General features: G+C 70.3%; 749 protein-coding genes, 3 tRNA genes, 35 pseudogenes and 3 riboswitches (2 of these 790 cut by a window edge). Of the genes and pseudogenes, 349 read left to right on the forward strand and 438 right to left on the reverse strand.

Annotation, left to right across the window (positions count from 1 at the left end):
* Positions 1-18131: pseudogene (locus KQY30_RS03385) on the reverse strand (amino acid adenylation domain-containing protein) (it extends 960 nt beyond the left edge of the window).
* Positions 18132-18327: 196 nt separating this feature from the next.
* On the opposite strand from KQY30_RS03385, the gene KQY30_RS03390 reads away from it, so the two are divergent.
* Genes KQY30_RS03390 through KQY30_RS03400 form a run of 3 tightly spaced genes read left to right on the forward strand, consistent with a single transcriptional unit; the run spans position 18328 to position 21354 of the window.
* A complete protein-coding gene (locus KQY30_RS03390; protein ID WP_254407529.1) occupies positions 18328-19326 on the forward strand; it encodes an iron ABC transporter permease in 999 nt (332 codons plus the stop codon).
* Positions 19327-19328: 2 nt separating this feature from the next.
* Positions 19329-20435: an iron chelate uptake ABC transporter family permease subunit gene (locus KQY30_RS03395; protein ID WP_217305487.1), complete on the forward strand. Its 1107-nt coding sequence runs from the start codon at positions 19329-19331 to the stop codon at positions 20433-20435.
* Between the two features lie 4 nt (positions 20436-20439).
* The gene (locus KQY30_RS03400) at positions 20440-21354 is read left to right on the forward strand and encodes an ABC transporter ATP-binding protein (protein ID WP_254406920.1); all 915 of its coding nucleotides are present in this window, start codon (positions 20440-20442) and stop codon (positions 21352-21354) included.
* 56 nt (positions 21355-21410) lie between these two features.
* On the opposite strand, the gene KQY30_RS03405 is transcribed toward KQY30_RS03400, so the two are convergent.
* The gene (locus KQY30_RS03405) at positions 21411-22358 is read right to left on the reverse strand and encodes a methionyl-tRNA formyltransferase (RefSeq protein ID WP_217305489.1); all 948 of its coding nucleotides are present in this window, start codon (positions 22356-22358) and stop codon (positions 21411-21413) included.
* A gap of 77 nt (positions 22359-22435) precedes the next feature.
* On the opposite strand from KQY30_RS03405, the gene KQY30_RS03410 reads away from it, so the two are divergent.
* Entirely contained in the window at positions 22436-23779 is a 1344-nt protein-coding gene (locus tag KQY30_RS03410) for a lysine N(6)-hydroxylase/L-ornithine N(5)-oxygenase family protein (protein WP_217310709.1), read from the forward strand.
* 123 nt (positions 23780-23902) lie between these two features.
* Here KQY30_RS03410 and KQY30_RS03415 read toward each other — a convergent pair whose 3' ends face one another.
* Genes KQY30_RS03415 through KQY30_RS03435 form a run of 5 tightly spaced genes read right to left on the reverse strand, consistent with a single transcriptional unit; the run spans position 23903 to position 30312 of the window.
* A complete protein-coding gene (locus tag KQY30_RS03415; RefSeq protein ID WP_254406921.1) occupies positions 23903-25354 on the reverse strand; it encodes a mucin-5B in 1452 nt (483 codons plus the stop codon).
* A complete protein-coding gene (locus tag KQY30_RS03420) occupies positions 25354-26331 on the reverse strand; it encodes a substrate-binding domain-containing protein (RefSeq protein ID WP_217305490.1) in 978 nt (325 codons plus the stop codon). Before KQY30_RS03420 ends, KQY30_RS03415 begins: the two co-directional genes overlap by 1 nt.
* Entirely contained in the window at positions 26328-27392 is a 1065-nt protein-coding gene (locus tag KQY30_RS03425; protein ID WP_217305491.1) for an ABC transporter permease, read from the reverse strand. Before KQY30_RS03425 ends, KQY30_RS03420 begins: the two co-directional genes overlap by 4 nt.
* A complete protein-coding gene (locus KQY30_RS03430) occupies positions 27389-28912 on the reverse strand; it encodes a sugar ABC transporter ATP-binding protein (RefSeq protein ID WP_217305492.1) in 1524 nt (507 codons plus the stop codon). The genes KQY30_RS03425 and KQY30_RS03430 overlap by 4 nt, the downstream gene beginning before the upstream one ends.
* Positions 28909-30312 (reverse strand): aldehyde dehydrogenase family protein, encoded by a 1404-nt coding sequence (locus KQY30_RS03435; protein WP_217305493.1) that lies wholly within the window; start codon positions 30310-30312, stop codon positions 28909-28911. The genes KQY30_RS03430 and KQY30_RS03435 overlap by 4 nt, the downstream gene beginning before the upstream one ends.
* A gap of 359 nt (positions 30313-30671) precedes the next feature.
* Here KQY30_RS03435 and KQY30_RS03440 point away from each other — a divergent pair, with 359 nt between their 5' ends.
* Together KQY30_RS03440 and KQY30_RS03445 are read left to right on the forward strand one after the other, a co-directional pair.
* Positions 30672-31286, forward strand: coding sequence for an RNA polymerase sigma factor (locus KQY30_RS03440; protein ID WP_217305494.1), 615 nt, complete (start codon positions 30672-30674; stop codon positions 31284-31286).
* A complete protein-coding gene (locus KQY30_RS03445) occupies positions 31279-32523 on the forward strand; it encodes a hypothetical protein (protein WP_217305495.1) in 1245 nt (414 codons plus the stop codon). Before KQY30_RS03440 ends, KQY30_RS03445 begins: the two co-directional genes overlap by 8 nt.
* Here KQY30_RS03445 and KQY30_RS03450 read toward each other — a convergent pair.
* The 9 genes from KQY30_RS03450 to KQY30_RS03490 all read right to left on the reverse strand — a co-directional run bounded on the left by KQY30_RS03450 (position 32472) and on the right by KQY30_RS03490 (position 41505).
* On the reverse strand, positions 32472-33584 hold the full coding sequence (locus KQY30_RS03450) for an MSMEG_0565 family glycosyltransferase (protein ID WP_217305496.1): 1113 nt from the start codon (positions 33582-33584) through the stop codon (positions 32472-32474). The genes KQY30_RS03445 and KQY30_RS03450 overlap by 52 nt on opposite strands.
* Positions 33581-34528, reverse strand: a complete 948-nt coding sequence (locus KQY30_RS03455; protein WP_254406922.1) for a carbon-nitrogen hydrolase family protein — start codon at positions 34526-34528, stop codon at positions 33581-33583. Before KQY30_RS03455 ends, KQY30_RS03450 begins: the two co-directional genes overlap by 4 nt.
* Before the next feature lie 54 nt (positions 34529-34582).
* Complete coding sequence (locus KQY30_RS03460) at positions 34583-35434, reverse strand: carbon-nitrogen hydrolase family protein (RefSeq protein ID WP_217305497.1); 852 nt, start codon at positions 35432-35434, stop codon at positions 34583-34585.
* Entirely contained in the window at positions 35431-37095 is a 1665-nt protein-coding gene (locus KQY30_RS03465; protein WP_254406923.1) for an MSMEG_0567/sll0787 family protein, read from the reverse strand. Before KQY30_RS03465 ends, KQY30_RS03460 begins: the two co-directional genes overlap by 4 nt.
* 6 nt (positions 37096-37101) lie before the next feature.
* Positions 37102-38274, reverse strand: a complete 1173-nt coding sequence (locus KQY30_RS03470; RefSeq protein ID WP_254406924.1) for an MSMEG_0568 family radical SAM protein — start codon at positions 38272-38274, stop codon at positions 37102-37104.
* A gap of 10 nt (positions 38275-38284) precedes the next feature.
* Complete coding sequence (locus KQY30_RS03475; RefSeq protein ID WP_217305498.1) at positions 38285-38812, reverse strand: MSMEG_0572/Sll0783 family nitrogen starvation response protein; 528 nt, start codon at positions 38810-38812, stop codon at positions 38285-38287.
* An 84-nt stretch (positions 38813-38896) separates the two neighbouring features.
* Complete coding sequence (locus KQY30_RS03480; protein WP_217305499.1) at positions 38897-39739, reverse strand: amidohydrolase family protein; 843 nt, start codon at positions 39737-39739, stop codon at positions 38897-38899.
* A 69-nt stretch (positions 39740-39808) separates the two neighbouring features.
* Positions 39809-41155: an MSMEG_0569 family flavin-dependent oxidoreductase gene (locus KQY30_RS03485; RefSeq protein WP_217305500.1), complete on the reverse strand. Its 1347-nt coding sequence runs from the start codon at positions 41153-41155 to the stop codon at positions 39809-39811.
* Positions 41152-41505 (reverse strand): MSMEG_0570 family nitrogen starvation response protein, encoded by a 354-nt coding sequence (locus KQY30_RS03490; protein ID WP_217305501.1) that lies wholly within the window; start codon positions 41503-41505, stop codon positions 41152-41154. Before KQY30_RS03490 ends, KQY30_RS03485 begins: the two co-directional genes overlap by 4 nt.
* Before the next feature lie 232 nt (positions 41506-41737).
* Here KQY30_RS03490 and KQY30_RS03495 point away from each other — a divergent pair, with 232 nt between their 5' ends.
* Positions 41738-42433, forward strand: coding sequence for a Crp/Fnr family transcriptional regulator (locus tag KQY30_RS03495; protein WP_217305502.1), 696 nt, complete (start codon positions 41738-41740; stop codon positions 42431-42433).
* A 16-nt stretch (positions 42434-42449) separates the two neighbouring features.
* On the opposite strand, the gene KQY30_RS03500 is transcribed toward KQY30_RS03495, so the two are convergent.
* The 5 genes from KQY30_RS03500 to KQY30_RS03515 all read right to left on the reverse strand — a co-directional run bounded on the left by KQY30_RS03500 (position 42450) and on the right by KQY30_RS03515 (position 45979).
* A complete protein-coding gene (locus KQY30_RS03500) occupies positions 42450-43163 on the reverse strand; it encodes a hypothetical protein (protein WP_217305503.1) in 714 nt (237 codons plus the stop codon).
* Complete coding sequence (locus tag KQY30_RS36170) at positions 43160-44263, reverse strand: ATP-binding protein (protein WP_254406925.1); 1104 nt, start codon at positions 44261-44263, stop codon at positions 43160-43162. Before KQY30_RS36170 ends, KQY30_RS03500 begins: the two co-directional genes overlap by 4 nt.
* A 26-nt stretch (positions 44264-44289) precedes the next feature.
* Positions 44290-44715 carry a hypothetical protein gene (locus tag KQY30_RS36175; protein WP_254406926.1) on the reverse strand — a complete coding sequence of 142 codons (426 nt, stop codon included), beginning with the start codon at positions 44713-44715 and terminating at the stop codon, positions 44290-44292.
* A 176-nt stretch (positions 44716-44891) separates the two neighbouring features.
* Positions 44892-45395, reverse strand: a complete 504-nt coding sequence (locus KQY30_RS03510; protein WP_217305505.1) for a hypothetical protein — start codon at positions 45393-45395, stop codon at positions 44892-44894.
* Positions 45395-45979: a hypothetical protein gene (locus tag KQY30_RS03515; RefSeq protein WP_217305506.1), complete on the reverse strand. Its 585-nt coding sequence runs from the start codon at positions 45977-45979 to the stop codon at positions 45395-45397. The genes KQY30_RS03510 and KQY30_RS03515 overlap by 1 nt, the downstream gene beginning before the upstream one ends.
* A 371-nt stretch (positions 45980-46350) precedes the next feature.
* Here KQY30_RS03515 and KQY30_RS03520 point away from each other — a divergent pair, with 371 nt between their 5' ends.
* A complete protein-coding gene (locus KQY30_RS03520) occupies positions 46351-49623 on the forward strand; it encodes a hypothetical protein (RefSeq protein ID WP_217305507.1) in 3273 nt (1090 codons plus the stop codon).
* Between the two features lie 20 nt (positions 49624-49643).
* Positions 49644-50969, forward strand: coding sequence for a hypothetical protein (locus tag KQY30_RS03525; RefSeq protein WP_217305508.1), 1326 nt, complete (start codon positions 49644-49646; stop codon positions 50967-50969).
* A gap of 57 nt (positions 50970-51026) precedes the next feature.
* Here the strand turns inward: KQY30_RS03525 and KQY30_RS03530 are convergent, their stop codons facing one another.
* The 3 genes from KQY30_RS03530 to KQY30_RS03540 are packed head-to-tail and all read right to left on the reverse strand — an operon-like array spanning position 51027 to position 54598.
* Positions 51027-51800: a copper homeostasis protein CutC gene (locus KQY30_RS03530; protein ID WP_217305509.1), complete on the reverse strand. Its 774-nt coding sequence runs from the start codon at positions 51798-51800 to the stop codon at positions 51027-51029.
* Complete coding sequence (locus KQY30_RS03535; RefSeq protein ID WP_217305510.1) at positions 51797-53320, reverse strand: M81 family metallopeptidase; 1524 nt, start codon at positions 53318-53320, stop codon at positions 51797-51799. The genes KQY30_RS03530 and KQY30_RS03535 overlap by 4 nt, the downstream gene beginning before the upstream one ends.
* Positions 53321-53365: 45 nt before the next feature.
* On the reverse strand, positions 53366-54598 hold the full coding sequence (locus KQY30_RS03540; RefSeq protein WP_217305511.1) for an ROK family protein: 1233 nt from the start codon (positions 54596-54598) through the stop codon (positions 53366-53368).
* A gap of 307 nt (positions 54599-54905) precedes the next feature.
* On the opposite strand from KQY30_RS03540, the gene KQY30_RS03545 reads away from it, so the two are divergent.
* The 7 genes from KQY30_RS03545 (at position 54906) to KQY30_RS03575 (ending at position 65576) form a co-directional block, all read left to right on the forward strand.
* The gene (locus KQY30_RS03545) at positions 54906-56723 is read left to right on the forward strand and encodes a peptide ABC transporter substrate-binding protein (RefSeq protein WP_217305512.1); all 1818 of its coding nucleotides are present in this window, start codon (positions 54906-54908) and stop codon (positions 56721-56723) included.
* 50 nt (positions 56724-56773) lie between these two features.
* A complete protein-coding gene (locus KQY30_RS03550; protein ID WP_217305513.1) occupies positions 56774-57733 on the forward strand; it encodes an ABC transporter permease in 960 nt (319 codons plus the stop codon).
* Positions 57730-58629: an ABC transporter permease gene (locus KQY30_RS03555; RefSeq protein ID WP_217305514.1), complete on the forward strand. Its 900-nt coding sequence runs from the start codon at positions 57730-57732 to the stop codon at positions 58627-58629. The genes KQY30_RS03550 and KQY30_RS03555 overlap by 4 nt, the downstream gene beginning before the upstream one ends.
* Positions 58626-60335: an ABC transporter ATP-binding protein gene (locus KQY30_RS03560; RefSeq protein WP_217305515.1), complete on the forward strand. Its 1710-nt coding sequence runs from the start codon at positions 58626-58628 to the stop codon at positions 60333-60335. Before KQY30_RS03555 ends, KQY30_RS03560 begins: the two co-directional genes overlap by 4 nt.
* Positions 60332-61267 carry an ROK family protein gene (locus KQY30_RS03565; RefSeq protein ID WP_217305516.1) on the forward strand — a complete coding sequence of 312 codons (936 nt, stop codon included), beginning with the start codon at positions 60332-60334 and terminating at the stop codon, positions 61265-61267. The genes KQY30_RS03560 and KQY30_RS03565 overlap by 4 nt, the downstream gene beginning before the upstream one ends.
* Before the next feature lie 334 nt (positions 61268-61601).
* The gene (locus tag KQY30_RS03570) at positions 61602-63389 is read left to right on the forward strand and encodes a serine/threonine-protein kinase (protein ID WP_217305517.1); all 1788 of its coding nucleotides are present in this window, start codon (positions 61602-61604) and stop codon (positions 63387-63389) included.
* A 258-nt stretch (positions 63390-63647) separates the two neighbouring features.
* Positions 63648-65576 (forward strand): FHA domain-containing protein, encoded by a 1929-nt coding sequence (locus KQY30_RS03575; protein WP_217305518.1) that lies wholly within the window; start codon positions 63648-63650, stop codon positions 65574-65576.
* 162 nt (positions 65577-65738) lie between these two features.
* Here KQY30_RS03575 and KQY30_RS03580 read toward each other — a convergent pair.
* Positions 65739-65815 (reverse strand) — tRNA-Pro (locus KQY30_RS03580).
* Between the two features lie 116 nt (positions 65816-65931).
* Here KQY30_RS03580 and KQY30_RS03585 point away from each other — a divergent pair.
* Positions 65932-66396 carry a DUF309 domain-containing protein gene (locus KQY30_RS03585; RefSeq protein WP_217305519.1) on the forward strand — a complete coding sequence of 155 codons (465 nt, stop codon included), beginning with the start codon at positions 65932-65934 and terminating at the stop codon, positions 66394-66396.
* 38 nt (positions 66397-66434) lie between these two features.
* Here KQY30_RS03585 and KQY30_RS03590 read toward each other — a convergent pair whose 3' ends face one another.
* Genes KQY30_RS03590 through KQY30_RS03600 form a run of 3 tightly spaced genes read right to left on the reverse strand, consistent with a single transcriptional unit; the run spans position 66435 to position 69384 of the window.
* Positions 66435-67178, reverse strand: coding sequence for an LUD domain-containing protein (locus KQY30_RS03590; RefSeq protein ID WP_217305520.1), 744 nt, complete (start codon positions 67176-67178; stop codon positions 66435-66437).
* Complete coding sequence (locus KQY30_RS03595; RefSeq protein WP_217305521.1) at positions 67175-68668, reverse strand: LutB/LldF family L-lactate oxidation iron-sulfur protein; 1494 nt, start codon at positions 68666-68668, stop codon at positions 67175-67177. Before KQY30_RS03595 ends, KQY30_RS03590 begins: the two co-directional genes overlap by 4 nt.
* Positions 68665-69384, reverse strand: coding sequence for a (Fe-S)-binding protein (locus KQY30_RS03600; RefSeq protein ID WP_217305522.1), 720 nt, complete (start codon positions 69382-69384; stop codon positions 68665-68667). The genes KQY30_RS03595 and KQY30_RS03600 overlap by 4 nt, the downstream gene beginning before the upstream one ends.
* Positions 69385-69495: 111 nt before the next feature.
* Between KQY30_RS03600 and cobF the strand changes: the two genes are divergently transcribed.
* Positions 69496-70290 (forward strand): precorrin-6A synthase (deacetylating), encoded by a 795-nt coding sequence (gene cobF, locus KQY30_RS03605; RefSeq protein WP_217305523.1) that lies wholly within the window; start codon positions 69496-69498, stop codon positions 70288-70290.
* 34 nt (positions 70291-70324) lie between these two features.
* Here the strand turns inward: cobF and KQY30_RS03610 are convergent, their stop codons facing one another.
* Positions 70325-73648: a family 78 glycoside hydrolase catalytic domain gene (locus tag KQY30_RS03610; protein WP_217305524.1), complete on the reverse strand. Its 3324-nt coding sequence runs from the start codon at positions 73646-73648 to the stop codon at positions 70325-70327.
* Between the two features lie 284 nt (positions 73649-73932).
* On the opposite strand from KQY30_RS03610, the gene KQY30_RS03615 reads away from it, so the two are divergent.
* Positions 73933-76308, forward strand: a complete 2376-nt coding sequence (locus KQY30_RS03615) for a discoidin domain-containing protein (protein WP_217305525.1) — start codon at positions 73933-73935, stop codon at positions 76306-76308.
* A 188-nt stretch (positions 76309-76496) separates the two neighbouring features.
* On the forward strand, positions 76497-77408 hold the full coding sequence (locus KQY30_RS03620) for an MIP/aquaporin family protein (protein WP_217305526.1): 912 nt from the start codon (positions 76497-76499) through the stop codon (positions 77406-77408).
* A 73-nt stretch (positions 77409-77481) separates the two neighbouring features.
* Here the strand turns inward: KQY30_RS03620 and KQY30_RS03625 are convergent.
* Positions 77482-78266, reverse strand: a pseudogene (locus KQY30_RS03625) (cupin domain-containing protein).
* Positions 78267-78382: 116 nt separating this feature from the next.
* A complete protein-coding gene (locus KQY30_RS03630; protein ID WP_217305527.1) occupies positions 78383-78829 on the reverse strand; it encodes an ATP-binding protein in 447 nt (148 codons plus the stop codon).
* Between the two features lie 216 nt (positions 78830-79045).
* Between KQY30_RS03630 and KQY30_RS03635 the strand changes: the two genes are divergently transcribed.
* Complete coding sequence (locus tag KQY30_RS03635; protein WP_217305528.1) at positions 79046-79879, forward strand: alpha/beta fold hydrolase; 834 nt, start codon at positions 79046-79048, stop codon at positions 79877-79879.
* A gap of 15 nt (positions 79880-79894) precedes the next feature.
* Here the strand turns inward: KQY30_RS03635 and nhaA are convergent, their stop codons facing one another.
* Positions 79895-81727, reverse strand: coding sequence for a Na+/H+ antiporter NhaA (gene nhaA, locus KQY30_RS03640; protein ID WP_217310712.1), 1833 nt, complete (start codon positions 81725-81727; stop codon positions 79895-79897).
* 388 nt (positions 81728-82115) lie between these two features.
* Here nhaA and KQY30_RS03645 point away from each other — a divergent pair, with 388 nt between their 5' ends.
* The 4 genes from KQY30_RS03645 to crcB all read left to right on the forward strand — a co-directional run bounded on the left by KQY30_RS03645 (position 82116) and on the right by crcB (position 83949).
* Positions 82116-82511, forward strand: coding sequence for a DUF2267 domain-containing protein (locus KQY30_RS03645; protein WP_217305529.1), 396 nt, complete (start codon positions 82116-82118; stop codon positions 82509-82511).
* Between the two features lie 243 nt (positions 82512-82754).
* Entirely contained in the window at positions 82755-83219 is a 465-nt protein-coding gene (locus KQY30_RS03650; RefSeq protein WP_217310713.1) for a CrcB family protein, read from the forward strand.
* Complete coding sequence (locus tag KQY30_RS03655) at positions 83216-83578, forward strand: DUF190 domain-containing protein (RefSeq protein WP_217305530.1); 363 nt, start codon at positions 83216-83218, stop codon at positions 83576-83578. The genes KQY30_RS03650 and KQY30_RS03655 overlap by 4 nt, the downstream gene beginning before the upstream one ends.
* A complete protein-coding gene (crcB, locus tag KQY30_RS03660; protein ID WP_217305531.1) occupies positions 83575-83949 on the forward strand; it encodes a fluoride efflux transporter CrcB in 375 nt (124 codons plus the stop codon). Before KQY30_RS03655 ends, crcB begins: the two co-directional genes overlap by 4 nt.
* A 65-nt stretch (positions 83950-84014) precedes the next feature.
* Here the strand turns inward: crcB and KQY30_RS03665 are convergent, their stop codons facing one another.
* Together KQY30_RS03665 and clpX are read right to left on the reverse strand one after the other, a co-directional pair.
* On the reverse strand, positions 84015-84584 hold the full coding sequence (locus tag KQY30_RS03665) for a histidine phosphatase family protein (RefSeq protein WP_217305532.1): 570 nt from the start codon (positions 84582-84584) through the stop codon (positions 84015-84017).
* Positions 84585-84889: 305 nt separating this feature from the next.
* A complete protein-coding gene (gene clpX / locus KQY30_RS03670) occupies positions 84890-86182 on the reverse strand; it encodes an ATP-dependent Clp protease ATP-binding subunit ClpX (protein WP_217305533.1) in 1293 nt (430 codons plus the stop codon).
* A 129-nt stretch (positions 86183-86311) separates the two neighbouring features.
* Here clpX and KQY30_RS36180 point away from each other — a divergent pair, with 129 nt between their 5' ends.
* Positions 86312-87610 (forward strand): TetR/AcrR family transcriptional regulator, encoded by a 1299-nt coding sequence (locus KQY30_RS36180; protein WP_254407530.1) that lies wholly within the window; start codon positions 86312-86314, stop codon positions 87608-87610.
* Between the two features lie 157 nt (positions 87611-87767).
* The gene (locus KQY30_RS03680; RefSeq protein WP_217305534.1) at positions 87768-88883 is read left to right on the forward strand and encodes a DNA alkylation repair protein; all 1116 of its coding nucleotides are present in this window, start codon (positions 87768-87770) and stop codon (positions 88881-88883) included.
* A gap of 29 nt (positions 88884-88912) precedes the next feature.
* On the opposite strand, the gene KQY30_RS03685 is transcribed toward KQY30_RS03680, so the two are convergent.
* On the reverse strand, positions 88913-89410 hold the full coding sequence (locus KQY30_RS03685; RefSeq protein WP_217305535.1) for a hypothetical protein: 498 nt from the start codon (positions 89408-89410) through the stop codon (positions 88913-88915).
* Between the two features lie 17 nt (positions 89411-89427).
* Positions 89428-90120, reverse strand: a complete 693-nt coding sequence (locus KQY30_RS03690; RefSeq protein ID WP_217305536.1) for a hypothetical protein — start codon at positions 90118-90120, stop codon at positions 89428-89430.
* Between the two features lie 465 nt (positions 90121-90585).
* Here KQY30_RS03690 and KQY30_RS03695 point away from each other — a divergent pair, with 465 nt between their 5' ends.
* Positions 90586-92103: an MFS transporter gene (locus tag KQY30_RS03695; protein ID WP_217305537.1), complete on the forward strand. Its 1518-nt coding sequence runs from the start codon at positions 90586-90588 to the stop codon at positions 92101-92103.
* The gene (locus KQY30_RS03700; protein ID WP_217305538.1) at positions 92100-93134 is read left to right on the forward strand and encodes a methyltransferase; all 1035 of its coding nucleotides are present in this window, start codon (positions 92100-92102) and stop codon (positions 93132-93134) included. Before KQY30_RS03695 ends, KQY30_RS03700 begins: the two co-directional genes overlap by 4 nt.
* A gap of 60 nt (positions 93135-93194) precedes the next feature.
* Here the strand turns inward: KQY30_RS03700 and KQY30_RS03705 are convergent, their stop codons facing one another.
* From KQY30_RS03705 to KQY30_RS03720, 4 genes are read right to left on the reverse strand one after another with little or no spacing between them, the layout of a single operon-like run.
* A complete protein-coding gene (locus KQY30_RS03705; RefSeq protein WP_217305539.1) occupies positions 93195-94121 on the reverse strand; it encodes an NAD(P)-binding domain-containing protein in 927 nt (308 codons plus the stop codon).
* A gap of 20 nt (positions 94122-94141) precedes the next feature.
* Positions 94142-95425, reverse strand: a complete 1284-nt coding sequence (locus tag KQY30_RS03710) for a cytochrome P450 (protein ID WP_254406927.1) — start codon at positions 95423-95425, stop codon at positions 94142-94144.
* A gap of 4 nt (positions 95426-95429) precedes the next feature.
* Complete coding sequence (locus KQY30_RS03715) at positions 95430-98711, reverse strand: ferritin-like domain-containing protein (RefSeq protein WP_217305540.1); 3282 nt, start codon at positions 98709-98711, stop codon at positions 95430-95432.
* A 28-nt stretch (positions 98712-98739) separates the two neighbouring features.
* The gene (locus KQY30_RS03720) at positions 98740-100233 is read right to left on the reverse strand and encodes an NAD(P)/FAD-dependent oxidoreductase (RefSeq protein ID WP_254406928.1); all 1494 of its coding nucleotides are present in this window, start codon (positions 100231-100233) and stop codon (positions 98740-98742) included.
* A 315-nt stretch (positions 100234-100548) separates the two neighbouring features.
* On the opposite strand from KQY30_RS03720, the gene KQY30_RS03725 reads away from it, so the two are divergent.
* Positions 100549-101502, forward strand: coding sequence for an SMP-30/gluconolactonase/LRE family protein (locus KQY30_RS03725; protein WP_217305541.1), 954 nt, complete (start codon positions 100549-100551; stop codon positions 101500-101502).
* Positions 101503-101613: 111 nt separating this feature from the next.
* Here KQY30_RS03725 and KQY30_RS03730 read toward each other — a convergent pair whose 3' ends face one another.
* The 10 genes from KQY30_RS03730 to KQY30_RS03775 all read right to left on the reverse strand — a co-directional run bounded on the left by KQY30_RS03730 (position 101614) and on the right by KQY30_RS03775 (position 113318).
* Positions 101614-102513 carry an alpha/beta fold hydrolase gene (locus KQY30_RS03730; protein WP_217305542.1) on the reverse strand — a complete coding sequence of 300 codons (900 nt, stop codon included), beginning with the start codon at positions 102511-102513 and terminating at the stop codon, positions 101614-101616.
* A gap of 187 nt (positions 102514-102700) precedes the next feature.
* On the reverse strand, positions 102701-103591 hold the full coding sequence (locus KQY30_RS03735; protein WP_254406929.1) for an endo alpha-1,4 polygalactosaminidase: 891 nt from the start codon (positions 103589-103591) through the stop codon (positions 102701-102703).
* Positions 103588-104250, reverse strand: a complete 663-nt coding sequence (locus KQY30_RS03740; RefSeq protein WP_217305543.1) for a spherulation-specific family 4 protein — start codon at positions 104248-104250, stop codon at positions 103588-103590. The genes KQY30_RS03735 and KQY30_RS03740 overlap by 4 nt, the downstream gene beginning before the upstream one ends.
* Positions 104247-105173, reverse strand: coding sequence for an NAD(P)-dependent oxidoreductase (locus KQY30_RS03745; RefSeq protein WP_217305544.1), 927 nt, complete (start codon positions 105171-105173; stop codon positions 104247-104249). Before KQY30_RS03745 ends, KQY30_RS03740 begins: the two co-directional genes overlap by 4 nt.
* Positions 105174-105180: 7 nt before the next feature.
* Positions 105181-105894, reverse strand: coding sequence for a nucleotidyltransferase family protein (locus KQY30_RS03750; RefSeq protein WP_046507547.1), 714 nt, complete (start codon positions 105892-105894; stop codon positions 105181-105183).
* An 81-nt stretch (positions 105895-105975) separates the two neighbouring features.
* Positions 105976-106977, reverse strand: coding sequence for an SDR family NAD(P)-dependent oxidoreductase (locus tag KQY30_RS03755; protein ID WP_217305545.1), 1002 nt, complete (start codon positions 106975-106977; stop codon positions 105976-105978).
* A gap of 102 nt (positions 106978-107079) precedes the next feature.
* On the reverse strand, positions 107080-108495 hold the full coding sequence (locus KQY30_RS03760) for a hypothetical protein (RefSeq protein WP_217305546.1): 1416 nt from the start codon (positions 108493-108495) through the stop codon (positions 107080-107082).
* The gene (gene pelF / locus KQY30_RS03765) at positions 108492-110081 is read right to left on the reverse strand and encodes a GT4 family glycosyltransferase PelF (RefSeq protein ID WP_217305547.1); all 1590 of its coding nucleotides are present in this window, start codon (positions 110079-110081) and stop codon (positions 108492-108494) included. The genes KQY30_RS03760 and pelF overlap by 4 nt, the downstream gene beginning before the upstream one ends.
* Before the next feature lie 95 nt (positions 110082-110176).
* Entirely contained in the window at positions 110177-112372 is a 2196-nt protein-coding gene (locus tag KQY30_RS03770) for a hypothetical protein (protein WP_217305548.1), read from the reverse strand.
* A 409-nt stretch (positions 112373-112781) separates the two neighbouring features.
* Complete coding sequence (locus KQY30_RS03775; protein ID WP_217305549.1) at positions 112782-113318, reverse strand: hypothetical protein; 537 nt, start codon at positions 113316-113318, stop codon at positions 112782-112784.
* Between the two features lie 491 nt (positions 113319-113809).
* Between KQY30_RS03775 and KQY30_RS03780 the strand changes: the two genes are divergently transcribed.
* The 3 genes from KQY30_RS03780 to KQY30_RS03790 all read left to right on the forward strand — a co-directional run bounded on the left by KQY30_RS03780 (position 113810) and on the right by KQY30_RS03790 (position 115987).
* On the forward strand, positions 113810-114460 hold the full coding sequence (locus KQY30_RS03780) for a hypothetical protein (RefSeq protein WP_217305550.1): 651 nt from the start codon (positions 113810-113812) through the stop codon (positions 114458-114460).
* 142 nt (positions 114461-114602) lie between these two features.
* Positions 114603-115184, forward strand: coding sequence for a SigE family RNA polymerase sigma factor (locus KQY30_RS03785; RefSeq protein ID WP_217305551.1), 582 nt, complete (start codon positions 114603-114605; stop codon positions 115182-115184).
* Positions 115181-115987 carry a hypothetical protein gene (locus tag KQY30_RS03790; protein WP_217305552.1) on the forward strand — a complete coding sequence of 269 codons (807 nt, stop codon included), beginning with the start codon at positions 115181-115183 and terminating at the stop codon, positions 115985-115987. The genes KQY30_RS03785 and KQY30_RS03790 overlap by 4 nt, the downstream gene beginning before the upstream one ends.
* Positions 115988-116023: 36 nt before the next feature.
* On the opposite strand, the gene KQY30_RS03795 is transcribed toward KQY30_RS03790, so the two are convergent.
* On the reverse strand, positions 116024-116668 hold the full coding sequence (locus tag KQY30_RS03795; protein WP_217305553.1) for a dihydrofolate reductase family protein: 645 nt from the start codon (positions 116666-116668) through the stop codon (positions 116024-116026).
* A 549-nt stretch (positions 116669-117217) separates the two neighbouring features.
* On the opposite strand from KQY30_RS03795, the gene KQY30_RS03800 reads away from it, so the two are divergent.
* The gene (locus tag KQY30_RS03800) at positions 117218-118216 is read left to right on the forward strand and encodes a methyltransferase domain-containing protein (protein ID WP_217305554.1); all 999 of its coding nucleotides are present in this window, start codon (positions 117218-117220) and stop codon (positions 118214-118216) included.
* A 135-nt stretch (positions 118217-118351) separates the two neighbouring features.
* On the opposite strand, the pseudogene KQY30_RS03805 reads toward KQY30_RS03800, so the two are convergent.
* From KQY30_RS03805 to KQY30_RS03815, 3 genes and pseudogenes are all read right to left on the reverse strand, one after another.
* Positions 118352-118452: pseudogene (locus KQY30_RS03805) on the reverse strand (IS5/IS1182 family transposase); the annotation flags it as partial.
* Positions 118419-119678 (reverse strand): MFS transporter, encoded by a 1260-nt coding sequence (locus tag KQY30_RS03810; RefSeq protein ID WP_367997388.1) that lies wholly within the window; start codon positions 119676-119678, stop codon positions 118419-118421. The gene KQY30_RS03810 and the pseudogene KQY30_RS03805, both read right to left, overlap by 34 nt.
* Positions 119679-119849: 171 nt before the next feature.
* Positions 119850-120698, reverse strand: a complete 849-nt coding sequence (locus KQY30_RS03815; protein WP_217305556.1) for an alpha/beta fold hydrolase — start codon at positions 120696-120698, stop codon at positions 119850-119852.
* A gap of 485 nt (positions 120699-121183) precedes the next feature.
* Here KQY30_RS03815 and KQY30_RS37080 point away from each other — a divergent pair, with 485 nt between their 5' ends.
* From KQY30_RS37080 to KQY30_RS03825, 3 genes and pseudogenes are all read left to right on the forward strand, one after another.
* Positions 121184-121318, forward strand: a complete 135-nt coding sequence (locus KQY30_RS37080; protein ID WP_302185299.1) for a hypothetical protein — start codon at positions 121184-121186, stop codon at positions 121316-121318.
* Positions 121319-121751: 433 nt separating this feature from the next.
* Complete coding sequence (locus KQY30_RS03820) at positions 121752-122735, forward strand: helix-turn-helix transcriptional regulator (protein ID WP_217305557.1); 984 nt, start codon at positions 121752-121754, stop codon at positions 122733-122735.
* Positions 122736-123468: 733 nt separating this feature from the next.
* Positions 123469-124236, forward strand: a pseudogene (locus tag KQY30_RS03825) (transposase).
* A 1156-nt stretch (positions 124237-125392) separates the two neighbouring features.
* On the opposite strand, the gene KQY30_RS03830 reads toward KQY30_RS03825, so the two are convergent.
* Positions 125393-125551: a hypothetical protein gene (locus KQY30_RS03830; RefSeq protein ID WP_217305558.1), complete on the reverse strand. Its 159-nt coding sequence runs from the start codon at positions 125549-125551 to the stop codon at positions 125393-125395.
* A gap of 903 nt (positions 125552-126454) precedes the next feature.
* On the opposite strand from KQY30_RS03830, the gene KQY30_RS03835 reads away from it, so the two are divergent.
* Positions 126455-127159, forward strand: a complete 705-nt coding sequence (locus KQY30_RS03835) for an alpha/beta fold hydrolase (protein WP_217305559.1) — start codon at positions 126455-126457, stop codon at positions 127157-127159.
* Between the two features lie 75 nt (positions 127160-127234).
* Complete coding sequence (locus tag KQY30_RS03840) at positions 127235-127726, forward strand: DUF4188 domain-containing protein (protein ID WP_217305560.1); 492 nt, start codon at positions 127235-127237, stop codon at positions 127724-127726.
* 355 nt (positions 127727-128081) lie between these two features.
* Here the strand turns inward: KQY30_RS03840 and KQY30_RS03845 are convergent, their stop codons facing one another.
* On the reverse strand, positions 128082-131249 hold the full coding sequence (locus KQY30_RS03845) for a BTAD domain-containing putative transcriptional regulator (RefSeq protein WP_217305561.1): 3168 nt from the start codon (positions 131247-131249) through the stop codon (positions 128082-128084).
* Between the two features lie 906 nt (positions 131250-132155).
* On the opposite strand from KQY30_RS03845, the gene KQY30_RS03850 reads away from it, so the two are divergent.
* From KQY30_RS03850 to KQY30_RS03860, 3 genes are all read left to right on the forward strand, one after another.
* Complete coding sequence (locus KQY30_RS03850) at positions 132156-132878, forward strand: alpha/beta fold hydrolase (protein WP_217305562.1); 723 nt, start codon at positions 132156-132158, stop codon at positions 132876-132878.
* A 50-nt stretch (positions 132879-132928) separates the two neighbouring features.
* The gene (locus KQY30_RS03855) at positions 132929-133138 is read left to right on the forward strand and encodes a 2TM domain-containing protein (protein ID WP_217305563.1); all 210 of its coding nucleotides are present in this window, start codon (positions 132929-132931) and stop codon (positions 133136-133138) included.
* Between the two features lie 72 nt (positions 133139-133210).
* Complete coding sequence (locus KQY30_RS03860) at positions 133211-133348, forward strand: hypothetical protein (RefSeq protein ID WP_217305564.1); 138 nt, start codon at positions 133211-133213, stop codon at positions 133346-133348.
* Positions 133349-133445: 97 nt separating this feature from the next.
* On the opposite strand, the gene KQY30_RS03865 is transcribed toward KQY30_RS03860, so the two are convergent.
* Positions 133446-133522: transfer RNA gene (locus tag KQY30_RS03865), tRNA-Pro, on the reverse strand.
* 160 nt (positions 133523-133682) lie between these two features.
* Here KQY30_RS03865 and KQY30_RS03870 point away from each other — a divergent pair.
* The 3 genes from KQY30_RS03870 to KQY30_RS03880 all read left to right on the forward strand — a co-directional run bounded on the left by KQY30_RS03870 (position 133683) and on the right by KQY30_RS03880 (position 136131).
* Positions 133683-134384, forward strand: a complete 702-nt coding sequence (locus KQY30_RS03870) for a transketolase (protein ID WP_217305565.1) — start codon at positions 133683-133685, stop codon at positions 134382-134384.
* A gap of 52 nt (positions 134385-134436) precedes the next feature.
* A complete protein-coding gene (locus KQY30_RS03875; protein WP_217305566.1) occupies positions 134437-135336 on the forward strand; it encodes a transketolase family protein in 900 nt (299 codons plus the stop codon).
* Between the two features lie 282 nt (positions 135337-135618).
* Positions 135619-136131 carry a DUF664 domain-containing protein gene (locus tag KQY30_RS03880; protein WP_217305567.1) on the forward strand — a complete coding sequence of 171 codons (513 nt, stop codon included), beginning with the start codon at positions 135619-135621 and terminating at the stop codon, positions 136129-136131.
* Here KQY30_RS03880 and KQY30_RS03885 read toward each other — a convergent pair.
* A complete protein-coding gene (locus KQY30_RS03885; protein ID WP_217305568.1) occupies positions 136106-137095 on the reverse strand; it encodes a LysR family transcriptional regulator in 990 nt (329 codons plus the stop codon). The genes KQY30_RS03880 and KQY30_RS03885 overlap by 26 nt on opposite strands.
* A gap of 138 nt (positions 137096-137233) precedes the next feature.
* Between KQY30_RS03885 and KQY30_RS03890 the strand changes: the two genes are divergently transcribed.
* From KQY30_RS03890 to KQY30_RS03900, 3 genes are all read left to right on the forward strand, one after another.
* Positions 137234-138091: an aldo/keto reductase gene (locus KQY30_RS03890; RefSeq protein ID WP_217305569.1), complete on the forward strand. Its 858-nt coding sequence runs from the start codon at positions 137234-137236 to the stop codon at positions 138089-138091.
* 569 nt (positions 138092-138660) lie between these two features.
* Positions 138661-142143 carry a ThuA domain-containing protein gene (locus KQY30_RS03895; RefSeq protein WP_217305570.1) on the forward strand — a complete coding sequence of 1161 codons (3483 nt, stop codon included), beginning with the start codon at positions 138661-138663 and terminating at the stop codon, positions 142141-142143.
* Between the two features lie 23 nt (positions 142144-142166).
* Complete coding sequence (locus tag KQY30_RS03900) at positions 142167-143066, forward strand: sugar phosphate isomerase/epimerase (RefSeq protein ID WP_254406930.1); 900 nt, start codon at positions 142167-142169, stop codon at positions 143064-143066.
* A 37-nt stretch (positions 143067-143103) separates the two neighbouring features.
* Here the strand turns inward: KQY30_RS03900 and KQY30_RS36185 are convergent, their stop codons facing one another.
* The 5 genes from KQY30_RS36185 to KQY30_RS03925 form a co-directional block, all read right to left on the reverse strand.
* Positions 143104-143610, reverse strand: coding sequence for a GNAT family N-acetyltransferase (locus tag KQY30_RS36185; RefSeq protein WP_254407531.1), 507 nt, complete (start codon positions 143608-143610; stop codon positions 143104-143106).
* Between the two features lie 308 nt (positions 143611-143918).
* The gene (locus KQY30_RS03910; RefSeq protein WP_217305572.1) at positions 143919-144533 is read right to left on the reverse strand and encodes a helix-turn-helix domain-containing protein; all 615 of its coding nucleotides are present in this window, start codon (positions 144531-144533) and stop codon (positions 143919-143921) included.
* A gap of 56 nt (positions 144534-144589) precedes the next feature.
* On the reverse strand, positions 144590-145465 hold the full coding sequence (locus KQY30_RS03915) for an ABC transporter ATP-binding protein (RefSeq protein WP_217305573.1): 876 nt from the start codon (positions 145463-145465) through the stop codon (positions 144590-144592).
* Positions 145462-146481 (reverse strand): ABC transporter substrate-binding protein, encoded by a 1020-nt coding sequence (locus tag KQY30_RS03920; RefSeq protein ID WP_217305574.1) that lies wholly within the window; start codon positions 146479-146481, stop codon positions 145462-145464. The genes KQY30_RS03915 and KQY30_RS03920 overlap by 4 nt, the downstream gene beginning before the upstream one ends.
* Positions 146482-146548: 67 nt before the next feature.
* Entirely contained in the window at positions 146549-147397 is an 849-nt protein-coding gene (locus KQY30_RS03925; RefSeq protein WP_217310718.1) for an ABC transporter permease, read from the reverse strand.
* Between the two features lie 213 nt (positions 147398-147610).
* Between KQY30_RS03925 and KQY30_RS03930 the strand changes: the two genes are divergently transcribed.
* Positions 147611-148696: a LacI family DNA-binding transcriptional regulator gene (locus tag KQY30_RS03930; protein WP_217305575.1), complete on the forward strand. Its 1086-nt coding sequence runs from the start codon at positions 147611-147613 to the stop codon at positions 148694-148696.
* Between the two features lie 7 nt (positions 148697-148703).
* Here KQY30_RS03930 and KQY30_RS03935 read toward each other — a convergent pair whose 3' ends face one another.
* From KQY30_RS03935 to KQY30_RS03960, 6 genes are all read right to left on the reverse strand, one after another.
* A complete protein-coding gene (locus tag KQY30_RS03935) occupies positions 148704-149438 on the reverse strand; it encodes an ATP/GTP-binding protein (RefSeq protein WP_217305576.1) in 735 nt (244 codons plus the stop codon).
* Positions 149416-149787 carry a DUF742 domain-containing protein gene (locus KQY30_RS03940; protein WP_217305577.1) on the reverse strand — a complete coding sequence of 124 codons (372 nt, stop codon included), beginning with the start codon at positions 149785-149787 and terminating at the stop codon, positions 149416-149418. Before KQY30_RS03940 ends, KQY30_RS03935 begins: the two co-directional genes overlap by 23 nt.
* A 2-nt stretch (positions 149788-149789) precedes the next feature.
* On the reverse strand, positions 149790-150227 hold the full coding sequence (locus KQY30_RS03945; protein ID WP_046500667.1) for a roadblock/LC7 domain-containing protein: 438 nt from the start codon (positions 150225-150227) through the stop codon (positions 149790-149792).
* Positions 150228-150234: 7 nt separating this feature from the next.
* On the reverse strand, positions 150235-152211 hold the full coding sequence (locus KQY30_RS03950) for an ATP-binding protein (RefSeq protein ID WP_254406931.1): 1977 nt from the start codon (positions 152209-152211) through the stop codon (positions 150235-150237).
* Between the two features lie 359 nt (positions 152212-152570).
* Positions 152571-153458: an SIS domain-containing protein gene (locus KQY30_RS03955; RefSeq protein WP_217305578.1), complete on the reverse strand. Its 888-nt coding sequence runs from the start codon at positions 153456-153458 to the stop codon at positions 152571-152573.
* A gap of 214 nt (positions 153459-153672) precedes the next feature.
* Entirely contained in the window at positions 153673-154917 is a 1245-nt protein-coding gene (locus KQY30_RS03960; RefSeq protein ID WP_217305579.1) for an MBL fold metallo-hydrolase, read from the reverse strand.
* Positions 154918-155160: 243 nt separating this feature from the next.
* On the opposite strand from KQY30_RS03960, the gene KQY30_RS03965 reads away from it, so the two are divergent.
* From KQY30_RS03965 to KQY30_RS03975, 3 genes are all read left to right on the forward strand, one after another.
* Positions 155161-156342 carry a Glu/Leu/Phe/Val dehydrogenase dimerization domain-containing protein gene (locus KQY30_RS03965; RefSeq protein WP_217305580.1) on the forward strand — a complete coding sequence of 394 codons (1182 nt, stop codon included), beginning with the start codon at positions 155161-155163 and terminating at the stop codon, positions 156340-156342.
* Between the two features lie 30 nt (positions 156343-156372).
* A complete protein-coding gene (locus KQY30_RS03970; RefSeq protein ID WP_198533793.1) occupies positions 156373-156993 on the forward strand; it encodes a TetR/AcrR family transcriptional regulator in 621 nt (206 codons plus the stop codon).
* A gap of 105 nt (positions 156994-157098) precedes the next feature.
* Complete coding sequence (locus KQY30_RS03975; protein WP_217310719.1) at positions 157099-157992, forward strand: carbohydrate kinase family protein; 894 nt, start codon at positions 157099-157101, stop codon at positions 157990-157992.
* 226 nt (positions 157993-158218) lie between these two features.
* Here the strand turns inward: KQY30_RS03975 and KQY30_RS03980 are convergent, their stop codons facing one another.
* Both KQY30_RS03980 and KQY30_RS03985 read right to left on the reverse strand, forming a co-directional pair.
* On the reverse strand, positions 158219-159229 hold the full coding sequence (locus tag KQY30_RS03980) for a DUF6745 domain-containing protein (RefSeq protein WP_217305581.1): 1011 nt from the start codon (positions 159227-159229) through the stop codon (positions 158219-158221).
* 89 nt (positions 159230-159318) lie between these two features.
* Positions 159319-159657, reverse strand: a complete 339-nt coding sequence (locus tag KQY30_RS03985; protein ID WP_217305582.1) for a hypothetical protein — start codon at positions 159655-159657, stop codon at positions 159319-159321.
* 160 nt (positions 159658-159817) lie between these two features.
* On the opposite strand from KQY30_RS03985, the gene KQY30_RS03990 reads away from it, so the two are divergent.
* The 5 genes from KQY30_RS03990 to KQY30_RS04010 all read left to right on the forward strand — a co-directional run bounded on the left by KQY30_RS03990 (position 159818) and on the right by KQY30_RS04010 (position 165224).
* Complete coding sequence (locus KQY30_RS03990) at positions 159818-160768, forward strand: STM4015 family protein (protein WP_217305583.1); 951 nt, start codon at positions 159818-159820, stop codon at positions 160766-160768.
* A 4-nt stretch (positions 160769-160772) separates the two neighbouring features.
* Positions 160773-161978, forward strand: a complete 1206-nt coding sequence (locus KQY30_RS03995; RefSeq protein WP_217305584.1) for an STM4014 family protein — start codon at positions 160773-160775, stop codon at positions 161976-161978.
* 17 nt (positions 161979-161995) lie between these two features.
* Positions 161996-162808: an STM4013/SEN3800 family hydrolase gene (locus KQY30_RS04000; RefSeq protein WP_217310720.1), complete on the forward strand. Its 813-nt coding sequence runs from the start codon at positions 161996-161998 to the stop codon at positions 162806-162808.
* The gene (locus KQY30_RS04005; protein WP_217305585.1) at positions 162805-164271 is read left to right on the forward strand and encodes an STM4012 family radical SAM protein; all 1467 of its coding nucleotides are present in this window, start codon (positions 162805-162807) and stop codon (positions 164269-164271) included. Before KQY30_RS04000 ends, KQY30_RS04005 begins: the two co-directional genes overlap by 4 nt.
* A 71-nt stretch (positions 164272-164342) precedes the next feature.
* The gene (locus KQY30_RS04010) at positions 164343-165224 is read left to right on the forward strand and encodes an STM4011 family radical SAM protein (protein WP_217310721.1); all 882 of its coding nucleotides are present in this window, start codon (positions 164343-164345) and stop codon (positions 165222-165224) included.
* Here the strand turns inward: KQY30_RS04010 and KQY30_RS04015 are convergent.
* From KQY30_RS04015 to KQY30_RS04025, 3 genes are all read right to left on the reverse strand, one after another.
* The gene (locus KQY30_RS04015) at positions 165194-165589 is read right to left on the reverse strand and encodes a hypothetical protein (RefSeq protein WP_217305586.1); all 396 of its coding nucleotides are present in this window, start codon (positions 165587-165589) and stop codon (positions 165194-165196) included. The genes KQY30_RS04010 and KQY30_RS04015 overlap by 31 nt on opposite strands.
* A gap of 196 nt (positions 165590-165785) precedes the next feature.
* Entirely contained in the window at positions 165786-166631 is an 846-nt protein-coding gene (locus KQY30_RS04020) for an SGNH/GDSL hydrolase family protein (protein WP_217305587.1), read from the reverse strand.
* Between the two features lie 223 nt (positions 166632-166854).
* Positions 166855-167802 carry a LysM peptidoglycan-binding domain-containing M23 family metallopeptidase gene (locus KQY30_RS04025; RefSeq protein ID WP_217305588.1) on the reverse strand — a complete coding sequence of 316 codons (948 nt, stop codon included), beginning with the start codon at positions 167800-167802 and terminating at the stop codon, positions 166855-166857.
* Between the two features lie 4 nt (positions 167803-167806).
* A riboswitch (cyclic di-AMP (ydaO/yuaA leader) is annotated at positions 167807-168000 on the reverse strand.
* Positions 168001-168428: 428 nt separating this feature from the next.
* Between KQY30_RS04025 and KQY30_RS04030 the strand changes: the two genes are divergently transcribed.
* The 3 genes from KQY30_RS04030 to KQY30_RS04040 all read left to right on the forward strand — a co-directional run bounded on the left by KQY30_RS04030 (position 168429) and on the right by KQY30_RS04040 (position 174423).
* Entirely contained in the window at positions 168429-169226 is a 798-nt protein-coding gene (locus KQY30_RS04030) for a tyrosine-protein phosphatase (RefSeq protein WP_217305589.1), read from the forward strand.
* A 131-nt stretch (positions 169227-169357) separates the two neighbouring features.
* On the forward strand, positions 169358-173236 hold the full coding sequence (locus KQY30_RS04035) for a S8 family peptidase (RefSeq protein WP_217305590.1): 3879 nt from the start codon (positions 169358-169360) through the stop codon (positions 173234-173236).
* A gap of 185 nt (positions 173237-173421) precedes the next feature.
* A complete protein-coding gene (locus tag KQY30_RS04040; RefSeq protein ID WP_217305591.1) occupies positions 173422-174423 on the forward strand; it encodes a LuxR family transcriptional regulator in 1002 nt (333 codons plus the stop codon).
* Between the two features lie 200 nt (positions 174424-174623).
* Here KQY30_RS04040 and KQY30_RS04045 read toward each other — a convergent pair whose 3' ends face one another.
* The 19 genes and pseudogenes from KQY30_RS04045 to KQY30_RS04135 form a co-directional block, all read right to left on the reverse strand.
* On the reverse strand, positions 174624-174809 hold the full coding sequence (locus KQY30_RS04045; RefSeq protein WP_217305592.1) for a DUF6126 family protein: 186 nt from the start codon (positions 174807-174809) through the stop codon (positions 174624-174626).
* 41 nt (positions 174810-174850) lie between these two features.
* Positions 174851-175405, reverse strand: a complete 555-nt coding sequence (locus tag KQY30_RS04050; protein ID WP_254407532.1) for a helix-turn-helix domain-containing protein — start codon at positions 175403-175405, stop codon at positions 174851-174853.
* Between the two features lie 183 nt (positions 175406-175588).
* Complete coding sequence (locus KQY30_RS04055; protein ID WP_217305594.1) at positions 175589-176980, reverse strand: aspartate aminotransferase family protein; 1392 nt, start codon at positions 176978-176980, stop codon at positions 175589-175591.
* Entirely contained in the window at positions 176977-178896 is a 1920-nt protein-coding gene (dxs, locus tag KQY30_RS04060) for a 1-deoxy-D-xylulose-5-phosphate synthase (RefSeq protein WP_217305595.1), read from the reverse strand. The genes KQY30_RS04055 and dxs overlap by 4 nt, the downstream gene beginning before the upstream one ends.
* A gap of 24 nt (positions 178897-178920) precedes the next feature.
* Positions 178921-180087 carry a flavodoxin-dependent (E)-4-hydroxy-3-methylbut-2-enyl-diphosphate synthase gene (gene ispG, locus KQY30_RS04065; protein WP_217305596.1) on the reverse strand — a complete coding sequence of 389 codons (1167 nt, stop codon included), beginning with the start codon at positions 180085-180087 and terminating at the stop codon, positions 178921-178923.
* Between the two features lie 7 nt (positions 180088-180094).
* Positions 180095-181114 carry an adenosyl-hopene transferase HpnH gene (gene hpnH, locus KQY30_RS04070; protein ID WP_217305597.1) on the reverse strand — a complete coding sequence of 340 codons (1020 nt, stop codon included), beginning with the start codon at positions 181112-181114 and terminating at the stop codon, positions 180095-180097.
* A gap of 5 nt (positions 181115-181119) precedes the next feature.
* Complete coding sequence (locus tag KQY30_RS04075) at positions 181120-181773, reverse strand: 1-hydroxy-2-methyl-2-butenyl 4-diphosphate reductase (RefSeq protein ID WP_217305598.1); 654 nt, start codon at positions 181771-181773, stop codon at positions 181120-181122.
* A pseudogene (shc, locus tag KQY30_RS04080) lies at positions 181773-183772 on the reverse strand (squalene--hopene cyclase). Before shc ends, KQY30_RS04075 begins: the two are co-directional and overlap by 1 nt.
* 103 nt (positions 183773-183875) lie before the next feature.
* Entirely contained in the window at positions 183876-185021 is a 1146-nt protein-coding gene (locus tag KQY30_RS04085; RefSeq protein WP_254406932.1) for a polyprenyl synthetase family protein, read from the reverse strand.
* Positions 185018-186589, reverse strand: a complete 1572-nt coding sequence (gene hpnE / locus KQY30_RS04090) for a hydroxysqualene dehydroxylase HpnE (RefSeq protein ID WP_367997390.1) — start codon at positions 186587-186589, stop codon at positions 185018-185020. The genes KQY30_RS04085 and hpnE overlap by 4 nt, the downstream gene beginning before the upstream one ends.
* Entirely contained in the window at positions 186516-187466 is a 951-nt protein-coding gene (gene hpnD / locus KQY30_RS04095) for a presqualene diphosphate synthase HpnD (RefSeq protein WP_217305600.1), read from the reverse strand. The genes hpnE and hpnD overlap by 74 nt, the downstream gene beginning before the upstream one ends.
* A complete protein-coding gene (gene hpnC, locus KQY30_RS04100; RefSeq protein ID WP_217305601.1) occupies positions 187463-188380 on the reverse strand; it encodes a squalene synthase HpnC in 918 nt (305 codons plus the stop codon). The genes hpnD and hpnC overlap by 4 nt, the downstream gene beginning before the upstream one ends.
* Positions 188381-188788: 408 nt before the next feature.
* On the reverse strand, positions 188789-189571 hold the full coding sequence (locus KQY30_RS04105) for an ABC transporter ATP-binding protein (RefSeq protein ID WP_217310723.1): 783 nt from the start codon (positions 189569-189571) through the stop codon (positions 188789-188791).
* 22 nt (positions 189572-189593) lie between these two features.
* Positions 189594-190523: an ABC transporter permease gene (locus KQY30_RS04110; protein ID WP_217305602.1), complete on the reverse strand. Its 930-nt coding sequence runs from the start codon at positions 190521-190523 to the stop codon at positions 189594-189596.
* A 105-nt stretch (positions 190524-190628) separates the two neighbouring features.
* A complete protein-coding gene (locus tag KQY30_RS04115; RefSeq protein WP_217310724.1) occupies positions 190629-191501 on the reverse strand; it encodes a glycosyltransferase family 2 protein in 873 nt (290 codons plus the stop codon).
* A 5-nt stretch (positions 191502-191506) separates the two neighbouring features.
* Positions 191507-192292 carry a CDP-alcohol phosphatidyltransferase family protein gene (locus KQY30_RS04120; protein ID WP_217305603.1) on the reverse strand — a complete coding sequence of 262 codons (786 nt, stop codon included), beginning with the start codon at positions 192290-192292 and terminating at the stop codon, positions 191507-191509.
* Positions 192270-193331, reverse strand: coding sequence for an iron-containing alcohol dehydrogenase family protein (locus KQY30_RS04125; RefSeq protein ID WP_217305604.1), 1062 nt, complete (start codon positions 193329-193331; stop codon positions 192270-192272). Before KQY30_RS04125 ends, KQY30_RS04120 begins: the two co-directional genes overlap by 23 nt.
* Positions 193319-194068, reverse strand: a complete 750-nt coding sequence (locus KQY30_RS04130) for a sugar phosphate nucleotidyltransferase (RefSeq protein ID WP_217305605.1) — start codon at positions 194066-194068, stop codon at positions 193319-193321. Before KQY30_RS04130 ends, KQY30_RS04125 begins: the two co-directional genes overlap by 13 nt.
* Positions 194065-195990, reverse strand: coding sequence for a DUF5941 domain-containing protein (locus KQY30_RS04135; protein WP_217310725.1), 1926 nt, complete (start codon positions 195988-195990; stop codon positions 194065-194067). The genes KQY30_RS04130 and KQY30_RS04135 overlap by 4 nt, the downstream gene beginning before the upstream one ends.
* Before the next feature lie 241 nt (positions 195991-196231).
* Here KQY30_RS04135 and KQY30_RS04140 point away from each other — a divergent pair, with 241 nt between their 5' ends.
* The 3 genes from KQY30_RS04140 to idi all read left to right on the forward strand — a co-directional run bounded on the left by KQY30_RS04140 (position 196232) and on the right by idi (position 199064).
* On the forward strand, positions 196232-197269 hold the full coding sequence (locus KQY30_RS04140; RefSeq protein WP_217305606.1) for a UDP-glucose 4-epimerase: 1038 nt from the start codon (positions 196232-196234) through the stop codon (positions 197267-197269).
* Between the two features lie 142 nt (positions 197270-197411).
* Positions 197412-198350, forward strand: a complete 939-nt coding sequence (locus KQY30_RS04145; RefSeq protein ID WP_217305607.1) for a cation diffusion facilitator family transporter — start codon at positions 197412-197414, stop codon at positions 198348-198350.
* Positions 198351-198470: 120 nt separating this feature from the next.
* Positions 198471-199064, forward strand: a complete 594-nt coding sequence (gene idi, locus KQY30_RS04150; protein ID WP_217305608.1) for an isopentenyl-diphosphate Delta-isomerase — start codon at positions 198471-198473, stop codon at positions 199062-199064.
* Here the strand turns inward: idi and KQY30_RS04155 are convergent.
* Positions 199039-199542: an ATP-binding protein gene (locus KQY30_RS04155; RefSeq protein WP_217305609.1), complete on the reverse strand. Its 504-nt coding sequence runs from the start codon at positions 199540-199542 to the stop codon at positions 199039-199041. The two genes, idi and KQY30_RS04155, sit on opposite strands and share 26 nt — an antisense overlap.
* 237 nt (positions 199543-199779) lie before the next feature.
* Between KQY30_RS04155 and KQY30_RS04160 the strand changes: the two genes are divergently transcribed.
* Both KQY30_RS04160 and KQY30_RS04165 read left to right on the forward strand, forming a co-directional pair.
* Positions 199780-200541 carry an enoyl-CoA hydratase/isomerase family protein gene (locus tag KQY30_RS04160; protein ID WP_217305610.1) on the forward strand — a complete coding sequence of 254 codons (762 nt, stop codon included), beginning with the start codon at positions 199780-199782 and terminating at the stop codon, positions 200539-200541.
* 171 nt (positions 200542-200712) lie between these two features.
* A pseudogene (locus tag KQY30_RS04165) lies at positions 200713-203117 on the forward strand (Tex family protein).
* A gap of 269 nt (positions 203118-203386) precedes the next feature.
* On the opposite strand, the gene KQY30_RS04170 reads toward KQY30_RS04165, so the two are convergent.
* A complete protein-coding gene (locus KQY30_RS04170) occupies positions 203387-205024 on the reverse strand; it encodes an ABC-F family ATP-binding cassette domain-containing protein (protein ID WP_217305611.1) in 1638 nt (545 codons plus the stop codon).
* A 156-nt stretch (positions 205025-205180) separates the two neighbouring features.
* Between KQY30_RS04170 and KQY30_RS04175 the strand changes: the two genes are divergently transcribed.
* Positions 205181-206182 (forward strand): FAD-dependent oxidoreductase, encoded by a 1002-nt coding sequence (locus KQY30_RS04175; RefSeq protein WP_217305612.1) that lies wholly within the window; start codon positions 205181-205183, stop codon positions 206180-206182.
* A 16-nt stretch (positions 206183-206198) separates the two neighbouring features.
* On the opposite strand, the gene KQY30_RS04180 is transcribed toward KQY30_RS04175, so the two are convergent.
* Positions 206199-207503: a M14 family metallocarboxypeptidase gene (locus tag KQY30_RS04180; protein ID WP_217305613.1), complete on the reverse strand. Its 1305-nt coding sequence runs from the start codon at positions 207501-207503 to the stop codon at positions 206199-206201.
* On the reverse strand, positions 207500-209512 hold the full coding sequence (locus KQY30_RS04185) for a Xaa-Pro dipeptidyl-peptidase (protein WP_217305614.1): 2013 nt from the start codon (positions 209510-209512) through the stop codon (positions 207500-207502). Before KQY30_RS04185 ends, KQY30_RS04180 begins: the two co-directional genes overlap by 4 nt.
* 271 nt (positions 209513-209783) lie before the next feature.
* Between KQY30_RS04185 and KQY30_RS04190 the strand changes: the two genes are divergently transcribed.
* A complete protein-coding gene (locus KQY30_RS04190; protein WP_217305615.1) occupies positions 209784-210824 on the forward strand; it encodes a LacI family DNA-binding transcriptional regulator in 1041 nt (346 codons plus the stop codon).
* Positions 210825-210954: 130 nt separating this feature from the next.
* Here the strand turns inward: KQY30_RS04190 and KQY30_RS04195 are convergent, their stop codons facing one another.
* The 3 genes from KQY30_RS04195 to KQY30_RS04205 all read right to left on the reverse strand — a co-directional run bounded on the left by KQY30_RS04195 (position 210955) and on the right by KQY30_RS04205 (position 215564).
* Positions 210955-213210: a glycosyl hydrolase gene (locus tag KQY30_RS04195; protein WP_217310726.1), complete on the reverse strand. Its 2256-nt coding sequence runs from the start codon at positions 213208-213210 to the stop codon at positions 210955-210957.
* A 239-nt stretch (positions 213211-213449) separates the two neighbouring features.
* The gene (locus KQY30_RS04200) at positions 213450-214667 is read right to left on the reverse strand and encodes a glycosyltransferase (RefSeq protein ID WP_217305616.1); all 1218 of its coding nucleotides are present in this window, start codon (positions 214665-214667) and stop codon (positions 213450-213452) included.
* 69 nt (positions 214668-214736) lie between these two features.
* Entirely contained in the window at positions 214737-215564 is an 828-nt protein-coding gene (locus tag KQY30_RS04205; RefSeq protein ID WP_217305617.1) for a helix-turn-helix domain-containing protein, read from the reverse strand.
* Between the two features lie 364 nt (positions 215565-215928).
* On the opposite strand from KQY30_RS04205, the gene KQY30_RS04210 reads away from it, so the two are divergent.
* From KQY30_RS04210 to KQY30_RS04220, 3 genes are all read left to right on the forward strand, one after another.
* The gene (locus tag KQY30_RS04210) at positions 215929-216726 is read left to right on the forward strand and encodes an SDR family oxidoreductase (RefSeq protein WP_217305618.1); all 798 of its coding nucleotides are present in this window, start codon (positions 215929-215931) and stop codon (positions 216724-216726) included.
* A 226-nt stretch (positions 216727-216952) separates the two neighbouring features.
* On the forward strand, positions 216953-218131 hold the full coding sequence (locus tag KQY30_RS04215; RefSeq protein WP_254406933.1) for a DUF3103 family protein: 1179 nt from the start codon (positions 216953-216955) through the stop codon (positions 218129-218131).
* A gap of 240 nt (positions 218132-218371) precedes the next feature.
* Positions 218372-219247 carry a MerR family transcriptional regulator gene (locus tag KQY30_RS04220; protein ID WP_217305619.1) on the forward strand — a complete coding sequence of 292 codons (876 nt, stop codon included), beginning with the start codon at positions 218372-218374 and terminating at the stop codon, positions 219245-219247.
* 100 nt (positions 219248-219347) lie between these two features.
* Here the strand turns inward: KQY30_RS04220 and KQY30_RS04225 are convergent, their stop codons facing one another.
* The 5 genes from KQY30_RS04225 to KQY30_RS04245 form a co-directional block, all read right to left on the reverse strand.
* Positions 219348-221555 (reverse strand): 3-hydroxyacyl-CoA dehydrogenase NAD-binding domain-containing protein, encoded by a 2208-nt coding sequence (locus tag KQY30_RS04225; RefSeq protein ID WP_217305620.1) that lies wholly within the window; start codon positions 221553-221555, stop codon positions 219348-219350.
* Positions 221556-221655: 100 nt separating this feature from the next.
* Entirely contained in the window at positions 221656-222870 is a 1215-nt protein-coding gene (locus tag KQY30_RS04230) for an acetyl-CoA C-acetyltransferase (RefSeq protein WP_217305621.1), read from the reverse strand.
* Positions 222867-224129, reverse strand: a complete 1263-nt coding sequence (locus KQY30_RS04235) for a CaiB/BaiF CoA-transferase family protein (protein WP_217305622.1) — start codon at positions 224127-224129, stop codon at positions 222867-222869. Before KQY30_RS04235 ends, KQY30_RS04230 begins: the two co-directional genes overlap by 4 nt.
* Before the next feature lie 196 nt (positions 224130-224325).
* A complete protein-coding gene (locus tag KQY30_RS04240; RefSeq protein ID WP_217305623.1) occupies positions 224326-225006 on the reverse strand; it encodes an endonuclease V in 681 nt (226 codons plus the stop codon).
* Positions 225007-225147: 141 nt separating this feature from the next.
* Positions 225148-226179: a DUF4331 family protein gene (locus tag KQY30_RS04245; protein WP_217305624.1), complete on the reverse strand. Its 1032-nt coding sequence runs from the start codon at positions 226177-226179 to the stop codon at positions 225148-225150.
* Positions 226180-226372: 193 nt separating this feature from the next.
* Between KQY30_RS04245 and KQY30_RS04250 the strand changes: the two genes are divergently transcribed.
* The 5 genes from KQY30_RS04250 to KQY30_RS04270 all read left to right on the forward strand — a co-directional run bounded on the left by KQY30_RS04250 (position 226373) and on the right by KQY30_RS04270 (position 233547).
* The gene (locus KQY30_RS04250) at positions 226373-226789 is read left to right on the forward strand and encodes an SsgA family sporulation/cell division regulator (protein WP_217305625.1); all 417 of its coding nucleotides are present in this window, start codon (positions 226373-226375) and stop codon (positions 226787-226789) included.
* 286 nt (positions 226790-227075) lie between these two features.
* Positions 227076-228881 (forward strand): ABC-F family ATP-binding cassette domain-containing protein, encoded by a 1806-nt coding sequence (locus KQY30_RS04255; protein ID WP_217305626.1) that lies wholly within the window; start codon positions 227076-227078, stop codon positions 228879-228881.
* Positions 228882-229067: 186 nt separating this feature from the next.
* Positions 229068-231326, forward strand: a complete 2259-nt coding sequence (locus KQY30_RS04260; RefSeq protein WP_217305627.1) for an excinuclease ABC subunit UvrA — start codon at positions 229068-229070, stop codon at positions 231324-231326.
* A 201-nt stretch (positions 231327-231527) separates the two neighbouring features.
* Entirely contained in the window at positions 231528-232502 is a 975-nt protein-coding gene (locus KQY30_RS04265; RefSeq protein ID WP_217305628.1) for an acyl-ACP desaturase, read from the forward strand.
* Positions 232503-232626: 124 nt separating this feature from the next.
* Positions 232627-233547 (forward strand): chitosanase, encoded by a 921-nt coding sequence (locus KQY30_RS04270; protein ID WP_217305629.1) that lies wholly within the window; start codon positions 232627-232629, stop codon positions 233545-233547.
* A gap of 96 nt (positions 233548-233643) precedes the next feature.
* Here the strand turns inward: KQY30_RS04270 and KQY30_RS04275 are convergent, their stop codons facing one another.
* Positions 233644-233925 carry a WhiB family transcriptional regulator gene (locus KQY30_RS04275; protein ID WP_046503818.1) on the reverse strand — a complete coding sequence of 94 codons (282 nt, stop codon included), beginning with the start codon at positions 233923-233925 and terminating at the stop codon, positions 233644-233646.
* A gap of 160 nt (positions 233926-234085) precedes the next feature.
* Complete coding sequence (locus KQY30_RS04280) at positions 234086-234880, reverse strand: VOC family protein (RefSeq protein WP_217305630.1); 795 nt, start codon at positions 234878-234880, stop codon at positions 234086-234088.
* Positions 234881-235110: 230 nt separating this feature from the next.
* On the opposite strand from KQY30_RS04280, the pseudogene KQY30_RS04285 reads away from it, so the two are divergent.
* A pseudogene (locus KQY30_RS04285) lies at positions 235111-235859 on the forward strand (TetR/AcrR family transcriptional regulator).
* On the opposite strand, the gene KQY30_RS04290 reads toward KQY30_RS04285, so the two are convergent.
* Together KQY30_RS04290 and KQY30_RS04295 are read right to left on the reverse strand one after the other, a co-directional pair.
* On the reverse strand, positions 235845-236873 hold the full coding sequence (locus KQY30_RS04290) for an alpha/beta fold hydrolase (protein WP_217305631.1): 1029 nt from the start codon (positions 236871-236873) through the stop codon (positions 235845-235847). The pseudogene KQY30_RS04285 and the gene KQY30_RS04290 sit on opposite strands and share 15 nt — an antisense overlap.
* A 205-nt stretch (positions 236874-237078) precedes the next feature.
* Entirely contained in the window at positions 237079-238104 is a 1026-nt protein-coding gene (locus KQY30_RS04295) for a multicopper oxidase domain-containing protein (RefSeq protein WP_217310728.1), read from the reverse strand.
* Between the two features lie 202 nt (positions 238105-238306).
* On the opposite strand from KQY30_RS04295, the gene KQY30_RS04300 reads away from it, so the two are divergent.
* Complete coding sequence (locus KQY30_RS04300; RefSeq protein WP_217305632.1) at positions 238307-240787, forward strand: ThuA domain-containing protein; 2481 nt, start codon at positions 238307-238309, stop codon at positions 240785-240787.
* Between the two features lie 74 nt (positions 240788-240861).
* Complete coding sequence (locus tag KQY30_RS04305; protein WP_254407533.1) at positions 240862-243024, forward strand: family 16 glycoside hydrolase; 2163 nt, start codon at positions 240862-240864, stop codon at positions 243022-243024.
* Positions 243025-243181: 157 nt separating this feature from the next.
* On the opposite strand, the gene ligD (KQY30_RS04310) is transcribed toward KQY30_RS04305, so the two are convergent.
* The gene (ligD, locus tag KQY30_RS04310) at positions 243182-244198 is read right to left on the reverse strand and encodes a non-homologous end-joining DNA ligase (RefSeq protein ID WP_217305634.1); all 1017 of its coding nucleotides are present in this window, start codon (positions 244196-244198) and stop codon (positions 243182-243184) included.
* Between the two features lie 170 nt (positions 244199-244368).
* Between ligD (KQY30_RS04310) and KQY30_RS04315 the strand changes: the two genes are divergently transcribed.
* The 5 genes and pseudogenes from KQY30_RS04315 to KQY30_RS04335 all read left to right on the forward strand — a co-directional run bounded on the left by KQY30_RS04315 (position 244369) and on the right by KQY30_RS04335 (position 249584).
* Entirely contained in the window at positions 244369-245439 is a 1071-nt protein-coding gene (locus tag KQY30_RS04315) for an ATP-dependent DNA ligase (RefSeq protein WP_217305635.1), read from the forward strand.
* A 217-nt stretch (positions 245440-245656) separates the two neighbouring features.
* Positions 245657-246796 carry an NAD(P)-dependent oxidoreductase gene (locus KQY30_RS04320; protein ID WP_217305636.1) on the forward strand — a complete coding sequence of 380 codons (1140 nt, stop codon included), beginning with the start codon at positions 245657-245659 and terminating at the stop codon, positions 246794-246796.
* Between the two features lie 108 nt (positions 246797-246904).
* A pseudogene (locus tag KQY30_RS04325) lies at positions 246905-247582 on the forward strand (glycosyltransferase family 2 protein); the annotation flags it as partial.
* Between the two features lie 602 nt (positions 247583-248184).
* Complete coding sequence (locus KQY30_RS04330; protein ID WP_217310729.1) at positions 248185-248808, forward strand: DUF2064 domain-containing protein; 624 nt, start codon at positions 248185-248187, stop codon at positions 248806-248808.
* Complete coding sequence (locus tag KQY30_RS04335) at positions 248805-249584, forward strand: bifunctional 2-polyprenyl-6-hydroxyphenol methylase/3-demethylubiquinol 3-O-methyltransferase UbiG (RefSeq protein WP_217305637.1); 780 nt, start codon at positions 248805-248807, stop codon at positions 249582-249584. The genes KQY30_RS04330 and KQY30_RS04335 overlap by 4 nt, the downstream gene beginning before the upstream one ends.
* Positions 249585-249646: 62 nt before the next feature.
* Here KQY30_RS04335 and KQY30_RS04340 read toward each other — a convergent pair whose 3' ends face one another.
* From KQY30_RS04340 to KQY30_RS04350, 3 genes are all read right to left on the reverse strand, one after another.
* Positions 249647-250174 (reverse strand): YchJ family protein, encoded by a 528-nt coding sequence (locus tag KQY30_RS04340; protein WP_217305638.1) that lies wholly within the window; start codon positions 250172-250174, stop codon positions 249647-249649.
* 72 nt (positions 250175-250246) lie between these two features.
* Entirely contained in the window at positions 250247-251158 is a 912-nt protein-coding gene (locus KQY30_RS04345) for an SMP-30/gluconolactonase/LRE family protein (RefSeq protein ID WP_217305639.1), read from the reverse strand.
* A 53-nt stretch (positions 251159-251211) separates the two neighbouring features.
* Positions 251212-251982 carry an IclR family transcriptional regulator gene (locus KQY30_RS04350; protein WP_217305640.1) on the reverse strand — a complete coding sequence of 257 codons (771 nt, stop codon included), beginning with the start codon at positions 251980-251982 and terminating at the stop codon, positions 251212-251214.
* 167 nt (positions 251983-252149) lie between these two features.
* Between KQY30_RS04350 and KQY30_RS04355 the strand changes: the two genes are divergently transcribed.
* The 6 genes from KQY30_RS04355 to mmsB all read left to right on the forward strand — a co-directional run bounded on the left by KQY30_RS04355 (position 252150) and on the right by mmsB (position 259508).
* Entirely contained in the window at positions 252150-253313 is a 1164-nt protein-coding gene (locus tag KQY30_RS04355; protein ID WP_217305641.1) for a mandelate racemase/muconate lactonizing enzyme family protein, read from the forward strand.
* Positions 253310-254374 (forward strand): zinc-binding dehydrogenase, encoded by a 1065-nt coding sequence (locus tag KQY30_RS04360; RefSeq protein ID WP_217305642.1) that lies wholly within the window; start codon positions 253310-253312, stop codon positions 254372-254374. Before KQY30_RS04355 ends, KQY30_RS04360 begins: the two co-directional genes overlap by 4 nt.
* A 223-nt stretch (positions 254375-254597) precedes the next feature.
* Positions 254598-255575: a hypothetical protein gene (locus KQY30_RS04365; protein ID WP_217305643.1), complete on the forward strand. Its 978-nt coding sequence runs from the start codon at positions 254598-254600 to the stop codon at positions 255573-255575.
* A gap of 7 nt (positions 255576-255582) precedes the next feature.
* Entirely contained in the window at positions 255583-256698 is a 1116-nt protein-coding gene (gene chvE, locus KQY30_RS04370; RefSeq protein ID WP_217305644.1) for a multiple monosaccharide ABC transporter substrate-binding protein, read from the forward strand.
* Positions 256695-258236 (forward strand): multiple monosaccharide ABC transporter ATP-binding protein, encoded by a 1542-nt coding sequence (gene mmsA / locus KQY30_RS04375; protein WP_217305645.1) that lies wholly within the window; start codon positions 256695-256697, stop codon positions 258234-258236. The genes chvE and mmsA overlap by 4 nt, the downstream gene beginning before the upstream one ends.
* A 6-nt stretch (positions 258237-258242) precedes the next feature.
* Positions 258243-259508, forward strand: a complete 1266-nt coding sequence (mmsB, locus tag KQY30_RS04380; protein ID WP_217305646.1) for a multiple monosaccharide ABC transporter permease — start codon at positions 258243-258245, stop codon at positions 259506-259508.
* A gap of 168 nt (positions 259509-259676) precedes the next feature.
* On the opposite strand, the gene KQY30_RS04385 is transcribed toward mmsB, so the two are convergent.
* The 3 genes from KQY30_RS04385 to KQY30_RS04395 form a co-directional block, all read right to left on the reverse strand.
* Positions 259677-260477 carry an SAM-dependent methyltransferase gene (locus KQY30_RS04385; RefSeq protein WP_217305647.1) on the reverse strand — a complete coding sequence of 267 codons (801 nt, stop codon included), beginning with the start codon at positions 260475-260477 and terminating at the stop codon, positions 259677-259679.
* A 121-nt stretch (positions 260478-260598) separates the two neighbouring features.
* The gene (locus KQY30_RS04390; RefSeq protein ID WP_046499853.1) at positions 260599-260835 is read right to left on the reverse strand and encodes a DUF397 domain-containing protein; all 237 of its coding nucleotides are present in this window, start codon (positions 260833-260835) and stop codon (positions 260599-260601) included.
* Positions 260836-261699, reverse strand: a complete 864-nt coding sequence (locus KQY30_RS04395; protein ID WP_217305648.1) for a helix-turn-helix transcriptional regulator — start codon at positions 261697-261699, stop codon at positions 260836-260838.
* Between the two features lie 206 nt (positions 261700-261905).
* Here KQY30_RS04395 and KQY30_RS04400 point away from each other — a divergent pair, with 206 nt between their 5' ends.
* The 3 genes from KQY30_RS04400 to KQY30_RS04410 all read left to right on the forward strand — a co-directional run bounded on the left by KQY30_RS04400 (position 261906) and on the right by KQY30_RS04410 (position 264151).
* Positions 261906-262388 (forward strand): ATP-binding protein, encoded by a 483-nt coding sequence (locus KQY30_RS04400; RefSeq protein WP_217305649.1) that lies wholly within the window; start codon positions 261906-261908, stop codon positions 262386-262388.
* A 47-nt stretch (positions 262389-262435) separates the two neighbouring features.
* Positions 262436-262816 carry a hypothetical protein gene (locus KQY30_RS04405; protein WP_254407534.1) on the forward strand — a complete coding sequence of 127 codons (381 nt, stop codon included), beginning with the start codon at positions 262436-262438 and terminating at the stop codon, positions 262814-262816.
* A gap of 96 nt (positions 262817-262912) precedes the next feature.
* Complete coding sequence (locus tag KQY30_RS04410; RefSeq protein ID WP_217305651.1) at positions 262913-264151, forward strand: ROK family protein; 1239 nt, start codon at positions 262913-262915, stop codon at positions 264149-264151.
* 192 nt (positions 264152-264343) lie between these two features.
* Here the strand turns inward: KQY30_RS04410 and xylA are convergent, their stop codons facing one another.
* Positions 264344-265513 carry a xylose isomerase gene (gene xylA / locus KQY30_RS04415; RefSeq protein WP_046499862.1) on the reverse strand — a complete coding sequence of 390 codons (1170 nt, stop codon included), beginning with the start codon at positions 265511-265513 and terminating at the stop codon, positions 264344-264346.
* 307 nt (positions 265514-265820) lie between these two features.
* On the opposite strand from xylA, the gene xylB reads away from it, so the two are divergent.
* Entirely contained in the window at positions 265821-267308 is a 1488-nt protein-coding gene (gene xylB / locus KQY30_RS04420; RefSeq protein ID WP_217305652.1) for a xylulokinase, read from the forward strand.
* Positions 267309-267564: 256 nt separating this feature from the next.
* Here the strand turns inward: xylB and KQY30_RS04425 are convergent, their stop codons facing one another.
* The 5 genes and pseudogenes from KQY30_RS04425 to KQY30_RS04445 all read right to left on the reverse strand — a co-directional run bounded on the left by KQY30_RS04425 (position 267565) and on the right by KQY30_RS04445 (position 273648).
* Positions 267565-268479: a LysR family transcriptional regulator gene (locus KQY30_RS04425; protein WP_217310730.1), complete on the reverse strand. Its 915-nt coding sequence runs from the start codon at positions 268477-268479 to the stop codon at positions 267565-267567.
* A gap of 110 nt (positions 268480-268589) precedes the next feature.
* Positions 268590-269790: pseudogene (locus KQY30_RS04430) on the reverse strand (glycine C-acetyltransferase).
* Between the two features lie 216 nt (positions 269791-270006).
* Positions 270007-271041: an L-threonine 3-dehydrogenase gene (gene tdh / locus KQY30_RS04435; protein WP_217310731.1), complete on the reverse strand. Its 1035-nt coding sequence runs from the start codon at positions 271039-271041 to the stop codon at positions 270007-270009.
* An 808-nt stretch (positions 271042-271849) separates the two neighbouring features.
* Positions 271850-272698, reverse strand: a pseudogene (locus KQY30_RS04440) (DMT family transporter); the annotation flags it as partial.
* Positions 272695-273648, reverse strand: coding sequence for a phosphatase PAP2 family protein (locus tag KQY30_RS04445; protein ID WP_217305653.1), 954 nt, complete (start codon positions 273646-273648; stop codon positions 272695-272697). The gene KQY30_RS04445 and the pseudogene KQY30_RS04440, both read right to left, overlap by 4 nt.
* Before the next feature lie 195 nt (positions 273649-273843).
* On the opposite strand from KQY30_RS04445, the pseudogene KQY30_RS04450 reads away from it, so the two are divergent.
* Together KQY30_RS04450 and KQY30_RS04455 are read left to right on the forward strand one after the other, a co-directional pair.
* Positions 273844-274440: pseudogene (locus KQY30_RS04450) on the forward strand (TetR/AcrR family transcriptional regulator); the annotation flags it as partial.
* 587 nt (positions 274441-275027) lie between these two features.
* Positions 275028-276104, forward strand: coding sequence for a hypothetical protein (locus tag KQY30_RS04455; RefSeq protein WP_217305655.1), 1077 nt, complete (start codon positions 275028-275030; stop codon positions 276102-276104).
* A gap of 21 nt (positions 276105-276125) precedes the next feature.
* Here KQY30_RS04455 and KQY30_RS04460 read toward each other — a convergent pair whose 3' ends face one another.
* The 5 genes from KQY30_RS04460 to KQY30_RS04480 form a co-directional block, all read right to left on the reverse strand.
* Positions 276126-277787: a cytochrome P450 gene (locus tag KQY30_RS04460; protein ID WP_217305656.1), complete on the reverse strand. Its 1662-nt coding sequence runs from the start codon at positions 277785-277787 to the stop codon at positions 276126-276128.
* 75 nt (positions 277788-277862) lie between these two features.
* Entirely contained in the window at positions 277863-278588 is a 726-nt protein-coding gene (locus KQY30_RS04465; protein WP_217305657.1) for an ATP/GTP-binding protein, read from the reverse strand.
* Positions 278569-278943 carry a DUF742 domain-containing protein gene (locus KQY30_RS04470; RefSeq protein WP_217305658.1) on the reverse strand — a complete coding sequence of 125 codons (375 nt, stop codon included), beginning with the start codon at positions 278941-278943 and terminating at the stop codon, positions 278569-278571. Before KQY30_RS04470 ends, KQY30_RS04465 begins: the two co-directional genes overlap by 20 nt.
* The gene (locus tag KQY30_RS04475) at positions 278940-279347 is read right to left on the reverse strand and encodes a roadblock/LC7 domain-containing protein (protein WP_217305659.1); all 408 of its coding nucleotides are present in this window, start codon (positions 279345-279347) and stop codon (positions 278940-278942) included. The genes KQY30_RS04470 and KQY30_RS04475 overlap by 4 nt, the downstream gene beginning before the upstream one ends.
* A complete protein-coding gene (locus KQY30_RS04480; RefSeq protein WP_254406934.1) occupies positions 279344-281113 on the reverse strand; it encodes an ATP-binding protein in 1770 nt (589 codons plus the stop codon). Before KQY30_RS04480 ends, KQY30_RS04475 begins: the two co-directional genes overlap by 4 nt.
* 428 nt (positions 281114-281541) lie before the next feature.
* Here KQY30_RS04480 and KQY30_RS04485 point away from each other — a divergent pair, with 428 nt between their 5' ends.
* Both KQY30_RS04485 and KQY30_RS04490 read left to right on the forward strand, forming a co-directional pair.
* The gene (locus KQY30_RS04485; RefSeq protein ID WP_254406935.1) at positions 281542-282513 is read left to right on the forward strand and encodes a helix-turn-helix transcriptional regulator; all 972 of its coding nucleotides are present in this window, start codon (positions 281542-281544) and stop codon (positions 282511-282513) included.
* 165 nt (positions 282514-282678) lie between these two features.
* Positions 282679-284217 carry a D-alanyl-D-alanine carboxypeptidase gene (locus KQY30_RS04490; protein WP_367997391.1) on the forward strand — a complete coding sequence of 513 codons (1539 nt, stop codon included), beginning with the start codon at positions 282679-282681 and terminating at the stop codon, positions 284215-284217.
* Positions 284218-284303: 86 nt separating this feature from the next.
* On the opposite strand, the gene KQY30_RS04495 is transcribed toward KQY30_RS04490, so the two are convergent.
* The 8 genes from KQY30_RS04495 to KQY30_RS04530 all read right to left on the reverse strand — a co-directional run bounded on the left by KQY30_RS04495 (position 284304) and on the right by KQY30_RS04530 (position 294272).
* Complete coding sequence (locus KQY30_RS04495) at positions 284304-285200, reverse strand: pentapeptide repeat-containing protein (protein WP_217305660.1); 897 nt, start codon at positions 285198-285200, stop codon at positions 284304-284306.
* Positions 285201-285275: 75 nt separating this feature from the next.
* Complete coding sequence (locus tag KQY30_RS04500) at positions 285276-287966, reverse strand: AAA family ATPase (protein ID WP_254406936.1); 2691 nt, start codon at positions 287964-287966, stop codon at positions 285276-285278.
* 221 nt (positions 287967-288187) lie between these two features.
* On the reverse strand, positions 288188-289288 hold the full coding sequence (locus KQY30_RS04505) for a ThiF family adenylyltransferase (protein ID WP_254406937.1): 1101 nt from the start codon (positions 289286-289288) through the stop codon (positions 288188-288190).
* Positions 289289-289335: 47 nt separating this feature from the next.
* The gene (locus tag KQY30_RS04510) at positions 289336-290757 is read right to left on the reverse strand and encodes a M14 family zinc carboxypeptidase (protein ID WP_254406938.1); all 1422 of its coding nucleotides are present in this window, start codon (positions 290755-290757) and stop codon (positions 289336-289338) included.
* Positions 290758-291149: 392 nt separating this feature from the next.
* Positions 291150-292358 (reverse strand): esterase-like activity of phytase family protein, encoded by a 1209-nt coding sequence (locus KQY30_RS04515; RefSeq protein ID WP_254406939.1) that lies wholly within the window; start codon positions 292356-292358, stop codon positions 291150-291152.
* A 136-nt stretch (positions 292359-292494) separates the two neighbouring features.
* Positions 292495-292926 (reverse strand): hypothetical protein, encoded by a 432-nt coding sequence (locus KQY30_RS04520; RefSeq protein WP_217305662.1) that lies wholly within the window; start codon positions 292924-292926, stop codon positions 292495-292497.
* Positions 292926-293447 carry a hypothetical protein gene (locus KQY30_RS04525; RefSeq protein WP_217305663.1) on the reverse strand — a complete coding sequence of 174 codons (522 nt, stop codon included), beginning with the start codon at positions 293445-293447 and terminating at the stop codon, positions 292926-292928. Before KQY30_RS04525 ends, KQY30_RS04520 begins: the two co-directional genes overlap by 1 nt.
* Before the next feature lie 159 nt (positions 293448-293606).
* Entirely contained in the window at positions 293607-294272 is a 666-nt protein-coding gene (locus KQY30_RS04530) for a GntR family transcriptional regulator (protein WP_217305664.1), read from the reverse strand.
* 644 nt (positions 294273-294916) lie between these two features.
* On the opposite strand from KQY30_RS04530, the gene KQY30_RS04535 reads away from it, so the two are divergent.
* From KQY30_RS04535 to KQY30_RS04595, 13 genes are all read left to right on the forward strand, one after another.
* Positions 294917-296194, forward strand: a complete 1278-nt coding sequence (locus KQY30_RS04535; RefSeq protein ID WP_254406940.1) for an ABC transporter substrate-binding protein — start codon at positions 294917-294919, stop codon at positions 296192-296194.
* 160 nt (positions 296195-296354) lie between these two features.
* Entirely contained in the window at positions 296355-297245 is an 891-nt protein-coding gene (locus KQY30_RS04540; RefSeq protein WP_254406941.1) for a carbohydrate ABC transporter permease, read from the forward strand.
* The gene (locus KQY30_RS04545) at positions 297242-298186 is read left to right on the forward strand and encodes a carbohydrate ABC transporter permease (protein ID WP_254406942.1); all 945 of its coding nucleotides are present in this window, start codon (positions 297242-297244) and stop codon (positions 298184-298186) included. Before KQY30_RS04540 ends, KQY30_RS04545 begins: the two co-directional genes overlap by 4 nt.
* Before the next feature lie 978 nt (positions 298187-299164).
* Positions 299165-300865, forward strand: a complete 1701-nt coding sequence (locus KQY30_RS04550; protein ID WP_217305665.1) for a hypothetical protein — start codon at positions 299165-299167, stop codon at positions 300863-300865.
* A gap of 131 nt (positions 300866-300996) precedes the next feature.
* Positions 300997-303864, forward strand: coding sequence for a discoidin domain-containing protein (locus KQY30_RS04555; RefSeq protein ID WP_217305666.1), 2868 nt, complete (start codon positions 300997-300999; stop codon positions 303862-303864).
* 389 nt (positions 303865-304253) lie between these two features.
* Positions 304254-305252, forward strand: a complete 999-nt coding sequence (locus KQY30_RS04560) for an amidohydrolase family protein (protein ID WP_302185361.1) — start codon at positions 304254-304256, stop codon at positions 305250-305252.
* 6 nt (positions 305253-305258) lie between these two features.
* Positions 305259-306311 (forward strand): hypothetical protein, encoded by a 1053-nt coding sequence (locus KQY30_RS04565; RefSeq protein WP_217305667.1) that lies wholly within the window; start codon positions 305259-305261, stop codon positions 306309-306311.
* Positions 306308-307012: an RraA family protein gene (locus KQY30_RS04570; RefSeq protein WP_217305668.1), complete on the forward strand. Its 705-nt coding sequence runs from the start codon at positions 306308-306310 to the stop codon at positions 307010-307012. The genes KQY30_RS04565 and KQY30_RS04570 overlap by 4 nt, the downstream gene beginning before the upstream one ends.
* Positions 307009-307689 carry an RraA family protein gene (locus KQY30_RS04575; RefSeq protein WP_254406943.1) on the forward strand — a complete coding sequence of 227 codons (681 nt, stop codon included), beginning with the start codon at positions 307009-307011 and terminating at the stop codon, positions 307687-307689. Before KQY30_RS04570 ends, KQY30_RS04575 begins: the two co-directional genes overlap by 4 nt.
* Positions 307686-308360: a 4-carboxy-4-hydroxy-2-oxoadipate aldolase/oxaloacetate decarboxylase gene (locus KQY30_RS04580; protein WP_217305669.1), complete on the forward strand. Its 675-nt coding sequence runs from the start codon at positions 307686-307688 to the stop codon at positions 308358-308360. The genes KQY30_RS04575 and KQY30_RS04580 overlap by 4 nt, the downstream gene beginning before the upstream one ends.
* Before the next feature lie 6 nt (positions 308361-308366).
* Positions 308367-309338 (forward strand): PDR/VanB family oxidoreductase, encoded by a 972-nt coding sequence (locus KQY30_RS04585; RefSeq protein ID WP_217305670.1) that lies wholly within the window; start codon positions 308367-308369, stop codon positions 309336-309338.
* A 152-nt stretch (positions 309339-309490) separates the two neighbouring features.
* Positions 309491-310666, forward strand: a complete 1176-nt coding sequence (locus KQY30_RS04590; RefSeq protein ID WP_217305671.1) for an ABC transporter ATP-binding protein — start codon at positions 309491-309493, stop codon at positions 310664-310666.
* On the forward strand, positions 310663-312546 hold the full coding sequence (locus KQY30_RS04595; RefSeq protein WP_217305672.1) for an iron ABC transporter permease: 1884 nt from the start codon (positions 310663-310665) through the stop codon (positions 312544-312546). Before KQY30_RS04590 ends, KQY30_RS04595 begins: the two co-directional genes overlap by 4 nt.
* On the opposite strand, the gene KQY30_RS04600 is transcribed toward KQY30_RS04595, so the two are convergent.
* On the reverse strand, positions 312527-312703 hold the full coding sequence (locus tag KQY30_RS04600) for a hypothetical protein (protein WP_157877339.1): 177 nt from the start codon (positions 312701-312703) through the stop codon (positions 312527-312529). The genes KQY30_RS04595 and KQY30_RS04600 overlap by 20 nt on opposite strands.
* Between KQY30_RS04600 and KQY30_RS04605 the strand changes: the two genes are divergently transcribed.
* The 6 genes from KQY30_RS04605 (at position 312702) to KQY30_RS04630 (ending at position 318658) form a co-directional block, all read left to right on the forward strand.
* Positions 312702-313661, forward strand: a complete 960-nt coding sequence (locus KQY30_RS04605; protein WP_217305673.1) for an ABC transporter substrate-binding protein — start codon at positions 312702-312704, stop codon at positions 313659-313661. The two genes, KQY30_RS04600 and KQY30_RS04605, sit on opposite strands and share 2 nt — an antisense overlap.
* 86 nt (positions 313662-313747) lie before the next feature.
* Positions 313748-314836: a cupin domain-containing protein gene (locus tag KQY30_RS04610; protein ID WP_217305674.1), complete on the forward strand. Its 1089-nt coding sequence runs from the start codon at positions 313748-313750 to the stop codon at positions 314834-314836.
* Positions 314837-314838: 2 nt separating this feature from the next.
* Positions 314839-315177, forward strand: coding sequence for a hypothetical protein (locus KQY30_RS04615; RefSeq protein ID WP_217305675.1), 339 nt, complete (start codon positions 314839-314841; stop codon positions 315175-315177).
* Positions 315167-316324 (forward strand): Rieske 2Fe-2S domain-containing protein, encoded by a 1158-nt coding sequence (locus KQY30_RS04620; protein WP_217305676.1) that lies wholly within the window; start codon positions 315167-315169, stop codon positions 316322-316324. Before KQY30_RS04615 ends, KQY30_RS04620 begins: the two co-directional genes overlap by 11 nt.
* Complete coding sequence (locus KQY30_RS04625) at positions 316324-317064, forward strand: class II aldolase/adducin family protein (RefSeq protein ID WP_217305677.1); 741 nt, start codon at positions 316324-316326, stop codon at positions 317062-317064. The genes KQY30_RS04620 and KQY30_RS04625 overlap by 1 nt, the downstream gene beginning before the upstream one ends.
* Before the next feature lie 4 nt (positions 317065-317068).
* Positions 317069-318658 carry an ethanolamine ammonia-lyase reactivating factor EutA gene (locus KQY30_RS04630; RefSeq protein ID WP_217305678.1) on the forward strand — a complete coding sequence of 530 codons (1590 nt, stop codon included), beginning with the start codon at positions 317069-317071 and terminating at the stop codon, positions 318656-318658.
* Positions 318659-318669: 11 nt separating this feature from the next.
* On the opposite strand, the gene KQY30_RS04635 is transcribed toward KQY30_RS04630, so the two are convergent.
* Positions 318670-319479 (reverse strand): IclR family transcriptional regulator, encoded by an 810-nt coding sequence (locus KQY30_RS04635; protein WP_217305679.1) that lies wholly within the window; start codon positions 319477-319479, stop codon positions 318670-318672.
* A gap of 57 nt (positions 319480-319536) precedes the next feature.
* Here KQY30_RS04635 and KQY30_RS04640 point away from each other — a divergent pair, with 57 nt between their 5' ends.
* The 6 genes from KQY30_RS04640 to KQY30_RS04665 all read left to right on the forward strand — a co-directional run bounded on the left by KQY30_RS04640 (position 319537) and on the right by KQY30_RS04665 (position 326490).
* Positions 319537-320805 carry an NAD(P)/FAD-dependent oxidoreductase gene (locus KQY30_RS04640; RefSeq protein WP_217305680.1) on the forward strand — a complete coding sequence of 423 codons (1269 nt, stop codon included), beginning with the start codon at positions 319537-319539 and terminating at the stop codon, positions 320803-320805.
* A gap of 60 nt (positions 320806-320865) precedes the next feature.
* Positions 320866-321984 (forward strand): cupin domain-containing protein, encoded by a 1119-nt coding sequence (locus KQY30_RS04645; protein ID WP_217305681.1) that lies wholly within the window; start codon positions 320866-320868, stop codon positions 321982-321984.
* The gene (locus KQY30_RS04650; RefSeq protein WP_217305682.1) at positions 321981-322868 is read left to right on the forward strand and encodes a fumarylacetoacetate hydrolase family protein; all 888 of its coding nucleotides are present in this window, start codon (positions 321981-321983) and stop codon (positions 322866-322868) included. Before KQY30_RS04645 ends, KQY30_RS04650 begins: the two co-directional genes overlap by 4 nt.
* Positions 322869-323039: 171 nt before the next feature.
* Positions 323040-324197, forward strand: coding sequence for an ABC transporter substrate-binding protein (locus tag KQY30_RS04655; protein WP_217305683.1), 1158 nt, complete (start codon positions 323040-323042; stop codon positions 324195-324197).
* 52 nt (positions 324198-324249) lie between these two features.
* A complete protein-coding gene (locus KQY30_RS04660) occupies positions 324250-325311 on the forward strand; it encodes a cupin domain-containing protein (protein WP_217305684.1) in 1062 nt (353 codons plus the stop codon).
* A 45-nt stretch (positions 325312-325356) separates the two neighbouring features.
* A complete protein-coding gene (locus KQY30_RS04665; protein WP_217305685.1) occupies positions 325357-326490 on the forward strand; it encodes a hypothetical protein in 1134 nt (377 codons plus the stop codon).
* A 55-nt stretch (positions 326491-326545) separates the two neighbouring features.
* Here the strand turns inward: KQY30_RS04665 and KQY30_RS04670 are convergent, their stop codons facing one another.
* The 5 genes from KQY30_RS04670 to KQY30_RS04690 all read right to left on the reverse strand — a co-directional run bounded on the left by KQY30_RS04670 (position 326546) and on the right by KQY30_RS04690 (position 329565).
* The gene (locus tag KQY30_RS04670; protein ID WP_217305686.1) at positions 326546-327397 is read right to left on the reverse strand and encodes an ABC transporter permease; all 852 of its coding nucleotides are present in this window, start codon (positions 327395-327397) and stop codon (positions 326546-326548) included.
* An 11-nt stretch (positions 327398-327408) separates the two neighbouring features.
* Positions 327409-328320, reverse strand: coding sequence for an ABC transporter ATP-binding protein (locus tag KQY30_RS04675; RefSeq protein WP_217305687.1), 912 nt, complete (start codon positions 328318-328320; stop codon positions 327409-327411).
* The gene (locus KQY30_RS04680; protein ID WP_217305688.1) at positions 328320-328694 is read right to left on the reverse strand and encodes a transcriptional regulator; all 375 of its coding nucleotides are present in this window, start codon (positions 328692-328694) and stop codon (positions 328320-328322) included. Before KQY30_RS04680 ends, KQY30_RS04675 begins: the two co-directional genes overlap by 1 nt.
* Positions 328691-329197 (reverse strand): hypothetical protein, encoded by a 507-nt coding sequence (locus tag KQY30_RS04685; protein WP_217305689.1) that lies wholly within the window; start codon positions 329195-329197, stop codon positions 328691-328693. Before KQY30_RS04685 ends, KQY30_RS04680 begins: the two co-directional genes overlap by 4 nt.
* Before the next feature lie 179 nt (positions 329198-329376).
* Positions 329377-329565 carry a hypothetical protein gene (locus KQY30_RS04690; RefSeq protein ID WP_217311530.1) on the reverse strand — a complete coding sequence of 63 codons (189 nt, stop codon included), beginning with the start codon at positions 329563-329565 and terminating at the stop codon, positions 329377-329379.
* A 144-nt stretch (positions 329566-329709) separates the two neighbouring features.
* On the opposite strand from KQY30_RS04690, the gene KQY30_RS04695 reads away from it, so the two are divergent.
* From KQY30_RS04695 to KQY30_RS04705, 3 genes are all read left to right on the forward strand, one after another.
* Positions 329710-329955 (forward strand): ferredoxin, encoded by a 246-nt coding sequence (locus KQY30_RS04695; RefSeq protein WP_217305690.1) that lies wholly within the window; start codon positions 329710-329712, stop codon positions 329953-329955.
* Positions 329945-331309 (forward strand): NAD(P)/FAD-dependent oxidoreductase, encoded by a 1365-nt coding sequence (locus KQY30_RS04700; protein ID WP_217305691.1) that lies wholly within the window; start codon positions 329945-329947, stop codon positions 331307-331309. The genes KQY30_RS04695 and KQY30_RS04700 overlap by 11 nt, the downstream gene beginning before the upstream one ends.
* Positions 331310-331386: 77 nt before the next feature.
* On the forward strand, positions 331387-332601 hold the full coding sequence (locus tag KQY30_RS04705) for a cytochrome P450 (RefSeq protein ID WP_217305692.1): 1215 nt from the start codon (positions 331387-331389) through the stop codon (positions 332599-332601).
* 4 nt (positions 332602-332605) lie between these two features.
* Here KQY30_RS04705 and KQY30_RS04710 read toward each other — a convergent pair.
* From KQY30_RS04710 to KQY30_RS04720, 3 genes and pseudogenes are all read right to left on the reverse strand, one after another.
* Positions 332606-333392, reverse strand: a pseudogene (locus tag KQY30_RS04710) (FAD:protein FMN transferase).
* Between the two features lie 61 nt (positions 333393-333453).
* Positions 333454-333906, reverse strand: coding sequence for an FMN-binding protein (locus KQY30_RS04715; RefSeq protein WP_217305693.1), 453 nt, complete (start codon positions 333904-333906; stop codon positions 333454-333456).
* A 75-nt stretch (positions 333907-333981) separates the two neighbouring features.
* A complete protein-coding gene (locus KQY30_RS04720) occupies positions 333982-335358 on the reverse strand; it encodes a ferric reductase-like transmembrane domain-containing protein (protein ID WP_217305694.1) in 1377 nt (458 codons plus the stop codon).
* Positions 335359-335585: 227 nt separating this feature from the next.
* On the opposite strand from KQY30_RS04720, the gene KQY30_RS04725 reads away from it, so the two are divergent.
* Together KQY30_RS04725 and KQY30_RS04730 are read left to right on the forward strand one after the other, a co-directional pair.
* Positions 335586-336320 carry a response regulator transcription factor gene (locus KQY30_RS04725; RefSeq protein ID WP_217305695.1) on the forward strand — a complete coding sequence of 245 codons (735 nt, stop codon included), beginning with the start codon at positions 335586-335588 and terminating at the stop codon, positions 336318-336320.
* Positions 336320-337801 carry an ATP-binding protein gene (locus tag KQY30_RS04730; protein ID WP_217305696.1) on the forward strand — a complete coding sequence of 494 codons (1482 nt, stop codon included), beginning with the start codon at positions 336320-336322 and terminating at the stop codon, positions 337799-337801. The genes KQY30_RS04725 and KQY30_RS04730 overlap by 1 nt, the downstream gene beginning before the upstream one ends.
* Here KQY30_RS04730 and KQY30_RS04735 read toward each other — a convergent pair.
* Positions 337798-339294: an MFS transporter gene (locus KQY30_RS04735; RefSeq protein WP_217305697.1), complete on the reverse strand. Its 1497-nt coding sequence runs from the start codon at positions 339292-339294 to the stop codon at positions 337798-337800. The two genes, KQY30_RS04730 and KQY30_RS04735, sit on opposite strands and share 4 nt — an antisense overlap.
* A 113-nt stretch (positions 339295-339407) precedes the next feature.
* Between KQY30_RS04735 and KQY30_RS04740 the strand changes: the two genes are divergently transcribed.
* The 5 genes and pseudogenes from KQY30_RS04740 to KQY30_RS04760 all read left to right on the forward strand — a co-directional run bounded on the left by KQY30_RS04740 (position 339408) and on the right by KQY30_RS04760 (position 345191).
* Positions 339408-340160, forward strand: a complete 753-nt coding sequence (locus KQY30_RS04740) for an SDR family NAD(P)-dependent oxidoreductase (RefSeq protein WP_217305698.1) — start codon at positions 339408-339410, stop codon at positions 340158-340160.
* A gap of 146 nt (positions 340161-340306) precedes the next feature.
* Positions 340307-341778: pseudogene (locus KQY30_RS04745) on the forward strand (Y4yA family PLP-dependent enzyme).
* Positions 341775-343127 carry a pyridoxal-phosphate dependent enzyme gene (locus KQY30_RS04750; protein WP_217305699.1) on the forward strand — a complete coding sequence of 451 codons (1353 nt, stop codon included), beginning with the start codon at positions 341775-341777 and terminating at the stop codon, positions 343125-343127. Before KQY30_RS04745 ends, KQY30_RS04750 begins: the two are co-directional and overlap by 4 nt.
* A gap of 5 nt (positions 343128-343132) precedes the next feature.
* Positions 343133-344356: an aminotransferase class V-fold PLP-dependent enzyme gene (locus tag KQY30_RS04755; RefSeq protein ID WP_217305700.1), complete on the forward strand. Its 1224-nt coding sequence runs from the start codon at positions 343133-343135 to the stop codon at positions 344354-344356.
* Positions 344357-344435: 79 nt separating this feature from the next.
* Positions 344436-345191, forward strand: coding sequence for a trans-aconitate 2-methyltransferase (locus KQY30_RS04760; protein WP_217305701.1), 756 nt, complete (start codon positions 344436-344438; stop codon positions 345189-345191).
* 91 nt (positions 345192-345282) lie between these two features.
* Here KQY30_RS04760 and KQY30_RS04765 read toward each other — a convergent pair whose 3' ends face one another.
* Both KQY30_RS04765 and KQY30_RS04770 read right to left on the reverse strand, forming a co-directional pair.
* Complete coding sequence (locus KQY30_RS04765; RefSeq protein ID WP_217305702.1) at positions 345283-346038, reverse strand: thiamine pyrophosphate-dependent enzyme; 756 nt, start codon at positions 346036-346038, stop codon at positions 345283-345285.
* Positions 346008-347009 carry a thiamine pyrophosphate-binding protein gene (locus KQY30_RS04770; RefSeq protein ID WP_217305703.1) on the reverse strand — a complete coding sequence of 334 codons (1002 nt, stop codon included), beginning with the start codon at positions 347007-347009 and terminating at the stop codon, positions 346008-346010. Before KQY30_RS04770 ends, KQY30_RS04765 begins: the two co-directional genes overlap by 31 nt.
* A 287-nt stretch (positions 347010-347296) precedes the next feature.
* On the opposite strand from KQY30_RS04770, the gene KQY30_RS04775 reads away from it, so the two are divergent.
* On the forward strand, positions 347297-348496 hold the full coding sequence (locus tag KQY30_RS04775) for a CdaR family transcriptional regulator (protein WP_217305704.1): 1200 nt from the start codon (positions 347297-347299) through the stop codon (positions 348494-348496).
* Here KQY30_RS04775 and KQY30_RS04780 read toward each other — a convergent pair.
* The 6 genes from KQY30_RS04780 to KQY30_RS04805 all read right to left on the reverse strand — a co-directional run bounded on the left by KQY30_RS04780 (position 348478) and on the right by KQY30_RS04805 (position 352727).
* The gene (locus tag KQY30_RS04780; RefSeq protein WP_217305705.1) at positions 348478-348963 is read right to left on the reverse strand and encodes an SRPBCC family protein; all 486 of its coding nucleotides are present in this window, start codon (positions 348961-348963) and stop codon (positions 348478-348480) included. The two genes, KQY30_RS04775 and KQY30_RS04780, sit on opposite strands and share 19 nt — an antisense overlap.
* A gap of 200 nt (positions 348964-349163) precedes the next feature.
* Positions 349164-350189 carry a non-homologous end-joining DNA ligase gene (gene ligD / locus KQY30_RS04785; protein ID WP_217310742.1) on the reverse strand — a complete coding sequence of 342 codons (1026 nt, stop codon included), beginning with the start codon at positions 350187-350189 and terminating at the stop codon, positions 349164-349166.
* Positions 350186-350437: a hypothetical protein gene (locus KQY30_RS04790; RefSeq protein WP_217305706.1), complete on the reverse strand. Its 252-nt coding sequence runs from the start codon at positions 350435-350437 to the stop codon at positions 350186-350188. The genes ligD (KQY30_RS04785) and KQY30_RS04790 overlap by 4 nt, the downstream gene beginning before the upstream one ends.
* 33 nt (positions 350438-350470) lie before the next feature.
* Positions 350471-351484 (reverse strand): aldo/keto reductase, encoded by a 1014-nt coding sequence (locus KQY30_RS04795; protein ID WP_217305707.1) that lies wholly within the window; start codon positions 351482-351484, stop codon positions 350471-350473.
* A complete protein-coding gene (locus KQY30_RS04800; RefSeq protein ID WP_217305708.1) occupies positions 351481-352314 on the reverse strand; it encodes an amidohydrolase in 834 nt (277 codons plus the stop codon). Before KQY30_RS04800 ends, KQY30_RS04795 begins: the two co-directional genes overlap by 4 nt.
* Positions 352315-352403: 89 nt before the next feature.
* Entirely contained in the window at positions 352404-352727 is a 324-nt protein-coding gene (locus tag KQY30_RS04805) for an L-rhamnose mutarotase (RefSeq protein ID WP_217305709.1), read from the reverse strand.
* Positions 352728-352975: 248 nt separating this feature from the next.
* On the opposite strand from KQY30_RS04805, the gene KQY30_RS04810 reads away from it, so the two are divergent.
* From KQY30_RS04810 to KQY30_RS04840, 7 genes are all read left to right on the forward strand, one after another.
* Positions 352976-353830, forward strand: a complete 855-nt coding sequence (locus KQY30_RS04810) for a FadR/GntR family transcriptional regulator (RefSeq protein ID WP_217305710.1) — start codon at positions 352976-352978, stop codon at positions 353828-353830.
* Positions 353831-353979: 149 nt separating this feature from the next.
* Complete coding sequence (locus tag KQY30_RS04815) at positions 353980-357270, forward strand: discoidin domain-containing protein (RefSeq protein WP_254406944.1); 3291 nt, start codon at positions 353980-353982, stop codon at positions 357268-357270.
* 65 nt (positions 357271-357335) lie between these two features.
* Positions 357336-358433: an enolase C-terminal domain-like protein gene (locus KQY30_RS04820; RefSeq protein WP_217305711.1), complete on the forward strand. Its 1098-nt coding sequence runs from the start codon at positions 357336-357338 to the stop codon at positions 358431-358433.
* 154 nt (positions 358434-358587) lie between these two features.
* On the forward strand, positions 358588-359973 hold the full coding sequence (locus KQY30_RS04825; RefSeq protein ID WP_217305712.1) for an ABC transporter substrate-binding protein: 1386 nt from the start codon (positions 358588-358590) through the stop codon (positions 359971-359973).
* Positions 359970-360902: a carbohydrate ABC transporter permease gene (locus tag KQY30_RS04830; RefSeq protein ID WP_217305713.1), complete on the forward strand. Its 933-nt coding sequence runs from the start codon at positions 359970-359972 to the stop codon at positions 360900-360902. Before KQY30_RS04825 ends, KQY30_RS04830 begins: the two co-directional genes overlap by 4 nt.
* A complete protein-coding gene (locus tag KQY30_RS04835; RefSeq protein WP_217305714.1) occupies positions 360899-361825 on the forward strand; it encodes a carbohydrate ABC transporter permease in 927 nt (308 codons plus the stop codon). The genes KQY30_RS04830 and KQY30_RS04835 overlap by 4 nt, the downstream gene beginning before the upstream one ends.
* Positions 361826-361881: 56 nt before the next feature.
* Positions 361882-362799 carry an alpha/beta hydrolase gene (locus KQY30_RS04840; RefSeq protein WP_217305715.1) on the forward strand — a complete coding sequence of 306 codons (918 nt, stop codon included), beginning with the start codon at positions 361882-361884 and terminating at the stop codon, positions 362797-362799.
* A 66-nt stretch (positions 362800-362865) separates the two neighbouring features.
* On the opposite strand, the gene KQY30_RS04845 is transcribed toward KQY30_RS04840, so the two are convergent.
* The 3 genes from KQY30_RS04845 to KQY30_RS04855 all read right to left on the reverse strand — a co-directional run bounded on the left by KQY30_RS04845 (position 362866) and on the right by KQY30_RS04855 (position 365773).
* The gene (locus KQY30_RS04845) at positions 362866-363708 is read right to left on the reverse strand and encodes a patatin-like phospholipase family protein (RefSeq protein WP_217305716.1); all 843 of its coding nucleotides are present in this window, start codon (positions 363706-363708) and stop codon (positions 362866-362868) included.
* Between the two features lie 117 nt (positions 363709-363825).
* On the reverse strand, positions 363826-364779 hold the full coding sequence (locus KQY30_RS04850; protein WP_217305717.1) for a helix-turn-helix domain-containing protein: 954 nt from the start codon (positions 364777-364779) through the stop codon (positions 363826-363828).
* A 124-nt stretch (positions 364780-364903) separates the two neighbouring features.
* Positions 364904-365773 (reverse strand): oxidoreductase, encoded by an 870-nt coding sequence (locus KQY30_RS04855; protein ID WP_217305718.1) that lies wholly within the window; start codon positions 365771-365773, stop codon positions 364904-364906.
* Between the two features lie 301 nt (positions 365774-366074).
* Between KQY30_RS04855 and KQY30_RS04860 the strand changes: the two genes are divergently transcribed.
* A complete protein-coding gene (locus tag KQY30_RS04860; RefSeq protein WP_217305719.1) occupies positions 366075-366518 on the forward strand; it encodes a hypothetical protein in 444 nt (147 codons plus the stop codon).
* Positions 366519-366529: 11 nt separating this feature from the next.
* Here KQY30_RS04860 and KQY30_RS04865 read toward each other — a convergent pair whose 3' ends face one another.
* The 4 genes from KQY30_RS04865 to KQY30_RS04880 form a co-directional block, all read right to left on the reverse strand.
* Positions 366530-368272, reverse strand: coding sequence for a SpoIIE family protein phosphatase (locus KQY30_RS04865; protein ID WP_217305720.1), 1743 nt, complete (start codon positions 368270-368272; stop codon positions 366530-366532).
* Between the two features lie 197 nt (positions 368273-368469).
* Positions 368470-369207 (reverse strand): hypothetical protein, encoded by a 738-nt coding sequence (locus KQY30_RS04870; protein ID WP_217305721.1) that lies wholly within the window; start codon positions 369205-369207, stop codon positions 368470-368472.
* 170 nt (positions 369208-369377) lie between these two features.
* Positions 369378-370595, reverse strand: coding sequence for a site-2 protease family protein (locus KQY30_RS04875; RefSeq protein WP_217305722.1), 1218 nt, complete (start codon positions 370593-370595; stop codon positions 369378-369380).
* Between the two features lie 201 nt (positions 370596-370796).
* Positions 370797-371894 (reverse strand): PP2C family protein-serine/threonine phosphatase, encoded by a 1098-nt coding sequence (locus KQY30_RS04880; RefSeq protein WP_254406945.1) that lies wholly within the window; start codon positions 371892-371894, stop codon positions 370797-370799.
* Between the two features lie 247 nt (positions 371895-372141).
* Here KQY30_RS04880 and KQY30_RS04885 point away from each other — a divergent pair, with 247 nt between their 5' ends.
* On the forward strand, positions 372142-372999 hold the full coding sequence (locus KQY30_RS04885; RefSeq protein WP_217305724.1) for a hypothetical protein: 858 nt from the start codon (positions 372142-372144) through the stop codon (positions 372997-372999).
* A gap of 111 nt (positions 373000-373110) precedes the next feature.
* On the opposite strand, the gene KQY30_RS04890 is transcribed toward KQY30_RS04885, so the two are convergent.
* Positions 373111-376047, reverse strand: coding sequence for a BTAD domain-containing putative transcriptional regulator (locus KQY30_RS04890; RefSeq protein WP_217305725.1), 2937 nt, complete (start codon positions 376045-376047; stop codon positions 373111-373113).
* A 108-nt stretch (positions 376048-376155) separates the two neighbouring features.
* Between KQY30_RS04890 and KQY30_RS04895 the strand changes: the two genes are divergently transcribed.
* From KQY30_RS04895 to KQY30_RS04910, 4 genes are all read left to right on the forward strand, one after another.
* Complete coding sequence (locus KQY30_RS04895; protein WP_217305726.1) at positions 376156-377346, forward strand: sensor histidine kinase; 1191 nt, start codon at positions 376156-376158, stop codon at positions 377344-377346.
* A gap of 31 nt (positions 377347-377377) precedes the next feature.
* The gene (locus tag KQY30_RS04900) at positions 377378-378061 is read left to right on the forward strand and encodes a response regulator transcription factor (protein ID WP_217305727.1); all 684 of its coding nucleotides are present in this window, start codon (positions 377378-377380) and stop codon (positions 378059-378061) included.
* Positions 378062-378348: 287 nt separating this feature from the next.
* Positions 378349-379281, forward strand: coding sequence for a CPBP family intramembrane glutamic endopeptidase (locus tag KQY30_RS04905; RefSeq protein ID WP_254406946.1), 933 nt, complete (start codon positions 378349-378351; stop codon positions 379279-379281).
* Positions 379282-379541: 260 nt separating this feature from the next.
* A complete protein-coding gene (locus KQY30_RS04910; RefSeq protein ID WP_217305728.1) occupies positions 379542-380027 on the forward strand; it encodes a pyridoxamine 5'-phosphate oxidase family protein in 486 nt (161 codons plus the stop codon).
* Between the two features lie 111 nt (positions 380028-380138).
* Here KQY30_RS04910 and KQY30_RS04915 read toward each other — a convergent pair whose 3' ends face one another.
* The 3 genes from KQY30_RS04915 to KQY30_RS04925 all read right to left on the reverse strand — a co-directional run bounded on the left by KQY30_RS04915 (position 380139) and on the right by KQY30_RS04925 (position 383568).
* A complete protein-coding gene (locus KQY30_RS04915) occupies positions 380139-381284 on the reverse strand; it encodes a beta-propeller fold lactonase family protein (RefSeq protein ID WP_217305729.1) in 1146 nt (381 codons plus the stop codon).
* 285 nt (positions 381285-381569) lie between these two features.
* Entirely contained in the window at positions 381570-383003 is a 1434-nt protein-coding gene (locus tag KQY30_RS04920) for an MFS transporter (protein ID WP_217305730.1), read from the reverse strand.
* Positions 383004-383121: 118 nt separating this feature from the next.
* Positions 383122-383568 carry a MarR family winged helix-turn-helix transcriptional regulator gene (locus KQY30_RS04925; protein ID WP_217305731.1) on the reverse strand — a complete coding sequence of 149 codons (447 nt, stop codon included), beginning with the start codon at positions 383566-383568 and terminating at the stop codon, positions 383122-383124.
* 88 nt (positions 383569-383656) lie between these two features.
* Between KQY30_RS04925 and KQY30_RS04930 the strand changes: the two genes are divergently transcribed.
* Positions 383657-384217 carry a cysteine hydrolase family protein gene (locus KQY30_RS04930; protein WP_217305732.1) on the forward strand — a complete coding sequence of 187 codons (561 nt, stop codon included), beginning with the start codon at positions 383657-383659 and terminating at the stop codon, positions 384215-384217.
* Between the two features lie 7 nt (positions 384218-384224).
* On the opposite strand, the gene KQY30_RS04935 is transcribed toward KQY30_RS04930, so the two are convergent.
* Entirely contained in the window at positions 384225-385298 is a 1074-nt protein-coding gene (locus KQY30_RS04935) for an alkene reductase (protein ID WP_217305733.1), read from the reverse strand.
* A 127-nt stretch (positions 385299-385425) separates the two neighbouring features.
* Here KQY30_RS04935 and KQY30_RS04940 point away from each other — a divergent pair, with 127 nt between their 5' ends.
* Complete coding sequence (locus tag KQY30_RS04940) at positions 385426-385803, forward strand: MerR family transcriptional regulator (RefSeq protein WP_217305734.1); 378 nt, start codon at positions 385426-385428, stop codon at positions 385801-385803.
* Between the two features lie 201 nt (positions 385804-386004).
* Here KQY30_RS04940 and KQY30_RS04945 read toward each other — a convergent pair whose 3' ends face one another.
* The gene (locus KQY30_RS04945; RefSeq protein ID WP_217305735.1) at positions 386005-386727 is read right to left on the reverse strand and encodes a hypothetical protein; all 723 of its coding nucleotides are present in this window, start codon (positions 386725-386727) and stop codon (positions 386005-386007) included.
* Between the two features lie 332 nt (positions 386728-387059).
* On the opposite strand from KQY30_RS04945, the gene KQY30_RS04950 reads away from it, so the two are divergent.
* The gene (locus KQY30_RS04950; RefSeq protein ID WP_217305736.1) at positions 387060-389975 is read left to right on the forward strand and encodes a LuxR family transcriptional regulator; all 2916 of its coding nucleotides are present in this window, start codon (positions 387060-387062) and stop codon (positions 389973-389975) included.
* Between the two features lie 59 nt (positions 389976-390034).
* On the opposite strand, the gene KQY30_RS04955 is transcribed toward KQY30_RS04950, so the two are convergent.
* The 4 genes from KQY30_RS04955 to KQY30_RS04970 all read right to left on the reverse strand — a co-directional run bounded on the left by KQY30_RS04955 (position 390035) and on the right by KQY30_RS04970 (position 396443).
* Positions 390035-393007 (reverse strand): NHLP bacteriocin export ABC transporter permease/ATPase subunit, encoded by a 2973-nt coding sequence (locus KQY30_RS04955; protein WP_254406948.1) that lies wholly within the window; start codon positions 393005-393007, stop codon positions 390035-390037.
* A 1-nt stretch (position 393008) separates the two neighbouring features.
* Entirely contained in the window at positions 393009-395273 is a 2265-nt protein-coding gene (locus KQY30_RS04960) for an NHLP family bacteriocin export ABC transporter peptidase/permease/ATPase subunit (protein ID WP_217305738.1), read from the reverse strand.
* Complete coding sequence (locus tag KQY30_RS04965) at positions 395270-396076, reverse strand: HlyD family efflux transporter periplasmic adaptor subunit (protein WP_217305739.1); 807 nt, start codon at positions 396074-396076, stop codon at positions 395270-395272. The genes KQY30_RS04960 and KQY30_RS04965 overlap by 4 nt, the downstream gene beginning before the upstream one ends.
* 145 nt (positions 396077-396221) lie before the next feature.
* On the reverse strand, positions 396222-396443 hold the full coding sequence (locus KQY30_RS04970) for a type A2 lantipeptide (protein WP_217305740.1): 222 nt from the start codon (positions 396441-396443) through the stop codon (positions 396222-396224).
* Between the two features lie 780 nt (positions 396444-397223).
* On the opposite strand from KQY30_RS04970, the gene KQY30_RS04975 reads away from it, so the two are divergent.
* The gene (locus KQY30_RS04975; protein ID WP_217305741.1) at positions 397224-398120 is read left to right on the forward strand and encodes a polysaccharide deacetylase family protein; all 897 of its coding nucleotides are present in this window, start codon (positions 397224-397226) and stop codon (positions 398118-398120) included.
* Between the two features lie 25 nt (positions 398121-398145).
* On the opposite strand, the gene KQY30_RS04980 is transcribed toward KQY30_RS04975, so the two are convergent.
* Positions 398146-399315, reverse strand: a complete 1170-nt coding sequence (locus KQY30_RS04980; protein WP_367997393.1) for an acyltransferase family protein — start codon at positions 399313-399315, stop codon at positions 398146-398148.
* Between the two features lie 488 nt (positions 399316-399803).
* Here KQY30_RS04980 and KQY30_RS04985 point away from each other — a divergent pair, with 488 nt between their 5' ends.
* The 3 genes from KQY30_RS04985 to KQY30_RS04995 all read left to right on the forward strand — a co-directional run bounded on the left by KQY30_RS04985 (position 399804) and on the right by KQY30_RS04995 (position 403691).
* Entirely contained in the window at positions 399804-401168 is a 1365-nt protein-coding gene (locus tag KQY30_RS04985; RefSeq protein WP_217305743.1) for an MFS transporter, read from the forward strand.
* A 208-nt stretch (positions 401169-401376) separates the two neighbouring features.
* Entirely contained in the window at positions 401377-402438 is a 1062-nt protein-coding gene (locus KQY30_RS04990; RefSeq protein ID WP_217305744.1) for a RimK family alpha-L-glutamate ligase, read from the forward strand.
* Positions 402439-402440: 2 nt separating this feature from the next.
* Entirely contained in the window at positions 402441-403691 is a 1251-nt protein-coding gene (locus tag KQY30_RS04995; protein WP_217305745.1) for a hypothetical protein, read from the forward strand.
* A 104-nt stretch (positions 403692-403795) separates the two neighbouring features.
* Here KQY30_RS04995 and KQY30_RS05000 read toward each other — a convergent pair whose 3' ends face one another.
* Entirely contained in the window at positions 403796-404509 is a 714-nt protein-coding gene (locus KQY30_RS05000) for a helix-turn-helix transcriptional regulator (RefSeq protein WP_217305746.1), read from the reverse strand.
* A 582-nt stretch (positions 404510-405091) separates the two neighbouring features.
* On the opposite strand from KQY30_RS05000, the pseudogene KQY30_RS05005 reads away from it, so the two are divergent.
* From KQY30_RS05005 to KQY30_RS05040, 8 genes and pseudogenes are all read left to right on the forward strand, one after another.
* Positions 405092-405886: pseudogene (locus KQY30_RS05005) on the forward strand (enoyl-CoA hydratase/isomerase family protein); the annotation flags it as partial.
* A gap of 184 nt (positions 405887-406070) precedes the next feature.
* Entirely contained in the window at positions 406071-407471 is a 1401-nt protein-coding gene (locus KQY30_RS05010; protein ID WP_217305748.1) for a phenylacetate--CoA ligase family protein, read from the forward strand.
* 182 nt (positions 407472-407653) lie between these two features.
* Positions 407654-408898: an aminotransferase class I/II-fold pyridoxal phosphate-dependent enzyme gene (locus tag KQY30_RS05015; protein ID WP_217305749.1), complete on the forward strand. Its 1245-nt coding sequence runs from the start codon at positions 407654-407656 to the stop codon at positions 408896-408898.
* Positions 408895-410070, forward strand: a complete 1176-nt coding sequence (gene dpgA, locus KQY30_RS05020) for a 3,5-dihydroxyphenylacetyl-CoA synthase DpgA (RefSeq protein WP_217305750.1) — start codon at positions 408895-408897, stop codon at positions 410068-410070. Before KQY30_RS05015 ends, dpgA begins: the two co-directional genes overlap by 4 nt.
* 47 nt (positions 410071-410117) lie before the next feature.
* Complete coding sequence (gene dpgB, locus KQY30_RS05025) at positions 410118-410996, forward strand: enoyl-CoA-hydratase DpgB (RefSeq protein WP_217305751.1); 879 nt, start codon at positions 410118-410120, stop codon at positions 410994-410996.
* Positions 410997-411173: 177 nt separating this feature from the next.
* A complete protein-coding gene (gene dpgC / locus KQY30_RS05030; RefSeq protein WP_254406949.1) occupies positions 411174-412652 on the forward strand; it encodes a (3,5-dihydroxyphenyl)acetyl-CoA 1,2-dioxygenase DpgC in 1479 nt (492 codons plus the stop codon).
* A complete protein-coding gene (locus KQY30_RS05035; RefSeq protein ID WP_254406950.1) occupies positions 412649-414016 on the forward strand; it encodes a PLP-dependent aminotransferase family protein in 1368 nt (455 codons plus the stop codon). Before dpgC ends, KQY30_RS05035 begins: the two co-directional genes overlap by 4 nt.
* Positions 414017-414085: 69 nt before the next feature.
* Positions 414086-417298, forward strand: a complete 3213-nt coding sequence (locus KQY30_RS05040; RefSeq protein WP_217305752.1) for an amidohydrolase family protein — start codon at positions 414086-414088, stop codon at positions 417296-417298.
* A 144-nt stretch (positions 417299-417442) separates the two neighbouring features.
* Here KQY30_RS05040 and KQY30_RS05045 read toward each other — a convergent pair whose 3' ends face one another.
* Positions 417443-418393: an NADP-dependent oxidoreductase gene (locus KQY30_RS05045; protein WP_217305753.1), complete on the reverse strand. Its 951-nt coding sequence runs from the start codon at positions 418391-418393 to the stop codon at positions 417443-417445.
* Positions 418394-418442: 49 nt separating this feature from the next.
* On the opposite strand from KQY30_RS05045, the gene KQY30_RS05050 reads away from it, so the two are divergent.
* Positions 418443-419066, forward strand: coding sequence for a TetR/AcrR family transcriptional regulator (locus KQY30_RS05050; protein ID WP_217305754.1), 624 nt, complete (start codon positions 418443-418445; stop codon positions 419064-419066).
* A 161-nt stretch (positions 419067-419227) separates the two neighbouring features.
* Here KQY30_RS05050 and KQY30_RS05055 read toward each other — a convergent pair whose 3' ends face one another.
* Positions 419228-420730, reverse strand: coding sequence for a phosphoesterase (locus KQY30_RS05055; RefSeq protein WP_217305755.1), 1503 nt, complete (start codon positions 420728-420730; stop codon positions 419228-419230).
* 229 nt (positions 420731-420959) lie between these two features.
* Between KQY30_RS05055 and KQY30_RS05060 the strand changes: the two genes are divergently transcribed.
* Complete coding sequence (locus KQY30_RS05060) at positions 420960-422000, forward strand: NlpC/P60 family protein (protein ID WP_217305756.1); 1041 nt, start codon at positions 420960-420962, stop codon at positions 421998-422000.
* Positions 422001-422032: 32 nt separating this feature from the next.
* On the opposite strand, the gene KQY30_RS05065 is transcribed toward KQY30_RS05060, so the two are convergent.
* Positions 422033-422944, reverse strand: a complete 912-nt coding sequence (locus tag KQY30_RS05065) for a M56 family metallopeptidase (RefSeq protein ID WP_217305757.1) — start codon at positions 422942-422944, stop codon at positions 422033-422035.
* Positions 422941-423309 (reverse strand): BlaI/MecI/CopY family transcriptional regulator, encoded by a 369-nt coding sequence (locus KQY30_RS05070; protein WP_217305758.1) that lies wholly within the window; start codon positions 423307-423309, stop codon positions 422941-422943. The genes KQY30_RS05065 and KQY30_RS05070 overlap by 4 nt, the downstream gene beginning before the upstream one ends.
* A 676-nt stretch (positions 423310-423985) precedes the next feature.
* On the opposite strand from KQY30_RS05070, the gene KQY30_RS05075 reads away from it, so the two are divergent.
* Positions 423986-425089 (forward strand): PLP-dependent cysteine synthase family protein, encoded by a 1104-nt coding sequence (locus tag KQY30_RS05075; protein WP_217305759.1) that lies wholly within the window; start codon positions 423986-423988, stop codon positions 425087-425089.
* A complete protein-coding gene (locus tag KQY30_RS05080) occupies positions 425086-426360 on the forward strand; it encodes an MFS transporter (protein WP_254406951.1) in 1275 nt (424 codons plus the stop codon). Before KQY30_RS05075 ends, KQY30_RS05080 begins: the two co-directional genes overlap by 4 nt.
* A 73-nt stretch (positions 426361-426433) precedes the next feature.
* On the opposite strand, the gene KQY30_RS05085 is transcribed toward KQY30_RS05080, so the two are convergent.
* The 6 genes from KQY30_RS05085 to KQY30_RS05105 form a co-directional block, all read right to left on the reverse strand.
* Positions 426434-427174 (reverse strand): DUF1775 domain-containing protein, encoded by a 741-nt coding sequence (locus KQY30_RS05085; RefSeq protein WP_254406952.1) that lies wholly within the window; start codon positions 427172-427174, stop codon positions 426434-426436.
* Positions 427175-427230: 56 nt separating this feature from the next.
* A complete protein-coding gene (locus KQY30_RS36190) occupies positions 427231-427875 on the reverse strand; it encodes a hypothetical protein (RefSeq protein WP_254406953.1) in 645 nt (214 codons plus the stop codon).
* 74 nt (positions 427876-427949) lie between these two features.
* Positions 427950-428765, reverse strand: coding sequence for an ABC transporter ATP-binding protein (locus tag KQY30_RS05090; protein WP_217305762.1), 816 nt, complete (start codon positions 428763-428765; stop codon positions 427950-427952).
* A 109-nt stretch (positions 428766-428874) separates the two neighbouring features.
* Entirely contained in the window at positions 428875-429708 is an 834-nt protein-coding gene (locus KQY30_RS05095; protein WP_217305763.1) for an ABC transporter permease, read from the reverse strand.
* On the reverse strand, positions 429672-430526 hold the full coding sequence (locus KQY30_RS05100; protein WP_217305764.1) for an ABC transporter permease: 855 nt from the start codon (positions 430524-430526) through the stop codon (positions 429672-429674). The genes KQY30_RS05095 and KQY30_RS05100 overlap by 37 nt, the downstream gene beginning before the upstream one ends.
* Positions 430523-431521 carry an ABC transporter substrate-binding protein gene (locus tag KQY30_RS05105; protein ID WP_217305765.1) on the reverse strand — a complete coding sequence of 333 codons (999 nt, stop codon included), beginning with the start codon at positions 431519-431521 and terminating at the stop codon, positions 430523-430525. Before KQY30_RS05105 ends, KQY30_RS05100 begins: the two co-directional genes overlap by 4 nt.
* Positions 431522-431694: 173 nt before the next feature.
* On the opposite strand from KQY30_RS05105, the gene KQY30_RS05110 reads away from it, so the two are divergent.
* Entirely contained in the window at positions 431695-432423 is a 729-nt protein-coding gene (locus KQY30_RS05110; RefSeq protein WP_217305766.1) for a GntR family transcriptional regulator, read from the forward strand.
* A 44-nt stretch (positions 432424-432467) separates the two neighbouring features.
* Here the strand turns inward: KQY30_RS05110 and KQY30_RS05115 are convergent, their stop codons facing one another.
* Positions 432468-432977 (reverse strand): Lrp/AsnC family transcriptional regulator, encoded by a 510-nt coding sequence (locus KQY30_RS05115; protein ID WP_254406954.1) that lies wholly within the window; start codon positions 432975-432977, stop codon positions 432468-432470.
* A gap of 118 nt (positions 432978-433095) precedes the next feature.
* Here KQY30_RS05115 and pdhA point away from each other — a divergent pair, with 118 nt between their 5' ends.
* From pdhA to KQY30_RS05135, 4 genes and pseudogenes are all read left to right on the forward strand, one after another.
* Positions 433096-434202, forward strand: coding sequence for a pyruvate dehydrogenase (acetyl-transferring) E1 component subunit alpha (gene pdhA / locus KQY30_RS05120; protein ID WP_217305768.1), 1107 nt, complete (start codon positions 433096-433098; stop codon positions 434200-434202).
* A gap of 3 nt (positions 434203-434205) precedes the next feature.
* A pseudogene (locus tag KQY30_RS05125) lies at positions 434206-435222 on the forward strand (alpha-ketoacid dehydrogenase subunit beta); the annotation flags it as partial.
* A complete protein-coding gene (locus KQY30_RS05130) occupies positions 435219-436577 on the forward strand; it encodes a dihydrolipoamide acetyltransferase family protein (RefSeq protein ID WP_217305770.1) in 1359 nt (452 codons plus the stop codon). The pseudogene KQY30_RS05125 and the gene KQY30_RS05130, both read left to right, overlap by 4 nt.
* Positions 436578-436620: 43 nt before the next feature.
* Entirely contained in the window at positions 436621-437370 is a 750-nt protein-coding gene (locus tag KQY30_RS05135) for an enoyl-CoA hydratase/isomerase family protein (protein ID WP_217305771.1), read from the forward strand.
* An 83-nt stretch (positions 437371-437453) separates the two neighbouring features.
* Here the strand turns inward: KQY30_RS05135 and KQY30_RS05140 are convergent, their stop codons facing one another.
* The 6 genes from KQY30_RS05140 to KQY30_RS05165 form a co-directional block, all read right to left on the reverse strand.
* Positions 437454-438434: a TIM barrel protein gene (locus KQY30_RS05140; protein ID WP_217305772.1), complete on the reverse strand. Its 981-nt coding sequence runs from the start codon at positions 438432-438434 to the stop codon at positions 437454-437456.
* Positions 438431-440038 carry an FAD-dependent monooxygenase gene (locus tag KQY30_RS05145; RefSeq protein WP_217305773.1) on the reverse strand — a complete coding sequence of 536 codons (1608 nt, stop codon included), beginning with the start codon at positions 440036-440038 and terminating at the stop codon, positions 438431-438433. The genes KQY30_RS05140 and KQY30_RS05145 overlap by 4 nt, the downstream gene beginning before the upstream one ends.
* Positions 440035-440952 carry a fumarylacetoacetate hydrolase family protein gene (locus KQY30_RS05150; protein WP_217305774.1) on the reverse strand — a complete coding sequence of 306 codons (918 nt, stop codon included), beginning with the start codon at positions 440950-440952 and terminating at the stop codon, positions 440035-440037. Before KQY30_RS05150 ends, KQY30_RS05145 begins: the two co-directional genes overlap by 4 nt.
* A 16-nt stretch (positions 440953-440968) precedes the next feature.
* A complete protein-coding gene (locus KQY30_RS05155) occupies positions 440969-442699 on the reverse strand; it encodes a dihydroxy-acid dehydratase (RefSeq protein ID WP_217305775.1) in 1731 nt (576 codons plus the stop codon).
* Positions 442699-443634 (reverse strand): NAD(P)-dependent oxidoreductase, encoded by a 936-nt coding sequence (locus KQY30_RS05160; RefSeq protein WP_217305776.1) that lies wholly within the window; start codon positions 443632-443634, stop codon positions 442699-442701. The genes KQY30_RS05155 and KQY30_RS05160 overlap by 1 nt, the downstream gene beginning before the upstream one ends.
* A gap of 92 nt (positions 443635-443726) precedes the next feature.
* Positions 443727-444269 carry a YbhB/YbcL family Raf kinase inhibitor-like protein gene (locus KQY30_RS05165; RefSeq protein WP_217305777.1) on the reverse strand — a complete coding sequence of 181 codons (543 nt, stop codon included), beginning with the start codon at positions 444267-444269 and terminating at the stop codon, positions 443727-443729.
* A 75-nt stretch (positions 444270-444344) separates the two neighbouring features.
* On the opposite strand from KQY30_RS05165, the gene KQY30_RS05170 reads away from it, so the two are divergent.
* The 3 genes from KQY30_RS05170 to KQY30_RS05180 all read left to right on the forward strand — a co-directional run bounded on the left by KQY30_RS05170 (position 444345) and on the right by KQY30_RS05180 (position 446535).
* The gene (locus KQY30_RS05170) at positions 444345-445007 is read left to right on the forward strand and encodes a GntR family transcriptional regulator (RefSeq protein ID WP_254406955.1); all 663 of its coding nucleotides are present in this window, start codon (positions 444345-444347) and stop codon (positions 445005-445007) included.
* Between the two features lie 54 nt (positions 445008-445061).
* Positions 445062-445916, forward strand: coding sequence for a hypothetical protein (locus KQY30_RS05175; protein ID WP_217305779.1), 855 nt, complete (start codon positions 445062-445064; stop codon positions 445914-445916).
* 187 nt (positions 445917-446103) lie between these two features.
* A complete protein-coding gene (locus KQY30_RS05180; protein ID WP_217305780.1) occupies positions 446104-446535 on the forward strand; it encodes a PPOX class F420-dependent oxidoreductase in 432 nt (143 codons plus the stop codon).
* A gap of 108 nt (positions 446536-446643) precedes the next feature.
* Here KQY30_RS05180 and KQY30_RS05185 read toward each other — a convergent pair whose 3' ends face one another.
* From KQY30_RS05185 to KQY30_RS05210, 6 genes are all read right to left on the reverse strand, one after another.
* Positions 446644-447528: an anchored repeat-type ABC transporter permease subunit gene (locus KQY30_RS05185; RefSeq protein ID WP_217310747.1), complete on the reverse strand. Its 885-nt coding sequence runs from the start codon at positions 447526-447528 to the stop codon at positions 446644-446646.
* Positions 447528-448433: an anchored repeat-type ABC transporter ATP-binding subunit gene (locus KQY30_RS05190; RefSeq protein ID WP_254406956.1), complete on the reverse strand. Its 906-nt coding sequence runs from the start codon at positions 448431-448433 to the stop codon at positions 447528-447530. Before KQY30_RS05190 ends, KQY30_RS05185 begins: the two co-directional genes overlap by 1 nt.
* The gene (locus tag KQY30_RS05195; RefSeq protein ID WP_217305781.1) at positions 448430-450226 is read right to left on the reverse strand and encodes a TIGR03773 family transporter-associated surface protein; all 1797 of its coding nucleotides are present in this window, start codon (positions 450224-450226) and stop codon (positions 448430-448432) included. The genes KQY30_RS05190 and KQY30_RS05195 overlap by 4 nt, the downstream gene beginning before the upstream one ends.
* Positions 450226-451815, reverse strand: coding sequence for an anchored repeat ABC transporter, substrate-binding protein (locus KQY30_RS05200; protein ID WP_254406957.1), 1590 nt, complete (start codon positions 451813-451815; stop codon positions 450226-450228). The genes KQY30_RS05195 and KQY30_RS05200 overlap by 1 nt, the downstream gene beginning before the upstream one ends.
* A gap of 112 nt (positions 451816-451927) precedes the next feature.
* Entirely contained in the window at positions 451928-453760 is a 1833-nt protein-coding gene (locus KQY30_RS05205) for a choice-of-anchor M domain-containing protein (RefSeq protein ID WP_217305782.1), read from the reverse strand.
* Positions 453757-454434, reverse strand: a complete 678-nt coding sequence (locus tag KQY30_RS05210) for a choice-of-anchor M domain-containing protein (protein WP_217305783.1) — start codon at positions 454432-454434, stop codon at positions 453757-453759. Before KQY30_RS05210 ends, KQY30_RS05205 begins: the two co-directional genes overlap by 4 nt.
* Before the next feature lie 600 nt (positions 454435-455034).
* On the opposite strand from KQY30_RS05210, the gene KQY30_RS05215 reads away from it, so the two are divergent.
* Together KQY30_RS05215 and KQY30_RS05220 are read left to right on the forward strand one after the other, a co-directional pair.
* Positions 455035-457395 (forward strand): cache and HAMP domain-containing protein, encoded by a 2361-nt coding sequence (locus tag KQY30_RS05215; RefSeq protein ID WP_254406958.1) that lies wholly within the window; start codon positions 455035-455037, stop codon positions 457393-457395.
* A gap of 54 nt (positions 457396-457449) precedes the next feature.
* Complete coding sequence (locus KQY30_RS05220; RefSeq protein WP_217305784.1) at positions 457450-458535, forward strand: C40 family peptidase; 1086 nt, start codon at positions 457450-457452, stop codon at positions 458533-458535.
* A gap of 114 nt (positions 458536-458649) precedes the next feature.
* On the opposite strand, the gene KQY30_RS05225 is transcribed toward KQY30_RS05220, so the two are convergent.
* The 11 genes from KQY30_RS05225 to KQY30_RS05270 form a co-directional block, all read right to left on the reverse strand.
* Entirely contained in the window at positions 458650-459525 is an 876-nt protein-coding gene (locus tag KQY30_RS05225) for a DUF1684 domain-containing protein (protein ID WP_217305785.1), read from the reverse strand.
* Between the two features lie 49 nt (positions 459526-459574).
* The gene (locus KQY30_RS05230; protein ID WP_217305786.1) at positions 459575-461008 is read right to left on the reverse strand and encodes an NtaA/DmoA family FMN-dependent monooxygenase; all 1434 of its coding nucleotides are present in this window, start codon (positions 461006-461008) and stop codon (positions 459575-459577) included.
* A 21-nt stretch (positions 461009-461029) separates the two neighbouring features.
* Positions 461030-462262 (reverse strand): LLM class flavin-dependent oxidoreductase, encoded by a 1233-nt coding sequence (locus tag KQY30_RS05235; protein ID WP_217305787.1) that lies wholly within the window; start codon positions 462260-462262, stop codon positions 461030-461032.
* A 147-nt stretch (positions 462263-462409) separates the two neighbouring features.
* Positions 462410-462541, reverse strand: coding sequence for a putative leader peptide (locus tag KQY30_RS37085; RefSeq protein ID WP_302185300.1), 132 nt, complete (start codon positions 462539-462541; stop codon positions 462410-462412).
* 58 nt (positions 462542-462599) lie between these two features.
* The gene (locus tag KQY30_RS05240) at positions 462600-463493 is read right to left on the reverse strand and encodes a glutathione S-transferase C-terminal domain-containing protein (RefSeq protein WP_217305788.1); all 894 of its coding nucleotides are present in this window, start codon (positions 463491-463493) and stop codon (positions 462600-462602) included.
* 311 nt (positions 463494-463804) lie between these two features.
* Positions 463805-463951, reverse strand: a riboswitch (SAM riboswitch).
* A gap of 126 nt (positions 463952-464077) precedes the next feature.
* Positions 464078-465166 (reverse strand): hypothetical protein, encoded by a 1089-nt coding sequence (locus KQY30_RS05245; protein WP_217305789.1) that lies wholly within the window; start codon positions 465164-465166, stop codon positions 464078-464080.
* A 27-nt stretch (positions 465167-465193) separates the two neighbouring features.
* Positions 465194-466474: a TRAP transporter large permease subunit gene (locus tag KQY30_RS05250; protein ID WP_217305790.1), complete on the reverse strand. Its 1281-nt coding sequence runs from the start codon at positions 466472-466474 to the stop codon at positions 465194-465196.
* A 4-nt stretch (positions 466475-466478) separates the two neighbouring features.
* On the reverse strand, positions 466479-467132 hold the full coding sequence (locus KQY30_RS05255; protein ID WP_217305791.1) for a hypothetical protein: 654 nt from the start codon (positions 467130-467132) through the stop codon (positions 466479-466481).
* Positions 467129-469258, reverse strand: a complete 2130-nt coding sequence (locus KQY30_RS05260; protein WP_217305792.1) for a hydantoinase/oxoprolinase family protein — start codon at positions 469256-469258, stop codon at positions 467129-467131. Before KQY30_RS05260 ends, KQY30_RS05255 begins: the two co-directional genes overlap by 4 nt.
* A 170-nt stretch (positions 469259-469428) precedes the next feature.
* Complete coding sequence (locus KQY30_RS05265; RefSeq protein ID WP_217305793.1) at positions 469429-471042, reverse strand: FAD-dependent oxidoreductase; 1614 nt, start codon at positions 471040-471042, stop codon at positions 469429-469431.
* A gap of 243 nt (positions 471043-471285) precedes the next feature.
* Complete coding sequence (locus KQY30_RS05270) at positions 471286-472386, reverse strand: LacI family DNA-binding transcriptional regulator (protein ID WP_217305794.1); 1101 nt, start codon at positions 472384-472386, stop codon at positions 471286-471288.
* Positions 472387-472623: 237 nt separating this feature from the next.
* Between KQY30_RS05270 and KQY30_RS05275 the strand changes: the two genes are divergently transcribed.
* Positions 472624-473097 carry a carboxymuconolactone decarboxylase family protein gene (locus KQY30_RS05275; protein ID WP_217305795.1) on the forward strand — a complete coding sequence of 158 codons (474 nt, stop codon included), beginning with the start codon at positions 472624-472626 and terminating at the stop codon, positions 473095-473097.
* Between the two features lie 203 nt (positions 473098-473300).
* Here KQY30_RS05275 and KQY30_RS05280 read toward each other — a convergent pair whose 3' ends face one another.
* Positions 473301-473744, reverse strand: a complete 444-nt coding sequence (locus KQY30_RS05280) for a cupin domain-containing protein (protein ID WP_217305796.1) — start codon at positions 473742-473744, stop codon at positions 473301-473303.
* A 202-nt stretch (positions 473745-473946) separates the two neighbouring features.
* Between KQY30_RS05280 and KQY30_RS05285 the strand changes: the two genes are divergently transcribed.
* Complete coding sequence (locus tag KQY30_RS05285; protein WP_217305797.1) at positions 473947-474843, forward strand: RNA polymerase sigma-70 factor; 897 nt, start codon at positions 473947-473949, stop codon at positions 474841-474843.
* Between the two features lie 74 nt (positions 474844-474917).
* On the opposite strand, the pseudogene KQY30_RS05290 reads toward KQY30_RS05285, so the two are convergent.
* Positions 474918-475013 (reverse strand): annotated as a pseudogene (locus KQY30_RS05290) (IS5/IS1182 family transposase); the annotation flags it as partial.
* 347 nt (positions 475014-475360) lie between these two features.
* Entirely contained in the window at positions 475361-475915 is a 555-nt protein-coding gene (locus KQY30_RS05295) for a helix-turn-helix domain-containing protein (RefSeq protein ID WP_217305798.1), read from the reverse strand.
* 148 nt (positions 475916-476063) lie between these two features.
* Here KQY30_RS05295 and KQY30_RS05300 point away from each other — a divergent pair, with 148 nt between their 5' ends.
* Positions 476064-476972 (forward strand): NmrA family NAD(P)-binding protein, encoded by a 909-nt coding sequence (locus tag KQY30_RS05300; RefSeq protein WP_217305799.1) that lies wholly within the window; start codon positions 476064-476066, stop codon positions 476970-476972.
* Between the two features lie 134 nt (positions 476973-477106).
* Here KQY30_RS05300 and KQY30_RS05305 read toward each other — a convergent pair whose 3' ends face one another.
* Positions 477107-477778, reverse strand: coding sequence for a winged helix-turn-helix transcriptional regulator (locus KQY30_RS05305; RefSeq protein ID WP_217305800.1), 672 nt, complete (start codon positions 477776-477778; stop codon positions 477107-477109).
* Between the two features lie 456 nt (positions 477779-478234).
* Between KQY30_RS05305 and KQY30_RS05310 the strand changes: the two genes are divergently transcribed.
* Positions 478235-480985, forward strand: coding sequence for a BTAD domain-containing putative transcriptional regulator (locus tag KQY30_RS05310; protein ID WP_217305801.1), 2751 nt, complete (start codon positions 478235-478237; stop codon positions 480983-480985).
* A 184-nt stretch (positions 480986-481169) separates the two neighbouring features.
* Here the strand turns inward: KQY30_RS05310 and KQY30_RS36195 are convergent, their stop codons facing one another.
* The 13 genes from KQY30_RS36195 to KQY30_RS05375 form a co-directional block, all read right to left on the reverse strand.
* Positions 481170-482561 carry a hypothetical protein gene (locus KQY30_RS36195; RefSeq protein ID WP_254406959.1) on the reverse strand — a complete coding sequence of 464 codons (1392 nt, stop codon included), beginning with the start codon at positions 482559-482561 and terminating at the stop codon, positions 481170-481172.
* Entirely contained in the window at positions 482558-483139 is a 582-nt protein-coding gene (locus tag KQY30_RS05320) for a phage tail protein (protein ID WP_217305802.1), read from the reverse strand. Before KQY30_RS05320 ends, KQY30_RS36195 begins: the two co-directional genes overlap by 4 nt.
* On the reverse strand, positions 483140-485086 hold the full coding sequence (locus KQY30_RS05325) for a putative baseplate assembly protein (protein ID WP_217305803.1): 1947 nt from the start codon (positions 485084-485086) through the stop codon (positions 483140-483142).
* Positions 485083-485496, reverse strand: a complete 414-nt coding sequence (locus KQY30_RS05330) for a GPW/gp25 family protein (protein WP_217305804.1) — start codon at positions 485494-485496, stop codon at positions 485083-485085. The genes KQY30_RS05325 and KQY30_RS05330 overlap by 4 nt, the downstream gene beginning before the upstream one ends.
* Before the next feature lie 7 nt (positions 485497-485503).
* On the reverse strand, positions 485504-485785 hold the full coding sequence (locus KQY30_RS05335) for a PAAR domain-containing protein (RefSeq protein ID WP_046500474.1): 282 nt from the start codon (positions 485783-485785) through the stop codon (positions 485504-485506).
* 79 nt (positions 485786-485864) lie between these two features.
* Positions 485865-487727 (reverse strand): VgrG-related protein, encoded by a 1863-nt coding sequence (locus KQY30_RS05340; RefSeq protein WP_217305805.1) that lies wholly within the window; start codon positions 487725-487727, stop codon positions 485865-485867.
* Positions 487727-488530 (reverse strand): LysM peptidoglycan-binding domain-containing protein, encoded by an 804-nt coding sequence (locus KQY30_RS05345; RefSeq protein ID WP_217305806.1) that lies wholly within the window; start codon positions 488528-488530, stop codon positions 487727-487729. Before KQY30_RS05345 ends, KQY30_RS05340 begins: the two co-directional genes overlap by 1 nt.
* Positions 488527-488964, reverse strand: coding sequence for a phage tail protein (locus KQY30_RS05350; protein ID WP_217305807.1), 438 nt, complete (start codon positions 488962-488964; stop codon positions 488527-488529). Before KQY30_RS05350 ends, KQY30_RS05345 begins: the two co-directional genes overlap by 4 nt.
* Before the next feature lie 123 nt (positions 488965-489087).
* Positions 489088-490188: a hypothetical protein gene (locus KQY30_RS05355; protein WP_217305808.1), complete on the reverse strand. Its 1101-nt coding sequence runs from the start codon at positions 490186-490188 to the stop codon at positions 489088-489090.
* A gap of 1795 nt (positions 490189-491983) precedes the next feature.
* The gene (locus tag KQY30_RS05360) at positions 491984-492127 is read right to left on the reverse strand and encodes a DUF6760 family protein (protein WP_217305809.1); all 144 of its coding nucleotides are present in this window, start codon (positions 492125-492127) and stop codon (positions 491984-491986) included.
* Complete coding sequence (locus KQY30_RS05365; RefSeq protein WP_217305810.1) at positions 492124-492603, reverse strand: hypothetical protein; 480 nt, start codon at positions 492601-492603, stop codon at positions 492124-492126. The genes KQY30_RS05360 and KQY30_RS05365 overlap by 4 nt, the downstream gene beginning before the upstream one ends.
* On the reverse strand, positions 492603-493046 hold the full coding sequence (locus KQY30_RS05370) for a phage tail protein (protein ID WP_046500468.1): 444 nt from the start codon (positions 493044-493046) through the stop codon (positions 492603-492605). Before KQY30_RS05370 ends, KQY30_RS05365 begins: the two co-directional genes overlap by 1 nt.
* A 142-nt stretch (positions 493047-493188) precedes the next feature.
* Positions 493189-494727, reverse strand: a complete 1539-nt coding sequence (locus KQY30_RS05375; protein ID WP_217305811.1) for a phage tail sheath subtilisin-like domain-containing protein — start codon at positions 494725-494727, stop codon at positions 493189-493191.
* A 180-nt stretch (positions 494728-494907) separates the two neighbouring features.
* Here KQY30_RS05375 and KQY30_RS36200 point away from each other — a divergent pair, with 180 nt between their 5' ends.
* Positions 494908-498969 (forward strand): HPC2 multi-domain protein, encoded by a 4062-nt coding sequence (locus KQY30_RS36200; protein ID WP_254406960.1) that lies wholly within the window; start codon positions 494908-494910, stop codon positions 498967-498969.
* 3 nt (positions 498970-498972) lie between these two features.
* Positions 498973-499641, forward strand: coding sequence for a hypothetical protein (locus tag KQY30_RS05385; protein WP_217305812.1), 669 nt, complete (start codon positions 498973-498975; stop codon positions 499639-499641).
* Between the two features lie 204 nt (positions 499642-499845).
* Here KQY30_RS05385 and KQY30_RS05390 read toward each other — a convergent pair whose 3' ends face one another.
* From KQY30_RS05390 to KQY30_RS05410, 5 genes are all read right to left on the reverse strand, one after another.
* The gene (locus KQY30_RS05390; RefSeq protein WP_217305813.1) at positions 499846-500622 is read right to left on the reverse strand and encodes a hypothetical protein; all 777 of its coding nucleotides are present in this window, start codon (positions 500620-500622) and stop codon (positions 499846-499848) included.
* A 16-nt stretch (positions 500623-500638) separates the two neighbouring features.
* The gene (locus tag KQY30_RS05395; protein WP_217305814.1) at positions 500639-502738 is read right to left on the reverse strand and encodes an ATP-binding protein; all 2100 of its coding nucleotides are present in this window, start codon (positions 502736-502738) and stop codon (positions 500639-500641) included.
* Positions 502739-502977: 239 nt separating this feature from the next.
* Positions 502978-503736: a DUF4255 domain-containing protein gene (locus KQY30_RS05400; RefSeq protein ID WP_217305815.1), complete on the reverse strand. Its 759-nt coding sequence runs from the start codon at positions 503734-503736 to the stop codon at positions 502978-502980.
* Positions 503737-503827: 91 nt separating this feature from the next.
* A complete protein-coding gene (locus KQY30_RS05405) occupies positions 503828-506689 on the reverse strand; it encodes an HYR domain-containing protein (protein ID WP_217305816.1) in 2862 nt (953 codons plus the stop codon).
* 130 nt (positions 506690-506819) lie between these two features.
* Positions 506820-507386, reverse strand: coding sequence for a response regulator transcription factor (locus tag KQY30_RS05410; RefSeq protein ID WP_254407538.1), 567 nt, complete (start codon positions 507384-507386; stop codon positions 506820-506822).
* A gap of 209 nt (positions 507387-507595) precedes the next feature.
* On the opposite strand from KQY30_RS05410, the gene KQY30_RS05415 reads away from it, so the two are divergent.
* Positions 507596-508993: a hypothetical protein gene (locus tag KQY30_RS05415; protein WP_217305817.1), complete on the forward strand. Its 1398-nt coding sequence runs from the start codon at positions 507596-507598 to the stop codon at positions 508991-508993.
* Between the two features lie 102 nt (positions 508994-509095).
* Here KQY30_RS05415 and KQY30_RS05420 read toward each other — a convergent pair whose 3' ends face one another.
* Positions 509096-509860, reverse strand: a complete 765-nt coding sequence (locus tag KQY30_RS05420; protein ID WP_217305818.1) for a DUF4157 domain-containing protein — start codon at positions 509858-509860, stop codon at positions 509096-509098.
* 159 nt (positions 509861-510019) lie between these two features.
* Positions 510020-510667 carry a class I SAM-dependent methyltransferase gene (locus KQY30_RS05425; RefSeq protein ID WP_217305819.1) on the reverse strand — a complete coding sequence of 216 codons (648 nt, stop codon included), beginning with the start codon at positions 510665-510667 and terminating at the stop codon, positions 510020-510022.
* Positions 510668-510786: 119 nt separating this feature from the next.
* On the opposite strand from KQY30_RS05425, the gene KQY30_RS05430 reads away from it, so the two are divergent.
* Both KQY30_RS05430 and KQY30_RS05435 read left to right on the forward strand, forming a co-directional pair.
* Positions 510787-511584 carry a hypothetical protein gene (locus KQY30_RS05430; RefSeq protein ID WP_217305820.1) on the forward strand — a complete coding sequence of 266 codons (798 nt, stop codon included), beginning with the start codon at positions 510787-510789 and terminating at the stop codon, positions 511582-511584.
* A gap of 144 nt (positions 511585-511728) precedes the next feature.
* Positions 511729-512913 carry an MFS transporter gene (locus KQY30_RS05435; protein WP_217310751.1) on the forward strand — a complete coding sequence of 395 codons (1185 nt, stop codon included), beginning with the start codon at positions 511729-511731 and terminating at the stop codon, positions 512911-512913.
* A gap of 62 nt (positions 512914-512975) precedes the next feature.
* Here KQY30_RS05435 and KQY30_RS05440 read toward each other — a convergent pair whose 3' ends face one another.
* On the reverse strand, positions 512976-513596 hold the full coding sequence (locus tag KQY30_RS05440; protein ID WP_217305821.1) for a hypothetical protein: 621 nt from the start codon (positions 513594-513596) through the stop codon (positions 512976-512978).
* Between the two features lie 271 nt (positions 513597-513867).
* Between KQY30_RS05440 and KQY30_RS05445 the strand changes: the two genes are divergently transcribed.
* Positions 513868-517338 carry a phosphodiester glycosidase family protein gene (locus KQY30_RS05445; protein WP_217305822.1) on the forward strand — a complete coding sequence of 1157 codons (3471 nt, stop codon included), beginning with the start codon at positions 513868-513870 and terminating at the stop codon, positions 517336-517338.
* A gap of 264 nt (positions 517339-517602) precedes the next feature.
* Positions 517603-518520: an NPP1 family protein gene (locus tag KQY30_RS05450; RefSeq protein ID WP_254406961.1), complete on the forward strand. Its 918-nt coding sequence runs from the start codon at positions 517603-517605 to the stop codon at positions 518518-518520.
* A gap of 283 nt (positions 518521-518803) precedes the next feature.
* On the opposite strand, the gene KQY30_RS05455 is transcribed toward KQY30_RS05450, so the two are convergent.
* A complete protein-coding gene (locus KQY30_RS05455; protein WP_254406962.1) occupies positions 518804-519250 on the reverse strand; it encodes an ATP-binding protein in 447 nt (148 codons plus the stop codon).
* A 304-nt stretch (positions 519251-519554) separates the two neighbouring features.
* On the opposite strand from KQY30_RS05455, the gene KQY30_RS05460 reads away from it, so the two are divergent.
* From KQY30_RS05460 to KQY30_RS05470, 3 genes and pseudogenes are all read left to right on the forward strand, one after another.
* On the forward strand, positions 519555-520427 hold the full coding sequence (locus tag KQY30_RS05460) for a helix-turn-helix transcriptional regulator (protein ID WP_217305824.1): 873 nt from the start codon (positions 519555-519557) through the stop codon (positions 520425-520427).
* Positions 520424-520672 (forward strand): annotated as a pseudogene (locus KQY30_RS05465) (DUF397 domain-containing protein); the annotation flags it as partial. The gene KQY30_RS05460 and the pseudogene KQY30_RS05465, both read left to right, overlap by 4 nt.
* A gap of 115 nt (positions 520673-520787) precedes the next feature.
* Positions 520788-521603: an SAM-dependent methyltransferase gene (locus KQY30_RS05470; protein ID WP_217305826.1), complete on the forward strand. Its 816-nt coding sequence runs from the start codon at positions 520788-520790 to the stop codon at positions 521601-521603.
* 126 nt (positions 521604-521729) lie between these two features.
* Here the strand turns inward: KQY30_RS05470 and KQY30_RS05475 are convergent, their stop codons facing one another.
* The 4 genes and pseudogenes from KQY30_RS05475 to KQY30_RS05490 all read right to left on the reverse strand — a co-directional run bounded on the left by KQY30_RS05475 (position 521730) and on the right by KQY30_RS05490 (position 526719).
* Positions 521730-522635, reverse strand: a complete 906-nt coding sequence (locus tag KQY30_RS05475) for a geranyl diphosphate 2-C-methyltransferase (RefSeq protein ID WP_217305827.1) — start codon at positions 522633-522635, stop codon at positions 521730-521732.
* 30 nt (positions 522636-522665) lie between these two features.
* Positions 522666-523936 (reverse strand): annotated as a pseudogene (locus tag KQY30_RS05480) (family 2 encapsulin nanocompartment cargo protein terpene cyclase).
* 143 nt (positions 523937-524079) lie between these two features.
* On the reverse strand, positions 524080-525492 hold the full coding sequence (locus tag KQY30_RS05485) for a family 2B encapsulin nanocompartment shell protein (protein WP_217305828.1): 1413 nt from the start codon (positions 525490-525492) through the stop codon (positions 524080-524082).
* A gap of 351 nt (positions 525493-525843) precedes the next feature.
* Positions 525844-526719, reverse strand: a complete 876-nt coding sequence (locus KQY30_RS05490; RefSeq protein ID WP_217305829.1) for an alpha/beta fold hydrolase — start codon at positions 526717-526719, stop codon at positions 525844-525846.
* A 334-nt stretch (positions 526720-527053) separates the two neighbouring features.
* Between KQY30_RS05490 and KQY30_RS05495 the strand changes: the two genes are divergently transcribed.
* The 3 genes from KQY30_RS05495 to KQY30_RS37330 all read left to right on the forward strand — a co-directional run bounded on the left by KQY30_RS05495 (position 527054) and on the right by KQY30_RS37330 (position 528461).
* The gene (locus KQY30_RS05495; RefSeq protein ID WP_217305830.1) at positions 527054-527716 is read left to right on the forward strand and encodes a hypothetical protein; all 663 of its coding nucleotides are present in this window, start codon (positions 527054-527056) and stop codon (positions 527714-527716) included.
* A gap of 161 nt (positions 527717-527877) precedes the next feature.
* Complete coding sequence (locus tag KQY30_RS37325; RefSeq protein ID WP_367997394.1) at positions 527878-528138, forward strand: YrhB domain-containing protein; 261 nt, start codon at positions 527878-527880, stop codon at positions 528136-528138.
* Between the two features lie 119 nt (positions 528139-528257).
* Positions 528258-528461, forward strand: a complete 204-nt coding sequence (locus tag KQY30_RS37330; RefSeq protein WP_367997395.1) for a hypothetical protein — start codon at positions 528258-528260, stop codon at positions 528459-528461.
* Here KQY30_RS37330 and KQY30_RS05505 read toward each other — a convergent pair.
* The 4 genes and pseudogenes from KQY30_RS05505 to KQY30_RS37335 all read right to left on the reverse strand — a co-directional run bounded on the left by KQY30_RS05505 (position 528443) and on the right by KQY30_RS37335 (position 531459).
* A complete protein-coding gene (locus tag KQY30_RS05505) occupies positions 528443-528913 on the reverse strand; it encodes a hypothetical protein (RefSeq protein WP_254406963.1) in 471 nt (156 codons plus the stop codon). The genes KQY30_RS37330 and KQY30_RS05505 overlap by 19 nt on opposite strands.
* Before the next feature lie 177 nt (positions 528914-529090).
* A complete protein-coding gene (locus KQY30_RS05510; protein ID WP_217305831.1) occupies positions 529091-529420 on the reverse strand; it encodes a hypothetical protein in 330 nt (109 codons plus the stop codon).
* 1245 nt (positions 529421-530665) lie between these two features.
* Positions 530666-530989: pseudogene (locus KQY30_RS05515) on the reverse strand (helix-turn-helix domain-containing protein).
* Positions 530986-531459 (reverse strand): tyrosine-type recombinase/integrase, encoded by a 474-nt coding sequence (locus KQY30_RS37335; protein WP_367997396.1) that lies wholly within the window; start codon positions 531457-531459, stop codon positions 530986-530988. Before KQY30_RS37335 ends, KQY30_RS05515 begins: the two are co-directional and overlap by 4 nt.
* A 1-nt stretch (position 531460) precedes the next feature.
* Between KQY30_RS37335 and KQY30_RS37340 the strand changes: the two genes are divergently transcribed.
* On the forward strand, positions 531461-531730 hold the full coding sequence (locus KQY30_RS37340; RefSeq protein ID WP_367997397.1) for a hypothetical protein: 270 nt from the start codon (positions 531461-531463) through the stop codon (positions 531728-531730).
* 463 nt (positions 531731-532193) lie between these two features.
* Here the strand turns inward: KQY30_RS37340 and KQY30_RS05525 are convergent, their stop codons facing one another.
* Positions 532194-533174 (reverse strand): translation initiation factor 2, encoded by a 981-nt coding sequence (locus KQY30_RS05525; protein ID WP_217305832.1) that lies wholly within the window; start codon positions 533172-533174, stop codon positions 532194-532196.
* A gap of 98 nt (positions 533175-533272) precedes the next feature.
* Between KQY30_RS05525 and KQY30_RS05530 the strand changes: the two genes are divergently transcribed.
* From KQY30_RS05530 to KQY30_RS05550, 5 genes are all read left to right on the forward strand, one after another.
* Positions 533273-537808 (forward strand): ATP-binding protein, encoded by a 4536-nt coding sequence (locus tag KQY30_RS05530; protein WP_217305833.1) that lies wholly within the window; start codon positions 533273-533275, stop codon positions 537806-537808.
* Between the two features lie 102 nt (positions 537809-537910).
* Positions 537911-539323, forward strand: a complete 1413-nt coding sequence (locus tag KQY30_RS05535) for a hypothetical protein (protein ID WP_217305834.1) — start codon at positions 537911-537913, stop codon at positions 539321-539323.
* A gap of 166 nt (positions 539324-539489) precedes the next feature.
* Positions 539490-539993 carry a methylated-DNA--[protein]-cysteine S-methyltransferase gene (locus KQY30_RS05540; protein ID WP_217305835.1) on the forward strand — a complete coding sequence of 168 codons (504 nt, stop codon included), beginning with the start codon at positions 539490-539492 and terminating at the stop codon, positions 539991-539993.
* 171 nt (positions 539994-540164) lie between these two features.
* Positions 540165-540899 (forward strand): 2OG-Fe(II) oxygenase, encoded by a 735-nt coding sequence (locus tag KQY30_RS05545; protein ID WP_217305836.1) that lies wholly within the window; start codon positions 540165-540167, stop codon positions 540897-540899.
* Positions 540896-541246, forward strand: a complete 351-nt coding sequence (locus tag KQY30_RS05550) for an Ada metal-binding domain-containing protein (RefSeq protein WP_217305837.1) — start codon at positions 540896-540898, stop codon at positions 541244-541246. The genes KQY30_RS05545 and KQY30_RS05550 overlap by 4 nt, the downstream gene beginning before the upstream one ends.
* Before the next feature lie 10 nt (positions 541247-541256).
* On the opposite strand, the gene KQY30_RS05555 is transcribed toward KQY30_RS05550, so the two are convergent.
* Positions 541257-541571 (reverse strand): multidrug efflux SMR transporter, encoded by a 315-nt coding sequence (locus KQY30_RS05555; RefSeq protein ID WP_217305838.1) that lies wholly within the window; start codon positions 541569-541571, stop codon positions 541257-541259.
* Between the two features lie 11 nt (positions 541572-541582).
* Positions 541583-541645, reverse strand: a riboswitch (guanidine-III (ykkC-III) riboswitch).
* Between the two features lie 166 nt (positions 541646-541811).
* Between KQY30_RS05555 and KQY30_RS05560 the strand changes: the two genes are divergently transcribed.
* The 3 genes from KQY30_RS05560 to KQY30_RS05570 are packed head-to-tail and all read left to right on the forward strand — an operon-like array spanning position 541812 to position 544897.
* Positions 541812-542846 carry a cupin domain-containing protein gene (locus KQY30_RS05560; protein WP_217305839.1) on the forward strand — a complete coding sequence of 345 codons (1035 nt, stop codon included), beginning with the start codon at positions 541812-541814 and terminating at the stop codon, positions 542844-542846.
* A 45-nt stretch (positions 542847-542891) separates the two neighbouring features.
* Complete coding sequence (locus KQY30_RS05565; RefSeq protein ID WP_217305840.1) at positions 542892-543845, forward strand: hypothetical protein; 954 nt, start codon at positions 542892-542894, stop codon at positions 543843-543845.
* 53 nt (positions 543846-543898) lie between these two features.
* The gene (locus tag KQY30_RS05570) at positions 543899-544897 is read left to right on the forward strand and encodes an alpha/beta fold hydrolase (RefSeq protein WP_217305841.1); all 999 of its coding nucleotides are present in this window, start codon (positions 543899-543901) and stop codon (positions 544895-544897) included.
* Positions 544898-544906: 9 nt separating this feature from the next.
* On the opposite strand, the gene KQY30_RS05575 is transcribed toward KQY30_RS05570, so the two are convergent.
* Entirely contained in the window at positions 544907-545479 is a 573-nt protein-coding gene (locus KQY30_RS05575) for a DoxX family protein (protein ID WP_217305842.1), read from the reverse strand.
* 99 nt (positions 545480-545578) lie between these two features.
* Positions 545579-545959 carry a YciI family protein gene (locus KQY30_RS05580; protein ID WP_217305843.1) on the reverse strand — a complete coding sequence of 127 codons (381 nt, stop codon included), beginning with the start codon at positions 545957-545959 and terminating at the stop codon, positions 545579-545581.
* Positions 545960-546274: 315 nt separating this feature from the next.
* Between KQY30_RS05580 and oxc the strand changes: the two genes are divergently transcribed.
* The 3 genes from oxc to KQY30_RS05595 all read left to right on the forward strand — a co-directional run bounded on the left by oxc (position 546275) and on the right by KQY30_RS05595 (position 550819).
* Positions 546275-547993 carry an oxalyl-CoA decarboxylase gene (oxc, locus tag KQY30_RS05585; protein ID WP_217305844.1) on the forward strand — a complete coding sequence of 573 codons (1719 nt, stop codon included), beginning with the start codon at positions 546275-546277 and terminating at the stop codon, positions 547991-547993.
* Between the two features lie 13 nt (positions 547994-548006).
* Positions 548007-549221: a CaiB/BaiF CoA-transferase family protein gene (locus KQY30_RS05590; protein ID WP_217305845.1), complete on the forward strand. Its 1215-nt coding sequence runs from the start codon at positions 548007-548009 to the stop codon at positions 549219-549221.
* Positions 549222-549295: 74 nt separating this feature from the next.
* Entirely contained in the window at positions 549296-550819 is a 1524-nt protein-coding gene (locus KQY30_RS05595) for an AMP-binding protein (protein WP_217305846.1), read from the forward strand.
* A 126-nt stretch (positions 550820-550945) separates the two neighbouring features.
* Here the strand turns inward: KQY30_RS05595 and KQY30_RS05600 are convergent, their stop codons facing one another.
* The gene (locus KQY30_RS05600) at positions 550946-551956 is read right to left on the reverse strand and encodes a cation diffusion facilitator family transporter (RefSeq protein WP_217305847.1); all 1011 of its coding nucleotides are present in this window, start codon (positions 551954-551956) and stop codon (positions 550946-550948) included.
* Between the two features lie 560 nt (positions 551957-552516).
* Between KQY30_RS05600 and KQY30_RS05605 the strand changes: the two genes are divergently transcribed.
* From KQY30_RS05605 to KQY30_RS05650, 10 genes are all read left to right on the forward strand, one after another.
* Positions 552517-555189 carry a M14 family zinc carboxypeptidase gene (locus KQY30_RS05605; RefSeq protein ID WP_217305848.1) on the forward strand — a complete coding sequence of 891 codons (2673 nt, stop codon included), beginning with the start codon at positions 552517-552519 and terminating at the stop codon, positions 555187-555189.
* A 72-nt stretch (positions 555190-555261) separates the two neighbouring features.
* On the forward strand, positions 555262-556551 hold the full coding sequence (locus tag KQY30_RS05610; RefSeq protein ID WP_217305849.1) for a threonine synthase: 1290 nt from the start codon (positions 555262-555264) through the stop codon (positions 556549-556551).
* A gap of 59 nt (positions 556552-556610) precedes the next feature.
* Entirely contained in the window at positions 556611-557336 is a 726-nt protein-coding gene (locus KQY30_RS05615; protein WP_217310754.1) for an amino acid ABC transporter ATP-binding protein, read from the forward strand.
* Positions 557337-557367: 31 nt separating this feature from the next.
* Positions 557368-558276 carry a transporter substrate-binding domain-containing protein gene (locus tag KQY30_RS05620; RefSeq protein ID WP_217305850.1) on the forward strand — a complete coding sequence of 303 codons (909 nt, stop codon included), beginning with the start codon at positions 557368-557370 and terminating at the stop codon, positions 558274-558276.
* 2 nt (positions 558277-558278) lie between these two features.
* Entirely contained in the window at positions 558279-558959 is a 681-nt protein-coding gene (locus tag KQY30_RS05625; protein ID WP_217305851.1) for an amino acid ABC transporter permease, read from the forward strand.
* Positions 558959-559615, forward strand: coding sequence for an amino acid ABC transporter permease (locus tag KQY30_RS05630; protein WP_217305852.1), 657 nt, complete (start codon positions 558959-558961; stop codon positions 559613-559615). The genes KQY30_RS05625 and KQY30_RS05630 overlap by 1 nt, the downstream gene beginning before the upstream one ends.
* Positions 559616-559699: 84 nt before the next feature.
* Complete coding sequence (locus KQY30_RS05635; RefSeq protein ID WP_217305853.1) at positions 559700-560371, forward strand: GntR family transcriptional regulator; 672 nt, start codon at positions 559700-559702, stop codon at positions 560369-560371.
* Between the two features lie 59 nt (positions 560372-560430).
* A complete protein-coding gene (locus tag KQY30_RS05640; RefSeq protein ID WP_217305854.1) occupies positions 560431-561213 on the forward strand; it encodes a hypothetical protein in 783 nt (260 codons plus the stop codon).
* A gap of 97 nt (positions 561214-561310) precedes the next feature.
* The gene (locus KQY30_RS05645; protein ID WP_217305855.1) at positions 561311-562285 is read left to right on the forward strand and encodes a zinc-binding alcohol dehydrogenase family protein; all 975 of its coding nucleotides are present in this window, start codon (positions 561311-561313) and stop codon (positions 562283-562285) included.
* A gap of 110 nt (positions 562286-562395) precedes the next feature.
* Entirely contained in the window at positions 562396-562614 is a 219-nt protein-coding gene (locus KQY30_RS05650; protein ID WP_217305856.1) for a hypothetical protein, read from the forward strand.
* 79 nt (positions 562615-562693) lie between these two features.
* Here the strand turns inward: KQY30_RS05650 and KQY30_RS05655 are convergent, their stop codons facing one another.
* Together KQY30_RS05655 and KQY30_RS05660 are read right to left on the reverse strand one after the other, a co-directional pair.
* A complete protein-coding gene (locus KQY30_RS05655) occupies positions 562694-563458 on the reverse strand; it encodes an SDR family oxidoreductase (protein ID WP_217305857.1) in 765 nt (254 codons plus the stop codon).
* A gap of 435 nt (positions 563459-563893) precedes the next feature.
* On the reverse strand, positions 563894-564625 hold the full coding sequence (locus tag KQY30_RS05660) for an SDR family oxidoreductase (protein ID WP_217305858.1): 732 nt from the start codon (positions 564623-564625) through the stop codon (positions 563894-563896).
* 259 nt (positions 564626-564884) lie between these two features.
* On the opposite strand from KQY30_RS05660, the gene KQY30_RS05665 reads away from it, so the two are divergent.
* Entirely contained in the window at positions 564885-565535 is a 651-nt protein-coding gene (locus KQY30_RS05665; protein WP_217305859.1) for a TetR/AcrR family transcriptional regulator, read from the forward strand.
* Positions 565536-565555: 20 nt separating this feature from the next.
* Here KQY30_RS05665 and KQY30_RS05670 read toward each other — a convergent pair whose 3' ends face one another.
* Positions 565556-566125 (reverse strand): TetR/AcrR family transcriptional regulator, encoded by a 570-nt coding sequence (locus tag KQY30_RS05670; protein WP_217305860.1) that lies wholly within the window; start codon positions 566123-566125, stop codon positions 565556-565558.
* Between the two features lie 133 nt (positions 566126-566258).
* Between KQY30_RS05670 and KQY30_RS05675 the strand changes: the two genes are divergently transcribed.
* The gene (locus tag KQY30_RS05675; RefSeq protein ID WP_217305861.1) at positions 566259-567350 is read left to right on the forward strand and encodes a Gfo/Idh/MocA family protein; all 1092 of its coding nucleotides are present in this window, start codon (positions 566259-566261) and stop codon (positions 567348-567350) included.
* A 322-nt stretch (positions 567351-567672) separates the two neighbouring features.
* Here KQY30_RS05675 and KQY30_RS05680 read toward each other — a convergent pair whose 3' ends face one another.
* The 4 genes from KQY30_RS05680 to KQY30_RS05695 all read right to left on the reverse strand — a co-directional run bounded on the left by KQY30_RS05680 (position 567673) and on the right by KQY30_RS05695 (position 572613).
* Complete coding sequence (locus KQY30_RS05680; RefSeq protein WP_217305862.1) at positions 567673-568725, reverse strand: LacI family DNA-binding transcriptional regulator; 1053 nt, start codon at positions 568723-568725, stop codon at positions 567673-567675.
* Positions 568726-568745: 20 nt separating this feature from the next.
* A complete protein-coding gene (locus KQY30_RS05685; RefSeq protein ID WP_217305863.1) occupies positions 568746-569699 on the reverse strand; it encodes an ROK family protein in 954 nt (317 codons plus the stop codon).
* Positions 569696-571390, reverse strand: coding sequence for a class I mannose-6-phosphate isomerase (locus tag KQY30_RS05690; protein ID WP_217305864.1), 1695 nt, complete (start codon positions 571388-571390; stop codon positions 569696-569698). Before KQY30_RS05690 ends, KQY30_RS05685 begins: the two co-directional genes overlap by 4 nt.
* 704 nt (positions 571391-572094) lie before the next feature.
* The gene (locus KQY30_RS05695) at positions 572095-572613 is read right to left on the reverse strand and encodes a DUF2231 domain-containing protein (RefSeq protein WP_217305865.1); all 519 of its coding nucleotides are present in this window, start codon (positions 572611-572613) and stop codon (positions 572095-572097) included.
* A 207-nt stretch (positions 572614-572820) separates the two neighbouring features.
* Here KQY30_RS05695 and KQY30_RS05700 point away from each other — a divergent pair.
* A pseudogene (locus KQY30_RS05700) lies at positions 572821-573654 on the forward strand (heavy metal translocating P-type ATPase); the annotation flags it as partial.
* Between the two features lie 543 nt (positions 573655-574197).
* Here the strand turns inward: KQY30_RS05700 and KQY30_RS37345 are convergent.
* The 10 genes and pseudogenes from KQY30_RS37345 to KQY30_RS05750 all read right to left on the reverse strand — a co-directional run.
* Positions 574198-574845: pseudogene (locus KQY30_RS37345) on the reverse strand (CU044_5270 family protein); the annotation flags it as partial.
* A gap of 164 nt (positions 574846-575009) precedes the next feature.
* Positions 575010-575678 carry an RNA polymerase sigma factor gene (locus KQY30_RS05710; RefSeq protein ID WP_217305867.1) on the reverse strand — a complete coding sequence of 223 codons (669 nt, stop codon included), beginning with the start codon at positions 575676-575678 and terminating at the stop codon, positions 575010-575012.
* 90 nt (positions 575679-575768) lie between these two features.
* Positions 575769-576365, reverse strand: a complete 597-nt coding sequence (locus KQY30_RS05715) for a hypothetical protein (protein ID WP_217305868.1) — start codon at positions 576363-576365, stop codon at positions 575769-575771.
* Between the two features lie 68 nt (positions 576366-576433).
* Entirely contained in the window at positions 576434-576913 is a 480-nt protein-coding gene (locus tag KQY30_RS05720) for a hypothetical protein (protein ID WP_217305869.1), read from the reverse strand.
* 34 nt (positions 576914-576947) lie between these two features.
* Positions 576948-577520 (reverse strand): hypothetical protein, encoded by a 573-nt coding sequence (locus tag KQY30_RS05725; RefSeq protein WP_217305870.1) that lies wholly within the window; start codon positions 577518-577520, stop codon positions 576948-576950.
* Between the two features lie 102 nt (positions 577521-577622).
* Positions 577623-578564, reverse strand: coding sequence for a CPBP family intramembrane glutamic endopeptidase (locus KQY30_RS05730; RefSeq protein WP_217305871.1), 942 nt, complete (start codon positions 578562-578564; stop codon positions 577623-577625).
* Positions 578565-578855: 291 nt separating this feature from the next.
* The gene (locus tag KQY30_RS05735; protein WP_217305872.1) at positions 578856-580298 is read right to left on the reverse strand and encodes a carboxylesterase/lipase family protein; all 1443 of its coding nucleotides are present in this window, start codon (positions 580296-580298) and stop codon (positions 578856-578858) included.
* 80 nt (positions 580299-580378) lie between these two features.
* Complete coding sequence (locus KQY30_RS05740) at positions 580379-581284, reverse strand: MBL fold metallo-hydrolase (RefSeq protein WP_217305873.1); 906 nt, start codon at positions 581282-581284, stop codon at positions 580379-580381.
* Positions 581285-581419: 135 nt separating this feature from the next.
* Positions 581420-582385 (reverse strand): hypothetical protein, encoded by a 966-nt coding sequence (locus KQY30_RS05745; RefSeq protein ID WP_217305874.1) that lies wholly within the window; start codon positions 582383-582385, stop codon positions 581420-581422.
* A 164-nt stretch (positions 582386-582549) separates the two neighbouring features.
* A complete protein-coding gene (locus KQY30_RS05750) occupies positions 582550-583485 on the reverse strand; it encodes a helix-turn-helix domain-containing protein (protein ID WP_217305875.1) in 936 nt (311 codons plus the stop codon).
* 938 nt (positions 583486-584423) lie between these two features.
* Between KQY30_RS05750 and KQY30_RS05755 the strand changes: the two genes are divergently transcribed.
* Positions 584424-585581, forward strand: coding sequence for a DMT family transporter (locus KQY30_RS05755; RefSeq protein ID WP_217305876.1), 1158 nt, complete (start codon positions 584424-584426; stop codon positions 585579-585581).
* A gap of 105 nt (positions 585582-585686) precedes the next feature.
* On the opposite strand, the gene KQY30_RS05760 is transcribed toward KQY30_RS05755, so the two are convergent.
* Positions 585687-588572, reverse strand: coding sequence for a LuxR family transcriptional regulator (locus tag KQY30_RS05760; RefSeq protein ID WP_217305877.1), 2886 nt, complete (start codon positions 588570-588572; stop codon positions 585687-585689).
* 218 nt (positions 588573-588790) lie between these two features.
* On the opposite strand from KQY30_RS05760, the gene KQY30_RS05765 reads away from it, so the two are divergent.
* Both KQY30_RS05765 and KQY30_RS05770 read left to right on the forward strand, forming a co-directional pair.
* Positions 588791-591712 (forward strand): AAA family ATPase, encoded by a 2922-nt coding sequence (locus tag KQY30_RS05765; RefSeq protein ID WP_217305878.1) that lies wholly within the window; start codon positions 588791-588793, stop codon positions 591710-591712.
* A 297-nt stretch (positions 591713-592009) separates the two neighbouring features.
* Positions 592010-592651: a response regulator transcription factor gene (locus KQY30_RS05770; protein ID WP_217305879.1), complete on the forward strand. Its 642-nt coding sequence runs from the start codon at positions 592010-592012 to the stop codon at positions 592649-592651.
* Between the two features lie 332 nt (positions 592652-592983).
* Here KQY30_RS05770 and KQY30_RS05775 read toward each other — a convergent pair whose 3' ends face one another.
* Complete coding sequence (locus KQY30_RS05775) at positions 592984-594114, reverse strand: amidohydrolase family protein (protein ID WP_217305880.1); 1131 nt, start codon at positions 594112-594114, stop codon at positions 592984-592986.
* 121 nt (positions 594115-594235) lie between these two features.
* On the opposite strand from KQY30_RS05775, the gene KQY30_RS05780 reads away from it, so the two are divergent.
* The 3 genes from KQY30_RS05780 to KQY30_RS05790 all read left to right on the forward strand — a co-directional run bounded on the left by KQY30_RS05780 (position 594236) and on the right by KQY30_RS05790 (position 596206).
* Complete coding sequence (locus KQY30_RS05780) at positions 594236-594970, forward strand: TetR/AcrR family transcriptional regulator (RefSeq protein WP_217310755.1); 735 nt, start codon at positions 594236-594238, stop codon at positions 594968-594970.
* A gap of 45 nt (positions 594971-595015) precedes the next feature.
* Positions 595016-595219 carry a hypothetical protein gene (locus tag KQY30_RS05785; RefSeq protein ID WP_217305881.1) on the forward strand — a complete coding sequence of 68 codons (204 nt, stop codon included), beginning with the start codon at positions 595016-595018 and terminating at the stop codon, positions 595217-595219.
* 102 nt (positions 595220-595321) lie between these two features.
* Positions 595322-596206, forward strand: coding sequence for an IS982 family transposase (locus KQY30_RS05790; protein WP_217310756.1), 885 nt, complete (start codon positions 595322-595324; stop codon positions 596204-596206).
* Positions 596207-596301: 95 nt separating this feature from the next.
* Here the strand turns inward: KQY30_RS05790 and KQY30_RS05795 are convergent, their stop codons facing one another.
* The 8 genes and pseudogenes from KQY30_RS05795 to KQY30_RS36205 all read right to left on the reverse strand — a co-directional run.
* On the reverse strand, positions 596302-597024 hold the full coding sequence (locus KQY30_RS05795; protein WP_254406964.1) for a DUF1963 domain-containing protein: 723 nt from the start codon (positions 597022-597024) through the stop codon (positions 596302-596304).
* Positions 597025-597240: 216 nt separating this feature from the next.
* Positions 597241-597762, reverse strand: a complete 522-nt coding sequence (locus KQY30_RS05800; protein ID WP_217305883.1) for a hypothetical protein — start codon at positions 597760-597762, stop codon at positions 597241-597243.
* Between the two features lie 8 nt (positions 597763-597770).
* Positions 597771-598124: a hypothetical protein gene (locus tag KQY30_RS05805; protein ID WP_217305884.1), complete on the reverse strand. Its 354-nt coding sequence runs from the start codon at positions 598122-598124 to the stop codon at positions 597771-597773.
* A 133-nt stretch (positions 598125-598257) separates the two neighbouring features.
* Positions 598258-599325 carry an ABC transporter permease subunit gene (locus KQY30_RS05810; RefSeq protein WP_217305885.1) on the reverse strand — a complete coding sequence of 356 codons (1068 nt, stop codon included), beginning with the start codon at positions 599323-599325 and terminating at the stop codon, positions 598258-598260.
* A complete protein-coding gene (locus KQY30_RS05815; RefSeq protein ID WP_217310757.1) occupies positions 599322-600254 on the reverse strand; it encodes an ABC transporter ATP-binding protein in 933 nt (310 codons plus the stop codon). The genes KQY30_RS05810 and KQY30_RS05815 overlap by 4 nt, the downstream gene beginning before the upstream one ends.
* A 4-nt stretch (positions 600255-600258) precedes the next feature.
* A complete protein-coding gene (locus KQY30_RS05820) occupies positions 600259-600726 on the reverse strand; it encodes a GntR family transcriptional regulator (protein WP_217310764.1) in 468 nt (155 codons plus the stop codon).
* A 315-nt stretch (positions 600727-601041) separates the two neighbouring features.
* Positions 601042-601337 (reverse strand): annotated as a pseudogene (locus tag KQY30_RS05825) (hypothetical protein); the annotation flags it as partial.
* Positions 601338-601475: 138 nt separating this feature from the next.
* A pseudogene (locus KQY30_RS36205) lies at positions 601476-601571 on the reverse strand (IS5/IS1182 family transposase); the annotation flags it as partial.
* A 102-nt stretch (positions 601572-601673) separates the two neighbouring features.
* Between KQY30_RS36205 and KQY30_RS05835 the strand changes: the two are divergent.
* From KQY30_RS05835 to KQY30_RS36215, 4 genes are all read left to right on the forward strand, one after another.
* The gene (locus tag KQY30_RS05835) at positions 601674-602252 is read left to right on the forward strand and encodes a GNAT family N-acetyltransferase (RefSeq protein ID WP_217305886.1); all 579 of its coding nucleotides are present in this window, start codon (positions 601674-601676) and stop codon (positions 602250-602252) included.
* 503 nt (positions 602253-602755) lie between these two features.
* Positions 602756-603130: a PPOX class F420-dependent oxidoreductase gene (locus KQY30_RS05840; protein ID WP_217305887.1), complete on the forward strand. Its 375-nt coding sequence runs from the start codon at positions 602756-602758 to the stop codon at positions 603128-603130.
* Positions 603131-603286: 156 nt separating this feature from the next.
* A complete protein-coding gene (locus KQY30_RS36210; RefSeq protein ID WP_254407539.1) occupies positions 603287-603604 on the forward strand; it encodes a helix-turn-helix domain-containing protein in 318 nt (105 codons plus the stop codon).
* 66 nt (positions 603605-603670) lie between these two features.
* Entirely contained in the window at positions 603671-604048 is a 378-nt protein-coding gene (locus tag KQY30_RS36215; protein ID WP_254406965.1) for a hypothetical protein, read from the forward strand.
* On the opposite strand, the gene KQY30_RS05850 is transcribed toward KQY30_RS36215, so the two are convergent.
* Entirely contained in the window at positions 604026-604604 is a 579-nt protein-coding gene (locus KQY30_RS05850) for a TetR/AcrR family transcriptional regulator (protein WP_217305888.1), read from the reverse strand. The two genes, KQY30_RS36215 and KQY30_RS05850, sit on opposite strands and share 23 nt — an antisense overlap.
* 141 nt (positions 604605-604745) lie before the next feature.
* Between KQY30_RS05850 and KQY30_RS05855 the strand changes: the two genes are divergently transcribed.
* Together KQY30_RS05855 and KQY30_RS05860 are read left to right on the forward strand one after the other, a co-directional pair.
* On the forward strand, positions 604746-605507 hold the full coding sequence (locus KQY30_RS05855; RefSeq protein WP_254406966.1) for an SDR family NAD(P)-dependent oxidoreductase: 762 nt from the start codon (positions 604746-604748) through the stop codon (positions 605505-605507).
* A 163-nt stretch (positions 605508-605670) separates the two neighbouring features.
* Positions 605671-606324 (forward strand): annotated as a pseudogene (locus tag KQY30_RS05860) (SDR family oxidoreductase).
* A gap of 383 nt (positions 606325-606707) precedes the next feature.
* Here the strand turns inward: KQY30_RS05860 and KQY30_RS05865 are convergent.
* Positions 606708-607364: a TetR/AcrR family transcriptional regulator gene (locus KQY30_RS05865; protein WP_217305889.1), complete on the reverse strand. Its 657-nt coding sequence runs from the start codon at positions 607362-607364 to the stop codon at positions 606708-606710.
* 119 nt (positions 607365-607483) lie between these two features.
* On the opposite strand from KQY30_RS05865, the gene KQY30_RS05870 reads away from it, so the two are divergent.
* Together KQY30_RS05870 and KQY30_RS36220 are read left to right on the forward strand one after the other, a co-directional pair.
* Positions 607484-608494 (forward strand): hypothetical protein, encoded by a 1011-nt coding sequence (locus tag KQY30_RS05870; RefSeq protein ID WP_217310767.1) that lies wholly within the window; start codon positions 607484-607486, stop codon positions 608492-608494.
* Between the two features lie 346 nt (positions 608495-608840).
* Positions 608841-609189, forward strand: a pseudogene (locus KQY30_RS36220) (IS256 family transposase); the annotation flags it as partial.
* Positions 609190-609250: 61 nt separating this feature from the next.
* Here KQY30_RS36220 and KQY30_RS05880 read toward each other — a convergent pair.
* From KQY30_RS05880 to KQY30_RS05895, 5 genes are all read right to left on the reverse strand, one after another.
* Entirely contained in the window at positions 609251-609991 is a 741-nt protein-coding gene (locus tag KQY30_RS05880) for a class I SAM-dependent methyltransferase (RefSeq protein ID WP_217305890.1), read from the reverse strand.
* 486 nt (positions 609992-610477) lie between these two features.
* Positions 610478-611074, reverse strand: a complete 597-nt coding sequence (locus KQY30_RS05885) for an FMN reductase (protein ID WP_217305891.1) — start codon at positions 611072-611074, stop codon at positions 610478-610480.
* Positions 611075-611436: 362 nt separating this feature from the next.
* Complete coding sequence (locus KQY30_RS05890; protein ID WP_217305892.1) at positions 611437-611850, reverse strand: hypothetical protein; 414 nt, start codon at positions 611848-611850, stop codon at positions 611437-611439.
* Positions 611851-612216: 366 nt separating this feature from the next.
* Complete coding sequence (locus tag KQY30_RS37350; RefSeq protein WP_367997398.1) at positions 612217-612600, reverse strand: M12 family metallo-peptidase; 384 nt, start codon at positions 612598-612600, stop codon at positions 612217-612219.
* A 956-nt stretch (positions 612601-613556) separates the two neighbouring features.
* Positions 613557-613910, reverse strand: a complete 354-nt coding sequence (locus KQY30_RS05895) for a hypothetical protein (protein WP_217305893.1) — start codon at positions 613908-613910, stop codon at positions 613557-613559.
* A gap of 856 nt (positions 613911-614766) precedes the next feature.
* Here KQY30_RS05895 and KQY30_RS05900 point away from each other — a divergent pair.
* From KQY30_RS05900 to KQY30_RS05910, 4 genes are all read left to right on the forward strand, one after another.
* Positions 614767-615129, forward strand: a complete 363-nt coding sequence (locus tag KQY30_RS05900; protein ID WP_217305894.1) for a hypothetical protein — start codon at positions 614767-614769, stop codon at positions 615127-615129.
* A complete protein-coding gene (locus KQY30_RS37355; RefSeq protein ID WP_367997399.1) occupies positions 615126-616043 on the forward strand; it encodes a DNA methyltransferase in 918 nt (305 codons plus the stop codon). Before KQY30_RS05900 ends, KQY30_RS37355 begins: the two co-directional genes overlap by 4 nt.
* A 38-nt stretch (positions 616044-616081) precedes the next feature.
* On the forward strand, positions 616082-616606 hold the full coding sequence (locus tag KQY30_RS37360) for an XF1762 family protein (protein WP_367997474.1): 525 nt from the start codon (positions 616082-616084) through the stop codon (positions 616604-616606).
* Between the two features lie 836 nt (positions 616607-617442).
* Positions 617443-617886 carry a recombinase family protein gene (locus tag KQY30_RS05910; RefSeq protein WP_217305896.1) on the forward strand — a complete coding sequence of 148 codons (444 nt, stop codon included), beginning with the start codon at positions 617443-617445 and terminating at the stop codon, positions 617884-617886.
* 279 nt (positions 617887-618165) lie between these two features.
* On the opposite strand, the gene KQY30_RS05915 is transcribed toward KQY30_RS05910, so the two are convergent.
* The 5 genes from KQY30_RS05915 to sucC form a co-directional block, all read right to left on the reverse strand.
* Positions 618166-618513: a hypothetical protein gene (locus KQY30_RS05915; protein ID WP_217305897.1), complete on the reverse strand. Its 348-nt coding sequence runs from the start codon at positions 618511-618513 to the stop codon at positions 618166-618168.
* Between the two features lie 58 nt (positions 618514-618571).
* Positions 618572-618656 (reverse strand) — tRNA-Leu (locus KQY30_RS05920).
* 194 nt (positions 618657-618850) lie between these two features.
* A complete protein-coding gene (locus KQY30_RS05925; protein ID WP_217305898.1) occupies positions 618851-620410 on the reverse strand; it encodes an aldehyde dehydrogenase family protein in 1560 nt (519 codons plus the stop codon).
* A 161-nt stretch (positions 620411-620571) separates the two neighbouring features.
* Positions 620572-621474 (reverse strand): succinate--CoA ligase subunit alpha, encoded by a 903-nt coding sequence (gene sucD / locus KQY30_RS05930; RefSeq protein ID WP_217305899.1) that lies wholly within the window; start codon positions 621472-621474, stop codon positions 620572-620574.
* A gap of 36 nt (positions 621475-621510) precedes the next feature.
* The gene (gene sucC, locus KQY30_RS05935; protein ID WP_217305900.1) at positions 621511-622644 is read right to left on the reverse strand and encodes an ADP-forming succinate--CoA ligase subunit beta; all 1134 of its coding nucleotides are present in this window, start codon (positions 622642-622644) and stop codon (positions 621511-621513) included.
* Positions 622645-622792: 148 nt separating this feature from the next.
* Here sucC and KQY30_RS05940 point away from each other — a divergent pair, with 148 nt between their 5' ends.
* From KQY30_RS05940 to KQY30_RS05960, 5 genes are all read left to right on the forward strand, one after another.
* Positions 622793-624475, forward strand: a complete 1683-nt coding sequence (locus KQY30_RS05940; RefSeq protein ID WP_217305901.1) for a thiamine pyrophosphate-binding protein — start codon at positions 622793-622795, stop codon at positions 624473-624475.
* A 12-nt stretch (positions 624476-624487) separates the two neighbouring features.
* Positions 624488-625744, forward strand: a complete 1257-nt coding sequence (gene frc / locus KQY30_RS05945) for a formyl-CoA transferase (protein WP_046503583.1) — start codon at positions 624488-624490, stop codon at positions 625742-625744.
* Between the two features lie 2 nt (positions 625745-625746).
* Positions 625747-627885: an acetate--CoA ligase family protein gene (locus tag KQY30_RS05950; protein ID WP_217305902.1), complete on the forward strand. Its 2139-nt coding sequence runs from the start codon at positions 625747-625749 to the stop codon at positions 627883-627885.
* A 243-nt stretch (positions 627886-628128) separates the two neighbouring features.
* A complete protein-coding gene (locus KQY30_RS05955; protein WP_217305903.1) occupies positions 628129-629514 on the forward strand; it encodes an OFA family MFS transporter in 1386 nt (461 codons plus the stop codon).
* A gap of 1 nt (position 629515) precedes the next feature.
* Entirely contained in the window at positions 629516-630940 is a 1425-nt protein-coding gene (locus tag KQY30_RS05960) for an OFA family MFS transporter (RefSeq protein WP_217305904.1), read from the forward strand.
* Between the two features lie 114 nt (positions 630941-631054).
* Here KQY30_RS05960 and KQY30_RS05965 read toward each other — a convergent pair whose 3' ends face one another.
* The 14 genes from KQY30_RS05965 to KQY30_RS06030 all read right to left on the reverse strand — a co-directional run bounded on the left by KQY30_RS05965 (position 631055) and on the right by KQY30_RS06030 (position 649247).
* Complete coding sequence (locus KQY30_RS05965) at positions 631055-632110, reverse strand: sugar phosphate isomerase/epimerase (RefSeq protein WP_217305905.1); 1056 nt, start codon at positions 632108-632110, stop codon at positions 631055-631057.
* 26 nt (positions 632111-632136) lie between these two features.
* Positions 632137-633540 (reverse strand): alkaline phosphatase family protein, encoded by a 1404-nt coding sequence (locus tag KQY30_RS05970; protein WP_217305906.1) that lies wholly within the window; start codon positions 633538-633540, stop codon positions 632137-632139.
* Complete coding sequence (gene eboE, locus KQY30_RS05975) at positions 633537-634706, reverse strand: metabolite traffic protein EboE (protein ID WP_217305907.1); 1170 nt, start codon at positions 634704-634706, stop codon at positions 633537-633539. Before eboE ends, KQY30_RS05970 begins: the two co-directional genes overlap by 4 nt.
* A 4-nt stretch (positions 634707-634710) precedes the next feature.
* Complete coding sequence (locus tag KQY30_RS05980) at positions 634711-635559, reverse strand: TatD family hydrolase (RefSeq protein ID WP_046503602.1); 849 nt, start codon at positions 635557-635559, stop codon at positions 634711-634713.
* Entirely contained in the window at positions 635559-636182 is a 624-nt protein-coding gene (locus tag KQY30_RS05985; protein WP_217305908.1) for an EboA domain-containing protein, read from the reverse strand. The genes KQY30_RS05980 and KQY30_RS05985 overlap by 1 nt, the downstream gene beginning before the upstream one ends.
* Complete coding sequence (locus tag KQY30_RS05990; RefSeq protein ID WP_217305909.1) at positions 636179-637021, reverse strand: sugar phosphate isomerase/epimerase; 843 nt, start codon at positions 637019-637021, stop codon at positions 636179-636181. Before KQY30_RS05990 ends, KQY30_RS05985 begins: the two co-directional genes overlap by 4 nt.
* The gene (locus tag KQY30_RS05995; protein WP_254406968.1) at positions 637018-637920 is read right to left on the reverse strand and encodes an SCO3242 family prenyltransferase; all 903 of its coding nucleotides are present in this window, start codon (positions 637918-637920) and stop codon (positions 637018-637020) included. The genes KQY30_RS05990 and KQY30_RS05995 overlap by 4 nt, the downstream gene beginning before the upstream one ends.
* Entirely contained in the window at positions 637917-639068 is a 1152-nt protein-coding gene (locus KQY30_RS06000) for an inositol-3-phosphate synthase (RefSeq protein ID WP_217305910.1), read from the reverse strand. The genes KQY30_RS05995 and KQY30_RS06000 overlap by 4 nt, the downstream gene beginning before the upstream one ends.
* 105 nt (positions 639069-639173) lie before the next feature.
* Complete coding sequence (locus KQY30_RS06005) at positions 639174-642863, reverse strand: ThuA domain-containing protein (RefSeq protein WP_217305911.1); 3690 nt, start codon at positions 642861-642863, stop codon at positions 639174-639176.
* Positions 642864-643204: 341 nt separating this feature from the next.
* On the reverse strand, positions 643205-644209 hold the full coding sequence (locus KQY30_RS06010) for a sugar phosphate isomerase/epimerase (RefSeq protein ID WP_217305912.1): 1005 nt from the start codon (positions 644207-644209) through the stop codon (positions 643205-643207).
* Positions 644210-644275: 66 nt separating this feature from the next.
* Positions 644276-645508 (reverse strand): Gfo/Idh/MocA family protein, encoded by a 1233-nt coding sequence (locus KQY30_RS06015; RefSeq protein WP_254406969.1) that lies wholly within the window; start codon positions 645506-645508, stop codon positions 644276-644278.
* Between the two features lie 50 nt (positions 645509-645558).
* A complete protein-coding gene (locus KQY30_RS06020; RefSeq protein ID WP_217305913.1) occupies positions 645559-646599 on the reverse strand; it encodes a substrate-binding domain-containing protein in 1041 nt (346 codons plus the stop codon).
* Between the two features lie 57 nt (positions 646600-646656).
* Positions 646657-647718 carry an ABC transporter permease gene (locus tag KQY30_RS06025; protein ID WP_198533877.1) on the reverse strand — a complete coding sequence of 354 codons (1062 nt, stop codon included), beginning with the start codon at positions 647716-647718 and terminating at the stop codon, positions 646657-646659.
* Positions 647715-649247 carry a sugar ABC transporter ATP-binding protein gene (locus KQY30_RS06030; RefSeq protein ID WP_217305914.1) on the reverse strand — a complete coding sequence of 511 codons (1533 nt, stop codon included), beginning with the start codon at positions 649245-649247 and terminating at the stop codon, positions 647715-647717. The genes KQY30_RS06025 and KQY30_RS06030 overlap by 4 nt, the downstream gene beginning before the upstream one ends.
* An 80-nt stretch (positions 649248-649327) precedes the next feature.
* Between KQY30_RS06030 and KQY30_RS06035 the strand changes: the two genes are divergently transcribed.
* On the forward strand, positions 649328-649651 hold the full coding sequence (locus tag KQY30_RS06035; protein ID WP_217305915.1) for a hypothetical protein: 324 nt from the start codon (positions 649328-649330) through the stop codon (positions 649649-649651).
* Here the strand turns inward: KQY30_RS06035 and KQY30_RS06040 are convergent.
* The 5 genes from KQY30_RS06040 to KQY30_RS06060 all read right to left on the reverse strand — a co-directional run bounded on the left by KQY30_RS06040 (position 649648) and on the right by KQY30_RS06060 (position 654511).
* On the reverse strand, positions 649648-650829 hold the full coding sequence (locus tag KQY30_RS06040) for an ROK family transcriptional regulator (RefSeq protein ID WP_046503625.1): 1182 nt from the start codon (positions 650827-650829) through the stop codon (positions 649648-649650). The two genes, KQY30_RS06035 and KQY30_RS06040, sit on opposite strands and share 4 nt — an antisense overlap.
* Before the next feature lie 275 nt (positions 650830-651104).
* Positions 651105-651797 carry a GntR family transcriptional regulator gene (locus KQY30_RS06045; RefSeq protein ID WP_217305916.1) on the reverse strand — a complete coding sequence of 231 codons (693 nt, stop codon included), beginning with the start codon at positions 651795-651797 and terminating at the stop codon, positions 651105-651107.
* 93 nt (positions 651798-651890) lie between these two features.
* The gene (locus KQY30_RS06050) at positions 651891-652838 is read right to left on the reverse strand and encodes a beta-ketoacyl-ACP synthase III (protein ID WP_217305917.1); all 948 of its coding nucleotides are present in this window, start codon (positions 652836-652838) and stop codon (positions 651891-651893) included.
* A gap of 181 nt (positions 652839-653019) precedes the next feature.
* Entirely contained in the window at positions 653020-653184 is a 165-nt protein-coding gene (locus KQY30_RS06055; protein ID WP_198533878.1) for a hypothetical protein, read from the reverse strand.
* Positions 653132-654511, reverse strand: a complete 1380-nt coding sequence (locus tag KQY30_RS06060) for an OFA family MFS transporter (RefSeq protein ID WP_217305918.1) — start codon at positions 654509-654511, stop codon at positions 653132-653134. Before KQY30_RS06060 ends, KQY30_RS06055 begins: the two co-directional genes overlap by 53 nt.
* A 199-nt stretch (positions 654512-654710) precedes the next feature.
* On the opposite strand from KQY30_RS06060, the gene KQY30_RS06065 reads away from it, so the two are divergent.
* The 5 genes and pseudogenes from KQY30_RS06065 (at position 654711) to fdhD (ending at position 661550) form a co-directional block, all read left to right on the forward strand.
* On the forward strand, positions 654711-655682 hold the full coding sequence (locus tag KQY30_RS06065) for a 2-dehydropantoate 2-reductase (RefSeq protein ID WP_217305919.1): 972 nt from the start codon (positions 654711-654713) through the stop codon (positions 655680-655682).
* 145 nt (positions 655683-655827) lie between these two features.
* The gene (locus KQY30_RS06070) at positions 655828-657768 is read left to right on the forward strand and encodes a molybdopterin oxidoreductase family protein (RefSeq protein ID WP_217305920.1); all 1941 of its coding nucleotides are present in this window, start codon (positions 655828-655830) and stop codon (positions 657766-657768) included.
* 14 nt (positions 657769-657782) lie between these two features.
* A pseudogene (locus tag KQY30_RS06075) lies at positions 657783-659830 on the forward strand (NAD(P)H-dependent oxidoreductase subunit E).
* Positions 659827-660684, forward strand: a complete 858-nt coding sequence (locus KQY30_RS06080) for a 2Fe-2S iron-sulfur cluster-binding protein (protein WP_046503646.1) — start codon at positions 659827-659829, stop codon at positions 660682-660684. The pseudogene KQY30_RS06075 and the gene KQY30_RS06080 overlap by 4 nt, the downstream one beginning before the upstream one ends.
* A gap of 26 nt (positions 660685-660710) precedes the next feature.
* Complete coding sequence (fdhD, locus tag KQY30_RS06085) at positions 660711-661550, forward strand: formate dehydrogenase accessory sulfurtransferase FdhD (RefSeq protein ID WP_217305921.1); 840 nt, start codon at positions 660711-660713, stop codon at positions 661548-661550.
* Positions 661551-661760: 210 nt separating this feature from the next.
* Here the strand turns inward: fdhD and KQY30_RS06090 are convergent, their stop codons facing one another.
* Positions 661761-662798 carry a bile acid:sodium symporter family protein gene (locus KQY30_RS06090; RefSeq protein WP_217305922.1) on the reverse strand — a complete coding sequence of 346 codons (1038 nt, stop codon included), beginning with the start codon at positions 662796-662798 and terminating at the stop codon, positions 661761-661763.
* A gap of 147 nt (positions 662799-662945) precedes the next feature.
* On the opposite strand from KQY30_RS06090, the gene KQY30_RS06095 reads away from it, so the two are divergent.
* The 3 genes from KQY30_RS06095 (at position 662946) to KQY30_RS06105 (ending at position 666948) form a co-directional block, all read left to right on the forward strand.
* Complete coding sequence (locus KQY30_RS06095; RefSeq protein ID WP_254406970.1) at positions 662946-663827, forward strand: LysR family transcriptional regulator; 882 nt, start codon at positions 662946-662948, stop codon at positions 663825-663827.
* A 328-nt stretch (positions 663828-664155) separates the two neighbouring features.
* Positions 664156-665979 carry a long-chain fatty acid--CoA ligase gene (locus KQY30_RS06100; RefSeq protein ID WP_217305924.1) on the forward strand — a complete coding sequence of 608 codons (1824 nt, stop codon included), beginning with the start codon at positions 664156-664158 and terminating at the stop codon, positions 665977-665979.
* A 138-nt stretch (positions 665980-666117) separates the two neighbouring features.
* Positions 666118-666948 (forward strand): aldo/keto reductase, encoded by an 831-nt coding sequence (locus tag KQY30_RS06105; RefSeq protein WP_302185301.1) that lies wholly within the window; start codon positions 666118-666120, stop codon positions 666946-666948.
* Between the two features lie 89 nt (positions 666949-667037).
* On the opposite strand, the gene KQY30_RS06110 is transcribed toward KQY30_RS06105, so the two are convergent.
* The 5 genes from KQY30_RS06110 to KQY30_RS06130 form a co-directional block, all read right to left on the reverse strand.
* Positions 667038-667985, reverse strand: a complete 948-nt coding sequence (locus KQY30_RS06110) for an AraC family transcriptional regulator (RefSeq protein ID WP_217305925.1) — start codon at positions 667983-667985, stop codon at positions 667038-667040.
* Between the two features lie 47 nt (positions 667986-668032).
* The gene (locus tag KQY30_RS06115) at positions 668033-668338 is read right to left on the reverse strand and encodes a 4a-hydroxytetrahydrobiopterin dehydratase (RefSeq protein WP_217305927.1); all 306 of its coding nucleotides are present in this window, start codon (positions 668336-668338) and stop codon (positions 668033-668035) included.
* An 89-nt stretch (positions 668339-668427) separates the two neighbouring features.
* Entirely contained in the window at positions 668428-668820 is a 393-nt protein-coding gene (locus KQY30_RS06120) for a hypothetical protein (RefSeq protein ID WP_254406971.1), read from the reverse strand.
* 236 nt (positions 668821-669056) lie between these two features.
* Positions 669057-670220, reverse strand: a complete 1164-nt coding sequence (locus tag KQY30_RS06125; RefSeq protein WP_217305928.1) for a molybdopterin-dependent oxidoreductase — start codon at positions 670218-670220, stop codon at positions 669057-669059.
* A 7-nt stretch (positions 670221-670227) separates the two neighbouring features.
* The gene (locus KQY30_RS06130) at positions 670228-671577 is read right to left on the reverse strand and encodes a hypothetical protein (protein WP_254407540.1); all 1350 of its coding nucleotides are present in this window, start codon (positions 671575-671577) and stop codon (positions 670228-670230) included.
* Positions 671578-671830: 253 nt separating this feature from the next.
* Here KQY30_RS06130 and KQY30_RS06135 point away from each other — a divergent pair, with 253 nt between their 5' ends.
* Both KQY30_RS06135 and KQY30_RS06140 read left to right on the forward strand, forming a co-directional pair.
* Positions 671831-673108: a molybdopterin-dependent oxidoreductase gene (locus KQY30_RS06135; RefSeq protein ID WP_217305930.1), complete on the forward strand. Its 1278-nt coding sequence runs from the start codon at positions 671831-671833 to the stop codon at positions 673106-673108.
* A gap of 29 nt (positions 673109-673137) precedes the next feature.
* Positions 673138-673662, forward strand: coding sequence for a hypothetical protein (locus KQY30_RS06140; protein ID WP_217310775.1), 525 nt, complete (start codon positions 673138-673140; stop codon positions 673660-673662).
* 55 nt (positions 673663-673717) lie between these two features.
* On the opposite strand, the gene KQY30_RS06145 is transcribed toward KQY30_RS06140, so the two are convergent.
* The 5 genes from KQY30_RS06145 to KQY30_RS06165 all read right to left on the reverse strand — a co-directional run bounded on the left by KQY30_RS06145 (position 673718) and on the right by KQY30_RS06165 (position 681527).
* Complete coding sequence (locus KQY30_RS06145) at positions 673718-676765, reverse strand: glycoside hydrolase family 38 C-terminal domain-containing protein (RefSeq protein ID WP_217305931.1); 3048 nt, start codon at positions 676763-676765, stop codon at positions 673718-673720.
* A gap of 132 nt (positions 676766-676897) precedes the next feature.
* A complete protein-coding gene (locus KQY30_RS06150) occupies positions 676898-678256 on the reverse strand; it encodes a glycosyl hydrolase (RefSeq protein ID WP_217305932.1) in 1359 nt (452 codons plus the stop codon).
* 37 nt (positions 678257-678293) lie between these two features.
* A complete protein-coding gene (locus KQY30_RS06155; RefSeq protein ID WP_217310776.1) occupies positions 678294-679115 on the reverse strand; it encodes a carbohydrate ABC transporter permease in 822 nt (273 codons plus the stop codon).
* A gap of 110 nt (positions 679116-679225) precedes the next feature.
* A complete protein-coding gene (locus tag KQY30_RS06160; RefSeq protein ID WP_254407541.1) occupies positions 679226-680095 on the reverse strand; it encodes a carbohydrate ABC transporter permease in 870 nt (289 codons plus the stop codon).
* Positions 680096-680228: 133 nt separating this feature from the next.
* Positions 680229-681527 carry an ABC transporter substrate-binding protein gene (locus KQY30_RS06165; protein WP_217305933.1) on the reverse strand — a complete coding sequence of 433 codons (1299 nt, stop codon included), beginning with the start codon at positions 681525-681527 and terminating at the stop codon, positions 680229-680231.
* A gap of 396 nt (positions 681528-681923) precedes the next feature.
* On the opposite strand from KQY30_RS06165, the gene KQY30_RS06170 reads away from it, so the two are divergent.
* From KQY30_RS06170 to KQY30_RS06190, 5 genes are all read left to right on the forward strand, one after another.
* Positions 681924-682964 (forward strand): LacI family DNA-binding transcriptional regulator, encoded by a 1041-nt coding sequence (locus KQY30_RS06170; protein WP_217305934.1) that lies wholly within the window; start codon positions 681924-681926, stop codon positions 682962-682964.
* A 32-nt stretch (positions 682965-682996) separates the two neighbouring features.
* Positions 682997-683722 (forward strand): FadR/GntR family transcriptional regulator, encoded by a 726-nt coding sequence (locus KQY30_RS06175; protein WP_217305936.1) that lies wholly within the window; start codon positions 682997-682999, stop codon positions 683720-683722.
* A complete protein-coding gene (locus KQY30_RS06180) occupies positions 683719-684492 on the forward strand; it encodes a creatininase family protein (RefSeq protein ID WP_046507809.1) in 774 nt (257 codons plus the stop codon). The genes KQY30_RS06175 and KQY30_RS06180 overlap by 4 nt, the downstream gene beginning before the upstream one ends.
* A gap of 267 nt (positions 684493-684759) precedes the next feature.
* Entirely contained in the window at positions 684760-685728 is a 969-nt protein-coding gene (locus tag KQY30_RS06185) for a PHB depolymerase family esterase (protein WP_217305937.1), read from the forward strand.
* Positions 685729-685811: 83 nt separating this feature from the next.
* A complete protein-coding gene (locus tag KQY30_RS06190) occupies positions 685812-687380 on the forward strand; it encodes an AbgT family transporter (protein ID WP_217305939.1) in 1569 nt (522 codons plus the stop codon).
* Between the two features lie 344 nt (positions 687381-687724).
* Here the strand turns inward: KQY30_RS06190 and KQY30_RS06195 are convergent, their stop codons facing one another.
* The 4 genes from KQY30_RS06195 to KQY30_RS06210 all read right to left on the reverse strand — a co-directional run bounded on the left by KQY30_RS06195 (position 687725) and on the right by KQY30_RS06210 (position 691635).
* Complete coding sequence (locus KQY30_RS06195; protein ID WP_217305940.1) at positions 687725-688000, reverse strand: hypothetical protein; 276 nt, start codon at positions 687998-688000, stop codon at positions 687725-687727.
* Positions 688001-688092: 92 nt separating this feature from the next.
* The gene (locus KQY30_RS06200; protein WP_217305941.1) at positions 688093-688551 is read right to left on the reverse strand and encodes a hypothetical protein; all 459 of its coding nucleotides are present in this window, start codon (positions 688549-688551) and stop codon (positions 688093-688095) included.
* A 187-nt stretch (positions 688552-688738) separates the two neighbouring features.
* Complete coding sequence (locus KQY30_RS06205; protein WP_217305942.1) at positions 688739-691024, reverse strand: phage holin family protein; 2286 nt, start codon at positions 691022-691024, stop codon at positions 688739-688741.
* A gap of 176 nt (positions 691025-691200) precedes the next feature.
* Positions 691201-691635 (reverse strand): hypothetical protein, encoded by a 435-nt coding sequence (locus KQY30_RS06210; protein ID WP_217305943.1) that lies wholly within the window; start codon positions 691633-691635, stop codon positions 691201-691203.
* 262 nt (positions 691636-691897) lie between these two features.
* On the opposite strand from KQY30_RS06210, the gene KQY30_RS06215 reads away from it, so the two are divergent.
* Together KQY30_RS06215 and KQY30_RS06220 are read left to right on the forward strand one after the other, a co-directional pair.
* Positions 691898-692689 (forward strand): MBL fold metallo-hydrolase, encoded by a 792-nt coding sequence (locus KQY30_RS06215; protein ID WP_254407542.1) that lies wholly within the window; start codon positions 691898-691900, stop codon positions 692687-692689.
* On the forward strand, positions 692689-693363 hold the full coding sequence (locus KQY30_RS06220) for a DedA family protein (protein ID WP_254407543.1): 675 nt from the start codon (positions 692689-692691) through the stop codon (positions 693361-693363). The genes KQY30_RS06215 and KQY30_RS06220 overlap by 1 nt, the downstream gene beginning before the upstream one ends.
* A 216-nt stretch (positions 693364-693579) precedes the next feature.
* On the opposite strand, the gene KQY30_RS06225 is transcribed toward KQY30_RS06220, so the two are convergent.
* Entirely contained in the window at positions 693580-694797 is a 1218-nt protein-coding gene (locus tag KQY30_RS06225; protein ID WP_217305946.1) for an aminotransferase class I/II-fold pyridoxal phosphate-dependent enzyme, read from the reverse strand.
* Between the two features lie 269 nt (positions 694798-695066).
* On the opposite strand from KQY30_RS06225, the gene KQY30_RS06230 reads away from it, so the two are divergent.
* The 4 genes from KQY30_RS06230 to KQY30_RS06245 all read left to right on the forward strand — a co-directional run bounded on the left by KQY30_RS06230 (position 695067) and on the right by KQY30_RS06245 (position 698040).
* Positions 695067-696560 carry a bifunctional phosphatase PAP2/diacylglycerol kinase family protein gene (locus KQY30_RS06230; protein WP_217305947.1) on the forward strand — a complete coding sequence of 498 codons (1494 nt, stop codon included), beginning with the start codon at positions 695067-695069 and terminating at the stop codon, positions 696558-696560.
* Positions 696561-696585: 25 nt separating this feature from the next.
* A complete protein-coding gene (locus KQY30_RS06235) occupies positions 696586-696759 on the forward strand; it encodes a hypothetical protein (protein ID WP_217311532.1) in 174 nt (57 codons plus the stop codon).
* A gap of 70 nt (positions 696760-696829) precedes the next feature.
* Positions 696830-697639: a class I SAM-dependent methyltransferase gene (locus KQY30_RS06240; RefSeq protein WP_217305948.1), complete on the forward strand. Its 810-nt coding sequence runs from the start codon at positions 696830-696832 to the stop codon at positions 697637-697639.
* 41 nt (positions 697640-697680) lie between these two features.
* Positions 697681-698040 (forward strand): VOC family protein, encoded by a 360-nt coding sequence (locus tag KQY30_RS06245; protein WP_217305949.1) that lies wholly within the window; start codon positions 697681-697683, stop codon positions 698038-698040.
* A gap of 154 nt (positions 698041-698194) precedes the next feature.
* Here KQY30_RS06245 and KQY30_RS06250 read toward each other — a convergent pair whose 3' ends face one another.
* Entirely contained in the window at positions 698195-700210 is a 2016-nt protein-coding gene (locus tag KQY30_RS06250) for a DUF5107 domain-containing protein (protein WP_217305950.1), read from the reverse strand.
* Positions 700211-700462: 252 nt separating this feature from the next.
* Between KQY30_RS06250 and KQY30_RS06255 the strand changes: the two genes are divergently transcribed.
* Positions 700463-700798, forward strand: a complete 336-nt coding sequence (locus KQY30_RS06255) for a DUF6204 family protein (RefSeq protein WP_217310785.1) — start codon at positions 700463-700465, stop codon at positions 700796-700798.
* 67 nt (positions 700799-700865) lie between these two features.
* On the opposite strand, the gene KQY30_RS06260 is transcribed toward KQY30_RS06255, so the two are convergent.
* The 6 genes and pseudogenes from KQY30_RS06260 to KQY30_RS06285 all read right to left on the reverse strand — a co-directional run bounded on the left by KQY30_RS06260 (position 700866) and on the right by KQY30_RS06285 (position 707688).
* A complete protein-coding gene (locus KQY30_RS06260) occupies positions 700866-701429 on the reverse strand; it encodes a GNAT family N-acetyltransferase (RefSeq protein ID WP_217305951.1) in 564 nt (187 codons plus the stop codon).
* Positions 701430-701552: 123 nt separating this feature from the next.
* A complete protein-coding gene (locus KQY30_RS06265) occupies positions 701553-702530 on the reverse strand; it encodes an LD-carboxypeptidase (protein WP_217305952.1) in 978 nt (325 codons plus the stop codon).
* Positions 702527-704548: a prolyl oligopeptidase family serine peptidase gene (locus KQY30_RS06270; RefSeq protein ID WP_254406972.1), complete on the reverse strand. Its 2022-nt coding sequence runs from the start codon at positions 704546-704548 to the stop codon at positions 702527-702529. Before KQY30_RS06270 ends, KQY30_RS06265 begins: the two co-directional genes overlap by 4 nt.
* A gap of 11 nt (positions 704549-704559) precedes the next feature.
* The gene (locus KQY30_RS06275) at positions 704560-705909 is read right to left on the reverse strand and encodes a M20/M25/M40 family metallo-hydrolase (RefSeq protein ID WP_217305953.1); all 1350 of its coding nucleotides are present in this window, start codon (positions 705907-705909) and stop codon (positions 704560-704562) included.
* Positions 705902-706735 carry a M55 family metallopeptidase gene (locus KQY30_RS06280; protein WP_217305954.1) on the reverse strand — a complete coding sequence of 278 codons (834 nt, stop codon included), beginning with the start codon at positions 706733-706735 and terminating at the stop codon, positions 705902-705904. The genes KQY30_RS06275 and KQY30_RS06280 overlap by 8 nt, the downstream gene beginning before the upstream one ends.
* Positions 706736-706843: 108 nt before the next feature.
* Positions 706844-707688 (reverse strand): annotated as a pseudogene (locus KQY30_RS06285) (NAD(P)H-binding protein).
* Between the two features lie 124 nt (positions 707689-707812).
* Between KQY30_RS06285 and KQY30_RS06290 the strand changes: the two are divergent.
* The gene (locus KQY30_RS06290; protein WP_217305955.1) at positions 707813-708379 is read left to right on the forward strand and encodes an adenylosuccinate lyase; all 567 of its coding nucleotides are present in this window, start codon (positions 707813-707815) and stop codon (positions 708377-708379) included.
* Here KQY30_RS06290 and KQY30_RS06295 read toward each other — a convergent pair.
* From KQY30_RS06295 to KQY30_RS06305, 3 genes are all read right to left on the reverse strand, one after another.
* Positions 708328-708993, reverse strand: coding sequence for a GNAT family N-acetyltransferase (locus tag KQY30_RS06295; protein ID WP_217305956.1), 666 nt, complete (start codon positions 708991-708993; stop codon positions 708328-708330). The genes KQY30_RS06290 and KQY30_RS06295 overlap by 52 nt on opposite strands.
* Complete coding sequence (locus KQY30_RS06300) at positions 708977-709393, reverse strand: RidA family protein (RefSeq protein WP_217305957.1); 417 nt, start codon at positions 709391-709393, stop codon at positions 708977-708979. Before KQY30_RS06300 ends, KQY30_RS06295 begins: the two co-directional genes overlap by 17 nt.
* Positions 709394-709459: 66 nt before the next feature.
* The gene (locus KQY30_RS06305; RefSeq protein ID WP_217305958.1) at positions 709460-710524 is read right to left on the reverse strand and encodes an Rv2578c family radical SAM protein; all 1065 of its coding nucleotides are present in this window, start codon (positions 710522-710524) and stop codon (positions 709460-709462) included.
* A 137-nt stretch (positions 710525-710661) separates the two neighbouring features.
* Here KQY30_RS06305 and KQY30_RS06310 point away from each other — a divergent pair, with 137 nt between their 5' ends.
* From KQY30_RS06310 to KQY30_RS36230, 4 genes and pseudogenes are all read left to right on the forward strand, one after another.
* Entirely contained in the window at positions 710662-711129 is a 468-nt protein-coding gene (locus KQY30_RS06310; protein WP_217305959.1) for an SRPBCC family protein, read from the forward strand.
* Positions 711130-711543: 414 nt separating this feature from the next.
* Positions 711544-713895, forward strand: a complete 2352-nt coding sequence (locus KQY30_RS06315) for an MFS transporter (RefSeq protein WP_217310788.1) — start codon at positions 711544-711546, stop codon at positions 713893-713895.
* A gap of 135 nt (positions 713896-714030) precedes the next feature.
* Entirely contained in the window at positions 714031-716550 is a 2520-nt protein-coding gene (locus KQY30_RS06320; protein WP_217305961.1) for a SpoIIE family protein phosphatase, read from the forward strand.
* 9 nt (positions 716551-716559) lie between these two features.
* Positions 716560-716733 (forward strand): annotated as a pseudogene (locus KQY30_RS36230) (methyltransferase domain-containing protein); the annotation flags it as partial.
* 97 nt (positions 716734-716830) lie between these two features.
* On the opposite strand, the gene KQY30_RS06325 reads toward KQY30_RS36230, so the two are convergent.
* Positions 716831-717781 (reverse strand): NAD(P)-dependent alcohol dehydrogenase, encoded by a 951-nt coding sequence (locus KQY30_RS06325; protein ID WP_217305962.1) that lies wholly within the window; start codon positions 717779-717781, stop codon positions 716831-716833.
* Between the two features lie 128 nt (positions 717782-717909).
* On the opposite strand from KQY30_RS06325, the gene KQY30_RS06330 reads away from it, so the two are divergent.
* From KQY30_RS06330 to pssA, 10 genes are all read left to right on the forward strand, one after another.
* The gene (locus KQY30_RS06330) at positions 717910-718803 is read left to right on the forward strand and encodes a helix-turn-helix transcriptional regulator (protein WP_217305963.1); all 894 of its coding nucleotides are present in this window, start codon (positions 717910-717912) and stop codon (positions 718801-718803) included.
* Positions 718804-719253: 450 nt separating this feature from the next.
* Positions 719254-721041 (forward strand): 3-hydroxyacyl-CoA dehydrogenase family protein, encoded by a 1788-nt coding sequence (locus tag KQY30_RS06335; protein ID WP_217305964.1) that lies wholly within the window; start codon positions 719254-719256, stop codon positions 721039-721041.
* A 103-nt stretch (positions 721042-721144) separates the two neighbouring features.
* Positions 721145-721957: a TetR family transcriptional regulator gene (locus KQY30_RS06340; protein WP_217305965.1), complete on the forward strand. Its 813-nt coding sequence runs from the start codon at positions 721145-721147 to the stop codon at positions 721955-721957.
* 411 nt (positions 721958-722368) lie between these two features.
* Positions 722369-723757 carry a crotonyl-CoA carboxylase/reductase gene (gene ccrA, locus KQY30_RS06345; protein ID WP_217305966.1) on the forward strand — a complete coding sequence of 463 codons (1389 nt, stop codon included), beginning with the start codon at positions 722369-722371 and terminating at the stop codon, positions 723755-723757.
* Between the two features lies 1 nt (position 723758).
* Complete coding sequence (locus KQY30_RS06350) at positions 723759-725771, forward strand: protein meaA (RefSeq protein WP_217305967.1); 2013 nt, start codon at positions 723759-723761, stop codon at positions 725769-725771.
* Positions 725768-726769: a CoA ester lyase gene (locus KQY30_RS06355; RefSeq protein ID WP_217305968.1), complete on the forward strand. Its 1002-nt coding sequence runs from the start codon at positions 725768-725770 to the stop codon at positions 726767-726769. Before KQY30_RS06350 ends, KQY30_RS06355 begins: the two co-directional genes overlap by 4 nt.
* A 2-nt stretch (positions 726770-726771) precedes the next feature.
* Positions 726772-727278, forward strand: coding sequence for a MaoC family dehydratase (locus tag KQY30_RS06360; protein WP_217310789.1), 507 nt, complete (start codon positions 726772-726774; stop codon positions 727276-727278).
* A gap of 7 nt (positions 727279-727285) precedes the next feature.
* Positions 727286-728491 (forward strand): acyl-CoA dehydrogenase family protein, encoded by a 1206-nt coding sequence (locus KQY30_RS06365; protein ID WP_217305969.1) that lies wholly within the window; start codon positions 727286-727288, stop codon positions 728489-728491.
* A gap of 180 nt (positions 728492-728671) precedes the next feature.
* Positions 728672-729319 (forward strand): phosphatidylserine decarboxylase, encoded by a 648-nt coding sequence (locus KQY30_RS06370; protein ID WP_217305970.1) that lies wholly within the window; start codon positions 728672-728674, stop codon positions 729317-729319.
* Positions 729312-730166: a CDP-diacylglycerol--serine O-phosphatidyltransferase gene (gene pssA / locus KQY30_RS06375; protein ID WP_217310791.1), complete on the forward strand. Its 855-nt coding sequence runs from the start codon at positions 729312-729314 to the stop codon at positions 730164-730166. Before KQY30_RS06370 ends, pssA begins: the two co-directional genes overlap by 8 nt.
* A 101-nt stretch (positions 730167-730267) precedes the next feature.
* Here the strand turns inward: pssA and KQY30_RS36235 are convergent.
* The 3 genes and pseudogenes from KQY30_RS36235 to KQY30_RS06385 all read right to left on the reverse strand — a co-directional run.
* Positions 730268-730378 (reverse strand): annotated as a pseudogene (locus tag KQY30_RS36235) (GNAT family N-acetyltransferase); the annotation flags it as partial.
* A 137-nt stretch (positions 730379-730515) separates the two neighbouring features.
* Positions 730516-731637, reverse strand: a complete 1122-nt coding sequence (locus KQY30_RS06380; RefSeq protein WP_217305971.1) for a peptidoglycan bridge formation glycyltransferase FemA/FemB family protein — start codon at positions 731635-731637, stop codon at positions 730516-730518.
* A gap of 340 nt (positions 731638-731977) precedes the next feature.
* Positions 731978-733132: a glycerate kinase gene (locus KQY30_RS06385; RefSeq protein ID WP_217305972.1), complete on the reverse strand. Its 1155-nt coding sequence runs from the start codon at positions 733130-733132 to the stop codon at positions 731978-731980.
* Between the two features lie 76 nt (positions 733133-733208).
* Between KQY30_RS06385 and KQY30_RS06390 the strand changes: the two genes are divergently transcribed.
* From KQY30_RS06390 to KQY30_RS06400, 3 genes are all read left to right on the forward strand, one after another.
* A complete protein-coding gene (locus KQY30_RS06390; RefSeq protein WP_254406973.1) occupies positions 733209-733712 on the forward strand; it encodes an NUDIX hydrolase in 504 nt (167 codons plus the stop codon).
* A 153-nt stretch (positions 733713-733865) separates the two neighbouring features.
* The gene (locus KQY30_RS06395) at positions 733866-735065 is read left to right on the forward strand and encodes a hypothetical protein (RefSeq protein WP_217305974.1); all 1200 of its coding nucleotides are present in this window, start codon (positions 733866-733868) and stop codon (positions 735063-735065) included.
* Positions 735066-735141: 76 nt separating this feature from the next.
* Complete coding sequence (locus KQY30_RS06400; RefSeq protein WP_217305975.1) at positions 735142-735879, forward strand: Sir2 family NAD-dependent protein deacetylase; 738 nt, start codon at positions 735142-735144, stop codon at positions 735877-735879.
* Positions 735880-735884: 5 nt separating this feature from the next.
* On the opposite strand, the gene KQY30_RS06405 is transcribed toward KQY30_RS06400, so the two are convergent.
* Complete coding sequence (locus KQY30_RS06405) at positions 735885-736400, reverse strand: methylated-DNA--[protein]-cysteine S-methyltransferase (RefSeq protein WP_217305976.1); 516 nt, start codon at positions 736398-736400, stop codon at positions 735885-735887.
* A gap of 70 nt (positions 736401-736470) precedes the next feature.
* Positions 736471-737979, reverse strand: coding sequence for an AlkA N-terminal domain-containing protein (locus KQY30_RS06410; RefSeq protein WP_217305977.1), 1509 nt, complete (start codon positions 737977-737979; stop codon positions 736471-736473).
* Positions 737980-738127: 148 nt separating this feature from the next.
* Here KQY30_RS06410 and KQY30_RS06415 point away from each other — a divergent pair, with 148 nt between their 5' ends.
* The 4 genes from KQY30_RS06415 to KQY30_RS06430 all read left to right on the forward strand — a co-directional run bounded on the left by KQY30_RS06415 (position 738128) and on the right by KQY30_RS06430 (position 743891).
* A complete protein-coding gene (locus KQY30_RS06415; protein ID WP_302185302.1) occupies positions 738128-739831 on the forward strand; it encodes an NAD-dependent malic enzyme in 1704 nt (567 codons plus the stop codon).
* 50 nt (positions 739832-739881) lie between these two features.
* Complete coding sequence (fumC, locus tag KQY30_RS06420) at positions 739882-741324, forward strand: class II fumarate hydratase (protein WP_254406974.1); 1443 nt, start codon at positions 739882-739884, stop codon at positions 741322-741324.
* Positions 741325-741447: 123 nt separating this feature from the next.
* Positions 741448-742896, forward strand: coding sequence for a cytochrome ubiquinol oxidase subunit I (locus tag KQY30_RS06425; protein ID WP_217305980.1), 1449 nt, complete (start codon positions 741448-741450; stop codon positions 742894-742896).
* Positions 742893-743891 carry a cytochrome d ubiquinol oxidase subunit II gene (locus KQY30_RS06430; protein WP_217305981.1) on the forward strand — a complete coding sequence of 333 codons (999 nt, stop codon included), beginning with the start codon at positions 742893-742895 and terminating at the stop codon, positions 743889-743891. Before KQY30_RS06425 ends, KQY30_RS06430 begins: the two co-directional genes overlap by 4 nt.
* A gap of 79 nt (positions 743892-743970) precedes the next feature.
* Here KQY30_RS06430 and KQY30_RS37090 read toward each other — a convergent pair whose 3' ends face one another.
* From KQY30_RS37090 to KQY30_RS06450, 4 genes are all read right to left on the reverse strand, one after another.
* Positions 743971-745047 carry a beta-propeller fold lactonase family protein gene (locus KQY30_RS37090; protein WP_217305983.1) on the reverse strand — a complete coding sequence of 359 codons (1077 nt, stop codon included), beginning with the start codon at positions 745045-745047 and terminating at the stop codon, positions 743971-743973.
* 57 nt (positions 745048-745104) lie between these two features.
* A complete protein-coding gene (locus KQY30_RS06440; RefSeq protein WP_254406975.1) occupies positions 745105-746457 on the reverse strand; it encodes a Dyp-type peroxidase in 1353 nt (450 codons plus the stop codon).
* A 203-nt stretch (positions 746458-746660) separates the two neighbouring features.
* Positions 746661-747563 carry an alpha/beta fold hydrolase gene (locus KQY30_RS06445; RefSeq protein WP_217305984.1) on the reverse strand — a complete coding sequence of 301 codons (903 nt, stop codon included), beginning with the start codon at positions 747561-747563 and terminating at the stop codon, positions 746661-746663.
* A gap of 92 nt (positions 747564-747655) precedes the next feature.
* Entirely contained in the window at positions 747656-748822 is a 1167-nt protein-coding gene (locus KQY30_RS06450; protein WP_217305985.1) for an NAD-dependent formate dehydrogenase, read from the reverse strand.
* Between the two features lie 232 nt (positions 748823-749054).
* Here KQY30_RS06450 and KQY30_RS06455 point away from each other — a divergent pair, with 232 nt between their 5' ends.
* Positions 749055-749648 (forward strand): DUF421 domain-containing protein, encoded by a 594-nt coding sequence (locus tag KQY30_RS06455; protein WP_254406976.1) that lies wholly within the window; start codon positions 749055-749057, stop codon positions 749646-749648.
* A 35-nt stretch (positions 749649-749683) separates the two neighbouring features.
* Here the strand turns inward: KQY30_RS06455 and KQY30_RS06460 are convergent, their stop codons facing one another.
* The 3 genes from KQY30_RS06460 to KQY30_RS06470 form a co-directional block, all read right to left on the reverse strand.
* Complete coding sequence (locus tag KQY30_RS06460) at positions 749684-750772, reverse strand: SMP-30/gluconolactonase/LRE family protein (RefSeq protein WP_217305986.1); 1089 nt, start codon at positions 750770-750772, stop codon at positions 749684-749686.
* A 234-nt stretch (positions 750773-751006) separates the two neighbouring features.
* Positions 751007-751711 carry a helix-turn-helix domain-containing protein gene (locus KQY30_RS06465; RefSeq protein ID WP_217305987.1) on the reverse strand — a complete coding sequence of 235 codons (705 nt, stop codon included), beginning with the start codon at positions 751709-751711 and terminating at the stop codon, positions 751007-751009.
* Between the two features lie 109 nt (positions 751712-751820).
* A complete protein-coding gene (locus KQY30_RS06470) occupies positions 751821-752756 on the reverse strand; it encodes an oxidoreductase (RefSeq protein ID WP_217305988.1) in 936 nt (311 codons plus the stop codon).
* Positions 752757-752834: 78 nt separating this feature from the next.
* Here KQY30_RS06470 and KQY30_RS06475 point away from each other — a divergent pair, with 78 nt between their 5' ends.
* The 3 genes from KQY30_RS06475 (at position 752835) to KQY30_RS06485 (ending at position 756182) form a co-directional block, all read left to right on the forward strand.
* Entirely contained in the window at positions 752835-753416 is a 582-nt protein-coding gene (locus KQY30_RS06475; RefSeq protein WP_217305989.1) for a TetR/AcrR family transcriptional regulator, read from the forward strand.
* A 113-nt stretch (positions 753417-753529) separates the two neighbouring features.
* Entirely contained in the window at positions 753530-755125 is a 1596-nt protein-coding gene (locus KQY30_RS06480; RefSeq protein WP_217305990.1) for an NAD(P)/FAD-dependent oxidoreductase, read from the forward strand.
* A gap of 79 nt (positions 755126-755204) precedes the next feature.
* Positions 755205-756182 (forward strand): cyclase family protein, encoded by a 978-nt coding sequence (locus tag KQY30_RS06485; protein WP_217305991.1) that lies wholly within the window; start codon positions 755205-755207, stop codon positions 756180-756182.
* 100 nt (positions 756183-756282) lie between these two features.
* Here KQY30_RS06485 and KQY30_RS06490 read toward each other — a convergent pair whose 3' ends face one another.
* Both KQY30_RS06490 and KQY30_RS06495 read right to left on the reverse strand, forming a co-directional pair.
* On the reverse strand, positions 756283-757125 hold the full coding sequence (locus tag KQY30_RS06490) for an IclR family transcriptional regulator (protein WP_217305993.1): 843 nt from the start codon (positions 757123-757125) through the stop codon (positions 756283-756285).
* Between the two features lie 351 nt (positions 757126-757476).
* Positions 757477-757968: a MarR family winged helix-turn-helix transcriptional regulator gene (locus tag KQY30_RS06495; RefSeq protein ID WP_217305994.1), complete on the reverse strand. Its 492-nt coding sequence runs from the start codon at positions 757966-757968 to the stop codon at positions 757477-757479.
* Between the two features lie 80 nt (positions 757969-758048).
* Here KQY30_RS06495 and KQY30_RS06500 point away from each other — a divergent pair, with 80 nt between their 5' ends.
* A complete protein-coding gene (locus KQY30_RS06500; RefSeq protein WP_217305996.1) occupies positions 758049-758981 on the forward strand; it encodes an SDR family NAD(P)-dependent oxidoreductase in 933 nt (310 codons plus the stop codon).
* A 58-nt stretch (positions 758982-759039) separates the two neighbouring features.
* Here KQY30_RS06500 and KQY30_RS06505 read toward each other — a convergent pair whose 3' ends face one another.
* From KQY30_RS06505 to KQY30_RS06515, 3 genes are all read right to left on the reverse strand, one after another.
* Complete coding sequence (locus tag KQY30_RS06505) at positions 759040-760032, reverse strand: zinc-binding alcohol dehydrogenase family protein (protein ID WP_367997475.1); 993 nt, start codon at positions 760030-760032, stop codon at positions 759040-759042.
* 196 nt (positions 760033-760228) lie between these two features.
* Entirely contained in the window at positions 760229-761197 is a 969-nt protein-coding gene (locus KQY30_RS06510) for an alpha/beta hydrolase (RefSeq protein ID WP_217305999.1), read from the reverse strand.
* Between the two features lie 237 nt (positions 761198-761434).
* On the reverse strand, positions 761435-762055 hold the full coding sequence (locus KQY30_RS06515; RefSeq protein WP_217306000.1) for a TetR/AcrR family transcriptional regulator: 621 nt from the start codon (positions 762053-762055) through the stop codon (positions 761435-761437).
* Between the two features lie 124 nt (positions 762056-762179).
* Here KQY30_RS06515 and KQY30_RS06520 point away from each other — a divergent pair.
* Together KQY30_RS06520 and KQY30_RS06525 are read left to right on the forward strand one after the other, a co-directional pair.
* A pseudogene (locus KQY30_RS06520) lies at positions 762180-762407 on the forward strand (MFS transporter); the annotation flags it as partial.
* 103 nt (positions 762408-762510) lie between these two features.
* Positions 762511-763698, forward strand: coding sequence for a pentapeptide repeat-containing protein (locus tag KQY30_RS06525; protein ID WP_217306001.1), 1188 nt, complete (start codon positions 762511-762513; stop codon positions 763696-763698).
* A 119-nt stretch (positions 763699-763817) separates the two neighbouring features.
* Here KQY30_RS06525 and KQY30_RS06530 read toward each other — a convergent pair whose 3' ends face one another.
* Entirely contained in the window at positions 763818-764798 is a 981-nt protein-coding gene (locus KQY30_RS06530; RefSeq protein ID WP_217306002.1) for a helix-turn-helix transcriptional regulator, read from the reverse strand.
* A 538-nt stretch (positions 764799-765336) separates the two neighbouring features.
* Between KQY30_RS06530 and KQY30_RS06535 the strand changes: the two genes are divergently transcribed.
* The gene (locus KQY30_RS06535; RefSeq protein WP_254406977.1) at positions 765337-765708 is read left to right on the forward strand and encodes an ATP-binding protein; all 372 of its coding nucleotides are present in this window, start codon (positions 765337-765339) and stop codon (positions 765706-765708) included.
* Between the two features lie 794 nt (positions 765709-766502).
* On the opposite strand, the gene KQY30_RS06540 is transcribed toward KQY30_RS06535, so the two are convergent.
* Positions 766503-766826: an SH3 domain-containing protein gene (locus tag KQY30_RS06540; RefSeq protein WP_217306005.1), complete on the reverse strand. Its 324-nt coding sequence runs from the start codon at positions 766824-766826 to the stop codon at positions 766503-766505.
* Positions 766827-767024: 198 nt separating this feature from the next.
* Between KQY30_RS06540 and KQY30_RS06545 the strand changes: the two genes are divergently transcribed.
* A complete protein-coding gene (locus KQY30_RS06545) occupies positions 767025-767411 on the forward strand; it encodes an SH3 domain-containing protein (RefSeq protein ID WP_217306006.1) in 387 nt (128 codons plus the stop codon).
* Between the two features lie 274 nt (positions 767412-767685).
* On the forward strand, positions 767686-767967 hold the full coding sequence (locus KQY30_RS06550) for a hypothetical protein (protein ID WP_217306007.1): 282 nt from the start codon (positions 767686-767688) through the stop codon (positions 767965-767967).
* Between the two features lie 659 nt (positions 767968-768626).
* Here the strand turns inward: KQY30_RS06550 and KQY30_RS06555 are convergent.
* Complete coding sequence (locus KQY30_RS06555) at positions 768627-769394, reverse strand: GntR family transcriptional regulator (protein WP_217306008.1); 768 nt, start codon at positions 769392-769394, stop codon at positions 768627-768629.
* 226 nt (positions 769395-769620) lie between these two features.
* On the opposite strand from KQY30_RS06555, the gene KQY30_RS06560 reads away from it, so the two are divergent.
* From KQY30_RS06560 to KQY30_RS06575, 4 genes are all read left to right on the forward strand, one after another.
* Positions 769621-769974, forward strand: coding sequence for a hypothetical protein (locus KQY30_RS06560; RefSeq protein ID WP_254406978.1), 354 nt, complete (start codon positions 769621-769623; stop codon positions 769972-769974).
* 26 nt (positions 769975-770000) lie between these two features.
* Positions 770001-771290 (forward strand): FtsK/SpoIIIE domain-containing protein, encoded by a 1290-nt coding sequence (locus KQY30_RS06565; protein WP_217306011.1) that lies wholly within the window; start codon positions 770001-770003, stop codon positions 771288-771290.
* Positions 771283-771474: a hypothetical protein gene (locus tag KQY30_RS06570; protein WP_217311533.1), complete on the forward strand. Its 192-nt coding sequence runs from the start codon at positions 771283-771285 to the stop codon at positions 771472-771474. The genes KQY30_RS06565 and KQY30_RS06570 overlap by 8 nt, the downstream gene beginning before the upstream one ends.
* Positions 771475-771712: 238 nt before the next feature.
* Complete coding sequence (locus KQY30_RS06575; protein ID WP_217306012.1) at positions 771713-773140, forward strand: replication initiator; 1428 nt, start codon at positions 771713-771715, stop codon at positions 773138-773140.
* 178 nt (positions 773141-773318) lie between these two features.
* Here KQY30_RS06575 and KQY30_RS06580 read toward each other — a convergent pair whose 3' ends face one another.
* Positions 773319-774953, reverse strand: coding sequence for a recombinase family protein (locus KQY30_RS06580; RefSeq protein ID WP_254406979.1), 1635 nt, complete (start codon positions 774951-774953; stop codon positions 773319-773321).
* A gap of 12 nt (positions 774954-774965) precedes the next feature.
* Between KQY30_RS06580 and KQY30_RS06585 the strand changes: the two are divergent.
* A pseudogene (locus tag KQY30_RS06585) lies at positions 774966-776255 on the forward strand (MFS transporter); the annotation flags it as partial.
* Positions 776256-776385: 130 nt separating this feature from the next.
* Here the strand turns inward: KQY30_RS06585 and KQY30_RS06590 are convergent.
* The 3 genes from KQY30_RS06590 to KQY30_RS06600 all read right to left on the reverse strand — a co-directional run bounded on the left by KQY30_RS06590 (position 776386) and on the right by KQY30_RS06600 (position 778336).
* On the reverse strand, positions 776386-776793 hold the full coding sequence (locus KQY30_RS06590; RefSeq protein WP_217306014.1) for a PPOX class F420-dependent oxidoreductase: 408 nt from the start codon (positions 776791-776793) through the stop codon (positions 776386-776388).
* A gap of 205 nt (positions 776794-776998) precedes the next feature.
* Positions 776999-777451 (reverse strand): DUF5707 domain-containing protein, encoded by a 453-nt coding sequence (locus KQY30_RS06595; RefSeq protein WP_217306015.1) that lies wholly within the window; start codon positions 777449-777451, stop codon positions 776999-777001.
* Positions 777452-777670: 219 nt separating this feature from the next.
* Positions 777671-778336 carry a TetR/AcrR family transcriptional regulator gene (locus tag KQY30_RS06600; RefSeq protein ID WP_217306016.1) on the reverse strand — a complete coding sequence of 222 codons (666 nt, stop codon included), beginning with the start codon at positions 778334-778336 and terminating at the stop codon, positions 777671-777673.
* Positions 778337-778467: 131 nt separating this feature from the next.
* On the opposite strand from KQY30_RS06600, the gene KQY30_RS06605 reads away from it, so the two are divergent.
* A complete protein-coding gene (locus KQY30_RS06605; RefSeq protein WP_254406980.1) occupies positions 778468-779490 on the forward strand; it encodes an NAD(P)-dependent alcohol dehydrogenase in 1023 nt (340 codons plus the stop codon).
* A 105-nt stretch (positions 779491-779595) separates the two neighbouring features.
* On the opposite strand, the gene KQY30_RS06610 is transcribed toward KQY30_RS06605, so the two are convergent.
* The 7 genes from KQY30_RS06610 to KQY30_RS06640 form a co-directional block, all read right to left on the reverse strand.
* Positions 779596-780105 (reverse strand): O-acetyl-ADP-ribose deacetylase, encoded by a 510-nt coding sequence (locus tag KQY30_RS06610; protein ID WP_217306017.1) that lies wholly within the window; start codon positions 780103-780105, stop codon positions 779596-779598.
* Between the two features lie 13 nt (positions 780106-780118).
* Positions 780119-781534 carry an NAD(P)/FAD-dependent oxidoreductase gene (locus tag KQY30_RS06615; RefSeq protein WP_217306018.1) on the reverse strand — a complete coding sequence of 472 codons (1416 nt, stop codon included), beginning with the start codon at positions 781532-781534 and terminating at the stop codon, positions 780119-780121.
* Positions 781535-781958: 424 nt separating this feature from the next.
* On the reverse strand, positions 781959-782840 hold the full coding sequence (locus KQY30_RS06620; RefSeq protein ID WP_217306019.1) for an inositol monophosphatase family protein: 882 nt from the start codon (positions 782838-782840) through the stop codon (positions 781959-781961).
* Positions 782841-782906: 66 nt separating this feature from the next.
* Complete coding sequence (locus tag KQY30_RS06625) at positions 782907-784721, reverse strand: gamma-glutamyltransferase family protein (RefSeq protein ID WP_217306020.1); 1815 nt, start codon at positions 784719-784721, stop codon at positions 782907-782909.
* A 155-nt stretch (positions 784722-784876) separates the two neighbouring features.
* A complete protein-coding gene (locus KQY30_RS06630; protein ID WP_217306021.1) occupies positions 784877-785326 on the reverse strand; it encodes an Ig-like domain-containing protein in 450 nt (149 codons plus the stop codon).
* A gap of 272 nt (positions 785327-785598) precedes the next feature.
* Positions 785599-786651, reverse strand: a complete 1053-nt coding sequence (locus KQY30_RS06635; protein ID WP_254406981.1) for an IPT/TIG domain-containing protein — start codon at positions 786649-786651, stop codon at positions 785599-785601.
* 236 nt (positions 786652-786887) lie between these two features.
* The gene (locus KQY30_RS06640; RefSeq protein WP_217306023.1) at positions 786888-787631 is read right to left on the reverse strand and encodes an IPT/TIG domain-containing protein; all 744 of its coding nucleotides are present in this window, start codon (positions 787629-787631) and stop codon (positions 786888-786890) included.
* Positions 787632-788099: 468 nt separating this feature from the next.
* Here KQY30_RS06640 and KQY30_RS06645 point away from each other — a divergent pair, with 468 nt between their 5' ends.
* Positions 788100-789155 carry a biotin/lipoate A/B protein ligase family protein gene (locus KQY30_RS06645; protein ID WP_217306024.1) on the forward strand — a complete coding sequence of 352 codons (1056 nt, stop codon included), beginning with the start codon at positions 788100-788102 and terminating at the stop codon, positions 789153-789155.
* 68 nt (positions 789156-789223) lie between these two features.
* On the opposite strand, the gene KQY30_RS06650 is transcribed toward KQY30_RS06645, so the two are convergent.
* The 8 genes from KQY30_RS06650 to KQY30_RS06685 all read right to left on the reverse strand — a co-directional run bounded on the left by KQY30_RS06650 (position 789224) and on the right by KQY30_RS06685 (position 798269).
* Positions 789224-790753: an NCS1 family nucleobase:cation symporter-1 gene (locus KQY30_RS06650; RefSeq protein WP_217306025.1), complete on the reverse strand. Its 1530-nt coding sequence runs from the start codon at positions 790751-790753 to the stop codon at positions 789224-789226.
* 126 nt (positions 790754-790879) lie between these two features.
* On the reverse strand, positions 790880-791881 hold the full coding sequence (locus KQY30_RS06655) for a TIGR03842 family LLM class F420-dependent oxidoreductase (RefSeq protein ID WP_217306026.1): 1002 nt from the start codon (positions 791879-791881) through the stop codon (positions 790880-790882).
* Between the two features lie 67 nt (positions 791882-791948).
* The gene (gene hydA / locus KQY30_RS06660; RefSeq protein ID WP_217306028.1) at positions 791949-793355 is read right to left on the reverse strand and encodes a dihydropyrimidinase; all 1407 of its coding nucleotides are present in this window, start codon (positions 793353-793355) and stop codon (positions 791949-791951) included.
* Between the two features lie 128 nt (positions 793356-793483).
* The gene (locus KQY30_RS06665) at positions 793484-794779 is read right to left on the reverse strand and encodes an aspartate aminotransferase family protein (RefSeq protein WP_254406982.1); all 1296 of its coding nucleotides are present in this window, start codon (positions 794777-794779) and stop codon (positions 793484-793486) included.
* Complete coding sequence (locus KQY30_RS06670) at positions 794776-795618, reverse strand: nitrilase-related carbon-nitrogen hydrolase (protein WP_217306029.1); 843 nt, start codon at positions 795616-795618, stop codon at positions 794776-794778. The genes KQY30_RS06665 and KQY30_RS06670 overlap by 4 nt, the downstream gene beginning before the upstream one ends.
* A gap of 266 nt (positions 795619-795884) precedes the next feature.
* On the reverse strand, positions 795885-797369 hold the full coding sequence (locus KQY30_RS06675) for a hypothetical protein (RefSeq protein WP_217306031.1): 1485 nt from the start codon (positions 797367-797369) through the stop codon (positions 795885-795887).
* A gap of 133 nt (positions 797370-797502) precedes the next feature.
* Entirely contained in the window at positions 797503-797886 is a 384-nt protein-coding gene (locus tag KQY30_RS06680) for a PPOX class F420-dependent oxidoreductase (protein ID WP_217306032.1), read from the reverse strand.
* 131 nt (positions 797887-798017) lie between these two features.
* Positions 798018-798269 carry a helix-turn-helix domain-containing protein gene (locus KQY30_RS06685; RefSeq protein WP_046509271.1) on the reverse strand — a complete coding sequence of 84 codons (252 nt, stop codon included), beginning with the start codon at positions 798267-798269 and terminating at the stop codon, positions 798018-798020.
* Positions 798270-798333: 64 nt separating this feature from the next.
* Between KQY30_RS06685 and map the strand changes: the two genes are divergently transcribed.
* On the forward strand, positions 798334-799101 hold the full coding sequence (gene map, locus KQY30_RS06690; RefSeq protein WP_217306033.1) for a type I methionyl aminopeptidase: 768 nt from the start codon (positions 798334-798336) through the stop codon (positions 799099-799101).
* Between the two features lie 317 nt (positions 799102-799418).
* On the opposite strand, the gene ggt is transcribed toward map, so the two are convergent.
* The gene (gene ggt / locus KQY30_RS06695) at positions 799419-801254 is read right to left on the reverse strand and encodes a gamma-glutamyltransferase (protein ID WP_217306034.1); all 1836 of its coding nucleotides are present in this window, start codon (positions 801252-801254) and stop codon (positions 799419-799421) included.
* A gap of 105 nt (positions 801255-801359) precedes the next feature.
* Here ggt and KQY30_RS06700 point away from each other — a divergent pair, with 105 nt between their 5' ends.
* Positions 801360-802073 carry a hypothetical protein gene (locus KQY30_RS06700; RefSeq protein ID WP_217306035.1) on the forward strand — a complete coding sequence of 238 codons (714 nt, stop codon included), beginning with the start codon at positions 801360-801362 and terminating at the stop codon, positions 802071-802073.
* Here the strand turns inward: KQY30_RS06700 and KQY30_RS06705 are convergent.
* The 9 genes from KQY30_RS06705 to KQY30_RS06745 all read right to left on the reverse strand — a co-directional run bounded on the left by KQY30_RS06705 (position 801994) and on the right by KQY30_RS06745 (position 809364).
* On the reverse strand, positions 801994-802845 hold the full coding sequence (locus KQY30_RS06705) for an amino acid ABC transporter permease (RefSeq protein WP_254406983.1): 852 nt from the start codon (positions 802843-802845) through the stop codon (positions 801994-801996). The genes KQY30_RS06700 and KQY30_RS06705 overlap by 80 nt on opposite strands.
* 23 nt (positions 802846-802868) lie before the next feature.
* A complete protein-coding gene (locus KQY30_RS06710; RefSeq protein ID WP_217306037.1) occupies positions 802869-803513 on the reverse strand; it encodes an amino acid ABC transporter permease in 645 nt (214 codons plus the stop codon).
* 11 nt (positions 803514-803524) lie between these two features.
* A complete protein-coding gene (locus tag KQY30_RS06715) occupies positions 803525-804472 on the reverse strand; it encodes a glutamate ABC transporter substrate-binding protein (protein ID WP_217306038.1) in 948 nt (315 codons plus the stop codon).
* 8 nt (positions 804473-804480) lie between these two features.
* Positions 804481-804921 (reverse strand): DUF6278 family protein, encoded by a 441-nt coding sequence (locus KQY30_RS06720; protein WP_046502235.1) that lies wholly within the window; start codon positions 804919-804921, stop codon positions 804481-804483.
* A gap of 86 nt (positions 804922-805007) precedes the next feature.
* Complete coding sequence (locus KQY30_RS06725) at positions 805008-805787, reverse strand: exodeoxyribonuclease III (RefSeq protein ID WP_217306039.1); 780 nt, start codon at positions 805785-805787, stop codon at positions 805008-805010.
* Between the two features lie 100 nt (positions 805788-805887).
* A complete protein-coding gene (locus KQY30_RS06730; protein WP_217306040.1) occupies positions 805888-806520 on the reverse strand; it encodes an MBL fold metallo-hydrolase in 633 nt (210 codons plus the stop codon).
* A gap of 60 nt (positions 806521-806580) precedes the next feature.
* Entirely contained in the window at positions 806581-807873 is a 1293-nt protein-coding gene (gene pcaC / locus KQY30_RS06735; protein WP_217306042.1) for a 4-carboxymuconolactone decarboxylase, read from the reverse strand.
* A gap of 155 nt (positions 807874-808028) precedes the next feature.
* Positions 808029-808961 carry a M56 family metallopeptidase gene (locus tag KQY30_RS06740; protein WP_217306043.1) on the reverse strand — a complete coding sequence of 311 codons (933 nt, stop codon included), beginning with the start codon at positions 808959-808961 and terminating at the stop codon, positions 808029-808031.
* Positions 808962-808977: 16 nt separating this feature from the next.
* Entirely contained in the window at positions 808978-809364 is a 387-nt protein-coding gene (locus tag KQY30_RS06745) for a BlaI/MecI/CopY family transcriptional regulator (protein ID WP_217306044.1), read from the reverse strand.
* Between the two features lie 236 nt (positions 809365-809600).
* On the opposite strand from KQY30_RS06745, the gene KQY30_RS06750 reads away from it, so the two are divergent.
* Positions 809601-810437 (forward strand): undecaprenyl-diphosphate phosphatase, encoded by an 837-nt coding sequence (locus KQY30_RS06750; protein ID WP_217306046.1) that lies wholly within the window; start codon positions 809601-809603, stop codon positions 810435-810437.
* 29 nt (positions 810438-810466) lie between these two features.
* Here KQY30_RS06750 and KQY30_RS06755 read toward each other — a convergent pair whose 3' ends face one another.
* Together KQY30_RS06755 and KQY30_RS06760 are read right to left on the reverse strand one after the other, a co-directional pair.
* Complete coding sequence (locus tag KQY30_RS06755) at positions 810467-811222, reverse strand: hypothetical protein (protein WP_217306047.1); 756 nt, start codon at positions 811220-811222, stop codon at positions 810467-810469.
* Between the two features lie 45 nt (positions 811223-811267).
* Positions 811268-812845 (reverse strand): DHA2 family efflux MFS transporter permease subunit, encoded by a 1578-nt coding sequence (locus tag KQY30_RS06760; protein ID WP_254406984.1) that lies wholly within the window; start codon positions 812843-812845, stop codon positions 811268-811270.
* A gap of 70 nt (positions 812846-812915) precedes the next feature.
* On the opposite strand from KQY30_RS06760, the gene KQY30_RS06765 reads away from it, so the two are divergent.
* Positions 812916-813584, forward strand: a complete 669-nt coding sequence (locus tag KQY30_RS06765) for a winged helix-turn-helix transcriptional regulator (protein ID WP_217306048.1) — start codon at positions 812916-812918, stop codon at positions 813582-813584.
* Between the two features lie 58 nt (positions 813585-813642).
* Here KQY30_RS06765 and KQY30_RS06770 read toward each other — a convergent pair whose 3' ends face one another.
* The 7 genes from KQY30_RS06770 to KQY30_RS06800 form a co-directional block, all read right to left on the reverse strand.
* Complete coding sequence (locus KQY30_RS06770; protein ID WP_217306049.1) at positions 813643-815124, reverse strand: multicopper oxidase family protein; 1482 nt, start codon at positions 815122-815124, stop codon at positions 813643-813645.
* A 162-nt stretch (positions 815125-815286) separates the two neighbouring features.
* Complete coding sequence (locus tag KQY30_RS06775; RefSeq protein ID WP_217306051.1) at positions 815287-815865, reverse strand: hypothetical protein; 579 nt, start codon at positions 815863-815865, stop codon at positions 815287-815289.
* A complete protein-coding gene (locus KQY30_RS06780; RefSeq protein WP_217306053.1) occupies positions 815862-817022 on the reverse strand; it encodes an ROK family glucokinase in 1161 nt (386 codons plus the stop codon). The genes KQY30_RS06775 and KQY30_RS06780 overlap by 4 nt, the downstream gene beginning before the upstream one ends.
* Positions 817023-817345: 323 nt before the next feature.
* Entirely contained in the window at positions 817346-818158 is an 813-nt protein-coding gene (locus KQY30_RS06785; protein ID WP_254406985.1) for an ATP-binding cassette domain-containing protein, read from the reverse strand.
* On the reverse strand, positions 818155-819228 hold the full coding sequence (locus tag KQY30_RS06790) for an ABC transporter permease (protein WP_217306055.1): 1074 nt from the start codon (positions 819226-819228) through the stop codon (positions 818155-818157). Before KQY30_RS06790 ends, KQY30_RS06785 begins: the two co-directional genes overlap by 4 nt.
* Complete coding sequence (locus KQY30_RS06795) at positions 819225-820253, reverse strand: sugar ABC transporter substrate-binding protein (RefSeq protein ID WP_254406986.1); 1029 nt, start codon at positions 820251-820253, stop codon at positions 819225-819227. Before KQY30_RS06795 ends, KQY30_RS06790 begins: the two co-directional genes overlap by 4 nt.
* Before the next feature lie 217 nt (positions 820254-820470).
* Positions 820471-821301, reverse strand: a complete 831-nt coding sequence (locus KQY30_RS06800) for a GntR family transcriptional regulator (RefSeq protein WP_302185303.1) — start codon at positions 821299-821301, stop codon at positions 820471-820473.
* 102 nt (positions 821302-821403) lie between these two features.
* On the opposite strand from KQY30_RS06800, the gene KQY30_RS06805 reads away from it, so the two are divergent.
* Positions 821404-822408 carry a Gfo/Idh/MocA family oxidoreductase gene (locus tag KQY30_RS06805; RefSeq protein WP_217306056.1) on the forward strand — a complete coding sequence of 335 codons (1005 nt, stop codon included), beginning with the start codon at positions 821404-821406 and terminating at the stop codon, positions 822406-822408.
* Between the two features lie 52 nt (positions 822409-822460).
* Here KQY30_RS06805 and KQY30_RS06810 read toward each other — a convergent pair whose 3' ends face one another.
* From KQY30_RS06810 to allB, 3 genes are all read right to left on the reverse strand, one after another.
* Positions 822461-823654 carry a cytochrome P450 gene (locus KQY30_RS06810; RefSeq protein ID WP_217306057.1) on the reverse strand — a complete coding sequence of 398 codons (1194 nt, stop codon included), beginning with the start codon at positions 823652-823654 and terminating at the stop codon, positions 822461-822463.
* Between the two features lie 270 nt (positions 823655-823924).
* Positions 823925-825070 carry an allantoicase gene (gene alc, locus KQY30_RS06815; protein ID WP_217306058.1) on the reverse strand — a complete coding sequence of 382 codons (1146 nt, stop codon included), beginning with the start codon at positions 825068-825070 and terminating at the stop codon, positions 823925-823927.
* A gap of 130 nt (positions 825071-825200) precedes the next feature.
* Entirely contained in the window at positions 825201-826538 is a 1338-nt protein-coding gene (allB, locus tag KQY30_RS06820) for an allantoinase AllB (RefSeq protein WP_217310809.1), read from the reverse strand.
* Between the two features lie 313 nt (positions 826539-826851).
* Here allB and KQY30_RS06825 point away from each other — a divergent pair, with 313 nt between their 5' ends.
* Positions 826852-827655, forward strand: a complete 804-nt coding sequence (locus KQY30_RS06825) for an IclR family transcriptional regulator (RefSeq protein ID WP_217306059.1) — start codon at positions 826852-826854, stop codon at positions 827653-827655.
* Positions 827656-827765: 110 nt separating this feature from the next.
* On the opposite strand, the gene KQY30_RS06830 is transcribed toward KQY30_RS06825, so the two are convergent.
* A complete protein-coding gene (locus KQY30_RS06830) occupies positions 827766-828083 on the reverse strand; it encodes a DUF5955 family protein (protein ID WP_217306060.1) in 318 nt (105 codons plus the stop codon).
* 256 nt (positions 828084-828339) lie between these two features.
* Between KQY30_RS06830 and KQY30_RS06835 the strand changes: the two genes are divergently transcribed.
* The 6 genes from KQY30_RS06835 to KQY30_RS06860 all read left to right on the forward strand — a co-directional run bounded on the left by KQY30_RS06835 (position 828340) and on the right by KQY30_RS06860 (position 834385).
* Complete coding sequence (locus KQY30_RS06835; protein ID WP_254406987.1) at positions 828340-828993, forward strand: NTP transferase domain-containing protein; 654 nt, start codon at positions 828340-828342, stop codon at positions 828991-828993.
* Positions 828994-829241: 248 nt separating this feature from the next.
* On the forward strand, positions 829242-830873 hold the full coding sequence (gene aceB, locus KQY30_RS06840) for a malate synthase A (protein ID WP_217306061.1): 1632 nt from the start codon (positions 829242-829244) through the stop codon (positions 830871-830873).
* Positions 830874-831019: 146 nt separating this feature from the next.
* Positions 831020-831427, forward strand: coding sequence for a hypothetical protein (locus KQY30_RS06845; RefSeq protein WP_217306062.1), 408 nt, complete (start codon positions 831020-831022; stop codon positions 831425-831427).
* 30 nt (positions 831428-831457) lie between these two features.
* Positions 831458-832399, forward strand: a complete 942-nt coding sequence (locus KQY30_RS06850) for an ABC-three component system protein (protein ID WP_217306063.1) — start codon at positions 831458-831460, stop codon at positions 832397-832399.
* Entirely contained in the window at positions 832396-832665 is a 270-nt protein-coding gene (locus tag KQY30_RS06855) for an ABC-three component system middle component 6 (RefSeq protein WP_217306064.1), read from the forward strand. Before KQY30_RS06850 ends, KQY30_RS06855 begins: the two co-directional genes overlap by 4 nt.
* Positions 832643-834385 (forward strand): ABC-three component system protein, encoded by a 1743-nt coding sequence (locus KQY30_RS06860; RefSeq protein WP_217306065.1) that lies wholly within the window; start codon positions 832643-832645, stop codon positions 834383-834385. Before KQY30_RS06855 ends, KQY30_RS06860 begins: the two co-directional genes overlap by 23 nt.
* A 16-nt stretch (positions 834386-834401) precedes the next feature.
* Here KQY30_RS06860 and KQY30_RS06865 read toward each other — a convergent pair whose 3' ends face one another.
* From KQY30_RS06865 to KQY30_RS06890, 6 genes are all read right to left on the reverse strand, one after another.
* Positions 834402-835340, reverse strand: a complete 939-nt coding sequence (locus tag KQY30_RS06865; RefSeq protein WP_217306066.1) for an ABC transporter ATP-binding protein — start codon at positions 835338-835340, stop codon at positions 834402-834404.
* Positions 835337-836146, reverse strand: a complete 810-nt coding sequence (locus KQY30_RS06870; protein ID WP_217306067.1) for an ABC transporter ATP-binding protein — start codon at positions 836144-836146, stop codon at positions 835337-835339. The genes KQY30_RS06865 and KQY30_RS06870 overlap by 4 nt, the downstream gene beginning before the upstream one ends.
* Before the next feature lie 157 nt (positions 836147-836303).
* Positions 836304-837239 carry an ABC transporter permease gene (locus tag KQY30_RS06875; RefSeq protein ID WP_254406988.1) on the reverse strand — a complete coding sequence of 312 codons (936 nt, stop codon included), beginning with the start codon at positions 837237-837239 and terminating at the stop codon, positions 836304-836306.
* Positions 837236-838201, reverse strand: a complete 966-nt coding sequence (locus KQY30_RS06880; RefSeq protein ID WP_217306068.1) for an ABC transporter permease — start codon at positions 838199-838201, stop codon at positions 837236-837238. The genes KQY30_RS06875 and KQY30_RS06880 overlap by 4 nt, the downstream gene beginning before the upstream one ends.
* Positions 838202-838316: 115 nt before the next feature.
* Complete coding sequence (locus KQY30_RS06885; RefSeq protein ID WP_217306069.1) at positions 838317-839882, reverse strand: ABC transporter substrate-binding protein; 1566 nt, start codon at positions 839880-839882, stop codon at positions 838317-838319.
* Between the two features lie 77 nt (positions 839883-839959).
* A complete protein-coding gene (locus KQY30_RS06890) occupies positions 839960-840712 on the reverse strand; it encodes a DUF1684 domain-containing protein (RefSeq protein WP_217306070.1) in 753 nt (250 codons plus the stop codon).
* A gap of 261 nt (positions 840713-840973) precedes the next feature.
* On the opposite strand from KQY30_RS06890, the gene KQY30_RS06895 reads away from it, so the two are divergent.
* A complete protein-coding gene (locus KQY30_RS06895) occupies positions 840974-841588 on the forward strand; it encodes a TIGR03086 family metal-binding protein (protein ID WP_217306071.1) in 615 nt (204 codons plus the stop codon).
* A 226-nt stretch (positions 841589-841814) separates the two neighbouring features.
* Here the strand turns inward: KQY30_RS06895 and KQY30_RS06900 are convergent, their stop codons facing one another.
* Both KQY30_RS06900 and KQY30_RS06905 read right to left on the reverse strand, forming a co-directional pair.
* On the reverse strand, positions 841815-843935 hold the full coding sequence (locus tag KQY30_RS06900; RefSeq protein ID WP_217306072.1) for a hypothetical protein: 2121 nt from the start codon (positions 843933-843935) through the stop codon (positions 841815-841817).
* A 58-nt stretch (positions 843936-843993) separates the two neighbouring features.
* The gene (locus KQY30_RS06905; protein WP_217306073.1) at positions 843994-844395 is read right to left on the reverse strand and encodes a helix-turn-helix domain-containing protein; all 402 of its coding nucleotides are present in this window, start codon (positions 844393-844395) and stop codon (positions 843994-843996) included.
* 81 nt (positions 844396-844476) lie between these two features.
* On the opposite strand from KQY30_RS06905, the gene KQY30_RS06910 reads away from it, so the two are divergent.
* The 3 genes from KQY30_RS06910 (at position 844477) to KQY30_RS06920 (ending at position 847896) form a co-directional block, all read left to right on the forward strand.
* The gene (locus KQY30_RS06910; RefSeq protein ID WP_254406989.1) at positions 844477-846018 is read left to right on the forward strand and encodes an MFS transporter; all 1542 of its coding nucleotides are present in this window, start codon (positions 844477-844479) and stop codon (positions 846016-846018) included.
* 131 nt (positions 846019-846149) lie between these two features.
* The gene (locus KQY30_RS06915; RefSeq protein WP_217310817.1) at positions 846150-846914 is read left to right on the forward strand and encodes a chitosanase; all 765 of its coding nucleotides are present in this window, start codon (positions 846150-846152) and stop codon (positions 846912-846914) included.
* 133 nt (positions 846915-847047) lie between these two features.
* Positions 847048-847896, forward strand: a complete 849-nt coding sequence (locus KQY30_RS06920) for a chitosanase (protein ID WP_217306074.1) — start codon at positions 847048-847050, stop codon at positions 847894-847896.
* A gap of 57 nt (positions 847897-847953) precedes the next feature.
* Here the strand turns inward: KQY30_RS06920 and KQY30_RS06925 are convergent, their stop codons facing one another.
* The 7 genes from KQY30_RS06925 to ddaH all read right to left on the reverse strand — a co-directional run bounded on the left by KQY30_RS06925 (position 847954) and on the right by ddaH (position 853130).
* The gene (locus KQY30_RS06925; protein ID WP_217306075.1) at positions 847954-849330 is read right to left on the reverse strand and encodes an 8-oxoguanine deaminase; all 1377 of its coding nucleotides are present in this window, start codon (positions 849328-849330) and stop codon (positions 847954-847956) included.
* A gap of 80 nt (positions 849331-849410) precedes the next feature.
* On the reverse strand, positions 849411-850355 hold the full coding sequence (pucL, locus tag KQY30_RS06930; protein WP_217306076.1) for a factor-independent urate hydroxylase: 945 nt from the start codon (positions 850353-850355) through the stop codon (positions 849411-849413).
* Positions 850356-850360: 5 nt separating this feature from the next.
* Positions 850361-850783 (reverse strand): hydroxyisourate hydrolase, encoded by a 423-nt coding sequence (gene uraH, locus KQY30_RS06935; protein WP_217306077.1) that lies wholly within the window; start codon positions 850781-850783, stop codon positions 850361-850363.
* Complete coding sequence (uraD, locus tag KQY30_RS06940; RefSeq protein WP_217306078.1) at positions 850780-851382, reverse strand: 2-oxo-4-hydroxy-4-carboxy-5-ureidoimidazoline decarboxylase; 603 nt, start codon at positions 851380-851382, stop codon at positions 850780-850782. The genes uraH and uraD overlap by 4 nt, the downstream gene beginning before the upstream one ends.
* A 109-nt stretch (positions 851383-851491) precedes the next feature.
* On the reverse strand, positions 851492-851899 hold the full coding sequence (locus tag KQY30_RS06945) for a helix-turn-helix domain-containing protein (protein ID WP_217306079.1): 408 nt from the start codon (positions 851897-851899) through the stop codon (positions 851492-851494).
* Positions 851896-852204: a hypothetical protein gene (locus tag KQY30_RS06950; RefSeq protein WP_254406990.1), complete on the reverse strand. Its 309-nt coding sequence runs from the start codon at positions 852202-852204 to the stop codon at positions 851896-851898. Before KQY30_RS06950 ends, KQY30_RS06945 begins: the two co-directional genes overlap by 4 nt.
* Positions 852205-852317: 113 nt before the next feature.
* A complete protein-coding gene (gene ddaH, locus KQY30_RS06955; protein ID WP_254406991.1) occupies positions 852318-853130 on the reverse strand; it encodes a dimethylargininase in 813 nt (270 codons plus the stop codon).
* A 344-nt stretch (positions 853131-853474) separates the two neighbouring features.
* Here ddaH and KQY30_RS06960 point away from each other — a divergent pair, with 344 nt between their 5' ends.
* Together KQY30_RS06960 and KQY30_RS06965 are read left to right on the forward strand one after the other, a co-directional pair.
* Positions 853475-854317 (forward strand): TIM barrel protein, encoded by an 843-nt coding sequence (locus tag KQY30_RS06960; protein WP_217306081.1) that lies wholly within the window; start codon positions 853475-853477, stop codon positions 854315-854317.
* A gap of 54 nt (positions 854318-854371) precedes the next feature.
* On the forward strand, positions 854372-855262 hold the full coding sequence (locus KQY30_RS06965) for a 2-hydroxy-3-oxopropionate reductase (RefSeq protein WP_217306082.1): 891 nt from the start codon (positions 854372-854374) through the stop codon (positions 855260-855262).
* Between the two features lie 390 nt (positions 855263-855652).
* Here KQY30_RS06965 and gcl read toward each other — a convergent pair whose 3' ends face one another.
* Together gcl and KQY30_RS36250 are read right to left on the reverse strand one after the other, a co-directional pair.
* Positions 855653-857422, reverse strand: a complete 1770-nt coding sequence (gene gcl / locus KQY30_RS06970; RefSeq protein WP_217306083.1) for a glyoxylate carboligase — start codon at positions 857420-857422, stop codon at positions 855653-855655.
* A 167-nt stretch (positions 857423-857589) separates the two neighbouring features.
* Positions 857590-857802, reverse strand: coding sequence for a hypothetical protein (locus KQY30_RS36250; RefSeq protein ID WP_254406992.1), 213 nt, complete (start codon positions 857800-857802; stop codon positions 857590-857592).
* Between KQY30_RS36250 and KQY30_RS06975 the strand changes: the two genes are divergently transcribed.
* A complete protein-coding gene (locus tag KQY30_RS06975) occupies positions 857801-858481 on the forward strand; it encodes a hypothetical protein (RefSeq protein ID WP_254406993.1) in 681 nt (226 codons plus the stop codon). The genes KQY30_RS36250 and KQY30_RS06975 overlap by 2 nt on opposite strands.
* Before the next feature lie 107 nt (positions 858482-858588).
* On the opposite strand, the gene KQY30_RS06980 is transcribed toward KQY30_RS06975, so the two are convergent.
* Together KQY30_RS06980 and KQY30_RS06985 are read right to left on the reverse strand one after the other, a co-directional pair.
* Positions 858589-860019: a phosphoribosyltransferase family protein gene (locus KQY30_RS06980; RefSeq protein WP_217306085.1), complete on the reverse strand. Its 1431-nt coding sequence runs from the start codon at positions 860017-860019 to the stop codon at positions 858589-858591.
* A 108-nt stretch (positions 860020-860127) separates the two neighbouring features.
* On the reverse strand, positions 860128-860637 hold the full coding sequence (locus KQY30_RS06985; protein ID WP_217306086.1) for a DUF6328 family protein: 510 nt from the start codon (positions 860635-860637) through the stop codon (positions 860128-860130).
* Between the two features lie 168 nt (positions 860638-860805).
* On the opposite strand from KQY30_RS06985, the gene KQY30_RS06990 reads away from it, so the two are divergent.
* Positions 860806-861273 (forward strand): Crp/Fnr family transcriptional regulator, encoded by a 468-nt coding sequence (locus KQY30_RS06990; RefSeq protein ID WP_217306087.1) that lies wholly within the window; start codon positions 860806-860808, stop codon positions 861271-861273.
* 254 nt (positions 861274-861527) lie between these two features.
* Positions 861528-863264 carry a ubiquinone-dependent pyruvate dehydrogenase gene (gene poxB, locus KQY30_RS06995; protein WP_217306088.1) on the forward strand — a complete coding sequence of 579 codons (1737 nt, stop codon included), beginning with the start codon at positions 861528-861530 and terminating at the stop codon, positions 863262-863264.
* A gap of 44 nt (positions 863265-863308) precedes the next feature.
* Here the strand turns inward: poxB and KQY30_RS07000 are convergent, their stop codons facing one another.
* Complete coding sequence (locus KQY30_RS07000) at positions 863309-864850, reverse strand: AMP-binding protein (protein ID WP_217306090.1); 1542 nt, start codon at positions 864848-864850, stop codon at positions 863309-863311.
* Between the two features lie 314 nt (positions 864851-865164).
* On the opposite strand from KQY30_RS07000, the gene KQY30_RS07005 reads away from it, so the two are divergent.
* The gene (locus KQY30_RS07005; protein ID WP_217306091.1) at positions 865165-865851 is read left to right on the forward strand and encodes a CBS domain-containing protein; all 687 of its coding nucleotides are present in this window, start codon (positions 865165-865167) and stop codon (positions 865849-865851) included.
* Between the two features lie 103 nt (positions 865852-865954).
* Here the strand turns inward: KQY30_RS07005 and KQY30_RS07010 are convergent, their stop codons facing one another.
* Together KQY30_RS07010 and KQY30_RS07015 are read right to left on the reverse strand one after the other, a co-directional pair.
* Positions 865955-866998 (reverse strand): zinc-dependent alcohol dehydrogenase family protein, encoded by a 1044-nt coding sequence (locus KQY30_RS07010; protein ID WP_217306093.1) that lies wholly within the window; start codon positions 866996-866998, stop codon positions 865955-865957.
* Between the two features lie 193 nt (positions 866999-867191).
* Entirely contained in the window at positions 867192-867842 is a 651-nt protein-coding gene (locus KQY30_RS07015) for a CBS domain-containing protein (protein WP_217306094.1), read from the reverse strand.
* Between the two features lie 404 nt (positions 867843-868246).
* On the opposite strand from KQY30_RS07015, the gene KQY30_RS07020 reads away from it, so the two are divergent.
* From KQY30_RS07020 to lysA, 6 genes are all read left to right on the forward strand, one after another.
* Positions 868247-869257 carry a nitroreductase gene (locus KQY30_RS07020; RefSeq protein ID WP_254406994.1) on the forward strand — a complete coding sequence of 337 codons (1011 nt, stop codon included), beginning with the start codon at positions 868247-868249 and terminating at the stop codon, positions 869255-869257.
* 104 nt (positions 869258-869361) lie between these two features.
* Positions 869362-869808, forward strand: coding sequence for a pyridoxamine 5'-phosphate oxidase family protein (locus KQY30_RS07025; protein ID WP_254406995.1), 447 nt, complete (start codon positions 869362-869364; stop codon positions 869806-869808).
* Between the two features lie 194 nt (positions 869809-870002).
* Positions 870003-870827 (forward strand): response regulator transcription factor, encoded by an 825-nt coding sequence (locus tag KQY30_RS07030; RefSeq protein ID WP_217306096.1) that lies wholly within the window; start codon positions 870003-870005, stop codon positions 870825-870827.
* Positions 870828-870939: 112 nt separating this feature from the next.
* Positions 870940-871584 carry a LysE family translocator gene (locus KQY30_RS07035; RefSeq protein WP_046509290.1) on the forward strand — a complete coding sequence of 215 codons (645 nt, stop codon included), beginning with the start codon at positions 870940-870942 and terminating at the stop codon, positions 871582-871584.
* A gap of 302 nt (positions 871585-871886) precedes the next feature.
* The gene (locus KQY30_RS36255) at positions 871887-872417 is read left to right on the forward strand and encodes an SAV_915 family protein (RefSeq protein ID WP_254406996.1); all 531 of its coding nucleotides are present in this window, start codon (positions 871887-871889) and stop codon (positions 872415-872417) included.
* The gene (gene lysA, locus KQY30_RS07045; protein WP_217306097.1) at positions 872414-873757 is read left to right on the forward strand and encodes a diaminopimelate decarboxylase; all 1344 of its coding nucleotides are present in this window, start codon (positions 872414-872416) and stop codon (positions 873755-873757) included. The genes KQY30_RS36255 and lysA overlap by 4 nt, the downstream gene beginning before the upstream one ends.
* 18 nt (positions 873758-873775) lie before the next feature.
* On the opposite strand, the gene KQY30_RS07050 is transcribed toward lysA, so the two are convergent.
* The 3 genes from KQY30_RS07050 to KQY30_RS07060 all read right to left on the reverse strand — a co-directional run bounded on the left by KQY30_RS07050 (position 873776) and on the right by KQY30_RS07060 (position 877233).
* Positions 873776-874918, reverse strand: a complete 1143-nt coding sequence (locus KQY30_RS07050) for a winged helix DNA-binding domain-containing protein (RefSeq protein WP_217306098.1) — start codon at positions 874916-874918, stop codon at positions 873776-873778.
* A gap of 225 nt (positions 874919-875143) precedes the next feature.
* Positions 875144-875959 (reverse strand): hypothetical protein, encoded by an 816-nt coding sequence (locus tag KQY30_RS07055; RefSeq protein WP_217306099.1) that lies wholly within the window; start codon positions 875957-875959, stop codon positions 875144-875146.
* Positions 875959-877233, reverse strand: coding sequence for a VWA domain-containing protein (locus KQY30_RS07060; RefSeq protein ID WP_217306100.1), 1275 nt, complete (start codon positions 877231-877233; stop codon positions 875959-875961). The genes KQY30_RS07055 and KQY30_RS07060 overlap by 1 nt, the downstream gene beginning before the upstream one ends.
* Before the next feature lie 85 nt (positions 877234-877318).
* Here KQY30_RS07060 and KQY30_RS07065 point away from each other — a divergent pair, with 85 nt between their 5' ends.
* Positions 877319-878509 (forward strand): lactonase family protein, encoded by a 1191-nt coding sequence (locus KQY30_RS07065; protein WP_217306101.1) that lies wholly within the window; start codon positions 877319-877321, stop codon positions 878507-878509.
* Between the two features lie 239 nt (positions 878510-878748).
* Entirely contained in the window at positions 878749-879774 is a 1026-nt protein-coding gene (locus tag KQY30_RS07070; RefSeq protein ID WP_217306102.1) for a LacI family DNA-binding transcriptional regulator, read from the forward strand.
* Between the two features lie 123 nt (positions 879775-879897).
* On the opposite strand, the gene KQY30_RS07075 is transcribed toward KQY30_RS07070, so the two are convergent.
* The 4 genes and pseudogenes from KQY30_RS07075 to KQY30_RS07090 form a co-directional block, all read right to left on the reverse strand.
* Complete coding sequence (locus tag KQY30_RS07075) at positions 879898-881181, reverse strand: XdhC family protein (protein WP_217306103.1); 1284 nt, start codon at positions 881179-881181, stop codon at positions 879898-879900.
* 185 nt (positions 881182-881366) lie between these two features.
* Positions 881367-883748, reverse strand: a pseudogene (locus KQY30_RS07080) (xanthine dehydrogenase family protein molybdopterin-binding subunit); the annotation flags it as partial.
* A 5-nt stretch (positions 883749-883753) separates the two neighbouring features.
* Positions 883754-884305, reverse strand: coding sequence for a (2Fe-2S)-binding protein (locus tag KQY30_RS07085; protein WP_217306104.1), 552 nt, complete (start codon positions 884303-884305; stop codon positions 883754-883756).
* A gap of 2 nt (positions 884306-884307) precedes the next feature.
* Positions 884308-885198, reverse strand: coding sequence for a xanthine dehydrogenase family protein subunit M (locus tag KQY30_RS07090; protein WP_217306105.1), 891 nt, complete (start codon positions 885196-885198; stop codon positions 884308-884310).
* A 235-nt stretch (positions 885199-885433) separates the two neighbouring features.
* On the opposite strand from KQY30_RS07090, the gene KQY30_RS07095 reads away from it, so the two are divergent.
* Together KQY30_RS07095 and KQY30_RS07100 are read left to right on the forward strand one after the other, a co-directional pair.
* Positions 885434-887248 (forward strand): PucR family transcriptional regulator ligand-binding domain-containing protein, encoded by a 1815-nt coding sequence (locus KQY30_RS07095; protein WP_217310820.1) that lies wholly within the window; start codon positions 885434-885436, stop codon positions 887246-887248.
* 626 nt (positions 887249-887874) lie between these two features.
* Positions 887875-888642 (forward strand): hypothetical protein, encoded by a 768-nt coding sequence (locus tag KQY30_RS07100; RefSeq protein ID WP_217306106.1) that lies wholly within the window; start codon positions 887875-887877, stop codon positions 888640-888642.
* A gap of 135 nt (positions 888643-888777) precedes the next feature.
* Here the strand turns inward: KQY30_RS07100 and KQY30_RS07105 are convergent, their stop codons facing one another.
* Both KQY30_RS07105 and KQY30_RS07110 read right to left on the reverse strand, forming a co-directional pair.
* A complete protein-coding gene (locus KQY30_RS07105) occupies positions 888778-890592 on the reverse strand; it encodes an ABC transporter ATP-binding protein (RefSeq protein ID WP_217306107.1) in 1815 nt (604 codons plus the stop codon).
* Positions 890589-892382, reverse strand: a complete 1794-nt coding sequence (locus tag KQY30_RS07110) for an ABC transporter ATP-binding protein (RefSeq protein ID WP_217306108.1) — start codon at positions 892380-892382, stop codon at positions 890589-890591. The genes KQY30_RS07105 and KQY30_RS07110 overlap by 4 nt, the downstream gene beginning before the upstream one ends.
* 361 nt (positions 892383-892743) lie before the next feature.
* Here KQY30_RS07110 and KQY30_RS07115 point away from each other — a divergent pair, with 361 nt between their 5' ends.
* The 7 genes from KQY30_RS07115 (at position 892744) to KQY30_RS07145 (ending at position 898833) form a co-directional block, all read left to right on the forward strand.
* On the forward strand, positions 892744-893883 hold the full coding sequence (locus KQY30_RS07115) for an ATP-binding protein (RefSeq protein WP_046504889.1): 1140 nt from the start codon (positions 892744-892746) through the stop codon (positions 893881-893883).
* Positions 893880-894290 carry a roadblock/LC7 domain-containing protein gene (locus tag KQY30_RS07120; protein WP_217306109.1) on the forward strand — a complete coding sequence of 137 codons (411 nt, stop codon included), beginning with the start codon at positions 893880-893882 and terminating at the stop codon, positions 894288-894290. Before KQY30_RS07115 ends, KQY30_RS07120 begins: the two co-directional genes overlap by 4 nt.
* The gene (locus KQY30_RS07125) at positions 894287-894667 is read left to right on the forward strand and encodes a DUF742 domain-containing protein (protein WP_046504894.1); all 381 of its coding nucleotides are present in this window, start codon (positions 894287-894289) and stop codon (positions 894665-894667) included. Before KQY30_RS07120 ends, KQY30_RS07125 begins: the two co-directional genes overlap by 4 nt.
* Positions 894642-895232, forward strand: coding sequence for an ATP/GTP-binding protein (locus KQY30_RS07130; RefSeq protein ID WP_046504897.1), 591 nt, complete (start codon positions 894642-894644; stop codon positions 895230-895232). The genes KQY30_RS07125 and KQY30_RS07130 overlap by 26 nt, the downstream gene beginning before the upstream one ends.
* 9 nt (positions 895233-895241) lie before the next feature.
* Positions 895242-896606, forward strand: coding sequence for a cytochrome P450 (locus KQY30_RS07135; protein ID WP_217306110.1), 1365 nt, complete (start codon positions 895242-895244; stop codon positions 896604-896606).
* 223 nt (positions 896607-896829) lie between these two features.
* The gene (locus KQY30_RS07140) at positions 896830-897966 is read left to right on the forward strand and encodes a cytochrome P450 (protein WP_254406997.1); all 1137 of its coding nucleotides are present in this window, start codon (positions 896830-896832) and stop codon (positions 897964-897966) included.
* A gap of 102 nt (positions 897967-898068) precedes the next feature.
* Complete coding sequence (locus KQY30_RS07145) at positions 898069-898833, forward strand: enoyl-CoA hydratase/isomerase family protein (protein WP_217306112.1); 765 nt, start codon at positions 898069-898071, stop codon at positions 898831-898833.
* A 136-nt stretch (positions 898834-898969) separates the two neighbouring features.
* On the opposite strand, the pseudogene KQY30_RS07150 reads toward KQY30_RS07145, so the two are convergent.
* A pseudogene (locus KQY30_RS07150) lies at positions 898970-899590 on the reverse strand (GntR family transcriptional regulator); the annotation flags it as partial.
* A 680-nt stretch (positions 899591-900270) separates the two neighbouring features.
* Here KQY30_RS07150 and KQY30_RS07155 point away from each other — a divergent pair.
* Positions 900271-901118, forward strand: a pseudogene (locus tag KQY30_RS07155) ((2Fe-2S)-binding protein).
* Positions 901119-901326: 208 nt separating this feature from the next.
* Positions 901327-902385 carry a DUF2637 domain-containing protein gene (locus KQY30_RS07160; RefSeq protein ID WP_217306113.1) on the forward strand — a complete coding sequence of 353 codons (1059 nt, stop codon included), beginning with the start codon at positions 901327-901329 and terminating at the stop codon, positions 902383-902385.
* Positions 902386-902687: 302 nt separating this feature from the next.
* On the opposite strand, the gene KQY30_RS07165 is transcribed toward KQY30_RS07160, so the two are convergent.
* Together KQY30_RS07165 and KQY30_RS07170 are read right to left on the reverse strand one after the other, a co-directional pair.
* Positions 902688-903089, reverse strand: coding sequence for an ATP-binding protein (locus KQY30_RS07165; protein WP_217306114.1), 402 nt, complete (start codon positions 903087-903089; stop codon positions 902688-902690).
* 270 nt (positions 903090-903359) lie between these two features.
* Positions 903360-904772, reverse strand: coding sequence for a protein phosphatase 2C domain-containing protein (locus KQY30_RS07170; protein WP_254406998.1), 1413 nt, complete (start codon positions 904770-904772; stop codon positions 903360-903362).
* A gap of 903 nt (positions 904773-905675) precedes the next feature.
* On the opposite strand from KQY30_RS07170, the gene KQY30_RS07175 reads away from it, so the two are divergent.
* Positions 905676-906677 carry a helix-turn-helix domain-containing protein gene (locus tag KQY30_RS07175; RefSeq protein ID WP_217306115.1) on the forward strand — a complete coding sequence of 334 codons (1002 nt, stop codon included), beginning with the start codon at positions 905676-905678 and terminating at the stop codon, positions 906675-906677.
* 313 nt (positions 906678-906990) lie between these two features.
* Here the strand turns inward: KQY30_RS07175 and KQY30_RS07180 are convergent, their stop codons facing one another.
* From KQY30_RS07180 to KQY30_RS07210, 7 genes are all read right to left on the reverse strand, one after another.
* A complete protein-coding gene (locus KQY30_RS07180; RefSeq protein WP_217310823.1) occupies positions 906991-908550 on the reverse strand; it encodes a DNA-3-methyladenine glycosylase 2 family protein in 1560 nt (519 codons plus the stop codon).
* Positions 908551-908906: 356 nt separating this feature from the next.
* Positions 908907-910022 carry a ribosome small subunit-dependent GTPase A gene (gene rsgA / locus KQY30_RS07185; RefSeq protein ID WP_217306116.1) on the reverse strand — a complete coding sequence of 372 codons (1116 nt, stop codon included), beginning with the start codon at positions 910020-910022 and terminating at the stop codon, positions 908907-908909.
* Positions 910023-910326: 304 nt separating this feature from the next.
* On the reverse strand, positions 910327-910674 hold the full coding sequence (locus tag KQY30_RS07190) for a Dyp-type peroxidase domain-containing protein (protein WP_217306117.1): 348 nt from the start codon (positions 910672-910674) through the stop codon (positions 910327-910329).
* A gap of 581 nt (positions 910675-911255) precedes the next feature.
* Positions 911256-911684 (reverse strand): hypothetical protein, encoded by a 429-nt coding sequence (locus KQY30_RS07195; RefSeq protein ID WP_217306118.1) that lies wholly within the window; start codon positions 911682-911684, stop codon positions 911256-911258.
* A complete protein-coding gene (locus KQY30_RS07200; protein WP_217311534.1) occupies positions 911681-911893 on the reverse strand; it encodes a hypothetical protein in 213 nt (70 codons plus the stop codon). The genes KQY30_RS07195 and KQY30_RS07200 overlap by 4 nt, the downstream gene beginning before the upstream one ends.
* Positions 911862-912122, reverse strand: coding sequence for a hypothetical protein (locus KQY30_RS37365; protein ID WP_217306119.1), 261 nt, complete (start codon positions 912120-912122; stop codon positions 911862-911864). Before KQY30_RS37365 ends, KQY30_RS07200 begins: the two co-directional genes overlap by 32 nt.
* Before the next feature lie 38 nt (positions 912123-912160).
* Complete coding sequence (locus KQY30_RS07210) at positions 912161-913849, reverse strand: glycoside hydrolase family 13 protein (RefSeq protein WP_217306120.1); 1689 nt, start codon at positions 913847-913849, stop codon at positions 912161-912163.
* Here KQY30_RS07210 and KQY30_RS07215 point away from each other — a divergent pair.
* Positions 913841-914107, forward strand: coding sequence for a hypothetical protein (locus KQY30_RS07215; protein ID WP_217306121.1), 267 nt, complete (start codon positions 913841-913843; stop codon positions 914105-914107). The two genes, KQY30_RS07210 and KQY30_RS07215, sit on opposite strands and share 9 nt — an antisense overlap.
* 339 nt (positions 914108-914446) lie before the next feature.
* Here KQY30_RS07215 and KQY30_RS07220 read toward each other — a convergent pair whose 3' ends face one another.
* Positions 914447-914725, reverse strand: coding sequence for a DUF1232 domain-containing protein (locus KQY30_RS07220; RefSeq protein WP_217306122.1), 279 nt, complete (start codon positions 914723-914725; stop codon positions 914447-914449).
* A 1073-nt stretch (positions 914726-915798) separates the two neighbouring features.
* Between KQY30_RS07220 and KQY30_RS07225 the strand changes: the two genes are divergently transcribed.
* Positions 915799-916686 carry a S1 family peptidase gene (locus KQY30_RS07225; RefSeq protein WP_217306123.1) on the forward strand — a complete coding sequence of 296 codons (888 nt, stop codon included), beginning with the start codon at positions 915799-915801 and terminating at the stop codon, positions 916684-916686.
* Between the two features lie 165 nt (positions 916687-916851).
* Here the strand turns inward: KQY30_RS07225 and KQY30_RS07230 are convergent, their stop codons facing one another.
* Both KQY30_RS07230 and KQY30_RS07235 read right to left on the reverse strand, forming a co-directional pair.
* Positions 916852-917964: a sensor histidine kinase KdpD gene (locus KQY30_RS07230; protein ID WP_217306124.1), complete on the reverse strand. Its 1113-nt coding sequence runs from the start codon at positions 917962-917964 to the stop codon at positions 916852-916854.
* The gene (locus KQY30_RS07235; protein ID WP_217306125.1) at positions 917957-918961 is read right to left on the reverse strand and encodes a response regulator transcription factor; all 1005 of its coding nucleotides are present in this window, start codon (positions 918959-918961) and stop codon (positions 917957-917959) included. Before KQY30_RS07235 ends, KQY30_RS07230 begins: the two co-directional genes overlap by 8 nt.
* Positions 918962-919270: 309 nt before the next feature.
* On the opposite strand from KQY30_RS07235, the gene KQY30_RS07240 reads away from it, so the two are divergent.
* Positions 919271-919621, forward strand: a complete 351-nt coding sequence (locus KQY30_RS07240; RefSeq protein ID WP_254407546.1) for a VOC family protein — start codon at positions 919271-919273, stop codon at positions 919619-919621.
* On the opposite strand, the gene KQY30_RS07245 is transcribed toward KQY30_RS07240, so the two are convergent.
* The gene (locus KQY30_RS07245; RefSeq protein WP_217306127.1) at positions 919561-920322 is read right to left on the reverse strand and encodes a helix-turn-helix domain-containing protein; all 762 of its coding nucleotides are present in this window, start codon (positions 920320-920322) and stop codon (positions 919561-919563) included. The two genes, KQY30_RS07240 and KQY30_RS07245, sit on opposite strands and share 61 nt — an antisense overlap.
* 121 nt (positions 920323-920443) lie before the next feature.
* Here KQY30_RS07245 and KQY30_RS37095 point away from each other — a divergent pair.
* Together KQY30_RS37095 and KQY30_RS07255 are read left to right on the forward strand one after the other, a co-directional pair.
* A pseudogene (locus KQY30_RS37095) lies at positions 920444-920755 on the forward strand (CU044_2847 family protein); the annotation flags it as partial.
* A 251-nt stretch (positions 920756-921006) separates the two neighbouring features.
* Positions 921007-922746: the 5' portion of a trypsin-like peptidase domain-containing protein gene (locus KQY30_RS07255; protein WP_217306128.1), read on the forward strand. Its footprint extends 192 nt past the window's final position; 1740 of the gene's 1932 nt are visible here — the first part of the coding sequence; it begins with the start codon at positions 921007-921009; the stop codon falls past the right edge of the window.

Below are 922746 nucleotides of genomic sequence, written 5' to 3' on the forward strand. Positions count from 1 at the left end.
CAGCAGCACCCGCCACGAGACACCGTCCACCAGCAGGTGATGTGCCATCAGCAGCAGTCGGCCGGGGCGGTCGCCCGCGTCGAACCACACCGCCCTGACCCCCTGGCCGGTCTCCGGATCGAGCGCCTCCCGGGCCGCATGGGCCCGCTCCGCGACGCACGCGCGCAGGGCGTCCCCGTCCAGACCGGTCGCGTCGACCCGTTCCACCCAGGTGCCCGGGTCGGCGGTGCCCGCGGGCGGGACCTCCAGGGACCAGTCGTCCCGGTCCGTCCGTACCAGCCGTGCCCGCAGCATGTCGTGCCGGTCCGCCAGTGCCCGCAGCACACTCACCAGCTTGGGGCGGTCCAGCGCCGCCGGGGTCTGTACGAGCGCCGCCTGGTGGTAGCCCTTGAAGGGGCCGCCCAGTTCACGCAGCCAGTGCATGACCGGGGTCGGCGGAACGCTGCCCGTACCGTCGTACGGTGAGCCCGCCGCGCCCGCCGTGACGGCGGTGTGTTCGACGGCGACTGCGGACAGGCCCGCCACGGTGCGGTGCTGGAAGACCAGCCGGGGCGTGATCCGCAGACCGGCCGCACGCGCCTGGCTGACGAGTCGCATCGCCATGATGCTGTCGCCCCCGAGCGCGAAGAAGTCGTCCTCGGCGCCCACCCGCTCCAGCCCCAGGACATCGGCGAAGACCGAGCAGAGGAGCTTCTCCCTGGGCGTCCGGGGCGCACGCCCCGACAGGACCGCGGTGAAATCGGGCGCGGGCAGCGCCTTGCGGTCGAGCTTGCCGTTGCTGAGCGTGGGCAGCCGGTCCAGCGGGACCACCGCCGCCGGAACCATGTAGTCGGGCAGGTGCCGGGCCACATGCGCGCGCAGTCCGGCCGGATCGGGCGACTGCCCGGCGGCCGCCACCACATACGCCACGAGCCGGGTGCGTGGACCGTCCTGACGGGCCGTCACCACCACTTCTCCGCACTCCGGGTGGGCGGCCAGTACGTCCTCGATCTCCGCGAGTTCGACACGGAAACCGCGGATCTTGACCTGGTCGTCCGCCCGGCCCAGATAGTCCAGTGCCCCGTCCGCCGTCCACCGGGCGAGGTCGCCCGTACGGTAGAGCCGGGAGCCGGGAGGACCGAACGGGTCGGCGACGAACCGCTCGGCGGTCAGAGCCGGCCGGTTCAGATAGCCACGGGCCAGACCGCCGCCCGCGAGATACAGCTCGCCGGGCACACCCGGCGGTACGGGCCGCAGGAACTCGTCGAGCACATGGGCCCGGGTGCCCGCCACCGGACGGCCGACCAGGGGCCGGTCGCTGTCGCGCACGCGCGCCACCAGGGCGTCCACGGTGGACTCGGTGGGCCCGTACAGATTGAACGCCTCCGTGCCGCGCAGTCCGCGCAGCTTCTCCCAGAGCGCCTGCGGCACGGCCTCACCGCCCACGCCGATCACCGCGAGGGGGCAGGCGCCGTCCGAGACGAGACCCGCGTCGGCCATCTGGGCGAAGAACGAGGGGGTCACTTCGAGGAAGTCGAAGCCGTGCTCGACGACGGCCGCCGCGAGGAGTTCGGGATCGCGCCGGGTCTCCTCCGACACCACATGGACACAGTGCCCGTCGAGCAGCCACAACTGCGGCTGCCAGGAGGCGTCGAACGAGAACGACCAGGCGTGTCCGGCCCGCAGATGCCGCCTGCCGGTGGCCGCGACGGCCGGTTCGTACAGGGTCTCCCGGTGGCTGTGGAACAGGTTGCCGACCGTCTCATGGGTGACGACGACGCCCTTCGGGCGGCCCGTCGATCCGGACGTGTAGATCACATAGGCGGGATGTCCGGGGGACAGCGGGCTCGTGCGGTCCTGGTCCGTCACGTCCCGGTGGTCATGAGCGGCGAGCGCGTCCTCGGTCTCCGGGTCGTCCAGCACCAACACCGGCACCGTGGAACCGGGCAGCAGCGGAGCGAGTGCGCGGGTGGTGAGGGTCAGTACGGGGAGGGCATCGGCCAGCATGCCGGCGGTGCGGGCCGCCGGAACGCCGGGGTCGAGCGGCAGGTACGCGGCTCCCGCCTTCTGTACGGCCAGGATCGCCAGCAGCGTACGGGCGGTACGGGGCAGCGCCAGCGCGACGATCCGCTCGGGCCCGGCTCCCCGCTCGATCAGCAGCCGGGCGAGCCGGTTCGCCTCGGCGTCCAGTTCGGCGTAGCTCAGTTCGACCCCGTCGGAGGCCACGGCCGGGGCGTCGGGGGTGCGCCGCGCCTGGCGCTCGAACAGCGCCGGCACGGTGGTCGGCGCGGCGGCGGACTCCCGGGCGTTCCACCCTTCCAGTATCAGGTCCCGCTCGTCGTCACCGAGGATGTCGATACGGCCGATGGACAGGTCCGGCTCGGCGGCGACCGCGCGCAGCACACGGCGCAGCCGCTCCGCGATCGCCTCCGCGGTGGCCCGGTCGTACAGATCGGCGCTGTATTCGAGCACTCCGTGGACGCCGCCGCCCTCCGGATGCTCGACGAAGTCGAAGGACAGGTCGAACTTCGCGGTGCCCTGGCCCACTTCCTCCTCGCGCGGGACGAGCCCCGGCAGGGCGGGACCGCCCGGCCCGGCGGCGAGGTACACGACCATCACCTGGAACAGCGGGTGACGGGCCAGTGAGCGGGGCGGGTTGAGCGCCTCCACCACGCGCTCGAAGGGGACGTCCTGGTGGTCGTAGGCGGCGAGGTCGGTGTCCCTGACCCGGGCCAGCAGTTCACGGAAGCCCGGATCGCCGGAGGTGTCCGTGCGCAGGACCAGGGTGTTGAGGAAGAACCCGACCAGGTCCTCCAGCGCCTCGTCCTGGCGTCCGGCGATCGGACTGCCGACGGGAATGGTCGTACCGGCACCGAGCCGGGTCAGCAGGGCCGCCACCGCGGCCTGCATCAGCATGAACATACTGACCCCGGCGCCGCGCGCCAGCTCACGCAGCGAGCCGGTCAGCTCCGGGCCGAGAGAGAGGTCGACGGCGCCGCCCCGGTAGCTGCTCTCCGCCGGACGCGGCCGGTCGGTGGGCAGCGCCAGTTCCTCGGGGAGACCGGCCAGGGCCTCCTTCCAGTACGCGAGCTGCCGGGACGCCAGGCTGTCCGGGTCCCTCTCGTCGCCGAGGACGGACCGCTGCCACAGGGTGTAGTCGGCGTACTGCACGGGCAGCGGCGCCCAGTCCGGCGCGCGGCCGGCCGCGCGTGCCGCGTAGGCGGTGGCCAGGTCCCGGGTCAGGGCCTGCTCGGACCATTCGTCGCCGGCGATGTGGTGCACCAGGAGCAGCAGGACGTGTTCGTCCTCGCCCAGCCTGAACACCGCCACCCGCAGCGGCGGTTCACGGTCGAGCGCGAAGCCGTACGCCGCCGCGTCGGCCAGCAGTCCGGCGAGGCTCCCCTCGTCGGCGGGGACGACCTCCACCGGGATCCGGTACTCGCCGTGGTCCAGGATCCGCTGGTACGCGGTGCCGGCCTCCTCGGGGAAGACCGTGCGCAGTGTCTCGTGGCGCTCGGCGAGATCCCCCACGGCGGCGCGCAGCGCGTCGGTGTCGAGCGCGCCGGACAGCCGCCAGGCGGACGGGATGTTGTACGTGGCACTCGGGCCTTCGACCTGGTACAGCACCCAGAGCCGCCGCTGTGCCGACGACAGGGGCAGCCGGTCGGGCCGCTCCCCCGCGATGAGCGCGGGCCGGTGCCCGGCGGTCCGCCCGGCCTGGGCCATGGCCAGTCGGGCCACGGTCGGGGCGTCGAAGACCGTGCGCAGGGAGATGTGCGCGCCGAGCGCCGCGCGGACCTTCACCACCAGACGCATCGCCAGCAGCGAGTGGCCGCCGAGTTCGAAGAAGTTGTCGTCGATGCCCACCCGTTCGACGCCGAGGACCTCCGCGAACTGCTCGCAGAGGATCTCCTCGGCCGGTGTGCGCGGCCGTCGGCCCGCCGGGGCCGCGGCAAGGTCCGGCGCGGGCAGGGCGGCCCGGTCGAGCTTGCCGCTGACGGTCCGCGGCAGGGCTTCCACGGTGACGAAGGCGGCGGGGACCATGTGCGCCGGCAGCGCGGCGGCGGTGTGGGCCCGCAGCCCGGCCGGGTCCAGGGTGTGGCCGGGCGCGGGCACGGCGTACCCGACCAGCCGGGGTACGCCGGGGGTGTCCTCCCGTACGATCACCGCCGTCGTGGCCACACCGGGGTGCGCGCCGAGGCGGGACTCGATCTCGCCCAGTTCGATACGGAGCCCGCGCAGCTTGATCTGGTCGTCCGCCCTGCCCAGGAACTCCAGGGTGCCGTCGGCGCGGCGCCTGACGAGGTCGCCGGTGCGGTACATCCGGCTGCCGGGCGGGCCGTAGGGGTCGGCGGTGAACCGTTCGGCGGTCAGCGCGGGCCGGTTCAGATAGCCACGGGCCAGCCCCTCCCCCGCGAGATACAGCTCACCGGCCACCGCGGCCGGGACCGGCCGGAGCGTCGCGTCCAGGACATGGGCGCGGATATTGGCGAGCGGCGCGGCCCAGGTACGGCCGTCGGCCTCCCCGTGCCAGCCGTAGGAGTCGACGGCGCACTCGGTGGGTCCGTACAGATCGTGGACCGCGGTGCCGGGCAGTGCGCGGAGCCGGTCCCAGACCGGCGGCGGGGTGGCTTCGCCGCCGACCGCGATCACCCCGGGCAGATACCCGCCGGGTTCGAGGAATCCGTGGTGGGTCAGTTCACGCAGATAGGTCGGGGTGAAGTCGACGAAGTCCATCCGGCCGTCCGTCAGACGCGCGAGCAGCGCGGCCGGATCCGTCATGGTCGCCTCGTCCACGACATGCAGTTCGTGGCCCGCGAGCAGCCACAGCATCGGCTCCCAGGAACCGTCGAAGCTGAACGAGGCGGCGTGCAGCGCGCGCAGGATCGGGCGGCCCGCGGCCCGCTCGGCGGGCAGGATCAGGTCCTCGTGGTGCGAGCCGAAGAGATTGCTGAGGCCGCGGTGGGTTCCGACCACACCCTTGGGGGTGCCTGTGGAGCCGGAGGTGAAGATGATGTACGCGGCCGACGCGGGGTGCGGTGAGACCTGGCCGGTTCCGTCGCGCTCCTCCCCGTCCGACTCGTCCGGCTCCTCCCCGGGGTCCCCGAGGGTCTCCAGCAGGACGAGTTCATGCCCGTCCGGCAGCTTCGGCGCGAGGGCGGCGGTCGTGAGCACGCAGCGCGGTGCAGCGTCGGAGAGCATGAACTCCAGCCGGTCCGCCGGGTATTCGGGGTCGAGCGGCAGATACGCTGCGCCCGAGGCGAGCACGCCGAGAATCGCGGGCACCATCTCGTCGCGCGGCAGCGCCAGGCCGACGACCGTCCCGGGGGCGGCTCCGTGGCGCTTCAGCGCACGGGTGATGCCGTCGGCCTTCGCGGCCAGGCGGGCGAAGGTCAGCCGGCCGCCGGAGGTGACCAGGGCGGTGGCGTCCGGCCTGGCGCGTACCGTCCCGGCGAAGATCTCCGGAACCGTACGGGACTCGACCGGGCGGCCGGTGTCGTTCCAGGTGGTCCGCGCGGCCAGGTCCTCCGCGTCGGTGAGGACCCGCAGCGCCCCCACGGGCTGTCCGGGAGCCCGCACGATCTGTTCCAGCAGGGACACCATCCGCGCCACGAGCAGATCGGCGGTCCCGGGATCGACCAGGTCGGCGGCGTACTCCAGGAGCAGGGTCAGCGGACGGTCGTCGCCATGATCGACAAAGGTGAAGTCCAGATCGAACTTGGCCATACCGGTGTCCATGTCGAACCACTCGGTGTCCAGGCCGAAGAGGTCCGGGTCGCCGTCGGGGCGGTAATGGTAGCCGATCATGACCTGGAACAGCGGGTTGCGGCCGGCCACCCGGGCCGGGTTGACCGCCTCGACGACCCGGTCGAACGGCAGGTCCTGGTGCTCGAAGGCCGCCAGCGCGGATTCCCGCACCCGGGCGAGCAGTTCGGTGAAGGCCGGATCGCCCGACAGATCCGTGCGCAGGACCAGTGTGTTGACGAAGAAGCCGACCAGATCGTTCAGAGCGGAATCCGTGCGGCCGGCTATGGGTGCCCCGAGCGGAATGTCGTCGCCCGCGCCGAGCCGGTGCAGCAGAGCCGCGGTGGCCGCCTGGAACAACATGAACATGCTGACGCCCTGGGTGGCGGACAGCTCGCGCAGGGCACCGGCGGTACCGGTGGGGAGTTCGACCCGTACCGTCCCGGCCCGGCCGGTGACCTGCTCCGGCTGCCCGCGGTCCAGCGGCAGTTCCACCCGCTCGGGCAGATCGCGCAGGGTCTCGGTCCAGTAGGCGAGCTGCCGCTCCCCCACCTCGTCCAGGAGGCGGTTCTGCCAGAGGGTGTAGTCGGCGTACTGCACGGGCAGGTCGCGCTCCCACAGCGGGGCCCGGCCCGCGGCCCGTGCCTCGTAGGCGAGCGACAGATCGGCGAGGAAGGGGCGGTCCGACCACTCGTCGGTGGTGATGTGGTGCAGCACCAGGGCCACCACCTGGTCGTCAGGACCGAGCCGCAGCACCTCGGCCCGCAGCGGCAGTTCGGCGCTCAGGTCGAACGGGCGGCGCTGGATCTCCTCGACGCGGGCGGCGAGGTCCTGTCCGGCGCAGTCGGTCACGGTGAACGCGGGCTCGGCCTCCCCGGCCGGGACGATCCGCTGGTACGGCTCGCCCTCGTACTCCTCGAACCGGGTACGGAGCGCTTCGTGGCGCCCCGCGACATCACGCAGCGCGGCCCGGAGAGCAGCCAGGTCGAGCGTGCCGCGCAGCCGGAACACCAGCGGGAAGTTGTACGCGACACCGCCGCCGTCCGTGAGGCGCCGCACCAGCCACAGCCGCCGCTGCGCGGCCGACAGGGGCAGCCGCTCGGGCCGCCGCGCCGCCGGTTCCAGGGCCGGCCGCGCGGGCCGTACCCCGTCCGTCCGGTCCGCGAGCAGCTCCGGGGTCGGGGCCTCGAAGAGATCACGGATGGCGAGTTCGGCGCCGAGTTCGGCGCGGGCTCGGCTGATGAGCCGGGTGGCGAGCAGGGAATGGCCGCCGAGATCGAAGAAGTTGTCCTCGGCGCCGGCCCCGGGCAGGCCGAGCACCTCGGCGAACAGCCGGCAGAGGATCTCCTCCCGCGGGGTACGCGGGCCGCGCCCCGAGCCCTGTGCGACGGCCGGCTCGGGTTCGGGCAGTGCCCGGACGTCGAGCTTTCCGTTGTCGTTCATCGGCAGCCGCGGCAGCACGGTGAAGGCGGCCGGCACCATGTAGTCGGGCAGCCGCCGCCTGAGGTCCTCCCGGAGCTGCCGTACGAGCGCGTTCGCACCGCGTGCGGCGGTGGGCGCGTTGGCGTACGGGGCGACGCCGCCCGCCGGCCGGTAGAGACCGGTGGTCACCCGGAACTCCGCGCCATCGCCCCGGACCAGCACGGCTTCGTATCTGCCGGGCCGGGCGGACCAGGTGGTGAGAACGCGGTAGCCGAGGCGGACGCCCAGCTCACGCAGCGAGTCGGGTTCGACGCCCACCTCCACGGGGCCGAGCGGGCGGCCCTCGTCCAGGGCACGCGCGGCGGCCAGTTCGCCGGCCGTACGGGCGTCGGGCACCCCGAGGACGCGCAGCCGCTCGGGCCGTCGCTCTTCGAGCAGCGCGGCCAGGGCGTCGTACCCCGTCCAGTCGGTCACCGGAGCGTCGCCGAGCGCCGGGGCGGCGCCGCGGTCCCGGTGGAGGACGACGTCGTAGCGGTGCCGTGTCAGTTCGTTCTGGTGGCGTCCCGCCTTGGTCCGCAGGTCGACGGCGAAGCCCAGGGTGGTGAAGTAGTCCGGGTCGACGAGGAGTTCCTTCTCCAGCGCCATGCCCCGGTCCACGGCCCGCCGTACGGTCGCCGGGTCGGTGCCCTCGCCGGCCCTGGCGAGCTGGACGGCGGACTGGAAGGCGCGGGCCAGCCGGAGGTTCCGCACATCGCCCACGAACAGTGCCCCGTCCGGGGTGAGCAGTTCCATCACACGGCTGATGACATCGGTGAGGTAGTCGATGCCCGGGAAGTACTGGATCACCGAGTTGATCACCACGGTGTCGAAGAATCCGGTGGGCAGTCCGTCGAGATCGTGGGCGGGCCGGGCACTCAGTTCGACCTTGGCCGCGAGCGCGGGGTCCCGGCGGAGGTCCTCGCGGATCTTGCGGATGACGGGTTCGGCGAAGTCGGTGGCCCAGTACGCCTCGGCCGCCGGGGCGAGCCGGGAGAGCAGCAGACCGGATCCGACGCCGATCTCCAGGATCCGGCGTGGCCGGAGTTCGGTTATGCGTTCCACCGTGGCGGCCCGCCACTCCCGCATGTGCTCCAGCGGAATGGGCGTGCCGTCGTACGAACTGTCCCAGCCCGCGAAGTCCTCGGTGAAAACAGCGGTGTTGATCTCGGTGTATTCGGCGGAGTAGATCTCATGCCACTCACCGATCTGCTCGCGCTCGGCCTCCTCGCGCTTCTCGTCGTCGAGTTCGGCGGGGACGACATGCGCGATGAGACGCTGGGTACCGGGCGCGGCGGGATCGTCCCGCGCGATGACGGCGGCCTGGGCGACCCGTGGGTGCTGGGTGAGCGCGGTCTCGATCTCACGGAGTTCGACCCGGTGTCCGCGCACCTTGACCTGGTCGTCGGTACGGCCGAGGAAGTCCAGATTGCCGTCGGCCCGCCGTCGTACGAGATCGCCCGTGCGGTACATGCGCTCGCCGGGTGTGCCGAAGGGGTCGGCCACGAAGCGCTCGGCGGTCAGCCCCGGCCTGCCGAGATAACCGCGGGCCAGACCGACGCCCGCGATGTACAGCTCGCCGGGTACGCCGTCCGGGACCGGCCGGAGCCAGGCGTCCAGGACATGTGCCCGGGTGGCACGGATCGGCCGGCCGACGGTCGGGGTGGGGCTGTCGTCCGTACCGCCGCCGAGGGTGTTGATGGTGTATTCGGTGGGCCCGTACAGGTTGTAGCCGTAGGTGCCTTCGGTGTCGCGCAGCCGGTTCCAGACGGTCTCGGTGACGGCCTCGCCGCCGAGCAGCACGAGCGGCGGCCGGTGCCCCTCCAGCAGCCCCTCCTCGATGAGGAGATGGGCATAGGTCGGGGTGACGTTGACGACGTCGATCCGGTGGGTCTCGCAGTACGCCACCAGTGCCTCGGCGTCACGGCGCAGCTCTTCGTCGCAGATGTGCACCTCGTGCCCCTCGACGAGCCAGAGCAGCTCCTCCCAGGACATGTCGAAGGCGAAGGAGACGGTGTGGGCGACCCGCAGGCGCCGGCCGCCCGCCGAGGCGATGGCCGGGCCGAAGATCTCCTTCTGGTGGTTGAGCTGCATGTTCGTCAGCCCGCGGTACGGCGTGACGACGCCCTTGGGCCGGCCGGTGGAGCCGGACGTGTAGATGACATAGGCGGGGTGCTCGAGGCTGAAGACGGCACGCACCGGTCCCGCGGGCAGTGCGGCGAGTTCCGCCTCGACGGCCGGGTCGTCCAGCAGGACGCGCGGGACGTCTCCTTCGATGGTGTCCGAGACCTGGGCGGTGGAGAGCAGCAGGAGCGGCTTCGCGTCGTCGAGCATCAGGGCGAGGCGGTCGACGGGATGGTCGAGTTCCAGCGGCAGATAGGCGGCGCCGGTGCGCAGGACGGCGAAGAGCGCGACGACCATGTCGATCGAGCGCGGCAGTCCGAGCGCCACCACGCGCTCGGGCTCGGCGCCGCGTGAGATCAGCAGCCGGGCCAGTCGGTCGCAGCGCGCGTCGAGTTCGGCGTAGGTGAGCGTGCGCGTGCCGAAGACGAGTGCGGTCGCGTCGGGGGTACGGGCCGCCTGGGCGGCGAGCAGATCGGCGACGGTCTCGTCCGGGACGGGCTCCCTGGTGGCGGTGTTCTCCCGGTCCAGGGCCCGTCGTTCGGCCGGCAGCAGCGGGTCGAGTGCGCCGACGGGAGCCCCGGGGTCGGCCGTGAGCCGGTCCAGCAGGAGTGTGAACCGGGCCAGCAGGTCGTGCGCGTAGCCGCTCTCGATCACATCGGGACGGTAGGAGAGGGTGACACGGATCCGCCGGCCAGGGGTGACGACCAGGTTCACGGGGTAGTGGGTGGCGTCCACATTGGCGACGGCGGTGGCGCCGTGCCGGTCGCGCAGTACGGCCAGCCGGTCCTCGGTGTCGGCGTTGCGCAGGACGAACAGTGTGTCGAAGAGACGGCGGTGGCCGGTCTCCGCCTGGAGGACCCCCAGGCCCAGATACTCGTACGGGAGCAGATCCAGCCGCTCGGCCTGCACCCGTCGCAGCAGAGCGACGACCGGCTCCGCCGGGTCGAACGCGATGCGCGCGGGCACGGTGTTCAGGAACATCCCGATGGCGTTCGCGACCTCGGGCACTTCGCTCGGCCGGCCCGCGACGGTCGTGCCGAAGACGACATCGGTACGGCCGGTGGCACTCGCGAGGGTCAGTCCCCAGGCCGCGTTGAGAACGGTGTTGAGGGTCAGACCGTGGTGGCGTGCGGTGTCGCGCAGCCGCTCGCTCGCCCCGGTGGTCAGTACGGTGTCGAGGCTCTCCGGGACCACGGGTTCGAGCCCGCGGTCGGCCACGGCCGGAGCAAGCAGGGTGGGCTCCTCCAGCCCGTCGAGAGCGGAGTGCCAGGCGCGGGTGGCCTCGTCGGTGTCCTGCCGCTCCAGCCAGTCCAGATAGTCGCGGTACGAACCAGGCCCCGGCAGTCCCGCCGGCTCCCTGCCGCTCTCGTACAGGGCGAACAGTTCGTCCAGGAAGAGCCAGGCCGACCAGCCGTCCCAGAGGATGAGATGGCGGCCGATGACCAGCCGGTCGCCGCGCTCCTCGCCGAGCCGGATCAGCAGGATCCGGAAGAGCAACGGCGTGGTGAGGTCGAAGCGGCGCAGCCGCTCCTCGTCCATCAACGCGCCCAGCCGCTCGTCCTGTTCGGCGGCCGAGAGACCGGTGAGGTCGATCTCTTCGAGCGGGATCGCGGGATCGCGGACGATGAACTGCACCGGCCGGCGCAGTCCTTCGCTGGTGAAGCCGGCGCGCAGCGCGGGGTTGCGGGCGAGCAGCGTCCGTACGGCGGCGCGCAGCCGGCCGGTGTCGATCCGGCCCGCGAAGTCGAAGGACTCGTGGACGGTGTACACGTCCAGGGCGTTCTCGTCGTAGGTGGAGTGGAAGAACAGCCCTTCCTGGAGGGGCGCGAGGGGCCAGATGTCCTCGATCTCGCCGGGCGCGAGCCGCTCCACCCGGGCGGTCTCCTCGGCGGTGAGGACGAAGGAGGAGGTGGCCGTCGGGTCGGGCCCGGGTGTGGCGGCGAGGGTCGCGGTGGCGGCGAGGGCGGCCGGAGTGCGGTGCTCGAAGATGTCGCGCGGCCCGATGTCCAGGCCCGCGCGGCGGGCCCGTCCCGAGACCCCGATGGAGCTGATGCTGTCGCCGCCGAGCAGGAAGAAGTCGTCGTCGACGGAGACGTCCGTCAGCTTCAGCACATCCGCGAAGATCTCGGTGAGGACGCGCTCCCGTGCGTCGCGGGGCGCGCGGGCACCGGCCCGTACGGCCGACGGGGCGGGCAGGGCGGCCCGGTCCAGCTTGCCGCTGGGGCTGAGGGGCAGGGCGCCGAGGACGGTGCAGGCGGTGGGCACGGCGGGGGCGGGCAGGAGGTCCGCGAGCGCGGCCCGGAGCGCGGCGCCGTCCGGCGTGTGGCCGGCCGTACCGACGACATACGCCACGAGGGCGTTCTCGCGGACGGTGACGGCAGCCTGGGCGACGGACGGCAGGCCGACGAGAGCGGCCTCGATCTCGCCCGGTTCGATCCTGTTGCCGCGGAGTTTGATCTGCCGGTCGGTGCGGCCGAGATACTCGACCGTGCCGTCGGCCCGGCGCCGCACCAGGTCGCCGGTGCGGTACATCCGGCTGCCGGGCGGGCCGTACGGGTCCGCCGTGAAGCGTTCGGCGGTCTGCGAGGGCCGGCCGTGGTAGCCCCGGGCGAGCTGGACACCGGTGAGGTACAGCTCGCCGGGGACATCGGCCGGGACCGGCCGCAGACAGGTGTCGAGCACCCGCAGACCGGTGTTCCAGACCGGCCGCCCGATGGGGACGGCGGTGCCGTACGGGGTTCCGTCGGGGCGGTACGTGTGATGGGTGACGTCGACGGCCGCCTCGGTCGGGCCGTACAGGTTGTGCAGCGGCACCCCCGTCAGCGTGTGCCAGCGGCTCGCGGCGGAGGCGGTCAGCGCCTCACCGCTGCTGAAGACGCGGCGCAGGCTCGTGGCCCAGCCGGGGTCGCCGGTGACGTCCTCCGAGGCGAGGAACGCTTCGAGCATCGACGGCACGAAGTGGAGGGTGGTGACGCCCTGTTCGCGGACGAGCGCGGTGAGATAGGACGGGTCGCGGTGTCCGTCGGGCCTGGCGAGGACGACCGCCGCGCCCTCGGTCAGCGGCCAGAAGAACTCCCACACGGACACGTCGAAGCTGGACGGGGTCTTCTGGAGGACCCGGTCGTCGGCCCGGAGGCCGTACTCCCCCTGCATCCAGGCCAGTCGGTTGCGGATCGCGCGGTGGGTGACGACGACGCCCTTGGGGCGGCCCGTGGAACCGGAGGTGTAGATGAGATAGGCGGGGTCGTCGGGACCGGCGCCGGGGGCCGCCCCGGGGGAATCGTCGTACGGCGCGTCCAGGACCAGCACCGTGACGCCGTCGGCCTGCGGCAGCCGGGCGGCCGAGTCCGCGACGGTAACGACCGTACGGGCACCGGAGTCGGCCAGCATGTGGGCCACCCGGTCGGCGGGGTAGTCCAGGTCGACCGGGAGATACGCGGCGCCGGACTTGAGAACACCGAGGAGCGCGACCATCAGTTCGGCGGAGCGCGGGACGGCGACGCCGACGATCCGGTCCGGCGCGGCGCCCCGGGCGCGCAGCCGCCGCGCCAGGGACTCGGCGCGGGCATCCAGTTCGGCGTAGGTCAGGCGCTCCTCGCCGTAGATCACGGCCGTCGCGTCGGGGGTGCGCGCGGCCTGCTCCTCGAAGGCGGCGGACAGGGTGACGGGCCGGACACCGGCCGTGGCCCCGGTGAGCAGGCTCTCCGCCTCGGCCAGTTCCCGCGGGGAGAGCAGACCGATCCGCGCGACCGGCCGCGCGGGATCGTCGGCGAGTGACTCCAGGATCAGGGCGAGCCGGTCGGCGACGGCGCGTACGGCCTCGGCGTCCAGCCGCTCGGCGTGGTGCTTGAGGCGCAGGTCGAGCCGCCGGCCCGGCTTGACGACCAGGGCCAGGGGGTAGTGGACGGCGTCGTGGAACTCGTGCCCGGTGATACGGATCGTGCCCGACGGGTCGCGCTGACCGGTGCCGGCCGGATAGTTCTCGAACACGAGCAGGGTGTCGAAGAGTTCGCCGCTGCCCGCGAGGCCCGCGGTCCGCTGGATCTCCGCCAGACCGAGGTGCTGGTGGTCCAGGAGCCGTGCCTGCTCGTCCTGGAGGCGGCGGAGCAGCGCCGAGAGCGTGTCGGCCGGCTGCCAGACGAACCGGGTCGGCAGGGTGTTGATGAACAGGCCCACCATGGACTCGATGCCGTCGACCTCGCCGTCCCGTCCGGAGACGGTCGTGCCGAACACGACGTCGTGCCGGCCGGTGAGCCGGCCGAGCAGCAGGCCCCAGGCGCCCTGGACGACGGTACCGAGGGTGACACCGAGTTCACGGGCCCGCGCCGCCAGCCGCCCGGTCGTCCGCTCGGAGAGTTCGAGACGGATCTGCCCGGGACGGACAGGACCGGTGCCGGCCGGGGCCGGGACCAGCCGGGTCGGCTCGTCGAGACCGCTCAGAGCGGCGCGCCAGGCCGCACGGGCGGCCTCGCGGTCGAGCGTGGCGAGATGGCGGAGATGGGAGCGGTACGGAGCCACCGCGGGCAGCGCCGACGCACCGCGGCCGTACGAGGCCATCAGCTCACGGTGCAGCACGGGCAACGACCAGCCGTCCGCGACGATGTGATGGAACGTCAGGACAAGTGCGGCGTCCTCGGGCCCGTACCGTACGAGAGCGCACCGCAGCAACGGTGGCCGCGCCAGGTCGAAGCGGTGGGCACGTTCGTCGGCGGCGACGGCCTCGGCGAGCGGCTCCCTGACGGACGGGTCCTGGGCGGACAGGTCGACCTCGCGCCACGGCAGCGTGACCCCGCCCGCGATGATCTGCACGGCGCGGCCGTCGGTGCCGTGCTGCCGGAAGGCGGCGCGCAGCGGGGCATGCCGGTCGAGCAGCCCCTGTGCCGCGGTGCGCAGGGCTTCGCCGTCCACCGGTCCGGCCAGCTCGATGATCTGCTGGACGGTGTACGCGTCGGCGTCGGAGCCCCCGGCGAACGAGTGGTAGAAGAAGCCCTCCTGGAGCGGAGCCAGGGGCAGCAGGTCCTCGATGGGAAGCGGGTCGGTGCCCTGGAGCCCTGCGATGTCGTCCGGGGTGAGGGCGAGGAGCGGACCGTCGGCGGTGGCGGGGCCCGGCCCCGCGCGGTCGGCGGTGACGGCCGCGAGGGCGGCGACCGTACGGTGCCGGAAGACGTCCTGGGTGGTGAGCCGGACACCCGCCGCGCGCGCCCGGATCAGCAGTTGGATGGCGTTGATGCTGTCCCCGCCGACCGCGAGGAAGTCGTCGTCGACGGTGACCGACCGCAGGCCGAGCACCTCCGCGTACAGCCGGCAGAGCAGTTCCTCACGGGCGTCGCGCGGAGCCCGGCCCGAGCTGAGAGCCCCGTGGTCCGGCGCGGGCAGGGCCCTCTCGTCGAGCTTTCCGCTGGGTGTGACGGGCAGCCGGTCGAGCGGTACGAAAGCCGACGGCACCATGTACTCGGGGAGCCGGTCCGCGGTGTGGGCGCGCAGGGTCCGCATCAGTGCGGTGATGTCGCGGAAGGGCGCGGGCCGGTTGGCGTACGGGAAGGTGCCGCCAGGCCGGTACACCGGGCCGACGAGTGAGCCGCCCGTGGCGAGAACGACATCGAGACGCCCGTCGTCGGCGTGCCCGTTCCAGGTCACCGCGCAACGGTAGCCGTGGCGGCCCGCGAGCCGGTGGAAGTCCTCGGGGTCGATCCCGTCCGGGGCGGGGGTACTGCTGTCCTCCAGCAGCCGCAGCGCCGAAAGGTCCTCCCCGAGACGCCCGTTGGGCACACCGGTGACGCGGAGCCGGGCGGGCCGGGTGCGGAGCAGTTCGTCCAGCCCGGCGAGGCCGTCGAGCGCGGACCAGCGCACATCGGGCGCGTCGGGAACGTCTCGCGCATCGGGCGCGTCTCGCACGTCGGTGGCCGGTGCCGTCCCCCTTACGCGCAGCACCACGTCGTAGCGGTAGCGGCTCAGTTCGTTGTGGTGCGTGCCGCGCTTGACGAGCACGTCCGCCTCGAATTCCGGCAGTTCCGGCAGACCGGTGAACAGGCCGGTGAAGTAGTCCGGGTCCAGGAGCAGTTCGCCCTCCCAGCTCACCGAGCGCTCCACCGCCGTCCGCAGTGCCGTCTTGTCCGGGTCGTCGGACACGGCCGGCCGCCGGCTCTCCACGGCGGCGCGCAGGGTGCGCAGCAGCCGCAGGTTGCGGATGTCGCCCAGGAAGATCCTGCCGCCGGGGGCCAGCAGCGTCGCGCACTCGCGCAGTACGCGGGACAGATAGCCCTCGCTCGGAAAGTACTGGACCACCGAGTTGATGACGATCGTGTCGAAGAAGCCCTTGGGCAGTCCGTCGGTCTCATGGGCCGGCCGGGCGCTCAGTTCCACCCGGGAGGCCAGGCCGGGCACCGCGTCCACCTGGGCACGCAGCGCCCGCAGCGCCTCGTGCGAGACGTCCGTACCCCAGTACGCCTCGCTGTCCGGGGCGAGCCGGGACAGGATCAGTCCGCTGCCGACGCCGATCTCCAGCACCCTGCCGGGGGAGCCCGGTTCGCGGATGCGGTCGACGGTCGCGTCGCGCCACTCCCGCATCTCCTCTACGGGGATGGGAGTGCCGTCGTACATGCTGTTCCAGCCCGCGAAGTTCTCCCGGACAGCCCCGTCCTCGCCCCGGCCCTCGGATCCGGCGGCGCTGTAGAACAGTTCGTGGAGGTCCTTCCACTCCTCGACCCGGCCGGTCTCGTCGCCGGGCCCGGCGTCCAGCGAGGGGACGATGTACGCGGCGAGCCTGCGCTCCCCGGGCGGTCCTCGCGGGCGACGACCGTGACCTGTTCGACGGCGGGGTGGCCGCGCAGCACTGATTCGATCTCGCCCGGTTCGACACGGAAGCCGCGGATCTTGATCTGTGTGTCGGTCCGGCCGAGGAACTCCAGCCGCCCGTCGGCCCTCCAGCGCACCAGGTCGCCCGTACGGTAGAGCCGCTCGCCCGGCGCGCCGAAGGGATCGGCGACGAACCGCTCGGCGGTGAGGCCGGGTCTGCCGAGGTAGCCGCGGGCGAGTCCCGCGCCGCCGAGGTACAGCTCGCCGGGCACACCGTCCGGTACGGGCCGCAGCCGCGCGTCCAGGACATAGGCGCGGGTGCCGGGGTCGGGGACACCGATGGGGACGACCGCGCCGGCCGGGGTGGCGGGGTCGCACAGGCCGAGGGTGGAGTTGGTGGTGGCCTCGGTCGGACCGTAGGCGTTGAACATCATCCGTGTTCGCGCGTACCGGCCCACCAGTTCGGGCGAGACGCGTTCCGTCCCGGCCAGCAGGGTCGCGGTGGCCGGCAGCGCGGCCTCCTCGGGCATCGCGGCCAGCAGGGCGGGGGGCAGGATCATGAAGGTGATCCCGTGCGCGTGGGCGTAGTCCGCGAGGGGCACACCGGGCACCCGCAGCTCGCTCGGTACGACGACGAGACGGCCGCCGGAGAGCAGCCCCAGGCACAGGTCCCAGAAGGCCACGTCGAAGCTGGGCGAGGCGAATTGCAGTACGCGGCTGTGCGGTCCGATGCCGAAACGTTCACTCTGTGTGGCGACGAGCTTGGCGACGCCGCTGTGGGAGAGAACGACGCCCTTGGGCCGGCCGGTGGATCCGGAGGTGTAGATGACGTACGCCGTGTTCAGGACGGAGAGCGCGCCGCCGCGGTCCACGTCGGTGGGATCGTGCGCGGGACGCTCCGCCAGCTCGGCGGCGGTCTCCGGCAGGTCCAGCACGAACCGCGGCACCGCGTCCCGCGCCGGGAGGCCGTCGGCGGAGCCGGCCGTGGTCACCAGGCAGACCGGTCCGGCGTCGGCGAGCATGTACGCGATCCGGTCGGCCGGGTAGTCCAGGTCGACGGGCAGATACGCGGCGCCGGACTTCAGTACGGCGACCTGCGCGACGATCATCTCGGCCGAGCGGGGCAGGGCGAGGGCCACGACGCGCTCGGGGCCCGCGCCCCGGGCGATCAGCGCGTGGGCGAGCCGGTTGGCCCGCTCGTCCAGTTCCGCGTAGGTGTACCGCGTGTCCTCGAAGACCAGCGCGATCGCGTCGGGCTGCCGCTCGGCCTGCTCGGCGAACATGGCGGGCCAGGTAGCGGCGGGTACGGAGTGCTCGGTGGCGTTCCGCTCCACGAGCAGCCGGTGCCGTTCGGGCGCGGTGGTCAGTTCCAGATCGGCGACCGCGGTGCCGGGGCGGGCGAGCCCGTCCGTCAGCAGGGTCTCGTAGTGGCCGAGCAGCCGGTCCATGGTCGCTTCGTCGAAGAGATCCTGACGGTAGGTCGCCCAGACCGCCCCGGGCGCGACAGTCAGCGCCAGATCCAGCGGGCCTGTCGGCTCCTCGGGCCGGCCGGCGCCGCCGGGGGTTCCGAGGCCGGTGCCGGCGAACGGAGCAGGCTCCGCGTCCGGTGCGACGGCGGCAGCGGTGTCGAAGGCGACATTGAAGAAGTGTCCGCCCGCGCGGGTGGGTTCGGGCCGCAGCTCGTCGACGAGCACGGACAGCGGGAGCCGGTGCGCCTGCGCCGCCCGCCGCGCCTCGGCCACCCGTTCCACCAGTTCCCGGAACGACGGCGTGCCGTCGAGGCGGACATGGACCGGCAGTGCCTCGTGTCCGACGGTGATGCCGGCCGCGCCGCTGTAGCGGTGCAGCAGCGCGAAGAACGCGGCGAGCGAGGTCTCGTCCGTCGCCCGCACCGCCAGGCTCCGGGTCCGTACGCCCCACTCCCCGGACGGCACGGGGGGACAGGGACGATCGGCAGGCAGAGCCGTTTCGGCTGAGGACACCGCCGGCAAGTCGCGCCAGTAGCCGATGACTTCTTCGATACCCGACACGTCGGCCGCGCCTCCCCAAACAGTTCGGTCCCCCGGGTCGAGCCCGAGTCGCCGCCATACTAAGGTAAGGGTTACCTAATCAGATAGGGGCACTCGTTCTCGGGTCACCGAGTCGCTGGTTGCGGTGAGTGCCCGGCCACAGTGAGGACATTTACGTGGAGAGAGCTCGGTGACCGGGGCGAGAACCCCGCGCGCGGTGCTGCTCGTGGCGCTGCCCGGCGGCGCCCTGGCCGCCCTGTGCCTGCTGTCGATCGCGTTCGGCGCCCTGAGCGTGCCGCTCGACCAGGTCGTGTCGACCCTCTTCGGGAATGCCCCGAACTCACGGATCGACAATGTCATCTGGTCGGTCCGGCTGCCGCGCACCGCGCTCGGGCTGGCGGCGGGAGCGGCCCTCGGGCTCTCCGGCTGTCTGATGCAGGCCCTGACGCGCAATCCGCTCGCCGACCCGGGGGTGCTCGGCGTCAGCGCGGGCGCCGCCTTCGCGATCGCCGTCTCGGTCGGAGTGTTCGGCCTGAGCACCGTCCACGGATACATCTGGTTCGCCTTCGCGGGCGCGCTGTTCGCGAGCGTTCTGGTGTATCTGCTGGGCGGGCTCGGACGGTCCGGTACGACTCCGGTGAAGCTGGCGCTGGCCGGTGTCGCCATCACCTCGCTGCTCTCCTCCTTCACCAGCGCCGTCGTCCTCACCGACCCGGACGCGCTGAACCGGTTCCGCTTCTGGGAGGCCGGCTCGCTCGCCGGACAGAACAGCGACAGCCTCGCTCAGGTGCTGCCGTTCCTCGCGGCCGGTGCCGTACTCGCCCTGTCACTGGCCCCCGCGCTCAACAGCCTCGCCCTCGGTGACGACGTGGCGGCCTCGTTGGGCACCCGGCTCGGTCTGATACGGGTGGCGGGAGTGCTCGCCGTCACCCTGCTCACGGGCGGGGCGGTGGCCGTCATCGGCCCCGTGGTCTTCGTCGGTCTCGTCGTCCCGCACATCGCGCGTATCCTCACCCAGGCGGCCGGGATCGGCCCGGACCACCGGTGGCTCCTTCCGCTGTCGGCCGTGCTGGCTCCGTGCCTGCTGCTCCTCGCCGACATCGCCGGACGCCTCGTCGCACGACCGGTCGAGATCCAGGCCGGCGTTCTTGTCGCCTTCATCGGCGGCCCGTTCTTCATCGCGATGGTCCGCCGCCGCCGACTCGCGGAGCTGTGAACATGACCGGTCTGCTGTCCCCCCGTACGGCCCGCGCCGCCCGCGCCGTACGCACCGGCCCGCGCCTGCCCGCTCGTATCGCGTTCCGGCTGACGCGCCCGCCCGTCTCCGGAGTACTGCGGCCCCGGCTGGTCGTCGTCGGCGCCGGTCTGGCGCTCGCCGGCTTCCTGGTGTTCTGCCTCGGCATATCCGTGGGCGAGGTGCCGATCGGCGTCACCGAGGTGATGCGGTCCCTCGTCGGCGCGGGCGATCCGGCCACCGCTCTCATCGTCCACGAGCTGCGGCTGCCGAGGGCGCTGACCGGCCTGCTCGTCGGTGTCGCCTTCGGGATGTCGGGAGCCCTCTTCCAGACCATGACGCTCAACCCGCTCGCCAGCCCGGACATGATCGGTATCACCCAGGGCGCCGGCGCCGCGGTGGTGGCCGGTGTGGTCCTCGGCTGGGACGCGGGTCTGAGCACCCAGTCGCTGGGACTGCTGGGCGCCCTGGCCACCGCGCTGCTGGTATACGCCCTGGCCTGGAAGCGCGGTACGACCGGCTACCGGATCGTGCTCGTCGGCATCGGTGTCTCCTGGGTCTGCACCAGCCTGACGGACTATCTGATGGCGTACGGCGGCCAGTTCGAGGCACAGGCGTCGCTCGGCTGGCTCGTCGGCAACCTCAACGGGCGTGACTGGGGCGCCGTCGGCCCGCTGGCGACCGCGCTGGCCGTGCTCGTACCGGTCGCGCTGCTGCTAGGCCGCCGGCTGCGGACGCTCCAGCTCGGCGACGATGTCGCGAAGGGGCTGGGCACACCCGTACAGCCGGTCCGGCTGGCCACCCTGCTCACGGGTGTCGGACTGATCGCCTTCGGCACCGCGGCGGCGGGCCCGGTCGCCTTCGTGGCGCTGGCCGCGCCGCAGGTCGCCCAGCGGCTGGCCCGTACCGCCTGGCCCCCGCCGCTCACGGCCGGTCTCACCGGCGCCGTGACGGTGCTGACCGCCGATCTGCTCGCACGCGAGGCGGTCCCGGGCACCGAACTCCCGGTCGGCCTCGTCACCGGGGTGCTCGGCGCCCCCGTACTGCTCTGGCTGCTCGTCCGTGCCAACCGCGTCGGCTCAGGAGGCTGAACCCGTGTCATCGACCCCCGTGCACCACGAGGGCCCGGACCTGAGGGCCGAGGGCCTGCGGCTGGCGTACGACGACCGTGTGGTCGTCGACGGCATCGACGTGGCGGTACCGCCGGGCCGGATCACCGCGATCGTCGGCGCCAACGCCTGCGGCAAGTCCACGCTGCTGCGGGCGCTCGCCCGGCTGCTGTCGCCGCGCGCCGGCGCCGTACACCTCGACGGCGTGGCCCTGCGCTCCATCCCGACCCGGGAACTGGCCCAGCGGCTCGGCATACTGCCGCAGAGCCCGGTCGCGCCGGAGGGGCTGACGGTCATCGACCTGGTCGGCCGCGGCCGTTCACCGCACCAGACATGGTGGCGGCAGTGGTCCAAGAGCGACGAACAGGCCGTCCACGACGCGCTGCGCGCCACCGGCATGACGGACCTCGCCGAGCGCCCCGTGGACGAACTCTCCGGCGGGCAGCGGCAGCGCGCGTGGATCGCGATGGCGGTCGCCCAGGGGACACCCGTACTGCTGCTGGACGAGCCGACGACCTATCTCGACCTGGCGCACCAGATCGATGTGCTCGACCTGGTCAAGGACCTCAACCGGCACGAGAAGCGCACGGTCGTCATGGTGCTGCACGACCTCAACCAGGCGTGCCGTTACGCCGATCACGTGATCGCGATGAAGGCGGGCGCGATCGCCGCTGAGGGCGCCCCTGCCGAGGTGATCACCGCCCGGACGGTCGAGGACGTCTTCGGGCTGCGCTGCCAGGTGGCCACCGATCCCGTCAGCGGAACGCCGATGGTCATCCCGGTGAGCCGGCATCACGAGACACCGGACGACCCGGCCGCCGGCACACCGGTTCGGTCGGAGGCCGCCGCACCGGCCGCCGGCACACCGGACCGGCCCGCCGCCCCCGCGCAGCTCGGCTGAGGCGGACCGGCAATCCGCTCACGGGCGGGAGGTTCGCAGGCAGGAGGTACGCGGGCTCACGGACGCGAGGTCAGATAGCCGCCCATCGTGCGGAAGTAGTCCGTGGCGGCGTGTTCGGCGCCGTCCTCGGTCCGCAGGCGCCGGATGACAAGGCCCTTGCTCCGGCCGGTACGAGCGTCGGGGCCGGCCACGATGACCACCCCGTCGCCCTCACGGATGAAGATCCGCCCCGGGGTGCCGCCGTAACAGGCCTCCGAGACCGCCGCCGAGACGATCCGTATGCGCCGGCCGCGGTGATGGGTGAAGGCGTTGGGGTACGGGTCGGACTGGGCGCGTACCAGCCGCTCCAGGTCCTCCGCGGGCCAGGACCAGTCGATCCGGCTGTCCTCGATGGAACGCTTGTGGAAGAAGCTGGCGCGGGAGCGGTCCTGCGGGACCCAGCGGGCGGTGCCGGAGGCGATGGCGTCGAGCGAGTCGGCCACGATCGGCCCGATCAGGTCGACCGTTCTGTGGAAGAGGTCCGTGGCGGTGTCGGTGGCTCCGACCGGCACGGACCGCTGGAACACGATGTCGCCGGCGTCGAGTTCGGCGTCCATGCGGTGAGCGGTCACGCCGACCTCCGGCTCCCCGTTGATCAGGGCCCAGATCAGCGGGGAGAAGCCGGCGTAGGCGGGCAGCAGCGAGTCATGGATGTTGAGCGTGCCGTGCGGGGGAAGGCCGAAGATCTCCGGGGGCAGCCAGGTACGCCAGTTGTTGGCCACGATGATGTCGGGCGCCGCCTCGCGCAGGGTCCGCAGCAGTTCCTCGTCGTCGGGCCTGTTGCGCAGAAGCACCGGTACGCCGTGCTTCTCGGCGAGTTCGGCCACCGAGTCGTCCCAGATCTTCTCGTAGACATGGTCGCTCTTCGGGTGGGTGACGACCAGGACCACTTCGTGCTCCGAGTCCAGCAGCGCCTGGAGCGTCCGGTGACCCCACGTCTGGTAGCCGAACATGACGACCCGCATGGTGAATCCTTCCTCAAACATTGCAAGGTTAGCCTTACCTTACCTAATATGAGGTCACTTAGGGAGGCGATGACGTGGTGAACCCACTGCAGAGCGAGCCGGACTCGGTCCATGACGTAATCGGCATCGGCTTCGGGCCGTCGAACCTGGCTCTCGCGATAGCAGTCCAGGAGCACAATGCGAAAGTTCCGGACGATGAACGAATAAGCGCCGGATTCCTGGAGAAGCAACCTCGTTTCGGCTGGCACCGGGGCATGCTCATCGACGACGCCACGATGCAGGTCTCCTTCCTCAAGGACCTGGTCACGATGCGGGACCCCACGAGCGACTTCAGCTTCCTGTCGTATCTGAGCGACCGGGGCAGACTGGTGGACTTCCTCAACCAGAAGACCCTGTTTCCGCTGCGCATCGAGTTCCACGACTACTTCGAATGGGCCGCCGCCCGGGTCGGTGGTCTCGTCGACTACGGCGCGGAGGTCGTCTCGGTGGATCCGGTGGCAGTCGAGGGCGAGGTGCGCTGGCTGGATGTCGCCTTCCGCGATACGGGCAGGCCCGGGCGGCTGACCGTACGCCGGGCCCGCAATGTCGTGGTCGCCACCGGAATGGAGCCCCATCTGCCACCGGGCACCGTCCTGTCGGACCGGATCTGGCACAACAGCGAACTGATGCCCAGGGTCGCCGAGTTGACGGACCGACGGGCTCCGGTGCGGCGGGCCGTGGTGCTCGGCGCCGGGCAGAGCGCGGCGGAGGCCGTCGACTACCTCCACCGCGGCTTCCCGGACGCGGAGATATGCTCGGTCTTCGCCAAGTACGGCTACACCCCGGCCGATGACAGTCCCATGGCCAACCGGATCTTCGATCCCGAGGCCGTCGACGTCTACTACAACGCGCCGCGCGGGGTGAAGCAGGCACTCTTCGACTACCACCGCTCCACCAACTACTCGGTGGTGGACATGGATCTGATCGAGTCGCTGTCCCGGACGATGTACCAGGAGAAGGTACGGGGGAACCAGCGGCTGCGGATGCTGAATGTGTCACGCATCCGCGAGGTCGAAGTGCACGAGGAGAGGCTCGACGTCACCGTGGAGTACCTGCCCACCGGTGAACGGGAGGTGCTCGCCGCCGACATCCTGGTCCACGCCACCGGCTACCGGCCGCAGGACCTCGGCGACCGCCTCGGCGGCATCGGCAAGCTCTGTCTGCGCGACGAGGAGGACGCGGTCCTGGTCAACCGGGACCACCGGGTCGTGACCGCCCCCAATGTGACGGCGGGCATCTATCTCCAGGGCGGCACCGAGCACACCCATGGGATCACCTCGACCCTGCTCTCCCACACGGCGGTACGGGCGGGCGAGATACGGGACGCCCTGCTGGCGGAACGCCGTACGAGGAGCTTCCCCACAACGGCCGACGCGCGCTGACACGCCGGGAACGCCCGGCGCGACCGGCGAGGCGCACGACCGCGGGCCTGTACGAGGTGGCCCCGCCTCCTCGCCCGCTGGTGGCCGGGCGAGGAGGCGGGGCCGTGGACTTCGCGAGTCAGTTCACTTCTTCGTGGCCTTCGGCACGAAGAGCTTGATGTCCGTGAGGCTCGCGCTGCCCTCGTACACGTTGGTGTAAAGATCGCCGATGACGAAGGAGTCCGGGTAGGCGGAGTCCTTCGGCCACTGGTCGGGCCATTCGGCCTTGCCGTGCAGATCCTTGCCCTGGACGAGGGTGTTGTTGTAGCGGCCGTCGTACTCGCCGGGCTTGACGTTGTAGTGCCAGATCGGCTTGTCGTTCACGATGAAGTCGCGGTGGAAGCGGAGTGTCTGCCGGCCGGCGCGGGCGAAGTTTCCGCTGGCCTCCAGCGTGTAGCCCGTGCTGTCACGCTCGATGGCGAAGGTGTAGTCCTCGTTCGGCATCAGCTCGGGCTGGAGCTCGGCCGCGGAGGAGAGCTGCTGCTCGGCGACACCGTTCGAGCAACTGGTCATGAACCACTGCGAGTTGCCGGCCAGGCCGCCCTGTCCCGGGGTCCAGTTCGGCAGCCCGCTGATCCACATGTTGACCGTGTTGAAGCTGCTGTCCCGGTAGTTGTAGTACTCGTTGGTCTTCGAGTTGCAGACACGGCCCCCGGTGCCCGTGCCGACGCGGTCGGGGTGCTGGGCGAAGCCGTCCATGAGCACCTTGCGCCGGTAGTGCCAGAAGTGGTTGTTGCGGGGCGCGGGGTCGGCGAAGTCCACGATGGACAGGTAGTGGAATCCGTTGTAACCGTAGTTGCCCTCGCGGACGTCCTGCCACTCGCAGTACGGGGCGGAGGCGTCGCCCTCCCAGCCGGGGCTCCTGGAACCCTCGCCCCACGGATGCTGTGTCTTGCACCCGTCCTTGCTGTAACCGTTGATGCGGTTGTCGTAGTCGATGGTTCCGTTGCGCTTGCCGCCGAAGTCGAGTGTCTTGAGCTTGTACTCGATGCGGTACTGATCGGGAAGCGACTCGGTGGGACGGAAGATGGCGCCGCCCGTGTGGTCGGGGACGTCGAGTCTGGCGACGGTGGACTTGCCCGCCCTGCCATTGGTGATGGACGGCGGCTTCTCGATGGTGCCGTCCTTGTCCCAGTCGCGGGCGGACAGCGACGCGGTCAGCCAGCCGCCCTCGCCGACCGGGAACTCCTTCCGGTAGGTGGCGAAGGAGTTGAGCTGCGCGTCCCAGGCGTCGCCGTAGTCGTTGTGATACCACTTGCCGTTGTCGTCCATGACGGTGTCGAACGGGTTGTCGTAGGACTCCCTGACCCAGGGCGCCTTCCCCGGGTCGAGCTTCTGGGCGAAGTTCTCCGAGTGCAGGAGCTTCCAGTTCTGGGTGGGTGCCTTCTGCGCGACGAGGGGTGCCGGAGCCGGTTCGTCCGGGCTCTGCGCCGCGGCGAGGAGCGGCGTAAGGGCGAGTGCGCCGCCGAGCAGGGCGGTCATCGCGTAGCGGTGCGTTCTTGGCAGAGGGAGACGGTACGCGTGCGTGCGGCTCATCAGAACTCCCCGTCCGGGTCGTAGTACTGGCTGGCGTTCTCCTTGGTGACACGTGGTGAGGGCACCACGGTGTCCTTCTCCGTCTTCTTGCCGTCGAGGATGTCGACGGTCCTGTCCAGGCCGAGGCTGCCGATCTGGTCGGCGTCGTTGAGACCTGTGACCAGGTAGTTCGTACCGTCCGAGATTGCCTTGAGGGCTTCGGACTGGCCGTCGACGCCGGCCAGCACGATGTCCTTGTCGCGGCCGGCGTCCTTGATGGCGCGCTGGGCGCCCAGGCACATGGCGTCGTTCTCGCAGAACACCGCGTCGAGGTCGGCGTGCGAGGCGAGCAGACTCTCCGTCACGGTCAGCCCGCCGTCGGAGCTCCAGTTGCCGAAGTCGGGGGCTTCGACGATCTTGAGTCCGGCGCTGGTGAGGGCGCCCTTGACGCCGTTGGTGCGGGCCAGGCCGATGCTGTTGTCGGCGGGGCCTCCCTTGACGATCGCGACCGTGGCCCCGTCGGGCAGTTCACCGGCCAGGAACTCGCCGTTCTGCTTGCCGATCGCCTCGTTGTCGGGGCCTATCCAGCTTGTGTAGTCGCCCGTTTTGAACTTGCGGTCGACAAGCACGGCCGGCTTGCCCGCGGCCTTGATGGCGTTGAGGACGGCCGGGGCCGATTCCAGCGGGCCTCCCGAGATGATGACCGCGTCGACGCCCTTGCTCAGCAGGTCCTCGACGTTCGAGGCGAGCTTGGCCGCGTCACCGCCCGCGTCCGTGCTGCGGACCTCCACGCCCTTCTTCTTCGCCTGAGCCTTGATCGCGCGGTCCATGCCGTTGAAGTAGGGCCCGCTCAGGGTGAAATTGGCGACGCCCACCGTGTAGTCGCCGTCCCCCTTGCCGCTCGCGTTCCCACCGTCGGAGGAGCAGCCCGACATGGTGGCGACGAGGACGGCCCCGGCGAGCAGTCCGGCGTATTTGATCTTGCTCTGGGCGATCATGACAGCGATCCCTTTCCCGGGGTCGTCGCTCCGGCAGCGGGGCGGAGTCGCCCCGCGCGCTGGACGAGGATGACGGCGATGATGATGAGTCCCTTGAGAACTTGCTGCCAGAAGCTCTGTACGTCATAGAGGTTGAGCAGATTGTTGATCAGAGCGAGCACCAGCACACCGGCGCAGGTCGCCCGCACCGTACCCTTGCCGCCGGCCAGGCTGGCACCGCCGATGACACAGGCGGCGATGGCGTCCAGTTCGAAGGCGGTGCCCACGCTGGGCTGGGCGATACCGACGCGGCTGGCGAGGATGACGCCCGCGAGTCCGGCGCAGGCGCCGCTGATGGTGTAGGCGAGGACCACATGGCGTCGTACGCCGATGCCCGCCAGGCGTACGGTCTCCGCACTGCCGCCGATCGCGGTCAGCGCGCGGCCTGCCGGGGTGCGGCCGAGAAAGATCCCGCCGAGCAGGAAGACAGCGATCATGATGATCGTGGAAACGGGCACAGGGCCGAGCGCGGCGGATCCCAGTTCGAAGAAGCCGGCCTTCTCCGGCGCCACCGGGGTCTCCGAGTAGACAAAGGCCAGACCGCGGATGGTGGTGAGCGCGGCGAGTGTCACCACGAAGGGGGCGAGCTGGAAGCGAGCCACGAGTGCCCCGTTGACCAGCCCGAACCCGACGCCCGACGCCGCTCCGATCAGCATCGCCAGCCACACGGGCAACCCGGCCGACAGACCGGCGGCGAGAATGCCGGAGAAGGCCACCACCGAGCCGACGGAAAGGTCGATGCCGCCCGTCAGGATCACTGTGAGCATGCCGAAGGCCAGCAGTCCGGTGGTGACCATCTGCTTGAGCAGGTTGGTGACGTTCGCCTCGGTGAGGAAGGCGTCGGTGGTCGCGCCGGCGATCGCGATGAAGGCGACGAGCAGCGCGGCGAGGGCCACTTCCAGGGTGATGTCGCGCCCCGCCACCCTGATCCTGGGCAGCCGCGGGCCTCCCCCCGCCTCGGTGGCGCCGTTCTTGGAGAGTCGCTCGGAATCCCTTGGAGAGGCCGAGAGGTGGTCCGTCATGCGGCGTGTCCGATCGCGTGGGCGAGGACGGTGTCCTCGGACGTACGGTCAGAGGGAAGCTCGGCGGCGATCCGTCCCTCGCGCATCACCAGCACGCGGTCGGTGGCGCCGAGGACCTCGGTGAGGTCGGACGAGATGAGCAGGACGGCCATTCCGCCGCGGGCGAGTTCGTCGAGCATTCGGTAGATCTCCACTCGGGTCGCCATGTCGACACCGCGGGTCGGTTCATCGAGGAGGAGCACGCGGGGCGATGTGAGCAGCCACTTCGCCAGCACGGCCTTCTGCTGGTTGCCGCCGCTGAGCAGACGTACCGGCAGCCGCAGGGAGTGAGCGGGCCTGATGTCGAGCCGGTCGGTCATCGCCAGGGCGTCGCGTCTGCGCCGGGCGGTGTCCACCAGCGGTCCTCTGGTCGCGGTCCTGAGGGTGGTGAGGCCGATGTTGTCCTCCGTACTGAGGCCGAGGACCAGGCCGGTGCGCTTGCGGTCCTCCGTGACCAGGGCGAGCCCGGCGCCGATGGCGTCCCTGGGGCTGCGGAAGCGGTCGGTACGTGAGCCCTCGGCCCTGATCGTCCCCTCGGCCGCGGGCCGGGCACCGAAGACGCAGTGGGCCAGTTCGCTGCGGCCCGACCCGACGAGACCGAACAGGCCGGTGATCTCACCCGCCCTCAGGGCGAAGGAGACATCGTCGAACTCACCCGGTCTGCCGAGCCCTTGGACGGAGAGCAGTTCCGGGCCGACGTCGGTGCGCCGGTCGGGGTAGAGCTGCTGAGGACGGCGTCCCGCCATCAGACGGATCATCTCGTTCTCGTCCGTGTGCCGCGGTGTGGTCTCGGCGACGACACGGCCGTCCTTGATGACGACGATGGTGGTGGCCAGTTCGGTGACCTCGGCCAGCCGGTGCGACACGTAGACGATGACGACGCCGCGCTCCTGAAGCCTTCGGATCAGGGTGAACAGGGCGTCCAGGTCCGCGCCGGCGAGCACCGCCGACGGCTCGTCGAGCACCAGCACCCTCGGCTCTCCGCTCTCGTCCACGAGGGCCTTGGCGATCTCGACCATCTGCTGGCGTGCGACGGTGAGGCCGCCGGCCTTGGTCCGGGGGTCGATCGCCCCGTATCCGATGCCCTCCAGGAGTACCCGTGCGCGGGCGTGCGCGGCCCGCCAGTTGATGAGGCCGCCGAGCATCCGCGGGTAGTGGCCCATCAACAGGTTCTCCGTGACGGACAGTTCAGGGACGAGGGTGAGCTCCTGGTGGACGGTCCTGATGCCGTGGGTGTGCGCGTCGTGCGGGGAGCGCAGCGCGACGGCCTTTCCGTCGAGGCGCAGTTCACCGCTGCTCATGCGCTCCGCGCCCGCGAGGATCTTGATGAGGGTGGACTTTCCGGCGCCGTTCGCGCCGACCACGGCGAGCACGTCACCCGCGTGGCCCGTGAGGTTCACTCCGTGCAACACCTTGGTGCCGCCGTACGACTTGTGCACTCCGCGTACGTCGAGAACCGGCGGAGCGGGCGCACCGCTCACTGGAACGCCTCCATCACGATGACCGTCTTCTGCCGGGTGAACTCCAGAGCCGTGTCGTGCAGGCCCTCCGCAGAACCGCCCGTGTCCTTGGGACCGCCGAACGGCAGGTTCTCGGCACGCAGCGCGGTGGATCCGTTGATCACGACGCCGCCCACGTCGAGCCGGCCGGCGAGGGTGTAGGCGCGCTGGATGTCCCGGGTGAAGACGGCGGCCTGTAGTCCGTACGGGGAGGCGTTGGCCATCCGAACGGCGTCCAGGGGGTCTTCGAAGCGGGCGACGGGGGCGACGGGGCCGAAGATCTCCTCGTTGAAGGCCGCGCTGTCGGTGGGTACGTCGACGAGGACGGCCGGGTCGTAGAAGGCGCCGCGACGGGCGCCGCCCGCCACCTTGCGGGCGCCGTCCGAGACCAGGGTGTCCACGGCCTGCTCCACGCGCTGCGCGGCGGCTTCGGTGATGAGCGGGCCCACATCGGTTCCGTCGGCGAGCTGATCGCCCACGCTGAGCTTGGCGGCGCCCGACAGGAGGGCGTCCACGAAGGCGTCGTGCACTCCGCTCTGGACGTACACACGCTTGACCGCGCAGCAGATCTGCCCGTTGCCGCGTGCGAGGCGTCCCAGGATCACGGCATTCGCCGCGGCTTCGACATCGGCGTCGTCGCAGACGATCAGGGCGTCGTTGCCGCCGAGTTCGAGGTGGACCTTCTTGAGGGTGTCCGCGGCACGGCGGGCTATCTCGCGGCCGGCGGCGGTGGATCCCGTCAGGCTGACCGCGGCGGCGCCCGCCCTGGTGGCCAGTTCCTGAGAGACGTGTACCCCGCCGGTGAGGAGTTGGTGGGCGCCGTCGGGGAATCCGGCGGCGGCGACGAGTTCCGCGATCCGGATGAGCGTGAGCGGGCAACGCACGGGCGGGTGGACGAGCACCGCGTTGCCTGCGGCGAGTGCGGCGGCCGCCTTGTGGGCGTACAGCTCCACGGGGTAGTTGAAGGGCACCAACGCCGCGACGGGGCCGAGGGGTTCGCGGATCGTGACGGCGAGGTGGCGCTCAAGGCCCGGCACGGCGTCGAGGGGGATCTGCCTCCCCAGCAGCCGGGTGGCCTCGCCCGCGAAGCCACGGAAGATCCTGATGGCGGCGCGGACCTCTTCGACGGTCTGGAAGACTGGCTTGCCGTTCTCCGCAGCGAGCTGCCGGGCCAGCCCGTCGGCCTCTGCCTCGATCAGCTCCGCTGCCTTCAGCAGAAGTTGTGCCCTCGTGTGAGCCGGCAGCGCGGCCATGGCCCGTTGGCCGTTCGCCGCTGCCTCAAGTGCGGTGCCGATGCGCTCGGCTGTGAAGTCCTCTATCTCACCGAGAACTTCACCGGTTCCTGGATTGTGTACGGACACAGCATTACCGCGGGACGTCATACGTCGGCTCTCCTGTACGGTCTTGACCGGGTAGACGACTCTCCAGAAGTCGCAGCGATGCTGGCACCCGCCAACTATTTAGTCAACAGCGGTGACAAAATGGCTGCCTTGCAAATAGTGCATTGGCCAGGCATTCCGTTCGGCGCTTTTTGGCAAATAAGTAAATTGCAGCCCGGCGGCGGGGCGGGACGTCATAAGGCGGCTCTGTCGCCATGGCCACCGGAATATCCAGGCCGAATGCCCGGCAGCGCGGCCCGAGGCCGTCGGCCGGCGCACCGTGAACTCGCCCGGGGACTTCGGGCAACAAGGGATGAGCGCCAGCGGGGCACTCGACAGCTCCCCCAGAAACGGAGTCCTCTTTGTTCGCCTCCATCGGGAACGCCGCCCCGAGTGCGGCAGCCACCGACGACGCGACGCTGATCGCGCGCTCGGTGGCCGAACCCGAGATATTCGCCCAGCTATACGACCGCTACGCCGCCGACCTGCACCGCTATGTCCTGAGGAGGCTCGGCGCCGAAACGGCGGACGACGTCGTCGGCGAGACCTTTCTGATCGCCTTCCGGCAGCGCCACCGGTACGACACCGGCCGCCCGCACGCACGGCCGTGGCTGTACGGCATTGCCGCCAATCTCATCGGCAAGCACCGAAGAACCGAACTGCGCGCCTACCGCGCACTGGCCAGGACAGGGGTCGACCCGGTGGCCGAGTCCTGGTCGGACCGGGTGGACGGCCAGGTCACCGCCGCCGCCTCCAGGGCCCCGCTGGCCGCGGCGCTGCGGGCGCTCAGCGACGGCGACCGGCATGTCCTGCTGCTCATCGCCTGGGCCGACCTCTCCTACGACGAGGTGGCGACGGCGCTCGCGATCCCGCTGGGCACCGTCCGTTCCCGGCTGAACCGGGCGCGCAAGAAGATGCGCGCCGCCCTTGGCGACAACAACCCCGCTCTCACATCCGAGGAGACCGACCATGGATGACCTGACCGCACTGCGGGAGCTGCGCGGCGACGCTCCCGCCGCCGAGGCGGGTCAACTGGCCCGTGGCCGGTGGAAGTTGATGGCAGCGGCCGTGGCCGAGGAGGAATCCGGCCCGGCACGTGCCCGGCAGAACCGGCTGCCGCGGGGCAGACTGCTGCGGGGCAGGCTGCGCAGCACCGTCTTCGCCGCCGTGACCGCGGCGGCGGTCACCGGCGGTGTCCTGGTGGCGCTGCCGGGGTCCTCCGGTGGCCCCGATGGCGCGGCCGAGCCGCAGACCGTGGCGACCGTGCTCGCGGCGGCGGCCGTCACCGCGGAGCAGTCGCCGCTGCCACGCCCGACCGCTGATCAGTGGGTCTTCCACGACGAAGTCGCCTGTGACGCGGGGTGCGGCATCAACCCGCAGTGGGTCAAGGGCGACGGCAGTCTGTGGGTCACTCCGGAGAAGAGGCCCGTGCCGGGGAAGAAGCCCGTGCTCGAACAGCGGCCGACCCCTCGCAACGCCGCCGTTGATGACATCAGGTTCGAGCCGATCAAGACGTACGACGCTTTCGCGCAGTTGCCGACCGATCCGAAGGCCCTGCTGAAGAAGGTGTCCACGGACCCCCGGTTCATCCTGGTCCACCCGATGCCCGATCAGCCGCGTCCCCCGGTCCTGCCCACCGCTTCGCCGTCCCCCGTCAAGATCAAGGTGCGGGATCCGAAGACCGGCAAGCTCGTGACCAGGACGGTCTGGTCGCGTTGGCCAGTCCCGCCTGCGCGTGTGCCCGCCAAGCCGATACGTCTCACGCCGGAAATGCAGTACCAGAACATCCTCGCGCTCATGCAGCAGGCACCCGTCATCCCGCCGAAGGTGAACGCCGCGCTCTTCAAGGCGCTGGCCCTGATCCCGGGCACCGAATTGGTCAAGACCCCCATGAAGGACGCTTTCGGCCGGCCGAGCATCACAATCTCGGCCACCCGGGATTCCACCGGCTGGCTCCTGGACCGGAACAACCCCGGGAAATTCAAGAAGGTGGTCACTCACTTCACCACCTACTTGTTCCTCGACCCGCGGACCTACGCGTTCCGGGGCTACCGCACCCTGATCGACGACGGGCACGGCATCGTCCCCGAGGAGCGCACCCGCAAGGCGACGGCGGTCGTGGACAAGCCCGGCACGGTCGAGGGCGGCGCGGACTGGGTGGGCTACAAACTGCCGAAGTGGGACGGGATCCCCGCGCCGAGACAGGAGCGGTAGAAGGCGAGGTGGCGCTGGGCCGCGGTGGGCCAGGTGTGGCGGGCGGCCAGGGACCGGCCCGCCGCGCGGCGGGCGGGATCGGGGGCCGTGAGGGCCGCGGACAGTTCGGTGGCCAGGGAGCCGGGGGTGGTGGCGAAGCGGGCCGCGGGGGCGAAGACCTCACGCAGTACCGGGAGGTCACGGACGACCAGGGGAACTCCGGCGGCCAGGGCTTCCATGGCCGCCAGACCGAAGCCCTCCTTGGTGGACGGGAACGCGAAGGCGGCCGCGGCGGCGACCAGTGGGGGCAGGTCGGGCTCGGGAACCTGGCCCAGTACGACCGGCTCCACGCCCAGTTCGACCGCGCGGGTCTCCCAGCGGGCGCGGTAGTCGCGATAGTCGAACAGGGTCTCGCCGCCCGCGATCACCAGCCGTACGCCGGGGTGGTCCGCGCGCAGGAGCGCGTACGCCTCCAGAAGGTCCAGCGCGCCCTTGCGCGGCTCGATGCCGCCGACGGCCAGTACATAGCGGCCGAGCCGGGAGCGCCAGGCGGCGCGGGCCGCCGGATCGGTGGCGGCGAAGCGCTCGTGGGCCACACCGTTGGGGATGACCTCCGCCTTCAGGCCCCAGCCCGCCGCCAGTTCGTCCGCGACCGACCGCGAGACGCAGATGTGGGCGTACGGCTCCACGATGGCCCGTTCGTGGCAGGCGGCGAGTTCCGGCGTGGTGAACTGGTCGAGGTGGTGGACGGTGCGGATACAGCGGCCGTCCACCGCGTTCGCGCTGATGCAGTCCTGTGCGTGGACGATGTCGTAGGGCGAGGGGTCGAAGGCGTCGCGCAGGGTCGCGATGGAGCGGAGGACGCGCTCCCCCACGGTCTCGGCCGCCGGTCCGTCCGGGAACGGCACGATCCGTACGCGTACGCCCGCGCCGACCGGGCGGAAGAAGTCCGAGTCGCCGCCCCGGCCCAGCGACCAGACGGTCACGTCCTCGCCGGCCTCCGCCAGCGCCTCGGCCAGCGCCAGCGTGTGCACGACACCGCCGCGCGGCTTGGTGGAGTAGCTGAGCAGGGCGATCTTCATGAGGGAGTCCAAGGGGGGCTGGGGGCCGGGTACGGTCCGCTCTCGGCTCCGTACGGTCCGCGCGCCGCCCGCCGGTCCTCCGGCACATGCGGCCTCGGGATGCCCGTCGTCGTTCCGGCCTCCCGGTACGCCGACGGCCGCCGCTCGTCCAGATGGTGAAGGACCCTGCGCGCGCGGTCGATCTCCGCCGCCACGTCGACCTCCGCCACCGCCAGACCCGCCTTCGCCCATGTCCGGGCGAGGATGTCGCCGCCCGGTCCCACCACCTTGGACTGGCCCAGGAAGCGCATGCCGCCCATGGCACCGGTCTGGTTGGAGGAGGCGAGGACGACCTGGTTCTCGGCGGCGCGCGCCTGGTCGTACAGGTCGAAGAGCTTGGCCTGCCGGTCCTGGGCCATGCGCGGGGCACGGTTGGTGATGCTGGTCGGCCAGGCCGAGAGACAGGCCAGGATCTCGGCGCCGTCCAGAGCCAGGGAACGGGCGGATTCGGGGAACGTCTTGTCGTAGTCGATCAGCATGCCGATCCGCCCCGCCGGGGTGTCGAACGCGGCGAAGCTGTCGCCCGGCGTGTACGCGGCCGTCTCGCCGGCCGGCAGGTGCACCTTGCGATGGCGGCCGAGGACACCGTCGCCGCTGACGCACACAGCGGCGTTGTAGCGCTCGTCTCCGCCGTCCTCGCAGTAGCCCACACACACGACCATCTCCGCGGCCAGCCGGGCCACCCGGTGGATCAGCGGGTCGTCCGGCTTCAGGGCCGGCGGGAGCGCCTCGGGATCGGGGTGGCGCAGATCGGCCAGATACCCCCCGAGCGCGGCGTCGGGCAGGACGAGCAGCCCGGCGCCGGAGCTGCGCGCGTCATCGATGAGTTTGGCGATACGCGCGAGGCCGAACTCCAGGTCACGGCCGAAGTGGGCGGCGGCGGCCGCGATCCGGACTGCGCTCATCGGTCGTTCACCGCTCCTGTGACTCCGCTCATCGGCCGTTCACCGCTTCTGTGCTCACGCGCTGACCGCTCCCGCGTACGTGTACGTCTCCGGACGCCGGTCGCGCAGATGGCCCATGGAGCGGCGAGCGGTCTCCAGGGCCCGGGCGACGTCGAGTTCGGCGATCGCCAGGCCGGCTCCGACACCGGTTTCGGCGAGGATCTCGCCCCCGGGATCGACGACCTTGGCGCTGCCGACGAAACGCAGCGACCCGAAGGTACCGGACTGGTTCGAGGAGACCCATACGATCTGGTTCTCCAGCGCGCGGGCCCGGTCGAAGAGGTCGAAACGGCGTTTCCAGCGGTCGTTCACGAGATCGGGGGCGGCGTTCGTGCGCGCGCCCGGCCAGGCGGAGACGACCACGCCGATCTCCGCGCCATCGAGGGCCAGCGCGCGGGCGGACTCGGGGAACGCCTTGTCGTAGCAGATCAGCATGCCGATCCGGCCGACCGGTGTGTCGAAGGCGTGGAAGCGGTCGCCGGACGCGTAGCTGGCGTCCTCGGAGAGCGGCTGGTGGACCTTGCGGTGATTGCCCAGCACCCCGTCGCCGTTGACGCAGACCACGCTGTTGTAGCGCCGGCCGTCCGTGCCCGCCTCGCAGTAGCCCGCCACGACGGTCAACTCGCCCGCCAGCGCCGCCAGTCGGCGGATCTCGGGGCCGTCGGCCGCGAGCGGCGGCGGGCCCGCGTCCAGCACGGTGTCGTCGTCGAGGCTGAGCAGATAGCCGCCCAGGCATGCCTCCGGCAGCGCGAGCAGCCGTACGCCCTCGGCGCGGGCCTCCTTGATCAGACGCTCTGCCACGGCGAAGTCCTCTTCGAGGTCGCGGCCGAACTCGGCGGCGACGGCCGCCATACGAAGCGTGCTCATGCGGTCCCCATTCCGGTCACCGGGCCGGCGACCACGTCCGTGATCTCTCCGTCGGGCCAGCGCAGCCCGACGCCCTGTCCTGTGGTCAGCTCCCCGCACACGGCACCCGTGGCGGGCCCGGCGGGCAGCGGTGCCGCGCCCGGTTCGTCCGCGGTCAGCATCGCGAAGCCGGGGAAACAGCTCAGCCAGTCGCCCATGGCCGCAGCCGACGGGCGGGGTACGGACGCCACGTCGAGGACGGCGCCGCAGCCGCTCGCCTCCGCCAGCATGCCCAGCGTCCCGGCGATCCCGGCCATCGACACGTCCTTCGCCGCGGCGGGCCGGGCGGCGGCCACCGCCCCGGTCATCGTGCGGAGTTCGTCGGTACGCCGACGGGTGGACGAGTCCCACTGGCGGCCCCGGTAGCCCTCGCGCCAGCCGCCGCCGAGGTCCGCGGTGAGCCGTACCGCGTGCCCGGGCCGTCCGCCGCCGCCCGGCACCGGACGCCCGGCGCGGCCCAGCGCGGTCACCGACAGGGCGGCCGGTACGCCGAGCTGGGTGTGGCCGCCGAGGACCGGCACCCCGTACGCCTGTGCCGCCCGCGCCAGCCCGGTGAGAATCCGGTCGGCGTGCGCCGTGTCCTTCGCGCCGACGGCGTCGAGCAGCCCGACCGGCGAAGCGCCCATCGCCGCGAGGTCGTTGACGTTGACGAGAACGGAACACCAGCCCGCCCATCCGGGATCACGCTCGACCATGGACGGCACGATCGCGTCGCACGCGGCGATCAGATCCGTACCGGGCACGGGTGCGCCGTCGTCACCGACGAACCCGGCGCCGCCGAGAGCGGCCCACCCGCCTGGGTACGGGGACGGGGCGCTGGCCCCCGATCCGGCCGCGGGCTCAGCCACAGGCCCACTCCCTGCCCCGTACAAAGCTCCGCCAAGAGGCACGTCCGCCGGACCGGGAACACCGGGCCCGGAAAGGCCCGGTGCGCGCAAGGCCGCCAGCAGCGGCCCCAGCGCGGACTTGGCCGCCGCCTGGGCCGCGATCCGTCCGATCGGCCACCGCATCAGCACATGCGGCACACCCGCGACCGTGACCTCGCGTACGGACCGCCAGCCGAGCCGCTCGAAGAGCGTCTCGTTACGGCCCTGGACGGTCGCGTCGAACCGCAGGACGCCCTCCGCCTCCGCACGTGCGCAGGCCGCGCGGACCAGCGCCGCGCCGATGCCGTACGAGCCACGGGCACGGCGGGCCGCCACCAGACGGCTCCCCTGCCACCAGCCGATGTCGGGACCGTCGCCGACCGGTCCGAGCCGTACGCCGCCGACGACGGCGCCGTCCCGGTCCTTGGCGACCAGGACGACGGTACGGTCGTCCGCGTCGCGGTCGTCCAGGTCATGGCCGGAGAAGAGCCCCTGCTCATGGACAAAGGCGTCCCGGCGCAGCCGCCGGTAGGCCGACAACTCGGCCGCGGAACACGCCTCTTCGATACGGAAGGCCGGCTGCCGCGCCAGGGTGCTGCGGTCGCCGAGCAGCGCCAGGATGTCGAACGCGGTGTCCGCCGTACGCTCGGCCGGGTGACCGCCCGGCCCATCGGCCCGTCCATCGGCCAGGCCATCGCCCGGCCGCCCGGCCCCCCGTGCAGGCGCCTGCGGCGCGGCTGATCCGTCCAGATACACCGCCGCTCACCCGCCCGCGGTCTTCAGCACACTGCACGCCCCGCAGGCCGCGCAGCCCGCCTTCTGGTCGGCACCGCTCATCCCGGCCGCGCGCAGCTTCGCCGCGACGCCCTCCGTGACGTACCTCAGCAGCTCCGCGTCCGGCGCTCCGATCCCGTCACGGGCGGCGAGCGTGCCGCGCATCGGGCGGAACGGTACGACGAAGGGATACACGCCCCGGTCGATCAGCCGTCCCGCGCCCGCGACCAGTTCGTCCGGGTCCTCGCCGAGGCCGACGAGCAGATAGGTGGAGACGCGGTTGGGCCCGAAGACCCGCACGGCCTCGTCCCACGCGGCCTCGTACTCGGCCATCGGCACGGTCGACTTGCCCGGCATCCAGCGCCGGCGCACCTCGTCGTCGAGGGACTCCACATGGATGCCGACCGCGGTCGCCCCGGCGTCGTGCAAGGCACGGATCCACCCCAGGTCGCCGGGCGGTTCGCACTGCACCTGGACAGGAAGGCCGGGCACCGCGTCCAGTACGGCCCGTACCGACCGTACGAGATTGCGCGCGCCGCGGTCGGGGCCCGCGGTGGTGCCGGTGGTCATGACCATCTGCCGGACACCGTCCAGCCGTACCGCCGCCTCGGCGACCTCGGCGAGCTGCGCCGGGGTCTTGGCGGCGACGGTCGCGCCGGAGCGCAGGGACTCCTCGATGGTGCAGAACCGGCAGCGGTCGGCCTCGCCGTAGCGGACACAGGTCTGTACGACGGTCGTGGCGAGCACGTCCGAGCCGTGCAGCCGGGCGATCTCCTCGTACCGCACGCCGTCGGCCGTCGTCAGGTCGTAGAACGCGGGGCGCCGTACGGGGGTCAGGGCGAGCCCGGTGTCGGTCAGCGCCCCGGACTCGTCGCCGAGCCAGATCCTGCCGTCACGGACCGTGTAGGGGCTGTCGGGGTTGCGGGGCAGCGCGGCATTGGCACCGTCGACAAGGACGTGGCCGTCGTCGCTGGGACCCGCGCCGTCCGGCCGCCGGACCTCGACGTCCTGGCGGATGCCCCGCAGGGCCAGCTCGGCGCGGGTCATGATGCGCACGTCCACCGCCGTGTCCGGCCCCGCCGTACCCGTCGCCGTCGTACCGGCCCCCGCCGCCGTACGTGCCCCCGTGCTCGTCCTCGTCGTATCGGTGCCAATACTCACGACGTACCTCTCAGAGCTGGTAGGTGGAGTTGATGATGGCGCCCTTGCGGGCGTAGTGGATGATCGCGTCCTGGACGTCGAGGGGGTGGGTGGGGATGACGCCCTCGATCAGGTCCTCCTCCCGGGCGCCGTGCAGGGAGAGGCCGAAGCGGCAGCAGTAGACCTTGCCGCCCTCGGCGATGAACGTCTTGAGCTGGTTGTTGATGTTGTGCTCGCCGGGGAAGGCGGAGTTGCCGGTGGTCGGGAAGCCGCGTGTGGCGAGGCAGTTGAGCGAACCGGGACCGTAGAAGTAGACGGCCGCCTCGAACCCCTTGCGCAGGGCACGGGTGGCCTGGAGCACGGCGACGAAGGACACCGAGGACTCGTGGGCGATGCCGTGGACGAGGGTGAAGTAGGTCTCGCCGTCCTCGGCCCGGTAGTCGGGGAAGACCTTGGTGGAGCCGTAGATGCTGGAGCCCTCGGGGAGCGAGGGGTGCGGGATCTCGTCGAGGGACTTCTGCTCGACGTCGGTGAGTTCCACGGCGGCGGTGTCGGACATGGTGTCTCCTTGGTGGGTCGGGCCTGATGAGAGGGCTTGGCGGGAGGGCTCGGGGGCAGGGGGTCTCGGTGTGGGCGGGGGCGGTCAGTCGTAGAGCGCCGCGAAGGTGTCCCGGAAGACGAGTCCGCCGAGTTCACCGCCGCCGGTCGCCTCGGCGAGCCGGGCGTACTCGCCCGTGAAGTCGCCCCACGGCTGGTCGCTGGCGAAGAGCACCCGGTCGTGGCCGATACCGCGGCGCTCGATCTCCCGGACCAGCCAGCGCGGTGTGAAACCGATGGCCCAGGAGAGGTCGGTGTAGACGCGTTTGCCGGACTCGATCCAGTCGAAGAACCGCGAGCCGGCGAGCTTGATGTGACCGCTCATCCCGCCGCCGAAGTGCACCAGATGCACGGGAACGCGGTCGGCGTACCAGTCCACGAGATGGCCGACCTCGTCGATGTCCGAGGCGGCGCCCGGGGAGGTGTGGACGTGTACGACCAGTCCGTGCTCCTCGGCCGTCCTGAAGATACGGTCCAGCCGCGGGCGGCAGGCCGGATCGGTGGGGCGCCCGCCGAGCAGGAAGCTCAGCTTGAGGGCCCGTACACCGTCCTCCCGCGCCAGGGTGAGGGCCTGTTCGGTGCGGTCGGTGTCCTCCGGGCGCGGGGAGACCCACAGCCCCGCGCGGACGCGGTCGTCGCTCTGGGCCGCCTCGATCGCCAGCTCGTTGAAGAGGAACGCCACGGCGGGGTCCGGTACGCCGTAATTGGGGATCACCAGGGCGCGTTCGGTGCCCTCGGCGTCGAGGTCGGCGAGGAACTGCTTGACGGTGGCGCGGGCGGTGGTGTCCGGACTGACGGGTGGACCGCCGTAGAAGGGGTACGCGGGCAGGACGCCGATGTGCCGGTGTGCGTCAAAGACCCGGCGGTGTGCTTGGTGCTGGAAGACCATTTCGAGTACTCCTTCGGCCTGGGGACTTGTCGGCCCGGGGCCCGTCGCGGCTGGCCGGGGCCGGGCCGGTCAGCCCACGGGAAGGGCGGCGGCGACGGAGTCCGGGGCCCCGGTGAGCGCGCCGCACACATCGGCGAGACGGCGGCTCGCGTCGATGTGGCCGGCGAGGAACTCGGCGTCGCGGCCGACGGCTTCGAAGCGTCCCGAGCCCCAGGAGTACTGCCAGGGCAGGCCCAGGAAGTACAGACCGGGGACGCTGGTGGCGCCGCGCCGGTGCATCGGATAGCCACGGCCGTCAAAGGCGGGTATCTCGATCCACCGGTGGTCGCGGGTGAAGCCGGTGGACCAGACGATGGAGGTGATGCCGGCCTCGGCGAGATCGAGTCCGGGCGTGTGCCCGGAGGGCTCCCACACCGGTACGTACCGTGCCTCCTCGGGTGCTTGGATGCCGCGGGCGGCGATATGGGCGTCGATGGCGTCCTTGATGGACTCGGCCACGGCGTCCGCCCGGTCCAGGTTGACCTTGAGATCGTCCGCGAACTCCACCGTCGTACCGCCCGGAGCCGTACCGCCCGGCGTGCCGTCGACGCCGGTCAGCCGCCCGTACAGGCGCATGCCGTCGCGGGCGAAGGCACGCAGGTCTATGTCGCGTCCCCCGTCACGCCCGGTGACGTAGTGGTTGACGCGCATCCGGACGGCGGAGGCGTCGTCGAAGGTGTCGATCCCCCGCGCGTAGTGCCCCATCTCGTCCAGCCAGGCCACACAGTCCCGGCCCCGGTAGAAGCGGGCGACCCGGGGCGCGCTGCCGACGGCCAGATGCACCTGCCGCCCCGCGAGATGCAGATCCTCGGCGATCTGGCAGCCGGACTGGCCGGAGCCGACGACGAGGACACCGCCCGCGGAGAGCTGAGCCGCGTTGCGGTAGCGGGAGGAGTGGATCTGCTCGATGTCCGCGGGCAGGCGCTCGGCCATCCGCGGGACGGCCGGGGTGTGATACGGACCGGTGGCCACCACTACCTGGTCGGCGGTGAACTCCCCTGCCGGGGTGGCCAGTTCGAAGCGACCGCTGCCGGGGGCCCGGCGCAGCCCGGTCACGGGTACGCCCTCGACCAGCGGCGGCCGGAAGAAGTCCACGTAGTCCTGGAGATACCGGACGATCTCGTCACGGACCATGAATCCGTCCGGGTCGTCGCCCTGGTACGGGAAGCCGGGCAGTCTGCACTGCCAGTTGGGGGTCACCAGACAGAAGGAGTCCCAGCGGCGCTCGCGCCACTCGTGACCGACCCGGTCGGCCTCGACCACGACATGGCCGATACCGCGCGTGCTCAGGTGGTAGCTGACCGAGAGGCCGGCCTGTCCGCCGCCGACCACGGCCACCGGGTAGTGGGTCCCGGCGAGCCGCGCCACCGGGCTCATCGTGTGCTCCGGTCCCGGGCGCTTCCACGGGCGTTGCCGCGTATGTTTCCGTCGGCGTCGAGGAGCGACTCGACGGTGACCCTGGCCGCCTCGGCCCCCTCGGCCGAGGCGTAGCCGGCGGCGGTCCGCTCGATCCGCGCGAGCTGCTCGGACGCTGCGGTGCAGTAGAAGCCGAACTTCTCCTTCACCCGCTCACCCGCGACACCGAGCGCGGTACGGCTGCGCTCCACGAAATCCGGGAGTTCGTATTCGCCGCCCGCCGTGAAATAGTCCTCCACTACTGTGGAGGGCGAATAGCAGCGCTGGGTCACGCCATCGGGCCAGCGCACATCGAAATAGATCTCAGGCATGAAATCCTCCATGCGAGGCGCGAGGTCATGGCACCTCGCCACTGCTTGTACCTACTACTTCAGTCAGCGGCGATTACCGAACCGAGTCATCCGGAATAAAGCGGAGTTACGTGCTCCTCACACCGGGTGAGCCCTTCGGATACTCGGGGTCGCCCCGGACATTTGGCCGCTGTCGCGCCCGGTCCGTGAGGAGCCGTCCCTTCCGGGCACACCTCGGGCTACGCTCCGGCACATGGGGGACACGAAGTGGCCGTCGGCGAGTCTCATGGCGGAGCTGAGTGAGGGGGACCGGGAGGCGCTCGTCCGGCTCGGGACCAGCAGGGTGTACGAGGCCGGGGAAGTGCTGATCGCCGAAGGGCAGCACGATTCCCATGCGGTGCTGCTGCTGGACGGCTGCGTGAAGGTCGTCGGGCTGCGGGACGACGGTGGCAGTGTGCTGCTGGCCGTCCGGACGCGCGGGGATCTCGTCGGCGAGTTCTCGGCGATCGACGGCCGGCCTCGCTCGGCGACCGTCATCGCCGCACGTACGACTCCGGTACGCACCATAGGCGCTGCGGACTTCCACGCGTTTCTACGGGAGCGTCCATGGGCCGCGGAGGCCGTGCAGCGCTCCATCACAAGGAAGCTCCGCTCCGCCACCCGCTACCGGATCGACACGAGCGGCGGCTCGGTGACCGCCCGGGTCGCCCGGACCCTCGACACGCTGGTCCGCACGTACGGGCGCGTCGAGAACGGCTCCGTACGCATCGATCTGCCGCTCAGCCAGGGCGACTTGGCGGCGCTCGCCGGGGTGTCGCAGGCGGGGGCGCAGCGGGCGCTGCGCCACCTGCGGGCGGCGGAGGTGGTGACGACGGAGTACCGGGGCACGGTGGTGCGGAACCTCGCCGCTTTGCGCCGGGCCGCCGAGGAGGGCGGCTCCGGCGGCTGACACACGGGACCGTGTGTCAGCCGCCGGAGCCGTTCCGGAAGAGGTGCGGTGCCAGCTCCTGCGGGGTGGGCAGCGGCGCCGACGCGGGGAGCGGCGGCATGGGTGGGGCGGTGCCCGCCGCGAGGCGTCCCGGGTCGAAGGACAGATACACCCAGGTGTCCGCGCTGAACTGCTTCTCCGGCATGTCCACCCGGTAGCGCTGGAATCGTTCTGGATCCAGGCCGCGGTATCCGTGCTCCAGGACGTCCTCGTACAGTTGGTCGGAGACGGCCAGAGCGAGTTCGCAGGCCGGGAGGCTGGACATCGCCTGTCGCAGCACCGGGGAGTCCAGCAGCCGGCAGGCCCGTACAACCGCCCGGCTGACGAAGCCGTTGGCCGACTCGTGCACGATGCCCTGGTGCAGCGCCGAACGGAGCCGGAGCCGGGCACCGTCGCCGAGATCACGGTTGACCTCGCGCAGAGCCACGCTGAGCTCCTGGACAAGACCGGGGACCGCCCGGCCCTCGTCGAGGCCGGGCGGGAGCAGCAGCAGTTCCCCGTCGCCCTGGGCCTGCCGCAGGCAGGCGTCACGGTCGATACCGGTCTCGGCGCACACACGTCGCATGAGTTCCAGCAGCCGCCGCTGGGTGTTCAGTTGGCGAAGGTGATCGTGGCGGGAGTACCCGACGAGGTCCACCGCCACGATCAGACGCCGTACGCCGGGGGGCACGGAGCGGTCCGGGGCTGTCACGCCTCCGCCTCCCCGGCCGGGCCGGGCGGGGCAGCCGCGTCCGCCGGCGCCACGTCCTCGGTCCCCACCGCGGCCGGTGCCCGCAGGCCCGGCGACACTTCCCGTGGGTCCGGTCGTCGTACGGTGCGGTCGACGGGTATCCCCGGGTCGGGGGCGCGGCCCACCTCGGCGCGCGCCCGGTGGGCGTTCTTGATCTCCGACGTCAGGTCCGCGGCTGTCACCACGCCGGACTCGCCGCCCCGCCGGGCCGCGGCGGCCGCGGCTCCCGTGATGACATTGACCAGATCGCCGCCGGCGAGCCCGGCGGATTCCTGGGCGAGCACGCTCAGGTCGAGGCCGGGCTCGACGGGCAGGGCCTCGGGCAGCAGCCGTTGCCACAGCCGGTGCAGTGTCTCGGGGTCCGGCAGCTCGAACCTCACATGGGCGAGGATCCGCCGCACGAACGCCGCGTCGTAGTTCCGCGGGAAGTTCGTGGTGAAGACGACCAGCCCGTCGAACCGGTCGAGCTGACGCAGCATCACCGCCCGGGAGACGTTGACCGCGTGGTCGGCGCTCTGCGACACCTGGCTGAGCCGGCTGCCCAGGATCGAGTCCGCCTCGTCGAACACGAGCACGGCGCCGTGCTCACTGGCCTCCTCGAAGCAGCGGACGATGTTCTTGGGCGTGTCACCCACGTACTTGGACTCGATCTGTGCGTAGTCGACGTTGATGACCGGCCGGCCGAGCCGGTGGGCCAGCGCCTCCGCGCACAGGGATTTTCCGGTACCGGAGGGCCCGTGGAGATTGAGCGCGGTGCCGCGGCGGTACGGGTCGATGGAGCGCAGGTTCCATGTGTCGTAGAGCAGGGCGTGGTGCGCCACGAGGTCCAGGGCCAGTTCGACGCGTTGCCGTACGGCGCCCGGCAGGATCACCTCGTCGAGGGAGCGCCGTGGCTTCTCGGGGACGAACTGCGGTGCCCTGTCCTCGTTCCCGCCCTCCTGCGCGACATCCCGGGAGCGAGACGCACCGGTGGCACCGCTTCCCTTCGTGAGCGGGTCATCGTGTCGCTCTCCGCTGTCCTTGCTGTCCGTCCTGGCGATGCGTTCCCAGCCACCGGGCACGGCGTCTCCTTTCCTTCTTCTCCACGTCAGGCAGGGGTCCAGGTCCTGACGGTCTCTCCCGTACCGGGCCGCAGGAGTTCGTTCCGTACGCCGGAGGGGATTCTGCGCCAGGGGACTCGCATGGTGATCCGTTCCGAGCCGCCGTCCCGGTAATCGCAGTCGAGCACCGCCTGCGCGAGGTGTCGCAGCTCGGCGTCCGACTCCTGGCGGAAGGTGCAGGAGACCTTGCCCACCTGGTCGCCGATGCGGTCCCGCAGCGTGCTGTCGTGTCCGTGCAGGGCCGGCCGTATGCGGTCCCGCGGTACTCCGAGCCGGCGGGACCAGGTCTCGGCCAGTCCGTCGGCGACCACGTCCCCCAGCGTCGGGCGCCGTCGATCCGTCAGGCGTCGCGCCACGAGCAGCGCGAGCACCGTGGCACCCGCGGCGAGGGCCACCCACATCCAGTTGGTCACTTCGGGCTTCCCTTCCGCCACGGCCGCCGCTTCGGCCGCCGAGCGAGGCGTGTGCTCCAGCGGGCCTGTTGTGTCGGTCTCGTGTGTCGCGCGCGGTGTGTGTGATGTGTCTGCCGCCACGGCTGTTCCGTCCGTCCCCCCACCGCGGTGTGCGGGCGGTCGCGGTTCCGGGGCCGTCATCCCTCCCCCACTTGCATCTCCATGACCTCCTCGTCACGGACCTTGGTGAGGTCGATGCTGATCGTGCTCTCGTTGTGCCGCATCCAACGCTCCAGCACGTCCGAGGGCACATCCTCAAGGGCGAGCGGCTGTACCACCTCGTGCGACGTCAACTGCGGGTTCTCGTCGGGGCTGAGCGAGGCGATGATCCAGGAGGTGGTCTTGACGAACCACTGGCCATTGGTACGGCGGGTGAACTCCACCAGTTGCCGCACGAGTCGGGTACGCAGCGCGGACCACGCCTCACGGATCGTCCTGCGCACCTCGATCACGGCCCCGTGAATGGACATGAACGCCCGCCGAGCGTGCTCGGCCAGCTCCGGGAGGTACTTGTCCACCCACGGCAGGAACATCGTCCTGGCCCAGCCGAGAATGCGGTCCCAGAAGGTGACCACGATGGCGGCTCCCACCCCTGCCGCGCCGATGGCCACCGCGATGAGGATAAGGATCGGAAGTGGCATCAGACCCTCCTCGGAAAGAGTTGGAACTGGACCTGTCCGGCGCCCTTCACGAGTTCCACGCGGATGTCGTCGGGGAGCCGCTCGTATCCGACGTCCTGACTGATCTCGGTTTCCCGCAGGTCGCCGGGGCTGTGCCCGTGCACCATGCGGACCGACCGCCGGGGCGTGTCGCGGTCGCCCTCATGGCCTCGGTACACGACCGTGATCCGAACCAGGAAGCGCGACAGTTTGTCGGCCACCCGCGGGTCCGGTGGAAGCAGTCCGTCGGTCAGCGCCGGATTGCCGCCCTCGTCGCACATGGCGATGACCGTGCGGTACACGTCCGCCTCGGGAAGGCCGAGTAATTCCGACGTCTTGCGGGCCACCAGGCCGTAGACCGCCTGGGTCTCGGCCAGTTCGGCGTCCCTCATGCCCTTCAGGGCGTGCTCGGTCAGGCTCGACAGTTTGCGCAGGAGCGTCAGCGCCAGTTCGCGCAGGACCGGATTGGGCCAACGGTCGACAGGTCCACGCTCCATCAGACGCACGACCTCGGCGAGGGTGTCGTGGACGTCGTCGAGAGATGGTGTGGAATCGGTCTTGTTCACGCCGTGCCTCCCATGACGCGGTACGACGGAACGCCTCCGATGAGCAAGAACAGGGGCCGTCGCACAGCGCAGAGTTTCGGACAATTGGCTTGATCAGGGCCGAAGTTACCCCCGCAGCCAGGCAGACGAAACGTCAGATGAGGTAAAGTAGTACATCTTATTTGTAGTTGTATGTGACTGCGTCAGACGGTGTACGTACGGGAACGACGTACACGAACCAGGCCGCCGACGCCCTCGCCTCCCACAACGGCCACAGTGAACACGCGAACGCCCGCCGATGAGCGACTTCACACACTCCTCCCGAATGTCCGGTGCCGGCGCTACCCTGGCGCCTCGGGGCGGCGACGGGGGACTACGGGTACGGGGGGATCGTGGGTCTTGCACGCACGGCTGTTCGGGCCGTCGAGGTGACGTACACGGGCCGGCAGGCACAGAAACTGATCGTGGCCAATCAGCCGGAGCGAGCCATCCGCCTGGTGGAGTCGAAGGCCGGCCTCGTCGTGGGGGACTACCGCTCGCGAGCGCGTCTGCGGGCGAAGCTGGACGGATATCTGTCCGGAGTCGCGGACTCGGTCTCCATGCAATACGTCCTCCTGTTGGTCGCCACACTGGGCGCCGACCGCCACCACGCCGAGGCGCTGCGCGTCCTGGAGGTGTATTTCGGGTTCGGCGAAGGCGCCGGCGATCTGGTGGCCCGCGTGAGGGAGCGGCTCGAACGGATGCCCGACGTCCACCGGGTTGCGACGCTGGTGGCCCTGGTGCCCTTCCTCGCCACCGTCCAGCGGCAGTCCGAGGGCACCGCACTGCTCGCCGCCGACCTGGGAGTCGGGCCCGCGCCGGAGGCGGCGGAGGTGCGGGACAAGGTGGCGCGCCGCCTGGCCGGTTTCCCGCGCCGCTTCGCCCTGGGCTATGTCCAGATGGTCGCCCTGAGCGTGGGCGAACTCGGAGCTCCGCCGGGGACGGAAGTCGCTTTGCTGGAGGACCGGTTCGGTCTCCAGGAGGACGACTACGCCTCCCCCGAGCACCTCGGCGTGAAACTGACACCCTGGCTCAGGGCCGTTCCCGGCGGGGCCGCCTGCCTGACCTTCGCCGTCCTCGCCCAGGCCAAGGCCGACACCGATCCCGGGAAGGCACTGGCCCTCCTTGAGTGGTGCGTCGGCATCACCCCCGACGCCTATCGCGACCACGGCCGACTCGCCGGTGCCTGGCGTGACTTCTGCGACCGGAACCACCCGGAGGTCGGCCCCACGTTCTGGCGCGCCTGGAGCGGCATCCTCGTCGCCGACGGGCGCCATGACGAGGCACTGGCACTCGCCGCCGCCGACAACGACGTCGAGCCTGAGGTCCTGGCCTCTCCCGAACGCTTCGGGCCGACGCTCGAACGGCGTCTCCAGCACACCCGGACGGACACCCGCGCTGCCTATGTCTTCTCCCTGGTGAGCGACCTCGCGGACATCGGGGAACGGGACACCGCTCACCACATCACCGACTGGTACCTGCGCGGTTACGCCAACCTGTGGCGGGTACCGGCCGACGGCGACCCGGGCGTCGTGCACATCATTCCGCTCCTCGGCCGCTGGCTGGCCGAACTCCCCCACCGCGAACCCGAGTTCGTCTGGCAGGCCTCCGAACAGGCCGTCCTCTACCTCCGCCGCAGCCTTCTCCTCGGCGATTCGCAGATGCCCGACCGCCGCGAGTTCATCACGTACGTGGACACCCTGCGCCGCCAGATCCTCCAGACGGCCGACCGCTGGGGTGACGGCCGTACGCCCGACCCGGAACGTGTGCTTCAGGCGCAGCTCTGGGACGCCGAACTCGGCCAGCGCATCCTCTTCGAGGAGTTCCTGCTGACCCGCGTGGAGTCGCTCGCTCCCGCGGAGGTGCCCGAGGACCGGTGGCCGCTCCGCCAGGAGGAGCCGGCGTACTGGGACAGCCACCTGCCCGACCCCGACACCTGCCACGACGAAGACGTGATCCGGCTGCTGGGCGGCCCGCCCGGAGTCCCCGAGGACGACGCGGCGGAGGCACGGAGAGGCGAGAACGGCCCGCCCGCCGAGGAACCCCCGGCGGAACGCGCGCAATGGCTGCGCGACGCCGAGCACCTCGTCCGCCAGGGCGTGACCCGGGAACTGCTCGTCGACATGCTCGGCGACACCGGCCTGCTGGTCCGGGTCGGCTTCCGCGCCGACAACGCCCTGGTGTGGGCCGCGCTGCGCCGTGGAGACGGACCGGAACTCACGGTGGCGGCGGCTGACTCGGGCCGCCCCGGTGACCTGTGGCGCCTCCGCTGGGCGGCGTTCCGTCACGACCTGGGACTGCTGCTCGCCACCGGCAGCCAGCGGCAGGCGGCCGGAACGCCCGGCACCCCGCTCGCCGCCGACCCGGCCGGCGCGGTCATGGATCCGGCGGAGTCGCTCGTCGACGTACTCCTGCCCGTACTCGCCTCGCTCACCGCCGCTCTCGACCGCGCGCGGGACACGGACCGTACGCCGGAGCAGTGGCTGGCGGAAACCGCACCCGACGTCACCGGACTGGACTCCTCGCACTCGGGGACGGCGAGCCGGGAGCGGCTCGGGAACCGGCTGGCCGGTCTGCTGCGGGCTTCGCTGGACCCGGAGTGGTGGCCCGGCCCGATGGGTGAGCAACTGGCCGCGACCACCGAGGTCGTGACGCGCCATCAGGCGGCCGTGCGCGACCGCGCCACCCGTCCGGACGGCCGCAACGCGCTCCACGAGATCGACGACGTCACTCGCGCCCACCTCGCCGAGGTCGCCCGGATCTGGCCGCTCGACCGGCTTCAGGAACACCTCGACACCCTGCCCGACCAGTCCCACGACCTGGTCTTCCAGATGGAGGACACCCTCCAGTCCGTCCCGGTCGCCCATCTCCCGCTGCCCGACCGGACCCCGCTCTACGCGAGGGTGCGGTCGGTACGCGTGTCGCTGTCGGTGCTCATGACGCTCATGCAGCAGCGGGTGGAACGGCGGTTCGCCACGGACACCCGGCGGATCCTCGTCGTCTCCCACTTCAACCCGGTCATGGACCCGGACAACGCCGAGTACGCCCGGTGGCTCCACCACGGCCAGCGCCGGCTGGCCCACGCCTCGGGCGAAGGCATGGTCTGCCTGAACGCCGCCGAGGAGCCGCCCGGTGTCGCGGGCGCCCTGCGCGCGGCCCTGGACGAGTACGGGTCCTTCCAGACCGTGACCGTGTGCGGGCACGGGAGCGCGGCCGAGGCGGGGGTGCGGCTGGGCGACGGCATGTGGGCCGGCGGCGGGTGCGACTGGGGACCGGTGAACCTGCTGCTGCTCCCGAGCTGCTCGGTCGGCCGCCTCGAACAGACGCTGGACTACGACGTCGAGGGGCTGTGCGTCCGGCTGGCCCTGCACCGGGCGCGCTCGGTCCTCGCCTGCCGCTGGCCGGTGATCACACCGCAGGCCATCGCGTTCGCCAACGAGGTGGTCGCCTGCTATCTGGACCTGCGCCGGCAGGCCGACGAGGGCGCGCCGGGCGCCGTCAACCTCCGGGCCCGCGCGGTCAACGCGGCACGCCACCGTTTCCTGCGGGGCGGCGACACCCGGCTGCCCGGCGAGATCGTCCAGCTCAACACGGTGGCGGCGTACGAGTTGTACGGGCTCGGCTGACAAGGAAAGGACAGGGGGACATGTCACCGACGAACGGACGCGGCGCCACCTCCGGATTCACTCTTCTCTCCTACGACCGTCACGGCGTCCTGCGCGACGACGACGGCCGGCTCGCGGCCGTGGAGCACCGCCTGCGTCACCAGGACCCGCCCGTGACCGACGTCTTCGTCTTCAGCCACGGCTGGCTGAACGACCAGCCGAGGGCCGTCGCCGCCTACCGGCAGTGGGTGGCCGCGATGACCGACCAGTACCTGGCCCGCAAGGCTGACTTCGACACGCGCCGCCCCGGATTCCGCCCGCTGCTGATCGGGCTGCACTGGCCGAGCGCGCCCTGGGAGGACCCGTACGGCGTGACCTCGGTCCGGCACCAGGCCGCGCACTACGCGCAGGTGATCGGTGACCCCGCCGCCGAGGACGACCTCGTCCAGTTGCTCGAGGACGCCGGCCGGGACCCGGATGCCACCGTGCTCTCCGACGCCGACGAGGAGCGGCTGCACCGCCTCGACGACCTGGCCGGCCTGCGCAAGGCGGACGTCGGGGCAGCGCCCGGCCACGACCGGGCGGACTTCGGAGCACGAGAGATCCTCACCGACTTTCGGCGGGTCCGCCCGTACCTCTACGGCGCGCTGGGCCACGACGGGCGCAACGGCGGTGTCCTGCGGAGCCTGCTGTCACCGCTGTGGGTGACCAGCTTCTGGGCGATGAAGGGCCGTGCCGTGACGGTGGGAAGCACCGGCGTCCACCAACTGATCAGGACCCTCCGGACGGCGGGCGCCGAACAGGGCGTCCGTATCCACTTGATCGGCCACAGCTTCGGCAGCATCGTGTTGTGCGCGGCGCTGAAAGGCCCGGAGGGCGGCTCCTCCGCGGGGCCGGTGCACTCGCTCACCCTCCTCCAGGGAGCCCTCTCCCTGTGGTCCTTCGCCCGCCCGATCCCCGACACCCACCGCGCGGGCTACTTCTGCGACCTCGTCGACAAGAAGCTGGTCACCGGTCCGCTGGTCACCACCCAGTCGGAGCACGACACCGCTCTGGCATGGTTCTTCAGGATGGCGGCGACCGCCGCCCGGCGTTCCGACCTGGGCCCCGAGCGGCTTCCCCGCTACGGAGCCGTCGGCAGCTACGGGCTCGGCGGCGTGGACGCCCAGGCCGCCACGGCCGACAGCGGACAGATCCGCTACGCCTTCGAGTCCGGCGTCCGCTACAACGTCGAGTGCAGCCGGGTGATCGTGAAGAGGGGGCTGTCCCTCCAGGGCGCCCACTCCGACCTGGTCCATGCCGAGCTGGCCGGCCTGGTGTGGGAGGCGGCGCTACCCGCCCCAGGAAGCCGCCGCTGGAACGACTGATCCCGACCGGTCCCCGACGGGTCCCCCGCAGGTGCCCAGAACGCGGTCCAGGACTGCCTACCCTGGAACAGGGCCCCGGCCCTCCCTCTCCACCGCCCGCCGTGCCTCGGCCACCACTTCGGGATCAGTGACGAAGTGGGTGTCCTGCTCGGCCGACGCGCCCCCGGTGCCGAGCGGCACCCAGCGGCCTCCCCGCGGGGTCGGCGCCCTGGTCTTGGCGGAGAGGTGGACGGCGGAGGCTCCGGCCGAGGTCAGGGCCGGGATGTCGGCGGGGCGAACCCCGCCGCCGGCCATCACCTGCACCCCGGGGGCGGCGGCGGCCATCGCGGCGATCGTCTCCCGCCCCTCGGCCGCGGTGGGGGCACCGCCCGAGGTGAGGACCCGGGTGAGGCCGAGCGAGGGCAGCAGTGCGGCGGTGGCCACCGGGTCGGCGGACTGGTCGATGGCACGGTGCAGTGTGATGTCCACCGGGCGGCCCGAGGCGCGGGCCGCTTCGACGAGCCGGGCCACCGCCACGGTGTCCAGGGCGCCGTCGGCGGTCAGCGCGCCGATCACCACGCCACGGGCGCCGGAGGCGACGACGGACCGCACCTCGGCGGCCATCAGCGCGATCTCCTCCGCGTCATGGACGAAGCCGCCGGGCCGGCACCTGACCAGCACGTGCACCGGCAGCCCCTCCCGGGCGACCGCCTCCACCAGGGCCGCCGACGGGGTCAGGCCGCCCAGCTCCAGGGCGGCACAGAGCTCGACCCGGTCGGCACCGTTCTCCCGGGCAACGCGAGCGCCGGCCGGTGAGGTGACGGCGATCTCCAGGGCGGGTCGTACGGTCACTCGTCGTCCCCGCTGAGCGGCTGGTCGGAGGCGGGGATGAGGCGTGCCGACAGGTCCGGGTCGGTCATCTCGCGGTCGAAGGGGAACATCGGGCGGCGGATGCGGTGGTGGCCCAGGCGCACCAGATCCTGGTCCACACCGCCGGGGGTGAGCGCCATTTTCCAGCCGACCGACATGTCGAAGAGCTCGGGCTCCAGGTAGCCGATCTTCACGATCACGATGTCGGCGCCGCGCGGGTCGAGGTCCAGGTCGGTGAAGTCGTGCTCGTGGTGGTAGGGCTTGCGGAGCCTGGTGAGGATCACGTACACGCTGCCGACACGGATGACGACCTCGGTCTCGGCGTCGCGGTCGCCGTGCCGGACGGCGTGCACCACACCGGTCAGGGTGACCGGGCCCGCGTGCCGGTCGTCCACCTCGGCACCGGCGGTGACCGTGACGGTGGCGCCGACGCCGGCGTCAACGGCGGTCTCGACGGCGGCCGGTCCTGGCACCGAGGCGTAGATGACGGTCGGGCCGTCGTCCTTCCGGAACTCCGGGCGGGCCAGCAGCCGGGTCAGGCCCCAGGTCACGTCACCGGCGCCGCCGGCGGTCGGATTGTCCCCGGTGTCGCTGATGAAGTACGGGCGCAGGTCACCGGCCAGGGCCTCGTCCAGAATGCCGTCGAAGGTGCCGGTGGGGGCGACGAAGCCGAAGTCGTCGCGGGCCTTCCAGAAGCCCTGGGCCAGGCGTTCGGCACCGGCCGACACGGCGGCCCGGTCGGTGCCGGTCACCACCACCGCGGCGCGGTTGCGCGGTTCGTCGGCCCAGGCGTAGCCGACCCATATCGCGGCGTCGGTCACACCGTCCACGGCCTCGGTCTCGGCGACGGCCGCGTACACGCTCCTGGCCGGCTCGATCCGGGTGGAGGTCTGCTCGCCGGCCAGCAGCACCGGCACCGGCACCCAGGCCTTGACCGGGCGGGGCGCGCCGGAGACCAGCAGGTCCACCAGGTTGCGGACGGCCCGCTCCTTGGTCTCCATGTGGTCCTCGTGCGGGGCCATCCGGTAGCAGGTGATCAGGTCGCTGCCGTGGACGAGTTCGCGGGAGACGTTGCCGTGCAGGTCCATCGAGGTGGAGATGATCACGTCGGGGCCCACGGTGGCGCGGATACGTTCCAGGAGCACCGCCTCGGCGTCGTCGACGCCCTCCACGGTCATGGCGCCGTGGATGTCGTACCAGAGGCCGTCCGGCCGGGGCAGCGCGGCGAGCCGCTCGATCAGCTCGTCGGTCAGCTCGGCCCAGGCGTCGGCGGTGACGGTGCCGCCCGGCAGCGACTTGCCGACCAGGGCGCCGTACCAGTCGGCCGCCTCGCGCAGTTCCTCGCCGGGGGCCAGGAAGGGGTAGCGGTCCAGCACGTCGGCGCCGCGCGAGGGATGGAAGGCGGGGGCCCGGGTGCGGGCGGGAGAGAAGGTGGACGACTCGATGCCGAGTCCGGCGATGGCGATGACCGGGCGGGCTGCGGCGGTGCGGGATTGCGGCATGGCTCCTCGTAGCTCGTAGGGAGTGGGGCTTCGGGCGTCGGGGCGTCAGGCGTGGCGGGGCGCGGGGGCGCGGAACCGGTCGGTGGCCGGTTCCGCGCCGCCGGCCCCGCGCAGGGCATGGGCCATGGCGCGTTGCAGGGCGAACTGTCCGGCGCCGACCAGTCCCGCGTCGGCGCCCAGGCTGGCCCGCTCGATGGCGAGGTGTTCGGTGACCAGCGGGTGGCAGCTCTCGTAGAGCTGGCTGCGCACAGCGGCGACGAACGGCTCCAGGGTGGAGAGGATGCCGCCGAGGTAGACGGCGTCCGGGTTGAAGAAGTTGACGTTGGCCGCGAGCACTTGGCCGAGGTAGTCGCCGGCCCTGCGAACCGCGCGCGTGGCCTCCGGGTCGGCGTCGACGGCCAGCCGCACCACGTCCTCCGGGCTGCTGACGTCGACCCCGCGCTCACGCAGGATGCGGACCAGGGCGGCGCCGGACGCCACGGTTTCCAGGCAGCCGGTGTTGCCGCAGGAGCAGGGGATGTCGCCGCCGCCGCCGATCCGGATATGGGTGATGTCGCCGGCCGCGCCGGTGGCGCCCCGGTAGAGATGTCCGTCGACCATGACGCCGGCGCCGATCGCGGAGCCGATCTTCACCATGATCGTCTTCCGGTGCTCGGCGGGCCGTACGGTGTGCTCGCCGACCGCCATGCAGTTGGCGTCGTTGTCCACGGCGGCCGGGACGCCGAAGCGTTCCTCCAGCCAGGCGGTGACGGGGAACCGGTTCCAGCCCGGCATCCGGGACGGCATGACAGCGGAGCCCGACACGATGTCCACCGGTCCGGGCAGCGAGAGCCCGACCCCGCGCAGTTGGTCCCGTCCGCGCTGCTCGGCCAGCGCCTCCAGGGTCTCGGCGAGCCGCGGCAGGGCCGCCTCGGGACCGTCGGCGATCAGGAAGGGGACGGTCGAGACATCGGTCAGGCCGCCGCCGGGCAGCACTACACCGATCCTGGCGTGCCGGCCGCCGAGGTCGGCGGCGACGGCGAACTCGTCGTTGCTTCCCAGTCTCAGCGCTTTACGGGGGCGCCCGCCGGTGGAGGACTGGGTGCCCTCCTCGGCGATCAGCCCGCGCTCCACCAGTTGGGCCACGCTGAGGGAGATGGTGGAGGCGGAGACGCCGAGCAGGCCGGCGAGTTCGGCGCGCGACGAGGCCTGGCCCGATGCGACGAGTTCCAGGACCCGCGCGGCGAGAGCCGAGGTGCCTTTCGCGGCCTTGCCGTCCCAAGCACTTATTCCAGTCATGTAAGAAGTAACTTCCGCAACGGTATGTATGGCGACGACAGTATGCCCGCACTTCATGCGGGGGAAGAGTCCGGTGAAGAAAGTGAACCGTCCACGAAATCCCTCAAATCAATCTAAATGCACCCACAAAAGAAGGCCGATCGAGGCGGGGAGACTTTCTTCGAACCCGCAGTAACTTACTTGTTACTAATTCTTGCTTTGTTTCTCAGGTGTGTCCGGCGTTAGCTGTCGTGAACGCAGTGCCGGTCCTGCGGCACCCGCCCCGGTCTCTGGAACGCATGCGGGCCCTTTCACCCTGAGGAGAATCATGTTCCCTGGTCACACGGCGAACAGCCGCCGCTGGGCCCTCGTCGCGGGCGCCGCTGCCACCGCGTGCGCTCTGCTGACCGGCTGTTCCGGCGGCGGTACCTCGTCGTCCGGCTCCGGCTCGTCGGACACCATCAACTACGCGCTGCCGGCGAACTTCACGCCGAATTGGATACTCCCGGTCGGCACTGCCGCGCACCTGAACACCAACAACTCCTCCATATCCCAGTCCCTTTGGGAGCCGCTGATCGCCTATGACGGCTCCACCGGCACGGTCGGCTGGAACAAGAAGAACTCGCTGGCCACCGCCGCCGAATTCGCCGAGGACAGCAGGAGCGTCACCATCACGCTCGGCAACCGGCACTGGAGCGACGGCAAGCAGATCACTTCCCGGGACATGGAGTTCTGGTTCAACCTCGTCAAGGCCAACAAGGACGAATGGGCCAGCTACAGCCCGGGCAAGGCGCCGGACAACTGGACCTCGCTGAAGGTCGTCGACCCGACGCACTTCACGATCACCTTCGACCAGGCGTACAACCAGCAGTGGATGCTCGCCAACCAGCTCAGCATGATCCGCGTGATGCCTCAGCACGTCTGGGACAAGACCAGCGACTCGGGCACCGTGTCGGACCTCGACCGCACCCCCGCGGGCGCCAAGAAGGTCTGGACGTACCTGAACGACTCCGCCAAGAAGATTTCCGGCTACGCGACCGACCCGCTCTGGAAGACGGTCAGCGGCCCGTACACCATCAAGTCGTTCTCCACGGCCGGCAAGGTCGTACTGACCGCCAACACCAAGTACGACGGCGGCGGCAAGGCCAACATCAAGAACGTGAACCTGCTGCCGTTCACCACCACGGACGCCGAGGAGAACGCGCTCCGGGCGGGCACGGTCGACTACGGCTACATCAACGCCACCAACCTCAGCCAGAAGTCGTCGTTCGCCGCCAAGGGCTACACGGTGAAGCCGTGGTCCGGCTGGGCCATCACGTACATGCCCTACAACTTCAACAACCCCACCATGGGCCCGGTCTTCAAGCAGCTCTACGCCCGCCAGGCGATCCAGATGTCGGTGGATCAGACCACGCTCTCCAAGGTCGTCTTCAACGGCACCGCGGTCCCGACCTACGGTCCGATCCCGCAGGGCCAGAGCTCGTCCTTCGTCTCGCCGGAGCAGCAGAACAACCCGTACCCCTTCTCCACCGCCAAGGCGAAGCAGCTTCTGAGCGACCACGGCTGGACCGAGCAGGACGGCACCATGGTGTGCACCGCGCCGGGCACCGGCGACAACCAGTGCGGCGCCGGCGTGGACAAGGGCACGAAGTTCCAGATGCAGGTGCTCTCGCAGTCCGGTTCGACCGTGACCGACAACATGATGAGTGCCCTGCAGTCGTCGTTCGCCAAGAGCGGCATCGGCTTCACCATCAAGACCGCCCCGGTCAACTCGGTCCTCGCGCAGTCCGGCCAGTGCGAGCCCGACGACGCGGGCTGCAAGTGGCAGTTGTCGTTCTTCGGCACCGCCGGTAGCTGGTACTTCCCCGCCTACCCGAGCGGTGACGCGCTCTTCGCCACCGGCGGCGGCTCCAACTTCGGCAACTACTCCAACCCCGCGGTGGACAAGCTGATCGACGAGACCACCACCTCCTCCTCCGACGAGGCGGTGCAGAAGTACAGCGCGGCCCTGGCCGAGGACCTCCCGGTCATCTGGCTGCCTGAGCCGGACTACCAGGTCTCCGTGGTCAAGAACGGCCTGGGCGGCTTCGCCCAGGACTCGCTCGCCAACTTCCACCCGGCCATGTGGAAGTGGACCACCAAGTGAGCGCGGCCCGCGACCGCGCGCAGCACTGAGCCGAAGCGACCGGAAAGCACATGACCACTTCCACGTACCTGTTCCGACGGGCCCTCCAGGCCGTCGCGGTGATCGTCATCGTGACGATCGTGGTCTTCTGTCTGCTGCACGCCCTGCCCGGGGGTCCCGCTCGCGGGATCCTCGGCCCGCAGGCCACAGCGCAGCAGATCGCGTCCTTCAACCACGAGCAGGGACTCGACAGGCCACTGCCCGTGCAGTACCTCTACTACCTCGACCGACTGCTGCACGGCGACCTGGGAACCTCGTACACCCTCAATGAGCCGGTCTCCCAGCTCATCACCGAGCGGTTGCCCAAGACCCTGGTGCTCACCGCCCTGTCGGCGGTCGTCGGCCTCCTGTTGGCTGTCCCGCTGGGCATGTGGCAGGCCGTCCGGCGCAACAGGCCGGTCGACTACGTCATCACCACGCTGAGCTTCATCGCCTACTCCACACCCGTGTACTTCCTCGGGCTGGTCCTGGTGCTGGTGTTCAGCCAGGTGCTGCCGTGGTTCCCGTCGCAGGCCCCGCAGGGGGACACGCTCGCCCAGGTGTTCGCCGATCCGCAGGCGCTGGTGCTGCCGGTCGTCGCCGGTGCCGCCTCGATGATCGCGGTGTTCAGCCGCTACATGCGGGCGGCAACCCTGGAGAACCTGTCCGAGGACTACGTCAGGACGGCGCGGGCCGGCGGCTCCCGCTCCCGCGCCATCCTGTGGCGGCATGTGTTCCGCAACTCGCTGACGCCGGTGATCGCCATGCTCGGCTACTACGTGCCGGTGCTGTTCGGCGGCGCACTGGTGGTCGAACAGCTCTTCAACTACCCCGGTATGGGCCTGCTCTTCTGGACCGCCGCGCAGTCCTCCGACTACCCGGTGCTGCTGGGCTGTGTGCTGGTCATCGCGATCGCCACCGTGGCCGGCACGCTGCTCGCCGACATCGTCCAGCGGCTCATCGACCCCCGAGTGAAGGCAGGCCGGGCATGAGCGCCCTCATCCAGCCGGACCGGATGCCCGGCAAGGCCACCGCCGCCACCGCGGCGTCCGGCTCCCGGCTCGCCGTCCGGCGCTTCCTGCGCAACCGGCTCGCCGTGGTCGGGCTCGGCGTCGTGGTCTTCTTCTTCCTGTTCTGCTTCGTCGGGCCGCTGGTGTACTCCACCGACCAGACCCACACGATGCTCGAACAGGTCAACCTCGCCCCCAGCGGCTCGCACTGGCTCGGCACCGACGCGGTCGGCCACGACGAGCTGGGCCGGCTGATGTACGGCGGCAAGGTGTCGCTGATCGTCGGCCTCGCCGCGGGCATCCTGGCCACCGTGATCGGCACCCTGTGGGGCGCCGCCGCCGGCTACGCGGGCGGCTGGATCGACGCGGTCATGATGCGGATCGTGGACGCGGGGATCGCCATCCCGGCGCTCTTCATCCTTCTGGTGGTCTCCGCCATCACCACCCCGGGCCCGACCGGACTGATCGTCATCCTGGGCGTCGTCTCCTGGCTGATGCCGTCCCGGCTGATCAGGGCCGAGACGCTCACCCTGAAGAACCGCGACTACGTCCTGACCCTGCGGGCCATCGGCGGAACGCACGCCCGGGCGATCACCCGGCACATCCTGCCGAACTCGGTCTCGACCATCATCGTCGCGGCCACCTTCCAGATCGCCGACGCCATCCTGCTCGTCGCGTACGTCTCCTACCTGGGCCTGGGCGTCCAGCCGCCGGCCACCGACTGGGGCGGCATGCTCTCGGCCGGTCTCACCGCCGCCTACTCCGGCTACTGGTGGCTCATCCTGCCGCCGGGCCTGGCCATCATCCTGGTGGTGTGGGCGTTCAACGCGATCGGGGACGGACTCCGCGACGCATTCGACGTGAGGGGACGCGGATGACCGCCGCCCAGGGCTCCGCCGCCCCGCAGGCCGGGCCCATTCTCGAACTCGACGACCTCGGGGTCGTCTTCACCACCGAGACCGGCGACGTGCCGGCCGTCCGGGGTGTCTCCCTGCACGTCCGCCCCGGCGAGACGCTCGCCCTGGTCGGCGAGTCGGGTTCCGGCAAGTCCACGATCGCGCTGGCCGCGATGGGCCTGCTGGACGGCAACGCCCGTGCCACCGGCAGTGCCACCATCGCCGGCCATCAGATGGTCGGTGCCCGTGAGGCCGACCTGGCCGCGCTGCGCGGCCGGACCGTCACCATGGTGTTCCAGGAGCCGGCCACCGCGCTGGACCCGCTGACCCGGATCGGCAAGCAGATCGCCGAGGTGATCCGCAATCACCGCGAGGTGTCCGCCAAGGACGCCGCCGCCGAGGCCGTCGGACTCCTCCGCAGGGTCGGCATCCCCGAGCCGGAGAAGCGGGCCGGCGCCTATCCCTTCCAGCTCTCCGGCGGACAGCGCCAGCGCGTGGTCATCGCCATGGCCATCGCGAACGACCCCACCCTGCTGATCGCCGACGAGCCGACCACCGCGCTGGACGTCACGGTGCAGGCCGAGATCCTCGACCTGCTGCGCCGCCTCGCCGTCGAGACCGGCACCGGCGTCCTGCTGGTCACCCACAACATGGGCGTGGTCGCGGACTTCGCCGACCGGGTCGCCGTGATGTACGACGGCGAGATCGTGGAGACCGGCCCGGTCGAGGACGTGCTGCTCCGCCCGTCCCACGACTACACCAGGCGGCTGCTGGCCGCGGTGCCCCGGCTGTCGGTCGCCGAGGCGGGCCCGCCGGTACCGTCGCCCGCCGCCACCCGCCCGGACACCGAGCCGGTCGTCGAACTCCGCGATGTCTCGGTGGTGTTCGGCCGCGGCAAGGGTGCCGTACGGGCTCTGGACCAGGTGTCGCTCACCGTCCACGCCGGGGAAACCCTGGGCCTGGTGGGCGAGTCGGGCTCCGGCAAGTCCACCGCCTCCCGGGTCGCGCTCGGTCTGATCCGGCCGGACTCCGGCACCGCCTCGCTGTTCGGCGCCGACCTGGCGCGCACCCGCTCCCGGGCCCGGCGGGCGCTGCGGGCCGGTATCGGCGTGGTGCTCCAGGACCCGGTGGCCTCGCTGGATGCCCGTATGACGGTCGGCGAGTGCATCGCCGAGCCGCTCAGGGTGCACGGCCGCGGGCTCTCCGCCAAGGACCGCCAGGCCAAGGTCGCCGCCGTCCTCGAACGGGTCCGGCTGTCGCGTGATCTCGCCCGGCGTGCCCCCCGCGAGCTGTCCGGCGGTCAGCGCCAACGGGTCAGCCTGGCCCGCGCCCTGGTCCTGGAGCCCCGGCTGCTGGTCGCCGACGAGCCCACCAGCGCGCTCGACGTGAGCGTGCAGGAGGCGGTGCTCGAAGTGATCTCCGAACTCCAGGACGAGCTGGGCTTCGCCTGTCTCTTCGTCTCCCACGACCTCGCCGTCGTACAGCACTTCGCCCAGCGCGTCGTGGTGATGCGGGCCGGCAGGATCGAGGAACAGGGCGCCACCGGCGCGACCCTGCTGCACCCGGAGACCGACTACACCCGCCGGTTGCTGGCCGCCGTGCCGGTACCCGACCCGGTGATCCAACGCGGCCGCAGAGCCGAACGCCTGGCCACCCTCGCGGCCGACCGGACGGAGGCCCAGGGGTGAGTTCCCACGACCGTACGCTCTTCGCCGGGGTGGACATCGGCGGCACCACCACCCAAGTGGTGCTCTGCGGCGAGGACTTGACCGTGCTGGACCGCGCCGAGGTGGCGACCCCGGCGGCCGACGGCGGCCAGGCCATGATCGACGCGGCCATGGACGCGCTGGCCCCGCTGCTGAAGCGCACCCCCGGCCGCCTCGCCGGCAGCGGGGTCGGCGCGGCCGGCGTGGTGGACTCCGTCACCGGCCGCATCCTGGTGGCCAGCGACTCCTTCACCGGCTGGGCCGGCTTCGCGGTGACGGACGCCGTCGAGAAGGCCCTGGGCGTCCCGGCCTTCCTGGACAACGACGTCAACGCCTTCCTGTACGGGGAGGTGTCCGGCGGCGCCGTACGCGGCGAGCCGGACGTCCTCGGGATGACACTGGGCACCGGGGTCGGCGGCGCGCTGTGGACCGGCGGCGCCCTGTTCACCGGGCCGCACGGCGCGGCCGGCGAGATCGGGCACATCCCCGGCTTCGGCGATCTGCCCTGCTCGTGCGGCGGCCGGGGCCATCTGGAGACCCTGGCCTCCGGCCGCTCCATCGGCGCTCGTTACGCGGACCGCACCGGCCGTCGGCTGACCGCCCGCGAGGTCGCCGAGGCCGCCGGCCACGGTGACCAGGACGCCCTCGCGGTGTACCGGGCCGCCGGAGCCGGGATCGCCCGGGCGATAGTCATGACGGCGGGCGTCGTGGACATCACCACGGTGGTCGTCGGCGGCGGGGTCAGTCGTGCCTGGCCCCTGCTGGAACCCCTCATCATGGCATCGCTGGCCGCCGACCCGCCGGTCAGCGGCCACCCGGTGCGACTGGTCAGGGCAGCCCTGGCCACCGATGCGGTACCGGTCGGCGCCGCGGCCCGGGCCCGGCGGGAGCTGGCGGCGAACGCCGGGATCTGAGGAAGCCGCCCCGCCTCTGCCCGCCCCTCCACCGCTTCGGGGCGATGCCCGCGGCGTTCCCGCGGACGTTCGCCGCGAGGACGACGACCGCGAAGACCGGGCCGAGGCGGACGGTGTCCGGTGCGGACGGTCCCTGGAAGGCCCTTCCCCGTTGTGTGCGCGATGACTTGGTGTGTGCCCGCGGCCGGCCGCTCCGTCCTGTCCCCGGCAACGGACGCCTGTTCGGCTTCTTGGATAATGAGGGCACGAAGGGGAACGACGCGGACGCCGCCGATGTGAACGGCCGACCCCGGCATGCCCCGGTCATTCGCACAAGACAGGAAATATGAGCCCGATGCCTCATAATGACGCGGCCTCGACCGACGAAACCGCCGAACGGCTGGTCGCCGGTCGCTACCGCCTACGGTCCGTGCTCGGCGAGGGCGGTATGGGCACCGTGTGGCGGGCCCGTGACGAGGTGCTGCACCGTGAGGTCGCCGTCAAGGAGGTACGCGCGCCCGCCGGACTGGCCACGGAGCAGGTCCAGCGGCTGTATGCCCGCCTGGAGCGGGAGGCCCTGTCGGCGGCACGCATCAGTGCTCGGAGCGTGGTGACCGTCCATGACGTGACCACCCACGACGGCCGGCCCTGGATCGTCATGGAGTTCGTCCGTGGCCGCTCGCTCGCCGAAGTGATCAGCTCCGAGGGCGCCCTCTCCCCGCAGAGGTCCGCCCGCATCGGTGCCGAGGTGCTCGCCGCTCTGCGCGCCGCGTACGACGCCGGGGTGCTGCACCGCGATGTGAAACCCGCCAATGTCCTGCTCGGTGACGACGGCAGGGTGGTACTGACCGACTTCGGCATCGCCACCCTTGAGGGGGATGCCGCACTGACGATGACCGGCGAGGTCATCGGCTCTCCCGAATATCTGGCGCCGGAACGGGCGTTGGGCCGGATTCCCACCCTCGCGTCGGATCTCTGGTCACTCGGTGCGCTGCTCTACACGGCCGTCCAGGGCCGGTCGCCCTTTCGCCGGACGACTCCCCTCGCCACCCTGCGCGCTGTCGTCGACGATCAGTTGCCGCCGCCGCACCGGGCCGGACCCCTCACGTCCGTCATCGAGCGCCTGATGCACAAGGATCCCGCCCAGCGAATGTCGCCCGACGAGGCGGAGCGGGAGCTCCGTGCGGCGGCTGCCGACACGGCCGAACCGTCCGCGCGGCCCCTCGCGCCCGCCGACGGGGAACTGCCCACCGCCGAGACCTCGTTCGGGGAGACCGCAGAGGGGGCCACGGTCGGGTCACCGACCACAACAGCGGCGTCGCCGGTCCCGGGGAACACCACGGATACCGGGGACATGACAACGGTTGCCGATATTCCGGCAGCAGGGGCTCCTGCTGCGCCCCGGCCCGCCATTCCGGAATCCGGCACCGTGACCGCAGTCGGCATCTCCAACTCCCTTGGGCAGCCGACGCTTTCCGGTTCAACGACGACCGCCTCCGCCACGGCGGCCGCCCCCGCGCCACGCTCCCCGGAGGCCGGCCCGGCTGCGGGCACGGCAAGGCCACCCGTCATACCGGCAGGACCGGCAGGACCGGCAGCAGGAACCGTGTCCACGACGCCCGCGTCGCCATCCGACTCCCAACCCGCACGGCGACGGCGCGTCGGATACCTGATCGCCGGGGCGGCCCTGGCGCTCGCCCTGATCGCCGGGGGGCTGGTCTACGTGCTCGTCAATGGCGACGACGGGGCCGGTACGAAGGCCGGGTCACCCCTGGAGCAGGGCGACACAGCCGGGCAGCCCGTCTCGGTCAGTGTGAAGGGCAGCTCGACCACGTACACCGGAAGCTGCCCCGCCAATGACTCGTCCCCCCGCTTCACCGCGACCTTCACGGTCACCCGGCTGCCCTTCCAGTTCTCGTACCGCTGGGTCTCGACGAACGGTTCGGTGATCGACGAGGAGTGGCGGACGCTCGCGTTCGAGGAAGGCGGTCCCCGCACCCACGAGGAGTCGGTGCAACTGTCGACGTACGCGGAGTCCGGAACGCTCGAAAGCGGGATGGCCGTCGAGATCCAGTCCCCCTTCGAGACGGTGTCCAACTCGGTACCGTTCTCTGTGACATGCGTCACGACGGTGGGCGGCTAGATCCTTTCTCGCCGTCAAGGCCCGGGCCCCGACCGGCAGGCCGGGGGAACTCGCGCCGTACACAGCCACGGCATGGCACATCCGGCGCACTTCAATCGATAAGAATTGAGCCGTTGTCGGTCGCACTCGGATGTCAACGGTCAAATACGGTCTTCCGGACCGGAGTTCCGAGGGCGGCCGGAACATTCCACCCTCGTAGCGGGCCAACCACAGACGTGGTTCCTCCACCCGCAACCGAGACTTTCGCAAGGAGTTTCTGTGTCGTCGGTCATCGTGGGACGTACGGGTCCCTTCGCCGGTCAGAGTGCGGTTCTGGGCGGTGCTCCGCTGCGGTTCGGACGCAAGAGCGACAACGACGTGATCATCGTCAGCGCCAACGCCTCCCGCCTGCACGCCGAAATCCTCACGGAGGACGGCGCGTACGTGCTCCATGACCGGAACAGCAGGAATGGAACCTTCGTCAACGACCGGCGGATCACCCGTCATGTTCTGGTGCCCGGCGACTCCATACGCATCGGCGACGAGACCTTCCTGTTCGAGACCCAGGAGGCCCTGGAGACGGTCCTGGTCTCCCAGCTCGAATCGCCCCGTACCGACGGCCCGGCCGACCCGGGCGAGCTGCGCGTCACGGTCACAGGAGGGGGCCCGGTCGGCCTCGCCTTTGCCCTGCTGCTGGAGAAAGCGCTGCCCGGGAAGGTCTCGGTCACTGTCTACGAAGGCCGGTGGATCAAGGACGGCGCCAGGGTGGTCTGGAAGGACGAGACCCACGGCAACGTACGGCGCAAGCAGGTCGTCACCGTCCAGAGCCGGCAGTACCTCGCGCTGACCGACGAGATGCAGTCGGTTCTCTTCGACGACGAGGCGTCCTGCTCCGAGATGTGGCCCGTGGGACCGGACTCCGTGGACGGCCGCGCGCCCCGCAACATCCGGATCGCCTACATCGAGGACAAACTGCTGGAGCTGGCCAACACCAAGCCCGCCATCCGCCTCGTACCGGAGCGTTTCGACCCCACGGAGCCCAAGCACCGGCTCTCCCAGGAGAACGTCCTGGTCATCTGCGAGGGCGGCCGGTCACGTACCCGCGAGCACTTCGGGGACCGTTTCGGTACGGCCGACGCCTCGATCTACTCGCTCGACGGGGAGCACCTCCAGGACGTGGTGCTGGGACTGCGGGTCAAGTCCCGGCTCACGGATCCGATGAGTGTCCTGCTGACCGTGTCCCAGAACCGGTTCCTGCTCAACTCCCTGCGCGGCGAGGGCTTCCTGAACATGAGGCTGACTCGCGACGAGGCGCGTGACGTGATCGGCATCGACCCGGTCCGGCACGTGTTCGAGGAATGCATCGCGGCCCGGCCCTGCGTGATGAGCCGCCACGAGGACAACGAATTCGTCTGCCCGACCCATGGGACCCTGTTCCTGCCCGCCCTGCTGCGCAGTTCGCCGCTGTGGAAGCGGATCAAGGAGGGCCTGAAGCTGTTCGGTGTCCCCGAGGACGATCTGACCGCCATCACCTCGTTCCGGCTGGACATGGTGCAACGCCCCCGGTTCACAGCGCAGCTCACACGCCCCACCCCCACGAGCCCCGGAACATATGGCTTCCTGCTCGGCGACGCGGCGAACGCCATCCACTTCTGGCCCGGACGCGGCCTCAACAGCGGCCTTGCCTCGGCCGTCTCGCTGGCTCGGTCCCTCAGCCGGGCATGGCGGGGCCGGCCGCTCCGCGACGCGGACTTCACCCGGCACGAGGCGGCGATGTCGATGCTCCAGTACCGGCACAAGAGCCGTGCCTGGAACGCCATGGTCACCACCGACGAACAGGGCTCCACTCGCGCGATCAAGGACATTATCGCGCTGAGCATGACGGAGGACGGGGCAGCCGAAGCCGCCGCCGAGCGGTCCGACGACCTGGACATCCTGCTCGACCGTATGCGTGCGATCCGTGAGCGCCTGGTCGCCCGCCTCCCCGGAATGCCCAGCGACGAGGAACTGCGGAGCCATCTGTCGGCACTCGCTCCGTCGACCCTGCGGACCCTGCAGGAGAGCGGTGCGTGGGACACACTGATCGTCGGTGGTGAAGAGGCCGACATCGACATCTTCTACGAGCCGAACGCCCCTGCCTTTGTGGCACCCCCCGTCGAGCCGGTGAGCCACGAGGTCGCCGAAGCACGGGTGCTGTATCTGGCGTGAGCCGACAACGGGTGGGTCCGTCCGGTGACCGGGGCCCGTCACCGGACGGACCGACCCTGCCGTGCGGTGGGCGAAGAACTCGCCCACCGGGCACCGGTTCCCAAGAAACACGGAAAGGCGGTACCGGATTTCTCCGATACCGCCTGTGACCTGCGTAAACGCTGGTCGGGACGACAGGATTTGAACCTGCGACCCCTTGACCCCCAGTCAAGTGCGCTACCAAGCTGCGCCACGTCCCGATGCCCGGACTCGTCAGGGGAAATCCCCCGCGGTGACCGTGCACAACAAGATTACCCCACTCCGTGCGGCGGAAGGACTCAGCCTGTCCAGGGCCTGTCGGAGGGACAATCGGTCCATGACTCAGAACGGCAGGGACCGGGACAGCGAAGGGCGGGCGCGGAGTGCGCGGCCGCGGGACGGGCTGGGGCGGCCGTTGCCGTACGGGGCGGTGGGGGTGGAGCGGCAGCCCGAGGGGGTGGTGCGTACGCCAGAGGAGACCGTACGGGAGGCACAGCGCCTGCTGGACGAGGGCAAGCCGTTCCACGCCCACGAGGTGTTCGAGGACGCGTGGAAGTCGGGTCCCAAGGACGAACGCGCGCTGTGGCGCGGGCTGGCGCAGTTGGCCGTCGGGCTGACGCATGCCGCCCGCGGCAATACGGCGGGCGGGGCACGGCTGCTGCTGCGTGGCGCGGGCGGGATCGCCTCGTACCACTCCCCGTACGGTGTCGATGTCGCCGGACTGACCTCCTGGGCGGGCGAGTTGGCCGCACGGGTGACGGCGGGCGGGCCGGTGGACGCGAGCGCCGAGGCCCCCGGCTGACCGGCCCGGGCCGCTGAGCGGGCCCGCGCCGGCCCCGGTCAGTCGGTGAGCAGGACCACTTCCAGGGTGCGGGGACCGTGCACGCCCTCCACACGGTCGAGTTCGATGTCGCTGGTGGCCGAGGGTCCCGAGATCCAGGTCAGCGGCCGGGTGGGGTCCAGCAGCGGCATGGCCTGCGGTACGGAACCGACGACCTGGTCGGCCGTCCGTACGACACAGATGTGGTGGTCGGGGACGAGCGTGATACGGCGCCGCCCCTGGTCCGGCGCCGCGTCGAGGACGAGCGTCCCGGTCTCGGCGATGGCCAGGGCACAGCCGGTGACCACGCTGTCGACCGCGTCCAGTTCCCTGGGCGTCGCCTCGACGTCGTCATCCACCCGGGTGATGCTCGCGGGTGTCGCGGACAGCCAGGACGACGGGAGCAGCGGGGGTACGAGGACCGTACGGGCGCCGCGCCCGGCCAGCAGACGGGCGATCAGCGCGGGAAGTTCCTCGGTGTCCGCGCGGTGGACGATCGCGCGGTAGTCGGCGAGGTTCTCGGCGAGCAGATCGACGATGCGGGCGTCGGGCGTGTGCGTGTCCAGATAGTCACGGGCGGCCTCCGGGACCTCGGGCGCGTCGGCCACCGCCGTACGGATACGCGCGAGGATCCGCTCGCGCGCCCCGGCACCGGAGCCGGAGTCGCCGCCCGCCGCTGAGCCGTCGCCCGTACCAGAACCCGTACCGAAACCGGTGCCCGTGCCGGTGCGGGTGCCGCTGTCTGCGCTGGAGCCTGTGCTCATGTCCCGCTGTCCTTACGCTCATTGGCGTCGCCGCCCGTCGTACGACGTGCCCCGCCCCCGGCCGCCTGCTGCCCCGCCCGGTTCTTCTTCCACCACTCGCGGAACGGCTCCGGCGGCAGCTCGGGCAGGTCGCGCGTGTTCGTCCACGCCCCCGCGCCCGGCAGTTTCGACGGATGCAGCCTGCGGGTCTTCGACGCGGCCTTCTCCCCCATCGCCATCACCTTCGGATGGTCGAACACCCAGCCCGCCGCCTTCATCACGGCCTTCTCCAGCCGGTGCCCCTTGCCCCCCTGGTCCGCCACCCGCTCCCGCAGATGGACCAGGACCTCAGGGATGTCGATGGCCACCGGGCACACCTCGTAACACGCCCCGCAGAGCGACGAGGCGTACGGCAGCGAGGCGTCGATCTCGCTCCGCGTGCCCCGGAGCTGGGGGCTCAGGATCGCCCCGATCGGTCCCGGGTAGACCGAGCCGTACGCGTGCCCGCCGGCCCGCTCGTACACCGGGCAGACGTTCAGACACGCCGAGCAGCGGATACAGCGGAGCGCCTGCCGCCCGACCTCGTCGGCCAGCGTTTCCGTACGCCCGTTGTCCAGCAGGACGAGATGGAAGGTGCTCGGGCCGTCCGTGTCATGGGTGCCCGTCCACATGCTGGTGTACGGGTTCATCCGTTCGGCGGTCGACGAACGCGGCAGGGTCTGTAGAAAAACCTCCAGATCCCGCCAGCTCGGCACCACCTTCTCGATCCCCACCACGGAGATCAGTGTCTCGGGCAGTGTCAGGCACATCCGCCCGTTGCCCTCGGACTCGAAGACGACGAGCGTGCCGGTCTCGGCGACCATGAAGTTCGCCCCGGAGATCCCCACCTTGGCGCGCAGGAACTTCTCGCGCAGATGCAGCCGGGCCGCCTCGGCGAGTTCGCCGGGGGTGTCGGAGAGCCCCTCGGGAGCGGCCCGGCCCCAGGAACCCATCCGGTCGCGGAAGATGTCGCGGATCTCGCCCCGGTTGCGGTGGATCGCCGGGACCAGGATGTGGGACGGCCGGTCGTCGCCGAGCTGCACGATCAGTTCGGCGAGGTCGGTCTCGTACGCCGAGATGCCCTCGGCCTCCAGCGCCTCGTTGAGCCCGATCTCCTGGGTGGCCATCGACTTGACCTTGACGACCTCCGACTCGCCGGTGGCCTTGACCAGTTCGGCCACGATCCGGTTCGCCTCGGCCGCGTCGGCGGCCCAGTGCACCACGCCGCCGGCCGCCGTCACCGACTCCTCGAGCTGGAGGAGGTAGCGGTCGAGATGGCGCAGGGTGTGGTCCTTGATCCGCTTGCCGGCCTCGCGCAGCCGCGCCCAGTCGTCCAGCTCCGCGACGGCCTTGGCACGCTTGTCGCGGATGGTGTGGGTGGCATGACGCAGATTGGCCCGCAGCGTCTCATTGCCCACGGCGTCCTTGGCCGCGACCGGGAACGCCGGCATCCCCAGATACGTACCGCTCATGACCAGGGCTCCTCTTCCGTCGACGCCAGGATCTCCGCGAGGTGCACGGCGCGCAGCGGAGCGTCCTCACGGCTGACGATTCCGCCGAGATGCATCAGGCAGGAGTTGTCGGCGCCGCAGAGCACCCGCGCCCCGGTGGACACGGCGTTGCGCACCTTGTCCTGGCCCATCGCGGCCGAAACATCGGAGTTCTTCACGGCGAAGGTACCACCGAAACCACAGCACTCGTCCGCGCCCGGCAGCTCCCGCAGCTCCAGTCCCCTGACCGCTTCCAGCAGTCTCCGGGGCCGTTCGCCGAGCCCGAGCAGCCGCAGCCCGTGGCAGGACGGGTGATAGGTGACGGCATGCGGGAAGTACGCCCCGACATCGGTCACCCCGATCACGTCGACCAGGAATTCGGTCAGCTCGTAGGTCCGTGCGGCGAGGGCGCCCGCGGCCTCGCCACCGATGGCCGGATAGTGCTGCCGCACCATCGCCGCGCAGGAACCCGAGGGGGTCACGACATAGTCGTACCCCTCGAAGGCCCGTACGGTCCGCCGTACCAGCGGCTCGGTCTCGCGCCGGTAGCCGGTGTTGAACTGGGGCTGGCCGCAGCAGCTCTGCTCCTCGGGAAAGTCGACTTCGACACCCAGTCGTTCGAGCAGCCGTACGGTCGCGATCCCGGTGGACGGATAGACGGCGTCATTGACACAGGTGACAAAGAGGGCGACTCGCATGGGCGGAGCATATGTCGTGCGCGGTGATGCGCGTAAGACCCCTGAAGATCGCGAAGAGGCATCAGACCTCCGATGAGTCGTGCAGGGCGGGCATACGGCAGACTCGACGCGGTGAGAAAGATCTATGTCATCGGTATCGGAGCGGGCGACCCCGACCACCTCACCGTGCAGGCGGTCAGAGCGCTCCACGAGGTGGATGTCTTCTTTCTGCTCGACAAGGGCGAGGAGAAGGCCGGCCTCATGGAGCTGCGGCACGAGATCCTGCGCCGGCACGCCGCGGGCCATGACCACCGGCTGGTCGAGGTCCGCGATCCGGAGCGGGAGGCCGCCCCGGACGGCGCCGCCTATCCGGGAACCGTCGGGGACTGGCGGAGCCGGCGCGCCGACCTCTACGAGCGCCTGATCGGCGAGGAGCTGGGCGAGGGTCCTGACGACGACCGGACCGGGGCGTTCCTGGTCTGGGGCGACCCCTCGCTGTACGACTCCACGCTCGGCATCCTCGAAGAGGTCCTGGAGCGCGGCACGGTCCGGTTCGGCCACGAGGTGATCCCCGGCATCAGCAGCGTCTCCGCGCTGGCCGCCCGGCACCGTACCGGACTGAACCGGGTGGGCGGTCCCGTACAGATCACCACCGGCCGCAGGCTCGCCGAGGGATGGCCGGAGGGCGTGGACGACGTCGTCGTGATGCTCGACGCGCACCAGGCCTTCCGGCACCATCTCGCGGCCGATCCGGTCATCCACTGGGGTGCCTATGTGGGGACGGAGGACGAGATCCTGGTCTCCGGGCGGCTGTCGGAGGTGGCCGCCCGGATCGAGGAGCTGCGGTCGGCGGCACGTGCCCGCAAGGGCTGGATCATGGACACGTATCTGCTGCGGCGCGACCGGGACCGAACGGACCAGGACTGAAACGTTCAAATCCCCTCCGGCCCCGGGACACCCGCTAGCTCCGCCCCACGAAGTCCCAGGCGCCATGGTCCGCTCGGTATACGACAAACCCCGGTTCCGTGCGCAGATATTCGGCCCCGCCCGGTGCCCTCACCTCCTCGCGGCGCCGCGCGGGTACGTGGATCTCGGCCGTCGCGCCGACCGGCACCCGCACCGTGAGCCGCAGATCCGGGCCGATCTCCGACCATGCCACCGAGGCCGTGCCACGGACCGTACGGATGGATGTACGGGCCCAGGTGACTCCGGTGCGTCCGTCGGGCCGTACGGTGAAGCTGCGGTAGCCCGCGTCGCCCGGCCGCAGCCCCGCCACGTTCTCGTACAGCCACTGCGCGACCGTCCCCTGGAAGTAGTGGTCACGCGAGCGCGAGTCGAGCGGCCACATCTCCCACATGGTGTCGGCGCCGTTGTCGAACCAGTAGCCCCAACTGGGGTACGTACGTTGGGTGGCGATCGCGTGCGCGACCTCCGGGCGGCCGTGCGCGCACAGGACGCGCAGCAGCACGCTCGTGCCCAGCGCCCCGGTGTTGAGATGGTTGCCACGCGCCGTGATGTCCGCGACCAGACTGTCGAGCACCGAGGCGCGGGCGCCCGCCGGGACCAGGCCGAACGCCAGCGGAAGGGCGTTGGAGGTCTGCCGGTAGCCGGGGTCCTTCGCGGTTCTGTAGTGCCCGGAAGCCGGATCGAGGAAGGCGGCGTTGAGAGCGCTCTTGAGCCCGTCCGCCGCGCCGCGGTAACGCCCGGCGGTCTCGTCGTGGCCCAGCAGTTCACCGAGTTCGGCGGTCTGGGTGAGCGCCCTGTGGAGGTACGCGGTGGCTGTCAGCCGGGTGTCCTCGGGTGGGTTTCCGCCGTAGCCCGGCGGCAGATAGTCGCCGAGCGCGGTGAACGCGAGGCCGTCGACCAGCCGGTCCAGCTCCCAGTCCAGATAACGGGTCAGGGTCGGCCAGTGCTCGCGGGCCGTCCGGTCGTCGCCGTAGATCCGGTACAACTCCCGCACGAGAAAGGGGTATACGGTCGTCCACTCCGGGGACGGGCCGAGGTCGCCGTAGCCCCAGCCGCCGCTCGGCACGATCACCGGTAGCTGCCCGTCCGGGTTCTGACTGTCCTTCAGATCCCCGAGCCACTTCGCCAGGAAGCGGTGCATCCTGAAGGCATAGGTCATGACGGGCGCGCCGAGCTGGGCGTCGCCGGTCCAGCCGTTCTTCTCGTACATCGGTGTGTCGGTGGGTATGCCGTGCAGATTGTTGAGCAGGGTGCGGCGCATCGCCCGGTCGAGCTGCTCGTAGAACGGCTCGGAGCAGCCGAAGCCGCTGACCTCGGCGACCTTCGTATGGACGACCCTGCCCCGCAGATCGGTGGGGCGCGGGCGGGCCGGCAGGCCGCTGACCTGGACATACCGGAAACCCTTGTACGAGAACGAGGGTTCCCACACCTCCTCGCCCGCGCCGCCCATGCCGCCTGCACCGCCCGCGCCGCCCGCGCCGCCCGCGCAGATGTACTCGTCCCGCTGGAACCGCCCGGGCACATGCCCGGTCTCCGCGTGCACGGTGCCGTCGTCCTTGAGCTTCTCGCCATGGACGAGCCGGACGGTGGTGCCGGCGGGGGCCCGTACGGTCAGCCGGGTCCAGCCCGCGGTCGTACGGCCCATGTCGGCGACATACACCCCGGGGCTGGGTTCGGTGATCGCGGTGGGGGTGAGGGTCTCGATGACCTCGATGGGCTCCTGGGGCTGGGCGCACAGTGTGCCCCCGGGCGCCGGCTGGGTCTTCGGGTGGCGCCAGGCGCTGTCGTCGAAACCGGGCCGGGTCCAGCCCTCGGGAGCCAGCCGCGCGTCGTACGTCTCGCCCGCGTAGAGGGAGTTGGTGCGGGTGGGTCCTTCGGTGAGGCGCCAGTCGGTGCCGGAGACCAGGGTGGTGCGGGAGCCGTCGGGGTGTTCGGCCTCAAGACGGCAGAGGAGCCGGGGTTCGCCGTGCCAGGGCGGCCGGTGCCAGTTCCAGACATTGGGGGTGGTCATGCCGTAGAAGCCGCGTCCGAGGGTGACTCCGATGGCGTTGGTCCCGCGCCGGAGGAGGCCGGTCACATCGTGCACCGCGTACAGGACGGTCTCGTCGTAGTCGGTGAACGCCGGGTCGAGCACCTGGCTGCCGACGCGCTCCCCGTTCAACTCGGCGACGTAGTAGGCGAGTCCGCTGATGTAGAGCCGGGCCCGGCTGACCGGGCGGGGCACGGTGAACTCGCGCCGCAGCAGGGGCGCGGGCGCCTCGGGCACGGCGAACGAGACTCCGGTGCCCCAGGGGCCCTGGCCGTACGGCGCGAGGACGGCGGCGTCGCTCCAGCCGGTGTCGTCGAAGTCCGGCTGTTCCCAGCCCTGTTGATCGGTCCCGGCGGTACGCCAGCCCGGGCCGGTGACAAGTTCGTGGCTCGCTCCGTCGGCCGTCTCGATCAGCAGCCGTACGAGCAGTCCGGCCGGATTGACGGAGGCGCCGCCGCGATTGGTGGCGCGGGCCGCGAGCACGATCCGTCCGCCGGGGGCGGACCGTACGGCCTCGGTGACATCGGTGACCTGTCCGGTGCGCCATCCGTCGACCTGCTCGGGGGCATGGAGGACCTGCCGGCCGTCGAGATGCAGGGTGAAGTCGTCATCGGCGGTGGCGAGCAGGGTGGCACGGGTGACGGCGTCGGAGGTGGCGGCCGAGGCCGGGAGGGCAAGGCCGCCCCGGAACCACCGTGTGCCGACCGGGGCGTTGCCCGTGGTCGCCTCAGCGGTCCAGATCCAGGACGCGCCGTCGGCGGTCGGCGGTTCGGCGGCCGGGCCGGCGCCTATCCACTGCGCCTGCCAGTCCTCACCGCCGAGCGCGGTCTCCCACCAGCCGGCCGTGCTCCATGGCGAGGCGTGCCCCTCGGCGTCCCAGACACGGACCTGCCAGTGGCAGCGGGTACGGGGCGGCAGCGTGGGGCCCGCGTACGGTACGGCGACACCGGCGTCGGACGCCACCCGGCCGGTGTCCCAGAGGAGTTCCCGCCCGGCCGCGAGATCGTGCGCGTCGGCCGCGGCCCGTATCCGGTACGCGCCCTGCCGCGCGCCCCGGCCGTCGCCGCCGTCGAGTTCCCAGGACAGCAGGGGCGCCGCCACATCCGTACCGAGGAGCCGCTCGGCGTACTCGACCGTGGTGCGAACGATACGGAGCCGGCCTCCACGTGCCGCCCCGCCCGCCGAGGGCTTCGCCGAAGCCGGGGAACCCGCGGCCAGTGCGGCGGCTCCGGCTCCCGCGCCCACCACCGAGGCGTTCAGGAGCGCTCTGCGTGTCCAGCCCATGTCCATCGCAAACCCCTTCGACGGCAACGATTGAAACGTTTCACCATGCGCGCCCAGCATCGTAGGGCCGACCGCGAGCGCCCTACAAGAGGTGTGCGCGGGGCCGATGCTGAGCGGGCACCCGAGCCGCACCACGGCACCCTGCGGCGGCCTTCTCGCGCCGCCCAGCACCCCTGCCGGGTCAAGGATTTTTGCTTCGGGCTTCAAAAATTGCGCAGATTCATAGACTTCATGCGGCTGCGCTTCTAACCTTTTCGCGTCCGCAGAGTCCCCACGAGCCGCAAGGACGTATGTCTGTGACACTCCCCCCATCCCCCAGAAGCCGTTTGCTCAGGCGCGGCCTGTCCGCGTCCCTCTCCCTCGCACTCGCCGTGGCCGGGACGGCCGCGGCGGTGGTGCTGTCCACCGCGCCCGACGCGCAGGCGGCGGCGGTCCCCGCCCCCTCGCCCCTCGATGTCCAGGGCCGCGGCGCGACCGTGCCGTTCAAGGAGCAGGAGGCCGAGTACGCCGCGACCAACGGCACCCTGATCGGCCCCAACCGCCTTTACGGCACGCTGCCTTCGGAAGCCTCCGGGCGGCAGGCCGTGACGCTCGACGCGGTCGGTGAGTATGTGGAGTTCACGCTCACCGCCCCGGCGAACGCGATGTCGTTCCGCTACTCGCTGCCCGACAACGCGGCGGGCACCGGCCGCGACGCCGCCATCGACCTGCGGGTCAACGGCACCTCCCTCAAGAGCGTGCCGGTGACCTCCAAGTACGGCTGGTACTACGGCGGTTACCCGTTCAACAACAACCCGGGCGACACCAACCCGCACCACTTCTACGACGAGACCCGCACCATGTTCGGGTCGACCCTGGCGGCCGGTACGAAGATCAGGCTCCAGGTCTCCTCGACCGCCGCGTCGCCGAGCTTCACCATCGACCTGGCCGATTTCGAGCAGGTGGCCTCGCCGATCGGCAAGCCCGCCAACGCGATCGACGTGGTGACCGACTTCGGCGCGGACCCGACCGGTGGCGCCGACTCCACCGCCAAAATCCAGGCGGCGGTCGACGCGGGCCGTACCCAGGGCAGGGAGGTCTACATCCCGCAGGGCACCTTCCAGGTGCGCGACCACATCATCGTGGACAAGGTGACCCTGCGCGGCGCGGGCCCCTGGTACAGCGTGCTGACCGGACGCGATCCGTCCAACCGCAGCAAGGCCGTCGGTGTGTACGGGAAGTACGCCGACGCGGGCGGCAGCAGCAATGTCACCCTCAGGGACTTCGCCATCATGGGCGACATCCGTGAGCGCGTGGACAACGACCAGGTCAACGCCATCGGCGGCGCGATGTCCGACTCGGTCGTCGACAACGTCTGGATGCAGCACACCAAGTGCGGCGCCTGGATGGACGGCCCGATGAACAACTTCACCATCAAGAACAGCCGCATCCTGGACCAGACCGCGGACGGCGTCAATTTCCACCGGGGCGTCACCAACTCGACGGTCACCAACACCTTTGTGCGCAACACGGGTGACGACGGTCTGGCCATGTGGGCGGAGGCCGTCCCGAACGTGAACAACAAGTTCACGTTCAACACGGTGATCCTGCCGATCCTGGCGAACAACATCGTCACCTACGGCGGCCGGGACATCACGATCTCCGACAACGTCATGTCGGACACCATCACCAACGGCGGCGGGCTGCATATCGCCAACCGCTACCCGGGGGTCAACTCCGGTCAGGGCACGGCGGTTTCGGGCGTCGCCACCGCCGCGCGCAACACCCTGATCCGGACCGGGAACAACGACTACAACTGGCGCTTCGGCGTCGGCGCGATCTGGTTCAGCGGTCTCAACGAGCCGATCAACGCCACCATCAACATCTCCGACAGCGAGGTCCTGGACAGCTCCTACGCCGCGATCCATCTCATCGAGGGCGCGACGAACGGGCTGCGTTTCAACAACATCAGGATCGACGGCGCGGGCACCTACGCGCTCCAGATCCAGGCACCGGGCACGGCCTCGTTCACCAATGTGACCGCCACCCACATCGCGCAGTCCAACCCGATCCACAACTGTGTGGGCAGCGGCTTCCAGATCACCCAGGGCTCGGGGAACTCGGGCTGGTACGCCAACCCGCCCGCCTGCACCGGCACCTGGCCCGACCCGGTGTGGACCAACGGCGGTGTGCCGGGCGGTCCCACCACCCCGCCGACCACACCTCCGACCACACCGCCCACAACGCCTCCCACCACCCCGCCGGCGGAGACGGGCAACCTCGCCCAGGGACGTACGGTCACGGAGTCGGGACACGCTGATGTGTACGGCGCCGGCAACGCGGTCGACGGCAACGCCAACACCTACTGGGAGAGCACCAACAACGCCTTCCCCCAGTCAATCACAGTGGATCTCGGCGCCCCGAAGGCGGTCAAGCGGGTCGTGCTGAAGCTGCCTCCGGCGTCCGCGTGGGCAACCCGTACGCAGACACTGAGTGTGCTGGGCGCCACCGGCACCACGTACAGCACACTGAAGGCTTCGGCCAACTACACGTTCAACCCGTCGAGCGGCAACACCGCGACGGTCAGTCTGGACGGAACGGAGGTCCGCCATCTGCGGCTGACGTTCACGGCCAACACCGGCTGGCCGGCTGCCCAGCTCTCCGAGCTGGAGGCCTACACCAGCTAGCCGCAGACCGTACAGCCGGAAAACCGTACGCCCGGCCGGGACATCCCCGGTCGGGCGTTCGTTTTTTCGGCCGGTTCACTCCATCGCCCGAATGGCCCACCACATATCCGCGACCGGACGCCGGCCGTGGAACAGTGCTATCGGGCGGGTTCCACCGGGCGGCCCCACATCGCGAAGCGGGAGGCGTAATGCCAGCCACCAGTACGAAGCGCCGCGGCTATCGAGAAGGGCTCGGCGGTGAACTGCTCGCGGAATTCCTGGGAACGTTCGTACTGGTCCTGCTCGGCTGCGGCTCGGTCGCGGTCGCTGTTGTGGGCCTCGCCGGATCGGGTCGGCAGTCCACCCCCTTCGACGCCGCGAACTGGCTGATCATCTCATTCGGCTGGGGTTTCGGTGTCGTCTTCGGCGTCTATATCGCGGGGGGTGTGAGCGGAGCGCATCTCAACCCCGCGGTGACCCTGGCCTTCGCCCTGCGCAGGGGCTTCTCCTGGAAAAAAGTCCTCCCCTACTGGGGCGCGCAATTCCTGGGGGCCTTCCTCTCCGCCGCCCTGGTGTTCGGTATGTATGCCTCAGCCATCAACGCGTCCAACAGCAGAGCCAAGCTCGCCAGGGATGAATCTCTCCCCACCTTCTCGATTTTCGCGACTTTCCCGGCCCAGTATTTCGGCAATTCATGGTGGGGGCCACTGCTCGACCAGATCGTCGGTACCGCGTTCCTGGTCGCGCTGATCTTCGCGCTCATCGATCTGCGGAACGTCGCACCGGGTGCCAATCTCGGCCCCTTCATCACCGGCATGGTGGTTGTGGCGGTCGGCCTCAGTATCGGCACGAACGCCGGATACGCGATCAATCCCGCCCGGGACTTCGGTCCACGGCTGTGGACTTACACCGTCGGCTGGGGCGATATCGCCATTCCCGGAACCTTCAAATGGTTCAGCCATTACATGTGGATCCCCATCGTCGGCCCGCTGATCGGCGCGATCGTCGGTTCCCATGTCTATGACTTCCTCATCGGAAAGGTGCTGGACGCCCGCCGCAGGGCCAGCGAAAGCCACGAGGGCGGCCGCGCCGGCGGCGCCGGACCTGCCGCCGACACCTGACCAAGTCCGCTCGCCCGTCCGGTGATTGGCCGCGCCCGCCGGTGACTGGCAGCGGCTCCCGGCGCGGGCCGGGTCACAACGGCGCCGGTCCCGGGATGTCGTACGTGTCGAGGCGCCCGCACATGCCGAATCCGCCGTGCGCCGCCGGGAGCCGGGTGTGCAGCCGGGCCTCGGCGAGATAGGAGGCGTCGCCCGCAGCGAGCAGGTCGAGCTGGGCGCCGGTCTGCCGGGCGGCTTCGGCCGCGCCCGCCTCCCAGCGTTCGCGCCATCGCGCCAGCCGCGGCCGTACGAGCGCGGCGGCGGCCCGCTGGAAGTCGAGCAGGGGCCCCGGATCGCCCGCCTCCCATGCCGTACGCAGCACCGTGAAGCCCTCGACCGCGAGATCGCGCCGCCGGCGCGCGGCGGTGGCCCGCTCGTCCTCCGAAGCCTCCGAGGCGTCGGGCAGGCCCGCGGCCCGCGCGTAGGTCTCCGGGTCGGTCAGATACTCCGGGGGAGGGTGAGTACCGCGTCGCCGGCCTCCGGCAGTCCGCTGTTCTGCATCAGGACGACAATGCGCAGCGCGTCCTCGTTGACCAGCCGGTGAATGGTGCCGGGGGTGAACCAGACCAGGGCACCGGGCGCCAGCGGTGTCACGGCGAAGCCCGCCGGTCCGAGCGTCTGGACGGCTCCCCGGCCGGCCGTCACCACGTACCCCTCGGAGCAGGTGAGGTGCAGATGCGGGGTGCCGCCGCGCACTCCGTCCGGGGCCTCCCAGTCGTACACCCGCAGATGCGATACGGCGACGGCCCCGGGCAGCCCGGCGAACCCCGCCGCGCTCCCCGTGCCCGCCGCCGCGGGCGCCTGCGCCTGTGTACCCATCAGTTCCTCACCTTCGCCTTCGCATACGAGCGCCGAGTGCGCATAGCAAGCGCTTTCTACAGCGAAGGTAGGGTCACCCCCGCAACGGCGTCAACGCATCCCGGGCATCCCGCAGCTCACAGCTCGAACATGGCCTGGACGCGCTTGCCGACCGGAACCCGTTCGGCGACGAGCCGGTCGCTCAGCACATGGACGATCTCCATACCGTGCCTGCCCAGCCTGCCGGGGTCCCGTTCATAGCGGCGCGGCAGGGCCGAGCTGCTGTCGTACACGGTCACGATCACCTGCCGGCCGGTGCCCTCCAGCTCCAGCAGATACGGGCCATGGCTGTGCCGCTCGGCGTTGGTGACCAGCTCATTGACGACAAGCAGCACATCGTCGCCCCGCCCGTCGCCGAGCGCGGCGCACCACTCGGCTTCGAGCTGTCGCAGAAAACGGTCGGCGAGCAGCCGCGCCTCGGCCGTACAGCCCGGCGAGCCCAGGAATTCGCGGGCCCGGCGCAACGGGCGTACCGAGTCCGCGAGGGACGCGAAAGCCGTACCGGCAACCGTCTGTCCGTTCATACGTCATACGCTCATTCGCTCCTGCCCGCGCACCGACGAGGGCGATGCGTCGGACATCGTTCTCCGTTTCCCTTGTTGCCTTGTGCCCTCGCACGCCGCCGTTATGCGCGTCCGAACCCATGACCGACGCGGCACCGAGCCATGTGGCGAGCCCCGGCCGACGGGGTTTTCATGGAGACAAAGCGCCATCAACGAGCACAGAAAGCAGGCATTCCCATGCCGTTCGTCACCGTCGGACAGGAAAACACCGGCTCCATAGACATCTACTACGAGGACCACGGCATGGGACAGCCCGTGATCCTGATCCACGGCTATCCGCTCGACGGGCATTCCTGGGAGAAGCAGGAGCGCGTGCTGCTCGCCACCGGGTACCGCGTCATCACGTACGACCGGCGCGGTACGGGCAACTCCAGCCGCCCCACGTTCGGTTACGACTACGACACCTTCGCCGCGGACCTCAAGGTCCTCATCGACCATCTGTCCATCTCCGACGCGGTGCTCGTCGGTTTCTCCATGGGCACGGGCGAGGTCACACGCTATCTGGGCAAGTACGGTTCCGGGCGGATCAGCAAGGCCGTACTGCTCGGCGCCATACCGCCGTTCCTCCTCAAGACCGACGACAATCCCGACGGGGTCGACCGGTCCGTCTTCGAGGACATCAAGGCCGCCATCGTCGCCGACCGCCCGGCCTATATGAAGGTGTTCATCAACAACCTGTACAACTACGATCAGTACAAGGGCACGCGGATCAGTGACGAGGCCTGGAACTTCAGCTTCAACACGGCCGTCGCCAACTCGGCCCACGGCGCCTACGCCTGTGTCGACACCTGGCTGACCGACTTCCGCAAGGACCTGCCGAACATCGATGTGCCCACGCTGCTGATGCACGGGACCGACGACCGGGTCCTTCCGTACGCGAACACGGCGAAGCGGCTGCCGGGCCTCATCAAGGATCTGACCTTCATCACGGTCGAGGGCGGCCCGCACAACATCGCCTGGACCCACTCCGAGGTGGTCAACCCGGCGCTGCTGGACTTCCTCAAGGCCTGATCGGGTTCAGGCCGGTCACGGCTCCTTGATCAGGGAGCGTGCGCGGGCCGCGCGTACGGCGGCGGAAAGGCCGACAATGTCGTATGCGCCGTGGTGGCGGCGCCCGTTGACGAAGAACGTCGGGGTGCCCGACACACCGCTCATGTCCGCTGTCTCGACATCCTCCGCGACCCGGGCCGCGCCGGTGTGGGCGCGCAGATCACGGTGGAAGCGTTCCCTGTCGAGGCCGATGTCCTCGGCGTAGCGCAGCAGATCGGCGGCGCGCAGATCGCCCTGGTGGACGAGCAGCAGGTCGTGCATCTCCCAGTAGGCGTCCTGCGCGGCGGCGGCCTCGGACGCCTCGGCCGCGAGCTGCGCGTTGGGGTGCACGTCGGTGAGCGGGAGATGGCGCCAGACGTACCGTACGTCGCCCGCGCCGGCCAGCAGTTCGCGGATGACGGGCTCCGCCAGGCCGCAGTACGGGCACTCGAAGTCGCCGTACTCGACGACGGTGACCGGTGCTTCGCGGGGGCCGCGTACATGGTCGTGATCCGGGTCGACGGGGGTCGACAGATCGATGATGGACTCGCCCGTACCGAGCAGGGCGGTGATCCGGGGGCGTCGGGGCAGGATCCCGATCACCCAGGTGACCGCCCAGGTGGCGGCGAAGGAGCAGAGCACTGCGGCGAGGATGCCGATCTTCGCCTGGTCGAGCCGGGTGCCGTGGAAGGCGAGGACGGCGATCAGCAGGGAGACGGTGAAGCCGACGCCCGCGATGGTGCCGCCGGCGGCGGTGGCGCCCCAGCCTACGGGCGGCCGCAGCCGGCCATGGCTCAGTCTGGTGGTCAGCAGGGAGGCACCGAGGATGCCGAGGGGCTTGCCGACGACATAGCCGAGCAGAATGCCGAGGGTGACGGGCGAGGTGAAGGCGTTCGCGAGGACGCTTCCGCTGATGGTGATCCCGGCGTTGGCGAGGGCGAACACCGGCACGATCACATAGCTCGTCCACGGGTGGTACATGCGCTGGAGGCGCGCGTTGGGGGAGATCGCCGAGGCGAGTCCGGCCCGTACGGACCGTTCCAGCTCCGGTGTGGGCTGCTCGCGGAAGAGGCGGAACAGCCCGGTCGCCCGCTCCAGATCGCTGCGCGCGGCGGGGTAGGCGTACGTCAGGAGCCCCATGGCGAGTCCGGTGACGACCGGGTCGACGCCCGATTCCAGGACGGCCACCCACAGGGCCACCGCGAGCACCGCGTACACCGCGCCCCGGCGCACTCCGGCGGCCCGTACCAGCAGGACGGCCGCGAAGATCACCAGGGCCGTGATCAGCGCCATGACATTGACATGGCCGCTGTAGGCGATGGCGATGACACCGAGCGCGACGAAGTCGTCCACGACGGCGACGGTCAGGATGAAGGCGCGCAGGCCCACGGGCAGCCGGGTACCGAACACCGCGAGCATGCCCAGCGCGAAGGCCGTGTCGGTGGACATTGCGGCGCCCCAGCCGCGCGCCGACGCCTCACCGGCGTTGAAGGCGAGGTAGATGACGACCGGCACGACCATGCCGCTGATACCGGCGAGCAGCGGGAGGGCGACGCGTCTCCGCTCGCGCAGTTCGCCCATGTCGAACTCACGGCGCGCCTCCAGGCCGACGACGAAGAAGAACAGCGTCATCAGCCCGCTGTTCACCCACTCGCGCAGTCCGAGGGAGACTCCGGCGGAGCCGATACGGACCGAGAGGTCCGTGGCCCAGAACGTGGCGTACGTGCCGGGCCCGGCGTTGGCCCACACCAGCGCGGCCAGCGCGGCGGCCAGCAGGACGGACGCGCTGCCGGTCTCGGTGCGCAGGAAGTCGCGGAGCGGTGTCCGCATCTCGTCGCCACTGGTGGTCTGGCCGGAAAGGGCCGGGGTGGCGGGGTCGACAGTCACCCCGCCATTCTGCTGCGGCCGGGACCGTAACGCGTCTGATGGCGGCCTCGGGCGCCGCCCTGCCGGAGAGACTCGGGACTTCCGGCGGCCCCGGGAACCGTACGAGCCCCCGCCTGGAGCCGTATGTGCGCCGGCCGGGAGCGGTACGGGCGCGCCGGTTGCAGAAGCCGCCGGGAGACGCAGGAGCCCCTGAGCCGGGCCAAGTTGAGCCTATCCTTGTCAAGTTTGCTGCGGGTGAGTTATACCGGTGGTGTCGGTGCCGGTCCCCCGCCGTCCCTTCGCGGCGCGGATCGCGCGGCGCCGACGCGGCTGACGCAGAAGGGAGGCCGTCATGGTGATGCGGTGGGACGCGTTCCTGGCGGCGGTCCAGGAACGCGGGGAGTACCCCTCGTCGAAGGAGGCGGAACGGGCGGTCCGCGTGGTGCTCGCGCTCCTCGGTGCCCATGTGGTGGGGAGCGAACGGGCCGAGCTGGCCGCGCGGTTGCCGGAGACCTGTGCGCTGGTGCTGCTCAATCCGCTGCCGGCCGCCGAACCGCTCACGGCGGACCGGTTCGTACAGGCGGCCGCCGCGTGGATCCAGGGAGCCACCGACGAGACCGCGCAGTGGGATGTCGGCGCGGTCCTGAGCGTGGTGGCCGACGCCACCGACGAGGACCTGATGCGCCGCGTCCTGCTCCAGCTCCCGCCGGGTTACGACCTACTCTTCGGCCGCCCGCAGCCGGTCTGACCCGGAGCCGAGGCCGCGCTGTCCGCCCGGTCACCGGTTCCGGTGTGCGCCGCCCGCACGCGGTTGGCGTCCGGCCGGTGCGGGGGGCTAGCCTGGGCGGCACAGTGTTACGCGGCGGTGGGGCCCGCCGTACCCGAACCGCGGCGACAGCCGCCAACGGTCCCTACTCGCGATCGAGCGCGCCCGCATGCCGGGCGCCGTACGAGTAGGAGACGCGTTGTGGTGAGAGTTCCCCGGAGCCGTGTGGTGGAAGAGCCCACCGATCCCGATGTCGATCTCTCCGTACCCGCGCAGCGGGCGGAGCGCGCGCGGGTGCTGTGGCCGGTGGTCACCGCCGTGGCGCTCGGTGCGATGTGCGGCTCGGCGGCGCGGTACGGGGCGTCGCTGATCTGGCCGACCCCCGTCGCCGGTTTTCCCTGGACGACGCTGGTCGTCAATGTCACCGGCTGTGCCCTGATCGGTGTGTTCATGGTGGTGATCACGGATGTGTGGACGGCACACCGGCTGATCCGGCCGTTCGTGGGCACCGGCATCCTCGGCGGGTTCACCACCTTCTCCACCTATGCGGTGGACATCGAGCGGCTGGTGGATACCGGCCGGGCCCGTACGGGCATGGCCTACCTGGGTGTGACACTGTTCGCGGCTCTCGCGGCGGTGTGGACCGCGGTGTGGGTGACACGCCGCGTGGTGGCGTGGAGGCAGTCATGACGAAGCTGGCGGGTACGGCCCTGCGGCTGACGATCTTCGTCGGGGAGTCGGATCTCTGGCACCACCGGCCTGTCTACACGGAGATCGTGCACCGGGCCCACGCGGCCGGGCTCGGCGGGGCCAGTGTGTTCCGCGGTGTCGAGGGGTACGGCGCGTCGTCGCTGATCCACACACAACGGCTGCTGTCGCTGAGCGAGGATCTGCCGGTGGCGATCGTGATCGTGGACGCCGGGGAGAAGATCCGGGCGTTCCTGCCGCAGCTCGACGAGCTGGTCCGCGAAGGGCTGGTCATGCTCGACGACTGCGAGGTCATCCGCTACACGGAGCGCGGGAAGGACCGAGAGGACCGGGAACGGTGAACTGGCTGCTGGTCCTGGCCGGAGCCGCCGTCGGCGGCCCGCTGCGCTATCTGACCGACCGGGCGGTGCAGACCCGGCATGACACCGTCTTCCCCTGGGGGACCTTCGTGGTCAATGTGGTGGGGTGTCTGGTCCTCGGACTGGTCACGGGCGCGGTCACCGCGGGCGCGGCGTCCTCCCAGGTGCAGTTGTTCATCGGGACAGGGCTGTGCGGCGCGCTCACGACGTACTCCACGTTCAGTTACGAGACGCTGCGGCTGGCCGAGGACGGCGCCAAGTTCTACGCGGCCGCCAATGTCATCGCCAGTGTGATCGCCGGTCTCGGCGCGGTGTTCATGGGGGTCGCTGTCGCCGAGGCGTTGTGGGCGTGACTGCGGCCGGGCCCGGTGAAGCGGTACGGAAGTCGGGGTCCGCGGCCGCGTTCCGGGTCTCGCGGTTACTTTTTCGGGCCGCGCGGTACGGCGAAGTCCGTGAGGGTGGCGGTCCCGGGGGCGAGCGCCTCCCAGGAGCCGGACAGCGCGAGCACCGCGATCGCCGAGGTGGGGAACTTCTCCCGGGCCCGGGCCAGACAGTCGCCCTCGTCCCGGCCCGCCAGGCTCAGCACCAGGTCCTGCACCCCCGGCTGGTGGCCGACCAGCAGAAGCGTCCGTACCGGCCCGGATGTGCGTACCCGCCGGGGTGACTCCCGTACCAGGCGCAGCAGTTCGGCGGCGCTCGCTTCGTACGCCCGGCGATCGTGGATCAACCGGGGTTCCGTACCGAGCCGGGCGGCGGCCAGGTCCCAGGTCTCGCGGGTACGGCGGGAGGTGGAGCAGACCACGAGATCGGGCCGGTACCCGGACTTGGCCAGCCATTTCCCGGCGGCCGGGGCATCCCTGCGCCCGCGGGGCGCGAGGGGCCGCTCATGGTCCGCCACCATCTCCGGCCACGCGGACTTGGCGTGCCGGAGGACGATCAGGCGGGTCGGTGCCGGGTCAGGATCCGGTGGTGGCGCTGGGGGTGTCATCTCGTACCTCTCTGGATGGCGGTGCCGGCGCGGCACGGTGTGTCCCAGCGAACACACTCTTCCCGCCGACCGCGCTCCGTATCACCCGCCGGCCTTCAGGTGTCGGGCCGTTCGCGGCCGGCGGCAGAGCCGAGCGCGGCGCCGGACAGCGGGCCGGACCGAGAGGACGGGCCGCGCGGGCTCGCTCGCCTGGTCGTCGCCCACCCGGGCGAGGTGTGCGTGACGGAGATCCGCGAGAACGGGCCCGAGCAGTGAACGGGGCAGCGCGATGCCGAGCGAAGGCCGGGCCGGCGCCCCGGTGAAGCTCAGGCGGACCGCTCCCGGCGCCCGTGCCCACGGTCCTCGCGCGGTACCAGCGTCGGATTGATGTTGTCGAGGACCGTGTCGCGGTCGACCACGACCCGGGCGACATCGTCGCGGCTCGGTACTTCGTACATCACATTCAGCAGGACCTCTTCGAGGATCGTGCGTGCCGCGCGGGCGCCGGTCCGGCGCAGCAGGGCCTGTTCCGCGATGGCCGCGACGGCGGCGTCGGTGAACTCCAGCTCCACTCCGTCGAGTTCGAGGAGTTTCTGGTACTGCTTGAGCAGCGCGTTGCGCGGCTCGGTCAGAATCCGGGTCAGCGCGGTCAGATCCAGTGGCTGTAAGGTCGCCAGCATCGGGAGCCGGCCCACGAATTCCGGGATCAGCCCGAATTTCAGCAGGTCCTCGGGCAGTGCCTCGGCGAAGCCGGGCTCGTCCTTCCGGTCCTCGTTGGCGCGGATCGCCGCTCCGAAGCCGATGCCCTTGCGTTCGACGCGCTGCTCGATGATGCGTTCAAGACCGGCGAAGGCACCGCCCACGATGAACAGCACATTGCCGGTGTCGATCTGGATGAACTCCTGCTGCGGGTGCTTGCGTCCGCCCTGCGGCGGCACGCTCGCGACCGTACCCTCAAGGATCTTCAGCAGCGCCTGCTGCACGCCCTCGCCGCTCACATCACGTGTGATCGAAGGGTTCTCGCTCTTGCGGGCGACCTTGTCGATCTCGTCGATGTAGATGATCCCGGTCTCGGCCCGCTTGACGTCGTAGTCGGCGGCCTGAATGAGCTTCAGCAGAATGTTCTCGACGTCCTCCCCCACATAGCCCGCCTCGGTGAGCGCCGTGGCGTCGGCGATCGCGAACGGGACGTCGAGCATCCGGGCCAGGGTCTGGACGAGATAGGTCTTGCCGCAGCCGGTCGGGCCGACCAGCAGGATGTTGGACTTGCCGAGCTCGACGGGATCCTCGTCGCCGCCATGCCGCCGGTTTCCGCCCGCCACCGCACCGATACGCTTGTAGTGGTTGTAGACCGCCACCGCGAGGGTTTTCTTGGCGCTCTCCTGCCCGATGACGTACTGCCCCAGGAAGTCGTGGATCTCCTTCGGCTTCGGCAGCTCCGCGAGTCCGTCGCCGGGCGGGCCTTCGAGGTCCTCCGCGATCAGTTCGTTGCAGAGGCCGACGCATTCGTCACAGATACAGACCGGGCTCGGACCCGCTATCAGTTTCTGGACCTGCTTCTGGCTCTTCCCGCAGAACGTGCACTTCAGCAGGGTGCCGCCGTCACCGTTGCCTGCCACGCGGAAGTGTCTCCTCAAGGGTGGTACGGGTTGGTCGATCCAGATGCTTCAACCATATGGCGTGAACATCTGAATAGCCGACGGTATCTTGAACCGCGACAGACGGCAACGCGGGGACAAGTGAGGACGATGGGCCGGCTCAGCAGGGCGCAGTCACAGGAGCGCAATCGCGCCAGTGTGCTGGCGGCGGCCAGGAGCGAGTTCGCCGAGCGCGGTTTCCGGGACGCGAAGGTGGACGGGATCGCGCAGCGCGCCGGACTGACCCGTGGCGCCGTCTACTCCAACTTTCCGGGCAAACGGGCGCTGTATTTCGCGGTGCTGGCCGATCTCGCCGAGCGCGCGCCGACACGGGCCGGGGCTCAGGAGCCGTCATGGGCCGGGGCTCAGGAGCCGTCGCGGACCGGATCCGCCCGGCCCGGACCCGAGGGCCGGCCCGGACCCGACCGTACGGGCCGTACCGGCGCCAAGTCCGGTCCTACGCGCGGGGAGCCGACTCCTACGGTTCCTGAGACCGGCCTTGTCGGCGTCGCGCCCGCCGCCCCTGACACTCTCTCCGCCGCCGAGGCGCTCGGCGGCTTCGCCCGGGCCTGGGTCGGGCGGCTGCCACTCGCCGATGTCGGCGAGCCGCACGGACCGGCGCGGCTCGGGGTGCACCTGCTGCCCGAGGTACTCGCCGAGGAGCGGATCCGGCGGCCGTTCGCGCAGCTCATGAAGCTGGACGCGATCCTGCTCGGGCTCGCCCTGGAGCGGCTGGGGCCTCCCGGCACGGCGCCCGGCGGCCTGGTGCGGGTCGCGGAGGCGGTGCTCACCACCCTGCACGGCGCGAACCAGATGGCCGCCGCCGCGCCCGGGTTCATCGAGCCCTTCAATGTCGTCAGCGCCTGCGAACGGCTGGCGGGCCTCGATCTGCACGGCTGGTGGCCGCCCGCCCATGTGATCACCCAGGCCCTGCCGGTCGACGCCCCATGGATCCCGCCCGCCGCGCCGCACGCACTGGACGCCGTACGGGGCGAACCCGCCCTGCTCGCGGACGACGGGGTGGTGGCCGTCCTCGGGCTGCACCGGCTGGAGGCGATCGAGGAGGCGGTACGGGCCGCCCCGCCGGGAGCACGGATCACCGCGGCCCTGGTCACCGGCGATCCCGCCGAGCTGGCACCGCTGGCGCGGCTGGCGGTCGCCGAACTCTGCGGCTGTCTGCGCCAGGCGTTCCCGCCCTCGGCGTGGCCGCGCCTCCAGGTGGTGTTCGACGAGTCGGGAGCCCTCGCGGCGGCGGCCGGTCTGCCCGCCGTGAGCGACGGGACCGAGGCGGCCGTGCGTATCGCGGCACAACGGATCGTCGCCCGCGCGGACGGCCGCGGCGCGTGCCACGCCGCCGCGTCGGCCGTCCTGAGCACGCCCGCGAGCACGGGCGGGGCGGGCCGCGACTGACGTACGCGTACGGCGTATGGCGCGCGGCAGCGGTACGGCAGCCCGTACGACCGCGAAGCCGTACGACCGCGGAGACGCGGACCGGGGCGCTGTCCTAGTCGCGCTGTAGCGTCGGGCATCGACGTATGGACGCCCCGCACACGAAAGAAGCACCGACATGCCCACCGCCGACGAGCTGATCAGCCCGGACAGCATCGAGAAGCTGGCCCGCGTGCTGGGCACGACCGCGGGACCGGCCTCGCGCTGGTCCGCCGTACGGGAGAGCGCCGCGGCCCTCGGCCCGCTCGCCCTGAGCGAGCGGGCCCGCGCGGTGCGGGACGCGCTGATCCAGGACCTCCCCGGAAGCGGTGCGTACACCGCCGCCGCGGAGGTCTTCCGTACCGCGCTGACCGATCCGGGGTTCTCCGGCTGGATGATCTGGCCGGTCACCGAGGCGGTGGCGGTGCTGGCCGTGGATTCGGCGCGCCCCGGCGACTTCGAGGACGGTCTCGCGCTGCTGACCGCGCTGACACCCCGGCTGACCGGCGAATTCGCGCTGCGTACGTTTCTGAACGCCGACACCGACCGGACACTGCGGACCGTCCGTACCTGGACGGGGTCCGCCGACCCTGCCGTACGGCGGCTGGCGAGCGAGGGCACCAGACCGCGGCTGCCCTGGGCGAAGCAGGTGCCGGAACTGCGCCGCCGGCCCTCCGTGACCGTACCGATCCTCGACGACCTCCACACCGACACCGACGAAGTGGTCCGCCGGTCCGTGGCCAACCATCTCAACGACATCTCACGGCTCGACCCGGTGCTCGCCGTCTCCACCGCACGCCGCTGGTCCGAGGATGCCACCGCCGCCACCACTCCGGCGGTCGTCAAACACGCGATGCGCACGCTCATCAAGCAGGCCGACGCGCAGGCCCTCGACCTGCTCGGCTTCGCCCCGCCATCCACCGATCTGGTGGTCACCGGCCCCGAACTGCGCAGCACGAAAGTCACCGAGGTCGATGAACTGGTCTTCGGCGTCGACCTGTTCAACGACGGACCGGCGCCGGTCCGGCTGGCGGTCGACTATGTCATCCACTACCGCAAGGCCAACGGCTCCACCGCGCCCCGCGTCTTCAAACTGACCACCCGCACCCTGGCGCCCGGCCAGCGCCTCGCCCTGGAACGCCGCCACTCCTTCAGACCGATCACCACCCGCCGCCACTACTCCGGCGAACACGCCCTGGAGATCCAGATCAACGGCCGCCGCTCGGGGAAGGCGGAGTTCATCGTGGACCTGTGACCGGACGGGCCGGGGTCCGGGCCGCGGTGTTATGCCGTGTGTCCGACGGCGCCGGAGAGTACGGGCCGCGTCCTCCCGTCCCGTCCGCCCTGTGGGCAGGTCCAGCAGGCCACGCCGTCCACCACCTCGGCCACGGCGGGGTGGCTGTGCCCCGGGCAGGGCGGGACCGGGGCGCCGCCCGTGTGTTCCAGCACGGCGTCCTGCAACTGTTCGGCCAGCAGAGCCACCGCTTCGGCTTCTGTCATGGAGTCCTCCAGCAGCACATGGGTGGAGGAACCGTCGTCGAACGCGAGCACAACGCGTACGGAGCCGATGTGCCGGGCGGCGGCGGACGGCTCGGTGGGGCCATCGCCGTCGTGGATCTCCAGCCGGGAGGTGAACGCGGTTTCGGCGTACGGTACTTCGGGCTCGGGAGCAGCGGGCGGCACCGTCACCTCCAGTGCCTGGCCGACGGGGTCACCGAGCTGCCGCAGAATGTCTTCCGCCCAGTTCAGGGTTGTCGTCGTGGTCAGTCTCATCGCGTTCATCGCGCCGCTTCGTCACTTCACTTCTTCGCCTTGACATCCGAAGCCCAGGTGATGGAGCCGGTGCCGGTCCTCCCGCCGACGTTGACCCGAAAGGTCATGTAGTCCTGGAACTGGACATGATCGGCGTGCTTGACGGGCTTGAGAGTGCCGTGGAAGTGATAGTGCTTCCCGACCACGTGACCCGCGTTGTTCGGCTTCCTCTTGCCGTTGTTCCACCACGAGACGCCCCTCTCCCTGACGTTCCCGGTGATGAAGGACTTCACCCGCGCGGAGATCTTGTAGCCCCAGTTGATGTTGCCGTACCGGCAGTTGAACCGGGCGTTCAGTGTGCCGTTCGCATCGCTCCAACTCGGATTCCTGCCGCAGCGCAGGGTCGCGGGACCCCTCTTCTTCCCGGTCGCTCCCGCGGACTGCCGTGTGCCGGACGGGGCAGCCCCGACACGTCCACCACGGCCGGGTGCCACACCGCCGACGATCGCGGCGATCCGGTCGCGCTCCGCATGGGTCAGCTTCAGCGGAGAGCCATGGGAATACGCGTCCAGAACCACACGCAGAGTCGTTTTCGACCCGCCCGTGGCCGTGGTCGAGACAAAAGTCCTGTCGTCGGCCGGATTCGCCGCCGGGACGGCGTGCGTCGCTCCGGCGCCGGACACCGTCACCACCAGCGCGAGCCAGCCGGAAGCCGCAGCGCTCTGCCACGAAAGACGCATTCCCCGGTCCCCTCTCTTCGCCGTCGCGACGGTCTGCCGCACGGGATCCGAGAATCCCGCACGCCTCTTCGAGCCGGGGCCGCTTTCCGGCCTCAATCACCTGATGGAGCGATAAAGCCGGACTCACGCTGACGACATCTGCCGTCTCTCCCGGACGGCACGTACCACCGCACTGCTCCCCCACTGCTCCCCTCCGCTGTCCGTAGCGGATGGAGGTCGGTCGCCCTCGCGAGTGGTTGCGCTGCTCCGAACGGGTGATGAGGGGCATGGGGCTCTGGCGGGGCGCTTGACGCTGCTGCTGTCGTGGCCGGAGGCAGGGCAGGGTCGTGGACGGGCCCCCGCCGACCCGGTTCCTCGGCGACGGGCCCGCGGCCGGCCTTCCCGTCACGGCGTTCACCTGCGAGAAAAGCCGGCACAGGCCGCTGATCCGGCCCCGACGCGACCTCATCAGAAACGGCCCCTGCCATGTATGACCGAACGGACACCGCTCCGCCCGTCTCGTTACCGCACAGGCCCGCCGACCGCCGGCGCTGGATCGCGCTCGCGGTGGTACTGACCGCGGCCCTGATGGACCTGGTGGATGTGACGATCGTCAATGTCGCCATCCCCGCCATTCAGCGGGACCTCGGCGCCACCTACTCGGCCGTCCAATGGATCGCCGAGGGCTATGTGCTCGCCTTCGCCCTCGGCCTGATCACCGGCGGACGGCTCGGCGACGTCCACGGCCGGAGACGCCTGTTCCTGTTCGGCGTGGCCGGGTTCACCGTCGCCTCCGCCCTCTGCGGCGCCTCCGCGAGCTCCGAGATGCTCATCGCCGCCCGTGTCCTGCAAGGCGCGATGGCCGCGCTGATGGTTCCCCAGGTCCTGGCCATCATCCATGTCACCTTCCCGCCCGCCGAACGCGGCAGGGTCTTCGGCATGTACGGCGGGATCCTCGGAGCCGGGGCCATCGCCGGCCCCATCCTGGGCGGCATCCTCACCCAGGCGGATCTCTTCGGCCTCGGCTGGCGGTCCATCTTCCTCATCAATGTCCCGCTCGGTGTCGCCGGACTGGCCCTGGGGCGCCGTTATCTCACCGAGTCCACCGCCACGGAGAGCCGGCGCCTCGACCCGACGGGCATGGCTCTGGCCACCACGGGACTGCTCCTGCTGCTGTTCCCGCTCACCCAGGGACATGAACAGGGCTGGCCGGCCTGGGGATTCGTCCTGATGACCGCCGCGCTCCCCGTCTTCGCCGGTTTCGCCGTGCACCAGCGCGCCCTGTCCCGCCGGGGTGGAACGCCGCTGGTGGAGCCCTCACTGTTCAAGGCGCGGAGCTTCACCGCGGGCGTGACCGTCGAGCTGCTCTTCAGCACCGCCACCGGGGTCTTCTTCCTGGCCTGGATCCTCTATCTCCAACTCGGCCTCGGCTACAGCGCTCTGCGCGCCGGACTGACCGGCATCCCCTTCTCCGTCGGTGTCTCCGTCGCCGCGGCCGTCTCCGTCCAGGTGCTGGTGCCCCGGTTCGGCCGCAAGGTCATCCAGGCAGGCGTGACACTCATGACCCTCGGCATCCTCGGTTATCTGTGGGAGGCGCAGCACTTCGGCGGCGGCCTCACGCCCTGGCAGATGATCCTGCCCCTGACCGTGATGGGCCTGGGCATGGGACTGGTCCTCGCCCCGCTGACCGACCTGGTCCTCTCCAACGTCCCGCACCAGCACGCCGGTTCCGCCTCCGGTGTCTTCAACACCGTCCAGCAACTCGCCCAGGCCACCGGTGTCGCCCTGGCCTCCGTCCTCTTCTTCGCCCTCCTCCCCGACGGCAGTGCCTCCCGTACCGGGCCGTCCACGGGATCCCGCGCGTTCATCGAGGCGTTCCCCGTCACCCTGGCGTGGCTCGCCGTCCTCAACACCGCCGCGCTCGCCCTGACCTTCGCCCTGCCCGCGCAGACCCGCCACCCCGGCCCGGACCACCCGACAGCACGTTCTGTGAGGTCCTCATGAGCGACACATCGTCCGATCTGACGCACGCCCCGGCGCTCGGCCGTCTCATGGAGATCGCCACCGGGTTCATGGCATCGAAGGTCCTGCTCGTCGCCGCCCGCCTCGGCCTTTTCACAGAACTGGCCGAACGCCCCCTGACCGGCGAGGAACTGCGCGCGCGGCTGAAGCTGCACTCCCGCTCCGCCCATGACTTCTTCGACACTCTCGTCGCTCTCGGGATCCTCGAACGCACCGACGGTGCCTATGCCAACACCCCGGCGTCCGCGCACTACCTCGTGCGCGGCAGGCCCGCTTATGTGGGCGGCCTCCTGGAGATGAACGACAGCAGGATGTACGACCTCTGGGGAAAGCTCGACGCGGGCCTGCGTACGGGAGACCCCCAGAACGAGATCAGGACCGGCGAGGAAGGCATGTACGCCGCCCTCTATCGCGACCCCGACCGCCTCGCCGCCTTCCAGCAGGCCATGACCGGCTTGTCCATGGGGTCCACGCATGCCCTCGCGGAGGCCGTCGACTGGTCCTCGTACCGCAGCGTCGCGGACATCGGCTGCGCCGAGGGAGCCCTGCTGACGCATCTTCTCCGGCGCCACCCGCATCTGCGGGGTACTGGCTTCGACCTGGCCGCCATGGGCCCGGGCTTCCGGAGCCGCCGCGAGAACTCCGGCCTCACCGGGCGGCTCTCCTTCATCGCCGGCGACTTCTTCAGCGAGCCGCTGCCCCGGACGGATGTGCTGGTCTTCGGTCATGTCCTGAGCGGCTGGGCCCTGCCGAAGGCGAAGACACTGCTGAGCAAGGCGTACGAGGCTCTGCCGGAGGGCGGCATCGTCATCGTCTACGAGACATTCATCGACGACGAGCGCCGCGAGAATGTCCAAGGGCTGCTCATGAGCCTCAATATGCTCCTTGAGACCCCGGGCGGCTTCGAGTACACGACCGCCGACTGCCGGGGCTGGCTGGCGGATGCCGGGTTCCGGGAGAGCCGGGCGCGGCACCTGGACGGGCCCGAGTCGATGGTGATCGGCACCAAGTGACGTGCCCCGGGGGTCCGTTGCGGCCGGACCCCCGGGGTCTTTCGTTTGGATCCGGCCGGGTCAGGACGGCGGCGCTCCCGCCTGTCCTTCCTCCCGTACTTCCTTCCGTACTTCCTTACGTACGAACTCGATCAGACGGGCGTAGCTGTCGTCGCCGTAACCGGCGGCGATGGCCCGTCCGACCAGATCCTTGAACAGCTCCGGCATACCGGAGTCCGCCCCGCGGAGCCAGCTCGCATGGGCGAGAATGTCCATCGTCCTGCTGTGCAAGTCCAAGGGGAAACCCTCGGCCGGGTACTCCCCCGCGTCGATCTGCGGCGCGTAGGCGGTCATGAAGAAGCGCACGGTGTTCATCCACCGGTCGGCCACTTCGGTGTACGCCGTCGCCGTCACATTGCCGCCGGGCCCGTCGGCCCCGATGAGTGCCGCGGTGTGCAGCCAGCCGGTCAGTGTGGACCACATGAGGCCCAGCAGCGCTGTGTCGTACACGGAGGACAGGGCCGGATCGGTGCCCAGGTGGACCGGGTCGCCCACCACGGCGAGCGTCTCGCGGCTGTCCTCGAAAGCGTCCCGGGGACCGCCGTAGAGCTGTAGAAAGTCCTGGCTGCCGATGCCGGACGCGGTTGTCATGATCACCCCGTCGAGATAGCGGGCTCCGGCGTTCGCCGCCCAGGCGGCCGTCTCCCGCGCGTCGACGGGCGAGCCGGAGGTGAGATTGACGAGCGTCCGGCCCGCGAGGTCGCCGGACAGCGGGCCGAGTACGGTGCGGACGACGTCGTATGCCGACAGGCACACCACGGTCAGCGGGCTCGCGGCGACGGCCTCGGCGGCCGAAGCGGCTTCCACGGCCCCCTCGGCGGACAGGGCGTCCGCCTTGCCGGGCGTACGGTTCCACACGGTCGTCCGACAGCCCGCTGCCGCGAACGCGCCGGCCAGCGCCGTACCCATCTCCCCCAGACCGAGAACGGTCACCTTGGTGGACACCATTGCCTCCTCATATCGCGAGATCACTTCGCTGACGTCCCGTCAGGCCGCTGTTTTCCGGTCCGTACGAGCAGTCGCGACGGGCCGTGGAAGACCAGGTCCTGCGAGTAGCGCACCGGCTCGTCGGCCGGTGCCAGGCCGGGCAGGCCGCGCAGCAGCGCGCCGAGGCCCAGCTCGGCCTCGGCGCGGGCCAGCGATGCGCCCACGCAGTAGTGGGTGCCCATGCCGAATCCGCTGTGCCGGCCCGTGTCACGGCGGAGGTCGAGCCGGTCGGGGTCCGGGAAGGACTCCGGGTCGCGATTGGCCGAGCCGAGGACCAGTACGAGCCGGCTGCCGCGGCGGATCACGCGCCCGCCCACCTGCACGTCCTCCTGTGCCTGCCGGGTGACCATCTGGACCGGCGGGTCGTAGCGGATCAGTTCCTCCACCGCGCTGGGCAGCGGCTCAGGACCGGCGCGCAGCAGCGCGAGCTGGTCCGGGTGGGCGAAGAGCGCCAGCAGCCCCTTGGACAGAAGGTTGGTGGTCGTCTCGTGGCCCGCGGTGAGGAGGTGGATGCAGGTGCCCACCAGTACCTCGTCGCCGAACCCCTGCCCGGCGGCCCTGCGCAGCAGGACCGAGATGAGGTCCGCGCGGTTCTGCTCCCTGCCCGCACGGCGCCGGGCGAGTTCGTTCCGGAAGTACGTGTCGAGCTCCCGGGCCGCGGCATCGGCCATGGCGAACGCGCCGGCCCGGCGGGCGACGCGTGAGCCCGTGGCCTGCTGGAGGTCGACCGCGCGGGAGCGGAACCAGTCCCGGTCCCCCGCGCGGACGCCCAGCAGTTCGCTGATGACCAGAAGCGGGAACGGGGCCGCGAAGCGGTCGACGAAGTCGGCCTCGGCCTCCTCTCGCAGCTCGGCCACGAGGGACTTCGCGAGCCGTCGGATGCGCGGGCGCAGCGCCTCCACAACACCCGGGGTGAAACTCCGCGCGACCAGGGCCCTGACCCGGGTGTGCCGGGGCGGGTCCATGAAGACCATCCAGTTGGCGACGGTCGTCCGCAGATGCGGACATGTCCGGGGGAGCTGTGCGGGCGGTCCTCCACGGAGGTAGCGGCGGTCGCCGAGCACCTGTGCCACATCGGCGTGACGGAACAGGTACCAGGCGCCGTCCGCCCCGAGATGAACCGGGTCGCGCTCCCGGTACGCGCGGTAGTGGGGGTACGGGTCGGGGAGCGGGACGTCCGCGGTCCTGAACGGCGCCGGCCGGCCGCCGTTCATCGCGCACCCCGTGCCGGGTCCGTCGTACGGGCCGCGCCGGTACGGGGACACGCGCTCATCGGGACCCCTGGCCGTGCCGGAAGAAGTCCGCGTAGAACGTCATCATGTCGGCGACCTGGCCGGGCACCGGAGCGAGCGCGCGTGCCGCCCTCGCCAGATGTGCGAAGCGCAGGGCCAGGGAACGGCGTGCCACATCGGGGCGGGAGACGCAGACGGGTGCGGTCTCCAGCTCGAAGGTCGGTCCCGCCGTCCTGCCCCGCCGGCCCGACTCCATGGTGACCAGCAGCTCCGCCAGGGGGCGCATCATGCCGGTCATCACATCGATGGAGGCGCCCATCAGCTTCGAGCGGCGCAGGCTCGCGTCGGGGCTCTCGCCGAAGTGCTGCACCATCAGTTGGAGCATCAGGTAGTACGAGCGGTTGAACAGCCGGGCCACCGCGCGGGTCTGAGGATCGGTGATCGGGTCCTTCGCCGCGTCGCCGGTCCCCAGCGTCGGGTTGCGGAGCGCGGGGTACGCGGGGTTCCAGGGCACGAGTCTGCCGTGCGGGCCCGGGAGGCGTTCGGTGGTGAGCAGTTCGCCGATGCGCAGGAACGTCTCGAAGTGCGAGACCTCCTGGGCGTCCGCGCTGTTCAGGGTGGCGCCTTCGCCCTGCTCGGTGATGAAGTCGACGGCGAACAGCGCGCTGGAGAGGTCGTCGACCTGGAGCTGGTAGTCGGGGTGGACCGAGTTGACGGACTCGCGGAGGAACAGGTGGTGTTCACCGCCGCCGCGGCCGCGTTCCACCATGAACAGGTCCGGGACGCGCTCCAGTCCCTGGCGCACTCCTGCGTAGAGTTCGCTGATCGAGCCCCACGAGAACGGGGGCGCGGGATCCGTACCGGCCGTGTCCGCACCGACTCGCACGGCGTGTTCCGGGCGGAGGTCCGGTGTGATCCGGGCGGGCTGTTCGATCGCGATGTACCGCTGGACGCTGCCGACGCTCAGCGGCTCCAGCGCGAAGTCCAGGGGAACGGGCAGCACGCTGTTGAGGGTGCCGAAGTCGATCAGCGGGACATAAAACGGCTCCCCCATCGCCATGATGATGTTGTTGACCACCAGGAAGTGGATCATTTCCTCGCGGGCGACGTTCAGCAGAGCGCCACGGATTCCGTCGGCGTCGGTCTCGCCGCCCTTGCCGCAGGCGTGGGCCAACTGCGCGGTCGTCCAGTGCCCCCGGCGTACGTACTCCAGCCCGGCCCCATGGGTCGGGACCGAGAAGGCCGCATACAAGTACTGGAGCATCACGGCCAGTTCCAGTGTGGCCGCCTGTTTCAGTACGGCCCACAGCTCGCCCCGGGTGGTGATCAGCGGTCCGCCGCCGAGTACGGCGGGTACGGGGACCGGCGGGCGCGCGCGGGCCTGGCGGTTGCGCAGATACGCCAGCAGCAGACGGGCCTGGGGATCGGACAGGTCCCGGGTCGGCGGCATGTAGTACGTCTTCGTCCTGTTGCGCGGATCGCACATCTGCCAGACCAGGTCGGCGTAGGTGTCCACCTTGAACTGGTCGGCGAGGCTGAAGACGTCCGAGCGCATGAAGGAGGAGATGTGCTCGTAGTAGGCGAAGACCTCGCGGTGCAGCAGGCCGAAGTCCACGTCCTGTCGTGGCACGTCGTCGAGGTGCCAGTCGTCGGGGAGCACCCGTACGGCCATCGATCCGGGCCCGGCCCAGTAACCGAGTGCGTCCTGGTCGTCGTACGCGGTCCACGCCGAGCCCCGGGCGCCGGGGTCGGCGGCCGGCCTGTCGGCGGGGTCGGCGGAGAGCAGCACCCGGCAGGTGCCCGCCCGTTCGCCCCGCAGGGTGAGCAGTCCGTGGCCGTGCTCGTCGGTCTCCACCACGCATTCCGCGGCGTAGCCCTCCTCGCCCCGCAGTCCGAGGATCACGGCGTCCCCGCACCGGGCGTCGGCGCCGCCGGCCAGGCCGTCGCCGGGCAGGGCGCGCGGGTTGAAGTACTGCTTCACGTACACCTTCGTGGGACCCGCCGGACGTCCTCGGACGTAGGAGCGCAGCGGCACCTCGACGGCGTGGTCGCGGAGCCGCGCGCGGTCGCGGTGGTGCAGGGTCAGCAGCGCCTCGTCGGTCTGGATGCTGGTCTCCCGCTCGGTCAGCAGGGTCTCCCGCCGCCCCGAGGGGCCGTGGCCCGTCAGATACAGACCGTGGTCGGCGGCTTCGCCCCAGCCGGGCTCGGCGGGCACGGTGAGGATTCCGGAGGTGGTGTCGCCGGGGTACGTGCCCGCCGGCAGCCGGGCCACGAGCCGGCCGGCGCCGGCCGTACGCAGCTCCAGGTCCCCGCAGTCGAGCGGCGGGCCGAGGCGGTGCAGCGGGCCCGGACCGGCGTGGGCGGCCCGGCCGGTGAGCAGTACGGCGGAGATGAGGTTGAAGTGGGCCCGCCCGGCGGCGACTTCGACGGTGGCATGGTGCAGGGGCCCGCCGGGGGCGGGCGGGACGAGCAGCCGCCCGGCGGGGTAGGTACGCAACTCGTGGGAGTGCCAGGGTGCGACGGTGCCCCGGACGCGCCAGTGGTTGGGCGCGTCGGGGGCCACCGGAGAGGCCATGTTGTCCAGCGCGAGCTGCACCACGAGACCGTCCGCCTCGTCCACCGCCGAGCGCAGGGCGGTCACGGCGGGAGAGTGACGGACGTCCGGCAGCCAGCCGAGGCCGGTCTTCGGTACGGCGAACTGGTGCACGGCGCAGTAGCGCAGATACGGGGCCAGGGCGTGGTCGCCGAGACCGCGTACATGGCCGAAGTCGACCCAGCGCGGCGGGTGGAGGCCGCTCACATCGCCGAGGACCATATAGCCGGTGTCGTGCGAGCGGCCCACCCGGCCGACCCCGAACTGGCCGGTCATCAGCGCCATGGTCCACCGGGAGGCCGGGTCCAGATCGAAGACACGGGCGCGGTTGGCGGTAGTGCGCAGGTATTCGTTGTAGTGGCCCCAGACGTCCACGCTCCGTCCGACCACCGGGTCCTCGGTGTCCGCCGGTCCACCGCTGTCCGGGTGCTCGACGGACACGATCTCCGCGTCCAGCCAGAAGTGGCTGTTGCCGTCGAAGTTCCACCCCTTGGCCGCGCTGAACTCACCGTGCGGGTCGGGGCGCCCCTCCTTGTCGAAGCGGGGGCCGCGCCGCTGGAGATGGGCGTGGTACTCGGTGGCGGGCCGGTCCACGGGGAACGGTGTGCCGTCGCCGGTCAGCGCCCGTTTGGCCGCGAGGTCGACCAGCCCGCTGCGCGGCCCGGTCGGCAGCTTTGTCGTGGCGATTCCGGCGAAGTGGAGCCTTGGCAGGTCGAAAACGCTCATCGCGGTCTCCCAGGGGCGTGAGACGGACTCAGGTGGCCGCGGTTTTGCGGCCCACGTCGTAACAGCGGACTTCTTCGACCGCGCGCAGAGCGGACTCGATCGCCCCTTCGACCCACGCCGGCGCCGTCGAGCAGTGCTCGCCCGCGAAGAAGAGGCGGTTCACCGGCCGGGCGGCACTAGCCCGCTCCCGCTCACACTGCTCCGTGCTCTTGCCCCAGCGCGTGGCGCACCCCGCGCTCCAGGGCGAGTCGCCCCAGACCGCGCTCACGGCTTCCAGCACCATGCCGGGCCTGAGCAGTTCGGGGTGGACGGCGCTCAGCTCTTCCAGGACGAGCCGGTGCCGGCGCCGGGGCGGCAGCCGGCCGAGCCAGGCGGCTTCCTCCCCGATCGTGTAACTGGCCAGCAGCGCGGCGCCCTGTTCCGGGTCGCCTTCCACGGGCGGGTAGTAGGTCTGGCGGATGCGCCCGGCGGTGAAGGAGGCCCCGCCGTGGATGCCGTCCTCCTGCCAGAAGGGCTCCCGGCAGTGGAAGGCCACCTTGGTGGCCGGGCAGTAGTCCACCTCGTGGATCACCGCGAGCTTGTCGTCGTCCAGTCCGGTCAGACGCATCCGCCGCAGGGCCGGGAACGGTGTGGTGCACAGGGCGAAATCGGCGCGTCGTACGATCCTTCGGGTGCCGGCCCGGATGTGGATGCGCAGGCCGTCGCGGCCCACGTCGATGCCCACGACCCGGTGGCCCCGGAAGACCGTGCGCCGGAGGTGGCCGGCGAGCCGGCGCGGCAACTGGTCCATGCCGCCCCGCAGCCTCAGAAGTGCGGGGCTGGTCTCGGCGAGGATGTCGTCGAGGAAGCCGTTGAGCCGGCCGCTGCACCCGGCGCGGATGCCGGGGTGGGCGGAGAAGAGCGCGTGGAGATCGACCCTGTCGCCGGCCGCGCTGTACAGATAGGGCGTCAGATCGGTACGGGCGACGAGGTCGAGGAGCTCGCGCCGCAGGTCCCCGCGGAGCGCCTCGCGCAGATCGGGCGGGGCGATCGCGTCGACGACGGCCGTCAGCCAGGCCCCGAAGGCGATGGTCGCGTCGCTGTACCCGTGACCGGGGCGGTGCAGGTCCAGGGCGTACCGGAAGTCCTCACGGAGCGGTCGGGAGGCATCGCGGACTCGGATGAATCCGCGGTCGGTGTGCAGGAGCGTGTTCTCGTCGGACAGCAGGGTCATGAAGGGGCACAGGGAACCGCCCAGCCGCATCCGCCGAATGTATTCCCGGGTGAGCCGGTGCCGGGTGGGAATGCGCATGGCTCCGAGTTCGACCGCGGGCGCGCCCGGGCCGAGCCCGAATCTGTGTGTGCGGATGCGCCCGCCGACACGGGCCTCGCCTTCCAGGACCTCGACGCAGTAGCCGAGCCGCTCCAGTTCGTACGCCGCCACGAGCCCGGCCATTCCGGCACCGATGACGGTGACATGACGACCCTCGGCCGCGAAGGGCTCACATGCGCAGGCGGACCGGTCCCGCGAGGCCTCGGACATGAAACGCTCCAATTAGTACGATAAATCGCCATCCTTTGGACTTCACTGCTGTTTCATGCACCTGCCAAGGGCATGCCACGATATTTATGGGCAAATTTGATGCCAATGTCATATTCACGTGGTATTCACGGCACACGCAGATGACGTAGACGGCATACGCATGGCGATGGATCCGGCCCGGCGCCTGGAACTCCGGCAGGTGACGGCCCGTTACGAATGAGTAGCACGAGCAGAACTCGAAACCGAGTTGAGCGAGTTAGCTGAGTCACCGAGTTCGCAGACTTCCACCCCCACTCTTCACGGAGGCCCGGAACCATGGCCCGGAACCAGCTCCAACCGTCCCGGCGGACCCTTCTCGGCGGTGCCGCCCTCGCCGCGCTCACGGCAGCGACCGGCGTCGGCACGGCGAACGCCGCCACCGCTGCGCACGCTGCCGCGTGGCCGGCCGAGTTCCCTCTCCCGGACGGCTTCCTCCCCGAGGGGATCACCATCGACGCTAGGCCGTACGCCTACATGGGCTCGCGCGCCAACGGCGCGGTCTACCGCACCGATCTGCGCACCGGGGAGGGCGGGTTCATCCACCAGGGCACCACCGGAACAGTGGCGATCGGGCTGAAGCTGGACCACGACGGCCTGCTCTACATAGCCGGAGGCGGTGGCGGATCCGCGCGGGTCGTCGACTCACGTACGGGCAGGCTCGTCGCCACGTATCAACTCACCGACAGCACGGGTCACTTCATCAACGATGCGATCCTGCTCGGCGACCGCGCCTGGTTCACCGACTCACGCGACAGCGTGCTGTACGGCGTACCGCGTGGTCGCGGAGGCGAGATCCGCAGCCTGCCGCTCAGCGGGGACTGGGTGCAGACGCCCGATGTGAACAACGCCAACGGCATCGTCGGCACCCCCGACGGCCGAGGGCTGATCGTCGTCAGCAGCACGCCCGGCAAGCTCTACCACGTGAGCCTGAAGACCGGTCGGGCCACTGACATCGCTCTGAACGGCGCGACGGACGTGGCCAACGGCGACGGTCTCCTCCGCATCGGCCGCACTCTGTACGTCGTACAGAACCGGCTGAACCTCATCAGTGTGTTCAGCCTCGACGCGCAGGTCCGCTCCGCCACCCTGCGCCGTACGATCACCGACCCCCGCTTCGACGTCCCCACCACGGTTGCCCGCCGGGGCGACCGCCTCTACCTCGTCAACGCCCGCTTCACCAGCCCCCAGACGCCCGAGACGACGTTCAACGCGGTCGCCGTTTCCCTCTAACACAGGGGGCGTCCCACCGACAGCGGGGGTGTCCCACGGCACCCCCGCTGTACTCCCACGCCCGGTCCGGCGTACTTCCGCGCCCGGTCCCGCTGTACTCCCGCGCCCGCTCTACCCGTCCGCGAAGGTCCGGTCGAGGAAGGACCGCATCAGACTCCCGATCTCCTCGCCCTTCTCCTCCAGAGCGAAGTGACCGGTGTCCAGGGCGTGGAACTCCGCGTGGGGGAGATCGTCCAGGAACTTCCGCATGTTGGCCTCGGGGAACAACCCGTCGTTCGCGCCGGTGGCGATCAAGGCCGGCGGCTGTTCCTTGCGGAGGAACTCCTTCGCCGCACCGAAGACGGCCTCCTGCTTCGAGATGTCGTACAACAGGTCCAGCATGATCTCGTCGATGCCCGGGCGGTCGAGCAACGCCTGATCGATCAGCCAGCAGTCGGGGTCGATCAGGGAGGCGTCGTGCGCTCCGTCGAGGTACTGGTCCCTGGTGCATTCCGGCGACACATAGGTCCGGGCGACCTCGCGGTGCTCGTCGGATCCGTCGCCCCAGTAGGGAATGAGGTCCTTCCAGAACCCGCCGTCGTCACCTTCCGGGTACAGAGGAGCGTTCTGGAGAACGACGGCGCTGATCCTCTCGGGATGCCTGACGGCAAGACGCCAGCCGATCGATCCGCCGAAATCCATCATGTAGGGCGTGAACTCCCGTACGCCCAGACGGTCCAGCAGCTTTTCGATGATGTCGGCGATGTGGTCGAAATCGTAGGTGAAGCTTTCCCGGTCGGGCACGTCGCTGTGGCCGAACCCCGGATAATCGGGAGCGATGACGTGATAACGGTCCGAAAGCCTCGGGATCAGATTCCGGTACATGCGCGACGAGGTGGGGAACCCGTGCAGCAGCAGCACGACACGCGCGCCCTCGGGGCCCGCTTCACGGTAGAAGACATTCACCCCGTCGATGTTCTCGGTGCGGAAGTGGGTGTCAGGCTGCTCACGAGTCGGGGTCGCGGTGGACATGAATTCCTCCAGTTGCGTCGCCCCCGAGGAAATGGTCCCGGACGACTCCGCACTGGCAATCCCGCCGACGGCCGGATCACGGCACGGCCTGCTCGCCGTACGCATACGGAATCGGCCCGCAGCGACGATTTTACGCTCCGTGCGAATACCCGACAATTCCGTCGCCGGGGCGGTACGCCGACGCGGGTCAGCAGGCCTGGCGCCAGGTGCCGAGATCGAGTTTCTTGCGCATGGACGAGAGGCCCAGACGGCGGCTCTGCGCGCAGAAGTCCTCGGTGGGCAGCGCGTACTCGACATGGAGGACGGCCTTCCCTGCCCGCACGAAGGGGGTGAGCAGGGCGCACTCGCCGTACTGGGCGCACTCCTCGTTCACCGCGAAGTCGAAGGTGTCCACGAGCGCGGGCACCTGCGGCAGATCGTTCTTGAGTCCGACCGACATACCGCGCTCGTGCGCGAGCCGGGCGATCAGCCTGTTGTACGCGAGCTGATCGCCGGCACGCAGCGGGAAACCGGTGTCGTTGAGATAGCCGTCGAGCAGATCGGGTTCGACCGCGTCGAATCCCTTCGACCGGCACATGTCGAAACGCTTCCCCATCAGGGGGCCGAGGACGTCCAGGCGCCGGATGTCGAGCCAGCGCTCGCCCTCCCAGCCGTTGGGACGGCCGAGGACGGAGGAGGGGAAGGCGTCGCTGTCCGAACGGAAGTCCTCCCAGGCACCCGCGTTGATGTAACAGATGACCTTCCGCCCGTCCCGGTGGAGACGGGCGACATCGGCGGCGGTGTTCTCGAAACCGTCGATGTCGTACACGGGCACATCGGTCCGGGGATCCACCCGGCCGTCGAGCTGCCACTGCCAGAGAGTGCCCGGCCGGGGTGCCCAGCGCTCCGCCGGGGCGGGCTTCCCGGTACCCGGACCCTTCCTCGGGCCCTTCCCCGTGTCGTCCGTCGTCGAACAGCCGGTCACCAGCAGAAGCAGCAGGAGCGGCAGCAGAACGACGAAGCGCGGCGCGACGGCGGACGGCGCACGGACCGCGAGCGGTTCGCTCCGGAGTCCCCGAGCGGGGAGTGAACGTGTCATGGTGCCTTCCGGAGCAGACCGAACGGGGGCGCGGTCCACGGGTTGGGCAGTTCTCCCGCGACCGGGCAGGAGACGGCGGCGCCACGCTCCTGGGCGGTGCGCACGGCGAGCCCGGTCAGGGCCGGCGGCACACCGTACACGAGATGGCAGAACCGCTCGGGCGGATGACGGACGGTCCAGCGCGGACGGACGAAGGGCGACAGATAGGTCGTCCAGTGCCCCTCGAAGGTGACGATCAGATCCGCGATCCGGGCATAGCCGCGGGCCGGATGGACTCCCGGGTTCAGTACGACCGTGGCCGCTCCCCGGCGCCGCGCGGCGCGGACCAGACGGCGGCAGCGGCGCAGTTCGCCCGCGTCGGCGGGCGCCCGGTCGAGGAAGCAGCCGTCGGTGCCGTACCAGTCGCGGTGCCGGTCGAGATCGTCCCTGATGTCGGTGCCCGGCCGCTCCCCGTAGGCGAGATCGACATAACCGAGGACGCGGGTGCCCGCCTCCCGCAGCGCACACGCGGCGGAGACGAACGCGGGGTCCGAGGAACGGCCGGGGCCGTCACCGGGGTTGAGCACCACACCGTAGAGCGGGCCGGGCGCCGAGGTCAGCAGCCGCCAGGCGGCCGGGTCCTCGGCGGGGTGGATGTAGAGCGGTACGAGCAGGCTCACCGCACCCGGTCCCCGGCCGGTTCCGGTGCCGGCTCATCGCGCGCGGAGGCCCACAGGGCGGCCACGGACTCCTCCAGGCCGTACCGGGGTACCCAGCCGAGCGCGTCCGCGGCGGCCGTGATGTCCGAGCACTGCCAGGACACGTCGGCGGAGCGCGCGGAGCCGTGCAGGGTCTCCTCGATCCTGCCCCGGAACTCCGCCGCCCGTGCCAGGCCGTGCACCAGCTCTCGGACCGGGACGGCCTGTCCGCCCGCGATGTTCAGTACGGGGGGCAGCGGCCCCGGCGCGGTGGTGGCCAGCACGACCGCGCGGGCGATGTCCCGTACGTCGACGAAGTCCCGGTACGCCGAGAGATCGCCGAGATGCACGACGGCGCCGGGATCCGCGCCGGCCGGCCGGAGCTGCCGGACCACACGGCCCGGCAGCCCGGCGGGCGGGGCGCCCGGCCCGACCGGGTTGCCCACGCGCAGTACCACGGAGTCCAGCCCGGCCGCGGTGACTGCGACGGTGCCCGCGAGCTTGGTGGCACCGTAGGGACCTGCGGGCCGGGTGGCGGCGTCCTCGGTGACCCGCTCGCCGTGTGCGGTCGGACCGTACTCGGCGGCGGATCCGAGATGGACCAGCCGCGCCCGGGGAGCCGCCTCCCGCAGGGCGGCGCAGAGCACCGCGGGGCCCCGGGCGTTGACCTCGGCGAGTGTCACCGCGTCACCGCTGACGGCGCCCGCGCAGTTGACGACGGCGTCCGGGGCGAACGAGGCGACCACCTCCGCCAGTTGACGGGCGTCCATGGTGGCGAGATCGACGGCCGGCCCCGCGGCCGGGGCCCGGCCGGCGCCGAGCAGCCGCACCCCGGGCAGGGTGCGAAGCTGCTCGGCGGCGTGCCCGCCCAGGTATCCGGTGATGCCCAGGACCAGGATGCGCATGGGGTGCTCAGGCTCCCTTGAGCAGAAGGGACTGGTAGGTGGTGAACTCGGCGTTGGCGCGGTCGTAGTCGTCGGGGCGGCCGATGTCGAGCCAGTATCCGTCGAACTCGTAGGCGTGCGGGGGATTGCTCGATCTCAGCAGATCCAGGACGAGTTCGTCGAATCCGAGCGGCAGCCCGGCGGTGTAGGCGTCGAGGGTCGCCCGGCTCAGCCCGTAGGCGCCCATCGAGACCCGGTAGTCCATGCTCGGCTTCTCGGTGAAGCCGACGACCCGTCCGGCGTCCGTGGTCAGAACACCGAAGTCGATGTGCACCTTGCGAGGGTACGTGGTGATCGTCAGGGGCGCGCCCGAAGCGCGGTGGCGCAGGAGCACATCGCGGTAGTCGAGATCGGTGAGGATGTCGCCGTTCATCACGAGGAAGGTCTCGGGCAGCCGGTCCCGCATCGTCAGCAGTGGGCCCAGGGTGCCGAGCGGGCTCTCCTCACTGGAGTAGTCGACCTGGAGCCCCCAGCGGGAGCCGTTGCCGACATAGGCGCGGATGATCTGTCCCAGATGGCCGATGGCGAGGGTGCAACTGGTGAATCCCGCGGCGGCGAGCTGCCGGAGCACGATCTCCAGAATGGCGTGCTGGTCGCCGATCGGTACGAGGGGTTTGGGCAGTGCCGTGGTGTAGGGGCGTAAGCGGACGCCCTTGCCGCCGGCGAGGATCACTGCGTGCATGGAATGTCTCCCTGTCTGCGGGGCGGCCCGGCAGGGCCGCCGGTGTCGGGATCGGGCGGAGTGGCCGGGGTGGCGCGCGGATCAGATGTGGTAGATGCCGGCCTTGTAGCGGGTGAGGTTCGCGGGATCACGGAAGAAGTCCGCGGTGCGGGCCAGTCCGCTCTCCAGGTTGTGTTCCGGCGCCCAGCCGGTGGCCGCGCGCAGCCGCCCGGCGTCCGCGACCAGCCGCATCACCTCGGAGTCGGCGGGCCGGATGCGCTGCTCGTCCTCCCGTACCGACAGTTCGGCGCCCATCACCTTGCCGATCAGCCGGACCAGATCGCCGATCGAGATCTCGTCCCCCGTCCCCGCGTTGAAGGTCCGGCCCACGACGGTGGCGGCCGGCACGGTTCCCACGGCCAGGAAGGCACGGACGGTGTCGGACACGAAGGTGAAGTCGCGGGTGGGCCGAAGATCCCCGAGCGTGACGGTCCGCGACCCGGCGGCGACCTGGCCGATCACCGTGGGAATCACGGCCCGCATGGACTGGCGGGGACCGTAGGTGTTGAACGGGCGCAGGACGACGACCGGGGTGCCGAAACTGGCGTGGTAGCTGTCGGCGAGCCGGTCCCCGCCCGCCTTGGAGGCCGCGTACGGGGACTGGGTCTGGATGGGATGGTCCTCGGTGATGGGTACGGTCCGCGCGGTGCCGTAGGTCTCGCTGGTCGAGGTGTGCACCAGCCGGGGAGTGCCCAGCGCGCGGACCGTCTCCAGCACATTGAGGGTGCCCGTCACATTGGTGTCCACGTAACTGTGCGGCGCCTGGTACGAGTAGGGGATCGCGATGAGGGCGGCCAGGTGGTAGAGCGTCTCCGCGCCCTCGGCCAGGGCCCGGACGGAGCCCGGGTCACGCACGTCCCCGAGCACGATCTCGACCTGGTCGAGCACCTCGGACGAAAGGTCCTCCAGCCAGCCGTAGGAGGAGAAGGAGTTGTACTGCACCATGGCCCGGACACGGTGTCCGGACGCCACGAGCGCCTCGGTCAGGTGTGAGCCGATGAAGCCCTCGGCTCCGGTGACGGCTACGAGCGGTACGGATGTCAACGGGTGTCTCCTCGCGTGATCTGCGGTTGGTCGTCTGCGGATGGTGGTGCGGAGGCCGGGCCGCCTCGCCTGGCGGTGGCGCGGTGGGCGCGGCCGGGCCGGTCAGGCGTGCGCCGTCGGCCTGCCCAGCAGCCACAGCGCGCAGCCGATGAGAAGGACCGCCGCGGCGCCGCAGGACAGTGCGAGCGTGAGGGGGGCCGGTGGTGCGTTCAGGAGATGCGCGGCGGTGAGCCCCGCCGCCACCGCGCAGCAGATCGCCGCCGGAAGCCGGCCGATGCCGAACGCCTGGAGCAGCAGAGCCGTCCACAGCGTCGCCCCCAGCGCGACCAGCGGCAGGGCATCGGCTCCGGTCAGCAGCGCGCCGGGAATCAGCGGCAGGACATAGGCCGTCAGACAGCCCGTCAGAACGGCGGCGGAGCGCAGCCGGAAGCCGCGTGGTGTCGTGGCCGCGCGCAGCGCCGCCACCGAGAGCCCCCGGTAGCGGTACAGCAGCCACTCCGCGGGACCCATGCTCACGGTCAGCACGACCACGGCGAGCGTATGGCCGCGCCCCACCCAGAGCACCAGCACCCCGGCCGCCAGGCCGAACAGACCGTACGGCACGGAGGCCCGTAGCGGAGGCCGCCGTACGTCCGGGACGGGAGGCGCCTTGAGTGTTCCCCGCACGGCGTGCCCCGCCGCCGCGACGGCCAGCGCGAGGGTGAGCAGCGGAAGTCCGGTGCGCACCGGCGGACCCGGCTCCCACCAGGGCAGCGCCGCGGCTCCCGCCGTCACCGGGACGAGCGTCGCCAGCAGCACGCGCTCCCGGCCGAGCACCAGCAGGACACCCGCCGCCGCGAGGTAGCAGGACTGCGCCGCGGCGAAGAGCGCCGCGGGACCGGTTCCGGCGACGGCCGCTCCCACGGCCGACGCCAGCAGCGCTCCCGTCGGCGCCCCGGCGAGCAGTGTCCGGCCGGCCTCGTGGGTGCCGACGGCGAGCCGCAGATGCGTACGGTGGCCGAGTGCCTGGCCCCACGCCCAGGAGAGCAGCGCGGCGGCGATCAGCCCCTGGGCCTCCCGTCCGCCGTGCTGGAGCGGGGGGACCAGGAGATACGCCAGGGCCGGCAGGGCGAACAGCGCCCCGCGCAGAACGCACCGCACATGGTCGGGGGCCCAGGGATCGGGTGGAGAAGGCGGCTCCGGAAAGCTGCGGGGCACCTTGCGGAACAGGTCCTCGGCGAGCGAGAACAGATCCGGATGCCCGTACTGACGCTGTATCCGCTCACCGGTCAGCCCCTCGGACTCCAGCAGCGCGGCCACCTCGTACGCGTGCACGGCGGGCCCTATCCGGTCGGCCAGTTCGGCCGCCAGCCGGTCCACGGGATCGTCGGTCCGTGAGCGCCGCCCGACAAGGCCGATACGGGGCAGCCGCAGCGCGAGAGTCGTCTCGCTCCCGGCGGAAGCGGTGCCGGCCGCCAGTCTCAGGGACAGGGTGTCGTCCTGTCCGCCGCCGGGCTCCAGGGGTATCGGGCCGCTCATCCCGCCATTCCCCCGAGATCGACAGCGGCCGGATGTCCGGCGGGGGCGAGACGCGCCGCCCTCGCCGCGGCCGGGAACCGGAGGGTGGGCGCGGCCGGGGACGGCGCCGGGTCCGCGAGCGCCGGAACGGCGGCGGAGCCGGAGCCGTGCTCGGACATTTCGAGATAGATGGCGCGGAACGTGTCCACCGTCTGCCTGAGGGTGAACTGTTCGATCACCCGCAGCCGTGCCGCCTCGCCCATCGCGGCACGCCGCGGCGGATCGGCCAGCAGCTCCAGCGCGGCGGCCGCCATGGCGGCGGGCTCGCGCGGAGGGACCACCAGGCCGGTCGGGCCCACCGCCTCGCGCACCCCGCCGACATCGGTCGAGACGGTCGCCCGCCCGCACGACATCGCCTCGATCAGCGTGAACGGGAATCCCTCGCTGATGCTGGAGAGCATCACCACGTTGCCCGCCGCGTAGGCGTCCTTGATCTCGTCCACCCGGCCCTCGAAGGTGACCGCGTCGCCCTGGCCGAGGGAGGAGGCCAGTTCCTCGCACCGCTCGCGGTAGGCCTCGCCGCCGCGCGGGGTGCCGCCGAACAGCCGGAGCCGCGCACCCGGCAGCTCCGAACGGACCCGCGCGAACGCCCGTATCAGCGTTTCCAGGTCCTTGATCGGGTCGACACGCCCCGCCCAGCTCAGGGTCGGCAGCTCCGGTTCGGGTCCGGCGGGCGGGAACGCGGCCGGATCGACCCCGTTGTACACCGTGCGGATCAGCCGTGGATCGGCTCCGCCCCGCTCCTCCCAGAGCCGGTTGTAACGGTTCCCGGGGGTGATCAGCGCGGCCCTGCGGTACGTCTCCTCCGCCAGCAGCCGGAAGAATCCCAGCAGGACCGCCTTCACGGGCCAGCGGTACGGGGCGGTCCGGTAGCCGAGATAGCGCTCCCGCAGATAGACCCCGTGCTCCGTCAGCAGCAGCGGCACACCGTGGAGTTCGGCCGCGGCCAGACCGGGCAGCGCGGCCACACCGCCGCTGACCGCGTGGCTCACCCCCCGCTCCGGCGGGCGGGCGGCGAACGGACGCAGCGCGTGTTCTAGGAGCCCGGTGGCGGTGACCGCGTCGTACAGGGTGGGGCGGGCCTCGCGTACGGGCAGTCCCCGCCGGTTCCAGACGGCGGTCAGTATCCGTACCGCGCGGTCGTCGCGCAGGGCGGGGCTGAGCGTCCCGTCCTGCGCGGCGCGCGCCATCTCGTACAGCGCCGGGGCGAAACCGCTCTCGGCGGCCGGGTCGAGCAGCGCGGTCAGAAACCGCTCGTACGCGGCCATCAGCCGGCGCAGCGCGCGACCGCGCGGCATGGCCCCGTCGGGAGCGGGCCCCCACATCGGGACCGAGTCCAGTCCGGTCACCTGAGGAGGCAGCTCCCATACGGTGCTCTCGCGGCCGGTTCCGGTGACCGCGACAACATGGAAGTCCACATCGGGCATACCGCTGACGAGCTGGTCGCACCAGACGCTCACACCGCCGTGGCTATGGGGGTAGGTGCCTTCGGTGAGCAGGGTGACACGTGCCGCGCCGGGACGTGGCGCGTGGTGACGCAAGGGCATGGAGGCGCTCCACGGCGAGAAGAGTGCGGGGCATGGCGGGGTCCCGCCGGCCGCGCGGCGGACGGGACCCTGTGCCGGGAGTGGGAGGGCCGGGATCAGTACCCGGTGCCGGGCCGCACGGCCCGCAGCACACCGGCGGGCACCGGCGTACGAGGCGCGGTCCCCGGTGACGGCTCGTCGGCGTGGCGCGCGGCCCGGCCGGCCGGACCCGCCGCCCGGTCCGCCACGGCGGCGTGGCCCGGGTCGGCTGCGGGCACCAGGGCCGGGGGCAGCACGAGCGTGACACGGTCCTGGCCGGCCGCGCGCGAGACCCAGCCGGAGACGGTCCCGGCGTACGGCTGCCCGAAGCCCGTACTTCCCGCCGGAAGGCTCTGGGTCGTTCCGGTCGGCATACCGGCCGGGACTGCGACGTTCTGCGGGGCCTGTACGGTCACGGTGCCGCCGATCCGGAAGGCGGTGACGGCGCCGCTCCTGACGGCGGCGTTCCAGGCGTTGCGCTTGCGCAACTCCTCGCCGACGTCGCTCATCCGGGGGTTGACCAGCGGGGTGTTGTCGGCGTGGAGAGCCGCGTACCGGTCGAGGACCGCGTCCAGCACCGGATATCCGATCCGGTCCTCGGCAAGATTCGACTGGTGCATGAAGTGCGGCCGCGGGTCGTTGCCGAGCACGTGTCCCAGGGCGATGCTCGTCTCCAGCGGCACGATGTGGTCGGCGTAGCCGGTCGCGGTGTCCAGGGGCGCGTCGAGGCAGGTGGTGTTGGCGAGCTCCTCGCACAGTCCGCTGCCGCCCTGCGCCCGGCTGGTGTACAGCCAGTTGTACTCGTCGACCTGCTCGGACGTCCGGCCCGCGTTGTAGAAGATGTTGATCGGATACCGGGCCACGGTGAGCGCGGAGCCGACGGCGCGCTGCCCCGGGTCACGGGAGTTGTCGGAGGCGAGCCAGGCGACGCCGTTGTCGGCGAGCGCCGGAGCGAGATTCGGGTTGTCGTCGGGCTGCTGCGGGAGCACCCTCAGCCCGGAGTGCTCACCGGTCACCAACTCGTCGTTGCGCTGCGGGAGTCCGGCCCGCTCGCCCCACTGCCGGTTGTCGGAGATCTCCCGTGAGATCTCCGTGCGGCCGACATAGCGTGTGCTGCCGTCGGCGTTGGTGGCGCACTTCCACGGGACGACGGAGACATCCTGCTCGCAGCCGAGGAACGCGTGGTCGTAGGTGTGGTTGAGCCAGCGGAAGTCGGCACGCCTGGCCAGGAACTCGTCGGCCGCCGGGTCGGCGCCGTCGTTGTCCACACGGTGCTGCTCGCTGCCGGCGCCGTTGTACGCGAGATCGAGTGTGAAGCCGCGTCGGCGTGACCAGTCGGCGGCGTTCCGTACGTCCGCGGCCGACATCCGGATGGGGTTCTGGGTGCCCTGGCCCGGCGGGCAGTCCACGTCGCCCGGTGTGCAGTTGAGCAGGGGATCCCAGCGGTCGTCGGCGCCGAAGACATCGTCCACGTGGACGGAGAAGTAGTTCCGGGAGGCACCGAGGTGCACCTCCTGGGTCATCCAGTCGACGATGCCCCGGGCGAGCAGCCTGAACTGCTGCTGATACTGGTTGTATACAAAGGTGACCACCAGTTCCCGGCGGCCGTCGTGCCGGTACTCGCCGACGAGGGAGCCCCTGGCCGTGGAGCCGGGGATCGGCGCGTCCACATAGGTGGTGAAGTCGGCGCCGGCCCGGGGACGGGACAGGAAGGCGTAACTCTCCCCGACGTCGGGCGCGTTGTCCTCGAAGGGCACCTCGCCGTCGAGATAGCCGAAGGGACCCGCGTTGCCCGCGGGGGTCACCTGGGCCCGTATGCCGTCGACCGAACCGCTGTAGCCGCCGGCGTTGGGAACTTCGAGGCCGGCCTGGGGGCGCGCATAGGTGTACGCGTCGACCTGGGGGATCCCGTACGCCTGCTCATAGGCGACGAGAGCCGCCATCTCCGGTGAACCTGCCTGGAACGGGTTGTCGTTGGGCAGTACGACGGCCTGGAACTTCGCCCGCGGCCGGCCGTCCACCGTGTCGGCCAGGAACGCCGGTCCGATCACGGGCCGGTCGGAGCGTCCGAGATCCACGAGGGTGTACGGCGTGCCCGCGGCGTCGAGTTCGGCGGCGATGGCGGCCGTGGCGGGGCCGCCGTCGGTGACGACAAGGACACGCAGATCGATACGGGGCGCCGGCTCGTCGGCGATCGCCGGCGCCGTGGGTAACGCGAGCGCGAGCAGCAGCGCTCCGGTGGTCAGTGCGGTCGTGCGAATGCTCCGCTTCATGCGGTCGAATCCCTCCCCAGTGGGCCCGGTCGGCTCTCCCGACCGCCCGGACCCCAACCCCCAGCACGGCGCCGGCCCTCGTACGGAAGGCCGGCGCCGCGCTCTGATGTCTCACATGGTGGTGGGCGCGTGGGGGTTTCGTGCGCCGATTGTGAAACATGACGGAAAAACGCGGGCGATCCCGGTGTCCCGGACCGGCCCTCACGGCGGGCCCGGCATGTCCGCGATCATCCCTTTGCCGCGTGCTGCCCTTGCGGCACAACCGAAGGCGGGATACCCGCGAATGGGGTATCCCGCCCGTGTGCCCTGGGTTGCCCATGCCGTCCCAGTCGTCTCATTCGGCGCGATTACGGCGCTCTTGGCGCTGCGTCACGAAAGTCCGCGACGAGCGGACCGGCGACCCGAGATGTCAGGCGCGGGCAGCGGCGGGAGCCGGGGGCGCCGCGCAGTTCAGCCGGGTCGTCGGCGTGGTGTAGGTGCCGTCCTTCACATTCTGGCCGTAGTTGTACTCGTAGTAGAGGTACGAGTAGAAGGCGATGTCGGCGTTGCAGCCGGAGTCGGCGGCGATGTCGTAGGACAGCGTGACGGTACGGGTCGCCCCGGGCGGGAGCGGAATCTCGTAGTTCACACCGAGAGTGGTGGTGCCGGTTCCGGTGCAGGCGACACCGTCGGCGGTGCACGAGGCGAAGGAGTACTTCAGATCCCTGCGCTGGGTGGTGGCCCAGGTGGGCTGGACGGACTGGTAGACGAACCAGATGTCCGTGGCCTGGTTGTTGGTGAGCGTCATCGTGATGTTGACCGTGGACCCCGGGACGGTGACCGGCTGGTCGACGGAGAAGGCCAGGTCGGGGGTGTCGGCGGCGGCCGGCTGGGCCAGACCGAACAGCGCGGCGGCGAGGGCGAGGACGATGGAGAGACCTAAACGTCTCAGGTGTGTGAGTCGCATGGCGGGAAGGCTAGGAGACCGCCCGGCCCCCCGTCTGCCCCATCGGTCCGCACCCGTCCCGCATCGGCTCGAAGGGCACGCCCGCCCCACACCCGCCTCCCCGCCCCACGACGGCACCCGGACCCCTTGAACGCGCAGGGTGGTCGAGTGGCGACAGTACGTACGGAACAGGGGGCTCCGCAACCTGGGCAAGCCCATGAGAATGGCGCATTCCGTACGCCCGCGCGGCTCGGGGAATCCCGCTCGTCTGTCCGCCGTCTGCGTGCCGCAGGGCCCCGGCGCGGACGCGCGAGGCGTCCGGGTTCGGAGTTCGGGTTCGGCGTCCGGGGTCGGAGTCCGGGTGAGGCAGTCGGCTGAGGCGTCCGGCTGAGGCGTCCGGAAAAAAGTTCGCGGGGCATGTCATCCCGTCGGGCGGCGACCGGGGTTTGAAGGGGTGGAGAGGCGCCCTCCGTACCGTTCGAACCCAAAGACGCACAAGGAGCTGTCCGTTCATGACACGGATCAAGAAGTATGTGGTCGCCGCGACGGTCACGGCGGCGGTACTGGCCGTGCCGGCCGGGGCGTACGCGCTGACGCCGGGCAACGCCTCCCCCGCGCCCTCGGCCGCCGCACCGTCCACGGGGGCCGCACCGTCCATCGGGGCCGCGAAGTCCCGTACGGCGTCGTCCGTCCGCGTCGTGGCACCGGGTGAGCGTGTGAAGGCCGCGCCGGACGTCCTGCTGTGGCTCACCGAGGACGGCAAGCACTGGTCCACCCCGGAGGGCGAACAGTTCCGCAGCGTGACCGACGGCAATCTCGACCTGAGCTCCCCGGGTGTCTCACGCCAGTCGGAACCGGTGGGCGACCGCTACCTCCACTCCGGCGTCTACTACGGAACGCGTGACGCGGCCCGCGTCGAGATCACCACCCGGACGGGCAGGACCGTACGGGCCTCGATGGTGGAGCTGGCGGGCAAACCCGGCTGGGGCGCCTGGTACACCACCACCGAACTGCCCTCCGCCCCGGCGGTGTTCGGCCCCGAGGGCGCGGGCATCGGCGACGCCGGTGAGTCCACGGACAGGCCCGTGGACTTCATCCGCAGCGTGACGCTGTACGACACGGCGGGCCGGGTCCTCGCCACCCTGTCCTCCCCGGTCGGCTGACAGCCCGGGTGGGGGCCCGGGCGGGGACGTCCTGACCGCCCGGGGGAGCCCGGGCCCCCACCCGTACCGCACTCGCTCCTCTGTGCTCCGCCACCGCCGCACCGACCCCGCGCTCTTCACCCGAACCGAGGGACCGCCGCTTGTGCCGTACACGAACGACGACTTCGCCGAGTACGCGGCCGCGGCCTGGCCCCGCCTCGTACGCGCCGCGCATCTGCTCACCGGCGACTTCCACGAGGCCGAGGACCTGGTGCAGACCACCCTCGCCAAGGTCTGTGCGCGCTGGCGGCGCATCCCCCGCGAGGAAGTCGACTTCTATGTGCGCCGGGCGCTCGTCAACAACAACCTCAGCCGGGTACGGAAACGGCGCGTCGTCCATCTGCTGACGCCCTTCCTGCCGGAGGCGGTGCACGGCCGGCACACGGGGCACGCCGAACACATCGAGGAGCGCGCCGCCCTCGCCCAGGCGCTGGCGGCGCTGTCGGCCCGGCAGCGTGCGGTCGTGGTGCTGCGCTACTGGGAGGATCTGAGCGAACAGGAGATAGCCGGCATGCTGAACTGCTCGGTCGGCACGGTCAAGACCCATGCCCGGCGCGCTCTGGAGACCCTGCGCGCCCATCCCGTCATCGCCCGCCGGCTTCCCGTACCGCGCACCGGGGCCGGAGCTGTCCCCGCGAACGGGGCCGCCCCGGGCACCGGAGCCGGAACCGGAGTCCGCCCATGAATCCTCCCTCCGGGACCACACCGCAGCCCGGGACCACACCGCAGCCGGACGACACGCATTGCGGCGTACAGCGGCGCGGGTACGACGATGTGCTGCGCGCCGCCCTCGCGGATGCCGCGAACGCCGTCAGGCCGTCCCCCGTCCCGCTGGCCGCGATCGAACGATCCGGCCGTGCCCGGCGCCGACGCGGCAACGCGGCCCTGGTGGTGGCCGGTTGCGGGCTGCTGCTGGGCCCGCTGGCCGTCGTACTCGCACGTACCGCCCCGCCGCCGGACCCCGTACCCCCGCCCGTGCCGGTCCTCACCGCGCCGCCGACGCCCTCGCCCGCCCCGGCGCCCGCCCGTGTGATGCGGCCGGGTGAGCGGGTGAAGGCGGCGCCGGGCGCGGAAGTATGGCTGACCGAGGAGGGCAAACACTGGTCCACCCCGGAAGGCGAACAGTTCCGCAGCGTGACCGACGGCAATCTCGATCTGACCACCCCCGGCGTCTCACGCCAGTCGGAACCGGTGGGCAACCGCTATCTGCACTCCGGCATCTACTACGGAACGCGTGACGCGGCCCGCGTCGAGATCACGACCGCGACCGGCCGGGTGGTGCGCGCCAAGCTGCTGGAGCTGGCGGGCAGGCCCGACTGGGGCGTCTGGTACGCCACCACCGAGACGCCGCCGGACGCGACGGTCATGGGGCGCGAAGGCGCCGGTGCCCAGGCCGGGACCGGCGAGAACGCGGACGCGCCGACGGACTTCATCCGCCGCGTCACCCTCTACGACGCGGCGGGCGAGGTCCTCGCGATATTGCCTTGAGCAGACGCCCTGGACGCACCTGGTGTGTGGGGCGTTTCAGTCGTCGCGGCCGGCACCGCGATCGGGTGCGCTCATGTCTCCCGTCCCTGGCGTGCCATCGGCGAGCCCGTAGCGCAGGTACACGGTGCCTTTCGGACTGGCCAGCGGCGGTTGGAGAAGGGTGATGTTCGTGGGCACCGCGCCACTCTCGAACACCTTCTTCCCGACGCCGAGTACGACCGGGTGGATCCAGAGGTCGAGCCGGTCGAAGAGTTTCTCGCGCAGGAGGGTCTGTACCAGGTTCAGGCTCCCGACGACCTTCACATGTTCGTGCCGCTCACGGATCTCGCGCACCGCGCCGGCCAGATCCGGGCCGAGCTGGGTGGACCCGGCCCACGAGAGGTCGGGCCTGCCCCGGGAGGCCACGTACTTGGGGACGCTGTTGAAGAGCGTGGCGATCTCATTGTCCTGGCCACCCTCCTGGTGGGGCCAGTAGGCGGCGAAGATGTCGTACGTCCGCCGGCCGAGGAGAAGGGCGTCCGTGCCCTCGTACGCGGCACCGACCTGCGCGCCGCCGACTTCGTCGAACAGGGGTGCCTGCCAGCCGCCGAACGGGAATCCCACCGGGTCCTCTTCGGGGCTGCCGGGCGCCTGCCCGACGAGGTCGAGGGTCGCGAACAGCTCGATGTGGATGAGGCCCATGCCTTGCTCCCGATGAGTTGGTTGTCTCCGTCGACAGGTAGACCTGTGGGCGTCGGCGGACTCATCGTCGGAACGGCATCGGGCTTCGTACTCCTGCTCCTGCTCCTGCTCCTGAGGCGCGCTCCGGCACGGCTTACGCCCGCCCGCACCGGGCCCACTGCGACGCCGATGCCGACGCCGACGTCGGGAGAAGAAGTCAGCCCGGATTTAAATGTGGCTCGTTGTCCAGTCCGAAGAAAATTCCTTCCCGTCGTACCATCGATTAATTTCCGCTTCGCTCACGAGTCCGAACTTTCGATCCATTGTCCTGCCCTCGCATGCCTACGAGGACCCGCCTTACGCTGGGCTCTCAGAGCCGTTGCGGTGTCGAGGTCGCGTCAGGACGACGTTCTGAGTGAGGTGGGCAGTATGAGATCCTCAACGAGTGCCGGGAGGCGATATGCGATTACGTCCGTTTCCTACGCTCGGTTAGGAGGCCAGGTGATGCTCAGGGAAATCAGCACCCACTCCCCCGTACGGGACCGCCTGCACCTCCAAAGCCTCCCCGGTGTGGTGGACCGGCTTCTTCAGCACTGCCATGACATCGGCGCCCCCACACTGACGAACATTCGCCGGACCAGCGACTCGGTGCTCTTTGACTTTGACGGAAATCTGGAGCAACTGCTGCCGCTACGAATGTTCTCGACACTTTCGGTCGTCCTCGATGAATCTGAGCATGCCTGGATCGATGGCTTCGCCGACGCTTTGGCGGAGCTCGAACAGTCGACGAAAAGCGGAGCCATCGGCGCGCTGTCCGGTCCACCCGCCTATCGAGTGGATCGCATCGAGGGCCGTGAACCGTTCATGGAGACGATCAGCACAAAACTCGGCTGGGAGAACGACCCGAAGGCATGGGACGTCAATATCGCCGAGCACGGCCCTTTCCTGCTGGCCGACGTCGGAGCCATGCATCGCTCGCGTCGCTACGCGAAACTGCGTCGCATCCCCGCGTCGGTCAACCCGCTGGTCGGCAGCCTGCTTGTCCAGCTCGCCAAGCCCGAGGCGGACGACACGGTGTACGACCCGTTCTGCGGTTCCGGGACGCTGCTGACCGAGGTCGCCGCCATCGGCAGAGGCGCCGGGCTCCTGGGCACCGACATCTCGCCCACGGCACTGGAAGTAGCTCGTCTGAACCTGAGCGCGGTGGACACCCCGCACCTGCTGGCCCAGGCCCGGGCGGAAACGCTGCCGCTGCCGGAGCACTCCGTCGACCGGATCATCTCGAACATGCCGTTCGGCAAACGAGTCGGCTCCCACCACGCGAACAGCCGCCTGTACCCCCGGTTTCTCGCCGAACTGACCCGCGTACTGAACCCCAAAGGCCGTGCCGTTCTCCTGACCGAGGACAAACGGCTGTTCCAGCAGGCCGTACAGGAGACGAGCGGAATCCGGGTGATCAAGGAGGTCCAGGTGACCAGTGGCGGACTGCATCCAACCGCATACACCATCGAACACACCCAGAAGTCCCGCCGCACCGACCACCACCGGAAGCGCCTGAGCGAGGGCTGATCGCGGGCCTGCCCCGGCCGGTCCACGGGGGATCCGCAGCGAGTGCCAGGACCACAGAGAACGGAAGGCGGTACCGGATTCCTCCGATACCGCCTGTGACCTGCGTAAACGCTGGTCGGGGCGACAGAATTCGAACCTGCGCCTCCTTGATCCGGCATGACGAGTCCGGTGCCCGGGTAGCCGCCGTCGGCGATCGTTGTCGTCAGTCCGACAGTGGCCTTCGCGCCGGATCGATCGGGACAGGTGACTGATGCCGAAGAGACCGCGGAATGGTCAGAGCAAGTACGAGCAGTCCGCCGGCTGCCAGCAGGAACCCGGCCCAGGCGGTGGACAGGGTGCCGAAACCTGCGCTCAACGTGATCGCACCACCGACTGCTCCGAGTGCGTTCGCGAGATTGAGCGCCGCAAGGTTCATCGCGCCCATGAGCGTGGGCGCCTCGGGAGCAAATCGTGTCAGCAGCACCTGGATGGTAGGAATCGCCATCATGGCGCTCGCTCCTACACCGAAGAGGCCCACGAAGAGCGCCGGGAGCCACATGCCGCCAAGCGCGACGACGAGCAGAAATACCAGCACCAGGCTGTAGCCGAGTACCAGCCCTCGAAGGACGAAGCGATCCGCGAACTTGCCGCCGACCTGGTTTCCCACCGCCATTCCCAGGCCGAACACGCCCAAGGCGATCGGGATGACCGACGCTGTCGCACCAGCGGCATCAGTGATGTACGGACCGATGAAGGTGTAGACGGCGAAGATACTCGAAATGCCAAGCGACGCCACGGCGATCATTGCCCAGACCGGGCGCCGGGTGAGGGCACGAAGTTCCTTGGAAACCGAGCCGCCGGACAGGTCGCTGGACTGGGGAACCCACAGGTAGAGGGCAACACCGGCCAGCAGACCCACGGCCGCGACCGCCAAGTACAGCCACTGCCAGCCGAAGCCCTGCCCGATTGCTGTGCCCAAGGGCGACCCGAAGATAGTCGCTACGGTGAGACCGGCCATCACCGTGGCGAACGCTTTTCCTCCCTTTCCAGGACCATACACGTGAGCGGCCACAACGGCCCCTGCTCCGAAGTACGCCCCCTGCACCGTGCCGGTGACAAAACGCGCGACAATCAATGCGCCAATACTTGTAGCCATTGCGGAGAATAGATTGCCGACAATGAACAGGCCGACGAGGCCGAGCAGAAGTGTCTTCCGATTGAGCCGTGCGGCCAGTACGGTGATGAGTGGGGATCCAATCACCACACCCAACGCGTAAGCCGTTACCGCGTAGGTGGCAAGGGCGATCGAGGAGTCGAAGTCGCTCGCGTAAAGCTGGATGATTCCGTTTGTTCCGAACTCGCCAGAGCCGATGGCGAAAGTTCCCAAGGCGAGGGCTGAAAGTGTGAGAACCCTGCGGCGGCGACTGCATGGCTGCGTGGAATCTTTTTCTTTTCCGAGCGTTTGTTCCATTGTCTGCCGCATTGTCGGTGAGCCTTTCTCCTGCTTTACCGATCGGTGAGATTTTCTTCGGGAGATCAGATTCGGGGTTACCCATGAGTGCGCGGAGAACTGGTAATTCCGCGAGAGCCCGCAGGAGGCGTTGGACGGACTGGAAGCCCCTCCAACGCCTTACCTGGATGTTCAGATCCGCATTCAGCGGCCCGCGGCAGCCTTCTCGATGAGGTTGGTGACCGCGCCGGGGTTGGTGACGGTGGCCGCGTGGGGCGCGTCGACCTTGACGGTGCGGGAGTGGGCACGGTCGGCCATGTACTTCTGAGCTGCCGGCGGGAGGGTGTTGTCGTTGCTGGCGATCAGGTACCAGGAGGGGATGGTCTTCCAGGCGGGGGTACCGGAAGGCTCGCCGAGAGCCTGCGGAGTGATGGGACGCTGTGCGGCAGCGAGGGCGGCGGCGTTCTTGGTGCCCAGGGAGTTGCTGAGGAAGACGTCGCGGTACTTGTCGGGCTTGATGTACAGGTCGACTCCAAAGCTGCCGTCAGCCTGGGTGAAGGGCACGGCGTTGAGCGAGGTGGGAACCTGAGCCGTGGGGTCGTCAGAGAGGTGGCTGCCGGGGAACTTCGCACCCAGTGCCGATGCGCTCTCGCCCTCGTCGGGTGCGAAGGCGGCGATGTAGACGAGACCCTTGACGTTGGAATTGCCAGCGGCGGCGTTGGTGATGACGGCGCCACCGTAGGAGTGTCCGGCCAGGACGACGGGGCCCTTGACGGTCTTGAGGTAGTCGGAAAGGTACTTGGCGTCGCTGCTCAGCCCGCGCAGCGGATTGGCCGGCGCGACGACGGTGTAGCCATCCGCCTGCAGTCGCTTGGTCACCCCGTCCCAACTGGAGGCGTCAGCCCAAGCCCCATGCACCAGCACCACAGTGGGCTTCGACTTGCCGGCAGAAGCGGTGTCGGGGCTTGCGGTGGCGGAGGCGGCGATGCCTGCAGCAAGGGCGACGCTCACTGCGCCAACCACGATCAGACGCGAACGACGATGAGAAAGCATGGCGAGTTTCCTTCAGGTTTGATGCGGATACTGACGGTAAGTGAGGATTTCGATGCGGCCGGGTTCGTGTGATCTGCCGGGTCCCGAGGGTCGGTTGGTGGGGCTGGCTGCCTCCCGACTGCTCGACCACCCACATTCACCGTACAGAGTGGATGATGCAGATTGGAACATCCAGGTTCAGACCGTCTACACCACGGCATCCTTGATCGAGGCGTTGACCGGCCTGAAGGTGAAGCCCTCTCCGATCGGGCCTCTACTGCTTTCGACTTGACGCCAGAAGCCTAAAAAGACCTGCTTGACGGAGACGGAACCGGCGACTAGGAGCTGCGGAGGCCCTACTCAGTGGCCGTTCAGTGTTCGTCAAGTAATCACGTTCAAGCTGGATTTCGATCGTTACCGAAGATTTCAGCCTCTGATGGGAGTGCCTCGATGGCAACGACCCATCGCACACCGCAAGTTGGTCAGCCACATGTGAAGAGACCGGCATGTCAATGCGGAGCGTGGCCGCCGACTCCACGTACCTGGCGGGCATCCGGGCGACCGTCAAGGGCCGACTCGTTCTCGTCGCCCACTTCGCCCGCCGCGCCGAGGAGATGCTGAGCGGGCTGGCCGAACAGTGACGCTACTCCAAGGAGTTGTCAGCCTGCGCGACACGGGTTTCCGGAGAGCGTGATTTAGGTCGCGCATCGAGTTCGGACGACGATCCCAGTGCTGTGCGGGATCGGATTGAGACACAGCCTGTGAGCCGACTTGACGAACGATGAGTGGCCACTGAGCAGGGGATCTGCGCCCGTCAGCCGCCAGTTCCGTCTCTGTCAAGCGAGGCTTTTTAGGCTTCGGGCATGAAATCGAAAGCAGCAGGGGCCTGATCGGAGAGGGCACCGCTCCTGACGGGGTTGAGACCCGGTAAGCGGTCGAGCCCCCGGCAGCCGCAAAGCAAATGCCGCCGACGGGCGACCTTGGCGATGCCGCGCCGCCGACAGGAGGCCCGACCGCAGCCGACGCCGTGATGCAGACGGTCTGAGCATCAATATTTCAGGAAGGGGCGGCAGGGTGGTGAAGTCGGTCGTGCACGCAGCAGTCGACTACGAGTTGCAGGCAGATCTTCCATCACGGCAGACGCACGATGCCGAAAGATTCTTCCGTGAATGGGAGAGAGGACCATTCTCTCATTTGAAAAATATCACCATTCCAGACTCCGCCACTTCAACAGACTTCCGCTTTCACGCAAGAGGCCAACTCATCGAGGATGTGCTTTCAGCTCAGGTGTACTGCGACTCAATATCCGGGATCTCGGGCAGTGATCGAGACCAGGATCCAATCGTAGCCGACCTGGTTCTTTCAGGTTGGATTGAATTCGCCAACGGAAGAAACAGAACAGTCGTCAAGCCAGGGCAGATCTGCGTGCGGGACACCAGACTTACCTGGGATTTCGTGTGCGCACCGGCGACCATTGCGCATGTGGTGATGGTACCGCGCCACCTGGTCATTCCCAGGATTGCGTCACAACGCGTCTTCGATGATGCCTTCATGGCCGGCGTTGAGGAACCGGAGGTGAAGTTCTTCCAAGCCGTCATAAATACGGTAAGCAGCAGCAGCGGCGAGTTAAGAGGTTCTTCAGTCGCACAGGGCATGGCCAGAGAAGCCTGCGCCGCTCTTATTTCAGGCATTGTATCGCGTCGGCATAATTCAGAATTGAGTGAGCATTCAAGCGTAACAGTGGCTGCGGCGAAGAAGTTCATTGTCGACAATCTGGGCGACTACGAGCTTTCTCCACAAATGATCGCCCACCATGTCGGGGTATCGCCGAGGACGCTGCACAGATCATTCGCAGCAAATGGTGAATCAGTTATGTCATTTACCCGGCGAATGCGCTTGCAGAGGGCGCACGAAGATCTGGCCAACGCGGGCACCGCAGGCAGCATCTCGGAAATTTCAGCGAGATGGCTCTTTTCTGATGCGAGTCACTTCATCAGGCACTTCAAAGCGATTTACGGTGAAACGCCGGCGGCTTATCTGAGAAACCGAAAGGCTTAATACTCCAGCCGTAGATCGTGACTGGCTGGAGTTGGCTCATGCTCTCCGGGGTTTGCGAGGCTTGGCCCAGTTTCCGCGTGGTCGGTTTCGTTCCTTGGCCAGCATGGCGGCGTCGAACTCGGCCTTGGTGGTGACCGTTCGTGGTTCGGGTTCGAGCACGGCCGCAGTTGATCCCACGGGACGGCCGAGGCCCAGCCGACGAGAGGCATGGTCTCGTTGTAGTGGGGGGCGAACTGCGTGGTGATGAGGGCTGGCGTCTGGTAATTCAGGTCGCGCGCGTGCTCGATAAACGCCTCGGGGAGCAGGACGTGGTGTGTTTCGACGTAGTGTGGGAAGTCCTGGCGCCACAGCCAGGTGCCGTCGGTGACCAGCGATGAGCAGCCCAGGGAGTGGCGGTGCGTGCTCCCGGTGATGACGTCATGGCCCCTTCCATGACGTCGATGAGGATGTGGCCGGCATCCAGGTAAGCCACCAGGTTCGCCTCGTCCGGCTGTCCGACGGGCTGGACGGCATCGCGGAGGGACCCGTTCGGCTGGCCGGGACGGTTGTCGATTTCGTCGTAGAAACCCAGCAATCCCAGCACCGCGTCTCCCTCCACGACGGGTCTTCCATCCCGCTGGCGCCCATGCGCGCGGCCACCGCTGATCACCGGTGTGTGCAGACTAACGATCTTGCGGAGGCCGCGCGTCACAGCGTAGACCCTGCCCGCTGGCAGGAGGCGTTCGAGGTTCTGATGGGCCGGATAGCGGGCCGGTTCGCGCGGGTGGAGCCCGGCGCCGGGTGCGGGACTTGGCGCTGGGGCGATGTCGGACCTGCCCCGCAAGAACTGCTGGTCGATCGCCGAGAAGGCCGGGGAGGCGAGTCCGGACGGCATGCAGCACCTGCTCGGCCGGGCCCGGTGGGATGCCGATCGCGTGCGTGATGACGTGCGCGAGTACGCGCTGGAGCATCTGCGCGACGAGGATGCGGTGCTGGTGGTCGACGAGACCGGGGACGTGAAGAAGGGCACACACACCGTCGGTGTCCAGCGCCAGTACACCGGCACCGCCGGGAGGGCGCAGGCGCCCTGGCTGCGAAGGTGCCCAGGCGGGCCTGGCAGAAGCTGTCGGCCGGGGCCGGCGCCAAGGGGCGCGCCGCTTCTACGACTGGGCTGTCGTCGATCTGGCCGAAGGGCGGCCCGGCAGTCATCGGCTGCTGATCCACCCGCAACCGCACCACCGATGAACTCGCCTACTACCGCTGCTTCTCGCCCGCCCCTGTGCCCCTGGCCACGCTGGCCATGCTCGCTCACGCCTTCCTCGCCGTCGAACACACCCACCATCCCGCTACAGACGGGCTGATCCAGCTCAGTTGCAACGAGATCCAGAAACTGTTCACCACACTCGTCGTCTGGGCCGTACACGATGCGGCCCACCGCCTCGCATGGTCCTCCTGGCGACGGCGCCACCAGGCCCGAGCCCAAGCCGGCCACTACTGGCGACAAGCCGCGAATCCGACCTGAAGATCACGATCTACGACTGGAGTACCAGGCCGTGCCTTTCGGGCCCGGTGCGGAGCGGAACCTGGCCTCAGGCGGGCGCCGCACCGGGCATCGACCGCAAGGTATGTTCGGATCGTCTCACCGAGGTCGGCCGTGTCGGGGCCGGGTTGCTCGCCGCGCCGGCGGAATCGACCAGGCTCTGCATCTCGGCAGCAACCGCGCTCACGAGAGCATCGGCCTGGGATTCGGGCAGGGCAGAACCCTACGAACTGTCTTGGCGTCTGGCGGGCTCCCTCAACGAACCAGGACAGTTCCGCACCCAGCATCCGGGAATCGCGCAAACCGCCGCCCCCTCTGGTGACGGCCTGCTCGAAGTCGGGGAAGTGGGGGCTGTGACGTCGACGAGCAGTTCGTGGGCCCCAGTAGTGAACAGGCGGGCATCGAAGGGCCGGCTGATCGTGCTGCCGCTGCTGGCGTGCTGCAGTGTGTCGTCGACAGGGCGCTGGTGTGCTTGGCCCCGTGCTTCTCCACGAGGTGGCTGCCGTACGTGAGATGAAAGCCCACCCGGTCAGGGTGGGCCCGCACAACGGGGTCCCATACGTTTCTATCCGAAGGTGACCCAGCTACCACAGTTATTGAGGATGTATCCGTCCACCGAGCTCTCTCTGCACGCCCGGAACCGTCGGATGTCACTTGAGGTGTTCTGAGAAGCAGCGGCGCCTGACTTCACCCATAGCTGGCCGCTGGTTCCGTCCCAGAGGTCGTACTGAATGCTCCCCCGGAGCGTGCCGGCCTCCGTGGATCCATATACGAACACCCAGCCGGCAGCCCCATTGCCCGGCTCATTGTCTATCGCGGCATGAGTGCCACGGAAGTAGGCATCTGTCTGCGCGGCCGAGGCAGACTGAGCGAAGAGCATACTCACGGAAGCAGCAACAGTTGCGACGATCGCAAACCTCTTGGCGCGACTTACATTCTTTGGCATCTTGCGGTCCTTCCTTTGGCGTTGCGACCGTAATGACACATAACGGGATCTCTCGATGGCTTCAGCGCCATTCCCAGCGATCGCGACCTGATGCTAACCACACAGCGCACGAGCTCTCCAACAGTAATTTTCCAATTCTCCAGGAGTTCAACTCGGAACTCCGTCGGGGCCCCACCAAAGAAGGCGCAGACGTCACAGCGGCAGAAGATCTCGCTCAGTGGTGGCCGCGAGCCGATACGGAAGCCGCTGAGGAGACAGTTCTGCATTGCCCGCAATGAGTGGTCCGCTCTTGAGAATGATGACGACCGCGACAACAAACGGCCGCGACTTGCCCAGAAGTTCTGAGGTCAATGGGAATCCTTGACTGGGGTTACAGAGTTGGTATGGCCTCAATCACTGAGTGATCCCGCGTCTTGCTCCAGCCAGCCCATCGGATGCGTGCCGCGTCGCCTTGCGTCAAGGACATCACGCCGGACGAGGGCGGGGATAGAACGAGAGCGCCATGGCTCATGCGTCCCTTGGGCCGGCGCAACCACGCCGGGGAAGCGTTCGTGTCAGCGGGGGTCTCGACGCAGATGAATGGGCAGCAAGCCCTGCGTACTCAGGCCGTCACTGGAGCGGCCCACCGCATGGTCGTCTCGTTGGCATCCGACCTCTGTGGTTCTGCCCCTCGACCCACAGCACCGGGAGCAGACTGCTCGGCGTCACCGCACAGACCGGGGCTGCCGGCAGCTTTCCCGCGGCCACCGATGTTGAGGCGTCTCGCCACTCCCGCGCCGCGGCCGTGTCAGACCAGCTCGCGGTTGGTTGAATTCCGGACTGGCCTCCTCGGGCGCCGCCGCCCACGGCCCCTGTTGCCCGTGCGTACCCCAGCACATGGAATTGGACGACCGGTCTTGACGTCGACTGAATGATCCGTGGATGTCACGCAGACCCCCGCTCCAGTCTTGTTCCGTGCCCGTCCAGTGCAGCGCCGTACTTTTGCATCAAGCGGAAAGGAGCGGAACCGTACCGCATTAGTCACATCCTCAAGAGGATCAAACGCAGTCGCCACGGTCGCTCCGAACAGACCTGCCCCGGCCAAGCTTGACCACGTCGACGGCGTACGCGAACCGACACGCCGTCGCCGCCGCACTCAGTGCGGGCAGGTTCGCCTATGTCAGCCAGCAGCGTCTCGGGTTGCACAGCTCGCACGTCGCCGTCGAAATACGCACCCCCTGCCCACCGCCGTCCCAAGTGAGAGGTTGCGCCACGATGAACAACAATCCGACGATCGTGCTCGTGCACGGAGCTTTCGCCGATAGCAGCGGCTTTAACGCGATCACCAAGCGGCTGGTCACCGACGGCTATCCAGTGGTCGCCGCAGCGAATCCGCTTCGGGGGCTCTCCTCCGACGCGGCGCATGTCAGGGCGCTGCTGGAGAGCATCGAGGGCCCCATCGTGCTGGTCGGACACTCCTACGGTGGTGCGGTCATTTCCGCGGCCGCCGCAGGCAACGCGAACATCAAAGCACTCGTCTACCTGGCAGCATTCGTGCCCGAGGCCGGCGAGAGCGCACAAACACTGGTCGAAAAGCTCCCGGGTAGCACGGTGGGAGAGTCCCTCAAGCCGGTGCCGCTGCCCGACGGGCAGGTCGATCTCTACATCAATCCGAAGGTCTTTCACCCCAATTTCGCGGCCGATGTCCCGGCCGAGGAGGCCACCCTCTACTCGATCACTCAACGTCCGGCCGCCGGCGCCGCCCTGGGCGAACCCGCCTCCGGCCCGCAAGCCTGGCACTCGATCCCGAGCTACAACCTGATCAGCGGTGCCGACAAGATCATCCCGCCCGCGACGCAGGAGTTCATGGCTCAGCGCGCCAACTCGAAGGTCCGGGTGGCGGAGGGTGCTTCGCACATGGTCTTCGTCTCGCGTCCTGGCGCGACAGTGGCTGTCATCAACGCGGCTGCACGTGAGTGAGCTCTCGCATCGACATCTCTGTGCACCTCAGAGCACCAAAAAAACATTGACGCAGCGTGTTACCGAAGGAGAGCCATGTCAGAAAAAGTGATACCTGGCCGCAATACCGCAGGCATTCAGAGCGACATCGTCGTCTTCCACATCGGACTACGCATCAACCGGATTCGATCATTTTCAAGTTGGGTTCCGGCCTTCATGTCGATGCCGCGAATGCTACGTGAGCTGTCGCAAGAAAAGGGCAGCGGACTTCTCGGCTATAAATTGCTCTTCGGGAGTTTCCGGGACTTCTACGTTGTCCAATACTGGACCAGCAAGGAACATCTGCTCGCTTATGCCCAGCAGAAGGACATGGAGCACCGTCCAGCCTGGACTGCGTTCAACCGGCGGGCGCGCAATGGAAAGGGCCACGTGGGTATTTGGCACGAGACGTTCCTCGTCCCAGCAGGTTCCTACGAGATGGTGTACGTAGACATGCCGGCATATGGTCTCGCCGGCGCCACGAGTGTGGTGCCGGTCGCGCGACGTGGCGACACGGCGGCCCAGCGTCTGAGGGCGACAGAGAAGTAGGGCCGACCCGCCTCGTGGTCCTGCGGCGGCGTCACGTTAACCGGACGTCAAACCGTGGCCTGGCGCACGACGTCGCAAGCGCCAGCGAGCACCAGGTTGTCCAGTCGCACAGTGCGGCGGATCCGCGCGCCGACGCACACTACAGGGGCGCGATCGCGGCGTTGGGGTCCTGCCACAGTTGCGCCGATGCCTGGCCGATCGTCTCGACCGGCAGAGCCTCAGGCGCGGGGATGCCGCCCAGCAGGCGAATCGCTCCGGGCGGCAGGGGCAGCCAGGCCGGCGTCGACGAAGCCCTTCGGTGCCGAGAGCCCACGGGCCAGGGCCGTCAGCCCGCACTGTTCCTCGGGGCCCGCGGTCACGCGTTGGCTCCGGGTCCTGAGAGGAATCGTTCGGCACGTCGCGCGAACAGGTGCGCTTCGCATGCGGTGGATTGTGTGTAGGCCCGTTCGGCGACGGCCCGGACAGCGGTGGGGGGCGCGCCACGGGCCTGCAGTAGGCGTGCCTTCACCAGCAGGAGCAGCCCTTCGGCGTAACGCTGGCCGTAGTCCCGCATTGTCTGGTCGGCCCGGTCGAGAGCGGTGTCGGCTCGATCGGGCAACCCGGCTGCCAGCCACATCTCAGCGATCAGTGCGTAGTGGTAGGTGATGCCCCACTGCGGCGGATGGAGCAGGTTGGCGACCAGGAGTTCCTCGGCCTCGGCTGCGGCGCCGGCCGGGTCCTCGCCGGTGAGGGCGCGTGCCCAGCACCAGCCCTGCCGGATGTAGTGGTCCCTCTGGGTACGGAGACGGGCGAGGCCGGCGGCGGCCCACCGCTCGCCGGCTCGCCGTGCCGTTTCGGCGTCCCCGGCCATGGAAGCGATCATGGTCGTGTAGTAGACCCGGACCGAGACCGCATAGGAGTCCCCCGGGGAGTCCCAGGTGTTGACGAAAGCCAGCGCCGCGTCGACATCACCGCGCAGCGCGGTCATGACCGCCCGCATGAAGGGCTCTTCCCTGATGGTGCTGCCGTCCCGCCGGAGCGGTGTCACTTCGCCCGGGGCAACGGTGCCGCCGGCAGCGACGACATCCTCCTCAGTGAAGGATCGGTATGCCTCGCCGATGTTGCCGGTGTCCCACTGATGCAGGCCCCAGGCGACCCGGCCGTAGCGTCGGACGACCGGATCTGAGGACGCCTCACCGAGCTCGTGCATGCGGCGGGCCAACTGCCCACGGCCGTTCTCGATGGAGGTGTGGGCACCGATCAGGCGGATGAAGAGGAAGTCGGCGGCCTCCGCCTCCCGGCCGAGGGTGCGGGCCAGGTATTCGGCCCGCTCCAGCAGGTCGAATGTCGACGCGTCGTACCCCGACTGCCGTCTGATAACAATGGCGAGCAGCGTGAGGGCGGAGAATTCCAGCTCCATGAGTCCTGAAGCCCGGCCGACCTGTACGGCGGAGCGCAGCTGTCGGCCGGCGGACTCGAAGGCGAGTTTGGCTCCCGCGCGGCGTCCGGCGCGGATCAGCGCCTCCGCGGCGCGGACGGGCTCGGCGAGGGGGCCGGCGGCCCACAGGTGGTATGCCAGGCGTTCGGCGACGTCCTCATCGTCGGCATGGATCTGTTCGAGAGCGTCCGCGATGCGCAGATGCAGCCTAGTGGCCTGCTGTTTCGTCGCGGTCCCGGAGACCGACTCGCGAACCAGGTCGTGTGCGAAGCGGAGCGAGGACGGATCCTGCGGCCCGGTCTCGAGCAGCCCGAGAGTCTGCAGCGGCTCCAGGCGATGGAGACAGTCCGCCACGTCCACACCGGTGGCGCGGGACAGCAGCGTGAGGTCGACGTCGCGGCCGATGAGCGCGGCCACATGCAGCAGGTCGCGGGCGCGGTCGTCGAGCCCGGCCATCCGGTCACGGACGACGTCATGGACCGTGGACGGGACCCCGGCCGACGCGGACGTATCACCGTCACCGATCGCACCGGCCCCGCTGAGGAGCCGGGACAGTTCGCGGACGAAGAACGGATTGCCGGAGGTACGGGCGTGGATGGCGCGGGCGACGGCGTCGCCGGGATCCTGGCCGGCCTCGTGGCGGATGAGTTCGGCCACGTCGGCCGGGCTGAGCGGGCCGAGCCGGAACCTGCGGTGACCGGGCCGCCTGCTGACAGCGGCCAGCACCCGCGAGAGATCCGGGCTCAGTGCGGGCGCGCGGTCGCGCAGCGCGCCGATGACCGCGGTGCCGTGGGGCAGCCGCCCCGCCAGGTGCTGCAACAACTGCAGAGAGGTGGCGTCGGCCCACTGGAGGTCATCGAGTACCAGGAGTACCGGCCGCCGCGCCGAGGCCTGTCCGACGAGGGCGACGACCTGTTCGAACAGCCGGAACTGGGCGTTGCCGTCGGGAAACTCCCGGGCAGCGTCGTCCCGCGCCGCAAGGAGGCTTCCCAGCCCGCCGGTGAGCCACTGTTCGCCCGCCGGAGCGGGCAGACTGTGCACCACCTGGCTCAGCGCCTGCTCCCAAGGCCACATCGCCGGTGTCCCGTCACCCTCCAGACACGAGCCCCAGACGGTCAGTGCACCAAGCCGCCCCGCCACAGCGGCGGCCTCCTCCAGCAGCCGGGTCTTGCCCGCACCCGGTTCACCCTCGACAATGCCGATCGCGGTGCCGCCGGCAAGTGCACGCTCCACAATCCGCCCCAGCGTGGCGAGTTCCTCCACCCGGCCGATCAACGTCGCCGCCGCAGTCCGCCCGGCCTCCCCGTCCGCCTCCCGCACAAACGGCAACGCCGGGAGCTGCGTGAGAATCCGCCGGTGCGCGTCCTCCAGCGCCGGACCCGGATCGATACCGAGCTCGTCGGCAAGCCGGTCACGGACCTGACGAAACACCGACAGCGCCTCCGCCTGGCGTCCAGTCGCGCCGAGAACGCCGATGAGACCGGCCAGCACGGGTTCGTTGAACGGCGCCATCGATGCAGCCAGCTGCAAAGCCCCAAGCACCCGCTCCGGCCGGCCCACCGACACAGCAAGCCCCGCCGCAGCCGTGCACGCATCGTAGAACTCGTTGTCGAGAGCGGCGAAAACCGTCACGGCCGTAGTCCCGTCGGCGATACCGTCACCCGCCGAGCCATGCCAGAGCCCGAGCGCCCCGACGTAATGATCGAGGGCCACCTCCTGATCATTCCGGGCCAGCGCGGCCCTGGCGGCCTCGACAAGTTCCCGGAAGGCAACGAGATCCAGCATGGCGGGGCCGGCGGCGAAAAGGTAGGAATTGCCACGACGGTGCAGATACGAACCGGCCTCGCGGACGGGCCGCAGAGGCTCGAGCAGCCGCCGCAACGCACCGACATACTTCTGGAGAATGTTCACAGCCGACACCGGAACGTCCTCAGCCCAGATCAAGTCGACCAACTCGCTCGTACTGATCGGCTTGCCCGCACGGGCAAGCAGCACCGCAAGCAGGTACGACTGCTGCCGAGGCCCGGCATCCAGCTCGACACCATCCCGCCAGACCCGCAACGGACCGAGAATCTGCAGACGCAGACCTCCGCCGGAGGAAACCATCCCCACCCCTACCCCTGCTCACGCACCGACCACGATCATCAGCGGCGTCGCCACCTTACGGCTGACCCGCAGCCCGGGTCCATCCGCCGACGCGACCACTGGGCGCTGCTGATCGTGGCGCGCACTCGGCCGCGCGCAGCGCCCGCGCCGGCCGCCGATCCACGCGGCGACCCTTACGGAGAACGCCGCCCGGACCGTGATCGCGTCAGGGGCGTGCCGTACAACCCCCACCGCGCGGCCAGAACGGCTCGAAGACGCGGATCGCGGAAGCTGCGGGAAACCTGGTTCCGCAACGACCGGAACGTCGACGGGAAGATCCGCTCGACACTGGGCGCACCCGCTTTTCGTACGCCGGCGGGGAACGATGCGAAGACATTGCGCGCGGTCAGCCCGGCCATGGCCCGGCAAGTGGTACGGAAGAAGCCGTCGATGGCGTCGGCCTCAGCGGGAAATCGTTCCTTCAGGCGCGCGCGGAACCGTTCCTCACCACCACATCGGCTTCCTCGTCCGACACCATCGGCAGCCTCCAGCCATCTGTCCTCCGAGGCGCTCAGATTGGCCGAACCGGCTTGACGTCGACTGAATTATCAGTGAAGGCCACCCGGAATCAGGTCCCGGTCTCATTCAATTCCCGTCCAGTGCGACGTCATAGCTTTGCGTCAAGCGTGAGGGGGGATGAAGCCGTACCGTTCTTCGCTGAATTCATCCGCAAACCCCTCACGGTCGCCGCGGTCACGCCTCCGGTTCGTCGATCGACCTGTCCGGACACTTCCGGCGGTCGACGTCGCGCCGACGGACGTTCCCCGCAAGCGCGATTCGAAGAAGTGGTCGTCAGCCGGACGGTGCGGGAGAGCCCGACACCCGCACCGGTCCTTTTCGGCCGTCATCCGAAGGAGAGGTTGGTCCATGGTGAGCGGGAGTCCGACGATCGTGCTCGTACACGGAGCCTTTGCTGACAGCAGCGGCTTCAACGCCGTTGCCAAGCGGCTTGTCGCCGACGGATACGCGGTGGTCGCCGCGCCGAATCCACTTCGAGGGCTCGCCTTTGACGCGCTCCACGTCAGAGCACTGCTGGACAGCATCGAGGGACCGATCGTGCTGGTCGGGCACTCGTACGGCGGTGCGGTCATCTCCACTGCCGCCGAGGGAAACGCGAACGTGAAGGCGCTGGTCTACCTGGCGGCGTTCGTGCCGGAGGCGGGCGAGAGCGCGCAAGCACTGGTTGAGAAGTTCCCGGGCAGCACCGTGGGCGAGTCCCTCAAGCCTGTGCCGCTGCCCGACGGTCAGGTCGACCTGTACATCGACCCGAAGGTCTTTCATCCTCATTTCGCGGCCGACGTGTCGGCAGAGGAAGCCGCCCTCTATTCGATCACGCAACGCCCGGCAACCGGTGCCGCTCTGGGCGAGCCCGCCGCCGGTCCGCAGGCATGGCACACCATCCCGAACTACAACCTGATCAGCGGTGCCGACAGGATCATCCCACCGGCGACACAGGAATTCATGGCCCAGCGCTCCGGCGCGAAGACCCAGGTGGTCGAAGGTGCTTCGCACATGGTGTTCGTCTCCCGGCCGGGTGCGGCGATGACCCTTATCCAGACAGCCGTGCAGGAGCAGACGCGCCCGCAATAGCACCGCTGGTCACCGCAAGTGAATCGATCCGATAATCCATGGGAGGAAAAATGCAAAAGAGCGAAAAGGCCATGAGGTGGGGCCTGCGGATCCACCTTTTCTGGTACATCGTCGCCAATGTGGCCCAGGTGGCACTGTGGGGGATTCTCACACCCGACCGTTTCTTCTGGCCCTTGTGGTCGATTCTGGGCTGGGGTATCGGGCTGGTGATCCATTTCTGGGTGATTCGTTCGAAGTCCCGATCACTCGCCCGGCCATGACCCGATCCATCGCAAGACCATCCCACCGCAGCCATCTGTCACCTGCCCCGGGCGGCCGAGCGCCAGGACTCCATGACCGCCGCCTCCACTCCGCCACCTGAAGCAACCGCCACCGCCGAGTCGGCCACGCTGCTGCCCGACCCCTGGTATTCGCCCGAGGAACTCGTCGACATCCTCCGCGTCGATCGTCTCCGGCATACGCGTCAGTGACATCGGCGCCCGCACGGCTGGTCCCCGACTGGTCCCCGAGAAACACGGAAAGGCGGTATCGGATTTCTCCGATACCGCCTGTGACCTGCGTAAACGCTGGTCGGGACGACAGGATTTGAACCTGCGACCCCTTGACCCCCAGTCAAGTGCGCTACCAAGCTGCGCCACGTCCCGATGCTGTCTGACCTGGGGTTTCCCCTGGCCGAACGCGCATGAGAACAATACCGCACTCGGCGCGGTGGTCACGAACCGCTTTCCGCACGCCCCGGGCGCCCCGGGCCGTGTGCCGGGCGCGCTTGACCTCAAGTGTGGTTGACGTTGCACGGTGGGCTGTATGACGAAGACAGGACCGGCCCCCGTACCGGGCCACCAGGATCTGACCAGGCTGCTCGGCCTCATGACCGGCGACGAGAAGCACGGGCCCGCCGCGACCTCGACGCTGGACGCGCTCTGGGTGCTGTACGACAGGGTGCTGCGGGTGTCCCCGGCGAGCGTCGAGGCGCCGGAGCGCGACCGCTTCCTGCTCTCCAAGGGGCACGGGCCGATGGCGTACTACGCCGTCCTCGCCGCCAAGGGGTTCCTCGCCGAGGAACTGCTCCCCGGGTTCGGTTCGTACGACTCGCCCCTCGGCCACCACCCCGACCGCACACTTCTGCCCGGTGTCGAGATCGGCAGCGGCTCCCTCGGGCACGGGCTGCCGCTCGCCGTCGGTACGGTGCTGGGACTGCGGGCCCAGGAGCTCACCGACCCGCGCGTCTGGGTGCTGATCGGCGACGCCGAACTGGACGAGGGCAGCAATCACGAGGCGCTCGCCTACGCGGGCCCCGCCGGGCTCGAACAGCTTCACACCCTGGTGATCGACAACGCGTCGGCCACCCACGGCTGGCCCGGCGGGATCGCCTCCCGCTTCGAGGCGGCCGGCTGGTCGGCCGAGACCGTCGACGGACGCGACCACGAGGCGATGTACGCCGCCTTCACCGCGCCGCACCCGGGCCGGGCCCGGGCCGTCGTGGCCCGTGTCGAACCCAAGGCCTGAGCCAACCGGACACAGCACCGCATACAGCACCGCCGACCACAGGGGATCTTCCATGGACACCATGCGGGACCGATTCATCTCCACCACCTCCGCGCTGCTGGACGAGGACCCACGCCTCGCACTCGTCCTCGCGGAGATCAGCCGGGACGGCTTCGACGCGGCCGAGCGCCGCCATCCGGACCGGGTCGTCAATGTCGGCATCCGGGAACAGCTCATGGTCGGCGTCGGCGGCGGACTCGCGCTCGCCGGGATGCGCCCGATCGTGCACACCTTCGCCAGCTTCCTGGTCGAGCGCCCCTTCGAGCAGGTGAAGCTGGACTTCGGCCATCAGGGCGTGGGCGGGGTGCTGGTGAGCGCGGGTGCCTCGTACGACTGGCCCGCGGGCGGGTTCACCCATATGTCGCCGGGCGATGTGGCGCTGATGGACACGCTCGACGGCTGGACGGTACAGGTGCCGGGCCACCCGGACGAGGCCGAGACTCTGCTGCGGGACGCCGCCGCCGGGGACGGCCGGGTGTACGTACGGCTCTCGCTCCAGAGCAACGAGCGGGCGCGGCCGGTGACCGGGCCGGGCTTCCGCACCGTACGGGAGGGGCGCGACGGAATCGTGATCGCCGTCGGGCCGATGCTCGACAACGTACTGGCTGCGACCGAGGGCCTGGACACGACGGTGCTGTACGCGACGACGGTGCGGCCGTTCGACGGGGAGGCGCTGCGGCGGGCCGTCGCGGGCGGGAGCGCGGCTGAGGTCGTACTCGTCGAGCCGTATCTCGCCGGGACCTCCACCGCCGCTGCGAACGACGCCCTGTACGCGACACCGCACCGGGTGCTCGGCCTCGGGGTGGCGCGGCGCGAGCTGCGGCGGTACGGCGAGCTGGGCGAGCATCTGGCGGCGCACGGTCTCGACCCGACGTCGCTGCGGGACCGGATCTCGGCGTTCCTGACGCGCTGATCGCGCCCATGGCCATCGCGTCGGCACACCGCCGCAGCGCCGACTCACCACCACCGCGCGGACTCGCCACCACCCCGCCGGCACACCGCCCCGCCCGGACTCACCACCACCCGCCGGCTGACCGCCGACGCGCTGACCCGGTCCGTACGGGGCACCCTGGACATGGACGTACTGCCCATCCGCCGGGCTGGGCCCCGTCTGTCACATGGCGTCGTCCGCCCGCGGCCGGACAGGATGTGCCAGACGGGGCCGGAGCTCCCGGCCCGGCCCCCGGAGAGTGCCATGACCGCCAGCGCTGACCTGCTCGTCGACGCCTTCGGCCGTATCAACGAGACCGTCCACGAAGTGGTCGACGGCCTCTCGCCCGACGAGCTGGCGGTACGGCTCGACGACGGGGCCAATTCGATCGCGTGGCTCGTCTGGCATCTCAGCCGGATCCAGGACGACCACATCGCCGACGCCGCCGGAATCGACGAGGTATGGATCGCGCAGGACTGGTCGGAGCGGTTCGAGCTGCCGTTCACACGCGGGGCGACCGGTTACGGGCACTCGCCCAAGGAGGTGGCCGCGCTGGGCGGGGGCTCGGCGGAGCTGCTCGCGGGGTACCACGACGCCGTCCACGATCAGACCGTCGAGTTCGTCCGGCCGCTCAAGGACGCCGATCTGCGGCGGGTCGTCGACGACGCGTGGGTGCCGGCCGTGACGCTCGGTGTGCGGCTGGTCAGTGTGATCGCCGACGATCTCCAGCACGCCGGGCAGGCCGCCTTCATCAGGGGGTGGCTGGAACGGCCGTGACGAACGGCCTGCCGTCCGAGGGCGCCCGGTCCCGCGCGCCGGACGTGCCCTCCGTGTACGGCCCGCCTGCCGCTGCCGACCTGGCTGCCTCCGGCAGATACGCGAGCAGTTCCCGGGCCGCCGGCCCGGTGCGCTGATCGTCGGGGAGCGCGGCCGAGACCTCCCACAGATGGTCTCCGGCGCCCGCGAGCGGCACCGTGCACAGCGCGGCCGCCTGCTCCTTGCGGGCGATCGGACGCGGCACCACCGCGATACCGAGACCGTGCCCGACCAGCTCGATCAGGCTGTGCACATCGTTGACCTCCAGGGCGACTCGCCGTTCCGTACGGACCGCGGCGAAGGCCCGGTCCGTGAGACCGCGGGCGCCCCAGTCCTCGTGGAAGTCGACGAACACCTCGTCGCCCAGCTCGGCCCAGTCGGCCTCGGCCGCGCCCGCCAGCGGATGGTCCGGATGGCAGAGCACCACCATCGGCTCGCTCGCCAGCGGAACGAGCCGTACGCCCTCGGGAACCGCCCCGGACAGGGCAACGAAGGCCAGATCGAGCCGCCCGGCCGCCACATCCTCGACCAGCGAGGCGGATCCGGCCTGCCGCAGCCGTACCTCCACCTCGGGGTGGTCCGCCCTGAAACGCGCGAGCAGGCCGGGCACATGGACCCCGGTGACACACTGCTCCGTGCCCACCGACAGTGTGCCGCGGAGCAGCCCCTGCACCGCCGCGACCGCTTCCTTGGCGGCCCGTACGCTCGCCAGCGCGCGGGACGCCTCCACCAGCAGGGCCCGTCCCGCCCCGGTGAGTTCGACCCTGCGGGTGGAGCGTACGAAGAGCCGGGCACCCAGCTCGCGCTCCAGGGCCCGTACGGACGCCGAGAGGCCCGACTGCGAGACCATCAGCCGCTGGGCGGCCCTGGTGAAGTGGCGTTCCTCGGCGACGGCGACGAAATATTCTAGGTGACGCAGTTCCATGGTGACCCAGCCTAATTGAGAAGCGGGGTCGCTCAATGCGTTCGGTTTCTTCTATTGGACGCCCCGCGCAGCAGCGGCAAAGCTGGAAAGTACCCGCCGGAACCGGCGGGGACCGCAGCAGGAAGGGTGCACTCCACCATGAAGACTCGCCGCATCGGAACCGTCGAGGTCAGCGCGATCGGTCTGGGCGGTATGCCGATGTCCATCGAGGGGCGGCCGGACGAGGCCCGTTCCCTCGCCACCATCCACGCGGCGCTGGACGCGGGGGTGACACTGATCGACACGGCGGACGCGTACCACCTCCACGCCGACGAGGTGGGACACAACGAATCTCTGATCGCCAAGGCGCTGGCGTCCCACCCGCGCGGCTCCGAGGTGCTGGTGGCCACCAAGGGCGGTCATCTCCGGCCCGGTGACGGCTCCTGGACGCTGAACGGCGCCCCCGAGCACCTGAGGGCGGCGTGCGAGGCGTCGCTCAAGCGGCTGGGTGTGGAGGCGATCGGGCTGTACCAGTTCCACCGCCCCGACCCGAAGGTGCCGTACGAGGAGTCCGTCGGCGGACTGCGCGATCTGCTCGACGAAGGCAAGATCCAGCAGGCCGGTATCTCCAACGCGGACCCGGAGCAGATCCGTTCGGCGCAGGAGATCCTCGGCGGCCGGCTGGTCTCCGTACAGAACCAGTTCTCGCCGGCGTTCCGTTCCAGCGAGCCGGAGCTCGAGCTGTGTACGGAGCTGGGCATCGCGTTCCTGCCGTGGAGCCCGTTCGGCGGGATCAGGCGGGCCGGTGAACTCGGTTCGTCGCACGGCGCGTTCGCGCGGATCGCGGAGGCGCACGGGGTGAGCCCGCAGCAGGTGTGTCTCGCCTGGATGCTGGCCAAGTCGCCCGTGGTGGTGCCGATTCCGGGGTCCAGCCGACCGGAGACGATCCGTGACTCGGTGGGCGCGGCCGAACTGGTGCTGGACGAGGCCGAGTTGGCGGAGCTGGACGCGGCCTGACCTGACGGGGCCGCCCGGACTGAGAGCGCTCCCACCCCAGGGCCAGACGAAGCCGCCCAGAGTTGAGAGCGCTCCCACCCAGGGCCTGACGAACGCACCCCGGGTCGAGAGCGCTCCCATCCCAGGCCTGTACAAGGCGACCCGGGGCCGAGAGCGCCCCACCCCAGCCCTGACAAAGCGACCCGAGGCTGAGAGCGCTCCCATCCCTGAGACTGAGAGCGCTCCCACCCGCCCCGCGCCCGATGGAGCCACCCCGGGCTGAGAGCGCTCCCGCCCCCGAGAGCGCTCTCAGCCCGCCCGTACCATCGCGCACCACCGACCCGTCCGGGCGACCCGCCCGGGCGGGTCTGCCGCGTTCCGGGCGCGGATCACCCGTACCCCTCGAACGCCCGGACGCCGGCCCTGCCTCCGGCCGGACTCCAACTGCCCTGCCCCGAAGGGCAGATCGCGGGCCGCAGCGGGCGCTTCCGACCCATTGACCCCCTGTAACACCGGAACCTACGCTGTGCGGCGTACCGCAGAAAGCGCTTTCTAACCCGCAGCCGGCCCTACCAGCACCGGGAGCGCCCATGAGAACGCCCTTCCGTACCTCCTCACCCTTCCTTGTGATCGTCGCGTTACTGGCGCTCGTCCTCGGACTGGGGATGGCCTCGCCGCCCCGCGCCGACGCGGCTCCGTTCCGCGTTCTGGTCTTCTCCAAGGTCACCAACTTCGAGCACGACTCGATCCCGGCCGGGATCGAGGCCGTCCAGCAGCTCGGCAGCGAGAACGGGTTCGAGGTCGAGGCCACCAGCAACGCCACGGCCTTCACCGACGAGAATCTCGCCCGCTTCCAGGCGATCGTCTTCAACAACACCAACTCCACCCCGGAGAGCGGCGATCTGCTCGACGCGGACCAGCGCGCCGCGCTCCAGGCGTTCGTCCGCGGGGGCGGCGGCTGGGTCGGTCTGCACGCCGCGTCCGCCAGCGAGCGCGACTGGGACTGGTACGAGGGGCTGGTCGGCGCGATCTTCGACAAGCACCCCGCCGTCCAGACGGGCCGGGTGAAGGTGCTCGACCAGGTGCACCCCTCCACCCAGGGGCTGCCGCAGCTCTGGGAGCGTACGGAGGAGTGGTACAACTGGCGCGTCAACCCGACCGGCAAGGTGCACACCCTCGCCCAGATCAAGGTGAACGACGGCGTCCAGGGACTGGACGAGGGCGTCGACCACCCGTGGTCCTGGTGCCAGAACTACGACGGCGGACGCTCCTGGTTCACCGCGGGCGGCCACGCCGCGTCCGCCTTCCAGGAGGACGCCTTCCGCAAGCACCTGCTCGGCGGCATCCAGTGGGCCGCGGGCAACAAGCCCGGTGACTGCACCGCCACCAAGACCGGTGCCTTCCAGCGCACTCCGCTGGCCACCAGCGATCTCGCCGACCCGTTCGAGCTGGCCGTCGCCCCGGACCGCCGGGTCTTCTTCATCCAGCGCACCGGCAAGCTCAAGGTGATCGACCAGCAGACCCTCCAGGTCTCGACCGCGCTGGACTTCGCGTACACACCGGAGATGACCAGCCAGTCCGACGGGCTGCTCGGGCTCACCCTCGATCCGGACTTCGCGGAGAACAACTGGCTCTATCTGCTGCACTCCGACAAGACCGAGAAACGGCTGAACCTGTCGCGCTTCACGGTCACCGGCAACACCGTCGACCCGGCCTCGGAGAAGCGGCTGCTGACCGTGCCCACACTGCGCGGTGAGGGCCGCGCCAACTCGCACATGGCGGGCTCGATCACCTTCGACAAGAACGGCGATCTGTACGTGGCGACCGGTGACAACACCGATCCGTTCGCCTCCGACGGATTCAGCCCGATCGACGAACGCGAGGGGCGCCGCGCCTGGGACGCCCAGACCACGGCGGGCAACACGAACGATCTGCGCGGCAAGGTCCTGCGCATCACCCCCGAGGACGACGGCACGTACTCCGTCCCCGAGGGGAACCTCTTCGCACCGGGTACCGAGAAGACCCGCCCGGAGATCTACGCGATGGGCATGCGCAACCCGTTCCGCATCACCACCGACCCGCTGAGCGGGGCACTGCTGGTGGGCGACTACGGGCCCGACGCGCGGGAGGCGGTCGCGAACCGCGGTCCCGAGGGCACCGTCGAGTACAACCGCATCACGGAGCCCGGCAATTACGGCTGGCCGTACTGCACGGGCGACAACACCCCGTTCAACGACTACGACTTCGCCACCGGCACATCGGGCGCGAAGTTCGACTGCGCCGCGCTGGTCAACGACTCGCCGAACAACAGCGGTCTGCGCGAGCTGCCCGCGGCGAAGCCCGCGACGGTCTGGTACGCGTACTCCGCCTCGCCCGAATTCCCCGAACTCGGCACGGGCGGCGGCGGACCGATGGGCGGACCGGTCTACGACTACGACCCGGCGAACCCGTATCCGTCCAAGTTCCCCGAGTACTTCGAGGGGAAGTGGCTCAACTACGAGCTGACCAGGACCTGGTTCAAGGCCTTCTCGTTCCAGGAGGAGGACCAGACCTTCGCGGACCCGCGCTTCGAGCCCGTCAAAGCGGGCGATCTCCACTCCATCAACGGTGTGTTCGGCGACATGAGCTGGAACCAGCCCTTCGACGCGGACTTCGGACCCGACGGGGCGCTGTACGTCATCGACTTCGGGCTCGGCAGCGGCACGGGCCGCGGTGGCAGCAACGAAGGCTCGGGCATCTACCGTATCGACTACGTCGGCGACGGCCGGCTGCCCGACGCCAAGACGGCGGCGACCCCGGACAGCGGGCCCGCTCCGCTGACGGTGGCGTTCTCCAGCGAGGGTTCGGGGCTGCCTGGCGGCAAACCGGTCGACTACGCCTGGGACTTCGACGGCGACGGGACCACCGACTCCACCGAGGCGAATCCCACCCATGTCTACCGCGACAAGGGCCGGTTCACCGCGCGGCTGACCGTCACGGGACCCGGCGGGCTGACCGCGCTCTCGGTCCGGGAGATCACCGTCGGCAACAGCCGACCGGTGGTCACCGTCCAACAGCCGCCGAACGGAGGGATGTTCAGCTTCGGCGACACCATTCCGTTCACGGTGAAGGTCAAGGACCGCGAGGACGGCTCGACCGGCGCGGGCGGGACGATCGACTGCTCGCGGGTGGTCGTCCAGTCGCAGCTCGGCCATGACAGCCATCTGCATCCGCTGGACAACTACACGGGCTGCGCGGGCGAGATCGTCACGGACGCCGGGGACAGCCATGGTCCCGGGCAGAATCTGTACTACGGCATCACCGCGCAGTACGAGGACAAGGGCGCCGCGGGCGTGCCCGCCCTGACCGGCTCGTCCTCGCTGACCCTGCGGACGACGTTCCGGGAGGCGGAGCACCGTACGGCCACGGGTGGCGCGCACGACGGAGCGGTGACCGGCGACCGCGCCGACGCGTCCGGCGGCAAGCGGCTGACGGAGATCGAGGACGGCGACTGGATCTCGTTCGATCCGGTGAACCTCAAGGGGATCTCGTCGGTGACGGTCGGCGCGGCCTCGGGCGGTCTCGGCGGGGACATCGAGTTCCGTGACGGCTCGCCGACCGGGCCGCTGCTGGGCAAGGTGACCATCCCGAACACCGGCGGCTTCGGCAATGTCGTCTCGCCCACCGTCGCACTCACCAACCCCGGTGGTTCGGTGAAGCTGTACGCCGTGTTCACCAACCCCAACTGGTCGGCGGAGAAGCCCGATCTCTTCGCGGTGGACTGGCTGCGCTTCAACGGTTCGGGGGTCGAGAAGAAGCCGGCCACGACGGTGTCGGTCAAGGCCTCGCCGGTCTCGGGCGGCGCGCCACTGGCCGTACAGCTCAGCAGCAGGGTGAAACCGGTGACGGGCCGCACGATCGCCTCGTACCACTGGAGCTTCGGCGACAACAGCACGGTCACGGGTACGGAGGGGCCGACCGCGACCCATACGTACAGCAGGCCGGGCGCGTACACGGCACATCTCACCGTCACCGACGACAAGGGCGATACGACGACCGGCGAGGTCCGGATCAACGTGGGCACGGCGTCATGAGCCGTCCTGAGGGGAGAGCGACCATGAGCGGCAGCACACGAAGCACTCGAAGGGCGTTCCTGGGCACGGCGGTTGGACTGGCGGCGCTGGGCGTGGCTACGGCTGCGGGCCCGGCGTCCGGGGCCACCGCCGCGGGCGCCGTGGGGACCGGCGCGGACCGATGCCGGCGGCGGCGCATACCGCCGTCCGGGATCGGTATGCACCTCTACACCATGCGCACACCGCTGGCGACGGACTTCAGGGGGACGCTGGAGCGGCTGGCGGAGATCGGTTACGCGACGGTCGGTGTCAGCGGCAGACACGGTCACAGCGCCGCCGACATCCGGCGGATGCTGGACGAGACCCGGCTCAGGGCCGTGCTCGAACATGTCCCCTACACCACGGTCGCCGGCAGCGGTCTGGCGCAGGCGATCGAGGACGTCCGCACCCTGGGCGGCAAGTGGGTGGTAGTGCCCAGCCTGCCTGACACGATGCACTCACCGGCCGGATACCGGGAAGCGGCACGGCAGTTCAACGCGGCGGGGCGCATCGCCCGGCAGTCCGGGCTCAGGGTGCTGTTCCACAACCACGACGCCGATCACGTGGTGGTCGACGGCGAGAATCTGTACGGCATCCTGCTCAAGGAGACCGATCCGGAGCTGGTGGGCTTCGAGCTGGATCTGTACTGGGCGGCGAAGGGCGGGGACGATCCGGGCCGGCTCTTCGTCGAACACCCCGGGCGGTTCCCGGCGCTGCACGTGAAGGACATGGCGGCCAACGGCGGCTTCGAGGATGTCGGGTCCGGGGTGCTGGACTTCCCCGCGATGTTCGACACGGCGCGGAGTGGCGGCGTGAAGCAGTGGCTGGTGGAGCACGACGCGCCGGCCGATCCGTTCGTGAGCGCGCTGAACAGCTACCGGTATCTGTCGCGGCTGCGGTACTGAGCGGGGGCTACGGGTTACGGGTCGGTCCCGGCCGCCTTCATACGGCGGCCGGGACCGGCCCGTGGTCCCTTCCGGCGTGTTTCCCGGGGGCCGTCCCGAGGTGCTTGTGGAAGAAGGTGGTCGGACGGAGCGTCCCGCCCGGGTCGGCGGCATGGCCGGGGACCACTCCGGTCTCCGACCAGCCCGAGGAGCGGTAGAGCGTCTCGGCGGGGCTGCCGGTCTCGGTGTCGAGCAGCAGCAGTGTCACCCCGGCTTCGGCTGCGGCCTCTTCGGCGGCGGTGAGCAGGGCCCGGCCGAGCCCCCGGCCGCGGGCGTCGCGATGCACCATCAGCTTGACGATCTCGGCGCGGTGCCGGGCGTTCGGCTTGTCCGCGAACGCCAGTCCTACGGTGCCGACGACCCGCTCGCCGTCCCGGACGACCCGTACGGCCAGCCGCCCTTCCCGCACGGCGGACACCTGCCCACGCCACCACCGCACGGCGGCCGCGCGTTCCAGCGGATACAGAAACCCGATCGAGGCCCCACCGGCGACGACATCGAGCATCAACTCCCCCAACGCGTCGGCGGCGCGGTGCAGTTCGTCGGCGGAGAGCGGTACGACGTGGGGGGCGAGCGAGGGCCGCGGAGTGCCGTGCGGCCGTGGCCCAGTGGCTGAGCCACTCACCCCCGCCTGCCCGGTGGCTGAGCCACTTGGCGCGTCCGGCTCAGTGGCTGAACCACTCGGACCCCCGCCAGAACCACCCGGCTCAGTGACCGAACCACTCAAGCTCCCGCCAGAACCACCCGGACCGGTGGCTGAGCCACTCGGGCCCTCGCCTGGACCCCCCGGACCGGTGTCCGAACCGCTCATGCTCATGGCTGGACCACCACCACCGCGTAGCGGACCGCCTCGGGGCCCGGGCAGTGGAAGTGAGTGGGCCCCCAGAGGCGCATACGGAGACAGTCGCCCGCGTTCAGGGTGTGGCGGTCATACCCCAACGTGAACTCGACCGATCCCTCCAGCACCCAGAGGTGCTGCTCCAACCCGGGTACCGGAGGCCGTTCGTACGAGACCTCCGCGCCCGGCCGCAGCGTGCCCTCGACGACCTCCGCGTGCAGTCCCGGTCCCGGCGGTGAGACCGAGCGGCGGACGAAGCCGGTGGCGGTGTCCTGCCATACGGTCTGGTCGGCGGCCCTGACCAGCCAGGCTGGTTCCGCCGCCACCTCCACCTCGCTGAGCAACTGCGACATCGTCCGCCCGTAGACCGCGCACAGCCGGCCGAGCAGTGACGCGGTCGGGCTGATCTCACCGCGTTCGGCGCGGGACAGGGTCGACCGGCTCACCCCGCTGCGCCGCGCCAGTTCCTCCAGCGACCAGCGGTGCTCGCCGCGCAGTTCGGCGAGGCGCACGGCGAGCAGCTCATCGACAGCGCCGGTACCGGTACCGAGGCCAGCACCGGCACCGGCACCCACATCGTCCTCTCTCATATGCGGAACGATATCCCATATCCGGGACACACTATCGAGCCGACTCGGCGCGAGGGTCAGTCCTGCGCCGAAGCCGCGCCCAGCAGTCCCCGGATATGCCCGGCCGCCTCGCGGAACTCGGGCCGCCCCAATGTCTCCGTGTAGTCCCGCTCCGGTGGCAGGCCGACCTCGATGATCTCGCTGACCGTGCCGGGCCGCGGGCTCATCACCACCACACGGTCGGCGAGATAGACCGCCTCCGAGATCGAGTGCGTCACCAGCAGCACGGTGGTGCCGGTCTCGCGCCAGATGCGGTTCAGCTCCATGTTCATCTGCTCGCGGGTCAGGGCGTCGAGCGCGCCGAACGGTTCGTCCATCAGCAGCACCGGCGGCTCGTGCAGCAGCGCCCGGCAGAGCGCGACACGCTGCTGCATCCCGCCGGACAGCTCGTGCGGATACGCGTCCTCGAAGCCGGAGAGCCCGGTCATCGCGATCAGTTCGCCGGCCCGCGCACGCGCCTTCTCGGCCGGCATCCGGCGGATCTCCGCCTGAAGCAGGATGTTGCGCCGGGCCGTACGCCACTCCAGCAGCGCGGCGCGCTGGAAGACGTAGCCGATGTCGGGCCGTGGCCCGCCGACCTGCTCGCCGTGCAGCCGTACCGCTCCGGTGGACGCCTTGAGCAGGCCCGCGACCAGCTTGAGCAGGGTCGACTTGCCGCAGCCCGAGGGCCCGACGATGGCGACGAACTCCCCCGCCGCCACATCGAGCGAGACGTCACGCAGGGCGGTCACATCGCGGTTCTTCGTACGGAACCGCACCGCCACATCCTCAAGCCCGACAGCCGCCGTCCTGCCCACGGCACCGTCACCGGCACCGCCTCCCGCGCCGGCCGCCGCGGCGCCGTCCTCCGGCACCGCGGACTTCCGGAGCGTCACATCCCTGGCCATCGTCATCCCTTCAGCGCGGTGCCGCTGTCCCAGTACTCCGCGACCGGCTTCGGGCTCCCGATCAGACCGGCCTCGGCGAAGACATCGATGGTCTGCTGCCAGTCGCTCTCGATGTTGACGCCGGGCGCCTTGCCCTGCGTCGCGTCGGTGTGCAGCAGCGTGAGCGTCGTCCTGAACTGCTCCGACAGAACGTTCTCGGGCGGCAGTTGCTCCGACGCGCCCTCCATGGCGGCGACGGCCGGCCCCGGCGCCTTCTCGGCCGCGGCCCATGACTCGCTGACTGCGCGCACCATGCGCCCGGCCAGTTCGCTCCGGCCCGACAGGACCTCCGAGCCCGCGATCAGACCGTTGGAGTAGAAGTTGAGTCCGTGCTCCGAGAAGCGCAGATACGAGACCGGCTTCTTCGCCTTGTCCTGCATGGTCGGGCCCTGGTCACTGGCGTATCCGAGCAGCGCGTCCGTCTTCCCCGAGATCACCGCGGCGATCTTGCCGGCCGGGTCGGTGTTCTGGATCCTGACGTCCGACTCCTTGAGATTGTTCTTCTTGAGGAAGATCGGAAACGTCTTGCTGAGCGCGTCACCGGCCGTGCCCGCGACGGTCTTGCCCTTGAGATCGGCGGGTGCGTCGACGTTCTGGCTCTCGAAGAACTGCACGGAGGAGGGCGTCGTCTGGAGGAAGACACCGAGGCTCTTCACCGGGACACCCTGGTCCACCCCGCTGAGCACGGCGGGCGTGTCGGCCCAGCCGAAGTCGGTCTGTCCCGCGCCGGTCGCCTGGACGGTCTTCTGCGAGCCCTGGCCGGCCCGGATCTCCAGATCGATACCGTGCTTCTCGAAGATCTTCTGCTGTGCGCCGTAGTAGAACGGCGCGTGCTCGCCGTACGGATACCAGTTGAGTGTCAGTGTCACCTTGTCGAGCTTCTTGCCCGATTCGCTGGTGGTGGTTCCCGAGCCGTCCTCACCGCAGGCGGTGGCGACCAGGAGCAGCGGTACGAGGCCGATCAGGAGTCTGCGCGCATGCATGGCTGGCCCTTCCCGGAACGGGGGTCGAGTCGAGAGGCATCGTGTTGTGTTGTGCGCGGTACGGGCGTCAGTACGCGGTGGTGACCTGGGTGTCGCGGCGGCTGGCGTGCCAGGGCAGCAGCAGCTTCTCGGCGATCTCCACCAGAACGAAGAGGACAACGCCGATCAGAGACATGACAAGCAGCCCCGCGAAGAGCATCGGGGTGTCGAGGTTGCCGTTCGCCTGGAGGATCACATAGCCCAACCCCTCGTTGGCGCCCACGAATTCACCGACCACCGCGCCCGTCACCGCCAGTGTCACGGCGACCTTGAGCCCGGAGAAGAGATGCGGCAGCGAGGCGGGAAAACGGATCTTGGCAAAGGTCTGCCAGGGCTTCGCGCCCATGGTCGCGGAGAGCTGGAGCATCTCGGGATCGACTGCCTTCAGCCCGGTGACCATGGAGATCACCACGGGGAAGAAGGCGATGAGCACGGCGATCAGGATCTTCGGTGTGATGCCGAAGCCGAGCCAGACCACGAACAGCGGCGCAATCGCGATCTTCGGCACGACCTGGGCGAACAGCAGGATCGGATAGAGGGTCTTCTCGACGGTCGACGAGTACACCATCACCACCGCCGCGAGCACACCAACCACCACGGCGATGGCGAAGCCGAGCAGCGTCTCATAGGTCGTCACCCAGGTGTGCTGCCAAAGATAGCCGGCCTTGCCCGTCAGCACATCGAGCGTCTCGCCGGGCGAGGGAACGAGATACGGCTCGACCAGTTCGGCCGCGGCGATGGCCCACCAGACGACGAAACACGCGGCCAGCAGCGCGACGGGCCGCCAGCCCGACTCCACCGCCTGGACCAGACGCGCGCCCGCGCCCGGCCTGCCACGTTCCGCGACACCGGCCACTTCTTTGGCGGGTGTCGGCATGACACTCTGGCTGCTCATGTGAACTCCTCGGGAAATCCGGGCAGTTGTAAGAGCGGTGCTCCCCGACAGCGCTTTCAGAAAGCGCTTTCTGGTAGGGTGATCGCCACGCTAATGACTGCCCGTCCGTACGGTCAATAGGTCGTCCCGAACTTTCGGGGTCCGCGGGTTCTCCCCGGGCGCCGCCGCCAACGCCACCGCGACCCGGGGGTCGAGTTGAGTGAACGGGAAGCACAGACCCATGTCACGCTGGACGCCGTCGCCCGCCGCGCGGGCGTCTCACTGGCGACCGCGTCCAGAGCGCTGAACGGCACGGCGAGGGTCCGCGAGGAGCTGCGGCAGCGGGTGCGCGCCGCGGCCGATGTGCTCGGCTACATCCCCAACGCCCATGCCCAGGCGCTCGCCAGCTCGTCCAGCAACACCGTCGGTGTGATATGCCACGATGTGGGCGACCCCTACTTCGCGGCGATCGCGGGCGGGGTGATGCGGGCCGCCGCCGAGCAGGACGTCCTGGTCATGCTGGCCAGTACGTTCCGTGAGCCGGCCAAGGAGATCGCGTATGTCTCGATGCTCCGGGCCCAGCGCGCCCGCGCCATCCTGCTGATCGGCTCGGGCTTCCAGGACCCCTCCTGGGAACGGAAACTGGGTGCCGAACTCGCCCCGTACATCCGCGCGGGCGGCCGGGTCGCCGTCGTCAGCCGGCACCGCAGCCTGCGCACCGATGCCGTACTGCCGGAGAACCGCTCCGGGGCGGCGGATCTCGCCCGTGCCCTGCTGCGCCTGGGGCACCGCGAGTTCGCCGTGCTCAGCGGACCACGTGAACTCACCACGGTCGCCGACCGGTTGGCCGGATTCAGGGAAGGGCTCCTGGAGGCGGGGATCACCCTGGACGCCGGATCGGTGGTGCACGGCGCCTTCACCCGCGAGGGCGGTTACGCGGCCGCGCGGGAACTTCTCGTACGGTCGGCCAGGGCGCCCCGGCCCACATGTGTGTTCGCGGTGACCGATGTGATGGCGGTGGGTGCGCTGGCCGCCTTCCGGGAGGCGGGTGTGCGGGTCCCGGAGGACATGTCCCTGGCCGGCTTCGACGACATACCGCTCGTACGGGAGTTGACGCCACCCCTCACCACCGTCGCCCTGCCGCTCACCGCCATGGGTGAGAGCGTGATCTCGCTGGCGCTGCGCGAGCCGCGCGGGACACGGTCACGGGTGCTGCGGGTCGGCGGCGAGGTGGTGCTGCGGGCCAGTACGGCGGCGCCGCCGTCGCCACCGACTGGCTCCCTGCTCTGGGATACCTGCTGACGGAGCGTCATTTTTCTGATGGGACCGGTGGCGGGGAAGAGGCCGTGGCCGGGGAAGAGGCCGAGGTCGCGGCCGAGTTGAGCAGATGCTGGACCAGGGTGACCAGCGTCTGGATACCCGAGCTGGCGATCCGCGCGTCGCAGAGCACGATCGGCACCTCCGGCCTGAGATCCATCGCGGCCCGTACCTCCTCCGCGTCATAGCGGTAGGATCCGTCGAACTCGTTGACGGCGACGACGAATCCGATGCCGCGCTGCTCGAAGAAGTCCACCGCGGAGAACGAGTGGTCCAGCCGGCGGGTGTCGGCCAGCACGACCGCGCCGAGCGCGCCCCGCGACAGCTCGTCCCACATGAACCAGAAGCGCTCCTGGCCGGGCGTGCCGAAGAGATAGAGCACATGCCGGTCGTCCAGGGTCATCCGGCCGAAGTCCATGGCGACGGTCGTCGCCGTCTTCGCCTCGACGCCCGTCAGATCGTCGGTCGCGGCGCCGACCTGGGTGAGGAGTTCCTCCGTGCTCAGCGGCGCGATCTCGCTGACCGCTCCCACGAAGGTCGTCTTACCGACCCCGAACCCACCCGCGACCAGGATCTTCAGCGCGGTGGGAAAGGAGCGGGGAGCGGGCGCGGGTGCTGGTGAAGGCGCGGGCACAAAAGCGGGAGCCGAAGCCGGGGCGGAAGCAGAAGCGGGCAGGGGTACGAGGTGCGGTTCGAGGAGGGTTTCAGAGCTGTCTTCGTAGGCCATCGAGCACTGCCTCCAGCAGCGAACGGTCGGTGGGGTGGTCGAAACTGTCGGGCGGTCGTGCGGCGACCGCCCCGCAGTCCACCAGATCGGAGAGCACGATTTTGGCGACCGTCACGGGAACCCCGAGATGAGCCGCGATCTCCGCGACCGATATGGGTCCCCGGCAGAGGCCCATGGCCTGGGCATGCTCGGGGCCGGACCGCGGCGGGGGCTCCGATCCCGTGGCCACCACCAGTGTCAGCAGATCGAGTGATGCCGTCGGCCGGGTGCGGCCCCCGCTCACGGTGTACAGGCGGACGAGCCGCCCGGCCGATCCGTCGAGCAGGGGCGCCTCCTTCACGACCGGCACGGTCAGCGCCCCATGGCGCCCGGGGCGGAACCGGCCACCTGTCTGAGCGGAGTGGCCAGATACGGCCGTACGCTCTTGACCATCATGGCCATCTCGTAACCGAGCACCGCGGCGTCCGCCTCGCGCCCCGCCAGCACGGCGAGACAGGTGCCCGAGCCCGCCGTGGAGACGAAGAGCAGAGTCGAGTCGAGTTCCACCACGACCTGGCGGACCTCGCCGCCGTCCCCGAAGCGCACGCCCGCGCTGCGGCCCAGGGAGTACAGGCCGGAGGCGAGGGCGGCCATGTGGTCGGCGCTGTCGGGGTCCATGCCGTGCATGGATCTCACCAGGCCGTCGGCCGAGAGCAGCACCGCGCTGCGGGTGTACGGGACACGCTGGACCAGTCCGCTCAACAGCCAGTCGAGGTCCGAGACATGGCCGGTCGGCACATCGCTCGCCATGGTGCATCTACTCCTTGGGGGTGGTGTCGTGGCGCTGCGGTTCCGGCTGTTCCCGCATGTCCGGCTGTTCCCGCATGTCCGGCTGTTCGCGCGTGTCCGGCTGCTCGGGCTGTTCGCTGTCGTCCGGCAGGGGCTGGGCCTCGGCGAGGCCGATGCCCCTGCGGAAGGCGGCCATGAGCCCGGGGTCATGCAGCTCGGGCTCCTGTGAGGGCGGTGGCGGAGGCCCGTCCCGCAACTGTGGAGCGAGGTGCTCCTGGCAGCGGCGCTTGGGCAGTTGGGGCCGGCTCAGGAGGCCGCCGTGGGCCGCACCGCCGTCGACGGGCTCGGGCGGGGTGGTGGGCCGGCGGCGTTTGCCGTGCCGGACGCCGGGGCGCGCGGCGGCGGGTGTGGGACGGCGTTCCTGCGTGTTGCGTACGGGCAGGGGCGCGGGCCCAACGGGTGCGGCGGGCCTGGCGGTTACGGGGGCGGGAGCCGGGGACGAAGCCGAGGTCGGCCCGGCAGGCCCGACTGGCCAGGCTGATGCAGGTGGTACGTCTGGTGGGGGCGGCACCACCGGTGCCTGTGCGGCGGGCGGAGGCGGCGCCTCGTACAAGGGCTCAGGTGCCACCGTGGTGTGCTGCCGCGGTACGGGTACGACGACCGTGGGCGAGGACACGGGAGCCCCGGTGGGTACGGGCGGCTGACCGTGCTGCCCGGCCCCCGGCTCCTCCGGCTGCCCGGTGCCCGGCGCCTCCGCCTGCTCCGCGCCCAGGAGCGCCCGCGGTACGACCAGTACGGCCTGCACCCCACCGTAGATGTTCGGCTGGAGCCGCACCGCGATCCCGTGTCTCCGGGCGAGCGCCGAGACCACGAAGAGCCCGATCCGCCCGTCCTGGAGCAGACGCGCGACACTCACCTGGTCGGGATCGGTGAGCAGCGCGTTCATCCTCTCCTGCTCGCCGACGGACATTCCGAGACCGCGGTCCTCCACCTCGACGGCCAGACCCGCCGTCACATGCTGGGTCCGCAGCAGCACATGGGTGTGCGGGGACGAGAACTGCGTGGCGTTCTCGATCAGTTCGGCCAGCAGATGGATCACATCGGCGACGGCGTGGCCGCACAGGGCGCCCTCGATCGGCGGCACCAGCTTGATCCGCGGATACTGGTCCACCTCGGCGATGGCCGAGCGCAGCACCTCGCTCATCATGATCGGCCTGGTCCACTGGCGCCGGGAGACGGCCCCGCCGAGGACGGCGAGATTCTCCGCGTGCCGGCGGATACGGGTCGCGAGATGGTCGACCTGGAAGATGCCCTTGAGCAGTTCGGGGTCCTCGACCTGGTTCTCCAGCTCGTCGATGATCTGGATCTCACGGTGGACCAGCGACTGGAGCCGGCGGGCCAGATTGACGAAGACCTCCACCTTCTGTTCGTTGCCGACACTGGTGGCGATCCGGGACGCCTGGAGGACGGCGGTGACGGCCGCTTCGTGCGACCGGCCCATCTCCCGTGCCAGGACGTCGAGTTCGTCCCCGGTGGGCGCGTCGGCCGGAGGCGGCGGCTGCGGGCGGCGCGCGGTCACGCGCTCGCCCCGCCCGATCTGCTCGACGACCGCACGGAGTTCGGCCTGACCGCGCGCGGTGGTGCGGCGCAGGGCCTCGCAGCGGTCGACGATGGACTTGGCCGTACGTTCCGCTCCCAGGGCCGCCGCGCCGATGGCCGCGAAGGCGAGCATCGCGGTGCCGACCAGCGCCGTCCAGATCTCGGCGGTCGGTTCGGCCGCGGTGGAACGGAGCGTGACCACCACGGCGGCGGCACCGCTCAGCGCGGCGACTATCGCCGGAAGGACGGCGGTGCGCAGGAGTTGAGGACGCATCCGGGCGTCCGGCGGCAACGGCCCGCTCCCCGTTGCCCTGGCCGCGGATGACAGCGAGCGGGTGCCCGGCCGGCCGTGCCGCCCGCCCTCACGGCGCTCCGGCCGTGTGACGGGTGCGCGAAGTTGAGACATCAGTGTCCTCGTACGTGGGGCCCCAGGAATCGGCAGCGTGGTGCTCTCGGCAGTGGCGCACCGGCAGGGCCGTCGTACGGCACATAAGCCCTCCGTTGATCACCGGACACACACAGTAGTCGCCACTCGTTCATCTGTGATGGGCAGTTGACCAACTTGCCCACAGAGCGTCCCGCTCCGGGATGAGTCCTCGCACACCAGCCCGAAATACCGCATTGGCGGTTCACGGGCCCAACTCGACGCGGCGCCGGGCCCGGTCTTCGTTCTACGGGGTGGGTTTCACGGGTCGGTTTTACCCGGGCGCCTCTACACGGGGAGCTTTACGCGGGGGCCGTACGCAGGGGCCATACGCAGGGGCTTTACGCGGGCGACGGGAGGATCACCGAGCGGGTGAGATGGCGCGGGCTGTCCGGGTCGAGGCCGCGGCGGTCCGCCAGCGCGAGGGCGAGCCGCTGGATCCGTACCAGCTCGGCAAGCGGGTCGAGCCGACCGGCCACCCAGAGCGCGCCGGTCGCCCGTACCTGCTCCGCCAGGCCCTCCGGAGCGGGACCGAGCGCCCAAGTCGCCGTCCCCCGGGTGGAGATGCTGATCGGGCCGTGGCGGTACTCCATCGCCGGATACGCCTCGGTCCAGGCGAGCGACGCCTCACGCATCTTCAGCGCGCCCTCCTCCGCGAGCCCGACCGACCAGCCCCGCCCGAGGAAGGTGAACTGCGTGCAGTCGGTCACGCCTTCGGGGAGCGGGTCCGTGAGAGCGCTCTCGGCGTCCCTGACCACGGCGTCGGTGTGCAGACCGAGATGGGCCCGCAGCAGGGTGAGGGCCGTGGTCGCGAACCGCGTCTGGACGACGGACCGTTCATCGGCGAAGTCCAGAACGACCAGGTCGTCGGCGGCCGAACGCACCGGGGTGGCGGGGTCAGCCGTGATCGCGGTCGTACGGGCCGTACCGCGCACATCCGCGAGCAGCCGCAGCACCTCGGTGGTCGTACCGGAGCGGGTCAGCGCCACGATCCGGTCGTAGCGCCGGCCCGCGGGGAACTCGGAGGCGGCGAAGGCATCGGTCTCGCCCAGGCCCGCGCCCTCGCGGAGCGAGGCATAGGCGCGGGCCATGAACAGCGAGGTGCCGCAGCCGACGACGGCCGTGCGCTCGCCGGCCCCGGGCAGTCGGTCGCGCACCTCGTCCGCCAGCGCCGCCGCCCGGCGCCAGCACGCGGGCTGGGTGGTCAGTTCCGCCTCGACATGCGTCATGCGCGTCTCCACTCCCCTGCATTCCCCGGAATCGGTTCCCCGGGCATGCTACGGAGTGGCCGGGCGGCACGGGGCCGGAGGTCCGGCCCGGGAAGAGGCCTGAAGCATCAGACCTCACACCTCGGGCATCAAGCCTGAAGCCTCCGGCATCAAGCCTCGGGCAGCAGGCCTCATCAGCACCAGGAGTTCCGGAGCCTCACAGCTCTCACTGTTCTCAGGCGGGTGAGGCCTTCCCGGCCGGTTCCTCGGACTTGCCCCCACCCGCCGCACCGGAGTCCTGAGCGGCGGCAACACCCGCAACGCCGGCGACCGCACCGGGGACCGCGGGCCAGCCGCCCGCCGGGACCACCGCCACCGGCCGCCACCAGGGGGCCGTCGGAATGTCCTCGCCGGTCGGCTCGAAGGGCTCGCCGGGGCGCGGCAGCGCGATCGCGGCTCCCGCCTCCGCGCCGGCCGCGACCGTACCCTCACCGGGCTCGGCCCAGGGATGCGGCGCGAGATTGAACGTACCCCAGTGGATCGGCAGCATCACACCGCTCGGCCGCCCGCCCTGGAGATCGAGGTGGGCGCGCATTCCCTCGGCCGGGGTCATATGGATGTCCGGCCAGTAGTCGCTGTAGGCGCCGATCTGGATCATGGTGGCGTCGAACGGGCCGTGCTCGGCGCCGATGTCCTGGAAGCCGGCGAAATAGCCGGTGTCCCCGCTGTGGTAGATCCGGTGCTCGGGTCCCGCGACGGCCCAGGACGCCCAGAGCGTGTGCTGCTGGTTGCGCAGGCCACGGCCGCAGAAGTGGCGTGCGGGAGTGGCGGTGAGCCGGATGCCGGCGACTTCGGCGGACTCGTTCCAGTCGAGTTCGCGCAGCCGGTCCGCGGGCACGCCCCAGCGCTCCAGATGGGCGCCGACGCCGAGCGGCACGGCGAAGACCGTGTCCGTGGAGGCGAGGGCCCGGATCGTGGGCAGATCGAGGTGGTCGTAGTGGTCGTGCGAGATCACCACGACATCGAGGGGGGCGAGCGAGGCGAGCGGTACGGGCACAGGGTGCAGCCGCTTGGGGCCGACAAAGGCGAACGGTGAACACCGCTCGCCCCAGACCGGATCGAAGAGCACGCGCCGGCCGTCGATTTCGGCGAGCACGCTCGAATGGCCCATCCAGGTGAGCCGAAGCCCGGAGGACGGGGGTTTCGCCAGGTCGGCGAGGGTGGTGGAGTGCACCGGGACGGTGCCGCTCGGGGCCCGCCGTGCCCGCGCCTCCTTCTGGAAGTAGACCTTCGCGAACTCCAGACCGGAGCCGGACGGTCTGGTCCTGGCACCCACCGGGTTCTGGAACACCCCGTCGGCGAAGTTCGGCGAGCGGTGGATCCGCTCCAGCCTCGCTCCTGCCGAGTCGGCCCCGAAGGCCGCGGGTCGCAGCGAGCGCAGCCGGGAGCGCAACGAAGGGGTGGAACCAGTGGCTGTCACAGCACCTCCTGGAGGTTCGGTGTTGTCCCATTATGTCCGGGCGGGTTTCTGTGTGCGGGGCGAATGGACAGGACTGCCCCCGTCCCGCGCACGGCCGTACAACGTCGTCACCGCCCCCAGGATTCCCAGGAACACCCCTGAACTCGGCCCGGTCCGGGGCGATGAGACGGAACGCACCCTTTGACATACTGACCAGCGATTCAGTTGACCGTTCGCTCACACGTACGACGGGGAGACCGCCCGATGCCGCTGCTGTCGCTCACCTGGACGGACCATGTCACCGGCCGCCGGGGTTTTCTGGTCGTGGACCGGCTGGTACGAGGGGTCGCCAGCGGCGGGCTGCGGATGCGCGGAGGGTGCTCGCTGGAGGAGGTGACCGGTCTGGCCCGTGGCATGACCATGAAGGAGGCCCTGCACTTCGACGCGGACGACCCGACCGTACGGTATGTACCCCTCGGCGGCGCCAAGGGCGGTATCGACTGCGATCCGCGCGACCCCGAGGCGTACGGCGTGCTCGTCCGCTATCTGCGCGCCATGCGCCCGTACATCGAGAGCTTCTGGACCACGGGTGAGGATCTGGGCCTGACCCAGGACACCGTGGACAGGGCCGCCGCCGAGGCCGGTCTCGTCTCCACGATCCAGGCGGTCCACCCGCTGCTCGACGACGAGCGGGCGGCCAGGCAGCGCCTCGCCGACGCCTTCGCGGTGCGGGTCGACGGCATCGGTCTGGACGCGCTCGTCGGCGGCTGCGGGGTCGCGGAATCCGTGCTCACCGCACTCGACCGGGCCGGGACCGCGTACGAAGGAACCCGGGTCGGTGTCCAGGGGCTCGGCACAATGGGAGGCGCGACGGCCCGCTTCCTGTCCCGGGCCGGGCTGACGATCGTCGCCGTGGCCGACATCAAGGGCACCATCGCGCACCCGGACGGCCTGGACATCGAGTCCCTGCTCGCCGCCCGGGACCCGTACGGCACGGTCGACCGCGCCGCGCTCCGCCCCGGCGACCTGGAACTGCCGGGCGACGCCTGGCTCTCCGCCGACGCGGAGGTACTGGTGCCCGCGGCCGTCTCGTATGCCATCGACACCGGCAACGAGGCCGGGATCAGGGCCCGTTGGATCGTCGAGGCGGCGAACATGCCCGTGCGGCCCGAAGCGGAGGAACTGCTGACCGCGCGCGGTATCACCGTCCTGCCCGATGTTGTCGTCAACTCGGCGACCAACGCATGGTGGTGGTGGACCCTCTTCGGTGACATCGGCCCGCAGGCGGAAGAGGCCTTCGCCCACACCCGCCGCGCGATGCGCACCCTGGTCGGCACCATGCTGACCCGCGCCGAAACCGACCGCACCACTCCCCGTGCCGCCGCCCACACCATGGCCGCGGCCCGCCTCCAGGTCATCGCAGAGCGATACGGCTGGTACCGGTGAGGGCACCGGAAGATCGATAGGGTGGGCCGCGTGGCGAGGGTGCGGCTGGGTGTGGCGGAGCGGCGCGAGGAGTTGCTGCGGGCCGCCGTCGGACAGATCGAGGCACGCGGGGTGGCGGCCCTGCGGATCGCTGATGTCGCCGCCGCGCTCGGTGTCAGCAGCGCCCTGGTGCTCTATCACTTCTCGACGAAGGAGAAGCTGGTCGCGGCCGCCTTCGCGTATGCCGCGCAGGACGATCTGGCCCGGCTGCGCGCGCTGCTCGGCCGGCGTGCGAGCGCGCTGGAGCGGCTGCACGGCGCGGTCCGCTGGTACGCGCCGACCGGCGAGGCCAAGGGCTGGCGGCTGTGGATCGAGGGATGGGCGGCGGCGCTGCGCGAGCCCGCACTGCGCGAGGTGGCGCTCGGTCTCGACCGGCAGTGGAAGACGGCCCTCGCCGAGGTGGTCGCCGAAGGCACGACGGCGGGCGAATTCGCTTGCGCGGACCCGGTGTCGGCGGCGGGCCGGCTGACGGCCATGCTGGACGGACTCGCGGTTCAGATGACGTCGTACGCGGGTTCGCTGCCGCGCACCACCATGCTGGAGTGGGCGGACGAGGCGCTCGCCCGCGAACTGGGCGTCGACCGCGCGGCGTTCGACAGGCCCGGGAAATAACCGGCGGCCACACCGGAGCCGCCGGACATCCGGAACCACACAGGGAGACGGAAGACTGTGGCACAGCAGCAGACCGATCCGACGGATCAGCTCGGCCATGATGTGCTGGTCGTCGGGGGCAGCGGGGTGGACACCGTCGTCCGGGTGGACTCGCTGCCGGTTCCGCTCGCGGACTCGGTCGGGGTCGGGCCGATCCGCGAATGGCCCGGCCACAGCGGCGGCAATGTGGCGCTCGGCTGCCGGGCGCTCGGCCTGGACGTCAAGTTCCTCGACTTCATAGGGGACGACTGGACGGGAGGCCAGGTCCGCGAACGGCTCACAAAGGGCGGGGTGGACTTCGAGGTGCTGATCTCCCCCGCGGGCACCCGGCGCGCGGTCAATCTGGTGGACAGGACGGGCCGCCGGATGTCGTTCTACGACGGCCGGGACCCGGCCGATCTGCGGATGCCGCGTGACTCCTATCTGCCTCACCTCCGGCGTGCCCGGCATGTCCATCTGTCGATCACCAACTTCGCTCGTTTCCTCTACGACGACATCGAATCGCTCGGGGTCCCCGCCTCGACCGATCTGCACGACTGGGACGGACTCAGCGACTACCACAGGGACTTCGCCCTCCGATCCGATCTGGTGTTCCTCAGCGCGGCCGGGGCCGGTGAGCGGATCGCCTCGGTGATGCGGGAGATCCTGCGCGAGGGCCGGGCCGAAGCGGTGATCGCGACGGCCGGCGCGGGCGGCTCGTATCTGATGACCCGTCAGGGAAGCCGTACGCCGCGTCCGATCCCCGCGACCATTCCGCCCGCGCCGGTGGTGGACTCCAACGGTGCGGGTGACGCGTACGTCTGCGGTTTCCTGTACGGACGGCTGGCCGGGCTGGACCTCGAAGCCTGTGCCCGGATGGGCGCGGTGGCGGGTGCCTACGCCTGTACGAGCGGGGGCAACGAGGCACTGATCGGCCCGGACGCGCTGGACACCAGCAAGCTCAAGACCCTCCGTAAGTGAGCGGTCCCGACCCTGACGGCCGGACCGGACGCGCCTGCCCTGTCCAGGCCGGATGCGGACAGGCCGGGGCTCGGCGGTCCGGGCATGGGCAGACCGGGCCTGGACGGGTCCGCCGCGCCGGGCGCCGGGCTGAGAAGTCCGGGGCCCGGCCGAGTCCTGGGCCCGCCCACGCTCCAGCCCGCCGCTGCCCCGGCCCGGTAGCGCGCCCGGCCGGCCGGGGCACCGCTCAGGTCTGGCGTATCGGCTCGTACTCCGCCGCTTCGAGTCCGAACGTCCAGGCGACCCCCTGCTTCGCCGTCCTGGTCGTGGGCGGCACCCGCAGCCAGTACGTACGGTACGTACCGTCCGGCTCCGGAGTGGAGTTGACCACCTCGACCATCGCTATGTCCTCGTCCCCGTCGAGCGCGATCCGCCACAGCACCCCCGTCTCGTCCCGGTGGACGGGCCGGGCCCCCGACTCGCTCAGATAGCGGTCGTAGCCGTAGTACTCCAGCATCACCCGGCGCAGCTCGGCATTGGCCTCGTCGCGGATCCGCTCCGGGGTGAGGGACGCCAGCTCACTCAGGAACCCGGCGGGGACCGGCATTCCACGCCAGGCGTACAGCGCGAACCCGTCCGGGTAGGCCAGCGCCGGGCCGTCGCCGCGGTCGAGTCTGCCCGCCTCGTCGCGGTGGAGTTCCGCGGGGCGCTCGCATATCACCACCGCGCGTTCGTACGGCCACCACCAGCCCGCGTGCCGCGCCACCTCGGCGAGTCCCTCAAGGCGCTCGCTGCGGCCGTCGAAAGCCGCGAGCCAGGCCGCGTCGTGCTGTCCGAGCACCGCGTCGAGCAGCACCGCGCGGATCCCGGCCGCCTCCGCGGGCTTGGCCGGCTCGCCGATGAGCGCCTCCACCACCCCGGTCCTTATCCGCTCCGCGAGCGCCCGGCCGGTGTCCCAGAGCTGTGCGCCGGTGGCGCTCCAGTGCTCGGCCCAGCCCGCCGGTCCCAGCGCGTCATGCAGCCTGCGCCGCTCCTCGGCCCAGGGACGGGTGCGCACCTCGTCGCGCACCGACCGTCCCGCGTCGTCGAGCGACCGCGCCAGCTCCGCCCCGGCCAGCGGCGATCCGGCCCAGATGATCCGCTCGGGCTCTTCGAGGCCCGCCCTGCGGTAGGCGAGCCGTACCCCGCGCTCGGCCGCCGGCCGGTCCGTCTCCCCCGTCGCCGCCGCGACGGCCCGCCACGTGTCCATTCCACTCATGTCCGACTCCCCGTCCCCTGTCATTCCTGTCTCCGCTCCGCACACCCGCGCCCGTATCCGCGGCGGCACCGGCACCGCCGCACGGTCGCTCAGTCCGCGACCACACGCACCGCGCCCGGCAGGTACTCGCGCTGGCGCACCACCCGGAACCACCCCTTGGGCAGCGGTATCGCCGCGTGCTCCTCGTGCACCACCCGCCCGCCGTCCGGGAGATGGAGATACATCGGCCCGGCCGTGCCGCCCGGCTCGCGGATCAGCCGGCCGGGGCCGGTCACCGCGTGGGCATGCCCGGTGACCTCGCCGAGCGCCAGGACCAGCCGCCCCCGCGCGTCCCTCGGCTCGCCGGACACCCGTCCCGCGTCCACCAGACGAGACGGCACGGACTCCTCCGCGACGGGCGTGATCAGTACGTCTCCCTGCCGGAACATGGCTCTCCCCTCCACCGGTGGCGCCGAGTGCGCCGAACCTGAGAACGACGCTAGACGGGGGGTCTGACAATCCCGCCCCGGCAACCGGCGTTGTCAGTGCCGCTTGGTAGAACTGCTCCACATCAGCCGATCTACGTCACCGGTGTCTGGAGCATCCGCCATGACCATTTCGAACCATTTGCAGGAGCTGTACGGCCTGCCCGCGTTCGACTTCCCCTCCGCCGGCACCAAGGCGGAGCTTCCGGCCCCGGCCTCCGTGGCCTGGCGGATCGCTGTCGAGGCGTACGAGGCGAAGGAGCAGTGGGAGGAGGCCTTCGCCCGCTTCACCGAGACCGTGGACACCACCGAGGTCAGGGCGCTGATCGCGGGCTCGTGGAGCGATTCGTACGAGTCGGGCCCGGAGGACGTGATATCCGCCCTGGTGGAAGCGCGCGACCGGCTGCCCGCGCTGCGTTCGCTGTTCCTCGGCGACATCATCGGGGAGGAATGCGAGATCTCCTGGATCAACCAGGGGCTGGTGAACCCGCTGCTCGACGCCTTCCCGAAGCTGCTGGAATTCGGTGTCCGGGGCGGCCAGGAACTGCGCTTCACCCCCTTCCGCCATGAGCGGCTGCGCTCGCTCACCATCGAGACGGGCGGTCTGGACGCCGAGGTCGTGCGGGCCGTCGGCGCGAGCGACCTGCCCGCGCTGGAGCATCTCGACATCTGGCTCGGTGTCGACAATTACGGCGCGAACACCGAAGTGGCCGACCTGGCGCCGATCCTGGCGGGTTCACGCCTCCCGAGCCTGCGGTATCTGGCCCTGCGCAACAGCGAGATCCAGGACGAGATAGCCATCGCGATGGCGAGCGCCCCGGTCGTCGCCGGTCTGGAGGTCCTCGACCTGTCGATGGGCACCCTTGGCGACGAAGGAGTCGAGGCACTGCTCGCGGGCCAGCCGCTCACCCATCTCAAAAAGCTCGACCTGCACCACAACTATCTGGGCGAGACGATGCGCGAGCGCGTCCTCGCCACTCTCGGCGCGTCCGGCGTCGAAGTCGTCGCCGAGCAGGGGGACATCGACTGGGTCGAGGAAGATCCGGACTTCCGGTACACCGCGGTCTCGGAGTGATCCGATGCCGCCCCTGACCCTGGCCGTCGTCGGGAATCCCGGCAACCGCCGCACGGCCCTGTTCCAGGACGCCGTACGGGCCGCCGGGCTGCCCGCCGCCCGCGAGGTGGCCTGGCTCGATGTGCTGCGCGGCCGGGCGGTGTTCAGGGCCGGGGAGACCGTACGGATCGACTCGCCCGGCGAGGACCCCGAGGTGGACCGGCTCCTGCGGGGTACGGACGACCCCACCAGGGTCGAGGGCACCGGCCGCTGGTACGAGCGGTTCATGGCCGCGGCCCGGGAGGTGGCCCGGACCGCCTCCGCCGCCGGGGCCGAACTGCTCACCGTCCCGGGAGAGCTGGCGGTTCTCTTCGACAAGCGGCTCTGCCATGGGGTGCTGGACGAGGCGGGGGTGCCGGTCCCCGTCTCGCCCACCTCGGGCCCGGCCGTCCCGGCCGTGTCCGGCTGGGACGACATACGGTCCCTGATGGCCGGTGCGGGACTGCACCGGGCGTTCGTCAAACTCGCCCATGGCTCCTCGGCGTCCGGGGTCCTGGCCGTCGAGACGGCGGGTCCCGGACGGGTGCGCGCCACCACCTCCGTCGAGCGCGACAGCGCGGGCCGGCTGTTCAACTCGCTGCGGGTGCGCCGTTATACGACCGAGCGCGAGGTGGCCGCGATCGTGGACACCCTCGCGCCCGACGGGCTGCATATCGAGCAGTGGGTACCCAAGGCGGCGCAGGAGGGCAGGTCGGCGGATCTGCGGGTGGTGGTCGTCGCGGGCCGCGCCACCCACGCGGTCCTGCGGACGAGCGCCTCCCCCATGACCAATCTGCATCTCGGCGGCCGGCGGGGGGATCTCGACGCGGCCCGCGCGGCGATCGAAGCGGCGGGCGGAAGCTGGGCCTCGGCCCTCGCCGTCTGCGAGGAGGCGGCGGCCTGTTTCCCGGACACCCACTGTGTGGGCGTCGATCTGCTGCCTGCCCGGGGGTGGCGGCGGTTCGCGGTCTGCGAGGTCAACGCTTTCGGCGATCTGCTGCCCGGTCTCACCGGCCTGGCGGGCCGTGGCGCCGAAGGCCTGGACACCTACGCGGCCCAGCTCGCCGCCCTGCCCGTCCGTACGAGAGCCCGGACCAGACCCCGTACAAGACCCCGGGCTGCGCACCGGACGGCCAAGGAGAGAAATGACCGAGAAGCGACCACACCGATATCCGAGACGCGGCTGAAATGACCGCCGCGATCCCCGATATGAACGAGGTGGTCGGGCGGGACGATCTGCTGCTCGTCACCCTCGACACCCTGCGCTTCGATGTCGCGCGGGAACTCGCGGCGGCGGGCCGGATCCCCCGTCTCGCCCGCCATCTCCCGGGCGGGCACTGGGAGAAGCGGCACGCGCCCGGCAGCTTCACCTATGCCTCGCACCAGGCGATCTTCGCCGGGTTTCTGCCCACCCCCGCCGTGCCGGGCAGCCATCCCCGCCTGTTCGCGGCGCGCTTCGGGGGCAGCGAGACCACGGCCGACCGTACGTTTGTCTTCGACACTCCCGATCTGGTCTCGGGCCTGGCGGCGGCCGGCTATCACACGGTGTGCGTCGGCGGAGTCGGCTTCTTCAACCGGCGCGGCGCACTCGGTTCCGTACTGCCCGGCCTGTTCCAGGAGAGCCACTGGGAGCCGGAGTTCGGAGTGACATCCCCGGAATCCTTCGAAGCGCAGATCACCCGCGCGGAGAAGATCGTCGCCGGTCTGGAGCCCGACCGGCGGCTGTTCCTCTTCGTCAATGTGTCGGCGCTGCATCAGCCCAACTGGTTCCATCTGCCGGGCGCGACAAGGGAGGCGGGCGACTCCCGGGCCTCGCACGCCGCCGCTCTCGAATATGTCGACCGGCACATCGGACGGCTCTTCGCCGCCGCCAGCAGCAGGCGCCGCTGCTTCACGATCGTCTGTTCCGACCATGGCACGACCTACGGCGACGACGGCTGGACGGGACACCGGCTGGGCCACGAGGCCGTCTGGACCGTGCCGTACGCCCATTTCTTCCTGGAGCACGGGGGCACCCGATGAGCAGCACCACAGGCGTCACCGCGCCACGCCCGTACGAGAGTTACGTCTACGCCTATCCGCACAAGACGGCCTACCGTCCCCTGCCCGACCGCCCGGCTCTGCGCGAGCTGTGGGCCGGTGAGCGCAAGGACGCGCTCTCCCTCTATCTGCACATACCGTTCTGCGAGGTGCGCTGCGGGTTCTGCAATCTCTTCACCCGGATCGGCGCCCCCGACGAGCTGACGACCCGTTACCTCGACGCGCTCGACCGGCAGGCGACCGCCGTACGTGACGCGCTCACCGGCCCCGGTCGGGGAGGCACCGATCCGGTACGGTTCGCCGCCGCGGCCTTCGGCGGGGGCACCCCCACCTTCCTCGACGCCGGGGAGCTGGACCGGCTGTGCGACATCGCCGAGAAGCGGATGGGCGCCGAGCTGCGGTCCGTCCCGCTCTCCGTGGAGACCTCCCCCGCGACGGCGACCACCGACCGGCTGGCCGTACTCGCCGACCGCGGCACCACCCGGCTGAGCATCGGCGTCCAGAGCTTTGTGGACGCGGAGGCGAGAGCCGCCGTACGCCCGCAGCGCCGCGCCGAGGTCGAGGCCGCGCTCGGCCGTATCCGCGATACCCGGATCCCGGTGCTCAACATCGATCTGATCTACGGCATCGACGGCCAGACCGAGCTGACCTGGCGCCAGTCCCTGGACGCGGCGCTTGCCTGGCGGCCCGAGGAGCTGTATCTCTACCCCCTGTACATACGGCCGCTCACCGGTCTCGACCGGCTCGGCGCGGGCGGCGACGCCGCCTGGGACGCGCAGCGGCTGCGGCTGTACCGGCAGGGCCGTGACCTGCTGCTCGCCGAGGGGTACGAGCAGGTGTCCATGCGGATGTTCCGCCGCCCGGACAGCCTCTCCGGCACCCGAACCGACGCCCGGGCCAACGACGTCGAAGCCGACGGGACGCAGGCCGACGGAGCCCGGGCCGACGGCACATGGGCCGGCAGCCCCCCGGTCGGCGGCTTCCCGCGGACCGATGACCACGCGTGCCAGACCGACGGCATGATCGGTCTGGGCTGCGGCGCCCGTTCGTACACCTCGGGGCTCCACTACTCCTTCGACTACGCGGTCGACATGCGCCAGATACGCACCATCATCGACACCTATACGGCGACGGAGGACTTCTCCCGGGCAGAGGTCGGCCGCCGGATCGACGGGAACGAGGCACGCCGCCGCCATCTGCTCCAGTCGGTCCTCCAGGCCCAGGGCATGGATGTGGCCGGCTATCGCGAGCGGTTCGGCTCGGCGCCCGCCGAGGACTTCCCCGCCGAGCTGGACCGGTTCGCGGATCTCGGCTGGCTGGACTCCGCCGCGGGCCCCGGGCTGCTGCGGCTCTCGCCGGAAGGCCTCGCGCACTCGGACGCCCTGGGCCCGGCGCTCTTCTCTTCTTCCGTTCGGGCCGCGATGGCCGAGTACGAAGTGAAGTGAGCCGCCCCATGAACCCCGAAAAGCCCCTGCTTGTCATACAGCCCGTGGCCCCCGGGCCGCCGGGGGCCGCCATGGATCTGACCATCCTCTACCGCGGTCCGCTCGCCTCCTGCGACTACGACTGTCCCTACTGCCCGTTCGCCAAGCGACGTGACAGCCGTGAGCAGCTCCGCGCCGACCGGGAGGCGCTGGAGCGGTTCACCGCCTGGGTGTCGGAGCGGCGGGACGACCGGCTGTCCGTACTGTTCACCCCCTGGGGCGAGGGGCTGGTCCGCTCCTGGTACCGACGTGCCCTCACCGAGCTGTCGCGTCTGCCGCAGGTCCGCCGGGTGGCCATCCAGACGAACCTCAGCTTCCGCACCGACTGGCTGGCCGGTGCGGACCCGGAGAAGCTTGCGCTGTGGTGCACCTACCACCCGGGCCAGACTCCGTACGACCGCTTCCTCGCCAAGTGCCATGAGCTGGCGGACCGTTCCGTGCGGTTCAGCGTGGGCGTCGTCGGCCTCCCCGAGCATCTGGAGCTCGCCCGCAGGCTGCGCGCCGAGCTGCCCGCGCACATCTATCTCTGGATCAACGCGGCCGAGGGACACGGCTATACGGACGAGGAGGCCGCCCGGTGGACGGATCTCGACCCCCTCTTCCCGTACAGCCGCCACCCCCATCCCTCGGCCGGACTGCCCTGCCGCACCGGCGAGTCGGTGATCTCGGTGGACGGCGAGGGGACCGTACGGCGCTGCCACTTCGTCCGTACGGAGCTGGGCAACCTGTACGACGGTTCGTACCGCCAGGCGCTCGCGCCCCGGCCGTGCCCCCTGGCGGTGTGCGACTGCCATATCGGCTATGTGCACCTGGAGACACTGCCGCTGTACGACGTCTTCGCGGGCGGAGTGCTGGAGCGGATCCCCCGTGCCCCGGGCCGGTCTCAGTTCGGCGGGCCCCCGAGGGAGATCTGAGTGGTGTTCCGGTCATCGTTCAGCTCGATGTTCTCGGCACTGACCGAGAGGTGCGTGTTGTCGGTGAACCGCAGCCTCAGCCGCATGTCGAACCGCCAGGTGTCGTCCCCGTTGGGATGGATGGTGACCGTCGCGGTCCCGTTGGAGAGTCCGTCCTTCGTGGTCTCCGTGAGCACATCGAGGGGGTAGGGCCCCGCCGTCGTCCCGTCCTTGAACTGACCGAACGGCACGGAGATGGAGGCCGCCTCCACGCCGTCCGGTGTCCTGACCGAGATATTGATCCCGGTGTCGTGGTCGCGGTCCTCATTGGCCGTGACGAACGTGACCGCCCCCGCCGCGAGCCTCGCACTGCCGTTGTCCGCCATCGCAACCCCCTGAACCCACAGCGCCGTTGTCGGGCTCTCCCCTGGCCGGCGCCACACCGGAGGACCCCTTCGGCTCGGTTATCGCCAAGGCGGGAGCGGCCCATGCGGCAACGCCGCACGGTCCATTCTGATGAGTGAAAATCACTCCGAACCGGAACTCGTAGCCAAAATCGACGTCATCCCCCCGGCTCCGTCCTCACTGCCTCAGCGGCAGCAGATCCGGACGCTTGGCCTCCACATGGTCGCCCGAGGACTCCCCGCGCAACCGGCGCCCGATCCAGGGCACCAGATACTCGCGCGCCCAGTTGATGTCGTCCCGCCGCACCTCGAATGCACCGCGCGGCGGCTGCGGCGGCCACGCCTGGTCCGGATCGGCGGGTACGTCGAGCCCGAGCACCTGCGCGGCACGCAGCGCGACCCGGGTGTGGCCCTCGGGGGACAGATGCAGCCGGTCGTCGTCCCATGCCCGCCTGTCCTGGACGGACTTGAGGGACCAGAGATCGAGCACCGGACAGTCATAGCGGTCGGCGATCGCCCGTACATGAGCGGTGTACGTGGCGATCTTGCCGCGCAGATGCCGGAGTACGGGAACGCCCCGGGTGTCGAAGCCGGTCGTCACCATGACCGTGCCGACAGCGCCGGTGAGATCAGCGACGGCCCGCTCGAAACGCTCGGCCACATCGTCCGGATCGGTGCCCGGCCGGATGATGTCATTGCCGCCGGCACAGAAGGTCACCAGGTCGGGGGCGAGTTCCTTCGCCCGGGGGAGCTGCTCGTCGACGATCTGGTCCAGGAGCCGGCCGCGTACGGCGAGATTCGCGTACCGGAAATCACCGTGCACGGTGTCCGGGGCGTCCCCGGAGAACGCCGCCCCGTCCGCCAGCCGGTCGGCCAGCAGCACCGCCAGCCGGTCCGCCCAGCCGACATACCGTCCGTCGGGTCCGGGATCGCCCACGCCCTCCGTGAAGCTGTCACCGACCGCCGTGTACGACGTGTACGACCCGAATACGCCTCTTCTTCTTGATCTCGAATCGTCTGCCACAGCAGGATATCTTTCCCCCGCAGATGTGGCCTACGCGACCGTAGGGAGGGCTTGACGGCTGGTGAGATATGCCATCGGTCAATTTTCGGCCAACCGGGAATAGGCGCAACGGCCTCTGCCCGGCGCAGAAGCGCCGGGCAGAGGTACGAGCTACGAGCTGCGCAGAGGTACAGGCTACGAGGTAAGAGGTACCGCTGTTCCGCCCCTTGGATGCTGTCGTCGCTCAGATGTCGACACCCTGATCGCGGAGGTACGCCAGCGGGTCGATGTCCGAACCGTAGTCCGGTCCGGTACGGATCTCGAAGTGCAGGTGCGGACCGGTGACATTGCCGGTGGCGCCGGAGAGACCGATCTGCTGGCCCTCGCTGACCGTGTCGCCCTCGGAGACGGAGATGGAGGACAGATGGGCGTACTGCGAGTAGTGGCCGTCGCTGTGCTGGATGACGACCTCGTTGCCGTACGAGCCGCCCCAGTCCGCCGTCACGACCGTGCCCGCGCCGACCGCCTTCACCTCGGTGCCCGAGGAGACGAGGAAGTCCACACCGGTGTGGTAGCCGCTGGCCCAGGAACTGCCGGAGGCGTGGTACGGAGTGCCGATCTCGACATCGTCGACGGGCGTGGTGAAGCCCGAACCGCTGCTCTGGTCCGGCGAGTCCGAGGGCGCGGGAGCCGCCCCGGAGTCGTCCGCCGGCGTGGTGGTGGACGGGTCCGGGGAATCGGAGGAGTCGGACGGCTTCGCCGGGGCTGCGGGCTTGGCGTGGTGCCCGCCCCTGGCCTTGATGGTCAGCTTCAGCCCGGGGTGGATCAGCGACGGGTCGGGTCCTACGGCCTCGCGGTTGTCCGCGTACAGCTTCTTCCAGCCGCCGTGGACATGCTGCTGACTGGCGATCCTGGACAGATAGTCGCCCGCGACCACGGTGTAGGTCCGCGTCCTCTGATGGGACTTCTTGGCGGCGGCCTTCTTCTCGGTGGAATGCGCGGACTGCTCCGCGGAGAGCTGGTGCTCGGGAACGGCCTGGGGGGCGGTGGCGGGCGCGGCCTTCTCGGCGGCGTGGGCGCCGGTGGCGCCTATGAGCGGAAGTGCGATGGCGGCTCCGCCGGTGCCGGCGGCTATGAATCCGCGCGATACCGGGTTGGCCTTGGGACGGCGGTGCTTACCCTTCGCGGGCATGGCGAATTCCTCTCCGGCGCCTGCGAGGTGAGCTGTCGGGTTCGGACTGGAGATGCCCGGTCGCGTATGGTGCGCGACTTCACCCCGAGCCGTTCCGGAGTTTCCGGATCGGCGTACTACCTGGTTCCCCCGCTCCTGCCACGCGTTGCTGGTCGGATGTGAATTCCGAGCGGCGGCAGGATTCGGCGTTCCGCCCGGAGTGAGGGTGAATTTAAGCGAGCGGGACGAGCGGAACAAGCATTTCTATTCCCCCGGCTGAACTTCTTCTGAACTTCCTCGCATTTATCCCGGCATTACCGGTCACCCTGTGTGGACCGCGGTCGCCAATTTCCGCTTCGGCTCGGGAGATCCGGTACGGAGAGCCGCCACGGAACGTCACGAATATGATCCTGCTCACGGGCGGGTTCCCATCTCATCCGTGAACAGGACAGGCCATACAGAATCACTCAATACGGACAGATCGACATTTGACCGATATTCACGGTCGTGCAATGTGGCATGCGATGTCCGAATAGTCCCGCAGGAATCCCGACACTCGAACTGATTGCCCTGGGAACAGATGTCGTAGGGTCAGAGGTCGACCTTGTCGGCGAGCCGCGCCGGCATCGGACATGGAGGAGCAGGCCGTGACGCAGCAGGTCCCGTCGACAGAGCCCGAGCTGGCCGGCGTGCGCAACTTCCGTGATGTCGGCGGACTGCCCACCACGGACGGCAGGCGGGTGAGGACCGGAAGACTCTTCCGCAGCGGCCATCTCGCCAACGCCACCGCGGCAGACGCGGCCTTTCTCGCCTCCCTCGGCCTCCATACGATCTTCGACTTCCGCAATGCCGCCGATCTGAAGCTCGACGGCGCGGATGTGGAGCTGCCCGGCGTACGGAATGTGAACATCCCGCTCACCGACCCGGCCGACGGCGCCGAGTTCTGGCGGATGGTCAGGGACGGCGACCTCGACCAGCTCCGCTCGCTCCTCGCGGACGGCAGGGCCGCGGCCCGGATGACCGGATCGTACCGGTCGATCATCACGGACCGTACCGCCGAGCACAGCCGGGTCCTGCACGCCCTGGCCGAGGACAGCATGCCCGCGCTGATGCACTGCGCGGCGGGCAAGGACCGGGCCGGTCTGTCCATCGCGGTGGCCCTGCTCGCGGTCGGGGTGGAGCCCGAGGCGATCGAGGCGGACTATCTGAAGTCGAACGACCCGCACCGCCGCTATCCGGTCCGGCGCAGCGACAACGCCCCCGAAGGGATGTCGGGCGAGGTGATGGAGCTGCTCAGGCCGCTCTTCGACGCGCGCGCCGAGTATCTCGCCACGGCCTTCGAGACGATCGACAAGACCTGGGGCGGCACCGAGGCGTATCTCACCGAGGGCCTGGGGCTCTCCCCCGAGACACGTGAACGGCTGCGCGCCCGCCTTCTCGACTAGATCGGCCCCGGCGGTGTCGTGGTTGGGACATGTCCCAACCACGACACCGTGAATCAGTGACAGCCCCTCCGCCGCTACCAGATTCTGTCCAACACCGCGTGACCACGGAGTTGAACGAAGGGGCTGGACAGATGAGACGTATCCGCCTGACGGCGGCGGTATCGATGGCCTTGCTGATGACCGCGGGTGCCATGGCGCCGGTTTCGGCCCAGGCCGCCGCCGCTTCGGCCCGGGCCACCGCCGCTTCCGCCCGGTCCGCCGCCCAGGACCCCGGTACTGCCGCGCCCGCCCCCGCGGGCACCGCCGCGACGGTACGGCTGATCACCGGTGACCGGGTGACGCTCGGCACGGGCCCGGACGGAAAGCGCGCGGCCTCGGTCGTGCCAGGACCCGGCCGCGACGGTGTCCTCTTCCAGACCGCCGAGCAGAACGGCCGGCTGACCGTACTTCCCTCCGACGCCATGGACCTGGTCTCCGCCGGAACACTCGACCGCGAACTCTTCGATGTGACCGCGCTCGTCGCGCAGGGGTACGACGAGGTCCACACTTCCACGTTGCCGCTGATCGTCTCGCAGCCGGCCGGGGCAGCGGCCGCCCGGACGCTCCGTACCCTGTCCGGCTTCCAGGACGGTTCCGTACCCGCCCACACGCTGGAGAGCATCGGCGCCCGCTCGCTGCGGATACCCGCCGACGACCTCGGCGCGTTCTGGAAGACGCTCGCCCCCGCCGCGGACTCGATGAGCGCCGCCGGCCTTCGCGCGACACCCAAGGTCTGGCTGGACGGCAAGGTCGGCGCCGCCCTGGACCGCAGCACCGGACAGATCAACGCGCCCGCCGCCTGGGGCGCCGGCTACCGGGGCAAGGGGGTCAAGGTCGCCGTCCTCGACACCGGCGCCGACGGAACGCACCCCGATCTCGCGGGCCGGATCCTGGAGGCCAAGGACTTCTCCGCCAGTGGCGGGACCGAGGACGTCTTCGGCCACGGCACCCATGTCGCGTCCACCGTCGGCGGCACCGGCGCCGCCTCGGGCGGCAGCCGCCAGGGCGTCGCCCCGGAGGCCGGCCTGCTGATCGGCAAGGTCCTCGGGAACGACGGGTACGGCACCGAGTCCCAGGTCATCGAAGGCATGGAGTGGGCCGCGGCCGAGGGCGCCAGGGTCATCAACATGAGCCTGGGCTCCGACACCCCGACCGATGGCACCGACCCCATGAGCCTGGCGGTGAACGGGCTCAGCGAGAGCAGCGGCGCCCTGTTCGTGGTGGCCGCGGGCAACAGCGGGGAGCAGGGGCAGCGTACGGTCGGCTCGCCCGGCGCCGCCGACGCGGCCCTCACCGTGGGCGCCGTGGACCGCGACGACTCGCTCGCCCCGTTCTCCAGCCGCGGGCCCCGCCTCGGCGACGGCGCGGTCAAGCCCGATGTCACGGCACCCGGCGTCGGAATCGTGGCCGCGCGCGCCGCAGGAACGACCATGGGCGACCCGGTCGACCAGTACTACATCTCCGCGTCCGGCACCTCGATGGCCACACCGCATGTGACCGGAGCCGCGGCCCTGCTCGCGCAGGAGCACCCGGACTGGCGCGCGGACCGGCTCAAGGACGCCCTGGTCAGCACGGCCCGTACGGTGGACGGGCAGCAGCCGCCCCAGCAGGGCGGCGGCCGGATCGACTTGGCCGCTGCGGCACTCGGCCCGCTGACCGCGACGGGCACCCTCGCGCTGGGCCCGTTCCGGGCAGGGAGCACACCCACCGCCGCCGACGCCTCCGGCACCATCCGCTACACCAACACCTCCGCCGCAGCGCTCTCCCTCCGGCTGACGGCCCGGCTCACCACCAGCGGCGGCCGCGTCCTGGCGGCCGACGCGCTCCGGCTCGGAGCGGACTCGGTGGAGGTCGCCCCCGGCGCCACCGTCGACGTACCGCTGACCGCCGATCCGTCACGGGCCGAGCGCGGCGACTACTACGGCTATGTGACCGCCACCACGGCTGACGGCAGGACCACCGTGCACACCACGGTGAGCCTTGTCGTCGACGGCCCGGTCCACCGTCTCACCGTCAACACCATCGACCTCCAGGGCAATCGCATCGAAGCGCTCCCGACCATCTGGGGCCCGGACGGCTTTGTCGGCTACACCAGCCTCTCGCCGGCGGTCGCCGAGGTGGAGGAGGGCACGTACCAGCTCAGCCACTCCTCCATCGCCGACGCGGACGACGGTCAGGAACTGCGCCAGGTCGTCGTGCCCGAGGTGAAGGTCACCGGGGACAGGTCCGTCACCCTGGACGAGCGCGCCACCACCCCGGTCGAGATCCGCACCCCTCGGCCCGCCGAACAGCGCGGCATCGTCAGCTATCAGACGTACCGTCAGATCGACGGGCGGAGTCTGATCCAGGGCGTGATGTTCTTCGACATCGCCAAGCGCGTGTACATCAGCCCCACCGCGCCCGTCACCGACGGCACCTTTGAATTCGCCTCGCGCTGGCAGCTCGTGGCCCCGCTGATCGAGGCCGAGGCGGCGGGCACTGAGAGCGCTCTCGACCCGTACTACATGCCGTCCTCCCCGCTCTTCGGCGACAAGGGCGTACGGCTGACCGCGGTGGACGCCGGTACGGCCACGGCCCCCGACCTCCGTACCTCCCGGGTGCGCGGCAAGCTCGCGGTCGTCCGCGGCGTCGGCGGGAACGAACGGGACCTCGCGCGGGCGGCGGCCGAGGCCGGCGCCAAGGGGATCCTGCTGGTCTTCCCGTCCCGCTACCCGTGGACCCGCTGGGACCCGGTGGGCGACCGCTACGCCGTGCCGGTGGTACGGGTGAGCGAGACCGGCGGCACCGCACTGCTGGCCCGGCTCAAGAAGCACAGCACCACGGTCGCCATCTCCGGCACCGCCAGGAGCCCCTATCTCTACGATGTGATGCAGGTGTCCGCGGGCCAGGTCCCCCAGCGGGTCGTGCACACCGTCTCGGACCGCAACACCGCCCAGGTGCACACCACTTACGCCGAGAACGGCGGTGTGCCGTGGGCGAGCGAGCAGCGGTTCGGCTGGCGCCCGTACCAGTCCACCGCCTGGAACCAGTACACCCGCCATGTGCCGACGGCCCATGAGCGCACCGAGTACATCAGTTCCGGCGACACGCTCTGGCAGCACTTCGTCAATCACACGACCACCTTCGACATCGACGCCCCGCTGATGGCCGGGCTGAAGGACGCGCCGCGTACGTACCAGGCCGGCGCACGGAGCGAAGAGCGCTGGTTCGGCGCGGTGGTACGGCCGTCCGCCCCGGAGGGCTCCGGGCTGGTCTCCACCCGCTCGGGCGACGTACTGGCGCTGCGCATCCCGGAGTTCACCGACTCCGCGCCCGGCCACTGGTCGCGCACGGTCCTGGCGGGCGGCGGCATCGGCACCTCCGGTACCGGCATCAGCACCTCCACCACCGGCATCGGTTCCTCTGGTCCGGGCAGCACCGCCGAGGAGGGCGACTCCAGTTCAGCGGTCCTGTACCGCGACGGCACAAAGGTCAGTGAGACCGACGGCGCCTGGGGCGACCTCGAAGTCGCCCCGGGGACGGCCGACTTCCGGCTCGACCTGACGACCTCGCGCGTCTCCGACGAGTGGGAGTTCGGCACCCGTACCGCCACCTCGTGGACCTTCCGCTCCGGCACCACGGCCGAGCGTGAGCCACTGCCGCTTCTCCAACTCGACTACGACGTACGGGCCGACGCCCACAACGCGGTATCCGGCGGGCGCAGCCATGACATCGGTCTGACTGTGCGCGGCCAGGACGGTACACCGGTACCGAGCGGTCTGACCGTACGGGTCGACACCTCGTACGACGACGGCAGGACCTGGGCGCGGGCGCGGGTCGGCAAGCAGGGGCGGAACGGCTTCACCGCCACCGTCGAGCGGCCGGCCCGTCAGCACGGCGACGCCCATGTGACCCTGCGGGTGTCCGTCACCGACCGCGCGGGCAATGGCGTACGGCAGACCGTCGAGCGCGCCTATCTGCTGCGCGGATAGCGGGAGTTGGCGCAGGGCGGCGGGTGTGCGGGCGCGGTACGGCCCGTGCACCCGCCGCGCCACGTCCCGTACCCCGCCGTCCGCCCCCTCCCTGTACCCGAGGCGCCCCCGCGACCAGGGCGTATAGTGCGCTGGCGCGTGTGAGACCGCCGGAGAGAGCGGGCGGTCCACGGGGAGGGAGCACCATGCTGGAGCCGGCAGGCCTCACACCGGCCGAGGAGACCGTCTACCGCATGCTCGTGACGGTGCCCGCGGCCCCGGCGCAGGAGATCGCCGCCCACTGCGGTCTGCCACCGGACGAGACCGAACGCGTCCTGGCCTCGCTCACCGCCAAAGGCCTCGCGAGCGGTACGGACCGGGCGCCGCGCAGCTTCGCCGCCACTCCCCCGGACGTCGCCCTGCTGCCGCCGCTCCAGCGCAACTCCGACGCCCTGGACAAGGCACGTACGGCGGTGACCGATCTGTTGGAGACCTACCGCCGCACCCGGCGCCGCCGCGATCCCGACCAGCTCATCGAAGTGATCACCGGAGCGGAGGCGCTGCGCCAGCATCTGCGCCAGATCCAGGACAGCACCCGCCACGAGATGCTGTGGTTCTGCAAGGCGCAGTACGTGGCGATGCCGTCGGGCAGCAACCGCGCCGAGTTCGACGCCCTCGCGCGCGGAGTGCGCTACCGGGTGCTGTACGAACGCGCGTTCTTCGACGATCCGGGCGCCGTCGGCAATGTGGTGGAGGGGGTGCGCGCCGGGGAGATCGCCCGCGCGGTGCCGCATCTCCCGCTGCGGCTGGCCGTCGCCGACCGCGCCATCGCGATCTGTCCGCTCGTACCGGGCGGCCCGTCCGGCGGTTCCGAGGAGCCGACGACGGCGCTGGTGCGCGGGAGCAGCCTGCTGGAGGCGCTGGTCGCGCTGTTCGAGCGGTACTGGGAGGACGCCGTGCCTCTGGACGTCAGCCCGTCGGGCACGGTCAGCGGGACGGACGGGGTCACGCACGGGGACGCGCTCTCAGCGACGGACAAGCAGTTGCTGTCGCTGCTGGTGGCGGGCGTCGCGGACAAGGCCATAGCGAGTCAGATGGGCCTCAGCAGACGGACCGTGCAGCGGCACATCCAGGGGATGATGACGCTCGCGGGAGCGACGACACGGATGCAGCTCGCGTGGCAGGCGGCGCGCCGGGGCTGGCTGTAACCGCTCTCAGGCCGCTCGCCGGGAAGCTCTCCGGCCTCTCAGCGGCCGGGCCTCTCAGTCACCGGGCCTCCGAGTCGCCGGGCCCAGAGCCGCCAGGCCTTCGAGCCGCCGAGTCGCTGGGCGGCCGAGTCGCCCGGCAGCGGCGTCGCCCGGGTGCCATTCGCGCTGTCCGCCTCTGTCCGCCTCTGTCCGCCTGTCCGCTACTGCTGTGCGCCGACGTGGAAGAGCAGATAGAGGAAGCCCGCGAAGAGATGGCCGGCGATCAGATAGGCGAAGAGCCGGATGACCAGCCCTCTCGGGAACTTGCTCTCCTGATCACCGGTACGCTCCGGCGCCCGCTCCTCCGGCCCGGCCGAAAGCTGTGCGGTGTTGTCCGGCTCAGACATGCCAGTCCCTCTCTTGAGCATCAGGAATCAACTCCTACGGGTCAGCCGCGATGGGTCCCGGCACCGAGGCACAGCTCGGCCGCCGGGCTCTGCAACAGGGTGTGGACGAAGAGCAGTTCGGCCCCCTCGGGCCCGGCCGCCGCGATGCGGTGCGGGGTGAGCGAGTCGAAGTGCGCGCTGTCCCCGGGATCGAGCAGATGCTCGGCGTCCCCGAGGTTCAGCCGCAGCCGTCCTTCGAGGACATAGAGCCACTCCTCCCCGGGGTGTACGCGGACGAGGTCGCCCTGCACCCCGTACGGCACCCGGACCCGCAACGGCTGCATCGCCCGGCCCGAGCCGCCCGCCTGGTGGTATGTCCAGCCGCCGGCCTCGACGGGCTCCGCACGGCCCGCCCGGACGATCGGGTCACGCTCGGGCGGCACCTCCCCGAGCAGGTCGGAGACGGTCGTACCGTAGATACGGGCCAGTGCGAGCAGCATGGGCAGCGAGGGCTGCCGCAGGCCCGTCTCCAGCCGGGAGAGATGGGCGGGCGAGAGCCCCGCCCGCCGGGCGGCGGCCTCCAGGGTCAGCCGACGGTCGCGCCGCAGCTCACGCAGCCGGGGCGCGACATCGGGGAGCGCGTCGGTCGCGTCGGCGTCGGGAAGCCGGAGAGGCGACGGGGCGGCCGCCCCTCCGGCAGAAGATGTGCTCACACATCCATTGGGCCAGGGACTTTCCTCTCAGGCAAATTTCTTGCCCGAGAGGCAAAAACCGCCCCGCCCGCCTGCCTGTCCCAGCCCCTAGCGGTGCGCGACCGCCTGCTTCACCAGTGTCCTGCCGAAGTCCCACATCAGCCCGCCCCCGCCGTGCGCGTCGTCCATGACCGCCGTGAACGCCGCCACGAACCGCTCGACCTCCGGCTCGCCGATCGTCAGCGGCGGAATCAGCTTGATCACCTCAAGATGGTCGCCGGAGACCTGGGTCAGGATCCGGTGCTTCTGGAGCAGCGGTACGACCACCATCTGCGCGAACAGCCCCTTGCGGGCCGCCTGGAGCATCGTCCACCGGCCGCGCAGCTTGATCGAGCTGGGCCGCCCGAACTCGATGCCGATCATCAGGCCCCGGCCCCGTACCTCGTACAGCAGCTCATAGCGGTCGACCAGCGCGGCCAGCCTGGTCCTGAGCAGATCGCCGGTCGCCCGCGCGTTGGCGACGATCTCCTCGTCCTCGATCACCGCCAGCACCGCCAGTCCCGCCGCCATGGCCTGGGCATTGGAGCCGAAGCTCGCCGAGTGGACCAGGACCCGGTCCATCGAGGAGTAGACCTTCTTGAAGATCCAGTCCTTGCCGAGAGTGGCACCGACGGGGACATAGCCGCCGGAGAGCGCTTTCGCCACACAGACGAGATCCGGCTCGACGCCCTCCTCGTGCTGGTACGCGTAGAAGTCACCGGTTCTGCCGAGACCGGTCTGCACCTCGTCGGCGATCAGCAGCGCCTTGTGCGCGCGCAGCAACTCCTGTGCGGCGCGCAGGAATCCGGGCGGTGCCGCGTGCACCCCCTTGCCCTGGATCGGCTCGACGACGAAGCCGGCCACATCGCCGCGCTTCAACTCCCGCTCCAGCGCGTCGAGATCGCCCAGCGGAATCGCGGTGTCGGGAAGCAGCGGCGCGAAGCCGTCCCGGAAGCCGTCCTCGCCGTTGACCGAAAGCGCGCCGGTCGTCAGCCCGTGGAACGCGTGCGCGCAGTAGAGGATCCTGGGCTTCCCGGTCGCGTACCGGGCGAACTTGAGAGCGGTCTCAACCGCTTCCGTACCGCTGTTGCCGAAGAACACCCGGTCCAGATGCGGACTGTGGGCCAGCAGCTTCTCGGCGAGCAGTCCGGGCAGCGGCTGGCAGTCGAACCGGGTGAGATCGGCGAGCGAGGCATCCAGGACATCGTGCAGCGCCTTGCGTACGACCGGATGGTGCCGGCCGAGGCCCATCACCCCGAAGCCCGCGAGCATGTCCAGATAGTCGTTGCCGTCCGTGTCCCAGAAGTAGGCACCCTCGGCCCGCTCGTAGACCCGGTCGAAGCCGATGGTGTGCAGCATGCGCGGGAGCTGGTGGTTGAGATGCCTGGTGTGCAGCTCATAGCGCTCGGCGCCGCGTTCCGCGAGCAGCCGCCCCAGGTCAAAACCCTTGCGCTCGGTCATTCCGTGCTCTCCTTGCGCGCTCGGACAGGTCCCTTGCCCTGTCGCGGCAGTACGAGGCCCAGGGCGGCGCTGATCCGCCCCGCGATCTCCACCGGGGTGAGGCCGATGTCGGCGAGGACCTCGCTCCGTTTGGCATGGGCCAGGAATTGTTCGGGGATTCCGTAGGTCCGCAGGGGTACGTCGACTCCCGCGTCCCGCAGCGACTGGCCGATGGCCGAACCCACCCCGCCGCTACGGCTGTTGTCCTCGACGACCGCGACCAGCCGGTGGCGTTCCGCCAGCGGCGCGAGCTGTTCGTCGACGGGTTTGACCCAGCGCGGATCGACCACGGTGCAGCCGATTCCGCGCGCGGCGAGCAGTTCCGCCGCCTGGAGACAGACCGGCGCGAGCGCTCCCACCGACACCAGCAGCACATCGGCGTGCTCCGGGCGGTGCAGTACGTCCATGCCGCCGACGCGGCCGACGGCCGGGACCGCCGCGCCCACCGACTCCTTGGGGAAGCGCACCACGGTCGGCGCGTCGTCCACGGCGACCGCCTCACGGAGCTGGGCGCGCAACTGCTCGGCGTCGCGTGGCGCCGCGATCCGCAGTTCCGGCACGCACTGGAGGAGGGACATGTCCCACATCCCGTTGTGGGACGGCCCGTCGGAACCGGTGACCCCGGCCCTGTCCAGTACGAAGGTGACTCCGCACCGGTGCAGCGCCACATCCATCAGTAGCTGGTCGAAGGCGCGGTTGAGGAAGGTGGCGTACACGGCGACGACGGGATGCAGCCCGCCGGTGGCGAGCCCGGCCGCGGAGACCACCGCGTGCTGCTCGGCGATGCCCACGTCCCAGACCCGGTCGGGGAAGCGCTCGGCGAACCTCGTCAGCCCGACCGGGTCCAGCATGGCCGCGGTGATGGCGACGACATCCGGCCGTTCCTCCCCGATCGCGAGGATCTCGTCGCTGAACACCGAGGTCCAGGAAGGGCCGTTGGAGGGCGCGAGGGGCTCGCAGGTCCGCGGATCCATCACCCCGACCGTATGGAAGCGGTCGGCGTCGTCCTCCAGCGCCGGCCGGTAGCCACGGCCCTTCTCCGTCAGACAGTGCACCAGTACGGGCCCGTGGAAGCGCTTCGCCCGGCTGAGGGCCGACTCGACGGCCGCGATGTCGTGACCATCGATGGGGCCGACGTATTTCAGCCCGAGATCCTCGAACATGCCCTGCGGGGCGAAGGCGTCCTTGAACCCCTTCTTCGCACCGTGCAGCGACCCGTACAACGGCCTGCCCACGACAGGAGTGTTGTGCAGTACGTCCTTGCCCCAGGCCAGGAACTTCTCGTAGCCGTCCGAGGTACGGAGCGTGGCGAGATGGTTGGCGAGGCCACCGATCGTCGGGGCGTAGGACCGTTCATTGTCATTGACGACGATGATCAGTGGCCGGTTCTTGGCGGCGGCGATGTTGTTGAGCGCCTCCCACGCCATTCCGCCGGTGAGGGCGCCGTCACCGATGACCGCGACGACATGTTCGTCGCGGTCGAGTACGTCACGGGCCTTGGCCAGTCCGTCGGCCCAGCCGAGAACGGTGGAGGCATGCGAATTCTCGATGATGTCGTGCTCGGACTCCTCACGGGAGGGATAGCCGGAAAGGCCGCCCTTTCCGCGCAGCTTGGAGAAATCCTTTCTGCCGGTGAGGAGCTTATGGACATAGCTCTGGTGTCCGGTGTCCCACAGAATGTGGTCGGCGGGCGAGTCGAAGGCCCGGTGCAGGGCGATGGTCAGCTCCACCACGCCGAGATTGGGCCCGAGATGGCCACCGGTTCTGGCCACCGCATCGATCAGGAAGTCTCTGATCTCCTGGGCGAGTTCGTCGAGTTCGCCGCTCGTCAGCGCCTTGAGATCGCGCGGCCCCCGGATGTTCTCCAAGACTGACACGCTCGGGCCCCCTCTCGGATCGGTTCAGCTCACCGTGACGGCGGGAACCCCCGAGGGCACCCCCGCGTCCTCCATCTGCTCGGCGAGCTTCATGGCCTCGTCGATCAGGGTCTCCACGATCTTCGACTCGGGAACGGTCTTGATGACCTCCCCCTTCACAAAGATCTGCCCCTTGCCATTGCCCGACGCGACACCGAGATCCGCCTCACGCGCCTCACCCGGACCGTTCACCACACACCCCATCACCGCGACCCGCAGCGGAACCTCCATACCCTCAAGACCCGCCGTCACCTCGTCCGCCAGCTTGTACACATCCACCTGCGCACGCCCGCAGGAGGGGCAGGAGACGATCTCCAGGCGGCGCTGCTTCAGGTTCAGGGCCTCCAGGATCTGCAGACCGACCTTGACCTCCTCCGCCGGCGGCGCCGACAGCGAGACCCGGATCGTGTCCCCGATCCCCTCGCTCAGCAACGCACCGAACGCCACAGCCGACTTGATCGTCCCCTGGAACGCCGGACCCGCCTCGGTCACACCGAGATGCAGCGGATAGTCGCACTGCGCGGCGAGCTGACGGTACGCGTTCACCATCACCACCGGGTCATTGTGCTTCACCGAGATCTTGATCTCCCGGAACCCGTGCTCCTCGAACAGCGACGCCTCCCACAGCGCCGACTCCACCAGCGCCTCCGGCGTCGCCTTCCCGTACTTCCGCAGCAGCCGCGCGTCCAGCGACCCCGCGTTCACCCCGATCCGGATCGGAGTCCCCGCGTCCCCCGCCGCCTTCGCGATCTCCCGCACCTTGTCGTCGAACTGCTTGATGTTCCCCGGATTCACCCGCACCGCCGCACACCCCGCGTCAATCGCCGCGAACACATACTTCGGCTGGAAATGAATATCCGCGATCACCGGAATCTGCGACTTCCGCGCAATCACCGCCAACGCGTCCGCGTCATCCTGCGTCGGACACGCCACCCGCACGATCTGGCACCCCGACGCCGTCAGCTCCGCGATCTGCTGCAACGTCGCACCCACATCCGACGTACGCGTCGTCGTCATCGACTGCACCGACACCGGCGCATCCCCACCCACCGCCACCGACCCCACCTGGATCCGACGGCTGACCCGCCGCTCGGCGACGGGTCGCGGCGGCAGCGCGGGAAGCCCCAGCGAGACCGGCTCTCCCTTGGTCATGGCGTGGTCACCTGGTTCCGGCGACGGTCTCGCGGGCCGCACGGATCGACTCCTTGAGGGAGCCCATGGTGGCGAGTACGGCGGTCGGCTCATAGCCGCAGTGCGCCATGCAGTTGGCGCAGCGCGGGTCCTTGCCGCGCCCGTACTTCTCCCAGTCGGTGTCCTCGATGAGCTGACGGTACGTGGGCACATATCCGTCGCTCATCAGATAGCAGGGGCGCTGCCAGCCGAAGAGTGAATAGTTGGGAATGGCCCAGGCCGTGCACGGGAAGTCGGCCTTGCCTTCGAGGAAGTCCAGGAAGAGCGGCGAGTGATTGAGGCGCCAGCGGGCCCGGTTTCCGCCGGAGAACGCCTTCTTGAAGAGGTCGCGGGTCTGCTCGACGCCGAGGAAGTGCTCCTGGTCGGGGGCCTTCTCGTAGGCGTAGGCGGGCGAGATCATCATCTCGTCCACCTTCAGCTCGTCATTGAGGTAATTCAGCACCTCGACAACGGTCTGCGGGGTGTCCGTGTTGAAGAAGGTCGAGTTGGTGGTCACCCGGAAACCGCGCCGCTTGGCCTCCTTGATGGCCTCCACCGCCTCGTCGAACACACCCTCCTTCGCGACCGATTCGTCGTGCCGCTCCCGCAGTCCGTCGATGTGGACGGCGAATGCGAAATACGGTGAGGGGGTGAATTTCTCGATCTTCTTGCGCAGCAGCATCGCGTTCGTGCAAAGGAAAACGTACTTCCTCTTGGCGACGAGCTGCCGCACGATCTCGTCGATCTGCGGATGCATCAGCGGCTCACCGCCGGCGATGGAGACCATGGGCGCCCCGGATTCCAGCACCGCGCCGACCGCCTGGGCAACGGGCATGCGCTGCTTCAGAACGCCGGCCGGATGCTGGATCTTGCCGCAGCCCTCACATTTCAGATTGCAGGCGAAGAGCGGTTCCAGCTCAACGATGAGAGGAAACTTCTCCCGCCTGCGGACCTTCTGTTCGAAGAGGTACGTCCCGACCCTGATGGTCTGACGGAGCGGCATGGCCATCTAGCTCACCTCCTGGGGAGCAGCAAAGAACGGTGCCATTCATGAAATGCGGGAAGGACGGCACGGAGTACACGGAAGGCCGATATTCCTCCGCGTACGGTGCCGATCCGGACCAGTTCATGCTCCGGAGCGTCCACGACCACCCGTACGGCCGCGACCGGACGGGTGCCCGCGCTCAGAGCGGTGCGGAGCGTGGCGGCGGACTCCATGTCCACCGCGACCGCCCCCGTGGTACGCAGTACGGCCCGTTCCTGTCCTCGGACCACATGGTCCGAACCGGTCAGCGGACCGGTGTGGACCGTGCGGCCGGGAACGGCCCGGGCCAGCGCGTCGACGAGCAGCCCGGTCCCCGTACAGGGTGTGGAGCCGTACGGGTCCCGGGTCTCGTCGGCGACGATCAGATCCCCGGGGTGCATCCCCGGAGTGAGCCCGGCACAGAATCCGGACGCGATCAGCACCGCGTCCCTGTTCCGGGGCTCCCCGAGCGCGCGCGCCACGGCGCGCTCGGCGTTCCTGGGCCCCATGCCCGTACGGAGGACGGTCACCGGTCCGGCCGGGTCGCCGCCACCGGACCCGCGCAGCGCGAGGCTCTCGATGCCGAGCGCGCAGGCGATCAGCAGCGGTGCCGAAGGGCCGGCCGGCCCCGGGGACCGGTCCATCAGCCCCCCTTGCGGCTGCCCGTACGGGCGGCGAGCGGCTCGCCGTGGACATAGCGGCCGAGCGCCGTGAGCGGGAAGACCTGCCGGTAGAGGTGGTAGTTGATGGAGAAGTCCCAGGGGAAGCCGGTGCCGGTGAAGTACGGCTCGTCCCACGAGCCGTCCTCGCGCTGGGCCGCGGCCAGACAGGCGATGCCCCGCTCGACGGCCCTGCTCTCCCGCTCCCCTGCCGCGAGCAGCGCGAGCAGCGCCCAGGCGGTCTGGGAGGCGGTCGTGGCACCGCGTCCGATCCACTCGGCGTCATGGTACGAGCGCAGGTCCTCGCCCCAGCCGCCGTCCTCGTTCTGCACGGATTCGAGCCAGCTCACGGCCCGGCGGATCGCGGGATGGGAGGCGGGCAGCCCGGCCGCGACCAGCGCGGGCACCACCGACCCCGTTCCGTACACGTAGTTGACCCCCAGCGCCCGAACCAAGCGCCGCTGGTCTCCTGTTCGGCGAGGAGCCACTCGATTCCGCGCCGGGTCCTGGGGTGGTGGCTCTTCCCCTCGTACGCCAGCATCTCGACGACATGCGCGGTGACATCCGCGGACGGCGGGTCGATGACCTCGCCGAAGTCGCAGAAGGGCAGCCGGTTGGGGAACGGGCTGGTGTTGTCGGCGTCGAAGGCGCCCCAGGCTCCGTTCCTCGACTGCATGCCCAGATTCCACCGGGCGCCCCGCTCGATGGCGGCGTCGATCCGCTCGGGCTCGGGATGGCTGACCCGGCGCAGCGCGAGGATGACCTCGGCGGTGTCGTCGATGTCCGGGTAGTTGTCGTTGTGGAACTCGAACGCCCAGCCGCCCGGGGCGAGTCCGGGCCTCCGTACGGACCAGTCGCCGGGGCGGACGATCTCCTCGCCCAGCATCCAGTCGGCGGCCTTGACCAGGGCCGGATGGTCCGGGTCCAGGCCGGCGTCGGCGAGCGCGATGGTGGCCAGACAGGTGTCCCAGACGGGCGACTGGCAGGCCTCGATCATCCGGGCGCCGTCCTCGCGCCAGACGGCGAACCGGTCGAGCGATTCGAGCCCGGCGCGCATGACCGGGTGGTCGAGGTCGTATCCGAGCAGGTGCAGGGCGATCACGGAGTAGACCGCGGGCGGCTGGATCCCGCCCCAGCAGCCGTCGTTCTCCTGCCGCTCGATGATCCAGCGGGCCGCCGCGTTCATCGCCGTACGGCGGAGCCGGCGCGGGGCGATCCGGTGGTAGGCGTGCAGGACCTTGTCGAGACGCTGGAAGGCGCCGTCCCAACTGGTCACGGGCGCGGACGTCTTGGCGGGTACGGCGGCCGTGCCGGAGTGCAGTTCGTCGAGGGCGAAGGGAGCGGGCCGTACGGGCCGCTTCGCCGAGACGATGGTCAGCGGCACGATCGTCTGGCGGGCCCAGCAGCCGAAGTCATAGATGTTGAGCGGGAACCACTTGGGCAGAAAGATCATCTCGGGCGGCAGCTCGGGCAGGTCCTCCCACTTCCACCAGCCGAACAGCGCCAGCCAGATTCGGGTGAAGACCCGGCTCGCGGCGATCCCGCCCTGCTCGCGCACCCATTGGGAGGCTCGCGCCATGTGCGGTTCGTCGGGGCGGTCGCCGGCCAGCCGGAGCGCCACATAGGCCTCGATGGTGGCGGAGAGCTCGCCGGGTCCGCCGTGGAAGGTGGCCCAGGTGCCGTCCGGGCGCTGCTCGCCGCGGATGAAGAGCGCCGCGGCGTCAAGGGTGCGCGTATCCAGGACGCCGAGGAACTGCCGTAGCAGCAGGTCCTCGGCGTCCATCGTCACATTGGTCTGCAGGTCGCCCTTCCACCATCCCTGGGCGTCCTGCCTGCCGAGCAGGAACTCGACGGATCGTTCGGTGGCCCGCTGCGCGGTGGCCAGAAGGTCACCGCCGATGGCGGGGGTTGTCTCAGTCGGTCCGCTCGCCGAGGTCGCGCGGGGCCCCAGGGCCCCGGTGCTTCCGTCGGTCGTCGCTGTCATGGCTTCCCCTTCGTGCAGTGGTGTGCTTCTGCTGTGCTGGGGTCTCCGTCGTCCTTCGCCCTGTGGGCCCTGGACGGCGACTGCGGTCATATGGGAATAGTGATCATCTCTTTCGTACGACGACAAAGTCCGCAAGCGCGATGAGCTGCGCCCTTACCTTGGCCGGCATATCGACGCCATCGAGGGCTTCGATGGCGACGGCGTGCTGCCGGCGGGCCTCCTGCGAGGTCCACTCCCGGCCGCCCGCCTCCTCGATCAACGCGGCCCTGGTGGCGAACTCTTCCTCGGAGAAGGTCTCGAAATCATTGCTTTTGGCGTCGGCGGCGAGCAGTTGGCCGAGCCGCGCGGAGGCGGGACCGTCCGCGGCGAGCGCGGCGACGACCGGCAGGGACTTCTTGCGCTGGCGCAGATCGCTCCAGGTCTGCTTGCCAGTGGCCTCGGGGTCGCCCCAGATGCCCAGCAGATCGTCCACGGCCTGGAAGGCGAGGCCGAGGTGGTACCCGTACGCCTCCAGCGTGTCGGCCGTACGGTCGTCGGCGCCGCCGAGGACCGCGCCGATGGAGACGGCGCAGGCCAGCAGGGCGCCGGTCTTGTTGCCCTCCATCTCCAGGCACTCCTCGACGGCGACCCGCTCGCGGTGCTCGTACGAGATGTCCTGTGCCTGACCGTCGATCAGCTTGCGGGTGGCGGTGGTCAGCCGCCGGGTGGCGCGGCCCGCCTCGGGGGTACCGATCTCCAGCAGTACCTCGTTGGCGAGCGCGAAGAGGGCGTCGCCGACGAGGATGGCCTGCGCGGGGCCGTGCACCTTCCATACGGTGTCGCGGTGGCGCCGCTGCTCGTCACCGTCCATCAGGTCGTCGTGCAGCAGCGAGAAGTTGTGCACCAGCTCGACGGCGACCGCGCCGGGAATGCCCGTCTCGGGCGAGGCGCCCGCCGCCTCCGCGGAGAGCAGCGCGAGTGCCGGACGTACCGCCTTGCCTCCGTCGCCGTCGGCGGGCCGGCCCTCGGCGTCGATCCAGCCGAAGTGGTAGGCGGCGACGGCGTCCATCGGCGCGGCGAGCCGGCTGACCGCGGCCCGCAGTACCGGGGCGGACAGGGCACGCCCCCGCTCCAGCAGCGCGTAGACGTCCGCGGTGTCGACAGCCGGGTTCACCGGGGGCACGGTCGGCACGGTCTCTCCTCTTGTTCCAGTACTCGTCGTTCCAGTACTCGTTGTTCCCGTACTCGTAGGTGCGGTACTCGGGCTCATGCCGCCTCCTGCAAGGGGTGTTCATGCCGTCGGCCGAGCTGGGCGAGGGCGGCGCCCGCGGCGCTGAAGCCGCTGCGTACCGCACCCTCCATCGTCGCGGGCCAGCCGGTGGCGGTCCACGCTCCGGCCAGGAACAGCCCGGCGGCACGGGTACGGGCGGCGGGACGCAGCCGGCCCACGCCGGGCGCGGGCGCGAAGGTCGCCGTCCGCTCCCGGGTGACGAAGAAGTCGCGTACCTCCGCGCCGCGGGTCGCGGGCAGGAGGCGCTCCAGCTCGGGGAGATACCGGGCGCGCAGTTCCTGGACGGGCGTGTCGATCTCGCCGGCGGCCGCCGACTGGGAGAGCGCCAGATACTGGCCCTCGCCCAGACCGGAGGCCTCGGTGCGGTCGAAGACCCACTGGACGGGGCTGCCGAGCGCGGCAAAGAACGGGCGGCGCAGCACTCTGCGGTCGTACACGACATGGATGTTGAGGATCGGCGCGGAGCCGATGTCCAGCAGCCGGTCGGGGTCGTCGAGCGCTCCGGGCGGCAGCAGGCCATGGGCCTCGCGCTGCGGTACGGCGAGGACGACCGTGTCCGCGTCGAGCCGCTCGCCGTCCGTGTCGACCTGCCAGCCGCCGCCCTCGGTACGGGTCACCGCGCCGACGCGGGCGCGCAGTACGGTCCGTACACCCGCGGAGTCGAGGGCCTTGCGCGCGAGCGTGTCGTGCAGGTCGCCGAGCGGGACACGTGCCCAGCCGATGTCGGCGGCACCGGGCTCGGAGAGCAGTCCGGTCTTGAAGACCATCGCCGCCAGGCCCATGGAGGCGTGCGGCGCGGCGGCGTTGAGGGTCGCCACGCCGACGAGGTCCCAGAGGGCCTCGATGGTGCGCGCCGACTGGCCGTGGCGGCCCAGCCAGGTGGCGAAGTCGATGCCGTCCAGGGCGGGGTCGGCCGGGTCGAGCCGCCGCAGGGCGAGCGCGGCGCGCCCGACGGAGGCGCGCTCGGCGAGCGAGAGATGCGGGTACGCCGCGAGCCCGGCGGCCAGATGCAGCGGTACGGGCAAGCCGTTGCGGCGCAGCCGTCCGAGCCGGGGGCCGCGCGGTCCGCCGACGTCCAGTACGGGTACGTCGAGCCGGTCCTGCACCGGTGCGAGGGCGGCGCCGTCGACCCGGTCGAGAAACCACTGGTAGGCGGTGCAGCAGCGCAGATACACATGCTGGCCGTTGTCGACGGTGAGGTCGCCGCGGCGGAAGGAGAAGGCGAGACCGCCGAGCCGCGGACGCCCTTCGAGGAGTGTCACCCGCACTCCGGCGTCGGCGAGCTGGAGCGCCGCGGTGATTCCGGCGAGCCCCGCGCCGACCACTACGGCGTGCCGTGGCGGTGAGCCGTCCGCTGTCGTCATGCGTGTCCCCCTCGGGCCGTCGCAGTCAGGGACGCGCCGGACCCGCGCCGGGTTGCGAGAGCCTCGTACGGATGTGCAACGAAGGGGCCGAGTCGGGCGATATGCCGCATCAGCCACGCCTCCTGACGCTCTGCCGGGAGACATTCCGGGCGTCGAGCCCCGAGAGTCCGCGCACCGCGACATACGCCTTCTCGTGACCGGGCAGCGAGACCCGGCCGCGCAGTACGGCCTCCGGGTCGCGCTCGATCCGGTCGAGCAGCCTGCGGTAGATGCCCGCCATGGCCGCGACACAGGCGCCGCTGCGCCGGTCGAGCAGGGGCAGCAGCCGGTAGCCCTCGGCGAACAGGGCGCGGGCGCGGCGGACCTCGAAGTGCACCAGACCGGTGAAGTCGGAGCCGGCGGGCGGGGTGGCGCTGTGGAAACCGGCGGAGCAGCCGAACTTGCCGAGGTCGTCGGAGGGCAGGTACGTACGGCCGTTGCCCGCGTCCTCCCGTACGTCGCGGAGAATGTTCGTCAACTGGAGGGCAAGACCCAGCGTGTCGGCGTACTCGACGGCATGCTCGGCTCCCGGCGCGTCGGACGCGAAGCCGAACACGCCGAGCGAGATCCGCCCGATGGCACCCGCGACACACCGGCAGTAGGTCTTGAGGTCGTCCCAGGTCTCGTAGGTGTCGCCCCGTACGTCCATCAGGACGCCGTCGATCAGCTCGTCGAGTCCGCCGAGCGGCACCGGGAAGCGGCGCGCCGCGTCCGCGACGGCGACCGCGACCGGGTCGGTGTCGTCCTCGCCCACCTCGCCCGCCCTGACTCTGTCCAGAAGCGCGCGGGTCTCTTCGAGCCGTCTCTGCTTGGCCTCGGGCGCGAGTGTGCCGTCGCCGATGTCGTCCACCCGGCGGGCGAACGCGTACAGCGCGGACATGGCCTGCCGCTTCTCGGCCGGCAGCAGTCTGATGCCGTACGCGAAGTTGCGGGCCTGCTGCCCGGTGACCGTCTCGCAGTAGCTGTAGGCCGCCTGTACCGGCGCGGACACGGGCGTCTGTCCCTCCACGTTCCGGCTCACCCCTCTCTGTGCGCTCTTCGCAAGACAGCTCCCACTTCGCGCAACAGACGCGGCTTGGTGGGTCTGGGCGGTCCGGGGAGCACATCGTGCCCGGCGGCCGCGATCGAAGCGAGGGCGGCGCGCCCTCCCGCCACAAACCCGGCGAGCAGCAGCCGGAGTCTGCCGTGGACGCTACCCACCAGCGGGGGACCTTCATTCAGCAGCAGCCGCGCGCGTTCGGCTTCGTACGCGACGAGTGAGCGCACCGACGCGTTGGCGGTGGTGGCGGCGAGATCCGCCTCGGTGACCCGGAAGCGCTTCATGTCCTCGGCGGGCAGATAGATCCGGTCGCGGCGCAGGTCCTCGGCCACGTCCTGGAGGTGTTCGATGATCTGGAGCGCCGTGCAGACGGCGTCGGAGCGGCGGATCCGCTCGGGGTCAGCGGTACCGGTGATCTGCAGGACGAGCCGGCCGACGGGATTGGCGGACAGCTCGCAGTAGGCGAGGAGATCGTCGTACGTCTCGTAGCGGCGCACCAACTGGTCCTGGCGGTTGGCGCCGACAAGTCCGAGGAACGGCTCGGGGGTGAGCGAGCGGCGCCGTACGGCCGGGATCAGCCCGCGCAGCAGGGGATGGCCGGGGCGTGGCCCTCCGGATTCGAAGACCCGCGCCAGATCGGCCTCGAACGCGCCGAGGAGAGCGAGCCGGTCGTCGGCGTGTTCGGGGGCGACGCCGAGATGGCGGGCGTCGGCGCCGCCGGGGGCGAGGTCGCCGTCACCGATGTCGTCGACGAGGCGGGCGAATCCGTAGACGGCCATCAGATCGTCGCGCCAGGCACGGGGCAGGAAGAAAGGGGCTACCGGAAAGTTCTCGTCCGCGGCTTTGTCGAGTGTGGAGCGCGAGGCGGCATCGGGGTGCTCCCGGGGAGTACCCATCACTGCCGGCTACCCGGCACGGGGACGGCGGAACCCTCGCGGGGCTGGAGATTTCCCGTCATTGCCGTCACATCTCCCGTTCTACACTGCTGACCCAATACATCCCATTTCGGACACGCCGCCCGTCCTTCCGAGTAAAGAAGGCCGCCGCCTTCGCAGACGAGGTACTCAGGGGGTATCGCCCCACTTGCCGCGAATCAGCACCAGCACAGCTTACGTTGTACAACTAAGTGCATCCCTCCGGGGTATTGCGCGCATTACAAAAGCGCTGCAATGACGGCCAACCTTCCCCGCGCGCCCGGGACTTGACCATTCCTTGACGATCAGTGACCGAATACCGGCGGCGGAAAGCGAACGGTCCGAGCGGCAAAGGCCCCCGTCCGGAGCCATCCGGCGGGGGCCTCGGGGCTACTTGCCCGTCTCCTTCTCGTACGCCTTGATGACCTCGTCGGTCGGGCCGTCCATCAGGAGTTCGCCCTTCTCCAGCCAGAGAACGCGGTCGCACGTGTCCCGGATCGACTTGTTGCTGTGGCTGACGAGGAAGACCGTTCCGGCCTCCTTGCGCAGTTCGCGGATCCGCTGCTCGGAGCGGATCTGGAACTTGCGGTCGCCGGTGGCCAGCGCCTCGTCGATCATCAGGACGTCATGGTCCTTGGCGGCAGCGATGGAGAACCGGAGCCTGGCGGCCATGCCCGAGGAGTAGGTGCGCATCGGGAGCGTGATGAAGTCGCCCTTCTCGTTGATGCCGGAGAAGTCGACGATGCCCTGGTACCGGTCCTTGATCTGCTCGCGGGTCATGCCCATCGCCAGCCCGCCGAGGATCACATTGCGCTCGCCGGTCAGATCGTTCATCAGCGCGGCGTTCACCCCGAGCAGCGAGGGCTGGCCGTCGGTGTAGACCTTGCCGCTCTCGGTGGGCAGCAGGCCCGCGATCGCCCGCAGCAGCGTCGACTTGCCGGACCCGTTGGTGCCGATCAGACCGATCGCCTCGCCGCGGTACGCCGTGAAGGAGACGCCCCGTACTGCATGGACCTTGCGGACTCCGCGCGCCTCACCCTTGCCGCGGCGGAGTATCCGGCTCAGCGCCGCGGTGGCGCTGCCCTTCCCGCCGCCCCCGCCGTTGACCCGGTACACGATGTGCACCTCGTCGGCGATGACGGTGGGGATACGGCCCTGCCGGTTGTCGTTGATGTCGTTGATGCCGGTGTTGTCGTCAGCCACGCCCGTACCGTTCCTCAGCCTTCCAGAAGTACACGAAGCCGACGACACCCAGCAGCACGGCCCACGCCAGAGCGGCGAACCAGACATGCGCGGGCAGGTTCGACGAGCCGTAACCGTCGATCAGCGCATACCTCACGAGGTCCATGTAGATGGCGGCGGGGTTGTACTGGAGGACGTCCGCGATCCAGGCCGGCCTGTCCTTGAGCATCACCGGGATGGAGAACATCACGCCCGAGGCGTACATCCAGGTGCGCATCACGAACGGCATGAGCTGCGCCAGGTCCGGGGTCTTGCTGCCGAGCCTCGCCATGATCAGGGCCAGCCCGGTGTTGAAGACGAACTGGAGCGTCAGCGCGGGCACCACGATCAGCCAGCTCAGCCGCGGATAGCTGCCGAAGGCAACGGCCACGGCGACCAGCACGATCATCGAGTAGAGGAGCTGCTGGAGCTGCTGGAGCGAGAAGGAGATCGGCAGCGATGCCCGGGGGAAGTGCAGGGCCCGCACCAGCCCCAGATTGCCGGAGATCGCACGGACACCGGCCATCACCGAACTCTGGGTGAAGGTGAAGACGAAGACGCCGGTGACCAGGAACGGCACGAAGACCTCCTGGGGGATGCCCTTCCTGGTGCCCAGGATCAGACCGAAGATCAAGTAGTACACCAGGGCATTGAGCAGGGGCGTCGCCACCTGCCAGAGCTGGCCCAGCTTGGCCTGGCTGTACTGGGCCGTGAGCTTCGCCGAGGAGAAGGCCAGGATGAAGTGGCGCCGGCCCCAGAGCTGCCGCACATACTCGGCCAGTCCCGGCCGGGCGCCGCTCACGGACAGGCCGTACTTCGCGGCGAGCTCCGCCGGGGTCAGACCGTCGTCGGACGACGGCGGGGCGCTCACGGCGATCGCGCCCTCTTGGGTTGTGTCACTCACAAGTTGAAACTTTCGTCTTCAAGATGCGCAGCCGGACGGGCACCGGCACGGACGGCCAGGCCCCGGGGGCAGGTCGTAGAGTGATGCTCTCAGATCCGAAGCTTGTCAGATGACAGGCGGTCGGCCCAGCCGGGTCAGCCGCCACACCGTACGCCACTTCATGGGGCGGCGCGGTCCGCACGGGGTCGCCCAGCCCTCCCGGAACCCCCCGAGCCAGGCCCTCAGCGCGGGCAGCGAGGGACGCCGTACGAGGGTGAGCAGCAGCCACACCCCGAGGTAGAGCGGTACGAACGGCGCGGGCAGATTCCGGCGGGCGAGCCAGACCCGGTTACGGGCCACCATACGGTGGTAGGCCGCGTGCCGGGAGGGCGCGGTCGTGGGATGGCTGAGCACCATGTCCGCGCGGTAGTCGATCATCCAGCCCGCGTCCAGGGCCCGCCAGGCGAGATCGGTCTCCTCATGGGCGTAGAAGAAGCCGCCGGGCAGCGGGCCGACCTCGGCGAGAACCCTCGTCCGTACGGCATTGGCCCCGCCGAGAAAGGTCGTCACCCGAGACGACCGCAGCGGGTCGGAGGCGCGCAGCCGCGGGACATGGCGGCGCTGGGTCAGACCGGTCTCCGGGTCGGCGATCCGGAAGCTGATGATCCCTAGCACCGGATCGGCCGCGAAGGCCGCGCGGATCAGCTCGGCGGTGCCGGGGTCCGGGAGCCGGCCGTCGTCGTCGAGAAAGAGCAGGACGTCGACCGCGGTGCCGGCGGGCCCGAATGCCTCGATACCGACATTGCGGCCGCCCGGGATGCCGAGGTTCTCGGGCAGCTCGACGGTCCGTACCCCGGCGGGGACGTCGCCCACCGGGGCGCCGTTCCCGACCACGACGATCTCGACCGGATCGCCCTCCTGGTCCGCGACCGAGTCCAGCAGCGCGCGCAGCTCGGCGGGGCGGTCACCCATCGTGATGATCACCGCGCCGAGCCGCACGTCGCTCACCTCAGCCTGCTCGACGCCAGGATGGAGACCAGGTGCAGCAGGGTCTGTACGACGGCGATGGCGGCCAGGACCGCGATGCCGAGGCGGGTGAAGAACAGATCGCCGCGGGCCGTGTCGAGGACGGCCACGACCAGGATGAAGAGACTGGCCTCGATTCCACCGACGAGCCGGTGGAACTTGAGCATGGCCGCGGCCCTGCGGGCGAGGGCCAGACCGGAGGAGCGGGGTACGGACGCCTCGTCCTTGACGGCGGGCAGACCACTGCGCTGTCTGGCCACGTCGACCAGATCGGTCTCGGCCTTGATCAGGATCGCGCCGAGAGCGGCGAGCGTACCGAGGAAGGCCCACAGCCAGTTGGTGGCGGTGCCGTTCTGGTGGAAGACGTCGGCGCCGCGCACGCCGAAGCCGATCAGCAGGGCGGCCTCGCAGAGGTAGTGGCCGACCCGGTCCAGATAGACACCGGTGATGGAGGTCTGCTTGCGCCAGCGGGCCACCTCGCCGTCGACGCAGTCGAGCAGCAGATAGATCTGGAACAGGACCGCCGCGAGGATCGCGCCGGTGAGCCCGGGCAGCAGCAGCGCGGCGCCGCCGAGGACCCCCACCACCACCATGAGGTAGGTGAGCTGGTTCGGGGTTATCCGGGTGTTCACCAGGTACGGGTCGATGTGCAGCGAGATCTCCCGCATGTACAGGCGCCCGGCCCAGTGCTCTCCGCTGCGCCGGTCCTTCACACCCTCCGGGTGCACGACCGGGCGGAGTTCAGCTACTGATGGTCTTGGCATAGTCGGCGTACGCGTCCCTGATCTGGTCGGTGGACAGGTCGAGGTGTTCGAGGATGGTGAAACGGCCGGGGCGGGTCTGCGGGGCGTAGGCGACGGCCTGGACGAACTCCTCGGCGGAGAAGCCGATCTCGTCGGGCAGCACGGGGAGCCCGTGCCGGTGCAGCACCTCGGTGAAGAGCTGTGACTCCTCGTGGGCGCCGCGCAGATGCATGGCGAAGGCGGCGCCGAGGCCGACCTGCTCGCCGTGCAGCGCACAGCGCCTGGGGTGGAGCAGGTCGAAGGCGTGGCTGATCTCGTGACAGGCGCCGGAGGAGGGGCGGGTGTCGCCGCTGATGGACATGGCGATGCCGGTCAGGACCAGTGCCTCGGCGAGTACGGTCAGGAACTCGTCGTCGCCGGCGCCGCCGGGGTGGCGCAGCACGGCTTCGCCCGCGGTACGGGCCATGGCGGCGGCGAGACCGTCGACCGGCTCGCCGTTGATGCCGTGCGACAGCTCCCAGTCGGCGATGGCGGAGATGTTGGACACGGCGTCGCCGATGCCGGAGCGGATGAACCGGATCGGGGCGTCGCGGATGACATCGAGGTCGACGACGATCGCGATGGGCGTGGGGACACCGTAGGACCCGCGGCCGTTGTCGTTGTCCAGGGTGGAGACCGGGGAGCAGATGCCGTCGTGCGCGAGGTTGGTCGCGACGGCGACCATGGGCAGGCCCACCCGGGCCGCCGCGTACTTCGCCACGTCGATGATCTTGCCGCCGCCGAGGCCGACCACCGCGTCGTACCGCTTGCCCTTGATGCCGTCGGCGAGCCGGACCGCGGAGTCGATGGTGCCGTTGGCCACCTGGTACCAGTCGGCGTCGGGCAGGACCGGCTCCAGACGGGCGCGCAGGGCCTGTCCCGAGCCGCCGCTGACCGCGATGGCGACCCGTCCCGAGCTGGAGATCCGCTGGTCAGCGAGGAGACCGGCGAGATCGTCGAGGGCGCCGGGGCTGATGTCGACGACGACCGGGGAGGGGATGAGCCGGGTCAGTACTGGCACGCGATCTCACGGCCCTTCGCGAGGTCGTCGTGGTTGTCGATCTCGACCCAGGGGATGTCGCCGATGGGGGCCACGTCGAGGGTGAAGCCGCGGTCGACCAGCTCCTGGTAGCCGTCCTCGTAGTAGAGGTCCGGGTCGCGTTCGAAGGTGGTGCGCAGGGCGTCGGCGAGATCCGCGGCGGCGCCGGGCTCGATGAGGGTGACGCCGATGTACTCGCCGGTGGCGGTGGCCGGGTCCATCAGCTTGGTGATCCGGCGTACGCCCTTGGCGCCGTCCGTGATGACCTTCATCTCCTCGTCGGCGAGGCGCTTGACCGTGTCGAGGGCGAGGATGATGCGCCGACCCTCGCCACGGGCGGCGAGCAGGGTCTTCTCCACGGAGACGGGGTGCACGGTGTCGCCGTTGGCGAGGATCACGCCCTGGGTGAGGACATCGCGGGCGCACCAGAGGGAGTAGGCGTTGTTCCACTCCTCGGCCTTGTCGTTGTCGACGAGGGTGAGTTTCAGCCCGTACCTCCGCTCCAGATCGGCCCGGCGTTCGTAGACGGCCTCCTTGCGGTAGCCGACGACGACGGCGGCCTCGGTCAGGCCGATCTCGGCGAAGTTGCCCAGGGTGAGGTCGAGGACCGTGGTGGTTCCCTCACCTGCGGGGTCGACGGGCACGAGGGCCTTCGGAAGCGTGTCGGTGTAGGGGCGCAGACGCCGTCCGGCACCGGCGGCCAGTACGAGGCCGATCATGCGGGTTCTCCTTCGTCGTGTACGGCGGGGGCGCCGGAGGACACCCAGAACCGGATGGACTCCGCGAGTACGACCAGCGCGACGGCGGCGGCGAGCGCCGTCAGGGCCAGGGGGAAGCCGGACTGCCGGGTCACGAGGACGGCGGCGAGCGCCGTCACCGCCACGGTCCGGCCCTCGTGCCCGCCGGTCGAGCGGACGAGCCACCGGGGTGGTGCGCCGCTGCCGCCGCGGATGCGGTACACCGTGTCGTAGTGATGGTAGGCGACGGCCGCCACCAGCATGTAAGCCGCGGGCAAGGTTCCGTTCACCTCGGAGCGGGCGGCGAGCACCAGGACCGTGCCGTATTCGGCGGCCCGGAACACCGGCGGAATGAGCCAGTCGAGCGCGCCGGCCAGTGGGCGGGCGACGGCGAGGCCCGAGGTCAGGGCGTACACCAGGGCGGCGACGACGGGCCACGGGCTGTCGAGGGGGGCGAGGGAGGCGGTGGCGACGAGGGCCGCGCCGCCGGCGAGGGCGGTCAGGAACGGCAGGAGGCCGGGGAGCGCTCGGGCCGGGCGGCGCAGCAGCGCGGCGACTCCCTCGGCGAGCGGTCCGGAGTCGGCGAGATCGGCGAGGGCCCGTGCCGCCCGTTCGGTACGGACGCTCTTGCGGGTCACCGAGCGCAGGACGCGGCCCGCGGTGGTGTAGCAGGCGGCGAAGGCACAGCCGATCAGGAGCGCGTAGAAGACGGTCCGCGGGGTGGTCAGGGCGGTCAGTACGGCGATCATCGCCCAGCGTTCGCCGATGGGCAGCACGATCATCCGGCGCGCCCAGACCGTCCAGCGGACGCTGTCGAGCCTGGTGGAGAGGACGGCGGTGGGGGTGCCCGCCACCGTCTTGCCGCCGGGGGCGGCGGTCGCGGCAGTCGCGTCGTCGTGCGCCTCGTTGAAGGCGAAGTCGACGACATGGCGGCAGGTCTGGAGCACCATCGCGGCCAGCGCGAGCGCCCATACGTCGTCACCGCCCCGGGCGGCACCCAGTGCGAGGCCCGCGTAGTACGCGTACTCCTTGGCGCGGTCGAAGGTCGCGTCCAGCCAGGCGCCGAGCGTGGAGTACTGGAGCGAGTAGCGGGCGAGCTGGCCGTCGGTGCAGTCGAGGACGAAGGAGAGGAGCAGCAGGACACCGGCGGCGACGAAGCCGCCCCGTGTGCCGGTCGCCGCGCAGGCGGCGGCGATCAGGGCGGTGAGCAGGGAGGCGGTGGTGACCTGGTTCGGGGTCAGACCGCGGCGGGCGCACCAGCGGGCGAGATACCGGGAGTACGGGCTGACGCAGAAGGTGGTGAAGAAGCCGTCGCGCGCCTTGACGGCGGAGCGCAGCCGTACGGCCTCGTCGTCGACGGCGCCGAGAGCGCTCTCAGCCTGTTCCCTGGCGGCGGCGTCCGCCGGTACGACGGCGACGAGCGAGCCCAGGTCGGGGCGGTGTACGCCCGGACCGTCGGCGTCGAGCGCGGCGGCGACCCGGTCGGCGAAGGCGCTACTCGGGGCGGTGACGGTGACGGAGGCAGTGACGGACACGGACGCGGTGGTGGAGGCGGCACCGGTCCGACGCTGTCCGGCCGTGCCGCCCCGCGCCGGTGAGCCGCCGTCCGCGACGGCCGTCATGGCGCGCAGCAGTGCGGCACGGGCCCCGGGCTGCGCGGTCACCGCGCCGGGTACGGCGGCGGCGGGGAAGCGCGGGTCGGTGAGACCCAGCCGCAGGGCGTGGACATGGCCGACGAAACGGGTGTCGACGAGGGCGACCCGCTCGGTGCCGGGGGCCGAGGCGAGAAGGCTCCGGGCCTCCTCGGCGCCCGGCGCGGTCCGTACGTCGTAACCCAGCGACCTCAGATGGCCTTCGAGCGGCGATCCGGGGACCGGGGGGCCGGTGAGGATGGCGGTCGACAGACGAACTCACTCCTTGGCGCTCACAGGGGCTCGGTGCGCGGCGACGGGACCCGGTTCGGGTCGGCGGCGCATCGGCAAAGAGGCTATCGGATGAACTGAAGGCCGAGTTCACCACCCGTTTACGCTCCGGTCGCCCGGGTCTGAGATAGGAACGCCTCAGGCGTTGATCATCATTGACGATCCGGCGTCCGCCGGACAACCGCGGAGGGAGCCCTCCGGGGCACGCCATAGGGTTGCGTCCATGACGTGGCTGATCACAGGCGGAGCGGGATATATCGGGGCACATGTGGCGCGGTCGATGGCCGCGGCGGGAGAGCGGGCCGTCGTCCTCGACGATCTCTCGACCGGTGTCCCCGAGCGGGTCCCGGCCGGGATTCCCCTGGTGCGGGGCTCCCTGCTGGACCGGGGAGCCGTCGACCGTACGCTCAGGGAGCACGCGGTCACGGGGGTGGTGCATCTCGCGGCGAAGAAGCAGGTCGGGGAGTCGGTCGAGCAGCCGCTGAGGTACTACCGCGAGAATCTGCACGGACTGACGGTCCTGCTGGAGGGCGTGGTCGCCGCAGGCGTGCGGCGCTTTCTCTTCTCGTCCTCGGCGGCCGTGTACGGAGTGCCGGATGTGGAGTTGATCACGGAGCGGACCCCGGCGGTGCCGATCAACCCGTACGGGGAGACCAAACTCGCGGGCGAGTGGCTCGTACGGGCGACGGGGCGGGCGCACGGGATCGCCACCGGCTGTCTGCGCTATTTCAATGTGGCGGGCGCGGCGGCGCCGGAGCTGGCGGACACCGGGGTGTTCAACATCATCCCGATGTTCTTCGACCGGATCAGCCGGGGCGAGGCCCCGCGGATCTTCGGTGACGACTATCCGACCCCGGACGGCACCTGCATCCGCGACTACATCCATGTCGCGGATCTCGCCGACGCCCATCTCGCGGCGGCCCGGTGGCTGGCCGGACGGGACGACGCCGCGGCTCTCACGGCCGGTGGGAATCGCACAGCCGGTGGGGACCTCGCGGCCGACGGGGATCTCACGGTCAATATCGGCAGGGGCGAGGGCGTCTCGGTCCGTGAACTGGCGGCCGTGGTGGCGGAGGTCACCGGCCACCGCGTCGCGCCGGTGGTCGAGGCGCGCCGTCCCGGTGACGCGGCGCGGGCCGTCGCCTCGGTCGGGCTGATCGCCGGGAAACTGGGCTGGACGGCGAGCCGAGGGGTGCGCGAGATGGTCGAGTCGGCCTGGGAGGGCTGGCGGCTCCACCATCCGGCCGCATCGGTCGGGTGACAGGTCCGCCGCTCTGACCTGCGATCATTTCCGCAGGTCAGAGCATACGACAACGGTGTTCAGTGCCGGGTTGCCCGATACGCCCCACCCTTAGTTCACTGGCGTGGTCGGCAGATCGCGCAGACGACCGGAAGGCGGCCTCATGGGGGCAGGGCACGACCATGGACACACGCACGGCGGGCCGCCCGGGGGCACCGCGACCGCCGCGTACCGGGGGCGGCTGCGCATCGCGCTGTCGATCACCCTGTCGGTGATGGTGGTGGAGATCGCCGGCGGTCTGCTCTCCGGCTCCCTCGCCCTGTTCGCCGACGCCGCCCATATGGCGACGGACGGGGTGGGGCTGGGGATGGCGCTGCTGGCCATCCGCTTCAGCGCCCGGCCGCCCGACGAGAGCCGTACGTTCGGCTATGCGCGGGCCGAGATCCTGGCCGCGCTGGCCAACTGCGTACTGCTGCTCGGCGTCGGCGGATTCCTGCTCTACGAGGCGATCGAGCGCTTCATCGTGCCGCCGGAGACCAGAGGCGGGCTGACGATCGTCTTCGCCCTCATCGGTATGGCCGCCAATCTGGTCTCGCTCTCCCTGCTGATGCGGGGGCAGAAGGACAGCCTCAATGTGCGCGGGGCCTATCTGGAGGTCCTCGCGGACACCCTGGGCTCGCTCGCGGTGCTGGTCTCGGCCGGGATCATCCTGGCCACGGGCTGGCAGACCGCCGACCCGATCGCGGGCGTGCTGATCGGGCTCATGATCGTTCCGCGTACGGTGAAACTCCTCCGGGAAACACTGAACGTGCTGTTGGAGGCCGCGCCCAAGGATGTGGACATGGCCGAGGTGCGCGCGCACCTGCTGGCGCTGCCCGGTGTGGACGATGTGCACGACCTGCACATCTGGACGATCACGTCCGGTATGCCGGTGCTCTCCGCACATGTGGTGGTGGACCAGGACGCGCTCGATGCGGTGGGCCACGAGAAGATGCTCCATGACCTGCAAGGATGCCTCGGCCACCATTTCGATGTGGAGCACTGCACCTTCCAGCTCGAACCGCGAGGGCACGCGGAGCACGAGGCGAAACTCTGTCACTGACGCACCGTCACTGACACCCCCGGGGGCCTGGCAAAACAAACATGCCCACACTCCCGAAGTGCGGACACGGGACCTTTGTGCGGCAGACTTGGCATTCGAGGCCCGAAGCGAAGGATGGTTATGCCGACCACACCAGTCACCGCTGCGAACAGCTCGTCGAACAGCGTTCAGGAAACGATCATGCTGGAGCTGGTCGACGAGAACGGCAAAACCATCGGCACCGCCGAGAAGCTCTCCGCTCACCGGCCGCCAGGCCTGCTGCACCGGGCCTTCTCCGTCTTCCTCTTCGACGAGCAGGGCCGGCTGCTGATCCAGCGCCGCGCGCTGGGCAAGTACCACTCCCCCGGTGTCTGGTCGAACACCTGCTGCGGCCATCCGTACCCGGGCGAGGCACCGTTCACCGCGGCGGCCCGCCGTACCCATGAGGAGCTGGGCATCTCGCCCTCGCTGCTCGCCGAGGCCGGTACGGTGCGCTACAACCACCCGGACCCGGCCTCGGGCCTGGTCGAGCAGGAGTACAACCACCTCTTCGTCGGGATGGCGCAGTCCTCGGTCCGCCCCGACCCGGACGAGGTGGACGCCACCGTGTATGTCACCCCGGCGGAGCTGACCGAACGGCATGCCGCCGACACGTTCTCGGCGTGGTTCATGACCGTGCTGGACGCCGCGCGCCCGGCGATCCGCGAGCTCACAGGGTCTGCCGGGGGCTGGTGACGCCCTCGCGCACCGGCGCACCGCCGAGCGGCGCGCCGAAGGGCAGCAGCGCCCAGACGATCTTGCCGCCGGCCGCGGTGTGCTCGACCGCGCAGCTTCCGCCCGCCTCGCGGGTGATCTCCCGTACGAGCAGCAGCCCGCGCCCGCCGGTCTGGGCGTGGTCCGTCTCCAGGGCCTTGGGCCGGTACGGATGGTTGTCCTCGACCGAGACCTTGATCCACTCCGCGCCGATGCCGACCTCGACCCCGACCTCCGGCGAGAGCAGCGCCGCGTGCCGTACGGAGTTGGTGACCAGCTCGGAGACGATCAGCAGCAGTGCCTGGACGACACTGTCGCGGACCGGCACGCGCTGGCGTTTCAGCAGGTCGCGTACGGCGTGCCGGGCCTGCGGTACGGAGAGGTCGACGGCCGGCGCGGTGAACCGCCAGACCCCCTCGTACGACAGCGGCCGGGCCGGAACACTCCCGGGGCTCTCCATCCTTGCGGCACCCACCCTTGACTTGATTCGACCGGAGGCTCGACCGGTGTCGTCCAACGGATACGAGTGTTGGGAACGGATCGGGTCCTACCGGGCTACTGAACAGAAGTCAGCCTCTATTGATGGGGAATGACCGCGTTCGAGCGCGTGCATATGCCGGGTGACCGGTCCCGACCGTCCACTGCCGTTTCGGGAGCGGCCGAAGCCGCCCGGTGGGCCGGGGATAGCATCCGGCGCATGGAGCCGCAGCTACTGCACACCGTCGCCGACGGCATCGCGATCGTCGTGATCCATCATCCCGCCAAGCGCAACGCGATGACGGTTCCGATGTGGCGGGAGCTTCCGCCGCTGCTCGGGCGGCTGGCGGCGGATCCCGCCGTACGGGTACTGGTGCTGACCGGCGAGGGGGCGGCCTTCTGCGCGGGCGCCGACATCTCCTCGCTGCGCGCGTCCGAGGGGGAGGCCGGTGACGACCCGCAGGCGCTGGCCGTACGGGCCGAAGAGGCGCTCGCCGCCTTCCCCAAGCCGACCCTGGCGGCCGTGCGCGGACACTGTATCGGCGGCGGCTGCCAGTTGGCCGCGGCCTGCGATCTGCGGTTCGCCGAGGAGGGAGCGCTCTTCGGGGTGCCTCCGGCGCGGCTCGGGATCGTCTATCCGGCCTCGTCCACCCGGCGGCTGGCTTCGCTGGTGGGGCTGGCGACCACCAAGTACCTGCTGTTCTCCGCCGAGTTGATCGGTACGGAGCGCGCGCTGCGCACCGGTCTCGTGGACGAGGTGCTGCCGGCCGGGGAGCTGGCGAAGAGAGTGGCGGAGTTCACGCGGGTGCTGGTCTCCCGGTCCGGGCTGACCCAGGCGGCGGCCAAGGAGTTCGCCTCCGGCCGTACCGACCGGGCCGCGTACTGGGCGGAGCAGGCGCGCTCCGGCGGGGAGACGGCGGAGGGCGTCGCCGCGTTCCTGGAACGCCGGGAACCCCGCTTCGGCTGGACCTTCCACGGCTGAGCCGGCGCGCCGCGACCGTACGGGGCGGGGGACGGTGACCGTACGGCCGGCCCGGCACCGTACGCACGTCCCGGCGAACCCGTCGGCGGGCACTGAGCCGGTCGCGCCCACCGATGTCGGTGCCACCTGCCACAATGCAGTCGGCCGACCACAGAACAGCGGAGCGTGATCGTGACGACGTCCATCGAAGGCAGGATCGCCGAGGAACTCGGCGTACGGGAGCGGCAGGTGAAGGCGGCCGTCGAGCTGCTCGACGGCGGGTCCACGGTGCCGTTCATCGCGCGCTACCGCAAGGAAGCGACCGAGATGCTCGACGACGCGCAGTTGCGCACGCTGGAGGAGCGGCTGCGCTATCTGCGGGAGCTGGAGGAGCGGCGGAGCGCGATCCTGGAGTCCGTACGGGAGCAGGGCAAGCTCGACGACGCCCTGGAGGCGCGGATCCTGGCGGCCGACACCAAGGCGCGGCTCGAGGACATCTATCTGCCGTTCAAGCCGAAGCGGCGGACGAAGGCCCAGATCGCCCGGGAGGCGGGTCTCGAGCCGCTCGCCGAGGGCCTGTTGAAGGACCCGTCGGTGGAACCGCCGGCAGCGGCGGCGGCGTTCGTGGACGCGGAGCGGGGGTGGCGGACCCGGCCGCCGCGCTGGAGGGCGCGCGGGCCATCCTCACCGAGCGGTTCTCGGAGGACGCGGACCTGATCGGCGAGCTGCGCGAGCGGATGTGGACGCGCGGGCGGCTGGCCGCGAAGGTACGGGAGGGCAAGGAGGAAGCCGGCGCCAAGTTCGCCGACTACTTCGACTTCGCCGAGCCGTTCACCGAGCTGCCCTCGCACCGGGTGCTCGCCATGTTCCGGGGCGAGAAGGAGGATGTCCTCGATCTGGTGATGGAGCCCGAGGAGCCCTCCGAGGCCCAGGAGCTGCCGGGCCCGACGACGTACGAGAACATGATCGCGCGGCGCTTCGAGGTCGCCGACCGTGGCAGGCCCGCCGACAAGTGGCTGGCGGACACGGTGCGGTGGGCGTGGCGCACCCGGGTCCTGGTGCATCTCGGGATGGATCTGCGGCTGCGGCTGCGGACGGCCGCCGAGGACGAGGCGGTGCGGGTGTTCGCCGCGAATCTGCGCGATCTGCTGCTGGCCGCGCCGGCCGGGACGCGCGCGACGCTGGGGCTCGACCCCGGGTTCCGTACGGGGGTGAAGGTGGCCGTGGTCGACGCGACGGGCAAGGTCGTCGCCACCGACACGATCTATCCGCATGTCCCGGCGAACAGGTGGGACGAGTCGCTGGCGAAGCTGGCGCGGCTGGCCGAGGAGCACGCGGTCGATCTGATCGCCATCGGCAATGGCACGGCGTCCCGGGAGACCGACAAGCTCGCCGGTGAGCTGTGCGCGAAGCATCCGGAGCTGAAGCTCACCAAGGTGATGGTCTCCGAGGCGGGCGCCTCGGTGTACTCGGCGTCGGCCTTCGCCTCGCAGGAGCTGCCCGGTCTCGATGTGTCGATCCGGGGCGCGGTCTCGATCGCGCGCAGGCTCCAGGACCCGCTGGCCGAGCTGGTGAAGATCGACCCCAAGTCGATCGGTGTCGGCCAGTACCAGCACGATCTGTCCGAGGTGAAGCTGTCCCGCTCGCTGGACGCGGTCGTCGAGGACTGTGTGAACGGGGTGGGGGTCGATGTGAACACCGCGTCGGCGCCGCTGCTCTCACGGGTCTCCGGTATCGGCACCGGGCTCGCGGAGAACATCGTCGCGCACCGCGACACGCATGGGCCGTTCCGGTCCCGGCGGGCGCTCAAGGATGTGCCGCGGCTCGGCCCGAAGGCGTACGAGCAGTGCGCGGGCTTCCTCCGTATCCGCGACGGGGAGGACCCGCTGGACGCGTCGAGCGTGCACCCCGAGGCGTATCCGGTGGTGCGGTCGATGGTGAAGACGACGGGCGGCGAGGTCGCGTCGCTGATCGGCAACACGTCGGTGCTGCGGTCGCTGAGGCCGGCGGAATTCGTGAACGACTCCTTCGGGCTGCCGACCGTCACGGACATCCTGCGGGAGCTGGAGAAGCCGGGGCGGGACCCGCGTCCGGCGTTCAAGACCGCGACGTTCAAGGACGGGGTGGAGAAGCTCGGCGATCTGGAGCCGGGGATGGTCCTGGAGGGGGTCGTGACGAATGTCGCGGCGTTCGGGGCGTTCGTCGACATCGGGGTGCACCAGGACGGGCTGGTCCATGTCTCGGCGATGTCCAGGACGTTTGTGAAGGACCCGCGGGAAGTGGTGAAGCCGGGCGATGTGGTCAAGGTGAAGGTGATGGAGGTCGACATCCCCCGGAAGCGGATCTCCCTGACGCTGCGGCTGGACGACGAGGCGGGGGCGAAGCCGGAGCGCGACCGTGACGGTGGCCGGGACCGGGACCGTCAGGGCGGCCGTCCGCCGCAGCAGCGGCGGGGTGCGGGTGGCGGCGGTGCCCCGCGCCGGCAGGCGGGACCGCCGGCTCCGGCGAACAGCGCGATGGCGGACGCGCTGCGGAGGGCGGGTCTGGCGGACGGGGGCGGGGGCGGCCGCGAGGGCCGCGGAGGCCGCCGGGGCTGAGACGGCTGCGGGGGCGGTGCGCCTGTGGCGCCGGTGCGTGAGTGGTGCCGGGGCCCGGGGCCTCCGGAGGTGCGTGTCCGGACTGCTATCCTCACCGCGCTTCGCGCGAGCTGCGACGCTTTACGTCCGGACACGCACCTCCTACGACCCCGACCCCCTCCCGCCGGATGTTTGGTGCCGGGTCGCATTTCCAGCCCGTCCGGCGTTTGAGGACGGAACCGCCTGCCCCGGCGCCGGGGTTTCATTTGGTGCGGGCCCCGCCGGCGGGCTCAGGTCTCGGTTACCCGGCCTTCGGAAACCCGCAGCCGGCGGGTCGTGCGCACCGCGTTCAGCATGCGGCGGTCGTGCGTGACCAGCAGCAGCGTCCCGTCGTACGAGTCCAGCGCCGATTCCAGTTGCTCGATCGCCGGCAGATCGAGATGGTTCGTCGGCTCGTCCAGGACCAGGAGGTTGACACCCCGGCCCTGGAGCAGGGCCAGCGCGGCGCGGGTGCGTTCGCCCGGGGAGAGCGTGGTCGCCGGGCGCAGCAAGTGGTCCGACTTCAGGCCGAATTTGGCGAGGAGCGTACGGATCTCGGCGGGTTCGGTGTCGGGGACGGCCGGGCGGAACGCGTCGAGCAGGGTCTGCGGGCCGTGGAACAGCGCTCGCGCCTGGTCGACCTCGCCCACCACCACCCCCGAGCCCAGCGAGGCATGACCCGCGTCCAGCGGCAGACGGCCGAGCAGGGCGGCCAGCAGGGTGGACTTGCCCGAACCGTTGGCGCCGGTGATGGCGACCCGGTCGGCGCGGTCGATCTGGAGCGAGACCGGCCCGAACTGGAAGTCGCCGCGCTTGACTTCGGCGCCGCGCAGCGTCGCGACCACGGCCCCCGAGCGGTCCGCGGAGGCGATCTCCATCCGCAGTTCCCACTCCTTGCGCGGCTCCTCGACCACATCGAGACGCTCGATCAGCCGCTGCGTCTGACGTGCCTTGGCCGCCTGCTTCTCGGTCGACTCCGCGCGGAACTTACGGCCGATCTTGTCGTTGTCGCTCGCCTTGCGCCGCGCGTTCTTGACGCCCTTCTCCATCCAGGCGCGCTGGGTGTGCGCCCGGGTCTCCAGGGCCGCCTTCTTGTCGGCGTACTCCTCGTACTCCTCGCGGGCGTGGCGCCGCGCGGTCTCCCGCTCCTCCAGATACGCCTCGTACCCGCCGCCGAAGAGCGTGATCTTCTGCTGGGCCAGGTCGAGTTCGAGGACCTTGGTCACGGTGCGCACCAGGAACTCGCGGTCGTGGCTGACGACGACCGTACCGGCGCGCAGGCCGGTCACAAAGTCCTCCAGGCGTTCGAGGCCGTTGAGGTCCAGGTCGTTGGTGGGCTCGTCCAGCAGGAAGACGTCGTACCGCGAGAGCAGGAGCGAGGCGAGGCTCGCACGGGCGGCCTGGCCGCCGGAGAGCGTGGTCATCGGCTGGTCGAGGCCGACGGTCAGGCCGAGCGAGGCGGCGGTCTCCTCAGCACGTTCGTCCAGGTCGGCGCCGCCGAGGCTCAGCCAGCGCTCCAGTCCGAGGGCGTAGGCGTCATCGGCGCCGGGGGCTCCGTCGACAAGTGCCTGGGTGGCCTCGTCGAGAGCGCTCTGCGCGGCGGTGACTCCGGTACGGCGCCCCAGGAACGCCCGTACGGTCTCCTCCGCGCGCCGCTCGGGCTCCTGGGGAAGGTGGCCGACGGAGGCGGTGGGCGGGGAGAGCCGGACGGCCCCTTCGCCCGGCGTGTCGAGTCCGGCGAGCAGTCTGAGCAGGGTGGACTTTCCGGCGCCGTTGGCGCCCACGAGTCCGATCACATCGCCGGGCGCGACCACGAGGTCGAGCCCGGAGAAGAGTGAGCGGTCACCGTGTCCGGCGGCGAGGTCCTTGGCTACGAGCGTGGCAGTCATCAGACCGCGATCCTAACGAGGTGCGGAGCGGGTGGGGGCACGGCAAGCCCGGCCGGAGCAGGCCCGCCGGTCCGTACGGACCGGGGGAAGGATCCGGTTCCGGCGACCGACCGCCCGGAATGGGACTGGTACGGCGGATTCCGCTACGGTCCGGACATGAACGGCGGCAACGGCGGCGAGAACTCTGTGACGGACGACGCGGGTGTGACAAGAGATGTGATCGTGGTCGGTGGCGGAGTCATCGGCCTGACCACGGCGGTGGTGCTCGCGGAGAGCGGTCACCGGGTCGGGGTGTGGACCCGCGATCCGCTGGGGCGTACCACGTCGGCGGTGGCGGGCGCGCTGTTCTGGCCGTACCGCATCGAGCCGGCGCGGCAGGTCGGCACCTGGCTGGAGCGGTCGCTGGGGCATTACGAGCAGTTCGCGCGGCGCCCGGACGAGACGGGGGTACGGATCGTGTCCGGGCTGATGGCGGACACCCCGCTGGACAGTCTGGGGCGCTGGGCCTCCCGGGTCCCCGGGCTGCGTGAGGCCCGTACGGACGAATTGCCCGGCGGATTCGGGCAGGCACTGCGGGCCGCCGTCCCGCTGATCGACATGCCCGTGCATCTGCGGTATCTGAAGGAGCGGCTGCGGGCCGCGGGCGGCACCGTCGAGCGGCGTTCCATCACCGGTTTCGGTGAACCCGCGGGCCGGGCACCCGTCGTGGTGGACTGCACCGGGATCGGCGCCCGGCTGCTGATGGCGGACGCCTCGCTGTATCCGGTGCGCGGGCAGGTGGTGGTCGTGGAGAACCCGGGGATCGACGAGTGGTTCGTGGTGCCCGCGCCGGGCTCCGCCGATCTGACGTATGTCATGCCGCAGCCGTACGGAGTACTGCTCGGCGGTTCAGCGACCGACCACTCCTGGGATCTGCGCCCGGACCCCGCCGAGGCCGGGGCGATCGTGGCGCGCTGTGCCCGGATCCATCCGGCGCTGTCCGGGGCACGGGTGCTGGAGCACCGGGTGGGGCTGCGACCCGCGCGCCCCCAGGTCCGGCTGGAGGCCGAGACCCTGCCCGGGGGCGCGCGGCTGGTGCACAACTACGGGCACGGCGGCGCGGGCGTGACCGTGGCCTGGGGCTGCGCGGAGGACGCGGCCCGGCTGGCTGTCGCCTGACGCCGTGAGAGCGCGATCAGCAGTCGGCGGGAGCCGCCGCGGTCAGATGATAGGCGGCTCGTTCGTCGAGAAGCAGCGGGACGAGATTGCGCTGCGACTGGCGCAGCGGTACGAAGGCGCCCTTGCCGAGCGGCAGTGACAGCACCCCGTGCAGGGCCAGTTCGTCCTTGACGTCCGCGTACTGTGCGGCGTCGAGCCGGTAGCCGCAGGGCGGGTTCTCGATGATCTCCTCCGGGGCCGCCGGGTCGTTGTCCGCGCCGCCGAGATACACCGGGCCGCGGTCCTTCAGCCCGGCCACTCGCGCGGTGGCGGTGGCGGCGACGATCCGGGCCCTGCGTTCGTCGGTGAAGGCGAACAGGCCCTTCAGGGAGTCGAGTTGGCTGTCCACCCGGCGCCGCTTGTTCAGGGCCGGGTCGGCCTGCTCGGCGTCGGTCAGCGCGTCGACCCGGCTCTCGATGAGCAGCCCGAGCGAGTGCTTGACACCGGCCGCGTTGCGCAGGATCCGCTCCTGCCCGTCCCCGGCGGTCTGCCGGATGGGCTCGCCGGTCACCGGGTCGGTCCAGATCCCGTAGGTGCCGATGGTGTGACCGGCCGCGGTCGCGGCGGGCCGTACGTACCGCTCGGACAGGGTCTCCGACTCGTCGTGGATCGCCGGGGAGGTGTTGAGGTTGCGCGGCCAGAGGTCGAACAGGTCCTTGTCGTAGTACGGCGGGGTGGCACCGTACTCGTGCAGGTCGTAGATGACATCGGGGCGCCGGTCGCGGATGAGGGCGGCCAGAGTGCGGCCCTCGGCGGTCTTGAGCGCGATGTGGTCGCGGTTGATGTCGATGCCGTCCGAGTTGCCCCGGGTGTCGGCGGCGCGGCCGTCCGGGTTGGCGGTGGGAACGACGAGCACGCTCGTACGGGCCAGGAAACGCAGCGTGTCGCGGTCCTTGGTGTAGGCGAGGTCGCGGACCGTGGTCAGACAGGCTTCGCGTCCTGACGGTTCGTCACCGTGCTGGCTGCACACCAGCAGCACGGTGGTGGCCGCGTGCTGGGCGCCGATCCGTACGAGCTGGAGCGGGCGGCCCTGTTTGGTGGTGCCGATGGTGGAGAGGGACGCGCGGTCGCTGCCCCGGTCGACGGCGGAGAGGAATTCCTGTTCCTGCGGCTGGCTGGTCCAGTCGGCACCCCCGCTCGTCTCGAATCCGGTGCGCGGCACGGCGGGCGCGGCGGCGGCCGAGGCGGGGACGGCGGACAGCGGGGCGAGCAGGGCTGTGGTGGCGGTCGCGGCGAGAACGAGCGTACGTATACGGGGAGTTGTGGCTCTTGAGGGGGTCATCGGCTGCTGTCTCCCGGGATCGGAGGTGTCCGGCGCGGCTCGGCCACGCCGTGCTGACGGGACTCGGGGGCCGCGCTCCGCGGCGGGACGGGCCCGGCCGTGGCGCGGGCGAACGCCTGTGCGCCGCCGACGAGCGGCAGCCGGGCACTGGTCCTGGACAGGTCGAGGGTGAGGGTGGGAGTGGTGGACGGCGGGTCGATGAGGCCCTGGTCCGTACCGGCGACGATCAGGGCGAGCCGGTGCCCCGCCGGGACGACATGGTCGTTCGCGGCGAGGTCGATGGTCAGGGTGTACGGCTTGCCGGGGGTGAGCGGCTTTCCGTGGCCGGCGGAGGCGTAGGTGCCGAGATCGGCCCAGCCCCGGCTGAAGACGGTGTAGTCGACATCCGCGGTCCTGGCCGCGGTCTCCCGGTAGCAGGAGCTGTCGGCGGTGGTGCTCGGGCCCCAGCAGGTGCGCTCGGTCAGGGTGGTGATGCCTTCGCCCGAGGCCGCGTAGTCGCGGATCGTGTCGGGGCCGAGGTCGACCAGGACCGCCGAGAGATGCGCGGTCGGGGTGGAGGGCGTGGCGGTGACCGTGACGGTACCGGCGCCGGACAGGCGCAGATCACGGCTGAGTGGTCCGGTGAGGAACGCGGCCTTGTCGGGGGTCGGCAGCTCGGCCGCGGCGGCCCAGTCGATCTCGCTCCGGCGGGGGTCGTCGGTGAAGGTCTCGGTGGCGCCGGGCCTGGCGGGCGTACGGCTCAGGGTGCCGACCCCGGGGGCCGTGCCCGTACCGGGGCGCAGGGCCGTGGGCTCGGTGGTACGCGGCGGCCAGACCCGGTCGGTGGACCACTGGTCGGGAGCGCGCTCGATGTCCGCCATGGGCTCGCGCTCGATGCCGTTCTCGTAACCGAGGAGATAGTGGTCGAACCAGCGGTGCAGGGTGGGCACCCAGGTGGCGCGGCGGAAGTCGAACGGGTCGACGTGGCCGGTCTGGGAGAGCCAGATCTTGTGCTCGACGCCCGCGTCCGAGAGCGCTTCCCACCACTGTCCGAGGTGCTTGGCGCGGACATTGAGGTCCTGCCCGCCGTGCACGGCGAACACGCTGGCGCGGACCTTGTGCGCGTTCCGTACGTAGTCGCGCTCGTTCCACAGGCCGGTCCAGTCACCGGTGCGCGGGGCCTCGTCGATCAGCCGCTGCTGGACGGCCTGGCAGCGGTCGCGGGCCTCGGGGCTCTCGACATAGTCGGAGAGCCACTCGGGCCCCGAGTCGTAGAGGGGCGCGCCCTGCTGGAAGTAGTAGTCGTACCAGGAGCTGATCGCGCTGATCGGGACGATGGTCTCAAGTCCCTCGACGCCGGTGGCGGCGACTCCGTTGGCGACGGTGCCGTCGTAGCTCTTGCCGATCATTCCGGTGGCGCCGGTGGTCCAGTCGGCGCGGACGCGCTCGGTGCCGGTACGGGTGGCGTAACCACGGGCGCGGCCGTTCAGCCAGTCGATCACGGCCTTGGCCGACTGGATGTCGGACCGGCCGCCGACATCGACGCAGCCGTCGGAGCGGTTGGTGCCGGCGAGGTCGACGGCAACGAAGGCATAGCCGCGCGGGACGAAGTAGTTGTCGTAGTAGAGGGGGAAGCCGACGGGTCTGCCGTCGGCGTCGTAGGTCTTCTTCTGGCTCTCGTTGCCGCGCCCGCAGCAGGAGTAGTACGGGCTGGCGTCCATGATCACCGGGATTCTGCGGCCCTGTTCGGCGGGCTCTCCGGGCCGGATGACATCGACGGCGACCCGGTCGGTCCTGCCGTCCTCGTCACCGTCGATCCCCGTGTCCACCCATACGGATTCCCGGATGGCGTCGTCGTACGAATAGACGGGCTGACTTTCCTTCACCGGCCGTCCGCCCGGGGCGGAACCGGGACCGGGCTGGGCGCCCTGCGCCCCTGTCGGGGTGAGCAGCACCCCCAGCAGGGCGGCGGAGGCCGCCGCGACCAGCGTTCTGCTCGACCAGCGGGTTCCCCGCGCACGGATCTCCATGGGGCGGAAGGTACCCCGGTGAACTCCCGTGCAAAAGTGGGCAGTCGGCGGACATCCGCCTGCCGGCCGGGGGTTGAAGGCAGGGGAGGGCGAGGAGGCCTGATGGGACGCTTTGGAAGCGCTCTCATCGTGGGCGTGGCAGCGGTTAGGCTGTAGCTGTCCGGCGGCCCGGCTCGCCCCCGTATGCGGCGCTGCCGTACGGTACCGCCGTATCAGTCCCAGTCATGACCGCCCTGACCGCCGTATCCGCCGCCGACGAGGAGCGCACGCCTTGCCCGAGCCGTCCCCTGGGTTCCGTCCCACTCTGGAAGCTGTCGCCGCGCGCGCCGGCGTCTCCCGGGCCACGGCCTCCCGGGTCGTCAACGGCGGTGCGGGGGTGCGTCAGCCGCTGGTCGAGAAGGTGCGCCGGGCGGTCGACGAGCTGGGGTACGTACCGAACCACGCGGCCCGCACCCTGGTCACCCGGCGCACCGGCGCGGTCGCGGTGATCATCGCTGAGCCGGAGATCCGGATCTTCTCCGATCCGTTCTTCTCCCAGCAGATCCGCGGTATCAGCAAGGAACTGACCGCGCACGACACCCAGTTGGTGCTTCTGCTGCTCGAAGGCACCGGGGACTACGACCGGATCGCGCGCTATCTGGCGGGCGGCCATGTCGACGGCGCGCTCGCGTTCTCGCTGCACACCGACGACCCGATCCCGGAGATCACCCGGCGGGCCGGGATGCCGACGGTCTACGGCGGCCGGCCGTCCTGGACGGCCGCCCAGGACCATCAGGCCGTGCCGTACGTCGACGCCGACAACCGCGGTGGCGCCCGCGCGGCCGTGCGGTATCTGCGTGATCTGGGGCGGCGGCGGATCGCGCATATCGCGGGCCCGCGCGACCAGGCCTCGGCCACCGACCGGCTCGACGGCTACCGGGATGTGCTGCCGGACGCGGATCCCGCGCTGATCGCCGAAGGCGGATTCACGGCGGCGAGCGGGGCGCTCGCGATGGCGGAGCTGCTGGCGCGGTACCCCGATCTGGACGCGGTGTTCGCCGCCAACGATCTGATGGCCTCGGGCGCGTTGCGGGTGCTCAAGGAGCAGGGCCGTGCGGTGCCCCGCGATGTGGCGCTGGTCGGTTTCGACGACATGGACTCGGTCGCGGAGGCGATGGATCCGCCGCTGACCACGGTCCGGCAGGACATAGAGGGGCAGGGCCGGCTGATGGCGCGGCTGCTGCTGCGCGGGCTCGAACGGGACCGCGAGGGGGCTCAGGCACCGGCCTCGGTGATCACTCCGACCACATTGGTACGGCGGGCCTCGGCCTGAGCCGGGACCCGCCGCTGGTTCGTACGTGTGCGGTGTGGAGCGCTCCGCCTGCTGGTTCAGCCTGCTGAGAGCGCTCCCCACCTGCTTGGTCGCCGTACTGGGTCGCCTTGCCTGGTCGCCGTCGAGCGTGTTATCTGGTCGCCGTCGAGCGCGCCGGTACGGTGAGTGCCGTCCCGTCCGAGAAGGTGACGGTGCGCGCCACCGACTCGAAGTTGTGCGCCGCGTAGGTCCGTACCCCGCCCTTAACGAAGACGGCGGAGGTCGGGATCGACCCGGTCACGGTCGCGTCGGGAGCGCCCAGGGAGTTCAGGGTGTTGATCCAGTGGTACGTATGGGCACGGGACTCGCCCGCCTCGGGTGAGTAACCGGCGTTGCCCGCGTCCCATTTGGCCTTGGCCGCCGCCGGGTCGGCGAGCGCCTCGAACTCCCAGAGGATGTCGCGCCATTCGACGGCCGGGCCGCCGTTCTCCCGCACCATCTCCGCGAGATTGCGCTTGATCGCGTCCTTCTCGCGGCTCAGGTGGAGCGAACCGCCGGTCAGCGGAAGGGCGTTGATGCCGTGGATCTCCTCCGGGTTGGCGGTCCACCAGGTGGAGTACGCGCCGCCGCTGCCCCACACCATGCCGACCGTGTCATGCCCGAAGGAGGCCGGGAAGACCTGCTGGTCCGCGTCGAACCAGTACTGGCCGATCGCCTCGGACTCGGTCGCCAGCAAGTAGCTGCCCAGGTCGCGCAGCCCGGTGTCACCGGTCGCGGAGCCCCACAGCACCAGCGCGGCGCTGAGGTTCGTGGACTCCGACGACGACTCCTGGTTGTTGCCCGCGGCGAATCCCTGGTGCCCCGAGGCCCAGCTGTGTCCGGCGTAGACGTCGAAGCCGCGCAGGAAGGGGAACTGGGCGTCGTCGCGGCTGGGGTTGGCCGCGTCGCGCACGAGCGTCTCCACCATGCCGCCCCAGGCTGATTCCGCGGCCCAGGCCTGGTCGTACTGGGCGACGACCGCCGCCGCGTAGACGTAGTAGCTGTAGTGGAAATGGTGGTCGTTGAGTTCGGTGTCGCTGCCGTAGGACGCCGGGTAGCCGGTCAGTGTCTTCCAACTCGTGTCGTACGAGAACTGGTTGGCGCCGCCCGCCGTGAACCACTGCTCCAGCCTGCCCTTGAGCAGTCCGATGAGCTTGTCGCGGGTGGCGGTCTCGCCGATCTGGTCGGCCATGGGCACCAGTTGGGCCAGCTTGCCCAGGGCCTTGCCGGTCCAGTACGTGTCGACCGCGCCGGAGAACGGGTCGGCCGCGTTCGCCACCTCGTCCAAGTGGCCCTTGAGCCGCGCCCGGTCGACACCGCTGGACGGCGGCAGCGCGGGCAGTACCGCGGCGGACTGCTGGCTGGTCGTGAAGGAGGTGGACTCGCGGACCTTCATGGTGCCGCGCGGTGAGACATAGGTGTATGCGGTGAGCGCGTCGGTGGTGTTCAGCCACTGGTGCCGGTAGAGGGCCTGGAGAGTACCGGTCTCGGTGCCCTCCTGGGGCGCGGTGGTGAGGCTGTAGGTGGCCCTGACCGTGCCGCCCGTGGCACTCCAGCTCACCTTCGATCCGGTGACAAAGCTGTAGGCGTATTTCCGGTATGCCGTGAGGGCGTCCCGGGAGGGCAGGACCGCGAGCGAGAAGTAGTCGCGGCCGCCGAGCCCGGCGGTGAGAGCGCTTCCCGCCACGGTCCAGTCGGCGCCGGTCGGTGCGAACAGCGCGTAGTGGTGGCCCGCGACGGTGATGCCGAGGACATTGCCCTGGTCGGCGAAGACCTCGGGCGTGCCGGCGGTGGTGACGCGCGCGTCGCCGCCGGTGCCCTTGGCGTATACGAAAGGCAGTCCGTGGCCGATGGTGGTCCGCAGGGTGCGGGTGCCGTCCGACCAGTAGGGGGTTACGGTCCAGTCGGACCAGGAGTCGGCCTTGGTGTCGGGCGAGTTGAGCCCGGTCAGGCCGAGGGTGAGGTCGGCCTTGTGCGCGTACTCGTACTGGCGGCCGTCGCCACTGACCGTCGGGGTGGTCGGATAGCCGACCTGGAGGCCGGCCGCGGTCGCCTGATAGGTGAGCGGATGGCCGTACATGGGGGTGGAGTACGGGTTGTCGCCGTGCCGCTGGAAGGCCAGCGAGGACCACCAGTCATTGGTGGGGACCGGCTTGTTCCTGGCCGCCGCGGTCAGCTTGGGGGTGACCGGGGTGCCGGTGTTGGTGGTGGGGCCCGATGTGCCTGCGGGACGGGTGTCCGAGTAACTGCCCGCACCCACGGGGATGTTCGCGGCCATCGCCGGACCGGCGGCGGGACCCAGGCCGACGGCGGCCAGGGCGGTGACGAGGACCAGCACGGAGGCGGGTCTGGCACGGGAGACGAACATGGACGGCACCTCGAAGACATGGGGGAAAGGGCGTCCGAGAGCGCTCTCAGATGCCATGAAACGTAAAACTCCTGAAACAGAGGTGTCAATACATCTGACACGGACGGCTGTTGAGGGTTGATCGGAGGGTAACGGCGGCCGTTGTGCGTTCGAGTCTTGACGGAGTGCGGTAAATGTGGGAGCGGTGTTCGCCGGGTCGCGAGAGCCCGGTGAGAGCGCTCTCACTCCGGCTCTCGCGGTCAGGCCTGCGGGCGGGGCCGAGGCCGCGGCTGGGGTTGGGGTTGGGGCGGGAGGCCGGTCACGAAGTCGGCTGCGAGGGTGTCGAGCAGGTCGTCGATCGAGGGCAATGTCCGCATCTCGTCCGCCAGTCGGCGCGCCCCGGTGCGGTACGACGGATCCGCGAGCACCGACTCGACGGCGGCACGGATACGCGGCACGTCGTCGGGCCCGAGGGCGGGCATCGTATCCGGCGAGCCGCCACTGGGACCGACCATCAGCCCGGCACCCGCCTCGCTCACCAGCCGGGCGTTGGTGGGCTGGTCGGCGAAGAAGGGGATGACGACCAGCGGGAGACCGGCCGCCAGCGTGCCGAAGGTCGTACCCGAACCGCCGTGGCAGACCACGGCGTCCGCACAGGCGAGGACATCGGCCTGCGGCACCCACGCCTCGACATGGACATTCGGCGGGACCGGGCCGAGCGCGGACACATCGGTGGCGCGCCCCGCCGTGAGGAGTACGCGTACCGGCAGTCCGCCCACCGCCTCCAGTGCCGCACGGTAGGCCGCGGCGGCGACCGGCAGCCCGCCCGCGACGGTGCCGAGGGTGAGATAGACCAGCGGTTCCGCGCTGCCGCCCCACCAGTCGGGCAGCGGGGCGGTACGGGGCGCGGCGGCCTCACGGAAGCGGCGGGTCAGGGCGTACGGCGAGGGGTCGACGGAGGCGGGGAAGCGGGTCAAATACGGGGAGGCGCGCAGCCGGTCCACCATCTCCCCGCCGTACGGCGCGAGCGCGGGCGCGGCCAGTTCGAGTGCGCCCGCCTCGATCCGCGCCGCCGAGATCGCCACCTGTGCGTGCGGGACGCCGATGCGCTCGGCGGCCACGGCCGAGGCGTACTCGCACGGCTCACGCAGTACGAGATCGGGCCGCCAGTCGCGGCACGCCTCCTCCAGCGCGGGCAGCATCGCCGCCGTACAGAGCCGCCCGAACAACTCCCGGTCGATCAGGACCGCGGCTTCCTTCCTGGACACCCGCGAGAAGCGCTCCATGATCGCCGCGGTTTCGGCCGCGGGCGGCTCCCCACCGATCCGGTACGGCTGCCCGCGCTCCGCGAGCCGCGCCTCCAGCTTGGGCGGCCCGACGACGAGCACCTCGTCCCCGCGTGCGACGCAGGCGTCGATGAACGGTACGAGCGGATTGAAGTGGCCGGATCCCTCGGTCGAGGCGAAGAGTACGCGCATGACGCCGGACTCTAGTGCGGTGAGCGCGCCGGACCCGTTCGGCGGTTGAAGACACAGTGCTGGCTGGTGCTAAGCGTGCACGGAGCCGAGGAGTGCGAGGGCGTCGGCGCTCGGAGTGCCCGGGGCCGCCGTGCCGACGAGCAGGTGGCGGCCGGGTGCGTGCTGGACGTCGAAGGTCTGGTAGGTGAGCGTGATCCGGCCCACGTCCGGGTGCTGGAAGATCTTGGTCTTGCGGCCGAGGCCACTGACCCGGTGCTCCCGCCACAGTGCCGCGAACTCCTCGCTGCTGCCGAGGAGTTCGCGTACAAGCCCGGCGATCCCGGGATCCCCGCGGTCCTCTCCCGCCGCCAGTCGCAACGCCTCGACCGTGTCACGGGCGACGGTCCGCCACTCGGCGAACAGTTCCCGGGCGGCCGGGTCGTGGAAAACGGAGCGGACCATGCCGCGCGGGTCCGCCAGCGGGGAGAGCAGGGCCTTGGCCAGGGTGTTCGAGGCGAGGACATCGAGGCAGCGGTTGACGACATAGGCGACCGCACCTGGAAACGCGTCCATGAGCCGCAGCAGCGCGGGGTCCACCTCGTCGGTACGGTCCTCGCCGGTACGGGCGGAGGGCGCCGGCTTCGGTACGAGGCCGGCCAGCCGGTAGGCATGCCAGCGGGCGTCCATGTCCAGGCACAGCGCCCGCGCGATGGCGTCGACGACCTGGCCGGAGGGGCTCCGTTCGCGGCCCTGTTCCAGGCGGGCGTAGTAGTCGGCGCTGACCCCCGCGAGTACGGCGACCTCCTCGCGCCGCAGCCCGGCCACCCGGCGGGGCCCGGAACCGGGCAGTCCGACCTCGGCGGGGCTGAGCAGGGAGCGACGCGCGCGCAGGAATTCCCCCAGTTCGGAACCGCTCATCCAGGAATCGTACGCCGCCGCTCCCGGACGCCCGGTCCTCGGCCGCCGGTGCCGGGCCGCCGGTGCCGGGCCGCCGGTGCCGGGCTGCGGCAGACGGGCGGCTCGTACCCGGCGCGCGTACCCGGCCCTCGTACCGGGCCCTCCTATTCAGCCCTCGTATTCGGTGCTCGTACCTGGTCGGTCGCCGTTCCTGGGTGTGGCGCACCCAGGAAGCCTCGCCCTCCCCCTGCGGCGCGATCCGTCGCACGCTCGGAGTCCACGGCGCGATCACCATCGCGTACCTGCCACACCCGTTGTACCGATCACACCCGGTCACACCCGTCACACCTGTTCCCCCTGTTTCCCCTTTTCCTGAAGGATCCTCATGAACACCCCGGCCGCCTCTCCCGGCAACGTCCCCTCCCCCAGCAGCGCCTCCTCCCCCGCAGGCAAAGTCGTCCTGATCACCGGCGCGAGCAGCGGTATCGGCGAAGCCACGGCCCGGCGTCTGGCCGCCTCCGGCCACCGGGTGGTGCTCGGCGCCCGCCGTACCGCCCGTATCGCCGCCGTCGCCGAGGACATCCGGGCCGACGGGGGCTCGGCCGCGCATCATGAACTGGACGTGACCAGCCTGGAGAGCACCCGGTCCTTCGCCCGGGCGGCGCGGGAGCGGTACGGACGGATCGACGTCCTGGTCAACAACGCGGGCGTCATGCCCCTGTCGACGGTGGACGCCCTGAAGGTCGACGAGTGGAACCGCATGATCGACGTCAATGTCCGCGGCGTGCTCCACGGCATCGCCGCGGTGCTCCCCCTGATGCGGGCCCAGGGCGCGGGACACACGGGACACACGGGACACATCGTGAACATCTCGTCCGTCTCCGGGCACCGGGTCGACCCCACCGCCGCCGTCTACAGCGCCACCAAGTTCGCGGTGCGCGCCATCTCCGAGGGGCTCCGCCAGGAGAGCCGCGATCTGCGGGTCACCGTGATCAGCCCCGGTCTGACCCGCAGCGAGCTGACCGGGGGCATCAGCGACTCCGCCGTGCGCGAGGCCGTCCAGGAGCAGATGGGCATCGCGATCCCCGCCTCGGCCATCGGCGCGGCGATCGACTACGCCATCGGCCAGCCCCTGGACGTCGATGTCAACGAAATCGTCGTACGGCCCACCGCCCAGGGCTGAACCCGGCGCTGAACAACGGGCTAACTCCCGCCCGGGCCGACGCGAACAATTCGGCCCGGGCGCTTGGCGGTTGGGGACAACGGCGCGGCGGGTCCTTGCGCAATTGGCATGCCACGGACATGCTTTTCCCCAGCGGAATCTACCCGCATAGATCCGGCTCCGTCCTGAACGCCCCCCAACCGCCGCCCCGCCGACAGGCGGATCGGCATGCCTCCAGGAGGAACCCTTGAGCACGCGTTTCACCCGCCGCCACGCCACCGCCCTCGCTCTGTCCGCCGTCACCGTCGCCGCTCTCCAGGGAGTGGCCTCGCCGATGGCGGGCGCCTCGCAGCAGGCCCCGTCCGCCGCGGCGCCCGCCCAGTCCTCGGCGTCGGCGGTCGGCCTGGTCGAGGACCAGACCGCCCGTGCCCTCGCCACCTCGCTCGCCGACAAGAGATGGGGCGCCCAGATACGCTCCGCGGCCCTCGCCTCGGAGCAGATCGATCTCCGCGCGCTGACCGGCGGGGCCACGGCCCGCGCCGGGCAGGCCCTCGCGCCCGAGGTCGCCCGCGGCGACCAGCGCATCGCCGCGGCCAAGGGGCTCGGCGCCGACACCGGTTCGCTGCTGCGCCTGCGCCTGGCCGCCGACTCCATGCGCGACGAGCTGGCCGCCGGAACGGCCCCGCTGGTCGCCGCCGCCGGCACCGACGACAGCGCGGAGACGATCACCGCGTACGACAGCCGTGGCCGCGCCCACACCCTGGACGCGCGCCGCACGCCGGACCGGCCCGTCTATGTCGTCGACATCGACGTCACCAAGGCCATGGCCGCGGGTCTGGGCATTGTCGACAAGGAGCTCACCAAGCGCGGCCTGACCTCCGCCGAGGCGCCGCAGGCACGGACGGAGGCGCAGACGCAGAACCGGGCCGCCGCCGCGGGCTTCTGGACCACCCGCGTCGACTCCGTCTATCTGTCCAACGACGAGGAGCCCTGGATCTCGGGCGACGCCGAGGTCTTCTCGATCGTCAGCGGCTTCGGGTTCGACGGCAAGGTACGGGTCGACACGGTCACCATGCCGTACCTGGACAACGACGGTACGACCTACTACCCGAACCAGATCCTCGTCAACTGGTCGTCGTACAAGTACAACCTCGCCGACGTCGTGATGATGGAGGACGACGGCGACACCAACTACCAGGCACTGGCCAAGGCCATCGCCGACATCCTGCTCACCATCACCGACCAGGGCGCCTACATCCCGCTGGTCAACGCGATCCTCGACGCCATCCCGACGTCCTGGTGGACCAACGACCCGGACTACGTGGACTCCTGGTACACCCTGGCCCAGAACTCCTCCGGCCGTCTCAACGGTGCCCGGGGCAACGGCTGGATGACGGTCAGCCCCTACTTCGTCCAGCAGTTCTGACGTACGAGCGCTGCTGACGCCGCCGGGATCCCGTCCAGGCGGTCGACCGGTCCCCGGTCCGTACGGTCCATCCGGCCGTACGGACCGGGGACCGGCGCTTTCACGGCCGCCTGCGCGACCGCTTCGACAACACGACCACTTTCACAACGGTGGTGGCACAGCAATACTGTCCCACTGAGCCGGGCTGCCGGAGTGAACCGGTCTGCCGAGACCACAGCGGCCGGAAGCGGGGTGCGGACCATGGCCACCGAAATCGAACCCGAGAACCGAACCGGCGCGACAGGCGGGACCGGGACCAATGCCGGGACTGCGCGCGAAACCGGGACCGGGACCGGGACCGCAGGCGAAACCGGGGCGGACGCCGGGTCCGGGGCGGACTCCGGGTCCCGGGCCCAGCCGCCTACTCTCACCGTCGACGAGCTGGCCGCGCGCGCCGGGGTCACCGTGCGCACCATCCGGTTCTACAGCTCCCGCGGACTGCTTCCGCCGCCGGTGATCGGGCCGCGCAGGGTCGGTCGCTACGGCCCCGAGCATCTCTCCCGGCTGGCGCTGATCGAGGAACTCCAGCAACGGGGCATGACCCTCGCCGCGATCGAACGCTATCTGGAACGGCTGCCGCCCGGCCTCAGCCCGCGCGATCTGGCGATCCACCGTGCGCTCGTGGCGTCCTGGGTGCCGGACTCGCCGGAGGACGCGACCCGGGCGGAGCTGGAGCGCAGGGCCGGGCGGGCGCTGGCGGAGGACGACATCGACCGGCTCGCCGCGATGGGCGCGCTGGTCCGCGCCGACCGCCCGGACACCTACCGGCTGGACCCGGCGCTGCTGCGGCTCTGCGTCGAACTGCTCGACGTACCGATCGCACAGGACACGATCCTCGCGGCCCGTACGGTTCTGCTGGAGCACACCCGTGAGGCGGCGCGCAAACTGAGCCGGATGTTCCGGGACGAGGTGTCGCTCCCGTACGGTCCGGGCGCGGCCGATCCCGAGCAGCTCGCGGCGGTGAAGTCGCTCTCCGCCCATATGGAGCCTTTGGTGGTGCAGGCGCTGATCACGGCGTTCCAGCGGTCGCTGAAGGAGGAGCTGCGGACCGCGTTCCAGGAACAGGAGGAGGAGTGAGTACGCACACGCCCTCCACGCGCCCCGCACGCACCTGACCGCAGCACCACACCCACCCCCACAGCCACAGCCGCAGCCCGCGATCAGGCACTCGGGGCCCTCACACGTCGCTGAACCGCTCCCCCTTCTCCGCCTTCGCGACAAGCAGCGCCGGTGGCTGGAACCGCTCGCCGTACCGCTCCGCCAGTTCGCGGGCGCGCGCAACAAAGCCGGGCAGGCCGCCTTCGTACCCATTGATGTACTGGAGGACACCGCCCGTCCACGCGGGGAAGCCGATGCCCATGATGGAGCCGATATTGGCGTCGGCGACCGAGGTGAGGACGCCCTCCTCCAGACAGCGCACGGAGTCCAGCGCCTCCGCGAAGAGCATTCGCTCCCGTAGATCGCGCAGCGGGTCGCCGGTGAGCGTGTGCGTGCCGCCCGCAGACGTGCCGAAGTGCTCGCGCAGCCCTGGCCAGAGGCCGATACGCCGGCCGTCCTCTCCGTAGTCGTAGAAGCCCGCGCCGCCGCTGCGTCCCGTACGCCCGAACTCGTCCACCATCCGGTCGATCACCGCGTCCGCCGGGTGCCCGGCCCAGGTGCCGCCCGCCTCCTCGACCGCGCGCCGGGTCTCGTCCCGGATCTTCCTGGGCAGGGTGAGCGTCAGCTCGTCCATCAGCGCGAGCACCTTGGCGGGATAGCCGGCTTGTGCCGCGGCCTGTTCGACCGAGGCGGCCTCGATGCCCTCGCCGACCATCGCGACACCTTCGTTGATGAACTGCCCGATCACCCGGGAGGTGAAGAAGCCGCGTGAGTCGTTGACGACGATCGGGGTCTTCCTGATCAGACGCACCAGGTCGAAGGCGCGGGCCAGGGCTTCGTCGCCGGTCCGCCCGCCCTTGATGATCTCGACCAGCGGCATCTTGTCGGCCGGTGAGAAGAAGTGCAGCCCGATGAAGTCGGCGGGCCGGGACACGCCCTCGGCAAGCAGGGTGATGGGCAGGGTGGAGGTGTTGGAGCAGAGCAGCGCGTCGGGCGCGACGATGTCCTGGATCTCCTGGAACACCTTGTGCTTGAGCGCCGGGTCCTCGAAGACCGCCTCGATCACCACATCGCAGCCGGCGAGATCGGCGGGGTCGGCGGTCGGGGTGATCCTGGCGAGCAGTGCGTCGCTCCGCGCCTCGGTCGTACGGCCCCGGGAGAGCGCCTTGGCGAGAGCCTTCTCCGCATACGCCTTGCCCTTGTCGGCGGCGTCCTGCGACACGTCCTTCAAGACGACGTCGAGACCGGCGCGCGCGCAGGAGTACGCGATACCCGCGCCCATCATCCCGGCGCCGAGGACCGCGACCCTGCGGGCCTCGCGCGGTGGAATGCCCTGCGGACGGCTCGCTCCCGAGTTGACGGCCTGGAGGTCGAAGAAGAACGCCTGGATCATGTTCTTGGCGGTCTGCCCGGTGACCAGTTCGGTGAAGTAGCGCGCCTCGACGGTCTGCGCGGTCTCGAAGTCGACCTGGGAGCCCTCGACGGCCGCCGCGAGGATATTGCGCGGCGCGGGAAAAGGCGCTCCGCCGAGTTGCTTCTTCAGATTGGCCGGGAAGGCGGGCAGGTTGGCGGCCAAGCGCGGGCTGGACGGCGTACCGCCCGGGATCCGGTAGCCCTTGATGTCCCAGGGCTGCCACGACTCGGGGTGGGCGTCGATGTACGCGCGGGCCGCCGCCAGCATCTCGTCGGTGGTGGCGGCGACTTCATGGACGAGCCCGGCCTCCAGCGCGTGGGCCGGGGAGTACTGGGTGCCCTGGAGGAGGACCTTGAGCAGGGCGTCCGCGATGCCGAGGAGCCGTACCGTACGGGTCACTCCGCCGGCCGCGGGCAGCAGTCCGAGCGTGACCTCGGGCAGGCCGATCTTGGATCCGGGCGCGTCCAGGGCGATCCGGTGGTGGCAGGCGAGGGCGATCTCGTAACCGCCGCCCAGCGCGGCCCCGTTGATGGCGGCGACGACGGGTTTGCCGAGGGTTTCGAGGCGCCGCAGCGCGTGCTTGACGGCCATTCCGCTCTCGAAGACCCGCTGTGCGTCCGCCGGACCGACCTTGACCATGTCCTTGAGGTCGCCGCCCGCGAAGAAGGTCTTCTTGGCGGAGGTGACGATGATGCCCCGGATTCCGTCCTTCTCGGCCTCCGCGCGTGCCGCGATCGCCGCGAGGGAGTGCCGGAACGTCTCGTTCATGGTGTTGGCGGACTGGCGGGGGTCGTCCAGGACGAGGGTGACGACGCCCGACGCGTCCTGTTCCCAGCGAATGGCCGAGGACGCCGGGGTGGTGGACTCGCTCATGCTGCTGCTCCGTAATCCGTGACGGGGGACGGCGGGCGAAGGGGTGTGGCAGGCGGGGAGGCCGACGGGCAGGCCCGGCGGTCGGTGGGGTGGGGGTCGGTCAGAGGCGCTCGACGACGGTCGCGACACCCATGCCGCCGCCGACGCACAGCGTCGCCAGGCCGTACCGCTTGTCCCGCCGCTCCAGTTCGTCGATGAGCGTGCCGAGGATCATCGCGCCGGTGGCCCCGAGCGGATGGCCGAGCGCGATGGCCCCACCGTTCACATTGACCTTGTCCAGGGGGAGGCCCATCTCCTCGACGAAGCGCAGGACGACGGCGGCGAAGGCCTCGTTGATCTCGACCAGGTCGATGTCGTCGATGGTCAGTCCGGCCTTGGCGAGCGCCTTGCGGGTGGCGGGCGCGGGGCCGGTGAGCATGATGGTCGGCTCGGAGCCGGAGACCGCGGCGGAGACGATCCGGGCGCGCGGAGTGAGTCCGTACCGCTCGCCTGTCTCCCGGGAGCCGATGGCGACGAGCGCCGCGCCGTCCACGATGCCCGAGGAGTTGCCTGCGTGATGGACGTGGTCGATCTTCTCGACCCAGTGGTACTTCTGGAGCACGACGGCGTCAAAGCCGCCCGCCTCGCCGATCGTCGCGAACGACGGCTTCAGCGCGGCCAGCGAGTCGGCGGTGGTGCCGGGGCGCATGTGTTCGTCGCGGTCGAGGACGGTGAGGCCATTGCGGTCGAGGACCGGGACGACGGAGCAGTCGAAGCGCCCGTCCTTCCATGCGGCGGCGGCCCGCTCCTGGGAGAGCGCCGCGAACTCGTCCACATCGCGCCGGGTGAAACCGCCGAGTGTGGCGATCAGATCGGCGCCGATGCCCTGCGGGGCGAAGCCGGACGCGAAGCTGGTCATCGGGTCCATCATCCAGGCCCCGCCGTCCGAGCCCATGGGCACGCGGGACATCGACTCGACGCCGCCCGCGAGGATCAGGTCCTCCCAGCCGGAGCGGATCTTGGCGGCGGCCAGATTGACGGCTTCGAGCCCGGAGGCACAGAAGCGGTTCTCCTGTACGCCGGCAACGGTGTCGGGCAGTCCGGCGGCGACGGCAGCGATACGGGCGATGTCCGAGCCCTGGTCGCCGAGCGGGCTGACCACCCCGAGGACGATGTCGTCGATCGCCGCCGGGTCGAGTCCGGGCAGCCGACGGCGCAGCTCATGGATGAGACCGACGACGAGATCGATGGGCTTGGTGCCGTGCAGGGCGCCATTGGCCTTGCCGCGGCCGCGCGGGGTGCGGATCGCGTCGTAGACGAACGCTTCGGTGCTCACGGCGACTGCCTTTCGGAGAGAGGGACATCGGCGGATACGGAGGGGCCGTCGGCGGTGGCGGACGGCTCCACAGGCGTGGACCGCTCTGCGGACACAGACAGCTCTACGGACGCGGACCGCTCCACGGACACGGACGGCTCCGGTTCGAGCGACGGCACCTTCCAGTCACGGGCGATCTCGGCGGTGTCCGCGCCGGGCAGGGCGGGCGCGCGGCGCACCGAGCCCGGCGTGGCGGAGAAGCGGGGCGCGGGCGCGGGCTGGACGAGCCCGGCATGGCGGGTGAAGGTGCTCCGGGCGGCGAGATGGGGGTGGGCCGGGGCCTCACGCAGGGACAGTACGGGGGCGACACAGGCGTCGGAGCCCTCGAAGACCGCCGTCCACTCCTCGCGCGTCTTCGTCCTGAACCGGGCCGCGACCGCCTCCCGCAGCTCGTCCCAGCGCGCGAAGTCCTTGCGGGCCGGGATCTCGTCCGCGATTCCGAGCAGCCTCACGAACTCGTCGTAGAACCGCTGCTCCAGCGGGCCGACCGCCATGTACTCACCGTTGGCTGTCTCGTACGAGCCGTAGAAGGGACTGCCGCCGTCGAGCAGATTGGCGCCCCGGCGGTCCTGCCAGCCGCCCGCGCCCATCAGGGCATGGATCATGGTGGTGAGATGGGCGGTGCCGTCGACGATCGCCGCGTCCACGACCTGTCCCGTGCCGTCCGGGGTCCGGGCGTGCTGGAGCGCGGCGAGCACGCCGATGACCAGATAGAGCGCGCCGCCCGCGTAGTCACCGAGCAGATTCGCCGGGAGCGCGGGCGGTTCGTCGGCCTTGCCGATCATCGAGAGTGCCCCGGTGATAGCGATATAGCCGATGTCGTGGCCCGCCCGGTCCGCGAGCGGCCCCTCCTGGCCCCAGCCGGTCATCCGTCCGTACACCAGACGCGGATTACGGGCGAGGCACTCCGCCGGGCCGACACCGAGGCGCTCGGCGACTCCCGGGCGGTATCCCTCGATCAGCACATCGGCGCGCTCGGCCAGGTCGAGGACCCGGGCGGTGCCGCTGTCGGTCTTGAGGTCGATCAGTACGGAGCGCTTGTTGCGGTTCGTCAGGTCGTACGCCGGATCGATGCCGAGGCCGGCCCCGCCGGGACGGTCGACCCGTACGACATCGGCGCCCAGATCCGCGAGGGTCATGGCGGCGAAGGGCCCCGGGCCGATTCCGGCCAGCTCGACCACGCGTACGCCGCTCAGCGGACCATTGGCTGTCGTTGTCATCGGGCCCCCAGCACTGTGACACAACTGATGTAACAGCAGTGATGCTAAGAACGTGCCGCACTCCGCACAACCCCTGTGGAAAGCAAGCGCTTGGTCGCCCACTTCCGCTGTTCCGCGGTTATCCACAGGTCGTTTCTACAGCGCGGCGGCCGACCTGGCATGTCGGCGCACGGCCACGGGACGGCGGGCGGCCCGGCTATCCGGTCGCCTCGCGCAGCGCCCTGCGGCAGAGGGTGTCGGCGCGGCGGGTGGACTCGGGAAGGCGGTAGTCGCGGGCCAGCCGCAGGGTGTGGGCGCAGGCGTTCGGCAGGCCCACCCGGTGCCCGACCGAGACGAACACCGGTTTGACGCCCGGCTGGGTCCGCAGCGCCCGGCCCACCTCCTCGCCGTCGTCGGCCAGCAGCGGCGACGAGTCGCCGCGCCGGGGCCCCGGCTGCTCGTACGAGAAGGTGAACGGGTTCTTGGCCACCCCGATCACCGGCAGTCCGGTGAGCACCCCGAGATGCGCGGCGAGCCCGAAGCGGCGCGGGTGTGCCAGCCCGTAGCCGTCACAGACGACCAGGCCGGGGTCCGAGGTGAGCGCTTCGAGGGCGGCGAGGACGGTCGGGATCTCCCGGAACGCCAGCAGGCCCGGGACGTACGGGAAGGCGACCCGGCCGACGGCGGTGGCCTCGTCGACCACGGTGAGGGTGGCGGCGTCGAGCACGACGGCCGCGGCTGCGACGACATCGCGCACGTCGTCGTACGCCACATCCACCCCGGTCACCAGCCCGCTGCCGGCCGGCGGCCCCGTCTCGTCGAGCACGACGAGCCCGCGCAGCTCGTCCTGAATGGCCCGCGCCTCGGCCTCGTCGGCGGGCATCCTGATCGTCGTCATGGTCACCACAGCGTAGAGGGGCGGTTCCAGGCGGCGTCAGCGTCCCTGATCGTCAGCGGCCTGATCGCCAGCAGCCGGACGCCGGGCCGAGGCGTTTCCAACCACAGGCACCTACGGGCACGCATAAGCACGTAGAGGTGCTCAGACCGCGGGTACATAGGGGTAATGCGGGGCGGGTTCGACAGCGACGGACTCCTTGCCGATTCCGAGGCTCAGCGGGGTGTTGAGCGCCGTGGAGAACATGACGTCGGGGGCGTTGTCCGTCAGAGCGCGGCCGTTCCACTGGAGGAAGCTGTAGCAGGCGGGGGTGCCCACGATGTAGGGCAGCATGTTGGGCAGTACGCGCTCGGCGAAGCCCTGGCCATAGGCGTCGGGATCCTCGCTGGTGCCGTACGCGCGGACGACGCCGGAGATCATGGCGGCCACGGCGCCCGCGTAGTTCCGTACGTCGTCGGCGGGCCTGCCCTGGTTCAGACGGTCGCCCAGATCCTCGTCGAGCTGGGTGAACAAGGGGTGGATCATGGGCAGACCCGCCCGGTTGATCTGCCTCCAGCCGCCCACGTCGGTGGCCAGGCTCGCCAGAGTCCAGGCACTGATACGCCGGTCGGGACCGGCCAGGGCGAGCAGCTCGCTGTCGGACACTTCGAGCACGATCGAGTGGACGGTGTGGCCCGCGAAGAGATTGGCGGCCTTGGCCGGGTCCCAGCCCTCCAGGTCCGCGCGGGTGCCGTTCTTGACAGCCTTGCCGACGGCCTGCAGCACGTCGGGTTCGATCCAGAACGGATCCCCGGCCCTGCCCGCCCATACCCGGGCGCCTCCGACGAGGTCCTGGGTACGGTCCGTGGCGCCCTCGACGACCAGGGTGCCTTCGGCGTGGCTGTCCTGCGCCTCGACGCCGGTGAGGCGGTGCATCCGGTACGGCTGGCGGCCGTCGGGCCCTCGCTCGCCGAAGGTGAAGCGGTAGGTCAGTTCCTCCACCGCGTCGCCATTGCCGTCGATCTTGAATTCGTAGCGGCCCTCGGGGTGCCAGCCGCGCGGGATGTCCTCACCGGCCAGCGAGTGGGAGACGTCCATCACGAAGACCGTGCCCCGCTCGCCGCGGAAGAGGAAGAAGTCGGTGATGTCCAGCCGTGGGTCCTGCCGGGCGATCGGGGAGTCGAGATGGTGCGACATGACATGCTCGCAATCTGTGGAGACCCATATGAACCGATATGACCCCATGGTAACTTTTCGGGAATTTCGGCGCCCATCAAGTGACGCAGGTCACTCGCTATCCGGAGCACGGATCGGGCCGCTCAACCGTCCTTTCCTGTGGGAGTGAGCAGCGCACCCGATCCACCGTCGGTCCGGCGAAGGGGAACAGGCCATGTCACCCGTCATTGAACATGCCATACAGGCCCGGCTCGTCGCGTCCGCCCCCAGGACCGAGACCGTCGTCGTGACGCTCCGGTACGAGCCGGCCGATCCCTTCGCCGTGCGCATGTCGTTCCCCCCGCCCGCGACGCTCGAAGGCACCGAAGTGACCTGGGAGTTCTCCCGTGAGCTGCTGGCCATGGGCATGGCCGAGCCGGTCGGTCTCGGTGATGTGCGGGTACGGCCCTTCGGCTACGGGCGTACGGTCCTGGAGTTCCACGCGCCCGAGGGCACCGCGATGGTCCATCTGCGCACCGCCGACCTGCGCCGCTTCCTGGACCGCTCCGAGGGCGTCGTACCGGCGGGGCGTGAGCATCTCCATCTGAACCTGGACCACGATCTGACCGAGCTGCTGCGCGACGCCTGCTGAGAGCCGACGCCCGGCCCGGCCTCGCCCGGCCTCTCGATAATCCCTTTGACACCCGCCCGCCCGCCTTCCTACGGTGGGCGGCGTCCTGTTGTCGTCGATTGGAGTAGGACGTTGCTCGTCTGAGGTCCTGAGACACCGTGCCGCACAGCTTCCGGTTCCGGCTGTGCGTTCTCGTGTGTGGCCTCGGCGTCGAGCCGTTCTCCCCCGACCGGGACTCTCCCGTATCGCGGTGTCTCCATCCGTTGCCCCGCCATCTCACCGCACTTCGCAGCAACCGGAGACCCGTATGTCAGCTTCCCTTGCCCACATCACCTGTACCGCGCTCTCCTTCGGCTGGCCCGACGGAACGCGCGTGTTCGACGGATTCCAACTGGCCGTCGGCCCCGGCAGAACCGGTCTGGTCGGACTCAACGGATCAGGGAAATCAACCCTGTTGAAGCTGATCGCGGGCGAACTCACCCCCACCGGCGGGACGATCGGTGTCTCCGGTGACATCGGTTACCTCCCGCAGACCGTGGTGTTCGACACCTGGGTACGGGTGGACGAGGCCCTCGGAATCGCGGCGACCCGGACCGCCCTGCACGCCATCGAGGCGGGCGATCCGAGCGAGGAGCACTTCACCGCCGTCGGCGACGACTGGGATGTCGAGGAACGCGCCCGTGCCGCCCTCGATCAGCTCGGACTCGGGCACATCGGCCTCGACCGCACCATCGGCGAGATGTCCGGCGGCGAGTGCGTACTGCTGCGGCTGGCCGCGTTGCTGCTGGCCAGGCCCGGTGTGCTGCTGCTCGACGAGCCCACGAACAACCTCGATCTGCACGCGCGCCGACGGCTGTACGCGGCGGTCGCGTCCTGGTCCGGGGTGCTGGTCGTGGTCAGCCACGACCGTGAACTCCTGGAGCGCGTCGACCAGATCGCCGACCTGCGGGACGGCGAGGTGCGCTGGTACGGCGGTACGTATTCGGCGTACGAGGAGACCCTGGCCCGTGAACAGGAGGCAGCCGAGCGCATGGTGCGGGTCGCCGAGGCGGACGTACAGCGGCAGAAGCGCGAACTGGCGGACAACCGGCTCGCGTTGGCCAAACGGGCGCGCTACGGCCAGAAGATGAGCGACAACAAGCGCGAGCCGCGCATCGTGATGGGCCTGCGCAAGCGGGCCGCCGAGGAGTCCGCGGGCAAACAGCGCGTCCTGCACGCGGAGAAGCTCGCCGAGGCGAAGGAGCGCCTCGACGAGGCGGTGGAGGCGGTACGGGACGACGACGAGGTCCGTATCGACCTCCCGCACACCCGGGTCCACCCGGGCCGGAGCGTACTGAGCCTGCGCGATGTGCGGCTGCGGTACGGGGCCGGGGCGCGGGCAGGGGCCGACACCGACGCCGCGGACGAGGCCAAGCCCGGGACCCGAACCGGGTCTGGGCCCGGGACCGGGACCAGCACCGAGCCAGGGGCCGGGGCTGAGCCCGCGACCGGGGCCAGTACTGGAGCCGGAACCGAGCCAGGAGCCGAGCCCGGGACCGGCACCGGGGCCAGGCTGGAGATCCACGGGCCCGAGCGGATCGCGCTCGTCGGGCGCAATGGCGCGGGCAAGACCACCCTGCTCCGGACGCTCGCCGGGGAGCTGGAACCGCTCTCAGGCGAAGCGCTCACCCACGTACCGCTGCGCTTTCTGCCCCAGCGGCTGGACGTGCTCGACGACACGCTGACCGTCGTGGAGAACGTGGCCCACTTCGCGCCGGCCGCCACGAACAACGCGATCCGGGCGCGGCTGGCCCGCTTCCTGTTCCGCGGCGCCCGCGCCGAACAGCCGGCCGGGACACTCTCCGGCGGAGAGCGCTTCCGCGCCTCGCTCGCCGCCCTCCTCCTCGCCGAACCCGCTCCCATGCTCCTGATGCTGGACGAGCCCACGAACAATCTGGACATGGCCAGCGTCCGCCGGCTGACCGCCGCGCTGGAGTCGTACGAGGGAGCACTGATCGTGGCGAGCCACGATCTCCCGTTCCTGGAGTCGATCGGCATCACCCGCTGGCTGCTCCTGGACGGAGAGCTGCGGGACACGAGCGCGGAGGAGGTACGGGAGACGCACCTGCCGTAGCCGGCCGTCCCCACCCGGGCGCGGGCGCGGGTGCGACGCGGACCCGGGCGCGGTGTGCCGGCCACAGCCGCACCCGCGCCCTCAGCCACACACGCACCCGCACCCGGGTCCGCACTCCGTACTCCGCGCTCCCCAACGCCCCGAAACTCGACAGAAGTTGTCGGGATTAGCCGTTAGCGTCGCGGCATGTCCAAGAACATCGTCATCACCGGTGCCCGGGAGAACAACCTCCGGGACGTGTCCCTCAGCATTCCCAAGGACAAGATCACCGTGTTCACGGGGGTGTCCGGCTCGGGGAAGTCCTCGATCGTCTTCGATACCGTCGCCGTGGAGTCGCAGCGGCAGCTCAATGAGACCTTCACCTCGTTCATCAGGAACTTTCTGCCGAAGTACGAGCGGCCGCAGGTCGACGCGATCGACGATCTGTCGGTGGCCGTGGTGGTGGATCAGAAGCCGATCGGGGGGAACGTCCGGTCCACCGTGGGCACGATGACCGACATCTACTCGGTGATCCGGGTGCTGTTCTCGCGCCATGGCACCCCGAGCGCGGGCACAGCCGCCGCCTATTCCTTCAATGACCCTTCGGGGATGTGCGCCGTCTGTGACGGGGTGGGGCGGGTGGTCGCGCTCGATCTCGACCGGGCGATCGACTGGACCAAGTCGCTCGACGAGGGTGCGCTGTTGCTGCCCGGGCTCTCGGTGGGGAGCTGGGAGTGGAGTCTGTACGCGGACTCCGGGCGCTTCGACCGGACCAAACCGATTGCCGAGTACTCCGCAGAGGACCGCGAACTGCTCCTGCACGGCGCGGACTTCAAGGTCCGGCTGCAACTGAAGTCGGGGTCGGCGGACATGAAGTTCGAGGGCATAGTCAGCAGGTTCAGCCGGCTCTTCCTCAAGCGCGACACGGCCGCCATGTCGGAGAAGCGCCGGGAGGCGGCGGCCCGCTTCACCGTGGACCGGCTGTGCGAGGCCTGTGGCGGAGCCAGGCTCAACGAAGCCGCGCTGGCGACCCGGATCGACGGTCTGAACATCGCCGACTGGGCGGCGATGGAGGTCGCCGATCTGGTGGAAGTACTGGGCCGGATCGACGATCCGGTGGCCGCGCCGCTGGCCGCCGCCGCCCGTGAGCGTCTGGAACGGCTGGTGGGGATCGGGCTCGGCTATCTCAGTCTGGACCGGGAGACGAGCACGCTCTCCGGCGGTGAGGGCCAGCGCCTCAAGGTCGTACGCCACCTGGGAAGTTCACTGACCGGTCTGACCTTCATCTTCGACGAGCCGAGCGTCGGGCTGCATCCGCGTGATGTGGGGCGGCTGAACGAACTCCTGATCCGGCTGCGCGACAAGGGCAACACGGTGCTGGTGGTGGAGCACGACCCGGATGTGATGGCGATCGCGGACCATGTCGTCGACATGGGTCCGAAGGCGGGAACGGACGGCGGACTGGCCGTGTACGAGGGGCCCGTGGAACTGCTCAAGGAGGCCGATACGCTCACCGGCCGCTGTCTGCGGCGCCGTACGCCGCTCAAGGAGTCGTTCCGTACGCCCGCCGGCTGGCTGCCGGTGACCGGGGCGGATCTGCACAACCTGAAGGGCGTCGACGTACGGTTCCCCACCGGTGTGCTCACAGCGGTGACCGGGGTGGCGGGCTCCGGGAAGTCGACCCTGGTCTCCGGTGTGTTCACCGAGGCGTATCCGGAGGCGATCGTGATCGACCAGGGCGCGATCGGCGCCTCGTCGCGCTCCACACCGGCCTCGTACATCGGGGTCATGGACACCGTCCGGAGGATCTTCGCCAAGGGGAACGGGGTCCAGCCGGGGCTGTTCAGCTTCAACTCCTCGGGTGCGTGCGCCGAATGCTCGGGGCGCGGGCTGATCTACACCGATCTGGCCTTCATGGACCCGGTGACCACGACCTGCCAGAGCTGCGAGGGGCGGCGCTTCCACGACGAGGTGCTGGAGCACCGGGTGAAGGGCCGCTCGATCGTCGACGTACTGGACATGACGGCGGCGGTGGCGATGGAGTTCTTCGAGGACAAGGCGCTGCTGCGGAAGCTGCGCACGCTCAATGACGTCGGGCTGACGTATCTCACGCTCGGCCAGCCGCTCAGCTCGCTCTCCGGGGGAGAGCGGCAGCGCATCAAACTCGCCACGCGGCTTCACCGTACGGGCAGTGTGTACATCCTGGACGAGCCCACCACCGGGCTGCACATGGCGGATGTGGACACGCTGGTGGCGCTGCTGGACAGACTGGTGGACGCGGGGAACTCGGTGATCTGTGTCGAGCACAACATGGATGTGGTGAAGCGCGCCGACTGGGTGATCGATCTCGGTCCCGACGGCGGCAAGCACGGCGGGGAGATCGTCTTCGAGGGCACACCTCGCCAACTCCTCGACCACCCTGAGTCATTCACGGCCACGTACCTGAGGAGGGACCTGGCGGCGTGACCGGGCCGGTGGCCCCGCGGGAACAAGGGCCGGGCCTGCACGCATGACCGAGTGCATGACTGAGTGCAAGGAGCCTACATCACTCCGCGTCAGGGGATTCCAGTGCCGCGGGCTTGGCCTCCGGCTTACAACGGCTTTAACCTACGGTGTCGTAACCTACGAACCCGTAGGTAAAAGTATCTCCCGTCCCCAGGAGCACCCGTGGCACTCATCTCTCCCCACCTCGGCAGCACGGACGCGTGGACCGACGCCCGGCTGCTGTACGCGCTGGAGGAGGTGGTGGAGAAGGAACTCAACCGTCATCTCAAGGTCGCCAAGGACTGGATGCCGCACGAGTACGTGCCCTGGTCGGACGCCCGTAACTTCCCCGGGATATTCGCGGACGGCGAGGCCTGGGAGCCTCAGCAGTCGAAGGTCACGGACATCGGCAAGATCGCGCTCGTGGTGAATCTGCTCACCGAGGACAACCTCCCGAGCTACCACCACGAGATCGCCAGCCTCTTCGGCCGCGACGGCGCGTGGGGCACCTGGGTGCACCGCTGGACCGCCGAGGAGGGCCGCCACGGCATCGTGATGCGTGACTACCTGCTCGCGTCACGGGCCGTCGACCCGGACAAGCTGGAGAACTTCCGGATGGCGCACATGTCGGAAGGCTTCGAGTCCGACAACCGGCACTCGATGCTGCACTCGGTCGCGTATGTCGCCTTCCAGGAGCTGGCGACCAGGGTCTCGCACCGCAACACCGGCCATCAGTCGGGCGATCCGGTCTGCGACCGGATGCTGGCGCGGATCGCCACCGACGAGAACCTGCACATGGTCTTCTACCGCAATCTGCTGGCCGCCGCCTTCGAGATCGCGCCCGACCTCACCATGCGGGCCGTGCGCGATGTGGTGATCAACTTCCGTATGCCGGGGCACGGAATGCCCGGCTTCGAGCGCGCCGCCGCGCAGATGGCCATCGGCGAGATCTACAACATGCGGATCCACCACGACGATGTCCTCCAGCCGGTGCTGCGCTACCTCAAGGTGCTGGACATCGACGGGCTGGGTCCGGAGGGGCTCCAGGCACAGGAGGAACTCGGCCTGTACATGGGCGGGTTGAACAGCGAGGCGAGCAAGTTCGACGAGAAGCTCGCCGCTCGCAAGGCGCGGATGGCGGCACGCGCCGCCGGCTGAGCCCGGGCGAGGGCGGCCGACGGCGGGCCCGTACACGCCCCCTGGGCCCGCTGCCGCTGCCCGCTTCCCGGTTAGCCGTGAGGTTTCTCCGCGCCGCTCGCGGACTCCTCGTACGCTGTGCCGGATGAAACCCGTCACACGCCTCTTCCTCATAGGCGCGCCCGTCGTGGTCGCCGCCGCCGTCATCTTCGGCGGTGGCGGCGGTTCCGGGGTGCTCGCCGACAATCCGCCCTCGTACCCCGAGCACACCGGCGCGCCCAATCCGCTGGCGCCCGGTGCCCTGGAGAACGAGGAAGAGGTACGGAAACGGATCGACGCGATGCCGCCGGGACTCGCGGACCCGGAGAAGAAGGAGATCGCCGCGCGGCTCGTGGCCAGCGCGGAGAGCTCCACACTCGACTGGCGGGGCCTGTACGGCACCATCGAGGACCTCGGGGACGGCAACGGCTATACGGCCGGGGTCATCGGCTTCTGCTCGGGCACCAACGACATGCTGCAACTGGTCGAGTCGTACACGAAGAGCCACCCGGACAATCCGCTCGCGCCGTATCTCCCCGCGCTGCGCGCCGTGGACGGCACCGATTCGCACGAAGGCCTCGACCCCGGTTTCCGCGAGGCCTGGGCGCAGGCCGCTCAATCTCCGGACTTCCGGGCCGCGCAGGACGCGGCCCGGGACCGGATCTACTTCGATCCGGCGGTCCAAATGGCCAAGATGGACGGGCTCGGCACGCTCGGGCAGTTCATCTACTACGACGCGATGGTGCTGCACGGCCCGGGGCTCGATCCGCACGGCTTCTACGGGATCCGCGAGGCGGCCATGAAGACGGCGCGGACTCCGGACCGGGGAGGCGACGAGAAGGCGTATCTCGACGCGTTCCTGGACAGCGGCCGGGCCGTGATCAAGGCCGAACTGATGACGGCGCAGCGGGACTCGTCCCGTATCGACACCGCTCAGCGGGTCTTTCTGCGGGACGGCAACATGGCCCTCGAACCGCCGCTGACCTGGGAGATGTACGGGGAGACCTTCCGGATCGCAGCGCACTGAGGCCGGTCACTGGAGCCGGTCACGCCCGAGGTCCGTCGTGCCCGGGGTCCATCGCACCCGGTCTCGTGCTCGGATCCCGTGCTTGCGTCCGTCGGCTCAACTCGTGGCGGTACGGCGGAGGTTCTGGCGTTCCTTCTCGGAGAGCCCGCCCCAGACGCCGAACCGCTCGTCGTTGGCGAGGGCGTACTGCAGGCAGGCTTCCCGTCCTTCGCAGGCCCCGCACAGCCGCTTCGCCTCGCGAGTGGAGGAGCCGGGGGCGGGGAAGAAGAACTCGGGACCGGTCTGGGCACACAACGCGCTCTCCTGCCAGGAGAGTTCATGCTCGGCGCCCCGGGCCGTGGCGGTGCGGGTGGTGATGTCGGTGATGTTGATCGGCATGACCGACAGGCTGCCCGGTGGCGATAAACGATCGATTGACGAGGCGTCAATGCCCCGGTGGCCACCGGCGTGTCGCGACCACGGGCATGCCGGTGCCGGGCATCGCGGCGCCAGGCATCACGGTCTCAGGCGTCAAAGTCCGGTGTCAGGCGTCGCAGTCTCAGGCGTCGCGGTCCACCCCCTGCATCACCGCGAAGCGCGCGCCGTACGGGTCGGCCAGCTTGGCATACCGTCCCACGCCCTCGATATCGGTCGGGCCCATCCTGACCGTACCGCCCAGTTTCTTGGCCGCAGCGACCGTACCGTCGCAGTCCGTGACCGCGAAATAGAGCTGCCAGTGCGGTTCGGCGCCGGTCTCGACCGGGTCGGTGCCGAGCGTGACGAAGCCGCCGAACATGGTCTCGGAGCCCTGGCCCGCAGGGTGCATCATGCGGTACGTACCGCCGTCGGGCATCGGCATGCTGGTGGTCTCCCAGCCGAAGACCGCGCGGTAGAAGGCGTACGCGGCGGTCTCGTCCGGTGTGTACAGCTCGCACCAGCAGAGGCTGCCCGGCTCGTCGACCACGTCCAGGCCCTTGTTGCCGCGCGGCTGCCAGACCGCGAACCGGGCGCCGACGGAGTCGGTGAAGACGGCCATCCGGCCGAACTCCATGACGTCCATGGGCGTGAGGACGACGGAACCGCCCGCCTGGTGCACGGCCTTCGCCGTGGCGTCCGCGTCCGGCGTCATGAAGAACAGGAACCAGGACGTCGGCCCCTGGTCGGTCGGCATGGGCATGGCGGCCGCCGCGGTCCTCGCACCCAGCCGGAACATGCCGTATCCGCCGGTGTCGGGGCCCGCGGACATGAGGCTCCAGCCGAACAGACCGTTGTAGAAGGCGTTGGCGCCCTTGGTGTCCGGGGTGCTGAGTTCGACCCAGATCGGGGATCCGGGGGCAAAAGGACTCGTGAGCATGGTGCGCTCCTTCATGGGACCCCGCCGATCCGCTGATCCACCGATCCGCTGATCCCGCTGATCCGCCGCTCTGCTTGCTGATCGCGCCTGTCCTCCTGAGTCTGCCCCGGAAGCCGGGGCACCGCATGTACGGGCCGACCGGGCGCGGGAACGGTCCGCCGGCCGTACGGAACGGGAGATGCGGCACCGCACAGGAGACCGCACGACCGTGCGTTCAGTACAGTGGGGCGATGAGCACCTCGACGGGCAGGCACACGGGCGGACGGGCGAACAGGCAGGTGGAAGGCCCATCGGGCGTGCGGGTGGACGGGCGCGTCGAGCGCGGCAACCAGACCCGGCGGCTGGTACTGGACCGGACGATGGACATCGCCTCGGTGGAGGGGCTGGAAGGGCTCTCCCTCGGCCGTATCGCCACCGATCTGAAGCTCAGCAAGAGCGGTGTCTTCGCCCTCTTCGGCTCGAAGGAGGAGCTTCAGCTCGCGACGATCCGCGCGGCCGTCGAGGTCTTCGGCGAGCGTGTCGTACAGCCCACGCGCGCGCTGCCGCCGGGCGCCGCCCGCGTATGGGCGCTGTGCCGCAACTGGCTCACGTACTCGGCGGACCGGGTCTTCGCCGGGGGTGTTTCTTCTACGCCGTCTCCGCCGAGTTCGACGCGCGCGGCGGCCCGGTGCACGACGCGATCGCGCGGACCCGCGACGACTGGGTCGGCTATGTGGAACGTACGGTCGCCAAGGCGCGGAGCGCGGGCGGCTTCACCGATGAACTGGACATACCGCAGCTCGCCTTCGAGATCATCGCGCTGATGGAGGCGGCAAACGCCCAGTCGGTGCTGCACGGCGACGATGTGGCGTACGAGAGGGCCGGGCGGGGCATTCTGCGCAGGCTGCGCGCGGAGGCGACGGATCCGGGTGCGCTGCCGGAATTCCCGGGGTTCAGCGAGAGCCGGACGGGCCCCGGACCGGTGTCAGAGCAGGGCTGATCCGGGACGCGGCCCGGCGACCGGCCCGTCGGGTACGTTCGCCGGCTGCCCAGCGCCCGGTGTGGCCGCCGCCTGCCCGGCGCCGGGTGCGGTTCGCGGCAGCTCCGCGCCGGATACGGTCCGCAGCCGCTCCGCGTCGGATACGGTCGCCGGCTGTTCCGCGCGTATGAACTCCACGGCGTCGGCGACCACTTCGGGGTCCGCGACGATCCGCCGGTGGCCCAATCCCCGGGTGACGACGAGCCGCGCGCCTCCGCCGGGCCTGCCCTCGTACGCGCGTACAAGCGCCCGGGACTGGCCGAGCGGCACCATGTCGTCGCGCTCGTCGTGGAAGAGCAGCACGGCGACATCGAGCTCCTCCGGCCGGTATGTGGCGTCGAAGCGCGGCCAGAGGTCCGGCTCGCCCGGGAACAGGGTCCGCTCGATACGGCGGCGCAGTTCGTCGACGACCCGCTCGCGCACCCCGAGCCCGGCGCGGAAGCCGTCGAGAATATGGCCGAATTCGGTTACTCCGCCGATGCCGACCACCCGGCGCGCCTCGACGCCGTCGCGCAGCGCGAAGAAGGTCGCGAGAACGCCGAAGGAGTGCGCCACGACCGCTTCGAAACGGCCGTGCTCCTGGTGCAACTGTCGGATGACCGCCCGGAGTTCGATGATGTTCGTGTGCCGCCCCTCCGACGCGCCGTGCCCCGGGGCGTCGAAGGCGACCGGGCTGTATCCCTGCTCGCGCAGCGCGGTGGCGAGGCGCGCGAAGCGCGAGGCGCGTGAGGACCAGCCGTGGACGAGAAGCACCGGCCGCGTTCCGTCGCCCCACTGGTAGGTGACAACGGACTGGCCGTGGACGGTGATCCGTCCGGTACGGGCGGCGGCCATCACCTCACTCTCGTCGGAGCGCGGCCGGGCACGGCCCGTGGGGCAGCGGAAGACGGCGAGGGCGGCGCGTCCGGCGAGGCCGGGGGCGAGGTACGAGGCGGTGTTGAGGGCGGTACGGAGGAGCGCAGCCGTGGGTGACATGGCCCGGATCTCCTTGGTCGGCCGACGAGGTGGGACGATGCTAGCACGACCGTTCGTACAGTTTTGAATCGAGACCGAGACCGAGAGCCAGACCTCAGCACGGGGCGGGCGGGCCGGACACGGAAAGGCGGGCCGTCACCCGCCCCGAGGCGACGGCCCGCCCCAACTCGGCACCCCCGAAACGGAAGCGCCGTACAGCTAGGGCCTAGTGGCCCGAATGGCCGCTTGCGCCCTCCGCGCCCTTCTCCGCGTCGGCCGCTCCCCGCGCGCCCATCGAGTGGTGCGGTTCGTAGCCCGGGATCGTGCCGTCCGGCTTCTTCACCAGGAGCAGACCCGCCATGCCCATGTCCGAGTGGCTCTGCACATGGCAGTGGTACATCCATGCCCCCGCGCCCACATGCTCGCCCGCGAGGACCTGGAAGCCGAAGGAGTCCGCCGGGCCGGTGATCTTGGTGTCGATCACCCGGCTCGGGTCGTCGGGCCCGGTGAGCAGGCCGGTTCTGTTGTCCGCCCAGCGATGCCCGTGCATATGGAACGTGTGGTAGAACTCGCCGTGCGTGATCATGATGATCTCGACCCGCTCCCCCACGGTCGTCTCGAAGTTGGGGGCCTCGCTGCCGGACTTGTTGTTGATCGTCATGTCGTTGAAGACGATCGTGAACTGCTTGTCCGGAAGGATGTCGCCCTTCCTGCGGACGACGAGGGGACCGTAAAGCCCCTTGCGGAGACCACCGGTGCCGTGGTCCGTACCGACCACATGGTCGTGGTAGTGCCAGTAACCGGCGCTGCCGGGCCGCCAGGTGCCGTCCGCGCGCCTGCCCGGGGCGTGGGTGCGCCAGGTGTACGTACGCGTGCCGCCGGGCTCGACATGGCTCTTGTTCATCCGGGTGCCGTCGCTGGCTATGTCGAAGTCGACGCCGTGCACATGGAGACTGACGTCCACATCCGTGGTGTTCTCGAACTCGATGTGGAGCGTGTCCCCCTCGTTCAGCTCGATCAGCGGGCCCGGCACCGTCGCCTTGCCCTTCTCGAAGCCGTAGCCCATCTGACCGTTCGGCAGCGCTTCGGCGTACATCTTGAGATGGCGCACCTGGCCCCCGGCGGGGGCCGTCCTGGGCGGGGTTTCGGCCGACACCGCCGTGGGCGCCGAGGCGAGCGACAACGATGTCACCCCTGTGGCCGCGACCGCACCGCCCGCCAGCAGCCGCCGGTTGAAGCTCCGTCTGTCCATGGCCATACCGACTCCCCAGTGCCGTACGGAGATTGACGGGGCGCAAGAGACCCCGGGGACGGGCACACCGTAGACCAGCCATCCATGTTTATCCACAGCCAGGACAAAGTTGGTTCGATTGCGGTTATACCTATTGGCGAGTCGCTGAAAGGGGTCTAGCTTCATTCGCTGTTGCTATGACCACAGAGGGGTGGGTGAACACATGCAGCGCGCACCACATCACCGGTCTAGATCCAGGCGCGGGATGGCCGCGGCCCTGGTGGCCGGCACGATGGCGGCGTCACTGCTCGGCGGTACCGCCGCATCGGCCAAGCCGTACCCGGAGGCGGCCTCGACAACGTTGTCCCTTCCGTCACCTCCGGGCGGAAAGAACGTCAAGGTCCTGGTTTTCCACGCCTCGGCCACTGAAGAGTCGCCAGTCGTGAATGCCGGAATCGAGGCGATCGAGACCATCGGCCTCACCGGGCCCGAGGCCGGCCGGTTCAAGACAGAGGCCACGGACGACGGTTCGGTCTTCACGAATGCGACGAAGCTGGGCAAGTACAACGCGGTGGTCTTCCTGACCGGCGGCGGCGATGTGCTCGACCCCGAGCAGGAGGCCGGTCTCGAAGCCTTCGTGGAGGCCGGCGGCGGATTCCTCGGGATCCATGACGCGGCCCGTACGGAGCCGTACTCCGACTGGTTCACCGGGCTGATCGGCGCGCGGCCGACCGGGGCCCCCACCGCCGTCCAGCGCGCGACCGTCGAGGTCGGCGACCGTATCCACCCGGCCACGAAGAATCTGCCGCTGGAGTGGAAGCGGCCGGACAAGTGGTTCAACTGGTCGGCGAACCCGACCGGCAAGGTGCACACGGTGGCCCGGGTCCGCGAGGCCAGTTACCAGCCGGGGACCGGTGCCAATGGCGCGGACCACCCGATCTCCTGGTGCCGTGACTACGACGGCGGCCGGTCCTTCTACACCGGCATGGGCGGTACGCCCGAGTCCTTCGCCGAGACAGACTTCCGCGACCATCTGCGCGGCGCGCTCCAGTGGACGACGCGGCTCTCCCGCGCCGACTGCAAGGCGACCATCGACGCCAACTACACGGCGGAGCGCCTCACCCAGCCGAACCAGGCGGGCCAGCAGGACCAGATCGGCGAGCCGCACGGCCTGGTCACCGCGCCCGACGGACGGGTGCTGTACATCGGCCGCGGCGGCGGGGACAACTCCGCCCCTGTGGTGACCGACTGGAACAACCCGGATGTCGGCAAGGGTCTGGGTCAGATCCATGTCTACGACCCCGCCACCAAGAAGACAACACTGGCGGGCGCGCTGACGGTCTTCGGCAACAAGGGCGGCGGCGACGAGCTGGTCAAGGTCGAGGAGGGGCTGCTCGGTATCGAGCTGGACCCGAAGTTCGAGACCAACGGCTGGGTGTATCTGCACTACACCCCGCACTCGCAGCTCAACCGCGACACCCAGATGGCCGAGCGCCGGGTCTCCCGCTTCACCCTCGACCTGGCGACCAACAAGCTGGACCTCGCCTCCGAGAAGGTCCTGCTGAAGTGGCCCGTCCAGGTGCACAGTTGCTGCCACGCGGGCGGCGGCATGGCCTGGGACTCCAAGGGCAACCTGTACATCGCGACCGGCGACAACAACTCGTCGGGCTTCAGCGACGGCTACTCGGGCAACAACCCGCAGCCGAACTACAAGGGCGTCTCCTTCGCCGACGCGCGCCGCACGGCGGGCAACACCAACAACCTGAACGGGAAGATCCTCCGGATCCACCCGGAGCCCGACGGCACGTACACCCTGCCCGAGGGGAACCTGTTCACGGGCAAGGAGATGGACGAGGGCGGCGGCAAGACCCGCGGCGAGATCTATGTGATGGGCGTCCGCAACCCGGCGCGTATCTCCATCGACAAGAAGACCGACATCCTCTACGCGGGCTGGGTCGGCCCCGACGCGGGCTCGCCGAGCACGGTGTGGGGTCCGGCGAAGTACGACACGTTCTCCGCGATCACCAAGGCGGGCAACCACGGCTGGCCGTACTGCATGGGCAACAACCAGCCGTACAGGGACCGTAATCTGCCCGACCCCAGCAAGCCGCTGGGCTGGTACAACTGCAACGCGCCGAAGAACGAGTCGCCCAACAACGACGGTCTGGTCAACCTGCCGCCGATCACGGGCAACACGATCTGGTACTCCCCGCAGGGCGGTGCCCCCGACTACCCGCGTGACGCGAACGGCGTGCCCAGCTACAAGGCCGCGGAGGCCAAGTATCTGCTGCCGTGGCTCAAGGGCGGCGGCCAGGCGACCATGGACGGCCCGGTGTACCGGTACGACGCGCAGAACGCCAGCGCGGTCAAGTGGCCGGAGTACTGGGACGGCAAGTGGTTCGTCGGTGACTTCTACGACGCGGCCGACAGCCCGCGCCACGCGGTGCTGACCGACCCCAAGACCATCGGCAAGGGCGGTCTTCCGGTGCACGCCGAGACCCTGAAGAAGATCATCCCGGTCGGCAATGGCGGCATCCGCAACCTGATGGACTGGAAGTTCGCCCCGGACGGCTCGCTCTATGTCCTGGACTACGGGCGCGGCTTCTTCACCTCCGACTCCCAGTCCGCGCTCTGGCGTGTGACGTACAAGGGCGGTGAGCCGACCCCGGCCGCCGCCGATCTGGCCAGAAAGGCGGCGCAGTGAGACACCGATCCCATCGTTCCCCGCTCAGGTATCGGCCTCTGCGACTGTGGACGGCCCTGGTGGGCGCGTTCCTGATGGTGCTGGGCCTGACCTCGACCGCCGCGTACGGCCGGGCCGTCGAGCGCCCGGACGGCGCGAAGGCGGCCGCTGCCCAGGTGCTGACCTGGACGGCGGGCGACCCGATCGACCGCTATCTCAGCTTCCCGACCACCGCGCTGGCCGGGCCGACCACGATCGTCTTCGAGAACAGCACGGCCACCGGCAACACCACGGGCATGCCACACACGCTGACCTTCGATGTGTCGGATCCCGAGTACAACAACGACGTCCCGCTGAACATCCTGGCCAATCCCAGTGACGCCAACGGCGGGAAGTACACGGTCGAGGTCAATCTGACCCCGGGCAAGTACCGCTTCCGCTGCTCCATCCCCGGGCACAGCACGATGACCGGCGTGCTCACCGTGACCGAGGTCGGCCCGGGCGACACCACCGCTCCGGAGACCAACGCCACGGTGCAGGGCCAGCAGAACGCCGACGGCGCGTTTGTCGGCTCGGCGACGGTCGCGGTGACGGCGACCGACGCGGGCTCCGGAATAGCGACGACGGAGTACGCGGTCGGGGCCGACGGGCCCTGGCAGCCGTACACCGATCCGGTGGTGGTCGACCAGGTCGGCAGCCATCTGATCCGGTACCGCGCCACCGACCAGTCGGGGAACGTGGCGGCGGAGAAGTCCGTCGAGTTCGCCGTCGTCGCCCCGCCGACCGATGACACGGCCCCGCCGGAGACCTCGGCGACCGTGAGCGGCGAGCAGGACGACGCGGGCAACTATCTGTCGATGGCCACGGTCACCGTCACCGCCTCGGACACCGGCTCGGGCGTCAACACCATCGAGTACGCGCTCGGCGCGAGCGGCGCCTGGCAGCCGTACACCGCTCCGGTGATGGTGCATCAGGTCGGCTCGCACACGGTCCGCTACCGCGCGACCGACAAGGCGGGGAACGCGGCGGCCGAGAAGTCCGTCGCCTTCACCGTCGTGGAGCCGCCGGCGCAGGACACCACCGCGCCGCAGACCTCGGCGGCCGTCACGGGTGACAAGAACGCCAATGGCGCCTTCATCACCAGCGCCAAGGTGACGCTGACCGCGACCGACTCCGAGTCGGGTGTCGACAAGGTCGAGTACTCCCTCGACGGCGGGCCGTACCTCGCGTACACCACGCCCGTCATCGTCGACCGGGTCGGCTACCACACGCTCGCGCACCGCGCGACCGACAAGGCGGGCAACACCTCACAGGCCAAGCAGGTGTCGTTCACCATCGCGCAGGGCGGCGGCGTTCCGGCGCCCAACTGCCCCGAGTACGACGAGCGGTTGACGGTCATCGTCGGTACGGTCGACTCGGGTGTGCCGAACCGGCTGACCCGTAACCGCTGCACCATCAACGAGCTGATCGAGGACGAGCGGGAGTGGACCTCGCACGCCCTCTTCCTCAAGCATGTCGACACCGTGCTCGACAAGCTGTTCGCCGACAATGTCATCGACCAGCGCGAGTTCAACAAGATCACCCGGGCCGCCAAGCAGTCCAAGATCGGGAAGCCCGGCCAGACGGAGGGCTACCGCGACCTGTTCGACGGTACGGCCGAGTCCTTCGCCAAGTGGGAGCAGGTGGGCGGCGGCAAGTTCGCGCTCTCGGGCGACGGTGCGATCACCAGCAGCACCACGGTCGAGGGCATGGGCATGCTGTGGTTCCCGCAGCGCACGTACGGGAACTTCTCGCTGAAGCTCCAGTTCCGTGACGACGCCCCGGGCAACGGCAACGCCAACGGCGGGGTCTTCGTCCGCTTCCCGAACGTCCACAACCACCCGGAGGAGTCCCGGCCCGAGTGGGTCGCCATCAACTACGGGCACGAGGTGCAGATCCTCGACCGCCCGGACGGCGACATGTACAAGACCGGCTCGATCTACGGATTCGACCGGGTGGGCCTCGGTGGTGCGGGAGTCACCCCCAAGGGCACCTGGAACGACTACGAGATCCGGGTGGTCGACCAGCACTACACGATCCTGCGCAACGGTGTGGTGATCAACGAGTTCGACAATGTGGGCGGGCAGACCTTCACGCCGCCGCGCGCCGGTGACCCGGGCACGGACGGCCGGCGGTACGCCACCGGCTACATCGGGCTCCAGGTCCATGGCACCACGGATGTGATCTCGTACCGCAACATCCGGATCCAGGAGCTGTAGCCCCCGGCTGACGGCTCACACACGAGTGCTGTGCCCCCTTCTCCGACGGGAGAGGGGGGCACAGTGCTGTCCGGCGGAGCCGACGAGAGGGCATGAGGAGTCCGGTGGAGCCGGCAAGGGGGCAAGGGGGCACAGTGACGTCCGCGCCGCTTCTCGGCTACTTCTCGTCCTGCCGTTTGGCGCGGCTCGGCGCGACCCGCTTCGGTTCGCCCGGCATCTTCGGATAGTCCGGCGGGTACGGCATGTCCCCCACGCCGTCGTCCCGCTCCTGCCGGCCGGCCAGCTCCAGCAGCCCCTCCAGGCTGTGCGCCTCGTCCGCCATCTCCGCGTGTACGTCGCCCACTTCGCCGAATCGCACCGGCATGGTCGCCAGATCGAAGTCCTCCGGCGCCACCTCGTCCAGTTCGTTCCAGCGCAGCGGCGCGGAGACCGGGGCGTGCGCGCTCGGGCGTACGGAGTAGGCGGAGGCGATGGTGCGGTCACGGGCGGTCTGGTTGTAGTCGACGAAGATCCGCTCGCCGCGCTCCTCCTTCCACCACGCGGTGGTCACCCGGCCCGGCATCCGCCGCTCCAGCTCCCGCCCGACGGCGATGGCGCAGCGGCGGACCTCGGTGAAGGTCCAGCGCGGTTCGACCGGCACGAACACATGGAGGCCCCGGCCCCCGGAGGTCTTGGGCCAGCCGCGCAGCCCCTGCTCGTCGAGGAAGGCGCGCAGTTCGTGGGCGGCCCTGACCGCGTCCTTGAAGTCCGTGCCGGGCTGCGGGTCCAAATCGATCCGCAGCTCGTCGGGGTGGTCGGCGCGCCCTCTCCGTACCGGCCAGGGGTGGAAGGTGAGACAGCCGAGGTTCGCCGCCCAGAGCACGGCGGCGACCTCGGTGGGGCAGATCTCGTCGGCGGACCGGCCGCTGGGGAAGTCGATTCGGGCGGTGGGAATCCAGTCGGGCAGGTTCTTGGGAGCCCGCTTCTGGAAGAAGGACTCGCCGCCGACGCCCTCGGGATAGCGCTCCAGGGTCGTGGGCCGGTCGCGCAGCGCGCGCAGGATCCCGGGCCCCACGGCCAGGTAGTAGCGCGCGACATCGAGCTTGGTGAAACCGCGCTCGGGGAAGTAGATCTTGTCCGGGCTGGACAGCCGTACGGTCCTGCCGCCCGCTTCCAGCTCCACCGCTGCACCCATGGGGGCCACGCTAGGCCGGGCGCGGGCGGAGTGCATATCGGAGCGCGGCGGGGTGAGCGGGCCGCGCAGGGTGATGCGCGGGTGTGCGGGGTGCTTGTCGGGCGGCGGCAGGGGGTGCGCGAGGTGCCTGCCGGGCGGCGGCGGGCCGGGTTCCCAAGCACAATCGGAGCATGGATCTGCCGGTGATGCCTCCCGTGAAGCCCATGCTCGCCAAGTCCGTGGCCCGGATCCCGCCGGGCATGCAGTACGAGGCCAAGTGGGACGGCTTCCGGGCGATCATCCACCGGGACGGGGACGAGGTGGTGATCGGCAGCCGTACGGGCAAGCCGCTCACCCGCTACTTCCCCGAGCTGGTCACCGTTCTGCGCGAGCAGCTTCCGGGGCGCTGTGTCGTGGACGGCGAGATCGTCATCGTCCACGGGGACCGGCTCGACTTCGACCGGCTCACCGAGCGCATCCACCCCGCGAAGTCCCGGGTGGACACGCTGGCCGAGCGGACCCCGGCGAGTTTCGTGGCCTTCGATCTGCTGGCCCTCGGGGACGCCTCGCTGCTGGACACCCCGCTGGTGGGGCGGCGGGAGGCGCTGGAGGCCGCGTTCATCGGAGTCCACCCGCCGCTGCATCTCGCGCCCGCCACCACCGATCTCGGCATGGCCGAGGAGTGGTTCGAGCGGTACGAGGGCGCAGGGCTCGACGGGGTGATCGCCAAGCCCCTCGATCTGCTCTACCGGCCGGACGCACGGCTGATGTTCAAGGTCAAGCACGAGCGGACCGCGGATGTGGTGGTCGCCGGATATCGCCTGCACAAGAGCGGTCCTGTGGTCGGTTCGCTGCTGCTCGGGCTGTACGACTCCGGGGGCGCCCTCCAGCATGTCGGGGTCTGCGCGGCGTTCCCGATGAAGCGCCGCGCCGAACTGGTGGAGGAGCTGGCGCCGCTGCGCATGGAATCGGCGGAGGGGCATCCCTGGGGCGCCTGGGCCGACGAGTCCGCGCATGAGACCGCCCGGCTGCCCGGCGGGCCGAGCCGCTGGTCCGGCACGAAGGACCTGTCGTGGCTGCCGCTGCGTCCGGAGCGGGTGTGCGAGGTGGCGTACGACCATATGGAGGGCAACCGGTTCCGGCACACGGCGCAGTTCCGGCGGTGGCGGCCGGACCGTACTCCGGAGAGCTGTACGTACGGGCAGTTGGAGGAGCCGGTGCGGTACGACCTGGCGGAGGTGCTGGCACTGCCGACGGGGTGAGGGTGAGGGAGCGGGGTCTGCCGGGCGGGCCGGCGGTCCCGGGCCCAGTGGTCCCGCGGTCCCACGCCTGCGGTCTCGTGTCCTGCGGTCTCGCGTCCCGCGGTCGTGGGGTGGTCGGTCGCGCGGGCGCTGACGTCACGGCCGGTGATCTTACGGACCTGTGACGGCCCGGCGCGTGACCGGGCGTGAGGGCCGTACGGCGCATAGCGTCCCCGTCATGCGTGTACTCGTCACCGGAGGCGCGGGCTTCATCGGCTCGCAGATCGTCACCGCCCTCACCGCGCTCGGCCATGAACCCGTCGTCCTGGACGCCCTGCTGCCCTCGGCCCATCCCGTACCGCCGTCCCCGCCCCCCGAGACCGAGTGGATCCACGCGGACGTCCGCGACAGGACGGCCGTCGCGCGGGCGCTGTGCGGGGTGGACGCGGTGTGCCATCAGGCGGCGATGGTCGGCCTCGGCAAGGACTTCGCGGACGCGCCCGTGTACGTGGGCTGCAACGACCTGGGCACCGCCGTCCTGCTCGCGGGCATGGCGGAGGCGGGGGTACGGGATCTGGTGCTGGCCGGGTCGATGGTGGTGTACGGCGAGGGCCGCTACGACTGCCCCACGCACGGGCGGGTCGCCGCCGGGCCGAGGGCGGCGGCCGACCTGGACGCGGGCCGGTTCGAACCCGGCTGCCCGCGCTGCGGCGCGGAGTTGGTGCCGGGGCTGATCGGCGAGGACGCGCCCACCGATCCGCGGAACGTGTACGCGGCGTCCAAGCTGGCGCAGGAGCATCTCGCGGCATCGTGGGCTCGGGCCACGGGCGGCCGGGCGGTCTCGCTGCGCTACCACAATGTGTACGGGCCGGGGATGCCGCGCGACACGCCGTACGCGGGGGTGGCGTCCTTCTTCCGTTCCTCGCTCGCGCGCGGCGAGGCACCCCGGGTCTTCGAGGACGGCGGGCAGCGGCGGGACTTCGTCCACGTACGGGATGTCGCCCGGGCGAACGCGCTGGCCCTGGCGGCCGTACGGGACCGCGAGCCGGGCGCACTGAGCGTCTTCAACACGGGCAGCGGGGAGCCGCACACGGTCGGCGAGATGGCGTCGGCGCTCGCGTCGGCGCACGGCGGCCCCGAGCCGGTGGTCACCGGCGAGTACCGCCTCGGCGACGTCCGCCACATCACGGCGTCCTCACAACGCCTGAGGGAGGAGCTGGGCTGGCTGCCGGAGGTGGGCTTCGAGGCGGGCATGACGGAATTCGCGAACGCGGAACAACGGGCGACGGGGGCTGTGGCGGCGCCCTGGCGCTCCATGGCCGCCGAGCCGGGCCCCGGCGTCGTGGGCGCCGTCGATGTCGATCTCTCATCCCCGTGACCCGAACGGCCGGGGGCGGTCGCCCGGGTCGCGATGTCCGTGTTTCGTAAGACCTCATATCCCCTTTGTCGGTACCCGAATTCATACGGTGATGACGTGACCCACTCGATTCCCACGGCTCCAGCGGCTCCCACGACTGTCGATGTCGTACTCCCCTGTCTTGACGAGGCCCTCGCCCTCCCCTGGGTACTGGGCCGGATGCCCGCCGGCTGGCGCGCGATCGTCGTCGACAACGGCTCGTCCGACGGTTCGGCGGAGATCGCCGCCGGGCTCGGCGCGACGGTGGTACGTGAGCCCCGGCGGGGGTTCGGTGCCGCGTGCCATGCCGGACTGCTCGCCGCGGAGGCCGAGTTCGTCTGCTTCTGCGACTGCGACGCGTCGCTCGACCCGGGCCTGCTGCCCGCCTTTGTGGCCGAGGTGGCGGCGGGCCGGGCCGATCTGGTGCTGGGCCGCCGGCGGCCGCGTCCGCGCACGGCCTGGCCGCTGCACGCGCGAGCGGGGAATCTCGCGCTGGCCCGCATGCTGCGCCGCAGAACGGGGCTGCGGCTGCACGACCTGGGCCCGATGCGGGCGACCCGCCGCGAGCCGCTCCTCGCCCTCTCCCTCACGGACCGCCGCAGCGGCTACCCCCTCCAGATGGTGGTCCGCGCCGCCGACGCGGGCTGGCGGGTGACGGAACGGGATGCCCCGTACCTCCCCCGCAGGGGCAAGTCCAAGGTGACGGGCACCTGGCGAGGCACCTGGCAAGCGGTCCACGACATGCGAGCGGTACTGGCCCAGCCGCCTGTGGCCATGGGCGGCTCAGGAGCGGCGGGCACCGCCACTCCGGCGGCGGGGCCCGAACGCTCGGCTCACCAGCCGACGACCGCCACCGCAGCAGCTCCTACGGCCGCCGACCCGATGGACACCGTTACGACCGGGGCGGCACCCCGCGAGGCAGCGAGCACCGCCCGCGACACCGCCGGCGCAGACACAGGGCGTACGGCCGCTCCGCAGTCGGCCACCGACCCCGCAGGGACGGACCGTACGGCTCACCGGTCGGCCGACGTCGACGACACGGCTCGTACGGCCACCGCCCCGCCGCACGTCCGCCCCGGCGACAGCCCCGCCGTCACCGACCGGGTGGATACGGGTCCGATCGCAACAGCGGCCGTTGTTGCGACCGAGGCCGTAACCTGCGGGGCCGACGACTCCATGGCCGTCGACCGGGCCCGTACGGGCCGTGCGACCGGCGCTCCGCCTGCTGACGCCCCCGGCGGCAGCCGCGACGGCGCGGGCCGCGCAACGGCCGGGCCGCTGGCCGACAGCCGCCCGGGTACCGACCCTGCGGCCGGCTGCCCCGGCGCCGACGCCACCGGGACCCCGCACCTGGGGGCGTTGTGAGTTGTCTGTTGGTGGTGGCGAAGGCGCCTGTCGCCGGGCGGGTCAAGACCCGGCTCACGCCGCCCTTTTCGGCCGAGGAGGCCGCCCGGCTGGCGGAGGCCTCGCTCGTCGACACCCTGCACGCCGTGCTGGCCGCGCCCGTGCGGCGGCGGGTGTTGGTGCTCGATGGGGTGCCGGGGGCGTGGTTGCCCGCCGGGATCGAGGTCGTACCGCAAAGCGCCGGGGGGCTCGACGAGCGGCTGGCCGCTGCCTTCGGGCTGTGCGACGGGCCCGCCGTGCTCGTCGGGATGGACACCCCGCAGCTCACTCCCGAGCTGCTGGCGCCCGCGCTCGCGCCGGACGCCTGGGACGGATGCGACGCGTGGTTCGGGCCCGCCGTGGACGGCGGGTTCTGGGCACTGGGGCTGGCCGTACCCGATCCGGCGCTGCTGCGCGGGGTGCCGATGTCCGTGCCCGCGACCGGCGCCGTGCAGCGCGGGCGGCTCACCGGGGCGGGACTCGCCGTACGGGATCTGCCGCCGCTGCGCGATGTCGACACCGCGCGCGACGCCGCGCTGGTCGCGGCCGAGGCGCCGGACAGCCGGTTCGCCGCCGCGCTCGCCGGGCTCACCGTGGCCGGGGTGCGATGACCACCGCGGAGGCCAGGCCCGCGCCCTGGCAGACCGGTCCGTACGCCGACGCGCTGCGTACCGGGCGCGGCCCGCTCTTCCTGCGCCGCTCCGACGGCTGGCTGCTGCCACTGGAGGTGGAGCGCTGGTGCGCGGGGCCGGACCGGGCGGATCTGACCGTGCTGGAGCGCTGCCGGGGCAGTGTCCTCGACATCGGCTGCGGCCCCGGACGGATCGTCACCGCGCTCGCCGCCCGGGGCCGCCCCGCGCTGGGCATCGACGTCAGCCCGGCGGCGGTGGCGCACACCGTACGCGCGGGTGGAAGCGCTCTCATACGGTCGGTGTTCGATCCGCTGCCCCGCGAGGGCGGCTGGCACACGGCGCTGCTCATGGACGGCAACATCGGTATCGACGGAGATCCGGAGGCCCTGCTCGCCCGCCTCACCTCGGTTGTCGCGCCGGCCGGTTCGCTGATCGTCGAGACCGCCCCGGCCGGCGTGGACCCGGATCTCGACGAACGCGTCCGGGTACGGGTCGACAACGGCACCGGTACGCCGGGAGACGCCTTCTCCTGGGCCCGCGTGGGCGCCCGCGCACTCATACGCCACGGCCGCGCCGCGGGCTGGACCCCGGCCGAACAGTGGACGGCCGCGGGCCGTCACTTCGTCGCTCTGGAACGTACGGAAAGCACGGAGCGCACGGAGCCCGTGGCACGGGCGGAACGCGTGGATCCTACGGAACGCGTGGGACGGGCGGTGCGACAGAAACGCACGGTACGCAAAGGGCGCCGGCCCTGAAGAAAACCGCGCCCGGGGAGGATCCGCCCCGAAAGGGCCCCTCCTCTGAAGCCCCCGCCGGATCACTCCGCCACGGTGCCGTCCACATACACCCACGCGCCCTCGTGCCGGGCGAAGCGGCTCCGCTCGCTCAGCACCCCCGGCTTGCCCTGATGGGTGAAGCGGGCACGGAAGGTCACGGTCCCGGTGGTGTGGAAGGGGGTGCCGTCGGTGGTCTCCAGGATCTCCAGGCTGGTCCATCGCACCGCGGGGTCGAGATCCACGCCCGGCGGCCGGGTGGCCGGGGCCCAACTCCTCAGCAGGTACGGCTCGTCGCCCACGGCGAACGCGCTGTAGCGGGAACGCATCAGCAGTTCGGCGGTGGGCGGGGTGACCGCGGTGGGCGAAATGGCCCCGGTCGGCGGAGGGACCGCGGCGGGCGGAGTGGTCGCGGTGGCCGCGCCGGCCGCTCCGGAATGGAAGCGACCGCAGCACGCGCCGTACGCGGCGGGCAGCCCGCAGGGGCAGGGGGCGGCGGACCGGTCGGAGCGACCGGTGAGGTCGGGGCGGCTGGGACCGGGGCGGGCGGGTCGTGCGGGGCGTCGGGCCATGCCCCCATTCTCGCGGACGGTTCGCACTGGCTCGGCTCCCGCGGTCCCGGGCCCCTTCCATCCACGCCCGCCTCAGCCCCCGAACGGCGTCCCCGGCAGCCCCTCCCCCGCGTCCGGCAGGACCAGCAGCGAGCCGGAGAGCGGATGCGGGCGTGCCAGCCCCGTACGGGCCGAGGTGATGTACAGGTCCCGCAGCCCGGGACCGCCGAACGCGCAAGCGGTGGGGCGCTGTACGGGCAGCTCGACGGTACGGTCGAGATCGCCGCGCGGTGTGTACCGCCGGATCCGGCCACCGTCCCAGAGGGCCACCCAGACACAGCCGTCCGCGTCGACCGTGAGCCCGTCCGGAAGCCCGGCCCCGTCCTCGATGACCGCCAGGGTGGTCCGTTCGGTGATGCGTTCACCGTCGACGCGGAACCGGTCGACGCGGCGGGTGGGGCTGTCGATGTAGTACATCGTCCGCCCGTCGGGGCTCCAGCCTGTGCCGTTGCCGACCGTGACGGTCAGTGCCTCGGTGACCGTGCCGTCGGGTGCCACCCGGATCAGCCGCCCGCCCCGGTCGGCCTCGTCGTACCGCATGCTGCCAGCCCAGAGCGATCCGTCCGGGGCGATGGCGGCGTCATTGCCCCGGCGGCCGGGCACCGGATCGTGGACCAGCCACGAGAAAGCGCTCTCAGATCCGCCCGAGCCCCCGGAAGCTCCGCGGACCCCGTGGCCCCCGAAGACCCCAGGGCCGTAAAGCCCGATACCGTCCCGGAGGTTGACCACCAGACCGCCCCCGGCGCGCGGTTTGGCCGCGCCGACATGCTGCTCGGTGACCATGACCGTACGGCGGCCGTCGGCCGGATCGTACGTGTGGACGCGCGAGGAGAGGATGTCGACCCAGATGAGCCGGCCGGACGCGGTGTCCCAGGTCGGCCCCTCGCCGAGCACGGCCGTTTCCCGTACCGCGACCTCGACACGCGCCGCCGAAGCCCCCGCCACCGAGGCCCGTGCCGCCGGACCCCGCGCCCCTGAAGCCCCTACCCCTGCGGCACTCACCACGCCCCCCGGTGCCCCAGCCGTACTGAGAGCGTGTTCGCGCCCTTGGCCGCGAGCTGCCCCAGTTCCTCCTCGCGCTCGTCGCTCCACCGGATCACCGGTACGGAGATGGACAGCGCGGCGACGACCCGCCCCGCGCTGTCCCGTACGGGCGCGGCCACACAGCTCACATCCGGGTTGGACTCACGGTGCTCGACAGCGATCCCGCGTTCCCTGATCACCGCCAGCTCGGCCCGCAGCGCATCGGGATCGGTGACACTGGCGGGCGTCATGGCGGTGAACTCGTGCCCGGCGATGCGCAGTTCGAGCTCCGCCTCGGGCAGTGACGCGAGCAGCATCTTGCCCACCGAGGTGCAGTGGGCGGGCAGTCTCCGGCCCGCGGCGGAGACCATACGGACCGCGTGCGTGGAGTCGACCTTCGCGATGTAGATCACGTCGGTGTCCTCCAGGATCGCGACATGGACGGTCTCGTCGCAGGTCTCGGCGATCTCGCGGGCAACCTGTCTGCCCTCGGCGGCGAGATCGAGCTGTTCCGCGTATCTGCTGCCCAGTTGGTACGTACGCACATCGAGCCGGTACCGGCCGGGCTCGCCGGGGACGGGCGCCAGATACGAGCGGGCCGCGAGCGTGGTGAGCAGTTCGTGCACGGTGGTGCGGGGCAGTTGGAGCCTGCGGATGACCTCGGGCGCGGAGAGCGTGCCGTCGCCCTCCAGAAACAGTTCGAGTATGTCCAGGGCCCGCGTCACCGCGGGGACGAGCCGTCCCATGGCCGACCACCCACCCCTCGTGTCCGGTACCTCGGCCGTTGGCCGGAATGACGAACACAGGCTAACCGGCGCGCAACCCATTGACACCCCTCGGAGAGCCTGAATACCGTCACGCCACGATTTCGAACGTGTGACGAAATACCGAACACACACGAGGGGCAACCGCCTTGCGTATTACGGGAATCAGCACACATGTCGTCGGCACACCGTGGCGCAATCTCACCTATGTCCTGGTCCACACCGATGAGGGACTCACCGGTGTCGGAGAGACCCGAATGCTCGGCAGGACCGATGCGTTGACCGGCTATCTGCGGGAGGCGGAGGCCAACCACCTGCGGGGATCGGACCCGTTCGCCGTCGAGGACCTCGTCCGCCGGATGAAGTACGGCGATTACGGCCGGGCCGGTGAGATCGTGATGTCGGGCATCGCCGTCGTCGAGATGGCCTGCTGGGACATCAAGGGCAAGGCACTCGGCGTACCGGTCTGGCAGTTGCTCGGCGGGCGGGTCACCGACCGCGTCAAGGCGTACGCCAACGGCTGGTACACCACCGAGCGCACCCCGGAGGCGTATCACGGGGCGGCGCTGGCGGTGGTGGCCCGCGGCTACCGGGCTCTGAAGATCGATCCGTTCGGCACCGGGCACTACGAGCTGGACCGGGCGGCGAGCAATGAGGCAGTGGCGCTGATCGAGGCGGTACGGGACGCGATCGGACCGGACGCGGAGCTGATGCTGGAGATGCACGGGCGGTTCAGCCCGTCGACCGCGGTACGGCTGGCGCGCGAGCTGGCCCCGTACCAGCCGGCCTGGCTGGAGGAGCCGGTGCCGCCGGAGAATCTGAAAGCGCTCTCCAAGGTCGCGGAGAAGGTGGATCTGCCCATCGCGACCGGTGAACGCGTCCATGACCGGATCGAGTTCAGGGAACTCTTCGAGTCCCAGGCGGCCGACATCATCCAGCCGGACGTCGGGCACATCGGCGGGATCCTGGAGGCCAGAAAGCTGGCCGCGACCGCCGAGACCCACTATGTGCTGGTCGCGCCGCACAATGTCGGCGGCTCGGTACTGACCGCCGCCAGCCTTCAACTGGCCGCCTGCACTCCGAACTTCAAGATCCTTGAGCACTTCAATGACTTCGCGGACGCGGAGATCAAGAAGGTGGTGACCGGCGCTCCGGAGGTCGATCCGGCGACGGGCTGCTTCACGGTGCCGGACGCGCCCGGTCTCGGGGTGGAGTTCGACGCGGACGCGGCGGCCGAATTCCCGCAGCGGCAGGCACGGTTCGACCTGTGGGCCGAGGGCTGGGAGAAGCGCGCCCCGGAGGCGTCCCGGTGAGCGCCCCGGCGAATACTCGCGCGTTAGCCCAGGCCACCACGGTTCCGCGTGGCAGCCGGTCGGTCGTCGTCGAACGGCCGGGGGCACACCGCCTGGTGCACGGCCCCGAGCCCGTACCGGGCCCCGGCGAGGTGCGGATCCGGGTCGCCGCCGCCGGGATCTGTCTGAGCGACCGCGAAGTGTACGAGGGCCGCCGCGACGCGGGCCATGTGCGCTACCCGGTGGTGCCGGGGCACGAGTGGGCGGGCACGGTCGACGCGGTGGGCGAGGGCGTGGATCCGGAGCTGACGGGCCGTCGGACGGTCGCCGAGGGGTTCCGCTCCTGCGGAATGTGCGCGCGCTGCCGGGGTGGCGAGACCTCGCTCTGCACCCGGGGTTACGACGAGACGGGGTTCACCCGTCCCGGTGGTTTCGCGGACCATGTGGTCGTTCCCGCACGGCTGTTGCACCTGCTGGCCGATGACGCCGATCTGCGGGCGGCTGCGCTGCTGGAGCCGGCCGCAGTGGTCGCCGCGGCGGTACGGGCGGGCCGGCCGGAGCCCGGGGAACGGATCGCGGTGGTCGGCGCCGGCACGCTCGGGCTGCTCGCCGTACAGCTCCTCTCGGCCTCCTCCCCGTCGGAGCTGACGGTCATCGATCCGCGCTCCGAACGGGCCTCCAAGGCAAGGGAGTTCGGGGCGAGCGGGGCCGTGGATCCGGCGGTGGCCGGGGAGTTGGGCGGACGGTACGACCTGGTCGTGGAGACCGCCGGGGCGCCGACCACCGCCGCCTCGTCCTGTCTGCTGGCCCGGCGCGGCGGCCGGGTGGTGCTCACCGGGATGTTCGCGCCGGGCGCGAGCGGTATCGACCCGGTGCATCTCTCGCTGAACCAGCTCACGGTACGGAGTGTCTTCGGGGCGCCGTCCGCCGCGTGGTCGTTCGCTGTACGCGCTTTCACCGGCGGACTGCTCGATCCGGGGCCGCTGGTGACGCATGAGTTCCCGCTGGAGCGGTACGGCGAGGCCGTGGCGCTGGTGGGCGGCGGCGATCCGGGTACCGGAAAGGTACTGCTGCGCCCCTGACGGACGGGCCCCCGCGCTCCGCCTCAACTCCCAACTCCCGGTCCCCGGCCCGCCGTTCCCGACCGCGACCCCCGACGCGCGGCCCCTGACGCGCCGCCGAACAGCACTCCGTACCGCCGTACACCCGCCTCCCCGAACCATGTCCGGCATACCGAACACACCGCGCACACCGCCGCACGCATGACACACCGCCCTCGCGCCGACCGAACCGAAGGACTCGTCCGTGACCGACGTATCAGCCCCCGCCCCCCGCCGTCCCGGCGAGCAGGCGCTCGCCACGCTCGGCCTCGCCGCACCCGAGGACCACCCCGCGGACGCCTCCGCCCACACCTTCCCCGACGGGGGTCTGTGGCGTACCGAGATCCCCTCCGTCGAGGGGCCCGAGAGCCTCGCCGTGGTCCTCCAGGAATCCGGCCGCCTCGATCTGCCGGTGCACCGGGTCAGTCAGGGCAGCGGTGTCTGGATGCTCTCCGACACCGAGATCACCGAGATGACCGAGGCCTGCGCGGCCCGCTCCATCGAGCTGTGCCTGTTCACCGGGCCGCGCGGCACCTGGGACACCGGCGGCTCCACCCGTACCGACTCCGGCGGCGCCGGGCTGCGCGCCAGGGGCCATGGCGCGATGGCCGGCTGTGTCGAGGACGCCCTGCGGGCCGCTGAACTGGGCGTACGGTGCCTGCTCGTCGCCGACGAGGGTGTGCTCTGGACCCTGCACCGGCTGCGGGCCCGGGGCATCCTGCCCGCCGACACCACTCTCAAGGTCTCCGCGCTCGTCGGCCCGGTCAATCCGGCCTCGTACGCGGTGTTCGAACGGCTGGGGGCCGACTCGATCAATGTGCCCTCGGATCTGACGCTCGCCCATCTCACCGAGATCCGCCGGAGCAGCCGCGCCCCCATGGATCTCTATATCGAGGCGCCCGACGATCTCGGCGGCTATGTCCGGATGTACGAGACGGCGGAGCTGATCAGACGCGGTGCTCCGCTCTATCTCAAGTTCGGGCTCTCCAAGTCGCCCGGCATCTATCCGTACGGCGCTCAGCTCCGTGAAACCGCTCTCACCGCCGCCCGCGAGCGGGTACGCCGTGGCCGGCTCGTGCTCGATCTGCTCGGGCGCCATGGCGCCGACGGCGGGATGTCGCCGCTCGGTTCCCGGCTGCCGGGCCCGCTCAGCCGTTTTCCCCTCACTCATGACAAGGACTGATGCCCCCATGCGTATCCGCCGTGCCCGCCGGGCCGCACTCGCCGTCACCGCCGTGTCCCTGGTTCTCTCCCTCGCCGCCTGCGGTCAGAACAGCGAGGGCGGCAGCAAGGACGAGTCGAAGGGCGGCGAGGGCTCCACCGTCGGTATCGCGATGCCGACCAAGTCGTCGGAGCGCTGGATCGCCGACGGCTCCAACATGGTCGCCCAGTTCGAGAAGCTCGGGTACAAGACGGACCTCCAGTACGGCGAGGACGATGTCGCCCAGCAGGTCTCCCAGATCGAGAACATGATCACAAAGGGCGTGGACGTCCTGGTGATCGCGGCGATCGACGGTCGCGCTCTCACCGATGTGCTCCAGCAGGCCGCCGACCAGGACATCAAGGTGATCTCCTACGACCGACTGATCCTGGGCACCGAGAACGTCGACTACTACGCGTCCTTCGACAACGAGCGGGTCGGTGTCCTCCAGGCCGGCTATCTCATCGACAAGCTGGGCCTCAAGAGCGGTGGGCAGAAAGGCCCGTTCAGTATCGAGCTGTTCGCGGGCTCCCCCGACGACAACAACACCCGGTACTTCTTCGACGGCGCCTGGAAGACCCTCAAGCCGTACATCGACTCCAAGCAGCTCGTGGTCGGGAGCGGCCAGACCAGGCTGGACCAGATCACCACCCTGCGCTGGGACGGCGGCACCGCGCAGAAGCGGATGGACGACCTGCTGACCAAGGCGTACGGCTCGCGCAAGGTCGACGCGGTGCTCTCGCCGTACGACGGGATCTCCATCGGCATCCTCTCGGCGCTGAAGTCCGACGGGTACGGGACGCCGGCCAAGCCGTATCCGCTGGTCACCGGGCAGGACGCGGAGGTCGCCTCGGTGAAGTCCATCATCGCGGGGCAGCAGACGCAGACGGTCTACAAGGACACCCGTGCCCTGGCGAGGCAGGCCGTGCAGATGGCGGACGCCGTCCTGAACGACAAGAAGCCCGAGGTCAACGACACCAAAACCTATGACAACGAAGTCAAGGTCGTGCCGGCCTATCTGCTGGACCCGGTGAGCGTCGACCGGTCCAACTACCAGTCGGTCCTGGTGGAATCGGGCTACATCAAGGCGAGTGACCTGACATGACCGCCCCCGTCCTGGAGATGCGCTCCATCGTGAAGACCTTCCCGGGGGTGAGAGCGCTCTCAGGTGTCAGCCTCTCGGTCGCGCCCGGGGAGGTGCACGCGATCTGCGGGGAGAACGGTGCCGGCAAGTCCACCCTGATGAAGGTGCTCAGCGGGGTTCATCCGTACGGGAGTTACCAGGGCGAGATTCTCTTCGAGGGCGCCCCCTGTGCTTTCAAGGACATCAGGGCGAGCGAGGCCCAGGGCATTGTGATCATCCATCAGGAACTGGCCCTGGTGCCCTACTTGTCGATCGCCGAGAACATCTTCCTCGGCAACGAGCATGCCACCAGAGGCATCATCAGTTGGAACGAGACGCTGAAGCACGCGGCGTCCCTGCTCGAACGGGTCGGGCTGCGCGAGCGGCCGCAGACCCGGGTCGCCGACATCGGAGTCGGCAAACAGCAGCTCGTGGAGATCGCCAAGGCCCTCGCCAAGCGGGTGAAGCTGCTGATCCTGGACGAGCCGACCGCCGCCCTCAACGACGGCGACAGCGCCCAGCTCCTGCGGCTCATCCTGGAGTTGAAGGCCCAGGGCATCACCTCGATCATCATCTCCCACAAGCTCAACGAGATCGCCGAGGTGGCCGACTCCGTCACGGTCCTGCGGGACGGCAGGACCATCGAGACCCTTGATGTACGGGCCGGCTCCACCACCGAGGACCGGATCATCCGGGGCATGGTGGGCCGCGATCTCGACCACCGCTTTCCCGAACGCACCCCGTACGAAGGCGATCCGGGCGCCGAGCCCGCGCTCGAAGTCCGCGACTGGACCGTGCATCACCCCATCGACCAGCAGCGCAAGGTCGTCGACGGGGTCTCGCTGCGGGTCCGCAGGGGCGAGATCGTGGGGATCGCGGGGCTGATGGGCGCGGGCCGCACCGAGCTGGCGATGAGCCTCTTCGGGCGCTCGTACGGCCGGGGCATCAGCGGCACGGTGTTCAAGGACGGCCGGGAGATCCGGACCCGGACCGTACCGGAGGCCGTCGCGCACGGCATCGCGTATGTCACCGAGGACCGCAAACAGTACGGGCTCAATCTCATCGACACCATCGGCAGGAACATCACGATGAGCGCGCTCTCAAAGGTGGCCAGACGGGGTGTGGTCGACGAGCACGAGGAGACCCGGGTCGCCGAGTCGTACCGCACGAGCATGAACATCAAGGCGCCGACCGTCTTCGAGCAGGTGGGCAGGCTCTCGGGCGGCAACCAGCAGAAGGTCGTCCTGAGCAAGTGGATCTTCGCGGGCCCCGATGTGCTGATCCTCGACGAGCCGACCCGTGGCATCGACGTCGGCGCGAAGTACGAGATCTACACCGTCATCGACCGGCTCGCCGCCCAGGGCAAGGCCGTTGTCCTCATCTCCTCCGAACTGCCCGAGCTGCTCGGCATGTGCGACCGCGTCTACACGATGGCGGCCGGCCGGCTCACCGGGGAGGTCCCCCGGGCGGAGGCCACCCAGGAAGTCCTGATGCGCCACATGACCAGGAACACGAGGTAAGCCGACATGGGTCCGGTCACCACCGACACACCGCACGACGGCGTCCCGGAGAAGGGCGCGCCCGGCGCGGCCCCGCCGCCGTCCCCGTCCGGGCGCTCCACCGCCGGCGCTCTGCTGCTGGAGGCGGCGCGCCGCAACATGCGGCAGTACGGCATGCTCATCGCGCTCGGCCTGATCATCGTGCTCTTCCAGATCTGGACCGACGGTGTGCTGCTCAAGCCGAACAACGTCACCAATCTGGTGCTCCAGAACAGCTATATCCTCGTCCTCGCCATCGGCATGATGATCGTCATCGTCGCGGGCCATATCGATCTGTCCGTCGGCTCACTGGCCGCGTTCGTCTCCGCCGCCTGCGCGGTGATGATGGTCCGGCACGACATGCCGTGGGTGCCCGCGCTGGTGATCGGGCTGCTCATCGGCGCGCTGGCCGGGGCCTGGCAGGGGTTCTGGATCGCCTATGTCGGCATTCCGTCGTTCATCGTGACCCTCGCCGGGATGCTGCTCTTCCGGGGCGGTACGCAGATCTTCCTCGGGTCGCGCTCTCTCGGCCCGTTCCCCGAGGGCTTCCAGAAGATCGCGACCGGCTATCTCCCCGAGGTCGGCCCGGTCACCAACTACCACAACCTGACCCTGCTGCTGGGGCTCGCGCTGCTGGCCGTGGCGGTGTTCCAGGAGGTCAGGGACCGGCGCCGGCAGCAGGCGTACGAGCTGGACGTCCTCCCGCGCGGTCTGTTCCTGCTCAAGTGCGCCGGGCTGGCGGCGGCCGTGCTCGCCTTCACTCTGACCCTGGCCAGCTACCGGGGTGTCCCGGTGGTCCTGCTGCTGCTCGCGGCGCTGCTCATCGGCTTCGGTTATGTGATGCGCAACGCGGTCGTCGGGCGTCATGTGTACGCGCTGGGCGGGAACCGTGCGGCGGCGAAGCTGTCCGGGGTCAAGGACCGCCGGGTGACCTTCCTGGTCTTCGTGAACATGGGGGTGCTGGCGGCGCTGGCCGGGATCGTCTACGCGGCCCGGCTCAACGCGGGCGTACCGCAGGCGGGCATCAACTTCGAACTGGAGGCCATCGCCGCCTCGTTCATCGGCGGGGCGTCGATGAGCGGCGGTGTGGGCACGGTGTTCGGCGCGATCATCGGCGGGCTGGTGCTGGGGGTGCTGAACAACGGGATGTCACTGGTCGGCATCGGCCCGGACTACCAGCAGGTGATCAAGGGGCTGGTGCTGCTGGCGGCGGTGGGCTTCGACGTCTGGAACAAGCGCAGGGTGGGCGCCTGAGAGCGCTCTCACCCGCCCGCCCCCGGCCCCGGGCCACCGGTCGTACCGGGCCGCACCGCTCCGTACCCGACGCCCCCGCGCCCCTGCGTATGGCTCGTACGGCTACGAATACGCGCGGCGCCGCAGCGCACCTGAAAAGTGCTGCGGCGCCGCGCCCCCGTATTCCACTTACGGCTTGCGTGCCACGCCCGCGTATCCCGGGATGGGCTCGTCGCCGGGAACCGGCACGACCTCTCCCAGTTCCGGGCGCCAGTCGGCGGCCAGTGAGACCCCCGGCTCGATCAGTTCCAGCCCCTCGAAGAACGCGGCGAACTCGTCCCGCGACCGCAGGGCCAGGGTGAGCGCCCGCTGCTGGTACAGCTCGCGCGCCTGGTCCGCGCTCCTCCGGTCGAAGTCGCCCGTGGCATGGGAGAGGACGAGATAACTGCCGGACGGCAGCGGTTCGAGCAGCCTGCGCACCAGTTCGTGCGCGCCGTCCTCGTCCGAGATGAAGTGCAGCAGCGCGACCAGGGAGAGCGCCACCGGACGGTCCAGATCGAGGATCTTTCCCGCCGCCTCGATGATGGCTTCCGGATCACGCGCATCGGCCTGGACGTACTCGGTGACACCGCCCGGGGTGCTGCGGAGCAGCGCCTCGGCGTGCCGGAGGACGATCGGGTCGTTGTCGGTGTAGACGATCCGGGAGTCCGGGGCGACCTCCTGGGCGATCTGGTGCAGATTGGGTTCCGTGGGGATGCCCGTCCCGATGTCCAGGAACTGGCGTACCCCGGCGGTGGTACCGAGCCAGCGTGTGGCGCGGTGCATGAACGCCCGGTTGACCCGGGCCATGTCGGGCCCCCGGGCGTCCAGCGCGAGCAACTGCTTCGCCATCTCCTCGTCCACCGGATAGTTGTCCTTGCCGCCGAGGAACCAGTCGTACACCCGGGCCGGGTGCGGCTTGCTGGTGTCGATCGGGTCGTTCCCGGTCATGTGCGCTCCATGAGTCTCAAGGTCGGTGAGCAGGATCTGCGGAACACAGGGTCTGCGGTAGAACGGGTCGGACGGTCAGGACGGTGGAACGGGTGGGACGGTTCGGCGGACGGCCGGGCGGTCAGGTCAGCAGGAAGTCTGCCTGGCCCGCCTTCGCGCCCTGGATGAACGCCGCGATCTCGCTGGTCGTATAGATCAGTGCGGGGCCGTCAGGGTCTGCGGACTGGCGCACGGCGACTCTTCCGTCGGCCAGCTTCATGGTCTCGACACAGTTGCCGCCATTGCCACCACTCCACGGCTTGCGCCAGCCTTCGGCTCCGAGCTCGGTGGCGGGCATGCCGTTGTATATGGGATCCATTCACAGCTCCTTGCGGAGATCCCTGAGGATCTCCTTCGTGCGTTGTGCAGTTGCGGCCTGGGCCGCCATCCGGTCCATGACCTCCAGGTGGGTGGCCACTTCCGGACGTGCGTCGAGATAGACCGCGCCGGTCAGGTACTCGCTGTAGACCATGTCCGGCAGTTCCGGTTCGGCGAACCGGAAGATCACGAACGGCCCGTAGGTACCGGGATGGTGTCCGCTCGAGAATTCCGCGATCTGCAGGGTGACATTGGCCTGGGCCGAGGCTTCGAGCAGCCGGTCGATCTGCTCCCGCATCACATCGGGGCTGTCACCGACCGGGCGGCGCACCACGGTCTCGTCCATGATCACCCAGAATCTGGGCGCGTCCGGGCGGGTGAGGAGCGACTGGCGCTGCATACGGAGTGCCACATGCCGTTCGATCCCCTCGGGCTGCGCCTGTCCCACGGCGCCGGCCCGCATCACCGACCTCGCGTACTGCTCGGTCTGCAGCAGCCCGGGTACGAAGTGCGGTTCGTACGCGCGCAGCAGGGCGGCGGAGCCCTCCAGACTGACGTACATGCTGAACCAGTCCGGCAGGATGTCGTGGTACCTCTGCCACCAGCCGGGCTTGTTGGCCTCCTCGGTGAGCTCGACGAAGGCCTCGGCCTCGTCCTCGGGGATCCCGTACGCCCGCAGCAGGAGCTGTACGTACGGAATCTTGAGGGCGACCTCGGCGGTCTCCATCCTCCGTATCGTCGCGGGGGCCACCCGGAGCAGCTTGGCGGCCTCCTCGCGCTTCAGTCCGGAGCGCTCACGTAGATCCTGCAGACGTCTGCCGAGTACGACCTGACCCACGGTCGGGGCGGACCGCGGTTCACTCACTTTGGGTCCTCCCCACGCACGGTTACCAGCAGTCTGCCACGTCTTTCGGACGAAGAACACGGCACTCTGAAATATTCAGAGTGCCTCTTGCTGAGTGTCTCCGACGGGTGGAGAGTGGGTGGGTGAACCAGTTCACGCGGTTGTCGGGCTCTGCCATGGGAGAGTTTTGCGCTCGGCCGCTGCTCCCCCACCGTTAGGAATCGGTCGTGGCACCTGGTAACGCGCTCACCCCCCCGCTCATAGCAGTGTGCCCACCTGGCAACGTTGTCCGCCGTTACGGGTTCCAGCTTCCCGCTCACGCTGAGTCAGTGGCCCGCGCGCGGCAGCTCACCCGCGACCGGCTGGCCCAGTGGGACACGGACGAGGAGACCCGCGACACCGCGGTGCTCATCGTGTCCGAGCTGGTCACCAATGCGATCGTGCACGCGGCCGGGGACCGTGTCGTCTGTGAGATACGGGAGGGCGAGGGCCGGCTGCGCATAGCCGTGGAGGACCAGGGCTACGGCCCCACCGGCCCCCAGCTCCACGACGCCGCCCAGGACGAGACCGAGGGCGAGGGGGGCCGGGGGCTGTTTCTCGTCGATTCGATGTGCAGTGGCTGGGGCGCCCATGACACATCGGGATACGGCCCCGGGCGCGTGGTCTGGGCCGAACTGCCACATGGACATGGAACGGAGCAACCGTGCTGAGGACCGCACTGGACCGCCTCGCACGTGGCCTGCGCGACGGCCGGGACATGGCCCCCCGCCGCGTCGAACTGCCGCTGCCCCCGACACTGCCCGCCTCGCTCGGCTGTGACGCGGTGGGCGTCCCGGCGGAGCACGGCTTCCGGCTGATGGCCCGGCTGCCCAAGAAGGGCTGTGTCTTCGCCGACGCGGACTGGTGGTGGTGGATCGTCCCGGCGGGCTCCGATCTCGATCTGAGCTGGCCGTCGCCGGCCCGCTACATCTCGGGCACGGTCGTCCCGGCGGCGCACCCCCGGCTGATCCACTGGCCGGAGGAACCCACGCCGTACACCCCGCCGATCCCCTTCTATCTCATGGTCTGCCAGCTCACCGGGACGGCTCCGGCGTGGACGCCCCGTACGGCGCCCGGAACGGTGACGGCGCGGCGCTGAGCGCCGGAACGGCGGCATTCAGGAGGAGCGGCCGGCCGCTCCGGCTGACCGCCCCTGTCCGCGGCCCGGGGCCCATCGCATAGGCTCGGCCGCGACATGAACACCAACCACACATCCCTCGGGCCCAAGGCCGACAAAGAGACCGTGCGCAGGCACAATCTGAGCCTTGTGCTGCGGGCGGTACGGGACGAGGGAGAGGCCACCCGGGCCGGGGTGGCGGCGCGGGTCGGACTGACCCGGGCGGCGGTGTCGTCGCTGGTGGAGCAGTTGCTTGAGAGCGGTTTCCTCTCCGAGTCCGGCAAGACGTTCAGCGGGCACGCCGGGCGCCCCGGCACCGTACTGAAGGTGACGCGCTCGGGACCCGCGGGCATCGGCGTCGAGATCAACATCGACTATGTGTCGGTGTGCGTGGTCGATCTGTCGGGCACCGACCGGGTCCGGCTCACCGAACACATCGACAACCGCGGTGCCCGCCCCGCCGAAGTGCTGGCCCGTGGCGCCCGGATCGCCGCCAGGACCCTGGAGTCCGCCGCGGAGCAGGAGTTGGTGCCCGTGGGGGTGCAACTCGCCCTGCCGGGGCTGGTGTCGGGCGGTACGGTCCGCCAGGCGCCGAACCTGGGCTGGAACCGGGTCCCGGCCGAGGAGCTGTTCGCGCGGGCGCTGGCCGAGCTGCGGCCCGATGTGCCCGCGCTGCCGGTGAGTTCGGAGAACGAGGCCAACTTGGCGGCGCTGGCCGAGCTGTGGTTCGGCGGGCTCGGGCCGCTCCGTACGTTCCTCTATCTGACGGGCGAGATCGGGGTGGGCGGCGCACTGGTGCTGGACGGTGAACTGCTGCGCGGGGCGCACGGGTTCGCCGGGGAGATCGGGCATGTGGTGGTCGACGCGAAGGGGCCGCTCTGCCGCTGCGGCTCCCGGGGCTGTCTGGAGCAGTACGCGGGCCAGTCCGCGCTGCTGCGGGCGGCCGGCATCGACGAGAACTCGGGGGTGCCGGGCGTCGCCGAGCTGGAGCGCCGGGCGCGCGCCGGTGACACCCGGGCCGTGGCCGCCGTCGAGCAGGCCGGACTGATGCTGGGCCGGGTGGTGTCGGGCTCGGTGAACCTCTTCGACCCGGAGGCGGTCGTCCTCGGCGGGATCTACCGGGATCTGATGCCCTGGCTGTCCCCTTCGGCCGACCGGGAGCTGACCGCCCGGGTGGTGTCGGGGCTCTGGCCGCGCGACAGCGGGCGGCTACGCGCGTCATCCTCGGCGGGAGACGCGGCGCGGGGGGCGGCGGCACTGGTCGTACGGGCGGTGCTGGCGGATCCGGTGGCGTACGTACGGCGCGCCGCCGACTGAGTGTACGTACGGCGCGCAACGGACCGACATCCCCGACTCGTACGTACAGCCCTCGTACGTAGAGCACTTCCACGTACCGCGGCGCTTGCGCGTACCGCGGCGCTTGTCCATGCCGTGCGACGCGGGCCGGGCCGTGTGTGCGTCACGGCCCGGCCCGCGCCGGGGTGTGCTGAATCCGCAGGGGGGATGCGGTCAGCGGACTCCCAGGAGGTGGTCCATGGCGAGCTGGTCGAGCTGCTCGAACGCCATACCGCGCGCGGCGGCCGCCTCGGCGTCGAACTCCTCGTAGGCGGTACGGTCGGCGAGCAGCGCGGCCAGTCCGTCGGCCGCGGTGGGCTGGGCCAGTTCGTCCAGGCGCGAGGCGCGCAGCGCCTCCTGGACCGCCGGGTCCGCGCGGAACGCGGCGGCGCGCTCCTTGAGGATCAGGTAGTTGCGCATGCAGCCCGCGGCGGAGGCCCACACCCCGTTGAAGTCCTCGGTGCGCGGCGGCTTGAAGTCGAAGTGCCGCGAGCCGTCCCAGCCCGCGCTCTCCAGCAGGTCGACCAGCCAGAACGCGGCACGCAGGTCGCCGGCGCCGAAACGCAGGTCCTGGTCGTACTTGATGCCGTTCTGACCGTTGAGGTCGATGTGGAAGAGCTTGCCCGACCAGAGGGCCTGGGCGATGGAGTGCGGGAAGTTCAGTCCGGCCATCTGCTCATGGCCGACCTCCGGGTTCACGCCGTACAGCTCGGGGCGCTCCAGGCGCTCGATGAACGCCAGGGCGTGGCCGACGGTGGGGAGCAGGATGTCGCCGCGCGGCTCGTTCGGCTTGGGCTCGATGGCGAACCTGAGGTCGTATCCCTGCTCGGTGACATACGCGCCGAACAGGTCGAAGGCCTCCTTCATCCGCTCCAGCGCCTGCCGTACGTCCTTGGCGGCGCCGGACTCCGCGCCTTCCCGGCCGCCCCAGGCGACAAAGGTCTTGGCGCCCAGCTCGGCCGCGAGGTCGATGTTCCGGAGGGTCTTGCGCAGCGCGAAGCGGCGGACGTCCCGGTCGTTCGCGGTGAACGCGCCGTCCTTGAAGACGGGGTGGGTGAAGAGATTGGTGGTGACCATGGGCACCACCAGACCGGTCGAGTCCAGCGCCTGGCGGAAGCGCTTGACATGCGTCTCGCGCTCCGAGTCCGAGGAGCCGAAGGGGATCAGGTCGTCATCGTGGAAGGTCACACCGTACGCGCCGAGTTCGGCGAGGCGCTGTACGGATTCGACGGGGTCCAGGGCCCGGCGGGTCGCGTCCCCGAACGGATCCCTGCCCTGCCAGCCCACGGTCCACAGACCGAAGCTGAACTTGTCCGCGGGGGTGGGTGTGAAGCGTTCCGTCATTCTCTGGCCGCCTTCGGTACCTCAGGTCCGGCACGTGCCGACCTTTTTGTTTCCTGACATGACTAATAATGCACTCCGGTGCGGGTACGCAAAACCCCCGGGGTGCGGTGATCAGTGTGCACCGGGTGCCGGGCCTCCGGGCGGGCGCCACCCGGCGCACACGGACGAGCACGTTCGGACACCGGCGAGGATCCGCCACCCCCGTTCCGGTGCGCGGCGGCATCGCGTAATTTGTTTTTCCGACGTCAAATCTCCGACGTCAACAGGCGTGCTCCAGGCAGGCACCGAGTCAGGAAGAGGTACGTCCATGTCGCAGAGCCCGGTGGTCGGCCCGGTGGTCGTCGGCGTGGACAGTTCCACCCAGTCCACCAAGGCGGCCTTCACCGACGCCGCCACAGGCCGGCTGCTCGCGGTGGGGCGCGCGCCGCACCGGGTGACCGGTGAGGGCGGCGCGCGCGAGACGGACCCGGAGGTGTGGTGGAACGCGCTGCGGGAGGCGGTCGCCGCCGGGCTCAAGGAGTCCGGCGTGGACGCCTCAGCCGTGGCCGGTATCGCCGTCGCCGGACAGCAGCACGGACTCGTGGTGCTGGACCGTACGGGCCGGCCGCTGCGGCCCGCGCTGCTCTGGAACGACACCCGCTCGGCGCCGCAGGCCGCCGCGCTCACCGAGGCGCTGGGCGGGCCCGAGGCCTGGACGGCGCGGACCGGTTCCGTACCGGTGGCGTCGATGACGGCCTCCAAGTGGCAGTGGCTGCGGGAGAACGACCCGGCGATCGCGGGCGCCACGGCGGCCGTCCGGCTGCCGCACGACTTCCTCACCGAGCGGCTCTCCGGCACGGCGGCCACCGATCCCGGCGACGCCTCGGGCACCTGCTGGTATTCCACGGCGACGGGCGCGTACGACCCGGAGCTGCTGGATCTCCTCGGGCTCGACCCGGCGCTGCTGCCCGCCGTCGCCACGACCGGCGCCGCGCGCGTGGGCTCGCTGACCGCGGGGTCCGCCGCGGAGCTGGGCCTGCCCGCGGGCATCGCCGTCGCGGCGGGCACCGGCGACAACATGAGCGCGGCTGTCGGGCTGGGCTTCGGCGGCGCGGGGCTGCTGGACCATCCGGTGCTGAGCCTCGGCACGTCGGGCACGGTGTTCGCGGCCACCCGTACCCGCCCCGGCTCCCCCGCGCTCGCGGGGTTCGCCGCGGCGGACGGTACGTATCTGCCGCTGGCCTGCACCCTCAACTGCACGCTCGCGGTGGACAAGGTGGCGGCGCTGCTCCGGCTGGACCGGGAGGACGCGGTGCCGGGCGGCGAGGCCGTACTGCTGCCGTATCTGGACGGCGAGCGCACCCCCGACCTGCCGGCCGCGTCGGGCCTGCTGACCGGGCTGCGCCATGACACCACCCCGCAGCAGCTCCTCGGCGCGGCCTACGAGGGCGCGGCCGTCACGGTGCTGCGCGCCCTGGACGAGGTCCTCCGCGCCTGTGGTCTGGACCCCGCGGCCCCCGAGGTCGCGTCCCGCCCCCTCCGGCTGATCGGCGGCGGCGCCCAGGGCCGTATGTGGGTCGACACGGTCCGCCGTCTCTCCGGCCGCCGTCTGGTCGTCCCGCCCACCACCGAACTGGTGGCCCTGGGCGCGGCGGCCCTGGCGGCGAGCGCGGCGACGGACCAGGACCCGGTGGCGATCGCGACCACCTGGCACACGGGCGAGGGCACCGAACTCCCGGAGGTGGAGCGGGACTTGGAGACCTGGGAGCGGGTCGGCTCGGTCCTGGACAGGGCGGCCCCGAGCCTGTTGTCGTAACAGCCGGGGACGGTAGGGAGCGGCGGCCGGGGGACGGTACGGGGCGGCCGGCCGAGGGACGGGTACGGGGCGGCCGGCCGGGGACGGTACGGGCCGGTCGGTCGGCGCGGACGGCGCCGGCCGGACCGCGGCGCGCGAACGGTGGCCGGCGAGCAGGGCCTCCCGCGGCCGGTGTGGCGACGGGCGACCCGACGCCCGAGGCCGGTGAAGCCGGTGCGGGTCGTCGGCCGGCACCGGCTTCGGGCCGCAGTGCCCGTCAGTCCGTGGTCAGGCCCGATGCCGCCTGGGCCAGGGTGGTGAGCACCGGGTGGATCAAGGGGTGTTCCTCGGCTCCCCGGCGTACCGCGGCGAAGACCCTGCGGGTGGCGGCCGGGCCGGAGACCGGGCGGACGACCGTGCCCTTCAGTTCCATGCCGCGCAGGGCCGAGCGGGGGACCAGGGCCACTCCGGCGCCCGCGCCCGCGAGGGCGGCGACCGCGCGGAAGTCGTCCGAGGAGTGGGCGAGCCGGGGTTCGAAGCCCGCCAGTTCGCAGGCGAGCTGTATGACGTCGTGGCAGGGGTTGCCGGGGTAGGGGCCGATCCAGTCGCTGTCGGCGAGCGCGGCGAGCGAGACCTCCGGGCCCAGGGCGAGGGGATGCGCCGCGGGCAGGACCGCGTCGAACGGCTCCGCGTACAGCGGCACCCGGGAAAGCCGCTGGTCGTCCTCGCGCGGCGCGCCCCGGTACTCGACCGCGACCGCCAGATCCGCCTGCCCGTCGAGCACCATGGGCAGGCTCTCGTCGCCCTCGGCGTCCCGGACCCGGACGCGGATGTCGGGGTAGGGCCCGGCCAGGAGCTGGAGAGCCGGGGCCAGCACCTCCGCGATGCCGGTGGCGAACGCCGCGACCGTCACCTCGCCGGCCGAGCCTCCCGCGTACGCCGCCAGCTCCGCCTCGGCCCGTTCGAGCTGGGCGAGCACCGCGTGCGCATGGCCGAGCAGTATCTCGCCGGCCGCCGTCAGCCGTACGCCCCTGCCGCTGCGGGTCAGCAGGGAATGGCCGGTCTCCTGCTCCAGTACGGCGAGCTGCTGGGAGACGGCCGAGGGCGTCAGATACAGGGCGGCGGCCGCGGCGGTCACCGTGCGGTGGTCCGCCACAGCGCGCAGTATCCGCAGCCGTCGTACATCGATCACCCGGCCATCCTGCCAGGTGAGAGCGGTTTCGGGCACCTGCGGAGGCAACAGCGGCCCTTGTCGGATCTTCCCTTCAGCCCGCTGCCCGACTCCTCGGCCGGACCTCCCCGTCAGACCTCCTGGCGCATCGCCTCGCGCGCGTCGACGAACGCCGCCACCGCCCGCTCCACATCCTCCGTGGAGTGCGCCGCGGAGAGCTGGACCCTGATCCTGGCCCGGTCCATCGGAACCACCGGATACGAGAAGCCGATCACATAGACACCGCGCTCCAGCAGGAGTTCCGCCATCCGGCCCGCCTCCGCCGCGTCGCCGATCATGACCGGGGCGATGGGGTGGTCGCCCGGCAGGATCTCGAAGCCCGCCTCGGTCATCCTCGTACGGAACAGCGCGGTGTTGGCGTTCAGCCGGTCCCGCAGCCCGCCCGCGCTCTCCAGCAGGTCCAGGACCTTCACCGACGCGGCGGCGATCACCGGGGCGAGGGAGTTGGAGAAGAGGTACGGGCGGGAGCGCTGGCGCAGCAGGGCCACGATCTCGGCGCGGGCCGCGACATAGCCGCCGGACGCACCGCCGAGCGCCTTGCCCAGCGTGCCCGTGACGATGTCGACACGGTCCATGACCCCGTGCAGTTCGGGGGTGCCGCGCCCGCCCGGGCCGACGAAGCCGACGGCGTGCGAGTCGTCGACCATGACCATCGCGTCGTACCGGTCGGCCAGATCGCAGATCTCGGCGAGCGGCGCGACGTAGCCGTCCATGGAGAACACGCCGTCGGTCACGATCAGCCGGCGGCGCGCGTCCTGCGACTCCTTGAGCCTGGCCTCCAGCTCGGCGAGGTCGCGGTTGGCGTACCGCAGGCGGCGGGCCTTGGAGAGACGGATGCCGTCGATGATGCTGGCGTGGTTGAGGGCGTCGGAGATGACCGCGTCCTCCGCGCCGAGCAGGGTCTCGAAGACTCCGCCGTTGGCGTCGAAGCAGGAGGAGTAGAGGATCGTGTCCTCCTGGCCGAGGAACGCGGAGAGGCGCTGCTCCAGCTCCTTGTGGATCTCCTGCGTACCGCAGATGAAGCGTACGGAGGCCATTCCGTACCCCCCAGCGGTCGAGCGCGTCCTTGGCGGCGGCGACGACGTCGGGGTGGTCGGCGAGGCCGAGATAGTTGTTGGCGCAGAAGTTGAGGACCTCACCGGCGGCGCCGCCCTCGGTGACGGCGACCGCGGCGCTCTGCGGGGTGGAGATGACACGCTCGGGCTTGAAGAGACCGGCGTCGCGGATCTCGTCGAGGGTGGCGGACAGATCGTCCCGTACGGACGCGAACATCAACTTGCCTCTTTCTTTGGGGGCTCGGTTCGCCTCCGGGGCGCTCATGCCGGTGCCGGCGGTCGACCGTGCTCGGGTCACTCGTACCTCGCGACCGTGCGCGCGCTCTTCCTTTCGACACCGACCGCGTCCCTTCGGCTCACTCACCGGGGGCCGAGGTGGTTCGGTTTACGCGTTGGCTTACGCGGTGGTTCACGTGGTGGTTCACGCGGTGGTTTACGCGGTCCAGTCGAGGATGATCTTGCCGCTGCGCGCGGAGGACGCCTCCTCGAACGCGGCGTCGAAGTCCCGGTACCCGTAGCTGCCCGTGATGACGGGCGTGAGATCGAGCCCGCCTTCGAGCAGGACCGTCATCGCGTACCAGGTCTCGAACATCTCCCGGCCGTAGATCCCCTTGATCGTGATCATGGAGGTGACGATCTTCGACCAGTCGACGGCGAACTCCTCGGCGGGCAGCCCGAGCATCGCGATCCTGCCGCCGTGCGTCATGTTGTCGACCATGTCGCGCAGGGCCTCGGGGCGTCCCGACATCTCCAGGCCGATGTCGAAGCCCTCCTTGAGGCCGAGCCGCCGCTGCGCCTCCGCGATACCGATACCGGCGGCCGAGACATCGAGGGCGAGGGTGGCGCCGGCCTTGCGGGCGAGGGCGAGACGGTGCGGGCTGACATCGGTGATCACCACATTGCGCGCCCCGGCGTGCCGGGCGACGGCCGCCGCCATGATGCCGATGGGGCCGGCGCCGGTGATCAGTACGTCCTCGCCGACCAGCGGGAAGGAGAGCGCGGTGTGCACGGCGTTGCCGAAGGGGTCGAAGATCGCGGCGACGTCGAGGTCGACCTGAGCGCGGTGCACCCAGACGTTCTCGGCGGGCAGGGCGACATACTCGGCGAACGCGCCGTCGCGGCCGACGCCGAGTCCGACGGTGCTGCGGCAGAGATGCCGGCGGCCGGCGAGACAGTTGCGGCACCTGCCGCAGACGAGATGGCCCTCGCCGCTGACGAGATCGCCCACGGCGATGTCCCGTACGTCGGCGCCCACGGCGGCGACCTCGCCGACGAACTCGTGGCCCAGGACCCTGGGCGTGGTCACGGCCTGTCTGGCCCAGCCGTCCCAGGCGCGGATATGCAGATCGGTGCCGCAGATACCGGTGCGGAGCACCTCGATCAGCACATCACCGGGCCCGGTCTCCGGCTCCGGTACGTCCATGAGCCACAGGCCCGGCTCGGCATTCCGTTTCACAAGTGCCTTCATGGGCGTGGCTCCCGGCGTGCTGGTGCTGATCGTGCTGGCGCTGATGTCCGTGGTGCGGACATGGATGTCGTCCGTGGTGCGGACTTCGATGATCATTGTTCGGTGTTCGGGCACCAATCTGCCGAGCACCGGCCGTCCAGTCCATCGAGGATTTCTTAACCGGCCCAACAGCGCAGCTTCACGCGCCCGTGCGACTGCGCCTGCGGCACCGACGGGGGCGCCGGGCGGGGGCGGGCGGTTCTTCGTCAACGGGCTTGCGGGGGCTGGGGACTTGCAGGGCGAACGCCCCGGGGAGCAGCATCACGGGGCCGGGTGCGCCGAGAACGGTGAGCCGGCGCGCGGCCGGACGGGTGAGGGCTCCGCCGCGTTCGGGGGTGCCGGGCGCGAGGGCGCCGGGCGCCAGTGATGGGACGGAGTCGTGCTCGGGCCCGGGTTCCCGCGACGGGTCCGGCGGGAGGTCCTGCGGCAGTTCCAGGACCTCGACGGGTTCCAGGGCCTGAACCGGTTCCAGGTCCTGCGGCAGTTCCACGGCCTCGACGGGTTTCAGGGCCTCGGCCGGTTCCGGGTCCTGCGGCAGTTCCAGAGCCTCGGCCGGTTCCAGAGCCTGAGCCGGTTCCAGGTCCTGCGGCAGTTCCAGAGCCTCGGCCGGTTCCAGAGCCTGAGCCGGTTCCAGGGCCTGCGGCAGTTCCAGGGACTCGGCCGGTGCCGGGACCGCATCCGCCTCCGGTGTCATGCCTACGGCGATGCCCGGCTCCCGGCCCGTAGCCTGCGACGGTTCCAGGCCCGCCCCCTCCAGCAGCCGTGCCGCCGACGAACGCGACAGCAGGACGACTCCCCGCGCCGCGGCCACCGCGCCGGCCAGGGCCGCCACGATCCCTGGCGCACCGCCCTGAAGGCGTTCGCCCAGGAGGATGACCCCTATGGCCGCCGCGGCGACCGGATTGGCGAGCGTCAGCATCGCGAGAGGAGCGCCCAGTCCGCCGCGGTAGGCGGTCTGGGAGAGCAGCAGACCACCGGACGCGAGGGCCGCGACCACCAGGGCCACGGCCGCGACCTGCCAGAGCGGCAGTATGTCCGCGTCGCCTTCCGCCCCCGCCCGGCCATGGGCCGCGGCGGCGACCGTCACGGTCTGGGTGAGGGCCGAGGCGACACCCGAGATGATGCCGGAGGCCGCCGCGTGCCGGAGCCCGGGCCGGGCGCCGGGCCGGCAGAGCAGCGCAACCAGCGCCAGCGCAACACCCGCCACCCCGAGCGCCTGCACCAGGGTGAGGGTCTCGTCCGGTTCCGTGCCGGCGCCCGCCGCGGCGGCCAGAATCGCCGTCAGGCCGACGAGGGTCAGCGCCGTACCGCGCCACTCCTCCCTGCTGACCTGCCGCCCGGCCCGGCGCGCGCCCAGCGGTACGGCCGCGACCAGGGTGAGCGCGCCCAGCGGCTGGACGACGGTGAGCGGCCCGTAGGCCAGGGCCACGACATGCAGCAGCGCGCCGGACGCGTTCAGCCCGACCGCCGACCACCAGGCACCGCTGCCCAGCAGAGCGAGCAGTCCGGCCTTGGGTGCCGTGCGCGCGGCGAGCCGCTCCTGCGCCACGGCCGCGGCGGCGTACGCGACGGCGGAGACCAGTGACAGCGCGACAGCGGCCACCGTCGCGCCGTTCATCGGGCCGTTCCCGACGCGAGGCCCGAGGCGATGACCGGCACGACGCCCGGTGACGGGATGAGCGGCACGATGCCCGAGGGAACGCCCGACGCGATGAGCGAGACGACCACGGGCACCCGTACCGGTTCCGCTTCCTTCGCCGCCTCCGGCCGTGGCTCCGCCGTCGGGCGCGGCCGCGCCGCCCCGTCCCGTACGGCCGAGTGGGACCGTACGGCCGGAGCCCGCCGCCCCGGCGCCTGGACGCAGGTCAGCACGCCCGACAGCAGCACGACGGCCACGATCGTGTCGAGCCAGTAGTGGTTGGCGGTGCCGATGACCACGAACAACGTGATCAGCGGATGGAGCAGCCAGAGCCAGCGCCAGCGCGAACGGCCCGCGGCGATGAGCCCGATCGCCACCATGAGGGCCCAGCCGACATGGAGCGAGGGCATCGCCGCGAACTGGTTCGCCACCGAGTCGGTCGTCGGCGTCTCGGCATACACCGAGGGCCCGTACACCTGGCCCGTGTCCACCAGCCCGGTCGCCTCGACCAGCCTGGGCGGCGCGAGCGGCATCAGTACGTGGAGGACGAGCGCGGCACCGGTCAGCGCGGCGAGAGCCCACCGGGCCCAGACGTAGTGGCCGGGTCTGTGCCAGTAGAGATAGCCGAGAAAGAGCAGTGTGGCCGGGAAGTGCACGGCCGCGTAGTAGGTGTTGGCGGACTCGACGAGCGTGCCGCTGTGCAGCAGCAGACTCTGTACGGTGCCCTCGTCCGGCAGGTGCAGAGAGCGCTCCCAGCCCCAGAGGCGGTCGGCGTTGCGGTACGCCTCCTCGGTGTGGCCGGTGGCCGCCTGCCTGCCGAGTTTGTAGACGAGGAAGAGCGTGGTGACGAGGAGCAGTTCACGTACGAGGGGCGGTCGGGCGGGAGTGTCCTGCTCCCGTTCGGCGGGCCCTGTGCGGGCGAGTTTCACCCGACCCCCTTGCATGGACAGCACGTCGCGGTATGACGGCGTGGTAGTGCGGTGACGCGGTGGTACCACGCCCTAGCGATACGCCAGTGTACCGATACGCTTCCGTATCGGTACACTGGCGTATCGATACCGTCAGACATCACAGTGCCCATCACGTGCCCACCGCGGGGACGGGAGAAGGGACGGGGAGAGACGATGACACGGCAGCGCCGCTCCAAGATCACGCCGGAACGGGAGCTGGAGTTCTACGAGGCCGCTCTGGACCTGCTCAGAGAGGGCGGCTACGAGGCGCTGACCATGGAGGGCGTGGCGGCCCGCTCCCGCTGCGGCAAGTCCACCCTCTACCGGCAGTGGGGCACCAAGCCCCAGCTCGTCGCCGCCGCCCTGCGCGGCACCCGTTGTGTGCGGATAGCGGACATCGACACCGGCACCCTGGCCGGTGATCTGCGGGCCGCGGCTTGCGCCGCCGCGGACAGCGCGGGGCGCGATCTCGCGCTTCAGCACGCGCTCGGGCATGCGGCCCTGCAGAATCCCGAGCTGCTGCGGGCGCTGCGCGAGGCGGTCATCGAACCGGAGGTCGCGGCGATCGACGCCATGGTGCGACGTGCCATCGAGCGCGGTGAGATCGAGGCCGGCCATCCGGCGGCGGAGTTCGTGGCCGCGCAGCTCATCGGGGTGATGCGGGCGCGGCCGGTGCTGGACGGGCGGAACGCGGACGAGGCGTATCTGGCGCGCTTTCTGGAGGCGGTGATCTTCCCGGTGCTCGGGCTGGAGACCGCGGCGCCTGAAACCGCCGCTCAGGACGCTCGGAGCACTCAGGGCGCGCAGAGGTCCGTACCGCCGGAGGCCGTACCACCGGAGAGCGCTTCATCGGGAGCGCTCTCCGCGGAGGCCCGCCGGCTGGAGGCCGTCTCGTCCTCATGAACGGCGGGCCGTCGTCCCAGCGGATGACGACGGCGGTTCCGCCCGCGCCGCACCGTGGGGACGGGGGCGGCGCGCCCCCGGCCGGTGGGCCCCTTCCTCGGGAGCGGCCCACCGGCGTACGGGCGTACCGGCGGGCCCGGAGCCGGAGCCGCCCCGGCGCGCGGAGCCGTAGGCCGTACATCCGTCTCACTCCCCCACCGTCCATTGGCGTAGCCACGCCGGTCCGGACAGGCTCCGTATCCCGTACAAGCCATGGAGAAGGTATTTCCGGCCAGCACGGATTTCGCCACGTGGGCGGGCGTCCGAGCGCGGGACGGCCGGACCGGGTCGCTCCGGCACGGGTCAGCCGCACGTCAATTCCCGCTGGGCCATGGGCAATTGCCTAGTTGTTGACGCTCCGTCATGGGCATATACGCCCCAGCCCGAATCGCCCCTCGCCGTACAGGAGGCCGATCATGACCTGTGTCTCGGGACAGAGTCTGGTCCAGCAGCTCCCGGCTGTGCCGTTCTACTGCCCGGTCCCGCCCGCCCGGCATCCGTCCGTGGCGGCGCTGAACGACCGGACCGTACGGTGGATGCTCAAACAGCGGCTCGACACCGACGAACGTCAGCTCAAACGCCTCGCCGTCTGCGACTTCGGCGGGCTGACCGCGTCGACGATGCCCTACGGAGCGCTCGAACGGCTCTCCCTCATGGCCAGGTTCCACGCCGTGCTCTTCTCGCTCGACGACGGGGTGTGCGACGAGTCCGGGGCCACGGCGGATCTGCTCGCCCAGGAGACCTCCCGCATCATGCGTGCCGTGGAGGCGCCCACCGCGCGGGCGTTCGGCGACTCGCCGCACACGGCGGCGCTGCGCAGGCTCCGGCTGGAGGCCGAACGGTTCGCGTCCGCACGTCAGTTGCACCGGCTGACCGAGGCGATGCGCGTCTACACCTCGGGCCTGGTGTGGGAGGCGTCCTGGCGGCGCAACCCCGAACTGCCGTCGCTCGACGACTACATCACCTTGTGGATGCGGGCCATCGGGATGGCTCCCTCCACCGCGATGATCGAGGTGGTCGGCGGCTTCTCCGTGGCCGACGAGGACATGCAGGACCCCCGGATACGGGCGCTCACCGAGATCACCTGGACCCTGGTGAGCTGGGACAACGACCTCTACTCACGGAACAAGGAACTGGAGCGGGCAGGCGACAACCTCAATCTGATCGATGTCCTCTGCCAGGAACACGGAGTCGCGCCACAGCGCGCTCTCGTGCGGGTGGTGGCGATGCGGGACCGGGTGATGGTGCTCTTCCAGCGGCTGGCCGCGCAGGTGCTGAAGGAGGCGGACAACGATCTGCGCCGGTATGTCCGCGGTCTCGCCCAGTTCGTCCGGGGGCATCTCGACTGGGCGTCGATCTGCCCGCGCTACACCGTACGGTCCGGACCGCGGGCGAGGCCCGGCGGGTGGTGGAAGCAGCAGCCGGCCGACGACAGCCCGGAGCCGCTCCCGATACCCACGATCTCCTGGTGGTGGGACCAACTGGCCCACTGAGCAGGCCCGTTGGCCTGGCGGTCAGTGTCCTTGCCACCAGCGGCTCAGTGCCCGCCAGGCACGCCTGGGAGCGCTCTCCGTACGCCCGGCCGGGACGGGTGCGAGAGGCTCGGCGAGCACCGGAGCCGGCGGATCCACCGGCTCCGGCCCCGCCCCGGGTCGCGGCTCCGGTGCCTGCCCCGGCCCTGACCCGGGTCCCAGCCTCGGCACCCGCGCCGACCCCGATCCGAGTCCCGGCTCCGGGCCCATCTCCGGTCCCGGCTCCGGCGCCGGTCTCGGCCTCGGTCCCTGCCCCGGTACGGGAACCGAGCCCGGCCGGGGCGAGTCCACCTGCCACTGCGGCCGCCGCGCGGCCGGTGTCGCATTCGGCGGCCCGGTGACATCCTGCGGCGGCCGGGGCGCGAAGGTCACGGGCAGCTCCAGCAACTGACGGGACATCAGCGCAGCCTTGTACCGCAACTCCCGTTCCTCCACGGCGAGCTGGAGGTCCGGCAGCCGTAACAGCAGCGCGTCGATCCCGGTGTCGGCGATGGCCCGCCCGATGTCCTGGCCAGGGCACTCGTGCGGGCCGCCGCTGAAGGCGAGATGGGCGCGGTTGCCGCGCATGGAGGCGCCGGGGTCCGGCCGTACCACCGGATCCGCGTTGGCCGCCGCGATCCCCACGATCAGCGCGTCGCCCGCCCTGATCCGCTTGCCGCCCAGTTCGGTGTCGCCGACCGCCCAGCGGCCGAAGATCGTGGTGAACGGGGGCTCGTCCCACAGCGTCTGCTCGACCGCCTCGGGCAGGGTCATATGGCCGCCGCTCAGCCGCGCCCTGAATCGGGGGTCGGTGAGCACCATGCGCAGCACATTCGCGATGAGGTTGGCGGTGGTCTCGTACGCCGCGATGAGCACCAGCCGCAGATGCTGGGCGACCTCGTCGTCGGTGAGCCCGGCCGGATGCCCGGTCAGCCGACTCGCGAAGTCCTCCTCGGGCGCGGCCCGGCGCCGGGCGACCAGTCCGCGCAGCACGGTCATCACATACTCGTTGCTCTCGTTGGCGGTCTCGGTCCCCTTGATCATGTCGCGGGCCGCCTGTACCAGGCGCTCGTTGTACTCCTCGGGCATACCGAGGATCTGCGCCATCACCATCATCGGGAGATGCTCGGCGAAGCGGCCGACGAGATCGGCCCTGCCGTCCCGGCAGAACTCGTTGATCAGCCGGTTGCTGTAACGGTTGATATGACGGCGGACACCTCGGTGGTCGATACGGGCGATGGCGTCAGTGACCGCACCGCGCAGCCGTTCGTGCTCGGCGCCGTCCGCGAAGACACAGAGGGGCTGCCAGGTGAAGACGGGCGCGAGCGGATGGTCGGGGGGCGCGGTGCCGTCGTGCAGCGCGCGCCAGCGCCGGGAGTCCCGCGAGAACTGCGACGGCGTGCGCGTCACATGCAGATTCTCGCTGTGCCCGAGAACGAGCCAGGCGGGTACGTCGCCGTGCAGCAGGACGGGCGCGACGGAACCGTGTTCGGCGCGCAGCTTCTCGTACAGGCCCATGGGGTCGTTCTCGGCCTCGGTTCCGTACAGCCGCCGCGGTCCGCTCGTACCTCGGTCATGGCTCGCGGCCCGGCCATGGGCGGGGCAGCCGGGAGGCGGCGCCTCGGGTCCGCCGGAACCGGGCTGGGGAAAGGATGGGGTGGTCACGGTCACTCCGGTGATCGGGATCAAAGAAATACGGTCATTACGGGACAGGACACGGCACTTGACGATCGACGGCGATCAGCCCGGGGGCATGGACAGCGCGTGCAGATAGCGCGTCAGCGTCAGCAGGACATCGCGGCAGGAGGCCCGGAGCCGCGCGTCGCAGTCGACCACCGGAACCTCGTCCGTGAGATCCAGGGCCTTGCGCAGCTCTTCGGCCGGGTGGTGCGGCGCGTCGGGGAAGGTGTTGACGGCGACGACGAACGGTACGCCGCGCTCCTCCAGGCGTCCGATCACATCGAAGCTCACTTCGAGACGCCGGGTGTCGACCAGCACGACGGCTCCCAGCGCGCCTTCGAAGAGACCGTTCCACAGGAACCAGAACCGCTCCTGGCCGGGGGTGCCGAAGAGATAGAGGACAAGCCGGTCGGTGACGCTGATCCGGCCGAAGTCCATGGCGACGGTGGTGGCGGTCTTGCTCTCCACACCGGAGTTGTCGTCCACCCCGACCCCCGCCCGGGTCATGGTCTCCTCGGTGGTGAGCGGCCGGATCTCGCTGACCGAGCCCACCATGGTCGTCTTGCCGACCCCGAAACCGCCCACGATCACGATCTTCACCGCGGAGGTGGCCGTGGTGGGCAGGACATCCTCGCTCCGGGGGCCGACGACGGAGCCGGAAGGACCCTTGCCGGTCGCGCCGGAGGAGCCCGCGCCCGTTGTGCCGGCTGAACCGGTGCTGATCGTGCCGGAGGAGACCGTGCTGATCGTGCCGGAGCCGGTCGGGTCAGAGCCTCTGAAGTCCATGCATCACCGCTTCGAGGAGGGACCGGTCGGGCAGCGCGGCGCGGACGACGGGTGCGCGCGATTCGACCAGTCCGGTCGCGAGGAGTTCCGTCAGCAGTACGGTCACCGCGCTGAACGGGAGACTGAGATACGCGGACAGCTCGGCCACGGACAGCGGCGCGCGGCAGAGCCGCAGGATGGCCGCCTGCTCGGGCTGGACCGTCGGGGACGGTTCGTCGCGCGCGACGATCATGGTGACGAGGTCGAGCGGGGCGCGTCCGGTGCCGCCGGGCCCGCCGGTGATCACATACAGCCGCTCCGGGTCCCCCGCGTCCGCCTCGGGGTTTCCGTGTTCCCGCCGGGGAGGCGTCCTCATCCGGCCTGCCCGTCGTGGCGCGGCGGACTGGTGAGATGGGCGCCGATCCGTACGACCATGTCCCGCATCCGGGCGCCCACCAGGCCCGCGTCGACCGTCTCGTCGGCGAGGACCGCGAGATACGCGCCCGGGCCCGCCTCCATCAGATAGAAGAAGCCGCCGCCCAGCTCGATGACGACGAGCCGCATCCGCCCATCGGTGCCGGGGATCTCTGCGGCGACGGCGGCGGCCAGGCTCTGGAGTCCGGCGCAGGCGGCGGCGAGGCGGTCGGCGACATCGGGGTCGCCGCCGTGCCGGGCCACGCGCAGGCCGTCCGCGGAGAGCACCACGATCTGCTGGATCTGCGGGACTCCGTCGGCCAGTTCCTTGAGCATCCAGTCCAAGTCGGCGTGCTGCTGCATCACTTGAGATCTCCCTTGCCCCGTAAGTCGTCGAATTCGCCATGGCTGCCGGGTCCGGCCGGCGGGTCCTCCGGTGGCCGGCCCGGCGGTTCGTCCGCCGCGGCGGGCGGCTTCTGCGGAGTGCCGTTGACCGCCCTGGTGAACGCTTCGAGCCAGATGCCGGGGCCGGACGCGCTGTTGGACGGGCTGCCGGAAGCGCTCTCAGGCGCACTGCTCCGCGCGGTGGCGGGTGCGTTGCTCCGCGCCGGATCCGGTGCGGCGCCCTGCGCTCCGTCGGGTGCGGTGCCCTGCGCTCCGTCGCCGCTGTGCTGGTCGTCCTGGATGTACGGAGCGGCCGCCCGGAGTACGGGACGATGGGAGCCGAGCGGGGCGCGGCCCCGGCTGCGCCGCTGCGGCAGCCCGTTCTCCGTCCACTCCGTCACCACGGTCTCCCGGGAGGCCCGGGACTCCACGACCGGCGCGGCCCGTAGCGGACCGGCGGACCACTGCGGACCGATGACCGGCCCGGGCGCCCGCCGCTCGGGGTGCGCCCGTCTTCCGGGATGCGGCACGTCCTTGGCGGGGAGTCCGGAGGCGCCGCCCCGGGGTCCGGCGGCGGCGCCGATGCCATGGGCGATCCCGGGCGCGGGTCCGGTGGTCACGGATTCGCGCGGCACGACGAGGACGGCCCTGACCCCGCCGTACGCCGACTGCCGGAGCGAGACCTGAAGGTTGTACATCTGGCAGAGCCGCCCGACGACGGCCATACCGAGCCTCGGTGTCTCACCGAGGTCGTTGAGGTCGATCCCGGCCTGGGCCTGGGCGAGCATCCGTTCGGCCCTGGCCCGTGCCTCCTCGCTGAGACTGATCCCGCCGTCCTCGATCTCGATCGCGATCCCCGTCTGGACCTCGACCGCGGTGACATGGACACGGGTCTGCGGTGGCGAGTAGCGGGTCGCGTTGTCGAGGAGTTCGGCGCAGGCGTGGATAAGCGGTTCGACGGCGGTGCCGACGACGGCGACCTTGGCGATGGAGTGCAGATCGACCCGCTGGTACTCCAGGATCCGGGACATCGCCCCGCGCAGCACGCTGAACAGCGGTACGGGTCTGGGCCACTGGCGCCCGGGGCGGGCCCGGCCGAGTACGGCGATGCTGTCGGCGAGCCGGCCGATCAGCGCGGTGCCGTGGTCGATACGGAGCAGATCGTCGAAGACATCGGGGTCGCGGCCGTGGTGCTCCTCCATCGCCCTCAGTTCGCCCGCCTGTTGGTGCACGATGGCCTGGACGCGGCGGGCGATGTTCACGAAGGAGCGCTGAGCGGAGTCGCGCATGGCCTCCTCGTCGTCGACGATCCGCAGTACGGAGCCGAGCAAGGAGCGCTGAGCGGCGGGCAGTTCACGGTGGAGCTCATCGCCGTCCACGACCGCCCGTATCGCCTCCTCGGGCGACTCGCCCTGGCGGAGACGGTGGATCGCGGCCGGCATCAGCTCCTTGCCGAGCCGTACGGTCTCCTCGTCATGGGCGGCTGTGCGCCGCTCCAACCGGGCGAGCCGGTGGGCGTAGTGCTCGTGGAGTGCGCCGATGGTCCTGCCGCGCCGGGACAGTTCGACGGCGCACCAGGTGACAAGGACGGTGGCGGCAGCCCCGTACAGCGCGAGCGGCAGCCGCGCGGTGCCGGCGGCCATGGTCACCGCGAGGCCTGTCGCCGCCATCATCAGGGCCGCTGGGACCAGCAACGCGCGGACGGTGGGCGGCGCTTGAACATTCGGGGGTGCTTCGAGACGAACCATACGATCCCTCTGGCGGTCGATACAGACCGGGTCATTCGCACGCTCAACACACGTTGGGAACAAGTGCCTGATTACGTGTCAACTCGGCGGGTTTCGCGAGAGCTTAGCCCGGCCATGTGAGGGCCTCGGCGTATTCCCGCAACCGCCTGCACACGCCACAGCCCCGGGCATAGAATCGCGCATTTGCACTATGTGCTGCCATGGCGGCACACGGAGTGACCAGTGATGGTCGCGCCGGAACCGCCCGGCGCGGCGGAGCGGGCCGTCGCTGCTCGCAGTGCCCTTCGCGCGGGACGTGTCCGGCCCGTCGCCTTCACCGGGCGAGGCGGCGTTCGGGGCCGTTCGGCGGGCGGCGTCGCAGGTGGGGGCGGGGGCGGGGTACCGGGCAATATCAGGCGGGGGCCGCGGTACGCGCCGATACTGACCCCATGACCCGACACGGAGAGCTGGGCACGGCCCTGCACCGCTGGCGCGACCGGATCGCACCGGCCGAGGCCGGACTGCCCACGGCGGGGACCCGTGAGCCGGGCGGACTGGGGCGCGAGGAACTGGCTCAGCTCACCGGCCTGTCCGTGGACTACATCGTGAGGCTGGAGGAGGGCCGGGCGACCTCACCCTCCGTACAGGTCCTCACATCGCTGGCGCGCGCCCTGCGGCTGTCCGAAGATGAACGCAGGCATCTGTTCCTGCTGGCAGGGCAGTCCCCGCCCGCGCTGGGCCGCGTCCCCGACCGGGTTCCGCCCACCGTGCGGCGGCTGCTCGGCAGGCTCGCCGGGACCCCGGTCGGGGTCCATGACGCCGCCTGGAATCTGATCACCTGGAATCCGCTGTGGGCCGCGCTGGTCGGGGATCCCTCCGGGCTGCCCGGACGCGACCGCAACGCCGTCTGGCGGCACTTCACCGGCCTGCCCACCAGGATCACCCAGACCGTGGAGCAGGAGGCGCGGTACGAGGCGGCGCTGGTCGCCGATCTGAGAGCCGCGACGGTCCATTACCCCACGGATGTGCGGCTGCGGTTCCTGATCGGGGAGCTACGGCGGGTGAGCAACCGGTTCGTGGTCCTGTGGAACTCCCATATCGTCGGCTTTCATGACACAGGTATCAGGACCGTCCACCATCCCGATGTGGGACCGCTGACACTGGACTGCGACACCCTTACCGTGCCGGGCTGTGACCTCCGTATCTCGGCCTATTCCGCCGCACCCGGCTCCGACGCCGCCGACAAGCTCCGGCTTCTCGATGTGATCGGCACCGAGCCCATGCCGGACCGGGCCCCGGATCCACAGCAGGTCGGCAAGCCGGATGGAAGGCGGGACGGAATGCCGGACGGAGCGCAGGACGGAAGCCAGGACGGGAGGCAGGACGACAAATCACCCGATCGGGTGCCCGGCGGTCGGTGAACGCTCCAGTCGACACCCGGTCGTCAGCCGTCACCCGCGCGCGCCACACGCGTCCCTCGGGGCCGTCGTGTCCGTACGGCCGCGCCCCGACGGGCGGAGGCGGTGGATACGTCCGGTCGGCTCACGCGCGATGCGCGGAGCCCGGTCCGTTTCTACGGTGGCTGAATGATCACCAGATCCGTGACGCGCTCCGCGTTCTCCGCGACTGTGGCCTTCGCCACCGGTTTGCTGGTCCTTTCGCCCGCGCCCGCACCGGCCGTCGCGGATTCCAGAGACGATCCGGCGGTACTGGCCGCCGACCTGCCCGGCGCCCCGGTGCCGGGCGCCCCCGTGCCCGGCGCGTCCTCCGAATCGCCCGCGGCGTCGAAGTCCCCGGCACCCGCCGCCTCCCCGAAGTCCCCGGCGCCGGGCCCCTCCGCATCACCCGGGACCTCGGCGTCCCCCGAGTCCCCCGCGAAGTCCCCCGCCGCGTCCTCCTCAGGAACCCCAGCAGCCCCGAAAACCCCGGCAGCCTCGGGAGCCGCGCCCGCCGGACCCGCCGCCCACGCCGGTTCCGCCGCCCGCAAAGTTGCCTCAGGCCCCGTCGCGGGCGCGCTCTACCGGACGGGCACTCAGGTGCGGCCCAAGCGCGGCGCCCCCGCGCTGCCCAGCCTCTCCGCGCTGTCCTGGCTGGTCGCCGACGCCCGCAAGGGTGAAGTCCTCGCCGCGCACGACGCGCACCGCCCGCTGCCCCCGGCCAGCACCCTGAAGACGCTGTTCGCCGTCACCGCGCTGCCCCGTCTCCCCAAGGACGGCGAACACACCGCGACCGAGGCCGAGCTGGACGACGTCGGCGAGGGCAGCAGCGAGGTCGGGATCGTGGCGGGCGACTCGTACACGGTGGAGGACCTGTGGAACGGCGTCTTCCTCAGCTCCGGCAACGACGCGGTGCACGCGCTCGCCGAGATGAACGGCGGCTGGGACACGACGGTCAAGCAGATGCGGCTCAAGGCGAAGCTGCTGGGCGCCTACGACACCCATGTGGTGTCCCCGGACGGCTATGACGCCGACGGGCAGGTGTCCTCCGCGTTCGACCTGGCGGTCTTCGGGCGTACGGGCCTGGCCTCGCGCGAGTTCGTGAAGTACAGCTCGACCGTCGACGCCGAGTTCCCCGGGTACGGAGGGACCTTCGGCATCGTCAACACCAACCGGCTGCTCACCGGGGAGGACGGGGTCGAACCGTACCGCGGGCTGATCGGCGTCAAGAACGGCTTCACCTCGGAGGCCGGCTACACGCTGATCGCGGCGGCCCGGCGCGGCGGCCGGACGCTGGTGGTCACCGTCATGAACCCGCAGTGGGGCGGGGTCCACGAGGTGTACGAGGAGGCCAGGGACCTGCTGGACTGGGGTTTCAAGGCGGCGGGCCGGGTGACCCCGGTGGGCTCGCTCGAACCGCCGCCGGCGCCGCTCCCGCCGAGGCCGCCGATGAAGGACGGTCCGGTCCCCGGTCCGATCGCGCGGGCGCTGGCACCGGTGGCCGCGGCCGCGCCCGCACAGGCGCGCAAGCCGGTGTCCGCCCCGGCGGCGCCGCGCGCACGGGCGGCCGGGGGCGGGCAGGAGGAGTCAGGGTCGGGGTACCTCATGCCCGTGGCCTTCATCGCCTCCGCCTGTGTCGCGGCCCTCGCGCTCTTCTTCGTGCGGCGCGCGGCCCGACGCAAGCCATGAGGTCATGGCCATCGCAGCCGTGAGGTCATGGCCATGACGCACAGTCCAATGACGCACGGGCCGTGGGCCGGCCGCGCCCCGTGGCCCTACCAGTGGCCGGGGCGGTCGAGGCCCGGCGGCAGCCTGGTGGTCGCGTCCCCCTTCGCCGCGTTGACCTGGGTCTGGACGAGGAAGAGGGATCCGGTCAGATCGGCGCCCCGCAGATCGGCGTCGCGGAGGTCGGCCCCGATCAGATCCGCCAGCCTCAGATCGGCGCCACGCAGATCGGCGGCGATCAGATACGCCCCGCGCAGATCGGCACCTCTCAGGTCGGCGCCCTTGAGCCGGGCGCCGAAGAGGTCGGCGCCCCGCCGGTTCTTCCTCCTGCCCGGCACCTGGGCCCGTACCAGCTCGCTCGTGCGCAGCAGGAGCGGGTTGACCGCCTCGCGCCGGGCGGCCACATCCAGCGCCAGCAGGGTGTCGGCATCGGCCCGGGTGAGGTGTTCCGTCGCGTCGAGCGCGGCCCGGATCCGGGTGTGCAGCGGACGTGCGGGCTCCAGGGCCAGGGCTTCGCGCAGATACCGGAGCAGTTCATGGAGCTGCCGCATCACCGGGAGTACGGCGAACATCCGCCGGGCGGTCTCCGGTGCCCGCCGCCAGTCCTGTCCGCCGAAGGTGACCCGGGAGACCCGCTGGCCCGCGCCGAAGCAGTCGTACACCGTACAGCCGCGGTAGCCCCGCTCCCTGAGCCGCTGGTGGATACCGCAGCGGAAGTCCGTCCCCAGCTCCCGGCAGGGCTCTCCGGCGTCCTTGTCGACCGGGAAGTCGGCCGAGGCGGAGAAGGCCAGGGCGACACAGCACAGCCCGAAGCAGTTCGCGCAGTCGGCCCGGAGGTCGTCGCCGGGGCTCTCACCGGGACTGCCGTCCGGGCTCGCCGTCGCGGGGGACGGACGCCGGGCATCGGCCCCGTGCGGCGGGCGCGGGGCGGCGGGCGGTACGGACACGGGGGCCGGTCTCCTGTTCACAGGGGTACGAGATGACACGAAGGGGTACGAGCGCGGCGCGGCGGATCCAACGGATCAGCGCGGTGCGGCATGGGCCTCCAGCGCCCGGCGCGCACGCGCCGCCAGTCCGTCGGCGCCGCACTTCACCGCCAGTTCGAGCCCGCAGGACAGCTCGGCCGGGGAGCCCGCCGCCATGCCGTACTCGACGCGGGCGAGGGCGAGTTCGTACCGGGAGGGCGAGGATTCGAGATGCCCGACGGCCTGCGCCAGCAGATCGGCCCGCGCCCGGCCCTCCTTCAGGGACGCGGCACAGCACAGCGCGACCCCGATGGCGGTGTGCGTCCCGAAGCGTTCCGCCCGGTCGCGGGCGTACGCGGCGAGCTGGGCCGCGCGTCCCGGATCGTCCTCGGCGAGCGCGGACGCGAGGTCGCAGGCCCAGGGAGCCATCACGATGTTGTGCCGTCCTCGCGCCGTCAACGCCCGGCCGACCGCGTCCAGTTCGGTGACGGCCTCCTTCGTGCGCCCGAGCGCGAGCAGCAGCCGGCCGCGTACGCAGGGAGCGTCGGGGATGACGATCGAGGAGGAGTACGGCGGTGCGAAGGCATAGCGTTCGGCGGCCTCCCGCGCCTCGTCGACATGGCCGCGCGCCAGCAGTGTGTCGATGAGCATGGAGGCCGCGTCCCAGTGCATGGGCAGTCCGTCGCCCACCCGGTCGGCGAGCCGCAGACTCTCGCGCAGATAGGCCTCGGCGTCCGTCAAGTCGCCGCGTCTGCGGTGGAGATGGCCGACCAGGGCATGGGCGAAGGCAAGATGGCCGCCGCTCCAGCCGGAGATCTCGAAGGCCCGCAGCGCCTCGGTGAACAGGCTCTCCGCGCGGTCGAGCCGGTCGGCGAAGGCATACGACAGACCGAGCAGGGCGGGAGGTTCGAAGCCCCAGGAGGTGTCGGTCCAACCCGTGCCGGGCGCCAGCGAGCCGTCGACCAGGGCACGTTCACCGATCTGGACGTTCTCCTCGGCGCTCTCGCCGCGCGCCGTGCCGTCGAAGGCGCGCAGCATCAGCAGGATCCGCTCGGTGTTGTCGCGGCCGGTGAGCCCGGCCGCGACGCGGCTGAGCCGACGGGAGCGTCCGGGGCCGTCGTCCTCGACGGCCCGCACTCCCTCCCACAGGAAGTGCGCGGCCCGCAGCCGCATCCTGGCCGGGCCCTCGTCCGTACGGGCGACCTCGGCGGCCACCACCTGAGCGGCCTCGCCGGTCTCGTTGTTGTGGGTCAGTGCCTGGGAGAGATGGAACACCACGTCGACGCGCTGGGCATCGTCGAACTGCTGCGTGTCGAGTGCCGCGCGTAGATGGCCGACCGTGGTGGCGGGTGAGGTGAGCAGGGCGGCACGGCCCAGTTCGTACAGCACATGGGCCCGCACACGGGTCGACGGCGGTTCCGCGAGAGCGCGTTCGAGGCAGCGCCGCGCGGCGTCCGGCGCGCCGACCGCGAGATGCTCGGCGGCGGCCTCGCGGAGCTGCTCGACCAGTTCGGCGTCGCCGTCCGGGTGGACTTCGAGGAGGTGCGGCGCGGCGGCCGCGGCTCCCCTGCCGCTGCGGGAGACCGCCCATGCGGCCAGTCCGTGCATCGCGGTGCGGACGCCCGCGGGGATCGCGCGGTAGACGGCGCCCGCGATCAGGGGGTGGACGAACTCCATCGGGTCCACACCCACCAGGATGCGCGCGGCCCGCAGCCGTTCGGCGCACTCGGCGGCCTCTTCATGGCTCATGCCGGCCAGCGATATGGCCAGGTCGAGCGAGATGTCGGTGCCGAGGATCGCGGCGGCCCAGGCGAACCGCGTGGTGGCGGTGCCCAGTTCCTCCAGCCGGGCGATCAGCCCCTTGCCGCGTGCGGAGGCGCCGAGGGCGCGCAGCTCACCGGCGGAGTGCTCCACGGGCGCGAGGCCGGTGTCCCGTACCCTGGCGAGCAGTTCGACGGTCTCGTACGCGTTGCCGCCGGTCACCGCCCACACCTCGCGGCAGAACGGGTCGTCCACATGCTCGCCGAGCGCGGCGCGGGTGAGCCCGGCGGTGGCGTCGGGCGTCAACGCCCGCAGGCTGACCAGCAGTTTGGCCGCGGCACCGAGCATGGTGAGATACCGCTCGGTCTCGCCGACCGCCTCCTCGGTGCGGTACGCGAGGATGATGAGAACGGGCAGTCCGCCGGCCGGGCGCTCCGCGAACGAGGCCAGCCAGGCGAGTGTCTCCAGATCGGCCCACTGGGCGTCGTCGATGATCAGGACGAGCGGGCCGTACGCCTCGGTGAGCCGCTCCACCAGCGCGTCCAGGCCGTCCCGTACACCCTGCGGGTCGGCGTGCTGCCCGCACGGGGTCGCCACACCCAGCGCGGGGCCGACGATCTCGTACCACTCGCCGAGCAGTTCCCGCGCGTCCACGAGGCCGCCGTCCACGCGCCCGTCGCCCGTGGGGACTTGGCCGTCCGGTCCGTTCACCGTCAGCGCGGGCTGGAGCAGTTGGCGTACGACATGGAAGGGGACGGAGGTGACGGTCTCGCCGCCCCGGGCCGACCACACCGCGCAGCGCCCGGTCGCCATCCTGAGGGCCTCGGAGAGCAGCGCGGTCTTGCCGAGTCCGGCCGCGCCCCGGTAGACGAGCAGCCCGCCGGAGGGCCGTGGTCCGCACAGCGCGTCGACCGCGTGGGCCGCCGCGGCGAGTTCGGGTTCGCGCTCCAGCAGCGGGAGGGCAACCGGGTGCTCCGGCCGGTGCACGGGCGTCCCTCCTTTCGAACAGTGCGCAGGTCAAGTGTCGAGGGTAGCCCCGGAGTACCCCGAGTGCGCCTGAATCCACACGAATTCGGCCGTTCAACCATGGGCCGGCGCGTCCAGACGTACGGGCCGCTCGTACGCATTCCCGAAGGGCGGTCCGGAAGGCGGCGGGCCGGGCGGTACGTCGGGCCCGCCGCGCGGCGCCTCGGCCGGAGCGGTCCCGGTCATGACGCCTCCGGAGGTGTGCCGCAGGCCGGGCAGTCGGGGCGGCGTTCGAAGCGCTCCTCCAGCGGTTCGGAGAGCGCCATCAGATTGAGGCCGAAGCGGAAGCCGGGCTCCATTTCCGGGACGCCGGTCAGCAGCGCGATCGCGGCGTACACGAGAAGATGGCCGGAGAGCCCCGCGGTGACCGCGTTGACGGGGTTCCACTCCATCCGGGGCGAGGCCGCCTCCTCGTCCTGGCCCGCGCCGAGCCGCAGGTCCCGGCGTTCGACCTCGCCGGCGCGGTGGCACTCCCAGCAGGCGCCCCGGCCCGGTGCATGGACCCCGACGGTGACCAGGGGGCCGCGGTAGCCGGCGTCGAGCCAGGGGATCCCGGCGGCCAGACAGACCCGGTTCGCCCAGCGGCGGATCTCCGGCGGCCGGTCGGCGCAGAGCAGCAGCAGATCGTAGCCGGGGGCGAGCAGTGCGGCGAGATCGTCGGGGCCGTGCACCTCGCGCCGCTCCGCGGTCAGCGCCACCCGCGAGTTGACCGCCCGCAAGGCCGCCACGGCCGCGGTCGCCTTGGGCCGGCCTATATCGCTCTCGTGGTAGAGGGGCTGCCGGTTGAGGTTGGACAGTTCGACGACATCGCCGTCCACACAGTGCATCCGGCCCACTCCCGAGGCGGCGAGGCCCTGGGCGGCGAACCCTCCGGTGCCGCCGAGGCCGAGCAGCAGCACCCGGGCCGAGCGTAATCGTGCCTGGAGTTCCCAGGCGGTCGCGCGCGGCGAGAGATCCATCCAGCGCAGCAGGGTCACGCCGCGGCTGTAGCGTTCACGGTCCTCCGCGGTGAGCGCCGCGGACGGCTCGGCCCCCGCGTCCTCCAGGAATCCGGCCTCGTACAGATCGTCCATGGCCTCGGTGACCGAGCGCGGTTCGAGACCGGGGTGGCGGGCGAGCACCTGGGTGACCGCCTCGGCGGGGGCGCGGGTGCCGTCGAGGGCCTCGGTCAGGGTCCAGATCCAGCCCTCGGGGTCGGTGACCTCGGCGCCGATCCCGTAGACGACACTGCCGATCCGCACATTGCCGTCCACCGTGCGGTACGCCCGGTGCTCGGGCTTCACCCGTGGCCGCCGTAAGCCGGACACCGGTTCCTGGTGCCGCTCCGGTGTCATGCCCGTACCGCCCTCGGCTCCCTGGACCCGGCGGCCAGTTCGGTGGCGGCCAGCACGATCCTGAACTGATGTTCCGCCTGGTCCCGGACCGGGATCCAGCGGGCGCCGCAGTCGTCCTCGAAGGCGGCGCAGCGCTCGGTGAGGAAGCGGTCCAGGGTCGCGCGCACCTCGGTGCCCGGGGCGCCGTCCGCCGGGTGGGGCGCGGCCATGACCATCTGGTGCAGGAGCCCGGCCGTACGGATGACGAGGCGCCGTGCGGCGATCCGCAGGGCCATGATCCGCGCGCGGTTCATCGGCGGCAGACCGCCGGAGCCGGTCCCGGCACCGCTGTCGATGTCGCCGCCCGCGCGGGCCCGGGCACGCCTTCTCCCGGTCGCGGTCACACCGCCCCCCGCCGCGCCGAGGGCCGCTTCCGGGGCCCATTCGTCCGCGAGCCCGGGAGAGACCGCGAGATATTCGTCGACCGGCGCGAGCAGCGGTCCCGCGGTGGCGAGGAGGTCCGGACGTACCCGCTCCAGCAGTCCGGCGAGTGTCCGCGCGTCCTGCCGGAGCGCATGGCTGATGATCTCCAGCGCGCCGTACGGATCGGGGTGCGGTGAGGTGTCACCCACTCCTTCTACACCCCACATCGGCGCTTCCACGACCGCGGTGACTGTTCCGTAACGGTGGGGATGGAACCAGGTGGAAGTGGCGGTGGCCGCGGGCAGCGAGACGAACTGATCGGTCTCCTGCGGCCGGGGCATGTCATAGACGCCGGGGCCGGGACTCGGCCAGAAGAACGCGTCGTACGGCCCCAGCTCGACCGGGATCCTGAGATCCGCGGCCGAGCGCGCCAACTCGTCGGAGAGCCCGGGAAGTTCCCGGGTGAGCTGGACGAAACTGCCGCCCACGTCCACCCCGTGCAGCGAGCACTGGAGATACGGCCGCAACTCGTCCTGGAGATCGAGCAGCGCCCGGGTCTCCGGCATGGGCTCCGCCCCGGGTTCGGTGGGCAGCCACTCGGGCTGGCCGGCGAACCCGGGACGGAAGAAATGGCGGTAGTGCTGGGAGAAGGTCATCGGGCCCTTGAGCCACCGCTCGTTGCGGCGGGCTCCGTCGGGATCGAGACAGAGGACGAAGTGCCAGGCGGTGTCGGCGAACCGGGCCCGCGCGGACCGCCCGGCCGGAGCCCCCGGCCGGGCGGTCCGCGCCAGATGCCTCGCCAGCCGCAGTACGGTCAGCCCCCCGACCGGTTCATTGGCGTGCGGCCCCGCGACCACCAGCACATGCCTGCTCCCCCGCCCCACGGACAGCAGCCGGATCGGCTCCCCCGCCCGTGAGGTGCCGATGCAGCGCAGGGCCATGAGATCGGGGTGCGCCGCGGCCAGGGCCGCGGCGCCGGAGGTCAGTTCATCGACGGTGGGATAGCGCCCCGGCACGACGACCCGTTCAGGAGCCGGTGGAATTGCTGTCGCCCGTGGTCTCTTTCCTGTCCAGGCGCCGGATCTGGATGGTCGTCTGCTTGCGGCGTGAGGTGCTGTCGCTCTTGACTGTTCCGCTCATGAGCCGCTCCTTTTCTACGCGGTGCCCAACTCCGCGTTGTGCACCTGGATGTGATAGTCCGTCACGGATTGGGAGTCCGTCAACACTCTGAAAGACACACTCTGGCTACGATCCCGCGAGCCGTACAGAAGGCGAAGGCCACCGCGCGACTTTGGCGGAGACATATGCCCCCACCTGGTCGCGCGGTGGCCCGGAGCCCCGCTCGTATATCAGCCGTATGTCGGCTGTCAGCCGTACGTCGGCGTCAGTGTCTGTGCCAATGCCGGTGTCAGCGGAACGCGCGGCGGTCGGCGTCCAGCGGCTGGGTGAGCCGGATGGTGATGAACTCGTTGTTGTCCGCCTTGCCGGGCGTACGGCCCGAGGAGCCCGGGAAGTTGTTGTCGTTCATGACGGCCAGCGTGCGGTCGTCGATCAGCACGACGTCCTCGATCGTGGTGAACGGGAAGCGGAAGGTCTCCCCGAAGCCGCCGAGGCCCTTGGGGTTGGCGATGTCGAGCAGATCGGCGACAAGCGTCTTGTCCATGACGCCGTCGTGGTTCCGGTCACGGTTGTCCGCCAGGTAGATGCGCTTGAACTGGGCGGAGTCGCCCTGTCCGCCGTCGCGCTCGATCACCAGGAAGCGGTGTTCGTCCAGGGCGATCGCGTCACCGATGGCGTTGCCGGTCGACTCCAAACGGTAGGTCCAGCGCTTGCCGGTGTAGGCGTTCTTACGCAGGTCGAACTCGCTCATGCGCAGGTCGCCGGGCGTGCCGTCGGACACCCAGCCTTCGAGCAGCGGGTAGAGGTGACGGCCGTCGACGCCGCGGGCCATGCCCTCGAAGCCCTTGCTGCTGGGCAGGTTGGGGGCCGCGCCGTTCAGGTACGGGTTCTCCGGCGCCTGGACTCCCTTGAGCGGGATGGGGGCCTGGAGGAGACGGCCCTTCGAGGAGAAGTGCAGCAGGAACGGGCCGAACTCGTCGCCCGTCCAGTACGTGCCGTCGGAGGCACGGACGATGGACTCGACGTCGAAGTCGGCGCCCGTCAGCACCCGGTCGGCGCGGGTCAGCGCGAACGGCACCTTGCGGTCGGGGTCGCTCAGATTGAAGCCGCCGAGCACCTTGACCTTGCCGGTGCGCGTGTCCGGCTTGACGTGGTGGACACGGAGCAGGAAGTCGGCGCTGTTGGCCTTGTTTCCGAACCCGTTGTCGGACAGCACGTCGTACGTGCCGTCGTGCCGGTTGAGGATCCCGCTGAATCCCTGGACGGGCTGGCCCGGGAACGGCGCGGCGATGCCGTTGACGGGCTCCGTGCCGAGGGCCGCGCCGGAGACCGGGCTGCCGGGTACGTAGGTCTCGGCCGGGAGCGAGGCGAAGCCGGTCAGGGTGGCCCGGCCGAACTCGGCGGACCCGTTGTGGTCGTGGCCGCGGTGGGCGGCGGCGGGCGCGGCCAGACCGACGGTCAGCGCGGCGGCGCTCAGCATGATCAGGAGCTTGTTCATGGCAGGGACGGTAGAGACGGCGCATGACGTACGCCCCAACAGCAGGCGACCCGCGCGCGAGCGGCGAACGGCTCCCACCGGCCCGGACCTCCCGGGGCCCGGCCGCCGTCCGCCGGCTCGCTCGGTGCGCCGGGCGTCAGGAGCGGTAGGTGTTACGGGTGTACGTGAGGCTCAGATTGCCGGTGTTCTTGAAGTACTGGCTGATCAGGTAGGCCGGGTCGCCCGCGATGGAGCCGGCCTGGAGGTCGCTGCCGTCGTTGGAGTCGTCCCAGGCCCAGGGGGTGTGCGCGGCGTTGTCACGGCCGTTGTCACCGGCGAAGGTGCCCCAGGAGGCGTACGGCGGCTTGGAGTTGCGGCGCTCCCACAGGCCGCCGGCGCCGAAGATGTCGACGAGCTTGTAGGAGGCGGCGCGGTCGTTGCCGCCGGCCGGGACGGTACCGGCGGTGCGGTTGGGGCGGTAGACGATGCCGTCGCCGCCGGGGAAGCTGCCGCCGCTCCAGTTGTACATGCCGTGGCCGCGGGCCTCCTGGAAGACGGTGGGGTGCTGGGCACCGTCGTGGGTCTCCATCAGCAGGGTGCCGTCGATGTTCTCGCGGTTGCCCTGGAAGGGCTGCCCGCCGGGATGTACGAGTAGTAGTTGTCGTGCGCCTGGGTGACGGCGGCCTGGAGCGTGCCGTAGGTGCTGCCGTCCTTGAGGACGACCTCCAGGACGCCTTCCATGTCGTTCTCGTGGGAGGTCCAGTTGAGCGGATAGTCCTTCCAGTCACGCGGGTGGTAGAAGGCGTAGGTGATGTACCAGTGCGTCGAGGTCTCGACGACGGAGTAGTACGCCGTACCGGTCAGCCGCGCCGTGTTGGCGTCCAGGTTCTCCCAGTTGTTGAGGGTGTTCCAGTCGCCGTCGTAGTCGACCGGCGAGGTGTACTCGGCGGTGTAGTAGGCGGACGAGGTGTCCTGGTAGTGCACCGGGGCCCAGCGGTAGGCGAGGTCGGCGTCGCTGGGCGCGGCCTGGGCCTGGCCGGGTACGGCGAGGAGTCCCGCGGAGAGCAGGACGGAGACGAATACGGCACGGGCGGATCGCCTGAGCTTCACGGTTTCTCCAGAGGCTAGGGCCGGTTGCGCAAACGGCCGTCACTCTCCGGTCGCCGGATGACACCTGCACCCGCCCGGTGATGACGTGGACATGAAAATCTCAGAACCGCTGCGGGACCCGGACTCCACCGCCGGAACCGGCTGATGCCGCGACCCGTACTAGAGTTCCGTCGCCGCCTCGATCAGCCGGGTCTGCGCCCTGCGCAGATGGGTGCGCATCCGGGCCGCGGCCGTCTCGTCGTCGTTCTCGCTCAGCGCCTCCAGGACCCGCTCGTGCTCCCGGCATGTCTCCTCCGCCCACCCCTCGCGGAACGAGAGCCGGTACTGATGCGCGTGCGCGTGCAGCCGTTCAAGGGTGAGCCGCAGAAAGGCGTTGCCGCTCAGCCGGGCGATCCGGTCGTGGAAGACGGAGTCGTGGTGCAGATACAGCAGCAGCGTCGCGCGGCTCCGGAAGTCCCGCGCGGCCTCACGCATCTCCGCCAACTGCTCGGCGAGCTGACGCAGATCGGCCTCCGTCACCTGGAGGGCGGCGGCCGACGCGGCGGCCGGTTCGAGCAGCAGCCGCACTTCGAACAGCTCGCGCAGACTGCGGCTGCTGAGCAGGGTCGCGGCGGTGTACCCGGCCAGTGAGCGTTTCACCACCAGCCCCTCCGCCTCAAGCCGTGCCAGCGCCTCGCGCAGCGGGGTCGGCGAGATCGTCAGTTCCTGGGCGAGCGTATTGATGTTCAGCTTCGACCCGGGCTCGATGTCGTGGTCGACGAGCCGCCGGCGGATCGTGTCATAGGCGGTGTCGGCGAGCGCCTGCCGCCGAGGTGTGCCTGCCATCGTGCCGCTCCCGTTCCCTTGTCCGCCCCTGGGGGTGTCTCACCGATCTTGCCGGGCCCGATCGACATCACACCCCACCGGTACGTGTATCAGTCCCGCCGAGGCCGCCCGCGCGCTGGTCCGGCGCCCGTCGGCGGCTCCGGCCCCTCTGGCACCCGCGTCGGCCGATTCTATTTTTTCCGGCTCGCTCGCGATGCGGTACGTATCGCCTGCCGCCTCGCCCCTCCGCGTCCCCGAAGAGGGGAACTCACCGCGGCCCGGTCGTCAAGTCCCCTTGCGAACTGGCGTTTTACCGAAGAAATCAGCTCCATCCCGTGGAGCGACCGGTCTCGATCCGGTAACGGGTGATACGAGTCTTGACTGTGGTGTGATGCTGGCTACTCTTCTGAAAAGTATACGAAACAAGGGTGTTCACCAGGTCGGACCGGGGCCTGCGGAGCGACACACGCCCATGTCGGGCGGCATGGCCGGTGGGCGCGGACGGGGTGCCCGGAGGCCGTGTCACCGCCCGGACACCCGGTCTCATGGCACGTCTCACCCCGCTCCCACACCGCGAGCGGGTCTTCAGGACCAGGTATTTCGCTCGACGGCTCGCGTCGCGTCCGGTCTCCGGCCGCCTCGTGTGAAGCATCAAGGAGGATGACATGAAACGCGGACCCGCTCTCATGGCCGCGGCCACAGGTCTGGTGAGTGCCCTGGCGCTGACCGCCTGCTCAACCAGCGCCACTTCGGCGGGCGGTGGCGGCGGCGCCCTGACGTTCATGACGTTCGAGACCCCGGCGCTGACCGCGAAGTTCTGGGACACCTCCATCGCGGAGGCACGGAAGGAAGTGCCGGACACCGAGATCAAGAAGATCGTCTCACCGGACGCGGACCGTACCGCCTACGCCAAGCAGCTCCAGGCGTCCGGGCAGTTCCCCGACATCCTGTCCTCCGTCAACCCGAAGGACTTCACCGCGGCCGGACTGCTGAAGCCGTTCGACCAGAAGTGGCTGGACGACAACTTCACCGACCCCGACGGCAATGCCATCGAGGGCAAGTCCTATATCCCGCCCACCAATTCGCAGATCATCCCGATGGTCTTCTACAACAAGAAGATCTTCGCCGAGCACCGCCTCCAGGTCCCGAAGACCTGGGACGAGTTCGTCGATGTCGTCAGCGCGCTCAAGAAGGCCGGTGTCACCCCGGTCGAGATGGCGGGCGGCGAGCCGTGGTCGGCGGCGATCCCGCTGTCGGGCATCATCACCGCCGATGTGCTGGGCGCGGACCCGCAGTGGATCCAGAAGCGCTACAAGGGCGAGGTCAAGTTCACCGACCCCGGGATGACCGCGGCGGCCGGCAAGTACCGGCAGCTCATCGACGCGGGGGCCTTTGACAAGGGCGCCCTGAGCGTGAGCTACGCGGACGCCAACAAGCAGTTCCTGGACGGCGAGAGCGCCATGTATCCGATGGGAAGCTGGTTCATCGGCCAGATCCCCGCCTCGGCCGCGCAGGACTTCGGTACGTTCCTGCTGCCCAGCGGGACCGGGAAGACCATCGTCCCGTTCAACACCGGTGGTACGACCGCGGTCAGCGCGAAGTCCTCGGATGTCGCCGGCGCGACCAAGTTCGCCCAGGCCTGGTCGCTGTCCAAGCCCAATCTGAAGACGCTCATCGAGACCGACGGCGCCTTCCCCATGCTCAAGAACGTGCCGTTCGAGGAGTTCGGAGCGAAGGTGACCCCGGTCTACACCGAGGGGTTCCGGCTCGTGACCGAGAACAACACCAAGGTCAGCGCGTTCGGCCAGGTCAACAATGACGACGCGCTCCCGCCCGGGGTGGTCGAACAGTTCAACTCCCTGGCGCAGAAGCTGTTCACCAGCTCCGACGTCAAGGAGCAGCTCGCCTCGTTCGACGCCGACTGGGACAAGGCCGCCAAGTAGCCGGTGCCCGTCGGGAGATGGGCGGGGTCGCGGTCCGGTCGGCGATGACATCGTTGTCACCCTGCTTCCCGGCCGGCTCCGGTGCCGTACGGACCTGACACCGCGCGGCATCGGAGTCCGCAGCCCGCCCGCCCTCCTCCGGGGCAGAAAGGATCACGCTGTGCCCACACGATCTCTACGAGCAGGCAGAAGCCTCGGACTGGCACCCGCCGCATGGATCGCGATCGTCCTCTACGGGATGTTCCTGCTGTACCCGCTGCTGCAGAGCCTTTTCCTCAGCTTCACGGACAAGAACCCCCTCCAGGCGGGGAGTTCCTTCGTCGGACTCGCCAACTACCGTGAACTCCTTTCGGACGACCGGCTGTTGTCGAGCCTCCTGTTCACGATGACCGTGGTCGTGGCCGTCACGGTCGTCGCCAACACGGTGGGCCTGCTGCTCGCGATCGTCCTCAACCGCTCCTCGGCCAACTACCGGGTGATGCGGACCCTGATCTTCATTCCGCAGGTGCTGTCCGGGGTCATCGTCGGCTTCATCTGGCGCAGCATCCTCACCCAGAACGGCCTGCTCAACAGTGCGCTGGCCAGGCTGGGCCTGGTCGACGAACCCGTCTCCTGGCTGGGCGACTCGCAACTGGCAGTGTTCTCGGTCTGCGTGGTCGTGAGCTGGATCACCATCGCATTCGCCACCGTCGTCTACACCGCCTCGCTCCAGTCCGTACCGCGGGAGCTGTATGAGGCGGCCCGGGTGGACGGCGCCGGGGTCCTGGGCCGATTCCGCCATGTCACACTGCCCATGATCGCGCCCGGCACCACGATCAGTGTGGTCCTCTGCCTGATCACCACGCTGAAGCTCTACGACGTGATCGCGGTCCTCACCGGCGGCGGCCCCGCCGAGTCGACCCAGTCGACCGCCTTCTATCTGATCGCCGTGGCCTTCACCGACAACCGGTTCGGCTATGCCTCGTCCATCGCCATGTTCCTGCTCGCACTGACCGCCGTGGTGTCGTACGGCGTCACCGCGCTGCTGCGCCGAAGGGAGACAAACCTGTGAGCGCTCCCACCACCGGGCCCGCCGGCATCACGAAGTCCGCCGGGACCGCGATACCCACCGGCCCCTCGCCGTCGGCAGGCCCGGCCCGGCCCGCCCGCTCCGCCGGTGCCGCACGGGGCGGTCCGCGCGGCAGGTCCCGTCTTGTCGGCGCCTGGCTGATCACACTGGCGTTCATCCTGCCCGTGTACGTCGCGTTCGTCAGCGCGTTCAAGACGCAGGACCAGATCGTCTCGAACCCGGCCGCCCCGCCGGTTCCGTTCACCTTCGACAACATCACCAACGCGCTGAGCAGGCCGGACCATCTCGTCCAGGCGGGTCTGCTCAACTCCATCCTGGTCACCACGGCGACGCTCCTCATACTCGTCCCGCTCAGCTCGATGCTGGCCTTCTACATCTCCGAGCGCACACCCCGGATCAGGAGCGCCCTGCTCGCCGTGTTCGCGCTGGGTCTGATGGTCCCCCCGCAGGTGGTGCTGCTGCCGATCGTGACCCTGCTGCGCTCGATCGGTCTGGCCAACTCGTACGCGGGCCTCATCCTGTCCAACGCCGGCGGCGGCTATCTCTCGTTCGCCGTGTTCGTCTATGTCGGCTTCCTGCGGACGATCCCCCGCGAGGTCATCGAGGCCGCGCGCATGGACGGCGCGGGTGATCTGCGGCTGTGGTGGCGCATCGTCTTCCCGGTCGTCCGGCCGGCCACCGCGACCGTCGGGATCTTCCTGGGCCTGTGGGTGTGGAACGACTTCCTGAACCCGCAGTTCATCCTCGGCCCGCTCCAGGGACAGACGATCACCACGGGCATCTATGTCTCGCTCGGCGCCTACTCGACCGACTACAGCCAGCTCTTCGGAATCATGTTCCTCGCCGCTGTCATCCCCGTCGTGGGATATCTCGTCAGCCAGCGCGAGTTCATCCACGGACTCATGTCAGGAGCGTCCAAGTGAACAGCCCGACCGACGGCGTCCCCGCCCTGGACGAGCTGGCCGGCGAGTGGACCGGCCGTGCTGAGCTGAACCATCTTCCGTCCCTGCGCAACCAGTGGGGCCAGGGCCATGTCAACGGCGACCTCACCTCGCTGTCCTGGCTGGCCTTCCCCCCGTACAGCGGCGGCTATCACACCGGCGCGCTGCGGATCGACGGTTCCGTACCGGCCGCCGAGCGGCTGCGCTGGGCGCCCTGGGGGGTCCAGCGGGCAGCGGCGGCCAGTGCGTTGACGGTCACCACCGAGGTCAGGATGGGGTACGAGCGCAGCCGGCTGCTCTGGCGGCTCGCCCTGCGCAACACCACGGCGGAGCCCGTGACGGCAGTCGTGGAGCAGGAGTTGCTCGCGCCCTTCGCGCACTCCGAGGTGGACTGGGGCTGGCTGTACGGGACTCCGTGGAACGACGGCCACCACCACGACTACTTCACCACCGAGCGGATCCGCGAGGAGGCCGTGGCGGACCGGCCGCGCCAGGTGCAGTTCCTGCCCGTCGGGGAGCGGTGGGTACGCCTCGGCAGCCCGCGCGTTCCGGGGATCCAGCGGGACGAGGACTCCGAGCCGATGCTGCTGGAGTCGGAACTGCCCGACCACTCGACGCCGGACTCCGGGCGGGTACGGGCGCCGGGGGCCGTCTGCCGGGTCCGCGGGATCGCCGTACGCCGCGCCGCCACCGGTGAGACCGGGCCGGTCGGGGACACCGACGAGTACTCCGTACGGCCGGACACCGATCTGCGGATCGGTACGGTACGGCTCGATGACGGGGACGTCCTCCGGTTCTCGGTCCGTACGGACACACCGGAGCAGACCGGGGTGATCATCACGCACGGCAACCACCCCGACTCGCTCCAGGTCGGCCTGGAGAACGGCCGCCTCGCCCTGCGTGTCGCGGGTGAGCACCTCACCGCACCGCGGTCCCTCCCCCCTCGGCACCTGGCACACCGTGGCGGTCCTCGTCGGCGACGCGGGTACCGAACTGCTGCTGGACGACCGGCCGTTGCTCGCGACGGCGGCCTGGTGGGAGGGGCAGCGCTGGACCGCCACGACGGACGGCGCGACGGTCTCGGTCGCCGACTCCCGGTCAGCCGCGCGCAGTGCCTACGCCTTCTCGCACACGCCCGGCTCCCTCGGGACGGCCGGGGCGCGCGGACACGCCCGCTGGGACATCACACTCGGGCCGGGTGAGGAGACCGTCCTCGGTGTGGTGCTGGAGATCGGCGACTCGGCCGATACGGTGGCGCGCGACGCGGCGGCGGTCGCGGCGGCCTTCCCGGCGGAGTTCGACGCGGTGGCCGAGCGCTGGCGCGGGACCTGGAACAGCGCGTTCGAGCCGGACAACAGTGAATTCTCCGGGCATCTGCCGACCCTGCGCACCGAGGACGCGGACCTCGCCCGTACGTACTACCTGGGCGCGCTGCTGGCCGTCTATCTGCGCAACACCACCGTCAGTCCGCTCGGCCCGGTGTTCCTGACCGGCGGGCCGCGCCTCGGTCCCACCACCACCTTCTTCTGGGACATCTCCGAATGGGCCAGGACCGCCGCACTGCTGGAACCGGAAGGACTGCGCCGCTGGATCCTGGCCGCGCTGGCGCAGCCGTACGACCGCTGTCACTCCTTCGACACCCGCAATCTGCTGCCGGTGGGCAATCACTACGCGGCCAACGACCACGCGCTCTTCCGGACCGTCAAGGCGTATGTGGGCGTGACCGGGGATCTCACACTGCTCGGTGAGAGCGCGGGCGGGCGCAGTGTGCTCCAGCATCTGCGGGAGATGGCGTTCCGGCCGAGCACCCTGCGCGCCACCTTCGGCGGCGGTGTGCTGGCCGACTTCGGCCGGGACGCCTGGGAGCTGCTGGAGTGTGTGCCGAACTACCGTGACGCGGTGGTCTCGCTGAACGCCGGCTATGTCGGCATGCTGCGCTCGCTGGCCGCGCTCCTGCGCCTCCTGGGCGACGGGCAGGGGACCGGGACCGCGAGCGGAGCCGGGATCGGCGCCGAGGCCGAGGCCTCGCTCGCCGAGGCGGAGGCGGCCGAGCTGTCCGCCGCCGTCCTCGGCCAGTACGCCGGGGAGGGCCGCTGGATGATCTCCCATCCGGAGGGCGACGAAGTCATCGGCCACTGCCTCGACTTCGAACTCGTCGCCGCCGAGATGGCCGAGGATCTGTCGGCGGACCAGCGCGAGCAGATGGTCCGTTTCGTCACCGAACATCTTCTGGACGGCGACTGGATGCGCGCCCTCGACCCCGGTGACCCGGTCGCGCCGCTCTCGGACCGGCCGGACCACGGCGCCGCGGGTGCCTTCGCGGCCTGGCCCGGGGCCACCTCCTTCGGTCTGTGCCGACTCGGCCGCACCGATGTCGCGGCCGGGGTGCTGCGGCGCGCGCACCGCGCCACCTCCGGCGGGCTGTGGGGCCAGGCCATGGAGGTGGCCGAAGACGGCGGCTACCGCGTCGCGGGCCGGGGCGTGGCGAACCGGGACAGCAACGCCGCCGTCGCCGTGACGGAGGCCGTCCTCGCCGGGCTCTTCGGTATCGAGGCCGGTATCGAGTCCCTGAGCAAGGACATCGGGACGACCCGTACACCGTACGGGCATCTGGAGAACGTCCGGGCCATCGGCTTCGGCCTGCCCAGAGGGCCGCAGTAGCGGCCGGTGCCCGGCATCGAACGTACGGCCGTGCGGGCATCCCCGTACGGCCGTACCGCACGGAAGCACACACAAGTACCGCCCTCTCGCACGACCCCGACTCACAGACCCCGACTCGAAGGAGAGCCGCAATGGGGCAGGAGAGTACGACGCGGAGAGTGATCCGCGGATCCGGACGCGCACGAGCACGCGGGTACGCGGCGGTGGTGGCCCTGGCCGTCGCCGTACCCCTCGCGATCCCCGGCAGCGCGGTGGCCGGGAGCGCACCGGCCGGCAGCAGCGCCGGGAGCGAGTCCGTACGGGCCCTGGCGGCGGGACCGCCGACGCCCGCCCAGCAGTGGGACACCCTCAAGGCCAAGCTGACCGGTATCAAGGGAGTCTGGACCGACCAGGCCTACTCGGGCTCGGTGTCGAACAGCATGCCCAACACCGCTCTGCTCGGAAACGGTGATGTCGGAGTGACGTCCGGCGGCAGCACGGGGGTCAAGACGTTCTATGTCTCCAAGGGGGACTTCTGGAACGCCAATCCCAGCCCGAAGCCGGCTCCCATCGGCGGTGTGACCATCACCGGCACCACCGCCCAGACCGGCAACAACCTCGCGATCGGCGCACGGGCGACCGCGAGCAGCACGGAGGGGTCCTTCACCCCCGACCGTGCCGTCAACGGCCAGTGGGGCAGCGGTTACGAGGGCTGGGTCTCCCAGATCGGCAAGCCGCAGTGGATCACCCTCGACCTGGGCTCGGTCAAGACCGTCGCCCGCTATGTCGTACGCAACGACAACGCGGCGCGCCCCGGGAACGCGGCCTTCAACACCAAGAACATGGCGTTCCAGACCAGCACGGACGGCACCAACTGGAACAGCGTCGACACGGTGCAGAACAACACCGCCGATGTCGTCGACCGGTCCATCACGGCCGTACAGACCCGCTACATCCGGCTGAACATCACCGAGCCGACCCAGAGCACCACATCCGACTCGACACAGAACCCGCGCGCCCGGATCGGCCAGATCGAGCTGTACGCGCAGAGCGGCGGCGGCACTCCCCCGCCGGCGCAGCCCTTCCGCGAGGAACAGAACATCGTCGACGGCACGATCGCGACAACGATGTCACTGTCCGACGTGCCCGTATCGATGAAGACCTGGCTGGCCGCCGACAGGAATGTCCTGGTCACCGCCATCACCTCGACCGGGAGCCAGCCGGTGCAGCTCCAGGCGTCGGCGTACGCGGGAGCCACCTCGCCCAACTCCGCCTACAGCAACACCGCAGGCGCCGACGGCCAGGTGATGTGGGCCGAGCGCGCCACCGCCTCCGGCAGCCGTTGGGTGTCCCGGGCGGCACTGGCGACCACGGTCCTCGGCGCGTCCGCCGTCCAGGCACCAACCGTCTCGGGCGCCACCGCCAGGACCGTGTTCACACTGCCGGCGGGCGCGACCGTCCGGGTCGTCACCCAGATCGGCGGCGGCGGACAGAACCCGGCGGCGCCGCACAACGACGCCGTGACGCAGGTACGGAGCCAGACCACCGCCTCGCTGGCGACGCTGGACACCCAGCGCGCCGACTGGTGGAAGAACTACTGGATGCGGTCGGGTGTCGAACTCGGCGACGCCGTACTGGAGAAGTACTACTACGCCGCGCAGTACTTCATCGGCGCGTCCAGCCGGGCGGGCAAGCTCGCCCCCGCTCTCTACGGGATCTGGACCACCACGGACTCCCCGCAGTTCAGCGGTGACTACCACCTCAACTACAACGCCCAGGCGCCGTTCTACGGGGTGTACTCCAGCAACCGTCCCGAGCTGTCCCTGCCGTTCCACGAGACGATCCTCGCGTATGTGCCCGAGGCACAGCGCCGGGCCAGGCAGGATCTGAACCGGGTGAAGCCCGACTACATCGGCGGGCGCTTCCCGAGCGGCGGGGTACCGGCCGGCGTGCTGTTCCCCGTGGGGATCGGCCCGTACGGCACGACCACCGACGACCAGTACCACCAGCAGGTCTCCAACTCCCTGTTCTCCGCCTCCCAGTTCGTGTCCTACTACGAGTACACCCAGGACACCACGTTCCTCAGGACCAAGGCGTATCCCTTCCTGAGCCAGGTCGCCCAGTTCTTCGAGAGCTATCTCGAACGCGACTCGGCCGGCCGCTACTCGATGTGGAGCGGTCCGCACGAGGGCACCTGGGGCCAGAACTCGTCCGCCGACATCGGGCTGCTCAAGCAGGTCCTATCCACCCTGATCGCGGGCAGCCAGAAGCTCGGTGTGGACGCCGACCGCCGTGTCACCTGGCAGAACATCCTCAACAACCTGCCGGCGCAGCCGACCACGGTGTTCAACGGCAAGACGGTGTACTCACTGGCGACCCCCGGCACCATGCAGGGTTCCGACACCCGGGACATCCACCCCGGTGACAACACCATCAACCTCGAATTCATCCAGCCCGCCGACCAGCTCGGTGTCAATTCGGACCCGGCGAAGCTGCGGATCGGTGTGGACACCCTCGACGCCATGAACTCGTGGGGGCAGGACAACAGCTTCCCGAAGGTGTTCAACCAGGCGGCCCGGGTCGGCTATCCGGCGCAGTCGCTCATCGACAGGTTCAAGCAGGTGATCAACTCGCATCTCGCCCCGAACCTGCGGATCGCCGACTCGTTCCACGGCATCGAGAAGTCCGGTGCAACCGAGGCGGTCAACAGCATGCTGGCCCAGAGCGACCAGGGGATCATCACCCTCTTCCCGGTCTGGCCGGCGGGCAAGAACGCGAGCTTCTGGCAGTTGCGCCAGAAGGGAGCGTTCGTGGTGTCCAGCGCGAAGGAGAACGACCGCGTCAGTTATGCCGAGGTCACCAGCGAGGCAGGTGGCACGCTGCGGCTGAAGAACCCGTGGCCGACGGGCACCTTCACCGTGACGGACACGAACGGCGCGGCGGTTCCGTTCACCACGGCGAACGGGGTGATCTCGGTACAGACGGCGGCGGGCCGTACGTACCGGATCGCACCGGTCTGACGCACGGCTGAAGCACCTCGGGCGCCGGACGGGCCGACACGGCCCGTCCGGCGCTTTCGTATGTCCGGGCGAGATCGGCTGTGGCCGTTTTGTGATGGCGAAGTCCGTACGCGGGAGGTACACGGACGGAAATGTCGCCTAATGTGACGCTCAACCGGCCGGAGTCCGCGCTTCAGCGCACCTTTTGTCCCTCCTCCCGAGCCCGGCCCGGCATCGAGGCCCCCTCGCCAACAGACCCATATACCTCTATGCGGAATTCTCGCGCGACCTATTCCGTATAGGGCGCACCGTCCTTATCGTTCTGGACACCCGGACAGGAGTGCTCAGCCGCTCCACCGGTCACGGCGGGCATCGCCCGTTCCGGTCACGAGGAGGGCAGCGCCATCTATATCGACGTCCACGGGCATGTCACCGCCCCCGACAAGCTGTACGCGTACAAGGCAGGGCTCCTCTCCCATCGCGGCGCCCATGGGCGCGGGCGTTCCGGGGTGACGAAGGAGCATGTGGTGGAGGCGCTCAACGCGCCGCACCCGAGTTTCGGCAAGATCTCGCATCTCCGGCATCTCGACGAGGCCGGGGTGGACATCCAGTTCATCTCGCCCCGGCCGTTCCAGATGATGCACAGCGAGACCCCGGCCAAGCTGGTCGAGTGGTTCACCGCGGAGACCAATGACGTCATCGCGCTGTGCTGCGAGGTGGACGGGCGGTTCCGCGGGATCGCGGGCATGCCGCAGTCGATGGACCTCGACCCGGCCGTCTGGACCCGTGAACTGCGCCGCTGCGTCACGGACCTGAGTTTCGTCGGGGCGACCCTGAACACCGACCCGTACGAGGGGCTGCGGCAGCCGCCGCCCATCGGCGACCGTTTCTGGTACCCGGTGTGGGAGGCGCTCTGCGAGCTGGACGTGCCGGCCATCATCCACTCGGCGGCCTGCCGGCCCCCGTCCCGGGAGAGTTACTCGCTCCACTTCGTCCAGGAGGAGACCCTGGCGGTGGCCGGGCTGCTCCAGTCCACCGTGCTGGACGACTTTCCCGAGCTCAAGATCGTCGTGTCGCACGGCGGCGGGGCCGTCCCGTACCAGAAGGGCCGTTTCTACCCGGCGGCGCTGCGGGCGGGCACGACCTTCGAGGAGCGGCTGCGCCGTCTCCACTACGACACCTGCCTCTACACCCGCGACTCGATCGAGTTCCTGCTGCGGACCGTCGGGGTCGACCGCTGTCTGTTCGGTACGGAGAAGCCGGGGACCGGCTCGGTGAAGGACCCGGAGACCGGCCGCTGGGTCGATGACATCCATCTGCTCATCGAGGACATCGACTGGCTGACCGGCGAGGACAGGAAGGCGCTGTTCGAGACGAACGCCGTCGAGCTGTTCCGGCTGGAGGTGTGAGGCGGCGTGAGCGACCTCGTACTGGGCGTGGGCACCTCCCACGGCCCGCTGCTGAACACGCCGCCGGAGGACTGGGGGCTGCGGGCCGCGGCGGACCGTGCCAACCGGGCGCTGGTCTACCGCGGTGCGGAGTATCCGTACGACGCGCTGCTGGCGCTGCGCGCGCCGGGGTTCGCGGCCGAGTGCGAGCTCGGCGTACGCCGTCGCCGCCACACGGCCTGCCGCGAGGACATCGAGGAGCTGGGCCGGCGGATCGAGGCGGCCGGGGTCGATGTGCTGGTAGTGGTGAGCAGCGACCACAAGGAGGTGTTCGGCGATGAGCTGCTGCCGCAGTTCGCCTTCTACTGGGGCGACACGATGCGGCACGAGCCGTTCACCCAGGAGCAGTTGGACGGGATGAAGCCGGGGCTGGCCATCGCCGAGGTCGCCAATGTGCCGGCCACGAGCACCGTACGGCCCGGACACTCCGCGCTGGCACGGCATCTCGTCGAGCGGACCTCGGCCGCGGGGTTCGACCCGGCCGCGTCCCGGGCCCTGCCGCCCGGGGAGTGGGGCAACTCGGGCATTCCGCATGGCTGGGGCTTTGTCTTCGAGCAGGTGCTCGGCGGCGGGGAGACACCGCCGACCGTACCGGTCTTCGTGAACACCTTCTGGGAGCCCAACCCGCCGTCGGCCGCGCGCTGTTACGACTTCGGTGTGGCCCTGGGCGAGGCGATCCGCGACTTCCCGGCGCCGCTGCGGGTGGGGATCGTGGCGTCCGGCGGACTGAGCCACTTCGTTGTGGACGAGGAACTCGACCGGGCGTTTCTCGCCGCGCTCGCCGCCCGCGACCGCGACCATCTGCGGTCGCTGCCGGACGCGGTGCTGCGGTCCGGGACCTCGGAGATGCGCAACTGGATCGTGGTGGCGGGCGCCCTGGAGGCGTCCTCGCTCACCGCCGAACTGGTGGGGTACGAACCGTGCTACCGCTCGGAGGCGGGCACCGGGTGCGCGATGGCGTTCATGACCTGGCAGAACGAGAACACCGCTACGGCAGACGCCCGTAAGGATCGGTCATGACGGCGCCGGACGGGGCGCGGACGCCCTCCCTGGTGGAGCGGCTGCGGGCGCTGGACTCCTGTGCCGTGTCGGACGCGCTCGACGCGTACGGCCTGTCGACGGTGGTGCTCGGGCCCCGGCCGGTCTGGCCGGTGCCGCGTGTCGTCGCCGGGCTGGTCCGTACGGTCACCGTCGGCCCGCGCCGGTCCGACCGGCCCGCCGACCATGTCGCCGCAGCCGCTGTGGATCTCTCGGGCCCGGACGACGTGCTGGTCATCGCCAACCACGGACGTCCGGACGTGTCCTGCTGGGGCGGGATTCTCAGCCGCGCCGCGCTCGCCCGGGGCATCGCCGGTGTGGTCGTCGACGGCGCGTGCCGGGACGCGAGCGAGAGCGCCGGACTCGGACTGCCGGTCTTCGCGCGGGCCGTGGTGCCCGTCAGCGCGCGCGGCCGGGTCGTCCAGTACGCGATGAACGAGCCGGTCGAGTTCGGCGACATCACCGTGAGCCCCGGCGACTATGTGGTCGCCGACGGCAATGGGGTCGTCTTCGTGCCCGGTGCCGACGCCGAGCGTGTGATCGCCTTCGCCGAGCGTGTGGTCGCCCGCGAGGCGGCCATGGCCGACGCGGTCGCCGCGGGACGGCCGGTCTCCGAGGTCATGCACGACAGCCGATTTCCCACGACCGACACCACCGACACACCCGAGGAGTCCGGCTCGTGACCCACGAACCCACCGGCCCCGAGCCGGCGAACGGCCCGGCGCACCCCTTGTACGGATACTCGACCGCCACCGTCTCCGACGCCCTCGACCGCCTGGGCCGGGACGGCTGTCTGTCCGGTATCGCCCCGCTCTTCGACGGCGCCCGGATCTTCGGCCGCGCCTACACCGTCTCGTACGTCGCCGCCGGACATCCGGCCGGTACGGTCGGCGACTACCTGGACGACATGCGGCCCGGCGATGTGGCGGTGCTCGACAACGGCGGCCGTACCGACTGCACGGTGTGGGGCGACATCCTCACCGCGATGGCGAGCGACCGCGGTATCGCGGGCACGGTGATCGACGGTGTGTGCCGTGATGTGCGGCGAGCGCTCGATGTGAGCTATCCGCTCTTCAGCCGCGGCCGTTACATGCGCACCGGCAAGGACCGGGTCGAGGTACGGGACGTCCAGTGCCCGGTGAGTGTCGGCGGGGTGCGGATCGCGCCCCGCCAGCTCGTCATCGCGGACGCCGACGGCGCGGTGACCGTACCGCCCGATGTGGAGGACGAGGTGGCGGAGATCTGCCACACCATCCATGAGCGCGAGGCACGCATTGTCGACGACGTGCTCGCGGGCCGTTCGCTGGCCGAGGCGCGCGCCGCCCACGGCTACCACCTGCTGCAGAGGAACCAGGTATGACGACGGATCTCACCGGACCCACCGGCCCTACCGACACAGCCGACACCGACACCGCTGGACCGGACTCCGCCGTACTCCTGCGGCTCGGGACCGCGACGCTGTACGAGGCGGCCAAGCTGGACTGTTTCCTTCCGCCGCGTATCCGGCCGGTGTGGCCGGGAGCCGCCGTGGCCGGCCGGGCGCTGCCGGTGTCCACCGCGCCCGCCGACAATCTGCCCCTCCACCTCGCGCTCGAACAGGCGGAGCCCGGCGATGTGCTGGTCGTCGACGGGCGCCAGGTTGCCTGCGGCTACTGGGGCGAGGTGCTCACCGCGGCCGCGCAGGCGCGCGGGGTGGCGGGTCTGGTGATCGACGGGGGTGTACGGGACGCCGACCGGCTGCGCGAGCGCGGTTTTCCGGTCTTCAGCTCCGCGATCGCGGTGCGTACGACGGTCAAGGACGACCCGGGCACGGTCGGCGCTCCCATCACACTGGGCGGCACCACCGTCGGCCGGGGCGATCTGGTGGTGGCCGACACCGACGGTGTGGTGGTGATCCCGCGGGCGTCGGTGGCGGCGGTGGTGGAGCGCGGCCGGGCGCGTGAGACGGCCGAGGCGGGCTATCTGGACCGGATCGCCGGGGGCGAACTCACCCTGGACATCTACGGTTTCCGACCGGCCGGCACGGACTGAGCCGCCATGAACGATCTGGACCCTCTCGCCGCCAGGCACCTGCTGGTCGAGCAGGTTCGCCTGGAGGCCACCGGAGTCGTATCGCTGAGGCTGGTCGATCCGGACGGCGGTGAACTGCCGCCGTGGGCACCGGGCGCGCACATCGATCTGCGCCTGCCCAGCGGCACGGTCCGCCAGTACTCGTTGTGCGGCCCCCTCGACGACTCCCGCTCGTACACCGTCGCCGTACTGCGCGAGGAGCACGGGCGCGGCGGGTCGGCGGAGGTGCACGACTCCGGTCTGGTCGGGCGGATGCTCCAAGTCCGGGGCCCGCGCAACCACTTCGCCCTGGTCGACGCTCCCCACTATCTCTTCCTCGCCGGTGGCATCGGTGTCACACCGATACTGGCGATGGTCCGCGGGGCCGCCGCGACCGGTGCTTCGTGGGAGCTGTACTACGGCGGGCGCTCGCGGCCGGCGATGGCGTTCACCGGGGTGCTGTCGGCCATCGGCGGCGAGCGTGTCCATCTCGTACCGCAGGACGAGGCGGGCCTGCTGCCGGTCGCGGATCTCGTCGGCGCGGCGCCTCCGGGAAGTGCCGTGTACTGCTGCGGTCCTGAGGGCATGGTCCGGGCGGTCACCGAGGCCTGTACGGACACCAGGCCGGGCGCGCTGCATGTGGAGCGCTTCACCGCGCCACCGGGCGGCGACGCGCACAGCACAACGGACGCGCGCCCGTTCCGGGTCGAGTTGCGCCGCAGCGGTGTGACGCTCGATGTGCCACCGGAGCGCACCCTGCTCGATGTGGTCCGCGACGCCGTGCCCGATGTGGCGTTCTCCTGCGAGGAGGGCTACTGCGGCTCGTGCGAGACGAAAGTGCTCGCCGGTGTGCCGGAACACCACGACACCGTGCTCTCGGACGAGGAGCGCGAGCGCGGCGACACCATGATGATCTGCGTCGGCCGTGCGGCCTCCGGGCTGCTGGCACTTGACCTCTGACAGCACGTCTTCCAGTGCCCCCTGTCAGCCCCCGCACATCAGTCCCCCCCACGGTCCATATTCCACATCAAAGAACTTAGAGAACAGATATTTCTCTATGAGGTATTCCTGGTTAAGGTCGCGTCAACCAGGACTGATCCGAGGAGTGCAGGATGTCGATGAGGGCGACCACACCGGACCGCCTCGCGGGCCGGATCACTGGCCCGGTGGACGAGGCTTCCGGTGAGCCCGCCGTACAGCTCCGGCTGTCCGGTGTGACCAGGAAGTTCAACGATGTCGTCGCTGTCGACCAGATCGACCTCGACGTGAAGCGGGGCGAGATCTTCGCCCTCCTCGGGCCGAGCGGCTGCGGGAAGAGCACCTCGCTGCGGATGATCGCGGGCCTGGAGAAGATCGACCAGGGCTCGATCCTCATGCGGGACCGGGCGCTCGCCGATGCCGGACAGGGCACGTTCCTGCCCTCGGAGAAGCGCAACATCGCGATGGTCTTCCAGTCCTACGCGGTGTGGCCGCACATGACCGTCGCACAGAATGTGGGCTTTCCCCTGCGCATGCGCCGGGTGAAGCGGGCCGAACGGCGGCGCAGGGTCGAGGAGATCCTCGCGGTCACCGGTCTCGAAGCGCTGGCCGACCGGCCGGCCACCCTGCTCTCGGGCGGCCAGCAGCAGCGGGTCGCGCTGGCGAGGGCGCTGGTCTACACCCCGGATCTGCTGCTGCTCGACGAACCGCTGTCGAATCTGGACGCCAAGCTGCGCATCCAGATGCGGCGCGAGATCCGCAGGCTCAACCGCGAACTCGGCATCACCATGCTCTTCGTGACCCACGACCAGGACGAGGCGCTGTCCCTGGCCGACCGCCTCGCGGTGATGAACAAGGGCAAGGTCGAGCAGGTCGGGCGGCCGATGGACCTGTACGAGCACCCGAAGACCGCGTTCGTACGGGACTTCCTCGGCCGGCTCATCGTCGTCGAGGGCGTCCTCGCCGGGGACCCGGCCCGGCGCCGGGTCCTGCTGGGCGGCGGCGGTGAGCGGGCCGGGGAGGTCGTCGGCCCGGACATACCCGCGGAGCTGGCCGACGGCGACGCGGTCGGGGTGTATCTCCGGCCCGAGGACGTCGACATCAAGCCGGCGGGACCGGGTGAGCCGGCGCCGAACCAGGTGGCCGCACGGGTGCTGTCCTCGGTCTACCTCGGCGACAGCTTCGAGTACGTACTGGACATCGCCGGGTCGAACGTCCTGCTCAGCGCACCGCGCCGGGTGGTGCACCAGCCCGGTGACGCGGTGGTCGTCGAGGTCGACCCGCAGCGCGCGATGGTGTGGCCGCTGTGAGCGGGGTCCTGCCGCCGGTGGCTCCGGACGCCGTCGAGCCGCTGCCGGGTCCGGTACGGAGACTGGTCAAGGCCCGGCGCTCCAGCGGCTCCCGGGTGACCGGTACGGTCGTACTGCTGCTGGTGGCCGCGGTCACCGTCGTCCCCATCACCCTGCTCCTGCTGAACAGCCTCAATGTCGCCGACCCGGGCGATCCCGCCACCTACGGCCTGGACAACTGGCGGCAGGCCTTCGCCAATGGCGCGATGTGGGAGTCCGCCTGGAACACACTGCGGCTCGGTGTGCCGAGGGTGCTGCTGGGCATGGTGATCGCCACGGTGATCTCCTGGCTGATCGCGCGCACCGACATGCCGGGCGGCAAGGTCATCGAGGTGTTCCTGTGGTTCTCGTTCTTCATTCCCTCGCTGTCGATGACCCTGGGCTGGATCCTGCTGCTCGACCCGGCCAACGGTGTGGTCAACCAGGTGATCAGGATGGTGCCGGGGCTGGGTGACATCACCCAGGGGCCGCTGAACATCTACAGCTACTGGGGCATCATCTGGACCCATCTCACCGCGACGACCGTGCCCATCATGGTGATCCTGCTGGTGCCCGCGTTCCGCAGGATGAGCCGGTCCATGGAGGAGGCGGCGCAGATCAGCGGTGCCAGCCGGCTGCGCACCCTGGTGAGCATCACCGTACCGATGATGCGTCCGGCCATCATCGCCGCGACCCTGCTGAGCTTTGTCTACTCGCTGAAGACCTTCGAGATCGAGCTGCTGCTCGGCACCCCGATCGGGCTCAACGTCTACTCGACGCAGATCTACAACTGGCTCCAGTCGTCTCCCCCGCAGTTCGGCACCGCGACCGCGCTGGGTTCGGTGTTCATCCCGATCCTCATCATGCTGGCGATCATGCAGCGGTTCGCCGTACGCAGCCGCAGTTACGTCACCGTCGGCGCTCACACCTACAACGACGAGCCGATCCGGCTGGGGCGGATACGCCGCTGGGCGATCGCCGGGGTGCTCTGGCTCTATGTCGTCATCACCGTGGTGCTGCCGCTGGGCGCGATCGTCCTGGGCTCGTTCATGCGCCGGTTCGGGTTCTTCCAGCTCACCAACCCCTTCACCACCGAACACTGGTCCGCGCTCTTCCACGACAACCTGTTCGCGTCGTCGGTGCGCAACACACTGGTCATCGGACTGATCGCCACCCTGGTCGGTGTGCTGGTCTACTTCGTCATCTCCTTCGTCATCGTCCGCAGCGAACTGCCCACCCGGGGCGGTGTCGATGTGATGGCCTGGCTGCCGGCCGCCGTACCGGGAATGCTGCTGGGCCTGGGACTGCTCTGGGTGTATCTCGGCACCCCGTTGCGCACCGTGCTGTACGGCAATCTGTTCGGCCTGATCATCGCGCTGGTGATCAGCCATATGGCCACCGGTACGCAGCAGTTGAAGGCCGCGATCCTCCAGGTGAGCCCCGATCTGGACCGGGCCGCGCGTATCTGCGGTGCCACTCCGGTACGGGCGTACACCTACGTCCTCTTCCCGCTGCTCGGCCCGTCCGTGGCCGCGGCCGGGGTGCTCACCTTCCACTCCGCCGTCAGCGATGTCAGTACGGTCGTCCTGCTCAGCAGCAACGACTCACGGCCGCTGTCGATCCTCCTCCTCGAATACAGCACCAGCGGCGTGCTCGAACAGGCCTCTGTGCTGGGCGTTCTCATCAGCGCGCTCACCGTCGGGGTGGCGCTGCTGTCCCGGGCGCTGAGCGGCCGCCGGCTGCGCGCGTCGAAGCCGGGACGCCGTATCCGGGTGACCCGCGGTACCCCGCCGTCACCCCTCCCCGCTATGAAAGCAGGTGCGTCATCAGAAGATTCATCGCTCACCAGAACTGGAAGCTGATCTGCGCGGGTGCCGCGCTGGCGCTCGCCGCGACCGCGTGCGGCGACGGCTCGGACACCGCTGCCGGAGGCAGCGCGCCCGGTGACATCAGCGCCCAGTGCCCGGATCCCTCGGGCTCGCTGGCCGCCGCGGCGAAGAAGGAGGGCACGGCCGTCATGTCCGGCCCGCCCACCGACACCGTGCGCCAGAAGCTCCCGCAGGCGTTCCAGCAGACGTACGGAATGAAACTCGACTACATCGGCACCAGTGGCAAGGACAACGCGGCCCGGCTCCAGTCGGAGCGGCAGGCCGGTATCTACTCCCAGGATGTCTTCGTCGGCGGCGCCGACACCATGGCGAACACCTACCACGCGCAGAACTGGATCGCTCCGCTGACCGGCATCCTGACCCCCGCGGAGCTGGAGACGCAGGCGTGGCGCGGCGGGACCGTCCCGTTCGTGGACGCCGACAAGTCGATTCTGAGCATCAGCCGGTATGTCACCGTGCCGATCGTCGTCAACACCGACCAGGTGGACCCGAAGGAGATCACCACCTGGAAGGATCTGCTCGACCCGAAGTGGAAGGGCAAGATCGCCACGATCGACCCCCGGAGTCCGGGCGGCGCGATCTACAACGTCGGTATGTTCCAGGCCGCGCCCGGCTACGGCGACGATTTCGTCAAGCGGCTCTACAAGGACCAGAAGCCGGTCCTGATCACCGACTCCCGCCAGGGCACCGACGATCTGGCCAAGGGCAAGTACCCGATCGCCCTGGGGCTCGGCCAGCTCGATGTCGACACCGCGGTCGACGACGGGCTGCCGATCCAGGTGGTCATGCCCGATCTGCTCCAGACCACCAGCGGTTTCGGCTTCCTGGCCGTCTCCGACAAGCCGCCGCACCCGAACGCCGCCAAGCTGCTCGCTCAGTGGCTGGCCTGCCCGGACGGCAACAAGGCGTGGAACGACGCGTACGGCAGCATCAGCACCCGCGCCGATGTCGAGCCGCCGTCGGATCTGCCCGACTGGCAGGTCCCGCAGGACGGCAAGGACTACTTCGACGCGAACTCCTGGGAGTTCCTGACCAAAGGTGTCAAGGACGCCACGGATCTGATCAAAAGCCTCATCGGCAGCAACTAGGGCCTCTCGTTCGGACCCTAGGTCCTGTCCGGCCCAGCACGAATCGGCGCCGGCGCACTGTGAAACCGCGTACAAGGAGAGACGAGATGACCGTGGCCGAAACCGAGCTGCCCACGATCAAACGCCCGACGGCCTATGAACAGTGGCTGACGGACGAGGGTCTGAAGGTCGTGGAGGGGCTGTTCATCGAGGACCTGCGCACCGTCGAGCTGGGCGACTGGGCGCGGCGGGGCTGCCGGGCCGCGGTCGCCCGGCTGGAGGGCACCGAGGACGTCAATGACGCCCACATCATCGAGATCGCCCCGGGAGGCCAGATGGCGCCCGAGCGCCATCTCTACGAGGAGATCACCTATGTGGTCTCCGGACGGGGCTCGACCACGGTGTGGAACGCGGCCGGGGCGCGGACGACCTTCGAGTGGAACGCGGGCAGTGTGTTCTCCGTACCGCTCAACGCGTACGCGCAGCACTTCAACGGCAGCGGTGCCGAACCGGCCCGCTTCTACACCGTGACCAGCGCCCCGCTGGTGATGCGGATGTTCCACAACCGCTCGTTCATCTACGACTGCGACTTCGACTTCACCGACCGGTTCGGCTCGGACAAGGACGACTTCAGCGGGGCCGGAACCGCCTATCAGTCCCGGGTCTGGGAGAGCAGGTTCATCCCCGACGCCGCGCGGATCGAGCTGAAGTCGTGGGCCGCGCGCGGCGCCGGCGGCAGCAATGTGATGCTGGAGATCGCCGACAACAGCCTGTGCGGCCATGTCTCCGAGTTCCCGGTGGGTACGTACAAGAAGGCACACCGGCACAACGCGGGCGCCCATGTGATCATCCTCGGTGGTACGGGCTTCTCGCTGCTGTGGCGGGAGGGCGAGCCGGTGCGCAAGGTCGACTGGCGGCAGGGCTCGATCGTGGTGCCGCCCGAGCGTTGGTTCCACCAGCACTTCAACACCGGTACCACGCCCGCCCGTTACCTGGCGCTGCGCTGGGGGAGCAAGAAGTACCCGCTGTTCAAGCAGTTCCTGATCGACCGTCCCACCACCGAGGGCGGCGACCAGATCGAGTACCGGGACGAGGACCCCTCCGTACGCGCCACCTTCGAAGCAGAGCTGGCCCGGCACGGCGCGCAGAGCCGGATGGCGGAGGTCTACGACCGGGCCGCGCGCCGGACGAGCTGACCATGATCAGCCTTGAACGGCCGTTCGACGAGGACTTCTCCCCCGCGGCGGACGTCCCGACGCTGTCGGTCGACTTCTGGAGCTATCTGAACGCGCTCCAGGCACGGCTCGGCTGGTCCCCCGCCGACGACAGGACCTGGGACTACCTGGAGGAACTCGAACGCGACCTGGAGCCGCTCATCGAGACCCTCCCGGACGCGGACGCCGCGCCGTATCTCCACCGGCTCATCGACACCTGGGCCGCACGGGGCACCGGGGAGCGCGACGACCTCCGGCGGCGGGTCGCCGCCATGCTGCGGCAGGCACTGCGGAACCAAGAGGAGCATCAGCATGATCAGTGAAGCCGAGAACGAGTTTCTGACACGTGTCGGCCCCGGCACCCCGGCGGGCGAACTGCTGCGGCGGTACTGGCAGCCCGTCGCCCTCAGCGCCGATCTCTCCCCCGGGAAACGCACCAAGCGCGTCCGGGTCCTGGGCGAGGACCTGGTGCTGTATCTGACCGACGAGAACACCTACGCCCTGGTCGCGGAGTCCTGTGCGCACCGGCGGGTCTCGCTGTACTACGGCTTCGTGGAGGGCTGCGAGATCCGCTGTCCGTACCACGGCTGGAAGTACGACAGTACGGGCCAGTGCCTGGAGCAGCCCTTCGAGCAGGAGAACCGGCGGGCCCGCGAGCGCGCCCGGATCGCCGCCTATCCGGTACGCGCCTACCGCGGCATCCTCTTCGCCTATCTCGGCCCCGGCGAGCCGCCCGTACTGCCGCGGTGGGACGTGCTCGACCGGCGCGACGGACATCTCACGCTCTTCGTCGAGCAGGACCTCCAGTGCAACTGGCTCCAGCCGATGGAGAACGCCGTCGACACCGTGCACACCTTCTGGCTGCACGGACACACCATGCATCTCAAGGGCATCGACCGCGGCAGCTACTACTACCGGCCCATCGAGAAGTACTCCTTCGAGCAGTTCGAGTGGGGCATCATCAAGCGCCGTGTCTACCGCGACACCGCCGGCGGGGTCGAGGAGGAGACCGGGCATCCGCTGGTGTTCCCCAACATCCTGCGGCTGCCCGAGGGCCCGTTGCAGGCGATGCACTGGCGGGTGCCGGTCGACGACGAGCACACCATGCTCATCCGGGCCGGGCTGCTGCCGGACAAGCCGGGCGAGGAGCGGGTGCACGACGAGGAGCCCAGTGTGGTGCGGGTCCCCTCGGAGATGACCGAGGACGGCGACCACGCGATGAACACGTTCACCAGCCAGGACCGGATGGCGTGGGAGACCCAGGGCGCCGTCTACGACCGCACCAAGGAGATGCTGGGCGCCGAGGACAAGGGCATCGCCATGTACCGCAGGCTGCTGCGGCAGCAGATCGAGCTGGTCCAGGCCGGTCAGGATCCGATGGCGCTGATCCGCGATCCCGAGCGGGCCGTGGTGACCTTCGACGTGTCGCGGGGACAGGCCAGGGTGGCCGTGGCCGAGGGCCGGGTGTGATGACGTCCGCGGCCGGGCACGGCGCGGCGGCCGAACGGGTCGCCGCGGCCTGCCGTGTGCTCGGGCGCATGGGACTCACCCGCGAACCGGCCGGGCACATCAGTGTGCTGCTGGACGACGGGAGTGTCGCGGTCAAGGCGCGCGGGCGCGCGGAGTCCGGTCTGCGGTTCGCCGACGCGGAGGATGTCGTAGTGGTGGATCCCGACGGGACACCGCGCTCGTCCGCGCCGGGTCTTGAGCCGCCCCGGGAACTCGCCATCCATCTCGCGGTGTACCGGGCGCGCCCCGATGTCACCAGCGTGGCGCATGTGCATCCGCTGACGCCGGTGCTGTTCGGTGTGTGCGATGTGCCGCTGCTGCCGGTGATCGGCGCGTACGACCCGTACGCGCTGCGGCTGCTGGCCCGGGGCGTGCCCACTTTCGAGCGCAGTGTGCTGGTGACGACTCCGGAGCTCGGGGATGAGCTGGCGGCCGTGCTGGGATCGGGCGCGGTGTGCCTGATGCGCGGGCACGGGGTGACGGCGGTGGGCGCGAGTCCGGAGGAGGCGGCGCTCAATGTCATCAAGCTGAGCGAGCTGGCCGAACTGAACTACCGGGCGCGGCTGCTCGGGGAGCCGAGGCCGATCGAGCAGGCCGAGTACGAGGAGATCGTCGGTACGGGCAGGACGCGGCAGGAGCTGATCGACTCGGCGTGGCGGTTCTACCGGCGCCTCGCCGAAGAAGGGGCCGAGGAGGGGTGAGATCATGTCCGACAGCGCCCTGACCGGGGCACACCTCCCCGGTCACCACCACCACGGTCACACCGGCACCCCTGGCGGCCAGGACCACAATCACGGGCACAGGCACGACCATGACCATGACCACGGTGTGACCATCGCGGCCGACGATCCGGATCATCCGCTGTGGGAGCGCGATCGGATCGTCCTCACCAGTGTGGGAATCGACATCGGCTCGGCCACCAGCCAGGTCCTCTTCTCCCGGCTCACCCTGCGGCGCATGGGACGCGAACTGTCCAGCGCCTTCCGGGTGGTCGGCAAGGAGATCCTCCATGAGTCCGCCGTCGCCCTCACACCGTACGCCGAGGGCCGCCGCATCGACGAGGAGCGTCTGACGGCCCTGGTCGACGCGGCGTTCCTGGACGCCGGGGTGCGGGCCGACGAGGTCGACACCGGGGCGGTCATCCTCACCGGTGAGGCCACCCGCCGCCACAACGCCCGCGCCATCGCGGATCTGTTCGCCGCCAGGACGGGGCGTTTCATCTGTGCCACGGCCGGCCACGGCATGGAGGCGACACTCGCCGCCCACGGTTCGGGCGCGGTGGCCAGAAGCACGCGCGATCACTCACGGGTCCTCAACATCGACATCGGCGGCGGCACCACCAAGCTGTCGGTGTCGGAGTCCGGCCGGGTCCTGGCGACCGGTGCGCTGCATCTCGGCGCGCGGCTGATCGTCGTGGACGGCGACGGACGGATCGTACGACTGGAACCCGCGGGCCGGCGGCTGGCCAAAGCGCTGGGTCTGGACTGGGCGTTGGGTCACCGGGTGTGGGAGGCCGAACTGCGAGAGGTGGCGGCGCTGATGGCCGACACCGTCCTCGCCGAGGTCAATGGAGTGCCCGCACCGCTCGACGGCCTCGACTGGACACGGCTCACCGGACCACTGGCCGAGCGGGGTCCGTATGACGCCGTGGTGTTCTCCGGCGGGGTCGCCGAGTATCTCTACGGCCGTGAATCAAGGGAGTTCGGTGATCTGGGCGCGTTGTTCGGCCGGGCGCTGACCGAGCGGGCGGACCGGTTGCCGGGCCCGGTGGAGGACACCGGCCGGGCGATCAGGGCGACGGTGCTCGGGGCTTCCCAGTACACCGTGCAGGTGAGCGGGAACACCATTCACATCGACGATCCGGGCCTGCTGCCCCTGCACAATCTGCGGGTGGTGCGGCCCGGGGTCGAACTGCCCGACACGGTCGATCCGCGATCGGTCGAGGCCGCCGTCGGGCGGGCTCTCGCCGATTCCGGCACCGGCCCGGACGACGCGGTGGTGTTCGCGTTCCGGTGGAGCGGGCTGCCGAGTTTCCCGCGGCTCGATGCCTTCGTGGAGGGCATACGGCGGGGTCTGAGCGAGCGGATCGAGGCGGGCGGGCCGTTGTGTCTGCTCTTCGAGGGCGATATCGCCAGGACCGTCGGGGGCATCCTGTACGACCAGGGTGTCAGGGTGCCGGTGATCTCCGTCGACGGAATCGCGGTCGGTGACCTGCACTTCGTGGACATCGGCGCGGTGCTGCCCAAGTCCGGGACCGTACCGGTCTCGCTCAAGTCGATGGTGTTCTCGCTATGAACACACTCGGCTCAGGCCGTCTCGTTGAGCGCGTCCCGTACCGACAGCCGGGCTTCGAGCAGCAGCGGCGCCAGTTCCCTGGCCTGGCCGGCCGTCTCCAGCCGGGAGTGCGGTACGGCGACGGCGATCGCCGCGAGCGGGTAGCCGATCAGATCGTAGATCGCCATACCCACCGCGCAGATGCTGCTCTCGCCCTCGCCGAAGTTCACCGCGTACCCGACCTCACGGATCTCGTCCAGCTCGGTCTCCAACTGGGCCCAGTTCGCGATGGAGTTGGGGGTACGGGTGGCCAACTGCCGGGTGGGGTAGCGGCGGCCCAGATCGGTGGCGGGCAGTGCCGCCAGGATCGCCTTGCCGCCGGCCGTGCAGTGCGCCGGCAGGACGATGCCCGTACGCGTGGCGACCCGCACCGACCGGGAGCCCTCGACACAGTCGATGAACCGGACCGAATTCCCCTCCAGCAGAAGCAGACTGACCGTCTCGCGGGTGTCCTCGCTGAGCTTTTCCAGTACCGGCCTGGCCGCGTGCCGGATGTCGACGCGGCCGATGGCGGCGAGACCGATTTCCAGCAGCGCGCGGCCGGGCCGGTAGACACCGTTCGGCTTGTCCTGGGTGACAAAGCCCTGGCGGCGCAGCGCGGTCAGCAGCCGGTGCGCGGTGGAGCGGGCGACACCCAGATCGTCGGCGGCCTCGGCGACCCGCAGCGCGCGGCGCTCGCTGATGAGATGCAGCAACTGGAGGGCGTTGTCGACCGATGAGAGGCCGGACTGCGGGGAGTACGGGCCGGCCGGGTGGGGTTCATCGCGGACTGAGTTCTTCATATCGGAATAGTAGCGTCAACTCTTTCGGCGCACGGAATAATCACTAAGGTTTGGGCTATGACATTCGTGTCGAATCATCGTGGGCTGCCGGTGCTGATCCTGGGTGGCGGCCCCGTCGGCGTCACCGCGGCTTGGGCCCTCGCCCGGGCGGGTGTACGGGTACACCTCATCGAGCGGGAGCCGGAGCCGCGTACCGACTGGCGTGCGTCGACGTTCCATCCGCCGACCCTCGAACTCCTCGACGGACTGGGCCTGGCGGCGCAGATGCACACCGAGGGGCTGACGGTACCGCGCTACCAGTACCGGGACCGCCGGGCCGGAATGGTGGCCGAGTTCGACTTCACCCTGCTCAAGGACGAGACGAGGTTTCCGCACCGGCTTCAGCTCAACCAGCAGCACCTGGTGCGGATGCTGGTGGAGCGGCTTGCGGACGAGCCCAACGCCACACTGCACTACGGCATCGAGGCCACCGCGATCCGGACGAGCGGTGACGGTGTGATCGTGGAGGGGCGGGGAGCGGCTGGCGGTGTGAGTCTGCGCGGCTGCTTCCTGGTGGCCGCCGACGGCGCGAGCAGTACGGCCCGGGGGCTGCTGGGGGTGGAGTTCCGGGGTTTCACCTACCCGGAGCGGTTCCTGATCGCGAGCACCTCGGCCGACTTCCGGGCGCTCATCCCCGACATCGCCGATGTCAACTATGTGGCCGATCCGGAGGAGTGGCTGTTCCTGCTGCGCACACCGGAGTCCTGGCGCGCGGTGTATCCGGTGCCGCCCGGCCAGACGTACGAGAGTGCCACCGATCCGGCGGAGATGCAGAGCCGGCTCCAGGGCATAGCGCCCCTGCCCGGCGGTTACGAGATCGGTGACCATCAGATCTACCACGTCCACCAGCGGGTCGCGGAGTCGTTCGTGGCCGGGCCGTGCGCGCTGATCGGCGACGCGGCGCACATCAACAGTCCGCTGGGCGGAGTGGGCCTCAACAGCGGTATCCACGACGCGGTCGACCTCTCCCGCCGGCTCGCGCGCGTCCTTCTCGACGGCGCGGACGAGGAGGCCGAGCTGGCGGCGTTCGCCGAGGTGCGGCGCCGGGTGGCCGTGGAGTACGTCCAGGCCGACACCAAGCGCAACACCGAGCGGATCAGTGAGCGCGACGAGGCCAAGCGGCGCGCCAACCACGAGGAGCTGCGGGCCGTCGCGGCCGATCCGGAGCGGGCCCGCGCCTGGTGCCGACGCGCCGCGCTGCTCGAATCGGTGGCCCGCTTCGGGATCGGCCTGCCGCCGGACGAGGTGCGCCGCCGGCTGGACGCGGAGCCCGGCACCCCTGCGTAACGGGCACCGCTCCATGGCGCGTACCACCTGATGACGAGCACCACAGGCGAAAGAGGACCCATGACAGAGCAACCCATGAAAGACGAAGAGACCCAACTGGCGGCCCTGTACGGGGATCTGGCCGCAGTCGACCTGCATCCGCTGTGGACGATCACCCGTGATCTGCTGCCGCCGGCACCGCGCCCGCGCTCGGTGCCCTGGCTGTGGAGTTCCGAGGTGCTGACCGAACTCGCCGAGCGGGCCCTGCGGCTGGTGCCCGTGGAGCGCGGCGGGGAGCGCCGGGTGCTGAGCCTCGGCAATCCGGGGCTGGGCGGACTGCCGTACGCCGCCGGGACCTTGTGGGGCGCGATTCAGTGCCTCGGGCCCGGCGAGACGGCACCGGCCCACCGGCACACCCCGGGCGCCATCCGCTTCATCCTGTCAGGGGACGGGGTGGCGACCACCGTGGACGGCGATGTGTGCGACATGCACCCCGGTGACCTGATTCTCACACCGTCGTGGAACTGGCACGACCACAGCAGCGCCAGCGACGGACCGATGCTGTGGTTCGACGGGCTGGATCTGCCGATGATCGAGGCGCTGGACGCGGTGTTCTTCGAACCGTACCCCGATGTGCGGCAGCCGGACTCGGACCCGCACAACCGGTCGGAGCGGGAGGCCGGTCCGGGGCCGCGCTTCGTCAGCGGAGCGGTACGGGACGTACTCACCACCGAACACTCACCGCTGCTGGTCTACCGGTGGCAGGACACCGACCGGGAGCTGTCGCGGCTGGCCGCCGAGAGCGGGGAGCCGCTGGTGAGCATCGAATTCGTCAGTCCCGAGACCGGTGCCAGTGTGCTGCCGACCATGAACTGTGCGATGCACCGGCTGGTACCGGGCGCGCGGACCCTGCCCGTACGGCGCACCGGCAACGGTGTGTTCGTCGTGCACCGGGGTTCCGGCTCGTCGGTGATCGAGGGGCAGCGCTTCGACTGGTCGGCCGGTGACATGTTCGTCGTACCGTCCTGGGCCGCGGCCGAGCATGCCAGCGAGGAGGGCGCGGACCTGTTCTCCATCGGCGACAGCCCCGTACTGCGGGCTCTGGGCATCCACCGCGAACTGGCGCTCGACGCCCATCAGCAGGTGACCGGTGTGTTCACCCCGGCGGCGCTCCGGCCGAAGGACTCGGTGGGCGTATGAGACTCGCGATCTTCGACGACCGGCGCCTGGGTGTGGTGACCGGGGACCACGTGGTGGACGTCACGGCCGTACTGCCGTGGCCGCATGAGCCCGATCCGCTGCTCGCGGGCTGGTGGCGCGGCCTGTGCCGGGACTTCGCGGTGCTCGCGCCCGCGCTGGAGGAAGCGGCGGCCAACGGCCGGGGCCGGCCGCTGGAGTCGGTACGGCTGGCCGCGCCGGTGCTGGCACCGACCAAGATCATCGCCTCGGCCAGCAACTACCAGGCACACGTCGACGAGATGCACTCGGTGCAGCGCCGCACACTGGGGCAGGTCGAGTCCTGGATGATGAACTTCGATGTGTTCCTCAAGGCACCGTCGTCGGTCGTGGGACCCTCGGACGGCATCGTGCTGCCGCGCGATGTGCTGGAGGAGGGCAGCGAGATCCACCACGAGTCCGAACTCGTCGTGGTGATCGGTACGGGCGGCAAGGACATCCCGGTCGAGAACGCGCTGCAGCATGTGCTCGGTTACACGATCGGTCTCGACATCACCGTACGCAGCGCGGCCGACCGGTCGCGGCGCAAGAGCTATGACACCTTCAGCCCGCTGGGCCCCTGGCTCACCACCAGCGACGAGGCGGGCGATCCGGCGGACTTCGACATCCTGCTGACCTGCAACGGCGAGCAGCGGCAGGCGGTCAACACCTCCGCGCTCATCACCCCGGTACCGGAGATCGTCGCGTACGCGTCGCGCATGATGACACTGAACCCCGGCGATGTGCTCTTCACCGGCGCGCCGCCCGGTGTCGGGCCGATCCTGCCCGGCGATGTGCTGTACACCTCGATCAGCCGGCTCGGCGCCATGACACTGCCGGTCCGCGCCGAACAGGTCCGGGCCGCATAGATCCACGCCGGACAGGGCGGCGCCGGACAGCCCTTGGACGCCCATGGAACAGCCCGGCATTCCTGCTGACGGAATATTCGACGCGAGTATTCCGGCGACGCGAACGTGATGGCTATGGTCCTGACACCCCCAGCCATATCGCTCACTCGCACAGAGAATCAGGTGAGGGCCATGTCGATGACGACGAAGGCCGGGTTCATTCTCCCCGCCGCCGCGGTGCTGCTCCTCGGAGGCTGCGCGGGAGGCACGTCCAACGATTCCCCAGAGAGCGCGGACGCGGGCCGCGCCGGCGGTACGCGTGTCTCCGCGGGCTGTCCCGACCCCGACGGCACCCTGGCCCGAGCGGCCAAGAAGGAGGGGGAGGTGGTGATGACGGGTACGCCCGACGGCAGTGTGCGTACCGACATACCGAAGGCGTTCGAGGAGACCTACGGTGTCAAGGTCACCTATGTCGGCGGCCGCAACAGTGACATCGCGGCCAAGCTCCAGGCCGAGCGCAAGGCAGGCATCTACACCCACGATGTGTTCGGCGGCGGCGGAAACACCATGTCGAGCACCTACTACGGCGAGGGCTGGCTCACCTCCCTCAAGGACGCGCTCGACCCGGCGCTGCTCACCGCGGCCAACTGGCGTGACGGGGCGCCCAAGTGGGTCGATCCCGAGAAGGAGAAGATCCTTCAGCTCTCGAACTATGTCGACTCCGGTGTGGTGGTCAACACCAACCTGGTCAAGGACGGCGAGCTGACCTCCTTCGAGGACATGCTCGATCCGAAGTGGAAGGGAAAGATCGTGGTGGACGACCCGCGCTCCAACGGCGGGGCCATCTACGACGTCGGCGCCTTCGAGCAGGCCTACGGCCAGGACTTCGTCAAGTCGCTCTATGTGGACCAGAAGCCGACCCTGCTGACCGACCAGCGCCAGGAGCTGGACGACATCGCCCGGGGCAAGTTCGCCTTCGGTCTGTCGCTCCAGACCGCGGAGACCGAGGAGGCGCTGGCCGAGGGGCTGCCGCTGAAGCAGCTCAAGCTCACCGGTGCGCCGCCCGTGGCGACCGGTGGCTCCAGCCTGCTGGCCCTCGACAACAAGGCTCCGCACCCGGAGGCGGCCAAGCTGCTGGTCAACTGGCTGGTGTGCAAGGACGGCAACGCGGTGTGGACGAAGGCGCTCCAGGTGCCGAGCAACCGCGCGGATGTGCCGGTGCCGGCGGATCTGGGCGCGACCGTTCCCCAGGCGGGCAGCGAGTACTACGACAGCTACGGCTGGAACGTCCTCACCAAGGATGTGAAGCGGCTCCAGAAGATGCTGATCGAGCTGCTCGGCCCTCAGTAGTCTGCGGCGGCCCGCGCTACCCGCAGGAGAAGACCCCTTTCTGGAGGCAGTCATGACAGCGCAGCCGCGGCGGGCATCCGCTCCGCCCACCGCGTACGCCCGGTGGTCCCGCGGCCAGGGCATCGACATCGTCCCCGGCTTCCACATCCCCGACCTCCGGGAGGTCCCGCTCAAACCCTGGGCTCGGACCGGCGGTCACGGCTGCTTCATCCACCATGACGCCAGCGACCGGAGCAACGACTGCTATGTCTGCCGCATCCCGCCCGGGCAGCACCTCCACCCCGTGCGCCATCTGCACGAGGTGATGATCTATGCGCTCTCCGGGCGGGGCAGTACGACGGTGTGGGGGCCCGGCGGGGAGCCGCAGAGCTTCGAGTGGCAGCACGGATCGCTGTTCGCGATCCCGCTGAATGTCCGCTACCAGCATTTCAACAGCAGCGGTGAGGAGCCGGCAACCCTGCTCGCCGTGACCAACGCCCCCGTGGTCATCAACCTGTTCGACGAGGCGGGGTTCGTCTTCGACTGCCCCTACGACTTCCCGTCCCGCTTCTCCGGGGAGTCCGGCTATTTCAGTGGCGAGGGCACACTGACGGGCCGGCTGTGGGAGAGCAACTTCATCCCCGACGTACGGGACTTCCAGCTCGTCGCGTACCGCGAGCGAGGCGCGGGCGGCACGAACGTCCAGTTCAAGCTGGCCAGGAACACGATGATGGCGCATGTGTCGGAGTTCCCCGTCGGTACGTACAAGAAGGCACACCGGCACTCGCCCGGCGCCCATGTGGTGATCCTCAGCGGGACCGGTTACAGCCTGATGTGGAAGGAGGGCGAGCCGATCCGGCGGTACGACTGGGCGGAGGGCTCACTGGTCATACCGCCGGGCGAGACCTTCCACCAGCACTTCAACACCGGTGCCACGCCCGCCCGTTACCTCGCCCTGCGCCATCTCAACGCACGCCGCGACCCGGCTACCGGGCTGCCGATGTCCTCCATCAGCACCCGCCTCGGCGGCGACCAGATCGACTACGCGGACGAGGACCCGGCGGTCCGGCGGATGTACCGCGAGGCGTGCGCCGCACACGGCATCGCCTCCCGCATGGACGAGTTCCACGACTGACGAACCGCACAACGCACGAGTCGCGCGATGGAAGAGGAGTGACCGATGGCACCGTCCGGCCAGGCCCGGGAGACCTTCTACGACACCTGGATGCGCAAGGAGGGGATCCCGGTCCACCGCGGCTACGGCATCGCCGATGTCCGTACGGTGGAGCGCGCCGACTGGGCACGCACCGGGGGCCGGGCCGCGTTCGTCCATCTCCACGGCATGGAGGGCTTCACCGGTATGCAGATCGGCGAGATCGCCCCCCGCCGGTCGCTGGAGCGCCAGCAGCACCTCCACCAGCAGTTCATCACCGTACTGTCGGGGCGCGGCACGGCCGATGTCTGGCTGCCCGGGGACTCGCGCAGGACCAGCTTCGAGTGGCAGCGGGGCAGTTTCTTCGCCATCCCGCTCAACTGCGCCTACGTCCTGCACAACACCGGGTCGGAGCCCGTCGTCTATATGGCCGTCAATGACGCGCCGATGGTGCTGGACCTGTTCCACAACGAGGACTTCGTCTTCGCCAACGACTACCGCTTCACCGACCGGTTCTCTCCCGGCGAGACCGACTACTACTCCGCGGCCAGGCGGTACGAGAACTACTTCGGCGGTGTCGCCGAGACCAACTTCATCGCCGATGTCCATGAGATCGCGCTGGACTCGCTCGGGGTCAAGGGCAGTGGTGTGGACGCGACCGTCTTCGAGATGGCCGGCAACACGATCGCCGCGCACATCACCTCCTGGCCGGTGGGCCGCTACCACAAGGCACACCACCATCTCGGCGGGGCCGTTCTCTTCGGTCTGCGGTCCAGCGGCTATGTCCTGATCTGGCCGCAGGAGGCGGGCAGCCGCCCGTACGAATCGGGCAACGGTGACCGGGTGGTGCGGGTGGAGTGGGGCGAGGGCTCCGTCTACAGCCCGCCGAGCAAGTGGTTCCACCAGCACTTCAACACCGGCGCGGAGACCGCACGGCAGCTCGCCTTCCGCGGCGGTGTGAAACACCCGACGGGCATCCGCCGGGCCGGCAACCCGATCGTGGGCGGCCGTCCCGGGGTGCTCGTCAGCGTACGGGAGGGCGGCAGCCTGCTGCCGTACGAGGACGAGGACCCGCGGATACGACGCGACTACGCCAACGCCCTGACGCGGCAGGGGATTTCACCGGACATGCCCGAGGACCTCTACACGGGGACCGCCTGACCGGGAGGCGCCGCGCCGGTTCGGTGCCCGGCGCCGTCCGGCGCCGGAACGCCGCCTACCCGGGCAGCGCGCCGCTCTGTGCCGCCTTGTGGTGCCGCTCGGACAGACGGGAGCCGGACTCGCGGCGGGCGGCGCGGCGCAGGAGGGGCACCGCGAGAAGGAACCCGAGGACCGCCCAGGCGGCCAGGACCAGGGCGACCATGGGCAGTTCCCAGGAACCGGCCGCCTCGGCGGTCCGTGCCGCGTCGGGGAGCAGCGCCGAACGCAGACCCTGCGCCATCCACTTGAGCGGGAAGACCGCGGCCACCTGCTGAACCGGCACGGGCAGCGAGGTGATCGGGAACACCGTTCCGGAGGTGAACAGGAGCGCCATCGTCGGCAGCATGACCAACGCCAGCGCCTCACGGGGGTTGGGCAGTACCGCGCCCACGGCCGCGCCCAGCGGTACGACGGCGAGCAGCCCGAGCGTGGTCACCCACAGCAGCGTCAGCCAGTCGCCCGGCCCGTTGGGCAGTGGCCCGTCCACCAGCAGCGCCGCGGCCGCCAGGAGCAGGCCCAGGGTGCCGATCGCCACGACGACGATCAGGATGCACTTGGCGACGAGGTAGGCCGGTATCCCGCCGGGCGTGGCACGCAGCCGCAGCAGGGCGCCCTCCTCCCGCTCGGCCACGAGCATCTGCGGGAGGTTGATCAGTCCGACCTGGAACAGCAGATAGGCGGCGAAGCCGGCCAGCATCAGATGGGCCATCGGGGTCCGGGTGCCCGGCACGTCGTCGCTGATGTAGGCGGCGACGAGCAGCGCGACGACCACGTTGCTCAGATGGCCGGACATCTCCTTGCCGTTGTGCAGGAGGTGCCGCAGCTCGATGCCGCCGCGCTGGAGCCCGGCACGCAGACCGTTCGTCATGGGTGTCCTCCTCATGCGGCCTGTGCCTCCTTGTCCGCGTTGCTGTCCGTGCCGTCCGTCCCCCGGTTCACCATGTGCAGGTAGGTGTCCTCCAGCGTCGGGCGGCGGACCTCCAGGCCGGGGATCGGGCCGTGCGCGAGCCGGTGGAGTTCCCAGACCAACTGCGAGGGGTCCTCGGTGCGTTCGCGGCGGGACGTCCCGTCGTCGGCCGTCCAGCGGACCTCGGCCTGGGCAGCGGCCCGCCGGGCCAGTTCCGCGGGTGTGCCGCAGGCCCGGATCCGGCCGCCGACCAGCATGGCAATCCGGTCGGCGAGCCGCTCGGCCTCCACCAGGTCGTGGGTGGTGAGCAGGACGGTGACGCCTTCGTCGCGGGCCAGCCGTTCGACCAGGACATGGAACTCGTGCCGGGCCTCCGGGTCGAAGCCGGTGGTCGGCTCGTCCAGGAAGAGGAGTTCGGGACGGCCGACGATGCCGAGCGCGACGTCCAGCCGCCGGCGCTGGCCACCGGACAGCCGCTCCACCTGCCGGCCGGCGTGGTCGGTGAGGCCGACCAGGGCCAGCAGTTCGGCCGGGTCGCGCGGGTCGGGGTAGTACATGGCGAAGTGCGTCAGCAGCTCGGCGACCCGCCAGCGGCGGTGGTCGCGCCAGGACTGAAGGACCAGTCCGATCCGGCCGCGCCACGCGTCGTCGCCCAGCTCCGGGTCCGTACCGAGGACGCTCACCTGGCCGGCGGAACGCCGCCGGAAGCCCTCCAGGATTTCGACGGTGGTGGTCTTCCCCGCGCCGTTGGGTCCGAGCAGCGCGAAGACCTCGCCGCGGTGGATGTCCAGGTCGACGCCGTGGAGGACGTCGATGTCGCCGTACGTCATCGTCACGTCGCGCGCGTGGACGACCGGCTGGGTGTGCATCTGCTTCGACGTCATCAACTCGCCCCCGAGTGGTGTCGCTGTCGTGGTGGTGGTGTCTCGGCGGCCGCCGTGGGACCGGCGCCCGCCGCCTGGGGACCGGCGCCCTCGACGATCGCCCGGAGCGCCGCGACGTGCCCCTCGAAGGCGGTCCGGCCGCGGTCCGTCAGCCGTACCCTGGTCCGTCGCTTGCGGCCGCCGCCGTCCTTGTGGAGCTCCAGATAGCCGGCCTCCTCCAGGGTGTGAAGCTGTTTGGAGAGCGCGGAGTCGCTGAGCGAGAGGCTGTCGCGGACGAACGCGAAGTCCGCCCACTCGGTGGCGGCGAGCAGCGCGACCACCGACAGCCGGGTGGCGGGGTGGATCAGCTCGTCGAAGCCGGCGGGCACGCTCATCGGTCCGCCCCCGCGCCCGCGGTCCGGGTGCCGCGGCCCCGCGCCGACCCGGCCGCCCAGCGGCTCGTCGGCCCGACGAACAGCACGAACACCGTCGCCGAGACCGTGGCCTGGATCAGACTGGCGGCCATCGGCTCCAGCGGATCGACCAGATGGCCGGACAGCAGGGTCGTCCCGCCGGTCACCACCGCCCCCGCGACGAAGGTGCCGAACATCCGCCAGGTGCAGTGCGTGTGGTGCAGGCGCACCCGGCTCCGCCGGTTGTGGCGCACGGTCAGCACGCTCAGCAGCGCGACGTACACGGCCATGACCAGCCCCACGCCCCACCAGGGCAGGTCCAGGCCGAGGCCGGCCAGGAACAGCCACATCAGCACGGCCGTGGCCCAGGTGGTGCCCGAGCCGCCCGCGGCGGACCGCTCGACCTCGTCGTACACCCGCTCCTGCGGCACTCGGATGCGCTGCAGGTCCCTCCATGCCTGTTCGGCACTGACCGACGTACTCACGTCGCTCGCCCTCCCGTCCCCGCTTCACTTGCCCATGAGGAAAGTTATCCTTGACTTTCCACATAGGCAAGTCGGCAGCTCACCGGCACCGGACGGGACAGGACAGGACAGGGAGAGCGACAGGACGGGGACGGGGCCGGGGCCGGGGACGGGGCCGAAGTTCCAGGGAGGGGCATCGACTAGTGGGACATCCCGTGGGACGGCTCGGGCGACGCCGTGGGCGCGGGCTCGTGCTTCGCCGGCCGCGGATCCGCCATGACGGGATCGACGGCGTTCCCGACCCCGTACGCGACACCGAAGGCCGCCGCGAGCATGGCGGCGAAGGCGGTGATCCTCAGCGCGGTGTTCATGGACCTCGCGGTGTTCATGGACCTCTCCTCTGGTCGTCCGGCGGGACTCTCCCGAGGATATACCCCCATGGGGTACTCGCACGACCGGGTCCGCTCCACTCGCGCCACTCCCCCGCAAGGAGTAGGACGGAGACGGCGGGCGGCACGGAGGAGTGGTCCGGGATGCAGATCGTCGTCGATCTCAATCGCTGTCAGAGTTACGCACAATGCGCGTTTCTCGCCCCGCAGGTGTTCGAACTGCATGGCGAGGAGGCCCTCATGTACACCCCGACCGCCCCCGACGACCAGCGTGAACGGGTCCTCCGCGCGGCGACGGCCTGTCCGGTGCAGGCCATCCTCGTCGGGGAGCGCGCGGGCACCGGAGGGCGGACCGGCGCCGGGGAGCGAGCGGGCGCCGGTGTCCGGTGAGCGGCTCGACGGCCGGATCGTCATCGTGGGCGCCTCCCTGGCCGGGCTGCGCGCCGCCGAAGCGCTGCGCGCGGAAGGCTTCACCGGTTCGCTGACCCTGGTCGGGGAGGAGCCCGATCCTCCGTACGACCGTCCGCCGTTGTCCAAACAGGTGCTGCTCGGACGGGTGGGCGCACGGGATGTCGGGCTGCCGTCCCGCCGCGAGGTGGACGCGGACTGGCGGCTCGGGGTGCGTGCCGTCGGTCTGGACGGGATCGGGAGGCGGGTGCTCCTCGCCGACGGGGAGCCGCTGCCGTACGACCGGCTGCTGATCGCCACCGGGACGCGGGCCCGCCCCTGGCCGCACCCCGACGAGGCCGCGCTCGACGGCGTACTGACCCTCCGTACCACCGACGACGCGAGCCGCCTCGTCGAGCGGCTCGACGCCGGGCCGCGCCGGGTCCTGGTGATCGGCGCCGGATTCACCGGCTCCGAGATCGCCTCGGCCTGCCGCGAGCGCGGACTTGAGGTGACGGTCGCCGAGCGCGGCCCTGCCCCGCTGGTCGGTGCGCTCGGCGGCGCACTCGGCTCGCTCGCCGCGGCCCTTCAGCGCAATCACGGAGTCGATCTGCGCTGCGGCGTGACGGTAACCGCTCTCAGGGGGAACGGCGGCCGGCTCACCGGCGCCGAGTTCTCCGACGGCAGCCGGATCGAGGCCGATGTCGCCGTGGTCGCCCTGGGGGCCGTCCGCAACACCGAGTGGCTGGCGGAGGCCGGGCTGGCCGCGGGCCCGCGGGGGGTGGCCTGCGACGCCGGGTGCCGTGCCTTCGACATGTACGGGATCGTCACCGACAACATCTTCGTGGCGGGCGATGTGGCCCGCTTCCCGCATCCGCTCTTCGAGTACCAGATGCTGTCCCTCGAACACTGGGGCAACGCGGTCGCCCAGGCAGAGGTGGCCGCTCACAACATGGTCAGCCCGGGGCCGTGCAGACGCCCGCATCTGACGGTGCCGGTCTTCTGGTCCAGTCAGTTCGGCCTGAACATCAAGTCCGTCGGTGTGCCGACCTTCTCGGACCAAGTGCTCATCGCCCAGGGCTCGTTGCGCGAGCGCAGGCTGGTCGCCGTCTACGGCTACCGGGGCCGGATCACCGCCGCGGTCAGTGTGAACCGGGCCAAGTGGCTGGAGCACTACCAGCGGCTGATCGAGACGGCGGCACCGTTTCCCCCCGCGCCGGGCGCCGCCGACCGGCCCGTACCGTCCGAGCCCGTACCGTCCGACGTACCGCCCCCTCAGTTGCTGTCGCACGGTCCGACCGTGGCCCTCACCGGCCATTTCCCGGACCGCCGGCTGACGCTGGTGCGGCACGACTGACCTCGGCCGGTGTCGCCCGCTCCCCCGCTGTCCGCAGACTTCCCCGCCGTCCGCCCTCGATCGAGGAGGCCCCGCTCATGCAACCGGAAACCCTGTTCCGGCGGATCACCGACTACACGAACCGCGCCAACCCCTATCCGCTCTACGCCGAGCTGCGCGAGAGCGGTGTGGCGCGGCAGGACGACGGCAGCTATCTGGTGGGTACGTACCACGAGATCGCCGCCCTGCTGCACGATCCGCGGATCAGCTCGGATCCGCACAACCGCACCAATCCCGAGGAGGAACTGCTCAGGAGGGGCGATCCGCCGGCCTTCATCGGGCTCGACGACCCCGAGCACGACCGGCTCCGCCGGATCACCATGCGGCCCTTCGGCCCGCCCCACTCCCCGCGCCGCATCGACGACCTGCGCGCGGACATCACGCGGATCACCGAGGACCTGATCGCCACGTTCCGGAACAAGGACCGGGTCGATGTCGTCGAGGACTTCTCCTATCCGCTCCCGGTCACCGTGATCTGCCGGATGCTGGGCGTGCCCCAGGAGGACATGCCGCGGCTCCGCGAGTGGACGAACGCGGTCATCGCCAGTTTCGACTTCGGCACCGTGAACGACCAGGAGCACAAGGAACGCCTCCATGAGGGCATGGAGGCGCGAGCCGCGATGGCCGACTATCTGGGCGATCTGTCCGACACCCGGCGCGGCCGTCCCTCGGACGACATCCTCTCCGCCCTGGTCAATGACGCCGGTCCCGAAGGCCGCCTGACCAGGCCCGAGTTGATGACGACGGCGACACTGCTGCTGATCGCCGGGCACGAGACGACGGTCAATCTGATCAGCAACGGTGTGCTGACGTTTCTGCGCAAGCCGGACGCGCTGCGGCTGCTGCGCGACAAGCCCGAGCTGATGCCCAAGGCCGTGGAGGAGCTGCTGCGTTACGAACCGCCCGTCCAGATGCTGCCGCAGCGCACCCCGCTGACCGATATCGAGGTCACGGACGTCACCATCCCCAAGGGTGCGCCGCTGATCCTGATGCTCGCGTCCGGCAACCGCGACCCGCTGCGCTTCGACGACCCCGACCGCTTCGACCCGACGCGGGAGGACAACCAGCACTTCGGCTTCGGCAGCGGTGTGCACACGTGTTTCGGTGCCCCGCTGGCCCGGGTCGAGGCACAGATCGCGCTCAGCTCGCTCCTGCCGTATCTGGAGGACTTCCGGCTGGTGGAGGACCCGCCGCCGTACCGGCGCAGCCCGCTGCTGCGCGGGCCCCGGCATCTGCTGATCGAACGCGGGTGAGCGCTCAGGGATCCGGCGCGCCGGTCCGCGTTCCGGGGAGCACGCGAGGGAGTACGCCGGGGCGCGCGCCCGGAAGCACCCCGGGGAATCCGTCCGTGCACCAGGACCCGCCCTCGGGTGTCACCGCGAACCCCTCGTAGCCGTCCAGGGACTGGAGCCAGTCCCTGGCCATGTCCCCCATGGCGAAGGCCGCGGTCGCGTACGCGTCGGTCGTGGTGAGCCCGGTGCCCACCACGGTGACGGACGCGTGGCCCCGCGCGGGAACGCCCCGGTGGGGGTTGAGGATATGGGCGCCGCGCTCGGCGCAGCCCGAGGTGGCGACGGCCAGATCGCGGCCGGTGACCACCACGCACAGCTCACCGGCGCGCAGCGGGTGCGCGATGCCGACGCGCCAGGGGGACGCCGGGCGCCGCCTCACCGCGCAGTTGGAGATCGCCGCCGCCGTTGACACAGGTGTTGCGGGCGCCCGCCTCGTACAGGATCCGCGAGGCACGTTCGACGGACCAGCCCTTGACCAGACCGGAGGGGTCGAGGGTGCCGCCCGCGAGATGGCTGAACCAGCCACCGCTCGCCCGTACCGCGCTCTTGCAGAGGGCGAGGACCTCCCGTACCTCCTCGCAGCACTCGGCGAGCAGGAGTTCGCCGCGCGCGAGGCGGCTGATGGTGCTGTCGGGGCGGTAGGTGGAGAACACCTCGTCGACATGGCGCAGCCAGGCCACCGCCTCGGCCAGCGCGGCTTCGATGGCGGGGGTGCACGGGTCACGGATGTCGAACGAGAAGACGGTGCCCATCACATGCTCCACATGGCTCGTCGCGCGCTCCGCACGGCCCGGTCCGCGCGGCGGGCCGAGGTCAGCCACCGGCCCTGTCCAACGCGCTCTGCAGGGACCGGACATAGCCCTGGCTGGTGTAACTGGCGCCGGAGACCGCGTCGATGTGCGCGCTGCCCGCGCTGAGCGCCTCCTGTGTCAGACGGGGTACGGCGTCGGCGGTGACGCGCCGGCTGTGACCGTCGCCGGACGGTGCCTGAAGGACCTTCACACCCGTCAGACGCCCCGCCCCGACCGTGATGGAGACCTGCACCGTGCCGTATTGGGTGTCCACGGGATCACCTGTGTAGGTGCCGGTGCCCGCGGCCGGACTCGCCGCCGGACCAGGCCCGGACGGTACGGTCCCGCTCGGCGCCGGTACGGGCACGGACACGGGCGCCCGGTCGGCGAGTGCGGTGGTGTGGTGCGGCTTGAGGGCGAGCAGTACGACGACGAGCGTGCTGGTCGACGCGGTGGCGAGGACGGCTCTGCGCACAGTGGATCTCCTCGGGACTCTCTGCACGATCCGGTTCGGAATCGACACAATCGGTCTCAGACTGGATTTTCCGTCTCAAAACGTGAACGACTCGTGGTGGATACGGCGTCGCCGTACCCCGGCCACCCGCAGGGCCCGCTTCGCGGCCTCCGCCATCCCGGGCGGCCCGCACAGATACACCTCGTGCGCGGCCAGGTCCGGTACGAGACGGGCCAAGGCGCGGGCGGTCAGGGGCGAGGAGTAGCCGCCGGGCTCACCGGCGATGTAGTGGACTACACCGCCACGGGCCGCGGCGATGGCGTCGAGTTCGCCGCGCAGCGCGAGGTCCTCGGGGCGGCGGGCCCGGTAGACCAGGGTGACCTCGCCGGGCAGGGTCTCGAACAGGGCCCGCAGCGGTGTGATCCCGGCCCCGCCCGCCAGCAGCAGTGTCTTCGGGGCCCGGCTCCGGTCCGCGGTGAACGCGCCGTACGGTCCCTCGGCCCAGACCCGGGTCCCGGGCCGCAGCCGCGCCAGCGCCGCGCTGTGGCCGCCCGCCGCCTTGACGGTGATCCGCAGATGGCCGGCGAGCGGGGGCGCGGACAGCGAGTACGGGTTGGCGGTCCACCACAGCCCGGGCGCCAGGAAGCGCCAGCGGAAGAACTGCCCCGGCCGTGCGCCCAGTTCGTCCAGCCGCTCCCCGGTGAGATGGACCGAGACGACACCCGGTGACTCATGGCGCAGGCCCGCGACCCGGATCCGGTGGCGCAGGGCCCGCCGTACCGGAACCAGGAAGCGGTACCACACGAGCAGCGCGGCCACCGTCAGATACAGCGCGTACCAAGCGGCCCTGGCGGGCCGGCTGCCGATGAACTCGGCGCCGTTGGCGAGCTGGTGGCCGAAGGCGAGAAAGACCGCGAGATAGGTGGCGAAGTGCAGATAGTGCCAGGTCTCGTAACGCATCCGGCGACGCGCGGCACGCGCCGAGACCAGCGCGGTGCCGGTCAGCAGGAGGAAGGCGGCGGTGGCCTTGAGCATCTCCGGGTAGTCGAGGACGAGTGTCCGCGTCTGGTCCACCACGCCGGAGCGCGAGACGAGGGAGTAGCCCCAGACGATCAGCAGGACATGGGCGAGGACCAGGGAGACGGTGTAACGGCCGCCCGCCGCGTGCCAGCGCGCCATCCGGTCGGTGCCGATGCTGTGGTCCAGTGCCGGTGTCCGGGCCATGAGCAGCAACAGGACCGCACACCCGTACCCGGCCAGCAGTCCGGTGATCCGGCCCGCGCCGGTCAGCCACCCCGCCGCGCCCACCACCGACTCCGTGTCGCTCCACCACAGGGCGAGGACACCGGCGGCGCCCGCCCAGATCACGGCCTGCGCCAGCGCCGGTACGGCGTCGCCCGCACGCCGCGGCCGTACCGCACGGCCGGTACCGCCACCGCCCGTACCGTGCCGGGCGTGGGTCGCGGTGGTCATGAAGTCTCCCTTCGCTGCTTCCCTGCTTCGCCTCTGAAGCACCGCGTCGCCGGATCGCCGGAGCGCCCGCATCGCCGGATCGCTCAAGCGCCGCATCGCTGAATCGCGAGCCTCGCAGCGGAACCTGTGACCGCGCTCTCAACGCCGTCGGCCCCGCCCGATTCAGAGGAAACTCAGAGCCGAAGCCCCGTCGGCGCTCCCCGTTCCCGGGGGATGCTGGACGGACGATGAACACACCGAGCCACCGACTACGCCCGCGCGCCGCCGACGGCGGTCCCGTACGGATCCTGGTCGTCGACGACGAACCCGATGTCACCGAGATCCTCGCCGGAGTGCTCTCGGGCGAGGGCTGGCACGTCGTGACCGCCGCCGACGGCGTGTCCGCGGTCTCCGCGGCCCGTACCTTCCGTCCGCATGCCGTCGTCCTGGACTGGATGCTGCCCGACATGGACGGACTGTTGGTGCTGCGCCGACTCCGTGCCGAGCTGGAGCACGTCTGCGTCCTGTTCCTGACCGCGCGCGACGCCGTCGAGGACCGGATCGCCGGGATCACCGCGGGCGGCGACGACTATGTGACCAAGCCCTTCAGCCTGGAGGAGGTGCTGGCGCGGCTGCGCGGCCTGCTGCGGCGTGCGGGCATGGCGCGCGGGCCGGGGGGCGTGGACCGGCTGGCCGTGGGCGATCTGGTGATGGACGAGGACGCCCGCGAGGTGACCAGGGGCGGTGAACTCGTCGAACTGACCCGCACGGAATTCGAACTGCTCCGGTTCCTGATGCGCAACCCCCGCCGGGTGCTCTCCAAGGCGCAGATCCTGGACCGGGTCTGGTCGTACGACTTCGGCGGTCGCGCGCATGTCGTCGAGCTGTACATCAGCTATCTGCGCAAGAAGGTCGACACGGGCAGGTCCGCGATGATCCACACCGTGCGGGGCGTGGGCTATGTACTGAAGCCGGGGGCCTGATGCGACTGTCCCCCAGTGCCGTGGCGCGGGCCCTGGTGCCCCGTACCCTCCGTGGTCAGCTCACCACCGGGCTGGTGGCGCTCCTCGCGCTGGCCTGCGCGGCGGTGGGCATCACCACCGTGCTCGCGCTCAACGGCTTTCTGATCGGCCGTCTCGACCAGCAGCTTTCCGCGTCCGACGGACGGTTCGCGGCCAGCCTGGAGCACGAGAACACCCCGGACGCCGACAACGTGCCCGATACGCGCGGCCAGTCGGAGGGTACGTTCGGCGCCCGGCTGCTGCCGGGGACGGTGACACGGGCGGCGGTCGTCCAGGAGGACTCCGACGCCTCCGTGCCGCTCGACGCCGCCGACCGGCGGGCCCTGGCGTCCGTGCCCGTCGACGCGCACGGCCACAGTGTGCGCCTGTCGCACCTGGGTCCCTACCGGCTCACCGCCGTACGCGGCGACGATCACGACGTCCTGGTCACCGGCCTGCCGCTGCGCCCCGTCGAGGACACGGTCCACCGGCTGGAGGGCGTGGAGGCGGTGGTCTTCGGCGTGGCCCTCGCCGCCACCGGCACCGCGGGGGCGCTGTGGGTACGTATGTCCCTGCGCCCGCTGCGGCTGGTCACCGCGACGGCGGCGAGCGTCGCCGAGCTGCCCCTGGCGAGCGGCGAGGTGGCCATGCCCCGGCCCGTCCCGGTCACGGCCCCGGACACCGAGGTCGGCCAGGTCGGCAACGCCGTGAACCGGATGCTCGGCCATGTCGGCGACGCGCTGGAGCGGCGCCAGGCCAGTGAAGAGCGGCTGCGCCGTTTCGCCGCCGACGCCAGCCATGAACTGCGCACCCCCGTGGCCAATATCCGCGGCCACACCGAACTCGCCCTCCGCCAGCAGGGTGCCGTCCCCACGCAGGTCCTGCGTTCCCTGGACCGTATCCAGTCCGAGTCCGTACGGATGAGCCGCCTCGTGGACGATCTGCTGCTGCTCGCCCGGATCGACGCGGGCCATGCCCTGCACCTCGGTCCGGTGGATCTGACCCGGCTGGTCCTGGACGCCACGGACGACGCGCGGGCGGCAGGCCCCGGTCACCGCTGGCTGCTGGATCTGCCGGCGCGGGCGGTCGCCGTGACGGGCGACGAGCACCGGCTGCACCAGGCCGTCGGCAACCTCCTCGCCAACGCCCGCTCGCACACACCCCCGAGCACCGAGATATCCGTACGGCTGGCCGCCGGTCCCGACGAGGTCCGGCTGACGGTGGCGGACAACGGCCCGGGGATCCCGGCGCCGCTGCTGCCCGAGGTGTTCGGCCGTTTCGTACGGGCCGACCAGGGCCGCTCGCGCAAGGACGGCGGTACGGGGCTCGGCCTGGCGATCGTACGGGCGGTGGTGACGGCGCACGGCGGAAAGGTGGAGGCGGCGAGCGGGGACGGGGGGACGGTGTTCACGCTCGTACTCCCGGCGCCACCGCGCGACACCCCGCACGACGCCCCGCGTTAGGACCCGGAGCGCCCGGTCGGCCCGGACCGCCCGGATCCGGGCGGCACCGCGGACAGCGGTTCCGCGATGTCCTCCAGCGCCCGGCGCTCCGCCGGTACCGCCAGGAACACCGCCACCAGCCCCGCCGCGCACATCAGGCCCGCACCGATCCGGAAGGCGATCGCCGTGTCGCCGACCACCCCGGACGCGGTGAGGTCCGCGAAGACCAGCGGCCCGCTGATCCCGCCCGCCGCCGTGCCCAGCGCGTAGAAGAAGGCGATCGCCATGGCTCGGGTCTCCATCGGGAAGATCTCGGAGACCGTCAGATACGCGCTGCTCGCGCCCGCCGACGCGAAGAACAGCACGACGCACCAGCAGGCGGTGAGTGTGGTGGCGGTCAGCGCGCCGGAGTCGAAGAGCCAGGCCGTGACGAAGAGCAGGATGCCCGAGAGCAGATAGGTGGAAGAGATCATGATCCGGCGGCCGACGGTGTCGAAGAGCTTGCCGAGCAGCAGCGGGCCGACGAAGTTGCCCGCGGCGATGACCGCGAAGTAGTAGCCGGTGTGCCCGGTCGGTACACCGAAGAAGGTGGTCAGGATCGTGCCGAACCCGAAGGTGATCGCGTTGTAGAGGAACGCCTGCCCGATGAAAAGCGACAGGCCGAGCACCGCCCGGCGTGGATAGCGGCGGAAGATCGTCCTGGCGATGAGGCCGAAACCGACGCTCTTGTGCTGGTGGATGGTGATCACGCGGTCCGCCGGCGGGAGTTTCCGCTGCTTCTCCTCCTCGATGCGCCGCTCGACGGAGTCGACGAGCTGCTCCGCCTCCTCGCCGTACCCGTGGATGAGCTGCCAGCGCGGGCTTTCCGGCACCTGCCGCCGTACGAGCAGAATGGCCAGGCCGAGGACGACACCGAGCGCGAAGGAGACGCGCCAGCCCACGTTCTCCGGCAGCAGCGCGGTGTTCAGCATCACGATGGACAGCAGCGAACCGCCCACCGCGCCCAGCCAGTAGCTGCCGTTAATGATCAGGTCGACCCGGCCCCGGTACGCGGACGGGATCAGCTCGTCGATGGCCGAGTTGATGGCCGCGTACTCTCCGCCGATGCCGAACCCGGTGAGAAAGCGGAAGGCGAAGAACCACGCGACATCGAAGGAGAGCGCGGTCATCGCGGTCGCCCCGAGATAGACGGCGAGGGTCACCATGAACAGCTTCTTGCGGCCGTAGCGGTCGGTGAGCCGCCCGAAGACCAGCGCGCCCGCACACGCGCCCGCCACATACAGCGCGGCGGCGACCCCGGTGACCTGCGCGGAGGTGATCGGCAGCCCGCTGCCCTCCTCGGACAGCCGGCCCGCGATATTGCCGACGATGGTGACTTCGAGGCCGTCCAGGATCCACACCGTGCCGAGCCCGACGACGATCATCCAGTGCCATCGCGACCATGGAAGCCGGTCGAGCCGCGCCGGTACGGCGGTGGTGACGGTGGGCGGCACCGGTCCGGCAGACGTCGTCATCGCCTCAGTCTGCGTCACGTGTCGGTGGCATCCCGCACGCTGTCACTCGTCCGGAGGACAAATACGCCCCCGCGAGTACGTTGGAAAGGAAGGCCGACGAGGAGGCGAGAGTCATGCCGCGCACCGACGACGAGCACGGAACGGTCATTGTGACGGGGGCGAGCCGGGGGATCGGCGCCGCCATCGCCACGGCGCTGGGAGCCCAGGGGTACGCCGTGGCCGTCGACTACGCCGCCCACGCGGAGCCCGCCGAGGAAGTGGCCGCCGGGATCCGCGCGAAGGGCGGGCACGCGAAGGCCGTCCGCGCCGATGTGTCGTCGCCGAAGGAGGTGGCGGAGCTGTTCGAGCAGGCGGAGCGGGAGCTGGGACCGGTGACCGCGCTGGTCAACAACGCGGGAAGCCTGGGCGCCGAGGCCCCGCTCGACGCGCAGGACCCGGACTCGCTCTCCCGGCTGCTGGAGATCAATGTCCTCGGTCCGATGGTGTGCGCCCAGCACGCGGTACGGGTGATGTCCACCCGGCACGGCGGCCGGGGCGGATCCATCGTCAACATGGCTTCTGTGGCTGCCCGTACCGGCGGTCTGCCGGGCCTCTCCCCCTACGCGGCCACCAAGGGCGCCATGGTCTCCTTCAGCCGGGCCCTGTCCAACGAGGTCGCCTCCGAGGGCATCCGGGTCAACAGCGTCTCCCCCGGCATCGTCGCCACCGAGATGACGGAGGGTCCGGGATTCGAGGAGGGCGCCGCCGTCAGCCCGATCGGCCGCTTCGGCCGCCCGGAGGAGATCGCGGACACGGTGTCCTGGCTGCTCTCGCCGGCCGCCTCGTTCGTCACGGGCAGCGACATCACCGTATCCGGCGGCCGCTGAGGCGCCGACCGTACGCGTACGTCGAACAACGCCACCGGATCCACCGCCCGGGCCCCCGAAGTGCGCGTAAGCGGCTCCGTTAAGGGAAATGAATATCACTTGGAAAGAGGATCACCGGTCAGCATGAAGATCGAGAGGACAGTTGAGTGGCCCTGCCTCTGTACCTGGAGCCACGCGTGGAGACGCGTCCGGCGGCGCTGCTGAGAGAAGAGCGCTTTCTGCGCGGGCTCGTCGGCGCTCTCGGTTCGCCGCTGAATGTGGTGCTGCCCGATCAGTTGGCCGACAACGTGGCGCGATTCCGGGCCATGTACCGCAAGCACCAGCTCAGCGGTCCGATCTGCTTCGCCCACAAGGCGAATCGTTCCAGCGCGCTGATGCGCCGCCTCGCCGCGACCGACGCCTCGGCGGATGTCGCGTCCCTGGGCGAGTTACAGCACGCCCTCGGGGCCGGGTTCACCCCGGACCGGATCATGGCGACCGGCCCCAAGACCCCGGAGTTCCTGTGGCTCGCGGCCCGTACCGGAGTCACCGTCCATGTCGACAGCCGCGCGGAGCTGGACCAACTGGCCGCGCTCATACGCTCGTACGCGCTCCCACGGGTACGGATCCTGCTCCGGCTCTCGGCGTTCGAGTCGCCCGGGGTCAAAGTCCTCAGCCGGACCAGCCGGTTCGGCATACCGGCGCGTGAACTTGGGAGCGCTCTCAGCGCGGTTGACGAGCACAGCGGGGCGGTGGAGCTGATCGGGGTCGGCTTCCATCTGGACACGACCAGTGTCGGCGAGAAGGCCCTCGCCCTCGAAGGAAGCATCCGGGCCATGGGCGAACTGCGCGAACGGGGCCTGAGCCCCCGGCTGGTGGACATCGGCGGCGGCTTCGGCGTCAACTACCTCGCGCACCACGAGCAGTGGGAGCGCTACACCACCGAACTCACCAGAGCCGTCCTGGGCCGGCGGCCCCCTTGACCTGGCGCGGCCATGGCTATGGGCTGCGCGACGAGGCCGGGACCCTGCGCGGTTCGCTGGCCCTCTATCCGGCCTACCGCCCGCTCGCCGGCGAACAGTACCTGGACGAACTGCTGTCGGCCCCCGCCCCCTCGCTGGGCGGGCGCCCGCTGTCCACCCTGCTGCTGGAGAATCTGTACGACCTGTGCGTCGAACCCGGCCGGGCCCTGGTCGACCAGTGCGGGCTGGTGCTCGCCCGGGTGCTGGAGGTGCGCCGTACCGAAGCCGGGGAGCATCTCGTACGGCTGGAGGCGAAGGCCGACGACATCGGCCTGGAGGACCACGGGGTCTTCATGGATCCCGTCCTCATCGGGCATGAGCACGATGAGGACGGGGGCGACGAAGCCGTGGGGGTCTATCTCGCGGGCGGACTGTGTCTGGAGGCCGGTCTCATCTCGCGCAGGACGGTTTTCCTGCCGCGCCTGCCGCGCCCCGGGGACCTGCTGGCTTTTGTGAACACCGCCGGATACGTCATGGACTTCCAGGCCACCGGCGCTCAACGGCTGCCCGTGGCGCGCGGGGTGGCCGTGTGGCAGGACGGCGAGGACGGCGGCCCATGGCAGTGGAGCCTCGACGAACAGTACTGGCCGACGCTCCGTCAGGAAGGACAGGCGTGAGATACGACAGCATCACCCAGGCCATCGGCAACACCCCGCTGGTACGGATCGATCCGCGGGTGCACGGTCTGCGCCATATCGATCTGTACGCCAAGCTGGAGTTGCTCAACCCCTTCGGCTCGGTCAAGGACCGCGCGGCGTGGAACATGGTCAGGCCCGGACTGGAGACCGCGGTGGAGCGCGGCAGCCAGATCGTCGAACTGTCCAGCGGCAACACAGCGAAGGCGCTGTCCGTGATCGCGGGCATGCACGGGCTGTCGTTCAAGAGCGTGACCAACCGGATGCGGATCCCGGAGATCAAGGATCTGCTTCTGCTGCTGGGCGCGGAGATCGAGGAGCTTCCCGGGCGGAGCGAATGCCTCGACCCGACCGACACCGACGATCCGCTGACCCTCTTCCATCACGCGCTCTCGGACCCGGACAGCGCGTATCTGCACACCGACCAGTACTTCAACGACCGCAACACCGAGGCCCATGCCCTGGGCACCGGGCCGGAGATCGTGAAGGACCTGGACGGGCGGGTGCCCGACTGGTTCGTCGCCTGCGTGGGCACCGCCGGGTCCTCCACCGGTGTGGCCAGGGTGCTGCGGGAGCACGACCCACGGGTCCGGGTGGTCGGGCTCGTCGCGGACAAGTCGGACTTCATTCCGGGGATCCGCACCATCGACGAGGTGCACGAGGTGGGCCTGTTCGACCCGGCCACCTACGACACCATGGAGTCGGTGACCGCCGACGAGGCCATCGACGGGATGCTGACGCTGGCCCGCCGCTGCGGCATCCTCGCCGGACCGACCGGCGGCGCCGCGTACTTCGGGACCGTACGGCACCTGCGCGCCCTCGACGCCGGACTCGGCGCCGGACTCGGCGCCGGACCGGCCGGCTCCGCCGAGCGCAGGACCGCCGTGTTCATCGTCTGCGACCGTATCGAGAGCTATCTCAGCTATGTACGGCGCCGCCGTCCCGACCTCCTCGGTCTGGCGCCCCGCAAGAACTCGCTGCTCGATGTCTCCGGGACGGAGATCGCGACGGTCGCCTCCGTGCGGGTGCGGGAGGCCCAGGAGTGGATCGCGCGGGAGCAGCCCTTGGTGATCGATCTGCGCAGCCCGTCCGCCTACGCGGCCCTGCACATCGAGCACGCGGTCAATATCGTGGACGAGCTGTTCGCCGAACTCGTCCGGGGCGGGCTCCCGTTCAGCGCGCGCAAGCCGGTGCTGCTGACCTGCCCGGTCGGCGACAAGTCCGCGCGGTACGCGGCGCTGCTGACCCGGATGGGGCACACCGACGCCCGCAGTCTGGACGGCGGCATCATCGCTTGGCGCGACGCGGGTGCCCCGCTGGTACGGGACTGACCCGGATGACCACGACCGACCTCCGTGACCGTGGCGACGGCGGGACCTTCCCGTACGATCTGAGCGCCTGGCAGCAGGCCCTGCGCGCCCAGTTCCCGATCATCACCGCCCACCCCGGGCTGGCGTATCTCGACAGCGCGGCCACGGCGCAGAAGCCCGAGGCCGTGCTGAACGCCGTCCACACCTATCTGACGACCGCCAACGCCAACGCGGGGCGGGGCACCTATCCCTGGGCGAACGCCTCGACCGAACTGGTGGAACGCACCCGCCGGCAGATCAAGTCCTTTCTCTCCGACCCCGAACCCGACCGCTCCACCGTCCACTTCACCAGCGGCACCACCGAGGGCCTGCGCACCGTCGCCCTCGACTGGCTGCCCGGACTGCTCGGCGACGGCGACGAGATCGTCGTACCGCACGCCGACCACCAGGCCAATGTGCTGCCCTGGCTGGAGGCGCGGGACCTGCTCGCGGCCCGGGGCATACGGATCGGGGTGCGCGAGATGCCGTACCAGACCTCCTCCGGCGACTACGACCCCGCCGCCCTCGCGCGCCTGCTCAGTCCCCGTACCCGCTTTGTCGCCACCACCCATGTCCACCATGTCTACGGCGCGGACATGAACGTCCACCGTATCCGCGCCGCCGTCGGCCCCGACGTACCGATCTGTCTGGACGCCGCCCAGAGCATCGGCCACCAGCCCGTCTCCGTCGCCGGTCTCGATGTCGACTTCGCCGTCTTCTCCGGGCACAAGGCACTCGCGCTGCCCGGCACCGGTGCTGTCTGGGCCCGCCAGACGCGTGGCCCGCGTTTCGCCCCCGGCGGCTGGAGCGGCACCCCCAACACCGCCGGGATCGCCTCCCTCGCCGCGGCCCTCGACTGGCTGCGGGAGGCGGGAACGGACCGTATCGCCCGCTGGACCACCGCCCTCGCGCTGCGGCTGACCGACGGGCTGCGCCATCTGCCCGCGTACCGGATCCTCGGCTGTCAGACCAGTCTCGCGCAGGACTCCCCCGTCCAGCACCGGGCCGGCATCGTGACCTTCCGCCATCGGTCCATCGGCGCGAGCGATCTGGGGTTCATCCTCTTCAGCCATGGCTTCATGGTCCGCACGGACGGCCACTGCCAGGGAGCGGCCGGCGAGAAGACCTCGTCGGTCCGCGTCAGCACGCATGTCTACAACACCCCGGAGGAGATCGACCGGCTGCTCGCCGTCCTCAGCGGGCTCGAATGAGTAATGGAAACCGTTTCCACCTGTAAGTTGGAAGTGTTCGACGAGTCCGGTACGAGCAGGGCGAAGGTGGCACGGCCAGATGGGGCTGAGCATGGCGGCGGCTGAATCGTGGGTACGGCGGTGGGAGCGGCAGCAGCAGCGGTACGCGGTCGACCGCGAGGAGCGGTTCACGGTGATCGCGGACGTGGTCGAGGAGGTGGCACGGGACCGCCCGCGACCGCATGTCCTGGACCTCGGCTGCGGCCCCGGGTCGCTCGCCGCGCGGCTGTCCGCCCGGATCCCCCGGGCGGAGATCGTGGCGGTGGACATGGATCCGCTGCTGCTGGAGCTGGCCCGTACCCATCACGCGGACGCCGCCCGCTATGTGGACGCGGAGATCGGCGCGGAGGGCTGGACCGAGGCCCTCGCACTCGGCCGGCACCTGGACGCGGCCGTCTCCACCACCGCGCTGCACTATCTCTCCGAACACACCCTGCGACGGACGTACGAGAAGCTCGCGGAGCTGCTACGCCCGGGAGGCGTCCTCATCAACGCCGACCACTTTCCGCAGCGGGCCTCCGGGCATGCCCGGATCACGGCGCATGTCGGGCGGTGCCGGGCCGAGCGGCAGCGGGTCTTCGTCCATGAGGACTGGGACTCGTGGTGGGCCGCGGCGGCGCGCGACCCTGAGCTGGCGGACCTGCTCGCGGAGCGCGCCCGCCGGGGCCCCATCACGGAGGCGGGCGAGGAGCTGCCCCCGTCCCGCCACACCGAACTGCTGCACGCGGCGGGATTCCAGCACGCCGCCCCGGTCTGGCAGTTCGGCAACAGCCATGTGCTGGTGGCGATCCGCTGAGACCCGGCTCGTACGGTCCGGTCCTGCGCCGCGCGGGGCTGTTGTCAGGAGACGACCGGTCCGGGCGACCCTCCATCGGCGCGGGAGACGGTCAGGCGATGCCGTTCCGCGCGCTCATTCCCGCGGTGATGTCGCGCAGCAGGCCGGGCAGATCGTACGGAGCGGTGCGGACCTCGATCAGCACCATCCGGTCGGGGGTCGCGTCCGCCGCCACCAGCGCCCGGTCCAGCTCGTCCGGTGTGGCGGCGCTCAGACAGAGCGCGTCACCGACACCGAGCGCGCCGGGGAGCCGCTGCCAGTCCCAGCGGGCGATGTCGTTGTACTCCGCCGCACGGCCGTGGATGGCGCGCTCGACCGTATAACCGTCGTTGTTGACCAGGATGATGACCGGGGTGAGGCCGTAGCGGCCCATGGTGCCGAGTTCCTGCGCCGTCATCTGCGCCGAGCCGTCCCCGACGGCCAGCAGACAGCGGTCGTCGGGGTCCGCGAGCTGCGCACCCAGCAGCGCGGGCAGGCTGTATCCGATGGACCCCCACAGCGGCTGCCCGATGAACCGCGCGCCGGCGGGGAAACGCTGGGTGCAGAGCCCGAAGTACGAGGTGCCCTGCTCGGCGACCACGGTCTGCCCCTCCCGGAGCGACCGCGCAACTCGCGGCCACAGGTACCCCTGGGTCAGAGGCTCGTCGGGGCGCGGGCTCCGCCGGACGGCCGAAGACCCGGTCGCGGCCGTGCCCGTACCGGCGGAAGCGCCTGCCGAAGCAGCTCCGAAAGTGCCGGTGAACGCGTCGGTACGGAGCTTCTCGGCCGGCAGTCCGCTCAGCGCCGTGAGCGCGGCGGCCAGGGGCACCCCGGGTACTCCGTACCGTCGATGAAGGCGGACTCCGGCTGGAGGTCGATGCCCCGGCCGGGATCGAAGCCGTGGCTGAAGCCGCCACTGGTCGTGTCCGCGAGCCGCACCCCCGCGCGGATCAGCACGTCCGCCTCCTCGATCACCTGCCGGGTACGGGGATCGCCGAACGCACCCGCGTACACCCCGAGCCAGGCCGGGCGGGTCTCGTCGGCGACGGTCTTGCCCATGGCGAGCGTGGCGAACGGCACGCCGCTGGAGTCCAGCAGCGCCGCCAGCGCGTCCCGCGCGCCGAACCGGTCGACCAGGAAATCCGCCAGCACCGCGGCACTGTGCGCACCGGCCAGCTTCCGGCGCGCGTCCTCGGTGAAACGCTCCAGGGACCGGGCGTCGACCGGGAAGGATCGACCTTCCGCGGGCAGCGGTCCTGTCGGCGCGGGTACGGGGAGAAGTGCCACGTCGGAGGCCATGCGCAGATAGACCGGCCGCCGTTCTCGAAGAGCCGTCAGCAGAACGCGGTCGATCTCCTCGGCGGCGCTGTCGGGGGTGAGGGCCGCCGTGGTGGCGCTGACGCTCCGCTGGGCGCGCGCGAAGCGTTCGAAGTCGCCGTCCCCGGCGGTGTGATGGACGAGCGCCCCGGTCTGTTCCATGGCCGTGGCAGGACCCATGACGAGATGGACCACGGGCACGTACTCGGCGTAGCTGCCCGCCACCCCGTTGACGGCGCTCAGCTCCCCGACCCCGAAGGTCGTCAGCAGCGCGCCCAATCCCCGCACACGCGCATAGCCGTCGGCGGCGTAGGCGGCTCCGAGTTCATTGGCGTTCCCCACCCACTCGATTCGCGGGTCCTCCATCACCTTGTCGAGAGCGGCGAGATTGTAATCGCCGGGAACTCCGAAAAGCCGGTCCACTCCAAGAGACGCGAGGCGGTCGAGAAGGTATTCGGTGATCGTGATGTCACAAGGCTTCATGGGGGTTTCACTCCCGAATACGAAGAATACAAAACAGGCGCTGCACCCTCCACTGTCCGGGAATCCGGCTGCCCCGGGTAACAGAGGAAGCGAGAATTCGTCCGCCGGTTTCCTGGGGAATCCTCAGGGGCAGCGGGCCCGGTGGCACCGGAACCCACTGGCCGGGCGGACTCCTGGAGCGGGATGTACGGTGATTCCACAGGAGCGGGGACAGGGCCGGGAACGGAGTCGGGAGCGGGCTGAGAGCCAGGCCCGGGCGCGGTCACCGCTCGGACACGAGGCGACCCATGATCGATCCATTGTTCCGGGAAATGATCGGCGAACTGCCGTCCTTCGCGCCGGAGGTCACGGCCGTCATCCGCGCGGAAATCCCCCAGTATTCAGTCGTGCCCGAGCAGGAACACATGCGCGATGTGAGGGCACAGCTCCATTGGCTGCTGGAGGGCCTCGACCAGGGAATCATGCCCTCCCCCGGATATCTGCGTGAATCCTCGCGGCTGGGAGCGGCACGGGCGGCACAGGGCCTGCCGATCGAGGCACTCCTCGGCGCGTATCACATCGGCTACCGCGAGACCTGGAACGCGATGATGCGGCACGCCGTCGGCCGGGGCCAGCAGGCGGTCACCGAGCTGGCCGCGCAGGTCACCCTGTTCTGGGCCTGGATCCGGGAGCTGACGAACGCGGTGGCCGTCGCGTACGAAGGGGTCGTACGTTCCGAGCTGTCGGCACAGGAGGACCGCTACCGACGGCTGATCGAGGCCATGGCCTCGGCCGATCCGGCCGATGAGGCGACGGTGACGCTGGCCCGGTCCCTGGGATACGACCCGGCCGGCGAGTTCCAGGCGTTCCGCGGCCGGTCCGGCGATCTGCCGAGCGGCGGTCTGGAGAGTTTCCGCCGGTACGCCGCCACCGTGCCCGGTGTGGTGGTGGCGACCATCCACGGCGGCGCGATGTCCGTGCTGAGCCAGGGGGTGCAGGACCGGGTCATCCTCCGGTCGCTCTCCCGGGCGATCCGGGCGGCGCGGACCGTGAAGCAGGGTGCGGGCGCCACACGGCTGCCGCTCGGGATCGGCCTGCCGAGAGCCGGTCTGCCGGGCGCGGCCGACAGTTTCCAGGACGCCGACGGCGCGCTGTCGCTGGCCCTGCGCCAGGGCGGCGGGGCCGTCCGCTACTCGGTTGCCTGGCTTCAGGCGAGCCTCGCGGAGCAGTCCCGCCGGCTGGGCGACGTCCTCGGGGCGGGCGCCCGTACGGCAGCGGCGCACCCGCATCTGGCCGCCGCCGTGACCGCCTACGCCGACCACGGATTCGTCCCGACGGCCGCCGCCCGCGCGCTGAACGTCCATCCCAATACGGTGGTGTACCGGCTGGACCGCTGGACCACGCTCACGGGCTGGGATCCACGGACCCGGGACGGGCTGTTGAGGTCCCTGCTGGCGCTGGACCTCTGTCCGGTGGCGGTCCCGGCCGCTCAGATGCCCAGGCCCTGACCGCCGTTCATGGGACTGCCGGGCATCGGGCGCCCCGGTGACTCCTCCACCACCTTCGCCAGTCGCCGCAGCATATCGCGGTGCCTGACCTGGAGAAACGCGTCGATCGCCAGATTGTGTACCGTGCCGCCGAAGCCGCGCAGCGGATGCTCGTCCAGGATCACCAGCGTCTCGTCGCCCCACGACCGGATGTCGAGCGCGATCCGCGCCGAGCCGAGCAGCCCGCTGTGCGCCTCCAACTCCAGCCACCGGGGCGGCTCATGGCGCCGTACGACCGTACGCCCCCGGAACTCCTTGGGCCCCAGCCGCAGGGTGTACGTCAGCGAGGAGCCGACCTCGGGCCAGTGGCCCTCCGCCGGGGCGGAGCTCGCGGTGCCGACCACCCATTCGGAGTAACGCGCCGGGTCTTCGAGGACCGCCCAGACAACGGCCGGCTCGCGCGAGATGAGCTGATGCCGTACGGCCATATGTCCTCCCTGACGAATCGCCGGCAGCCGGATCCGCAGAAGCCGGATCCGTGGAAGCCGGATCCGTGGAAGCCGGATCCGTGGAAGCCGGATCCGTGGAAGCCCACGCCCTTACGTCGATCAAAGCACCTTCCCGGCGATCCGGCGGCCCGAGCCGGGGACGGCCCCGGCCCGGCGCCGGGCCGGGGCGACGCGGGCGCTCATGCCCTTCCGGGGGCGGTCTCCCGTACGACCTCCTCGGCCGGCTTGTCGTCGCGCAGGCCCAGGAAGCGGGGGTGACGGAGCATGCCGTCCCGGGTCCATTCGGTGAAGGCGATCTGCGCGACAAGCCGCGGCGCGGCCCAGTGCGGCGCCCGCTCCCGTACCGGATCGGCGAACGGCGAGCGGTCCACGCCCATCCCGTCCAGCCGTCGCCGCAGGTCGAGCAGGGTCCGGTGGTCGTAGCCCGTACCGGCCTTGCCCGCGTAGCGCAGACGTCCGCCCCCGCTCCTCTCGTAATAGCCGAGCAGCAGGGCGCCGAAGCCGACCCGCGCGCCGGACGGTTCCGTGTAACCGCCGATCACGAACTCCTGGCTCCGTGAGCACTTGAGCTTCAGCCAGGACGGAGAGCGTCTGGGCTCGTACGGCCCGTCGGCCCACTTCGCGATCAGCCCCTCCCACCCCTGGGCACACGCCCGGTCGAGCAGTTCCTGGCCGCCCCGGTTGCGGTGCGGGGTGAAGCGCAGGGGCGGACGGTACGCGAACGCTCTGCGCAGCAGGGACTTGCGGGAGCGCAGCCGCAGCCTGGTGACATCTACGCCGTCGAGCCGCAGCAGGTCGAAGAGGTGGTACGTGACGGCCACCCCGCTGGCGCGGACCTGCCGGGGGTCGGTGAGCCCCATCCGCTGCTGGAGCAACGCGAAGTCGGTGCGCCCGTCCGCGTACGCCACGATCTCGCCGTCCACGGTGAAATCGGCGCGGTCCTGTGCGGTGAGGGCGTCCACGACCTCCGGATATGTGGAATTGAGCCGCCGTCCGGTGCGCGACAGAAGGCGCACCCCGCGCTCGTCCCGTACTGCGAGCACCCGCACCCCGTCGAGCTTCCGCTCGAAGATCCACTCATCGCCGAAGTCACGCCGGTCGCTCAGTGTGGCGAGCATGGGCCGCGCCGCCAGTTCCACCCCGGACCGGGCGCCGCCCAGCTTCCGCCGCTCGCTCGCGGGCAGTGTCTCCAGCAGGGAGGTCACCGTCGGCCCCAGCGTCTGACGCTCCACGTGTACTGATCGCCGCCCACCCAGTGCACCACCGCCGGATCCTCCAGATCGGCGCCCCTCACACCGGCCGCATAGGCGTATTCGTACACGTCCTCGATGGAGAAGGCCTTGCCGACCAGCTCGCCCAGTACCTCCACCAGCCGGAACGGCGGATCCCCCGCGTTGACCGGCAGCACCACAACCGGAGCGATACGAACCTGCGGGCTCTCTCTTTCCGTCATGAGACCGGCCTTCACCTCAAGGAAAACCCCTCGCTACGAGGCTCCGCCACCCCACCCCGCCCGGCAACCGGGAAACGGCTGGGCGGTTTCGGCCGTCTCGTCGAGGGCCGACCAGGTGGACTCCGGGAGATCCATGGCGGACCAGCGCGCCGCTGAGATCACCTCGTCCGGGGTACGGAAGCCCGCGACCACTCCCGCCACCACCGGGGCGCGCAGCGGGAAGCGGAGGGCGGCGTGCGGGAGAACGGTGTGGTGGGCGGCGCAGATGTCGGCGAGGTGGCGGGCGCGGCGCAGTGTCTCGGCGGGGGCCGGACCGTAGTCGAAGGAGGCGTCGTCGGCGGGGCGGGGCCGGCTGAGCAGTCCGGAGTTGAAGGGGGCCGCGGCGACCACCGACACACCGCGCCGCTCGCACGCCTCCAGCAGCGGGCGGGCCGTGCGGTCGATCAGGGTCCATCGGCCGGCCACCATCACCGCGTCCACATCCGCCTCGGCGACGACCCGGAGCAGCGGGGAGACGGTGTTCATACCGACACCGACAGCGCCGATCACCCCTTGGTCGCGCAGCGCCGCCAGCGCGGGCAGGGCCTGGCCGAGGGCGGTGTCGAGGTGATCGTCGGGGTCGTGCACATACACGATGTCCACCCGGTCCAGGCCCAGCCGGGTCAGACTGCCCTCCAGGCTGCGCAGCACACCGTCACGGGAGTAGTCGGGGCGCCGGATCAGGGTGTCCGGTACGGCGAAACCCCCGGCGGCCAGGTCGGATCCGGTGGGCGCGGGGTGGGGCTCCAGCAGCCGGCCGACCTTGGTGGAGACGGTGAACTCCGCGCGGGGCCGGTGGGCGAGCGCCGCGCCGAGCCGCCGTTCGGAGAGTCCGAGGCCGTAGTGGGGCGCGGTGTCGTAGTAGCGCACCCCGGCGTCCCAGGCGGCCTCGACCGTGGCCCGTGCCCGGTCGTCGTCGAGCGGGGTGTAGAGGTTGCCGATGGGCGCGGCGCCGAATCCCAGGGGGCTGACGCCCACGTTCGTACGGCCGAGCCGGCGGGCGGTCACGCGGCGATCCCGTACCAGCGCGCGGCCGTCCCGCCGAAGACGGCCTCGCGCTCGTCGGCGCTCAGCGCGCCGGTGAGGGTCTCGGCGACGGCCAGGACCTCGTCGTACCCGGCCGCGAGCAGGCAGACCGGCCAGTCCGAGCCGTACATCAGCCGGCCGGGGCCCACGGTGGTGAGCAGTACGTCCGCGTAGGGGCGCAGTGCGGCGGCGGGGTCCGCGCCGGTCCTGGTGACCAGGCCGGACAGCTTGACGGCGGCGTTGGGGCAGCCGGCCAGCTCGGTCAGCAGCGCGGTCCATGGCTCAAGGCCGTCCGCGCCGACAATCGGATTGCCCGCGTGGTCCAGGACGAAACGGACATCCGGCAGGTCGCGTACGGTCCGGACGGCGGCGGGCAGTTGGTCGGGCCGTACGAGCAGTTCGTACACCAGGCCCGCGGCGCCGACCGCCTCGATACCGCGCCGTACCTCGGGCCGCGCGATCCACTCCGGATCGGTCTCGTCCTGGATGCCGTGCCGGATGCCGACGAGGGCCGGGCCGCCGGGCAGCTCGCGCAGCTCCGCGAGGCGGTCGGCGATTCCGGGGCCGGTCAGGCCGGTCCAGCCGACGACCGCCCGGACATACGGATCGGCGGCCGCCAGGGCGAGCAGTTCCGGTGTCTCCTCGGCCACGGCGACGGTCTGTACGACGACGGTCGCGTCGATGGCGTTCCGGTCGAGCGCGGGCCGCAGATCGGCGGTGGTGAAGGTGCGGCGCAGGGCCGGGATGTCGCGGGTCCAGGGCTGGTCGCGTACCGCGAGATCCCATAGATGGTGATGGGCGTCGATGCGCACCGGTCGGTCCTCCGGGTCGGCGAAGTATGCGGTGGGCGGGCGGAGTTACGGGTACGGGCGCCGGGGCGCGGTACGGAGTCCCGGCCGCCTCAGTCCAGATGGAAGATCTCCTCGGCGGCGGCCCACCGCTCCCCCTCGGCCGCGCTGTCCAGCGGCTGCTGGCACGGGTCGGTCAGCGCCCACCACTCCCGGGAGACCGGATCGGCCGCGATCAGCGCGGTGTCGGCGGCGTAGTCCGTGCCCGTGTATTCCAGGTAGCTGAACAGCAGGCCGTCCCGCAGGAAGATGGAGTAGTTCCCGATGTGGGCCCGCTTGAGGGCCGCGAGCACACCCGGCCAGGCGGCTGCGTGCAGGGCCCGGTACTCGGCTTCCTTCTCGGGCCGCAGCCGGATCACCGCGGCGAAGCGTCGCATCGCGCTCCCTCTCCGTAAGGATCCACTTCAAAGGATCTGCTTCATCGGACAGGCAGGACCTTAAGGATCTGATCCCTTCCATGCAATAGCCCGGAGCATCGCATCCCTTTTAGTGCGATATGAGGTGGTATCAGGGATCAAGTAACCAGAGTTTTCGCCAGACTCTTTTCAACGCGTAACGCGGCTGTCATAGTTGCCCCGCCGATGAACCTGATTAATCCGAAGCGGCATGAGGAGGGGGTAACACCGTGGCGGCTCCATCACAGATCCCTGGCGAAGGCGAAGGGGACGACGACGCGTCGCGTCGCTACCGGCCGGGCTACGAACTGGTCGCCGAGCAACTGCTGAGCTACATCGCCGAGCAGAATCTGCGGGCCGGGGACCGGCTGCCCACCGAACAGGGCCTGGCCCAGATCCTGGGCGCCTCCCGCAATGTGACCCGCGAGGCGGTGAAGGTCCTGGCCGCGATCGGCCGGCTCAGTGTGCGGCGCGGTGCCGGCATCTTCGTCGCCGACTCGGGCGGCGGGCTGGTGGACGACCCGCTCTCGCACTTCCGGCCGACGAGCATGGAAGACGTCCTGATGCTGCTGGACTACCGGACGGTCATCGAGTCGGAGACGGCGCGCCGCGCGGCGTCCCTCGCCACCCCGATCGAGGTCCGCACCATCCGGGAGTGTGCCGAGACCACGCTGGTGGCGGCCCGGGAGTCGGACGCATACGGCTTTGCCAAGGCCGATGCCGCGTTCCATGACGCGGTGGGGGCCGCCGCGCACAATGTGTTCCTGAGATCGAGTGTCGCCGGTGTGCGGCGGCTCGCGTCACAGTCCGATGTGCTGCTCTTCCACGGCGACGCGCCGGGTTCGCTGGAAGTGGCGGCACGACAGCACCTCGCCATTGCCGAGGCGGTCGCCGCGGGGGAGGCCGGTCTCGCCGGGGAGCTGATGGTGGAGCACATCGCCACGACGCAGAGCCAGTTCGAACGGAAGATCCGCGACCGGCTGTTCAATCTCGACTCCCGTACCGCCTCCGGGCCGGCCGGGCGTCCGCCGAAGAACAGCGCCTCCCCGGACGACCCCCTCTCGCAGGAGACGTCCGCCTCGTAGCACTCGTAGCACTGGAGAAGTCCACCTCGTGGGCCGGCGGTCGGACGCCGGCCACCTGGCTCACGGACCGAGCCGCCCCCCAACGCCGGGGGAATCCCGGAGGACGACCGGGTTCCCCCACATCACCTCATTCAGGCGATTGGATTTCCGTGTCTGCACCATCACCCCGCAAGGGCATACCCGTACCACTGCGAAGAGCCCTCACAGCCGCCCTGTCCCTGGCCGCCGCGGTGGCGCCACTGGCCGCCGTACCGGCCCAGGCGTCCCCCCGGGCGCAGGGCCTGGACGTGTATGTCTCGCCGTCCGGCCGGGACTCCGGCACCGGCACCGCCACCCACCCCTTCAAGACGCTCGAACACGCACGGGACTATGTGCGTACGGCCAAGTCGAAGGTCCGCGGCGATGTCCGCGTACGGCTGCTGTCGGGTACGTACGAGCTGAGTCGTACGTTCGCCCTCACCCCGCAGGACTCCGGCAAGGACGGACAGCGGATCGTCTACGAGGCCGCGCCCGGCGCACGGCCGGTGATCAGCGGCGGCAAGCAGGTCGCCGGCTGGACCGTGGCCGATCCCGCGCGCGGGATCTACAAGGCCCGGCTCGCCGGCATCGACACCCGTCAGCTCTACGTGAACGGGGAGTTGGCCACCCGGGCCCGCGGCCAGAAGAACCCGCCCGGCTTCAACAAGACAGCCACCGGCTACACCTTCACCGACACCGGCATCAGCGGCTACAAGCGCCCCCAGGACCTTGAGGTCGCCAGCTCCTGGGGCTGGAAGCTGATGCGCTGCCCCGTGCAGTCCGTCTCCGGCAACACGATGACCATGCGGCAGCCGTGCTGGCGCAACGCCCACCTCCAGCAGGGCCAGGAGATCCAGAACCCGACCTGGCTGGAGAACGCCCGCGAACTGCTGGACAGCCCCGGCGAGTGGTACCTGGACAAGGGCGCGGACGAGGTCTACTACCTGCCCAAGGCCGGCCAGGACATGTCCACCGCGACCGTCGTCGTGCCCCGGGTGCAGGACCTGGTCGACTTCAACGGCACCACGGACCGCCCGGTCTCCGGCATCTCCTTCGAGGGCATCACCTTCTCCTACTCCACCTGGCTCGCCCCCAGTTCGTCCGAGGGCCTCATCGAGGGCCAGGCCGGCTTCCGGATGGTCGGTGAGAACAACCCCGACTTCGACTCGACCCGGCTGCACTGGCTGAAGACCCCCGGCGCCGTCAACGTGAGCCACGGCCACGACATCGGCTTCCGGGGCAACACCTTCACCCACCTCGGCGCGGTCGGTCTCAACCTGAACACCGGCACCCAGGGCACCGACATCACGGGCAACGTCTTCCGCCAGATCGCCGCCACCGGCATCCAGGTCGGCGGCACCGACATCGTGGACCACCATCCCGACGACCCGCGGGACATCACCAAGAACACCACGATCGCCAACAACCTGGTCACCAAGGTCGCCGACCAGTACAACGGCTCGGTGGGCATCCTGGTCAGCTACACCGACAACACGGTGATCAGCCACAACAAGGTCTACGACCTGCCCTACAGCGGTATCTCCGTCGGCTGGGGCTGGGGCCTCACCGACAAGGGCGGGGACACCAACTACCCCGGCAACTCCGGCGTACCGGTCTGGGACACCGACACCACCAGCCGGAACAGCAAGATCACCGACAACGAGATCTTCGACTTCATGAAGTCGCAGGCCGACGGCGGCGGCATCTACACCCTCAGCACCAACCCCGGCGGCGTCGTCTCCGGCAACTACATCCACGGCGTTCCCTCGCCGGCCTACGGTGCCATCTACCACGACGAGGGCAGCCGGTACTGGAAGAACACCGGCAACGCCCTGTGCGACGTGTCGTACCAGTGGATGCTGATGAACCACGGCCTGGACATCACCGCCACGGGCAACTTCACCACCCAGCCCGCGTTCACCACCCAGGCCAACAGCATCGGCAACAACGTGAGCGGCAACATCACGGTCGGTTCCTGTGAGCAGCTCCCGGCCTCGATCGTGAACAACGCCGGTCTCCAGCCCGCTTACCGTCACCTCGACCCGGGCCCCGAGGTCACCGACCGTACGGCGCCCACCGCCCCCGGCACCCCGGCCGCGGTCACCGACTTCCCGACCGTGGCGGACCTCACCTGGGCGGCGTCCACCGACGACAAGGGCGTCACCGGCTACTCCGTCTACCGCGACGGCGCACTGGTCAACGCGTCCGGCAAGGCCTCGGTCCGTATCTCCGGCCTCACCGCTGGCAGGACGTACGCCTTCCGGGTCACCGCCCGTGACGCGGCCGGCAACGAGTCGTCGCCGAGCCGCGAGGTGAAGGTCACCATGCCGGCGGGCAGCGACCTGGCGCTGAAGAAGCCCGTCACCTACTCCTCGTACTCCGAGGACAACACCCCCGAGAAGGCGGTGGACGGCGATCTGTCCACCCGCTGGGCCCAGGGCCTCGGGCTGCCCGACCCGTCCTGGATCCAGGTCGACCTCGGCGCCTCGTACGACGTGACCGGCGCGATCACCACCTTCGAGAAGAGCAGCGGCTACAAGTACCGGATCGAGGTGTCGCCGGACGAGGTCAACTGGAAGACACTCGCGGACCGCACCGCCGAGGACACGTCGGCCCAGACCGACTATGTCCACACCGCCGAGCCGGCCGTCGGCCGTTTCGTACGGCTGACCGTCACCGGATCGCGCGGCAACGGCGGCAGCATCTACGACTTCCAGGTGTACGGCACTCCCCGCGCGCCCAGCACGGACCAGACGGCCCCCTCGGCCCCCGGCCGGCCGCGGGTCACACCGCTGCTGCCCAGCCTGGTGGACCTGGAGTGGCCGGCCGCGACCGACGACACCGGTGTGACCAGCTATGTCGTCTACCAGGACGGCAAGCGGATCGGGGTCACCGGCGCCACCACACTGCGGGTCTCCGGCCTGACCCCGGACAAGCAGTACTCGTTCACCGTCGTCGCCCGTGACGCCGCGCTCAACACCTCCGAGCCCGGCGAGGCGGCCGTCGTCACCACACCCGCCGACAACGATCTGGCGCTGAACAAGCCCGTCACGGCCTCGTCGTACTCGGAGGACAACACCCCCGAGAGGGCCGTCGACGGAAACCTGTCCACCCGCTGGGCCCAGGGCCTCGGACTGCCCGACCCCTCCTGGATCCAGGTGGACCTGGGCAAGGACACCAGTGTCTCCAGTGTGGTGACCACCTTCGAGAAGCCCAGCGGCTACCAGTACCGCCTGGAGTACTCGACCGACGGATCGTCCTGGTCCACCCTCGACGACCACACCTCCGCCAACACCGTCTCGGCGGCCAACTACTCGTTCGCCGACAAGCCCGTCACCGCCCGCTATCTGCGGCTGACCGTCACCGGCTCCAGTTGGAACGGCGGCAGCATCTACGAACTCCAGGCGTACGGCGACTTCTGACCCGTACGCGCCCCACGGAACCGTACGCGCGGGACCGGCACGCCCACACAGAAACGAAAGCCACGATGAAGATCACCCATGTCGAAGTACACCGGATCGACGTTCCGGCGGCCAGCCCGCCCTTCCGCTGGCGGGACGGGCTGAGCGGAAGCGCTCCGGTGGGCGACGGCGCGGTCCTGCGCATCGGTACCGACGAGGGAGCCGAAGGTGTGGCTCTGTTCGCCCGGCCGGGCGCCTTCATCACCCTGCGCGACCTGGTCGAGCGGGTCTTCCGCGAGGAGCTGGTCGGAGCCGACCCGTTCCGGCGGGAGTGGCTGTGGCACCGGGTGTGGGAGCTGGACCGTATCCACGAACTCCCGCTCCCCGCCCTGGGCCTGATCGACACCGCCCTGTGGGACCTGGCCGGCCGGTACCACGGCCAGCCGGTCTGGCGCCTGCTCGGCGGATTCCGCGAGTCGATCCCCGCGTACGCCTCCACCTCGACGTTCTCCAGTGTCGCGGAGTTCCTCGATGTGGCGGACCAGTGCCTCGAACTGGGGTACAGGGGCATCAAGCTGCACGCCTGGGGCGATGCCCGCAGGGACGCCGAGCTGTGTCTGGCGCTGCGCGACCATGTCGGCCCCTCGGTGCCGCTGATGTACGACGGGTCGGCGGGCTTCGACCTGCCGGACGCGATCCGGCTGGGGCGGGCCCTGTCCGAGGCGGACTACCTCTGGTACGAGGAGCCGATGCGCGAGTTCAGCATCTCCGCGTACCAGCGGCTGGCGGCGGCCGTGGACATCCCGCTGCTGGTCGCCGAGACCTCCGACGGAGCGCATATGAACTCCGCGGACTTCATCAGGGCCGGCGCCGCCACCTTCGGGGTGCGCGCCGGCACCACCCTCCGGGGCGGGATCACCGGTGCCATGCGCACCGCACACCTCGCCGACGCCTACCGGCTCCGTGCCGAGGTACACGGTTCGGACATCCCGAACCACCACCTGTGCATGGCCATCTCCAACACCACCTACTACGAGTCCCTGGTGACCGCGGCGAAGGTCGTCCGCGAGCGCCATGTGGACGACCAGGGCCTGGTGCACGCCCCCACGGGGCCGGGCATAGCCCTCCCGCTCGACTTCGGCTACGGGAGCGAGCTCCAGCGCTTCGTCGAGCAGCCGCGCTGACCGGGCGGCAGCGGCAGCCGATGTCCTTACCGACCTCACCGCCGTTACCGAACCCGGCGCCCCCACCCGGCGCGTTACCTGTCCCACGGGGTCCCCCGGCCCCATGTGGTCCCGCGGTCCACGCGGTCCACGCGAGAACAAGAAAGGCAAGACGATGAGGTCTTCCGGATCTCCGAGAGCGGGCCGGCGCCGCGCGGTGCTGCGTACCGCCGCGGCCGCGCTCTCCCTGGCCACGGCGGCGCTGCTGGCCGGCTGTGCCAGTGCCGACACCACCACCGACTCACCTTCCGCCGGTCAGGGGTTCAAGCCGGCCGCGCAGAAGGAGGGTTCGCCGATCACGGTGTGGGCGGACTCGACGCGGCTGCCGTCGGTGCAGGCGTACCAGAAGTCGCACCCGGACGTGAAGATGGAGATCGTCACGTACGACGGCGGTGCGGACGGCTCGACGTATCTCCAGTCGAAGACGCAGCTCTTCGACCGGACCGGGAGCGGCTGGCCGGATGTGGTGTTCGGCTCGCCCACCGACATGACGTGGGCGTCGGAGCCGACCAAGCCGGGTGCGCAGGCGTTCGCGGCGCCGCTGGACGACAAGCTCGTACCGAAGAGCACCCTGGACGGCTTCGCCAAGGGCTCCCTCGCGCCGTGCCAGTTCAACGGGCACACCTACTGCATGCGCAATGACATCGCGCAGGTGGTGCTCTGGTACAACAAGTCCCTGATGGACAAGTGGGGTTACGAGGTCCCCGCCACCTGGGAGCAGTACGAGGCGCTGGGCAAGCGCGTCGCGAAGGAGCACCCGGGTTATCTGGTGGGCTCGGTCGGTGACACCAACTCGCACGAGTCGTACTTCTGGGCGGGCCAGTGCCCGGCGTTCAGCCTGGTGAAGCCGGACACACTGCGCAGTGATCTGCAGGACGAGAAGTGTGTCCGGACGGCGAAGCTGCTGGACAATCTGATCTCGGCGAAGGCTGTGACCACGAAGGGGTTCTTCAGCCAGGGCTTCGCCAAGGACAGCGGCTCCAAGGTGCTGATGGCGTACGGGCCGTCGTGGTACGGGCAGTATCTGTTCAAGACGGCGTTCAAGGCCCCGGCCAAGCAGATCGCGGTGGCGCCCCCGCTGGCCTGGGAGGGCGAGACCGCCCGGACGACCGGGAATGTGGGCGGCGGTGTGTGGATGGTGTCCTCGCACAGCACCAACCTCAAGGCCTCCACGGATCTGGTGACCTGGCTGACCACCTCCGACGAGAACCAGGCGTCCGCGCCCACCTACCCCGCGTACACCAAGGCCGCTGAGGCGTGGCTGGCGAACCCGGTCAACAGCGACTACTTCGCCAACGATGTGACCAAGCCGTTCCAGGAGGCCGCGGACGAGGTGTGGACCGGCTGGTCGAACACCAAGTTCTCGGACGCCACCGCCTGGTCGAGTGTGGTCCTGCCCGCCCTGACCTCGGGCAAGAGCCTGGTCTCGACCCTGCCCGCCTGGCAGGAGGAGATCAGTAACCAGGCGAAGGCCGAGGGATACCAGGTGGTCAACGAATGACCCTGCTGGAGACCGAGCGCATAGCCGTCTCCGCCCTCCGCCGCGGCACCGTGCCGCGGCGGAGGGGCCGCGGCCGTGCGGGCTACTTCTTCGTCGCAGGTTACGCCCTGCTGCTGCTCGCGTTCGGTGTGTTCCCCACCGGCTACTCGTTCTATCTGGCGCTCACCAACGACCGGGGGCAGTTCACCGGGTTCAACCAGTTCGTGAAGGTCGCCCAGGACTACCGTTTCGTCCCCGCCTTCACCCACATGCTGATCTACCTCGTCATGTGGCTGGCCGTGCTCGTCGTCCTGGTCGTGCTGGTGGCGGTGGTGCTGCGCAGCCGGGTACGGCCGGGGACGTCGGCCCTGTTCCGGTTCCTGTACTACATTCCGGGCGCGCTCGCCGGGGTGGCCAGTGTGCTGGTGTGGCTGTTCATGCTGGACCCGGACGTCAGCCCGGTGTCATGGCTCCTCAACAGCATGGGCATGCACAGCTTCGCGGCCGTCCTCGCACCGGGCAATCTGCCGCTCATCCTGATGCTGATCGCGTTCTGGACCGGCGCCGGCGGCTGGATGGTGGTCATGTACGGGGCGCTCAACAACATCCCCGACGAGGTACTGGAAGCCGCGCGGATGGACGGCGCGGGGCCCTGGCGTACCGCCTGGCACATCCAGATCCCTATGATCCGGCAGTGGATCGTCTATATGACGATCATGGCCTTCGCGACCGGCACCCAGCTCTTCGTGGAGCCCCAGTTGCTCCAGACCGCGAGCCTCGGCCGGGTCAGCCCCTCCTGGTCGCCCAACCAACTCGCGTACGTCTACGCCTTCCAGCAGGGCGACTTCAACGGCGCCGCCGCCATCTCGGTCTTCCTGCTGGCGCTGGGGCTGATCGCCGCCGGTCTGCTCGTCGCCCGATCGAACCTGTTCACGTTGGACGAGAAATGACACAGACCGCTCTTCCCCTGTCCACCACGGGCAGCGCCACCGGCCGGCGCGTCCGGCCGTCCCGGCTGGTCTCCTTCCTGATCGTGGGCCTGCTGCTCGCCGTCCTGCTGGTGTTCTTCGTGCTCCCGGTCATCTGGCTGCTCCTCGCGCCGTCGAAGACCGCCGGCCAGGTGGTGCACGACAACCCGCTGTCCTTCGGCTCGTTCCAGCAGATCGGCACCGCCTGGAGCCATCTGTTCGGCTTCCAGGACGGCGCGATGACCACCTGGCTGACCAACTCCGCCATCTACTCCGGCGGTTCACTGATCCTCACGCTGGCGGTCAGTGTGCCGGCCGGGTACGCGCTGGCGCTGACCAAGTTCCGGGGCCGCAAGACACTGCTCACCATCACCCTGGTCACCATGATCATGCCGCAGGCCACCCTCGTCCTGCCGATCTTCCTGGAGCTGAACCGCTTCCATCTCATCGGCACCGTCTGGTCGGTGATCCTGCCCTTCTCCTTCTACCCGTTCGGCGTGTACCTGGTCTACATCTACTTCGGCAGCAGCCTGCCCAGGGACCTGCTGTCCGCCGCGCGGATCGACGGCTGCACCGAGTGGCAGCTCTTCTCCCGCATCGCACTGCCGCTGGCGAAGCCGGTGGTGGGGCTCGTGGCGTTCTTCAGCTTCGTCGGCAACTGGAACAACTTCTTCCTGCCGTATCTCGTACTGCCGAACAGCGACCAGTTCCCGGTCCAGGTCGGACTGAACCAACTCCTCACCTCCACACCCTCGTTCAACCCGGTGGCCGGCGCGGGTCTCAACATCACCATTCCCGAACTGTCCCTGGCGATCCTCGTCGCGATCCTGCCCGTACTGGTGCTGTTCCTGTTCTCGCAGCGCACCCTGGTGTCGGGAATGCTGGCCGGAGCGACCAAGGAATAGCCGGGCGTTCAAAGACCGTTGGGGCAGAGTCCCTGCCCACTGACCTGGGAGCAGCATTGGAAACCGAGTCCGGCTCCGTCACCTGGCCCCCGCCCGAGCTGGCCGTGGTGCCGGCCCATCTTCCGCCGACCGCTCCGGCCACCGGCGCCGACGGTGTGCGCCGGTACGACGGGCTGAGCTATGCCACCAACTCCGGCTACCGGCCGCGTCTGCTCGACCTGTCCGTGCCGGCGGCGGAGGAGCCCGTACCCGTGGTGGTGTGGATCCATGGCGGCGCCTGGCTGGAGGGCGACCGGCGCTATCTGCCGCCGACCGTCAGCACGGATCTGCTGTTCGGCTCGCTGGTACGGGCCGGGCTGGCGGTCGCCACCATCGACTACCGGCACGCCCGCGAGGCCCCGTTCCCGGCCCAGCTCCATGATGTGAAGGCGGCCATCCGCTATCTGCGCCACTACGCGGGGCAGCTCGGGATCGACGGCGCGCGGCTCGGCGTATGGGGCGAGTCGGCGGGCGGGCACCTGGCTGCGCTGGCGGGCCTGACGGGCACGGACGACCCCGCGCTCGAAGGTACGGAGGGAGTCCCGGAGGGCGATACGGCGGTCACGGCGGTGGTGGACTGGTACGGCGTCGCCGACCTGGACACACCGCTGCGGGACAGCCCCGACGACCCCGTCATCGCGTTCCTGTCCGGCTCTCCGGCGGACCACCCCGAACTGGCGCGGGCGGCCAGCCCCACCACCTACGCGACCCGCTCCCCGGCCCCGCCCTTCCTGCTCATCCACGGCACCCACGACACGGTGGTCCCGTACAGCCACAGCAGCCGCCTGACCACCTTGCTCCAGGAGGCAGGCAACACAGCGGAACTGATCCCGGTCCCCGACGCGGAACACATCTTCCTGAACGCGGACCCGACACCCTTGGTCGCCAAGAGCGTTGCCTTCCTGACGGAACACTTGACGGACCGCGGCGCGTAGCCGACCCCGCCAGGACACCCAGCGGCCCGGCCGGCACGCACCGTACGGCCGGGCCTACCCCGTACCTCAGGCGCGCGCCCACTCGATCTTCACCTCGCGGCCCTGTGCACGGCCCGCCTCGGCGGAGGGTTTGCGGGTGGCGGGGTCCAGGGGGTTGGGGCCCATGGCCGCGCGCGACGCCTCGTCCGGGGCGACGACCGCGACCTCGGCGCCGGCCGCGCGGAGTTCCTCGACGGCCTGGGCCAGCGGCTTTTCCGTGGGGAGCAGTGCGGCGTCGCCCATCGGTACGACCACCAGCACCCGCGACGCGCCGACCGCGTAGTCGGCGTTCTCGCCGGAGCGGACGCCGCCGTCGACGTACCGGCGTCCGTCGATCGTCACGGGCGGCCACACGCCCGGTACGGCACAGCTCGCCGCGACGGCGTCGACCAGGCCCACGCCCGACGCGTTGTCGAACACCCGCGGCTCCCCGCTCTCGGCGTCCACCACGACGATCCGCACCGTACGGGCGGGCCACTCGGACGACGGCAGCCGCGACGCGATCACTTCCCGCCGCTCCGCCTCCGGAGCCGTATCGGCGGCGAGCGCGAACCTGCCCACCGCGCGTCGCATCTCCGCCACGGTCCCCGCGTCCCGCACCGCGGCGGCGATCTCCGTACCGAAGGTCTCGATGTCCAGATCGACCATGATCTCGGCGGACTGCTGTTCCGGCTGGACCTGCCGCGCGTACAGCGACTCCAGATCCGGTTCGTCCCCCAACTGCGCCGCGACAACCGATCCGGCCGAGGTCCCCACGATCACATCGGCACCCGTGACGTCCTGCCCCGCGTCTGCCAGCCCCGCCAGCAAGCCGGTGATCCAGCCGACCCCGGCAACGCCTCCGCCACCCAATACCAACGCCTCGCCCATGCGTCCCGCACTCCTCAAGTCAGCGACAACTCGGCGACGTACTCGTACGCGTACGAGTACACGCACTCGTTTGCAGCCTAGTCCGCGCCCACGGACCCATCTGTGGGGCGAGCAGGGCTATTCCTTGTCGCTGCTCTTGGACGGGTCGACGGACTTCGGCGGGGCGACGGACTTCGACGGGTCCGCGGCCTTCGGCGGGGCGGCGGCCGGTTTCTCCCGCGCCGACGTGCCGGACGCGCCCGCCGTACGACCGGAAGCGGTCAAGCTGCCCAGTATCGACAGCAGTTCGGCGTTCCGGCTGCCGGGCTCCGCGTTGAAGACCACCAGGATCAGCCCGTCCGTGCCGCCGATGGCGAGCTTGTTGGACTGGAGATCCATGTCACCGACCTGTGGGTGGGACAGCCGGCTGGTACGGCCCCTCTTCGGCTGTACGTCATGGCGGCCCCACAGGTGCCGGAACCGTTCGCTCCGGACGGACAGCTCCCCCACCAGTGCCACCAGCCGGGGATTGTCGACATCGGGCCCGACGAGGGTGCGCAGGCTCGCGACTCCCTCTGCCGTCGCCTCCTCCCAGTCCCGGCGCAGGGCGCGCTCCGCGGGATCGAGGAAGACGGCCCGCAGGAGATTCACTCCGGGGGCATAGTTCGGGGACAGGGCCGCCGCCAGTGTGTTCACCGCGAGTATGTCCAGGAACGTGTTCTGGACGTACGCGGGATTGTCCGGCCAGCCGTCCATGAGCTGGCGGATGCTGACCGGCACCCGCTCGGGTTTCGGTGCCGTACGGTGCCGGGACACCGGCTGCGCCAGCCGGCGCAGATGGGCGGCCGCCTCCGCGTCGAGCCGCAGCACACGCGCCAGCGAATCGAGGACCTCCAGCGAGGGCCGCTGATCACGGCCCTGCTCAAGCCTGAGGTAGTAGTCGGCGCTGATACCGGCCAGCATCGCCACCTCCTCGCGCCGTAGTCCCGGCACCCGGCGCAGTCCGCCGCCAGGCAGTCCTACGTCCTCCGGCCGGACCAGGCCGCGCCGGGCACGCAGATACTCACCGATCCGGTTGTCGCCACTGTCCATGACCGCAACGGTAGCGACCGGAAATGTCCGGTGCCTGGCCCTGTTGGTCCCAGGAACACATCCCTCGGGAACCCCGGGAAGTCCCCCGGGAACGCCACGCCGCCGGTCGCCTACCGTGTGCCGTCTACCGTGCACCGATCGTGTCGAGTTCGGCGATCGCTTCGGCCGGCAGTACCAGATCCGCCGCGGCCACGTTCTCCCGCAGATGAGCGACGGACGAGGTCCCCGGGATCACCACACTGGTCGAGGACCGCTGGAGCAGCCAGGCGAGGGCGACCTGTTGTGATGACACTCCGAGGCGCGTCGCGACACCCGTGAGTGTGCCGGACTGGAGCGGTGTGAAACCACCGAGCGGGAAGAACGACGCGAAGGCGATGTTCTCCCGCGCACACCGCTCGACCAAGGCGTCGTCCTGCCGGTTGGCGAGGTTGTAGAGGTTCTGCACGGTCACCACGGGCGCGATGCCCTGCGCCTCGATGAGCTGTGCGCCGGACACTCCGCTGAGGCCGAGATGCCTGATCAGCCCCTCCTTCCGCAGCTCCGCCAGAACGCCGAACTCCGCTGCCAGTGACGCGTCGTCCGTACCCTCGTGCGAGCCCATACGGAGGTTCACCACGTCGAGGGCGTCCACACCGAGATGCCGGAGGTTCTCGTGGACCTGCGCCCTCAGATCCGCCGGATCGAGCGAGGGCTGCCAGCTTCCGTCCTTCCCGCGGCGCGCGCCCACCTTCGTGACGATGCGGAGGCCGGACGGATACGGATGGAGGGCCTCCTTGATGAGTTCATTGACGACGACCGGCCCGTAGAAGTCGGCGGTGTCGATGTGGGTGACGCCCAGCTCGACGGCCGTACGCAGCACCGCCACGGCCTCGTCGCGGTCCTTCGGCGGTCCGAAGACATTGGGCCCGGCGAGCTGCATCGCGCCGTATCCCATCCGGGTGATGGTGAGGCCGTCCGCGAGGGTGAGCGTCCCGCCGGAAATGCTGGTGGCCATGGCCGTACCTTTCCTGCCTGTCAAACGTGTCTGTCGCTCCACCCTGCGCCAGGTCCGGCCGTTGTGGCAGTACCCCGCTGTTCCAGGGAGTGTCAGGGACAGGCAGAGCTGGCAGGACAGGCACCGAGCGGTAGCGAAGAATTCATGGAACGGTTACAGATCGGCTGTTACGGTGAATGTCCTGAGGGGGGTTGATATGACAAACAGTGGGGCATATTCACGCCGGAAAGGTACCCGGCGGAGAACCATCGAGGGCGTCGCCATATTGGCCGCTTTGTTCGGTCTGCTCATCGTGGCCCGTATGGTGCTCACGCCCTGGGACTTTCCCCTGCCCGGCAAGCCGCAGTTGACCGGCTACTGGCAGGGCGAGGTGTCCTATACGGCAGAAGACAAAAGGCGCGTGGTGCTTCATCTCGTCCGGGATGAAAACTGCTCCATGGCCTGCGATGTGACCGGCCAGATCAAAGTATGCGCGGCCGGGAAGAATACGAGTGGCCGCTTCGCCGGAGATATACACAACTGGAGCGGCAGCCGCTTCACACTGGATCTCTACCTTCCGCGGCGTGATGGCGATATCAATATGCGGACGCTCAACGGCACATGGGAGGGCGACCTGGTCGGAATGAATGCCAAGATCGCGGTCATCGACGCCGATGGCTCCTGGAGTTCGAACCACCAGATACCCGATCCGCCGACGTTCGAGATGCGCCGAGCCGACGAGGGGGTTTTCCAGGCCGCGTGCTGAGGACCGGGCCCCTATCGCCGGGCCGAGTACCGGTGGACGTCGGACGCGGCAGCAGAGCGGGGGCCGCCACGGGAGGCCAGGAGAAGGGCTACGTCGTCCTCCTGGCCTTGCCGGTCCTCGATGGCGGCCACGATGTGCTCCGCCAGTTGATCGAGGTCGCCGGGTCCGCTGTCGAGGAGTATCTCTATCTGGCGCTCACCCGCGGCCATGTCGGTGTCATGGAATTCCAGCAGCCCGTCCGTGCACAGCAGAAGCGTTTCCCCCGGGCCGAGGTGGAGGTAATGGACGGGGTACGGAACGTCGCCGGGATCGGGCAGACCCGTGGTCAGGCCGAGCGGAAGCCCGAGCGGCGGCCCGCCCTCCACGGTCAGCGCGGCACTTCCGTCGACGGTCCGGATGTGCGGGCTGGGATGTCCGGCGCGCACGATCTCCGCCTGGCCGGTGGCGGGGCCGAGACTGACGTAGACGCAGGTGGCGAGGCGGTCGGTGTTCAGTTCGCGCAGAAAGGTCGAGGCCCGGGACATCAGCGCCGCCGGCGGGTGTCCCTCGCTCGCGTAGGCGCGCAGCGCCGTCCGTAGCTGTCCCATGACGGCCGCGGCCTGGATGTCGTGCCCCTGCACATCACCCACGACAAGGCCGACGCGCCCCTCGGGCAGCGGCATCACGTCGTACCAGTCCCCGCCTATCTGATGACCGGCGCGCGCGGGCCGGTACCGCGCGGCGACGCACATGCCCGGTACCGGCTCGATCTTCGCCGGAAGCATGGCCTGCTGGAGGCCCACCGCCATCGCGTGCTCCTCGTCGTAGAGCCGCGCCCGCTGGAGCGACTGGGCGACGGTGGCGGAGAGGGCGATCAGCAGATTGCGTTCCTCGGGCGAGAAACTGCGCTTCTCCTCGTAAAGAATCGCGAGTACGCCGGTGAGCCGGGCCTGCGCCATGAGTGGCAGAACGGCGGACACGGTGAAACCGGTCCCCTTTATGTACGGCCACAGCATCGAATAATTGAGCCGTATGTTCTCCCGCGTGATGAACAGTGGACTGGATGTCTGGAAAACCTCGGCGATCGGCCGGTCGTCGTCGAGTCTGCCGTACTCCATATCACGTACATATTCAAAGGGCATGCCGGCGGAGGCGAGTCGATGCAATCTGTTCTGCTCAAGAACGGTCAGCGATATGCCCACGGCACCCACCGGGCCCAGAATTTGGTTGCTGGTCAGGGCGGCCAGTACGTCTTCGACACTGAGCGCCTGGGAGAGCGCGCTCGTGGTCGCCTCGACGACGCCTGCCTGACGCCGCCGGTCGGACTCCAGAATGGACTGCTTCTCCGCGTACTGGAGTTCGGCGCGGACGACCCCGACCGCCCGTACGGCGTTTCCGGCTTCGTCGCGCAGCAAGGCCGCTTGTGAGTGGGCCCAGCGGATGGTTCCGTCCGACTGGCGGACACGGAAGTAATTGCCGCAGCCTGTCGAGTCCCGGGGATTAGCGAGAATGTCGGCGGCCCGCGCTCTGATACCGGTCAGCTCTTCGGGCATGATCCGCTCATAGAGCGTTGATATCCGCCCGTCGAATTCATCGGGCCTCAGGTCGAATATCGCGAGTGCGCTCGGGTCGAGCATGACTCGCGCGGAGGGCAGATCCCACACGAACCCGCCGATGCCGTTCAGTTCCATCGCTCTGGACAGCTCTGCCCGCAGTTCGTCTCCGAGCGGATCGGATGACGCACCGCGAGGCATCGGATGGTTACTTTGTGTCATACGGCCTCCTGATGCTCAAGTGTAATCCGGGGCAGACAAATGCCCGGCGGGCGGTGTTTCCGCTGGTCGGCGGGGTGGGCGGCCGGAGGCACGCCAACGGGCCGGGCAGGCGTGAATGCCCGGCCCGGCCCGTGGCAGGACGGGGAGTGAACCGACTGGAGCCGAGACTCTGGGCCCTTTTCCGGCCCGGACAGGACCTAGCCGATGGCGAGCGCCTTGACGCCCGAGAGCAGTGCGATGGGGTCGTAGTTGCCGTCGCCCGGGCCGCACGACGGGCTCGTCTCGGCGGTGTTGGAGACCTTCGTCCCGGTCATGAACCGCCCGTCACGGCTCGGCACCACCGTGGTGAAGTGGTTGACGGCCGAAGTGGAGAAGTACACACACTGATGCAGGTTCACATAACGCCCCGCCGTCAGATCCAGCGCCTTGACGCCCGACAGCAGCGGGATGTTCGTGTAACCGGCGCCTCCCGGACCGCACGAAGGCGTCGTGTCCGCGGTGTTGGAGACCCGCGACCCGGCCGCGAAGCGCCGGTCGCTTCCCGGCACCACCGTTGTGTAGTGATCGGCGAGGGCACTGGAGTAGTACACACACTGGTGCAGATTCAGATAGCGCCCGGCGCTCAGATCGAGCGCCTTGACGCCGGACCGTTCGGGGACGACCCGGTAGTTGCCGTCTCCCGCACCGCAAGTCGGTTTTGTCTCCGCGGTGTTGGACACCTTGGTCCCGGCCGCGAACCGCCCGTCACGGCTCGGCACCACCGTGGTGAAGAAGTTGGTGGCGGTGGTCGAGTAGTACGCGCACTGGTGGAGATTCAGATAACCGCGGGCCGGTTGCCGAGGTCCGTCGGCCTGGGCCGGGCCCGGTACGAGCATCAGCGCGGCGGCACCGACAGCGGCGGCGAGCCACCCCCTGGCAGATCCCTTACGGCGCACGATCGTCCCCTTTCTCCGCTGGCTCCCTCCCACGAGGAGCAGAGCCAGCAGAGCACGGTCCCGCGCTGGTCAGCCATGAGTTGTGCGCGTGGTTCACCCCAAGGTGTGGGCCCGTACGCCAGTGCCTGGCACAACACACCGAAGCCCGCCACCGGCGGGATCCGTCGGCTTTATCGGCCCTGCCCCCAGCCGCCCCAGCCGCCCCGACCACTCCAGTCGCCCTTGCCGCCCCGGCCGCCCCCGTCCCCCCGGTCCGCCTGGTGTCGTTTCGCGGCGATCAGCCAGGACACCGTACGGCCGATGTCGGACGAGGAGATGATGCCGAGGACGCGCTGGTCGTCCAGTACCAGGACCCGGTTGTCCGCGCCGGCGCTCATCCGGGGCAGCAGGTCCGCCAGCGGATCGTCCGGTGCCGCGGTGGTGACCTCCGCGAGGGGCAGCATCACGTCCCCCACGGTCAGGGACTCGCGTTTGTCCTCCGGGGTGTGCCGGGCTCGGTCCAGGGTGATCAGTCCCGCCGCGTCGCCCATCTCGCCGGTCACCGGGAACGCCGAGTACCGGTAGCGGTACCGGGGGTCGGCGAGGAACCCCGCTACGGTCAGCCCGGCCGGCGCGGTGACGGGATCCGGTGTCATCGCATGCCGTACCGGAACACCGGCGAGCACGCTCCGCATCTGCGCCTCCCGGCCCTCGGCCGTGGCGGCCGCGATCAGGAACCAGCCGATCAGGGCGAGCCAGAGCCCGTCGAAGGTACGGGTCGCGATGAACAGGACGAATCCCGCCGCCACCAGCAGCCAGCCGAAGACCCGCCCGGCCGCGGTGGCCCCGGCCGTCGCCCGCAGCCGGTCGCCCGTACGCCACCACAGCAGGGCCCGCAGCAGCCGCCCGCCGTCGAGCGGGGCGGCGGGGATGGCGTTGAACACGGCGAGCAGCACATTGATGGCCGCCAGCCAGGCCGCCGCCTCCACGATCAGCCGGGGCACGTCCCCGAGCAGGAACAGCCAGGTCAACAGGGTGAACAGCCCGCCCAGGATCAGGCTCACCAGCGGGCCGACACCGGCGATCCGGAGTTCGGCGCCGGGATCCTTTGCCTCGGACCTGAGACGGGCCACACCGCCGAGGAGCCAGAGGACGATGTCATCGACCTGGACCCCGTTGCGGCGGGCGACAACGGCATGGGCGAGTTCATGGGCGAGCAGCGAGGCGAAGAACAGCAGGGAGGTGACCAGCCCCGCGACCCAGTACAGCCCCACGGCGTGGCCGGGGTAGACCAGCGGGAAACGCCCCTGCGCCAGGCCCACCAGGATGAGTACGAAGATGACCAGGACGCTCCAGTGGACCCCGATCCGGACCCCGGCGATCCGTCCCAGCGAGAATGTCGCCCGCACCGCCTTCTCCCTCCCGGTTCCGGCCGGGCCGTACGCACGGCCCCGGCATCCGGAAGCTGTCCCCGGAGCGCCGGCCGGCACTGTCGCATCCGGTCAGCACTGTCCCAACCAGTCAACGACGCCGGACTTCGAGCCGCCACTCCAGCGGCCGGTGGGGGTTCGCGGGCGCCCGGCGCCGCGCCCCGGCGCTCAGCGGCACACTCAGCGGCGCGGATGGTGGGTCGTGATGTGCGGCATGTGGGAGTGCTGGGCGGGGATGCGTTCGATGACCAGGAGCACCGCGTCGTCGGCGGGGTGCCTGCCGATATGGGTGAGCAGATCGCGGTGGATGTGGCGCAGCAGTGTCTCGGGGCTCGACGGCGGGAACGCGGCGACCCGCTCGGCCAGCGGGTAGAAGGCTCCGGCCGGTGAGCGGGCCTCGACGACGCCGTCGGTGTAGAGCAGGAGGGTGTCGCCGGTTTCGAGACTGAACGGTTCGGTACGGTGACCGGGCCCGGGCGGCTCGCACACCCCGAGCGGCGGCGCGGGACTCGGTGAGTGCAGGACCGTGACATCGCGGCCGTGCACCAGGAGCGGCGGTGGATGGCCGCAGTTGACCATCTGGGCCTCCGGGCCCTGGTCGGGTATGTCGAGGACGAGCGCGGTGGTGAAGTGCTCGCCGGCGTCCTCGTCGGTCTCGGCGGTCTCCGCCAGGCTGCGGTTGACGCTGCCTTCGAGGGCAGCGGCGAGTTCGAGCAGGGTGGCGCAGCGGTGGGCGCCCTCCCGGAACGCGCCCAGCACCACGGACGCCTCGCCGATGGATGCCAGCCCCTTGCCCCGTACATCCCCGATCACCACCCGCGTACCCGCCTGGGAGGCGCGGGCGACCGCGAACAGATCGCCCCCGATCCGGGTCTCGTCCTCGGCGGCCAGATACAGCCAGGCCACCCGCAGCGGTCCGATCCGCCGGGGCGGAGGCCGCAGCAGTACGCGCTGTGCGGCGTCGGCGACCGACCGTACGCGAATCAACTCGCGGTCGCGCCGTGCCCGTACCAGCGAGAAGAAGACCACCAGAGTGGAGAGCACGGTCAGCGCGGAGATCTGTGCCAGGTGATTGGTCGTGGTGAGCCCGCCGTGGAAGATGGCGATGAACACCTGCGCCGCCACCGTCAGCGCCCCGATCAGTGCGGTCAGCCACGGCCCGGCGAACGAGGCGGCGAGGGCGGGCGCGATGACCAGGAACGGGCCGAGGTGGACATCGGTCGGCGAGTGGATGTCCACCGCGGTGATCACCACGATCAGCACGAGCGGGATGGCCACCAGCCCGCGCCCCGATGGCTCCACAAGGCGGTCCGCCCACCAGCGCCCGGCATGCATAATTCCCCTTTCTACCATCTTCTAAGCGATACGTATGTTTTCCGGGCAAAAAGAATGTGAAGGGGCGCCTTCCGGCCAGGTTTGTTGCGCGTTGAACGAGTGATGGCGGTGTTCCGTACCCAGAAGTGGCCGGGCCCCCGACCGAGCCGGGCCGGGCCGGACTTGTCCGTACACGAATGGAGAACTCGCCGTGACTTCTGCCGCCTCCTGGCGCACCCGGACCGCAGCCGTACTCCTGATCGCGCTGACCGCCACGGGCTTGGCGACGGCATCCGCCTCGGCGGCCGCCGCCCCCGTCGTCACCTGCCCGTCGTCCTCCTGCACCGCCCTGCTGACCGGCCTCGGCGAGACCGTGGACGCCGCGTACGACACGGACGACAACGCCTATCTGACGTACCAGAACGGCGACTTGCGCAAGGTGAACCTGGTGACGGGCGCGCGCTCCACCGTCGCCCGGGGTCTGGGCAATCTGCGCGGCATCGCTCTCGACGGCACCGGCAGCGCGTACGTCGGGGACTTCGACGGCAATCTGCGCAAGGTCGATCTCGCCACCGGACAGCACCGCCTCCTCGCCTCCGGACTCGGCGCGCTGCACGGCATCGTCCACAGCGGCACCACCACGTACGCGACCGGTGGCAGCGGCAAGCTGTACGAGCTGAAGGAGGGCGGTACGGTACGTGTCGTCGCGTCCGGCCTCGGACTCTCCCAGGGCATCGCGCTGGACGGACGCGGCAGGGCGTACACCGCCGACATGTTCACGGGCCGGATCCTGCAGACGGATCTCGCCACCGGCACGACGAGAACCCTCGCCACCGAGTTCTACGAGCCCACGTCCATCTCCGTGGCGGCGGACAACCATGTCTACTTCGCTGTCGGCAACGAGGTCACGCGGCTCGATCCGGACACGGGCGTGGGCACAGCCGTCGCCAGCATCCGCGGCCTCAACTTCCTTGCCTTCAAGCTCGACCGGAACGGCAACGCCTACACCACCCAGGTGACCGGGACGGGCTCGCTCTGGAAGATCACGAACCTGGTCCCGCGGTCCTGACCCCCGCTGCCGCGGGCCGGCTGTCCGGGCACCGCCCATGAGGCGCGCACCTCATGGGCGGTGCCCGGCAACCGCGCTTCCGCATGCTGGAAAGCACTCGGCATGGTGCGCTCAGCGCGGTGGGCGGGACAGCTTGTCCTGGAGACGGCGGGCGTCCTCCGCGCGGTGTTGTGCGTGGTAGAGCGTGACCGCCCGCTGCCAGTTGTGACGGGCCTCGTCGGGCTGGGCCAGGGCGAGATGGACGTCACCGAGGCTGGCGAGGGTGTTGGCCTCCTCGTAAAGATTGCCGAGGTCGTGGAAGAGGGCACGCGCGCGGCGGTAGTACGCGAGTGCCTCGTCGTGCCGGGCCGCCGCGTGGGCGATGAAGCCCAGGCTGTCCAGGGTGCAGGCCTCCCCGTCCCGGAAACCGTGGCGCCCCTGGATCTCCAGGCCCTCCTCACAGTGGGCCAGGGCCTGTTCGTACTCGCCGAGGCGCGCCTCGTACCAGCCGACCGCGTTGAGCGCGTTCGCCGTCGCCACCGGGTCGTGGCCCAGGCGCTGGAGCCGCAGGGTGTGCCGGACATGGGCCAGGGCCTGCCGGTCGTCGCCCTGTCTGGCCCATGACCAGGCGACGACGTCATGGATCCGCGCCTGTTCGGCGAGGTCACCGGCCTCCTCGGCGGCGGCGAGGGCCGACTCTCCGTGGCGGAGCGCGTCGTCGTGGTGGCCGAGCCGGGCCCAGGCGTGGGCCAGCCGGCGGTGTGCCCAGGCTCGGGCACCGCCCTCCCCGTGGCGTTCGGCGGCTGCGAGTCCCGTACGCCACAGGGCCACCAGGTCGTCGAGCCGTCCCTGCCGCCAGAGGAAACCGTCCAGCACCCGGGCGAACTGCCACACCAGGACGTCCCACCCGTTGCGCTCGGCCAGCCGCTGTGCGGCGACCAGACAGGTGTGCTCGGCGCGGAACCACGCCAGGACCGCGCCCTGGTCGGTCATCGGCTGCGGAATCACACCGTCCACGGGCGGTTCGAGTTCCATGTGGTGGTGCCGGAGCGGGCTGAGGACCCGGTCACCGGCGTAGGCGGTGTGCAGGTAGAAGTCCATGACACGCCGCAGCGCCCGCGCCCGGGACTCCTCCCGCTGGTCCAGGGCGGCGCGCTCGGCTGCGTACAGACGGATCAGGTCGTGCATGCGGTACCGGCCGGGTACGGGCTGCTGCACCAGATGGACCGTCTCCAGCTCCCGCAGGGCGGCCCGGGCCGCGGTCACAGGACGGCCGAGCAGGCTTCCGGCGGCGGGCAGACCGATCTCCGGGCCCGGCGCCGCGGCTCCGAGAAGGCGGAAGACCTCCGCGGCGCCGTCGCCGAGTGCGCGGTACGACACACGGCAGACCGCCCGTACGTTCGCCGACAGATCCCCCGCGTCCAGCGCGTCCAGCCGCGCCGACTCGTCGTGGAGTTCCTCGGCGAGCGCGGCCAGCGGGAAACCGGTCCCGGCGGCGGCGCGGGCTCCCACAACGCTGAGGGCCAGGGGCAGTCCCGTGCAGTGTTCCAGTACGGCGGTGACGGCCTCGGGTTCGGCGGCCAGCCGGTCCTCGCCCAGGTGCCGGCCCAGCAGTTCCCGGGACTCGGACACGGAGAGCATGTCCAGCGGCAGAAGGTGGGCCCCGTGGGTGACGGCCAGCCCGGTCAGCCTGCGCCGGCTGGTGACCAGGACCGCGCAGCCGGCGGTGCCCGGCAGCAGCGCGGCCACCTGCGCGGCGTCCACGGCGTTGTCGAGGACGATCAGCATGCGCCGGTCGGCGACCAGGCTGCGATAGAGCCCGGCCAGCGCCTCCTGGTCCACCGGTATCGAGCCGGGGGCCACACCGAGCGCGTCGAGAAACACACGGATCGCGGTGGCGGACGCGAGCGGGTCTGCTGAGGGGTCGAACCCGCGGAGGTCGACATGGAGCTGCCCGTCCGGGAAGCGGTCGGTGTTCTGGTGTGCCCAGTGCACGGCCAGCGAGGTCTTGCCGATGCCACCGCTCCCGCTGACGGCGCACACCGGCACCGCGTCGCCGGGCCGTCCTGTCGGTCTCAGGACCTTGTCGAGTTCGGCGAGTTCACGCTGTCGCCCGGTGAACCACCGTGAGGCGGCGGGCAGTTGGCGTGGAACGGTGCGGTCCGACGAGGACGGGAGACCCGCGGCGGGCACGGAGGCGGGGGCCGATGCGGCGGGGGCCGTCGTCACGGCGGCGGGGGCCACTGTGGCGGGGGCCGTCGTACCTGTCACGGCGAGTGCCGTCGTGGGCGCCATACCGGGCGCCGCGATGTCCGGGTCGTTGACGAGGACCCGTTGATGCAGCCTCCGCAACTCGTCGCTCGGGTCGCTCCCCAACTCCTTGGCGAGCGCGCGCCGTACCTGCTCGAAACAACGCAGGGCGTCCGCCGCCCGCCCGCTCCGGTAGAGCGCCAGCATCAACTGGGCGGCCAGCCGCTCGTCCAGCGGATGCGTGTCGTGGCAGGCGGCGAGTTCGGGCAGCAGCAGTCCATGGTGCCCGCGGCGCAACTGGACGTCGTTGCGATCCAGCCAGCAGGCGTGCCTCTCCGCGAGCAGCGACTCCCGCAGCGAGTTGAACCAGGGTGTGTCCACCCCGGCGAACGGCTCGCCGCGCCACAGCCCGAGCGCCCTCTCGAACAGGGCCGCCGCGCGGGGATCGTCCGTTGCTCCGGCCTGTCCCGCCAGATCCCTGAAGAGGTGTACGTCCACCGTCACCGTGCCCGGGTCGGCGAGCAGGACGTACCCGGCGGGCCGCCGCGCGATGGACGGGCCGGTTTCCGCGGACGCCTCGTCCATGACCGTGTCCAGCGCCTGCCGCAGCCGGGACACATAGCTGTAGAGCGTCGGCTTCGCGCGCTGCGGCGGGCGGAGACCCCAGACCCGGTCGACCAGCACCTCCACCGGCACCGTGCGGTTGATGTCCACCACCAGTGCCGCGAACACGCTGCGCTGCCGGGCCGGGCCCAGGTCCACGGCCGCGCCTTCGCTCCGTGCCTGTATCTCCCCGAGCACACCGAACCCGATCGTCACGGCTCCCCCACCCCTCGCCGGTCGTGCCGCCCAAGTCTCGCCATGCGCCGTTCACCTGCCAATTGAAGAACCGGACAAGGTTCTTCCGTTCTTCGCTATTCTGCGCGGGTGCTGGACGCAGGGGCGTGGCTGAGAACGGGCTTACGGTCGGAGCGGTGGACCCGTGGGAGGGACGCCGTGCTCGCCGGGGCGCTGGTCGCGTTCTCCTTCGTACCCGGGGCCGCCCACCAGGGCGTCGACCTGGCCGAGTTGCCGGACCGCCCACTGGACGCGGTGGGCGTGCTCCTGCTGCTGGTGCAGAGCGTGCCGCTGGTGGTACGGCGGCGATGGCCCGCGGTCTGTCTGGCGGTGGTGTGCGGCGGCTTCGTGGCGTTCCAACTCCTCCGCTACCCCACGGCCTTCGGCTCACTCGGTGTGCTCGTGGCCCTGTACGCCGCGGGCGCCCACCTCGTAAGGGGCCGGACCGCCGTCGCGGCGGCGGCGACCGGCGCGTACGGAGCCTTCGCGCTCGCTCTGCACCACGCCGGATCGCCGGAACGGTTCGAGGAGTTCGTGACCTTCTGGCTGGTTCTCGCGGTGTGCTGGGCCGTGGGCGCCCAGGTAAGTACGCGGGCCGCGCGAGAGGCCGAGCGGCGACGACAGGCGGAAGAAGCGGTCGTCGCGGCCGAACGTGCCCGGATCGCACGCGAGTTGCACGATGTGGTCACCCACCATGTGACGGCGATGGTGGTGCAGGCCGACGCGGCGCGGTATCTGACCGGGCAGGACGACAAGGTCGCGGCCGGCCTGTCGGCCATCAGCGATACGGGTCGGCTCGCGCTCGGCGATCTGCGCTATCTGCTGGGAGCGCTGGACGGCACCGACGACATGGAACACTCCCAACGGGGGCCGGCGGTCGGCGAACTGCCCGAGCTGGTGGCGCGGTCGCGGGCGGCGGGACATCCGGTGGAGCTGGTCGAGCAGGGCGAGCCGCGGCCGATGACGAGCGCGGCGGAGACGGCCGCCTACCGGGTCGTCCAGGAGTCCCTGACCAACGCGCTCAAGCACGCGGCGGGCGAGCGCACGGTCGTTCATGTCCGCCACGGCGAGGCATGGATGGACCTGGAGATCACCACGGACGGCGGCGCCCACTCCGGCCCGGCGCCCAAGCCTCGCCGGCCCGGACCGGGGCGCGGCGGCGGACGCGGGCTGGTCGGGCTGCGCGAGCGGGTCGGTGTGGTCGGCGGTGAACTGCGTGCCGGAGCCCGCCCCGGCGGCGGCTTCACCGTACTGGCCAGAATTCCACGGGGAACATCGTGAAGTGGGCCGTGACCACGGAGTGGGGAATGTCATGAATGCGTCACCGATCCGCCTGGTTGTCTGCGACGACCAGGGGCTGGTCCGCGCCGGCTATGTGACGATCTTCAACGCCCAGCCCGACATGGAGGTCGTGGGTGAGGCCGCGGACGGCGAGAGCGCCGTACGGATCGTCGAGCGCCTGCGGCCCGACGTGGTCGTGATGGACATCCGGATGCCGGTCCTCGACGGTATCGAGGCCACCCGGCGCCTGGCGGGATCCGAGGTCGCCCACCCGGCGAAGGTGCTCGTGGTGACCACCTTCAATCTCGACGAGTACGTCTACGAGGCCCTGCGCGCCGGGGCGAGCGGATTCCTGCTCAAGGACGCCCCGCCGCCCGAACTGATCGGCGGGGTACGCACCGTGGCCGCCGGGGAGGCGCTGCTGGCGCCCGCGGTGACCCGGCGGCTCATCGGCCGGCACGCACTGCGCGTACGCCCCGCGGACCCGGAGGCGTCCGAGCGCGGCGCGGCGCTGAGCGTACTCACGGAGCGGGAACGCGAGGTTCTCGTGCTGATCGCGGACGGCCTGTCCAACGCCGAGATCGCCGCCGAGCTGGTCATCAGCTACGAAACCGTCAAGACCTATGTGTCGCGCATCCTCACCAAGCTCGACCTGCGGGACCGGGTGCAGGCGGTGGTCCTGGCGTACCGGACGGGACTGGCACGGGCACACTGACGGACGCCGGCGCACCGACGGAACGCACGCACACCGCACCCGCACCCGCACCCGCACCCGCACCCGCACCGACGCACGCACGCATCGCACCGACGGCGCGCTCGCGTCCCCCGTACGCCCGCGTCTCGCAAGGGAGTTGTCCGTACCACCCCGCGCGCTCCTGTCCCCCGCGAGAGCTACCCGTACTGTCCCCCGCAGCGGGATGGGCCCGCGCCGCCCGGACCCTAGCCTCGTTGAAGACGCCGCGGTGATCCCCAGCGCGGCACTTCCCGAAGGAGCGGCGCACGGTGTCGCAATCGCCATCCCCTGTGGACCCGCAGACCCCGGACCATGACGGCCCGCAGAACCCCGGAGCGAGCACTCCGCCCGCCCTGCCGGACACCACCAGCCGTAAGGGACCGCGCCCGGCGGCGGTACGACTCGTCCTCATGCTCGTTGTGTTCGCCGGGGTCAACGCGGCGGCCGCCGGCCTCACCGGCGCGGCGGGCAACTCCTTCTGGACTCTGCCCCTCGGAGTCGTGATCGCGGTACTGGCGCTGTGGGCCTACACCCGCGCGGTGCGGTTCACCGAGCGCAGAAGCGCGGACGAACTGCGCGCGGCGGACGCGCGCGCCGGACTGGTACGCGGCGCGGGCGGGGGTGTGCTGCTGTTCACGGTGACGATCGGGGTCATCGCGCTGTTCGGCGGATACCGGACGACCGGCTGGGGCTCGTTCGTCGGTTTCCTGGCGGTGCTGGGCCTCATGTGCGCGGTCGCGGTCACCGAGGAACTGCTGTTCCGTGGCGTGCTCTTCCGTATCGTCGAGGAACTCGCCGGTACCTGGGGGGCGTTGGCGGTCAGCGCCGGGCTGTTCGGTCTTCTGCATCTGATCAACCCGAACGCGACCTTCTGGGGCGGGCTGGCGATCGCCGTCGAGGCCGGCCTGATGTTCGGCGCGGCATACGCCGCCACCCGGAGCCTGTGGGTGCCCATCGGCCTCCACCTGGGCTGGAACACCGCCGAGCTGGGAATCTTCGGTACCACCGTCTCCGGCAACGACGACACCCTGGTGGGGCTGGTGCACTCCACGATGTCCGGCCCGAGCGCGCTCACCGGCGGGGCCTTCGGCCCAGAGGCGAGCATCGTGGCCGTCCTCGTCTGCGCCGTACCCACCGTCCTCTTCCTGCGCGCGGCCCGCCGCGACGGCCGCATACTCCCCCGCGCCGCGAAGCGCGCCTGACGCGCGGGCGCCCGTGCGGTGCCGAGAGCCGTGCGACAGTACGGTCCCGCACGAGACCGGTATGGTCCCGCATGGAACGGTACGGTCCGCCGTCGGCCAGGATGCCGCTGCCGGAGCTTTCCGGCCTTGCGCAGGACACGACTACCGTGGGCGAGGAGACGGCGATGCGGCCGCGGGTGTCGAGAACGTGGCGGCGTCTCCGTCCCAGGGACACAGCGGCCACGAGCGGCGGCCGCACGACAGTAGAGGACGACGAGGTCATGGACCCCGAGCAGATCGCACAGGAGCTGGCCGACGCCCATGAGCTGTTGAGCCAGGCGTCAATGGCGCGGCTGGCATACAACGGACTCGACGGACTGCCACGCGCCATCCCGATCGGGATCTTCTGGACCGGCGACGAGATCGTCATGTCCACCGCGGCCACGGCGCCCAAGGTGAGAGCGCTGTCCGCCCGCCCCGAGGTTGCCCTGACCATCGACGCCGGCGACAGCCCAGGCTCGGCCAAGACGCTGTCGGTGCGCGGCGTCGTACACCTCACGATCGTCGACGGGGTGGTTCCGGAGTACCTCGCGGCCGCGCGGAAGAACTTCGACGCCGAGTACGCGGCCGAGTTCGAGCGGAACTGCCGGGCCATGTACGACCAGATGGCGCGTATCGCGGTCGAGCCGCGGTGGGCACGGTTCTACGACTTCGGTGCCGGCCGAGTGCCGCAGTTCCTCGCCGAACTCGCCAAGAAGGCGAGCTGACAGCGCCGCCGTGTGCAAGGCCGCAGCACCAGGAACCGGTGCTGCGGCCTTGTGACCTCACATGCGGCCGGACCCTGTCCGTCGGCCAGGTCCTGTCCGGCCGGGCAGTATCTAGAGGACGACGATGCCCTCCCCGCCGACCGCGTCCGGCACCGGGGTCGTGCTGATCTTGGTGAGGGAGCCGTCGTCGTTGACGCGGAAGCCGTCGACCGCCCCCACGCCTCCCGTCTGTACGTACAGGAAGTGGTTGTCGGGTGTGACGGCGCTGTCGACGGTGCCGGTCCCGGTGGGCGTGTTGCCGAGCGCTCTGAGATGCGCTTCGCGGGTCTGCTGGAAGCCGGACACGGTGTTGCTGCCCGCGTTCGACACGTAGAACCTGTTCCCCGCGCGGACCACCCAGCAGCTCGCCTGCTGGCCGGTGAGGATGTCGTCGAGAAGTGTGACGTCGCTGTCCTTCTCGATACGGAAGGTCAGTACGGCGTTGGGGCCCGCGTCGGCGACAACGAGGCGACCGCGCCGGTCGAAGGTCAGCCCGAAGGGCGCCGAACCGCTCTTGCTGCTGACGACGGGCCGGGGCGCGGGAGCGCCGGAAGGGGCGACGGGGAAGACAACGATGCTGTTGCCGCCCATCTTGGTGGTGACGACGAGCCGCGATCCGTCCGGGGTGAAGGCGACCTGGCCGGGGGTGTGGAGGAACTCCGGTGTGGCTGCGGTGTTCAGCCGCAAAGCCCGGTGCCACTCAGGAACGCGCCGCAGCCCCTCCTCGGTGAGCCGGAAGCCCTGGATGGATCCGCCCTTGCGCGCGTTGAGCACGAACACCCGGTCCTGGTGCACCGTGACGCTGACGGGGAACGTACCGCCGGAGTGGATGACCTGCTTGCGGCGCAGCCGCTCGCCGTCCACCGAGAACACGGTGACCGAGTCGCTGCCCGCGTTGACGGCGTACAGCAGGTTGTGGCGGGCGTCGTACGTCAGGGACCCCTGGGAGGCGAGGTGGTCGACGACGGAGCCTTCGAGGATCCCGCCCTTGCCGTCGGTGGCGAACACGCCCCGCTTGTGCAGGGTGCCGTCCTCGGCACGGTGGTAGGCGACGATCTTGTTTCCACTGGTGCTGTCGGTCTGGACGAAGACACGGCCCGGGTGTCCTCCGGCGTGCCGCTCCGAGTCGGCGGAGGCGGGAATCGTCAGCGCGGCCATGGCGACGGTGACCGCGGTCGCGATCCTGGCGATACGGACAAACGTTTTTGCACGCCTCATCGGCGTTCTCCTTCAGGCAGATACGGGTTCGGGTGGGGAGCCCCTGCCTGGCCGAATCCGGCCAGGGGCGGCGTCCGCCGTCATGATCGAGTACTTGAAGGGCGGGGTGATGGACCGACCGGGGGTCGTTCCCTCGGGCGAGTGAGCGGCACGGCGTCGGACGGCGGCACGACGTCGGACGGCCCCACGACCCCGGACGGGCGCACGACGTCGTACGGCCGCACGGCCTCGGACAGCCGCACGGCGTCGTACGGCGCGTCGCGTCCGGCGCGTGATGCGTGATCCTCAGGCGGCGTGGCCGGCGTCCGCCGTCTCGCGAGCCGCCGGTACGGCGAGAGAGCGGTCGGCGACGGTGAGGACGAGGAGCACGGCCGCGGCGGCGAGCATGAAGACGGCGAGACCGTGCAGGCCCGCGGTGGTGGCGCGGCGGCCGAAGAAGGCGCCGGTCGCGGAGGAGGAGACCATCGCGCCGAGATACATGAAGGTGCGCAGCAGGCCGGAGGACGCGCCCATCCGTGCGGGATCCGCCTGGTGATAGAGCGCGTTCTGGTTGGCGAGGCTGATCAGGCCCTGGGGCAGCCCCAGGAGGGCGGTGACGGCGACGAGGATCCAGACCGCCGTGTGGTCGCCGAGGACCAGAAGCAAGGCGCAGGCGGCGAGTTGGACCACGGCGCCGACGACCAGCTTGCCGAGCATCGCGGCCCTGCGCCCGGTGAGCGCCGACACGACGATCCCGACGGCGAAGGTCGGCAGCAGGACCAGTCCGGCGGCGGAGGCGCTCAGGCTTCGGCCGTCCTCCAGCCACTGGGTGAAGCCGTAGATGAAGGCGTACGAGACGGTGTACGCCACCAGAGTGCGGGCGTAGGTGGCCAGCAGCGGGACATTGCCGGCGAAGACACGCACGTCGATGAACGGATCGGTGGCGCGCAGCTCGCGAAGGGCGAACCCGGCACCGGCCGACACGGTGACAGCGAGGAGCCACACCCGGTCGAGCCGTGTGTCCATGAGGAACAGCAGCAGCGAGACCAGGGTGGCGGTGAACAGGAGGATGCCGGCCGCGTCGATACGCGCGCGGGCCGCAGGAGCGCCGGTGGTACGGGCGGGGGCTCCGGGGGTACGGGCGGCGGTGGCCTGGGCGGAAGCGCCCTGGGCGGAAGCAGTCTGGCCGGGTGCACCTTGGGCGGGCCGGTGCGCGGGCAGGAACAGCAGGCCGAGGACGAGGCAGGCGATCGCCAGCGGGATGTTGACCGCGAAGGTGCTGCGCCAGCCGCCGAGTCCGATGAGCAGGCCGCCGAGGGTGGGGCCGACGACGGCGATGGTCTGGGTGGCGACGGCGAGGGCCGTGAGGACGCCGGCGGGGCTCTTCATTCCCGTACGGTCGGCCTCGCTGCGTATCAGATACATGGCGGCCGGATAGCCGGCGCAGGTGCCGAAGCCGAGGATGACACGCGCGGCGACGAGGACACCGAGGTTCGGGGCGAGCGTGCCGAGTACTCCGGCGATGCCGGTCAGCGCGGCGCCCGCGAGGAACAGGCGTCTGGGGCCGTACATGTCGACGAGCCGCCCGGCCAGCGGCTGCCCTATGGACGTCGCGAGATAGAGCGCGGAGATGAGCCAGGCGGTCTCGGAGGCGTCGGCGCCCAGGGCGGCGCCGATCGGTGCCAGGGCGACGGCGATGATCGACGAGTTGACGGGGTTGAGGATGGCGCCGGTCATCATCGGCGCGAGCAGCCGCCTGTCGAAGGCCTGCTCGGGGGGTTTCGTGTTCAGTTCGGACGCCTTCCCATCAAGTACCCGCGTCTTCCAAGTCCCCGCGTTTTCCGGTCGGTTCGGGAGATCAGTCGGCGAGCCGTCCCAGCAGCCGCACCGCCTCGACGATGGTGCGGCGCTCGGCGTCGTCGAACTGGTCCTGGAAGGCCCGGGCCAGCCACTCCACGCCTGCCTGACGCGCGCCTTCCACCCGTTCCCGGCCGGCCTCGGTCAGCTCGACGATCTGACGGCGTCCGTCGGAGGGGTCGGGGGTACGGGTGATCAGTCCCAGCTTCCGCAGGGACGTCAGGGTGACGGCCATGGACTGCTGCCGTACGTGCTCGGCGGTGGCCAGCGCGGCGGCGGTGACCGCTTCGCTCTTGCCGATACGCATCAGGACCGACGCCTGCGAAGGGGTCAGGTCCTCCCCGTCGGTCACCTGCATGATCCGCCGCCGCAGCCGGCCGACCACCACCCGCAGGTCCAGGGACGCCTGGAGCGCCGAGGCCTCGATGGGGTTCGTTTCATTTTGCATATGTTCACTCTACACTGTTTAATGCAAACTGTTCAGTTTAGACTGAGCTTCTCCCCCGGAGCCACCTCCCCTGTCGAGAGGAACCCTCATGTCCGAGTCCCGTACGGCCCTGCTGGTCATGGACTTCCAGAACGGCATCACCGAGCGCCTGGGCAACGACTCCGTCGTCGGGGCGGCCGGCCGCGCCGTCGAGGCGACACGGGCCGCGGACGTCCCGGTGATGTTCGTACGGGTGGCCTTCCGCCCCGGCTATCCGGAGGCCGCCGCCGCGAACAGCGCCTTCGGCGCTCTCGCCCAGACCGGCGACGCCTTCACCCAGGACAGCCCGGCCACGCAGGTGATCGACGCGCTGGCGCCGCGCCCCGACGAACCGGTCGTCGTCAAGCGCCGCGTCAGCGCGTTCAGCGGCAGCGATCTCGACGTCCTGCTGCGCGCGGCCCGTGTGGACAGCCTCGTCCTGGCCGGCATCGCCACCAGCGGCGTCGTACTCTCCACCCTGCGCCAGGCGGCCGACCTGGACTACCGTCTCACCGTCCTGGCCGACGCCTGTGCCGACCAGGACCCCGAGGTCCACCGCGTCCTCACCGAAAAGGTCTTCCCCCGCCAGGCCCAGGTCACCACCGCGGACGAGTGGGCCAAGTCCCTCTGAGCCGGCGTCAGGCCGAGTACTGGTGGGCCGGGTAGGTCAAGTAGCCCGAGTCACCGCCCTGGTAGTACGTGGACTCGTCGACCGGGGCGATCGGCAGTCCGCCGCGCAGCCGCTCCACCAGGTCGGGGTTGGCGATGAAGCCCCGGCCGAAGCTGATGAGGTCGGCGCCCAGCGCGAGCCAGCGGTCGGCGTCGTCCCGGCCGGTCTGCTTCGGCCCCATCGGAAGCACCGGGTTCATGATGAGCGTGCCCGGCCATGCCCGGCGCAGGGCGATGAGCAACTCCTCGTCGGCGGTGGCTTCGAGGTGTACGTACACCACCCCGAGACCGGCCAGTTCGGCCAGCAGCGCCGAGTAGAGCTCAAGGACATCGGTCTCCTCGACTCCCCAGAATGTCCCGCCAGGTGAGAGCCGGATGCCGGTCCTGGCCGCGCCGACGGCCTCGACGGTGGCGGCGATGGCCTCCACGGCGAAGCGGATCCGGTTGGCGACCGGGCCACCGTAACGGTCCGTGCGCAGATTCGCGTTGGACGAGAGGAACTGCGAGATCAGATAACCGTTGGCGCCGTGCAGCTCCACGCCGTCGAAGCCCGCGTCGACGGCGTTGCGGGCGGCCCGCCCGTACGACCGTGCGTGCTCCGGTACCTCGGCGGTGTCCAGGGCGCGCGGCACCGGGGCGGGCTGCGGCCCGGTCGGGGTGAACACGTCACCGACGGCGGGTACGGCGGAGGGCCCGACCGGCTGCGTGCCGGTGGTGTCGGGGTGCGAGACCCGCCCGCCGTGCATGATCTGCGCGAAGATCCGCCCGCCGCTGGTGTGGACGGCGGCGGTCACGGGGCGCCAGGCGGCGACCTGCTCGTCGGTGTGCAGTCCCGGTGTTCCCGGGTTGGACTGCCCGATCAGGCTCGGCTGCACACCCTCGCTCACGATCAGCCCGGCCGTGGCCCGCTGGGCGTAGTACGCGGCCATCGACGGCGTCGCCAGACCGCCGGCGGCGGCCCGGACCCGGGTCATGGGGGCCATGACCACCCGGTTGGGCAGCGTCAGGCCGCCGAGCCGGTGGCTGGTGAAAAGGGTCGTCACGTCAAGACTCCTTCGAGGTCCACGGCGCCCGGATCCGGGCGCTGCCGCTACGCTAAAACCTCACATCGATGTCAGAGGCAAGGCTTGTGACGCGCGACACGTCACGGCGCGTATCGAGGAGGGGCTTGTGCGGATCGGGGAGCTCGCGTCGCGGGCCGGAGTGAGCGTCAGGTCCGTGCGCTACTACGAGGAGCAGGGGCTGGTCACCAGCACGCGCAGCCCCAGCGGCCAGCGGCACTACACGGATTACGAGGTGGAGCGGGTCGCGTTCATCCAGCGGCTGTACGCCGCGGGTCTGTCCAGCCGCACCATCGTCGAACTGCTGCCCTGCGTCGACGCGCCCAGCGAGCAGAACTCCGACTTCGCGCTGGAACGGATGACGCAGGAACGCGACCGGCTCTCCACGCACATCGCGGAACTCGTACGGACCAGGGACGCACTGGACGGCCTGATGACCACGGCCCGCGCGTACCGGGAGCAGCAGAGGACGGCCGCGGTCGGCTGACCGCCGGTCCCGGTCCGGCCGACGGAGCCGGACCCGGACCCGTACGACGGGGGCAGGCGCCGGCGCCGTGCCCGCGTCCTGTGGCCGGGCCGGGCACGGCACCGTCGATGGCGCCGCGCCCGGCCGTTCGTACACGCACGCACGCACTCGCACAGCGCCCACGCCCGCACACTGCTCGCGACCTTCGGCGCGAGCGCCGGCTCAGCCGCAGTGGCGGAACGCGTCCGTGGTGCCGCCGGTGGTGACCAGGCCGGAGCTCTGGTCGAGGACCACGATGGTGGCAGGCTGCGTCTGTCCGCCCCGGCACCTGATGTCCGCGACGTACTGCCAGCCCGGCACGGTGCCGGAGGCGCTGACATTCAGTGAGCCCAGCGAGTAGGGCGCGACCGTGTTGATGCCGACCGCGTAGAACCGCACCACGCCGTTCGGGCTGAGCCCGCTGCCGGTGGCGTACAGATAGCCGCCCAGTTGGTGGAACGTGGTGGAGACGGACACCCCGCCGCGCGGCGTCGCGCCCGGGTCCGCCAGCCGCCACGGAGCGTTGGCGTTGTCGGCGCGGGCCTGGTCGCGGCTCGCGGGCGGTACGCAGACGTGGTCCGTGGGCCGTGTCTCGCGCCAGACGAAGCCCGGCTTGCAGGTGTCCGGGCCGTAGATGCCGCCGTTCGGCTCACGGCGGGACGGGCCCAGCGCGTTCTCCGAAGTGATCTGGGAGCGGATCTGCGGTGTCACACAGACCAGGTCGGACGGGACCGCCTCCCGCCACACATAACCCGACGCGCAGGTGTACGGACCGTACGGCAGGTCGGCCGCCATGGCCGACGGGCCCGTCACCACCAGCCCCGTGAGCAGCGCCACGCCCGCGATCAGCCCTGCCAGTACGCGCCGCAAGAAGCCGGAGCCGGCTTTCCCCACGGCATTCTCCACGGTATTCACGGAACCGCTGGCCGTACTTCTTCTGCCTTTTCCTCTGCCATGCATGTGTTCTCCTTGGTCGGTCCGTCAAACGCGGTGGCCGATATCGGCCACCGCGGTCTCAAAAAGCACTGCGGCGATTTCTCGCCATTCCGCGAGGGGCGATTCGCAGCCAGAACAGGTGATGCGGGGCCGGTCGAATTCCACTGGGAGCGCCACTGGACGCGGGCGGTGTGAAACCTATCCATGCGGCGGTTTCATGTCGTGAGTAATGCGATACTCAGCCCGGCAGCGCCGGACCAGCGGGGCCGGCGGGTGGGGCTGATCCACACGGAGGGCTTCCGATGGAAGACCGGTTAGGGCGTCCGATATCGCCGGAACCTTCCGCACACGAAATCCGTTCCCCCGGATCTCCCCCGGGCGAGATCCATCCGCCCTCGCCTCTCTCGCCCCTTTCACCCTTCTCGCCCTCCTGGCCGTTCACGGGCCGCGACGGAACGCTGGCCGAGCTGACATCGCTGATGGAGCACTCGGCCCGTCCCGTGCTGCTGATCACGGGGCCCGTCGGTGTCGGCAAGACACGTATGGCCCGGGAGCTGCTGTCCGGAACCGAAGCCAAGGCCGAAACCGGAATTGCCGCGTCCGCGGAGCGATTACTGACCGCGTCGGCCACCGAAAGCGTCGCGCGCATTCCCTTCGGCGCCTTGGCGCATCTGTTGCCGGCAACGTTGCCCACGGCCGGCGGGCGTCCCAATCTGCTGCGGGTCCTCGCCGACGGGCTGCTCGCCGGCATCGGCGACGGACAGCGGATCCTGCTCGTCGACGACGTGCATCTGCTCGACGACGGTTCGGCTTCCCTCCTGCTGCACCTCGCCGTACGGAGTGGCATGCACGGCGGCCCGCACGACAGCGCGCATGGCGGCACACACGGCGGCGCGAACGGCAGTGTACGGATCGTCCTCACCGGCCGCTCCGGTGTGCCGATGCCCGACGCCGTCGAGGCGTTGATACGCGGAAACTACGCGAACCGGGTCGAACTTCCACCGCTATCCCCGGACTCCGTCAGCCGCCTGCTGGAACGTACGCTGCGCGGGCAGGTGCAGACCGCGACCGCGCACAGGCTGTGGCAGTGCAGCGGCGGCAATGTGCTGTGGCTCCAGCAACTCGTCGACGCGGGACTCGCCTCCGAAACGCTGGCGGTCGTCGGTGGGGTATGGCGCTGGCACGGGCCGTTCCAGCTCAGCACACGACTGGTCGATCTGGTGAGCCGGCGTATCGGGCAGCTCTCCGCTCCGGTACAGCGCGCCGCGGAACTCATGGCGCTGGGGGAACCCCTCGGCGTGACGGTTTTCGAACAGCTCACCGGCGCAGCGGTCATGGACGAACTCGACCGCCGCGAGCTGATCGTCGGCGAGAAGGACGGCTGGCGCAGCCAGGTACGGCTTGCTCATCCCCTGTACGGCGAGGTGCTGCGCCGGCGGACGCCCCCTCACCGGTGGCGCCGCCACTGCCGGGATCTGGCCGAGGCGGTCGAGCGCACGGGCATGCGCCGGCGCGAGGATCCGGCCCGGGTCGGCGGCTGGCGTCTGGAGGCCGGTGATCTCACCGATCCGCGGTTCCTGCTCTCCGCGGCCGAACACGCCGTACTGACCATGGACTTCACCCTGGCGGCACGACTGGCGCGAGCGGCGTGCGACGCCGGTGGCGGTGCGCCGGCCCAGCGGGCGCTGGCCGCCGCGCTCGGCTATACCGGGGACGGTGTACGGGCGGAGCAGGTCCACAGCGGACTGTCGCGGACCATCACGCCCGAGCGCGAGCAGGTGCAGTCGGTGCAACTGCGGGCCGCCAACATGTATCTCTCCCTCGACCGCCCCGCCGACGCCGTGGAACTGCTGCGCCGTACGGAGGAGGCGATGACCGATGAGACCGCGTGCGCGGAACTGGCCGCGCTGCAAGCCGTACTGCTCGCGACGCAGGCCGACTGGCCGGCGTACACACAGGCTGTCGCGCGCGCCCGGCAGTGCGCGTCACCGGGCCCGGGGACGACGGTCAGGGTGCTGTACGCCGAGTGCATCGATCATTTCTGCCATGCGCGGACGGACGCCGCGTTACGGCTGATCGAATCGGCTTTGCGGATCTTGTCGGGCGAGAACGACATTCCCTTCCTGCACGCCGGTCTGCTGAGCTGGCTGTGCAACGCCCAGGCGTTCTCGGGACGGCTGGGTGAGGCCGAGGCGACCGCCACCGCACAGTACGACCAGGCGCTGGAGTCCAACTGGGTGGGGAGCCAGGGGGCTTGGCGGTTCTACCTCGGCAGGGTCGCCGCGCGCCGCGGACGGTTACGGTCCGCCCGGCGGCACATGCGAGAGGCGGCCTCCATACTGCGGGACGACTCCACCTGGGGCCAGCAGGCCCTGCTGTTCGGTGAGTGGGCCACCGTCGAGGCGATGACCGGCAATGCCGCCGAGGCCCAGACGCTGCTCGACCAGGCGCATCTTGCCCATGTGGAGTCCTACCGCATCCTCCACACCCTGGCCTTCCGGATGGCTCAGCCATGGATCCTGGCGGCCCGGGGCCGCCTTCGCGACGCCGCGCGCCAGGCGGTGCGCACGGCCGACGACGCCCGGCAGGAGCAGGCCCTGCTGTGGGAGGCGGAGTTGCTGCACCTGCCGGTGCGTCTCGGTCAGTCCGCGGCCGTCTCCCGCCGGCTCGCCGAGCTAGCCGCCGTCTCCGACACCCCGCACATCGGGATCTACGCCGAACACGCCGGTGCTTTCGCCGGCCGCGACGCGTCCGCCCTGGAGCAGGTCTGCGCCTCGTTCCAGACCGCCGGCATGCACCTGCACGCGGCCGAGGCCGCAGCGCACGCGGCTCGCCTGTGGTTGCGCAACGGGAGCACGGTCCGGGCACAACGCGCCGCCGACCGCTGCCTTCAGCTCGCGCGACACTGCGAAGGTGTGATGACACCCGCCGTCCTCGCCTGCTGGACCCCCGAACTGACCGACAGGGAACGGGACATCGCACGCCTCGCCGCCGACGGACAGAGCAGCCGGCAGATCGCGAGCCGACTCGGCATCATGGTGCGTACCGTCGACAACCATCTGTACCGCGTCTACCGCAAGACCGGTGTGACGAACCGACGGGAACTCCGTAACGTCCTCGCTCTCGGCCTCTCCGAAACCACTGAAGCCACCGAGACCGCCCAAACTGCCGAAACCACCAAGACAACCGAAACCGGTGGCGAGTTCGGGGACCGCTGACGGCCGAAGTCCACCGATCTCGGGGCGCACAAGCCGTCACGGCCGGCCCGTATGCCCCCTCACGTCATCTGCCGTCGCACCAGCTCGTACAGCCGGCCGGCCGGGTCCGCCAGCAAGGTGGCCGGCGGACCCTGCTCGACCACGCGACCGTCCGACATGACGATCACACGGTCCGCGTCCATGACCGTGGTCAGCCGGTGGGCGATGACCAGTCGGCTGGCGCTGAGCTTGCGGGTGCTCTCGACCACGACGCGCTGCGTCTCGTTGTCCAGCGCGCTGGTGGCCTCGTCGAAGAACAGGATGCGCGGCCGGCGGATCAGCGCCTGGGCGATCATCAGCCGCTGCCGCTGGCCTCCCGAAATCGCGCCACCGCCTGCGATCATGGTGTGCAGTCCCATCGGCATTCGCCTGATGTCCTCGGCCAGGCCCGCCATTTCCGCCGCCTCCCACACCTCCTCCTGGGTGAAGGCCTCGGCGCCGCAGATGCAGTCCAGGATCGATCCGGTGAGCGGCTGCGCGTTCTGCAGGACGACCCCGCACTGACGTCGTACGGCGGCCTGGTCGAGGGCCGCGAGGTCCTGGCCGTCGTAGAGAACACTGCCGGACAGTGGTTTGTCGAAGCCGATGAGCAGGCGCAGCAGTGTCGACTTGCCGCATCCGCTCGGGCCGACGACCGCCACGAACTCGCCGGGCCCGACCTCCACCGACACGTCGTCGAGAGCCAGCGGGCCGTCGTCGGTGTAGCGGAAGGAGAGATTCCTGGCCGCTACGGCACCCGACAGCACACCGGGTTGCGCGCTGCCGCCCCGTACCTCCGGCTGCTCGTCCAGGATCGGCCTGACCTGCTCGAACAGGGGCAGTGCCGCAGCGCCGGAGATCAGGGCGCCGGTGATCTGGGTGACCGATGTGAGCAGCATGGTCACCGACGTGCTGAAGGTCAGGAACGCACCCGCCGACATGCTGCCGCGAGCCGGTCCCGCGAGGAGCACGAACATGATGAACGAACACAGCGGCAGATAGACGGCGTCGAGAACGGTAGTCAGGTTCTTGATCCTGCCCGTCCGCTGCTGAAGCTCGCGGGAGCGGGCGAACTCGCGTGCCCACGCGGCGTACGCGAAGCTCTCGGCGGCAGCCACGCGCAGCTTGGGAAGGCCGCGCAGGGTCTGGAACGCCTGGTTGTTGAGCTTGTTGCCGAGTTCGATGAGCCGTCGCTGCCAGCGGAGCTGCCACAGGCCCATCGCGAGGAACACCGCGCCGATGACGATCAGCATCGCGACCGCCGCGAGGGCCAGCGGCACGTTGTAGAAGAGGAGCAGTCCGAGATTCATCACACCGACCGTGCCCGCCTGCACGGCCACCGGGCCGGTGCCGGACAGCACCCGGCGGATCGCGCTGATGCCCATCGCCGCACTGGCCAGCTCCCCGGTGGAGCGCTCGGTGAAGAACTTCGTCGGCAGCCGCAACAGCCGGTCCCAGACGGCGGGTTGCAGCGAGCTCTCGATCCGGCCCTCGATCCGCAGGATGGTGAGATTCTGCAGCAGCATGAACGCGGCGGAGACGACACCGGTGACCATGAGCGCCAGTGACACCTGGACGATGAGGCTGTTCTCGGCGTTCGGTACGTACACACCGAGCACCTGGCCGGTGGCGATGGGTACGAGGCCGCCGAGCCCGACCGTGACCAGCCCGGCGAGGAGCAGATGGCGCATCTCCGTGCGGGTGCCACGCAGGCTGAAACGGAACAACCGCCAGAGCGTCAGGGGCTGTTCGGGGAGCGGACGGTAGAACATCACGGCCCGCGCTTCGAGTTCGGCCGCGTTGGCGGAGCCGATACGCAGCCGCAGCCCCGATGCCGGGTTCACCGCCTCGTACCCGCCCCGGCGCCACAGCAGTGCGACCGGCGCGCCCGACTTGCCCCAATGGCCGACCATGGGACCGGTGTCCGTCCGCCACCATCGCCCATCCAGCCGTACGGCGCGGGTACGGATCCGGGAGGTGACGGCGACGCGCTCGACGAGGGAGACGCGTGCGTCACGCGCTCCGTCGGCGGCACCGGCCGCACCGCCCTTCGGGGGTCCGGACAGGGTGATGCCCGACGCCTCGGCGACCAGACGGCAGACGGCGTACGTCGCGTCGTCATCGCTTCCGTCACCGCCCGCGGCACTCCGTCCGGCCCGCTCCGGCCTGCCGATGGAGGCCAGCAGTGCCTGGTCGGCCCGTGCTCCGGCCGCCTCGCCCGCCTTGATGCCGGCGGCCGTAAGGTCCTCGTGGGCGCGCTCCACCCGTTCGATCCAGCGGTCCACGGCGGACAGCAGCCGGAACTGCCGGTCGACCATCCCCTGCCACATCGTGCCGTCGACGAGCAGATCGCCCGCCGCCTCCGCGCTGTACGAGCCGCCGTAGCGCACACTGCCCTCGGGGACCGGCATCCACAGGACGTCGTCGTCGGCCACGGCCTCGTCGATCGCGGAACGGCCGTCGAGGGGTGCCTCGAAAAGGACACCGAAACCGCGGCCGACACCGAGAGCGAAGGCGTGCTCCAGGGGCGCGTGCGGTCCGTGAGCACCCTCGTACGCGTAAGTACCCGCGTACGTGTGAGGATCCCCGTACGCCTGGCCGTAAGTGTCGTACTGGCCGTGGCCCCCGTGATTCCCGTGCTCGGGCCGGTGCTCGTACTCGTACTCCGGCCGGTGGAGCTCGCGGAGCGGGATCCTGCGCAGCAGGCAGTCCTGCGAGGGTCTGCCGAGCAGTGTGTGCGCGGGCCCCTCGACGGGCCCGAGCAGCAGCGTCCCCGCTTCGAGACGGCCGAGGAAGTGCCAGTGTCCCTGTCCCTTCTCCGCCACGCCCACGGCGAACAGGTCCAGGGCTCCGCCGAGGACGAGCCACAGCATGTGCGGCCCCTCCAGCGGCACACTGCGCAGCCCCGCGCAGTCGACAGGTGCGCCGAGACCGCCCAGCGCGAGGATCACCGGGTCGGCGCCGCCCGGTTCCGGCCCCGCGCCCTGCTGGTCCGTGGGACGTACGGACGACACGTCAGTGCTCCTTGACCAGCTCGGCGTACGGACCTCCGGCGGCGACCAGCTCTTCGTGCCGCCCGCGCTCGACGACCGCGCCATGGTCCAGGACCACGATCTCGTCGCTGTCCCGTACGGTGGACAGCCGGTGCGCGATCACCACACACGCGCATCCGCGCCGCCGCAGATTGTCGATGATGACGCGCTCGGTCTCCGCGTCCAGCGCGCTCGTCACCTCGTCCAGGACCAGCACACTGGGCCGCCTGACCAGCGCCCTGGCGATCTCCAGCCGCTGCCGCTGCCCGCCGGAGAAATTACGTCCGTCCTGCTCGACCCGGCTGTGGATGGAGTCGGGACGCCGGGCGATCACGTCGTACAGCTCGGCGTCCCGCAGGGCGTTGATCACGGCCTCGTCCGGTATCGACGGGTCCCACAGCGCCACGTTGTCGCGGACCGTGCCCTCGAAGAGGAAGACGTCCTGGTCGACGAAGGAGACGGAGGCGGCCAGGGCGCTGCGGGAGATGTCGTCGAGTCGCTGTCCGTCGATCCGGATCGTGCCTTCCCAGGGGCTGTAGAGCCCGGAGATCAGACGGGAGACGGTGGACTTGCCGCTGCCCGACCCGCCGACGAGCGCGACCTGCCGGCCGGGGCCCACCGACAGGGAGAAGCCGGTGAGCAGTGGCTTGTCCAGCGGGCTGTAGCCGAATGTGATGTTCTCAAGCGTCACATGGCCCGTGAGCCTGCGTGTGCTCGCGTCCGGCTGTTCCCGTGAGTACAGTGCGTCGGCCGGGAAACTCTCGACGTCCTTCAGCCGCGCCACATCGGCCGCGAAGTCCTGGACCCGGCCCGCCACACCGTTCAGCCGGGTGATCGGCGCGGTGAAGCGCGTCACCAAGGCCTGGAAGGCGACGAGCAGACCGATCGAGATATGGCCCTCCACGGCCCGCAGCCCGCCGATCCAGAGGATCAGCGCACTGTTGAAGGTCGCGAGCAGCGGCGCGACGACGGCCAGGAACGCGCCGGGCACACCGAGTCGCTGCTGCTCGTCAAGTGTGGTGGCGTGCTGGCCGGCCCAGCGCCGGAAGTAACCGCTCTCGCCACCGGTGGCCTTCATGGTCTCGATCAACTGGAGGCCGGTGTACGAGGTGTTGGTCAGCCGGGCGCTGTCCGCGCGCAGCTTGTGGGTGTGGGTGGCGCGCAGCCGGATCACGACCCGCATGGCGACCACGTTGAGCAGGGCGATCAGCACACCGATGACGGTGAGCTGGGGATCGTACGTCCAGAGCAGCACGGCGTAGAGGATCACCACGACCCCGTCCACGGCCGCGGCGGCGAGATCCCGGGCCAGTGTCTCCGCCACCACGTCGTTGGACTGGAGCCGCTGGACCAGATCGGCGGGGCTGCGCTGCGCGAAGAACGTCACCGGCAGGCGCAGCAGATGGCGCAGGAACCTGGCGCTGCTCAGCGTGGAGGAGATGATGCGGCCCCGCAGCAGATTGGCCTGTTGCAGTCCGGTCAGTACGGCGGTGAGGGCGACCATCGCGGCCATGGAGGCGAACAGCGTTCCGAGCACCGATGACTGACGGCCGATCAGGAACATGTCGATGTACGTACGGCTCAGCGCGGGCACGGCGGCGCCGACCGCGACGAGCAGCAGACTGGCCAACAGCGCTGCCAGCAGTGTGGATCCCGTACCGCGCAGCCTCGCGGGCAGGGCGCTCATGATGCCCGGCTTGCGGCCGCCCGTACGGAAGGCGGCTGTCGGCTCGAAGACCAGTGCCACGCCGGTGAAGCTGGTGTCGAAGTCCTCGGGGGCGACGAAGCGCCGTCCCTTGTCGGGGTCGTTGATGTGTACGCCCTTGCGGCCGAAGCGGCGCCCCGTACCGTCGTAGACGACGTAGTGGTTGAACTCCCAGAACAGGATCGCCGGAGCCTGTACCTCCGCGAGCGCTCCCGGTTCCATCTGCATCCCCTTGGCCCGGAGACCGTAACTGCGCGCGGCCTTCAGGAGGTTGCTCGCGCGCGAGCCGTCCCTGGAGACTCCGCACGCGATGCGCAGCTCTTCCAGCGGTACGTGCCGGCCGTGGTGGGCCAGGACCATCGCGAGCGAGGCGGCGCCGCACTCCAGCGCCTCCATCTGGAGCACGGTGGGGGTACGGACGGGCTTCCGCTTCTTGGCCTTGGCCTGGGGAGAGGCGCGGCGCGCACCGCGCCGGGGGGCCTGCGCGCTCTCGGGGCGGTGCCGGCCGCGTCCGGCCGGTGGCAGTTGCTGCCGCGTGCTCATGGAAGCAGCCAATCGATCGGATGCTGCTCGGCCACATGGACGGAGCCGGTGGCGAGGGTCATGGAGTCGATCGCGTAGGGCGGGCCGCCGGAGGACGACCAGGTGTAGCCCGAGGCGGTGGCGGAGGACCGTTGGAGCCGTACCACGACGGCGATCGGCTGGCCGTCCTTCGAGAACTGCTCGCCGAGCTGGCTGTTGCCGAGGAAACCGCCGATCCGCTGGCGGGTCTGGGGGGTACGGCCCACCGCCTCGACCCGCCCGCGCAGCACCCCGTACTGCTGTGCCGGCACCGACTGGAGGGTGAGATCCACGGCGGCGCCCACCGGAACGGACGCCCCGTTGCCCATGGGCATGTACAGCACCGCGATGAGGGGATCGTCCGCGCGGTCGAAGCGCTCCACGGCTGCCACGTCCGCTCCGGTGGTGACCACGGAGCCGATCGAGGCGACCAGTGTGGTCAGCCGGCCCGCGGCAATGGTGCGCACGACGCTGTTCCCCTGTGCCGTACGGACCTTGAGCAGCGGCGCGTCGGCGGCGACGCGTTGGCCCTCCTCGGCGAGTACGTCGGTGACCTGGCCGGCGACCGGGCTCTGCAGGACATAACTGCCCTGTACGTGGGTGAGGATTCCGGGCGCGTTGACCGTGGACGACACGGTGCCGGTCACGGCCCAGACTCCGGCGGCGATCATCGCCACGACGGTGACGGCGAGCACGAGGCCGCCCCGGGGCCGGGCGTAGCGCACCGGCAGATCGATCTCCTCGGGCGACTGCAACTTGGAAAGGGCCTGCTGACGAAACTGCACGACGCTCTTCCCTCAACACTTTTCCGTCGACGGCCGTCGCTCGACGGCCGTGTGTCCCGGATCCTTGGCGGCGGGTCCGGGACACACTGCATGTGATGCGGTCTCAGAAGTCTGTCTGAATCAGAGGTCCGTCTGAAGGGGAGTCCTAGAGACCGCCGACGGCACCCAGGACACCGGACGTGCTGACGCCGGCGACGGTGTCAACGGTGCCGGCGACCACACCTACGGTGCCGGAGACCGAGATGGGAGCGATGGAGTCGACGGTGCCGACCGCGGTGCCGATCACGCCGCCGAGGAGACCACCGGACACGTTGTCCAGGTCGGCGTCGGAGATTTCCTGGGTGGCGACCTGGGGGGTGTTGTTCATGATGTGGGTGCCCTTCGTGTGCGTAATTCGGAATTGCTGCGGTCTCCCGCAGTGCGATGGATCAAAGCACAAAGCCGAGCGGGGCAGCCAATCCGAGCGCGGGTGACGGCGAGCATTCCGGCGCCCGATGAGGCAGGCGTGCGCACATGTCCATCAAGTGGTGGCAGCTCCTTCACACGACGGGCAGATTGAACATTCGCCGTCCGAAATGTCACTGCCCACGAACACGACATTCCCGCACCCGTGCCCCCGGAGACCGCCCGACGCGGGTGAACCGCCCGGGGAGGGGGCGTGTTGCCTGAGTATTCGGTGTGCAGATTCATCGACCGGCCGTCTATGCGCGTCACATCACGACGCGCCACGTTCGGGGCTGCGCGCTGCGGTGACGTGCAGTGATGTGCGACGTGTGCGGCAATGTACGGCGAAGTACAAGGAAGTACGGTGAGTAATTCGGCATGGTGTCGGGATGCCTGGCGTAGCGATGAATGGGGCCTTTACCGGCATACCTCGGGGTATTGCACGTACTTGGGGGCGCGCCACCCGCGATGCCCCGACCGAGCCACGGTCCGGTCCGTACCACGCGAGGACTGGACCGCCACCGGCCCACGGACCCGGCGCCGCGAAAACTCCCCGTCCGCCCGCCGACCGGAATTCCACCGCCCCGGAAATAGCTTTCGCATCGGACGCCTGATGCCGCGCGAAACAAGGACTGGTTGCAGCGGCGGTCCGAGGCGGTCATATTCCCGTGCAAGACGTCTGGCCGGGCCGCACACTGCGGGTATGGATGAAACCACCGATCCCGTGGCCGTCACGCCTGCAGAGCAGTCGAGTGAGTTGCTCGGGTATCCGCCCGATGCCCGGCTGCTGATCGTCAACTGCGATGACTTCGGGATGTATCCGGCGATCAACGCCGCAGTGATCGAGTCGATCGAGGAGGGCATCGCCAGTTCGTGCAGCCTGATGGTCCCGTGTCCCGCTGCGTCGCAGGCCATGGAACTGCTCGGACGACGGCCGCAGATCCCGTTCGGAATCCACCTCACCCTGGTGTGCGACATGCCCGGCATCCGATGGGGGCCGATGGCCTCCCGGGAACAAGTTCCGTCACTGCTGGACCCCGCAGGCGCACTGTTCCCTCCGACACCCGCCGCACGGGCGGCCCTCCTCGGTCAGGCACGGCTCGATGAGATCGAACTCGAGTTCCGTGCCCAGATCGACGCTGTCGCCCTCGCCGGGCTGACACCGACTCATCTGGACTTCCATTGCCTGGCCGACGGCGGCCGCAACGACATCCTCGATCTGACCGTTGCGCTGGCAGCCGAGTACGGACTCTCGGTCCGGGTCTGGCTGGAACCTGGGCACCAGAGAATGCGTCAACGTGGGCTGCCGGTCACGGACAACGAGTTCCTGGACAGCTTCTCCCTCGACATCGAAGGAAAGGCGGCCCGATACGCTCAGATGCTGCGCGACCTGCCTGCCGGGCTCAACGAATGGGCGGTCCACCCCGGTCTGGGAGATGAGGAGTCGCGGGGCATCGACGATGGCTGGGCCGTGCGCCGGACGGACTACGAGTTCCTGACATCGCCGCAGGCCCGTGACGTTCTCCAGCAGGAAGACATAACCGTGATCGACTACCGGACGATCCAGCAAGTCTGGTCCCGCAACGCCAGTTGCCGATAACCGATCACGCGTCCCCCGTCCCGGGTCATGCCATGTCTGTGGCGTTCCGTTGGCGCGCGAAGGACTTGTCCAGGCCTCTCTTCAGCATTCCTGCCACCGGTCGTTCAACGAAGCGGTGGATCAGCCAGCTCAGGGCCAGGAAGCCGGCGATCAGGGTCAGGACCAGCAGGCGGGCGTCCAGGGTGTCGCGCAGGCGGTTGATCAGTGTCGTACCGGCCGCGTAGTGGATGAGGTAGAAGGGGTACGTCAGCGCGCCGGCGGTGACGAGCCACTTCCCTCGGACGCGGTCGGTCAGGCCGGTCGCGATCGCGACCATGATCAGCAAGAATCCGCTGAAGATCAGCACACTTCCCCGCCAACTGGAGACCCGCTCGACCTCGTCGATGCGGCTCCCCAGCTCCAGTTGGCCCATCAGCCATGCCATGCCGAGGATGCCCCACAGCAGCAGGTCCTGGCCGAACCGGTGCATGAGGTAGAGCGCCAGCCCCGCGATGAAGTACCAGGCGCCGTCCGGGTTCGCGACCAGTACCAGCAAGCGGAAGCCCGACGCCGGTGCGAGCATCGCCGCGACGCCCCACACACAGCAGAACGTCACGACCTTGCGGTACGTCAGGCCCGTGGCGACGACGACCAGGAAGAGCAGGTAGAAACGCAGCTCCGACCAGAGGGTCCAGTACACGCCGTCGACGTTCGGCATGCCCGCACCGGACTGAAGCATGGTGAAGTTGAGCAGGATCTTGCGCATCTGCTGGCGCTCCCACACGCCGGGCAGTGCGACGAGGAAGCCCGTGGTGAGGACGATGGCGAACCAGTACGCCGGGTAGAGCCGGATCACCCGCGAGACGAAGAACTGCCGCGGGGTACGGCCCCAGCACGACATGCAGATCACAAAGCCGCTGATCACAAAGAAGATCTCGACGCCGATCCAGCCGTAGGCGGCGAACCGGAACACCGTGGGCATGATGTCGGACGTCGGCCGGTCCCAGATCGCGTTGCCGGGCTGGTTGACCCGGTAGGTGCCGGCGTAGTGGTGTACGGCCACCATCAGGGCGGCGAGCAGGCGCAGGCCGTCGATGGCGTACAGCCGACGGTCCTTCCGCCCGGGAACCGCGGGCTGCGCCTCCTTCGCCGTGGCGGGCCGCGGCCGGCGCGGGACCACCGCGCGCGGCAGCTCCAGCGTGGGTGTCTCCGGCATCCCGCCCACCCCCCGCATCAGCGTCTGCTCGTCCGCGTCGCGGAACCCGGTGTGCGGACGGCGATCGGTGATGGCCGGTTGTCCACCGCCCGCGCCCTGGGAGCGGCGAGAGCGGTTGGCAGCAGGGCGGCGGACGCTGTCCCGGTGGCCGTCGCGGTACGTGTACGCATATGAGTCCGTATCTGAACCGGGGCTTGACGCAAGTGCACCAAACCCATACGAATCGGGGAGTATCAACGCTCAGAACCTGAGACCCGTGGCGCCGCCCGATGGTTGTAGACCGGACCGGACCGGTCTATTCACGAGCCTTATTCACGAGCCGCGGCGGCTCGGCTTCGACTACCGTGCGGACGACGTCCCGGGATCGACAACGTGCTGTTCTCGTACGGCCGCGAGGCGTTCACGGGGCCGAGCCCGGTCGCGGTCGCCATGGCGCGGCCGTGCAGCCGTACGCCCCGATCCCCGGCCCCAGGACGGAAGACCCATCCATGCTCGCGCGTTCGCTCCGGTCCAACCGGGACTTCTCCGTCTTCTGGGCGGTTCAGGCGCTGTCCGAGGTCGGCAACGCCTTCTCGCTGGTGGCGCTTCCGCTGCTGGTGCTGCACACCACGGGGTCGGCGGCGCAGATGGGGTTGCTGACGGCCGTCGCGGGCGCCGCCTCGCTGCTGACCGGTCTGGTGGGCGGCGCCTGGGCCGACCGCTTCGACCGGCGGCGCCTGTTGATGCTGTGCGACGCGGCCCGGCTGGTGCTGTACGGCGCGATCCCGGTCTGCTGGGCCGTGAGCCCGCAGGTCTGGCTGCTGTATGTGGTCATGGCGCTGGCATCGGTCTTTGAGATGCTGTTCAAGATCACATATGTCACCGCGGTGGCGAACCTCGTCGACAAGGACCAGATCGTCGCGGCGAACAGCCGGCTGGAGGCGACGAACGCGATCGCCTACATCGCGGGCCCGGCCCTGGCCGGTGTGGTGTCCGCGCTCCTGGGGCCGACGGCCGCCGTCGCGATCAACGCGGGCAGTTTCGGGATATCCCTGGTGGGTCTGGTGTTCATCAGGCTCAGGCCCACCACACGGCCGGCGGCCGGCGAGGCCGACAGCAGGGCTACCCGGGCACACGACCTGCGCACCGGCTTCCGTACCGGCGCCGCGTTCCTGTGGCGTACCCCCGTGCTGCGGGCACTCACCGTGCTGCTGACCGTCACCACCTTCCTCAGCCTCGGTATGACCGACGTGTTCATCTACCATCTGCGGCACGGTCTGGGGCAGGACGAACGTACGGTGGGCTACGTCCTCGCGCTGGGCGGGGTCGGCACCTGCGTGGCCGCCGCCGCGACCGCGAGACTCCGCCGCTCCTGGGGGTTCGGCCGCTGCTGGCTCGGCGCGATCAGTCTGTGCTCGGCTTCGGTGCTGGTGCTGGGCGGCACCGGAAACGTGTCCGTGGCGGCCGTGACGATCTGTCTGTACTCCTTCGGCATGGCGCTGGGCGGCATCTGCTCGATGTCCCTGCGGCAACAGATCACGCCGGACCATCTGCTCGGCCGTGTCACCTCCGCGTTCTGGACGATCCACGGCAGCCTGGCGCCCCTCGGGGCGGCTCTGCTGACCGCCCTGGTCGGCCGGTTCGGGACACGTGGACCGCTGACCGGAGTGGCCCTCGGCTTCCTGGCCGTCGTAGTCGCCGCCGCGTTCACCCCCGTACGACAGCGCCACCCGGAGCAGACCGCCGTACAGCCCGCGGCGGAGCAAACGGCCGTACTGCCCGCGCCCGCGCGGCCCGCCGATCCGGCCGCGCCGAAAAGTCCGGCAGCGCCAAGCAAGCAAAGCCACGGGGACGACGCCGAAGCCCGGCGATGACAACCGGCTGTACGGGGTCGTGGTCCACCACGACGAGCAGTACGCCGTCCGCCCCCCTGTCGTATCGGCGCATGGCGCGGATCCGAGGCCTCTGGGACCGTGAGGGGCACGGGAGTTGGTGCGAGAGTGAGGGGCTGCGGTGCCGCGCTCCGGGGTCGGGGCGCGCGGCCGCGCCCGTCCCCGAGGTCTCCCGTAGGAGTATGTGATCGTGCCCACCGAGCGCCTGGTGACCTGGATCTGCCACCCGGACGACTATCTGCCGGAGTACGTGGACAAGATCATCGCCCAGATGACCGAGCGCTGGGCGGAACCCTGCGCCCGGCACGGCTTCACCTTCCGGTTCGTCGTGGCCAACGAACTGGTACCCGCGAGCACGGACCGGCCCCGGCTGTGGCACGACGGGGTGGATCTGCTGGAGACCCGGCAGGCGTACATCGTCGACGACGTCAGCGGTGACCCGCAGGCCACCCACTTCCTGCGGGGGATCTACCGCACGATCGAGGCGAGCGACTCGGTCCTGCTCAACCGGTCGCTGGTCGGGCCCGAATGCCTGGAGCGGGACAAGCTGGCCATTCTGGCGCACGCGACAACACTCGGGATCCGCACGCCCCGTACGGTCGCGCTGCCGTTCGGGCGGTACGCGCGCAAGGGACTGGACGTCGTACGCAAGGAGATCGGCGAGGGCCCGTACATCCTCAAGGCCCGGGAGATGGGCGTCGGTTTCGGGGTGCTGAAGCTGGACGGCTACGAGCAGCTCCGGGCCGCGGTCGACATCGTCTCCCAGACCGGGCAGAGCTATATCGTCCAGGAGTATCTGCCCAACACGGGCGATCTGCGGGTGGCGATGGTCGAGGGGAAGTTCGCCGCGAGCATGCTGCGCAGGCCGGCCGAGGGCGCCTATCTGGCCAATCTCTCCCAGGGCGGCAGCGCGAGCGCCAACCCGGATGTCGCCGCCGTACTGGGCGATGTGGAGCGGATCGTGGCGGATCTACGGGCCGGATATCTCTGTGTCGACTGGCTGCTGACGGAGGACGGTCCGGTCCTCGGCGAGTGGGGCACCGCCATGGCCGAGTTCTCGTCGATGCCCGAACCGGCCAGGTCCCAGCTCGCCGATGCCTTCTTCCCCTGGGTGGAGCGGCTGTTGTACGAGGAGGAGCCCACCGGGACGGGCACGGCCGGAACTTCCGGCGCCCAGGCCTCCGGAGCCGGGACCTCCGGAACCGCGGCCCCCGAAGCCGGCGCGCGCGTCGCGACCGGCGAAGGGCAGTGAGCATGGCGGATACCACGACGGAGGCGGAAACCTCGCGGGCCGCGGCCTCGCACCCGCCCGCCGTCGGAGCCGGCCTGGGTTTCAGCCTGCTGTCCAACCTCGGCCTGGCGATCGTCCTGACGCTGCTTCCGGTCACGGTGCTGCACGGCGACCGGATCGTCCCGTCCGTCTTCTCCTTCGCGCTCTCCGTCCATGTCGGTTCGGCGCTGGCGGGCGCGGTGCTCACGCCGATCGTCTTCGGCCGGGTCCATCCGGGCTGGATCCTGACGATCGCGTCCTCGCTGAAGGCCGCCGGTGTGGCCACCGTCGCGATCAGCACCACGGGCCCGGCCCTGTATCTCTTCGCGGTACTGGCCGGTCTGGGCGTGGGCATCTCACGGCCCGCGGTGCGCTCGCTCCTGATGAGCGCGGCGAGCGAGAACCGCCGCGCCCAGATCTTCCAGATCTTCTTCATCCTGCTCAACGCCGCCTATGTGCTGGCCCCGCTCGCGGCGGGACCGGTCGGCAGGAGCGGCGTCCCCGCGCTGTTCGCCCTGGCCGCCGTCGAATTGTGCGTCGGGCTCACCGTCGGGCTGCTGGCCCGCGGACTGGATTTCGCCCTGCCGCCCCGGGGTTCGGGCGGGATGCGCAGACGGCTGGCGATCCTCCGGAACCCGGCCGCGGCGGTGCTGCTCGGCTATACCTTCGCGATCTACTTCGCGATGGGTTTCCTGTACTCGATGGTGCTGCTGTACGAGGTCGTCAACCCCGAACTGGCCGAGCACCGCACGCTGTTCCTCAGCTATCAGCCGCTGGCCATCATCGCCATCCAGCTCGCGCTGCTGCCGTTCTTCGCCAAGCTGGGGCGCGGCGCGCTCTATCCGGCCGTCGCGGTGGCCGGAGGCACAGGGCTGGTGCTGTCGTTCACCACCAGTCTGCCGCTGGTCCTGGCGGGGCTGACGCTGTTCGCGATCGCGGAGTCCCTGGCCTTTCCGAAGATCCAGGTGGAGGCGGCCGACACCGTGCCCCAGGGGCAGCTCACCGATGTCTTCGCCCTGGTCAGTGTGGTCACGGCGGTCGGTGAGATCGTCGGCAACATGGCGGCGGGACTCGCGGTCAGCACCTCGCTGTCCTGGCTCCCCACGCCCGCGCGCTCGGGCATGGGGGTCGGTCTGCTGGCCGGGGTGGTGCTGCTCGTCGGCGGGATCGCCCTCGTACGGTCGATCACCCCGGCCGCGAGTACGGCCGCGGCCCAGGAGCCGCAGAAGTCATGACGCCGCCTCAGCGGCCGGCGACCGGCGACCGGCGACCGGCAGGCCGACGATCAACGGGCCGACGATCAACGGGCCGGCGTCCGGCGGCCGACGGCGAACGGCCGTCAGCGCGGCTCGTCTATGATCCGGGCGAGGAGATATCCCGCGTGCATACGGTTACGGGCTCCGATCCGCGACATGATCTCGGATATGTGGCGCTGGCAGGTCCGTAGCGACATGCCCATCCGGCGGGCGATCACCTTGTCCTCAAGGCCCTCGACCAGCAGCCGCGAAATGGCGAGCTGGATTTCCACGGACGTTCCTTTGACCTGACCCCGGTCATAGGAGACAGGAAAGGGACGGGCCGCCGGCCAGGCTCGTTCAAAAGCGTGCACAACGAAACCCACAATGCTCAGTTCACCGACGACCACCGCTCCGTCCTGGTTGCCGTGCAACGGCAGGACCGCGATTTCCCGGTCGAAAATGATCATTCGCATCAGGGCGTCGCTCAGCATACGCACATCGACCCCGAGCGGCGTCACATGCTTCACATAGTCGACGGTGGCCTTACTGAACTGAGCGGTGTGCTGATAAATCGTGCGCATGGAGATCCCGCGGCGCAGCACCGATTCCGTGCGCTCCAGCGCCTCGTGCAGTACATCGGCCGGTCGCGCGCCGCCCGGCTGCGAGGTGAGGATTTCCTGTCTCGCTCCGGCGGAGAGCTCGGTGAGCGCCTTCCGCACGTCCGCGAGCTCCGGCAGCACCTCTATCTGCGGACGGCTCCGCCGCTCGGCGGGGCTCCGTTCATAAATCCTGGTGAGCGTGTCCAGCTCCGTCATCAGCCGGACGATCCGCCGCTGACGGTCCTCCAACTGCCGTACGGCGGGGGCGATGAGCCAGGCTCCGGCTATCCGCGGCGACAACGGCGCATAGGTTCCGTCGTCGGCCGGCCGGAGCAGACGTAACTCCGTGAGCCGCTCCGTGAGCCGTGCCGCCTCGGTCTCCGTGGTATCCAGAGCCCCGGCGAGACCCGCCAAGGATGCATTCCCGGAACCGCAAACATATTCGTACGCCTCGGTGATCCTGTCGTCGCCAGGAAACGGGGAGGTGTCGGTCGGCGGCAGTGGCTCCATGATCTCGCTACCTCACATCCAAAGAATCCGAATTATTGATATTTGAGCGGTTGAATCTACTTTCCACCCGACGCATCCCCGCCTGGCGGCGATGCGACATGGCGCCGGTCTGGAGACACCCCGCGACGCATGGCACATTGACGTTGCGTAGGCATTGATGGGTTCAGGGGGGAAGCAAGTCGTGCAGCGCGTGACCGATCATTTTGTTGATTCCGCTGTTCCCGCTCGTTTCAGGTGGGCAGGAATTCCCGGACGGGACTGGCATTCCGACGATCTGGGCTGGGGCTGATGTCCGGGCTCCGCTACGGAGAGTACATCCTCGTTCACCGGCTCGACAGCGGCCGAGTGGCGGAGCTGGTACTGGACCGTCCCGACCGGATGAACGCCGTCTCCGCCGAGTTGGGGGCCGCCCTGGCCGCGGCCACCGCGGATCTCGCGGACGACCCGTCCGTCGGTGTCACCGTGATCACCTCCAGCGCCGAACGCGCCTTCTGTGTGGGCGCCGACCTCAAGGAACGCCGGGGTTACAGCGAGGCGGACCGTACCGCCGCCCGCCCCGGCAGCCGCGCGGTCTACGCGGGTGTACTGGCGCTTCCGATGCCGGTCATCGCCGCGGTCGCCGGCTACGCCCTGGGCGGCGGCTACGAGATCGCGCTCTCCTGCGATGTGATCGTGGCCGACCCCGGTGCGACCGTGGGGCTGCCCGAGACCACCGTCGGGGTCATCCCGGGCGGTGGCGGCACCCAGTTGCTGCCCCGGCGGGTGGGCGCGGCCAGGGCGGCGCATCTTGTCTTCAGCGGACGCCGGGTGCCCGCCGCCGAGGCGTACGAACTGGGCCTGGTGGACTTTCTGGCACCGGCAGGAGAGGCCCGTGCCATGGCACTCGACCTCGCCCGCTCGTACGCCGCCAACTCACCCGTGGCGCTGCGGGCGGCCAAGCGCGCCCTCCGGCTGGGCCAGGGCAAGGACCTCGCGGCGGGCCTGGAAGTCGAGGACGCCGCCTGGCACACGGTCGCGCTCTCGGCCGACTGGGCCGAGGGCGTCGCGGCCTTCAACGACAAACGGACACCCGACTGGCCGGGCTACCGGGACCGTACCGAACACCGCTCCGCAGCAGACCACTCGGCAACAGACCGCTCGACCACTCATCGCTCCACCCCGGACCGCTCCACGGCCGAGCACTCGGCCGTCGACCGGTCCACAGCGGACAGCCGCCTCTGACCTCGCGGCTGTCTTTCGGGAACACTCACTGCACGGGGGAAACGTGTTGCGGGAGACCACTCCATCACCGAGATTCCACGACAGCGCTTCGCGTGACCTGACGTCGGGCGGGCCGTCCGCGATCGAACTGGCCGAGAACCTCGACACGCTGTCACGCGCCCAGCTCGAAGACATACAGCAGCGCAATCTCGCGGCGACCGTCAACGCCCTGCGGCAGAATCCCGACGTGGCCGCGAGCTGGCCGGGCGCGCTCGATCTCCGGGTGGCGCGCGATCTGCTCAAGCTGCCGCTGTTCTCCCCCGCCGATCTCCAGGAGACCTGTCCGCCCGCCTCGGAGAATCTGGTCCTCGGCGATGCCTCGGCCGGGCTCGTCCTGCGCTCCAGCGGGACCTCGGGACTCCGCAAGATGATCTACCACTCCTGGGAGTTCAGCCGACGCGTGTCGTATCTCGGTTCCCGGGGCGTACGGAGCGCTCTCAAGCCGCGACCACGGCGTGTCGCCAACTTCCTCTACCCCGGCGAACTGAACGGCGCGTTCGGCTTCGCGCAGGAAGTCACCGAGCTGCTGCCCGCCATGGCCTTCCCCATGGGGAGCAGCGCCCTCGCCTCCCCGGAGACGCCCGAGGTGCTGCGCGACCACCAGGTCGACACCGTCATCTGCTCGCCCTCGGCGGGCACCCAGCTCCTGACGGGCGACGACACCCGTGAACTCCTGGCGGGCGTCGTCACCAACTTCCTGTACATCGGAGAGATCCTGGGGGAGAGCCGGGAGCGTCGGCTCGCCGCCGCACGACCCGATCTGACGGTGCGTTCGTTCTCGTACTCCACCAGCGAGACGGGCCCCATCGGCTATCAGTGCGCCTATCAGCGCGGTTCGACCCACCATCTCCACGAGGACGTGCTCGTGGTCGAGGTCATCGACACCGAGGCCGAGCGCACCCAGCCCGACGGACGTGTCGGCGAGGTCGTCGTCACGACGCTGACCGACTCCGGGATGCCGCTGCTGCGCTACCAGATCGGTGACGAGGGCTATATCGAGACCGAGCCCTGTCTGTGCGGCAGCGCCGCCAGGCAGTTGACCCTCACCGGTCGCGTCGGACAGTCCATGAACGTGGACAGTACGACCATCTCGCGCGACCTGGTGATGGAACGGCTCGGGACCCTGGGCATCACCGACCCGGCCGACTGCCAGTTCCAGGTGGTCCAGCACGGTCCGGACGGTCCGCGCGGTCCCGGCTTCTCGATCCGGCTGCTGCTCTCCGACCGTACGCCGACGGGAGTCACGGCCGAGGACGCCATCGCCGCTCTGTACGGCGCGTACCACATGGGGAGGGTCTTCACCGCGCCCTCCTACCGCGGTCTGACGCTGGAGCGGGTCGACGGCTCGGCGTTCCATCACACCCCACGGGGCAAGACACCGTTCTTCGTGGAGCGGCCCGCGCACTGACCGGCCGACGGGCGCGCCGGCGGCCAATCGCCGTACCGCCGGGTGCCGTGCGGCCACCGGCCACGACCGTGCGGCGCGGGCGGGGCGACGCGGACCCGAAGGCGTCCTGCCCCTGCCCCTGTCCCGGCCCCTGTCCCCAGCGACAACAGCACCATCCCCAGATACCTCACGGGAGATATCCGATGCCTCGTACGACCGAACGCGGCAACTGGGTAGCAACGCGCGTCGACAAGACGTCGGACGCGCTGACCCGGGCCATCGCCGCCGATCTGACCAGCCATGTCTTCGCGGCGCGGGAAGGCAAGGAGGTGATCCTCGCCGACGGCGCACGCGCGGTCGAGTTCATCTCCTGCTCCTACCTCGGACTCGACACGCATCCGGCGCTGGTGGAGGCCGCCGTCACCACGCTCCGCCGGGTCGGGGTGCAGTTCTCCTCGTCGCGCACCCGGATGCGCCACGAGGATCTGGAGGCCCTCGAAAGCCTGCTGAGCGCCGTCTACGGCGACCGCCACGCCACCTGTTTCACCTCCGTCGGCAGCGTCCATCTCGGGGTGCTGCCGCTGCTGGGCAGCGGGGTGCTGCCCAGCTATCCGATCGCGAAGAACGGCGCGGCGTTCCTCATCGAGCGCACGGCGCACGCCTCCCTCCAAGTACTGCGCGGTGTACTCGAACAGATCGGCACAGTCGACCGGTTCGACTGCGAACGGCCGGACGAACTGGCGGTCGCGCTCGCGGCGGCCCGCGAGGCCGGGCGCACCCCGATCGTGCTCGTCGACGGTGTGGGCTCCATGGGCGGTCTGATCGACGTACGCGGGCTGTACGACCTGTGCGCGGCGGCCGACGGATATCTCTACGTGGACGACGCGCACGGGGTGTCGATCAGCGGGCCGCGCGGAGCGGGCTTCGCGTACGAGGAGTTCCGCGATCTGCCGGGCGGACTGCCCGCGTCGGTGCTGCTCGTCGGCTCCCTCGCCAAGGCCTTCGGCGGGAGCAACGGCGGTTTCGTGGTGCTGAACAGCGAGGAGGACACCGTACAGCTCCGCAGGTTCGCCAATCCGCTGATCTTCGGCGGCCCCATCGCCCTGCCTGTGGTGAGCGCCTGCCGGGTGTCGGCGGAGCTGCATCTCGACGGTACGGTCGCCCGGCTCCAGCGGGACCTGTGGCGCAACACCGAGCTGTTTGACGCCCGTACCGGCGGCGCGCTCTTCAACGCGGGCACCCGCTCCCCCATCCGCGGGGCGCTCTTCGAGAGCGAGGAGGACGCGCTGCTGGCGGCGGGCCGGCTGCGCAAGGCGGGCGTCATCGTCACCCCTGCGTTCTTCCCGACCGTGGCGAAGGGCAGCGGTCTGATCCGGATGGCCGTCTCCGCCCTGCACACCGCCGAACAGATCGAGCTGGCCACGAATGAGCTGGGGGTGCGGGCATGACGCGGGGCGCCACGGGTACGGCGGGGCCGGGCACGGTGTCCGTGCCACGGCTGCCGGGCGCGGCGGACGGCGGGCGGCTGAGCACCGTGAACGCCGGGCCCCGGCCCGCCGTCGCGGGCTTCGGCACGGCCACTCCCCCGAACTCGTACACACAACGGGAGATGCTGGACCTCTTCCGGATCGAGGACCCGCGCATCCGGTCCGTCTTCCTCAACAGCGCGATAGAACGGCGCTATCTGACCCTGCCGCCCGAACTCGCGGACGGCACACGGAAGACCGAGACCCAGGGCGAACTGCTCGCCAAGCACAAGGAGCAGGGTGTACGCACCGCCGCCGAGGCGCTGGAGACGGCCCTCAAGCGGGCCGGGCTCGCCCTCGCCGACATCGGTTACCTCTGCTGTGTGACCACCACCGGGCTGCTCACCCCGGGCTTCTCGGCCCTGCTGATCAGGGAGTTGGGGCTGCCGGTCGCGGCCGGCCGGCTCGATGTCGTGGGCATGGGCTGCAACGCCGGGCTCAACGCGCTCAACGCCGTCGCGTCCTGGTCCGCGGCCAACCCCGGGCAGGCCGCGGTCATGGTCTGCGCGGAGGTCTGCTCCGCCGCGTACGTCTTCGACGGCACCATGCGCACCGCCGTCGTCAACAGCCTCTTCGGCGACGGCGCGGCGGCGGTCGTGCTGGTCACCGACCCGGGCGGGAAGGCCCCGGAGGAGGACGAGGACAGCGCGCCGAGGGCCACGCTGCTGAAGTTCGCCAGCCGGATCATTCCCGAGGCGGTGGCGGCGATGCGCTACGACTGGGACGACACGCACGGCAAGTTCAGCTTCTTCCTGGACCGCGATGTCCCTTATGTCGTCGGCGCGCACGCCGAGGAGGTGGTCGGCCGGCTGCTCGCCGGCACCGGGCTGCGGCGCGCCGACATCGGCCACTGGCTGGTGCACTCGGGCGGCAAGAAAGTCATCGACTCGGTCAAGGTCAACCTCGGGCTGAGCCCGCACGCCGTACGCCACACCACCGGGGTGCTGCGCGACTACGGGAATCTGTCGAGCGGATCGTTCCTGTTCTCGTACGAGCGCCTGATGGAGGAAGGGCGGGTGCGCCGCGGTGACTACGGCGTGCTGATGACGATGGGCCCCGGCTCGACGATCGAGACGGCGCTGGTCCAGTGGTGACGGCGCCGGACGCGATGGCCACCCCCGACACGAAGGCTGAGGAAACGATGACGCTGTCCGGAAAGCTGCGTGAGGGGGCCGCCGCGGTCCTGACGATGGGCGGGGACGAGGAGCTGACCCCCGAGCTGGTGGCCAGGGTGAAGGCCGCGGCCGAGGAGGCGGAGAGCGCCGAGAGCGGGGTGGTGCTGCTCCTGTTGGGCGCGGGCGCGGGCGCGGGCGCCGGCGCGAGCACGGAGTCCGGCGGCCCGGCCGACGCGGAGGACGGGGCCGCCGAGGCCGGCCGGGCCGGCGGTACGGAGTCCGGGGAGCGGGCAGGTGCCGCCGCGTCCGACGCCCCGGCGAGCGCCTCGCCCGTAGGTACGGGACCCGTCGGCACGGGACCCGTCGGCACGGGACCCGTCGGCACGGGACCCGTCGGTACGGGCATCCATCTCGTCAACACCTGGGAGCGCGCGCTGCGACGGCTGGAGACGGCCGACCGCCCCACCCTGGCGCTGGTGACCGGCGAGTGCACGGGACCCGCGCTGGAGGCCCTTCTCACCGCCGACCACCGGATCGCCGACGACGGCGCCCGGCTGCGGCTCGCGGGCGGCGAGGACGGGGCCTGGCCGAGCACTGCCGTACACCGGCTGGCCCAGCAGATCGGCACCGCCAGGGCCCGCCGGCTGCTGCTCCGGCGCCCCTGGCTGGACGCGGAGGAAGCCGCCGGACTGGATCTGCTGGACGAGACCGTGGCCGGTGGCCGGGAAGCGCTGGAGCGCGCGGCGGAGGTCGCCGAGGAACTGTCCACCGTGCCCGGACGCGAGTGGTCGATCCGGCGCAGGCTGCTGTTCGACGCGACCCTCAGTTACGAGGAGGCGCTGGGCGCCCATCTCGCCGCCTGCGACCGCAGTCTGCGCCGCCGGGCGCTGAACGGCCCAAGCTGAGCGGCCCAAGCTGAACGGCCCACCCGGAACGCCCACGCTGAACGGCTCATACGGAACGGCCCACGCCCAACCCCGCCTGACCGCTGAACGCCGCCTGGCGACGACCGCCGCCTCCGGCCATCGCACGCCCGCCCGCCCCGTACCTCCGACGTACCTCCGAGTCTCCGAAGGAAACACGTGTCGACGACTGGCACTCCCCCGTCCTCCGCCGCCGCACAGCGCGCCGGAACCCTGGCGAGCAACGACGGTCCGGTACCCGGCAACGCTCTCACCGCCGCCGCCGAGGCCCTGGCCGCGGAGATCCGTATCCGTGAAGCCCCGCTCGCCGGCCTCCCGCCGCGCGCCGCGCGCTCCGCCGAGGAGCAACGCCTGGCCGCCGGGATCCACCGCGCCTGCCGTGGTCTGCGCGCCTCCTTCCTCCGTGCTCATGCCGCGGCCGTCTACGACCGGCTGACGGACGGTCGTACCGTACGGCTCGGGCTCACGGCCCTGGCCGAGGCGGCGGCCGACGCGTTCCCCGGCCTGGTGCCGACCCGCGCCCAACTGGCCGCGGAACTGCGCCACATCCAGTCGGAGAAGGAAGGCCGGGAGATCGACCAGGGCATCTTCTTCCGGGAGGTCCTACGGCTGCCGGAAGCGGGCGGACATCTCGTCGACGTCCTGCGTGACCCGACGCCCCAGGCCCGTGCGCTGCTGCCGGACTTCCACACCACCGGCCGGGCCGAACTGGGCAAGGTCACCGTGGAACGGCGCGGCGACGCGGGCCATGTGACCTTCCACAACGAGTCCTGTCTCAACGCCGAGGACAACGAGCTGATCGCCCAGCTCGACATCGCCGTCGACCTGGTGCTCCTGGACGACTCCATCCGGGTGGGGGTGCTGCGCGGCGGACCCATGACCCATCCCCGCTACCGGGGCCGGCGGATCTTCAGCGCGGGCATCAATCTCGCCGAACTCCACCATGGCCGTATCTCGTTCACCGGTTTCCTGCTCCAGCGCGAGCTGGGTTACATCAGCAAGATGTACCGGGGCCTGTCCACCGGGGGGCGGCCCGACACCTTTCCCGCCCATGGCGTGGAGAAGCCCTGGGTGGCGGCCGTCGACACCTTCGCGATCGGCGGCGGCGCGCAGCTTCTGCTGGTGATGGACCAGGTGATCGCCGCCGCGGACTCGTATCTCAGCCTGCCCGCGGCCCAGGAGGGCATCGTGCCGGGCGCCGCGAACTTCCGGCTGGGGCGGCTGACCGGTGCGCGCACGGCCCGTCAACTGGTGCTCGGCGGGCGGAAGATCTGGGCGGGCGAACCGGCCGCGCGGCTGCTGGTGGACGAGGTCGTCGACCCGAAAGCGATGGACCGCGCGGTGGACGAGGCGGTGGCCGGGCTCGCGGCTCCGGCCGTACTCGCCAACCGCCGGATGCTGCGTCTCGCGGAAGAGCCCGTCGACGCGTTCCGCTCGTACATGGCGGAGTTCGCGCTCGCGCAGGCGGAGCGGCTGTACGGGGAGGACGTGCTCGACAAGGTGGGCAGGTTCACGGCGGGCCCGCCGACCGGAACTGACGGCACAGGCGCGGGCGGGCGCGCGAGTACGGGTACGGGTACGGGTACGGGTACGGGTACGGGTACGGACATGCTCGCCGCCGAGGGGACCGTACGGTGACTACCGCCCGTACCGATACCCGCACCGGCACCGTGCTGCGCCGCGACACCCTGCACGGCTCGCTCGGCTCTCCCGCCATGGGGTCGATCAGCTTCCTCAACGAGGTGATGAGCCGCTTCCCCGACGCGATCTCCTTCGCGCCGGGCGCTCCGCACACCAGCTTCTTCGCCGAGATCGACACCGCCCGCCACACCGCCCGCTATCTGCGCCATCTTGAGGAGAAGCGCGGGCTGACGCCCGAGGGGGCCGAGCGGCTGCTCTACCAGTACGGGCCGAGCCGGGGCCTGATCAACGGGCTGGTGGCCGACGCACTCCGTACCGACCAGGGCATCGACGTACCACCGGAGTCCCTGGTGATCACGGTGGGCTGCCAGGAGGCGATGCTGCTGACGCTCCGGGCGCTCGTCGCGTCGCCCGCGGATCTCGTCGCGGTCGTCAATCCCTGCTTCGTCGGACTGTCCGGGGCGGCCTCGGTGCTCGGGGTGGATCTGGTGCCGATCGACGACGCCGCCGACACCGCGGACAAGGCCGACGACGGCGACAACGCCGACGGCATCGACTTCGCCCAGTTGGACGAGGTGTGCCGGGCCGCCCGCCGGGCGGGCCGCCGGATCCGCGCCCTGTACATCGCGCCCGACTACTCCAACCCGTCCGGCGGCCTCATGGGTCTGGCGGCCAGACACCGGCTGCTCGCCGTCGCCGAACGGGAGGACTTCCTCGTACTGGAGGACAACGCCTACGCGTTCACGGCGGAGCAGCCGGGCGCGCTGCCGCCGCTGAAGGCGCTGCCGGGCGGTGAACGGGTCGTCCACCTCGGCACGTTCGCGAAGGTGTGCATGCCGGGGGCCCGGGTCGGTTACGTCGTCGCGGACCAGCGGGTACGCGACGACGCCTCGGGCCGTACGGTCCTGCTCGCCGATGAACTCGCCACGCTGAAGAGCATGGTGACCGTCAACACCTCGCCGCTCACCCAGGCCGTCATCGGCGGCATCCTGCTGGAGCACAACGGTTCGCTGGCCTCGCTCGTCCGGGCCAAGGCCGCGCTGTACCAGCGGAATCTGCGGCTGCTGCTGGACGCGCTGGACCGCCGCCTGGGCCCAGGTACGGGCGCGCCCGCCGGGGTGTCCTGGAACCGGCCCCGGGGCGGCTTCTTCGTACGGGTGCGGCTGCCCGTCGTGGCCGACGAGCGGCTGCTCGAACGGTCGGCCCGCGAGTTCGGTGTGCTGTGGACACCGATGTCGCACTTCTATCTGGGCGACGGCGGGGACCGCCAACTCCGGCTCGCGTGCAGCTATCTGGACCCGGACACGATCGAGGAAGGCGTCGCCCGGCTGACGCGCTTCCTGCACGCCGTCTGCCCTTAGCACGTGTCCGGCGGACGGAACCCAGGCCCCCGGCACAGCCCACTTCCCGAGAGAAAGCCGAAAGACGTCATGGACGACAACACCGCGGCCGGCACTGCCTCCGCCCGCCCGAGCAGACGCCGCGTCCTGGCCGGGGGCGGTGTGCTGGCCGCCGGAGCACTGGCCGGCGCGGGCGCCGCCACCGCCCCGGCGACCGCCGCCGTACCGGACACGGCCCGGGACGGTGACGCCGACGGCGGTGACCGCCGGACGTCCCGTACGGTCACCGTCTTCGAGGGCACGAACATGGCCGCCGCGCTCTCCCCCGACGGCACCCGGATCGCCATCGATCCGCTCGGCGCGATCTGGGTGATGCCCGCCGACGGCGGCGAGGCCGTCCGGCTCACCGGAGAGTTGCAGGACGCCACCCAGCCGGACTGGGCCCCGGACGGGAGCGCGCTCGTCTTCCAGTCCTTCCGTGACGGGACGTATCAGCTCTGGTCGGTACGGCCCGACGGCACCGGCCTCACCCGGCTGACGGCCGACGACTACGACAACCGCGAACCGCGCCACTCGCCCGACGGCCACCGGATCGTCTTCACCTCGGACCGCTCGGGAAGCAACGACCTGTGGCTGCTCGAACCGGCCACCGGCACCCGGACCCGGCTCACCTCCGGCGACGACGAGGACGGCATGCCGGGCTGGTCGGCCGACGGCACCCGTATCGTCTGCACGGTCAATGACACGGCCGTCGACGCCGTGGACCTCGCGACCGGGGTGCGCACCCGGCTGGTCACCGCGAGCGGTGACGCCAGGATCTACGGCCCGGCGCTGAGCCCGGACGGGCGCCGGCTGAGCTATGTGCAGATCGCGGGCACCCGCGCCGACGTGATGGTCGACGGCCGTGCCGTCGTCACCGGCGCCGATGTCCATGCCCTGCGCACCTCCTGGATCTCGGCCGACGAGCTGCTCTACACGGCGAACGGGCGCGTGCAGCGACTGCGCCTGGACGGCGAAGGAGCCTCTCGCACAACCTCTGCCGTGGCCTCCGGCACGACCTCTCGCACGGTCGACTTCAGTGCGACGGTCACCCTGGAGCGTCCGCCCTGGCGCCACCGGGTCAGGGACTTCACCTCGACCGCCGTGCAACAGGTCAAGGGCATCGCGAGCCCGGTCGTCTCCCCCGACGGCGAGCGGATCGCCTTCCGCGCGCTCAACGCCCTCTGGGTGACGGGGACGCGGCCCGGCGACGTCCCCGTCCGGCTGGTGGACGACGGGTTCTTCGCCTCCGACCCCGACTGGTCCCCGGACGGCACGGCCCTCGTCCATGTGAGCGACCGCGCGGGCACCGCCGCCCTGTGGCGCCAGGATCTCGCCGGCGGCGAGCCCGTACGGCTGACCCGGCTGGCGGGCGCGCAACTGACCCCGCGCTGGTCGCCGGACGGTACGAAGATCGCCTACCAGGACGAGAACGGCGGTACGTGGGTGCTGGACCTGGCCTCCGGGACCGTACGGCAGGTGCTGCCGGCCGTCTTCCAGCCCGGCCGCCCCACCTGGTCCCCGGACAGCACCCGGCTCGCCGTCGCCGCCAACAAGCCGTACTCCAGACGGAACCGCGCCGGTCTCAGCGAGATCCTCTCCGTGGACCTCGCCACCGGTACGACGCGTTCCGAGCCCGTCGCACCCCATCGGTCGATCGCCACGCGGGGCGACGACGGGCCCGTATGGACCCCCGACGGACGGTACTTCGTCTTCGTCATGGAGAGCACGGCGTGGCGGGTGCCCGTCGACACCACCGGCAAGGTCACCGGGGCGCCCGAGCAGATCACCACCGAGGTCACCGACTCGCTGTCGGTGGATTCGCACGGCCGTCTGCACTATCTGAGCAACGGCACGCTGCGGACCGTACCCGTCTCCGGCGGCACCCCGCGGACCGTGCCCGTACCGCTGACCTTCCGCCGGCCCGTCGGCACCCGCACCGTGGTGCTGCGCGCGGGCGCCGTCTGGGACGGCCGCGGCGACGGGCTGCGCGGCCCGGCGGACATCGTCGTCAAGGGGGGCCGGATCGCCGAGATCCGCCCGGCGGGCCAGGGGCGCGGCGACGAGATCGTGGACCTCTCGGGCCTGACCGCGATGCCGGGTCTGATCGACTCGCATGTGCACTGGCACATGCGCGGCCGGCAGTGGGGCGACCGCACGGGGCGCCTGATGCTGTCGTACGGCATCACCACCGTCGTGTCACCGGCCGACCCCGCCTACCAGATGGTGGAGACGAGGGAGGCCATCGAGTCGGGGGCGCGCGTCGGTCCGCGTTTCTTCGGTACGGGGGAGGCCCTGGACGGGGCCCGGGTCTTCTACAACAACGTCCGGGCCGTCGTCGACACCGAACAGCTCCGGCTGGAGATGGCCCGTGTCACGGCGCTCTCCTACGATCTCGTCAAGACCTATATCCGGCTGCCCGCGCCGCTGGAGAGGGCCGTCACCCGGCAGGCCCACGAGCGTGGTCTGCCGGTCACCTCGCACTACGCCTACCCCCAGGCCGGTTACGGCATGGACGCCATGGAGCACACGGGCGGCGGCAACCGCGTCGGCTACTCGCAGACCCAGACCCGGCTGGGCCGGGCTTACCAGGACTCCGTCGCCGTACTGACCGCCGCGTCGATGCCCGTCACCTCCACGCTGCTGAACTCCTCCGTGCTGCTCGCCGACGACCGGTCGCTCGTCACCGACGAGCGCACGCGGCGGCTCTACCCGCCGTGGGACTACACCGCGCTGGTGGCGAAAGCCGACGCGGCGGGCGGTCCGACGGCCGGGCTGAACCGGGCGCTGCTGGCGGGCGGCGTGGACATGCTGCTGCGGATCCAGCGCGCGGGCGGCACCGTCGTCGCCGGTTCGGACGCCCCGCTCGACGATCCCGCACTCTCCCTGCACCAGAATCTGCGCGCGCTGGTCCTGGGCGGCTTCACCCCGTACGAGGCGCTGCGCACCGCCACGGCCAACCCCGCGCGGCGCATGGGCGTGGACGGGCTGCTCGGCGCGCTCGCCCCGGGGATGCTCGCCGATCTGGTGTTCGTCGAGGGCGATCCGCTGCGGGACATCGACGCGGCGGCGGCCGTACGGACGGTCGTGACCGGCGGCACGGTCCGTACGGTGGACTCGCTCCTGGCCCCCTTCACGCCCGCAGCCGCCAAGACCCGCGAATCGGCCGCCAATCCGACGGCACGTTCCCTGGTCTCCCCCGAGACCGCCCACCGCTACGGGTGGCATGACCCGCGCCCCGGCGGAACGGGCTGCCTCTGCTGAACGGCGATGCGGGGTACAGGGCTCCGGGGATACGCGGCTACGGGGTGAGAGGGCTGCCGGCGATACCTGAAGCGGACGGCCCCGGCCCGCCGAGCAGTGCCGGACCCGTGACCGGTCGACATGACCGGTCACGGGCCGGCCCGGTCAGTTCACCAACACGATCTTCCCTCGGGCATGCCGGGTCTCGCTGAGTTCATGCGCGGCGGCGGCCTCGGCGAGCGGGAACGCCGCCGCGACCGGCACCCGCAGCCGCCCCTCGTCGGCGAGCGCGACCGCTGTCGCGAGACCGTGCACCGCCAGCGGGTCGGCGGGGGCGCCCACGGCGGCGCCCGTGTCGTCGGCCGGTGCTCCGTGCGACATGTGCACGCCGTGGGCCGCGGCGGTGAAGTCGACGATCGTCACCACGCGCGCCGGGTCGCCGGCGATGGCGACGAGGTCGGGCAGCGCCCCTCCGGCGCAGTCGAACACCGCGTCCACCCCGCCCGGTGCCAGCGCGCCGACCCGTTCGACGAGCCCCGTCCCGTACGTCGTGGGCCGCGCGCCGAGGGAACGCAGGAAGTCATGGTTGTGCTCGCTCGCCGTACCGATGACGGTGGCGCCGCGGGCGGCCGCGAGCTGGACGGCGACGGTGCCCACTCCACCGGCCGCGCCCTGTACGAGCACGGTGTCCCCGGCGCCGACCGCGAGCCGGTCCAGGACGCGGGTGGCCGTCTCGACGCCGCCCGCGGCGCCGCCCGCTTCCTCCCAGCTCCACGCGGCCGGTCTCGGCGCCCAGGCGGCCAGGACCGCGAAGTCGGCGTTGGCGCCGCGCGTGGCCATGGAGGCGTGGCCGAAGACCTCGTCGCCGACGCGCACGCCCGTGACGCCGTCGCCGACCTCGTCCACCACGCCCGCGGCGTCGAACCCGGTCCGGTACGGGAACGCCGTGGGCACCATGTCACGCAGCGTCCCGGACCGGATGAGCGTCTCCCCGGGGGAGATTCCGGAGGCCCGTACCGCGATGCGGATCTCGCCCGGCCCGGCGTGCGGCGCCGCCACCTCGGCGACGTGCACAACACTGGGCGGGCCGTACTCGGTGAATTGAATCGCTCTCATGCGCCGGACCGTAACGGAGCACCCCGTCCGTTTCGCTAAAGTGAGAGCGATGACGGCACAAGTGATAACGAAGCGCCGCTCGGATGCCCGTGACAACCACGGGCGCATCGTCGCGGTCGCCCGCGCGGCCTTCGCCGCCGAGGGACTCGACGTACCGATCCGGGAGATCGCCCGGCGCGCCGAGGTCGGTGTCGCGACCGTCTACCGGCACTTCCAGACCAAGGAAGCGCTGCTGACCGAGGCCTTCGCCGAGCAGATGGCGTCCTGCTCGGCGGTCGTGGAGGAGGGGCTGGCGGCGGGCGACCCCTGGAACGGGTTCTGCCTGGTGATCGAGAAGCTCATGGAGATGCACGCCCTCGACCGGGGCTTCGCCCGCGCGTTCACCTCGCAGCTTCCCGAAGCGGTCGACTTCGCCGCGAACCGCGACCGCACACTGCGTCTGCTGCTCGAACTGGTGCGGCGCGCGAAGGCGGCGGGCTCCTTGCGGGGGGATTTCGTGCTGGAGGACATCAGCCTGGCGCTGATGGCGAACGAAGGCATCCGCGCCGAGTCACCCGGGATGAGGGTGGCTGCCTCGCGCCGTTTCGCGGCCCTGATGATCCAGTCGTTCCAGGCGAACCCCGTCCGGACCCCGCTTCCGCCGGCCGTCCGGCTGCCGCTCACCCGGGCCTAGAGCGTGTCGGTACGGACCGCCGCCCGGTGAGTGCCACCACCCGCCGGCCACAGGCAGCCCGATCGTGATCGAGCGCCCATGGCCGGCGGACTCAGCGTGTCCCGGAGCCAACGGTGTCTCCGGAGCCGACGGTACGTCCTGACCTAGCGATACGTCCGTTACTAGCGGACGTGGACGAAGACCGGGTTCGAGTAGAACCACAGGTCGTCCCACGGGCTCTCCAGCCCGTCCGCCAGCGGCTCGACCTCATCGGTGCTCGTGCCGCGGACGCGGGCGTACATGTCGCCCTCGACGTTGCGCAGGGTGTGCTTGATGACGTACTCGTTGCCCTGCTTGCGCCAGTCGCGCGGGCCGAAGCGCGCCACCACCTTCGTGGTCGGGTTGGTGTCGGTGTCGAGGCTGGCGCTCGGGCCGGTGATCTGACCGGTGATCAGGTCCACGCGCCGGACCTCGGGCCGGTCGCCGTTGCCGTTCTTGCCCTCCAGCGGACGGAACCGGATCTCGATCTCGACGTCCGTGCGGTTGCGGCGGCTGACGGTGAGCGTCTCACCCATGGCGGCCTCGTCGCCGCGGTTGCTCGCCGTCAGGTCGAGGCTGGTGATCAGGTCGCCGGTGCCCACCCAGACACGGCCGTTGCGCAGCCCGTCCATGATGTCGGCGTAGTCCTGCCTCGCCAGCACATGGGTCTTGCTGTACTCGCCCGGCCAGAAGTCGGAGCCACCGCGCGTCCAGTGCACATGCGAGTCCGAGGTCGCGGTGATCCACCAGCGCCGGCCCTCACCGAGCAGCGAGTCCCACAGCCCGCCGACCCGGGCCGTCATCTGGTCGAAGCCACCGTGGGTCGGGTAGTTGCCGTACCCGCCGCGCGCGCCGCCGTTGAGCGGACCGGCCTGGTGACCGGGCGCCCCCTCGAAGCCGACGTAGATCTCCGGCGCGATGTTGTTGCCGTTGCGGAACTCACGCGGGGTGTCCTGCCCGTACACACCGAGGCCGGTCGCCGAGCGCGAGGCGTGGTGGGCGATGACCAGCGGCTTGCGCCGCATGTCCTTCGCGGCCTTCAGGAACTCGATCATCTTGGCCTCGGTGTCACGGCCACGATCGGCGGGGAAGGGGTCGTTCTTCGCGAAGCGGCTCTCCAGCTCGAAGAGCTGCTGCGCCTCGTCGCTGTGGTGGGGAATCATCAGCGTGTGGTGGTCGAGCGCCGGGGCGTCGAACTCCATCCCCCAGAACTGGAGGACCTCGGGCACCAGTACGCGGGAGCGCAGGAGGTCGGGGTAGGCCTGCTCCAGGTTCACCTTGGAGTGCGTCGGACCGCCGTGGTCCGTGCACATCACCCAGGAGAGACCAAAGTTCTTGGCCATGATCGCGTTGGTGACGATCGGGTAGACCGCGTCGGCACCCTTGTGGAACGTCGGCGGGTTCGTCGTCGTGTCGAACTCACCGCTGTACTCCGAGTGCACATGGTGGTCACCGGCACGCCACACCCGCTTGCCGGAGTCGCCGGACTTCTCCTGCTTGCGGTCGTCGTCGTGGGCGTACGCCGTACCGGCAGCCCCCACGAGCGGGCTCGCGGCGGCCAACGTCGCCCCCACACCCGCGTACTTGACCAGCCGGCGCCGTGAGATCGCCGTCTGCTCGGGGTCTTCGATGTTCTTGTCCGTCACGGTGAAACCTCTCGTCTACAAGCACTGGGGGGCGATGGCCGAGTGTCGAAGAACAAACCGAACACAACATGAACAGGGATCAGGAATACCGCGAACAACGGAATCCGTCCCTCCGGAGCCGAGCCCAAGGGGACGCCCCCGTCCACCACTCGCCTTGTTACTAAAGAACTAAGCTCTATAGTATTAACGGACAAGTCTTCGCGAGATCGATCAGAAGGAGACCGCCTCAGTGGCGTCCCACCGTCGTCCCAAGCAGACCAGCCAGGCCTACACGGCCGTTGTCACGGCGACGGCCGCCGCGGCTGTCGCCGTGACGGCACAGTCGGCTTCGGCCGATCCGCTGCCGGACCCCAACAAGAAGGGGGTCCAGGCGCAGATCGACCGGCTGTACGAGGAGGCCACCCAGGCCACCGAGAAGTACAACGGGGCGAAGGAGAAGGCCGGTGTCCTCCAGAAGCAGGTGGACGACCTCCAGGACACCGCCGCGCGCAAGCAGAGCGATCTCAACGACCTGCGGAACCAGATCGGTTCGATAGCCGCGGCGCAGTACCGCAGCGGCGGGCTCGACCCGTCCGTACAGCTCCTGCTCTCCTCCGATCCGGACGGCTACCTCGACAACGCCTCCGCGCTCGACCAGTTGAGTGCCCGGCAGATCACCGCGCTCCAGCGGTACCAGTCGCAGCAGCGTGATCTCCAGCAGCAGCGCAGCCAGGCCGCGGACAAGCTCAAGGACCTCCAGGAGACCCGCACCGAACTCGGGGACAGGAAGAAGGAGATCCAGGGCAAGCTCGCGAAGGCGCAACGGCTGCTCAACACCCTCACGGCCGAGGAACGGGCCGAGCGGTCCGCCGAGGAGGAGCGCGCCAACCGGTCCAGCGAGCGGGTGCAACTGGGCAACGAGGCCAGTGCCTCCCAGCGCGCCGCCGCGGCCTTCGAAGCAGCGAAGAGCCGGGTCGGTATGCCTTACGTATGGGGCGCGGCCGGACCGAACTCCTTCGACTGCAGTGGGCTGACCTCCTGGTCGTTCAACCAGGCGGGAGTGTCGATCCCCCGTACGTCACAGGAGCAGGCGAACGTCGGAACCCGGATCAACTCCCTGAGCGCGCTCAAGCCCGGCGACCTCATCCTCATGCGCACCGACCTGAGCCATGTCGGTTTCTACGCGGGGAACGGACAGATCCTCCACTCGCCGAAGCCCGGCGCGCAGGTGCGTTACGAATCGATCGCCCGGAGCGGTATGCCGTTCATGTGGGGCGTCCGCATCGGCTGACGGCCGCGACCGGGGGCCCCCGGGACGCGAGGTCAGCCCAGACCGGGAGAGCAGGCGACGAGCAACGGCAGTACGGGAACCACCGTGGCCACCGCGGCGATCGCCCCCGAGACGGCGGGGTGCGGTGCCCCCCGGGGGACAAGGATCCGCTTCATACGGACCGCGACATTCCCGCCGCCCACCGCGAGCGCTCCCCTCGGCGCACGGGCCGCCGCCATCTCGTACATCGCGGTGGCGAGCACCTCGTGCGAGTGGCCGCGCAGCGCGCGGTCGTCCGCGGCCATCTCCATCAGAAGCGCCGTCTGCTCCCTGCCCAGGCGAGCGAGCGGAAGACGGCGGAACACGGAGTGGAACGCCTCCATCGCCGCCAGCACCAGATGGTGGCGGCCCGCGACATGGGCGCGCTCGTGCTCCAGAACGGCGTCGAGCTGTGCCGGCGACAGTTCACGGAGGGCGGCGTCACTGATGACGATCCGGGGGCGGCGTCCCGGCAGACAGTAGGCGGCCGGCCTGTCGTACGGCAGTACGGTGGCGCGCAACCGGGCCGAGTGACGCCCCACCAGGTCCACCGCGTGCCGGTGCCGGTCCCGCAGGCGTCGTGCGCGTACGAGATGGAACGTGAAGCTCGCGGCCAGCACCGAGAAGACGGCGCTCGGCAGTGCGATGGCCAGCCGGTCCGCCGTACCGGCGTCGGGCCGGCCCGTACCGAGGTGCAGCCCGCAGTAGTGCAGGAAGCCCACGAGTCCCGCGTGCAGATGCTCGGTCGGCACAGCCAGCCCGACCGCGGCGAGCGCGACCGCCACCGAGAACGAGACCGCGAGTGCGTGCCACACCACCGCTCCCAGCACGGGAGTCCGGTGCGGCCAGGCGCTGCGCACCAGCAACGGGGGCACGACCACGCCGACCACCGCCGCGTACCCGGTCAGCGCGGCAACCGCGTTCACGGCTTGGCCTGTCGTCCCACGCTTCGCAGCGCCTTGTGGAGTGCGTCGATCTCCTCGGGGGTCATGTTCTCGACGAAGTGCATCAGCGCCGCCGGGCGGTCCCGGCTGGTTCCCAGCCCGTCCTCCATCAGCGCGGCGGCGTATGCCTCACGGCTGCGCGCCGGTGTGTACAGCCAGGCGCGGCCCTGCCTTTCGCGCAGCAGCCAGCCCTTGGTGAACAGGATGTTGGTGACGGTCATCACCGTCGTGTACGCGACGGGCCGGGTCTGATTGATGTCGTCGACGATCTGACGCACCGTGGCCGGACGGTCCCATGTCCACAGACGGTCCATGATCTCCGCCTCAAGATGCCCCAGCCGCCGCATGGCCCCTGTCTTCCCTCCGCCACCGAGTACGCAGGGCCATAGTAGGCGCGGGCGGTTCCCTCACCCGTTCGTGTTCCTCCTGGCGGGCATCACCCCCAACGCACGGTAGCGTGTGTGTCACTGTGCGAATTCGGCCGAGGTGTTTCCGTGAGCACGGCAGATGGGTGGTCGCCCTGCTGCTGGCGGCTCTGGCTGCCCTGTTGATCGGCGGCTGCGACAGCGGCGGGCACCACCGGCTGCTCGATCCCCGTTCCGACCGTCCGGCGGCCTCGGCCTCGGAGTTCTCGTCGGAGTGTGCCGATCCGGATCCTGCCTGCGCACCGGTGGCGGAACACCATCTCGCCGCCCAGGTGGACGAACGCCAGCCGCTTCAGGCACTTTCCGCAGCGGTCGGCGACCGGCCGCAAGCAAGCGGATCGCCTCTGTGTGCCGGCACACCGAGGCGCGGGCCTCCCGCCGCGGGAGGGCGTGAGGTGCTGAGTCAGAGGTGTGTGTCCAGGACGTGACCGGGCCCGGCTGCTCCGGTGCGCGGCGATGTGCCGCCCACCGACGAGCGGACTGACGGCTCCCGATCGCTCCTCTCCCGGGGTGACGCGGTGCGTTGCCGGCAGGTGCGTTGCCGGCAGGTGCGTCACCGCGGTGTGCCCCGGGCCGTACGAAGGACACCAACCGCACGATGACTGAACTCCCCCTGCCCGTAAGGCCGGTCAGCTCGCCACGCAGTGTGCTGGGCGCTGTCGGCAACACTCCCGTGCTGTGGGTGGACGAACCGTTCACCACCGCGCCCAGAGGGTTCTGGGCGAAACTCGAAGGCTTCAATCCCGGCGGCATCAAGGACCGGGCCGCCCTGTACATGGTCGCCCGGGCGCGCGAACGCGGGGATCTGCGTCCCGGTGCCCCGATCGTGGAATCGACCTCCGGCACACTCGGCCTCGGTCTCGCCCTGGCCGGGGTGCTGTACGGGCATCCGGTGCATCTGGTCACCGACCCGGGCATGGAACCGATCGTGGAGCGGATGCTCGCCGCCCACGGGGCCACCCTGTACGTCGTCGACCGGCCCTGTCCCGAGGGCGGCTGGCAGGAGGCGCGCCGTCAGCGGGTCGCCGAACTCCTGGCCGCGTATCCGGGTGCGTGGTGCCCGGATCAGTACCACAACCCCGACAACGTGGCCGCGTACACCGGGCTCGCCGGTGAACTCGCCGGCCAGTTGCACCGTGTCGATGTGCTGGTGTGTGCGGTCGGCACGGGTGGCCACTCCGCCGGGATCGCCCGCGGTCTGCGTGCGCGTATGCCCGCGATGCGGCTCGTCGGAGTCGACACGGTCGGGTCCACGATCTTCGGCCAGCCCGCCCGGACCCGGCTGATGCGCGGGCTGGGCTCGTCCATCTTTCCGCGCAATGTCGACTACGGCTCCTTCAGCGAAGTCCACTGGGTCGCCCCCGCCGAGGCCGTCTGGTCGGCGCGGCGCCTGGCCGCCCGGCAGTTCGCGACCGGCGGGTGGAGTGTGGGCGCGGTCGCGCTGGTCGCCGGGTGGCTGGCCCGTACACAACCCGAAGGGACCCGGATCGCCGCCGTCTTCCCCGACGGGCCCCATCGCTACTTCGACACGGTCTTCAACGACGACTACTGCCGGGCCAACGGCCTTCTCCTCACGGAAGGACCCACCGGGCCGGCGGTCGTCTCCCGGGCCGACGAAGCGGAGGTGTTCGGATGGACGCGCTGCGCCGCGGTCACCGATCCGCTGTCCGCCGCCACGGCGGTGGAAGGGGGACGGCGGTGAACTCCACCTGGCGGAAGGTCCGTTCGTTCGACGCCACGGTTCAACTGCTGCTGGTGAACCAGTTCGCCATCAACCTCGGCTTCTACATGCTGATGCCCTATCTGGCCGCTCATCTGTCGGGCTCGCTGGCTCTGGGCGCCTGGGCGGTCGGGCTCATTCTGGGGATGCGCAACCTCTCCCAGCAGGGCATGTTCCTCATCGGCGGCATGCTCGCCGACCGGCTCGGCCACCGGCCACTGATCATTGCCGGGTGTGCGCTGCGTACGGTCGGTTTCGCGGGGCTCGCCGTCGCGGGCACTCTGCCGGGCCTGTTGGCGGCTTCGGCCCTCACCGGTCTGGCGGGTGCCCTGTTCAATCCCGCCGTCCGCGCGTACCTCGCCGCCGAGGCGGGTGAGCGCCGGGTCGAGGCGTTCGCGCTCTTCAATGTCTTCTACCAGGCCGGGGTCCTGCTCGGTCCGCTGGTCGGACTGGCGCTGACGGCCGTGGCGTTCCCGGTCACCTGCGCGGTGGCGGCGGCGCTCTTCGCGGCGCTGACGCTGTTGCAGTCGCGGCGGCTGCCCGTACGGGAGAGGGCCGCGGGCAGGCGGGAGACCACCTGGCGCGAGCAGGCGGGTACGGTGCTGCGCAACCGGCCCTTCTGGCTGTTCGCCGCCGCCATGACCGGCTCGTACGTCCTGTCGTTCCAGATGTATCTCGCACTGCCACTGGAGACGGAACGCCTGGTGGGCGACGGTGCGTACGGCATCGCGGCGACCAGTGCGCTGTTCGTCGTCTCCGGCCTGGTCGCACTCGCCGGACAGATGCGCATCACGGCGTGGTGTGAACGTACGTGGACGCCTCACCGTTGTCTGGTCGCCGGGCTCGCCGTCATGGCGGTGGCTTTCGTGCCCCCGGCTCTCACCTCAAGTGCCGTTGCCGTACCGGGTGGTTGGGGAGCCGTACTGGTCATGGTGCCGCTGGTGGTGTGCGCGGGTCTGCTGGCGGTGGCGACCGCCGTGCTGTATCCGTTCGAGATGGACACCATCGTCACCCTGTCCGGCGGGCGGTGGGTCGCCACCCACTACGGCCTCTACAACACCGTCTGCGGCATCGGGATCACCGTGGGGAATCTGGTCACCGGCGCGGTCGTCGACGCCGGCCGCCGCACCGGTTTCGCCGCGCTGCCATGGGTGGTACTCGCGCTGGTCGGTGCGGGGTGCGCGACCGCGGTCGCGGCCCTGGCCCGCGGCGGGCATCTCGGTGTGACGACTCCCGCCGCGGTACGGGCGTGAGGCAGCGGGTACGGACGCGGTAGCGGGGGGCCGGTGCACGCCAGGCGCTCGCGCACCGGCCCCTTCGCGGAGCCTAGGCCTGGTTACGGCCGCGCCGTACCCACCACACACCGGCACCCACGGCCAGGACGACCACCACGGCGATGGCCGCGACGATCACTCCGGTGTTGCTGCCGGAGTCCTCCGCCTCTGACGCCTGGGCGGACGGCTCCGCCGTGGCAGCGGGAGCAGGAGCGGACGTGGACGGTGCCGGGGAGGAGGAGCTGACGCTCGGCTCCGGTGTCGGGCTCGGGCTCGGAGCGATGGGAGTGGCTCCGGGTGCCGCCGCCTTTAGTTCCAGCACCGGCGCCGGGTTCTCCGCCTTCTCGCCGTCGCCGGGCACCTCGATCCAGCGGGAGACGTCGCCGTCGCTGTACGTTTCGACGGTCTTGAACACCAGCGACTTCGCGTCCGGCAACTGCCGTACCGTAATGCTGTGTTCGGCGTCCGTGCCCGCCGCGAGCGCGGCGCCGCCCACGGTGTATCCGTCGGCGGTGGCCGTCAGTTTCCACCCCTTGGGCGCCTCTTTGAGCGCCACCGTGTCCGGCGCGATGCCCTGGGGCAGGACGATCCTGAGTTCCTTGATCCCCGCCTCGCTCCTCTCGGCCTCCGAGGTGAAGTTCAGTGTGACGTTCTCGGCCAGGGCCCGCGGATCGGAAGCGGTGACCTCGGCATGCGCGGCAGCGGGTCCGGCCCCCGCCGCCACGACGACCGTAGCGGCGGCCACCGTCACGCCACAGCGCCGGAGGACAAGGGCGATGGATGATGTGTTCACGAAGATCGGGCTCTCTCGGTACGGGCGGACGCACCGTGTACGGGCGGCCCGCCGGGTCAGGGGAACGCGTCTCCTGCCCGGCTTCCCGGAGGCCCCCTGCGTTCGACCACATGTGAGAGCAGCGTTTCGGCGCCGAGTGCCGTCGCGGCGCGCTGCGGGATCCGGCGTACGGACGCCACCGTACGGAGCGGGGCAGGCCATCGCCCCAGGGCGGCGGTGACAAGCGCGATCCAGGCTCTGGCCCAGCGGCCGACCGTACGGGGCAGCCCGCTCAGCGCCCGGTCCGCGCGGTGCATCAACAGGGCCACGGCGACAGCGGCCCCGCAGTGGGCCAGTGTCATCGCCGTCGCACCGTGATGCGCCGCGTAACCCGCGCCCGCCCCGGCATGCCCGTGCGCATGGCCGTGGCCCGGCGCGGCGGGTGCGGACAGCGCCGTGTGCAGGACGAGTTGCGCCCCACCCGTAACGGCTGTCACGGCCCACCACGAGCGGACCTTTCCCGCTCCGAGGGACGAGACCAACCCGATCGCTGCCGCGACGGCCGACAGTCGCAGCCACGGGACGGGTTCCTCCGAGGCGAGGTGATGCCCAACCGCGGCCAGCACGGCACTGGTCAGCGTGAAAACCGCAGCTCTCGCCCACCGGCCGCCCGGCCCGAGCCGCGGCGGCCGGCCGGACTCGTATCCCCCGGGCCAGTTCATGGTGCGCTCATCATCCACGCCCGCGCCCCGGCCCGCGCCCCCACCCCCGGATCTGTGTTGACGCAGGCGGCGGTTCAGCCTTCCTGGATCAGTTTCAGCACGCGCGAACGCAGAACCGCGAATTCCGGCAGCGACTTGGTGTGGAGCTGGTCCCGGTCGGACGGCAGTGGTACGTCGACGACGGCCCGTACGGTGGTCGGCCGGCCGGAGAGCACCAGGACCCGGTCGGCGAGATAGACCGCCTCGTCGATGTCATGGGTGACCAGCACGACCGTAACGCCGAACTCCCTTCGGACCCGCAGGATCAGATCCTCCAGATCGGCCCGCGTCTGGGCGTCGACCGACGCGAACGGCTCGTCCATCAGCAGCGCCTCGGGCTGATAGGCCAGCGCCCGTGCGATCGCCACCCGCTGCTGCATCCCGCCGGACAACTGCCACGGGTACTGGTGCTCGGAGCCCTCCAGACCGACGCCCGCCAGCGCCGCCAGGCCCGCTTCCTGCCTGGCGGCACGGGACAGCCCCTTCGCCCGAAGCGGCAGTGTCACATTGCCCAGCACACTCATCCATGGCATCAACGACCGGCTGTAATCCTGGAAGACGACCGCCAGTCTCTCCGGCGGCCGTTCCACCAGCACGTCGTCCATGAACACCGCGCCTCCCGTCGGTGGCATCAGCCCGGCAAGGCACCGCAGCAAGGTGGTCTTGCCAACGCCTGACGGACCGACGACACAGACGAACTCGCCGCTGCGGACCTCCGCGTCGATACCGTCCAGAACCGGCCTGCCCGTATAGGACTTCGACAGCCCCTCCACCCGCAGCACCACGGGCCCGCCCGCGGCGCCTGATCCAGGAGTCGTGTCACGGGCGCCATGCCCCGTCGAGCCGGTCATCACAGTGATCTCCCGTTCATCCGGCCTGTCCGGCTTGTCACGTCCATCGGGGCTGTCTGGTTGTTTCCGCTGCGTACTGCCGGTGGTGGCGGCCCGGCGCGCATGGGACTCACCTTTGCTCCACGCGCCGCATGCCGCGGTGCCAGCGCAGCAGGACGCCTTCCAGACCGCGGAAGGCGACGTTGACGAGATAGCCGACGATGCCCAGGAACAGCATTCCGGCCCACATGTCGGTGATCGCGAACTGCCGCTGGGCGTGCAGGATGCGGAAGCCGATGCCGCTGGTGGATCCGGCCATCTCGCTGAACACGATCACGGTGATGCCGATCGACAGCGCGGTGCGCACCCCGGCCACGATCTGCGGGCTCGCGGCGGGCAGGATCACGCGCAGCACCCGGTCGCGGCGGCCGAGCCGGTAGCTGGTGACCACGTCCCGCACCACCGTGTCCACCGAGCGCACCCCGTCCACGGTGTTCAGCAGGATCGGCCACACCGTGCCATAGGCGATCAGACCGACCTGCATCTCCGTTCCGATGCCGAACAGCAGAAGAGCGGCCGGAACGAGGGCGACCCCGGGGGTGGCGCGCGCGAACTCCAGGACCGGCGCGAAAGCGTCCGCCAGAAAGGGGACCAGACCGAGCAGGAGACCCGCCGTGATCCCGATGACGACGGCGATGCCCAGACCCGCCGCCAGGTGCGCCAGGCTCGGTACCGCGTCCGACCCGAAGTGCGAGAAGAACCAGATCCGCCGCAGTGCCGAGACGCTGTCGGCGAGCGGCGGGAAATACGCCGAGGTGCTGTCCGCGCTCAGCACCCACCATGTCGCGACGGCTCCCACGGGCAGGATCAGTTCCAGGGCCAGCCCGGTCACAAGCCGGAGCGGCCGGCCGCCGGGCGGGGTCTTCCTCAGCTCGCGGCGGCGGGACGGTACGCCGAGTGCCATCGCAGTGTTCTCCTCTCCAGCGCGAGCAGACCCCGGTTGAGCAGGATGCCCAGCAGTCCGATGACGACGACCACCGCCCACATCCGGGGGACGTCGCCGCCCTGTTCGTAGGTGGTCATCTCGGCGCCCAGTCCGGGTGCCCCGCCGATGAGCTGTGCCGCGATGGCCAGCAGCAGGCTCATGGTGGCGGCGACCCGGATCCCGGTGGCGACAAAGGGGGAGGCGCTGGGCAGCACGACGAACCGGACGTAGTGCCATCGCCCGATCCCGTAGGTCCGCGCCATGTCGCGCAGGTTCGGGTCGAGTTGATGCATGCCGTACATGCTCTGCAGGAGTACGGGCCACAGCGATCCGAAGACCACCAGGACGAGCGCCATCCTCGTGGTGGCGCCGTATTGGAGAAGGACCAGGGGGATGAGAGCGATGGGCGGGATGGAGCGCAGGAAGTCGATGCTGAAACGGGAGACGCGGTAGAGCAGCCCGCTCGCCCCGAGCAGCAGCCCCACCGGCACCGCCGCGGCCAGCGAGAGACCGAGACCGATCGCCCATGTGGTGGCGGTGTCCCGGATGGCCGGCCACAGCGCGCCGTCGGCGAACATCGATCCGAGTGCCCTGCCGATGTCCCAGGGTGCGGCGATGGCCGCGTCCGGCAGGGCGCCCGTAACCACGAGCAACTGCCATACGCCGAGAGCCAGTACGACACACAGCACACGCGCGCCGAGCAGTGCCGCCCGCCGGGTCGGGACGCCGCTCGTGTCCGGCGGGGACGGCGGGGGCACGCCGACGCCCCGCGGGGAAGCCTCGGTGACGGTGTTCACGGCCGGGGGACCAGGATGTACGGCTTCAGGTCGATCGGGGAGGTGAGGATCCCGTACCTGACCATCAGCGACTGAAGGGTGTCCAGCGGCTGTTGGGTCAACGGCCGGTCCGGGAAGGTGGGCAGAATGATCTCGGCCAGGACATCGGCGCTGGTCGTGGTCGACGTGGCCGCCACCTGCCGGATCTTCGCCGGGTCCTTGCCCAGTGCGGCATTGGCCGCGTCGATGGATTCGGAGAACGCCTCGACCACCTCGGGATGGCTCATGGCATAGCTTTCCGACGTCAAGTAGACGATGTTCGGGACGGTGGGAATCGATGTGGACATCACCGGCAGCAGATCCGTGAGGCCCGCCGACCGCGCCTGGGACACGAACGGCTCGTTGAGCACCGCACCGTCCACCTTCCCGCTCTCCACCGCGGCGACCATCTGTGTGAACGACATCTCGACGAAGCGCACATCCCGCGATGTGCCGCCCTTGGCGTCGATCGCTGCCTGAGCGGCCACCTGCGCCAGCCCGCCCAGCGCGTTGACGGCGACGGTCCTGCCGGACAGCCCCGCCACCGAGGTGACCTTGCCGCGCCCCACCACCAGGACCGTGGAGTCCTTGGCCGCCTCGGTGGAGTTCACACTGCCCTGTCCGACGATCTTCACCGGCATCTTCTCGCTGATCGCCTTGATCGCGCCGAGCGGATCGGCGGCGGTGAACTGGATCTGCCCGTTGAGCAGCAACGGCAGCGCCTGAGCCCCTGACGTCACCTGCTGCGGTGTCGCCGCGAGTTTGTGCGCCTTGAACGTGCCGTCCTGTGTCGCGAGAAACAGCGACGTGTTGGTCAGTGTCGGCGAGGTGCCCACCGTGACCGATGTGATGCCGTCACCACCACCGGACGACGGACCGGAACCGTCCGCCGACCCGGAACCGCAGCCGGTCAGCAGGACAACGGCTCCTGCGACGAGCAGTGCGGGGAGAGAAGCTGAACGAAAGTGCTTGGCCATGAGGACCTCTCGCCAGTCAGCCGCGATCGAATGCTGCGATGGTCATCAGATTTCACTATCATGTCAATAGTATTTCCTAGATATATCTGACGCCCGAGACGCCCTCCGGGCCCGGTGGGATGAGGGAGCAGGCGGTTGTTCCGGCTCGTCGGCCAGATATACCTTGGGCATTGTTGACTACGGAGGTGGACGGGTCCATGGCGGAGCAGCGCAGGACTCTGATGGCGGCCGAGCCTGAAGCCGAGCAGCCCGCTCGCAGGCTCTCGCTGACCGAGCAGGTGTACCACCGGCTCAAGGAGGAGATCCTCCAGGTCCGCCACGGTCCCGGGGAGCTGCTGCTCGAACCCGAACTCGCCGCGCGCTACGGCATTTCGAAGACCCCGGTCCGCGAGGCCCTGCGGTTGCTGCTCCAGGACGGCTGGGTCCTGGTGATGCCGCGCAAGGGCTATCTCGTACGCCCGGTCCGGCTGGAGGACATCCGTGAGGTGTTCGAGGTCCGCCGGATGATAGAACCCGTGATGGCCGGACAGGCGGCACATCTGCGCACCGGCAAGGACATCGCCCGGCTGTCCGGCCTCTGCTCCGAGCAGTCCCGCGACGCGGCGTCGATCGAACCAGCGCTGGACGCGGCGCGGGCCTTCCACAGCGAGCTGGCAGCCCTGACCGGCAACGGCAGGGCGCTGGCGATCCTCACCGACCAGCTCGACGAGGTACGCCGGCTGCACCACCTCATGCCGAAGGCCGAGCACCACATCACGTCAACCGTGGAACTCGACGCGCACCGCCAGATCCTGGCCGCGGTTGAGGCGAAGGACGCGCGGGCGGCCGCGGATCTGATGAGCGATCACGTCACCGAGGTGGCCGAGGCGATGGTCGACGCCTTCGCGGGCATGCGCCGCTGACAGCGGCGCGTACCGGGCTCGGTGCCGGGATCGCGGCGGTGCCCTCACCGGTCCGGAGCGTCCCACTGGGTGCCGAGCCCGTCGGCCTCTTCGAACACCAGCCATGTCCGGGTGGCGCGCACCCCGGGGATGTCCTGGATCGACTCCAGAACAACGTGCCGCAGTGCGGTGTTGTCAGGTGCCCGCACCAGCACGAGCACGTCGTAGTCGCCTCCCACCAGGGCGAAGTGCTCGATGTGCGGGATCTCCCGCAGCCTGCCGGAGACGGCCCGCCAGGCGTTCTGCTCGATGGTCACCGATACGTAGGCGCTCGTGCCCAGCCCGAGTCTCTTCGGGTTCAGCCGGGCTGTGAAGCCGGAGATGATGCCGTCCTCCGTCAGCCGGCCGATGCGCGCGTAGGCATTGGCCCGCGAGATGTGCACATGATCGGCGAGAGCGCGCACGGACATGCGCCCGTCGCGCCGCAGGGCGGCGATGATCGCGCGGTCGACGGCGTCGAGTCCGGCGGCAGAACGTCCGGCCTCCGGACCCGCGGGACCGTCGACAATCGACACTTTGCACTCCATCCCGAGAGGGATCGGCAATCCCTCTCTTGTTATGGCTACCGCTTGAACAGTTATACCGGAGCAGGCCACGATTCGCGTGTCAAGTGTCCAGAGAAAGCGGTGCAGCATGTCCGTGAAGGCTCTCCGCCAAGCGGTTGACGGCCTCCTCCCCTCACTCGCGCCGGTGCGATTCGTGGCCCCCGACGGCAGGCCCGTCAAACCTCCGGCGGGTTATGCCGAACCGGCGGACGAGCTGCTGCGCGAGGCCTATCGCCGCATGGTTCTCGGCCGCCGGTTCGACACCCAGGCCACCGCCCTGACCAAGCAGGGACGGCTCGCGGTGTACCCGTCGAGCCGTGGCCAGGAGGCCTGCCAGATCGCCGGTGTCCTGGCGCTGCGCGAGCAGGACTGGCTGTTCCCGACGTACCGCGACTCCGTCGCCCTGGTCTCCCGCGGTATCGACCCCATCGAGGTCCTGACCCTGCTCCGCGGTGGCTGGCACTGCGGTTACGACGCGGCCGCCACCCGCGTGGCTCCCCAGTGCACTCCGCTGGCCACTCAGACGATCCACGCCACCGGCATGGCCGAGGCGCTGCGCCGCAAGGGCGAGGACAGCGTCGTCATGGCCTTCATCGGCGACGGCGGGACCAGTGAGGGCGACTTCCACGAAGCCCTCAACTACGCCGCCGTGCTGCGGGCACCGGTGGTGTTCTTCATCCAGAACAACAAGTACGCGATCTCCGTACCGCTGTCCCGGCAGACCGCCGCGCCCTCACTGGCGTACAAGGGCATCGGGTACGGGGTGCCGTCGGAGCAGGTCGACGGCAATGACCTGGTCGCTGTCCTGTCGGTGCTGCTGGCCGCGGTGGAGCACGCGCGGTCGGGCGAGGGACCGTTCCTGGTCGAGGCGCACACGTACCGCATGGAGGCCCACACCAACGCCGATGACCCGACCCGCTACCGGCCGCAGCGGGAGGTGGAGGAGTGGGGCACCGCGGATCCCCTGGCCCGGCTCGAAACATATCTGCGGGGACGGGAACTGCTCGGTGCCCAGGACATCGAGGAGGCGAAAGAGGCCGCTGAGGCCTTCGCCGCACGGGTCAGGGCCGGGATGAACACCGACGTCGAGGCCGATCCGATGGAACTGTTCGACCACGTCTTCGCCGAACCCACCCCTCAACTGCTGGAGCAGCGGGCCCAGCTCGCCGCCGAGCTGCACCCCCAGGAGGACTGATCCATGGCCTCGATGACGATGGCCCAGGCGCTCAACAGCGCGCTGCGTGACGCGCTGCGCGCCGACGAGCGGGTGCTGGTCTTCGGCGAGGACGTCGCCGCGCTGGGAGGCGTGTTCCGGATCACGGACGGGCTGACCAAGGAGTTCGGGGAGGACCGCTGTTTCGACACGCCCCTGGCCGAGGCCGGGATCGTCGGCCTCGCGGTGGGCATGGCGATGGGCGGGTTCCGGCCCGTGGTGGAGATGCAGTTCGACGCCTTCGCCTACCCGGCGTTCGAGCAGATCGCCTCGCATGTGGCCAAGCTGCGCAACCGGACCCGCGGGCGTCTCTCCCTGCCCCTGGTGATCCGCATTCCGTACGCGGGCGGCATCGGCGGGGTGGAACACCACTGCGACTCCAGTGAGGCCTACTACGCCCACACCCCGGGCCTGAAGGTCGTCTCCCCCGCGACGGCCGAAGACGCCTACTGGCTGCTGCGGGACGCGATCGACGACCCGGATCCCGTGATCTTCATGGAGCCCAAGCGGCTGTACTGGTCGAAGGAAGAGGCCGATACGGAAACTCGTCAGGCGCCGCCGTTCGGACGGGCGGTCGTGCGGCGGAAGGGGCAGGACGGCACGCTCCTGGCCTACGGTCCCTGTGTCTCCGTCGCCATGCAGGCGGCCACGGCCGCGGCGGAGGAGGGGATCAGCCTGGAGGTCGTCGACCTGCGCACCATAGTGCCCTTCGACGACGAAACGGTGACGCACTCCGTGCGCAAGACGGGCCGGTGCGTCGTCGTGCAGGAGGCCCAGGGATTCGCCGGTGTCGCCGCCGAGATCACGGCCCGTGTCCAGGAGCGCTGCTTCCACTCCCTGGCCGCGCCGGTCCTGCGCGTCACCGGCTTCGACATCCCCTATCCCCCGCCGAAGCTCGAACACGCGCATCTTCCCGGCGTCGACCGTGTGATGGATGCCGTCGACCGGCTTCAGTTCGACGACGAGCCCGACGTCCGCCATCTCGTCCGGGGGGTGTCATGACGGCGACCAGCATCGGTTCGGAGCAGTTGTTCCGAATGCCCGACCTCGGTGAAGGCCTGACCGAGGCCGAGATCACCGAGTGGAGAGTGGCGGTCGGCGACACGGTCGAGATCGACCAGATCGTGGTCGAGGTGGAGACCGCGAAGGCAGCCGTCGAGGTGCCGGTCCCCTACGCGGGCACCGTCGTGAGGCTGCACGCCGAGGCAGGGGCGTCCGTCGGTGTCGGTGAGCCTCTCATCTCCGTCGGCGCCGCGGCTCTGCCTCCGGCCCCCGAGGACTCCGCGCAAGCGGCGGCGGCTCAGTATCGCGAGGAGGAGCAGGCCGGCTCGGGCAACGTACTGATCGGGTACGGCACCGGGCACGCCCCCACCGCGCGACGCCGCCGACGACGCGGCACCCCTGCGGCCTCCACTTCGGCACCGACAACGGCACCGGCCGCCGCCAGTCCCGCCGGTCACGCCGGCGCCGACGGACTCGCCCCGCGTGTGATCTCCCCGCTGGTACGCAAACTGGCCCGGGAGAAGAACGTGGACATCACGGCACTCGTGCCCAGCGGCCCGTACGGGGTGATCCAGCGCCGGGACGTGGAACGCGCCGTCACTCAGGCAGTGGACGCCACGTCCGCTGATCCCGGGACCGCGGTCGCGGACCGTCAGGACCCGGTGGTGGAGCGGATCCCGCTGCGAGGACTTCGCCGGGCTGTCGCGGACAAGCTGTCCCGCAGCCGCCGGGAGATCCCCGACGCGACCACCTGGGTCGACGCGGACGCCACCGCACTGCTGGAGACGAAGAACGTCCTCCAGGCCGCCGACCCGGATCAGGGCATCGGTCTGCTCGCCCTCCTGGCCCGTATCTGCGTCGCCGGCTTGCGGCGCCATCCCGAGCTGAACTCGACGGTCGACACGGACAACAACGAGATCGTCCGGTTCCCCCATGTCAATCTCGGCTTCGCCGCTCAGACGGAACGAGGACTGGTCGTACCCGTCATCCGGGACGCCCACCTCCTGACCACGGCACAGATGGCGGCCGAGTTCAAACGTCTCACCGGTCTGGCGCGTTCGGGCTCCCTGCCACCCGACTGCCTGACCGGTGGGACCTTCACCCTCAACAACTACGGCGTGTTCGGTGTCGATGGCTCGTCGGCCATCATCAACCACCCCGAAGCGGCCATCGTCGGCTTCGGACGCGTCATCGACAAGCCGTGGGTGGTGGGCGGCGCTCTCGCCGTACGCAAGGTCGTCCAGATCTCCCTCAGTTTCGACCACCGCGTCTGTGACGGCGGTGTGGCGGGAGGCTTCCTGCGCTACGTGGCCGACCGTGTCGAAAGCCCGACGACGCTGCTGGCCGATGTGTGACGGCCGTGCCGGAAGCAACACACAACGCGAAGGTGGAACGGGTATGACCCCCGGCTACGAGACACTGCTGGTCGACGAGAAGGACGACCGCGTCGTCGTCACACTGAACCGTCCCCACGCCCGCAACGCCATCAACGCGCGCATGGTGGAGGAACTGCACCAGGTGTGCGGTCTGCTGGAGCGACAGCCGCGTCTGCTGCTGCTGACCGGACAGAACGGGGTGTTCGCCGGCGGCGCCGACATCGGCGAACTCCTCCGTCGCGGTCGGGACGAGGCGCTGCGGGGCATCAACAGCCGTCTCTTCGAACGCCTCCGCCATCTGCCACTGCCGACCGTGGCGGCCCTCGACGGATGGGTGCTGGGCGGCGGGGCGGAGCTGTCGTACGCCTGCGACATCCGTATCGCGGGCCCGAGCACGGTGTTCGGCAACCCGGAACCGGACCTGGGCATCATGGCGGCCGCCGGTGCCTGCTGGCGCCTGGCGGAGCTGGTGGGTGAGTCGCTCGCGAAGCAGGTGCTGCTCGCGGGCCGCCGCCTGGACGCCTCCGCCGCTCTCGCGGCGGGGCTGGTCGCCGATGTGGTGCCGGCCGACCAACTGCTGGCGGAGGCACACGCGTTGCTCGACCGGATGGCACGGTCGTCCCTCACGGCCCTGCGGCTGACCAAGCTGGTCGTGAACGCACCCGCGGCGCACCCCGTCGCGGACGATCTCGCCCAGGCCGTGCTGTTCGAGGGGCCGGACAAGCAGGACCGTATGACACGTTTTCTCAGCGAGCGCGGAAAGTCCCGCTGAGCGACGCCCCCGTGGGGCCCGGCCGACCGGGATCGGGCCTCTGACCCGATCCCGCGTCTCCCCAATGGCCGCGAGGGCCTCCCTCACCGCCCGGCATTCCGCCCTCCTGCATCATGCCCGGAGGAGGTCCGCCGGGACGGTCCATGGTGACCGGACGGGTGGACGCGAGGGTCGAGGCCAGCTCGACCACCGCAGCCGGACGGCGCGGTCTCACCGGAGACGTTCGCAAACGAATGGCGTGAAGCGAAGGAACGTGCGTCGGCGGGCGAGCCGGGGAATTCAGGGCCGAAGGTGAATTCCAGCCCGATCAGCCCCTCGTAAGCGACTTCCCGGAGGGCCGTGATGATGCGCACGAAGTCCAGGCCACCAGTGCCCGGACAGGTGCGATCCGGGATATCGGCGAACTGAACATGCAGGCATTCCTTGGCGTATCGGGCTATGGCCTGGGAAGGGTCCTGCCCTCTACGCGCCACATGGTAGACGTCGAGGAGGATTCCCGTGTTGAGGGCTCCGGCCTGCCGGGCTCGCCGGACGACATCAACCGCGTCTTCCACGTCGGGCAGCAGATAAAGAGGGTTGTCCGTGGGGTTGAGTGCTTCCACGAGTACGGAGATGCCGCGGGCCCGAGCACAGCGGGCGGCGAAAAGCAGGTTGTCGAACGCGGTGCGGTGCTGGGCGCTTTCGCTGTGGTCCGGCAGACGGTTGCCGTACGGCAGATTCAGCAGGCGGCAACCGGCCTCGGCGGCGAACTCCACAGCAGCGACGATGCTGTCCCGGCAGAGTTGCCGCCGGTCGGGATCGCTGAGGATTCCCCGTTCTCCCGCCGTGAAGTCACCTGCCGCGATGTTCATGCACACCAGTCGCGTACCGGCCGCCGTCAACGCCGTACGCAGGTCCTCGGTCTGCTGCCTGGTGGGGTGGGCGGTGGGAAACGGCCACCATGTCTCCACGAGGGAGAATCCGGCGGCCGCCGCGGCATCGATGCGCGGGACCAGGGCGTGGTCCCGCAGCGGAGGCAGTGAAAGGTTCAGCGCATACCGGTCGTCTACGCTGTCGGTCGTCATCCTCCGTCCCCGCCCAGCGTTCTGCGCAGGGCGTCCGTGATGAGCGGCGTGTGGAGTCCCGGGTCCGCCTCGTTGTGCGTCCACGCGATGTGGCCGTCGGGCCGGACGAGGACGGCTCCGCCGGGGGCCATGCGGTACAGGCGGGCGAATTCCTCCGGATCCACATCACACTCCGCCCCGGGTACCTGGACGGTCCGCAGGGGCAGTTGGAGGTGTTCGCCGATCTGTGTGGCGGCTGCCCGCCAGTCCTGGCCCCGCGATCCGTACAGCAAGGTGAAGTGCCCGTCGAGCATGTCGAGGATGGAGCGCCGCTCACCCTCGGACCGCAGCCACAGATGCGGTGCCCGGCGGCCGACGGCCGCGGCGAAGGGTTCGGCGTCGTCGTCGGCGTCCGGACCGGGAGCGAGGGCTCCGTCGGTGTAGCGGAAGGCGAGGTCCCGCTCCAGTGCGGCGAGGTGTGCGCGCTGCCGGTCGATGGGGGCGCCGGCAGGAGCTTTGGTGACGATGCGTTCCCAAACGGCGTCGAATCGCTCGGCGTTCTCCTTGCTCCACCGGGCGTTGGAGCACGCGACCGGGCGCCGCTCGGACTCGTAGGTGTCGAGCAGTTCCTGCGAGGCCAGTCCCCGGCGTACCAGATCGATCTTCCACACCAGGTTGTGCACGTCCTGCACCCCGGTGTTGAGGCCGAATCCGCCGGTGGGCGGGAAGACATGAGCCGCGTCCCCGGCCAGGAAGACGGAGCCGGCCCGGTAGCGCTCGGCCACGCGCGCTTCCACCGCGTAGGTGGCGGCGCTGATGATCTCGGCCGGGCACGGCTCGCCGACAGCGGCCTCGATGAGGTCGTGGGCCTGCGGCTCGGTGAGAGTGCCCGGATGTCCGCCGTCCTTGCTCCGCATCCGGAAGGTGAGCCAGCGGGTGTGCCCGTCGACCGGGGCCACGGTCACGAACCCGCCGTCCTTCGCGGCCGTCAGGAACTGGATGGCGGTCCGGTCACCGAGAAGTGCGGAGATGTCGCCGTGCCAGTAGACGCTCTGCCAGTACCCGACGGTCTCGCCTTCCATGGTGATGCCCAGTGCGGCGCGGGTGGGACTGGCCGCTCCGTCGCAGGCGATCACATGACGTGCCGTCAGTTCCCTGGGTGCTCCCCCGGCGGTGGGTTCGAGGACGGCACGCACCTGGTGGTCCTCCTGTGTCAGCCGGCTGACCGTGGTGCCGAAGAGCGCCTCGACTCCGGGGGCCGTGGCGACTCGCTCGCGCAGGATGCGTTCGAGGGTGTCCTGCGGGACACGGCACGTGCCGGACGGCCCCAGGGTGGTGTCCTCCTGGCCGGGCGGGGTACGGCCGTACTCCTCGCCGGCGAGCGAGTCGCAGTAGACGAAGCCGTACTGGGGGCCGGGGATGGCCCGGGCCCGGATTTCCTTCTCCAGCCCCCAGAAGCGGAACAGTTCCATGCCCCGGTCGCGCACCCCCCGCGCCTTCGGGTGGGCGTAGGGCTGGGGGAACTTCTCCACGATGGTGCAGGGGATGCCGTACCGGGAGGCGAGCAGCGCGGCGCTGAGGCCGACCGGACCGCCTCCGACGACCAGCAGGTGTGTCTCGTTCACCGGGACACTCCGGCGGCGTCGGCGATCGGGGTCTCCATCACGCCCAGCCCGCTGATCTCCATACGGACCACGTCCCCGGCGAAGAGGAAGACCGGAGGATTCTGGAAGGCGCCGCAGCCCGTGGTGGTGCCGGTGTAGATGATGTCGCCCGGCGAGAGTTCGAGGACCTTGCTGAAGTCGGCGATCAGGCCCGGGATGTCGACGATCATCTCGGAACTCCAGCCGTCCTGACGCAGCTCTCCGTTGACCCAGCAGCGGAGACGGAGATTGTGCGGGTCGGGGATCTCGTCCTTGGTGACCAGCCACGGCCCGAACGGGGCTCCGGTCGGAATGCCCTTGGCACGGGTGATCTGGGAGTACAGAGGGCTCAGGCCGATGTCCTTGAACGCCATGTCCCGTGCGGTGACATCGTTGCCGATCATGTACCCGGCCACGTGGTCGTACGCGTCCTCGCGGGCGATGCGGTGTCCGCCGCGCCCGATGACCACGGCGATCTCCGTTTCGTAGTCGAGCTGTTCGGATCCGGCGGGACGTACGAGGGCGTCGTGCGGGCCGATCACGGTGTTGGAGGGCTTGAAGATCAGCAGGGGCTCGGAAGGGGACGGGGCGTTCTTCTTTCCTGATGCCTCGTCCACGTGCGACTGGTAGTTGCCGCCCGCGACGATGATCTTCTCCGGCCGCGGAACGGGCGGCCCCAGACGGGTGGAGGTGACGTCGACGGTCTCGGCCGGATCCCGCAGCGCCGATTCGACGATGGGCTGGAGGAAGGGGAGGAAGGCCAGGATCGCGTTGATGTCCAGCGTGGGCAGGCCGGCCCTGGCAAGCACCGGTGCCAGCGGCATGATGCGCTGCTGGTCGTCGAGCAGAACGCCGGGCTGTTCACAACGGGGAGGCCCGAAACTGACGATCTTCACGGCACGTCTCCTCAGATCAAGGACGGTCGGCGGGTACGGCGGGTACGGCGGGCGAGGGCTCCGCCGTCGCGGTCAGGAAGTCGAAGTCGCAGCCCTCGGGGGCTTGTGTGATGTGTCGCCGGTACAGGGCGGCGTAGCCGCGGCGGGGTGCGGGGGCGGTGACTGCCGGGGTGCGCCGGGCGAGTTCCGCTTCGTCCACGTCCAGGTCGAGGCGGCCGTCGAGGGCGTCCAGGACGATGGGATCGCCGTCGCGGACGAGCGCGAGCGGGCCTCCCTCGGCCGCCTCCGGTGCGACATGGAGGACGACGGTGCCGGTGGCGGTGCCGCTCATCCGGGCGTCGGAGATCCGTACCAGGTCGGTGACGCCCTTGTGCAGCAGCCTTCTGGGAATGGGCAGTTGGCCCACCTCGGGCATTCCGGGGCCGCCGACTGGGCCGGCCCCGCGCAGGACGAGGACGGAGTCCTCCGTGATGCCGAGGCCGGGGTCGTCGATACGGGCATGGAGGTCGGCGACTCCGTCGAAGACGACAGCCGGGCCGCGGTGCCGCCACAGGCGCGGATCGGCCGCGGAACGTTTGAGTACGGCTCCCGCCGGCGCGAGGGTGCCGTGGAGCATGGCCAGTCCGCCTGCCGCGAAGACCGGATCCGCGGCTGTACGCAGCGCGGGACTGTCCCGGTGTGTCACACGGCTCAGGACCTGGGCCCAGGTCTCCCCTGTTCCGGCGAGCGCGTCGGTGTGCAGCAGGGGCTGGAGCTCCTTGAGCACGGCGGGCAGTCCGCCGGCCTCTTCGAGGTCTTCCAGAAGGTGCGGCCCCGACGGGCGCACCTGTGCCAGGACCGGTGTGGACCAGCTCCACTCGGCCATGGCGCGCATGCCCAGCCGGTGGCCGATCCGGCCGGCGATGGCTTCCAGGTGGATGACGGCGTTGGTCGAACCGCTGACCGCGCACAGCATCCGGAAGGCGTTCTCCAGTGCTGCGGGGGTGACGAAGTCGGTGGGGGGCTGCCCGCCGCGGGCCCGTTCCACAGCACGGCGCCCGGTCTCCTCGGCGGCAGCGGCTCGGGCACCGCTGGTCGCGGGGAGCAGGCTGGAACCGGGCAGGGACATGCCGAGGGTCTCGGCGATCATGGCCATGGTGACGGCGGTGCCCAGCACATTGCAGGTGCCCACACCGGGCACGAGGAGACCCTCGACGGTCTCCCATTCGTCCTCGCCGAGAGCACCGGAGCGACGGCGGTCCGACAGCGTCCACAGGTCGTCGATGGTCAGGGGCGCACCGTGCAGGCGGCCCACGGCGCGGGGCCCCGCCGTGACCGCCATGGCGGGCTTGCCCGCGCTGATCGCCCCCATGAGCTGGGCGGGTACGGTCTTGTCGCATCCGCCGAGCAGGACGACCGCGTCGATGGGCGACGAGCTGATCATTTCCTCCACGTCGATGGCCATGAGGTTGCGCAGGTAGAGGGTGCTGGGACGGATGAACGGCTCGGCCAGGGAGATCGTGGGGAACTCCAGCGGGAATCCACCGGCGGCGACGACGCCCCGCTCGACCGACCGGGCGAGGTCGCGCAGGCCCGCGTTGCAGGGGTTGAGTTCGCTGAAGGAGTTGCAGATGCCGATCACGGGCCTGCGGCGGACCGCCGCGGCGCTGTGTCCGGCTCCTCTCATGAAGGCACGGTGAATGAATCCGTCACGGTCGGGCGAGGAGAAGACGTCGCCGTTGCCCTTCTTGGTGTCGTTCTGCGACATCAGTTCGCCTCCGCCGTAGAGGAAGGTGCGCGCGTGGAGGAAGGTGCGGGTGCGGACGGCTCGCGGTCGTAGGCCCTGGCGAGCTGCGCGATGTCCCCGCTGCCCGCACCGGCGTCCGTCAGTGTGGTGAAGACCCGCCGGGCGGCCGGAAAGACCCGCAGCGGGAGATCAACTGTTGAGGAGAGTTCGGCGACCGCGTCCTGGACCGCGGACAGGCCGCCGATGGTTGCTCCCGTGGGCGCCGTGGAGGGCGTGAGGGCCGCGGGAAGGCAGTAGTCCAGCATGGCACTCGCCGCCCAGCCCGACATCAGGACGTTTTTGGCGAGCCGCGCGGGAAGCCCCAGCCGGTCGACAAGGGCCGCTGCTTCGGCAGCGGCCGCCACATGGACGCTGACCAGGAGCTGGTTGACGAGCTTGAGCTCCAGTCCCGTACCCGCCGCTCCGACATGGATGATTTCCCGGCAGTAGGCCGCCAGCAGCGGCCGAACTGCTTCGATGTGCTCGGCTCGGCCGCCGGACATGCACGTCAGCTCCCCCAGGCGCGCACGCCGCGGGCCTCCCGTCACCGGGGCATCCACAAACCCGGCGCCGCGCTCCGCGGCCCGTTCGGCGAGATCACGGGCCACTCGTGGGGCGAACGTGCCGTGTTCCACGAGCAGATGGTCCGCCTGAACTGCGGCGATGATCCCTTCCGGGCCGAGGTAGACCTCCTGGACCGCCTTCTCGTCCAGGAGGCAACCAATGATCACGTCACTGTCGGCCGCGAGCTGCGCGGGAGTTTCCGCCGACTCGGCTCCGGCCTCGATGAGGGGTGCCACCTTGGCTCGGCTACGGGCGTGGACAGAGAGGCGGTGGCCGGCGGCCAGCAGCCGCCGGGCCATCGGAAGCCCCATGACGCCGGCTCCGACGAAGCCGACCCTGGGCAACACACTCACTGCTGCTCCCTCCCGCTGGTATGCGAGAAAGATCGTGGAGTATTGCTGAGATGTCAATAGTGTCTTACAGATATATTTCTCATACGTCGGGATCAGGTCGCTGGGATCTCCGCGGTGGCGACGATCGTGGCCCGGCCCAGGATGTGCGACGCGATGGTGAAGCCGAGGAACGCCGGGGTGCCCTCGGCGGGGACGCCGATGTCCGCCACGTCCAGGGCGTGCACGGTGATGAAGTAGCGGTGCGGGCCGTGACCGGCCGGCGGGGCGGCGCCGACGAAGCGGGCCATCCGGGCGTCGTTCGGTAGCTGGAAAGCGCCGGCCGGCAGGCCGGAACCACTGTCGTCCCCGGCTCCCTCGGGGAGATCGGTGACCTCGGCCGGGATGTTGGCGACGGCCCAGTGCCAGAAGCCGGACTGCGTCGGCGCGTCCGGGTCGTACACGGTCACCGCGTAGCCCCGCGTGCCCTCGGGCGCGCCCGACCAGCTCAGTTGCGGCGAGCGGTCCTCGCCGCCCGGAACTCCGAACATGCCGGACATCTGCGCGGCCGGCAGCGCCTCGCCGGTCCGCACACTGGCGCTGGTCACGGTGAAGGCGGGCGCCGACGGCAGCCCGGCGAAGGGATCGTTCCCGTTCATTCCCTGGTGTTCCTCTCCTCGGGATCTCAGAATCGATTATTACATGGATAATCGATTATGCGGTACGGTGGACTCATGACGGGACGCGGATCACCATCGGAGCGGCTTTACACCACGCTGCGCGCGGCCATCCTGCGCGGGCTGTTCGCGCCGGAGCAGGCGCTCAAGCCGCAGGAACTGGCGAACACCGAGGGGGTCAGCCTCGCCGTCGCGCGCGAGGCCCTGCTCCGGCTGGTGGGCGAGGGGCTGGCGACCCGGCTGCCGAACCGGGGGTTCGCGGTCCCGGCAGTGAACGCCGAGCGCTGGCAGCAGATCGCGGAGGCGCGTGCCGTCACCGAGCCGGTGATGCTCCGGCTGTCTATCGAGCGGAGCGGGGTCGACTGGGAGGTACGAGTCCGGGCCGCCCACCACCACCTCGCCCGCACGCCGTTTCAGGAGCCTGGCGGTACGTTCGTATCCGACGAGTGGTCCGAGGCGCACCGCCGGTTCCACCGCGCGCTTCTTGAGGGCTGCGGCAACCCGGTGCTTCTGGACGGCTTCGACCGCATGTGGACGGCGAGCGAGCTGGCGCGGCGCTGGTCCGGCGCCATCGTCCCGGAGCGGGACGGCACGAAGGAGCACGCCGCTCTGGAGGCGGCCGCCCTGAGCCGGGACGCCGATCGCGCGGCCGGCCTGCTCGCCCGGCACATCCTGCGTACCGCCCAGAGCCTGACCGTGCGCACCGCACACGAAGACTGACCTCCGCGGCAGCCCGGACGAATTCAGCAGCCAAGACGAGTTCAGGAGACACACATGGACACGACCGCCGGCCGTCGCTGCCACGGCGTCGTCAATCCCCTGCACACAGCCATGTACTTCGCACCCGAGCCGGCGGACCAACTCGCGGCGCTCGGGCTGGAGCGAGGGGCCATGGCCTACTTCGCGGGCCGTGCGGCCCCGCTCGGAACGGTCGGCGCGGGCACGGTCACGGCGACGTTCTACAACTTCAACCACGAGCACGTGGCGCGGCACATCCCCGCGGCATGGACGCTCACCACGCCGGAGGCGGTACTCGCCGCACGGCTGCGCGGGGCGGACGGGACGCTGCGGCGGCTGCTCGGGGACGAGGCCCTCGCGTCGAAGGAGATGGCGGAGGCGGCCGAGCTGGCGCTGCGCGCCACCGAGGCGTGCCGCCGCGAGGGACGGCCGCTGTACGCCGCGAACGCCGACCTTCCTGTACCCGAGGAGCCGCATCTGGCCATGTGGCACGCCGCCACACTCCTGCGCGAGCACCGGGGCGACGGCCACCTCACCGCTCTGACGGTGGCCGGCCTCTCCGGGATCGAGGCGCTGGTCCTGCACAACGCCACCGGCAGAACAGTGACGTCGGCCGTGCTCAGGCAGACCCGCGGATGGTCCACGGAGCAATGGGCCTCCGCCCGGGACCGGTTGCGCGAACGCGGTCTGCTGGACGGAGCGGGGGACCTCACCGAGGCGGGCGCGGCCCTGCGCGGTGAGGCCGAGGCGCTCACCGACCGCCTCGACACCGCCCCGTACGACCACCTCGGCCCGGCCGCCACCGCGCGCCTCACCGAACTGGCCGACGGCTTCACCCGCGCGGCGAGGGCCGCGGGCGCCTTCCCCGCACAGCTCTTCGGCAAGGGCTGAGACGCCCGGCCGCGTGGTGTGTCAGGTCACCGGGCCCTGGCGGTAGGCGTGGACGACTCGCGGCCCGTGGAGGACGGCGGGTCCGGCGAGGACGGCTCCGGCGAGGCGGCGGCCCGTGGGCTCGCAGGCGCCTTGATAGCGCTGCGTAATCAGGAATACACGGAAACGGCTACGGGTTGAGATCCGCATGACGGATACGCAATTCGACCCGCGCGCACTCCTCGCGCAAAGCCGGCTCGGTGTGCTCGCGACGATCAAGTCCGACGGCCGCCCCCAACTCTCCCCTGTCATGCCGTCCTACGATCAGGCCTCCGGTGTCATCCAGGTGTCGACGACCGAGGGGACCGCCAAGTGCGCGAACCTGCGTAGGGACCCGCGAGCCGCACTGGAGGTGACCAGCCAGGACGGCTGGGCATGGGCCACCGCCGAGGGCACGGCCACAGTTGTCGGGCCCGGGACCGACCCGCACGGTCCCGAAGTCGAGGCACTGGTCGACTACTACCGCAACGCCGCCGGTGAACACCCGGACTGGGACGAGTACCGGTCGGTCATGGTGTCCGACCGGAGGGTCCTGATCACCATGACGGTCGACAACGTGTACGGCACCAAGCTCCGTTGACAGCCGCCGGGCGCGTGGACGGTACCCGTGTCCATGCCGCCCGCACCTGGCCGGGCGCTGATCCGGTACCCCTCGATGGTGCCCGGATCAGCGCCTTACGCAGTCGCCTTACGCAGTCGGTGACGGACTCTCCGACGTACGCGCCGTACGCGCGCTCCGCAGCCGCAGTGCCCTGGCCAGGGGGCCGTGGCGTGGTGCCAGGCACCATACGATCGCGAACACGCCTGTCAGGACGACCACGACCGAGCCTCCGGCCGCGAGGTCGTAGGCGTACGACACATAGAGTCCGGCCACACTCCCGGCGCAGCCGATCGCCGACGCCAGCAGGGTCATCGCCCACAGCCGTTCCGTCAGCATGCGTGCCGTCGCGGCCGGGGTGATGAGCAGGGCCAGGACGAGAATGTTGCCGACGGCCTCCAGCGACATCACGATCGTCGCCGTGACGACGACGTACAGCGTCAGATCCAGTCGCAGTACGGGCAGTCCCGCCGCCCGCGCCGTCTCCCGGTCGAGCGAAACGGCGATCAGTTCCTTGCGCAGTACCAGCACCATCGCGACAAGCACCGCGCCGATCCCGGCCACCGTCCACACGTCGCCCGAACTCACGGCCAGCACCTGTCCGAAGAGGAACGACGACAGGTCCGTCGTCCAACTGTCCCGGGTCGACACGAGCACGATGCCGAGCCCGAACGCGAACGCGAAGAACACGCCGATGACGGTGTCCTCCTTGAGGCGCCGGTTCTGCGAGACGACCGCGATGAGCACGGCTGTGGTGATCCCGGCAGCCGCCCCGCCGAGCAGCAGACTGCCGTTGAACGCGTACGCGAGTGCCACCCCCGGAAACGCGGAGTGCGCCACCGCGTCGCCGATGAACGCCATCCCACGCAGCACCACGAACACACCGACGACACCGCACACCAGCCCGACGACCGCGGCGACCGCGAACGCCCGCTGCATGAAGGGGAGTTGCCAGGGCTCCAGCAGAAACTCCATCACGTCGTCACCGCCTCGGCCGGGGCGGAACCGGAGCCGAGCCCAGAACCGGTGCCGACACCGGATCCGATGCCGGTGCTGGTGCCGGTGTCGGCGCCCGTGGTCGAGGCTGCCGCGTTGATCGCCCGGTCCAGCCCGAAGGCCCGCAGCATCTGCTCCGGGTCCGACAGCAGTCCGGGACCGCCCTCGGCCACCACACTCCGGTTCAGCAGCACCACGCGAGTGCAGGAGCGGGCCGCCGCGGCCAGGTCGTGGGTGGTCATCAGCAACGCCCGCCCCTCCTGCGCCAGCCTCGCGAACAGGGCACCAAGCACGTCCTGTGTCGGTACGTCGACTCCGGTGAACGGCTCGTCCAGCAGCAGTACATCCGGTTCGGTGGCCAGGGCGCGGGCCACCAGGACCCGCTGCCGCTGTCCGCCCGACAGTTCACCGACGGGGCGCCTCCGCAGTGCCGTCAGCCCCGTACGCTCCAGCGCCTCGTCGGCCGCGGCCCGGTCGCGGGCCTCGGCCCGCCGCAGCCAGCCGATCTGCCGGGTACGTCCCGAGAGCACGGCACCCCGCACATCGACGGGGAAGTCCCAGGCGAACTCGTGCCGTTGGGGCACGTAACCGATACGCGCCCGCGCGGTGACGGTGCCGGATGCCAGGGGCAGCAGGCCGAGGACCGCCCGTAGCAGCGTCGTCTTCCCGGCGCCGTTCGGCCCGAGCAGCCCGACGAGTTCGCCTTGGCGCACCACGAGCCCTGCTTCGCACACCGCGAGACGTCCGCCGAGTCGCACGGAGACGGCGTCGACGGTCAGCGGCGCGGGCGGGGCCGCGTCGGCGCGTTCAGCCGCAGAAAGGGCGGTGGGCACGCCCGCAGGCGCGTCGCCGGACGCGCCGGCAGGTCCGTCGGGCGGTGTCATGCCGTCCCCCGCCGGCCGCGCCGCGTCACGACCACGAAGCCCGTGCCGGCCGCCGCCAGCCCGGCCGCCGTAGCGCCGATCAGGAGAAGACCATCGGCCCCGGTATGCGCCATCGACCCGGACTTCCCGCCGTCCGCCGTCCGCACCCCGTCACCACCGCCGTCGGCAGCACCGCCACCGTGATTGCCGGCCGACGAAGCCCCGCCGTCGGCACCGGAGTCCGCTCCCGGCACCCCGCCGCCCGGCGAATCGGGCGAAGCGTCACCCGAGTTCCCCGTGCCGCCGCCAGGCTGAACCGTGTTCGGATCGGTCTCCCCCACCACGAAGGCCACCGTCTCCGTGTCGCTGACCGGGCTCCCGTTCGCGAGTGTGCCCGACATGGTGAACGTCAGCCGGTACACGCCTTCCTTGCCGAAGGCCCAGCCGCCGTGCGCGTGCGTGTTCTGCGGTACGTCGAAGGTGTCGGGCACACCGTCGCCGCTGTTGAACCGGATGGTCGCGCCGGACATCCCGTCGTAGTTGTAGAGCGCGAAAACACCGGGTCCTTCGGCCTTGGCCAGCTTGAATCCGACAGTGCCCTTCGTCTTTCCCGGCTCGATGTTCTCCGTGGACCAGCCGGGCCACAGCTGTCCGTCCTGCTGGACCTGGTCGAGCAGCCACACCGGGTCGCCCGGCCTGCCGAGGAACGCGAAGTCGTCGCCGTCCGGGATCTCCTTCTTCGCGGCGGGCTTGACGTGCAGAACCACCGACGACGGCTCCCGCCAGGTCGTCTTCCCGGCCACCGTGCCGTCCTTGATGTGGATCTGCATCTTCCCGTCGACAATCCGGGCCGCGAAGTCGATGTGCCCGTTGTCGAGCACCTTCCTGGTGGTGTCGGCCTTTCCCCCGGCTCCGCCCTCGGCGGTCTCCTGAGCAAGCCGTGCCTCCGACACCTGTGCTTCCCGCCCCTGTGCCGCCTGCGTCTCTGCTGCCTGCGTCCGTGCTTCCGAGAGCTGCCTCGCCGCCGACGTCAGTGCGCGCACAGGGCTTTCCGGTGCGTGGCTCTGCGCGGGGGTCGCCGTGCCCGTGGCGTCCTGCTGAGCCGTCGGCGGAACGGACGGCCGGGACGGCATCGCGGGTGTGTGCGCGGTGTCGCCCCCGACCCGTACCTCGTACCGTACGGACGCCGCGAGCACCGCACCGTCCCGTTCCCGCGCGGCCGCGGTGAACGTCAGTGTGTACACCCCGGCCGCGTCAAAGGCCCATCGGGTGTCGCCGCTCGCGCCGGTCGGCAGGTCGTAGCCGTCCGGCAGACCGTCCGCGCTGTCGAACCGCGCCAGCGGACGCGCGCCCGTCGTCTCGTACACGGCGACCGTGCCGGGCCCGTCCACGGCTGCCAGCGACCAGCGCACCGTGTCGTCCCGTACACCGCCCGGCGCGATGCCCGAGGTGTCCCAGGGCGCGTCCGTGATCTCCCAGACCTGTGTGCCCGGTGTGCCGAGGAACGCGTACGCAGGGTCGTCCGGCACCGGCGTCCGGTGTGTGTCGTCGATCGTGACGAGCCCGCCGCGCCCCAGTCCGAGCCCCTGCTCCCCAAGGGTGATCCGCGCCTGCGGAACCGCCGCCACCGCCTCCGGAGCGCCGTCGGCCGCCTGAGCGGTGGCCCCGTTTCCCGGTATCACCGCGACGGCGACGGCCATCGAAGCGGCGGCGGCCGCCACGAGTCGTGCGCCGGTCCCCTTGCGCGCGCCACCGGTACCACGCGTACCCCGTGTGCCGTGTCCGTCGTGCGTGTCCCGTTCGCCCGTCACCATCAGGCAGTCCTCCCCAGGCACCGGGCCAGCTCGCCCGCGTTGTGCCGCATCATCGATATGTAGTCGTGGATCTTGTCGTCGAACGAGTCGCCGTAGATGGTGCAGACCCGTACGCCCTCGTCCTGGGCGACCTGGCGCAGCACATCGGCGCGTGCGGCGAGATTCGGTTCCAGGAAGACGGCCGGGATCCGTTTCTCGCGGATGGTGTCGCCGAGCGCGCGCACTTCGGCCGCACTCGGCTCCTGGCTGGGAACGGGTACGACGAAGCCGACGACCTCCATGGCGTACGCCTTCGCGAGATAGCCGAAGGCGTCATGCGTGGTGATGAGCTTGCGGCGGTCCGCCGGGATGGCCGCGAGCCGTCGGGCGACCTCCTGGTCCAGCGCGCCGAGCCGCTTCAAGTACCGTGCGGCGTTGGTCTCGTAGACCGTGCGGCCTGCTGGATCCGCCTTGATCAGTTCGGCCTCGACGCGTCGTACGTACGCCTCGGCGTTGGCGACGTCCTCCCAGGCGTGCGGGTCCAGGTCGCCGTGCACATGCTTGCCCAGCACGGCCTGCGGCAGTACCCACACATCGGCGCCGGGCGTTCCGAGGAACCGGAAGGCGTCCCCCTTCGGCACCTGCGCCCTGGCGCGATCCGGCACGGACATCACCACCTCGCCGGCCGGGTGATGGGTGCGTTCCCCGGTCTCCGGGTCGTCGACGCGTACGTACACCTGGCCCTGCTCGGCGTTGAGCGCGACATCGGCGTGCCCGCTGTCGAGGACCGTACGGCCACTGGGCGCGCCGGGTGACGCCGACGGAGCGGATGACCCCGGCGCACCGGACCCGGCCGGTGCGCCGAACCCGTCCGGTGTACCGCCGACCTCGAAGGTCACTGTGCCGCGCCCGATCTCCGCGGTCTTCCCGTCGAGTGTCTCGGTCCGGCCCTCGACCGTCAGCCGGTACGTGCCGGGCTTGCTGAACGACCAGTTGACATGTGTGTGGGCCTCGGGCGGCAGTGTGAAGGAGTCCTTGGCGTCAAAGCCGTCCGTGGAGTCGACATAGCTCGTGGGCCGGCCGAGTGTGTCCGTCAGATATACGTGCAGATCGCCGGGCCCGGTCATGCCGACGGCGGTCGTACGCACCTGGGAACCCTCGCCCGCGACCTCTCCCTCCACTGCCCAGCCCAGCCAGAGCACATCGAGCCCGAGGTCCTCCTTGAGCTTGATCACCGAGCCGCCGTACTTCTCCAGCGTCTCGGTGATGGCCACCTTCGGGACATCGTCGCGGGTATTGGTGTGGACCATCTTCATGATCCCGGGCTCTTCGAGCAGCAGTCCGTTGCTGAACACGAGATCGGCGCGTGCCACCTTGGCCGCGTCGCCGGGGCTGGGCTCGTACGAATGAGGGTCGCCGTGGTGCGGCACGATCGACGTCACATCGACCCGGTCGCCGCCGACCTGGCCGACCAGGTCCGCGATGATGGCGGTGGTGGCCGAGACGGTCAACGCGCTGTCGGACGGGCCTGGTTGTGAGCGTCCGCTGCACGCGGTGAGCAGTGCGGACACCACGACCAGCGCGGCGGACATGCGGAGTGGGGCCCGCATCGGGCTCCCCCTTTCCTGAGTGTGGAGGGGCGGGGTGTGGAGGAGGTGTGCCCCGGGGCGCCTGGGCAGGGCCCCGGGGCAGGGCCTCGTCGACACGGCCCCGGGGCAGGTGTCAGGCCTTTTCGGGCTCTCCGCCCGGGTTACGCGTACGGTGGCGTCGGCGTACGGCGAGGAAGGCGACGCTCCCCGCCACGACAGCGGCGACGGCCGCCCCGAGGGGCACCAGCACACCGGCTCCCGTCGCGGCGAGCCCGCCCTGCGCGGACGTACCGCCGCCGGACGAACCACCGGGACCCGGAACACCTCCGGAGCCGACGGCCGGCGGACTGCCCGAGGGGGTGTCCGACGGGGTGTCCGGCGGATTGCCGGATCCGGCCGGATCGCCCGTCGAGCCGGACGGCGCGGGGGAATCCTGGTGTGTTGCCGAGGCCGAGGCGGTGGATCCGCCCTCGTCCCCTCCCCCGTCCTCGCCCCCGCCTCCTCCCCCGTCTTCGTCTCCGGTCCCCGGGACGACCGTCGATGGATCGATGTCCCCCACCGCGAACGCGAGGGTCCCGCTGTCGACCGCCTTCGTGCCGTTCGCGAGAGTGCCGCTCATGGTGAAGGTCGCCCGGTACAGGCCCTCCTCGGTGAACGCCCATACCGGATGGGCATGGGTGTGAGTGGCGAAGGAGAAGCTGTCCGGCAGCCCGTCACCGCTGTTGAGTACGTTGGTGAGCCCGCCGAGGCCGCTGTTCTGGAAGACAGCCAGCCGTCCCGGTCCGCGTACCGCGGTCAGTTCGTACGTCAGGTCTCCACGGAAGTCCGCCGGGTCCAGCTCCGTCGAGCCCCAGCCCGGCCAGACCAGCCCCGGCGCCTGCTGGTCGGGCAGCCACCACACCGGGTCGCCGACCGTCCCCAGGAACTCGTAGCCCGCGCCGATCTTCCGTTTCGCCTGCGGTTTCACATGGATGACAACGCTCTCCGGCTCGCGCCACACCAGGGTCTCGTACGCGCCGTCCTTGATCTGGAACCGTAGCTCGCCGCCGACCAGCCGGGTCGCCAGGTCGATATGCCCGTCGTCGATCACGTACCCCTTCGGTGTCGTCGGCGTCGGCGACACGGTCGGATCGCGGCCCGGGCCGGACCCGGAGGACGTGGGTGCCGGGGTGGTCGGTGTCGGTGTGGGTGTGGGCGATGGGGTGGACCCGTCGCCGGGCAGCACCTGTCCGGGATCGATGTCGTCACCGACCACAACGGCGACGGTCTCCCTGTCGACACCGTGCCTGCCGCCTCCGGTGTCGACGGAAATCTCGAAGGTCAGCCGGTACACCCCCTCCACCGTGAAGCCCCACATGGGCGTGAAGCGGTCGGAGTCGGGGAGGGTGAACGACATGTACTCCGGCAGCCGTTCCACCAGCAGCGGTTCGGCCTGGGCACCGTTCGCCCAGTCCCAGGAGAACATGGCGAAATCGCCGGGCCCCTGGACCTCCGCCAGCCGCACTCCGGCCGACTCCGCCCGCGCGGCGGGGAGTTCGGCGGTGCTCCAGCCGGGGTCGAGGTCGAAGCGGTCGTCGGAGCCGACACCGTTGAGGAGCCAGACGGGATACCCCGGAGTCTCGGCGAACATCGGTACGGGTTCGATCATCGCGCCGTCGATCGCGTACTCCGTCTCCGGCTTGGCGTGCAGGACCACCGTCGAGGGCTCCCGCCACACCACGCCGCCCCCGCCGCCGGTACGGTCGGCGATCCGCAACTGGGCCGTACCGTCCACGATCCTCGGCGCGAAGTCGATCTCGCCCTCGTCCAGCACGACGCCGAGCGGAGCCGCGCGCACCGCCGCGGCCGGGCTCGCCGCCACGCTCCCACCGGCGACGGCGGTGAACGCTCCGGCGAACAGGGCCGCCGCGGCCGCGACCGCGGCCCCGGCGCGCAGCGGCCCGTTCATCCTGGGAGTAGTCGTCACGGCTTGACGGAGAAGACGTACGACGCCGTCGCGGACGGGGTGGCACCGCCGAGGGTGGTACCGCTGATCCGGAAGGTGAGGCGGTAGGTGCCGGCCGCCTCGAACGCCCAGTTGTAGTGGTTGTGGGCGCCGGCCAGGAACGAGCGGGCGTCGGACGCGGTGAGACCGTCGCCGCCGTCGTAGAACTTGGTCACCGCGGAGCCGGACACACCGTACACACTGACATCGGCGGTCGTGTCCTCGTACACACCGTCGCCGGCGGCGTCGTACTCGGCGCCGGTGAGTGTGAACGTCACGCGGTCATTGGTGAACACCCCCGTGGTCAGGTGCTCGGTGGAAATGCCGGGCCACAGCACGCCCTTCGCCGCGGCGGCGGCCTGGTCCTGCGGCAGAATCCACACGGTGGAGCCCGCGGCACCAAGGAAGTTGTACGCGGCGCCCGCGGGTCTGACCGTCTTGGCGGCGGCCTTCACATCGAGCTGTACGTCGACGGGCTCGTACTCGACGTCGGGCGTGACCGACTCGTCGTGCACATGCAGGTCGAAGGCCGCGCCGTCGAACTCGGCGTCCAGCACATCGACATGACCGGACGACAGCACGACCGGAGCGGCGGCGGTGGCGGTGGCAAGCCCCGCCACCGCGAGCGCGGCGAAGGCCGCACCAGAAACCGTCACAAAACGCTGTAGAGCAGACACAGTTGTCCCCCCAAGGACAGGTATGCGCTTGACCATGGCCGGTCAAAGCGATCGAGTAAGACGATAATCGTTTTCATTAAAAATCACAACGGAGCCCTGAGAGGCTCTGCGATGCGTTCGGTTTCGGCCTCGTTCAGCAGCGTGCGCAGCCCGGTCAGGGCGGCCACGCGCTCCCTTGATGACCTGTGACACACAAACCATGGCCATCGCTATCAAGCCACCGGCCGGCGGACCCGTCAGGATTGCGGTTTTTCGCGGGTCAAAGATCGCTCCATACAGTGTACAAAATACTACGTGAAGCTACCTCGTACGCCTCATCCGCCGCCGCTCAACACACTCCGCACCGCTCCGCAGTCCGCCCCGCAGACCGCTGCCCGCGCCGTCCTCCGCGCCGCTGTGACCGTCTTCGCCCTGGCCGCCGCGGGGTGCTCCCTGCTCGGTTCCCGTGACCGGGGCGGTGGCGGGGACGGGGGTCGGGCCCGAAGGGGAATGGGGACCCGTCCTTAACGGTTGGCGCCGCCGGTGATGTGCCGATTCATTCGCCGTTGACCGATCAGGCGCGTAAGTAGGGAGGCACTCATGGCCATTTCGTCTGCGAAGCGCCGGCACCAGGTCAACGAACGGGCCGGTATGTCACTCCTGGGTGGCATCCGCCCACCCATCGCGGCCCTGTCAGCACTGCTCGTGGTGCTGTCCGGCCTCACCGCCCTGGGCTTAGGCAGCACCGCCCTGGGACCGAGCGACACGGAGTCGCTCCCCGAGGCGGTACGGATCTCCCAGCAGCACTTCGCCGAGGACGGCGCGATCGCGCTCCGGGCCTCGCTCGACGAATCGATCACCGACCTCGACCGGACCGCCTCTCTGTTCAACGCGGGTGACCCCGTCTCCGCCGACACCGTTCTCGACAAACTCGGCAGCGTCTACCAGAAGTGGCGTGGTTCGGCCGTCGTCGAGATCACGTCGGGAACTCTGCTGGCCGCGCGCGGCGAGAACGTATCGCTCCTCGCCGTCGACCTGGACAAGCTCTCCGACGAGGACGGTCTCGCCCCGCGCCTGATCCGGCTGGAGAACGGCGAGACCCGGCTGCTGAATTTCGCCCTGCTGTCCTGGGAGGGCCGGCCACAGCAGTTGCTGATCACCTCCAACAGCCTGAAGGTCCCCGGGGTGAGCCTCGGCAAGTTCCGGGCGATCGCCGTGGTCGACGCGGGCGGTACGGTCCTCAGCAGCGACGGCCCGCAGACCTCCGAAGAGGACGACTCGGACCTCCCCGACGGGGAGGCCGGGCAGACCGGGAAGCAACTCCGTGCGTTCGCGGAGCGCTCCGCCGGGATGGCCGAGCAGAATCCACTCACCACCAGGGAACCCGGCTCCGGCGGCTATCCCGGGGTCAGCGGGTCCATGACCGACTCCGGACTGCTCGCCGGGGAGCATCCGGTCGCCGGGTACGCGACGCTCGCCTCGCCCGAGGCGGGCGGCAGCACCGACGCCACGGGGCTCGGCCTCACCGTGGTCACGCTGGTGACCGTCCCCGAGAACAACAGCAGGACCGACAACCCGATGTTCGGTGTGTGGTCCGCCGGCGCGCTGCTGGTCATCGGTGCGCTGGCCGTGGCTCTGCTGCTCGGTGTGGTCCAGCGCCCGCTGCTCCGGCTCGTCACGGAGAGCCGCCGCCTCACCCGAGGAGACCTCGGCCGGCCGGTGGCGGTGCCCCGGTTCGGTGAGGCGCGCCGGCTCGGTGATGTGCTGGAACAGCTCCGGCTCCAGCTTCTCGGCGCCCCCGCTTCCCACAGCGGCACGGCTACGGGTACGAATTCGGGTGCGGGTACCGGCACGTACGGCGACGGGTCCGGCATCCGGCGGCGGCGTGGGCGGCGCGTGGGGACCCGGGCAATGCTTGCCGGGGGCGGGATCCTGCTACTGGTCTGGTCGGTTCCGATGATGCTGGTGCTGAACCGTGCCGGGGACACGCTGGTGGTGCCGGACCAGCTTGTGAGTGATCAGCGGGACCGTACCGACACGGTCACGGACCGGGTGCGACGGGCGCTGAACGAGGGGTATGCCGACCTGCTGTCCGTCGCCACCCTCATCGGTGACGAGACCGGGGCCGGGGACATGACGACCGTCCTGGAACGCACCATGACCGAACACCCCCGCTACAGCTCGCTGTACGTGCTCTCCGCCGACGGCACCGTCCTGGCGCAGGCCGGGGACAGTCCGGCGGACCCGGGGGCGAAGCGTCCCGGCAACGAGCCGATCGCCGTTCTCGGGGACGGCTCGAAGGAGCCGCGGATCACCGGATACGCCGAACTCCCCGGCCGTGACGGCGCCCTGGTCGTCGGCGAGTTCCGCATCGACTTCCTCAACTCCCTCCTCAAACGCCCCGGACTCGGCCAGGTACGCATCGTGGACGCCGAACGGCGGGTCCTGGGCTCGAACACCGGCTACCGCGCCTTCGAGAACCTCCCCTCGGCACGCCTGGAGTCACTGGTCGAGGCCACCAACCAGAAAGCCGGACTCAGCACCCGCCCCAGCGGGGTCCTCTTCCGCGACGGCGAGGGCGTCCAGATCGCCGCGGCGGCCCCCTTCGCCGGCGGCGGAGCCGCCAAAGCACTGGGCTGGACCGTGGTGAGCTGGCAGCCCGCCTCCGCCCTCGCCATCCCCGAATACAGCGCCCAGAACCGCACCGTCCTGGCCGGACTCCTCGGCGTCACCGCGGCCGCCGCCTGCCTGGGCTGGCTCCACATCGTCGTCGCCCGCCCCCTGCGCGCCCTGGCCCGCCAGGCCGAGACCCTCGCCGACGGCGACCGCAGAACCGTCCTCTACCCCCGCCACCACGACGAGGTCGGAGCCATCGCCCGCTCCCTGGAACTCCTGCGCCAGCAACTCCAGGAACAGCGCAGACGCGACAGCACACCCCAGACCCTCGCCGAAAGAACCTGACCGACCGTACGCCGTCCGTCCGACTCACCCACCCCCCACAGGAGTCCCGTTCTCATGAGTGCCAAGTCCAGGCGCGGCCGCCCTGTCCTGCACGGTGTGACCGTCGTCGCGCTGCTGGCCGGCAGCGCGTATCTCACCGTCAATCTCCGCAAGGACGAGCAGGCCAAGGCGCCCGAAGTCCAGGTCATCACCAACATCCCCCATCTGAGGCTGGGTTCAGCCAGGGCCATTGCCTCGGAGAAGTGGGAGCGGCTCAGGAATCCGGACCGCTCGGTGCTCCGGATCGGCGACGGTGACATCCTCGCCACCTTCACCGACGGCGCGCGTACGGCCACCCTCACCGGTCCCAGCCGTACGTTCGACGAGCCGGCCAGCACCTCGTCCCGGGTGGTCACCGAGAACTGGGTGCGGCTGATGCCGGAGGCGTGGACGAAGGGCGCCGAGAAGGAGCAGTGGTTCAAGAACTGGTTCAAGGAGTACTACGGCAGCGAACAGGACGACCTCTTGGCGATCGCCTTCCAGTACGTCGAAGGCGCGCAGGTCAGGAGGGACGCGGAGGGCTTGCCGTACGCGGGCGACGCCGACTACGGGCCGCTCAACCCGGACAGTGGCAAGGGCGAGAGCGAGGGGCTCCGCCTGGAGGAGTCCGACTTCTACGACTACCTCGGCATCCCGTACACCTTCGGCGACGGCACCACCAAGCAACCGGAAGCCGCGCGCTACCGCTCGATCGACTGCTCGGGCTTCATCCGCACGGTGTTCGGCTACCGCGGCCGCTATCCGCTGGCGGCGGCCGACGGTGCCGACGGGGGACTGCCGCGCACGGCCAACGGGATGGCGCGCTCCACGGTGGGCGTGAACGTCATCCGCCTGTCGGGCCGCGCGCCGCACTACGAGCGCCCCGAGACGATCGGTGTGCTCCAGCCCGGCGACCTGGTCTTCTTCAAACTCGACGCGTGGACGAAGTCCCGCCTGGACCACATTGGTATGTACCTGGGCACGGACACGGACGGCCACCAGATCTTCATATCGAGCAGGGAGGAGGTGAACGGTCCGACGATGGGCAACGAGGGCGGCGCCTCCCGCCTGGACGGCGACGGTTATTACGCCACCGCGTTCCGCAGCGCGAAACGCCTCTGAGCCACCGGGCCGCAGCCGCCGGGCGCTGGGCCGCCGGGCAATTCACGGGCGCTCGACGACGACCTGGCCAGGGCCATGACTCGGCCCTGGCCAGGACCGGTGGTGCCCCGCACATCACTCCTGCGGGCTGCCGCCGCGTTCGTACGGGATCTTCTCGCCGGCCTCGACGGCGACCGGCAGCCTGTTCTCGGTCGGCGGCAGCGGGCAGGTCGCCAGGTCGGTGAAGGCGCAGGGCAGGTTGGTGGCGCGGTTGAAGTCGATGACCACCGTGCCCTGACCGTCGGGCGGGGAAATGGAGACGCAGCGGTTGGCCGCGTAGGTCGTGACACCGGAGGTTGCGTCGGTGAACAGGACCAGGAGGCTGTCGGGCTGCGTGCCGTTGAAAGCGGTGAGCCGGTACGTATGCCCCTCCAGCGCGAACTCGACCTGCCCGGGGGCGTCGTAGACGTGCTGGAGCCCCTCGACCGCGGCTCCCACGGTCACGGCGCGGGGAGCGTCGAACGGGAGATAGCGGCCGGTCAGTGCCCAGCGGGGGTCGGGGGCGTAGGCCGGGGTGTGGGTGTAGTCGACCAGCAGTTTGTTGTCGGGGTGGCGCGGGCGCAGGATGTCGTGGCCGCCGCGCTTGGCCACCTCGATCACGGCGTCACCCGCTGTGGCCAGGAGGCTTGCCCGCTCCTCGATGACCCCGAAGTGGTACCGGCCGCGCACCACGGCGTCCTGGACGGTCAGTTCCTCGTTCTCGTCCAGTTGGACCGTCACACCGTCGTCGGCGCTGGACCACGCTCCGGGCGCGTCGGGGAACCGGGTCGGCTCGCCGTCGAGCCATCGCAGGCTGGTGACGGCGAGGAAGCCGTGCGGATCCGCCAGATTCTGTTCATGCTGGGCGTGCCACTCCTCCCAGTGCCGGATGAACTCCGTGCGGTCGGTACCCGGGTCGGTGCCTGGGCCGGTGGCTGAGCTGGTGCCTGGGTCGGTGTGCTGGATCGTCATGTCGACTCCTTGTTGGTGGCGTGCACGAGCAAGGTCATGGACAGGAACTTCACGACGCCACCCGCCCGGCCGGGTCGCCGGTCTCGGGATGGGCGTCGGGGTGGGCGAGGCCGAGATGGTCCCGCAGGGTGGTGCCCTCGTACTCCGTGCGGAACACGCCGCGCTCCTGGAGCAGCGGGACCACGGTGTCGGCGAAGACGTCCAGGCCGCCGGGGGTGATGTGCGGTACGAGGATGAACCCGTCGGCCGCGTCCGTCTGCACGAAGGAGTTGATGGTCTCGGCGACCGTGGCCGGGGAGCCGACGAAGGACTGACGGTTGCCGGTCTCGATGACCAGATCCCGGATCGACCACTTGTTGGCGGCCGCGAGCTCCCGCCACTCCCGGGCGGTGGCCAGCGGGTCGCGGTACATCCGCACCTGGGCGCGGCCGCGGGCGATGGTGTGCTCGCCCAGGTCCGGGTCGATGTCGGGGAGCGGGCCCTCCGGGTCGTAAGCGGACAGATCGCGGTTCCAGACGAATTCGAGGTGCTTGATCGCGGTGGCCCCGCTGACCTGCTGGCGGCGCACTTCACGGGCCAGCTCCCGCGCCTCGGCGTCCGTGTCGCCGAGCACGAAGGTCGCGGCGGGCAGGATCAGCAACTGGTCGTGGGTGCGGCCGTACCGGGCGAGGCGGCTCTTGACGTCCGTGTAGAACGCCTGCCCTTCCTTGAGGGTGCTGTAGCGGCTGAAGATCGCGTCCGCTCCGGCCGCCGCGAACTCGCGGCCCTCGTCGGAGTCGCCGGCCTGGAAGATGACCGGGCGTCCCTGCGGGCTGCGCGGGACATTGAACTGTCCGGCGATGTCGAAGTGCGGGCCCTTGTGTACGAAGGCTCCCGCCCGCGCGTCCCGGAGGAAGGTGCCGGACTCCTTGTCGGCGGCTATCTCGTCGCCCTGCCAGGAGTCGAACAGCTCGATGGCGGTGGCGAGGAATTCCTTTGCCCGCGAGTAGCGCTCGTTCTGCGGCAGGAAGCCGCCGCGGCGGAAGTTCTCGCCGGTGAAGGCGTCCCACGAGGTGACGACGTTCCAGGCGGCGCGGCCGTCCGACAGATGGTCGAGGCTGGCGAACTGGCGGGCCACCTCGTAGGGCTCGTTGAAGGTCGAGTTGATCGTGCCGGTCAGTCCGAGGCGTTCGGTGACTGCGGCGAGCGCGGTCAGAACGGTGAAGGTGTCGGGCCGTCCGACGACGTCCAAGTCGTAGATCCGGCCGCCCTGTTCCCTCAGCCGCAGGCCCTCGGCGAGAAAGAGGAAGTCGAACTTGGCGCGCTCGGCGGTCCGCGCGAAGTGTACGAACGAGCTGAACTCGACGTGGCTGCCCGCCTCGGGGTCGCTCCATACGGTGGTGTTGTTGACACCGGGGAAATGCGCGGCGAGGTGGATCTGCTTCTGTGGCGTGGCGGACTTCGCCGGCGTGTAGGACTTGGGCGGTGTGGCGGACGTGCTCATTTCTCGTACGGTCCTTCCGGCTCAGGCGACGGCGTAGCGGTTGGCGGGGCGGGACAGTCCGAGCAGCCCGCGCAGGGTGCTCGCCTCGTACGCGGTACGGAAGGCACCGCGGCGCCGGAGTTCGGGCACCAGGTGGCGGGTGATCTGCTCCAGGTCGTACGGAAGGGCGGCGGGCCGCAGCCGGAAGCCGGTCAGTCCGGCATCCCACAACTCCTCCAGCAGATCAGCGAGTTGGGCGGGTGACCCGGTGAAGACACGGGCGTCGCTGCTGAACTCGGCGCCGGCACGTTCGTCCAGACGGGCCTTGCGGTCCGCAGCGGCACCGGGGTCGTCGTCGAGGAAGACCACCAGATCGCCGAAGACGTGCACGGTCTCGTCGGCGCGGCCGGCGGATGCCTGTGCCGCGCGGATCTCGGCCAGAACGGCCCGGGCGTCATCGGCGTCGACCGGGGTGACGAATCCGATGTCGGCCGAGCGGCCGACCAGTCCGTACGGGACGGTCGCGTGCGCCAGCGCGGCGACGAGCGGCTGTCCCTGGGGCGGGCGCGGGGTGATCGAGGGGCCCTTCACGCTGAAGTGCGCGCCCTCGAAGTCGATGTAGTGCAGCTTGTCGCGGTCGATGAAGCGGCCGGTGGTGACATCGCGGATCTCCGCGTCGTCCTCCCAACTGTCCCAGAGCCTGCGCAGCACCTCGACGTAGTCGGCGGCTTCGTCGAACAGCTCCTTCACCCAGGGCCGTTCGGCCCCTGACCGTGCCGGCTGTCCCGCTGTCGTGGCCAGGTCCTCGATCCGCAGGCCCGGCACCGTACGGCGGCCGAAGTGCGCGGCCTCGTCGACGCGTCCGGACACCCGGACCTGGATTCCGGCGCGTCCGGTACTCACATAGTCGAGGGTGGCGATCGCCTTCGAGAGATGGAAGGGCTCGGTGTGGGTGACCACGGCGGTCGGGATCACCCCGATGTCGCGGGTCAGCGGCGCCACCCGGGCGGCGATCAGTACGGCGTCCAGCCTGCCCCGTACCTGGTCGGTGCGCTCGTCCGGCTCGACGTACCGGGAGGTCTGGAGGCTCAGCGAGTCGTCGATGGTCACGAAGTCCAGCAGGCCCCGCTCGGCCTCGGTGACCAGGCCGGTCCAGTACCGCGCGGTGAACAGTTCACCGGGCCGGGCGTCGGGCTCCCGCCAGGCGGCGGGATGCCAGCCGGCGCCGTCGAGGGCGACGGCCAGATGGAGGGGTGCGTGTGGTGCTCGGGGCATGGGGCCACCGCTTCCTGTGAGCATGCCGAAAGACGTCCGCGCCCGTGCTCGGTCGGGGTGGGAGTCGGCGAAAGTGGAGAGTCAGCGAAGAGCGAGAAGAGCGGGCCCGGGCGAAGGGCCGGGCGTAAGGACAGGCGCGCGAAATGCCTAAGCGGCCGAATGCCGCGCGGCGACGGACTCGTACGCCGGACACAGTGCGGCGGCGACGCGCTGGAGATCGATGTGCCGCCGCGAGTACATGGCGATGGTGACCATGGGCCGCTGAGGGGCTCCCCGCACTGCCGTCACCTCCATCCCCGTTCGGCTCGCGCCGTCCCGGGCTCGCGACAACGAGCCGCTAACAAGCCATGGCCTGATGGCGGCAGTCCTGGTCCGCCGGCACCGTGACGCGGCTCTGATCCCCGGCACGATCCTTGTCCTTCTCCGAAGAACACAGATCCTCACCGCTGTGTTCCCGCTTCCCCTCCGTACGTTCCGCGATTCCCTCCGTGCACGGATATCCGTGGAAGGCCGGGTGGGCGCCCAGCCGCCGTACGTACGACCAGAGGCGGTCACCAGCGGCGACGCGCCGCAGGGCGTCGGTGTCCAGGTGGACGAGCGCCACCCACAGATCCACATCCGCGGCCGTGAGCGTCTCACCCAACGCATAAGGGTGCGAGGCGAGTTGACGCTCCAGGAAGTCCAGCGCCGGGTCCGGGGCCGGGCCCTCGCCGAGGAGCCGGCGGATGGCGTCGATGTCGGCGGCCAGGGCGGCGGGCCGCAGCCGGGGCAGATCGGCGTTGTCCTGGTCGGTGAAGCGGAGGGCGAGGTCGTCGAGGATGTCGGGGGTGTGGTTGTTCACGACCCGTCCGCTCCACAGGTCGCACAGCGCGGGCACGGTCGGCGGACCGTCGTAGCGGTGCCGGGTGGTCTCGTACGCGGTACGGAGCGCCGCGAGCGCGTCGCAGGCGCCGGGCGGCGAGGGCAGGAGCGTGGTGCGGACCGACTTCTTGAGTCCGAGCAGGCCGAGGGTGATCGAGATACGCATCGAGCCCGGACAGCCCAGCGAGAGATACAGATGGTAGCGGTGCGCCACCGGGTAGTAACCGCCGCCCAGGTCGGCACCGATACGGTCGCGGAAACGCGGGGCCGTACCGGGGTGGGCATCGCGGAGCGATGCCGGGAAGGACGTCTGCGCAAGGGGCTCGGACACGGCGCTCAAGGTCTCGGACATGGCAACGGTCTCGGACATGGTCTCTCCATGGCTGCGGTGGAGCCCCGGTGGCTGCTGCGGCGCCGGTGGCCGTACGGGAGGAGGGTCCGGCGGCGCGCGACGGCACACAACGCCCGGACCCGGGACTGCGATTGCGGAGCGGTTCGGCTCAGTCCGTCGGAGCGCAGCCGTTGCGGAGCCGCAGCAGATCGATGTGGCGGCGCCTGGTCAGCAGGCGCGGACGCGGCAGCGGCACCGGCCGGAAAGCCCGGCAGGCGCTTCTGCTCTTCCGCGATGTCCTGGCCATCTCCGCCGGTCCCGTCCCGTCCATCGGGCCTCGCGAGACAACGAGACCGCACTTGCCCCGCCCACCGGACGGGACCTGGTCGTCACCCGGGGCACCCCGTCGCAGTGGAAGGGTTGCCTGCCAGCGGGCCGGGGCCGATGACCCGCCCGAGCAGGAACTCCCGCGCGGGTGAGCGCTGACAATCGTGACCGTCGCCCAATAGTTTGAGCGCGCTCCGGCGGGCCGTCAAGAAGGCGGTACCCGCCCTTCGCTGCGCCCGTCGGCGGCTGCGGCCCGCCCGTCGAGCCGGGCGGGCCGCGGATACGGGGGCAGTGGGTCAGCCGCGTGCCACCGCGATCGAGCCCTGGAGCCTTTCACCCGCCTCGTAGATCATGTACGGCACGCCCCGGTCGGTCCCGAACGACGGTGACGCGCTGCGCCCGTTGTCCGGTGCGCTGTTGGCCGAGTCGTAGAAGAGACCGAGGTGCTCGCGGCGGCTGAAGTCGTTGCCGACCTCGGTGATCAGCAGATTGCCGCCGTTCTCCTTGCTGGTGTTGTAGACGACGTACGTGCTGCCGTTCCGGGTGAGCAGGTGCGGACCGCCGATGTTGTTGGCGCCGACGTCGGAGTGGCGTACCAGCGGCTGCTGGTCGAACGTCCAGTCACGGCCGTCCTTCGACCAGCCCCAGGCGATGTCACGGTGGTTGGACTGGTTGTTGAGCATGAAGAGCATCACATAGCGGGCATCGCGCGAGGGCAGGTCGTGCCGGAAGACGCGCGCGTACGAGGTCTCGCTGCTGCCCGTCGGCATCATCGCGGTGGTGAGCACCACCTTGTCGTACGTGAAGGTGATGCCGTCCTTGGAACGGGCGAGGCGGGTCGTGCCGTTCTCGCCGTGGAAGTAGAGCCACAGCTCCTTGACGTCCTCGTTCCAGAGGACGTGCGGCGAGGCGACATGGCTGACCTTGTAGTGCGGCTGCCAGTTGTTGGAGACGATCGGGTTGGCGGTGTACTCCGTGAACGGACCCTCCAGCGAGTCGCCGTAGGCCAGGCAGATTCCGCCCGGCGCGTCGTGCGGTCCGTAGTAGAGGTAGTAGCGGCCCAGCGGGTTCGGCAACTTGTCGTAGACGCCCCGGACACACGGGAAGATGATCTCGCCGGTGGGGTTGTACCTGAGCTGGGAGGGCGTCAGAAGCGTCTTGAGGTAACGGTAGTCGGGGAATCCGCCGGGCGCCGCGGCCGCGGCCGGCGCCGCCTCCGGGGCCAGGGCGGGGGCCGCGGCGGCGCTGCCCGCCGCCGTACCGGTGGCGATCACGCCGGATGCCGCCGCAGCGGTCGCGGCCGCGGCACGCAGGAACATACGCCGGCCGGGGTTCCGCGGCTCGTCGGTGTGGTGCTGCCGCGCGTTGCTGTCGTGCTGTGTCATGTCGTGCTCCGTCCCGGGAGTGAGAGATCACAGATAGGTGGCGGCGGTGACGCAGAATCCGCCCAGGGCGACGGCCCAGACGTACGGCAGGGTCCGCAGCATCACCTGCTGCGGTGTGACCCCGGCGTACTGCGCGCTCCACACGGTCTGGGTGCTCGTCGGGTCCGACACACCGAAGACCTGGTTGTACGAGGTGGCGAGGCCCAGCACCGCGGCGGCCGGGTAGATGCCGGCGGCGATGAGGACACCGGCGATGCCCGCGCCGAGGCCGTAGACGTTCAGCGGCCCCCGGTAGAGACAGAGCGGCACGAGCACGGTGAAAACCACGACGAACAGCACCGGATTCTGCGGGCTGACCGCCTTGATCAGCGGCTCCAGCGCCTCCACCGCGCCGGGCAGCTTCACCGCGGCGAGCAGGACGCCGATCGCGATGAACAGCACGATCGGTGCCGCCGCCGTCTCGAAGCCGCCGTACAGGGTGCGCAGCAGCCGTTTGTTCATCTCGCCCGGCCGGGTGGTGGTGACCAGCGCGTACAGGACACCGGCCAGCATGGACGGCAGGATCGCGATGTCGAGGCCGAGGGCGAGGATCAGCGGTACGAGTGGGGTGAGCAGCGCGTACCAGGGGGCGTCGCCCAGTTGGCTGCGGCGCGAAGCGGGCTTCGCGGACGCGGACTTGAGGGACCATGTGTGCTCGACGCCGCGTCGCCGGGTCTCGACGAGGACGAAGAGGACGGCGGCGGCCAGCGCGAACGGGAACAGCTTCATCATGAAGCCGCGCACGGTGTCGACGGGCAGCTCCAGCGCGGTGGAGAAGAACTGCCAGATGGGCAGTTCGAAGGGCATGCCGGCGGCGATGCCCATCAGGATGGTGCCGGCCGCGGTGACCTTGGGGATCCCGACGGCGATCATGGCGGGGATGCCGATGATGCCGGCGAGCATCGCGGCGGGCGCCGAGCCCGTGACCGTACCGACAAGAGTGGAGACGGCGAGGACACCGAGGGCGACCACGACGGGGCGGTCGCCGCCGAATTCAACGATCTTACGGACGAGCGTGCCCGCGATACCGGTCTCGTCCAGGAGCTTGCCGAGCCAGGAGCCCAGCAGGATCGCGATCATCGTGGCGGCGAGGGTCGGCGCGCCCTCCTGGACGACCGTGTCCAGGACGCTGTTCTCGCCGGTCAGCGGGGCGCCCGTGAGAAAGGCGATGCCGACGGCCAGGATGACGAGCGCGAAGGCGGTGGGGAGTCTGCGGGTGAGCATCGCGGCGACACCGGCCGCCATGACAAGAAGGATGACGACGCCCATGGCGTTACTTCTTTCTTCCGGGCGCGGATCCGCGCGGGAGCTGGTGCGGGGACCCGTGCGGCGGTTCCGCCGCGTCGGCGGCGGTGGCCAGGGCGGCCGTCAGCAGGAGCGGGCTGCGGCCGAGGCCGCACACGGTGCGGGCGTACGCGTGGGCGGCAATCTCGTCGGCGCCCGCGACATGGCCGTACAGACGGTGGCGTCCCGCGCGCAGCACGACATGGCCGAGCGACCGCTTCAGGGCCGTCTTCGCCGGTCCGTGGTGGAGCCGTTCGTGCACCGCCTCGTGGGCGATCGCCGCCGCCCGTACCGACCCCGCCGGATACCAGTGGCGCCAGCCGAGCCTGTCGATCAGCTCGTCGGCGAGGGCCAGGGTGTCGGTGAACAGTTCCACGGTCGGCACGGGCCGGGAGGTGTAGCGGGCGAGCAGGCCCTTCGTCAGTCCGTCGGGACTCTCCACGACCCGGGCCGTGACGGCGGCGGGGGCGAGTGCGGCGCCGAACTCGTCGGCGGTACGCGCCCATTGCCGCAGCAGCGCCGGGTCGCGGCCTTCGTGCGTGGGGGTGTTCGCGAGCAGCCGTACGCCGAACTCGATGTCGTCGCTCGCTTCGAGCGCATCGATCGCGGCCAGCGCGGCACGGTCGAGCAGGGCGGCCGTCACGAGCGCACCTCCAGGACGGCGACGACCGGTTCGTCGGCGGCGCGTGCGCGCAGTTCGCTGCGGGCGAGGGCCAGCAGCGGCTGCGGGTCGAGCACACCGGAGAGGTCGGCGATCCGGGAGCCGAGGAGAAGCCGCAGGGCGGGGGCGCGGACCCCGCCGTCGCCGTACGACGTGGCCTCCCGCACCAGCCCCGCGAGGACTTCGGGCGCGCGGCCGACGGTGGTGGTCTCGACCCTGGCGTCCGGCGCGTGGAGCCGTACGACGCCATCGGCGTCCACGACGCGCACCGGGTGGCGGTCGGGACGGAACCGGCGGCGCACATCGGTGCCGTACACGGTGTGCGCGGGGGTGCCGGCGAGCACACGCACCGACGCCGGATCGGTCTTCAGGCTGGCGGCGGCGGCACGCAGCCGTTCGGCGTCGTCGGCCCGGTGGGCACGGTCCTGTGTGCGCAGTTCGGTGGCGCCGGTCGCGACGGCCCGCACGGTGCTGGTCTGCGGGTCGACGGTGACCTCCACCTCGACACCGTCGGCGGCGGCACCCTGGGCGACGACGGCGGCCTCGGCCTCGGCCCGTACGGCGAGGATCTGTTCCTGGCCGGCGCCGGGGATGATGCGTTCCACCTGTTCACGGATGAGGGCGAGGGCCACGCCGATGGGGCTGATGACCTCGTTATGGCGGGCTATGCGGCCCTCCAGTCCGGAGACGACCGCGAGGTGCGGGGTGACGGCCGCCGCGCCTCCGCCGCCGCCGACGAGTACGGCGACGTCCTTGTCCAGCCGGTAGTCGCGGATCATCGCGTCGACCACGGTCCTCACCTGGTCGGTGCCGGCGTCCAGTACGCGGGCCGCCGCCGTGGCGACGTCCGTGCCGAGCGCGGCGGCCAGGGGCGCGATCGCGGCCTTCGCCACGGCCGGGTCGCAGTGTGCGAAGTCCCCTTCGGGGACCCGGCCCAGCGCGTTGGCCGCACAGGTCATGGTGATCGCGAAGCGTCCGCCGGCGGCGTCGAGCACCGCGTAGTCGGCCGGGTCGTCGGCCATCGGCCGGATCGTGGTGAGCTTCGCGTCCCGCAGGTCGTCCGGGGTCGCGAAGCAGGCGTACGGCAGGCCCGCGATGTGCGCGCTGCGCGGTCCGGCGCCGGTGACCTTGCCGCCGCCGACGCGGACCATCGAGCCGCCGCCGACACCGACGGTCCTGACGTCGAGCGCCGACAGGTACGACGTCCTGCCCAGCATGGTCGCGTGCCGGACGGCGACCTTGCCGCGCCGTACGACACTGATGTCGGTGGAGGTGCCGCCGGTCTCCAGGAACAGGCCCTCGCTGACGCGCTCCTGCATGAGCGCGCCCGCGACGCCGGCCGCCGGTCCTGACAGCACGGTGAGCAGTGGTCTGCGCCGCATCTCGTCCAGTGACATCACTCCCCCGTCGCAGCGCATCACCATCAGCGGGGCACTGACGCCCGCCTTGGTGATGGAGGCGTCGACGAGGTCGGCGGTGGCGAGCATGCGCGGCAGGATCGCGGCGTTGACGACGGCGGTCCGGGTCCGCTTGTGGAGCCCGTACAGCGAGGTGATCTCGTGCGCGGCGGTCGTCGGCAGACCGCGCTCCCGGGCCGCCGTGACGACCGTGTCCTCGCCCTCGGGACGGTCGACGCCGAACGGCTGGGTGGCAACGACGACCTGGGCACCGCCCTGGACGACCGCGTCGACGGCGCCACGCACGGCGGGCGCGTCGTCGGGGTCGGCGACATGGGCGTAGGCGAGCGGCAGCCGCTTGCCGGGGGTGAGTTCGAGCTTCTGGAGGGCGGCGAGGCGGCGGGTGATTGCGGCGCCGGGGCCGGCGCCGACGCCTATCAGGCCGACGGTGGCGACGTCGCCCTCCAGCAGGGCATTGGTAGCCTGGGTGGTGCCGTGGGCCAGGAAGGCCACGTCCTCCGGGGCGTGTCCGGTCTGTTCCAGCAGACGGGCGAGAGCTTCGACGATGCCGTGGGCGACACCGTCCTCGTGGTGGTGACTGGTGGGCACCTTGACCTGTCCCAGCAGTCGCAGGGTCGTGGCGTCTACCGCCACGGCGTCGGTGAAGGTTCCGCCCACGTCGATGCCGACGCGGATGCGGTGGGTGTTCATGGCTTGGGCACCTCCTTGTGCACGGTGGGCACGGCGCGGGCGGTGGGCCGTGTCTGACACGGGCCGGGCCGGGCGGGGCAGGTGGAGCTGCGTCTGCCCGGCTGTCCGCCGTCGTTGTTCTGTGGAGCCTTCGTGGTTCTGTGGAGCGGTCGTTGTTCTGTGGAGCGGGGTCAGTAGCCGCGTACGTCGGGCCAGTGGCGCTGAACTCCTTCGCGGTCGAGCAGCCGGGCGAACTGGTCGAACCGCTTGTCCTCGGCCTGGACCTGGCGCGGTTCGACGCCCTCGGCGACGCAGTGCGCGGCCAGCGCGCCCGCGGCCTCGCCGATGTTCCATTCCACCGGGTGGAGCCGGTAGCAGCCGTTGGTGATGTGGGTGGTGCCGATGTTCTTTCCGGCGGGCAGCAGATTGCGGACCCGGCGCGGTATCAGCGCGCCGAGCGGGATTTCGAACGGCACCGAGCCGATGTCGATGTAGTTGTCACCGCCGGTCGAGGGGTGCAGGTCGATGCGGTAGTTGCCGACGCCGACGGAGTCCCGGTAGCGGGTGCCGCCGTAGGGGCCGACGATGTCGATGGCGACGTCGTGCTCGGTGACGGTGGTGACCGCCTTGATACGGCGCGACTCGCGTACGTACGGCGCCTTGGCGAGCCCGTCGGGCGTGCCGGTGACATCGGGACGCGGACGCAGTCCGGGGAATCCCTTGCCGCCGTCGGCGCGCGGCGCCTCGGTCTGGAGCCAGTACAGGAGCGAGAGCGAGAGCTGCCGTGCCTCGGCGAGCGCGGCGGCCGACGTCTCCTCGCCCCCGCCGATCAGCGGCTTCAGCCAGTAGTCGTTGAGCGGCCAGTTGACCAGGGTGATGTCGGAGTCGAACGCGCCGGGCCGGTGCAGCTTGCGGGCCAGGATCCGGCGGAAGCCGAAGAGTTCCTTGTCGCCCGCGTCGGCGGACTGGTCGGCGGTGACGTCGAGGGGGTCGAGGTCCGGGTTGGGGACGAAGGTGCGCGGGACGGCCTCCAGGGTGCGGGGGTCGGGCGCGAGGAAACCGAGCAGCGGTCCGGGCCAGAAGTCCGGCCGGTAGGCGCGCCAGAAGTCGTAGTCGGCCGGCCGCTCGATGGTGTGGTCCTCGCCCTCGTGGTGGGAGAGCGCGAAACAGACCGTGATGCCCTGCTGGTTGAGGGGCTGTGCCTCGTCGGGGGCGTGCGGTTCGCCGTACTCGCTCCGCGCCTCGGCGCCGATCACGTGCTCGACCCCGGCGAGTTCGAGCAGTTCACCGGTCTCGGTCGCGTCAAGGACATAACGGGCCGCGATCGTGACGCGGCCGCCGTTCCGCAGGTCGGTGAGCGTGACGGACCGTACGGTGTCGTCGTCGCCCGCCTCGGCGGCGACCGGGCGGTGTTCGGTCAGCAGCGTGAGCCGGCCCGACGAGCGGTGCGGTGCGAGCATCGCCTCCAGGACGGCGAGGGCGACGCGCGGCTCGTGGCAGAGCTTGCTGACGCGGCCGGCGCCGGGGTTGAGACCGGCGAGGGCAAGCGCCTCGGAGCGCAGCGGGTACCAGCGGCGGTAGTGGTCCCTGATGGACTCGCGCAGGGTGCGGTACGAGGCGGTGGTGCCGAACTGCTCGACCCAGGGGTGCTCGTCCGGCGGGACGGCCTGGGAGGTGAGCTGGCCGCCGATCCAGTCCGTCTCCTCGGTGAGGACGACGGTGCGTCCGGCCCGGCAGGCGGCGAGGGCGGCGGCGACGCCACCGAGCCCGGCGCCCACGATGAGGATGTCGGGTGCGGATGTCACGGGTCTCCTTGAAGTGCTGCGGTGTGCGCGGTGCTTGAGGTGCTGGAGTGCGTGGGACTTGAGGTACTGCGTGTACGTGGTGCTTGACGTGGTGCGGTGGATGGGGCTTGAGGTACTGGGCGTACGTGGTGCTTGACGTGTTGCGGGCACATGGGGCTTGAAGTGCTGCGCGTACGTGGTGCCTGACGTGCCGTGCGTGTGCGGTGCGGCCGGTGCCTCGGTGCCGGTGCGGCGTGCGCGCGGTCAGTGGTGGGCGGGTGGTGCTCCGGCCGTCGTGCCGGGCCGGAAGGCGCAGGCCACCAGGGGTTCCGTGGCCTGCTCCCCCGCGACCAGCGCGGCGAGCATCCGCACGGCGGCGGCGCCCAACTGCGGCCGGGGGATGTCGAATCCGGTGGGCATCGGTCCGTCGGACAGATCCGGTGGCGGGCTGCCGAGCAGCGCGAGTGAGGCGTCGCGCGGGCAGTCGATACCGACGAAGTGCGCGGCGTTGTGCAACGCGCGCCAGGCGTCGCCCGTGTCGGTCTCCTCGGCGACGAACGCGGTGACTCCGTCGTCGAGCCAGCCGCGCAGCCGCTCGGCGGTGAGGTCGTGCTCCGGATCGGCGGAGCGGAAGACGGCGGCGGGACCGCCGGGCAGCCCGGCCTCCTCCAGCCCCTTGAGGAAGCCGTGTTCACGGTCGGTGGACGCGGGGGCGTCGTCGTCCTCGCGTACGAGCACGATCCGCCGGTGGCCGAGTCCGGCCAGATGTGTGACGACCTCCTTGCTGGCGCTGACGTAGTCGGCGCCGACCCAGGCCAGCCCCTCCAGTTCGTCCCTGCGGCCGAGATGGACCACGGGAAAGCCGTCGGCGACCAGGCGCCGCAGCTCGTCGGCGGGCGCGTGGCGGCCGAGGAAGAGGCAGCCGTCGGCGAGCCGTACCCGGTTCAGGGCGTGCGGCCCCGCGGCCCCCGCGCCGCCCGTGCTGGAGCCGGTGAAGAGCACCAGGTCGTAGCCGCGCGCGGCCGCTTCCTGCTCGACGCCGACGAGGAACGGGTAGTACGAGTGCTGCACATCGGTCGGAAAGGTGGAGGTGAAGCTGAAGACCCCGAGCAGGTTGTTGCGCGCGGCGGCCAGCCGGCTGGCCGCCGGATCGGGGACGTAACCGAGGCTGCGTACCGCGTCGAGCACCTTCTGCCGGGTCTCCTCGGAGATCGTGGCGCCCTGCTTACGGCCCCCGAGCACCAGCGAGACCGTGGCCTGCGAGACCCCGGCGAGCCTGGCGACCTCGGCCTGGCGCGGCCGTGACGTACGGCCTGTGGGTGCGGGGGTCCGCCCTGGCCGGGCCCGCTTCCTGGGTTCCTCCACCGTGTTCCTCCGGATCGTTAATGCGTATTAGTAATGCGCATTAACGAGTACTGTGGACCCAGGGCACGCAGGGGTCAAGACATCGGTCAAGACTTCTTTCGGCCTCTTCGTTTCTTCCGGCCTCTTCTTCGTTCCGCGGACCGCTGACGGACCTGTCACACATCGCCGGGCCGCTCGGTCAGTCATGTGTACCTCCCGGGGCCCGGGCCCCGGACATCACACGGCAAGGAGAACACCGTGGAATCGCGCCTCAGCTACTTCGGCAACCCCCTTGGGGCAAAGGTGCTCAAGCACATCAACTCGGCCAACAAAGTGGTCACGGACTCGACACTGCCGACCGCGGTCCAGGAACTGGTGAAGCTCCGCGCGAGCCAGATCAACGGCTGCGGCTTCTGCACCGACATGCACAGCAAGGACGCGGCACACGCCGGGGAGACCCAGCAACGCCTCAATCTGGTCGCCGCCTGGCGCGAGGCCAAGGTCTTCACCGACGCCGAACGCGCCGCTCTCGAAGTCGCGGAACAGGGCACCCGTATCGCCGACGCGGCCGGCGGAGTCACCGACGAGGCCTGGGCCAACGCCGCCAAGCACTTCGACGAGGAGCAGCTCACCGCGCTGATCTCCCTCATCGCCGTCATCAACGCCTACAACCGCGTCAACGTCATCAACCAGCAGCCCGCCGGCGACTACCAGCCCGGCCAGTTCGGCTGACCGGGACATACACAACAGGGACAGAGACTCGCCGGGCGGCGGTACATCCGCACCGCCGCCCGGCGAAGGACCCGCAGGCGGCGGGCGGTTGGCGCCGAGGACATCGTTCAGGGGGCATGGCCGCGGTGGCACAACACGGACCGCACGAACGTCCTGGGGCCGACGGCCTTTCCGACGACGGCAGGTCGGGCAACAGCGGCAGGTCAGGCAGCGGGCCGCGGGGCCCGCAGATGTGCGCGCCGTGCCAGTTCGTCCTCGTCGACCAGTTCGAGCATGGGCTTGCCCGGCGCGCACATCATGGTCACGACGAACCGGGTCCGTCCGTCCGTCAGCGCGTTGCCGTCCTGGTAGTGGATCACGTCACCGCCCGGCTCCCAGAACGTCCCGCCGGCCTCGACCACACGCTCGGGCTCGCCTTCGAGTTCGAAACGGACCGCGCCCTCGATGACGTACCCGAACGCCGGTCCCGAGTGGCGGTGCGGCGGCGTTCCCGGGTCTCCGGGCTCCCACTCGATGTGAATGGTCATCGCCGAGGCACCCTCGGGGATGACGAGCGGTGCGGCGTCCTGCAGCGTCCTCACCGCGGTCTTCCACTTCTCCGAGCGGGGCTGCCCGCCGGTCCCGCCCACCGTGTCCTTCTCCGACATCGTGTCGCACCTCCATCGGTTCACGTCGCCATGGGTACGGCACACCGTCCGTCGGGCGCGTGTTCACGTCCGTCACCATGGCCGTCTCCTACTGATGACCGGGTGGACCATACGTCTGTGACATGGTGACGGCATCGGATTGACGGCGCGCGTCCTTCTGTGGCCGCCCATAACATGGTGCTGCGGGACTGGAGGGACACGTATGGGCGCTCGGGACGACACGGACTCCCTCGACCGGGCGACAAGTGATTTCATGGCGGCGCGTCCCCGGCTCTTCGGCATCGCGTACCGAGTGCTCGGCAGCGCTGTGGAGGCCGAGGACATCGTTCAGGAGACGTGGCTCCGGTGGCAGAGGACCGACCGGGCCGCCATCCGTGAACCGGCGGCGTTCCTGGCCACGGTCACCACCCGCCTGGCGATCAACTTCACCCAGTCCGCCAGGATGAGGCGCGAGTCGTACATCGGGCCCTGGCTTCCCGAGCCGGTCGACACAAGCGTGGACCCGCAGTTGGGCGCGGACCGGGCAGAAGCACTCGGCCTGGCGGTTCTGTTCCTCCTGGAGAAGCTGAATCCCGTGGAGCGGGCCGCCTACGTTCTGCGGGAGGCCTTCGACTATCCGTACAAGCGGATAGCGGACATCGTGGAGACGAGCGAAGCCAACGCGCGCCAGTTGGTGAGCCGGGCCAGGAAGCATCTGTCGGCGGAACGCAGGGAGCCGGTCAGCCCCAGTGCTCACCGGCGTCTGATGGAGGTGTTCCTCGCCGCGGCGCAGACGGGCGATCTGCCGGTGCTGGAGGAGGTCCTCACGGCGGACGTGGTCAGCTACTCCGACGGCGGCGGGGTGCGCGGGGCGTCCAGGATTCCGGTCGTGGGGCGTGTGCGCGTCTCCAAGTTCCTCGCCGCCTTCGCCCCGCGTTTCTGGCCCCAGTCGGAGATCCGCTGGGTCGAGGCCAACGGCAGGCCGGCCGTCCTCGTCTCGTCCGACGGGCACGCGGCGGCCCTGCTGTCCGTCGAGGTGTCGGCACGGGGCATCGAACGCGTCCTCTGGATGATGAATCCGGCGAAGCTCGATCCGTACGTGGCGTCCCTGGGCGGCTGAGCCCGGTCGTATGGCAGACAACTCCACTCCGCGAGCGCGGCATCACCGGCGTTCGTCGTCGTAGCCGTCGCCGGTCGCCCCTCCTCCGGGGAGTCGGCCTGGACGGCTCGCGGGATCCGTGCCCGGGTGCCGTTCGCCGACCATCGGCGTCGGCGGTCCCGCACCGTCTTTCACCGCAGGCCGACAGAGATCGACCCGGCCGACGGAATCCGTGGTGAACCGCTGCACCTGCCCCCAGTGCCAGTTCGACTCCGCGCCGTTCATGCCCGTGCACGCACGCGGGAACTCAAACCGCTCACTGACAGCCGAACGGGCCTGCTCGCTGCTGGAAGCCTCATCCACCACATAGAAATGGCGGACCAGCTTTCCCGTGTCGGAGCTGAAGCAGATCTCCACCAGCCACTTCTTCATGATGCTCATGGGACTCCCTTCCGGGAGTGCATGCTTCAAGCTTAGGTAGCCGACACTACTCCTTTTTGAACTAACGGGTCGAGGTCATCTCTGCGCAACGGGACGGTCACACCTTGCTGTCGTCGGCCTGCCGCGTACGTGCGGCCGTGAGCGGTTCGAGGAGCCGTCGCGCCGTGTTGAGCTGGGCGGATACGGGATCGGGGTCGGAGGTCGCCGGATCGAATCCGGGGCCGGGCTCGATCCGGATCTCCGGGACCGGCACGACTGAACCGCACTCCTGGCAGCGCCCCTCGTGGTCGAGCGGGCCTCCGTCGCGGTCGTGGCTCAGGGCGCGCTTCGCTCCGGCCGGAGAGTAGAACGCGTCGCCCCAGGCCATCATGGCGCGCACGACCGGCCACAGCTCGATGCCCTTGTCCGTCAGCCGGTACTCGACGGTTCCGGCGCCGTCGTCGTTCCTGGCGAGCACCCCTTCCCGTACGAGGAGCTTCAGCCGGCTGGTCAGAACGGCGCGGGGTATCCCGAGCTGCGTGGCGAAGTCCCCGAACCGGCGGATCCCGAAGAACGCGTCACGAAGGATGAGCAGCGTCCACCGCTCTCCGATGATCTCCATCGCCCGCGCCAGCGAGCAGTTGCGGTCCGCGTAGGTGCTGGGAAGAGTCATGAACCCACCCTACCCTCGGCAGTTTGCTCACTGAACTGCCTACTGCTAGGTTTGCAGTTCAGTGACTGAACCACGAGGGCCGCCTCCATCCGTGACACCGAGGCGAACATATGAGCGAACGAAGAAAAGCCCTACGAAAGGTGTCCAGATGTCCCATGACGACAGGCTGTTCCTGATCACCGGCGCGACCGGCAAGACCGGGAGGGGGACGGTCGAGCTGCTGCTGGAGCGCGGCCACCGCGTCCGCGCCCTGGTGCACCGCGAGGACGAGCGCTCCCGCAAACTGGCCGAGGCCGGTGCCGAGATCGCCGTGTCGGACCTGCACGATCTCGACGGTGTGACCGCCGCGGTGCGGGGCGTCAGGGGCGCCTACCTATGCCATCCGATCCTTCCGGGCCTGATCGAGGCGACCGCCAACTTCGCCCAGGCGGCGACCGAGGCGGGTGTCCGGTCCGTGGTCAACATGTCGCAGATCTCCGCCCGCCGCGAATCGGGCAGCGAGGCCGCCCGGCAGCACTGGCTGTGCGAGCGCCTGCTGGACCGCACCGACCTGCTCACCACGCACATCCGGCCGACCTTCTTCGCGGAGTGGCTCACGAACTGGTGGGAGAAGCGGGACGGCCAGGGGTACCTCCGGCTTCCGTTCGGCGACGGCCGCCACGCCCCGATCGCCGCGGCCGACCAGTCCTACGTGATCGCCGCCCTGCTGCTCGACCCCGAGCCGTACGACCGTGCCGCCCCCACCCTGCACGGCCCGGTCGAACTGGACCACCACGACATCGCCCGGATCATGTCCACGACGCTCGGCTTCCCGGTGCACTACGAGCCCATCAGTGTCGAGGAGTTCGCGTCGGCCATGACCGCACGCGGAGCGCACCCGCACTTCGTCCAGCACTTGAGCAACGTCGCGGTCGACTACCAGAACGGCGTCTTCGCCGGCACCAACCACAACGTGGAGCAGATCGGCCACCGCGCTCCGCTGTCCATCAAGCAGTTCGTCACCGAGCACAGGACCGACTTCGACACCAGCGGCCCCTATTTCGTCCCCGCCCTCTGACTTCAAGGCAGGAATTGGCGAAGAGCTCGGCGCCGAGTACTTCCGGGCGGCACAGCCGGATTACGAATCGTTTCTCCGAGGCGGGAACCGAGACCATGTCATCCGTGGTCATCACGGGTGCGTCCAAGGGAGGGTCAGGCCTCTGCCACGCCTCCGCCGGTTCCGTCGGGCAGGGTGAACATCTCGAAGAACGACCGAGCCGCGCCGGAATCGCCCGCGACCACGAGTTCCCCCGCGGCGACCGCGTGTTCCACACTCATCTGACCCCTGACAAGGGAATCGAATGTCTCCCTGCCGCAGGTCAGCCGCAGATCCGGTCTGATCGGCGCGGGTCCCACCTCGGCCCGGACCCGCTCACCGTCGGCGTGCAGCCAGAATTCCTCACCACCTACGTCGAGTTGCGTGAGCGCGTCAAAGCTCACTGCCTCCGCAGGGGCCGTCAGCCGCATGGCCGTCACACTCCAGGCGGTGCGGTCGGTGTATTCGGGCGGCGGGTCCTCCAGGCCGGCCCCCCAGTCGACGAACGACCTCAAAACGGGAACCAGGGCCTGTCCGCGGTCCCCCAGCTCGTACGCTCCCCAGCGCCCCGCCCCGGCCGGCCGTGTGCGCCGGACGACGTCGTACTGCTCAAGGTGCTTGAGACGGGCTGCCAGAAGGCCGTTCCCGATGCCGGGGAGCGCGTCGAGGAGCTCGCCGTAGCGGCGCGGGCCGAGGGTGAGTTCCCGCACGATCAGCAGCGTCCACCGCTCGCCCAGCACATCGAGCGCCCGTGCGAGGAAGCAGGACTGCTGATAAGACCTGGCCATGGGCTTGCCTCCGGAAGGAGCGGCGCCGCGGTGCTCCTCGGTCAGGTCGTCAACGCTACTCCTTTTTGAACCGGCCGGCCCCTCGGCCCTGGACCGGCATCCGCACGGGGCAACGCCGAATGACCTTCCTTTCGGCGTCGGGCTATCGCCGCTGAAGACCGGAGGAGGAGGCCGCCGCGTGCCCTCCTGACGCGCGTGGTCGCGCCACGGACTGGCTGCATCCGGCCCTTCCGGGGAACGCCTCTTTGCGATTGGCTGTTTCCCGTCGCCCCGAATGAGGAAAAGCGCCAGGAAGGGCCTCCATTGCCGTGCGCCCCACGTACGATCCACGGCCCGGGACCAGGAAAGTCTCCCCGTACCGGCAATGCCGCGCAACCAAAATGAGCAGCGGAACAGTGACAGTGCAAGGACACCGCCACCGAGTGGGTCCGGGGAGCCGATCACGGAGGCAGGGACATGACGAGCACATTACCGCCGGAGCAGTGGACCACCTTTCGGATACCCACCCTGGAGACCCTGTCCCGGGGACGTCTGACGGAGCAGTTCACCGACTGCGCGCTGGGACTGGCCGTCGCCCCGCCGGGCTTCGGCAAGACAACGCTGCTCGCCGAGGCGGCCCGGAGCCATCCGGGGCCGGTGACGTGGTACCGGGCCAGACTCGGCGCGGACGAGCAGGAGTTGCTCACCGCACTCGAGTACCCGGCGGATTCCGGTGACGGGCTCCTCGCGGCGCCGGACCAGTCCCGGACGGCGCCGCGCAAGGGCCGCGGCGGCACGGCCCGGCGGCTGATCGTCATTGACGACATGCACCTGCTGCCCCCGGCCGTCCGTGCTCTTGTCGTACGCCTCGGTCAGCTCGCCCCGCCCCACCCCCGGATACTGATCGGCAGCCGCCCCGCCCCCGGTCTGCCCGTCGCCGCGCTGGAGGCGGCGGGCGCCACGGTCGTCGATGCCGAGGCGATACGTTTCCGCTCCTGGGAAGCGGAATGCCTGTTCGATCAGCTTTACGACACCACGCTGAGTCCCGGCATCGCGTTGCCGCTCATCCGGGCCTCCGGCGGCCGGGCTGCCGCATTGCGGCTGTTCGCCCGTGCTGCCGCCGCCCGCCCCGACGCGGGCCAGGAGCGGATCCTCGCCGACGCGATGTTCGCCCGCGACTACCTGGAGCGAGAGGTCCTCGCCCCGCTGCCCGGCCGGCTGCGTGACTTCCTGGACGCGACCTGTTTGCTGGACCCGCTGACCGTCGCCGGCTGCCAGGCGCTGACCGGCCGGGCCGACAGCCGCGACGCCCTGTGGAGCCTGGCCCACGATCACGGGGTGCTGCGCGCCGAGCCGGACGGACGTACGTATCTCACGGAACCTCTTCTGCGGGACTGTCTGCGCGCCCGGCTCGCCGAGACCGTGGACGGCGACGAGTTGGTCCGGCTGCGGGGCCGGGCCGTGGCGTGCGGTGCCATCGGCCGTTCGGACAGCCCGGCCCGTACACAACCGCAGCCGCACACCGTCAGGTGGACCGGCAGGCCCTCGCGGTCGGGGGCCGTCATCGACTCCCCGCCGGCCGTGCTCGCCACGGGCCAGGACACACTGTCGGCGGCTCTCGCACCGGCCGCCGTCGGCACACGAAGCGGTGCCGACGGTGGTTTCGGCGAATCGGCCACGCTCCTCCTCCAGGGGATCGACGCCGCGCTGACCGGCGGCGTGGCCGTCGACGCCGCCCTGCGCCGCACCCTGGTGGGGGCCGGAGACGACGCGCTGGTCGGGCTCTCCGTACGGTTGACCCGCACCGCGCTGGCCATCATGGCCGCCGGCCCGGCCGGCCCGGTCCCGTACCAGGAGCTCCAGCGGATCGCGTACGACGCCGAGCGGCTGGACCATCCATGGCTCAGCCGGGCCGCCCGCTCCCTGCTGGGCCTGGGACCGCACCCCGAGGACCCCGGGCAGACGGCCGCCGTCCTCGACGAGTGCACCCGGCTCGGCGACCGGGAGGGAGCCGCGCTCGCCGCACTCGCGCGGTGCCTGCGAACGGTACGGGACGGCCGTCCCAGCGTCGGCAGGTTCGAGGAGGCCGTCAGCCGGTTCCGCGCGCTGGGCTGGAGCGTCCTGGAAGCGTGGTGCCGGGCGGCCCTCGCCGTCGTCGAGACCGGGCGCGACCTTCCGGACGCGGCGCAGCGCGCCGTACAGGCCGAGGCGTTCGCACGGTCGGCCGACGTACCGGGTGCGCGGGCGCTGGCCATGGGCGCGATGGCTCTGGCGGCGCCGGAGACAGCGGGCCGGGCGGAGTTGCAGGAGGCGGCCCGCTCGACCGCCCGGTCCGCGAGGCTGCCGGACACCGTGCTGGGGAGCTGGCTCGCGGCCCTCGCTCCGTCGTCCGCCGGCCAAGCCCCCGACGGGCCGAGAACGGAAGTGAGACCCCGGACCGGGGCGTCGAAGTCCCCCGCATCGGGGACCTCGGCGGCGGAGCCGGTGCCAGGTGTGACGGTGCTCTGTTTCGGTTGCTTCGAGTTCAGCGTGGCGGGACGCGAACCGGACTGGTCGCGGCTGCGCCCCAAGGCTCGGGCGGTGCTGCGGCTGCTCGCGGTACGCGCCGGACGGCCCGTCCACCGTGACCAACTGCTGTCGGCCTTCTGGGAAGGGCTGCCACCGGCGTCGGCGCTGCACAACCTTCAGGTGACGGTCTCCAGCCTGCGTACGTTCCTGGAGCCGGAGCGGCCCAGAGGCGGATCGCGGCTGATCGTACGGCAGGGGGACTCCTACCGGCTGGCCCTGCCGCCCGGCAGCGTCAGCGACGTCGCGGCATTCGAACGCGCGGTACGCGACGGCCGGCGCGCCCGTGCCCAGAACCGGCCGGACGACGCGGCCGACGCGTTCCGCCTCGCCCTGGACCAGTACACGGGCGAACTGCTGCCCGAGGACGGGATGGCCGAGTGGCTGGCCGCCGACCGGGAACGGCTGCGCCGGGAGGCGGCCGGCTCGGCGGTGGCGCTGGCCGAGATACGGCTCGGCCAGCGCCGTCCGGCGGACGCCGTGGAGGCCGCCGAACTCTGTCTGGAGATCGACGGATTCCGCGACACCGCGTGGCGCGTCCTGATCCGGGCGTGCGAACAGGCCGGCCTCACCGCCGACACCGCGCGGGCCCGTCGCGGCTACGCGGACATGCTCGCCTCCCTGGGCCTCCCGCCGTCCGCCTCCGTCCGGCATCCGGTGTAGGGGAGGGCGCCGGGGTACGGGGCCGGCCACATGCCCGGGGCGTGTCCGGCGGATCTGCGACGCGGCGAGGTGCCGCTCGCCGCAGCAGCGGCTGATGTCGCTACGGCGTCGCGGACTCACCAAGATCCGCCGGACGGGGCCCGGGCCGGCCGGGACGGGCCGGCCCCGGGCCACTCCCCCGGGGTCAGCGCCTGCCGAAGAACTCCACCTCCGCGATCGCCGTGTGCCGGTTCTTCTCCCCGGCGCCGTAGCTGGACCTGATGATGAACCGCACCGCCCGGATGTTCGTCCCCTTGAGGTCCAGGGTCTGCGGTCCCGGCATGTCCTCAAGCTTCAGTTCCTTCTTCTCGACCTCACCGTTGGGACCGCTCAGTTCGACGTCGAGCACGGAGGGCCGGGCCTGCTTGAGGAAGTCGTCCTTGTCGGCGGAGATCCCGCCGTGGATGATGACCTTCTCCAGCCTGACCGGCTGCTCGAAGCGCGCCTCCAGATACTGGCCCTGCCCCGCCCCGGCCACCGCTGGCGCCCAGTACCCGTTGTTCGAGCCGTCGAAGGCGTCCGCCGCCGGATGGGCCTTGAGCTGGCTGGACGCCTCCGAGAACGCCGGGTTGACGGGGGTGGTCTTGGCCGTCCGGTCCAGGACGGAGTTGAAGGCGCTGCTCAGATAGGACCGCGCGAGGAATCCCCCGCCCAGCAGCAGCACCAGCACCAGCGGGATCGCGAGGCTCGGCCGGCGCCAGGCCCGGCCCGCGGGGCGTTCGCCGGCCGTCAGCCTGCGGGGGGTCCGCCGGAATATCCGCCGCAGCAGCCGCTCCCACCACGACAGCCGCTCCTCGTCCGCCTTTCTTGCGGCGAGGACCGCGCCACAGCGGACGCACAGGGTGCGGGTGCGCGGGTTGGGCTCCGAGCAGTTCGGACAGACCAGGTCATGGGCCACGGTCCGGGAGGCGGCCGCGGTTCCGGTGTCCGACCCGCCCGAGTCCCTGTCCGACGCCGGGTCGTCGTCGACCGGGTCCGTCGGCCGCTCCCCCGGGCGCCGGACGGTACCGGGGACCCCCGCCGGCGTCGGCGGTGTCCGGGGCCGTACCGGGGCGACCGGGCCCGCCGGCTTCCGCGCCGCCGGTTCGGGCTGTGCTTCGGGCCCGGCTTCCGGGACCGAGGGCGGCGCCTGGGCCGGTGCCCGGCCCTCGGCCGGCGTCGCCGGAACCGGTGGCCCGGCGGGTACGGTCCGCGCCTGCGCCGATTCCGGCGCGGGACCGGCCGGGGCGACCGGGGCAACTGGGGTGACCGGGGGAACCGCCGTCCCGGTCCCGCCGGACGGCTGCGCCGCGGGCACCCCGGTCGGCGGGGCGGCCACGCCGCTCACCGCCCCCGCCGCCCCGGACGTCACGGGCCGTTGGGCCACCGGTCCGGAGGCCGTCGCGTCCGGGGTGGTTCCGGCCCCGGAGTTCGCGTCGTTTCCGCCCCGCGTGTCCGGCTCCCAGTCGAGAAAGAGCTCGCAGGATCCGCAGAACACCGTGCCCGGCGCGTTGCGGTGGCCGCAGTCCGGGCAGATCAGCCCGGCGCCGCCGCTCATGACGCCTCCGCGAGGGGCAGCAGTTCGACGTCGTAACCGACATGCGCCGGCACTTCCTCGCTCACCAGCCGCCGCAGCCGCTCGGCCTCGGCCTCGTCCGGGTCGGCCACTCGCAGCCGGACGGTGACCCGGGGCCGCCCGTCGGCCCGGCCGGGCAGCGGACTGCGCGGGGTCATGGACCACGACGCGCCGCCCGTCTCCTCGATCTCCGGTTCCGCGCCGAATCCGAGCCGTACGGCGTCGGCGAGCCCGCCCCGGGTGCCGCGCCGCCGGTGCCGTTCCATCGCGCCGGTGACCGCCGCCCGCCGCTGCTCGGCGGACCGCCCGTCACCGGTTCCGGCAGCCTGCTCGCCGTCCACGTCGACGGCCACCCAGGTCGCGATCCACGACAGGAAGTCGTCCGGCGCCGTGCGCGGATCCAGATGGGCGGGCAGGTTGTCGAGGGTGAGCAGCACCGGCGCCAGTACCTCGTCCAGCCCCTCCAGGAACCGCTGCAGGAAATCCTCCCCCAGATACACGGCGGGGAGTTGGTACATCAGGGGGTGGGGCGTCGGCAGCCCCGGGACGGTGCCACGCATTCAGGCCTCCCGCACTCTGAGTTGGTGCTCGTAGGAAAAAACCAGGGCGTACGGGTCGAGCACGATCCTGGTGGTCTGCTCGGCGCGCTGCCCGGTCAACGGGTCGGCCGGGAAGAGCCTGACGTCCTCCACGAGGTCGACGCCGGGCACCCGTTGGAGCACCGCGTACACCTCGCCCGCGTGGATCGGCCGGCCGAACGGCCAGCCCTGCCCGGCCGGTCCGCCGGTGAGCGGGTTGAAGTACCCGTACAGGGCCGCCAGCGCCTCGGCGCGGATCCAGTCGGCGACCGTGCCGCGGGCGGCCAGGACGGACGCCACGACGGTGACGCCCTGGTAGTAGGGCGGCTCCACCACCAAGCGGGTGCCGATGGGGCGCCGTTGGTCCAGATAGTCGGCAACCGCGCGCAGCGTCTCCTGGGGCGGCACCATGTCGTCGAACCGCAACCGCCCCTGGTCGTCGCCCTGGACGGCGGGCACCACGAGCAGCCGTACCCCGTTCTCCTCGCCCTCCCCGGCGGGGACGCAGCAGACCCTCGCGGCGTCCGGCGCGACCTCCCGGGCCAACTGCTCGTAGTCGCGCGGGACGACCGCCCGGTACAGGCTGCGCAGTGTCATCGGCCCGCGGACCTTCGCGTTCTCCACGCTCTCGCCGTCGACCCCGCCGACGGCCGCCCGGCGGTTCTCGACCCGCGCGACGAACGGCAGCGAGCTGCGCAGCACGCGCAGCGCCCCCTTGGCGACGTTGCCCCGGCGTCCCCCTCCGGTGCGGTAGGCGCGGATCCGTACGGGCGCGCCCTTGGGGGGAACGGCGCCGTAGTAGCGGATCGTCCCGTCGGGCTCCCGGACGGCCGGGCCGAAGTCGACGCGGCCGGAGTTCGGGTCGAGCGTCATGTGCGTTTCGTCGGGGCCGGACTGGGCGAAGTCGTCGACGCGGCTCCACTGCGACCAGCCCGAGCCGTCCGCCACCTGGACGACGAACGGCTCGTCGCCGGGGACGACGGGCGGCCTCGCGACATGGAACGACTGACCGGGCACTCCCTCGGACAGGCCCAGGACCTCGTCCCTCACCGTCTCGGCGTGCACGGCGTCGACCGTCCCCCCGATGGTGAACGCCTCCGCCTCGCGGACCGTCGGCGAGTGCAGATAGGTGGGCTGGTCCGGCTCGGCGGGTACGAGCCGGCAGCGCACCCACCCGCCCGGCCTCTTCACCATGACGGACTCGGTGTGCGTGCTCGGCAGGTGCAGGACGACCTGGCCGGGGCGGTTGAAGCCGCCGGTCGTGTCCTCCTCGACGTCACAGCGCGCCCACGCCTTGCCGTCCCACGCCTCCCAGCGCAGTGGCGGGCGCAGGGGGTCGACACCGACGCCGTCGACGCGGCAGTCCAGGCGCAGCACGACAACACCGGCGGGGACGGGGTTGGTCAGGCCGAAGTACAGGGCGTCCCCGGGGGCGGGCGTCGCGCCGAAGCAGGGGACGTCCCGTGCCAGGGCGAGTTCCTGGGTGCGGTCGACGTTGTCTCCCCCGCTGTGGCGGGTGGCCAGCCGGTCCAGCGCGCACGGCACGATCGGCAGGTCGCGGGACGTGGTGAAGACGACCGCCTCCTCGCTCTCGGTCCGTACCGTGGCGACCTCGGCGCCCGCTCTGACACGTACGGTCTCGGGCTGCGGCGCGGACAGCCAGAACGTGACGTCGGTGCGGGCGGCGGTCGGCGGGTGCAGCCGTACGCCGATCAGGTCGAGGAAGGAGAGGTAGCTCTTCTCCGGTACGCGGTTGAGCCGGTAGAGGAGCTGGTCGACCATGGTGGCGAACGCCTCGATGAGGGTGACGCCGGGGTCGGACACATTGTGGTCGGTCCATTCGGGGCAGCGCTGCTGGACGAACCGCTTGGCGTCGTCGACGAGTCCCTGGAACCTGCGGTCGTCGAGATTGGGACTGGGCAGTGTCACGAACCTGCGCCTTCCTCGTGCGGAGGGATCACATAGAACGGGAAGACGAGGTTGCGGGGGTCATTGGTGCCGCGCACGATGTAGCTGATGTCGATGTACAGCACACCGTCCTCGACGGCGTCGAACCGTACGTCGATGCCCGCGACCTCGATCCTGGGCTCCCAGCGGTCCAGCGCGAGCCGGACCTCGTAGGCGAGTTGGCCGGCGGTGCCGGCGTCGGCGGGCGCGAACACGTAGTCGTGGACGGCGCAGCCGAACTCCGGGCGCATGGGCCGCTCGCCGGGGCTGGTGGCGAGCACCAGCCGGATGGATTCCTCCAGTTCCCGCTCGCCGTGCACCAGGGCGATGGATCCGGTGGCATCGGTACGCGGCGGAAACGCCCAGCCCGCTCCGACGAACTGCTCACCCATCGGTCCGTCACCCGCCGATCAGAACGGTCGGGCAGCCCACGACGATCGGGGCTCCGCAGGCAGCGGTGTCGCCCATCCGCGCGGCGGGCCTGCCGCCGATCAGCACGGTGGGACAGCCCGGCGGGATGATCACGGACGGCGGGTGGACGGCCGGCGGCGGGAAGGCGCAGGTGTGGGTGGTGCCGACGGTGGCGGCGGGCATGCCGCCGATGAGGACGGTGGGCACGCCGGGCGGGCCCACCACCCCCGGATGGCCGGTGGCATCGCCCACGCGGGCGGCGGGTGGCATGACGGGCACTCCCTTCGGTCGTAACTCGCGCTTGTTCAGTCCCTGGGCCGTGCCGCCGGCCGGCCGACGGCACGGCCCGTCAGTTGATCTTGACCAGACCGGCGTTGATCGAGCACATCGCCCCGCCCTTGATCTCCGTGCGGGAGGTGCCGTTGACAGCGACCTGAGTGCCCTTCACATCCACCCCGCCGCTTGTCTTCAGCCCCACCTGGCCGCTGCCGCCGTCCACTTGGACGCCGGTCTGCGCCGTCACCTTCACCGACTTGCCGATCAGTTCGAGCGTGCCGCTGCCCGCGTCCATCAGCGCGCCGTTGCCCGCCTTGACGGTGACCTTGTCCTTGGCGTCGATCTCCACCGTGCCGTCGCTGTGTACGACGATCTTGGTGCCCTTGCGGTCCAGGTCGATGGTGAGCTTGCCGTCGCCGGTGACCATCCGCACGCCCTGCGCGCCGGAGGCGTTGTCGAGCAGTTCGAGCTGGTTGCCGCTGCGGGAGGAGAACGACCGCCGGTTGACGGCGCCGCTGGTGCCGTCGATCAGTTCGCCGCTTCCCGTGGACGGCTTGTCCTGCCCGTTGAACAGGCAGCCGAGGATGTAGGGGCGGTCGAGCCGGCCCTGCTCGAAGCCGACGAGCACCTCGTCGTTGACCTCCGGGACGAACGCCGAGGTGCCCTTGCCGTTCTTGCCCCCGCCGCCCGCGGACTGCACCGTGCGGGCCCAGTCGCTGACGTAGTCGTCCGACAGCCAGGGGAACTTCACCTTGACCCGGCTCAGCTTCTCCGGGTCCTTGGTGTCGGTGACCAGGCCGATGACGATCCCGTCCGCGTCGGGGTGCCGGCCGGTGGCGCCACCGGCCAGCGCCGACAGTGAGCGTTCCTGCTGACCCGAGACCGTCACCCATGTCTCATAGCCGCGCAGCGCATCGAAGACATGCCTGGACGACGTGACGGTGTACCGGCCCTCGAACGGCGCGCCGACCCCGGACAGCGCCACCGCGCCGCCCGCCCGGACCTCCGGATTGCCCTGGATCACCGCCTCCATCTCGGCGAACGACCCGGCGATCCGCTGCGCCAGAGCCTTGGCGACCTGCTCGACCCTGGCCTGCTCCCGGTAGGCGGTGTCGGTCACCACGAAGTCGGCCTTGCCGAACGGGCCGACCGCGTCCGCCGGGCTGATACCGAGCTGGACCGTGTCGGCCCTGCCCGCGTCGGCCCGGCCGACCAGCGCCTGCTTGGTCTTGGTGTCCCAGCCCCGCACCTCCACCTGGGAGACCTGCTCGGCGGCGGTGACCCCGGCGCGGCAGCGCAGCAGGTTCTTGCCCAGTTCCAGCACGAGCGGATTGCTGTCGGAGCGGGCCGAGGAACCGGGCGCGCCGGACGCCTCGGTGGGCTTGGTGACGTGCAGCGCGCCGTCGATGACATACGCCTCCGCCCCGGCGTCCTCGGCCAGCCCACGCACGAACTCCCAGTCGGTGACGTTGGGTTGCACAACGTGTTCGAGGACCGGGCCGGAGACGTCGATCTTCCCCGTGGAGAGCCCGGCGCGCTGGGCGACCTGGCGGCAGATGTCGGCGACGGTCATGTTCTGGTAGCCGACGACCCGGCGGCCCCGGAAGAGCCGGTGCGCCTTGTCCGCGCCACGGACGATGGTGAACGTCCCGGTCTCGTCGAAGTCGATCTCCAGAGCGGTGACCTCGCCCTTGAGCAACGGTTTCGGCGACCCGCCCGATCCGGACCCGGCCAGCAGCCGCGCCTCGACACCGATCTTGATGCCTGCCTTGTCCAGCAGGACCCGGCTGGGGTCACGGAAGCGCAGTACGAACAGGTCGGGCAGGCTACGGCTGTCGTCGACGTACCCGTCCACCAGGGTGTTGGCGAGATCCGCCGGCAGCTTCGTCCCGCCGATCTCCACGACCAGCGTCTTGGCAACGGTGTCGTTCGCCATCAGGCATCACTCCGACCGGTGCCGGACCCGTACGAGGCCGCTTCCGCCACGGTGTCGAGCTCGTCGGCCGAGGGCAGCAGCAGTTCCCGGCCCTCCGCCAGCCGCAACGGGTCGTCGATCCCGTTGACATCGGCGATGATCCGCCAGGCCGCCGGATCTCCGTACTCGGCCCACGCCAGGGCCTGGAGCGTGTCACCGGAGCGGAGCCGGTGGACACGGCGGGCGGCGAGCGCCCCCGATGTCGGGTTCTGGCCGGCGGTCTCGCCGCTGATCTCCTCCATCGTCACCTGGCAGACGGCCCGGATCGGCACCCCGGAGGTGGTGAACAGCGTGTACTTGACCTGGACCTGGCTCACATAGCCGGGGAACCCGGTGATGCCGCCCCAGTGGAAGACCACCCACGGCGGCGAGGACCGTTGCGCCTGGCGGGTCTCGCTGGTCGGCACGCAGCAGGCGAACAGCTCCTCGACCGCCTTGACGACGCTGGTGTCCTGGGTGTCACTCGCGTCGAAGAACATCTCGACGGTGAGCTTGCTGGGCTGCGGCCCCTGGTACTCGGGCGGCCCGGCGCTCTTCGCGCCCTTGGCGGGGGTGCGCTTCCAGGACGCGGACTTGTTGAGGCTGAGTTCCTTGGGGTTGAACTGGAAGTCGATCCGGCCGCAGGGCCCGCCGGGGGTGAGGCTGCCTCCCGACGGCGGGGTGCGCAGTTCCAGGTAGGCGTGCTCCAGCTTGGGCCGTACGTCGCGGCCCCCCGCGGCCGACTTCCCGCCCCCGGCCGCGCTGAACGCCACGGGTCCGCTCATGCCCCGACCTCCGTCGTGAAGCCGTGGTGCGCGATCTCGATGGTCTCGACGGCGACCTTCGGCGACTCCGGATTGAACGTCGGCCCGGTCCAGCGCACCGGCACCACCTCCAGCAGTCCCCAGCGGGCGACCATGATGCCGTCACCGGTGCGTGCCTCGATGTGGGCGGTCTTGCGGGCGAACCCGGTGGTCATGCTGGCGAACCAGGTGGCGACCTTCTCGGTGTCCTTGGTCAGCGGCCGGGACAGCTTGACGTTCGAGTACTTGAGGCGGGTCGGCAACTGCCAGACGTGGCCGTTGTTGCCGCCTTCCTCACGTGGTTCGAGCACCACCTCGCAGCCCAGGCCCTCACAGGTGTTGAACGAACCCAGCTCGATACCGTCGATCGTGACGACGAAGCAGACGGAGACCGCCGGGTCCTCGGTAGTGGGCATCGGATGCCCCGCCTTTCTGTTGAGCTGCTGCCGGGTGTCGTGCTGTTCGGTGTTGGCTGTTGGTGCTGTGCGTGCGCTGTGTGTGCCTGGTGATGCCTTGGTGCGCTGGTGCCTTGGTGCCTTTCAGTGCCGGGTATTGATCAACGACCCGGTGCGTTCACGTTCGATGCGCAGCTCCGCCTTGAGCAGCCTGCTGAGTGGGGCGACCAGCGCGCGGACGAGTTCGTCGGTGACTTTTGGCGCCCCCGCTCCCTTGGCGCCATCGGTGCCCTGAGTGCCGCCGGCCCCGCCGGAGGTCCCCGCGGACGCTTCCCCCGCGCCCCCGGTGGACTCGGGCGGCGGCGGGGAGTCGACGGGCGGCGGCTCGGTTACGGGCATGTCGCCGTCGGCGCGCTGCACCGCGGGCTGCGTGAACACCACGGACCCGTCGGGCATGCGCTGCGCGATCCCGGCGTCGACGGCGACGGTCCCGGCGTCGGAGGGCGGCGGGGAGGGGTCCGGCGAAGGGGCGCGCCGGGGCGGCATCGACGCGACGGCCGCCGGGGCTGCCGACCGCTGCACCCCGAACGGTGAGGGCGGTGTCGTCGGAGGCGCGGGGAACGTCATCGGTGAGCCGGCCGTGACCGGCGAAGAGGGCGCCATCGAGTACGAGGAGGATCGGCCGGCGGCGAGCGTCGCCGTACCCACGTCCGCCGCTCGCTGCACGGGGGCACGCGCGCCCTCGGCACCGAACCCGCCGCCGAAATCACCGCCGCCCCCGGCTCCGCCACCGCCGAACCCACTGCCTCCGAAGGCGCTTCCGCCGTAAGCACCGCCGCCGGAACCACCGGAACCACTCGGGGCCGGCTCCCACCGGATCGGAACCGGGGCCGGAGCCGGGGGCTCGACGCCGACAGACGTGGCGGACGACGAAGAAGAGAACGAGGAGGAGGACGGCTCCGGCACCGTGTAGAGAGGCAACGACCTCTGGGTGACGAGCGGCACCACCGGCCCTTCGCCCCGGGAGGCCGACCCCGCGACGGGACCCACGGAGCGGGGTCCGGGAAGGGGAAGCGAGGAGTCGTCGACCGCGTCGAGCCGCCGCAATGGCATCGGCGTCGCCGCCGTCACCATCTGCCCGGGACCGGGTGCCTCGGGCACCGCCGTATCACTCGCTCCGCTCACCGCAAGTGTCTCGGTGTCCCCCAGGAGCGGAGCCGTCTCCTCGTCAACGGACCGCGCCACCAAGGGAGTTACGGCAGAATCCGACGAGGAGTAAGCCTGGGCGGGCCCCATGGAGGCCGGTGCCGGTACGGCCTCCGGGCCGGCCGACGCCGCACCGGGAACCCTCCCGGGAGAACCTCCGGCGATCGACGGGGTACCCGGACCGGCGGCCTGTGGCGACGGCGCACCTGAAGGCACATCAGGCACACCGCCGGGGACGCCGAGCCGCTGCACCACACCGGGCCCGTCGGCGTCAGCCGTCCCGGTACCGATGCCGGCTCCGCTACCGGCTCCGCCCGTGGTGAGCGGCCGGGCATCACCGAGCAGCGGCGCCATGCCGTCGTCGGGTGATCCGGACGCGGCGGACGTCCCTGATGGATCCGGCAGCCCCGGCGGGTTCGGTGGATCCGGCAGCTCAACGGCCCGGGACACCGGCACCGCGGCGGGCTCCGGCGCAGGACCCGGCATCGGCTCCGCACCCGGATCGCCATGCCCGTCAGCGGCGTTCGGCGCCATGCTCGCGGGGGTAGCAGCCGTACCGGCCAGCGGAGCGGCCGGGCCGAGCAGTGGCCGGGCGGTGGGAGGCAGCGCGGACAACGGTTCGCCCAGGCCACGGTGCGGCGGACGTCCCGGAGTCACAGTGCCTCGTTGTACGACGGGGCCGGGCGGAGGCATCGGCGGTAGCGGCGGCACAACAGGAACGCTTGTGCCCGAGGCCGGGGCCGAACCCTGGCCCTGGCCCAAGTCGGCAAGCGGGGAAGGGAGAGGGAGCGAAACACCATCCGAGGCCCCGGGCGCTGCCGGAAACGCGGACCGCTGGACAACAGCGCCCTCACCGGCCGTCGTTACGGAATCAGCCCCCACCTCCGTGGCCTGCGCGGCAAGCAGGTCGACGACAGGTTCGGCCGGGGCGGCGGGTGCCATGGGCCCGGGGTCGTCGTCCGGTACGGGCGCCGGAACCGCCGCCAGTTCCCGTGCCGGTACGTCCGGCTGTTCGGCGACGGTCAAGGGGCGCGTGGGCGCGGGCGCCGATGGAACGGACGGCACCCGCATGACCGTCACAGGAGCGGACGACGCCGGGACCGGCGGAGGGACGAACGTCCGCTGGAGCGGCGCGAGGGGAAGCGGTACGGACCGTCCGGCACCGGGCGCCGGGCCTGCGACCGAGGCCGGGCCCAGGGCCGGGACCTGGGCCGACGCCGGACCCGGGGCCGGCGACACCGTCCGCGAGACCGTCGGCACACCGGAACCACCTGTCCCGGTGAACTCGCCGCCGTCCCCGCCCTGTTGCGTGAAGGACGCGGCCACGGCCCGTACCGGCCCCTCGTCCCGCACCGGAACGCCGACTGACGGAACCGGGAGGTCGCTCCCGTCGTACCCCCGCGCCCCGCTCTCCGCACTCCACGGCGCGTCGGCCGCGCCCTGCCCCCCGACGGCCTTCGGCGCGTCGAAGGTCCGCGGTCCGGGCTGCTGTCCGGTCCGCTGCACGCTGGGGGCCGCGAGGCCGTGTCCCGTGCCGGCCGGTGCCTGCGCGCTGACCAGGTGTCCGAGGGGCCCGGTGATCGTGGGGTCCTGCCAGCTACCCAGCCGCTGCCGGAACCCCACGGGGTCGGTCATCAGCCCCACGTCCCCGCCCAGCGTCCGCTGGACGGGAGGTGCGGACCGCCACCCCGGTTCTGTAAGCGTGCCGGAGACAGCGTCCGTCCCGGAAGCAGCCCGAGGTTCCGGCCCGGGAGCCGCCGGCCCCGGCCGGCTGTCCCCGTCCGCCCCTCGGCTCCCCCTCAGCCAGGACAGCAGTCCCATCTCCGATTCCCCCTCACCGCTGGTTGAGCCGGGCGATCTGCTCGACGTACCGCTGTCGTTCGCGGTGTTCCAGATCGAGCAGTTCGTCGAGCGGCCAGTGGAAGTGATAGGCGAGGTACGCGACCTCCTCGTAGAGGCGCTCGGTCGCGTACGTCACGATTCCCCCAGGCGACCACCGGCGAGATCCACCGCGAAGTGCTCCTGGCAGGAGGGACAGGTGACCGCCGCGCGGGTGTGTCCCTCCGCGTTGATCCGCCGGTAGAAGTCCTGGAGGAACGCGAGGTCCGAGGCGAACAGGTTCTCCACGATGCCCGCGTGGACGTCCTCGATGGTGCCGAGCCGGGTGATCACCCGGGCGATCAGCACCACCGAGAGGTACGCGGAGTTCTCCCGCACCCGGTCGTCCCGCAGCGGGATCAGCTCGTCGCGGGCGGTGGCCAGCCGCATCACACCGTGGCGGTGCACGGTGCCGGAGTCGTCCACGTACCCCCGGGGCAGTTCGAAGGAGAACTCGGTGCGGAGCGTGTCACGCTCCGCACCGGCACCCTGCTCACCCGTCCCGGCCGTTCCCGCCTGCTCCGGTTCCCGCGTCTGTGGCGCCTGCCGCGGGGGCGCGGGCATCGTCCGACGCATCAGGCGACTTCCATGCTCTCGTAGGTGATCGCGAGCTTCTCGGTGAGGACGGAGGTGTCACCCGCCTTCAGCGTGCCGATCTCCAGCGACTTCGGCCAGGCGTTCACCAGTTGATAGCGCTTGATCGCGACGCCCTCGTAGTCGTAGACGACAATGGCGCCGTTCTTTCGTGCCTCGCCCATTTTCCCGAACCGGGAGGACTTGATCCACGCCTCGAAGCTGTTGTCCTCGGTCAGCCCTCGGGTGACGGTGACCTCTCCCGCCTTGGGGCGTCCCGGCAGCTTCTTGACGGCGTATTTCCCGTCGGCGGTGTTCTGCTTCAGCTCGATGACGTCCTGTTCCATCTTCAGGCCGCTGACCTCGGTGATCTGCTTGATCACCACGCCGTCGAACTCCAGCCCGAAGGAATGGCCGACCGAGCTGTCCAGATCGGGGAGTGGCATTCCAGCCTCCTTTGCTTCTCTGCGAATCGGACGACGGCGTTCAACCGCCAGGACGGGTACGGGTCATATGAGGCGACCCGGCATTCCCCCGCCCGGCAATCCGTCATGTGCTGTTTTCATCGATCGTGCTGTACGCCGTGTGCTATTCGTCGACCGATCCGGTGCCGCCCGACAACTGGGAGAGCCGGAACACCACGAATTCCGCGGGCTTGACCGGAGCCACCCCGACCTCGCAGACGACCATGCCCGCGTCGATGCTCTCGGCGGGATTCGTCTCCCGGTCGCACTTCACGTAGAACGCTTCGTCGGGGGTGATCCCGAACAGCGCGCCCTTGCGCCACTCGTTGACCAGGAACGCGGAGATGGTGCGCCGGACTCGGGCCCACAGGGCGTCGTCGTTCGGCTCGAAGACCACCCACTGGGTGCCGGTCAGGATCGACTCCTCAAGGTAGTTGAAGAGCCGACGCACATTCAGATAGCGCCATGCGGCGTCGGACGCGAGGGTGCGCGCGCCCCACACCCGGATGCCGCGGCCCGGGAAGGACCGGACACAGTTGACGCCGAGCGGGTTGAGCAGGTCGTGCTCCCCCTTGGTGATCTGCGTCTGGAGACCGACCGCGCCCCGCAGGACCTCGTTCGCCGGCGCCTTGTGCACCCCGCGTGACTCGTCACTGCGGGCCCACACCCCGGCGATGTGCCCGCTCGGCGGCACCAGGGCGTTCCGGCCGATCGACGGGTCAAACACCTTGATCCACGGGTAGTACAGCGTCGCGAACTTGGAGTCGAAGCCTGCCGTGTCCAGCCGCCAGCTCTTGATCTGCTGCGGGGAGAGCCCGGGCGGCGCGTCGAGGATGGCCACCCGGTCACCCATCAGCTCGCAGTGCGCGATCAGCGCCTGCTGCACGGCGATGACGGTCTCGGCGTCGATGACCCCGCGCTGGTGGGCGCTCATCAGGTCCGGCACCGCCACCATCGTGATCTCTTCGATGGCCTCCAGCCCGCCGAACCCGGTCCGCTGGTCCGCGTCGCCCACGTAGTCGTCGGCCGACAACGAGACCGGCGCCGCCGACGCTCCCGGCGTACCCGGCTGCGGCGCGAGTACCACCGCCTGGGCATCGGGCTTGGCCGCCGTGCCCCGGGCCGCTTCCTCCAGGGCGATGGTCTGCGACTTCTCCCGGACCTTCGTGACGACGTTGTCCTTGCTGCGGCGAGCGGACACCGAGGGGTACGTCTCCTTGACCTCCCCGTCCACCTTCACGACGAGCTTGAACACGTCGTTGGGCGGGTCCTCGCCGTCCACGGGGCCGACCTCGACGGAGACCTCACCGGTCACGCCCGGCAGCGCCCGGACCCGGTACCCGCCGAGCAGCGCCTCGGCGGACGCGCCGGGCTCCAGTTCACCGGCGCCGGCGGACGCCCCGTCACCGATACGCACGACGTAGCAGATCCCTCCGCCGTTGGCGAAGAATCCGTACACGGCGGACGCCAGGTACGCGCCTTCGACGAAGTCGCCGAAGACATTCACGTACTGGCTCCAGTTGGTGACGAGCGTCGGCTCGTTCAGTGGTCCCTGCGGGGCGAAGCCCAGAAACGCGGCGACCGAGGTACCCACTCCCTCAATCGGTCGTGCCCCGGCCTCCACTTCTTCGACATACACACCCGGGGACAGATACGACGGCATACCTACTCCTCCTTGACCAGGGGCCGAGGCCGATTCTCACTCCGGGCGACGATCATCCGGAACGCGTCGACGACCGGCCCCCGGTGCACAGCCTGCTGCCCGATCAGGCACTCTGCCCTGCCCCCATCCGTATCCACCGCTCTCGTGTGCGTGGCGGGACGGAACCGAACACTTACGGTTATGAAGGCGGCGCCGGACAAGAAGACCAGCGCGGCGCCGGCACGTCCGGCTGCCCCGGCCCGCTCCCCGCAGGGAACGTCCGCCCCGCCCACCACCACTACCGGGGCGGCCGGGCCCGAGCGCACCCCGGCCGGGAGTGCCCCGCCGGCGGGCCTGGCCCCGCACCAGCTCCGTCTGCTCCAGTCCCGCGCCGGGAACACGGCGGTCGCGCGTCTGGTGGCGCAGCGGCTGGCGGAGGCGCCGGCCGCGCCGGTCAAGCCCCCGCCGTCGTCCTCTCCCGCCTTCACCGGGCTGACGGCGGAGGTGGAGGCGAAGAAGACCGCGGTCGCGCAACACCCCCCGGCGGCGAAGGAGTCGAAGGCGGCGCAGGACGCGGCGCTGGCCCCGCCCGACGACAAGCAGGCCCAGGGCAAAGCCGCGCAGGCGGAGAAGATGAACGCCGCGAAGCCGGGTGTGTTCGACAAGGCGGGGTTCATCGCGGCGGTCAACCAGGCCATCACCGCGCAGGCCCCCAAAAACCTCGACGAGGCCGACTCCTTCGCCGGCTCCGGCAAGGCCGATACTGTCAAGGCGCAGGTCAACGGGCAGGTCGCGCAGGGCAAGGAGGGATCGGCCAAGGAGATCGAGAGCGCCACGGCGGCGGGACCGGACCTGTCCGCCGCCAAGGACAAACCCGTCACCCCTCTCACCCCCGACGCGCCCCCGCCCGCCCCCGGCGCCCCCGACCCGGCCGGCGCGGTCCCCGCCAGGCAGCCGGAGGCGGTGACGGACTTCTCCGGCGGCCCGGACCAGGTCAACCAGCAGATGGCCGACGCCGAAGTGACCGAAGACCAGCTGGCCAAGAGCAACGAACCGCAGTTCACCGGCGCCCTCACCGCGAAGAAGCAGGGCGAGCAGCACTCGGCCACCGCTCCCGGTGAGGCCCGCGGCGCGGAGGCGAAGCAGCATGCGGCCGCGAAGCAGGGTGCTGCCGCCGCCGGCGCCCAGGCCATGGCCACTCTCGCCGCCACCCGCGCCGCGACCGGCAAGCAGGTCGACGGCGGCAAGAGCGCCACCAAGTCCGCCGACGAGAAAAAGCGCGCCGAGGTCACCGCCAAGCTCCAGAAGGTCTTCGACGCCACCAAGACCGACGTCGAGAAAACCCTGACCGGCCTGGACAAGCTGGTCGACGAGAAGTTCACCACGGGTGAGAAGGCGGCCCGGGACGCCTTTACGGCGGACCACAAACGCCGGATGGACGCCTACAAGGACAAGCGGTACTCCGGCTTCTCTGGGAAGCTGAAGTGGGTCAAGGACAAGTTCGCCGGCCTGCCGGAGGAGGCCAGCCAGCTCTTCCAGGAGTCCCGCAAGCTCTACGTCGCCCGGATGCAGCAGGTCATCTCGGCCATCGCCGACACCATCGGCACCGAACTCGGCAAGGCCAAGGACCGCATCGCCCAGGGCCGCACCGAACTCAAAGCCGAAGTCGACAAGCTCCCCGCCGACCTGAAGAAGTTCGGCCAGGAAGCCGCCGCCGGCTTCACCGAGAAGTTCGACGGCCTAGAAGCCGACGTCAACGCGAAATCGGACCAGCTCGTCCAGGACCTCGCCCAGAAATACACCCAGGCCCTCAACTCTGTCGACGAGGAGATAAAGAAACTCCAGGAGGAGAACAAGGGCCTCATCGCCAAGGCGAAGGACGCCGTGGCCGGCGCCATCCAGACCATCCTCGAACTCAAGAACCTGCTCCTCGGCGTCCTCGCCAAGGCCGCCTCCGCGGTCATGAAGATCATCAAGGACCCCATCGGGTTCCTCCGCAACCTCGTGACCGCCGTCGGCGCGGGCCTGCAGCAGTTCATCGGCAACATCGGTGAGCACCTCAAAAAAGGCCTCATCGGCTGGCTCCTGGGCACAGCGGCCGGCGCCGGCCTCAGCCTGCCCGCCAAGTTCGACCTCAAGGGCATCATCCAGCTCCTGGCCAACATGCTCGGCCTGACCTGGGCCAGCATCCGCGCCCGCATCACCCGCAAAGGCGTCCCCGAACAGGCCATGGACGCCGCCGAAAAGGCCGTCCCCGTCGCCCAGTCCCTCCAGAAAGAGGGCCCCGCCGGCGCCGTCGAACACATCAAAGCCTCCGTCGGCGACCTCAAGTCCACGATCCTCCAGAAACTCACCGCCTACCTCATCCCCACGGTCCTGACCGCCGGCATCGCCTGGATCGTCTCCCTCCTCACCCCCGCCTCCGCGTTCATCCGCGCGGTCAAGGGCATCATCGACATCGTCACCTTCATCGTGACCCAGGGCGCCCAGATCATCGCCCTCGTCAACTCGATCCTCGACGCCGTCATCGCCATCGCAGGCGGCGGCCAGGCCGGAGTCCCCGCCCTCATCGAAGGCGCCCTCGCCGGAAGCATCCCCCTCCTCATCGGCTTCCTCGCCGGCCTCCTCGGCATCGGCGGCCTCGCCAACAAGGTCAAACAGGTCTTCACGGCGGTGGCCAAGCCGGTCAACAAGGCCATCGACAAAATCGTCGACTTCATAGCCAAGAAGGGCAAAGCCCTCTGGGCCAAGCTCAAGAGCAAGGCTCGCGGCGGCGACGACACCCCAGCCGGCAAACAGCAGCGCCTCACCAAGGGCCTCGCCGCAGCCCGGTCCGCTGCCCAGCGCCTGAACGGCAACGGCCGGTTCAGCCGGGCCGCCTTGCGTGCGGCCTTCGCGGCGATCCGGGTCCGCTACGGCCTGACCTCCCTGGAACCGGTCGTCCGGGGCGGCAACTGGTCGGCGCGTGGAACGGTGAACCCGACGGACGAAGTCCCTCTCGACGTCCAGGTCCGCGACGGCGCGGAGAACTCACAGGGAACGCAGGAGACGCAGGACCCGTCGGACGACCGCTACCTCGCGATGATCCGCCAAGCGCTTCCGGCTCACGCCGCGGCCTTCTCCAAGGAGGCGCAGGAGGCGTGGAACAAGACGCTGAGGGTGACCGAGGTCGACGAGCAGCCGGTGTGGGACGACCCTCCGGTCCAGCTCACCGGCCTCCCCGCCGAGGCCGCAGGGCTTCTCACCAACCAGGCCGTCCTGAAGCAGCTCCTCGGCTACTTCAAGGAGAAGCCCCGCCGGAGAAGCGGCAAGGGAGACAACCCGGGCACCGCCGCCGACACCGCCAGCTTCTACAACCACGCCTTCAAGGACGGCGGGCCACTGCGCGAAAAGATGCTGCGGGCTCTCGGCGACGCCGCGCTGCGAGACTTGAAGAAACCGCGCGGCGGACGCTCGGCGGACGCCACGAACCAGGTCAACACCATGGAGTACGGAGTCGCGTCGGGCTCCTACGGCAAGTTCGCGCCGCTGCCCGGCTCCGGCTCCGGCGTGAACAAGGACCTCGAAGCCATCGTCACCGCCAAGGGCGGCATCATCGGTTTCCTGCGTTTCGTCGCCACCGAGAGCTCGGAGTGGAACACCAGGGTTCTCGACCTGTGGGCGAAGCACAAGCCGTCCAAGGAATACCTGATGGACCTCTTCCGGCGGGCCGACTCCGGCAAACACGAGTGGATTCCCACCGACTACATACCGGTCGTTCTCGTACGCGCGATGGGCCACCTCTCACGGGACGACAAGCTCGAAGCGGCCCGGTGGGTGGCACTGCACCACGCCCTGCGGTCGAAGACCGAGCGCGTCATCTGGAGCATCGAGGGCGTGACACCCAACGGCCATTCCGGCGCCCTCTGGCAGCAGTACGTCGATGGCGGAAAGACCAAGTACAAGTTCACTCTGACCAATGGCCAGGAAGCTTTCCACAACAGACTGCGCGGCATCTTCAACCAGCACCAGGGCAGCGCCCTGGAGTACGTGAGTGCCCTGCGAGCCCGGATGCTGGACGCGAGCAACCCCCTGATCTGGAACGGGAACCTCGACAATCATGATCCGCAGTTCCTGGACAAGCCGGTCGCGGCGCTCGTGAAGACCGCCGCGGGTATAGTCCCGATGACCGTCGAGGAGCTCGGTGCTGAGCAGAGAGCCAACTTCAACGCCATCATGATCGACCTCACAGAAGCCAATGACGCGGTGAAAGAGGTGAGCTGATCGATGCGGCTACTCGAACCCCAGGTGGAACGGGCTGTTCAGCGCCGGTTGCAGAGAAATCCGCCCTTCAGCAACGACGACCTCGCCCAGATCGACACCCTGGCCGTCCTCTTCCCCCGCGACCTCGGCGATCTCGCCCGTTTCCCCATGTTGAAGTCGCTGCACGTGGTCGGCTACGGGGGACGCGACCTAGCGGCGCTGGCCGGCCACCCGCGGCTGGCGGCGCTCTCCATGGAGTTCAGCGCGCTGGCCGACATCAGCGCGGTGCGGACGCTGCCCACGATCCGCAGCCTCCAACTGCCCCTCAACTCCATCGAGGACATCACCGCCCTGCGCTTCGAGTTGCCCAAGCTGTACGAGGTCGTTCTCACCGGCAACCCGCTCTCCGAGGAGAGCTATCACGAGGTGGTGCCCGAACTGCGGCAGCGGGGCACGGAAATCGTGACCGTCTCCGAGGAACGGGAGTGGCAGATCACCCGCAAGCTCTACGCCGCCGGGGTGCCGTTCGACTACTTCCGGCGGGGCGACACCTACCTCCTGTGTCGGCCCGGCTTGGAGTTCACCGACAAGCCGAGCGCGGCGCACGCGGAAATCGGCCCCGAAGAGCTGGAGGCGGTCTTGCGGCGGGGCCCGGAGGAAGTCCACAAGCTGTTCGATCGGAAAGCGGGCTAGGCTCAGCGCCGACGTGAAGGCCGGGGAGTTCGGCGCGGCATGAGTACCGAGCCCGCCTTCGGTATCGGTGAGGGCCCACCGTCAACGTCTCGTTGGGTCTGCGCGCCGGAATCATCGCAGCCGTACGTGCCGGCAAGCGGCGTTCTCCCCCTCCGTGGACGCGGCGGAACCGGATCCCGACGGGCCCGCCGACGCAGCGGCGGGCTACGTCGCCCACCACACCGCCCTGTTCGTGTCGTACCGACGACTCGCGCTCCGCGCAGCCCGCTTCCCGCCGTTGCACGGTTGCGCGCACAGCACCCGTAAGTTCGCCGGGTCGTTCGCCCATGTCTTCGCCTCGTCGCGGGTGATCGCGCGGACGGCGTGGCCGTTGACCATCCAGCTCAGTTCCGCGGCCTTGCTCTGGACGTACGCGATGATTTCCGAGATGTGGTCGATGGTGATGTGGCGATCGCCGTCCGCCGGAGTGCTGTCGCTCTTGCGGGGGATGAAGGTGCCGCACTTCGCGCACCGGTACTCGGTCCGGCCGTTGGCGAGTTGGCTGGGCGTGATGCCGAGCACCGTGTCCACCGTGTTCGTGTCGAATCCGATGTCCCTCCTGGTGCCGCTCCAGATGCGCTCGCCGTTGGGTCCCTGGCTCGGCAGCTCTCGCGGCCGGGCGTCGTTCGGGTCGAAGCCCTGCTGTGCCTGCTGCCGTGCCGACCTCGGCCGACCCGAGTACGGGGAGTTGTTCGCCGCCTGCCGCCTTCCGGCCCGGCGCTCCGTGTGTCCGCGATCGGGAACCCGCTGTACGGCCGCCCTCCGCTGCGAGGCCAGCAGGCGCACGACCGCCGTGTTCCCGGCCGTCCGCTGGAGGGCGACGAGCGCCGCGAACGGCGAGGTGTGTGGCTCAGCTCCATGTAGCACCGCCGCGCCACGCCGTAGCCGCTCCGGGCGCTCCGGCCTCCCCTGCCCCGTCACCTGTTCGTCGTGAGCACGCACGGCGGTTCTCCTCCAGTCATGGGACGAGCAGGTCCATGTACGGGCCGAATTCGCTGGCCAGGGTGAGGCGGCCCAGCTTCTGGTACTCGCGCACGACCGCGTGGATCAACTGGTGCATCGTCACCGGGGAGCCGGACTCGGCGGCCAAGTAGCCCGCCGTGACGGCGATGGATCGGATGTTGCCGCCCGCGAGTTCGAAGGACTCGGCGCAGAAGCGCAGGTCCAGGTCGTGGCCGTTCGACAGGAGGGGCGCCAGGCAGCGTTCCCACAGAGCCAGGCGCTGGTCGGCGTCGGGGACGGGGAAGTCGATGACCAGGTCCAGGCGGCGGGTGAACGCGTCGTCCAGGTTGGCGCGCAGGTTGGTCGCGAGGATCGCCAGGCCGTCGAAGGACTCCATGCGCTGAAGGAGGTACGCGCTCTCCACGTTGGCGTAGCGGTCGTGGGCGTCCTTGACCTCGGAGCGCTTGCCGAAGATCGCGTCGGCCTCATCGAAGAGGAGGACGCCGTTCACCCCCGCCGCCTCCGTGAAGATCCGTTCGAGGTTCTTCTCGGTCTCGCCGACGTATTTGTCGATCACCGTAGACAGGTCGACGGTGTAGAGGTCCAGCCCCAGGTCCGCGGCGATGACCTCGGCGGACATCGTCTTGCCGGTACCGGAATCGCCCGCGAACAGCGCGACCACGCCCCGGCCGCGGGCGCCGCCAGGGCGCATGCCCCACTCGCCCAGGACCCGGTCCCGGTGGCGGGCCCGTGCGCCGAGTTCGCGTAGTTGGGTGAGGACGTCGGGGGGCAGGACCAGGTCGTCCCAGCCGACACCGGGTTCGACGCGACGGGCGAGCCGGTCGAGGCCTGCGGCGTTCTGGGCGCGGGCGCCCAGGCGGACGTGTTCGGCGCGCAGCTCTCCCCCGTCCAGGACAGCGTTCTGGGCGGCGCTGCGGGCGGCCCGGCCGAGCTGGCCGGGGGTGAGGAGGAACGGGGAGAGGATGTCCTGGAGGTCGACGGTGGCGGGGACGGGCTGCCCGTACGCGTCCTGCCACAGGGATGCCCGCGCAGTGGGCTCGACGCGTGGGGCGCGCAGCAGGAGCGGAGGGCGGGTGGACCAGGCGGCGTCCCAGGGGGCCCGGCCGACGAGGACGACCGGGACGGGCGTGTCGGTCAACTGCCGCAGGAGCGCGACGTGTTCGCGGTCCAGCGCGTCCACCGGGGTGCAGACCAGGCCCGCGCCGGTCAGCCGGGCCTCCCGGACGGCGGTACGGACGGCCTCGGACGGCGCCGGGTCGTGCGCGAGGCGTGCCAGGTCCAGGGCGAGGGCGGGGCGGCCGGCGAGGGCGAGGGCGGTGGCGGCGAGAGCGGGGCCCGCACCGCCCTGGTCCTCGCTCAGGTGGACGAGCGGGATCTCGGCGGCCAGCGCGCGGGCCAGGGGCGCCGCGTCCCCGGCACCCGGGACGGGCGGGCAGGGGGCGAGCAGATCAGCGACGCGGGGGTCGGGGGTGTCATCGCCGAGCAGATGCGCGGTGACCCGGTCCGGCACACGCAGGGCACGGCCGAGGAACGGACGGTCGTGGTCCTCGGTGAGCAGGAGTCCGGCGGAGACCAGGGGGGCGGTCGCGCCGAGGCGGCCGCGCGCGGCGGCGTCCGCGGGCGACAGACCGCACAGCTCCAGGGCCAGGCCGATGGACGGGCGGCGCCGGGTGACGTCGTCGTTGAGGTAGCCGTAGAACGACTCGAACCGGTCGTCGAGGTCGGGAAGCAGCGTGATGAGCAGGATCTCCACATCGAGGTCGGTGAGGTGGAGGTCGGTGGTCAGACGGCGCAGCCGGGTGGGCGGGTCGGCGGTGTCGGCACGGGCCTCGGCCTCGGCGTGCCGGGCTGCGTCGGTACGGTCGGGGGCGGGCGCCTGGGGGCGGGCGTCCAGGAGGCGGTTGACGGCCTCGTCGGTGAGATACAGGCCGCGGAAGGCGTCGTCGGGGTTGGGATCGGTCTCCCGGCGGGCGGCGACGGCACGGCGGACACGTTCCTCGACGAGGACCACCCGGTCCAGGAGGTGGCGCAGGCTCGGGTCCTCTGTGACGGGGTCCACTACGGTCAGGTCCTCCGCGGTCGGGTCCTCTGCCATCGGGTCCTCTGCGGTGGGCTTCGCGGTGACGGGGTTCGCGGTGATGAGGTACTCCTGCGACGGCAACGGCGACAGCGATGGCGACAGCAACGGGGGCGGGGGCGGCGGCTGCAACGGAGGCGGCGGCAACGGCGAGGTCACGCCCGGAGCCTCCCCCCGTCCCGGCGCCAACTCCGGCCCCAGTCCCGGCGACGGCCCCAGCCCGGGGACGGATGGCGACTCCGTCGGCCGGTGGGCGCTCATGGTTCGCGGATACGGCGGGACATGCCAGGACGCGGGCGGCGACCTGGACCGTCCTCGCCCTCGGCGCCCCCCGGCCCACGCCTGCCCCCATGCCCGTTCCCGGGCCCGGCACCGCCCCCCGCGCCGTTCGCTGAGGCAGCGTCGGCGGAGGAGGAGGCGGCGGTGTCCGCCGCCCGGTCGATCCCCTCCATACCCAGTCGCAGGCCACCGTCCTCGGTGACCGGAGGCCCCACCGCGAACGTGCCCGCACCGACGAGCGGGACACTCACCACAAGGTCGAGCGAGGGTTTCAACTCACCGCCGAGCGCGCTCCACACATCCGCGAACGACCGGTCCTCCGGCGGCGGCAGCGCGATCGTCATCGGTACCGTCAGTGGCAACTCGGCCAGCAGGCCGGTCAGATGGGCCCTGGGCACCGCGTCGTGGCGCAACAGGCACAACAGCAGGGACGACAGCAGCCGGTGCTCGTCCTCGGGACGCCGGGTCCAAGCGGTGATCAGGTAGGACAGCTTGAAGTAGCGGGGCGGACGATGGCGGGCCACAACGGTGCCGCGCTCGCCGTACTCGTTGGCCAGCCCGCGGGAGCGGCGGCGCAGATCCTCGCGGATGTCGTAGAGATACATATTGACCGTGGGTGCGTTGACCTTGGCCGCCCACTCGCGGTTCGGCGCGTCGAAGACGACGCTGACCTGGGTGCCGCCCAGTGCCTCGCCCCGGACGAGGGAACGCAGGGCGTCGTCCACCTCGTGGATCACCGGTCCACCTCACTTCTCGCCTGCGCGCCGCCCACACTCGCCCCGCTCACACCCGCCCCACTCACACCCGCCCTGCTCACACCCGCCCCGCTCATCCGCGTCCCGCGAACTTGGGCGGCTGGAGGCTCCGTGGCACGACCAGGATCCCCGTTTCGAGCGGGTTGTATCCGGGCCCCTCGGCACGTAGCAGTCGCGGGCCGGTCTCGTCCTTGCGCAGGACGAGCATCTGCGTACGGAACGTCCCGTCGGCGCCCACCCGTACCGGAAGCGTCCTGGCCGTGATCCCTTCGCTCCACTCCAGTTTGACGACGGTGCCGGCCGGGAAGTCGCGGCCCTCCGCGAGGACGACGTCGCCGAGCCGGGCGACAAGCGGACCCGCGGTCAGTACGGGCTGGAGGACCCGGATTCGCAGGGTGTCGGTGTTGTTGGCGGTACGGGGGTCCCGCGTCGCGCCCCTGACGCGGGCGGTCAGAGTGCCGGTGGTCGCCCTCTCGTACGAGATCCGGGCGGTCACCTCGATCCGGTCGCCGGCCCGCAGGGTGCACGGGGCGACGTTGGTGCAACCGCTCTGGGCGGTCAGTACGCGAACGGGCTGGGGAACGTCGACCGCCAGCGCGACGCCGGTCGCCGTGTCGGGGCCGGCGTTGGTCAGCGTGAACGTGGTCGTGATCACGCCACCGGTAAATCCGGGCAGCGGGGTGGCCGCGGCGGTCACGGCGACGTCGGCGGCGGGCGCGCGTGGTGTCGGCGGGCGCAGGACGACGGTGAACACGGCGGTGTCCCTGCCGGTGTTGCCCGCCTTGTCCTTGGCCGTGCAGGTCACTGTCGTCCTGCCGATCGGGAACCGGGACCCGGACGGCGGGGTGCAGGTGACGGGGACGGTGCCGTCGATCACGTCCGTGGCGTCGGCGGTGTACCGGATGACCCCGCCGGTGCCGCCGGTGATCTCAACGATCCTGTCGTCGACCCGGACGACGGGTGCGCCCCCGTCCACCACTGTGAAGACGGCCGTGTCGGTGCCGACGTTGCCGGCGGAGTCGGTCGCGGTGCAGGTGACCGTCGTCTTCCCGACGGGGAAGGCCGAGCCGGACAGCGGGACGCAGACGACAGACACGGGACCGTCGATGCCGTCCACGGCGGTGGCGCCGTAGTCGATCACCGCACCGTCCGGGCTCGTCGCCTGCACCGTACGGTCATCCACGCGCACCACCGGCGCGGTCGTGTCGACCACCTTGATCACGGCGGTGGCACGGCCCGTATTGCCCTGCTCGTCGGTCGCGGTGCAGGTCACGGTCGTCTCGCCGACCGGGAAACGCGACCCGGACGGCGGCACACACGTCACCGGCACCGAACCATCCACCGAATCCACAGCAGACGCCGGAAACTCGACAACGGCACCATCCGGGCCCGTCGCCTCGACCGTACGGTCCTCCACGGTCACGACAGGCGCGGTCGTGTCCACGACGGTGAACACCGCGGTGTCCCTGCCCGTGTTCCCCCGGGAGTCGGTCGCGGTGCAGGTCACGGTCGTCTCACCGACCGGGAAACGCGACCCGGACGGCGGCACACACGTCACCGGCACCGAACCATCCACCGAATCCACAGCAGACGCCGGATATTCGATGACGGTGCCCCCCGGGCCGGTCGCCTCCACGGTGCGGTCGTCCACGGTCACGACCGGCGCGGTCGTGTCGACCACCTTGATGACGGCGGTGGCGCGGCCCGTATTGCCCCGTCCGTCGGTCGCGGTGCACGTCACGGTGGTCTCACCGATCGGGAAGCGCGACCCGGACGGCGGCTCGCACGTCACCGGGACCGGACCGTCCACGGCGTCCACGGCGGACGCCGGGTACTCGACGACAGCACCGCCCGGACCCGTCGCCTCCACCGTACGGTCCTCGACGCTCACCACCGGCGCGGTCACGTCGTTGACGCTGATCCTGATGTGCTGTTGGTACGCGGGGTCGGCTCCGGCGGGGCCGAGATAGAACTGAACGGTGCAGGTCAGTGTGGAACCCTGGGGAGCGTTCTGGGCCACCGTGACGGTCTCGGTGAAGGTGGCGGTCTGTCCGCTGGTCACCTGACGGGCGGCCGGCGTGAGGGAGACGGACAGCGAAGGGTCGCAGTTCACGGGCTCATGGGTGACGTTGACGGGCAGGTTGGACAGTCCGCTGGTGATCGCGTCGGCCACCTCGTTCGGGTTCACGCCCTGGAGGTACGTACCTCCGGTCTCCCCGGCGACCCGAGTGGCCTGGCCCTTCTTGAAATCGCCGCGCTGGCCGTCGAGTCCGTCGCTGTAACTCTCCACGTCGACCGCGAGTACCTTGACGTTGTTCGCCTTGAGGGTGGCGACGATGCTGTCGAAGGAGTGGCCGCCGCTCGGATCGTGGCTGGAGGCGTCGCCGACCAGGACGACGACGGGGCTGGCCCCGGACCGGAACGGGTTCCGGCCGCCGACACCGGTCGCGACCTGCCACAGCGCGTTGCCCCAGTCCTCGGGGGTGTCCCCGCCGCCGCCGGCGCCCAGCTCATCGACGCCGCTCTGGATGGCCGCGCGGTCGTTGGTGAACTCCTGGTGGAGGAGGAACAGCCTGCCCGGGTCGTCCTGGTCGCCGTAACTGGCCACGGCGAACCGGGAGTCGGGCTGCTCGTCGAACACACTCTTGACGATCGCCGGCAGATTCCCCCTCACATCCGCGATGGGCTCCTCCATGCTGCCGGTGTTGTCGACCAGCAGCACCACGTCCGGCTTGGGCGGCACCGCCGGCGTCCGTACCGTCTTGGTGACGGTGAGGGACTGGCCGGGGTCGAGGGATTGCTCGACCACCGACGGCGTGACCGGAGACGGGGACGGAGCCGCGGCCGGGCCGGCGACATCGCCGACCCCGGCCCCCACCCCGCCGAACGTGAGAAGCGCGGCCATCAGGCCCGCCCGCAGTCGGAACCGCCGCACGACATCCTCCAAGATCGGCGTTGGCCATACCCTTCCCGCGCCGTGCTCCGGAGGGAACGAGGCCGGGGACACGTACGAGGGAAGAGAAGTTGCCCCTCCGGGCAGTCCGGCGGGACACCCCGGCCGTACGTCAGATCAGCCCCTGGCGCAGCGCGTAGGCGACGACATGGGAGCGGTTGCGCAGATGCAGCCGGACGACCAGCTCGTGCAGGACGTTCTTGATGGTGCGTTCCGAGTACGAGAGCTTCGCGGCGATGTCCCCCGTGTCATAGCCCTCGGCGACAAGGCGCACCACCTCGATCTCACGGGCGGTGAGCCCGCTGAAGTTCAGGCCGCGCGGCGCCAGGACCTGGCTCTGGAGTCGGCCGACCTGTTCGAGCAGCCGGCCGAGCAGGTCCGCGGGGAGACTCCCCTCGCCCCGGGCCACCGCCTCGATCACCTGTACCAGCCGCTCCGGCGTCGCTTCCGACCGCCGCAGGATGCCGGCCACCCCGCACTCGGCCGCGCCGACCAACTGCTGGTCGTCGATGTATGTGGCGATCAGTGCCACCCGCGCCGACACCGTACGCTGCACGTTGCGCAGGGTCCTCAGCGCGGCCTCGTCGATCGTGTCGACGACGACCACGGCCACGGCCGCCGGTTCTTCCTCGTTCTCCACCAGTCGGACTTCCGGCCGGGATCGTAGCTGGCCGGCCACCCCCGCCCTGGAAATCGGGTCTTCCGCACGCAGGCACACGACTATCCGGTCCACACCGGCCTCCCCACCCCTGGGTCGAATGCTTCGCCGCAGTATGCGCGCGTGCACTCCACGTACACTCAACAAGGTCTCAATGGGCACCTCAACTGCCCCAAAGTCTTCCTGCGGGGCCCGTGTTCCCCGGACCCTCGGGGCCTACGGTGCCGATCATGACAACTGCGGCGAGCCTGGACGCAACCGCCGTCACCGCGAATCCCGGTGGCAGAACCGAAGTGCCCCTTCAGGTACGCAACTCCGGCAGCACCGTGGAGGAGTACCGCTTCGAAGTGGTGGGCCCGGCCGCGGCCTGGACCAATGTCGAACCGGCGAGCCTGTCGCTGTACCCCGACACCTCCGCCACCGTGCTTCTCGCGCTGAACCCGCCTCGCAACTCCGAGGTGCCGGCCGGCGACATCCCGTTCGGGGTACGGGTGGTGCCCACCAGCAACCCCGAGGGAACGGTGGTGCCCGAGGGCGTTGTCACCGTCGAGCCGTTCACCGAACTCACCGGGGAACTGGTGCCGCGCGGGTTCAACGGTGTGTGGCGGGGCCGTACGGACGTCGCCATCGACAACCGGAGCAATATCCCCATGACCGTGCGGCTCACCGCACAGGGGGACAGTTCCCGGGTGCGGCTCGGCTTCTCACGGGAGGGCGTCGAGCTCGCGCCGGGCACCACGGAACTGTCGAAGCTGACGGCCCGGCCCGCCAAACGGCTGTGGCGCGGTGCCCCGGTCGTGCACCCCTTCCAGGTGGTGGCGACACCCGCGGGTGAGGTTCCGCACGAGCCGGTCCTGCTGGACGGCACCTACCAGCAGGACGCGATTCTGCCGAGCTGGCTGCCCCGGGCGCTGATCGCGGTCGTGCTGGCGGTACTGGCCCTGGTCGGCCTGTGGTTCGCGCTGCTGCGGCCGGTGGTGAAGTCGGCGGCCCGGGAGGAGACCCAGAAGCAAGTGGCCCAGGTGCTGCCGTCCAACCCGACCCCGTCCGCGGCCTCCGGTGGCGGCGCCGCGTCCGGTGCGTCCGCGGGCGCCGCCGGTGACGCCGGAGCGAACGCCGGTGCCGGTACCGGGGGCGGCGGGGGCGGCGGTGCGCAGCAGCCGGGCGGGGCGACGAACGGCTCGGGAGGGTCGGGCGGCTCGGGCGGCGGCGGGGGCGGCGGCGGTGCCGGCGGTTTCGGACAGCCGCAGAGCGCCCAGACCGAGGTCAAGGACTCGGTGGGCGGGGATCCGACGGCCAAGACCGTGTACCAGGTCCCGGCGGGTCAGCTCTTCGAACTGACCGACCTGGTGGTGCAGAACCCGCAGGGCGACTCGGGCAACGTCGTCATCGCCGCCGAGGGCCAGACCCTTCTGAGGCTCGCCCTGCAGAACTTCCGTGACCAGGACTACCACTTCGTCACCCCGATCGTGGTGCCCGCCGACGGCCAGATCACCATGACGGTGACATGCCGCGAAGTGGGACGGTCGGTGGGTGCCCCGGCCCCGGCCCAGTGCGCGGAATCGCTTCTGGTGGGCGGGACACTGCGGGCCGCTCCCGCCCCGAGCGCGAGTGCGTCGGCGAGCTGACCGGCGAAGGCGGCAAGGGCGATAAGGCCAGGCTGGCACGGCTGGGCAAAGGGGGCGGGGACGGGCTGTGAGCCCGTCCCCGCCCCCTTTGCCCGGCCGCCGTCACGAGGCGGCCGGTTCCTCCTGCTCCTCCTGCTCCTCGGCCCGCTGCACGAACATGCCCTGGACATCGGCGGCTTCCTCGTCCTCCCCCTCGGACTGCCGCTGTACGGCCGCGGCGGCCGGACCCGGTGCGACGGCGGGCTCCGGGGCGGCCTGGAGGGCGGGGGCGGACATCGCACGCTCGGCGTTGGCGGTGGCCTCCCGCTCGTAGCGGTCCGAGGGATCGCTGACCCGGATGCCGCCCGGGGCGTCGGTTCCGTCGACCGGACCGCTGCGCTGCTGGATCACATGGGTCAGCTCGTGGGCCAGCGTGGTCCGGCCGGAGTGGGAGGACGGATCGTAGGCGTCCCGCTGGAAGACGACGTTGTTGCCGACCGTGTAGGCGTGCGCGCCGACGGACTTCGCGGACTGGTGTGCCGCGTCTCCGGTGTGCACCCGTACATCGGAGAAGTCCGACCCGAGCCGGGCCTCCATATCGGTGCGGGTCTCGGTGTCCAGCGCCTGCCCCGAGCCGGAGTTGACGACGTCGTGGACGGGAGAGCGCTGCTCCGGCGCGGCTTCCTCGTCGCGGTCGCGCTGCATCATCGCCCCCACCGCGCTGTTGCCGACAGCCCGTTGGAGAACGCCCATGCCGGACGGACCTACGACATCCGCGCGACCGCCGACGGCCGCTTTGAACAGCCGCGCGTCATCGGCCTGGTGCGGCGGCCTGCTGACGGCGGCATCACCGTTTTCGTGATCCTGATCGTGTACGTGGTCACGCATCCTCGGCTCCCTGGGGTGTCCAGCGGCAGACCTCTCTCAATCCGACACTGCCGTACGGGGCCCGCTCCGGTACAGGAGCCGGACGGCGTCCGGCGTGGGCAGCCGTTCCTGCCCGATGGGGCAGAACGCAACGGCGGACATTCCTCTCCCAGGGGGCCCCTAGGCTTTGCGGGCGAGCAGTTGAATCTCCTGGAACTGCCGTCGGTCGGTGGGCTGAGGCTCGCGGACCATCCGGGCCACCTCGGCCAACCCGGACTCGCGCAGCATCGCGGCGAGATGATCAGGCGACCACCGGTAGGCCGGTGCGACCGCGTGATCGAAGACCTGCGTCGGGTGGGACGGACCGTCGGTCGCCGAGAAACCGATCAGAAGGTGGCCGCCGGGTGCCAGCACGCGGTGGAACTCCGTGAGGATGACGGGGAGTTCCGGCGGCGGAGTGTGGATGACGGACCAACGTGAGAGTACGCCGCCCAGCACGCCGTCCGCGATGTCCAGCGCGGCCATCGAGCCCACGTCGAACCGCAGTCCGGGATAGGCCTGCCGCGCCAACTCGATCATCGCGGGAGCAGCATCAACGCCGAACACCGCCAGCCCCAACTCGTCCAGATGAGCGGTGATATGACCCGGCCCACACCCGAGGTCCGCGACCTGACCGTCCCCGCTCGCACGGACGACCTCGGCGAAGGCGCTCAAGATCGCGCGGTCCAGGGGTCTGTCACGCAGTTCGTCGCGGAACCGCTGCGCGTACGTGGAGGCAAGAGCGTCGTAAGCCTCGCGGGTGGCACTGAAGGCATCGTGTTCGACCATGCTCACGACCCTAGGGGGTGTCTCGTTCAGGTCTTGCTCGGCTCTCGTGCCCCGGCATCGCGCCTCGCGCATCGCTCCTGATCCGCGCCGTGTCAGAGGCCCGTGCGACACTGCGGCGCATGTCTCTCGCCGATCTCAGTCTTGACCAGTGGCGGTCGTTCGACCTGCCGACCGCACGCCGTGTCGCCCATCGGGCCGCGGAGCAGGTCGGTGGCCGCGTGACCGCCGTCGAGACCGTTGAGCACCTCAACGCCCCGCTGCACCGTGTCCGGATCGAGCGGAGCGTTCAGGAATTCGCTCTGATACCCGGCGGCACGGTGACGCTCGGGTTCGACCCCGGCGCCTGGCAGCCGACGCCCGAGCAGACCGCCGATTTCGCGGAGAGCCTGGATCAGGGCTTCGGCCACGGTCCCGATCTCCGGGCCCACCTCGCCCGGGAGCTCAGCCCGCGCCGGACCCGCACTCTGGCCACCGTGCTCATGGCGGTGGAGGACGAGAACCTGACCGAACTGCCGGCGGACATGCCGGCGGTCCTCGCGGCTCGCGGCCTGCGGCTGCCGAGCTCGGACGAGTGGGAGCACGCCTGCGGGGCCGGTGCCACAACCCTGTTCCGCTGGGGCGACGACTGCCCCATGGACCGCATCCCCTACGGGGACGCGGACGGGCCGCAGAACCAGCCGAACGCCTTCGGCCTGCGCATCGCCTACGACACCTACCGCGCGGAGCTGACCAGCGACGTCACCGCGGTCCACGGCGGGGACGGCGGCGAGTCGGTGTGCGGCGGCTACGGGCAGCTACTGGCGTGGCTGCCCCTGGCCACGGCCGGCCGCAACCCTGCCATGGCCGAGTTCGTGTACGGCCCGGACGGCGGGGACCTGTACGAGGACCTCTCCACCCGGCCGGTACTGACGCTCTGAGCCCGCAGCGTTCTTCTTGTAGGGCTCGGAGGATCGGAGGAGACGGGCCGCCTCCGTCCTCCGGGCCGACACGGACCACGTAAGCGGCCACGGGCGCGGCGGCTCCGTCCGTCCGCTTGTACGGTGGCCTGCGTGATCGTCCGCATGAACGTGACCGGGCGGCGGCCCGGCAGTGCGGCGGCTGCGGTGGTGTTCGCCATCGGTATGGCCGGTACGACCCTCCCCACCCCGCTGTACGGGCTCTACCGCGCGGAGCTCGGCTTCTCGGAGCTGATGGTCACGGTGGTGTTCGCCGTCTACGCCGTCGGCGTGATCTCCGCGCTGCTGGTGGCGGGCGACTACTCCGACAGGGCCGGGCGTCGGCCGGTGCTGCTGGCCGCCCTTGGGCTCTCCGCCGCGAGTGCCCTCTGTTTCCTCTTCGAAGGCGGCCTGCCGCTGCTGTTCGCCGGCCGGCTGCTGTCGGGCTTCGCCGCCGGGCTGCTCAGCGGCACGGCCACCGCCACGGTGCTGGAACTGGCCGCACCGGGGCACGCGGCACGGGCGGCGTTCGTCGCCACCGCGGCCGGTATGGGCGGTCTGGGCTGCGGTCCGCTGCTGTCCGGGCTGCTGGCCGAGTACGCGCCCTGGCCGTTGCGGCTGACCTTCCTGGTGAATCTCGCACTGGTGGCCGTGGCGTGCGTACTGACCTGGTTCCTGCCGGAGACCGTCCGGGACCCGGTGCGGTGGCCACCGCTCAGGCCGCAGGGTATGACGGTGCCGCCCGGGGCACGCGGGGTGTTCGTACCGTCGGCACTGGCCGCCTTCGTCGGTTTCGCGCTGCTGGGGCTGTTCCTGGCGGTGGCTCCGGCCTTTCTGTCCCAGACGCTCGGCGAGCACAGTCTGGCCGTGTCGGGGGCGGTCGTCTTCTCGGTGTTCCTGGCGTCCACGGCCGGCCAGGCGCTGCTGGGGCAAGTCGGCGTCCGCCGGGCGCTGCCCGGCGGCTGCCTCTTCCTGGTGCTCGGTCTTCTGCTGGTGGGCGCGTCCCTCGCCGCCGAGTCGCTGGCGCTGCTCGTGCTGGGCGCGCTCTGCGGCGGCCTCGGCCACGGACTGGCCTTCCGCGCCGGTCTGGCCGCGGTCAGCGGGGCCGCGCCGCCCGAACAGCGCGGCGGCACCATCTCCGCCTACTTCGTCGTGGCGTACCTCGGGATCTCCGTGCCCGTGGTCGGCGTGGGGGCACTGGCCCTGGCGCTGGGGCTGAAGAACGCGGGGCTGGTCTTCACGGCGTGCCTGGTGGTGCTGTCGGCCGGCATCGGGCTCCGCGTCCGCCACAGGCCCCTGCCCGAGAGCTGACGAGGAGCGCCCTTCCCGCCGGTCGACGGATCCGCTCTCGTCGGCGGTTCCAGGAGCGGATATCAGAAGCAGAAGCCGATGACGCCGAAGCCCTTGCGTGTCTCCGCGTGCCGCATCCAACTGAGGCACTGCATCGCGGCCTCCAGGACTTCGGGCTCCAGCGACGGGGCCTGTCCCGACTCCTCGACCGCCTGCTTGGCCGCCTCGAACTCCCGCAGCGCCCGGGCTATGTGATCGGGCGTCCACTCACCGCAGCCCGGAATGTAGGTGTACGGCAGTGGAGCGGGGAAATCGCCGTAGCTGAAGGCTTCCACGGACACGGCGGTGACGCCCAGAGCTTTCAGGCCCTGGTCGACGTCGGACAGCCAGTCGCCCCTGTGCGGTGTGAAGCAGTCGTTCGGCAGGAACGTGCCGGTGAGCGAGCACAGCCGCTGGTAGGCGTAGCCGTACTGGAAGGCGTGGTCGCGGTTGTCGCTGAAGGGCCCGCCGTGGACGACCGCGCGCAGTGCCTCGTCCGCCGTGGGGGCGCCCAGCTCGATCGAGTGATGGTGATAGTCGTCGTCGCGGGCCAGCTCGTCCCCGAAGTTGGTGCGTATCGCTTCCAGCAACTGGTCGTCGCGGGATCCGACCAGGGCGCGCGTGGCGGCCACGTCGAGCAGGTGGACGCTCAGAGAAGAACTCATGAGATGAACCTATCGGGAAGAACAAACGGCCCGTCAAACTCACGCGTCAGGCTCTGTCCTGGCCGGGCCGGACACCCCGCCGTGCCAGGAACCCGCCGGGTCATCAGGACGCCACTTCACAACGACGGTTCATTGCGGGCTCGTGATGGCGTCATCCGTGCTTCTCAGTAGATCTTTCTAATCGGGTGCGCGCCCACGATCGAGCTGGGCGTACCGGGGGCGTTGCCCCCGTGTTGTCTCTTGCCCCGAGGTTCCAATGAAATTGAACGTCTTGAACCATCGGTATACGAGGCCACTGCTAGTGGTGCTCGCCACGGCGACCGCGCTGACGGCCGCACCCGCCGTCGCGTACGCGGACGACAGCCGGCCCGCGCCGGTCACCGGCGGTATCCCCTTGATCAACACGGTGGAGAAGATCGGTCCGGGGATCAATCTGCAGCATGTGAAGGCGCTCGACCAGAAGGGCTGGTACGACGCGCAGTTCCTGACCGTGAACCTGTCTGACAAGGACGTCAGCGCAGACCTGCTCACCTCCGGACCGGTCGCGTCCGGCGGACCGCTCAGCGAGGCCGCCAAGAAGGCCGGCGCCGTCGCGGGCGTCAACGGCGACTTCTTCGACATCGGCAACTCCAACGCGGCGCTCGGTGGCGAGATCCAGGACGGCGAACTCCTCAAGACCGCCGACATCACCGGCGGCCGCAAGCACGTCGGCGTCAGCAAGGACGGCATCGCCCAGCTCGTGGACCTCTCGGTCAACGCGACGGCGGACTTCGCGGGCGCGGACCACAAAGTCCTGTCGATCAACGCGGCGAACGGCGGCGGGATCCCCGCGGACGGCATGGTCGCGTTCACATCCGCGTGGGGCGGCTACAGCCGCAACGGGGGCCTGACCGGCGTGCCCAACGACCAGATCGCCGAGGTCCTGGTCAAGGACGGTTCGGTCGTGTCGGTCACGCCGAACGGTCCCGCGGGCTCGGGGGCGATCCCGGAGGGCGCCTTCGTGCTGGTCGGGCGCGGCGCCGCAGCGACCGCGATCCGCGCGCTCCAGCCCGGTGCCCCGGCGGCGCTCAGCTACTCGCTCGCCGACAGCGCCGCCAAGACGATGCAGTTCGCGATCGGCCACGGCGGCACCATCGTCTCCGGCGGCCAGGTCGTCAAGGGCCTCGACACCTCGATCGCCCCGCGCACCGCGCTCGGCTTCAAGGACGGCGGCAAGTCGCTCGTGCTGGCCACCTGGGACGGCCCGGGCGGCACCGGCAAGGGCGGCGTCGGGATCGACAAGGAGGCGCGCGACCTCGCCGCGATGGGCGTGGAGACCGCGGTCAACCTCGACGGCGGCGGCTCGACCACGATGGTCGCCCGCGCGCTCGGCGAGGACGACGCGACCGTCCGCAACGTCCCGTCCGACGGACACGAGCGCAACGACCCGAACGGCGTCGGGGTGTTCGTCGCGAAGGGCGACGGCAAGCTGCACGAGATCCTCGTCAAGCCCGCGCCGGGCGCCACGTCCGCCGACGGCGGCGTGAAGGTCTTCCCGGGGCTGCGCCGCGCACTCGTCGTGCGGGGCCTCGACAAGCACGAGACGCCGGTGGCGGTCGACCAGAAGTCGGTGCGGTGGTCTTCCGACGACGCGTCCGTCGAGGACGGCACGCTCACGGCCCCGGCCGAGGCGGGCACGGTCAAGGTCGAGGCGCGGGTGGACGGCGAGCACGAGGACGCGAAGGTCACCGTCCTCGGACCGCTCAACAGCGTGGAACTGTCGTCCCAGCTTCTGTCCATCGCCGACGCGACGCCCGAGCAGGCGGCCACCGTCTCCGTGACGGGCCGCGACGCCCAGGGTTATACGGCCCCGATCGACCCGCGAGACCTCAAGCTGGACTACGACCACAGCGTCGTCGACGTCCAGCCCGCGAACGGCAGACTGAAGGTCACCCCGCTCGCCAACGCGAGCACGATCCTCAAGCTCTCGGTCGCCGGCAAGTCCGTCCAGCTCCCGATCACCATCGGCGTTCAGACCAGGACGGTCTACGACTTCGACGACGACGTGCTCGCCCGCTGGCGCAACAACAGCACCGCGGCCACGACGTTCTCGGCGGACCCCGACGGTCTGCGGATCGACTTCAACGCGATGCGCAACGTGGGCATCTCGGCGGCGTCGGCGGCGCAGCGCGTCCCGGTTCCCGGCCAGCCGCTGCGCGTGCGGGTACGGATCAAGTCGAGCATCAGCGTGCCGAGCGGTCTGACCTACCTGGGCTACATCGACGCGGCCGGCAAGAGCGGCGGCGTCTACGGCACCGGCCTGGCCGCGAGCAGCGACTGGCAGAACGCCACGTTCACGGTGCCGGCGACCGCGGCGTTCCCGATCGTGATCTCCAGCTTCCAGGGCATCAACACCAACGTCGCCCAGCAGAAGGCGGGCACGTTCGTCCTGGACCGCATCGAGGCCGACGTCCCGACGTCGATCGACCTGCCCGCCCAGCCCGAGCTCCAGGCCGACCCGCTCATCTCCGACGACGGCTCGCTGCTCGCCGGCCGCAAGACATGGCAGTTCGCCACGCTGTCGGACGTGCAGTTCACGGCCGACAACCCGGCGCTGACCCAGGTCGCGACGGCCGCCATCCGGCGGATCCGCAAGACCGACCCGGACCTGCTCGTCCTCAACGGCGACATCACCGACCGCGGCCTGCCGCAGGACCTCGCGCTCGCCCGCCAGGTGCTGACCGACGCCGGGTGCGATCTCATCCCGGTCGGCCAGGAGCCGGCGCCGGACAGCACGCCGGACCCGAAGGCCGGCTCGATCCCGTGCTACTACGTGCCGGGCAACCACGAGTCGTACGGCCTCAACAACGTCCAGAGCGACCTGACGAACTTCACCACCGAGTTCGGCCGGCCGTACCGGACGTTCGACCACAAGGGCACGCGGTTCATCCTGCTCGCCAGCTCCCTCGGATCGCTGCGCGGGTCGGCGTGGGACCAGCTCCCGATGATGCAGAAGGCGCTCGCCGACGCCGAGAAGGACCGGTCGGTGCGCAACGTCATGGTGTTCGCCCACCACCCGGTGGACGACCCCGCCGAGTCGAAGTCCAGCCAGCTCGGCGACCGTGACGAGGTCGCGCTCATCGAGAACATGCTCACGGACTTCCGTGACTCCTCGCGCAAGGGTGCCGCGATGGTCGGCTCCCACGCCCAGATAGCGAACGTCCACCGCCTTGAGGGTGTGCCGTACACGGTGCTGCCGTCGTCGGGCAAGGACCCGTACGGTACGCCGGACCGCGGTGGTTTCACCGGCTGGGTCGACTGGTCCGTCGACGCGGGCCGGGACGCGACACAGCAGTGGCTCAAGGCCGACGTGCGCGCCTTCGCACAGTCGATCACGCTCAACACCCCGGCCACGGTTGAGATCGACAGGACGGCGCAGCTCTCGGGCAGCATCGTGCAGCCGCAGGGAGTGTCGACGGGCTCGCGTGTGGTGCCGCTGCGGTATCCGATGTCGGTCGACTGGAGCGGCTCGTCCAACCTGGCGATCGGCAGCGGGCAGGATGCCGTCGACGACGCCCGCCGCCAGGGCAAGGTCGCGGTCCTGGACCCGGGGACCCGGGTGCTCACCGCGCTGCGGCCCGGCTCGGTGACCGTGACCGTGACGAACGACTCGATGCGTGCCTACACCGACGACAGCTCGCTCGCGCCGGTCACGACCTCGAAGAACATCGAGGTCGTGCCGGCCGGGCACGGCGATCAGTAAGCGTCACCGGCATCGACAGACAGCCGCCGCGGACCGGCCTCCGAACGGTCTGACACACGAGGCGGCCTGACTGGGGGCGAGCACGTATGTGCTCGCCCCCAGTGCTGTCCGGTCGCGATGCCGCCGGAACCGGAAGCGCGTGTGGCTCCGGCTCGCCGGGCCATCGCGAAGGACGGAATACGGAATGAGGATCGTGGCCCGCGACGGCAGGCGCCGATCTTGTTCAGGAGCGGTTCACCGGACTGGCCTTCAGGAGAACCTGTCATGGACACTCCCGTCGGGGATGCTCTCGACAGCCATCACTCGGCCGCGCCGGCACTGCGCCGACCGCTCGCCGAGTCATCCGAAGGGACGGACATGGACAATTCGTCATTGCCCGGAGCGGGCCGGTCGGCTCGGGCTTACATCAAGCGGAAGCGGTCCTGGCTGGGGGCGCTGTTCGGCGCCACGGTCCTGACCGTCGTGCTGCCGACGTCGGTGGCTCACGCCGACAACCTGCCGAACCTGCCCCAGAACGCCGGGGGTTACGAGCAGTCGTTCTCGCCCGCGTACGACTACGACGGCGATGGCTGCTACCCCGTCGCCGCCATCTCGCCCGACGGAACGCTCAATCCCGGTCTGAACACCTCGGGCGCGGTCAACGGCAGTTGCCGTGACCAGTCCGACCTGGACCGGACCCAGACGTACGCCCGCTCGAAGTGCAACAACGGCTGGTGCGCGGTCGTGTACGCCAGCTACTTCGAGAAGGACCAGGCCCTCCCCGGCAGCGGACTCGGCGGTCACCGCCACGACTTCGAGCACGTGATCTCGTGGATCAACCAGGCGTCCAACCAGGTTGAATACGTCACGACCACGCAGCACTCCAGCCAGGTCACCTACCCGCGCTCGCAGGTGCGCTTCGACGGTTCCCACCCCAAGGTCGTCTACCACAAGGAGGGGCTGGGCACCCACTTCTTCCGGCTTGCCAACAGCAACGACGAGCCGCCGGAGAACCACTACCACAACTGGCGCTACCCCGCGATCGTGGACTGGAACGGCTGGCCCAGCACCGCTCTGCGGGACCGCCTGAACAACGCGGACTTCGGGTCGGCCACCATCAAGACCACGGACAAGGACGACCGCTTCCGTAACCTCCTCAACGCCTCCAAGCCGTCGGGCATCCCCTTCGACCCCTGGGCCTGACAGCAGGACCGCGGGACCGCGTCGGCCGCCGAAACGCGCGGCCGACGGCTGTCCTCCGTGATTGACCGGTACAGCACGGTCGAGCCTTTTTTGCCGCATAGCGATGCCGTCGCGGTCCTGGCCACCGCCCAGCCCGATCCAGTGCCTCTGCCCGACCGGTGATGCCCCGGGCGCTGGAGGGCGGGCGGTGGCCGGGGCAGCCAGGACCGCCTGCACCGGGGCGTCTGTGCGCAGCGCCCCCTCCCCCGTACTACCGCGCCCCCGCCCCGTACGCCCTACGGCGTCAGAGCTCGACCCGTAGAACCGCCCAGGCCACATTGCCTCCGGTACGGGTCGAGACGGTCGTCCCCCACGAGTCCGCGAGCTGCTGCACGATCAGCAGCCCCCGGCCGCTCTCGGCCTCGCAGCCGGGCCGCATACCGGACGGACAAGCCGCGGTCCGCCCGTCGTCGTGCACCTCGATCCGCAGCCGCTGACGGGAGGTCAGCGACAGCCCGCACAGCACACTCGTGCTTTCGGAGTGTATGACGGCGTTGGTCGTCAGCTCCGAGACGAACAGCACGGCGTCGGTGCACACGTCGCCGGGCAGCCGCCACGCACGCAGTTGCCGACGGACCGTGTCGCGAGCCGTCCGTACGTTCGCACGGAGCGAGGGGAAGCCGAACCAGTGCTCCCGGTAGGGATACGCGGTTGAGAACAGTTCGGGCGAAGAGGCCGTGTGGGGGGTCACGTTGATCGCCTTCCAGAGCGGACGAGCGCGGTGCAGGGAGCGGACCTGAGCGGCGCGGGCGGGCAGGGGTGGTCTGCTGCCTGAAGGCAGGGAGAGGTAACTCCTCGGGAAAACTCCAGGAGTTGGCGGTGCGCCAGTCCGATCGGGCGGGCGCGCTCGCATACGCAACTATGCTCGCAGCTCAGTTCAAGCTGCAACCGCTTCCCTGATATTTTCAGCGAGACGCAATCAGTCTGGCGCCTTCACCAAGTCGCTGTCAGAATCGGTGTTGTGACAGCCCATCAGGCCCATCAGGAGGCAGGGCGTGAGTGAAGCCAGATCCGGCGCCGGGACGAGCGCCCCGACGGTTCTGCGCATGATCCTCGGCCGACGGCTCCAGGACATGCGGCAGAGCGCGGGTGCCTCACTGGCCGACGCCGCCGGCGCTCTCCGGGTGACGTCCCTGACCATCCGCCGGCTGGAGAAGGCCGAAGTCGCCCTCAAACCCCTCTATGTCGAGAAGCTACTGGAGACGTACGGCGCCGGGCAGCAGGAGATAGACGAGTTCGTCGCACTCGCCGAGCAGGCCAACAAACCCGGCTGGTGGCACGCCTACCGCGATGTGCTGCCAAGCTGGTTCACCGCGTACGTCAGCCTGGAGACCTCCGCCAGGACGCTGCGCACCTACGAACCCCAGTACGTCACGGGGCTTCTTCAGACACCCGCCTACGCCCGCGCCGTGCTGAGCGGAGGCTTCCCGAACGGCACCGACGAAGAGGTGGAACGCCGCGTCAACCTGCGGCTGCGCCGGCAGACCCTGCTGGACCGGGAGGACGCGCCCACCCTCTGGGTGGTCATGGAGGAAGCGGTCCTGCACCGCAGCGTCGGCGGCCCGGACGTGATGCGCGAGCAGATCGACCGGCTCCTTGAGGTCTCGGAGCTGGATCACGTCAGCATCGACATCCTACCGTTCGCCGTCGGCGCCCATGTCGGGGCCTGCGCTCCCTTCACCTACTTCCGGTTCGAAGAGCCGGAACTGCCGGACATCGTCTACAGCGAGATCCTCTCGGCCTCCATGTACCTGGACGAACGCGAAGACGTCGTCGCTCATCTGGAGGCGCACAACAGGATGTCGCTGCTGACCTCGTCCCGCGCGAGCAAGGCACTCCTGAACCGCATGCGCAAGGAGTACTCATGACGATCACGGATGACACCGTCTACAACGGGATGCCCGCCTCGGCCCTCGGCGAACAGGGCTGGGAGCGCCCGTGGAGCGGCCCCAACGGGGGCCAGTGCGTGGAGACCAAGCAGCTCGCCGACGGACGGGTCGCGGTACGCCAGTCGACCGACCCGGCCGGCCCGGCACTCATCTATACGCCCGAGGAGATGAGCGCGTTCGTGCGCGGGGTCAAGCAGGGCATGGCCGACCACCTCACGGCCGGCCGGGACGGGCAGCGGGGCACGGTCGCCTGCCCGGCGGAGAAGAGAGGCACGGAAGGGGCCGCCTCCGGCCACGACCTGCCCGGCACACCGCAGCACACCTTCTGAAGGGGACAGGATGAGCAACACACGCGCCGCGCGGGACCTCGACACCAGCAGGCCGCACTCGGCCCGGATGTACGACTACTACCTCGGCGGCAAGGACCACTTCCCGGTCGACAAGCAGGCCGCCGAAGCGGTCGCGGACGCCTACCCGGGCATCTTCACCTGCGCCCGGGAGAACCGTGCGTTCATGCACCGCGCCACCCGGGTGCTGGCGCAGGAGCACGGCATCCGTCAGTGGCTCGACATCGGCACCGGTATTCCCACCGAGCCCAATGTGCACCAGGTGGCACAGTCCGTGGTCCCCGACGCCCGGGTGGTGTACGCCGACAACGACCCGCTGGTCCTGAAATACGCCGAGCGCCTGATGCGCAGCACCCCGCAGGGCCGCACCACCTACATCGAGGCCGATGTCAACGACCCCGACTCCCTGCTGACCGCACCGGAGCTGGCCGAGGTACTCGACCTGTCCCAGCCGGTGGCGCTGTCCCTGAACGCGCTGATGCACTTCATCACCGACGCGGGCGACCCGTACGGCATCGTCGCCCGGGTCATGGCGGCCCTCCCCTCGGGCAGCGCCCTCGCGCTGAGCCACTGCACGCCCGACTTCGACCCGCCCACCTGGGAGAAGGTGACGGACATCTACACCCGCTCGGGCACGCCGGTGCAGTTCCGCCCGCAGAAGGACGTCGCCCGCTTCTTCGAGGGGCTCAGCCTGCTCGACCCCGGCGTCACGGTCGGCCACCGCTGGCGGCCCACCCACCCCGCCGGTCCCGAGACGCCGACGGACGCGCAGGTCAGTCTGTGGGCGGGGGTCGGCATCAAGCCATGACGGCTGGTGCCCCCTCCCGGCCAGGATGCCTCTCCCGGTACCGGCTTCCGGGCAGGACCGCCGCATCGCCGCGACGGTCCCTCTCCGAACGGGGCGTCTGGAACCCGGCGTCAGAACCGGGCGTGCTCAGACGCGGTCGGCCGCGATCAGCAGGTACTGGAAGGAGCCGTCCTCGTAGGAGTTGATGAACGCTTCCTCGATACCTGTGACCAGTGAGGACGTGGCCCGCAGCTTCCAGTAGGGCAGGGTCGCGGGAGTGAGGTCGACGACCGCGTGCGGTACGAGACGGTTGTCGGCCATCGCACGCAGATACTCCCGGCGGGAGTGGATGTTGCACTCGAAGTGCGCGTTGATCTGGGAGACCCACTTCGAGGGCTGGCCGTAACGCGGGTTCCAGCAGCCGGTGATGGTCACATAGCGGCCGCCGGTCGCGAGGACCCGGGCGTGCTCGGCGAAGAGGTCGTGCAGGTCCACGTACATGCTCGACTCGTTGTTCCACGAGGCCGCGGCCTGTCCGGTCTCGAAGGGCGTGGCGAGCATATTGCAGACGCGGGCGTGGACATGGGCGTCGATGCCGAGTTCACGGGCACGCCGGTTGGCGAAGTCGGCCTGCTTCGCCGACAGGGTGACGCCCTCGACCTTGCACCCGAATCGCTGATGCGCCATGACCATCGAGCCGCCGCGGCCGCAGCCGGCGTCCACGAGCGTGTCGTCGCGCCCGATGGGGCCGAGGTGGTCCAGGAGGAGTTCGGCCTGCGCCGACTCCAGGCGGTGCAGCTCGGCGATCAGCTTCTTCTCGTACGCGCTGTCCTCCGCGTCGCCAAGGGCGGCGTGGTCGACGTCACCGATGCCGTAGTGGTGGTGGTAAAGGCCGTCGACATCGCCGAGACGCAGGTTCACGGGCCTCGCCTCGTGGTCCCAGTAGCGGGCGATGTCCCCCTGGTAGGGCGTCACCGGGGCGGGGATGAAAACAGAGGTGCTGGTGGCGGCGGTGACGGGGGTGAGTTCGGTGCTGGTCACAGATGAATCCATTCTTCTTACCAGGAGTCGGGCGGACTGCGGTTACCAGAAGTCGGGCAGGCTGTAGCGGTAGGTGTTGGTCCGGTGCCAGTAGTGGTTGCCGTCGACCCACACGGCCACCCCCGCAGAAAGCGCTGCACGCTCGGGACGGGGCAGGCGATGGCCAGGGCCGCGGCTTCGGCCTCGAAGTCCCGCATGAGGTCGTTGTGGACCTCGACGGCCTTCAGATAGGCCTCGCGGTCGGAGACGCCTTCGCGTTCGGCGATCACGACCGGCAGATTCAGATGCCTGCCGGGGCTGGCGAGTTCCTTCGTGTACGAGTAGAGGTCGTTCACGATGGTGGTCGCGTTCCCGGCGAGCGCGATGACCCGCTGCATGGCGGGCTGGGCGTGCAGGTCCGCCGGCAGTTCGTAGCCGCCGACGGTGTCGGTGATGGTGGGGCAGGGCCGGAAGTTGTTGAACTGGCGCATCGCCAGGTACTCCCACACCTCCGGGACATGGTCCGTCTGGGCCCACGCGGCCTCGGCGAGGTATCCCATGTGCAGACGGGCCATGTCGTGCCGGAACCGGTCGGCCTGCGAGGGGCCGGCCTTCTGGAGGAAGTACTCCATGGCGGAGCGGTAGGCACGCCGGGGCGCGTCCGAATGAAGCGACACCGCCCACTGCGGCTCGTACTCCCCCGTCGTGTGCAGGGGGTCAAGTGCGGTGTGCGCCAGCAGCAGGCGTCCGCCGAGGCCGATGGGCGAGCCTCCGTGGTCCTCGCAGTAGACGTCGTCCACCGCGTTCTCGGCGACCATCAGACGCGTGGCGAGCATCAGATGGTCGACGGTGGGAGCGTCCGGATGGCAGGCGACCATGTAGCGGCCCACGGAGAAGCCGTCGAACTGGTCCTCCCATTCCTCCGGATACAGGTCGACCTCGTCCAGCGCCCAGGCCTTGATCCTGCGGCTGACCTCCGCCACCCGCCCGGGGTCGGGCTCCGGCACCGGATGGTGGTAGAGGCCCGGGATCGGAGTGCCCTCCGCCGGCGCGGGCGTCGACGGCTCCTCGTAGCGGGCCGGATGGAGGCTCGCCGTGCCCAGGCCGCTGGGTCCGCGCAGGATCCGTTCCAGCGCGGCGGACGGTGCCCGCGCCGCGGAGACAGGGGCGTCCACGGCGAGTGTGGCGGGCGGGAAAGGCACCGGGGGCGCGCCGCCGCCCGCGGCTGCGGTGCCGCGGGCACGGGCGGCGGCGTCGGTGAGGACGTGCGCCCCGAAGTGGGAAGCAGCCGTGGGCAGGCTCGACTGCGGAGGGGAGAGCTCGGGGTCGGGCATCCAGGGCTCCTTCGCTGGTGGGGTGACTGTCCCGGATCATCCGGGCATGCTCGGCCGGCCCGGAGGACCGGGACTGTCGTAGCCGCAGGACAGGACCTGGCGGGGCCTGTCGATCAGGCCCGGCAGGATCGGCGAGACATCCTCTAGTCGCGCCTGTTGGCGATCTGCACGTTCTCCAGCACGCCGAGCGCGTCGGGCACCAGGACGGCGGCGGAGTAGTACGTGGTGACGAGGTAGGAGATGATCGACTTCTCGTCGATGCCCATGAAGCGCACCGACAGGCCCGGCTCGTACTCCTCCGGCAGACCTGTCTGGCGCAGACCGATGACGCCCTGGTTCTCCTCGCCGGTACGCATGACCAGGATGGAGGTCGTCTTCTCCTCGGTGATGGGGATCTTGCCGCACGGCAGGATCGGGACCCCGCGCCAGGCCGGGACCTGCTGACCGCCGAGGTCGACATGGTTCGGGTAGAGACCGCGGCGGTTGAACTCACGCCCGATCGCGGCGATCGCCCTCGGGTGGGCGAGGAAGAACTTGGAGCCGCGGCGGCGGCTGAGCAGCTCATCGAGGTCGTCCGGGGTGGGCGGCCCGGAGTGGGTCTGGATGCGCTGCTTGAAGTCGGCGTTGTGGAGCAGACCGAACTCGCGGTTGTTGATCAGCTCGTACTCCTGGCGCTCACGCAGCGCCTCGATCGTGAGCCTGAGCTGCTCCTCGGTCTGGTTCATCGGCCCGTTGTAGAGGTCGGCGACCCTGGTGTGGACCCGCAGAATGGTCTGCGCGACGGAGAGTTCGTACTCGCGCGGTTTCAGTTCGTAGTCGACGAACGCGCCGGGCAGCGCGGGCTCGCCGGTGTGGCCGGCCGACATCGCGATCTCGGCCTCGCCGTGACGGTTCTGCCGCTGGTGGGGAATCGAGCGGTACCGCTGGACATGGGCCTGCAGGCTCGGTGCCGTGGACAGTACGGCGGCGAAGTCGGCGCGGGACAGGGTGAGCAGGGTCCCGGCAGTCTTGGCGGTGGCGGTGTAGTCCCACCGGGCGTCCTCGTCCAGCAGGGCGTTGTCACCGAACCGGTCGCCGTCGGCCAGTACCGCGACGGCGACTTCGTCGCCGTACTTGCCGACCGACGTCTGGCTGATACGGCCGTGGGCGATCAGGTGGATCTGCTCGGCGGGCGTACCGCGCTCGACCAGCGTCTCGCCGGCCCGGAAGTCGCGCTGGACGCACCGGTCGGCGATCGCGGTCAGCACCTCCACGTCCTCGAAGCCGTGCAGCAGGGCCAGTTCACCGAGCTCGCGCGGGATCACCCGGACGTTGACACCGTCCTGGATGAACTCGACGCGCCCGTCGCCGACGGTGTAGCTCAGCCGTCGGTTCACCCGGTACGTGCCGCCCTTGGTCTCCACCCAGGGGAGCGTCCGCAGCAGCCAGCGGGAGGTGATCTCCTGCATCTGCGGGGCGGACTTGGTCGTGGTGGCAAGGTTGCGCGCGGCCGCCGTACCCAGGCTGGACTGCCGAGGCGACTCCCGCTGCTCTTCCGGGCTGGTACCAACAGTCATCGGGCGAACTCTCCTTCGTAAGGGCGGTGGCCGACGTGTGTGCGCGGCACCGCGAAAGCAGAAAAAGAGGGGCAAATATCCGGTAATCCGTCCAGATCCCTGGGAACAGTAACGGCCGGTGGGCCCGATTGGCCCTGAGCAGCGGGCGGTATTAACTCGATACGATGATCTTCTCCGCGTGGAGGTTTACGCAGGTGGTCGGCGGTATCGGGACGCGGGCGCCGACGCACGTGCGACCGGCCCGGCCTTGTACGCGACGCACGCGCGCTCCTCGGCCGCCGCCTTCTTCGGACCCGACCGGGCCGGGACTGTTCCCAAACCCGGTTGGTGTCGCGCCCGGTCTCGCCGTGTTCACCGTCCGCCGGCGTCGTCGAGGACCTCGCGCAGCTTGTGCGCGAAGGCGTCGGGCTGGCCGGCGTAGCCGAACTCGCCGTCGAGGAAGCCGCCGTGGTGGCTCGGGAAGACCGTCGCCGGCCGGCCGAGGAGCTTCGCTGCCGCCACCGAGGTGCGTCCGGTGAAGGTGTCCCGGGACTCCTCGCCCACCGCGATCACGATCCGCGTCGGTGCCGCGGTCAGCGCGTCGACGTCGGGCCGGTAGCCGCTGACCGCCCAGGAACGGTCGGAGAGCAGCGGATCGTCACGGGAGCCGTCGTCCTCGGCCGGCATCCCGAACGCGGCGGGATCCGGGGCGGGCTGGGCGAAGTAGCCGTCGGTGAACTCGCCCTGCCACGACGTCATCATGATGAAGGCCGCCATGCCGGCACCCCAGCCCTTCGCCTCGTACGCATCCCGGACACCGGCCCGGGCGCGCTCGGCGGCCCGGGCGTCGGGAAGCACGGCGATGAGCGGCGGCTCGTGCGCCACCAGAGTGGTCACGGCGTCGGGGTACGCCGCCACGAGGGCGAGCGCGGTGACCGCACCGCCGCTGCTCGCGAACATCTCGACCGGGCCCGCGCCCAGCGCGTCGATGACGGCGCGCACATCGGCGGCCTGGACACCGGGCACATGGTCGGCCCGGCCGTCCTTGCGGGTGCTGCGGCCGAGGCCGCGCGGGTCATAGGTGATCACGGTGCGCTCGGGAAAGCGCGAGGCCAGAGCGCCGAAGCCGCCGGCGTCCATGGGCTGGCCGATCATCAGCAGGGGCGGGCGACCGTCGGCGGTCGGCAGCGGGCCGTGGATGTCGTAGGCGAGATCGGCCTCAGGAGTCTCAAGCAGGTGCGTAGTCATAGCCGTTCAGACCGCTGCGCCATCGAGAACTCATCGGCCCTGCGCCCCCGGCTCTCGCCGGTCCGCCTCACCGCCGAGAGCAACCGCCGTATTCGGCGTCCCGGACCCACGCTGTATCAGCCGTCCTGAAGCATACTGGCGCAGAGCACTTGTTCCGTGGCTGTCGTATTCCTGTGATGACGCTCTTTCATCCCCAATCCTTGTTTGGGGGTGCGACAGACCGGCTCGCGAAGATTCCCCACCCACCCGTCGCCGTCACGCACACCCCCCTCACGCGGTCCTGACCAGTGCGGCACAATCACGGTCAACTGGGCAGGCAACGGTAGGGGGGAACGTGGGGCGTTTTGGCTCGCGGAGCCGACGTAAGGGCATACCGAACGAGCCGGCACTACTGGCGGCGGCTGCCGAGAATCCCGGTGGCAGCGTCGCCGAGATCGACCCGACGTATATCGACGACCCGAACGGCTACGTACCGCCCGAGGCAATCCGCGGCGTGTGGTTGGTGGACAGCAGCGGGAAACTGACAGGTGAGTACCAGGAGAATCCCCGTCACGGGGTGCCGCAGGACGACTTCAGCAAGCTCACTGACCCTGATCACTGGCTTGGCTGGCTCGGCGATGATCCCGCGACCGCCGTTCGGAAGGGCATCGAAGAGTCCTTGCGCGCCCAGGTGGCAGATGCAGTGGTCGAGTGGGTCAAGATCCTTGAGACGCCTCGGTTTCTCACGGGCGGGCGTCGACATTCTGAGGACAAACAGGTCATGTTGGTGACCCGCGCGGCACTCGCCGCACCGTTTGCGTTGTCCGTGCGCACCACGCAGCACGGGCGTTCCATCCTCCTGGGGGTGTTCTCGTGGGCGGCGGTGAACCTCTCCCCGCCCGGAGTCCGCAAGGATCGGCACTGGTTGGACCTGGGTGTCGAGCTGGACTGGGCCGGCGAACGGCTTCAAGGGCGGATCTACGAAATTGACGGTGCGGACGGCACCGCCGAGCGGTAGAGCGGGAAGTCACTCAGCACCGGCGGCCAGAGCGGATGCGAGCAGGGGGGACTTCAGGATCTACTCGCCTGAGTAAGAAGGTCCGTCAGGCCCCTCGTGCGTGGCGCTGGACCATGCGAATTCGCTGGTCGTCAGAGGGGCCGGTACGGGATGCTGCACGCGTGATCGAGCGAGGAGCCGCCGTTCAAGCTGTCGAAGAGCTGCTAGAGCGCGACTATCAGCAGTGGCGGGCCGTGAGCGCGGACGCGGTGAGGATGGCCGTGGTCCGTGTCGAGGAACACGAGCTGGTGTGGATCATCTCCTGGCAGTCTGAGGACTTCGTGCGCACCCAGAACTCGAAGCACGCGCTCATCGGCAATGGGCCGTATCTGGTCGACCGCGTCGACGGGGGCTGCACCAGATCGGCGTCGTCTCCGCGGTAACCGGAGAATGGGAGGGCGACTACCGGGCTCGGATACGTGGGCTGCCGGTGCGCACTGCAGTGGACGATCTACACGATGCGCTCCGCGGAGTCGCCGCTACGCGCGGACGGATGCATGCTGTGCGGACACTGCGCCAGAGGCTGCCTGTGCTCGCGCCCGCGGAAGCCCTCGAATACGTGAGCGCGTTGCTGGCGGGTGATGCGCCCGCCCGCCTCGTGGCCGTCGCCACCAAGGAGCTCGTGGAGCCTCTCAACCCGGTACTTGCGGTGAAGACCATTCTGAGCGGGGCGGCGATCCGAACCGATCAGAGACCCGAGGGGTGACTGGAAAGCCAGTCGGCGTGCCGATTGCGCATCCGGTCGCATTCTTCGGGTGTGGTGAGGAAGGCGTCGGCACCACCGTCGTAGGGGTGGTGGATGCGCTGCATGCGGGTGTCGGTGATGAGGATTCCCGCCGCCTTGTCGTCGGCGGTATCTCGGAGCAAGTCGTCGATACAGCCGCGCTGCCAGGGTCGGCGTGCGGCGAAGAGGTGGCAGTACGTGCGGAACTCAGGGTCGGGATCGTCCTCCACCAGCAGGCTCTGCCAATACCCCGTTCCGGGTTCCACTGACGGAACCTCGGCTTCGGTCGTCCAGAGCGGAGTGATGACGTACACGTCCGCGCCAGCGAACAACTCGTCGAGGACGGTGTTGTAACGCTCCAGGACGACGGTGTACTCGCTCTCGCCCTCCGCGTACCGCTTCGACTCCGGCAGGCTGTGAAAACGTACCCACACATCCCGATACGGGCCCCGGAGCTTGTACCCAACCGGCGGGCAACTGGGCCAACGCTGCTGCCACAGCTCCGTCAGATCCGCCTGCCCGTCTCCAGACACCCGCCGCACTCGTCCTCTCCTGCCTTAATTTGCCGACGAACATGATGCCGGTGCTCACGAACGAGAGACACCGACTTCTTAGCTGTCGCTTCGCCGGCTGCTGATGTAGCCGGTCCAGTCGCGTTTGACGAAATTCGTCCAGTCCGCTGCGTTGTCGATGCTGGTCCCGGTGAGAACGGCAAGGATTGAGGCAGGAACGTCGGCTGCCAGAGCAAGGCGGGCAGTGTTGCGGCCGGCAAGTCCGCCCAGCCCGAGGCGCCTGAGAACGGCGTCTGCCCAGCGAGGCAGGCGCTCGACCGCCTCGTTTCGTTGTGGCAGCACCCCTGCGGTCGACAGCAGGTCTCTGGCGTAGGAGATGGTCGGGAGTGTCGGGCAGTTCGTCGAGGTCGTGATGCCGGAGCTCGGCACCAGTTCGCGCGAGGCGGGTCAGGAGTTCGGGGACACCCTGGTGGTTGAGCCAGTGAAGGATCCGGATGGGGCGGTCGGCGCCGTGGAGAGCCATGTGAACAGCTCGGACCTGCGGGGCGATCCCCTCCGGAGACGTCCTGAGGAGTTCGTTCAACCGCTGGTCGAGGACGCAACGGGTGCAGTAGCCCCGCCGGGAGAATAGCCCGCTGGTGCCGCATCCCCGGCAGGTGTAAGTGAGTTCGGTGCCAGCACACGGCCCGCAGATCGTCGCTCCGTCAGGACTACGGCCGATGAGCGGCCGTACGGCGGCGCAACTGGAGCAAGCACTCGGCGTGCGGCGTACCCGGGTGAAACAGGTGTTGCAGACCGGGCCCAGTGGCCACTGCGCCTGGACCGGGAGGACCCGCTTGCACAGAGCGCAGGGGTGCGGTTGCCTCGGAAGACACGGTCCGCAGATCGGAGCGTCCGTAGACGACCTCAGACACGGCCGCGTGCGGCCGCACTGCGAGCAGGTAGCGGTCGGAAGCCGGTAACAGCTCGCGCAGACGTCGGGGGTCTTTCCCCGGCCACGTCTGATGATCTTGCGTTGCTGGCCGCAGATGCCGCACACGCGTGTAGGCGGCCGGTAGCAGCGCCGGCAGACCGGGCCGTCGGGGCTGAGGGCATGGGCGGGTCTGTCCTCGCCGCACGAGTGGCAACGGCGCAGCGGCCGGGGTGCACATCCCTGGCAGAGAACCGTCCCGTCGGCAAGCCGGGCGGTCGGTCGTCTGTGTCTGCCGCAGCGGCTGCACTCCGCGTGCTGGGATTTGCCGTAGCAGCTTCCGCACAGCTGAGCGTCCCCACGTCGAAGTGCGAGCCGCATGTGCCGCCCGCACTGCGAGCACTCGGCGCGCGGTGCCTTCGCTCGGGCATAGCAGCCGCTGCAGACGTTGCCCTCTTCAAGTTTGTGATCAAGGGGACGTGAGGCCCGGCCGCACAAGCTGCAGGTGGGCGCGACGACGCCCTGGACGCCGTAGCTGATCAACGTGTCGGCCAGCCGCACCAGGACACCGGGCATCCGGCCTCCGGGCGCCGCGAGGGCCGTGGGGTACTGACGGAGATGCTCGTCGAGGAGGAGAGCGGTACTGCCGCGCACCACTGCGTCCTCAAGTATCTGGTGGAGCGACTCGTCAGACAGTTCGGGGGCTGCTGTCAGGAGGTGCTGTCGGATGCGGCTCAGGGCGGCGGCCGTTTTGGTCGGCGGTTTCACGTCTGATCGGGCCGCCGGACGGTCGTTCTGCGCGGATGCGGCTGCGAGGTGCTGGTCTCACCTGCGGCTTTGCGGACCTCAGCGTTGACCGCCTTGACCTCGATCAAGTCGTTGGGCTGGCATTCCAGGATGTCGCAGAGAGCTGCGAGGGTGTCGGTGGAGAGTCGCTGAGGCGTCCCAGTCACCTAGCGGAAGACCTGCTCACGCGAGAGGTGAATACCGCGCTCGGCGAGCAGGGGCTGCAGGGCCGTGGTCTGGAACATGCCCTTCTCGGCCATGCGGAGGCGCAGGTGCCAGGTGATGCCCATCTTGCGGATCATGCGGGTTCCTCCCACAGGTCGCTGTGGCGTTCCTTGAGCGAACGCTCCAGGAGCCGGTTGCGGTAGTCGTCCGACACACCGGTGTAAATAGCCGTGGTGCTGGCATAGGCGTGACCTACCTGATCCTGGACGAACCTCTGGGGATAGCCGAACTCGATCAGGTGCGTCACGTAGCTGTGCCGCAGCGAGTGAAGGTCGAGTTCTTTCGGGAGGTCGGCGTCCTGTCGGGCGTTGTTGAAGGCGTCGTTGAGACGTCTGAGAGACATGCGTCCCCGCCGTTCGGTGACCCACAGGGCGGGGTGGCGGCCCGGTGAGAACGCTGGTCGTACTTCCTGCCAGTACTGCTCGAGGACATCGACGCACCAGTCCATCTCGGGCACGGTCAGCACCAGACGCCGCTTGGGCGGGCCTCCCTTGGACGCCTTGCCGTAGCACACGAATATCCCGCCGAAGCGGCCGTAGGACGGCACTTTGGCGTTTCGGCATGTCGGCAAGGTCGAGGCCGCAGGTTTCCTGCCGGCGAAGCCCGTACGCATAGACGGTCTTCAGGACCATCGCGTCGCGCAGGGCGGCGAGGGATCCCTCGCGTCCGCGCTTGCGGATCTTGTCGATCCTGTCGTCGGCAGCATCGAAGAGTTGCTGGACTTCGTCGTACGTCAGCGGCCGTCGCCCCGGGCCGCCCTCGTACTCGCTGGTGTGAGTGATCGTGTTCCACTCATGCAGATCTGGATGGGCTGCTGACCGAAGCGGTCGTAACAGACCTTCGGCCAGTCGTAGCGCTCGTCGGTGACGTAGTCGCAGAACATCCGCAGGGCGTTCTGGATAGTTGCGTGCCGTCGACACCGCGAACGTCGGCCGTCGGGCGCGCAGATGGTCCAGGAAGGCTTCGACCTCGACTGCCTGCCATTGCCAGGGGTACTGGTTGGAGAACTCGGCGAAGCGCTTCAGCAGTGAAAGGCGCGGCTTGATCGTGGCGTCGAAGTTGAGGAACCGCGAGCGATGTTGCCGTGCCCAGCCCTCCAGCATCGCGTCGAACACGGCGGGCTCGGGATCGAGGTGGACAACCCCCTGAGCCAGGACCAGGCGGGCGCTACCCAGGACTATCGCGCTTCAAACGCCGCCCCGGCGGAGAAGCCGGCGGCGGTAACGGAACCGGACCGTGCCGGCCGGACGGTGGCCGGCGCGGTCGGGGGTGTGCGGCCGGTCATCCCCGTCCCAGTACCCGCCGTTCCGCCTCCTCCACCAGCAGGCGGGCGCCCGGGTCGCCGCCCTGGGCGCGGACCGCCGCGCGGACCACGGACAGGTAGAACAGCGCCGGGGCGCACGGCGACCACGACTCCGTGTCGTGGATGAAAGTGAGCACCGACTCCGGGTCGGCCGGTGTGAAGGCGAAGCGGTCGTGCTCCCACTTGTCCTCCACACCCTTGCTCCAGCGGAGTCTCATGGTCTCCTCGTCGAGGTCTTCCAGGACCGCGCGGAAGAAGACCGCCCACTGGTTGTTCCGCAGGTCGAGGCCGAAACCCAGCAGTTCCAGGTCGACCCGGTCGCCGTCCTGAACCGCCAGTTCCTCCCGCAGCGCCCGGCGGGCCACCCGGTGCAGGCTGATCTCACCGGACTCCGGCAGGTCATGACTGGCGGCGACGCCCTCGTTGGCCGAGGAGTTCCACCGGGACGCGTTCGGGCCGGCCACCTTGGCGCTGCGCCGGGAGAACAGCATCCGGCCGTCCTTCCCCGTCTCGACGGCCACATTCACCCCGAGGCTGCAGAACATCCACGGCGGGGCGTCCAGCGGATCGGCGTCCTCCAGATACTGCTTGCGCAGGGTCGAGCCGTTGCGCAGCGTCCGGCCCAGATTCAGGGAGGTGGTAAGGAAATCGTAGTAGTCGGCGTCCAGCAGGGAGAGCGTGACCTGCGGTTCCTCCCGGACATTGCCGCGTGAGACGACCAGGCTCTCCACGGCGAAGCGCGGGTTGTTCCACCAGTACGGCTCGCCGGCGGCCCGTTTGCGGACTTCCTCGTCGGCGATCTCCCGCCGCCACGCACCCAGTTCGTCGGGGAACTGCACCCGGCGGCTGGTGTACAGGACCCGGACGTTCTCTTCCGTGATCGGACGCGTGCCGTCACCCTCGTAAATGTGGCAGTCGGTCACCTTGCCGACAACGGAGAAGCGGTCTCGATGAGCCATCAACACCCTCTTTTCTGAGCTAAGTTGCTCAGACTAGTGCCGGGACGGGCACTGGCCGTGGGCGGCGGAGTCAGGACCAGGCGCGATCGGGGGGCCGGATGTCCAGGGAGCTGGGGCGTGACGCCTTCCGGGGCGACGGGGTGGTCGGCGTACTGGCCATCGACACGTACGACAACCCCGCCCGGCCGGACGGGCGCGAGCACCTCGCGCACATCGGCGCCGAGAGCGCCCGACTCGCCGCCATGGCCCGCGACAAGCTGGGCTTCGGCGAGGTGCCGGCCGGGCCCGAGGGAATGAACCGGGACCAGGTCTCGGCCTGGCTGGACGCGTTCCTCGACCGCCGCGCCGCGCGCAGGATCCTCTACTGGACCGGGCACGGTGTGGACGCCGAGGGCGGCTTCCACCTCGCCTGCCGCGACACCTGGGCCGACGGCCGCTTCGATCCCGCCCGTTCCTTCGCCCTCACCGACCTCGTGGACCGGATCCTCGCGGCCCCCGCGCCCGCCCACACCCTCCTCGTCCTCGACGCCTGCTCCTCGCACGGGCACCTGAACGTCGCGCTGCGGCGCGCGGTCAGCGAGGAGCGTGCCTCCGTCGCCCGCGCCTACGAGTCCTCCACCACCGGATTCGCGGTGATCGGCACCTCCGGGGTGGGCACCGTGATCCGGGAGGGACTGTGGGTGAACTGGCTGGCGTCCGTGCTGGCCAAGCCCGACACGGAGGTCTCCGACCGCTCCCTGCCGATGCACCCCTCGGCTCTCTACATCTCCGTCCCGTACCTGGTCGAGGCCATCGGCCAGGAGGCCACCGCGGCGGGGCTGGAAACCCGGGACGAGCGGCCCGGCTTCGAGACGGTACGGCCCCTGCCCAACAACTTCCTGCACAACCCGTACTTCCAGGACGACGGCGCTGCCGCACCGCACCGCGGTCCCTGGGCGCACCCCGCCGTGCTCGCGGACGGCGCCCCGCTGCCCTGGGCCGAGGAATCCCCGTTCCAGATCCAGGAAGGCGGCATCCTGGAACGGGAGTTCACCGGACGGCACGCCGCGCTGAGCCGCCTGGTCCGCTGGCTCGACACCGCCGCACACGGCATGCAGGTGGTCACCGGGCCCGGCGGATCCGGCAAAACGGCCCTGCTCGCGCGGATCGGCCTGCTGTCGGTGGCCCGCCGCAGACAGCGGCTCGATCCGCAGCCGCCGCCCCAGGTCTGCCCGCGCCCGGGCACCGTCCACGCCCTCATAAGCTGCCGCGACCGCTCGCTGACCAGTGTGGTCGAAGCGCTGTGGGACGCCCTGACGTCTTTCGAGGCCATGCCGCCCCGGCCGGCCGGCGGCTGCGACGCGGACCGCTGCACGGACGCAGTCGCCGCTCTCGCCCAGCGGGCGGGCGCCCTGAACCTGCTCTTCGACGGACTCGACGAGGCGATGCCGGGACAGGCGCACGAGATCGCCCGCCAGTTGCTGAACCGCCTCGCCGACACCCGCGGAGTGAAAGTGATCGTGGGCACCCGGCCCCGGCCACGGCGGCACCTGGCCGACCCGGTGACCGCCGAGAGCCTGCTCGACGTGCTCGACCAGACCACCGCCCCGCTCGCCCTCGACCAGGACGACGCCGAGCGGGACATCACCACCCTGGCCGAGTCGCTGCTGTCCGCCCCCGGCTCCCCGTACACGGACGAGCGGCACACGCTGCTGCGGCGCGAGGCCGCGCAGGCGATCGCGGCCGGCAGCCAGGGGCTCTTCCTGGTGGCCCGGCTGATCGCCGGCCAGCTCGTCCGCCGTACCAGCCCGCCCACCGTCACCGAACTCGAAGCGGAACTCCGCCGGGCCGGAACCGGACTGGAGAACTGGGTCCGCCGCGAGATCAGCCACCTCGAACGCGACGGAGCGGTCCCGGCCGCCAGTATCCTCGCGCCGCTCGCCCTCGCGTACGGCGGCGGACTGCGCGATCTCTCTCTTCTGGTGACCATGGCCGACGCCCTGCACGGGCAGGAGGGCACCTTCACCCGCGCGCAGGCGCGCGAACTGCTGGCCCGGGCCGAGGGCGGCCTGGTCGCCGTGGACTCGGGGAGCTACCGGCTCGCGCACGCGGGCTACGGCGTCCACATCCTCGAACGGCTCGGTCTCACCCCGCGCGACGGCCACCTCAGGATCCATGACGCGCTCAGCGCCCGCGGCGGCCCCGACTGGGCGCGCGCCGACCCGTACACCCGCGCGTATCTCGCGGTCCATGCCGCGCAGGCGGGAGAGGAGCGGCTGCGCGACCTCCTCGACGACCCCGAATTCCTCGTCCACACCGACCCGGACGTGGTGCTGCCGCTGGCCGTTCCCCATGTGCGGCACAGCGAGGGCGCCGCCCTGTACGCCAGGGTCGCCGACGACTTCCGCCGCCGCCCCGACCACACCACCCGGCGCGCGCTGCTGCGCGGCACGGCGTTCGTCAGCCACCGGGACGGCATGTACGGCCGGCTGGCCTCCGCCGGGTTCGCCCGGCTGCCATGGACGGAACTGTGGACCGACGCCGAGTCCACGCCCGTCGACCTGCGCTGGCCCGCCGCCCGCGGCGGCGCCCGCGCCCTGCACTGGGCGGCGGTGTCCCCCGGCGCCCACGGCCCCGACGCGCGCCCCGGCACGGCCGCGGACACCGTGCTCTCGCTGGGCGTGCTCGGTGCGGTCGCGGTGCACGACCCGGAGACCGGCCGCCAGCGGCTCACCCGCCGCGCCCCCGACGGACGCCGCCTGCTGCGGCAGGTGACCGGTGCGACGGCGGGCCCGCGCCGGGTCACCATGGCCGGCGACGGCAGCGGAGTGCTCTTCTGGGACGACGCGTCGGGACTGCCCGCCAAGGTCTTCGACTGGGGCGGCTCCCCCAAGGCGCTGACCGTCGCCGAGTGCGGCAGCCGGTTCCTGGCGATGGCCGCGGACGGACAGCGGGTGTGGACCTGGCAGTGGCCCGTCGACAGGAGCGCCGCCGAAGCGGACCTGGCCGGCATCCTGGGCGTGGCCGCGGACCGGCTGGTGCTGTTCTCCCTCGGCGCGCGCCACTTCCTGCTCTCCGCCGGCGCCGAGACGCACGTCCATCAGGTCTATCCGGCCGGGCTGGGGCGCCAGTTGCTCGGCGCGTCCGAGCCGCTGGCACACACCGGTCGCGGCCCGGTCCGGGCCATCGCCGCGCTCGCCGAGCCGTCGCGGGACGGTACGGGCGTCTCCTCCGCGTGGCTCGTCCGGGTCGACGGCCACACCACCGACGTGTGGCGGCTGACCGCTGCCGACGGCGGCAGCGGGCCGGCCGGCACCGGATGGGCCGTGGAACACAAGCTGGCCCTGGACACGCCCGAAGCACGCGGCGCCGCCCTCGGCCGCGCCAACGGCCGGCCGCTGCTGGTCCTGCACCAGGGTGACCGCATCGCCGTACACGGCCTGGACGGCGGGCCGCCGCTCCGTACCTTCCCCGTCCACGGGCACCGCGACCCGGAGGCCCTGGCCTGCGATCCGTACGGCACCGGGAGGATCGCCGTCTCCGACGGCCCGCACGTACGAATCCTGGACGTCTCCTCGGCCACCGCCGTACGTCGCCATGGCCCGGGGGACCGCAGCTACACCGAACGGATCCTGGTGGAGGCCGCGCCCGGCCCGCCCGGCGGTGCCGCGCTGCTGTGCCGGGTCTTCGGCTCCACCGTCCTGGCCTGCCGCCAGGAGCCGGAGAAGGGCGGAGCCCCCGGGGAGCGGGAGGCGCCGCTCCGGCACAACGGTACGGTCACCGCGGTGCGCGCGGTGTGGCACAGGGACGGCTGGCTCGTCGCGGCGGGCGCGGGCCGGACCGTACGCGTCTGGTCGCTCACCGCCGATCTGCGGACCGCCGCCCCGCACCAGGACATCCCCCTGGCCGGTGACGACGGCGACGAGGTGCGCGGACTGGGGCTGGCCGTCGAGAACGACGGCGTCCCGAGCCTGTTCGTCCCGGACACCCGCCGTGTGCGGCGGCACAGGCTGTGCGAAGGGCGGTGGACGGTACGGGGCGAGGTCGGCGCCGTCGCCCACGCCCTGGGCGCACGGACCATGTCCGACGGCACGACCTGGGTGGGCGCCGACACCGGGCGCGGCTTCCGGCTGTGGCGCGCCGACGCGGAGGACGAGGAGCCGCCGCCGGTCCTGGACGACTTCTGGCGGCGGACCGCGACGATGGCCCTCGGCGAACACCGGGTGATGGGGCGGTCGTTCCCCCTGGTGGCCTGGGGCGAGGACGACATACTCCATCTCGCCCGGTACAAGGACGGACGCTGGATCCCCCGGCAGGCCGCACACCCCGGGGGCCGCGCGTCGGCGGTGGTCTTCACCGGTCCTCCGGAGCGCCCGCTGCTGGCCGCCTGCGGCGGGGACCAGACTTTGGCGGTGTTCGACGCGGTCAACGGCCGCGAGGTGAAGACGGCGGCGGTGCCCTGGCGCGGACTGGACGTGGAGGCAGCCGCGGCGGTCCATGACGCGGAGCGCGGGATCACGCTGGCCCTCCAGGGCCGCCGCCGGTGCGACCTGATCCTGCTCCGCCCCGAAGCGCTGGGTCCGGGCGCCACGACCAGACATGCGGGACCGGCCCGGTCCGCCGCGGACCACTGGCAGCCCAGGAAGGGCTGGTAGCCGGACCCGGTCTGCCCCCATCGCCCGAACAACGGACGCCGCACACCGCACCACGTACGAGGCACCACGTACGCCGCACCACGTACGAGCCAAGGAGGAAGCGTGAAGCACGACCTGGTGGTCTTCATCCCGGGGATCACGGGAAGCCGGCTCACCCGCGACGGAAAGGACCTGTGGAACCTGTCGCTCCCGGCGCTGCTGGGCGCCGTACCGCCGCAGAAGCTGATCAGCCGGCTGCGACTGCCCGACGGGATCGGCGACGAGAGGCCCGAGGAACCGTACGCCGTCGAAGCCGCCGGCCTGGTCCACCGGCCGACGGGGCTGCCCGGGCTCCTCACACAGCAGGGATACCCGGACGTCGCCGGCCTGCTCACCGGTGTCCGCCCCGAGCAGTTCGTCACCTTCCCCTATGACTGGCGCCTGTCCAACCGCCTCACCGCCGCCGACCTCAAACTACGGATCGCGGGCGAACTGGGCCGGTGGACCGAGGAGTTCAGGACGTACTACCCCAAGGCCGAGGACGACCCGAAGGTCACCCTCCTGTGCCACTCCATGGGCGGCCTGGTCGCCCGCCACTACCTGGAGTGCCTCGGCGGGCGCGAAACCGCCCGCACCCTGGTGACGGTCGGCACCCCGCACCGGGGCGCCGCCCAGGCCGTCCGGTTCCTCACCGGGCACGGGATCGGCTCGGGCCTGCTGGGCCGGACCGCGGCGGCGCTGGCGCCCCGGCTCAACGAACGGCTCACGGAACTCGCCCGCTCCTTCCCGTCGGTGGGGCAGCTCCTCCCGGTCTACGAGGCCGTACGCCGCCCCGACTACCCCGAGGGCTACTACGACCACCTCACCGAGATCGACACCGGCCTGCCGACCGACACGGTCCGCGACGTCTTCGCCTTCCACGAGGAGTTCGAGACGTCCCTCCGGGACAACCTGCGCGGCAGCCCGGACCGGGCCCTCCCCTACGAGATGCGCTGCCTCGGCGGCCGGGCCCACCCCACCATCCACGGTGTGACGGTGAACCCCGGCCGGGAGCTGGAGTTCCACTACCTGCTGGACGACCACGAGCCATGGACCGGCGACGGCACGGTACCCGCCGAGTCGGCGTTCGCCGCGTGGGCACTGCGCCGTACCGACGACAGTCTGTGGAACGGCCACCGGCACGGGCACCTCATCAGCGCCGAGGCCTTCGGCCACCAGCTCGACGCCATCCACCACAGCAAGTCCGCGAGGGACACCCTGGCCGACGACGAGTTCGGCATCGTCGTACCGGAGTTCGCGGTGGCCGGGGATCCGTTCGACATCGTGGCCACCGGGGTCGAGCGCGGCCGTACCGTACGGGCCGCACTGCACGCGGACCGGGCCGACGAACCGCGGGACTGGGTGGTGCTGCCGGAGACGGAGCCCGGCGAGCGCCGCGGCAGCCTCACCGCGGGGCCGGGCACCTGGGTGCTGTCGGTGGTCGCGGACCGGCCGGACACGGTCCAGCGTGAGGTGATGACGGTGATCGAAGCGTAGGACGCCGGGTCGCGGGGCCGGCCTCGTGCGCCGGTCCCCGCCGTTGTCGGCTCCGGTCGGCACGTTGAACGCACGGGGAGCGTGGTGTCCGAATGCCGCCAGCATGCGTGTCCGCACGGCGGCAGGGTTGACGGTGAAACGCATTCCCACGAGTAAGGAGGCGGCGATGACCGCCTGCATGACGATGACCAGTCCGCTGGGTGATCTGCTCCTGGTGGGCGAGGAGACCGCGGAGGGATTCACCCTCACCTCGCTGACCATGCCCGGTCAGAAGAACGCTCCGGCCATCCGTCCGGAGTGGCGCCAGGACGCGAAGCCGTTCGCGGACGTCGTCCGCCAGCTCACCGCGTACTTCGCGGGAGAACTCACCGAATTCACCATCGAGTTCACCCCGGCCGGCACCGACTTCCAGCGCCGCGTCTGGAACGCGGTCGAAGGAATCCCCCACGGTTCCACCACGACGTACGGTGCGCTGGCCGAGCGACTCGCGCTGCCGCGCGAGCGGATCCAGGCCCTGGGCGCGGCGATCGGCGCGAACCCACTGCTGCTGGTGCGCCCGTGCCACCGCGTGATCGGCGCGGACGGCACGATGCGCGGCTACGCCGGTGGCGTCGAACGCAAGGTCCGGCTCCTCACCCACGAGGGCGCCCTGCAACCGACCCTGCTCTAGGCCGTGTCTGAGTGGGAACCGCGCCTCCTGACGGAGCCTGGCGCGCCAGCGGCGGCCACTGGGGGTCTGGAATACGTCCGCCGGGCCGCCTGAGAAACCGTCACTCCGGCCCCGCACCGCTTCTCCCGGCGGTGCCGGAGTGGCCCCGTACCCACCCGAAGGATCAGTCTCATGACCGAGACCATCACCCGGCTCGCGGGCCCGGTCGCCGACCGGGTCGCCCGCAGCGACTGGACAACCCTGACCGGCGAGCTCGACGAGCACGGCCACGCTCTGACCGGGCGGCTCCTCACCCCCGCGGAATGCCGCGGGATCGCCGCCCTGTACGACCGGTCCGACCGCTTCCGAACCACCGTCGACATGGCCCGGCACCGCTTCGGCTCGGGCCAGTACCGCTACTTCACCCACGACCTGCCCGACCTCGTACAGGAGCTGCGGGAGGCTTTCTACCCGCGCCTGCTACCCGTCGCACGGGACTGGGCGGCCAGGCTCGGCAAGCCCGCCCCCTGGCCCGACAGCCTGAAGGAGTGGCTGCACCTGTGCCACGAGGCGGGGCAGGACAAGTCCGCTCAGATCCTGCTGCGCTACGGCCCCGGCGACTGGAACGCCCTGCACCGGGACGTGTTCGGCGACATGGTCTTCCCGCTCCAGGTCGTCATCGGCCTCGACGCACCCGGCGCCGACTTCACCGGCGGGGAGTTCCTGATGACCGAGCAGCGGCCCCGCGCGCAGTCCCGCGGCTCGTCCACAACGCTCCCGCGGGGACACGGCCTCATCTTCACCACCCGCGATCGGCCGGTGGCCACGAGGCGGGGATGGTCGAACGGACCGATGCGGCACGGTGTGAGCACCGTACGCTCCGGCCGCCGCCACACCCTCGGCCTTGTTTTCCACGACGCCGCATGACCCCTGCCGGGTCAGCCGCCAACGGCCCGGAGCGCACCTACACGCTGCTCGGACCGGACGGACGGCCGTACCGGAGCCACACGCCGGGCACGCTCGGCGGGCACCGCCGCGGGCGCTTGTACGGACGGCTGGACTGCCCCTCCGCACTGCGGGCCATCGCGCGCGGCCACTACGTCGAACAGCGGGTGTTCTTCCCGGACGAGACCACCGCCGTCGCAGCCGGATACCGGCCCTGCGCCGTGTGCCTGCCCGCCGCATACGCCCACTGGAAAGCCTCGCGGCCGCGTGAGCTCTCTCACCACGCCGGAGGACAACTGCCGCTGCCCGTCCTTCGAGCGCGGCAGTGAGTCACGAGGCTCAGTGCGTCAGCTTCAGGCCGGCCACGCATCCGAGGATGCCGGCCAGCAGCATCAGTTTCAGTGGGCCGGCGGACTCGCCTTCGAAGAGCATGGCGTACGTCGCGGTGAGGACCGCCCCGATGCCGACCCAGACCGCGTAGCCGGTACCCACCGGCACCGTTCGTAGCGCGAAGGCCAGTCCTGCCATGCTCAGTACCAGCCCGAGGCCGAAAACGACGCTCGGCAGGGGGCGGGTGAAGCCTTCCGACCTGCCCAGCGCGGTCGCCCATACCGCTTCCAGCACTCCGGACATCACCAGAACGATCCATGCCATGACAGAGACTCCTCGCGTCGTCTTGTCATGACTGGGTACGGCGCACCTCGTCCAGGAGCCTGTCGGGGCTCTGCCACCCACGATCGCACATCACACGTTTTGACAACGTCCTGCGGCGGGCGAGAATTGAAGTGGTGCGCTCCTCAGGAGCCGCGGGCGCCGGCCCAACGAAAACAGGTCGCGGAATCACGGACCCCGTACGGTGGTCGATCCGTCGGCCTTGGGCGGGAAGGTTGTGCGATGGCGAAGGCCAGGACACCGGGGAATCTCAACAGGCCGATCGAGCGGGACGCGCCGCTGCTCAGGCGGGGGAAGCTGGTGAGGCCGGGTGAGGGTGTCTCGATCTGGTGGATGGGCGACGACCGGATCACTTTCGCCGCGGTCAGTGAGGACACGGGGAGCGAGTACGCGTTCTGGCTGGATTATCCGCCGGCCGGTACGGGTCCGCCCAGGCATGTGCATTCCCGTGAGGAGGAGGGCTTTTTCCTGCTCCGCGGGAAGCTTGAGCTGAAGGCGGGGGGAATTCATGCCACGGTGAGTGACGGCACGTTCTTCGCGGCGCCCCGTGGCATTGCTCATGAATGGCGCAATGTCGGCGAGGGCAACGCGGAGCTGATCACTTTCACCACGCCGGGCGGCAATGAGGGCTTCTTCCTCGAACTGGGCGCTCCGGGTGATGAGCCTCCTGGTGAGCACGGGACGATGCCGGTCGAGGAGATCAACGCCCGGACCCCGCGTTATGGCGTGACCTACCTGGAGAGCGGCCCGGACGGGCGTGAGAGGCCGCTTCCGATCGGTGAGGGGCGCGGCCCGACCCTGGTGCTGCCGGGTGAGGGGGATCGCCGCCACGCGGCAGGCGCGACGTACACGATCAAAGCGGCGGGTCTGGCGACGGCGGACGCCTATACGGTCGCCGAGATCGCCCTTGAGCCCGGTGGCGGGATCCCGGCTCATCGCCATGCCCGTTACGAGGAGGCCTTTTACGTGCTGGAGGGGACGGCGGCCGTGCTGGTCGGAGCAGAGGAGTACGAGGCCTCGGCCGGGTCGGCCGTGCTTGTGCCCTGGGGGGTGCGCCACCGGGTTCGGAACCGTAGTGACCGAACGGTCCGGCTGTTCAATCTGACGGTGCCGGGCGGGATCGAGGAGTACTACCGCGCCGCGTGCCGTCCGTCTCCGGGACCGGGCAGCGACCCGGAGGGGGATCTCAACCGGCTGCGGGAGACGGGGAGTCGGTTCGGTATCGACGTCGACATCGACGAGGGGGCGCCGGACTGAGCGGCCCCATGGCGACGCGCTCGAAGCTTGAACAGGAGGGTTGTCATGACAACAGACGCCAACTTTTTGACGGGCAGCGACGGTCTGGTGGCGGTCGACAAACTGGGGAACCACATCCTGTTTCTCGATCCGAAGACCTATGAGGTCGAGCTGACGCTCGAAGGTTTCGCACCGAGGGTGCATGAGCTGCTCATCTCGCCCGATCACCGTTTCGCGTATGTCCCCATCTACGGCCCCGGTATCCACGGGGACAATCCGCATCCTGGCCATCTGATAGCCAAGTTCGACCTGCGGGAACGGAAGCATGTCGGTGACCTCAGCACGTTCCCGTATCTGGCTCCGCACGGCCTGCGGTGGGGCGCGGACGGTCAGTTGTACTGCGTGTGCGAGAACAGCGGTGTGGTGCTCGAAATGGACCCCGGGAGCGGTGCGATCAAGAACGTGATCGAGGTGGGATCCGACAAAGCACACCGCATCGAGGTGCTGCCGGACAACAGCAAGCTCTACAGCGAGAACGAGGAGGACACATTCGCGTCGGTCGTCGATCTGGCCACAAAGCGTGTGATCAAGAAAATCCCCACTCCGAACGGCTCCGCGGGAATCGGTATGTCTCCTGACGGGGAGACCGTCATTCTCGTCGACGCACAGCAGCCGCAGTTCTATGTGGTCGACACGGTATCGGACGAGATACGGGCGACGGTCACACTCGACGGGCACCGGAAGGCGGCCCAAATCGCGCGCTACAGCCCGGACGGCAGGTATCTCGTGGTCACGAACTTCGAGGAGCCGCTGGCGACGGTCTTCTCCGAGGACCTCAAGTCACAGACTCTTCTGCACCTGGGCCAGGGCCCCATGAACATGGCCTTCCACGAGGACGGCGAAACGGTGCTCATCGCGAATCACAACGCGGGCTCGCTGGCCGTGTGCAACCTCGAACGCGGCGAGGTCCTCCGTACCGTGCCGGCGGGGGTCGGCATCGAGACCCTCTCGTTCTTCTGACCCTCTCGTTCTTCCAGAGGCCGCACCCGACCATCTTCTAGAGGCCACCGATCATGACCGACTGGGAATCAGAAGCCGAGTCAGGCTTCCACACCGTCGACGACTTCCTGTTCGACGACGGACACCGCCTCGACGTGACCTTGGCGTACCACACGCTCGGGTCGTTGAACGCGGACGCCGGCAACGCCGTGATGCTGCTGCACGGCACCACCGGTTCCGGCCGGCAGTTCCTGCAACCGTCCATCGCGGACCTCCTGTTCGGGAGCGGCCGGCCCCTCGATACGACCAGGTTCTTCGTGATCATGCCGGACGCCATCGGGCACGGCAGATCGAGCCGGCCCAGCGAGGGGCTCGGACCGGATTTCCCGCACTACGGCTACGGTGACATGGTCGAGGGGCAGCATCGGCTGCTGTCCGAAGGGCTGGGCATCGAGCGGCTGCGGCTGCTGCTCGGCACCTCGATGGGCGGGATGCAGACATGGCTGTGGGGCCAGCGGCATCCGGACCAGCGGGCGCTGATGGCGATCGCCAGTCTTCCGGAGCGCATCACCGGGCGGAACCTGCTGTGGCGGCGGATGCTGATCCGTCTGATCGAGTCCGATCCCGGATACGCCGGGGGCCGTTACAACAAGCAGCCGGCCGGAGTCGGTCACGCGATGGCGCTGTTCCGGCTCATGACCGGCAGCGCACGGCACATGGCCACCGGTCTTCAAACCATCGAGGACACCGACGGGCAGATCGAGGAAATCGAGTCGCAGGCGCTGGACGACGAGGACGCCAACGACGTCGTCTGGGAGTTCGACGCGTCCCGGGACTACGATCCGGCGCCCGGCCTGAGTGCGATACGGGCACCGCTGCTGGCCGTCAACTTCGAGGACGACGAACTCAATCCCGTCGAACTCGGCGGACTGGAAAGGGCCATCGCCTCGGTCCCGCACGGACGGGCCATGACACTCCCGGCCGGCCCGAAAACACGGGGGCACCAGACACTTCATGTCGCCGAGGTCTGGTGCGACCACCTCGCCGAACTGCTCGAACGGACCCAGGGCTGACGGCTCGGGTCAGGGCCGAGGGCTCGTCGCCCGCCACAGCACCCGCCTTGTGGCCAGACCCCCCAGTACACCGGCCGCGCAGCCGGCGAGGCCGACGGAAGCGGGCCAGTCGATGCCGGCCAGATGGTCGAGTGACCAGACACCCGGCCCGGCGAGCCCGATGGCGGCCATGGTCACGATCAGGACCAGCGGGAACTCGTACCCGTCGTCCTGGACCCACAGTCCGTGCGGGTATTTCACCGTGACCGCGACGGTCATGACACTGGCGACGGTTCCCACCGCGAGGGGTGTCAGCAGCCCGGCCGCGAGCAACAGGCCCCCGCCCGTCTGACCGGTCCCCGCCGCCAGCGCGGTGAGCCGCCCGCCGCGGAAGCCGTCGTGCCGGAACTCCTCGGCGCCGCCGGCCAGTCCGGATCCGCCCAGCCAGTGCGTCATCTTCTGCAGGCCATGGGCGGCGACCAGCCCTCCCACGACAACACGGAGGGTGAGCAGCCCGGCATCGGTACGGCCGGCGCGCGGGCCGGCGATGCTCCCTGCCGCGCGCGAAGACCGTTGTCTGATGGTGGGACGTGGATACCGCATGGTCACTTCATTTCCTTTTTGGCGCCTTCAGTACAACGCCCTCATATCCGGTGCGCAAGCTGTGTGTGCTCAACGCAGGTGGGCTCAATACAGGTGGGCTCAATGCAGGTGGAAGGAAGAACTGGAGGCGTCGAGCGAGAGCGGGATGCGTCCCTCACGCAGCTCCCAGGGGAACGGGCCCTCGAAGGTACGCAGGCCTCGTTGGCACAGCGGGTCGTCCGAGAGCAGCCGGCGGGCCTCGTCGGCGGTGTCGGTGTTGAGGATGGTGAGACCGTCGCCGACCTGCACACCCGGTTCGACGAACGGGCCCGATGCCCAGAGCAGCCCGCGCCCTTCCAGCTCGATCATGTACCGGAGGTGGTCGGCGACATAGGGCGTGATCTCGGCGTCCTCGGCGACCTTGCGGTTGATCGCCGCGAACAGCCGCTTCCTGGTCATGGGGGCGAGGAGTCGCTCTACGGTCTTGTCCGTCGTCGGCATGGGGACGCTCCTTCCGGCCAAGGCAGTGTGTCCGCGTATTGAGCTGTACGGAACTCCGAGAGGACGAGGGTTCTCATGGATCGAGGGTTCTCATGGATCGGCCGATGAGGCAACACGGTGTGCGGACTCGCGCCTGTCGCGCCTGAGACCGGTTGGGCCCCTTCGATGGGCGTGATCGCCGCCGCGGTGGAAGGGTTGGGTTCAGTCGCTCGTATTCCCGGGTGACCGATGTGGCACGCGTACATACGTAGATGCGTAGATGCGTAGATGCGTACACACGTTGACGCAATAGATGCGGCGTTGGGTGGAGTGGAGATGTCTGTGCGGTCATCCGGGCGATTGACCAATGGCTTCAATCTGCTGGTCGATGCACTCCAGGCCAATGGTGTGCGGAACATGTACGGCGTGGTCGGGATTCCGGTCACGGATGTGGCACGTCTGGCGCAGGCCCGCGGCATGAGGTACATCGGTTTCCGGCATGAGGCGTCGGCGGGAAACGCGGCGGCGATCGCGGGTTTTCTCACCCGGCGCCCGGGTGTCTGTCTGACGGTTTCCGCTCCGGGTTTTCTGAACGGGCTGGTCTCTCTCGCGGCGGCGACGGTCAATTGCTTTCCGATGATCCAGGTCAGTGGTTCCAGCGAACGGCCCATCGTCGATCTCCAGCGGGGCGACTACGAAGAACTCGACCAGTTCAGCAGCGCGAAGCCGTTCGCGAAGGCGGCGTACCGTGTCGACCGTCCCGAGGACATCGGCCTGGGGACCGCGCGTGCCGTCAGGGCTGCTGTGGCCGGACGGCCGGGCGGTGTCTATCTGGACATCCCCGCCGCGGTCCTCGGCGCGACTCTCGACGCGTCAAGAGGAGCCGAATCGATCTTCAGCCCCGTGGACCCGGCCCCGGCCCAGCTCCCGGACCCCGCCTCCGTCGACCGGGCCCTGGACCTGTTGCGGGGTGCGCGGCAGCCTCTCGTCGTGCTGGGCAAGGGGGCCGCGTACGCGCAGGCGGACCAGGCCATCCGGGACTTCATCGAGCGGACCGGCATTCCCTTTCTGCCCATGTCGATGGCGAAGGGGCTGCTGCCGGACGGTCATCCGCAGTCCGCGGCGGCCGCCCGCTCCTTCACCATCGGCAACGCCGACGTCGTGTTCCTGGTCGGTGCGCGGCTGAACTGGATGCTCCGGCACGGGGAACCGCCTCTGTGGAACCCGGACGCGAAGTTCGTCCAGGCTGATGTCGCGGCCACGGAGTTCGACAGCAACCGCCCCGTCGCGGCTCCCGTACTCGGGGACATCCGCTCCGTCTTCGACGCGCTGGTGAAGGAACTGGAGAACCACCCCGTCCACGCGCCCAGGGAATGGACCGACGAGATCGGGAACCACAAGGCCAGGAATGTCGCGAAGATGGCCGCCCGTCTTGCCGCAACCCATGTGCCGATGGGGTTCTACGGTGCGCTGCGGGTGGTCAGGGATGTCATCGCGGACCATCCGGGAACTTATCTGGTCAACGAGGGAGCCAATACGCTCGACTTCGGCCGGGACGTCATCGACATCCATCAGCCGCGTCACCGCCTCGACACCGGCACCTGGGGTGTCATGGGCATCGGAATGGGCTACGCGATCGCGGCAGCGGTGGAGACGGGCGATCCCGTGATCGTCGTCACCGGCGACAGCGCGTTCGGGTTCAGCGGCATGGAGGTCGAGACCGTCTGCCGCTACGGGCTTCCCGTGGTGACCCTTGTGTTCAACAACGGCGGCGTCTACAAGGGCGACGCCGTCAACACCGAGTCCGCAGATCCGGCACCGACCGTCCTCATGCACAACGCGCGCTACGACAGGATCGCCGAAGCCTTCGGAGCCACCGGCCACAACGCCACCACACCCGAAGAACTCGACTCCGCACTGCGCCAGGCCATGGCGGCAAAGAAACCCGCGGTCATCAACTGCGTCATCGATCCCACCCTGGGCACCGAAAGCGGACATCTGCAGAACCTCAATCCACAGAGTGCGGTACCGGAAACGGTATCGACGAAAAAGTAAGGGGACGGCCTTAATGACGGCAACCGCACGCACAGCGAAAGACCGGGCCCAGACAGACGCACGAGGCGCCGGGCACCTCGATCCCGACAAGCCGTATCCGCTCGCGGGGATCACCGTGCTCGACTTCACCCATGTGCTGGCCGGGCCGACCTGTTCGCGCATGCTCGCGGACGGCGGGGCCCGGGTCATCAAGGTCGAACGGCCGGGCGTGGGAGACGACACCCGTAAAATGGGGCCGTTCCTCAAGGACGGCAGCAGCGAGTACTACCGCTTCGCGAACGTCGGCAAACAGTCGATCGCCATCGACCTCAAGAACGCCGAGGACAAGGCGCTCATCAGGCGGATGCTCGGCAAGACGGACGTGGTCGTGGAGAATTTCCGGCCCGGTGTGATGGCCAAACTGGGTATGGACCCCGACGAACTGGTCAAGGAATTCCCGCGTCTTGTGGTGTGCTCGATCTCCGGCTTCGGCCAGTACGGGCCCATGCACGACCAGGCCGCGTACGACACGATCATCCAGGCCCTGTCCGGGATCATGGACGCGACCGGTACCCCGGACGGCGGACCCACCCGTGTCGGCACATCCCTCTCGGACATCACCGCGGGCATCTACGGCTACTGCGGCATCATCACCGCACTGCTCGCCCGGGAAACCACCGGCAAGGGGAGCACCGTCGACATCTCCATGCTCGACTCGACTTTCGCCCTCCTCGAACACGGTCTGATGGACGCGCTCGGCCCGAGAGTACGGCCCCACCGGCTCGGGAACCGGCACCCCTTCATGTATCCCTTCGACACCTTCGCCTGCCGGGACCAGCCACTCGCCATCACCGTCGGGAACGATCACCTGTTCGGAATCCTGGCCGATGTGCTCGGCAAACGGCAACTGGCGACCGACAACCGCTTCGACACGAACGCGAAGAGATCCGACAACTGGGCTCCGCTCAAACAGGAGATGGAAGCCGTCCTCACGACCGACACGGCCGCCGCATGGCGCACGAAACTCGAACAGGCCGGAATCCCCGTGGGCGTGGTCCTCAACGTCGACGACACCCGTAAACTCCCCCAGATCAAGGCCCGCGCCATGGTGAAAAACGTCGGAGGCTACGACGTACCCGGCAGCCCCATGAAATACGGACGGTACAACTCCCTCGGAACGCTGTCGCCATCACCCGCCCTCGACGAACACGGCGACGCCATCCGCGCGGAATTCCAAGAGCAGAAGTAAAGCGATCGATGCCACCCACGGGCGAGAGCTCTTCTACGGGCCATACAGCCGCCGGTCGCCCGTGGCTCTTCGCGATGCTTACCGCCGCCGCGGCCTCACACGGCGCGCGCACCGCCATTCATGGGGCGGCCGGAGACAACGGCGTCACGTACACCGAACTGAAGGAGGCATCAGCCGACTTCGCGAGGCGAGCGCAGAGAGCAGGTGTCCGGCCGGGCGACATCGTTGGATTGGTGTCCGACAATCGCCTTGAGTTTGTCCTTTCCCTGTTCGGATTGTCGTCGCTCGGGGCCGTCGTAGCCCCGATCGATCCTCGGCTGGACCCGGAGGAGGTACGCACACGCCTCCAGGCCGTAGGTGCTCGGGCGGTGCTCACCACGATGCCGCCCGAGAAGGACATCTGGTCCGTACCCGCGTTGCAGGTGCGGGCACATCGTGACTCCCACGGCCCCGCCCTCACCCTCACCACGGATCCGCACAGTTCTCCGGCGGATCGCGGCCAGGAAAGTCTGGCTCTGCCTCCGGGGTGCGAACTGATCCTGTTCACCGCGGGGTCGACCGGCCGGCCCAAGGCGGTGCCTCTTACCGGCACCAACCTCGGCTCGTCGGTCCGAGGAGTCATCTCCAGCCTTCGACTCGGGCCATCGGACGCGACTTTGCTCGCCATGCCGCTGTTCCACGGACACGGCCTGATGGGAGGTCTCCTGGCCACCTTCGCATCGGGAGGACGCGTCGCACTGCCTTCCTCGGGGCGTTTCAGCGCCCACTCCTTCTGGCCGGAGATGACAGCCCTCGGAGCCACCTGGTACACGGCGGTCCCCTCGATCCATCAGATCCTCCTGCTGCGCGCGTCGTCGGAGTATCCGGGGCCGGGTGAAGCACCGTTGCGATTCATCCGGAGTTGCAGCGCTCCCCTGTCCGCGACCACCGCTCAAAAACTCACATCGACCTTTCAGGCGCCGGTGATTCGCGCCTACGGGATGACCGAAACGGCTCACCAGACCGCGTCCGCGCAATGGAACAACCTGGCCAACGCCGACGAGCGATACGTCGGCGTGCCGACCGGTGTCGAGATCGGTATCAGCGCCCCGGACGGTTCATCCGTCCCGATCGGCGAAGAGGGAGAAATCGTCGTTCGGGGAGCGTCGGTCATGCCGGGGTATCTCGGCGACGAGCCGGCCGACACGGTTTTCGCCGGCGGGCGGTTCCGTACCGGAGACCTGGGCCGCCTTGACGCCGACGGTTCGCTCTATCTCACCGGACGGATCAAGGAACAGATCAATCGGGGCGGTGAGAAGATCTCTCCGGAATCCGTCGAATCCGTTCTCGCACAGCACCCTCAGGTGGTCGAAGCTGTGGCATTCGGAATTCCCGATCCGCTGTACGGCGAGCGCGTCGCGGCCGCGGTCACGCTGACGGATGGATCGACTGCCACTCCGGACGCGCTGAGGGAGTTCTGCGGAAAGCACGGCAGCGCCATCCTGGTTCCCGACCGGATCATGATCGTGCCGAGGATGCCGTTGACGGCGAAGGGAACCGCCGACCGCCCCGCTCTCGCACGCAGAGCGACAAACGACGAGGGACCGGCACCGCGGTGAGCGGGGGTCATCGCCGCTGCCTGATCCACACCTCGGCATCTCCTTCGGCGGCCCGGCGCTTCCCGGCGCCGGGCCGCCGAAGGACTTCGCCGTGCCGCACAGTGTGAGTGTCAGTGTGCGTGTGGGTCAGTGTGCGTGTGGTTCGTCGCGGTGGACGGGGCCGTGCGGGTCTTCGCAGTGTTCCTCGTGTTCCCCGTGTGCCGCGCCCGCGGGGACAAGGGTGCGGGTCTCCTCAGGTGCGTGGTCGACCTGGAGCGTGGTGTGGCTGATCCTGTGTTCCTGGGCGACGAGGCGTTCCAGGTCGCGGCGCACCGCGTGGCAGTCGGTGTCGGGGGCCACCAGGACATGGGCGGACAGCGCGGGCTGTCCTGAGGTGATGGTCCATACGTGCAGGTCATGGACTTCGACGACGCACGGGCGTGCGACGAGCTGGTCGCCTATGGCGTCGGGGTCGAGGTCGGCCGGGGCGGCTTCGAGGAAGATGCGTCCGGATTCGCGGACCAGACCGTACCCCGCCTTGACCATCAGCGCGACGACGACGAGCGTGGCGATGCCGTCGGCGCGCGCGAAGCCCGTGGTCACCACGATCAGACCGGCGACGGCGGTGCCGATGAAGGCGAACAGGTCGTTGAGGATGTGCTGATAGGCACCTTCGACATTCAGCGAGGTGCGGTTCGCCCTGGAAATGCACCACGCCGCGAGGATGTTCACCGCGATACCGGCCAGGGCCGTCACCAGCACCAGGCCGCCCTCGACCCGGGGCGGGTCGATCAGGCGGTGAACGGCTTCGTATGCGAGCCAGGCGGCGAGCAGCAGCAGGGTGAGTCCGTTGGCCTGGGCGGAGAGGATCTCGGCGCGCTTGAGACCGTACGTGAAGCCGCCGCGCGCGGGACGGGCCGAGAGCCGCATCGCGATGAGCGCCAGCACGATCGAGACGGCGTCGGTGAGCATGTGCGCGGCGTCGGAGATCAGCGCGAGCGATCCGGCGATGACGCCGATGACGACCTCGATCGCCATGAACGAGGTGATGAGGACGAGGGCGATCGACAGCCACCGCCTGTCGGCGTCGGCGACGACTCCATGGGTGTGTCCGGCGTGGCCTTCCGGTCCATGGTCGTGCTTCTGATGTCCGCTCATGGTGACCTCCCCGCTTGCGGTATGCGACCCAGGCAGTGAAGCGCACTCCGGAGCGATCCGGCAAAGGCTGCATCGGTGACCGTTGTCAACACCAATAACGCTGCCCTGACCTGCGGTTATTCAGCAGGCTGTCCGCGCTGCCGCCGCTATGGGTGCGGGCTGAAAACTGACGGACCGTCAGCGAGCCCTCGTCGACCGTTGGTTGCTCAGCCCGGTACATACCGCGCGCCGCCCTCGCCCCAGCCAGGCGCGGCGCAACACGCTTTTAATATTAAATCCAAGATTGAACCGTTGTCCTCACTCGGTGTCGGCTGGCACATTGCGTTGCGCACAGGTTTTCACTGCCCGGGGTCGGGGTGCTCGCGGATCACGCGGGTCTGCCCGACAGCAGCGCGCGGCACCCAGGCATCGCGACAACCTCGTGGCGCAGCGCCGCGCCACGTACCCGTACGGCGTTGTACGGCACCCTCGCACTCCGCTGACCAGCGAACTCGACCCACTCTGACTCCGCGACAGATATCGGCCCGGCCCAGTCGGACCGTGAAAGGCGATGTCGGTAGATGACCAGCAGTGAAGGCTCAAGACTCTCCCGTCGAACGCTCCTCAGGACCACCGCGGCGGCCGGCGCCGGGGCGGCCGCGACAGTGATCCACCCGGGCGCCGCCTCAGCGGCACCCGCGACCCCCCTGACCGCCCATGACCAGCCGTCCGCCGGGCAGAAGAAGGGGCGCATCCCGACCCCGGCGGAGTACTTCGGAACTCCGATCGGAACCGAAGGCTTCCTGGCTCAATGGCACAAGATGGTCCCGTACTTCGAGCTGATCGGTGCTCGCAGTGACCGGGTGAAGTACGAAGAGATCGGCAAGACCACCCAGGGACATCCGTACGTCCTGCTGACCATCAGCTCTCCGAAGAACCTGGCCGATCTCGACAAGCTGGTCGCCACCAACGCCAGACTGGCCGACCCCCGAGGGCTGTCCGAGGCCGAGGCGAAGAAGCTCGCCACCAAGAGCAAGCCGTTCTACTACGTGCAGGCCGGCATCCACTCGACCGAGGTCGGCAACTCCCAGGCCGCCATCGAATGGGCCCACCGGCTGGCGACCGAGCAGTCCGACTACATCGAGGAGATCCTCGACAACCTGGTCATCCTGCTCCAGCCGTGCCAGAACCCGGACGGCCTCGTCCTCGTCAACGACTACTTCGCCGCCACCGCCGGCACCAGCTACTCGCGCACGTACCCCGACCTGTACCAGAAGTACACCGGCCACGACGACAACCGTGACTGGATCATGCTCACCCAGGTCGAGAGCAAGTACAACGTCTCGATCCTGAACAAGTACCGGCCGCACGTCTTCCAGGACTCCCACGGCGCCGGCGCCAACGCCCCCCGGCTGTTCACGCCGCCGTACCTGTCGCCGTACGACCCCAACATCGACACCATCCTGGTGCAGGGGACGAACACGGTGGGCCTGGCAATGCAGCGGGGCATGACCGTCGCCGGTATGAAGGGCAACGGCTGGGGCTCGACGTACGACTACTGGTCCCCGTCCCGGCAGTACTGCGTCTACCACGGCTCGGCGCGCATCCTGACCGAGGCGGCTGCGGCATCCAACCTCGCCTACCCCAACGTGGGTACGAAGCCGCTCGGCCAGCAGACCACCGACATCAACTTCATCGAGCCGTACGACTCCAACACCTGGACGCTGCGCGACATCATCGACTGGGTCTCGCAGGCCTTCTACTCGGGCCTGGAGGCTGTCGCCTACGACACCTACAACTGGCTCTACAACTCCTACCGCGTCGGGGTCAAGGCGGTCACCCGGACCAGCCCGTACGCGTATGTCATCCCGGCCGGGCAGCGCGACCCGCAGGCCGTCCGCGACGCCCTGGAGATCTTCCACCTCGGTGCGGTGGAGATCCATGAGGCACGGGCCGCGTTCACCGCCGGCGGCAAGCAGTACCCCGCCGGGTCGTACATCATCCATCTGCGACAGCCGTACGCCGGGTTCGTCAAGACACTGCTGGAGGTGCAGAACTACCCGCAGTTGCTCCAGTACCCCGGTGGCCCGCCGCAGCGGCCGTACGACACCACCGCGCAGACCCTGCCGATGCTGCTCGGCTTCGAGGCCGACCTGATCGAGGCGCCCTTCTCGGCCGACGCCAGGCTGCTGAACTCGGTCAAGCCCTCGGCGGTCGCCACGCCGTCCACACCACCGCGCGGCGGGGCGTACGCGATCGGACCTGAGTCCTACGGGGTGTTCCGGATCGTCGCCGCGCTCCAGCAGGCGGACATCCCCACCTTCCGTGCCGCCGCCCGGTTCACCGACGGCGGCCGCACCTACCCCGCCGGGACCTTCCTCGTTCCGCCGTCGCCGACGGCCCGGGAGCTTCTGCGCACCCAGTCGAAGAACACCGGCATTCCGGTGTCCGCCGTCGGCGCGGTGCCGGCCGTGGCCGGTGTCCAGCTCAAGCCGGGCACGAGGATCGGCCTCCTCAAGCCCCCGGACAACATGCCGTCCGGCTGGCTGATGTGGACGTTCGACCAGTACGGGGTGGACTACTCGGTCGTGGAGGCGGGCGACTACGCCGACCTGGCCGGCACGTACGACGCCATCATCATGCCGGACGGGGTCAGCAGGAACTCCATAGTCAACGGCCTGAGCGCGACGAGGTACCCGCCCGAGTGGGCCTGGGCGTTCGGTGTCGGCACGACCGGCTGGAACCAGCTCCACGACTTCGTGACCGGTGGCGGCACGCTGGTCGCCTACGGCAGCGGGACCGCCACCGCACAGTCGCTGTTCAGCCTGCCCATCACGTCCACCCTGCCCGGCGGCTCCAACTCGGACTTCTACTGCCCGGGTTCGCTGCTCAGCCAGGAGTTCGACACGGACAACCCGGCGGCCTGGGGCGTACCGGCGGACAACCCCGTGTGGTTCGTGTCGAACGACGCGTACAGGCTGACCAGCACGAGCACGTACCCGGTGGAAGTGATCGCCAAGTACCCCGGCACCGATGAGCAGTTGAAGAGCGGCTGGCTGATCGGCGGCGAACACCTCAACGCGGCGGTCAACGGGCTGTCCTGGACGATCGGCAAGGGGTACGTCGTCACCTTCGGCAACGAGATCGGATTCCGCACCTGGAACCGGTCCGAGCAGCGGACGCTCTTCAACGCGGCGTACTACGGGCCGTCGACGAAGCTGACAGCCGACCAGTTCCAACGCCTCGGAAAGTAGATCGGGTGGTGGGGACGGGTCCTCCCGCCCCCACCACCGGCCAACCCCCGCCGCACAGAGAGGAAGAGCCGGTTGTATCCCGACGATGGGAGCTGGACCAGCGCGCTGACCCACCTGGAGTGTGGACGGTGCGCCGAGCGGTACGACGCGGACGTTCCACAGAACGTGTGCCGCTGTGGTTCGCCGCTGCTGGTCCGCTACGACCTCGACCAGGTCCGGACCTCGGTCCGGCCGCAGGACATCGCGTCGCGCGGCGCGGACCTGTGGCGGTACCGGGAGCTGCTGCCGGTACGGGATCCCGCGAACGTGATCACCCTCGGCGAGGGCTGGACGCCGATCGTGCCGCTGGCCGAGTACGGCCGGCGGATCGGCGTACCGGGCCTGCTGGCCAAGGACGAGGGAATGCTGCCGACCGGCAGTTTCAAGGCGCGGGGCGCGGCGGTCGGTGTTTCCCGGGCGCGTGAACTGGGCGTACGGCGCCTGACGCTGCCGACCAACGGCAATGCCGGCGCCGCCTGGGCCACCTATGCCGCACGGGCCGGCACGGACTGTCTGGTGGTGATGCCCGAGGACGCTCCGGAGGTGACCCGTAAGGAGTGTCTGGCGGCCGGCGCCCGGGTCTACCTGGTGGACGGGCTGATCGGCGACGCCGGCCGTATCGCGGGGCAGGCGGTACGGGACGGCTGGTTCAGCGCCGCGACGCTGCGCGAGCCCTACCGTATCGAGGGCAAGAAGACGATGGGCCTGGAGATCGCCGAACAGTTCGGCTGGCGGGTGCCGGATGTGGTGGTGTACCCGACCGGCGGCGGCGTGGGCCTGATCGGTATCCGCAAGGCGCTCGACGAACTGGCCGCGCTGGGCTGGATCACCGGGCGGCTGCCCCGGTTCGTGGCCGTGCAGTCCAGCGGCTGCGCGCCGATCGTACGGGCCTTCGAGTCGGGGGCCGAGACCGCTCAACCGTGGCCGGCGGACCAGGCACGCACTGTCGCGTTCGGTATCAACGTCGCCGGCGCGCTGGGCGACTTCCTCATCCTGTCCGCTCTGCGGGACAGCGGGGGCACGGCGATCGCCGTCGACGACCGGGACATCCTCGAAGAACAGATCGCCTGTGCGACGTCCGACGGTGTGCTGATGTGCCCGGAGGGGGCGGCGACGCTGGCGGCGGTACGCCGGCTGCGCGCCGACGGGTGGCTTGAGGGGGACGAGGAGGTCCTGGTGCTCAACACCGGCAGTGCGGTCAAGTACGCCGACACCCTGGCGGTCGGCCGGCCCCCGCGCCTGCGACGCGACGCGGACCTGCCGCCGGAGGCCTCCGCGGCCGGAACGACCGGCACGGCCCACGGCCATCGGACACCGCGATGACGGTGTCGCCGGGCGTGGACGGTCCGCCCGCCGAGTCGCCCGCCGACACACGGCCGGTGATGGTGGAGCTGCGCGGGGTGCACAAGTCCTACGGCAGTGTCGAGGTGCTCAAGGGCGTCGACCTGACGGTGGTCCGCGGTGAGGTGGTCGCCGTCATCGGCCCGTCCGGGGGCGGCAAGAGCACCTTGCTGCGCTGTGTCAACCTGCTGGAGCCGGTGACCTCCGGTCAGGTGCTGCTGGAGAACGAGGATCTGACGGGGCCCGGCGTCGATCTCAACAAGGTGCGCCGGCGCATCGGCATGGTGTTCCAGCAGTTCAACCTCTTCCCGCATCTGTCCGCCGTCGACAATCTCACCCTGGCGCCGCGCAAGCTGCTCCAGATGCCCAAGGACGAGGCGCGGGAGCGGGCCACCGCGCTGCTGGCCCGCGTGGGGCTGGCCGGCAAGGCCGACGCGTACCCGAGGCAACTGTCCGGTGGGCAGCAGCAACGGGTCGCCATCGCCCGCGCGTTGATGATGGACCCGCACGTGATGCTGTTCGACGAGGTGACCTCCGCACTGGACCCGGAGCTGGTCAGCGAGGTCCTCGATGTGATGCGTGACCTCGCCCGCTCCGGGATGACGATGCTCTGTGTCACCCATGAGATGGGCTTCGCCCGTGAACTCGGCGACCGCCTGGTGTTCATCGACGGTGGCGTGATCGCGGAGCAGGGCCGCCCGGCCGATGTGCTGGACCGGCCCCGGAACGACCGTACCCGCCAGTTCCTGCGCAAGGTTCTCAGATAGCCCGCCCCGGCGGGCAGAAGGTAGTTCAGTCGTGAGATCGAAATTCGGCACTGTCATAGGTGCGGCGATGGTCCTGGTCCTCGCCGCGGGCTGCTCCTCCTCGTCCGACGAGTCGTCCTCGTCCACCGCCGCCTCCGGTGACCCCGTGGACGTGGGGGCACCGCTGCCCGACGCGGTGAAAAGCAAGGGCAAGCTGACCGTCGGCGTCAAATGCGACTACCCGCCGTTCGGATACATCGACGAATCGTCGAAGAACGCGGGCTTCGAAATCGCCATCGCCCACCAGATGGCCTCCTACGCGTTCGGCGACCCCGACGCGCTGACCCTGACCTGTGTGACCGGATCCAACCGGGTGTCGTTCCTGACCTCCAAGCGCATCGACCTGATCGAAGCGACGATGAACTACACCCCGGAACGCGCCGAGACCATCGACTTCTCCACCCCCTACTTCGACAGCGGCGTGAAACTGCTGGTCCCGAAGGACTCCCCGATCACGTCGTTCGACCAGTTGGCCGGCAAGCCGGTCATCAGCATCTCCGGCGCCACCGCCAGCCTCTGGCTGACCCAGTGCATGAAAGACGTCAAGCAGGCACTGTTCACCGAGACCAGCCAGGCGCTGACCGCGCTGAACCAGAACCGCGGCGTCGCGTTCGCCCAGGACGACACCCTGCTGCTCGACCTGGCGGCGAAGAACCCGGACCTCAAGGTCGTCGGCGAGGCCAAGGCCGACAGCCCCTGGGGAATGGGCGTCCGCAAGGGCGACACAGAGATGCTCGCCTGGGTCAACGGCGCCCTCGCCCACATGCAGGAGACCGACTTCTTCTGGACCGAATTCCAGAAGTCCGTCACCGACCCCGCCGTGCAGAAGCAGTTCGCCAAGTACGTGCCCCGCCCGGGCAGCGAGCTGACCTACCCGTCCGGCTCCACCATGCAGTGCTGAGCATGTCCGACGCGTCCGGTTACCACTTCGACCCGGGCTTCATCGTCGAGCATGTCGGCGAGCTCGGCACCGGCCTGCTGCGAACGCTGGCGATCAGCGCCATCGGCATGGCCGGTGCCCTGGTCGTCGGCGTCCTGCTCGGCGCGATCAGCACGCTCCGCGTACCGGTCGCCCGGCAACTGATCACCGTCTACGTCGAGGTGTTCCGCAACACCCCGCTCCTGGTACAGATCTTCTTCCTGTACTTCGCGCTGCCCGAAGCCGGGCTGCGACTCGACGGCTTCACCGTCGGCTGGCTGTCACTGCTCCTGTGGGGCGGCGCCTACAACACGGAGAACTTCCGCGCCGGCTTCGAAGCCGTCGAAGGCGGCTACGTCGAAGCCTGCCGGGCCCTCGGCTTCCCCCGCCTGGCCGCCTTCCGGCACACCACCTTCCCCCTCGGCGCCCGCATCGCGCTGCCGTCGGTCACCAACATCCTCATCTCCGTCTTCAAGAACTCATCGTTCATGGTCGCGATCAGCTACCCGGAACTCACCGAAACCGCGGTCAACATCGTCGCCGTCACCTTCCGGACGTTCGAGATGTTCCTCACCATCGGCGTCGTCTACCTGGGACTGGTCTGGCTCATGTCACTGGGCGCCGGAGCCGTCGAGCGTCGCTTCGCGATACCAGGAGAACACTGATGCCCCCATGGGTCGGACCCGTAGCCGGCTACCTCGCCGACGGCCTGCGCGAAACCGCCCTGCTGGCCCTGGTCAGCATCGCCGCCAGCCTCTTGGCCGGAACCCTGATCGGCACCGTACTCACCCTGCCCAGCAGACCGGTCCGGGCGGTGGCCCGGGCCTATGTGGAAATCTGGCGGGGCCTGCCGATCATCATCATCCTGTACTTCATCTTCTTCGTCCTGCCCGTCATCGGCGTGCTGGTGGACACCTTTGTCGCCGCCGCCATCGGACTGTCCCTGTGGGGCAGCGCCAACATGGCCGAAGTCGTCCGCGGCGCCGTCCAGTCGATACCCCGGGGGCAGGCCGAGGCCGCCGCGGCGCTGGGCTTCTCGTGGACCGGACGCATGCGGCACGTCCTGCTGCCCCAGGCCGCCCGGCGAGCTCTTCCGCCGCTGATCGGACTCGTCGTCAACCTCACCCAACAGACCTCGCTGGCCGCCGTCATCGGACTGCTCGACATCCTCGAAGCGTCACAACGCTCCATCGAACGGCTCACCCTCTCCGGCGGCTCCTCCCACGCGGTACCGATCCTGGGCGCCGTACTCGCCGTCTTCTTCGTCATCTGCCTGCCGCTGACGATGCTGTCCCGCTGGTACGAGCGCAGACTTCACTGACGCGCCCGGCCGCGCCGTGGCCACTCCGGGGAAGTACCGTGCTCGGTACACTTCTTCACGGAGAAAAGGGGGGCTCCGGCGACCATGACCGTCCCACGCAACACACTGCTGAACGCCGCCTACGACCACTTGCGGGCCGCCATCCTCGAAGGCTCCCTCACCCCGGGCTCCCGCGTCACCGTCCGTCCTCTGACCGAACAGCTCGGCCTCAGCCCCACCCCCATCAAGGCCGCCCTCGCCGCGCTCGAACGCGAAGGCTTCCTCATCGCCGTCCCGCACCGCGGCTACTTCGTCCCCGAAGCCACCACGGACGACCTGCTGGAACTGTACGAGCTGCGGGAGGCCCTCGACGGAATCGCCGCGCGCCGAACAGCCGGGGCACCCGATCACGACCGGATCGCCGCCGAGCTGAGCCAGTTGCTGGAAAGGCAACGCGAGGCCATCGAGGCGGACAACCTGCACGCCTACGGGGAACTGGACCTCGCGTTCCACCGCCTCATCTGGGAGAGCTCAGGCAACCGACGGCTCATCCCCATCGCGGAGAACCTCATCGCCCAGGTACGCCTGGGCAACCGCCTCTCCGCACGGGCACCCGGCCGGCTGCCGGTCGCCATCGACGAGCACGAGGCCATCCTGGAGGCGATCCGCAAGGGCGACCCCCGCGCCGCGGAACGCCACATCCGCCGCCACGTCCGCGAAGCGGGCCAGGCACTGCAGCGCTACCTGAAGGTACGGAGCGCGGCGGAGCAGTCGTAGCGGAGCAGTCGTAAGGGAGTACCCGCTCCCCAGCGCTGAACCGCAGTGACTGAACCACGGTGAGGGAGTGGGCGACGGGGCGTGGTGGGCGCCGTGGGGGCTCGGGCCGGCGTACCCCGGTCACCGTCGACGAGGTGCTGGGCGCGCCGATGATCGCGTACCCCTTCACCCGGGACATGTGCTGCGTCGTCACCGACGGCGGCGGAGCGCTGGTGCTCACCAGCAGCGAGCGCGCGGCCGACCTGGCGGGCGGAGACCGGGCGGTGTATCTGCTGGGGTCCGGTGAGGCGGCCGAGTCGACCCTGGTCTCCCAGATGGACGAGGTGGGTTCGTTCTGCTCGTTCCGCCATTCCTCGGCCGAGGCCTTCGCCACGGCCGGTGTCGGGCACGCCGACATCGACCATCTGATGTGCTACGACGCCTTCGCCCACCTTCCGCTGTACATGCTGGAGGACCTGGGCTTCGTGGGCCGCGGCGAATCGGGGGCGTTCGTCGCGGAGGGCCGTACGGGGCCCGGCGGGGCGCTGCCGATGAACACCAACGGCGGCGGCCTGTCGTACACCCACACCGGGATGTACGGGATGTTCGCCATCCTGGAGGCCCGTACGGCAGCTCCGGGGCGAAGCCGTGGCCCAGGTCCCCGGCGTACGGACCAGCTTCGTGCAGGGGGTCGGTCTGTTCTTCGCCGCGGCGGCCAGTCTGGTCCTGAGCAACGAACGGCCCTGAACCCGTGTCGGCGGCCAGTGACACACTCGGGGGCATGCAGAGCCAAGCGGCCGCGGGATACAAGCTCGATGACTGAGCGTTCCGATCCAGTGCCCGTTCCGTCCTGTCCGGGATGAATGTTTGGACACGCCTTTCACGGTCTGTGACAGTGAAAGAGAAGCCGGACACACGTATCCCGGACACTCGTATCCACCGCGGAAGGGCAGTGTCATCATGCGCGCTCTGCGATTCGACCGCTTCGGTGATCCCCACGTCCTGCACCTCGTCGACCTGCCCGATCCCGTGGCACAACGCGGTGACGCGGTCATCGCGGTCAAGGCCGCCTCGGTGAACCCCTCGGACCTGAAGAACATCACCGGCCAGATACCGGGAGCGCCTCTTCCCCGAATCCCCGGGCGCGACTTTTCCGGCGTTGTCCTGGACGGGCCGCGGGACTGGATCGGTGCGGAGGTCTGGGGAACCGGCGGCGACCTCGGCATCACACGCGACGGTTCACACGCGGAGCTGCTTGTCGTCCCCGCGGCGGCGCTGGTGCGCAAACCCGAGCGGCTGAGCTTCGAGGAGGCTTCGACCGTGGGGGTCAATTTCGTCGTCGGCTGGCTCGGAACGGTCGAAGCCGCGCGGCTCGCCACGGGCGAGAACATCGCCGTGTTCGGTGTTTCGGGCGGTGTGGGCGGCGCTGTCGCCCAGATCGCCCGTGCCCTGGGCGGCCGTGTGATCGGTGTGGACCGGAGGCGGCCCGCCGACGGCACGCCGGCCGCGGCGGTCATCGAGGAGTTCGTGACGCTCGACGGCGGCGCGCGGGACATCGGGGCGCGGGTCAGAGGGTGCACCGCCGGAAAGGGCGCGGATGTCGTCTACGACGCGGTCGGCGGCGTCACCACCCAGGCGGCCCTGGCCTCGCTCGCGCACGGCGGCCGGCTCGTGGTGATCAGCGCTGTCGGCACGCGGACCGTGGAGATCGACCTTGTCGACCTCTACCACAACGAAACACGCATCCTGGGCTGCAACAGCCTCTGCCTCGACGCCGCGCAATCCGGCGCGCGGCTCGAATCGATCACACCGTACTTCGAGTCCGGACAGTTCCGCCCCCTCCCCATCACGGACCGCTATCCGCTGGACAACGGCACGGACGCGTATCTCGCGGTGGAGAAGGGGATACGTGGCCGAATCGTCATCTGCCCCTGAACCGCCGCCGGCGATGCGGGCCAACACCGCACAATCGCACACTGCACAATCGCGCGTTTTGACAACGACCTGCGGCGGGCGAGAATCGAAGTGGTTGGTGCCACGGTGATGTGGCTTCCCGAAGGGCCGGTGCACTGACGACCCGTGTCGACATCGATCCGGAACAAGCGGTACGCACCCGTCTCCGCCTGCTGGCGGCGCTGGCGGACACGGACACACTGCTGCTGGGAACCCACTTCCCGAAGCCCGCCGCCGGTGTGGTGCGCACGGACAACGGCCGGTACCGATTCATCCCCGAGCCCGGCACCGTCGTTCAGCCCCGGTGTTGATCGTTGGGAGGGACGTTGGGAGGGACACTTCCGGTTCCTCGAACCCGGCCGACAGCGATCCGTCGCGGATCGAGGAATTTCAGTTTGCCGGCGGCGCGAGGCCATTGAGCAGTGCGACCACCTGGTCGTAATCGCCGCGGACTTCGCTGTACCGAAGGAACTTGACCTTCTCGACCAGTACCTCGCGCACGTCCGGCTCGGCCTTGAGGATCGCGACGACCTCGGCGATGAACTCGTCGAGCGGCATGGCATCGGGATTTGTCGATCCGCCCGGCAGCAGCTCCGTCTGCACCGCCGGCGGCACCAGCTCGACGACCTTGACGGACGTGTCAGCCAACTGCAAACGCAGACCCTCGCTGAGCTGGTGGATCGCTGCCTTGCTCGCGTTGTAGCTCGTCGTCCACTTCAGCGGCGTGTGGGCCAGGCCGGACGAGACGGTCATGATCGTCGAGTCCGGGCAGGACTGGAGGTGCTCCACGAATGCCGCGACGAGGCGGACCGGGCCGAGTACGTTGGTCGTGATCACAGCCTCGGCGGCCTCAAGGAAGCCGGCCGGATTGTGCCAGTCCTCAGCCTTCATGATCCCAGCCATCGCCACCAGTACATTCAGGTCCGGGTGGTGCCTGATGACCTGTGCGGAGGCATCCGAGATGCTTTCCGGGCTGGTTGTGTCGATCACAACCGTGTCGATCGCCGGATGGTCGGCCGCGATCGCGTCGAGCAACTCGGCACGCCGCCCGCCCACGATGACCGTATTGCCCTGCTCTTCCAGGGCCACGGCGAGCGCCAGCCCGATGCCGCTCGTCGCCCCGGGAATGAAGATGGTGTTGCCTGTGATGTTCATGGCTTGAATTTTCGGCGGCCATACAACTCACAACCAGGACTTCCCCAACCGGGGACCGGCACTCCGAGGTTACGAAGCCCAGCATGCCGCTGCGATGTGGGCGGCACGCAGCGCGGTGTCATACGCACCGTCAGCGCACTCGCCCTCAACGTCGAACAGGGCGGCGGCGCGCTGACGGGCGAGGTCGGCGGCCGCCGCGTACAGGCGTCGGCCGTGTACAGGCGTCGGCCGTGTACAGGCGTCGGCCGTGTGCGTCGGCGTACGAGCGGGTGCGCGGGAGCCCGGCCACGAGGGCGAGGGCGCTGGGGGGTCTCCACCTCGCTCGGGCTGCCGAACGAGAACGTGCTCGGGCCCCGCGATCCGGCCGACGTGACCGGTGCCCTCAGCCGGTCCGCCGGCCTGCCGTGATCGTGGACATCTCCGCTGCGATGGTGGTCAGACCTGGGTCAGACCGCCGTCGACGGGCAGGTCGATTCCAGTGACGTAGCCGCCTTCGGCTGACGCGAGGAACAGCACTGCGGACGCGATTTCAGCGTCGGCGCCGGGGCGACCGAGCGGGACCATCTCAGGGATCCGATCCTTGAACTCCTCTGGCATGGTCTCGAAAGCGGGGGTCTGGATCGCCCCAGGGCTGAGCACATTGACACGGATGCGGCGGTCCTTCAGGTCGGCGGTCCACGAGCGTGCAAACGACCGCAATGCCGCCTTGCTCGCCGCGTAGAGCGTATTGCCGGCGATACCCTGCACCGAGCCGACCGAGCCGTTGAGGATGATCGAGGCGCCGTTGCTCATCAGCGGCAGCAGCTTCTGCACGGTGAACAGGGTGCCGCGGGCATTGACGCCGAACACCGTGTCGAAATCGTCCGCAGTGATCTGGTCGATCGACGCGAGGGTCCACGCCGCGGCGCTGGCGAACAAGACGTCGACCCGCCCCTTCTCGGCGCGAACGACCTCGGCCAGATGGTCCAGGTCTGCCAGATCGCCTGCGTTGCCCTGCACTCCAGTGACGTTGTGGCCGATATCGGCAACTGCCTGGTCAAGCTTGTCCTTGCGTCGTCCGGTGATGAAGACGTGGGCGCCTTCGGCGACGAACCGCTTCGCCGTCGCCAGCGCCATGCCGGACGTGCCACCGGTGATGACCGCGACCTTCCCGTCGAGCTTTGGCACGACGTACCTCCCTGCTGGTGAGCCGATCGATGATGAGGCATGCCTCATGTACGTCGGGAACAGTACATGAGGTGGGCCTCGATTTAAATCGAGGCAGTCCTCACATTGATGCAAGCGGCCGACGCGCTCACTCAGGGGCGCCACTGACTACCCCCGGTGACGCTCGGCGCGCTGCTCGGGTACGCCGGGTCGCATTCGCCGGGTCGGCGCGGATGCCTGCCTGGAGCTGAGGCGGCCCTCACATTGATAGGATTGTTTGGTGTCCTCCCCCAGCGGATCACCGTTGCCAACCCGCCGCGACGCCCGGCGCAATCGCGACCTACTGCTCGGGTGCGCCCGGGCCGCATTTGCCGAGCGGGGCGCGGATGCTTCGCTGGAGCAGATCGCGCGGGCCGCCGGCTTGGCCATCGGGACTCTGTACCGGCACTTCCCGACCCGGCTCGACCTGTTGGTCGCCGCGATCGAACCGAGGATGGATCAGCTCTTCATCGACGCCGAGGCCGCGCTGGCCGAGGCTGATCCGTGGGAGGCGTTCCGCAGTTACATCGACCTGCTGTGCCGGAACCAAGCCGACGACCGTGGTTTCAGCGATTTCACCAGCTTGCGGTTCCCCAACAACGAACGCACCGAGGCGTGGCTGAACCGCATCTGCCACATCGCACAAGACGTTCTCGACCGCACCCAGCAGGCCGGCGTTGTGCGGATGGACGCGACGATGACCGACATCTTCACACTGCTCTGGGCCAACGCCCGGGTCACCGAGGCCACCGGCCGGATCGCACCGGTGGTGTGGCGGCGGCACCTGCACCTGGTGCTTGGCGGGTTCCGCCCTGGTGACCGGAACGAACTGCCGGAGCCTCCATTGAGCGCGGAACAACTGCACCGCGCCATAGCGCAGCCACGTGAGTGACTGAGCCCACCGCGCTACGGTCAGGCCGTAGGAGCGCGTAGACCGTCCAGAATGACCCGCAGGCTGAGTCGCCACTGGTCAGGAGGCAGCCGCAGCCCCATGCTGTCGGCGCCGGTCATTGTGGCCGCGAGCAGAAACGCGATGTCCTGCCACGCGACGTCCGTACGCAACGAGCCGGCACGCTGCGCACGGCCCACCACCTGCTCGGTCAGCGCACGCAACTCCGCGATCCTGGTATCGATGTCCACATCGAGCGGGGAATCCGCGAGCACATCACGGAGACCGCAACTGGTCGCGCGCAACCTCGCGAAAGACTCCGCAAACACCGTGAATCCATCCCACGGGTCGGACATCTCCAGGGCGGCGCGCGCCACGGCGACAAGCTCATCGAAGGTGTCGGCGAGCACGACGGTGAGCAGTGCCTCACGCGAAGGCAACCGGCGATAGAAAGTGCCGATGCCGACACCGGCGCGGCGGGCGATCTCGTGTGCGGTAACCCCGACCCCGACCTCGGCGACAGCCTCTCGGGCCGCGTCGACCAGCTTCTGTACGTTGCGCCGCGCGTCCGCTCTCGGCTGCTCACCGGCCATGGTGAGCAGCCTGTCCACCGCACTGTCTGAGCTAGCCACCAACCCAGTCTAGCAGTAAATGGACCTCGGACGTCCGGTTGCGGTAATCTCCAAGAACCGGACGTGCAGAGTCCGATTAGAGAGAGGGCAATACATGATCAGGGTCGGTGTCATCGGCGCAAGCCCCGACCGCGGCTGGGCGGCCGGCGCACACATCCCCGCGGTGCGCGCACTACCGGACCAGTTCCAGTTGACCGCGGTTGCCACCAGCAATGCGGACAGCGCGCGGCGGGCCAGCGAGGCGTTCGGCGTGGACCATGCGTTCGCCGACTACCGGCAACTCGTCGAACATCCCGAAGTCGATCTGGTGGTGGTCTCGGTCAAGGTTCCGGCGCACTTCGAACTGGTCGACGCGGCCATCGCCGCAGGCAAGCACGTCTACTGCGAATGGCCTCTCGCGGTCACCACCGAGCAGGCCGTTCACCTCGCCGACGCCGCCGACGCACAAGGCGTGCGCACCGCGATCGGCCTGCAGGTCCGCTTCACCCCGGCGGTCGCACACGCAGCCGAGGTGATCGCGGCCGGCCGGATCGGCCGTGTCAGCTCAATCACCGCGCATATCACGGGCGCCAAGCGAGGTCTCACGAGCATCCCGCAATGGGTCTCCTACACCCTGGACCGCTCCAACGGCGCCGGCCAACTGGAGATCTCCGGCGGGCACATCCTGGACGTGGTGCGCTTCCTGATCGGCCCGATCACCGTGCGCCCGGCACTCACGGCGATCGCCTTCCCGCAGCACACGATCGCCGAGACCGGCCAGATCGTCGACGCGACGAGCCCTGACCAGGTCGTCATCACCGGCACCTCGGCGTCAGGAGCCACTGTCGCAGCGTCCGTTCACGGCAATGCCGCCGGGCCGTCCCGAGCCAGGATCGAGATCTCCGGAACGGATGGCGAACTGATCATCGAGACCGCGCCCACCGACTCGCCGACCGGTGCCTCACTGCAGATCAACCCCCTGCGTATGCGCGCAATCCGTAGCGGCGACACCGCCTGGCACGATGCCGCTCTGCCTGCGTGGCACGGACGGCCCGAGTGGGCCGGCCTGCCCAACGCAGCCCTCAACGTCGCCCGGCTCTACCAGCAGTTCGCGGAAGACCTCAGCACCGGCTCTCGGGTCGTTCCCGATTTCCGTGCCGCCGTCGAGGTGCATCGGCTGCTCGACGCGGCCCGTCAGGACGGATGACGGCTCGGCGTCAGCGCCTGCCGCGCTGACGCAGCCTGACCGGGACCGACAAGCGCTCCCCTCCGGGCGGGGCGAGGGCAGAGAGGAAAGGCGGCGGCCTGTGTTCGTGGCCATTGCGGATCACCGTGGAGCCACGCCGCAAACCGCTGGGAGGACCTTGTTTGGCCGCAAACACGAGCCTGGGTGGAAGCGACAAAATGAGCCTGGTCGCACTTGCTGCGCTGATCCGAGAGGTGTCCAGGGGCGATGGCGGCGGGACGATTTCGGCTCATGCCGGTCGCCGCGCGGTCGTGCCGCCGCTCCGTCTCCGTCACGGTGCAGATCACCGCCCGTACGCGGGCTCCGGTGGGCCGTAGTGCACGAGCGTCGTGGGCACGACGGTGCGCCGGGGCGGGGTAGTCGCGTCGGCCCTGGTACGTGCAGTGCCCTCCGTCATACGGCTGACGAGCAATCGACCGGCTTCCCGGCCGAGTTCGTCGCTGTCGTAAGCAACAATGGTCAGTGGCAGGCCGAGCGCGTCGGCGAGTTCGAAGTCGTCGAAGCCCGCCAGTGCGGTTGTCGTCCCGGCGCGGCGGATGGCGCGGAAGGCGCCGATGGTGTTGCGGTTGTTGGAGCAGAACAGGGCGGTGGGCGGCTCTGGCAGGTCGAGCAGTGCCTCGGCCGCGTGAGCGGCCTCGCCGGTCTGCTGCTGTCCTTGGCGTATGTAGGTGGGGTCGTTGGGCAGACCCGCGGCGGTGAGGGCGTCGGCGAAGCCGCGCAACCGTTCGGTGCCGGTGTAAACAGCGGGCGGTGAGCCGAGGAAGCCGATCCTGCGGTGTCCGGAGGCAAGCAGTCGTTCCGTCGCGGCGCGAGCGCCGCCGTAGTCATCGACCAGCACGCAGTCCGCGGCGAAGCCCTCCGGTGGACGGCTGGCGATCACCACGGGCACGCCTTCGGCCGCGGCGGTGGCCAGATGCCGCTGGTCGGCACCGGCCGGCACAGCGATGATGCCGTCGACACGACGGACGGCCAGGTCCTCGACCAGGCCGCGCTCGCTGTCGAGGTCCTGGCCGGTGTTGCCGATCACGGTCTTCAGGCCGTGCTGGGCGACGACGGAGTCGACCCCCAGGGCCAGCCGTGAATAGAAGGGGTTGGCCAGGTTGGTGACCACCAGGCCGATGAGGCCGGTGCCGCTGCCCAGGCGCAAGCTGCGGGCCACTTCGTTGCGGCGGTAGCCGAGTTCGGTGACGGCCGCGCGTACGCGGGCGGCCGTGGCCGGCAGCACCTTCGGGTCGTCGCGCAAGACCCGGGAGACGGTCATGGCGCTGACCGCGGCACGCTCGGCGACGTCACGCACGGTCGGCTGCGCGTCTTTCGACCCGCGTGTGTCGGGCATGCCGGCCGTGCCTCCCTTCGTCAGTCCCAAGCGGTCGCCGCGCGTGCCGCGCCGATGAGTGCGACCTCCCCGTCGGTGCTGGCGGGCTTCATCGCACGAGTATGCCGTGTAACGGCCGCCGAGACGCGACGCGGATTGGAAGGGGCAGGGCCGACCGGGGGCCGCGGACTGGCGCTGGAGACGGCGTCCGGCGCCCAGCCTCCGGTCACAAGTCCGGTGTGCAGGGCGGGAGCGACGAGGTCCCAGGAGCGTGAGATGGAGCCTCCGACGACCAGGACGGTCGCGTTGAAGTCCGTCAGACGCGGGCCGAGTGCCGCACCCAGCTTGGTGAAGGCGTCGTCCAGCACCCGATGGGCCCGTTCCTCCCCTGATCTGGCACGCTGGGCGATGTCGTGCACATCGGCGGCCGGGTCGCCGTAGCGGGCAAGAATCGCCTGGCGGGAGACGGTGTCCTCCAGTGGCCGGCCGTCAATCTCGGTAAGGTCCATGCGCCCCTCAGGCGGCACGCCGGCACCGTCCTCGCAAATGCTGCCATCGGCGAGAAAGGCCGAGCCGACACCGGTGCCGAGCGTAATGCCGACAGCACGACGATGACCGCAGGCCGCTCCGGCGAACCACTCGCCGGTCAGGAAGGCATGGGCGTCGTTGAGGAACACGACGTCGCCAGGGGGCTGCCACAGCCCGTCGCGGAGTGCCGCCCGCACATCTATTCCGTACAGAGCGTCGAACTTGCCGACACCCGCGAACAGCGCGATCCCCGCCGCGTAGTCGAACGGCCCTGGCACCGCCACACCCCACCGCGCGCCCGGACGCGCCGGCAGTTCTTCAGCGCAGCGCCGTACGGTGCCGAGTATGTCCTCGGCGGCGCCGTGCGGGTCGAGCGGCCTGCGGGTACGGCTGCTGATGCGACCGTTGCGCAGGTCCACGAGGGCCGCGGTGACATGGGTGCCGCCGATTTCGAGGACGGGAATCAACGGACGAGCGCTTTCACGACCCGCACCGGGCCGTCATCGGTCGCCCGGAGGGTATAACGCCCAACTGCAGCCGGAATGGTCAGCGTCTCCGCGTATGCCAGCTCGTGCCGGTCTCCGGCTGCCGTGTGCACCGTGACGCCCTCGCCTTCCACCACGTTCAGCACATGGAATCGCCCATGGGTATTGTCGTCCGCCTCAGCACCGGCGTCGAGCACGTACCTCCTGACCTCGTAGAACATCTCGTCCAGCGCGCCAATGATCTCCTCGCGCCAGCCGTTGCCCTCACGCAGGGTGCGTGGTTCCTGAACGAGGTCACGGGCGACGGCCTCGCCGCGTCGCTCTGTCTCCAAATTGGCAAACCCGTGCTCGTACGGCAGCGGTCGCGGACTGCCGTCGGTGCCGGGCCGCAGCCAGTCGTAGAACCGCAGGCTGTACAGGTACGGGGTGGCGCTGATCTCCAGCACGAGGTTGCCCGCCCCACTGGCGTGCGGGGTGCCCGCGGGGATCATGAACAACTGTCCCTGCTCGGCGGGGAAGACCAGGACGTGATCCTCCGGGTTCATGGGCACTCCGTCGCTGACGGACTCCTGTACCTCCTTGCGGAAGAGATCGACGTCGGCGTCCTCGCGCAGGCCGAGGAGCACCTTCGTGTCAGGGCCGCCGAGAGTGAGGTAGTACGTCTCGTGCTGGGTGTACGTCCAGCCGAAACGCTCACGCATGTACGGCTCCTTCGGGTGGCAGTGCACCGAAAGGCTTCCGCCGCCGACCGTGTCGAGGTAGTCGAATCGGATCGGGAACGACGTGCCGAAACGGGCGTGTACCTCCGCTCCCAGTACGTTCGCCGGCTCCAGTACGCACATGAGCTGGAACGGCACTTCGACTTGGGACTGCGTCCCGGGGCCCATGAGGATGCCGGCCTCGGGCGCGATCAGTTCGTAGCCGAGCGCGGTGTTGCGGGCGCCGGGGTTGAAGCCGAGTTCGCGCTGCGCCCAGTGGCCGCCCCAAGGGGTGGAGTTGAAGTAGGGGCGCGTTCGAACGGGCCGGCGTGCCAGAACCGCGTAAGTGGCTCGCAGGCCCGCTCCGTCGATCAGCACCGGCTGTTCCGGGCGCTGCATGTCGAGCCAGGCGTCAAGCCGGTGCGCGAGCGCGTCCCGGTGCCGGTCGAGCATCGGCCAGTCGATGTAGAACAGGCGCCTGAAGTCGGGTTTCTCGCCCGGCAGGCCGAGGTTCACTCCCGTCTCACCGGCGCCGGCGGCGGCCTCTGCGTACCGCTTGGGCACATCGGCGTACCACAGGAGGTTGTGCTCCACGAGTGCGGAGCCGGGCCCGTAGACAAGGAGCAGTCCTTCTTGAGGCACCACGGTCCGCGGGAGGGCATCGAAGAGGTCGTTGAGGGGATTTTCGGCGAGCTTGCGGTAGTAGGGGTCGTCCGCGTCCTCCGACCGTTCGGTGCGGTGTCTGATGCGGGCCGGCGGTACGTAGTGTTCGCGTACGTCGAGCAGGGTGACAGGGGTGCCGCGCGCGGTCAGTTCGCGTTCGAGGCGATCACCGAGTTGGCTCCAGTCCACGGAGGGTGGTCCCTCGACTGCCACCACCGCCGGTCCGTCGGGGAGTTGTGCGGCTATCGCTTGCCATCCCGTACTGAGGACGGCCTGCGGGGCGGCGGGGTAGCGCGGATCGAGCCGGTACACACGGTCTCCTTCTGGAACGGACGGACAAAACGGCGCCCGGGAAATTCGCCTGCCGCCTGGCTGATGGGCTGACAAGGTCGGCGGCGCTCCTGCCCCGGCGTGGGATGAATGTTATCGTTAACATGGTTCGGAGGCAGCTTGACCGCCGGACGTGATCGATGTCAACACCTGTGTGGGGTGAAAGTGGTCCGGAAACGCGCATGCACTCTGTCCGCGATTGACGCGAAGCCTCGCCGCCCCACCCCGTAAGCCTGGCAACCGTGGCCGGGCCGAGCTGACCGCAGCAGAGACGGCCGGATCTCCGCGTCGGTGCCGACAGCGGCCCGCCGCACCTCGATGTCAACGATCAGGCCGGGCCCGCCCGCCCCGTCCCGGAATACTTCAGGACTCACGGCGAGGAGGTGAACGCCCGGCAAGCGTCCGCCGAGAGGCCGCGCGGTCCGGTACTCGCTGTTCGTGCAGTGGTCACGGGCGAAATCGCGCCTTGTCCGCACTTTGCACGGCATGGGAACACCAGAGATGCCGAGCGGGAGTTCGTCCGGCTGCTGCCTGAGTCGTTGCGGGGCAGGAGGCGGTTGGACGACCGCAGCGTGCTCAACGGTTCGTGTGGAAGTTCCATACCGGGACGGCCTGGCGGACGGCCCTTGGCGGTACGTCCATGGGCCACGCCGCATACCCGGTTTCGCCGGTGGGTGGTATCCCGATCAGGAATCGTCACCTCCGCCGGACGCCGTCTTGGAGAAGTCGTCAGACCAAACGGCCTTCGCTCCCGAGTCGCCGATGCGGTAGACGTCCACGGCGGCTCCTGCGGCCACCACGAGCGACAGCACCACCGCCGCGACGCGCACCGGCGTGGTGGACCACCTTCGTGTGCCGCCCGGGGTGCCGGATCCGGGCGCGGTGGCGCGGCCGTACGCCCACCAGACGACGACCGCCAGGACGAACAGGCCCGCACTCCAGGGGAGCAGGCCATCGCCGAGGGCGGCGTGCCGGCGCACCAGCGCGTTGCTGTCGACGTGAGCTTCCAGCCATTCGCCGGACCCTGTGGTGAGCGGGACACTCACGAGCGCGACCAGGGCGAGCAGGGGTAGCACGATGCCCATGCGCTGTGCCGCCTTGGGCCAGATCACGCACACCACGAGTGCCAGGGCAGCCAGGGGAACAAGGACCACAACGAAGTGCACGAGCAGTACATGTACGGGCAGGCCGTTGATCAGGCTCATCGACGAAATCCTCCAGCGAGTTGGGGCCCGTGTCGATCGGGCGCGCCAGCCTGGCACAGGAACCTCTCAGCTCCTTCTGAGGAGTTTCTCTGCCGTCCGTCCGGCCCGGAAGCAGGGCCGGACGGGCCTTCCTCACGGGCCGGGTGCCGCGATGGGCTGGAAGGAGGCCGATCCGGCGGTGACCGCGTGGATCGACCGCGGTAGGCCATGAACCATTCCACTCTCACAGCGCGAGTGGACCGCCTGACCGCCCCGGGCGTGTCCCAACGGCCCGGACCGGCACTCCTGGCCGTCACGACGGCCGCCCTCACCGGCGGCGACATCGCCTGGCTCGTCGGCGCGCCGGGCCTCGCTGACCTGCTCTGGGCTCTCGGTACCGGGGCCGCCGTTGTCCCTGCGGTGCGGTGGGTGCTGGCTGCGCCGCGGCGCGGGCGCGCCGGCGTGGACCTGATCGCAGTACTCGCACTCGGCGGGACGCCGGCCGTGGGCGAGTACCTGGCCGGTGTCCTGATCGCGCTGATGCTCGCCACCGGGCGCACTCTGGAGTCCGTGGCCCAGCGGCGGGCCTCGCACGACTTGCGCGCCCTGCTCGAACACGCGCCGCGCTCGGCGCGTGTTCGCACGGGCGCGGGAATCGCCACGGTGCCGTTGGGACAGGTTGTTCTCGGCGACATGCTTGTTGTCCGCTCCGGTGAAGTCGTTCCCGTCGACGGCCGGGTGAAAAGTGCCGCCGCCGTACTCGACGAGTCGGTGCTCACGGGTGAACCCGTCCCGGTCATGCGGCTCCAGGGCGAAGGAGTGCGCAGCGGCGTGGTCAACGCCGGAGGCGCCTTCGAACTGCGTGCCATCGCCACCGAGCGGGAGAGCACCTACGCCCAGATCGTGCGGCTGGCCCGGAAGGCGGGGGTCGAGTCCGCGCCCGTCGTACGACTGGCCTGTTCTGCGATGCCTTGCTTGGTGAGGGTGACCAGGGCGTTTGCGATCGCGCCCGAGGATCGCTCGATTACGCGGCTGATCTTGGTGGCGGTGAATGCTTCCCCGGGATGGGCCTGGAGGTGGTCGATGACCATTTACCGCAGTCCTCCGGGGGCGAGCCGCTTCTTTCCGCCCGGCAGTGTGATTACTTCTGCGGGGACCGACACGCACCCTACGTACACACCGGTGCTCCGGGGCACACTGCGGCTGGCGTAGCCGGTGTTCACCATGGCGCGACCGCACCCACATAATCTGGCCCGTCCGTACGCCCAGCACCGTCACGCGCCATACGGACTCGCCGGCCTTGACTGCTGAGACCCTCGCGTCGGCAGCGTATCCACGGCTGCGCCGTCGGCTGGAGCCGTAGTTCTCTGGTCGCAGTTTTGTATCCGGGGCAGGGCACGGACCGTCGAGCTCTGCACGGGCGACCTCTTCGACGGCCACACCGCCGAATTGGCTCGTAGCACCCCGCCAAGCCGTACGCCGCGACGTACTCGACGCCGTCAGCGTCCTGGTCCGTACCCTCCGCGACAGTGAACCGGAACAGGCATTGGCGCCTGCTGGAATGAGCCCGCTGGTTCGACCGCTACAACGGCTGTCCTTGTTGAAGATCCATTCCGTGCGCTTTCCCTTGTGGACGCGAGCGACCGCCACGCCGTCCCGGCCCGCCGCGTCGGTCGTCCGGTCGACGACCGTGACACCGGGGATCTTCGCCGCGGCCCGGTACAGGGCGGCACTGACCTTCGGCGGGGCGAGTTGCTCGCCCAGCAGGTCGCCGATGGTCGTGAACGCCTGCTCGTGGGGGTCGGATCCCATCCCCTCGGTCTCGTCGTAGATCTTCGTGAGCAGCCCGCCGGGGTCGGTCGGCAGGGACTCCAGGTAACGGTAGGTGGGGTCGTTCAGGGACGGTGTCGAGTCGCCTCCGGCGACGAACTGCTTGGTGCCGTACTCCCAGAGGAGTGCGGGGCGGGATCCGTCGACGGTGAGCCAGATCTGCCGCGTGTGGGGCTTGTCGCCGCGCCCGCCGTTCGGACCGCTCACACTGGTCGGGGCGACCTCGCTGACGATGTGGACGTACTGGTCGTCGCGGATCGTGGGCGCCGGCCGGGAGGCGGCGGCGACCGCGATCCGGTCCAGCAGTACTGCGGCGGAGGGGCCGGAGGCCAAGGTCGGGCTCTGGCTTCCCGCGTCGGCGGGACCGTTGTCGGACAGGCTCCCGGTGGCCAGTACGACGGCGGCCACGGCGCCCGCGGCCAAGCGGTACGGCCGTCAATGCCAGGCGGCGGTGCAAGGGACAGGAGGCGGTTCGGTCGGCGGTGGTGTGCTGCCGGACTTCACTCATGAGGTGGTCCTTCAGAAGCTGGTGGCGGCGTCCGGGCAGGTCCCGATCGGCCGGGACCGGCAGCAGCCGGGTCATCTCTTCACGCTCCGCCGGGGTGGGCCGGGGTGGTCTGGCGTTCATCGGGTCTCCTCCTGGGGTGGCCGGACCGCGGAGCCGCGGTCACCATCTGTCTGTCCGTGGCTCCGCCGCGAGTTCCCGGTGTCCGCCCCGGGGTCCGTGGCGGCGAACTTGTGGAGTTTCTTACGGGCGCGGACAGCCCTGAACGCACCGTCCCGACGGGGACGCCCAGTGTCCGGGCCGCCGTGGCGTAGTCGAGACCCGACCAGACGCACAACGCGACCACCTCCCGCTCCGGGCGGCGAAGCCGGGACAGCGCCTCCCGAAGCCGGGTGATCCGGTCGGCGTCGTCGATCCGGCCGACCAGTTCCTCGGCGAAGTCCGGGAAAGCCTCTGCGCGCGACAGCCGCCCGACGGCGGCCTCGTGACGCCGGGCGGCACGACGGGTGTTCCTCGCGGTGTTGGTCGCGATCCCGAGCAGCCACGGGCGCAAGGACCCACCGTCCAGATCGACCGACTCCCGCGGCCGCCACGCCTCAAGGAAAGTCAGGGACAGTACGTCCTCGGCCACCGACCAGTCCCCGGTCAGCCGGGAGGCGTGGTTGTACACCGCCCGGGTGTAATCGTCGAAGAGAGCCCCGAAGGCCTCCGGGTCTCCCGCCCGTATCCGGGCACGCACACTCAGGTCCATACCCTCGAACTGTCCGCTCGGCCCGAGTGAGTTCCCGGGAAGCCGCGCGCGGGCCGCAGGGTCTGGCACGCCCCGCAGCCCGCTGTGATGTCAGGGGGACCAGGTCAGGTAGAGCAGGGCGAGGAGTTCGCCGTTCTCGTTCAGGGCTTTGAGGGTGGACACGCTGTTGTCGGCCACAGGGAACACCATCACGTTGGCTCCGGAGTCCGGATCGGTCACCTCGTCGATCCAGGGACCTCGGCCGGAAAGGACCCCGGTGGACAGCGTCGACTCCTTGAACCTCACGAGGGATTCGACGGGCATGTTCCGTTCGGCTCTGTCGCTCCACAGGCACGCGTATCCATCGATACGCAGAGCGGAGGATTCGTCGAAATCCCACATCGAGTCGGCGAGTTCGTCGGCGGCGGCGAGGGCGACGAACAGCGTGGTCACGTAGTACCGGGCCTGGCCCGGGTCTTCTCCCAGGTCGACACTCCCCGCGTAGACCGGGTAAACGCCGGGCTTCACTTCGAAACTGTCGATCCCGGAACCGGCGCATTCCGGAGTGGACCAGTTCAGATCGCCGTCGACCACCACCAGATCGCCCGCCCGGTCGATCCATCTGGGCCCCGGACCGCAGAGCGATTCCATCTCCAGTCCGGTCCAGCTCTTCCTGATGAACTCCGGAACGAAAGCATCCATGTCCACGCGGCAAACCTGTCAGATCGTCAGAAACAGCTCCGGTCCGGCCCGCGGCGGGCCGGACCGGAGCCGCTCTACTCGGAGTGTGTGATCGAGAAGTACGTACGCGCCGTCGGCAGGAACACCAGCACGACAGCACCGGCGATCAGGACGACCGGACTGACACCGATGACAAGATCGTAGACGCCGCCGGCGGTGGCCTCCGGCTGATATTCGTCGGAGCTCACGCTGTTGACCAGAACGAACAGCAGGACGGCGCCGACGGCGGTGATCGCGTTCCGCGCCCATGTCCGCCCCCGGCGCATGGAGAGGGCGAAAAGCAGCAGCAGGGCGGTGGAGACCACCATGAATCCGGCGGACAGGGCGGTCTGCCGAATCGCTCCGTCCTCCCCCATCTCGCCGCGCATTTCATCGAATCCCGAGGGAGAGATGACGAAAGTGTCCAGCACCCACGAGACCGGGTTCAGGGCGATCACCACGAGGAGGAGCAGAAAGGCCGCGTCCACCTCCCTGGGGCGTATCCCGCTTCGGTTCATCTCTGCCTTCGTCATCATTCCGGCCGCTGGTCCCGTCGCTCCCTGCCCGTGGTCACGAGGACTGCCGGACGCTCTCGGCGACGCCCTTCTTGATGATCACCTCGACGGTGAGGTTGCCGTCCTTCGCGACGGCGTCCAACTCGTCCGGGGTGCACTTCTCGGCCTCCGGGGTCTCGGGGTCCCCGCAGATGTCCCCGCCGATGATCTCGGTGTCGACGGCGACCCAGAAGGGACGTTCCGCGACGAGCAGCTTGCCCGGGGCCTGGAAGGTCAGTACGCCGTAGAACGTGCCGTCGGCTCCAGGGGCATCGGGATTGTCGACAGGACCGTTCTCCGTACCACTGCCGGCGGCGTCATTGGTGTCCTCGCCCGAACCGGAACCCGAATCCGCGTCGGAGTCCGTACCCGAACCGGAGTCGGTGCCCGCGCTCGGGCTCCCACTCGCGCCACCCGAACCCGCGTCGGAGCTGCCCTCCTCGTCGGCACCGGCACTCGCGGCGGGGCTGGAACCGCTCCCGGAACCGTCGGCGACGGAGTCGGGACCGCATCCCGTGAGGAACAGGCCCGTGGCGGTCAGGAAGGCCAGAGCGGCGAGCGTGCGGGTGCGCGTACGGGTGGATCGCATGGAAGTGCCCTTTCGGCGTTGTTCGTTGGTGAGTGGCAACGCCGCGTCCCTGTCCGGGCCGCGGCGTTGCCGTAAGGAAGTTCGTGGTCGCGACGGGGTCGGTCAGCCGACCGGAGCGATCCGCCGCGACACGTCGGCGTCGTCCTGGCCCGGCTGAGGCGCCACCTGAAGGTGCGGGCCCGTCCGGCGATCGCGACGTGTGGCGAGCAGCGTGCCGGCGAGGGCGACCTGTACCCCCAGGACGCATGCCTGGGTCAGCGGGGACTCGACGGTCAGCACGGCCATGGTCGCGTTGAAGCCGAGGTGGACCGCGACGGACGCCGCGACTCCGGCGAGCTCGTACGCGTAACCGGTCAGCAGTGCCACGGGGAAGACGCTGAGCGAGAACATCAGGCCGCTCCAGCTCATCAGCCCGAGCTCCGCCTGGACGGTTCCCTCGATGAAGAACAGCGGCAGATGCCAGACCGCCCAGACCGCGCCGAGCAGGAGTCCGGCCCGGACCCGCCCCATGGAGCCGCGCAGCCGGGGGTACGCCGTACCGCGCCAGCCGGGCTCCTCGGACAGCGGACCGGCGATCACCATGCTGATGAAGAACGGCACGATGCCGCCGACGGTCGAGATCAGCTCCCTGCCCTCGGTCAGGCTCACCGCGGTGCCCCCGAGGAAGTCCGCGAGGAAGGCGCCCGCCACCACGCTCCCCGATGCCAGCGCCAGCAGGGGCAGCGCCCAGAAGAGGCGTACGCCCTGCCGGAATCGGACCGTCCGGGGCGGTACAGGCTCCCCGAGGCGGCCCCGGCGAATCCGGACGGCGATCGCGCCGAACACCGGGCCGAAGCCGCCGAGCAGATACGGGACGGCGGTGGGGGAACTCGTGGGCGATCCGCCCAGCAGGATCGCGGTCAGCCAGAAGGTCCAGGTCGTCGTGAACGTGACAGCGAAGAAGAGGCCGAGGCCGCTTCGCCGCCCCTGAACGCCGCTGGCTTCGATCTGCCGCGGCGCTTCGCCGCTCCCGGTGAGTCCGCCTCCGCTTTTCCGCTGGAACATCTCCACTGCCCTTTCCACTGAGGCGCTCTTCGCGCCCTGTCCACGACGCTGCGCACGGCGAAAGCCCGGCACACTGGGCGCAGGGCCCAACGGTCGACCGGGGTGCCGGCTGCCACCACGGAAGATCCCTTCGATGCGGTGGGAGTGCCGCGGGATCACAGGCGACCCGTGGGTCAATTCTGAGGTGGGGCCGCGTTCGCCAGGAACGGCGTGCGCCTTTGTTGCCTTCCGGTACAGGCAGTTGTGCCCTCGTGTCCTGCGGCGCGGGACAGGTGGCGGCGAGCCGGCGTTTCATCCTGCACCGAGGCGCTCGACGTGTCCTCCCGCTGGTTCATGGATGGGCCAGCCGGGGCTGCCGGTCTCAGCGAACCTGACCCATGACCGGTGGATCCTGCCGGCGAGCTCGGCGGGCGGTTCGGTGCTGCCGAGGAGCCCTCGTGGGCCGTGCAGCGACGCCAAGGACAGGCGGTCGAAGACGAACGGCAGCTCCATCACGTGACTGGCGCCGAGTTGTCCGTCGATCGCGTCGGAGCGCCAGAGGAACTCGTAGCAGTGCGTCCGCCCGGACGCGGCGCTCGCGTGTGCGGCGGCCATCCGCCGGGTGCCTGTTCCGAAGAGCCCGTCGCCGAGGATGAGGGTGCGCAGTTCGGCGGTGGTGGCGGCAGGGTGTTTTGCCTGATAGCCGCGCACGGCGTCGGCGGGACGGGGGTGGAATCGTGCTGCGGTGTCCAGGAGATCGGCTTCGGTGCTGCCCGCCAGGACGCCGAGCGGGGCGAGGTAGAGGCTGCCCTCGTCGAGGTTGGAGCCGATCAGCAGGTCGGTGCCGGATCTACGGGCGGCCAGCGCGGTGGCGGGCTGTTGCTCGCTGACGAGGCTGAAGGGGGTGATGCCGGCCAGCGGGTGGTGGTGGGTGGCGGTGCGCAGGTCCAGTCCGGTCAGGTGGGGCAAGAGGTCGACGAGATGCTCGTCCGGGATGTCCGCCAGGGTTTCGGCCGTGGGCTCGATCTCCAGCTCGCGTCCGACCGCTGCGGTGACGATGCCTGCTTGCTCCGGTGTGAACGCGGCGGTGCCGCTGCCGCTTTGAATGATCGCCCGTCGGACGAGGCCGGAGGAGGCGGGGTCGGCGAGAATGCCGCCGACGATGATGGCGCCCGCGGACTGGCCGAAGAGGGTGAGGTTGCCGGGGTCGCCACCGAAGCGGGCGATGTTGTCGTGGACCCAGTGCAGAGCGGCGAGGACGTCGAGCATGCCGCGGTTGTCAGGCGCGTCCGGGAGATGCAGGAAACCGGGGATGCCGAGGCGGTGGTTGACAGTGATCAGGACCACGCCGTCGCGGGCGAAGGCCGTTCCGTCGTAGAGCGGCGCGCGGTTGGAGCCGGCCACAAAGCCTCCGCCGTGCACGAACACCATGACCGGCCGGGGCGGTCCCTCCGGCGGCGGGGCCCAGATGTTCACGGTGAGGTAGTCCTTGCCGCGCTGCCAGCCCGGACCGAAGTAGGGCGACATGTCGAGGGTGCCGAAGGAGTCCCGTACGGGTTGGGGTGCGGTCGGCCCTGGCCGTGTGGCATCACGGACCTCAGTCCAGCCGGAGTGTGGGCTCGGCGCGGTGAAACGACTGCGTGCGGTGGGTGGTGCGGCATAGGGCACGTTGAGAAAGACCGTGCCGTGCTCGTCGCGGCGGCCGCGGACCGGACCCTGGGTGGTGGTCACGGTGGTGAAGTCGGCGGACGTCATCTGGTGTCTCCTCGCTGGTTGCTGCTGCGGTGCCGCCGCCCCGGGTCGGCCGGGGCGGCGGCAAGCATGAAGCCGGTTGGTCAGTACCGGCTGATTGGTGCCCAGCTCTTGATCGCGAAGCCGGTGCCGTTGTGCTCGACTTCAAGAGCGCTGTGGCCGCTGAAGTGGGCAGGCAGGACAAGGGCGTTGGCATCGGCGGCCCAGCCGAGCAGCCTGCGCCGGGTTGTGCGGGCCTGGGCCGGGTCGTGGCAGAAGCAGCTGTTGTGATCCGGGTGGGTGACCTGCAGGGGGGTGTGCATCAGGTCGCCGGCGAACAGGGCCCGGTCGGTGCCGGAGGCCAGTTCGACGACACTGGAGCCGGGCGTGTGGCCGGGGGCCGCCAGCAGCCGCAGACCGGCGTCGATGGTGTGGCTTCCCTCCCACAACTGGACCTGGCCCGCGGCGTGGACGGGGGCGACGCTGTCCTCGAAGACGTTCTCGTTGACCCCGCCGGCGACGTCCGGGTTGTTCGCCGGGTTCCAGAACTCGAAGTCGGCCTTGGGCATCAGGTAGGTGGCGTTCGGAAACGTGGGCACCCAAGTGCCCTTGATGAGGCGGGTGTTCCAGCCGACGTGGTCGACGTGGAGGTGGGTGTTGACCACCAGGTCGACGTCCTCGGGACGTACACCCGCGCGGGCGAGACTGGCAAGGTAGTCGAGGTTCAGGTGGTCCCACGCGTCGACGGCCGGGCGGGGCTTGTCGTTGCCGACACCGGTATCGACCAGGATCGTCCGGCCGCCACTGCGCAGCAGCCAGGTCTGCATGGCGACGTGGACCATGGCGTCGTCCGCCCCGAGGTGGTCGGGTACGAGAGTGTCCCGGTGGTCCTTCCAGGCCTGCTCGGGCATGTCCGGGAAGAACTGGTCCGCGGGCATGATCGGCCCGTGCATCTCCTCGATCCGGGTGATGGTGACATCGCCCAGGGTGATCTCGTTCGTGTCCTGCATGGTGTGTCTCCGTACGGTGAGGGTTCCGGGACTGTGTGGGTTTCGGCAGAGTTGTGGGGTGGCGTGGCCGCCGACAGGGGCGCGACGGTCCCGGGCGGGCCGGTGCGCTCCCTGCCGAGGCGTTGTCCGCGGTGCTCAGCGCTTCAGGTGGACGCGGAGCAGGTTGGGGTCCTTGGCAGTGAGGTAGGCGGCGCTCGTCACATGGACGGTGTCTCCACGCAGAGCGATGGATGTGGGGTTCTGCAGGCCGTCGGCCGGGGTCAGCACGATGGAGTGGCTGCCGTCGGGCTGGACGAGGGCGACCTGGCTCGTGCCGTTGAGGGTGGCCAGGAGCTGGTCGCCGTGGCCGGTGAAGGCGAAGTCGTCGATCCCCTGCAGGCCGGTGGCCTCGGTCCGGACCTGGCCGGCGGAGCCGTCCTGGCGGACGGGGATGCGCAGGATGGTGCCCTTGTCGAGGTTGGTGGCCCACACCGCACCCTGGTGGATCTTCAGGCCGTTGACACCGAGGAAGCCTGTGGAGGCCAGTTCGGGGGCGGTGGACCAGGCGGTGGGGGTGCCGCCGGTGGTGGGCACCCTCCAGATGGTGCCGAGTACGGAGTCGGTGATGTAGAGCGTGCGGGTGCGGGTGTCGAGGGCCAGGCCGTTGGGCAGGCCGTTCTCGGGGAGCGCTGCGATCCGCTGCGGTGTGCCGCCGGGGCGCAGGCGCCACAGGCCGGTCAGGTCGGGGGTGCCGGTGGCGTACAGGAAGTAGAGGGTGTTGTCGTGGGCGCGGACGACGCCGGTCGTCAGCGGGAAGCCCAGCACCGGGGTGTGGATACCGCCGTCTGCGGGCTCGGGCAGGGTGGCCAGGATCTGCGTGGTGCCGTCGTGGGAGACCTTGGCGACCTGACGGGCCGCGGCGAAGGTGACATAGGCGTCGCCACCCGGTGCCAGGGCTATGTTCTCCGGTGTCTGGCCCTTGGCCAGATCGAAGTGTACGGACGCCCGCGGGCCGGTCAGCGGCGAGGCAACGGTCGAGGCCGAGGCCGGGCTGAGCGCTGCGGCCGTGGCCGCGATCAGGACGGCCGACGCCGCCGCGAGGGCGAGCGACTTCTTGGACATGGTGTTCCTTCACTGGTTTCGGGCATGCCGCAGTGGCACGCCGACGTGTGTGTGCGGCTGGCTGGAGGTGGAAGTGGCCGGGCACCCACGCGGTTGATCCGCCGACGGCCGGAGGGCCGCTGCCCGGTGAGCCCGGTACGCGGTGGGGTGCGGCGGGAAGGGGGTCAGCCGGTGAGCGTCCGGGGTCCCGGCCGCGCCGGGTCTGCCGGGAGGGGCTCCGGCGTCACGGGCCGGGTGACGGCCGGTGTGGTGGTCGGCATGGTGGCCTGGGTGAGCAGGGTCAGTGCGGCACGTGAGGGCGAGTCCGCCTCCGTGGTGGCGACGACGACCACGGGGCCGGGCCCGTGGCTCAGGGTCTGCTGGATGACGGTGAGAGTTCCGACCAGTGGGTGCCGCATCTCATAGGCCGCGACGGTGCACGGCTTGATCCGGTGGTCGGCCCACATCGACGCGAACTCAGTGCTCCTCGAACCCAGTTCACCCACCAGCGAGTGCAGTGCGCTGTCCTGCGGGTGCTGGCCCGCCACGAGCCGCAGGCTCCCCACCACCGCCCTGGCCTTACTGGGCCAGTCCGCGTACAGCTCGCGGGTGTGGGGGTCGAGGAAGACCAGCCGGGCCATGTTGGGACGCTCGCCCACGCTCTCCGGGGCGCCGGGGTCCAGGTGTCCGGCGAACAGTGCATGGCCCAAGCGGTTCCACGCCAGAACGTCACTGCGCCGGCCGAGTACGACCGCGGGAACGTCCTCCAGGACGTCCAGCAACTGCCGTGCCGCCTCGGTCACGCGCTCCGGCGCGGGCCGCCGGTTCCGAGGGCGATGGCGGTCCGCCCGGGCCAGGTCGTGCAGGTGCAGCCGCTCGGACTCGTCCAGACGCAGGGCCCGGGCGATCGCGTCCAGTACCTCGGGTGAGGCGCTCTGCGACTGGCCCTGCTCCAGCCGCGTGTAGTACGAGACGCTCACACCCGCCAGTTGCGCCAGCTCCTCGCGCCTAAGACCCGGCACGCGCCGGCGCTCGCCGTAGGTGGGCACTCCGACGTCCGCCGGACGTAGCTGGGAACGCCGCGTCCTCAGAAAGTCTCCGAGCTGCGCTTGTCCGTTCATGGCTCCGAGTATCGACTCCTCCGGAACGCCATGCCTGCCCCCGCTGTGGATAGGAACGGGCGGGTCTGGTTGCCGGGCGCCACAGTCGGTGAACTGGACTGGAAAGCAAGTGAGTCAGCGGGCCGGAACCGCCTGACCGGTCGGAGAAGGGTGTACCCCCGGCGGGGGTGTACCCAGCCTGGAGATAACAGTCGCGGCCTACCGGATTCCCGCATCCCGCGCAGCGGGCCTTTCCCGGTAAGCGTTTCGTGCCGGCAGGACTGTTCTGAGTCTGCCCGGTGACGAGCCGTCGATGACAACGTCAGGCAGTCAATTGCCCTTCGGTCCGCAGCACGCTGTACGGACGGGCCGTGTTCGGACCGAGGCGGATACGAAGCACGGTCGGAGAAATCGTCGGCTTTCGGCTTCGCCAGCGGCTGTCTCCCCAGCCGCCGGCGGATCGGACCTCAACCAGTAGCTTCGAACAACTGGCCTCTGAGCAGGCAAAACGGCGGAGACTGGCGCTGTGCGCTCTTGGAGGACCGACGGTGATCAGCCTGGTCGCCGTCCAGGACGGAAGCTTCTGTCAGCCATCGCACGGATGTTGATGTGCCGTTGAACGGTGCGGGCGAACGTATCAATCGTCACCTACGATCTCGTTCGGTCGAGAAGCCTTACCGAAGGCTCCGTCCCTCCTGACATACCTCGGACTCGAACCGACCACGCTCAATCCACGAGCGGTTGAAATTCTCGATCGGCAGTGAAAAGGCATCGGGCGGAATCCATCGCCCGGGGAACGGATGCAGGGATCTCCACGTGTATTCCGAAAGATTGTCCGGGTTCGGTCACCGCTTCTCGCGGCGGCGCATTCATCTCACTCAGCCGCTGCCCATGACCGATCGCCCGAACGGCTCGGCATCTCCCTCGACTCGATCGACCGCACGCGGCGGTAGCGGCGCGTGAAGAGGAAAGGCGATCCGCTGTCCGTGGTGGCGATGGTGGTCACCGTTGTCGCCATCTCGGCCACCGCCCCCCTGACCGCCGCCGGCACCGCCGCCCCGCTCGCCATGGCCTTCTGGCGCAACTGCCTGGGCTTCGTCGTACTCGGGCCTCTCCTGCTGTTGCTGCGACGCCGCGAAGTGGTGCGTGTGACGCGCGGCGAGCGCGCCTTCCTGCGCCGGGAGCAGTGGCGGCCCTTGTTCTTCGGCTTCCTCGCGGCCACGGCGCTCGCCCTCCACTTCGCGGCGTTCATGACGAGCACCCGGCTCACCTCGGTCGCCATGTCCACCGCCCTCGTCGCCACCCAGCCCGTCTGGCAGGCTCTCATCGCCGCGGGCCAGGGCGCCCGGACGTCGAGGAGAACATGGACGGGTCTCACGCTCGCCGTCGTGGGCGCGGCCGCGGCCGCCGGCCTCGACATCAAGTCGGGCGGTACGGCGCTGTTGGGCGACCTGCTCGCTCTTGCCGGGGCCCTCGCTCAGGCCGGGTACACCGCGCTCAGCGAACGGTCGCGCGCGGATGTGAGCACTCCGCTGTATTCGACGTTCACTTCGCTGGTCTGCGGTCTGGAACTCCTCGTGGTCTGCTGGCTGGCCGGCATACCGCTGACGGGCTTCGACAGAGCCACCCAGTGGTCACTGCTCGGGCTGCTTGTCCTTCCCCAGCTTCTGGGTCTCGGCGCGATGAACTTCGCCCTCGGCAGGACATCGGCGACGACCATGAGCATCCTGCTCCTGCTGGAGACGCCCGTGGCCGCGCTCGCCGCGTGGTGGCTGATGGGGCAGCACATCGAGCCCGCGACCATCCCCGGGCTCCTGCTGATCATCGTCGGCGTCACCATCGTGCTGACGAGCGGCAGTGAGGAGCGGGCCGCGCGGCAGCGCGGCGCACGGCGCACGGACATACCGCCGTACCCGGCACATGCTCCGTACGTGCCCCACGCAGTGCCCACACCGGGGCATCCGGCGTACCGTAACGATGCCCAACGCGACCCCAGGGTCGACTGGGCCGGATACCGCGACAGTCCCACGGTCAGATTCACCTACCACGGTGCGGGAGCCTTCGACACGATGCGCCTGCGTGGGCCGCGCATCGCCGAGGACGAGCCTGAGCACTGACCCGTGCCGCCGAGGCAACGGCGGACCGGCCGAGCCCGATCGGTCCAGCGTCCGCGGGACGGCGTACCCCGCCCGCCGGTCGACCGCCCGCGCCGTCCGCGACTCTCAGCCGGCCGGGGGCGCCGTCCCGTTCCCGCCGTGCCGGCGTGACCCGGCACCGGGCACCAGCCCCTGCTGGGCCAGGCTGCCGTCCAGCCAGGCCGCGGCCAGCTCCGCCCGGGAACGGCACCCGGTCCGCCGGAACAGCCGGGTGAGCCGCTGCTCCACCGTCTTCTCGCTGCACGCCAGCCGGGCCGCGATCTGCCGGTTGGTGGACCCGTCGCTCACCATGTCGATCAGCCGCGCGTCGCGCTCGCCCGGTGCTTCCCGGGTCGTACGGCGTCTGGGCAGCGAAACGTTCCGCTGACGCGCCGACGCGCCGAGCCGACTGCGGATGGGCCGCCCCATGCCCAGCTCGTGCCCGTTCCGCGTTGCCTCGGCCAGCCATCGTTGGGGGTCCTCGCCGACTTCCACCAAACACCCGCAGCAGTCCACCAGCAGAGGCACATCGACTCGCTGCCGCACCAACCGGTAGGCGGCCAGCGCGTCGGCCGCGTCGCCGTGCACCATGCCGCGTCCGAGGAGCACCGCCTCGCGCGTCATGGGCGAGGCCAACTCCTCGTGCAGTGTCTCCATTTCCTCCATGGCCCGGCGCGTCGCCTCTGGTCTGTCTCCCTCACGCGTGATCGACAGGATCCGCAGCAACAACCTGTCGACGCCAGCGAGCAGTCCGTCCTCACGCGCCCGCCGCACGTCGTGCCAGGCCTCTTCCAAAGCCCCGTCCCCCTGCCCCGACCAGTACCGGACGCCCAGTCGCGCCCGGGACACCAGCGGATGGCTGATGGAGTCCGGGATGAGGTCCAGCCACTCCCTGGCGCGTCCGAACTCCCCGCGCACGAGCTGGATTTCGGCTGCCAGCGCACGAGCGAGCTGTCCGGCGCGGGCCGCGCCGTCGGTCCGGCCACGCGTCTCGATCCGACGGGCGCCCGACAGCGCGTTCTCCCAGTGCCCTGCCAGGTAGTCGCGCACCATGGCGTGGTACTGGACGGCGGTACTCTGCCCCGTCCCGGCGTACCGCTCACCGAGCACGGCCTCAAGAGCGCCCGCCAGGTCCCCGTACGCGGCGGCGTTCCGCAACCGGTCCAGGGCCGCCTCGTCCGGGGCATCGCGCAGCGGACCCTGCCGGACACGATCGAACTCGGCGCCGCCGCCCACGGCGGCCGCCAGCAGCGCCACTTCCGCGGGCGACGGAACCGGCCCGGAGCCGGACTCCTGGCCGGCATCCGGGACGCGGTCGACCGGTGGCCCCGGCCGGAGTGCCGTCGGTGTGACCGGGCCGATCCCGTACAGTCCGCCGAGTCCCGCCAGCGCGGCGGCGGCGGGCAGCCGTCCGAGCGCCGCGGCGTACCGGGCGGTGACGTCGCGCGTGCCCGGGGAGTTGTCAGTGCCCGGGGACCGGTGCTCGTGCAGCGCGGAGAAAGTCCATGCCCGGGTGACCCATTCCAGACCGCCCCGGTCTCCGCCGTGCGGCCCGTCGAGGCAGGCCAGTAGCGGCTCGCCGAGCGCGAGTACGCCGATGTGGTCGGCGTGCCGCAGGCTCAGGGCCGCGGACTCGCGCAGCACACCGATGGTTGCGGTGTCGTGCGGCGGCAGGTGCCGCAACGCCGAGTGGTAGGCGCGCACCCGGCGGGAGCTGTCGAGCTTCGTGTTCGTACGGGCCGCGGCCAGCAGCAGCGGCGCCGCGAGCGTGGCGTCGAGCGCCGGGCCCGCCGCCGCCACATGGTCGGCCAGCCGGGGGTGGGCGGCGCCCGCGGCGGCGGCGCCCAGCCGATCGATCGCCGAACTGGTGATCATGGCGTGCAGCGACCGTACGTCCGGACGGGCGTGCAGCGTCATCAGCGCCGCCGCGAGTGCCGGAACGGCGAACGCTGTCCCGCCGTCCCGGTCGACGGTCACCACCCCGTCCCTGACCAGGCCGTCCAGTGCGCGGCCGACAGCTTCGGGCAGCCCGCCCAGTGACCTGACACGGTGCAGGTCGTCCAGCCACAGTTCGGCCCGCCCGACCAGACGGGCGAGCGTGGCGGCCATCTCGATCGTGTCGGCATCGGGCGCCCCGTCGGGCCAGCCGAGCCTGCCCAGCTCCGTGGCGTCCGCGGTGAGGCGCAGCCGGCTGTCGGGCACGGTCAGGCGTGTCCGGCCGTCGAGTTCGAGCAGAGCGCCGCGCTCCTCCAGCGGGGCGAGCACCGACAGCACGGCCGCCGGGCTGCCCGCCAGCGGCCCCAGCGAACGCAGCACCGCCGTCACCAGACCGGGCTCGACGGGGCCGCCCAGTTGCCGCACGATCAGCTCGCCGACCTCGGCCGGCGACAGCGGCGGCAGTTCGACCACACGGTCCGCCGCCATGGGAAGCTGCGCGTCACCGACCCGTCCCGGGTCCGTCGGCCGGCCGGCCATCGCCACCGGTACACCCGCCGGACGGAACACGCGCAGCAGCAGCCCCAGGGCGGAGGCCGTCCGATCCGGTATCCGATGGATGTCGTCGACGATCAGGGCGAACGGGGCGTACTGAGCCGCGTCCGCCAGCACCTCGCCCAGGGCGGAGAGCAGAGCCAACTCGCCGCCACGGCCGACGGCCTGGGACTGTGCCCGGCGCACCACGGCGATACGTACCGGGGGACGACTGTCATGGATCTTGGCGAGGACTCCGCAGACGGCATCCGCGAGGGCGGCCGTACCGTCCGGGCCCGGCGCGTCTTCCCAGCCGAGCCGCAGGACTTTGGCTCCCTCCTCGGCCGCCGCCCGGCGTGCCTCGTCCAGCACGGCGGTCTTACCGGTTCCGGCCCCGCCGGTGAGCAGCAGGGTTCGCGCCGCGGCACCGGTGGAACGCAACACCTCGGCCACCGCGGCGACTTCGCCGTGCCGACCGACAAGAGGTGAACGGTACTGCCGCACGATGACTCCTCGTTTGCCTGCATTCTCCACGTCGGACGACAAGGCCTCGACGGGACGGCGGGTTTGCGTGAACTTCCCGAACAAGCCACCATCCTTTGGGCCACGTCGGTCGTGATCGAGGACCCTGGACCGGGCCCGTCCGCCGAGCCCGTCGACCGGGTTGGCCGGAAGCGGGCGCCCGCCGGGTACATGCGTCGATCAAGGATACGGTGGAGTCAGTGACTGCTCCGAGAGACACCGGGTTGGTCTTCGGCGGCACGTCCGCCCGTTTCCACGGCACGGGTGAGTGTCTGTTCGGCCGCGAGAGCGAGTCGGACGAGATCGACGACAGGCTGCACGATCCGGCTGGGCCGCGTCTGGTGCTCGTCCTGGGGGAACGAGGCGTCGGACGCAGCGCGTTCACGCACGCCGCCGCCGGGCGGCTGCGTGCCGAAGGCGTCGCAGTGCTGCCAGTGGCCTGTGTTCCCGATGACGTGGAGCGCCCTCTGCTCCTGGCACTGCGGCTGGTCAAGGCTCTGGAGGAGCACCGGCTCGTCGGGGCGAGGCGTCGGCCGACACACCGGCCGACGGCGGCTGCGCTGTCCGCGGTGAAGGAAGGCGACAGCGCGGCGATGGCTGAAGCGCTCGCCGCCGCTCTCGCACAGCCGACGCCCGCGGTCGTGGTCGTCGACGACGCTCAGCACGCCGACGCCGAATCCCTCGCCCTGCTCGGCGGTGTCGACTTCGAGCGGGTTCCGCCTGGCGTCCGGCTGCTGATCACGGCGATCCGGCACACCGGGGCTGACGGTACGTACCGTCCCTCCCGGCCCGCCCCCGCCGTGGAACGGTGGGCCCGTGACCGGGCGGCCCACACGATCGTCCTGCCACGCCTCGGCCCTGAGGACGTCACGGCCCTGGTGGCACGGCGGTTGCGGGCGGTGCCCGACGCCGGCCTGGCAGGACGGGTCCACCGACTGACCCGTGGGATCCCCGGAGCGGTCGACGCCCTGCTCGTCGAATGGTCGGGACGGGACGCGATACGCGTGGCCGACGGGCACGCCTTTCTGGGCGCCGGCACACCGGTGCCGGTGCTGCCGGACAGCGACAGATACGTCCTGGCCCTGCGGTCGCTGGGCGAGCCCTGCTGGACTAGCGCCGCGGCGCTGAGCGTCCTGTGGCCGCTCGGCCGGGCGGCCGCGGCGCTGCTCGCGGCATCGACCGGGCTGTCCGCCGCCGCTGTCGGAGACAGCATCCGCCGTCTGGTGGACGAGGGCATCCTGGACGAACTGTCCGGGCAGGACGCCACCTCGCCGCGAGGCTGGACGTTCCGCGTACCGCTGATGGCAGACGCAGTCCGGGAGCGGCTGGGGCCGCTGGAGCGCGGCCGTCTGTCCGCCGCCGCGGTGGGAGCGCTGTGGGCCGGCGGGGGTACGCCGGACACCGGGACGCCGTACGGCACACCGGCGGCCGCCATCCTCGGCGAGGCGGACGCGGAGACCTATCTGCCGGACCGGATCGCCGAAGCCGGAATCCTGGTCGACCCAGAACGGGCGGTGGCGGAACTGACAGCGGCCGCGAGAGCGCTGTATCCCGACCTCGACCGCCGGGGGGCGCTGCGGTGGTACCTGGCGGCCGTACGCCTCATCGAGGATCCGTTGGCCCGCGACCTGACGGTGCTGCGGTGCGGTCAGGCCGCCCACGGCTGCGGTGACTACCCGACAGCCCGGGAAGCGGCCGAGTCGATCATGTCCAACCCGGCCGAAGGCCTGGACCCGGTGTTCCTCTACGAAGCGGCCACCCTGCTGGTGGCATCGGCCGCCGCCGAGAAGGACTGGTCAGCCCTGTCCCGGATGGGCACCGCGTCCTGGTGGGACGGACTGCCGCTGCCCGCCGTGGCCGCCCTGGCCGGCCGTGTCCAGGCACTGTGGCAGTTGGAGAAGTGGCAGGAGGCGCTGACCTTGCTCTCGCAGACCGAGCCGGTATGGCACGCGGCTCCTGGCAACCGCGCGGTGTTGGAACTGTTCAGCGAGGTCGGGGAGTTCGTACTGGGCCGACCTCATCGGTTCACGCGCGCGCTGACCACACCGGACCTGCCGGACCTGTCGCGCAGCAAGATGTTCGCGATCGTCATCGCCCAACTGGACATGCTGCTCGGCACCGGCGACCTGCGGCGGGCGACGGCCCTGCTCGCCGCCCGAGGGCAGGCACCGGAACTGCTTCCCGCCTGCAGCCAGTTCCTCTTGAAGCACCTTGAGGGCAGGTGGGACGAGGCGCTCGCGCTGGCCCGTCGGCTCCTGGTCGACGGCGGGGTGCTGAACGTGGTCCCCGGACACCATCTGGTCCCCGCGCGAACGGCGGCCGTCCTCCTCGCGAGGGGTCGCATCACCAGCGCCGGCCGCCTGATCAGCAGCGCGCGCGGGCAGGCGGACGGGCCTCTCGAACACGTCCTGGATCACATCGACGCCGAGGTGTGCCGGACCGTCGGCGACCTCGGCCGAGCCGAGGAGATACTGAGGCGCGGGCTGAGCGCGGCGGATGCCCGCGGATCCGTCTACGGCACCGATGAGCTGTGGGCCTCCCTCGCCGAGGTACACATGGAAGCGGGACACACCAGTCGGGCGGTGGCCTGCCTGGAGCCTCTTGAGCGGCTGGCCAAGGGGATGGACAGCGGACGGACACGGCTGCTGTACCTGCTGACCTACGTCCGAGTCCTGCGGCCGGGTCCCGCGGACGCCCGCGAACATCTGCTCGAAGCGGTCGAACTGGCCCGCGAACGCGGCCAGATGTTTGAAACGGCGGTGACGCTCACGGCCGCCGCACGTGCGAACGCGGGCTCGGCGACACTGCTGCACGAGGCGTATGAACTGTTCGGCGAGACCGGTGCCACACTGTGGCGCTTCCACGCCAGGGCGGCGATGCGTGAGACCGGGCTGGTCGTACCCGGTCGCAAGCAGGCCACGGCAGAGAACGAGCACCTGCTGGCCACCCTGCTCGCCGAGGGCCTTACCAACCGCCGGATCGCCAACGTACTGCGACTCAGTGAGGACGCGGTCGCGAACCGCCTGTCCCGGTTGTTCGCGCGTACCGGTATCCGATCCCGCACCGAGGTCGTGACAGCCGTGCTCGCCGGCGGGCCGCTGACCGCGAATGACCAGGGATGACAGGTGAATGACGGGTGGCGGCCCCGCGGAGCCGCAGGTCGGGCCGCATGTGCCGGGCCCCGGCCGCATCTTCGGCTCTGCCTGTACGACACCGCCCACGCCCCTGCCGAGGCGGACGACGGGACGGGCCGCAGAAGCCCCGTACCCACATGCTCAGCACCCGGCCCGGGGCCGCTGGTGACAGATTTCCCTGTGCTTAGCGGACGAGGGTCCACGGGAGCGGATCAGCGCGATCACACATGACAGCATCGGCCTCCCGAAGCTCATGACCACTTGAGCCCCGGACGGAGAGGGCACATGCCTCAACAGGTACTCGCGGACACCGTGCGCGTGGCGCTTCACTCACCCGACATCGTCGTCCGCGCCGGGCTGGTCAGCTACCTGCGGAGCGACCGTCGCACCTGCGAGGTCCCACCGGGCAAGGCCCAGGAGGCCGACGTCATCGTGGTCGCCGTGGACATGGCCGACGCCTCCTCCCTGGACCTGCTGGGCACCCTGTGCGACAAGCCCGACGCACGCTTCGCCATGGTGGTGGGAAAGGAATGGCAGGCCGATGTCTCGGCCGCGGTCGACCGCGGAGTCCGCGCCGTACTGTGGCGCGACTCCTTCAGCCCGGCGACCTTCATCCAGACACTGCTCACCATCGCGGACGGCGGCGGGAGCCTCCCGCCCACTCTCCAGGGAACCCTGATGGAACAAGTCCGGTGGACCCAGCGGGAGGTCCTCGCTCCACGGGGCCTGACGGCATCCGGAGTCAGCCGTCGTGAGGTGGACGTGCTGCGCCTGGTCGCCGAGGGCGAAGAGCTCTACGAGATCGCGACGAAGCTCTCCTACTCCGAACGCACCGTCAAGTACATCCTCTACGGACTGATGAAGCGCTTGCGGCTGCGCAACCGCGCCCACGCGGTCTCCTATGCCATACGCGCGGGCCTCATCTGACCGTCTGCCCTGTACCGGCCACGCCCCGAAGCGCGCGCCCCTGCCCCGCGCCACTTGCAGCTCGGCGACTTCGCGGCGTACCCGTCCGACCCGCGCCCGGTCGGCCATGGTGCGGTCAGGGCCCGCTGTGCGGACCGGGCTGGATCGGTGAGCGCGTCCGACGACGTGGCAAGGCGGGGCCGTACTCGCCGATCGGCAGGTAAGGCCCGATGAACTCCCATTCGGCGTCCGTCAGTTGCACTCGCGTCACAGAAGAACATCTACCGGTCCAGGCCCCACCACAAGGGCGAATCGACCTGTTGATCACAACCCGATACGTGCCCTAAGACCCGCTACGCAGAGCACGGCCCGTCGGAACCATTCCGGCGGGCCGTCAGGTCGACCGGCTGGCTTCTGTCTGTTTGGTCATCCGCGGTTCGGCTGCCGACGTCCGTGGTGGCTGCGACATGGCCGGTCAGCCGCTCCCAGTTGCCGGACCCAATGGCGGCCTTCTCCTCCTGGGTGAACGGCGCCTGTTCGAGGAACGACCGGGCGACCCCGCCACTGGTGTCCAGGAGGGGGAAGCCCCCGGGCCGCGTTCCGAACGTGTACGGGTAGTCGGTCGAGTACAGCATGCGTTCGGTGCCGACGACCTCCGCCGTCCACCTCAGGTAGCGCTCGCTGACCGTGCCGCTTCCCGCCACCCAGAAGTTCTGGCGGAAGTAGTCGGCCAGGGGGCGCTCCAGCTTCGCCATGTCCCGCAGGATCCCGATGTGGTCCAGGTAGAACAGGACGACTTCGCCCCAGTGTCCCGCGATCACTTGCAGGTCGGGGTGGCGGTCGAACACGCCGGAGAAGATCATCCGCAGGTACTGCACGCCCAGGTCGTAGTACCAGCCCAGCCCGGCGGTCACGAGCGCACGGTCCACTCCGTTCGGCAGCCCCGCGTAGTAGGCGTCCTGGACCGCCTGCACCGGGGTCTGCGGGTGGAAGTGCAGTGGAACCCGGAGTCGCTCGGCGGCCGCGTAAAGGTCGTCGAACTCCGGCGCGTCAGCCGGCTTGTCGCCGGTGCGCCCGTACAGCATCGCGCCGCGGAAGCCGAGCCGCGTGACCGCGCGCTCCAGTTCCGCCGCGGCGGCTTCGGGGGACGGCGTGGGGATGGCCGCGAACGCCTGAAAACGCTGCGGGTGGGCGTGGACGACCTCGGCGAGCGCGTCGTTCGCCTCACGCGCGACGCTCACTGCGTCCGCCACCGCGAGGTTCTGCACCCCAGGTGTGGCCAGGGACAGCACCGCGACGTCCACGCCCTGATCGTCCATGTCGGCCAGGCGCCGATCGCCGACGTCTCGCAATCGCTGAGCGAACGGCTCGTCGCCGTAGCCGAGCTGCGGTATCCGCGGCACCCCCGCCCTCGTCCATGCATCGAGCAGGACTGGCAGAACGACGTGTTCCTCGATCCCTACGATGTGCAGTTTCTCAGGCATGGCGCACTCCCCTTGACTCGGCGTTTCCCGTGATACTCCGTCGACGATAACATTGATAGCATCGATGGAACCAGGTTGGTGATATCATTGGTTCATGCCTGATGGTTCGAAGGTCGACGCCATGTCCGTCTCGGAGTCGGAGGTCGCAGCCGACGCCCGTGAGGTCACCCGGCAGCGGGTTCTCGAGGCCGCGGCGGACCTGCTCGCACGCGAGGGGCGCGACGCGGTGACCACCCGCGCGGTCGCGGCGGCCGCTGGAGCCCAGCCTCCTGCGATCTACCGTTTGTTCGGCGACAAGGACGGGCTCCTTGAGGCGGTGGCCGAGCACGGCTACGCCACGTTCCTCGCGGCCAAGCGCGTGGATACCCATCCTCAGGACCCTGTGGAGGACCTGCGTGCGGGCTGGGACCTCGCCGTCGAGTTCGGGCTCGCCAACCCCGAGCTGTACGCGCTGATGTACGGCGAGCCCAAACGCGGCACGACGTCGGCCGCCTTCCAGGCGGGCATGCGGATCCTGCTGGGACGCATCCGTCGCCTCGCCGCCGGCGGCTGGCTCCGCGTCGACGAGAAGCTCGCGGCCGCTCTCATTCATGCAACTGCGCGCGGCGCCGTGCTCACCTGGCTGTCGCTGCCGGAGGATCAGCGCGACCCAGCCCTGCTCACCGCCATGCGCGAATCCATGGTTACCGCCGTCACACACGAGAAACCCGTTGTGCAAGACGCAGGCCCCGCCGGCGCCGCCCGAACCCTGCGCGCCCTCCTGCCCGAACAGACAGCGCTGAGCAGTGCGGAGCAATATCTACTCGGCGAATGGCTCGACCGCCTCGTCGCGGACAGGCCCTGGACGAGTAACTGATCGTTTCAGGTCAGCGCGTCACCCACCTAATGATCGCCAACGGGCTTGTCGCAGGCGGTCGTCCTGGTGCGCGAGCTTGCAGCCGACGGCGAACTCTCCTTGTACAAGATCCTCGACGCGGCGGTCGATCCCACCGTGCTGACCGGGCTGGTGAGGCTGCACGATGCCGTCGACGCATCCGATCCGAGTACTGCGGCGGAGCGTTGCGTGGAAGCCACCTCCCACGTGCGCTCGCGGTGGCCCTGGTGAGTGGCGACCTGGACTGATCGAGTCAGAGCCAACCGGCTAGATGAATGAGTCCGATGTTTGTGCTGGCCGCGACCATGGCGAAGGGCGCCCGTTGGCTTGGGTGTGAAGACCAGCCTGGACGCCCTTCTGGCGGCACTGTACGTGTTCATCGACGACCATGTGGCCCCTTGTCGCCGGATCGGGCGACCTCCGAAACTGACGGACGCCGAACTGCTGTGCCTGGCGGTCGCCCAGGTCCTGCTGGGTTTTCCCTCGGCCCGGCACTGGATCCGCTTCGCCCATGCCCGTCTGGGACACCTCTTCCGCTACCTGCCCCAGCAGTCGGCCTACAACAAACGGCTCAACGCCGCCGGCCCGCTCATCAGCCAGGTCATCGAGGCCCTGGCCAGGCAGGTGCCCACCTGGCACGACGACCTGCGGCTGATCGACTCCACACCACTGCCCTGCGCGGCCTCCCGCGAGACCGTCAGACGCTCCGAACTGGCCGCGCACGCCGGATACGGCTACTGCCGCTCCCATTCCCGCTTCTTCTGGGGATTCCGGCTCTACCTGCTGACCACCGCCGAAGGCATGCCGGTGTCCTGGTGCCTGGCCAACCCGAAACCCGGGGAACGGCAGGTGATGACCGCGCTGCTGGAACGCGACCACCACCTCGTCCGCAGCGGTCAGGTGATCCTCGCGGACAAGGGCTTCGCCGGGCGGGAGTTCGAGACGTTCCTCACCGAACGCCTCGGCGTCCATCTGGTACGGCCCGACCGGAAGGACGAGCCCACCCGGCACGGCCGCCTCGCCCGGGCCCGCCAGTGGATCGAAGCCGTCTTCGACACCCTCAAAGGCCAGCTCAGCCTGGAACAGCACGGCGGCAGGACCCCAGCCGGAGTCTTCGCCCGCACCGGGCAACGACTCCTCGCCCTCGCCACAGCCATCTGGCACAACTGGACCACCGGCGCCAAGACCAAACGATCCCTGATCGCCTATGACCACTGAGAACATCGGACTCATTCATCTAGCCGCAGGTTCGTCATCGGGCAGGGTGGGCGTGCGCCCGAGAAGCGCCGTGGCCGGTGTCGGAGGAGCCGCTGTCAGGGGTTCCAGAAGACGGTGGTGTACGTACGGTCGAAGCGTTGTGCGGCCAGATCCTCCCGTTGGATTGCCCAGTGGACGACGGCACCCTCCCGGCCCGTGATGCAGGGGCTCCAGTCGGCCAGCAGTACCCAGTCCTCGACGGCGCCTGACACCGCTCCGCCCCCGCCCCAGTGGCCTGCTTCCGCCGCCCTCACCGCACACACCACGACATGTGCGACCGGGTCGAGATGGTTAACCTCCTCCGAAGCGTATCCGCCGATCTGGAGATACCCCCGGGTGGCCATGTCATCGCGGGTGTGCTGCCATACCTCGGCCAGTTCCCTGGAACGGGGATGGCCGGGGAGCGGCTCGCTGTAGGGGGGCCCGGGAAGCTCGACCGCGTGGTGGTGGGGCAGGGACACATCGATCGTCGCCCGCACTTGACCGCGCGGGAACGCCTCGACCACCTCCTGGTATTCCTCGTCCTCGAACCAAGGGTCGGAACTGTTGTCCCGCTCCTCCACGGCCGCACCGGCCGGGACGTACACCACCTTGCCCATGTCGGTGAAGCCCTCCTCGTCGTCCTCGGGAAAGGCGAACAGCAGCAGGTGGCCGTCCGGGGGCAGGGGGAGATCCGTCGCGTCATCGGGCAGGGCCGCGAGGTCGATGGAGGCGACGAAGGGAAATACAGGAATCGGGGTGTCGGCGGGAAGCATCAGGGGACCGCCGAACCGGCCCACGACCGGACCGTCCCCATCCTGCGTCAGTGTCGCGCAGGGGCGAGCGGTGTCCAACCAACGCTCCACGTCGTCGGAGGGGATGCCCTGGGCAATCGCCTTGTTACGGAAGGGACTTAGCCTGTCTCGCATCTCTGGTGTCATGAAGGAACCCTAGTCTTCGATCTCTTGGCTTGATGCTGGTCGGGGCTTCCTTCAGCACTGCTCAGTGAGGTAGCTCTATCGAGCAGTGGTGGGATCAGCACACACTCCGTGAGGACCATCAACGGGGTCCGGTCTCGGGGACGTGGCGACTCTGCGACCGTGGTGCGGTGATGAGCTTGCCGGTGACCTGTTTCCGCACCCCAGTGAGGTGCTGGTGGACCGACGTACGGAGCGGTCTCTGTCCAGCACGGCGACCTTGACGCCCGTGCCGTCGTACCCCGCCGCCCGGGCCCCGGGGGCGCCGATCTGCGCGGTGCTCCGGTCGAGGGCCGCCTCGACCTTCCCGTCGAGCCAGATCTTCTCGACCCGGTCGGCGGCGACCGACCTCTCCCGCGCCGTCCCCCCGCTGCCGGTGAGCGTCTCCCACAGGTCGGCGCCCTCGGACTTACGGGCCTTCAGCGCGTCCCCGTTGACGCTGGGCAGGTCCCGGCCGACCCGGGCTCCGGCGGCGGACAGCGCGCTCGGCGCGAGGGTGCGGCCCTTGGCGTATGTCACGATCAGCGGGAGGTCGGGGCGGGCCGCGTCGTCGAAACCCACTTGACCAGCTACGTCACGTCGAACAGCCGCCGGTCGGCGGTGCCGTTCGCGAGGAGCCGCTCGGCGTCACGCGGGACGACGTAGGTGCCGTCGGCGCTCCGCGCTATTCGGAAGGCGGTGCCTTCCCGACCCTTGCCGGGCCGCACACCGGTGACCTGTCCGGTGGCGTCCAGCGTGACCCGGTCACCGGTGACGAGGGTGACTGTCCTGGCCTTGCCGAGGGCGCGGGCCGTACCTGCCGTACCGCTGCCGAACTGTGCGGCCCCGGATTCCGGGGCACCGAGCAGGGCCGAGGCAACGGCGGCGGCGACGAGCACGGCGAGAGCGGAAGCCTCGCTCGCTCGCCTCTTACGGTGATTCAAGGCATGCCTTTCTCTCCGGACCTTCGGGCATGGCGGAGCAGCCCGGCGGACGGGACAAAGAAACAGCGGACGGGACAAAGAAACAGAGGGGGAAAGAGGCGCCCCTTCGCAAAGGGGCGCGGGGTGCACGGACTCAGACGAGCCGCTTACGACCCCAGAAGAAGAGGAACGCCACGACACCGGCGGTCAGGGCGAACAGAATCGACGCCCCGAACCACTGCATGGCGTTCATCTGCGACAGCGGGAGGTACTGCGTCGACCAGCCCACGACATCCTCCTCGGCCAGGCACACCTGTCGTGCCGCGTCGGTCAGCGACTCCGAACAGGTGCCCCAGCCCACCAGATCCCCGCTGCCGGTGACATACGACTGGTCGATTTCGTAGGCGCCGCGGGGGAGCGACGGGGGCCCGCTCTCGCCCGTCACACCCTTGTTCGTCGTGACGGTGACGACGTTGCCGAGCGACAGCAGGAAGTAGCCCCAGACGAGCTGGAGGACGACGGTGAAACCGAAGGTGACCACCATGGCCGTCAGCGTGCGCCGCAGCACCACACCCAGCGCCACCCCGCCGAAGACGGAGAGGAGGGTGAGGGCGACAGGCACCGGGCCCGTCGTGTTGAACGCTTCGCCCGAGGTCCACTCCATGGCCGGCGCCTCGGACTTGACGGGGTTCCACCACCAGCCGAACACGGCCGACAACACGCCCGTGCTCACCACGACCACCAGTCCGGTCAGCGTCAGCTTCGTGGCGAGCCAGCGGGTCCGGCTCGTGGTCTGGGCGGCGACCAGCTTGGCGGTGCCGTTCTCCAGGTCGCCCGCGATGAGCGGGGCGCCGAGGAAGACACCGAGCAGGACGGGTATCGCCTGGAGACCCATGGAGACGAAGGAGAACGCGTCGCTGTACTGCTGGAACTGGCCGCCCGCCTCGTCGAGGCTCTTGCCGGGATAGCCGTAGCCGTCGAGGAAGTCGACCAGCCGGCCGCGCTGGTAGACGATCCAGGCCACGGAGAGCGCGGTGGCGGCGAGGATCGTCCAGAACGCGGCCCGGTGCTGGCGCCAGACCAGCCAGGTCATACCGCTGAGTCGGGGGCGCCGGCCGGACTCCGTGGTGGTCGCGTTCAAGGTCCCGTTCTTGCTGTCGCTCGTGGAGCCGGTCGAGGTGCTGGTCGAGGTGCTGGTCGAGCTGCGGGTGAAGGTGCTCATGCCGCCACCGCCCCGGTGCCGAACCCCTGGCCGTGGACCTGGGCGGTGGGGGTGATCAGCGGTGGTGCGGCGGGTGAGCGGAGATAGGCGAGCAGGAGTTCCTCCATGTTCGGGGCGTTTATGTCCCAGGGGCCGGTGACCGGGCCCTCGGGGCGGATGAGCGCGGTGAACTGCCGCCCGCTGGTCCGGGACTCGACGAGGGTGTGGTGCCCGAGGGCGGGAGGCATGCCGTCGCCCTCCTTGGCGCCCGTGACCAGGGTGTGCACGGACATCAGCTCGTCCACGTCACCGGCGAGGCGCACTCCGCCGCCGGAGACGACGATGAGGTAGTCGCATACGTTCTCCAGTTCGGCGAGGACGTGGGTGGACATCAGCACGGTGGTTCCGCACTCGGCGGCCTCGGCGAGGAGGGTGCCCATGATCTCGTGGCGCACGACCGGGTCGAGGTCCGACATCGGCTCGTCGAGCATCAGCAGGTCGGGGCGCTTTCCGAAGGTGAGGGCGATGGCGACGCGGGTGCGCTGGCCTCCGGAGAGGGTGCTGATCTTCGCGTCGAAGGGCACGTTGCCCGCGCGGATGATGTCCTCGGCGGCGCGCTGGTCCCAGCCGGGGTTCAGCTCCCGGCCCAGACGCAGGGTCTCCGCCACGGTGAAGCGGCGGAACAGGGGCTTCTCCTGGGCGAGGAACGCTGTGCGCCGGCCGGACTCCACCGAGCCCGGAGCCTCACCGAACAGGCTGACCGAGCCGTTCGTCGGCTGCAGGACATGGGCCGCGATGCTCAGCAGCGTGGTCTTGCCCGCCCCGTTGGGTCCCACCAGGCCGCAGATCCGTCCCGCCGGGAGCCGGAAGGAGCAGTCCCGCAACGCCCAGCCCCGCCGGTAGCGCATCCCCAGCCCGTACGCCTCGATCGCCGGTTCCCCCGCGTACATACCTTCACTCACCTGTGCTCCTGGTTGTCGTGGCCCCCGTGGACCCCGTTGTCGTGGACCCCGTTGCCGCCACGTTCCCGGCGGCGTACTGCTTCTCCATCGCCGACGTGACCAGCGCGGCCACGTCCTCCTGCTCCAGACCGGCCCCGGCCGCCTTCGACATCCACGCCACCAGCTCCGCGTACAGCGGCGAGTCGGTGCCCGTCTCGGGGCGGCCCAGCGTGCGGCGTACGAAGGTGCCCTGGCCCGGTCGCGGTTCGACCAGGCCCTCGCGCTCCAGCTCGCGGTACGCCTTGAGGGTGGTGTTCGGGTTGACCGTGCTGGTCTCGGCGACCTCCTTGGCGGTGGGCAGCCGGTCCCCCGGCACGAGTACGCCCAGCCGGAGGGCCTGCTTGGTCTGCTGCACGATCTGCTGGAAGGCGGGGACCCCGCTCCGCCTGTCGATGCGGTACTCCACGATCACCACCACCATCATTCCACTACTTGATTAGTGGAATGATGGTGGAGGAGTGCGAGGGCGGTTGTCAATCCGACCGGGGACGAGGAGAAGCGGGTGGGAGGTACGCCGACCGTCTTTCTTTGGGATATCAGCGGGCAGGGAACAAGGCATGTCCAGCAAGAGACGCCTGATGGCGGCCGGTCTGACGATGGCTCTCATGTCCGGGCTCGGCGCATGCGGAAGCGGAAGCGGGCAGAACGAGAACCCGTGGGAGGACTCCACCGCCAGCGAGGGCAGCACGGCGCACCGACACCAGCGAAGCCGTCATCCGATGGTCGATGACCATGCTCACGAGCCGCCGCCTGGCCGCCCAGTGCCGACAGCGTCCTGCTCCGACGCGGACAGCATGAACCTGCCCGGCTTCTCCTCCACCAGCCGGCCCCCTTCCACCAGCCTTTCCAGCCGGGCTCTCACGCCCTCGACGCGGGAGACGGACGCGCTGTCCCAGCCCAGCACCACCGCCGCCCGCCCGGCACCCAGCCCATCGGCTCCCGCCTCCAGGCAGCGGCCATCAACGCCTGCCAATCCACCGACAGGTCATCGACACCGCCCGCGTTCTCCCGGTGCGGCACCGCGCGTCGCGGCCGGGCACTTCCCGGTGCCGTTCTGCTGCTACCGCCTGAACAGGTCGTAGACCCGGTCCCACGGACCGTACCGTTCAGGACATCGCGCCACGGCGTCCCGGCCCGGGTCCGCCACCGCATCCCGTTGACCAGCCGCCGCCGCGTCCATATCGGCGGTCGCCCAGGCTTCTTCCGTCTGGGCAGGAGCGGCTCCAGCCGGGCCCACTGCTCGTCCGTCAGATCTCCGCGTACCACGGTCCGTGACCATTTCGCAGTTGATATCCACTTATGCAGTGGGCTCGATGTACATCACAAATCGATGGCCGAGCGTGTGAGGGAGCGTCAGAATCACTGCCCATGGAACCTGTCTCGCTGACGACACAGCGTCTGCTTCTACGCCCGCATGATCCCGGCGACGAGGACGCGGTCTTCGCCGCTTGCCAGGATGCCGACATTCAGCGGTGGACGGACTTCCCCCAGCCATACGAACGTCAGCACGCTGCCTTCTACTTACGCGAACTGGTGCCGCATGGCTGGAACGATGAAACGATGTACCACTTCGCGGTGGAGGACCGGGAAAGCGGAGTACTGGTGGCATCCGTCAATGTGCACCGCCACGCTGACACATGGGGAATCGGGTACTGGACCGTGGCAGAGCACCGAGGCCGAGGCTATGCGACGGAGGCGGTACTCGCCCTGGCCACGTGGTCCTTCACCGAACGAGGAGTCCAGCGCCTGGAGTGGAGAGCGGAGGCGGGGAACAGGGCCTCCTGGGCCGTGGCGGAGAAGGTCGGCTTCGTCAGGGAAGGCACCCTGCGCGCGGCGCAGACCAACAGGAACAGCCTGAGGGACACCTGGGTCGGCGCTCTCCTGCCCGCCGACCTCGGCCTGCCCTTCGCTCTCCCCTACTTCCCCGCACAGAGCGATCCCGCGTGACGCGCACAGACACGCCCGCAAACGAGAGCCGCCAGAGCCCAGGGGCCGGGCAACATGGCCCCGGACGGCGGGCGGGCCGGACCCAGCGCGTCCCGGGGCGTGGCCTCGGGGCCCTCATCCAGCACTTTCGCAACAGGCCCTGGATGTCGCGACCTGCGTGGCGTCCGAACAGGCGGCGCTGGCGGCGCGACAGGTCGGCGCACCCCACCGCGCAGCGTCTCGCCGGGCCCCGGCCTCCGCCGCCGCGTAGGTGCGCTTCCTATCCGCCGTGCGGTACAGCGCGACGGCATCACTCCTGAACTCCACCCGGAATACCGAGACTTACGTCCCCCAGGACACCCTTCCTCGGATCTACAAGGTCCATTGGTCAAAGTGTCCACACCACGGGAGGCGCCGTAGAACACGCCGTTATCCTCGGCATTGACATGGAAATCGTCCGACGTGCCCCCGGGGCCAGAGGGTCGGACCATCACGAAAGACCGAGGCTACCGAGCGTGCCAGCCATGGACGAGATCCGACGCAGCAAGTACATCAGCCTCACCACCTACCGCAAGGACGGATCCCCGGTCCCGACGCCCGTCTGGCATGTGGCGGGTCCTCAGGGCGAGATCCTCGTCCTGACGCCCGCCGGCTCCTGGAAGGTCAAGCGGATCCGCAACAACAGCGCCGTGACCGTGACCGTCTGCGATCTGCGGGGGCGGACCTCCACGGGCGCAGCGTCCCTTCCCGGCACCGCCCGGCTGCTCGACCAGGACAGCACCATGGCCGCGCAGGACCTGCTCGGCAAGCGGTACATCACGTCCCGGATCGGCAACTGGTTCGTCAAGGTTCTACACCTGCCCAAGAAGCCGAACATCGCCATCGCCATCACCCTGTGAACTGCGTACGCAGCATGGCAGTTGAACGAGTCCGCCGGCGCCGCGTGCAACCGGGGCGCCCGCCCGTACCTCCCTCGACTCCGTCCCCCGCCGCTCAACGTCTGTACGAACGAGCGCCGTCGGTTCACTGTGCCCATATGCGCTGCCGTGACGGTGGTGCTGACCGCTGCCGAACGCCGCCGGCTGAAGAAGACGGCCTACGGCCACAAGACCCCACACCAGGCCAGGCAGCGCACCACGGTCGTCCTCCTCGCAGCACGCGGCCGGGGCAACGCCAGGATCGCCGCTGAGACTCACCCGCACATGGACACGGTGCGTACCTGGCGCGGACGATTCGCCCACGGCGGCATACCGGCTCTGGCTGACTGCAAACGCTCCGGGCGCCCGGCCCGATTCACTCCGATACAGGTCGCCGAGGCCAAGGCACTGGTCTGTCGGCTCCCGCCCGAGGCCGGCGTTCGGCTCGCACGCTGATCGTGTCCGGAACTGGCCGCCGAACTGACCACACGAGGAATCCCCGGCCCCGTCTCCGCCTCCACCGTGCGCCGCTGGCTGCGCCAGGAAGCATTTGAACCCTGGCAGCACTGTTCGTGGATCCTCATCTCCGACCCACAGTTCCGCACCAAGGCCGAGCGCGTGCTGGACCCGTACGCCCGCACCTTCGACGGCATTACGCTCGACGAAGACGAGTACGTCATCAGCGCCGATGAGAAACCCTCCATCCAGGCCCGCTGCCGCTGCCACCCCACCCTCGCCCCCGGCCAGGCCCGCGCGATGCGTGTCAACCACACCTACGGCCGCGGCGGGGCCTGGCGTAGGCGGCGGCCATCGCGAGCGGCCGTAGCAGTCGACGAGACGGGCGGCCAGCGGGGCGTGCCGACTTCCGGCATCAGCATCAGCCCGCTGCGCCGTACCTGAGTCCGTCGAGGGTCAGGTCGAGGAGGCGTTCAGCCTGCTCACGCTGGTCGGGCTTCCCTGAGGCAAGGGCAACGCCGGTAAGGGCGGCGAACATGTCGGTCGCCTTGATGTCCGATCGGATGGTCCCGGCAGCAGTTGCAGCGTCCAGGAGCGAGGTGAGAGCGGTCATCATCAGCTCGTGGCTCTGGGCGTAGGGGTTGACGCCGGAGTCGACGACAGCACGAAGGGCGTCGGCCATCCCGAGTTTGGCGGTGGCGTAGTCGATGAAGCGCCCCATCCAGGCGCGGAGCGCCTCGCGTGGCGGCATGGCTTTCAGCAGGTCGGGGGCGGCGGCGCACAGTCGGCTCAGTTCGTTGCGGTAGGCAGCCTCGATCAGCAGCTCCCGGGTGGGGAAGTTCCGGTAGAGGGTGCCGGAGCCCACGCCGGCTTCCTTGGCGATGCGCTCCAGGTGTGCGTTCAGCCCTTCTTCGGCGAAGACGCGCACGGCCGCCGAGAGGATCTTCTCCCTGTTGCGCCGCGCATCGGCCCGCAGCGGCCGCCCGATGTCTGAGGTCACAGTGGGGCTCCTTGGTCTCCGATTGCTAAGTGGCGACGCCTCCGGCTACAGTCCTGGAAGTGGCGGCGCCTCCACTTCTGAGTGTAGAGCACAGCCCGCCGTCGTCCGCATGGTGCGGACAACCCACTTAAAGGAGAAACGATGAGCCTCCAGCTCGAAGGTAAGGTCGCCGTGGTCACCGGCGGGGCGTCCGGCGTCGGCCTCGGAATTGCCCAGGAGTTCGCGGACCAGGGCGCTCGCGTGGTCATCACCGACCTGCAGCAGGGCCCGCTGGATGATGCGGTCGCCACGATCGGTCCGAACTGCTCGGGCATTGTGGCCGATGTCACCAAGCTCGCGGAGATGGATGCGGTGTACCGAGAGGTCATCGCCCGGCACGGACACCTGGACGCGGTGGTGGCCAACGCCGGCATCGGCGCCCACGCTCCCCTTCAGAAGATTACTGAGGATGAGTTCGACCGGACCTTCAACGTCAACGTCAAGGGTGTCCTGTTCACCGTGCAGCCGGCGCTGCCGCTGCTCAAGCCCGGTGGCACGATCGTCGTCATCGGCTCCACCGCCTCCATCCAGCCCCCGGCCGGCATGAGCCTGTACGGCGGCGCAAAGGCAGCCGTGCGCAACTGTGTGCGCGGATGGATCCAGGACGTCAAGGGCTCCGGCATCCGCATCAACGTCCTGAGCCCGGGCGCGGTCGACACCGAGTCCCTGCGCCGGGCACTGGCGCTGGCGCAGGGCACCGACGCCGTCCCCGCCGCGGTCAGGAAGATGGGCGAAGGCAACCCGACCGGCCGGATCGCGGCCCCCAGCGAGATGGGCACTGCCGCGGTCTTCCTCTCCAGCGACGCCTCCAGCTTCATCACCGGCGTCGAGCTCTTTGTCGACGGCGGCATGGCCCAGGTCTGAGAGCCCCCGCCAGGTTGAGCGGCGCCACACCCAGCCCCGCAGACCCGATAGACACACCGCCACGAGCGGTGACGCATTCGGAATCCGCTCCCGTCGGCAGGTACATCACCTCTCTACCCGCCGGCGGGGCGGGGCCGACGACATGAATCGAAAGGGCATCACCATGCAGGAGATCGAGAACAAGGTCGTAGCCATCACTGGCGCAGGTGGCGGAATCGGCGCGGCCACCGCGCTGCTGCTGGCCGAGCGCGGCGCGAAGGTCGTCCTCGGCGACCTCAACACGAGCGCCCTTGAGGCCCTGGGGCCCGCATCACGGATGCCGGCGGCGAAGTGGCCTTCGTACGAACCGACGTGACCCGACAGCAGGACCTCGCCGACCTCGTCACACTGGCACGCGAGCAGTACGGCAAGCTCGACGTCCTGGTCAGCAACGCCGGGGTAGGACCCATTTCTCCCCTGGACGACCTGCGGGTCGCCAAATGGGAGCTGATGATCGACGTCAACCGGAAGGGCGTCCTGTACGGCATCGCCGCAGCACTGCCTGTTTTCCGTGAGCAGGGCTTCGGACAGTTCGTCAACACCGTGTCCACCGCGGCATACGTACCGTCCCCAACCAGGCGGTCTACTCCGGCACGAAGTACGCCGTGCGCGCCATCTCCGAGGGCCTGCGCAAGGAAGCCGAGCCCGGCTTGTCGAGGCCAGGGACAAGTTCTCCATGGAGCCGGAGGCCATCGCGCGCGCCATCAGCTTCGCGATCGAGCAGCCGGCCGACGTCGACGTCAACGAACTCGTCATTCGCGCCACCGCTCAGACCTGACAGCGGCGGGTCTGCCGCGCAGGAGCCCCGACTGATCTGGCTGTATCAGGTACCTCGATCACCAGACGTTGGCGGTATCGATCTCTCGCCCGCCGACTGCGCGGCGATCTGCCCCACCTAGAGGCCAGCGCCGATCAGTGGGCACGGTCTGGCGACGTCATGCTTCACAAACCATTGGGGACGGTCGCCAACTGGCAACCGTCCTGCGGCCCTGCATGGAGAAGAGCATGCCGCTGTGCTCCTCTGAGCCCCCGACCGCTGAGCCCCATCAACTGACAAGGCGTCATCTACGGTGTATCGGCTGACGAGGATGATGAGGGCCGAATGTACCGGCATGTTACGGATCTAACGTTTTTCCAGTAGATGCCCCAGTTGGGTCGGCTTCACGGCTGGGTGTGCCGCTCGGCGGCGTCGAATGCGGGCGCGAGTGGGGAGAGTGCCGCGCGGAGTTGGTCGGGCAGTGAGCCGGAGGGTACGACGAGTCCTCCGGAGCCGAAGCTCGCGGCGGCCTCTGTGTTCCCGGTTGGCTGGAGCCAGGCTTCCAGTGCGATGCGAACCGCCGCGGCCACGCTTGCCGCGAGAACGCGGGCCGTGTGCGCTCCGGTGTCACCTAGGCGTTCGGCGATCACCACCGTGAGCGGGGGCTCGATGTCGGCGGTGGTGTCGAGGAATGCGTCGCGCAGTGCGGTCCGGGTGGTGATCAGCAGCAGCGCCCGCTGTTCGTGCTCACCGGTGTTCGTGTACTGCTCGACCACTGCGTCGGTGACGGCGTCAGCCAGGCGCGCTCCCGTGGTCCGGGCCGTGACCGCCGCCGCGATCCGCGCCTCCCGGTCCGCGGTGACAGCGGAGACGATCGCCTGCTCGCGGCTGGCGAAGTAGTTGTTGTAGGTGCGCGGCGAGACCCCGGCAGCCTCGGCAATGTCCTCGACCCGCACCTGGTCCGGTCCGCGCTCCACGGCCAGGCGCAGGGCCGCCTCGCGCAGCGCCTCGCGTGTGGCCTGCTTCTTCCGCTCCCGCAGCCCTGGTGGTGGTGTCGTCACGAGGCCAGCGTTCCACACACGGCTGCGCGCACGCAAACTTGCGTGCACGCACTTTTCTCTGTCAGTCTCGGCCCGACCGAGACCGACAGAGAGAGGACATCACCATGCGGGCAAGAGGAATGACCTACGACACCGGATTCGTCGTACACGGCCAGACATCCCGCGAGCACTTCGACCCCGCGGTGGTCCGGCGCGAGCTCGCCATCATCCGCGACGACCTGCACTGCAACGCGGTCCAGATCATCGGCGGCGACCCGGACCGGCTGGAGCTGGCCGCCGGTGCCGCCGCCGAGCTCGGCCTGGAGGTCTGGTTCTCGCCGTATCCCCTGGAACTGGATCCGGAGCAGATCCTCACGCTCTTCCGCGACTGCGCCGAGCGAGCGGAACGGCTCCGGCAGCAGGGAGCCACAGTCGTATTCGTCGCAGGGGTCGAACTGAGCGTGATGAACCGCGGTTTCCTGCCCGGAGAGAGCCCCGAGGAACGGGTCGAGCAGATGATGAGCCAACCCCAGCGGCGGACCGACGCGATGCGCGAGCTCGGCGTGCGCATCAACGCATTCCTCCGCGACGCCGCGGCCACGGTCCGCCAGTGCTTCCAGGGCAGGCTCACCTACGCATCCATCCAGTTCGAACAGGTCGACTGGACTCCCTTCGACATGGTGACGTTCGAGCTGATCCGCTCCGCCGAGGTCGCCGACCGGTTCCGGGACGCGGTGCGCACCCTGGCCCAAGGCCCGAAGCCGCTCGCCATCACCGGGTTCGGCACCGCGGCCTACCGCGGCGCGGGAGACCGAGGCGGACGGGTGCTGGAAGTGGTCGAGCACGACCCGCAGACCAAAGCCCCTGTACGGCTCAACGGCATATACGAGCGTGACGAGACCGGCCAGGCCGCATATCTCAGCGAACTCCTGGAGATCTTCGAGACCGAGGGCGTGGACAGCGCGTTCGTGTTCCTGTTCGCCTTGCCCGGCTACCCGCACCGCCCGGACAGCGACCCCAGGGACGACCTGGACCGAGCCAGCCTGGGCATCGTCAAACTCCTCGAAGGACGCCAAGGACAGACCTACCCCGACATGGAATGGGAACCCAAGGCCGCCTTCACGGCAGTGGCCCAGCAGTATCGGAAGTGACCGGCCCGCACACGATGCCCACGGCTCGGGATCCGCACTGCGCCACAGTACGGATCCCGAACAGATGGACACGGTATTCGCCGAACCCGCCGCAGACCTCGCGCCGGTCTACCGCCGCCGCAACCTGCGGGCCAACGGCGTGTTGCACCTGCGCGGTTTACTGATGCCCGGCGTTGCGGGCAACTGCTGGCCAATCGCGGAGGCAATCGGCCCGGACAGGCCGTATCGCCTGCACCACCTGCTCGAACGCGCCCGCGGGGAGGAGGACACCGCAAGAGACGTGGTGCGCGCGTTCCTGACCCGGCACCTCGGCGCCAACGGCGAAGTACCATCCTGCCCCTGCCACCAGCGGGGCTGGGTCCACAAAACCGCAAATGCGCTCGACGCCCTCCCGAAGTCCGCCCAGCCCGCGGCCAAGCATGCGATCCAGGAGATCTGCAACGCGGAGGACGAGGAGCACGCGGTCAGGGCCGTCCGCGATTTCGTCGACCTTCGCCACCGTGCGACTGCGGACCAAGGTCACCAATGGCGCCGGCTCCCGGGCCGCCGCACTGGCCATGGTCTTCAAGCTCATCGAGTCCGCCCAGGCCCGGTGGCGGGCCGTGAACGCACCCCATCTCGTCGCTCTCGTCCACGCCGGGGCCCGCTTCGAACGCGGCCAACTCGTCGGACGACCCGAGACCCTCGCGGCGTAACCAAGTCCCACCACCGAAGGCATGAATCTGCCGGAGTGGGCAGTCAGTTGTCCGCCTGTTCCTAAAGGTCCGCTACGAGAAGTCGGTAGCCGACGTCCAAAGTCTCGCGGTCGAGCAGGTCAGCATGCCGTTCGTGCCACAGGCCGGAAGTCAGGTCGCTGGACAGCCGGGTCAGGCCCGGGAGGAGGACCTCCTCGCCGGTTTGGGCAAGCATCGAGATGCCTGCTCGCACTTCCGGATCGAGGTATGCCTCAGGTCGGCGCCAGAATGCAGCACCGAATCCGTCGGTGCAGTCGTGCGGGATCAGGACCTTCTCGACGCGGGCACCTCCCAGTTGCGCAACCAGCCGGTCGATCAGGACCGCCCGTGTGTCGTCGAACGCGGCTACCTCCGGCAGGTACTCGTCCAGCAGCCAGAACCTGCGGAAGATGGCCTGGTCCCACGTGAAGATGACGACGCGCTGCCGCGCGACCCGAAGGAGTTCCCCGATTCCGGCTTCCAGGTTCGTCCAGTGGTGCACGGTCAGCAGCGCCATCGCCGCGTCGGCCGAGTTGTCGGCGATGGGGATCGACTCCGCAGATGCCTGCAGGGCCCGCGCAGATCCGGCCGGACGTTGGGCGATCATCACTGCACTGGGTTCAACCGCCAGTACCGTTTGCGGTGGTTCGTAGGAGCCGGCACCGGCCCCGACGTTGATGACAGTGCCAGCATCGCCGAGCGCCTCGTGGATCTCGACACCGATCCGGCGGTCGGGTCGTCGCGTGTGATTGTAGGTCGCGCCGATGCGGTCATACGTCGCCACGTCGGACAGTATGCCTCGTCACCCACCACCTACCGTTGCTGATGGGCACGCGTTCGAGGTCAGGCAGCGGCCGCCCATCCCCCCACGGTCGAGGCCCCCGACGCCCGCGGACGCATGCGATCCGGTGTTGCGCCTGCTCCTGGGCGTTCGGATCGGTGTCGGCGGTCTGCAGGGCGAAGGAGACGAGTCGGAGTTCGCGCCGCCCTCGAACTCATCGCCGCCGAGCCCGACCGCAAAGCCCCCATCTACCAGGCCTTCGGCCTCACGCTGACCTACGACGCAAAAAATCGGGCCGCGACCGTTGAGTCACAACCCGATTCTTCCGTGTACGTAAGATCGTGTCCGAGGGGGGACTTGGACCGGTACCGCACGGATCACGCCGCTCAGCGCCGAATTGGAGCTGGCTCTACCGTAGCGGCCGAGCGGCCTCCATTGGTGGCGTGTGTCTGCTCGCGGACAGCCCGACTCCGCGCTCTTACCGTTCTCTCACTTGGTGGATCGCAGGGCGGCGAGTTGCTGGGCGAAGGGCACTATCTCGGGGTCATCCTTCTTGGTCGGCTCAGGGGCCGTGGGCGTCCCCGCGATCAGCGAGACCAGCTCTCCGGCCGCCCGCTCAATGCGCTCCTGCAGCCCTTCGGCACCCCAGTCCTCGGAGGCCGCGTACACACCGGTCGGGACGACCACGGCCCGCAGGTAGGAGAAGAGCGGACGCAGGGCGTGATCCAGAACAAGCGAGTGGCGGGCGCTGCCGCCGGTCGCGGCGATCAGGACTGGTTTTCCGGCCGACGCGTCCTTCGCGAGTACGTCGAAGAACGACTTGAACAGTCCGCTGTACGACGCCGAGAACACCGGCGTGATGGCAATCAGCCCGTCGGCTTCCGCCACCGCGTCCAGAGCCTCGCCGAGCGCACGCCCAGGGAAGCCACTGGTGAAGTTGTGCGCGATCTCCATGGCAAGGTTACGCAGTTCGACGACCCGCAGATCTACTGGGGTGCGCCGCTCCACGGCGGCGGCCAGCCGGTCGGCGAGCAGCCGCGTGGAGGACGGGACACTCAGTCCCGCCGCGACGACGACGAGTTTCATACGCCGGTCACCTCCTGCGACTGGATAGGCGCCGTCCGGCAGGTCCAGCGTCGGCAACAAAGGCACGTGGATCTCAACAACCATGGTGGGCAGACGAACCATCCTGCCCTCAGGGCCTCCGCCACGCTCAGCCAGGAAACATAGGCGCGGCGACTGGCCGGATGGACGGAGGAGAGCCGTGACAGCAACGCCGTCCGGGACGCCCTGCTCGACGCGTAGAAGATCAGGCGGGACGGTGCGTACGCGACCCGATGGTCCGACACGAAGTTGTGTGGACCCCGAGCGGTCGCAAGGCGCAGACCGATCCAGCCAACGCGTAGCGTCAGAGGGGCAGGACCGGCGGTCCTGCCCCTCTGTTTCAGTCACGGTCGGCTCTGCGCCACTTCCTTGAGTGCTTCGATGTCCGTTACGAACTTGCCGCTTCTGCTCGCGGGGCCACTGCTCTCAGGTCCACCCGCATACAGGCTCTTGACTATTGAAGACCTTGCTGTAGCGGTACTTCCGTCAACATCGAACAGTCCCTGTTCTCCGCCGATCGGTATCCACAGGTCTCCGCTTACGGATTCGATCCCAGGATGGTCGGCCTCAGCGAGTTTTTCCGCGTAAACCACCATGTAGGATCCGGGCGTCAAAGGCGAGGCGCCCTCCATGTCCACAGCGTCCGTGTCGACATTACCGACGATTAGCTTGCCGAGAGGGACAGGCGTGGTCCCCCGGGTTACCGGCGTCGGTGGATGCAGAATGATTGCCTCGATCGTCGCCTCGTGGAACACCATGGGCAAGCAGTCGGCGTACGGCGAATCTCCACCCTCGATCCCCTCCGGAGGGGGGGCCCGGGTCGCTTGGGCTCGGCTCTGTATCGACCTCGTGGTCGTCCTCGGAAATCGTGGGTTCGCCACCGTGACCCGCAGAGTCGCCGCCGTCGTCGCACTCGCGGCTCACAACCTCACCGATCTTGACCGAGAAGACGCCCGTCGAATCCTCGGTCAGCTCTTCGACCGAGGCGTAGGTCGCATAATCGGCATCGATTTGATGCTCGCCACTCGATTGTTGTGATGTGCAGCCAACCGCAGCGGAGCAAAGAATGACCCCTACCACAAGGGCTGGAATCCTGTTCATTTACCCCTCACCTTCCAGCATCCTCATGGGGTGTACTTGGAGCGAGCGCCTTTGATGTCGTCCGACCACGGGCCGTCACTGCCGCACGAAAACTTTACTTCACCCTGCCTCATTATCGAGGGTACTGAACCACCACAGCCCAAGCTCGTATGCTCTAGGCCGCAAGTGTGGCCTATTTCATGTGTGGCAACTATCTTCTTCTCGCGAGCGCTCAACCTGGACATGGTGCGAGAATTGAATGCCACGTAAGTCTCGTTGTACCACCAATTGGACCCAATGCATCCCCGGCTCGTCATGCGGCCCAGTCGCTCCAAGTGTAGGAGCCGTCGCGAACTTCGACCATCGGATCGCCGTTGCTCTGCTGCTTGCTGAAGTATCCGGGAGAATTGGGACTGGTGGCATCCCATCGAGTCTGCGCATTTCCAAAGGCGGTTTGGTATGTCGACGTGATGCTGTAGTAGCGATACGAAATCGCACCGCCTTCACCTATACCCCAGAATTTTCAGCAGAGGTACGCGTACGCCTGTGCCGGCGGGGCCAACACCGCCCCGGAGGTCACGAACATGGCGCACGCGGAAGCAACCGCCAGGATTCTTGAAACCCTCCTTCCCTTCCACGGTCTTCGCGCGGACCGCACCCACGGAATCATAAACGCCCCTCCCCATGATCACTGATGTCGGCCGAACCTAAGACACTAGTTCGACGAGCTACGCAACTGGATTTACATCGAAAACCGGAAGAGGAGGATCCGATTTCACGCCGCCTGGTTCCGCTCGTGATCGACCGGCCGCTCAGCACCGGCAGAGCCATACCGGCGCACGCCACGGTCCAGGTGGCGCCGTCCTGCCGCGAACGGCGCACCAGATTCGCCCACACCGTGTCCCGCGTACGGCGCGAACACCGGCTGCGCAGCAGCAGATCCCGCGCCTCGTCCAACGGAATGGCCCGATCCGGCAGCCCAGGAAACGTACGACCGTCCAGGGACAGCGGCTGCGGTCCGCTCACCAGCCAGGTGAAACACTGCCGGGCGCTGTCGAGCGGAAGCGGATTTCCCGGACCACCGGACGGCCGGACGTCTCGGCTGCGATGCGCAGGCATGATGGGGCGCCTCCTCGAAGAGGGGAAAACTGACGCCCCTCAGCAAGCCAGGCCCGCAACAAGAAAAGACCAGGAAAGGAACAAGCGCTCTTTCCTGAAGTTCCAGAGACAGCCACTAAATCTCCCTTAAGGGAATTTCATCTCAACCGTCCCGAGTGATCGAAGACGGGCAGCGGCAGGGACGCTGCCGTCTGTGCTCTCTCAGCTCGATGACTCCCCACCTGCTCCACCCATCTGCTCGCCTCTTTCATCGGACACCGGCCGCTCAGTAAAACTCGCGGACCAGTTGAATCCTGCCGACGATGTGAGCGTTGAACTCGTCAAGCTCCTCGGCCGGTACCCACAGCTCCAGAATGGTCCGGCCCCCTGCCTGCTGGACGGGATACCGGCGCAGGAACTCCGACTCGACTTCGAAACGGGTGACGAAGCCGGCGCCGTCGTGCTTGACGTTCCAGTCCCTCGCGATCTTCACTGCGTAGTCCTCGTTGAGGACCGGGTAGAAGATCGGCTGCTCGGGCAGTCGAGGCGGCCAGGCACGCCAGTCCAGCTCGCGGACCAGGTCCAGTTCTTTGGGGCCGGTCGGGCGCCACAGAGTCGTCGTTGCCTTCTGGCTGGCCATGGGAATCGCTCTCTGAATCTGAATCAGCGCCGGTGCGGCTGGCTGGAAGACCCGACGGTACGGCAACACAAGCGCAGCGGCCACACCGTTTCAGCACCTGCCAGGGGCCTGACCAGCAGTCACGAGACAACCGGTAGCTGAGCAATGAGGTTCACATGCTGACTCGGACCGGGATGTGAATCGACGGGCTGAATGCCCGTTCACGAGCGGCATCCTCGAAGATCTTGATCGCGCGATGTCCAAAACGGGCTTGGAATCCGGCCTTCTGAGATGGCGGTCAGCTCAGCGACAGCACTTAAAGGAGAACGGGTATGCCCCCGCCCCGCCCCAGTCACCGAGCCGCCCGTACCGCCCCGCCGATCCCCCGGTGAACCACCGCCCGGCACCTGAAAGTACACGCCGACGCAACCATCGGCGTCCTGGCTGCCCGATTTCCGTATGGCCAGTCGCGCAGACGCAACACCCGGACGCGAAGGCCATACCGGGACGGCTGTTGAACGCCATCGTCCAGATCGTCACCATCTACACCCACCTCGGCGAGCGTGTGCTGCTCCTGTCCCCTCCGGTAGGCGGAATGGAATCCGTCCGCGGAGGCTGGCCGCTGGCTGATTCCCGGCACGGGTCGGCAAGCGGACTGCCGCCCGGGCTGATTGAGGCCGCCGGGACCGTAGCCCGACTCGGGCGCCCCTGCGAAGCACGCCTTGCCAAGCCTGCCTCTCCCGTACGGTCGGTTGGAACGGACTCTTCGGCCGACCCGGAGTCGGTCCACGGACTCGCCCTCGTACCGACACGGACCGCACCGACCGGACCCCGTCCCACTCCGGTACAAGAGACAGAGCCCGAGAGCTTCAATGCGGTGATCGCCATGGTCGATCCGCAGGCCACGAAATGGGTCCCGACCGTCGCATGGACCGAGCTGCTGGCCCGGTCCGGGGTGCTCGCCTTCATCACGCATGGTGACTGCATCGATGGGCACCGGACGGAGCCTCACAGCCTGCTCGCACAGCTTGCACGTCATGCCGGGCTGGCTGAAATCGACCGTATCGCGCTGCTCGAAGTTCCCATCCGCGACGGCGCCCTCGCCGACCAAACACCAGTCACGGCCCCCGAGCCGGCGATCGCCGGAACAGGCATGCCCCGCCATGTGCGGGTGCATTCGGACCTGCTGGTCTTCGCGCGCCCCGGTGCTGCGGAGACCGGAACGAGGCAGCGCCGATGAGTGGGTCTTCACTTCGGAGCCCCGGTACTTCAGCAGCGTCGGTCTGGGCCACTGGACAGCTCAGTGGCCCAGCGCAGTTGGCTGCGGGCGGCTACCTGTCCGGCACCGCGCGGGACGCGTTCCGTATTCCGCCGGCCGTTGCACGTCACGCCATATCCCTCTACACAGGACCTGGTGACACCGTGTTGGACCCTGACTGCGGCTCGGGAACCGTTCTGGTCGAAGCGCTCCGGACGGGTCGGCACGCGGTCGGACTCACTGAGCAACAGCGGTGGTGGGCCGTCGCCCGTGCCAATGTCAGCGCGGCCAAGCACGAGGGCGCTCTCACCGACGACATGGTGCTCAACAGCACACCGGAACAAGCCCCCGCGCAACTGGCGGGCATGGCAGGCCGAGTCGACATGATCCTGACCACTCTGCGACCCCACGATCACGACGGCAGCTCGCAGCACGACGGCCGGGATGACACTGAGGTGGGCTGCCGGTCGGGCATCCATGTGCGGGCGCTCATGACGCAGTGCCGTCCCCTGCTGCGCCCCGGTGGCCATGTCGTAATCGCCGTCCGCTCTCGTCGGCACCATGGTTACTTGCTCAACCTCAGCGACGAGGCCCTGGCCGTCGGCCGAGCTGCCGGTCTCGTTCCCACCGCCCGGTGCGTCGCCCTCCTGGCTGAACTTCGCGGTGACCGTCTTATCGCACACGCTTCCTTGGCCCAGCGCCGTGCCGCAGCCCGTCACCAGCGTGCTATCGGATATCCGGTCGCGCTGACCGTGCATCACGAGGTCCTGGTCTTCCGCGCTCCGCAGGCAGCCGCTCTACGGGCTGTGCTTCCGCCACCCAGGCCGCCCCTCACCGAACGCGGCGAGGCGCCGCAACCGGGTCGGAGCGAGTTGCTGCGAGAGGAGGCCGCGTGACCGGCGACTCCTCATCCACTCCGCCGGTACAGAGCGTGATGCGACGGCCTGAGGCGCGACTGACCATCGTTCCGGTGTCGTTCCAGCAGGCCCGCGCCTTCATCGCCGCACACCATCGCCACCATGGTGCGCCGCAGGGAATGAAGTGCGCGCTGGGCGTGGCAGTCGACGGATCTCTCGTAGGCGTCGCTGTCGTGGGCCGGCCCGTCGCCCGGCGCCTGGACGACGGCGTCACCGCTGAGGTCACCCGGACCTGCACGGACGGCACGGCCCATGCCAACTCCAAGCTCTACGGGGCGGCTTGGCGCGCCGCCCGAGCACTCGGCTACCAGCGAATGATCACCTACACCCAGGCCGGCGAAAGCGGAGCAAGTCTGCGCGCCATCGGGTTTCACCTGGTTGCACAACTCGCTCCGCGCGGTGGCTGGAGCTGCCCCAGCCGCCCCCGCTCCGGCTCGGCCGGCCCAGTCGCACGTACACGGTGGGAACTGGGGTGTGCGGGACACGCGGCGCCAACCGCTAAGGCCGATACGAGAACACGGGGTACCGGAGCGGGTACCTGAGCCCTACAGTGGGCTCTGACCAGCCGTTTTCACGAAAATGCACCAAAGATCCCCTAGGGCGTGACGCCCAAAGACGGGGTGAAGGGTGACCGTGAATGACTCAACGCCCCGACGAGCCACCAGGAGAGCGGGAGCTCGCCGAACAGGCCAGGCCCGAACTCACCGTCATCGTCCCGGATCAACCGCCCCTCCTCACTCCACGCAGCGCGACGGCACTCCTGCGCCTGATCCACAACGTCAGGCGTACACAGGGGCAAGTCGACGCCATCCGAGGGCATGAGGCAGAGCTCAACAACAACGAGGCTCAGAAAGGGAATGGAAGGAGAGCAGCATGACCGTCCGGTTCGCCTTCGCGGGCCGGTGTTCCACGGAGGATCAACAGGACCCGATGCGTCACGGAACTGGCAGCTCACCCGGGCCGAGGCCCTGACCGGCGCGCACGGTGAGGTCACGGCGGAGTTCTTCGACATCGGGCAGTCCCGCTCCCTGCCCTGGAAACGCCGGCCGAGAGCCGCCGCACTCCTGGAATCACTCAAGGACCCTGACCGGGGCTTCGATGCCGTGGTCATCGGTGAACCGCAACGCGCCTTCTACGGCGACCAGTTCGGCCTCACCTTCCCCGTCTTCGTCCACTACAGCGTCCCGCTCTGGGTCCCAGAGGTCGGCGGGCCCATCGATCCGGAGTCCGAAGCACACGACCTCGTGATGTCCGTGTTCGGTGGGGTGAGCAAGGGCGAGCGCAACCGCATCAAGATCCGCGTACGCACCGCCATGGCCGCCCAGGCCAGGATCGAGGGCCGTTTCCTAGGCGGACGGCCCTGTACGGCTACCGCCTGGTGGACGCGGGCCCGCACCCCAACCCCGCCAAGGCCGCCGACGGCAAGCGCCTGCGCCGACTGGAGCCAGATCCGTTCCCGGCCGCGATCGTGGTGCAGATCTTCGCTGAATTTCTGGCGGGCTTCGGGATCTTCGCCATCGCCCAGCGGCTCACCGCCGCAGGTGTCCCCTGCCCCTCCGCGCACGACCGGGCACGTAACCGGCACCGCATCGCCATCGCCTGGTCCAAGAGCGCGGTCCGCGCCATCCTGACTAGCCCCCGCTACACCGGCCACGAGGTCTGGAACAAGCAGCGCAAGGAAGAAACGTTGACCGACGTGGAAGATGTCGCCCTCGGATACGAGACACACCTGAAGTGGAACCCCAAAGACACCTGGCTCTTCTCCGACCACCCCGCCCATCCGGCGCTCATCACCCTCGAAACCTTCGAGGACGCCCAGTGACGACTGGCCTCACAGGGACCTTCGTCAACCGGACGGCAGGTCGTACGGACCCGACATTCCTACGCGTTCAAGAGCATGCTGTTCCACACCTCGTGCAGCCGGCGCATGCAGGGGAACTGGGCCCATGACGAGGCGTACTACCGGTGCCGGTTCCCCAAGGAATACGCACTGGCCAACAAGGTCGACCACCCGCTGTCCGTATACCTCCGGGAGAAGGACATCCTCGGCTCTGTGGACGCCTGGCTCGCCGGAGCCTTCGCACCCCGGCGCATCGAGGACTCACTCACCGCCCTGGAACAGGCACAGCCCACCACAGACACCCAAGCCGAAGCCGAACACCGGATCATCGCTGAATGCGACCGCAAGCTTGCCCGGCACCGCGCTGCCCTCGAAGCAGGAGCCGACCCCGCACTCGTCGCCACCTGGAGCCGGGAAGTGCAGGCCGAACGCTCGGCCGCCGCCACGAAACTGGCCCGCATCGAGGGCCAGCACGGCAAACGACGTCGCATGAGCAAGGACGAGATCCGCGCCCTCGTGGACACACTCGGTGGCCTGCTGTCCGCACTCCGTGCCGCCGACCCGGCCGAGGTCTACCGCCACCTCGGGCTCCGCCTGAAGTATGACCATGAAACACAGACGGTGCCGACCGAAAGTCGGCCAGCACCACCGGCGGGCATAGTGTTTGTGTCCGAGGGGGGACTTGAACCCCCACGCCCGATAAAGGGCACTAGCACCTCAAGCTAGCGCGTCTGCCATTCCGCCACCCGGACGAGTGGTCTGAACCGCGAGCCCTGTCGCGGTGACGACGTCAACGATACCAGGGGATTCGGGGTGGTCTCACTCGTATATCCGGTGGTCAGCGGGGTCGGCGGGGTCAGCCCCTCCATGCGGGCTCGGTCAGAGCCAGGGGTGGGGCCGGGGGCTGGTGGGCGCTCCTCCGGGGTGGGGAGGAGCGCCCTGGGGGCTATGGCATCAGGTGGTAGTCAGGGAAGTTCCCCGGCGGGCGTTCGCCGGCGGGGCCGTCCGTGACCGCTCGTACGAGGAGCTCTCCGCCGACGAAGGCGCCTCGCCAGGAGTGGCCGAAGCCGCCGAAGAGTTCCTCGCGGTCGCCGCGGGAGCGGGGCTTGCTGTGGCCCACCTTGAAGGCGCGGATCTGCGGGGAGAGCCGGGCGAAGGTCTCCGGGTCGTCGGTGGAGAGGGTCGCGACGAGGGCGCCGTTCGAGGCGTTCATCGCGGCCAGCAGTTCCGCCTCCGTGTCGACCAGGACGATGGTGTCGACCGGGCCGAAGGGTTCCGCGTGGTGGAGCGGGGAGGACGGGGGCGGGTTGAGCAGGGTCACCGGCGGGAGGTAGGCGCTGGTGTCCTGGCCGGGCAGGAACAGCCCGTCGTCCAGCGATCCCTCGTGCAGCGGGACCGCTCCGCGGCTGATCGCCTCGGCGACATGGTCCGCCAGTTCCTTGGCCTTGGCCGCGTTGATCAGCGGTCCGAAGTCCAGTTCGGGCAGCGGGTCACCGGGCTGCTCGACCGCCAGGGGGTGGCCCAGACGGATGGAGCGTACGGCGGGGAGGTACGCCGCGAGGAAGTCCGCGAACAGCGAGCGCTGGACGACGAAGCGCGGATACGCCGTGCAGCGCTGCTTGCCGTAGTCGAACAGCTTGGGGATCACACCGGTCAGCGCGGTCCAGTCGCTGTAGTTCCAGATGCCCCAGGTGTTGAGGCCCTCCTGTTCGAGCACATGGCGCTTGCCGAGATCGGCGACCGCGGTGGCGATCCTGGCGCCGGTGTCCCGGCCGCCGACGAAGGAGACACATCCGATCTCCGGGGAGCGCACGAGCGCCCCGGAGAGTTCGCCGCCGCTGCCGCTGACCAGGGTGGCGGGGATGCCCTCCCGTACGGCGAGCGCACAGGCCAGCGTCAGACAGGCCACTCCCCCGTCGGTGGGCGCCTTGGCGATCACCGCGTTGCCGGCCAGGGCCTGCACCAGCATCGCGTGGACCAGGACCGACATCGGGTAGTTCCAGCTCGCGATGTTCGAGACCGGGCCCGCCAGCGGGGTCCGCCCCTCCAGCATCCGGTCCACGTTGTCGACGTACCAGCGCACGCCGTCGATCGCACGGTCGACGTCGGCCTGGGCGAGGCGCCACGGCTTGCCGATCTCCCAGACGAGGAGAAGGGCGAGCAGTTCGCGGTGCTCGGTGAGCGCGTCGAGTGTGGCACTGACCCGTGCCTTGCGCTCGGAGAGCGGGGTGTGCCGCCATGCCCTGTGCTCGTCCAGACAGGCCCGCACGGCCTGCTGAGCGGTGGCGGCGTCCAGCCGGGGCGGCCCCGCTATGGGGCTGCCGTCGACCGGGCTGGTGGCGGGCAGGGCGCGGCCTTCGGACTGCCATGTCCCTGCCCAGAGGTTACGGACCCGGTCGTCGTAGAACGCCTCGGGAGCCACCGCGAGGCAGCGCTCCCAGGCGTCGGACCAGGCCGTGCCGGGCTTGAGTGTCAATGTCAATTGAGGAACGAGGGTGGGTGCCATTGAGGGTCTCCGCTCTCAGGCGCGGTAAATGACATAGCTCGGCTTGGCTGCCGTCGATAGCGAAACAGGAGGTCACAGCCTCTGGGTGCCGTAACCTCCGGTGCCCGGCGTCTCGGGCGCGACGGCAGTGAGTCGGTTCGGGCGTGTGACACGCACTCCTTTCAATTATGAGTGACCTCACGCGTCACCGCGAGGCGGTCGAGGACCAGCCGGGCGGTCTCGGAGGGGGTGGAGCCGACTCGTACGCCGACCGCTTCGAGAGCGCGTTTCTTCGCCTCGGCGGTGCCGGACGAGCCGGAGACGATCGCGCCCGCGTGACCCATGGTCTTGCCCTCGGGCGCGGTGAATCCGGCGATGTAGCCGATCACGGGTTTGGTGACATGGCCGGCGATATAGGCGGCAGCGCGCTCCTCCGCGTCGCCGCCGATCTCGCCGATGAGGACGATCAGCTCGGTGTCCGGGTCGTCCTCGAAGGCGGCGAGGCAGTCGATGTGGGTGGTTCCCACGACGGGGTCGCCGCCGATGCCGACCGCCGAGGAGAAGCCGGTCTCCCGCAGCTCGTACATGAGCTGGTAGGTGAGCGTGCCCGACTTGGAGACCAGGCCGATCCGGCCGGGCTTGGCGGCGATGTCCGCCGGGATGATGCCGGCGTTGGACTGGCCCGGGCTGATCAGTCCGGGGCAGTTGGGGCCGACGATACGGGTGCCGCGCTGCTTGGCGTACGCCTGGAAGACGACGGCGTCATGAACGGGGATGCCCTCGGTGATCACGACCGCGAGCCCGATCCCCGCGTCCGCCGCCTCGATGACGGCGGCCTTGGCGAAGGGCGGTGGTACGAAGACGACGGTGACGTCCGCGCCGGTCGCCTCCATGCCCTCGCGCACCGAGCCGAAGACGGGTACGGCGCGGTCGTCGAAGTCGACGGTACGGCCCGCCTTGCGCGGGTTCACACCGCCGACGACATCGGTGCCGCCGGCGAGCATCCGCCGGGTGTGCTTCATGCCCTCGCCGCCGGTCATGCCCTGGACGAGGACCTTGCTCTCCTTGGTCAGGAAGATCGCCATGGTGTCCGCTCTCCTTAATCCGGGTTGTCAGGCGTCTTATCCGGCGGACGCGAGTACGGCGGCCTGGCGGGCCGCGCCGTCCATCGTGCTGACCTGGTCCACGAGCGGGTGCGCGCGATCCGCGAGGATCGCCCGGCCGCGGGCGGCGCTGTTGCCGTCGAGGCGTACGACGAGCGGCTTGGTGAGCCGTACGGTCTCCAGCGCCTGGACGATTCCCTCGGCGACGGCGTCGCAGGCCGTGATGCCGCCGAAGACATTGACGAACACGGATTTGACGTCGGGGTCGGAGAGGATCACGGACAGTCCGTCCGCCATGACCTGAGCGGACGCCCCTCCCCCGATGTCGAGGAAGTTGGCGGGGCGGGCGCCGCAGCCGGCGACCACGTCCAGGGTGGACATCACCAGGCCCGCGCCATTGCCGATGATGCCGACCTCGCCGTCGAGTTTGACGTAGTTGAGGCCCTTGGCCGCGGCGGCGGCTTCGAGCGGATCGGCGCCCGGGTCCTCCGATGTCTCGCCCCAACGCTCCTGCCTGAAGCGGGCGTTGTCGTCAAGGGTCACTTTGCCGTCGAGGGCGATTATCAGCCCATTCGAAGTACGCACCAAAGGGTTCACTTCGACCAGCAGAGCGTCCTCGCGGACCAGTACCTGCCACAGCGCCTGGAGAACCGGAATGGTGTCAGCGGGCAGTTTCGCGGCCGCCGCGATCTCCGCCGCCTTGGTCTCGGTGACCCCTTCCGCGGGGTCGACAGGGATCCTCGCGACGGCCTCGGGACGGGTCGCCGCGACCTCCTCGATCTCCATTCCACCCTCGGCGGAGGCGATCGCGAGGAAGACCCCGGCGGCCCTGTCGAGCACGTACGAGACGTAGAACTCGGCCTCTATATCCACTGGTTGGGCGAGCATCACCTTGCTGACGGTGTGGCCCTTGATATCCATGCCGAGGATCTGACGCGCGGTCAGTTCGGCGGCCGCCGGATCGCTCGCCAGCTTCACCCCGCCCGCCTTGCCCCGGCCCCCTGTCTTCACCTGTGCCTTGACGACCACTCGGCCGCCGAGCCGCTCCGCGGCGAAGCGTGCCTCCCTGGCCAGCTCCACCACCTCGGCCTCGGGTACCGGTATGCCGTAGTCCGCGAAGAGTTCTCTTGCCTGGTGCTCATACAGATCCATGCCGGCTCCCTTTTGACGAAAGTGCCGCACGCCCCCTGGACACCATCCACTGGATGCGGGATAACAAGCTTCATACAGTATTCGTCGACTGTATGCAATGTACCGAGAGGGCGACAGCCCTCCCCTACGAAGGGACAGGACCGCCCTCATGCCCGATGACAGCCAGGGAGTCGTTTCCGGTGGTCAGCAGGTCGCCGGAGCGCTCAAAGCGGAAGGCGTGGACGTCGTCTACGCGGTCCGTGGCGCTCATGTCACGGGCATGTACGAGAGCTGCGCCGAGGCGGGCATCGACATCGTCGAGGTACGGCACGAGCGGGTCGCCGTTCACGCGGCGGACGGTCATGCCAGGGTCACCGGGAAGCCCGGCTGCGCGGTCGTGACCGCCGGACCCGGCACCACCGACGCCATCACGGGCGTGGCCACCGCGCTGCGCGCCGAGTCCCCCATGCTGCTGATCGGCGGCCAGGGGGAGCAAGGCCCGTACGGTACGGCCTCGTTCCGCGAGCTGCCGCAGCTCGACATGATGACCCCGGTCACCAAGTACGCCGCCGCCGTGCCCGGTCCGGCAGGCGCGGCCCGCATGGTGTCGACGGCGTTCCGCGCGTGCCGGCAGGGCGCTCCCGGACCGTCCTTCCTGGAGATCTCCCGTGACGTACTGGACGCCAAGGTGCCGGTGGAGGAGGCCCGGGTCGCCGAGGCCGGTCACCACAGGACCGAGGCCTGCCCGGCCGGTGACCCCGAGGCCGTCGAGAAGCTCGCCGATCTGCTCGTACGGGCCGACCGTCCGGCGGTGCTGCTCGGCAGCCAGGTGGGGACGGCCGGCGGGGCCGACGCGGCCGTGGAGCTCGTACGGGCGCTGAACGTACCCGCCTTCATGAACGGGACGGCGCGCGGCACCCTGGCGCCCGACGACCCGCACCACTTCCAGCTCTCCCGGCGCTACGCCTTCTCCAACGCCGACCTCGTCATCGTGGTCGGCACCCCCTTCGACTTCCGCGTGGGGTACGGGAAGCGGATCACCCCGGCGGCGACCGTCGCCCGCATCGACCTCGACCACCGCGCGGTGGACGAGGACCCCGGTGTCGCCCTCGGCATCGTGGGCGACGCGGGGCTCGTACTCTCCTCGGTCACCCAGGCCGCCTGCGGACGCCTCGACAACGGCTCCGTACGGCGCAGGGCCTGGCTGGACGAGCTGCGCGCCGCGGAGCGTGCGGCGCTGGACATGCGGCTGCCGCAGCTCACCTCGGACACCGCGCCGGTCCACCCGTACCGGCTGGTGAGCGAGATCGACGAGTTCCTCACCGAGGACTCCCTCTTCATCGGCGACGGCGGCGACATCGTCACCCTCGCCGGCCAGACCGTACGGCCCAAGTCCCGCGGCCACTGGCTGGACGCGGGCCCCCTCGGCACCCCCGGTACCGGTGTCCCGTTCGCCCTCGCCGCCAAGCGGGCGCGGCCGGGCGAGGAGATCGTGGCGCTCTTCGGAGAAGGCGCCTTCGCACCGACCGGCTGGGACTTCGAGACGCTCGTCCGCAACAACCTCCCGTTCATTGGTGTCGTCGGCAACAACTCGCCGGCGCATCCGATCCGTTACGGCCGGGCCGCCACCTACGGCCGGGAGCGGGAGCGGACCGCCGACACCCTCGGCGATGTCCCCTATGACAAGTTCGCCCAGTTGCTGGGCGGTTACGGCGAGGAGGTCCGTGAACCGGCAGATATCGCTCCCGCGCTCCGCAGGGCGCGGGAGTCCGGGCGGCCCTCGCTGATCAACGTCTGGGTCGACCCGGACGCGTACGCCCCCGGAACCATGAACCAGACCCTGTACAAGTAGAGGAGCCCCCTGATGACGCAGGCTCTTGAGACCCCTTCGGGAACGAAGGCGCTCGCCGGTATACGTGTACTGGACATGACGCACGTCCAGTCCGGCCCCTCGGCGACGCAGTTGCTCGGCTGGCTCGGCGCGGACGTGGTGAAGCTGGAGGCTCCGACCGGCGACATCACCCGTAAGCAGCTCCGCGACATCCCCGATGTCGACTCGCTGTACTTCACGATGCTCAACTGCAACAAGCGGTCCATCACCCTCAACACCAAGACCGAGCGCGGCAAGGAGATCCTCACGGAGCTCATCGGCCGCTCGGACATCATGGTCGAGAACTTCGGCCCGGGGGCTGTCGACCGCATGGGTTTCACCTGGGAGCGCATCCGGGAGATCAACCCGCGGATCATCTACGCCTCCATCAAGGGCTTCGGCGAGGGTCCGTACACCAATTTCAAGGCGTACGAGGTCGTCGCGCAGGCCATGGGCGGTTCGATGGCCACCACCGGCTTCGAGGACGGTCCCCCGCTCGCGACCGGCGCGCAGATCGGCGACTCCGGCACCGGCATCCACGCCGTCGCCGCCATTCTCGCCGCGCTCTTCCAGCGTGAGCACACCGGCCGCGGCCAGCGGGTCAATGTGGCGATGCAGCACGCCGTGCTCAACCTCTGCCGGGTGAAGCTGCGCGACCAGCAGCGGCTCGCCAGCGGCCCGCTCGCCGAGTACCCCAACGAGGACTTCGGCGACCAGGTGCCGCGCAGCGGCAACGCCAGCGGCGGCGGACAGCCCGGCTGGGCCGTCAGATGCGCGCCGGGCGGCCCCAACGACTATGTGTACGTCATCATCCAGCCGGTCGGCTGGCGTCCCGTCACCGAGCTGATGGGCCGGCCCGAGCTGGCGGACGACCCCGAGTGGGCGACCCCGGAGGCCCGGCTGCCCAAGCTGGGCAAGATGTTCCAGCTCATCGAGGAGTGGACGAGCACACTGCCCAAGTGGGAGGTGCTGGAGAAGCTCAACGCCCACAACATCCCGTGCGGCCCGATCCTCTCCACCAAGGAGATCATCGAGGACGCCTCGCTGGCGGACAACGAGATGGTCATCGAGGTCCCGCACCCCGAGCGCGGTTCGTTCACCACCGTCGGCAGCCCGCTGAAGCTGTCCGACTCCCCCGTGGACGTGGTCACCTCGCCCCTGCTGGGCGAGCACAACGAGGAGATCTACGCCGGCGAACTCGGTCTGGACGACGAGGAATTGCGCGTGCTCAAGGCGAACGGAGTCATCTAGCAGTGGACACCACGGAACCGCGTCAGAGGGCCGTACGCGCCGTCCTGGACGCCGCGCTCGCCGCCGGACGTACGGCGCTGACCGCTCCGGAGGGCAAGGCCGTCACGGACGCCTACGGCATTCCCACCCCGGCGGAGGGACTCGCCGAGGATGTCGAAGAGGCGGTGGCGCTCGCCGACCGGATCGGTTTCCCGGTCGCGCTCAAGATCGTCTCGCCCGATGTCCTGCACAAGACGGACGCGGGCGGGGTGCGGATCGGGCTGGCGTCGGCGGCCGAGGTGCGCGGTGCGTTCACCGCGATCATCACCAATGTGAAGGCATATGCCCCCGAGGCGCGGATCCTTGGTGTCCAAGTGCAGCAGATGGTGCCGGCCGGTACGGAAGTGCTGATCGGTACGGTCACCGACCCGACCTTCGGCAAGATCGTGGCCTTCGGCCTCGGCGGGGTCCTGGTGGAGGTCCTCAAGGACGTCACCTTTCGGCTGGCCCCGGCGACCAGGGACGACGCGCTGTCGATGCTGGACGGGATCCGTGCCGCCGAGGTCCTGCGCGGGGTCCGCGGCGGCGCGGCGGTGGACCGGGAGGCGCTGGCCGGGCTGGTGGTCAAAGTGTCCCGGCTCGCCGCCGACTTCCCGGAGATCGCGGAGGTCGACCTCAATCCGGTGTTCGCGTCCGCGAACGGGGTGATGGCCGCCGATGTACGGATCCTGCTGAGCTCCGAGGCTCCGGCACCGCGGCGGACGTACACCCGCGAGGAGATCCTCGTCTCGATGCGGCGGCTGATGCAGCCCCGCTCGGTGGCGGTGATCGGGGCCTCGGCCGAACAGGGCAAGATCGGCAACTCGGTCATGCGCAACCTGGGCGATGGAGGTTTTCCGGGCGAAATACATCCGGTTAACACCAAAGCCGATGACATTCTCGGCCGTAAGGCGTACAAGAGCGTGATGGACGTGCCTGGTGAGCCTGATGTGGCGATCTTCGCGATACCCGCGGAGTTCGTCCCCGCGGCGCTGGAGGAAGTGGGCCGCAAGGGCATACCGAACGCCGTGCTGATCCCGTCCGGCTTCGCCGAGACCGGCGAGCAGGAGCTCCAGGACCGGATCGTCGCGATCGGCGAGGAGTACGGCGTACGGCTGCTGGGTCCGAACATCTACGGCTACTACTCGACCTGGCAGGACCTCTGCGCCACCTTCTGCACCCCGTACGACGTCAAGGGCGGTGTGGCGCTGACCTCGCAGTCCGGCGGGATCGGGATGGCGATCCTGGGCTTCGCCCGAAGCACCAGGACGGGTGTCTCGGCGATCGTCGGCCTCGGCAACAAGTCGGACCTGGACGAGGACGATCTGCTGACCTGGTTCGGCGCGGATCCGCGTACCGAGTGCATCGCGATGCACCTGGAGGACCTCAAGGACGGCCGCGCCTTCGTCGAGGCGGCGCGGGAGACCGTACCCAAGAAGCCGGTGGTGGTCCTGAAGGCCGGGCGTACGGCGGCCGGGGCGAAGGCGGCGGGCTCGCACACGGGCGCGCTCGCCGGGGACGACGCGGTGTACGACGACATCCTGCGGCAGGCCGGGGTCATCCGGGCGCCGGGGCTCAACGAGATGCTGGAGTACGCGCGGGCGCTGCCCGTGCTGCCCACACCCCGGGGCGAGAACGTGGTGATCATCACGGGGGCGGGGGGCTCGGGTGTGCTGCTCTCGGACGCCATCGTGGACAACGGTCTGTCGCTGATGGAGATCCCGCCGGACCTGGACAAGGCGTTCCGTGCCTACATCCCGCCCTTCGGGGCGGCGGGCAACCCGGTGGACATCACCGGCGGCGAGCCTCCGGCCACCTACGAGGCGACGATCCGGCTCGGTCTGGAGGATCCCCGGATCGACGCGCTGGTGCTGGGCTACTGGCACACGATCGTCACACCGCCGATGGCCTTCGCCGAACTGACCGCGCGTGTGGTCGCGGAGTTCGCGGACCGGGGCATCAGAAAGCCGGTGGTGGCGTCGCTCGCGGGCGATGTGGAGGTCGAGGAAGCGTGCCAGTACCTCTTCGAACGCGGCGTGGTGGCCTACCCGTACACCACCGAGAAACCGGTCGCCGTACTTGGAGCCAAGTACCGGTGGGCCAAGGCCGCGGGGCTGCTGTGAAGCGCCCCCGGCACACACAGACCGCCGGCGCTCCGGGGCCCGTGCCCCGGGTGCGGCCGGTGAAACAGGGCTGCGGAGTGTTCCTGACGCACCGTCAGCTACGCTGCCCTGATGCATCGTCAGAACATCGCACCGGTCAGGTGGTTTGGAGGTTACCCATGACCTAGCCCGCCCGGGCGAGCACGAAAGGTTTTGGACAGGGGGCGCTGGCCAGCTCTTTCGATGCAAGGGGTGCTACACCACATGACAACTACTGAGATCCCGAGTTCCGTCCCTTACAAGGAGGTGACGGACGCAAACGGCCGTGTGTACCGGATCGGTGAGACCGACCGGCACATCATGGGCCGCCCGCGTTGGACGATGGTGCTCTTCCCGTGGATGGGAATGATGGGCATCAGCTCGTCCGAGTACGCGTTCACCTCGGCCGAGGACACTCTGCACGAGGCCCATCTCTGGAGCAGCGGGCACATCTTCTGGCTGATGGGTGTCTGGATCTTCTTCCAGGCGGCCGTGGCCTTCCCCGCCGGGCAGCTCCGTGAGAGCGGCAAGCTGCCCGCCCGGTACGCCATGATGCTCGGCGCACTGGGTACGTTCCTGGGCTACCTTTCCCTGGCCTACGCGCCGCACGTGATCGTGGCGTACATCGGCTTCGGAATGTTCAGCGGTATCGGCGCCGGTCTCGTCTACGCGACCTGTGTGAACATGGTCGGCAAGTGGTATCCGGAGCGCAAGGGAGGCAAGACCGGCCTCGTCAACGGCGGTTTCGCCTACGGCTCCGTGCCCTTCGTCTTCCTCTTCACCTCGTACATGGACCTGAGCAACTACCAGACCGTTCTGGTGGCTGTCGGTGTCATCTGCTGTGTCGTCGTCGCGGTCGCCGGCTGGTTCTTCAAGGACCCGCCGAAGTACTGGTGGCCGACGGGCGCGGACCCGCTGAAGACGTCGGAGGACCCGCGGATCCGGCGTGCGCTGGAGAAGAACCCGCCGGCGCTGAAGCAGTACACACCGAAGGAAGCGGCACGGACGCCCGTGCTGTGGATGATGTGGTTCTGCCTGCTGTGCACGGCCGGCATCAACATCTTCGGTATCGCCTTCCAGGTGCCCTTCGGCAAGGACATGGGCTTCGCCGGTGGGATCGTGGCCACCGCGATGTCGCTGAAGGCGATCGTGAACGGCACGGGGCGTGGCGTCATCGGCTGGATCTCCGACCGGTACGGACGCCGCAACACACTGATCATCGTCTGCCTGGTCCTGGGCAGCGCGCAGTTCGGTGTGCTGATATCCGGCTCCATGGGAAGCATGCCGTTCTTCCTGTTCTGCTCGATGGTCTCCGGCTTCGGCGGCGGCGCGATCTTCCCGCTGTTCGCGGCGATGACGGCGGACTACTTCGGTGAGAACAACAACGCTTCCAACTACGGCATGGTCTACAGCTCCAAGCTGATTTCCGGCCTGGTCGGCTCCGGTATGGGAGCCGTGGTGGTGGCCGCCTGGGACTACGAGGGCGCGTTCATCATCGCCGGCAGCATCGGACTCGCCTCAGCCGTACTGGCCCTGTTCCTCAAGGCGCCAGGCAGGGGCAACAGCAAGATCGAACCAAACCCGAACCCGATAGGCCGGGAGATAGCCTGACATGACAGCGGAACCTCTCTCCGGTACGTCCGCGCCGACCACGGCCGGCGCGGACTACCGCGAAATCACCGACGCACGCGGCCGTGTCTACCGGATCGGTGAATCCGACCGGCAGATCCTCGGCCTCCCCCGCTGGACGATGGTGGCGCTGCCCTGGCTCGCCATGCTCGCCATCAGCGTCTTCGAGTACGCCTTCGGGGCTGCGGAGGAGACCCTGTCCAAGGCACATCACTGGAGCTCGACGAACACCTTCTGGGTGCTCAGCGTCTGGATCTTCTTCCAGGCCGCTGTCTCCTTCCCGGCCGGAAGGCTGCGGGAGAAGGGCATCCTCACCAGCAGGGCCGCCATGCTCATCGGCTCCGTCTGCTCGCTGGTGGGATTCGTCAGCCTCAGTCATGCGCCGAACATCTGGCTCGCGCTGGCAGGCTTCGGCCTGCTGGGCGGGCTCGGCTCCGGACTCATCTACTCGACCAGTGTCAATATGGTCGGGAAGTGGTACCCGGAGCGCAGGGGCGGCAAAACCGGGCTGGTGAACGGGGCATTCGCCTATGGCGCCGTGCCGTTCATCTTCCTCTTCACCTACGGTTTCGACACCTCGAACTACCACACGGTGCTTGACCTGGTGGGGACCTATGTCCTGGTGCTGACGCTGGTCGCGGGCCTGTTCTTCAAGGATCCACCGAAGAACTGGTGGCCGGAGGAGGTAGATCCGCTCAACATCGCCGGGGATTCGAAGACCGGGAGGGCTCTCGCCAAGAACCCTCCCGCGGTAAGGCAGTTCACTCCGCAGGAGGCGCTGAGGACAGGTGTGGTACCACTGATGTGGCTCTGCATGCTGTGCTGTGCCGGAGTGTCGATCTTCGGGATCTCGTTCCAGGTGCCGTTCGCGAAGGAGATGGGCTTCGGCCCGCTCATCGCGGCGTCGTCCATGGGCGTGATGTCGGTGATCAACGGCACCGGACGCGGTGTGGTGGGCTGGCTGTCGGACAAGCTGGGGCGGCGGACCACGCTGACCTATGTGTGTCTGACCCTGGCCGTGGCGCAGTTCGGTGTGCTGTGGGCGGGCGAGATCAGGAACCAGACGCTGTTCCTGGTCTTCGCCTTCCTCTCCGGCTTCGGCGGTGGCGCTTTCTATCCGCTGTTCGCGGCGCTGGTCCCCGACTACTTCGGGGAGAACAACAACGCCTCGAACTACGGCATGGTCTACAGCGCCAAGCTGATCAGCGGTCTGTTCGGCGGTGGCCTCGGCGCCGTCGTGGTGGCCTCCTGGGGCTTCGTCGGCGCGTATGTGGCGTCCGGTGTGGTCTCGCTGATCGCCGCGGGACTCTCACTGGTATTGCGGCAGCCCGGCGGTCCGGACCGCGGGCGAAGGACCGTCGTCCTGCCGTGGGCCCGTGCGCGCGCGTCGAGTGAGGCGCCCGCCTGACCCCGGCGGGGGCGGGCGTCATCACACAGACGGCCCCCCGCGCGGCTTCCTTCGAAGCCGCGCGGGGGGCCGTTCCCCTTGCTCTCAGCCGAGTCGGGGCGGGATTACGGGAAACTACCGCCGCTCGCGCAGGGAGTGCAGATGCGCGGAGGACTTGCGGGCAAAGGCCAGCGAGTCCACCGGCTGGTCGTGCTCGGCCTGCCAGTGGTGGTTGCGCCGTCCGCCGTGGGTCTTGTTCACGGCGGAGATGAAGCGCTGGTAGTCGATGTCGCCGTCGCCGACGTCCACCATCCGGTAGCCGTCGCGGGCGGTGATGTCCTCGATGCCGTCCTTCACATGGAAGAGCGGGTAGCGGTGGGGCTGCTTGAGGACATAACGCAGCGGGTCGAAGGGCGCGAGCTTGCCCTCCACCGTCTTGCTGAAGCGGAACTGGCCGGCGTACGCCCAGTAGATGTCCATCTCCAGATAGACCAGGTCGGGGTCGGTCTCGGCCAGCAGGACGTCGTAGAGCCGTACGTTCGGCTGGTCCGTGGCGAAGGAGAACTCCTCGGCGTGGTTGTGCTGGTAGAACTTCAGCCCGCGCCGCCTGGCCGCCGCGCCATAGGTGTTGAAGTCCTCGGCGGCCCGCTTCCAGGCGTCCACGGTGGAGCCGTAGCGGAACGGTCCCGAGGCGGTGCCCACATGGTCCAGGCCCAGGGTCTCGGCGTCGTCCAGGACCTGTTCGAGGTTCTGGGCGAAGCTGTAGGCGTTGGGGTTGTTGTTGTCGTAGTAGTTGACGTGGCTGCCGATGGGCTTGAGGCCGTGGTCCCTGGCCAGCCGCTTGAGCTGGGGCAGGGTGATCTCGCCCGCGGAGCCCTGGGTGTACCCGGCGAACTCGATCTCGTCGTACCCGAAGCGTTCGAGTTCGTCGAAGACCTTGGCGAAGCCGAGGGTGGAGACCTTGTCGCGCAGCGAGTAGAGCTGGATACCGAGGCGGCCGGGAGGCAGGACCGGCTGTCCCTTGCCGTGGCCGTGACCGCTCTGGTGGCCGTGGCCCGTGCCATGGGCGGCGGCCGGGGTGGCCGCCGCGCCGAGGACCGCGGCGGCGGTGGCGCCGGCCGCGACACCGAGCATGCTCCGTCTGCTGAGCTTCTGGGCGAGCTCGGGGTCGGCTGACTTCTTGCGGCTCATGCGGAACTCCTTCTGTCAGTGGGGTGTCAGTGCAGTCCGGCAAGCTGGAGGAGCAGGGACTTCACATCGGTGGCCGCGACTCGGCCACTGACGGCTTCAGGGGCCGAGCAGAGGATGAGCGGCCCTTCGTCGTCGTTCGCGGGAAGCCGCCCGTGGCTCCCGCGGATCGGCGAGGGATCGAGGGGTACGACGGCGAGCCGGTAGCGCATCCCGAGCTTCTTGCGGGCGATGGCCTTGGCCGCCTTGAGCCGTACGTACGGATCGAGCGGATCCATGAACAGCTCCACCGGGTCGTAGCCCGGCTTGCGGTGGATCTCGACGAGCTGCGCGAAGTCGGGCGCCCGTGCGTCGTCCAGCCAGTAGTAGTACGTGAACCACGCGTCGGGCTCGGCGATGGCCACCAGCTCGCCCGCACGCGGATGGTCCAGACCGTGGGCCTTCTTGCCCTCGTCGTCGAGGAGCTGCTCGATGCCGGGCAGATCCTGGAGTGCCTCCCGGGTCGCGTCCAGGTCCTCGGAGCGCCGTACGTACACATGGGCGAGCTGGTGGTCCGAGACGGCGAAGGCACGGGAGGCCATCGGGTCCAGGTACTCCATGCCGTCCTGGGTGTGCACCTCCAGCAGCCCGGCCCTGCGCAGCGCCCGGTTGATGTCCACGGCCCGGGAGACCCGGGTGATGCCGTACTCGGAGAGTGCGACGACCGTACGGCCCTCCGCCGCGGCCTCGTCGAGGAGCGGCGCCATGGCGGTGTCCAGCTCGGCCGCGGCCCGGTGGGAGCGGGGGTCGTCGGGGCCGTACCGCTGGAGGTCGTAGTCGAGGTGGGGCAGATAGCAGAGCGCCAGATCGGGGCGGCGGGTGCGGATGATGTGCCGGGTGGCGTCCACGATCCACTGCGAGGAGACGATGTCGGCGCCGGGGCCCCAGAAGTGGAAGAGGGGGAACGTACCGAACTTCTCGGTGAGTTCGTCGTGCAGCGCCGGCGGGCGGGTGTAGCAGTCGGGTTCCTTGCGCCCGTCGGCGTAGTAGACCGGGCGCGGGGTGACGGTGTAGTCGGTGTCCGCGCCCATCGCGTACCACCAGCAGATGTTGGCGACCGTGTAGCCGGGGTGGGCGCGGCGGGCGGCGTCCCAGAGCTTGTCGCCGGAGACCAGTCCGTTGTGCTGGCGCCACAGCAGGACATCGCCCAGCTCGCGGAAGTACCAGCCGTTGCCGACGATGCCGTGCTCGGCGGGGAGCGTCCCGGTGAGGAAGGTGGACTGGGCGCTGCACGTGACGGCGGGCAGTACGGTGCTCAGCGGGGCCTTCGATCCCGTGTTCGCCAGCTTGCTCAGCCTGGGCATGTGCGGGAGCAGTTGGGGCGTGAGACCCACGACGTCCAGTACCAGCAGGGGCGTCGGGCTCGCGGAAGTCTCCGCCTGGTTCTCTGTCATGGCAGCTCCTTGAGGCCGAGGTCGACCAGCAGGTCGCGGGCCAGGGTGAGTTCGGCGGCGATCCCCTCGGCGAGCTGGCCGCGCGAGCGGGGCCGCAGCTCCGCCGGCAGCGCCTGCCAGGTGTATGTCTCGACCTCCAGATGGCGGGTCCGCGGCTCGGCGCCGCCGATCAGCCGGGTGAGGGTGTCCTGGAGTACGGGCAGGGTGGAGGCGAGCGGCGGCGCGGGCTGGGCGTGCAACGGCACATGGAAGTGCGAGCGCCAGGGCGCGCCGTCGGGCAGCGCCTCGCCGCCGAGTGCCTCGTCCAGATCGTCGGTGCCGCGCAGCCCGGCGGCGGTACGGGTCCGGGTCTGGTGGAGGAACCGGGGCTCGGCGAACGCGCCGAGGGCTTCCCGTACCTCGGGCAGATGAGGTTCCTCGGCGTGCAGGGCCGCCGAGAGCTGCGCCTTGGGGATGGCGATACGGGCGTCGGCCAGCGCGCCCAGCGCGGTGGCCGGGTCCTCGAAGGAGGTGGCGAGATGGCAGGTGTCGATACAGATCCCGATCCTGGCGCTGCCGATCTCGGTGAGCGGGCCGATCGCGTCGGCGGTGGTCTCCACGGTGCAGCCGGGCTCGGGCTCCAGGGCGATCCTGATGGACTTGCCGGTCAGCTCCTCCAGCGCGTCCAGCCGTCCGGCGAGCGTGGTCAGCGCCGTACGGGCGGCGCCGGCCGCGGTGGCGTCGAACTCGGTGCGCCAGGCGAGCGGGAGGGTGGAGACGGACCCCTCGGTGACATCGTCGGGCAACAGCGCGGCCAGCAGCCGGGCGAGGTCGCTGGTGTGGGCGAGCCGCTCCGGGTCGGCCCAGTCCGGCTTGTAGACGCGGTACTTGACCTCTTCGGCGCCGAACCCCTCGTACGGGAAGCCGTTGAGCGTGACGACTTCGAGGCCCCGCCGGTCCAGTTCGGCGCGGAGTCCGCGCAGCGCGGCCGGGTCGTTGATCAGGGCCTGCGCGGCGCCCCTGGCGAGCCAGAGCCCGATGCCGAGGCGGTCGCGGCCGAGGCGTTTGCGCACCGGCTCGCAGTGGTCGCGGAGCTGGGCGAGTACGCCTTCGAGGTTCTCGGCGGGGTGCACATTGGTGCAGTACGAGAGGTGGACGGTGGATCCGTCGGGGTGGCGGAAGCGCATGGGCTCACTCCCCGCCGCGGAGAATGGAGTTGCCCTCGTGGAGGGCCTCCGGGGCGGCGACTTCGAGCTGGAGCCGTCCGCTGAGCCCGTAGAAGGCGACGGGGTTGCGCCACAGGACCCGGTCGACGTCGTCCTCGCCGAAGCCGGCGGCGAGCATGGCGTCCGCGACCTTGCGGGTCTTGAGCGGATCGCTCTTGCCCCAGTCCGCCGCGGAGTTGACGAGCACCTTCTCGGTGCCGTGGGCCTTGAGGACGGCGACCATGCGGTCCTCGTCCATCTTGGTGTCGGGGTAGATGGAGAAGCCGAGCCAACTGCCGCTCTCCGCCGCGTCCTTGACGGTCGTCTCGTTGAGGTGGTCGAGCAGCACCCGCTCCGGGTCGAGGGCGGACTCCCGTACGACGTCGATGGTGCGGCGCAGGCCCGCGAGCTTGTCGCGGTGGGGGGTGTGGACCAGCGCGGGCAGGCCGTGGTCGGCGGCGAGCTGGAGCTGCGCGGCGAGCGCGGTGTCCTCGGCCGGGGTCATCGAGTCGTAGCCGATCTCGCCGACGGCGACGACACCGTCCTTGACGAGATAGCGCGGCAGCGCGTCCAGGACGGGCGTGCAGCGCGGGTCGTTGGCCTCTTTGGGGTTGAGCGCGAGGGTGCAGTGGTGGGCTATGCCGTACTGCGCGGCGCGGAACGGTTCCCAGCCGAGGAGCGCGTCGAAGTAGTCGAAGAAGCTCTCGGGTGAGGTACGGGGCTGACCGAGCCAGAAGGACGGCTCGACCAGGGCGCGGACTCCGGAGGCGTACATCGCCTGGTAGTCGTCCGTGGTGCGGGAGGTCATATGGATGTGGGGGTCGAAGATGCGCATCAGGACTCCTCGCCGGTCAGGTGGAGCGCGTGGTACAGGTCGGCGGGTACGGGACGGCCGGCGGCGGTGCGCTCAGCCGCGAAGTCGGCGAGCATCCGGGCCAGTTCGGCGTCTCCGTGGGCACGTCTGTCCAGGCCGTCGACGGCGGCGACCGGCACACCGGTGAAGAGGCACTTGAGGATGGCGTGCCGCCAGGAGTGGGGATCGAGATGGGCGGCGGCGTACGGGCCGACGGCCGCGGCGACCAGCCGGGTGTCATTGGTCCGCAGGGCGTCCTCGACCAGCGGCAGCGCACCGGGTCCGGTGACGCGCAGGGGCAGGGCGAGCAGAACGGCACGGCGCTCGGCGGCGGTGCCCTGGTGGTAGAGCCGGGTCAGGGTGGTGAGCCCGGCGCGGGCCTCCAGGAGGAGCAGGGTGCGTACGGAGTCGGCGTGCTCCTGGCCGCAGTGGCGGCCGGCGGCGGCGAAGCGCAGCTCCCAGGGTGCGACGGCAACGTTGTCGCCCTCGCGCTCGTCCGGAGCGGCGGCGGCCTCGGCCAGGGCCGCGTCGAGCCAGGTGCCGGCGGCGGCGTCCAGACGGGGAGCCAGGTCCTCGCGGGTCGGGGCGGGCGGGTTCGAGATCATGCTGCTCCCTTCGTACGGAGGAAGTCCAGGGAGGTACGGGCGAGTTCGGGGCCCGCGTGGGAGTGGCGGGGCAGTTCGACGACGGTCAGGCCCTCGTAGCCGGTGGCGGCCAGCGCGGCGAGCACCGGCGGGAAGTCGATCTCGCCCTCGCCGAACGGGAGATGCTCGTGCACCCCGCGCCGCATGTCCTCGATCTGCACGTGCCGCAGCCAGGGCGCGGCCTCGCGGACACAGTCGGCGGGCGGGGCGGGCTCCAGGCACTGGCAGTGGCCTATGTCGAGGGTGAGGCCGAGCGGTTCCGGGTCGCCGAGACGGTGTCTGAGCTGGTGGAAACCGGCGAGGTCCGACACGAGATGGCCGGGCTCCGGCTCGACGGCGAGCGGTACGTCGGCGCTCTCGGCGGCGGCGACCACCGGGGTCAGCGCCTCTTCGAGCCGCTTCCACGCGGTGTCGGTGTCGGTGCCCGCCGGGGTGACCCCGCTGAAGCAGTGCACGGCGTGCGCGCCGAGGTCGGCGGCGACCTGAACGGCCGTCACCAGCAGTCCGGTGCGGGCGGCGCGGTCCTCCGGGTCGGGGTCGAGCAGGGTGGGGCCGTGCTTGCGGCGCGGGTCGAGCACATACCGGCCGCCGGTCTCGACGGTGACCCCGAGCCCCAGCTCCCCCAGCCGCCGGGCGACGCGGTCGACGCGGGCGGGCAGGTCGGGGGCCATGGGGTCGAGGTGCATATGGTCGAGGGTGAGCCCGACACCGTCGTATCCGAGATCGGCCAGGAGCGCGAGCGCGTCGTCGAGCCGGAGATCGGTGAGCCCGTTGGTGCCGTATCCGAAGCGCAGACTCATGTGGGGCTCACTTTCCGTGCGAAGGTCCGTGCCAGTGGTACGAGTCCCAGTACGCCGAGCGCGGTCCCGGCGGCCCCGCCCCGCGCGGCGAGCGCCGCCTGGAGCGGGATCATGGCCCGGATCCCGCCGCCCACGGCGCGCTGGGTGAGCGGTGGGGAGGGGTTGAGCGCGGCGTGCGCCAGGGGCTTTCCGGCGGTCCCCGCGTATACGGCGGCGAGGCCCCCGGAGAGCAGCGCGGCGGCGGAGCGCTCGGCGCGCAGCCGCCAGCCGGTGAGGACGCCCAGGCCCGCGGTCACCCCGAGCGCGGCGAGCGGCGCGGCGGTCGAACCGCCCTGTGCCTCCTGCCGCGAGACCACGGTGACGGCGGCCGTGTGCGCCCCGAGCACTCCGGCGGCGCCCAGGGCGCTGCGCGCTCCGGCGGCCACGGGGCGCCCGCCCCGGGAACTGGTGGCCGTCGCGCCGAGGAGCAGGTCCAGGGAGCGGGCCGCGCCCATGGCGACGGGGCCCGCCGGGGTGTGCTTGAGGCGCAGGTCGTACGACCAGACCGCGGCGGCCAGCGCCGTACCGACCGCCAGGGACGGCCGGCCGGCCCGGGACGCCAGGGCCAGCCCCGCGGCGGTCAGCCCGGCCGCGGCCGTCAGCGCCGCCCCGGGGCTGATACGGCCCGAGGGGATGGGGCGGTGCGGGCGGTCCACGGCGTCCTCGTCGCGGTCCGCCCAGTCGTTGAGCGCCATGCCCGCCTCGTACAGGCAGAGCGAGGCGCCCACCGCGTACGCCGTGCCCCGGTTGGCGCGTACGCCGGCCGCCGCCGCGCCGGCCAGGGCGTCGCCCGGGACCGTGAACAGCGCCGACACCCGCAGCAGTTCGGCCCAGGCCCGCAGGCCCGAGCGCAGGCTCACCGGGCCTCCCGCAGCCGGTCCGTCCCGCGCAGCCGGTCAGCGAAGCCGAGCAGCGCCTCGAACTGTTCCGCGAGCGCGGAGGAGCCGCCGTCCGGGTCCTTGAAGTAGAAGCCCAGCTCGGGCAGCGGGCCGCTGAGCCCCGCCTCGTGCGCGCGCGACACCAGCCGTGCCAGGTCCAGCACCAGCGGCGCGGCCAGCGCCGAGTCGCAGCCCTGCCAGATCGTCTGGAGGATCATCCGCGAGCCGAGGAAGCCGTCGAAGGCGATGTGGTCCCAGGCCGTCTTCCAGTCCCCCAGCGCCGGGACGTCGTCGATATGGACCTCGCCCTCCGGCGCCGTGCCCAGGGTGTCCGCCAGAACGCGCTCCTTGCCCGCGTTCTTGGCCGCCGCCGCGCCCGGGTCGGCCAGCGCCGCTCCGTCCCCGCCGCCCAGCAGATTCGTGCCCGACCAGGCCCGTACGGTCAGGGCACGCTGCACGAACATCGGAGCGAGCACGGAACGGAGCAGCGTCTGGCCTGTCTTGCCGTCGCGGCCGGCGTGGGGAAGTCCGCCGGCCTCGGCGGCCGCTGTGAGGGCCGGGGTGCGCAGCCCGGTGGAGGGCGTGAAGTTGACGTACGAGCAGCCGGCCCGTACCGCGGCCGCCGCGTACAGCGAGCTGGCGGGCAGCCGGGGGTCGTCGGGCGCGGGGGTGGGCTCGGTGGAGGAGACATTGACGACGACGGTCCGCGCGACACCGGTGCGCCGTGCGAAGTCGCCGATGTCGGCGGCGAACGCGGCGATGAGTTCCTCGTCGCTCCTGGTGTCCCCCGGCTGCGGGCCGCCGGCCCTGATCTCCTGGTCGGCGGCGGTGAGTTCGGCGTGGATCGCGGCGGGCAGGCCATGCGGGAGCACGCCCGCCGCGGTCAGTTCCTCGGCGCGCTTGGGCAGCGGACAGCTCACCGTGTCGTGTCCGCCGAAGACGAGGGAGGAGAGGGCGGGCAGGCCCGTCCCGCTGAAGGGCGGGGTCTCGGTGACCATGCCCGTCGCGGGGTGGAGTCCCGCCGTGACCGCCGCGCATCCCGCGACAGCCGTCGTGGCGACGGAGCCGCGGGCTCCGACGAACCAGACTCCGGTGCGTACTGCAGTCGATTCCGTACCGCTCGTCGTCACGGGCTGCCTCCCTGCCGGTGGTGTGGTGTGGTTGGTGGGCGGCGGGCGGGGGTACGGCGCCTCCCCGCCCGCCGCCGGCTGACGGGCCGCCCGTCCCAGGTGTCCCTAGGAGGCCGGCAGTTCCTTGAGCTGGATGTTGCGGAAGGACGCCTGGTCGTCGGCGCCGTGGTTCTGCAGCCCGATGTAGCCGTCCTGCAGGCTGCGTGCCGGGTCCGTGTTGGTGAAGTCGTTGATCTTCACGCCGTTGAGGAAGATCTGCAGACGCTCGCCCTGGACCTTGATCTCATAGTTGTTCCACTGCCCCGGCGGGCGCAGAACCTGGTCCCTGACCTTGATGTTGGCCGACTTGAAGCCGTAGACGGAGCCGGTGGTGCGGTCCGGGGAGTCGGTGGCGTCGATCTGCACCTCGTACCCCTTGTCCACCGCCGACCACGGGTCGTCGGAGGCCGGGAAGCCCACGAACACACCGGAGTTGTCGTCCCCGGCCAGCTTCCAGTCCAGCTTCAGGGAGTAGGACTTGAACTCCTTGGCCTGGTACCAGAGCAGGCCCATGCCGCCCTCGGAGCGCAGTTCACCGTCCACGACGTTGAACTTGCCCGGTCCGGCCTGCTTCCAGCCCTCTGTCGTCTTGCCGTTGAAGAGGTCCCGGTAGCCGGTCCTGGGCTTGCAGTCGGCCTTCACCTGGCCGGCCGCGTACCGCAGTCCGCCGAGCAGGTGCTGACGGAAGGCGGGGTCCGCGTACGACTCCTTGGTGTGGCCGCCGCCGGTGTAGAAGGCCCGGCCGCCCTCGTAGGTCTGGCACCAGGCGATCGGGTGGTCGCCCTTCATGGTGCCGCCCTGGTAGGTGGTCTCGTCCAGGGTGGCGAGGACCCGTGCCTGCTCACGCGGGTTGGTGCGGTAGTTGTACCACTCGTCGGTGCGCTGCCACTCGTCGTCCAGGTGGGCGGTCGACGGGTGGTCGTGGTCCTCGACGCGGACGGTCGCGGACTGGATCTGCGGGTGGCCCTGGAAGTACGCGCCCACCAGACCGCCGTAGAACGCCCAGTCGTACTCGGTGTCCGCCGCGGCGTGCACACCCATGTAGCCGCCGCCGGTGGCGACATAGTTCTCGAACGCCTTCTGCTGGTCGGCGTTGAGGACGTCACCGGTGGTGGAGAGGAAGACCACCGCGTCGTACCGGGCGAGGTTGTTGGTGGTGAACTGGGCGCCCGTCTCGGTGGCGTCGACCTTGATCCCGGTGGTGGCGCCCAGCTCCTTGAGCGCGGCGACACCCTGGGGGATCGAGTCGTGGCGGAACCCGGCGGTCCTGGAGAAGACGAGAACCCGCTTCTCGGTCTTGCCGGGCACGGCCGTGGAGAGCTCGAAGTCGTCCAGGTCGAAGAGCGCGCCGTTCCCGACGGCGCCCTTGAAGACCAGGAACAGCTCGGTGGTCTTCGTCGGTACGGACCGCAGGGGTACGTCGATGTCCTGGAAGGTCTCCCAGCCTCCGGTGACCGGGATCGGCGCGGAGCCGAGCAGGTTGCCGGTGGCGGAGCCCGTCCGTACCTCCAGGAATCCGCCGGCGCCGCCGGAGGAGATCCGGGCGGTCAGGGTCTTGGACCCGGTCAGGTTGTACGGCGTGAAGGAGATCCAGTCACCGTCGTCGATGTCGCCGACGGTCTTGCCTCCGTTGGCCGGGGCCTTGTCGTACGTCCTGATGCCGGAGGCGGAGCTGAAGTGCTCGGCCTGCCGGTGGCGCGGCTGGAGCTGCGCCTGGCCGTGGCTGGTGAGCGCCGCCTGGCCGCCGCCTCCGCCGTCGGTGTACTCGGCGTCGATGACCCCGAAGATATTGGCGTTGGGGTCGTGCTCGGTGTCGGCGGGCGCGGTGATGGTGCCCTCGCAGCCGTTGGCCGAGGTGATCGGGTGGCCGTGGCTGTCATGGCCGAGGATGTAGCGGACGATCACCTTGGAGCAGTCGATCGGACCGTCCTCGGGGTCGGTGACCGTGACCTTGAAGGGCAGCGTGTCCCCGAAGTTGAACAGCGTTCCCTCGGCGGGCAGTTCGAGCTTCACCGTGGGAGCGGTGTTGCCCACGACGATCCGTACGGACGCCGTCGCGGTGCGCTCCGTCGGGTCGGTGACGGTGAGCCGTGCGCTGTAGGTGCCGTTCTTCTTGTACGTGTACGTGGGGTTGGCCTCGGTGGAGGTACCGCCGTCACCGAAGTCCCACGCGTAGGTGAGGGGGTCGCCGTCGGGGTCCTCGGTGCCGGCGGAGGAGAAGACCGCCCTCAGCGGGGACTTGCCGGAGGTCTTGTTGACACTGGCCTCGGCGATGGGCGACTTGCCGCCCGTGGAGTTCTCGATGCGGTACAGCGCGGAGTGCTCGTCGCCGCCGAACCAGGACAGGCCGTAGTCGAGGACGTAGAGCGCGCCGTCGGGGCCGAACTCCATGTCCATGACCTGGGTGCCGGTCCACGGGAACGGGTTGATCGAGCCGACCGTGCCGTTCTCGTCCTGCTCGATCCGCTTGATCCACTGGCGGCCGAACTCGCCGGCGAAGAAGTCGCCGTCGTAGGACTCGGGGAACTTCACCGGGGAGTCCAGGTCCGCGTCGTACCGGTAGACCGGGCCGCCGGTCGGCGACTCGGAGCCGGAGCCGAACTCGGGCACACTGCCGCCGTCGTACGGGATCCACGCGGGCTGCGCCGGCGGGAGGTCCGTCAGACCGGTGTTGTGGGGCGAGGTGTTCTTCGGTGCCGCGCAGTCGAAGGCGGCGCCGGAGGCCTGCGTCCCGAAGTCGTAGTCGATGTAGGCGTCGTTCTTGCCGGTGCAGTACGGCCAGCCGAAGTTCCCGGCCTCGGTGACCCGGGCGAACTCCACCTGACCGGCCGGGCCGCGGGTCGGCGACGCCGAGCCGGCGTCCGGGCCGTAGTCACCGACGTACACGATGCCGGTCTTCTGGTCCACGGAGATACGGAAGGGGTTGCGGAACCCCATCGCGTAGATCTCGGGGCGCGTCTTCTCGGTGCCCGGGGCGAAGAGGTTGCCCTCGGGGATGGTGTACGAGCCGTCCTCCGCGACCTTGATACGGAGGACCTTGCCGCGCAGGTCGTTGGTGTTGCCGGAGCTGCGCTGGGCGTCGAACGCCGGGTTGCGGGTGGCCCGTTCGTCGATCGGCGTGTAGCCGTCGGAGGCGAAGGGGTTGGTGTCGTCACCCGTCGACAGATAGAGGTTGCCGTCCGCGTCGAAGGCGATGTCGCCGCCGACATGGCAGCAGGTGCCGCGCGAGGTGGCGACGTCGAGGACCTTCTTCTCGCTCGCCTTGTTGAGGGTGCCGTCCTCGTTGAGCGTGAAGCGCGAGAGGCGGTTGTACCCGTCGAAGGGGGCGAAGTCGGCGGCCGTGCCGTTCTCGGGCGCGTCGCCGGCGGGGGTGTTGAGCTTGGGGGCGTAGAAGAGATAGATCGCCCGGTTCTCGGCGAAGTCGGGGTCGACCCCGACGCCCTGGAGACCTTCCTCGTCATGGTTGTAGACGTCCAGCGTGCCGGCGATGGTGGTGTCGCCGCCGGCGTCGGTGATCCGGAGCGTGCCGTCGCGCGAGGTGTGCAGTACCTGCCGGTCCGGCAGGACGGCGAGCGACATCGGCTCGCCCACCTCGTCGGCGCCCTTCGCGAGGGTCACCTGCTGAAAGCTTTCCTCCGCTACGTCCGGATGGTCCGGATGCGCGGCGGCGGGTACGGCGCTGAGGGTTGAGCCTGCGAGCAGCGCGCCCGTCAGGAGTGCGAGGAGGGTTCTGGCTCTGGGGCGTTTTCTGTGCACGAAAGTCCTCCACAATGGGCTGTTCGTACGTGCTGGTGCCAAGGAGCGCGGTGTTCGTCTGTCGCGCTCGCCTCCCCGGGGAGGGACCGGGTGCTCGTCCTGCACCGGGTCCCCGGGGGAGGTGGCCACGTCTCCGAAGTGCGCCGTCACATCGGAGACCACCTATGTCCTGTACATCTCAGTGGACCGTAGCTGTGTTCGTCCGGGACCGAAAGACCTTGCGCAGAGGAGAAGTTGTACTTTTTCCTCCCCCAGGACAAAGCGGATTCCGGGCAGGCCGGACCGCCTGGTGGCATGGGGCCGCCACCAGGCTCTGTCCGGCCCCGCTGGAGCCGAAGGCGCTACTCCCCGCCGCCGAAGGCCGCGTCGAAGGACGCGGTGGGTGCGTCGAAGTCGAAGCGCTTGAGGTCCCTGAGGGCCTCGGGCGCTCCCGCGAGCCGATCCATGCCCGCGTCCTCCCACTCGACCGAGATGGGTCCCTCGTACCCGATCGAACGGAGCATCCGGAAGACGTCCTCCCACGGGACGTCGCCGTGGCCGGCCGAGACGAAGTCCCAGCCGCGCCGCGGGTCGCCCCACGGCAGGTGCGAGCCGAGCCGGCCGTTGCGGCCGTCGAGGCGCTTGCGCGCCTCCTTGCAGTCGACGTGGTAGATCCGGTCCCGGAAGTCGTAGAGGAAGTTGACCGGGTCCAGGTCCTGCCAGACGAAGTGGCTCGGGTCGAAGTTCAGCCCGAACGCGGGCCGGTTGCCGACCGCCTCCAGCGCGCGCTTCGTGGTCCAGTAGTCGTAGGCGATCTCGCTGGGGTGCACCTCGTGGGCGAACCGCACCCCCTCGGCGTCGAAGACGTCCAGGATCGGGTTCCACCGCTCCGCGAAGTCCTCGTACCCCCGGTCGATCATGCCGGGCGGTACGGGCGGGAACATCGCGACCAGGTGCCAGATCGAGGAGCCGGTGAAGCCGATGACCGTGTCCACCCCGAAGGCGGCCGCGGCCCTGGCGGTGTCCTTGATCTCGGCGGCGGCGCGCTGCCTGACGCCCTCGGGCTCGCCGTCGCCCCAGATACGGGACGGCAGGATGCCCTGGTGGCGCTCGTCGATGGGGCTGTCGCAGACGGCCTGGCCGACGAGGTGGTTGGAGATCGCCCAGCACTTCAGCCCGTACTTGTCGAGCAACTGGTGGCGGCTGTCCAGATAGCCGGGGTCGGAGAGCGCCTTGTCGACCTCGAAGTGGTCGCCCCAGCAGGCGAGTTCCAGGCCGTCGTAACCGAAGTCACGGGCGTGCCTGCACACCTCCTCCAGGGGCAGATCGGCCCACTGGCCGGTGAACAGCGTGAACGGGCGTGGCATTCGGACCTCCTTCTCTGTATCGCTCTGTGGCTGCGTTGCTCTGTCGTGCTACGTCTTCTCTACCTGCTACGCGGCGTCCCCGCCGGTTCCCGACGGCGAAGGCACCGGCGTGTACACCGCGTTCTTCGCCGCGCTGTCCTCCACCGCGGCCAGCACCCGCTGCACCTGGAGCCCGTCCGCGAAGGACGGTACGGGGCCGGTCCCGGCGGCGACCGCCTCGACCAGATCGCGGGCCTGGTGGACGAAGGTGTGCTCGTAGCCGAGCGCGTGCCCCGGCGGCCACCAGGCGTCGAGGTACGGATGCTCCGGCTCGGTGACCAGGATCCGGCGGAAGCCGGACGAGGGCGCGGGCTCGGTGTGGTCGTGGAACGACAGCTCGTTGAGCCGCTCCAGATCGAAGGCGAGCGAACCGCGCTCGCCGTTGATCTCCAGATGCAGCGCGTTCTTGCGTCCCGCCGCCATGCGGCTGGCCTCGAAGGAGGCCAGCGCGCCCGAGGCCAGCCGGCCGGTGAAGATCGCGGCGTCGTCCACGGTGACCTGGCCGACCTCGCCGCCGCCGGTAGCGGAGAGCCCCGCCGACGCCCCGCTGAGCACCGGCCGTTCCTTGACGAAGGTCTCCGTGAGCGCGGACACCCCGACCAGCAGTTCCCCCGTCAGGAACTGCGCCAGGTCGATGATGTGCGCCCCCAGGTCGCCCAGCGCCCCGGAGCCCGCGTGCTCGCGCCGGAGCCGCCAGGTCAGCGGGAACTCCGGATCGACCAGCCAGTCCTGGAGATAGGTGACCCGGACATGCCGCAGCGTGCCGAGCCGGCCCTCCTGGATGAGTTGCCTGGCGTACGAGACGGCGGGCACCCGGCGGTAGTTGAAGCCGACCATGGCGAGCTGGCCGCGCCCCCTCGCCGCCTCGGCGGCCCTGACCATGGCCTCGGCCTCGGCCACCGAGTTGGCGAGGGGCTTCTCGCACAGCACGTGCTTGCCCGCCTCCAGCGCGGCGATGGCGATCTCCGCATGGCTGTCCCCGGGGGTGCAGACATCGACCACCTGCACATCGTCGCGCTCGATGAGCCGCCGCCAGTCGGTCTCGGCGGCGGCCCAGCCGTGTCTGTCCGCCGCGGCCCGTACGGCGCTCTCGTCACGTCCGCAGATCGCGGCGAGCACGGGCCGCATCGGCAGGTCGAAGACATGTCCCGCGGTACGCCACCCCTGCGAGTGGGCGGCGCCCATGAACGCGTATCCGACCATGCCGATACCGAGTGCGGGTGGCGCACCGGCCTCTTTCTCCGACGCTTCGGGGGTCATACGGAGTACTCCTCGTCTGTCGCTGGTGGGGGCGGCCGCTGTCGGACCGGTCAGCTAAAGCCCGTAGGCAGGTACTGGTCGACGTTCTCCTTGTCGACAACGGCCGAGTAGCACGTGACCGAGACCGGGATCTCCAGCTCGGCCAGACCGCTGACACCCTTGGCCTGGCCCAGCGCGCGGGCCAGGTCGATGGCGGAGGCGGCCATGGTGGGCGGGTAGAGCACGGTGGCCTTGAGCACGCTGTTGTCGGCCTTGATGGCGTCCATCGCCGACTTGGCGCCGGCGCCGCCGACCATCAGGAAGCCGTCGCGGCCCGCCTGCTGGATGGCGCGCAGCGCGCCGACACCCTGGTCGTCGTCGTGGTTCCACAGGGCGTCGAAGCTGGCCTGGGCCTGGAGGAGCTGGGCCATCTTGGCCTGGCCCGACTCGACGGTGAAGTCGGCCGCCTGGCGGGCGACCTTCTTGATGTTCGGGAAGTTCTTCAGGGCGTCGTCGAAGCCCTTGGTGCGCTGCTGGGTCAGCTCCAGGTTGTCGAGACCGGCCAGCTCGATGACGGTGGCGTTCGGCTTGTCCTTGAGCTTCTCGCCGATGTAGTTGCCGGCGCTGACGCCCATGCCGTAGTTGTCGCCACCGACCCAGCAGCGGTACGCCTGCGGGTCGGCGAAGATCCGGTCCAGGTTGATGACCGGGATACCGGCGCGCATGGCCTTGAGGCCGACCTGGGTGAGCGCCTTGCCGTCGGCCGGCAGGATCACCAGGACGTCGACCTTCTTGTTGATCAGCGTCTCGACCTGGCCGATCTGGGCGGCGGTGTCGTTGGAGCCCTCGGTGATGTCCAGCGTCACCTCCGAGTACTTCGCCGCACGCGACTTGGCGTTCTCGTTGATCGCGTTGAGCCAGCCGTGGTCGGCCTGGGGGCCCGCGAAACCGATGGTGACGGGCGTGCCGGGCTTGTCGTCCGCGGCGGCCGGCTGGCTGTTGGCCGCCGACTCCTTCTTCTCGGGCTCATTGCTGGTACAGGCGGTGAGGAGGGCACCCGCGGAGATGGCGGCGGTGCCGAAGAGCAGCCCTCTGCGGCTCGTTTCTGGCATGGCGGTTCAACCCTTCAGGGTAGGGCGGTACAGGGAAAGCGGGTGCGAGACCGGAAGTCAGGCCTCGCCGTTGCGCATGGTGCGGCGCTGGACCAGTACGGCGGCGACGATGATGGCGCCCTTCGCGATCTGCTGGACATCGCTCTGGAGATTGTTGAGCGCGAAGATATTGGTGATCGTGGTGAAGACCAGGACACCGAGGACGGAGCCGACGATGGTGCCGCGGCCGCCGCTGAGCAGGGTGCCGCCGATGATCGCGGCGGCGATGGCGTCCAGCTCGTACAGGTTTCCGTTGGTGTTCTGTCCCGAGCCGGCCAGGATGATCAGCAGGAAGGCCGCGATACCGCAGCAGAGCCCGGAGAGCAGATAGAGATAGAGCCGCTGGCGCCGTACGTCGATACCGGCGAGCCTGGCGGCCTCGGCGTTGCCGCCGACGGCGACGGTGCGCCGCCCGAAGGTCGTACGGTTCAGCACCAGCCAGCCGATCACCGTGACGGCCGCGAAAACCAGCACGAGCGGCGGGACGCCCAGGACGTACGAGTCGGGTATGCCGAGGTCGAGCACCGAGTTCACGGTGACGATCTGGGTCTTGCCCTCGGTGATCTGGAGGGCGAGGCCCCGGGCGGAGGCCAGCATCGCGAGGGTCGCGATGAACGGCACCATCCCGCCGTACGCGATGAGCAGCCCGTTCACCAGACCGCAGCCCAGACCGACCACCACCGCCGTGAACAGGATGCCGGCGAAGCCGTACTGCTGGGTGGCGAGCGTGGTCGCCCAGACCGAGGAGAGGGCCACGATGGCGCCGACCGACAGGTCGATGCCGCCGCTGGTGATCACAAAGGTCATGCCGACCGTGACCACGCCGATGACCGAGGCCTGGGTGAGGACGAGCTGGAGGTTGTTGGTGTCCAGGAACTGCTCGGGCTTGGTGATGCCGCCGACCACGATCAGCGCGGCGAGCACCCCGAGCAGCGAGAGGTTACGGACGTCGAGACGCAGCCCGAGGCTCCGCCAACCGCCCTTCTCCTCCGCGGACTTGGCTGTGGACGCGGACAGGACGGGCGGCTCGGGCGCGGCTTCGGGCCCGCCCTGCTGTGCCTCGGAGGCAGGCTGTTTCATGGCGTCGGGCTCCCTTCCATCACAAGGTCGAGTACACGGTGCTCGTCGAGCTCCTGGGCGGGCGCCCGGTGGACGACCCGGCCCTCCCGGAGCACCAGCACCCGGTCGGCGAGGCCCAGTACTTCGGGGACCTCGCTGGAGACGAGCAGCACGGCGAGGCCTTCGTCGGCCAGCCGGCGGATCACGGCGTACAGCTCGGCGCGGGCGCCGACGTCGACGCCCCGGGTGGGTTCGTCGAGCAGCAGGACCCGGCAGCCGCGCAGCAGCCAGCGGGCGAGGACCGCCTTCTGCTGGTTGCCGCCGGAGAGGGTGCGGATCCGGGCCTCCGGGTTGTCGGGGCGCAGGGAGAGTTCCCTGGTGGCCTTCCTGGCCGCGTTCCGCTCGGCCGAGCGGTCGAGCCAGCCGATCCGCGCGAACCGCGAGAGCGAGGACACCGACACATTGCGGGTGACCGATTCGAGCATCAGCAGCGCCTGGGCCTTGCGCTCCTCGGGCGCCAGGCCGAGTCCCGCGCGGACGGCGGAGGGTACGCTGCCGGGCCGCAGCGGGGCGCCGCCGACGAGGACACGACCCGCGGTGGGCTTGCGCGCCCCGTAGATGGTCTCCAGGATCTCGGAGCGCCCCGAGCCCACGAGCCCCGCGAGTCCGACGATCTCGCCGGGCCGCAGTTCGAGGTCGACCGGCTCGAACTCCCCGGTCCTGGTGAGGCCTTCGACCCGCAGTACGGGCGCGGCGTCGGCGGAGGCGGGCGCGGCGGGCCGCTCGGGGAAAACGTACTCGACGTTGCGGCCGGTCATCAGGGCGACGACCTCGCGGGTCGGGGTCTCCTTCGCCGGCAGCGCGACGGCCACCGTACGGCCGTCCTTGATGACGGTGACCCGGTCGCCGATGCGCCGGATCTCCTCCAGCCGGTGGGAGATGTAGATGACGGCCACACCGTCGGCGGTCAGGGTGGAGACGACCCGGAAGAGGTTGTCGACCTCGTCGGGGTCGAGGGCGGCGGACGGCTCGTCCATCACGATGAGCCGTACGTCGTGGGAGAGCGCGCGGGCCATGGACACGATCTGCTGCTGTGCGGCGGAGAGTTCACCGACGGGCGTGTGCGCCTGGATCTCGGGGTGGCCGAGCCGCTTGAGCAGCGCGGTCGCCGCGGCCCTGGCCTCCCGGCCCTTGATGACGAAGCCGGCGCTGGTGGGCTCATGGCCGAGGAAGATGTTCTCGGCCACGGACAGGCCCTCGACCAGGTCGAGTTCCTGGTAGATGGTCGCGATGCCCAGCCGCATGGCGGCGATGGGCGACTTGAGTGTGACGGCCTCGCCCCGCCAGGTGATCACTCCGCCGTCGGGCTGGTGGGCCCCGGCGAGCACCTTGATGAGGGTGGACTTGCCGGCGCCGTTCTGGCCGAGCAGGCAGTGGACCTCGCCCGCCTGGACCTCCAGGTCCACACCGTCGAGCGCGCGGACACCGGGAAACGTCTTGATGATGCCGGACATGGTGAGCAGAAGGGTTTCGGGTGGTGCTGGTGCCATGGCGTATCCCCTCGGCGGATGCGGCCCGCCCCGCGGGCAGGACTGGACAAGGGCAGGGCGGAGCCAGGTGCGGCGGCGCTGTGATGGGTGGTGTGCGGCTCGTACGGGTGCTGCGGCTCGCGGGAGCGCAGCGGTATCGGATGCGGGTGCGGCTCGTACGGGGTGGTGCGGGTGGTACGGCTCGTACGGGGTGGTACGGCTGGTGCTGGTCGTTCGGGTGGTGCGCCCGGTCCGGTACGGGGTGGTGCCCGGCGGTGCGGGGGTGCCGGTGGGGCGGCTCGTACGGGTGGTGCCCGGCGGTGCTGGTGGTGCGGCTCTTGCGGGTGGCGCGGCTCTTGCGGGTGGCGCGGTTCGTACGGGTGGTGCGGTGGTGCCCGGTGGTGCGTGGTGCGGTACCGGCCTAGGCCGGTGAGAACAGGTGGTCGCTGATGAGCCGGGCCGCGCCGGTGACCCCGGCCGTCGGGCCCAACTCGCCCAGGACTATGGGGAGATTGCCGGTGGCCAGCGGCAGCGACTGCCGGTAGACCTGGGTCCGGACACTGGCCAGCAGCGTGTGCCCGAGGCCGGTCACCCCGCCGCCGATCACCACCAGCGCTGGATTGAAGAAGCTGACGAGTCCGGCGATCACCTGGCCGACCCGGTTCCCGCCCTCGCGGATGAGGTCGAGCGCGGTGGGGTCTCCGGCGGCGGCCGCCGCGGCGACATCCACCGCGGTCAGCCGGCCCGACTCCTCCAGCCGGGCGGCCAGTTCGGGCGAGCGCCCGGTGCGCGCCGCGTCCTCGGCGTCACGGGCGAGCGCGGCGCCGCTGAAGTAGGCCTCCAGACAGCCCTTGTTGCCACAGGCGCAGGCGCGGCCGTCCGCCACGACCTGGATATGGCCGATGTCCCCGGCGCTGCCGGTCGTACCGCGGTAGACCTCGCCGCCGACGACGATGCCGCAGCCGATACCGGTGCCGATCTTGATGCAGAGGAAGTCCCCGGCGGAGCGCGCGACGCCCGCGTGCTGCTCCCCCATCGCCATCAGGTTCACATCGTTGTCGACCATGACCGGGCAGCCCAGCTCCTGGCTGAGGGCCTCCCGGACCGGAAAGCCGTCCCAGCCGGGCATGATCGGCGGCGCGACGGGCACGCCCTCCGGGAAGCGGACCGGACCGGGAACGCCGATCCCCGCCCCGTCGAACTCCTCGGCGAGCCCGGTGACCTTGAGCTTGGCCGCCATGGCGAGCACCTGCTCGAAGATGGCGACGGGCCCTTCGCGGACGTCCATGGGGTGGTTGAGATGCCCCAGCACCTCCAGCTCGGCGTTGGTCACGGCCACATCGATGGATGTGGCGCCGATGTCGACGCCGAGGAAGCGCAGGGCGGGCGCCAGCCGGATGTTGTGGGAGCGCCGGCCACCGCGCGAGGCGGCGAGTCCGTCGGCGACGACCAGTCCGGTCTCCAGCAGACGGTCCACCTCGACGGCGAGCTTGGAGCGCGACAGGTCCACCTGGTCGCCGAGCTGCGCGCGGGAGTTGGGCCCACCGTCGCGCAACAGTCTGAGCAGTCGCGCCTGATGGGCGTTCGCGGGTCGTGCCGTCATACGTCTCACGCGCCCCTCCCCGCCTTCTCGGCCATGTTTGCCGGGCTTTCGAGGGAACGTAGCAGCGCTTGCCCTCAGTGGGAAGAAGTTGAGCGGGAATCCGTCCCAACTTTCTCCACACCGAGGACAAAGCTGTTTTTTGGCATGCCTTTTGGGGCCCCGTGGGGCCTTGTGTCTGTCTTTTCCCGTCTGTTACTGCTCTTCTCGTCCACACTGAATGTCCGAGAAGTACTGAGGGCTCACCACCCGCTACGGAGAGCCCGCGGCCCGGCCGGTCAGGACGGCCGGGACGGTGACTGGGTGCGGTGGTGGTAGGTCGTACGGGTGTGCTCGGTGTGCGCCTTCATCACCTCGACCGCGCGCTTCTCGTCCCTCGTCGCGATCGCGGCGATCAGCTCCCGGTGCTCGATCCAGGACTGTTTGCCCCGCTGCCGGGCGACCGGCGTGTAGTACCAGCGCACCCGGCGGTCCACTCTCGCGGCCAGTTCGGCCAGTACGAGATTGCCCGCCAGCTCCATCACCTTGGCATGGAAGGCCGCGTTGGTGGCGACCGTCAGATCGACATCGTCGTCCGCCACGGACTGCTCCCCCTGGGCGCACAGCGCCTCCAGCGCGGCGATCCCGGCCGAGCCGGAGTTGGCGGCGGCGAGCCGGGCGGCCTCCGCCTCCAGAAGCGTACGGACCGAGAGCAACTGGTCCGCCTCCTCCTCGGTCGGCTCATGGACGAAGGCGCCCTGAGCCGGGCGCAGATCCACCCAGCCCTCGGTGTTGAGCCGCTGGAGCGCCTCGCGCACCGGCTGCCGGGAGACGCCGAGATGGCCCGCCAGCTCGCTCTCCACGAGATGCTGGCCCGGCTGGAGCTGCCTGATCGTAATGAGTTCGAGCAGGGCTTCGTACACACGCTCACGCAGCGGACCAGGTCGTTCGAGCTTGGGTACGGCCCCTTGTGCCAGTTTCGCGGACAACATCGCGGGTCCCCCTCTTGGCCGGCGGTGTCAATGACAGTAGCGACTCACTTCAAGACATTGGCTATCGTCTACAGTCTACGAGAACGGCCGGAATTATGGGCACCGGATCACCTGGCCCGCATAGGACAGGTTCCCCCCGAAACCGAAAAGCAATGCTGGGGCCCCGGATTCGACCTCCCCCCGGTCCACGAGCTTGGACAGGGCCATGGGGATCGAGGCGGCGGACGTGTTACCCGATACCACGACATCACGGGCGATGACGGCGTTGATCGCGCCGATCTTCTGGGCGACGGGCTCGATGATCCGCAGGTTCGCCTGGTGGAGCACGACCGCGGCCAGATCCTCGGGAGCGAGCCCCGCCCGCTCGCAGACCTTCCGCGCGATCGGCGGCAACTGGGTGGTGGCCCAGCGGTAGACGGACTGGCCCTCCTGCGCGAACCGGGACGGAGTGCCCTCGATCCGTACGGCATGGCCCATCTCCGGCACCGAGCCCCAGAGCACCGGGCCGATCCCCGGCTCCCCGGCGGTCTCGTCCGCCACGACCACCGCCGCGCCCGCGCCGTCGCCGACCAGCACACACGTGGAACGATCCGCCCAGTCGGTGACCGCCGTCATCTTGTCCGCGCCGATGACCAGCACGCGGGCCGCGGAGCCGGCTCTCACGGCGTGATCGGCGGTGGCCAGGGCATGGGTGAAGCCCGCGCAGACCACATTGAGGTCCATCACCGCGGGCGAGCCCATGGAGAGCCGGGCGGCGACCCGCGCGGCCGTGTTCGGCGAGCGGTCGACGGCGGTGGAGGTGGCGACGAGTACGAGATCGATGTCCGCCGGGGTGAGTCCGGCGGCGGCGAGCGCCTTGGCGCCCGCCTGCGCGGCCAGTTCGTCCACGGGCTCGTCGGGACCGGCGACATGGCGGGTCCTGATGCCGACGCGGCTGCTGATCCACTCGTCACTCGTGTCGACGATGGCCGCCAGATCGTGATTGGTGAGCACCTTGGCGGGCTGATAGTGCCCGAGCGCGGCGATACGAGTGCCGGTCATGCCCGGGACCCCCTCTGCTGTCGACGTCAGGAGTGCTCCAGTCTTGTCAGCGACTCACCGGTAACGGGGCAGGTGATCCGACAGGATTCACCGGCTCCGCTTGGAGAGTCCCGATCAACCGGCCCGGGGAGACCGGCCCCGGCCGACCGGATTCCCGGCCGGGCGGGGGCCGTTCGTCCGGTCAGCCGGTGAAGAGCTGCTTGGCTTTGAGGACCAGTTCGTACACACCGTACGCGAGCGGGAGTCCGACCCAAAGCCAGGCGAAAATGATCAGACCGGTACGCCGGGGTGTCTCAAGCGGCCCGGTCCCGGGCGTCGTGCTGCTGTTCGTCGGCGAGCTGGTCATCCGCTTCCTCCTTCGAGGCCTTCGGGGTGGGGACATGGTGGCGGGGGTGGACGGGCCTGACGAGTTCATTGGCGACGAAGCCGACGACCAGCAGGCCGATCATGATGGTGAAGGACAGTCCGTACAGTCCTGAGCCGCTCTTGCCGGCCGCTTCCTGGCTGTCCGCGACCCCGTTGACGATGAGCGGGCCGAGGACGCCCGCGGTCGACCACGCGGTGAGCAGCCGGCCGTGGATGGCGCCGACCTGGTAGGTGCCGAAGAGGTCCTTGAGGTACGCGGGGATCGTCGCGAAGCCGCCTCCGTAGAAGGAGAGGATCACCAGCGCGCAGAGCACGAACAGCGGCTTGGCGGTGTCGCCGAACAGCGCGATCAGCAGATACATCACCGCGCCCACGCCCAGATAGACGCGGTACATGTTCTTGCGGCCGATCAGGTCCGAGGTGGACGACCAGCCGATGCGCCCGGCCATGTTGGCGGCGGAGAGCAGAGCCACGAACCCGGCCGCGGCCGAGACGGAGACCGGGGTGTCCGTCTCCGCGAAGAAGTCGGTGATCATCGGGGCGGCCTTCTCCAGGATCCCGATGCCCGCGGTGACGTTCATGCAGAGCACGACCCACAGGCACCAGAACTGGGGCGTGCGCACGGCGGAGCGCGCCGACACCTGCGCGGTGGATATCAGCGCGCCCGCGGCGGGCCGCGACGGGCTCTGGGAGGGCCGGTCGCCGGGCCTCGGCACCCGGACCAGCAGCACGCCGAGCGACATGAACACCGCGTACACCAGACCGTGCGTCAGGAAGGCGAGCGCGATGCCGCCGCTGTCCGTCCCGTACGACTCCAGCATCTGCGCGGACCACGGCGAGGCGATGAGGGCGCCGCCGCCGAAGCCCATGATGGCGATGCCGGTGGCCATGCCCGGCCGGTCGGGGAACCACTTGATCAGGGTGGAGACCGGGGAGATGTAACCGATGCCGAGGCCTATGCCGCCGACGAATCCGTAGCCGAAGACGATCAGCCAGTACTGCTCGGTGGCGGCGCCGAGCGCGGCGAGCAGAAAGCCCGAGGAGAAACAGCAGAGGGCGACGGTCATCGCCCAGCGGGGCCCATTGCGTTCGACGAGGGTGCCGCCGAACGCGGCCGACAGGCCCAGCATCACGATGCCGAGCTGGAAGGGGAGAGCGCTCGCGGTGCCGGAGAGACCGAGTGCGGATTCAAGAGCGGGTTTGAACACACTCCAGGCATAGGCCTGGCCGATCGACAGGTGCACCGACAGCGCGGCGGGGGGCACCAGCCAGCGGCTCCAGCCGGCGGGTGCGAGTGGTGGGGTCATGGTCGCGAACTCTAGGAACCGACCAGCCGGTAGGGAAGATCCCTTTGAAGATCAAGGGTGGAGTTTGCCGACTGCATACCGAACGGGAGCCTTGTCGACCACAACTCCATACTGTAGACAATATATCGCCCATCCGGGTGCGAGCAACAGAGTGTGACCCTTCCCTCGGTCCCCCTCAAACCGAACGGAGAGCCCCACCGTGAAAGTCGCAGTTGTCGGCGCCGGAGCGATCGGCGCCTATGTCGGAGCAGCCCTCGATCGAGCGGGCGCCGACGTTCATCTCATCGCCCGTGGGCCGCATCTCGCAGCCATGAGAGAGCACGGAGTCAGGGTGCTCAGCCCTCGCGGCGATTTCACCGCGCGGGTGCACGCCACCGACCGGCCCGAGGACATCGGCCCGGTCGACTATGTGTTCCTCGGCCTGAAGGCGAATTCGTACGCGGCGTGCGGGCCGCTTGTGACTCCGCTGTTCAAGGAGAACACCGCGGTGATCGCCGCTCAGAACGGCATCCCCTGGTGGTATTTCCACGGCCATGGCGGTCCGCATGACGGCCGCCGGGTCGAGAGCGTGGACCCGCTCGGTTCCGTCAGTGCCGTACTGCCGCCCGAGCGTGCCATCGGATGCGTGGTCTACGCCGCGACGGAACTGGAGGGTCCGGGCGTCGTCCGACACCTCGAAGGAACCCGGTTCTCCATCGGCGAACCCAACCGTTCGGTGTCGCCGAGGTGTCTGGAATTCAGCGAAGCGATGTGGACGGGCGGCCTCAAATGCCCCGTCGAGCCCGAGTTGCGCCATGACATCTGGATCAAGCTTCTCGGCAATATCTCCTTCAACCCGATCAGCGCCCTCACCAGGGCCACCATGCGGGAGATGTGCCTGCACTCCAGCACCCGCCAGGTCATCGAGCACATGATGTCCGAGACCCTGGCCGTCGCGGAGGCGCTGGGCTGCCGCCCCGACATCTCCATCGAGAAGCGGCTGGCAGGGGCCGAGCGGGTGGGCGACCACCGCACGTCCACACTCCAGGACCTGGAAAAGGGCAAACCGCTGGAGCTGGACGTCCTGCTCTCCGCCGTGGTCGAGCTGGCGGAGTTCACCGGAGTGCCGGTTCCCACGCTCCGCACGGTGGAAGCGATCTCGGATCTGCTGGCACGCGGCGCGGCCGCCTGATCCCGTACGGCACTACCTGATCCCCGCTCGCGACAGGCGGGTACGCGTCAATTCCCTTACGAGGGGTTCCCACGCGTACCCGCCCTCTGAATACTGTATGCAATGGGCGCGGCCAGTTGGCCCTCACTCATGAGGAGAGCGCGGCGTGAAGAAGCGAGACCGGACACCGAAGACGTATGCCCGTATCACCTATCCAATGGTGCGGGACGAGAAGGGCGGCCCTCTCCGCAGGGCGAGCTGGGACGAGGCGCTGGACCGGGCCGCGCAAGGCCTGGGCGCCGCGCGCGGAGCGTTCGGGATGTTCTCGTGCGCACGCGCGACCAATGAGATGAACTACGTGGCGCAGAAGTTCGCCCGCGTGGTCATGGGCACCAACAATGTGGATTCCTGCAACAGGACCTGTCACGCGCCCAGTGTGGCCGGGCTCTCCGCGGTCTTCGGATCCGGTGGCGGCACTTCCTCGTACGGCGAGGTCGACCACACCGATCTGATCGTGATGTGGGGCTCCAACGCGCGATTCGCGCACCCGATCTTCTTCCAGCACGTACTGCGGGGAATCAGGAACGGCGCGCGGATGTACGCCGTCGACCCCCGCCGCACCTCCACCGCGGAATGGGCGGAGAGCTGGCTCGGGCTGAATGTCGGTACGGACATTCCGCTGGCCCACGCGGTCGGCCGCGAGATCATCCACGCGGGACTGCACAATGTGTCGTTCATCGAGCGGGCGACCACCGGCTTCGAGGAGTACGCGGCCGAGGTCGAGCCCTGGACGCTCTCGGTCGCCGAGAAGGTCACGGGCGTACCGGCCGAGGCCATTCGCGATCTGGCCCACGCCTATGCCCGCGCCGAGCGGGCACAGCTCTGCTGGACGCTGGGCATCACCGAGCACCACAACGGCACCGACAACGTACGAGCGCTGATCAACCTCGCCCTGCTCACCGGGCATGTCGGCCGGTACGGCTCCGGAGTGCAGCCGCTGCGCGGCCAGAACAACGTGCAGGGCGGCGGCGACATGGGCGCCATCCCCAACCGCCTTCCCGGCTTCCAGGACATCCTGGAGGAGGGCGTGCGCCAGAAGTTCGAGACCGCCTGGGACACCGTCATCCAGCCCCAGTACGGGATGACCCTGACGGCCATGTTCGAGGCGATGGAGACCGGCGACCTCAAGGCGGTCTACTGCATCGGTGAGAACCCCGCCCAGTCCGAGGCGGACAGCGAGCAGGCCATCGAGCGTATGAAACAGCTCGACTACCTGGTGGTGCAGGACATCTTCCTCACGAAGACCGCCGAGCTCGCCGATGTGATCCTGCCCGCCACGGCCGCCTGGGCCGAGACCGACGGCACCACCACCAACAGCGAGCGCCGGGTCCAGCGGGTCCGCAAGGCCGTCGAGCCGCCGGGCGAGGCCCGCGAGGACATCGACATCATCTGCGATCTGGCGGGCCGTCTCGGGCACCCCTGGAAGTACGCGGACGCCGAGTCGGTCTGGAACGAGCTGCGTTCGGTCTCCCCCGACCACTACGGGATGACCTACGAGCGGCTGGAGGAGCACCAGGGAATCCAGTGGCCGTGCCCCGACACGGAGAAGCTCGAACCGACCTATCTGCACGGCCGGCTGTGGGAGGCGGACCCCGCCAAGCGCGGCAGGCTCGCGCCGTTCGGCATCGTCAAGCACGACCCGCCGGTCGATCTGACGGATGATCAGTTCCCGATCAGGCTCACCACGGGCCGCCGGCTCGACTCGTACAACACCGGGGTGCAGAGCGGGAGTTTCGCCTCCCCGCTGCGGCGCGGCGAGTATGTGGAGCTGTGCCCGGAGGACGCCGAGCGGTACGGGGTGACGGTCGGCGAGGAGGTACGGATCAGCTCCCGGCGCGGCACCGTCCAGGCTCCGGTCTGGATCGACCCGGGACTGCGGCCGGGCCTGGCCTTCATGACCATGCACTTCCCGGACGAGGTGGACACCAACCAGCTCACCATCGAGGCCAATTGCCCGATCGCGGGCACCGCCGAGTTCAAGGCGTCGGCCATCCGGATCGAGAAGCTGCCCGTGACCACCACCGCGTCCCTGTCCGCGTCCGCGTGAGGAGCTGAACATCAGTGGATCTGCACTTCGGTGACAGCAAGCCGACCGACGAGGAACGGGCGGCGGTCGACGAGCTGCTCGGCCCGGCGTCGACGGCGTGGGAAGGCGCGGACGACCGTACGGACACGGATCTGCGCTGGGCACGGGGCGGCCGCGAGGCACGCGAGCGGCGCGACCTGCTGTTGCCGGGGCTGCACGCGATCAACGACCGGATCGGCTGGATCAGCGAGGGCGCGCTGGACTACCTCTGCCGGCGGCTCACGGTGCCGCCGGCCGAGGCGTACGGCGTCGCCACTTTCTACGCGATGTTCGCCGTCAAGCCGCGGCCCGCGAAGGTGCTGCACGTCTGTACCGACCTGGCCTGCGCCGCGCATGGCTCCGGGACGCTCTGCGCGGCCCTGGAGGAGCGCCTCGGCGCGGCGGGCTCGGCCTCCGGCGGCGTGGTCTGGCAGTCGAGCCCCTGTCTGGGCCTGTGCGAGCGGGCTCCGGCGGCGCTGGTGATCCAGGCGGGCGCGCCGTCCGGGGCCGCCCCTCCCGAACCACCCCTGACGCCGGCTCCGCGCGGGACGGCGCGGAGCCGGCACCCGCTCCCTGGGGCGCCCGCCCCTCCTGGCCGGCCGCGGCGGACCCGGCGGGCCCGCTGCGGCCGGCCGCGACGGCCAACGGCGCGCACGGCGTACAGCCCGCGGACCCGGCCGGCACGCCCCATGAACCCGCGCCCCGGCCCTACGCCACGGCCGTCATCGCGCCCGCGACCGCCGAGGCGCTCGTACTCGCGGCGGCGGAGCCCCAGGCGGCACCTGCCGAACCGGCCGCCGCAATGGCCGTACCGCAGGCCGGGCAGCCGGGGCTGACCCTGCTCCGGCGCGTCGGGGTCGTCGATCCGTACAGCCTCGACGACTACCGCGCGCACGGCGGCTACGCGGCGCTGCGGCGGGCGTTCGACCTCGGGCCCGCCGGAGTCATCCGGGAGGTCACCGACTCCGGTCTGGTGGGCCGCGGCGGCGCCGCATTCCCCACCGGCCGCAAGTGGCAGGCCACCGCCTCGCAGCCCGCGCACCCGCACTATCTGGTGTGCAACGCCGACGAGTCGGAGCCCGGCACCTTCAAGGACCGGGTGGTCATGGAGGGCGACCCGTACTCGCTGATCGAGTCGATGACCGTCGCCGGGTACGCGGTCGGCGCGTCGCGCGGCTTCCTGTATCTGCGCGGCGAGTACCCGCGCGCCCTGCGCCTCCTGCAGAACGCGATCGACCAGGCGCGCGCCCGCGGGCTGCTCGGGGACGACATCCTCGGGCAGGGGTACTCCTTCGACATCGAGATCCGGCGCGGCGCGGGCGCGTACATCTGCGGCGAGGAGACCGCGCTGTTCAACTCGATCGAGGGCTACCGGGGCGAGCCGCGCTCCAAGCCCCCGTTCCCCGTGGAGAAGGGCCTGTTCGGCAAGCCCACCGCCGAGAACAACGTCGAGACGCTGATCAATGTGCTGCCGATCCTCACCGAGGGCGGCCCGGCGTTCAAGGCGATCGGCACCGCCCAGTCCACGGGCCCCAAGCTCTTCTGTGTCTCGGGCAATGTGGAGCGCCCCGGCATCTACGAGCTGCCGTTCGGCGCCACCCTCGGCGAACTGCTCGATCTGGCGGGCCCCTCGCCCACCATGCGGGCGATCCTGCTGGGCGGCGCGGCGGGCGGTTTCGTACGGCCCGACGAGCTGGACATCCCGCTCACCTTCGAGGGCACCAGAGCGGCGGGCACCACACTCGGCTCCGGGGTGGTGCTGGTGCTGGACGACACCGTCGAACTGCCCAGGATCCTGCTCCGTATCGCCGAGTTCTTCCGTGACGAGTCCTGCGGGCAGTGTGTGCCCTGCCGGGTCGGCACGGTGCGCCAGGAGGAGGCGCTGCACCGGATCGTGGACCGCACCGGCGCCGCAGCGGCCGGCGACATCGCGCTGCTGCGCGAGGTCGGGCAGGCCATGAAGGACGCCTCCATCTGCGGTCTCGGACAGACCGCGTGGAACGCCATCGAGTCCGCCATCGACCGTCTGGGGGCCTACAAGTGACCGCGATACCGCTGCAACTGCCGCGCCGTCTGATCGAGTTCACACTCGACGGCCAGGAGACCCGGGTGCCGGAGGGCTCCACGATCCTGGACGCCTGCCGGGCCGCGGGCAAGGACATCCCCACGCTCTGCGAGGGCGACACACTGACACCGAAGAACGCCTGCCGGGTCTGTGTGGTCGAGGTCGAGGGCGCGCGTGTGCTGGCCCCCGCCTGCTCGCGCAAGGCCGAGGCCGGTATGACCGTCAGCACGGACAGCGAGCGGGCCCGGCACAGCCGGAAGATCGTCCTCGAACTCCTGGCCTCCTCCACGGACCTCTCGACCACCCCGAGGGCCGCCGAGTGGATCAAGGAGTACGAGGCGAAGCCCGAGCGCTTCGGCGAGGACGCGGCCCGGCTCAACGAAGAACCAAAAGTTGATAATGATCTGTACGTTCGCGACTACGACAAGTGCATTCAGTGTTACAAATGTGTCGATGCGTGTGGCGAGCAGTGGCAGAATTCCTTCGCGATCTCGGTGGCCGGCCGCGGTTTTGACGCACGCATCTCGACCGAGCACGACACTCCGCTCACCGATTCGGCGTGTGTTTACTGTGGCAACTGCATCGAGGTCTGTCCGACCGGAGCACTCAGCTTCAAGACGGAATTCGACATGCGGGAAGCCGGGACATGGGACGAATCGGCCCAGACGGAGACGACCACGATCTGCGCTTACTGCGGCGTCGGCTGCAATCTGACACTGCATGTGCAGGAGAATGAGATCGTCAAGGTCACCTCTCCGCACGACAATCCCGTGACGCACGGAAACCTGTGCATCAAGGGCCGCTTCGGCTTCCAGCACGTACAGCAGCGCTGAGCGCCAGACGAGTAGGACTGATCACCATGGGACGGGTCACCGAACGCCGTCGCACCATCCGTATCCGGGACGGGGCCACCTCTGCCCGGCCCGACACTCTGGTGGCGGAAGAGCCACTGGAAATCCGGCTGAACGGCAAGCCGCTCGCCATCACGATGCGCACGCCCGGCGATGACTTCGCGCTCGCCGCCGGTTTCCTGGTGAGCGAGGGCGTGCTCGCGTCGAACGCCGACGTACGGTCCATCGTGTACTGCGCCGGGGCGAAGGCCGACGGCTCGAACACGTACAACGTGGTCGATGTCCAGCTCGCCCCCGGCGTCCCGGTCCCGGACATCACGCTGGAGCGCAATGTCTACACGACCTCGTCGTGCGGACTGTGCGGCAAGGCCAGCCTGGACGCCGTCCGGACCACGGCCCGCTTCCCGATCGGTGACGACCCCCGGCTCCGGGTGGAGCCGGAGCTGCTCGCCGACCTGCCCGACCGGCTGCGGGCGGCACAGCAGGTCTTCGACCGGACCGGGGGCCTGCACGCGGCGGCGCTCTTCTCGGAGGCCGGCGAGATGCTGGACGTCCGGGAAGACGTGGGCCGGCACAACGCGGTCGACAAGCTGGTCGGCCGGGCACTGCGGCAGGATCTGCTGCCGCTGTCCCGGTCGATCCTGCTGGTGTCGGGCCGTGCCTCCTTCGAGCTGGCGCAGAAAGCCGTGATGGCGGGGATTCCGGTGCTGGCGGCGGTGTCCGCACCGTCGTCGCTCGCCGTCGACCTCGCGGCGGAGACCGGGCTGACCCTGGTCGGATTTCTGCGCGGCTCGTCCATGAACGTGTACGCGGGCGACGAGCGTATCGCCCTGCACACCGGGGTGTAACACTCCCCGCTGCACGGGATGACGGTCCGGCCGGCGGGGAGCGCCCCCTGCGTCGGCCGGGCCCATTCCGGCACTCACTCGACACACTGGCGGACACTGGCGGATGCGTTTTGTCCTATCCGGTGCCGGGCGGCAAACCCGGCCCGTCCGGCGTTTGAGGACGGACCGGCCCCGCGCGGACGCGGTGACCTTACGTCGGCGGTCAGTCGGTCAGAGCGTGGCCCGGGCCGCAGCCGGGGTCGTCGGGCGGGCCGCGGCGCGGCGCGCCAGCAGTGCGCAGACCATGATCTGGAGCTGGTGGAAGAGCATCAGCGGGAGCACCGCCAGGCTCGCCTGCGGGCCGAACAGCACGCTCGCTATCGGGAGTCCCGACGCCAGGCTCTTCTTCGAGCCCGCGAACTGGATCGCGATCCCGTCCGCCCGGCCGAAGCCCAGGCGTTTCGCCCCGTACCAGCTCAGCGTCAGCATCGCCGCCAGGAGCGCCGCCTCCACCAGGAGCAGGGACGCCAGGTCCTTCGGGGTCACCCGGTGCCAGACGCCCGCCGTCATGCCCTCGCTGAACGCCGTGTAGACGACGAGCAGGATCGACCCCCGGTCGACGGAACCCAGCAGCCTGCGGTGCCGGACGACAAAGCCGGACACCCGGCGCCGCAGCAACTGCCCCGCCAGGAACGGCAACAGGAGCTGTGCCACGATCCCGGCCACCGAGCCCGCGGAGATTCCCCCGCCCCCGCCCCCGCCGCCGCCGCCGATCAGCAGTGCCGCCAGCAGCGGTGTGATCACGATGCCCGCGAGGCTGGAGAACGATCCGGCGCAGATCGCCGCCGGCACATTGCCGCGCGCCATCGCGGTGAAGGCCACCGACGACTGCATCGTCGAGGCCACCAGGCAGAGGAAGAGCACCCCGGTGTAGAGCTGAGGGGTCAGCAGATACGGTACGAGACCCCGCGCGGCCAGCCCCAGCAGCGGGAAGAGCACGAACGTACAGGCCAGCACGGTCGCGTGGAGCCGCCAGTGCCGCAGCCCGTCGGCCACCTCGCGGGTGGAGAGCCGCGCCCCGTACAGGAAGAACAGCAGCGCCACCGCACCGGTTGTCGCACCGCCCGCGACCCCGGCCGCCCGTCCCGAGGCCGGGAGCAGGGCCGCGAGGCCCACGGTCATGAGCAGCGCCAGGACGAACGGGTCGACGGGCAGCCGGGACGGCATCCGCATGCGCGGGAAACGGCGGCGGAGACGGCGGCTGTTCATATGCTCCCCTGCTGGTTCGTTGTCGGGTACACGGCGTACCCGCCCGCCCATGCTGCACTCGTCCCGCCTGATCGGGAAACCCGTACACACCGCTCACTGTTATCGGTGTACGCGATAAACACCGACAGAACCGCGTACTCTGGCCGCGTGTACGACCCCGGACAGCTCCGTACCTTCCTGGCCGTGGCGCAGACCCTGAGCTTCACCCGGGCCGCCCGCCGACTGGGGCTGCGCCAGTCCACGGTGAGCCAGCACATCCGCCGCCTGGAGGAGGCCACGGGCAGGCCGCTGTTCAGCCGGGACACCCATCGCGTGGAGCTGACGGAGGACGGCGAGGCCATGCTCGGCTTCGCCGGGACGATCCTGACGGCCCACGACCGCGCGGCGGCCTACTTCGCGGGTACGCGGCTGCGCGGCCGGCTCCGCTTCGGCGCGTCGGAGGACTTCGTCCTGACCCGGCTGCCGGAGATCCTGGAGTCCTTCCGGCGCGACCATCCCGAGGTGGACCTGGAACTGACGGTGGGGATGTCCGGCAGCCTGCACGCGCGGCTCGCGGCGGGCCGCCTCGATCTCGTACTGGCCAAGCGCCGCGGGGGCGACACCCATGGCGAGCTGGTACGCCAGTCCGTCCTCGACTGGATCGGGGCGCCCCGGCTGCGGATCGACCCGGACCGCCCGCTCCCGCTGATCCTCTTCCCGCCGCCGGGCATCACCCGCGCCCGCGCGCTGGAGGTGCTGGAGGCGCAGGGCAGGCGCTGGCGCGTGGCGTGCACGAGCGCGAGCCTGAGCGGGCTGATCGCGGCGGCCCGCGCGGGCCTCGGCGTCATGCCGCATACGCGCGCGCTGATCCCGCCGGGTCTGGTCCCCGTACCGGCCGCGGCGGGGCTGCCCGAGCTGGGCGAGGTGGACTACGTACTGCTGCACCGCAAGGGGCGCGGGCAGGCGGCGGCCCAGGAGGCCGCGGACGCCCTGGCCTCGGCGATCCTGGCGGGCGGCGACCGGCTGCACCGGCCACCCGCGGACACCTGACCGACCGGGCCGGGCCCGCCCCCGGACACCCGGCGGACCGGCCGGGCCCCGCTCCGTACCGGCTCAGTACAGGTACGGACCAACATCGCGCACCGTAGAGCGCGCGTGTCAGTGCCGTACGGATTCGGTGGAGATTCCGGCCCCACGCGCCCGCTCCGCGCCCGTCCGCCGCCGCCAACTCTCCCACTTCCTCCGTCTTTCCCACCCTGACCTGCGCCAATACCGCCCCGCCCGGATTCCGCTCACACTCTCCCCCCGGGACTCGCGGTGGGGTACCGTCACCCGCGCTGCGCGGAGCGCCACAGGAGCCGCCACAAGGAGCAAGTCATTGCACGAGTTCACCGTCCCCGCCCTGCCGGCCGCCCCCCACGTCGGTGGGCTCGCGGACGCCGTCTTCGCGCATGCGCTCGACGACCCGGACCATGTCGCCCTCGGCCGCAAGGACAAGGACGGCCGGTGGCGGGACGTCACCTCCGCCGGCTTCCGTGACGAGGTGCTCCGGCTGGCGAAGGGACTGCTCGCACAGGGCGTACGGTTCGGGGACCGGGTCGCGATCATGTCCCGTACCCGCTACGAGTGGACTCTCTTCGACTTCGCGCTCTGGTCCATCGGCGCCCAGCCCGTCCCCGTCTACCCCACGTCCTCGGCCGAGCAGGTCCACTGGATGCTCCATGACGCCGAGGTCTCGGCCTGTCTGGTCGAGCACGAGGACCACGCCATGACCGTGGGCTCGGTGATCGACCGGCTGCCCCGGCTCAAACGGCTCTGGCAGCTCGACGCCGACGCGGTCGAGGAACTGTTCGCGGCGGGCGACGGACTGCACGACGAGATGGTGCACCGGCACCGCTGGGCGGTCACCCCGGACTCCGTGGCCACGGTCATCTACACCTCGGGCACCACCGGCCGCCCCAAGGGCTGTGTGCTCACCCACGCCAACTTCATGTTCGAGGCGGACACCGTACTGAGCCGCTGGGAACCGGTCTTCCACACCAAGTCCGGCGACGAGGCCTCGACCCTGCTCTTCCTGCCGCTCTCACATGTCTTCGGGCGGATGATAGAGATCGCGGCGATCCGGGGCCGGGTGAAGCTGGGCCATCAGCCCGCGCTCCAGGCGAGCGCGCTGCTGCCCGATCTGGCCGCGTTCCGGCCGTCGTTCATCCTGGCGGTGCCGTACATCTTCGAGAAGGTGTACGGCGCGGCGCGGCGCAAGGCGGAGACCGAGGGGAAGACGGGCCCCTTCGACAAGGCCGTCGAGGTGGCGGTCCGGTACGCGGAGGCGCAGGAGCAGCGGGCCTTCGGCTTCGGTCCGGGGCCGTCCGCGGCGCTGCGCGTACAGCACCAGTTCTTCGAACGGGCCGTCTACGGCAAGGTGCGCGAGGCGATGGGCGGCCGGGTACGGCACGCCATGTCCGGCGGTTCCGCGATGGACCGGCGGCTCGGGCTCTTCTTCGCGGGCGCGGGGGTCACCATCTACGAGGGGTACGGGCTGACGGAGTCCAGCGCGGCGGCCACGGCCAATCCGCCGGAGCGCACCCGCTACGGCACGGTGGGCCGGCCGATTCCGGGCACCTCGGTGCGTATCGCGGAGGACAGCGAGGTGTGGCTGCGCGGCGGCCATGTCTTCGCCGGCTATCTCAACGACCCGCAGGCCAGCGGCGCCGTACTGCGGGACGGCTGGTTCGCCACCGGTGATCTGGGCGCGCTCGACGAGGACGGCTATCTCACCATCACCGGGCGGAAGAAGGAGATCCTGGTCACCTCCGGCGGCAAGAGCGTGTCGCCGCAGACGCTGGAGGAGCGGGTACGGGCACATCCGCTGGTGGCCCAGTGCATCGTGGTCGGCAATGACCGCCCGTATGTCGCCGCGCTGGTCACGGTGGACCGGGAAGCGGTGGACCACTGGCTCTCGGTCCAGGGCAAACCGCTGCTGAAACCCGCCGAGTTGGTACGGGACCGGGATCTGGAGACGGAGATCAGGCGGGCGGTGGTGGCCGCCAACACCTCGGTGTCCCAGGCCGAGTCGATCCGTACGTTCCGGATCCTGGCGCATCCGTTCACCGAGGAACTCGGGCTGCTCACCCCGTCGCTCAAGCTCAAGCGCAAGGCGATCGAGACCGCGTACGCCGCCGAGGTCGAAGCGCTCTACCGCTAGCGCACTCCGCGGATGGCGGGCTCTACCGTTGGGGCGGAGGACGGGAATCCGTCCGTCGCTGTGATCGTTGGAATGGTCGTTGGAATGACGACACCGACAACACGACACAGCCTCCGACGACGTTAGGATCGACCGCTCGTGACCAAGGTCCCCACCCTTACCCTCAACAACGGCACCGAGATGCCCCAGCTCGGCTTCGGAGTCTGGCAGGTGCCGGACTCGGAGGCGGTGAAGGCCGTCACCACCGCGCTGGAGGCGGGTTACCGCAGCATCGACACCGCCGCCGCGTACGGCAATGAAGAGGGCACGGGCCAGGCCATCGCCGCCTCCGGGACACCCCGGGAGGAGCTGTTCGTCACCACCAAGCTGTCCAACGCCGACCAGGGGTACGACTCGGCCCTGCGCGCCTTCGACACCTCGCTGGCGAAGCTCGGCCTGGACTATGTCGACCTCTATCTCATCCACTGGCCCAGGCCGGCCGCCGGCATGTACGTGGACACCTACAAGGCGTTCGAGAAGATCCTCGCGGACGGCCGCGCCAGGGCCATCGGTGTCTCGAACTTCCTTCCCGAGCATCTGGAGCGGCTGATCGGCGAGACCTCCGTGGTCCCCGCCGTCAATCAGATCGAGCTGCACCCGCAGCTCGCGCAGGCCGAGTCCCGTGCCTTCCACCGCCGGCACGGTGTCGTCACCGAGGCCTGGTCGCCGCTGGGCCAGGGCAAGGGGCTGCTGGAGGTGCCCACGGTGGTCGCGGTCGCCCGGAAGCACGACAGGTCGCCGGCTCAAGTGGTGCTGCGCTGGCATCTCCAGCTCGGGCATGTGGCGATCCCCAAGTCCGTGACGCCGTCCCGGATCCGGGAGAACATCGAGGTGTTCGACTTCGAGCTGGACGCGGACGATCTGGCGGCGTTCGCGGCGCTGGACGAGGGGCGGCGGGTCGGCCCGCACCCGGCGACGTTCGGCGTCTGACCGTCTGGGCCTCTTGGCTTCTGGCCTTCTGGGTTTCTGGGTCTCCGAGCCGGGGAGACACCGCGCGGGTCCGGCTGCGGCAGACGGCGTTACGTGCCCGTCGCCGCGCCCGCGCGGTATTCCTGCGGGCTGACTCCCCGTACCCGCTTGAAGGCCGCACTCAGCGCGAACGAGCCGCTGTAGCCGACCTTCCTGGCCACCGCCTCGACCGTCGCGTCCGTCCCGCGCAGCAGATCGGCTGCGAGCGCGAGCCGCCAGCCGGTGAGATACGCCATCGGGGGCTCCCCCACGAGTTCGGTGAACCGGCGCGCGAGGCCGGCGCGGGAGACTCCGCAGGCGGCGGCGAGTTCGGCGACCGTCCAGGGGCGGGCCGGTTCGCTCTGGAGCAGCCGCAGGGCATTGCCGACGGCCGGATCGGCCATGGCGCGGTACCAGCCGGGGGCCTCGGCGTCCGGCCGCGAGAACCACGCCCGGAGCACACCTATCAGCATCAGGTCCAGCACCCGGTCGAGCACCACGCCCTGGCCGGGTTCGTCCCGGGAGATCTCCTCGTCGAGGACCGTCATCAGGGGGCTGTTCGAAGCGGTGGCGGGGAGGTGGATGAGGGAGGGCAGGGCGTCCAGCAGCCGTCTGCTGACCTCGCCGTCCATCTGGTACGTACCGATGAGGACGGTCGTACCGCCGTCGGAGGCGTTGCCCCAGGTCCGTACGCCCAGCCGCATCGACTGAGCGAGCGGCTCGCCCTCCAGGGTGTGGCAGACACCGCCGGGCCCGATCAGCGCGCGGGGCGCGGTCCCCGGGCTGTCGGCGGTGGTGTACGGCTCGGGGCCGCGGGCGACCGCCACGGCCCCGGGGCGCAGCAGCACCGGTTCCCCGCCGCCGTCGGGGACGATCCACGCCTCGCCGCGAGTGACGCACATCAGACAGAGCGGGGCACGGTCCTCGATCCGGACGGACCACGGCGGTTCCATCACCATGCGCAGCAGAAAAGCCCCCCGGGCCCGCGGTCCGTCCAGGAGTCCGGCGAGTACGTCCATGGTCACCAGCGTAAATGCACCGGAGAGCGGACTCGCCGCCGCACCGATCAGTTCGCGCCGTGTGCCGGGGCAATCTCCTCGACACGCCGCGCGAGCGCGAAGTCCTTCTCGGTGACGGCGCCTCCGGCGTCATGGGTGTGGACGGCGAGAGCAACGCTCCGGTAGCCGAGCGTCAGATCGGAGTGATGGTTCAACTCCTCCTGGATCCGGGCGACATGGACGACCATGGCGGTGGCGGCGAAGTGGCTGCCGATCCGGTAGGTGCGGGCGATGCGACTCTCCGTCAGGGACCAGCCGGGCAGGTCGCGCAGCCGGTCCTCGATCTCCTGCTGCGACAGCGGTGGGGTGGCCATGGGGCGGGGGCTCCTTCCGGGTACGGGCGGCGGACCCGGCCGACGATACGTCGTACGGCGGGGGTTGCCCGGCCGCCGTGCCACGACGGTCAGCCCTCGGTTCTCGCGCGTTTCCCGAGCCGGCTTGCCAGGGCGACACATCCCGCGGCCAGAGCGGTGGCCGCGGCCGTACTTCCCACCACGATCGCCCAGTTCAGCGGATAGTCGTGCGGGAGTACGGACGGATTGCCCGGTTTTCCGGGGCGCAGCAGCAGGGGCAGCGCGAGCAGGGTCAGACAGCCCGCCGTCAGCAGTCCGGCGCGCAGCACCGGGCGGAGCCGCGTTCCCGCGATGAGCAGTCCGGCGGCGAGGACCAGCGGGACCAGGACCCCGTCGTGCAGGACGACGGCTCCGGCGAGCCAGAGGGCGACCCCGGCCACACCTCCGGGGCCGGTACCGACGAGGAGTTGCAGGCCGCCGAAGCCCAGGGCGAGTACGCCCACGGCTCCCAGGACGGTCCGCGCGAAACCGGCGGCGCCCCTAGGCCCTGTCCGGCGGATCTTCGCGGGCCCGGAACGCCTGGCACGGCACCTCGCTGCGTTGTCGGAGTCGTCCAAGTACGTCCAGTACGAGGACGATCCTCCGCCTTGCGATCCACCGCACCAGCCGCCCCGGGCTGATCCACAAAGATCCACCGGACAGGACCTAGGCCGCGTGATACGCGTGATACGCCTGGTGCTCATGCCAGGACCTCCAGCCGGGTGACCCACTTCGTCTGGAGCACGCCGGGCCGGTTGGGCGCGATGATCCGCGCGGGATAGCCGTGGTCGGGGGCGAGGACCGCGCCGTTGAGGCGCAGGGCCAGCAGGGTGAGTCCGTCACGGGTGTAGGCGCGGTCCATCTCGGTGACGCCGTAACCGCCCTGCCGCTGCAAGGAGACGATCCGCAGCGGCGCTCCCTCGGGCAGGCCCGCGCGCGCCAGCAGGTCCTTGATACGGACGCCTTCCCAGTGTGCCGACTTCGACCAGCCCTCCACGCAGGCGATGGGCAGCTCGACGCGGTGCTGGCGCATCGCACGCAGCTCGGCGAGGGTCAGTTCGTACGGCTTCGGGCCGTCCACCCGCAGCCGCCAGGAGCGCAGGTCGTCGCGGGTGATTCCGGCGGCGGCGAACGTGCGGTTGACGGGCAGTCCCTGGGGGCCGGTGTCGGGGTCGCGCGGGGCGAGCAGTGCCAGATCCTTGAGCGGGGTGACGGACTGGCCGGCCGATACGAGGGTGACGGCACCGACCGAGGCGGCGAGTCCGAACAGCAGCGACCGCCGGTCCGTACGGTCCACGGCGAGTTCGGCTCCGTCCGCGCCAGGATCCGCGGCGGCCTCCGGATCCGCGGCGGCCCGGCGACGCCAATGCGCCGCGATCACCGGTGCCTTCACCGCGAGATGGAGCAGCAGCGAGCCGATGACGACCCAGGCGAGCGACCAGTGGACCTGCCGGAAGGAAAAGGGCCAGGGATACCACTGCACGGTATTGAGCAGCCCCATGAACACTTCGAGCAGAGTGGCCGCCACCAGTATCGCTATCGAGGCGCGCTCCAGGGCGTGAAGTACGGAACGGATTGGCGGCCGGACGAAAAGGCGTGGATAGACCGTCCACAATTTCACCAGCAAAAGCGGAATGGCGGCGATACCGCTGATGACATGAAGTCCTTGGGTGACGCGGTATCCGGATATCGGCCGGGTCGGAAGATGCCCGGCGAGCCACAGGGGCGGCTCCTGGAGGTAATGGCTGAACACCCCGGTGAGAAAGCAGACCAGAATGGCCGGTCCGAGCAGCCGTCCCACCACGGTGGCGGTACGGGGGTCGTGCGAGCGGCCCCGGAAACGGGGCGGAAAGGTCAGGGGCATCGCGTTCTCACCAGTTCGTCAGCAGCAGATGGTTGACCAGCAGAGCCGTGCACGCCCCCGTGGCGAGCCAGCCCCGGCGGTCCCGTACGGGCAGCAGCGCGGCCAGCGCGGGCAGCCACAGGGCGAACGGCAGCCAGATGCGCTCGGTCTCGGCCTTGCTCATCCCGGACAGATCGGCGATGACCAGCGCCAGCAGCACGGCCCCCACCAGCAGCACGAATCGCCCGTCCGTACCGCCGTCCGTACCGCCGTCCGTGCCGCCGTCTCCGCCGGGCTTCCTTCCTCGGCGCAGCCGAGACGGCCGGCGCAGGGCGCGCCCCAGCCCGGCGAGGGAGGCGAGCCCCGCGGTGACGACGAGGGTGGAGAGATTGGCCCACACCCAGTAGCCGTACGGGCGTTCCCGGGCGACCCCCTGGTAGTAGCGCTCCACCAGCAGGTCGTACGCCTCCCACCACCGGAACCCGGCCAGCAGGAACACCGCCGTCACCGCCGCGAACCCCAGCAGGGCGAACGGCAGCGGCCGGGCCGTGCGGGCGATCAGGAGCACCGCCACCGCCGGGACCGCCATGAGCGTCAGTCCGTACGAGAGGTACATGGCCAGGCCGAGGAGCAGCCCGGCGCCCGACGCGGCAGCCCAGGGCGCCCGTACGGTTCGGGTCGCCGCGAGCGTGAGCAGGGCGAGGGCCCAGGCGGCGACGGCCGCGAAGTAGCCGTCGGCGGACGCGCCGATCCAGACGGCCGCCGGGGCGAGGACCAGAAAGGGCGCGGCGGCGCGCGCGGCCCGCTCGGCGCCCAGTGCGCGCATCGTGACCAGGACGGCGGCGGCCGTCGACGCGCCCGTGGTGATACAGAACGCCGAGGCCCAGGCCCCGCCGCCGAGGCCGATCCGGTCGAGCCCGACGAAGGTCAGCACGGCGGCCGGGGGGTGCCCGGCGATATGTGTCGGCCAGTAGTCCGGCGAGTTCATCAGGATGTGGTGGGTGAAGTCGCGCAGGGTGGCGGGGATGTCCTGGAACCGGTCGACGGCGCTGAGGTATTCGTGCCGGGTGGTCAGCCGGTCCGCCACGCCCCGCTGCCAGCCGTCCACCAGCGCCAGCGACCAGATCCAGGCCATGGCGACGGCCCAGCTCCCCCAGACCAGCCGCCGCCAGGACAGCCTGGCGGCGAGGCCCGGCCCGTACGCGACGGCCAGGGCGGCGACGAGCAGCGCGGGGACGGTCCCGGGGCCGAGGTGCGGCCTCCACTCGGCCAGCAGGGGCGCCCAGGAGACATGGAGGGTGCCGTCGTACCGCTCGATCAGCGCACCGGCCACGGAGGCGACGAGATAGAGCAGTACGCCCGCTCCGGCGGCCGACAGATCGGGGCGGCGGTCGGCGGACGCGGGTGACGACGGGCGGGTGAGGGCGTCAGGGGCCGCGGTGCCGGTGGGCGGGTCCGGGGACGGGCCGGGGTGCGGAAGCAGGGTCACGCCGTCACGGTAGGCGCGTGATCACGCCGTACGGGGCAGCCGTCGGCCCATGTCACCGAACCGTCAGATCCGCCCGGGACGCGCCCCGGAGAAGCTATGTCGCAGCCGCGAACGGCGTGCGCCTCGTCCTACGGTCACCCATATGAAGGTACCCGCCCGATTCGTCCCCTCCTGGCCCAGCCCGCTGCGCGGCCCCTGGCTGACCTCGGTCTTCGCCGTGGCACTGCTCGTCGGCATCCCCCTCCTCTTCCTCACCGGTCTGGTCTCGTACACCGCGTACAACCCGGATCTCGCCCCCGTCAACGACATGACACCGGACAAGGGGGTGCTCGGCTTCTATCTCCTCGCCTGGCCGACCGATCCGTACTGGCTCTACCGCGTCACCCAGGGCGTGCATGTGACGCTCGGGGTGGTGCTCGTGCCCGTACTGCTCGCGAAGCTGTGGTCGGTCGCGCCGAAGCTCTTCGCACGGCCCCCGGTGCGCTCACCGGGGCACGCTCTGGACCGGCTGTCACTGCTGCTGCTCGTCGGGGGCGCGCTGTTCGAGTTCGCCACCGGCATCCTCAACATCCAGTTGAACTACATCTTTCCCGGCTCGTTCTATCCGCTGCACTTCTACGGGGCGTGGGTGTTCATCGGCGCGTTCGTCGTGCACGTGGCGCTGCGGCTGCCGCGTACGGTACGGGCGCTGCGCGGCCGGGACTTCCGGGCCGAGCTGCGGACCCCGCGGGCGCGGACGGTACCGGAGCCGCCCGACACGACGGGCCTGGTCTCCCGGACACCCGGTCCGCCGACCGTGTCGCGGCGGGGCGCGCTCGGGATGGTGGGGCTCGGCTCGGTGGTGCTCTTCGTGGTGACGGCCGGGCAGAGCATCGGCGGGCCGGTGCGCGGTACGGCGCTGCTCGCCCCGCACGGCCGCAATCCCGGGCCGGGGCCGAACGGCTTCCAGATCAACAAGGGGGTGGCGGCCACCGGGGTCCGCGCGCGGGACATCGGTCCGGACTGGCGGCTGACGGTACGGGGCGGGGGCCGGGAGTCCGTACTGACCAGGGAGGAGCTCGAACGGCTCCCCCAGCACCGCGCCGATCTGCCGATCGCCTGTGTGGAGGGCTGGTCCACGTCGGATCAGCGGTGGGAGGGCGTACGGCTCGTCGATCTGGCCGCGCTGGTCGGGCTGGGGCACGCGCCGCCGGCGGTGTATGTGGAGTCGGCGCAGCGGCACGGCTCCTTCCGCGCGGTCGCGCTCCGCGACAACCAGGTGCGTGATCCCCGCTCGCTGCTCGCGCTGCGGGTCAACGGGGCGGTGCTGTCGCCGGATCACGGCCATCCGGCGCGGATCATCGTGCCGGGCGCGCCGGGTGTGATGAACACCAAGTGGGTACGGCGGCTGAGCTTCGGGGAGTCGTCATGGCCCGTCTGATCCGTGAGAGCGCGAACAGATGGCGGGCGATGCGTCTCTACCGGCGGCGGCTCGGGGCCGGGGAGCGCTTCCGGCGGCTGTACGGGGAGTCGCCGCTGCAACTCCTGCTACTGCTGGCCTCGTTCGCGCTCTGCGCCTATGCCGGGATCAGACTGCTGAGCGGCGACTGGCTGCTGATCCTGATCTGGTTCGTGGGGGCCGCGGTGCTGCACGATCTGGTGCTCGTACCGCTGTACTCGCTCGGCGACCGGGGCGCGGAGGCGGCGCTGCGGCCGGGCCGTGAGCGGCCGGGCCGTGATGCGCGCGGGGAGCGCGGGCCCGGGGTGAACCATCTGCGCGTCCCGGCGTTTCTCTCGCTGCTGTTGCTGCTCGTCTACTGGCCGCTGGTGCTGCGGGCCTCCAAGCCGTACGAGGACGCCACCCGGCTCAGCATCGATGTGTTCCTGGGGCGCTGGCTGCTGATCACGGCCGCGCTGTTCGCGCTGTCCGCCGTGTGGCTGGTGGTGCGGCTGTACACGGACCGGCGGCGGGCCCACGCCGGGGTGGAGCCGTGAGGGAGCCGTACCCGCCCGGCCGGTGGGGCCGGGCGGGTCGGCGACCGGTCAGCCGTCAGCCACGGGCCAGCCGCAGGGTGACCAGTTGGAACGGGCGCAGCGACAGCCGTACCTCGCCGTCGGTCAGCTCCGGCCGCTCCCGGCCCTCCTCGCCTCCCGTGTCCCGCAGCGGGCGCTCCAGCAGGTCGGTCACGGTGAGCCCGGTCGCCTCGAAGCCGATGCCGACACGCGCCTTGGCCCGGCCGCCGGCCGACTCGTAGAGCCGTACGACCACATCGCCGCTGCCGTCGTCGGCCAGCTTCAGCGCGCTGACGACCACCGCGTCGTTGTCGACGGTGACCAGCGGGGCCACGTCGGTGTCCCCGGGGACGCGGCGCTCCGGCAGATTGATCCGGTAGCCCTCGCGGACGGCGTCGCCGATGGACGCGCCGGGCGCCAGGGCGTGGCGGAAGCGGTGCACTCCCTGGTCGGTCTCCGGGTCGGGGAAGCGGGGCGCGCGCAGCAGCGAGACCCGGACGGTGGTGGTCGTACCGGAGTCGGACGCGCGGACCGTACGGGTCACGTCGTGGCCGTACGTCGAGTCATTGACCAGCGCGACGCCCCAGCCCGGCTCCTCCAGATGGACGAAGCGGTGGTTGCAGGCCTCGAACTTGGCGGCCTCCCAGCTCGTGTTGGTGTGGGTGGCCCGGTGGACATGCCCGAACTGGGTCTCCGAGGCGTACCGCTCGGCGTGCACGTCCAGCGGGAAGGCGGCCTTCAGGAACTTCTCGGTCTCGTGCCAGTCGACCTCGGTGTCGATGTCGAGCCGCTTGGCGCCCGGCGCGAGGGTCAGCACCTGGGTGACCTTCGACGCGCCGAAGGAGCGGACGACGCGCACGGCCGCGGCTCCCGCCTCCCCCGCCGGGCCGATCGAGTCGAGACCGGTGAGGTCGGTGACGGTGTTGCGGTAGAACTCGTCGACGTCCCAGGCGTCCCACTGGTTGGGGAAGTCGGGATGGATCTGGAGCAGATTGGCGGCCTCGCCGGGGGCCACGGTCTCCCGCTCGGCGCTGATGTCGTACACCGACACGACCAGCCCGCGGCCATCGATCTCGACCTCCAGCAGCCCGTTGCTGAGGACATAGCCGCCGTCCTCGCGCGGCAGCAGCTCGGCGGTGCCGCCGCCGGCGGCCTGGCCCGCCGCGCCCGCCGCGACACCGCCGCGGCTGTGCGGCGCGGAGTTGAAGAGCAGGGTCCTGGAGCCGGAGGGGTCACCGGCGAGGGCGCGCTGCGCGGTGCCGATGACGCCGGTCAGCTCCTCGGCGACGGCCGCGTAGGTCCTGCGGGCCTCGCGGTGCACCCAGGCGATGGACGAGCCGGGCAGGATGTCGTGGAACTGGTGGAGCAGGACCGTCTTCCAGATCCGGTCGAGCTGCTCGTACGGGTACGGGGCCCCGGTCCGTACGGCGGCGGTGGCGGCCCACAGCTCGGCCTCGCGCAGCAGGTGTTCGCTGCGGCGGTTGCCCTGCTTGGTCTTCGCCTGGCTGGTGAGGGTGGCGCGGTGCAGCTCCAGATACAGCTCGCCGACCCAGACCGGCGGGTTCGCGTGCTCGGCCTCGGCCTTGGCGAAGAAGGCGCCGGGGGTCTCCCACTCGACGGTGGCTGAGCCTTCGAGGCTGCGCAGCCGGGCGGCCTTGGCGATCATCTCGCGGGTGGTGCCGCCGCCCCCGTCGCCCCAGCCGGTCGGCGCGAGGGAGTGCCTGGCGACCCCCTTCTCCTTGAAGTTCCGTGCGGCGTGCGCGATCTGAGCGCCCGTCATGGCGCAGTTGTAGGTGTCGACGGGCGGGAAGTGGGTGAAGATCCGCGTCCCGTCGATGCCCTCCCAGGTGAAGGTGTGGTGCGGGAAGCTATTGATCTTGCTCCAGGAAATCTTCTGTGTGAGCAGCCACTTGGAGCCCGCGGCCTTGATGATCTGCGGCAGTCCCGCGGCGAAGCCGAAGGTGTCGGGCAGCCACGCCTCGTCGTTCTCGACGCCGAACTCGTCGAGGAAGAAGCGCTTTCCGTGCACGAACTGCCGGGCCATCGCCTCGGAGCCCGGCATATTGGTGTCGGACTCGACCCACATGCCGCCGGCCGGTACGAACCGGCCCTCCGCCACGGCCTTCTTGACCTTGGCGTAGACCTCGGGCCGGTGCTCCTTGATCCAGGCGAACTGCTGCGCCTGGGACATCGCGAAGACGAACTCCGGCTCGTCCTCCAGCAGGGCCGTCATATTGGCCGTCGTACGGGCCACCTTGCGCACGGTCTCGCGCAGCGGCCACAGCCACGCCGAGTCGATGTGGGCGTGGCCGACCGCGCTGATGCGGTGCGAGGTCGCGGGCGCGGGGGTGGCCAGCACCTCGGCGAGCCGCTCCCGCGCGGCGGCCGCGGTGCCGTTGACGTCCTGGAGGTCGACCACGTCGAGGGCACGGCCGACGGCGCGCAGGATCTCCCAGCGGCGGGCGCCGTCGACGGGCAGCTCGGCCATCAGCTCACCGAGCACCTCCAGGTCCTGCACGAGCTGCCAGACGGTCTCGTCGAAGACCGCGAGATCCATCCGGGCGAGGGTGTACTGCGGTTCGGTGCCCGCGGTCTCCTTGTCGCCGAGCTGGGTCGGCAGGAAGGGGTGGTAGTCGAGGATCACCGGGTTGGAGGCTGCCTCGATGTGCAGCAGGACCTCTTCGCCGCCCGCGACGGGCGCGCCGATCCGTACCCACTGGTTGCGCGGGTTGAGGCCCTTCACCGGGGAGCCGTCGGGCCGGTAGACAAGGCCCTCGCACTGGAATCCGGGCATGTTCTCGTCGAAGCCGAGGTCGAGCAGGGCCTCCACGGTGCGGCCCGCCCACCGCTCGGGGACGGTGCCGGAGACCCGGAACCAGCTCGTGCCCCAGGGGGCGCCCCAGCGGTCGCCGGCCGCGATCGGCACGGCCGGGGCCGCGAGGCCCTCCTCGACCGGTACGGGCTCGCCCGGCGCGTGCCAGACGGCGATGTCCAGCGGTACGGATTCGGGGTATACGGCGGGCCGGATGCGCTCGTCGAGGACCCGCTTGAGGCGGCCTTCGACCAGGCTGCGGTCGTCGTGCATGAGGGGACGCTCCTGGGGTGCGTGAGGGTGCGGTGGGTGCGGGTGCGGGGATACGGCTGGCCGGGCGGGTGGGGCTTCGGTCGGGTGGTTACGGGGGCGGTGCTTCGGACGGGGCCGCGGTGGCGCGCGGGATCAGCCGACCTCGTCCGGGCGGACGACCTCGGTGATACCGCGCCCCGCCAGATGCTCCTTGTCCTCGGCCCGGCCCGCAAGAACCGCAGTCGGACGGACGCCCTCCTCGGTGAGCCGGGCGAAGGCCTCGAAGAACGCTCCGCCGGGGCCGCAGGTCGCCCGTGTGGGCGCGCTCCCACCGTCCGCGCTGCTCCCGCCCGTACCGCCTGTACCGCCCGTACCGTCGCCGACGTCCACGACGAGCGCGGTGGTACGGGGCGCCGGCACGTACTCCCGGCCACGTCGCTCCGCGACGATCCGCGCGAGCGACGCCCCGGCCGGTTTGACCCGCCGGTCGTTGGTGAGCAGCCCGAGGGTGTACTCCAGTTCGGGGAAGTCGGCGAGCGAACGCGACACGTCGTGCGAGCACCACCAGGTGATGCCCCAGACGTCGGCGCAGTCCAGTGCGTTGGCCACGGTCGCCTCGGTGAACGCGGCGGCGTGCTCGGCCGGGATCACCGGCGCCGGGGCGCCCACCTCCTGGAGCCAGACCGGCCGGTGCGGTTCGAGCGCCCAGGCCTTGGACAGCTCGATCATGTACGCGGCGTGGTGCTCGGTGGCGGTGCCGGTACGCCCGTACCGCTGGGCGGTGCCGTTGAACACCCAGGAGTGCACGGCGGTGACGGCGCCGATCCTGGCCGAGTGCGCCGGGGTGAAGGGATGTCCGTCCTGGTACCAGGCGGCGTCGTACTCGGCGTGCAGATGGAGCCGGCCGGGCGCCCCCTCCTCGCACGCCGCCAGCAGCCGCCGGAGCCAGCCGACCGCCTGCTCCGGGGTGATGGGGTCGGGATCGGGGTGCGGCGGCCCGGAGAACTGGTTGATCTCGTTGCCGACGGTCATCCCGATGAAGTTGGGCCGGTCGGCGAGGGCGGCGGAGAGCGTCCGCAGATACTCGGCCTGCGCGGAGACGACATCGTTGTCGGTGAAGATGTTCCTCCGGTGCCAGGTCCGGGTCCAGGCGGGCAGGAAGTCGAAGCTCGACAAGTGCCCCTGGAGTCCGTCGACATTGACGTCCAGTCCGCGTTCGGCCGCGAGATCGGCGAGCTGGACGAGCTGGTCCACGGCCCGTGGTCGGATCAGGGTCCGGTTGGGCTGGAAGAGCGGCCACAGCGGGAAGACCCGGATGTGGTCGAGCCCGAGGTCCGCGATGGAGTCGAGGTCGGCCCGTACGGCATCGGGATCGAAGTCGAGCCAGTGGTGGAACCAGCCCTGGCTGGGCGTGTAGTTGACACCGAAGCGCGGTGCGGGCGCGGGTGCCGGCCCGGGCGCGGGCGTCGGCCCCGGTGCCGGTTCGGATGCGGGTGGTGCGGAAGTGCTCATACTGGCAACGTTGTCCTGATTCTGGTCGCGGTACTCGTCAGCCCTTGACTGCGCCTTCGCCGACACCGCGGAAGAAGTACCGCTGAAGGCAGGCGAACAGGATGATCAGCGGGAGTACGGCGATGACCGTACCGGCCGCGACCAGCCGCTCGTCGGTGGCGAACGTGCCGTGCAGATAGTTCAGTCCGACGGTCAGGGTGTAGTTCTCCGGGTCGCTGAGGACGATCAGCGGCCAGAGGAAGTCGTCCCAGGCGCCCATGAACGCGAAGATCGCGACCACCGCGAGGGTGCCCTTGACCGAGGGCAGGGCGATCAGGAGGAACCGCTGCCAGACATTGGCACCGTCGACATAGGCCGCCTCCTCCACCTCGTCCGGCAGGTTGAGGAAGGCGTTGCGCATCAGCAGGACGTTCATCGCGCCGATGGATCCGGGCAGCAGCACCCCGAGCAGGCTGTTGTTGAGACCGAGGTCCCGCATGGTGGTGAACTGGGCGATGATGATGCCCTCGACGGGTACGAGCATGGCGAGGATGAAGGCCAGCGTCGCGGCCCGGCGCCCCCGGTAGCGCATCCTGGCCAGCGCGTAGCCGGCCAGCGCGGCGCCCGCGCAGTTGGTGACCACACTGGCCAGGGCGACCTTGAGCGAGTTGAACGCGTAGTCCCAGACCGGGATGGTGTCGGCGACCCGGCCGTAGTTGTCCAGGGTCGGATCGCTCGGGAAGAACGTCGGCGGGGAGCTGAAGATGTCCTCCTGCGGGCCCTTCAGCGAGGTGGAGAGCTGCCAGAGGAACGGCCCGACCGTCAGCGCCAGCACGGCGAGCAGCAGGACGTAGCGCACCACGAGCTGCCAGGGGGCGATCCGCCGCCCGTCGGCGTCGCTGAAGGCGCGCGCGGTGGTACGTGCCGTCCCGGACGCCGTCGTCGCGGACGCGGTGGATGTGGGGGTGGTCGATGTGGGGGGCGGGAAGGTCACGCGTCCTCCTTGCGGTCGGCGCGGAGCACCAGCAGCATCAGTGCGACCGTGACGACGAACACCACGACGGAGATGGCGGAGGCGTAGCCGACCCGGCCGGTCAGTCCCGTACCGACGCGCTGGACGAGCATCACCAGGGTGGTGTCCTCGCCCGCGGGTCCGCCGGTGGGTCCCGCCATCAGATAGACCTCGGAGAACACCTTGAAGGCGGCGACCGAGGACAGCGCCCCGACCAGGACCATGGTGGAGCGGACCGCCGGTACGGTGACGGTCACGAACCGGCGTACGGCCCCCGCCCCGTCCACCGCAGCGGCCTCGTGCAGCTCGCGCGGTACGTTGGCCAGGGCGGCCAGATAAATGATCATGTAGTAGCCGAGGCCCTTCCAGACCGTCACGGCCATCGCGCTGAACAGCAGCAGCCACTCGTCGCTCAGGAAGCCGATCTTCCCTATCCCCACGGTCTCCAGCAGGGAGTTGACCAGCCCCCGGTCGTCCAGCATCCACACCCAGATCAGCCCGACCACCACGATCGAGGCGACGACGGGGGTGTAGAAGGCGGAGCGGAAGAAGGCGATGCCGGGGATGTTCCGCTGGACGAGCAGGGCCAGCAGCAGCGGCAGGACGACCAGCGCCGGGACGACACAGACGACGTACAGGGTGCTGTTGCGCAGACCGGTCCAGAACATCTCGTCGTGGACCAGCTCACGGAAGTTGGCGAGCCCCACATAGTCGCCCGCGACCAGGACCCGCCGGTCGGTGAAGGAGTTCAGCACGGTACTGAGGAACGGATAGAGGCTGAACGCGGCCACGACGAGCAGGCCGGGCGCGGCGAACAGCCAGGGGCTGAGGGGGAGTTGGCGGCTGATCCCGCGGCGCTGCCCGCTGCCGGGCCCGCGGCGGGGCCCACGGCCGGAGCCGGGGCTCCGGGGCGCGAGTCCCGCCGCGGCGGGGTCCGAGGGGTATGCCCTGGATGCGATGGTGCTTTTCACAGTCTCCGGCTCAGCTCTGCTTCAGCAGTTTGTCGCAGGCCTCGACCGCGCGGTCGAGCGCCTCCTGGGGGCTCACCTTGCCCTGGAGCGCCTTGGCCACCTGGTTGCGCAGCTCGGTCTTCATCTGCTCGCTGAACAGGACCGGGGTGTAATTGACCGCGTTCTTCAGGGACTTGGCGGCGGCGATCCGTACGCGTGTCTCGTCGGTGCCGTCCTCCTTGGTGAAGTACGGGTCGTCGAGGGAGCCCTGCGTGCTGGGGAAGATGGCGACCTCCTTGGCGAACGACATCTGGCGGGTGGCGTCGGTCACGAAGTGGGCGAAGGCCACGGCGGCGGGCTTCTGCTGGGTGTTGGCGTTGACCATCACGCCCATCACGTACATGTTGACCTTGCCGGTGCTGGTGACCTGGTCGGTGATCCCGATGTTCTTGTAGAGCGTCGGGGCCTGCTTCTTGAAGTTCTCCAGGTCGAGCGCGCTGCCCGGGTTCATGGCCACGGACTCGGTGAGGAACTTGCTGCCCGTGGACTCGGGGGTCGCGGTGAGCGCCTGCGGGTCGAGCGCCTTGGCGTCGAACAGTTCCTTGTACCGGGTGAGCATCTCGACGCCCTTGGCGTCGTTGAACGCGAAGCCGGTGCCTTCCGTGTTCATGAGCTGGACGCCGTAGCGGCCGAAGTCCTCGATGGTGGGGACCTGGCCGAGGGTGGCGACCTTGCCGTCGGTCTTCCTGGCCATCTCCAGTCCGGCGTCGAAGACCTCGTCGTAGGTGGTCGGCGGCTTCTCGGGGTCGAGCCCGGCCTCCTCGAAGAGCCGCTTGTTGTAGAACATCGGGCCGGTGTTGAGGTACCAGGGGAAGCCGTACGTCCCCTCAACCCCCGGTATCTGCTGGCTCTTCCAGGCGTCCGGCAGATACTCCTTGCGGAACGCGGCCGCGGTCCTGTCCTTGTCCAGGTCCAGCGCGAGCCCGGCCTTCGTCAGGGGGGCGAGCTGGTCGGGGGAGACATTGACGACATCGGGCAGGGTGCCGGCGGCGGCGTCCGCGCTGAGCTTGTCGGCGTAGCCCTCGGCCGGCCGGTCCACCCATCTGACCTTGGTATCGGGGTACTTCTTCTCGAAGTCCTTGATGACTCCGTTGAAGTATTCCTTGAAGTTCGCCTGGAGGTTCCAGGTCTGGAAGGAGATCTGGCCCTTGACGGGGCCCGAGGCGTCGGAGGACTCCTCGGTGCCGGTGTCCCCACCGCCACAGGCGCTCAGCGGCAGGACGGCGGCGAGAACAGTGGCCATGGCGACTGCTCTGCGGGAGATGCGCACGGTGAACGGCTCCTTTGCTCGGATCAGACGTGCGGACGGCGGTCCGGGAGCCCGGAACGACGGGCCCGGCTGCGTTTTCCCCGCAGACCCTGCAATGAGCCCGGGGGAAAGTCAACACATTCGTCCGTCAAAAGCGGACTCCCCTATATCAGGGCAGGTCAGAGCAGTTGGAGGAGCTTCCTTGTGGGAAAGAACTAATGCGCTTTAGGATGAAAGGACTCAAGCGCATTAGTCCAGGGTCCACATGGCTCGTCCGGTACGGCCGGAAGGTACGGGAAAAGGAGCACCGGAGTGGCGGAGAACCGGCCATCGGCCAGAGACACTCCGCGGGACGCTCCGGGCGACATTCCGCGGGACGCCCCGGCGGCCAGGCGCACTCCGGCCCGCCGTCCGACCATGAAGGACATCGCGCAGCGCGCCGGGGTCTCGGAGAGTGCCGTCTCCTTCGCGCTCAACGGCCGTCCGGGAGTCTCCGAGGTGACGCGCGACCGGGTGCGCCGGGTGGCCGAGCAGTTGGGCTGGCGGCCCAGCACCGCCGCCCGGGCGCTGTCCGGCGAGGGGTCGGCCACGGTCGGTCTCGTCCTGGCCAGACCCGCCGCCACCCTCGGCGTCGACTCGTTCTTTCTCCAGCTCATCTCCGGCATCCAGGAGATCTTCTCAGAGCGCCAACTCGGCCTGCTCCTCCAGGTGGTGGAAGACGTGGACGCCGAGTGCGCGGTCTACCGGCGCTGGTGGGCGGAGCACCGGGTGGACGGTGTCCTGGTGGTGGATCCGAGGACCGAGGACCCCCGGCCCGGACTGCTGGACGAACTGGGCCTGCCCGGTGTGGTGATCGGCGCGCTGCCCGACGGCGACACGGGGCCGCACTCGGCGCTCTCGCAGGTACGGGCCGACGACGCGGGCGCGATGGCCTCGATCGTCGGCCGGCTGTACGAACTGGGCCACCGGCGGATCGTCCATATCGCGGGCCTTCCCTCACTCGCGCACACCGAGCGGCGCATCCGCTCGCTGCGGATCGAGGCGGCCCGGCGCGGGCTGGCCGAGGTGCGCTCACTGACGACGGACTACTCCGACACCGAGGGCGCGGAGGTGACGCGCCGGGTCCTGGAGGAGACCGGCGCGCCGACCGCGCTCGTCTACGACAACGACGTGATGGCCGCGGCCGGCGCCGCGACGGCGGCGGGGCTCGGCCTCTCCGTGCCGGGCGATGTCTCGGTGGTCTCCTGGGAGGACTCGGCGCTGTGCCGGCTGGTACGGCCCTGGCTCACCGCGCTCTCCCGCGACGCGGTCGGGTTCGGCCGGATCGCGGCGGGTGAACTGGCCGCGCTGCTCGACGGGGGCGGCGCCCGGACCGTACACGTACCGCTCCCGACGCTGATCGAGCGGGAGAGCACCGCTCCGGCATTGGCCGGAAATCATTCACGGCACGACCATTGACACCCCAAGAGATCAAGTGATCTATTCACTTCATGAGTCGCAGTGAACTGTCGCTGTCCGAGCATCTCGCGGACAGCATCGTCGAGATCATCCGCACCGAACGGCTGGTTCCGGGCGACGCCTTGGCGTCGTCCCGTGATCTGGCCCGCCGGTTCGACGTCACCACGCCCACGGTCCGCGAGGCCCTGCGCAGACTTGAGGCCACCGGTGTGGTGGAGTTCCGGCACGGCTCGGGCACCTATGTCGGACCGGGCAGTGAGCGGAGGCTGCTCGCCAACCCCCATCTCCCGCGCGGGAGCCGGGAGTCGGTGCTCGAACTCGTCGAGGCGCGGCTGGTCCTGGAGCCCGCGGTGGCTGCGGCGGCGGCCCGTACGAGGGTGTCCGAGGCGGTCTCGGAGCTGGAGGCGGCGTCCGCCAACGCGCTGCATCCGCCGCGGGAGTCGCTGCGTCAGGCGGTCCACTTCCATGTGGCGCTGGCCGCCGCCAGCGGCAACGCGCTGCTGAGGGAGGCCGTCGAGGCACTGCTCCAGGTCAGGGCGCGGGAACAGGTGGAGATCCGGCACCGCTACAACGACCGCGCGCGGGACCACGCGGAGCATGTGGAGATCTACGAGGCGGTACGGGACGGGGACGCCGAGGCGGCCGAGCGGCTGACCCGGGAGCATCTCGGGTCCATCCGCGAGGCGGTCCTCACGGCCGACTTCCCGGACGCCGAGGACGCGGACGCCGACGGCACGGCGACGGGCACGGACCGATGAGCGCCCGACCGCCGCTGCGGCTGGCCGAGATGACGACCGAGGAGGCGGCCGAGGCCGTCACCGCGAGCCCCGTGGTCATCATCCCGGCCGGTGCGTTCGAACAGCACGGCCCCGGAATGCCGCTGGCCACGGACACCATCCGGGCCGAGGCGGTCGCCGACCGGGTGGCCGCCGCGCTGGACGGGCGCGCGGTCATCGGCCCGCACCTGCCGGTCGGTGTCTCCCCGCACCATCTCGCCTTCGCGGGCACGGTCACGCTCACCACCACGACCCTGGCCGCGGTGATCCGTGAGTACGTCGAGAGCCTCCACCGGCACGGCTGGCGGAAGGTGCTCGTGGTGACCGGCCACGGCGGCAACAACGCCACCCTGGCCACGGTGGCGCAGGACCTGCTCACCACCCACCCCGGCCTCCAGTTCGCCTGGACGCCCGTGACCGCGCTCGCCGCCGATGTCGTCGCCGGCATGGGCGTCAGCGAAGTACACGGACACAGCGGCGAGGCGGAGACCGCGCAGATGCTCCATCTCGCCCCCGGGCTGGTGCGCACCGGCCGGCTCACCGCCGGTACGACCGCCACCGCCCAGCTCGATCCGCTCTCCCGGCTCTCGCGCCACGGCAGCCACCCCGCGCTCGCCGTGCGCTACGACCGGCTCAGTGACAACGGCATCCTCGGTGACCCGCGCCGGGCGACCGCCGAGGACGGACAGGCGGTCGTCGACGCCGTCGTGGTCCGTGTGGTCGCCTTCGTCAAGGAGTGGCTGGACGCCTGACACCGGCTCCGCCGCCGCTCCCCCGCGTACGGCACCGCGCCCCGCCCCTGTTTCCGTAAGGGCTCTCCCCCAAGGCCTTTCGTAAGGGCGCGCGTGGTGCCGTAGGCAGAACCTGCCCGTACGACACCCGCACCGCGCGCAGCACGCGCACCGCACCTCTTTCATCGCGCCCGAGCCGCGCGCGATCCCGCCCCCCGTGTGTGGGGCACCCCTGCCCGGAAACCAGCCGGCCGTCCGCCTTGAGGCGTACGGCAGAAGGAGCCTGCCATGAACTCCCTCCAGCGAATGGCGACCGCCGTCGTGAGCCTTGCCCTGTGCGTCGGCGCGAGCGCCGTACCGGCGGCCGCGGCCGCGCCGCAGTCCAAGCCCGCCAAGCCCGCCAAGACGGCCTGCCGCCTCCCCGCCCCGCAACAGCCCGGCACCAGCGCCCGGGGCACCATCAGCAGCGGTGGCCGCGACCGTACGTATCAGCTCCATCTCCCGGACGGTTACACGGAGAAGCGCGACTGGCCGGTCGTCCTCGCCTTCCACGGCCGTGGCAACACCGGTGCGGGCACCGAGGAGTTCTCCAAGCTCTCCACGCTTCCGGCCGTCGTCGTCTACCCGGACGGGGTCATCGGTACCGGGGACGGCGACCGGCAGGCCTGGCAGGGCGCGCCGTACGCGGCGGCCGGTGTGGACGACGTCCGGTTCACCGAGGACCTCCTCGACCGGATCGAAGCCACGCTCTGTGTCGACGAGCGGCGCGTGTACGCCACGGGCAAGTCCAACGGGGCGGGCTTCGTGAGCACCTTGCTCGCCTGCCGCGCCGCCGACCGGATCGCCGCCATCGCCCCGGTGGCCGCCGCGCTCTATCCGACCGGCGAGGAGTGCCGGCCGTCCCGCCCCGTACCGCTCATCGACTTCCACGGCACCGGTGACGTGACCATCCCGTACGCCGGGGACGCCGACCGCGGACTGCCCGCGATCCGGGACTGGGTGGCCGACTGGGCCGACCGCAACGGCTGTGACGACCGCGCCCGCGACCGCGTGACCGAGCCGGACATCACCGTCTCGCGCTGGCGGGACTGCGACCGGGGCGCCGAGGTGCAGCATGTCGCGGTCACCGACGGCGGGCACACCTGGCCGGGCGCCGACAGCTACAGCGGCGGCGGCTACACCACCCAGACCATCGAGGCGCACGAGGTCATGTGGCGGTTCCTGAGCCGGTTCCGTACCCCCGCGTCCCACCGCTGAGCCCTGCCAAGTCCCCCTGAGTCACCCCCCGTCCCCGCCGTCCCGGGAACCCAGCCCCGGGACCCCAGCAAGGAGCCGCTCCCATGACCACATCGACCCCCGCCCCACCCGGCAGACCCGCACCACCCGGCGACGAGACCCGGCTGCCGCGCATCGTCCGCGCGATGGCCGTCGTCGAACGGGCCGGCAACGCGCTGCCGCACCCGTTCTGGCTGTTCTGGATCCTGTCCGCGGTCCTCGCCGTGGTCAGCGCGATCCTGGCGGCGGCCGACGTTTCGGTCGTCTCGCCCAGCGACCACAAGACCGTCGCAGTGGAGAATCTGCTCAGCGGTGACGGGCTGGCCATGGCGGTCTCGACGATGATCGAGAACTTCGCCTCCTTCCCGCCCATGGCCACCATCGTGGTGGTCATCATGGGCGTGGCCGTGGCCGAACGCACCGGTTTCCTCGCGGCGCTGATGCGGGTCAGCGTCTCGCGGGTGCCCGCGTCCTGGGTGGTGTTCGCGGTCGCCTTCGCGGGCACCGTGGCCCATGTCGCCTCGGCCGCCGCGTACATCATCCTCGTACCGCTCGGCGGGCTGGCCTTCCGCGCGGTGGGCCGCTCCCCGGTCCTCGGCATCGTCGTCGCCTACACGGCCATCGCCTCCGGGTACGACGCGAGCCCGATACCCACCCCCAATGACGCGATCTTCGCGGGCATCACCACCGCCGCCGCGCGGATCGTCGGCGGGGACGCGGCCTATGTGTCGCCGCTGAGCAACTGGTTCTTCAACATCGCCTCGTCGGTGCTCCTCGCGGCTGTCATCACCCTGGTGACGAAATTCGTACTGAGCCGGCGGCCCGACCTCGACGCCGACCCGGACGCCGATCTCGAAGACCTCGGCGCGCTGACCCTCAGCGCGCGGGAGCGCTCGGCGCTGCGCGCGGCGGTCATGGCCCTGGTGGCGGTGCTCGTGGTGCTGGTCGCGGTGATGGTGCCGCAGGGGTCGCCGCTGCGCGGCGAGGGCGGCAGCATCGTCGACTCGCCGTTCCTGGACGGCATCGCGGCGGTCGTCGCCGTGGTGTTCGGTCTGACCGGCATGGTGTACGGGTACCGCTCGGGCTCGATCCGCTCGGCCGGCGACGTACCGAGGCTGATGGGCGAGGGCGTCAAGCAGATGGCGCCGGTGCTGGTGCTGTTCTTCGCGATCGCCCAGTTCCTGGCGTACTTCGACTGGACCCATATCGGCGATGTGCTCGCCGTCAGGGCGGCGGAGGCCCTGGAGCAGAGCGGTATGCCGATCGTGCTGGTGTTCCTGCTGATCCTGGTGCTGCTGACACTGGTCAATGTGATGGTCACCAGCGGCTCCGCGATGTGGGCGCTGGCCGCGCCCGTACTGGTGCCGATGCTGATGCTCGTCAGTGTGCCCGCCGAGACGACCCAGGCGCTGTTCCGTATCGCGGACTCGGGGTCGACGGCGATCACCCCGATGAGTCCGTACTTCATCATGGCGCTGGGCTTCCTCCAGCGGTACCGCAAGAACGCCGGGATCGGCACGCTCGCCTCGTACACCCTGCCGCTGGCCGTCGCCATGACGCTGGCGTGGACCGCGCTGTTCCTGGTCTGGTGGGCGACGGGCATTCCGCTGGGACCGGGCGCCCCGGTGCGCTGACGCCCGGCGGCCGAACCGTACTGCGGCGGAACGGGATTCACGCGGCGCCCCGGAACCATGGCCGGGGCGCCGCACGCCTTAGGCCCTGTCCGGCGGATCTTCGCGGGCCCGGAACGCCTGGCACGGCACCTCGCCGCGTTGTCGGAGTCGTCCAAGTACGGCCGGGCCATCCACAACGCCGATCCTCCGCCTTGCGATGCTCCCCCGTAGCCTGAACGGCACGGGAGGGACCCCCTCCACCAGCCGCCCCGGGCTGATCCACGAAGATCCGCCGGACAGGACCTAGTCGTCCGATCCGGGGGCCGGCCGCTCCCGGCGGGGAACGGCCGGCCGATGAGGTGCCGCTACTGGCGCGTGCCCGTCTTCTTCCGCCTTACCGCGGCTCCGCGTTCCGCGGCGGCCACGGGTGCGGCGTCCCGCTCCGCGTCCGCCGGCCGCGCGGAGCGTGCCGTACTACCGGACCCTCCCGAGCCCGCCGAACTTCCCGGACTCGCCGGACTCCCCGAACTCCCCGAGCCCGCGGAGCTTCCCGAGCCCGCGGCCCGGCGACGGGCGAGGTCGGCGCGCGCGGCCTCGGCGCGCAGGATGGCGTTCAGTGCGGCGAAGGGGTCAATGGGCATGGCTGTGTCCTCACTGTGAGTTGGGCTGAATCAACTGCTGCTGTCCCAGGGGCACTTGGTGGTACGCGACGGCGTACTCCGGGCCGGGACTGTCAGCAGCGCAGCACCACACAGCGGGGGAAGGCCGGCTGGCGCGGCGGCAGGGCCGGGGCGCACCGGCGTGTGTACGGAGTCGCTCCCGGGCCGTGCTGACCGGGGCGGGTCACCGGATGAAAGCGCGGCCCGCCGGCCCGTTCCGTTCTGCCGGGGGCGGTCTGTTCGGTCTCGGCCGTGTCCTGCTGGCCCTCGCCGGCCGGTTCACGGCCGGCGGCGGCCGGGGGCGGCGGCTCGGCGCCGGACGCCGCCGGGACGCCCCGGGCGAGCGACATGCCCAGAAAGGCGATCAGTACCAGCAGCGTCACCAGCACGGCCCGCCGCGCGGCGGCAGCACGAGGACCTGTCGCCGAACCGCGTTCGTACGGCCGGAGGCCGGGCCGGGCGGCGGCCGGCGCGTGCGGTCGCACGGCGGAGGATCGCCCGCGTACCGGACGTACCGGGGCGGCTCCGGCCATGCCCCGAGCGTGCGTACCAGGCGTCGAACGGCAGAGGGCAGTTCGACGGCAGGCCCTGGCTGCGGCACGGGTGACGGCGAGCGCGGCATGGTACATGGGCACGACCTCCTGGACATGCGTCCTCTGCCCAGGAACCGTCGTGGCGCGTCCTGCTACCGGCGGAAACCGCTCGCATGGGGGAGGTGGGCTAGGCCCGGTCCCCCTCGCCCTCGGCCGTTTGTGCTTCGGCGGACCGTACGTTCGCCACGCCGGCGGGGACGTTCGCCGTGCCGTCGGGGGCCGCTCCGAGCGGCACCTGGGGCCCGCTGGCCTCGCGCAGCCAGCGCCGCAGCACCCGGTGCACCTGCTCGGCGCCGACGAGTTCGCGGCCGGGTTCGCGGGGGAGTCCGCGGCCGGGTTCGCCGTCGGCTTCTGCGGCGGGTTCGGCGGCGGGTTCGTGGTCGGGTTCTGTGTCGTACCGGCCGGTGCGGCTCCCGCCTGGCAGCGGTTCCGTCAGCGGTTCCGTCAGCGGCGCGGAGAGCGTCAGCGGTGACAGCAGAAAGGCCCGCGACTGTTCGCCGCCCAGCCCGCCGTGCGAGCCGATCTGCTCCTCGAAGGCGTGCACCTGCCCCGTCTCCGGGTCGTACATCGAGTTGACCATGATGTCCGCGACATGCGGGAACGCGTCGGTGCGCCGTACGGCATCGGCCGCGCCGGGCCCCATGTGCGCGAGCGGCCCGCTGTCGTCCAGCTCCGCGAGCGGCACCTCCGCCCCGCCGGGCCCGAGCACCACCGAGCCGTGCTCCTCGCTCCGTACCAGCAGGAACCCGATCCCCGGATGGCTGGCCAGGGTCCGCAGCAGCGCCGGGTGGCGCCGGTCGATCTGCTCGCGGCTCATGCGTTCCGGTACGTCCGGGAAGGAGATCAGCGCGAGATTGCCGGAAGCGAGCACCACCGGGTCCGAACCCGGCGCGGGCTTCTCCTCGGCGCCCTCGCGCACCGGCCGGTGCAGCGCGCTGCGTACGGCGTGCCGGGCGGCGTCGCGCGCCTCGGCCCCGCTCCTCGTGCGTACGGCCCTGCGCGGCACGGGCAGTCCGCAGCCCGCGCGCACCAGATCCCTGAGGGTGAGTCCGTAGACGCTCTCGAAGGTCGCTCCGGGGCTCTGGCCGTGGTCGGAGAGCAGCACGATCCGGTAGGCGCGGGGCGCGTGCTCGGCGACTTCCGCGATCAGGCCGACCGCACGGTCGAGGCGGTGCAGGACCTGGGCGGCGTCCCGGCTGTGCGGCCCGGAGTGGTGGGCGACTTCGTCGTACGCGACGAGGTCGGCGTACACGGCGGTCCGGCCGGCCAGCATGTCGCCCAGCACCGCCGCGACCACCACGTCCCGCTCGACGACGGTTGCGAAGGCCCGGATGAGCGGATAGAGCCCGCCCCGGCCGACCCTTGGCCGGTCGCCGCGCAGCCGCGCCCGGGTCGACTGCCCGATCTCGCGGCCGACGTCGGCGACGAACGAGACCACCGTACGCACGGCGTTGGCCGGGTCCGAGAAGTAGGCGAAGTAGCCGGCCCGGGAGCGGTTGGCCCGGCCGCGCCGCGCCGCCATCGAGAGCACCAGGGCGAGCTGGTCCGCGCCGCCGCTGAAGAGATTGCCCCGGCTGGCGCCGTCGAGGGTGAGCAGCCCGCCGTCGCCGGTGCGCCGGATGGCCCGGCGCTGGAGGACGGCGGCGCTCGCGGGCCGGTTGCTGACCATGATCCGGCCGCTGTCCTTCTCGTACCAGCGGAAGGCGGGGATGTCGTGGTTGGAGCCGTGCAGGATGCCGAGCTGGCTGGCGCCGGTCTGGCTGGACCAGTCGGTGCGCCAGGGGGTCAGCCGGTGGGTGGGCCGACGGTCGGGCAGTTCCCCGAGCCACGCGGCGACATGGGGCATCACCCCGTCCGCGACCGCGTCCAGCAGCACACGGTGGCCGACCCCGTCGAGCTGGAGGAAGACCGTACCGGGCTCCCCGGTGTACCGGCCGTCCTCGCCGCTTCTGCGCCGCCGCCGGTCGGCGAGGCGCGAGAGTCTTCGCCGGTAGGCGTCGTCGTCCCCGACCGCGAGAGCCGTGGAGGTCGCGGAGGCGACGGCGGACATCACTGCGGCGACCACCACCGCGGTCTCCGCGTTGGCCGCGCCCTGGCCGACCGGGACCAGCCGGAGCGCGAGCAGCAGCAGCGAGCCGTTGAGGAAGAACACCAGCAGGCCGAGGACCAGCGCGGGCACCAGCAGCAACGCCCGTACGAGCAGCGGCCAGACCAGCGCGCCGAGCAGTCCGAACGCGCCCGCGCCGCAGGCCGCGGTCAGCGCGAGCTTGGTGATGCTCTCGCCGTCGCCGGACTGGAGCCGGAACTGCGGCAGGATCCCGGCGAGCACCAGCATCGTCACCGTGGACACCGCCCACACCACGATCACCCGCAGCAGGGCCCTGCCCGTCGTACGCCACCGCCCCCTGAGCACTCCGCTGTCACCTCACGTCCGGGCCCGTACACCGCACGGGCTCCGGCCCAGCCTCGCACAGCGCGCCGCACGACCAGGAAAGGGCGGCGAGCGTTCCGGAAAGGCGGTGGGCGCTCGGCGAGCGGCGATGGGCGTTCCGGGACGGGCGCGGGGTGTTCCGGGACGGGCGCCGGGCGTCAGCAGCCGTCGTAGCCCGCCGTCGGCATCGACAGCCTGCGGTGGACCCCGGCCTTCATGGCCGCGTCGTACCGCGGTTCGTCCAGCCCGACGGTCTCCAGCCGTACGCCCCTGCGTTCGCACTCCTCGGCGAAGGCCCGCACCGAGGTGAACGCCCGGTCGAGCACCCGGTCGTTGGCGGCGACGAACACGTCGACCACCCCGTCGTCGACGTCCACCCACAGCCCGAGGTGGTTGGGCCGCAGCCCGTAGAACAGGAGTTGTCGTGTGACGACATAGCCCTTGTCCTCGGCCCAGCGCGCGCACATGGCGTGCTGGCCACGGGTGTCCACCAGGAAGGGGTCGCTGTCGAGTTCTTCCAGAGGGGTCAGGCTGGCGATCACGGCGACCCGTACGTCGTCCCGGATGTCACCGTCGTCCCGGATGTCACCCATGGCAGTCCCCCCGCTTCCGCGCCCGCGCACGGCGCCCGGCCTCGTGCGCAGACCCTACTCCGCGCGCGCCCCCGAGCGGCAGGCGCGTACCCGGCGGGCAGCGGGGCGCGAACGGGGCGCATCCAGCCCGCGGGACAAGCCGCCACCGTATGCCGGTGAACCAGGCACCGTACGCCGGACGAGCCGCCACCGTACGCTGGCCGGGTACGCGCAGACCGTGCCCGGCACCGGGAGCGGTACGGAGGGCGGAGCTGAGGTCGGGTTGGGAACAGTCATCACCTGGTGGGGCCATGCCACCTGTACGGTCGAGGACTCCGGGGTCCGGGTGCTGACGGATCCGGTGTTCGTCCGGAGGCTGGCCCATCTCCGCCGCCGCCTCGGGCCGGTTCCGCCGCCGGAGGCGACGGTCGCCGACGCCGTGCTGGTCTCGCACCTCCACTCCGACCATCTGCACCCGCGCTCACTGGCCCGGCTGGCCCCGGGCACCCGACTGATCCTGCCGCGCGGCGCCGACCGTTCCGTCCCCTCACTCAGACGGCTCGACGCGCGCAGGAATCCGGCCGGGCTGCGGATCGCCGAGGTCGACGCGGGCGACGAGGTGGAGATCGGGGCGCTGCGGGTACGGGCCGTGCCCGCGGACCACGACGGACGGCGGCTGCCGGTCGGGCCGCACCGCTCCCCCGCGCTCGGCTATGTGATCAGCGGTGAGTCACGGACCTATTTCGCCGGTGACACCGGGCTCTTCGACACGATGGCGGACGTGGTGGGTCCGGTGGATGTGGCGCTGCTGCCGGTCGGCGGCTGGGGTCCGCATCTCGGGCCGCACCATCTGGACGCCGGGCGCGCGGCACAGGCGCTGGCCCAACTGGCGCCGCGCGCGGCCGTACCGGTGCATTTCGGGACGTACTGGCCGATCGGGCTGGACGGTGTGCGTCCCCATGAGTTCTACGCGCCGGGCGACGAGTTCGTACGGAAGGCGGCCACGCTCGCGCCCGAGGTGACCGTCCATCTGCTCCGGCACGGCGAGAGTGTGCGGCCGGGGGCGGTGCTGTGATCGACGGGGTCATATCACGGCTGGCCGAGCTGCCGCCGGAGTCGACCCAGCAGGCCGTCGGTTATCCGTCGGTGTTCCTGCTGGTGGCGCTGGGCTCGCTGGTGCCGGTGGTGCCGACGGGCGCGGTGGTCAGTTCGGCCGCGGTGGTGGCGTTCCATCAGACGAGCCCGCTCGCCATGCTCCATGTCTTCCTGGTGGCGGCCGGCGCGGCCTTCCTCGGCGATCTGGCGCTCTACTGGCTGGGGCGGCGCGGGGTCGGCTCGAAGAACGGCTCGCGCTGGCTGGAGTCGCTGCGCCGGTACGCCCCGCCCGACCGCCAGGAACAGGCGCGGGTCAAGCTCCGCGAGCACGGGGTGACGGTCCTGGTCCTGTCCCGTCTGGTCCCCGCGGGCCGTATTCCGGTGATGCTGGCCTGTCTGCTGGCGGACTGGCCCCTGCGCCGCTTCGCCCGCGGCGACATCCCGGCCTGTCTGGCCTGGACGGCGACGTACCAGCTCATCGGGGTCCTGGGCGGCTCGCTCTTCGCGAAGCCGTGGGAGGGCGTGCTCGCGGCGGTGCTGCTGACGGTGGTCCTGAGCGGGGCCCCGGTGCTCTGGCGCAAGGTACGCGGCCCGGCGAGGCCGGACGGCCCGGACACGGAGGGACCGCAGTGCCGGGAGGGCCAGGAGACCTGAGCGGTACGGGGGTCTGAGCCGTACGGGACTGCGCACGCGGTACGGGGCCTGAGCCGTACGGGCAGCTCACGCGGTACGCGGCCGCGCATGCGGTACGAGACAGCGCATGCGGTACGGGGCGGCTCACGCGGTACGGGACACCGCACGCGGTACGGGGCAGCGGCTCGCGCCTCGGGGACGTCCCCCACTCAGGGATGTTCCCGACTCGGGTACGGCTCAGCGCAGTTCGGCGAAGGCCGCCGCGAAATCGGTCAGCGCCCGCTCCACATGCGGGAGTTCCAGAGGCGCCGACGCCATGAGGGACTCCAGGCGGTGTCCGGGCGTCGGCCCGAGCAGCGGGGCCGTGGACAGGCGTACGCGCAGCGCGCCCAGTTCGTCGCCGAAGCGGTGGCCGCCCGGCGCGGGCGTGCCGAGGCGCTCGCTCAGATGGTTCTCCAGCTCCATGGAGTCGGTCACCCCGCGCTCCGCCAGCCGCGCGCGGAGCGGGCCGAGGTCGGCGTAGAGGTGGCGGCCCGCCTCCGGGGGCCGGGCCAGGGCGCCGGAGACGAGCACCGCGTGGTGGGCGGCGGCGCCCACGCGCGCGTACAGTCCGGCGGCGGCCCGTGCCCGCTCACCGACCGCGTCCGGTTCGTCCAGCGCCAGCGCCGCCGCGGCCGCCACGGGTCCCGAGACCAGCGCGCCGAGCGCGGTGAGGATGTCGAGCGTTCTGGCCCGCAGGGCCGCCCCCTCGCCGGTCGCGGGACAGCGGGCGCAGGCCATCGGCCAGGCGGCCGGAAGCAGTGAACCGACCGCGTCATGGACGACGACGACCTCGTCGGGCCACATCTCGGCCGGGCTGAGCAGCACCGTCTCGTGCGGCCGGAACAGTGTGTCGCGCCAGGTCTCGTCGCTGATGATGTGCAGCCCCTCGCCGACCGCCGCCTCGCAGGCCTCCCGCACCAGTTCGGGCGGGGCGACGGTCGCGGTGGGGTCGTCGGCGGGGCAGAGCAGCAGCACCCGCGGGGTGCCGCCCTCGGCCCGTACCCTGCGGACCGTCTCCAGCAGGGCGTACGGATCGGGCACCCCGCCCGCCTCGGCCGGGGCCGGCACCTGGTACGCGGGCCGGCCCAGCAGCCGCGCCTGCGGAGACCACCAGGCCGGGCAGGGCCTCGGCATCAGCACCTCGCCGTCGTACGCCGCGAGCAGCGCGAACAGCAGCGGCTGCGCGCCGGGCGCGACGGCCACGTCCTCGGGATCGCAGGGGAGCCCGCGCCGCGACCAGTACCCGCGGGCCGCCTCGCGCAGCGCCGCGCCACCGCCGGGCGGTTCGGGTTCGGTGCGTGCGGTGGCCGCCGCGCAGGCGTCGGCCAGTCCGGGCAGGGCGGGCAGCCCCGCCTCGGGGAAGGGCGGGCCGAACCGGACGGGACCACGGCCCTCGGAAACCGTCCGCCGCATACCGTCCACCTCCCGCCTGTCCCGACTGCGTACCCCTTGTGGCACCCGTGCCCCATGTGGCGCCCGAGCCCTGTGCGGGGTCTGATCCCTGTGCGGGGCCCGAGACCTGTGCGGGGCCCGAGACCTGTGGGGCGAGCCCTTGATTCGAGTCCTTTGTACGGAGGTTACGGAGGTTTGTGACCCCGTGCTTCCCGGGCCGCGCCCGGAGCGGAACCCCCAAAGCGGTGTCCGCCCGCTTGACCGTGGCGTCCGCCGGGTACCCGCGTCCCATGCTGGACACCACCGCACACCACGAAACCCGCGCCCCGATCGCCGCGCTGCTCCGCTCCTGGGACGAGCGCGCCTTCCGCTCGCTCGCCGCGCGCCGCTGGCCGGGCGCCGATCCCGTACTGCCCCGCCTCAGCCGGAGCGCCAACCACGGACTGCTCTGGTTCGGCGTCGCCGCCGGTATCGCCGCCCTGGGGCGCGGCGCGCGCTCGCGCCGGGCCGCCCTGCGCGGGGTGGCCTCGCTCGGGCTCGCCTCGGCCGCCGTCAATACGGTGGGCAAGCGAGCGGTGGGCCGTACCCGTCCGCTCCTCGACGGCGTACCGGTGATAAGACGGCTGAAGCGCCAGCCCTTCACCACGTCCTTCCCCTCCGGGCACGCGGCCTCGGCGGCGGCCTTCGCGACCGGGGTGGCGCTGGAGTCGAAGGGCTGGGGCACGGCCGTCGCCCCGCTGGCCGCCGCCGTGGCCCTGTCCCGGATCTACACCGGGGTGCACTATCCGAGCGATGTGCTGGCGGGCGCGGCGCTCGGGGTGGGCGCGGCCTTCGCCGTGCGCGGGATCGTACCGACCCGTGCGCAGCTCCCGCCGCCCGGACGGCCGCACACCGAGGCCCCCGCGCTGCCCGGCGGCCGGGGCCTGGTCGTCGTGGTCAACCGGGCCTCGGGATCGTCCGGCGCCGCCGCGCCGCTGCGGGACGCGCTGCCGTTCGCGGAGGTCGTGGAGTGCGGTCCTGACGAGGTGGCCGCGGAGTTGGAGAAGGCCGCGGGCCGGTGCCGTGCCCTCGGGGTCCTCGGCGGCGACGGTACGGTGAACCGCGCCGCGGACACGGCCGCCCGGCACGGTCTGCCCCTGGCCGTCTTCCCCGGCGGCACGCTCAACCACTTCGCGTACGACCTGGGGACGGAGACCGTCCAGGACACCTGCCGTGCCGTGGTGGCGGGCGACGCCGTCCGGGTCGACCTGGGCCGCTTCTCCCCGGGCCCGGACGGCTCGGCGGCGGGCTGCTTCCTCAACACGTTCAGTCTGGGCGTCTATCCGGAGCTGGTACGGGTCCGCGAGCGCTGGGCGCCGAGGATCGGCGGCTGGCCCGCCGGCGTCCTCGCGGCGCTGACCGTACTGCGCGAAGGGCGGCCGCTGGAGGCCGAGTTCGAGGGCCGGCGGCGCTCGCTGTGGCTGCTGTTCGCGGGGAACGCCCTGTACGAGCGGATGGGCCCCACGCCGGGCCACCGGCGCGATCTGGCCGACGGTCTGCTGGATGTACGGGTCGTCCACGGCGGCCGCGCCCCCGGCCTGCGCCTGCTCGCCGCCGCCCTCGCGGGCCCGCTGAGCCGCTCCCCGGTCCACACGGCACAGCGCAGGACCCGGCTGCGGATCACGGGCATCGCCCCGGGCACCCCGCTGGCCTTCGACGGTGAAGTGGCCGAAGCGCCGGGGGAATTGGTGCTGGACAAGGCAGCCGAGGCCCTCACGGTCTACCGCCCGCAGCCGCTCCTCTGAGCCGGTGCAAGCCCGCGGATACACGGTGGACAGACCGCTACCACCGGCTCAGGATCGCGCCGGGCTGAGGTATGTCCGTACCTTCTTCGAGGAATGGCCGGAGACCATCGAGGGCTCGGAGCACGGCGATGTGGCGTACGCGCTCACCCGGGAGGAGTGGGCGCGTACGAACCGACCGAAGCCGGCCATGCCCACATAGCAAGACGCGGGTCTCATTATCCGACATGGCGGCGTACGGTGGCCGGACACCGCGTGAGAGGGGACCGGCCATGCCGAAGGAGACCGCCGTCTACACCCACGGCCACCACGAGTCCGTGCTGCGCTCGCACCGCTGGCGTACCGCCGCCAACTCGGCCGCGTATCTGCTGCCCGAGCTGCGGCCGGGCCAGGACGTCCTTGATGTGGGGTGCGGCCCCGGCACCATCACCGCCGATCTGGCAGCGCTCGTCGCGCCCGGCACGGTGACCGCCGTGGACGCCTCCGCGGATGTGCTCCGCCAGGCACAGGAGACCGCCGAGGCGGCCGGCGTACGCAATGTCCGCTTCGCGGTCGCCGATGTCCACGCACTGGACTTCCCCGACGACTCCTTCGACATCGTCCACGCCCACCAGCTCCTCCAGCATGTCGGCGATCCGGTGCGGGCGCTGAGCGAGATGCGCCGGGTGTGCAGGCCGGGCGGTGTCGTCGCCGCGCGCGACGCGGACTTCGGCGCCTTCGCCTGGTTCCCCGCCGTCCCGGGGCTGGACGGCTGGCTGGAGCTGTACCGTACGGTCGCCCGCGCCAACGGCGGTGAGCCGGAGGCCGGGCGGCGACTGCTCTCCTGGGCGCGGCGGGCGGGATTCACCGGCATCGCCGCCACCGCTGCCACCTGGTGCTTCGCCACGCCCGACGAGCGCGCCTGGTGGAGCGGGCTGTGGGCGGACCGTACGACCGCGTCGGACTACGCCGGACGGGCGGTCGGCGGCGGGCACGCGACACGCCCGGAACTGGCGGAGATCGCGGAGGCCTGGCGGGAGTGGGGCGGGGCCCGGGACGGCTGGTTCATGGTCCCGCACGGCGAGATCCTCTGCCGCGTCTGAATCGATCTCCTGGCCCGCCCTCGCCAACTAACCTGATCCGTATGGAAATCCTGGGAACCACGTTGCGCATCTGCGTCGACGACCTCGACCGCTCGGTGGTGTTCTACGAACGGCTCACCGGAAGCCCCGCGCTCCGCTTCGAGCGCGGCGGGGTCTCGGTCGCCGCCGTCGGCTGCTTCCTGCTGATGAGCGGCCCCGCGTCCGAGATCGAGGTGCTGCGCAAAGTCACGGCGACCATCGCCGTCAAGGACGTCGACGAGGCTCTCACGATCCTCACCGAGGTCGGCGCCCAGGTCCTGGCAGGCCCGGTGCCGACCCCGGTGGGGCGCAATCTGATCGCCGTGCACCCCGACGGTTCGGTCTTCGAGTACGTCGACCGCAGAGCGGCCCAAGGTGCGTGACCGCCGGGCCCGGCCCGGTTCATGACATCAGGCTCACGGCATCTGACCTCATGACACCGGGCCCCACGGCACCGGGGCTCATGGCACCGGGGGCTCACGGCACCAGGGCTCACGGCACCGCGGCTCATGGCGCCAAAGCTCACGGCACCCGGGCTCAGCCCGTCGACCGCATCCGGAACTCATAGGCGTCCGGCAGCGGTTCGTCCGTGAGCCCCGCCCACACCTCGCCCAGCGTCTCGGCGCCCTCCCGCAGATCCGGTACCTCGAAGCCGGCCTCGAAGAGGGCGCGAGCCGCCTCCCTCTCGCCCTCGGCGGCCAGCAGCCGCGCCTCGGCGAACAGGAAGGCGCCGCCCCGCCGTACGTCCGAGGGCAACCGTTCCCAGACCCCGCGCGCCTCACCGGTACGGTCCACCGCGAGCAGCGCGTCGAGCGTCTCGCGGCCGAGCGCCGCCGCGACGGCGGTCCATGCTCCGTCGCTCCCCACCGTGTCGTTCCGCTCGGCGCCGGCGTCCCCCGCGACGTCCTGGCAGAGCAAGTCAAAGGCCGCCGCGTAGTGGTCGGCCGCCCGGTGGGGGTGTCCGCCCTGCTGGTCGGCGACGGCCAGACAGCGCAGCAGCGGCCAGCGCGAGGCCGCCCTGCGCAGCCCGCGCTCCCAGCTCCGTACCGCCTGGGCCAGATCCCCGGCGTGCCACTGCGCGACCCCGAGGTGGTACTCGGTCAGCGGCTCGTCCAGCGCGGTCTCCAGCATGTCCCGCCAGTGCGGCGCCACCAGCGTGGGGCCCGGCGGTACGGCGGTGTCGGGAACCGGGAGCATGCCGCTGGTCAGCAGTTCCACCCAGGGCGCCTGCTCCTCCCCGAGCGTGGACTCGTCGAACGGCGTGCCCGGCAGCTTGTATCCGGCGCGCAGCACTTCGAGTGCGCCCCAGCCCGAGCCGGTCGCGAGCCGCTCAGCCGGCTCGGTGTCGGCGTACGGCAGCCATGCCGCGTAGGCGGCGTCGACCGCCGCGCGCGGCAGGGCCTCTTCGAGCCGGTCCGTGACCTCGGCGCGGGCCCGGTCCCAGTCGGCCGAGTGCACCGCCTCCGGGCCCGCGGTGAGCGGCCCGTACGCCTCCAGCCAGCTCAGTTCACCGTCGGCTTCGAGCGGAATGTGTTCGAGCTGGGTACGAGCGAGCCCGGCCTGGATCTCCGCGTATCCGGGCGTGCCCGGCTCGGTCAGCCAGCGCTGCCAGTTGCGCCCGCCGCGGCCGGCGCCCCACAGGAACAGCTTGCGGCCGCGCAGGGTGTCGGTCGAGGTCTGGACGAGTCCGGTGCCCCGCTCGTCGAGCGAGGCGATCCACTTCCGCGCCTCCGTCGGCACGTCGTAGAAGTAGTCGGCGGGGAACTCCGCGCGCAGCGGGTACGTATGGTCCGCGCCCGCGCCGCCGGGATCCGGCACCGGTACGGGCACTTCGCGCAGTTCGTGCTCGTACCCGAAGTGCCAGGCGGACTCGGCGGGTGCGAGTACGCGGGTGCGCTCGCCCTCCTCGACCGCGATGTTGGACCACCAGTAGACGGGAGCGGTCCGCTCATGGGGGTTGCGGATCCGTACCCCGGTGTAGAGGAAGTCGGAACCGTCGGGCAGCCACAGATCCACCTGGAACGGCAGGTCGCGCAGTCGCTCCCACTCCCAGAGCCGGAGCATCTCGCCGCCGTCCGGGGCGGGTACGAGGGCGGCGTGCACCGGGGCGCAGGAGAGGGTGGTGTGGCCGGTCGCGCCGATGTTCCACTCGATGCCGCCGGAGAACCAGGCGCCGTTGAGCGCGAAGCTCGCTGGCTGGAACACCGGGTTCCGGTAGACCAGTTCACGGCCGGTCGGCTTGTGGTGGAGCGAGTGGATCCGGCCGCCGAGGCCGGGCAGGACAAGGGCCCGCAGCCGGTCGTTCTCGATCACGACCGCATCGACATCGGTCTCGCGGCGCTCCCTCCCGTAACCGTCCAGGATCCGGACGGGCAGCGGGGTGCGCAGGGGCGCGTAGCCGATCTGCCGTGCCATGTCGGCCGGCAGCCTCTTTCTGGCGCGTTCGTCGACGGTGTGCGCCTCATCGAGGGTCGGCAGGGCCGGCAGGGGGTTCTCCGGCCCCAGGGGAGCGGCGGGCAGGGTCAGTACGGCACGTCGCACGGTCGTGGCCACGGCAACCTCGCTTCGTTCACGCGGGCGGGCCGGCGGCTCCTCCGGCCGACGTCCCGATGACCATGGAACACGCTGGACGCCACGCTGACCAGGGTGACTCGGCGGGCACCGGTCACCACGAAATTCCGTGTGCGGGCCGCCCTCAGCGCCGTACCCTCGGTCTTCGATCCGGACTTCTGGGTCTTCGATCCGGACTTCATGACGGATGCGGTACGAGCGGTACAGCGGTACGAGCGGAAAGCGGGCCATCGAATGACGACGCAGCACACCTACCGGGTGATCGTGCGGGGGACGTGGGAGGACCTGACGGACGACGCCCGGGCGCGGCTGCTCGCGGAGGTCGACGAACACGGTCTGACGCAGATGCGGTTCACCCCGGAGGGCTCGCTCACCTATGACCGGGTGCTGAAGCACTTCAGCTACCGGTATGTGATCGTCTCGGACGCGGACGACGGTGAGGAGATGGCGGCGGCGCTCGCCGAGGACCGCGCCGAGTCGGCGCTGAGGGAACTGGGCTGCGGCCATGGCGAGCTACGGTCCACGGTGACCGACATGGACACCATGAAGATCAACCGCAAGGGCCGCTGAGCCGCCGGGGGTCCAGGAGTCAGGGCCGGTCGCCGGGTTCAGCGGCCCCGGCCCGGCTCGGGGGCCTTCAGGCGGCGGATTCAGGGGCGGGCTTGAGCATCTCCGCGGTGACGGCCCACCGTTCGTGGTCGCGCCAGGCACCGTCGATGAACAGGAAGTCCGGCGAATACCCCTCCTGTCGGAAGCCCGCGCGCCGGACGAACGCGATGGACGCGGTGTTCGCGGGCTGCACATTGGCCTCCAGCCGGTGCAGCCCGAGCGGGCCGAAGGCATGGCGCATGACCAGCCCGAGCCCCTCGCTCATCAGCCCGCGCCCGGCGGCGTGCGCGAACGCGCCATAACCGACCGCCCCGCTCAGGAACGCGCCCCGCACGATGTTGTTGATGTTGATGAACCCCGCGATCCGGCCGTCGTCGCGGGCACAGACGAGATAACCCGCCCTGCCGGGATCGTCGATGAGCCGGCCCGCGTACTCGGCGTACATCTGCGCCGTGCGCGGCGGGAAGAGCCACGGCCGGTGCAGTTCCTCGCTCGCGCGGACGAGCGAGATGAACTCGTCGGCGTCCTCGTAGCGGTAGGCGCGTACGAACGTACGGTCGCCCTCGGCGAACGGGATGGGCGTATCGGACACCGCGCCAGCTTAGGGGGCGTCTCGCCGATCATGCCCGGCTCGCGGGGCCCGGCCCGATCGGCAAGACAGCCCAAGGGGGTGTCCGGCGGCGGGCCGGGCCCGCCGTCGTGACGCCCGCTCGGGTCAGCTCAGCGCGGGCACCTCCAGGGTCAGGGTGCCGCTCTCCGCGTCCAGGACCGCCGGCACGCCCAGCGGCATGGTCAGTGCCGGCTCGCCGTGCCCGAAGCCCAGCTCCTCCACGACCGGTACGCCCAGCCCGCCGAGCCGGTCGAGGAGCACCGACCGTACGGCGTCGTACGGACCGCACTCCGCCCAGGAGCCGAGCGCGATACCCGCGACCCCGTCCAGCCAGCCGGAGCGCACCAACTGGGTGAGAATACGGTCCAGGCGGTACGGCTCCTCGCCCACGTCCTCGATCAGCAGCAGACCCCCGGCCGCCGAGGGGCGTCCGTACGGGGTGCCGACATCCGCGGCGAGCAGGCTGACACAGCCGCCGAGCGTGACCCCCCTGGCCCGGCCGGGGACGAGTGCCCCGGCCGTCTCCAGCCCCAGCGTCCGTACCGACTCGGGTTCGAACAGCGTGGCGCGCAGCGACTCCTGGGTCCTGGCGTCCTTGAGGAAGGTCATGGCGGCGACCATCGGGCCGTGCAGGGTGGCCAGGCCCATCCGCCGGGCGAACGCCTCGTGCAGCGCGGTGATGTCGCTGTAGCCGACGAACACCTTGGGGCCCGCGGCCCGCATCGCCGTCCAGTCGAGCAGATCGGCCATGCGCTGAACCCCATAGCCACCGCGTGCGCAGAGCACCGCCTCTACGGACGGATCGCACCACGCCTCCTGGAGATCGCGCGCCCGGTCCTCGTCCCTGCCCGCGAGATACCCCAGCCAGGGGTGCCTCTCCAGAACGTGCGGGGCGACGACCGGGTCGAGGTCCCAGCCGCGCAGGATGTCGAGACCCGCTTCGAGCCGCTCCTGCGGTACGGGCCCGCTGGGCGCCACCACGGCCACCCGCGCCCCGGGCCGTAGCCGCGCGGGCCTGATCAGCGGCGCCGCAGAAGCGGACGGAGTGCCGGGCGCGGACGTGGCGTTCGGCGTCGTGGTCACTTCTTCAGCTCCAGCCTCGGGATGTCGGCGCGGTCGATGGAGAAGGTCTGCGCGTACAGGGACAGTTCGGCCTCCAGTGCGCGGATCATGGTGTCGGCCCTGCGAAAACCGTGCCCCTCGCCCTCGAAGGCGAGATACGCGTGCGGAATGCCGCGGCCCGAGACCCGGTCCAGGAACCGCTCGCACTGCGCGGGCGGGCAGATCACATCGTCCAGGCCCTGGAGCAGCAGGAAGGGCGTCGTGATCCGGTCGACCTGGTGCAGCGGCGAGCGCTCCTTGTAGCGCTCGGGGACCTCGGCGAGCGGTCCGATCAGCGACTCCAGATACTGCGACTCGAAGTCATGGGTCTCGTCGGTCGCCCAGCCCAGCAGATCGAGGATCGGATAGATGATGGTGCCGCAGGCGTAGACACCGGTGGTGGTGAGCGAGGCGGCGGCCGTCCAGCCGCCCGCGCTGCCGCCCCGAACGGCGAGTCTGGCCGGGTCGGCGGTGCCCTCCGCGGCGAGAGCCTCGGCGACGGCCGCGCAGTCCTCGACATCGACGACGCCCCACTGTTCGCGCAGCCGCTCGCGGTAGGCCCTGCCATAACCGGTGGACCCGCCGTAGTTGACCTCGGCGACTCCGATTCCCCGCGAGGTGAAGTAGGCGATCTCCAGATCGAGGACGAGCGGGGCATGGCCGGTGGGTCCGCCATGGGCCCAGATCACATAGGGCGGCAGCTCGCCCTCGGGCGCGCGGTGGGCGGGGTGGTGCGGCGGATAGATCTGGGCGTGAATCTCCCGGCCGCCGGGTCCGGTGAAGGTACGTATCCCGGGCTCCGGGTAGTAGGCGGGATCCACCGGGTCGTGGTGCTCCGCGCCGATCACCCGGGCATGGCCGGTGGCGGAGTCCAGCTCCACGATCTCGTACGCGCTGCGCGGTCCGGCCGCGACCCCGATCACCCTGTCGCCCCGTACGGCGAGGGTGGGCGCCCATTCGGTCCAGGGCCCGGCGGCGTCGGCCAGCTCACCGGTCGCCGGGTCGAGTACACCGAGCGCGGTGGTGCCCGTGCCGTGGATGACGGCGATCAGCCCGTTCTCCAAGGGGTGGAACCACTGGAGGCCGATCTTCCAGAGCGGCCCGCCGAACTCCTCCCTCCGGCCGGGGCAGAGGCCGGTGCTCGCGATCACCCCCGGCGCTCCGGCCGGGCCGAGCGCGTCGGGGCGGATGCGCTGAAGCTCCCACCAGCCGCCGGCGTCGGAGACGAAGAGCAGTGAGCCGTCCGGCGCCCAGTCGGCCTGTGCCACGGACTCGTCCGTGTCCCCGACCACGCTTCTGACTCCCGTGAACGGCCCGGATTCCGTGACCTCCCCCAGCATCACGACCGTGCCGTCCCAGGGCATCTGCGGATGGTCCCAGGCGATCCAGGCGGCATGGCGCCCGTCGGGCGAGAGCCGGGGTCCGGTGACAAAGCGGTGCCGGTCGTCGGACAGCTCCCGTACCGCGGAACGGTCCTCGGCGGCCGATCCGTCCAGCGGGACAGCCGCGATCACCCGGCGTACATCGGTGGGCCCTTCGCCGGTGAACTCCTCCAGCACGCACCAGACTTCGCCCCGGTCGGGAAGCAGCCGGGGATCGGCCCAGCGCAGTCCTCCGCCGGTCGCCGACACCGGGGTGAGCGGGCGCGGCGCGGCGGCGCCGTCCGGCTCGTACGCGTACAGCCGCTGGTCGGGGAAGTGGACGAAGACGACCAGCGGGCCGCCCTCGGGCCGGGTGGCACCGGCCCAGGGCAGACCGCCGTACTCGATGACCCGGCTGCGGACATTCCAGGGCGCCGGCAGCACCGACTCCTCCCGGCCGTCCGCCCGCCGCCGGACGAGTGCGCGCCGCCCCGCCTCCGCCGGGCGCGGCTCCGTCCACCACACCTCGTCGCCGACCGTCCCCACATACTCGGGGCGCCCGTCGTGCGAGGCTGCGAGGGTGGCGTCGATGGGGGAAGGCCAGCTTCCGTAGGCATCCACGGACCGCGTCATCGGCATGGTCGGCGCTCCTAAGCGGTCTTCAGATAGTGGTCGAGGACTCGGACGCCGAAGTGCAGCGCCGAGACGGGCACGCGTTCGTCGACTCCATGGAAGAGCGCCTGGTAGTCGAAGCCCGGGGGGAGCTTGAGCGGCGAGAAGCCGTAGCCGGTGATCCCGAGCCGGGAGAACTGCTTGGCGTCGGTGCCGCCCGACATGCAGTACGGCACGACATGCCCGTCGGGGTCGAAGCGCTCGACGGCGGCGCGCAGCTTGGCGAAGGTCGGCGAGTCCACCGGCGCCTGGAGCGCGGTCTCCCGGTGGTGGAACTCCCACTCCACGTCCGGCCCGGTGAGCTGGTCCAGGGTGGCGCGGAACTCGTCCTCGCCGCCGGGCACCGTACGCCCGTCGACAAAGGCGGTGGCCCGGCCCGGAATCACATTGACCTTGTAACCGGCCTCCAGGACGGTCGGATTGGCGCTGTTCCGGATCGTCGCCTCGACCAGCGCGGCGGCCGGGCCGAGCTTGCCGAGCAGCCCTTCCGGGTCAAAGTCCGCCGCGTCGACATCGGCGTGTATCCCGTGGAGCGCGGCGAGTTCGCCGAGGGCGGCCCGGACCGTGGGGGTGAGCCGGACCGGCCAGGGGTGTTCGCTGATCCTGGTGATGGCGGCGGCGAGCCTGCTGACCGCGTTGGCGCGGTTCACCTTGGAGCCGTGGCCGGCCCTGCCATGGGCGGTGAGCTTGAGCCAGGCGGTGCCCCGCTCCCCCGCGCCGATCGGGTAGAGCGCCATTCCGGGGCCCGCGTGGTAGGTGAAGGCCCCGGATTCGCTGATGCCCTCCGTACACCCCTCGAACAGCTCGGGATGCCGCCCGGCGAGAAAGCCCGAGCCGTCGGCGGCGCTGGCCTCCTCGTCGGCGGTGTAGGCGATCACGATGTCCCTGCGCGGCCGGACCCCCGACCTGGACCAGGCGCGGACGACCGCCAGGATCATCGCGTCCATGTTCTTCATGTCGACCGCGCCGCGCCCCCAGACCACGCCGTCCCTGACCTCTCCGGAGAAGGGGTGCACGGTCCAGTCGGCGGGCTCGGCCGGGACGACGTCGAGATGGCCGTGGACGAGGAGCGCGTCGGCGGACGGATCCGTGCCCTCGATCCTCGCCACCACATTGGTGCGGCCCGGAGTCCGCTCCAGTAGGAGGGGGTCGATGCCCGCGTCGGCGAGACGCTCGGCGACATACTCGGCCGCGGGCCGCTCCCGGCAGTCCCCGCTCCCGTTGTTGGACGTGTCGATACGGATGAGATCCGAGGTGAAGGTGACCACCTCGTCGAGCGCTGCGGAATCAGGAGCCACGCTCGTGTCGATGGGCGTCATGTCAGCCATACTGCTCCTCCACCGAGGCCGAAACGATCGTGGTCACCGCTTTGAAGGTACGAATGGCCTCATACATCGTCCCGCTGGTGTACGTCACACGCCGCTCACCGCTCACCGCCACCCCCGGCACCACCGTGGCCACCTCGGAGAGATGGGTGGCGTCGAACTCCAGCTCCAGGGTGAACGGGCCGCCCACGACCGGTTCGTACCGCCCGGCCAGCGCCGTGGCCTCCTTGGCGGCGGCCCGGATGTCGGCGGCGGTACGGGCCGGGGTCCTGCACACCGCGGCGTACCGCGAGACATGGTCCTTGACGGCGACCTTGCGGGCCTCCGGTGCGTACCCCTCGGCGTCCTTGCAGGTCAGGTCGTCCCCGGTGACCAGGACCACCGGCACGCCGTACTCCGCGACCACATGTGAGTTCAGCAGGCCCTCGCTCGCCCGCGCTCCGTTCAGCCATACCCCGGTGAGCGAGTTGGCCAGGTAGGTGTGCGCGAGCACGCCTTCCGTACCGGCGCCGGTGTGATAGCCGACAAAGGCGATGCCGTCGACATCGCCGTGCTGCACACCCTCGACCATGGAGAGCGACTTGTGCCGCCCGGTGATCATCTGCGCGCGCTCGTCCAGCCGCTCCAGCAGGAGATTGCGCATGGACCAGTGCGCCTCGTTGATCAGGACCTCATCGGCGCCGCCTTCGAGAAAGCCGAGCACAGCCGCGTCGACATCGGACGTGAACAGGGAGCGGCAGCGCTCCCACTGCGGTGTGCCCGGCAGGACGTCAGCGGGCCAGGTCACCCCGGTGGCGCCCTCCATATCGGCGCTGATCAAGATCTTCATGGCTGGAACCGTACGCGTCCCCGCCGCACCCTGCCAGCCCTGTGGAAAACCACCGCGGCAGACCGGCGGCATGCCCGGATCTCTGCCCCGGTACCGCCCCGGTACCGGTCAGGCCCGCCAGGCGCCGCGCGCCGCCTCCGCCCTCGCGAACTCGGCGAAGTCACGCGGCGGCCGGCCCAGTGCCCGCGCGACCCCGTCGAGAACGGGAGCCTCCCGGCTCGTCCTGATCGGCTTGAGCGCGTCCGTCCAGATCGCGGCCTCGGCCTCGGACACCCCCCGCGAGATCAGACGCGCCCGGTACGCGGCCTCGTCCAGCGGGAGATAGCGGGCCCGGTGGCCGGTGGCCTTCCCGATCTCCTCCAGGGCCTCGTCGACGGTCAGCGCGCGGGGCCCGGACAGTTCGTACACCCGGCCCTCGTGCCCCGGTCCGGTGAGCGCGGCGACCGCGACCGCCGCGACATCCTCGGCGTCCACGAACGAGGCCGCTCCGTCCCCCGCGTACAGCCCGAGTTCGCCGGCGGCCACCTCGTCCCGGAACGCGCCCTCGCTGAAGTTCTGCGCGAACCAGCCCGGCCGCAGGACCGTCCACGGCACCCCCGAGGCCCGTACCGCCTTCTCCCCCTCGATATGCGGGCCGCCGTCGAAGGCCGGTCCGAAATAGCCGGGAATATCTGCCCCGCGTGCCGAGAGCAGCACCAGCCGGCCGACTCCGCACGCCACGGCCTGTGCCACCAGATCGGGGGTCCTGGACGGGGCGGTGTCCAGCGGGACGATGTACACGGCCGAGGCGCCGTCGAGCGCGGCCTTCCAGGTGGAGCGTTCCTCCCAGTGGAAGCGGGTGCCCCCGGACCGCGACGCGACGCGCACCGGCACCCCCGCTCGCGCAGCCGGGCGACAACCCGACGGCCGGTCTTGCCGGTGCCGCCGATGACCAGGATCGGTTCAGGTGTCATGACGGAAGTCTCACCCTTCGGGCGCCCGTCTCACGCACGTCGCCGCATCCGACACGATCACCGATCCCGGCCGGCAGCTCGTCGAGCCGCCCTCGTCCCGCACCCGCCCGATACGCTGGGCCATATGGATGAGGACTTGCGCTCGCTCGTGGACCGGGTGCGGGACGAGTCCGGCGGGTCCGCCTCGTACGCGCGGCTCGTCGCGACCGAGGACCTCGACGAGCTGGCCGCCGTCCTCACCGAGCGGGGACGGCCCCTGTGGGCACGCGAGACCGCCGCTTTCCGGCTCGGCTGTGCCGGTGACCGGCGGGCGTTCGAGACGCTGGTGCTGCTCCTCAACCACCGCGACCCCGAGCGCTGTGTCTCCGCCTCCTACGCCCTGGCCCGGCTGGGCGACCCGCGTACGCCACGGGCAGCGGCCGCGCTCGCGACCAATGAACTCCGCACGGCCTACGCGCTCCACCCCATACGGCTGCTCACCGCGTTACGCGCCCCCGAGTCCGTACCGGCGCTGATCAGCACCCTCGAACGGCTGCTGGCACCCGACGAGCCGCACTGGCGGGTGGCACTGGCCTGTGTCGAGGGCCTGGGCACGCTCGGGGACGGCCGGGCGCGGGCCGTGCTGGAGGCCGCCCGGGATCATCCCCGTCTCGGCTCCGCCGCCACGGACGCGCTGAGCCGTCTCGCGTAGCGCACTTCGGACACCGACACTCCGTCCACCTCGAACTGCGCCTCCGTGCCGTCCGGAGCGAAGCCCGCCCTGGCGTAGAAGCGGCGGGCCCGGTCGTTGGCCGCGAGGACCCAGAGCAGCAGCGAAGACGCGCCCGCCGCCTCGGCCCTGGCGGTCAGCGCGTCGACCAGCGCGCCGCCCACCCCCGTACCGATCCGCTCGGGCAGCACATACAGGGCGTACAGCTCCGCCGTCCTGTCCGGCACGCCCTCGTCGCGGCTCGGGCCGCAGCACCCCCAGCCGACCACCTGGCCCGCCCGCTCGGCCACCAGATCGACCACCCGGCCCTCGCCCTTGGCCAGATACTCCCGGCGGCGGGCCGCGTCCTCCTCGATGCTCATCGCGTCCAGATACGTCTGCGGTACCACCCCCCGGTACGCGTGCTGCCAGCCGCGCACCCGGACCGTGGCGACGGCCTCGCAGTCGTCGAGTGTCATCTCACGGATCCGGACCGCGGCGGCGGCCTCGGCCCGGCCGGGCGCCGCCGGTTCGTACGCCGGGCCGCTCGGCGGCCCGGGCGCGGGCTCGGGCTCGGCGGTGGCGCAGGAGGCCGTGGGCTCAGTCCTTCCCGCCATCGGTCCCCCCGACGATCGCGAACGCCTCTATCTCCACCAGCAGTTCCGGCCGGAACAGCGCCGCGACCTGGACCGCGGAACTCGCCGGCGGACGTGCCGTGTCGATCACCGCGTCCCGTGCCTCCCGTACCGCCGGCAGATGCGCCACATCGGTGACGAAGTACGTCAGCTTGACGACATCGGCGAAGCCTGCCCCGGCCGCGGCCAGACAGCGGCGCAGATTCTCGAACACCTGCCGTGCCTGGGCGGCCGGATCCCCCTCGCCGACCACCTTGCCGTCCGCGTCGAACGCGCACTGGCCGGAGACGGCGACGAACCGGCCCGTGCCCCAGACGACATGGCTGTAGCCGTTGCCCGGAGCGACACCGTCGGGGGCGGGCAGATGCGTGAGTTCAGTCATGCGCCCATCCTTGCCGATGCCACTGACAATCGGCCAAGAGGTTTCCGTGACCTCTGTGGCCGCCGGTCACAGCAGTGTGAGCTGGGTCGCCGCCGGACGGACCGGCAGATCGGGACGCGCGGGAAGTTCCGGGTCCCGGGGCACGGATATGCGCCGGGCCTCGCCGCGCCCCGCGGGCCCGATCCCGAACTCGTCGGCCAGTTCGTGCACCTGCCGGGTGATCCGCCGCTGGTACCACTTGGGCGCGTACGCGCCCTCCGCGTAGAGCCGCTCGTACCGAGCCACCAGATACGGGTGGTGCCGCTCCAGCCAGGACATGAACCACTCGCGCGCGCCCGGCCGCAGATGCAGTACGAGCGGGGTCACCGAGGTGGCCCCGGCCGCGGCGATCGACCGTACCGTCGCCCTGAGCTGGTCGGGGCTGTCGCTCAGGAACGGAATGACCGGCGCCATCAGCACCCCGCAGCCGATCCCGTTCTCGGCCATCGTCCGCACCACGTCGAGCCGCCGCTCGGGCGAGGGCGTACCTGGTTCAACCGTGCGCCACAGCTCCTGGTCGGTGAAGCCGACCGAGACCGAGATCCCCACCTCGGTGACGGACGCCGCCTCCCGCAGCAGATCCAGATCGCGCAGGATCAGCGTGCCCTTGGTGAGGATGGAGAACGGGTTGGCGCGGTCGCGCAGGGCCGTGATGATGCCCGGCATCAGCCGGTACCGCCCCTCCGCGCGCTGGTAGCAGTCGACATTCGTCCCCATCGCGATATGCGCCCCCTGCCAGCGGCGCGAGGCGAGCTGGCGCCGGACCAGCTCCGGGGCGTTGATCTTGACCACGATCTGGGAGTCGAAGCCCTGGCCCGTGTCGAGATCGAGATAGCTGTGGGTCTTGCGGGCGAAGCAGTAGACACAGGCGTGTGTGCAGCCCCGGTACGGATTCACCGTCCATTCGAACGGCATACGGGACGCCCCCGGCACCCGGTTCACAATCGAACGGGCACGGATCTCGTAGAAGGTGACACCACGGAATTCGGGTGTGTCGAACGTCCTGGTGGTCACCGCGTCCGTACCGAAGAGCGCGATGTCCCCGGTCGCCCCCTGCATTGAGGTGTTCTCGACCAGATTGTCCCAGCGCATGGATACCTCCTCGGTAGCACTCACCTCAGAATAGAACACACGTTCCCTTGATCGCCCGCCGAGCGGATTTGGGCGGGCGTACCGGAGGGTGGTTGGCTGGCCGCACCCCACCCGGAACGAGTGCTGGAGGAACAGCCATGGCGCAGGTCGAGGCCACCACGGAGCGGATCATCGCGGCGGACCCGGAGACAGTGTTCGACGCGCTGGCCGATTACGAGAACACCCGGGCGAAGCTGCTGCCCGCGCAGTTCAGCGAGTACGAGGTGCGGGAGGGCGGCGACGGCGAGGGCTCGCTCGTCCACTGGAAGCTCCAGGCGACGAGCAAGCGGGTGCGCGACTGTCTGCTGGAGGTGACCGAGCCGACCGACGGACAGCTCATCGAGAAGGACCGCAACTCCTCGATGGTCACCACCTGGACCGTCACCCCCGCCGGCGAGGGCCGCTCGAAGGCCGTCGTCACGACCGTCTGGGACGGCGCGGGCGGGATCGGCGGGTTCTTCGAGCGGACCTTCGCCCCCAAGGGTCTTGGCCGTATCTACGACGTGATCCTCGAAAGGCTCGCCGCCGAGACGGAGAAGGCGCGCGAGAACGGCTCCGGCGAGTAGCCGTACCGGCCGAGAGCCCCAACCGGCCCGTCCGGCCGGACAGTTCGACTCGTTGCGGCAGGTCTCGGCGTGTCACCGCCGGGGTCACCGATACGAGTGGTTTTCCCCGCGGCGCCGTTGCGCGCCCCCGCGCGACACGTCGCGGGAAAGCCCCTGATGAGCGCCCCGGCGCAGGCTTCACCGCTCAACCCGCCCCCGTCACAACCCCGTTCAGCCGGAGAGCCTTCCGCTTGCTCCTGCTTGGCGTGCAATGTGAAGTATGACGCCGCGCAGGTGCGACGAGGGGAGCAGTACGTGGGCGGGACCACTCTGGTCAAGGGCGGCGGGCAGGCCATCGAGTACGAGAACGGTGCCGCGCGGGCCGCGGCGCTGCCCGTGTCCGCCACCGCGGACCCTCCGCCACCACCGCCCGCCATGGGCACGGCCCTCGCGGAACCCCTCAGCCCCCGCCGGGTGCGGCTCGTCTTCGTCGGGCTGATGCTCGCCCTGCTGCTGGCCGCTCTTGAGCAGGTGATCGTGGCCACCGCGCTGCCGAAGATCGTCGGGGAGCTCCAGGGCCTGGACCGGATGTCCTGGGCGATCACCGCGTATCTGCTCACCGCCACCATCGGGCTGCCCGTCTACGGCAAGCTCGGCGATCTCTTCGGCCGCAAGGGCGTCTTCCAGTTCGCGATCGTCGTCTTCGTCATCGGGTCCGCGCTGGCCGGCTGGTCCCGCACCATGGACCAGCTCATCGCCTTCCGTGCCGTCCAGGGCATCGGCGCCGGCGGACTGATGATCGGGGTGCAGGCGATCATCGCGGACATCGTGCCCGCCCGTGAACGCGCCCGCTTCATGGGGCTGATCGGCGCCGCCTTCGGGCTCGCCTCCGTGGCCGGGCCGCTGCTCGGCGGCTTCTTCACCGACCATGTCTCCTGGCGCTGGTGCTTCTACTTCAATGTGCCCTTCGGGCTGATCACCCTCGCCGTCGTCGCCGTGGTGCTCCGGCTGCCCAAACCCACCGCCCCCGCGCGGCTCGATGTCCTCGGCACCCTGATGCTCGCCGCCGCGTCCACCTGTCTGGTGCTGCTGACCAGTTGGGGCGGGACGGAGTACGCATGGGACTCCCGGGTCATCGTCGGTCTCGCCGCGGGAGCCGCAGGAACCACCCTGCTGTTCCTGGTCGTCGAGCACTTCGCGGCCGAACCGCTCATCCCCCTGCGGCTGTTCCGGGACACGGTCTTCAACATCACCAGCCTGGTCGGGGCGATCGTCGGTGTGGCGCTGTTCGGCGCGGCCAGCTATCTGCCGACCTATCTCCAGATGGTCGAGGGGGCCACCGCCACCGAGTCGGGTCTGCTGATGCTGCCCATGATGGGCGGCATCGTCGTCGCCTCCGTCGTCTCGGGCCATCTCATCACCCGTACCGGCCACTACAAGATCTATCCGGTGCTGGGCAGCGCGCTCTCGGTGGCGGGCATGTGGCTGCTGTCCCGGCTGGACACCGGCACCTCGATGACCGAGAACGGTGTCGCGCAGGCGGTGCTGGGACTGGGGATGGGCCTGGTCATGCCGGTGCTGATCCTCGCCGTGCAGAACGCCGTACGCCCCGCCGACCTCGGCACCGCCACCAGCGCCAACAACTACTTCCGGCAGATCGGCGGCAGCGTGGGCGCCGCCGTCTTCGGCACCCTCTTCGCCGACCGGCTGGCCGACGCGCTCGCGGCCCGTATCCCCGCCGGGGCCGGCCTGCCCGACGCCGAGTCCATCACCCCTCAGGCGGTGCACGCCCTGCCGCCCGCCGTCCGCGACGGCTATGTCCAGGCGTACGCGGACGCCATGCCCCGGATCTTCCTCTACCTCGTGCCGGTGCTGGTCCTCGGCCTGTTGATCGCCTTCTTCCTCAAGGAGAAACCACTGGTGTCCCAGAACGCCTCAGCCGCCGAGTCCGTCACCGTCCCGGTCCCCGGCGCGCGCACCGCGCCCGCGGGGCCCGCCGCCCCGCCGCCCGCGCCCGCCCCGTACACCTCGGGAGTGGCGGTGTGCGGCACGGTGCAGCACCACGACGGCTCCACGGTGCCCCGGGCCGCGCTGACCCTGATCGACGTCCATGGACAGCAGATCGGGCGCGGGGCGAGCGGCGCGGACGGGCGGTACGCGCTGAGTGTGCCGGGCTCCGGCTCGTATGTGATGATCGCGGCCGCCGCCGGACACCAGCCGCAGGCCGTCACGGTGACCGTGGGCGAGCGGCCCGTCGAGCTGGATGTGGTCCTCGGCGGGGCGGGACGGCTCGCCGGTGCCGTACGTACCGCCGACGGCACGCCGGTGCGCGACGCCGCCGTGACCCTCACGGATGTACGGGGCGATGTCGTCGCGTCCACCCGAAGCGGCCGCGAGGGCGCGTATGTCATCTCGGAGCTGGTGGCCGGGGAGTACACCCTCGCCGCGAGCGCGCCCGCCTTCCGGCCCGCGGCGCTGCCGGTCAGTGTGCAGGCGTCGCGCGAGACCCGGCAGGACATCGAGCTGGCGGGCGGTGCGGTGCTGCGCGGTACGGTACGGGCCGGCGGCGGCCGTCCGGTCGAGGACGCCCGGGTCACCCTTCTCGACGCGGCGGGCAATGTGGTGGATACCCTCACCACGGGTTCCGACGGCACCTTCCGGTTCGTGGACCTCTCCTCCGGCGAGTACACCGTGATCGCCGCGGGCTATCCGCCGGTCGCCACAGTCCTTCATATGGCGGGCGGCGGACGCACCGAACGCGATCTCCAACTGGGCCACGAAGATTGACTGAATTTCAGTCAATAAGCAGTTGCGCGCGGGCGCACCACCTATTGGTTCATTGACCGGCGCAATGCCTGTCAAGGGCCGTACCGTGGAGGGCGGAGCCGCGGATCCTGGCGGCAGGGAAGGAGCCTCCCACCCATGGACAGTGGTATTCCGCCGGGACTGCCGCGGCGGTCCGCCGCGGCCGGCCGGATTCCGCTCGCCGTGGTCGTCGTGGACGGTGACGGCCTGGTGTCGCACTGGTCGTCCGGTGCTCGGCGGCTCTTCGGCCACCCCAGGGACGAGGCGGTGGGACGGCACGCCGGAGATCTGATGCCGGTCGCCGGGGCCCTCGCGGAGGACGAGCGCGGGGTGGCGCACGGCGGCTGCGACGGCTATGACGAGCTCGGACCGGAACTGCACGCCCGGGGCTCCTACCCCACCGCGGGCCGCGCGAAGGTCTCCCATCCGGAGCGCGGCCGGCTCGATGTGCTGTGGTGGGCCTATCCGCTGATCGGCCCGGGACCGGGGCGCCATCTCGTACTCGCGGCGGACGCCGGGCAGTTGCGCCCCGAGACGGCCGGGGAAAGTGCCGCGGACTTTCTGCGGATCGCCCCGGGTTTCGCCCATCACACGGAATTCCCGGACGCGGACGCATTGGCCCGGCGGCTGCCCGACATTCTGCCGAACATGGGCCCCGCCGAAGCCGGCCGCATTGTCGCCCAGGTACTCGAACTGGGATATCCCGTCGTGGAATTCAGCCATCACGACCGGGTGCCGGTCACGCCCGACTGGGGTGTGACCCGACGGTCCGCCGTACGGTACGAAAGCCCCGGGGCCGGGCCCGTACCGGCGGGGGCCGAGCCCGTACTCGCGGAGGCGCGGTTCAGACGAAGAGCGGTGCCCCGTCCCGAACTCGACCTCGAATACGCCGCGGTGCGTGAGCGTCTGGAGTTCCTGAACGATGTCAGCGGGCGTATCGGATCCTCGCTCGATCTGGCCCATACGATCCGCGAGGTCACCAGCGCCGCCGTCCCCCGCTTCGCCGACTTCGCGGGTACGCATCTGCGGGCCGCGGTCCTGGCGGGGGAGGGATTCCCGGACGGACCGCCCGACGCCACCACCGTCTGGCACCGGGTCTGGGTCGAGCACAACGACGAGCCCGGCCGCTGGGACGATACGGTGCCGGTCGGCGAGGCCTTGCCATTCCCCGAGCACACCCCGTTCTTCCAGTGCATGGTCACCGGGGAGCCGGTGCTCATCCCGCGGCTGAGCGAGGAGATGGGGAATCGTATCTCCGCGGAATTCGAGAAACGCGATCTGCGCCCGCTCATCAACCACCGGTCCATGCTGCTGGTTCCGCTGAAGGCGCGGGGCGTCGTACTGGGATTCATGGTGCTGATGCGGCGGCCCGGCCGCGAGCCGTTCGACGACATGGACCGTACGACCGGCGCCGAACTGGCCGCGCGGGCGGGGCTCGTACTGGACAACGCCCGGATGTACACATACCAGGAGAATGTCGCCGAGACCCTCCAGGACAGCATGCTGCCGCACATCGCGCCGCGCATGGCGGGCTGTGACATCGCCACCCGCTATCTGCCCGGTACCCGGCTCGGCCGGATCGGCGGTGACTGGTTCGACGCCGTGAAGCTGCCCGGATCGCGGACCGCGCTGGTCGTCGGAGATGTGATGGGCCACGGGCTGAACTCGGTTGCGATGATGGGCCAGTTGCGCACCGCCGTACAGACCATGGCGACCATGGAGCTGCCGCCCGCCCAACTGCTCCGCAATCTCGACGACTTGGCGCAGCGCCTCGGCGAACGGTATCTGGCGACCTGTCTGTACGCGGTGTACGACCCGATCAGATCCGAGGTCCAGATCGCCAACGCCGGTCATATCCCACCGGTTCTGGTCCGTGCGGAGGACGGCAGTGCCGAGGTCCTCGACCTGCCGACCGGAGCGCCCATCGGTGTGGGCGGAGTGGCCTTCGAGACGGTGTCCGTACGGGTCGGGCCGGGCGACCGGCTGGTGCTGTGCAGCGACGGGCTGATCGAGGTACGCGATGAGAACATCTGGGAGGGCCAGGGCCTGGCCGCGCTGTGCGCGTCCGCCGCGCATCCCGCCGCCGCCATGGACACCGCCTGCGACACCATCATCCGCGCGCTCAACACCCGGGAAGGGCGCAAGGACGCTGTGGCGCTGCTGATGGCGCGTCTCAACGGCATTCCTGACAGCGATGTCGCGGAGTACGAACTCGCCCTGGATCCACGCGAGGTGGGCCGGGCGCGACGGCTGGTGCGCGACCGACTGCTGGGCTGGTCGCTGCCGGACGCGGTGGAGACGGCCGAGCTGATGGTGAGTGAGCTGGTCACCAACGCCATGAACCACGCGCGGTCACAACGGGTCGGACTGCGGCTGGTCCGTACGGACGCCCTGCTGTGCGAGGTGACCGACGACGCACCGGCCCCCGCGGCCCTGCTGAGCACACGGCCCGACGACGAGTCCGGGCGCGGGCTGCGGGTGGTGAGCACGCTGGCGCACGAGTGGGGGACGAGCAGTACGGCGTACGGAAAGACCGTCTGGTTCGAACAGACCCTCACCCGGAAGGTGCCCGGCCGCTACCACGGCCGGTGGACCAACCCTCCCGGGCTCTTGCCCCCGCGGCCGACGGGACGGTAGTCCGCGGACGAGGTGATCTGGGACGTCGATCCGTCCCTCTCCGCGGTTCCGCACAGCGAACTGCTGCTTCCGTACGCCGACGCCTCGCTCCCGGTGGTCGACCTGGGATGCGGCAACGGCACCCAGACCCGCTGTCTGGCCACCCGCTTCGCCCGTGCGGTCGGGGTGGACCTGTCGCACGCGGAAGGATGTGAGCGGGGGTGCGGAGGCACGACGGGGGCCGGTCCCGGTAATCGCGGGCGGCCTTCCTCGGCTTTCATCGAGGGGGGCTGCCGCGGGGTTATGCGGTCACCTCGATCACCTGCTTGCCCGCCGCGCCGCCCTGTTCGAAAGCCTCGTGCGCCGCGGCCGTGTCCGAGAGCGGATACACGCCGTTGACCACCGGGCGCAGCGCGCCCGAGGTGACGTGGCCGGCCAGATCGCGGAGGACGGCGGTGCCGGGGTTGGCGCTGAAGGTACGGATGCGGCGGGGACCGTAGACGCTGGAGGCGGCGATCGCGGCCAGGGCGGGTGCGGAGAGTCCGACGGTGACCATGCGGCCGGCCTTGGCGAGTCGGCTTCGATAGCAGTTCAGTTCCGTGCCGACGGTGTCGAGGATGACGTCGAAGGGGCCGATCCGGTCCGAGGTGGTGAAGCCGTAGTCGAAGACGTCGTCGGCGCCGAGGCCGGTGAGAAGCCGGGTGTGGCGGTCGCGGGCCAGGGCGGTGACATGAGCGCCCATCGCGTGGGCCAGTTGCACCGCGGCCGTGCCGACACCGCCGGCGGCGCCCCGGACCAGAACCCGTTCCCCGGCGGCAAGGTGTGTGCTGTCGCGCAGCGCGATCAGCGCGGTGGTGCCAGCGACGACCACAGAGGCCGCTTCGACCGGAGAGATGCCCACGGGTGCGGGCGCGATGCGGTCCGCGGGTACCACGACGTATTCGGCCGCCCCACCCGTGGTGTGCCGTTCCCGGGGGTGCACCGTGCCCCACACCCGGTCCCCGGCCCGGTAACCCTCGACATCGGCGCCGGTCTCGGCGACGACGCCCGCGAAGTCCAGCCCCACACCGATCGGGAACCGGCGTCCCGAGACCATCTTCAGCCCTCCCGCGCGGACAATCACGTCGTGTCCGTTCACGCTGGACGCCTCGACCGACACCAGTACCTCGCCCGCACCGGGAGCGGGACGGGCGACCTCGTTGACGTGCAGGACGTCCGCCGTACCGTAGCTCGTGATCTGAACGGCCTTCATGTCGTTGCCCTTCCGTGGCGGGGTGGTTGATCCGATGCTGGACCCTGCGCGCGGCACCACGGTCGTTCCGCTTTTCCTGGGTCCGGCAGACCCACCCTCACGAGCCGCGCCCGGGGCATACTGGCGCCGTGACCGACCATCCCCTTGCCGTGAGCGACGATCCCCGACGTGAACTCGCCGAGTTCCTGCGAGCCCGCCGCACCCGGCTGCTGCCACAGGATGTCGGCCTGGAACCGGGCCCGAGGCGGCGCGTCGCCGGGCTGCGGCGGGAGGAACTGGCCCTGCTGGCCGGGGTGAGCGCGGACTACTACCAACGCATGGAGCAGGGACGCGACGTCCGGCCCTCCGAACAGGTCCTGGACGCTCTCGCGCGTGCTCTCAACTTTTCCGCCGAGGAGTCCCGCTACCTGCACAGCCTCGCCGCCGCCGCGCGCACACCCGCCCGCGGTCCACGCCACCACGAGCCCGAGCAGGTACCGCCCACGACGCTGCGGCTGCTGCGCACCATGACCACGCCCACGATGGTCGTCGGCCGCTTCCTGGACGTCCTCGCATGGAACCCGCTGGCCGGCGCTCTGCTCGGCGCGTTCACCCTGCTTCCCCCGGCCGAGCGGAACCTGCTCATGCTGCTGCTGCACCCCGAAGCCGACCAGGCGTGCCCTGACCGGGCGGCTACCGTGGCCGAGCTGACCGGGATGCTGCGGACCCGGATCGCCGCCGACCCGGGGCACCCGCGCGGTGTGGAACTCGTCGGCGAACTCGCGGTCCGGAGTGACGAGTTCGCCGCACTGTGGGCGCGCCACGACGTCGAAGAGGCCGTCCGTGGCCGGATGCGTGTGCATCACCCGATGGTCGGCGAGCTGAACCTGGAATGGGACGCCTACCCGGTACCCGGCGCTCCCGGCCCGGTGCTCATCACCTACACCGCCGAAGCGGGAAGCCCGGACGACGAGCGACTCCGGTTGCTGGCCGCGCTGCTCGATTCACCGGACACGGCGACGGCGGTCACCCGACAACCGTGACGTGCCGACCGGCTCGCGGCGGCGAGGGCGAGGCTCGCCGTGCGGGGCGGCCGAGCGCGGCCTAGGCGGCGGAGCCGAGCCGGGTTTCCGTACGCCGTACGCTCCCGGCCCGCACCCTCGTCCTCGCCCCCGCCCCCGCCCCCGCCCCACAGTGACCCAGCGCACAGCCGCCCCTCTCTGGCGCGCTCGTTACTCGTCGGTTAATCTCAAATGAGCGGGAAACCCCCGCTGCTCCCGGTGGCCTGGTGACGCAGCCGCCGAGAGCGCTGTCGGTTCAGCACCCTCGCGGTCCGGCCCGTCCGGACCGCCGGTACGGCGCGGCTCCGGGACAGAGTCCGCCGCCCAGCACCGTGACCGCATCAGCCACGCGCGCCCGCCGCGCCCCGCGGCCCCTGTCAGCGATTCCGGGCCCGCCCCTCTCAGTCGTCACTCATCCCCTGGAGTCCCGTGATGGACATCCCGCTCTCCACCATCGCCGTCGTCGGCCTCGGCACCATGGGTACCGGTATCGCCGAGATCCTCACCCGCGCCGGCCGCGAGGTCGTCGGCATCGACATCAGTGACATCGCCGCCGCCCGGGCAGTCGCCTCGCTCGAAGCGTCCACCGCGCGGGCCGTGGCGCGCGGGCGGCTCACCGAGGAGGAGCGGCGCACGGTCCTCGCGCGGTTCCGCACCTTCTCCGATCTGCACGCCGCCGCCGGCGCCGATCTGGTGATCGAGGTGGTGCCCGAGTCGTACGAGACCAAGCAGCGGGTCTTCCGGGCGCTGGACGGGATCGTCGGCCCCTCGACGATCCTCGCGACCGGCACCAACGCGCTGTCCGTGACCCGGCTGGCCGCGGACTCGGCGCACCCCGAGCGCGTGCTCGGTCTGCACTTCTTCAATCCGGCCCCGGCGATGAAGCTCGTCGAGGTGGTGTCCTCGGTCCTCACCGCGCCCCGCGCCGTGGCCGCCGTCACCGGGCTCGCCCGGGAGCTGGGCAAGGAGCCGGTGGCGGTGGGCGACCGGCCCGGCTTTGTCGCGGACGGCCTGCTCTTCGGCTATCTCAACCAGGCCGCCGCGATGTACGAGGCCAAGTACGCCTCACGCGAGGACATCGACGCGGCGATGAGACTGGGCTGCGGACTGCCGATGGGGCCGCTCGCGCTGCTCGATCTGATCGGCGTGGACACGGCCCGTACGGTCCTGGAGGCGATGTACTCCGCGTCCCGCGACCGGCTGCACGCCCCCGCGCCGGTGCTCAGGCAGCTCGGCGAGGCCGGGCTGACGGGCCGCAAGTCGGGGCGCGGTTTCTACACGTACGAGGGACCGGGCAGCGGCGCGGTGGTGCCGGACGCGCTCACCCCGCCGGAAACGGCTCGTCCGGGGAGTGCCGCCGCCCGCCCGGTCCGCTCCGTCGGTGTGGCGGGTTCCGGCACCATGGCGTGCGGGATCGCGGAGGTCTTCGCCACGGCCGGTTTCGGTGTGGTGCTCGCGGCGCGCACCCCGGAGAAGGCGGAGGCCGCCGCCGCCCGGGTCGCGAAGTCCCTGGCCCGCTCCGTGGACAAGGGGCGGCTGACCGCCGAGGCCCGTGACCAGGCCCTGGCGCGGATCACCCCGGCCGGCTCGCCGGACGCCTTCGCCGAGGTGGATCTCGCCGTCGAGGCCGTGGCCGAGGACCTGGAGATCAAGCGGCAGCTCTTCGCCACGCTCGACAAGGTCTGCAAGCCGGGCGCGGTGCTGGCCACGACGACCTCCTCGCTTCCGGTGGTGGCCTGTGCCCGCGCGACCTCGCGCCCGCAGGACGTGGTCGGGATGCACTTCTTCAATCCGGCCCCGGCGATGAAGCTCGTCGAGGTGGTCCGTACGGTCCTCACCGCCGACGACGTCCGGGCCACCGCCCGCGCGGTGGCCACGGCCGTCCGCAAGCATCCGGTCGACTGCGGGGACCGGGCGGGCTTCATCGTCAACGCGCTGCTGTTCCCGTATCTGAACAATGCGGTCAAGATGGTCCAGGAGCACTACGCGAGCCTCGACGACATCGACGCGGCGATGAAACTGGGCGGCGGTTATCCGATGGGGCCCTTCGAACTGCTCGATGTGGTCGGGCTCGATGTGTCACTGGCCATCGAGCGGGTCCTGCACCGCGAGTTCCGGGATCCTGGCCTGGCTCCGGCGCCGCTGCTCGAACATCTTGTGGCGGCGGGCTGTCTCGGCCGCAAGACCGGCCGCGGCTTCCGCGAGTACGCCCGGCGCTGATCCCCGTACCGGCCCCGCGGGGATCCCGGTACCGGCCCACGCAGTGATCAAGGTCCGGGCCCCGCGGGCGCGCTCTCCTGCGTCGATGCAGTACGTTCACCTCATGTCCCAGCCCGCCAAGTCCTCCCGTACGAACACCAGGACCGACGTCCCGGAGAGTGCCGCAGGCACCCGCGCGGCCGCCCAGCGGCTGAAGATGCGCCGGGAGCTGGCGGCCGCGGCGATGGAACTGTTCGCGACCAAGGGGTACGAGGCGACCACCGTCGACGAGATCGCCGCCGCCGCCGGGGTCGCCCGCCGGACCTTCTTCCGGCACTTCCGCTCCAAGGAAGAGGCGATCTTCCCGGACCACGACGACACGCTCGTACGGGCGGAGGCGGTGCTCAACGCCGCGCCCGCCCATGAGCATCCGCTGGACACGGTGTGCCGGGGCATCAAGGAGGTCATGCGGATGTACGCGGCCTCCCCCGCGGTCTCCGTGGAGCGCTACCGGCTCACCCGCGAGGTGCCCACCCTGCGGGAGCGCGAGATCGCCTCGGTGGCCCGTTACGAGCGGCTGTTCACCCGCTATCTGCTGGGCCACTTCGACGAGCGCGACCACGCCGACGGCAATGACGACCCACTGCTGGCGGAGGTCGCCGCGTCGGCCGTCGTCACCGCGCACAACCATGTGCTGCGCCGCTGGCTGCGGGCGGGCGGGCAGGGCGATGTGGAGGCGCAGCTCGACCACGCCTTCGCGATCGTCCGGGACACCTTCGGCGCCGGCATCGGCGCGGGCCGGACCATCGGGGGCAAGCCGCAGCACGCCGCGGCCACGGCCCGTACCAGCGGCGATGTGCTGGTGACGGTGGCGCGTACGGACGCCCCGCTGGACGAGGTCATGCGGACCATCAAGCAGGCACTGAGGGACGCGTAGCCGCGTCTCCGGCCCCTCCCTCCGCTTCTCCGATGCTCTCCCCTGATCGCGATACGCCATGCGCTCCTTTGCCCACATGAAGTGATATTTGCCGCTTGTACAGCGGTAGGGATCTGCTCATGCGTGCCGCACCGGTGACAAGTGAGAGGGATTTTTGGCACCCAGTGCCTTGCCAGGTGTCACGGCGTGCCATAACGTGAAGGTGTCCGGCTGTTCCCGCAAGCCGTCTCGCTTGTGCGCCCGGACGCCTGCGTCACAGGCACCTCCCGCGCTCACCCGGCGCCGCCGATCAGCACGGTCAGCACCACAGGCTGATCAGCGGTGCCCCCGCCGAACCGACGGCACACCTCCACCGCACACCAGCGAGCGGCCCCCGCGGCTCGCTCCCCCAGCTTCGCCGGAGGCACCACCGTGAAGGAAATCCTGGACGCGATCCAGTCGCCGGACACCACGTCCGCCGACTTCGCCGCACTGCCCGTCCCCGGTTCGTACCGCGCGGTGACCGTGCACAAGGACGAGACGGAGATGTTCGCCGGTCTCCCCGGCCGCGAGAAGGACCCCCGCAAGTCGCTCCATCTCGACGAGGTGCCGGTGCCCGAACTCGGCCCCGGCGAGGCCCTGGTGGCCGTCATGGCCAGCTCGGTCAACTACAACTCCGTCTGGACCTCGCTCTTCGAGCCGCTGCCCACCTTCGGGTTCCTGGAGCGGTACGGCAAGCTCAGCGAACTGGCCAGGCGGCACGACCTGCCGTACCACATCATCGGCTCCGATCTCTCCGGCGTCGTGCTGCGCACCGGCCCGGGGGTCAACGCCTGGCGGCCGGGCGACGAGGTCGTGGCGCACTGCCTCTCCGTCGAGCTGGAGTCGTCCGACGGGCACAACGACACGATGCTCGACCCGGAGCAGCGGATCTGGGGCTTCGAGACCAACTTCGGCGGGCTGGCGGAGCTGGCCCTGGTGAAGTCCAACCAGCTCATGCCCAGGCCCCAGCATCTGACCTGGGAGGAGGCCGCGGCGCCCGGCCTGGTCAACTCGACCGCGTACCGCCAGCTCGTCTCCCGCAACGGCGCCGGGATGAAGCAGGGCGACAATGTGCTGATCTGGGGCGCGAGCGGCGGACTCGGCTCGTACGCCACGCAGTTCGCACTCGCGGGCGGGGCCACGCCGGTCTGTGTGGTCTCCAGCGACCGGAAGGCGGAGATCTGCCGGCGGATGGGCGCCGAGGCGATCATCGACCGTACGGCCGAGGACTACCGGTTCTGGAAGGACGAGCACCACCAGGACCCGCGCGAGTGGAAGCGCTTCGGCAAGCGCATCCGCGAACTGACCGGCGGCGAGGACGTGGACATCGTCTTCGAGCACCCGGGCCGCGAGACCTTCGGTGCCTCCGTCTATGTCACCCGCAAGGGCGGCACGATCGTCACCTGCGCCTCGACCTCCGGCTACACCCACGAGTACGACAACCGCTATCTGTGGATGTCCCTGAAGCGCATCATCGGCTCCCACTTCGCCAACTACCGCGAGGCGTGGGAGGCCAACCGGCTGGTCGCCAAGGGCAGGATCCACCCCACCCTGTCGAAGGTGTACGCGCTGGAGGACACCGGCCAGGCCGCGTACGACGTCCACGCCAACCGCCATCAGGGCAAGGTCGGGGTGCTGGCGCTGGCGCCGCGCGAGGGTCTGGGCGTACGGGACGAGGAGCTGCGCGCGCGGCACATCGACGCCATCAACCTGTTCCGCGACACCTCGGCGGAGGCGCCCGCCGGGGCCTCGCGCGGCACCCTGGTCCGGGGAGCCTGAGATGGGCGAGCGGCACCGGGACCGGCCCTGGCTGATGCGGACCTACGCGGGCCATTCGACCGCCGAGGCGTCCAACGAGCTGTACCGGCGCAATCTCACGAAGGGGCAGACGGGTCTCTCCGTCGCCTTCGACCTGCCGACCCAGACCGGCTACGACCCCGACCATGTCCTCGCCCGCGGCGAGGTCGGCCGGGTCGGGGTGCCGGTCTCCCATCTCGGCGACATGCGGCGGCTGTTCCAGGACATCCCGCTGGACCGCACCAACACCTCGATGACCATCAACGCCACCGCGATGTGGCTGCTGGCGCTCTACCAGGTGGTCGCGGAGGAGCAGGGCGCGGATGTCGCCCGTCTCCAGGGGACGACGCAGAACGACATCGTCAAGGAGTACCTCTCGCGCGGCACGTATGTGTTCCCGCCGGGGCCGAGCCTGCGGCTGACCACCGACATGATCACGTACACGGTGAACCACATCCCCAGATGGAACCCCATCAACATCTGCAGCTACCACCTCCAGGAGGCGGGCGCGACCCCGGTGCAGGAGATCGCGTACGCGATGTCCACCGCGATCGCCGTGCTGGACGCGGTGTTCGCGTCGGGCCGGATCCCCGAGGAGCGCAGGGGGGAGGTGGTCGGCCGGATGTCGTTCTTCGTCAACGCCGGGGTCCGCTTCGTCGAGGAGATGTGCAAGATGCGGGCGTTCTCCCGGATCTGGGACACGGTCACCCGGGAGCGGTACGGCATCGAGGACGCCTCGCAGCGCCGGTTCCGCTACGGCGTCCAGGTCAACTCGCTCGGGCTGACCGAGGCCCAGCCGGAGAACAACGTCCAGCGGATCGTTCTCGAAATGCTGGCCGTGACCCTGTCCAAGGACGCCCGCGCCCGCGCCGTACAGCTCCCCGCCTGGAACGAGGCTCTGGGGCTGCCGCGCCCCTGGGACCAGCAGTGGTCGCTCCGGATACAGCAGGTGCTCGCGCACGAGAGCGATCTGCTGGAGTACGAGGACATCTTCGAGGGCTCCCATGTCGTCGAGGCCAAGGTGGCGGACCTGGTCACGGAGTCCCTCGCCGAGATCGACCGGATCGAGGAGATGGGCGGCGCGCTGGCGGCCGTCGAGTCCGGGTATCTCAAGTCGCGGCTGGTCGCCTCGCACGCCGGGCGGCGGGCGCGGATCGAGTCGGGCGAGCAGAAGATCGTCGGGGTCAACTGCTACGAGTCCACCGAGCCCGGTCCGCTGACCGCCGATCCGGACACCGCGATCATGACGGTCGACCCGGCGAACGAGGCCCGGGTGGCGGCGGCACTGCACGCCTGGCGGGACAACCGCGACGAGGCGCGGGCCACCGGGGCGCTGGCCGCGCTGAAGAGGGCCGCTGCCGGCACCGCGAATCTGATGCCGACGACCCTGGAGTGCGCGCGGGCCGGGGTGACCACCGGCGAGTGGGCCTGGGCGCTGCGGGACGTCTTCGGCGAGTTCCGCGCGCCGACCGGGGTGAGCGGCGCGCCGGTCGCGATGAGCACGGAGCCGGACACCGCGCTCGCGGCGGTCCGCGAGGCGGTGTCCCGTACCGCCGGTGAACTCGGCTCGGGGCGGCTGCGGCTGCTGGTCGGCAAGCCCGGTCTGGACGGGCACTCCAATGGCGCCGAGCAGATCGCGGTCCGCGCGCGCGACGCCGGGTTCGAGGTGGTCTACCAGGGCATCAGGCTGACACCCGAGCAGATCGTCGGTGCCGCGCTCGCCGAGGACGTGCACTGTGTGGGCCTGTCGGTGCTGTCCGGGTCGCACGGCGCGCTGGTGCCGGAGGTGCTGGTACGGCTGCGCGAGGCGGGCGCGGGCGACATCCCGGTGATCGTCGGCGGGATCATCCCGAACGCCGACGCCGAGGAACTGCGGGCGGCCGGGGTGGCCGCCGTCTTCACCCCGAAGGACTTCGGAATCACCGGAATCATCGGCCGTATCGTCGATGAGATCAGGAAAGCGAACAAGCTCGACCCCTTGGAGGTCCCCGCATGACCGCGCCTGCCACGCACGCCGCCGCCGAGCCGGCCGCCGCCCCCGCCGACCGGCTGCGTCCGCGCCGCTCCTGTCTCGCCGTACCGGGCTCGAATCCGCGCTTTCTGGAGAAGGCCCAGGGGCTCCCGGCCGACCAGGTCTTTCTCGATCTGGAGGACGCCTGCGCGCCGCTCGCCAAGGAGGGCGCCCGGCACACCATCGTCGACGCTCTGAACAAGGGCGACTGGAGCGGCAAGATCCGGGTGGTGCGCGTCAACGACTGGACGACACACTGGACGTACCGCGATGTGATCACCGTCGTGGAGGGCGCGGGCCACAATCTCGACTGCGTGATGCTGCCGAAGGTCCAGGACGCCCAGCAGATCGTGGCGCTGGATCTGCTGCTCACCCAGATCGAGAAGACGATGGGCTTCGAGGTCGGCAGGATCGGTATCGAGGCACAGATCGAGAACGCCAGGGGCCTGGTGAACGTCGACGAGATCGCCGGCGCGTCCCCGCGCCTCGAGACCATCGTCTTCGGTCCCGCCGACTTCATGGCGTCCATCAATATGAAGTCGCTGGTGGTGGGGCAGCAGCCGCCCGGCTATGGCGCGGACGCCTACCACTACATTCTGATGCGCCTCCTGATGGCCGCCCGTACCCACGATCTCCAGGCCATCGACGGCCCGTACCTCCAGATCCGCGATGTGGACGGCTATCGCGAGGTGGCGCGCCGGGCGGCCGCGCTGGGCTACGACGGCAAGTGGGTGCTGCACCCCGGCCAGATCGAGGCGTCGAACGAGATCTTCTCGCCCTCCCAGGAGGACTACGACCACGCCGAGCTGATTCTCGACGCGTACGACTACTACACCTCGGAGGCGGGCGGCAAGAAGGGCTCGGCGATGCTCGGCGACGAGATGATCGACGAGGCCAGCCGCAAGATGGCGCTGGTCATCTCGGGCAAGGGCCGGGCCGCCGGGATGCGCCGTACCACCGCCTTCGAAGCCCCGGAGGCATGACGATGCGGTTCGGCAGGACGTTCGAGGAGTTCGAGATCGGGGCGGTCTACAAGCACTGGCCCGGCAAGACGGTCACGGAGTACGACGACCACCTGTTCTGTCTGCTCACCATGAACCACCATCCGCTCCATCTGGACAGCAACTACGCGGAGCGGACGACCGACTTCGGGAAGAACGTCGTCGTCGGCAACTATGTCTACTCGCTGCTGCTGGGCATGTCGGTGCCGGACGTCTCCGGGAAGGCCATCGCCAATCTGGAGGTCGAGTCGCTGCGCCACCTCGCGCCGACCTTCCACGGCGACACGATCTACGGCGAGACGACCGTGCTCGACAAGACGCCCTCGAAGTCCAAGAGCGACCGCGGAATCGTGTACGTGGAGACCAAGGGGTACAAGCAGGACTCCACGGTCGTCTGTGTGTTCCGCCGCAAGGTGATGGTGCCGACCGAGAAGTACGTCAAGGAGCGCGGCGGCGAACAGCCCGGCCGCCCAGAGCCGCGGGAGAAGTGACCCAGCCATGAGCCGACTCGCCCGGACCGCCGGGCTGACCGACATTCAGCGGGAGATCCTGGCCACCGTGAGGGACTTCGTCGACAAGGAGATCCTCCCGGTCGCCACGGAGCTGGAACACCGCGACGAGTATCCGACCCGGATCGTGGAGGGCCTCAAGGACCTCGGGCTGTTCGGGCTGATGATCCCCGAGGAGTACGGCGGTCTGGGCGAGTCGCTGCTCACCTACGCGCTCTGCGTGGAGGAGATCGCCCGGGGGTGGATGTCCGTCTCGGGCATCGTCAACACCCATTTCATCGTGGCGTACATGCTCAAGCAGCACGGCACCCAGGAGCAGAAGGACGCGTTCCTGCCGAAGATGGCGGCGGGGGAGGTACGTGGCGCCTTCTCGATGTCGGAGCCCGGTCTCGGCTCGGACGTCTCCGCCATCACCTCCAAGGGGGTACGGGACGGCGACGGTTTCGTACTGGACGGCCAGAAGATGTGGCTCACCAACGGCGGCACCTCCACGCTTGTCGCCGTGCTGTGCCGTACGGACGAGGGCCATCCGGAGGGGACGCCCCCGCACAGGTCGATGAGCACCTTCCTGGTCGAGAAGGAGCCCGGCTTCGGTGAGGTACGGCCGGGCCTCACCATCCCCGGGAAGATCGACAAGATGGGGTACAAGGGGGTCGACACCACCGAATTGATCATGGACGGACTGCGCATTCCGGCCAATCGGGTACTCGGCGGGACCACCGGTCGAGGGTTTTACCAAATGATGGACGGGGTCGAGGTCGGCCGCGTCAATGTCGCCGCGCGTGGCTGCGGGGTCGCACAGCGTGCTTTCGAACTGGGTGTGGCATATGCCCAGCAACGTCACACCTTCGGCAAGCCCATCGCGCAGCACCAGGCGATCCAGTTCAAGCTTGCCGAGATGGCCACCAAGGTCGAAGCGGCCCATGCGATGATGGTGAACGCGGCGCGCAAAAAGGACTCCGGCGAACGAAACGACCTGGAGGCAGGGATGGCGAAGTACCTCGCCTCCGAATACTGCAAGGAAGTCGTCGAGGACGCCTTCCGTATCCACGGCGGATACGGCTTCTCCAAGGAGTACGAGATCGAGCGTCTCTACCGCGAAGCACCGATGCTGCTGATCGGCGAGGGAACCGCCGAGATCCAGAAAATGATCATTGGACGCCGACTGCTGGAGGAGTACCGTGCCCAGAGTTGATTGTCGCGTTTGATCTTATTTGGCCGCCGCACACATCACACTCCGTCGCCGGAAGCCACTGTGTTCCGGCCGCTCGACTCGGCTGCTGGCTTGCTCAGTTGCTGCTCGCAACCGATACCATCGCTGGAAAGCCGCCGTCCCCCGTTACCCGCGCGGCATCATCCGCTACGAAGGTCATCCATGCCCCACAGCCAAACCTCTGCACCACGCGGCCGGGTCCGCCTCGCGCGCGGAGCATCGCCGTGGCTCCTGCCCACCGTCGCCACCGCGGCGATCGGACTGGTCCGTGCGCGCCGTTCCCGGCGTGCCGCTGTTCTCGCTGTGCCCGCCACCGCGCTCGCGGCGGGCATGCTGTGGTTCTTCCGCGACCCCGAGCGTGAGATCACCCAGGGCCGGGTCATCTCCCCGGCCGACGGTGTGGTGCAGAGCATCATGCCGTGGAAGGACGGGCGCACCCGGGTCGCCATCTTCATGAGTCCGCTGAATGTCCATGTGAACCGCGCTCCCCTCGCGGGGACCGTGACCTCGGTGGAGCACATCCCCGGCGGATTCGTCCCGGCGTTCAACAAGGAGAGCGAGAACAACGAGCGCGTTGTCTGGCACTTCGACACCGAACTGGGCGATATCGAGATGGTGCAGATCGCGGGCGCTGTGGCCCGCCGCATCGTCCCGTACATCCCCCAGGGCACCAAGGTGGAACAGGGCGAGCGCATCGGCCTGATCCGTTTCGGCTCGCGCGTCGACATCTACCTTCCGGAAGGTGTCGAGGTCGCTGTCGAGGTCGGTCAGACCACGACCGCAGGGGTGACTCGAATTGACCGTGATTGATCCTGATACGCAAGCCGGCTGGGCCACCGAGGCCGAGGCCGAAGCGGAGGACGACGCGGAGGAAATGCCGCTGTCACTGCGGCTGTCGATAGCGGACACCCTGACGCTCGGCAACGCCACCTGCGGCTTCATGGCCGTCTACTTCACCACCACCGGCATTCTCATCCCCCATCTCACGGGCAGCGACGAGAGCGGGATGGCACGCCACTCCGCGGCGACGGCCGTGATCCTGATGCTGTGCGCGGCCATCTTCGATCTGTTCGACGGGCTCGTGGCACGCAAGCTGCGCAGCTCGCCGATGGGCGCCGAGCTGGACAACCTGTCGGACCTGATCAGCTTCGGGCTCGCCCCGGCGTACTTCGTGCTGGTGTACGGCATGGTCGCGGACGACGCCCATCAGCGGGTGTCGGCGCTGGCCGCGGTGGTGGTGCTGCTGGCTGTTGTGCTGCGGCTGGCGAGATTCTCCTGTGTGACCCTGAAGGACGGAATGTTCCAGGGCATGCCGAGCCCCTTCGGCGCGCTGACGGTCATCTCGATCGTGCTGCTGGAACTGCCGTTCGTACCGACGCTGCTGGCGATCGTCGGAGTGGCCTGGCTGATGGTCAGCCGTGTGGAGTATCCGAAGCCGCGGGGCATTCTCGCGGTGGCGATGCTGAGCTGGATCGTGGCCGCGATGGCACTGCTGGCCGCGTGGGCGTTCGACGCCCCCGGCGGGCAGTTGCTGCTCCAGACGGGCTGTGCGCTCCAGGTCGTGACGGGCGCGGTCATTCCGCTGTTCGCCACGGCACGGCGGGTGAACACGTTCCGCGACAACCGCCGCGAGGCGCGGGCGGCTCAGCTCCCGTAATTCGACAGCGGTACATTCCACCGCGGTGGACGAGTCGTTGAGGGCCCCGGGTGCGACACGCACCCGGGGCCCTCTCGGCTTCGCCCGGTTCTTCGCCCGATCCGACGGGCCGTCATATCGGTGGCCCGGATGGTGAGTTCCTCGCGGCATGAGGCCAGGAACGCTTCGTCATATCCCCAGTGAGCCATGGAGCGCGGCACAAGCGCGTTCAGCGCCTCCGCCTCGGCGGGGCATCGGCCGGGAGGGGCGCCGCGCGGCCCGGCCGGGGTCCCGGCGGGCCGCGTCGTCCCTATGGCGGAGCCGACAGAGTCGGCGGAGCCTGCAGCGCGCCGCTCGGCGCCGTGGCTGTTCAGCGCCGTGCCATATAGAGGTCGAGCGCCTTGTGCAGCAGCTTGTTCAGCGGGTAGTCCCACTCGCCGAGATACTCGACGGCCTCGCCGCCCGTGCCCGCCTTGAAGCGGAGAAGACCGAGGAGATGGTTGCTCTCGTCGAGGGTGTCGGTGATGCCCCGCAGGTCGTACACGCGCGCGCCCCGCTCATGGGCGTCGCACATCATGCGCCACTGGATGGCGTTGTTCGGCTGCACCTCTCGCCTGCGGCCGGTGGACGCGCCGTACGAGTACCAGGAGTGGTCGCCGACGGTGAGCATGGTGGCCGCGGACAGGACCTCGCCCTCGTGATGGGCGAGATAGAGCCGCATACGGTCGGGGTCCTCCTTGATCAGCGCGGTCCACATGCCCTGGAAGTACGTCAGCGGGCGCGGCAGGAACTGATCGCGTTCGGCGGTCTCGCGGTACAGCTCGTAGAAGACCGGCAGGTCCTCGTAGCCGCCGCGCTCCACTTTGACGCCGGCCTTCTCGGCCTTCTTGATGTTGCGCCGCCACTGCTGGTTGAAGCCGCTCTGGATCTCGTCCAGGGTCCGCCCGGCGAGGGGCACCTGGAAGACATGGCGCGGCTGGCCGGCGCTGAAGCCGTCGTCCGCTCCGTCGTCGCTCTGCCGCCAGCCCATCCGGTGCAGCCGGTCGGTGATCGCGTAGGCGCGGCGTTCCTCCATGCTGGGCGTGACATCGCGCAGCCGGCGGATCTCGGGGTCGGCGATGGCCGCCTTGACCGCGTCCGCCTTCCAGCGGCGGGCGACGACGGGCGGGCCCATCTTCACCGAGAAGGCGCCGCGGGACTTGAGGTGGGCCAGTAGCGGATGGAACCACCGCGCCAGGTCCGGCGCGAACCAGTCGATGGCGGGTCCCTCGGGCAGATAGGCGAGATACCGCTTGATCTTCGGCACCGGCCGGTAGAGGACGAGCCCCGCGCCGATGATGCGCGACCGCTCGTCGAACCACCCGAGGCTCTCCGCCCGCCAGTCCGGCTTGACGTCGCCCCACGCGGGAACCTGCATATGGCTGATCGAGGGTCTGGCCCGGACGAAGGCCAGATGTTCGTCGCGTTTGATCGTCTTCAGGCGGTAGCCCATGGGGAGTGCTCCTTCGCTCGGCACGCGGGCCTGTGGTCAGCAGACCTCTAAGTCATACGTGCCGCACACGCGGGGGCGGGCCGGACACGCGCGGGGGCGGACGAGGACACACCTCAGGGCGTGACGCACGACCACCCCGGTCGCCACTTCCAGCCCGTCGGGCGTATTGAGTACGGAGACGGCACGGCGCCAAGGCCGACCCCGGCACCCCATGGGCCGGACCGCAGCCACTTCCAGCCCGTCCGGCGTTTGAGGACGGAAGCGCCGGCCCCGGCGCCGGGTGCCCTTCCGGTAGGGGCCGACTCCGCAGGGCTCCGGCCGCAGGCCCGGCCGGGCCGACTCAGGTCAAGAAGTCCGTCGCGATCCTTGTCGCCAGGCGTTCCAGCAGAGGCCCCGCCTGCGCCATGCAGACCGCCGGGTCCGGTTCCAGTTCCGTGAGGGCGTACGCGCGGCGGATGCCCGCGCGGCCCAGCGCCTCCGGGGGCAGGGCCAGCCGGCCGCAGACCGCGATGACCTCGATGCCGCGTGCCCGGGCCGCCGCCGCGACCCCCGCAGGGGCCTTGCCGTGCAGGGTCTGCTCGTCCAGCGAGCCCTCGCCGGTGATCACGAGGGTCGCCCGGGCCAGCGCGGGCGCGAAGCCCAGCACGTCGAGCATCACCTCGATCCCGGGCCGGAAGCCCGCGCCGAGGCCGACCAGCGCGCCGTACCCGATGCCGCCCGCCGCGCCCGCGCCGGGCGAGAGCGCCAGAGTGGCGGCGCGGGAGCCGACGGCCGCCTCCAGCACCGTCGTGTAGTGGGTGAGCGCCGCGTCGAGCACGGCCACGTCCTCGGGGCTCGCGCCCTTCTGCGGGCCGTAGACGGCGGGGGCGCCCTTGGGCCCGGTCAGGGGGTTGTCGACATCGCTGGCGAGGACGATCTCCGTCGTGGCGAGCCGCCCGTCCAGGCCGGACAGATCGGCGGTGGCGAGGTCCCGCAGCCCGCCGCCGCCCGGCCCGACGGGCTGTCCGTGCGCGTCCAGGAAACGCGCGCCGAGCGCGGCGAGCATGCCCGCGCCGCCGTCCGTGGTGGCGCTGCCGCCCACCCCGAAGACGACGGTCCGCGCGCCCGCGTCGAGCGCCGCGCGCAGCAGCTCGCCGGAGCCGCGGGTCGTCGCGGTCAGCGGGGCGAAGACGCCCGCGGGGAGGTGCTGGAGGCCGGACGCCTCGGCCATCTCGATGACGGCCGTACCGTCCCGCAGGGCATACGCCGCGGTCAGCTCGTCGCCGAGCGGTCCCGTGACCCGTACCTCACGCTGTTCGAAACCGGCCGCAACGGCCGCCGCGACAGTGCCGTCGCCGCCGTCCGCGACCGGCAGGGTCTCGACCACCGCGTCGGGGGCGACCCGGTGCAGCCCGGCCGTCACCCGCTCCGCGACCTCCAGGGCCGTGAGGGACCCCTTGAACTTGTCCGCCGCGACCAGTACGCGTGCGACCTCGGTTACTGCTCCGTCCGTCACTTGAATCCCTCTGCTCTCGAACAGGCAGTCGCGCCTCCCCGACCCTATCCACCTGGGCAGCCTTTAGGCTGCCCGTGTGACCGATACGGATACCGAATACGCCGCGTACATCGCGGGTCTTCCGCGAGTACTCGCCGGCGCCGCCATGCTGTTCAGGGATGCCGGGGGGCGTGTGCTGATCGTCGAGCCCAACTACCGGGACGGCTGGGCGCTGCCCGGCGGGACCGTCGAGTCCGACGACGGCGAGACCCCGCGCTCGGGTGCCCGCCGCGAGACGCTCGAAGAGATCGGCCTGGACATCGAACCGGGGCGGCTGCTGGCCGTCGACTGGGTACCGGGCAAGGCCCGGCCGCCGATCGCGGTGTATCTGTACGACGGCGGGGTGCTGGCCGAGCGGCAGCTCGCGGCGATCCGGCTCCAGGAGGAGGAGCTGCTGTCGTGGCGCCTGCTCGACCGCGAGGAGATCCCGGCGTACCTCCTGGGCTCGCTCGGCCTGCGGGTACAGGCGGCGCTCGACGTGGTGGAGTCGGGCGCGGGCACGGTGGAACTGGAGAACGGCCTCCCTCCGGGCACGCCCTGACCGAGGAGCGCGGGCGCGGGTGTGCCCCCGCGCCGCCGTCGGCCGGGGACCGATACGGGTGCGTGACGCTTATGCGCCATGTTCGCCCGGCATTGCCCCGCCGAACTCCCCTGCCCGGCATGATTCTTGAGTCCCGCGATCCCCGGAGGACTCATGCGAAGCCTGCGAAGCCAGACCCGCGGCCGGCTGGCGGCCCTGCTCACATCTCTGGTCGCCGTGTCGGTCTCCTTCGCCGGAAGCGGGGGCGGGGGTGTGGCGCACGCCCAGGACCGGGGCCCGGCAACCAGGCCTCCCGTGCTGCCGGCCGCCGTCGACGGCGGTGCCTGGCGGTCGGGTCATCTCCAGGGCATGGCCATCGACCGCGGCAAGGGCCACATGTACTTCTCCTTCACCAACCTCCTGGTGAAGACCGACCTGCGCGGCACACCCCTCGGCTCGGTCACCGGCTTCACCGGTCATCTCGGTGATCTGGACCTCAACGCGCAGGACGGCCGGATCTACGGCTCGCTGGAGTACAAGGCCGCGAAGGCCTTCTACGTCGCGATCTTCGACGGAGACCGCATCACCCGGATGAACATGGACGCCCAGTCCACCGGCGTGGTCTCCACGGTCCATCTCAAGGAAGTGGTCAAGGACTACACGGCCGACATGAACCGCGACGGGGTCTTCGACGGTGACATCGCGAAGACCCCCGACCACCGGTACGGATGCAGCGGTATCGACGGCGTCGCGTTCGGCCCCGCCTTCGACCGGCGCGGCGGTGTCCGGCTGACCGTCGCGTACGGGGTGTACGCCAACACCGACCGCCGGGACAACGATCATCAGGTGCTGCTCCAGTACGACGTCCGGCGCTGGCGGAAGTACGAGAGGCCGCTCACCGAGTCCGCGCCGCACACCAGCGGCCCGGCCGCGCCCGACGGCAAATACTTCGCGTACACCGGCAACACCACCTACGGCGTACAGAATCTGGAGTACGACGCACACAGCGGCGACTGGCTGCTGGCCGTGTACAAGGGCACGAAGACACGGTTCCCCAACTACTCCCTCTTCGTGGTCGACGGATCGAAGCGCGCCACCCTCGGCACCGTGCGTGGCCAACAGCGCCCGGAACGCGGACAGTTGCTGTCGCTGCTGCCCCGCGGCCTGCATCACGCGCCGACCGGGGTGTACGGCTGGGAGTCGGCGGGCCAGTACGGGCTGGTCTCGCTCGACGACGGCCGCTACTACCTCGCCGAGACCGGTACGGTCCAGGACGGCGGTGCCACACTCCAGACGGGCCGCGCCGTGATGCACCGCTGGACGGGCCGTACGCCGACGCCCTTCACCGCCGTGGGCGAGCCTGTCGCCTCCTGACGCACGGATTCGGCCAAGGACCCGTGCCGGGCCAATTCGTTCGCCGCGCGCGGACCCCGCTGCGTACGCTCGCCGTATGACTCTCGTCGCGATCCTCAGCGGCGCCGGGATCTCCACCGACTCCGGCATCCCCGACTACCGCGGTCCGAACGGGCTGTGGCGCCGCGATCCCGGGGCGGAGAAGCTTGTCACGTACGACCTGTACATGACGGATCCGGAGATCCGGCGCCGGTCCTGGCGGATGCGGAGCGACAGTCCCACACTGCGTGCCGAGCCCAACGGGGCGCATCGCGCGGTGGCGGAGCTGAGCCGGTCGGGGACGGCGGTCCGGGTGATCACCCAGAATGTCGACGGGCTGCACCAGCTCGCCGGGATGCCGGCCCGCAAGGTCCTCGAACTGCACGGCACCGCACGGGAGATCGTCTGCACCGGATGCCATGTGCGGTCGTCGATGAAGGAGGCGCTGGGCCGGGTCGCGGCGGGCGAGGAGGATCCGCGCTGCCTGGCGTGCGGCGGGATCCTGAAGTCGGCCACGGTGATGTTCGGGGAGCGGCTCGACCCCGAGGTGCTGGCGCAGGCGGTGGCGATCGCGAAGGCGTGCGAGGTGTTCATCGTGGTCGGTACGACCCTTCAGGTGCAGCCCGCTGCCTCGCTGGCGGGGATCGCCGCCGATCACGGGGCCCTGCTGATCGTGGTGAACGCCGAGCCGACGCCGTACGACGACCGCGCCCACGAGATCATCCGCGAGCCGATCGGTACGGCGCTGCCCGCGCTGCTGACGAGGTACCGCGGCGACCGGCCCGATCAGAACTGATCCGGTCAGAACAGGGTGGCGGTGGCCGGAACCCCGGTCGCCGCTCCCTCGAAGGCCAGCAGCCGCTGCTTGCGGTCGAGTCCGCCGCCGTAGCCGGTGAGGCTGCCCGTCGAACCGATCACCCGGTGGCACGGCACGATGATGCCGATCGGGTTCTTGCCGTTGGCCAGCCCCACCGCGCGCGAGGCGCCCGGCTTGCCGAGGAACTCGGCGAGGTCACCGTACGAGCGCGTCTCGCCGTACGGGATCTTCCGGAGCTGGTCCCAGACGCTGCGCTGGAACGGGGTGCCGTCGAGCCGCAGCGGCAGTTCGAACTCCGTCAGCTCTCCGTCGAAGTACGCGGTGAGCTGGCGCACGGCCTCGGCGAAGGGCCGGGGGTCGGGCTCGCCGAAGTCCTCCTCGGGCGGCCGGTGCCGCTGCCCGGCCATGTAGAGGCCCTTGAGGACGCCGTCGGCCGCGACGAGTGTCAGCGGTCCGTACGGACTGTCGATCACGGTGTGCGTGATGTGTGTGGTGGTCATGAGGGTAGATCCTTGCTTGCCGGACTGAACACACTTACCGGGTTGAAGTGCTTGTAGAAAAGGAACGCGCTTATACGGGAAGGCGGTTGATGGCATGGTCATCCGTCGCCCAGAGATACTGCACGGCATACGCCCGCCACGGCCGCCAGGCCGCCGCGCGCTTGGTGAGCGCGGCCGGGGTGGACGGCAGACCGAGCCGGTCGGCGGCCCGGCGGACGCCGAGATCGGTCGGCAGAAACGCGTCCGGGTCGCCCAGCGCGCGCATCGCGATCGCCTCGACCGTCCAGGGCCCGAACCCCGGCAGGGCGGTGAGCTGCTCGCGCGCCCGCTCCCAGTCGCTGTCGGCGCCGAGCCGCAGCGAACCGTCGGCGAGCGCGGCAACGAGGGTGATGAGGGTGGTACGCCGGGTGCGCGGCAGGGCCAGTGCCTCCGGGTCGAGTCCGGCCAGCGCCTCGGGGGCCGGGAAGAGATGCGTCAGCCCGCCCTCGGGGTCGTCGACCGGCACTCCGTGCGCGGTGACGAGCCGGGCGGCGTGGGTGCGGGCCGCGGCGGTGGAGACCTGCTGGCCGAGGACGGCCCGTACGGCGAACTCCGCCGCGTCGACGGTACGGGGCACCCGCCGCCCCGGCGCCTTGTCGACCAGCGGGGCGAGCTGCGGATCGGCGCGCAGTTCCTCGTCGACGGCGACCGGATCGGCGTCCAGGTCGAGCATCCGGCGGCAGCTACTGATCGCGAGGGTGAGATCGCGCGGGTCGGTGAGGGAGAGCCGGCAGGCGATGTGGTCGGGGCGCGGCGAGAGGGCGACGATGCCATGCCCGTACGGCAGGGAGAGCGTGCGCCGGTACGCGCCGTCGCGCCACTCCTCGACTCCGGGGACGGCGGTCGCGACGAGATGACCGAAGAGGTTGTCGGGGTTGAGGGGCGCGCGGAAGGGCAGTCGGAGCGAGATGACTCCGCGGGTGCCCTGCTGCTCCGGAGCCCTCGTGCCGCGCCCGCCGTGAGTGCTTCGCGCGCCACGTGACGCGCGCGTACGCAGCTCGCTCGGCGACAGCGCGAAGACCTCTCGGACGGTGTCGTTGAAGGCACGGATGGACGCGAAGCCCGCGGCGAAGGCGACCTCGGCCATCGGCAGCGCCGTCGTCTCGATCAGCACGCGCGCGGTCTGGGCCCGCTGGGCGCGCGCCAGCGCGAGCGGCCCGGCCCCCAGCTCGGCCAGCAGCTGCCGTTCGATCTGCCGGGCGGAGTACCCGAGCCGCCCGGCCAGACCGGGAACGCCCTCGCGGTCGACGACCCCGTCCTGGATGAGCCGCATGGCACGGGCGACGGCGTCGGCGCGGGCGTTCCACTCCGGGGAGCCGGGGCTGGTGTCGGGCCTGCACCGCTTGCAGGCCCGGAACCCGGCCTGCTGACAGGCGGCCGCGCTCGGGTAGAAGGTCATGTTCTCGGCCTTGGGCGGTACGACCGGACAGCTCGGCCGGCAGTAGATGCGGGTGGTCAGCACCGCGGTGAAGAACCAGCCGTCGAACCGCGCGTCCTTGGACCTCACGGCCCGTACGCAGCGCTCGGTATCGGTGTACATGAGCTCCAGCATCCGCCACTCGGGCCCGTCGGGCTGGCAGGAATCCGACATCAAGGTCCGAGCCCCCTGCCGCGCGAGTCCGGCGGCCGGGGACGACCATAGAAGACATGACCGATCTTCGATGAGACCCTCTCCGAGGAGCGCTCCCGTGTCCCAGGCCCTGCCCCCTGTCATGTCCGACCCCCTCACCAACCGCGGCACCGCGTTCACCGCCGAGGAGCGCGCGAGGCTGGAGCTGGTGGGACGGCTGCCCGACGCGGTGCTGTCCCTGGACGAGCAGCTTCAGCGCGCGTACGAACAGCTTCAGAGGCAGCCCGACGCGCTGGCCAAGAACGTGTATCTGGAGCAGCTCCACGACCGTAACGAGGTGCTGTACTACCGCGTCCTCGCCGATCATCTCGCCGAGCTGCTGCCCATTGTCTACGACCCCACGGTGGGCGACGCGATCAAGCGGTACAGCCATGAGTTCCGCCGCCCGCGCGGCGTCTATCTGTCCATCGACCATCCGCAGGACATCCGGCCCGCCCTCGAACACCAGGGGCTCGGTCCTGACGATGTGGACATGCTGGTGGTCACCGACGCGCAGGAGATCCTCGGAATCGGCGACTGGGGCGTCAACGGGGTGCAGATCTCGGTGGGCAAGCTCGCCGTCTACACCGCGGCGGCCGGCCTGCACCCGGACCGCTGCATCCCGGTCGTACTGGACGTGGGCACCGACAACGAGACGCTGCTCGACGACCCGCTCTACCTCGGCGTACGGCGCAGCCGCACGCGCGGAAAGCTCTACGACGAGTTCGTCGCTTCCTATCTGGAGACGGCCGCCGAGCTGTTCCCGCACGCCCTGCTGCACTTCGAGGACTTCGGCCCGGACAACGCCCGCCGGATCCTGGAGCAGAACGCCGGCCGCTACCGGATCTTCAACGACGATCTGCAGGGCACCGGCGCGATCACCCTCGCGGCCGTCGTCTCGGCGCTGAAGGTCACCGGAACACCGTTCAGGGACCAGCGGCTGGTGGTGTTCGGCGCGGGCACCGCCGGGGTGGGGATCGCCGACCAGCTCGTGGAGGCGATGGTCCGCGACGGCCTGGACCGGGACGACGCGGTGCGCCGGGTATGGCTGATCGACAAGCAGGGCCTGCTCACCGACGACATGGACGATCTGCGCGACTACCAGCGCGGTTACGCCCGGCCGGCCTCGGAGGCGGAGGGCTGGGCCGACAACGGCACGATCGGCCTGGCGGCGACCGTACGCAATGTACGGCCCACCATCCTGATCGGCACCTCCACCGTCCCCGGAGCCTTCACCCAGGAGGTGGTGACGGAGATGGCCCGGCATGTCGAGCGGCCGGTGATCTTCCCGCTGTCCAACCCCACCGAGCGGATCGAGGCGATGCCCTCCGACATCCTCGCCTGGACCGACGGCAGGGCGCTGACCACCGCGGGCATCCCGGTCGGCCCCGTCGATCTGAAGGGCGTACGGCATGTGATCGGGCAGGCCAACAACGCCCTGCTCTACCCCGGGCTCGGTCTGGGCACCATCGTGTCCCGCGCCCGCCGGGTCACTCCGGGCATGCTGCTCGCCGCCGCCGAGGCCGTCGCGGACCAGGCGCGGGTGGGGGCGCCGGGCGCGGCCCTGCTGCCGCCGGTGGCCGATCTGCGTGCCTCCTCCGCCACCGTGGCCGTCGCCGTCGCGCGGGCCGCGATCACCGAGGGGGTCGCCGAGAACCGTCCGGAGAACCTGGTGCAGGCCGTGCAGGACGCGATGTGGCAGCCGCGGTACGGGCCACTGCCGGGCCTGGCGGACGGAGGCTACGGCCGAGGCCGGAGCCCGGACGGAGGCGGTGCCCGATGAACTGGCGCGGGCGCGCAGGCGGGCGTCGGCATGCGCACGGGCATGGGCATGTGGACGGACACGGGCCGGTGGTACGGAATCTGCCCATCGGTATCGACGCCCGGGGCACCCGTACCGAGCGTGACTCGCTCGGCACGATCGAGGTGCCCGCGGACCGGTACTGGGGCGCGCAGACCCAGCGTTCCCTCATCCATTTCTCGATCGGCGACGACCGGATGCCCAAGGCCGTCTACCACGCCTACGGCTATGTCAAGAAGGCCGCCGCCCTGGTCAACGGCCGGGACGGGCGGCTGTCCGGCTGGCGCCGGGATCTGATCGCGAAGGTCGCCGACGAGGTGATCGCCGGCGATCTCGACGCGCACTTCCCGCTCTATGTCTGGCAGACCGGCTCGGGCACGCAGAGCAATATGAATGTCAACGAGGTCATCAGCAACCGGGCCATCCAGCTCGTCGGCGGCACCCTCGGCTCGCGTACCCCGATCCACCCCAACGACCACGTCAACATGGGGCAATCCTCGAACGACACCTTCCCCACCGCGATGCACATCGCCACCGTGCGGGCGCTGCACGACGAACTGCTGCCTTCGCTGGCCACGCTCACCGAGGCGATCTCGGCGAAGGCCGCCGCCTGGCGGGATGTCGTCAAGGTCGGCCGTACCCACCTCCAGGACGCGGTCCCGCTCACCGTCGGCCAGGAGTGGTCCGGCTACGCTTCGCAGCTCACCGACGCCCATGAGCGGGTACGCGCCACCCTGCCCGCGCTCCACGAGCTGGCGATCGGCGGGACGGCGGTCGGCACCGGCCTCAACGCGCCCGAGCACTTCGGCGCCGCGGTCGCCACCGAACTGGCGGAGCTGACCGGGCGGCCCTTCACGGTCGCCGCCAACCACTTCGCCGCCCAGGGCGGGCTCGACGCGATGGCCGCCGCCTCGGCCGGGCTGCGCGCGGTCGCCGTACCGCTGATGAAGATCGCCAACGATCTGCGCTGGCTGGCCTCGGGCCCGCGCTGCGGCCTCGGCGAACTGGCCCTGCCCGCCAACGAGCCCGGCAGTTCGATCATGCCGGGCAAGATCAACCCGACGCAGTGCGAGGCCATGGTCATGGTCTGTATCCAGGTGCTCGCCGAGGACAGCGCGGTCGCGCTCGCCGCCAGCCAGGGCAACTTCGAACTCAACGCGATGCGCCCGGTCATCATCAGCAATGTGCTGCACAGCGCCCGGATCCTCGGGGACGCGAGCGAGAAGCTGCGTGTGTACTGCGTCGAGGGCGCGGAACTCCACCGCGACCGTATCGAGGAGGATGTCTCCCGCTCCCTGATGCTCGTCACCGCGCTCTCCCCCGAGATCGGATACGACCGGGCCAGCGAGATCGCCCACCGCGCCGCCGAGCGGGGCGCCACCCTGCGCGAGACGGCCCTGGCCAGCGGCTATCTCACGGCGGAGGAGTACGACCGCGTGATCGACCCCCGCAAGATGGCCGGGCTCCGGGACTGACGCGCGGCGCCGACGTTCCCCGGCCGGCGCCCCCGGCGGGTCCCGGTCATCTGAACGGGTGTCGCTCACCGCCGGTCCGTGTCGCCGGGGTACCGGGCCGACCGGCCCGTGGACGATGCAGGAATGCCATCCTCCGCTCACGCCGCCGGGATCCTGGTCCGGGCCGCGGCCTCGGCCGGCGACCCGCCCCAACTGCTGCCCGCCCGGGAGCAGATGGCCTTCACACTGGGCTTCCACATCATCCTCGTACCGTTCGGGGTAGCGCTCACCGCCCTGATGCTCATCGCCAACTACCGCGGTCTGCGCCACAACGACGAGCAGGCCCTGCTCCTCGCACAGCGCTGGTCGAAGGTAGCCGCCGTACTGCTCGCCGTCGGAGCAATCACGGGCACAGTGCTGAGCTTCGAACTCGGCCTGCTGTGGCCCGGGCTGATGGGCCGGTACGGCGCCGCCTTCGGTTTCCCGTTCGCGATCGAAGGCATCTTCTTCTTCCTGGAAGCGATCTTCGTCTCGATCTATATCTACGGCTGGAAGCGGCTTCCGCCCTGGACGCACTTCTGGACGGGCGTTCCCGTGGTCCTGGCGAGCATGGGCGGTACGGCCGCCGTCGTCGCGGCCAACAGTTGGATGAACCAGCCGGGCGGGATCACCATGCGGGGCGGCCGGATCGTGGAGGTCCGCCCGGCCGAGGTGTTCTTCAACGGCGCCTTCTGGTTCGAGACGGTGCACATGATGCTCGCCTCCTACATCGTCGCCGGGTTCTTCGTGGCCAGTGTCTACGCGGTCGGCATGCTGCGGGGGCGGCGCGACCACTACCACCGGCAGGGCTTCCTCATCGGATTCGTCGTGGCCGCCGTAGTCATGCCCGTACAGATCTATGTCGGCGATGTGGTCGCGCGTCAGGTCTTCCAGGACGAACCGGCGAAGTTCGCCGCGGTCGAACTGCTTCCCGACACCGGGCGCCATGTGCCCGAGACGATCGGCGGCGTGCTGATCGACGGCGAGGTGCGGTACGGGCTGAGGATCCCGGACGTGGCGTCGCTCCTCGCCGGGTTCAGTCCGTCGACGGAGATCCGCGGACTCGACGCGATCCCGCCCTCGGTACGCCCGGACGACTCGGCGGTCAGCGTGGTGCATCTCGCGTTCGATGTGATGGTGGGAACGGCGTTCGCGCTACTCGCCCTCGCGCTCTGGTTCGCGTGGCTGTGGTGGCGCAAGCGGGAGGTGCCGAGGAACCGGTGGTTCCTGAGATGCGCCGCGGTGAGCGGAATCGTCGCCGTGGTGTGCCTGGAGAGCGGCTGGGTGGTCACCGAGGTCGGGCGGCAGCCCTGGACCGTCGTCGGCATGCTGCTGACCAGGGACGCGGTGACGACCCAGGGCAATGTCTGGCCGTTCTTCGCCGCGGCGCTGGCCATCTATTTCGCGGTGGGCACCAGTGCCGTACTGATCCTGCGGTCCCTGAGCCGGCGGTGGAGAGCCGGCGGGGACGAGCGGGACGAGGGTCTCGACGTGCCGTACGGTCCCGTACGGCCGCTCACCGACACGAACGCGGGAGAGGACGGGCGGGCATGAGCGACACCGTGTCGGTCCTGCTGTTCCTCGGCGTCATCGCCTACGCGCTGTTCGGCGGGGCGGACTTCGGCGCCGGATTCTGGGATCTGACGGCCGGCGGGGCGGCGCGCGGCAGCAGACCCCGCAAGCTGATCGACGTGTCGATCGGTCCCGTGTGGGAGGCCAATCACACCTGGCTGATCTACTGCCTGGTCATGCTGTGGAGCGCCTTCCCTCCCGCGTTCACGGCCATCACCACGACGCTGTACATCCCGCTGGGCCTCGCCGCCCTGGGCATTGTGCTGAGGGGCGCGGGCTTCGCCTTCCGCAAGGCGTCGATGCGTACGCCGGAGCAGCGGATCTACGGCGTGGCGTTCGCGGCGTCCTCGGTGCTCACGCCGTACTGCTTCGGCAGTGTGGCCGGTGCCATCGCGTCGGGACGGGTGCCCACCGCCGGCGCCGGTGATCCGCTGACGAGCTGGAACAATCCGACCTCGGCGCTCGGCGGGGTGCTGGCCGTGGCGGTGTGCGCCTATCTCGCGGCGGTGTATCTGACCGTCTCGGCGGCGCAGAACCACAGCCCGGAGCTCGAAGCGTACTTCCGGCGCCGGGCGCTGCTCGCGGGGGTCGTCACCGGCGCGGTCGGGCTGGCCGGGATCTTCGTTCTCCAGGCCGATTCCCCGCGTCTGTTCCACGACTTGAGCCATCGTGGACTGGCGCTGCTGATCATTTCGGCGCTCTGCGGGCTGGCCAGTCTCGCCCTGCTCAGGAGCGAGCGGCCGGTGGCCCTGCGCGCGCTGGCCACGCTGGCGGTGGCGACGGTGGTGTGCGGCTGGGGCGTGGCGCAGTACCCGTATCTGCTGGGGACTCATCTCCGTATCGACGAGGCGGCGGCACCGACGCCCACGTTGTGGGTGCTCACGGGGGTCGCCGTGGCGGCGGGTGCGCTGATCGCGCCTTCGCTGGCTCTGCTGTACGTGCTGCAGAACCGTGGCAGGCTGGAGACCCGGTCCTGAGGCTCCGGGAACTTCGCGGGCTTGGGGTCTTGGGGCTTGAGGTCTTGGGGGCCCCGGGGCTTCTGATGCGGCGAGGTCGTCAGGGGGCGGCCGCCACGCCGTACGGGCTGTTGCCGAGGGTGATGGTCGAGGTGACCTTGAGGGTCGCCGGGTCGATGACGGACAGCGTGCCCGCGCCCTGGTCGGTGACATAGACCGCGCCGGAGGTGGCCTCGACATTGAACGGGTCGGTTCCCGGAGGGCCCACATGGACGGTCCCGACGACCCGGTGGGAGCCTGTGTCGATCACGGACACGTCGCCCGGGCCGAGCACGGCGACGTACAGCCTCTTCCCGTCCGGTGCGAGGGCCACGTCGAAGACTCCCTCGCCGACCGGCACGGTGGCCGTGACCTTGCCGGTGCGGATGGAGAGGACCGAGACCCGGGCGGCCACCTCGTTGGCGACATACACCGACCGGCCGTCCGCGCCGACGGCGACAGCCACCGGAAAACTGCCCGCCGGGAGGGTACGGACGACTCGGCGCGTACGGGTGTCGATCACCGAGACACTGGCCGAGCCGGAGTTGGCGACATAGGCCGTGGCGCCGTCGCGCGCCACTGCCACGCCCACCGGGGAGACACCGACCGGAACGGTCGCGGTGACCCGGTTGGTGCGGGTGTCGAGCACGGAGACACTGTTCGCACCGCCGTTGGTGACATAGAGGGTGCGGCCGTCCGGGGTCAGCGCGACACCGCTGGGGTTCTTGCCGACGGACGGGGTCGCGGCGATCTTGTGGGTCCGGGTGTCGAGCACCGACACCCTGGCGGACTCGCTGTTGGCGATGTACGCGTGTTTGCCGTCCGGGGCGAGGGCGATGCCTTCGGGGCCGGTGCCGGCCGGGACGGTGGCGGTGACCTTGCGGGTCGTGGTGTCGATCACGGAGACCGTGTTGTCGAGCTGATTGGTCACATAGACCCGGCTCCCGGCGCCCTTCGGTGCGCCGGCGGAGGGCACCGCGACCGGGTCCTGCCGTACGGGGCCGGCCGCGGAACAGGAGGCGAGCAGGAGTGCGACGACTGTCCCGGTGGCAGTCCCCATGACCGGCCGGAGCGCCTTCGTGCGCCGCGGGTGCGAGTGCCGCGCGTGCGAGTGCCGGTGCGGGTGCGGGTTCTGCATGGTGCCTCCTGCGGGGCTGGGCCGTGGTCGTGACCGGGGCCGGTCCGTGGGCGGCGGTCAGACGAGGAGGCCACGTGCGTAGTAGTCCTGGCTGTCACGGACACCGGGCAGGGCGAAGAAGTAGCCGCCGCCCTGCGGCGTGATGTAGGGCACCAGCGCCTCGCCCTCCAGACGGGTCTGCATGGCGATATACGTGTTGAGCTCACGCTGGAAGCAGCAGAACGCATGGCCCAGGTCGAGCCCGCCGCGTACGTCCGGGCTGCGGTCGTAGTCATAGCTGCGGCGCAGGATGGCACTGGTCGACGCGGTCTCCGGGGTCTGCGGATTGGCCAGCCGCACATGGGAGTTCAGCGGGGTGATCAGGCCCTGCGGGTCATTGGTGTAGATGGGGTCGAGCTGGTCCGAGGCGTTGGGATCCGTGGCGTACATGGGGGCGCCGCTGGCCTTGCGCCGCCCGAAAATCCGCTCCTGCTGGGCGACGGTCAGCTTCTGCCACTCTTCGAGCTTGAAGTGCACGATGCGCACCACCTGGTACGTACCGCCGGCCGCCCAGCCGGGCTCGTCGGTGTGCGGCTGGACCCAGACCTCCTGGTTGAGCTGGGCGGTGTCATTGAGGTCCGGGTTGGCGATGCCGTCCTTGAAGCCGAACCAGTCGCGGGGGACACCGACAGGGCGCGACGGATTGCGCGTGCCGTTGATGCGCCAGCGCTCCTTCATACCGCCGCTGGTGTGGGTCAGGAGGTCGAGCAGCGCGTGCACGGTGGTGTCGCGGTTCGTCGCACAGATCTGTACGAGCATGTCGCCCTGGGAGAGGGCGGGATCCAGGTCGTCGTGGGCGAACGCCTTCATGGTGACGAGCTGGACCGGCTTGCGGGAGGCCAGTCCGTACCGGCCGTCGAAGAGGCTCGCGCCGAGGGCGACGGTGACGGTCAGATCGCTCACCGGTATCTCGGGGCCGAGGATGCCGTTGTCGGAGGGGGGCTTGTCCGGCGGTGTCCTGGGCGGTGTGCCGCCCGCGGTGAGAAAACGGGCCCGTGAGGTCAGGGTGCGGAAGAGGTCGGTGAGTGCCTGGCGGTCGTCGGCGGTCACATCGAACGCCATGAAGGTCACGTCCCGCTGCGGAAGGGTCACGATGCCGGCCTGGTGATAGCCGTGGAACGGGATCGGCTTGCTGTCCCGGACGGCGGTGCGGGCCGGGACGGCGGTGGCGGCGAGGGCAGTGGCACCGGAACCGTCCAGCAGACCGGCCCCCGCCGCTCCGGCGAGACCCGCGGCGACCGTGCCCTGGAGGAAGGAACGCCGGGCGAAGAATCCGGCCGGACACTCTCCTGCCGGGTACGCCGCTCCGGGCTCGTGCGGGGCCATGGGATCGCGCGGGGCCGCGGGGCGGGGCTGTCGGTTCTCGGTCATACGGTTCCCTCCTGGGACGGGACCGCCTTGCGCCGAACGTACCGGCCGCCCCGGCCACCCGCCATCGCCACCGCGGCCGGGCACACCCCTGCCCCGCCCGTGTCCGCGAGGGCCCCCGGCCCCCGTTCCGGGCACACGAAGTCACCTGGCGTACTGCCCCGAGGGAGTGAAGATCAGTACCAGGTGATTCGTCCGCCGCGTGGCTACGGCGCCTCGCCCTGGGAGATACCGGTGTGCGCGTCCAAGGCTTCGATGATCTCGGGCCAGAGTTCGCGGGGGCGGTCGTGCCCCATGTCGGCGAGCAGCAGAAGCTTCGCTCCGGGGACCAGTTCGGCGGTGCGCCTCCCGCCACTGGGGTCGATCAAGGTGTCGTCCAGGCCATGAATGACCAGGGTCGGCATGCGCAGTTCGCGGAGTGCCTCCGCGCGTGAGCCCCCGAGGACCATCGCTCCCATTTGCCGCCCGGCTCCGGCGGGGTAGTAGGCGCGGTCGTAGCTCTTGGCTGCCAGCTCACGGAGAAACGCGGGGTTGCCGTACTTCTTGGAGGCCCACACCATCTCCCGTTCCGCTGCCGCGATGTAGCCTTCGCGATCCGCTGGCTTCGGACTGGAGAGCACTGCTCGGGCCTCGGCGCTGGAGTGCCCGTACTCGGGCTCGCCGGTCGACGACATCATCGATGTGAGGGTCAGCACTCGCGTCGGCCGGCTGATGGCCATGGTCTGGGCGATCATGCCGCCCATCGAGGATCCGACCACATGAGCTTGTTCGATTCCAAGAGCTGTGAGCAGACCGAGGCCGTCGTCGGCCATGTCCTGGAGTGTGTAGGGCACCATCGCGGAGGCCGCGGCGATGTCTCCCGAGCTCACCGTGCTGATGAGTCGGCCCATGTCGACGGGGTGATCGTCGAACTTGGTGGACAGCCCGCAGTCGCGGTTGTCGTACCGGATCACATAGCGGCCACGTTCCGCGAGGGCGCGGCAGAAGTCCTGGTGCCAGGCGATCAATTGAGCGCTGAAGCCCATCACAAGCAGGACAGCCGGATCGGAGCGGTCCCCGAAAGTCTCGTACGCGATGGACACTCCGGGCGAGGCTTCAGTGATCGGCATGCCGGAAGTTTCCCGCATGGCCCGTCCACGCGCACCCATTTATCGACGGAACGTACCCCGGCCGCGGTCAACCCGTATGCCTGTGCGGACCGTTACGTCTTGTTGTTCTCGGTGCTGTACGAGCGCGCTCCCGTGCCGACGAGCTTGCCGCCCTGGACGATGAGGTACTCGTCACGGATCGGACGGCCCTCCAGCCAGCACTCCAGGATCTCCCTCGTTCCGGCGGCGTACCGGGCCTGCGCCGGGAGCGACGAGCCCGACATGTGCGGTGTCATCCCGTGGTGGGGCATGGTGCGCCAGGGGTGGTCGGCGGGCGGGGGCTGGGGGAACCACACGTCCCCCGCGTATCCGGCGAGTTGGCCGCTCCGGAGGGCGCGGACCACCGCGTCGCGGTCGACGATCTCCGCCCGGGCCGGGTTGACGATGTAGGAGCCCCTCTTCATCGAGCCGATGAGCTCGTCGTCGAACAGTTCCTCGGTGGCCGGTACGAGCGGCGCGTGGATGGAGATGACATCGCACACCCGCACCATCGAGCGGATGTCCTGGTGATAGGTGAGGTCGAGTTCCTCCTCCAGTTCGGTACGCCGGTGGCGGGAGCTGTAGTGGAGGTTCACACCGAACGGCTTGAGCCGGCGCATGACGGCTCGGCCGATCCGTCCGGCCGCGAAGATTCCCACGTTCATGGCTTCGAGGTCGTAGGAGCGTTCGACGCAGTCGGCGATGTTCCAGCCGCCCTTGATGACCCACTGATAGGAGGGGATGTAGTTGCGCACCATCGCGAGGATCTGCATCACCGTGTGCTCCGCGACGCTGATGCTGTTGCTGTAGGTGATCTCGGCGACGGTGACACCGTGTTCCATGGCCGCTTCGAGGTCGACGTGGTCGGATCCGATTCCCGCCGTGATCGCCAGCTTGAGCCTGGGGGCCCTCGCCATGCGCTCCGCCGTCAGATAGGCGGGCCAGAAGGGCTGGGAGATCACGACGTCCGCATCGGGCAGTTCGCGGTCGAGGACCGAGTCGGGCCCTTCCTTGTCGCTGGTGACCACCAGGGTGTGGCCCTCTTTTTCAAGGAAGGGGCGCAGGCCCAGCTCGCCCGAGACACAGCCCAGGAGATGGCCCGGAACGAAGTCGATGTCGTGCGGTGTCGGGACTGTCTGCCCGCCCGGATATCTTTTGATCTCGGGGATCGAGTTCCGGGCGTACGTCGGAGGATATCCGTCGACGGGGTCGTCATACAGCACACATACGATCTTGGACATACCGATCTCCTTGACCGTTCGGCGTAGTTGCGGATGCCTTGATCCCGAGCGGATCCCGGGCAGCCCGAAGCATCCTGTGAACTTCTTCTCCATCCATCTAAAGAGGCGGGTGCCACGCACGCAAACGGGCGAGCTGCGTTCCTGGCCGGAGCGGCATGGTGCACTGTGGTGCGGTGTATTCCCGTCGGACGGGCGATGGCCACCCTGCGTGCTGTGTGCGCAGCCGATTGACGTGAGCGGAGAGGCGTCTGAAATGTGGGATGATATTTTCGAACTACACATCACGGTCGTCGAAAAAGTAGCTCGGACGCTGCTGGTGTATGTCCTCATTCTGGTGCTGTTCCGCCTCACGGGAAAGCGCGGCCTCGCAGACCTCAACGCATTTGACTTCGTCGTCATCTTCCTTCTGTCGAATGTCGTCCAGAATGCGATCATCGGGGATGATCTCAGTGTGACAGGCGGCGTCATCGGTGCCGTCACATTGGTCGCGGCCAATGCCGCCATCAACCGCTGGCTGGCGGTCGACGAGCGGGTCGCTCACATCATCGAAGGAACTCCGACCACGGTTATCGAGGACGGAAAGCCCGTACGGAAGGCGATCAAACGTCTCGGATTGCGTTCCGATGAACTGAGCGACGCCGTACGCAAACAGACCGGCAGCGAGATCAGCAGCGTCGCCCACTCCCGCCTGGAGCCGGACGGACGACTTGTCGTCGTACTTCGGCGGGAGGAGAGGAGCGCGACCCGGAGCGACATCGACGAACTGGAACGCCGGCTCATCACCATCGAAGACCTTCTGAACGCCCGTACCCCAAAGGCCGATTGAAGAGGGCCGAGCAGAGCCGCTCTCGTTCCCCTGCCTCAGGTCAGGCGGATGGGGTGCGCGCCGATGTGGACACGGACGATCTGGTACGGGGGTATGCGGTCGTCGACGTTGTCGTTGAACAGCGGCGTTCTGGGCAACTGGTTCACGCTGACATAGAGATAGCCGTCCGCGGCCACGGCCAGCGTGTCCGGCCACAGCAGAGCGGGAGCGTGCAGAAGCGTCGACCAGTCACCGTCCGGGGCACGTTTGAGGACGGCGCTGTGTTCGTAGGCTGTCGCGTAGACGTTGCCGGCGGTGTCCGACTCCAGCCCGTCGGAGGCACATTTGTCGCCCAAGTCCACGACGGTCGCGGCGACTTGCTCGTCGCCGAGCGAGCGATCGATCAGGGCACTGGTCGGCACGCTGTAGAGACGCCGGCCGGAGAGCGGGCAGTAGTACAGAAGGGAACCGTCCGCACTGATCGCGATTCCGTCGGCGCCGACTGCGTAATTCTCCCGCACCACACCTTGGACGATCGCGCGGAAGCCGTCCGTCGCCCTGGTGGACACGTTCCCCCTCAGCCGGCTCCAGCTCCGCCCCGATCCGAGGTCGACGACGATGAGTGCGCCCTCGGGCTGGGAATCGGTGACGTACGCGTAGCCGGCCGTCCCACGGGAGAAATCGAAACGCACATCATTGAGATAGGTCGTCGAGTTCAGCGCCTCGGGGTCGAGGCGCACGATACGAACGACCTGATCGCGAACGGGATCGACCTCGACGAGTTTCGGCCCGTTCTCGACCCACGGTGCGAAGGAATGACTGCCCGTGTCAAGCAGCCAGACATGTCCTGCGGGATCGGTGATCACACTCTGCACGGAAACGAGACTGTCGGGACTGCCGCCCGGTGCCCATTTATTGATTTCGGCACTCGGATAGGCCTCGGCCTGGCCCTTCACCACTTCGGCGACGGTGTACGGAACGTCGTCACCCCACCGCGGGAAGGATACGAAGATTCGCCCCTCATCGGTCACGGTGACGCCCGTCGGCATCAGATCGGTGAACTCCGCGACCACCTCGTAGTCCGGGGCCACCCAGCTCCCCAGGGGAGGGATCACGTGTGCCGGATTGGTTGATCGAGTGGACATGGATCTCTCCTTACAGGGGATTCAGTGGAGGTCTCGCATGTCGGGAACAGCGTTCAGATGACCAAGATTACGCTCCCATGGACAAAGCCGCAGGTCTGCCGAATTCGCGACCCATATCCGCTCCGGACACTCCGGAATGGGGCTCGCGGTACCCGACTTTCCTTTCGCAGGGCCGTAGATCATGGCCCGAGCAAGGGCTACCCGATGCTCGGACACCGAAGATGCGGCCACCACCTAACGCGGCAGCCCCCTTGTGATCAGGCCCGCCGTGCGCCGGGTCGCCGCGACCACGTGGTCCGAGACGCCGTCGCCGCCCGGCACCATCACGGACACCGCACCGGTGTCGCGCGGCGAAATCCGCAGTGGGGCGGCGACACAACTGACATACGGGTCCGCCTCACCCGCGTCCAGCACGGGGCGCATGTCCCCCGAGTGGGCCGCGTCCTGGGCACGGATAAGGGCCAGCCGTCCAGTCCTGAGCCCGGTGGCGGTCGGCAGGCCGTCACGCACCGCCATCCCGGGGGCCGGCTCGACGGCCAGTGGCCGTACGCCCGGCAGGACCTCGACGATCAGTCCGCCACGCGGCACTTCGACGCTGAGCGCGACCAGCCCGCCGGTCACCTTTGCGAGTTCCATGAGCGGCCGCCGGGCCACCGCGCGCAGCCGGGGCTCGCCCGGGGCCGCCGAACCGAGCTGGACGAGGGTGGCGCCGATGCGCCACCAGGCACCGTTGCGTTCGACCGCGCCGACGTCCGCGAGTTGGCCGAGAAGCCGGGACACCGTCGTGCGTGGCAGGCCGCAGGCTCGCTGAAGGTCACTGGTGCGGGCAGCTCCGAGCTCACGCAACGCGGTGAGCAAGTCGAAGGCGCTGCCTATGACGGCGCGCGCCGACTCGGTACCGGGCGTGCCCGCCGCTATGTTCGGCAACACTCCGTCCATGAAGGAAGCCTCTCATGCGCCCGGTCACGGCAAGCATCGCCGCAGTACAGAGACCGCTAGGACGGTGCTGGTGCGAGCCGTGCACGGGCAGCGGCAGCGGCGCTCACGGTCATATCGGAAACTTCACCTGGGTGAGTTCCTCGGAGAGTTCCCAGAGGCGTGCCTGGATCGCCGTGTCATGGGATTCCTTGCTCGATCGGACGACCTTCGGGTGTCCCTTGCTTTCCAGGAATCCGCCCGGGCCGTAGTACTGGCCCCCCACGGCATCAGGGTCGGTGGCGGCGCGAAGGGCGGGCCACGCGCCCTGTTCGGAGGACTGGAACAGGAGCGGGCGAACGACCACGGCGAACGCCGCGCGAAGAACGGGGCTGAAACCGCCGATCGTCCTGCGGGCCCCTTCCGTGTCCGAACCGCCGGGGTGTGCGGCGAGCGCCACGGGTCCGCTCCGGCCGGAGAGGCGCCGCTGGAGTTCGTACGTGAACATGATGTTCGCCAGCTTCGACTGCGCGTACGCACCCGTTGTGCTGTATTGCCGGGCGGTCCAGTGAACGTCCTCCGCCACCCTGCCGTCGGTCCTGCGCTCATCAGCGCTGCTGACCGTGACGACACGTGAACCCGGTACGTCGAGCATCCGGTCGATCAACAGACCGGTGAGAGCGAAATGCCCCAGGTGGTTGGTGCCGAAATGCAGCTCGAATCCGTCGACCGTGGTCCGCTGCGGGACACGCATGACCCCGGCATTGTTGATGAGCAGGTCGAGGCGTGGATGCGCGGCCCGCAAGTCCTCCGCCGCCGCCCTCACGGAGGCAAGCGACGACAGGTCCAGCCGCTGCACCTCCACCCGCGCCTGGGGCGTTTCGCCGGTGATCCTCGCGCGTGCGCGGTTGCCCTTTTCCAAATCGCGCACCGCCAGCACCACGGTCGCCCCGCGAAGAGCCAGCGCTCGAGCCGCTTCGAAACCTATCCCTGAGCCGGCGCCGGTGACGACAGCGGTTCTGCCCTGCTGGTCAGGTATGCGGGCTGCGGTCCAACGCTGACTGGGCATATGTCCTCCACTAGAATCGGAGCGTCCGTTCCGCTTTGAAACGTACCGGAACGGTCGCTCCGCATACAAGGAGGGGACTTGAACCACGCCGCCAAGCCGCTGAGGGCGGACGCAGCTCGCAATCGGGCCCGACTGATCGAGGTCGCCACCCGGACGTTCGCCGAGGAGGGCGGCCAGGTGCCGATCCAGGAGATCGCGCGGCGAGCGGGCGTCGGAGCCGGGACGCTCTATCGGCATTTCCCCACGAAGGAGGCTCTTTTCGAGGCGATTGTCGCCGACCGGTTGCAGCAGGTCATCGACCGCGTGCAAAGCCGGGCCGCCGCGGACCCCGCCGAGGGGTTGTTCGTCTTCCTTGCCCACATGACCCAGCAGGGCGCTGTGGACCTGGGACTGCAGGAGGCGCTCTCCGGCAGCGGCTTCGACCTCGCGACCGCACTGCCGGAAGTGGAACGGACCTTCACGGCCACCATCGCCGGGCTTCTCGCCGCGGCCCAGAAGGCCGGAACCGTACGCGGCGATCTGGAGGTGGTCGACGTCAAGACCCTGATCGTCGGCCTTCAGGCGATGTGCCGTTTCCGGGGCGGTGGCGATGAGGTGACGGAGCGTATCGTTCCCCTCATGCGCAGATGCCTGTCGCCTGAAGACGCGCCCCTCGCGTAGGGGGCGCCCGGCGCATGGCGCGGAGTCACCCACCGCCCCGCGTTCGCCACGGGTGACCACTGAGCGGTCGCCGACCAGCCGTCCCGTGCCGGCTCCGCCTAGCGTTCGCCGCTATGAACGATCTCAGCACGACAGCCGACGTCGTACTCGTCGGTGCGGGACACAACGCCCTGGTTGCCGCTGCCTACCTGCTCCAAGCCGGCCGGAGCGTATGCCTGATCGACCGCATGGAACGGCCCGGCGGCTGGGTACGGACGGACGAGCTGGGTGCGCCCGGCTACCTGCACGACCGGTGGTCCGCCGTACATCCGGCGCTCGTCGGCGGCCCGGTCTGGGCCGAGCTGGGCCCGGATCTGCGCCGGCACGGCCTGGACTACGTGGTGGCGCCGCTGGCCACCGGGTCCTCGCTCCCGGACGGCCGGACGGCGATCGCGCCGGTCGCCCCGGAGGCGCTCGCCGCGGAGCTCGACCGGCTCGGCGAGTCCTCCGGCTGGGGCGCCCTCTTCTCCGGCGTCGGGCCCTACCTTCCCGCCCTGTTCGGCCTGCTCGGTGACGGCCTGGACGGTCCCGCCGCGCAAGCCGCGATCGCTGAGCTGCGCAGCGGAAGCCGGGAGAGCGCAATACCGTTCGAGCGCCTCCTCACAGGCGACGCGCTGGGGCTGGTGAATGAGCACTTCCGGACCGAGGAAATGCGTTCTCTGGTGGCGCCGTGGCCGTTGCACCTCGGCGCGGGCCCCGAGGCCCCCGGCAGCGCGCTGTGGGCGGTTGTGGCCCTGGCCACCTTCACGGTCGGCACTCCCACGCCGGTGGGTGGGTCCGGTCGGCTCGCCGAGGCACTGACCGACCTGGTCACCGAGCGTGGTGGCAGCATCCGCGTCGGGGTGGACGTGGACGAGATTCTCGTACGGGACGGCCGCGCGGTCGGCGTGCGGACCTCCGACGGGGCGACGGTCGGGGCGAATGAGGCGGTCGTCGTGTCGACGCCCCCGGACCTGCTGTACGGCCGGCTGCTGCGGAACGTACCGGGCATTCCCGACGGAGTACGCGGCCAGGCCGGGGCCTACCGCTACCGGCGCGGCTGCTTCCAGATCAATCTCGCCCTGTCCGCCCGGCCCCGGTTCACCGACAGCCGGCTCGACCAGGGCGGTGCGATCAACCTCGGACGCGGTGTGAGCACGCTGGTGACGTCCGTCCGGCAGGCCGAGGCCGGCGTGCTGCCGGAGCATCCGTCCGTCTCCTGGCACGAGCCGACCGCCGTCGATCCTTCTCGCGCCCCCGCAGGGCACGCCGTGGTGCGGCTCCAGGCGCTCGACGTACCGCACAGCCCGTCCGGAGACGCCGCGGGAACGTCCTACGGGGCCGGCGGATGGGACAGGGCGACGGCGGAGGCTTTCGCGGACCGGGTCATCGCGGAGGCCGAGCTGCACGCGCCGGGCCTCGCCGGCCTCGTCGTGGAACGCCACATCACAACGCCCGCCGACCTCGCACTGCACAACCCCAACGCAGGGCCCGGTGATCACGCGCAGGGAGACAACTCACTGGCCCAGGCGTTCACACACCGTCCCGTAGTGGCTCACAGCGGGGGTTACCGCACCGCTGTGCCCGGCTTGTGGCAGATCGGCGCCGCGACCTGGCCCGGCCCCGGTGTCAGCGGCAGCTCCGGCCGGAGCATCGCCCGCGTCCTCACACATGACAATTCCGCGTCGTGACCCGGCCCGCTCACACTCCGGTGTGCGGAGCAGGGCAACGGTCAGTGACCGGACCACAACAGAACTCAGGAAAGTGCACATGACCGCAAACGCCGACGCAGGCAACGGTATGACGGGCAACGGCATGACATTGGGCGAGACCACGATTGCTCGCGCCGTGGCCCAGATGCAGCGGGGCGGAAAGCTTCGTCCCGTTTATGAACTGTCGCACGTCTACTCCGACACGATGCCGCTGTCCCCGTTCGCAGAGCCGATCGGCATCACGTACAAACCGACCGAGTACATCGCCTCCCATGCCGGGAACGGCGAAGTACTGACGGGCCAACTGGGCAGCCAGGGAACGAAGATGGACGCCCTGGGTCATTTCGGATACCGGGATGCCGACGGGCGGACCGTCTATTACGGGGGACTTGAGCAGGCCGAGGTGAAACCCACGGACGACTCCCCGCTGCTGCGTCTCGGTATCGACGAGGTGCCTCCCATCATCACCAGCGGAGTGCTGCTGGACGCCACCCTTCTGAAGGGCCGGAGTCTGTTCGCCGGGGAACAGATCACGGAGCTGGACATTCGGGCGATGCTGGCGAACCAACGGCTCAGGGACCTCGCACCGGGCGATGCCCTGCTCATCCGCACCGGCTGGGAGGACAAGTGGTCGGACGGCAATCCCGATCCGTCGGACACCGCCTACTACCGCGCGGGGCCCGGCATCTCCCGTGATGCCGCGCTGTTCATCGCCTCCAGAGAAGTGGCCTGTATGGGAATGGACGTTCCGTTCCTGGACGCCGTGAGTGAGGGATATCTGCGGGGCGCCGCACAGGCGCCGGCCGACGCGCCTGCCGATCTGCCCTTCGTCATTCATCACGAGAACCTGACGCAGGCCGGCATCTACCAGATCCACAACCTGCGGCTCGCCGAACTCGCGGCGGACCGGGTGTACCTCTCGGCGACGATCATTCTGCCGCTCCGGATCAAAGGCGCCGCCCACTCGGCAGTCCGTCCGGTGGCCATCGGTGCGCCCCATGACGCCGCAACCGGCGACCAGATCCCGGCCGCGTAGCTACTGATGGCCGGCCGGTGGCGCCTTTGCACAACGCCGCCGACCCCTACCCCGGCAGCCACCGATACGCCTCGGGCGTATCGGTGGCTGCCAACGCCCTCTAGCGCTGAACGTCCGCTGCGGGACGTCGGCCGAGATGAGTTCGCAGCCGCTGCATTTCCTCGACGAGAGTGGCACCGGCCGTCTCCACTTCCTTCGGGCCGAACCGGGACTGCGGGGCCGTGATGCTGCACACCGCCAGTCCCTGTTGCAACCAGGGGATCGGCGCGGCGATCGACACAGCGCCCGCGACGGTTTCTGCCACGCTGACGGTGTAGCCGCGCCTTCGGCTCATCTCCAGCTCGGTGAGCAGCGCATCGACGCCCCTGGGCGGGTCGGGGACCTCCGGGTCCGCGACGAGTTCGCGGATCGCCCAGTCGTGCAGCGTGATGAGCAGGGCCTTGCCGGCCGCGCCCCGGGTAAGGGGGTAGTCCTCGCCGACACCGGCCTCGATGCGGTCCGGGTGCGGGCCGGCCATCTCATGGGTGCAGGTGCGCTGGTTCCCCAGACGCCAGAAGACGCCGACCGTCTCCCCGGTCAGCGCACGCAGTCGGATCAGGGTCGACTGGGTCTGTGCCACCACACCGTCGCGTTGCAGCATGACACCGGACAGTCTGAGGATTTCCGGCCCGAGGCTGTAGGTCCGGGTGGACTTGTCGAGCACCAGGAAATGCTCCGCTTCAAGGGCGCGCAACAGGCGATACGCCGTCGGCAATGAGTAGCCGAACCTCTCGGCGACTTCCGGTCCGCTGAGATGGGGCTGTCGGGCCGAGAACGCGTGCAGGATCGACAAGGCGCGGAAAACACTCTGGGTTCCCGTGACAGCAGGCTCAACCGTGTTCTTCTCGGCTCTGGCCGATCTGTTCGCGCTTGTCGGAAATCGACTTGACGGCGCCGTATCCACAGGATTCTTCCCTCCTCCCATGTGAACATCATACAGTTCGACACCCGAAGCGTACGAGACACGTACTGTGCGCGGACCGTGTGTCACATGGTGATTCCCGGTCCCGGATCCGATTGCACAGTGATCGAGCTTCGGAACGCAAATCATGTATTGGTGCTGTTTGCAGTTCTCTCGCGACAGTGAATATTCTCGTGTTAGCTTTTCGAAGCGCCGCTTCACACGGACTTGCATTTTCTTGCTTTTGAGAGGCCCTTATGGATACGCCTGCGGCGAGTATTCCGGTACTGAATCCCGCGCGCGACAAGAATGTCCCGCTCGACGCACCGCCCCGCCACCGCGATTGACCGGGCGCTATCCGTCGCTCTTCGCGCCCGCCTTGCCGGTCTGTTCACGATCCGTACGGTCCGAGCCGCCAGCCGGTGCGCGGTCCGGCTCGATCAGGGTCCGGGCGAGCAGACGCAGCAGGTCGTCCTGCTCCACACGGGTCAGATTGATCAGGGGGCACGACTCCTCCAGCGCCACCAGTGCCTTCTCCCGTGCGGCGCGGCCGGTCTCCGTGAGGGCGAGCACACGAAAACGCCGGTTGGCGGGGTCCTCGGTCCTGGTGATGTATCCCAGCTTCACCAGCCGGTCGGAGAGGAAGGTGAGGCTGGACGCGTTGCACCTCAGGCGCTGCGCCATCACCTTCATCGTGGGCGCCGGCTCTTCCGGGTCCATCGCCCACAGCGCATAGGCGGTCGACATCGTCAGGCCGAGAGCGGACAGCTCAGGTTCCGCGCGGTGGGTTGTGGCCATGACGATCTCGTAGACCGCTTCCAGCGCTGACTTCGGCGAAGTTCTCATGTCGTCATGTTATGTGACTCGCACCCTATGGCCACCGTATGGTGCGCCATTCAAAAACTTCGACTCTCGAAAGATGACGGATGACCTCCACCCCACGGACGCTCCCGAACCTGAGCGGCCGGACGTACGCGGTGACCGGTGGCAACGCCGGTATCGGCTACTTCATCTCCGAACAGCTCGCAGCGGCCGGCGCACACGTCGTCGTCCTCGGCAGGAACCCGGAACGGCTCGGGGCCGCCCTGGACTCGATCAGAGCCCGACTGGGTTCGGCCCGCGCGACATCGGTGCCGCTGGACCTGGCCGATCTCGACTCCGTGGCCGAAGCCGCCGAGGCGCTGCGCGGCCTGGACCGGCTGGACGGACTCATCGCGAACGCCGGGATCAGTGACCCCGGGCAGGAGCGCAGCACCACGCCGCAAGGCTTCGAACTGGCCGTGGGCACCAACCACCTCGGCCACTTCGCGCTGACGGCCCTTGTCATGCCGCGGCTGGCGGCGACTCCCGGGAGCCGGGTCGTCGCCATCGGCAGCATCATGACCAAGACGACCAAGTTCGACCCCGACGACCTGCAAAGCGAGCGGTCCTACCGTCCCCAGCACGCCTATACCCAGTCCAAGCATGCCGTGCTGCTCACCGCTTTCGAACTGGACCGTCGCCTGCGAGCGGCAGATGTGGACGTCCACTCCCTCGCGGCTCACCCGGGCCTGAGCGTGGATCCGTTCAGTCCCGCCCGCGACGGCATTGTCCAGTCCTCCGCTTTCGGTCGCGCTCTGGGACGGCTGCCGCTGCCGGTGCAGGGCAAGGACCGCGCCGCGCGGTCCGCTCTGCGCGCAGCGACCGATCCCGGCGCCCGGGGTGGCCAGTACTACGGTCCGCGGCGAGGCAGTTCCGGGCGACCGGCCCTGGCCCGCCCCCCGCGGATCAGCCTGGATGCCGCGGTGGCGTCACGGCTGTGGAGCCAGTCCGAGGAACTGACCGGCATCACCTTCGATCCGGGGGCCGACCGGGGATGAGCTGTTCACGGGTGTTCGGCTCCGCCCGAGTTGGTTTCAGCGTTCAGCGTTTCAGCGTTCAGCGGGCGACGACGACCTTGCCGACGGTGTGGCCCGACTCGACCAGGCGATGGGCTTCGCGCATGCCGGCGGCGGAAAAGTCGTTCACGGTCGTGGTGAGGGTCGTACGGATCCGTTTGCCGTCGACGAGTCCGGCGACGGTCTCCAGGAGCTTTCCCTGCTCGTCCATGTCATCGGTCTCGTACATGGACCGGGTGAACATCAGCTCCCAGTGCCAGGCGATGCTCTTCGGCTTGAGCGGGAGCAGGTCGAGTCCCTCGGGCTCGTCGATGGCGGTGATGTGGCCGAAGGGCCGTACGATCCGCGCGAACGCCTCGATGTTCCCGCGCGAGTGCGGGCTGAAGAGGTAGTCGAGCCCTTCGGGGGCCGTCTCGCCGACGGACTCCGCGAGACGGTGGTGGTCGACGATTCCGTCGGCGCCGAGCTGCCTGACCCACTGCTGTGACTCCGGCCGGGTGGCGGATGCCAGCACACGGAGCGCGGTGAGTTCCTTGGCGAGCTGGATCATGATCGACCCGACGCCGCCGGCCCCGCCCAGCGCCAGCAGAGTCCCGGTGGAGCCGGCGGTCAGCTTGAATCGCTCGAAGAGCGTTTCCCATGCGGTGATCGTGGTCAGCGGCAGGGCGGCCGCCTCGGCGAAGCTCAGGGAAGCGGGCTTGCGGGCGGTGATCCGCTCGTCCACGGCATGCAGGTCCGCGTTGGCCCCGGCGCGGGTGACATCACCCGCGTACCAGACCTCCTCCCCCGCCGACACGGTGCTCACCTCCGGGCCGACGGCCTCCACCACGCCTGCCGCGTCGAACCCCAGAATCCGCGGGTCGTCGGTCGGTGCGAGCGCGCTACGGCTCTTGACGTCGGCCGGGTTCACCGACACCGCATGCACCCGGACCAGGATGTCGCGGGGCCGTAGCTTCGGGGTGGGAACCTCGACGTCCTGGAGACACTCCGGGTCGTCCACCGGCAGTCCCCTGTAGGAGGCGATCGCCCGCATCGTGCTCGTCGTCATGGTGTACTCCTCTGTCGCTTTCGCGGCGTCCCGACCGGAATTCCTTTACGGCTGCCCGGCCGGACACGCGCTCCCTGGGCCATCCCGCACTCGTGGGCGGTGACATACACGTTGCCGTCGGCGCCGGGTTTCGGCCCGCGCGGCGCGCGAGTGCCGCCCATTCCTCAGGAGGCACTCACTCCTACGCGACCTTCGCACCCATGGTGTTCACAAAATGGTGTACCGCGGCATTGCAAGCGGTGTTCATCGGGCCGGGCTGGTCGTAGAAGTCGAACTGGGAAACCTCGTCGATCCACAACTGTTCGACCTCGCGCGGAACCTGCGCGGCGAATTCCCGGACGCTCTCCGGGCTTGCCGCCGCATCGCTGTGCACGGTAAGGAGCGGCTGCTTGAGGTGAGCCGCGGCGGCCTGGGCGTCGTACTCCAGCCACTTCGTCCACGACGCCGGGTTGAATGTGTTGTCCCACTCCGGGACCATTCCCCGGTCAGGGTTGGTGTAATAATCGGCGCCTTCCGGAGTGGGAGTGTCTTCCGGAGTCTGGTCCACCGCGGCGACAAGGCGCTCCTTACCGGTCGCCTCGTACTCTTCCAGGGCCTCGCGTGCCGCGTTCCGGAGTGCGGCAACACCCTGATCCCCGCCGAGGTGCTCGGCGACGGTGGCGCGGCTCGGGAGTGCGGGTGCGACGAGGGCGAGCGACGTGATGAGGTCGGTCCGCGTCGCCGCGGTGGCCATGTAGGCGCTGCTGGCGCAGATGCCGAGCCCGCCGATCGCGCTCGCGTCGACGTCGGGACGTGCCCTCAGATACTCGGCGGCGGCCACGATGTCGGCCGCCTTCGCGAAGGGGTCCTCCATCGACCTGGGCCGTCCGTCGCTCTCACCCCATCCGCTGAAATCGAATGCGAGGGCGATGAAACCGCGGGCCGCCATTTCTCGCGCGTAGCCGACGGGCATTTGCTCCTTGACCGTACCCCATGCGCCCGTGACGATCACGGCCGGGAGTTGTTCGGACACGCCTGCCGCCGACGGCAGATAGAGATTCGCCACCAGCGTGGCATTGTGCGACCCGAAAGTCACCCGCTCCATACGGAAACGGTCGGACCGCGTCGCCGTTTCCGTTGCCTGCTGAGCCTTCTTCGAAGATTCCATCATTGCTCCTTGTTGTTCTGCACCGGAAGGTGGGCCTTTCGCCCGGACAGCATCACAAACGGCAAGAGTCCGTCAGTCACGCCGTCGCGGACCAGCTACACACTCGCGAGGTTAACACCATTCACCATATTCGCAAAGCCCCTGCCCCAGTGGAATCGACAAGGAAGCTCGGGGACTCGAATTTCACGCCGCCGCCCACCCCGGACGAGATCAGAGACCTCCCGCCGACGACGCAGGCACTCATCGACTGGCGCACGGATTGGCGCGCACCTGGGCGATGACCGCGCGCACGATGCACCCGGCTCGCCGCTCGGCCGCGGCCAGCGGTTCGCGCTCGGCACTGAGGAGGCCCTGCTCCAGATAGACCGCCAGACCATGGGCGGACGCGGCCACCGACACGATGAGGTCCAGGGCGACGGCATCGTCGGGAACGATCCGGCGCGCGACGGGCATCAGCAGATCACGCAGAGCGCTCCCCGCCTCCGCCAGCTCCGGATGCTCTTCCTTGCCCAGCCCCGCCCCGAACGCGATGTCGAAGAGTGCCCGCTCATCGGCGGCGAAGCGTACGTAAGCGACGGCGAAGGCCGCCAACTGCCCCTCGGCGTCCCCGACGGAGGCGATCGCCGCGCTGAACCGCGCGTACTGCTCCCGATAGGAGCGGGCCGCCAGCGCGGCCAGCAGGGCGTCACGGTCCGTGAAGTGCTTGTACGGGGCCGACACGCTCACCCCCGCCCGTCGACAGGCCTCCGCCAGGGTGAACCCCTGCGGCCCCCGCTCCGTCACGAGTTCCAGGGCGGCCCGCTCCAGCGCGTTGCGAAGGTCGCCGTGATGCTGCCCCGGCCGACGTCGTTTGACATCCATGGGGGCGAGGTTAACACTCTTCACCATGCCTGGTGAATGACATTCACCATAAGGACCGAGACGCCGCCCGGCCGTCTCTGTCCCGTCCCACCTTCTCCCACGTCACTTCCTGGAGCACCCGACCGTGAGTACAGCCACAACGGCCAGTCCAAGTCCCCATGGCACGGACACCGAGCCCTCCCCTCAGGCATCCACAGCACACGCCAGACGCTGGTGGGTACTGATCGTCATCGCGCTCGCCCAGCTCATGGTCGTCCTCGATGCGACGATCGTGAACATCGCGCTGCCGTCCGCCCAGTCCGACCTGGGGTTCAGCGACGGCAGCCGGCAGTGGATCGTCACCGCGTACGCGCAAGTCTTTCGCGAATGTGCCTTCTGATTCTCCCTCTGCCGACGCGAACCTTGGCCTGTCGGCTGGCTGCAACCAGCCTGGCGTCTGAACGGTCCTGGGGTGTGTGACCTCGAACCTGCCCCAACGCCAGGCCGTACGGCGCGGCCTACACCTTTGGCCCGTCGGCACCGTCCTCGCCCTGACCTTCGCCACCGCGATCGCCGTGGCCGCCGTGGTGTTCTTCGCCGGGTGGAACCTGCTCGGCGCCGAGGGCCTCAAGCCTGAGCGCAGACTCACCTCAGGCACGCTTTTCGACTTGGTGAAACTGTCTTTCGGCGTGGTCGCCGGGGCCGGTGCACTGGTCGCCCTGGTCGTCGCCTACCGGCGCCAGCGCGTCGACGAGGACGGCGCCCTGCGCGAGGCCACCCGCCTGCACACAGAGCGCTTCACCACCGCCGTCTCCCAGCTCGGCGACGATTCCGCCGCAGTACGCCTGGGCGGCGTGCACGCCCTCACCGGCCTCGCCAATGACGCCCCCACCCGCGACCTGCGCCAGACCTGCATCGACGTCCTGTGCGCCTACCTCCGCCTGCCATACACCGCCGAAGCCGACATACCGTTCAGCGACACGGATGCCAGGCACGCGTACCTGGCCCTGCGCGAGATCCGGCACACAGTCATCCGCCTCATCCGCGACCACCTCCGCCTCCCTCCCGAACACCCCCACTCCTGGCAAGGCCACGACCTCGACTTCACCGGCATTGTCTTCGACGGCGGAAACTTTTCCCTTGCGGTGTTCTCCGGCGGCATGGTCAGCTTCATCGGTGCGGAATTCTCCGGCGGCATGGTCAGCTTCATCGGAGCGGAATTCTCCGGCGGCATAGTCCACTTCGGCAGTGCGGCGTTCTCCGGCGGCACAGTCCAATTCGGTGACGCGGAATTCTCCGGCAGCACAGTCCACTTCGGCAGCACGGAATTCTCCGGCAGCACGGTGGACTTCAACGGTGCAGCGTTCTTTGGTGGCACAGTCAACTTCGGCAGTGCGGAATTCTCCGGCAGCACGGTGGAATTCAGCGACGCGGAATTCGCTGGCGGCACAGTCAACTTCGACAGTGCGACGTTCTCTGGCGGCACGGTGGACTTCCGCCACGCACTGTTCTCTGGCGGCACGGTGGACTTCCGCCGCGCGAGCGGGGCCGCGCCTTCTGGCCTGGTGCCTTCTGGCCCCGTGCCTTCTCGCCTGGTGCCTCCGGGCGGACACCTACCAACCGGGCTGACCTTGCCTCAGGCGTGGTACCTGCCGACGCCCTGACGGCAAACAGAACCTGCGGGCAGTGTCGAGTGCGGACCCGCGTGCTAGCTCGCGCCAGTCTTCCGTGAATGTCCCCTCTGACCTACCTCTACCGATGTGAACCTAGGTCCGATCGACCGTTACACGCTGGCAAGCGCAAGCTGCAAGGCACGTCTGTACTCCCGCGTCCACTCCGCACCTTGCTGGTCAAGGGGGAGGCCCCGCAGTCCGGCCCTGATGTGCTCCGCAGCTTCCCCCGGCTGCCCCAGCCCAAGGCAGGCCAGACCGATGTTGAGCCGCTGGAACATAGGCGTGAGCCAGTAGGCCGTGTCGGGGGGCGCGTCTGTCGCGGCGTCTGACAGACCTAGTGCGTCGTCAAGCAGCCTACGGGCCGTGTCTCGTTGGCCAAGTTGCGCATACCCGTGTGCGGCTTGCGAGGCATCACCCATGCGTTGGGCCGGGTGCGCGCCTGGTGTCTCGTATGCGGCAAGGAACCAGCGAGTCATTTCATGCGGGCGCCCCTGTTGGCGAGCAACGTAGCCTCTAAAGTTTCGAGCTTGCGCGATCAGCGGGCCGGATTCCACGATTTCAGCGAGCTTGGCCGCTTCGCTGAGCAACTTCACCGCATCTGCGTCGTTGCGGGTGGATGCCGCCAACCACCCGTCAAATTGGACGTGTTCGGCGAAGACCATTGCGAGATCATCGCGGTGCTTCCCGCTGGCGTCCCGCAGAATCCTTCGGACGGTCTCCGATTGCGCTCGGGCGGGATGGACCATCGGCCCGGGGCCAGTGACATCATCCAATCGGCGCTGTGCGGTCAGCACCGCGCCGAACGCCTGCACAGCGCGGGCATCCAACCGGACTTCTTGAGCCGAGACAGCAGCCAGACGCTCGTGATCTTCATCGCTTATAGCGTCGAAGAGCTCCATCAAGAGCCCTTCCATACCGAGAAGTTTGTCGAGAGATTTGGCCAAATTCCCTGAAGGGCGCTGCCTTCCCGAGAGGACTCGGGACAGGAAAGCATGATCGTAATTCGTCGCGCGCGCGGCAGCACGGACGCTCAGCTTCTGACTGCGGAGCGCAGCTCTTACCGTCTTGCCGAATTCACCATCTCCTGCCATGCGTTAAGCATACCTGCGGCAGACAGTCACCACCCAGTCACCAACAGATAGGTACCCGACGTGCGGGTGTGCCCGGTTATCTGGGGAGCGAAGTACCCCCGCGACCGTGCGACCGGCCCGGGGGCGTGGTCAACGCTGACAAGGAGCGCCGACATGCTCGACTCTATCGAGGGTCCGACTGAACCCTTGCTTCATCGTCTGCTTCCAGCAATGGGACGACGGCGCCGGAAGGATCCGTATCGGGTTCCGGCGCCTGCGCTTCGGCGTCGCTTGATCGTCACGAACCGTGTGGTGTTCGTGGTGGATGGCCGGTTCACGCCTCGTAGTGGGCACTGCTCGCCGGTGTGGTGGCCACATGACCTAGTCGGGTCCGAGAGTTGGAAGCGCGCCACCGTGGCGCGGAAGCGGGAGCGTCGGCGGGCGCTGTGGCTGGCGTGGGTGGCTGCTCATGGGGTGGGGGTGTCCCATGACGCCTAGCCAGGATCAAGGCGGCGGCACGGTAGCGATGAGGTGGTCTGGGCATCCGCGCTGTGTCGGGATGGCTCGCGAGGAACTGCGCAAGACACTCGCTGGATGGGGGCTCTTGGAGTTGGAGGAGTACGCCGTACTCGTCCTCTCGGAGTTGCTGACCAATGCCGTAGAACACGGCTGCGGGGAGGGTGTTGGCATTGAGACGCGTTACGTTGCGCGTCCGTGCGGGCTCCGCGTCGAGGTGCTGGACGCATCGCCCAAGTGGCCCGAGCAGCGGGAACCTGAGCCGGGGGAAGTGAACGGGCGCGGGCTCGGGATCGTCGAGACGCTGTCGGATCAATGGGGCTGGTGGTACCGGCGCGGGCACGGGAAGACGGTATGGGCGGAGCTGTCGCTCCGTCCGGGTTCGGAAGACCGGCTTTCTGCCGAGGAGCGGTGAGGAGCGATGAGCGCTCCTGGCCTTCCCCAGAGCGGAGAAAACCGGCTCCGGTCGGGTGTCGAGTTCCCTCCGTGCTGCTGCCCCACGTGCTCTCGCCCCACGGGCACGATCGACGACACGCGGGAACGTTCGCGCCGTGACGAACCGGACAGCGCAGCCATAGCGCAGCTCCGGCCCCTCATTCGGCAGGACATCGCGCAGCGCTACCGCGAAGTTGGCGTTCTAGGGCGGCGGCTGTGACCGGAACGCCCACCCTGCTGGATCTCCCGCGAAGGTCTAGGCGGATCTCAAGCGGCGCTACTTCTAACACGAAAGTGACTACCACCCTCTTGTCCCGTGATTCACACCCACGCATTACCTTTCATGGCGAGAGGCCGCGCTGCTATGCGTGCCACTGGCCCGTGGAAGCGGAGGAACCCCACCGCAGTGTGTATTGGGACGCTCCTTCTGGTCCCGGGTGGTACGTGCCCATACACGAAGACTGCTTCAAAGCGATGGAGTACGAACAACGCGAGGACCCCGAGTAGTCACGGGGAGACAGGACCCGGCTGGGTGTTCAGTGCCCCGGGCTAGCTCAGGAGAAAATTCGCCCCCCTATGCGCCGCCTTCGGCGCATAGGGGGGCTCTTTCTGGTTCGGCTTCGGTAAAGGGTTCGGACCTGGTGGGGCGGCTTGGGCAAGTGGCCGGCGGCGCGGGGCTGCTGACGGCGAGATGGCTTCGTGTGCGCGCCCCGCGCTGCCGTCCACCACTGGCCGCGCGGGGTGAAGCCTGGTCTCACTCGGTCTGATTCTGTGTCAGTCGAGTTGCATGCACACGTGTTCCCTCACGTGTGCTTTGCGGATCCAGCCTTCGGTTTCGGCCGGTAGCCCGCTGACGGTTTTGTTGTCGGTGCTCACCCGGTACCAAGCTCCCTTGGCCTTGTCTGCGCTGACGTCGTCGCCTCGGTGGAGTTGACCGATTCCCGGATGGCGCGTGCTGGGCCCGGTCCGGAGCTTGACCGCCTTGGCGGTGACTTCGTACCCGCAGCTATTGAAGCGTTTGGCAGGGGCGACCGCTTGGGCCGAGACGGGAAGCAGCAGAGCCGTGGCCAGCCCGAATGCTGTCATGATCTTTCGCATGACCGCCCCAACGGCGAGCGTCCGTCCTTGAGTCACGGCTCGGCGGTGAAGTCCACCCCGCCGAGCGACCCGCTCAAAAGTCATCAGTACAAGTTGCTTGCCTCTGTGAACACGGACCCTCATACTCATGACTCATCAAGACAAGTGATGTCCTGATGACGGACGAATCTTGTTGTCGCCAAAGGATGGAGACGAGAGATGATCACGGAGTTCATGAAGGAGCGCCTTTGGCTGGCCCTGGTGGGCCTGGTGGTGGCGCTCGCGCTGGCTGTGGGGCTGCTGCCCTCGCAGGCGCACGCCGTGACGGTTACCGGCCCCTGGTCGGGGCCGGAGGCCCGGGTGCATGTGGTCGGTCGGACGCCTGTCGTAGACGGCCTGCGGCTGAGGACTCGCCCCGGGGGAAGCGTCAAGGGGCTGTTGTACCGGGGGGATGCGCTGGCGAAGGCGCGGGTGATCCGCGCGGGCGACTCCTGGGCGAAGGTCCGGGTGTATCACCACAAATCCGCTAGCGGCCTGCGGGCGGGCACGACAGGGTGGGTATGGAAGGGGTATCTGAAGCGAGTCGACTTCTACCACCGGCGCTAACGGGCGGCGTCGGGTCTTGATCGCGTGGCGCCCTCTCCGGAGAGGGCGCCACGCGCTTGCGTTGCATGCGCGAACACCCTGCCCCGCTGGCGCGTCTTCCCGATCGGCTGCCCGGATTGTTCGGTCGATCGCCTTAGAACTGGGGCGCTTCACTCCCGGTACGTGAAAAATACCGATCAACCCCCGTCACTGGCTGTACTTGGGTGCTCACTCTGTGCTTTGCTTTCGCAAGGCGAACTTTACTGGGGCTTGCCCCAACGGGGAGGTGTTCCCGATGTACGAGCATGAGGAAGCGACCCGCGCACTGTGGAATGAGGAGCCGGGAGACATCGTCTGGGTGCGCGGCGGTGACTACATCAAGGGCTGGCGGGAAGCGCAGGACGCTGCCGATGTGTGGAACTCGGCTCTCACGGAGGCAGGTCTTGAGGATCCGCGCGCGGTGGCCAGTACGGGCGGCGAAGGTGAGCCCGTGGTGCGTTTTCGTGGGTCGCCGGTCGGCGCGCGGCGGGCTGCGTGGCTGCTGAGACTGGGCGCTGGAACCGTGTCGGCGCGCTGACTGCACGGGATGGCCTGAGGCCCCACCGGGCCGAGTTGAGGCATGTGGGTGGGTACCGCGGCTTTGGGCGGGAGCTGCCATGGGGCGAGAGAACAGGGGGCCTTACGCTCGGCAGCGAATCGGGCGGGTCTTTGGGACCTGACCGCGTTTTCGGCCGATGGGCCCCCTGTTCTTAGAGGCTCGCCCCATGGTGGCTGCCTAAAGCCGCGGAACCCACCCACCCCCAGCCACAAGCAAGTTGACCTCTGCCACGGAGACGCGGCAGACACACAGGAAGGGGATGGAGAGATGAGCCGTAAGAGAGTCGGGAACCCCTACCGGACCAAGGGCCGTGGAACGGTCTGGGTGGTGGAAGACAAGGACGGTCACCAGTGGGTGACATGCACCGGGTGCAGACTCGACCGGTACGCGCCCGGCGTCTTCTCCGCCTCCGTCAGGGCGCGCAGGCACGCCCAAAAATGCTCTAGCTAGACGGTTACCGAGGGCGACCGCCGGCCTCCGGCAGGCGGTCGCCCTCTGCGTGCTCAGGCGCGGTTTCGGGTGCGGGCATCGGCCGTTCGGCCGGGACCGGCGGCCACGCCGCACGCCCGGCCGAGGACGGCCGTATGCCCGGCGCGCCGCAGGCGCGCCCTTGACCAAGTAGAGAAAAGTTAGACCGATCAGGCCCGGCGCTTGGCGGGGATCTTCTCCGGGGTGACCTGGAAGGCGAGTTGGGCGTGGGCGGCGCTGACTCGTAGCTCCTCGCAGATGAGCGGGCGGCTGGTCTCGGCGTCGGCGGTGACGCGTCGGGTGATGAGGACCGGGGCGCCTTCGCTGACGGCGAGAGTCCCGCGCTCGTCAGGGAACGGCGCGCGTGCGGTGACGGTCTCGGTGAAAGTGAGGGTGTGCCCGGCCGCTGTCAGTGCGGCGTAGATCTCGGCGGGCTCGGCGTCGGGACTCTCGGCCAGTTCCGGAACCTTCTCGGCGACGTCCATGGGGATTACGGTCCGGTGGGCGCTGCGGACCCCGGTGGAGGGGTCGGACAGAAGCCGGTCGACACACAGGGCGGCGCCCTCGTCGCGGTCCAACAGCGCCGCTACCGGGCCCGTCAGATGGGCGCGGGTGACGGTCGGTGCTTCTGTGGGGTGCAGTTCGTCGGTCTCGAATCTGCGCCCTGTGCGGCGGACTGTGCGGGAGATCGTGACGGCGGGCTCGGCGGTCTGCTGACGGACGAATGACCCTCGTCCGTGCTGGCTCTCGACGAGTCCCATGTTCCGGAGTTCCGCGATTGCCGCGCGGATGGTGAGGCGGGACGCCGCGTACTGCTCCACTAGCCGTGTCTCGCTGGGAAGCATCGCGCCGGGCGGGAACTCTCCGCTGGTGATGGCCTCCGCTAGCTGATCCGCGAGCTGCTTGTAGATGGGGCGGCGCTCAATGTCCTTCGGCATGCTGCCGGATCCTCCTACGGGCTTCGAGTAGGTACTGCTCCGCCGTGCCTCCGGTGCCATCCGGCGACCAGACATCATGACGACACTCATCATGATAAGTGCTTGCTTTCCATTGGCCGAGTAGATCACACTCGTAACTCATCAAGACAAGTCACGTCATGGTGAGTGGCGGACTGTGTCGCGGTCTCGACAAGGAAGGCACGAAATGCAAAGCATTCCTGTGGACATGGCGCGGCTGGGATCAGCGATGTGCGTGGTCCCGCCCGAGCCTCGGATGACTCCGGACGGAGAGGCACGAAAGGACCGGGACGGCAATCCGGTCTGGGTGGTCGGCGTGTCGGTTCGCCAGCAATCCACCCGGCGGGCTGACGTGATCGAGGTGGCGGTGTCCGGCCAGCCACAAGGGATCACGGAGGGCGCCCGGCTCACGGTGGTAGACCTGGTGGCCACCTCGTGGGAGATCGAGGGCCGGAAAGGCATCTCGTTCCGGGCTTCGGCTATCCGCCCGGAAGCCGCGCCCCTTGTGGTCACTGGTGGCTCGTCGGGGCGGGGCAAGTCGGCGGCGGGCGGTGATGCCTAGTGTCCCCGGAACTGCTTGTGTGGCTCATGACTGCGGCGCTGTGCCTCGCGCTGGCCACACGGCCCTTGTGGGCGTCCCGGATCGACACGGCGCTGTGGCGCTGGTACCTGCTCGGGTTTCCTGTGGCGGTGCTGCGGGTGCGGGTCACCTGGCGCAAGCTGTGCCAGACCACCGACCTGGCGGTGTCGCGTCGTCCCGGTGATCTGCTGATCGGTGGGGACACGCTGGTCAAGGGCTCGGCGCTGCGGCCGGTCCCTCCCAGCCTCGGCCCCATCCTGCCCACACCGAACGGCTTCACCGCACGGATTCGGCTGCACCCCGGGCAGACTCCGGCTCAAGTCGTCGCCCTGGCGGACCACTTCGCCCATGCCTGGCGCGTGCACTCGGTGCGGGTCGTCTCGCCGGAGCGCGGGCATGTGGTCGTCGTCGCCACAGCTCACGATCCTCTGAGCGACGACTCCCGCACCCTGCTGCCCGCAAGTCGGCCCCGGCCGATGACAGCACGGGTTGGAAAGGCTTCATCCGGGCCGTGGGAGATCGACTTTCGACAGGTGCCCCACTGGCTCATCGTGGGCGCCACCCGGTCAGGAAAGTCCAACTGGCTCGCCGCGCTGGCCGTCCAACTCGCCCCGCAAAAAGTGGCGTTGGTGGGAATCGACTGCAAAGGCGGGATGGAGCTGTCCATCGTCGCTCCGCGTCTGTCGGCGCTGGCGATCAGCCGAAGAGGAGCGGCGCGGGTGCTGTCGGCGCTGCTGGTGGAGGCAGAAGGACGCATGGGGCAGTGCCGCCAGGCTGGCGCGCGGTCCATCTGGGAACTGCCAGACGAAGAGCGACCCGTTCCGGTCGTGGTCCTGGTGGACGAGATCGCCGAGTTGTATCTCACGGACGGCACCAGGGAGACCAAGAGCGAAGCGGCCGAATGCTCCACATCGCTGCTGCGCCTCGGCCAGCTCGGCGCGGCGCTCGGAATCCACCTGGTCCTGGCCGCGCAGCGGTTCGGGTCCGAACTGGGCCCCGGGGCAACCGCGTTGCGCGCGCAGCTCGGGGGGCGGGTCTGCCATCGAGTCCATGACGAAGCGAGTGCGGAAATGGTGCTCGGAGATCTCTCTCCGGACGCGGTCTCAGTGGCTCAGCAGATCAGCGAGGGGGAACAGGGCGTCGCGGTCACCACGGTCGGGGGGCACTGGGTGCGGGCACGCTCGACGCTCACGCCCCCGGCAGAGGCACGGCAGACCGCAGAGGAGCACGCACACCGGACCCCCACTCTCAAGCTCCTCGGCCACTTGGCCACCGAGGGAGTTGAGGCCCGTGAGTGAAGTCACCGCATTGCCCCTCATGGTCTTCTTCGGCGCGATGTCCTTCCTGCTGGTCCGCTCCCGGGACGTCAGGTGGTGGCAGGCAGCCACGATCTTCCTGTTCGGGATCTACGCCGCGCTGACCCCCGTGGTCTGGACCGTCACCGGGATCGTGCAGTGGCTCATCGACCGATTCACCTCCTGACCTCCCCCACAGAACGGAGCGCTCTCATGATCGGAAAGATGCGGTGCCCTGTCTGTCGACGCTGGCGCCACGCGACCCGGGGCGGTCGCCTGCGCCGCTGCCGCTGCTACCACCAGGGCCCCCGCACCCCCTGACCATCCGCCCCCCACACACACCCCCAAAACCCCTGTGAGGAAAACCCCGTGACACCCCAAGCACTCGCCCGGCCGCTCCCTCGTGAAAGGTCACCACCTGCCCCATGAACGCACTCACCCGGCGCCCCGTCCACCCGGCGGGGCGCCTGCTCTCCGACACCGAAGCAGACTTGATCCGCCTCGCACAGGAACCCGGCTTCCGCCGCTGGCTCGACCAGATCACAGCCACAGGCGGCTGCTCCCACCCCATCTACCTGTCCGGACGCACCACCACCCTGGACGCATCCAACGGCACCGTGCTGCGCCACTACGACACCACCACCGAACCCGGCGGACGACTCGCCGTACGCTGCCGAAACCGCCGTGCAAGCCTGTGCCAGCCCTGCGCCCGGCTCCACTCCGCAGACACCTTCCACCTGGTCCGCGCGGGCCTCCTCGGCGGCAAGAACGTCCCCACGACGGTCGGTCATCACCCCCGGCTCTTCGTCACCCTCACCGCACCCTCATGGGGCCCCGTACACCGCGCCACCGAGGGCGGGCCGTGCCATCCCCGCCGCAACGGCGGCTCATGCGAACACAACCAGCCGGTCGGCTGCGGCCTGGCCCACGCTCCGGATCATCCGGCAGTCGGCCAACCGGTCTGCCCGCGCTGCTACGACTACAGCGCCCACGTGCTCTGGCACGCCCATGCCGGGGTCCTGTGGAACCGCACCACAGGCGCGATCCGGCGTCGTCTCGCCGCTGCGGCCGGCACTTCCCAGGCTCGCGTAAGTGATCACCTGAGGCTGTCGTTTGCCAAGGTCACGGAGTACCAGAGACGGGGCGCGGTCCACTTCCACGCCGTGATCCGCCTCGACGGTCCCGACGGCCCGGCGTCACCTCCGCCCGTCTGGGCCACAGCCGAACTCCTCACCGGCGCAGTGCGGGCCGCTGCGGCCTCCGTGACCGTCTCGCTGCCCTACTCGCCCGGCCTCGGTGAGCACACGGTCCGATGGGGAGCCCAACTCGACATCGACCCCATCCACCACGCCTTCACGGACGAATCCCCTGTGACCGATCAGGCCGTAGCGGCGTACGTGGCCAAGTACGTATCCAAGAGCGTCGGCGACTCGGCGGGCGGCACCGACCACCGGATCACCTCGCCCCAGGACATCGCCCTGGCCCCGGCCTCCGGACACGTCCGGGCACTCATGGGCACCTGCTGGCGCCTGGGTGGCCTCCGAGAACTGGAACACCTCCACCTGCGGGCCTGGGCTCACACCCTCGGCTACCGGGGCCACGTCCTCACCAAGAGCATCCGCTACTCAACCACCTACGGGGAGCTGCGGGCAGCCCGTGCCCGGCATGCCATGCCCTCAGAAGACCTTGGCCCCACGGGGATCACGGAGTCGGCCTGGCGGTACGTCGGCTCCGGCCACACACCCGGCGCGGCAGCGATCGCGACAGGAATCGCTCAAGACCTCGCCACGCTGCGGGACATCCTCCGGGAAGAACGTTCGCATGCCGGGTGGAGGCCACCCCATGCCGGATGAACCAGCAACTGAGGAAAGACAAGACATGGCCTGGGCCCGTGCCCAAGCCCGGAATGCGCCCCACTGGTCGGATACCAAATGGCGCCGGATGAATGCTGTGCTGGGGCTGGAAGTCACCACACGCGACGGAGCCCGCCACAGTCGCCGTGCGACGTGACAGGCCTGGTCGTTCTTTGAGCTATCCCTCTGCGTAGACCGGAACCAAACGATCTCGAAGCGGAACCCGGCCGCCTTTGCCTACGGGCATCACGACAACCGCCGTGAGCGCCTGCTCGACGTATGCCCGGCGTTCGGCCAAGGTGATGCCCTGTCGGTGCCACTCCTTGGCCATGTCGATGGGCTTGTCCTGACCTACGAGCATCCGGCGTGTCCACGCATTCCGATCCTTGGTCAAGTCCCGTTCTTCGGCTTCGTACTCCGCGAGATCGGCGTAGTAACGCTGCGCACCGATCTTTCGGTCCTTACGAGCCTGCTTGAGATCCGCGATGTCCTCACGAATATTCAGCCACCGAGCCTCCTGGGGCCATTCCTGCGGAGTTTTGACGGCTTGCTGATGGGTGGCCTCCTCTTCGTACTTAGCGATCACAAGCTTGGCAATCAATTCGTCGGACTCCGGCCCCTTTACCTTAACTCCACCGCATCCTCGGCCGGTGGTCTTGGCAGGGCACGCATAATAGAACTCACGCATACTGGGATGCCTGTTCCCCTTGTGGCCTCGTAGGAGCCGATTACAGCCCTCTTTCCCACACCGAAGAGTTCCAGTTCCCAAGTACACGCGGGAATTATGGCCGGTCCCGCGAGCGGGCCTCTCTCCGAGGATCGCAACTACAGCCTCCCACTCAGCCACACTCACGAGTGGCTCCCACTGGCCGATAATGGGCTCTCCTTCCTCGTCGTAGGAGACAGCCATAAAACGAGTCTCTCGCGCAGTGTCCGGGTCGAAATCGCTCGCAAGGTACGAACGAATCCCACAAATTCGCGGATTTCGGAGAACACATTTAAGCGTCTGAATAGTCCACGGCTTCCCGCTGACGCTCTTGATTTCTTTGCGGTTCCACTCCGCGACGATAGTGGACACGCCAGTTCCCAAAATCACGCGCTTGACAGCATCCCGCAGTAGCTTCGCCTCTGCGGGATGAAGGTTGCGCTTGTCTTCTTGCCAGCCAAACGGCCTCCTACCTCCAGCAGGGATACCCCGACGCCTTCGTTTCGTGTGGTTTAGATGAAGGCGCCTGGCCGTGTCAGCGGATGACTTATTGGCGATGGCGACGACCACTCGGGCCATGGCGCGGCCGTTGTCCGTCAACAGATCCAAAGTGCCCGTGATATCGAGGATGGGTCGCTTGTAGTGCTGGACTACCTCAATGGCGTCTTCCAAGTGCCGGTTGTCTCGGGTCAAGCGATCGATGTCGTAAACGACCAACCCGTCGATGCGCTCGCCGTTCGGGGCAATGCCCTTCTTGAGGTCTTCCAGTGCGCCCTCATAGACCGGACGCACGACGCGATAGGCCGCGCTCCCATCAGGTAAACGAACACGCTTGCGTTTCCACGCCGACGTGTCGGGCTCCATGTACGTAAATACGTATTCCCCCCCTCGGCTCTCAACGAATCGACAGCCGTCCGCCTCCTGCTCCTCCGTGCTCTTGATGTCGGCCCCGGTCGTCCACCGAGGCTGCTCCGGGGTTCCACCCGGGAGAACTTCCCCTTCTGCCTCTTCCGTGGAAAGCCGGGCCAGCCCTGCGAACCTCAGGCCCCTAAAGTCGCCCCAGTGTGCTCGCTGTACTGCGTCGTTTTCCATAAGGAGAAGGTACATTCACCGAAGTGCTGGGCCCTGGTGTTCGGCAGCCTCCTGCTGCTGGGCGGCCGGCTCGCCGATCTGTTCGGGCGCAAGATCGTCTTTCTTGTGGGGACCGTCGGATTCGCGGGGGCGTCGGCTCTGGCCGGTGCCGCCCAGAACTTCGAGGTCCTGGTCACCGGCCGTGCGCTGCAAGGCCTCTTCGGCGCCCTGCTGGCACCGGCCGCCCTCGCCCTGCTCAACGACACCTTCACCGAGGCCAGGGAACGCGCCCGGGCCTTCGGCGTCTTCGGTGCCATCGGCGGCGCCGGCGGCGGACTGGGCCTGCTTCTGGGCGGCCTCCTCACCGAGCATCTGAACTGGCGCTGGACCCTCTACGTCAACCTCGCCTTCGCGGCTCTCGCCTTCACCGGCGGCATGCTTCTGATGCGAAGCGGCGCACCCGCGCAGCGGCCCAAGCTCGACCTGCCCGGCACGCTGCTCGCCTCAATCGGCCTGTTCGGTCTGGTGCTCGGCTTCTCCCGTGCGGAGCAGCACGGCTGGTCCTCGCCGCAGACCTGGGGCTTCCTCGCCGCGGCCGGTCTGGTCCTGGCGGCCTTCGCCTGGTGGCAGACGCACGCGCCTCACCCCCTGCTGCCCTTGCGCATCCTCGCCGACCGCACCCGGGGCGCGGCCTTCCTGATGGTCGCCCTCTCCAGCGCCGGAATGTTCGGCGTCTTCCTCTTCCTGACGTACTACATGCAGGCGCTGCTGGGCTTCACTCCGGTCAGGACCGGCATCGCCTTCCTGCCGATGATCGGCATCCTGATGGTCGTCGCGCAGTTGTCCATCAGCGTCCTCATCCCGCGCTTCGGACCGAAGACGGTCGTTCCCGTCGGCATGCTGATGGCCGCCGCCGGCCTGGTGATGCTGACCGGCCTGGACCTGGACAGCGGCTACGCCGCCCACATCCTGCCCCCGCTTCTCATCCTCGGCGTCGGCCTCGGCCTGGTCATGCCGCCTGCCATGAGCCTGGGGATCAACGGGGTCACCACGCACGACGCCGGTGCCGCCAGTGCCGCCGTCAACACCATGCAGCAGGTCGGCGGAGCCGTCGGCACGGCGCTGCTCAACACCCTGGCCGCGAGCGCCGCCGGTGCCTACCTCGCCGACCACGGCCGTACGCCCGCGGATCTGGCCCAGGCCCAGTTGGAGAGTTACTCGACCGCCTACTGGTGGTCCGCGGGCCTCTTCGCGGTGGGCGCCGTCATCGCCGCCCTCCTGTTCCGGCGCGGGCGCCCGGACCCCGCGCCCGAGGGCGCCACCGTCGTCCACATGTGACCCCGGATTTCCTCGGGCGGCCGGCGAGAACGGGGGCCGCCCGAGGAACGCCGGCAGGTGCGTTCGCCTCCGGTGCGCATGCCGCGCCCACCTTCGTCATGGCAGACGCGGTTGGTGCGGCCACCGCCGCTCAGGACTCCGTCACCGCAATGGCGACGAGCGGACGCTTGCGCCTCAGCACACGGTCGGCGATACGCACCAGGCGGTACAGGAAGGTTCGTTGGACCATGTAGTGCTGAACCCGAGCGATTTCCTGCTCACCCAGGAGACGCGCCACCCCCTCGACTTCGGGAGCCCCGGCCGGCACGGTCCCCCGCCCGTTGCAGGGCGCGATCACCACGCGCCCACTGTTGCGAATGCGCTTGACCTTCCCGGTGTCGGGCGGAGTCAGCACGTACAGGGTGCCGCCCTCGATCACGCACCCGACCGGCGTGACGACGGCTCGGCCGTCCTTGCGGAACGTGGTCAGGCTGACGTACAGGCCTTTGCCGATGCGGTTGAGGGCGGCTTCGAAGGCGGGGGATGTGGCGATTGACATGGGGGCTCCACTAGTCGAGGTGAATTGGATTCACCTTTGGTGAACAGTATTCACCAGGAGCCTGTGGCGACGCCAGTCGATGTACGGACCGCGGAGTTGGCATGGCCGAGTGCGTACGAGCCCGCAGCCGGTCAGTCGAGGGAGCCACTCGTCCACCGCCGGTCGCCGTCGTCCGCACTCACTCTCGGTCACATGGCCGGCCGGGTCAGCGGACGGTGAAGTCGGCCGCCTCGGGGTTCAGGGTTGTGGTGCCGTCCTGTGCGGTGGCCAGGACTGCGACGTGCCAGGCGCCGCGCGGGGACGACTCGGCGTCGGCAGCGGTGACCCCGGCGGTGTACGTGCAGCGCACGGTGTCCTGTCCGGAAGGCTTGCAGACGGCCGACTCCACGGCGGCCATGTCCTTGGCGGTCAGCTCCTTCTCGGCGAAGGGCGACTCCTGGGGCCAGGCGAGCACCTTCACGCTCTTGACACCGGAGGACGCCGTGACGTCGGTGACGAAGACCAGGGAGCCGTCGCGGTCCCCGTCGGGAGCGGTGTAGCGGGCAGTGCTGTGTCCCAGCACCGGAGTCTGCTCCCCGGCGTAGGCGACAACGAAGGCGCCGGCACCACCGAGGACGACGACACTCGCGGCCACGGACAGAGCGATACGTCGGGACATGGGATTCTCCGTAACTGTCTCAGCACTGGATCTGGTCAGCGCCGCTTGACCGCGTCGCTGGACCGATACTCGCCGCGCGAGGGTCCGCCGGGCATGAGCGCACGTACTCAAGCGGGCTTGAGTAAGCCGACCGGGATCCGCTGACCTAGCCGTGGTCCGGGGACGAGTCGATGAGTCGCCGAGTTGGCGAGTTGGCGAGTTGCCGAGTCGATGAACCTGTCAGGCCGCCGCCCGCTGGAGGCCGTCGAGGATCAGGTCCAGCCCGAACTCGAACTCGTCGCCGTACGCGTACCCGGGACGCATGACATGAGCGGTCGCGATCTCGGTCAGGTACGGATACTCGCCGTCGCCGAAACCGCTCATGATGGACTCCGCCAGTTCGGCGGTCTCGTCCGGGGTGTCGAACGGCAACGTCTTCTCCTGCATGGCGAACCCGTAGATGAAGCTGTCGAGGACCGAGACGGCGTGGGCGGTCAGGGTGAGGGAGAGCCCGCCCTGACGCAGGCAGCCGAGCACCGCGTCGTGGTGACGCAGGGTGGCGGGTCCCGGGTTGGAGCGTGACTCCATCAGCGCGATCGCCCAGCGGTGACGGGACAGCACCTGACGCATGGACACCGCCCGCTGCCGCATCGCCTGTCGCCACTCGTCACCCGGCGTGGGCAGTTCGACCTCATCGAAGACCAGGTCGACCATGCCGTCGAGCAGGTCCTCCTTGTTGGCCACGTGGTTGTACAGGGACATCGCCTCGACTCCGACGGCCTCGCCGAGCTTGCGCATGCTGAGCGTCTCCAGGCCGCCGGTGTCGGCGAGTTCGACGGCGGCGCGCAGCACCCGCTGCCGGGTGAGCGTCTCGCGGGGCTGCTGCGGGGCGGTACGTCGGGTCATGGCGGACGGTCACTTCCTCTTCTCGCGTGTTGACGAGCTTACGCCGTAAGTGCTCTACTTACGGCGTAAGTACACGCTTACGCCGTACGTTCACGCGGAGACGGAACCGGAGAGCAGTGACGATGCGGAACATGAGCGAGCCGATCGCAACCACCGGCGGGACGAAGACGATGACGGCCGTCGTGCAGGAGCGGTACGGCACCGAGCCGGAAGCCGTGCTGCGTACGGCGCGACTCGCCCGGCCCGTCATCGGGCCGGACGAGGTACTGGTGCGGGTGCGCGCTTCCAGCGTGGACCGGGGAACCTGGCACTTGATGGCCGGACTGCCGTACGCGGTCCGGCCCGTGAGCGGTCTGCGCAGGCCGAAGCTCCCCAACCCCGGCCGCAGCATGGCCGGTGTCGTCGAGGCGGCCGGCTCCGACGTGACCGGGTTCGCACCCGGCGACGAGGTGTACGGCACGGCGGTCGCCGCGTTCGCCGGCTACGCCGCCACCCGGCCCGAAAGGATCGCTCCCAAGCCTGCCGGGCTCACCTTCGAGGAGGCGGCGACGGTCCCCGTCAGCGCGCTCACCGCACTGCAGGCGGTTCGCGACCAGGGCAAGGTGGAGGAAGGGCAGCAGGTCCTGATCACGGGAGCCGCCGGCGGCGTCGGCACCTTCGCCGTCCAGCTCGCCCACGCGACCGGCGCCCGGGTCACGGCCGTCGCGAGCACCCCCAAGCTCCGCGCCGTACGGGCGCTGGGTGCCGACCATGTGCTCGACTACACCCGCGAAGACTTCCTCGCCGGCCCGCGACGTTACGACGCCATCATCGATATCGCGGGCAACCGCGGTCTTCGGGATCTGCGCCGTGCCCTCACGCCCCGCGGCAGGCTGATCATCACCGGCGGTGAGACGAACGGCGTCTGGCTCGGCGGCACGGATCGGCAGCTCCGTGCCCAGATGCTGTCGCCGTTCACGGGCCAGCACCTGGGCACGTTCATCTCATCCGAACACGCCGACGGGCTGCGCGACCTGACCGCGTTCATCGACGCGGGTGCGCTCAGCCCTGTCGTGGACCGCGTGTACCCGCTCACGGAGACCGCCGCAGCCGTCCGGCACCTCCTCGACGGCCGTGTCACGGGCAAGCTCGCGCTCACCGTGCCCGCCGAGTGACAACGCGGGACCGGGACTGACAACACGGGAACGGCGAACTCGGCCGCTGCGCCGTGAACTTCCGGCGATTTCCGCCGACTTCCGGGCGGCTTCCGACAGCTTCCGTCAACGGAGCTGCGCCGCGAACGCCGCGTATGCCTGCTCGTCGAAGAGGACGAACCTGATCTCCTCGACCTCCGTCTCCGCGGCTCGTACCGTCTCCACCGCGATACGAGCGGCGACCTCCATCGGCCATCCGTAGGCCCCGGCGGAGATGGCCGGAAACGCGACCGTTCGCGCGCCGAAGACGTCGGCGACCCGGAGGGACTCCCGGTAGCAGGAGGCGAGCAGCGCTTCATCGCCGCCCGAGACCTGATACACCGGGCCCACCGTATGGATCACCCACTTGGCTTCGAGTCGGCCGGCGGTGGTGGCGACGGCCTTGCCGGTGGGGAGGCCGCGTCCGTAGTGCGAGGCGCGCAGGGCGCGGCATTCGGCGAGGATCTCGGGGCCGCCCCGGCGGTGGATCGCGCCGTCGACACCGCCTCCGCCGAGCAGTGACGAGTTCGCCGCGTTGACGATGGCGTCCACGCGCTGGTCTGTGATGTCTCCGCGGACAAGGGTCAGGGTTGCCATATCGGTGGCTTCCTCAGGTCGCGCGCAGCCGCCGCCAGACCGCTTTCGCCGCGTTGTGCCCGGACATCCCGTGGACTCCGGGGCCGGGCGGCGTCGCGGAGGAGCAGATGAAGACGGCGGGGTGCGCGGTGGTGTAGGGGGCGAGGGAGATCTTGGGGCGCAGGAGCAGTTGGAGCCCCGAGGCGGCACCGCACGCGATGTCACCGCCGACGTAGTTGGCGTTACGGGCGGCGAGCTCGGGCGGGCCCGCGGTCGCGCGGGCCAGCACGCGGTCACGGAAGCCGGGGGCGAAGCGTTCGAGCTGGCGCTCGACCGCGTCGGTGAGGTCGCCCTGCCAGCCGTTGGGGACATGACCGTACACCCAGAAGACCTGTTGCCCCTCGGGCGCCCGGGAAGGATCGGCCAGACTGGGCTGGGCGGCGATCAGGAACGGGGTCGCGGGCGCCTGCCCGCCCGCCGCCTGGCGCAGGGCCGTGCCGATGTCCCCGCTGGTGGGGCCGATCTGGACGGTGCCGGCCCGGCGGGGCTCCTCGGCGGTCCAGGGCACCGGCCCGTCCAGCGCGTAGTCGATCTTGAAGACGCTCGCTCCGTAGCGGTAGCCGTCGTACACGCGACCAAGGCGGGCGATACGGGCCAGCGCGGTCGGCGAGGTGTCGAAGACATAGGCGCGGGCAGGCGGCAGGTCGTCCAGGCGCTTGACCTCGTATCCGGTGTGGACCGCGCCGCCCAGGTCACGGAGGTACGCGGCGAGCGCGTCGGAGATCGACTGGGAGCCGCCGCGCGCGGCCGGCCAGCCGCCGGCGTGCGCGGCGAGCGCGAAGATCAGTCCGACGGCGCTGGTGGCGAAGCCGTTCAGCGGCGCGATGACATGGGCGACAAGACCGGCGAACAGCGCCCGTGCCTTCTCGTCGTGGAAGCGGCGCGCCAGCCAGGTCGAGGGCGGCAGCCCGGCCAGTCCGAAGCGGGCCAGGGTGACCGGATCGCGCGGCAGCGCGGTCAGCGGCAGGGACATGAAGTCCCGGGCGAGGGTGTCCCACTTGCCGAGGAAGGGGGCGACCAGACGGCGGTACGCCCCGGCGTCGCGCGGGCCGAAGGACGCGGCGGTCTCGGCGACCGAGCGGGACAGCACGGCGGCCGTGCCGTCATCGAAGGGGTGCGCCATGGGCAGCTCGGGGTGCAGCCAGTCGAGCCCGTACCGGCCGAGGGGCATCGTCGCGAAGACGGGCGAGCCGATGCCCAGCGGGTGCACGGCGGAGCAGGGGTCGTGCCGGAATCCGGGCAGGGTCAGCTCTTCGGTCCTGGCGCCCCCGCCGACGGTGTCCCTGGCCTCGAACACGGCCACCGAGAATCCCCGCCTGGCCAGCTCGACCGCGGCGGTCAGCCCGTTGGGTCCCGCCCCCACGACGACTGCATCGAGCATCGACGTCACCTTCGGACTCCTTCGTAGCCGATGGCAAGAAGCCCCAGGATATTCCCGCCCACTGACAGCCCGAGGGCGGGTACTGTCCGCGACGATGAACCCGACACCGGACACCCTTCCGCCCCTCACCCTCGCCACGACGGCGGCCCGGCTCACGGGTGTACGGGGCGTACGCGCCGTGGCACGGCCTGGACGCGGACGCGGTGGAGAAGGCCGGGGATCTGGTACGGGAGGTACGAGCCGTCATGGAGACCTGACGGGTCGTCAGACCCGAGTTGGCGGACGCCCGGGTCGGCAGGCGCCCGGATCGTCGGGCTCGGGTTGCCAGGCACCCGGCGTGCCAAAGCCCGGGTTGCCGGCCGCCCGGGGTGCCAAAGCTCAGATTGCCAGCCGCCCGGCTTATCAGGCGCTCGGGTCGTCGCAGCCCGGGTTCTCAGGCGCCCGACAGGAGCCTTTCGCGTATCCGCTGGGCCGTGGCGGTGTCGCGGGCCGCCGTGAACGGGAGCGCGTTGCCGCCCGTGATACGGAACGGCTCGCCCGTGAGGGTTGTCTGGGCGCCGCCCGCCTCCGTCACCAACAGGAGGCCCGCCGCATGGTCCCAGGCCAGCTCCCAGTTGAAGGCCACCGCGTCGAGCGCGCCCCGGGCGACGGCCAGATATTCGAGTCCCGCCGAGCCGCACGCGCGGGTGCTGATCCCGTCGGTGCGGAGGCCCAGAAGGGCGCGCTTCTGTTCGTCGGTGGTGTAGTCGGGGTGGGACATCGCGATCTCCAGCCTCGCGCCGGGCGCGGGCGCTCCGGCGCGCAGCGGGACACCGTTGAGCGTGGCGCCCCGGCCGCGCACGGCGATCGCCATCTCGTCCAGCGCCGCCGCGTACGTCCAGGACGCCAGCACCTCGCCGCCCTGCGCCAGTGCGACAAGCGTGCAGAAGCCGGGCTCTCCGTGGACGAACTGGCGGGTGCCGTCGACCGGGTCGACGATCCATACGGGCGCGTCCGCGCGCAGCGCGTCGTACACCGCCGGGTCGGCGTGGACCGCCTCCTCGCCGACCACCACGGAGCCGGGCAGCAGCGCGGTCAGCGCGGCGGCGAGATGTTCCTCCGCGCGCCGGTCCGCGGTCGTCACCAGGTCGTGCGGGCCGCTCTTCTCGCTGATCTCGTGCGCGGCGAGCTGCCGGAAGCGCGGCATGATCTCGGCGGCGGCAGCCGCCCGCACCGCCGCCTCGACGGCCGACACCCGGGGCCCGGCGGGCACCCCGTCCCCCGGCGAGGCCGCGCCTCGCAGGGGGACCGTTCCGAACACAGAGTCATCGATCATGCTTCCCAGCCAATCACGCGCCTCCGACAATCCGGAGGGCAGGCCGGGTGACGGCTCGGCGGACTCTCAGCGCCCTACCGCGTAACCCTGCATGCCACGCGGGTTCGCGGCGGCCGACAGGACGCCCGTCTCCGGGTCCCTGGCGACCGCGCACAGCCGCCCCTCCGACCAGGGCTCGCCCACGGTCACCTTGTGGCCGCGCCGCCGCAGCCCCTCGACGACCTCCGGGTCCGTGCCCGCCTCGACGGTGACGCTGCCCGGCCGCATCCCGCGCGGGTAGAAGGAGCCCGGGAAGCTGTCGTTGTGCCAGTTGGGCGCGTCGATGGCGCCCTGGAGGTCGAACCCGCCGCGGACCCGCGCCCGCAGGGCGAGCGCCAGGAAGAAGTGGAACTGCCACTGGTCCTGCTGGTCGCCGCCGGGCGTGCCGAACGCCAGCACCGGTACGCCCTCGCGCAGCGCGAGCGACGGGGTGAGGGTGGTACGGGGACGGCGCCCCGGGGTCAGCGAGTTCGGCAGGCCGGGGTCCAGCCAGGCCATCTGAAGCCTGGTGCCCAGCGGAAAGCCCAGCTCGGGCACGACCGGGTTGGACTGGAGCCAGCCGCCGCTCGGCGTGGCGGCGACCATGTTGCCCCAGCGGTCGACGATGTCGAGATGGCAGGTGTCGCCCCGGGTGGCGCCGTCCCTGGCGACGGTCGGCTCGCCGGCGCCCGCCGCCGGCAGGCCCAGCGCGTCGAAACCGGGCTCACCGGCGGCGACGGCGGTGGCATGGGCGCTGAGGACCGGCTCGTGCCCGTCCGGGCTGCCGGGGCGCAGCTCGTACGAGGCCCGCTCACCGATGAGCGCGCGGCGCGCGGTGTTGTACGGCTCCGAGAGCAGCGCCGCGAGCGGTGCCTCGGCGGCGTCGCCGTACCAGGCCTCCCGGTCGGCCATCGCCAGCTTGCAGCCCTCGATGAGCTGATGCACGTACTCCGCCGAGCCGTACGCGGGCAGCTCCGCCACCCGGGACGGCAGCAGGGCGAGCTGCTGGAGGAAGACCGGGCCCTGGCTCCAGGCGCCCGCCTTGCAGAGGGTCCAGCCGTTCCACTCGTACGTGGCGGGTGCCTCGTACGCAGCCGACCAGTCGGCGAGATCGGCCGCGGTGAGGGTGCCCGCGTGGCGGGAACCGCTGGTGTCCATGGTGGGGCGGGCGGACTGGCGCAGCAGCGCCTCCGCGATGAAGCCCTCGCGCCACACCGTACGGGCGGCCTCGATCTCGGCGACCCGGTCTCCGCCGCCGACCGCCTGGGCCTCGGCGATCAGCCGGCGCCAGGTCGCGGCGAGGGCGGGGTTGCGGAACAGCTCCCCCGGCGCCGGCGCCTTGCCGCTGGGGAGGTAGACATCGGCGGACGAGGTCCACTCGGTCTCGAAGAGTTCCCGGACCGACTCGACGGTCTCGGCGACCCGTTCGACGGGCGGGTGGCCGTCCTCGGCGTACTCGACGGCGTAACGGAGCACCTGGGCAAGGGACTTGGTGCCGTGGTCGCGCAGCAGCAGCATCCAGGCGTCGAAGGCGCCGGGCACGGCGGCGGCCAGCGGGCCGGTGCCGGGGACCAGTTCGAGGCCGAGGGAGCGGTAGTGCGCGATGGTCGCGCCCGCGGGCGCGGGGCCCTGGCCGCAGAGCACCCGGACCTCGCCGCCCGCGGGCGCCAGGATGATCGGCACCTCGCCGCCGGGGCCGTTGAGATGCGGCTCGACGACATGGAGGACGAAGCCCGCGGCGACGGCGGCGTCATAGGCGTTGCCGCCGTCCTCCAGGACGGCCATCGCGGACTGCGAGGCGAGCCAGTGGGTGGAGGAGACCATGCCGAAGGTGCCCTGAAGGGTCGGCCGGGTCGTGAACATACGGATGCCACCTCACTGTCGGGACGGACCGGTCGCGCCCAGCAGGGTATCGGGCACGAGTGGGGCGACGGCCGTGAGGAGAGCCGGAAAAGACCGGAGGGAGGACGCGGAAAGCGCGTCCTCCCTCGGTGGGGGTGCTCCGGCGGGGCCGTCCGCTAATAGATGTTGATCTCGTTGTGGATGTTGCCCGTGCTGAAATTGATCAGGCTGCCGCAGACAAGAAGACAGGGGCGGTTCGGGGGCGTGGGCGGCACCGGAGCCGTCGACACCACGACGGTCGTCTCGTCGTTCGAAGCGCCGCAATTGTCATTGCCGTTGTACGCGGCCGTAATGGTGTGGCTGCCGGTCGTGGTGAAACTCGCCGTGTAATTCGCCTGCCCTTCCGCTCCGACGGGCACGGTGTTCAGGATGTCCCCACCGTCGAAGAACGTCATACCGAGGCCGCCGCTGGGGTCGCCCTCGCAGGTCACCGTCGCGGTGAGCTGCACCGCTTGCCCGACGGTCGCCGAAGAGGGCGTCGCCTGGACCGAGGTCGTGGACGGCACGGCCGCCGCCGCCGGCGTGGCGAAGGCCACCACCGCGGCGAACGCCGCGACGGTGGCCATTCTCCAGGCTTTCCGTTCTTTCCGATGTCCCACTGATTCCACTCCTTGATCGCCAAAAGGGCAGGGACCCGCCGCAGGGGGCAGCGGGTCGGAGAGCGTCACCCTACGCCCGGTGTCCCGCAATTCCCGGGAGGCATTGGCGCGGTCGGCCCGCTCCGGTCGAATGGATGAGTAAAAGGAGCGGAATTCCGTTCTTTGTGCATACGGACTCCGCGTGCATACGGACTTCCCGTGCGTACGTACTCCGCGTACATACGGACTCCGCGCACGCGCTAAATCATGGGTGCCGCAACTCGCGTATAGGTGAGCGAGTTGCTGGTGCCGCCGGCCGAGGTGACATTGACGGAAACGGAACCCGTGGTGCCCGCCGGAGCGAGCGCGGCGATCGTGGTGTCGGACAGTACGGTGAACGCCGCGGACGCCGTACCGAAGCGGACCGCGGTCGTGGTGGTCAGACCGCTGCCGATGAGGGTCACCCCTGCCCCGGCGCTCGTCGGCCCCTGGGCCGGGGAGAGAGCACTCAGGACCGGGGGCGCGACATAGGTGTAGGTGAGCGGGTTGCTGACGCCGCCGGGTCCGGTGACGGTGACGGCGACCGACCCCGTACCCGCCGGTGAGACGGCGGTGATCTGCGCGGAAGAGGTGACCGTGAAGCCGGTGGCCGGGGTGGCGCCGAAAGTGACGGCCGTGGCGCCGGTCAGGCCGGCTCCGGTCAGAACGACGGTGGTGCCGCCGGCCGCCGGGCCCTGGCCGGGCGAGATGTCGACCAGGTAGGGCGCGCTCACGTAGAAGAAGTAGACGGGACCGGTGGTGCCGCCCGCTGTGGTGACGGTGATCGGTACCGCGCCCGATCCGGCCGGTGAGACGGCGGTGATCTGGGTGGCGGAGTTGACGACGAAACTGGTGGCGGCGGTGCCCCCGAAGGTCACGGCCGTGGCACCGGTGAGGGCGGTCCCGGTGAGGACGACCGTGGTGCCGCCGGAGGTCGGGCCCTGGCCGGGCGATACGGCGGTGAGGGTGGGCGCCGCCACATAGGTGTAGGGGACGGAGCCGCTGGTCCCGCCGGGCGTTCTGACGGTGACTCCGACGGTGCCCGTTCCGGGCGGCACCGTCGCGGTGATCTGCGTCGTCGAGTTGACGGTGTAGAGGAGGGCGGCGGCGGTGCCGAAGGTGACCGCGGTGACGCCGGTGAAACCGCTGCCGTTCAGTGTCACGACGTTGTTGCCCGCCGTAGGACCCGTATTGGGTACGACCGAGTTGAGCACGGGCGCGGCGGCGATGGCGGTCGGCCGCGCCGCCGCCACGGCGGAATCGCGGTTGTCCACGGTGTCTCCGTAGGTGTGAGTGGGCTCGCAGAGCCGTGAAGTGAAGGGGCCGGAAACGGCTGATCGCCCGCCTCTGGACGGACGGGCCGTGGCCCCCGGCCCGGAAGGGGATCCGGGCCGGGGGCTCGGGAGGGGGACAGGGCGTCGGCGTCCCGCGAGAAGGTGCCGCCTCGCGGACCGCCGTGTCCGCCTCGGCATCGGGACGGCCCCGAGAGTGGCCGCCCTCGAAGGCTCGGTCAGATACCGGGCCCTGCGACGTAGGTGAACGCGTCCGCGGAGGTCACGCTGCCCGCGTCATTGGTGACGACGACATCCACCGCGCCGGCCGCGCCGGGCGGGGTGACGGCCGACACCGAGGTGTCGGAGATCACGGTGAAGGGCGCCGGGTTGCCGTCGAAGGTCACCTCGGTGGTGCTGGTGAGGTTGGTGCCGGTGATGGTCACGGCCGTACCGCCCGCCGTCGGCCCCTCGTCGGGGGCGACCGCCGTCACCGTCGGGGCGGCGACATAGGTGTACGAGAGGCCGTTGTTGGTGCCGCCCGCCGTGGTGACGCTGACGCTCACCGCGCCGGCCGCGCCGGCCGGGGCGACCACGGTGATCTGGCTGTCCGACACCACGGTGGGCACCGCGGTGTTGGCGCCGAAGGCGACGCTGGTGGCGCTGGACAGACCGGTGCCGTTGATGGTGACGGTCTGGCCGCCCGCCGTCGACCCGGAGGTCGGGCTCAGGGACTGCTTGAACGGCGCGCCGACGTAGTAGAAGGGAATCGGGTTGCTCGTCCCTCCCGGCGTGGTGACCGTGACGCCCACCGCCCCGCTGCCGGACGGAGAGACGGCGGTGACCTGCGTGGGTGAGACATTGGTGACGTTGGTGGCGAGCCGGGTGCCGAAGCGCACCGCGGTGGTGCCGGAGAGATTGGTGCCGGTGATGGTGACGGGCGTGCCGCCACCGCTGGATCCTTGGTTCGGAGTGATGGGCATGTGAGAGCTTCTTCCTCGCCCGGGATGTGGTCCATCGCCGGGCGCTGATGGGAGCGTCCGGGCCCTCGTCACCGCGGCAGGACGCGAGTCAGCTCTTGTGTCCACTGGCCAGGTGAGATATCAACGGCCTTGTCGGTGCCCGGTCGCCGGTCCCGCGCCACCGGTGTCACACCGAAGGTCATTGACGTACACAGCCTGTCAGGCTCAAAAAGCACACCGCCTGATCAGGGGCTCGCTCGCGTCTTCGCGGATTCTTAGGCCCGCCGATGCGCATAGCTGAAGTAATCCATCTGGGTGATTTCGCCACAAGGCTACTGACAGGGAGTCACCCGTTCAGCCGAGCGCGGTGGCCCGAACTGGGGCGCATTAGCGGCGCATTCATGAAATTCCGACTATCGTCTCGTCACGCCTTGACACCGGACAGCAGTACGATTTGCACAGGTCATGCCCCAAAGGCGGAGGTTTCCCGTGCACGGTGAGTACAAGGTCCCCGGCGGCAAGCTCGTCGTCGTCGATCTCGACACGGAGGACGGGCTGCTGCGCCGGGTGCGGGTCGCCGGGGACTTCTTCCTGGAGCCCGACGAGGCGATCGAGGCCATCGACCGGGCCCTGGAGGGCGCGCCCGCCGACACCGACGCCGCCGGTCTCGCCGCCCGTGTCGAAGCGGCGCTGCCCGAGGGCACGGTGATGTACGGGCTGACCGCCGAGGGCATCGCCATCGCGGTCCGCCGCGCGCTGGCGCACGCCACCGACTGGACGGACTACGACTGGCAGCTCGTCCATGAGCCGCCCCAGTCCCCCGCCCTCCACATGGCGCTCGACGAGGTCCTCACCACCGAGGTCGCGGCCGGGCTGCGCCCGCCGACGCTGCGGGTCTGGGAGTGGGCGGCGCCCGCGGTGGTGATCGGCAGCTTCCAGTCCCTGCGGAACGAGGTGGACCCCGAGGGCGCCGAGCGCCACGGCATCACGGTGGTCCGCCGTATCTCGGGAGGCGGCGCCATGTTCATCGAGCCCGGCAACACCATCACGTACTCCCTCTCGGTGCCGGACTCGCTCGTCAAGGGGCTCACCTTCGCCGACAGTTACGCCTATCTGGACGACTGGGTGCTGGGCGCGCTCGGCGACATGGGCGTCAAGGCCTGGTACCAGCCGCTCAACGACATCGCCACGGACAGCGGCAAGGTCGCGGGGGCCGCGCAGAAGCGCATCGTCAGCGGGACGGGTGCCGTACTGCACCATGTGACCATGGCGTACGACATCGACGCCGCCAAGATGCTCAATGTGCTCCGCATCGGCCGCGAGAAGCTCTCGGACAAGGGCACCCGCAGCGCGGCCAAGCGGGTCGACCCCTTGCGGCGCCAGACCGGACTGCCGCGCGAGGCGGTCATCGAGCGGATGATCGCCTCCTTCCGGGGCCGTTACGGTCTGACGGACGGCACCGTCACGGACCAGGAGATGGCACGGGCGCGGGAGCTGGCGGAGACGAAGTTCAGCACCCCGGAGTGGACGGCCCGAGTGCCGTAGACCGTCGCCGAGCGGGACGGCCGGCGGGGCGCCGCCGGCCGTCCCGGGGTCACTGTCAGCGGGACGTGTCAGACCACCGTGCTCCGGCGGCCCGGCAGGGACAGCGCCGTGTACAGCACCAGCGAGGCCGCGAGGCCCACCGCCCAGCCGTAGTCGGCGAGCGGCTTCAGGAAGGGGATCAGTCCGTCCTCGGGGAACGGGCCCTTCCCCGGCGCCGAGTGCGAGCCGCCCACGGCCAGCACACCGCCGACGGCGAAGGCCAGTACCGCCCGGGGGTTCCAGCCGTTCGCGTACCAGTAGCGGCCGCCCGGACGGTAGAGATCCCCGAGGTCGAGGACCGTGCGCCGGACGATCCAGTAGTCGGCGATCAGGATGCCCGCGACCGTACCGAGCAGACCGCCCACCAGTCCCAGCCAGGTGAAGATGTACAGCTCGGGGGTGGAGGTGAGTTTCCACGGCATGCACAGGACCCCGACCACGCCCGTGATGAGCGCGCCCGTACGGAAGTTGATCCGCTTGGGTACGAGATTGGCGAGGTCGTACGCGGGCGAGACCACATTGGCCGCGATGTTCACCGAGACCGTCGCGACCAGCACCGTCACCAGCGCGAAGATCAGCCCGAAGACATTGTCGGTCTTGGCGGCCAGCTCGACCGGATCCCAGACGGCCGCCCCGTACACCGCCTGCGAGCCCGAGGTCACGAACACGGACAGCAGCGCGAAGAGAGTCATCGTGGTCGGCAAACCGAGCGACTGGCCCCAGATCTGGGCGCGTTGGCCCGCGCCGAAGCGCGTGAAGTCGGGGATGTTCAGGGAGAGGGTGGACCAGAAGGCGATCATGCCCATGAGGGACGGGAAGAAGACCGGCCAGAAGTCGGCACCCCAGCCCAGCTTCGACGGCTGGTCGAGCAGCGGTCCGAGGCCGCCCGCCTTGACGCTGATCCAGACGAGCAGCACCAGCGCGCCGACGATCACAAAGGGCGCCGCCCAGTTCTCGAAGCGGCGCAGGGTGTCCATCCCCCGGTAGATGATGGCGAGTTCGAGCGCCCAGAACAGAACGAAGCAGAGCCAGAGCGTCCAGGGCTGACCGCCGATCCGCGACACCTCCGCCCAGCCGCCGAAGATCCTGTCGAGCAGTACGAAGATGCCCTGGCCGCCGATCCAGGTCTGGATCCCGAACCAGGCGCAGGCCACGGCCGCCCTGATCAGCGCGGGCAGATTGGCGCCGCGCAGCCCGAACGAGGCACGCGCCAGCACCGGGAACGGAATGCCGTACTTGGGCCCGGCGTGCCCGGTCAGCAGCATCGGGAAGAGGACGATCAGATTGGCCAGAGCGATCGTGAGGACCGCCTGCTTCCAGTCCATCCCCAGGGTGACCAGGCCGGAGGCCAGCAGCCACGAAGGGATGTTGTGCGCCATGCCGACCCAGAGCGCGGCGAAGTTGTACGTCGTCCAGCGGCGGCGGGCGACCGGGACGGGCAGCAGATCGTCATTGACGAAACGGCCGTCGTCGGGCAGCTCGCCGGGCGGCAGCTCGACGCGGCCCTGGGGATCGGCTATCGGTTCTCCTGGGGACGGGGGAGGTACGGTCGCGGTCATGGCGGCGGGACCCTTCGTTCGAGAGCGGTGATCGGGGACGTCGAACGAGGCCGTGCGGGAGACGGGTCGGGACCAGTCCGGAAAGCGGCGCCGAAGGCCGGGGCCGGCGCGGCGCGGCGGCCGGCGTCAGCTCTGGAGCGCGGGGATGATCTCGGCGCCGTACGCGTCGATCGTCGCTTCCTTCGCGTCATGCATGTTGTAGACGGCGAACTGGTCGACGCCCAGATCCCGCAGCGCCCTCAGCTTCTCGATATGCGCTTCGACGGGACCCAGCAGACAGAACCGGTCCACGATCTCGTCGGGCACGAAGTCCGTGGACGGATTCCCGGCCCGCCCGTGGTGGCTGTAGTCGTACCCCTCGCGCTGCTTGATGTACGCGGTCAGCGCCTCCGGCACCAGGCCCGAGCCCTCTCCGTACCGCGCCACAAGATCGGCGACATGGTTGCCGACCATCCCGCCGAACCAGCGGCACTGCTCACGCGCGTGCGCCAGGTCATCGCCCACATAGGCGGGGGCCGCGACACAGATCGTCACCGAGTCCGGGTCGCGCCCCGCGTCCGAGGCCGCCGTACGGACCGCCCTGACCATCCACTCGGTCAGGAACGGGTCCGCGAGCTGGAGGATGAAGCCGTCGGCCTTCTGCCCCGCCAGCGCCAGCGCCTTCGGCCCGTACGCGGCCATCCACACCGGCAGCTTTCCGTCCCGTACCCAGGGCAGCCGCAGTTGCTGCCCGTCGACGGTGGCCTCGCGGCCCTCCGCCAGATCGCGGATCGCCTCGATCGCGTCCCCCAGCCTGGCCAGGGTGGTGGGTTTGCGGCCCGCCACCCGCATCGCCGAGTCGCCGCGGCCGATCCCGCACACGGTGCGGTTGCCGTACATCTCGTTGAGCGTGGCGAAGGTGGAGGCGGTCACCTCCCAGGTCCTGGTGCCCGGATTGGTGACCATGGGCCCCACGGTCAGGGTGGTGGTGTGCTCCAGAATGCGGCTGTAGATGACGAACGGCTCCTGCCAGAGCACGGCGGAGTCGAAGGTCCAGCCGTACCGGAAGCCGTTGCGCTCGGCGCGCCGCATGAGGCCGACGACCGCCGAGGACGGCGGGTCGGTCTGGAGGACGAGTCCGAAGTCCATGGCCGGGTCACTCCTCGGGGTCGGATGAGGTTCAGGGGAGGTGCGGTACTGGGGAGGTACGGAATCGTCAGGAGAGGTACTGGCAGGTGGCGCGCGGGGTGTACTGCCCGTGTCCCGCCCGGCCGGTGAACTCCCGCCGGTCGATGACGAGTTCACCGCGCGACAGGACCGTCTCCACCTGTCCGGTGAGCTGCTTGCCCTCGTACGCGGAGTAGTCGACGTTCATGTGGTGCGTCTCGGCCGAGACGGTCTGCTCGGCGCCCGGGTCGTATATGACGATGTCGGCGTCGGCGCCCGGCGCGATGGTGCCCTTGCGGGGGTAGAGACCGAACATCCTGGCCGGGGTGGCACAGGCGATCTCGATCCACCGGCGGCGGCTCAACCTGCCCTCGACCACGGCCTGATGGAGGAGATCCATCCGGTTCTCCACTCCGGGAAGCCCGTTGGGGATCTTCGAGAAGTCGCCGCGCCCCAGCTCCTTCTGCCCGACGAAGCAGAACGGGCAGTGATCCGTGGACACCACCTGGAGATCGTTGGTACGCAGCCCCCGCCAGAGCGCGGCCTGGTGCTCCTTGGGCCGCAGCGGGGTGGAGCAGACGTATTTGGCGCCCTCGAAGTCCGGTTCGGCGAGGTTGTCGGTCGAGAGGAAGAGGTACTGCGGGCAGGTCTCGCCGAAGACCGGCAGCCCCTGGTCGCGGGCGGCGGCCAGTTCGGCGACGGCTTCCTGTGCCGAGACATGGACGACATAGAGCGGGGCGTCCGCGACCTGTGCGAGCTTGATCGCCCGGTGGGTGGCCTCGGCCTCCAGCAGGGCCTTCCGTACCTCTCCGTGGTAACGGGGGTCGGTGCGGCCGGCGGCCAGGGCCTGTTCGACCAGGACATCGATGGCGATGCCGTTCTCGGCGTGCATCATGATCAGCCCGCCGTTCTGCGCGCCGCGCTGCATCGCGCGCAGGATGCGCCCGTCGTCGCTGTAGAAGACACCGGGGTAGGCCATGAAGAGCTTGAACGAGGTGATGCCTTCCTGGACGAGGAGGTCCATCTCCTTGAGGGAGCTCTCGTTCACATCGGACATGATCATGTGGAAGGCGTAGTCGATCGCGCACTGCCCGTCGGCCTTGGCGTACCAGGCGTCGAGACCCTCGCGCAGCGCCCGGCCCGGGGACTGCACGGCGAAGTCCACGATGGTGGTGGTGCCGCCCCAGGCGGCGGCCCGGGTGCCGGTCTCGAACGTGTCGGAGGCGAAGGTGCCGCCGAACGGCAGCTCCATATGGGTGTGGGCGTCGACCCCGCCCGGAATGACGTATCTGCCGGTGGCGTCGATCGTACGGCCGGCGCTCCAGCCCTCCGCCAGGCCCGAGCCGTGCGCCGCGAGTGCGGCGATCCGGCCGTCCTCGATCAGGACATCGGCACGGATCTCGTCGGCGGCGGTGATGACGAGCCCGCCGTGGATCAGGGTGCGGGTACTGCTCATGGTGGTGCGCCCTCCCTCTGTGAACGATCGGGCTTTCGGAGCGACCGGGCTTCGAGAACGGCCCGGCTCTCACGAAGCGGTCGACGGGCCGGGCCGCGCCCTGCGGCCGGCCCCGGCCGGACCCCGGACTACGCGCCGCGCAGGGCCTGTTCGAGAATCGCGGCGCCCTCTTCCGCCTCCGCCACGGTCAGGGTGAGCGGCGGCGCGATCCGGAGCACGCTGGTGTTGTGGCCGCCGCCCTTGCCGAGCAGCAGCCCGCCCTCGCGCGCCGCCTCGAGCACGGCCGCGGCGGTCTCCGGCGCGGCTTCGCCGGTGCTGGGCCTGACGAGTTCGATACCGATCATCAGCCCCCGGCCGCGCACTTCACGTACGGTGTCGACGCAGGCGCCGATCGCGCGCAGCCGCTCGATCAGCAGTCCGCCGACCCGGCGGGCATTGCCCTGGAGGTCGTGCTCCAGTACGTACGAGAGGTTGGCGAGGCCGGCCGCCATGGTGACGGGGCTGCCGCCGAAGGTCGAAATCGAGTTGGCGTCCAGGCAGTTCATGATCTCGGCGCGCGCGACGACCCCGCCGATCGACATGCCGTTGCCGATGCCCTTCGCGAAGGTGAGCATGTCCGGCGGGCCGTTCTCGGCGTGCGCCTGCCAGCCCCAGAAGTGCTCACCGGACCTGCCCCAGCCGGTCTGCACCTCGTCGCTGATCCACAGGATGCCGTGCCGGTCGAGGACCCGGCGGAACGCCGCGTACAGCCCGTCCGGAGGGGCGGTGAAGCCGCCGACGCCCTGGATGGGTTCGGCGATCAGCGCGGCGGGCGCGCGGGTGTGCCCGAGCAGATCCTCCAGATCGGCGACGCACGCCTCGATGAACCGCTCATCGGTGAGACCCGCGTACGGACCGCGGCTGCGCACGCCGCCGTGCACGTACAGCGTCTGGAGCGGGGAGAGGCTGGTGGGCGACCAGCCGCGGTTGCCGGTGACGGAGACCGTGGAGAAGGACCGGCCGTGGTAGCTGTTGCGCATCGCCAGGATCTGGTTCGAGGCGCGGTACGCGGTCGCCAGCAGCAGCGCGGTGTCATTGGCCTCGGTGCCCGAGGTGGTGAAGAAGACCCGGGCGTCCGGGATGCCCGACAGGGCGGCGATCCGCTCGGCGAGTTCCACCATCGGACGGTTGAGATAGAGCGTGGAGGAGTGGATGATCCGTCCGGCCTGCTCGCTCACCGCCTTGGTGACCTCGGGGAGCGCGTGGGCGGTCATGGTGGTGAGGATGCCGCCGAAGAAGTCCAGATAGCGGTTGCCCTCGGAGTCCCAGACATGGCGGCCCTCGCCATGGGTGATCTCGACGGGGCGGTCGTAGTAGAGCGTCAGCCAGTCGGGGAGCACGGCGCGGTGGCGCCCGTACAGTTCGTCGGCGGGCGGCTGCGTCACGGCTTCACCAGTCCTTCGTACGCGTCGGGGCGGCGGTCCCGGTAGAACGCCCACTGCTGGCGCACCTCGTCGATCAGTCCGAAGTCCAGGTCCCTGACGAGGAGTTCCTCGGTCTTGTCGTCGGCGGTGTCGCCGACGAACTGGCCTCGCGGGTCGACGAAGTAGCTCGTTCCGTAGAAGTCGTTGTCGCCGTACTCCTCCTGGCCGACCCGGTTGATCGCCGCGATGAAGTACTCGTTGGCGACGGCCGCGGCGGGCTGTTCGAGCTGCCACAGATAGGCGGAGAGACCGCGGGAGGTGGCGGAGGGGTTGTAGACGAGCTGCGCGCCGTTCAGCCCGAGCTGGCGCCAGCCCTCGGGGAAGTGGCGGTCGTAGCAGATATAGACACCGACCCGGCCGACGGCGGTGTCGAAGACCGGCCAGCCCACATTGCCCGGCTTGAAGTAGTACTTCTCCCAGAAGCCCTTGACCTGCGGGATGTGGTGCTTGCGGTACTTGCCGAGGTACGAGCCGTCCGCGTCGATCACCGCCGCCGTGTTGTAGTAGAAGCCGGATCCCTCGATCTCGAAGACCGGAACCACGATCACCATCCCGGTCTCCCGGGCCAGCTCGCGCATTCTGCCGACGGTCGGGCCGTCGGGAACGGGCTCGGCCCAGCGGTAGTGTTCCGGCTCCTGCACCTGGCAGAAATAGGGCGCGTTGAACACTTCCTGGAACCCGATGATCTGCGCGCCCTGCCGGGCCGCCTCGCGGGCGTGCTCCTCATGTTTGGCGATCATTGACTCGGTGTCGCCGGTCCAGGTCGCCTGGACAAGTGCGGCACGTACGACTCTGGCCACGAGCTGCTCCTTCGGCGGGGCGGCGATAGCTCTACGCCCGTAGAAGCGGTGCGTAGGAGGAGAACCTAAGCCCCGTCCCACACCGGGGCAAGACCATCGTCGTTAACCCGCAGAGTCGATCAAGTTTCACACCCGAGCGGTCGACATCGCGCGGTTGTGGTCCGAACGAGGGGCACGGCGGGGTGTGACGGGCGGTGCCACAGGGGCGCGGCGAGGCTTTACGGCCAGGGTACGGCGAGCCGGTACGGAGGGGTACGGCGAGCGTCTCAGGCGCCCGCGATCCCCGCCACCCGCAGGGCGTGGACGACATCGCGCTCGCGGGCCACGGACACGTCGCGCGCGGCTTCGATGAGCTGAGGGACCAGCCGCTGCGGGTCGGGCGCGACGACCAGGACGGCGTCCTCCGGCGCGCGGGCCTGCACAAACGCGCTGAGCAGTGCTCTCGCCTCGTGCGCGCGGCCCGCGCCGCCCAGCGCGAGCACGGCGTCGGTGATCTCCTCGGCCGGGCGGGAGACACCCTGGCGCAGAAGCTGGCGGCAGTCCTCGTCACGGCCTGCCGCGGACAGCGCGCCCGCGGCGGCGGCGAGCTGGGCGGGCGGCAGGAAGGCGGCTTCCCAGAGCAGCTCGGCCCAGTCGGCGCCGAGTCCGGCGCGGTGCAGTTCGTCGGCGAGCAGCGGAAGCTGTCCGGGCGGGCGGCCCGCGGCTTCGCAGAGCACGACATGCGCCTCTCCGCTGCGGCCGCCGGCGCGCAGCGCCGCCAGGGTCCTGACCAGTTCGGCGGCGGCCCGCAGATCCTCGGCGGAGGGTTCCGGCGGGGCCTCGGCCGGGGTCTCGGCGACGGGCGCGCCGCCGAAGCGGGCGCCGCGCGGGGTGGCGGGGGCGGCGGGCGGCGGTACGGGCAGCGCGGGCGCGGGGACGGCCTCCTCGGCCTCCTCCTCGACTTCGAGTCCGGCGAAGCGGGCGCCGCGTGGCTTGCGCTTGGGCGCGGACGCGCGCTTCTTCTCCGTGGCGCCCTTGGGGTCCTTCGCCTGCTTCGCCTCTGTCGTGGCGGCGGGGGCCGGGGCCGGTGTCCCGGCCGGGGCTCCGGTGCGCCGCCCCTCGTCGGCCCACTGGGGAACGTCCGTCGTACGGCCGTCTCCTGACGCCCCGTCAGCGGGAGCTTCGCGGTCGAGGACGGAAGACTCCTCCGCGCGGAACCACCCCTCCGGCGCCATCGGGCGCGGCGTCGGTGTGGGGCGCCCCGGCGTGGTCAACGATGTGAGCCTGGCGCGGAGTTCGGCGACGCGGGCCGTCGCACGGGCGTGGTCGTCGCGTATCCAGGCCAGTTCATGGCTGAGCTGCCGCGTGTGCGGGGCGTCCTGGGGAGCCGTACGGAGCAGCCGCCCCAGTTCCTCGGCCCGGCCCGCCAAGTAGGCCTGCTCGCGCAGCATCAACTGAAGCCGCTCGGAGAGTGCTTCGGCGCCGCCGGCCAGCCGGTCGTACGCCGCGGCCGAGGCCGCGTGCAGCCGTCGCGCCCGCGCGGTCTCGCGTGCCGCGTCCTGGGGGTCGCGCCCCGCCGCGTAGTCCTGGAGCAGCGAGTCGACGACGTCCCAGGGCGGGATCTCCGTACCCTCGAAGCAGGCGCGCAGGCCTTCGGGATCACGCTCGCGGAAGACCCCGTACCAGCCGTCGGCCGGATCCAGGAGCGAGCCGAGATCCCGTAAGTACCTCGCGAACGCCCCGATCTCCGCCGGGAGTTGATGCACCGCCATCGCTGCCCCGTCCCTGCCTTTGCCGAAGGGAACCTTTCGGTCCGCTGCATTCGACCTCAGTCGTGTTACAGGACGGCTACAGACTGTTTTCCGGGACGGTGCGGACCACTCGCTGCGACGATGCCGCGTGGGCTCAGAACGTGACAGCGATACCGATCTGGGGACGATCCTTGCCCCGCGCCAGCCTGGCGGGCCAGTCGATCGTCCAGAACCGCCAGGTGTACTTGCGGGAGAGCATCCCCCGGATCCGCTCGGTGGCGGACTCGTCGAGCAGCCGTGCCGTGCCCTCGGCGGTCGGCGCGCCCTCGGCGATCCGTCCGCGTACGTCGCACACCGCCACGACGACACGGCTGTTGTTACGGATCCGCTTGACCTTGCCGGTGTTCGTCCTGGTCCAGACGAACAGTTCGCCGCCCTCCACCGCGTGCCAGACGGGTGTGGCGACAGCCGTGCCGTCCTTGCGGTAGGTGGTGAGGCTGATGTAGCGGCTGGGGGCTATCTCGTCCAGAGTCGTCACGGGCGGGAGCCTACGCCGTCGCGGGATCGCCCCGGTAGCCCCCTCCGTCACTCCTCCACCAGCTCTCAGGCGGCCGGCGACGGGAGGGCGACAGGCGCGCGAACAGACGGCGAGGGCCGGTCCGCGCGCCGTCAGACCGGCACCGGTACGCAGTTCGCGGCGATCTCGTCCATGGACAGTCCGAGCGCGCCCGCCAGCGCCGCCACGGTGAAGAACGCCGGGGTCGGGGCGCGGCCCGTCTCGATCTTGCGCAGGGTCTCGGCGGAGACTCCGGCGACCGCCGCGACCTCCACCATGCTGCGCGTGCCACGCGCCTCGCGGAGCAGACGGCCGAGCTGCTCGCCGCGCTCGCGCTCCTGGGGGGTGAGGGGAGTCCGTACCATTCCGTCATTCTAATACCGCGGCGCAAGCGTGCCCCGACCCATGACGACCGGTATAGTTATTGGAATGGTGGAGATCAAAACCGATGCGTCCCTCGATGCCATGCGTGCCGCGGGCCGGGTCGTGGCCCAGGCGCTGACCGCGGTACGCGAGGCCGCGGCCGTGGGGGTCACACTGCGCTCCCTCGACGAGACGGCGCGCGCCGTGCTGCGCGAGGCCGGGGCCGGCTCGCCCTTCCTCGACTATCACCCCGCCTGGGCGCCCATGCCCTTCCCCGCCGTCATCTGCGCGTCCGTGAACGACGCGATCGTGCACGGCATCCCGGACTCGACCCGGCTGCACGACGGCGATCTGGTGAGCATCGACTGCGGCGCGGTGCTCGACGGCTGGGTGGGCGACGCGGCGGTCAGCTTCACGGTGGGCCGCGCCCGCCCCGACGACCTGCGGCTGATCGACACGGCGAACGCGGCGCTGGAGGCGGGGATCGCGGCGGCCGTCGTCGGCAATCGCATCGGCGACATCGCCCATGCGGTCGGACGGGTCTGCCGCTCGGCGGGCTACGGCATCCCGGACGGCTTCGGCGGCCACGGGGTGGGCCGCTCGATGCACGAGGACCCGGGGGTGCCGAACGAGGGGCGGGCGGGACGCGGTCTGCCGCTGCGCCACGGGATGGTGCTGGCGATCGAGCCGATGCTGATCGGCAGCGGTACGGACCGGCACTTCACGGCCCGGGACGGCTGGACGATCCGCACCCTGGACTCCAGCCGGGCGTCCCACGCGGAGCACACGGTCGCGATCACGGACGACGGCCCGAGGATCCTGACGGCGCTCTGAACGCAAGGCCCGGGGCCTCAGGTGGCGGAACGCCGGGGACCAGGTGGCGGAAGGAAGGCCGGGATCAGATGGCGGAAGGCCCGCGACCGGGTGACGGGAAGCCGGAATCAGGTGGCGAATGCCCCGGGATCAGATGGCAGCAAGCCCGGGACCAAGTGGCGGAAGGCCCGGGTGAGGCCCCGGGCCCAGGCGCCGGACGGGGCCCGGCAGGGCAGGGCCCAAGGTCCGACCGGCTGTGGGGCGGTCAGGTCGTGCGCCGGACTGGTTGCGGGCCGGGCTGCCCGTCCCGCAACCAGTCCGGCGCACAAGGACTCACGTCAGCGCTTGCCGCCCGACGGCTGCACCACCATCGCCGAGCCTCCGCCCCTGCGGACCTTCTCCGCCGCCGCCAGCCAGCGGCCGTCCGGCAGCCGCTGCACCCCGGTCGCCGCGCCGATCTCCGGGTTCTGGGTGAACACGTGCCCCAGCGCCTCCAGTTGCGCGCGCACCGGGCTGTTCCACAGCCCCGGCTCCAGCTCCGTCGCCGCCCCGTTCCGCTGGCTGGCGCGCGGCGCCGCGATCGCGTCGCCCAGCGGCAGCCCCCGGTCCAGATGCCCGGTCAGGGTCTGGAGCACGGTGGTGATGATGGTCGCGCCGCCCGGCGAGCCGAGCGCCAGCACCGGCCGGTCGCGCGCGTCGAGCACGATCGTCGGGGAGATGGACGAGCGGGGGCGCTTGCCGGGCCCCGGCAGATTCGGGTCGTGGACCGCCGGGTTCGCCGGGGCGAAGGAGAAGTCCGTCAGCTCGTTGTTGAGCAGGAAGCCGCGCCCCGGCACGGTGATCGCGCTGCCGCCCGTCGACTCGATCGTCAGCGTGTACGCGACGACATTGCCCCACTTGTCCGCCGCCGTGAGATGCGTGGTGTTCTCGCCCTCGTACGTCGTCGGCGCCGCGGTCCCGCGGGCCGCGCACGGCGTGGGATGCCGCGGATCGGCGGGCGCGAGCGGGCTCTTGAGGACCGCGTCGTCCTTGATCAGGCAGGCGCGCGAGTCCGCGAACCGCTGCGACAGCAGCTCCTTGACCGGTACGTCCTCGAAGGCCGGGTCGCCGACCCAGCGGCCCCGGTCGGCAAACGCGATCCGGCTCGCCTCGATGAACCGGTGCAGATAGCCCGCCTCGCTCGCCCGCGAGAGGTTCGTGCCCTCAAGGATGTTGAGCGCCTCGCCGACGCTCGTACCGCCGGAGGACGACGGCGCGATGCCGTACACGTCGAGACCGCGGTACGAGACCTTCGTCGGTACCTGCCGCTTGGTCCGGTACGCGGCCAGGTCCCGGGTGGTGAGGTCGCCGGAGCGTACGACCCGGGTCGAGGCGGGGTCGACGGGCGGCTTGCGGACCGTACGGACGATGTCCTCGGCCAGCTTGCCGTGGTAGAGCGCGTCGGTGCCCCTGCGCCCCAGTTCCTCGTACGTACGGGCCAGATCGGGGTTCTTGAAGACCGAGCCGACGACGGGCAACTGGCCGCCGGGCAGGAAGAGCCGGGCCGAGGCCGGGAAGTCCGCGAACCGCGCCTGGTTGGCCTGGGTCTGCGAGCGGAAGGTCTCGTCGACGGTGAAGCCGTTCTTCGCCAGCCGCTCCGCGGGCTTGAGGAGCTGCCCGAGCGGCCTGCTCCCCCACGCGTCGAGCGTGGTGTCCCAGGTGGCGGGGGTCCCGGGCGTGCCGACGCTCCGGCCGCTGGTGACCGCGTCGGCGAACGGGATCGGCTTGCCGTCCTCCAGGAAGAGCGAGCTGTCGGCGGACTTCGGCGCGGTCTCGCGGCCGTCGATGGTCCGTACCGTACGGGACTTGGCGTCGTAGTAGACGAAGTAGCCGCCCCCGCCGATGCCCGCGGAGTACGGCTCGGTGACGCCGAGGGCGGCGGCGGTGGCCACCGCGGCGTCCACCGCGTTGCCGCCCTGCCTGAGCACCTCGATCCCGGCGGCCGAGGCGTCCGCGTCCACGCTGGCGACCGCTCCCCCGTACCCCGCCGCCACCGGCGTCTTCACGGGCGTCCTCGCCGTGCTCGGTCCCGGCCCCGCCGAGACCGAGGACGGCGGTGCGGGCGCACAGGCCGAGAGCAGGGCAGCGGTGGTGACGGCCAGAACCGAGACATTCCACGCGGCGGAGCGACGCATCCGTACCTCCAGTCAAGAACTGTCGGGGCAGCGTAACTTCAGCACCCCCGCGCCGTCAGGACCGTCTCGAACGATGTTCGTGTGGTGCCTATACGATGCGCGCCCATGACTGACGACATACGCAACATCGTGCTGGGCGTGGTCGCCGTGGGCGTCGGCGCCGTTCTGGGCTGGATCGTCCGTACCTCCCTGTGGCGCCGCGGGCTCCGCCGCAAGCAGGCGTTCTTCGGGCTGCCGAAGAACTCGGAGTGCCTGCTGGTCGTCAATCGCGAGGCGGGCGGTGACGGTGCGGTGCACCGCCACGACGTCTTCGCGCTGCTGGAACTGGCCGCCCTGATCAAGGACTGCGGCGCGCACGCCGAGATCGTCCAGCACGACACCGCGCGCCAGGGGTTCGGCGAGCGTACGGAAATCTGCCTGGGCGGCCCCGCCTCCAACCGTCGTATGGCAGCTCATCTCGCCTCGCTGCTGCCCGGCGTCACGGTGACCACCGACCCCGAGCCCAAGGCCGACCGGAACGCCTTCCGGATCGGCACCGAGCGCTATCCCGCCGAGCCGGGTGTCGCGGAGCATGTGCTGCTGGCGCGGCTGACCGCCGGGGAGGGGGCGCGGCCCGTCTTCCTCTTCTGCGGCCAGCGCGCCATCACCAACCAGGCCGCCTCCCGCTATCTGGCCCGCCATCACGAGCGGCTGGCCCGCAAGTACGGCGACTCCTCGTTCTGCCTGCTGCTGAAGGTGGTCAACTCGCAGGCGTACGGGCCTGATGTGGTGGAACTGGTCGCCGACGTGACCCGCGCGGCCCGGGAGCCCGCCGTCTGAGCCGGTGGGCGCACCACGAGAGCAGCATGCACATCCCGATGTAGACCGGCGAGATCACCATCACCACCGGGATGAAGGGCACGTCGTAGTCGAGATTCGAGGCGATGAGCTTTCCGGCGTGGAGGAACTCCTCGTAGGTGATCAGATAGCCGAGCGAGGTGTCCTTGAGGGCGACCACGAGCTGGCTGATGATCGTGGGCAGTATCGCGCGGACCGCCTGCGGCACCAGGACGTACGTCATGACCTGCGTCTTGCGCAGGCCGAGGGCGTACGCGGCCTCCCGCTGCCCGCGCTCCACCGAGTTGACCCCGGTACGGAACACCTCGGCGAGCACGGAGCCGTTGTACAGCGTCAGTCCCGCCACCAGCGCAGGCAGGGCGCGCACCTGGAGCGCCACGAAGATGAAGAAGATCATCACCAGCACGGGCATGGCGCGGAAGAACTCGACCACGGCGGTGGCGAGCCAGCGTACGGGCCGGTGCTCGGACAGCCGGCCGCAGGCGAGGACCCCGCCGAGGACGAGCGAGAGCACCGCGGCACAGGCGAAGGCCAGCAGGGTGTTGGCGAGTCCGCGCAGCAACAGCTCCTGGATGCCCCGGTATTCGAAGGGCCGCCACTTGACGGCGGTGAACTGCCCGGTGGCGAAGAGGAGCTGGACCACCCAGGCGAGCAGCGCGACGATCGCGGCCGTCGCCGCGAAACCGTACAGCCGGTGGCGTCGGCGCGCCTTGGGGCCGGGGATGTCGTAGAGAGCCGTCGACTCGGCCGACACCGGCCGCACCGTACCCACGGGGCTCACCGGACCAGTCCCCAGCGCTTCTCCAGCACATTGAACAGCGCGCTGATGGCCAGCGTGATGACCAGATAGCCGGCCGCGATCCATACGAAGGTCCAGATGATGCTGAAGCCCCTCTCATTGAGGGTTTTGTAGGTGCCGAGCAGTTCCGTGACACTGAACGCCCCGGCGATCGCGGAGTTCTTGGCGAGGGCGATCAGCGTCGAGCCGATGGGCGGGATGACCGTACGGAACGCCTGCGGCAGGATCACCGCGCCCAGGGTCTGGCCGAAGGTCATCCCGAGACCGCGGGCCGCCTCGCCCTGTCCCTTCGGCACGGTGCCGATGCCCGAGCGCAGCACCTCGCAGATGAACGCCGAGGTGTAGCAGCCGAGCGCGAGGACCGCGAAGAGCTGGAAGGGCAGTACGAGCCCGAAGCGCGGCAGGCCCAGCAGGACCGCGAAGAAGAGCAGGGTCAGCGGGGTGTTGCGGAGCACGGTCACCCATACGGTGCCGACCGCCCGGAGCGACCGTACGGGCGCCACCCGGCAGGAGGCCATCAGGAACCCGAGGGCCAGCGCGAGCAGCGAGGCGTAGACCGTCAGCTCGACCGTGCCGAGGAAGCCCTCGCCGTAGAGGGAGAAGTTCTCGGTGAGTACGTCCATGTTCGGCAGCCTCACTTCGCCGGGTAGCGGTCGATGGGCGGGGGCGGCGCCGGCGCGCGGCCGGACAGACCGAGGGTCGCGTCGTACGCCCTGCGCCAGTCGCCGTTCTGCTCGCGCGCCGCGATGGCGTCGTCGAGCGCGAACCGCAGGGCGGTGTCGCCGCGCGGGACACCGATGCCGTACGGCTCCTTCGAGAAGGGCCTGCCGACCACCTTCAGCGCGTCGGGCACCTTGGCGGCGTAGCCCATCAGAATGGTGTCGTCGGTGGTGACGGCGTCGACCTGAAAGGTCAGCAGATTGTCCACGCAGACCGAGTACGTGTCGTACGAGACGAGTTCGGCACGCGGGTAGTCGTCCTTGATCCGCTGGTACGGGGTGGAGCCCGGGGCCGAGCAGACGCGTTTGCCGTCGAGGTCGCGCGGGCCTCCGATGCCGTGTTCACCGGTCCGTACGAGGAGGGACTGGCCGGCCAGATAGTAGGGACCGGCGAAGCCGACGAGCTTCTTGCGGTTGGCGTTGATGGTGTAGGTGCCGACGTAGTAGTCGATCTGCCCGTTCTGCAGAGCCGTTTCACGGTTCGCGGAGGCGATCGTACGGAAGCGGATCCCGTCCGGGGCGAAGCCGAGGGAGGCCGCGGTCATTTTCGCGATCTCGATGTCGAAGCCGGAGTAGACACCCGTGGCGGGGTCCTTCTCGCCCACGTACGGCTGGTCCTCCTTGGCGCCGACGACCAGATGCCCGCGCCGCTTCGCGGCGGACCAGGTGGGCGAGGCGGGGAGCCGGAAGGCGGGGTCGACCTGGTAGCGGGGCAGTGAGCCGGGGGCGGGCCCCTTGACCGGCGGGCTGCCGGCCTTGCCGCAGCCGGCGCCGGAAGCGGCGGCCAGAAGCACGAGCGGGGCGAGCGCCAGTGCCGTCAGGGTTCGTTTCGTATGCGTACGCGTGCGCGTGTCGACGGCCATCTGCGGCGTCAGGCCTCCGCCGCCTCCGCGTACACCTGGGACAGCTCGGGCGCGCCGTTCACCGCCCAGTCGAGACCGGCCTCGACCACCTGGAGCTCGCGCCCCGACGCCAGCCGCACCACCGGGTGGCCGCCCGGCCAGATGTGCCAGACCGCGCCGGGGACGGTACGGACGATCACCGTGCCGAGATAGAGCCCCGCGTCATTGCCCAGCCAGGGCAGCTCCTCGGGGTCGTCGCGCCAGCGCGGCGGCAACTGGTCGAGCGCCTCCAACGAGGCCGGGGAGTCGTCCAGTTGGAGCCCCTCCCGCCCCGCCCGGACACGGAGCAGCTCGCACTCGGAGAGCAGCTCGGCCACCCCCTCCGGCTCACCGCGGACGGCGGCGGCGAGCGAGGTGCCGCGATCACCGCCGTGCCGCTTGCGCCAGTTGTCCAGAAAAGGAATGTTCATACCGCTCAGAGTGCCACTCCCCCCGCCGGTCCACCATGGGGCACGCGGGGAGGCAGCGCCTGGATGGCTGCCAGGGGGTGTCTTGTCTAGATGTCGAGGTCGACGACGACCGGGGCGTGGTCCGAGGCGCCCTTGCCCTTGCGCTCCTCCCGGTCGACATAGCTGTCCTTGACGGCCGCCGCGAACGGCCCGTTGCCGTAGACCAGGTCGATGCGCATGCCCTTGTTCTTGGGAAAGCCCAGCTCGCGGTAGTCCCAGTAGGTGTACGGGTGGTCGTACTTGAGCGGGCGGGGCACCACGTCCGAGAGCCCCTCCTCGCGCAGGGCCGCCAGCGCGGCGCGCTCGGCCGGGGTGACATGGGTGGCACCCTCGAAGCGCGAGATGTCCCAGACGTCGTCGTCGGCCGGCGCGACATTGAAGTCGCCGAGGACCGCGAACGGGCGCGCGCCCGCCGTGTCGTCCGCGACCGCCTTCCGCAGCGCCTCGAACCAGCGCAGCTTGTACGCGTAGTGGTCATGGCCGACCTCGCGACCGTTGGGCACATAGACCGACCAGAGGCGGACCGGGCCGCAGGTCGCGGAGATGGCGCGCGGCTCCTCCACGCCCTCGTACTGGGGCCCCTCGGGCAGGCCCCTGACGACATCCGACAGCCCGGCCCGGGAGATCAGCGCCACTCCGTTCCACCGCCCGTCCGCGTGAACCGCGGACTCGTATCCCAGCTCACGCAGCGGGTCGGCGGGGAACTGCTCCGCGGTGCACTTGGTCTCCTGGACGCACAGCACATCCGTGCCGCTGCTCTCCAGCCAGGCCAGCAGCCGGGGCAGCCGAGCGGTGATCGAATTGACATTCCAGGTCGCGATGCGCATGCGGACAGCCTATCGGCGGGGTCGGACAGTCGGCGTCCGGCCGGATCGGCGGAGCCCGTGGGGCCCGCCACGCCGAAGGCCGGATCCCCGCCAGGTCCCGTCAGATCTCGGCGGAGCCGCCCGGTGTGAGCCTGGTGTGGTCGGCGCCGCTCAGATTGGTGAGATGGGTGTCGTAGATGGGCCGGGCCAGGTCGGTCAGCAGCGCGTCATGGATGTCGTACGTACGCAGCGGTTTGACCTCCCGTACGTACTCGATCACCTCGGCGATCTTGTTCCAGGGCGCCATGACGGGGAGCATCAGCGTCTCGACCGGCTCGTCGGGCACGGTGAGCGCGTCGCCGGGGTGGAAGACCGAGCCGTCCACGAGGAAGCCGACATTGGTGATGCGCGGGATCTCCGGATGGATCACGGCATGCAGCTCGCCGTGCACCCGTACCTCGAATCCGGCCGCCGTGAAGTGATCACCGTGGCCGACGGTGTGCACCCGGCCGGGGAAAGCGGCGGAGACCCGCTCGGCGACGCTGCGCAGCGTCCACAGCTCGGCCGCCGGATTGGCCTCCAGGGCCGCGCGCAGCCGGCCCTCCTCGAAGTGGTCGGGGTGCTCATGGGTGATGAGGACGGCGTCCGCGCCGACGGCGGCGTCCTCCTCGGTGAAGACGCCGGGGTCGATGACCAGGGTGTGGCCGTCCTTCTCCAGCCGGACGCAGGAGTGCTTCTTCTTGATGAGCTTCACCGGTGACCGCCTCTTCTCTGGTCTCTGGGTGGATGTCTCTGGGCTCCTTACGCCATCGTCCTACGCCTCGGGTCTGGTCTCCTCCTGGATCACGGTCCGCGCCACCCGGAACGCCGTGTTCGCGGCCGGAACCCCGCAGTAGACGGCCGACTGGAGCAGTACTTCCTTGATCTCGGCGGGGGTGAGGCCGTTGCGCAGGGCGGCCCGGGTGTGGAAGGCCAGCTCCTCCATGTGTCCGCCGGCGACCAGCGCGGTCAGGGTGACCGCGCTACGGGTGCGCCGGTCCAGGCCCTCCCTGGTCCACACCTCGCCCCAGGCATAGCGGGTGATCAGCTCCTGGAAGTCGCCGGCGAAGTCGTCCGCGCCGGCCATGGCCCGGTCCACATGGGCGTCCCCGAGGACCTGGCGGCGCACCCGCATGCCCGCCTCGTACGGATCCGGCCGCGCGGCGGAGACGGCCTGGGGCTGCTCGGCGGGGGCGGCCTCGGCGACCGGCCCGGCCGGCGCGGTGGCGGCGGGCTGGACCATCCGGTCGGGCAGCACGGTCAGACCGGTGGAGGTGTCGGACGGGTTGTACCAGGCGGTGGAGAAGTGGTGGACGAGCAGATCGGTCACGGCGGCGGGCTGCTCGACGGGCGCGAGATGGGAGGCGCCGGGCACCAGCGCGAGCCGGGCGTCCGGTATCCCCGCGACCAGGGTGCGTGCCTCGGCCGGTCCTGTGACCTTGTCCTCCGCGCCGACGAGGACCAGTGTCGGTACGGCGATACGGCCCAGCTCGGCGCGGATGTCGAAAGCGGCGAGCGCCTCGCAGGCGGCTATGTAGCAGCCGGGGTCGGTGGTACGGACCATCTGGACGGCCCATTCGACGATGGCCGGCTGGGCGGCGGCGAAGTGACCGGTGAACCAGCGCTCGGGCGCGGTACGTGCCATCGGGTCGAGACCGTTGGCCCGTACGATCACGCCGCGCTGGCGGAACTCGTCGGCCGTGCCGAAGCGGGGCGAGGCGGCCACCACCGCGAGCGAGGCGATCCGGTCGGGCCTGCGCAGCGCCAGCTCGGCTCCGACGGCGCCGCCGATGGAGCAGCCGACGTATCCGAAGCGCTGCACCCCGAGCCCGTCGAGCGTGGCCAGCAGCCGTTCCGCCAGCTCGGGAATGCTGGTGGCGGGGTGCGCGGGCGCGCCGCCGTGGCCCGGCAGGTCGTAACGGATCACCCGCCACTGACGGGCCAGCTCGGGCACCTGCCGGTCCCACATATGCCAGGTGGTGCCGAGGGAAGGCCCGAGGACCAGGACGGGGGCGTCCTCCGGGCCGTCCATGCGGTATTGCAGGGTCTTGGTCATCGTCTCACTCACCCGCTCACGCTCCCATATCTCACAATTCCGCACGGGAGGGGGTCGGGATACCGGTACGGCGACTCGCGCGTGCATCGTACAAGCGGCCCCGCCGAGAGCGGTCGGCAGCGCGATCCACGACGGCGGCGCGTAGTGGGCGAGCATCCGTGTCGGCCTCAGCGGGCGTGTGCGAGTTCCAGGAACCGGTGCAGGTCGTGGGCGGCTTCCAGGGCGCACAGGCTGCTGGCCGCCAGCAGCGCCGCGGCGGCGACAAGCAGCAGAGGCGGGCTCTGGGGCGGGGGCGCGAGGAGGGCGGCGACGCGGCGCGGCACGAAGCCCGGGGCGGTACGGCGGCCCAGCACGCCGAGCGCGGCGGCGGGAAGGCGTCCTCCGCCCCGGCTGCGTTTGGCGGCGACAGCGGCCCGCGCGACGGTCTCGGCGACCGCGCGACGGTCGCCGGTGCTGTGCGCGGCGTGCTCGTCGGCCCAGCGTTCGACGGTGTAGGCAACGGTGTCGGCCAGCGGCCGCAGCAGGGGGTTGGCGGCGGCGGAGAGCTGCGCGAGGGAGACGAACGCGTAGTGGTGGTGGTCGAGGTGAGCGCGTTCGTGGACGAGGAGGATTTCGTGTCCGGCGGCATCGAGCGCGTCCAGCATGCCGTGGGAGATGACGATACGGCCGGGCAGGCCCGGCATGGCGTAGGCGTCAGCAGCGGGGTCGTCGGTGACGACAACGCGGCCGGGGCCGGGCAGACAGGCGGCCTCCAGGGCCGCGGACCACAGGGCTCCGGCCCGGCGTGCGGCCATGCGGACGGCGGCGAGGACCGCGAGAGCGAGCAGGACGGCGCCCGCGAGAGCGGCGGGCCACGCGGCAGGGTCCTGACGGTCGATCACCTCTGGCGAATAGCCCTTGAGGGCGGCGACGAGCGGGATACGGACCAGGCCGGCCAACGCGAGCAGGCCCAGCACCACGGTGCTGGAAGCGGCGAGGACCAGACCGGCGGCGGTCAGCAGCCAGGTCGCGAGGCGCGGCTCCAGCCGACGGGCCAGCGGGCCGGCGCTCAGGCCCGCCAGGGCGGGGAAGAGCAGCGGCAGGTAGACGGCCAGATGCATGGCTGACGGCGGCTCTCTACTCCTCGGCGCCCAGCAGGCGGCGCAGCAGATCCTCGTCGTCGTCGGAGAGTTCGCCGACGAAGCGGGTCAGGACCGACGCGCGGTCGCTTCCGCCTTCCATGACCTGATGCATGTGCCTGGCGGTCAGCCCTGACTCGTCGGTGACGGGGGTGTAGGCGTAGCCGCGTCCCCGCGGGGTGCGCTCCAGTATTCCGCGGGTGTGGAGGCGGGCCAGGGTGGTGGCCACCGTGGTGTGGCCGAGGGGCGCGGCCAGTCGTTCGACCACCTCGCCGGGGGTGAGCGCCTGGCCGGCGGCGTGCAGCAGGGCCAGGATCTCGGCCTCCAGGGCGCCGTTCGCCCGCCGTCTGCCGCCGGACCCGGGGAGCCGTTCGTGGGCGCCCATGGTCGACCTCCGTCCACGCGTCGTCTACAGTCGCCAGTAACTTCTATTCGCGAATAGAAGTTACTGTGTCATCCAGTGTTCCGCGACTCCCGGCTTCGCCGCCGCGCCGACCTGTACCGACAGGATGCCTCATGCGCGGTGGGCGCGGCGGCGGCAGGGCAGCAGTGGGGACGTCCGCGCACTGCCCGCCGCCGCCGGAGGGCCGGCGCCGTCCAACCGACCGAAGGTGAAAGCACGTGAGCGCGATCAGTGTGGGAGAGGCCGTTGTCCTGGGCGTCGTGGAGGGGGTGACGGAGTTCCTGCCGGTCTCGTCCACCGGCCATCTGAAAATCACCGAAGGGCTGATGGGCATCCCGGTGGACGACAAGGCCGTGGTCGCGTTCACCGCGGTGATCCAGGTCGGGGCGATCGCGGCCGTACTGCTGTACTTCTTCAAGGACATCGTGCGGATCGTGACGGCCTGGGGACGGGGACTGACCAACCGCGAGGAGCGGTACCACCACGACTACAAGTTCGCCTGGTGGGTCATCTACGCCACCGTCCCGATCGTGGCCGTCGGACTCGCCGCCAAGCCGCTGATCGAGGGCCCGCTGGCCTCGCTGTGGGTGGTGGCCGGATCGCTGATCGTCGGGAGCGGCCTCATGTGGGCGGCCGACCAGATGGGCCGGCACAAGCGCGGCGAGGACGACGTCTCCGTCAAGGACGCCATGCTCGTCGGCTCCTCACAGATCCTCGCCCTGCTCTTCCCCGGCTTCTCCCGCTCGGGCGCCACCATGTCCACCGGCCTCATCCTCGACCTCGAACGGGTGGCCGCCACCCGGCTGTCCTTCTTCCTCGGCATCCCCGCACTGACCGGCGCCGGCCTGTACGAGCTGAAGGACGCCCTCGGCACCGGCGTGGACGCCCTCCCGCTCATCGTCGGCACCGCCGTGTCCTTCGCGGTCGCCTACGCGTCGATCGCGTGGCTGCTCAAGTTCGTCGCCAGACACTCCTTCAACGCGTTCGTCCTCTACCGGATCATCATCGGCGTGCTCCTGTTCGGCCTGCTGGGAACCGGTGTTCTGCACGCCTGACAGCCGCGCCGCACCGCGTCGAACTCCTTTCAGCGGTAGCCGAGACCAGCGCCGACGCCGCTCGTCGTGACGTGCCGCGTCCGGCCCAGGGCGGCCAGCCGCCACAGGGACGTGATGTGCAGTGTGAACAGCAGCGGGACGGCGGCCGTGGGGATCAGGGCGAGCGGCAGTTGGGTGATCGCCTGTGTGGACGGTGTCACGTCGAGGACGTGATTGCCGATGAGGATCGCCAGGCTCAGCGCCGCGACGAGATCGATCATGCCCAGCACATTGAACCGCACCGCGGTACGGCGGCCGGTGCCCTTCGCGATACGGCGGGCGACGAAGGGCGCGGCGAGCCCGGTCGCGATGTCGCCCAGTCCGGCAGGCAGGGCGAACAGCGCGGGCAGATGGCCGAGGGCCATCATGATCAGGAATACCACCCCGACCACTCGGAACGTGTGCGGCAGTTCAAGGCGGCTGAGCATCCCGGGGGCGGCGAGAGCACGAGCCACCACGGGAATTCGGGTGGCGGCCAGCAGAACGACCAGCACGGCGGCAAAGGTGATCGGCAGCCCGGGAAGCCGCCCGGGTCTGTTGAGGTACCAGCCGTTCGCGGCGATCACCCCGCTGGCCGTGAACCAGCCACCGAGCAGCACTGCCGAGCCCACACCGAGCCCGACCGCACGGCGCCAGCCGAGACCGGCTCGCTCGGCGCCTCGATAGAGCACGAGGCCGGCCGTCCCGACCAACCCGGCTGTCCCGGCGAGAGTGAGTACCCAGACGTAGAAGGGCACGTCAATCATCGCGACCACCTCGTTTCCGTACCTGATTGATGGGTTCTGCCCGAGTCATCGGACCGCGGCCTCTCGGTGGCCGGTGGTGTCGGCCAGGTGGGCCGCGTCGTCCGGTTCGGGCTGCTGCGGGGGCTGGGCGGGCAGGAAGGCGCCCGCGAGCAGCGCGCCGGCGACCGCGACGAGTCCGGCTACGACGCAGCCCAGACTGAGTCCGTCGTGGAAGGCGTCGCTCGCGGCCTGATGCACGGCCTGGGCCATGGCGGGCCGGCCGGCGGCGAACTGGCTGGAGACACCGAACGCCGCTCCGACGGACTGATGGGCGAGGTCGGTCAACGCGGACGGCAGGGGTGGCAGGGCGCTGGTGAGCCGTGAGTCGTACAGCGTGGCGTAGACACTGCCGATGACCGCGACACCGAGGGTTCCGCCGAGCAGTCGGGTGGAGTCATTGATGGCGGACCCGACGCCGGCCTTGTCGGCTGCGACCGCTCCCATGATGGACTCGGTCGCGGGCGCGGAGGTCAGGCCCATGCCCAGGCCGTAGACAACCATCTGGACGGCGATGATTTCGTAGCCGAGCGTCGGGCTGAGGGTGCCGGCGACCCAGAAGTAGAAGATCGCCTGGAGGGCCAAGCCGGCGGTGACGATCGCCTTGGTGCCGACGCGGACCGCCAGCCGCGTACCGAGGGTCGATCCCACGGCGACGGAGATCGCGACCGGCAGCAGGTGGACACCGGTGGAGAGAGCGCTGTAGCCGCGGATGAACTGGAAGTACTGCGTGATCAGGAAGATGAATCCGAGCAGAGTGAAGAACGCGATGGTGACCGCGGCGCTGGCGGCGCTGAAGCGCATGTCCTTGAAGAGCCGCACGTCGAGCATCGGCTCGTCGGCGCGGCGCTCGCTGACGATGAACGCGATCAGCAGGATCACGGAGCCGACGAAACCGGCGAGCGACGTCGCGGAAGCCCAGCCGTTGTTCGGGGCCTCGATGATGGTGTAGACGAGCAGTCCCATGAATCCGCCGGACAGCACCAGGCCCAGGTAGTCCAGGCGGTGCGGGGCGGGATTCCGCTCCTTGGGTACGAACAGGGCCACCAGCGCGATGACGGCCAGGGACACCGGGCCGAGGACGTAGAAGGTGCTCGCCCAACTGTAGTGCTGGAGCAGGAAGCCGCCCACGATCGGCCCCAGCGCGATGGCGACACCGGCCGTGGCGCCCCACAGACCGATGGACAGCGCCCGCTCCTTGCGGCTGGTGAAGGCGCCGGTGAGCAGTGCGAGTGTGCCCGGGAAGGTCATCGCGGCTCCCAGGCCCATCACGGCCCGGGCCGCGATCAGCTCCCCAGGCGAGTTCGCGTACCCGCCGACGAAGCCGGCCACGCCGAACACCAGCAGCCCGGCCATGAGCATGCCCTTGCGGCCGAAGCGGTCGGACAGGCTCCCCGAGGTCAGCAACAGGGCTGCGAACACAAGGTTGTAGGCGTCCACGACCCACTGGAGCTCGGCGGTGGAGGTGTCCAGCTCAAGCGACAGGGTCGGTAGCGCCACGTTGACGAGCGTGGTGTCGAGGTTGATCACGAACGACGCCGTGAGGAGGGCAATGAGCATCAGTGGTTTCGATGACGTACGAGTCATGGTGGAAGATTACACCTGGCTGGTTGATTTTCTATACCAACCACTTTAGCTCTTGCCGTACGCTGGGCGCATGCGGAGCTATGGCCAGTACTGCTCGATCGCCCGGGCCCTCGACGTGGTGGGGGACCGCTGGACGCTGCTGATCGCCCGCGAGCTGCTGTTGCAAGGCCCGTGCCGGTTCACCGACCTCAAGAACGGGCTGCCGGGTATCGCGGCGAATCTGCTGTCGGCCCGCCTCAAGGAACTTGAGTCCGCTGGGCTGCTGAGCCGTGAGGACGCGCCGCCGCCGATCGCCACCGTCCTCTATCGGCTGACCGAGTCCGGTCTGGAACTGGAACCGGTCCTGAAGGCGCTCGGCTTGTGGGGACTTCGGTTCATGGCCGAAGAACGGCCGGACGACGCGTTCCAGGCACGGTGGCTGGCCTACGCCCCGGAATGGTTCACCACCGACGACGAGCCGGACGCCCCGCCCGCGGTCATTCAGCTCATCGCGTCCGACGAGTTGGCCGTCGTCGAGCTGCGAAACGGCCAGGTGCACACCCGGCTCGGCCGCGCCACCGACCCGGACCTCGTCCTGGAAGGACCGCCCCGTGCCGTCCTCGGCCTGCTCAGCGGCCTGATCGATCTCGAACGCGCCGGTCAGCTCGGTCTGTCCACCACCGGCCGACGGGACCTGCTCACCCGCCTCCGCCCGGTCGCCCGGGACCGAACACACACCCACGACGAGGTCCCCGGATAAGCGTCCGCGCCAACCCGTCGGCACAAGCCGTTTCACCGGCCCCGGCGGGCGGGACGGGTCAGGCGCAGTGCAGCAGGAGCATGAATCCGAAGTCCATGTGGAGCTGCTGATGGCAGTGGAACAGGGACAGCCCCGGCTGGTCCGCGGTGAAGTCGAAGTCGAGGGTCTGGTAGCCGCCGAGCATGACGACGTCCTTGCGCAGGCCATTGGTGGGCGTGCCGGCGATGTGGGTGACCTCGAAGGTGTGGCGGTGCAGATGGAGGGGGTGGATGTCGTCGGTGGCGTTACGGAACCGCATCCGGTAGCGCCTGCCCCGCTCCACCTCGATCACGGGCTTGTTGGTGTCCATGGAGAAGGGCACGCCGTTGAGGGTCCAGATGTTGAATCCCTTGTCGGCCGCGTTGCGCTTCTCGACCAGCAGGTCCATGGTGCGGTCGGGCCGCTGAGCGGTGGCACCGGCGCGGGCGAAGGTCCGGTAGTCCCAGGTGGATTTCGGCGGTGCGGTCCATCGCGCGGACCCGGTGCGGCCGGCGTACTCGACCACGGTGCCCATACCGTTCTTGCGGTCGTCGTCGTCCAGGTCGCCCAGCACCCACACGCCCGGGTGGTCCATCTCCACCAGGGCCGAGACGCGTTCGGCGGTGCCGATCCACAGCACGGGCACGTTCGCCGGGCGGGGTACGGGGTTGCCGTCGAGGGCGACCACCTTGAAGGTGTGGCCGGGCAGGGCGAGGCTGCGGATCTCGGTGGCGCTGGCGTTCAGGACGTGGAAGAGCACACGCTGCCCGGACTTGACCCTGACCGGCTCGCCGTGGCCCAGTTTGCGGCCGTTGACACTGAAGACCCGGTAGCCGACCTCGTAGCCGTGCGGCATGCCCCGGGCCAGCGAGTCGGCCATCGCCTTCTCACCCCTGCGTTTCAGCTCCGGCACCTCGGCACCCGCGAGAAAGTCCTGGGCCATGTCGCCGCCGTGGCTGAGCGAGGGATCGAACTCCTTCAGCGTCAGGAAGACCTCTTGGTCGTAGGACCCCGGATCGAGTTTCGGCTCGATGTAGAGGGGACCCACCTGACCGGTGTACGTGCTCCGGTTCAGGTCACCGAGCGCCGCCACATGGGTGTGGTAGAAGCGGAAACCGGACGGTCCGGGCGTGAAGGACTGGCGCCGCATGCCGTGCGCGGGAATGAACGGGGTGCCCTCCTCCGAAGCCCCGTCCACCTCCGCCGGAACCACCTGGCCGTGCCAGTGCAACAGCTCTGGAATGGCGGTGTCGTTGTGGATGTCGACCACGACCGGACGGCCTTCGGTGAGCCGCAGCAGCGGACCGGGGAACTGTCCGTTGTAGGTCGTGGTGGAGACGACCGTGCCCGGCGCGAGCTCGACCCGCCCGGTCGCGATCCGCACCGTGTAGTCCGCCTTGCGCGACGCACCGGGTCGCGCGGCCGGCTCCGTTGAACCGCAGGACGAGACCAGACCGGCGCCACCCCCGGCCAGCAGGACCGAGCCCCCCAGCTTCAGGACGTCACGACGGTCGATCGGCATGGCTCGTTCCCTTCCCGGTCCCACAGCGCGCCCGGCCGATGCCAGGGACCGGCATCACTCCGCGCCTGGGAAATCCACCGCATGATTCCCGTGGAGGACGCCCTGATCCCGGTACCGCGGATCGAGACCACCCGAACGCCAGCACGCCCGGGGCTGCTGCGGTCAGGGGGTGGTGGTGGAGACGACGAACACCCGGGGGAAGCCCGGTTCCGTGAGGTCGACCACCACGTCCTGGCTGGGCCGCGGCGCCTTCTGGCGGTGGCTGGTGCCGGCCCAGTCGTGGCCCGGCAGCCCGAAGTTCCAGCCGACGGTACGGAGATCACGCGGCCCGATGGTGATGTCGCCGTCCTTCAGCGCGGACCGGTCGGTGCCCATGTCGGTGAGGAAGGTGTCGAGCTGGGTGGAGGTGACGTCGAACTGTACGTACAGCCTGCTGGTCTTCCAGTTGCTCGTCTCGTAGTAGCGCACCCGGGTGGCTCCGCTGGGGATCGGCACCTCGAAGATCCGGCGCTTCATCCTGGAGGGGCGGACATGCTGGAGTCCGGTGGCGGAGGACTCGGCCTCCTTGTCCCGGCCGCTCTCCCGGCTCTGTCCGGCGGAGATCACCAGATAGCCGGCCGGGATGCCGATGAGCAGCACGATGACGATGGCGGTCAGCCAGCGGCGGCGGTTGCGGTGCCGCCGGTCCTCCGGCGGTTTTCCGGCCTCGTCCGTGGCAGGCAGCGGTCGGGACAGCGTCATGACGGCGGTTCCTGGGTCGTGCGGGAGGTACGGATGGCCTGGGCGTAGCGCTCGTACCGCTCATGGCGTTCGACGCGGCGGCGCTTGGCGCGGCGGAAGCGTCTGGCGACCAGCCGGGAGAGGTCGGCGGCTCCGACCATGCCGGCCTCGGGGCCGAGCTGCGCCTTTGTGATCCTGGCCTCGGGGCGGTAGCCGCGGCCGGTGAGATGGCGGCGGAAGGCGTCCCGGGCGGGGCCGATCAGCAGATCGTCGGCGGCGCTGACTCCGCCGCCGATGACGAAGCAGGACGGGTCGAGGGCGGCGGCGAGATTGGCGATGCCGACACCGAGCCATTGGCCGATGTCCTGGAACAGCTCGACGCACATGGCGTCGCCCTCGCGGGCGAGTTCGGTGATCAGCGGTCCTGTGATGTCGTGGACGCTGCCCTTGACGCGGTCGATGATGTTGTACGCGACCGGGGAGTCGGCGGCGGCCAGTTCCCTGGCCTCCCGTACGAGCGCGTTGCCCGAGCTGTACTGCTCCCAGCAGCCGCGGTTGCCGCAGGGGCAGCGGTGTCCGCCCGGTACGACCTGCATATGGCCGAACTCTCCGGCGACCCCGTACTTGCCGCGCTTGACCCGGCCGTCCTCCAGGATGGCGCCGCCGATTCCGGTGCCGAGCGTGATCATGACGAGATGGTCCTCGCCGCGCCCCGCACCGAAGCGCCACTCCGCCCAGGCGGCGGTGTTGGCGTCGTTGTCGACCATCACGGGAACGGCGAGCCGGGCGGAGAGCGCGTCCCTGAGGGGTTCGTCGCGCCAGGCGAGATGCGGCGCGAACAGCACCTTGGAGCGGTCGGCGTCGACCCAGCCGGCCGCGCCGATGCCGACGGCGTGCACATCGTGGCGGTCGGAGAGATCGAGGACCAGCTCGACGATGGTGTCCTCGACGACCCGGGGGCTCTTGGACTTGTCCGGGGTCTCGGTGCGGAGCTTCTCCAGGATGTTGCCGTCGGGGTCGACGACCCCGGCCATCACCTTCGTACCGCCGATGTCGATGCCGACGGTCGGGACCCGGGGCGCCGTGAGCAGGGAGCGGCGCTCGCGGGTGCCCGCGGTCCGCAGGACGGTGGCGCGGGCGGAGCCGCGGTGGGAGGTGAGGTCGCGGTAGGTGCTCATCGGCCGGACTCCCTCGTGCGGGTCGGCTCAGGCCCGGCCTGGGGTGTGTCGCTTCGGGCGGGCCGCGGTTGGGGTGCTCGCACGGGTCGTGTCGTCCCTGGGATGAAGAGCCGGCCGGCCCGGATGGGCAGCGGCGGCGAACGGTGTCCGCCCTGGCAGATTGTGCCATCCGGGGCGGTCGGGGCCGGGTCAAGGTCCCCGCGGGCCGCTCCGGGGCGTCGCGGGGGTTTCGGGGTCGCGTGCCGGGCGTCGCGGCCCGGGCAGGACTTTACGGACTTACGGATACGGGCGCCGACGGTGACGCGGACGCGCCCCGGGCGGTCTCAAGCGGTGTCGGTGGAGGCGCGCTCCAGTTCGTGGCTCAGCTCCTCCAGTTCGGAGCCGCCCGCCATCTGGCGGGTCAGCTCGTCCAGAGTGATCGAGTCCCTGGTGTGGCTGCCCGACATGGTCCCGCGCTTGAGCAGGACGAACCGGTCCCCGACCAGAAAGGCGTGATGCGGGTTGTGTGTGATGAGCACGACCCCGAGTCCCGCGTCCCGTGCGGCGGCCACATATTTGAGCACCACACCGGACTGCTTCACCCCGAGCGCCGCGGTGGGCTCGTCCAGGACCAGGACCTTCGCGCCGAAGTGGACGGCGCGGGCGATGGCCACACACTGGCGCTCGCCGCCGGACAGGGTGCCGATGGGCTGGTCGACATCGCGCAGGTCGATGCCCATCCGCAGCAGCGCCGTACGGGTCGTCTCCCGCATCAGCCCGACATCGAGCCGCTTGAGCGGCCCGCGTCCCCTGGTCGGCTCCGAGCCCAGGAAGAAGTTCCGCCAGACCGGCATCAGCGGCACCACCGCGAGGTCCTGGTAGACCGTGGCGATGCCCCGGTCCAGGGCCTCGCGCGGCGACGTGAGCACGGTTTTCTCGCCCTCGATCAGGAAGTCGCCCGCGTCATGCCGGTGCAGCCCGGCGATGATCTTGATCAGGGTGGACTTGCCCGCGCCGTTGTCGCCCAGTACGCAACTGATCCCGCCCGCGCGCACCTCCAGCGAGACGCCTTCCAGGGCGCGGACATTGCCGTAGTACTTGCTGACCCCGTCCAGCTCGATCAGCGCGCCGTCCGCGGCGCCGCCGTCCGCCGTCATCGTGTCGCCTCCGCACGCTTGCGCACCCATGCGTTGAGCAGGGTGGCCAGAAGGAGCATCGCTCCGAGGAAGAACTTGAACCAGTCCGGGTTCCACTCCGCGTAGACGATGCCCTTGCTGGTCATGCCGAAGATGAACGCGCCGACCGCGGAGCCGATCGCCGAACCGTAACCGCCGGTGATCAGACAGCCGCCGATGACGGCCGCGATGATGTAGATCAGCTCGTTCCCGACGCCCTCGCCGGACTGGACGACATCGAACGAGAACAGCAGATGCTGTCCGGCGACCCAGGCGCAGAAGGCCACGCCCATGTACAGCCCGATCCTGGTTCTGGTGACCGGTACACCGACCGCGCGGGCGGCGTCCGCGTTCCCGCCCACCGCGAAGATCCAGTTGCCGAAGCGGGTCCGCAGCAGGATCCAGGTGGCCAGCGCCACCAGCGCGGCCCACCACAGGATGGTGACCTTCAGCTCGACATCGCCGAGGGTGAGCTGCGAGGCGAAGAGCTTCCTGGCGGAGGGGAAGCCCTCCATGTCGGCGATGGTCTTGGTGGAGACCGTGCCGCTGATCAGCTTGGTCAACCCGAGATTGAGGCCGGTGAGCATCAGGAAGGTGCCCAGCGTGATGATGAAGCTGGGCAGTTTCGTACGGGTCAGCATCACGCCGTTGAAGGCACCGAGGGCCAGGGTGACCAGCAGGGACACCCCGACGCCCACCCAGACGTTCGCGGTCATCTGGTAGCTGAACATCGAGGAGACCAGCGCGGAGCTGGTCACCATCACACCGGCCGACAGATCGAACTCGCCGCCGATCATGAGCAGCGCCACCGGCACCGCCATGATCCCGATCGTGGAGGCCGCGTACAGGACCGTGCCGAAGCTGGACGCCCTGAGAAAGGAGTCGGCGACGACCGAGAAGAAGAGGAAGACGGCGAGGGCACCGACGACCGCGCCGAGTTCGGGGCGGCCGAGGAGCACGCGCAGCGGTGAGACACGGAGCAGCCGCTCGTCCCCGCCCCGCCCGTCGGGCTTGTCGTCCAGCGGAGGCACCGGGGGCGCGGCCGTCGTCATCGGGTCCCCCGCTCGGTGTACGCGGCCAGTGCCCCGGCGTCCTTCTTGGTGATGATCTGCGGTCCGGTGAGGACCGGGCGCCCGCCGCCGAGCACATCGGCGTTGTAGCGGTAGAGCCAGAGCAGGTCCACGGCCTCGTACCCCTGGAGGTACGGCTGCTGGTCGACGGCGAAGCCGAGCGTCCCGGCGGTGAGCCCGGCGGCGACCTTGGCGTTCAGGTCGAAGGTGTCGATCTCCGCGTCGCTGCCCGCGCCCTGCTTCGCCTTGACGGCGGCGTCCGCGAAGGGCGCGCCGAGGGTGACGACGGCGTCGATGGCCTTGTCGCTCTGGAGCTTGGCCTCGATGGACGCCTGCACGTCCGGCATGTTCGTACCGTCGACGTAGAGGTTCTCAAGCTGTCCGCCGAAGTTCTTCCCGGCTCCGGCGCACCGCTGTTCAAGGCCGACATTGCCCTGTTCATGGATGACGCAGAGCGCCTTCTTCCGGCCGCGCGCGCCGAGTTCGTCGCCGACGGCCTCGCCGGCTATCGACTCGTCCTGGCCTATGTGGGTCAGCGCGCCGAACGACTTCGACTGCTCGGCCCCGGAGTTCACGGTGATCACCGGGATACCGGCCTTGACGGCCTTGGTGACGACATCCTTCATCGCGTCGGGCTTGGCGAGCGAGACGATCAGCCCGTCGACCTTCTTGTCGATGTACGACTGCACGAGCTGCGCCTGCTGCTGGCCCTCGTCGCTGTGCGCGTAGAGGAAGTCGATGTTGTCCTTCACGGCCGCCTGCTTGGCGCCGTTCTGGACGATGTCCCAGAAGGTGTCCCCGTCGCCGGAGTGGGTGACCATGGCCACCGTCCACTTCGGTGTGTTCACGGCGGCCCGCCCCTGGGCGCTCGCCGCCTGCCGCGCCCGCTCCTCCTCGGCGCGCTTGCCGCCCGTGCTGCTGCATCCGGCGAGGGCCGAGACCCCGAGCACCGCCGCCAGTACCGCGCTCAGCGCGCGTACCCGTACCCCTGTCCGAACCGTTGCCACGACGCCGCGCCCTTCTTGCTGAACTCGTCGGTACGGCCGGGGCCTCTGCGGATCCGGCCCGGCCGCCCAAGTATCGGCCATACGTGTTCGCCGGGTGGTCACCGGGTGGCCCACCGGATGTTCCCGAGTTCTAGCCGCGCTCGTGTAAGGCGTCAATACTTTGTCCGTACATTCTTACGAAGAAGACATATGTCAAGCCCTACCCGCACACCGCGCACTACGGACGCACAAGGAGCTGGAATTCGAAGGCGTACCGCGACGCCCGGTAGATGTGCGAGCCGAACTCCACGGCCCGCCCGGTGTCGTCGAACGTGATCCGCTCCATGGTGAGCAGCGGTGCGCCGCCCGCCTCCGCCAGCAGCGCGCCCTCCTCGGCCGTCGCGGCCCGCGCGCCGATCGACTGCCGGGCGCTGTGCAGGGTGATCCCGGCGGAGCGCATCATCCGGTAGAGACCGGTGGCCTCCAGACGCACGGTGTCGCACTCGATGAGACCGGCCGGAAGGTGATTGCGCAGATACGCCATCGGCTCGTCGTGCGCGTACCGGAGCCGCTCGATGAGCTGTACGTCCGTGCCCTCGGCGACCCCCAGCGCGGCGGCGACCTCCGCCGCGGCCGGTTCGACGGTGTTGCGCAGGACCCGGGTGGCCGGGCGCTGGCCCGCCGCCTCCAGGTCGTCGTACAGGCTGCTCAGCTCCAGCGGGCGCTTGACCTGGCTGTGCACGACCTGGGTGCCCACGCCCCTGCGGCGCACCAGCAGCCCCTTGTCGACCAGGGACTGGATGGCCTGGCGGACGGTGGGGCGGGACAGCCCGAGCCGCCCGGCCAGTTCGATCTCGTTGCCGAGCAGACTGCCGGGGGCCAGCCTGCCCCGCTCGATCGCCGCCTCCAACTGCTGCGAGAGCTGGAAGTACAGCGGGACGGGGCTGGTGCGGTCGACGCTGAGCTGGAGCGGCAGGTCACGCGCCTGCTGTTCGGGCGTCTCCCGTTCAGGCGCCTCCTGTCCGGGCGTCTCCTGTCCGGCTTGGGCTGGTCTCGGCTGATGGGGCACGGGCCGAGCGTAGTCGCACTGTTTCTTGACGGGAAGGCGGGAAGTTCGATTGTCAGGACAAATGCTTGACATCGTGAGCGGCATACGGCCACCTTGGGGGCCATGCGCATCGGACTCATCGGCACGGGCCGTATCGGTACTTTTCACGCGGACGTGCTCAGCCGCCATCGCGAGGTCGGCTCCCTGGTCGTCGCGGACATCGACCCGGCACGGGTGGCGGAGGTCGCCGACCGTACGGGATCGACCGCCGCCCCCTCCGTCGACGAGATCTTCACCTGGGGCGTGGACGCCGTGGTGATCGCCTCGGCCACCTCCTCGCACGCCGACCTGATCAGCCGCGCGGCCCGCGCGGGACTGCCCGCCTTCTGCGAGAAGCCCATCGCCCTCGATCTGACCGGGACGCTCGGCGCGCTGCGGGAGGTCGAGGCGGCGGGCACGGTGCTCCAGCTCGGCTTCATGCGCCGCTTCGACGCGGGGTACGGAGCGGCACGCGAGCTCGTACGGTCGGGCCGGCTCGGCCGGCTGCACACCGTACGGGCGATCACCTCGGACCCGGCGCCGCCGCCCGCCGCGTATCTGCCTCTCTCCGGCGGGCTGTACCGCGACTGCCTGGTGCACGACTTCGACATCCTGCGCTGGGTCACCGGCCGCGAGGTGGTGGAGGTGTACGCGACGGGCTCGGACGGCGGGCCCGGGATGTTCCGGGACGCGGGCGACATCGACACCGCGGCGGCGGTGCTCACCCTGGACGACGGGACGCTCGCGACGGCGACGGCCACCCGCCGCAATGGCGCGGGCTATGACGTACGGATGGAACTGGCCGGCGAACTCGACCAGTTCGCGGTCGGCCTCGACGACCGTACGCCGATCACCTCCACCGAGCCGAAGGGCCCGCCGCCCTGCGACAACCCGTGGCCGGGGTTCCTGGAGCGGTTCGCCCCCGCGTACGAGGCGGAGATGGACGCCTTTCTGAAGGTGGTCGCCGGCGAGCTGGAGAATCCGTGCGACGGCGGGGAGGCGCTGCACGCGCTGCGTATCGCCGAGGCGTGCGAGCTGTCGCGGCGGGAGCACCGGCCGGTCGCGTTGGCGGAGATCCCCGCGGGCTGATCCCCGCCCGGTCCCCCTCCGAGCTGCCGGTGCTCCCGTACGGACAGCGCTCCTACCAGCGCACCGGCAGCTCGCGCACACCGCGGATCAGCATGCCCGGCAGCCAGTCGTACGGCCCCGCCGCCGGGTCGAACTCCAGCCCGGGGCAGCGCTCCAGCAGCGCGCGCAGCGCGATCCGGCCCTCCAGCCGGGCCAGCGGCGCGCCGATGCAGAAGTGGATGCCGTGCCCGAAGGCGAGATGTCCGGGGCCCCGGCCGGGCGTGCCGGAACGGCGGATGTCGAAGGTGTCCGGGTCGGGGAAGCGGGCCGGGTCGCGGTCCGCCGAGGCGAGCGCGACCAGGACCGTCCTGAGGGCCGGGATCTCCGTGTCGCCGTATGTGACCGGCACCGTGGTGAACCGTACGGTGCTGGTCTCCACCGGTCCCTCGTACCGCAGCGTCTCCTCGATCGCCCCGTCGAGCAGGCTGAAGTCGGCACGCAGCGCGGCGAGTTGGGCGGGGTGGTCGAGCAGGGAGCGGACCGCGTTGGAGATCAGGTTGACGGTCGTCTCGTGCCCGGCGATCAGCAGCACATAGGCCCAGGCGCGCAGTTCGGCTGCGGAGAGCTGGTCGCCGTCCTCGGCCCGGGTGCGCAGCAGCGTGGAGAGCAGGTCGTCGGCGGGCCCGGACGCGCGCTTGTCCTCGATGAGTTCGTCGAGATACGCGCAGAGTTCGATGGTGTTGTCGCGCTGGCCGGTGGGCGTGGTGGGCGCGACGATCTCATTGGTCCAGGCGCGGAAGGTGTCCCGGTCCGCGTACGGCACGCCGAGCAGCTCGCAGATGACCATGATCGGCAGCGGGAAGGCCAGCGCGTCGACAAGGTCGGCCTGTCCCTTGGGGACCATCGCGTCGAGCAGATCGTCGGTGATCCGCTGGATGCGGGGGCGCATCGCCTCGACCCGGCGCGGGGTGAACTCGGGGGCGACCAGTTTCCGCAGCCGGGTGTGGTCGGGCGGGTCGAGGGTCAGCACATGCGGGCCCATGATCGCCTCGTCGGCCGACTCGTACCCCATGGTGGCGAGCGCCTTGGACAGCCGGGGGTCGGCGAGGGCCGCACGGCCCTCCTCGTATCCGACGACCAGCCAGAATTGGTTGCCGTCCGGCGCCCGCACTTCGTGAACGGGGCCCGCCTCCCGCAGCTTCGCGTAGTACGGATAGGGATTGACGTTGAAGTCCGGGCCGTAATCAGCCAGTTCGATGACCGCCATCCGGCCAGCGTACGCGGCCCGCGACCGGGCCACCATCCTCGATGGCCGGATCCGCCTCGTGCCCCAACAGGCGGTCCGGACATGATTGTTGAGGCCGGGCACGGCACGCGCTCCACCGCGGCCTCCGTCGGAGCGCCGTGTGCCGCCCACGCCGCCGGGACCGCCGACTGGCGTGTAACAGCGGGTGGGAGCGCCGGATCGCCCTCCAAGTCCCGCGCGTTCGAGGGCCCGTGCGGTCACGGGGCGGGCGCGCGGGCCGCCGGGGCGGCACTACGCACTCCGGGCTCTGAGGCTGCGCATGCCCTCCTCCGTCAGGGAGCCGAAGAGGCGGAGCCGGGAGATGCCGCCGTCGGGGTAGATGTCGATGCGTACCTCCGTCGCGATCGCGGGGGCCGACAGGGCGAAGCGGTGGTTGGTGTCGGGCTGGAGGCGGGTCCTGGGCAGGATCTGCCGCCAGTCGCCGGCCGCGCCGTCGCGTACGGACAGCGCCGCCCAGCCGGCCGCGTTGCCCTTCAGACACGCCGTGTCGATCTCGGCCGCGCGGATCTCGGCCCGTTCCACCAGCCGGTAGTGGATCCAGTCGTTGCCCTGGTCCCGGCGCCGCCGGGTCTCCCAGCCCTCGTCCATGGAGCGCGAGCGGCCGGGCAGGATGGTGTGGACGGGCGGCGAGTAGAAACGGTCGGAGGCGTCCTCGACCCGGCCGCCGTTCTCCAGCGCGACGAGGTCGAACGTACCGAGGACGGCGAGCCACTCCGGATCGGGCGCGACCACGCCGTACACCCGCAGCCGGGCGATCCCGCCGTCCGGGTGCTGGTTGACGCGGAGGTGGGTGAAGCGCCCCTCGGCCGCGACCGCGAAGCCGTTGGCGGCGTGGCCGCCGATGACCGTACGGGGCACCAGCTCCGTCCACGTCACCTCCTCGGCGAGCAGGTCCTCCGGCGACGGGGAGCCCGGCAGCGAGGTGCCCTCGACCGAGACGGCCCGCGGGTAGTTGCCCCTGAAATGCGCCGTGTCGACGACGATCCCGTGGATGGTCCCGGGGGCACCGAGCCTGATCAGCGCCCAGTCGTGGTCCTCGGCGGCGGGGTACGGGCGGTCCGCGCCGGTACCGCGTCTGCGCCGGGTCTCCCAGCCGTCCATGATCTTGCCCTTGTGTCCGAAGCGCCCGGGGTCGAACTCGGCGCGCTCCGGCTTCAGCAGATTCTCGCGCTCGGCGAAGAACTCGTCGTTGGCGGCGATGACTCCGGCGCCCAGCCGCCGGTCGGCGAGATCGGGGAGACGGGCGAAGGGGAAGTCGGCGGTGCGGTAGTCGGCGTACGGATCGCCGCCGGCGTACGGCAGGGCGTCACCGGTGAAGGAAGGAGGGCGCGCCGGGGATCCTGGCGCGGGTGCGCTGCGCGCGGGTGAGTCGCGCACGGGCGAATCGGGCGACGAGCCGGGCTCGGGCGCGGGCGAATCAGGCGCGGGCGAGTCGGGCGCGGGTGACGGAGCCGACGGGGCTTCGGACACGGTCAGTTGTTCCTTTCGCGGTTGTTCCCTTTCGCGGTCAGTCGTTCCTGCCGAGCAGCCGGCCCGAGGGTTCGGCGAGAACGCCGTCATGGACGATCCGGTCGCCGCGCAGCCATGTCGACCTGACGACCCCGTACAGACGCTTGCCCGCGTACGCCGTCACCTGGTTGCGGTGCTGGAGCGCCGCCGGGTCCACGGTGAAGGTCTCGTCCGGCGCGAGCACCACGAAGTCGGCGTCCCCGCCCGCCTCGATGGCGCCTTTGCGGCTCAGTCCCGCCAGCGCGGCAGGTCCCGACGACATCCAGCGCGCGACATCCTCCAGCGAATGGCCGCGGTCGCGCGCCGCGGTCCAGATCGCCGGAAGGCCGAGCTGAAGCGAGGAGATTCCGCCCCAAGCAGCGGCGAAATCCGGGGACTTGAGATCGGGCGTGCAGGGCGAGTGGTCGGAGACGACACAGTCGATCGTGCCGTCGGCGAGCCCCTGCCAGAGCGCGTCCCGGTTGGCGGCCTCACGGATCGGCGGGCAGCACTTGAACTCCGTTGCCCCGTCCGGGACTTCCTCGGCCGTGAGGGTCAGGAAGTGCGGGCAGGACTCGACGGTGATCCGTACCCCCTCGCGCTTCGCCGCGGCGATCAGCGGCAGCGCGTCCGAGGACGAGAGATGCAGTACGTGCACCCGGGCGCCAAGCTGTTTCGCCTGCGCGATGAGGCCCTCGATCGCCGCGTTCTCGGCGGCGCGCGGCCGGGACGCCAGGAAGTCGGCGTACGCGGGACCGCCGTGCTGGGGTGCCGCGGCCAGTTCGCCGGGGTCCTCGGCATGGACGATCAGCAGTCCGCCGAAGCCCGCGATCTCCGCCAGCGACTCCCCGAGCTGTTCGCCGTCCAGCTCGGGGAACTCCTCCACGCCCGAGGGCGACAGGAAGCATTTGAAGCCGAAGACCCCGGCGTCGTGCAGCGGCCGCAGATCCTCGGTGTTGCCGGGGATCGCGCCGCCCCAGAAGCCCACATCGACATGGACCTGGGGACGGGCCACCTCTTGCTTGGTCCGCAGATGGGCGACGGTCGTGGTGGGCGGCAGGGAGTTGAGCGGCATGTCGAGCAGGGTGGTGATCCCGCCGGCCGCGGCGGCGCGGGTGGCGGTACGGAAGCCCTCCCATTCGGTGCGCCCCGGATCGTTCACATGGACATGGGTGTCGACCAGCCCGGGAAGTACGGCATCGTCCCCGGCGTCCACCAGCCGCGCGCCCGCCGGGACCTCGGCACCGTACGGCAGGACGGCTTCGACACGTCCGCCGGCGACGGCGACCGAGGCCGCGCGGGTTCCCTCGGGCGTGACGACGCGCGTCGAACGCAGAACCAGGCTCACCCCGGACATCACTGTCGGCACCTCCACCATCTCTGCCCCTCGGATCTGCCCCTCGAACGAGAATTCAACGAACTGTTGAAGGAGTCTTCACTCCGGGCCCCGGCCCGTCAAGACCACATTTCCAGGGACCCGCCCATCCGGGACGCCGCCGCGCTAGACTTATGGACTTCCGTAGGGTGGAATTCATTTTTCACCAAGCAGAACGCGGCTCGCTCAAGCGAGGGCCGCGAAAGGATCAAGGAGGGCTCCGGGCAGGACCCCGAGAAGAATCGCCCCGGTAGGCTGCTTGCCTGGCCCCGCCCGCCCCGAAAGGACCGTTGACGTGCCGTCGTCCAGCGCCAGCACCACCGACGCCGCCAAATCAGCCGCCGCCGGCGGCGGCGTCCAGTCCCTTGAGCGCGCTTTCGACCTGCTCGAACGGATGGCGGACGCGGGCGGCGAGGTCGGGCTCAGCGAGCTCTCCGCCAGCAGCGGGCTGCCCCTGCCCACAATCCACCGGCTGATGCGCACCCTGGTCGCCTGCGGCTATGTGCGCCAGCAGTCCAACCGGCGGTACGCGCTCGGACCCCGGCTGATCCGGCTCGGCGAGTCGGCGTCGCGGCTGCTCGGCACCTGGGCCCGGCCGTATCTCGCCCGGCTGGTCGAGGAGACCGGCGAGACCGCGAACATGGCGCTGCTGGACGGCGACGAGGTCGTCTATGTCGCGCAGGTGCCGTCCAAGCACTCGATGCGGATGTTCACCGAGGTGGGCCGCCGGGTGCTGCCCCACTCCACGGGGGTGGGCAAGGCGCTGCTCGCGCACGCCCCGGCCGAGGAGGTCCGCGCCCTGCTCGCGCGTACGGGCATGCCCGCCGCCACCGAGAAGACGATCACCACTCCCGAGGGCTTTCTGGCGGCCCTGGAAGTGGTGCGCGGGTCGGGGTACGCGGTCGACGACAACGAGCAGGAGATCGGGGTCCGCTGTCTGGCGGTGCCGGTTCCCAACTCCCCCACGGCGGCGGCCATTTCGATCTCGGGCCCGGCGGGCCGGGTGACGGAGGAGGCCACGGAGAAGATCGTCCCGGTGCTCCAGGAGGTGGCGCGGGACCTGGCGGAGGCACTGGCGAACACGGCCCCGCAGTCGTGAGCGGTACGCGGCCACGTCGTGAGCGGTACGTGGACGGCGGGTGTGAACACGGTCAGCGGCAGGCGTGAACGCCATCAGCCCACCGACCGCCGGCGCGCCCCCGCCTCGGACTAGCGCGACCCCGGCACGTCCCCGAACAGGTCCACCGCGTTCCGTACGCTCATCAGCGCGGGACCGAGCGCGCTGACCGAACCGATCGATCCCACGATCAGGAGCAGGGAGCGGCGCATACGGGCGATCTCGGGAGCGCCGCCCGCCACCATCGCGGCCAGCGCCGCCAGTTCGTCCTCGGCGATGGCGCGGTCCCTGAACTCGACCGGGTAGCCGGCCAGCTCGCGCCGGAGCCGGGAAACAGCTCCGTTCAGCGCCGCCAGCCTCGGGTCCTCACCCTTCTCGGCCACCGGCGTCTGCCCCACACTCCGCAACAAAGCTTCCCCCTCATTCCGCTTGCGCCCGCACTTTTTTGTGTAGGGCACATCTTCGCGCTGATATTCCGATCCCAGGACGGTGGTCAGGCGCCAAGGTTCGCGGGCAAGTTAACGCCATCCCGCGCGGTAGGCGCCACTCCGCGGACGGAAAACGGCGGGAATGCGAACCGAATGCGAACGGAACACCTGTTGATCACTCGGTTGTGGCTGTCCGGCGCACCGCGCACGGACACGGCATCTGCTGTATGCAGGGCCCATGCCAGGCAGAGACAACGACATGACAGGCCCGCGTGACGCCACCCGGCACGGCACCGTCGCCGGCTTGCTGCTCGCCGCGGGCGGTGGCCGCAGACTGGGCGGCCGGCCGAAAGCGCTGCTGCCCCACCGGGGCCGCCCGCTGGTCGAACATGCCGCGCGGGCCCTGCGCGAGGGAGGCTGCGGTCCGGTGCACGTGGTGCTGGGGGCGGCGGCGGACGAGGTACGGCAGCGGGCCGAACTACCCGGATGCGTCCTGGTCGACAATCCGGACTGGGCCGACGGCATGGGGTCGTCGCTGCGCGCGGGACTCGCCTCACTGGCCGGTACGGACGCGGGCACGGTCGCGGTCGTCGTCCTGCTGGTGGACCAGCCGGGGATCGGTGCGGCGGCGGTGTCCCGGCTGCTGGCCGCGCCGGCCGTCGTACGAAGCGGTCCCGACGCGCTCGTGTCCGCTGCGTACGACGGCCGGCGCGGCCACCCCGTACTGTTCGGCGCCCACCGATGGGCGGAGATCGCGGCGGACGCGCGGGGCGATCGCGGGGCGCGCGACTATCTGCGGACACATGAGACCGAGATCGTTCTGGTCGAGTGCGGGGATGTCGCGCAGGCGTACGACATCGACACGGAGGAAGATCTGTCCCATCTGGAGTGAGCGGGGCGCGCGGAGTGAGCGGGGCGCGCCGTGAGCATCTGGCACCCGGCGTCATGATCTGTCGACCCTGAGAATCTCGACGTCAACAGACCATTGAACTTCCACCATGAGAAAACTAGTATCCACAGGTCAGAAGCGCCCATTCCCCCCACCCGGCGCCCACGACCGCATCCCGGTGCCACGGCACCGCGTGCCGTCCGAGGTGACCCGGCGGCTGCCGGGCACCGCCCGTGAAGGAGTGACCGTTCATGTCGTCCGCACCCGCGCCGTCACCGGCCATCGTCGACGCCGAGCCCCTGCCCCGGCAGGACGAGGTACTCACCGACGCCGCCCTCACCTTTGTGGCGGAGCTGCACCGGCGGTTCACCCCTCGCCGTGACGAACTGCTCGCCCGCCGCGCCGAGCGCCGCGCGGAGATCGCCCGTACCTCCAGCCTGGACTTCCTGCCGGAGACCGCGGCGATCCGCGAGGACGAGAGCTGGCGCGTGGCCCCCTCGCCGGAGGCGCTCGACGACCGGCGGGTGGAGATCACCGGGCCGACCGACCGCAAGATGACCATCAACGCGCTGAACTCCGGGGCCCGGATCTGGCTCGCGGACTTCGAGGACGCCCTCGCCCCCACCTGGGAGAACGTCGTCCAGGGCCAGCTTAATCTGAAGGACGCGTACGCCCGCCGCATCGACTTCACCGACCCGCGCTCCGGCAAGTCGTACGCCCTCAAGGACGTGGACCGGCTGGCGACGGTTGTGATGCGCCCGCGCGGCTGGCATCTGACGGAGCGTCATCTCCAGGTGGACGGGGAGCCCGTGCCCGGGGCGCTCGTCGACTTCGGCCTGTACTTCTTCCACAACACGGAGACCCTGATCGAGCTGGGCAAGGGCCCGTACTTCTACCTCCCGAAGACGGAGTCGCATCTGGAGGCCCGCCTCTGGAACGACATCTTCGTCTTCGCCCAGGACTACATCGGGATTCCGCGGTCCACCGTGCGCGCGACCGTGCTGATCGAGACCATCACCGCGGCGTACGAGATGGACGAGATCCTGTACGAGCTGCGCGACCACGCCTCCGGGCTCAACGCGGGCCGCTGGGACTATCTGTTCTCGATCGTGAAGAACTTCCGTGACGGCGGTGCCAAGTTCGTACTGCCCGACCGGAACGCCGTGACGATGACGGCCCCGTTCATGCGCGCGTACACCGAACTGCTCGTCCGCACCTGCCACAAGCGCGGCGCGCACGCCATCGGCGGTATGGCGGCGTTCATCCCGTCCCGCCACGACGCCGAGGTCAACAAGGTCGCCTTCGAGAAGGTCAAGGCCGACAAGGACCGCGAGGCGGCCGACGGCTTCGACGGCTCCTGGGTCGCCCACCCCGATCTGGTACCGATCGCGATGGCCTCCTTCGACGCGGTCCTGGGCGACCGCCCCAACCAGAAGGACCGCCTGCGCGAGGACGTCTCCGTGGCCGCCGGCGATCTGATCGCCATCGACTCCCTGAACGCCAGGCCCACTTACGAAGGCCTCCGTAACGCGGTCCAGGTCGGCATCCGCTACATCGAGGCCTGGCTGCGGGGCATGGGCGCGGTCGCGATCTTCAACCTGATGGAGGACGCGGCCACGGCGGAGATCTCCCGCTCCCAGATCTGGCAGTGGATCAACGCGGGCGTCGAATTCGACCACGAAGGCCGCACCCTGCGCGCCACCCCCGAACTCGCCCGGGCCCTCGCCGACGCCGAACTCACCGCGATCCGCGCCGAGATCGGCGAGGAGGCCTTCGCGTCCGGCACGTGGCAAGAGGCCCACGACCTGCTGCTGACGGTGGCCCTGGACCCCCACTACACCGACTTCCTCACCCTCCCCGCCTACGAACGACTCCGCGGCTGACAAGCCGGAACCAGCGCCAGCGAACGCCCCTGGGCCCGCTACGGACACCGGGGGCTCCATCGCAACCCCCCGCACAGGACTGGACACGCTGGGTACGGTTTCACTATTTTTCTTCCCAGGGTTTCAGAGAAAACAAGGGGGGCGCCGTGTCGCAGCACTTCATCGCTGTGGATGACGAGGTCTACGGCCTACTGAAGCGCGAAGCCGAACCTTTTGTCGACAACGACCCCAACAGTGTGCTGCGCCGGCTCCTCGATCTGAGCCCGCGCACGCCCCCGTCGGCAACAGCCCGTCGCAGGAGGCCGTCCATCGCACCGCTTCTGCGGGCGGGTCTGCTGACGGCGGGCCAGCGGCTGACATGGAGGCGCCGCAATCTCGGCGAGGTCTATACAGCCCATGTCCTAGAGACCGGATATCTGCGCCTTGAGGACGGCACCATCTGTGACTCCCCGTCCGGAGCCTGTGAAAGCGCGACGCACTGCACGGTCAATGGCTGGGAAGTCTGGCACACCGACGAAGGCATCTCTCTGGCGGACCTGCGTGCCCGCCTCTGACCGCGACGCACGCCACCACCCAGAGGGATCATGGATTTCACCGAGCGGATCTTCGCCTACCTCAAGTTCCACCAGTTACTCACCGACATGCACGGCGAGCAGTTCGAGAGCTTCTTTCACCGCCTGATGGGGGCACTGCATCAGGACTTCGTCCCCGTACGAACGCACGGGAATCTCGGCGACCTGGGAGCCGACGGGCTGCTGTTGCACGGTCGCACGCTCCATGCGTGCTTCGCACCCCAGACCCACGACTTCGCCGCAGTGAAAGCCAAGTTGCGCTCCGACCTCGGTAAGGCACGGGCCAAACGCAATGGGCATTTCGACGCTTTCGCCTTTGTGCACAACGACATCCGCGGTGTGCATCCGCAGATAAGCGTCCTCCTCAGCGAGACCCAGGAGGAGATCAGACCACTGCGGCTGTATGTGTACGGCAAGGACTGGCTGTGGCAGGAGTTCATGCGGCTCGACCGCGTAGCAGCCGAGGACCTGCTCGGCTGTCCGATCGCCGTACAGGACAAGACGTACGGCATCGGCCTCACCGATCTGGAACCACTGCTGAGGCAGTTACAGCAGCGGAAGGACACCGCGGAGCCGCTGGAAGACCTCCCCATCGTCAACCAGCACAAGATCGAGTACAACAGCCTCAGCGCCGAGGTGCGCGACGAACTGGTCCGGGCTCTGCGTCACAGCTATCTGGTCGACGAGTACTATGCCCGGATCACTCGGGTAGACGAGCACGATCTCGTGGCCCGCGGCTTCCGGATCTACTACGACCAACTCCGTCAATCGACCTCGGACCCCGAGTTGCTCTGGCTCGAACTGGAGAAGTACGTGGTGGGGAACGAACGGGTCACCCTCCGTACCGGCTGGGCCGCCTCGGTGGTCATCGCCCACTTCTTCGAGCGCTGCGATGTCTTCGACGTACCGCCTCCGGACTGGGTCCCCTCGACGACCGGGAAGGAACGGGTGTGATCACTCCCACTAAGGGCATCGCTCCCGACCGGGCACTGCTCGCCGTCGGCGCTCAGATCATGATGATTCTTGATGAACCACTCACCGTGAGCCAGACATGGGCCCGTTTCAGGGAGAACCGTGCCAGGCTTCAGCACCACACACCGGTCTCCTTCGAGTGGTTCGTACTCGCTCTGGACGTCCTCCACGCGCTGGGCGCCGTTGAACTACGACGGGATCTGCTCTTCGCCAGGAGGAGGGACGATGCTGCGCCGGCTGTCCGCTGACCATGACTCGTTCCGTACCGTCGTTTTCGGCTCCGGTATGAATCTGATCATCGCCGACACGACAGATTCCTCGCGGGAAACCGACAGCCGCAACGGTACGGGCAAGTCAAGTCTTGTCGAGCTGATCCACTTCCTGCTGGGAGCCAATACCGGCAAGAAGAGCCTCCCGGCGCACCGTGCGCTCAAGGGCACGACGTTCTCCCTTGAGATGGACTGGCCAGGAAACGGTCCGCTGGCCGTACAACGCAAAGGTGCCGATCCGGGTTTCGTGCGGATCGACCCGAACATCCGAGCCGATCCGAGCCGACTCTTCGACATGCCGGGGCCGGCCGTCATTTCCACCGCGGAGTGGAACCGGCTCATCGAACGTGACCTCTTCGGCCTGCGTGAATCCCACCTCGGAGTCTCCGGGCGAGCCATGCTGTCCTTCCTGATCCGGCGGATCGCGTCGAAGTCGTTCAACGATCCCGTGCGCTCCTTCCCTCAGCAGTCGGAAGCCGCAGCCTCGGCGAATCTCGCCTATCTCCTCGGACTCGACTGGCGGCTCGCCGGAGAGTTCCTCGACCTCGCGGCACGCGAGTCGACCCGTCGACAGCTCAAGAAGGCTGTGGACGATCCGGTGTGGGGACGCATCGTAGGCAGTACGGCAGACCTGCGCGGGCAGATCGCGCTGGCGGAGAACGAAGTCGACCGGCTCAAGGAAGAGATCCGCGACTTCCGTGTGGTGCCCGCCTACGAGGAACTCAAGGCCCGGGCCGATGACATCAACCGCCGGATCCGCGCCATCTCCAACGAGGACGTAGTCGACCACCGCAATCTTGAGGACCTGCGGAATTCGGTGACCGAGACAGCCGAGACCGACATCGGTTATGTGAGCCAGGTCTACCAGGAACTCGGGATCGCGCTTGGCGACCAGGTACGCCGAAGGTTCACGGAAGTGCAGGCGTTCCATGAGTCCATCGTCCGCAACCGCCGCCGCTACCTCAATGAGGAACTCACGTCCATCGAGGCCCGTCTTGCCGCCCGCAGAAGCGAGCGTGAGCGGCTCGGCGAGGAGCTGAGCCTTGTCCTCAAGACCCTGAAGGAGGGCGGCGCGCTCGAAGCGCTGACCGCGCTGCAGCAGGCGCTGGCCCAGAAACAGGCCTCCGTGGAAGCGCTCAAACACCGCTACGAAGCGGCACAAGCGTTGGAGAGCAGCGCGCGCCAGATCACCGCGAAACGAGCCGAGTTGCAGCAGGCCATGGCGGCCGACCTCGATGAACGACCGGAGCAGACACGCGAGGCCATCCTGCTCTTCGCCGAATACGCCCGCCGCCTATACGGGCCGGGGCACGAAGCGTATCTGCGAATCAACTCCGGTACGCACAGCCTCAAGATCTCCCCGCATCTGGACAGGGACGGCAGTCTCGGCATCGGCAGCATGGTGATCTTCTGTTTCGACCTGACCATCTCCGTGATCGCTCATCGTCACGGCCGTGGGCCCGACTTCCTTGTACACGACAGTCATCTCTTCGACGGGGTCGACGACCGCCAAGTCGCCGCAGCCCTGACCCTGGCCGCCGAAGTGGCGGAGGTCGAAGGCATGCAGTACATCGCCACCCTCAATTCCGACGATCTCAACAAGGCACGCCATCGGGGCTTCGAGCCCGGGTGGCATGTCATCGAACCTCTGCTGACCGACGCGAGCGAATCCGGTGGGCTCTTCGGCTTCCGCTTCTGACAAGTAGGGCAGGAGCTCAGTGGTCGCTGGGCGACGGGAGTCTGGGGACGCTGGCGATGAGGCGGCGGGTGTAGGGGTGGGTGGGGGTGCCGAGGACCGCGGGGGTGTCGCCCTGTTCGACGATGCGGCCGTGTTCCAGTACCGCCGTACGTTCGCACAGGGCGGCCACCACCGAGAGATCGTGGGAGACCATCGCGATGGTGAGGCCTCTGGTCTCCTTCAGTTCGATCAGCAGGTCCACGATTCTGACCCGGGTGGTGACATCGAGGGCGCTGACCGGTTCGTCGGCGAGCAGGATCCGGGGCTCGCAGACCGTGGCGCGGGCGATGGCTATGCGCTGGCGCTGGCCGCCGGAGAACTCGTGCGGGTAGCGGGCCGCCGCGTCCGCCGGCAGGCCGACTGCCTCCAGCGCCGCGGCCACCCGGGGGTCGTCCTGGCGGGAGCGGGTCAGGCCGAGGGAGCGCAGGGGCTCCGAGACGATGCCGCCGACCCGCTGGCGGGGGTCGAGGGACGAGTACGGGTCCTGGAACACGCTCTGTACGGCGCGCCGGAAGCGGCGCATCTGTTCGCGGTCGCGAAGCCGGAGGTCGGTTCCGTCGAACAGGATCCGTCCGGTCGTGGGCCGGGTGAGGCCGAGCAGCAGCCTGAGCACGGTGGTTTTCCCGGCCCCCGACTCGCCGACCAGACCCACGCTGTGGCTGGCGGTGATGTCGAGCGAGATGCCGTGCAGGACGGGCGGCGAGCCGCGGTACGCGAAGCCCGCGTCGCGTGCGGACAGGACCGGCACGTCCCTGGCCGGGGAGTCCGCGGCTGCCGGGGCCCCGGCCGAGCCGGGCGCTACCGGGTTCGGCCGGACCTGGTTGGGCGGGGCCGAGCCGGGCTCGACCGGGTTCGGCGGGACCTGGTTGGGCTGCCGGCCGGGCGGGATCGAGTCGGGGCGGATCTGGTTGGTCATCGGACGATCCGTTCCAGTGCGCTTTCCAGGTGGCGGGCGCTGTCCACCAGATCCCGGGTGTACGGGTGGCGGGGCCGCCGTACGATCTCGTCCACCGTCCCCGACTCGACCGCCGACCCGTCCTTGAGCACCACGACATGGTCGGTCACCGCCGAGACGACCGCCAGGTCGTGGCTGACGAACAGCAGCGCCATGTCCCGCTCCGCGACCAGTCCGTCCAGCAGGGCGAGCACCTCCGACTGGACGGTGACATCCAGGGCGGTGGTGGGCTCGTCCGCGATCAGCAGGGCGGGTTCGCAGGCCAGGGCCATGGCGAGCGCGACCCGCTGGCGCTGGCCGCCGGAGATCTCGTGCGGGTAGGCGCGGATGATCCGGTCCGGTTCGGGAAGCCGTACCTGTTCGAGCGCCTCCCCCACCGCGCGGCGCAGCGCGGCTCCGCGCAGCCCGCGCCGGCGGCGCAGCGGACCCGCGACCTGGCCGCCGATCCGCATCAGCGGGTCGAGCGCGGTGAGCGGCTCCTGGAAGACGATCGTGGCGGCCCTGCCGCGCAGACCGGTCAGCCGCTGCTCGGTCGCGCCGACGACCTCGGCGCCGGGTCCTTCCGGGCCCGATCCGAGGACGATGCTGCCGGAGGCCGTCATCCCGGGCGGCAGCAGGCCCAGGACGGCGAGGGCGGTGAGGGACTTGCCGGAACCTGACTCGCCGACCAGGCCGAGCCGGGAGCCCGCGCCGATCGAGAACGACAGATCGGAGACGAGGGCCCGGCCCTGGTCGGTACGGATCGTCAGTCCCCGGACGTCGAGCACCGTGGCGGCGGGAGTGGCCGGGCCGGAGGGGACTGCCGGGCCAGAGGGGTTGGGGGCGGCCGGGCCGGGGTCCCCGCCGTCGGCCCGACCGGGCCGACGGTCCCCGTACGGGGAGTCTTCGCGCCGGGAACGGCGGGCCCGGACTTCTCGAACTCGTTCATCGGGTCCTCCGCCGCGTGGGATCCAGCGTGTCGCGCAGCCCGTCCGCGATCAGATTGACCCCGACCACGAGCATGACGAGCAGCACCCCGGGGGCGATGACCCCCGTGGGCGCGGTGAACACGGTCGCCTGTGCCTCGTGCAGCATCCGTCCCCATGAGGCGTTCGGCGGCGGCGCGCCGAGGCCCAGGAACGACAGACTCGCCTCGGCCATGACCGCGAGGCCGAACTGCTGGGCGAGGTTCACCACCAGCGTGGGCCAGATATTGGGCAGTACATGCCCGGTGATCACACGCGGCCACGAGGTTCCCGAGGTGCGGGCGGCCGTGATGTAGTCCAGCGCCAGCACGCGTTTGACCAGGATCCGGGTCAGCCGGGCGATCACGGCGGTCATCGCGAACCCGATGGCGAGGACCGCCGTACCGAGCGAGGCCGACCGCGCCGCCACCATCAGCATGGCCAGCAGCAGGGTCGGAAAGGCGATCAGTACGTCGAGCAGGGTGGACAGGGTGTCGTCGAGCCAGCGCGTGGCGAAGCCCGCGGCCAGTCCGGCGCAGACACCGAGCGCCGCGCCGATCGCGATCGCGCCGAGCCCGGCCTCCAGAGCGATCCGCGCGCCGGTCATGAGCTGGGTGAGCAGGTCACGGCCGAGCTTGTCCGTACCGAGCAGATGCGGCAGACCGGGGGGCGCGAGCCGGCCGCCCGAGGTGTCGTCGGGGGCGTACGGGACCCAGAACAGCGAGAGCAGCGCGACGGCGACGATCAGCCCGACGAGTACGCAGCCGGCCACCAGGGCGGGCGAGCGCCGCCCGCGCGAGGCTCCCGCAGCCGTACCGGGTTCCTTGCCCGTACCCGTGTCCGTGTCCCGAGCCGTCTTGGTCAGCTTGGTCGGCTCCATGGCGTTGGCCGGCTCCATGGCGGTCGGCTCGCTCATCGGGCACCTCCCGACAGCCGGCCGCGCAGCCGGGGATCGATCAGCCGCTGTGCGATGTCGCCGAGGAAGCCGATGACCAGGACGGCGAACGTACTCACGAACAGCACCCCTTGGACCGTCGGGTAGTCGTGCTGCGCGACGGCCTGGGCGAGCATGCTGCCGAGCCCCGGCAGCGCGAACACCGTCTCGACCACCACCGCGCCGAGCAGCGTGGTGGCGAGTTCGATGGCGAGGACGGAGACGACCGGTACGGCGCCGTTGCGCATGCCGTGCCGCCACATCGCGTGGCTGAAGGACGAGCCCAGGGCCCTGGCGGTACGCAGATAGTCGCTGCCGAGCACGTCCAGGGCCGCCGACCGTACGTAGCGGATCAGCGAGGCGGACATCACCAGGGCGACCGTGATCACCGGCAGGGCCAGCGAGGTGAGCGCCTCCCCCGGCTCGGCCCAGCCGTCCTGCGGGAAGCCCCCGGCGGGCAGCACCCCGAGTTGCAGCGCGAAGACCGTGATGAGGATCATCCCGATCCAGAAGACCGGTACGGCGATGCCCAGTTGGGAGATTCCGCTGATGAGCGTGCCGTACCAGGTGGCCGAGCGGTGCGCCGCGACGAAACCGACCGGGACCGCGATCAGCACGGCCAGTACGAAGGACAGCAGCGTCAGCGGGACGGTGACATCGAGCCGCGAGGTGATCTCCGGACCGACCGGGAGCGTGCTGATGAACGAGTTCCCGAGGTCGAAGGTGGCCAGTTGATGGAGCCAGGTGACGAACTGCTCGGGCAGCGGGCGGTCCGAGCCGATCTCGTGGCGGGCCGCGGCGATCTGCTCGGGGCTCGCGCCGACCGCGAGCAGTGAGTTCGCCGGGTCACCGGGCAGCGTCCGCAGCAGCAGGAAGATCACCACGCTGGCCAGGAAGAGTGAGCCGGCCAGGAACGCCAGCCGCCGCAGCAGATAGGAGATCATCAGGGGAGGGGACCGATCGACGTGAGCACGGAAGCGGGGCTTCCCGCCGTACGGGCCCAGCGGCCGGAGTCCGGTCGACCGGCGGCCAGGAGGGCCCGTACGGCGGTGGGGAACATCAGCTCTTCTTGATGGCGTAAGCGTAGAACTGCGAGTTGAGCCCGTTGAGCGGGTAGCCCGACAGCTTGGTCGACGCCACCACGATCTGCGGGTAGAGATACAGCCAGTCGCTGGCCGCGTCCTCCGCGATCTGGTTGTTGACCTTCTTCAGCAGCGCCGTCTGCTCTTCGGTCGTGTCCGACTGCTCGGCCTGCTTCACCCACTCGGTGACCTGCTTGTTGTCGTAACCCCAGTAGAAGTCCGGGTCCCCGTACCAGACGATGTCCCGGTCGTTGACATGCTCCTGGAGCGTCGCGCTGAAGTCGTGGTTCTTGTAGACCTTGGTGTACCACTCGTCCGGCGTGATGATGTTGATCTTGACATTGATGCCGACCTTGGCCAGTTCCGACTTGATGAAGGTGGCCGCGGTCGGGTGCGGGTCGTAGTTCGGGGTGTCGAGGGTGAAGTCGAAGCCCTTGGCGTAACCGGCCTCCGCGAGCTGCTTCTTGGCGAGTGTCACGTCGTACGGATTGACCTTGGTGAGGTCCTCGTACCACGGGTCGGTCGGCGGGACCATGGAGCCGATCAGCGTGCCATGGTCGCCCCAGACCGACTGGAGCAGCTTCTTGTTGTCGATCGCCGAGCTGACGGCCTTGCGCACCTTCACGTTGTCGAAGGGCTTGACCTTGTCGTTGAAGGCCAGCAGCAGCTTGGTGGTCGACTTCCCGTCGTTGACCTTGTAGGCCGGGTTGCTCGCGAACTGGTCGAGGGCGTCCGGGCTCTGCTCGCTGGTCACCACGTCCACGGCGTTGGTGAGGAGCGCGTTGTTGAGGGCGGTCGCGTCCTTGTAGTAGTGGAAGACGACCTTCGCGTTGGTCGCGGGCGGGCCCCAGTAGCCGGGGAAGCGGTCGAGGCTGAGCGCGGAGCCCCGGGTCCACTTGTCCAGCTTGTACGGTCCCGTGCCGTCCTCCGAGGTCTTGAGGTCCTTGGCCTCGGAGTTGACGACCCACACATAGCTGAGGTTGTAGACGAACGAGATCGACTTGGACGACAGGGTCACCGCGACGGTCGCCGGGTCCGGGGTGGCGATCGACTTGATCATGTCGAAGCTGCTCTTGCGCGCCGACTGGGAGTTCTCGGCGGTCACCTTCTCGATGCTGTACTTCACATCCGCGGAGGTGAGTTTCTTACCGGAGTGGAAGGTCACACCGTCGCGGAGCTTGAAGGTGTACGTGAGGCCGTCCGGGCTCACGGTGTAGTCCTCGGCGAGCTGCTTCTCGACCTTGCCGCTGTCGGTGAGCCTGAACAGGCCCTCGTAGACATTGCCGTTGAGCGCCTCGGTGACGCCCTGGCCGCCGCCTCCGGTGTTGTCCAGATTCTGCGGTTCGTAGAGCGAGCCGACGCCGATGGTCGCGTTCTTGTCGTACGAGCCGGAGGGCGTCGTGCTCTTGTTGTCGTTCCCGGAGCCGCAGGCGGTGAGGGCCAGGGCCAGGGTGACCGCGAGGGCGCCGCCGAGCAGCGGCCGGGACAGCGGTCCGGGCAGCGGCGAGGACGACGCCGTGCGGAGCGGTGCGGACTTTCTCATCTCTTCTACTCCTGATCAACGGCCGGACGGGGCCCGGGGAGGGGCCGCTCCGGCTGTGGTGCCGTGGTGGGTTTGGCTCAGCTCAGCGAGTAGCCGCCGCGGAAGACCGGGACCTTCTCGCCCGCGTGGACGGGCAGGTGCAACCGGTTCTGCCGGGGCGGCAATGGACAGTTGTACTGAGCGGAGAATCCGCACGGCGGCACGAAGGCGCGGTTGAAGTCGAGTATCACGGTTTCGCTCTCCCCCTCACGCGGGACGAACAGGAACCGGCCCGCGCCATAGGTGTCGGCGCCGTTGGTCGGATCGCCGAAGACCAGGAGGAGCGTTCCGTCGTCGTCGAAGGCCGACAGCGTGTAGTCCACGCCGTCCAGTGTGACGTGGATATCACCGGGAACGACCAGTTCCCGGTGGCCTCCGCTGTCCCTGATGTGCTCGAACGGAACGCGGCGGTCGGTGGCGACGGGGGTGTAGGCGGCCTCGACCACCCAGTCCGGCCGAAAAGGGTAGGTGTCGATGGACGAGAAGTGCTGGATCGCCGGGGCGTCGGCGTCCCAGAGGCGCAGGGCGTGCTCGGGCTCACCCGTGTGGAGATTGGTCCGCCGCACGGTGGTGACGGTCACATGGCCGCCGCGCCCGTCCCCATCGAGCTGTGCCTCTTCCGCGGCCTTGGCCTCCTCGGCGTCGGTCCCCTGCGGCAGCCAACGGGTCTCGACCAGTGCCAGATTCCCGAGCGGCCCGGTGACGGCGGCCTGCCGGGAGGCCCGCCAGGCCTCGAAGCCCGCCTGCGCGACGGCTATGGCCGGGGAAGAAGCACGGGTTTGTACGGACATGCGTAACTCGCTCCGGTCTACGTCAAAGGTTCGATCCGGCGCGAGTTGTCGCTGTCGGGTCTGGAACGAGTGGATCGTACATGCGAGGGATCATTTCCAGCCATAATCGCCCACTCTTCGAGACAGCCGTCTCATACCCGGGCCTCTGACGTCCTTGGAGCGCGCTTCGAGTGCCCTTCGCATGCGCCTCGAATGCGCTTCGTCGCGCTGCGGGTGTGCTTGGGCCGATGAGTTCTGGTGGCGGGGCGGGTCTGCCCTTTCATGAACACGAACACGAACGTGAACACGAAGGTTGATCTTTTCGATCTCGGCCCCGCATGCCGACGGGTGGCCGGACTGGTGGACGGTATTCGCGACGAGCACCTCACGGGGCCGACGCCGTGTCCCGCGTACACGGTGCGGGAGATGCTCGGGCATCTCGTCGGGCTGACGGTGGCGTTCCGGGACGCGGCACGGAAGGAGCTGGGTCCGACCACGGACACGGCGCCGGGCGCCGCGCTGCCCGTACTCGTCGACAACTGGCGTGAGCTGCTGCCGGGGCAGCTCGACGAACTGGCCGCGGCCTGGCGGGCGCCGGAGGCATGGCAGGGCGCGACGCGGGTCGGCGGGGTCGATCTGCCGGGGGCGGTCACGGCGGCGGTGGCACTGAACGAGGTCCTGATCCACGGCTGGGACCTGGCGCGCAGTACGGGCCAGGAGTACGCCGCCGACGAGGCGAGCCTCCAGGTGTCCTACGGGATGCTGGCGCCGGCGGCGGACGCGGAACCGGCTCCGGAGGGTCCGTTCGGGCCGCCGATCGTGCTGCCGCCGGGGGCGCCGCTGCTGGACCGGGTCATCGGCCTGAGCGGCCGCGATCCGGGCTGGCGCCCGGCCTGACACCGGACCGCAGCGTGTGAACGGGGGCAGGTCCGGGCCGCCCGCCCGGAGGCCGGGGGGCCTTACGGTCGGCCGCGCCCGGACCTGCCCCCGCCGTTCGTCCTGGATCGCCGGACGGGCGAAGAACCAGCCCGTCCGACAACCGAGGGCAACGGCTCGGCGGGCGTGGCCGCCGAGCCGGCCGCCCGCGAAGTGGCGTCCGGCCATCGGCGGCGGCGCCCGTGCGTCAGGACACAGCCAGCAAGGCGCGGGCCTGCTGCTGGAAGTGGGCGTCCGCCGCTATGAGGCTTCTGGTGTGGCCCGTGGGCCAGACTCTGCGGTCTCGTTCCGCCAGGTCCCTCAGACGGGCGCGGTGGTCCGGCGTCAGGGCCGCCGGGCCCAGGGCCGTGAGCGCGTCCAGGGCCCCTTGAGGATCGGCATTCCGTTCGGCCGCGGCGAGCAGTGTGGCGGCCAGGTCGGCGGGGTCCTGGGTGGAAGGGGCCACGGCGAGCAGGGCCAGGGCGACCGACGGCGCGCGATGGAGGTCCGTCAGATGGTGCTCCAGCGCCGGGACCAGCGCGGCGGCGGCCGGGCCGAGTCGGGCGGCGGCCCGTGCCGCCCGTATCGCCGTCCAGCGCGCCCATTCGTTGTCCGCGTCCGCCAGTACGCCCGCGATCACCGGCACGGCATCGTCCGGGTCACCGGTCAGTCGCCACAGCGCGAGGGCCGTCTCCAGGTCGGCGTCCATCCGCGGGGTCGTCCGGCGGTCGCCCTCCCCGCCGAGGGCCGCCCGGAGCACCGGAAGCAGTACGGTCGCGTCCTGGCCCAGCGCGTCGACGGCGCCGACTGCCTCCCGTATCCGGTGGAGGTCGCCGCCGGCCAGTTCGGCGGCGAGCGCGGTCAGCAGCGGTTCGCTCTCGCCGGTGAGTCCGTGCAGTGCCCGCGCCGCCGCGAACCGGCCCTCGTCCGGCCCCGATACGGCCGCCTCCCGCAGTGGCGCGACGGCCCCGGCAGGATCCACGGCCGCCAGGGCGCGCGGTACGACGAGGGGGAACCGGCGCAGTGCCGCGACGAGTTCGGGAAAGGCGGGCGCTGCACGCTCGCCCCAGTGCGTGAGCAGCCGGGTCAGATGGATCGGCTCGTTCCCCTGGAGTTCCGGGTCGGCCAGCCGCACGCGGACGGCGGTCAGCAGCTCCGGGTGGTACGGGAACGACGGGGCGTCCCGCCCGTCCGGGAAGCCGACCGCCGCGCCGAGGGCGCCGGGACGCTCGGGCAGATCCCGCGCGAGCAGCGGGGCCGCCCGCTCCGGGTCCACCCGGACGAGGGAGCTGAGCGCGCGGTCCGCGAGATCGCCGCCGCCCGCCGCCAGGGCGGCCAGCGCCGGAGCCGCGGGAGCCGCGTGCGGGCCCAGCTTGTCCAGGACGAGGAGTGCCGTACGCGCCGACGACGGGTCGCCCAGTAGCCCGATCACCGCGGACGCGAGCCGCGCCGGAGCGCTGCGCGAGAAATCGCACGCCTGCTCGGCGGCCCACAGCCCCTCCGCCCTGCTCTCCGCGCCCGGAGCGCGCAGAGCGGCGTCGAGCAGGAAGAGCGCCGCCTCACGGTCCGCGGACGTGTCACGCTCCAACAGCTCTGCGACGATGTACTGAAGGGGCTCCGTCCGGTCCTGATCGAATCGGTCGGCGACCAGATCGTCCAGCGGAAGCAGCGACACCGCCGTCTCGTGGTGTGCGGGCGTCCAGGGCAGCCCGGTGTCCAGCGAGGCGAGGACCGCGGCGATCCTCAGCTCCGGCGGCTCCCCCGGGTCGAGCGCCGCGACCACCCCGGGCGCCGAGCCCACCGGGTCGAGCAGCACGATCCCGGAGAGCAGTTCGGCTCGTACGAGAGCGTCCTTCTCCCGCTCACGCCGCCGCAGCAGCACCGGAAGCACCGTCCGCGCCTCTCCCGTACCGGCCGCCGTCCAGACCGCCGCCTGCCGCAGCCGCGCGTCGCCGTCCTCCACGAAGGGCAGGATCAGGGGCAGTTGGGCGATGACCGCCGCCCGGCAGGCACCGGGCTCGGACTCGCTCGGGCCGCGCTCATGCTCGCCCTCCGCTATTCCGCCGAGCAGGACGAGCAGGTCCGGACTCCGGACCCCGGCCGCTGCCAACCGCGCCAGATACGGCACGGCCCGCGCGGTGGCGTCGTACACCGAGCCCTGGTGGAAGATGCTGCCGTACAGCTCGTCCAGAGCCGCCGACCCCTCTTCCTCGTCCTCGCTCGCCAGCCCCCGGAGCAGCCCGGGCACATCGGCCGCGCTGCCGTAGGCGTGCTGAAGGTCCGCCCAGGGCTGGGCGTCCAGATCGGCGAATACCTGTACGAGATCCATGGCCCGAATCGTGCCACGGGGGTCCGACAACGCCCCGTCTTGTCCACAGGCCAGGCACTCAGTCCGCGTTCAGCCCCCGCCCGTGCGCCTCGTCGTACGCCGCCCGCGACCGCGCGATCGTCACCCGGTGGCGCTCCGCCCAGTCCGTCAGCCCCAGGAGCGAGGCGTGCAACTCGCGGGCGACGGATGTCAGTTCGTACTCGACCTTGGGCGGGACCGTGGGGTGCGCGGTACGGATCAGCAGCCCGTCGCGCTCCAGATTCCGCAGGGTCAGTGTGAGCATCCGCCGGCTGATCCCCTCGATGGAACGCTCCAGTTCGGTGAACCGGATCGGCCCATGGGCGGCCGCGATCAGGATCAGGACGCTCCATTTCCCGGCGACCCTGTCAAGAACTTCCCGCACGGGGCACGCCTGCGCGTGCACGACCTGCGACGTTACCCGCGTGTTCCCCTGGGACATCGAAGTGCCTCCTTACGACGGACTCCACGGTCACTCACGATAACCCCCGTTACATATCGTGCACCTTTGGAGGTCCAAGCCATGGTCCAAGCCATGGACGGGGTCGTCTCACCCTCCCGTCACTCCCGCTGGACAGCGCTGGTCGTGCTGTGCGCGGGGACCCTGATGACCGTCCTCGACGGCAGTATCGTGACCGTGGCGATGCCCGCCATCCAGTCCGGTCTCGGCTTCTCCCCGGCCGGTCTCGCCTGGGTCGTCAACGCCTATCTCATCGCCTTCGCCGGGCTTCTGCTGCTGGCAGGCCGGCTCGGCGATCTCATCGGCCGGCGGCGGATGTTCGTCTCGGGGCTCGCCGTCTTCACCGCCGCTTCGGTGCTCTGCGGGGTCTCCACCAGCTCCGGTGCCCTGATCGCCGCGCGCTTCGCGCAGGGCATCGGCGGGGCGATGACCTCGGCGGTCGTCCTGGGCATGTTGGTGGCGCTGTTCCCCGAGGGCCGTGACCGGGCCAGGGCGATCGCCGTGTTCAGCGCGGTCGGGGCCGCGGGCGGGGCGCTCGGCACCTTTCTCGGCGGCGCCCTCACCTCTGCTCTCGGCTGGCACTCGATCTTCCTGATCAATCTCCCGATCGGGGTGGCCGCGCTGATCGCCGCCCTGCGCGTCCTGGCGGACGACCGCGGCCAGGGCCTCGGCAAGGGGGCCGACTACGCGGGCGCGGTCCTGGTCACCGCGGCGCTGATGCTCGGAGTCCACACCATCGTCAGGGCCGCGGCCCGCGGCTGGACGTCCACCCCGACGCTCGGTTTCGGGGCGCTGTCCGTGCTGCTGCTCGCGGCCTTCGCCGTACGGCAGGTGTACGCGGCCGATCCGCTCCTGCGGCCGCGGCTGCTGCGCTCCCGGACCCTGGCGGGCGCGAATCTCGTCCAGCTCCTGATGGTCGCCGGGATGTTCACCTTCCAGTATCTGGGCGCGCTCTACATCCAGCGGGTGCTGGGCTTCGACGAGTTGCTGACCGGCATCGCTTTCCTGCCCGCGCCGCTGGTCATCGGGGTGCTGATGCTCGGCTTCTCGGCACGGCTGACCGTACGGTTCGGGCCCCGGCGGGTGCTGCTGTCCGGGCTCGCGCTGATCGTCACCGGGCTGGCGGTGCTCGGACGGGCGCCCGCGGACGGTACGTACGCGATGGACGTACTGCCCGTGATGCTGCTGCTCGGGACCGGCTTCGGGCTGGCCATGCCGGCTCTCACGGGCCTGGCGATGGCGGACGTGCGGCCCGAGGACGGCGGTCTGGCGTCCGGCCTGTTCAACACCGGCCAGGTGGTGGGCGGGGCGCTCGGTCTGGCCGTCACCGCGGCTCTCGCCTCCGGCCGGACCCGCGAGTTGCTCGGTGCGGGCGACGACGCGATCGCGGCCCTGAGCGGTGGCTATCAGCTCGCGTTCCGTACGGCGGCGGGCCTCGCGGTGGTGGCGCTGCTGGCCGCGGCGGCTCTCCTCCGTACAGAAGGGCCGCGTACGGAAAAGCCCCGCAAGAAGAGGGCTCGCACTGTCAAGTCCGGTACGGGAAAGCCTCGTACAGGTGAGCCACGTACGAACGAGCCGCGAACCCCTACCACCCATACGGGTTGATCCCGGACCACTCGCGTAATCTCGTGATCCGGCCGGTGCGCGCCTGGGGAACCGGCGCGCACCACGGGGGAAAGGGCCGGTACGTGATCCACGCGCTCCGCAGACTGCTGCGCGTCCTGCTGGTCCCGGCGATGTGCGTCATCAGCACCGCGTGCGCCGGTACCCCGCAAACACCGGCCGCGCTGGACGAACCGGCGAAGAAGGAGATCGCGATGCGGCTCGTCTCCAGCGCGGAGAACTCCTCACTGGACTGGAAGGCCCAGTACGGCTACATCGAGGACATCGGCGACGGCCGCGGCTACACCGCCGGAATCATCGGATTCTGCACCGGCTGCGGCGATCTCCGCCTGGTCGTCCAGCGGTACACGAAGGCCCGCCCCGGGAACGCGCTTGAGCGTTTCCTCCCGGCACTGCGGGGGGTCGAGGGCAGCGCGTCCCACGAAGGGCTCGGCCGCGCCTTCACCGACGCCTGGAAGAAGGCGGCCAAGGATCCGGCCATGCGGCAGGCCCAGGACGCGGAGCGCGACCGGATGTATTTCGGTCCGGCCGTCGCGCGGGCCAAGGCCGACGGACTGGGCGCGCTGGGGCAGTTCATCTACTACGACGCCTATGTGATGCACGGCTATGCCGACACCAAGGGCTCGGCCGGCTTCCGTACGATCCGCGAACGCGCCCTGCGCCGGGCCGAGTCGCCCGCTCGCGAGGGCGACGAGACCGCGTATCTCGGCGCGTTCCTGGACGCGCGGGCCGCCGCGATGCGCGGCGAGCGGTCCCACTCCGACACCAGCCGGATCGACACGGCCCAGCGGGTCTTCCTCGACCGGGGCAATCTGGCTCTCGACCCTCCGCTCGACTGGACGGTGTACGGCGACCGTTACCACATCGCCGACAAGTAGCACCCGCCGGAGCGGTCGACTTGTAGTCAACTGTCCGGCCCTCACGCCCTCTTCACACCCGACCGGGTATACGACACCTCCCGCCTTTGGTAGGAAAGCTTCCTAACAGATAGCGCAACCAGGAACTCTCCCCATGGAGGTCAGGGTGCCCACCCCCCACATACGCACTGTCCTGCTCGCACTGACGCTCGTCGCTCTTCCCGTCACCGCCACCACCCTGGCGAACGCGGCACCGAACCCCACCGCCCTCGCGCCCGCCGCCCCCGCCGCGGCGGCGGGACTCGACGACCCGGCGAAGAAGGAGATCGCCATGCAGCTCGTCTCCAGCGCGGAGAACTCCTCACTGGACTGGAAGGCCCAGTACGGCTACATCGAGGACATCGGCGACGGCCGCGGCTACACCGCCGGAATCATCGGATTCTGTTCCGGTACGGGCGACATGCTGGACCTCGTCGAGCTGTACACCAGCCGCAAGCCGGGCAACCCGCTCGCCTCGTATCTGCCCGCCCTGCGCAAGGTCGACGGCACCGACTCGCACCAGGGTCTGGACCCGGGCTTCACCTCGGCCTGGAAGCAGGCCGCCAAGGACTCCGCGTTCAAGACCGCGCAGAACGACGAACGCGACCGCGTCTACTTCAACCCGGCCGTGAACCGCGGCAAGCAGGACGGGCTCGGCACGCTCGGGCAGTTCACGTACTACGACGCCATCGTGATGCACGGCGACGGCGGCGACAGCACCAGCTTCAGCAATATCCGCAAGCGCGCCCTGGCCAAGGCGAAGACCCCGGCCCAGGGCGGCGACGAGCGACAGTATCTGCACGCCTTCCTCGACGCCCGGGTCTGGGCGATGAAGCAGGAGGAGGCACACGAGGACACCAGCAGGGTGGACACCGCGCAGCGGGTGTTCCTCAACAAGGGCAATCTGAACCTGGATCCGCCGCTGGACTGGAAGGTCTACGGCGACAGCTTCCACATCGGCTGAGCCAACCGGCCGGCGCGGGATCCTTCCCGCGCCGGCCCAGGTGGTTACGGGACAGCTTCAGGACTCCGCGGCGATCCGCGCGAGCCGCCGCGCCTCGTCGCGGGTGGAGCGGGCGACGGCGTCCTCGTCCACCCTGGTCGGACGCCCGTCCTCGACCACCGTCTGCCCATTGACCAGGGAGAGCGTGACGGGCGCGGCGGCGCCGAAGACCAGCGCCACCACCGGGTCCGCGATCGAGGCATGGGCGAGGGTGTCCAGCTTCCAGAGCACCAGGTCGGCCAGCTTGCCCGCCTCGATCGAGCCGATCTGCCCGGCACGGCCCAGAACCTGGGCGCCGCCGTACGTACCGAGGCGCAGTGCCTGACGGGCGTTCAGGGCGGCTTCGCCGCGCGCGCCGAGACGGTTGATGAGCAGGGCGTTGCGCAGCTCGGTGTGGAGTTCGCCGGACTCGTTGGAGGCCGTGCCGTCGACCCCGAGGCCGACCGGGACACCCGCCGCGAGCATGTCCGGGACCCGGGCGATCCCGGCCGCGAGCCGGGCGTTGGAGGACGGGCAGTGCGCGACCCCCGTACCGGTACGGGCGAACGCGGCGATGTCGGAGTCGTTCATATGGACGCAGTGGGCCATCCACACATCCGAGCCGAGCCAGCCGGCCGACTCGAAGTAGTCGGTCGGGCCCATTCCGAACCGCTCCTTGCAGAACTGCTCCTCCTCCACGGTCTCACTGCCGTGCGTGTGCAGCCGCACGCCCTTGCGGCGCGCCAGCTCCGCGCCTTCCCTGAGCAGTTCGGTGGAGACGGAGAACGGCGAGCAGGGCGCGACCGCGATCTGGGTCATCGCGTCGAAGGCGCTGTCGTGGTGGCGGTCGACCGTCTCCTCGGTGGCGGCGAGCGCGGCGTCGAGGGTCTCGACGGCGAAGTCCGGGGGCAGTCCGCCGTCGGACCGGCCGCGGTCCATGGAACCGCGGGCGAGGGTGAACCGTACGCCCGTCTCGGCCGCGGCCCCGATGATCGCGCCCGACAGATCGCCCGTACCGCGCGGATAGACATAGTGGTGGTCCATGGCGGTGGTGACCCCGCCGCGGGCCATCATCGCGAGTGAGCCGCGCGCGGCCGCCCGTACCATCGGCTCGTCGATCCGCGCCCAGACCGGATAGAGCGCGACCAGCCAGTCGAAGAGATTGTGGTCGGTGGCGAGGCCTCGGGTGATCCACTGGTAGAAGTGGTGGTGCGTGTTGACCAGGCCGGGGGTGACGAGATGGCCGGTGCCGTCGATACGGCGTGCCACCCCGTCCAGGCCGGCCGGAGCCCTGCCGGGGCCGACGGATTCGATCCGGTTGCCCGCGACGACCACATGCCCCGAGGCGTACTCGGTGTCGTGGGCGTCCACGGTCGCGATGGCGCAGTTCTCGATGACGATGCGCGAAGCCGCCATGGCGGTTCCTCTCCCTGCCTTCAGAGATGGGGCCGGCTCGGAGCCTCGGAGCCGGGCTCGAAGATGGACTCGGGCCGGGCTCAGAGATGAGTGAGGTCGAGCGGGATGCGCGGCTCGGCTCCGTCGCGCAGAACGGTCGCCTCTATCAGACCGTAGGGACGGTCGGCCGCGAAATAGACCTCGTTGTCGTTCTTCAGCCCGAAGGGTGCCAGATCGACCAGGAAGTGGTGCTTGTTCGGCAGGGCGAAACGGATCTCGTCGATCTCTCCGCGGTTCTCGATGACACGCGAACCCATCTGGTAAAGGGTCTGCTGGAGCGAGAGTGAATAGGTCTCGGCGAAGGCCCGGAGGATATGCCGCTTCGTCCGGTCGTACGAATCGTCCCAGTCCGGCATCGGTTCGTCTTCGCCCGACCAGTGATAGCGCCATCTCGCGGAGACCTCGGTGGCGAGAATACGGTCGTACGCCTCGCGGAGCGTGGTGTATTTGTCCTTGACGAAGCCCCAGAACTCGGAGTCCGTCGAATTCATCACGGTCAGGTCCTTGAGACCGGAGATGATCTCCCAGGTCTCACCGTCGAAGGTGATCTGGGTGACGCGGGTCTCCTGGCCCGTACGGACGAAGGAGTGCGCCGACGCGTCGGGGGCAGCTTCGGGCGAAGGTCCGTCCGCGTCGTATGGAGGCCCGTCCGCGGCGGCGATGCGGTCCCAGGCGTACTCCTCGATCCGTATGCGGGCCTGGTGGATCGGTTCCTGGCTGGTGACGAAATGCCGGGCGAGACGCATGCCGAACTGCTCGGCCGACTCTATTCCGTGCTCCTTGGCGAACGCGTACACGGTGTTCTTGGTGGTGTCGGTCGGCAGCACATGCGCGTTGGAACCGGAATAGTGGACGTCCGCCATGTCGCCCTGGAGCGCGACGGAGACATTCAGGTCCTTGATGTGGTGGATACGGCCGTCCCTGGTGATCCTGACGACACGCGTCTCCGCTTTTCCGTACTGGTTCTGGCCGAGCATCGTGGGCATTTCTGCTAGCTCCCTCGGTATACGGAGTAGCCGAACGGGTTGAGCAGCAGCGGTACGTGATAGTGCTCACCGGCGGTGACTGTGAAGGTGACCGTCACCGCCGGGAAGAAAGCACCGCTACCACTCCGACGCGATGTCTCCCGTCCCTGCTCCTCGGCTTGATTCCCGTCGGCCCCGCTGATGATCCCGCCGGCGAAATACTCCTCGGTCGCGAATTCGAGACGTACCTGAGCCGTTCCCTCCGGCAGCGCGGGCAGGTCCTTGCACCGCCCGTCGGCGTCGGTGCGCGAGTCGCCGAGCGCCTGCCAGGCCGCGTCGGGGCCGGTGCGGGCCGCGAGCGAGACGGCGACGTCGGCGGCCGGGCGCCCGACGCTGGTGTCCAGGATGTGCGTGGACACCGAAGCGGTGGCCGCGGTGCCGGCGCTCATGAGTGGTCGCCCTCTGCTGGGAAGTCCCGCGCGACGAGATCCCCTGCCGCGAGGTCGTGCGTCACGAGACGGGCCAGCCGGATGCGGTTGATCTTGCCGAGTTCGGTGCGCGCGACGGCACGCTCCTGCTCGGGCGTGTGCGTCAGCCGCTCCTTGAGAGCGTCGAGCATCTCCTCGCCGGTCGCGCCGGTGGCACAGATCAGGAAGACATGTCCGAACCGCCCCTGGTACGCCAGATTCAGTTCGAGCATCTCGGCCCTGAGCGCCTCGGACGCACCGGCCATCCCCCGCTGCTCGCGGGACGAGACCGGGTCCCCGGGCTTCGGCCGGCCGATGGGCGGATGCCCGGCCATCGCCTCGGCCAGATCCGTGTCGGTCAGTTCACCCATCGCGGTATCGGCGGCGGCGAAGAGCGCGTCCTCGGTCGCGTACGGACGGTGGGCGAGCAGCTTTCTCCCCCAGGTCCGACCGGCGCACACCTCGTGCAGCAGGGCCAGAAACTCGCTGTCGGGGAGGGTGTTGAACCGGACCAGGCCCGGTGTCGGAGTCGGTGTCGACGTCACGGGAGCCTCCGTGGCTGTGCTGGGCGGGCTGCGCATAGCTAACGCCCTCAGCACCCCACCGTCAACACTTTGTTGAAATCTCGTATACGGCGCCAGGGCGACGGCCTCTCGGGCGCGGCAACAGCACCTCCCCCGAGGCAGCCCCTCAGGTCAGCGGCTGCTCGCCCTTCGCCACGTTTGCCGCGTTCGCCGCATTCTCGCGGTTGAGGTAGTTGTAGACGGTGAAGCGGCTGACCCCGAGGGCGCTCGCCACCGTCTCCACACCATGCCGCACCGAGAAGGCGCCGCGCGCCTCCAGTATCCGTACGACCGACTGCTTGGTCCTGCGGTCCAGTTCCGCGAGGGGCATGCCGTGCCGGCGCTCAAGACCGGCCAGGATGTGGTCCAGCGACTCCGAGAGCTGGGGCAGCCGTACGGCGAGGACGTTCTCGCCCTCCCAGGCGAGCACGACATCGTCGGGCCGGGCCTCGTGCGGCGCCAGCAGTTCCCCGCCGATGGCGTCGACCAGCGGCTTGACGGCCGTCACAAAGGGATGGTCCGGCGGCCCGCTCATCGCCCGTCCCCCGCACTCGCGCCGGACTCGCCGCGCCCGGCGCCCCCGGCCCCGCCCGTCTCACCGGTTCCGATCACATTGACCTGGAGCGACACCCGTGTCGCCCCGGCCGCCAGCGACCGCCGCAGCAAGGTGTCCACGGTGTTCAGTACGGCCTCGGCGCCGCCCTCCGCCGTATTGCCGAAGGGCCCCACGTCGACGGAGTCCAGCGCGGCCCCCATGACCACCTCGCGCGCCACCACCGCGTGCGCGGGCGCCTCGTCGAGATCGAACGGTTCGGTCGTGAACTCGACTCTCAGTCGCACTGTGCCTCCATCGCGCCGCGCCCCGGGTCGAGGACGACCCTAACCGAAGCGAAACGCGCTTCGGCCGGCCGTGACCCACCGCGGCCGGCCGAGCGCGACCGGCCGCCCCGGCATCAGCCCCGGATCTCCTGGGTGCAGCATTTCGCCCCGCCGCCCGCCTTGTGGAACTCCGACAGATCGACGGGCACGGGTACGTACCCGTCCCGGGCGAGCTGCCCAATGAGCCCCACCGCCTCGGGCGCGACGATCACATGGCGCCCGTCGGAGACGGAGTTCAGCCCGAAGGCCATCGCGTCCTCCCGGCTCGCGATCAGCGCCTGCGGGAAGAGCCGCTCCAGGACACCGCGGCTCCCGGGCGAGAACGCCCCCGGGTAGTACGCGACGTTCTCGTCGTCCAGGGCGAACAGGGCGGTGTCCAGGTGGTAGAAGTACGGGTCCACGAGCCGCAGGCCGACCGTCGGCACCCCGAAGAACTCCTGGGCCTCCTGGTGCGCCGCGACGGTCGTACGGAAGCCGGTGCCGGCCAGGACGAGCCCCCCGACCGGGACGAAGTCCCCCTCGCCCTCGCACACCGCGTCGGGGATGTGCGTCTCGTACCCCGCCTCCTTGAACCACGCCGCGTACACGCCCGCTTCGGGCTGGCGTTGCGCCGCGTGGAAACGGGAGCCGAAGACCTTGCCCTCCAGGACGAGCGCGGCATTGGCCGCGAACACCATGTCGGGCAGTCCCGCGACGGGCTGGACGGTATCGACCGTATGGCCGAGGCCGCGGTAGGCGCGTACGAGCGACTCCCACTGGGCATGTGCGAGGGCGGTGTCGACGGGCTCGTCCAGGCGCATCCAGGGGTTGATGGCGTAACTGACGGCGAAGTGGCGGGGTTCGCAGGTGAGATAGCGCCGGGGCCGGGGCACGCGGACGGACGGCACGGGGTTTCCTCTCGCCGACGGGAACGCGACGTGAATGCGACGGGGGAACGCGACGGAGCTTCGGCGGGATGCCGGAACCGACATCGGGATGCCTCAACGATAGGAACCGGACGAGACGGCCCTCAAGCCGCGGATGTTGCGCGCGGACGCAAGAATGCGACGTCGTGGGGCTGTTCGGCGGCGGTTCGTTGCGTCGGGCCGCCCATCGCGCGGAGGGGCACCGCGAGGCCCCGGATTTCCGCCGTCTTCCCCCGTCACCTCTTGACAGCCCAGGAGCCCCACGGGCAGGCTTTCCATCAAGCAGAAGATGACTTCCGCAATACGGAAGGAGCGCCTGACTCCTCATGGCCCCTCTCTCCACGAACGGGCGCGGCACCGAGCAGCGCTTCGATGTGAACCTGTCCATCCTCTTCACCGAGCTTCCCCTGCTGGAGCGCCCCGCGGCCGCCGCGGCGGCGGGCTTCGGCGCGGTGGAGCTGTGGTGGCCCTGGATCGACACCCCCACCCCGCCGCAGGCCGAGCTGACCGCCCTCAAGAACGCGCTCGACGACGCGGGCACCCAGCTCGTGGGGCTGAACTTCTACGCCGGGCAGCTTCCGGGGCCCGACCGCGGCGCGCTCTCCGTGCCCGGCGAGGAATCCGAGCGGTTCCGCGCCAATGTCGAGGTCGCGGCCGGCTTCGCCGACTCCGTGGGTTGCCGCGCGCTCAACGCGCTGTACGGCAATCGCGTCGAGGGTGTCGCCCCGGACGTCCAGGACGCCCTCGCCCTGGACAATCTCGTGCTGGCCGCCCGCGCGGCCCACGAGACCGGGGCGACCCTGCTCGTCGAGACGCTCAACAAGCCGGAGTCCCCGCGCTATCCGCTGGTGAGCGCCGAGTCCGCGATCGAGGTCGTCGACCGCGTCAACGAGGCCACGGGGCTCGGCAACGCCGCGTTCCTGCTCGATCTCTACCACCTGTCGATGAACGGGGAGGACCTGCCCGGGGTCATCGACCGGTACGCCGACAAGACCGGCCACGTACAGATCGCGGACAACCCGGGCCGTGGCGCTCCGGGCACCGGTGCGCTGCCGCTGGACGATCTCATCGGGCGGCTACGGAAGGCCGGTTACGCCGGCTGGATCGGCCTGGAGTACAAGCCGGGCGACCGCCCGAGCGCCGAGGCCTTCGGCTGGCTCGCCAACTGACCACCTTCACGGGCGTGTCGAGAAGCGCGCGCGTGTGCTGAAAGAGGGCACCTCATGAGTAGTCTTCCCAAGATCGCGTGGATCGGCCTCGGCATCATGGGCTCGCCCATGTCCGAGAACCTGATCAAGGCCGGTTACTCGGTGACCGGTTACACCCTGGAGCAGCCCAAGCTCGACCGGCTGGCCGCGGCCGGCGGTACGGTCGCCGGCTCGGTCGCCGAGGCGGTCGGGGACGCCGATGTCGTCATCACGATGGTGCCCGCCTCCCCGCAGGTCGAGGCCGTCGCGTACGGCGAGGACGGCATCCTGGAGAACGCCAGGAGCGGCGCGCTGCTGATCGACATGTCGTCCATCACCCCGCAGACCTCGGTGGATCTGGCGAAGAACGCGGCCGAGAAGGGCATCCGGGTGCTGGACGCCCCGGTCTCCGGCGGCGAGGCCGGCGCCATCGAGGCGGTCCTCTCCATCATGGTCGGCGGTGAGCGCGCCGACTTCGACACGGCCAAGCCGCTGTTCGAGGCCCTCGGCAAGACCATCGTGCTGTGCGGACCGCACGGCGCGGGCCAGACGGTGAAGGCCGCCAACCAGCTCATCGTCGCGGTGAACATCCAGGCGTGCGCCGAGGCGGTGGTCTTCCTGGAGAAGTCCGGGGTCGACCTCACGGCGGCCCTCGACGTCCTCAACGGCGGTCTGGCCGGCTCGACCGTACTGACCCGGAAGAAGGACAACTTCCTGAACCGGGACTTCAAGCCCGGCTTCCGGATCGATCTGCACCACAAGGACATGGGCATCGTCACGGACGCCGCGCGCAATGTCGGGGCCGCGCTTCCGGTCGGCGCCGTGGTCGCCCAGTTGGTGGCCTCCCTGCGCGCGCAGGGCGACGGCGGCCTGGACCACTCCGCGCTGCTGCGCTCCGTCGAGCGCCTCTCCGGTGACCAGGTCTGACGACCAGTGACCAGGTCCGGCCGTCCCGGCTGTTCCGGGCCTTCCGGCCGGGCACCGGACCCCTGACCCCGGGCGGCGCCAGCGCTGACACCTGTCCTGTCGCGCCCAGGCGCTGCCGCCGCCCGGCCTGCCCGGCCGTACGTGAGGCCACGCGCGTACGGCGAACGGAAGAGCGCGGAGTACGGAACCCTCCCGTATCCCGCGCTCTTCCGCGTGCCCGGCGCGGGCCGGGCACGAGACCGTAAGGCTGTAGTAGACGGCGGCACCGGGGCGGCCGTACGAGGACGGCCGTACCGGCTGCCCGGAACCGCCGGTACGCAGACGACGGCCCCCGCACCGGAACGTGCCCGGTGCGGGGGCCGTGTCCCTCCGCCACTGACCGGTCGGGGGTCAGGTCAACGGCAGGATCTCCGTGGGCGCGTGCCACGGCTCGGTGGCGAGATCCTCGAACTCGTTCACGCTCGCGATGTCGGTACCGCTCATCGAGATGTTCGTGATCCGCTCCAGGATCGCCTCGACCACGACCGGGACCCGGAACTCGGCGGCGAGCTTCTTCGCCTCCTCGAAGGCCGGCAGCAGCCCGTCCGGCTCGGTGACCCGGATCGCCTTGCAGCCCAGGCCCTCGGCGACCTTGACATGGTCGACGCCGTAGACGCCCAGCTCGGGCGAGTTGAGGTTCTCGAACTCCAGATTGACCTGGAAGTCGATGTTGAAGTTGCGCTGTGCCTGGCGGATCAGCCCCAGGTACGAGTTGTTCACCAGCACATGCACATACGGGATCCGGTGCTGCGCGCCGACCGCCAGTTCCTCCAGCATGAACTGGAAGTCGTAGTCCCCGGAGAGGGCGACGACCGTGGCCTCGGGATCGGCGGTGGCGACACCCAGCGCGGCGGGGATGGTCCAGCCGAGCGGTCCCGCCTGGCCGCAGTTGATCCAGTGGCGCGGCCGGTAGACATGCAGCATCTGCGCACCGGCGATCTGGGAGAGGCCGATGGTGGTGACGTACCGGGTCTCGGGACCGAACGCCCGGTTCATCTCCTCGTACACCCGCTGCGGCTTGAGCGGCACATTGTCGAAGTGCGTACGGCGGTGCAGCGTGCCCTTGCGCTCCTGGGCGGAGGCGGCCCACGCGGCGCGGTCGGGCAGTTCGCCCGCGGCCTTCAGCTCCTTCGCGACCTCGACGAAGAGCTCCAGCGCGACCGCCGCGTCCGAGGCGATGCCGTAGTCGGGCGCGAAGATCTTGCCGATCTGGGTGGGTTCGATGTCGACGTGGACGAACTTCCTGCCCCGGGTGTAGACATCGAGCTTTCCGGTGTGGCGGTTGGCCCAGCGGTTGCCGATGCCGAGGACGAAGTCCGACTCCAGGAAGGTCGCGTTGCCGTAGCGGTGCGAGGTCTGGAGGCCCACCATTCCGGCGTTCAGCGCGTGGTCGTCCGCGATGGCGCCCCAGCCCATCAGGGTCGGGATGACCGGGGTCCCGGTCAACTCGGCGAACTCGACCAGCAGTTCGGACGCGTCGGCGTTGATGACACCGCCGCCCGCGACGATCAGCGGGCGCTCGGACGCGTTGAGCATCGCGAGGGCCTTCTCGATCTGCGCGCGGCTCGCGGCCGGCTTGTAGACCGGCAGCGGCTGGTACGTCTCGGGGTCGAACTCGATCTCGGTGAGCTGGACATCGAGCGGCAGGTCAACGAGGACAGGACCCGGGCGGCCCGAGCGCATCAGATGAAAGGCCTGCTGGAAGACGCCGGGCACCTGCGCGGCCTCCAGGACGGTCGTTGCCGACTTGGTGACGGGCCGGGCGATGGAGGCGATGTCGACGGCCTGGAAGTCCTCCTTGTGGATCACCGCGGTCGGTGCCTGGCCGGTGATGCACAGGATCGGGATCGAGTCGCCTGTCGCGGAGTAGAGGCCGGTGATCATGTCGGTGCCGGCGGGCCCGGACGTACCGATGCAGACACCGATGTTGCCCGGGTGCGTACGGGTGTAGCCCTCGGCCATGTGCGAGGCGCCCTCGACATGGCGGGCGAGCGTGTGATGAACCCCGCCGGAAGCCTTCAGTGCTGCGTAGAAGGGGTTGATCGCGGCGCCCGGCACACCGAACGCGTTTGTCACGCCCTCGCGCTTGAGGATCTCAACTGCCGCTCGGGCAGCGGTCATTCGAGGCATGGAGTACTCCTGCTTCGGCCGGCGGATTCGGGCTCTGTCGCGCCACCTGAGAGTCGATTCCGTAATGCGGAAGTTTAGTTCTGAGATACGGAATCAATTTAGGATGGACTGGGTACGGCGTCAAGGGATGGCCGAAGACCCTCCCCCCGGCCCTGGCGTCATGTGCCCTCGTCATGGCCGCGCCGGTGGTGGACCATGGAACGACGGAGCGCGGCGGGCGCGGCGCGGCCGGAGAACCAGGAAGCCTGAGAGGGGTGCCGGGTGGGCGAGAGCGTCCCGGTGAGCTGCCCGTCCTGCGGCCGTCGGCACACCTTTGTGGCATCGGTGCACTCCTGCGCGTGCGGGGCTCCGGTGGCGCCCTCGCTGGCCATGGGCGCTCCGGTCGAGCCGGTCACGCAACGCAGTTGGGCGGAGGAGTGGGTGCGGGTCCGCTGTGCGGCCTGCGGGCGGGAGGACCACTGGCCACGGCCGGAACTGGGCTGCCCGTGCGGGGCGATGCTGCGGATTCCGGTACGGCCGGAGGGGGCGGCGGGCCCCGCGGACCCCTCCCGGGCGGCGGGCCCCGCGGCGGATCCGGCAGATGTGGCGGAACCCCTGCTGGATCCGCGCCGGGACGGCCCGCCCACGCACATTCCGCTGCCCCGGACCGCCGCGACCCCGCGCCCCTCCTTCCGCCCGCTGACGATCCGTACCGCCGACGACGCGGTGACGGCCGCGGCGCTCTATCTGCGCTGGCTGGGTTTCAAGGGCGTCATCAGGACCGGGGAGGGCAGGGCGGGCAGACCCGCCGGGATCGATCTGCGCGGCCCGAACGTGCTCGCCCAGGTCGACCCGACCACCAGCCCGGCCACTCCGCGCGCAGTCGAGTGCCTCTGGCTGAACGGGCTGAACGCGTCCGTGGTGAGTGTCTTCTTCTCCCTCGCGGGGTACGCCGACGAGGCCCGCGCCCGCGCGGACGAACTGAGCGTGCCTCTCTTCGTCCTCGACCTCACGGGCACTCCGCGTCCGGTCAACGGGCCGGCGGACGAGCTGGTCACGGCGGGCGCGTGAGATCCCGCTTCAGCGCCCGCGGCCCGCGGCCTTCGGTGTTCGCCACTTTCGGTGTTCGCCGCCTCCGGTGTTCGAGATGCCCTCGGTGTTCGAGGCCGGGGCGCGGTTCAGCGCTCGCGGCCCGGGTGCGGGCCCAGGGCCGCTCCGTACGGGAACAGATGCCCGGCGAACCACTCGGCGGCCAGTTCCGCCACGGCTTCGAGCGCGCCGGGTTCCTCGAAGAGATGCGTGGCGCCCGGCACCACGGCCACCCCGTACTCGCAGCGCAGCCGGTCGGCCGCCTGCCGGTTGAGACGCAGAACCTCGGTGTCCGCTCCGCCGACGATCAGCAGCGTGGGCGCCCGTACCTCGGCGAGCCGACCCGCCGCGAGATCGGGACGGCCGCCGCGCGAGACCACCGCCGCGATGTCCATGTGCGGCTCGGCCGCCGACATCAGGGCCGCGGCGGCGCCGGTGCTGGCGCCGAAGTAGCAGACCGGCAGCGGGTGTTCGCGAAGGAGCCACTGGGTGGTCAGGGTGAGCCGCTCGGCCAGCAGCCCGATGTCGAAGACATTGGTACGGTTCATCGCCTCGTCGGGCGTGAGCAGATCGAACAGCAGGGTGCCGAGGCCGGCCCGGTTCAGGGCGGTGGCCACGGCCTGGTTGCGCGGGCTGTGCCGGCTGCTTCCGCTGCCGTGCGCGAAGACCACGATGCCCGGCGTTCCGTCCGGCAGGACCAGATTCCCGGGCAGCCGGGCCGGACCGGCGCTCACCACGACCTCGGGGTCCGCCATCCCCGTACCCGTACCGAGCCCGGTTCCGGTGCCGGGCCCGGTGCCCGTTCCGCGGCCGGGTCCGCGGCTCGTACCCGTACCGGTACCCATGCCCGAAGCGGCACTCGTCCGTACGGTCCCGCCGTCCTCCGGCATCGCGCCCCGGGCGAGCAGGGCGGCCACCTCGTCGTCGCCGGTCTGCGCGAAGTCCACGTACCACTGGCCGACCGAGCCGAAGTACTCCGGTGACGACAGGCACACCACGTCGTCCGCCTCCTGGCGCAGCCAGGCCAGGGCCTGGGACGGTGCCAGCGGTACGGCCAGCACCACCCGGGCCGCACCGCGCGCCCGCGCCACCCGGCAGGCTGCGGACGCGGTGGAGCCGGTGGCGATGCCGTCGTCGACGATCACCGCCGTACGGCCCCTGAGCCCGACCGGCGGGCGGTCGCCCCGATAGCGCCGCAGACGCAGCTCCAGCGCGGCCCGCGCGTCCTCCTCCACCGCCGCGCGCTCGCGGGCGCCGACCCGGGCGGCGCGGACCACATCGTCATTCATGATCCGTACGCCCTCCTCGCCGATCGCGCCGAATCCCAGCTCGGGCTGGTACGGCACGCCCAGCTTCCGTACGGCGATCACATCGAGCGGCGCGGCCAGCGCCCGGGCCACCTCGTACGCGACCGGGATCCCGCCGCGCGGCAGGCCCAGTACCACGGGATCGACAAGATCCATCCGTTCCACTTCTTCGGCCAGCCGTCTCCCGGCGGCCGTTCGGTCGACGAAGCGCATGATCCGCCTCCTCTCCCGGGGCTCTGCGGCCCGCATCGGGAACTCTTTCCATCCAACCCCAAAACATCTGAACCGGCAGGACCGTCGCGGACGCGTCGGTGACGGCCGTCAATGACGGCGCAGCACACGCGGCAGCCCGAACCACAGCCCGGCGAACATCGCGCACGAGACCGCAGTGATCACGATCGCCGACGTCCGGCTGAGCACGACGTCCATCAGCAGCAGTACGGCGCCGTTGAGCGAGAGGGCGAGGAAGACCAGCCCCGCTTCGGCCAGCCGTCCCGACAGATTCACGATCCGGCGCTTGACGCCCTGGTGGAAGAGGACCCGGTGCACGGCGACGGGGGTGGCGAGCAGTGCGGAGGAGACCACGGTGAGCAGCAGGGTGACCACGTAGGTGATGCGCTGGAAGTCGTCGAGTTCGGGAAACCGGTTGGTGAAGGCCACACCGAGCAGGAAGGCGAAGACGATCTGCACCCCGGTCTGGACGACCCGCAGCTCCTGGAGGAGTTCGGCCATGTTCCGGTCGGCGCGCTCGTCGGCGGTCTCATGGCGAACCGGCCGGTGGCTGTCCTGCCGACCGTCCCGCTGGCTGTCGTCGTCCGGCTGCGTGGGCATGCCCCATTCTCCGCCGCTCCCGGGGAGCGGGCCGGAAGGACTCTCCGTACGGAGGCGCATGCCCCATAGCGCAGGGCGAATTCCTGATGGAGTCTGGAGAGGAAGAACCCGCAGGCCGCCGGGTGGTTCGTGGGCCGGTCGCCGCGGCATTTCGAGGAGGCGGCACTGATGACCACCACCATAGACACCACCTTGCACGCACTCCCCATCCATCACAGAGAACGCCTGATGCGCGGCGCGCGCGAGGTGAACTTCCCCGAGGGCACCCGTCTCTTCGACGAGGGGCAGTCCGCCGACCGCTTCTGGATCGTGCGCAGCGGATGCGTGATCCTCGACGTACGGGTGCCGGGCCGCCGCCCGGCCGAGGTCGGGTCGCTGGGCGCCGGCAGTCTCGTCGGCTGGTCCTGGCTCTTCCCGCCGTTCGCCTGGCAGCTCGGGGCCGAGGCCATGACTCTCGTACGCACCTATGAGTTCGACGCCGAGGACGTACGGCGGATGTGCCGCGCCGATCCGGTCTTCGGGCAGGCGGTGGCGCTCTGGATAGGCGGGGTCCTCGCCTATCGGCTGCACGAGGCGAGGACCCGTCTCCTGGACCTGTTCGCACCGCACGCCACAAACGAGGGCCCGATGCCCTGAGGGAATTCCGCTTCGGTCAAAACGTTTCCGCAACCTTCGACGGCCCGTTCCCCCTGAGAGCCGCGCGAGGGGCGCGTACCGGTCTCGCGGTCCACGGCTTGCGTGCCGTATATGCGCGGGTTGTACTAAAGGCGCCAATCTGCACTGTGCGGCCGACGTATGGGGGCCCGGGCACGCGGCGTGTGCGGTGGCAAGCGAGCCGACCGGGTGGAGCGCCACCCCCCGCACAACCCCTGAACAGGCAGGAGAAACGCATGGCCGTCACGGTCGCGGATGCCATCGTCTCTACGCTCAAGGCCTCCGGCGTACGGCGGGTCTACGGCCTGCCGGGAGACTCTCTCAACGGTTTCACCGACGCCCTGCGCCGTGACGGCGGCATCGTCTGGGCGCATGTGAGGCACGAGGAGGCCGCCGCGTTCGCAGCCGCCGCCGAGGCGGGCATCACCGGCGAACTCGCGGTCGCGGCCGGTAGCTGCGGCCCCGGAAACCTTCATCTCGTCAACGGCATGTTCGACGCGCAGCGCAGCCGCGTGCCGGTGCTCGTCATCGCCGCGCACATCCCGCGTGTGGAGATCGGCGGGGGCTACTTCCAGGAGACACACCCTCAGGAACTGTTCCGCGAGTGCAGTGTGTACTGCGAGATGGCGAGCGTGCCCGAGCAAGTGCCACGGCTGCTGGAGATGGCCATGCGCACGGCCCTGGAGCGCGGCGGCGTCGGGGTGGTGGTCGTCCCCGGCGAGCTGTTCCTCGACCGCGCCGTCTCCTCGCCCCCGCCGCGCCCGGTGTTCAAGTCGGCCTCGGTCGTGCGGCCGGACGACCGGTCGCTCGCGCAGGCGGCGCGCGTCCTCAACGCCGCCGGGCGGGTGACCATCCTTGCCGGGGCGGGCTGCGCGGGCGCGCACGACGAGGCGGTGGCCCTGGCCGCGGCGCTGAAGGCACCGATGGTCCACTCGCTGCGCGGCAAGGACTTCCTCGAGTACGACAACCCCTACGACGTCGGGCTGACCGGCTTGATCGGCTTCAGCTCCGGCTACCGGGCGATGGAGCACTGCGACGCGCTGCTGATGCTCGGCACCGACTTCCCGTACCGGTCGTTCTACCCCGAGAACGTTCCCGTTGTGCAGGTCGACGTGCGCGGCGAGCAGATCGGCCGCCGTACGCAGGTGGAGGTCCCCCTGGTGGGGACCGTCAAGGACACCGCGCAGGCGCTGCTTCCCCTGCTGGAGCAGCGGACGGACAACGACTTCGTGGAGAAGATGACCGGGCACTACCGGCGGGTGCGCGCCCGTCTGGACCGGCTGGCCGAGGCCAGATCCACCGACTCCCCCATGCACCCGCAGCAGGTCGCCGCCGCGATCGACCGGCTGGCGGCGCGTGACGCGGCCTTCACCGCCGACGTCGGCACCCCGACGGTGTGGGCGGCCCGATATCTGCGCATGAACGGCGAGAGGCGGCTCATCGGTTCCTTCAACCACGGCTCGATGGCCAACGCGCTGCCGCACGCGATCGGTGTCCAGGCGAGCCGGCCCGACCGCCAGGTGGTCGCGCTGTCGGGTGACGGCGGCCTGGCCATGCTGCTCGGCGAACTGATCACACTGCGCCAGCTCGACCTTCCGGTGAAGATCGTCGTCTTCAACAACTCGGCGCTGTCCTTCGTCGAGCTGGAGATGACAGCCGCGGGCATCGTCACGTACGGCACCAGTCTCGACAACCCCGACTTCAGCGCCCTCGCCCGCGCCTCCGGCCTGTTCGCGGCGCGCGTCACACACGCCGACGAACTGGACGACGTCCTACGCGCGGCCTTCGCGCACAACGGACCGGCGCTGATCGACGCCCGCACCGAACGGTACGAGCTGTCGCTGCCGCCGAAAATCACCCTGGAGCAGCTCAAGGGCTTCACCCTGTTCGCCACCCGGACCATCCTCTCCGGCCGAGGGGACGAGATCCTCGAACTCACCAAGACCAACCTGCGCCAGCTCAGCGCCGAGTAGAGCGGCAGCCGTGTCCCGAGCGTGACCGACAGCGTGTCCTCCGGTCAGTTGACTCCTCGCTCCAGGCCGGACCAGTACGGCTCGCGGAGTTTGTACTTCTGAATCTTGCCGGTCGCCGTACGGGGGATGGCATCGCGGAATTCGACGGACGTCGGCGCCTTGTAGCCGGCCATCCGCTGCTTGCAGTGGGCGATGATGTCGGCCTCCTGGGCAGTCGCACCGTCCGCGAGGACCACCAGGGCCTTGATCGTCTCGCCCCACTTCTCGTGGGGCACACCGATGACGGCCACCTCGGCGACCGCGGGGTGGCTGAAGATCGTGTCCTCCACCTCGATCGACGACACGTTCTCGCCGCCCGTGATGATCACGTCCTTCTTCCGGTCGGAGATCGTCAGATGCCCGTCGGCGTCGTCGAACGTGCCGCCGTCGCCGGTGCGGAACCAGCCGTCCTCAAGGACGGCCGAGGTCTCCTCCGGCTTGTCCCAGTACCCGTCGAGCACGACGTTCGACCGGGCCAGGACCTCCCCGGACTCGGACACCTTCAGCCTGGCGCCGAGCGCGGGGAGTCCCGCGCGGGAGAGCTTGCGCGCGCGTTCCTCCGCGGGCAGGTCCTCGTCGCCGGGCCTGGTCCGGTTGAAGGTGAGCAGCGGTGAAGTCTCGGTCAGGCCGTAGATCTGGGTGAATTCCCAGCCCAGTTCCTCGTCCACGCGCTGGATCATCCTGCTCGGCGGCGGGGCGCCCGCGCAGACGATCCGCACCCGGTCCCGGCCCGGGATCTCCCCTTCCCAGGACGCCGCCGCGTCCAGCACCGCGTTCCAGACCGCGGGCGCGCCGCACATCAGCGTGACTCCGTGATCGTCGACCCGGCGCAGGATCTCCGTACCGTCCACCTTGCGCAGCACCACCTGTTTGACGCCCAGTCCCGCCATCACGAACGGCATCCCCCAGCCGTTGCAGTGGAACATCGGCAGCGTGTGCAGATAGACGTCCCGCTCCCACACCCGGGTGTGGAGCCCGAAGGTGAGACCGTTGACCCAGATGTTGCGGTGGGTCAGTTGAACGCCCTTGGGGCGGGCGGTGGTTCCCGATGTGTAGTTGATCGTCGCCGTGGCGTCCTCGTCCGGCCTCGACCACGGGCGCGGCTCGACGCCGAAGCGCATGAGTCCGGCCTCGGTCTGCTCGCCCAGGACGAAGCGGTGGCGCGCCTTGATCCCGGAGAGTGCCGCGTCCAGCTCCGGATCGACGAACAGGACCGAGGCGCCGCTCTGCCGCACCACGTACTCGATCTCTTCCGGCTTCAGACGGAAGTTGACGGGCACGCAGATCCGCCCGCTCATCGGCACCGCGAACAGCAGCTCGAGCAGGCGGGCGGAGTTGTGGCTCACCACCGCCACCCGTTCCCCCTCCCCCACACCGAGCGCGTCGAGCCCCGCCTGCCACGCGCGTACCCGCTCGCCGAGCCGGCCGTACGTCGACACGGGCACGGGCAAACCGGGTTGATCCTGTTCGTCGACCACACCCGGGCTGGTACGGAACCCCCGCTCCGCCCGGTCGAGAAAGTCCGCCACGGTCATCGGAACCCGCATTGCTCTCTCCCTCTGTCCGGAACGAGCGCCTGTCAGGCGCTCAATCGCACTGGGAAAGGGACTTCCCCGTTCTTGACGCCTTGAACGGTTCATCAAAGCCACGCGCTCTCCTCGGCCTCTTCGGCCTCCCCGCCCGGTGTGGGCCGTTCGGACCGGAGGCGGGGCCGGTCAGCCTCTGGGTCCGGCGGGTCGGGTGGACCGAGGCTTGTTGTAGCGGCGACCAGGTCCTGCCAGGGACCCGTTCCTGGCAGGAACCCGTTCCTGACATGGCCGTCCGTACATGGCCGTCCGTTCAATCCGCTGGAGGAGGGATCATGCATCACACTCCGCACACCGTGAGCGATGTGATGACGCATGCCGTGGTCTCGGTCAGCCCGGAGGCCGGGTTCAAGGAGATCGTGGACACGATGGAGAGGTGGAACGTGAGCGCCCTGCCGGTCCTGGGGAACGACGGCCGCGTGATCGGCATCGTGTCCGAAGCGGATCTGCTCCCCAAGGAGGAGTTCCGGGACGCGGATCCCGGCCGCGTGGAACAGATGCGACGCCTCGACGATCTGCGCAAGGCCGGAGCGGTGACCGCCGCGGAAGTGATGACCGCCCCTGCCGTCACGGTCCAGGAGGACGCCACCCTCGCCCAGGCGGCACGGGCCATGGCGCGGAAAACCCTCAAGCGGCTGCCCGTGGTCGACTCCTCGGGAAGGCTCGACGGGATCGTCAGCCGCTGCGATCTGCTCAAGGTGTTCCTCCGGTCGGACGAGGATCTCGCGGAGGAGGTGCGCGAGGACGTCATCGACCACCTGTTTCTGGTGTCCCGTGAGAACGTGCGGGTCACCGTGGTGAACGGGGTGGTCACACTGAGCGGCCAGATCCATGACACCGCTCTCGTCCCGCTGGCGGCCCGCCTGACGCGCGCGGTCGAAGGGGTGGTGGACGTCGAGTGCGCACTCGTGGGCCCGGGCATCGGACCGGTCGAGCCGCCGTTGACGCGACCCCAGCTCTGAAGCGGCGCGGTCCCGCGAACTCTGACAGCGAATTCTGAGGCAGCGCGGTCCCGCGCTCACGCGGTGGGCTTTTCCGCTTATTACGCGGCTGGCCGTTCGAGGCTTACGCGGCGGGCCGTTCCAGGACGACCTTGAGCGCTCCGCTCTCCGGCGCCGAGAACACCTCGTACGCCTCCTCCATCCGGTCGAGTTCGAAGCTGTGGGTGACCAGCGACGAGGTGGGCAGCCGCCGGGCAGCGGTCATGTCCATCAGCATCGGGGTGGAGAAGGTGTCCACGAGCCCCGTCGTGATGGTCACGTCCTTGATCCACAGGTCTTCGAGGTGCAGTACGGCGGGCTTGCCGTGGACCCCGACATTGGCGATGTGTCCGCCCGGCCGGACCATTCGAGCGCACAGCTCGAAGGTCTCGGGCAGTCCCACCGCCTCGATCGCCACATCGGCTCCGAGCTCCCCGGTCAGATCCTGGACCAGACGTACGGGGTCTTCCGCCGCGTCCGCCACCGCGTCGGCGCCGAACCGGCGTGCCGCCTCCAGCCTCGGCCGCGACAGATCGACCGCGACCACACGTGACGGTGAGAACAGCCGTGCCGTGGCGACGGCGGCCAGGCCGATGGGTCCCGCCCCGACCACGACCACCGTGTCACCGGGCCGCACACGCCCGTTGAGCACCCCCACCTCGTAGGCGGTGGGGAAGATGTCGGCGAGCAGGACCGCGTCCTGGCTGTCCAGCGAGCCGGGCAGCCGGTGGACGGAGAAATCGGCGAAGGGTACGCGCACATACTCGGCCTGAGTCCCGTCGATGAGATGTCCCAGCACCCAGCCCCCGCCGCCGAGGCACTGGCCGTACCGGGCCTCGCGGCAGAAGCGGCAGCGCCCGCACGCCGAGATGCAGGACACCAGGACCCGGTCCCCGGGCCGTACGGTGTGCACGTCACCGCCCGCTTCCACGACCTCCCCGACGGCCTCATGACCGAGGACGGTACCGGGGACGACCTCCGGGACGTCCCCCTTGAGGATGTGCAGATCGGTGCCGCAGATGGTGACGGAGTCGACACGGACGATCACATCCGCCCCGTCCTTGACCGAGGGTTCGGGGACCTCGTCCCAGGAGGACCGTCCGGGCCCGTGAAAGACGAATGCCTTCATGACGCGCATCTCCTCATTGACTTGTTGACTCGTTGACTCGTCTCCTCGCGGGCCGGTGGCGGCCCGTCGACGGTGATCGATGGCTATTTCCTCACGCCCGGGCCATACGCCCGGCCGCACGCCCGGCCGCAGTGGTATCGCACCGCGCCGATATCAGCCGCGCTGCGGCGGTATCAGCCGCGCCGCGGCGGTATCAGTCGCGCGTCGGGTGCCTGAGGTCCTCGGAGACCGCGACGACGCCGTCCACGCTGCGGCACAGCCGTACCACCACCGGGATCAGACGGCCGTCCTCCACCGTGCCGTGCAGGGTGACCTCGCCCTCCTTGACATCGACCGTGACCGCCATGGGGGCGAGGCCGAGGGTTCCGGCCAGGACGTCGTGGGTGATCTCGTCCCGGATGGCGTTGTCCTGGCGCAGGAAGACCCGGAGCAGGTCGGCGCGGCTGACAATGCCGCGCAGTGTGTCGGTCTCGTCCACCACGGGCAGACGCTTGACGTTCTGCACCGCCATGAGACGGGCCGCCTCCACAACGGTCCAGTCGGGGTGCGCGCAGACCACCGGGGCGGACATGACCTCTCCGGCGGTGCTGCCCTCGGCTCGGGCGCGCTCCCACGCCTCCAGGTCCGGCAGCGGTGTCCGGCCCGACAGATCGGACCCGCCCGCCGCCTTGCGCAGCAGATCAGCTTCCGACACCAGGCCGACCGGACGGCCCGCGGTGTCGACCACGGGTACGGCGCTGATGTCACGGTCCGCCAGCGCCCTGGCGATCTCCTTGAAAGGCGTCTCGGGCCGCACGCTCACCACATCGCGGGTCATCAGCTCACTGATCCTGCGGTGATCCATGTCCTCACTGCTCCCTTCATGACCACGGGTCTCAGGCCTCAGGCCTCATGACCACGGGCCTCGGGCCCCGGGCCCCGGCCGCCGGACGCGGCCACCTCTCCACGGTCCACGGCCCCGCCACCCGGCACATGAGCCACTCGGCCCCTCATCAGGGGAAGAACCGGCCCTTCATTGCGAGAAGCCTTCGCTGTGGGAGGCCTTCATGGCGGGAAGCCTCCATGGTGGGAAGAGGGAAACGGCCGACCCGGGCTTCCAGGCCGAAGCCCGCGGTTCCAGGCCGACGGGTCCCGCGACAGGGCCTTACGGCCCCTGCCGTCGGCCCGGCCCCGGGAGCACGCTGGAGAGTAACGGGGATCACCCGTCCGGGAGCACCCACTCATCGGGGAGCAGCCGTGTTGTCACCCGTGCTTGACGAAACAACGGTGAACGGCCTGGTCGCCGACGCCACGGCCGCACCGTCGATGCACAACGCCCAGCCCTGGCGTTTCCACTACGCCCCGGACAGCCGTACTCTCGCTCTCTCCGCGGACCTCGACCGCGCCCTGCCGTCCTCCGACCCCACCCTGGCCGGCCTGCACCTGGGCTGCGGTGCCGCACTGCTGAATCTCCGGGTCGCGGCCGTCCACCGGGCGCTCCGCCCGGAGACGGCGCTGCTGCCCGACCCCCGCGATCCCTCACTCCTGGCGACCGTACGACTCGAATCCGCGACGACCGGGACGGCGACCGCGACGGCAACCGGGACAGAGGCACAGGACGACGGACTCCGCGCGCTCCACCCGGCGATCCACGACCGGCACACCAGCCGCCAGCCTTTCACGGACCAGGACCTGCCGGAGGAGGTACGGCGCGCACTCGCCGACGCCGCCCGGCAGGAGGGCGCCGAACTCACCTTCCTCACCGGACCGCACCTCCAGTTCGTCCTGGATCTGATCCAGGACGCCGAGGGATACAACCGGATGTCCCCAGGAAGGGAAGCCGAGCTGAGGCAGTGGACCTGGAACGCCGCGTCCGATTCGTCCGCCGACGGGGTCCCCGACTACGCCTTCGGACCGCGCAAGGGAGGCGGCGGGGCTCCGGTGCGCGATTTCGCCGGTACGGGGGTGGTGCCCGGCAGAACCGTGGCGGACTTCGAGGACCGGCCCCACCTGTTCCTGCTGAGCACCCCGGAAGACGGACCGGCCGACTGGCTGCGCGCGGGGCAGGCCATGGAACGGGTCCTGCTCCTCGCCACCCTGCACGGGGTGTCCGGTACGCCCGCCACTCAGGCACTCGAACATCCCGAACTTCGGTGGCTGCTGCGCGACCCGGTGTCCGGCACGGGCCATGTCCAGATGGTCCTGCGTCTGGGATACGGGCCCCGGGGCCCCCGGACACCACGCCGTCCCGTGGGGGACGTGCTGACGATCGGCGACTGACGGCGATGCCGCGAGAAGCAGCGGGCAGGGGCAACAGCCAGTGGGCAGCGCCCAGTGGGCAGCGGGCAGGGAAAACCCGAAACGACCGAGGGATGTGGTCAGCCATGACGGACCGAGCCCAGAACGATTCGCCCGAGACCGAGTTCGGGACGCTGAGCGAAGAGGATTGCCGTGCCCTGCTCTCCACGCACGGTGTCGGCCGGGTGGCCGTGAACACACGCAACGGTCCCGCTGTCGTTCCCGTCAACTACGTGGTGGCGGAGGACGGTTCGCTGGCGTACAGAACGGCCCCGGGCACCGCCGCGGCGGCTGCGGCCGACCAGGAGGTCGTCTTCGAGGTCGACCATGTCGATGACGCGGTACGTCAGGGCTGGAGCGTCAATGTCGTCGGCACCGCGCGTGCCGTCACGGGGGACGCCGCCGCACGCGGACTGGACCAGCAGGCGTACACCACCCCCTGGGCGGGCGACGACCGCCGGCTGTGGCTGGCGATCTTCCCCGCGCGGATGACGGGCCGCCGCATAGGCCCGGCGCCGACTCCCGGCCGGTGACGGGGCGGGGCGAGGGTGCCTGTGGACAACCGCCGTGGCCCGCCCTGTGGACAACCGATGCCATGTCGCAGGCAGGCCATAGCATCGTGTAGTCAGTGATGCGGGTCTCGGATGTGGGTCTCAGATGTGGGTCTCACCACCCCTGGGCGGGGTGACGGCGGGAGGGGCCGCGGGGGCGGCGGGAGGGCGGGGGCATGGGCGAGGCGGTGGAGACGCGGGCGGCGTTGGTGCGGCTGCGCAGGTCGACCGGGCTGACCGTGGCGTTCGGCGGACTGACCCATGAGGCGGGGCAGTTGAGGATCACCGAGCTGCACGGGACGTCGACGAGCGCCCTGCGCGGGCTGGGGATCTCGTCGGGGCACGGTCTGGGCGGCAAGTCGATCGCCATGGCCAGACCCTGCGCGGTGACCGACTACCGCGAAGCGCGGCACATCAGCCACGACTACGACGCGGCGGTCGCGGCGGAGGGGCTGCGCTCGGTGCTCGCGGTGCCCGTGGTCGTACGGCGCCGGGTGCGCGGGGTGCTGTACGGAGCGCTGCGCAGCGCCCTGCCGATCGGTGAGCGGGCCTTCGACGCGGTGGTGGCCGCCGCGCGGGATGTGGAGCGGGCCCTTGTCGTACGGGACGAGGTGCGGCGGCTGCTCGCGGTGGCCCACGAGGCGACGGGCGTTGCCGGGGCCCGGGAGGAGATACGGGCGGCCCACGGCGAACTGCGTGCGCTGGCGCCTCGGATCGTGGACGCGGAGATGCGGGCGGAGGTGCTCGCGGTCTGCGGGCGGCTCACGGGGGCCGCACGGCCGGTGGACGCACCGGTGCCGCCGCCGGTCACGCTGGCACCGCGCGAGGTGGATGTCCTGCGCTGTGTCGCGGCGGGCTCGACCAATGCCGCGACGGCGAAACTGCTGGGGCTCCGTCCGGAGACGGTGAAGGGGTATCTGCGCTCGGCGATGCGCAGGCTCGGCACGCACACCCGGCTGGAGGCGGTGGTGGCGGCCAGGCGCGCCGGCCTGTTGCCGTAGCTTCGGGGCCGCTTCGGGAGATCCGCGGCCGTTGGGGAAGGAAATGCCCGGCCGCTGGGGGCCGGTCGTTCATAGGGCCGGTCGTTCATAGGTACGTACTGGAGGTATGCGCATGGTGTCGATGGACCGGTTCCTGGCCTTCGCCGCGATGTCCCTGCTCGTGATCGTGATTCCGGGGCCGAGCGTGCTGTTCGTGATCGGGCGGGCGCTGGCGCACGGGCGGCGGACCGCGCTCGCGACAGTGCTCGGCAATGTGGCCGGGTCATACGCCCTGGTGGTCGCCGTCGCGCTGGGGATAGGCGCGCTGGTCGAGGAGTCGGTGACGGTCTTCCTCACGGTGAAGCTGGCGGGCGCGGCCTATCTGGTCTTCCTGGGGGTGCAGGCCTTCCGGCATCGCAAGGAGATGCGGGCCTCGGCCATGTCGGCTCCCGCGGGCCCGGCGCGCGGGGATCTCCGTACGGTCGGGGACGGCTTTGTCGTGGGGATCACCAATCCCAAGGGTGTGGTGTTCTTCGCGGCCGTACTCCCGCAGTTCGTGGACCATTCGGCGGGCCAGGTGCCGGCACAGATGCTGTTGCTGGGGCTGATACCGATCGGGATCGGGCTGGTCACGGACACCCTGTGGGGCCTGGGCGCCTCCGCTGCCCGCAACTGGTTCGCGCGCTCGGACCGGCGGCTGTCGATGGTCGGCGGCGCGGGCGGGTTCGCGATGATCGGGCTGGGGGTGACGGTCGCGGCGACGGGCCGGGCGGACTGAGAAGCCCTGCGAAACAGGGGCCGGAACCGGGGAACAGGGGTTCGGGGGGCCGGGACCGGGACGGAAGCCGGGAGCAGGGGTTCGAGTGCCGGGGGCAGGGGGCTGTGGCTCGGAGGCCCGGGTTCGGAGCCGGGGCATGAAGCCCGCGCCCGGTAGTCGGGGCTTGGGCATCGGCGGGTGCCAGGGGTGCGTCAAAAAGCGGGCTTCCGCGGTCAACGCTCCGTCATGGGCCCGGCGATCCGTCGTCCGCCGGGCATAGCTTCCTGGAGTCAGGCAGTGAACGACTCCCCTGGGAGGACACCATGGAGCGCCTCATTCCCGAGGACGCGGACTCGGAGCCCGCCGATCCGGCCGCAGCCACCGACGACGCGGTCCCGGACGATTCGGATCCCTCCGATCCGGACCCCGATGGCTCCCGCCCCGACGACTGCCGCGCGGTACGGCCGCTTTATGTGCCCGTACGGCTCGGCTCGTGCGGCGGGTATCAGCTCCGCTTCGCCCGCACCCCGCTCGGCGCGCGGACCGCGATCGGTTTCACCAGCCCCCACCGGCTGACCGCCGTTCTCGGCGAGCGGCAGGCGTGGATCAGGCTGGCGGAGCCCGCGCTGCGCGCGCTCGCCGCACCGCTCGGCACGACCATCGTCACGGTGGACCCCCAGCTCACCGCCCCGGCCCCCGTTTCCGCCATCGGCCGGCAGGCCACGCCGGTCAGGGCCTGCGCCCGCCATGCCCCGCCCGTTCCGGAACCGGCAGACGCGCCCGTACAGCCGAAGCCCGTAGAGCCGAAGCTCGTACGGCCGGAACTCGTACGGCAGGAGGCGATGCCCGTATGACCACCGAACCACTGAGGCGTGTCCACGCACTCATCAACGAGTTGAACGCCCCGCCGGTCTGGCCCGCGTCCGCCGTTGTGGCGCCCGGCGGGGACATCGCGGTGGCCGGGGTCGGTCTCGCGGAGCTGGCCGACCGCTATGGCACCCCGGTGTACATCCTCGACGAGGACGAAGTCCGGGCCCGGGCCCGGGCCTGGCGGCGGGCGCTGCCCGACGCCGAGATCGTCTACGCCGCCAAGGCGTTCCTCTGCCGGGCGGTCGTCGACTGGATCGACCAGGAGGGCCTCGGCCTCGATGTCTGCTCCGCCGGCGAACTGGAGCTGGCAGCCACCCGCGGCTTTCCGCCCGAGCGGATCGTGCTGCACGGAAACGCCAAGTCCCCGCGGGATCTGTCGGCGGCGCTGCGTCTGGGCGTCGGCCGGATCGTCATCGACTCGGCCTGCGAGACGGCGAGGATCGCCGCGCAGGCGCCGGGGCCCGGTCCGCAGCGGGTGCTGGTCCGTGTCCTGCCCGGAATCGAGGCGGGCGCCCACCCCAAGATCCGTACGGGGACGGAGGGCCAGAAGTTCGGGCTCTCGATCGCGGACGGCTCCGCCGAGGAGACGGTCGGCCGGATCCTCGGCCAGCCCCGGCTCGAACTCACGGGCCTGCACTGCCATCTCGGCTCCCAGATCGCCGGGCCGGAACCGTACGCCGAGGAGGTGCGCCGCCTGGTGGCGTTTCTGGCGCGGATCAGGGAGCGGTACGGAGTGACCCTGCCCGAACTGGATCTGGGCGGCGGCTTCGCGGTGGCGTACGTACCGGGCGATCCAGCACCCGCCCCCGCCGAGTACGGGCGCCTGATCACCGCCACCCTCGCGGACGCCTGTGCCGCGCACGGTCTGCCCGTACCAGCGCTGACGGTGGAGCCGGGCCGCTCGGTCGTCGCACCCGCCGGGATCGCGCTCTACCGCGTGCTGTCGGTGAAGCGGGGCGGCGGCGGTGTCTTCGTCGCGGTCGACGGCGGGATGAGCGACAACCCGCGGCCCGCCCTGTACGGCGCGCGTTACACGGTCCGCCGGGTGGGCCATGCCTCCTCGGCCCCGATGCGGACGGCGACGGTCGTCGGCCGGCACTGCGAGGCGGGCGATGTGCTCGCCGGTCCTGTGGAGTTGCCCGCGGACATCCGACCCGGTGATGTGCTGGCGGTCCCGGCCGCCGGTGCCTACCAGGTGTCGATGGCGTCCGGTTACAACATGACCGGCCGGCCGCCGGTGGTCGCGGTCTCGGGAGGGCGGTCGCGGCTTCTGGTACGCCGGGAGACCTTCGACGACCTGCGCGCACGGGATGTCGGCCTGTGACCCGCCGGCCCCGGACGCTCAGTCCCGCGGCTCGCTGAAACTCCCGAACCGGATGTCGTACGACCCGGCCATGCCCATGACGGCGAGCACCCGCTCCCCCTCCTCGGCCACCTCCGTACGTTGACCGGGTGTCAGCCCGCCGAAGGCCTCGACGGTCAGGGTCACATGCCCGCCGCTCTCGGTGAGCTGCCAGATCCCGGCAAGGAAGCCGTCCACGAGGAACGTACGGAAAGGCTGATTGCCCCGGACGGCGCGGCCCCGGTACCCGGGCGGGACCACGCGGCTCCGGTCGGAGTGCGAGAGCAGGAGGTTGTCGTACTCGGGCAGGAAACGCGGCGGCGCGGGAGTGTCCTCGGCGGGCCGTGGCGCCTCCGGCAGATCGAACAGCTCGGTCCCGCTCTCGTCCTGAAAGGTGAGCAGCCGGGGCCGCAGCCGTTCGAAGGCCTCCCGCAGCCGGGTGAGCCCGGACCAGACCTGCATGTCCTTGACGGAGGCCGGGCCGAAGGCGGCGAGATAGCGCAGTACGGTGCCGTCCGGCGCGGGCACCGGCTGGGCGGGACGCCCGAACCAGTGCTCGGCGGTGGTGAGCGTGACCTGTCCGGCGCGGCCCCACAGTCCGCGCGGGGTGGTCTGTACGAGCGGCACGAGACAGCGTCCGGCGACCCCCAGCGCGAACGGCTCGGCCTCGGGCCACTCCTCGGCCAGTGCCTCGCGCAGTTCCTTCAGCGGCCGGGGCCGCTCCTCGACCAGCTCGCGGACACGAGCGGCGAGCCGGTCCAGGTCCACCCCGGTCAGCCGGTCGCGGAACGTTCTCAACTCCCGGTCCCGCGCGGCCTGCACGAGCGGGCGGAGGGTGAGGCAGTCGTCGGCGGTGTGCGTATGGATGGTGGAGCGGAGCGTGACCAGCCGGGCGACCCGGCGCGTGGCCATCAGCGCGGACAGGTCGTCGGGTACGAACCCCTCCAGGCGGGCCGCGAGCTGGAAGTACGGCGGCTTGACGTTCTGGGCCTGGAGTCCGAGCAGATGCGTGACGGCGGACTCGGCGGACAGCCCGCTGCGGCGCAGCAGGAGCTGGCGCTCCAGGGTGGCCCTGCTGAGCGCACGGGTGGAGAGCACGGGGTGACTGGCGGAGCTGATCGTGATCGTCCTCGCGGGAGCCATGGCCACCACGCTAGTGCCCTACCCGGCAGGATCTGCCCCGTCGCAAACCTTGCCGGTCGCTGCACCAGACCCCGTCCGGCGACGCTCGCGGACAGCCTCCGGCACTGGCGGACAGCCTCGGTCCCCGACCACAGCCCCGAAAACCACGACGAAAGCGGCGGGCCCGGACGCATCCGGACCCGCCGCCTTCTCACTTCCGTACGTCCAACAGGCCCAAGAGGCCCATCAGGCCCGGCGCGACGGCCGTGCCAGCGTGTACCCGGCGATGCCCGCGAGCGCGCCCAGCACACCCCCCACCACCGTCCAGATCCAGCGGTCCGTCCACCAGCCCGAGGACCAGCCGTCCTCCGGCTCCGACGCGGTCACGGCCGTCTCCGACGAGGCCTCGGTGATCCCCGGCGTGAGCGGCTCGGACAGCTTTCCGCCGACCGCGTACGCGCCGCCCGCGCCCGGCGTGGCCGCCTCGACCTCCGTCCGTACCGGCATGCCGAGGTCCTCCTCCTGCGCGTTCACGACGGTGAGGCGTACGTAGTAGCTGCCCGGCAGCGGATCGTTGGACCAGGGCTCGGCCCAGGCCCGTACCGTACGGAGCGTGCAGCGCAGCGAGACCGTGTCCGCGTCCGCGGCGACCGCCTTCGTCTGGGCGCCGCTCACACAGGGCTGGCGGCGGCGCAGCCCGTCGTAGACGTCGACCTGCCAGGTCAGCGCGCCCTTCCTCGCGGCGGCGGACTCGGGCAGGGTGACCGTGGCCCGTACGGTGGGGCGCTGCCCCGCGTCGGCCGGGAAGACCCAGTAGAGATAGTCACCCGTGGAGGCCTCGGCCGAAGCCGTCTGCCCCGGCCTGAAGGCGGCGGCCGTACGGAAGGACGTGCCTGCCTCGGTCGGCGCCGCGGCCTCGGGCCCGTCGGCGTTCTCGGATTCCCCGGTGGCGGGTACGGGGGTCTCGTCGGCCAGGGCGGTGCCCGCCGAGCCGAACAGCGCCGTGGCGGACAGCAGCGCCCCGGCGATCAGGGATTTCACGAACAGACCGGTGATACGCATCAGTTGGTCCTCCAGACGACACGCAGGCGGGAGATCCAGCCCCACAGCAGTCCGGCGGCTAGGCCGGTGAGGGCCAGGGTGCCGAGCAGCCACCAGCCGCGGCCGAGGCCGAACGCGGCGATGTCGGAGGCCGCGTCGGGCGCGTCCACCAGATCGACGGTCAGCTCGACCGGCAGACCCGGGGTGGTCTGCACGGAGTCGGGCGCGGAGAAGGCGTTGCTGACCTGGAGGCAGACCGTCTCCGCGGCCGGCTTCAGCCCGTCGGCGCCGTCATCGTCGGCGGGCGGTTTCGGGTAGCGCAGCCCGGCCGAGATCACATCGGTGCGTCCGTCGCCCGCCTCCGAGCCCCGGACGATCTCTCTGCCGTGTACGGTCACGGCGCGCAGCAGCACCGCGTAGTCCCGGTCGACGGCACGGTCGGCCGCGACACTCACCGACGCGCGCAGTTCCTGGCCCGGCAGGACGTCCACGCGGTACCAGCGGTGCTCGGAGAACTTCTCCCGGTCGCTGTAGAGGCCCGGCTTGATCTGCGGGGCGTCGGCGCAGCGCGCGGCACCCTCGGTCGCCACCGGGGTGACGACGGGGTCGGCGGCGCGGTCCACGAGCTGTTTGACCCGGCCGGAGAGTTCGTCGGTGTGCCGTACGGAGGTGTACGTGCCGCCGGTGGCCTCGGCGATACAGGTGAGCTGCCTGCGGGTCTTGGCGTCCGGCACGAGGCCGAGGGTGTCGATCGTGAGATGGATGCCCCGGGCCGCGATCTCCCGCGCGACCTCGCACGGGTCGAGCGGCGCGCAGGTGTCCTCGCCGTCGGTGATGAGGACGATACGGCGGGTCGCGTCACCGCCTTCGAGGTCCTCGGCCGCGCCGAGGAGCGCGGGTCCGATGGGGGTCCAGCCGGTGGGGACGAGGGTGGCGACCGCCGTCTTCGCCTCCGTACGGTCCAGCGGCCCCACCGGGTAGAGCTGCCGGGTGTCCTTGCAGCCGACCTTGGTGTCCTTGCCCGGATAGTTGGCCCCGAGGGTGCGGATGCCCAGCTCCACCTCCTGCGGCACCGCGTCCAGCACCTCGTTGAACGCCTGCTTCGCCGCGGCCATCCGGGACTGGCCGTCGATGTCGCGGGCCCGCATGGAGCCGCTCACATCGAGGACGAGATCGACCTTCGGTGCCGGTTTCCCGGTAGGTTCGTCAGCGGCGGCAGCGGGAGGGAAGAGCCCTACGGCCAGAGTGGCCACCAGACCGCACACGGCGGCTGCCAACCGGCTACTTATGATCATCGCCGGATGATACGAGAATGGCACCGGGGAACCAAACGAAGGCAGACGGTCTGTCAAATCGATTGCGGACGAGGGAAGTTGGGGCATGAGCGGAGTGAACAGGCGCCGGTTCATCGGTATGGGAGCGCTCGCCGCGGCGTCGGCCGTCGCGGCGGCGCCAGGGCCCGTCGTACCCCAGTCGCCGCCCCGCCCGCAGCCTGCGGCGGAACCGTCCGTGCCCGCCCGGCCACGCGCCGCCACCCGGCCGCTGTTCCTCGGTACGTACACCTCGGCCGCGGGCGGCGGCACCGGGGTGGGACTCGCCTCGTACGACCCGGCCACCGGCGCGGTGTCCGGCACGGGCACGATCGCGGGCGTCGAGAACCCCTCGTACCTCGCCGTCCATCCCGACGGCCGCACCCTCTACGCCGTCAATGAGCAGCAGAACGGCGGTGTCACCGCGATCGCCCTCGCCGAGGACGGAAAGCACCGGGTCCTCGGGACGCGGAGCACGGGCGGTGCGGGGCCCACGCATCTCTCGGTGCACCCCGGCGGGCGCTGGCTGCTGAGCGCCAACTACACCTCCGGCAGTGTGGCCGTGCACCCCATCGACGCGGCGGGCGCGCTGGGTGAGCGTACGGACCTGGTGGCGCACTCCGCTCCGCCGCCGGGCCCCGGCCAGACCGGGCCGCACGCGCACCAGATCACCACCTCGCCGGACGGCGGCCATGTCCTGGCGGTCGATCTGGGCAACGACACCGTCTACACCTACCGGCTGGACACGGCGGCGGGCACGCTCACGCAGGTCTCGTACGCGCGGCTGCGCCCCGGCGCGGGCCCGCGCCATCTCACGTTCCATCCGTCCGGCGCGTACGCCTATCTCGCCAATGAGCTGGACAACACCGCCGTGGTCTGCGCGTACGAGCCGGAGACCGGGCTGCTGACGCCCGGCGAGCCGCAGCCCACCGGGGCGGGCGGCGCGGGCGACAGCTTCCCGTCCCAGCTCGTGGTCACCGCCAATGGCGCCTTCGCGTATCTCGCCAACCGCGGCCGCAACAGCCTGACCCGCTACGCGGTCGAGGCGGGCGGCGGGGCGCTCCGGCTGCTGGACACCGTGCCGGTGGGCGGCGACTTCCCCCGGCAGCTCGGCCTCTCGCCCGCCGGGAACCTGCTGTTCGCCGCGAACCAGCGGTCGAACTCGGTGACGGTCTTCCATGTCGACCAGGACGGCGGCGGGCTGCGCTCCGCGGGCCGACCGTTCCAGGCTCCGGTGGCCGTCTGCGCTCTGCCGCTCTAGGGAAGAAGCGCAGGCCCGCTCCGGACAGGGGCACGGCCACTCCGGAGGGGCGCGCCGCCGCTCCGGCAGGGCCGGTTCCGCGGACGGGGCGGTATTTCCAGGCAGGGCGGTATGTGGTCCAGATACGGTCCTATGTACTGTTCGCGTGCATGGGAGCGCTCCCAGTGGTTGGATGGCGCCAGCCCGTTCCCCGCTCCTGGATCAGGCTCAGGCACACTCGCGACGGGAGGTCGCCCCCGATGGTGACGAAGGGACGTACGGGCCAGCCCACCCTGGAAGAAGTCGCCGCGCTCGCGGGCGTCGGCCGGGGCACGGTGTCCCGCGTCATCAACAATTCGCCGCGGGTCAAGGACACCACCCGCCATCTCGTCGAGCAGGCGATCGCGCAGCTCGGCTACATACCCAACCGCGCCGCCCGCGCCCTGGCGGGCAGCCGTAGCGATGCCGTGGCGCTGGTGATACCGGAGACCGAGAAGCGTTTCTTCGCCGAGCCGTACTTCTCCGACATCGTCCATGGTGTCGGCGACGGTCTCGCCGACACCGATCTTCAGCTTCTGCTCACCCTCGTCCGTACGGAGAAGGAACGGCAGCGCTTCCTCCAGTACGCCCGCGCCCGCCGGATCGACGGTGTGCTCCTGGTCTCCCTCCACGACAACGATCCGCTGCCCGATCTGCTCGCCGGGATGGAGATGCCCACGGTCCTCAGCGGCCGCAGGTCCGGCGACGAGTCCGTGTCCTATGTGGACTCCGACAACGTGGGCGGCGCGCGTGCCGCCGTACACCATCTGTCGGCGTCCGGGCGGCGCCGTATCGCCACCATCACGGGACCGCTCGACATGTATGTGGCGCAGTGCCGGCTCCGCGGGTACGAGGAGGCGGTACGGGACAGCCCAGGCGGCCCGCGCCCCGCCTGGATCGCGCATGGCGACTTCACGGAGGAGAGCGGCCGGCGCGCGATGGCCGAGCTGCTCGAACGGCACCCGGACCTGGACGCGGTGTTCGCTGCCTCGGACGTGATGGCGGTGGGCGCGCTGCACACGTTGCGGGCGGCGGGCCGCAGGATTCCGGAGGAGGTGGCGGTGGTGGGGTTCGACGACTCGCCCATCGCGCGCCACACGGATCCCCAGCTCACGTCGGTGCGCCAGCCGGTGGAGGAGATGGGGCGGACGATGGCCCGGGTGCTGCTGGCGTCGATCAGTGACGGGGCGTCGGCCTGGCAGCACGTGGTGCTGCGGACGGAACTGGTGCGCAGGGCATCGGGGTGACCCACGCGGACCGGAGGTGATCTCCGCCGACGGGGGTGACCCACGCGGACCGGAGGTGATCTCCGCCGACGGGGGGATCCACGCGGGTCGGGGGTGATCCACGCAGGCCGGGGCGGCGGGCGCTCAGACCGCCGAATCGACCCTGCTCCGCTCGTGGGCCCACGGGCGCGGCTCGTCGTGGTGGATCGGGGTGTGCGCGCCCGTCAGCGGAACCCCGCTGCCGCCGCGCCGTACCGCGACGATCTCCGCGGCGATCGAGAGCGCGGTCTCCTCGGGGGTACGGGCGCCCAGGTCGAGCCCGATCGGCGAGCGCAGCCGGGCCAGCTCCCGCTCGGTGACCCCGTGCTCGCGCAGCCGCCGGGCGCGGTCCTCATGGGTGCGCCGGGAGCCCATCGCGCCGACATACGCGACCGGCAGCCGCAGCGCCAGTTCCAGCAGCGGTACGTCGAACTTGGCGTCGTGGGTGAGCACGCACAGGACCGTACGGCTGTCGGTCGCGGCCGACTCCAGATAGCGGTGCGGCCAGTCCACGACGATCTCGTCGGCGTCGGGGAAGCGGGCGCGCGTGGCGAAGACGGGCCGCGCGTCGCAGACCGTGACGTGGTAGCCGAGGAACTTGCCGGTACGGACGAGCGCCGAGGCGAAGTCGACGGCGCCGAAGACGATCATGCGCGGCGGCGGCACGCTCGACTCGACGAGCAGGGTCAGCGGCCGGCCGCAGCGCGATCCGCGCGCGCCGATGACGACGGTGTCCGTACGGCCGGAGTCCAGCAGGGCGAGGGCTTCGGCGGCGGCGGTACGGTCCAGCTCCGGGTGTCCGCCGAGGCTCCCCTCGTACGTTCCGCCGGGGCGTACGAGCAGGGCGCGGCCCAGCAGTTCGGCCGGGCCTTCGGTGATCCGGGCGAGCGCGGCGGCCTGCCCACGGGAGGCGGCCTCCAGCGCGGCGAACACCGGCCGGGTGGCGTCCGCGCGTACCGCTGCTCGTTCCGCCCGTACCGCTGCCTGATCCGCGCGTACCGCTGGCCGTTCCGCGCGAACCGCCGGCCGATCCGCGCGAACCGCCCGTACGGCGCGTACGGTTGGCGTCGCTCGTGCCGCCCGTACCGGAGTCACCAGGATGTCGATGACCCCGCCGCAGGTCAGGCCCACCGCGAAGGCGTCGTCGTCGCTGTAGCCGAAGCGCTCAACGACGGTGGCGCCGTCCTCCAGCGCCTGCCGGCACAGCTCGTACACCGCGCCCTCCACACACCCGCCGGAGACCGAGCCGATCACCGCGCCCCCGCTGTCGACGGCGAGCGCGGCGCCCGGCCCGCGCGGCGCGCTGCCGGAGACCGCGACGACCGTGGCGACGGCGAAGTCCCGCCCCTGCCCGGCCCACCGGTGCAGCTCTTCGGCGATGTCCAGCATCTCGGTCTCCTCGGGGATCTGATGCGCTGAGTACGGCTTCGCCGTTCCTCAAACACCGGACGGACCCGGCGCGCGGTCTGCGGACGCGGGCCGCGCGCCGGACGACGCCGTCACGGTGCGGTGTGGCCGCCGGTGCCGGTACCTGTGCCGCCGATGCCGGTACCTGTGCCGCCGCTGTCGGCGCCCGTGCCGGTGAGGTGCTCCGGCCGTACCGGCGTCCTGTTCAGCTCCAGGCCCGTCGCGTTCCTGATCGCCGCGAGAATCGCGGGAGTCGAGGAGAGGGTCGGCGCCTCGCCGGCGCCTCGCAGACCATACGGCGCGTGCTCGTCGGCCAGTTCGAGCAGATCGACGGGGATGGTGGGGGTGTCGAGGATGGTGGGGATCAGATAGTCCGTGAAGGACGGGTTGCGCACCTTCGCGGTCACCGGGTCGACGACGATCTCCTCCATGACCGCCACGCCCAGCCCCTGGGTGGTGCCGCCCTGGATCTGGCCGATGACGGACAGCGGGTTGAGCGCCTTGCCGACGTCCTGGGCGACGGCCAGTTCGACGACCTTGACCAGGCCCAGTTCCGTATCGACCTCGACGACCGCGCGGTGCGCGGCGAACGAGTACTGGACATGCCCGTTGCCCTGTCCGGTACGGAGATCGAAGGCCTCGGTCGGGCGGTGGCGCCACTCCAGCTCCAGGTCCACCGCCTCGTCCTCCAGGACGTCCGCCAGACCGGCGAGGACCTCTCCGCCGTCGGTGACGACCTTGCCGTCTTCGAGCAGCAGCTCGGCGGTGGCCCAGGCCGGGTGGTACGTACCGAACTTGCGCCGGCCGAGCTCCAGCACCCGCTCCCGTACCGCCTCGCAGGTGTGCTTCATCGCGCCGCCGGTCACATAGGTCTGCCGGGAGGCGGAGGTGGAACCGGCGGAGCCGACCCGGGTGTCGGCGGGCTGGATGGTGACCCGGGCGACGCCGAGTTCGGTACGGGCGATCTGCGCGTGGACGGTGACGCCGCCCTGGCCGACCTCGGCCATCGCGGTGTGGACGACCGCGACCGGCTCCCCGGCGATCACTTCGAGCCGTACGCGCGCGGTGGAGTAGTCGTCGAAGCCCTCGGAGAAGCCGACGTTCTTGATGCCGACCGCGTAGCCGACGCCCCGTACGACCCCTTCGCCGTGGGTGGTGTTGGAGAGCCCGCCGGGCAGGGCCCGTACATCCGCCTCCTCGCCGGCCACCAGCCACTGCTGCTCGGGCGGCAGAGGGCGGGCCTTGACGCGGCGCAGCAGTTCGGCGACGGGCGCCGGGGAGTCGACGCGCTGTCCGGTCGGCATGAGGGTGCCCTGCTCCATGGCGTTGAGCTGCCGGAACTCCACCGGGTCCAGCCCCAGCGCCGCCGCCAGCCTGTCCATCTGCGCCTCGTACGCGAAGCACGCCTGGACGGCGCCGAAGCCGCGCATCGCGCCGCAGGGCGGGTTGTTGGTGTAGAGCGCGAGCGCCTCGATGTCGACATTCTCGATGGCGTACGGGCCGGCGGAGAGGGAGGCCGCGTTGCCGACGACGGCCGGGGACGAGGAGGCGTACGCGCCGCCGTCCAGCACGATCCGGCACTTCATGTGCGTGATCCTGCCGTCGCGGGTGGCGCCGTGCTCGTAGTGGAGCCTGGCCGGGTGACGGTGGACATGGCCGAAGAACGACTCGAACCGGTTGTAGACCATCTTGACCGGTTTGCCGGTCCGCAGGGCCAGCAGACAGCCGTGGATCTGCATCGACAGGTCCTCCCGGCCGCCGAAGGCCCCGCCGACCCCGGAGAGGGTCATACGGACCTTCTCCTCGGGCAGGCCGAGGACGGGCGCGATCTGGCGGAGGTCGGAGTGGAGCCACTGGGTGGCGACGTAGAGGTCGACGCCGCCGTCCTCGGCGGGCACCGCGAGTCCGGACTCCGGGCCGAGGAAGGCCTGGTCCTGCATGCCGAAGACATAGTCGCCCGTGACGATCACATCGGCGCGGGCGGCGGCCCCGGCGGCGTCGCCGCGGACGATGGGCTGGCGGTGCACGATGTTGGGGTGCGGGACATGGCCGCTGTGGTGGTCGGCGCGGTTCTCATGGACGAGGGGCGCGCCGGGGGCGGTGGCCGAGGCCTCGTCGGTGACGACCGGCAGTTCGGCGTAGTCGACGCGGATCTTGGCGGCGGCGCGGCGGGCGGTCTCGGGATGGTCGGCGGCGATGACCGCGACCGGCTCGCCGTGGTGCCGGACCTTGCCATGGGCGAGAACGGGGGTGTCCTGGATCTCCAGGCCGTAGTTCTTCACCGGGGCCGGGAGGTCGTCATAGGTGAGGACGGCGTGGACACCGGGGGTGGCGAGGGCCTCCGCGATGTCGATGGATCTGATGGCTGCGTGCGCCACGGTGGAGCGCAATGTGTGGCCCCACAACATGTCGTCGTGCCACATGTCCGAGGAGTACGCGAACTCGCCGGTGACCTTGAGCGTGCCGTCGGGCCGGAGGGTCGATTCGCCGATGCCGCCGCTGGTGCGGGAGCCCTGGCTGAGGCTGGTGGGGGTGCCGGTGGTGGGCATCGCGGTCAGACCGCCTCGTCCTGACGGGCGGCCGCGAGACGCACCGCGTCGAGGATCTTCTCGTAACCGGTGCAGCGGCAGAGGTTGCCGGAGAGCGCCTCGCGGATGTCGGCGTCGCTCGGGGAGGGATTGCGCTCCAGCATCTCGTCGGCGGCGACCAGCAGTCCGGGGGTGCAGAAGCCGCACTGGACGGCGCCCGCGTCGATGAACGCCTGCTGGATCACGGACAGTTCACCGTCGCCAGGGTGTTCGGCGCCGCGCTCCCCGGCTTCGGACCGCCGGGAGTCGCGTGCCCCGGAATCACGCTGCCGGGCGTATTCGGCGAGTCCCTCGACCGTGATGACCTCGCGGCCCTCGGCCTGCCCCGCCGCCACCAGACAGGAGCAGACCGGGACACCGTCGAGCCGTACCGTACAAGAACCGCATTCGCCCTGCTCACAGGCGTTCTTGGAGCCCGGCAGGCCCAGCCGCTCGCGCAGGACGTACAGCAGGCTCTCGCCCTCCCACACATCGTCGGCCACTTGCTCACGCCCGTTGACCGTGAATGTCACCCGCATGGTCACGCCGCTCCTTCCAGGGGGTGGCCGCCCCGGCGGTACTGCTCCCAGGTCCAGCCGAGCTGGCGGCGGGCCATGATGTCGACCGCGTGGCGGCGGTACGCGGCGGTGCCGCGCACATCGTCGATGGGGTTGCAGGCGGCCGAGACGAGCATGGCGAACTGCCGGGCGACGGACGGCGTGATGACCTTGCCGTTCTCCCAGAAGCCGCCCTCGTCGAGTGCCGCGTTCAGGAACTCCTCCGCCGCGCGGGCCCGTACGGGGGTGGGGGCGGCGGAGCCGATACCGGTCCGTACGGTACGGGTCGCGGGGTGCAGGGCGAGCCCGAAGGCACAGACCGCGATGACCATCGCGTTACGGGTCCCGACCTTCGAGAACTGCTGCGGACCGTCCGCTTTCCTGATGTGCACGGATTTGATCAGTTCGTCGGCGGCGAGGGCATTGCGCTTCACACCGGTATAGAAGTCGTCGATCGGGATGCGACGGCTGCCGCGTACCGACTCGGCCTCCACCTCGGCGCCCGCGGCCAGCAGCGCCGGATGCGCGTCGCCGGCCGGGGAGGCGGTGCCGAGGTTGCCGCCGACGCCGCCGCGGTTGCGGATCTGCGGCGAGGCGACGGTGTGCGAGGCGAGTGCCAGCCCCGGCAGTTCGGCCCTGAGGTCCTCCATGATGCGGGTGTACGGGACGGAGGCGCCCAGTTCGACGGTCTCCTCGCCGACCGTCCACTCGCTCAGCTCGCCGATCCGGTTCAGGTCGAGCAGATACTCCGGCCGCCGGTGATCGAAGTTGATCTCGACCATGACGTCCGTGCCGCCCGCGATGGGCACGGCCATGGGGTGCGCGGCCTTGGCGGCGAGCGCCTCCTCCCAGCTTGCCGGGCGAAGGAAGTCCATGAGTGCTCTCTTCTGATCGTTGGCGATCCGCTCGCCGATGGCGATTCGTCGTGATCTGATCGTTGACGATCGGGGCTCTTCATGAGCTGTTGACGCGGTACGGCCCCACTACACCCCCCAGTACACAAGGAGTGCTCCGGCTGGTGCAGTCACCGAAACCATGAAGGAGTTGGCTGGCCGTCCTCAGGGTCTTGTAGATTCGAACGAAACCACGAGAGAGATCGGCGACGACGAGATGCGGCTGCGCGCACTGCTGGACACCGATGCGCTGGGGCTGCGGCTGCTCGGCGGCGAGGACGAGCTGGACCGTTCCGTGCGCGGGGTGATGACCACCGATCTGCGCGATCCGAGCCGTTATCTCTCCGGCGGTGAACTGGTCCTCACCGGCCTCGCCTGGCGACGGCGCGCCGAGGAATCCGAACCGTTCGTCCGTATCCTCGTCGCCGCCGGGGTCGCCGCCCTCGCCGCGGGCGAGGCGGAGCTGGGCGAGGTGCCCGACGATCTGATCGTGGCATGCGCACGCCATCGTCTTCCGCTGTTCGCGGTGAGCGAGGCCGTGGCGTTCGCGACGATCACCGAGTACGTGGTCCGCCAGGTGTCCGGGGAGCGGGCCGGGGATCTGGCGGCCGTGGTGGACCGGCACCGCAGGCTCATGACGGCGGGCCCGGCGGGCGGCGGCCCGGACGCGGTCCTGGATCTGCTGGGCTCCGATCTCGATCTGCGGGCCTGGGTGCTCTCCCCCACCGGCCGGCAGATCGCGGGCGCCGGGAAGCCGCTGCCCGCGGCCCGTGCCACCGCGCTCGCCGGGGAGCATCTCGCGGCGACCCGCGCGGGACGCCGGAGCCCGTACCGTACGAGCGTCGACGGCACGGCGTACTCCCTCTTCCCGGTACGTGAGCCGGGGCGCGGGCCCTCCGCCCTCGCCTCCCCCGATGTGCGCGAGACCGTGCTCTCCGACTGGGTGCTGGCCGTCGAGGCGGACGCGGGCGACTGGCCGACGGCCCGCCTCGATCTGCTGCGGGGCGTCACGCAGCTCATCGCGGTGGAGCGGGACCGGCGGGACGCGGCCCGCGCGGTACGGCGCCGGCTCGCCCAGGATGTCGTGGAGCTCGTCCAGGCGGCCGCGGCACCGGCCGAGATCGCGGCGCGGCTGCGGGTGGCCGCTCCGGTGCTGCTGCCGGGGCTGACGACCGCGCCGCACTGGCAGGTCGTGGTGGCAACGGTGGACTGGGGCCGGGACGGCGGCTCCGGCCAGGGCGGTCACAGCGGTCACAGCGGTCACAGCGGTACGGGTACGGGTACGGAGGTGAGCGGCGGCCCGGTCGCGCAGGCACTGCTTGAGGAGATCCTGGCCGGCCCGGTGACGCCGGGAGCCGGGGCGACGGGGGCAGCGGCAGGGGCGGCAGGAGCGACTGTGACGGACTCGCCCGACCGGATCGCGGTGGCACGGACGGGTGACGAGGCGGTCGCACTCGTACCGCTTCCGGCCATGCCCGCGGTGCTGCTGGGACTGGCCGACCCGTCGGAGGCCGATCCGGATCCGGATCCCGAACCCGGTCTGCACGCGGACGCGCTGCTGGCCGCCGTACGGGAGCCACTGTCGGCGGGCCTCGCCGACGACGGACGGCTCACCCTGGGGGTGAGCGCGGTCGTCCACTCGGCGGAGGGGCTGCGCGGCGCCCTGGAGGAGGCCCGGCACGCCCGCCGGGTGGCCGCGGCCCGGGTCGGACGGGTCTGCGCGGCGGGCCACCACGAGCTGGCCTCGCACGTCCTGCTGCTGCCCTTTGTGCCCGACGATGTGCGCCGGGCGTTCACCGCGCGGCTGCTGGACCCGCTCCGCGCCTACGACCGGCGCCATCGCGCGGAGCTGATCCCCACCCTGGAGGCGTTCCTCGACTGCGACGGCTCCTGGACCCGGTGCGCGGCCAGACTGCATCTGCATGTGAACACGCTGCGCTACCGAGTGGGCAGGATCGAACAGCTCACCGGCCGGGATCTGTCACGCCTGGAGGACAAGCTGGATTTCTTCCTGGCCCTGAGGATGAGCTGAGCTGCCGCCTGGCTGGCTGGGACCGCGTGCCCGGGGTCTGGGCGGGGCCGTGCCCCGGGCGCCCGGACGGGACCGCGTGGCCCGGGGCCCGGACGGGACCGCGTGCCCCGGTGGCCTGGGCACCGGGCCGGTGGCACGCGCGCCCCGCCTGGTGGCCCGGACGCCCGGCCCGGTGGCTGCCTGTCTGGTGGCCCGGACGGCCGCCCGACGGCCGCCTGCCTGGTGGCCTGGCCGCCTGCCGGGTTGGCCGCCCGTTGGCCGAAAAACTTCGTTCACAACTGCCCTCGTCAACGGCCCTGTCCAGGCCGGTTGACGCGATCACCCGATACGGGCACGGAAAAGATCCGCCATGTCCCCGGGCTGTGAGTTCCGCCACCCGGGCGCCCGCGCCGCTGCCCGTACCGTCGCCATCGCCGCAGGTGACAGCCCTTTCGACGGCCCCGGACCCGCTCGGCGGCACCCTCCGCGCGCCCCTTCTGCCGCCCTTCAAGACCGACTTCGCACCCCAAGTGATTGTGAAATTTTTCACCTGACCTATTGGCCCGGCATGCTCATCCGTGCTGAGATGCGTCCACACTCAACAGCACAATGGCGCGCTCGGGGAGGGCAATGTGGCGCATACCGCCATGTCTGGTTCCGGAACCACCGCTGGTGACAACCCACTCCAGACCGCGGTATGGCGGCTGCGCTCGCGCGGCTGTTGGACCGACGCAGCGGCCCTGCTCGCACCGCACACCGCCGCCCCGGCGCCCGCGCTCCAGCGGGCCTCGCTGCTCGTCGAGCGCTGTCTGTTCACCGGGACCGGCTGGCCGGAGGCCGAGGACGCGCTGCGTTCCGCGGAGGCCACGGCCCGCGAGGACGACGAGCGCGGTGCCGCGGCCTGCGAACGCGGCCATCTCGCCTACGCCTCCACCGTCCTCGGTGTACGCGACCGCGCGGACGAGGCACGCGCCGCCCTCGGCAGAGCGGCGGCCCTGCTCGACCCGACGGCGCCCGCCCGTGCCCTGCTCGACTTCCGACGCGGGCTGATCGCGGAGCATCTCTCGGACTCCCCGCAGTCCGCGCGCGCCGCGTACCGCCGGGCCCATGCCGCCGCCACCGCGCACGGCGAGACACTGCTGCTCTCGTTCACCTGGCGCCATCTCGCCGGGCTGGCCCTGCGGGAGGGCGAGTTGTCGGAGGCGCGGCACGGCTTCAGCGAGTCGCTCCGTATCCGCGAGGAGCTGGGCTATCTGGTCGGTACGGCTCCGGCGCTGGCGGCGCTGGCCGACGCCGAGCCGGAACCGGAGGCATCCCGGCTGCGCGCGGAGGCGAGCCGGCTGTTCCGGCTGCTGGGCGGCGTACCGACCTGGCTGGCGGACCAGCTCGCACCACCGCCGGCCCCGGCGGTCTGACCCACGGACGGCCCGCCGCGTACTGCGCCTTGTTGAGCGCGTGAGCGGCGGGTTCATGAGCGAGTGAGCAGCGGACCCGAGTGTCGACGCCGAGTACGCAGGCCCGCGCATCTGCGCCGGTGTGCGGCCCGCGTGTCAGCGCCGGGTCTGCGGGTCGCCGTGCCAGGAGCGCCACAGCTCGGCGTACGGGCCGCCCGCCGCCACCAGGGCGTCGTGCGTGCCGAGTTCGGTCAGCCTGCCGTCGTCCATGACCGCCACCCGGTCCGCGTCGCGCGCGGTGTCCAGCCGGTGGGCGATGGCAATGACCGTACGGCCTTCGAGGACGGCGGCCAGCGCGCGTTCCGCGTGGCGCGCGGTCGCCGGGTCGAGCAGGGCCGTCGCCTCGTCGAGGACGAGGGTGTGCGGATCCGCCAGTACCACGCGTGCCAGGGCGAGTTGCTGGGCGCGGGCGCCGTCGATACGTACCTCCGCCGCGCCCGTCGCCGTCGCGCCCGGCACGGTGTCGAGGCCGTCCGGCAGCTCATCGATCCAGTCCGCGCCGACGGCGTCGAGCGCCGCGCATATCTCTTCGTCGGTGGCGCTCGGCGCGGCGATCAGCAGATTGTCGCGGATGGTGTCGGTGAAGACATGGTGTTCCTGGGTCACCAGGACGACCTGGCGGCGCAGTTGACCGGGGTCGAGGTCCGCGATCGGGACGCCGCCCACGGTCACCGACCCCGCGCGCGGCCGGTCGACACCGGCCAGCAGCCTGCCCAGCGTGGACTTTCCGGCACCGGACGGGCCCACGACGGCGAGCCGCTCGCCGGGCCGTACGGTCAGATCGACCCCGCGCAGCACATCGCGCGGCTCGGCGCGCCCGCTGTCATAGGCGTACCACACATCCTCGACCGCGATCCGGTCGTCGGAGGGTGTGGGTCCACCACATACCGGTGTACTCGGCGCCAGTGCCAGACCCTCCACCCGGGCGAAGGAAGCGCTACTGCTCTGTAGTTGCTCCACCCACAGCAGGATGGTGTCGAGTGGTTGCGACAACTGCCGCAGATACAGCGCGCAGGAGACCACCGCGCCGAGGCTGACCACGCCCGCGCCGCCCCCGCCGCCCGCGCCGTCCCCGAGCAGCAGGCCGCCGGCCAGCAGCACCGCGACGACCGGGATCTCGTACGACACCTCCACCGACGGGAAGAGCACACTGCGCAGGGACAGCGTCCGCAGCCGGGTCCGCCGGGCCCGTTCGACCGCTTCCTGGCAGACCTCGATCCGGCGCCGCTGGAGACCGAACGCCTCGACCGTACGGGCACCGGACGCGGTAGCGGAAAGGACCTCCGCCATCATCGAGTTGGCCTCGCCCTCCGCCAGATACGCGGCGGGCGCGCGGCGCAGATACCAGCGGGTGGCGAACCAGATGCCGAGCAGACCGAGCACCCCGCAGCCGCCGAGCAGCGGATCGAGGACGAAGACCGCGCCGAGGATGAACAGCGCCTGTACGGCGGCGATGAACACATCGGGCCCGGCATCGCGCAGGGCGGTGCTGACGGCGGCGACATCGGTGGTGCCGCGCGCGGCGAGATCGCCCGTACCGGCACGTTCGACGACCGAGGCGGGCAGCGCGAGCGCGCGGTCGACGAGCTGTTCACGGATACGGGCGGAGGTCCGCTCGCCGAAACGGTGGCCGACGAGACGGGCGTACCGGGCGAGCACGAGCTGCGCCACGGAACAGAGCAGGATGACGAGCGCGTACCGGTCCACGGTGGCGACCCCGCCGCCGGCCCGGACCGTGTTGATCACACTGCCGAGCAGCCAGGGTCCGACAAGTCCGGCCGCGGCGGCGAGGGCGTTGAGCGCGATGGCGGCGGCGAAGGCGCGCCCGTCCCGCCGGATGAGACGCGTTGCCGCGCGGCGCACCTGGGGCGGCTCGGCGACGGGAAGGTGCGCCTTCTTGACGGCCGTCAACGGACCGGCTCGTTCTCGTACGAGTACGGTCCGTCCTCCGCGCCCCGGGACACCAGCGCCCGGTAGCCGGGCTGTGCGCGGAGCAGTTCATGGTGGGTGCCGGTGGCCGCGGTGCGGCCGTCGACCAGGTAGTACACGGTGTCCGCGTGTTCGAGCAGCAACGGCGAGGTGCTGGTGACGACGGTCGTACGGCCGGTACGGGCGGCCCGCAGCCGGGCGGCGAGCGCGGCCTCGGTGTGGGCGTCGACCGCCGAGGTGGGCTCGACGGCGAGCAGCACCTCGGGGTCTGCGAGCAGGGCCCGCATCAGCCGGACGCGCTGGCGCTGGCCGCCGGAGAGATTGCGGCCCTGCGCGTCGATCCGGGAGTCGAGGCCGTCCGGCAGGCCGAGGACGATGTCCCGCGCGACGGCCGCGTGGACGGCGGCCTCGATGGATTCCGCGTCCGGGTCGCGGCGGCCGGCGACGAGGTCGCGGAGTGTCCCGGCGAAGAGGTCGGCCTCGTTGTCGGCGACGAGGATCCGCTCACGTACCTGCGAGAGGGGGACCTCGTCGAGCCGTATCCCTCCCCAGGTCGTGTCCGAGGCGGTGAAGCGGCCCAGCCGGTCGACCACGTCGGAGGCGTCCGAGGGCCGCGAACCGACCAGCGCCGTCAGCGACTTGGGTGCAACCTCGACCCCGGAGGCCGGGTCACGCAGCGGGGACGGCGAGGTGGGCGCCTCCCGCAGGACCTCCCGAAAGGCCTCCCGCAGCACCTCATCCGACGGAGCCGCGGTCCCCGACTCCCCTTCCCCGGGCGCGACTTCGGGTTCCAGATCCAGGAACCGTACGACCCGCCGCGCACTCACCAGCCCACGGCTCAGGTCGTACCCGCCCTCGATGAAGAACGACACGGGTACGACGAGCACGGCGACATACCCGTACACCGCCGCCAACTCGCCGACACTGATGCTGCCTTGGGCGGCCAGCCGGGCCGCCAGCCAGGTGACGGCGGCGAGGAACAGCGCGGGAAGGCCGAGTCCGAGCGCGTCGATCCAGCTCGTCACCGCCCCGACGCGGTAGCCCTCCTCCCGTACCCGCGCCGAATCGCGCCGGTAGCGGGCGGCGTACGCGTCCTTGCCGCCGAGACCGCTCAGGACGCGCAGCCCGCCGACGATGTCGACGAACCGGCCGGCCAGTGCGCCCTGCCGCTCCCGGTACGCGGTCTCGGCGTGCTGCAACCGCCCGAGCAGCGGCCCCACCAGCAGCGCCAGCAGCGGCACTCCGAGCAGCACGACCACGGCGAGGACGGGCGAGACTGACAGCAGCAGCGCGGCGACGACAAGACAGGCCAGCACTCCGCCGACCCCGGGGCCGGTCATGGTCAGCGTCCGGCTCATCAGGCCGACATCGGACATGCCGATCGTGACGACCTCACCGGCGGTGACCCGTCGGGGCAGCGTGGCGCCGAGCCTGACGGCCTGTCGGACGACGACTCGTACCGTACGGAAGGTGGCGTCCATCCGGACCCGGGTCATGGTGCGGTGGCGCATGATGCCGATCCAGGCGTTGAACACACCGGCTCCGAGCAGCGCTCCGGTCCAGCCGGCGAGCGCGCCGCTGTCGCCCGGTACGAGTCCGTCGTCGATCGCGCGCGACAGGAGATACGGCGGCAGGGTCAGCCCGATCATCCACACGCTGCCGTACGTTGCGCCGACGGCTACCCGACCCCCCTGACTGGTCGCCAGCCACCAGAGGTACCGTCCTGCACTACGGCGATCCGGAACCCCCGGATCCATGTACGAGTCACCCATTCCCCGCACCCTAACGACCCGGGGCCCCCGGGCACCAACAACCCCAAAGAGGGAGCCTTGCTGAATTTCCGTCAGAAGCCAGATAGGGAGCAGATCGGCATGGACGCCGAGCCTTGGTGTGATGATAAGATCCACGAGCTTGCCAAGCGGTGGTAAACCCGCTATGGCATAAAGGGAAAGTCAGCGCATCGGCCCAGAAATCCGCCACCCCGGGGAGAACTATGCCATCAGCCGGGCCTTTCAAGGCAGTCCGGCGGGCGAGTATGCGCGGCCGATCCCGTATGCCCGAGACCGCGAGTGCACTCGAACACTCCGTCCCGGCATTCAGTATCCGGTGCCCCAGTCGCCCGAAGAGAGCCTTATGACGCAATACTTCCAGGATCCAGCGCTTTGGGGTCTGATCGCCGCTGGAACCCCTGTCGCAGCTACCGCGATCATTCGCGGCAGAAAGTCGAATGCAGAGCTCAGGAAGGAAAAACAGGAACTCAAGGCACATTACGCCAATCTGGAAGAGCATTATTCCGAGGCCGTCGAAGAGGCCAAGGACCGCGCGGAAGAGGCGACCAAGACCGCCCTGAAGTCCGCGATGCGTACGCTCCAGGGTCTGGCGAGCGAGCAGCAGCTCGCGATCACCAAGCTGCAGGACAAGTACGGAGAGCTCCAGATTCTCCAGGACCTCCTCGACATCGACCACATGAATTCGCAGTTCGCCCGGCGTGCGCAGTCCATCGCCGTGCTCTGCGACGGATGGCTGGGCCGTCAGCGCGCCTCGGCGTCGCTCTATGACGTGGTCCGCAGCGCGAAGGGCCGTATCCGCCACTTCACGCGCGTCGAGATCCGGGCCCAGAGCAATTTCGCCATCGTCAGCCGCGCCGTCGAACCGGTCGCGCTCACGCTCGCCGAACTGCTGGACAACGCCACCAGTTACTCGGCGCCCGAGACGATGATCGAAATCAATATCCGGCCCGTGCCCAAGGGCGTCTGCATCATCGTCGACGACGCCGGCGTGGGCATGAACGAGGAAGAGAAGGCCAGGGCCGCCAAGCTCCTGTCGAGCGAACGCGCTCCCGGTGTCTCCGGACTGGGCAACCCGCCGCAGTTCGGATTCACGGTGATCGGCGTGCTCGCCGCCCGCTACGGCTTCACGGTCTCGGTCGATTCGACGTCTCCGTACGGTGGCGTGCGCGCGGTCGTGCTCCTTCCCGAAGAGCTCCTCACGTCCATGCCCGCGCCCGCGCCCGAGACCGAGGAGAAACCCGCTATGGCCGCGTCCTCCCCGATGCCTCCAGAAGAGACCCCGGCGGCGCCCGCGACCACATTCGGCGGACTTCCGAAGCGCCGTCGCCGCGGCGCGATATCCATCGTTCCGGCCGCCGAGACCGCGGAGGCCCCGGCTCGCTCCAGCGAGCAGGCCGCGTCCGTCATGGGCGCGTTCCAGCGGGGAACGCAGTCGGGCCGCCGTTCCACCAACGCAAGCAGCGAAGGGCCTGAGACTCAGTGAATTACGATCTGTCATGGATGCTTGACAGTGCCCTGGAAGTGCCGGAGGCGCGCCACGCGATCCTTGTCTCCGCGGACGGCCTGCTCATGGCCCGCTCGAACGATGTGGGCAAGGACCACGCCGACACCATCGCCGCCGCGATGAGCGGGATGCAGTCGCTGAGCCGTACGGTCGCCGACTTCTGCGGCAGGCCGCCGGGCGACCGGCCCCAGTGGCGCCAGACGCTGGTGGAGTTCGATCACGGCTTTGTCTTTCTCATCTCCGCCGGCGAAGGCGCCTATCTCGCCGTCTCGGCGTCGCCGGACGTGGACATGGCGGAGATCACCTTCCGGATGATGCAGCTCGTCGGCCAGCTCGGTAAATCCCTCACCAGCCCCCCTCGCGAGATTGCTGATACGAAGGCATGACAACTCCGGATGAGCCCGAGCTGGAACGAGAAACCGCACCCTTAGTGCGACCGTATGTCATCACCAACGGCCGCAGCCTGGTCGATGACCACGAGTTCTCTCTGATCACGCTGGTCACGGCGGCCGTAGACGGCCCCAGAACGGGACATCTCGATCCTGAGAAGCTCCGTCTTCTGGATCTGTGCGCCGGCGGCTATCTCTCGGTGGCCGAGATAGCCGGGCACACCAATCTGCCCGTGGGTGTCGTCAAAATCCTGCTGTCCGATCTCACGGAGGAGGGGTTCCTTATGACGCGGGCCCCCGTACCTCCCGCGAAGCTTGTCGAGCGGCACATACTCGAGGAGGTGCTGAATGGCCTTCAAGCCCGTTTTGGATAACGACGTCTATCTGCGCAATTCGGTGCAGACAGCGGCGAAGATCCTGGTCGTAGGGCACTTCGCCGTCGGCAAGACAACGTTCATCGGGACGATGTCGGAAATTCCGCCGCTGCGCACCGAAGAGGTCATGACGCAGGCCGGCGAGGGAGTGGATGATCTCCGGGGCACCCCCGGCAAGACCACCACGACCGTGGCCATGGACTTCGGCCGTCTCACCCTCAGTGAGAGACTCGTCCTCTATCTCTTCGGCACACCGGGACAGCAGCGCTTCGTCCAGGTGTGGGAAGACATGTCCCGGGGTGCTCTCGGGGCTTTGGTATTGGTGGACCCGCAGCGTCTCGAAGAGTCCTTCGCCGTGATGGACCTGGTCGAGCACTACGGAATCCCCTACGCCATCGCCGTCAACCGCTTCGAAGGCACACCAAGCCATACGGACGAAGAGATACGAGAGGCGCTCGACTTGCTCCCCGAGACTCCGCTCGTCAATTGTGACGCACGCGACCAGCGTTCGTCAGCGAATTCACTCATCGTCCTCATCCGTTATCTCCAGTCGCGCCTCAGCTAGGAGTTCGCCATGCAGTCCCACTCGGAAAACCAGGCGCCACCACCGGGCTGCCCTGCCCATAAGAGCGGCAAGAGCGTGCCCCTGCACGGGCCCGAATTCGCCGCCGATCCGCAGGCGTTCTACGAGTATCTGCGGCAGCACGGTCCCGCCGCACCGGTCGAACTGGCTCCGGGTGTGGAGGCCTCGCTCGTCACTGACTACGCGGCGGCCCTGCATGTCCTCCAGAACCCCGACACCTTCGCGCGCGACTCGCGCCGCTGGCGTGCCCTCAACGAGGGCGAGGTCCCGGCGGACAGTCCGATCCTGCCGATGATGGCCTACCGTCCGAACTGTCTGTTCTCCGACGGTGCCGACCATCTGAGGCTCCGTCAGGCGGTCACGGAGTCGCTGTCCAAGATAGACACGCACCGGCTGAGCCGGCACACCGACCGTGTCTCCGCGTATCTCATCGACCAGTTCAGCGGCCGCGGCAAGGCCGATCTGGTCAGTGACTACGCGCAGTTGGTGCCTCTGCTGGTCTTCAACGACCTCTTCGGCTGCCCCGCCGAGATCGGCGACCGGCTGGTCTTCGGCATCTCCAGTCTCTTCGACGGAGTGGACGCGGAGAAGGCGAACGAGGTCCTCACCGAGGCCCTGTTCGAGCTGGTCGCGCTGAAGCGCGCCAAGCCGGGCGAAGATGTCACCTCCTGGCTGATGCAGCATCAGGCGCGGCTGTCCGACGAGGAGATGATCCACCAGCTCGTCACCCTCATCGGTGCGGGCACCGAACCCACGCAGAACATCATCGCCAGCGCGCTGCGGCTGCTGCTGTCCGACGACAAGTACGCGGGGGGACAGCATGCGGCCGGTCTGCTGGTCGAGGACGCCATCAACGATGTGCTGTGGAACAGCCCGCCGATAGCCAACTACGCCGTGCACTACCCCATGTACGACGTGGACCTGTCGGGGAGCAAGCTGGACGCCGGCGATCCCGTGGTCATCAGCTTCGCCGCGGCCAACACCGACCCGAGCCTGTCCGTGAGCCGTCAGACGCTCAGCAAGCGGGCACATCTCGCGTGGGGCGCGGGTCCGCACGCCTGCCCGGCCAAGGACCCCGCCCTGCTGATCTCCGTCCTGGCGATCGAGAAGCTTCTCAACAGCCTGCCGGACATCGAGCTGGGCGTGTCCCCGGACAGTCTGTCCTGGCGGCCGGGTCCGATCCACCGCGCGCTCAACGCGCTGCCGGCCCGGTTCACTCCGGTACGCAGGGAGAAGCGTGCGTCGGCGCCGCAGCCGGCCGCGTCGCGCACCCTCGGGAACGCCCCCGCCCAGCCGCAGCAGCCGGCCGGGAAGGGTAGCTTCTGGAGCGGCTTCCTGTCCTGGTGGAAGGTGTGACATGCCCAACAATAGGGGACGATTTACCCTCGCATGAATGTTCAACCATAGGGGTAGACAGGGTTGGCGAATCTGATGTGATCTCTTGAAAGAAGGAGTCGCTGTGGAGCCATCCCTGGCCACCTCATCCGTTGACCGGCGCTCTGTGGTTTCGCTTTTCTCCCGCCTGCGTACATCGGGCGGACAATCAAATCCATTGCCTTACTACAAAGAGCTCAGGGCAATGGGGAATATCATGCCGGCGCCGTGGGGCGGGCACCTGGTGACCTCGTACAAGCTGTGTGACCAGGTGCTGAGGGGCAGGGCCTGGCAGGTGCCCGGCAACGAGTGGCGTACCCAGCAGAAGGACGCCGCACGCTGGAGTGCACCTGCTTCGCTCCAGATGGGGCGGACGATGCCCATGCTCAACCCGCCGCATCACACCCGGATGCGGCGGTCGGTGGGCAACATGTTCGACCGCAAGTCCCTCGACGCCATGCGGAGTTCGATCGACCGAATAACCGAGCGGCTCCTCGACCGGGTCAGGGAGGAGTTGCTCGACGGCGAGCCGGATTTCATGGAGCTGGTCTGCGAAGAATTGCCGGTGATAACCATCGGCGAATGGCTCGGACTGCCGGCCGCGGATTATCCGCTGTTGCGTGCGCTGACCCACGACCAGGTATTCACCCAGGAATTGTTCCCCTCCCCCAGTCAGCTCGCGCTGTCCGACGCCGCGACGCACCGGCTGCGGGAGTACTTCAGCGAGCTGATACGGGAGCGCCGCAGGGCCCCCGGGGACGACAAGGTCTCCGTCTGGCTGCGGACCTGGGACGAGCTGGAGCCCGACGACCGGGACGCCGCCGACGCGGCCGTCCACTCGCTGGCGCTCTTCGTGGTCCTGGCCGCGCTGGAGACCACCTCGCATCTGCTGGCCACCCTGGTGTGGCTGCTCCTGGAGCACCCCCTACAGCTCGACTGGGTGCGTACCCACCCCGAGCACATGCCGGGAGCGATCGAGGAGACCCTGCGCTACGACCCGCCGATCCATATGATCAGCCGGATCGCCGTGGAGGACACCACGCTGGCGGACATGCCCATTCAGCAGGGCGAGATGGTGCAGCTCATGGTAGGTGCCGCGCACCACGACCCGGACCAGCACACGGATCCCGACATCTTCGACATCCGGCGCAAGGCCACGCACCTCAGCTTCGGCGGTGGCATCCACTACTGTCTCGGGGCCCCGCTGGCCCGCCTTGAGGCGACATCGCTGCTGACCACGCTGCTCAGGCGGATGCCGAAGCTGCGTCTCGCGGACGGACCGTCCTACGCGCCCCGGGTGGCCTTCCGCCGCCTCAAGTCGTTCAGAGTGACGGCCTCCTGAAGGTCCGCTCCTGAAGGCTTTGACTGCTCGTCAGTGAACTGACGGTTCGTCAGCGCGAACAACCCCCCAATGGCAGCCCCGGCACGAGAACCAAGGAACAGCATGATGGAAGACTTCAAGGCTCTTCACGTCCTCCAGGAAGGGCCTGTCCTGAAGGTGCGGCTCAACAGTCCGGAGACGGGAAACGCCGTCTCCGGACCGCTTTTGGACGAGCTCCTCGCCGTACTCGACGGTGTTCACGACGACCCCGGCATCCGGTTACTGATTCTCTCGGGTGCCGGGGACGACTTCTGTCTGGGCGGTGACCGCGCCGAGTTCCCGTCCCTGCTGGGCGCGCATCCCGGCGGCGCCGGCCTGCACTCCCTGGGCAACAAGGCCCGGCGGATGTGCGACGCCCTCGCGAGCGTCCACGCGGTGACCGTCGCCCGGCTGCACGGCGGCGTGATCGGGGCCGGGCTGGGGCTCGCGGTCTTCTGCGACCTGCGGGTCGGGGCGGACAACTGCCGTTTCAGGATGCCCGAGCTGGGTCTCGGGGTGCCCCCGGCCTGGGGCGGTGTGCTGCCTCGGCTGCTGCACGAGGCGGGAGCCGCGAGGATACGTGAACTGATGCTGACGGCCGAGAACTTCGACGCCGCCAGAGCGGCCGAGCTGTCCATCCTGCACAAGGTCGTCCCGCAGGAAGAGCTGGACAGCACCGTCGAACGGTGGACCAAGCCGCTGCTCCGCAGATCGCCCGCGGCACTGCGGACCACGAAGGCGATGCTGAACGCGTACGCGGGGGCCAACCGCCTCGCCGACGCCACCTTCTTCGACGCGGAACTGCTGACATCGGCGGTGGCGGCCGCGGAGGCCGCACGGCAGCGGTAGACGGAGCGGGGGTCGGACGGAGCGAACGCGGGGGCAGACGGAGAGAACAGGATCGGACGAGGCAGGGCCTGACGGAACGGAAAAGGGACCCTCTGCGCCAATTGGCATTTACGGCCGGAATATTCAGGGGGCCTTTTCAGTCCGAAGTGCCCTCGAAATGCTCCCGCAGGAGTGACTGAATCACCCTCAGATCCCTTGCCTCCAGGGCATCCAGAAGTGCCGAGTGTTCCGCCGCGTCGGCCAGCAGATCGGCGCGGCGCACGGCCGGGGCGGTAACCAGAGGCCATTGGGCACGGCGGAGCAAATCGTCCGCGAACATGACCAGTTGCGCATTGCCGCACGGCGAAAGCAACGCTCGGTGGAAAGCGCGGTCGCACTCCGCGTACGCGGCGCGGTCCCCGGCCGCGGCGGCAGCGCTGGTCGCCTCCGCCAGCGGACGTAGCTCCGTCCAGCGCTCCGCGGGTACGGTACGGGCCAGCCGCAGCATCACGGGTACCTCGATGAGCGCACGCACCTCGGTCAGCTCCGCCAGCTCCTGCGTGCTGCGCTCGGTGACCCGGAAGCCGCGGTTGGGGACGACCTCGACCGCGCCTTCGAGCGCGAGCTGCTGCATGGCCTCGCGAACGGGGGTGGCGGACACACCGAAGCGGTCGCCGAGGGCGGGGGCCGAGTAGACCTCGCCGGGCGCCAGCTCGCCCCTGACCAGCGCGGACCGCAGGGCGCCGAGGATCTGCCCCCGCACGGAATGCCGCCGCACGCCCCGGGCCGGGGCGAGGGCCAGGTCGGGGGCCGGGTCGAGGGCCGGGGCCGGGCCGGGGGCCGGGGCCAGGTCGGGGGCCGGGCCGGAAGCCGGGGCCGGGCCGGAGGTCGAGGCCATTTCACCGGCCGGTGGCCTGCCCTGCCCGGGCACGCACTCCGAGCCCCGGGATCCGGTCGAGCCCTCGGATCCGGGTGCCGAGTCGGCTTCGGGTGCCGAACCGACTCGGGGTGCCGAGTCGGCTTCGGGACCGGTTTCCGGTTCGGTACGGGGCTCCGGTACGGGCGTGGAGCCGCCCTCGGAATCGGGCAGCGAGCCGGGGGCCCCGTCAGAGCCGACCACGGAACGAGACCCGGTGTCCGGGCCGGAACCGGACTCGGCGTCCGGGCCAGAGTCGGACCCGGCGTCCTGGGCGGTCTCGGAGCCGACACCGGGGACCGGCGCCGATTCGGCGCCCGTACCCCCCGCGGCCCCGGAACCGTACAGGCGCGGCGTCGCCGTTTCGCCCGTACCGCTGCGCCCGTCCACTCGTCCCGCCTCCGCCCGTTCCCACACCATTCGTCCGGTCTGGTGCCGGAGTCATGTGTGCACGATAGGCCGCCCCCGGCGCAGTTCAAACCCGACCACATCGGGTAAGGTAAGGCTTACCTGCAAACGATCCCGATTCGGTGGTCCCCTGCATGACCGTGCCCACTCTGCTGCCCGGCGTTCTCACCTGCCCCGTGGCGGACGCGTACGCCCGTATGACCGAGGTGTTTCCCTCGCTGAGCATCGATCTGCTCAGCGACGGTGCCCGGCCCCCGCTCGGTGGCGGCTGGGTGGGCGCGGCCGATCTCGCAGCGGGCGGTGCGGCCCTCGACACCTTCCTGGCCTGGGACGACGCGCAGGTCCGGCGCGACTACGGCAAGCCCGCGCGCCCCGATGTCATCGCGGGATTCGCCCTGCACCGCTACGCCTGGCCGGCCTGTCTGCTGATCACCGTGCCCTGGTTCCTGCACCGCCGGGTGCCCCGGGTCCCCGTCGGGAACGTCTTCTTCCAGCGCGCCCTCGGCCGGATGAGCGTCCGCGTCGAGGACTTCGCGTGCCTGCCGGACGACCCCGCGGCGGCGCTGCCCGGCGCCCGCGTCGTACCGGACGAAGAGGCCCTGCGCGCCGAGGTGCGCGCGGCCGCGGCCGAACACCTCGGCCCGGTCCTCGACGGCTTCGCCCCCGGATGCGACGCGGCAACAGAGCGCTGTGGGGCATGGCGACCGACGAGATCGTCGAGGGCCTGTGGTACGTGGCACACCTGCTGGGCGAGGAGCGGCGCGCCATGGCCGAGCTCGAACTGCTGCTGCCGGGCACGGCCGGGCCGTACGTCGGTACCGCCGCCTTCCGTGAACTGACCGGTCCCCAGGGCGAATCGCTGCCGACCCGCGACCGCGCGAGCTGCTGCCTGTTCTACACACTGCGCCCCGAGGACACATGTGTGACGTGTCCGCGTACGTGTGATGCCGACCGTGTCCGGAAGTTGAGCGCCGGGGCCTGACCCCGCGTCACCCGAGAAGCCAAGCCACCCGCTAGGGTGATATTAATCGAACGTGACCGCCGCCCGCCGTGCGGCAGTTCTGATTGATCACGCCCAACTGTGTGCCCCACCACCTCGTTGGCGTCTTCTTGCTCCAAAACCCCCAGAGCGGCACCGCTCTTGCGCCAATATGGCGCCCGAAAACGCCCTGCGATGCAAGGAACACCGCATGCAACTGACCGGCATATCGCTGAACTGGCTGCTTCCCGTCGGCGTGCTGATCGTCGGAGTCCTGGTGGCGGTGGCAGTGCTCGCGCGCGGTAAGCGCGCCGGTGACAAGGCCGCGGCCGAGGATTCATGGGAACGCAGTGAAGAACGCCGCAGAAGGAAGGAGACGATCTACGGCGCCGCCTCGTACGCACTTCTCTTCTGCTGTGCGGCAGTCGCCGCCGCCCTCTCGTTCAAAGGCCTGGTCGGCTTCGGCCAGGAAAACCTCAGCCTCAGTGGCGGCTGGGAGTATCTCGTCCCGTTCGGTCTCGACGGTGCCGCGATGTTCTGCTCGGTGCTCGCCGTGCGCGAGGCCAGCCACGGTGACGCGGCCCTCGGTTCGCGTCTGCTGGTGTGGACGTTCGCCGGTGCCGCCGCCTGGTTCAACTGGGTGCACGCGCCCCGGGGCCTCGGCCACGACGGCGCCCCGCACTTCTTCGCCGGCATGTCGCTCTCGGCCGCTGTCCTCTTCGACCGCGCGCTGAAGCAGACCCGCCGGGCGGCGCTGCGCGAGCAGGGGCTGGTCCCCCGCCCGCTGCCGCAGATCCGGATCGTACGGTGGCTCCGCGCGCCCCGCGAGACCTTCGCCGCTTGGTCGTTGATGCTGCTCGAAGGCGTACGGACGCTGGACGAGGCTGTCGACGAGGTGCGCGAGGACCGCCGTCAGAAGGAGCAGAACCGGCACCGCAGGCGCGAGCAGCAGAAGCTGGACCGCGCGCAGATCAAGGCGCTGAACCGGCAGCACCGGGCCTGGGGGCTCGGCCGCGGCGGCCGTCAGGTGCCCCTTCCGGTGGGGAGCGGCGGGTCGGGTTCCCCGGCAGCCGTCGAAGCCGCCGCGGAGCCTGCCATAGCAGAGCAGACTCAGCTACCACAGCGATCGCGGCTCTCCCTTCAGGCCGTCGGTTCCAAGGGCGGTGAGACCCGTACGGTGGATCTGACCGCTGAGGACGACACCCAGGCTCTGCCGAGGCTCGACTCCCTGGAGCGCAAACTCACGGACCTGGAGCGGCAGTTCGGCTGATCAGCCCGAGCGGGAGTTCGGCTGAGCCGCCTCAGCAGGCACAGCACCCGGACCGGTGTGACGGACAACCGTCGCGCCGGTCCGCTGTTGTGTGTGGCCGGGGGCGGTGTGGTCCGGGCCGGTGTGTGGCCGACGCGGTGTGTGGTCCGGGGTGGGTGTGTGGCCGAGGTGATGTGTGGCTGGGTGGTGTGTGCTGACGCCATGTGGGCGAACACCATGTGGCCGGACACCATGTGGGCTGACGCCATGTGGGCCGGGGCAGTGTGTTCCCCGGCTGCGCCGGCGCCCTGCGCCGCCTCGCTCTACGCCGCCTCGCCGTGCATCTCGAACCAGACCACCTTGCCCAGCGGTCTGGCCCGTACCCCCCAGTCGTCCGCCAGACTCCGCACCAGCGCCAGTCCTCGGCCGTTCGTCGCGTCCTCGGCCACCGGGGGCAGTGTCCCCGGCCTGGCCTGTGGCGCGGGGAGCGCGGCGACGAAGTCCCGTACCTCGACCCGCAGCCGGGAGTCCGCGACGGTCGCCGTGACCACGGCGCCCTGCTCCGTATGCACCAGCGCGTTGGTGACCAGCTCGCTCACCAGCAGTTCCGCCACCTCCGCGGAGTCCCGCTCCCGCCAGTGCCGCAGCATCTGCCGCAAGGCGTGGCGCACCTCCGGCACGGCCGCGAGATCGGCACCTCCCAGTCTGCGCAGTAGCCCTGTCATGGTCCTGTCCCCCCGCTGGTACCGGTGACGGCTGCTGTTCCCGAACGCCCGCTGTTGCCGAGTGCCTCCCCCTGAGCATTCCCCCACGCCGATCACAGCACTCATGACGGCATCCATGGCGTACGTCACCTACTCGCCACACTGGGTCGGAGGCACCCGGCCGAGGCGGACGCAGGACGTCGGCAGCGGGGTGCGTCGTGGCGTGCGACGGCCGGGCAGAAGTCGACTGCCCGTGCTTGCCCGTGGTTGCTCGTGCTCAGGAGTCGACTGCTACTGCTCCCAGACCGCCACCGCGGTGCGGTCGTCGGCGTACCCCTTGACCCTGAGCTGCACGTCCGCGAGGTACTCGGTCAGTCCGGGCGGGCCGCTACGGGCCCAGCGCGCGGACAGTTCCTCGGCGAGGGCGGGCTCACCGCGCAGCGGCTCCGCGAAGCCGCCGCTGCACAGCAGGAGCGTGTCGCCCGGCCTGGCGACCGAGGCCCGGAACCGGAACGGCTCGGACTGCGGCGGCAACGGCCCCTCTATATAGGGGGACGGGGGCTTGCTGATCGCCAGGTCCATGGTGAGCTGGTCCCGCCCCGGAGTCTCCGCGGACGGGGAGCCGAAGCCGACGACCGGGTCACCGGTGACGGCGTCGGGCTCGGGGAGGGCTGGTTCCAGGTCGTGCCACACCCCGTCCCTCAACCGGAAGAGACCACCGCCGCCGACCCCGAAGAACACCCGCGTCCGGCACTCCGGGTCGGCGGAGAGCAGCAGACAGCGCAGGCTCGCGGAGTACTCCTCGGGCTCCAGGGCCAGTTCGGCGGCGCGGGCGCGGAGCCTGCCGAAGCCGCGGTCCGTGAGCCGGTGCAGCCCTGATTTGAGATCACCCCTGCGACCAGCCCTTATGTCCTCGGAGAGCCGACTGTGGCTGCGCCCGACCGCGCCGCCGATCCAGTGACACACATCCGCCGCGGCCAAGTGCGCGCTCTCGGAGCCGCGGGCGCCACTCGCGACGGCCACGAGCACGAGCGCCTCGATACCGGTGCCGAACCGGGCGGTGAGCAGCGCGTCCCCGCGGGGCTCACCCCAGTGGCGGGCGGAGTCGCCTCGAACAGAGACGGCCCGCAGCGTGTACGTACCGTAGGACGCGCCGTCGAGGACCGTGTCGGGGACCAGTGCGTCCAGGTGCGCGGCGTCGGCGGCGGGCAGCGTGGCGGGCTCGGGGTGGTACTTCGGGGGCCGGTCGCCGAGATGGGTGACGACGGCGGGCCGGGCGGGGCTCGGGGGTACGGGTGGCGTCGGCGGTGCCGGGGGTGTGGGGGATGCTGGCGGTGTTGGGGGTACGGGAGGCGTCGGCGCCTGGGATGCCGGGGGTGTTGGGGGTACGGGGGGTGCTTGCGGGGTCGGCGGGGGTACGGCCGGGGCCGGTTCGGGCTCGGGGCGCGGCGGCTGACTCGTACCCCAGGCGGCTCCGGCGGAGGGGCTCGCGGGGGAGACCCGGCTGGGAGGGGCTTGGCTGGGAGGGGCCCGACTGGGAGGGGCGGCCCGACTGCCGGGGCAGCCATACGGTGTCGCCCATGGCGCCGGAGGTACTGGCTCCCGAGGTCTCGGGGCCAGAAGCGGCGGGCCGGGAGGCGGCAGGTCCGGGGGCGGTGGGCCCCGGAGCCGGTTCGGGGGCTGGTCCGGGGGCGGGCTTCGCACCGGTCTCCGGCATGCGCGGATCCGGGCGTTCAGGCCGCTCCGGCGACTCGGATCGTTCCGGTCGCTCCGGACTTTCCGCGCGGCGGGCGCTCGTACTGCCAGGCAGCGGCCTCGCGTCGCTGGGTGTGTACGGCGGTGCCGCCGGCTCGTCCGGCACCTGCTCCCACCAGGCCCGGGGCCGCTGCGCTTCGACCCCGTCGCTCCTGCGGCCGCCGTCGCGCCCCGCACGGCCGGGACCGTACGGATCCGGTGCGCTGGACGTACCGTACGGATCCGATGCGCTCGACGCTTCCGTCGGCCTACCGGCCGTACCCCGGCCGCCCGTACCTGCCGTCCCTGCCGTACCCACCGTGCCCGCCGCCGAGTCGAAGCGGTCGTCGAGCGTGTCCCCCGAAGGGGCGCCGGGACCGGTGTCGGGTGCGGAATCGTCGTACAACCGGTTCCACCAGTCGTCGCCTGCCGGCGTCTGCCCCTGCTGACTCATGCCCCTATCTTCGACCGCGCCGGGGGTGCGAAAACGGGGCATCCAGAAATATTCAAGTCCGCCGGACGGCCCCACCCCCCACGGGAAGGACGTCCGGCGGACATCACAGGTCCAGCGCGGGCCGGTGCGCGGACACAAGGCCCGCACACCTCACTGCCCCGAGCAAATCCGGGCCAACCGCACCCAAAGGGCATATGACCGGGGTCTGTTGCTGCTGTGATGGCGCCACCTTGGCAGAGTGCCGTACCGAACAGCGATGATGTGGCACGGCGGGTTTACGCCGTGGCCGGTATCCGCCACGGCGGCCATGACATGCGGTGGACCAGGGGTTGTGTCCGGGGCGAGGGTGTTTCCGGAGCGAGCTGTTTCCGGGTCGGGGTGTTTCCGGGTCGGGGTTGTGTCCGGGGAGGGGAGCAGGGGTGCTGGCAGCGATAGGTCTCGACGAGAGGCAGGAATCCGCGTATCGCGCGCTGGTGGCGATCGGCGCGGCGGAGGTCGCCGATCTGGCGCACCGGCTCGCGCTCCCCGAGCGGGACACCGAACAGGCCCTGCGCCGGCTGGAGCGGCAGGGCCTGGCGGCGCAGTCCTCGTCCCGTACCGGCCGATGGGTCGCGGCGCCGCCCGCCGTCGCGCTCGGCGCGCTGCTCACCCAGCACCGCCATGAGCTGGAACAGGCCGAACTGGCCGCCGTGCTGCTCGCCGAGGAGTACCGCGCCGAGGCCACCGAGCCCGCCGTGCACGATCTGGTCGAGGTGGTGACGGGAGCGAGCGCGGTGGCCCACCGGTTCCTGCAACTCCAGCTCGGCGCGACAGAGGAGGTCTGCGCACTGGTCACGGGAAAGCCCGTGGCCGTGACGGGCGTCGACAACAAGGCAGAAGAGCGTGCGGCGGCGCGCGGGGTCGCGTACCGGGTGGTGATCGAACGCGAGGTGCTCTCGCTCCCGGCCGGTATCACCGAACTCTCCGCGGCGCTCGGGCGCGACGAGCAGGTACGGGTCACCGAGCGGGTGCCGACGAAGCTGGTGGTCGCGGACCGCAGCCTGGCGATGGTGCCGCTGACCGGCCGTGGCGCGCGCGAGACGGACCCCGCGGTCCTGGTGGTGCACGCGAGCGGGCTGCTGGAGTCGCTGATGGGGCTGTTCGAGGCGGTGTGGCGCGACGCGCTGCCGCTACGGCTCGGCGCGGACGGCGCGGTGGCGGAGGGCGGTTCTCCCGCTCCGGACGCCACGGATCTGGAGATCCTGTCCCTGCTGCTGGCCGGGATGACCGATGCGAGCGTGGCGAAACAACTCGACCTGGGCCTGCGGACCGTACAACGTCGGGTGAAGGGCCTGATGGAACTGAGCGGGGTGACGACCAGGCTGCAGTTGGGCTGGCACGCGTACGAGAGGGGGTGGGTGGCGCGGGGGACGCGAACGTGAGGTGTGCCTACCGCACATGGGCACGGACCGCATGGGCACCCGCCACACACGCGCCCCATACATGCGCACCCCACATGTGTGCATCCCGCATGCACGTGCCCCATATGCGTGTGCCCCACACGACATGTGCGCCCCACGCGTGGGCACTCCATGTGGGCACGGCCGTACACACATGCCGCCGCCCCGCTGGCAGTCCCCACACATGTGCGCAGCGCACACGTCCGCGGGCCACATATGCGCTGCCTGCATGTGCCCGGCACCTACGTGAACGGCTCCCATGTGCCCAACACCCATGTGCGCACCCCACGTGTGCTCACCCCACACGCAGATGCCGCATCGCGTACGACCGCCATGGCCGCCACGCCTCCTCGTCCTGCTCCCCCTCCGGCGCCACATCGGGGTCCCCGAGCGCCCGCATCCGGATCAGCGCGGCCGTCCGTGGGGTGACTCCGGGCACGGCGAGAAGCAACCGCTCGGCTTCGTCACGGTCGGCTCCGGGATCGAGCCGTACGGACCCGTCGGCGAGCGCGGTCGCGAGCGGACCGGCTACCGGATCGCCGACCAGCGCCGCCGGTTCCGGGAAGAGCCGGGTGAGCCCGCCGCGCGGCTGCGGCACGTCCTCCCCGTACTGTTCGACGAGCCGTCCGGCCGCCGCGTACCCGACGAGTGCGCGCAGCGCGTACTCCTCCGGTTCCGCCGCCCCCGGCGAACGCAGTCCGGGCCGGGCCGCGACGAGGGGCGCGAGCCGTGGGTCGGAAGCGAGGCGTTCGTCAACGGCGTACGGGTCCGCGTCGAGATCGAAGAGGCGGCGCAACCGCTGTACCGCCGTGGTGAGATCGCGCAGATCGGTGAGGTGGATCCGCGCCTCCAGCCAGCCGCTGCGGGCCCGGGCCTGCGCCGCGCCCGCCGGAAGCACCTCGTCGACGGCGACGATGCCGGGCCCGTGGGGCAGCCGTAGCGTACGGCCGTAGGTACGGTTCCCGGGCTCGCCAGTCACCTCCTCGATGTACGGGACAGCCTCCCGGGCGAGCAGGTCGAAGACCTCGCGCGCGGCGTACGGTCCCCGGTAGGCGAGCCGCAGCGGAATCCTGGTGAGGGCGGGCACGTCCGGGGACGGCGCATGGTCGTGGTGCCCAACAGCCTTGCCACCCTTGTCAGTTGAGACTTCGGCAGTTGGGACGTCGGCGGATCGGCCTCCTGTGAAGCGATCATCGGCGCCGGGACCCCCGTCGTCGCGTGCCCCGACCGGCCCCGCGCCCCGTGCCGATACCGCCACCCCGGCCGCCCCGGCCACCGCTGTCGTTCTCCTGCCCCCGGTCCCGGACTCGCGTCGTAGTTCGCTCGGGGTACGGGCGTAGATCTGCCGGATCGTGTCGTTGAACTGGCGCACGCTCGCGAAGCCCGCCGCGAACGCGATCTCCGTGACCGGAAGCCCGGTCGTCTGGAGCAGTACCCGCGCCGTGTGCGCCCGCTGGGCACGGGCGAGGGCGACGGGGCCCGCGCCCAGTTCGGCGTTGAGCTGGCGCTGGACCTGCCGGGCGCTGTAGCCGAGACGTCCGGCCAGCCCGGGCACCCCTTCCCGGTCCACGATCCCGTCGCCGATCATCCGCATCGCGCGGCCGACAACATCGGCGCGTACGTTCCACTCCGCCGACCCGGGAACGGCGTCCGGCCTGCAACGGCGGCAGGCACGGAAACCGTTGCCCTGGGCGGCGGCAGCGGTGGGGAAGAACCGTACGTTCTCCCGCTTCGGGGTCACCGCGGGACAGCTCGGCCGGCAGTAGATGCCGGTGGTCTCGACGGCGAAGAAGAACGCGCCGTCGAACCGCGCGTCACGGCTGCTGACCGCCTCGTATCTGGTCTCCTCGTCCATCACAGGATCCAGTGTGCGCCGATACCGCCCGGGTCACTCGCGGTTTTCGGACAGCACGTTCTTGGCCGCACCCACCGTCCCGGGCCGAGTCGGCTTGCGAGGCGCGATCGGCGTACGGACCCCGGCGCACGGGCCGCGCCGTACGAACCCCGGCGCACGGACCCGGGCGTACGGACCCGGGCGTACGGACCCCGGCGCACGGACCCCGGCGCACGGACCATGCCGTACGGACCCGGGCGTACGCCGGGGTTACGGACCCCGGCGTACGGGCAGCGCCGATCCGGCCCGTACACCTAAAGGCCCCACTGGCCGGGCCGCCCTCACGCCGATCGGCCCTCGCAGTCCCGCGCCGGCGCCTACCGCATCCGCCCGCGCTTGGCCTCCATCGCCGCGCGCCCCTCCGCGCCCTTGCGCTTCCACTCGCGCCGGATCTCACCCCGTAGCCGGGCGTCGGTCTTGGCGACGATGCGCTGGTTCTCACGCAGGAGCTTGCGGTAGCTCTCCAGCCGGCGTACGGGCAGCGAACCGTCCTCCACCGCCTCCAGCACGGCGCACCCCGGTTCGGCCAGATGGGCGCAGTCATGGAACCGGCACTGCCCGGCCAGTTCCTCGATCTCCGAGAAGACCTGGCCGACCCCGGTCTCCGCGTCCCACAGCCCGACGCCCCGCAGTCCGGGCGTGTCGATCAGCACCCCGCCGCCGGGCATGGCGAGGAGGTTGCGGGTCGTGGTGGTGTGCCGCCCCTTGCCGTCGACGTCGCGGGTGGCCTGCACATCCATCACCTCGTCGCCGAGCAGCGCGTTGGCAAGGGTCGACTTTCCGGCACCGGAGACCCCGAGCAGCACACTCGTACCGCCCGACAGTACGGCGGAGAGCACCTCGACCCCCTCCCCCGTCGCCGCGCTGACCGCGAGCACCTGCACGCCGGGCGCGGTGGTCATGACGTCGTCGACGAGATGGCCGAGTACGGTGGCGTCCGTGACGAGGTCGGCCTTGGTCAGCACGATGAGCGGCAGCGCGCCGCTCTCCCAACCGAGGGCCAGAAAGCGTTCGACGCGGCCGAGATCGAGTTCGACCGCGAGTGATACGGCGATGATCGCGTGGTCGACATTCGCGGCCAGAATCTGACCCTCGGACCGCTGGGAGGAGGTGGACCGTACAAAGGCGGTGCGCCGTGGCAGATACTCCCGTACGAACCGGGGGTCACCGCCTGCCGGATCGACGGCGGCCCAGTCGCCCGTGCAGATCACCCGCAGCGGATCGTGCGGTGTGACGAAGGCGGTGTCGGCACGGATCACACCGTCGGCGGTGATGACATCACACTGCCCGCGGTCGACACGTACCACCCGCCCGGGCAGCAGCCCCCGCCGGGCGTACGGTGCGAACTCCGCGTCCCAGCCGTCGTCCCAGCCGTACGGGGCGAGCGGATGCGAAGCGGACGAAGCCTCGAAGGAGGCGAGATCGAAAGACAAGGGGAACCCTTCAGAGATGGCAAGGGTGGCCCCGGCACGCGCACTTGGGCGCGGAAGGAGGGAGAACGTCAGCCGGAGAACGGCCGGCCGGGGACCACGGGAGTGTTTTTGATGAACTTCTGGATGCGGGCAGCGCCCATCACAACGACAGCCATCGGTCACACCTCCCTGGTCACACACGACTGAACGCGGCAGTCGGCCTACTGGCCACTGACCGCCGCACGGAACGGTCACACTTTAGCCCGGCGGCCCGGGGCTGTGCCAAGGGATTTTCCCCGCCTGCTCATCATGCCGGTCATGCCCGTCATGCCGGTGCGACGGCATCGAGCCAGGCGTCGCCGGGCGGGGGTACGAAGAAGTAGCCACCGCCTGTGGTGAGCAGGTACTTGGCCATGGCTTCCCCTGCGAGCCGCTTCTGTACGGCCTCGAAGCCCTGGGCGAGGTCCCGCCGAAAGCAGTCCTTGTCCCACAGTTCGGTCGCGAACCGGATGATCCGTACGACCTGATAACTCCCGCCGACGGCCCACTCGGGCTCGCCCTGCCCGGCCCGTACGAGAGCCCGCTCGGCGGTCTCGCGCTCCCCGACGGGATTCCCGAACCCTTCGGTGAAGTGAAACGGATTCCGAGCCAGCCCGCGCCCGCCCGAAAGCATCTCGACCAGCCCAGCAGGCCGTCCGGCATGCCCGTGGAGAGCCTCACCGAAATCACCACGAGACTCTCAACTTTTCAGCCAGGAAAAGAATCAGGTGTCAGGATTCCTTTTCGCGAGGCACCAGAGTGCCGATCCGCCGTTCGATCTCCAAATCCGAGAGATCTCCTCCGATTGCATGCCATCGCGAGATTCTCTTCGCTTCCCCCAGCGACATGTCAAATGCATCATGCATACAGCCAACTACACCGAAATGCAATAGCCCCGAGGTCATCTCTCGGACCGAGCTCCGACACCAGCAGGCGCAGGACACTGATGATCGATCCGTCGCGCGTCCAACACGCTTGAAGAGTTCGAGCAACTTTCTCTTTCTTTGCCCTGTATTCCCCTGGGCCCATTTCAACTCCCGGGCCGCATAAAGTTCATAACGAATTCCGCATGACTCCTGAGACCACCCGCCGTGCTCCAGGGTTGCTTCTGGACCCCCCAGAGATTCAGCAATGGTCACGGAAGCGATTCCTCTGCGGGTTACCGAAACGCGGCAAGAAACGCAGCACCGTGATCTCAGCAACCGCTCATCTCATTCATGCCCTGAAGATTCTTCCCTTGACAGAACGGGGATCGGGGCTCTCTTCAAGGAGTGGACTCCGATTTCGCGCATGAATCGTCACCTCTGCCCAGAAGAGAAATCCGGCTACAATATAGTCGCATTCATCCTCCTCCGTCAGGAGGAAAACTCTTGAACCAGGCCATTTTCTTCCGGCCCTCTGCTCCAGGATTTTCACTCTTTCCGGACTAGCGAGAGAGACCCATAGATCCGAATACCGGTCCGCGAGCGAAATGCGCGACACATCCTGGAACAGGACATCGAAAATCCGCGACGGCTCCTCGCTCTCCTCCTCGCCCAGAAAGCCACGCATGAGAAATTTACTGTGGCCCGGCTCAATACTCCACGGCTTGAACTTCCCGGGTAGGACCAGCGGCAAGGACCCGCGAACCAGTTCGAGCGTCATGAGAACGGCGTCCAATCCCCAAGACGTCTGTTCCAAGGGTAGAAGTCAACCCTGCCCATCAGTTCTGCCTTATCGATCTCAAAGAGTTCCCATTGCGTTTCGAGCGACGAGCCGGGATGCGTTTTCTTCGCCGATGCAAGCGCCTTTACTGCACCGCCCCCGGCACTGGGAAGTCCGTCAAGCGTAAAGGCGCGCTGCTTTGCCTCCACAGTTGTGAACGAGAACCGGCGTGGCACCGGCCACCGCATAGTACGTGTGCAGGTCGTCGACCGTGAGGCCGCCGAGCGTGGTGGCGGTGTGGGTGCCCAGCGGGTCGTACGCGAAGCCGCTCGACCGGGTCGGCCGGACACCCGAGAGTGTTGGCGATCCTGGCGGTCGATGACGGTCGGTGACCTGAACGGGCCGTCCGTGGGGAGTACGGACGGCCCGGCGGTACATGTGCTCGGGAAGGACGGGGAGGTACGTGAGAGGTACGGTCAGGAAATCGTGCTGGTCAGCCAGACCGCTGTGTCCGGGGGGAGCTGTCGAGCGGTTGCCTGGTCCTGGGTCAGTTCGGCGCTGGTCAGCAGGAGTTGGGATTCATCAGGAACAGGGAGTGGGATCGGCTCTCCCGAGAGGTTGATCCGGCACTCCAGGGCGGCGGCCCTGCCGTCGGCCGCGACTCGCCCCTTGCGGAAGGCCAGTTCGCCCGGCGCCGATTCCAGCCAGGTGAATGTCTCGTCGCCGAGGAAGCGCCTGCGCAGGGTCAGTGCCGTGCGGTACATCTCCAGGAACGAGTCCGGGTCGCCGGTCTGGGCCTCCACCGAGTAGTCGCCCCATCCCCCGGGCTGTGGCAGCCAACTGCCGCCGGGCCCGAAGCCGTACGACGAGCCGGTCCTGGTCCAGGGCAGCGGCACCCGGCAGCCGTCGCGGCCCTTCACGGTGCGGCCGGTGCGCTCCCACATCGGGTCGCGCAGCGCTTCGCGGGGCAGGTCGGCCACCTCGGGCAGGCCCAGTTCCTCGCCCTGGTAGAGATACGTCGTACCGGGCAGCGCGAGGGTGAGCAGCGCGGCGGCCCTGGCGCGGCGGCGGCCCCGGTCGTCGTCCGGCGCCGGTTCGCGGCCGTCGGTCATCAGCCAGCCGCGCAGGGCGGTGCCCTCCGGCACCGCGTAACGGGTGCGGTGGCGCACCACGTCGTGGTTGGAGAGCACCCAGGTCGGCAGCGTGCCATGGGCCGCCGCTCCGGCGAGCGAGGTGTCGATGACCTCGCGGAACGAGCCCGCGTCCCAGGGGCAGCGCAGATGGAAGAAGTTGAACGCCTGGTGGAGTTCGTCCGGGCGGGTGTAGAGCGGCAGCCTGCCGGCGCTGACGCCGGCCTCGGCGACCATGATCCGGGGCGGCGCGTAGGAGTCGGTGATCTTCCGCCAGCGGCGGTAGACCTCATGGACCTCGTCGCGGTCCCAGAAGGGGTGGTTCTCGCCGCTGGGCGGGGAGTTGAGGGAGGCCGAGTCGCCGCCGTACGTGTTGCGCAGCGGCGGGTCGAGGTCCTTGCGCAGGCCGTGCGCCACATCGATACGGAAGCCGTCGACGCCCAGATCGAGCCAGAAGCGCAGGATGGCCTCGAACTCCGCGACGACTTCGGGGTTCTCCCAGTTCAGATCGGGCTGTTCGGCCGCGAAGATATGCATGTACCACTGGCCATCGGGAACCCGGGACCAGGCCGGGCCGCCGAACTTGGACTGCCAGTCGGCGGGCGGCTCCGCGCCGTCCGGGCCGGTGCCGTCCCGGAAGATGAAGCGGTCGCGCGCGGCCGAGCCGGGCGGTGAGGCGAGGGCCTCGACGAACCAGGGGTGCTGCTCGGAGCAGTGGTTGGGCACGATGTCGACGATCGTACGGAGGCCCAGCTCCCGGGCCCGGGCCAGCAGCGCGCGGAAGTCGTCCAGGGTGCCGTGGCGCGGATCGACCTGGCGGTAGTCGGCGACGTCATAGCCGCCGTCGGCCAGCGGGGAGCGGTAGAAGGGGGTGAGCCAGACGGCGTCCGCGCCGAGGTCCGCCACATGGGCGAGCCGGTCGGTGATCCCCCGGAGGTCGCCCATTCCGTCGCCGTCGGCGTCGGCGAAGCTGGGCATGTAGACCTGGTAGACGACGGACTCGCGCCACCAGTCGCGGTGGGCGGCGTGGGGCATGGCGGCGGTCACTCCTGCGATGACGACGCCTTCGGGATCGCGGTCTGTCGCACGGGCTATGTCGCGGTCTGTCGCGTGGGCTACATCGCGAGCCATGTCGCGGGCTATCTCGGTGTCATGGCCGGTGCCGGTGTCGGTGTCACGGCCGACGACGCGGTCGGCAACGGCGTCGGCGTCGACAACGCCACCGGTAACGCTGTCGATGACGTCACCGCCGCCATGTGCGCCGCCGTCCGGGAACGCATGCTGAGTCACTGATACCTCTCGTGTCATGCCGGGATCCTGGGATGCCTGGATGAAGGACGCTGGGACTGACTGGACATGGTGCCGGTGCGATCATCCCCTGAGCCGACCAAGGGAAGCAGCCAGTCCGGCATGACGGTCCCAGTCGACAGCCCAGCCAACAGTCCGGCACCACGGTCCGGCCGCGACAGGCCGGCCGGCGGCCCAGCACCGCGGCCCGTCCGACGGCCCTGCACAGCCCACCGGCCAGCAGTCCAGCACGCTCCTAACCGCAGTCCGGCCCGCCGGTAGCCGCCCGCCGGCAGCACCCGCAAGCGGCAGCCCGCCGCCACACCGCTCCCGCCCCCCGTCCCCTCAGCCGCCCGTGGCCCCCTGCTTACGGCGCAGCGTGCGCAGTGCCAGCAGCAGTACTCCGATGTCGTCCAGGAACACCGGGTCGGGCAGCAGGTCCACGGGCAGTACGAGGTAGCCGAGCGCGGCCCAGAACACCCAGCGGTTCTCCACCGGCAGGCCCGCCCGGCGCAGGTCGCGGCGGGCCCGTACCAGACGGACGGCGAGGGTGACCGCGCCGGCCAGGGTCAGTACGGCCAGGACGGCGGCCACGGCGAGAAGGATCCGGAGTTCGCTGCTCATGGCGGGCTCCCAGCTCAAGCTGTCGGGGCCTCAGCAGCCCTGGGACCGGGCGGCCTTCCGTCCGGCCGCCGTTCATCCCCTACGTACCCCCGGCGCACCCGTGGTACGAGCCCGTCACCGGAAGAGTCCCCACAAGGGCGAGCGCTGCGACCGGAACAGCCACAGCGCCCAGCCGTCCGACCAGCCGCCCCGCCAACCGGCGCCAACCCCCGCCAGCCCGCACCGAACTCGCCAACCCCTGCCAACCCCACCAGTCCCACCAACTCCCGCCCGCCGCCCGCCCCTCGCGCTCTACCGACCAGTACAACCAGCCGGTACGTTACCCCCGGGTATCCGCCAGCACCCCCGAGTACCCCGGCCACCCCCGAACACCCCCGGCCCCCCGTGACCGGATCAGGGTCCGACCGTCCGCCCCATTCGCTGCACACGCCCCTGCCACCCCGCAAGAGCGCCCCTCCGGTCGAATCCACGCGCCGGGCGCCGCCGTTCCGCCCCCGGACGCTTCGGCTCCGCCCAGATCCGGCCATGATCAACACGCGCGCATTTCGGTGGTACGACGCAGAGCCGGGCGATCTACCCCCGTAGATTCAAGCCGTATCCCGAGCGCGTGGCCGCCTTTCGGTCACGTACACCCGCCCCCTGGACCCGCTGTGTCATACAAGCAGTACCCACAGTGAAGCATGTGTGATTGTGATGCTCCGGCCGCATGGCCGAATGGCGATCTCAGCCGATTCTCACGCTGAGCGTGCGTTCTGACCGCCACTCACCAGCCATCCTCCCGTCGGCGCGGGCTTTGCAGCAATTCACTGGGGAGTGCCAGGACGGGCCGACCGCCGCCGCCAACTGGGCGCCCCGTCACCGCACTTCGGCCCCGCACCGGACACGCGCACGGCCCGGGGCGGCCGTTCTGCGCCGCCGGTCCTGAAGTGGGCCTTGCCCAAACCCCAAACGGAGTCAACGATTCAGTGCGTGCGATTGACAGGTTCACGGCCAAAACCGAATGGCGGTGAACGGTCGCACAGCAGCGGCCCGCTTACCCAGCGGGCCGTGTTCCCCCACCTACGGAGGATGTTGTGACCTTCAAGCGCTTGTCCCCCCTCGGCGCGGTCTCCGGACGCGTGCGGATCCTCGCCGCCGCCGCGGGCATGATGACCGCGGTCGCGCTTGCGGCCCCGTCGGCCATCGCGGCCCCCGCCCCGGCGCCCAAGGCCAGCACGGCCCAGCTCGCCGAAGCCAGCTCCGCCATCCTCGACGCCGACGTCGCCGGTACCGCGTGGTACACGGACAAGGCGTCGGGCAAGATCGTCGTGACCGTCGACAGCACGGTCTCGGACGCGGAGATAGCCACGATCAAGGAGTCCGTGGGCGACACGGCTCTCACGGTCAAGCACACCCCCGGCAAGTTCAACAAGCTCATCGCCGGCGGCGAGGCCATCACGACCAGCGGCAGCCGCTGCTCCCTCGGCTTCAACGTCCGCAGCGGCTCGACGTACTACGCGCTGACCGCCGGACACTGCACCAACATCGGCAGCTCCTGGAACATCGGCACCCGTGCCGGCACGAGCTTCCCGACCAACGACTACGGCATCATCCGCCACTCCAACGCGGCGAACGCCGATGGCCGGGTCTACCTGTACAACGGCTCGTACCAGGACATCACCAGCGCGGCCAACCCGTCGGTGGGCCAGAGCGTCCGCCGCAGCGGTTCGACCACGGGTGTCCACAGCGGCACGGTCACCGGCCTGAACGCGACCGTCAACTACGGCAGCGGCCAGATCGTCTACGGCATGATCCAGACCAACGTCTGCGCCGAGCCCGGTGACAGCGGCGGCTCGCTCTTCGCCGGCAGCACCGCGCTGGGTCTGACCTCGGGCGGCAGCGGCAACTGCTCCTCCGGCGGCACCACGTTCTTCCAGCCGGTGGTCGAGGCCCTCAACGCGTACGGCGTGAGCGTCTTCTAGTCACAACTCGTTCAGTCACAACTCGTTCAGCCGGCGGGCCGCGCACCTGGTGCGCGGCCCGCTGCGCGTTGCTACGGCTGTGAGATCACCACCGCCGTGACGTCACCACCGCAGCGAGGTCACCACCGCCGCGAGGTCGCCGCGGCTCCGAGGCCACCACCGCTGTCATACCGTGGCCGCCGGAAGTGTGACCTCGAACCGGCAGCCGCCCGTCACATTGCGCACCTCCGCGCGCCCCGCGTGCGCCTCCACGATGCCCCGGACGATGGCGAGGCCGAGGCCCGCGCCCGCCGGCGGTGTCCGGGCCTGGGTGCCGCGCCAGCCGGTGTCGAACACCCTCGGCAGATCCTCGGCGGGGATACCGCCGCAGCCGTCCGTCACGGAGAGGACCACACTGTCCTCGCGCCGCTCGGCGGCCACGGCGACCGTGCCGTCCGCCGGGGTCCGGTGGATGGCGTTGACGAGGAGGTTGGCGAGGACCCGGGTCATCTCCTTGCCGTCCACCTCCACCGGCACGGCCTCGATACGGTCCCCCACCAGCCGTACGCCGTGCTCCCGCGCGAGCGGGTCGGCGCCCGCGAGCGCCTCGCCGACCAGGTCGTACACGGACATCCGGGTGGGTACGAGAGCGAGCGCGCCGGCATGGATACGGGACAGCTCGAAGAGATCGCCCACCATCGAGTTGAGCCGCTCGACCTCGGCCCTGATCTGGCGGAAGTAGCGGTCCGGGTCCTGGACCACCCCGTCCTCCAGCGCCTCCGACATGGCGCGCAGACCGGCGAGCGGGGTACGCAGATCGTGCGAGATCCAGGCGACCAGCTCACGGCGCGAGGTCTCCAGCGCGCGCTCCCGCTCCCTGGACGCCGCCAGTTTGGCACTGGTCGCGGCCAGCTCCCGGCCCAGTGCGGCGAGTTCGGCGGTGGAGTCGCCGTCGGGTGCGGCGAAACTGCCGCCGTCGCCGAACGAGCGGGCCGCCAGGGCCAGTTCATGGCTGCGGGCGACCACCCAGCGGCCCAGCAGCAGCGCGGTGGCAAGGGACACGACGGCGGCCATGGCGGCGACGGTGGTGACGACGCTCAGGTCGTGCGTGGACAGGAACATCGCCTCCGCGACGACCAGCGTGCCCGCGAGCATCGCGAGAACGGTGACGGCGGCGACGACGGTCAGCGAGACCGCGACGCTGCGGTTCCGCAGAATCCGCAGCACCAGCGCCCCCACGAGCCCGGCGCTGCCGGCCCCGAGAAGCGCAAACAGAGCGATGAGCAGCATGTCACGCATGGCGCGGGGCCTCGGACGTGCGTACGGATACGGGTACGGCTACAGGTACGGGTACGGGGATGCCGGCCGGGTCATCGGACGGCCCGGAAGCCGAACGGCCCGGCGGCACCGGCGCCGCGCCGTCACCTCGTACGGGCGGCCCGTCACGTCGTACGGCCGCCGCGCCGTCACCCCCTGCGGGCGTCGCGCCATCGCCCTTTACGGGCGCCGCGTCCTCACCTCGTATGGGCATCACGCCCTCGGCTCGTACGAACGCCTCGCCGTCACCCCGTACCGGCGTCGCGTCCGCGCCCGGGGGCGGATCCGTGGCGGGCGGGGTGTCGAAGCGGTAGCCGACGCCCCAGACCGTCTGGATCAGCCGGGGTTTGGCCGGGTCGTCCTCGATCTTGCCGCGCAGCCTGCGTACATGGACCGTCACCGTCGACAGATCGCCGAAGTCCCAGCCCCAGACCTCGCGCATCAGCGTCTCCCGGTCGATCGCGCGGCCGGGATGACGCATGAGGTGGGCCAGGAGATCGAACTCGCGCAGGGTGAGCGAGATCACATGGCCGCCCTTGGTGACCCGGCGGGCCGCCGGGTCGAGGGCGAGGCCCGCGCGGCGCAGCACCGGCCCCGAGGGCCGTCCCGCGCCGCCGGTACGGCCGCGGCGGAGCACGGACTCGACCCTGAGCACCAGTTCGCGCGGGCTGAAGGGCTTGGTGACGTAGTCGTCCGCCCCGACCTCCAGCCCCAGGATCCGGTCGTCCTCGTCACCCCGGGCCGTCAGCATGATCACCGGTACGGGCGCGTGGGCCCGCAGTCTCCGGCACACCTCCAGGCCGTCCATACCGGGCAGCATCAGATCGAGCACCACCAGCGCGGGCGGACTCGTGGCGGCGAGCCGCAGCGCCTCGGGCCCGTCGGCCGCGCGGTCCACGGCGAAACCGGCGCGTTCCAGATAGCCGGTGACGACCTCGGCGACGGTGGGATCGTCGTCGACGACCAGGATCGTGTGCATGCGTATCAGTCTCCTCGGGCGGTACGCGGGTCACCGCCCCTCCCTCCTTACGAAACCATGACGTCACCGGGCCATGACGTCACGGGACCACGGGGACGGGACCTCGACGTCGCGCCGCCACGAGGCCACGCCGCCAGGCGCGTGCCGCTCGACGTCCGATTCGTTCAAGACCGGGCCGGCCGGTGCTCCTACCGTGGGCGCATGACGACTACCCCAAACACTCCGCACACGCCGAACACTCCGGGCACCACCCCCGCTGCGCCGCCGCTCGCCCCTCAGCTCGACGCGATCGGGCTGGTCGTCGCCGACATGGCCGTCTCCCTCGCCTTCTACCGGGCGCTCGGCGTACCCGTACCCGCCGATGCCGACACCGCGGCCCATGCCGAGGCGTCGCTGCCCGGGGGCCTCCGGATCCTCTGGGACACCGAGGAGACCGTCCGCTCGTACGATCCCGGGTGGACCCGGCCGGAGGCCGGCGGGCGGGCCGGGCTCGCCTTCCTGTGCGGGAGTCCGGCCGAAGTGGACGCCACGTACGACGCTCTGGTCGCGGCCGGCCACCGGGGACATCTCAAGCCGTGGGACGCGGTGTGGGGGCAGCGTTACGCGGTGGTCCTGGACCCGGACGGCGTTGAGGTGTCCCTGTTCGCGAGCGCCGCGTAGGCGTCCGCCAGCGCCGCGTAGGCACCGAGGGTGAGCCCGGCCAGATCGCGGGTCTCGCGGGCGAGGTGCGCCTGGTCTGCGCAGCCCGCGGCGAGCGCGGCCTCGGCGTACGGCTTTCCGGCCCGTACGAGGGCGAGGGCCCGCTGGAGCCGCAGCACCCGGGCGAGCGTCTTGGGGCCGTAGCCGAAGGCGTCGAGGGAGCGGCGGTGGAGCTGCCGGGCGCCGAGGCCGACGGCGTCGGCGGTCGCCGCGACCGTACGACCGGCGTTCAGGCCGTCGACGACCGCCCGCAGCAGCGGGTCCGGCGGCCCGGACGTCGCCGCCCGGCGCAGCGCCACGGCCTCCAGCGCCTCCGCCGGGTCCGTGGCGGACACGAGCCGCGCGGTGAGTCGGCGTACTTCGGCGGGTGACCACAGATCGGCCAGTTCCACGCGCCGGTCGCGCAGCTCGTGCGCCGGTACGCCGAGGAGCGCGGGCGCGGTCCCTGGCGCGAAGCGCACTCCGGCGCAGTACTGCCCGCCGATGCCCTGGGGCGCGTACGCCCGTGTGTCGGGCCCGGCGACCAGCAGTGTGTCCCCGATCCACAACAGGTCCATACAGCCGTCGGGCAGCACGGGATACGGCACGGCTCCGCCGCCCGCCGGCACGGTCCGCGTCCAGACGAACGCGCCGTCGAGCCGCGATGCCCTTTCGTCGTACACATGGATGAGGCTAAACCCTCCCCGAGCGCGCGCCCATTGATCCAGAATGGACGGTCCGGCCAGTCCGGTTCCCGGCCGGCGGCTACCGGGGACGTGCGGGCGAATCGATCACGGGGCGGCGATGACAGCACTGATGGAGTTCACCACCGACGGCGGGGCCACGGTCCTGGTCGAGGTCGAGCGTGACGCGCCCGGCGCCAGACCGGTCGGGCGGGGCGGCAACTCCCTTGCGCAGGCGGGCCGTACGTTCGACGAGGCGCTCCAGGGGATCCGTACGGCGGCGGAGTCGGCCCTCGCGGTGTTCCGGGACGGCTCGCTCCGACCGGACGGTGTGGAGCTGGAGTTCGGGGTGAAGCTCGTTGCGGAGGCCGGGGCGGTGATCGCCAAGACCTCGGCGGAGGGGCACATGACGGTGAAGCTCTCCTGGAATCCGGGAGCGGCCGGCGCGTCCGGAGCCACCGGAACCGATCCCGGAACAGCCGGCGCGGCCGAACCCCATCCGGGGACGGCCGGGTCGCGTCCGGATGCGGTGGCGCCGCGTCCGAACACGGCAGCGCAGCCACCAGACACGGCAACGGAGCCATCGGACACCGCAGCGCAGCCACCAGACACGGCAACGGAGCCATCGGACACCGCAGCGCAGCCGCCGGACACGGCAGGGCGGCGTCCGGGGACGGCCGGGCGGTGACGCGTTCTCCGGCCTGGCACGCGCGGATCGACGTCGATGGCGCGGTGGAGGGTTCCGGCTTTCTCGTCGCCGACCGTACGGTGCTGACCTGCGCCCATGTGATGCGCTACCGCGACCGGGCGGAGGTGGTCTTCCCCGGCGCCCCCGAGACCGGCCCGGTCCCGGCCCGGGTCGTGGACCGCGGCGCGTGGGCGGGCGGCGACCGCGACCGGGGCGATCTGGCCGTACTGGAACTGGATCGGGCGGTCGACATCGTGCCCGCCGTGTTCGCCGCCCTCGGCGCGCCCTACGCGTCCGAAGCCCCGAAGCTGGTGGCGTACGGCTTCCCCGACGGCTACGGCGAGGAGGGCGTCCAGAGCGAATTACGGGCCACCTCACGTCAGTTGATCAGCGACGAGTGGGCGCAGTTCGAATTCTGGCAGGGGTTCGGGCAGGAGACCGACCGCGGTTTCAGCGGTGCGGCCGTGATGCTGGAGGGCGGGGGCACGGTGGTCGGCATGGTCGTCGCGCACGACCCGGTGACCCGCAACGGCCGGATGATCCCGGCGCAGGTGCTCGCCCGGCACTGGGCTGTGCTGGCCGATCTGGTGCCCACGCCCGGTTATCCGGCGGAGGAGAAGCGGCGGCTGCGCGAGCTGGTGGCCCGCTGTCCGGCGCTTCCCGGGCCGCTCGGGCCTCTGGTGCGCGCGGCGGCCGGGCCGCTGGGGGTCGAGCCGCCGGCGGTGGAGCCGCGCAGTGTGTGGGAGGCGGTCTGGTATCTGCTGTCGGAGTCGACACCGGGGCCGGGGGCGCTGCCGCTCGCCGAACTGGCGGTACGGCTGGCCGGGTTGGCTGGCTCGGCCGGTGACGAGAGGCTGGCCCGCGAGCTGCGCGACTGGTCGCGCGCACACCGGTCGCGGCACGACGCGGCGACGGCCCCGACAGCCCTGCTGGCCCCTGTCGCTCCAGCAGCCCTGGCGCCCCCGACAGCCCTGCTGACCCCTGTCGCCCCTGCGACTCCTTCGGCTCCTTCGGCTCCTGAGCCGTCCGTACCGCTCGTACCGCCCGTACCTCCGGCAGCCCCCTCCCGGACGGAACAGACGCCCCTCGCCCCGCCGGCCTTCGCTCCCGACGCGCCCGCCCGCCGCTGGTCGCCCATCCTGGTGGAGATCCGACGCAGCGGCGCCGACCGCGGCGCCCTGCTGGTCGAGGTGTCCGCGTACCGCGACGGCAGCCGCCGGCTGGTCGGCCAGCAGCGGCTCGCGAAGCGGGAGGTACGGGGCTGGGTGCTGGAGCGGATCGACGACGCGTTCGCGGAGATCGACACCGAGGGCAGGGAACTGATCGCGTTCGCCCTGCCGCGCGGCTGGCTCAACCAGCCGGTCGACCAGTGGACGGGGCGCAAGAGCATGAGCACACCGCTGGGGTGTGTGGCGCCCGTGGTGGTGATGGACCACGACCGGCGGGCCAGCGGCCGGCTCCAGTACCGGTTGAAGAAGATCTGGGACGTGCTCGACCGGCAGCCGGGCTCGGCCGTCCACCGGATCACCTGTTCGGGGACGGTCAGGCCCGACCGGCTGACCGTACAACTCCAGGACGTGGCCGGCCCGGTGGGGCTGACCAGACCACCGAAGGGCCCGCGCGACCGGGCGCTGTACGGCGCGGTGCTCGACGCTCCGGCGCCGATCGTGCTGTGGCCGCGCACGGGCTGTCCCGGGGGCGCGCTGTGCGGGGCGTCCTGCCAGGGCGAGGAGTTC

The organism is Streptomyces sp. GMY02, assembly GCF_019056675.1.
Lineage (GTDB): Bacteria > Actinomycetota > Actinomycetes > Streptomycetales > Streptomycetaceae > Streptomyces > Streptomyces odonnellii.

Bases quoted from the DNA above. Each gene is read 5' to 3' on its own strand.
- KQY30_RS06580 (WP_254406979.1), bottom strand. From the start codon at position 774,953: ATGTACCTTCTCCTTATGGAAAACGACGCAGTACAGCGAGCACACTGG.
- KQY30_RS05350 (WP_217305807.1), bottom strand. From the start codon at position 488,964: ATGCCCACTACCGAGGACCCGGCGGTCTCCGTCTGCTTCGTCGTCACG.
- KQY30_RS05425 (WP_217305819.1), bottom strand. From the start codon at position 510,667: ATGGTCGAACACGATGCCTTCAGTGCCACCCGCGAGGCTTACGACGCT.
- KQY30_RS03795 (WP_217305553.1), bottom strand. From the start codon at position 116,668: ATGGGCCTCATCCACATCGAGCTGTTCGCGACCCTCGACCTCGTCGGG.
- KQY30_RS05165 (WP_217305777.1), bottom strand. From the start codon at position 444,269: ATGAACGGGAACGATCCCTTCGCCGGGCTGCCGTCGGCGCCCGCCTTC.
- KQY30_RS06010 (WP_217305912.1), bottom strand. From the start codon at position 644,209: ATGCCACGCCCGTTCACGCTGTTCACCGGCCAGTGGGCCGATCTGCCC.
- KQY30_RS03995 (WP_217305584.1), top strand. From the start codon at position 160,773: ATGCCGCCCCTGACCCTGGCCGTCGTCGGGAATCCCGGCAACCGCCGC.
- KQY30_RS06245 (WP_217305949.1), top strand. From the start codon at position 697,681: ATGGAAATCCTGGGAACCACGTTGCGCATCTGCGTCGACGACCTCGAC.
- KQY30_RS05075 (WP_217305759.1), top strand. From the start codon at position 423,986: ATGACTGAACTCCCCCTGCCCGTAAGGCCGGTCAGCTCGCCACGCAGT.
- KQY30_RS04015 (WP_217305586.1), bottom strand. From the start codon at position 165,589: ATGGCGGACAACGGCAGTGCGAGGCTCGCGGCGGGGGCGGTCACGTTC.
- KQY30_RS04280 (WP_217305630.1), bottom strand. From the start codon at position 234,880: ATGCTCACGAGTCCTTTTGCCCCCGGATCCCCGATCTGGGTCGAACTC.
- hydA (WP_217306028.1), bottom strand. From the start codon at position 793,355: ATGAGCAGTACCCGCACCCTGATCCACGGCGGGCTCGTCATCACCGCC.
- KQY30_RS04120 (WP_217305603.1), bottom strand. From the start codon at position 192,292: ATGCCAAGACCATCAGTAGCTGAACTCCGCCCGGTCGTGCACCCGGAG.
- KQY30_RS05440 (WP_217305821.1), bottom strand. From the start codon at position 513,596: ATGAGTTCTTCTCTGAGCGTCCACCTGCTCGACGTGGCCGCCACGCGC.
- KQY30_RS06790 (WP_217306055.1), bottom strand. From the start codon at position 819,228: ATGACGACGGCCGCGCCCCCGGTGCCTCCGCTGGACGACAAGCCCGAC.
- KQY30_RS04725 (WP_217305695.1), top strand. From the start codon at position 335,586: ATGAACACACCGAGCCACCGACTACGCCCGCGCGCCGCCGACGGCGGT.
- KQY30_RS05615 (WP_217310754.1), top strand. From the start codon at position 556,611: ATGGTGGAGCTGCGCGGGGTGCACAAGTCCTACGGCAGTGTCGAGGTG.
- KQY30_RS06495 (WP_217305994.1), bottom strand. From the start codon at position 757,968: ATGAGAACTTCGCCGAAGTCAGCGCTGGAAGCGGTCTACGAGATCGTC.
- KQY30_RS03680 (WP_217305534.1), top strand. From the start codon at position 87,768: ATGCCCACCGCCGACGAGCTGATCAGCCCGGACAGCATCGAGAAGCTG.
- KQY30_RS04780 (WP_217305705.1), bottom strand. From the start codon at position 348,963: ATGGCCGTACGGCATCAGCTCATCTCGCGCGAGCCGGCCGTTGTCTGG.
- KQY30_RS06225 (WP_217305946.1), bottom strand. From the start codon at position 694,797: ATGCGGCGGACGGTTTCCGAGGGCCGTGGTCCCGTCCGGTTCGGCCCG.
- KQY30_RS04660 (WP_217305684.1), top strand. From the start codon at position 324,250: ATGACAGCGCAGCCGCGGCGGGCATCCGCTCCGCCCACCGCGTACGCC.
- KQY30_RS03885 (WP_217305568.1), bottom strand. From the start codon at position 137,095: ATGGAACTGCGTCACCTAGAATATTTCGTCGCCGTCGCCGAGGAACGC.
- KQY30_RS05375 (WP_217305811.1), bottom strand. From the start codon at position 494,727: ATGCCGTCGTATCTGTCCCCGGGTGTGTATGTCGAAGAAGTGGAGGCC.
- KQY30_RS05420 (WP_217305818.1), bottom strand. From the start codon at position 509,860: ATGCGTGACCACGTACACGATCAGGATCACGAAAACGGTGATGCCGCC.
- KQY30_RS06310 (WP_217305959.1), top strand. From the start codon at position 710,662: ATGGCGCAGGTCGAGGCCACCACGGAGCGGATCATCGCGGCGGACCCG.
- KQY30_RS03540 (WP_217305511.1), bottom strand. From the start codon at position 54,598: ATGACTGGAATAAGTGCTTGGGACGGCAAGGCCGCGAAAGGCACCTCG.
- KQY30_RS04010 (WP_217310721.1), top strand. From the start codon at position 164,343: ATGGATCTGACCATCCTCTACCGCGGTCCGCTCGCCTCCTGCGACTAC.
- KQY30_RS04655 (WP_217305683.1), top strand. From the start codon at position 323,040: ATGTCGATGACGACGAAGGCCGGGTTCATTCTCCCCGCCGCCGCGGTG.
- KQY30_RS05135 (WP_217305771.1), top strand. From the start codon at position 436,621: ATGACCCCCGGCTACGAGACACTGCTGGTCGACGAGAAGGACGACCGC.
- KQY30_RS03655 (WP_217305530.1), top strand. From the start codon at position 83,216: ATGACGAAGCTGGCGGGTACGGCCCTGCGGCTGACGATCTTCGTCGGG.
- KQY30_RS07220 (WP_217306122.1), bottom strand. From the start codon at position 914,725: ATGAGCAGCGAACTCCGGATCCTTCTCGCCGTGGCCGCCGTCCTGGCC.
- KQY30_RS07010 (WP_217306093.1), bottom strand. From the start codon at position 866,998: ATGAAGGCATTCGTCTTTCACGGGCCCGGACGGTCCTCCTGGGACGAG.
- KQY30_RS03880 (WP_217305567.1), top strand. From the start codon at position 135,619: ATGACCGCCAGCGCTGACCTGCTCGTCGACGCCTTCGGCCGTATCAAC.
- KQY30_RS05890 (WP_217305892.1), bottom strand. From the start codon at position 611,850: ATGGTGTTCCACGAGGCGACGATCGAGGCAATCATTCTGCATCCACCG.
- KQY30_RS07065 (WP_217306101.1), top strand. From the start codon at position 877,319: ATGAGCGGAGTGAACAGGCGCCGGTTCATCGGTATGGGAGCGCTCGCC.
- KQY30_RS06545 (WP_217306006.1), top strand. From the start codon at position 767,025: ATGATCACGGAGTTCATGAAGGAGCGCCTTTGGCTGGCCCTGGTGGGC.
- KQY30_RS05990 (WP_217305909.1), bottom strand. From the start codon at position 637,021: ATGAGTCTGCGCTTCGGATACGGCACCAACGGGCTCACCGATCTCCGG.
- KQY30_RS07240 (WP_254407546.1), top strand. From the start codon at position 919,271: ATGGCCGTCTCCCTCGCCTTCTACCGGGCGCTCGGCGTACCCGTACCC.
- KQY30_RS04970 (WP_217305740.1), bottom strand. From the start codon at position 396,443: ATGAACAACACCCCCCAGGTCGCCACCCAGGAAATCTCCGACGCCGAC.
- KQY30_RS04760 (WP_217305701.1), top strand. From the start codon at position 344,436: ATGGGGCTGAGCATGGCGGCGGCTGAATCGTGGGTACGGCGGTGGGAG.
- KQY30_RS06630 (WP_217306021.1), bottom strand. From the start codon at position 785,326: ATGGCCACCGTCGCGGCGTTCGCCGCGGTGGTGGCCTTCGCCACGCCG.
- KQY30_RS06090 (WP_217305922.1), bottom strand. From the start codon at position 662,798: ATGAACAGCCGCCGTCTCCGCCGCCGTTTCCCGCGCATGCGGATGCCG.
- KQY30_RS04665 (WP_217305685.1), top strand. From the start codon at position 325,357: ATGGCACCGTCCGGCCAGGCCCGGGAGACCTTCTACGACACCTGGATG.
- KQY30_RS03435 (WP_217305493.1), bottom strand. From the start codon at position 30,312: ATGACGTCCCGCGGTAATGCTGTGTCCGTACACAATCCAGGAACCGGT.
- KQY30_RS07180 (WP_217310823.1), bottom strand. From the start codon at position 908,550: ATGGACGAGGAGACCAGATACGAGGCGGTCAGCAGCCGTGACGCGCGG.
- KQY30_RS06055 (WP_198533878.1), bottom strand. From the start codon at position 653,184: ATGACCAGCTCGCCGACGAACAGCAGCACGACGCCCGGGACCGGGCCG.
- KQY30_RS04350 (WP_217305640.1), bottom strand. From the start codon at position 251,982: ATGGGACGGCTCGTCCCCGCGGTGACGCGGGCCCTGGACATACTCGAA.
- KQY30_RS05740 (WP_217305873.1), bottom strand. From the start codon at position 581,284: ATGCAGGACACGAACGAGATCACCCTGGGCGATGTCACCATCACCCGG.
- KQY30_RS06675 (WP_217306031.1), bottom strand. From the start codon at position 797,369: ATGGCGGTGCATCAACTCCCGGCGGAGATCGGGGCGTTCGCGAGGTAC.
- KQY30_RS03615 (WP_217305525.1), top strand. From the start codon at position 73,933: ATGTCTGTGACACTCCCCCCATCCCCCAGAAGCCGTTTGCTCAGGCGC.
- KQY30_RS05915 (WP_217305897.1), bottom strand. From the start codon at position 618,513: ATGGTCATACTTCAGGCGGAGCCCGAGGTGGCGGTAGACCTCGGCCGG.
- KQY30_RS06650 (WP_217306025.1), bottom strand. From the start codon at position 790,753: ATGACCGCGACCGTACCTCCCCCGTCCCCAGGAGAACCGATAGCCGAT.
- ispG (WP_217305596.1), bottom strand. From the start codon at position 180,087: ATGACCAAGGGAGAGCCGGTCTCGCTGGGGCTTCCCGCGCTGCCGCCG.
- lysA (WP_217306097.1), top strand. From the start codon at position 872,414: ATGACCACCGAACCACTGAGGCGTGTCCACGCACTCATCAACGAGTTG.
- KQY30_RS03840 (WP_217305560.1), top strand. From the start codon at position 127,235: ATGTCAGAAAAAGTGATACCTGGCCGCAATACCGCAGGCATTCAGAGC.
- KQY30_RS05180 (WP_217305780.1), top strand. From the start codon at position 446,104: ATGACGGATACGCAATTCGACCCGCGCGCACTCCTCGCGCAAAGCCGG.
- KQY30_RS03735 (WP_254406929.1), bottom strand. From the start codon at position 103,591: ATGACACGTTCACTCCCCGCTCGGGGACTCCGGAGCGAACCGCTCGCG.
- KQY30_RS05635 (WP_217305853.1), top strand. From the start codon at position 559,700: ATGACCGTCCCACGCAACACACTGCTGAACGCCGCCTACGACCACTTG.
- KQY30_RS05130 (WP_217305770.1), top strand. From the start codon at position 435,219: ATGACGGCGACCAGCATCGGTTCGGAGCAGTTGTTCCGAATGCCCGAC.
- KQY30_RS06395 (WP_217305974.1), top strand. From the start codon at position 733,866: ATGCGAAGCCTGCGAAGCCAGACCCGCGGCCGGCTGGCGGCCCTGCTC.
- KQY30_RS04775 (WP_217305704.1), top strand. From the start codon at position 347,297: ATGATCGATCCATTGTTCCGGGAAATGATCGGCGAACTGCCGTCCTTC.
- KQY30_RS04730 (WP_217305696.1), top strand. From the start codon at position 336,320: ATGCGACTGTCCCCCAGTGCCGTGGCGCGGGCCCTGGTGCCCCGTACC.
- KQY30_RS05230 (WP_217305786.1), bottom strand. From the start codon at position 461,008: ATGAGCACGTCCGCCACACCGCCCAAGTCCTACACGCCGGCGAAGTCC.
- KQY30_RS05470 (WP_217305826.1), top strand. From the start codon at position 520,788: ATGAGCAACACACGCGCCGCGCGGGACCTCGACACCAGCAGGCCGCAC.
- KQY30_RS06015 (WP_254406969.1), bottom strand. From the start codon at position 645,508: ATGACCCCCGAAGCGTCGGAGAAAGAGGCCGGTGCGCCACCCGCACTC.
- KQY30_RS03525 (WP_217305508.1), top strand. From the start codon at position 49,644: ATGTCACCGACGAACGGACGCGGCGCCACCTCCGGATTCACTCTTCTC.
- KQY30_RS04340 (WP_217305638.1), bottom strand. From the start codon at position 250,174: ATGGCCCGACGCCCCGCACGACCCGCCCGCCCCGGTCCCAGCCGCCCC.
- KQY30_RS36190 (WP_254406953.1), bottom strand. From the start codon at position 427,875: ATGAACTGGCCCGGGGGATACGAGTCCGGCCGGCCGCCGCGGCTCGGG.
- KQY30_RS04820 (WP_217305711.1), top strand. From the start codon at position 357,336: ATGAAGATCACCCATGTCGAAGTACACCGGATCGACGTTCCGGCGGCC.
- KQY30_RS04770 (WP_217305703.1), bottom strand. From the start codon at position 347,009: ATGAAGCCTTGTGACATCACGATCACCGAATACCTTCTCGACCGCCTC.
- KQY30_RS03935 (WP_217305576.1), bottom strand. From the start codon at position 149,438: ATGGCCTACGAAGACAGCTCTGAAACCCTCCTCGAACCGCACCTCGTA.
- KQY30_RS04555 (WP_217305666.1), top strand. From the start codon at position 300,997: ATGGGGCAGGAGAGTACGACGCGGAGAGTGATCCGCGGATCCGGACGC.
- KQY30_RS03855 (WP_217305563.1), top strand. From the start codon at position 132,929: ATGCAAAAGAGCGAAAAGGCCATGAGGTGGGGCCTGCGGATCCACCTT.
- KQY30_RS04405 (WP_254407534.1), top strand. From the start codon at position 262,436: ATGGCCCCCCGCCGCGTCGAACTGCCGCTGCCCCCGACACTGCCCGCC.
- KQY30_RS04830 (WP_217305713.1), top strand. From the start codon at position 359,970: ATGACCCTGCTGGAGACCGAGCGCATAGCCGTCTCCGCCCTCCGCCGC.
- KQY30_RS04155 (WP_217305609.1), bottom strand. From the start codon at position 199,542: ATGGAGAGCCCCGGGAGTGTTCCGGCCCGGCCGCTGTCGTACGAGGGG.
- KQY30_RS05840 (WP_217305887.1), top strand. From the start codon at position 602,756: ATGGACGAGATCCGACGCAGCAAGTACATCAGCCTCACCACCTACCGC.
- KQY30_RS05280 (WP_217305796.1), bottom strand. From the start codon at position 473,744: ATGTCGGAGAAGGACACGGTGGGCGGGACCGGCGGGCAGCCCCGCTCG.
- KQY30_RS04535 (WP_254406940.1), top strand. From the start codon at position 294,917: ATGAAACGCGGACCCGCTCTCATGGCCGCGGCCACAGGTCTGGTGAGT.
- KQY30_RS36200 (WP_254406960.1), top strand. From the start codon at position 494,908: ATGAAGGCGGCGCCGGACAAGAAGACCAGCGCGGCGCCGGCACGTCCG.
- dpgA (WP_217305750.1), top strand. From the start codon at position 408,895: ATGACGCGGGGCGCCACGGGTACGGCGGGGCCGGGCACGGTGTCCGTG.
- KQY30_RS05385 (WP_217305812.1), top strand. From the start codon at position 498,973: ATGCGGCTACTCGAACCCCAGGTGGAACGGGCTGTTCAGCGCCGGTTG.
- KQY30_RS06370 (WP_217305970.1), top strand. From the start codon at position 728,672: ATGCCCCACAGCCAAACCTCTGCACCACGCGGCCGGGTCCGCCTCGCG.
- KQY30_RS05225 (WP_217305785.1), bottom strand. From the start codon at position 459,525: ATGACGATCCAGCACACCGACCCAGGCACCAGCTCAGCCACCGGCCCA.
- KQY30_RS05550 (WP_217305837.1), top strand. From the start codon at position 540,896: ATGACCCCTGCCGGGTCAGCCGCCAACGGCCCGGAGCGCACCTACACG.
- KQY30_RS05895 (WP_217305893.1), bottom strand. From the start codon at position 613,910: ATGGCCAGCCAGAAGGCAACGACGACTCTGTGGCGCCCGACCGGCCCC.
- KQY30_RS06810 (WP_217306057.1), bottom strand. From the start codon at position 823,654: ATGGCGGTCATCGAACTGGCTGATTACGGCCCGGACTTCAACGTCAAT.
- KQY30_RS04200 (WP_217305616.1), bottom strand. From the start codon at position 214,667: ATGCGCGTACTCTTCGCCTCGACCGAGGGATCCGGCCACTTCAATCCG.
- KQY30_RS07050 (WP_217306098.1), bottom strand. From the start codon at position 874,918: ATGGCTCCCGCGAGGACGATCACGATCAGCTCCGCCAGTCACCCCGTG.
- KQY30_RS07190 (WP_217306117.1), bottom strand. From the start codon at position 910,674: ATGCTTTCGGGCGGGCGCGGGCTGGCTCGGAATCCGTTTCACTTCACC.
- KQY30_RS03700 (WP_217305538.1), top strand. From the start codon at position 92,100: ATGAGCGACACATCGTCCGATCTGACGCACGCCCCGGCGCTCGGCCGT.
- KQY30_RS03760 (WP_217305546.1), bottom strand. From the start codon at position 108,495: ATGAGCGGCCCGATACCCCTGGAGCCCGGCGGCGGACAGGACGACACC.
- KQY30_RS07025 (WP_254406995.1), top strand. From the start codon at position 869,362: ATGACGGACCGAGCCCAGAACGATTCGCCCGAGACCGAGTTCGGGACG.
- KQY30_RS05250 (WP_217305790.1), bottom strand. From the start codon at position 466,474: ATGGGCGTCGTCATCCTTCTTGTCATGGCGGCCGGTGTCGCCGCGATG.
- KQY30_RS05680 (WP_217305862.1), bottom strand. From the start codon at position 568,725: ATGCCCGACACACGCGGGTCGAAAGACGCGCAGCCGACCGTGCGTGAC.
- KQY30_RS03555 (WP_217305514.1), top strand. From the start codon at position 57,730: ATGAGCGCCCTCATCCAGCCGGACCGGATGCCCGGCAAGGCCACCGCC.
- KQY30_RS04720 (WP_217305694.1), bottom strand. From the start codon at position 335,358: ATGACCACCGCGACCCACGCCCGGCACGGTACGGGCGGTGGCGGTACC.
- KQY30_RS04695 (WP_217305690.1), top strand. From the start codon at position 329,710: ATGCAGATCGTCGTCGATCTCAATCGCTGTCAGAGTTACGCACAATGC.
- KQY30_RS04635 (WP_217305679.1), bottom strand. From the start codon at position 319,479: ATGAAGAACTCAGTCCGCGATGAACCCCACCCGGCCGGCCCGTACTCC.
- frc (WP_046503583.1), top strand. From the start codon at position 624,488: ATGACGCAGGCTCTTGAGACCCCTTCGGGAACGAAGGCGCTCGCCGGT.
- KQY30_RS06915 (WP_217310817.1), top strand. From the start codon at position 846,150: ATGTGCGTCATCAGCACCGCGTGCGCCGGTACCCCGCAAACACCGGCC.
- KQY30_RS03745 (WP_217305544.1), bottom strand. From the start codon at position 105,173: ATGCGCATCCTGGTCCTGGGCATCACCGGATACCTGGGCGGGCACGCC.
- KQY30_RS03610 (WP_217305524.1), bottom strand. From the start codon at position 73,648: ATGGACATGGGCTGGACACGCAGAGCGCTCCTGAACGCCTCGGTGGTG.
- KQY30_RS03945 (WP_046500667.1), bottom strand. From the start codon at position 150,227: ATGGCGAGCGATGTGCCGACCGGCCATGTCTCGGACCTCGACTGGCTG.
- KQY30_RS05925 (WP_217305898.1), bottom strand. From the start codon at position 620,410: ATGGCACCCACCCTCGTTCCTCAATTGACATTGACACTCAAGCCCGGC.
- KQY30_RS03495 (WP_217305502.1), top strand. From the start codon at position 41,738: ATGGGGGACACGAAGTGGCCGTCGGCGAGTCTCATGGCGGAGCTGAGT.
- KQY30_RS05395 (WP_217305814.1), bottom strand. From the start codon at position 502,738: ATGGCAGAGGACCCGACCGCGGAGGACCTGACCGTAGTGGACCCCGTC.
- KQY30_RS05675 (WP_217305861.1), top strand. From the start codon at position 566,259: ATGATCAGGGTCGGTGTCATCGGCGCAAGCCCCGACCGCGGCTGGGCG.
- KQY30_RS05220 (WP_217305784.1), top strand. From the start codon at position 457,450: ATGAGTGCCAAGTCCAGGCGCGGCCGCCCTGTCCTGCACGGTGTGACC.
- KQY30_RS07085 (WP_217306104.1), bottom strand. From the start codon at position 884,305: ATGCGGGTGACATTCACGGTCAACGGGCGTGAGCAAGTGGCCGACGAT.
- KQY30_RS05330 (WP_217305804.1), bottom strand. From the start codon at position 485,496: ATGGGTGAGCAGTTCGTCGGAGCGGGCTGGGCGTTTCCGCCGCGTACC.
- KQY30_RS06465 (WP_217305987.1), bottom strand. From the start codon at position 751,711: ATGGACGGAGTGTTGCCGAACATAGCGGCGGGCACGCCCGGTACCGAG.
- KQY30_RS05630 (WP_217305852.1), top strand. From the start codon at position 558,959: ATGCCCCCATGGGTCGGACCCGTAGCCGGCTACCTCGCCGACGGCCTG.
- KQY30_RS06905 (WP_217306073.1), bottom strand. From the start codon at position 844,395: ATGTCCCAGGGGAACACGCGGGTAACGTCGCAGGTCGTGCACGCGCAG.
- KQY30_RS04390 (WP_046499853.1), bottom strand. From the start codon at position 260,835: ATGGATCCCATATACAACGGCATGCCCGCCACCGAGCTCGGAGCCGAA.
- KQY30_RS04075 (WP_217305598.1), bottom strand. From the start codon at position 181,773: ATGGACCGGTCCCCGGGGCCGGCCGGCCCTTCGGCACCGCTGCTGATC.
- KQY30_RS06020 (WP_217305913.1), bottom strand. From the start codon at position 646,599: ATGCCAGAAACGAGCCGCAGAGGGCTGCTCTTCGGCACCGCCGCCATC.
- aceB (WP_217306061.1), top strand. From the start codon at position 829,242: ATGTCGTCCGCACCCGCGCCGTCACCGGCCATCGTCGACGCCGAGCCC.
- KQY30_RS06145 (WP_217305931.1), bottom strand. From the start codon at position 676,765: ATGCACGACGACCGCAGCCTGGTCGAAGGCCGCCTCAAGCGGGTCCTC.
- KQY30_RS03900 (WP_254406930.1), top strand. From the start codon at position 142,167: ATGAGCGGCAGCACACGAAGCACTCGAAGGGCGTTCCTGGGCACGGCG.
- fdhD (WP_217305921.1), top strand. From the start codon at position 660,711: ATGGGACGGGTCACCGAACGCCGTCGCACCATCCGTATCCGGGACGGG.
- KQY30_RS04245 (WP_217305624.1), bottom strand. From the start codon at position 226,179: ATGTCGCACCATCTCGACTCCCCGATCGCCCGGCAGGACCCACGGCTG.
- KQY30_RS06240 (WP_217305948.1), top strand. From the start codon at position 696,830: ATGCCGAAGGAGACCGCCGTCTACACCCACGGCCACCACGAGTCCGTG.
- KQY30_RS05415 (WP_217305817.1), top strand. From the start codon at position 507,596: ATGACAACTGCGGCGAGCCTGGACGCAACCGCCGTCACCGCGAATCCC.
- KQY30_RS03405 (WP_217305489.1), bottom strand. From the start codon at position 22,358: ATGCGGGTCGTCATGTTCGGCTACCAGACGTGGGGTCACCGGACGCTC.
- KQY30_RS37350 (WP_367997398.1), bottom strand. From the start codon at position 612,600: ATGGGATGCCACCAGTCCCAATTCTCCCGGATACTTCAGCAAGCAGCA.
- uraD (WP_217306078.1), bottom strand. From the start codon at position 851,382: ATGCGCAGCCCGCCCAGCACAGCCACGGAGGCTCCCGTGACGTCGACA.
- KQY30_RS07110 (WP_217306108.1), bottom strand. From the start codon at position 892,382: ATGGGTGACTCGTACATGGATCCGGGGGTTCCGGATCGCCGTAGTGCA.
- gcl (WP_217306083.1), bottom strand. From the start codon at position 857,422: ATGACCGCTGCCCGAGCGGCAGTTGAGATCCTCAAGCGCGAGGGCGTG.
- KQY30_RS05940 (WP_217305901.1), top strand. From the start codon at position 622,793: ATGCCCGATGACAGCCAGGGAGTCGTTTCCGGTGGTCAGCAGGTCGCC.
- KQY30_RS05555 (WP_217305838.1), bottom strand. From the start codon at position 541,571: ATGGCATGGATCGTTCTGGTGATGTCCGGAGTGCTGGAAGCGGTATGG.
- KQY30_RS06430 (WP_217305981.1), top strand. From the start codon at position 742,893: ATGAGCGACACCGTGTCGGTCCTGCTGTTCCTCGGCGTCATCGCCTAC.
- hpnC (WP_217305601.1), bottom strand. From the start codon at position 188,380: ATGGGTACTCCCCGGGAGCACCCCGATGCCGCCTCGCGCTCCACACTC.
- KQY30_RS07055 (WP_217306099.1), bottom strand. From the start codon at position 875,959: ATGCGTATCACCGGTCTGTTCGTGAAATCCCTGATCGCCGGGGCGCTG.
- KQY30_RS07035 (WP_046509290.1), top strand. From the start codon at position 870,940: ATGGTGTCGATGGACCGGTTCCTGGCCTTCGCCGCGATGTCCCTGCTC.
- poxB (WP_217306088.1), top strand. From the start codon at position 861,528: ATGGCCGTCACGGTCGCGGATGCCATCGTCTCTACGCTCAAGGCCTCC.
- KQY30_RS06340 (WP_217305965.1), top strand. From the start codon at position 721,145: ATGTCCCAGCCCGCCAAGTCCTCCCGTACGAACACCAGGACCGACGTC.
- KQY30_RS06925 (WP_217306075.1), bottom strand. From the start codon at position 849,330: ATGGCGGCTTCGCGCATCGTCATCGAGAACTGCGCCATCGCGACCGTG.
- KQY30_RS06410 (WP_217305977.1), bottom strand. From the start codon at position 737,979: ATGTACACCGATACCGAGCGCTGCGTACGGGCCGTGAGGTCCAAGGAC.
- KQY30_RS06575 (WP_217306012.1), top strand. From the start codon at position 771,713: ATGAACGCACTCACCCGGCGCCCCGTCCACCCGGCGGGGCGCCTGCTC.
- KQY30_RS06710 (WP_217306037.1), bottom strand. From the start codon at position 803,513: ATGGACGTACTCACCGAGAACTTCTCCCTCTACGGCGAGGGCTTCCTC.
- KQY30_RS03635 (WP_217305528.1), top strand. From the start codon at position 79,046: ATGCCGTTCGTCACCGTCGGACAGGAAAACACCGGCTCCATAGACATC.
- KQY30_RS05285 (WP_217305797.1), top strand. From the start codon at position 473,947: ATGGGCGCTCGGGACGACACGGACTCCCTCGACCGGGCGACAAGTGAT.
- KQY30_RS06315 (WP_217310788.1), top strand. From the start codon at position 711,544: ATGGGCACGGCCCTCGCGGAACCCCTCAGCCCCCGCCGGGTGCGGCTC.
- KQY30_RS06425 (WP_217305980.1), top strand. From the start codon at position 741,448: ATGCCATCCTCCGCTCACGCCGCCGGGATCCTGGTCCGGGCCGCGGCC.
- KQY30_RS07195 (WP_217306118.1), bottom strand. From the start codon at position 911,684: ATGACGCTCGAACTGGTTCGCGGGTCCTTGCCGCTGGTCCTACCCGGG.
- KQY30_RS04620 (WP_217305676.1), top strand. From the start codon at position 315,167: ATGATCAGTGAAGCCGAGAACGAGTTTCTGACACGTGTCGGCCCCGGC.
- xylB (WP_217305652.1), top strand. From the start codon at position 265,821: ATGTCGCAGAGCCCGGTGGTCGGCCCGGTGGTCGTCGGCGTGGACAGT.
- KQY30_RS06900 (WP_217306072.1), bottom strand. From the start codon at position 843,935: ATGGATCTCGTACAGGTATTCGCCGATCTGGACGCCCAGCCCTGGGCG.
- KQY30_RS04605 (WP_217305673.1), top strand. From the start codon at position 312,702: ATGTCCGGCCCGCCCACCGACACCGTGCGCCAGAAGCTCCCGCAGGCG.
- KQY30_RS06460 (WP_217305986.1), bottom strand. From the start codon at position 750,772: ATGTCCACTCGATCAACCAATCCGGCACACGTGATCCCTCCCCTGGGG.
- KQY30_RS05320 (WP_217305802.1), bottom strand. From the start codon at position 483,139: ATGCGTGGCACCGTCCCGGGGCTGCCGACGCCCCACCCCCTGATGTAC.
- KQY30_RS03595 (WP_217305521.1), bottom strand. From the start codon at position 68,668: ATGAGCGGTACGTATCTGGGGATGCCGGCGTTCCCGGTCGCGGCCAAG.
- KQY30_RS04915 (WP_217305729.1), bottom strand. From the start codon at position 381,284: ATGAGGCGTGCAAAAACGTTTGTCCGTATCGCCAGGATCGCGACCGCG.
- KQY30_RS06550 (WP_217306007.1), top strand. From the start codon at position 767,686: ATGTACGAGCATGAGGAAGCGACCCGCGCACTGTGGAATGAGGAGCCG.
- KQY30_RS04305 (WP_254407533.1), top strand. From the start codon at position 240,862: ATGGTGCTGGGCCTGACCTCGACCGCCGCGTACGGCCGGGCCGTCGAG.
- KQY30_RS03860 (WP_217305564.1), top strand. From the start codon at position 133,211: ATGACCGCCGCCTCCACTCCGCCACCTGAAGCAACCGCCACCGCCGAG.
- KQY30_RS04025 (WP_217305588.1), bottom strand. From the start codon at position 167,802: ATGCCCGCGAAGGGTAAGCACCGCCGTCCCAAGGCCAACCCGGTATCG.
- KQY30_RS06555 (WP_217306008.1), bottom strand. From the start codon at position 769,394: ATGCCGAAGGACATTGAGCGCCGCCCCATCTACAAGCAGCTCGCGGAT.
- sucD (WP_217305899.1), bottom strand. From the start codon at position 621,474: ATGGCGATCTTCCTGACCAAGGAGAGCAAGGTCCTCGTCCAGGGCATG.
- KQY30_RS06765 (WP_217306048.1), top strand. From the start codon at position 812,916: ATGCGGAGCTATGGCCAGTACTGCTCGATCGCCCGGGCCCTCGACGTG.
- KQY30_RS07235 (WP_217306125.1), bottom strand. From the start codon at position 918,961: ATGCACACGATCCTGGTCGTCGACGACGATCCCACCGTCGCCGAGGTC.
- KQY30_RS03950 (WP_254406931.1), bottom strand. From the start codon at position 152,211: ATGTCTCAACTTCGCGCACCCGTCACACGGCCGGAGCGCCGTGAGGGC.
- KQY30_RS04220 (WP_217305619.1), top strand. From the start codon at position 218,372: ATGGCCACCGAAATCGAACCCGAGAACCGAACCGGCGCGACAGGCGGG.
- KQY30_RS05000 (WP_217305746.1), bottom strand. From the start codon at position 404,509: ATGACGGAGCTGGACACGCTCACCAGGATTTATGAACGGAGCCCCGCC.
- KQY30_RS06990 (WP_217306087.1), top strand. From the start codon at position 860,806: ATGACCACCACCATAGACACCACCTTGCACGCACTCCCCATCCATCAC.
- KQY30_RS37365 (WP_217306119.1), bottom strand. From the start codon at position 912,122: ATGTACCGCCGGGCCGTCCGTACTCCCCACGGACGGCCCGTTCAGGTC.
- KQY30_RS06210 (WP_217305943.1), bottom strand. From the start codon at position 691,635: ATGGGTGACATCCGGGACGACGGTGACATCCGGGACGACGTACGGGTC.
- KQY30_RS06200 (WP_217305941.1), bottom strand. From the start codon at position 688,551: ATGGCCGGAGCCGCCCCGGTACGTCCGGTACGCGGGCGATCCTCCGCC.
- KQY30_RS06850 (WP_217306063.1), top strand. From the start codon at position 831,458: ATGGATTTCACCGAGCGGATCTTCGCCTACCTCAAGTTCCACCAGTTA.
- hpnE (WP_367997390.1), bottom strand. From the start codon at position 186,589: ATGTCGCGGTGCGCGGACTCTCGGGGCTCGACGCCCGGAATGTCTCCC.
- KQY30_RS06770 (WP_217306049.1), bottom strand. From the start codon at position 815,124: ATGCCGATCGACCGTCGTGACGTCCTGAAGCTGGGGGGCTCGGTCCTG.
- KQY30_RS05770 (WP_217305879.1), top strand. From the start codon at position 592,010: ATGCCTCAACAGGTACTCGCGGACACCGTGCGCGTGGCGCTTCACTCA.
- KQY30_RS04825 (WP_217305712.1), top strand. From the start codon at position 358,588: ATGAGGTCTTCCGGATCTCCGAGAGCGGGCCGGCGCCGCGCGGTGCTG.
- KQY30_RS05575 (WP_217305842.1), bottom strand. From the start codon at position 545,479: ATGCGGTATCCACGTCCCACCATCAGACAACGGTCTTCGCGCGCGGCA.
- KQY30_RS07130 (WP_046504897.1), top strand. From the start codon at position 894,642: ATGGCCTTCAAGCCCGTTTTGGATAACGACGTCTATCTGCGCAATTCG.
- KQY30_RS05340 (WP_217305805.1), bottom strand. From the start codon at position 487,727: ATGGCGAACGACACCGTTGCCAAGACGCTGGTCGTGGAGATCGGCGGG.
- KQY30_RS36180 (WP_254407530.1), top strand. From the start codon at position 86,312: ATGGGCCGGCTCAGCAGGGCGCAGTCACAGGAGCGCAATCGCGCCAGT.
- KQY30_RS04630 (WP_217305678.1), top strand. From the start codon at position 317,069: ATGTCCGACAGCGCCCTGACCGGGGCACACCTCCCCGGTCACCACCAC.
- KQY30_RS36255 (WP_254406996.1), top strand. From the start codon at position 871,887: ATGGAGCGCCTCATTCCCGAGGACGCGGACTCGGAGCCCGCCGATCCG.
- KQY30_RS07095 (WP_217310820.1), top strand. From the start codon at position 885,434: ATGCGGCTGCGCGCACTGCTGGACACCGATGCGCTGGGGCTGCGGCTG.
- KQY30_RS04485 (WP_254406935.1), top strand. From the start codon at position 281,542: ATGACCCGACACGGAGAGCTGGGCACGGCCCTGCACCGCTGGCGCGAC.
- KQY30_RS04615 (WP_217305675.1), top strand. From the start codon at position 314,839: ATGATCAGCCTTGAACGGCCGTTCGACGAGGACTTCTCCCCCGCGGCG.
- KQY30_RS06640 (WP_217306023.1), bottom strand. From the start codon at position 787,631: ATGCCCATCACTCCGAACCAAGGATCCAGCGGTGGCGGCACGCCCGTC.
- KQY30_RS06715 (WP_217306038.1), bottom strand. From the start codon at position 804,472: ATGGCCGTCGACACGCGCACGCGTACGCATACGAAACGAACCCTGACG.
- KQY30_RS04250 (WP_217305625.1), top strand. From the start codon at position 226,373: ATGTCACCCGTCATTGAACATGCCATACAGGCCCGGCTCGTCGCGTCC.
- KQY30_RS06780 (WP_217306053.1), bottom strand. From the start codon at position 817,022: ATGAGCACCTACCGCGACCTCACCTCCCACCGCGGCTCCGCCCGCGCC.
- KQY30_RS05070 (WP_217305758.1), bottom strand. From the start codon at position 423,309: ATGCGGCGGCTGGGGCATCTTGAGGCGGAGATCATGGACCGTCTGTGG.
- KQY30_RS05015 (WP_217305749.1), top strand. From the start codon at position 407,654: ATGCCTCGTACGACCGAACGCGGCAACTGGGTAGCAACGCGCGTCGAC.
- KQY30_RS06885 (WP_217306069.1), bottom strand. From the start codon at position 839,882: ATGAGAAAGTCCGCACCGCTCCGCACGGCGTCGTCCTCGCCGCTGCCC.
- KQY30_RS04235 (WP_217305622.1), bottom strand. From the start codon at position 224,129: ATGACAACGACAGCCAATGGTCCGCTGAGCGGCGTACGCGTGGTCGAG.
- KQY30_RS04625 (WP_217305677.1), top strand. From the start codon at position 316,324: ATGACGTCCGCGGCCGGGCACGGCGCGGCGGCCGAACGGGTCGCCGCG.
- KQY30_RS03510 (WP_217305505.1), bottom strand. From the start codon at position 45,395: ATGCCACTTCCGATCCTTATCCTCATCGCGGTGGCCATCGGCGCGGCA.
- KQY30_RS05625 (WP_217305851.1), top strand. From the start codon at position 558,279: ATGTCCGACGCGTCCGGTTACCACTTCGACCCGGGCTTCATCGTCGAG.
- KQY30_RS06300 (WP_217305957.1), bottom strand. From the start codon at position 709,393: ATGACTGAACTCACGCATCTGCCCGCCCCCGACGGTGTCGCTCCGGGC.
- KQY30_RS06175 (WP_217305936.1), top strand. From the start codon at position 682,997: ATGAGTCGCAGTGAACTGTCGCTGTCCGAGCATCTCGCGGACAGCATC.
- KQY30_RS05365 (WP_217305810.1), bottom strand. From the start codon at position 492,603: ATGCGTCGGACGATGCCCGCGCCCCCGCGGCAGGCGCCACAGACGCGG.
- KQY30_RS04850 (WP_217305717.1), bottom strand. From the start codon at position 364,779: ATGGACAGTGGCGACAACCGGATCGGTGAGTATCTGCGTGCCCGGCGC.
- KQY30_RS04705 (WP_217305692.1), top strand. From the start codon at position 331,387: ATGCAACCGGAAACCCTGTTCCGGCGGATCACCGACTACACGAACCGC.
- KQY30_RS06745 (WP_217306044.1), bottom strand. From the start codon at position 809,364: ATGGGCGCCCACGAACGGCTCCCCGGGTCCGGCGGCAGACGGCGGGCG.
- KQY30_RS06865 (WP_217306066.1), bottom strand. From the start codon at position 835,340: ATGACCAACCAGATCCGCCCCGACTCGATCCCGCCCGGCCGGCAGCCC.
- KQY30_RS06600 (WP_217306016.1), bottom strand. From the start codon at position 778,336: ATGACCCGACGTACCGCCCCGCAGCAGCCCCGCGAGACGCTCACCCGG.
- KQY30_RS03600 (WP_217305522.1), bottom strand. From the start codon at position 69,384: ATGCGAGTCGCCCTCTTTGTCACCTGTGTCAATGACGCCGTCTATCCG.
- ligD (WP_217305634.1), bottom strand. From the start codon at position 244,198: ATGGGTGCAGCGGTGGAGCTGGAAGCGGGCGGCAGGACCGTACGGCTG.
- KQY30_RS05775 (WP_217305880.1), bottom strand. From the start codon at position 594,114: ATGCCTGAGAAACTGCACATCGTAGGGATCGAGGAACACGTCGTTCTG.
- KQY30_RS04160 (WP_217305610.1), top strand. From the start codon at position 199,780: ATGGAGCCGCAGCTACTGCACACCGTCGCCGACGGCATCGCGATCGTC.
- KQY30_RS06515 (WP_217306000.1), bottom strand. From the start codon at position 762,055: ATGGATGTCAAACGACGTCGGCCGGGGCAGCATCACGGCGACCTTCGC.
- KQY30_RS06135 (WP_217305930.1), top strand. From the start codon at position 671,831: ATGAAGGTACCCGCCCGATTCGTCCCCTCCTGGCCCAGCCCGCTGCGC.
- KQY30_RS03875 (WP_217305566.1), top strand. From the start codon at position 134,437: ATGGACACCATGCGGGACCGATTCATCTCCACCACCTCCGCGCTGCTG.
- KQY30_RS04600 (WP_157877339.1), bottom strand. From the start codon at position 312,703: ATGACGGCCGTGCCCTCCTTCTTCGCCGCGGCGGCCAGCGAGCCCGAG.
- KQY30_RS06050 (WP_217305917.1), bottom strand. From the start codon at position 652,838: ATGACCGGCACTCGTATCGCCGCGCTCGGGCACTATCAGCCCGCCAAG.
- KQY30_RS04980 (WP_367997393.1), bottom strand. From the start codon at position 399,315: ATGCCGGAGACACCCACGCTGGAGCTGCCGCGCGCGGTGGTCCCGCGC.
- KQY30_RS06985 (WP_217306086.1), bottom strand. From the start codon at position 860,637: ATGCCCACGCAGCCGGACGACGACAGCCAGCGGGACGGTCGGCAGGAC.
- KQY30_RS05870 (WP_217310767.1), top strand. From the start codon at position 607,484: ATGACCTACGACACCGGATTCGTCGTACACGGCCAGACATCCCGCGAG.
- KQY30_RS06785 (WP_254406985.1), bottom strand. From the start codon at position 818,158: ATGACGGCGGACGGCGGCGCCGCGGACGGCGCGCTGATCGAGCTGGAC.
- KQY30_RS04055 (WP_217305594.1), bottom strand. From the start codon at position 176,980: ATGACCGAGCGCAAGGGTTTTGACCTGGGGCGGCTGCTCGCGGAACGC.
- KQY30_RS04175 (WP_217305612.1), top strand. From the start codon at position 205,181: ATGAACGGCGGCAACGGCGGCGAGAACTCTGTGACGGACGACGCGGGT.
- KQY30_RS03590 (WP_217305520.1), bottom strand. From the start codon at position 67,178: ATGAGCACAGGCTCCAGCGCAGACAGCGGCACCCGCACCGGCACGGGC.
- KQY30_RS07125 (WP_046504894.1), top strand. From the start codon at position 894,287: ATGACAACTCCGGATGAGCCCGAGCTGGAACGAGAAACCGCACCCTTA.
- KQY30_RS04680 (WP_217305688.1), bottom strand. From the start codon at position 328,694: ATGAGCGTGCCCGCCGGCTTCGACGAGCTGATCCACCCCGCCACCCGG.
- KQY30_RS04290 (WP_217305631.1), bottom strand. From the start codon at position 236,873: ATGTCACCCACGGCTGCGCTCCTCCGTACCGCCCTCAACACCGCCTCG.
- KQY30_RS05730 (WP_217305871.1), bottom strand. From the start codon at position 578,564: ATGTTCCAGCGGAAAAGCGGAGGCGGACTCACCGGGAGCGGCGAAGCG.
- KQY30_RS04640 (WP_217305680.1), top strand. From the start codon at position 319,537: ATGACATTCGTGTCGAATCATCGTGGGCTGCCGGTGCTGATCCTGGGT.
- KQY30_RS05345 (WP_217305806.1), bottom strand. From the start codon at position 488,530: ATGAGCGGACCCGTGGCGTTCAGCGCGGCCGGGGGCGGGAAGTCGGCC.
- KQY30_RS04650 (WP_217305682.1), top strand. From the start codon at position 321,981: ATGAGACTCGCGATCTTCGACGACCGGCGCCTGGGTGTGGTGACCGGG.
- KQY30_RS36195 (WP_254406959.1), bottom strand. From the start codon at position 482,561: ATGAGCGGCGGCGCCGGGCTGATCTGCCCGGACTGCGGCCACCGCAAC.
- KQY30_RS05300 (WP_217305799.1), top strand. From the start codon at position 476,064: ATGTCCCATGACGACAGGCTGTTCCTGATCACCGGCGCGACCGGCAAG.
- KQY30_RS06980 (WP_217306085.1), bottom strand. From the start codon at position 860,019: ATGCGCTTCGTCGACCGAACGGCCGCCGGGAGACGGCTGGCCGAAGAA.
- KQY30_RS06720 (WP_046502235.1), bottom strand. From the start codon at position 804,921: ATGAACATTCCTTTTCTGGACAACTGGCGCAAGCGGCACGGCGGTGAT.
- KQY30_RS06170 (WP_217305934.1), top strand. From the start codon at position 681,924: ATGAAGGACATCGCGCAGCGCGCCGGGGTCTCGGAGAGTGCCGTCTCC.
- KQY30_RS05725 (WP_217305870.1), bottom strand. From the start codon at position 577,520: ATGCGATCCACCCGTACGCGCACCCGCACGCTCGCCGCTCTGGCCTTC.
- KQY30_RS06140 (WP_217310775.1), top strand. From the start codon at position 673,138: ATGCGTCTCTACCGGCGGCGGCTCGGGGCCGGGGAGCGCTTCCGGCGG.
- KQY30_RS04205 (WP_217305617.1), bottom strand. From the start codon at position 215,564: ATGAGCGGTTCCGAACTGGGGGAATTCCTGCGCGCGCGTCGCTCCCTG.
- KQY30_RS05835 (WP_217305886.1), top strand. From the start codon at position 601,674: ATGGAACCTGTCTCGCTGACGACACAGCGTCTGCTTCTACGCCCGCAT.
- KQY30_RS03685 (WP_217305535.1), bottom strand. From the start codon at position 89,410: ATGAACGCGATGAGACTGACCACGACGACAACCCTGAACTGGGCGGAA.
- KQY30_RS03705 (WP_217305539.1), bottom strand. From the start codon at position 94,121: ATGGTGTCCACCAAGGTGACCGTTCTCGGTCTGGGGGAGATGGGTACG.
- KQY30_RS06530 (WP_217306002.1), bottom strand. From the start codon at position 764,798: ATGGCAGGAGATGGTGAATTCGGCAAGACGGTAAGAGCTGCGCTCCGC.
- KQY30_RS06535 (WP_254406977.1), top strand. From the start codon at position 765,337: ATGGCTCGCGAGGAACTGCGCAAGACACTCGCTGGATGGGGGCTCTTG.
- KQY30_RS03485 (WP_217305500.1), bottom strand. From the start codon at position 41,155: ATGAGCCCGGTGGCGCGGCTCGCCGGGACCCACTACCCGGTGGCCGTG.
- KQY30_RS06325 (WP_217305962.1), bottom strand. From the start codon at position 717,781: ATGAAGGCCGTTCAGATCACGAGCTACGGTACGGCGGACGTCCTGCAC.
- KQY30_RS07090 (WP_217306105.1), bottom strand. From the start codon at position 885,198: ATGGACTTCCTTCGCCCGGCAAGCTGGGAGGAGGCGCTCGCCGCCAAG.
- pelF (WP_217305547.1), bottom strand. From the start codon at position 110,081: ATGCCCTTGCGTCACCACGCGCCACGTCCCGGCGCGGCACGTGTCACC.
- KQY30_RS07145 (WP_217306112.1), top strand. From the start codon at position 898,069: ATGATGGAAGACTTCAAGGCTCTTCACGTCCTCCAGGAAGGGCCTGTC.
- KQY30_RS03460 (WP_217305497.1), bottom strand. From the start codon at position 35,434: ATGAGCACGCTTCGTATGGCGGCCGTCGCCGCCGAGTTCGGCCGCGAC.
- KQY30_RS03910 (WP_217305572.1), bottom strand. From the start codon at position 144,533: ATGAGAGAGGACGATGTGGGTGCCGGTGCCGGTGCTGGCCTCGGTACC.
- KQY30_RS06655 (WP_217306026.1), bottom strand. From the start codon at position 791,881: ATGGACTTCGGACTCGTCCTCCAGACCGACCCGCCGTCCTCGGCGGTC.
- KQY30_RS03645 (WP_217305529.1), top strand. From the start codon at position 82,116: ATGGTGATGCGGTGGGACGCGTTCCTGGCGGCGGTCCAGGAACGCGGG.
- KQY30_RS04210 (WP_217305618.1), top strand. From the start codon at position 215,929: ATGAACACCCCGGCCGCCTCTCCCGGCAACGTCCCCTCCCCCAGCAGC.
- dpgB (WP_217305751.1), top strand. From the start codon at position 410,118: ATGACGCTGTCCGGAAAGCTGCGTGAGGGGGCCGCCGCGGTCCTGACG.
- KQY30_RS03665 (WP_217305532.1), bottom strand. From the start codon at position 84,584: ATGACACCCCCAGCGCCACCACCGGATCCTGACCCGGCACCGACCCGC.
- KQY30_RS04735 (WP_217305697.1), bottom strand. From the start codon at position 339,294: ATGACGACGTCTGCCGGACCGGTGCCGCCCACCGTCACCACCGCCGTA.
- KQY30_RS03915 (WP_217305573.1), bottom strand. From the start codon at position 145,465: ATGACGATGGCCAGGGATGTGACGCTCCGGAAGTCCGCGGTGCCGGAG.
- KQY30_RS04995 (WP_217305745.1), top strand. From the start codon at position 402,441: ATGGCGGATACCACGACGGAGGCGGAAACCTCGCGGGCCGCGGCCTCG.
- KQY30_RS03480 (WP_217305499.1), bottom strand. From the start codon at position 39,739: ATGGTCTTCCAGCACCAAGCACACCGCCGGGTCTTTGACGCACACCGG.
- KQY30_RS04225 (WP_217305620.1), bottom strand. From the start codon at position 221,555: ATGAGCGAGTCCACCACCCCGGCGTCCTCGGCCATTCGCTGGGAACAG.
- KQY30_RS04490 (WP_367997391.1), top strand. From the start codon at position 282,679: ATGATCACCAGATCCGTGACGCGCTCCGCGTTCTCCGCGACTGTGGCC.
- KQY30_RS04255 (WP_217305626.1), top strand. From the start codon at position 227,076: ATGTCAGCTTCCCTTGCCCACATCACCTGTACCGCGCTCTCCTTCGGC.
- KQY30_RS03870 (WP_217305565.1), top strand. From the start codon at position 133,683: ATGACGAAGACAGGACCGGCCCCCGTACCGGGCCACCAGGATCTGACC.
- KQY30_RS05450 (WP_254406961.1), top strand. From the start codon at position 517,603: ATGGACACTCCCGTCGGGGATGCTCTCGACAGCCATCACTCGGCCGCG.
- KQY30_RS05965 (WP_217305905.1), bottom strand. From the start codon at position 632,110: ATGAGCCGCAAGAAGTCAGCCGACCCCGAGCTCGCCCAGAAGCTCAGC.
- KQY30_RS06540 (WP_217306005.1), bottom strand. From the start codon at position 766,826: ATGCGAAAGATCATGACAGCATTCGGGCTGGCCACGGCTCTGCTGCTT.
- KQY30_RS04580 (WP_217305669.1), top strand. From the start codon at position 307,686: ATGACGACGGATCTCACCGGACCCACCGGCCCTACCGACACAGCCGAC.
- KQY30_RS03620 (WP_217305526.1), top strand. From the start codon at position 76,497: ATGCCAGCCACCAGTACGAAGCGCCGCGGCTATCGAGAAGGGCTCGGC.
- KQY30_RS37355 (WP_367997399.1), top strand. From the start codon at position 615,126: ATGAGTGGGTCTTCACTTCGGAGCCCCGGTACTTCAGCAGCGTCGGTC.
- KQY30_RS06400 (WP_217305975.1), top strand. From the start codon at position 735,142: ATGACTCTCGTCGCGATCCTCAGCGGCGCCGGGATCTCCACCGACTCC.
- KQY30_RS03475 (WP_217305498.1), bottom strand. From the start codon at position 38,812: ATGTCCGACACCGCCGCCGTGGAACTCACCGACGTCGAGCAGAAGTCC.
- KQY30_RS06920 (WP_217306074.1), top strand. From the start codon at position 847,048: ATGGAGGTCAGGGTGCCCACCCCCCACATACGCACTGTCCTGCTCGCA.
- KQY30_RS04045 (WP_217305592.1), bottom strand. From the start codon at position 174,809: ATGTCTGAGCCGGACAACACCGCACAGCTTTCGGCCGGGCCGGAGGAG.
- KQY30_RS07230 (WP_217306124.1), bottom strand. From the start codon at position 917,964: ATGCGTGACATGCTGCTCATCGCTCTGTTTGCGCTTCTCGGGGCCGGC.
- KQY30_RS05560 (WP_217305839.1), top strand. From the start codon at position 541,812: ATGGCGAAGGCCAGGACACCGGGGAATCTCAACAGGCCGATCGAGCGG.
- map (WP_217306033.1), top strand. From the start codon at position 798,334: ATGGTGGAGATCAAAACCGATGCGTCCCTCGATGCCATGCGTGCCGCG.
- KQY30_RS06945 (WP_217306079.1), bottom strand. From the start codon at position 851,899: ATGAGCGGGCCGCCGGACCATCCCTTTGTGACGGCCGTCAAGCCGCTG.
- KQY30_RS04835 (WP_217305714.1), top strand. From the start codon at position 360,899: ATGACACAGACCGCTCTTCCCCTGTCCACCACGGGCAGCGCCACCGGC.
- KQY30_RS06960 (WP_217306081.1), top strand. From the start codon at position 853,475: ATGGCCCCTCTCTCCACGAACGGGCGCGGCACCGAGCAGCGCTTCGAT.
- KQY30_RS05600 (WP_217305847.1), bottom strand. From the start codon at position 551,956: ATGAGCGGACATCAGAAGCACGACCATGGACCGGAAGGCCACGCCGGA.
- KQY30_RS03920 (WP_217305574.1), bottom strand. From the start codon at position 146,481: ATGCATGCGCGCAGACTCCTGATCGGCCTCGTACCGCTGCTCCTGGTC.
- KQY30_RS03550 (WP_217305513.1), top strand. From the start codon at position 56,774: ATGACCACTTCCACGTACCTGTTCCGACGGGCCCTCCAGGCCGTCGCG.
- KQY30_RS06350 (WP_217305967.1), top strand. From the start codon at position 723,759: ATGGGCGAGCGGCACCGGGACCGGCCCTGGCTGATGCGGACCTACGCG.
- KQY30_RS03990 (WP_217305583.1), top strand. From the start codon at position 159,818: ATGACCATTTCGAACCATTTGCAGGAGCTGTACGGCCTGCCCGCGTTC.
- KQY30_RS03415 (WP_254406921.1), bottom strand. From the start codon at position 25,354: ATGAGCCGCACGCACGCGTACCGTCTCCCTCTGCCAAGAACGCACCGC.
- KQY30_RS04470 (WP_217305658.1), bottom strand. From the start codon at position 278,943: ATGAGGACGCCTCCCCGGCGGGAACACGGAAACCCCGAGGCGGACGCG.
- KQY30_RS05695 (WP_217305865.1), bottom strand. From the start codon at position 572,613: ATGAGCCTGATCAACGGCCTGCCCGTACATGTACTGCTCGTGCACTTC.
- KQY30_RS37090 (WP_217305983.1), bottom strand. From the start codon at position 745,047: ATGCAGAACCCGCACCCGCACCGGCACTCGCACGCGCGGCACTCGCAC.
- KQY30_RS04985 (WP_217305743.1), top strand. From the start codon at position 399,804: ATGCTCGCGCGTTCGCTCCGGTCCAACCGGGACTTCTCCGTCTTCTGG.
- KQY30_RS04530 (WP_217305664.1), bottom strand. From the start codon at position 294,272: ATGGCAGGCACACCTCGGCGGCAGGCGCTCGCCGACACCGCCTATGAC.
- KQY30_RS05545 (WP_217305836.1), top strand. From the start codon at position 540,165: ATGACCGAGACCATCACCCGGCTCGCGGGCCCGGTCGCCGACCGGGTC.
- KQY30_RS06365 (WP_217305969.1), top strand. From the start codon at position 727,286: ATGAGCCGACTCGCCCGGACCGCCGGGCTGACCGACATTCAGCGGGAG.
- KQY30_RS04180 (WP_217305613.1), bottom strand. From the start codon at position 207,503: ATGACCCCCTCAAGAGCCACAACTCCCCGTATACGTACGCTCGTTCTC.
- KQY30_RS07115 (WP_046504889.1), top strand. From the start codon at position 892,744: ATGACGCAATACTTCCAGGATCCAGCGCTTTGGGGTCTGATCGCCGCT.
- KQY30_RS06045 (WP_217305916.1), bottom strand. From the start codon at position 651,797: ATGTTGTCCGCGAAACTGGCACAAGGGGCCGTACCCAAGCTCGAACGA.
- KQY30_RS05955 (WP_217305903.1), top strand. From the start codon at position 628,129: ATGACAACTACTGAGATCCCGAGTTCCGTCCCTTACAAGGAGGTGACG.
- KQY30_RS06860 (WP_217306065.1), top strand. From the start codon at position 832,643: ATGCTGCGCCGGCTGTCCGCTGACCATGACTCGTTCCGTACCGTCGTT.
- KQY30_RS06125 (WP_217305928.1), bottom strand. From the start codon at position 670,220: ATGCCCCTGACCTTTCCGCCCCGTTTCCGGGGCCGCTCGCACGACCCC.
- tdh (WP_217310731.1), bottom strand. From the start codon at position 271,041: ATGAAGGCACTTGTGAAACGGAATGCCGAGCCGGGCCTGTGGCTCATG.
- KQY30_RS06450 (WP_217305985.1), bottom strand. From the start codon at position 748,822: ATGTCCAAGATCGTATGTGTGCTGTATGACGACCCCGTCGACGGATAT.
- mmsA (WP_217305645.1), top strand. From the start codon at position 256,695: ATGACCGCCCCCGTCCTGGAGATGCGCTCCATCGTGAAGACCTTCCCG.
- KQY30_RS05735 (WP_217305872.1), bottom strand. From the start codon at position 580,298: ATGACGTCCGCCGACTTCACCACCGTGACCACCACCCAGGGTCCGGTC.
- KQY30_RS07060 (WP_217306100.1), bottom strand. From the start codon at position 877,233: ATGATCATAAGTAGCCGGTTGGCAGCCGCCGTGTGCGGTCTGGTGGCC.
- KQY30_RS37360 (WP_367997474.1), top strand. From the start codon at position 616,082: ATGCGACGGCCTGAGGCGCGACTGACCATCGTTCCGGTGTCGTTCCAG.
- KQY30_RS07000 (WP_217306090.1), bottom strand. From the start codon at position 864,850: ATGCGGGTTCCGATGACCGTGGCGGACTTTCTCGACCGGGCGGAGCGG.
- KQY30_RS05105 (WP_217305765.1), bottom strand. From the start codon at position 431,521: ATGGCCAAGCACTTTCGTTCAGCTTCTCTCCCCGCACTGCTCGTCGCA.
- KQY30_RS05040 (WP_217305752.1), top strand. From the start codon at position 414,086: ATGGACGACAACACCGCGGCCGGCACTGCCTCCGCCCGCCCGAGCAGA.
- KQY30_RS03925 (WP_217310718.1), bottom strand. From the start codon at position 147,397: ATGCCGACACCCGCCAAAGAAGTGGCCGGTGTCGCGGAACGTGGCAGG.
- KQY30_RS05540 (WP_217305835.1), top strand. From the start codon at position 539,490: ATGACCGCCTGCATGACGATGACCAGTCCGCTGGGTGATCTGCTCCTG.
- KQY30_RS05050 (WP_217305754.1), top strand. From the start codon at position 418,443: ATGACGGCACAAGTGATAACGAAGCGCCGCTCGGATGCCCGTGACAAC.
- KQY30_RS05045 (WP_217305753.1), bottom strand. From the start codon at position 418,393: ATGAGAGCGATTCAATTCACCGAGTACGGCCCGCCCAGTGTTGTGCAC.
- KQY30_RS06910 (WP_254406989.1), top strand. From the start codon at position 844,477: ATGGTCCAAGCCATGGACGGGGTCGTCTCACCCTCCCGTCACTCCCGC.
- KQY30_RS06270 (WP_254406972.1), bottom strand. From the start codon at position 704,548: ATGCCGATGACGCGGTCCGTGGATGCCTACGGAAGCTGGCCTTCCCCC.
- KQY30_RS05780 (WP_217310755.1), top strand. From the start codon at position 594,236: ATGTCCGTCTCGGAGTCGGAGGTCGCAGCCGACGCCCGTGAGGTCACC.
- KQY30_RS06320 (WP_217305961.1), top strand. From the start codon at position 714,031: ATGGACAGTGGTATTCCGCCGGGACTGCCGCGGCGGTCCGCCGCGGCC.
- KQY30_RS03535 (WP_217305510.1), bottom strand. From the start codon at position 53,320: ATGCCGCAATCCCGCACCGCCGCAGCCCGCCCGGTCATCGCCATCGCC.
- KQY30_RS04925 (WP_217305731.1), bottom strand. From the start codon at position 383,568: ATGCAAAATGAAACGAACCCCATCGAGGCCTCGGCGCTCCAGGCGTCC.
- KQY30_RS05590 (WP_217305845.1), top strand. From the start codon at position 548,007: ATGACGGCAACCGCACGCACAGCGAAAGACCGGGCCCAGACAGACGCA.
- KQY30_RS06275 (WP_217305953.1), bottom strand. From the start codon at position 705,909: ATGGCTGACATGACGCCCATCGACACGAGCGTGGCTCCTGATTCCGCA.
- pucL (WP_217306076.1), bottom strand. From the start codon at position 850,355: ATGCCCACGATGCTCGGCCAGAACCAGTACGGAAAAGCGGAGACGCGT.
- KQY30_RS03965 (WP_217305580.1), top strand. From the start codon at position 155,161: ATGCCGCTGCTGTCGCTCACCTGGACGGACCATGTCACCGGCCGCCGG.
- KQY30_RS03895 (WP_217305570.1), top strand. From the start codon at position 138,661: ATGAGAACGCCCTTCCGTACCTCCTCACCCTTCCTTGTGATCGTCGCG.
- KQY30_RS03560 (WP_217305515.1), top strand. From the start codon at position 58,626: ATGACCGCCGCCCAGGGCTCCGCCGCCCCGCAGGCCGGGCCCATTCTC.
- KQY30_RS05525 (WP_217305832.1), bottom strand. From the start codon at position 533,174: ATGGCTCATCGAGACCGCTTCTCCGTTGTCGGCAAGGTGACCGACTGC.
- KQY30_RS05580 (WP_217305843.1), bottom strand. From the start codon at position 545,959: ATGCCGACGACGGACAAGACCGTAGAGCGACTCCTCGCCCCCATGACC.
- KQY30_RS04610 (WP_217305674.1), top strand. From the start codon at position 313,748: ATGACCGTGGCCGAAACCGAGCTGCCCACGATCAAACGCCCGACGGCC.
- KQY30_RS04000 (WP_217310720.1), top strand. From the start codon at position 161,996: ATGAACGAGGTGGTCGGGCGGGACGATCTGCTGCTCGTCACCCTCGAC.
- KQY30_RS04300 (WP_217305632.1), top strand. From the start codon at position 238,307: ATGCAGCGCGCACCACATCACCGGTCTAGATCCAGGCGCGGGATGGCC.
- KQY30_RS04865 (WP_217305720.1), bottom strand. From the start codon at position 368,272: ATGACACAAAGTAACCATCCGATGCCTCGCGGTGCGTCATCCGATCCG.
- KQY30_RS03490 (WP_217305501.1), bottom strand. From the start codon at position 41,505: ATGCCTGAGATCTATTTCGATGTGCGCTGGCCCGATGGCGTGACCCAG.
- KQY30_RS06620 (WP_217306019.1), bottom strand. From the start codon at position 782,840: ATGATCGATGACTCTGTGTTCGGAACGGTCCCCCTGCGAGGCGCGGCC.
- KQY30_RS06230 (WP_217305947.1), top strand. From the start codon at position 695,067: ATGCTGGACACCACCGCACACCACGAAACCCGCGCCCCGATCGCCGCG.
- KQY30_RS03545 (WP_217305512.1), top strand. From the start codon at position 54,906: ATGTTCCCTGGTCACACGGCGAACAGCCGCCGCTGGGCCCTCGTCGCG.
- KQY30_RS06760 (WP_254406984.1), bottom strand. From the start codon at position 812,845: ATGACTCGTACGTCATCGAAACCACTGATGCTCATTGCCCTCCTCACG.
- KQY30_RS06025 (WP_198533877.1), bottom strand. From the start codon at position 647,718: ATGAAACAGCCTGCCTCCGAGGCACAGCAGGGCGGGCCCGAAGCCGCG.
- KQY30_RS06805 (WP_217306056.1), top strand. From the start codon at position 821,404: ATGCGCATCGGACTCATCGGCACGGGCCGTATCGGTACTTTTCACGCG.
- KQY30_RS04860 (WP_217305719.1), top strand. From the start codon at position 366,075: ATGGTGCTCACGCCCTGGGACTTTCCCCTGCCCGGCAAGCCGCAGTTG.
- KQY30_RS06700 (WP_217306035.1), top strand. From the start codon at position 801,360: ATGACTGACGACATACGCAACATCGTGCTGGGCGTGGTCGCCGTGGGC.
- KQY30_RS06595 (WP_217306015.1), bottom strand. From the start codon at position 777,451: ATGTCCCGACGTATCGCTCTGTCCGTGGCCGCGAGTGTCGTCGTCCTC.
- KQY30_RS04790 (WP_217305706.1), bottom strand. From the start codon at position 350,437: ATGACGGAAAGAGAGAGCCCGCAGGTTCGTATCGCTCCGGTTGTGGTG.
- KQY30_RS05980 (WP_046503602.1), bottom strand. From the start codon at position 635,559: ATGCGCATCTTCGACCCCCACATCCATATGACCTCCCGCACCACGGAC.
- KQY30_RS06355 (WP_217305968.1), top strand. From the start codon at position 725,768: ATGACCGCGCCTGCCACGCACGCCGCCGCCGAGCCGGCCGCCGCCCCC.
- KQY30_RS05295 (WP_217305798.1), bottom strand. From the start codon at position 475,915: ATGACTCTTCCCAGCACCTACGCGGACCGCAACTGCTCGCTGGCGCGG.
- KQY30_RS05200 (WP_254406957.1), bottom strand. From the start codon at position 451,815: ATGCGGGCCCCACTCCGCATGTCCGCCGCGCTGGTCGTGGTGTCCGCA.
- KQY30_RS04690 (WP_217311530.1), bottom strand. From the start codon at position 329,565: ATGAACACCGCGAGGTCCATGAACACCGCGCTGAGGATCACCGCCTTC.
- KQY30_RS06895 (WP_217306071.1), top strand. From the start codon at position 840,974: ATGAACACGAACACGAACGTGAACACGAAGGTTGATCTTTTCGATCTC.
- KQY30_RS06185 (WP_217305937.1), top strand. From the start codon at position 684,760: ATGAACTCCCTCCAGCGAATGGCGACCGCCGTCGTGAGCCTTGCCCTG.
- KQY30_RS06030 (WP_217305914.1), bottom strand. From the start codon at position 649,247: ATGGCACCAGCACCACCCGAAACCCTTCTGCTCACCATGTCCGGCATC.
- ggt (WP_217306034.1), bottom strand. From the start codon at position 801,254: ATGCGTCGCTCCGCCGCGTGGAATGTCTCGGTTCTGGCCGTCACCACC.
- KQY30_RS06470 (WP_217305988.1), bottom strand. From the start codon at position 752,756: ATGCCCAGTCAGCGTTGGACCGCAGCCCGCATACCTGACCAGCAGGGC.
- hpnH (WP_217305597.1), bottom strand. From the start codon at position 181,114: ATGGCCATGCCGCTCCGTCAGACCATCAGGGTCGGGACGTACCTCTTC.
- KQY30_RS05140 (WP_217305772.1), bottom strand. From the start codon at position 438,434: ATGACGACCGACAGCGTAGACGACCGGTATGCGCTGAACCTTTCACTG.
- KQY30_RS05195 (WP_217305781.1), bottom strand. From the start codon at position 450,226: ATGGTGACGGGCGAACGGGACACGCACGACGGACACGGCACACGGGGT.
- KQY30_RS03835 (WP_217305559.1), top strand. From the start codon at position 126,455: ATGAACAACAATCCGACGATCGTGCTCGTGCACGGAGCTTTCGCCGAT.
- KQY30_RS06610 (WP_217306017.1), bottom strand. From the start codon at position 780,105: ATGGCAACCCTGACCCTTGTCCGCGGAGACATCACAGACCAGCGCGTG.
- KQY30_RS05235 (WP_217305787.1), bottom strand. From the start codon at position 462,262: ATGCCCCGAGCACCACACGCACCCCTCCATCTGGCCGTCGCCCTCGAC.
- KQY30_RS05710 (WP_217305867.1), bottom strand. From the start codon at position 575,678: ATGGACCTGAGTGTGCGTGCCCGGATACGGGCGGGAGACCCGGAGGCC.
- KQY30_RS05190 (WP_254406956.1), bottom strand. From the start codon at position 448,433: ATGACACCGCCCGACGGACCTGCCGGCGCGTCCGGCGACGCGCCTGCG.
- KQY30_RS06890 (WP_217306070.1), bottom strand. From the start codon at position 840,712: ATGTCCGTACAAACCCGTGCTTCTTCCCCGGCCATAGCCGTCGCGCAG.
- KQY30_RS05670 (WP_217305860.1), bottom strand. From the start codon at position 566,125: ATGGCCGGTGAGCAGCCGAGAGCGGACGCGCGGCGCAACGTACAGAAG.
- KQY30_RS04275 (WP_046503818.1), bottom strand. From the start codon at position 233,925: ATGCCGATCAACATCACCGACATCACCACCCGCACCGCCACGGCCCGG.
- KQY30_RS06040 (WP_046503625.1), bottom strand. From the start codon at position 650,829: ATGACGGCACGACCCGCGAACGCCCATCAGGCGCGACTGCTCAGACTG.
- KQY30_RS03955 (WP_217305578.1), bottom strand. From the start codon at position 153,458: ATGACGCATGTCGAGGCGGAACTGACCACCCAGCCCGCGTGCTGGCGC.
- KQY30_RS06775 (WP_217306051.1), bottom strand. From the start codon at position 815,865: ATGACGCTGTCCCGACCGCTGCCTGCCACGGACGAGGCCGGAAAACCG.
- KQY30_RS07005 (WP_217306091.1), top strand. From the start codon at position 865,165: ATGCATCACACTCCGCACACCGTGAGCGATGTGATGACGCATGCCGTG.
- KQY30_RS05655 (WP_217305857.1), bottom strand. From the start codon at position 563,458: ATGAACATCACAGGCAACACCATCTTCATTCCCGGGGCGACGAGCGGC.
- KQY30_RS05570 (WP_217305841.1), top strand. From the start codon at position 543,899: ATGACCGACTGGGAATCAGAAGCCGAGTCAGGCTTCCACACCGTCGAC.
- KQY30_RS04385 (WP_217305647.1), bottom strand. From the start codon at position 260,477: ATGACCGGGAACGACCCGATCGACACCAGCAAGCCGCACCCGGCCCGG.
- KQY30_RS04645 (WP_217305681.1), top strand. From the start codon at position 320,866: ATGACAGAGCAACCCATGAAAGACGAAGAGACCCAACTGGCGGCCCTG.
- KQY30_RS06875 (WP_254406988.1), bottom strand. From the start codon at position 837,239: ATGAGCGAGCCGACCGCCATGGAGCCGGCCAACGCCATGGAGCCGACC.
- KQY30_RS03455 (WP_254406922.1), bottom strand. From the start codon at position 34,528: ATGAGCGCAGTCCGGATCGCGGCCGCCGCCGCCCACTTCGGCCGTGAC.
- KQY30_RS05090 (WP_217305762.1), bottom strand. From the start codon at position 428,765: ATGACCGGCTCGACGGGGCATGGCGCCCGTGACACGACTCCTGGATCA.
- KQY30_RS04465 (WP_217305657.1), bottom strand. From the start codon at position 278,588: ATGGACTTCAGAGGCTCTGACCCGACCGGCTCCGGCACGATCAGCACG.
- KQY30_RS03770 (WP_217305548.1), bottom strand. From the start codon at position 112,372: ATGAAGCGGAGCATTCGCACGACCGCACTGACCACCGGAGCGCTGCTG.
- KQY30_RS05815 (WP_217310757.1), bottom strand. From the start codon at position 600,254: ATGTACGCGGGGGAACCGGCGATCGAGGCGTACGGGCTGGGGATGCGC.
- KQY30_RS04950 (WP_217305736.1), top strand. From the start codon at position 387,060: ATGGAAGACCGGTTAGGGCGTCCGATATCGCCGGAACCTTCCGCACAC.
- KQY30_RS07165 (WP_217306114.1), bottom strand. From the start codon at position 903,089: ATGACAGGGCTACTGCGCAGACTGGGAGGTGCCGATCTCGCGGCCGTG.
- KQY30_RS04315 (WP_217305635.1), top strand. From the start codon at position 244,369: ATGGATCTGCCGGTGATGCCTCCCGTGAAGCCCATGCTCGCCAAGTCC.
- KQY30_RS05985 (WP_217305908.1), bottom strand. From the start codon at position 636,182: ATGATCTCGAACCCGCCCGCCCCGACCCGCGAGGACCTGGCTCCCCGT.
- KQY30_RS04410 (WP_217305651.1), top strand. From the start codon at position 262,913: ATGAACACCAACCACACATCCCTCGGGCCCAAGGCCGACAAAGAGACC.
- KQY30_RS05565 (WP_217305840.1), top strand. From the start codon at position 542,892: ATGACAACAGACGCCAACTTTTTGACGGGCAGCGACGGTCTGGTGGCG.
- KQY30_RS04295 (WP_217310728.1), bottom strand. From the start codon at position 238,104: ATGGACAGACGGAGCTTCAACCGGCGGCTGCTGGCGGGCGGTGCGGTC.
- xylA (WP_046499862.1), bottom strand. From the start codon at position 265,513: ATGACGGAACGCTTCACACCCACCCCCGCGGACAAGTTCAGCTTCGGT.
- KQY30_RS04085 (WP_254406932.1), bottom strand. From the start codon at position 185,021: ATGAGCCCGAGTACCGCACCTACGAGTACGGGAACAACGAGTACTGGA.
- KQY30_RS03715 (WP_217305540.1), bottom strand. From the start codon at position 98,711: ATGAGCGTTTTCGACCTGCCAAGGCTCCACTTCGCCGGAATCGCCACG.
- uraH (WP_217306077.1), bottom strand. From the start codon at position 850,783: ATGAGCGCCGGCACCGCGGCCACCGCTTCGGTGTCCACGCACATCCTG.
- KQY30_RS03725 (WP_217305541.1), top strand. From the start codon at position 100,549: ATGGCCCGGAACCAGCTCCAACCGTCCCGGCGGACCCTTCTCGGCGGT.
- KQY30_RS04755 (WP_217305700.1), top strand. From the start codon at position 343,133: ATGACCACGACCGACCTCCGTGACCGTGGCGACGGCGGGACCTTCCCG.
- KQY30_RS05155 (WP_217305775.1), bottom strand. From the start codon at position 442,699: ATGTCGCAGAACGACACCAAGAAGGGCAACGGCGACGTCTTCTCCTCG.
- KQY30_RS05185 (WP_217310747.1), bottom strand. From the start codon at position 447,528: ATGGAGTTTCTGCTGGAGCCCTGGCAACTCCCCTTCATGCAGCGGGCG.
- KQY30_RS03395 (WP_217305487.1), top strand. From the start codon at position 19,329: ATGACCGGTCTGCTGTCCCCCCGTACGGCCCGCGCCGCCCGCGCCGTA.
- KQY30_RS06685 (WP_046509271.1), bottom strand. From the start codon at position 798,269: ATGGTACGGACTCCCCTCACCCCCCAGGAGCGCGAGCGCGGCGAGCAG.
- KQY30_RS06360 (WP_217310789.1), top strand. From the start codon at position 726,772: ATGCGGTTCGGCAGGACGTTCGAGGAGTTCGAGATCGGGGCGGTCTAC.
- KQY30_RS03850 (WP_217305562.1), top strand. From the start codon at position 132,156: ATGGTGAGCGGGAGTCCGACGATCGTGCTCGTACACGGAGCCTTTGCT.
- KQY30_RS05720 (WP_217305869.1), bottom strand. From the start codon at position 576,913: ATGATGACGAAGGCAGAGATGAACCGAAGCGGGATACGCCCCAGGGAG.
- KQY30_RS05960 (WP_217305904.1), top strand. From the start codon at position 629,516: ATGACAGCGGAACCTCTCTCCGGTACGTCCGCGCCGACCACGGCCGGC.
- KQY30_RS04590 (WP_217305671.1), top strand. From the start codon at position 309,491: ATGTCGATGAGGGCGACCACACCGGACCGCCTCGCGGGCCGGATCACT.
- KQY30_RS06380 (WP_217305971.1), bottom strand. From the start codon at position 731,637: ATGGGCTACCGCCTGAAGACGATCAAACGCGACGAACATCTGGCCTTC.
- KQY30_RS06565 (WP_217306011.1), top strand. From the start codon at position 770,001: ATGACTGCGGCGCTGTGCCTCGCGCTGGCCACACGGCCCTTGTGGGCG.
- mmsB (WP_217305646.1), top strand. From the start codon at position 258,243: ATGGGTCCGGTCACCACCGACACACCGCACGACGGCGTCCCGGAGAAG.
- KQY30_RS06305 (WP_217305958.1), bottom strand. From the start codon at position 710,524: ATGCGCTGGGACAATCTGGTCGAGAACACCTCAATGCAGGGGGCGACC.
- KQY30_RS04675 (WP_217305687.1), bottom strand. From the start codon at position 328,320: ATGACGTCGAAGCAGATGCACACCCAGCCGGTCGTCCACGCGCGCGAC.
- KQY30_RS06725 (WP_217306039.1), bottom strand. From the start codon at position 805,787: ATGCGCATCGCGACCTGGAATGTCAATTCGATCACCGCTCGGCTGCCC.
- KQY30_RS04320 (WP_217305636.1), top strand. From the start codon at position 245,657: ATGCGTGTACTCGTCACCGGAGGCGCGGGCTTCATCGGCTCGCAGATC.
- KQY30_RS05745 (WP_217305874.1), bottom strand. From the start codon at position 582,385: ATGTCCAAGAAGTCGCTCGCCCTCGCGGCGGCGTCGGCCGTCCTGATC.
- KQY30_RS04270 (WP_217305629.1), top strand. From the start codon at position 232,627: ATGAAACCCGTCACACGCCTCTTCCTCATAGGCGCGCCCGTCGTGGTC.
- KQY30_RS05485 (WP_217305828.1), bottom strand. From the start codon at position 525,492: ATGACTGTTGGTACCAGCCCGGAAGAGCAGCGGGAGTCGCCTCGGCAG.
- KQY30_RS03570 (WP_217305517.1), top strand. From the start codon at position 61,602: ATGCCTCATAATGACGCGGCCTCGACCGACGAAACCGCCGAACGGCTG.
- KQY30_RS04035 (WP_217305590.1), top strand. From the start codon at position 169,358: ATGAGACGTATCCGCCTGACGGCGGCGGTATCGATGGCCTTGCTGATG.
- KQY30_RS05430 (WP_217305820.1), top strand. From the start codon at position 510,787: ATGTCTCTCGCCGATCTCAGTCTTGACCAGTGGCGGTCGTTCGACCTG.
- KQY30_RS04670 (WP_217305686.1), bottom strand. From the start codon at position 327,397: ATGACGAACGGTCTGCGTGCCGGGCTCCAGCGCGGCGGCATCGAGCTG.
- KQY30_RS07160 (WP_217306113.1), top strand. From the start codon at position 901,327: ATGCAACTGACCGGCATATCGCTGAACTGGCTGCTTCCCGTCGGCGTG.
- KQY30_RS05240 (WP_217305788.1), bottom strand. From the start codon at position 463,493: ATGTCCGAGACCGTTGCCATGTCCGAGACCTTGAGCGCCGTGTCCGAG.
- KQY30_RS05245 (WP_217305789.1), bottom strand. From the start codon at position 465,166: ATGACACAGCACGACAGCAACGCGCGGCAGCACCACACCGACGAGCCG.
- KQY30_RS36250 (WP_254406992.1), bottom strand. From the start codon at position 857,802: ATGGCCAGCGAGGGCGCCACCGGAGCCCCGCACGCGCAGGAGTGCACC.
- idi (WP_217305608.1), top strand. From the start codon at position 198,471: ATGCCGACCACACCAGTCACCGCTGCGAACAGCTCGTCGAACAGCGTT.
- KQY30_RS04855 (WP_217305718.1), bottom strand. From the start codon at position 365,773: ATGGCCACCAGCATTTCCGGCGGGACGCTCACCCTCGCGGACGGCCTC.
- KQY30_RS03980 (WP_217305581.1), bottom strand. From the start codon at position 159,229: ATGAGTGGAATGGACACGTGGCGGGCCGTCGCGGCGGCGACGGGGGAG.
- KQY30_RS05530 (WP_217305833.1), top strand. From the start codon at position 533,273: ATGTCCAGGGAGCTGGGGCGTGACGCCTTCCGGGGCGACGGGGTGGTC.
- KQY30_RS06500 (WP_217305996.1), top strand. From the start codon at position 758,049: ATGACCTCCACCCCACGGACGCTCCCGAACCTGAGCGGCCGGACGTAC.
- KQY30_RS05490 (WP_217305829.1), bottom strand. From the start codon at position 526,719: ATGACTACGCACCTGCTTGAGACTCCTGAGGCCGATCTCGCCTACGAC.
- KQY30_RS05175 (WP_217305779.1), top strand. From the start codon at position 445,062: ATGGACACGACCGCCGGCCGTCGCTGCCACGGCGTCGTCAATCCCCTG.
- chvE (WP_217305644.1), top strand. From the start codon at position 255,583: ATGCGTATCCGCCGTGCCCGCCGGGCCGCACTCGCCGTCACCGCCGTG.
- KQY30_RS04005 (WP_217305585.1), top strand. From the start codon at position 162,805: ATGAGCAGCACCACAGGCGTCACCGCGCCACGCCCGTACGAGAGTTAC.
- KQY30_RS37080 (WP_302185299.1), top strand. From the start codon at position 121,184: ATGTCAATGCGGAGCGTGGCCGCCGACTCCACGTACCTGGCGGGCATC.
- KQY30_RS06405 (WP_217305976.1), bottom strand. From the start codon at position 736,400: ATGACCACCACACACATCACGCACACCGTGATCGACAGTCCGTACGGA.
- KQY30_RS06590 (WP_217306014.1), bottom strand. From the start codon at position 776,793: ATGTCAATCGCCACATCCCCCGCCTTCGAAGCCGCCCTCAACCGCATC.
- KQY30_RS06510 (WP_217305999.1), bottom strand. From the start codon at position 761,197: ATGATGGAATCTTCGAAGAAGGCTCAGCAGGCAACGGAAACGGCGACG.
- KQY30_RS06255 (WP_217310785.1), top strand. From the start codon at position 700,463: ATGACGACGCAGCACACCTACCGGGTGATCGTGCGGGGGACGTGGGAG.
- KQY30_RS04910 (WP_217305728.1), top strand. From the start codon at position 379,542: ATGGACCCCGAGCAGATCGCACAGGAGCTGGCCGACGCCCATGAGCTG.
- KQY30_RS04585 (WP_217305670.1), top strand. From the start codon at position 308,367: ATGAACGATCTGGACCCTCTCGCCGCCAGGCACCTGCTGGTCGAGCAG.
- KQY30_RS06485 (WP_217305991.1), top strand. From the start codon at position 755,205: ATGACCGCAAACGCCGACGCAGGCAACGGTATGACGGGCAACGGCATG.
- KQY30_RS04480 (WP_254406934.1), bottom strand. From the start codon at position 281,113: ATGGTTCGTCTCGAAGCACCCCCGAATGTTCAAGCGCCGCCCACCGTC.
- KQY30_RS05885 (WP_217305891.1), bottom strand. From the start codon at position 611,074: ATGAAACTCGTCGTCGTCGCGGCGGGACTGAGTGTCCCGTCCTCCACG.
- KQY30_RS04040 (WP_217305591.1), top strand. From the start codon at position 173,422: ATGCTGGAGCCGGCAGGCCTCACACCGGCCGAGGAGACCGTCTACCGC.
- KQY30_RS06755 (WP_217306047.1), bottom strand. From the start codon at position 811,222: ATGATTGACGTGCCCTTCTACGTCTGGGTACTCACTCTCGCCGGGACA.
- KQY30_RS06625 (WP_217306020.1), bottom strand. From the start codon at position 784,721: ATGTTCACGACCCGGCCGACCCTTCAGGGCACCTTCGGCATGGTCTCC.
- KQY30_RS06060 (WP_217305918.1), bottom strand. From the start codon at position 654,511: ATGACCCCACCACTCGCACCCGCCGGCTGGAGCCGCTGGCTGGTGCCC.
- KQY30_RS06975 (WP_254406993.1), top strand. From the start codon at position 857,801: ATGGGCGCTCCGGTCGAGCCGGTCACGCAACGCAGTTGGGCGGAGGAG.
- KQY30_RS07135 (WP_217306110.1), top strand. From the start codon at position 895,242: ATGCAGTCCCACTCGGAAAACCAGGCGCCACCACCGGGCTGCCCTGCC.
- KQY30_RS04570 (WP_217305668.1), top strand. From the start codon at position 306,308: ATGACGGCGCCGGACGGGGCGCGGACGCCCTCCCTGGTGGAGCGGCTG.
- KQY30_RS04170 (WP_217305611.1), bottom strand. From the start codon at position 205,024: ATGACTGCCACGCTCGTAGCCAAGGACCTCGCCGCCGGACACGGTGAC.
- KQY30_RS04240 (WP_217305623.1), bottom strand. From the start codon at position 225,006: ATGACGACGATCAGGATGCCCGCCGACGAGGCCGAGGCGCGGGCCATT.
- KQY30_RS06880 (WP_217306068.1), bottom strand. From the start codon at position 838,201: ATGATCTCCTATCTGCTGCGGCGGCTGGCGTTCCTGGCCGGCTCACTC.
- KQY30_RS06335 (WP_217305964.1), top strand. From the start codon at position 719,254: ATGGACATCCCGCTCTCCACCATCGCCGTCGTCGGCCTCGGCACCATG.
- KQY30_RS06445 (WP_217305984.1), bottom strand. From the start codon at position 747,563: ATGCCGATCACTGAAGCCTCGCCCGGAGTGTCCATCGCGTACGAGACT.
- KQY30_RS05605 (WP_217305848.1), top strand. From the start codon at position 552,517: ATGACCAGCAGTGAAGGCTCAAGACTCTCCCGTCGAACGCTCCTCAGG.
- KQY30_RS05970 (WP_217305906.1), bottom strand. From the start codon at position 633,540: ATGACAGAGAACCAGGCGGAGACTTCCGCGAGCCCGACGCCCCTGCTG.
- KQY30_RS04145 (WP_217305607.1), top strand. From the start codon at position 197,412: ATGGGGGCAGGGCACGACCATGGACACACGCACGGCGGGCCGCCCGGG.
- KQY30_RS05435 (WP_217310751.1), top strand. From the start codon at position 511,729: ATGAACGTGACCGGGCGGCGGCCCGGCAGTGCGGCGGCTGCGGTGGTG.
- sucC (WP_217305900.1), bottom strand. From the start codon at position 622,644: ATGGATCTGTATGAGCACCAGGCAAGAGAACTCTTCGCGGACTACGGC.
- KQY30_RS07070 (WP_217306102.1), top strand. From the start codon at position 878,749: ATGGTGACGAAGGGACGTACGGGCCAGCCCACCCTGGAAGAAGTCGCC.
- KQY30_RS07210 (WP_217306120.1), bottom strand. From the start codon at position 913,849: ATGCCCCACGCCGCCCACCGCGACTGGTGGCGCGAGTCCGTCGTCTAC.
- KQY30_RS06605 (WP_254406980.1), top strand. From the start codon at position 778,468: ATGAGCGAGCCGATCGCAACCACCGGCGGGACGAAGACGATGACGGCC.
- KQY30_RS04920 (WP_217305730.1), bottom strand. From the start codon at position 383,003: ATGATGACCGGCGCCATCCTCAACCCCGTCAACTCGTCGATCATCGCC.
- KQY30_RS36185 (WP_254407531.1), bottom strand. From the start codon at position 143,610: ATGCTCGATGTCGTCGCCGGTGGGGCCTCGATCGGGTTTCTGTATCCG.
- KQY30_RS07030 (WP_217306096.1), top strand. From the start codon at position 870,003: ATGGGCGAGGCGGTGGAGACGCGGGCGGCGTTGGTGCGGCTGCGCAGG.
- KQY30_RS06835 (WP_254406987.1), top strand. From the start codon at position 828,340: ATGCCAGGCAGAGACAACGACATGACAGGCCCGCGTGACGCCACCCGG.
- KQY30_RS06965 (WP_217306082.1), top strand. From the start codon at position 854,372: ATGAGTAGTCTTCCCAAGATCGCGTGGATCGGCCTCGGCATCATGGGC.
- KQY30_RS03425 (WP_217305491.1), bottom strand. From the start codon at position 27,392: ATGACGGACCACCTCTCGGCCTCTCCAAGGGATTCCGAGCGACTCTCC.
- KQY30_RS06115 (WP_217305927.1), bottom strand. From the start codon at position 668,338: ATGGCCACCCCACCGCTGTCGCAGCAGGAGATCGAGGACCGGCTGCGC.
- KQY30_RS06480 (WP_217305990.1), top strand. From the start codon at position 753,530: ATGAACGATCTCAGCACGACAGCCGACGTCGTACTCGTCGGTGCGGGA.
- KQY30_RS03780 (WP_217305550.1), top strand. From the start codon at position 113,810: ATGACACGGATCAAGAAGTATGTGGTCGCCGCGACGGTCACGGCGGCG.
- KQY30_RS04185 (WP_217305614.1), bottom strand. From the start codon at position 209,512: ATGGAGATCCGTGCGCGGGGAACCCGCTGGTCGAGCAGAACGCTGGTC.
- KQY30_RS05260 (WP_217305792.1), bottom strand. From the start codon at position 469,258: ATGAACACCCACCGCATCCGCGTCGGCATCGACGTGGGCGGAACCTTC.
- KQY30_RS03890 (WP_217305569.1), top strand. From the start codon at position 137,234: ATGAAGACTCGCCGCATCGGAACCGTCGAGGTCAGCGCGATCGGTCTG.
- KQY30_RS07140 (WP_254406997.1), top strand. From the start codon at position 896,830: ATGGGGAATATCATGCCGGCGCCGTGGGGCGGGCACCTGGTGACCTCG.
- KQY30_RS04140 (WP_217305606.1), top strand. From the start codon at position 196,232: ATGACGTGGCTGATCACAGGCGGAGCGGGATATATCGGGGCACATGTG.
- KQY30_RS06440 (WP_254406975.1), bottom strand. From the start codon at position 746,457: ATGACCGAGAACCGACAGCCCCGCCCCGCGGCCCCGCGCGATCCCATG.
- KQY30_RS04975 (WP_217305741.1), top strand. From the start codon at position 397,224: ATGGATGAAACCACCGATCCCGTGGCCGTCACGCCTGCAGAGCAGTCG.
- KQY30_RS05305 (WP_217305800.1), bottom strand. From the start codon at position 477,778: ATGGCCAGGTCTTATCAGCAGTCCTGCTTCCTCGCACGGGCGCTCGAT.
- nhaA (WP_217310712.1), bottom strand. From the start codon at position 81,727: ATGCGGACACCGCTCCGCGACTTCCTGCGCACCGAGACCGGCAGCGCG.
- KQY30_RS04960 (WP_217305738.1), bottom strand. From the start codon at position 395,273: ATGAGCACGCGGCAGCAACTGCCACCGGCCGGACGCGGCCGGCACCGC.
- KQY30_RS03815 (WP_217305556.1), bottom strand. From the start codon at position 120,698: ATGCTTTCTCATCGTCGTTCGCGTCTGATCGTGGTTGGCGCAGTGAGC.
- KQY30_RS05335 (WP_046500474.1), bottom strand. From the start codon at position 485,785: ATGCCACCCGCCGCCCGCGTGGGCGATGCCACCGGCCATCCGGGGGTG.
- KQY30_RS04130 (WP_217305605.1), bottom strand. From the start codon at position 194,068: ATGATCGGCCTCGTACTGGCCGCCGGTGCCGGACGGCGTCTGCGCCCC.
- KQY30_RS05645 (WP_217305855.1), top strand. From the start codon at position 561,311: ATGCGCGCTCTGCGATTCGACCGCTTCGGTGATCCCCACGTCCTGCAC.
- KQY30_RS03775 (WP_217305549.1), bottom strand. From the start codon at position 113,318: ATGCGACTCACACACCTGAGACGTTTAGGTCTCTCCATCGTCCTCGCC.
- KQY30_RS04455 (WP_217305655.1), top strand. From the start codon at position 275,028: ATGACCTGTGTCTCGGGACAGAGTCTGGTCCAGCAGCTCCCGGCTGTG.
- KQY30_RS03695 (WP_217305537.1), top strand. From the start codon at position 90,586: ATGTATGACCGAACGGACACCGCTCCGCCCGTCTCGTTACCGCACAGG.
- KQY30_RS05595 (WP_217305846.1), top strand. From the start codon at position 549,296: ATGCTTACCGCCGCCGCGGCCTCACACGGCGCGCGCACCGCCATTCAT.
- KQY30_RS07015 (WP_217306094.1), bottom strand. From the start codon at position 867,842: ATGGATCACCGCAGGATCAGTGAGCTGATGACCCGCGATGTGGTGAGC.
- KQY30_RS06740 (WP_217306043.1), bottom strand. From the start codon at position 808,961: ATGCATCTGGCCGTCTACCTGCCGCTGCTCTTCCCCGCCCTGGCGGGC.
- KQY30_RS04335 (WP_217305637.1), top strand. From the start codon at position 248,805: ATGACCACCGCGGAGGCCAGGCCCGCGCCCTGGCAGACCGGTCCGTAC.
- KQY30_RS04260 (WP_217305627.1), top strand. From the start codon at position 229,068: ATGTCCAAGAACATCGTCATCACCGGTGCCCGGGAGAACAACCTCCGG.
- KQY30_RS07100 (WP_217306106.1), top strand. From the start codon at position 887,875: ATGTCTGGTTCCGGAACCACCGCTGGTGACAACCCACTCCAGACCGCG.
- KQY30_RS03630 (WP_217305527.1), bottom strand. From the start codon at position 78,829: ATGAACGGACAGACGGTTGCCGGTACGGCTTTCGCGTCCCTCGCGGAC.
- KQY30_RS06290 (WP_217305955.1), top strand. From the start codon at position 707,813: ATGGATGAGGACTTGCGCTCGCTCGTGGACCGGGTGCGGGACGAGTCC.
- KQY30_RS04900 (WP_217305727.1), top strand. From the start codon at position 377,378: ATGAATGCGTCACCGATCCGCCTGGTTGTCTGCGACGACCAGGGGCTG.
- KQY30_RS06280 (WP_217305954.1), bottom strand. From the start codon at position 706,735: ATGAAGATCTTGATCAGCGCCGATATGGAGGGCGCCACCGGGGTGACC.
- KQY30_RS06295 (WP_217305956.1), bottom strand. From the start codon at position 708,993: ATGGCGGGAAGGACTGAGCCCACGGCCTCCTGCGCCACCGCCGAGCCC.
- KQY30_RS03720 (WP_254406928.1), bottom strand. From the start codon at position 100,233: ATGTCCGAGGCCTCGCGGGACCGGTCCGCCTGCGCATGTGAGCCCTTC.
- KQY30_RS04515 (WP_254406939.1), bottom strand. From the start codon at position 292,358: ATGAACAAGCTCCTGATCATGCTGAGCGCCGCCGCGCTGACCGTCGGT.
- KQY30_RS04805 (WP_217305709.1), bottom strand. From the start codon at position 352,727: ATGCGACGCTTCGCCGCGGTGATCCGGCTGCGGCCCGAGAAGGAAGCC.
- KQY30_RS04930 (WP_217305732.1), top strand. From the start codon at position 383,657: ATGTCCGAGTCCCGTACGGCCCTGCTGGTCATGGACTTCCAGAACGGC.
- KQY30_RS03985 (WP_217305582.1), bottom strand. From the start codon at position 159,657: ATGTTCCGGCAGGGAGACGTACTGATCACGCCCGTCGCGGAGGAGTCC.
- KQY30_RS05095 (WP_217305763.1), bottom strand. From the start codon at position 429,708: ATGGCACTCGGCGTACCGTCCCGCCGCCGCGAGCTGAGGAAGACCCCG.
- eboE (WP_217305907.1), bottom strand. From the start codon at position 634,706: ATGCGCTTCCGCCACCCCGACGGATCCACCGTCCACCTCTCGTACTGC.
- KQY30_RS03450 (WP_217305496.1), bottom strand. From the start codon at position 33,584: ATGAAGATCGCCCTGCTCAGCTACTCCACCAAGCCGCGCGGCGGTGTC.
- KQY30_RS05475 (WP_217305827.1), bottom strand. From the start codon at position 522,635: ATGGATTCATCTGTGACCAGCACCGAACTCACCCCCGTCACCGCCGCC.
- KQY30_RS05370 (WP_046500468.1), bottom strand. From the start codon at position 493,046: ATGCCACTCCCCGATCTGGACAGCTCGGTCGGCCATTCCTTCGGGCTG.
- KQY30_RS04845 (WP_217305716.1), bottom strand. From the start codon at position 363,708: ATGGGCGAGGCGTTGGTATTGGGTGGCGGAGGCGTTGCCGGGGTCGGC.
- KQY30_RS03845 (WP_217305561.1), bottom strand. From the start codon at position 131,249: ATGGTTTCCTCCGGCGGAGGTCTGCGTCTGCAGATTCTCGGTCCGTTG.
- KQY30_RS03810 (WP_367997388.1), bottom strand. From the start codon at position 119,678: ATGCGGCAGACAATGGAACAAACGCTCGGAAAAGAAAAAGATTCCACG.
- KQY30_RS05215 (WP_254406958.1), top strand. From the start codon at position 455,035: ATGGCCATTTCGTCTGCGAAGCGCCGGCACCAGGTCAACGAACGGGCC.
- KQY30_RS04740 (WP_217305698.1), top strand. From the start codon at position 339,408: ATGCCGCGCACCGACGACGAGCACGGAACGGTCATTGTGACGGGGGCG.
- oxc (WP_217305844.1), top strand. From the start codon at position 546,275: ATGTCTGTGCGGTCATCCGGGCGATTGACCAATGGCTTCAATCTGCTG.
- KQY30_RS04520 (WP_217305662.1), bottom strand. From the start codon at position 292,926: ATGGAGACCCACGACGGTGCCCAGCACCCCACCGTCTTCCAGGAGGCC.
- KQY30_RS05855 (WP_254406966.1), top strand. From the start codon at position 604,746: ATGAGCCTCCAGCTCGAAGGTAAGGTCGCCGTGGTCACCGGCGGGGCG.
- KQY30_RS07075 (WP_217306103.1), bottom strand. From the start codon at position 881,181: ATGCTGGACATCGCCGAAGAGCTGCACCGGTGGGCCGGGCAGGGGCGG.
- KQY30_RS03790 (WP_217305552.1), top strand. From the start codon at position 115,181: ATGAATCCTCCCTCCGGGACCACACCGCAGCCCGGGACCACACCGCAG.
- KQY30_RS04195 (WP_217310726.1), bottom strand. From the start codon at position 213,210: ATGTTCGTCTCCCGTGCCAGACCCGCCTCCGTGCTGGTCCTCGTCACC.
- KQY30_RS03585 (WP_217305519.1), top strand. From the start codon at position 65,932: ATGACTCAGAACGGCAGGGACCGGGACAGCGAAGGGCGGGCGCGGAGT.
- KQY30_RS03730 (WP_217305542.1), bottom strand. From the start codon at position 102,513: ATGTCCACCGCGACCCCGACTCGTGAGCAGCCTGACACCCACTTCCGC.
- KQY30_RS06195 (WP_217305940.1), bottom strand. From the start codon at position 688,000: ATGCCCATTGACCCCTTCGCCGCACTGAACGCCATCCTGCGCGCCGAG.
- KQY30_RS05170 (WP_254406955.1), top strand. From the start codon at position 444,345: ATGACGGGACGCGGATCACCATCGGAGCGGCTTTACACCACGCTGCGC.
- KQY30_RS05310 (WP_217305801.1), top strand. From the start codon at position 478,235: ATGACGAGCACATTACCGCCGGAGCAGTGGACCACCTTTCGGATACCC.
- KQY30_RS03420 (WP_217305490.1), bottom strand. From the start codon at position 26,331: ATGATCGCCCAGAGCAAGATCAAATACGCCGGACTGCTCGCCGGGGCC.
- KQY30_RS05750 (WP_217305875.1), bottom strand. From the start codon at position 583,485: ATGAACGGACAAGCGCAGCTCGGAGACTTTCTGAGGACGCGGCGTTCC.
- KQY30_RS03445 (WP_217305495.1), top strand. From the start codon at position 31,279: ATGGATGACCTGACCGCACTGCGGGAGCTGCGCGGCGACGCTCCCGCC.
- KQY30_RS03690 (WP_217305536.1), bottom strand. From the start codon at position 90,120: ATGCGTCTTTCGTGGCAGAGCGCTGCGGCTTCCGGCTGGCTCGCGCTG.
- KQY30_RS03750 (WP_046507547.1), bottom strand. From the start codon at position 105,894: ATGCACGCAGTGATCCTCGCCGGCGGCAAGGGCGTCCGCTTACGCCCC.
- KQY30_RS06110 (WP_217305925.1), bottom strand. From the start codon at position 667,985: ATGGACGTACTCGCCGGACTCCTGGACGGACCGCGGGCCCGGGGGGCT.
- KQY30_RS06560 (WP_254406978.1), top strand. From the start codon at position 769,621: ATGGCGCGGCTGGGATCAGCGATGTGCGTGGTCCCGCCCGAGCCTCGG.
- allB (WP_217310809.1), bottom strand. From the start codon at position 826,538: ATGTCCGGGGTGAGCCTGGTTCTGCGTTCGACGCGCGTCGTCACGCCC.
- KQY30_RS05820 (WP_217310764.1), bottom strand. From the start codon at position 600,726: ATGGTGGTGGTGATCGTGGAGTACCGCATCGACAGGCGGAGCGGGGTC.
- KQY30_RS06150 (WP_217305932.1), bottom strand. From the start codon at position 678,256: ATGAGCACTTCCGCACCACCCGCATCCGAACCGGCACCGGGGCCGACG.
- pdhA (WP_217305768.1), top strand. From the start codon at position 433,096: ATGTCCGTGAAGGCTCTCCGCCAAGCGGTTGACGGCCTCCTCCCCTCA.
- KQY30_RS06190 (WP_217305939.1), top strand. From the start codon at position 685,812: ATGACCACATCGACCCCCGCCCCACCCGGCAGACCCGCACCACCCGGC.
- KQY30_RS05810 (WP_217305885.1), bottom strand. From the start codon at position 599,325: ATGAGCACCTTCACCCGCAGCTCGACCAGCACCTCGACCAGCACCTCG.
- KQY30_RS06505 (WP_367997475.1), bottom strand. From the start codon at position 760,032: ATGCGGGCGATCGCCTCCTACAGGGGACTGCCGGTGGACGACCCGGAG.
- KQY30_RS06180 (WP_046507809.1), top strand. From the start codon at position 683,719: ATGAGCGCCCGACCGCCGCTGCGGCTGGCCGAGATGACGACCGAGGAG.